Source organism: Bradyrhizobium sp. 18BD, from assembly GCF_054185225.1.
In genome coordinates this window covers 1-661,426 of record NZ_JAVAYL010000001.1, presented here as the reverse complement: position 1 = coordinate 661,426, position 661,426 = coordinate 1, and the positions used below count along the sequence as shown (strand labels likewise).

At 64.2% G+C, this 661,426-nt stretch carries 614 protein-coding genes, 5 tRNA genes and 11 pseudogenes; 279 read left to right on the top strand and 351 right to left on the bottom strand.

What is annotated here, in order from left to right:
* On the top strand, positions 1–181 hold a 181-nt coding region (locus RAD16_RS03150), incomplete at its 5' end, for a hypothetical protein (protein ID WP_458156410.1).
* A 58-nt stretch (positions 182–239) separates the two neighbouring features.
* Entirely contained in the window at positions 240–1,946 is a 1,707-nt protein-coding gene (locus tag RAD16_RS03145) for a tannase/feruloyl esterase family alpha/beta hydrolase (protein WP_458156409.1), read from the top strand.
* Positions 1,947–2,115: 169 nt separating this feature from the next.
* On the opposite strand, the gene lysA is transcribed toward RAD16_RS03145, so the two are convergent.
* The 3 genes from lysA to argH all read right to left on the bottom strand — a co-directional run bounded on the left by lysA (position 2,116) and on the right by argH (position 5,186).
* The gene (gene lysA, locus RAD16_RS03140) at positions 2,116–3,381 is read right to left on the bottom strand and encodes a diaminopimelate decarboxylase (protein WP_458156408.1); all 1,266 of its coding nucleotides are present in this window, start codon (positions 3,379–3,381) and stop codon (positions 2,116–2,118) included.
* Positions 3,382–3,404: 23 nt separating this feature from the next.
* Positions 3,405–3,695: an LPS translocon maturation chaperone LptM gene (gene lptM, locus RAD16_RS03135; RefSeq protein ID WP_458156407.1), complete on the bottom strand. Its 291-nt coding sequence runs from the start codon at positions 3,693–3,695 to the stop codon at positions 3,405–3,407.
* A gap of 99 nt (positions 3,696–3,794) precedes the next feature.
* Positions 3,795–5,186: an argininosuccinate lyase gene (argH, locus tag RAD16_RS03130; RefSeq protein WP_458156406.1), complete on the bottom strand. Its 1,392-nt coding sequence runs from the start codon at positions 5,184–5,186 to the stop codon at positions 3,795–3,797.
* A gap of 101 nt (positions 5,187–5,287) precedes the next feature.
* Here argH and tlpA point away from each other — a divergent pair, with 101 nt between their 5' ends.
* Entirely contained in the window at positions 5,288–5,953 is a 666-nt protein-coding gene (tlpA, locus tag RAD16_RS03125; RefSeq protein ID WP_458156429.1) for a thiol:disulfide interchange protein TlpA, read from the top strand.
* A gap of 60 nt (positions 5,954–6,013) precedes the next feature.
* On the opposite strand, the gene RAD16_RS03120 is transcribed toward tlpA, so the two are convergent.
* The 6 genes from RAD16_RS03120 to RAD16_RS03095 form a co-directional block, all read right to left on the bottom strand.
* The gene (locus RAD16_RS03120) at positions 6,014–6,208 is read right to left on the bottom strand and encodes a hypothetical protein (protein WP_028182113.1); all 195 of its coding nucleotides are present in this window, start codon (positions 6,206–6,208) and stop codon (positions 6,014–6,016) included.
* A gap of 225 nt (positions 6,209–6,433) precedes the next feature.
* Complete coding sequence (locus RAD16_RS03115) at positions 6,434–7,315, bottom strand: 3-hydroxybutyryl-CoA dehydrogenase (RefSeq protein WP_458156405.1); 882 nt, start codon at positions 7,313–7,315, stop codon at positions 6,434–6,436.
* Between the two features lie 207 nt (positions 7,316–7,522).
* Positions 7,523–8,467, bottom strand: a complete 945-nt coding sequence (locus tag RAD16_RS03110) for an electron transfer flavoprotein subunit alpha/FixB family protein (protein WP_458156404.1) — start codon at positions 8,465–8,467, stop codon at positions 7,523–7,525.
* A complete protein-coding gene (locus RAD16_RS03105; protein WP_271589480.1) occupies positions 8,467–9,216 on the bottom strand; it encodes an electron transfer flavoprotein subunit beta/FixA family protein in 750 nt (249 codons plus the stop codon). Before RAD16_RS03105 ends, RAD16_RS03110 begins: the two co-directional genes overlap by 1 nt.
* 159 nt (positions 9,217–9,375) lie before the next feature.
* Complete coding sequence (locus RAD16_RS03100; protein ID WP_458156403.1) at positions 9,376–9,948, bottom strand: cob(I)yrinic acid a,c-diamide adenosyltransferase; 573 nt, start codon at positions 9,946–9,948, stop codon at positions 9,376–9,378.
* 1 nt (position 9,949) lies between these two features.
* Complete coding sequence (locus RAD16_RS03095) at positions 9,950–10,144, bottom strand: twin transmembrane helix small protein (RefSeq protein WP_458156402.1); 195 nt, start codon at positions 10,142–10,144, stop codon at positions 9,950–9,952.
* Positions 10,145–10,465: 321 nt separating this feature from the next.
* Here RAD16_RS03095 and RAD16_RS03090 point away from each other — a divergent pair, with 321 nt between their 5' ends.
* Entirely contained in the window at positions 10,466–11,359 is an 894-nt protein-coding gene (locus RAD16_RS03090; protein WP_458156401.1) for a YihY/virulence factor BrkB family protein, read from the top strand.
* Here RAD16_RS03090 and RAD16_RS03085 read toward each other — a convergent pair.
* Both RAD16_RS03085 and gluQRS read right to left on the bottom strand, forming a co-directional pair.
* Complete coding sequence (locus RAD16_RS03085; protein WP_458156400.1) at positions 11,286–12,536, bottom strand: ATP-binding protein; 1,251 nt, start codon at positions 12,534–12,536, stop codon at positions 11,286–11,288. The two genes, RAD16_RS03090 and RAD16_RS03085, sit on opposite strands and share 74 nt — an antisense overlap.
* 104 nt (positions 12,537–12,640) lie before the next feature.
* Positions 12,641–13,510, bottom strand: a complete 870-nt coding sequence (gene gluQRS, locus RAD16_RS03080) for a tRNA glutamyl-Q(34) synthetase GluQRS (protein WP_458156399.1) — start codon at positions 13,508–13,510, stop codon at positions 12,641–12,643.
* A 116-nt stretch (positions 13,511–13,626) separates the two neighbouring features.
* Between gluQRS and RAD16_RS03075 the strand changes: the two genes are divergently transcribed.
* From RAD16_RS03075 to RAD16_RS03055, 5 genes are all read left to right on the top strand, one after another.
* Positions 13,627–14,274 (top strand): DNA-3-methyladenine glycosylase family protein, encoded by a 648-nt coding sequence (locus tag RAD16_RS03075; protein ID WP_458156398.1) that lies wholly within the window; start codon positions 13,627–13,629, stop codon positions 14,272–14,274.
* Positions 14,275–14,369: 95 nt separating this feature from the next.
* Positions 14,370–15,455, top strand: coding sequence for a DUF2855 family protein (locus RAD16_RS03070; RefSeq protein ID WP_458156397.1), 1,086 nt, complete (start codon positions 14,370–14,372; stop codon positions 15,453–15,455).
* Between the two features lie 134 nt (positions 15,456–15,589).
* On the top strand, positions 15,590–17,377 hold the full coding sequence (locus tag RAD16_RS03065) for a flavin-containing monooxygenase (protein ID WP_458156396.1): 1,788 nt from the start codon (positions 15,590–15,592) through the stop codon (positions 17,375–17,377).
* 137 nt (positions 17,378–17,514) lie between these two features.
* A complete protein-coding gene (locus RAD16_RS03060; RefSeq protein ID WP_458156395.1) occupies positions 17,515–18,486 on the top strand; it encodes a peptidyl-alpha-hydroxyglycine alpha-amidating lyase family protein in 972 nt (323 codons plus the stop codon).
* Between the two features lie 343 nt (positions 18,487–18,829).
* The gene (locus RAD16_RS03055) at positions 18,830–19,387 is read left to right on the top strand and encodes an HNH endonuclease (RefSeq protein WP_008142962.1); all 558 of its coding nucleotides are present in this window, start codon (positions 18,830–18,832) and stop codon (positions 19,385–19,387) included.
* Positions 19,388–19,484: 97 nt separating this feature from the next.
* Here RAD16_RS03055 and RAD16_RS03050 read toward each other — a convergent pair whose 3' ends face one another.
* Positions 19,485–20,828, bottom strand: a complete 1,344-nt coding sequence (locus RAD16_RS03050; RefSeq protein WP_458156394.1) for an NAD(P)/FAD-dependent oxidoreductase — start codon at positions 20,826–20,828, stop codon at positions 19,485–19,487.
* Positions 20,829–21,080: 252 nt separating this feature from the next.
* Here RAD16_RS03050 and RAD16_RS03045 point away from each other — a divergent pair.
* Positions 21,081–22,955, top strand: a pseudogene (locus RAD16_RS03045) (WG repeat-containing protein); the annotation flags it as partial.
* A gap of 132 nt (positions 22,956–23,087) precedes the next feature.
* Here the strand turns inward: RAD16_RS03045 and RAD16_RS03040 are convergent.
* Positions 23,088–24,551 (bottom strand): GH1 family beta-glucosidase, encoded by a 1,464-nt coding sequence (locus tag RAD16_RS03040; RefSeq protein WP_458156393.1) that lies wholly within the window; start codon positions 24,549–24,551, stop codon positions 23,088–23,090.
* A gap of 2 nt (positions 24,552–24,553) precedes the next feature.
* Complete coding sequence (locus RAD16_RS03035; protein ID WP_458156392.1) at positions 24,554–25,555, bottom strand: glycoside hydrolase family 16 protein; 1,002 nt, start codon at positions 25,553–25,555, stop codon at positions 24,554–24,556.
* 271 nt (positions 25,556–25,826) lie between these two features.
* On the opposite strand from RAD16_RS03035, the gene RAD16_RS03030 reads away from it, so the two are divergent.
* Entirely contained in the window at positions 25,827–27,083 is a 1,257-nt protein-coding gene (locus tag RAD16_RS03030) for a glycosyltransferase family 87 protein (RefSeq protein ID WP_458156391.1), read from the top strand.
* A gap of 274 nt (positions 27,084–27,357) precedes the next feature.
* The gene (locus RAD16_RS03025) at positions 27,358–27,579 is read left to right on the top strand and encodes a dodecin (RefSeq protein ID WP_458156390.1); all 222 of its coding nucleotides are present in this window, start codon (positions 27,358–27,360) and stop codon (positions 27,577–27,579) included.
* A 6-nt stretch (positions 27,580–27,585) separates the two neighbouring features.
* Here the strand turns inward: RAD16_RS03025 and RAD16_RS03020 are convergent, their stop codons facing one another.
* Positions 27,586–31,701: an autotransporter domain-containing protein gene (locus tag RAD16_RS03020; RefSeq protein ID WP_458156389.1), complete on the bottom strand. Its 4,116-nt coding sequence runs from the start codon at positions 31,699–31,701 to the stop codon at positions 27,586–27,588.
* 377 nt (positions 31,702–32,078) lie between these two features.
* On the opposite strand from RAD16_RS03020, the gene RAD16_RS03015 reads away from it, so the two are divergent.
* Positions 32,079–33,125 carry a helix-turn-helix domain-containing protein gene (locus RAD16_RS03015; protein ID WP_458156388.1) on the top strand — a complete coding sequence of 349 codons (1,047 nt, stop codon included), beginning with the start codon at positions 32,079–32,081 and terminating at the stop codon, positions 33,123–33,125.
* A gap of 76 nt (positions 33,126–33,201) precedes the next feature.
* Positions 33,202–33,852: an HAD family hydrolase gene (locus RAD16_RS03010; protein WP_458156387.1), complete on the top strand. Its 651-nt coding sequence runs from the start codon at positions 33,202–33,204 to the stop codon at positions 33,850–33,852.
* 24 nt (positions 33,853–33,876) lie between these two features.
* Here the strand turns inward: RAD16_RS03010 and RAD16_RS03005 are convergent, their stop codons facing one another.
* The 6 genes from RAD16_RS03005 to RAD16_RS02980 all read right to left on the bottom strand — a co-directional run bounded on the left by RAD16_RS03005 (position 33,877) and on the right by RAD16_RS02980 (position 41,178).
* Positions 33,877–34,845: an ABC transporter ATP-binding protein gene (locus RAD16_RS03005; protein ID WP_458156386.1), complete on the bottom strand. Its 969-nt coding sequence runs from the start codon at positions 34,843–34,845 to the stop codon at positions 33,877–33,879.
* The gene (locus RAD16_RS03000) at positions 34,842–35,837 is read right to left on the bottom strand and encodes an ABC transporter ATP-binding protein (RefSeq protein WP_326896790.1); all 996 of its coding nucleotides are present in this window, start codon (positions 35,835–35,837) and stop codon (positions 34,842–34,844) included. The genes RAD16_RS03005 and RAD16_RS03000 overlap by 4 nt, the downstream gene beginning before the upstream one ends.
* Entirely contained in the window at positions 35,837–36,754 is a 918-nt protein-coding gene (locus tag RAD16_RS02995; RefSeq protein ID WP_458156385.1) for an ABC transporter permease, read from the bottom strand. Before RAD16_RS02995 ends, RAD16_RS03000 begins: the two co-directional genes overlap by 1 nt.
* Positions 36,720–37,679, bottom strand: a complete 960-nt coding sequence (locus RAD16_RS02990) for an ABC transporter permease (protein ID WP_458156384.1) — start codon at positions 37,677–37,679, stop codon at positions 36,720–36,722. The genes RAD16_RS02995 and RAD16_RS02990 overlap by 35 nt, the downstream gene beginning before the upstream one ends.
* Positions 37,680–37,708: 29 nt before the next feature.
* Positions 37,709–39,499 (bottom strand): peptide ABC transporter substrate-binding protein, encoded by a 1,791-nt coding sequence (locus RAD16_RS02985; protein ID WP_458156383.1) that lies wholly within the window; start codon positions 39,497–39,499, stop codon positions 37,709–37,711.
* Between the two features lie 260 nt (positions 39,500–39,759).
* Positions 39,760–41,178: a M20 family metallopeptidase gene (locus RAD16_RS02980; protein WP_458156382.1), complete on the bottom strand. Its 1,419-nt coding sequence runs from the start codon at positions 41,176–41,178 to the stop codon at positions 39,760–39,762.
* Between the two features lie 285 nt (positions 41,179–41,463).
* Between RAD16_RS02980 and RAD16_RS02975 the strand changes: the two genes are divergently transcribed.
* The 3 genes from RAD16_RS02975 (at position 41,464) to RAD16_RS02965 (ending at position 43,824) form a co-directional block, all read left to right on the top strand.
* A complete protein-coding gene (locus RAD16_RS02975) occupies positions 41,464–42,435 on the top strand; it encodes a S1C family serine protease (RefSeq protein WP_458156381.1) in 972 nt (323 codons plus the stop codon).
* 29 nt (positions 42,436–42,464) lie between these two features.
* A complete protein-coding gene (locus RAD16_RS02970; RefSeq protein WP_458156380.1) occupies positions 42,465–43,535 on the top strand; it encodes a carboxylesterase family protein in 1,071 nt (356 codons plus the stop codon).
* An 82-nt stretch (positions 43,536–43,617) separates the two neighbouring features.
* A complete protein-coding gene (locus RAD16_RS02965; protein ID WP_448040798.1) occupies positions 43,618–43,824 on the top strand; it encodes a hypothetical protein in 207 nt (68 codons plus the stop codon).
* A 95-nt stretch (positions 43,825–43,919) separates the two neighbouring features.
* On the opposite strand, the gene RAD16_RS02960 is transcribed toward RAD16_RS02965, so the two are convergent.
* The 5 genes from RAD16_RS02960 to RAD16_RS02940 all read right to left on the bottom strand — a co-directional run bounded on the left by RAD16_RS02960 (position 43,920) and on the right by RAD16_RS02940 (position 46,712).
* Positions 43,920–44,579: a DsbA family protein gene (locus tag RAD16_RS02960; RefSeq protein ID WP_458156379.1), complete on the bottom strand. Its 660-nt coding sequence runs from the start codon at positions 44,577–44,579 to the stop codon at positions 43,920–43,922.
* Between the two features lie 87 nt (positions 44,580–44,666).
* The gene (locus RAD16_RS02955) at positions 44,667–45,389 is read right to left on the bottom strand and encodes an LrgB family protein (protein WP_458156378.1); all 723 of its coding nucleotides are present in this window, start codon (positions 45,387–45,389) and stop codon (positions 44,667–44,669) included.
* Complete coding sequence (locus tag RAD16_RS02950) at positions 45,386–45,760, bottom strand: CidA/LrgA family protein (RefSeq protein WP_458156377.1); 375 nt, start codon at positions 45,758–45,760, stop codon at positions 45,386–45,388. The genes RAD16_RS02955 and RAD16_RS02950 overlap by 4 nt, the downstream gene beginning before the upstream one ends.
* Before the next feature lie 34 nt (positions 45,761–45,794).
* The gene (locus tag RAD16_RS02945) at positions 45,795–46,280 is read right to left on the bottom strand and encodes a PaaI family thioesterase (protein WP_458156376.1); all 486 of its coding nucleotides are present in this window, start codon (positions 46,278–46,280) and stop codon (positions 45,795–45,797) included.
* Between the two features lie 3 nt (positions 46,281–46,283).
* Complete coding sequence (locus tag RAD16_RS02940) at positions 46,284–46,712, bottom strand: acyl-CoA thioesterase (protein WP_458156375.1); 429 nt, start codon at positions 46,710–46,712, stop codon at positions 46,284–46,286.
* Between the two features lie 107 nt (positions 46,713–46,819).
* Between RAD16_RS02940 and RAD16_RS02935 the strand changes: the two genes are divergently transcribed.
* The gene (locus RAD16_RS02935) at positions 46,820–47,368 is read left to right on the top strand and encodes a TetR/AcrR family transcriptional regulator (protein ID WP_458156374.1); all 549 of its coding nucleotides are present in this window, start codon (positions 46,820–46,822) and stop codon (positions 47,366–47,368) included.
* 43 nt (positions 47,369–47,411) lie between these two features.
* Here RAD16_RS02935 and RAD16_RS02930 read toward each other — a convergent pair whose 3' ends face one another.
* Positions 47,412–47,903, bottom strand: coding sequence for a hypothetical protein (locus RAD16_RS02930; RefSeq protein WP_458156373.1), 492 nt, complete (start codon positions 47,901–47,903; stop codon positions 47,412–47,414).
* Between the two features lie 212 nt (positions 47,904–48,115).
* Here RAD16_RS02930 and RAD16_RS02925 point away from each other — a divergent pair, with 212 nt between their 5' ends.
* Both RAD16_RS02925 and RAD16_RS02920 read left to right on the top strand, forming a co-directional pair.
* Positions 48,116–48,388 carry a PsiF family protein gene (locus RAD16_RS02925; protein WP_458156372.1) on the top strand — a complete coding sequence of 91 codons (273 nt, stop codon included), beginning with the start codon at positions 48,116–48,118 and terminating at the stop codon, positions 48,386–48,388.
* Between the two features lie 101 nt (positions 48,389–48,489).
* Complete coding sequence (locus RAD16_RS02920) at positions 48,490–49,575, top strand: AbrB family transcriptional regulator (RefSeq protein WP_458156371.1); 1,086 nt, start codon at positions 48,490–48,492, stop codon at positions 49,573–49,575.
* Positions 49,576–49,712: 137 nt separating this feature from the next.
* Here the strand turns inward: RAD16_RS02920 and RAD16_RS02915 are convergent, their stop codons facing one another.
* Complete coding sequence (locus RAD16_RS02915; protein ID WP_458156370.1) at positions 49,713–50,255, bottom strand: disulfide bond formation protein B; 543 nt, start codon at positions 50,253–50,255, stop codon at positions 49,713–49,715.
* A 157-nt stretch (positions 50,256–50,412) separates the two neighbouring features.
* Here RAD16_RS02915 and RAD16_RS02910 point away from each other — a divergent pair.
* Together RAD16_RS02910 and RAD16_RS02905 are read left to right on the top strand one after the other, a co-directional pair.
* Positions 50,413–50,497, top strand: a tRNA-Leu gene (locus tag RAD16_RS02910).
* Positions 50,498–50,688: 191 nt separating this feature from the next.
* Entirely contained in the window at positions 50,689–50,991 is a 303-nt protein-coding gene (locus tag RAD16_RS02905; RefSeq protein WP_458156369.1) for a hypothetical protein, read from the top strand.
* Positions 50,992–51,010: 19 nt separating this feature from the next.
* Here the strand turns inward: RAD16_RS02905 and RAD16_RS02900 are convergent, their stop codons facing one another.
* Both RAD16_RS02900 and RAD16_RS02895 read right to left on the bottom strand, forming a co-directional pair.
* Positions 51,011–51,469: an SRPBCC family protein gene (locus RAD16_RS02900; protein WP_458156368.1), complete on the bottom strand. Its 459-nt coding sequence runs from the start codon at positions 51,467–51,469 to the stop codon at positions 51,011–51,013.
* An 84-nt stretch (positions 51,470–51,553) separates the two neighbouring features.
* Positions 51,554–52,033, bottom strand: coding sequence for a DUF6314 family protein (locus RAD16_RS02895; protein WP_458156367.1), 480 nt, complete (start codon positions 52,031–52,033; stop codon positions 51,554–51,556).
* A gap of 107 nt (positions 52,034–52,140) precedes the next feature.
* On the opposite strand from RAD16_RS02895, the gene RAD16_RS02890 reads away from it, so the two are divergent.
* Positions 52,141–52,374 carry a hypothetical protein gene (locus tag RAD16_RS02890; RefSeq protein WP_458156366.1) on the top strand — a complete coding sequence of 78 codons (234 nt, stop codon included), beginning with the start codon at positions 52,141–52,143 and terminating at the stop codon, positions 52,372–52,374.
* A 55-nt stretch (positions 52,375–52,429) separates the two neighbouring features.
* Here RAD16_RS02890 and RAD16_RS02885 read toward each other — a convergent pair.
* Positions 52,430–52,612: pseudogene (locus RAD16_RS02885) on the bottom strand (helix-turn-helix transcriptional regulator); the annotation flags it as partial.
* Positions 52,613–52,705: 93 nt separating this feature from the next.
* Here RAD16_RS02885 and RAD16_RS02880 point away from each other — a divergent pair.
* The 4 genes from RAD16_RS02880 to RAD16_RS02865 all read left to right on the top strand — a co-directional run bounded on the left by RAD16_RS02880 (position 52,706) and on the right by RAD16_RS02865 (position 58,750).
* A complete protein-coding gene (locus RAD16_RS02880; RefSeq protein WP_458156365.1) occupies positions 52,706–52,954 on the top strand; it encodes a GCG_CRPN prefix-to-repeats domain-containing protein in 249 nt (82 codons plus the stop codon).
* Positions 52,955–53,209: 255 nt separating this feature from the next.
* Complete coding sequence (locus RAD16_RS02875) at positions 53,210–56,041, top strand: DUF2235 domain-containing protein (protein WP_458156364.1); 2,832 nt, start codon at positions 53,210–53,212, stop codon at positions 56,039–56,041.
* Between the two features lie 106 nt (positions 56,042–56,147).
* Entirely contained in the window at positions 56,148–56,831 is a 684-nt protein-coding gene (locus RAD16_RS02870; RefSeq protein WP_458156428.1) for a response regulator, read from the top strand.
* On the top strand, positions 56,828–58,750 hold the full coding sequence (locus tag RAD16_RS02865) for a sensor histidine kinase (protein WP_458156363.1): 1,923 nt from the start codon (positions 56,828–56,830) through the stop codon (positions 58,748–58,750). The genes RAD16_RS02870 and RAD16_RS02865 overlap by 4 nt, the downstream gene beginning before the upstream one ends.
* Before the next feature lie 135 nt (positions 58,751–58,885).
* On the opposite strand, the gene RAD16_RS02860 is transcribed toward RAD16_RS02865, so the two are convergent.
* Positions 58,886–59,176, bottom strand: a complete 291-nt coding sequence (locus RAD16_RS02860; protein ID WP_458156362.1) for a hypothetical protein — start codon at positions 59,174–59,176, stop codon at positions 58,886–58,888.
* Between the two features lie 251 nt (positions 59,177–59,427).
* Here RAD16_RS02860 and RAD16_RS02855 point away from each other — a divergent pair, with 251 nt between their 5' ends.
* A complete protein-coding gene (locus RAD16_RS02855; protein ID WP_458156361.1) occupies positions 59,428–59,652 on the top strand; it encodes a cysteine rich repeat-containing protein in 225 nt (74 codons plus the stop codon).
* Positions 59,653–59,705: 53 nt separating this feature from the next.
* Here RAD16_RS02855 and RAD16_RS02850 read toward each other — a convergent pair whose 3' ends face one another.
* The 4 genes and pseudogenes from RAD16_RS02850 to RAD16_RS02835 form a co-directional block, all read right to left on the bottom strand.
* The gene (locus tag RAD16_RS02850; RefSeq protein ID WP_458156360.1) at positions 59,706–60,407 is read right to left on the bottom strand and encodes a hypothetical protein; all 702 of its coding nucleotides are present in this window, start codon (positions 60,405–60,407) and stop codon (positions 59,706–59,708) included.
* 75 nt (positions 60,408–60,482) lie between these two features.
* Positions 60,483–61,193: a hypothetical protein gene (locus RAD16_RS02845; RefSeq protein ID WP_458156359.1), complete on the bottom strand. Its 711-nt coding sequence runs from the start codon at positions 61,191–61,193 to the stop codon at positions 60,483–60,485.
* A 135-nt stretch (positions 61,194–61,328) separates the two neighbouring features.
* Positions 61,329–61,577: a hypothetical protein gene (locus tag RAD16_RS02840; protein ID WP_194479426.1), complete on the bottom strand. Its 249-nt coding sequence runs from the start codon at positions 61,575–61,577 to the stop codon at positions 61,329–61,331.
* A gap of 125 nt (positions 61,578–61,702) precedes the next feature.
* Positions 61,703–62,663: pseudogene (locus tag RAD16_RS02835) on the bottom strand (NAD(P)H-dependent flavin oxidoreductase).
* A 108-nt stretch (positions 62,664–62,771) separates the two neighbouring features.
* Here RAD16_RS02835 and RAD16_RS02830 point away from each other — a divergent pair.
* Positions 62,772–64,334 (top strand): AMP-binding protein, encoded by a 1,563-nt coding sequence (locus tag RAD16_RS02830; protein ID WP_458156358.1) that lies wholly within the window; start codon positions 62,772–62,774, stop codon positions 64,332–64,334.
* 340 nt (positions 64,335–64,674) lie between these two features.
* On the opposite strand, the gene RAD16_RS02825 is transcribed toward RAD16_RS02830, so the two are convergent.
* The 7 genes from RAD16_RS02825 to RAD16_RS02795 form a co-directional block, all read right to left on the bottom strand.
* Positions 64,675–65,448: a thioesterase family protein gene (locus RAD16_RS02825; protein ID WP_458156357.1), complete on the bottom strand. Its 774-nt coding sequence runs from the start codon at positions 65,446–65,448 to the stop codon at positions 64,675–64,677.
* A gap of 5 nt (positions 65,449–65,453) precedes the next feature.
* Positions 65,454–66,422 (bottom strand): NAD(P)H-dependent flavin oxidoreductase, encoded by a 969-nt coding sequence (locus tag RAD16_RS02820; protein ID WP_458156356.1) that lies wholly within the window; start codon positions 66,420–66,422, stop codon positions 65,454–65,456.
* Positions 66,423–66,676: 254 nt separating this feature from the next.
* On the bottom strand, positions 66,677–68,077 hold the full coding sequence (locus RAD16_RS02815; RefSeq protein WP_458156355.1) for an aspartate ammonia-lyase: 1,401 nt from the start codon (positions 68,075–68,077) through the stop codon (positions 66,677–66,679).
* Between the two features lie 28 nt (positions 68,078–68,105).
* Positions 68,106–68,639 carry a hypothetical protein gene (locus RAD16_RS02810; RefSeq protein WP_458156354.1) on the bottom strand — a complete coding sequence of 178 codons (534 nt, stop codon included), beginning with the start codon at positions 68,637–68,639 and terminating at the stop codon, positions 68,106–68,108.
* Positions 68,640–68,739: 100 nt separating this feature from the next.
* Positions 68,740–69,342, bottom strand: coding sequence for a YqaA family protein (locus RAD16_RS02805; protein WP_458156353.1), 603 nt, complete (start codon positions 69,340–69,342; stop codon positions 68,740–68,742).
* Between the two features lie 35 nt (positions 69,343–69,377).
* Complete coding sequence (gene hisE, locus RAD16_RS02800) at positions 69,378–69,782, bottom strand: phosphoribosyl-ATP diphosphatase (RefSeq protein ID WP_326896758.1); 405 nt, start codon at positions 69,780–69,782, stop codon at positions 69,378–69,380.
* 146 nt (positions 69,783–69,928) lie between these two features.
* Positions 69,929–70,303 (bottom strand): hypothetical protein, encoded by a 375-nt coding sequence (locus RAD16_RS02795; protein WP_458156352.1) that lies wholly within the window; start codon positions 70,301–70,303, stop codon positions 69,929–69,931.
* A gap of 229 nt (positions 70,304–70,532) precedes the next feature.
* Here RAD16_RS02795 and RAD16_RS02790 point away from each other — a divergent pair, with 229 nt between their 5' ends.
* The 6 genes from RAD16_RS02790 to RAD16_RS02765 all read left to right on the top strand — a co-directional run bounded on the left by RAD16_RS02790 (position 70,533) and on the right by RAD16_RS02765 (position 78,186).
* Positions 70,533–71,582, top strand: a complete 1,050-nt coding sequence (locus tag RAD16_RS02790; protein ID WP_458156351.1) for an ABC transporter substrate-binding protein — start codon at positions 70,533–70,535, stop codon at positions 71,580–71,582.
* Positions 71,583–71,673: 91 nt separating this feature from the next.
* Complete coding sequence (locus RAD16_RS02785; protein WP_458156350.1) at positions 71,674–73,470, top strand: glucan ABC transporter ATP-binding protein/ permease; 1,797 nt, start codon at positions 71,674–71,676, stop codon at positions 73,468–73,470.
* Between the two features lie 190 nt (positions 73,471–73,660).
* Positions 73,661–75,142, top strand: a complete 1,482-nt coding sequence (locus RAD16_RS02780) for a D-alanyl-D-alanine carboxypeptidase family protein (protein ID WP_458156349.1) — start codon at positions 73,661–73,663, stop codon at positions 75,140–75,142.
* 192 nt (positions 75,143–75,334) lie between these two features.
* Positions 75,335–77,020 carry a long-chain-fatty-acid--CoA ligase gene (locus RAD16_RS02775; protein WP_458156348.1) on the top strand — a complete coding sequence of 562 codons (1,686 nt, stop codon included), beginning with the start codon at positions 75,335–75,337 and terminating at the stop codon, positions 77,018–77,020.
* Positions 77,021–77,037: 17 nt separating this feature from the next.
* Positions 77,038–77,592, top strand: coding sequence for a DUF924 family protein (locus tag RAD16_RS02770; protein WP_458156347.1), 555 nt, complete (start codon positions 77,038–77,040; stop codon positions 77,590–77,592).
* Positions 77,593–77,700: 108 nt separating this feature from the next.
* Positions 77,701–78,186: a peroxiredoxin gene (locus RAD16_RS02765; RefSeq protein WP_326896750.1), complete on the top strand. Its 486-nt coding sequence runs from the start codon at positions 77,701–77,703 to the stop codon at positions 78,184–78,186.
* A 62-nt stretch (positions 78,187–78,248) separates the two neighbouring features.
* Here the strand turns inward: RAD16_RS02765 and RAD16_RS02760 are convergent.
* From RAD16_RS02760 to ispH, 4 genes and pseudogenes are all read right to left on the bottom strand, one after another.
* Positions 78,249–79,250 (bottom strand): annotated as a pseudogene (locus RAD16_RS02760) (IS30 family transposase).
* A gap of 155 nt (positions 79,251–79,405) precedes the next feature.
* Complete coding sequence (gene rnhA / locus RAD16_RS02755; RefSeq protein WP_458156346.1) at positions 79,406–79,870, bottom strand: ribonuclease HI; 465 nt, start codon at positions 79,868–79,870, stop codon at positions 79,406–79,408.
* Entirely contained in the window at positions 79,867–80,850 is a 984-nt protein-coding gene (locus tag RAD16_RS02750) for a homoserine kinase (protein WP_458156345.1), read from the bottom strand. The genes rnhA and RAD16_RS02750 overlap by 4 nt, the downstream gene beginning before the upstream one ends.
* A gap of 6 nt (positions 80,851–80,856) precedes the next feature.
* Complete coding sequence (gene ispH, locus RAD16_RS02745; protein WP_458156344.1) at positions 80,857–81,825, bottom strand: 4-hydroxy-3-methylbut-2-enyl diphosphate reductase; 969 nt, start codon at positions 81,823–81,825, stop codon at positions 80,857–80,859.
* A 255-nt stretch (positions 81,826–82,080) separates the two neighbouring features.
* On the opposite strand from ispH, the gene RAD16_RS02740 reads away from it, so the two are divergent.
* Complete coding sequence (locus RAD16_RS02740; RefSeq protein WP_458156343.1) at positions 82,081–82,773, top strand: DUF1013 domain-containing protein; 693 nt, start codon at positions 82,081–82,083, stop codon at positions 82,771–82,773.
* An 83-nt stretch (positions 82,774–82,856) separates the two neighbouring features.
* Here RAD16_RS02740 and RAD16_RS02735 read toward each other — a convergent pair whose 3' ends face one another.
* The 5 genes from RAD16_RS02735 to RAD16_RS02715 all read right to left on the bottom strand — a co-directional run bounded on the left by RAD16_RS02735 (position 82,857) and on the right by RAD16_RS02715 (position 88,917).
* Positions 82,857–83,603 carry an OmpW/AlkL family protein gene (locus tag RAD16_RS02735; protein ID WP_458156342.1) on the bottom strand — a complete coding sequence of 249 codons (747 nt, stop codon included), beginning with the start codon at positions 83,601–83,603 and terminating at the stop codon, positions 82,857–82,859.
* A 179-nt stretch (positions 83,604–83,782) separates the two neighbouring features.
* Positions 83,783–84,052, bottom strand: a complete 270-nt coding sequence (locus RAD16_RS02730) for a hypothetical protein (protein ID WP_458156341.1) — start codon at positions 84,050–84,052, stop codon at positions 83,783–83,785.
* Between the two features lie 217 nt (positions 84,053–84,269).
* On the bottom strand, positions 84,270–86,183 hold the full coding sequence (locus tag RAD16_RS02725) for a propionyl-CoA synthetase (protein ID WP_458156340.1): 1,914 nt from the start codon (positions 86,181–86,183) through the stop codon (positions 84,270–84,272).
* A 339-nt stretch (positions 86,184–86,522) separates the two neighbouring features.
* Complete coding sequence (locus tag RAD16_RS02720) at positions 86,523–87,908, bottom strand: tetratricopeptide repeat protein (RefSeq protein WP_458156339.1); 1,386 nt, start codon at positions 87,906–87,908, stop codon at positions 86,523–86,525.
* 244 nt (positions 87,909–88,152) lie between these two features.
* Positions 88,153–88,917: a tetratricopeptide repeat protein gene (locus tag RAD16_RS02715; RefSeq protein ID WP_458156338.1), complete on the bottom strand. Its 765-nt coding sequence runs from the start codon at positions 88,915–88,917 to the stop codon at positions 88,153–88,155.
* A gap of 90 nt (positions 88,918–89,007) precedes the next feature.
* On the opposite strand from RAD16_RS02715, the gene RAD16_RS02710 reads away from it, so the two are divergent.
* Together RAD16_RS02710 and RAD16_RS02705 are read left to right on the top strand one after the other, a co-directional pair.
* Entirely contained in the window at positions 89,008–90,585 is a 1,578-nt protein-coding gene (locus tag RAD16_RS02710; protein ID WP_458156337.1) for a cation:proton antiporter, read from the top strand.
* Positions 90,586–90,655: 70 nt separating this feature from the next.
* Positions 90,656–91,426 carry a hypothetical protein gene (locus tag RAD16_RS02705; protein WP_458156336.1) on the top strand — a complete coding sequence of 257 codons (771 nt, stop codon included), beginning with the start codon at positions 90,656–90,658 and terminating at the stop codon, positions 91,424–91,426.
* 217 nt (positions 91,427–91,643) lie between these two features.
* On the opposite strand, the gene RAD16_RS02700 is transcribed toward RAD16_RS02705, so the two are convergent.
* From RAD16_RS02700 to RAD16_RS02680, 5 genes are all read right to left on the bottom strand, one after another.
* Complete coding sequence (locus tag RAD16_RS02700; RefSeq protein WP_458156335.1) at positions 91,644–92,450, bottom strand: SDR family NAD(P)-dependent oxidoreductase; 807 nt, start codon at positions 92,448–92,450, stop codon at positions 91,644–91,646.
* 89 nt (positions 92,451–92,539) lie between these two features.
* Positions 92,540–92,917 (bottom strand): DUF1850 domain-containing protein, encoded by a 378-nt coding sequence (locus RAD16_RS02695; protein ID WP_458156334.1) that lies wholly within the window; start codon positions 92,915–92,917, stop codon positions 92,540–92,542.
* Positions 92,914–95,025, bottom strand: coding sequence for a TRAP transporter permease (locus tag RAD16_RS02690; protein WP_458156333.1), 2,112 nt, complete (start codon positions 95,023–95,025; stop codon positions 92,914–92,916). The genes RAD16_RS02695 and RAD16_RS02690 overlap by 4 nt, the downstream gene beginning before the upstream one ends.
* A 188-nt stretch (positions 95,026–95,213) precedes the next feature.
* Complete coding sequence (locus tag RAD16_RS02685) at positions 95,214–96,161, bottom strand: TAXI family TRAP transporter solute-binding subunit (RefSeq protein WP_458156332.1); 948 nt, start codon at positions 96,159–96,161, stop codon at positions 95,214–95,216.
* 184 nt (positions 96,162–96,345) lie between these two features.
* Positions 96,346–96,825: a hypothetical protein gene (locus RAD16_RS02680; protein ID WP_458156331.1), complete on the bottom strand. Its 480-nt coding sequence runs from the start codon at positions 96,823–96,825 to the stop codon at positions 96,346–96,348.
* Between the two features lie 188 nt (positions 96,826–97,013).
* Between RAD16_RS02680 and RAD16_RS02675 the strand changes: the two genes are divergently transcribed.
* Positions 97,014–97,325: a hypothetical protein gene (locus RAD16_RS02675; RefSeq protein WP_458156330.1), complete on the top strand. Its 312-nt coding sequence runs from the start codon at positions 97,014–97,016 to the stop codon at positions 97,323–97,325.
* A gap of 190 nt (positions 97,326–97,515) precedes the next feature.
* Here the strand turns inward: RAD16_RS02675 and RAD16_RS02670 are convergent, their stop codons facing one another.
* A complete protein-coding gene (locus RAD16_RS02670) occupies positions 97,516–98,730 on the bottom strand; it encodes a hypothetical protein (protein ID WP_458156329.1) in 1,215 nt (404 codons plus the stop codon).
* A gap of 56 nt (positions 98,731–98,786) precedes the next feature.
* The gene (locus RAD16_RS02665; RefSeq protein ID WP_458156427.1) at positions 98,787–99,416 is read right to left on the bottom strand and encodes an NUDIX hydrolase; all 630 of its coding nucleotides are present in this window, start codon (positions 99,414–99,416) and stop codon (positions 98,787–98,789) included.
* Between the two features lie 69 nt (positions 99,417–99,485).
* Between RAD16_RS02665 and RAD16_RS02660 the strand changes: the two genes are divergently transcribed.
* The 8 genes from RAD16_RS02660 (at position 99,486) to RAD16_RS02625 (ending at position 107,990) form a co-directional block, all read left to right on the top strand.
* Positions 99,486–99,911 (top strand): PaaI family thioesterase, encoded by a 426-nt coding sequence (locus tag RAD16_RS02660; RefSeq protein WP_458156328.1) that lies wholly within the window; start codon positions 99,486–99,488, stop codon positions 99,909–99,911.
* A 165-nt stretch (positions 99,912–100,076) separates the two neighbouring features.
* On the top strand, positions 100,077–101,099 hold the full coding sequence (locus tag RAD16_RS02655; protein ID WP_458156327.1) for an aldo/keto reductase: 1,023 nt from the start codon (positions 100,077–100,079) through the stop codon (positions 101,097–101,099).
* A 15-nt stretch (positions 101,100–101,114) separates the two neighbouring features.
* The gene (locus RAD16_RS02650; protein WP_458156326.1) at positions 101,115–102,428 is read left to right on the top strand and encodes a tetratricopeptide repeat protein; all 1,314 of its coding nucleotides are present in this window, start codon (positions 101,115–101,117) and stop codon (positions 102,426–102,428) included.
* 161 nt (positions 102,429–102,589) lie between these two features.
* A complete protein-coding gene (locus RAD16_RS02645) occupies positions 102,590–104,443 on the top strand; it encodes a hypothetical protein (RefSeq protein WP_458156325.1) in 1,854 nt (617 codons plus the stop codon).
* Between the two features lie 130 nt (positions 104,444–104,573).
* Positions 104,574–104,837, top strand: coding sequence for a hypothetical protein (locus RAD16_RS02640; protein WP_458156324.1), 264 nt, complete (start codon positions 104,574–104,576; stop codon positions 104,835–104,837).
* A 119-nt stretch (positions 104,838–104,956) separates the two neighbouring features.
* Positions 104,957–105,193 (top strand): hypothetical protein, encoded by a 237-nt coding sequence (locus RAD16_RS02635; RefSeq protein ID WP_458156323.1) that lies wholly within the window; start codon positions 104,957–104,959, stop codon positions 105,191–105,193.
* A 203-nt stretch (positions 105,194–105,396) separates the two neighbouring features.
* Positions 105,397–105,975 carry a hypothetical protein gene (locus RAD16_RS02630; RefSeq protein WP_458156322.1) on the top strand — a complete coding sequence of 193 codons (579 nt, stop codon included), beginning with the start codon at positions 105,397–105,399 and terminating at the stop codon, positions 105,973–105,975.
* Between the two features lie 143 nt (positions 105,976–106,118).
* Positions 106,119–107,990 carry a sensor histidine kinase gene (locus RAD16_RS02625; protein ID WP_458156321.1) on the top strand — a complete coding sequence of 624 codons (1,872 nt, stop codon included), beginning with the start codon at positions 106,119–106,121 and terminating at the stop codon, positions 107,988–107,990.
* Positions 107,991–108,015: 25 nt separating this feature from the next.
* Here RAD16_RS02625 and RAD16_RS02620 read toward each other — a convergent pair whose 3' ends face one another.
* Positions 108,016–109,614, bottom strand: coding sequence for an oleate hydratase (locus RAD16_RS02620; RefSeq protein ID WP_458156320.1), 1,599 nt, complete (start codon positions 109,612–109,614; stop codon positions 108,016–108,018).
* A 67-nt stretch (positions 109,615–109,681) separates the two neighbouring features.
* Positions 109,682–111,496, bottom strand: a complete 1,815-nt coding sequence (locus RAD16_RS02615; RefSeq protein WP_458156319.1) for an AMP-dependent synthetase/ligase — start codon at positions 111,494–111,496, stop codon at positions 109,682–109,684.
* Positions 111,497–111,607: 111 nt separating this feature from the next.
* Between RAD16_RS02615 and RAD16_RS02610 the strand changes: the two genes are divergently transcribed.
* The 3 genes from RAD16_RS02610 to RAD16_RS02600 all read left to right on the top strand — a co-directional run bounded on the left by RAD16_RS02610 (position 111,608) and on the right by RAD16_RS02600 (position 113,109).
* On the top strand, positions 111,608–111,955 hold the full coding sequence (locus tag RAD16_RS02610; protein ID WP_458156318.1) for a DUF3088 domain-containing protein: 348 nt from the start codon (positions 111,608–111,610) through the stop codon (positions 111,953–111,955).
* Between the two features lie 96 nt (positions 111,956–112,051).
* Positions 112,052–112,621, top strand: a complete 570-nt coding sequence (locus RAD16_RS02605; protein WP_458156317.1) for a cysteine hydrolase family protein — start codon at positions 112,052–112,054, stop codon at positions 112,619–112,621.
* Positions 112,622–112,785: 164 nt separating this feature from the next.
* Positions 112,786–113,109 (top strand): hypothetical protein, encoded by a 324-nt coding sequence (locus RAD16_RS02600; protein ID WP_458156316.1) that lies wholly within the window; start codon positions 112,786–112,788, stop codon positions 113,107–113,109.
* Between the two features lie 49 nt (positions 113,110–113,158).
* Here RAD16_RS02600 and RAD16_RS02595 read toward each other — a convergent pair whose 3' ends face one another.
* The 6 genes from RAD16_RS02595 to RAD16_RS02570 all read right to left on the bottom strand — a co-directional run bounded on the left by RAD16_RS02595 (position 113,159) and on the right by RAD16_RS02570 (position 118,450).
* On the bottom strand, positions 113,159–114,430 hold the full coding sequence (locus RAD16_RS02595; protein WP_458156315.1) for a flavin monoamine oxidase family protein: 1,272 nt from the start codon (positions 114,428–114,430) through the stop codon (positions 113,159–113,161).
* A 9-nt stretch (positions 114,431–114,439) separates the two neighbouring features.
* Positions 114,440–115,150: a RibD family protein gene (locus RAD16_RS02590; RefSeq protein ID WP_458156314.1), complete on the bottom strand. Its 711-nt coding sequence runs from the start codon at positions 115,148–115,150 to the stop codon at positions 114,440–114,442.
* Between the two features lie 19 nt (positions 115,151–115,169).
* Positions 115,170–115,835 carry an FABP family protein gene (locus tag RAD16_RS02585; protein WP_458156313.1) on the bottom strand — a complete coding sequence of 222 codons (666 nt, stop codon included), beginning with the start codon at positions 115,833–115,835 and terminating at the stop codon, positions 115,170–115,172.
* 226 nt (positions 115,836–116,061) lie between these two features.
* Positions 116,062–116,748, bottom strand: coding sequence for a hypothetical protein (locus tag RAD16_RS02580; RefSeq protein WP_458156312.1), 687 nt, complete (start codon positions 116,746–116,748; stop codon positions 116,062–116,064).
* Positions 116,749–116,915: 167 nt separating this feature from the next.
* The gene (locus RAD16_RS02575) at positions 116,916–117,599 is read right to left on the bottom strand and encodes a hypothetical protein (RefSeq protein WP_458156311.1); all 684 of its coding nucleotides are present in this window, start codon (positions 117,597–117,599) and stop codon (positions 116,916–116,918) included.
* A gap of 167 nt (positions 117,600–117,766) precedes the next feature.
* Positions 117,767–118,450, bottom strand: a complete 684-nt coding sequence (locus tag RAD16_RS02570; RefSeq protein WP_458156310.1) for a hypothetical protein — start codon at positions 118,448–118,450, stop codon at positions 117,767–117,769.
* 570 nt (positions 118,451–119,020) lie between these two features.
* Between RAD16_RS02570 and RAD16_RS02565 the strand changes: the two genes are divergently transcribed.
* Positions 119,021–119,722 carry a LuxR C-terminal-related transcriptional regulator gene (locus RAD16_RS02565; protein WP_458156309.1) on the top strand — a complete coding sequence of 234 codons (702 nt, stop codon included), beginning with the start codon at positions 119,021–119,023 and terminating at the stop codon, positions 119,720–119,722.
* On the opposite strand, the gene RAD16_RS02560 is transcribed toward RAD16_RS02565, so the two are convergent.
* Entirely contained in the window at positions 119,709–119,891 is a 183-nt protein-coding gene (locus tag RAD16_RS02560; protein WP_458156426.1) for an alcohol dehydrogenase catalytic domain-containing protein, read from the bottom strand. The two genes, RAD16_RS02565 and RAD16_RS02560, sit on opposite strands and share 14 nt — an antisense overlap.
* Positions 119,892–120,141: 250 nt before the next feature.
* On the opposite strand from RAD16_RS02560, the pseudogene RAD16_RS02555 reads away from it, so the two are divergent.
* A pseudogene (locus tag RAD16_RS02555) lies at positions 120,142–121,079 on the top strand (GlxA family transcriptional regulator).
* 109 nt (positions 121,080–121,188) lie between these two features.
* On the opposite strand, the gene RAD16_RS02550 reads toward RAD16_RS02555, so the two are convergent.
* Positions 121,189–121,908 (bottom strand): hypothetical protein, encoded by a 720-nt coding sequence (locus RAD16_RS02550; RefSeq protein WP_458156308.1) that lies wholly within the window; start codon positions 121,906–121,908, stop codon positions 121,189–121,191.
* A 749-nt stretch (positions 121,909–122,657) separates the two neighbouring features.
* Here RAD16_RS02550 and RAD16_RS02545 point away from each other — a divergent pair.
* Together RAD16_RS02545 and RAD16_RS02540 are read left to right on the top strand one after the other, a co-directional pair.
* On the top strand, positions 122,658–124,400 hold the full coding sequence (locus RAD16_RS02545; RefSeq protein WP_458156307.1) for an ethylbenzene dehydrogenase-related protein: 1,743 nt from the start codon (positions 122,658–122,660) through the stop codon (positions 124,398–124,400).
* Positions 124,401–124,454: 54 nt separating this feature from the next.
* Positions 124,455–125,465, top strand: coding sequence for a 2Fe-2S iron-sulfur cluster-binding protein (locus RAD16_RS02540; RefSeq protein ID WP_458156306.1), 1,011 nt, complete (start codon positions 124,455–124,457; stop codon positions 125,463–125,465).
* Between the two features lie 47 nt (positions 125,466–125,512).
* Here the strand turns inward: RAD16_RS02540 and RAD16_RS02535 are convergent, their stop codons facing one another.
* The gene (locus RAD16_RS02535; RefSeq protein WP_458156305.1) at positions 125,513–126,316 is read right to left on the bottom strand and encodes a PstS family phosphate ABC transporter substrate-binding protein; all 804 of its coding nucleotides are present in this window, start codon (positions 126,314–126,316) and stop codon (positions 125,513–125,515) included.
* Between the two features lie 228 nt (positions 126,317–126,544).
* Between RAD16_RS02535 and RAD16_RS02530 the strand changes: the two genes are divergently transcribed.
* From RAD16_RS02530 to RAD16_RS02495, 8 genes are all read left to right on the top strand, one after another.
* Positions 126,545–129,178, top strand: a complete 2,634-nt coding sequence (locus RAD16_RS02530; protein WP_458156304.1) for a bifunctional diguanylate cyclase/phosphodiesterase — start codon at positions 126,545–126,547, stop codon at positions 129,176–129,178.
* Between the two features lie 413 nt (positions 129,179–129,591).
* The gene (locus RAD16_RS02525; RefSeq protein ID WP_458156303.1) at positions 129,592–130,545 is read left to right on the top strand and encodes a hypothetical protein; all 954 of its coding nucleotides are present in this window, start codon (positions 129,592–129,594) and stop codon (positions 130,543–130,545) included.
* A gap of 116 nt (positions 130,546–130,661) precedes the next feature.
* A complete protein-coding gene (locus tag RAD16_RS02520) occupies positions 130,662–130,892 on the top strand; it encodes a helix-turn-helix domain-containing protein (protein WP_458156302.1) in 231 nt (76 codons plus the stop codon).
* Positions 130,889–131,776, top strand: coding sequence for a DUF7146 domain-containing protein (locus RAD16_RS02515; protein ID WP_458156301.1), 888 nt, complete (start codon positions 130,889–130,891; stop codon positions 131,774–131,776). The genes RAD16_RS02520 and RAD16_RS02515 overlap by 4 nt, the downstream gene beginning before the upstream one ends.
* Positions 131,773–133,149: a DUF3631 domain-containing protein gene (locus RAD16_RS02510; RefSeq protein ID WP_458156300.1), complete on the top strand. Its 1,377-nt coding sequence runs from the start codon at positions 131,773–131,775 to the stop codon at positions 133,147–133,149. Before RAD16_RS02515 ends, RAD16_RS02510 begins: the two co-directional genes overlap by 4 nt.
* A 220-nt stretch (positions 133,150–133,369) precedes the next feature.
* The gene (locus RAD16_RS02505) at positions 133,370–133,633 is read left to right on the top strand and encodes an HGGxSTG domain-containing protein (RefSeq protein WP_458156299.1); all 264 of its coding nucleotides are present in this window, start codon (positions 133,370–133,372) and stop codon (positions 133,631–133,633) included.
* On the top strand, positions 133,630–134,199 hold the full coding sequence (locus RAD16_RS02500) for a hypothetical protein (protein WP_458156298.1): 570 nt from the start codon (positions 133,630–133,632) through the stop codon (positions 134,197–134,199). Before RAD16_RS02505 ends, RAD16_RS02500 begins: the two co-directional genes overlap by 4 nt.
* Before the next feature lie 383 nt (positions 134,200–134,582).
* Complete coding sequence (locus tag RAD16_RS02495) at positions 134,583–134,810, top strand: hypothetical protein (protein WP_458156297.1); 228 nt, start codon at positions 134,583–134,585, stop codon at positions 134,808–134,810.
* 211 nt (positions 134,811–135,021) lie between these two features.
* On the opposite strand, the gene RAD16_RS02490 is transcribed toward RAD16_RS02495, so the two are convergent.
* From RAD16_RS02490 to RAD16_RS02465, 6 genes are all read right to left on the bottom strand, one after another.
* Positions 135,022–136,257 carry a hypothetical protein gene (locus tag RAD16_RS02490; RefSeq protein ID WP_458156296.1) on the bottom strand — a complete coding sequence of 412 codons (1,236 nt, stop codon included), beginning with the start codon at positions 136,255–136,257 and terminating at the stop codon, positions 135,022–135,024.
* Positions 136,258–136,786: 529 nt separating this feature from the next.
* Complete coding sequence (locus tag RAD16_RS02485) at positions 136,787–141,226, bottom strand: hypothetical protein (protein ID WP_458156295.1); 4,440 nt, start codon at positions 141,224–141,226, stop codon at positions 136,787–136,789.
* Positions 141,223–142,614 carry an esterase/lipase family protein gene (locus RAD16_RS02480; protein ID WP_458156294.1) on the bottom strand — a complete coding sequence of 464 codons (1,392 nt, stop codon included), beginning with the start codon at positions 142,612–142,614 and terminating at the stop codon, positions 141,223–141,225. The genes RAD16_RS02485 and RAD16_RS02480 overlap by 4 nt, the downstream gene beginning before the upstream one ends.
* Positions 142,615–142,626: 12 nt before the next feature.
* Positions 142,627–146,868 carry a caspase family protein gene (locus RAD16_RS02475; RefSeq protein ID WP_458156293.1) on the bottom strand — a complete coding sequence of 1,414 codons (4,242 nt, stop codon included), beginning with the start codon at positions 146,866–146,868 and terminating at the stop codon, positions 142,627–142,629.
* A 195-nt stretch (positions 146,869–147,063) separates the two neighbouring features.
* The gene (locus RAD16_RS02470; RefSeq protein WP_458156292.1) at positions 147,064–147,666 is read right to left on the bottom strand and encodes a recombinase family protein; all 603 of its coding nucleotides are present in this window, start codon (positions 147,664–147,666) and stop codon (positions 147,064–147,066) included.
* Positions 147,667–147,717: 51 nt separating this feature from the next.
* A complete protein-coding gene (locus tag RAD16_RS02465) occupies positions 147,718–148,029 on the bottom strand; it encodes a hypothetical protein (RefSeq protein ID WP_458156291.1) in 312 nt (103 codons plus the stop codon).
* A gap of 479 nt (positions 148,030–148,508) precedes the next feature.
* On the opposite strand from RAD16_RS02465, the gene RAD16_RS02460 reads away from it, so the two are divergent.
* Positions 148,509–148,733, top strand: coding sequence for a hypothetical protein (locus RAD16_RS02460; RefSeq protein ID WP_458156290.1), 225 nt, complete (start codon positions 148,509–148,511; stop codon positions 148,731–148,733).
* 416 nt (positions 148,734–149,149) lie between these two features.
* Here the strand turns inward: RAD16_RS02460 and RAD16_RS02455 are convergent, their stop codons facing one another.
* The 20 genes from RAD16_RS02455 to RAD16_RS02360 all read right to left on the bottom strand — a co-directional run bounded on the left by RAD16_RS02455 (position 149,150) and on the right by RAD16_RS02360 (position 175,079).
* Positions 149,150–150,436: a hypothetical protein gene (locus tag RAD16_RS02455; RefSeq protein ID WP_458156289.1), complete on the bottom strand. Its 1,287-nt coding sequence runs from the start codon at positions 150,434–150,436 to the stop codon at positions 149,150–149,152.
* A gap of 188 nt (positions 150,437–150,624) precedes the next feature.
* Complete coding sequence (gene brxL / locus RAD16_RS02450) at positions 150,625–152,721, bottom strand: BREX system Lon protease-like protein BrxL (RefSeq protein WP_458156288.1); 2,097 nt, start codon at positions 152,719–152,721, stop codon at positions 150,625–150,627.
* Positions 152,711–155,239 carry a PglZ domain-containing protein gene (locus tag RAD16_RS02445; RefSeq protein ID WP_458156287.1) on the bottom strand — a complete coding sequence of 843 codons (2,529 nt, stop codon included), beginning with the start codon at positions 155,237–155,239 and terminating at the stop codon, positions 152,711–152,713. The genes brxL and RAD16_RS02445 overlap by 11 nt, the downstream gene beginning before the upstream one ends.
* Positions 155,236–156,696: a hypothetical protein gene (locus tag RAD16_RS02440; RefSeq protein ID WP_458156286.1), complete on the bottom strand. Its 1,461-nt coding sequence runs from the start codon at positions 156,694–156,696 to the stop codon at positions 155,236–155,238. Before RAD16_RS02440 ends, RAD16_RS02445 begins: the two co-directional genes overlap by 4 nt.
* Positions 156,697–157,124: 428 nt before the next feature.
* Positions 157,125–159,026: an Eco57I restriction-modification methylase domain-containing protein gene (locus RAD16_RS02435; RefSeq protein WP_458156285.1), complete on the bottom strand. Its 1,902-nt coding sequence runs from the start codon at positions 159,024–159,026 to the stop codon at positions 157,125–157,127.
* A gap of 3 nt (positions 159,027–159,029) precedes the next feature.
* A complete protein-coding gene (gene brxC / locus RAD16_RS02430) occupies positions 159,030–162,653 on the bottom strand; it encodes a BREX system P-loop protein BrxC (RefSeq protein WP_458156284.1) in 3,624 nt (1,207 codons plus the stop codon).
* Positions 162,654–162,678: 25 nt separating this feature from the next.
* On the bottom strand, positions 162,679–163,254 hold the full coding sequence (locus tag RAD16_RS02425) for a BREX protein BrxB domain-containing protein (RefSeq protein WP_458156283.1): 576 nt from the start codon (positions 163,252–163,254) through the stop codon (positions 162,679–162,681).
* A complete protein-coding gene (locus tag RAD16_RS02420) occupies positions 163,235–164,023 on the bottom strand; it encodes a BrxA family protein (RefSeq protein ID WP_458156282.1) in 789 nt (262 codons plus the stop codon). Before RAD16_RS02420 ends, RAD16_RS02425 begins: the two co-directional genes overlap by 20 nt.
* Positions 164,020–164,532, bottom strand: coding sequence for a BrxE family protein (locus RAD16_RS02415; RefSeq protein WP_458156281.1), 513 nt, complete (start codon positions 164,530–164,532; stop codon positions 164,020–164,022). Before RAD16_RS02415 ends, RAD16_RS02420 begins: the two co-directional genes overlap by 4 nt.
* Positions 164,533–164,772: 240 nt before the next feature.
* A complete protein-coding gene (locus tag RAD16_RS02410; protein ID WP_458156280.1) occupies positions 164,773–167,535 on the bottom strand; it encodes an ATP-binding domain-containing protein in 2,763 nt (920 codons plus the stop codon).
* Positions 167,536–167,654: 119 nt separating this feature from the next.
* A complete protein-coding gene (locus RAD16_RS02405) occupies positions 167,655–168,890 on the bottom strand; it encodes a tyrosine-type recombinase/integrase (protein ID WP_458156279.1) in 1,236 nt (411 codons plus the stop codon).
* Between the two features lie 182 nt (positions 168,891–169,072).
* Positions 169,073–169,148: transfer RNA gene (locus RAD16_RS02400), tRNA-Phe, on the bottom strand.
* Positions 169,149–169,334: 186 nt separating this feature from the next.
* Entirely contained in the window at positions 169,335–169,517 is a 183-nt protein-coding gene (gene yacG, locus RAD16_RS02395) for a DNA gyrase inhibitor YacG (protein WP_458156278.1), read from the bottom strand.
* A gap of 147 nt (positions 169,518–169,664) precedes the next feature.
* Positions 169,665–170,294: a Maf-like protein gene (locus tag RAD16_RS02390; protein WP_128963902.1), complete on the bottom strand. Its 630-nt coding sequence runs from the start codon at positions 170,292–170,294 to the stop codon at positions 169,665–169,667.
* Between the two features lie 155 nt (positions 170,295–170,449).
* The gene (locus tag RAD16_RS02385) at positions 170,450–170,917 is read right to left on the bottom strand and encodes an arsenate-mycothiol transferase ArsC (RefSeq protein WP_458156277.1); all 468 of its coding nucleotides are present in this window, start codon (positions 170,915–170,917) and stop codon (positions 170,450–170,452) included.
* A gap of 71 nt (positions 170,918–170,988) precedes the next feature.
* Complete coding sequence (locus RAD16_RS02380) at positions 170,989–171,486, bottom strand: UPF0262 family protein (RefSeq protein WP_458156276.1); 498 nt, start codon at positions 171,484–171,486, stop codon at positions 170,989–170,991.
* Entirely contained in the window at positions 171,483–172,778 is a 1,296-nt protein-coding gene (gene hisD, locus RAD16_RS02375) for a histidinol dehydrogenase (RefSeq protein ID WP_458156275.1), read from the bottom strand. The genes RAD16_RS02380 and hisD overlap by 4 nt, the downstream gene beginning before the upstream one ends.
* A gap of 145 nt (positions 172,779–172,923) precedes the next feature.
* Positions 172,924–173,373 (bottom strand): DUF2948 family protein, encoded by a 450-nt coding sequence (locus RAD16_RS02370; RefSeq protein ID WP_458156274.1) that lies wholly within the window; start codon positions 173,371–173,373, stop codon positions 172,924–172,926.
* Positions 173,374–173,454: 81 nt separating this feature from the next.
* Positions 173,455–174,114: an NAD-dependent epimerase/dehydratase family protein gene (locus tag RAD16_RS02365; RefSeq protein WP_458156273.1), complete on the bottom strand. Its 660-nt coding sequence runs from the start codon at positions 174,112–174,114 to the stop codon at positions 173,455–173,457.
* A gap of 26 nt (positions 174,115–174,140) precedes the next feature.
* Positions 174,141–175,079, bottom strand: a complete 939-nt coding sequence (locus RAD16_RS02360; protein ID WP_458156272.1) for an SDR family oxidoreductase — start codon at positions 175,077–175,079, stop codon at positions 174,141–174,143.
* Positions 175,080–175,160: 81 nt separating this feature from the next.
* Here RAD16_RS02360 and RAD16_RS02355 point away from each other — a divergent pair, with 81 nt between their 5' ends.
* Complete coding sequence (locus tag RAD16_RS02355) at positions 175,161–175,811, top strand: TetR/AcrR family transcriptional regulator (RefSeq protein ID WP_458156271.1); 651 nt, start codon at positions 175,161–175,163, stop codon at positions 175,809–175,811.
* 183 nt (positions 175,812–175,994) lie between these two features.
* Here the strand turns inward: RAD16_RS02355 and RAD16_RS02350 are convergent, their stop codons facing one another.
* The 5 genes from RAD16_RS02350 to RAD16_RS02330 all read right to left on the bottom strand — a co-directional run bounded on the left by RAD16_RS02350 (position 175,995) and on the right by RAD16_RS02330 (position 180,243).
* Complete coding sequence (locus RAD16_RS02350) at positions 175,995–176,819, bottom strand: alpha/beta fold hydrolase (protein WP_458156270.1); 825 nt, start codon at positions 176,817–176,819, stop codon at positions 175,995–175,997.
* 133 nt (positions 176,820–176,952) lie between these two features.
* Complete coding sequence (locus RAD16_RS02345; RefSeq protein ID WP_458156269.1) at positions 176,953–177,462, bottom strand: hypothetical protein; 510 nt, start codon at positions 177,460–177,462, stop codon at positions 176,953–176,955.
* A 293-nt stretch (positions 177,463–177,755) separates the two neighbouring features.
* Positions 177,756–178,064, bottom strand: a complete 309-nt coding sequence (locus RAD16_RS02340) for an EthD family reductase (RefSeq protein ID WP_458156268.1) — start codon at positions 178,062–178,064, stop codon at positions 177,756–177,758.
* Positions 178,065–178,301: 237 nt separating this feature from the next.
* Entirely contained in the window at positions 178,302–180,008 is a 1,707-nt protein-coding gene (locus tag RAD16_RS02335) for an FAD-dependent oxidoreductase (protein WP_458156267.1), read from the bottom strand.
* 40 nt (positions 180,009–180,048) lie between these two features.
* Positions 180,049–180,243, bottom strand: coding sequence for a hypothetical protein (locus tag RAD16_RS02330; RefSeq protein ID WP_458156266.1), 195 nt, complete (start codon positions 180,241–180,243; stop codon positions 180,049–180,051).
* A 317-nt stretch (positions 180,244–180,560) separates the two neighbouring features.
* Here RAD16_RS02330 and RAD16_RS02325 point away from each other — a divergent pair.
* A tRNA-Thr gene (locus tag RAD16_RS02325) sits at positions 180,561–180,635 on the top strand.
* Between the two features lie 801 nt (positions 180,636–181,436).
* A complete protein-coding gene (locus RAD16_RS02320; RefSeq protein ID WP_458156265.1) occupies positions 181,437–181,829 on the top strand; it encodes a PRC-barrel domain-containing protein in 393 nt (130 codons plus the stop codon).
* Positions 181,830–181,886: 57 nt separating this feature from the next.
* Here RAD16_RS02320 and RAD16_RS02315 read toward each other — a convergent pair whose 3' ends face one another.
* Complete coding sequence (locus tag RAD16_RS02315) at positions 181,887–182,102, bottom strand: hypothetical protein (protein ID WP_458156264.1); 216 nt, start codon at positions 182,100–182,102, stop codon at positions 181,887–181,889.
* Between the two features lie 389 nt (positions 182,103–182,491).
* Here RAD16_RS02315 and RAD16_RS02310 point away from each other — a divergent pair, with 389 nt between their 5' ends.
* Both RAD16_RS02310 and RAD16_RS02305 read left to right on the top strand, forming a co-directional pair.
* Positions 182,492–182,719: a hypothetical protein gene (locus tag RAD16_RS02310; protein WP_458156263.1), complete on the top strand. Its 228-nt coding sequence runs from the start codon at positions 182,492–182,494 to the stop codon at positions 182,717–182,719.
* A gap of 590 nt (positions 182,720–183,309) precedes the next feature.
* Positions 183,310–183,606, top strand: coding sequence for a hypothetical protein (locus tag RAD16_RS02305; protein WP_458156262.1), 297 nt, complete (start codon positions 183,310–183,312; stop codon positions 183,604–183,606).
* Between the two features lie 130 nt (positions 183,607–183,736).
* Here the strand turns inward: RAD16_RS02305 and RAD16_RS02300 are convergent, their stop codons facing one another.
* Both RAD16_RS02300 and RAD16_RS02295 read right to left on the bottom strand, forming a co-directional pair.
* Positions 183,737–184,405 (bottom strand): HAD family hydrolase, encoded by a 669-nt coding sequence (locus RAD16_RS02300; protein ID WP_458156261.1) that lies wholly within the window; start codon positions 184,403–184,405, stop codon positions 183,737–183,739.
* 117 nt (positions 184,406–184,522) lie between these two features.
* Positions 184,523–184,999 (bottom strand): Crp/Fnr family transcriptional regulator, encoded by a 477-nt coding sequence (locus tag RAD16_RS02295; protein ID WP_458156260.1) that lies wholly within the window; start codon positions 184,997–184,999, stop codon positions 184,523–184,525.
* Positions 185,000–185,260: 261 nt separating this feature from the next.
* On the opposite strand from RAD16_RS02295, the gene RAD16_RS02290 reads away from it, so the two are divergent.
* On the top strand, positions 185,261–185,608 hold the full coding sequence (locus RAD16_RS02290; RefSeq protein ID WP_458156259.1) for a DUF3024 domain-containing protein: 348 nt from the start codon (positions 185,261–185,263) through the stop codon (positions 185,606–185,608).
* A 39-nt stretch (positions 185,609–185,647) separates the two neighbouring features.
* Here the strand turns inward: RAD16_RS02290 and RAD16_RS02285 are convergent, their stop codons facing one another.
* Together RAD16_RS02285 and RAD16_RS02280 are read right to left on the bottom strand one after the other, a co-directional pair.
* Complete coding sequence (locus tag RAD16_RS02285) at positions 185,648–186,286, bottom strand: ferric reductase-like transmembrane domain-containing protein (protein ID WP_458156258.1); 639 nt, start codon at positions 186,284–186,286, stop codon at positions 185,648–185,650.
* 12 nt (positions 186,287–186,298) lie between these two features.
* Positions 186,299–186,790 (bottom strand): Twin-arginine translocation pathway signal, encoded by a 492-nt coding sequence (locus RAD16_RS02280; RefSeq protein WP_458156257.1) that lies wholly within the window; start codon positions 186,788–186,790, stop codon positions 186,299–186,301.
* A gap of 288 nt (positions 186,791–187,078) precedes the next feature.
* Between RAD16_RS02280 and RAD16_RS02275 the strand changes: the two genes are divergently transcribed.
* On the top strand, positions 187,079–188,086 hold the full coding sequence (locus RAD16_RS02275; protein WP_458156425.1) for an LLM class flavin-dependent oxidoreductase: 1,008 nt from the start codon (positions 187,079–187,081) through the stop codon (positions 188,084–188,086).
* Positions 188,087–188,263: 177 nt separating this feature from the next.
* On the opposite strand, the gene RAD16_RS02270 is transcribed toward RAD16_RS02275, so the two are convergent.
* The 6 genes from RAD16_RS02270 to RAD16_RS02245 are packed head-to-tail and all read right to left on the bottom strand — an operon-like array spanning position 188,264 to position 192,865.
* Positions 188,264–189,139, bottom strand: a complete 876-nt coding sequence (locus tag RAD16_RS02270; protein WP_458156256.1) for an amidohydrolase family protein — start codon at positions 189,137–189,139, stop codon at positions 188,264–188,266.
* A gap of 12 nt (positions 189,140–189,151) precedes the next feature.
* Positions 189,152–189,544, bottom strand: coding sequence for a RidA family protein (locus tag RAD16_RS02265; RefSeq protein ID WP_458156255.1), 393 nt, complete (start codon positions 189,542–189,544; stop codon positions 189,152–189,154).
* Between the two features lie 24 nt (positions 189,545–189,568).
* On the bottom strand, positions 189,569–190,372 hold the full coding sequence (hpaH, locus tag RAD16_RS02260) for a 2-oxo-hept-4-ene-1,7-dioate hydratase (RefSeq protein ID WP_458156254.1): 804 nt from the start codon (positions 190,370–190,372) through the stop codon (positions 189,569–189,571).
* Between the two features lie 3 nt (positions 190,373–190,375).
* Positions 190,376–191,236 carry a fumarylacetoacetate hydrolase family protein gene (locus RAD16_RS02255; RefSeq protein WP_458156253.1) on the bottom strand — a complete coding sequence of 287 codons (861 nt, stop codon included), beginning with the start codon at positions 191,234–191,236 and terminating at the stop codon, positions 190,376–190,378.
* Between the two features lie 42 nt (positions 191,237–191,278).
* Complete coding sequence (locus RAD16_RS02250) at positions 191,279–191,896, bottom strand: flavin reductase family protein (RefSeq protein WP_458156252.1); 618 nt, start codon at positions 191,894–191,896, stop codon at positions 191,279–191,281.
* A 3-nt stretch (positions 191,897–191,899) separates the two neighbouring features.
* The gene (locus RAD16_RS02245; protein WP_458156251.1) at positions 191,900–192,865 is read right to left on the bottom strand and encodes a Bug family tripartite tricarboxylate transporter substrate binding protein; all 966 of its coding nucleotides are present in this window, start codon (positions 192,863–192,865) and stop codon (positions 191,900–191,902) included.
* 128 nt (positions 192,866–192,993) lie between these two features.
* On the opposite strand from RAD16_RS02245, the gene RAD16_RS02240 reads away from it, so the two are divergent.
* The 4 genes from RAD16_RS02240 (at position 192,994) to RAD16_RS02225 (ending at position 196,717) form a co-directional block, all read left to right on the top strand.
* Entirely contained in the window at positions 192,994–193,794 is an 801-nt protein-coding gene (locus RAD16_RS02240) for an IclR family transcriptional regulator (RefSeq protein ID WP_458156250.1), read from the top strand.
* Positions 193,795–194,062: 268 nt separating this feature from the next.
* Entirely contained in the window at positions 194,063–195,358 is a 1,296-nt protein-coding gene (locus RAD16_RS02235; RefSeq protein WP_458156249.1) for an O-acetylhomoserine aminocarboxypropyltransferase, read from the top strand.
* Positions 195,359–195,362: 4 nt separating this feature from the next.
* Entirely contained in the window at positions 195,363–196,145 is a 783-nt protein-coding gene (locus RAD16_RS02230) for an alpha/beta fold hydrolase (protein WP_458156248.1), read from the top strand.
* 68 nt (positions 196,146–196,213) lie between these two features.
* Entirely contained in the window at positions 196,214–196,717 is a 504-nt protein-coding gene (locus RAD16_RS02225) for a DUF6496 domain-containing protein (RefSeq protein WP_458156247.1), read from the top strand.
* Positions 196,718–196,731: 14 nt separating this feature from the next.
* Here RAD16_RS02225 and RAD16_RS02220 read toward each other — a convergent pair whose 3' ends face one another.
* A complete protein-coding gene (locus RAD16_RS02220) occupies positions 196,732–197,685 on the bottom strand; it encodes a sulfonate ABC transporter substrate-binding protein (RefSeq protein ID WP_458156246.1) in 954 nt (317 codons plus the stop codon).
* A gap of 22 nt (positions 197,686–197,707) precedes the next feature.
* Entirely contained in the window at positions 197,708–197,929 is a 222-nt protein-coding gene (locus RAD16_RS02215; protein WP_458156245.1) for a hypothetical protein, read from the bottom strand.
* Here RAD16_RS02215 and RAD16_RS02210 point away from each other — a divergent pair.
* Together RAD16_RS02210 and RAD16_RS02205 are read left to right on the top strand one after the other, a co-directional pair.
* Entirely contained in the window at positions 197,928–198,083 is a 156-nt protein-coding gene (locus tag RAD16_RS02210) for a hypothetical protein (protein ID WP_458156244.1), read from the top strand. The two genes, RAD16_RS02215 and RAD16_RS02210, sit on opposite strands and share 2 nt — an antisense overlap.
* Positions 198,084–198,322: 239 nt before the next feature.
* Entirely contained in the window at positions 198,323–199,054 is a 732-nt protein-coding gene (locus tag RAD16_RS02205; RefSeq protein WP_458156243.1) for an SDR family NAD(P)-dependent oxidoreductase, read from the top strand.
* A 170-nt stretch (positions 199,055–199,224) separates the two neighbouring features.
* On the opposite strand, the gene RAD16_RS02200 is transcribed toward RAD16_RS02205, so the two are convergent.
* The 9 genes from RAD16_RS02200 to phnG are packed head-to-tail and all read right to left on the bottom strand — an operon-like array spanning position 199,225 to position 206,193.
* Positions 199,225–199,836 carry a pyridoxamine 5'-phosphate oxidase family protein gene (locus tag RAD16_RS02200; RefSeq protein ID WP_458156242.1) on the bottom strand — a complete coding sequence of 204 codons (612 nt, stop codon included), beginning with the start codon at positions 199,834–199,836 and terminating at the stop codon, positions 199,225–199,227.
* Between the two features lie 25 nt (positions 199,837–199,861).
* Positions 199,862–200,458: a phosphonate metabolism protein/1,5-bisphosphokinase (PRPP-forming) PhnN gene (gene phnN / locus RAD16_RS02195; protein WP_458156241.1), complete on the bottom strand. Its 597-nt coding sequence runs from the start codon at positions 200,456–200,458 to the stop codon at positions 199,862–199,864.
* Positions 200,455–201,612: an alpha-D-ribose 1-methylphosphonate 5-triphosphate diphosphatase gene (locus tag RAD16_RS02190; protein WP_458156240.1), complete on the bottom strand. Its 1,158-nt coding sequence runs from the start codon at positions 201,610–201,612 to the stop codon at positions 200,455–200,457. The genes phnN and RAD16_RS02190 overlap by 4 nt, the downstream gene beginning before the upstream one ends.
* Before the next feature lie 12 nt (positions 201,613–201,624).
* On the bottom strand, positions 201,625–202,323 hold the full coding sequence (phnL, locus tag RAD16_RS02185) for a phosphonate C-P lyase system protein PhnL (protein ID WP_458156239.1): 699 nt from the start codon (positions 202,321–202,323) through the stop codon (positions 201,625–201,627).
* Between the two features lie 8 nt (positions 202,324–202,331).
* Complete coding sequence (gene phnK / locus RAD16_RS02180) at positions 202,332–203,129, bottom strand: phosphonate C-P lyase system protein PhnK (RefSeq protein WP_458156238.1); 798 nt, start codon at positions 203,127–203,129, stop codon at positions 202,332–202,334.
* Complete coding sequence (locus RAD16_RS02175) at positions 203,122–204,012, bottom strand: alpha-D-ribose 1-methylphosphonate 5-phosphate C-P-lyase PhnJ (RefSeq protein WP_458156237.1); 891 nt, start codon at positions 204,010–204,012, stop codon at positions 203,122–203,124. The genes phnK and RAD16_RS02175 overlap by 8 nt, the downstream gene beginning before the upstream one ends.
* Positions 204,009–205,112 carry a carbon-phosphorus lyase complex subunit PhnI gene (locus RAD16_RS02170; RefSeq protein ID WP_458156236.1) on the bottom strand — a complete coding sequence of 368 codons (1,104 nt, stop codon included), beginning with the start codon at positions 205,110–205,112 and terminating at the stop codon, positions 204,009–204,011. The genes RAD16_RS02175 and RAD16_RS02170 overlap by 4 nt, the downstream gene beginning before the upstream one ends.
* 3 nt (positions 205,113–205,115) lie before the next feature.
* Positions 205,116–205,724, bottom strand: a complete 609-nt coding sequence (gene phnH / locus RAD16_RS02165) for a phosphonate C-P lyase system protein PhnH (protein WP_458156235.1) — start codon at positions 205,722–205,724, stop codon at positions 205,116–205,118.
* Between the two features lie 4 nt (positions 205,725–205,728).
* On the bottom strand, positions 205,729–206,193 hold the full coding sequence (gene phnG, locus RAD16_RS02160) for a phosphonate C-P lyase system protein PhnG (RefSeq protein ID WP_458156234.1): 465 nt from the start codon (positions 206,191–206,193) through the stop codon (positions 205,729–205,731).
* A gap of 118 nt (positions 206,194–206,311) precedes the next feature.
* On the opposite strand from phnG, the gene phnF reads away from it, so the two are divergent.
* Positions 206,312–207,040: a phosphonate metabolism transcriptional regulator PhnF gene (phnF, locus tag RAD16_RS02155; protein ID WP_458156233.1), complete on the top strand. Its 729-nt coding sequence runs from the start codon at positions 206,312–206,314 to the stop codon at positions 207,038–207,040.
* A gap of 161 nt (positions 207,041–207,201) precedes the next feature.
* On the opposite strand, the gene phnE (RAD16_RS02150) is transcribed toward phnF, so the two are convergent.
* The 4 genes from phnE (RAD16_RS02150) to phnC form a co-directional block, all read right to left on the bottom strand.
* Entirely contained in the window at positions 207,202–208,017 is an 816-nt protein-coding gene (phnE, locus tag RAD16_RS02150; protein ID WP_458156424.1) for a phosphonate ABC transporter, permease protein PhnE, read from the bottom strand.
* Positions 208,018–208,043: 26 nt separating this feature from the next.
* Positions 208,044–208,928: a phosphonate ABC transporter, permease protein PhnE gene (phnE, locus tag RAD16_RS02145; RefSeq protein WP_458156232.1), complete on the bottom strand. Its 885-nt coding sequence runs from the start codon at positions 208,926–208,928 to the stop codon at positions 208,044–208,046.
* Between the two features lie 77 nt (positions 208,929–209,005).
* Positions 209,006–209,941 carry a phosphonate ABC transporter substrate-binding protein gene (gene phnD, locus RAD16_RS02140; protein ID WP_458156231.1) on the bottom strand — a complete coding sequence of 312 codons (936 nt, stop codon included), beginning with the start codon at positions 209,939–209,941 and terminating at the stop codon, positions 209,006–209,008.
* A 63-nt stretch (positions 209,942–210,004) separates the two neighbouring features.
* On the bottom strand, positions 210,005–210,814 hold the full coding sequence (gene phnC / locus RAD16_RS02135; RefSeq protein WP_458156230.1) for a phosphonate ABC transporter ATP-binding protein: 810 nt from the start codon (positions 210,812–210,814) through the stop codon (positions 210,005–210,007).
* A 176-nt stretch (positions 210,815–210,990) separates the two neighbouring features.
* Between phnC and RAD16_RS02130 the strand changes: the two genes are divergently transcribed.
* Genes RAD16_RS02130 through RAD16_RS02120 form a run of 3 tightly spaced genes read left to right on the top strand, consistent with a single transcriptional unit; the run spans position 210,991 to position 213,563 of the window.
* The gene (locus RAD16_RS02130; RefSeq protein ID WP_458156229.1) at positions 210,991–211,656 is read left to right on the top strand and encodes a chloramphenicol acetyltransferase; all 666 of its coding nucleotides are present in this window, start codon (positions 210,991–210,993) and stop codon (positions 211,654–211,656) included.
* Positions 211,653–212,846: an alpha-D-ribose 1-methylphosphonate 5-triphosphate diphosphatase gene (locus RAD16_RS02125; RefSeq protein WP_458156228.1), complete on the top strand. Its 1,194-nt coding sequence runs from the start codon at positions 211,653–211,655 to the stop codon at positions 212,844–212,846. The genes RAD16_RS02130 and RAD16_RS02125 overlap by 4 nt, the downstream gene beginning before the upstream one ends.
* Positions 212,847–212,864: 18 nt before the next feature.
* Positions 212,865–213,563 (top strand): DUF1045 domain-containing protein, encoded by a 699-nt coding sequence (locus tag RAD16_RS02120; RefSeq protein ID WP_458156227.1) that lies wholly within the window; start codon positions 212,865–212,867, stop codon positions 213,561–213,563.
* A 31-nt stretch (positions 213,564–213,594) separates the two neighbouring features.
* Here the strand turns inward: RAD16_RS02120 and RAD16_RS02115 are convergent, their stop codons facing one another.
* Both RAD16_RS02115 and RAD16_RS02110 read right to left on the bottom strand, forming a co-directional pair.
* Positions 213,595–215,826 carry a CHASE2 domain-containing protein gene (locus tag RAD16_RS02115; RefSeq protein WP_458156226.1) on the bottom strand — a complete coding sequence of 744 codons (2,232 nt, stop codon included), beginning with the start codon at positions 215,824–215,826 and terminating at the stop codon, positions 213,595–213,597.
* Between the two features lie 70 nt (positions 215,827–215,896).
* A complete protein-coding gene (locus tag RAD16_RS02110; RefSeq protein ID WP_458156225.1) occupies positions 215,897–223,960 on the bottom strand; it encodes a VCBS domain-containing protein in 8,064 nt (2,687 codons plus the stop codon).
* A 620-nt stretch (positions 223,961–224,580) separates the two neighbouring features.
* On the opposite strand from RAD16_RS02110, the gene RAD16_RS02105 reads away from it, so the two are divergent.
* Together RAD16_RS02105 and RAD16_RS02100 are read left to right on the top strand one after the other, a co-directional pair.
* A complete protein-coding gene (locus RAD16_RS02105) occupies positions 224,581–225,312 on the top strand; it encodes a transglutaminase-like cysteine peptidase (RefSeq protein ID WP_458156224.1) in 732 nt (243 codons plus the stop codon).
* Between the two features lie 217 nt (positions 225,313–225,529).
* Entirely contained in the window at positions 225,530–226,654 is a 1,125-nt protein-coding gene (locus RAD16_RS02100) for a lysozyme inhibitor LprI family protein (RefSeq protein WP_458156223.1), read from the top strand.
* A gap of 104 nt (positions 226,655–226,758) precedes the next feature.
* Here RAD16_RS02100 and RAD16_RS02095 read toward each other — a convergent pair whose 3' ends face one another.
* The 6 genes from RAD16_RS02095 to RAD16_RS02070 form a co-directional block, all read right to left on the bottom strand.
* Entirely contained in the window at positions 226,759–227,958 is a 1,200-nt protein-coding gene (locus tag RAD16_RS02095; RefSeq protein ID WP_458156222.1) for an ABC transporter substrate-binding protein, read from the bottom strand.
* A gap of 72 nt (positions 227,959–228,030) precedes the next feature.
* On the bottom strand, positions 228,031–229,869 hold the full coding sequence (locus tag RAD16_RS02090; RefSeq protein ID WP_458156221.1) for an AMP-dependent synthetase/ligase: 1,839 nt from the start codon (positions 229,867–229,869) through the stop codon (positions 228,031–228,033).
* A gap of 114 nt (positions 229,870–229,983) precedes the next feature.
* Positions 229,984–230,772 (bottom strand): ABC transporter ATP-binding protein, encoded by a 789-nt coding sequence (locus tag RAD16_RS02085; protein ID WP_458156423.1) that lies wholly within the window; start codon positions 230,770–230,772, stop codon positions 229,984–229,986.
* A 4-nt stretch (positions 230,773–230,776) separates the two neighbouring features.
* Positions 230,777–231,535 carry an ABC transporter ATP-binding protein gene (locus tag RAD16_RS02080; RefSeq protein WP_458156220.1) on the bottom strand — a complete coding sequence of 253 codons (759 nt, stop codon included), beginning with the start codon at positions 231,533–231,535 and terminating at the stop codon, positions 230,777–230,779.
* On the bottom strand, positions 231,532–232,683 hold the full coding sequence (locus RAD16_RS02075; protein ID WP_458156219.1) for a branched-chain amino acid ABC transporter permease: 1,152 nt from the start codon (positions 232,681–232,683) through the stop codon (positions 231,532–231,534). The genes RAD16_RS02080 and RAD16_RS02075 overlap by 4 nt, the downstream gene beginning before the upstream one ends.
* A gap of 5 nt (positions 232,684–232,688) precedes the next feature.
* Positions 232,689–233,564, bottom strand: coding sequence for a branched-chain amino acid ABC transporter permease (locus tag RAD16_RS02070; RefSeq protein WP_458156218.1), 876 nt, complete (start codon positions 233,562–233,564; stop codon positions 232,689–232,691).
* 261 nt (positions 233,565–233,825) lie between these two features.
* On the opposite strand from RAD16_RS02070, the gene RAD16_RS02065 reads away from it, so the two are divergent.
* A complete protein-coding gene (locus RAD16_RS02065; RefSeq protein ID WP_458156422.1) occupies positions 233,826–234,575 on the top strand; it encodes an ABC transporter ATP-binding protein in 750 nt (249 codons plus the stop codon).
* On the top strand, positions 234,572–236,098 hold the full coding sequence (locus RAD16_RS02060) for a permease (RefSeq protein ID WP_458156217.1): 1,527 nt from the start codon (positions 234,572–234,574) through the stop codon (positions 236,096–236,098). Before RAD16_RS02065 ends, RAD16_RS02060 begins: the two co-directional genes overlap by 4 nt.
* A gap of 33 nt (positions 236,099–236,131) precedes the next feature.
* Here RAD16_RS02060 and RAD16_RS02055 read toward each other — a convergent pair whose 3' ends face one another.
* Positions 236,132–237,298: an acyltransferase family protein gene (locus RAD16_RS02055; protein ID WP_458156216.1), complete on the bottom strand. Its 1,167-nt coding sequence runs from the start codon at positions 237,296–237,298 to the stop codon at positions 236,132–236,134.
* Between the two features lie 148 nt (positions 237,299–237,446).
* Here RAD16_RS02055 and RAD16_RS02050 point away from each other — a divergent pair, with 148 nt between their 5' ends.
* The 4 genes from RAD16_RS02050 to RAD16_RS02035 all read left to right on the top strand — a co-directional run bounded on the left by RAD16_RS02050 (position 237,447) and on the right by RAD16_RS02035 (position 241,034).
* On the top strand, positions 237,447–238,259 hold the full coding sequence (locus RAD16_RS02050; protein ID WP_458156215.1) for an MBL fold metallo-hydrolase: 813 nt from the start codon (positions 237,447–237,449) through the stop codon (positions 238,257–238,259).
* 69 nt (positions 238,260–238,328) lie between these two features.
* A complete protein-coding gene (locus RAD16_RS02045) occupies positions 238,329–239,273 on the top strand; it encodes an EamA family transporter (protein WP_458156214.1) in 945 nt (314 codons plus the stop codon).
* A 73-nt stretch (positions 239,274–239,346) separates the two neighbouring features.
* Positions 239,347–239,868, top strand: coding sequence for a hypothetical protein (locus tag RAD16_RS02040; RefSeq protein WP_458156213.1), 522 nt, complete (start codon positions 239,347–239,349; stop codon positions 239,866–239,868).
* 113 nt (positions 239,869–239,981) lie between these two features.
* Positions 239,982–241,034 carry an amidohydrolase family protein gene (locus RAD16_RS02035; protein ID WP_458156212.1) on the top strand — a complete coding sequence of 351 codons (1,053 nt, stop codon included), beginning with the start codon at positions 239,982–239,984 and terminating at the stop codon, positions 241,032–241,034.
* Positions 241,035–241,110: 76 nt separating this feature from the next.
* On the opposite strand, the gene RAD16_RS02030 is transcribed toward RAD16_RS02035, so the two are convergent.
* Complete coding sequence (locus tag RAD16_RS02030; protein ID WP_458156211.1) at positions 241,111–241,566, bottom strand: cupin domain-containing protein; 456 nt, start codon at positions 241,564–241,566, stop codon at positions 241,111–241,113.
* 236 nt (positions 241,567–241,802) lie between these two features.
* Between RAD16_RS02030 and RAD16_RS02025 the strand changes: the two genes are divergently transcribed.
* Positions 241,803–242,357, top strand: a complete 555-nt coding sequence (locus tag RAD16_RS02025; RefSeq protein WP_458156210.1) for a hypothetical protein — start codon at positions 241,803–241,805, stop codon at positions 242,355–242,357.
* A 9-nt stretch (positions 242,358–242,366) separates the two neighbouring features.
* Here RAD16_RS02025 and RAD16_RS02020 read toward each other — a convergent pair whose 3' ends face one another.
* Together RAD16_RS02020 and pcaB are read right to left on the bottom strand one after the other, a co-directional pair.
* Positions 242,367–243,623: an aminopeptidase gene (locus RAD16_RS02020; protein WP_458156209.1), complete on the bottom strand. Its 1,257-nt coding sequence runs from the start codon at positions 243,621–243,623 to the stop codon at positions 242,367–242,369.
* Positions 243,624–243,736: 113 nt separating this feature from the next.
* A complete protein-coding gene (gene pcaB / locus RAD16_RS02015) occupies positions 243,737–245,098 on the bottom strand; it encodes a 3-carboxy-cis,cis-muconate cycloisomerase (RefSeq protein ID WP_458156208.1) in 1,362 nt (453 codons plus the stop codon).
* Positions 245,099–245,510: 412 nt separating this feature from the next.
* Between pcaB and RAD16_RS02010 the strand changes: the two genes are divergently transcribed.
* Positions 245,511–245,918: a BA14K family protein gene (locus RAD16_RS02010; RefSeq protein WP_458156207.1), complete on the top strand. Its 408-nt coding sequence runs from the start codon at positions 245,511–245,513 to the stop codon at positions 245,916–245,918.
* A gap of 220 nt (positions 245,919–246,138) precedes the next feature.
* Positions 246,139–247,698, top strand: a complete 1,560-nt coding sequence (locus tag RAD16_RS02005) for a winged helix-turn-helix domain-containing tetratricopeptide repeat protein (RefSeq protein ID WP_458156206.1) — start codon at positions 246,139–246,141, stop codon at positions 247,696–247,698.
* Between the two features lie 162 nt (positions 247,699–247,860).
* Here the strand turns inward: RAD16_RS02005 and RAD16_RS02000 are convergent, their stop codons facing one another.
* Entirely contained in the window at positions 247,861–248,283 is a 423-nt protein-coding gene (locus tag RAD16_RS02000; protein ID WP_458156205.1) for a GFA family protein, read from the bottom strand.
* A 210-nt stretch (positions 248,284–248,493) separates the two neighbouring features.
* The gene (mddA, locus tag RAD16_RS01995) at positions 248,494–249,282 is read right to left on the bottom strand and encodes a methanethiol S-methyltransferase (RefSeq protein ID WP_458156204.1); all 789 of its coding nucleotides are present in this window, start codon (positions 249,280–249,282) and stop codon (positions 248,494–248,496) included.
* 133 nt (positions 249,283–249,415) lie between these two features.
* Here mddA and RAD16_RS01990 point away from each other — a divergent pair, with 133 nt between their 5' ends.
* On the top strand, positions 249,416–250,966 hold the full coding sequence (locus tag RAD16_RS01990; RefSeq protein WP_458156203.1) for a winged helix-turn-helix domain-containing protein: 1,551 nt from the start codon (positions 249,416–249,418) through the stop codon (positions 250,964–250,966).
* A gap of 12 nt (positions 250,967–250,978) precedes the next feature.
* Here RAD16_RS01990 and irr read toward each other — a convergent pair whose 3' ends face one another.
* From irr to RAD16_RS01970, 4 genes are all read right to left on the bottom strand, one after another.
* Positions 250,979–251,452 carry a Fur family transcriptional regulator Irr gene (gene irr, locus RAD16_RS01985; RefSeq protein WP_458156202.1) on the bottom strand — a complete coding sequence of 158 codons (474 nt, stop codon included), beginning with the start codon at positions 251,450–251,452 and terminating at the stop codon, positions 250,979–250,981.
* Between the two features lie 114 nt (positions 251,453–251,566).
* A complete protein-coding gene (locus RAD16_RS01980; protein ID WP_458156201.1) occupies positions 251,567–252,136 on the bottom strand; it encodes a DUF2147 domain-containing protein in 570 nt (189 codons plus the stop codon).
* Positions 252,137–252,167: 31 nt separating this feature from the next.
* On the bottom strand, positions 252,168–252,830 hold the full coding sequence (locus RAD16_RS01975; protein ID WP_458156200.1) for a DUF3313 domain-containing protein: 663 nt from the start codon (positions 252,828–252,830) through the stop codon (positions 252,168–252,170).
* Positions 252,831–253,082: 252 nt separating this feature from the next.
* Positions 253,083–253,745, bottom strand: a complete 663-nt coding sequence (locus tag RAD16_RS01970) for a TetR/AcrR family transcriptional regulator (RefSeq protein WP_458156199.1) — start codon at positions 253,743–253,745, stop codon at positions 253,083–253,085.
* Between the two features lie 216 nt (positions 253,746–253,961).
* On the opposite strand from RAD16_RS01970, the gene RAD16_RS01965 reads away from it, so the two are divergent.
* From RAD16_RS01965 to RAD16_RS01950, 4 genes are all read left to right on the top strand, one after another.
* Positions 253,962–255,512, top strand: a complete 1,551-nt coding sequence (locus RAD16_RS01965; RefSeq protein WP_458156198.1) for an ABC transporter substrate-binding protein — start codon at positions 253,962–253,964, stop codon at positions 255,510–255,512.
* A 225-nt stretch (positions 255,513–255,737) separates the two neighbouring features.
* Positions 255,738–256,709, top strand: a complete 972-nt coding sequence (locus RAD16_RS01960; RefSeq protein ID WP_458156197.1) for an ABC transporter permease — start codon at positions 255,738–255,740, stop codon at positions 256,707–256,709.
* Positions 256,706–257,545 carry an ABC transporter permease gene (locus RAD16_RS01955; protein ID WP_183246086.1) on the top strand — a complete coding sequence of 280 codons (840 nt, stop codon included), beginning with the start codon at positions 256,706–256,708 and terminating at the stop codon, positions 257,543–257,545. Before RAD16_RS01960 ends, RAD16_RS01955 begins: the two co-directional genes overlap by 4 nt.
* 2 nt (positions 257,546–257,547) lie before the next feature.
* Positions 257,548–259,167, top strand: a complete 1,620-nt coding sequence (locus RAD16_RS01950) for an ABC transporter ATP-binding protein (protein ID WP_458156421.1) — start codon at positions 257,548–257,550, stop codon at positions 259,165–259,167.
* A 15-nt stretch (positions 259,168–259,182) separates the two neighbouring features.
* Here RAD16_RS01950 and RAD16_RS01945 read toward each other — a convergent pair whose 3' ends face one another.
* Complete coding sequence (locus tag RAD16_RS01945) at positions 259,183–259,455, bottom strand: hypothetical protein (RefSeq protein WP_458156196.1); 273 nt, start codon at positions 259,453–259,455, stop codon at positions 259,183–259,185.
* A 184-nt stretch (positions 259,456–259,639) separates the two neighbouring features.
* A complete protein-coding gene (locus RAD16_RS01940; protein WP_458156195.1) occupies positions 259,640–260,092 on the bottom strand; it encodes a MerR family transcriptional regulator in 453 nt (150 codons plus the stop codon).
* A 103-nt stretch (positions 260,093–260,195) separates the two neighbouring features.
* Between RAD16_RS01940 and RAD16_RS01935 the strand changes: the two genes are divergently transcribed.
* The 4 genes from RAD16_RS01935 to RAD16_RS01920 all read left to right on the top strand — a co-directional run bounded on the left by RAD16_RS01935 (position 260,196) and on the right by RAD16_RS01920 (position 263,105).
* Positions 260,196–261,479 (top strand): NADH:flavin oxidoreductase/NADH oxidase family protein, encoded by a 1,284-nt coding sequence (locus RAD16_RS01935; protein ID WP_458156194.1) that lies wholly within the window; start codon positions 260,196–260,198, stop codon positions 261,477–261,479.
* Between the two features lie 164 nt (positions 261,480–261,643).
* A complete protein-coding gene (locus RAD16_RS01930) occupies positions 261,644–261,817 on the top strand; it encodes a hypothetical protein (protein ID WP_458156193.1) in 174 nt (57 codons plus the stop codon).
* Entirely contained in the window at positions 261,814–262,023 is a 210-nt protein-coding gene (locus RAD16_RS01925; RefSeq protein ID WP_458156192.1) for a hypothetical protein, read from the top strand. The genes RAD16_RS01930 and RAD16_RS01925 overlap by 4 nt, the downstream gene beginning before the upstream one ends.
* Before the next feature lie 146 nt (positions 262,024–262,169).
* Entirely contained in the window at positions 262,170–263,105 is a 936-nt protein-coding gene (locus RAD16_RS01920) for an AEC family transporter (protein WP_458156191.1), read from the top strand.
* Between the two features lie 37 nt (positions 263,106–263,142).
* Here the strand turns inward: RAD16_RS01920 and RAD16_RS01915 are convergent, their stop codons facing one another.
* A complete protein-coding gene (locus RAD16_RS01915) occupies positions 263,143–263,433 on the bottom strand; it encodes a hypothetical protein (RefSeq protein ID WP_458156190.1) in 291 nt (96 codons plus the stop codon).
* A gap of 194 nt (positions 263,434–263,627) precedes the next feature.
* Here RAD16_RS01915 and RAD16_RS01910 point away from each other — a divergent pair, with 194 nt between their 5' ends.
* The 4 genes from RAD16_RS01910 to RAD16_RS01895 all read left to right on the top strand — a co-directional run bounded on the left by RAD16_RS01910 (position 263,628) and on the right by RAD16_RS01895 (position 268,475).
* Entirely contained in the window at positions 263,628–263,948 is a 321-nt protein-coding gene (locus RAD16_RS01910) for a hypothetical protein (RefSeq protein WP_458156189.1), read from the top strand.
* Between the two features lie 224 nt (positions 263,949–264,172).
* Positions 264,173–264,898, top strand: a complete 726-nt coding sequence (locus RAD16_RS01905; protein ID WP_458156188.1) for an outer membrane protein — start codon at positions 264,173–264,175, stop codon at positions 264,896–264,898.
* A 165-nt stretch (positions 264,899–265,063) separates the two neighbouring features.
* Entirely contained in the window at positions 265,064–267,217 is a 2,154-nt protein-coding gene (locus RAD16_RS01900) for a methyl-accepting chemotaxis protein (RefSeq protein WP_458156187.1), read from the top strand.
* Between the two features lie 196 nt (positions 267,218–267,413).
* The gene (locus tag RAD16_RS01895; RefSeq protein ID WP_458156186.1) at positions 267,414–268,475 is read left to right on the top strand and encodes an MBL fold metallo-hydrolase; all 1,062 of its coding nucleotides are present in this window, start codon (positions 267,414–267,416) and stop codon (positions 268,473–268,475) included.
* A gap of 182 nt (positions 268,476–268,657) precedes the next feature.
* On the opposite strand, the gene aroQ is transcribed toward RAD16_RS01895, so the two are convergent.
* The 4 genes from aroQ to RAD16_RS01875 all read right to left on the bottom strand — a co-directional run bounded on the left by aroQ (position 268,658) and on the right by RAD16_RS01875 (position 272,046).
* Entirely contained in the window at positions 268,658–269,089 is a 432-nt protein-coding gene (aroQ, locus tag RAD16_RS01890; RefSeq protein ID WP_458156185.1) for a type II 3-dehydroquinate dehydratase, read from the bottom strand.
* A gap of 74 nt (positions 269,090–269,163) precedes the next feature.
* The gene (locus tag RAD16_RS01885) at positions 269,164–270,444 is read right to left on the bottom strand and encodes a TRAP transporter large permease subunit (protein WP_458156184.1); all 1,281 of its coding nucleotides are present in this window, start codon (positions 270,442–270,444) and stop codon (positions 269,164–269,166) included.
* Positions 270,441–270,989, bottom strand: a complete 549-nt coding sequence (locus RAD16_RS01880) for a TRAP transporter small permease (protein ID WP_458156183.1) — start codon at positions 270,987–270,989, stop codon at positions 270,441–270,443. The genes RAD16_RS01885 and RAD16_RS01880 overlap by 4 nt, the downstream gene beginning before the upstream one ends.
* A 28-nt stretch (positions 270,990–271,017) precedes the next feature.
* Positions 271,018–272,046: a TRAP transporter substrate-binding protein gene (locus RAD16_RS01875; RefSeq protein ID WP_458156182.1), complete on the bottom strand. Its 1,029-nt coding sequence runs from the start codon at positions 272,044–272,046 to the stop codon at positions 271,018–271,020.
* A 159-nt stretch (positions 272,047–272,205) separates the two neighbouring features.
* On the opposite strand from RAD16_RS01875, the gene RAD16_RS01870 reads away from it, so the two are divergent.
* From RAD16_RS01870 to RAD16_RS01860, 3 genes are all read left to right on the top strand, one after another.
* Positions 272,206–272,931 carry a GntR family transcriptional regulator gene (locus RAD16_RS01870; RefSeq protein WP_458156181.1) on the top strand — a complete coding sequence of 242 codons (726 nt, stop codon included), beginning with the start codon at positions 272,206–272,208 and terminating at the stop codon, positions 272,929–272,931.
* A gap of 207 nt (positions 272,932–273,138) precedes the next feature.
* Entirely contained in the window at positions 273,139–274,368 is a 1,230-nt protein-coding gene (hemA, locus tag RAD16_RS01865) for a 5-aminolevulinate synthase (RefSeq protein ID WP_458156180.1), read from the top strand.
* Positions 274,369–274,666: 298 nt separating this feature from the next.
* Positions 274,667–278,176 (top strand): PAS domain-containing hybrid sensor histidine kinase/response regulator, encoded by a 3,510-nt coding sequence (locus RAD16_RS01860; RefSeq protein ID WP_458156179.1) that lies wholly within the window; start codon positions 274,667–274,669, stop codon positions 278,174–278,176.
* Positions 278,177–278,185: 9 nt separating this feature from the next.
* Here RAD16_RS01860 and RAD16_RS01855 read toward each other — a convergent pair whose 3' ends face one another.
* From RAD16_RS01855 to RAD16_RS01840, 4 genes are all read right to left on the bottom strand, one after another.
* The gene (locus tag RAD16_RS01855; protein ID WP_458156178.1) at positions 278,186–279,007 is read right to left on the bottom strand and encodes an SDR family NAD(P)-dependent oxidoreductase; all 822 of its coding nucleotides are present in this window, start codon (positions 279,005–279,007) and stop codon (positions 278,186–278,188) included.
* Positions 279,008–279,025: 18 nt separating this feature from the next.
* Positions 279,026–279,589: a cytochrome P460 family protein gene (locus RAD16_RS01850; RefSeq protein WP_458156177.1), complete on the bottom strand. Its 564-nt coding sequence runs from the start codon at positions 279,587–279,589 to the stop codon at positions 279,026–279,028.
* Between the two features lie 69 nt (positions 279,590–279,658).
* A complete protein-coding gene (locus RAD16_RS01845; RefSeq protein ID WP_458156176.1) occupies positions 279,659–280,687 on the bottom strand; it encodes an alpha/beta fold hydrolase in 1,029 nt (342 codons plus the stop codon).
* Positions 280,688–280,719: 32 nt separating this feature from the next.
* The gene (locus RAD16_RS01840; RefSeq protein ID WP_458156175.1) at positions 280,720–281,139 is read right to left on the bottom strand and encodes an organic hydroperoxide resistance protein; all 420 of its coding nucleotides are present in this window, start codon (positions 281,137–281,139) and stop codon (positions 280,720–280,722) included.
* Between the two features lie 174 nt (positions 281,140–281,313).
* On the opposite strand from RAD16_RS01840, the gene RAD16_RS01835 reads away from it, so the two are divergent.
* A complete protein-coding gene (locus tag RAD16_RS01835) occupies positions 281,314–284,154 on the top strand; it encodes an ATP-binding protein (RefSeq protein ID WP_458156174.1) in 2,841 nt (946 codons plus the stop codon).
* Between the two features lie 203 nt (positions 284,155–284,357).
* Here RAD16_RS01835 and RAD16_RS01830 read toward each other — a convergent pair whose 3' ends face one another.
* The gene (locus tag RAD16_RS01830; protein ID WP_326903431.1) at positions 284,358–285,029 is read right to left on the bottom strand and encodes a response regulator transcription factor; all 672 of its coding nucleotides are present in this window, start codon (positions 285,027–285,029) and stop codon (positions 284,358–284,360) included.
* Between the two features lie 331 nt (positions 285,030–285,360).
* On the opposite strand from RAD16_RS01830, the gene RAD16_RS01825 reads away from it, so the two are divergent.
* Positions 285,361–286,986 carry an MFS transporter gene (locus RAD16_RS01825; protein ID WP_458156173.1) on the top strand — a complete coding sequence of 542 codons (1,626 nt, stop codon included), beginning with the start codon at positions 285,361–285,363 and terminating at the stop codon, positions 286,984–286,986.
* A gap of 82 nt (positions 286,987–287,068) precedes the next feature.
* Here RAD16_RS01825 and RAD16_RS01820 read toward each other — a convergent pair whose 3' ends face one another.
* The 3 genes from RAD16_RS01820 to RAD16_RS01810 form a co-directional block, all read right to left on the bottom strand.
* Positions 287,069–287,542, bottom strand: a complete 474-nt coding sequence (locus tag RAD16_RS01820; protein ID WP_458156172.1) for a secondary thiamine-phosphate synthase enzyme YjbQ — start codon at positions 287,540–287,542, stop codon at positions 287,069–287,071.
* A gap of 170 nt (positions 287,543–287,712) precedes the next feature.
* Entirely contained in the window at positions 287,713–288,246 is a 534-nt protein-coding gene (locus tag RAD16_RS01815) for a hypothetical protein (RefSeq protein WP_458156171.1), read from the bottom strand.
* An 83-nt stretch (positions 288,247–288,329) separates the two neighbouring features.
* A complete protein-coding gene (locus tag RAD16_RS01810) occupies positions 288,330–288,530 on the bottom strand; it encodes a hypothetical protein (RefSeq protein ID WP_458156170.1) in 201 nt (66 codons plus the stop codon).
* Positions 288,531–288,605: 75 nt separating this feature from the next.
* Between RAD16_RS01810 and RAD16_RS01805 the strand changes: the two genes are divergently transcribed.
* The 5 genes from RAD16_RS01805 to gspM all read left to right on the top strand — a co-directional run bounded on the left by RAD16_RS01805 (position 288,606) and on the right by gspM (position 291,240).
* The gene (locus tag RAD16_RS01805) at positions 288,606–288,980 is read left to right on the top strand and encodes an AtpZ/AtpI family protein (RefSeq protein ID WP_458156169.1); all 375 of its coding nucleotides are present in this window, start codon (positions 288,606–288,608) and stop codon (positions 288,978–288,980) included.
* Positions 288,981–289,091: 111 nt separating this feature from the next.
* Positions 289,092–289,841: a F0F1 ATP synthase subunit A gene (locus tag RAD16_RS01800; protein WP_458156168.1), complete on the top strand. Its 750-nt coding sequence runs from the start codon at positions 289,092–289,094 to the stop codon at positions 289,839–289,841.
* 53 nt (positions 289,842–289,894) lie between these two features.
* Entirely contained in the window at positions 289,895–290,122 is a 228-nt protein-coding gene (locus RAD16_RS01795) for a F0F1 ATP synthase subunit C (protein ID WP_018643436.1), read from the top strand.
* 60 nt (positions 290,123–290,182) lie between these two features.
* Positions 290,183–290,749, top strand: a complete 567-nt coding sequence (locus tag RAD16_RS01790) for a F0F1 ATP synthase subunit B (protein WP_458156167.1) — start codon at positions 290,183–290,185, stop codon at positions 290,747–290,749.
* A 5-nt stretch (positions 290,750–290,754) separates the two neighbouring features.
* Complete coding sequence (gene gspM, locus RAD16_RS01785) at positions 290,755–291,240, top strand: type II secretion system protein GspM (RefSeq protein ID WP_458156166.1); 486 nt, start codon at positions 290,755–290,757, stop codon at positions 291,238–291,240.
* 471 nt (positions 291,241–291,711) lie between these two features.
* On the opposite strand, the gene RAD16_RS01780 is transcribed toward gspM, so the two are convergent.
* The 5 genes from RAD16_RS01780 to RAD16_RS01760 all read right to left on the bottom strand — a co-directional run bounded on the left by RAD16_RS01780 (position 291,712) and on the right by RAD16_RS01760 (position 297,088).
* On the bottom strand, positions 291,712–292,413 hold the full coding sequence (locus tag RAD16_RS01780; RefSeq protein ID WP_458156165.1) for a hypothetical protein: 702 nt from the start codon (positions 292,411–292,413) through the stop codon (positions 291,712–291,714).
* An 81-nt stretch (positions 292,414–292,494) separates the two neighbouring features.
* Entirely contained in the window at positions 292,495–293,082 is a 588-nt protein-coding gene (locus RAD16_RS01775) for a GNAT family N-acetyltransferase (RefSeq protein WP_008139934.1), read from the bottom strand.
* Between the two features lie 39 nt (positions 293,083–293,121).
* Positions 293,122–294,411 (bottom strand): M16 family metallopeptidase, encoded by a 1,290-nt coding sequence (locus RAD16_RS01770; protein WP_458156164.1) that lies wholly within the window; start codon positions 294,409–294,411, stop codon positions 293,122–293,124.
* Positions 294,408–295,826: a threonine synthase gene (gene thrC, locus RAD16_RS01765; RefSeq protein ID WP_458156163.1), complete on the bottom strand. Its 1,419-nt coding sequence runs from the start codon at positions 295,824–295,826 to the stop codon at positions 294,408–294,410. The genes RAD16_RS01770 and thrC overlap by 4 nt, the downstream gene beginning before the upstream one ends.
* A 617-nt stretch (positions 295,827–296,443) precedes the next feature.
* A complete protein-coding gene (locus tag RAD16_RS01760) occupies positions 296,444–297,088 on the bottom strand; it encodes a response regulator transcription factor (protein ID WP_458156162.1) in 645 nt (214 codons plus the stop codon).
* Between the two features lie 86 nt (positions 297,089–297,174).
* Between RAD16_RS01760 and RAD16_RS01755 the strand changes: the two genes are divergently transcribed.
* On the top strand, positions 297,175–298,503 hold the full coding sequence (locus RAD16_RS01755) for a histidine kinase (RefSeq protein WP_458156161.1): 1,329 nt from the start codon (positions 297,175–297,177) through the stop codon (positions 298,501–298,503).
* A 110-nt stretch (positions 298,504–298,613) separates the two neighbouring features.
* Here RAD16_RS01755 and RAD16_RS01750 read toward each other — a convergent pair whose 3' ends face one another.
* The 9 genes from RAD16_RS01750 to coxB all read right to left on the bottom strand — a co-directional run bounded on the left by RAD16_RS01750 (position 298,614) and on the right by coxB (position 305,702).
* Positions 298,614–298,979: a nuclear transport factor 2 family protein gene (locus RAD16_RS01750; protein ID WP_458156160.1), complete on the bottom strand. Its 366-nt coding sequence runs from the start codon at positions 298,977–298,979 to the stop codon at positions 298,614–298,616.
* 111 nt (positions 298,980–299,090) lie between these two features.
* Positions 299,091–299,843 (bottom strand): SURF1 family protein, encoded by a 753-nt coding sequence (locus RAD16_RS01745; RefSeq protein ID WP_458156159.1) that lies wholly within the window; start codon positions 299,841–299,843, stop codon positions 299,091–299,093.
* The gene (locus RAD16_RS01740) at positions 299,840–300,241 is read right to left on the bottom strand and encodes a DUF983 domain-containing protein (protein WP_458156158.1); all 402 of its coding nucleotides are present in this window, start codon (positions 300,239–300,241) and stop codon (positions 299,840–299,842) included. Before RAD16_RS01740 ends, RAD16_RS01745 begins: the two co-directional genes overlap by 4 nt.
* A 96-nt stretch (positions 300,242–300,337) precedes the next feature.
* A complete protein-coding gene (locus RAD16_RS01735) occupies positions 300,338–301,234 on the bottom strand; it encodes a cytochrome c oxidase subunit 3 (RefSeq protein WP_458156157.1) in 897 nt (298 codons plus the stop codon).
* A gap of 77 nt (positions 301,235–301,311) precedes the next feature.
* Positions 301,312–301,962: a cytochrome c oxidase assembly protein gene (locus tag RAD16_RS01730; protein WP_458156156.1), complete on the bottom strand. Its 651-nt coding sequence runs from the start codon at positions 301,960–301,962 to the stop codon at positions 301,312–301,314.
* Positions 301,963–301,967: 5 nt separating this feature from the next.
* Positions 301,968–302,132: a CoxF protein gene (locus RAD16_RS01725; protein WP_183245705.1), complete on the bottom strand. Its 165-nt coding sequence runs from the start codon at positions 302,130–302,132 to the stop codon at positions 301,968–301,970.
* Between the two features lie 7 nt (positions 302,133–302,139).
* Positions 302,140–303,084: a heme o synthase gene (locus tag RAD16_RS01720; protein WP_458156155.1), complete on the bottom strand. Its 945-nt coding sequence runs from the start codon at positions 303,082–303,084 to the stop codon at positions 302,140–302,142.
* 61 nt (positions 303,085–303,145) lie between these two features.
* Entirely contained in the window at positions 303,146–304,774 is a 1,629-nt protein-coding gene (gene ctaD / locus RAD16_RS01715; RefSeq protein ID WP_458156154.1) for a cytochrome c oxidase subunit I, read from the bottom strand.
* Between the two features lie 88 nt (positions 304,775–304,862).
* Positions 304,863–305,702: a cytochrome c oxidase subunit II gene (gene coxB, locus RAD16_RS01710; RefSeq protein ID WP_458156153.1), complete on the bottom strand. Its 840-nt coding sequence runs from the start codon at positions 305,700–305,702 to the stop codon at positions 304,863–304,865.
* 445 nt (positions 305,703–306,147) lie between these two features.
* On the opposite strand from coxB, the gene RAD16_RS01705 reads away from it, so the two are divergent.
* The 5 genes from RAD16_RS01705 to RAD16_RS01685 all read left to right on the top strand — a co-directional run bounded on the left by RAD16_RS01705 (position 306,148) and on the right by RAD16_RS01685 (position 310,167).
* Positions 306,148–306,693, top strand: a complete 546-nt coding sequence (locus RAD16_RS01705) for an invasion associated locus B family protein (RefSeq protein ID WP_458156152.1) — start codon at positions 306,148–306,150, stop codon at positions 306,691–306,693.
* Between the two features lie 341 nt (positions 306,694–307,034).
* On the top strand, positions 307,035–308,462 hold the full coding sequence (gene tldD, locus RAD16_RS01700; RefSeq protein ID WP_458156151.1) for a metalloprotease TldD: 1,428 nt from the start codon (positions 307,035–307,037) through the stop codon (positions 308,460–308,462).
* A complete protein-coding gene (gene lepB / locus RAD16_RS01695; RefSeq protein ID WP_458156150.1) occupies positions 308,459–309,235 on the top strand; it encodes a signal peptidase I in 777 nt (258 codons plus the stop codon). The genes tldD and lepB overlap by 4 nt, the downstream gene beginning before the upstream one ends.
* Positions 309,236–309,246: 11 nt before the next feature.
* Positions 309,247–309,588 (top strand): MmcQ/YjbR family DNA-binding protein, encoded by a 342-nt coding sequence (locus RAD16_RS01690; RefSeq protein WP_458156149.1) that lies wholly within the window; start codon positions 309,247–309,249, stop codon positions 309,586–309,588.
* Between the two features lie 12 nt (positions 309,589–309,600).
* Complete coding sequence (locus RAD16_RS01685) at positions 309,601–310,167, top strand: nucleotidyltransferase family protein (RefSeq protein ID WP_458156148.1); 567 nt, start codon at positions 309,601–309,603, stop codon at positions 310,165–310,167.
* A 124-nt stretch (positions 310,168–310,291) separates the two neighbouring features.
* On the opposite strand, the gene RAD16_RS01680 is transcribed toward RAD16_RS01685, so the two are convergent.
* The 3 genes from RAD16_RS01680 to RAD16_RS01670 all read right to left on the bottom strand — a co-directional run bounded on the left by RAD16_RS01680 (position 310,292) and on the right by RAD16_RS01670 (position 313,061).
* Entirely contained in the window at positions 310,292–310,882 is a 591-nt protein-coding gene (locus tag RAD16_RS01680) for a PAN domain-containing protein (RefSeq protein ID WP_458156147.1), read from the bottom strand.
* A gap of 209 nt (positions 310,883–311,091) precedes the next feature.
* Complete coding sequence (locus RAD16_RS01675; RefSeq protein ID WP_458156146.1) at positions 311,092–312,462, bottom strand: glutamate--cysteine ligase; 1,371 nt, start codon at positions 312,460–312,462, stop codon at positions 311,092–311,094.
* Positions 312,463–312,563: 101 nt separating this feature from the next.
* Complete coding sequence (locus tag RAD16_RS01670; RefSeq protein ID WP_212302761.1) at positions 312,564–313,061, bottom strand: MarR family winged helix-turn-helix transcriptional regulator; 498 nt, start codon at positions 313,059–313,061, stop codon at positions 312,564–312,566.
* A gap of 126 nt (positions 313,062–313,187) precedes the next feature.
* Between RAD16_RS01670 and gstA the strand changes: the two genes are divergently transcribed.
* Together gstA and RAD16_RS01660 are read left to right on the top strand one after the other, a co-directional pair.
* Positions 313,188–313,802, top strand: a complete 615-nt coding sequence (gene gstA, locus RAD16_RS01665; protein WP_458156145.1) for a glutathione transferase GstA — start codon at positions 313,188–313,190, stop codon at positions 313,800–313,802.
* Positions 313,803–314,046: 244 nt separating this feature from the next.
* Positions 314,047–314,355: a hypothetical protein gene (locus RAD16_RS01660; protein WP_458156144.1), complete on the top strand. Its 309-nt coding sequence runs from the start codon at positions 314,047–314,049 to the stop codon at positions 314,353–314,355.
* Positions 314,356–314,805: 450 nt separating this feature from the next.
* On the opposite strand, the gene RAD16_RS01655 is transcribed toward RAD16_RS01660, so the two are convergent.
* From RAD16_RS01655 to RAD16_RS01640, 4 genes are all read right to left on the bottom strand, one after another.
* Positions 314,806–317,019: an FAD-dependent oxidoreductase gene (locus RAD16_RS01655; RefSeq protein WP_458156143.1), complete on the bottom strand. Its 2,214-nt coding sequence runs from the start codon at positions 317,017–317,019 to the stop codon at positions 314,806–314,808.
* 19 nt (positions 317,020–317,038) lie between these two features.
* Positions 317,039–318,247: an acetyl-CoA C-acetyltransferase gene (locus RAD16_RS01650; protein WP_458156142.1), complete on the bottom strand. Its 1,209-nt coding sequence runs from the start codon at positions 318,245–318,247 to the stop codon at positions 317,039–317,041.
* Between the two features lie 71 nt (positions 318,248–318,318).
* On the bottom strand, positions 318,319–320,109 hold the full coding sequence (locus RAD16_RS01645) for an acyl-CoA dehydrogenase C-terminal domain-containing protein (RefSeq protein ID WP_458156141.1): 1,791 nt from the start codon (positions 320,107–320,109) through the stop codon (positions 318,319–318,321).
* A gap of 37 nt (positions 320,110–320,146) precedes the next feature.
* Positions 320,147–320,530, bottom strand: coding sequence for a nuclear transport factor 2 family protein (locus tag RAD16_RS01640; protein WP_458156140.1), 384 nt, complete (start codon positions 320,528–320,530; stop codon positions 320,147–320,149).
* 211 nt (positions 320,531–320,741) lie between these two features.
* Here RAD16_RS01640 and RAD16_RS01635 point away from each other — a divergent pair, with 211 nt between their 5' ends.
* From RAD16_RS01635 to RAD16_RS01620, 4 genes are all read left to right on the top strand, one after another.
* Positions 320,742–321,329, top strand: coding sequence for a PadR family transcriptional regulator (locus RAD16_RS01635; protein ID WP_458156139.1), 588 nt, complete (start codon positions 320,742–320,744; stop codon positions 321,327–321,329).
* Positions 321,330–321,632: 303 nt separating this feature from the next.
* A complete protein-coding gene (locus RAD16_RS01630; protein ID WP_458156138.1) occupies positions 321,633–325,109 on the top strand; it encodes a hypothetical protein in 3,477 nt (1,158 codons plus the stop codon).
* A gap of 318 nt (positions 325,110–325,427) precedes the next feature.
* Positions 325,428–326,345, top strand: coding sequence for a sulfite exporter TauE/SafE family protein (locus RAD16_RS01625; protein ID WP_458156137.1), 918 nt, complete (start codon positions 325,428–325,430; stop codon positions 326,343–326,345).
* Positions 326,342–327,112 (top strand): TIGR02186 family protein, encoded by a 771-nt coding sequence (locus tag RAD16_RS01620; protein ID WP_458156136.1) that lies wholly within the window; start codon positions 326,342–326,344, stop codon positions 327,110–327,112. Before RAD16_RS01625 ends, RAD16_RS01620 begins: the two co-directional genes overlap by 4 nt.
* A gap of 166 nt (positions 327,113–327,278) precedes the next feature.
* On the opposite strand, the gene RAD16_RS01615 is transcribed toward RAD16_RS01620, so the two are convergent.
* On the bottom strand, positions 327,279–328,052 hold the full coding sequence (locus tag RAD16_RS01615) for an MBL fold metallo-hydrolase (protein WP_458156135.1): 774 nt from the start codon (positions 328,050–328,052) through the stop codon (positions 327,279–327,281).
* Between the two features lie 13 nt (positions 328,053–328,065).
* Positions 328,066–328,977, bottom strand: coding sequence for a DMT family transporter (locus RAD16_RS01610; RefSeq protein WP_458156134.1), 912 nt, complete (start codon positions 328,975–328,977; stop codon positions 328,066–328,068).
* 109 nt (positions 328,978–329,086) lie between these two features.
* Between RAD16_RS01610 and RAD16_RS01605 the strand changes: the two genes are divergently transcribed.
* Positions 329,087–329,950 (top strand): LysR family transcriptional regulator, encoded by an 864-nt coding sequence (locus tag RAD16_RS01605; RefSeq protein WP_458156133.1) that lies wholly within the window; start codon positions 329,087–329,089, stop codon positions 329,948–329,950.
* Positions 329,951–329,959: 9 nt separating this feature from the next.
* On the opposite strand, the gene RAD16_RS01600 is transcribed toward RAD16_RS01605, so the two are convergent.
* Positions 329,960–330,211 carry a hypothetical protein gene (locus tag RAD16_RS01600; RefSeq protein WP_458156132.1) on the bottom strand — a complete coding sequence of 84 codons (252 nt, stop codon included), beginning with the start codon at positions 330,209–330,211 and terminating at the stop codon, positions 329,960–329,962.
* Positions 330,212–330,418: 207 nt separating this feature from the next.
* Here RAD16_RS01600 and RAD16_RS01595 point away from each other — a divergent pair, with 207 nt between their 5' ends.
* Positions 330,419–332,935 (top strand): glycogen/starch/alpha-glucan phosphorylase, encoded by a 2,517-nt coding sequence (locus RAD16_RS01595; RefSeq protein ID WP_458156131.1) that lies wholly within the window; start codon positions 330,419–330,421, stop codon positions 332,933–332,935.
* A gap of 197 nt (positions 332,936–333,132) precedes the next feature.
* Complete coding sequence (locus RAD16_RS01590) at positions 333,133–333,948, top strand: acyl-CoA thioesterase (RefSeq protein WP_458156130.1); 816 nt, start codon at positions 333,133–333,135, stop codon at positions 333,946–333,948.
* 239 nt (positions 333,949–334,187) lie between these two features.
* Here RAD16_RS01590 and RAD16_RS01585 read toward each other — a convergent pair whose 3' ends face one another.
* The 3 genes from RAD16_RS01585 to RAD16_RS01575 form a co-directional block, all read right to left on the bottom strand.
* Positions 334,188–335,804 (bottom strand): phosphoenolpyruvate carboxykinase, encoded by a 1,617-nt coding sequence (locus RAD16_RS01585; protein ID WP_458156129.1) that lies wholly within the window; start codon positions 335,802–335,804, stop codon positions 334,188–334,190.
* A 285-nt stretch (positions 335,805–336,089) separates the two neighbouring features.
* Complete coding sequence (locus RAD16_RS01580; RefSeq protein ID WP_458156128.1) at positions 336,090–338,681, bottom strand: CHAT domain-containing tetratricopeptide repeat protein; 2,592 nt, start codon at positions 338,679–338,681, stop codon at positions 336,090–336,092.
* A 64-nt stretch (positions 338,682–338,745) separates the two neighbouring features.
* Positions 338,746–339,495, bottom strand: a complete 750-nt coding sequence (locus tag RAD16_RS01575) for a HugZ family pyridoxamine 5'-phosphate oxidase (RefSeq protein ID WP_458156127.1) — start codon at positions 339,493–339,495, stop codon at positions 338,746–338,748.
* Positions 339,496–339,735: 240 nt separating this feature from the next.
* On the opposite strand from RAD16_RS01575, the gene RAD16_RS01570 reads away from it, so the two are divergent.
* The 5 genes from RAD16_RS01570 (at position 339,736) to RAD16_RS01550 (ending at position 343,717) form a co-directional block, all read left to right on the top strand.
* Positions 339,736–340,437 (top strand): response regulator transcription factor, encoded by a 702-nt coding sequence (locus tag RAD16_RS01570; protein ID WP_008542552.1) that lies wholly within the window; start codon positions 339,736–339,738, stop codon positions 340,435–340,437.
* Positions 340,438–340,556: 119 nt separating this feature from the next.
* Positions 340,557–342,347, top strand: coding sequence for a stimulus-sensing domain-containing protein (locus RAD16_RS01565; RefSeq protein WP_458156126.1), 1,791 nt, complete (start codon positions 340,557–340,559; stop codon positions 342,345–342,347).
* Complete coding sequence (locus tag RAD16_RS01560; RefSeq protein ID WP_458156125.1) at positions 342,344–342,793, top strand: HPr kinase/phosphorylase; 450 nt, start codon at positions 342,344–342,346, stop codon at positions 342,791–342,793. Before RAD16_RS01565 ends, RAD16_RS01560 begins: the two co-directional genes overlap by 4 nt.
* A 208-nt stretch (positions 342,794–343,001) precedes the next feature.
* Positions 343,002–343,403: a PTS sugar transporter subunit IIA gene (locus tag RAD16_RS01555; protein WP_007597752.1), complete on the top strand. Its 402-nt coding sequence runs from the start codon at positions 343,002–343,004 to the stop codon at positions 343,401–343,403.
* A complete protein-coding gene (locus RAD16_RS01550) occupies positions 343,400–343,717 on the top strand; it encodes an HPr family phosphocarrier protein (RefSeq protein WP_458156124.1) in 318 nt (105 codons plus the stop codon). Before RAD16_RS01555 ends, RAD16_RS01550 begins: the two co-directional genes overlap by 4 nt.
* Before the next feature lie 112 nt (positions 343,718–343,829).
* Here the strand turns inward: RAD16_RS01550 and RAD16_RS01545 are convergent, their stop codons facing one another.
* Positions 343,830–345,452 (bottom strand): glycosyltransferase family 39 protein, encoded by a 1,623-nt coding sequence (locus RAD16_RS01545; RefSeq protein WP_458156123.1) that lies wholly within the window; start codon positions 345,450–345,452, stop codon positions 343,830–343,832.
* A gap of 114 nt (positions 345,453–345,566) precedes the next feature.
* On the opposite strand from RAD16_RS01545, the gene lepA reads away from it, so the two are divergent.
* A complete protein-coding gene (gene lepA / locus RAD16_RS01540; protein ID WP_458156122.1) occupies positions 345,567–347,378 on the top strand; it encodes a translation elongation factor 4 in 1,812 nt (603 codons plus the stop codon).
* 478 nt (positions 347,379–347,856) lie between these two features.
* Positions 347,857–348,099: a hypothetical protein gene (locus RAD16_RS01535; RefSeq protein WP_458156121.1), complete on the top strand. Its 243-nt coding sequence runs from the start codon at positions 347,857–347,859 to the stop codon at positions 348,097–348,099.
* 831 nt (positions 348,100–348,930) lie between these two features.
* Here the strand turns inward: RAD16_RS01535 and RAD16_RS01530 are convergent.
* The 8 genes from RAD16_RS01530 to RAD16_RS01495 form a co-directional block, all read right to left on the bottom strand.
* Positions 348,931–349,161 carry a hypothetical protein gene (locus RAD16_RS01530; protein WP_458156120.1) on the bottom strand — a complete coding sequence of 77 codons (231 nt, stop codon included), beginning with the start codon at positions 349,159–349,161 and terminating at the stop codon, positions 348,931–348,933.
* Between the two features lie 35 nt (positions 349,162–349,196).
* A complete protein-coding gene (locus tag RAD16_RS01525) occupies positions 349,197–349,478 on the bottom strand; it encodes a hypothetical protein (protein ID WP_458156119.1) in 282 nt (93 codons plus the stop codon).
* Between the two features lie 450 nt (positions 349,479–349,928).
* Positions 349,929–350,216: a hypothetical protein gene (locus tag RAD16_RS01520; RefSeq protein ID WP_458156118.1), complete on the bottom strand. Its 288-nt coding sequence runs from the start codon at positions 350,214–350,216 to the stop codon at positions 349,929–349,931.
* A 780-nt stretch (positions 350,217–350,996) separates the two neighbouring features.
* The gene (locus tag RAD16_RS01515; RefSeq protein WP_458156117.1) at positions 350,997–351,761 is read right to left on the bottom strand and encodes an alpha/beta fold hydrolase; all 765 of its coding nucleotides are present in this window, start codon (positions 351,759–351,761) and stop codon (positions 350,997–350,999) included.
* Positions 351,762–352,046: 285 nt separating this feature from the next.
* Positions 352,047–352,376, bottom strand: a complete 330-nt coding sequence (locus tag RAD16_RS01510) for a GcrA family cell cycle regulator (RefSeq protein WP_458156116.1) — start codon at positions 352,374–352,376, stop codon at positions 352,047–352,049.
* A 140-nt stretch (positions 352,377–352,516) separates the two neighbouring features.
* Positions 352,517–352,693: a hypothetical protein gene (locus tag RAD16_RS01505; RefSeq protein ID WP_458156115.1), complete on the bottom strand. Its 177-nt coding sequence runs from the start codon at positions 352,691–352,693 to the stop codon at positions 352,517–352,519.
* A 155-nt stretch (positions 352,694–352,848) separates the two neighbouring features.
* Positions 352,849–353,160: a hypothetical protein gene (locus RAD16_RS01500; RefSeq protein WP_458156114.1), complete on the bottom strand. Its 312-nt coding sequence runs from the start codon at positions 353,158–353,160 to the stop codon at positions 352,849–352,851.
* 101 nt (positions 353,161–353,261) lie between these two features.
* Entirely contained in the window at positions 353,262–353,477 is a 216-nt protein-coding gene (locus tag RAD16_RS01495) for a dodecin family protein (RefSeq protein WP_458156113.1), read from the bottom strand.
* 187 nt (positions 353,478–353,664) lie between these two features.
* On the opposite strand from RAD16_RS01495, the gene RAD16_RS01490 reads away from it, so the two are divergent.
* The 4 genes from RAD16_RS01490 to RAD16_RS01475 all read left to right on the top strand — a co-directional run bounded on the left by RAD16_RS01490 (position 353,665) and on the right by RAD16_RS01475 (position 356,542).
* Positions 353,665–353,802 (top strand): hypothetical protein, encoded by a 138-nt coding sequence (locus tag RAD16_RS01490; protein WP_458156112.1) that lies wholly within the window; start codon positions 353,665–353,667, stop codon positions 353,800–353,802.
* A gap of 89 nt (positions 353,803–353,891) precedes the next feature.
* Positions 353,892–354,134, top strand: coding sequence for a hypothetical protein (locus tag RAD16_RS01485; RefSeq protein WP_458156111.1), 243 nt, complete (start codon positions 353,892–353,894; stop codon positions 354,132–354,134).
* A gap of 204 nt (positions 354,135–354,338) precedes the next feature.
* Positions 354,339–356,078, top strand: coding sequence for an adenylate/guanylate cyclase domain-containing protein (locus tag RAD16_RS01480; RefSeq protein WP_458156110.1), 1,740 nt, complete (start codon positions 354,339–354,341; stop codon positions 356,076–356,078).
* 218 nt (positions 356,079–356,296) lie between these two features.
* Complete coding sequence (locus RAD16_RS01475; protein WP_458156109.1) at positions 356,297–356,542, top strand: hypothetical protein; 246 nt, start codon at positions 356,297–356,299, stop codon at positions 356,540–356,542.
* 18 nt (positions 356,543–356,560) lie between these two features.
* Here RAD16_RS01475 and pip read toward each other — a convergent pair whose 3' ends face one another.
* Together pip and RAD16_RS01465 are read right to left on the bottom strand one after the other, a co-directional pair.
* Positions 356,561–357,514 (bottom strand): prolyl aminopeptidase, encoded by a 954-nt coding sequence (gene pip, locus RAD16_RS01470; protein ID WP_458156108.1) that lies wholly within the window; start codon positions 357,512–357,514, stop codon positions 356,561–356,563.
* Between the two features lie 239 nt (positions 357,515–357,753).
* Positions 357,754–358,443, bottom strand: a complete 690-nt coding sequence (locus tag RAD16_RS01465; RefSeq protein WP_458156107.1) for an aspartate/glutamate racemase family protein — start codon at positions 358,441–358,443, stop codon at positions 357,754–357,756.
* Between the two features lie 300 nt (positions 358,444–358,743).
* Here RAD16_RS01465 and RAD16_RS01460 point away from each other — a divergent pair, with 300 nt between their 5' ends.
* Positions 358,744–360,270, top strand: coding sequence for an FAD-dependent monooxygenase (locus tag RAD16_RS01460; RefSeq protein ID WP_458156106.1), 1,527 nt, complete (start codon positions 358,744–358,746; stop codon positions 360,268–360,270).
* Between the two features lie 89 nt (positions 360,271–360,359).
* Entirely contained in the window at positions 360,360–360,629 is a 270-nt protein-coding gene (locus RAD16_RS01455) for a hypothetical protein (protein WP_458156105.1), read from the top strand.
* Positions 360,630–360,657: 28 nt separating this feature from the next.
* Here RAD16_RS01455 and RAD16_RS01450 read toward each other — a convergent pair whose 3' ends face one another.
* On the bottom strand, positions 360,658–361,791 hold the full coding sequence (locus tag RAD16_RS01450; protein WP_458156104.1) for an amidase family protein: 1,134 nt from the start codon (positions 361,789–361,791) through the stop codon (positions 360,658–360,660).
* Positions 361,757–362,272, bottom strand: coding sequence for an amidase family protein (locus RAD16_RS01445; RefSeq protein WP_458156103.1), 516 nt, complete (start codon positions 362,270–362,272; stop codon positions 361,757–361,759). The genes RAD16_RS01450 and RAD16_RS01445 overlap by 35 nt, the downstream gene beginning before the upstream one ends.
* A 125-nt stretch (positions 362,273–362,397) precedes the next feature.
* On the opposite strand from RAD16_RS01445, the gene RAD16_RS01440 reads away from it, so the two are divergent.
* The 3 genes from RAD16_RS01440 to RAD16_RS01430 all read left to right on the top strand — a co-directional run bounded on the left by RAD16_RS01440 (position 362,398) and on the right by RAD16_RS01430 (position 366,292).
* The gene (locus tag RAD16_RS01440; protein ID WP_458156102.1) at positions 362,398–362,859 is read left to right on the top strand and encodes a GNAT family N-acetyltransferase; all 462 of its coding nucleotides are present in this window, start codon (positions 362,398–362,400) and stop codon (positions 362,857–362,859) included.
* A gap of 171 nt (positions 362,860–363,030) precedes the next feature.
* Positions 363,031–364,185, top strand: a complete 1,155-nt coding sequence (locus tag RAD16_RS01435; RefSeq protein ID WP_458156101.1) for an acyl-CoA dehydrogenase family protein — start codon at positions 363,031–363,033, stop codon at positions 364,183–364,185.
* Positions 364,186–364,378: 193 nt separating this feature from the next.
* Complete coding sequence (locus RAD16_RS01430) at positions 364,379–366,292, top strand: methyl-accepting chemotaxis protein (protein WP_458156100.1); 1,914 nt, start codon at positions 364,379–364,381, stop codon at positions 366,290–366,292.
* Positions 366,293–366,332: 40 nt separating this feature from the next.
* Here the strand turns inward: RAD16_RS01430 and RAD16_RS01425 are convergent, their stop codons facing one another.
* On the bottom strand, positions 366,333–366,914 hold the full coding sequence (locus RAD16_RS01425; RefSeq protein ID WP_458156099.1) for a TetR/AcrR family transcriptional regulator: 582 nt from the start codon (positions 366,912–366,914) through the stop codon (positions 366,333–366,335).
* Between the two features lie 25 nt (positions 366,915–366,939).
* Positions 366,940–368,388 carry an amidase family protein gene (locus tag RAD16_RS01420; RefSeq protein WP_458156098.1) on the bottom strand — a complete coding sequence of 483 codons (1,449 nt, stop codon included), beginning with the start codon at positions 368,386–368,388 and terminating at the stop codon, positions 366,940–366,942.
* 353 nt (positions 368,389–368,741) lie between these two features.
* Between RAD16_RS01420 and RAD16_RS01415 the strand changes: the two genes are divergently transcribed.
* On the top strand, positions 368,742–369,227 hold the full coding sequence (locus RAD16_RS01415) for a hypothetical protein (protein WP_458156097.1): 486 nt from the start codon (positions 368,742–368,744) through the stop codon (positions 369,225–369,227).
* A 152-nt stretch (positions 369,228–369,379) separates the two neighbouring features.
* On the opposite strand, the gene RAD16_RS01410 is transcribed toward RAD16_RS01415, so the two are convergent.
* Positions 369,380–371,476 (bottom strand): EAL domain-containing protein, encoded by a 2,097-nt coding sequence (locus tag RAD16_RS01410; RefSeq protein ID WP_458156420.1) that lies wholly within the window; start codon positions 371,474–371,476, stop codon positions 369,380–369,382.
* A gap of 551 nt (positions 371,477–372,027) precedes the next feature.
* On the opposite strand from RAD16_RS01410, the gene mepA reads away from it, so the two are divergent.
* The 5 genes from mepA (at position 372,028) to modC (ending at position 376,228) form a co-directional block, all read left to right on the top strand.
* Positions 372,028–372,972 (top strand): penicillin-insensitive murein endopeptidase, encoded by a 945-nt coding sequence (gene mepA, locus RAD16_RS01405; RefSeq protein WP_458156096.1) that lies wholly within the window; start codon positions 372,028–372,030, stop codon positions 372,970–372,972.
* A 357-nt stretch (positions 372,973–373,329) separates the two neighbouring features.
* Entirely contained in the window at positions 373,330–373,833 is a 504-nt protein-coding gene (locus tag RAD16_RS01400) for a hypothetical protein (RefSeq protein ID WP_458156095.1), read from the top strand.
* Positions 373,834–374,075: 242 nt separating this feature from the next.
* On the top strand, positions 374,076–374,861 hold the full coding sequence (modA, locus tag RAD16_RS01395; protein ID WP_458156094.1) for a molybdate ABC transporter substrate-binding protein: 786 nt from the start codon (positions 374,076–374,078) through the stop codon (positions 374,859–374,861).
* Positions 374,862–374,867: 6 nt separating this feature from the next.
* Complete coding sequence (modB, locus tag RAD16_RS01390; protein WP_458156093.1) at positions 374,868–375,563, top strand: molybdate ABC transporter permease subunit; 696 nt, start codon at positions 374,868–374,870, stop codon at positions 375,561–375,563.
* A gap of 2 nt (positions 375,564–375,565) precedes the next feature.
* Positions 375,566–376,228: a molybdenum ABC transporter ATP-binding protein gene (gene modC / locus RAD16_RS01385; RefSeq protein ID WP_458156092.1), complete on the top strand. Its 663-nt coding sequence runs from the start codon at positions 375,566–375,568 to the stop codon at positions 376,226–376,228.
* Between the two features lie 39 nt (positions 376,229–376,267).
* On the opposite strand, the gene RAD16_RS01380 is transcribed toward modC, so the two are convergent.
* The 4 genes from RAD16_RS01380 to RAD16_RS01365 form a co-directional block, all read right to left on the bottom strand.
* Complete coding sequence (locus tag RAD16_RS01380; protein WP_458156091.1) at positions 376,268–377,305, bottom strand: glycosyltransferase family 4 protein; 1,038 nt, start codon at positions 377,303–377,305, stop codon at positions 376,268–376,270.
* The gene (locus RAD16_RS01375; protein ID WP_458156419.1) at positions 377,305–378,174 is read right to left on the bottom strand and encodes a UDP-2,3-diacylglucosamine diphosphatase; all 870 of its coding nucleotides are present in this window, start codon (positions 378,172–378,174) and stop codon (positions 377,305–377,307) included. Before RAD16_RS01375 ends, RAD16_RS01380 begins: the two co-directional genes overlap by 1 nt.
* Before the next feature lie 239 nt (positions 378,175–378,413).
* On the bottom strand, positions 378,414–379,073 hold the full coding sequence (locus tag RAD16_RS01370) for a DedA family protein (RefSeq protein ID WP_458156090.1): 660 nt from the start codon (positions 379,071–379,073) through the stop codon (positions 378,414–378,416).
* 10 nt (positions 379,074–379,083) lie between these two features.
* Positions 379,084–379,662, bottom strand: a complete 579-nt coding sequence (locus tag RAD16_RS01365) for a class I SAM-dependent methyltransferase (RefSeq protein ID WP_458156089.1) — start codon at positions 379,660–379,662, stop codon at positions 379,084–379,086.
* Between the two features lie 355 nt (positions 379,663–380,017).
* Here RAD16_RS01365 and RAD16_RS01360 point away from each other — a divergent pair.
* Positions 380,018–380,251, top strand: a pseudogene (locus RAD16_RS01360) (molybdenum ABC transporter ATP-binding protein); the annotation flags it as partial.
* Positions 380,252–380,381: 130 nt separating this feature from the next.
* Here the strand turns inward: RAD16_RS01360 and RAD16_RS01355 are convergent.
* Positions 380,382–381,110, bottom strand: a complete 729-nt coding sequence (locus tag RAD16_RS01355) for a GntR family transcriptional regulator (RefSeq protein ID WP_458156088.1) — start codon at positions 381,108–381,110, stop codon at positions 380,382–380,384.
* Between the two features lie 196 nt (positions 381,111–381,306).
* On the opposite strand from RAD16_RS01355, the gene RAD16_RS01350 reads away from it, so the two are divergent.
* Genes RAD16_RS01350 through RAD16_RS01330 form a run of 5 tightly spaced genes read left to right on the top strand, consistent with a single transcriptional unit; the run spans position 381,307 to position 385,990 of the window.
* Positions 381,307–382,341 (top strand): extracellular solute-binding protein, encoded by a 1,035-nt coding sequence (locus tag RAD16_RS01350; protein ID WP_458156087.1) that lies wholly within the window; start codon positions 381,307–381,309, stop codon positions 382,339–382,341.
* Positions 382,338–383,417 carry an ABC transporter ATP-binding protein gene (locus tag RAD16_RS01345; protein ID WP_458156086.1) on the top strand — a complete coding sequence of 360 codons (1,080 nt, stop codon included), beginning with the start codon at positions 382,338–382,340 and terminating at the stop codon, positions 383,415–383,417. The genes RAD16_RS01350 and RAD16_RS01345 overlap by 4 nt, the downstream gene beginning before the upstream one ends.
* Positions 383,414–384,277, top strand: a complete 864-nt coding sequence (locus tag RAD16_RS01340) for an ABC transporter permease (RefSeq protein ID WP_458156085.1) — start codon at positions 383,414–383,416, stop codon at positions 384,275–384,277. The genes RAD16_RS01345 and RAD16_RS01340 overlap by 4 nt, the downstream gene beginning before the upstream one ends.
* Complete coding sequence (locus RAD16_RS01335) at positions 384,277–385,074, top strand: ABC transporter permease (RefSeq protein WP_458156084.1); 798 nt, start codon at positions 384,277–384,279, stop codon at positions 385,072–385,074. Before RAD16_RS01340 ends, RAD16_RS01335 begins: the two co-directional genes overlap by 1 nt.
* A 4-nt stretch (positions 385,075–385,078) precedes the next feature.
* On the top strand, positions 385,079–385,990 hold the full coding sequence (locus RAD16_RS01330; RefSeq protein ID WP_458156083.1) for a polysaccharide deacetylase family protein: 912 nt from the start codon (positions 385,079–385,081) through the stop codon (positions 385,988–385,990).
* A gap of 24 nt (positions 385,991–386,014) precedes the next feature.
* Here the strand turns inward: RAD16_RS01330 and RAD16_RS01325 are convergent, their stop codons facing one another.
* Together RAD16_RS01325 and RAD16_RS01320 are read right to left on the bottom strand one after the other, a co-directional pair.
* Entirely contained in the window at positions 386,015–386,275 is a 261-nt protein-coding gene (locus tag RAD16_RS01325) for a PepSY domain-containing protein (protein WP_458156082.1), read from the bottom strand.
* A gap of 384 nt (positions 386,276–386,659) precedes the next feature.
* Positions 386,660–388,453, bottom strand: coding sequence for a potassium/proton antiporter (locus RAD16_RS01320; RefSeq protein ID WP_458156081.1), 1,794 nt, complete (start codon positions 388,451–388,453; stop codon positions 386,660–386,662).
* A gap of 221 nt (positions 388,454–388,674) precedes the next feature.
* Between RAD16_RS01320 and RAD16_RS01315 the strand changes: the two genes are divergently transcribed.
* Both RAD16_RS01315 and map read left to right on the top strand, forming a co-directional pair.
* On the top strand, positions 388,675–389,991 hold the full coding sequence (locus tag RAD16_RS01315) for a mechanosensitive ion channel family protein (protein WP_458156418.1): 1,317 nt from the start codon (positions 388,675–388,677) through the stop codon (positions 389,989–389,991).
* A gap of 115 nt (positions 389,992–390,106) precedes the next feature.
* Positions 390,107–390,925 (top strand): type I methionyl aminopeptidase, encoded by an 819-nt coding sequence (gene map / locus RAD16_RS01310; protein ID WP_326903349.1) that lies wholly within the window; start codon positions 390,107–390,109, stop codon positions 390,923–390,925.
* 16 nt (positions 390,926–390,941) lie between these two features.
* Here map and RAD16_RS01305 read toward each other — a convergent pair whose 3' ends face one another.
* Entirely contained in the window at positions 390,942–391,538 is a 597-nt protein-coding gene (locus tag RAD16_RS01305) for a bifunctional transcriptional activator/DNA repair enzyme AdaA (protein WP_458156080.1), read from the bottom strand.
* Between the two features lie 132 nt (positions 391,539–391,670).
* On the opposite strand from RAD16_RS01305, the gene RAD16_RS01300 reads away from it, so the two are divergent.
* Positions 391,671–392,615, top strand: a complete 945-nt coding sequence (locus tag RAD16_RS01300; protein WP_458156079.1) for a DMT family transporter — start codon at positions 391,671–391,673, stop codon at positions 392,613–392,615.
* A 95-nt stretch (positions 392,616–392,710) separates the two neighbouring features.
* Entirely contained in the window at positions 392,711–393,424 is a 714-nt protein-coding gene (gene radC / locus RAD16_RS01295; protein WP_458156078.1) for a RadC family protein, read from the top strand.
* 88 nt (positions 393,425–393,512) lie between these two features.
* Here the strand turns inward: radC and RAD16_RS01290 are convergent, their stop codons facing one another.
* From RAD16_RS01290 to RAD16_RS01275, 4 genes are all read right to left on the bottom strand, one after another.
* Positions 393,513–394,376: a hypothetical protein gene (locus tag RAD16_RS01290; RefSeq protein ID WP_458156077.1), complete on the bottom strand. Its 864-nt coding sequence runs from the start codon at positions 394,374–394,376 to the stop codon at positions 393,513–393,515.
* 98 nt (positions 394,377–394,474) lie between these two features.
* Positions 394,475–394,780, bottom strand: coding sequence for a YMGG-like glycine zipper-containing protein (locus RAD16_RS01285; protein WP_458156076.1), 306 nt, complete (start codon positions 394,778–394,780; stop codon positions 394,475–394,477).
* 77 nt (positions 394,781–394,857) lie between these two features.
* Positions 394,858–395,178, bottom strand: a complete 321-nt coding sequence (locus RAD16_RS01280) for a hypothetical protein (protein WP_458156075.1) — start codon at positions 395,176–395,178, stop codon at positions 394,858–394,860.
* Positions 395,179–395,340: 162 nt separating this feature from the next.
* Positions 395,341–395,715 carry a hypothetical protein gene (locus RAD16_RS01275; RefSeq protein ID WP_458156074.1) on the bottom strand — a complete coding sequence of 125 codons (375 nt, stop codon included), beginning with the start codon at positions 395,713–395,715 and terminating at the stop codon, positions 395,341–395,343.
* 241 nt (positions 395,716–395,956) lie between these two features.
* Here RAD16_RS01275 and RAD16_RS01270 point away from each other — a divergent pair, with 241 nt between their 5' ends.
* The gene (locus RAD16_RS01270) at positions 395,957–397,348 is read left to right on the top strand and encodes a peptidoglycan-binding protein (protein ID WP_458156073.1); all 1,392 of its coding nucleotides are present in this window, start codon (positions 395,957–395,959) and stop codon (positions 397,346–397,348) included.
* Positions 397,349–397,491: 143 nt separating this feature from the next.
* Here RAD16_RS01270 and RAD16_RS01265 read toward each other — a convergent pair whose 3' ends face one another.
* From RAD16_RS01265 to RAD16_RS01245, 5 genes are read right to left on the bottom strand one after another with little or no spacing between them, the layout of a single operon-like run.
* Entirely contained in the window at positions 397,492–398,184 is a 693-nt protein-coding gene (locus RAD16_RS01265) for an AprI/Inh family metalloprotease inhibitor (protein WP_458156072.1), read from the bottom strand.
* Positions 398,184–399,173, bottom strand: coding sequence for a 2-hydroxyacid dehydrogenase (locus tag RAD16_RS01260; protein ID WP_458156071.1), 990 nt, complete (start codon positions 399,171–399,173; stop codon positions 398,184–398,186). The genes RAD16_RS01265 and RAD16_RS01260 overlap by 1 nt, the downstream gene beginning before the upstream one ends.
* Complete coding sequence (locus RAD16_RS01255) at positions 399,173–399,991, bottom strand: ABC transporter permease (RefSeq protein ID WP_458156070.1); 819 nt, start codon at positions 399,989–399,991, stop codon at positions 399,173–399,175. The genes RAD16_RS01260 and RAD16_RS01255 overlap by 1 nt, the downstream gene beginning before the upstream one ends.
* A complete protein-coding gene (locus RAD16_RS01250) occupies positions 399,988–400,803 on the bottom strand; it encodes an ABC transporter ATP-binding protein (RefSeq protein ID WP_458156069.1) in 816 nt (271 codons plus the stop codon). Before RAD16_RS01250 ends, RAD16_RS01255 begins: the two co-directional genes overlap by 4 nt.
* 25 nt (positions 400,804–400,828) lie before the next feature.
* On the bottom strand, positions 400,829–401,851 hold the full coding sequence (locus RAD16_RS01245) for an ABC transporter substrate-binding protein (protein WP_458156068.1): 1,023 nt from the start codon (positions 401,849–401,851) through the stop codon (positions 400,829–400,831).
* 102 nt (positions 401,852–401,953) lie between these two features.
* Here RAD16_RS01245 and RAD16_RS01240 point away from each other — a divergent pair, with 102 nt between their 5' ends.
* The 4 genes from RAD16_RS01240 (at position 401,954) to RAD16_RS01225 (ending at position 406,984) form a co-directional block, all read left to right on the top strand.
* Complete coding sequence (locus RAD16_RS01240; RefSeq protein ID WP_458156067.1) at positions 401,954–402,790, top strand: creatininase family protein; 837 nt, start codon at positions 401,954–401,956, stop codon at positions 402,788–402,790.
* A 139-nt stretch (positions 402,791–402,929) separates the two neighbouring features.
* Positions 402,930–403,193: a hypothetical protein gene (locus RAD16_RS01235; RefSeq protein WP_028170409.1), complete on the top strand. Its 264-nt coding sequence runs from the start codon at positions 402,930–402,932 to the stop codon at positions 403,191–403,193.
* A 334-nt stretch (positions 403,194–403,527) separates the two neighbouring features.
* Positions 403,528–405,564 (top strand): carbohydrate porin, encoded by a 2,037-nt coding sequence (locus RAD16_RS01230; RefSeq protein ID WP_458156066.1) that lies wholly within the window; start codon positions 403,528–403,530, stop codon positions 405,562–405,564.
* Between the two features lie 124 nt (positions 405,565–405,688).
* The gene (locus tag RAD16_RS01225; RefSeq protein ID WP_458156065.1) at positions 405,689–406,984 is read left to right on the top strand and encodes a hemolysin family protein; all 1,296 of its coding nucleotides are present in this window, start codon (positions 405,689–405,691) and stop codon (positions 406,982–406,984) included.
* Between the two features lie 15 nt (positions 406,985–406,999).
* On the opposite strand, the gene RAD16_RS01220 is transcribed toward RAD16_RS01225, so the two are convergent.
* The 4 genes from RAD16_RS01220 to RAD16_RS01205 form a co-directional block, all read right to left on the bottom strand.
* Positions 407,000–407,239: a PilZ domain-containing protein gene (locus RAD16_RS01220; protein ID WP_458156064.1), complete on the bottom strand. Its 240-nt coding sequence runs from the start codon at positions 407,237–407,239 to the stop codon at positions 407,000–407,002.
* Positions 407,240–407,335: 96 nt separating this feature from the next.
* Positions 407,336–408,961, bottom strand: a complete 1,626-nt coding sequence (locus RAD16_RS01215; protein WP_458156417.1) for an FMN-binding glutamate synthase family protein — start codon at positions 408,959–408,961, stop codon at positions 407,336–407,338.
* Positions 408,962–409,202: 241 nt separating this feature from the next.
* On the bottom strand, positions 409,203–410,075 hold the full coding sequence (locus tag RAD16_RS01210; protein ID WP_458156416.1) for a patatin-like phospholipase family protein: 873 nt from the start codon (positions 410,073–410,075) through the stop codon (positions 409,203–409,205).
* Between the two features lie 191 nt (positions 410,076–410,266).
* On the bottom strand, positions 410,267–411,040 hold the full coding sequence (locus tag RAD16_RS01205; RefSeq protein WP_326903331.1) for a ferredoxin--NADP reductase: 774 nt from the start codon (positions 411,038–411,040) through the stop codon (positions 410,267–410,269).
* Positions 411,041–411,414: 374 nt separating this feature from the next.
* On the opposite strand from RAD16_RS01205, the gene RAD16_RS01200 reads away from it, so the two are divergent.
* A complete protein-coding gene (locus tag RAD16_RS01200) occupies positions 411,415–412,227 on the top strand; it encodes an ATP-grasp domain-containing protein (RefSeq protein ID WP_458156063.1) in 813 nt (270 codons plus the stop codon).
* A gap of 150 nt (positions 412,228–412,377) precedes the next feature.
* Here RAD16_RS01200 and RAD16_RS01195 read toward each other — a convergent pair whose 3' ends face one another.
* Positions 412,378–413,295 carry an amino acid ABC transporter substrate-binding protein gene (locus RAD16_RS01195; RefSeq protein WP_458156062.1) on the bottom strand — a complete coding sequence of 306 codons (918 nt, stop codon included), beginning with the start codon at positions 413,293–413,295 and terminating at the stop codon, positions 412,378–412,380.
* A gap of 12 nt (positions 413,296–413,307) precedes the next feature.
* Positions 413,308–414,603, bottom strand: coding sequence for a dicarboxylate/amino acid:cation symporter (locus tag RAD16_RS01190; protein ID WP_458156061.1), 1,296 nt, complete (start codon positions 414,601–414,603; stop codon positions 413,308–413,310).
* Positions 414,604–414,814: 211 nt separating this feature from the next.
* On the opposite strand from RAD16_RS01190, the gene RAD16_RS01185 reads away from it, so the two are divergent.
* From RAD16_RS01185 to RAD16_RS01165, 5 genes are all read left to right on the top strand, one after another.
* Positions 414,815–415,816, top strand: coding sequence for an NADP-dependent oxidoreductase (locus RAD16_RS01185; protein ID WP_458156060.1), 1,002 nt, complete (start codon positions 414,815–414,817; stop codon positions 415,814–415,816).
* 238 nt (positions 415,817–416,054) lie between these two features.
* On the top strand, positions 416,055–416,903 hold the full coding sequence (locus RAD16_RS01180) for a cysteine rich repeat-containing protein (protein ID WP_458156059.1): 849 nt from the start codon (positions 416,055–416,057) through the stop codon (positions 416,901–416,903).
* Between the two features lie 133 nt (positions 416,904–417,036).
* Positions 417,037–417,243, top strand: coding sequence for a hypothetical protein (locus RAD16_RS01175; protein ID WP_458156430.1), 207 nt, complete (start codon positions 417,037–417,039; stop codon positions 417,241–417,243).
* 191 nt (positions 417,244–417,434) lie between these two features.
* Complete coding sequence (locus RAD16_RS01170; protein ID WP_458156058.1) at positions 417,435–418,592, top strand: FAD-dependent monooxygenase; 1,158 nt, start codon at positions 417,435–417,437, stop codon at positions 418,590–418,592.
* Positions 418,589–420,202: a benzoate-CoA ligase family protein gene (locus RAD16_RS01165; protein WP_458156057.1), complete on the top strand. Its 1,614-nt coding sequence runs from the start codon at positions 418,589–418,591 to the stop codon at positions 420,200–420,202. The genes RAD16_RS01170 and RAD16_RS01165 overlap by 4 nt, the downstream gene beginning before the upstream one ends.
* Positions 420,203–420,418: 216 nt before the next feature.
* On the opposite strand, the gene RAD16_RS01160 is transcribed toward RAD16_RS01165, so the two are convergent.
* Positions 420,419–420,931: a MarR family winged helix-turn-helix transcriptional regulator gene (locus RAD16_RS01160; RefSeq protein WP_458156056.1), complete on the bottom strand. Its 513-nt coding sequence runs from the start codon at positions 420,929–420,931 to the stop codon at positions 420,419–420,421.
* The gene (maiA, locus tag RAD16_RS01155) at positions 420,921–421,550 is read right to left on the bottom strand and encodes a maleylacetoacetate isomerase (RefSeq protein ID WP_458156055.1); all 630 of its coding nucleotides are present in this window, start codon (positions 421,548–421,550) and stop codon (positions 420,921–420,923) included. Before maiA ends, RAD16_RS01160 begins: the two co-directional genes overlap by 11 nt.
* A 109-nt stretch (positions 421,551–421,659) precedes the next feature.
* Here maiA and gtdA point away from each other — a divergent pair, with 109 nt between their 5' ends.
* Complete coding sequence (gtdA, locus tag RAD16_RS01150) at positions 421,660–422,700, top strand: gentisate 1,2-dioxygenase (RefSeq protein ID WP_458156054.1); 1,041 nt, start codon at positions 421,660–421,662, stop codon at positions 422,698–422,700.
* A 115-nt stretch (positions 422,701–422,815) separates the two neighbouring features.
* Here the strand turns inward: gtdA and RAD16_RS01145 are convergent, their stop codons facing one another.
* The 4 genes from RAD16_RS01145 to RAD16_RS01130 all read right to left on the bottom strand — a co-directional run bounded on the left by RAD16_RS01145 (position 422,816) and on the right by RAD16_RS01130 (position 426,978).
* Positions 422,816–423,628: an ABC transporter permease gene (locus tag RAD16_RS01145; protein ID WP_458156053.1), complete on the bottom strand. Its 813-nt coding sequence runs from the start codon at positions 423,626–423,628 to the stop codon at positions 422,816–422,818.
* On the bottom strand, positions 423,621–424,394 hold the full coding sequence (locus tag RAD16_RS01140) for an ABC transporter ATP-binding protein (RefSeq protein WP_458156052.1): 774 nt from the start codon (positions 424,392–424,394) through the stop codon (positions 423,621–423,623). The genes RAD16_RS01145 and RAD16_RS01140 overlap by 8 nt, the downstream gene beginning before the upstream one ends.
* Before the next feature lie 157 nt (positions 424,395–424,551).
* Positions 424,552–425,556: an ABC transporter substrate-binding protein gene (locus RAD16_RS01135; RefSeq protein ID WP_458156051.1), complete on the bottom strand. Its 1,005-nt coding sequence runs from the start codon at positions 425,554–425,556 to the stop codon at positions 424,552–424,554.
* Between the two features lie 57 nt (positions 425,557–425,613).
* The gene (locus RAD16_RS01130) at positions 425,614–426,978 is read right to left on the bottom strand and encodes an FAD-dependent oxidoreductase (protein ID WP_458156050.1); all 1,365 of its coding nucleotides are present in this window, start codon (positions 426,976–426,978) and stop codon (positions 425,614–425,616) included.
* A gap of 110 nt (positions 426,979–427,088) precedes the next feature.
* Between RAD16_RS01130 and RAD16_RS01125 the strand changes: the two genes are divergently transcribed.
* Together RAD16_RS01125 and RAD16_RS01120 are read left to right on the top strand one after the other, a co-directional pair.
* Positions 427,089–427,973 (top strand): LysR family transcriptional regulator, encoded by an 885-nt coding sequence (locus RAD16_RS01125; RefSeq protein WP_458156049.1) that lies wholly within the window; start codon positions 427,089–427,091, stop codon positions 427,971–427,973.
* Positions 427,974–428,113: 140 nt separating this feature from the next.
* A complete protein-coding gene (locus tag RAD16_RS01120) occupies positions 428,114–428,386 on the top strand; it encodes a hypothetical protein (protein ID WP_458156048.1) in 273 nt (90 codons plus the stop codon).
* Positions 428,387–428,389: 3 nt separating this feature from the next.
* Here the strand turns inward: RAD16_RS01120 and RAD16_RS01115 are convergent, their stop codons facing one another.
* Entirely contained in the window at positions 428,390–429,193 is an 804-nt protein-coding gene (locus RAD16_RS01115; RefSeq protein WP_458156047.1) for an enoyl-CoA hydratase-related protein, read from the bottom strand.
* A 169-nt stretch (positions 429,194–429,362) separates the two neighbouring features.
* On the opposite strand from RAD16_RS01115, the gene RAD16_RS01110 reads away from it, so the two are divergent.
* Entirely contained in the window at positions 429,363–430,337 is a 975-nt protein-coding gene (locus tag RAD16_RS01110) for a ketopantoate reductase family protein (protein ID WP_458156046.1), read from the top strand.
* Positions 430,338–430,340: 3 nt separating this feature from the next.
* On the opposite strand, the gene RAD16_RS01105 is transcribed toward RAD16_RS01110, so the two are convergent.
* Positions 430,341–431,018, bottom strand: a complete 678-nt coding sequence (locus RAD16_RS01105; RefSeq protein WP_458156045.1) for an alpha/beta hydrolase family protein — start codon at positions 431,016–431,018, stop codon at positions 430,341–430,343.
* 127 nt (positions 431,019–431,145) lie between these two features.
* Here RAD16_RS01105 and RAD16_RS01100 point away from each other — a divergent pair, with 127 nt between their 5' ends.
* Complete coding sequence (locus RAD16_RS01100; protein WP_458156044.1) at positions 431,146–432,291, top strand: acyl-CoA dehydrogenase family protein; 1,146 nt, start codon at positions 431,146–431,148, stop codon at positions 432,289–432,291.
* Positions 432,292–432,305: 14 nt separating this feature from the next.
* Here RAD16_RS01100 and RAD16_RS01095 read toward each other — a convergent pair whose 3' ends face one another.
* Positions 432,306–433,190, bottom strand: coding sequence for a LysR family transcriptional regulator (locus RAD16_RS01095; RefSeq protein ID WP_458156043.1), 885 nt, complete (start codon positions 433,188–433,190; stop codon positions 432,306–432,308).
* A gap of 103 nt (positions 433,191–433,293) precedes the next feature.
* Between RAD16_RS01095 and RAD16_RS01090 the strand changes: the two genes are divergently transcribed.
* Genes RAD16_RS01090 through RAD16_RS01080 form a run of 3 tightly spaced genes read left to right on the top strand, consistent with a single transcriptional unit; the run spans position 433,294 to position 434,784 of the window.
* The gene (locus RAD16_RS01090; RefSeq protein WP_458156042.1) at positions 433,294–433,719 is read left to right on the top strand and encodes a DoxX family protein; all 426 of its coding nucleotides are present in this window, start codon (positions 433,294–433,296) and stop codon (positions 433,717–433,719) included.
* 17 nt (positions 433,720–433,736) lie between these two features.
* Positions 433,737–434,198 carry a DsrE family protein gene (locus RAD16_RS01085; protein WP_458156041.1) on the top strand — a complete coding sequence of 154 codons (462 nt, stop codon included), beginning with the start codon at positions 433,737–433,739 and terminating at the stop codon, positions 434,196–434,198.
* Complete coding sequence (locus RAD16_RS01080) at positions 434,191–434,784, top strand: TlpA family protein disulfide reductase (RefSeq protein ID WP_458156040.1); 594 nt, start codon at positions 434,191–434,193, stop codon at positions 434,782–434,784. Before RAD16_RS01085 ends, RAD16_RS01080 begins: the two co-directional genes overlap by 8 nt.
* 7 nt (positions 434,785–434,791) lie before the next feature.
* Here the strand turns inward: RAD16_RS01080 and RAD16_RS01075 are convergent, their stop codons facing one another.
* The 4 genes from RAD16_RS01075 to RAD16_RS01060 all read right to left on the bottom strand — a co-directional run bounded on the left by RAD16_RS01075 (position 434,792) and on the right by RAD16_RS01060 (position 438,113).
* Positions 434,792–435,931 carry an amidohydrolase/deacetylase family metallohydrolase gene (locus tag RAD16_RS01075; RefSeq protein ID WP_458156039.1) on the bottom strand — a complete coding sequence of 380 codons (1,140 nt, stop codon included), beginning with the start codon at positions 435,929–435,931 and terminating at the stop codon, positions 434,792–434,794.
* A 193-nt stretch (positions 435,932–436,124) separates the two neighbouring features.
* A complete protein-coding gene (locus RAD16_RS01070; protein ID WP_458156038.1) occupies positions 436,125–437,183 on the bottom strand; it encodes a DUF2252 family protein in 1,059 nt (352 codons plus the stop codon).
* A 214-nt stretch (positions 437,184–437,397) separates the two neighbouring features.
* Positions 437,398–437,474, bottom strand: a tRNA-Arg gene (locus RAD16_RS01065).
* Positions 437,475–437,687: 213 nt separating this feature from the next.
* Positions 437,688–438,113: a hypothetical protein gene (locus RAD16_RS01060; protein WP_458156037.1), complete on the bottom strand. Its 426-nt coding sequence runs from the start codon at positions 438,111–438,113 to the stop codon at positions 437,688–437,690.
* A gap of 458 nt (positions 438,114–438,571) precedes the next feature.
* Here RAD16_RS01060 and RAD16_RS01055 point away from each other — a divergent pair, with 458 nt between their 5' ends.
* Both RAD16_RS01055 and RAD16_RS01050 read left to right on the top strand, forming a co-directional pair.
* A complete protein-coding gene (locus RAD16_RS01055; protein ID WP_458156036.1) occupies positions 438,572–440,101 on the top strand; it encodes a peroxidase family protein in 1,530 nt (509 codons plus the stop codon).
* Positions 440,102–440,130: 29 nt separating this feature from the next.
* Positions 440,131–440,631, top strand: a complete 501-nt coding sequence (locus tag RAD16_RS01050; protein ID WP_458156035.1) for a hypothetical protein — start codon at positions 440,131–440,133, stop codon at positions 440,629–440,631.
* Between the two features lie 17 nt (positions 440,632–440,648).
* Here the strand turns inward: RAD16_RS01050 and RAD16_RS01045 are convergent, their stop codons facing one another.
* A complete protein-coding gene (locus tag RAD16_RS01045) occupies positions 440,649–442,343 on the bottom strand; it encodes a BTAD domain-containing putative transcriptional regulator (protein WP_458156034.1) in 1,695 nt (564 codons plus the stop codon).
* Between RAD16_RS01045 and RAD16_RS01040 the strand changes: the two genes are divergently transcribed.
* Positions 442,311–442,619, top strand: coding sequence for a hypothetical protein (locus tag RAD16_RS01040; protein ID WP_458156033.1), 309 nt, complete (start codon positions 442,311–442,313; stop codon positions 442,617–442,619). The genes RAD16_RS01045 and RAD16_RS01040 overlap by 33 nt on opposite strands.
* A 158-nt stretch (positions 442,620–442,777) precedes the next feature.
* Here RAD16_RS01040 and RAD16_RS01035 read toward each other — a convergent pair whose 3' ends face one another.
* Positions 442,778–444,016 (bottom strand): YcaO-like family protein, encoded by a 1,239-nt coding sequence (locus tag RAD16_RS01035; protein WP_458156032.1) that lies wholly within the window; start codon positions 444,014–444,016, stop codon positions 442,778–442,780.
* Between the two features lie 276 nt (positions 444,017–444,292).
* Here RAD16_RS01035 and RAD16_RS01030 point away from each other — a divergent pair, with 276 nt between their 5' ends.
* A complete protein-coding gene (locus RAD16_RS01030; RefSeq protein WP_458156031.1) occupies positions 444,293–444,997 on the top strand; it encodes an adenylate/guanylate cyclase domain-containing protein in 705 nt (234 codons plus the stop codon).
* Here the strand turns inward: RAD16_RS01030 and RAD16_RS01025 are convergent.
* The 5 genes from RAD16_RS01025 to RAD16_RS01005 form a co-directional block, all read right to left on the bottom strand.
* On the bottom strand, positions 444,987–445,943 hold the full coding sequence (locus RAD16_RS01025) for a tripartite tricarboxylate transporter substrate-binding protein (RefSeq protein WP_458156030.1): 957 nt from the start codon (positions 445,941–445,943) through the stop codon (positions 444,987–444,989). The two genes, RAD16_RS01030 and RAD16_RS01025, sit on opposite strands and share 11 nt — an antisense overlap.
* Positions 445,944–445,991: 48 nt before the next feature.
* Positions 445,992–446,363 (bottom strand): dimethylsulfonioproprionate lyase family protein, encoded by a 372-nt coding sequence (locus RAD16_RS01020; protein ID WP_458156029.1) that lies wholly within the window; start codon positions 446,361–446,363, stop codon positions 445,992–445,994.
* Between the two features lie 28 nt (positions 446,364–446,391).
* On the bottom strand, positions 446,392–447,030 hold the full coding sequence (locus RAD16_RS01015) for an RraA family protein (protein WP_458156028.1): 639 nt from the start codon (positions 447,028–447,030) through the stop codon (positions 446,392–446,394).
* A 19-nt stretch (positions 447,031–447,049) separates the two neighbouring features.
* A complete protein-coding gene (locus tag RAD16_RS01010) occupies positions 447,050–448,567 on the bottom strand; it encodes an AMP-binding protein (protein WP_458156027.1) in 1,518 nt (505 codons plus the stop codon).
* A 123-nt stretch (positions 448,568–448,690) separates the two neighbouring features.
* Positions 448,691–449,719, bottom strand: coding sequence for an alpha/beta hydrolase (locus RAD16_RS01005; RefSeq protein ID WP_458156415.1), 1,029 nt, complete (start codon positions 449,717–449,719; stop codon positions 448,691–448,693).
* 209 nt (positions 449,720–449,928) lie between these two features.
* Here RAD16_RS01005 and RAD16_RS01000 point away from each other — a divergent pair, with 209 nt between their 5' ends.
* Positions 449,929–450,540, top strand: a complete 612-nt coding sequence (locus tag RAD16_RS01000; RefSeq protein WP_458156026.1) for a hypothetical protein — start codon at positions 449,929–449,931, stop codon at positions 450,538–450,540.
* Between the two features lie 90 nt (positions 450,541–450,630).
* On the opposite strand, the gene RAD16_RS00995 is transcribed toward RAD16_RS01000, so the two are convergent.
* Together RAD16_RS00995 and RAD16_RS00990 are read right to left on the bottom strand one after the other, a co-directional pair.
* Complete coding sequence (locus RAD16_RS00995; protein ID WP_458156025.1) at positions 450,631–450,843, bottom strand: hypothetical protein; 213 nt, start codon at positions 450,841–450,843, stop codon at positions 450,631–450,633.
* An 18-nt stretch (positions 450,844–450,861) separates the two neighbouring features.
* On the bottom strand, positions 450,862–451,869 hold the full coding sequence (locus RAD16_RS00990) for a 2-dehydropantoate 2-reductase (protein WP_458156024.1): 1,008 nt from the start codon (positions 451,867–451,869) through the stop codon (positions 450,862–450,864).
* Between the two features lie 161 nt (positions 451,870–452,030).
* Between RAD16_RS00990 and RAD16_RS00985 the strand changes: the two genes are divergently transcribed.
* Complete coding sequence (locus RAD16_RS00985) at positions 452,031–452,627, top strand: YidB family protein (protein WP_458156023.1); 597 nt, start codon at positions 452,031–452,033, stop codon at positions 452,625–452,627.
* 42 nt (positions 452,628–452,669) lie between these two features.
* Positions 452,670–452,942 carry a GlsB/YeaQ/YmgE family stress response membrane protein gene (locus RAD16_RS00980; RefSeq protein WP_080140605.1) on the top strand — a complete coding sequence of 91 codons (273 nt, stop codon included), beginning with the start codon at positions 452,670–452,672 and terminating at the stop codon, positions 452,940–452,942.
* Between the two features lie 150 nt (positions 452,943–453,092).
* On the opposite strand, the gene RAD16_RS00975 is transcribed toward RAD16_RS00980, so the two are convergent.
* Positions 453,093–453,878, bottom strand: a complete 786-nt coding sequence (locus RAD16_RS00975; RefSeq protein ID WP_458156022.1) for an SDR family NAD(P)-dependent oxidoreductase — start codon at positions 453,876–453,878, stop codon at positions 453,093–453,095.
* Between the two features lie 260 nt (positions 453,879–454,138).
* On the opposite strand from RAD16_RS00975, the gene RAD16_RS00970 reads away from it, so the two are divergent.
* Genes RAD16_RS00970 through RAD16_RS00960 form a run of 3 tightly spaced genes read left to right on the top strand, consistent with a single transcriptional unit; the run spans position 454,139 to position 457,231 of the window.
* A complete protein-coding gene (locus tag RAD16_RS00970; RefSeq protein WP_458156021.1) occupies positions 454,139–455,203 on the top strand; it encodes an acyl-CoA dehydrogenase family protein in 1,065 nt (354 codons plus the stop codon).
* A 15-nt stretch (positions 455,204–455,218) separates the two neighbouring features.
* Positions 455,219–456,379: an acyl-CoA dehydrogenase family protein gene (locus RAD16_RS00965; RefSeq protein ID WP_458156020.1), complete on the top strand. Its 1,161-nt coding sequence runs from the start codon at positions 455,219–455,221 to the stop codon at positions 456,377–456,379.
* Positions 456,380–456,418: 39 nt separating this feature from the next.
* The gene (locus tag RAD16_RS00960) at positions 456,419–457,231 is read left to right on the top strand and encodes an enoyl-CoA hydratase/isomerase family protein (protein ID WP_254115267.1); all 813 of its coding nucleotides are present in this window, start codon (positions 456,419–456,421) and stop codon (positions 457,229–457,231) included.
* 207 nt (positions 457,232–457,438) lie between these two features.
* Here the strand turns inward: RAD16_RS00960 and RAD16_RS00955 are convergent, their stop codons facing one another.
* The 5 genes from RAD16_RS00955 to RAD16_RS00935 form a co-directional block, all read right to left on the bottom strand.
* Complete coding sequence (locus RAD16_RS00955) at positions 457,439–457,861, bottom strand: acetate--CoA ligase family protein (RefSeq protein WP_458156019.1); 423 nt, start codon at positions 457,859–457,861, stop codon at positions 457,439–457,441.
* A complete protein-coding gene (locus tag RAD16_RS00950; protein WP_458156018.1) occupies positions 457,797–459,554 on the bottom strand; it encodes an acetate--CoA ligase family protein in 1,758 nt (585 codons plus the stop codon). Before RAD16_RS00950 ends, RAD16_RS00955 begins: the two co-directional genes overlap by 65 nt.
* 149 nt (positions 459,555–459,703) lie before the next feature.
* Positions 459,704–460,450, bottom strand: coding sequence for a hypothetical protein (locus RAD16_RS00945; RefSeq protein ID WP_458156017.1), 747 nt, complete (start codon positions 460,448–460,450; stop codon positions 459,704–459,706).
* A gap of 2 nt (positions 460,451–460,452) precedes the next feature.
* A complete protein-coding gene (locus tag RAD16_RS00940) occupies positions 460,453–461,241 on the bottom strand; it encodes an enoyl-CoA hydratase (RefSeq protein WP_458156016.1) in 789 nt (262 codons plus the stop codon).
* Positions 461,242–461,374: 133 nt separating this feature from the next.
* Positions 461,375–462,583 (bottom strand): ABC transporter substrate-binding protein, encoded by a 1,209-nt coding sequence (locus tag RAD16_RS00935; RefSeq protein WP_458156015.1) that lies wholly within the window; start codon positions 462,581–462,583, stop codon positions 461,375–461,377.
* Positions 462,584–462,834: 251 nt separating this feature from the next.
* Between RAD16_RS00935 and RAD16_RS00930 the strand changes: the two genes are divergently transcribed.
* Both RAD16_RS00930 and RAD16_RS00925 read left to right on the top strand, forming a co-directional pair.
* Complete coding sequence (locus tag RAD16_RS00930) at positions 462,835–463,686, top strand: thermonuclease family protein (protein WP_458156014.1); 852 nt, start codon at positions 462,835–462,837, stop codon at positions 463,684–463,686.
* A gap of 132 nt (positions 463,687–463,818) precedes the next feature.
* Positions 463,819–465,210 (top strand): M48 family metalloprotease, encoded by a 1,392-nt coding sequence (locus RAD16_RS00925; RefSeq protein ID WP_458156013.1) that lies wholly within the window; start codon positions 463,819–463,821, stop codon positions 465,208–465,210.
* Positions 465,211–465,332: 122 nt separating this feature from the next.
* On the opposite strand, the gene RAD16_RS00920 is transcribed toward RAD16_RS00925, so the two are convergent.
* Together RAD16_RS00920 and RAD16_RS00915 are read right to left on the bottom strand one after the other, a co-directional pair.
* Positions 465,333–465,728 carry a c-type cytochrome gene (locus tag RAD16_RS00920; RefSeq protein ID WP_458156012.1) on the bottom strand — a complete coding sequence of 132 codons (396 nt, stop codon included), beginning with the start codon at positions 465,726–465,728 and terminating at the stop codon, positions 465,333–465,335.
* Positions 465,729–465,799: 71 nt separating this feature from the next.
* Positions 465,800–467,128, bottom strand: a complete 1,329-nt coding sequence (locus tag RAD16_RS00915; RefSeq protein WP_458156011.1) for an MFS transporter — start codon at positions 467,126–467,128, stop codon at positions 465,800–465,802.
* A gap of 182 nt (positions 467,129–467,310) precedes the next feature.
* Here RAD16_RS00915 and cyoA point away from each other — a divergent pair, with 182 nt between their 5' ends.
* From cyoA to RAD16_RS00880, 7 genes are read left to right on the top strand one after another with little or no spacing between them, the layout of a single operon-like run.
* Positions 467,311–468,471 (top strand): ubiquinol oxidase subunit II, encoded by a 1,161-nt coding sequence (gene cyoA, locus RAD16_RS00910; RefSeq protein ID WP_458156010.1) that lies wholly within the window; start codon positions 467,311–467,313, stop codon positions 468,469–468,471.
* Positions 468,472–468,482: 11 nt separating this feature from the next.
* Positions 468,483–470,480 carry a cytochrome o ubiquinol oxidase subunit I gene (gene cyoB / locus RAD16_RS00905; RefSeq protein ID WP_458156009.1) on the top strand — a complete coding sequence of 666 codons (1,998 nt, stop codon included), beginning with the start codon at positions 468,483–468,485 and terminating at the stop codon, positions 470,478–470,480.
* Positions 470,481–471,110: a cytochrome o ubiquinol oxidase subunit III gene (gene cyoC, locus RAD16_RS00900; RefSeq protein WP_458156008.1), complete on the top strand. Its 630-nt coding sequence runs from the start codon at positions 470,481–470,483 to the stop codon at positions 471,108–471,110. It begins immediately after the preceding gene.
* Positions 471,107–471,487 (top strand): cytochrome o ubiquinol oxidase subunit IV, encoded by a 381-nt coding sequence (gene cyoD, locus RAD16_RS00895; RefSeq protein WP_458156007.1) that lies wholly within the window; start codon positions 471,107–471,109, stop codon positions 471,485–471,487. The genes cyoC and cyoD overlap by 4 nt, the downstream gene beginning before the upstream one ends.
* 8 nt (positions 471,488–471,495) lie before the next feature.
* On the top strand, positions 471,496–472,332 hold the full coding sequence (locus tag RAD16_RS00890) for an SURF1 family protein (RefSeq protein WP_458156006.1): 837 nt from the start codon (positions 471,496–471,498) through the stop codon (positions 472,330–472,332).
* Positions 472,304–473,707: an ATP-binding protein gene (locus tag RAD16_RS00885; protein ID WP_458156005.1), complete on the top strand. Its 1,404-nt coding sequence runs from the start codon at positions 472,304–472,306 to the stop codon at positions 473,705–473,707. Before RAD16_RS00890 ends, RAD16_RS00885 begins: the two co-directional genes overlap by 29 nt.
* Positions 473,697–474,230, top strand: coding sequence for a response regulator transcription factor (locus tag RAD16_RS00880; RefSeq protein ID WP_458156004.1), 534 nt, complete (start codon positions 473,697–473,699; stop codon positions 474,228–474,230). The genes RAD16_RS00885 and RAD16_RS00880 overlap by 11 nt, the downstream gene beginning before the upstream one ends.
* Positions 474,231–474,446: 216 nt before the next feature.
* On the opposite strand, the gene RAD16_RS00875 is transcribed toward RAD16_RS00880, so the two are convergent.
* The 6 genes from RAD16_RS00875 to RAD16_RS00850 all read right to left on the bottom strand — a co-directional run bounded on the left by RAD16_RS00875 (position 474,447) and on the right by RAD16_RS00850 (position 481,614).
* On the bottom strand, positions 474,447–474,656 hold the full coding sequence (locus RAD16_RS00875; RefSeq protein WP_458156003.1) for a hypothetical protein: 210 nt from the start codon (positions 474,654–474,656) through the stop codon (positions 474,447–474,449).
* A 135-nt stretch (positions 474,657–474,791) separates the two neighbouring features.
* Positions 474,792–475,592 carry a CarD family transcriptional regulator gene (locus RAD16_RS00870; protein WP_458156002.1) on the bottom strand — a complete coding sequence of 267 codons (801 nt, stop codon included), beginning with the start codon at positions 475,590–475,592 and terminating at the stop codon, positions 474,792–474,794.
* Positions 475,593–475,937: 345 nt separating this feature from the next.
* Positions 475,938–476,276 (bottom strand): ferredoxin FdxA, encoded by a 339-nt coding sequence (gene fdxA / locus RAD16_RS00865; protein ID WP_458156001.1) that lies wholly within the window; start codon positions 476,274–476,276, stop codon positions 475,938–475,940.
* A gap of 132 nt (positions 476,277–476,408) precedes the next feature.
* Complete coding sequence (locus RAD16_RS00860; protein WP_212030331.1) at positions 476,409–476,666, bottom strand: RNA-binding S4 domain-containing protein; 258 nt, start codon at positions 476,664–476,666, stop codon at positions 476,409–476,411.
* A gap of 22 nt (positions 476,667–476,688) precedes the next feature.
* Positions 476,689–480,042: a helicase-related protein gene (locus RAD16_RS00855; RefSeq protein ID WP_458156000.1), complete on the bottom strand. Its 3,354-nt coding sequence runs from the start codon at positions 480,040–480,042 to the stop codon at positions 476,689–476,691.
* Positions 480,043–480,750: 708 nt separating this feature from the next.
* Positions 480,751–481,614, bottom strand: coding sequence for a DUF3108 domain-containing protein (locus RAD16_RS00850; protein ID WP_458155999.1), 864 nt, complete (start codon positions 481,612–481,614; stop codon positions 480,751–480,753).
* 514 nt (positions 481,615–482,128) lie between these two features.
* On the opposite strand from RAD16_RS00850, the gene rpmB reads away from it, so the two are divergent.
* Complete coding sequence (rpmB, locus tag RAD16_RS00845; protein WP_458155998.1) at positions 482,129–482,434, top strand: 50S ribosomal protein L28; 306 nt, start codon at positions 482,129–482,131, stop codon at positions 482,432–482,434.
* A gap of 145 nt (positions 482,435–482,579) precedes the next feature.
* Here rpmB and RAD16_RS00840 read toward each other — a convergent pair whose 3' ends face one another.
* Complete coding sequence (locus tag RAD16_RS00840) at positions 482,580–483,263, bottom strand: DUF2290 domain-containing protein (RefSeq protein WP_458155997.1); 684 nt, start codon at positions 483,261–483,263, stop codon at positions 482,580–482,582.
* Complete coding sequence (locus RAD16_RS00835; protein ID WP_458155996.1) at positions 483,260–485,434, bottom strand: DEAD/DEAH box helicase; 2,175 nt, start codon at positions 485,432–485,434, stop codon at positions 483,260–483,262. Before RAD16_RS00835 ends, RAD16_RS00840 begins: the two co-directional genes overlap by 4 nt.
* Positions 485,435–485,814: 380 nt before the next feature.
* Between RAD16_RS00835 and RAD16_RS00830 the strand changes: the two are divergent.
* The 3 genes and pseudogenes from RAD16_RS00830 to ftsZ all read left to right on the top strand — a co-directional run.
* Positions 485,815–485,980 (top strand): annotated as a pseudogene (locus RAD16_RS00830) (phospholipase effector Tle1 domain-containing protein); the annotation flags it as partial.
* 154 nt (positions 485,981–486,134) lie between these two features.
* A complete protein-coding gene (locus RAD16_RS00825; protein WP_458155995.1) occupies positions 486,135–486,749 on the top strand; it encodes a hypothetical protein in 615 nt (204 codons plus the stop codon).
* A gap of 52 nt (positions 486,750–486,801) precedes the next feature.
* Positions 486,802–488,058, top strand: coding sequence for a cell division protein FtsZ (ftsZ, locus tag RAD16_RS00820; protein ID WP_458155994.1), 1,257 nt, complete (start codon positions 486,802–486,804; stop codon positions 488,056–488,058).
* Positions 488,059–488,341: 283 nt separating this feature from the next.
* Here the strand turns inward: ftsZ and RAD16_RS00815 are convergent, their stop codons facing one another.
* The 4 genes from RAD16_RS00815 to RAD16_RS00800 all read right to left on the bottom strand — a co-directional run bounded on the left by RAD16_RS00815 (position 488,342) and on the right by RAD16_RS00800 (position 490,235).
* On the bottom strand, positions 488,342–489,022 hold the full coding sequence (locus RAD16_RS00815) for a hypothetical protein (protein ID WP_458155993.1): 681 nt from the start codon (positions 489,020–489,022) through the stop codon (positions 488,342–488,344).
* A 126-nt stretch (positions 489,023–489,148) separates the two neighbouring features.
* Positions 489,149–489,427, bottom strand: a complete 279-nt coding sequence (locus RAD16_RS00810) for a DUF1488 domain-containing protein (protein WP_458155992.1) — start codon at positions 489,425–489,427, stop codon at positions 489,149–489,151.
* 252 nt (positions 489,428–489,679) lie between these two features.
* On the bottom strand, positions 489,680–489,976 hold the full coding sequence (locus RAD16_RS00805) for a hypothetical protein (RefSeq protein ID WP_458155991.1): 297 nt from the start codon (positions 489,974–489,976) through the stop codon (positions 489,680–489,682).
* A complete protein-coding gene (locus RAD16_RS00800) occupies positions 489,969–490,235 on the bottom strand; it encodes a hypothetical protein (protein ID WP_458155990.1) in 267 nt (88 codons plus the stop codon). Before RAD16_RS00800 ends, RAD16_RS00805 begins: the two co-directional genes overlap by 8 nt.
* 267 nt (positions 490,236–490,502) lie before the next feature.
* Between RAD16_RS00800 and RAD16_RS00795 the strand changes: the two genes are divergently transcribed.
* The 3 genes from RAD16_RS00795 to RAD16_RS00785 all read left to right on the top strand — a co-directional run bounded on the left by RAD16_RS00795 (position 490,503) and on the right by RAD16_RS00785 (position 492,899).
* Complete coding sequence (locus RAD16_RS00795; RefSeq protein WP_458155989.1) at positions 490,503–490,637, top strand: hypothetical protein; 135 nt, start codon at positions 490,503–490,505, stop codon at positions 490,635–490,637.
* 300 nt (positions 490,638–490,937) lie between these two features.
* A complete protein-coding gene (locus RAD16_RS00790) occupies positions 490,938–492,266 on the top strand; it encodes a DUF2235 domain-containing protein (protein ID WP_458155988.1) in 1,329 nt (442 codons plus the stop codon).
* A 387-nt stretch (positions 492,267–492,653) separates the two neighbouring features.
* Positions 492,654–492,899, top strand: a complete 246-nt coding sequence (locus RAD16_RS00785; protein WP_314958088.1) for a PilZ domain-containing protein — start codon at positions 492,654–492,656, stop codon at positions 492,897–492,899.
* A 56-nt stretch (positions 492,900–492,955) separates the two neighbouring features.
* Here RAD16_RS00785 and RAD16_RS00780 read toward each other — a convergent pair whose 3' ends face one another.
* The 7 genes from RAD16_RS00780 to cobS form a co-directional block, all read right to left on the bottom strand.
* Complete coding sequence (locus RAD16_RS00780; protein WP_458155987.1) at positions 492,956–493,363, bottom strand: hypothetical protein; 408 nt, start codon at positions 493,361–493,363, stop codon at positions 492,956–492,958.
* Positions 493,364–493,678: 315 nt separating this feature from the next.
* Entirely contained in the window at positions 493,679–494,791 is a 1,113-nt protein-coding gene (locus RAD16_RS00775; protein WP_458155986.1) for an NADH:flavin oxidoreductase/NADH oxidase, read from the bottom strand.
* A 141-nt stretch (positions 494,792–494,932) separates the two neighbouring features.
* Entirely contained in the window at positions 494,933–495,628 is a 696-nt protein-coding gene (locus tag RAD16_RS00770) for a hypothetical protein (RefSeq protein ID WP_458155985.1), read from the bottom strand.
* 43 nt (positions 495,629–495,671) lie between these two features.
* The gene (locus RAD16_RS00765) at positions 495,672–496,754 is read right to left on the bottom strand and encodes an esterase-like activity of phytase family protein (protein ID WP_458155984.1); all 1,083 of its coding nucleotides are present in this window, start codon (positions 496,752–496,754) and stop codon (positions 495,672–495,674) included.
* Positions 496,751–498,658, bottom strand: a complete 1,908-nt coding sequence (gene cobT, locus RAD16_RS00760) for a cobaltochelatase subunit CobT (protein WP_458155983.1) — start codon at positions 498,656–498,658, stop codon at positions 496,751–496,753. Before cobT ends, RAD16_RS00765 begins: the two co-directional genes overlap by 4 nt.
* The gene (locus RAD16_RS00755) at positions 498,655–499,065 is read right to left on the bottom strand and encodes a GNAT family N-acetyltransferase (RefSeq protein ID WP_458155982.1); all 411 of its coding nucleotides are present in this window, start codon (positions 499,063–499,065) and stop codon (positions 498,655–498,657) included. The genes cobT and RAD16_RS00755 overlap by 4 nt, the downstream gene beginning before the upstream one ends.
* 16 nt (positions 499,066–499,081) lie before the next feature.
* Positions 499,082–500,080, bottom strand: a complete 999-nt coding sequence (gene cobS / locus RAD16_RS00750) for a cobaltochelatase subunit CobS (protein ID WP_458155981.1) — start codon at positions 500,078–500,080, stop codon at positions 499,082–499,084.
* Positions 500,081–500,376: 296 nt separating this feature from the next.
* On the opposite strand from cobS, the gene RAD16_RS00745 reads away from it, so the two are divergent.
* Positions 500,377–501,036, top strand: coding sequence for a DedA family protein (locus RAD16_RS00745; RefSeq protein ID WP_458155980.1), 660 nt, complete (start codon positions 500,377–500,379; stop codon positions 501,034–501,036).
* A 21-nt stretch (positions 501,037–501,057) separates the two neighbouring features.
* Here the strand turns inward: RAD16_RS00745 and RAD16_RS00740 are convergent, their stop codons facing one another.
* The gene (locus RAD16_RS00740) at positions 501,058–501,429 is read right to left on the bottom strand and encodes a nuclear transport factor 2 family protein (RefSeq protein WP_458155979.1); all 372 of its coding nucleotides are present in this window, start codon (positions 501,427–501,429) and stop codon (positions 501,058–501,060) included.
* A gap of 39 nt (positions 501,430–501,468) precedes the next feature.
* Entirely contained in the window at positions 501,469–502,071 is a 603-nt protein-coding gene (locus tag RAD16_RS00735) for an NADPH-dependent F420 reductase (RefSeq protein WP_458155978.1), read from the bottom strand.
* 128 nt (positions 502,072–502,199) lie between these two features.
* Between RAD16_RS00735 and RAD16_RS00730 the strand changes: the two genes are divergently transcribed.
* A complete protein-coding gene (locus RAD16_RS00730) occupies positions 502,200–503,129 on the top strand; it encodes a LysR substrate-binding domain-containing protein (protein ID WP_458155977.1) in 930 nt (309 codons plus the stop codon).
* Between the two features lie 24 nt (positions 503,130–503,153).
* On the opposite strand, the gene RAD16_RS00725 is transcribed toward RAD16_RS00730, so the two are convergent.
* Positions 503,154–504,383, bottom strand: coding sequence for a citrate/2-methylcitrate synthase (locus RAD16_RS00725; RefSeq protein WP_458155976.1), 1,230 nt, complete (start codon positions 504,381–504,383; stop codon positions 503,154–503,156).
* An 81-nt stretch (positions 504,384–504,464) separates the two neighbouring features.
* Between RAD16_RS00725 and RAD16_RS00720 the strand changes: the two genes are divergently transcribed.
* Positions 504,465–505,559, top strand: coding sequence for a citrate synthase/methylcitrate synthase (locus tag RAD16_RS00720; protein WP_458155975.1), 1,095 nt, complete (start codon positions 504,465–504,467; stop codon positions 505,557–505,559).
* A 127-nt stretch (positions 505,560–505,686) separates the two neighbouring features.
* Here the strand turns inward: RAD16_RS00720 and RAD16_RS00715 are convergent, their stop codons facing one another.
* The gene (locus RAD16_RS00715; RefSeq protein ID WP_458155974.1) at positions 505,687–507,189 is read right to left on the bottom strand and encodes a flavin-containing monooxygenase; all 1,503 of its coding nucleotides are present in this window, start codon (positions 507,187–507,189) and stop codon (positions 505,687–505,689) included.
* Positions 507,190–507,307: 118 nt separating this feature from the next.
* Positions 507,308–508,066: a S1 family peptidase gene (locus tag RAD16_RS00710; RefSeq protein WP_458155973.1), complete on the bottom strand. Its 759-nt coding sequence runs from the start codon at positions 508,064–508,066 to the stop codon at positions 507,308–507,310.
* 92 nt (positions 508,067–508,158) lie between these two features.
* On the opposite strand from RAD16_RS00710, the gene RAD16_RS00705 reads away from it, so the two are divergent.
* The gene (locus tag RAD16_RS00705) at positions 508,159–508,794 is read left to right on the top strand and encodes an HAD-IA family hydrolase (RefSeq protein WP_458155972.1); all 636 of its coding nucleotides are present in this window, start codon (positions 508,159–508,161) and stop codon (positions 508,792–508,794) included.
* Between the two features lie 123 nt (positions 508,795–508,917).
* Here RAD16_RS00705 and mtnA read toward each other — a convergent pair whose 3' ends face one another.
* From mtnA to RAD16_RS00690, 3 genes are all read right to left on the bottom strand, one after another.
* Positions 508,918–510,027: an S-methyl-5-thioribose-1-phosphate isomerase gene (gene mtnA, locus RAD16_RS00700; RefSeq protein WP_458155971.1), complete on the bottom strand. Its 1,110-nt coding sequence runs from the start codon at positions 510,025–510,027 to the stop codon at positions 508,918–508,920.
* A gap of 30 nt (positions 510,028–510,057) precedes the next feature.
* The gene (locus RAD16_RS00695) at positions 510,058–510,933 is read right to left on the bottom strand and encodes an S-methyl-5'-thioadenosine phosphorylase (RefSeq protein ID WP_458155970.1); all 876 of its coding nucleotides are present in this window, start codon (positions 510,931–510,933) and stop codon (positions 510,058–510,060) included.
* 225 nt (positions 510,934–511,158) lie between these two features.
* Entirely contained in the window at positions 511,159–511,431 is a 273-nt protein-coding gene (locus RAD16_RS00690) for a phosphopantetheine-binding protein (RefSeq protein WP_458155969.1), read from the bottom strand.
* A gap of 360 nt (positions 511,432–511,791) precedes the next feature.
* Between RAD16_RS00690 and RAD16_RS00685 the strand changes: the two genes are divergently transcribed.
* The 7 genes from RAD16_RS00685 (at position 511,792) to RAD16_RS00655 (ending at position 521,530) form a co-directional block, all read left to right on the top strand.
* The gene (locus RAD16_RS00685) at positions 511,792–513,009 is read left to right on the top strand and encodes an acyl-CoA dehydrogenase family protein (RefSeq protein WP_458155968.1); all 1,218 of its coding nucleotides are present in this window, start codon (positions 511,792–511,794) and stop codon (positions 513,007–513,009) included.
* Positions 513,010–513,048: 39 nt separating this feature from the next.
* Positions 513,049–514,029, top strand: a complete 981-nt coding sequence (locus RAD16_RS00680; protein ID WP_326903238.1) for an amino acid--[acyl-carrier-protein] ligase — start codon at positions 513,049–513,051, stop codon at positions 514,027–514,029.
* A 115-nt stretch (positions 514,030–514,144) separates the two neighbouring features.
* Positions 514,145–515,020, top strand: a complete 876-nt coding sequence (locus tag RAD16_RS00675; protein WP_458155967.1) for an acyl-CoA acyltransferase — start codon at positions 514,145–514,147, stop codon at positions 515,018–515,020.
* Positions 515,021–515,338: 318 nt separating this feature from the next.
* Positions 515,339–518,206 carry a PAS-domain containing protein gene (locus RAD16_RS00670; RefSeq protein WP_458155966.1) on the top strand — a complete coding sequence of 956 codons (2,868 nt, stop codon included), beginning with the start codon at positions 515,339–515,341 and terminating at the stop codon, positions 518,204–518,206.
* 202 nt (positions 518,207–518,408) lie between these two features.
* On the top strand, positions 518,409–519,383 hold the full coding sequence (locus RAD16_RS00665; RefSeq protein WP_458155965.1) for a Bug family tripartite tricarboxylate transporter substrate binding protein: 975 nt from the start codon (positions 518,409–518,411) through the stop codon (positions 519,381–519,383).
* 148 nt (positions 519,384–519,531) lie between these two features.
* Positions 519,532–520,017 carry a tripartite tricarboxylate transporter TctB family protein gene (locus RAD16_RS00660; protein WP_458155964.1) on the top strand — a complete coding sequence of 162 codons (486 nt, stop codon included), beginning with the start codon at positions 519,532–519,534 and terminating at the stop codon, positions 520,015–520,017.
* A 4-nt stretch (positions 520,018–520,021) separates the two neighbouring features.
* Entirely contained in the window at positions 520,022–521,530 is a 1,509-nt protein-coding gene (locus RAD16_RS00655; protein ID WP_458155963.1) for a tripartite tricarboxylate transporter permease, read from the top strand.
* 12 nt (positions 521,531–521,542) lie between these two features.
* Here the strand turns inward: RAD16_RS00655 and RAD16_RS00650 are convergent, their stop codons facing one another.
* Entirely contained in the window at positions 521,543–522,007 is a 465-nt protein-coding gene (locus tag RAD16_RS00650; protein WP_458155962.1) for a MarR family winged helix-turn-helix transcriptional regulator, read from the bottom strand.
* Positions 522,008–522,118: 111 nt separating this feature from the next.
* On the opposite strand from RAD16_RS00650, the gene RAD16_RS00645 reads away from it, so the two are divergent.
* Entirely contained in the window at positions 522,119–522,487 is a 369-nt protein-coding gene (locus RAD16_RS00645; protein ID WP_458155961.1) for an antibiotic biosynthesis monooxygenase family protein, read from the top strand.
* A 73-nt stretch (positions 522,488–522,560) separates the two neighbouring features.
* Here RAD16_RS00645 and RAD16_RS00640 read toward each other — a convergent pair whose 3' ends face one another.
* The gene (locus RAD16_RS00640; protein ID WP_458155960.1) at positions 522,561–524,249 is read right to left on the bottom strand and encodes an EAL domain-containing protein; all 1,689 of its coding nucleotides are present in this window, start codon (positions 524,247–524,249) and stop codon (positions 522,561–522,563) included.
* A gap of 222 nt (positions 524,250–524,471) precedes the next feature.
* Between RAD16_RS00640 and RAD16_RS00635 the strand changes: the two genes are divergently transcribed.
* Entirely contained in the window at positions 524,472–524,732 is a 261-nt protein-coding gene (locus RAD16_RS00635; RefSeq protein ID WP_458155959.1) for a hypothetical protein, read from the top strand.
* A 6-nt stretch (positions 524,733–524,738) separates the two neighbouring features.
* Here the strand turns inward: RAD16_RS00635 and RAD16_RS00630 are convergent, their stop codons facing one another.
* From RAD16_RS00630 to mtgA, 3 genes are all read right to left on the bottom strand, one after another.
* Positions 524,739–525,380 carry a hypothetical protein gene (locus RAD16_RS00630; RefSeq protein ID WP_458156414.1) on the bottom strand — a complete coding sequence of 214 codons (642 nt, stop codon included), beginning with the start codon at positions 525,378–525,380 and terminating at the stop codon, positions 524,739–524,741.
* A 138-nt stretch (positions 525,381–525,518) separates the two neighbouring features.
* Positions 525,519–525,701: a 50S ribosomal protein L32 gene (gene rpmF, locus RAD16_RS00625; protein WP_007598106.1), complete on the bottom strand. Its 183-nt coding sequence runs from the start codon at positions 525,699–525,701 to the stop codon at positions 525,519–525,521.
* A gap of 169 nt (positions 525,702–525,870) precedes the next feature.
* Entirely contained in the window at positions 525,871–526,545 is a 675-nt protein-coding gene (mtgA, locus tag RAD16_RS00620; RefSeq protein ID WP_458155958.1) for a monofunctional biosynthetic peptidoglycan transglycosylase, read from the bottom strand.
* A 160-nt stretch (positions 526,546–526,705) separates the two neighbouring features.
* On the opposite strand from mtgA, the gene RAD16_RS00615 reads away from it, so the two are divergent.
* Together RAD16_RS00615 and RAD16_RS00610 are read left to right on the top strand one after the other, a co-directional pair.
* Entirely contained in the window at positions 526,706–527,629 is a 924-nt protein-coding gene (locus tag RAD16_RS00615) for a polyprenyl synthetase family protein (protein WP_458155957.1), read from the top strand.
* An 82-nt stretch (positions 527,630–527,711) separates the two neighbouring features.
* Positions 527,712–528,398 carry a DUF1345 domain-containing protein gene (locus tag RAD16_RS00610; RefSeq protein WP_458155956.1) on the top strand — a complete coding sequence of 229 codons (687 nt, stop codon included), beginning with the start codon at positions 527,712–527,714 and terminating at the stop codon, positions 528,396–528,398.
* Positions 528,399–528,551: 153 nt separating this feature from the next.
* On the opposite strand, the gene RAD16_RS00605 is transcribed toward RAD16_RS00610, so the two are convergent.
* The gene (locus RAD16_RS00605) at positions 528,552–530,363 is read right to left on the bottom strand and encodes a caspase family protein (protein ID WP_458155955.1); all 1,812 of its coding nucleotides are present in this window, start codon (positions 530,361–530,363) and stop codon (positions 528,552–528,554) included.
* 168 nt (positions 530,364–530,531) lie between these two features.
* Positions 530,532–530,960, bottom strand: coding sequence for a GFA family protein (locus RAD16_RS00600; RefSeq protein WP_458155954.1), 429 nt, complete (start codon positions 530,958–530,960; stop codon positions 530,532–530,534).
* A gap of 94 nt (positions 530,961–531,054) precedes the next feature.
* Here RAD16_RS00600 and RAD16_RS00595 point away from each other — a divergent pair, with 94 nt between their 5' ends.
* The 3 genes from RAD16_RS00595 to RAD16_RS00585 all read left to right on the top strand — a co-directional run bounded on the left by RAD16_RS00595 (position 531,055) and on the right by RAD16_RS00585 (position 534,112).
* Complete coding sequence (locus tag RAD16_RS00595; RefSeq protein WP_027542171.1) at positions 531,055–531,429, top strand: nuclear transport factor 2 family protein; 375 nt, start codon at positions 531,055–531,057, stop codon at positions 531,427–531,429.
* Between the two features lie 156 nt (positions 531,430–531,585).
* Positions 531,586–532,443: a class A beta-lactamase gene (gene bla, locus RAD16_RS00590; RefSeq protein ID WP_458155953.1), complete on the top strand. Its 858-nt coding sequence runs from the start codon at positions 531,586–531,588 to the stop codon at positions 532,441–532,443.
* Between the two features lie 58 nt (positions 532,444–532,501).
* On the top strand, positions 532,502–534,112 hold the full coding sequence (locus tag RAD16_RS00585; protein WP_458155952.1) for a Na+/H+ antiporter: 1,611 nt from the start codon (positions 532,502–532,504) through the stop codon (positions 534,110–534,112).
* A 30-nt stretch (positions 534,113–534,142) separates the two neighbouring features.
* On the opposite strand, the gene RAD16_RS00580 is transcribed toward RAD16_RS00585, so the two are convergent.
* Positions 534,143–534,964, bottom strand: coding sequence for an N-acetylmuramoyl-L-alanine amidase (locus tag RAD16_RS00580; protein ID WP_458155951.1), 822 nt, complete (start codon positions 534,962–534,964; stop codon positions 534,143–534,145).
* Between the two features lie 329 nt (positions 534,965–535,293).
* On the opposite strand from RAD16_RS00580, the gene RAD16_RS00575 reads away from it, so the two are divergent.
* Complete coding sequence (locus RAD16_RS00575) at positions 535,294–536,133, top strand: outer membrane protein (protein WP_458155950.1); 840 nt, start codon at positions 535,294–535,296, stop codon at positions 536,131–536,133.
* Positions 536,134–536,219: 86 nt separating this feature from the next.
* Here RAD16_RS00575 and RAD16_RS00570 read toward each other — a convergent pair whose 3' ends face one another.
* From RAD16_RS00570 to RAD16_RS00555, 4 genes are all read right to left on the bottom strand, one after another.
* The gene (locus RAD16_RS00570; RefSeq protein WP_458155949.1) at positions 536,220–537,116 is read right to left on the bottom strand and encodes a TauD/TfdA dioxygenase family protein; all 897 of its coding nucleotides are present in this window, start codon (positions 537,114–537,116) and stop codon (positions 536,220–536,222) included.
* Between the two features lie 194 nt (positions 537,117–537,310).
* Positions 537,311–538,594: a flavodoxin-dependent (E)-4-hydroxy-3-methylbut-2-enyl-diphosphate synthase gene (ispG, locus tag RAD16_RS00565; protein WP_458155948.1), complete on the bottom strand. Its 1,284-nt coding sequence runs from the start codon at positions 538,592–538,594 to the stop codon at positions 537,311–537,313.
* Positions 538,595–538,606: 12 nt separating this feature from the next.
* On the bottom strand, positions 538,607–539,560 hold the full coding sequence (locus tag RAD16_RS00560; protein ID WP_458155947.1) for a DMT family transporter: 954 nt from the start codon (positions 539,558–539,560) through the stop codon (positions 538,607–538,609).
* Positions 539,561–539,595: 35 nt separating this feature from the next.
* The gene (locus RAD16_RS00555) at positions 539,596–540,090 is read right to left on the bottom strand and encodes a Fur family transcriptional regulator (protein WP_458155946.1); all 495 of its coding nucleotides are present in this window, start codon (positions 540,088–540,090) and stop codon (positions 539,596–539,598) included.
* A 156-nt stretch (positions 540,091–540,246) separates the two neighbouring features.
* On the opposite strand from RAD16_RS00555, the gene RAD16_RS00550 reads away from it, so the two are divergent.
* The 3 genes from RAD16_RS00550 to RAD16_RS00540 are packed head-to-tail and all read left to right on the top strand — an operon-like array spanning position 540,247 to position 543,456.
* Positions 540,247–540,729, top strand: coding sequence for a MarR family winged helix-turn-helix transcriptional regulator (locus tag RAD16_RS00550; protein WP_458155945.1), 483 nt, complete (start codon positions 540,247–540,249; stop codon positions 540,727–540,729).
* On the top strand, positions 540,722–541,888 hold the full coding sequence (locus tag RAD16_RS00545; protein WP_458155944.1) for an HlyD family secretion protein: 1,167 nt from the start codon (positions 540,722–540,724) through the stop codon (positions 541,886–541,888). Before RAD16_RS00550 ends, RAD16_RS00545 begins: the two co-directional genes overlap by 8 nt.
* Before the next feature lie 11 nt (positions 541,889–541,899).
* The gene (locus tag RAD16_RS00540) at positions 541,900–543,456 is read left to right on the top strand and encodes a DHA2 family efflux MFS transporter permease subunit (RefSeq protein WP_458155943.1); all 1,557 of its coding nucleotides are present in this window, start codon (positions 541,900–541,902) and stop codon (positions 543,454–543,456) included.
* 155 nt (positions 543,457–543,611) lie between these two features.
* Here the strand turns inward: RAD16_RS00540 and RAD16_RS00535 are convergent, their stop codons facing one another.
* The 6 genes from RAD16_RS00535 to pcaF form a co-directional block, all read right to left on the bottom strand.
* Positions 543,612–544,700, bottom strand: a complete 1,089-nt coding sequence (locus tag RAD16_RS00535; RefSeq protein WP_458155942.1) for a phosphotransferase — start codon at positions 544,698–544,700, stop codon at positions 543,612–543,614.
* Positions 544,701–544,749: 49 nt separating this feature from the next.
* Positions 544,750–546,441, bottom strand: a complete 1,692-nt coding sequence (locus tag RAD16_RS00530; protein WP_458155941.1) for a methyl-accepting chemotaxis protein — start codon at positions 546,439–546,441, stop codon at positions 544,750–544,752.
* Positions 546,442–546,696: 255 nt separating this feature from the next.
* Positions 546,697–547,299 (bottom strand): protocatechuate 3,4-dioxygenase subunit alpha, encoded by a 603-nt coding sequence (pcaG, locus tag RAD16_RS00525; protein ID WP_458155940.1) that lies wholly within the window; start codon positions 547,297–547,299, stop codon positions 546,697–546,699.
* A 1-nt stretch (position 547,300) separates the two neighbouring features.
* Positions 547,301–548,002: a protocatechuate 3,4-dioxygenase subunit beta gene (gene pcaH, locus RAD16_RS00520; protein ID WP_458155939.1), complete on the bottom strand. Its 702-nt coding sequence runs from the start codon at positions 548,000–548,002 to the stop codon at positions 547,301–547,303.
* Positions 548,003–548,118: 116 nt separating this feature from the next.
* Positions 548,119–549,012: a dioxygenase family protein gene (locus tag RAD16_RS00515; protein WP_458155938.1), complete on the bottom strand. Its 894-nt coding sequence runs from the start codon at positions 549,010–549,012 to the stop codon at positions 548,119–548,121.
* Positions 549,013–549,217: 205 nt separating this feature from the next.
* Positions 549,218–550,426: a 3-oxoadipyl-CoA thiolase gene (pcaF, locus tag RAD16_RS00510; RefSeq protein WP_458155937.1), complete on the bottom strand. Its 1,209-nt coding sequence runs from the start codon at positions 550,424–550,426 to the stop codon at positions 549,218–549,220.
* Positions 550,427–550,642: 216 nt separating this feature from the next.
* On the opposite strand from pcaF, the gene mutS reads away from it, so the two are divergent.
* Positions 550,643–553,381 carry a DNA mismatch repair protein MutS gene (mutS, locus tag RAD16_RS00505; RefSeq protein WP_458155936.1) on the top strand — a complete coding sequence of 913 codons (2,739 nt, stop codon included), beginning with the start codon at positions 550,643–550,645 and terminating at the stop codon, positions 553,379–553,381.
* Between the two features lie 137 nt (positions 553,382–553,518).
* Here mutS and RAD16_RS00500 read toward each other — a convergent pair whose 3' ends face one another.
* The 6 genes from RAD16_RS00500 to RAD16_RS00475 form a co-directional block, all read right to left on the bottom strand.
* Entirely contained in the window at positions 553,519–555,195 is a 1,677-nt protein-coding gene (locus RAD16_RS00500; RefSeq protein WP_458155935.1) for a methyl-accepting chemotaxis protein, read from the bottom strand.
* A gap of 262 nt (positions 555,196–555,457) precedes the next feature.
* Entirely contained in the window at positions 555,458–556,267 is an 810-nt protein-coding gene (locus RAD16_RS00495; RefSeq protein WP_458155934.1) for a hypothetical protein, read from the bottom strand.
* 163 nt (positions 556,268–556,430) lie between these two features.
* Complete coding sequence (locus RAD16_RS00490) at positions 556,431–556,940, bottom strand: OsmC family protein (RefSeq protein ID WP_458155933.1); 510 nt, start codon at positions 556,938–556,940, stop codon at positions 556,431–556,433.
* Positions 556,941–556,993: 53 nt separating this feature from the next.
* Positions 556,994–557,779, bottom strand: coding sequence for an ABC transporter ATP-binding protein (locus RAD16_RS00485; RefSeq protein WP_458155932.1), 786 nt, complete (start codon positions 557,777–557,779; stop codon positions 556,994–556,996).
* Between the two features lie 4 nt (positions 557,780–557,783).
* Entirely contained in the window at positions 557,784–558,629 is an 846-nt protein-coding gene (locus RAD16_RS00480) for an ABC transporter permease (RefSeq protein WP_458155931.1), read from the bottom strand.
* 219 nt (positions 558,630–558,848) lie between these two features.
* Complete coding sequence (locus tag RAD16_RS00475) at positions 558,849–559,820, bottom strand: aliphatic sulfonate ABC transporter substrate-binding protein (RefSeq protein ID WP_458155930.1); 972 nt, start codon at positions 559,818–559,820, stop codon at positions 558,849–558,851.
* A gap of 188 nt (positions 559,821–560,008) precedes the next feature.
* On the opposite strand from RAD16_RS00475, the gene RAD16_RS00470 reads away from it, so the two are divergent.
* Complete coding sequence (locus RAD16_RS00470) at positions 560,009–562,798, top strand: [protein-PII] uridylyltransferase (RefSeq protein WP_458155929.1); 2,790 nt, start codon at positions 560,009–560,011, stop codon at positions 562,796–562,798.
* A 142-nt stretch (positions 562,799–562,940) separates the two neighbouring features.
* On the opposite strand, the gene RAD16_RS00465 is transcribed toward RAD16_RS00470, so the two are convergent.
* Positions 562,941–563,471: a methylated-DNA--[protein]-cysteine S-methyltransferase gene (locus RAD16_RS00465; protein ID WP_458155928.1), complete on the bottom strand. Its 531-nt coding sequence runs from the start codon at positions 563,469–563,471 to the stop codon at positions 562,941–562,943.
* A gap of 92 nt (positions 563,472–563,563) precedes the next feature.
* On the opposite strand from RAD16_RS00465, the gene RAD16_RS00460 reads away from it, so the two are divergent.
* From RAD16_RS00460 to RAD16_RS00450, 3 genes are all read left to right on the top strand, one after another.
* On the top strand, positions 563,564–563,926 hold the full coding sequence (locus RAD16_RS00460) for a DUF1304 domain-containing protein (protein WP_458155927.1): 363 nt from the start codon (positions 563,564–563,566) through the stop codon (positions 563,924–563,926).
* 148 nt (positions 563,927–564,074) lie between these two features.
* Complete coding sequence (locus tag RAD16_RS00455; RefSeq protein WP_458155926.1) at positions 564,075–565,316, top strand: ABC transporter substrate-binding protein; 1,242 nt, start codon at positions 564,075–564,077, stop codon at positions 565,314–565,316.
* Positions 565,317–565,562: 246 nt separating this feature from the next.
* Positions 565,563–566,789, top strand: a complete 1,227-nt coding sequence (locus tag RAD16_RS00450) for an ABC transporter substrate-binding protein (protein ID WP_458155925.1) — start codon at positions 565,563–565,565, stop codon at positions 566,787–566,789.
* Between the two features lie 236 nt (positions 566,790–567,025).
* Here RAD16_RS00450 and RAD16_RS00445 read toward each other — a convergent pair whose 3' ends face one another.
* The gene (locus RAD16_RS00445; protein WP_458155924.1) at positions 567,026–567,451 is read right to left on the bottom strand and encodes a DUF1330 domain-containing protein; all 426 of its coding nucleotides are present in this window, start codon (positions 567,449–567,451) and stop codon (positions 567,026–567,028) included.
* Between the two features lie 171 nt (positions 567,452–567,622).
* On the opposite strand from RAD16_RS00445, the gene RAD16_RS00440 reads away from it, so the two are divergent.
* Positions 567,623–569,827 carry a transglycosylase domain-containing protein gene (locus RAD16_RS00440; RefSeq protein ID WP_458155923.1) on the top strand — a complete coding sequence of 735 codons (2,205 nt, stop codon included), beginning with the start codon at positions 567,623–567,625 and terminating at the stop codon, positions 569,825–569,827.
* Between the two features lie 514 nt (positions 569,828–570,341).
* The gene (locus RAD16_RS00435; protein ID WP_458155922.1) at positions 570,342–570,989 is read left to right on the top strand and encodes a hypothetical protein; all 648 of its coding nucleotides are present in this window, start codon (positions 570,342–570,344) and stop codon (positions 570,987–570,989) included.
* Between the two features lie 193 nt (positions 570,990–571,182).
* Here the strand turns inward: RAD16_RS00435 and RAD16_RS00430 are convergent, their stop codons facing one another.
* From RAD16_RS00430 to RAD16_RS00415, 4 genes are all read right to left on the bottom strand, one after another.
* Positions 571,183–572,022 (bottom strand): M48 family metallopeptidase, encoded by an 840-nt coding sequence (locus RAD16_RS00430; protein WP_458155921.1) that lies wholly within the window; start codon positions 572,020–572,022, stop codon positions 571,183–571,185.
* A 217-nt stretch (positions 572,023–572,239) separates the two neighbouring features.
* Entirely contained in the window at positions 572,240–573,568 is a 1,329-nt protein-coding gene (locus RAD16_RS00425; protein ID WP_458155920.1) for a polyhydroxyalkanoate depolymerase, read from the bottom strand.
* Positions 573,569–573,689: 121 nt separating this feature from the next.
* Positions 573,690–574,508 (bottom strand): ABC transporter permease, encoded by an 819-nt coding sequence (locus RAD16_RS00420; RefSeq protein WP_458155919.1) that lies wholly within the window; start codon positions 574,506–574,508, stop codon positions 573,690–573,692.
* 136 nt (positions 574,509–574,644) lie between these two features.
* On the bottom strand, positions 574,645–575,442 hold the full coding sequence (locus RAD16_RS00415) for an ABC transporter ATP-binding protein (RefSeq protein ID WP_458155918.1): 798 nt from the start codon (positions 575,440–575,442) through the stop codon (positions 574,645–574,647).
* Positions 575,443–575,548: 106 nt separating this feature from the next.
* Here RAD16_RS00415 and RAD16_RS00410 point away from each other — a divergent pair, with 106 nt between their 5' ends.
* Both RAD16_RS00410 and RAD16_RS00405 read left to right on the top strand, forming a co-directional pair.
* Entirely contained in the window at positions 575,549–576,871 is a 1,323-nt protein-coding gene (locus RAD16_RS00410; protein WP_458155917.1) for an ActS/PrrB/RegB family redox-sensitive histidine kinase, read from the top strand.
* 103 nt (positions 576,872–576,974) lie between these two features.
* Positions 576,975–577,529, top strand: a complete 555-nt coding sequence (locus tag RAD16_RS00405; protein WP_074122131.1) for an ActR/PrrA/RegA family redox response regulator transcription factor — start codon at positions 576,975–576,977, stop codon at positions 577,527–577,529.
* A 97-nt stretch (positions 577,530–577,626) separates the two neighbouring features.
* Here the strand turns inward: RAD16_RS00405 and RAD16_RS00400 are convergent, their stop codons facing one another.
* The gene (locus tag RAD16_RS00400) at positions 577,627–578,118 is read right to left on the bottom strand and encodes an MmcB family DNA repair protein (RefSeq protein WP_458155916.1); all 492 of its coding nucleotides are present in this window, start codon (positions 578,116–578,118) and stop codon (positions 577,627–577,629) included.
* A 288-nt stretch (positions 578,119–578,406) separates the two neighbouring features.
* Between RAD16_RS00400 and RAD16_RS00395 the strand changes: the two genes are divergently transcribed.
* Positions 578,407–580,107, top strand: a complete 1,701-nt coding sequence (locus RAD16_RS00395) for an alpha-amylase family protein (protein WP_458155915.1) — start codon at positions 578,407–578,409, stop codon at positions 580,105–580,107.
* 159 nt (positions 580,108–580,266) lie between these two features.
* Here the strand turns inward: RAD16_RS00395 and RAD16_RS00390 are convergent, their stop codons facing one another.
* On the bottom strand, positions 580,267–581,868 hold the full coding sequence (locus tag RAD16_RS00390; RefSeq protein WP_458155914.1) for an alpha-amylase family glycosyl hydrolase: 1,602 nt from the start codon (positions 581,866–581,868) through the stop codon (positions 580,267–580,269).
* A gap of 271 nt (positions 581,869–582,139) precedes the next feature.
* On the opposite strand from RAD16_RS00390, the gene RAD16_RS00385 reads away from it, so the two are divergent.
* Both RAD16_RS00385 and RAD16_RS00380 read left to right on the top strand, forming a co-directional pair.
* A complete protein-coding gene (locus tag RAD16_RS00385) occupies positions 582,140–583,258 on the top strand; it encodes a vWA domain-containing protein (protein ID WP_458155913.1) in 1,119 nt (372 codons plus the stop codon).
* Positions 583,259–583,353: 95 nt separating this feature from the next.
* Positions 583,354–584,022, top strand: a complete 669-nt coding sequence (locus RAD16_RS00380) for an MBL fold metallo-hydrolase (RefSeq protein WP_458155912.1) — start codon at positions 583,354–583,356, stop codon at positions 584,020–584,022.
* A 3-nt stretch (positions 584,023–584,025) separates the two neighbouring features.
* Here the strand turns inward: RAD16_RS00380 and RAD16_RS00375 are convergent, their stop codons facing one another.
* Positions 584,026–584,391 carry a winged helix-turn-helix transcriptional regulator gene (locus RAD16_RS00375; protein WP_458155911.1) on the bottom strand — a complete coding sequence of 122 codons (366 nt, stop codon included), beginning with the start codon at positions 584,389–584,391 and terminating at the stop codon, positions 584,026–584,028.
* Positions 584,392–584,518: 127 nt separating this feature from the next.
* On the opposite strand from RAD16_RS00375, the gene RAD16_RS00370 reads away from it, so the two are divergent.
* Positions 584,519–584,824, top strand: a complete 306-nt coding sequence (locus RAD16_RS00370; RefSeq protein WP_458155910.1) for a hypothetical protein — start codon at positions 584,519–584,521, stop codon at positions 584,822–584,824.
* 184 nt (positions 584,825–585,008) lie between these two features.
* Here the strand turns inward: RAD16_RS00370 and RAD16_RS00365 are convergent, their stop codons facing one another.
* Both RAD16_RS00365 and RAD16_RS00360 read right to left on the bottom strand, forming a co-directional pair.
* On the bottom strand, positions 585,009–586,172 hold the full coding sequence (locus RAD16_RS00365; RefSeq protein ID WP_458155909.1) for an extracellular catalytic domain type 1 short-chain-length polyhydroxyalkanoate depolymerase: 1,164 nt from the start codon (positions 586,170–586,172) through the stop codon (positions 585,009–585,011).
* Between the two features lie 139 nt (positions 586,173–586,311).
* The gene (locus RAD16_RS00360) at positions 586,312–587,724 is read right to left on the bottom strand and encodes an MFS transporter (protein ID WP_458155908.1); all 1,413 of its coding nucleotides are present in this window, start codon (positions 587,722–587,724) and stop codon (positions 586,312–586,314) included.
* 150 nt (positions 587,725–587,874) lie between these two features.
* On the opposite strand from RAD16_RS00360, the gene sthA reads away from it, so the two are divergent.
* From sthA to RAD16_RS00345, 3 genes are all read left to right on the top strand, one after another.
* Entirely contained in the window at positions 587,875–589,266 is a 1,392-nt protein-coding gene (gene sthA / locus RAD16_RS00355) for a Si-specific NAD(P)(+) transhydrogenase (protein WP_458155907.1), read from the top strand.
* Positions 589,267–589,689: 423 nt separating this feature from the next.
* Positions 589,690–590,925 carry an LLM class flavin-dependent oxidoreductase gene (locus RAD16_RS00350; RefSeq protein WP_458155906.1) on the top strand — a complete coding sequence of 412 codons (1,236 nt, stop codon included), beginning with the start codon at positions 589,690–589,692 and terminating at the stop codon, positions 590,923–590,925.
* Positions 590,926–591,067: 142 nt separating this feature from the next.
* The gene (locus tag RAD16_RS00345) at positions 591,068–592,441 is read left to right on the top strand and encodes a cytochrome P450 (RefSeq protein WP_458155905.1); all 1,374 of its coding nucleotides are present in this window, start codon (positions 591,068–591,070) and stop codon (positions 592,439–592,441) included.
* 152 nt (positions 592,442–592,593) lie between these two features.
* Here RAD16_RS00345 and RAD16_RS00340 read toward each other — a convergent pair whose 3' ends face one another.
* Positions 592,594–593,433 carry an SDR family NAD(P)-dependent oxidoreductase gene (locus tag RAD16_RS00340; protein ID WP_458155904.1) on the bottom strand — a complete coding sequence of 280 codons (840 nt, stop codon included), beginning with the start codon at positions 593,431–593,433 and terminating at the stop codon, positions 592,594–592,596.
* A 179-nt stretch (positions 593,434–593,612) separates the two neighbouring features.
* Between RAD16_RS00340 and RAD16_RS00335 the strand changes: the two genes are divergently transcribed.
* The 15 genes from RAD16_RS00335 (at position 593,613) to RAD16_RS00265 (ending at position 611,258) form a co-directional block, all read left to right on the top strand.
* The gene (locus tag RAD16_RS00335; RefSeq protein WP_458156413.1) at positions 593,613–594,578 is read left to right on the top strand and encodes a sensor histidine kinase; all 966 of its coding nucleotides are present in this window, start codon (positions 593,613–593,615) and stop codon (positions 594,576–594,578) included.
* A 208-nt stretch (positions 594,579–594,786) separates the two neighbouring features.
* The gene (locus RAD16_RS00330) at positions 594,787–596,523 is read left to right on the top strand and encodes a putative bifunctional diguanylate cyclase/phosphodiesterase (protein ID WP_458155903.1); all 1,737 of its coding nucleotides are present in this window, start codon (positions 594,787–594,789) and stop codon (positions 596,521–596,523) included.
* Between the two features lie 299 nt (positions 596,524–596,822).
* Positions 596,823–598,265: a sigma-54 interaction domain-containing protein gene (locus RAD16_RS00325; protein ID WP_458155902.1), complete on the top strand. Its 1,443-nt coding sequence runs from the start codon at positions 596,823–596,825 to the stop codon at positions 598,263–598,265.
* Positions 598,266–598,625: 360 nt separating this feature from the next.
* Positions 598,626–599,810, top strand: a complete 1,185-nt coding sequence (locus tag RAD16_RS00320) for a substrate-binding domain-containing protein (RefSeq protein WP_458155901.1) — start codon at positions 598,626–598,628, stop codon at positions 599,808–599,810.
* A gap of 168 nt (positions 599,811–599,978) precedes the next feature.
* Complete coding sequence (locus RAD16_RS00315) at positions 599,979–600,743, top strand: ABC transporter ATP-binding protein (protein ID WP_458155900.1); 765 nt, start codon at positions 599,979–599,981, stop codon at positions 600,741–600,743.
* Positions 600,740–601,462 carry an ABC transporter ATP-binding protein gene (locus tag RAD16_RS00310; RefSeq protein WP_458155899.1) on the top strand — a complete coding sequence of 241 codons (723 nt, stop codon included), beginning with the start codon at positions 600,740–600,742 and terminating at the stop codon, positions 601,460–601,462. Before RAD16_RS00315 ends, RAD16_RS00310 begins: the two co-directional genes overlap by 4 nt.
* Entirely contained in the window at positions 601,459–602,469 is a 1,011-nt protein-coding gene (locus RAD16_RS00305) for a branched-chain amino acid ABC transporter permease (protein ID WP_458155898.1), read from the top strand. Before RAD16_RS00310 ends, RAD16_RS00305 begins: the two co-directional genes overlap by 4 nt.
* Positions 602,466–603,551, top strand: a complete 1,086-nt coding sequence (locus RAD16_RS00300) for a branched-chain amino acid ABC transporter permease (RefSeq protein ID WP_458155897.1) — start codon at positions 602,466–602,468, stop codon at positions 603,549–603,551. The genes RAD16_RS00305 and RAD16_RS00300 overlap by 4 nt, the downstream gene beginning before the upstream one ends.
* Positions 603,552–603,725: 174 nt before the next feature.
* Positions 603,726–606,836, top strand: coding sequence for an EAL domain-containing protein (locus RAD16_RS00295; protein ID WP_458155896.1), 3,111 nt, complete (start codon positions 603,726–603,728; stop codon positions 606,834–606,836).
* A 1-nt stretch (position 606,837) separates the two neighbouring features.
* The gene (locus RAD16_RS00290; protein WP_458155895.1) at positions 606,838–607,899 is read left to right on the top strand and encodes a sensor domain-containing diguanylate cyclase; all 1,062 of its coding nucleotides are present in this window, start codon (positions 606,838–606,840) and stop codon (positions 607,897–607,899) included.
* A gap of 48 nt (positions 607,900–607,947) precedes the next feature.
* Positions 607,948–608,157, top strand: coding sequence for a hypothetical protein (locus RAD16_RS00285; RefSeq protein ID WP_458155894.1), 210 nt, complete (start codon positions 607,948–607,950; stop codon positions 608,155–608,157).
* Between the two features lie 98 nt (positions 608,158–608,255).
* On the top strand, positions 608,256–609,419 hold the full coding sequence (locus RAD16_RS00280; protein WP_458156412.1) for an MBL fold metallo-hydrolase: 1,164 nt from the start codon (positions 608,256–608,258) through the stop codon (positions 609,417–609,419).
* Position 609,420: 1 nt separating this feature from the next.
* Complete coding sequence (locus RAD16_RS00275) at positions 609,421–610,332, top strand: hypothetical protein (protein ID WP_458155893.1); 912 nt, start codon at positions 609,421–609,423, stop codon at positions 610,330–610,332.
* Positions 610,333–610,357: 25 nt separating this feature from the next.
* Positions 610,358–611,077 carry a metallophosphoesterase family protein gene (locus RAD16_RS00270; protein ID WP_458155892.1) on the top strand — a complete coding sequence of 240 codons (720 nt, stop codon included), beginning with the start codon at positions 610,358–610,360 and terminating at the stop codon, positions 611,075–611,077.
* A gap of 104 nt (positions 611,078–611,181) precedes the next feature.
* Positions 611,182–611,258: transfer RNA gene (locus tag RAD16_RS00265), tRNA-Arg, on the top strand.
* 101 nt (positions 611,259–611,359) lie between these two features.
* Here RAD16_RS00265 and RAD16_RS00260 read toward each other — a convergent pair.
* A complete protein-coding gene (locus RAD16_RS00260; protein WP_458155891.1) occupies positions 611,360–612,310 on the bottom strand; it encodes a LysR family transcriptional regulator in 951 nt (316 codons plus the stop codon).
* 131 nt (positions 612,311–612,441) lie between these two features.
* Here RAD16_RS00260 and RAD16_RS00255 point away from each other — a divergent pair, with 131 nt between their 5' ends.
* Positions 612,442–613,200, top strand: coding sequence for a molybdate ABC transporter substrate-binding protein (locus RAD16_RS00255; protein WP_458155890.1), 759 nt, complete (start codon positions 612,442–612,444; stop codon positions 613,198–613,200).
* Between the two features lie 388 nt (positions 613,201–613,588).
* On the opposite strand, the gene RAD16_RS00250 is transcribed toward RAD16_RS00255, so the two are convergent.
* The gene (locus tag RAD16_RS00250; RefSeq protein WP_458155889.1) at positions 613,589–614,326 is read right to left on the bottom strand and encodes a spermidine synthase; all 738 of its coding nucleotides are present in this window, start codon (positions 614,324–614,326) and stop codon (positions 613,589–613,591) included.
* A 271-nt stretch (positions 614,327–614,597) separates the two neighbouring features.
* On the opposite strand from RAD16_RS00250, the gene RAD16_RS00245 reads away from it, so the two are divergent.
* The gene (locus RAD16_RS00245) at positions 614,598–614,921 is read left to right on the top strand and encodes a helix-turn-helix domain-containing protein (RefSeq protein ID WP_458155888.1); all 324 of its coding nucleotides are present in this window, start codon (positions 614,598–614,600) and stop codon (positions 614,919–614,921) included.
* A gap of 112 nt (positions 614,922–615,033) precedes the next feature.
* Here the strand turns inward: RAD16_RS00245 and RAD16_RS00240 are convergent, their stop codons facing one another.
* The 9 genes from RAD16_RS00240 to RAD16_RS00200 form a co-directional block, all read right to left on the bottom strand.
* Entirely contained in the window at positions 615,034–615,567 is a 534-nt protein-coding gene (locus RAD16_RS00240) for an NADH-quinone oxidoreductase subunit B family protein (RefSeq protein WP_458155887.1), read from the bottom strand.
* Between the two features lie 12 nt (positions 615,568–615,579).
* Entirely contained in the window at positions 615,580–617,091 is a 1,512-nt protein-coding gene (locus RAD16_RS00235) for a hydrogenase large subunit (RefSeq protein WP_458155886.1), read from the bottom strand.
* Positions 617,092–617,109: 18 nt separating this feature from the next.
* Positions 617,110–618,561 (bottom strand): hydrogenase 4 subunit F, encoded by a 1,452-nt coding sequence (locus tag RAD16_RS00230; RefSeq protein WP_458155885.1) that lies wholly within the window; start codon positions 618,559–618,561, stop codon positions 617,110–617,112.
* A complete protein-coding gene (locus RAD16_RS00225; RefSeq protein ID WP_458156411.1) occupies positions 618,558–619,220 on the bottom strand; it encodes a hydrogenase-4 component E in 663 nt (220 codons plus the stop codon). The genes RAD16_RS00230 and RAD16_RS00225 overlap by 4 nt, the downstream gene beginning before the upstream one ends.
* 5 nt (positions 619,221–619,225) lie before the next feature.
* Positions 619,226–620,182 (bottom strand): respiratory chain complex I subunit 1 family protein, encoded by a 957-nt coding sequence (locus RAD16_RS00220; RefSeq protein WP_458155884.1) that lies wholly within the window; start codon positions 620,180–620,182, stop codon positions 619,226–619,228.
* The gene (gene hyfB, locus RAD16_RS00215) at positions 620,173–622,188 is read right to left on the bottom strand and encodes a hydrogenase 4 subunit B (protein ID WP_458155883.1); all 2,016 of its coding nucleotides are present in this window, start codon (positions 622,186–622,188) and stop codon (positions 620,173–620,175) included. Before hyfB ends, RAD16_RS00220 begins: the two co-directional genes overlap by 10 nt.
* Entirely contained in the window at positions 622,188–622,508 is a 321-nt protein-coding gene (locus RAD16_RS00210; RefSeq protein WP_458155882.1) for a helix-turn-helix domain-containing protein, read from the bottom strand. Before RAD16_RS00210 ends, hyfB begins: the two co-directional genes overlap by 1 nt.
* A gap of 513 nt (positions 622,509–623,021) precedes the next feature.
* Complete coding sequence (locus RAD16_RS00205) at positions 623,022–623,240, bottom strand: hypothetical protein (protein WP_458155881.1); 219 nt, start codon at positions 623,238–623,240, stop codon at positions 623,022–623,024.
* A gap of 469 nt (positions 623,241–623,709) precedes the next feature.
* On the bottom strand, positions 623,710–625,080 hold the full coding sequence (locus tag RAD16_RS00200) for an MFS transporter (protein WP_458155880.1): 1,371 nt from the start codon (positions 625,078–625,080) through the stop codon (positions 623,710–623,712).
* Between the two features lie 145 nt (positions 625,081–625,225).
* Between RAD16_RS00200 and RAD16_RS00195 the strand changes: the two are divergent.
* Positions 625,226–625,900: pseudogene (locus RAD16_RS00195) on the top strand (LysR family transcriptional regulator); the annotation flags it as partial.
* Between the two features lie 339 nt (positions 625,901–626,239).
* Here RAD16_RS00195 and RAD16_RS00190 read toward each other — a convergent pair.
* Positions 626,240–626,449, bottom strand: coding sequence for a hypothetical protein (locus RAD16_RS00190; RefSeq protein ID WP_458155879.1), 210 nt, complete (start codon positions 626,447–626,449; stop codon positions 626,240–626,242).
* A 214-nt stretch (positions 626,450–626,663) separates the two neighbouring features.
* On the opposite strand from RAD16_RS00190, the gene dinB reads away from it, so the two are divergent.
* Positions 626,664–627,764 carry a DNA polymerase IV gene (gene dinB, locus RAD16_RS00185; RefSeq protein ID WP_458155878.1) on the top strand — a complete coding sequence of 367 codons (1,101 nt, stop codon included), beginning with the start codon at positions 626,664–626,666 and terminating at the stop codon, positions 627,762–627,764.
* 87 nt (positions 627,765–627,851) lie between these two features.
* Here dinB and RAD16_RS00180 read toward each other — a convergent pair whose 3' ends face one another.
* From RAD16_RS00180 to RAD16_RS00170, 3 genes are all read right to left on the bottom strand, one after another.
* The gene (locus RAD16_RS00180) at positions 627,852–628,145 is read right to left on the bottom strand and encodes a hypothetical protein (protein ID WP_458155877.1); all 294 of its coding nucleotides are present in this window, start codon (positions 628,143–628,145) and stop codon (positions 627,852–627,854) included.
* 198 nt (positions 628,146–628,343) lie between these two features.
* Positions 628,344–628,637, bottom strand: a complete 294-nt coding sequence (locus RAD16_RS00175) for a DUF1330 domain-containing protein (protein ID WP_211395198.1) — start codon at positions 628,635–628,637, stop codon at positions 628,344–628,346.
* An 11-nt stretch (positions 628,638–628,648) separates the two neighbouring features.
* A complete protein-coding gene (locus RAD16_RS00170; protein ID WP_458155876.1) occupies positions 628,649–629,347 on the bottom strand; it encodes a DNA-3-methyladenine glycosylase I in 699 nt (232 codons plus the stop codon).
* Between the two features lie 234 nt (positions 629,348–629,581).
* Between RAD16_RS00170 and RAD16_RS00165 the strand changes: the two genes are divergently transcribed.
* A complete protein-coding gene (locus tag RAD16_RS00165; RefSeq protein WP_458155875.1) occupies positions 629,582–630,409 on the top strand; it encodes a metallophosphoesterase family protein in 828 nt (275 codons plus the stop codon).
* Here RAD16_RS00165 and RAD16_RS00160 read toward each other — a convergent pair.
* The 6 genes from RAD16_RS00160 to RAD16_RS00135 all read right to left on the bottom strand — a co-directional run bounded on the left by RAD16_RS00160 (position 630,348) and on the right by RAD16_RS00135 (position 635,043).
* Positions 630,348–630,833: a Crp/Fnr family transcriptional regulator gene (locus tag RAD16_RS00160; RefSeq protein ID WP_458155874.1), complete on the bottom strand. Its 486-nt coding sequence runs from the start codon at positions 630,831–630,833 to the stop codon at positions 630,348–630,350. The genes RAD16_RS00165 and RAD16_RS00160 overlap by 62 nt on opposite strands.
* An 83-nt stretch (positions 630,834–630,916) precedes the next feature.
* Positions 630,917–631,453, bottom strand: coding sequence for an N-acetyltransferase family protein (locus RAD16_RS00155; RefSeq protein ID WP_458155873.1), 537 nt, complete (start codon positions 631,451–631,453; stop codon positions 630,917–630,919).
* 168 nt (positions 631,454–631,621) lie between these two features.
* Positions 631,622–633,148, bottom strand: a complete 1,527-nt coding sequence (gene bchE, locus RAD16_RS00150; RefSeq protein ID WP_458155872.1) for a magnesium-protoporphyrin IX monomethyl ester anaerobic oxidative cyclase — start codon at positions 633,146–633,148, stop codon at positions 631,622–631,624.
* Positions 633,149–633,279: 131 nt separating this feature from the next.
* Complete coding sequence (locus RAD16_RS00145; protein ID WP_458155871.1) at positions 633,280–634,035, bottom strand: di-trans,poly-cis-decaprenylcistransferase; 756 nt, start codon at positions 634,033–634,035, stop codon at positions 633,280–633,282.
* A 29-nt stretch (positions 634,036–634,064) separates the two neighbouring features.
* Positions 634,065–634,439 (bottom strand): winged helix-turn-helix domain-containing protein, encoded by a 375-nt coding sequence (locus tag RAD16_RS00140; protein WP_027542101.1) that lies wholly within the window; start codon positions 634,437–634,439, stop codon positions 634,065–634,067.
* On the bottom strand, positions 634,426–635,043 hold the full coding sequence (locus tag RAD16_RS00135) for a hypothetical protein (RefSeq protein WP_458155870.1): 618 nt from the start codon (positions 635,041–635,043) through the stop codon (positions 634,426–634,428). Before RAD16_RS00135 ends, RAD16_RS00140 begins: the two co-directional genes overlap by 14 nt.
* Before the next feature lie 190 nt (positions 635,044–635,233).
* Here RAD16_RS00135 and RAD16_RS00130 point away from each other — a divergent pair, with 190 nt between their 5' ends.
* Positions 635,234–636,478: a S1C family serine protease gene (locus tag RAD16_RS00130; RefSeq protein WP_458155869.1), complete on the top strand. Its 1,245-nt coding sequence runs from the start codon at positions 635,234–635,236 to the stop codon at positions 636,476–636,478.
* 218 nt (positions 636,479–636,696) lie between these two features.
* Here the strand turns inward: RAD16_RS00130 and RAD16_RS00125 are convergent, their stop codons facing one another.
* The 6 genes and pseudogenes from RAD16_RS00125 to RAD16_RS00100 form a co-directional block, all read right to left on the bottom strand.
* A complete protein-coding gene (locus RAD16_RS00125; RefSeq protein ID WP_458155868.1) occupies positions 636,697–637,431 on the bottom strand; it encodes a DUF899 domain-containing protein in 735 nt (244 codons plus the stop codon).
* A 16-nt stretch (positions 637,432–637,447) separates the two neighbouring features.
* A pseudogene (locus RAD16_RS00120) lies at positions 637,448–637,780 on the bottom strand (SRPBCC family protein); the annotation flags it as partial.
* Positions 637,781–637,791: 11 nt separating this feature from the next.
* Entirely contained in the window at positions 637,792–638,196 is a 405-nt protein-coding gene (locus RAD16_RS00115; protein WP_458155867.1) for an ArsR/SmtB family transcription factor, read from the bottom strand.
* A 177-nt stretch (positions 638,197–638,373) separates the two neighbouring features.
* On the bottom strand, positions 638,374–638,628 hold the full coding sequence (locus tag RAD16_RS00110; protein WP_458155866.1) for a DUF3551 domain-containing protein: 255 nt from the start codon (positions 638,626–638,628) through the stop codon (positions 638,374–638,376).
* Between the two features lie 124 nt (positions 638,629–638,752).
* Positions 638,753–639,037, bottom strand: coding sequence for a DUF3551 domain-containing protein (locus tag RAD16_RS00105; protein WP_458155865.1), 285 nt, complete (start codon positions 639,035–639,037; stop codon positions 638,753–638,755).
* A gap of 149 nt (positions 639,038–639,186) precedes the next feature.
* Positions 639,187–640,161 (bottom strand): Bug family tripartite tricarboxylate transporter substrate binding protein, encoded by a 975-nt coding sequence (locus RAD16_RS00100; RefSeq protein WP_458155864.1) that lies wholly within the window; start codon positions 640,159–640,161, stop codon positions 639,187–639,189.
* A gap of 142 nt (positions 640,162–640,303) precedes the next feature.
* Here RAD16_RS00100 and RAD16_RS00095 point away from each other — a divergent pair, with 142 nt between their 5' ends.
* Together RAD16_RS00095 and RAD16_RS00090 are read left to right on the top strand one after the other, a co-directional pair.
* Positions 640,304–640,723: a VOC family protein gene (locus RAD16_RS00095; RefSeq protein WP_458155863.1), complete on the top strand. Its 420-nt coding sequence runs from the start codon at positions 640,304–640,306 to the stop codon at positions 640,721–640,723.
* A gap of 224 nt (positions 640,724–640,947) precedes the next feature.
* On the top strand, positions 640,948–642,525 hold the full coding sequence (locus RAD16_RS00090) for an AMP-binding protein (RefSeq protein ID WP_458155862.1): 1,578 nt from the start codon (positions 640,948–640,950) through the stop codon (positions 642,523–642,525).
* A gap of 110 nt (positions 642,526–642,635) precedes the next feature.
* Here the strand turns inward: RAD16_RS00090 and RAD16_RS00085 are convergent, their stop codons facing one another.
* Positions 642,636–643,730 carry an HD-GYP domain-containing protein gene (locus RAD16_RS00085; RefSeq protein ID WP_458155861.1) on the bottom strand — a complete coding sequence of 365 codons (1,095 nt, stop codon included), beginning with the start codon at positions 643,728–643,730 and terminating at the stop codon, positions 642,636–642,638.
* A gap of 453 nt (positions 643,731–644,183) precedes the next feature.
* Here RAD16_RS00085 and RAD16_RS00080 point away from each other — a divergent pair, with 453 nt between their 5' ends.
* The 4 genes from RAD16_RS00080 to RAD16_RS00065 all read left to right on the top strand — a co-directional run bounded on the left by RAD16_RS00080 (position 644,184) and on the right by RAD16_RS00065 (position 646,972).
* Entirely contained in the window at positions 644,184–644,948 is a 765-nt protein-coding gene (locus RAD16_RS00080; protein WP_458155860.1) for an alpha/beta fold hydrolase, read from the top strand.
* 24 nt (positions 644,949–644,972) lie between these two features.
* Positions 644,973–645,308, top strand: coding sequence for a hypothetical protein (locus tag RAD16_RS00075; protein WP_458155859.1), 336 nt, complete (start codon positions 644,973–644,975; stop codon positions 645,306–645,308).
* A 288-nt stretch (positions 645,309–645,596) separates the two neighbouring features.
* A complete protein-coding gene (locus RAD16_RS00070; protein ID WP_458155858.1) occupies positions 645,597–646,268 on the top strand; it encodes a dienelactone hydrolase family protein in 672 nt (223 codons plus the stop codon).
* A gap of 224 nt (positions 646,269–646,492) precedes the next feature.
* Positions 646,493–646,972 carry a hypothetical protein gene (locus RAD16_RS00065; protein ID WP_458155857.1) on the top strand — a complete coding sequence of 160 codons (480 nt, stop codon included), beginning with the start codon at positions 646,493–646,495 and terminating at the stop codon, positions 646,970–646,972.
* Positions 646,973–647,139: 167 nt separating this feature from the next.
* Here the strand turns inward: RAD16_RS00065 and RAD16_RS00060 are convergent, their stop codons facing one another.
* From RAD16_RS00060 to RAD16_RS00050, 3 genes are all read right to left on the bottom strand, one after another.
* On the bottom strand, positions 647,140–647,883 hold the full coding sequence (locus RAD16_RS00060) for a polysaccharide biosynthesis/export family protein (RefSeq protein ID WP_458155856.1): 744 nt from the start codon (positions 647,881–647,883) through the stop codon (positions 647,140–647,142).
* 156 nt (positions 647,884–648,039) lie between these two features.
* The gene (gene msrA / locus RAD16_RS00055) at positions 648,040–648,696 is read right to left on the bottom strand and encodes a peptide-methionine (S)-S-oxide reductase MsrA (protein WP_458155855.1); all 657 of its coding nucleotides are present in this window, start codon (positions 648,694–648,696) and stop codon (positions 648,040–648,042) included.
* Between the two features lie 139 nt (positions 648,697–648,835).
* Positions 648,836–649,153: a hypothetical protein gene (locus tag RAD16_RS00050; protein ID WP_458155854.1), complete on the bottom strand. Its 318-nt coding sequence runs from the start codon at positions 649,151–649,153 to the stop codon at positions 648,836–648,838.
* Between the two features lie 362 nt (positions 649,154–649,515).
* Here RAD16_RS00050 and rpsT point away from each other — a divergent pair, with 362 nt between their 5' ends.
* The 8 genes and pseudogenes from rpsT (at position 649,516) to murA (ending at position 661,129) form a co-directional block, all read left to right on the top strand.
* Complete coding sequence (gene rpsT, locus RAD16_RS00045) at positions 649,516–649,782, top strand: 30S ribosomal protein S20 (RefSeq protein ID WP_326896361.1); 267 nt, start codon at positions 649,516–649,518, stop codon at positions 649,780–649,782.
* 1,272 nt (positions 649,783–651,054) lie between these two features.
* Positions 651,055–652,467, top strand: coding sequence for a chromosomal replication initiator protein DnaA (gene dnaA, locus RAD16_RS00040; RefSeq protein ID WP_458155853.1), 1,413 nt, complete (start codon positions 651,055–651,057; stop codon positions 652,465–652,467).
* A gap of 365 nt (positions 652,468–652,832) precedes the next feature.
* Positions 652,833–653,951, top strand: a complete 1,119-nt coding sequence (dnaN, locus tag RAD16_RS00035) for a DNA polymerase III subunit beta (RefSeq protein WP_458155852.1) — start codon at positions 652,833–652,835, stop codon at positions 653,949–653,951.
* A 248-nt stretch (positions 653,952–654,199) separates the two neighbouring features.
* Positions 654,200–654,564, top strand: a pseudogene (locus tag RAD16_RS00030) (endonuclease domain-containing protein).
* A 90-nt stretch (positions 654,565–654,654) separates the two neighbouring features.
* Entirely contained in the window at positions 654,655–655,791 is a 1,137-nt protein-coding gene (gene recF / locus RAD16_RS00025) for a DNA replication/repair protein RecF (RefSeq protein WP_458155851.1), read from the top strand.
* A gap of 119 nt (positions 655,792–655,910) precedes the next feature.
* Positions 655,911–656,654 (top strand): hypothetical protein, encoded by a 744-nt coding sequence (locus tag RAD16_RS00020; RefSeq protein ID WP_458155850.1) that lies wholly within the window; start codon positions 655,911–655,913, stop codon positions 656,652–656,654.
* Between the two features lie 305 nt (positions 656,655–656,959).
* Positions 656,960–659,395 carry a DNA topoisomerase (ATP-hydrolyzing) subunit B gene (gene gyrB / locus RAD16_RS00015; protein WP_458155849.1) on the top strand — a complete coding sequence of 812 codons (2,436 nt, stop codon included), beginning with the start codon at positions 656,960–656,962 and terminating at the stop codon, positions 659,393–659,395.
* A gap of 438 nt (positions 659,396–659,833) precedes the next feature.
* Positions 659,834–661,129, top strand: coding sequence for a UDP-N-acetylglucosamine 1-carboxyvinyltransferase (gene murA / locus RAD16_RS00010; RefSeq protein WP_458155848.1), 1,296 nt, complete (start codon positions 659,834–659,836; stop codon positions 661,127–661,129).
* A gap of 177 nt (positions 661,130–661,306) precedes the next feature.
* On the opposite strand, the pseudogene RAD16_RS00005 reads toward murA, so the two are convergent.
* A pseudogene (locus RAD16_RS00005) lies at positions 661,307–661,426 on the bottom strand (ISAs1 family transposase); the annotation flags it as partial.

The window sequence follows — 661,426 nt, the reverse complement described above, 5'->3', positions numbered from 1 at the left end:
CGGCGCCTTCATCGAAGAGGTGTACAATCGTCAAAGGCTTCACTCGGCTCTGGCCTACCAGCCACCCGCCGAGTTCGAAGCAAATCTACCAGGTTGCGGGGCTGCTGCGCAGCAGCCCCGCAACCCGGCCCTAACCCATCAACCCGCCCTGCCGCCTCAAGCGGCAGGCACCTGTCCCTGATTATCGTGTCTCACTACAGGGGTGCAGTTCACATCGACACTTACTTGTCGGTGCGACCATGGCCCTGTTTGCCTGTGTCGCAATCGGCAGCTCGCCCGCAATGGCGACGCCGTGCACCAATCTCCGATCCTTGCAACTGCAGCACACAATCATCAATTCGGCCGACGACAACACGACGGGCACGTTCGTCGTCCCCGGTTCGAACCCGCCGACAACGCTGACCAATCTTCCAGCGTTTTGCCGCGTCACCGCAACGCTGGTGCCGACTTCGGATTCCAATATCAGGATCGAAGTCTGGCTGCCGGAAACCACATGGAATGGCAGGTTCCTCGGCACCGGCGGCGGCGGCTTCCAGGGCGTGATCACCTACAACGAGCTCGCTCTCGGCATCCAGGGCGGCTTTGCCGCGACCAACAGCGATCTCGGCACCGGATCTTCGGGATGCAGCCCGCTGTTCTGCGGCTCGGCCGGCAACATGGGCAATCCTCTCGCCATTCAATTCGGCGATCCCGCGAGCCCCTCGACCGGCCTGTTCGGGCATCCCGAGCGGATCAAGGATTTCGGCTATCGCGCGATCCATCTGATGACCGTGCGCGGCAAGGAAATCGCCAACGCCTTCTACGGGCACCAGGCGCAAAGAGCCTATTTCGCCGGCTGCTCAACCGGCGGCCAGAACGCCCTGATGGAGGCGCAGCGCTTCCCCAACGATTATGACGGCATCCTCGCGGGCGCAGCCGCATTCAACCGCACCCACCTGCATATGGCCGGCCTCTATGGCTGGCAGAACACGCATGCGAGCCCCGGCCGCTTCATCCAGGCCGGCCAGATGACGCTGATCAACCAGGCCGTGCTCAAGCAGTGCGTCGGCCAGGACGGCGGCGCCAAGACCGATCAGTTCCTGACCGATCCGCGCGACTGCCGTTTTGATCCGAAGATCCTGCTCTGCACCGGCGGCAAGCAGCCGCCCGCCTGCCTGACCTCCGAGCAGGTCACGACCATGCAGCGCTATTACGGCGGCACGATCGACCCGGTGAACGGGCAGATCATCAATCCGGGCTCCCAGCGCGGCAACGAGACCGACGACATCCTCGCGCTCGGCCTGGCGTTCCAGGAGCGATTGCCCGAGCCGGCCTTCGACGGCCTGTTCTACTGGGTGTTCGGCCCGAGTTTCGGCTACCCATCAAGCGCGACCAACTTTGCCAATTTCGACTTCCACCACGACATCGGCAAGGTCGACGACCAGCTTGCTGCAGTGCTGAACGCGACCAGCACCGATCTCAGCGAATTCAGGGAGCATGGCGGCAAGCTGCTGATGTATCACGGCTGGGCCGACCCGCTGATCCCGTCACAGAGCAGCATCAACTATTTCCTGGCCCTGGTGGGCAACGAAGGCCAGGGGCCCCAACCGGTCGGCTTCTTCGATCATGACAATGGAAATCCGGCGCCGCGACGGACCCAAAGCTACGCACGGCTGTTCATGGTGCCCGGGCTGTACCACTGCTCGGGCGGGCCCGGCCCCAACACGTTCGATGCGCTCACGCCGCTGGTCAAATGGGTCGAGGCCGGGGTCCCGCCGGAAACGATCCTCGCCACGAAATTCGTCGACGACACGCCGCCTGCGGTGCAGATGACCCGGCCGCTCTGCGTCTTCCCCATGGTCGCAAAGTACAATGGCAGCGGCAGCACCAGCATTGCCGCGAACTTCACCTGCGTCACTGACGAGAGCGATTTCAACCAGAAGCCGGCTCCGAAATACGGGCCGTGAAATGCGCGACGCCGGTGAGCCCACGCTCGCCGGCGTTTTACCGGGTCCCGTAGCCCGGATGGAGCCAACGGGTCGGCGCGAAGCGTCGCCCGATGACAGGGTCCGCGCAATCCGGGTTGCCGCGGAAAGACTGTCCCGGATTTCGCTGCGCTCCATCCGGGCTACGAAATCACAGCCAAGGTGCCGGCGTGTCCATCGCAATGAGCTGCTCGACGTCGATGCGCGGACGCACCACGGCGTATTGATCGCCCTTCACCAGCACCTCGGGCACCAGCGGCCGCGTGTTGTACGTGCCGGCCTGCACCGCGCCATAGGCGCCTGCAGTCATGATCGCGATGAGATCGCCCGGCTTCGGCGTCGGCAGGGTGCGGTCGAGCGCGAGATAGTCGCCGGTCTCGCAGACCGGGCCGACGACATCGGCCGTGATCGTGGCGGTATCCCTCGCCGGCTGCGTCACCGGCAGGATGTCGTGATGGGCCTCGTACAGCGTCGGGCGGATCAAATCGTTCATCGCGGCGTCGATGATGACGAAGTTCTTGCCGTCGCCGTGCTTCACGTAAATCACCTTCGCGACGAGAATGCCGGCATTGCCGACGATCATGCGGCCCGGCTCGAACATCAGCGTACAGCCGAGATTGTGGCTGACGCGCTTGACCATGGCGGCATAGGCGTCGGGCGCCGGCGGCGCCTCGCGGTCCATGTAATAGGGAATACCGAGGCCGCCGCCGAAATCGACGTGGCTGATGTCGTGGCCGTCGCTGCGCAGCGTCTGCACGAATTCGGAGAGGATGCGGAACGCGGTCTCCATCTTGGAGAGATCGGTGATTTGGCTGCCGATATGAACGTCGGTGCCGGTCACCTTGATCCCGGGCAGCTTTGCGGCGCGGGCATAGACCTCGCGGGCATAGGCGATCGGAATGCCGAACTTGTTCTCGGACTTGCCGGTCGAAATCTTGGCGTGCGTGCCGGCATCGACATCGGGATTGACGCGCACGGAGATGTGCGCGGTCTTGCCCATCTCGGTCGCAAGGCGCGAGAGCAATTCCAGTTCGGGCTCGGATTCGACGTTGAGGCAAAGGATGTCGGCGGCCAGCGCCGCGCGCAGCTCGGTCTCGGTCTTGCCGACGCCGGAGAACAGGATCTTGCTCGCGGGAATGCCGGCCGCCAATGCGCGCTTCAACTCGCCGCCGGAGACGACGTCGGCACCGGCGCCGAGCTTGGCCAGCGTGCGCAGCACCGACTGGTTGGAGTTCGCCTTCATGGCGTAGCAGACCAGCACCTTCTCGCCGGCAAAGGCGTCAGCGAAGACACGGTAGTGCCGCTCGAGCGTTGCGGTCGAATAACAGTAGAACGGCGTGCCGACAGTCGCGGCCAGTTCGGACAGATTCACCGCCTCGGCGTGCAGCACGCCGTTGCGGTAGTCGAAATGATTCATGGCGTTGGCTCAGCTACCCCAGCCTACCGGCTGGGTCTTTCGTCCAGGAGCGGGTCGAGGATAAACGATTTTTTCCTGCCCGGGGTCGCCGCCGGCGCGGCGTCCGCGCCATAGGTCGGGTTGAACACGCTCGGCGTTCTCTGGGCTTCGGTCTCGGTGTCGGTGGGCGCGGCGATGTTCGCCGTGGACGCGCTGGAGGCGGTCGGCGGCAGATCCAGCGGGCCCTTGCGGCCGCAGCCGGCCAGCGCGAGCGCCGTCAGACTCAAGACAATGATGGCCCACCCCGAGCCGGCCGGGCGAAACTTTGACGTCACGACGAAATCCCCACTACGCGGGGCGCACCATACAGAGATTGGCGCGCTCTGGCGAGAGCCGGATGACCATGAAACATAAGCGAAATTTTGCCCTCAGCCCTATTTCCGCTCTTTTTCCAGCCGCTTCGCCCAGGCCTTGGCCTGCGACGCCACGTTCTTAGGCGCGGTGCCGCCGAAGCTGGTCCGGCTCTTCACCGACGATTCGACCGAGAGCACGCCGAGCACGTCCTTGGTGATCTTGGGCTCGATCGCCTGCATCTCCTTCAGCGGCAGCTCGTGCAGTGCCACGCCGCCCTCGGCGGCCTTGGCGACGATGCGGCCGGTGACGTGATGGGCCTCGCGGAACGGCATCTTCAGCGTCCGCACGAGCCAGTCGGCGAGGTCAGTCGCGGTGGCATAGCCCTCACCTGCGGCGGCCTTCATCTTGGCCTCGTCGGGGACGAGGTCGCGGACCATGCCGGTCATGGCGCGGATCGCCAGCGACAGCGCGGCAAAGCCTTCCATCGCGCCCTGCTTGTCCTCCTGCATGTCCTTTTGATAGGCGAGCGGCAGGCCCTTCATCACGATCAGGAGACCGTTGAGCGCGCCGATGACGCGGCCGGTCTTGGCGCGTACCAGCTCGGCGGCGTCAGGATTGCGCTTCTGCGGCATGATGGAGGAGCCGGTGGTGAACTTGTCGCTGAGGCGGATCAGGCCCACCAGCGGCGAGGTCCAGATCACGATCTCCTCGGCAAAGCGCGACATGTGCACGGCGCAGATCGAGGCCGCCGACAGTGTCTCCAGCACGAAGTCACGGTCGGAGACCGCATCAAGCGAATTCGCCATCGGGCGATCAAAGCCGAGCGCCTTCGCGGTGGCGTGGCGGTCGATCGGGAACGAGGTGCCGGCGAGCGCAGCGGCGCCGAGCGGCGATTCATTGAGCCGCTTGCGCGCATCCTGGAAACGGCCGCGATCGCGCGCGGCCATCTCGACATAGGCGAGCAGATGGTGGCCGAAAGTCACGGGCTGCGCGGTCTGCAGATGCGTGAAGCCGGGCATCACGGTCGCGGCATGTTCCAGCGCACGATTGACCAGCGCGGCCTGGAACGCGGCGAGCGCGGCATCGGTCTCATCGAGAACATCGCGGACATAGAGACGGAAGTCGGTCGCGACCTGGTCGTTGCGCGAGCGCGCGGTGTGCAGGCGGCCGGCGGCGGGGCCGATCAGCTCCGACAGGCGGCTCTCGACATTCATATGGATGTCCTCGAGCGCGCGCTTGAACGTGAAGCCGCCCTTCCCGATCTCTGACAGAATCGTGTCTAGACCCTTGCCGATATTTTTCGCATCAGAGGCCGTGATGATGCCTTGGCTGGCCAGCATCGCGGCGTGGGCCTTGGACGCGGCAATGTCCTGGGCGAACAGGTGACGATCGACGTCGATGGAGACGTTGATCTCTTCCATGATCTCATCGGGACGTTCCGAGAACCGGCCGCCCCACATCTTGTTGCTCATGATCCCCTGCTCACGCCTTGCCTTGCCGCACATTTGCTGGCCGCAGCCAGCCGTATTAAGAGGCCCCTGATAGCCATATCTGCGACCGGATGACAAACGATATGCTCGACAAGAAGCCCTCCGCCACGCGCCGGATCCCCCTCGTCATCGCCACCGTGGCGGTCGGAGGGCTGGCCGGCTTCGCCGCGCTGTACGGGCTGGGCCTGAGCCGGGCCCCTTCAGGCGATCCGACCTGCAAGCCGGCGGTGGCAACGGCTCAGAAAATCGCCCCGCTGGCCCATGGCGAGCTGGCGGCCCTGACCATGGCAAGTGCCCCGCTGAAGCTGCCTGACCTGACCTTCGAGGATGCCGACGGCAAGCCGAAGAAACTGTCCGATTTTCGCGGCAAGACGCTGCTGGTGAACCTCTGGGCCACCTGGTGCGTGCCCTGCCGCAAGGAGATGCCGGCGCTGGACGAGCTCCAGGGCAAGCTGTCGGGCCCGAATTTCGAGGTGGTGGCGATCAATATCGACACCCGCGACCCCGAGAAGCCCAAGACCTTCCTGAAAGAGGCCAATCTGACCCGGCTCGGCTATTTCAACGACCAGAAAGCGAAGGTTTTCCAGGACCTTAAGGCGATAGGCCGGGCACTGGGGATGCCGACCTCGGTGCTGGTCGATCCGCAAGGCTGCGAGATCGCGACGATCGCGGGGCCGGCGGAATGGGCGAGCGAGGACGCGCTCAAGCTGCTCCGGGCCGCGACCGGCAAGGCCGCCGCGTCGCTTTAGGGCCTTTTATTGGCGCATGATCTGGTCGGAAAACCGGTGCCCACTTTTCCGGATCATGCGCTAGGCGGTGACGTTGAGGTTGCCGCCGACGCCGGGGCCGACATTGGCAAGCGAAGGCTGACCGGCGCCCATCAGCGTCAGGACGGTGGATTTCTCCATGTCCATGTTCTGCTTGGTCAGCGTCGCCGCAATATTCGACTGCAGTGCGCCTTGCTGAGCGGCCAGCATGGTGCTGACCATCGCCATCATGTCCATTACGCGAACCCTCGTACCGGGCCGGACACTAGGGCGGCTGGGTTAACGCGACATGAATTGTCACGATCCCGTAGAGTGGGCTTTGTCCGTGTCCCGGACGCGGCGCGGCACGCAGTGACGCACCGCAGAGCCGGGACCCATGCTTCAGCGTGCACGCGGCCCCTGGGCCCCGGCTCTGCAGCGCATCGCTGACGCGCTGCGCAGCGTCCGGGGCACGAGACCGTCTTAGCGCGTCGGAACCGGCTTGGCGCCGCGGTAGTCGTAGAAGCCGCGCTGGGTCTTGCGGCCGAGCCAACCGGCCTCGACGTATTTCACCAGCAGCGGGCACGGGCGGTATTTGGAATCGGCCAGGCCCTCGTGCAGCACCTGCATGATCGATAGGCAGGTATCGAGGCCGATGAAGTCAGCCAGCTCCAGCGGGCCCATCGGATGATGCGCGCCGAGCTTCATCGCTGCGTCGATCGCCTCGACGTTGCCGACGCCTTCATACAGCGTGTAGATCGCCTCGTTGATCATCGGCAGCAGGATGCGGTTGACGATGAAGGCCGGAAAATCCTCGGAGACAGCGACCTGCTTGCCGAGCCTGGCGACGAATTCCTTGGAGGCCTCGAACGTCGAATCGTCGGTGGCGATGCCGCGGATCAGCTCGACCAGCTCCATCAGCGGCACCGGATTCATGAAGTGAATGCCGATGAAACGCTCGGGCCGGTCGGTGGCTGCGGCAAGCCGCGTAATCGAGATCGATGACGTATCCGAGGCGACGATCGCCTCCGGCTTCAACACCGCGCAGAGCTCGTGAAAGATCTTGCGCTTGACCTCTTCCTTCTCGACCGCGGTCTCGATCACGAGGTCGCAGTCGGCGAGGTCGTCGAGCTTCTCGGCCAGCGAGATGCGCGCCATCGCCTTGGTCTTGTCGTCCTCGGTCACCGCCTTCTTGGAGACCTGGCGCGCCAGATTGCCGTTGATGGTGGCCATGCCCGACTTGAGCCGGTCGGCCGAGACATCGTTGAGCACCACGTCGAAGCCGGCGAGCGCGGCAACATGCGCGATGCCATTGCCCATCTGACCCGCGCCGATCACGCCGACCTTCTTGATCACTGCCGCCATAATGTCATCCACCGGAACGGCGCGCATATCGCGCCTGCTATCCCCTGAGCCGGGAGGTCTGATTTGACCAGGAGCCTGATTTAATCAGAACCCGGGCTCGAAACCTAGATTGGATCGCTCCCCCGGCGGGCCCCGTGCCAAAGAAAACGCCTCGAAAAAGAAAAACCGGCCGGAGTTTATACCTCCGGCCGGTGTTTTGAACGGCTTTTACTTGCCGAGCTTGGCGAGTTCGTCCGTCAGCTCAGGAACCGCCTGGTAGAGGTCGGCGACCAGGCCGTAATCGGCCACCTGGAAGATCGGCGCGTCCTCGTCCTTGTTGATCGCGACGATCACCTTGGAGTCCTTCATGCCGGCCAGATGCTGGATCGCACCGGAGATGCCCACGGCGACATAGAGCTCGGGGGCCACGACCTTGCCAGTCTGGCCGACCTGCCAGTCGTTCGGCGCATAGCCGGCGTCCACCGCCGCACGCGAGGCACCGACACCGGCGCCGAGCTTGTCGGCGAGCGGCTCGATGTACTTGGCGAAGTTCTCGCGGCTCTGCATGGCGCGGCCACCGGAGACGATGATCTTCGCCGAGGTCAGCTCGGGACGGTCGCTCTTGGCGACTTCCTCGCCGACGAAGGACGACAGGCCCGGATCGGCCGCAGCGGCGACGGCCTCGACCGGCGCGCTGCCGCCCTCGCCCGCAGCGGCGAAGGTGGAGGTACGGACCGTGATGACCTTCTTGGCGTCCTTCGACTTCACCGTCTGGATGGCGTTGCCGGCATAGATCGGACGCTCATAGGTGTCGGGGGCGACCACCTTGATGATCTCCGAGACCTGCATGACGTCGAGCAGCGCTGCGACACGCGGCATCACGTTCTTGAAGCGCGAGGTCGCGGGCGCGACGATCGCGTCATAGGACGAGGCCAGCGAGACGATCAGCGCGGCCAGCGGCTCGGCGAGGTCGTGCCCGTAGGTCTCGCCGTCGGCGAGCAGCACCTTCTTCACGCCGGCAAGCTTGGCAGCGGCGTCCGCCGCGGCCTTGGCGTTCTGTCCAGCCACCAGCACCTCGACATCCGCGCCGAGCGCGGCGGCGGCGGTCAGGGCCTTGTTGGTCGCATCCTTCAACGACGCATTGTCGTGTTCGGCAATCAGCAGCGTCGTCATCAGAGCACCCCGGCTTCGTTCTTGAGTTTCGACACCAGCTCGGCGACGTCCTTGACCTTGACGCCGGCCTTGCGGCCCGCCGGTTCAGTCGTCTTGAGAACCTCGAGGCGCGCGGCAACGTCGACGCCGTAATCGGCGACGGTCTTCTCCGCGATCGGCTTCTTCTTCGCCTTCATGATGTTGGGCAGCGAGGCATAGCGCGGCTCGTTGAGACGCAGATCGGTGGTGACGATCGCCGGTCCCTTCAGCTTCACGGTCTGCAGGCCGCCGTCGACTTCGCGGGTGACCTTGAAGTCAGAACCTTCGACCTCGAGCTTCGAGGCGAATGTCGCCTGCGACCAGCCGAGCAGCGCGGCCAGCATCTGACCGGTCTGGTTCGAGTCGTCGTCGATCGCCTGCTTGCCGAGGATGATGAGGCCCGGCTGCTCTTCTTCAGCTACCTTCTTCAGGATCTTGGCAACAGCGAGCGGCTCGACGGTCCCCTCGGCCTTCACCAGGATGCCGCGATCGGCGCCCATGGCAAGACCGGTGCGGATCGTCTCCGACGCCTGCGCAGGTCCAATGGAGACTACCACGACCTCGGTCGCCTTGCCGCCTTCCTTCAGGCGCAGCGCTTCCTCGACCGCGATTTCGTCGAACGGGTTCATCGACATCTTGACGTTGGCGAGTTCAACGCCCGATCCATCGCCCTTGACCCGGACCTTGACGTTGTAATCGACCACCCGCTTTACCGGCACTAAGACCTTCATCGATCCTCTTTCACTCAATTTAGAAGGGGGGTTATTCAACTGGCGCGGAACCTAAAGGCCTGATCCGGCCCGGTCAACGCGCGACAGGGCCAAATTTTAGACCTTAGAAATGCGCCACTCAATGGGTCTGCGACCCTTGGGGTCTGCGACCCCTTGGGGTCAGCGATTCTGGCCCGGAACCCAGAGCACGTCGCCGGCACCGTTATGGTTAGCGGCGCGGCTGGCCACGAACAGGAAGTCGGACAGACGGTTCATATATTGGATGCCAGCGGCGCCGACGGGCTCGCCCGGGCGTGCCGCCAGTTCCACCATCACGCGTTCCGCCCTGCGGCATATCGTGCGGGCGACGTGGAGGTAGGCGGCGGCCGGCGTGCCGCCCGGCAGCACGAAGGAGGTCAGCGGCGCCAGCTTGTCGTTGAGTGCGTCGATGTCGTGCTCGAGCCGCTCGACCTGGCTCGCCACCACGCGCAGCCGCTCAGCCTTGCCCTCGCGCTCGGGCACCGCGAGATCGGCGCCGAGGTCGAACAGATCGTTCTGGATGCGGCCGAGCATCGCGTCGAATTCAGGCATGTCATGGGTGTGCAGCCGCACCACGCCGATCGCGGCATTGGTCTCGTCCACGGTGCCATAGGCCTCGATGCGCAGATCGTATTTCGGACGGCGCTCGCCCGAGCCGAGCGCTGTCGTGCCGTCGTCACCGGTCTTCGTATAGATGCGGTTGAGCACGACCATGTTAGCGTCCCATCGCCCAGACCGCGATCATCGCGATGACGATCGCTACGAATTGAAGCAGCACGCGCCAGCGCATCAGCTTCTGCGAGGTGCTGGGCGAGCCGCCGCGCATCATGTTGACGAGACCGAGCAGCAGCACCAACGCCACGGCGCCGGCTGCCACCGGCAGGATGAAAGTACTCAGAATAGATGCCATCTGAGGGTAGATAACACCGTGCGCGCCGGTCCGCCATGGCGTTCCCGATCTGGCTTTCAGGCCGATAATGTCAGAAGCTAGCGGCATGATTTTCGATTTGCGCGTGCGGCCCGTCCTCTTCGCCTCTCCCCGCTTGCGGGGAGAGGCCGGAATGCGCGCGCAGCGCGGATTCCGGGTGAGGGGGGGCTTCCGCGAGTCTCTCTCTCACCGTCCCTGCGGAGAGTCCCCCTCACCCGCCGCGCGTCGGCCTCTCCCCGCAAGCGGGGCGAGGCGAATTCGGGCCGCAAGCGGAGAGAGAGCAGCGTTGCTCTGGAGCAAGCCGTGAAGGCCATCCGCACCATCTACGTCGTCGTGGAGGACGCGTTCTACACGTTCCTGGCCGATGACGGCTGGGCGATCGCGAGCCATATCGCGCTGTCGACGCTGATGGCGCTGTTCCCATTCCTGATCGTGCTGACCTCGCTTGCCGGCTTCTTCGGCTCCAAGGAACTGGCCGACCAGGCCGCCAGCCTGATGCTTCAGGTGTGGCCCACGCAAGTGGCGGACGCGCTCTCCGGCGAGATCCACGACGTGCTGACCACCACGCGAACCGGCGTGCTGACGATCGGCGCCGTGCTGTCGGTCTATTTCGCGTCGAACGGCGTCGAGGCACTCCGCGTCGCACTCAACCGCGCCTACGCCGTGGTGGAGATGCGGCGCTGGTACTGGCTGCGGCTGGAATCGATCGGCTACACGCTGGTGGCAGCCATCACTGCGCTCGCCATGGCGTTCCTGATCGTGCTCGGCCCGCTCTTCATCGAGGCGGCGCGGCGCCACATTCCGCTGTTCGTCGAATCCAACGAAAGCATCCTCACCTGGCTGCGCTACGGCATCACCATTGCCGCACTGGTGGTGGCACTGTTCATCCTGCACGCCTGGCTGCCGGCGGGACGGCGCGGCTTCTTCCAGATCCTGCCCGGCATCGTCTTCACCATGGTGGCCTCATTGATCTCGGGTGTCGTGTTCGGCCAGTACCTGGCGCGCTTCGCCAACAATTACGTGACGATGTATGCGGGGCTCGCCTCGGTGATCATCGCGCTGGTGTTTTTGTATTTCATCGCCGCGATCTTCGTTTACGGCGGCGAGCTCAACGCCGCGATCATCAAGTCGCGGCTTCCTCACGGCGTTTCGCTTCAAGCAGCGCAGTCGCTAAAGCCCGGGGCGACACAGGCTTGACCAGGAAGGCATCGGCGCCGGCCTCGCGCGAGGCGGCCTCGTCCTCGCCGCGGCCGGACACGCCGATGATGGGGATCTGAGCCAGCGGCGGCGCCATGGTGCGGATCCGCCTGATGGCCTCGACGCCGTCGATGCCCGGTAGCACCATGTCCATCAGCACCGCGTCGAAGGCGCCCTGCTCCAGCCGGTTCACGGCGTCCTCACCGCGCCCGATGAACTCGGCATGATGACCGAGCTCGGTCAGGATCGTGTTGAGCACGACACGGCCGAACGGATTGTCCTCGACGCTGAGCACGCGCAGCCCGGCCACGGCATCTGTCTTGGCCTGGTTTGACTTGCGGGACCTGCCCGAGCCCGTCGCATCCACCGACACCGTCAGTGTGAACGTGGCGCCGCCGCCGCGGCGCGGCGCGACCGTGATGTCGCCGCCCATCGCACGCGCCAGTTGCTTCACCGAGGACAGCCCGAGCCCGGCGCCGCCGAAGCGCGAGGCGATGGTGACATTGGCCTGGGTGAACGGGCGGAACAGCCGTTTGATCTCGGCCATGGTGAGGCCGATGCCGCTGTCGGAGACCGAGAAGGCGACGCCGATCCTGCCGCCTTTCTTCTTGCCTTTGGCGGGACGCCAGGGCGCAACCGCGAGCGCGACGCCGCCCTGGTCGGTGAATTTCACGGCATTGTCGATCAGGTTTTCCAGCGCGGCGCGCAGGCGGACGGGATCGCCAACCACCAGCCCCGGCAGCTTGTCGGAGATCTCGACCTGGGCCTGGAGGCCCTTGGCCGCGGCGCGGCCGGCCAGCGAATCGCCGGCGCTGCGAGCGAGCGTCCTGAGGTCGAACAGGTCCTGCCGCAGGCTGTTTCCGCCCGTGCCGGTGCGGGCAGCGTCCACAAACAGCGTGGCAAGGCTCGCCAGATGCTCGGCGCCGGCCTTGATGGTGTCGGCCCAGCGCCGCTCTCGCTCGCCGAGATCGGAGGTCGCGAGCAGGTCGCTGATGGCGAGAATTCCGGTGAGGGGGGTGCGGACCTCATGGGCAAAGGCAGCGAGGGCGGCCTGGACCACGTCCGGCGTGACCGCCTTGGTGCTGCGCTTGCGCACCTTCGCGGCCGGCCCGGACCGCTTCCGAACCACCCGTTTGGACGTCCGCGTAGTGCGCGCCGCACGCGTTTTCGCCGCCATAACTCCCCTTCGAAGTGTCCCCTTCGAACCCCGGGCCGTCGGGCGAGCATGGCACGGGGGAACACCCGGAGTCACGGCGGCGTTTTGCTAACCCCCAGAGAAACTTAACCTAATCCCACCAATCGGCGGATGCCGGCAGGCGAGGTCCCGGCGGAACGCAACTCCCGCAGACCGGTCGAGCCGCTCGATTTCGACAGCTTGCGCCCCGCCTCATCCCGAATCAGGGGGTGGTGGCGGTAGGCCGGTTCCGGCAGGCCGAGCAGGGTTTGCAGGAGGCGATGGACCGAGCTGGCGTGAAACAGGTCCTGGCCCCGGACGACCTCGCTGACGCCCTGGAGCGCATCATCGACAACGACGGACAAATGGTAGCTGGTCGGCGTCTCCTTGCGAGCCAGGATGACGTCGCCCCAGGCCTCGGGCCGCGCGGCGACGATGCCGCGCTCGCCATCGGGTCCCTCGCCTAGCTCCCCCCATGTCAGGCCGGCGACGTGCTGACGGGCTGCCGCCATGTCGAGCCGCAATGCGTAAGGCGCCCCGCTGTCGATCAGGCGCGCCCGCTCGTCTGCGGGCAGTGATTTGGCGTGACCGGGATAAATCGGCGCGCCGTCGGGATCGCGCGGCCACGGCGCGTCAGCCTCGCGCGCGGCCACGAGCTTTGCGATCTCGGCGCGGCTTTCGAAGGCGGGATAGACGAGGCCGAGCGCGGAGAGTTTGTCCAGCGCGGCGCGATATTCGGCGAGATGCTCCGACTGCCGCCGCACCGGCATCTCCCAGGCGATTCCGAGCCAGGCGAGATCCTCATAGATCGCCGCCTCATAGTCCGGCCGGCAGCGCGTTGCATCGATGTCCTCGATCCGCAGCAGCAGCCGCCCGCCAGCCTCGCGCGCGCAGTCGAAGTTCAGCAGCGCCGAATAAGCGTGGCCAAGATGCAGAAAGCCGTTCGGGCTGGGGGCAAATCGGAAAACGGGTGGCATGAGTTCTCGGTGTATTCGTCATTGCCGGGCTTGACCCGGCAATCCATCTTCCAGGACTCTGTTACGATAGGAGATGGATGCGCGGGTCAAGCCCGCGCATCACAGATTGAGCCGCCATGACCATCCACCTCGAAACCCAATCCGATCTCGAAGAGGCCGTTCACGCCCTGATCAAGCGCGATCCGCGCCTCAAGCCCGTGCTGGAGATCGCGGGCATGCCGGCCCTGCGGCGGCGCGAACCGGGCTTTACGGGGCTCGCCCACATCGTCTGCGGGCAGCAGCTCTCGACCGCGAGCGCGGCGGCGATCTGGGGACGGCTGTCGGCCGCGTTCGATCCGTTCGATCATGACGCCGTGCGCCGCGCCCGCACCGACCGGCTGGGACGGCTCGGCCTCTCCGCGGCCAAGATCAAGACGCTGAAACATCTCGCGCGCGAGATCACCGCGCAGCGGCTGAACCTCGACGTGCTCGCGGAGGAGGACGCTGACGCCGCGCATCACACGCTGATCTCGCTGCCCGGCATCGGGCCGTGGACCGCGGACGTCTATCTCTTGTTTTGTCTCGGCCATGGCGATGCCTGGCCCGCCGGCGATCTCGCCGTGCAGGAGGGCATCAAGATCGGCCTCGGGCTGCAAGCGCGGCCGACGGAAAAGCAGATGGCGCCACTCGCCGAACCCTGGCGTCCGCTGCGCGGCGCGGCGGCGCATCTGTGGTGGAGCTATTATCGCGCGGTGAAGAAGCGCGAGGGTGTGCTCACGGCGTAAGTAGGCAAACAGCGTTTAAAACTATGTTGCTGTTGCAAACGGCGTGCGTGTGATCGATCAGATGCCCGCACGGACACAAGCCGGGATCTGACATCATGACAGCCACCGACTTCATCGTTGCGCGAGACGATTTCGAAAATTGCAAGACGATCTCGACCGAGCTGCCGGCAGCGGATGCACTGCCGCAGGACGCACTGCTGGTGAAGGTCGACCGCTTCGCGCTGACCGCCAACAACATCACCTATGCCGTGCTCGGCGACGAGCTGAAATACTGGCAACTGTTTCCGGCACCCGCCGGCTTCGGCAACATTCCGGTGTGGGGCTTTGGCGAGGTGATCGCCTCGAACCATCCGAACGTTCCGGTCGGCGAGCACCTGTTCGGCTATTTTCCCATGGCCACGCATCTCGTCATCGAAGCCACCGACGTCAGCAAGCGCGGCTTGCGTGACGGTGCTGCGCACCGGCAGGGCGTCGCGCCGGTCTACAACGCCTATGCACGCGTCAGCGGCGATCCCACTTATGCCGGCAGGCAGGGCGACTACCAGGCGCTGCTGCGGCCGCTGTTCATGCTGTCGTTCCTGGTCGATGACTTCCTCGCCGAGAACGACGATTTCGGTGCGCGCACGGTGCTGCTGTCGAGCGCATCGAGCAAGACCGCGTTCGGCCTCGCGCATCTGCTGCATACCCGCGGCCGCAAGGTGATCGGGCTGACTTCTGCCGGCAATACCGGCTTCGTCACCTCGCTTGGATGTTACGACGAGGTCGTCACCTATGATCGCGTGACGTCGCTGCCATCAGACGCGCCAGCCGCCTTCGTCGACATGGCCGGCAACAGCGCACTGCGCGCCGGACTGCATCAGCATTTCTGCGATCAGATGAAATGCTCGGTACGCGTCGGAATGACGCATCGCGCCACCGAACCCGACGAAGGCGCGCTGCCCGGCGCAAAGCCACGCTGGTTCTTCGCCCCCGACCAGATCCGCAAGCGCGCCAAGGAATGGGGCCCGGGCGGCATCGAGCAGCGCTTTGGCGCGGCGTGGTCCGGCTTCGCGCCGATGCTGGAGAGATGCCTGAGCGTCGTCGAGAGCCGCGGACCGGACGCGGTGCGGCAGGTCTATCTCGACACGCTGAAGGGGCGTATTCCGCCTGAGCAGGGCCACATGCTCTCGCTGCTCGGGTAAAGCGCTTTTGGCGGCCGTAGAACCGGTATAGCGTTCACCTCAATAATTGGAGCATGATCTCTTCGGAAAACCGCTGCACACTTTTCCGGATCATGCTCGCGAGGAAACGCCGCGAAGACGGCACGAGGTCGCGCATGCTGGATCGTACGAAGGATATTGCTGCCTCCGCGCAAGCCTGGCTCGATAAATTCGAGCGCACGCTGGGCAAGCCCGAGCCCGCCGCGCTCGATCGCCTCTTCCTCGCCGACAGCTTTTGGCGCGACGTGCTGGCGCTGAGCTGGAACCTGCAGACACTTGCCGGCCGTGAAACAGTCGTACGGGATCTGACGACGCTCGCGCCGAAGGTGGCACCGGGCCATTTCAAGATTGCGCCGAACCGCGCAGCGCCGCGCTGGGTGACGCGCGCCGGCACCAGCAACATCGAGGCGATCTTCAATTTCGAGACCGCACTTGGCCGCGGCAGTGGCATCGTCCGCCTCATGCCTGATCCCGCCGACGGCGACCGGCTGAAGGCCTGGACCCTGCTCACCGCGCTCGACGAGCTCAAGGGGTTCGAGGAACAGCTCGGCTCATCGCGACCGCGGGGACAAGCCTATTCGCGCGATTTCCGCGGGCCGAACTGGCTCGATCTGCGCAACGCCTCGCGCGATTATTCCGACCGCGATCCGGCCGTGCTGGTGGTCGGCGGCGGCCAGGCCGGGCTCGCGATCGCGGCACGGCTGAAGCAGTTGCAGATCGACACGTTGATCGTCGATCGCGAGGCGCGGATCGGCGACAATTGGCGCAAGCGCTATCACGCGCTGACCCTGCACAACCAGGTGCAGGTCAATCACATGCCCTACATGCCGTTCCCGCCGAGCTGGCCGACCTATATCCCCAAGGACAAGCTCGCCAACTGGTTCGAAGCCTATGTCGACGCGATGGAGCTGAATTTCTGGACCGGCACCGAGTTCGAGGGCGGCGCCTATGACGAGGCCAAGGGCCGCTGGACGGTGACGCTGCGGCGCGCCGACGGCAGCAAGAGCACCATGCATCCGCGTCATGTGGTGCTGGGGACCGGCGTCAGCGGCATCGCGAACGTCCCGGACATTCCAACTCTTGATAAATTCAAAGGCACGCTGCTGCATTCGAGCCGCTACGAGGACGGCGAGAACTGGATCGGCAAGCGCGCCATCGTCATCGGCAGCGGCAACAGCGGCCACGACATCGCGCAGGATCTCTATTCCAGTGGCGCCGAGGTGACGCTGGTGCAGCGCTCGCCCACGCTCGTCACCAATATAGAGCCCTCGGCGCAGCTGGCCTATGCGACCTACAATGAGGGCACGCTTGAGGACAACGATCTGATCGCGGCCTCGATGCCGACGCCGCTGGCGAAGAGGACGCATGTGATGCTGACCGAGCAATCGAAGGAGCTCGACAAGGAGCTGCTCGACGGCCTCCGCCGCGTCGGCTTCAAGCTCGACTTCGGCGAGGCCGGCACCGGCTGGCAGTTCAAATACCTCACCCGCGGCGGCGGCTATTATTTCAACGTCGGCTGCTCCAACCTGATCGTCGAGGGTGCGATCAAGCTCAGCCAGTTCGAGGACATCGCGAGCTTTACGGCAAACGGCGCGCAGATGAAGGACGGCACGGCCATCACCGCCGATCTCATCGTGCTCTCCACCGGCTACAAGCCGCAGGAATATCTGGTGCGAAAGCTGTTCGGCGATGCCGTCGCCGACCGCGTCGGCCCGGTCTGGGGCTTTGGCGACGGCTTTGAGCTGCGCAACATGTATGCGCGGACGAAGCAGCCCGGCCTGTGGTTCATCGCCGGCAGCCTCGCGCAATGCCGGATCAACTCGAAATATCTCGCGCTGCAGATCAAGGCGATCGAGGAAGGGATTTTGGGACGAGTTGCGGCTGCATCGATGAGCACGGCTTGAGCAACACCGTCATTGCGAGCGCAGCGAAGCAATCCAGACTGTCTCCACGGAAAGATTCTGGATTGCTTCGCTGCGCTCGCAATGACGACGTGGAGACAGTGTCGCACCGCGACAGAGAATAGAGGAGAGACTGCACAATGCCAGCCATTCTCGGCACCGGCGAGCACCGCTACCGCGTCGTCGAAAATTTCGCAAAGCTGCCGGACGGCTGGCAGCTCACCGACGTCGCCTCGGTCGCGGTCGACAGCAAGGACCGGGTCTATGTCTTCAACCGCGGCGAACATCCGATGGTGGTGCTGGACCGCGAGGGAAATTTCCTCCGGAGTTTTGGCGAAGGCCTGTTCACCCGCGCGCACGGCCTGCACATCGACGCCGACGACAATCTCTACTGCACCGATGACGGCGACCACACCGTGCGCAAATGCACCACCGACGGCAAGGTGCTGCTGACGATCGGCATTCCCGCAAAGCCGGCGCCGTTCATGAGCGGCGAGCCGTTCCATCGCTGCACCCACACCGCGCTGTCGCCGAAGGGCGAAATCTACGTCTCCGACGGCTATGGCAATGCGCGCGTGCACCAATACACGCCGGACGGCAAGCTGATGAAGAGCTGGGGCGAGCCGGGCACCGATCCCGGCCAGTTCAACATCGTGCACAATATCGCCACCGATGCCGATGGCTGGGTCTATGTCGCCGACCGCGAGAACCATCGCGTGCAGGTGTTCAACGGCGAGGGCAAATACGAGACGCAGTGGAACAACCTGCATCGCCCCTGCGCGCTGTGCTGTTGTGGCGGAGCCAAGAGCCCGACCTTCGTCATCGGCGAGCTCGGTCCCGGCCTCGATATCAACCGCAACGTGCCCAATATCGGCCCGCGGCTGTCGATCGTCAATGCGCAAGGCAAGCGCATCGCGCGGCTCGGCGGCGAAGCCGGCCCTGGCGTTGCCAGCGGCAAATTCCTGGCACCGCACGGCATCGCGCTGGATTCAAGGGGCGACATCTATGTCGGCGAGGTCGGTGTCACCAACTGGACGACGAGCTTTCCGAACGAGGAAATGCCGGCCGTGGTGCGCGCGACGCGGTGCTTGCAGAAGCTGGAGCGGGTATAATTCTCCCGTCACCGCCGACGCCTTGTCCGGATTGGCCTTCAGCCACGCGATCAATTGTTTGAGATCGTCCGCCGGGAACGATCGTGGTGACGGGGCGCATCGGATAATCCTCAGCCGCAACAGCGCAAATCGGCGCCGCGCCGAGCACGGCCGCGAGCAGCGCGGCCAACCAGCCTCGCATGGACCCTCCCCGAATCGCGGCGTTTTTGAGCGTTTGCCACCCCGCCGCCGTATTGCTTGCGCCTGAATAAGTCGCTCAACGGGCTTCACAATCCCGTCACGCTGCATGTAGTATGTCAATACATGCTGCTTCGCAGCGTATATTGGAGGCCGGGAGCGTTACTTGAACGCACATGTCTCGCAAGGCAGTTGGCCGGTGCTGGTCCTCAACGCGGACTTTCGGCCGCTGAGTTACTACCCACTGTCTCTGTGGTCGTGGCAGGACGCGATCAAGGCGGTGTTTCTCGATCGCGTCAACATCGTCGCTCACTACGATCAGGCGGTCCACAGTCCCACGCTGCAAATGCAGCTGCCGAGCGTCGTCTCGCTCAAATCCTTCGTCAAGCCGACCACCCACCCGGCCTTCACCCGGTTCAACGTCTTCCTGCGCGATCGTTTCGCCTGCCAATATTGCGGCTCGCCCGAAGACCTTACCTTCGATCACATCATCCCGCGCAGCAAAGGCGGCCAGACCACCTGGGAGAACGTGGTCGCGGCATGCTCACCCTGTAACCTGCGCAAGGGCAATCTCACCCCGGCGCAGGCCAAGATGTTTCCGCGCCAGAGCGCGTTCGCGCCGACCGTGCACCAGCTGCACCGCAACGGCCGCCTGTTCCCGCCGAACTATCTGCACGATAGCTGGCTGGACTACCTCTACTGGGATACGGAACTGGATCCGTAGGCCGAGACAGCGCTCACCGTTGCACGTGTGGCGATTCTCCTGACCTCAAAAGCAAAAGACCCGCCGGCTTGCCGACGGGTCTTCGTCTCATCGAGCGTCAGGCACTTTGCACCAGGGAATGAGCCTCGATTCGCTGCCGGATATCAGGCTCATTGAGCAGCTCGAACGGCTCCATGAGCTGCAGGACGTCCGAGAATGCCCTCTGAACCACGGGATCGGCCACGACCGCGCGGAAGAGGGCCGCTTCGAACTGGCGGCTTTCCTCGTATCGCTCCGGCCGCTCGCCCCGTGTGGTCGGATAGGCGAAATCGGCGCTCACGCCCATGTTCCAGGGCGCCTGAAGCAACGCACCCACCGCGGACATGAACGCGGCCTGGAGCGCCTCGATCGGGTCAGGCTCCCCGGCCACGCGATCGACGATATCGCTGAGCAGCTTCGCCTCGCGAGCTGCGACGGTCATGCCCTGCCCGTAGACCGGATTGAACCGGCACAGCGAGTCCGCCACCGGAAGGATCCCGCGCGGCAGTCGCTCGAGCCGCTCGAAATGCCGCCAACGGCTCTCGTCCAGCACGAAGTGCCTGAGGCCGCCGGGCGGCAGCAGCTTGTAGATCGCGTTATAGACCGCCGGTGTCTTCAGCTGGCGCGCGACGGCGAGAAACTCTTCCCAGGTCTTCGGGCGATCCGTCGCGCCGTGATGGGAAATCGTCACGAACCAGCGGCCGCCCTCGAGAGGAACGATCAACCCGGCTATTGCCGACGTCGCCGGATCGGGCAACGTGACCAGAATTTGCCAGTTGAACGAATTGCGCCCGGGCCTGAGAACCGCGGTCGTGTAGCTGATGTCGACGCCGACGGCGGTCTCCTGCGGCTTTTCCCAGCCGAGCACATCGAGCAGGCCGAGCGTCGGCGCGCCGCGGCCGGAGGCATCGACCACGAGATCAGCCTCGATCGCAGCACCCACGCCCGTGTCGCTCTCGAACTTGACCATCGGCCGGATCGCCGCCGGCACGATCTCCGTCACACGGCTCTGCGCTTGCAATTTGACATTGGGAATCGCGACGACCTTTCGGCGCAGGGTATGCTCGATCAGCGGCCGCGAGGCGCAGAGCAGCGTGGTGCCGCAGTCGCGCCGCGGCAGCGCGCCGACGTCCGGCCGCTCGTACTGAACGTCCTTGAAGGCGTTCACAGGCACCGCGCCGGCGTCGGCAAGATCCTGCTGGTATCCCGGAAACAGCGCGTCGAGCGCCTGCAATCCGCCGGCCAGCAGAAGATGCGGATGCCGGTCCTGGGGAACGCCGGCACGGGACATGACGGTGGCGGGTGGAGTCTCTCGCTCAAGAATGACGACCTCCTTGAACGCGGAGGACAGAGCACCCGCAGCGGATAATCCGCCCATCCCCGCGCCGATGACGACTGCACGCTGGCCGAAATGACGACTCATGTTCATTCCCTTGGTGGTTTGCTTCACCGCCCCTCTGTGCGTGGGCCGCACTACGGGAATGTTTCCGATCGCGGGATCTTTGTTTCGATTGCAACAGGGCGGCCGGGATGCCTGAGCGCTGCCTCAAAATGCGACATGCGGGTTTGACATTCGTGATGCCGGTCAATCGCTTTGGTTGTGACGCAGGGCCAGGACACGTTGTCGCCACGGATCATCGGTATCCGACCGAACCGGAATACCGGGAAGGTCGCGATGGGTGCATGCAGCTGGTTCAGAGTCGCATTGGTTGTTTTCTCATTCGCGAATGGCGCGGTTGCACAGGACACGCCGTCGGAGCTCACTCCTGTCGGCAAGGCCATCCTTCAGGCCAAGGTCGCGACCAGAGACCGTTCGGGATCAGGCAAGCCCACAGATTTTCCATTAGCCATGTGCACCTTCCCCGGCGGCCTGTGCGGTGCGGTTTGGCGTGACGGTTCGGTGGCAGTGCCACCGCGATACGATTGGGTCGGCAACTTCGCGGAGAAGCGCGCCGCAGTCCGCATCGGAGGGCTCTACGGCTTCGTCAACGACGAAGGACACGAGGTCGTCACACCGCAATACAGCCTCGTGGACGACTACAAGTTTGGCTTCGCGCAAGTCGAGGTCGAGGGCAGATCGGGCCTGATCGATCGCAACGGCAAGACGATCTTCGCACCGGCATACGGGTTCATCGAAGCGATCGGCCCCGATCGCTTCCAGGTATCGGATGTTCGGCGACGCGGCGGAAAGGTCGGCAGCGAGGATTTTTCCGGAATCACGGTCACCCACACCACAGATGGCGTCAGCGTGTCCTTCCCCTTCGATTTCATGAATGGCGGCGTCATCGATATGTCCGGTCAATGGATCCAGCCGCCGGGGCTGCCGCCGCGGGAATTCGATAAAGGGAATCCGGCAGTCCGATGGGTCGAGAGCGACGGACTTTGGGGGCTTTTGCAGGCCGACGGAAACTGGCTCGTTCAACCGAGATTTCAGAAGGTGGAGGGGTTAAGCGACGGCCTGTCGCGCGTGACTCTCGACGGCAAGGTCGGCTTCGTCGATGGCAGCGGGCAATTGACCATCGAGCCGGTCTTCGACAAGGCCTGGCCGTTCCGGCTCGGCATCGGACGCACATCGGCCGAACGCGACGGCAGTGTCGGTGTGATCGATCGGTCCGGTTCCTGGATATTTCAAACAAGCTATCAGCAAATTCACCTAGCGATTGCCCGGCACCGGGAGCCGCACTCCGAATTGCCATTCGGATGGCACTTCAAGCAAGCGGACCGCTGGGGCCTTCTGGACCTCGATGGCCGCGTATTGCTCGGCGCCGACTTCGATCAACCCGTCGAGCCTTGCCAAGACCGGCGACTGGTCGCGTATAAGAACAAGGAATGGCTGTACTACACGGAAGACGGAAGCCCCCTGCAACCGCCCGGAGGTCGGTTGATCGACGCGACATGCGGCCGCGCGCCGCCATACACATTGAAGACCGGCGACAAGTTCCAGTTGGTCGACGCACGCTCCAGGCCTCTTATGCCGATGCGGTTCGACGCAGTCACGCCGGCCGGACCTGACGCCAAAGATGTCAAGATCGACGGAAAGTGGGGACGCATAAGGTCCGACGGAAGCTGGCTCATCGAGCCGAAGTTCGACTACCTTTCGAACAACGCCGATCCCTTGGTCGCATCCATTGCCGGCAAGCGCGGCGTTATGACATCGGACGGGACGTGGCTGATCGAGCCAAAATTCGACGCTGCGCGAGTTCGACCGGACGGCACCGCCTTTGTCTCAAGCGCCGGTGCAACAGGGATCATCCGGATCAAGGATCAATCCTGGGTCATGCAGCCCCGTCCGGGTGTCATGTGCGATATCGACAGCGCGATCGTTTCTCAGGCTGGCGGAAAACGTGTGATCCTGTCTCCCAGCGGCGAGGTCTGGATCGACGCCGACGCCGAGCGTGTCGGCATCAATCTCGACTTCGGCCTTCTGACGTTCTTGAGAAGCGGCAAATGGGGGCTGGTCGACACCGCCGGGCATGTGATGGCCGAGCCGCAATATGACGAGCCGGTCTATTTCGCACCGCGCGATCGTGGCATTAGCTGGGCCAAACGGGATGGCAAATGGTGCCCGATCGATCGGCGCAACCATGCCGTCCCAGGGATCGCATGCTCCGACGTCAATCCCACGCCCGCTCTGGCGCCGCGTTCGAATGCAAGATCGAGCCGTGAGCACTTCGCCTCCGCCTCACACCCCGATCGCGTTGCGCGCGATCACGTCGCGATAGAACGCCGTGCTCAGTTTCGGCACCCGCGCCTGCGTCTCGAAGTCGACCCGGTAGAGCCCGAAGCGCTTGCCGTAGCCGAAAATCCACTCGAAATTGTCCATCAGGCTCCAGAGGAAATAGCCGCGAATCGGCACGCCCTCGGCGACCGCGCGCTGCATCTGGGTCAAATAGTTGCGCAGGAACATGATGCGGTCGAGGTCGTAGACCTGGCCGTCGGCGGAAATCTTGTCCTCGGACGAGGTGCCGTTCTCGCTGATGTAGATGTTCTCGATGCTCCAGATCTTTGCGGCGAGGCGCGGGGCCCAGTAGATCACCTCGGGGCCGACCCGCAGCCATTCTGAATTCATGTGCGGGAACGAATTCGGGAACGGCAGCACCTGGAAGCCCGGTGCCTTGTCGGAGGGGGTGACGTAGAACTGCGGCGCGTAGATGTTCAACCCGACGAAGTCGTTCGGCGTGCCGATGATCTTCAGTTCCTCGGCCGTGAACTTGGGCGCGTCCGCGCCGGCATAGGCGAGGAAGCCGTCGGTGTATTTGCCCTCCAGCACCACGCCGAGGAAGCCGGCATTGAGCTCGCGCGTCGCGATTTCGGCGGCGCGGATGTTTTCCGGTGTGGCGATCGCCGGCACGCAGGCCGCAATGTTCTCGGCCGCACCGACGCGCGTGCCGGCGCGGCCCGAGGCGCGGATAGCCTGCACAGCGAGACCGTGCGCGAGCGCGACGTGATGGCGGGCCTGGTTGAGCTGCGCGGTCGGCAGCTTGAGGCCGGGCGCGTCGATGCCCCAGCCATAGCCGAAATTCACGAAGCGCCCGACCTCGTTCACGGTGAAAATGTTCTTCACGCGATCAGTTAGACGCGCGGCGACGTAGGCGGCGTAGTCGGCAAAGGCTTTCGAGGTGTCGCTCGACTGCCAGCCGCCGACGCGATCCTGGAGCGTCTGCGGCAGGTCCCAGTGATAGAGCGTGGCGTAAGGCTCGATGTCGTTCGCGAGCAGCTCGTCGACGAGACGGTTGTAGAAATCGAGCCCTTTGGAATTGGGTTGACCGACTCCGTCCGGGAATATGCGCGGCCATGCGATCGAGAAGCGGTAGGCCTTGACGCCGAGCGCCTTGATCAGCGCAACGTCGTCCTTGTAGCGATGATAATGCTCGTTGGCGCGGTCGCCGGTCGAGCCGTCCTCGATCTTGCCGGGCGTGTGGCTGAAAATGTCCCAGATCGACTTGCCGCGGCCGTCCTCGTTGACGGCGCCTTCGATCTGGTAGGACGAGGTCGCCGTGCCCCACAAAAAATTCTTCGGGAAGGGCGCGCCTGACGCGGGCGACGCGGGCGTTTCATTCTCCGCGGCCCGCGCGCCTGCCGCCGCACCAAGGGCGGTCAGGCCCGCGAGCTTGGCAAAATCGCGCCGCGAGACTTTTGCCGACATCGCTATCTCCGCGCCTGCTCCATATCGATCTGATAGACGGAAATCCGGTCGATCTCGAATGCGACACTCGATGGCGTCTCCGCATCGACCTGACTGACGCCTGGAAAGAACTTCGATCCAATCGCGAGATTGACGATCATGTACATGGGATCGTCGAAGCCGATCGGCACCTTGATGTCGGAGACCGGCCTGCGGTCGATGAAATAAACCAGCCGGTCCTCCTCCCACAGCACACCGTAATTGTGGAAAGCCCTCGACGCGTCGTCGATCGCGAAGTCGAAGCCGCAGGACTGGATCTTCTGGGTCGACGGAATCCGCCAATGCGTGGTCATCACGAGATCGCCGGGCCGCTCGCCGCGGCCCTCCAGCACGTCGAGCTCCGGCGGCCAGCCGCCGTCATCCGCCAGCATCCAGAACGCCGGCCACACGGCATGGCCGACCGGCACCTTGGCGCGGATTTCGAAGTAGCCGTGCTTCTGCGCGAAGGTGCCCTGCGTCGTCAGGATTCCCGAGATGAACTCGTTGTTGAAGAGCACCGACTTCAACTCCGCCGGCGTGCGGCTGGCGACGATCGACAGCACGCCGTCCTTGACCCTGAACGGATCAAGCCCGAGCGGCGTCCCCGCGCGCCCCGCATAGCGTGGATCGACATAGATCTGCTGCTCGCCATTGGCGCTGGTCTTGCGCTTGAAGTCGGAACCGTCGCCGCCCCAATAGCGTGCCTCCGGCCACGCTGCGCCGCCGGCGTAGTGCGGCACCCAGCGTCCATGCGACAGCGGATGCTCGTCGAAATCGTCGTTGAACGTCCGGCGCATCGGCAGGAACACGAGCGAGGTGGGATCGATGGTCTCCAGCTTGCGGCACTCGATCGTGGAAGGATCGGTGGTGACTTGCAGCGACAGGCTGCGCGGCGCGTCATGCAGCTCGTCCTGTGCGGCAATAGGCGCCGGCACGGCTGACAAACCGATTGCAACCAGAGCGCCCTTCGTCCAACGATGGATCATCACCGCACATCAACATGCCGGGAAACGCGCAAAGGTTAGCTCGGCGGTCCCTGAACGGGCAAGCGCGCCCGTCCGCCGCCCGCGGGCGATTTCGAAAAGGCATCGCGGCCTGAACCGGCCCGGATCCTCGCGCCGCTAGTCTGCCAGACAGGCGCTCCCCGCCAAAATCCTTCCCTATTCGTTACCGTCCCTTAAGCCTCCGATGGCAGTTTGGCGGGGATCTGCGGACCCGCCCGGCCGCCCATCCGTCAGGTTCGAGGTCGCTGCCACCATGCTCGCCGAAACACTGGAACAGGTTCGCCTCTCGCCGTCGAAGCGGACGACCTATGTGCGTTTCGCGCTGGCCGCGCTGGCGGTGATCGTGGCTTTCAAGACATTCTGGTTCGCCCGCTGGGGTAGTTGGGCAACCCGCGAGCTCGCCGATTTCGATGCCTTCCACATCGTCGCGCAGCGCGTCTGGCGCGGCGACCTCGACCAAGTCTATCATTTCGAAGCGCTGCTGAAGATGCAGATGGAGGCTGCCGGCGGCATGACCAGCTTCATGCCCTGGACCTATCCACCGCAATACGCGCTCCTGCTCGCGCCGTTCGCCTTCATGCCGGTCGGCGTCGGCTATCTGATGTTTACCGCCGCGACGCTCGCGCTCTATCTCGTGACCCTGCGCGCGATCTCGGGCGCGAATTTCGCACACGTGTTGGTCGTGCTGTTTCCGGCGCTGGCGATCACCATCGGCTGCGGGCAGAACGGCTTTCTCACCGGCGCGCTAATCGCGCTGGTTTGCCTCCATGTCGAGCGGCGGCAATGGCTCGCCGGCCTCGCGCTCGGCGCCATGGTCATCAAGCCGCACCTTGCGATTGCCGTTGGCGTCTACCTGCTAGCGACGCGGCGCTGGATCGCGCTCGCGACCGCGGCGCTGGTCGTGCTGACGAGTTCCCTGCTCTGCACGCTGCTGTTCGGCTGGCAGATCTGGATCGCATGGTTGGGGTCGATCAGGGAATCGGCGAGCTATCTCGAGCAGGGCTTCTATCCGCTCTTCCGCATGATCTCGGCCTATGCCGCGCTCTACATGGCCGGCTTTCCCGCGAGCGCCGCCTTCTGGGGCCAGGTTGCCGTTGCCGGCCTTGCCTTGCTCGCCGTCCTCGTCGGCGCCGCCCGCGGCCTGTCGTCCAAATTTGCGCTTGGCGTCACCGTGATGGTGTCGGTGATGATCAGCCCCTATGCCTATGATTACGACCTGCCGATCCTCGGGATCGGCCTTGCGCTGGCACTGCCCGATCTCGTCAGGATGGCGAGCCCGCGCGAGCGCGACGTGACCTATGGCCTGATCCTGCTCGCCGGCGGCTATGGCCTGCTGCAATCGGCGCGACTGGCCGTGCAGTTCGGACAGAAGGTGGATCTCGATCAGCATTTCGCGCCGGCCATCGGCGGCTTTGCGCTGATGGCGCTGCTGGTTCTGCTTCTGCAACTGGTTTGGCGTGGCACGCAGCCTGCGCCGGCGTTGCCGCAGGCGGCGCAACAGCGTCCCTAAGATCGCTGCAACGCCAGCGTCACGCCGCCGAGCGTGAGCGCCATCGCCGTGGCCTCGACCGGCATGCTGATCGTTCCCGTCGTCGGCGTCGGCTCCGCCGCGATCGTCCTGGGCGAGCCGCTGGGCTTGCGCGAATGGACTCGGCTGGCGCATGCGGGCCATCGCCGAGCAGGGAACCCGAAGCGCAGGGTGCCCGTTCAGAGTGGAGGCCCGGCGCTCCCATATGCACTGGGGGAGCCATATCCAGGCCCGCCACAACACAGGGAGGCACAGCATGCCCACCGCCGAGAAGGATCACGTCTACAAGATCCTGGAATTGGTCGGATCGTCCGAGACCTCGATCGATGATGCGATCAAGAACGCGATCAGCCGCGCCGCCAAGACTGTCCGCGACATGAAATGGTTCGAGGTGGTGCAGACGCGCGGCCACATCGAGAACAATGCCGTACGCCACTACCAGGTGACACTGCGGGTCGGCTTCACGCTGGAGGGATGACGGCGCTCACCAGGCGTAGCGAACGCTGCCTTTGCCGGCGTAGCTGCGGGTGACGCTCGAGAACTCGCCTTCGAACGTCGCCCCCGCCGACCAGCCGTTCAGCCAGCTCATCTCCACGGCAGCGGTGGTGAGCGCGGAGTCGCGTGCCTGCGCTGCGCCATTGGCAACGAAGCTGGCGCCCGGCAGCGCCTGGAAGGTCGTGGCGATCGAACGGTCCGGGTTGAAATCATGCGCCCAGGCGACGCGGCCGCGCAGCGTCAACACGCCGTCCCGCAGGGCGAATGCCTTGTCGGTGCGCAGGCCAAGCTCACTACGCGTATCCGTGACACTCTTCGCCGCGTAGCTCAGGGCGAATGCGGCGGAGCCGGCGACGACCTGCTCGGCATAGGCCGGCAAATCGAGTGTCGTGAACTGCGCCGCGCCATAGGGTGTGACGCCAATACCGCCAACCCCGGGCACAACGAAGCGATAGCCGCCCTCGAGGCGACCGGAATACGCATTGGCGTCGAACGCGGCGCGCAGCCGATCGGCGCCGGCGATCGTCACCGTGCGATCGGTCGTGATGTTCTGCCAGCCATAGGCGAGCGCGGCGGAGATGTAGGCCGGACCATTGGTGTGGCGAAGATAGGCGCCGGCCTGGAAAAGGTCGGAGCGGCCGGAGCCGAGACCGTTTGCGACGCTGAAGCTGGTGCCGCCGCCGGCCAGCGCGAAACCGAGGAGCGTGTTCGGTGAAAGCCGATAGTCCGCACCGACCGCCGTACCGGCGATGCGGCTCGTCGCGTCGTTCGAGCCGGTCGCCGCGTTGCCATCGGTGGATTGCGAGCCGCCGAAGCCCGCGGCCCACACGCTCCAGCGCTGCTCGAAGCTGCGTGACGGCGCCTTGGTGACCATGGCGAACGCGTCGGTCCGCTTGCGCTCGGCGTAGGCGCTCGCGCTGTCTTCGTCTGCGAAGCCGCTCGCGCCACGCGCAGAGTCCGAGACACCATTCCTCTGCATGAAGGGATCGCTGAGCAGACCCATGAACTGGCTCATTGCGTCGAACGTGGTCTGCTGCGGAGCCGTGGCAAGTTCGCCCGATGCTTGAGTCAAACCTGCGGGCGTGAGCCCGCCATAAACCAGCGGAATGCTGCCATTCGCATTGAAGAAGTTCGTCAGCGCGTTTCCGACTGCCTGCTGATTGCCGTTGAGTCCGCCGGGGATGGCAAAGTTCAGGACGAGATTGAGATAGGCGTTGTTCGCGTCGTAGCTGAGCGTGGAGTGGAAATTTGCCGGCAGATTCGTATTGACGACGGACGGATCGAACGTGCCGGAGACGCCGCGGCTTGTGCTGAGGATCGTGTAGGTCTTGCTGACATAGCTGCCGTTCGCGAACACCGCGTTGACGGTCGCCCCGCCCAGCGTCGCCGAGCCCGTGACCGTCACGAACGAGGCCGCGGACGGATTGACCTGCACCAGATAGATCGCGCCCGATTGCAAGGCGAGATTACCTTCGATCGCCAGCGAGCTACCGGCCACGCCGTTGCCGGGCGCCAGCGTGCCGCCGGACGCGATGGTCACGACGAGCGGATCGACCAGACCGGTGCCGGTCAAGGTGCCGCCTGCATTCACCGTTACCGACGACGTGCCGGTGATTGATCCTTCGACATCGAGAGTGCCGCCGTTCACGGTCGTTGCGCCGGTATAGGTGTTGTTGCCGGAGAGAACGAGTGTGCCGCTGGCCAGCTTCAAGCCGCCGCTGCCGAATATGTTTCCGGAGAAATCGCCGCCGTTGACGAGTGTCAACAACCCTGTTCCTACCGTGACGTTGCCGCCTCCGTGCAAATTGTTGATCGAGCCGCTCTGGTTGGAGAAATCGAGCGTCGCGCCGGCATCGACGGTCGTCTGCGCGACATAGGTCATGTCGCCCAGTGCATTCCCGAGCGGCGACGAACCGGCCTTCAACGTGCCGCCCGCCACTCTCAGCGTTCCGCCATAGAGCACTTCACCCGGCGCGGACCAGATCACGGTCCCCTGATCGGTGGCTGAACCGAACACCAGATTGCCGTGCTGATAGAGGACGCCGTTGAACGTCAGGGTCTGGCCCGTCGCTACCGAAATCGTGCCCGTCGTGTTCGAATTACTCGTGATCGAGTTTGACAAAGTCGCGGTGAGACTGGTCCGCAGCGTGCCCGCGCTCCCCGTAAACGAAATGCCGCCGGTCCCCGCGGCGTCGATGACGCCGCCGGTCTGATGATTGAGGGTCAGGGTACCGGCATTGATGAAGGTCCCGCCGGTATAGGCGTTTGCTCCGGAGAGGATCAGCGTTCCGGCGTAGCCGCTCGCTTGGTTGACGACAACGTCGCCCGAGCCGGAGAGCACGCCCATCAGGTTCACCGTATTGCCGGTGAGGACGTTGTAGATGGGATCGCCAGTCGCGGCGATGTTGTTGGCAATCGTGTAGTTGCCGTTGAAGGTCACTGTGACGCCGGTCGTGCCGCCGTTGAGGGTCAACGTGCCAGTGCCGAGTGCCTGGGCGTTGCCGACGACCAGCATCGAGCCCTCGTTGATGGTGGTGCCGCCGCCATAGGTGTTGGCAGCCAACAGCGTCAGCGTGCCGCCATTGCTCTTGGTGATCGAGCTCTGCCCGCCCGTGCCGCCAAAACCGTCGGCGGCGCTGCTGCCACCGGAGCCGTTCTGATCGGCGATGACATCGGAGACGGTGAAATTGCCGGCGCCAAAGGCCAGTGCCGAGCCCTGCACGAAAATGCCGGAGCCGATCGCCGAACCTGCATTGCCGCCAGTGCCGCCCGTGGCACTGCCGCCGGAGGTCGAGCCGTCACCGACAATGGTGAGCGTGCCGCCTTTGGCGACGAACACCGAACCGCCCATGGCCGCACCGCCGCCGCCCGCCGCGGCGGTCGCGTCGCCAGCGCCAAAGCCGCCTGCGCCGCTTGCGTTGAAGCCTGCTCCGCCACCGCCGCCAAAGCCGCCTGAGCCCCCGACGCCGGTAGCGCTCCCTAAGAAATACGACATAGTTGCGCTGCCACCGCCACCGCCAAATCCTCCGGTGCCCCCGGTGTTCGTCGCGAGTGCAAGGGAGGCCGTTCCGCCGCCGCCACCGCCAAAGCCGCCTTTACCTCCGTTGGCATCGCCACTACCACCGCCGCCGCCATAACCGCCGTCGCCGCCGCCACCCCCGTTGCCGCCGTTGCCACCGCCGCCACCAAAGCCGCCGAATCCGCCTGCGACCGCGGCGTTGCTGGTGGGATAAGTGCCATTTCCGCCGCCGAATCCGCCGCCGCCGCCCTGAGCCGTGGTGATCTGGGTCCCGCCACCGCCACCATTGGCGCCGCCATTGTTTCCAACACCGCTGGAGACACCGCCGGCACCGCCCCCGCCTGTGAGCCCGGAGACGCTGAGGAGGCCTGCCGCTCCATTGCCCGGACTCGTGACGTAAGTACCGCCGTTGCCGGAATAACCGCCGCCGCCGGCTGCAAACGTGCCGCCATTTCCGAAGACACCCCCGCCGCCGCCCCAATTGCCGCCACCGCTACCGAAAAGACCACCTCCGCCGCCGGCGGCGGAGCTGGAGTACGTCGCGACGCCGCCCGCTCCTCCGAGCCCGCCGCCACCTCCAGCCTGCAGACTCGAATAGGCGGTCCCGGCGCCGCCGATCGCCCGGTTGTTGGTGAAGCTCACCCCGGACAAGCTCACATTGGCAGACTGATTGACGAACAATGCGCCGCCGGCGCCCATCCCCCCGCCCGCACCAGAGCCGCCCGCGCCGCCCTGAGCGAGGCCGTTGGACAAGGTGACATTGTTGATACTGACATTCTGCGTCTGTGCGACGATCGAGCCGGCGACCGCCGCGCTGGTCTGGGTCGCAGTATCGACGCCGACGAAGAAGATCCGCTGGGTGCCGCTGCCATCGATCGTGTGGCCATTGCCGTTGATCGTCAGCGAATTGAAGATCGGCGACAGCGGCCCCGACAGCGTCACGTTGGTCTGGATGTTGATGGTGATGGGCGACGACTGGGCATTGGCATACGCAAGCGCGTAGCTCAGCGTGCCCGCCGCGCCCGTCGTGCCGCTCGAAGCGGTCCCGGGATCGCTCGCAATCGTGACCGTGCAGGTATTGCCCACACATTGGGCAAACGCAACTCTCGCCCATGTCACATTGGCGATTGCAAATCCGATTGCTGCAAGCCGAACGGCCTGAAGAGCCGCCCGACGGCACGACTTCAATCCCATCAGCATTTCAAACTCACTCCGCGCCGGGCACACGCACCGGCTTCGCGGTGGCGCCGAAACGGACCATAGCGGCGCGCCTGTCCGGAAGATGTGCCCAGAGTCTCAGCTGCAGACTCATGGGGCGACTGATGCAATTGCATCACAACTTGTGGCGCGCTCTTTCCACTTCCACGCGGTTGCCGCGCATCGTGCGAATGAGTAGATACGCGCGTCGATGTCGGTGCTCGGTGTGGCCTTCGTCCATGCAACCGGTGTGATCGGGGGATAGCGTGGACGGAGCAGTCGCGAACGAAAGCGTGCCTACGGATGACGGCGAGCGCGGACCAGCCGCGCTGGCGCAATTACGCGCGATGACGACCGACGTCTGCGACGTCATCCCGCTCACCGCCGAAGACGATTTCCACATGACGGCCGTGTCGACGATGGCTGGCAACGCGTTGCTGGTGGATTCACGCGTGACCGACATCGAATACGACCGGACGCCGGCGCACATCGCCCGCGGGGGTATGGATCACTATCACGTGACACTGTGCCTCGAAGGCGGGATGTTGTTCAGCTCCGGCCGGCGCGAGGTGACGCTGCGGCCGGGCGATATCTGCCTGCTCGACATGGGGCCCCCGAACCGGACCGTGCTGAGGGGCGGCGGCGGCCGCACCCACCTCAGGGCGATCATTCTGCAGCGCGCGATGCTGGCGCCGCGCCTCGCCCATCCCGATGCGGCCACGGCAGTGTTGTTGCCGGCCGAGCATCCCCATACCCGGCTGCTCGCCAACCATTTTGCCGCGCTCATGCTGCCTCCCGATCCCGAGGCCGGCAGCGTCGAGGCCACAATCGAAGCGATCGCCGATATCGTGGCATCAGCCGCCGGCGGCGCCGCTGATCTCGCGGCAGGCGTCGAACGGGCCGAGCGGCATCTTTACCTTGCGATGATCAAGCGGCACATCGCGCACAATCTGGAGTCGGACGCGCTCACAGTGGCAGAGCTTTGTCGTCGTTTCCAGATTTCGCGCGCGACGCTCTATCGGCTGTTCGAGGCCGATGGCGGGCTCGCGCATTACGTCAGGGAGCAGCGGCTCAATCTCGCGTTCCGTCAGATGATTTCCCCATCCGCGGAGGACAAGCGTCTGATCGACCTTGCGGTCGACCTACGCTTCAGCAGCGATTCCACCTTCATCCGCGCGTTCCGCCGCAAATTCGGTGTCACGCCGGGCGAGCTCAGGGAATTGGCCGACGACTGGCTTCGCGAGACCGGAGCGGTCCCGGCCATCGACACGGTGCTGCACCAGCTGGCCCGACGCCGTATGCCGCAGTCCTAGCGACGAAGCTCAACAATTCGATACCCCGGATTTGTCGCCCGCGTTCGGGCGCGATATGACTTCGGATCGCAGCCGGATGTTCGGCCAATCCGAGAGTGTTGCCGTGACTGACGAAATCAAGCTTGTTCTCTTCGACATGGACAATGTCCTCTGCGATTACGACAGGGGCACGCGTGTCGCAGCTCTGGCCGAGCTTGCAAGGACCAGCAGCGAAGCCGTCCATGCGGCTATCTGGGACAGCGGCTTCGAGCTGCTCGGCGATTCCGGCGCGCTCGACGCTGCGGCCTATCTGCGGGGCTTTGGCGAACGCATCGGCTATCCGTTGTCGCTCGACGAGTGGGTGGAGGCGCGACGCCGGTCGATGCAGGCCGATCACGCGATGCTGGAGATGGCCCGCCGCCTGCGTGCCACCGTCGATATTGCCGTTCTCACCAACAACACCACGCTGGTCGCCGACCATATCGACACCCTGCTGCCGGATCTGCGTCCGCTGTTCGGTTCGCGAATCTACACCTCGGCGCAGTTCAAGACGGCGAAGCCGGACCCGCGCTGTTACCGCCTCTGCCTGTCGGAGCTACAGGCGGCACCGGAAACCGTGCTGTTCGTCGACGATCTCGCGGCCAATGTCGCCGGCGCGCGCGAGGCGGGTCTGTTCGCGCATCACTACAATTCGGTGGAGACTTTCGGGCAGGCCCTTTCGGAGTATGGCCTGCTTCAGGGCGAATGAAGGCGCGCTCCGCCTGGCTCGGCGTCAGGCGAGATGGCACGCCACGAAGTGCCCACCCGCCCCCTCCCGCAACTCGGGCGCACTCTCCGCGCAACGCGGCTGCGCGATCGGGCAGCGGGTGTGGAAGTGGCAACCCGAGGGCGGCTTCATCGGGCTCGGCACGTCGCCCTTGAGGCGGATGCGCTCGCGCTTGAGTTTCGGATCGGGCACCGGCACCGCCGACAACAGCGCCCTGGTATAGGGATGCTGCGGGTTGCGGTAGAGATCGCTCGCCTTGGCGAGCTCGACGATGCGGCCGAGATACATCACCGCGACACGGTCGGAGATGTGCTCGACCACCGAGAGGTCGTGCGCGACGAAGAGATAGGTGAGGTTCAGCTCGGCCTGGAGGTCTTCCAGGAGGTTGATGACCTGGGCCTGGATCGACACGTCGAGCGCGGAGACCGGCTCGTCGCAAACGATCAGCTTCGGCTCGACCGCGAGTGCGCGCGCGATCACGATGCGCTGGCGCTGGCCGCCGGAGAATTCGTGCGGATAGCGGCGCATGTGCTCCGCCTTGAGCCCGACCTTCACCAGCAGGCCCGCGACGCGCTCTTCGCGCTCCTTCGCGGACGACGCGAGATTGTGGATGGTGAAGGCCTCGCCGAGGATGGCGCCGACCGTCATGCGCGGATTGAGCGAGGCGAATGGGTCCTGGAACACCAGCTGCATGTTCCGCCGCATCGCGCGCAAATCGCTACCGCTGAGCTGACGGACGTCCTGGCCGTCAAAGGTGACCTCGCCGTCGGTCGGCTCGATCAGGCGCAGCACGCAGCGCCCCGTCGTGGACTTGCCGCAGCCGGATTCGCCGACGAGGCCGAGCGTCTCGCCGCGATTGACCGAGAACGACACGCCGTCGACCGCGTAGACGCTGCCGACCTGGCGCGACAGCAGGCCGCCGAGCACCGGGAAATGTTTTTTCAGGCCGCTGACGCGGAGCAAGGGTTCGCTCATGACGCGGCTCCCAGATTGGTATCGCCGAGGTGACAGGCCATGCGATGACCGGGCGAGACCTCACGGAGCAGCGGCTCCTTCTCGGTGCAGATGCTCATGGCATGGCGGCAGCGCGGCGCAAACCGGCAGCCGACCGGCGGATTGATCAGGATCGGCACCGAGCCGCCGATCGCCTCCAGCCGCGTCTTGTGCTCGCTGTCGAGATCGATGCGCGGGATCGAGCGGATCAGGCCTTGCGTGTAGGGATGGCGGGGATCGCCGAACAGATCGTCGACGAGGGCTTCCTCGACCACCTTGCCGGCATACATCACGACGACGCGCTGCGCGGTCTCGGCGACGACGCCCATGGCATGGGTGATCAGCATCACCGCCATGCCGAAGCGCTCCTTCATGTCCTGCAGGAGGTCGAGGATCTGCGCCTGGATGGTGACGTCGAGCGCGGTCGTGGGCTCGTCTGCGATGATCAGCTTCGGCTTGCAGGCGAGCGCCATCGCGATCATCACGCGCTGACGCATGCCGCCGGAGAACTGGTGCGGATAATTGTGCACGCGGCCTTCGGCATTGGGAATCTGCACCAGCTTCAGCATCTCGATGGTGCGCTCGATCGCCTGCTTCCTGGTCACCGCCTCATGGCGGCGCAGGCTCTCGGCGATCTGCTCGCCGACGGTGAGGACCGGATTGAGCGAGGTCATCGGCTCTTGGAAGATGAAGCCGATCTCTTTGGCCCGGATTTCGTCGAGCTGGCTGCTCGTCAGCGGCACCAGATCGCGGCCCTCGAAGATGATCTGGCCGGCCGCGATGCGGCCGGGCGGCATCGCGATCAGCTTCAGGATCGACATCGCCGTCACGGTCTTGCCGCAGCCGGATTCGCCGACGACGCAGAGCGTCTCGCCCTTGTTGATGGTGATGTCGACGCCGTCGACGGCCTGCAGGATGCCGTCGTCGGTGGAGAAGTGGGTTTTCAGCCCTTTGATTTCGAGCAGCGGCGCCATTAGATCACCCGTCGCGCGTCGAGCGCGTCACGCAGACCGTCGCCGATGAAATTGATGGCGACCACCGCGATGAAGATCGCACCGCCCGGAAACAGCGCCCAGTGCGGACCGATGTCGAGGAAGTCCTTGGCGTCGAACAAGAGCCGCCCCCAAGTCGGCGTATCCGGCGGGAAGCCGAGGCCGAGGAAGGACAGCGTCGATTCCGCGATGATGGCGGCCGCCACGTCGATGGTGCCGGCGATGATCACGGGACCGACGGCATTGGGCAGGATGTGCCGCACCACCTGCCGCACCGGGCTCGCGCCGAGCGCGCGCGCCGCCTCGACGAACTCCTTCTCGCGGATCGACAGGAACTGGGCGCGTACGAGACGGGCGACCGGCATCCAGCGCAGGCCGCCGATGACCAGCACGATCAGGATGAAGATGCCGCCCTCCGGGCCGAACATGGTCTTCAGACCGTCGCGGAAGAGATAGATCAGCAGCAGCAGCAGCGGCAGTTGCGGCAGCGACAGGAACAGGTCGGTCAGCCACATCAGGCCGTGCCCGAGCGCGCCGCGCGACATCCCGGCGAGCGCGCCGACCAGCGTGCCGATGAAGACCGAAACCAGCATCGCGGCCAGCCCGACCGCAAGCGAGATCCGCCCGCCATAGATCATGCGGGCGAGGATGTCCTGGCCGAGATCGTCAGTGCCGAAGGGATGCGCGAGCGAAGGTCCCTGCATGCCGGCGACGATGTCGATGTCGTTGATCTTGATGCGCCAGACGAACGGGCCGACGACGACCGCCAGGATCAGGATGAGCAGCAGGAACGCACTGACCACGGCGAGCTTGTGGCGGCTGTAACGCCGCCACGTCTCGCGCCACGGCGAGTAGACACGCCGCTCAGCGGAGGGAGATGCGAGGGTCAAGCCAGCCATAAAGGACGTCCGCGATGAGATTGAACAGCACCACGAGGCACGCGAAGACGAAGGTGACGGCCATCACCACCGGCGTGTCGTTGGAAAGGATGGAGGAGATCAAGAGCGAGCCGATGCCGGGAATGCGGAAGATCTGCTCGGTGACGATGGCGCCGCCGAACACCGCCGGCATCTGCAAGGCAATGAGCGTGACGACCGGGATCATGGCGTTGCGCATCACGTGCTTGACGATGACCGTGGCCTGGCCGAGGCCCTTCGCCCGCGCCGTGGTGACATAGTCGAGCCGGATGACGTCCAGCATCGCCGAGCGCACGAAGCGCGTCATCGACGCCGCCTGGAACAGGCCGAGCACCGCCACCGGCATGATCGCCTGCCGGATCATCTCGAGCACCCAGCGGATGCCGGTCCCCTTGACGTCGGTGGAGTAGACGAATGGCAGCCAGTCCAGCGTGACCGAGAAGATCAGGATGAACAGGATGCCGGTAAAGAAGGTCGGCAGCGAGAAGCCGACGAAGGCGAGCGTGTTCGCGATCTGGTCGAATAGCGAATAGGGCTTCGTCGCCGCGTAGACCCCGACGGGTATCGCGATCAGCAAAGCCAGGACCTGCGCCGAGCCGATCACGTAGAGCGTGGCCGGCAGGCGCTGGAGGATGAGCTTGTCGACGTCCATCCTGCTGACGAAGGAGAAGCCCCAATCGCCATGCGCCATGGCCGCCAGCCAGTGCAGGTAACGAAGATAGATCGGATCGTCGAGGCCGAACTTGGCCCGAAGTGCGGCCTGCACTTCGGGTGGCACGTTCGGATTGGTCGCCAGTTCCGAGAAGGGATCGCCTGGCGCGAGCGCCAGGACGAAGAACAGCACGGCGGAAATGCCGAGCAAGCTCGGAATGGCGATCAACAGGCGACGCAGGACATATTGGCTCATAGGGAAGAATCCCGTCTATGCCCGTACGATCATGCCTCCCGGTACCAGTCCTGAATGTTGTCGGTCTCGTTCGCCCAGCCGCTGAGCGCCGGACGCAGGTTGTTGGCCGCAGCTTCCACCTTCAGGCGATGCATCACCGGGATGAACACCGTGTCCTGCCACAGCAGGTCGTTGCACTTGATGTAGAGCGCGGCGCGCTTGACCGGATCGATCTCGGTTTCGGCCGCGGCGATCGCCGCATCATAGTCCTTGTTGACGTAGCGCGGGAAGTTCTGGCCCTGCCACTTGTTTTCCTTGGTTGCCACGTTGGCGGAGATATAGCGCTTCATGTGAAGGGCGGGATCCGGCTGCGTCATCGGGATCTGGAACATCTCGATGTCGGCATAGAATTTGGGGAAGGTGTCGGGGTTGGCGACGTCCGACGAGAAGAACACCGACGCGACCACCGATTTCAGCTCGACGTCGATGCCGGCCTTCTGGCAGGCCTGCTTGACGATGGCCTGGGTCTTCTGGCGCGGACCGTTGATCGAGGTCTGGTACAGCAGCTTCAGCTTCTTGCCGTCCTTCTCGCGGATGCCGTCGGCGCCGGCCTTCCAGCCGGCCTCGTCCAGCAGTTTCGATGCCTTCTCGACGTCGAACTCCCACGAGGTGTTCTTGGAGACGAATTTCTCGGGGCCGTTGAGGTAGTTGGCGGTGGTGCGGCCGGCACGGCCGTAGATCGCCTTCTTGACGGACTCACGGTCCACCAGCAGGGCCAGCGCCTTGCGCACCTTCGGATCCGAGAGGATCGGGTGCTTGGTCTTCATCGAGGACCGCTCGCCGTCAACCTCGGTGTTCGGATCGGTGAAGTTGATCGCAATGAACTCGATGTCGCCGCCGGTGGCATAGACGGTCTTGCCCTTGCCGCCCTTCTCCAGACGCAGCAGCACGTCGTCTTCGACCTGCATGTTCCAGGCGAAATCGAATTCACCGGTCTGGATCACGGCGCGCGCCGCGGAGACGGCGTCGCCGCCGCCCTTCATCTCGATGGTGTCGAAATGCGGACGGTTGGCCATGTGGTAGTCGGGGTTGAGCTGGCCGCGGACCAGATCGCCCGGCTTGAACTCGACGAACTTGTAGGCACCGGTGCCGACCGGGGCGAGATTGTTCGGCGCCTCACGGGATTTCGATCCCTTGTAGTCGCCGAACAGATGTTTCGGGATGACGCATCCGTAAGCGCCGACGAACGCATTGGCCCAGAACGGTGTCGGATTCTTGAACTGGATACGGATGGTGAGGTCGTCGACCTTTTCGACCGTCATGTCGGCATAGGTGCTGACGGAGACCGCGGCGGTGGCGGGATCGCTGGCATAGGCCCAGGTGAACACGAAGTCGTCGGCGGTCAGCGGCTTGCCGTCATGCCATTTGACGCCCGGCTTGATCTTCCAGGTGACCGACTTGCCGTCGGCGGTGAGACCGCCATTTTCGATCGACGGAATTTCGGCGGCGAGGATCGGATTGAGATTGCCGTTGGCGTCCCAGCTTGCGAGCGGCTCGTAGAACAGACGCGAGCCGTCCTGGTCCTTGGTGCCGGTGGCGAAATGCGGATTGAGCAGGGTCGGCCCTTGCCACCACAACAGCTTGAGCGGGCCACCGCCGCCGCGCTTGGTCGGAGGATAGGGGTTCGGGCTCTGCGCCATGGCAACGCCGCCGAGCGCGAGGATCTGGTTCGCCAGGGGGGCGGTGAGGCCGACAGCGGCCAGACGCTGGATGAAGGCGCGGCGATCCATCCGTCCGTCCTTCACGTCACCGATCATCGAACGCAGTTCTTTATCCAGCATGGTTGTCCCCCGTCTGGTTCCCGTATGGATGCAGGCGGCCGCAAGACGGCCGCCGGGTTTTGTCTGGCGGTAGATGGCACACCGAATAGGCCGCGCGTCAACTGCGACCGTGTGTATGCAAACGGTGTTCTGGCTGTCTGTTGGGCAAAACCACGTTCCGCAGCCCAACCGTTCGGCAATCCGGCGTCAAAACACGCCGGATTTCACGTTGCACTGCGGAAAATTTGTTCGCCGGATCAGACGAAGTATCGAGACGAATTCTACGCCACGGACATGGTCAGCGGCGGAGCGACGTGATCCGGCAGCGGACAAATGTAAGGTGTCTTTGCCGTCCGCTTCTTCAGGTCCGCCTTCGCGGCATCGATCAGTTCCGGTTCGACCAGCGCCTTGATTCCGAGCCCGGCCATCGCCTTGGCCGCCTGCACCATCGCCTTGTGGGCGTGTGCGCTCTTGCCCTGCGCCACAACCTGCCAGGTGTGGAACGGCGTGCCGATTGCAACCGTCGGTGCGTGAACCTGCACGGTCGGCACCACCCAGCTCACATCGCCGACGTCGGTCGAGCCGACCAGCGGGTTGCGCTTGGCATCGAGCGGCACCAGGAAGTCGGCCAGCGGCCGATCGGTCGGCTCCATGCCGATCGCGTAATAGACCGACGAGATGTCCTTGTCGGTCAGCGTCGCGCGGATCTGGCTGGCAAAGCCCTCGTCAGCTTCGTCGAAATGCGGCGGTCCAAGCTCTTCCATCACGCGGTGCAGCGCCTGCTCCAGCGGCGTGTTCGGCAGGATGTTGGAGACCGCGGAGATGATCTTCATCTCGACCTTGGTCTCGGTCATCAGCGCCGCGCCCTCGGCGATCTTGCTCACGCGTCCGACCAGCTCGTTCATGCCGGGGAGATCACGGGCACGAATGGAATAACGCACGCGCGCATGCGCCTGGACCACGTTGGGCGCGATGCCGCCGGTGTCGAGCAGCGCGTAGTGCACGCGCGCGTCGCTCGGCATGTGCTCACGCATGTAGTTCACACCGACATTCATCAGCTCCACCGCGTCGAGCGCGGAGCGGCCGAGATGCGGCGAAGCCGCCGCATGCGAGGTGCGGCCGGTAAAGATGAAGTCGGCGCGCGTGTTGGCGAGCGACGGCGTCACCGCCACTTCCCAAAAACTGTGCGGATGCCACGTGATGGCGATATCGGTGTCCTCGAATGCGCCGGAGCGCACCATGAAGGCTTTTGCCGCGCCGCCTTCTTCCGCCGGACAGCCATAATAGCGCACACGGCCGGGCACCTTGTTCTCGGCGAGCCAGTCCTTCACCGCGGTTGCGGCGAGCAGCGCGGCCGAGCCGAGCAGATTGTGACCGCAGCCATGGCCATGGCCGCCGGTCTCGACGGGGCGGTGTTCCGCGACGCCCGCCTCCTGGCTGAGTCCAGGCAATGCATCATATTCGCCCATGAAGGCGATGACTGGTCCGCCCTCACCCCATTCGCCCATCAGCGCGGTCGGGATGCCGGCAACATTCTCGGTGATGCGGAAGCCCTGGTGACGCAGCTCGGCGAGATGCTCGGCGGCGGACCGCGCCTCTGTGTAACACACTTCCGGCGTGCCCCAGACCTTGTCGCTGAGGTCGATGAAACGTGCCTTGATCGTGTCGACGCCACGCCAGATGTCGCTGCGGTTATCCATTTGCTTCGGTCCGTGATCTCTTGGTCAAACGAAGCGGCAATGGTTAGCAGCTTCATTGCAACCCGCCTAGCACCACGCCGGACATCAGCCATGCGGCTGAGGCCGGAATGAGCAGTCGCCCGCCATCTGTGCACGTACCGTTCCTCCGCCTTTCGAAGATTTCACACGGCGTCCTCTGGAATAGTTGGCGAACGAGGCTTTCAAGACGGCCTGCTCCAGCCTAAATTATCCATGCTTCGCACCTCGTTCCGCTGGCGGGGCGACGCACTCAGCCAGGAGAACTCCATGCCCGCCCTGACCGAATGGAGAGTGCCGCCGGCCAATCAGCCGCGTGCGAACGACTATGGTTTCGATCTCGACCGCGCGCTCGCCTCCGTCGTCGGCCTGCACGCCATTATCCCGCCGGATGCGTTCAGCGCCGAGACGCTGGGCACCGAACGCGCCGGCAACGGCGTCGTGATCGACCGTGGGCTGGTGCTGACCATCGGCTATCTCATCACCGAGGCTGAATCGGTGTGGCTGCATCTCGCCGACGGCCGCGTCGTCGAGGGGCATGCGCTCGGCTTCGATTCCGTCACCGGCTTCGGCCTCGTGCAGGCGCTCGGTCAGCTCGACGTCGAGCCCCTGCCGCTCGGCAATTCGGCGGACACCGGGATCGGCGACCGCGTCGTGGTCGGCGGCGCCGGTGGCCGCACGCGCTCGGTCGCGAGCCAGATCGTGGCCAAGCAGGAATTCGCCGGCTATTGGGAATATCTGCTGGACGAGGCAATCTTCACCTATCCCGCGCATCCGAACTGGGGCGGCACGGCACTGCTGAACGAGCATGGCGAGCTGATCGGCATCGGTTCGCTGCAGCTCGAGCGTGAGCGCGACGGCAAGGCCGAGCACGTCAACATGATCGTGCCGATCGACCTCTTGAAGCCGATCCTCGACGATCTGCGCCAGTTCGGTCGCGTCAACAAGCCGTCGCGTCCCTGGCTCGGGCTCTTTTCGACCGAAATCGACAACCGCGTGGTCGTGATCGGGATCTCCGCCAACGGTCCGGCCGAGCGCGCGGAGCTGAAAACCGGTGACGTGATCCTTGCGGTGGACGGCGAGAAGGTGACGAGCCAGACCTCCTTCTACAAGAAGATGTGGGCGCTCGGTGCTGCCGGCGTCGACGTGCCGCTGACCGTACATCATGAAGGCGTCACCTTCGACGTCACGGTGACCTCGACCGACCGCTTCAAGCTGCTCAAGTCGCCGAAGCTGCACTGACATCACCGAACTCAAGTAAGGAAGCGGCGATGACCGAGGCCGTCGTTGACGACATCGTGACCGTGCTGCCGCCGCTGCTGAACGCGCTGGAGGCGCTCGGCTACTTCCAGCGGCATTTGCACCCGCCGGCCTTTGCCTCCGTGATGAACGCCATCGGCGCGCCGGACGAGGCGCTGCAGGCCGCACGCGCGGCGATTGGTGAATGGCCCGAACAATTCGCCGGCTTGCGCAGCCGGCTCGACGCGACCTGCAACGAGACGCTGGCCGCCTTCGCCGGCATTCGCGAGGTCGAGCGCGGCAACGGCGATCTCGTCGCCGTCTTCCGCGCACTGCGTCATCTGCCGCGTGCGCAGGAGGCCCTTTATCCGCTGGCGGCGCAGTTTCCGCCGGTGAGCAGCTTCTTCCTCAACATCGCCAATCGCGAGAACGAGGAACTGCTGGCCCGGCTGGAGACAGGCGCGAGCGAAGACACCGGCATCTTCCACGATCACAACGAGCCCGGCAGCCGCGGCGGCTTCTCGGTCTATGTCCCCGAATATTACACACCTGATCACGCCATGCCGCTGGTGATGGCGCTGCATGGCGGCAGCGGCAATGGCCGCGGCTTTCTGTGGAGCTGGCTGCGCGATGCGCGCAGTCTCGGCGCGATCCTGGTGACGCCGACCGCGACCGGATCGACCTGGGCGCTCATGGGAGACGATGCCGACACGCCGAACCTCATGCGCATCCTCGAGACCGTCCGTAGCCGCTGGAGCATCGATGCCTCCCGCATGCTGCTGACCGGCATGAGCGACGGCGGCACCTTCAGCTATGTCACTGGCCTCGACGGCGCTTCGCCCTTCACGCATCTCGCACCGGTGTCGGCGACCTTCCATCCGCTGATGGCCGAGATGGCTGATGCCGCGCGCCTGCAAGGCCTGCCCGTCTTCATTACCCACGGCAAGCTCGACTGGATGTTTCCGGTGCAGACTGCGCGCCAGACGCAGGCAACGCTCTCGGCCGCCGGCGCCAACGTCACCTATCGCGAGATCGACGATCTCAGCCACACCTATCCGCGCGAGATCAACGCGGAGCTGCTGGCGTGGCTGAACGGAGAATGAACGACCTCTCCTTAGATGCGCCGCATGGCCGCGGAACCATCATGCCGTGCCGACGTTATCGGCGCGACACCGGAGGTTCGACATGCAGACTTTTTTCGGAATGATTTTGGGCGCGCTGCTGCTCGCGGGTGGCGTCTACATCTATGACTCCATGCAGACCTCATCCGTCGCCAATGGCGAGGTCGCGACCACCAATCGCACTATCGTGAACTGGGATGTCGCCAAGGCCGATTGGGATGCATTGCGTGATCGCGCCCACAAGGACTGGGTCCGGATCTCGTCGAAGTAATTTCGACCCGCCAGACATGAACGAGGCGCCGTCGCAGGTTCGCGGCGGCGCCTTTGTGTTGGCTGCGATCGATCCGGCCGGCTCAGTTCATCTTCTCAGTTCATCTTGGCCTTGCGGGCATCGGCGATGACCTGCTCGAACTCGGCCATGCTGAGCACACCCGGCACGCGATACTTGCCGACGATGAAGGACGGAGTGCCGCGGAAGCCGAAGGCTTCGGCCTGCTCGTTGTTGCGCTTCAGGAGCGCATCGATGTCGCTGCCATAGCCGGTGAGATCGCGCTTCAACCGGTCCATGTCGACGCCGGCCGCCGCGAGCAGCTCGTTGATGCGCGGCTCGGTCAGGCGCGAGCTGACGCCCATCATGGCGTCATGGGCCTGATGGTACTTGTCCTGGTATTTCGCTGCGAGCGCGGTCCGCGCTGCCGTGACCGACACCGGGCCCAGAATCGGCCAGTCCTTCATCACCAGCCTGACCTTGCCGTCGTCCTGGACGACCTGGCGCAGCTCGGGCTCGAGCTTGCGGCAATAGGGACAATTGTAGTCGGACCACTCGATGATGCTGATATTGCCATCGGGATTGCCGGCAACGGGAACGTCGGGATCGCGCAGCACCTTGGCTTCGGTGAGCACTTCGTCATCGCCGCCAGCTGCGCGCGCCAGATTGATGCCGCCAGCCGCGAAGGCGCCCGCCCCGATCAACCTCAGCGCCGCGCGGCGCGTCGGCCCAAGGCCCTTAGTCCTGAATCCAGCCATATCTCGTCCCGTTTCGGTCCCATCACCGCAGATACGCATCGGAACCGGGAATTGTTACCGACCATATAGAGCCTTGCCGCCGCAATGTCATCGCACCAGCAGCGTGACGGCCAAGGGGACCAGGAACGAGGTCACCAGGGCGTTCAGGCTCATGGCGATGCCGGAAAAGACGCCGGCGATCTCGTCGACCTGGAACGCCCGGGCAGTGCCGATGCCGTGCGCGGCGAGGCCGGCGGCAAAACCGCGCGCGCGGTAATCGGTGACGCCAGTGCGGTTCATCAGCGGCGTCACGATGATCGCACCCATGATGCCGGTGAGGATCACCGCGACCGCTGCAAGCGAAGGATCCGCGTGCAGCGATTCGGCAATGCCCATGGCAACGCCGGCCGTGACCGATTTCGGCGCCAGCGACAGCACCACGTCGCGCGGCAGGCCGGCGAGTTCGGCCAGCAGCACCACCGACACCACGGCCGTGATGGAGCCTGCAACCAGCGCCACCAGCATCGGCACGATGGAGGTGACCACACGCTTGCGGTTCTCATAGAGCGGCACCGCGAGCGCGACGGTCGCTGGTCCCAGCAGGAAGTGCACGAACTGCGCGCCGGCGAAGTAGGTGGTGTAGGACGTGCCGGTCAGGAGCAGGAACGCTCCGATGATCCACATCGCATGCAGCACGGGATTGGCGAGCGGATGGCGCCGCGTCGCCAGCGAGACCGCTTCCGTGCTCGCATAGACCAGCAGCGTCACGGTCAGCCACAGCAGCGGCGACTGCGAGAGGTAGACCCAGAGCGAGAATGGATTGTCGGTCATTGCTGCTTCAACAGGCGGCTGACGAGGCGGAAGGTCAGCACGGTCGCGAGCAGGGTCACGACCACGGACGCCGCAAGCACGAGGATGATGGCAATGCCGTGCGACGCGAGCAGATCCAGCTTCTGCACGACGCCGACGCCGGCCGGCACGAACAGCAACGACAGGTGCGCGAGCAGGCCCTTGCTCGTCGTCTCGACACCGCCGTTGCGCAATGGCCCGTACGCCAGCAGCGCAAGACGGTCGCGCGCGAGCAAGAGGATCAGGAGCAGCAACAGGCCGAGCACGGGACCCGGCAATGGCAGGCCGAGACCGCGCACGACCACTTCGCCGATCAACTGGCAGAGCAGGATGAGACCAAGACTTCCGAGCATGACCGCCGCATCAAGGAATGCGACGGCGGGCTTGTCAATCGCTGCGCAGCGCGGAGGACGTGCGCGCTGCCTGCGGTGCCTCACGCGGCAGCATCGCCATCAGCGTGCCGGTCATGGTCGCAATCAGTGTGGTCTTTCCGTCGTGCTCGGCAAAGGCCCTGGCCTCGCAGAAGGTCAGCGTCCGGCCTGGCTTGACCACCTCCGCCCTAAAGACGAAGCGTTCGCCGCGGGCGGGCGCGAGCAGCGTGGTTTTGAATTCGACCGTGAGGATATCGGCCTCGGACGGCATCAGGGTGAACGCAGCGACACCACAGGCATTGTCGAGTCCGGCCGTGATGATGCCGGCATGGACGAAGCCGTTCTGCTGCGTGAGCGCAGGCGAGTGCAGCATAGCGAGCTCCACCTCGCCCGGCGCCAGGCGGACGATCACGATGCCGAGCGTGTGCATCGCGGGCTGGCCGTCGAACATGGCGATGGCGGCCGCGCGATAGCCCGGGTTCTTCGGCTCGAACGCGGTCATGGCTCAGGCCTCGACCGGCTCGGCAAGATGCCCCAAAGCGATCTGGCGGATCGCATCCTCGAACGGCGTAGACTTTCGCAGCTTGCGGTCCATGTGCACGCCGGTGATCTCGCAGAACGCGGCGAGCTCGCCGGTCTCTACATTGATCATATCGTGCCGGAAGCGGATCGATTTCTCGCGGATCTCGAGCAGATGGCTGCGGACCTCGACGATGTCGCCGGCGAGCAGCTCGCGCTTGTAGGTGATGTTCTGCTGCACCGCGGCCATGCCCCGGCCGGAGACGCGCAAATAGCCCGGCGTCAGCCCAAGGCGGGCGAACAGATTCCAGTTGGCCTCGTCGAATTTGCCAACATACCACATGATGTTCATGTGGCCGACGTGATCGCACTGCCACGGATAGACCGTGCCGCGATAGGTCGCCTGCTGCTCCATCGCCGTTCCCTGCCCTCGCCTGTCTTTTGATCTTGATACGGTAGCGTATCAGATGCGGGACGCGTTAGCAATACGGCACCGTATCAAGAACCGGTGAGGCTTCCTTCATGAGCGACGGCAAGGGCGATGTCTGGGTCGAGGCGGGGTTTACCGAGCTCGCCCGCGCAGGCGTCGAGGGCGTGCGGGTCGAGGTCCTCGCCAAGAATCTTGGCGTCACCAAGGGCGGCTTCTACCGTCGTTTCGCTGACCGCGCCGCATTGCTCGGGGCCATGCTGGAACGCTGGCGCGAAGGGCGCGCGGCCTCGATCGCGCAGCAGACGAGCCTCGACGGGCAGGAACCGCGCGAGCGGCTCAAGGCGGTCATCCAGCTCTATTCCGAGCGCCTGAACCCGGAAGGCATGGCGATCGAGCTGGCGATCAGACAATGGGCCCGCTCGGACGAGCGCGCGGCGGCCGCCGTGGCGAGCGTGGACGCGGCACGGCTCAAGCATGTCGCCGAACTCTATCGCGCGACCGGCCTCGAGGCCGAGGAGGCCGAGGCGCAGGCCTTCCTGTTCTACTGCTTCATCTTCGGCCAGAGCTTGCTGTTCGTCGAGCGCGGCCCGCGCAAGCGATCGCAGCTCGTGGCGAAATCGGCCGAGAAGCTGTTGGATTAAACGAAATGGCCGGAGCGTTGCTCCGGCCATCGCATCTCGAAGCTCAGGCGGCGCCCTTCAGCTTCTTGTTGCATTCGCTGTAGTAGCCGCCGCCCTTCTCGATCCACTTCATGCCGCCATTACCGTTCGTGGTCTTGTTGGCATTGTACTGGTCGACGCAGGTGTGGAGGCGCGCCTTGCCGGCGGTCTCCTTGGCGTATTTCGGATCGACCGCGTTCGGATAGATCGCGGGGCCGGCCGGCAGGGTCGGCGCGGCAGCGGGAGCTGCCTCTTTCTTGGCCTGTTTCGGCTCGGCAGCAGGCGGAGGCGCGGCCGGAGCAGCGGCAGCCGGTGCCGCGGCAGGCGTTGCATCCGCACCGCACTGGGCCTTGCGGAAGTCATTCCACTTCATGGTGCCGAGCGAGCCGTCCTTCTTGGCGGCCTGATATTTCGCGCTGCACTCCTGCGAGGTCAGCGCCTGCGCCGGCGCGCTCGCCACCAGCGCGGCCAATCCCGACACCGCAACCGCACACAACAATTTTGCCTGAATGGTCATCCCTGTCTCCTCCTTGGTCTTCCCCATGGTCTTGCCTTGGGGGAAGTGAACCGAGGATTGCTATCCTAGCGTGCTGCCGGCTTGCGACAAGGAAGCGATGGCTCCGGCCGCCAAAATATAGTGATCGCGCCGTTCAGATTATTCATGTCGCGTTCAGCAACGCGAGCCGACGTTCCCAGCCTTCGCAATTCTCCCAAGAAGAGTGCAACCCCATGATCCACGCCTCTCGCCTCGCCGCCGTCGCTCTCGCCTCCCTGCTCGTCACCGGCACCGCTTTCGCGCAGACCGCGGCGCCCGCCGCCAAGACTGACGCGGCAGCCACTGCCGACAAGAAGGCTCCGAAGGAGCACTCGGCCGAGTCGCTCGAATGCTCCAAGCAGGCGGACGCCAAGGGCCTGCACGGCAAGGAGCGCAAGAAATTCCGCTCCGAATGCATCAAGACCGCGAAGGCCGGCACCGCCGCTCCCGCTGCCGACAAGAAGTAAATCCGTCACAATACGGCTCACGCGCATCCGTGAGAGGCGCGCGCATTGCGGCATGACATGGCTGCAATTGTGCGCCTCTTGCTGATTTGCGATAAGGTGGTGTGAAGCAAATCACCGCCTCCCTGCCGTTCGAATGGCCAAGCCGTGCCAAGATCTTGAGCACGGTGGAGACACTCGTCATCGGCACCGCCGGCGGCCTCGTGTTTCTCGTCGCGGGCCTTCCCGGCGGACTGATCTCCGGCTCGATGATCGCAGTCGGCATCGCCGCGATCGCCGGCCGCCAGCTGACGCTGCCACCGATCCTGACCCAGACCGTGCTGGTGCTGCTCGGCATCTCCTTGGGCTCGGTCGTCTCGCGCCATCTGCTGCAGCAGGTCGGCGCCTATCCGCTCACCATCGGGCTGCTCGCGCTCGCCACTTTCTGCTCGACCTTCGGCTCCAGCTATTACCTCCAGCGCATCCATGGCTGGGACCGCACCTCGGCCTTCCTCGCCGGCAGTCCCGGCGCGCTGTCCCAGATCACGATCCTGGCGGTCGAGCGCGGCGCCGATTTGCCGGGTATCGCGGTGGTGCAGACCATGCGCGTCATCATCCTGACCGCCGCCCTGCCGATGGTTCTCGCCATCGCGGGCGTCGCGCCGTCCGCCGCGCCGACGCTGACGACGGCGATCGCCTCGCCGCTCGACCTCGTCGAGCTGGTCGCGGCCTCGCTGGCTGCGGCGCTGCTGTTGCGGCTGATCAAATTTCCGGCGAGCTGGATGTTCGGCGCGATGATCGCCTCCAGCGTGCTGCATGGCGCAGGCTGGGTCGAGGGCGGCCTGCCGAACTGGGTGCGTGGTGTAGCGCTGATCGGCATCGGCGCGCTGATCGGCAGCCGCTTCGCGCGCATGCGGATCAAGACGCTCGCCGGCCATATCAACGCGGCGCTCGGCTCGTTCGCGGTCGCCATCGCCGTCTCCGCGATCTTCGTCGGCATCGTCGCGCTCACGACGCAGGTGAAGTTCTCCGACGTCGTGGTCGCCTTCGCACCGGGCGCGATGGACGCAATGCTGGCGCTGGCTCTGACGCTGCACATCGACCCGATCTTCGTCGGTGCCCATCATCTGTCGCGCTTCGTGTTCGTGACGATCGCGACGCCGGGCATCGTGCACCTGTTCGGGCGCACGCAGGACGATGTGGACGATTGACGGGGGCGCCGCTGTTGCAGCGCGCTCCGCTCTCGTAGGGTGGGCAAAGCGAAGCGTGCCCACCAGCGACTTGTACGAATATCGATGAATGGTGGGCACGGCGCGCGAAGAGCGCGCCTTTGCCCACCCTACGGCAGTTACGTCCGCTTCGCCGTCCGCACGAATCCCCACGCGGCGATCGCGGCCATCAGCAGCGAGATCAGCACGTTGTAGCCGGCGAGCGAAAGGCCGAGGAAACGCCACTGCACCTCGTCGCAGCGGACCACCTTCACGGTATCGAGCTTCGACAGCAGATCGGCGGCGCTGCCGAGATTGACGACGGGACCGGAGCAGTCGGTCGGCCCCTTCCAGAATGCCCATTCGACGCCGGAGTGGTAGGTGCCGAGGCCGGCATTGGCGAACGTCACCAGGGTGAGGATCGCAAGGCCGGCGAGCAGCAGCGGCCGCGGCGCGCCGCTCCGCGCCGCAAGCACCGTCAGCGCACCGACCGGGATCGCGAGGTAATAAGCATAGCGCTGCTCCAGGCAGAGCGGACAGGGCAGGATCTCCAGCACGAGCTGGAAGAACCAGGCGCCCGCGATCGTGGCCGCCGCAATCAGTGTCACCGCGAGCGAGGCGATCAGAGCCGGGCCGGTGACCGCCGGTTTGAATGCAGGTATTGCGGCACTCTGGGTCGTCACGGCAGCCTCTTTTCGATGGGTCGCTTTGCAAGGCTCTAACCCCGGCCCATGCGGCTGTCGAGAACGGCCGGGATCACTTTGGCGCGGGTTGACCCCGCCTTGCCCATGGCTATAGTCCGCCGGCTTCGCGACGCCCGCTTTGGGGGGCCGACCGAGGGCCCCTGTGGCGGAACTGGTAGACGCGCTCGACTCAAAATCGAGTTCCGCAAGGAGTGCTGGTTCGATTCCGGCCAGGGGCACCAGCCTTCGCTGCTTCGCAGCTACGGCTGGGCGAGCCAAGGTTCGCACCATCGAGGCGAAGCAGCCAAGGCTGTCCCGCCGAAGCTTTGGCGAAGGCGGACCGTCTCAGCAAGGCCGGACCATCCTTCCCTTCCAATCGTCACATCCCGCCTGTATAAACCGGTAGCTTCTTCTGTAACTCGAAGGAGCTCACATGAACGACCTGCATACGTGGCTTTCCGAACAGCACCACGGACTGCGCACCTTCCGGACATTCCAGCAAAAGCTCGACACGCTCGGCCGGGACGATCCCGATCAGCGCGGCCTCTGCCGCCTGTTGAGCGGCCTCGTCGGCCGCTATGTCGAGGCGTTTGACGAGGCCCCGCTGCCGGTCGAGATCGCCGATGGCGCCTATCACCGCCTGCTGACGCTGGTCGCAAGCATCGATCCGAACGCCGACGCCGACCGCCGGCTCGCCGACATCAACCGCGTGGCGGAGAGCGAGCTCTGGCGGTAACGAGACCCCAGCGCCCGCGCTAGCCTTCCACGGCCCGCTTCAGCATCGCGAGCGCGCTGCGCCAATAGAAGGCTGCGTGCTTCCAGCCCGACTCCTCGCCGATCTCCCAGCCCCGCCCGGAGCGCGGAGGTGACGGCGGCACTTGCTGCTCGACCGTCAGGATCGTCTCCGCAGCCTCGGCCTCGAGCGTCATCGTGATCGTCGACCAGGATTGAGGGACGTCCGGCAGGCCGGAGACGCGCGACCAATAGGCATAGCGCAGCAGCGATGGCGGTTCGATCGCAATGACGCGGCCTTTGTCGCGGTAACGCGCCGTGCCGATGACAGCCTCGATCTCGAAGGGTTCACCGACGCGCCAATCCGTCTTGAAGTGAGCGTTGCGCCATCTGTCGCCTGCCTGGGGATCGGTGATAGCGGCCCACACACGTCCTGGCTCCGCCGCGATACGGATCGATTCCGTCACTGTCTTGAAGGTCATATCCTGGCCGCCCCTGCCGCAAGGCGTTCGTCTTCACCGAACCAATACCTATATCCTGCAGCAACGGCCATCGCACCGGCTCGATCAGGGGAGACGCGTGTAGGTCGTGTTCATCGCGTAGTCCTTGCCCGGGCCTGACGCCACATGACGGACGACGAACGTTCCAACCGGCAGGAACGTGTAGGTCGACCGATACTCGTCGCTCTTGCAGAGATGGCGCGCATGCCCGCTCAGCTCCCCTCCGGAAGATGCGGACAGTCGAATCTCGTGAAACAGCCGCGGCGGATCTTCCCTGAGAAACACCTTGAATCCGTCGTCACTGCTGCTGAAGAGGTATTCGCGTTCGGCCTGCATCGTGGTGCCGTTCGCAAGCGTCAAATATCCCTGCTCGCGATAGGCCAACCGCCGGCTGTCCAGCGGCGCGAAGATCGCAGTACCCTGCATCGTCGCCTGACCTTCGATGACCCGGTTGAGGGACCACGATCCGATCAGCTTTTTCGTAATGTCCGAGGCGTCACCCCAGCTATCGATCGTGGCTGCGTTCATATCTTCAGGCCCGCGCATTAACCAGCCGGTCCAGCCCTTACAGGACCGGCGACGGCGAAGTTCGACTTCGGTGAACCGATACCTATATCCTACCGCAGCGGATAGTGATGCAGCGAGCAGCTTTGATGGCCAGGAGACGCACGACGGAAGCGGAAGCCGACGACCTGCCCCGCTATTTCGTCTGGGTCCGGGGCCTCGAGGGCCCCGAGCCGCAGAAATGGACGGCGATGGATTTCGGCGTCGGTGACTGGAAGCGGCCGCAGGTGCTGGCCTTCCTGGAGCTGCCGGAGGGCGAGCGGCATCTGCCGCTGTCGACGCTGGCGCGGCGCTATCCGCCGCCGCGGATTGAAACATTTTAGGTTCGTAAGGTGGGTTAGCGACGGCCTAACCCGCCTCGTCTGCCTCGACGAAGAGCTACTTCCCTCTCGCCGCCGTCGGCGTCAGCCCGAACCGCCTGCGGAAGCAGCGGTTGAAATACGAGAGATCGTTGAAGCCGCAGGCGAAGGCGATGTCGCTGATGCGGCCCTCGCGGTGGGCGAGCAGGTCGGCGGCCTTGCGCCGGCGGAGCTCGTTAAGGCGCGTGGTGAAGCTGGCGCCGATCGGGCTGATCGACCAGGCGATCGCCGAAGTGCGCGCCGGCATCGCGTTCGCCGCCGGCCATTGAAGCAACGACACTCGGGAGAACAACACATGATGCGCACCCTGCTTGCCGCAGCTCTCGCGCTCGGCGCGATCACCGGCGCCGCCCAGGCCATGCCACTTGCCCCGGTCGCAACAAGCCCGAATGACGTCATCGCCGTTGCCGGCGGCTGCGGAGCCGGCTGGCACCGCGGGCCCTATGGCGGCTGCCTCAGGAACTACGCCAACCCAGCCGCCCATGCCTGCCCGCGCGGCTACCATATCGGCCCTGGCGGCGCCTGCCGTGGTAACGGCAGGTAACAGCCGGGGACGGCCGCTTCGCAATAGCGGCCTTCAAGCAAATAGGACTCAAAGCCCGGCTTGCCCGGCCTTTTCTTTTGCCGACTGTGGCCGAGTTCATAGACGGCCGGGGCAAGACGGCACAATCCTTCTTGCTACCTCAGCGCGATCGCGGATGAAATACATCCACTAATTCACGATGAGATCACGGATGAATTTGAAGGATGTCGCCCGAGCGGGCCTGAGAGCATCCGCCTGAATTTTTCGGAGGAGTCCATGACGGACCAGGACGAGGCGCTACATGGCGGTCCTGCAAGGCCGGACCACACGCATGATGATCCAGAGGTCGCGGCGAATGCACCGGCCGCACCCGACGCACCGGCGCCGAAGCGCAAGCTGGTGCTGTTCGCCGACGGCACGGGCAACGCGTTCACCACCCAGGAATCCAGCGTCTGGCGTCTCTACGAGGCCCTCGACCATACCGAGCCCGATCAGATCGCGCATTACATCAAGGGCGTCGGCACCGCCGGCTGGGCGCTGCTCGCCGCGCTCGACGGCGCCACCGGCATCGGCGTTCCCTCCAACGTCCGCAAGCTCTACCGCTTCCTGTGCTGGAACTGGCGCGAGGGCGACGAGATCTACATCTTCGGCTTCAGCCGCGGCGCCTTCACCGCGCGCACGCTGGCGGCGATGATCTCCAGCCAGGGCCTCGTGCCTGCCGTGATCGGCGACACGCCCGTGTCGCATGCGGAGATGGAGCGCAACGTCAAGGCGGCCTGGCGCGAATATCGCCGGGCCACCGTACCCTGGACCAAGAGCCTCCCGACGATCTGGGTCACGCGCTGGATCCGCGACCTCCTGCTCTTCATCTATCACGGGATCTGTGGACATCGCTCCTATGCCGACGTTCGCAGCAGGATGGGCTTGCGCAAGGACGTCGAGATCGAATTCCTCGGACTGTTCGACACCGTGGAGGCGTTCGGCGTCCCGATCGAGGAGCTCCGCCTCGCCATCGACTGGGCGATCTGGCCGATCTCGTTCCGCAATCACCGGCTGTCGCACAAGGTCAGGCAGGCCTGTCACGCGCTCGCGCTGGATGACGAGCGCACGACCTTCCATCCGCTCCGGATCGACCAGAGCCACCTGGCCGACGGCCAGGTCGTCAAGGAGGTATGGTTCGCGGGCGTCCATTCCGACATTGGCGGCGGCTATCCGGAATCCACGTTGTCCTTCGTTCCGCTGGTCTGGATGGTCGAGCAGCTCGGCGGCAGGCTCCGCTTCCAGAACGGCGAGATCCCGCATTTCAAGGAATATCAATCCGCGATCGGACCGCGGCACGATTCCCGCAGCGGCGCGGCGGTGCTGTACCGCTACGGGCCGCGCCCGATTTTGGCCGGCAGTGAGAATGGCGGCCGGCCCGTCGTGCACTTCGCCGTCATCGAGCGCATGCTGTTCGGATGTGACGACTACGCACCGATCATGCTTCCGGCTGATAGCCTCGTGCTGCTGCCGCGCGAAACGACGCTTCCGGACGGAACGGTGCTGCCGGAAGGAACGCTGCTGCCGCTGCAATCGGAAAAAGAGGACGAAGAAGAGAAGAAGCGCGAGGAAGCCGCCATCCGTGAAGTGATGAAGGCCGCCTATCTGGCAAAGGCGACGGGTCCACGACGCTTGTTGGAGGCCGAAGCCTTCACCACGATGAGCACGCCCGACCCGGCCATGTCGAGCCTGACGCGCGACACGGTGTGGTGGCGCCGCGTGGCGTATTTCTCGCTGCTGTTCATGGTCGCCTTCATCGCGGTCTTTCCGTGGATCGCCCGCGGCCTGGTCGGGTCGTCCGAGGACAATGGCCTCCGGGACACCTGGTTCTTGAAGCTCGTCACCGACGCCGACTGGCTGCTCGGCGCCGTCGTTGCGCCGCTCACCAATATCCTGAGAAACCTGTTGCCGTCCTATGCAGCGCCATGGCTCGACATTGCGACCTATTACCCGGTGCTGACATCGGCGGTGCTGCTGGTCACGCTCTGGGTCTGGAACAAGAACTCCGCGCTGCGCGACAATATCCAGGAGCGCGCGCGGCTCGCCTGGAACACGCCGCGCCGCAAGGCAAGCCGAAAACACATCGCAACGTCCAGCGGCGCGCTCTCCTTCGCCAACTGGATGCGGCACAACGCCGTAGGAGCGCGCAATCTGTTCGCCCGACGGCTCATGCCGATCGGCTTCCTGTTCATCATTTTCAGCTCGGCCTTGCTGATCCTATCCACCAGCACCTTCACCGGCCGCGTCGCGCTCGGCAGGGTCTGCGCGCCGCCGGAGACCACGGATGTCAGCGGCACGCACGCGGAACGCGGCAAGCCGGTCCTCGACGAGCCTTTGACTGCCAGCACCGTGTTCGAAACCCACGACTTCTGCTGGTGGAGCGGTCTCGCCGTCGAGAAGGGCCGCAAATATCGCGTCTGGCTCGACGTCAACGAGCCCTGGTTCGACCGCACCATCATGACCGGCGCGAACGGCTTCCAGACAGATTTGGCGCGTTACATCTTCCTGCCGATGCGCCGGCTCTATGGCGCCGACTGGTTCGAGCCGGTGGTGCGGGTCGGTTCCAAGGGCATGAACGACATCCCGCTCACGGCCGTCAATGTCGAGCCGGCAGACGTGCTGCCGCGCCGGAAGAACCCGACACTTCCAGCCGAGGACGATCTGGATAAGAGCTCCAAGCACCGATATTGGGTCCGCGTCGAGGAAGAGCTTGGCGACAAGGATCCACGCAGCGCGAAACTGGAAGCGCTCGGCGATTTTCAGCCGATTCCGGCCGAAGACCTGCCGGCTGCCGGTGAGGTGTGGAAGGGACAGCATCTGACCGGCCACGTGGTGGCCGAGTTCGTCGCCCCCGATTCCGGCGAGCTGTTCTTCTACGTCAACGACGCCGTCCAGATCTTTCCGACCGTGCTGCCCAACGGCCTAACTCCGCGGTGGCTTGCTCCCTTCCAGGGGCGGACCGAAAAATTCTACGACAACAACAGCGGCACGGCGCGGATCAAGGTGCAGCGGCTTCCGGTGCCGGCGCAACCGGCTGAAAAGCCGGCCCAGAGCGTGTCTGCCCGATAGGAGCCGCCGGGCTGTCGATGCCCCATGATTATGGGTGTCACGGCATCTGCGCTGCGGCTAAACTTGACCTCGCGCCGCGGGGGACACGCGGTGCGGGGCCATGAACATGAGCGAACAGGGCGAGACGGGTGAGGCCATCACCATCCTCCTCGTCGAGGACGACGCGCCGACCTGCTGGCGGCTCCAGGACGCGCTGGTCAAGGCCGGCTACGAGGTCCGCAGCGCCGGCACGCTGGCAGAGGCCCGCTCGGCACTGGGCGCGGCGGCCCCGCACGTGTTGCTCACCGATCTCAGGCTTCCCGACGGCCACGGCATCGAGCTGATCCGCGAGATGAGGCAGCGCTTTCCCGACACCGAGATCATGGTGATCTCGGCGCTCGGCGACGAGGAGAGCGTGATCTCGGCGATCACGGTCGGCGCCACCGGCTATCTGCTCAAGGACGCCTTCCCGACCGACATCGCCACCACGGTGCGCGACCTGGTCGCCGGCCATTCGCCGATCTCGGCCTCGATCGCCCGCTTCATCGTGCGCAGAACACAAGGAGTCGCGCAGAGCACGGCGGAGCCGCCGCCGGGCCCCGCGCTCAACACCGCAAGATTGACCCCGCGCGAGATCGATATCCTCTGGGGCATCGCCAAAGGCTTCAGCTACGCCGAGATCGCGAGCCATCTCGGTCTCTCCAAGCAGACCGTGCCCGGCCACATCAAGAACATCTATCGCAAGCTCGAGGTGCACACACGCAGCGAGGCGGTGTTCGAGGCGGTGCAGCAGGGCCTGATCAAGCTGTGAGCGAGATCGCGGCGAAGGCCCCCACACGCCCGCGGCGCCGGCTGATCGTGTCGCGCCTCGTGCCCTATCTGCTGCTCCAGGCGCTGATCGTGATCGCCACCATCCTCGGGCTGCGGCTGCTCCAGCCCAGCGATCCCGAAGACTTTGCGCTGAGCGGATTCTCGCTGCGCGAGGATGGCGTGACGCGCGCGGTGACGCTGCCGCATTTCACCTCGTCACGCTATTCGCTGGCGGATCCGCCGCTCTATACCGGCGCCTTCACCTTCCGAAGCGGCGATGCGGCATCGGGCTGGTCGGTCTATCTGCCGCGGTTCAGCAACGCAGTGGAGGTGGCCGTCAACGGCGTCGTCGTGCTCGACTCCCGCCGCGATGCCAACGCTAACCGGCCCGACCGCAACACGCCGCAGATCGCCGCCATTCCCTCCTCGCTGCTGCATGACGGCAGCAACGAGATCACAGTGCGGCTGTTCGTGTGGGGGCCGCTGAAGGGCTTTCTCGACACCGTCTATGTTGGACCTGATGCGGCCTTGCGTCCGTCCTACGAAACCCGCACGCTGCTGTTCGTCACGCTGCAGGTGGCGTTCTCCGCCTGGCAGTCGATCCTCGCCGTCATCCTCGCGATCATGTGGCTGATGCGGCGGCGCGAGCCGGTCTACGGCGTGCTGGCGGTCGCGATGGTGCTTGGAGTGGTCCAGGCCTTCATGCCGCCGCCGGTGCCGCCGACCACCGTATCGCGGCTCGCCGCGGTGCTGCTCGCCTCCGCGCCGACCGAGAGCGCGCTGATCGTCGCCTTCGGCGTGCTGTTCTTCGGCTGGCGCTGGCCGCGTTATGGCACGCTGCTGTTCGCGCCGGGCCTCATCGTGTTCGTGGTCGGTCTGATCGCCGGCCCGCCGCTGCCGCGCATCCTGTTTCTCGTGCTCGGCATCCCCACGGTCGGGATCTGCCTGTTCCTGATGGCCTGCGTGACCGCGACCGCGGTGGTGCGGCGGCAGGACGCGGCCAGCTTCACGATCGGCTGCGCAGTGACGATCGTGCTGACGTGCTGGGTCCACGACATGCTGTCGGTGTTCGAGATCGTGACCAACGAACGCATCTTCGTCTCGCGTCTGTCCTATTCGGCGATGCTGGTCGCGATCGGCGCCGGGTTGACCTGGCGCTTTGCCCGCGCGCTGAACCAGGTCGACAGTTTTGCCGGGCAATTGGTGACGCGCGTGCGCGAGGCCGAGGAGCGGCTGAAGGCGAGCTTCGCCCGCGAAGAGGAGCGTGCCCGCGCCGCAGCCCTCGCCGACGAGCGCACGCGGCTGATGCGCGACCTCCATGACGGCCTCGGCGGCCAGCTCGTCAGCATCGTCGCGCTCTCCGAGCGCGGCCATGAGGGCGCGACCATCACGGACGCGGCTCGCGCGGCGCTGAAGGATCTCCGCCTCGTCATCGACTCCATGGACGACATCGGCGGGGATCTCATGCTTGCGCTCGGCTCCTGGCGCGAGCGCGCGACGGCGCAATTGCGGCCGCACGACATCGCGCTCGACTGGCGCGTGGCGACGCCGCAGGGCCTGCCGCTGCATCCGGAGCTGCGGCCATGGCACGTGATCCAGATCGTGCGCATCCTCGACGAGGCCGTGACCAATGCCGTCAAGCACGCCCAAGCTCGCAACATCGCCGTCACGATTGAGACGCTCGACGGCGGCCAGGGACCGTACGGCGTGATCAGCGTGATCGATGACGGTTGCGGTTTTGCGCTGCCCGGCAACGGCGAAGCCACCGGCGCGAGCCACACCGCACGAGGCTTGCGCAACATGAGAAGCCGTGCGGCGCGTTGCGGCGCGACGCTCGAGCTGAGCTCGGATGCCTCGGGCACGCGGGTGCGGCTGCAATTGCCGCGGATCTTTCCCGACAGCGACGCGGCTGCGGGCTGAAAAGGCCCCTCCCCGAACGTGTGGGACGCGCGGAGAGAGGGAACGGGCTGGATTGTCTGCCTGCGGAGGATTGGGGGTTTGTCCGCAGGGCTCCTTTGCCCGAAGTGATGCAATCAACTCAATCGAACGAGATCGTCAGCGCACACCGACGCGGTTGACCGGGCCGCCGCGATTCATCGGCGTTCCCGCGCGGACGCCGACGCCGGGCGCACCGACACCGGGCGTGGCAACTGCGGCCGCAGCCACCGGCGCACCGGGTGCAACCACCACCGCCGCGGTCGGCCGCACCACGCAGCCCTTGGGCACGCCGACCGTCTTGCAATAAACCACAGCCTGCGCCGGGCTCGTGCCCAGCGACACCATCGCCGCACCCGCCAGCACCATGATCGTCAGCCCGGTGCTCAGCGCTCCCACTTTTTTCGACATCTTGCTCTCCTGCTTCCCGTTCGGCGTCCCGGTGCAATCACCGGGTTTCGCAGCCGAGGTGCAGCCTGAATGGCAAAAGACGGCGCGCCGATACATGCCATGAAGATGGGGGTGCAGCCGCCAGGAGCGCGAGCCGATGCCATGAACATGGCATGGACCGGCAACAGGCCTCTGCGAGATGGTCCGGCTCGCCCGATCCCAAGCGGGACCCATCACGATTCCAAACCATCACGATTCCAAAGAGGTGCTTTATGAAGACTTCAGTTCTTGCCGCGCTGCTGCTCGCCGCTGCCGTCCTCCCTGCCGCCGCACAATCCGGCCCGACTCCGCAGGAGCAGATGGCCTGCCGCAGCGACGCCGGCAAATTCTGCGCCGAACACGTCGGCAAGCCGCCGCAGATGAACGCCTGCCTGCGCGAGAACAAGTCGAAGCTCTCGGATTCCTGCCGCAAGGTCGTCGAGTCGCACGGCGGTTGATAGGTCGGGAAGGAACATCGCGCGCTCAGCAAGCAGCTGGGCGCGCCGGCACGCTAATCGTCGTCGGGACCGAACAGCATCATCCGCGGGAGGCCGCCGCGCGGCCGGTTCGCAACATCGCGTGAATCTGAATCTTCGCGGATGTTGCGGGCGACGTCGTCCCAGTCGGTGCGGTCGCGCATGCCGCGTTGATCGCGGGAGTCGTAACGATGGCGATCGGCCCAGCGCTCGCGACGCTCCGCCCGGCGCCGCTCGGACGCAGCACGCTTCACGTCGGAATCCCTGGCTTTGGCGTAGGCGTTATCGGGTGACGCGGACGGCTCGGTCGATGCCGGCTGCTCGCCAGGCTTTGCAGCTTGTGGCGGCGATGCCGGTGCCGGCTTGGGCGGCTCGACCGCGGCGGCTTGCGAAGGCGGCGGCGCCGGCGGTTCAGCAGTCGCTTGAGGGGTCTGCGTCTCAGGCTTCATGTCAGCCTTGATATTGGCTTTGGCTTCGTCCTGCGCCTGCGCGGGCGCGGCGATGACCGCGCCGAAAGCTTGCGTGCCGGTGAGATATTGGACGCGCTCGGACGGCGCATTCGTCGTCGCCGGTGTCGCAGCGGTTTCAGCGCGCTGCGCCATCTTGCTGGTGTCCGGCCCCTGCTTGGGCGCGGTCGGATTCATGATATTGCCGGCGACAATGCCGCCGCCGAGACCAATGGCGATGGCGGCGACGATCGTTCCGGCACCGACGAAATAAGCTGTCGAGGCGCGCATTTGGCCCACTCCCTGTTTGGAGCGGGCAACGCGTGAGGATTACCGGATGTTCCTGATGTCGGCAGGAACCGAGGCTCAGATCTGCTGCGCGACCTTCTCGAGCCCGATCAGGCGGGCGAGCTTGCGCACTTCTTCCTTCTGGTCGTCACGCAGCTGGAACAACAGCGGCATCGCGGCCGACTTCAGCTCCTGCACCTCGTCGCAATTCGGATCGATCTGCGAGCCGGGCGGCGCGTTCGGGTTGGACAGCTTGTTCGCCTGGATCTTGCGGGCGACGTTGCGCAGCGCGGTCTCGACCGAGGGCCAGTAATATTCCTGCGACGACGACAGCTTCAGGCGATCCTTGATGCCCGAGATCTGAACGTCGGACAGCAGGGAATAGGATTTCTGCGGCTGCGGCTTGGCGACGACCTTCGGCTTGGCCGGGACCTCGACTGCGGGAACTGCCGCGGCGGCGGGCGCCTCGTGCGCGCTTGCCTTGGGCATCGGGAAATCGGACGGGGTGGCGGCGGCAAAGGCCTGGCGCAGCGGCTCGGTCAGGACCGGCGCCTGCGCGAGCTTGTTGGCGGAGACCTGCACCGGCTCGATTGCGGCGGAGGCCAGCGCGAGGGTCGGAACCAGACGGTCGGCCTTGGCGGCGCGGTTGGTCGAAAGCTGCTTCGGCGGATCCTGCGTGATCATCTCGGCGCTGACGCTGGGCACGCTGTCGCGGCCGAGAATGGCGGTGGTGGCCGCACCGAGGACGAGGAAGCAGGTCAGGACGACGATGGTGATGGCTCTGGACAAACGTCTCTCCGGAAGTGCCGGCTTCACGAGTTTGTTAGCGTTGCCCGGAAAAAGGGCGCGAAATAAGGCTTGAGTGTGCTTTCGTTGCGACAATCACTGGGCTTGCAGCGACATGCCCCGAAAAAGCCAAGGAAATCAGGCGGCTGCGGCCAGATCGTAGGCGTCCTGGATGTCGGCGACGATCTCGGACGCCTCCCAGACCGCCCGCGGCTCGACCGATTGCAGCGTCACTGTCCAGTTGCCGCCCCGGCGGGTGCGGGGGACGCTGACGATGTCGAAGCGCACATTGCGGCACAGCGGGTGACGGGCCAGCGCATGGGCGACACGGACGCGGATTTCGTCCAGCGTTGCGGCTGTCTTGCTGTTGAGAAAATCGAAGTCCATCGCCTGTCCCTCTCGGTCCTGATTGGCGGCCGTGAGGGGGATTCTTGGCGGGGCTTGGTTAATCTGCCGTTAAGTGCGGGCTGGTGGAGCCATGCAGGATTAACCGTGCTGGGCGGCGCGGAACGTTAGCGCCCGCCGGCGTTACGGTACTCCGCGGCCGTGCGGATAACGAGATCCTCGACCGCCATCACGTCGGTGACCCCCGATGTCGAATGCCCGCCGCTCCAGATATCGCGCCAGCGCTTGGGCCTGTTCTCGCGCGCGGCGACGTCGATGTCCTTGGCGATGTCGATCGCCCCGCGCGCCGGCAAGTCATCAGGATCGAGACCGGCCGCGAGGATCGACGGCTTCAGCATGCTGGTCTGAAGTCCGGTGAACGCGGTGGTCAGCAGGATGTCGTCGGCGCTGCTCTCGACCAGCATCCGCTTATAGCGGTCATCCGCCATGCTCTCGCGCGTCGCGATGAACTTCGTGCCCATGTAAATCGCAGCCGAGCACCTCGGCGGCGCGCAGCGCGCGGCCATCGCTGATGCCGCCCGCAAGCACGATGATGCCGTCGTAGAACGCGCGCACCGCACGGACGAAGGCGAACGGATTGAGCCAGCCGGTCTGCCCGCCGGCGCCCGCGGTGAGCAGCACGAGCCCGTCGGCCCCTGCTTCCGCCGCGCGTTCGGCGTGGCGGATCGAGGCGACGTCCGCCAGCACCAGCGCGCCTGCATCATGCAGCGGCTTCAACACCGGCGCGGGCGAGCCGACCGAGGTGATGACGATCTCCGGCCTGTGCCGCAGCAGCAAAGCGAGATCCTGTTCGAGCCGCGCATTGGAGCGGTGCACGATCAGGTTCGGGCAGAGCGGCGCCGCGCTGCGGCCGGTTTGGTCCTCGTGCTGCCGCAGCCGCGCGTCGATGTCGGTGAGCCATTGGTCGAGTTGTTCCGTGCTGCGGCAATTCGCAGTGGGGAAGCTACCGATCACACCGCTCCGGCACGCCGCGACCATGAGCTCGACGCCCGACACCAGAAACATCGGCGCAGCGATCAGCGGCAAAGCGAGACGATCACCGAAACGTTGCAGTCGATCTGAGCTCACGCATGCCTCCCTCGCACGGGCTTTGTCGTTCCATCCCGCATTCCCTGTGCTAGCGTTACGGCAAACATTGGCACGCAAGAAGCCGACAAAAAAGCAACGAGGAAACATATGTCCGATCCGCTCCACGCATCGTCCCCGACTTGCGCGCAGACGCTACGGGCACTGGCGCGCTATCCTGACCGCACCGCTTTCGCCTGGCCCGGCGGATCGCTGAGCTATCAGGGCACCATCGATCTGATCGGACGGATCCAGGGCGTGTTCATGCGGCTTGGCTTGCAGGCCGGCGCGCGCATCGCCTTCCTCACCGCGAACCGCGCCGACACCTGGTGCGCCGGTGTCGCCGCGCAATTGTCGCGATGCTGCATCACCTGGCTGCACCCGCTGGGATCGCAGAGCGACCAGCTCTTCCAGCTCGAGGACTCCGAAGCCGAAGTGCTGGTGGTCGATGCCATCGCGTTCCGTGATCGCGGGGGCGAACTCGCGGCCAAAGCGAGCCTGCTCAAGGCGATCTTCACCATGGGACCGGCGGATTATGGCGTCGATCTCCTGCAGGCCATCGAGATCGAAGGCCACGCCAGTCCGCTGTGCCTCGCCGGCCCGGACGATCTCTCCACGCTGAACTACACCGGCGGCACCACCGGCAAATCCAAGGGCGCGCTGCGCTATCACCGCGAGAACGCCGGGGCTGCCGCCGCGATTCTCGCCGATTTCGAGATTCCGGAGGCCGCGCGCTATCTCACGGTCGCCCCGATCAGCCATGTCGCGGGCACGAAGGTGCTGCCGACGCTGATGCGCGGCGGCACCGTGCACATGCTGAAAGGTTTTGATCCCGAGGCCGTGCTGGCCACGATCGCGCGCGAGCGCATCAACTTCACGCTGTTCGTACCGACCATGATCTACGTGCTGCTCGATCACCCCGCTCTGAGCAAGACGGACCTCTCCTCGCTCGAGCTCGTGCTCTACGGGGCGTCGGCGATGTCGCCGAGCCGGCTGATCGAGGGCATCGAGCGCATCGGCCCTGTGTTCTCGCAGCTGTACGGCCAGACCGAATGCTATCCGGTCTCGGTGCTGCGCAAGGCCGATCACGATCCCAAGACGCCGGAGCTGTTCCTGTCCTGCGGCTTCCCGATCGCGGCCTGCGAGGTCAAGATCCTCGACGACAACGACCAGGAGGTGAAGACGGGCGACGCCGGCGAGATCTGCGTGCGCGCGCCGCACGTGATGGCGGAATACTGGAAACGGCCCGACATCACCTCCGAGACGCTGAAGAACGGCTGGGTCCACACCGGCGACATCGCGCGAAAGGACGAGCGCGGCTACATGTTCATCCTCGACCGCAAGAAGGACATGATTGTCACCGGCGGCTTCAACATTTTTCCGCGCGAGGTCGAAGACGTGCTGTCACAACACGCCGATGTCGCGATGGTCGCGGTCGTCGGCGTTCCCGACGAAAAATGGGGCGAGGCCGTCACCGCCGTCGTCGTGCCGCGCGAGGGCGCAAAGCCCGATCCGGACGAACTGATCAATATGGTGCGGTCGCGAAAGGGCTCGGCCCATGCGCCCAAGCAGATCCAGTTCGTCAAGCAATTGCCGATGACCGGCGTCGGCAAGGTCGACAAGAAGGTATTGCGCGCTGGCTTCTGGAGCGGTCGGGACCGGATGGTGGGGTAAAACCCCGGGATTGTACGGTGTCATTGTGGCCCCGGCACCACAACGCCCAACGGAGTGCGCGTCCACGGCGCCCGACCGATTGCGGGCGAATCAGGGAATCAACTAGACCGCTGACGGGGCTGGGAAGCGGAGTAAGAAATGAGAGTCGCTTCCCTGGAAAGTGCAGTCGCCGCGATCACGTTGATCACGGCTATCGTCGTGGTGCTGTGGGAGATCAAGATCTTCTACGGAATTTGAACTGGCAGGATGCCACGTCGAACACGGCCAAGCATCCCTTCCGCGGCGGCGGAAGCCTGCCGTTCAATCGCCCAAGGCGCGATCACGGCGTTTGCCGTCACGCTCACCGCTTCTCGATCACCAGGCTCTGCACCGCGCGGCCGAAATAGCCCTGCCTGTCCGCCAGCCGCGACATCGCGAGGCCGGCACCATCCGGGCCGATCCAGGATTCGCCATCGAGCAAAATCCAATCACCGACCGGCGGGCGTGCAAGGCTCACCGTGAGGTCGGCGTTGATGTAGGTCCAGATGCGGAAGTCGAGCGTCGAGGCGGTGCCGTTGGAGAAATCGGCGGCGACCACGGCGCGCATCGCCTGCGAGACCGCCTCGCCTTCGACCAGCGGATGGTCGAGGCGAAACCAGATCGCGCCGGCACCGGCCCGGCCGAAGCGGCCGCGTGCCGCGCGCATCGAGACCATACCCGCGAACGGACTGGTCGCGCCGTGGCCGTCCTCGACTAGCGAGTCCTCGGGCGACGGCAACGTGACCGGCAGCTCCCTGACGTCATCGGGCAAGGGCTGTGCCTGCTGCTTGATCTTGAGCACGGTGGCACCGACGACCTGTACGCCGTCGGCGAGCAGCTTGACCTCGCAGAGCTGGATCTTGCGGCCCTCGCGCAAAACCCGGCTTTCAATCGCGAGTGGCGCCACCGGCACGGGGCGCATCAGGTCGATGGTGACGCGCGCGATGTTCATCGGCACGGACGTCGGAATGCGCTCCGCCGCCCACGTCACCAACGCCGACGGCGCCGAGCCGTGCTGCATGCGCCGGTCCCAAGGACCGGCGGCATCGGGACTGGTGATGACGCTGTTGCCGTCGACGCGGTAGATGGCGGTCATTGCGATCACAACGGCGGATCGATCGCCTCGTCATATTCCTTCTTGAAGCGCGCGATCAGCTCGGCGGCGGGGACGACGCCTTCGATGCTGCCGATGCCCTGACCGGAGCCCCAGATCTCTTTCCAGGCCTTCGGCTTGGCGCGCTCGCCGGAAGCGTCGGTGCCGAAATTCATCTTGGAGGGATCGGAGGTCGGCAGGTTTTCCGGATCCATGCCGGCAGCGAGGATCGAAGGCTTCAGGTAGTTGCCGTGCACGCCGGTGAAGAGGTTGGAATAGACGATGTCGTCGGCCGTCGAGCCCGCGATCATCTCCTTGTACTTCTCGACCGCGTTGGCTTCCTTGGTGGCGATGAAGGCCGAGCCGATATAGGCGAAGTCGGCGCCGAGGATACGCGCGGCGCGGATCGCCTTGCCGTTGCCGATGGCGCCCGACAGCGCGATCGGGCCGTCAAACCATTTGCGCGTTTCGGCAACGAAGGCGAGCGGCGAGATCGTGCCGGCATGGCCGCCGGCGCCGGCTGCGACCAGGATCAGGCCATCGGCTCCCTTCTCGATCGCCTTGCGGGCGAATTTCTGGTTGATGACGTCGTGGAAGACGATGCCGCCCCAGCCGTGCACCGCCTGGTTCAGCTCCTCGCGCGCGCCGAGCGAGGAGATGATCATCGGCACCTTGTACTTGGCGCAGAGCTGCATGTCGTGATCGAGCCGGTTGTTCGACTTGTGCACGATCTGGTTGACCGCGAACGGCGCCGACGGCTTGTCGGGATGGGCGCGGTCATAGGCCGCGAGCTCTTCAGTGATCCGCGCCAGCCATTCGTCGAGCAGTTCCGGCGGCCGTGCGTTCAGCGACGGGAACGAGCCGACCACACCGGCCTTGCACTGCGCGATCACGAGATCGGGCACCGAGATGATGAAGAGCGGCGAACCGATCACGGGGATCGACAGGCGCCCTTTGAACAAGGCAGGCATGGACATTGCGGAACGATCCTCTCTGGGCGGTCAAACTGAAGTTGGGAGCCATACCAACAAGGCAATCTTTCCACTGTCAAGTATTGCGTTTTGACGCCGTGGCGGATGCCGTTACCGCAATTCCAACGCGCGGAATTCCGGACGCACCTCCGTCATTGCGAGCGAAGCGAAACAATCCAGACTGTCTCCGTGGAGGGATGCTGGATTGCCTCGTCGCAAGGGCTCCTCGCAATGACCGGGCGAGAGCTGCGAACGACCGCCTACCCGATCAAATCCGGATTGATCAGCCGCTCGAACGAGAACATCTCGTCCCATTTCTCCTGCGTCAGCAGCTTGCGCTCGACCACCACGATCTGGTGCAGCGACTTGCCGCTCTTGTAGCCCTCGCGCGCGATCTCGGCGCATTGCTTGTAGCCGAGCAGCGGCTTCAGCACGGTGACGATGCCGAGCGAGTTCAGCACCATGTTGCGGGTGTGGTCCTCGTTGGCGGTGATGCCGACAACGCAATTCTCACGCAGGCTGTTGACCGCGCGCTCCATGGTGCGGATCGAGAAGAACAGCGCGAACGAGATCACCGGCTCCATCACATTGAGCTGGAGCTGGCCGGCGGATGCCGCGAGTGTCACCGTGGTGTCGAGGCCGATGACGAGGAAGCTGGTCTGGTTGACGACCTCGGGGATCACAGGATTGACCTTGCCCGGCATGATCGAGGAGCCCGGCTGCAATTGCGGCAAGTTGATCTCGTTGAAGCCGGCGCGCGGGCCCGAGGCGAGCAGGCGGATGTCGTTGCAGATCTTCGTCAGCTTGCTCGCGGTGCGCTTCAAGACGCCGGAGAGCTGCACATAGGCGCCGGTGTCCGAGGTCGCCTCGACGAGGTCGCCGGCGAGAATGAAATCGACGCCAGTCAGCGCGCTCAGGTGCCTGACAGCCAACTTGGGATAGCCGACCGCCGCCGTGACCGACGTGCCGATCGCAGTGGCGCCGAGATTGATCTCGCGCAGCAGCGCACGCGCCTCCGAGATGCGGTCGACCTCCTCACCGATCGTGGTGCCCCATCCGCGGAATTCGGCGCCGAGCGACATCGGCACCGCGTCCTGCAGATGCGTCCGGCCCATCTTCAGCACGCGGTCGAACTCGCGGCCCTTGGCGAAGAAGGCCTCCTGGAGCTGGCGCAGCGCCGTCATGTAGCTCTCGAGGCGCAGGATCAGTGCCAGCCGAAACGCGGTCGGATAGGTGTCGTTGGTGGACTGGCCGTAATTGACGTGATCGTTGGGACTGACGTGCTGGTAGTCGCCCTTGCTGAAGCCGAGCGATTCCAGCGCGAGATTGGCGATCACCTCATTGGCGTTCATGTTGGTCGAGGTGCCGGCGCCGCCCTGGATGAAGTCGGTGACGAACTGATCCATCATGTCGCCGGCGATGACGCGGTCGCAGCCGAGGATGATCGCGTCGGCTACCTTGGCGTCGATCACGCCGAGGTCGCGGTTGGCCATGGCCGCGGCCTTCTTCACGTAGCCAAGTGCCTTCACAAAGTAAGGCTCCTGGTTCATCGGAATGCCGGTGATGTGGAAGTTCTCCTTCCCGCGGATGGTCTGGACGCCGTAATAGATGTCGTCGGCGATCTCACGCTGTCCGAGGAAGTCCTGCTCCGTGCGGCTCATGGGCGCTCCTATGCTCGCGCGACGTCCTTTAGTTCTGGCACAGCGCGCTGGTGACGAAGGTATCGGTGCGGCAGTCATCCGGTTTGCGTTGCCTGCCCGGAATGAGAACCTTGGCCGAGCATTTCTCGGCGGAGTCGGCATTGAGGCCCTTGCCTTCCCTGTAGCCCTTGCTCTGGCAGAGCTGGTCGGCGGCGAGCTTGCAGTCCGGCGCGCCATTCGACGAGACCGGGCACACGACGCGCCCCGAGACCATGGTCGACGGCTTCGCCAGCCGCGACAGATCGTTCATGGTCTCGCTGGGGCTTTTGATCGGCGGCAGGATCGAGGGCAGCTTGTCGAACAGCTTGCCCATTTCGTTGATCAGCCCGGGATTTTCCTCGCGGGCCGACCCTGAAGGCGCTGGCGTCGAGGGCGGCGGCGCAGCCTGCGGCCCCTGCTCCTGCAAGCCGAGCGTGGGAGCGGATTGCGGCCAGCCGATCCCGCCGGCAGCGAGCAGGAGCGAAAGCGCCACAACTATCAGCGTCCCCAGTCGCAGGACCGGATTGCCGGATCGAACCATCATGACCACAACCGTAGCCGAACCCGGCGCGGCGTAAAAGCGCGTGTTATGAAGTGAGCATGATCTTTTCGGAAAACCGCTTCACACTTTTCCGGATCATGCTCTAGATCAGCTTGATCGCCACCACGAAGCCGAGCACCAGCACGATGGCGCCGAGCGCGACCCACAGGCCGAGATGCTCCTCGAGCTTGTGCCGGATCCAGTCGCCATAGCGGTTGAGCAGGATCGCTACGATAAAGAAGCGTCCGCCGCGGGCAACGATCGAGCAGAGCACGAACAGGAGAAGATTATAGCCGGCAAAGCCCGAGGTGATGGTGACGAGCTTGTAGGGGATCGGCGTCAGTCCCTTGAGCAGGATGATCACCGCGCCCCATTCGGCATAGGAGGCGCGGAAGGCATCGACCTTGTCGCCGAGGCCATAGACCTGGATCAGCCAGTGACCGACCGAGTCGAACAGCAGCGCACCGATGGCGTAGCCAAGCAGACCGCCGACCACCGAGGTAACGGTGCAGACCGCCGCGTAGACCCAGGCGCGCTGCGGGCGCGCGAGCGACATCGGGATCAGCATCACGTCCGGCGGGACCGGAAAGAAGGAACTTTCGGCAAAAGACACGGCGCCCATGATCCAGAGCGCGTAGGGCTTGTGGGCGGCGTCGATGCACCAGTCGTAGATACGTTTCAGCATGGCGCCGCGATGAAGCACCATGGGACGGATTTGTCCATCGTGAGTTTTGTGACGATCTAGTGGCGCTTTCGCGTCCCGCGGCCTTCCAGCGCGACAATTGGCCGCCGCGTAGATATGCGCGGTGATGCGACTTTGGGCAGCTTCATCGGCGACTTCGGCAGCTTCTCGGCGATGCCGAGCATGTCTTCCCGCCGCGACATCTCGCGCCAGACGTCCTCGGGCCGCACGCCGGCCGAGGCCCAGAGCACGGTGAGATTGTAGAGCAGATCGGCGCTTTCCCGAACCACGGCTTCGCTGTCGCCGTTGACCGCATCGATCACGACTTCGATAGCCTCTTCGGCCAGCTTCTTCGCCATTTTGGAGGGGCCGCGCTGAAACAGGCGCGCGGTGCGCGATGTTGCCGGATCAAGGTCTCTGGCCGCGAGCACAGCCAGATATAGCCGCTCAAGCGAATCACTCATGTCCTGAAAACTACTCTAAACCAATGGCGAGCGTGTTAACGTTCGACGGCAAAAGCAAAAAACCGGCCGCCGCGGCAAGCGCGACGGTCGGTTATGGTCAAGACTTGCTAGCCCAGACTTGCTAGCCCAGGACTTGCTACTCAAGGCTAGTAGCAGTTCTGGAAGTAGCCCTGGCCGCAGAGCTCTGACGGGGCCGTGCCGCCATAGCGCTGATACTGGTAGTTCGGGCCCGGGCCGTAATACGGACCGTAGGCAGGGCCGCTGTAATAGGCCGGGCCGCCATAATAGCCGTAACCCGGCCCAGGACCGTAGTCATAAGCGTAGGCGTCGCGGGTCGCTGCGATCGCAAGGCCGGTGCCGATGATACCGGCAAAGGCCGCGGCAGCCGCTGCGCCGCCACCACCATGCCAGTGGCGGCCGCCCGCGTAAGAGGCAGTCGGGGCGACTGCGGTCAGCGCCACCACGGCGGCTGTGGCAAGGACGGCCTTACGGCCCGCAAATTTGGAAAATCTGTCGAACATGTCCTGGACCCTCCTTGGGACCTCGAATGTGGTGCCTGACGACAGGCTCATGTCTCTCAAACACCCGCATCCCATGTTGGGTTCCCCAACCCCAACACAAGCTGAACGGGGTTGCGTGATCATGACGCAACCGCCGCTCATCCGCCGTTCATGTTGGCGCGCGCACGCTCCTGATCGGCCGGCGCTGCGAGCGTCACGAAACCACAACAATGCGGGACCGGCGCCACTGATGTCAGGATTCAAGACAACCGTCCTTCGCGGCCTGCTGGCCGCTGCAATGTCGCTTGCCGCGTTGACGGCACGCGACGCCATCGCGGCCGAGACAGCCGCGCCTTCCACCGCAATCCACTTCACGTTCGATCGTCCGGTCGACGCGAGCATGGCGCCGTTCTTTCTGGCCGCAAAGGATGGCAGCTTCGGCACCGAGCGCCTCAACGTCACCTTCAACAATGCGGCCGGATCGCCGGAGGCGCTGGCGCGCGTCGCCAAGGGCGACAGCGAGCTCGCACTCGTCGACATCAACGAGCTGATCCGCTATCGCGACAAGGACGACGCGGCGCCCATCAAGGCCGTGTTCGTCCTGTTCAACCGCGCGCCCTATGCGATCATCGCGCGCAGGAGCCGCGGCATCCATCTGCTGCCCGATCTCGACGGCAAGACCGTCGGCGTCGCCGACGGCGATCTTTCGATGCGGCTGTGGCCGGCGCTGGCGCAGCAGAACGGCATCAATGTCTCGCGGGTGAAATTCCACCAGATCAGCGCGGCGGTGCGCGAACCGATCCTTTCCGCAGGACAGGTCGATGCGGTCGCCGGCTTCAGCTATCTCTCCGCGGTGAATTTGCGCGACCGCGGTGTGCCCGGCGCCGATCTCGTCGTGCTCCGCTACGCCGACTATGGCTGCGAGGCCTATGGCTTTGCGGTGGTGGTCAACCCCGCCTTCGCCGCAGTGAAGCCCGACGCGGTGAAAGGCTTTATCCGAGCATTGGTCACCGGCATCAACGCGACGGTCAAGGAGCCGGCGCGCGCGGCGGCCGAGACCGCGAGCCGTATCGACGACGGCGACCGCGATCTCGAATTCGAGCGCCTGCGCACTGTGCTCGTCGACAACATCCTGACCGACGAGGTCAAACGCAACGGCCTCGGCAGCATCGACCCGGCACGCCTCGACCGCTCGATCGAGCAGATCGCGCAGGATTTCAAGTTCCGAAAGCGGCCGGTGGCCGCCGACATTTTCGACAGCCAGTTCCTGCCGCCGGTCGAAAGCCGGCTGATCAACTGAGCAAAACCGATAGCTTCCGCTGTATCTGGCGGCCAAACCCTGCTTAGAATATGGCTCATCCCTCCTCTCCGAGCCCGAGTTCTTCGCCCGCATGTCCATCTTCCGCCTCTACACCCGCGTTCTCGAGCTGCTCGGCAAGGAGGCACGGCTTGGCTGGCTGCTCGCGGTCGCCAATCTGCTGCTGGCGGCCTCGCAATTCGCGGAACCCGTGCTGTTCGGCCGGATCGTCGACGTGCTCTCCGGCAAGGCGGTCGCCGGCTCGACTTCGGCATGGCCGTTCCTGGGCGCCTGGGTGGCGTTCGGCCTGTTCACTATCGGCTGCAGCGCGCTCGTGGCCCTGCAGGCCGACCGGCTCTCTCACCGCCAGCGCCAGGCGGTGCTGACGGATTATTTCGAGCACATCCTGCAATTGCCGCTGACCTTCCACTCCGGCACCCATTCGGGCCGGCTGATGAAGGTGATGCTCAACGGCACCGATGCGCTGTGGCGGCTCTGGCTCGGTTTCTTCCGCGAGCATTTTGCCGCGATCCTCTCGGTCGTGGTGCTGCTGCCGCTGTCGCTCTATCTGAACTGGCGCCTGGCGATCCTGCTGTTCGTGCTCTGCGTCGTCTTCACCGCGCTGACGACCTTCGTGGTGCGTAAGACCTTCGGCATGCAGATGGCGGTCGAGGAGCACTACAGCGAACTCTCCGCACGCGCCTCGGACGCACTCGGCAACGTCGCGCTGGTGCAGAGCTTTGTCCGCGTCGAATCCGAGGTGAAGGGACTGCGCTCCGTCGCCGACGACCTGCTGGCGGCGCAGATGCCGGTGCTGTCCTGGTGGGCGCTCGTCACGGTCATCACGCGCGCATCCACCACCATCACGGTGCTCGCGATCTTCACGCTCGGCATCGCCCTGCACGACCAGGGGCTGACTTCGGTCGGCGAGATCGTGATGTTCGTAAGTTTTGCGACGATGCTGATTCAGAAGCTCGAGCAGGTCGTGAGCTTCATCAACAACGTGTTCATGGAAGCGCCGCGCCTGCGCGAGTTCTTCAACGTGCTCGACGCCGTGCCCGCGGTGCACGACCGGCCCGACGCGATCGATGCCGGCAGGCTGTCCGGCCTCGTCGAGTTCAACGACGTCACCTTCTCCTACGACGGCAAGCGGCCGGCGATCGAGGACCTCACCTTCACCGCGCTGCCCGGCCAGACCATCGCGCTGGTCGGCCCGACCGGCGCCGGCAAGTCGACTGCGATCGCGCTATTGCATCGCGCCTTCGATCCGCAATCCGGCATCATCAAGATCGACGGCATGGACGTGCGCGGCGTGACGCTGACCTCGCTGCGGCGAAACATCGGCGTCGTGTTCCAGGAAGCGCTGCTGTTCAACCGCTCGATCGAGGACAATCTGCGCGTCGGCAAGCCTGACGCGACCGAGGCCGAGATGCGCAAGGCCGCCGAGCGCGCGCAGGCGCTCGACTTCATCGAGCGCAGCGGCGGCTTTACGACCAATGCCGGCGAGCGCGGCCGCATGCTCTCCGGCGGCGAGCGCCAGCGCCTGTCGATCGCCCGCGCGCTGCTGAAGGACCCGCCGCTCCTGATCCTGGACGAGGCCACCAGCGCGCTCGACGCGGTCACCGAGGCCAAGGTGAACGCCGCTCTCGACGAAGTGATGAAGGGCCGGACCACCTTCGTGATCGCCCACCGCCTCTCCACCATCCGCAATGCGACGCGGATCCTGGTGTTCGAGAATGGCCGCGTGATCGAAAGCGGAACTTTCGATGAACTCGTGGCCAAAGGCGGCCATTTTGCCGAGCTCGCCAGGGCCCAGTTCATGGTTCAGGAGAGCACACGGGCCAGTGTGACGGCCGCCGAGGCTACCGCGACAGCGGCCAAATCGCCCTAGCAAGTCCCCGTAGGACCGTCGAAATTCGGCCTATTTCATTGCGGAATACCCCGCCGAAGCCCCTATTCTCGACGCACGAGCCGGTATAGGTTTGCGACGCCGCAAGCGGCGGCGCTGGATTTCAAGAACCGAACTTCAGATCACGAGAGCCGACCGGAATCGGCGGGTCTCCAAGGACCGGAATCGGATAGTGCACGCCATTCGCCCGCTGCTTCGCAAATCGCTGTTCAACCTGTTCGCTGCGACCATCGCATGCGCCGCTCTGTTCGCGCCGCGCGCAGCGAGTGCCGAAGCGCTGCTGCTGATCGAAGCCGACAGCGGCAAGGTGTTGCAGGCGGAGAACGCGACGATCCCGTGGTACCCCGCCTCCGTCACCAAGATCATGACTGCCTATGTGACGCTGAAGGCGGTGAAGGACGGCAGGCTCACACTCGACACGCTGCTCACGGTGTCGCCGACCGCCGCCTCGCAATCGCCGTCGAAAATGGGGTTCCGTCCGGGAACGCAGCTCACCGTCGACAACGCGCTGAAGATGATGATGGTCAAGTCGGCGAACGACATGGCCGTGGTGCTCGCCGAAGGCGTCGGCGGCTCGATCGACGGCTTCTCCGCGATGATGAACGACACCGCGCAGCGGCTCGGCATGACGCAGACGAGCTACGTCAATCCGAACGGCCTGCCCGCCGACGGCCAGATCACGTCGGCGCGCGACCTCGGCATTCTCGCGCGCTCGTTCCTGCGCGACCTGCCCGAATACGAATACTTCGTGCACATCCCGGCGATCCGCTTCGGCAAGCGCGTCACCGGCAATTTCAACAAGCTGATCGGCCGCTATCCCGGCGCCGACGGTTTCAAGACCGGCTTCATCTGCGCCTCCGGCTACAATCTCGTGGCCTCCGCCACGCGCAACGGCCGCCGGCTGATCGCGGTCGTGCTCGGCGCCAATTCCGGCACCGCGCGCGCGGTGAAGGCGGCGCAGCTGCTCGAGCGCGGCTTCAGCCAGGACAATCTCACCTGGCTCCGCCCCTCGCTCGGCACCGTCGACAAGCTGGTGCCGGTCGACGCCTCGCCGCCGAATCTGCGTGAGGACATGTGCGGTGGCCATCGCAAGCGGCCGGCCAGCGACGACGACGATGCGCTGATCGCCACCAATGGCGGCACGTCAGGATCGGCCTCCGCCACCGGCGGCGAAGCCCAGGTCACCTTCTTCACCGCCGGGCTGCAGCCGCCTTTGATGAGGGCCGCCGATCTGATGGCCTCGGCGCCCGCGGCGGCCGAGCCCGTGCTGGTCTATACCGGCCCGACCCGCACCGGCACTGCCCTGATCGCGGCGGTCGCGGCCGATGCCGACCAGCAAGCCACGCCGAAAGCGCGTGGCAAGAAGTCGCGTGTCGCCAAGAAACCTGACGCCGCCGACAAGCCGAAAGACGCGGCCAAGGACAGCAAGACCGCCGCGGCGAAGCCGGAGGCCAAGCCTCAGGCAAAGACGGACGCCAAGACGGACACCAAGACCGCAGCCAAGCCGGCCGGGGCCAAGCATGCCGCGGCCAAGCCCGATGCTGCGGCGAAACCTGCTGAGAAACCTGCGGCAAGCACGGATCAGGCGGCGAAGCCCGCCAAGCCCAAGGCCGCGACCAAGCCTGCTCCCGCCAAGCCGGCCAACAACAGTTAATGCCGCCTCGGAATTAAACATCCGCCCGCGCTTCGCAGTTGCGGCAGCGCGGTTTGCGCCGATTCCAGTAGCCACTCCCGGACCTTTGTCCTAAGCCTCCACGGCTTGCCACCCGTTCCGGCAGGCTCGATACTGCCGGCAATGAGGCAAGCCCGAGACACAACGGGCTCAGGCAAAATGAGGGGAGTTTCCATGGAGCGCATCTGGCTCAAGCAATATCCGCCCGGCGTGCCCGCTGATATCGAGCCGACGCAATACGCATCGCTGGTCGACCTGCTGGAGGAGAGCTTCACCAAGTTCGCTGACCGCAAGGCGTTCATCTGCATGGACAAGTCGATCAGCTATCGCGACCTCGACCAGATGTCCGTCGCGCTCGGCGCCTACCTGCAGGGCCGCGGCCTCCAGCGCGGCGCGCGCGTCGCGATCATGATGCCGAACGTGCTGCAATACCCGATCGCCACCGCCGCGGTGCTGCGCGCCGGCTTTGCGGTCGTCAACGTCAACCCGCTCTACACTCCGCGCGAGCTCGAGCATCAGCTCAAGGATTCCGGCGCCGAAGCCATCATCGTGCTGGAGAATTTCGCGCACACCGTCCAGCAGGTGATCGCGAAGACGCCGGTGAAGCACGTCATCGTCGCCAGCATGGGCGACCTGCTCGGCTTCAAGGGCGTGATCGTCAATCTCGTCGTTCGCCGCGTCAAGAAGATGGTGCCGGCCTGGTCGCTGCCGGGCTCGGTGTCGTTCAACGACGCGCTGTCGGCCGGTCGCGGCATGACGTTCAACAAGCCGAAGCTCTCGCCGGGCGACGTCGCCTTCCTGCAATATACCGGCGGCACCACCGGCGTCTCCAAGGGAGCGACCCTGCTCCACCGCAACATCGTTGCCAACGTGTTGCAGAACGATGCCTGGCTGCAGCCGGCGCTCAATGCGCCGCCGCATGTCGAGCAGCTCATGATCGTCTGCGCGCTGCCGCTCTATCACATCTTCGCGCTGACGGCCTGCTATCTGCTCGCAGTGCGCGCCGGCGGCTGCAACCTGCTGATCCCCAACCCGCGCGACATCCCCGGCTTCATCAAGGAGCTGGCCAAGTACCAGGTCAACAGCTTCCCGGCCGTCAACACGCTCTACAACGGGTTGATGCACCATCCCGACTTCAAGAAGCTCGACTTCTCCAAGCTGAAGATCTCGAACGGCGGCGGCATGGCCGTGCAGCGCCCGGTGGCCGAGCAATGGAAGGCCGTGACCGGCTGCTTCATCGCCGAAGGCTACGGTCTGTCCGAGACCTCGCCGACGCTGACCTGCAATCCGGCGACCACGACCGAATTCTCCGGATCGATCGGCATTCCCGTGCCCTCGACCTGGATCTCGATCCGCGACGACGATGGCAATGAGCTGCCGCTCGGCCAGGCCGGCGAGATCTGCGCCAAGGGTCCGCAGGTGATGTCGGGTTACTGGAACAGGCCGGAAGAGACCGCCAAGGTGATGACCGCCGACGGCTATTTCCGCACCGGCGACATCGGCGTAATGGACGAGAAGGGCTACACCAAGATCGTCGATCGCAAGAAGGACATGATCCTGGTCTCCGGCTTCAACGTTTATCCGAACGAGATCGAGGAAGTGATCGCGAGCCATCCGGGCGTGCTCGAATGCGCCGTGATCGGCGTTCCCGACAGCGGGTCGGGCGAAGCGGTGAAGGCCTTCGTGGTGAAGAAGGACCCGAACCTCACGGCGGAGGACGTCATCAAGTTCTGCCGCGAGCAGCTCACCGGCTACAAGGTGCCCAAGCAGATAGAATTCCGCTCCGACCTGCCCAAGACCAATGTCGGCAAGATCCTGCGCCGCGAGTTGCGCGACGAGAAGAAGGCTCAGGCGGCGTAAGGCCGCCTCTTCGGCTCATGACTGACATCGACGACGTGACGCCGGCCGCCGTTCTCGCCTTCTGGCGCGAGGCCGGCCACGAGCGCTGGTACAAGCGCAGCGACGCGTTCGACGCGGAGGTCCGCCGCCGCTTTCTCCCGCTATGGCAGAAGGCGGCCGGCGGCGAGCTGGCGTCCTGGGAGGCGAGCGACGACGGTGCACTGGCGCTGGTCATCGTGCTCGACCAGTTTCCACGCAACATGTTTCGCGGCACATCACAGGCCTTTGCCAGCGACCCGCAGGCGCGCGACGTCGCCCGCCGTGCCATCGAAACAGGCACGGATCGCAGGATCGATCCCGCCCTGCTCGAATTCCTCTACATGCCCTTCATGCATTCCGAGCACCTGCCCGACCAGCTGCATTGCGTCACGCTGTTTGAAAACACCGATAACACCGAAAACCAGAAATACGCCCGGGTGCACGCCGACATCATCCAGCGGTTCGGCCGCTTTCCCCACCGCAACCGCCTGCTCGGCCGCGACACCACCGAGGAGGAGCAAGCCTTCCTCGACGGCGGTGGTTTTGCGGGCTGATGACAACACGGTGAAGGGGTGTCGCCACCGCCGCTTCCTTCGCCGGCAATATTGTGCAGTCCCGTCACACGGTCTAAAAAGCGGGACCGATTTTCAGGGAGACTGACGATGGCGATCCAGACTGGCGAGAAGCTGCCCGAGGCGAAATTCCGCGTGATGACGGCGGAAGGCCCGCAGGTGAAGACCACCGACGATATCTTCAAGGGCAAGAAGGTGGCGCTGTTCGCCGTGCCCGGCGCCTACACCGGCACCTGCCACAAGATGCATCTGCCGAGCATCTTCCTCAACGCCTACGCCATCAAGGACAAGGGCGTCGATACCATCGCCATCATCTCCGTCAACGACGCCTTCGTCATGAACGCCTGGAAGCGCGACACCGACCAGCGCGACGAAGCGGTCTTCCTCGCCGACGGCAATGCCGACTTCACCAAGGCGATCGGCATGGAGCTCGACGCCTCCGCCAACGGCCTCGGCATCCGCTCCAAGCGCTATTCGATGCTGGTCGAGGATGGCGTGGTCAAGAAGCTGAACCTCGAAGCGATGCCCGGCAAGGTCGAGGTGTCCGGCGGCGATACGCTGCTGGGGCAGCTCTGAGCTTAGGCATCGCTCTTAGCCACAAATGACACTGTCATGCCCCGCGAGAGCGGGGGATGGATTCACGGTTGAAGTGCAACGGTTGATCTGAGTTCGGAGAATGCCTCGGCGGGTGTCTTGAAGTCCAGGCATTTGCGCGGGGTGTCGTTGAGGCGCTGAACATGCCGTCTAAGATCGGCCGCTGTAAGGAGATTGAGATCCGTCTTGCGGGGCAGCCAGCGTCGCAAGCGGCCGATCGAGTTTTCCACGCCGCCTTTTTGCCAGGGGCTGTGCGGATCGCAGAAGAAGGTCTGGACACCGAGGGTCGTGTGAAGCCGATGGTGCTCAGCGAACTCGTTCTCATTGTCGAAGCTGATGGTTTGGCGCATCGCCGGAGGCAGTTTGCCGATCTGGCGGGCGATGGCTCGGGCAGTGGGAAGAGCCTTTCGATCGAGGGGGCGGTGAACCAGGCTGAAGCGGCTTTGTCGTTCGTGGAGAACCATTAGCCCTGGCCGGATCGGGAGAACATCATAAAGTCCGCCTCCCAATGGCCCGCCGTCTGGCGGCTGTCGACCTCGATGGGCCGTTCGGTAATCGAGCGCCGCTGTTTGATGAGGCTTGCGGAGCTGCCGCCCCGCCGCCGGCGCCCTCGCATTTTCTTGTGACGTGGCAGCAGACGATACCAGTAGTCCTTCTGGGCCGTGCGATGATAGATGAAACGATAGATTGACTCATGGCTGATGATGACGCGACCATGCTTCAGCGCCAGCCGGCCGGCGATCTGCTCCGGCGAATGTCCCATCGCAAGGCTTTTGCGGACGCGTCTTCGCAGGACTGGCTGGCGCGCTAGCTTGAAGCGACAATCCCATCGCCTCCGTCGCTCGGCTAATTGCTGGGCTCGGACCGGCTCGTAGCCGCCGGCCCAAGCCTTCGTCGGCCTAGAATTGCGCTCAAGTTCCCGACTGATCGTGGAAGGCGGACCTGCCCAGGGCTGCCGCAATCTAGTTTTGAGATATACCGCCTGCATGCAGGCGGTATATCTCAACGCGCTCCTCAAGGCTGAGCTGGCCATAACGTCGTCCCATCGCAACAACACCTTAACAGGTGTTGCACTTGCATCGTGAACCGAAGGGGAATCCAGTACGCCGAGACGTCTCGGCTCAAGCACAACTGCCTCTGGAATACTGGATCGCCCGCCTTCGCGGGCGATGACAGTTGGGGGTGGAGCGCGAACGGCGCCCTACTCCGCCACCCGCTGCTGCATCCTTGCCTTCACGATCCCCTCGCGCGCAAGCTGATCCGCCCGCTCGTTCTCGGGATGCCCGGCGTGGCCCTTGACCCAGTGCCAACGGACCTCATGCGCCTTCAGCGCCGCGTCGAGGCGCTGCCAAAGCTCGACATTCTTCACCGGCTTCTTGTCGGCGGTGCGCCAGCCGTTGCGCTTCCAGCCGTGGATCCAGCCGGTGATGCCCTGCCGGACATATTGGCTGTCGGTGTAGAGATCGACGGTGCACGGCTTCTTCAGCGCTTCGAGCGCGGAGATCGCCGCCATCAATTCCATCTGGTTGTTGGTGGTGTGGCGCTCGCCGCCGTTCAGCTCTTTTTCCTTGTCGCCGAACTTCAGGATCGCACCCCAGCCGCCAGGCCCGGGATTCCCCGAGCAGGCGCCGTCGGTATAGATCGTGACATTGGGAAGCTCGCTCACGCAACCAGTCCTGACGGCATCAGCCCGTAATCGCGCACGCTGGAGACGCTCTGGTGGAAGCGCAACTTGCGGACATATTCCAAGGGATCTTTCGGCTTCACCAGCGCGCCGGGCGGCACGTTGAGCCAGTCCACCAGCCGCGTCAGCAGGAAGCGGATCGCAGCACCGCGCGCGAGCAGCGGCAGCGCGGCCTCCTCGGCTTCGGTCAGCTTGCGCACCCGGCCATAGGCGTTGAGGAAAGCGCGCGCCTTGGTGACGTTGAAGGAGTGATCGGGCTCAAAACACCAGGCGTTGAGGCAGATCGCGACGTCATAGGCCAGCATGTCGTTGCAGGCGAAGGTGAAGTCGATGATCCCCGAGAGCTTGTCGCCGAGGAAGAAGACGTTGTCGTTGAAGAGATCGGCGTGGATCACGCCTTCCGGCAGATGGCTCGGCCAGACACCACCCGAGAGATAATCGAGCTCGGTGGCGAGAAACGCGCGCAGGCCCGGCTGCACCTCGTCGGCGCGGTCCGCCGCCGCATTGAACAGCGGCCGCCAGCCCGCGACTGAAAGCGCATTGGCGCGCTTGATCGCGAAGTTCTCGCCGGCCAGATGCATCCTGGCCAGCCCCTCGCCGACGCCGGCGCAATGCGTCGCATTCGGCTTGCGCGGCCAGATGCCCTCGAGAAAGGTGATGATCGCGGCAGGGCGGTCCGACAGCTCGTGCAGCGCCTCACCATCTTTCGCTCTCACCGGCAGCGGGCAGCTCACGCCGTGCTCCGCCAGATGCGTCATCAACGCGAGGAAGAACGGCAGATCGTTCTTCGCCACGCGCTTCTCATAGAGCGTGAGGATGAACGAACCTTTGCTCGTATGCAGCAGGAAGTTGGTGTTTTCTACGCCCTCGGCGATGCCCTTGTAGGAGAGCAATTCGCCGAGATCGTATTGATTGAGGAAATCCGCAAGCTCGTCGGCGGCAACGTCGGTGTAAACCGCCATAAAGGTCTACTCGGCGGCGGCTTCGGGGCGCACCTGACGGGGCAGCGGGAAGAACTCGTTCTCTTCCGCGGCCGAGACCGTCTCCACATGCAGCGTGTAGCGCTCGGCGAAGGCGTCCATGATCTCCTCGACGATCACTTCAGGCGCGGACGCACCCGCGGTGATACCGAGGCTCTTGATGTTGCCGAACTTGTCCCAGTCGATGTCGGTGGCGCGCTGCGCCAGCACCGCGATCCCACAACCCTCGCGCTCGGCGACCTCGCGCAGGCGCTGCGAGTTCGACGAATTGGGAGCACCGACAACAATGAGCGCGTCGACCACCGGCGCCACCTTCTTCACCGCGAGCTGGCGATTGGTGGTGGCGTAGCAGATGTCTTCCTTGTGCGGACCGTTGATGTTCGGGAAGCGCTCCTTGAGCAGCGCCACGATCTCCGCGGTGTCGTCGATCGACAATGTGGTCTGGGTCACAAAGGCCAGATTGTTCGGGTCCTTCGGATTGATGGTCTTGGCGTCCTCGGCGGTCTCGATCAGGGTCACCGCGCCGACCGGAAGTTGGCCGAGCGTGCCGACCACTTCGGGATGGTGGGAGTGGCCGATCAGGAAGATCTCGCGGCCGCGCTTGAAGTGGATCGCGGCCTCGCGGTGGACCTTGGTCACCAGCGGGCAGGTCGCATCCAGCGAGAACAAATTGCGGGACTGGGCGTCGGCGGGAACCGACTTGGGGACGCCGTGGGCCGAGAAAACCACCGGTGCGGTGGTGTTTTCGGGGATTTCGGCCAGCTCCTCGACGAAGATGGCGCCCTTCTTCTTCAACCCGTCGACGACATATTTATTGTGCACAATCTCATGGCGAACATAGACGGGGGCGCCGTACTTATCGAGCGCCCGTTCCACGGTGTCGATCGCCCGGACCACCCCGGCGCAGAAGCCGCGGGGAGAACAAAGCACGATCTTGAGGTCTGGTTTGGCTGACATTGAGCAATCTCGGGACCGAATCACCTCGCCAAATGGGCGGGACCGCGGTCGGTGGATGGAATAGGGCTTAGGTACGGGCCTACAGGGACATGAGAGGGAATTGGGCCCCCTTTCGGGCGCTGTCAAGGCACTATCTATAGCAGAACCATTGCGTGGCTACCCCCTCCGGGCTTATATAGGGCGAATTCCCTGTCATCGCTGATGACCACCGGTTTCGCCTCCAGAGGGGTGGGCGAAGCACAAAGGAGATTTGCCATGAGCAACGCACCTCTGATGCCCAAGGCGACCGCCGTTTGGCTGCTCGACAACACCGCGCTGACCTTCGATCAGGTCGCCGATTTCACCAAGATGCATCCCCTCGAGGTGCGCGCGATCGCCGACGGCGACGCGGCCCAGGGCATCAAGGGCATGGATCCCCTCTCCAACGGCCAGCTGACCCGCGAGGAGATCGAGAAGGGCGAGAAGAACCCGGACTACCGGCTCCGCCTCCAGGAGAGCAAGGTGGTGCTGCCGCCGCAGCCCAAGCGCAAGGGTCCGCGCTACACCCCGGTCTCGCGCCGCCACGAGCGCCCGAGCGCCATCCTCTGGCTGCTGCGCAGCCATCCGGAGCTCAAGGACGCCCAGATCATGCGTCTGGTCGGCACCACCAAGAGCACCATCGCCAGCGTGCGTGACCGCACCCACTGGAACACGTCCCAACTGACCCCGATCGATCCAGTCACCCTCGGCCTCTGCTCGCAGATCGAGCTCGATTTCGAAGTGGCGCGCGCCGCGAAGGAAAAGCCGATCGACGCAGCCTATGGCGGCGCCACCCTGCTGCCGGCATCCGAAACCACCCGCAAGGAGGAGTACGAGCCGGCGGAGAAGTCCAGCGACGACCTCAACGTCGACGCCGTGTTCGCCAAGCTCAAGACCCTCGGCGGCAAGAAGCAGGACGAGGAGGAATAATCCTTCGTCTTCCAATCGCGACCAAATGCAAACGCGGCGGGAAAACCCGCCGCGTTTTGTTTTATATGGTTACCGCCTCGTCCTCAGAACTTGTACGTCACGCCGCCGCCGACGAGCCACGGATCGATATGCGCGGTGCCGGTAACGGGCAGACCCGAGACGGTCGCGCTGTAGTCCGGCCGCAGCCAGAGCTTCTTGACGTCGACGTTGAGACCCCAGTGCCGGTCGAGCATGTAGTCGAAGCCGAACTGCACGGCGCCGCCCCAGGCATTGCTGACATGGAGGCCTGTGGTGGTGGCGACGATCGCGGGCGGGCCGGCGATGGCGGCCGGCGCATTGGCGGCGGAGTTATTGAAGAACACCGTGTAGTTCACGCCGGCGCCGACATACGGCTTGAACGCGCCGAAATTGTCGAAGTGATATTGCAGCGTCAGCGTCGGCGGCAGCAGCGTGGTCTTGCCGATCGGCAAATTCGCGAGCGAGCCGGTGCCGCTGATCGAATGCCGGGTTACGCCGAGGATCAACTCGGCCGCGATGTTCTTGGTGAAGAAATAGCTGATGTCGAGCTCGGGCACGACCTGGTCGCTGATCGAGAGCCCGGAATTCGGCGATGACAGCGAGGGCACGCCCGCGACATTGACGGTCGAGCCGCCGGCGTCAGGCAATACGCCGAGCACGCGCAGACGCACCATCCAGGGATTGAAGCTCTCGGCCGGCGGCGGCGCCTTCTTGTAGACAGGCAGATCGGCCGCCTGCGCTGAGGCAAAAGTCCCCGCGAGCATCGCGCCAAACATCGCAAGCCGCGCCAAGTTTCTTATCGTTCCGTTCATTGCATTCCCCTTCAGCCATAGCGCGCTTCGTTGCGCGACATGTGCGTCAGAGCAGAAAGGGGATGGCGAAGGATTTGACGCCGATCAAATCAGGACGAACGCGACACGATTTGGCCGCGGCGTTGCAGATGTGTCACGAGAAACGCGCGAAGCTGCGCAGGATAATTCCGCAGCCGATGTCAGGGCCGCTCGGGATGGTTCAGCATGTATTCGCCGAGATCGCGCTGGCGGCGGTCGGCGCGGGCGGTGGCTGCATTGCGCTGGACGTCGCGGTCCTTGCGGCAGGCCACGTATTCGGGCGTGCCCTGCGCGTAGCCACGGCTCTGGCACACCGCATCGTCATCGTCGCCGCCCATGGCCACCGGCGTCTGGTAGCGCGCCGAGCAGGCGGAGAGAGCGATGGCGAGCAGCACGGCTGCAAGCAGGCGCGGCGCGGTGGCGAGTGGCATGGGAGGTCCCCTGTTGGCCGGCCCTGTTTAGCGCGGAATGAGGAGATTGTAAGTCCCTGGACGCCGTTCCACACTCGCCGTCATTCCCCGCGAAAGCGGGGAGTCCAGTACGCCGCGGCGGTCATGGGTCGCACAATTACGGCCACGGAGTACTGGATCGCCCGCTCCAGTGCGCAACAGCGCACAAGGCGAGCGATGACGGCGGAGAGAGCACCCCTCACATCCGCCCCTTCAGCGCCTCCCCGATCTCGTCCAGCACCTTGGGATCCTCGATCGTCGCCGGCATGGTCCAGGCCTCGCCATCGGCGATCTTCTTGATGGTCCCGCGCAGGATCTTTCCGGAGCGCGTCTTGGGGAGGCGGCCTACGGTGATGGCGAGCTTGAAGGCGGCGACGGGGCCGAGCTTGTCGCGCACCAGCGCGATGATCTCCTTCTCGATCTCGCTCGGAGCCCGCTTCACGCCGGCCTTGAGCACCAGGAAGCCGCAGGGCACCTCGCCCTTGATCGCATCCTTGACGCCGAGCACGGCGCATTCGGCGACATCTGGGTGCGAGGCCAGAATCTCCTCCATGCCTCCTGTAGAGAGGCGATGGCCGGCGACGTTGATGATGTCGTCGGTGCGGCCCATGACGAAGACATAGCCGTCCTCGTCCTTGTAGCCGGCGTCCGAGGTTTTGTAATAGCCGGGGAATTCGCTCAGATAGGCTTCCCTAAAGCGCGCATCCTGATTCCACAGCGTCGGCAGGCAGCCCGGCGGCATCGGGAGCTTGATGACGATCGAGCCCATGGTGTTGGGGCCGACGGGCTTGGCAGCTTCGTCCACGACGTCGACCTGGTAGCCCGGCATCGGCACGGTCGGCGAGCCGTGCTTCACCGGCAGCATGCCGAGGCCGACCGGATTGCCGGCGATGCACCAGCCGGTCTCGGTCTGCCACCAATGGTCTATCACTGGCACCTTCAACTGCTGTTCTGCCCATTCCACCGTCGGCGGATCGGCGCGCTCGCCGGCGAGGAACAGGGTGCGGAACTTGGACAGATCATATTGCCGGATGAACTTGCCTTCCGGATCCTCTTTCCGGATGGCGCGGAACGCCGTCGGCGCTGTGAAGAAGGCCACCGCCTCGTGCTCGGAGATGACGCGCCAGAACGCGCCGGCATCGGGCGTGCCGACCGGCTTGCCCTCGTACATGATCGAGGTCGCGCCATGCAGCAGCGGGCCGTAGATGATGTAGCTGTGGCCGACCACCCAGCCGATGTCGGAGCCGCACCACCAGACCTCGCCCGGCTTGACGCCGTAGAGGTTGAACATCGACCATTTCACCGCAACCAGATGCCCGCCATTGTCGCGTACGACGCCCTTCGGGATGCCTGTGGTGCCCGAGGTGTAGAGGATGTAGAGCGGGTCGGTGGCAGCGACCGGCACACACGGCGCCTTCTTGCCGTCGTTCATCGCCTTGCGGCGCAGGCTCGCCCAATCGTAATCGCGGCCTGGCGTGAGGTCGCAGGTGAGCTGCGGACGCTGCAGCACGATGCAGGCCTTCGGCTTGCTGCCTGCAAGCCTGATGGCTTCGTCGAGCAGCGGCTTGTACTGCACGATGCGGCCCGGCTCGATGCCGCAGCTCGCGGAGAGAATGAGCTTCGGCTGCGCATCGTCGATGCGGGTGGCGAGCTCCTTTGCGGCAAAGCCGCCGAATACCACGGAGTGCACCGCGCCGATGCGCGCGCAGGCGAGCACCGCGACCACGGCCTCCGGCACCATCGGCATATAAAGGATGACGCGGTCGCCCTTGGCGACGCCAAAATCCTGCATGATGGCGGCGAGCGCCTGTACTTCAGTGAGCAGCTCGGCATAGGTGAATTTGGTGATCGAGCCGGCCAGCGGCGAATCGTGGATCAGCGCAACCTGGTCGGCACGGCCGCGTTCGACGTGGCGGTCGAGCGCGTTGTAGCAGGTGTTGACGACGCCGCCCGTGAACCAGCGGCCATAGACGCCCTGCGAGGCATCGAAGATCGTCTTCGGCGGCTCGATCCAGTCGATCTCCGTGGCCGCTTCGGCCCAAAAGCCCTGCGGATCGGCCAGCGAGCGCGCATGGATCTCGTGATAGAGACTCTTCTTCCCCTGGACGTTCATTCCCGCGCTCCCGTTCCCTTTATTCGCCTGGCCCCGACCTGACCGACAGGACGAGCGTCCCGGCATGAGAGGGATCAAGGACCGGCGTTGTTTGAGGGGTATTTTCCCGGGATCGGGGCGCGGTTCAAGCTGAAAAGAATGGACCTTTTGGGGGAGAGCACCACGACCGCCGCGCGGGCAGTACGCTCCCTCGCCCCGCTTGCGGGGAGAGGGTTGGGGTGAGGGGGAGTCTCCGCGGGGACAGTGAGAGCTGGACGCGCGGAGAGCCCCCTCACCCGGAATCCGCGCTTCGCGCGAATTCCGGCCTCCCCGTAAGCGGGGAGAGGCGAAGACCCGCCCTCAGCTCTCCATTGCATTTAACCGCTGCAAGCGATCCTGCATGACCTTCCGGAGATCATAGCCGGGCCTTCCAAAACTCGCGTTCCGCGTCGCGAGGAAATCGCGCTGGGTCTTGCGCAGGTCGCTGGCCGAGCGCTTGTTCACCACCTTCAGCACGCGCTCATAGGTCTCCGCGATCTGGCGGTCGAGCACGCCGAGCTGCGGATCGGCGCAGATCACCTTCTCGACCTCGCGCCTTGCCGTGGCGCAATCGAAGGAGGGGCCGTTGCCGGAATTTGCCGCGAGCGGACGCTGCGGTGCGTCGCCGAATTTCGAGATCTCCGCGATCATGGCCCGCCGTCCGTTGGCGGCGTTGTCATTGCCGGGATCGAGCTTCAGCGCCGTCTCGTAATCGGCCAGCGCCTTCCTGCGCTCGCCCATCTTCTTGTAGAGCACGGCGCGGTTGTTGTAGGTCTGCGCGAAATTCGGATCGAGCTTCAGCGCGGCTTCATAGTCGCTCAGTGCCGCGCCGAGCTCGCCTTTGAGCTGATAGGAATCGCCGCGATTGGTGAAGAAGTTCGGCCTCGGCGCCAGCCGCAGCGCCTGGTCGTAATCGGCAATCGCCTCGTCATACTTGCCCATCGCGGCCAGCGACAAGCCGCGATTGTCGTAATATTCCGGCACCTTCGGATCGAGCCTGATCGCCTCGCCATCGTCGGCGACGGACTTCTCGAGCTGCCCGAGCTTCTTGTAGGCCGCGCCGCGATTGGTGTAGCTGCGCGCCCGGTTCGGATCGAGCCGCAAGGCTTCGCTGAGATCGCGGATCGCCTTCGCGTTGTCGCCGCCGAGATAATAGGTCACGCCACGGTCGGACCAGGCCTGCGCATAGTCGCCCCTGAGCTTGATCGCCTGGTCGTAATCGGCAAGCGCGCGGTCGAGCCGGCGCTGGCTGGTGTAGACGACGCCGCGCAGCTCGTAAGCTTCCGCATCCTGCGGATCGAGCTCGATCGCCTTGCTGAGGTCGGAAGCGGCGCGGTTGAGGTCGCCGCCGGCCTCGCGCAGCAGGTCGCCGCGCAGGCGCCAGGCCTTTGCATTCTTGCCGTCCAGCGCGATGGCGCGGTCGATGTCCCGCAGCGCCTGTGTGAGGCCGCCCGAGGTCCGCGCATTGGTATCAGCTCGGACCAGCAGCGCCGCGGCGCGGTCGGAGGATGGATTTGAAGCCTGGTCGACGATGACGCTGCAGGCCGGGATCAGCTCGGCAGGCGCGGCCTTGCTGCCGGGAGCGCAATCGACCGCAGCCGAGGCCGGAGCGGCGAGGACGAGGCTCATGGCGGCGCTGAGCAGGAAGGCGCGAAGCGGGGTTTTGGCAAACGGGAACATTTGCGCGGAAGCACGCGTGCCGCACATCAGGAAGACTCCGTGACATCAGGTTTTCACCATTGTCGCGGCGGGAAAGCGATGGGTTCAATTTGGAGCCTGTTAGGGACGCGCCGGCGCATCGCTCCCTCGCCCCGCTTGCGGGGAGAGGGTGGGGTGAGGGGGAGCCTCCCCAAGCGAGGTAGCAGTTGGATTCGTGGAGAGTCCCCCTCACCCGGAATTTGCTCACGCAAATTCCGGCCTCTCCCCGCACGCGGGGAGAGGCGAAGAAAACTCAATACCCGTCCACGCCGTTGATCCGCTGCAGCCGCTCCTGCATCGCCTTCTTCAAATCGTATCCCGGCCGCCCGTAACCGGCATTGCGGCGTGCAATGAACTCGTCCTGCTCGCGCTGGAGCACCTTGGCTTCCGCAGGGTTGCGCGCCTCCCGGATCGCACGCGCGTTCGAGCCAAAAATCTCGCGGTCGAGATCGGCGAGCTCGCGGTTGCCGCAGATCGCCTTCTCCACGGCGCGCGTCGCGCCCCTGCAATTGAAGCTGGGCTTGCCGGCGACCGCCATCTGCGCCCCGATCCGCTCGAGCTCGCGCGCCATCGCCTTGTGATTGGCCTTGGCCTTCTCGTGGTTCGGATCGATCTTCAGCGCCGCCCCGAAATCCTGCACCGCCTTGGGCTTGTCGCCCTTCTTCAACCAGAGCTCACCGCGCGCGTTGAAGACATCCGCAAGTGTGGGATCGAGCAAAAGAGCCCGGCTGTCGTCGGCAATCGCACGATCGATCTGGTCGTGCCGCGCCAGAAGCGCAGCGCGCGCGACCAGCGCCTTGACCAAATCCGCCTTCGCCGTCTTCTCATTGTCGATCGCGGCCGCGCAGGCGGAATTGGCCTTGTCCATCTCGTCGGCCGCGCTTGCGGCGAGGCATGGGGCGATATCGACCTGCGCCACAGTGGCCGGCTCGCCGCCGGTCGCAGCAAAGCCCGCATTGAGCGAAAGCGCTGAGAGCACCACGGCCCCTGACAATCGAATCAGTTTCTGAAAACGCATGCTTGTTGCAGTCGGAAAGTCTTCTTCGCTCTTGTTCACTCTTGCCTTGGGGCCGCACTATCCATCATACGGCCGGATTGGTGCTAGCTTGTGGCACCGCCAAAATCGGTTTCGGGGACGATCGTGTCGACATTCGAATGGATCATCGCGCTGCTGCTCGGCGCCGTTGCATTATCGGCGCTGGCGCGGCGGATCAAGGTCCCTTACCCGACCTTTCTGGCGATCGGCGGCGCGCTGATCGCCTTCGTGCCGAACAGCCCGACCTGGACGCTTGAGCCGGACCTGGCGTTGGCGCTTTTTGTCGCACCGGTCCTGCTCGATGCCGCCTTCGACACCTCGCTGCGGGACCTGCGCAACAACTGGGTTCCGGTCTCGACCCTGGTCGTCGCCGCGGTCGGCCTGACCACGGCCGGCGTGGCCTATGTCGCACACCGGCTGATGCCCGACATGCCCTGGGCCGCAGCGATCGCGCTCGGCGCCATCGTGGCGCCACCGGACGCCGCGGCCGCGGTCGCGATCCTGAGCCAGGTCAAGCTGCCCTACCGCATGGTGAAGGTGCTGGAGGGCGAGAGCCTGCTCAACGATGCCAGCGCACTCCTGATCTATCGCATCGCCGTCGGCGCGGTCGTCACCGAGCATCTGAGCTGGAGCCAGGTCGCGCCGACGATGGCGCTGGCGCTGGTCGGGAGCGTCATCGCCGGTCTCGTCTTAGCCCGCCTCATCCCGCCCATCATGGAGCGCGTGAAGGAGGCACCGAGCGCGATCATCGTTCAGTTCGCCACCACCTTCATGGTCTGGATCGCCGCCGAGCATCTCGGCCTCTCGGGCATCCTCACCATCGTGGTCTACGCCATCGCGATGGCGCGCACCGCAGGCGAGCGGATGCCGGCGCGGCTGCGGGTGCCGTCCTATGCGGTGTGGGAAACGATGGTGTTCGTGCTCAATGTGCTCGCCTTCATGCTGATCGGCATGCAGATGCGCCCGATCTGGACGCGGCTCGATGCGGATGTGCGCTGGGAATATTGCGTGGCGGCGGCCTGGATCCTGCTCACGGTGGTGCTGGTACGGCTTGCATGGATCACGTTCTACCGCACCACGCTGCGCGTGCTGATCGCACACGACATCTACCATCCGAAGGATCCCAAGCAGGTGGCCTCGCCGAAGGGCGGCCTCATCATCTCCTGGTGCGGCATGCGCGGCCTCGTCACGCTCGCGACCGCCTTCGCGCTGCCGGAGAACTTTCCCTATCGCGACTTCATCGTCTTCATTGCCTTCGCCGTCGTGCTCGGATCGCTCATCATCCAGGGCCTGACGCTGCGGCCGCTGATCCTGGCCTTCGGCCTCAAGGACGACGACCCTGTCGGACAAGAGGTCGCGCGCGCTCGCGCCGCTTGCTATCGCGCTGCGCTCGACGCGATCGAGGACGATCCGTCGGAGGAGGCGGAAATCCTGCGGCTCGAATACCGCGCCATCCTGATGCAGGCCGACGACGATCCGCACGGCGGCATCACCAGCGGCGAACTCCCCGCCGATCCGCTGCGCCGCCGCGCCATCGCGGCCGCGCGCAAATCGATCTTCCATCTCCGCGCCACCGAGGTGATCGGCGACGATGCATTCCATCGCCTCGAGGAAGAGCTGGATCGCGCAGAATTGAGCGCGGGCGGCTGATCAGCGTGCGCCAGATCACACAGGGCGATCTGGCGTTGAACCGGGTGGTCTCCTCACAGACTCATCCCTTATGACAGTCCTGATCGACGACCGTCGTGTACGCGCGCGAGATGCGTCGCCTGCACGATATTTTTATCTCCACATGGCCCTGGCCTGCGCAGCGACCGCCTTTCTCGGCTTCGCACCGACCTATTGGGTGCCGCTCGCCAACCGGACATTGTCCGCAAGCCCGGTGATTCATTTTCACGGCCTGTTGTTCTTCACCTGGACGCTCTATTTCGTACTGCAGACCTGGCTCGCCGCTTCGGGCCGCGTGGTCAACCACCGCGCCCTCGGCATCGCCGGCGTCTCGCTCGCGACCGCGATGACGATCTTCGGCTTCCTCGCCTCGGTGACGTCGATGAAGCACGCCGCCGCGCTCGGACAGACCGATGCGGGCATCTCCTTCTCGATCGTGCCGATGAGCGGCATCGCGTTCTTCGCGTCGGTATTCGTGCTCGCGATCATGAACACGCGCAGGCCTGAAGTTCACAAGCGCCTGATGCTGCTGGCCGCGGTCTCGATCCTCGACGCCGCCATCGCACGCTGGTTCCTGACCTTCCTCGCCCCTCCCGGACCGCCCGGCCCGCCGCCGGTGCCCGTGACGATCGCGCCTGCCGTGGTCGCCTCGCTCCTGCTCGTCGTCGCCATGGTGCGCGACTGGCGCACCGAGGGCCGCGTGCACCCGGTTTACATCTTCGGCACGCTCGCGATGCTGGCGGTGAAGTTTCTGAATTGGCCGGTCAGCGAGACGGCGGCGTGGCACGCGTTCGCCGGCGGGATTCTGGGGCTGGCGCAGTAGACAGCTCAGCACTCCGCTGTCGCTCCACAAACACCAATGCAAATCCGTCACCCTGAGGTGGCCGCTTCTTCAGCGGCCCTCGAAGGGCGACGGCCCGGCTGCATCTTGGCCGTTCATCCTTCGAGGCTCCCGGCGCGATGCGTTGCATCGCGCCACTCGCACCTCCTGCGACAACCGCTTCGCGGTTGCGCGGGGATGACGGGACTGTTGAAGTGCTTCAGGTCCCCGCCTTGCACGTGATCCCGCCGTCCACCACGAGCTCGATCCCCGTCACATATTTCGACTCGTCCGACGCCAGGAACAGTGCGGCATTGGCGACGTCCCAGGCCTCGCCCATGTGGCCCATCGGCACCTGCGCATCGCGGGCGCGCCACATCGCGTCGACATCACCCTTGGCATAGCTGTTCGCAAGACCCGCGGAGTGTTCCACCATCGGCGTCTTCATCAAGCCGGGCAGGATCGCGTTCACGCGCACATGGCTCTTCGCGAACTCGATCGCGGTGGAACGCGTCAACTGGTTCATCGCCGCCTTGCTGGCGTTGTAGCTGACATAGGAAATCCCGACATGGCGGATCGAGGCGATCGAGGAGATGTTGATGATGGAGCCGCCACCCTGCTTCACCATCACGGGGATGACGTGCTTCATGGTGAGATAGGCACTCTTGAGATTGACGGTAAAGACCCGGTCCCAGCTCTCCTCGGCGACCTCGACCACGCTGCCCATCTCGGCGATGCCGACATTGTTGTCGAGCACGTCGATCCGGCCATAGGCCTTCAGGCACGCCGCGACCATCGCCTCGATCTCGTTATGCCGCGCCACGTCGGCCGTGAAGGCCGCCGCCTTGCCGCCTTCGCCGTTGATGATCTTCGCGGTCTCCTCGGCGGCTGCACCGTTGCGATCGACGCAAAACACCTGCGCACCCTCGCGCGCGAAGGTGACCGCGGTCGCCTTGCCGTTGCCCCAGCCGGGTCCGATCGAGCCGGCTCCCACCACCATCGCAACCTTGCCCTTGAGCCGATCCATCGCATGTCTCCCGTGTTGTTTCTCGTAGCCCGGATGAGCGAAGCGATATCCGGGGCCGCCGTTCCCGGATGTCGCTTCGCTCATCCGGGCTACGGATCTTTGCAGACGCTCATCTTTGTGACGTTAGCACCGACGGGATGGCCGACAATCTCCGAAAGCGTCTGGCAGCTTCCCTCATGGCACAGCCGCCACTCCCCGGCCTCTCCGGAATTTCCAAGCACCACCTCCGGCATCGGCGCACGCGCGGGCTTCCATTGAAACCAGCCATCGACCAGCCGTGCCTCGGGCGGCGGCTCCATGCCGGGGCCGGTGCCCTTGACGCGGGCCTGCACCAGCTCCAGGCCGGCAGGCGTGACGCGCCAGTCTTCCTGCCAGTCGACCTTGGCGATCGAATGCGTCCATGCCAGCGTGAAGGCGGACAGCGCGAGCGCCTTCACGCCTCCCGCCGTTGCGAGGCAGAGACTCACGCCGCTTCGGCGACGGCAGGCGGACGCTGCCGCCACTGCCACAGCACGAGCGCGGCCGAGAGCACGAAGCCGGCCGTGTCGCTGAAGGCGAAGTCGCCGAGCAGGCACAGCGCGGCACCGAGCGCCACCACGCGTTCGAGCAATGTCAATCGCGTGAACAGGAAGCCGATCGCGACCATGCCGAACAGCGCGATGGCCACCAGCGCCTTGAAGCTCGCCAGCGCCACCGCGCCGTAGAAGCCGAGCTTGGCCGCCATGGGATCGCCCGCCTGCAGCATCAGCGCCGGCGAATAGACGAAGATAAAGGGGATGACGTAGCCGGCAAGTGCGATGCGCATCGCCTCCCAGCCGATCTTGTCTGGATTCTCCTTCGCGATCGGCGCCGCCGCGAGCGCTGCGAGTGCGACCGGCGGCGAGAGGTCGGCCATGATGCCGTAATAGAACGCGAACATGTGGCTCGCGATCAAGGGCACGCCGAGCTTCGCCAGCGCCGGCGCGGCGAGCGCGGCGGTGATGATGTAGGTCGGGATGGTCGGAATGCCGGTGCCGAGCAGGATCGACAGCAGCATGGTCATGATCAGCGCCAGGAACAGGCTCTTCTCACCGAGCCCGATCACCCAGCTCCCGAAGATTGTGCCGACACCGGTCTGCGACATCATGCCGATGATGACGCCAACGATGGCGCAGGCCATGCCGACGGTGATCGCCGACTTGGCGCTTTCGGCCAGAGCATCGCGACACTCACGCAGGGCCTTGAGACCGCCACGGATGAAAGCGGTGATGACGATCAATCCGACCACGACGCTCGCGACCGGCACGATCTGCAGGCCATCGCGCGACAGCGCGGCGACGACGAGCGCCAGCCCGACCCAGAAGATATAGCGGATCACCATCGAGGAGGCGCCCGTCGTGATGGCGGTGCCAAGAATCAGCGTCACCGTCAGCGCGAGACCCATGCTGCCGGCATAGAGCGGCGTAAAGCCTTCGAACAGCATGTAGACGAGGGCTGCGAGCGGCAGCACCAGGTACCAGCGCGTCACCAGCGCCTTCCAGGCGCTCGGGATCTCCGAGCGCTTCATGCCGACGAGGCCGTGCTTGCCGGCTTCCAGATGCACCATCCAGAACGCGGAGGCGAAATAGAGGATCGCGGGGATCGCAGCCGCCTTCACGATTTCCGAATACTGGACGCCAAGCGTTTCGGCCATGATGAAGGCGACCGCGCCCATCACCGGCGGCATGATCTGGCCACCCATCGACGCGGTGGCCTCGACGCCGGCCGCAAACGCGCGGCGGTAGCCGAACTTGATCATCAGCGGAATCGTGAACTGGCCGACGGTGACGACGTTGGCGACGCCCGAGCCGGAGATCGTGCCCATCATGCCCGAGGCGAACACCGCGACCTTGGCCGGCCCGCCGCGGGTGCGGCCGAACAGGCCAAGAGAAACATCGGTGAAGAGTTGGATCATGCCGGCGCGCTCCAGGAACGAGCCGAACAGGATGAACAGGAAGATGTAGGTCGCCGAGACGTAGATCGGCACGCCGTAAAAGCCTTCGGTGCCGAACGACAGATGCGTGACGATCTGGTCGAAATCGTAACCGCGATGGTTGAGCGGCGACGGCAAATACTGCCCGAAGAACCAATAGAGCAAGCAGGCGCCGCACATCAGCGGCAGCGCCGCGCCCATCAGGCGCCGGGTGCCCTCGAAGATCAGCACCGCGAGCAGCGTGCCGACCGCGAGATCGAGCCTGGTCGGATCGCCATCGCGCGCAATCAGATCGGCGTAGAAGATCCATTGATAAAGGCCGCAGAAGAAACCGGCGCCGCCGATCACCCAGCCGAGCGTGCGGCCGGCATTGCTCTTCGCCGTGAAGTTGGCGATCAGGCCGAAGGTGAGCAGAACCAGGAAGCCGACATGGACGCCGCGCACCACTTGGCTCGGCAGATAGTTGAAGGCGGCGACATAGAGCTGGAAGGTCGCGAACGCGATGCCGATCCAGTAGGCGAGCGTGCCCCACCAGCCCGGGCCAAAGCCTTCCGGAAATCCGTGCTCGAAATTGTCGAATTCAACCTTGATGGGCGCCGCGGTGCCCTCTGCCTTTTCCAGCATTTTTAAATCGTCCTCAGCCCTGTGCGGGCAATCATAACATCAGCACCGCCGCCGCACACGTCATGGCCGGGCTTGTCCCGGCCATCCCCGGCCCAAAGTGCGTCCAAGAACGTGGATGCCCGGGACATCTGTGCGAAGACGCGCTTCGCGCTAATGCCCGGCCATGACGCCCGATGGAGGGAGCCGACCTACTTGATCAGCCCTTTTTCCTTGTAATAGCGGATCGCGCCGGGGTGCAGCGGAACCGGGCTGCCATCGGCGGCGGTCTCGAGCTTGATCTCCTTGCCGGCCGCGTGTGCGTTGGCGAGCTCGGGCAGCGACTCGAACACCAGCTTCGTCATCTGATAGGCGAGGTCGTCCGACACCGCCGAGCTGGTCACGAGGTAATTGACCACGGCCGCCGTCGGCACGTCCTTGTCCTGGCCTGTATAGGTGTTGGCCGGGATGATCGCCGAGATGAACGGCGGGCCGATCTTGTCGACGGTCTCCTTCGGCACCGACACCACAGTGATCGAGGCCGAGGTCGAGAGGTCCTTCAGCGAGGCGACACCGAGGCCGGCCGACTGCAGCGTTGCGCCGAGCTGGCGGTTCTTCATGAGATCGACGGATTCGGCGAACGGCAGATATTCGACCTTGCCGAGGTCCTTGTAGCTCATGCCGGCGGCGGCCAGGATCGCGCGGGAATTCAGCTCGGTGCCCGATTTCGGCGCGCCGACCGACAGGCTCTTGCCCTTGAGGTCCGCGAGCGTCTTGATGCCGGACTCGGCGGTCGCGACGATCTGGATGTAGTTCGGATAGATCGCGCCGATGGTGCGCAGCTTGTCGAGCTTGTTCTTGAAGCCGGCTTCTTCCTCGCCTTCCCAGGCGGCCTTCAGCGAATCGCCGAGTGTGAACGCCAGTTCACCGCGGCCCTGCTGCAGCAGGATCAGATTCTCGACCGACGCCTTGGTGGCCTGCACCTGCGTCTTCACGTTCGGAATCTTGTCGCCGTAGATCTTCCCGATCGCGACCCCGAGCGGATAGTAGACGCCGGAGGTGCCGCCGGTCAGCACGTTGATGAAGGATTGCGCGTGCGCGCAAGGTGCCGACGCCGCCAGAGCAAGAGCCGCGGCCGCGCCGAAAATCGTCCGTTTCATGGTTGTTGTACTCCCCAAACCGGCGGCGAAATTGGCCGGATGAGGGGTGCGGGTCAACCCATCCAAAAGGCAAAACAGGACTGCGGTAAATGGCCGTTCCGGCTGGGATTTTTCGGGAACCCGCGGGTGCGGCGAGGTGGCGCAGCCTCCCCCGCAGGCGGGGAGGCTGCGCACCGTCAAACGGTCACTGGAACGTCATGTCCAGGCACTTGGAGATGTCGGAGCCGAGGCCGGAGGAGATGGTAATGCAGCCGCGGATCTTCTGCGCGGACATGTCGGCGGCCCAGATCGAGTAGCCGCCGGGGCCGAAGAACGAATTGGTGTTCGGCGGCTCGGTCTCGGTGGCATCGAAATCATACCTGCCGTCGGTCTCGAAGATGCGCGGCTTCTTGGTGCAGCCGCCGTCGGTCTGGACGTTGATGACCTCCTTGTTGTCCCGCGTCAGCGCCAGAGAAACCTGGCAGCGGAAATATTCCGACGTCTTGGTGTTGAAAAGATAGGTGTAGGACTTGCAGGTCGCCGTGTTCAGCTTGCCCGGCGCGAGGCCGCGGCTGCACGAAATCCGCTGATTATGGCTGAGCTGGTAATCATCGGCCCGGGCAGCCGGCGCCAGCGCCGTGATCAGCAGCGCGGCAGCCGAGCAGGCTTTCATGACATGGTTCATACGAATCATCCCCTACCAATCTTTTTGTCGAATTGCGTTTTAGACGGAAAGCGGAACATAGTCGCGAGGGGACGAAGGGAAAATCACAAACTGCTTGGCAAGACGTGATGCGCTGCGGCGTTTTGCGAATTGACCCGAAAACGCCGTTCGTGATTTGTTCAAAACGGGCAACCCGGGGAGGATGGATGATGGCATTTCCAACAAAGACATTTCTTTCGGCTGCACTCATGGCGGCGCTCGGCATTTTCGCCGCGCCCGCAAGCGCGCAAACCGCGGCGACGCCGTGGGAGCTCAAGCCCGACACCGGCTATGCCTATGACAAGGAAGGCAAGACCTTCTCCTACAAGATGGGCACCAGCAATGCCGGCGAGCTCCTGAAGGGCGCCAAGAAGGTGCCGAAGGGCACGCTGTTCTTCATCGGCCATAACGGCCAGCTCTACATGCGCAGCGGCCCGTATCTGGAAGGCGACGGCAATTTCAAGTTCGGGCCGGAGCGGTAGAAGACGCGATCACGGTGCGCTCCCTCGCCCCGTTCTTACGGGGAGAGGGTTGGGGTGAGAGGCTCCTCTCCACGCGTGAGATTGTCGAGGGACCTGTACCCCCTCACCCGCATCGCACCGGACGATGCTTCGCATCGCCGAGGCGATCCGACCTCTCCCCGCGAGCGGGGAGAGGTAAAGAGACAGCGCCCTAAAACGCCCCCGCGAGCTCCCGCGCGCCGGCATTGTTGCTGTTGCTGTCCATCCGCGTATCCGTCACCGCGAGCAGCTTCGCCACCGTGTTGTGGCGGATCGCGACCGGGTTGCGCTCATAGCCGCCGCGCTGGAAGAAGTTCGAGGTCGGCACCTGCTCGCGCATCGCCTGCGGCATGGTCACCATGTCGAGCCCGGTGCCGTCGCCGGTGAGGTTCATCATTTCGAGCTCGGCGGCGGTGAGCGGGCGCGTGTAACCCTTGGCGCGCGCGAACAGCACCGATGTCAGCAGCTTGTGGGTCTGCAGCATCGGGCCGATGTCGATGTCGAGCACCATCGCATGCATGGCCCAGCCCTGTGCGGTGTTGCCGATCTTCTCGTGCTCCGACCAGGTGTCGGGCACCGCCTTCGCATGCGCCACCATTTTCTTGAGAACGCCGAGCTTGTGCTCGAGCGCCTGGCGCGCCGGCCCCGAGGTCCGTCCCACCTTGTCGGCGAGCACGCGAATGAGTTCATGGCCCTGCTCGGCCAGCAGCTCGACGCTGTTGGTGGTCAAGAGCTGGTTGTAGCCAATCGCTGTCGAGATCGCGCGCTTGCCGCCATGCTCGATGCCTGCCTGGACATCGTAATTGCCGGTGCCGCCGGTCTCGAACGAATAGACCCGCACCGCCTGCTCGCGCGTCAGGCCCGAGGCGAGCGCGTAGCGCGCATAGGCGCGCTTGAACTCGACCTCGCTGGAGGGACGCTGCGGCGTGAACTGGTAGAGCTCCTGCGCCGCGCGCAGCAGGTCGGCGACGACAGGAATCGGCTTTTTGGTCGGGCGCTCCGGCGTCTCCTCCGGCTCCGGGTTCACTGGCCGCTTCGGCCCGTTATAGAGCGGCGGATGCTCCAGCACGTAATCGTCCAGCGTAATCTGCTGTCCGCTGCGCCGCTTGGCATTGCGGCCCTTTCGCTTCTCGGAGATCTGGCTCCAATAGGCGCCGGCCTCCTCGTCGAAGGCCGCGCGCGCGGCCTGATATTCCTGCAGCTTGCGGCGATATTCGAGCACGGCGGGCGACGCCCCACCTTGCGCAAAAAACTGCGACAGCAGCTGGGCGTTGGCGTCGCGGACGGCGGCCGGCAGCGTATCGGCCTCGCCACCGCGTCCGGCGGGTGCGAGCAGGACGAGCGCAAATGGAACCAGCGTCAGGGATTTTCGAATCGAGTGATGCATGCTGCCCTCTTAGCAGGCATCCGGTAACCGTCACGTTAACGTGCCGTTTACCATCGTCACTTCCAGGCGAACACCGGCTGTTCCAGGTCGGTAACGCGGGTGTGCCGCCCCGCCAGCACCTCGCGGAACTGATAGATCAGCGCCGCCGTCGGCGCATGGATCAGGCTCATCTGGTGATGGAAGCGGATCACGCGGCGGGTGCTTTCGGGGATCGCGGTGAAATCGAAGGCCTCGTCGCGCTCGATCGTCGCAAGCGCAATGCGATGGACCGAGGCAACCTCGTCCGGGTTCGGCCGGATCGCAGCGCTGTCGGCCGCCCAGATCACGACCGGTGTGATCAGATAGCCCGAGCGCGTCGGATAATCGTCGAGCAGGCCGAGCACCGCATCGGCCGGAAGCCTGAGCGCAAGCTCCTCGTCGAGCTCGCGCAGCGCCGCCTCGACCGGCGTCTCGCCGGCGTCGTAGCGTCCGCCCGGCAGCGCCCACTGGCCGCGATGCGCGCGCAGGCTCGACGCACGCTTGGTCAGCAGAAACGCCGTATCATGGCCGTCGTTGGATTCGGTGAGCGCCAGCACCACCGCGGCGCGCTTCAGTGCCGATGGCTCGACCTCGTCGGGCAGCCGCACGAATGCAGCGCAGGCCTCTGCGATATTCCGTCTGGTGGTATCGTCGAAAGCTCTCATGATGCTTGACTACACCAGGACCGCGCTTGATGAAACGAGCAGAGATCAAGCGTTGCAAGGATGGACGGAGAGATGACCACCAAGGTCGCCGCAAGGCTGAAATCAGAGGGCTGGAGCATCCTCGAGACCACGGGCTTCATGCATCTGATCGGCCCGTTGTGGGAGCGCAAGGTCGATGGCCAGTACGAATTCGCACTCGCGACCGAAGACAAGCACCACAACCGCCGCGGCATGGTCCAGGGCGGCGTGATGATGACATTCGCCGACCGCACCTGCGGCATGACCGCCCGCTACGTCTCCGGCAAGGAGTTCATGGCGACGGTGCAGCTCGACACCCATTTCGTCGAAGCGGGCCAGATCGGCGACATCCTGATTTCCCGCCCGCGCGTGGTGCGCTCGACCCGCAGCCTGATCTTCATGAGCACCGAGGTCACCGTGGACGATCGCTGCATCGTGATGGCCAATGGCGTGTTCAAGATCCTGAAGGGGCCGGGGTAGGTTCACGCCGTCAGGCGGGCGCTGCGCACCACACCCGTCATTGCGAGCGCAGCGAAGCAATCCGGAATCTCTCCGCGGACGCATCTCTGGAATGCTTCGCTGCGCTCGCAATGACGGCGGTAGCTGGCTATGCTGCCCTCCATCAAGATATCGAGGACCCGCCCCATGCAATACCGCCAGCTCGGCCGCACTGGCCTGAAAGTTTCGCCGATCTGTCTGGGCACCATGATGTTCGGCGGGCCGACCGATGAAGCCGCATCGAAACGGATCATCGACAAGGCGCGCGGCGCCGGCATCAACTTCATCGACACCGCGGACGCCTATTCGAAGGGCGCATCCGAGCAGGTCGTCGGCCGCGCCATTGCCGATCACCGCCACGCCTGGGTGCTCGCGACAAAGCTCGCCAATCCCATGAACACCGGGATGGGGGATGATCCCAATCGCGTCGGCCTGTCGCGGCGCTGGGTGTTGCAGGCTGCCGACGAAAGCCTGAAGCGGCTCGGCACCGACCACATCGACATCTACTATCTGCACAAGGAAGATCATGCGACGCCGCTGGAAGAGACGGTGCGCGCGATGGGCGATTTGATCCGCGCCGGCAAGGTGCGCTATTTCGGCGTCTCGAATTACCGCGCCTGGCGCGTCGCCGAGATCTGCAACATCTGCGACCGGCTCGGCATCGACCGGCCCGCGGTGAGCCAGCCTTATTACAACGCGATGAACCGCATGCCTGAGGTCGAGCATTTTCCGGCCTGCTCCTATTACGGTCTCGGCATCGTGCCTTACAGCCCGCTGGCGCGCGGCGTGCTCACCGGCAAGTACAAGCCGGATGCCGCCCCCGACAAAGATACGCGCGCCGGCCGCAACGACACCCGCATGATGCAGACCGAATGGCGGCCGGAATCGCTCCAGCTCGCGCAGGAGATCAAGAGCCACGCCGAGAGGAAAGGCATCACCGCCGGCCAGTTCGCCGTCGCCTGGGTGCTCAACTCCGCCTTCGTCTCCTCGATCGTCGCAGGTCCCCGTACCGAGGAGCAGTGGGACGGCTACATCAGCGCGCTCGACTACCGCTTCACCGCCGACGACGAGGCGCTGATCGACCGGCTGGTTGTGCCGGGCCATCCGTCGACGCCCGGCTACAACGACCCGGCCTATCCGATCGAAGGCCGCCGCGCGCGGACGGCATAACAGCGGGAGACGACGATGCCGCATGAAGACCGCTACGGCCTGCCGCTCTCCACCGCGTCCGACGCGGCAGCATCCGCCTATCGCGACGGCGTCGATCTCATGCTGGCGGGGTGGACCGGCACGGCGGAGACGCTGGAGCGCGCGATTGCGGCCGATCCGGATTTCGCGCTGGCCCATATCGCCCGCGCGCGGGTGCATGCGTTCTACCAGCAAGGCGATCTCGCGCGGCAGAAGGCGGCGGCGGCGCGTGAGCTTGTCGCGAAGCGCGGCACCGAGCGCGAGCGTTCCCATGTCGAGACGCTGGCGCTGGCGATCGAGGGACGCGGGCCCGATGCGATCGCAGCGATGCGGAAGCACGTCGACGCATGGCCGCGCGATGCCGTGGTGCTGTCGCTGCCGCTCGGCGCGTTCGGCCTGTTCGCGTTCTCCGGCATGGCCGATCACGACCGCGCCCGGCACGAGCTGTGCGAGCGCGTCGCGCATCATTACGGCGAGGACTGGTGGTTTCTCACCATGTCCGGCTGGGCGATGACCGAGAATGGCGACGTCGCGCGCGGCCGCGCCGTCACCGAGCGCGGCTTCGATCTGCGCCGGGCGAATGCCCACGCCGCGCACGCGGTGCTGCATGCGATGTTCGAAGATGGCTCGATCGAGGCAGCCGATTGTCTCGTCGACGAATGGATTCCGACCTATGACCGTGCCGGCATTTTGCACGGCCATATCCTCTGGCATCAGGCGCTCGGCGCGCTCGAACATGGCGATGCGGCGCGGGCGCTCGCGATCTATGCCGACGTGCTTCAGCCGACCGCCACCCAGGCGCCGCCGCTCAATGTCATCACCGACAGCGCCTCGCTGCTGTGGCGCCTGTCGGCCTACGGTCACGCCGTGCCGAAACCGCTCTGGGCCGAGGCCGACGCTGCCGCGCAAAAACTGTTTCCGAAATCGGGGCTGCCGTTTGCGGACGTCCACATGGCGCTGTTCGCGGCGGCGACGCAAAATCGGGACGCGCTCACGACCCGGCTCGCCGTGATCGAGCAGCGGCTTGCCGAGGGCAAGCTGCCGGCCGGCCCCGTGGTGCCGGCGATCTGCCGCGCGCTGGCCGCCTTTGCCGACGAGAACTATGCGGCTTGCGCGCAAATGCTCGCGCCCGTGCTCGACGACGTCGTGCGCATCGGCGGCAGCCACGCCCAGCGCGAGCTGATCGAGGACACTTTCATCGTCGCCCTCATGCGCGGCGGCGATCTCCCCCGCGCCCGCAGCCTGCTCGACGCCCGTCTGCACCGCCGCCCCTCCCTGCGCGACAGGCGCTGGCAGGCGGCGATGGCTTGAGGCCGCCGCCCCTCACGCCCGGACGTCATCTTCCACAAACGATCGGCAGGTCTTCGCTGCGTCTGCGAAGACCGCGACGCAACTGCATCAATCCACGCGCATGTTGACTTTCTCGCGCACAAACGAAAGGATCAATTTTAGGTAGTATTTGGATTTTTTTCATGAATGATTTTGCGCGATCGGCGATTGCCGCCATTATCGTTGTTATTGCCGCCGTCTGGGCGGTCTCCCTCCTCACCCAAAACCCGCCGGCCTACGCCGCTGCCGTCGCGCTGCTGGTCGGCGCCGGGCTCACGACCTACGTGCTCCGCAACAGCCCCGCGGCGCTAGGCGCACCAGGGTTTGCGGTTCGCAACTACAGCCGGTTCGCCGCGCTGGCGATTGCGCTCGGTGCCGGCGTCGTCGTCGCCATCGCGTTGATCTGGATTCTCTACAAGGTCACAAGCGGGTGGACGACGGATACGATCCGCACCATCGTCGGCTTGCCGCTCATCGTCATCCTGGGCGTCACGGTGCTGCTGATCGTGATCGGGCTGGTCGCCTTCTCCTTCCAGGCGATCAATCTCGGCAACCGTAAGGAAGCCCTCGGCCTTCCGAGCGGCTCGGTGCGCGCCATCATCGCGCTGATGCTGCTGGTCGTGTTCTCGATCATGTCGATCTTCCTCTTCAACAGCCTGTCGGCGCCGCCGCTGCGGACGCTCGAGCACGTGACCCAGAGCGGGCTCAACGACATGGGCGCGCGGGTTACGGTGATCCGGAAGCAGGCCGAGCCTCCGCCGGCCGCTGCGGCGGGAGCCGCCGCAGCCGAGCCCCTCTACACGGTGACCTTCCAGGAAGCCAACGGCCCTGCCGGCGACCTCGCCAAGCAACTGATCGTCATGCTGGGCACGCTCGTCACCGCCGTCGCCAGCTTCTATTTCGGTGCCTCGAATGTCGTCAGCGCCCAGAAGGCTTTGGCCGTAGCGCGAAACGAGCCTGAGAATGCGAAGCCGGATGAACACAAGCGCGCAACTGAAAGCGACGAAGAGGCGCCTGCCGACACCCAGGCAAGCGCGGCGCCGCCAAACCTGCTCAATCTCACGGCCTTCCATGCCGATGCGCTGGCCATTCCCGAAACCATCAACCGGGCGTTCCTCGGGCATGGCATGTTTCTCGAATACGGGCCGCTCAGGACCCTCAATCGCTATGCGAATTATGGCGGCGGGACCGCGACCACGCTCGACGAGAAAGCCGCGCGCTTCGTCAAGGCGATGCAGGACATGCACATCGGATCGGTGTGGATCCAGCTGTTCACGGCCAGCGGCACGCTCGACAATGGCAGTGGCGGCACCAGGGAGCTGGTCGCAGCACTCAAGCAGGCCAACATCGCCTGTGCGGGCTGGGGCTATTGCTACAGCCAGAATGCGGCGACCGACGGCGATCTCGCCAAGCAGCTCTGCAACAAGTACGGGATTGACGCCTTCATTGCCGACGTCGAGCCTGGCAATCCAGTGCATGGTCAGCCCGATCACTGGCAAACGCAGCCGTTCAAGAACCTCATGGCGAGCCTGAAGGCGACGTTCGGCAAGGACAATCTGGGAATGTCGACCTTCGGAAATTTGAACGGACATCCCGATGCCGCCGCGATCTACCGGCTTGCCGTCAATGACGTCGCGTTCTACGCGCCGCAGATCTACTGGTACAAGAAGACCCCCGTGGCCTACGCCAAGCTCTGCGTCGATTCGTTCCGCCAGAGCGGGATCGGAAACCCGATCATTGCGACCGTGCAGTCCTACTGGGACGCCGACAGCAATTTCCCGCAAGGCAGCGCCGAAGCGCAGGTCAAGCAATTCATCGGCGGCTTCCCCGATTGGGGTAGCATCATCGGCCTGAACTGGTACCACGCCGGCAATCAGAACACGGCAAGCACCGGCGCGATGTCGGACAACATGATCACCGAGATCGCGAACGCCCGCCTCGACCAGAAGCCGTATGCAGCACCGGTCCCGGCGGATTCGACGGCCTTGGCCGTCTGACGTTCCAGCAAGCCAGCGCGGCGCCTCGAATCGCGAGGCGCCGCGGCTCTGCCGTCCTCCCCGGCAGCATCACGCTGGCGAGCAGGCTTTGCTTGCGGCATAGTGGGCGTCAAAAGACCGGAGGACGCCCATGACCGAGATCGTTGCGCTGGACGCGCTGGCTGCGCGCGTCAGTTCGGGGCAATCGCTGGCCATTCCCGTCGACGGCTCCGGCGTCGCGATGGCGGCGACCGCCGCGTTGCTCGAAACCGGCATCCGCGATCTCAACCTGATCTGCGTTCCGATCTCCGGCATGCAGGCCGACCTCCTGATCGGGGCCGGCGCCGTCGCCGCGCTCGAGACCGGCGCGGTCTCGTTCGGCTCGGGCTATCTCTATCACTCATTCCGCGCCTGATCCTGTTCCGCGAAGAGCACACGCCACGCGCGTTGGTGCCCAAGGTCGATTTCGTCAGCGCCCGCGCAGTCACGCCGGAGGTCCCTCGACGCGGCGGGCCATACGCGCTCCTGACCAACATGGCGCTGTTCGACTTCGACCGCGAAGCGGGCGGATTCGCCCTGCGCTCGGTGCACCCGCCCTTCACGCCGGCCGATATCAGGGAGAATACCGGCTTCAGCTATGAAGAGCCGGAGGTCGTGCGGAAAACCCCGAGGCCGGATCCCGCGCCCCTGGCGCAGCTGCGCGGAAAAATTCTCGACGAGCTCGCCGAGACTTATCCGGCCTTTGCACGGACCATGAAGCAGGCGGCCTGATCGTCCGTCTCTGCCACGAAAAAAACATCGGCTTGGCGGCAAGTGCCTGCCGGGGCGGATGGGGCGATCTGAGCGAATCGCCGATGGGTGGCGCGGTGGTATTCCAGTCTGGAATTGCAGCACAAACGGGATCGCAACCAATTTCGGGTTCGATGGTTGCCGGACGGAACTTGACCGCAGCCCCCTGGCACGCGAGCCTGACCATGCGCCTTTGCAAACCGGTTCTCGCCGCAACGCTCGCCGCCTTCGCAAGTCCTTGTTTTGCCGAGTCTTCCGCGCCGATCCGCGTCAACAATCCGCCGGCACAGCAGAGCGCTTTCATCGACCTGCTGGCGCTGATGTCCGGCCATTGCAAGACGCTGAAGGTCGCCGGCCGCACCTTCGCCTGCAAGACGGTGGCCTACGCCCATGGCGACACCGGCCGGGTCAATTTCGCGGTTGCCGTTGACGATCCCACCGACGCCAACCACGTCGTGTCGTTCTCCGGCGCGAACGGCAAGCGGGCCGACGACAATTCCTACGAGCTGCCGATCGACCGCATGCTGCTGAACTCCAAGGACCGGCCCAAGGTCGACGGTCTGCCGGTACCGGCCGAGCAGCTCTCGACCGGTGTCTGCCGCCAGACCGGCAATTTCGCCGCCAAGAAGGTGAACGACGTCACCTGTTCAGCCACCGATAGCCAAGGCCGCAGCTATGAACTGCTGTTCGTCTCCGACGGCAAGCCGGTGAGCGTGCGCCGCATCCGGCAATCGTCGCCGTCGATCCAGGATCCGTTCAAGTAGCGGCCCTTCGCCGCGCCGTGGCTGTCGTCAGGACCGGGCGCGCATCCTTCCGTTGAAACTCCGGGTCCGGCTTGTATGCTCTGGCCCCGCGTCCTCGGCGAGGAGGCCCGATTGCAACCGGAAGCGGGGCCCGGAGTCCAGCAATGTGTACGATCACCGGGCTCGCGCGCGTCCTGATCCTCTGCCTGTTCGCCAGCCTGTCGTGTGCAAGCCTTTCATGTGAATGCATTGCGGCTGACGGTCCGCGGCAGCGTTCGATCCTGGTGCTGGAAGAAGCCGATTTTCGCTCGCCGTTCTACTCGGAGATCTTTGCCGGCATCCGCGCCGCCGCGAAGCCGAACGGCAAGGATAACACCGTGATCTACGGCGAGAGCCTCGATCTCGCCCGCTTCCCAGGACCGGACTACGAGGAGAGCCTGGTCGGCCACCTCAAGACCAAATATGCGCATCGGCCGATCGACGTCATCGTTTCGATCGGCATTGCATCGGCGAAATTCCTTCAGAAGCGCAGGCAGGACATCTGGCCCGCCGCACCCGTCGTGTACGGCTTCGTGCCCGATCTGCCCGAGACGCGCGCCCTCTTCCTGCCCGACACGACGGCCGTCTTCGCAAGGGTGAGGCCGATGCATCTCCTGACCGCGGCGCGCGCCATCGTTCCTGACCTCGCCACAGTCGTCCTCGTCGGCGACGCCTGGAGGAATCCGCTGGTCTACGGATACTGGAAGCAGGATTTTGCGGCTGCCATGCCCGGCCTCGAAGTCATCGATCTCTCCGACGCAGTGCTGCGCGAGGTACGCCAGCGCGTCGCCTCCCTGCCCGCCCGCTCCGCGATCCTGACCTCGGCGATGTATTCCGACGGCGAAGGCACCTATTATTCACCCACCGCGGCCCTCGCGCGCGTCGCCGAGAGCGCCGACAGCCCGATCGTCATCACCTCCGATACGTTCCTCGGGAAGTCGGGCGTCGGTGGCTTCCTGTTGCTGCCCGAGATTATCGGACGGCAAACCGGCGAAGTCGCGATGCGGATTCTCGACGGCGAAACACCCTCGAGCATCGCGCCCTTCGACGGAGCCAATGTGAAGCCGATCTTCGACTGGCGGCAATTGAGACGCTGGAACGTCGACGAAGCCAATCTACCCCCGGGCAGCGAGATACGTTTCCGCGAGCCGAGCTTCTGGGAGCAATATTACTGGCACTCCACGGTCGTCGCGAGCGTGGTGCTGGTGCAGGCACTGATGATCAGCATCCTGCTGCGCGAACGCCGCTTGCGCTTCGTCGCCGAGGTCGAGGCGCGCCAGCGCATGTCGGAGCTCGCCCACATGAACCGCCGCGCCACCGCCGGCGAGATGACTGCCTCGATCGCACATGAGCTGAACCAGCCGCTCGCCGCGATCCTGATCAATGCCGAGACGGCCCAGCAGATGCTGAAGAATCCGGCCCCCGACCTCGGCGAGATCAGGAACATCCTGGACCACATCCGCCGCGACGATCAGCGCGCAGCCGAAGTCATCGGCCGGCTGCGCGCGTTTCTGAAGCGAGACCCGACCGAGCGCCACGAGCTCGACCTCAATGCGACTGTCGGCGAAGTGTTTCGCTTCCTCTCCGTGCAGGCCCTCACCCATGACGTCGAGCTCGCGACGGAGCCGTCGTCCGCGGACATCCGCGTGAAAGGTGACAAGGTGCAGCTGCAGCAGGCCATCCTGAATCTCGTCGTGAACGGCATGGATGCCGTGGCACACCTGCCGGACGAGCGGCGCCGCGTCGTCGGTCGAACCAGTCTCGCCGAGGGCAATCTTGCCCTTGTCTCCATCGCCGATGCGGGCGACGGCATCCTTGCGGACAAGGTGACCGAGATCTTCAAGCCCTTCTTCACGACCAAGGCGCAAGGCATGGGCATAGGTCTCTCGATCGCGCACACCATCGTCGAGGCGCATGGCGGGCGCATCTGGGCCGAGAACGCGCCGTCGGGTGGCGCCGTGTTCCACGTCAGCCTGCCGCTGGCCGCGCCGCGCTAGCCGCTCCCTCGGCGAATGCCGCACCTCACGCGAACGCCTTCTCCAGCGTCGCCAGGATCACCGCGAGCGACTTGTCGTGGCGGGTCACCGGCGGCAGCGGGCGATCGATCTTCATGAGCTGATAGACCGCCGTCTGCGCCGCGCGCACCGAATATTCGACCGTGAACACGACATCGTCGGGGATTTCGACGAACTGGCTGACGAAGGCGAGGTTCACCGAATTTTTTGGCACCGGCAGCGGCCGGTCGGTCAGATTGCGTGGCATGAACATGCTGGTGATGTAAGGCATGCGGCAGGGAATGCAGACCGCATTGTCGAACATCTCGACATCGAAATTCAGATGCCCGCACAGCTCGTTCAGGATGTCGGCGCCGCCGCACTCGGACATCGGCTTGGCGACGAAATTGCCGATCCGGTCGGGATGCAGCGTGTAGCCCCAGAACACCTGCAAATCCTTCGGCTGTCCCGCGAAATGCGGCTGGTGATAAAGCACCACCGACATCAGCCAGTTGGAATCGCGGAACGTGACCAGCCCGCCGGTGCCGGCCCTGTTGCCGGAGAACGCCTCCATCTTGTCGAAGAAGCGCGGATCGCGGCAGGTGACGGTGAAGGACAGCCAGTAGGATTCCGGGATCGAAGAGTTAAACGCCGCGGGATTGCCGAATTCGGGGCGTCCCTTCGCGATGCTCTCCCACAGCGCCCAGCCCCGGCTGTCTGTCTTGGTCAGGCGCGGCGCCGGCTCGGTCATGGTGCCCAGGCTTGAAGCATCGGTCATCGAGCCGTTCTGGAAGAACACGAGATCGCCGTCCTCGAGGCGGACGTTGGCGATGCGCCCGTCGCGGTCGAGCATGAGCTGGCGCACGCGCACACGTTCGCCCTCGTTCTCCAGCGCCATGTCGGTGACGCGGGTGCCGCGCACGAACTGCACGCCCTGCCGCTTCAGCCAGTCGGCGAGCGGCCGCACGATCGCGTCATACTGATTGTAGACGGTGCGCTTGACACCGGCGAGAGTCTCGATTCGCGGAAACTCGTTCATGAAGCGGTGCAGATAGCGCTTCAGCTCGACAGCACTGTGCCAGGGCTGGAAGGCAAAAGTGGTCTGCCACATAAACCAGAAATTGGATTCGAAGAATTGCGGCGACAGCCAGTCGGTGATGCGGCTGTTGCCGAGCCTCTCCTCCGAGGCCTCGGTCAATCGCAACAGCTCGAGCCGGTCGCGCGCGGAGAAGCCCATATGCGACACGTCGATCTTGTGCCGGTTGCGGTCGACCAGCCGCGCCTGCGAATGCGCCGGATTCTCCAGGTTGAACGCGATGGTCTCCTCGCGCACGCTGAGATCGGGACGTCCGAGCGAAGGGATGCCAGAGAGCAGGTCCCAGGTGCATTCGTAATGATCGGTGGTGAGCATGCGGCCGCCGCGCAGCGAATAGGCGCCGCTCGCGAGCAGTGCGCCGTCGAGGCTGCCGCCGACCAGTGGCTGCGCCTCATAGATCACGATGTCGCGCCCCGGCAGCTGCGCATCGCGAACCAGGAACGCCGCGCCCGCGAGCGATCCGATGCCGCCACCGATGAAATACGCCTTCATGACTTGCCTCGATTGCCATTCCAATTGTCGCGGCGACATTGCATGGCGAGGCGCGGCCAAAGTTGCGCTGGATCAAGTCGGGCGCGCGGCGGGAATCACGTCGATGTTATTGCCGCGGCTTCTTCGCATAGATCTGCTCGATCTCGTCTGCGAAGCGGTGTTCGAGCGCGGGGCGCTTGTTCTTCAAGGTCGGCGTCAGCAGACCAGCGGCAATGGTCCAGGGATCCAGCGTCCACCATACCGCGCGCGGGGTCGCGTAGGACGGATAGGCCTTCACCGCCGCCGCGAGGCGCGCGAGCAGCGCGGCCCGTTCCGCCGCGCCGCCCTGCTTGCCGCTCGCCGCGAGCTTCTCTTTCTCCTGCACCCAGGCCTTGGCGTTGAGCACGACCAGCGCGGTGAGGAAGGGGCGCTGCTCGCCGACCACCAGCGCCTGCTCGAACAGGGGATCGGCGAGGATCGCGGTCTCCAAATCCACCGGCGCGATCTTCTCGCCGGTGGACGTCACCAGGATGTCCTTGATGCGGCCGGTGATGGTGATGCGGCCGTTCTCGATCCGCGCCTGGTCGCCGGTGTGCAGCCAGCCGTCGGCCTCCTTCACACGGCGCGTCTCATCGGGTTTGCGCCAATAGCCGAGCATCACACTGGGGCCGCGCACCAGCAGCTCGTCATTCTCGCCGAGCCTGACCTCGACGCCGTCGAGCACGTGACCGACCGAGTGCGGATCGTTGTCCTCAGGGGTGTTGACCGAGACCACCGGCGAGGTCTCGGTCATGCCGTAGCCCTGGAGGACGTCGAGCCCGAGCGCGAGAAACAGGCGAATCACGGACTCGGCGATCGGCGCACCGCCGGAGACCGCGACACGCAACCGGCCGCCGAGCTGCGCCAGCACCTTGTCGGCGACCAGCCGCTTCAGCAGCGGCCAGGCCAGCCGGTCGAGCACCGAGAATGTGCCGCGTCCCTGCCGCGCATCGAAGCGCCGGCCGCCGACGGCGATCGTGAGGTCGAGCAGCGTCCGCTCCAGGGTTCCGGCTGCGGCGCGATGCTGCATGATCAGCGCGTAGACACGCTCATAGATCCGCGGCACCGAGATCAGCACTGTCGGCCGCACATGCTTCAGATCCTCCGAGAGCAGCGGCACCGAGCGCGCATAGGCGACGCAGGCCCCGGCCGCGATGGGATAATAATAGCCGCCGGTGCGCTCGAACGTGTGCGACAGCGGCAGGAAGGACAGGAACACATCATCCGGCGCCGCCGCGATCCGCTGCGCGATCGCCTTCACATTGGCGACGACATTGTGGTGCGACAGCATCACGCCCTTGGGACGGCCGGTCGTGCCCGAGGTGTAGACGATGGCGGCGAGATCGTCGGGATCTACCGCGACGTCGGACAGCGGCGCGCTCGCGCTTGGCGCGGCGGCAAGCCACGCGTCGAGCGCGACGATGCGCGCATCGGCAGGTGACGGCCCGGCGATGTCGGCGCAGACGATGCGCTTGAGCGTATCGAGCGACTGGCCGGTGGCCACGATCGCCTGCCAGCGCTCCAGCGTGTCGACGAACAGCAGCAGCGCGCCGGAATCGACGATGATGTAGGCGATGCTGTCGGGGTTGTCGATCGCATGCATCGGCACCGGCACGAGGCCGCGCGACAGCGCCGCCTGGTCCATCGCGATATGCGGAATGCCGTTCGGCATCAGGATGGCGACGCGCTCGCCGGGCGCAAACCCCTCCGCGGCCAGCGCGCGCCGCCACGGCTCGAACTCAGAATCGATCTCCTGCCAGGACTGGCTGACCCAGCGGCGGGCACCTGGATCGAAATGACGGTAGGCTTCAGCCGCCGGCGTCGCCTCGACGCGCCAGCGCAGCAGCCCCGGCAATGTCGCCACCTCGGCGAGCGTCTGCGGTTGACTGATCGGCCCCGGCATGGCGATCCTTTCCTGATCGTCGATTCCCATGAATTTGGGGGTTCGACACTAGGCCGGCCAGTCCCCGCCACCTTGATCCTCAGCAAGGCCCCCATGCTTCGGAGCACCCCCATGACGCGCGACCGCCTTTTTCTGGTGCGGCCCGGGTTCGAGGACCCGGCCTATCCGGGTCAACGCTTCTATTGCTGGCATTGCGCGCTGATCGAGGGCGTGCTGGCCTCGTTTCCACAGCTTGCCGAAAACCTCGATGTCGAGCGCATCGCATGGCCACGCCCGCGGCAACCGGTCATCGAGCTGGTCGGCGAGGAGAATCAGTGGCTGCCCTTGCTGATGCTCGCCGACGGTGCGACCTCGCCGCACCAGACCGGCACCCATCGCGGCCGCGCCTTCATCGCCGACAAGGACGCAATCCTCGCCGCGCTGTCCGAACGCCACGGCTTTCCCGATCCGCATCCGTAGAAAAATCACGTCGCGAAACGAGGGAAGATTGGCATTGTGCGCCGTCCCAGCCACCACGCATAATCGGCATCGCAAGCAAGTTTGAAAGGCGCAATCATGCCCACGCCCCTCCCCGCCCTCATCGTCGTCGACGTCCAGCGCGCGTTCGACGAATGGGAGGCGGCGGGCAAGCGTCGCAACAACCCCGATGCGGTGGCGCGCATCGTCGATCTGCTCGCCGCGTTCAGGACACATCGCGCGCCGATCTTCCACATCCGCCACGAAGGCACCAAGCCGAATTCCTCGTTCCTGCCGTCGCTTTCCGGCTACGCAGTCAAGGACGAGGCGCGCGAGGAGGCCGGTGAGCCCGTCATCGTCAAGCGGGTCAACAGCGCCTTCATCGGCACCGACCTCGATACGCGGCTGCGCGCCGGCAATATCACCACGCTCGTTATCTGTGGCGCCACCACCAATCATTGCGTCGAGACCACGACGCGGATGGCCGGCAATCTCGGCTTCGATGCACACCTCGTGCGCGATGCGACCTGGACGTTCGATCGGGTCGGCCCCGACGGCGATGCGCATTCCGCCGAGGCGATCCATGCGATGACGCTGTCGAATCTCAACGGCGAATTCGCGCGCATCGTTACCGCAGGCGACGTGATCGCATCATTCGCGGCGAAGTGATGGCAGCAGCGCGGCGCGCGCTGCTGATGCGACAATACATCTCACGATCTGCAATCATTCGCGCTCATTCGAACATCGCGCGCTGCGTCGTTTCGACGCCCGCACTGGCCGGAACGCTGGCAATGCCCATGTGTTGTCACACGACATTCAACTGGAGTGATGACATGAAGTATCTCATTGTCGCGATGGCCGTCGGTGCTGCGGCGCTGGCCGGCGGATCGGCGGCGAATGCGGCCAACACCATGAGCGCGAAGCAGAACGCGCGAGGCGGCCAGCCGATCGACATCAGCGCGCAGCACCGGCATCATCATCATGGCCATCGCCAGCATCATTGGCGGCCTCACCATTACGGCCATCATCGCCCGCATTATTATCGCAGCTACGGCTATTACCCGCGGCACCACGGCTATTATGGCGGCAGACCGCACGGCTATTACGGCGGCGGCGGTCCGGGCGTGACCTTCGGCTTCGGCGGCAGCCGCTGGTAAGCGAGCCGGCACGGATGAACGAAAGGCCCGCCCATGCGCGGGCCTTTTTTCAGCGCCGCAGTATCATCCCCGCCGTCTCCAACCCGCTCGCCAGCGCGGCCTCCACCGTGCCCATGTCGCGGCCGCGATAGAGCGCCTCGCCGGAGAACAGCACGGGGCCGTCAGCGCGCGCCATGATCGTCTGCGCCTCGCGCGTGCGCGGCGTTGCCCAGGAATAGGCGCCGCGGGCGAACGGATCGTTGCTCCAGTTGGCCGCCTCAGTCGCAACGAGGTCGCGCGCGATCTGCTCGCGCGGCAGGCCGAAAATGACGGCAAGCGAATCGAGCCCGGCGTCGATCAGCCCTTGCGGGTCGAGGCCTTGCAGCTCCGCCGTCCGCGGGCCACCAAACCAGCCGGTGAGCACGGGATGCTGCTCCGGATGGCGCGTCCACCACACCGGGATAGTCTGGTCCGACAGCAGGAAGATCATATCCGCAAGATCGTGGCTGCCCTCGCGCCACCATGGCCGCGCAAACCGCAGCAGGATCTTGATCGCGTTGCCGAAGCCGATGTCGTCGGCCGCAGCGACCTTTTCGCGCGCCACCGCAGGCCAAGTGATGTCTCGCAGCAGCGGCAGCGGGACGGTAACGATCACGCGATCGCAGCCGTGCACGTCGTTATTGGTGCAGCGGACGGTGATCGCGCTTCCATCTTCCGCGATGGCCGACACCACGCTGCCGAAGCGGATCGTCGCGTCATGGCCGCGGCACTCGCGTTCCAGAAAATCGATCAGCGCGCCGTAGCCGCCGACGATGCGCGCCTGGGTGTGACGGCCGCCGTCCATCCATTCCTCGCGCAGCGCCAGGATGGAGGCGCGTTCGGGATCGGCCGCGTCGTAGCCCTCGACCATGCGTTCGATCGAATAGCGCAGGCGGGCGTATTCGGGCCCGGCAAAATGCCGGCGCAGGAAATCGGCGACGGTGAGGTCGTCCTTCAATGCACCGAGCACGGCATGCAGCCCCGCCTCATGCGGATCATGGCGGGTTTCGCGCGACAGTGTTTGGCCGTCAAAGCTCCATTGGGCACCTTCGATCAGTTGAAGGGACAACCCCGCCTCGCGCAGCAGGGCGTGCGTGACCGGCGCATCGCCATGAATGAATTCGGCGCCACCATCGGCGGGGTAGCCGAATTGCTCCGCCGGCAGCGGATGGATGCGGCCGCCGCAGCGGTCACGTGCTTCCAGGATCGTCACTCTCTTGCCGGCACGCGCGAGCTCGCGCGCCGCCATCAGGCCGGCCGCGCCGGCGCCGACGATCACGATGTGCTCAGGCTTGTCCGACATGCCGGCGCTTCACGTAGCGGCGGCTTGCGGATCGTTCTTGATCAGGTAGCGCAGCAGCAGGACGCCTGCACCGAGCTCCCGCACATTCTCCAGCGTCATCGCCGTGAGCGGCGCGCGCTTGTCGCTGTCTGCGTCCGTCGAGTCGAACACGAACGGCGCGCCCTTGGCACCGTCGATCGCGGGGCTGAGGATCAGATTGAACTCGTCGATGAGACCGGCGCGCAGGAACGCGCCATTGGCGACGCCGCCGCCCTCCACCAGCAGCCGCTTCACCCCCAACTCGCGATTGAGGATGTCGACCGCAAGCGCGAGGTCGATCTCGGATTTGCCGGCAAAGATGTAGGACACGCCCTCGCCGCGGAGCCCCGCGAGATGCGAATCCGGCACGCTCTCGGTCAGCACGACGACGATCGGGTCGCCGCCGATGTCGGAGCGGCCCCAGCCGATCTTCCCCTGCGCGTCCAGCACCACGCCGTAGGTTTTCGCATCGCGCCGCGCGAACCAGCTTTCACGGGGAAATCTCTCGCCCGATGTCTCGGGGTAGGGCTTGCCCTTGGCGAATTCCGAGCCGGTGACACGACCGATCACCCAGGCATCGCCGCCGAGTTCGTCGTGGATCTTCTCGAACCAGTCCGTGCCCGCGCCCTTCGGACGCCAGCGGCTGGGATGGGTGCGGCCATCGAGGCTCGAATGCATCAGGCAGATGACATACGGTTTCATGCAAATCTCCGGACGACGCTCACGCCGCCGTTCCGCCGCCGCCCTTGGCACGGTCGTTCACGATCGCCGCGAGCGGATTGAGTTTTGGCGGCGCGACGAGCTTGAGCGTGTTGCTGTCGTGATGATTGAACGGCGCGCCGCGAACGAACAACTCGGTCTGGATCAGATAGGTCCAGCTTCCGTCGTCGTTGAAGGTGATGTCGCAGCGGTAGGAATCGGTACGAAAGGCCTGTTCCAGGAAGTCGGTCGAGCAGATCCCGTAAGCGGTGTCGCCGCGCTTCGCGGTGACGGATATCTTCTTGTCATCCGGCTTGGCCTTGCCCGAGGCGAGCAGCACCTGTCCGCGCGGAATGGCCAGCGTCTGCATGATCAGCCCGGTCGCGGGCTCCCACAGCCAGTAGCCGACCTGGTCATGGAAGGTGATGTCTTCCTCCGGCGTGTTGATATGAATGTGATAGCGCAGGCCGTAGAACAGCTGCGGCCCGTTGGCCTGCGGATCGATCGGATCCATCCGGATATGCTCGATGAAGGTCCGCCGCTCCGGCCCCTCCGCCTTCGGATTGACGTCGATGCCCTTGTCGGCCTGCCAGACGCCGGCAAGCCGGCGCAGCGGCCCGAGATTGGCAAGCCCGTCGGGCGAGACGTCCTCGGGCTCGGTGAAGATGTCGGCGGGAATGGGGAGCATGGCTGGCCTCGCGTCGTTGCGGGGAGCAGCCATAGCACGGCGGCGGGACCCTGGCGCGTGCCCGAGCCTCACAATCGCGAATGGACTTAGGCGCCACGCGCAGGCGATTGGCGCGTTTCAAGGGCGTTCGCCGGAGAGATCGGCATGTCCGGCGGCCTGCGGATCTGCTTCAGCGCTGGTGCCCGCTTCTTCCGGTACGGGCCGACGCCGCAGGGCTGATCAGCCCTTACGAAGGTTTCGCCAAGCTCGCGTCCGGCCAGGTCACATAAAACTCCTGACCGCGGATCGATCCGAGGGCCTGTCGAATGCCTTGCGCCTGGATCTCGTAGTAGAGCTTTTTGTCGCGGATGCCGCTCCAGCCTACGCCGCCGAAATAGTTTCCGCCGCTATAGAGATCGTACTGAAACGACTCCCAGAGTTCGGGCACGTCGCTTGCCCGCTGGATCTTCAACGTTCCGTTGGCGAGCGCTTCGTTGAAGCCCGGCAGATCCTTCCAGCTCTCCATGCCAAACTGAAGGACCGTTCGCTCAAAATCTGCATCGCTCAATTCGACGCCCTCAATTCGCACCGCTGCATCCGCGCCGAACCTCTTCAGATATTCGGCCTGATCCTTCGGAAGCTCGGAGAGATTCATCATGGGCGAAGCGACAAAACCTTCGCGAGCGATAACCCCGCCAGCAGACTTCCCTGCATTCGCCGCGGCCGTCTTTGCGTTAACGAGCACGTCCTTTCCGTTGATGAGCGCGTCGATCTTCAGCAGCGCGTCAGACACGCCCGGCGCCAGGCGAGACGACAGAGCGTTGACATGAGGGACTACGCTGGCGGGACTTGCTTCGGGCTCTGTCGCCGTCTGAGCGCTGGCGGCTTTCAGGACGGTGAGCGCGGTCGCGCCGACGGAATTAATGGCAACCATTTAGGCCTCCTGGTCTGTGTTACCTGGACGTCCGCCAATCATTGCCGGGTCACAAGCAGGGGGCTGGCCTCATGCCAGTCGTCACGACAGCAGCCGCACATCAATCAGTTTCGACGGGGTCGAAACGGATGAACCGACAAGGGCGCGATGGCGTTGGTCCGGAGCCTTTACGAAGATTTCGCCAAGCTCGCGTCCGGCCAAGTTACGTAATAATCTTGCCCATTGATCGACCCGGTCGCCTGACGAATGCCTTGCGCCTGGATCTCGTAGTAGAGCTTCGAGTTGAAGGTACTGCTACCGAAGCTTACGCTGCCTAGGAGGTTTCCGCCGCTATAGAGATCGTACAGATTCGACTTGTAGCCGAGTTCGGGCACGTCGCTTGCCCGCTGTATCTTCAACGTTCCGTTGGCAAGCGCCTCGTTGAAGCCCGGCTCATCGGTCCAGGCCTCCATACCGTACTGGAGAACCATTTGCTTGAAGTCCGCATCGCTCAATTCGACGCCGTCAACGCGCACGACCGCATCCGCTCCGAACCCCTTCAGATATTGGGCCTGATCCGCGGGAAGCTCGGAGAGCTTCATCATGGGCGATTCGACAAGGCCTTCGCGCGCACGAGCGAGAGTGAGTGCATCGCCAGCAGAGCTCCCTCCCTTCGCCGCGGCAGCCTTTCCGTTGATGAGCGCGTTGATCTTCAGCAGCGCGTCAGACACGCCCGGCGCCAGGCGAGACGACAGAGCGTTGACATGAGGGACTACGCTGGCGGGACTTGCTTCGGGCTCTGTCGCCGTCTGAGCGCTGGCGGCTTTCAGGACGGTGAGCGCGGTCGCGCCGACGGAATTAATGGCAACCATTTAGGCCTCCTGGTCTGTGTTACCTGGACGTCCGCCAATCATTGCCGGGTCACAAGCAGGGGGCTGGCCTCATGCCAGTCGTCACGACAGCAGCCGCACATCAATCAGTTTCGACGGGGTCGAAACGGATGAACCGACAAGGGCGCGATGGCGTTGGTCCGGAGCCTTTACGAAGATTTCGCCAAGCTCGCGTCCGGCCAAGTTACGTAATAATCTTGCCCATTGATCGACCCGGTCGCCTGACGAATGCCTTGCGCCTGGATCTCGTAGTAGAGCTTCGAGTTGAAGGTACTGCTACCGAAGCTTACGCTGCCTAGGAGGTTTCCGCCGCTATAGAGATCGTACAGATTCGACTTGTAGCCGAGTTCGGGCACGTCGCTTGCCCGCTGTATCTTCAACGTTCCGTTGGCAAGCGCCTCGTTGAAGCCCGGCTCATCGGTCCAGGCCTCCATACCGTACTGGAGAACCATTTGCTTGAAGTCCGCATCGCTCAATTCGACGCCGTCAACGCGCACGACCGCATCCGCTCCGAACCCCTTCAGATATTGGGCCTGATCCGCGGGAAGCTCGGAGAGCTTCATCATGGGAGATTCGACAAGGCCTTCGCGCGCACGAGCGAGAGTGAGTGCATCGCCAGCAGAACTCCCTCCCTTCGCGGCGGCAGCCTTTCCGTTGATGAGCGCGTTGATCTTCAGCAGCGCGTCAGCCACGCCGGGCGCCAGGCGAGACGACAGAGCGTTGACATGAGGGACGACGCTGACGGGACTTATTTCGGGCTCGGCGGTCGTCTGAGCGTTGGCGGCTTTCAGTATGGTGAGCGCGGTCGCGCCGACGGAATTGATGGCAACCATTTAGGCCTCCTGGTCTGTGTTACCTGGACGTCCGCCAATCATTGCCGGGTCACAAGCAGGGGGCTGGCTTCATGCCAGTCGTCACGATAGCAGCCGCACGTCAATCAGTTTCGACCGGCCGAAGCGGATGCATCGACAAGGATGCCATGTCGCCATAGACAGGGCGCCCGGTCGCGTTCATCGCACTCACGGCTGATCAACCTCTAGGCGCGAAGTCGAATCAGTGCTCGCAGGCTAACGGTTCCGGTCAAGCCCGCGCAATCTGCGAAATTGCAAGTCAGCCCCCAATAGTGAATCGACTATTAAATGGCGGGGCCGAACCCCGAGATAGCTCTGTCTAGCGCGTCCAAATGACGCGCCCCGAAGATCCGACACAAGCTGCGAACCATCGCGCGGGGAAAATTCGTGAATGAAATGGATTGAAATCAATCGGAGCTCGTCCTCAGCGCAGCGATCCGCAGATCGGACGCTGCAGCAACGGCCTCGCACCAGCTCCCGACACTACCACAACCCAACCGGGAACACTCGCCGCCCGGCCAGCTCACGACTAGCCAAGACTGGGGAACGCAAATGTTTCCGCCGATCGAAGGAACCCTCGCAAACATCACGAGCACGACGACTCTCGATGAACTGAATCTCGGGCTGACTCGGATTTCGAAAGACTATGGCCTCACGCTTGTAGCATACCAAGCTGCGCGCCGACCCGAGACCAACACGCTCATGCTGCTCTCATCCGACGATGACCTGGCGAAGCAATATCTCAAGCATGACGGCCTTCAGGCAGGCTCCGTCTTTCAAAACGGCCGAAGCGGCTTCCTGCCGGTCGACTGGCGCGAGGCCGCCCCGGAGACACAGGATGCACACACGTTCTTTCGCAAGACCGGCTCTCGCGGCATGACGATCCCGATCCGGGGACCGGGCAGCGAGCATGCACGCCTGTCGATCGCCTCGAACGTCACCACCGACACCTGGGCCAGCCGGCGGATGACTTATATGCGGGATTTTCTGATCATCGCCCATTTCATTCACGATCAGGCAGTGCGGCTCGCAGGCTTGCGACCACAAGGGCTCGAACGATCGCTTTCCGCGCGTGAGCGGGAGACTCTTCAGCTCGCCGCGCGCGGCTTCAGCCCGAAGCAGATCGCCGCCGACCTGCATCTGTCACCGACCGCCGTCCGCCTCTATCTTCAGGGCGCGCGCTCGAAGCTCGAATGTGCGACTGTTATGCAGTCGGTCGCCAGGGCCGTCAGCCTCGACATCATCGAGGCCTGACGCGCGACGCACGCTCGCTCTCTCTTCGAGAGCCACGCGTGCCCGCGCGCGACATAGAAACGCCTACAGCCTGGTGGCCCGGCACGCGCGGCCATTGGATCGGGAAAGGCCCTTTGACCGTCGCGGCGTCGGAATGGCAGACGCCGCAGGCCTCGACGCGAAGGCGCACCTGCCCCGGGGGCGGGATCGACAAGCGGCTTTTGCGTCAGTTCGAGATGTCCCGGGGCGACGGTCTGAACAGCGCGGTATGTCGTCGTCAGATCGCTCGACATGGAAGCTCCAGGGTCTGAAAAACCTGTCAGAGCGCTACCAGCGGTCTGCTCAAGCCGACAGGACGTAGATGCCATCATTCCGGCCATGCATGGCGAAACGTCGCTGGAACGACCATCTAAGCGGGTAGCAGCCGTCACGGAGAAAGCATGAAGATCGGCCTCGTCCTTTGCCCGAGTTTCCAATCCGTCTGCTTCGGAGCCGTCGCAGCGTTCGACGTGGCCAACAAGCAAACCGGCGAGAAGGTCTATGACGTGCGCGTCCTCTCGGAGGAAGGAGGACTGGTCGCCTCGTCGTCCGGCATGCAGGTCATGACGGACCCAATCGACGATGCTCGCTATGACACGCTGATCGTCGCCGCGGGCCTGGAAATACCGACCTCGTCGCCGGGATTGGTCCGGCTGCTTCGCGCCGCTGCTCACGACGCGCGCCGCGTCGCATCTGCCTGGGCTCGTTCGTCCTGGGAGATGCGGGTCTGCTGAACGGCCGGCGCGCCACCACGCATTGGCGTTACGCGCAGGCGCTGCAGGACCGTTTCCCCAGCTGCGAAGTCGACATGGACAAGATCTTCATCGCGGATGGGCCGATCTGGACGTCAGCCGGCATGACCGCGGGAACGGACCTGGTCGTGGGTATGATCGAGCGCGACCACGGCTCCGATATTGCCCGTTCGGTCGCGAAGGGCATGGTCATGTACCATCGCCGCGCAGGCGGACAGTCCCAGCATTCCACTTTGCTGGACCTCGGCGCGAATGAAGATCGGGTCCAGCGCGTGCTGAACTACGCTCGTCAGAACCTTGCCGAAAGCCTGACCGTTGACGAGCTTGCTGAGGCCGCGTGCCTCAGCCCCCGACAGTTCACGCGGCTGTTCCGAGCGGAAACCGGCACCACGCCCGCAAAGGCGGTCGAAGCGTTGCGTGTCGAAGCCGCGAAATTGATGCTGGAACAAAGCCGGTTGCCAATCGAGGTCATCGCGCGCGAGGTGGGGTTCGCGAACCGGGAGCGGATGCGTCTGGCGTTTGCGCGGGTGCTTGGGGAGGTCCCCAGAGCCATCCGCAATGATGCCGGACCGCTGGCCGCACTATGATCGACGCGCGACCATGGCAGTGCGTGTGAGAAGGCGGCCCACGTCGGATCAATCGTCATAGGGGCACCGGCTTCTCACGCCGTCGAGTTTGGATTCCAAAGACTCACCGCTAGCTGAGCCGGATGTTGGAGAGATCGATCGAAACGACGAGGGGCTCGGTGCTGAAGCTGCCGTCTGGCTGGCGGGCATAGATCCGGCGTTTCGTCGGGAATTTGATGCCCGAGACTTCCGTGTAGTCTTCGATGATATGGGCGCCGGGCGTGTTGCCGGAGATCTCGACGTTGTAGTCGTGACGCTTCAGCAGCCCCTCACCGTCGAAATAGAGCGTCTGCAAGGCGCTGTGCGTCGCGATCCCTGCCGGAAATCGCACCGCAAGGCGGCGCCAGTCGCCGCTGTCGGTCAGCCAGGGCTCCAGTTCCTCGGTCTCAACTCTCGGCCAGGCAAGCAGGAATGGCATGTTCAGATAGGTCCACATCGCGCAGCCGGCGAAGTAGGCGAGTTGCAGTTCAGTCCACGGCGTTTGCAACTCATGGCCGGCAAAGCTCGCCCGCGGTTCAAGCAGCTCTTCGAGAACCGTTCCGTTGTCAGCTTCCAGGGCCACCCGGCTCGGCTCAAAGCGCGAGCGCCGATTGTCAGTGCCGAACGGAGCGTGTGACGCCCACTCCCTCTTCAGACCCACGGTGACGTTGGTCCGCTCGAGGGTGACAGCCTGTCCCTTCAAGGACCACAGGACGCCGCCCTGCACAAGATCGGCCGACACCTGCTCGAACTGCCGCCACCGATCGAGGCCTCCATGAGCTTCGATGGCAATACCCTTGAGCTGCTTCATTGTGGGGCTCCTGCGGACGCCGCGCGGGATCGCGCGGCCTTCGTGGTGGGAGCCTAGGCGGTCGGCCAAGCCTGCCGAACGACTTAGATGCCTTGATTCCAGACACCGCCGCGAGCCGGGTTTTCCAAATGCCTCTTCCACGCGTGCGCTGCTCTGAAGGCGCTGGCACGATGCCGCTCCGAGCTGGTCGACGGTCAACAGATAGCGTCGATCGCGGAAGGCGGGGGTGGAAAGGCGTGCGGAAGCGTGGTTGTGAACTCGGGATTTGACGTAGACCTAGCGAGCCGTTGGAAGAGAAATACGCGAGCGCGCTTCGCGCCGATCATCTGGCGAGGCGCCATTGTACAAGATCGTGCTCCAGCGTGGAAAAGCGTAGATTTGGCGCACCATTCTGAACAAAACCACGAACTCATATATAATTGAAATTGCTATATAAATTCAATTTTCGCGGGAAGCTACCTACGTCCTCCCAACGGTGTCCGCCGAGCTTATGATGGACGCGGCTTGGCGACCCGCCCAACGGCCCCGATCTGAGCTGCCAAACACCAGAGCGAAGCAGGGTTAGAGACCAGACTCTCGAGACCGGCGTATGCCCCGAGGGCGGCTCGCTGGCCGACCGCATTGAATGGGATAATGATCGTTGCCGGTCGCCTTGGCTTCTTCGGCGACCACGTCCATCTCGCCAAATTCCCAATGCTTCGCAGCCTTTCTAGCACAACTGCTGGTTTACCGCGGGCAAGCTTTGTGCAATGAACGATGTCACCGCTCGAACGAACGCCGCTGCCTTGACCGAGAAACGCCTCGCTAAGACAAAGACTCAAGAAAGCCCGCCACGCACCGATGTCGGGACGATAGTCCTCCATTGGGCGACCGCGCTCGCGTTCGTCGTCAGCCTCGTTACCGGCATACGCATCGCAGCGGACGCGCTGCACGCCCCCTTCTCGAAATGGCTCGCTCCGGTCTTGCCGCAGGGCGAGATCTTTTCCTGGCATTTCCTCGCGGGGCTCGCCGTTTTCTTCTGCGGGGCGGCCTACGTCGCCTACCTTGCGCGCAGCGGCCTCGTCGAGCGCAACAGTCCCAAGAAGACGCGGATCCTCGCGATGCGCGCCCCGGCTCGCCTCAAATGGGGAGCCGTCAACGTCGCCCTGCACTGGTTCGTCTATGCGCTCGTGGTCTTCCTCACGGGGACGGGCGTCATGATGTATCTCGGCTATGGGGGCTGGTGGGCGTATCTCCACTCGACCGCCGCCTTCGTCGGGCTCGTCTATATCTTCGCGCATGTCGCCGCGCATTATCTCTATGGCGGCTGGCAGCAGATTTTCCGTGTGTTTCGGCCGACGCCGCTCGCGATCACGAAGGCCGTGCGGCCGAGGCCTCTTCTCGTCGCCGCTGCAATCGGGGTGGCAGTCGCGTGCGGCGTCGCCGGGCTCGACTGGGCGACTCGCGATACGCTCGTCATCGCGCGGGTGAGCACCGCGCCCAAGCTCGACGGCGCCATGGGCGATCCCGCCTGGTCGCGCGCGCGCCCCGTCGTCATCCGCACGCAGCAGGGTGCCAATCTCGACGGATCGGGCGAATCGCTCGTGGAAGTGCGCGCCCTGCACGACGGGCAGAAGATCTATTTCGCCTTCCGCTGGGACGATCCCACGCGCTCCCTGCGCCGCATTCCGATCATCAAGAAAGTGGATGGCTGGTACGTCCTCGACGAGCGTGCGGGCCTGCAAGACGCCGTCGACTTCTACGAGGATAAACTGGCGGTCATTTTCTCGGATAATCCATCGCTCGGCGGCGCAGGCGCGACGGGTCTCGGCGTCAACCCGCTGCCCGGCAAACCGACGCCGATCAACGGCCGGGGCTTCCACTACACGACGGATGGCAGCTACATAGACATGTGGCAGTGGAAGGCATCGCGCGGGGGCATGCTCGGGCGTGTCGACAGCCAATATATCGGCCCGCCCTACGCCCCGACCCTGGACGAGCAGAATTACGATGCCCGCTATCAGGGCGGCTATTGGAATAAGCCTGGCCGCACTCTCTATTCGTATAACTTCAAGTTCATCCACCGGGACGACAAAGGGCCCGTCACGGTTCAGCGGCTTCCCAAGGACTGGAGGGCGCAGGTCGCAGCCCTCGGCAAATTCGATCTCGATCCCAACAGCAGCGACGACGAGAACGGCCGCTGGTACATGTTCGACCGGGAGAGCGAACCCTACACTCCGGAGGCCGACGCGAGGATTCCCGTCGGCACGATCCTGCCCGGCGTGATTATTGCTGGCGACAACGACGGAGAGCGGGCCAATGTCACCGGTGTTTCAAAATGGAGCAACGGACATTGGACGCTCGAGCTGACGCGCAACATGAAAAGCGATGGAAGGTATGATAAGGCCTTCGTGCCAGGCCGCGATCTCTACATGTGGGTTGCTGTCTTCGACCATGCACAGACGCGGCATGCGAGTCATAACCGCCCGGTGCGTGTCGTGTCGGAGAAATAGGGCTCTCATGATCGGCGAGGTGCTCGACCGGAGGGCACTCCTAGAGGCCTCGCGATGAAACGGGATTGTCGGATCGTCCTCAACGGCAAGCTCGTCGAAGCCCGCGCCGGCGAAAGCCTGATCGACGCGGCGCTCGGCGGCTCGATCCTCATTCCACACGACTGCAGATCGGGACAATGTCAGAGCTGCCGGGTGACGGTCGTTTCGGGCTCGGTCGATGACGGCGGCTCGGGCCATGGCCGCACTGTGCTCGCCTGCCAGGCAGCGGTCGCAGGCGATGCCGAGATCGAATTCGAAGAATTGCCGCTACCTGAGAAGCGGGCGGGCGCCATCACCGAGATCAACGAGCTCTCGCCGGAGATCGCCGAAGTCGTGCTGACGACCTCGGCGCCGCTCGAGTTTCGGCCCGGCCAATATGTGCGCGTCAAGTTTTCCGGCTATCCTGCGCGCGAGTACAGCCCGACCTTCAGGCTCGATGGTTCCTTCAAGCAAGTCGAACTCGTCTTCCACATCCGGCGCCTGCCCGACAGCACCGTTTCGGGGCAACTCGGCAAAGCCATCAAGCCCGGCCATAAAGCGCATGTGCAAGGTCCGTTCGGACAAGCCTATCTACGACAGGGCCAGGGGCCGCTGGTGCTGGTCGCCGGCGGAGCAGGCTGGGCCCCGATCTGGGCGCTTGCCCGCTCGGCGCGCTCGACCCAGCGCAACCGCGAGATAACGGTCGTCGCCGGCAGCCGGGATGCCGATAATCTCTATATGCTTCCCTCGTTGCAGTGGCTGATCGACGACGGTGTCCGCGAGGTCATTGCAACGACGGAGGTCGGATCCACCCTGCCGATCAGGCCCGGACGCCCATCGCACTACCTGCCCCTGCTCGGGCTGGAGGATACGGTCTACGTCGCCGGCCCCGTTGGTCTCGTCGAGATCGTGAAGAACAAGGCGCGCTCGGCCAATGCGCAATGCTACGCCGATCCTTTCCTGCCGAGCTCTCAAACCCCATCGCTAATGGACAAAATCACCCATCTATGGCGAGGCCGGGAGCAGCCTCATCGCCCCGGTCTGTGAGCCGATGCCGAGCTCGGCAGCGCCGGCGGTCGGCGAGCCCCGGCGATTCACGGCCTGACGGGTAGGCTACCGAGGCTGGTGATGACGTCGGCCGCCTTCTGCGTATCGGCAAAGCGTAGAAAGGCCAGGGCGTCCGGATCCTGCAACGTGTTCAAATAGATCAGCGCCAGCACCACGCTCGAGGGATAATCCGCGTCGGTCGGGTAGTGGCCGTCCACGCGAAGCACTGTGAGCCCCTGTTCCAACGGCCGCGAGAAGGGACCGAAGCCGATCGCTCCTTGAACATCGCGAACCGTCTCGATCGCTTCCTGTGTGGTCGTTGCCGTCTTCGATTTCTCGGTGATCTCGAGATCCTGCCAGCCGGGCATGCTGGCCCGTAGCACGGTGAGAGTGCTGTCCTGGTCCTCGCGCCGCACGACGCGGATGCGTATATCGGCGCCGCCCAGCTCCTTCCAATTTGCGAGGCGGCCCGAATAGATCGCAACGAGCTGAGCGCTTGTGACGGCACTCACTCCACAGCCGGGATGGACGATGAAAGCCGAGGGCAGGCGGGCGATCGCCTTGTAGACGATGCCGGAAGCCGCTTCGGCGTCGGTCAGGCGGCGCGCGACGCGCCCTAAGGGCGCCTTGCCGGACCCCACGGCCGCGATGCCTCCGCCAGAACCGATGCTCGGCGGGACCTCGACCCGTGCCGATCCCTCCTGCTGCATGAAGCCCGCGGCGATGGCGCGCAGGACATCGATGCCGTCTCCGGTCCCGACGATGTCGAGTTTGCGTGTTTCGGCGCTAGCGGCATTCACCCCCACAAGGCAGAGGCCCAAAATTGCCGCCGTGATCCTCGCAAATGCCATTGCAAACCCCTTCGAACCACGAGGTGCGCAATCTGGCAAAGAAACCTAAACCATCTGTTGTCGCAATGCCGTGCCTTTTGGAATTATCTGTGGCGGACAGAATGCACAAAATTTGATGGTTTCGAAAAACCAGTTGCTAATTAACCAGCCACAAATAGACGAGAAATAGACGATTTTGAATGGTTCGCGCGCTTAAGGTCGGCCTGGAAACGCTAAGTTGGGGCCTCAGTGAGCGACATCGGCCCCCGCAAGTTCAGGGTGCTGGCGGTGGTGGCGACTGACGCGGATATTGCAAAGGTATCGAGGGCGCCACCCCGCTGGCGCCGTTGGGCCGTTCCGTCCGGGGTTCCGAGTTTGCCCTCGTCTATCGCTATGCGCCTTGTTGCCGTCGTGCTCGCGACCGGCGTCCTCGGGCTCGGCCTCATCGGTGGCTTGACGGCGCTACGCCTGCAGCAGCAACTGAGGCATCAGGCTGCAGCACTGGGTGATCTCTCGGAAGACCAACTCGCTCATCGCCTCGACGGCGAGGCGCAGTTGGCGCGAGCGCGAATCGAGGTCCTGGGCGCGGAAACCGCATCTCGCCTGCGTCAGATCTCTCAGCGCGCCGACGTGGCCAAGGCGGTCGCCTCGAACAACGATGTGACTATCCGCGAACTGCTCAGCATCGTTGCTTCGACCTCCGGCTTCGAAAGGCTGATCGCCTTCGACGAAACCGGTCGTGTGATCGGCGCCAACACGCCCCTCGACCTCCTCGCGCTGAACCGGGCGCTCGAGGGTACCCCCCTCCCTGTCAATCTCAGCGCGATCCTCAAGGACAATAGCCGCTCGCACCCGCAGGGTGAGGAAGGCACCTATGAGCTCAAATTGGGTGAATTGTCAGCGCTCGGCCTGCCGCAGCGCCGCACCATAGCGCACACCGCGATCGAGCCCGTGTTCGACGACTTCGGCGACCTCATCGGCGCGCTTGCCGCCATCCGACCGCTCGGGCGCACGGAGCGGACTCTCGAGAACTTCACTTCGCTCGCCAATGCCGGCGTGGTCATCATGACGGGTGACAACGAGATCGTGTCTTCCGCGGGGCCTGAAGGGGCGAGATTCAGCGGCGCCAGGACGCGTTTGGCCGGGCTGCAGCACTCGGACGACGGCAACTACGTCGCACGCTGTGTCGATTACGAGGCGACGCTCAAGGTGTGTACGTTCGCGAACGCATCGCTGGTGACGACGACACGCGATCAGATGTTCCAGATTGGCGCAGCCCATACACGTTCGCTGATGTGGCAGTTCCTGGCAACTGCGGCGCTGGCGCTCGGTGCCTTGGTCGTCGCGCTATTGGCTGCCGTCAGGCACCTCACCAAGGGACTTTCGGCGCTCGCCAAGACCGCCCAGGAAATCGCAGGTGGCAATCTCGACGTACCGTTCCGCGCAACAGGCATCGGCGAGGTCCTCGGCCTCGGCCTCGCGTTCGAGCGAATGCTGACGCATTTGCGGGCCAGCACGCGAAGAATTCGTCAGCTCGCCTTCTACGACACGGTGAGCTGCCTTCCCAATCGGGAGAAGATGCGCGTCGATGCGCCGGCGCTCATCGACGCTGAGGAAGGCGGAGCGCTATTCTTCCTCGACCTGGATGGCTTCAAATCCATCAACGACACTTTCGGGCACAAGGCTGGCGACGAGCTGCTCAAGATGGTGGCCGAGCGCTTGAGCAATTTGCTGACGTCCAAGGTCGCTGCCGGCAAAAGTCTGCTCGCCCGGGTCGGAGGCGACGAGTTCGTCGCCATCATCGCTGGGGTGAAGACTGTCGAGGCCGCGAGCCTCTTTGCCCGCGAGATGATCGAGACGCTGCAGGTTTCCTTCAAGCTCCAGAACAACCATGCGACCATCGGCGTCAGCATCGGCATTGCGATCTGTCCCACCCACGGCACAAACTATGACGATCTCCTGATCCGCGCCGACCTTGCGATGTACGTCGCGAAGAGTTCGGGACGCAATACCTACGCGTTCTTCACTCCGGATCTCGCAGAGGTCGCGCGTTCCCGCCATGCCCTCGAAACCGATCTCGCCTTGGCGATCCGCAATGGAGAGCTCGTCGTCCACTACCAGCCCAAGGTATCCTGCGCGGATGGCCGCATCCTGGGGGTGGAGGCGCTGGCGCGCTGGCATCACCCGAAGGAGGGCAACATTCCTCCTCAGCGCTTCATCAAGATCGCGGAAGAGATCGGCCTCATCATGGAGATCGACCGCTTCGTGCTCAGGCGCGCGCTCGCCGAAATCGGGGGCTTGATCCGGGCCGGCTCGAACCTCGTGCTCGCCGTAAATGTCGCGGCGACGGACATCGAGGACCCGCTGTTCATCAAGGATATCGTCACGACCGTTCGCGAGGCCGACTTCCCCCCGTCACACCTCGAGATCGAGGTCACAGAGTCGGTCGCGATGCGCAATCCTGATGTCGTGCGCGAGAGAATAACCCTGCTCAGGCAATTGGGCATACGCTTCGCAATGGACGATTTCGGAGCCGGCTATTCGAATCTTTCGACGATGGCGAGGCTGCCCTTCGACGCCGTGAAGCTCGATCGCACGCTGGTCGCGGGCGTCGCGGACGACCGCGAGAAGCAGACGATCCTTCGCCTGGCGCTGGGACTTGCGGACGAATTGGGGTTCGAAACGGTCGTAGAAGGCATCGAAACGGCCGAAGACCTTCGGTTCGCGGCCGAACACGGCGCGACCATGGCGCAAGGTTATATTTTCTCGCCGCCGCTATCGCTCGAGGAGTTCACCGTCCTGCTCCAGCCGGGCCTTTTGGCTTCGGCGGTCGACGTGGCGCCCAGGCGGCACGGAGCGGAGCGGCAGGCTGCTATCCGCTGAGGCCCCGGCGACGACCCCGTCGCAGATGCCGATCGGGGAGCTCTGCAATGGCTCGCGGTTTTATACTGAGTGGTGGGAAAATGGTGCCCAGGGGCGGAATCGCGCTTATGGTCTAACCATCTGATATTACGAAGCAACTTCTGCGCGATTTTTTACCCGTTCCAGCATCCATGCCATCGGCCTGCCCTTTACCTTTCGGACTGGACAGCCGACCGAACATCCGCCGGTTAGATCCTGCGATGCGGAACGCCCGTCCGCCGACATTCCAGATTGCTTACCTCCGTCTCTGACTGTCTACTGCGACAATTGGAAGCTGCGTTAGCCTGAGCCGGGCTCAGCACAACTCATCTTCAGCGCACAGCGCCATTCCCAATCTCCAGTCCAAAACCAGTATGCGGAAGTCGCAAGTAAAAATGAGCAAGTCTCCGACAGAAGACGAGCAGTCACAGGGCGTCGCTAAAGAGATCCAGCAACAATGGAATGAGCACGCCAATAAGGAGCGATACGCCTGGCTCTCAATGCCAAGGGTTCATCTTGCTGTTTTTGACGAACTCGCAAGAGCAGAGAGGATCGCGGAAGATCCTCGGATGAGATCTGCCTCTCCAGAGGTAAAACGTGCGATCGACAGCCAGAAGACCAAACGAGAACTCAAGGCAAGGGAAGCCGTGAAAATGTTCGGCTGGACGGCGCAACGGTTCAGCGAGTTCAAGAAACTGGCCCTAACATACCGCAATGAGCCTTCGATCGAACATTACTTGACAATCAGAACCGAGTTCCCAGAACTGGATATCCAAATTGGAATGTCCGGTGGAATAGACCCGCTCTTTGCTATTCAGGACAAATGCAAGCAGTGCGGCATCAACCCTGACTTGATCGCGAGCGCGATGGATGGGTTTGAACCGGGAATCGATCGACTCTGCCTGACTATTATGGAGTGCATCGTTGCCAGGGAAAAGATCAGTGGTCCCGGCAGCTATGAGCGGCGTCGAGCCGCAATTTCCGATGCAATGGTTAACTATCTGATTGCCTTCATGCTCGAGGGACTCGATTGGTGTGGCGACGAGGTCCGAATACCTGCATCGCTGATCCTGTTAATTCGACACCAGCTGGGCCCGCTCAAGGGAGATTTTCACAAGGAATACCAATCTCGCCAAACTATGAAACGAGCAGCCTGGATTGCTGGGCAACAGCTACAGCCCAACGAAAAACTATCCATCAATCGGCTGATAAAGCTTGCCAGCACGGGTGATAATCCAGTTCCGCGAAGCACCGCAGCGCGATGGCTGAAGGATCCGGAATTTCAAAAAGAACTTAAGTTTTCTACCGAGTTTGACGAAATCAGCCGTTCCTTCCACCTAAAGAAGTGAGTGTCCCACCAAAGAGTTTGTGCGAGACACCTGCCACCTTTGATAGGGCCATTCGCCATCACCCGCCGCTCTCCGGGTGAGATCGCCGGCATCTCGGCGGATCAGGCGAGGTCGCAATGGACAATTCGAAGGAGATTTCTGAGCGCGAACAAGAGCAGTACGCTCATCAAAGAGCGATGAGCATTGCTCAATTCTGTGAGCGCTACGGCCTTTGTCGCACGAAGGCCTATGATGAACTCAAGGCGGGGCACCTTCGCGCTCGCAAGATCGGCACACGCACCATTATTGCAGTTGATGACGCAGAAGACTGGCTGCGTCGCCTGCCGGTGCTTGGCGGTTCGAAATGAACCTCACTCTGGACGAGCTGGCCCACCGGCTGGGCGGCGATGTTCATGGTCTGAATGTGCTTGCGCCCGGCCCTGGTCACAGCGCGGCGGACCGCTCCCTCTCGATCCTGATCGATCCGACCGCGCCCGACGGCTTCATCGTCCACTCCTTTGCCGGCGATCCTCCCATGGAGTGCCGGGATTATGTACGGTCTGCAATAGGTGTCCGCGGCGGTCAACTGACCCGCCGGCCTCACCTCTCAAAATCGCTCTACTCCCGTAAGCTGAACCGTGACGCGGATCGCCGCTCCGCGGTTGCGCTGAAGCTGTGGAACGAAGCATGTGATCCCCGCGGGACGGTGGTGACCACTTATCTGGCCGCGCGCGGACTCACGATCTCCGACGACATCGCCAATGAGGTCATCCGATTTCACCCCACGCTGAAGACCAAGGTCGGATCGGCCGGTGGCATGCTGGCTCTCTTGCGCGACAACCATTCCAACGAGCCCTGCGGGATCCACCGCACGTTCCTTGACGAGACAGGGCGCAAGCTCGGCCGCAAGATGCTCGGCCGTGCGCGCGGTGCAGCCATCAAGCTCGATGCCGACGAACACGTGACGCTTGGATTGCACATCGGCGAAGGCATCGAAAGCGCTCTTGCCGCCCGGCTTGCCGGCTTCCGGCCGGTATGGGCCTTCGGCTCGTCGAATGCCATTTCGGCCTTCCCCGTTCTGACTGGCATCGAGACCATCACTATCCTCGGCGAAGTCGACGACGCTGGCGCGAATTATCGCGCCGCGACCGCATGCGCCAAGCGTTGGACCGACGCGGGACGCGAGACCCTTGTTGTTTGGCCGCAGGTCGGCGGCGACCTCAACGATGTCTGGCAGGAGGCGATCCGATGAAGGCCGAGATTCCGCCGCCTGATCAGCGCCTCCACGGCAAGGTGACAATCTTGCCGTTCCCGCCGCAGCGGGATGTGTTAGCCGTGGCGTCGACCGTTCCGCACAAGGATGCTGAGCCGAAGCCGGATATTGATGAGGAAATTCGCAGACTCACTAACCTGAGCAAGCGGGACTACGAGGTCGAACGCAAAGACGCGTCAAAGCGCCTGAACATTCGTGCCTCCGCTCTGGACGATATGGTCAAAGCCGAGCGCGATGGCGACGCCGGCGGACGAAAGCAGGGCCGTGCCTTTGGCTTCTCCGAGCCCGACCCGTGGCCCGAAGCAGTCGATGGATCCAAGCTCCTCGACGACATTCGGGCCGGTGTCCGGCAGCACGTCGTCATGTCAGACTATGCCGCGGATAGCGCTGCACTTTGGGTGTTGCACAGCTATCTGGTGGGCCATTTCGGCGTCTCGCCCCGGCTCGCGATCGTCTCTCCCGAGAAGGGATGCGGCAAGACAACCCTGCTCGACGTTCTCTCGCGCCTGGTTCTGCGTCCGCTGCTGTCAGCCAACATCAGTGTCGCGGCCACCTTTCGCATCCTTGAAATGCACCAGCCGACATTGCTCATCGATGAGGCCGATACCTTCTTGAAGGACAACGACGAGCTGCGGGGCATTCTCAATTCGGGGCACCGCCAGAACGGCTCGGTGGTCCGGATCGTCGGGGATGACCTGGAGCCGCGGGCTTTCGGCACCTACTCGGCTTGCGCCATCGCCATGATCGGACAACTGCCGGCGACCCTCGCCGACCGTTCGGTGACGATCGAATTGCGGCGCCGTCGCTCAGACGAAAAGATCGAAGGATTTCGGTTCGACCGTACCGCTCACCTTGACGAGCTTGCCCGCCGGGCCGTCCGCTGGGCAATGGACGACTTTAAGCTCGTCGAGGGGGCAGACCCCGAAATGCCGCCCGGGATCCACAACCGCGCCGCGGATAATTGGCGTCCCCTGCTGGCCATCGCCGATGCTGTTGGCGGCGGATGGCCCGAACGCGCGCGAGGCGCGGCGCTCGCGGTAGCCGCTGACCACGTCAGCGACGATTCTCTCCAGCTGATGCTGCTGACAGACGTCCGGTCCATCTTCAACAAGCGGGATGTGGACCGGCTCCCCTCGGCGGATATCGTCGCGGCGCTCGCCGTCATGGAAGGTCGCCCTTGGGCAGAGTACAAAAACGGTGCGCCGATTTCGCAGAACGGGCTGGCCAAGCTGCTGTCCGCCTACAAGATCTCTCCGGGCACAATTCGTATCGGCGAAACAACGCCGAAGGGCTACCACCTGTCCCAGTTCGCGGACGCTTTTGAACGCTATCTGCCCGCACCGGAGGAGTAAGCCGCCACAGCGCCACAAGAGCCTTTTTCATTGGATTTTATGGTCCGGTCAAACCGCCACACGGCGACTCTTGTGGCGGCTCTGGTTGGGCAAAAATCCCCGCAAAATCGGGCGTGTTGCGGTGTGGCACCTGTCTAGCCTCAGATCCTGCGTGCTCGCATGGAGGGGGCAGGAGGCAGCCGAAGGACAACCCCATGAACCAAGACGCAGTGAGACGCCCATGAATGAAGAGACACTGAGACGACTCTCGAATTTGCGTGCCGCGCCCCGCTGCGGAGCACAAAGTCGTGCAGGCACACCCTGCCAGTGTCCGGCGGTACGAGGGCGGACGCGGTGCCGTATCCATGGCGGACTGAGCCCTGGCGCACCACGCGGCGAAAAGAACGGCAACTTCAGGCACGGCTTCTGGACCTGCGAAGCCGTTCAGGAACGTCAGTGGGCGAAAGAGATGGTCGAGCTTTATACCAAGGCGGTCGACGAATGAGCGACGACGTACCTGCGGTGGCGGCGGTCCCCATCTCAAAACGCTCGGACCGGAGGACGCGCGTGAAGCTGCGGCGGATTAACTCCGATATTGCGAAGCCTTACCCGCCGGATGGCGACGCAAAACGCTGGTGGGAACGGCTCAAGGCCGCCTTGGGGACCACCTCGAGCGATTTCGTGAACGCGACGTTGATGCAGATCCAAAACGCCTCGCGTCTGCCCTCGGGCGGCATCTCGGAGATGAGCGTCAACGCCGCGCTCGCCTTCATCGAGGCGACGGAGCCGACGAACGAGATCGAAGCGGCGCTCGCGATTCAGATGGCCTGCACCCATGCAGTTGCGATGGCGGTCTTGAGCAGGGCGGGGGGCGCCTTCGGCGGCGACCGTCATGTGGCTCTGATGGCAGCAGCCAGCGCTCGGCTGTTGCGGGCGTTTGCGACTCAGGTCGAGGCGATGCGCCGCCTCCGCAACGGTGGTACGCAGCTCATTCGCGTCGAGAAAATCGAGGTTTCCGATACTGCACAAGCTGTTATCGGAAACATCAGCTTGCAACGTCCGCGGTCGTGAAGTCGAGGTGCAACATCGGATTGGCCCACGTTGCTTCCCGGGTGCCGGGCTCGTTCCGCGAGACACCCATGCGGCGGGCATTCTCTTTTTATGCTGCGGTGTGTTCTACCGGCCCGCATGAAGTCCCAGCCCCCGGCACTGATTTCTCGATCGATTTCAGTAGTTGGCTCGATTTCATGTGGTCATCTGGACTGCGACGCGCGGAGACACCCCGCGGTTGTTCAATCGTGTCATCCGTTTCACGGGCCCGATTGAGGATGGGTCCTAAGTCGCGGCGCGAGCGTTGCCTGCTCGCTCAATTTCTTTGGGGGTTACATTGGACGGGGTATTGAATGCCGCCCCGCATGCGATACTTCTCTTCAGTGTCAACGCGGAGAGGCAATATGTCCGACGTCGAGCGCACTCCGGCCGGACTCCAGATGGTTATCCCCGGATGCGAAAAACGGACCTTGCCGCGGTCAATATCCCGCGTTGATACGAGCGGTCAAGGCTTGCTCGGCTTTTACCAGCCGCCGAGTTTGCGCGAGCTGCTCGCAAACCACGCCGGTGCACCCTTGCGGCCGAGCAAAGGACAAAAGGCGTTGCCGAACGACGGGCTGTTCGGCGGATAGGAAGTCGCTCAATAACATAGAGGTTAATTACACCCTTCGGCGGTAGCCACTAATGGAAGGGCTGTGTCCCCTGGGGAGTGTCACGCACGAAGAGAGTAATGTATCCGTTTATCGCAGCCTACGTATCCAGGGCTGTCCGCCGCGACGCTGCATAATAGTCCACTATATTATTTCGATTGCGGCTCGCGGATCCCCACATCTTACCCCACGATTATACGTCGCTGTCGCCCTCGCTCAGGCGAAATCCGTCTTCCGAACCGTCGAGGTAAAAGCTACGGTCGGGCGCCTCGAGAAACCGGCCGTTCCTGACGGGATCAATGCGATCTGCCTCGGCAAGCGCCCATTGCGCCCAGCGCTCGACCTCCTCCGCCGGCGTATTCACCCCCTCTCCGCCGGCTGCCTGTCTGACCTCATGGACATAGACGCGGATGTCGGTGGCCCGCCGTAGGGTCGCGGCTTCGTCCAAGAGGCGGTCAATTCGCGCTTGCTCCAGTCGTTGCTGGCGCTCCCGCTCCTGCCGTTCAAGTTCGATCTTGTGCTGTCTTATCTCCTCTTCGCGCTCGGCCTTACGCTTTACCCGCCATTCGAATTGCCGCACGCAGCCTTCCCGATACTTGAGCTCGGCTGCAGCGACGATCTCGACCGCGATTTCTGCCATCATGCGCTCAAGCGGGGAATCTTCGGTATCCAGCCAGGCCGCGCGCTCCACCTCGCGCTGATAACCTTCGACGATGGCAAACCGTAGCGGATCGGATTTGCCCCCGGTCGGATGAGGACTCTGTCCGGTCCCCCGCCGCGTCACCTTCGGCCTGTCGAGCGTGAGGAAGACTGCGGTCTGATGGACGGTGATAGTGATTTCCCGGGCTTCGTGTCCCCTCACCTCAGGCTTGCCGCCGCACCGTGCCACGGCCAGGAACAGCGCGTTCAGCAGCCGAAGTCGCCGTTGTTCGAACGGGGTATCGAAGATCGGCTTGTCCCAGGAAAAAGTATAGGCGGCTGTCCTTTGCTTCTCGCGGCGCGCCTCGTCTTGGCCGAGAAGTTTGGCGACGATCGGATGCTTCAAGGTCAGCATCTTGCCAACCTTGAGCGTCCCGATGACCTTCCGGATCCGATCGCGGACCAGCACAATGTCTTCCGAAAACTCAGGCCGGTCGGGCAATGGAGCCAATAGCTCGTCGTCTGTCAGCGACCTCTGCCAATAGCACCGTGTGCCGAGATGGATTTCGTCGCTCATCCCCGGCGCGCGTGCCGGCAGCATCACCCTAGCGGTGGGCTTGCCGGCCTGGAGCTTGGCCCAGTGGCCTCTCGGCGGGACCGGGATGTCGAATTTGGTACAAGTGTTTTTCAGTGTCGGCGACGAAACCGAGAGCTGCGTTGCGAGCTCGCCAAGAGGCGTTGACCACAACATCTCATATAACTGAAGTCGTGTCGTCATCCGCTGCGACATTCACCATAGTGCCTTGAGCAGATCACAGATCGGCAATGTTCATGGTAACTCTCTCAACTACACGAAGGTAATCTCCCTAGCCAGTACTGAGTGCCCTGCTTGATAGGGCCGGTCACAAGCTTGAAGACCAACGTCCGCTAGCGGCGCCAAAGGACGAGTTGACGCTTCACCAAGGCCGTCGTCGCAAGAAGACAAAGATCACAATGATCCATCGCCCACTCGAAACTGGGCGAGGCCGGAAAACGTCCATTTGAGGCGAGAACCTGAGCACCCGGACGATTCTCACATGTGTCACCCCCATCGGCGAAGTTGAGCCTTCGGTGATTACGGCCTCAGTGATGGCATGAAGGATGAGCTGGCCCTCGCCGATCTCTCACACCACGTATCCCTGCTGACCTGAGCCGAAGCGACGACATGACCGAGGAGGTGAGCGGACCCAATCCACTGAACTTTTTCCCAAGGACGGAAACGTTGTCGTCGTCAGCTCTGTCATTCGGCTAGCTTTAGGAGCCGATCGACAGGCTAACCTCTAGTAGAGGTACCATGGCCCTGTCCACACATCGAAGCCGAAGAGATAGCGAGCCATGAGCCCAACCAAGGAATCTACAATAAGAAAAAGAAGCATCCCAACGATCAAGGACCCGACGCGAACATGGACTCTTGGATCGGAAGGTGCAGCCCAAACCTTCGACTTCACAAATTCGGTTGAGCCTCCGAATTCCATATTGATCCAGGCGTGGGCGAACTGCGGCTCGATGTCTTCGAACGGATCTGCGGCGCGTATTGAACCGCCATCGGTCACTAACTCTTTGGTTCGCGCCACAAATTCCGTAGGGTCCGGGAAGGGGATAAATCCCAATTCCAGGCTGAGCAGCCCCCGGTGAGTGCCAGCAAAAACGCCGCCGGCAGGGTCATGTGCAATCGAAGTCACCGCGATCCCTAAATCTATTGCAAGCAGCTCAATATGTGTCCGTGCATCCCACAGTCGGATGGTGCCATCATGGCTTCCCGACATTACTAGCCGGCGACCGTCTTTCTCGCTGAGCAACACTGCAGTAACTGGGCCTGCGTGCCCGACTAGCGGCTGGCCGATCAACTCTCCGGTACGCGGATCCCACAACCGAACGGTCCCGTCCCGACTTCCTGACACAACGACCAACCGGTCGTCGATCTCACCAAGGGTGACTGTATTGACCCTGCTCTTGTGCCCCCTAAATCGCCGAGCGAACGACTTCCTCTTTTTGTGCACATCCCATAACCAAATCGTCCCCTCCACACTCCCTGCCACTACGACGGGTCGCCCTTGGATTTCGGCGAGCGCGATGGTGCAGATACCTGTCGCTCTAGCCCTACCCATCTGCGAGTAGGTACGCCCATCGCACATCCGAATGGTCGTGTAATCGGCGAAAACTACAAGCGGACGATCATTGATGACCCCTAGAGCTATCGCGGAGGTACGGGCAACGTGCCCCACAAATGTCGTGAAATTTCTCGTAAGCGCGTCCGAGAGTTGAACTATCCCCCCCTCTTTTCCGCAAGCGACCACCGGGCGGCCATCGAATGCGCCAAGCGCGATCGTCCGAATAGCGGTTAGGTGCTCGCTCACGAACGGATCACCTGTACGCGCATCCCACAAAACAAGTCGATCCAAGCTTCCAGACATTACGATCGCACGGCCGTCAACGCGCTCGTGGGCTATCGCGCAGACTGCGCTATTGTGTCGCCCAAGTCGCTCGCCCCCTGACTCCTCTGCTCGTGTATCCCAAAGCCGAATGGTCCTATCGCCGCTTCCCGACGCTACGATCAATCGGCCCTCAACCACTCGAAGCGCGACGGTATTAACTTGGCGTTCGTGTCCCACCAGCGCCCGACCGATCGGCTCACCTGAGCGCCCGTCCCAAAGCCGGAGCGTTTGATCGTTACTTCCCGAAACCACAACAGTACGTCCATCGACTGTCTCAACTGCGACCGCGGAAACCGCGCCTGTGTGCCCCTCAATTGGTCGGCCAATTGACTTTCCGGTGCGTGCGTCCCAAAGTCGGACCGTTTGATCGTTACTTCCCGAAACCACAACAGTGCGCCCATCGACTGCCTTGACTGCCACCGCGGTGACCGCGGCTGTGTGCCCCCTAATCGGTCGGCCGATTGACTCTCCGGTGCGTGCATCCCAAAGTCGGACCGTTTGATCGCTACTTCCAGAAACTACGACAGTACGTCCATCGACGACTCCAACTGCGACCGCTGTAACCGCGCCTAAGTGTTCCTCAATCGGTTCGGCGATCGGCACTCCCGTGCGTCCGTCCCACAGCCGAATAGTCATATCGCTGCTGCCCGACACTACGATTGCGCGACCGTCGATTTCTCCAAAAGCAACCCCGTTGACGGCGCCGGTGTGTCCCGCGAGCGTTTGGCCAATCGGCTCGCCCGTACGCGCGTCCCATAGCCGAACAGTTCGATCCTCACTTCCTGACGCCACGACCGTCCGCCTGTCGATTTCCCCAAGTGATAGGGCCGTGATCCAGCTCGCGTGCCCCTCAAGCGGGCGGCCAATCGGCTCCCCGGAGCGCGAATCCCATAGGCGGACGTAGTCGTCTTCCCCTCCCGAAACCACAATCGCCCGGCCGTCGACAGTGCCGAACGCGATCGCGGTTATGGCCTTGGAATGCCTCCCGATGATCCGGTAGGGAGTGGATGATTGCACTCGCGCCCAACGGCACCGCCAACGGGACGAGACCGATGGCTCCAGCACCGACGCTAAGTCGGGCGCTTCCATCTTTGCCGTCAAATGAACGAGCGCAAATCGCTCAAGTGGAGGTCGCCCGATCAGCCGATCCACCACACGATTGTAAACGTCTGCAAACCTCCGCAGCTTCTCGTCGCGTATGCTCGAAATCTTCGTTACAAGTCGCAATGGATCGGCCACGGCCAGATAGCCAGGATCGCGGATTAGGACTTCCAGGCAACTGGCCATTTCCGCATGGGCAGCAAGGTGTCTCCAGAGGTAGCGGTCGGCATCAAGCCAAGCGGCGCCTGCGATCTTATCAGTGAGCGCCGCGACGATCCGCCCCTGAGCCTCACCTGCTTCATGGCGCCCGCGATAGTGATCCGCCAGCGCCTGATGTCCCAGGCGATAGACGGCCTGGCCGTCTTCTCCCGTCTCGATGATGTGCCAGCCAGCATGGTCCAGCACCCATTGCACGTCATCGTCATTGTAAGAAAGGTTGGCCAATGCGTTGGCGACCGGTGGCCATACCCGCCGTGTCAACCCCTTACCCTCGCCCCATGCCAACGCCGCAAGCAGATCGTCGACCCGCTGCTGCTCCGAGCCGAAGCGGGCTTGTAAGTCATGCGCAAAAGCCTCTAGCGCCGTCGCAGGAAGGGTCCCATCCAGCCGTTCCAGCTCCTGGAGCGTCCGGGATACAATCCGGGCATAGAGGAAGACACCGTCTGCCCGCTCGGCCACCCGCTCGGCCACAGCCGCGATCCCAACTGGGTCGTTGCGGTGCTTGGGGGAAGCGGCGAGCCGAAGCCTCACATAATCGGCAATGTCCGTTTGGGTCTCCCGCTCGTCTTCGAGATCGTCAATGCGCACATCAGACCCGAACACGGCACGAAGCCGGCCGTGACGCTCTTCGCCCGCCGGCACCACCGCACCGTCAAGGCTACGCCGACTGCCGACCAGAACCCGCACCAGCGTCAGCCGGCCCAGCGGGACGATCAGGCGCGTGGCAATGCCCCGTCCTTGGTCGCCGGTCGCCTCATCCAGTCCGTCGATCATAATCGTCACACGACGATTGAGCCCGCCGACCGCTGCTACCAGGGCTTCGACGTCGATGGTGACCTGATTACCGGCCGAAAGCGCTAGCGCCTGCGCCACAGCGCGTGCACAATCGCCGATCGTCTTACCCTTGGCGTGTATTGCGACGTCAATGATGCCCTCCGGCGGGACCGTACCGTCAGCCAGCTTAGGCAAGACACCCGCCTGTGTGGCCGCCGCGCGGTACTCCGGATCGGACAGCGTCGCCACCCGCCCCATCACCGCCGACTTCCCGCTCCCTGGCGGACCGGTTACTATCCTGACGCCATGCTGCGCGCCCTCAAGCCAAGTGATCAGTTCGCTTAATAACCGGCGCCGACCAGCAAAATACCACCCGCTCGTTCCCACCTCGATTCCGCGCGCGGCTAGATCGAAGTGCTCAGCGCCGCCCGATTGCTTAAGACGCCAAGCTCGCTCCTCAACGACCTCCGCGACCAAACCAGGCCGATATAGAGGGTTGGGGATAAAGTCTTGACCAACACCGTCCGCTCTGTAGTGGGGCCCGCTCAGATCGCCCAGAAGCAATTTGCCTACGGCCCTGGCAAGAAACTCGGAATGAATGAATGCATCTTCGCCAGACCACAAGCGCGGTGCTTCGGCTTCAAACAGAACGGATCTCACCGCCTTGCAGAAGATTCCTTCTTGTGCCCTTTCGAGCGGATGTGAGGATGCAATCACCGCTATTGCGCGCTCTTGTCCCGGCAGCGGCGAACGGATCGCGAGGACTCTTGAGAATGCCGAGGCAATCTCCGCGGCCCCCTGCCCCGAATAGCAGGTATCCAAAATCACAAGAATTTTCTCTGCCTTGCAGTTGGCGATAACGGGACCGAGGCTGCCTGCCTCGATTGCGTTGAAACCGGTTAGCCCTGCACGTGGTGAATTACGACAAATCAGATAATGTGCGCTGTCCGACGTCCCGTGTCCCGTCCAGAACAGGATGAGACGAGCGTCAGTAGGAACGTTTTCAAACCAATCTGCGAGCGCTCGTTCAACAATTTGCTTGTCACCACCATCGAGCAGATCAGGATGGGCCACCGTGTAGCCGCTACTTTTCAAAGAGTCGGCCAGCGCACGTGCCGCTTTAGCGGCCCGCGGCAATTTTTCCCATTGTTCACAAGAGGGTTGCGCGACAATGAGTGCCTCCGATCTCACGGCGCATTCCCCGGGTTCCAAACCAAGATCCAATCTGAGACCGGTTCAACCGGTCGCTTCGGTGTCGCGGATCGAACCGTAATGCGCCAAGCACCCTCGGCCAATCCGTTAATTGTTGCACTATATCGACCATCTACAGTGGGGCGCATTAGAGTCGGACTTACCGTTGTGTGTCCTTCTTCGCCTTCGCAGACTACAAGAAGTGGTAGCGATTGATCGCCATCCTTAGAAGATGCTTCGATTCGCACGGGACTGCCTAGCGGCACCAGCTCAGGGATATCGACGCCGATCCGCGCTCCGCCCATAAACCTTCCTAATTGATAGGTGAGAATTCCAAAGAGCTGGGTCAAAATCGAGTCGGTCGACTGCAGCATCGTGTGCATCTGAGACACGAAAACCGACGCAGAATCGTCCTGCCACTCGGGAGGATGCGATGATGGCCGCGGCACAGTGCCGTCGCCGGCGTAGTCCATCCCTTTATGGCTGCGCATTGGCTCCACTCTTCCACCGCGAACGAGGGCCGATTGAGCTGTCGGCTGATCAACTCCCTTAATCGCGAATGTCTGGTAAGGTGGACTTTCCCCAACAGCTTCGATCATTCGTGCATGAAAAGCCAACCCCTCGCGGATGTTGACACTGGCCACATCGGACAAATCCACGCCATTCAAGTCGCGCAATTGGCCATCACCGAGATCGAGGCATTGATAGGTCGGCAATAGCTGGTAAACAGAGGGGAAACTGCGAACAAGTTCATCAACAGCAATACCTAGCCGGCCAAATCCGAGGAACATTCCGTTCCCGATGGCATCGAGCGCATTGACCGAGCCTCGATAAGGTGTGCCGATAGTGATTAGCTTGCGCGTGACATCGCGACCGCCAAGCATTTCGAGAAACCAGCGCGCGACGAGTCCACCCATTGAATGGCAAACAAGAACTAGCTTCGCATCTTTGTTTTGCGTGAAACGTTGCCAGCGCTCCAAATGCGGAAAAGCAACGTCGGCAAGCCGCTTGCCGTTTAGCTGGTTGGATAACCGCCAATCATAGGGAAACTCGACCAGGTTTCCTGGTTCGTTGTCAGTCGATGGCGTCAACGAGAAGCGGCTCCGAAGATGCTCGCTCAATCGTCCATATCCATCGACCTTCCAAAAGCGCGGGATCATCCCAAGGCGTGGTAGCATGCGGGGCGCGCTGACACCGTCGATGGGATCTTCGTGACCGATTCCGGGGTCGAGCTTTAACTCTTTGAGCGCACTCCCAAAGTTCACAAGATTAGCGATGACAGACTTACCGGGCGCACCCCAGATTTCCCGACCGTCCTTGACAAGCGTAGATCCGAGAATGCCCGGCACGATGACAACGACGTCACGCATTGGCTGCGGTTGTGCCATTTGGCTCTCCGTTCAGGATTCCGCTTCACGCTGGAAATCAAAGCATAGAAGAGCTCTCTCCATGCCCACCGCGAGTCCCGCGTCACACCGATAAATGGCTCTTATAGGCCCCCCCAGACTCGCTACTACTTCGCCGATATGGGTCCGTGTATTCCAGTGTCGAATGGTCCCATCCTCGCTTGCCGACATCAAGATCGTGCGGCCCTGGACCACGCAGAAGCTTATTGAGGTGACGTCGCTAGTGTGTCCCTCGAGCGGCTTTCCGATTGCCGTTCCGGTGCGCGCATCCCACAGCCGAATGGTGTGATCACGACCTCCCGATGCGATAATCGCGCAGTCGTCGACCGCGCCAAGCGCCACAGCAGTGACCGCGCCCTCGTGTCCCTCAAGCGGCCGTCCTATCGCCGCTCCGGTGCGCGCATCCCACAACCGGACGGTTTTATCTCGACTTCCGGAGACGACTAGAACTCGGTCCTCGACCGCGCCAAGCGCCACCGAGGTAACCCCGCCAGTGTGCCTTATAAGCCGCTTTTGGATTGGCGAGCGGGGGGACGTTGAGCTCTCACGCTGCCGCTGATTTGCAAGCTCGGTGTTTACATCCCACAGGCAAACAGACTTGTCCGCGCTTCCAGACACCACGACCGCACGGCCATCGATCGAGCCAAGCGCCACCGCGGTAACCGCGCCAGAATGTCCGCAAAACGGCTCGCCGAGCGCCGACCCAGTGCGCACGTCCCAAAGCCTAACCAGATCTGAGCTTGCCGAAACCACGACCGCGCGGCCATCGACCACACCATGCGCCACGGCGATAACACGCCCCCTATTTTGAAACAGGCCGATCGGCTCGCCGGTGCACGCATCCCAAAGCCGGATGGTCTGATCCCAACTTCCCGAGATGACGATCGCACGGGCATCGACCACGGCAACCACTACTGACGTTATCTGGTCCTCATGTCCGGCAGGCACGTTCTTGAAAGATTCTTCCGACTGCAACTCCCAGAGCCGAATGGTTCTATCGCCCGCGGTCAAGAAGCGCGTGCCGCTAAGGGCCACCGCAGCAACCGAAGCAGTGTGTCCCTCAAGCGGCCGGCCTACGGACTGACCGTCGCGCCCGGACCACAGCCGAGCCGTCTTATCGTCACTTCCCGAAGCCACGTCGCCTCCTGCACCAAGCGCGACGGCGGTGACCGCACCCGTATGACCCTCCAGCGATGGACCAATTGGCATCGCGGTGCGCGCATCCAAGAGTCGAATAGTTCGATCCCCACTTCCACATACGACCACTGCGCGCTTCTCGATGATCCCAAACGCGACTGAAGTAACTCGCCCCATGAGATCTTTGGGTGACTGGCCGATCGTCACCCGGCCATGAGCATCCCAGATTCGGATCGTTTGATCGTCACTTCCCGAAATCAAGACGGCGCGACCGTCGACCTCACCAAACGCGAGTGCGGTGACGGAGTTCGCATGTCCCTCAAGTGGTTGCCCGATCGGCGTCCCGGTTCGCGCATCCCATAGCCGAATAGTCTCGTCGTAGCTTCCCGATGCGATCACCGGGCTACTTCCAACCGTGGCAAATGCTACGGTGAAGACCGAGCCTCTATGCCCCCTCAGCGGCTCGCCAATCGGCGTCCCGCTGCGTGCATCCCACAATCGAAGCGTCTCGTCCGAGCCCCCCGACACCACAATAGGGCGGCCGTCGACCAGCCCGAAAGCGACTGCCTTAATCCGGTCCGTGTGCCCCCTAAGCGGCTGCCCGAGCGGCGTCCCAGTGCGCCCATCCCAAAAGCGCAGCGTTCCGTCATCATTTCCCGACACAACGAGCTCGCGCTCCTCACCCATGTCGATCGCGATCGCGTTCACATTGCTCGAATGCCGGCCAATAACTCGATGCGGCGTGGAGGGCTGTGCCCCCCGCACCCACCGACATAACCAGCGCGTCGGAAGCGGTGGCACGAACGCGGATGCCAGAGCGGGTGCCTCCATCAGTGCAGTCATATGGATCAAGGGAAGACGATCAAGCGGTGATTGTCCAACCAATCGGTCCGCCACTCGATTGTAAATGCCGGCGAACCCTCGCGCTCGTTTCTCCTCGACCCGCGGCAAAATCGCCACCAGCCGCGTTGGATCGGCTACCGCGAGATAGCAAGGGTCCCGGACAAGCGCATCGAGGCGATCGGCCTGCACGGCATGGTCAGCAAGATGCCTCCAAATGTAGCGGTCGCAATCTAGCCAAGCCGCACCAGCGATGCCGTTGGTCAGCGCCGCGGTAATCCAGCTTTGTGCCTTCTGCATGTCAAGTCGGTCGCGGTAGTAATCGGCGAGCGCCTGATGGGCTAATCGGTAAACCGCCTGCCCATCTTCGCCAGCTTCGATAATGTGCCAGCCGGCGTTTCCTAGAATCCACGCTACGTGATCGTCTTCGTAGGATCGGCCGCGTCGTGACCAAAAGTCGGCGAACCGCGGCCATTTGCGTCCCGCCAGCATGTCGACTATTCCGCGATGCCTCGTAAGTGCTTCAGCAACTTGCGGCCACGTTCGCCGCGTCAGCCCCTTGCCTTCGCCCCACGCCAACGCTGCAAGCAAGTCATCGACCAATTGCTCGTTCGTCTCAAATCGCGTCCGTATATCATTCGCAAACGCCGCGAGCGCCGTCGTGGGCAGCTCACCGTCCAAGCGGTCCAGGTCCTGTAGCGTCCGTGACACAATTCGGGCATACAGAAATACGCCGTCCGCACGATCCGCCACCCGCTCAGCTGCCGCCTCGATTCCGGGGGTATCATCGCGATGCTTAGCCGATGCCGCAAGACGCAGCCTAACGTATTCGGCGATATCCTCGTGGGTCTCTTGCTCATCCTCAAGATCGTCAATAGGCACATCCGTTCCGAACACCGCGCGAAGTCGGCTATGACGCTCCTGCCCCTGCGGAACGATTGAGCCGTCAACAGTACGGCGACTACCAACCAGAACCCGTACCCGATCCTGATTAGCTAAGGGGACAATCAGGCGCTCAGCGATGACGTACCCGTGTCCGCTCGCTGCCTCATCCAACCCATCAATCATGATAGTTAGGCGACGAGGGATGGTTCCGACTGCCGCCACTACAGCGTCGATATCGATAGCGGCCTCGCCCGCGGTCGACAGCCCGAAATTCTTTGCTAGATCACGCGCGCAATTGTCGAGCGTCTTCCCCTTGGCATGAATTGCTACGTCAATAATGCGCTCCGGCGGAATGGTCCCATTGTCGATTAAAGGTATCACACCCGCCCGCAGCGCGGCATTGCGGTAGTCCGGATCAGACAGCGTTGCTAGCCGGCCCATCACCGCCGACTTTCCGCTTCCTGGCGCGCCGGTAACAATCCTGACGCCGTGCTGCGCGCTCTCGAGCCATGCTATTAACTCCCGTAACAATCGGCGCCGGCCAGCGAAGTACCATCCGCTCGCGCCTACCTCGATCCCGCGGGCAGCGAGATCGAAGTGAGCAGCACCACTCGACTGCACCAGACGCCATGTCCGCTCCTCGACAACCTCAGCTGCCTGACCGGGGCGATGCAACGGGTTTGGAAGCAACTCGATCGTCGATCCAATGGCCGAAGGAACGAAATCTTGAATGATTCCGCGCCTCTCGATTTCATCAGAAAGGGAGGCAACAAGTCGATCATAGTCGATGAAGCGATCCTCATCGGACCACCTACGGGCGATACGTCTATCCGTCAGCAAATCCTTCAACAAATTGCTGAAGAGTCCTCCCTGGGCAAATTGCAGCGCGTGAGCCGAGGCGAGCACCGCAATCCCTCGCCTGCTCCCGGCGCTGGGAGCTTGGGCGCTTAGTATCCTCGAAATTGTCTTCCCCATATCGGCGATGGCCTCGCCGGAGAAGCAGGCATCGAAAATGATAAGAACTCTTTTCGCGTTTGAGTTTGCCGCGCCTTTGGCAATTGACCTCGGATCGATGGCATTGTCGGTATTAAGATTATGTGTCGGCGACTCTTGGGTAATCAGATAGAAGCCGTCTGCTTCGCGTCCCCCATGGCTCGACCAATAGAGGAACAGCCGGTCTTCGTGACCGGCATCGCGCAACCAGGAGAGAATGTTTTTTTGCAATTCTTGCGATGTGCCGCCAGATCGGACGGTCGGGATTCCATGCTCGGTGAGCGCCTGTGCCAGCGCAGAAGCAGCAACTGCTACTTCCTCCCGCTGCGGATGTTGCTCATAGTCTTGGATGGCAACGATTATGGCGTTTCCGCGAGTCACGTGCGCCTGCCCTCATTCTTTGAGTGCCTCGACCGTCCTCACACGCGAGGCGGATCATACGGCGAGAATACAAGCTTTGCGCATCGTGGCAACGCGTGATCAGTCTTTCGCGTCTGCGGCATGGCGGCATCTTCACGGGTGACCAAATAGAATCGAAAGCGCGCTCATCCGCCGAGCGAGACAAAATCGTTTGCATCACGACCCGTCAGGCTTCTGGGCTGGAGCAATTACACGCTGCACGACAGACGTGCCTATTCCGAGGGTTCGTCCGATCTTGAGGATTCCCATGCCCTCAGTGCGAAGTTCACGGATGCGACTTTCAATTGACGACTTGATCGGAGGTCGACCAAGCTTTGTGCCTTGCTCTTTCGCCCGCGCAAGACCTGCGTTGACCCGTTCCCGGATCATGGCTCGTTCGAACTCAGCGAAAACACCGCACATTTGGAACATGGCGCGTCCGGACGGGGTGCTTGTGTCGAGGGCCTGCTGATGCAGATACAAATGGCAGCCCAGCGCTTGCAGCTCCGTCAAGAAGCCGACCAAGTCTTGGAGGCTGCGTCCAAGCCGGTCGACCGACCAAGCAGCAATCATGTTAATCTTACGCGTCGTGGCGTCTCTCAGCAACCGATCGAAGCTCGGACGGTGATCACGGCCCTTCGCGCCGCTGATGCCAGCGTCCTCATAGATCCCGATTACTTGCCAGCCGGAACGAGCCGCAACCGCCTCTAGCTCCCGGCGTTGGTTTTCTGTGGTCTGGCCATTGGTTGAAACTCTCAGATAGATACCGACGCGCTTCATTGCGGCCCCCGCTTCGTGGAAGGAGCATTATGGCGAGGACACATACCGTAATCAAGTGTTTTCCGTATCGCGCGCTCTTTGGTGATGGTGCTCTGAAAAACAACGATCTTTCGAGAGAAGGTAGCGCCGGGTTTTTGGTATAGCCCACCATGCTGCAGAAGCGCGCTGATCGGCCAAGCCGCAGGGCAAGACAATCGGGCGGCCTTGCAGGAAGGTTCGGCTGCCAAAGACGGGCCAGTCTTTCATGCGCTGTTGAATAGTCGCCTTCGGCTGAGCAGCAACAAGCAAGGAGATAACGGGGATGGAAAACGACCGCATGTGTGCAGTGCTCTCGAAGTTGACGATGGAGCCGATCATATCCATGCGGTGCTGTCGAGACTGGTCGATTACTTAAAAAGCCCGTCGCCGGGGGATATCAGGAACCCTCATCAGCTCCAGAAATTGCCCAAGGAAATTGTCGGGGCGGTTGATCAAGCTGCCTCGGTCTGGACCAAGTGGGAAGGGGCTCGCGAGGATGTCGCCAAGGCAGCGTCATCCTGTTGGATCCCCGAAGACGATCTGCAAAGGCATCTAGACCTTTTGCCAGGCCCGCCCCTCACCCTTCAGCCAGCGGTTGCGGGCTTTATGGGAGGAACCGTGCGCCCCCTATCCCAGCGACGAACTCAAAGAGGGCTGCCTAACCCTTTCCACTCATGAAAAGAACAGGGGACGGAGTTCATCGCGATTATCGGCGCTATTCGAGAGCACATCGAGGACGAGGAAGCCCGTCTGAGACAGGAGCGAGATGAGGCCAATCGCAGGCTTCGTGAAGACGAGCAGCTGAAGGTAGGCGGCGATTTTTGATGGGCGCCGATGTTGGCTGGACTAGCATGGATACCTCCGGCAGGCTCTACTGCCGCCGCAATGGTCGCACGTTTCGTATAGAGATCGGCAAGGACAAGCGGCGGACGCTGTTTCGCATCAACGAGATTCTCGACACAGGTGAGCTGCTCGGCTCTTATCAGAGGGGTGGCGACGCTAACAACGCCCTGAAGAAGATTGCTTACTCTACTGAATTGCCGCGCTGAAGCGGTATGGAGCGCGGCCTAGCCGACTTCGCGGGTCTTCGCTGTGCTGCCGATTTTCCTGCTAAATGAACCATTCGGCTCGCAACAGAAGCATCACGGCCTAGCGCAACCAATCGATGGATTCTCCGTAACTGCCGAAGCTAGATCGCTGATTTTTGGTCCCTCGGTGCCACCGACGACAGAATTGGCCTTGACGGTGTGCAATGGTTGATCGAGTGCCGCCGTGGCGACACGTACCACTGGGTGGGCCGCCGGTGCCCACGGTGAGCAGTTCATGCTCTTGGCAACTCGTTCTCCGCTTGAGCCGGACCGGCTCTCGCGGTCATCCGGTTGTGCTGAAGCCCTGGAAGAGACCAAGCGCTCGGAGAACGCAGTCCTAGGCTAACCGCAACTGCGGACTGCAAGGGCGGGTGGCTTCAGAGCGAGTTTGTGAATTCTTTGTACGGGACGGTATCAATCTTCAGCTCATCGGCCACGCCCTTGACCTTTCGATGATCCGACTTTGAGCGACCACGCCCGTAGGTTTGACTGTTGTCCTCAATCGCCTTGAGAAGTTCGGTCATGGTCGCAACCGTGAAAAGCGGCAAGGCCGTCTCAACAAAACGGGCAAAGCGCAAGTCGGCGGCATCGTAACTACCGCTTTCTCCATAGATTTTTACAGCCATCCGCAACGCGCTTTCGACCGCGCCGTGCGATACCGCGTCCGTCAGTAATTGCGACCAAACGCCATCGTCCATCTTAGCCAATTCGTTTGAGGGCTCGGCGTGCAGCGCATCGAGATGCGCGGTCATATTAGGCGCCTTGAACCAAGCCTTGGCACGATTGTTGATGTCGGCGGCCAACCGCCCCTCAACTAGAATCTGGGCGGCGAGATCTAGCGAACCGTACAGTTTAGCATGATTAATTAGAAAGTCTATCAGTGCGTCGAGCGGCTCGGAATCGGGGCCAACATTGCTGAAGGTCGTTCGCTCGTTGTCGAGCATATCCCGAATTGCAACAGCATTACGATTGCAGAGAATTGCGAGCGTATCTGCGTTGATCTTACGGTTTGCCTGTGCGTCGGGATTGTTCAGCCTAAAGCAAAATTTCCAAAGCACACGAAATAGCTCGAGCTCGATCGCTCTCGGCATATTTGGAAGATATCGCGCCTCAAGATAAGCCTTCAACTTTTCGCGCGAAATGAGAACAGCTTTATTTGCAGCAATATCCTCCACCAGTGTGTCGATGATGCGCTTCGAAAACAGAGCCGGCTTGAGAAGCAGCGCCTCTAACGCTAGGCGAATCTGTGCACGAGCGATCTCCTTCGTCGGACGAAACAAGAGGTCGCCCGTCGCCAGCACCGGGTGTGCCGAAAGGTGCCGCAGCTTCTGAAGATTTTGGAGTTGGATGTGATCCGACGCCTCAATCATCTTGGTGCGCTTGGCGACCTCATCCAGTAAATAAATCTCCCAATCCGGGCTATTCGGGCTAGCGGTGCGTTTGGTTTCTACATCCGTCAGTAGCTTGCCGGCAGATGTATCGCCATAAAGATCTCGAAGCGTTTGTAGCTTGTAGACGAGGTCGCAGACGACCACCGTCCAGAGCATTACGAGGCTGCTCCGGTAGCACTCGTTCGAGAATGAGCGGGCCACTTCTTCGAAATACGCGCGCGTCCGCGAGTCGACAATCCGATCAGCGGCAAGATCAATAGAGAATCCCGACATTATACCCCCATGTTCATGTAAGCTGATTGGACGGTCCGTTGAGTTGCTCCGCATCTCCGGGAACGAACATCCGCCGCTCAGCCGGCTTCAAGCCGCCTCTCAGCGCTTCGAAACATTCATTTTCGTTTTAGTGCTGCTATCAACGATGCCCACGACTTTGGCAACAAACGCGCGCGCGGGTGGATTTATCACGCACTGAAAACATCCACTTTCGTTTCCAGACATCGGCGCAGGCTCAGGTCCGTCGCTCCCACTGTGAACCAGCCATCAGGCTTTTGATAGAAATCCAGGCCCCGGCCGATCTTGATGATCCACCCATTGTCGAGACGCACTTCACGGTCATGCAAGTTGGCGTTTAGCTTCACATCCAAAGCCACGTCGTGTTCGAGCAAGCTCTGTTTCAGTTCGTCGAGCTTATCCCGGACGTCGGCCATGTCCGTTTGCTGGTCGTAGGACGTGATCAAGGTGATGGATTGAATGGACGACGCCTTGAGCACCGTCTCGCAGAATCGGACGAAATTTGTGATCTGATGGGGCGCGCGGATGTAGGGATCCTCAACGATGATCGACTTGGCGTCCCCCAGATAGGGGCCAAAGATCGTATCGTAAGAATGGCCGGTGTCGCCATAACCGATCGTGTAGTGCCGTTCGACCGGCCTGATTGGTTCCGGCGATGAAATCACCGTGGGGATTTCATCAGACGGGGGTGCCTCGATAGGCTTTTCTATGGGGGATGCTTGGTCCGGTGCCGATGGGAGTTCACCGGACTGCGGGCTCATTCTGAGGCGACGACGCGCGGGCTCCAATGTCGCCGGGGCGTTCGCGCTCTCCGGGCAATGCACGACAATCTCCCGTCCGTCCTTGTCGATGTAGGACAGGCCGATCTTCGCGAACTCGTCGTCGGGCTTCCTTTTGTTCATTTGCTCCTTGACGCGGCGCCGGCACTCGACGGCATAGGCCACGTACTCGTCGAATTCAGCATCATCGGGCGAATCCGCCGGATGCAAGATTTTCAAAAACGCGCAAAGGGTCTTCTTGATACCCTTTTCGTCACGCCCCTCTACGGCCGGGCCGAGCTTCAGCCGTTTGCCAACCTCTTCGTACCGATTGCTGTGCTTGAGCTGATAGTGAAACGCCTCCGCAAGGAAATCGGTGATGAGGCCGAACCGATCTGTGAGGAAGGTGCTGCTATTCTTCGGCATTTCCCAGCCGGGAAGGTAACAGGCGAAACGGTCCATAACCGCAAGGTCGAACTGGTCGGGAAGTGGCTGGAACAGGTCGTATTCGGTGGAGTTGACGATCTGCTCGACCGACATGTCGATATTGCCGACAAAGGCCATGCTCGCATCGGCAATGACCTCGACACCGCGCGAAAAGCGGCCGTTGGCCATGAAGTCCTTCATGATCTGGATCGTGTCGGGATCCTTAACCTTGATGCCGCCGACCTCGTCGAATGCGACCGTGTCCCAGAACCCGACTAGGCCGACCTTGCGCCGAGCGTTGTTGTAGAACAGCACCGACTTGGTTGCCTGGCCGCCGCTGATCAGCGTCGAATAGGGTGAAAACTCGCTGAAGAAATAGGACTTGCCGGTGCCACGGGGGCCAAGCTCAATGAAATTGAAATTGGGTTCGACCAGTGGAGCCAACCTGGCGATGAAATGCAGCTTGACCCGCTTGCTCAGCTTGGTCGGCTCCAATCCGACGGAACGAAGCACTACGTCGATCCATTCATCGCGGCTAAACGCCTTCTTGGCCTCGCCATAGGAAGCGAAGTCAAAGCGGCTGAGCTGGATCGGCCTCAAATCCTCGACATAGAAGGCGTAGGCGTCGGCATCGACATCGTTGTGAGCAATGACGACCTCGGCCCAGATGCCGCCTTCGAGCAGACGGTCATTGTCGCGATAGAACTTCTCGCCAATGGCGATGCGCTGCGATGCGAAGTTTTCAAGCGACGCCCAATGCCGCTTTTCCTTCTCCACGTAGCGCACATGCACCTTGTCGATGAACTTGTGCTTGCCCTTGATCGCCACGCGCGATTGCGCGGCGTTGGCCTCGTCGGGACGGACGTAATTTTCCTGCAAGGTCGTGAGCACCGCCTCCAGGCCCGCCTGGATTTCCGCCGGCTCATTACTGGCGCAATAGCGCGCGAGCAGGAATTCCAGCACGAAGGTCGGCACGTTCGTACCCTTCTTGATCCGGTGCAGCAGGTCCTTGCGGACGACCTTTCCGTCAAAGGCCTGGTTCAACTTGGCGTCGAGAGCGTCCTCGACATATTCAGACGGCATAATCAGTCTCCAACTCGATCGCGGCATATTGGGACAGGGTCACGGGATTTAGCGCCTTCAGCGTGAACTTGCCTTCGAATTCCAACGCCATCTTGATGGTGACCTGAACTCTCTCACCGGGTTTAAGGGTCACGGTCCCCGTCGCGCCGTCCACGTAGCCGCCGCGCTTCGCCTCGCCAATGATCTCGCCCTTCTTACCATAGGCTTCGAGTAAAATTTCGAAGGTCTCGCCCAGCGAAAACATGTTTTCACCCTCCACGGAGAGATCGACGACCGGCAGGCGCGTGGTGACCCGCTTCGCGCCGTTCTTATAGGCGAGGGTAACTTTCGCCGCCGCCATTTGCGGCTGCCTCGCTTGCTTGAGCTTGATCGTGATGACGGGAACGACTGCCTCTTGCAACGATGCGCCACCATGGAAATAAAGCAGCCCGCGGCGATAGGGTGCCATGCTGCGCGGCCCCCCCAGTTTTCCGAAATCGCCACGCAGGCCAGCCTTTTCGGCCGATAGCACGAAATTGCCATTGTCGCCTTCGCCCTCGCCGAGCAAGGCGCGGTCGTGGACGACCAGCCAGTTGCCTGCGGGCTTGGCGCAAACGTCCCCCGCTTCGGCATGGGCATTCAAAACGAAGCCATGGTCGGTGGCGATGACCACGTCGGAAAAACCCTCACTCTTCAATTTGTTGACCGCAATGCGTATGGATCTCAAGGATTGATGGATAAGATTGAGCGTGGTCAGCGTTCCTGACGGGGTGTTTTCCAAATGCCCGTCAATATCGACGCTGCGGAGCACCAACAATTCGACCGTCGGTGCCACTTTGCTTTTCGACCTAACGAAAGTGTCGAGTTGGGCTTCGGCGAACCTGTCGCCATAGCGGACGCGCATCACGTCCATCCGGTTAGTCACAGAAGCCAGCTTGGCCCCGCCCAAAGCCACGGCAAAGCCGTCGCCTTCCTTCATCAGCCTCAGGCCGGCGGCGGCGCCCGGCAGCAGCGAGGCCATACCGACAGGCGTGACGGTCGGCAGGAGCGCACAGGCGGCGCGGATTTCAGCTTGTTCGTTGTCAGCAAGCTGCCGGTGCAGGGTCACGCCGAGCTCATAGCGAAGCGCGTCCACCATGATATAGGCGACCTTGCGCCCGCTTTCCTTCAGCCCGGGTTCGACCAGCTTGTCGAACAGATCGCCGTTGGACAATCGGCCCTGAATAGGCCAGCCGGTAGCCTCCAGATGTTTGGCGAACAGCGTCTGAACTTTTTCGGCCAGCTTAGCATAGCGCCTGCGGGCATATTCGACGGCGCCAGTCAGCGTGTTGTCATCAGGGATGTAATCACCTACCGCCTGCTCGAACTCGCGTTGCAGACGATCGACGTCTTGAAGCGCGGTCGTATAATGGCCAACCAAAGCCTCCAGGCTGCGGGCATTTTCGGCAAGTTGACGTTCGGCGTCGTCGCAAGCCTCGGCAAGCCGGAGGCCAGCGTCGATGAGCCCCCAGTGCGTCTGGTTTTCGCCCTTGCCAATCCAGACCGAAGCGCCGTGTCGGCCGACGATCCGCTTGGCGCGGTCTATCTCTTCGGCGCAAAGAGCCTTCGCCGCTTCGGCGAGAAAAGTCCGCTCCTCGAACGGGAATGTGTCACGCTTGCCGAGATCATTGAGGCCAGAACAGACCTTAGGCAGGTCGAGTTCGCTTTCGACGCTTTCGGCGCGCACGATATATTCGCTTCGGCTCGCGATGTTGCCACGCAGGGTGTCGCACAGATCCTCGATTAAAATTCTGGCCTCAGCGGGCGCCTTGGGCACGTTGGATAAGGCTGGCGGCAAGCCGGAAGGCAGGTCGAAGGCGAATTCGCTGAACAGCAGGTAGCGCCACAGCTCGTCGGCGATGGGCGACAGCGTTTTGCCCTTGGTCATCAGTCTAAGGCCCAAAGCCTTGGCCAGCAGCGCCTTGGCCTCGGGCTGCCAGCCTTCGCTGGCTTTCAAGGCATCGGTCTGCTTTTCAGTCGGGGCCAGCAAGGCGAGGAGGATTTCGCGGGCGGATTCCGCCTGGAGGCAGGTACGCAAGGTCGGCCAGGAAAGACCGCCGCCAACGTTGTCGATCAAGGCGAACGGCGGCGACGGGTTTTCGGCGAACAGCCGGCGGATTTCCGTGGCGTTGTCGGGCTTGGCCTTCAGGCAAAGGCTCTCATAGCCATCGCCATCGCCGTCGGGGAAAACTGCGCCACAGGCGGAATAGACGGCGTAGGGGTGCTTTTGCTTCTCTTCATCGGTCACCGGGCGTTTGGCAGGAATATAGATCAGAAGTTTTTTCGGCTGTCCGGGCTTCCCAAGACCGGCGAGAGCCAACATAGCGCTTTCGCGAGCCAAAATGCTGCTATCGCTGGCGTCCACCCATGCCGTATCGCCGTCGGCCAGCGATTGGCAAAGGTCGTGGTAGCGGCGATCGGGATCGTAGACCGCCAAGACCGCGGCCTTCTGTAGCCGTGGTTGAAGAACCTCATTGAGAATAAAAGCGGCAACGCTCATGCGTCCGTTCCTTTTTTGCCGCGCACCTTGGCGGGCTTTGACGCCGGTTCGACATAGAGCGTTTCGAGGTCATGGGCGATGGCCAGCGACTTGTCAGTCTTGCATTTCTCGCGCACACGGTCTGGCCAATAGGCCATGGCCAGATGCGCCCAGTCATAGTCGCCCTTTTCCAGCTTGGCCCAGGTGTCCTTCAAGATCTTCTGCCAGGGCCTGTAGCGAAAGAGCGGCCAAAGCGGGGCGGCGGTAATCTGCACACCATCGTCGTGGTTCGGCCGATAGGTCGGGGCGATATGCAGAAGCGTGTCGCGCAGCTCGATCAGTTCCAGCTCGAGTGTCTGAAGCGCCTCAAACACCTTCTCATCATCGCGCGAGCGGGCTGCGCCCTTGTCGCGCAGCGTGGCGGTTTCGCGGCTGACTTGCTCCAGCTTCGGCTCGACCAAGTCGTTGACGGCGGTGTACAGCGTCTGGCTGATCAGGCTCGGGTAGTGGAGCCAGAGCGTGTAGCTGCCCGAAGCGGTCGAGATCGGCCAATAGATTGGGGCCTTGCGGCGGCTCTTGCTGTATTGCTTCAAGTGCAGGGGGAAGAAATCCCGTTGCAACCAGCGTCGCACGCCATTGGGCACATCCGTATGGACGCAGGCGAGGACTTCTTCGATTAGCCGAGGTAGGTCATGAAGATGGCCCTGATCGTCCACAAGGATACCGTCGTGGTTATGGAATGGCACAACCCCGCGCGGTAGCATGCCCGGGCTCTGGGCCGGAAGCGGATCGAACGGGTCTGGCTTGGCCGGGGCCTCACGCTCGCCCGTCGCGAGACGCCAGTCAAAGCGACCGAACGCGACGCCGACCGCCCAAGCGGTCAGGAGTTCGACCTGATCTAGCGCTTCTGGAATGACGTCAGCGTCATCGTCTTCATTTTGCTCCTGGTCAGTTTCTTGATGATCCGCTCCATTAATCGTTTCGATCTCATGGCCATCTAGCGAATAAGCAGTCAGCGCGATTTGATCGATCTCGTCGAGAAGCGCCTCCAATGTTCTGCGTTCTGCGACGCTTTCAATGCGGCGCAGAAGTATCTCTGGCAATTTGAAGTAACGAGAACACTCGTCTAGCGATTCACGAGACCGAGCCAGATCAAATCCTTCATTGCTCAGCAACCTCAGGCGATCCACCACGTCTGATCGAAGATTGGGAATTGGGACTGAAGATACGTAACCAGTTTCATATTTGAGGGTTTGCCCGCCAGATGTACCCCTCGCCATCAGAAGACCGAGAAGGGAAGAAAAAACCTTGGAATTTAAGATCCCGGCATCAACCTGAAGTTCCTCCAAAGACTTGCCTACAATAATCGGGCTATCGGTGCTGAAAATGCAGCCCTTGGGCAAGAACTGAAACCACCCTCGCAGATGTGGCCGCCTTGAGTAGGTGATCCCCGCTCTGAAGTAGAGCGGATAGTTCATCATTATTCTCGACCAATGTGAGTTATTGTAGAGCGTCCCAGCCCATGTTTTCATCTCTTCGCCGTCATTCCCCCAATTCATTACAAGCGTTAGCTCACAATAGAACGGAACACGGTTTGAGCCCTTTGATAGTGGCTTCCAGCGGTCTGACTGCTGGGAAACCTCCCACCAGCTACGAACAAACCTAAAGTTATCTGCCGTCGCCAATCCTTGATGGGCTGATCTTCCTGAGTCGCTCCATTTGGGCTCTTGATCGAAAATCTGAGCGATCCGGGGCGAAACCGAATAAGCTATTGGACTTCCGGGGACACCACGGAACTCTGAGACATCTCGGTATATCACCCCGACTTGATCAGGATGGTTGATCGCAAGCTTTAGGCCTTGGGACTTGTCCGAATTTGCGCGGAGATCGATAAAAGCTGTTTTCGTCACTTTTTGATCTCCAGGCAGTATGCAACAGTTTCGACCATGGCATCATCCAGGACACCAAATCCAAGATCAGCAACTACTGTCATGAGAGTTTTTTCTAATAGAATGTTCTCACGCCAATTCTTGAAACGCGTCAGGAAGAAGCCGGTGCGCGGCGTGATTGCGCCGAGAGCGCCGTTCGGCCTTAGTAGACCAATAGCCCGCTCAACAAATGCGGCGTAGATATCGTTCTTTGAGTTCATATATGCCTTTTCAAAATCGAGTTTTGAGAGCGGAGCGCTCTCGCCGAATGGTGGATTCATCACGACTACGTCAAACTTGGCTTGACAAACGTCGATCATCCGCAATCCCTGCAGGGCATCCTCGGCAAACAAGCGACCCTGATAGGTTGCTCGCGAAGTGCGTGCGTAGTCCATTAAAGCCTCGCGAAGTCTCGTCTCTGCCTTCCTCCACTGCGACATATCCTCGGCACGGAATAAATCGCCATGTTCGCCGAAGACCTTTCGGATCAGCGCCGGCAGCTTCTTTTCGACCTGCAGTAGCACGCCGAGCTCTGGTAGGCCCTTGAGCATGAATAGCGTCTGCTCGAACAGCTCGGCATCCAATGGTTCGAGCTCTTCCATGAACAGTTTGCGCAGGTGCAGTTCGGCCGGGGGCGCCACCGCCGCCACTACATGGCCCAGGCCCACCTGCGGCCGGTCCTTGGACTTCACGGTCGCCTCGTGCCAGGCCCGCTGTGCCCGCAGCCACAGCGCCAGCGACGCGATCTGTGCTGCCCGCGGGTCGATATCGACACCGTAGATGTTGTGCTCGAAAATCAGCCGCGGCACGTCGCGCAGAAAGACATCCTTGTCGGCATAAGTTTCGGAGAGCGGCCTCAGATAACGGCTGCCGCCGGTTTCGCAGTCTAACGCGCAGGAGCCATGGGCTTGCTCCCACTCCCAGGCCTCGCGGTAGATCTCCTGGAATAGGTCGAAGGCATAGAGCCCGAAATGCATCGAGCCGCAGGCGGGATCAAGTAGCTTGATCGTGCGCGGGTCGCGCAGCCGCTTGGCAGCCGCAGGCTGCTCGTCCGGCTTCAGAAGGAGATACTGGCAACGGCTGCGCAGTGACGTCTGCCCGCCCGTCCAGTTGAACCAGAGTCGTCCCAGCGTGTTATCGACCAGGAACTCCACCACGTAGCGCGGGGTGAAGAATTGGTTGCGCACGGCGAGCTCGCGACTGTTCCGTGGCGCCTGGGACGCATCGCGCATGGCTTTGCGTTCGTCCTTGCTGTTGAAATATTGATAGATCCAACCGATGGTTTCGTCTTCGGTCCACAGCGGCGCGATCTCCGCGACGTTGATTAGATCGAGCAGCGGCAGAAGCGCGGGTTCGCGGGGAAAAAGCCGACCATTCGGAAAGTGGCGATCGAACAAGATCGGCAAGTCCGCGCCATATATATCGCACATGCTGAGCAGGAAGACGCGATAGGCGTCGCCGGTCTCGCCGTGCGCCGTCCCAGCCACGCGCTGATAGAGCTGGAAGGCCTTGGATTGGTAGGCCTTGCCGACGCAGTCCATTACCAGCCCCCGCGCCTCCATCATACGCAAGGCCGCCAGACGGTTCAGCGTTGTGAACGCCTGTTCGCGCACCATTCGGTCGAGCGTCGCTTTGCGCGCCTCTGCTCCGCTACTCATGGCTGCGGGCAGGTAGTGTTCAAATATTTCGCGAAGCACGCGCGCCGTAGCTAGACGCTGATCGTCGAGATGGGCCAGGCTATCCAAAGACGACACCGTCCCGGAATTGGGATCGAGGCCAAAATCCTGCTGGAACTGCTTGGTAAACTCGTCGGTCAGGACGGCACGTGCTTTCGTCACGAAGGTCTGAAGCCGCCCCCGCGTTGCGTCGTCGAAGGCCACGGCTCAATTCTCCTGCACAACAAAATCAAGGTCGATGTCCAACAATTCGCGCCGCAGATCCGACAAGGTGCGTATGAGCGCATCGAGTTCGGCAGGCGTACCGATACGCGCGGGAATCGTGATCGTTTTTTTCCGTTTTTCCTGCACACCTTGTACGGGCGTGCTCGAAGTTTTTGGATAGAGAACCTGCTGGCGGCGAGCCTTGCCCTCTTGGACAACTTTGACTTTGGTTTCGGCGATGGTGCCTTCGATGTCGAATTGCCGCGCGACCAGTTTTTGGACACCGGCAATGTCGGGCATAACCTCGACCGACAAAGCCTGGATCTTGCCGAGAGTCCCCGCCTGTTCTTCGGCCGTGAACTCAGACCACTCCGGGATCAATGCCAGCTCCGATTCGGCAGCCAAAAGACGTTCGGCTTGCGCCGCGTGCATCGCGGTGACGGCCTCGGCGACCCGTGCTTCTATCGTCGTCCTTCGCGTATTGAGGTCCGCCTTGCGCTTGAAGAAGTCGTCGTGAGCCAAGATATCGGCCACCGCGACTAAATCTTCGCCCGCAGCTTCGCGCAATTCCTTTGGCGCACCTGTGTTGGGCAATCCATCGACGCCGCGCTGAAGGCTGCGCAAAGCCTTAATGGTGTCAGCAATGCCATGGTCAAAAGCCAGCTTGGCGGCAATGGCCCATTTCAGCGCGTCATAAAGCGGCGATTGCTCCGCGCCAAAACGCTGCGGCGCGTCAGACGCGTCGGACAGCAGCATATCGGCGATTTGCTGGTTAGCCGAGCGAACGGTTTCGACGCCAGGGAGTCCCAAGGTCTGCAGCCTTTCCGCTAGAGGCGCGAGTTGATGCTGCAACGAGGGTAAAAGCTTTTGCGCGGCTTTGCCGATATCCTCTTCCAGCGGCACGACCTGGTCGCCAGAGAGATCGGTCAAACGTTCCGCCGCGCGGCTCAAGACCTCCATCGAAGGCCGATCATCGCGCATTGCGACGCCAGTCGATTTGAAGCTATTGTTGTTTTTCAGGGCGTCGATGGCCTGTTGGCCTGCGACGGTGACCTCGCGACCGGAGACTTTCAGCTTCACTTCGCCGGCGACGAGCAAGGCGGCGACCATGTAGCGGATCGTGTCTTGCGACCAGCCGAAAGGCGCCCCGGAAAACACGTCCAGCAGCTTCTTGCCCTCGACGGTGCCGTTCCGCTCGATGAAATCTTTGATGCTGACAAGACCTTTATGGTCGGTCTTGATGCTCGGCGATCCTCCACTGACTTGTACGAGCCCAAGCGGGTCGAGTGCGGAGGAGATCGCGCGCAGGTTCGGTGCCCGCAGAAATTTCTCAGCGAGATCAGTTGCTGCGCGCTCGGCCGCCTCGGGATAGCGGTCAAACACCCGCTCGGCTGCTTCTGCGAGATGTTTCTTGCTAGCGGTCGCAAGCGATTGATCGAGGCTGTCCACCGCCGACACCTTGCCCCGGAATACGAAGGAGCCCTGAGTGAGGCTGCGCGCAATTTTCTTGATGAGCTCAGAGTTAAGACGCGAGGCGCGATCCATCTGGCTTTGGCAATATTCCTTCACCTCCTGATCGGGGTCATTCCTGTGCAATTCGACGATCCGCTCGCAGCGGCAGATTTCCGCGACCAAATCATCGGCTTCGGCGGAGCGGCGGGCGAGCAGATAGATGCTATTTTCCGACGATCTGTGGATGGATTCATTGTTGAGTCGGGTTTTTTCCGTCTCGTAATCCGTCGGATCGGCGAACGTCAGAATTGATTGGACGGTTTCTCGCTCACCTGCGAGCGAGACCTGTTGGCCGGCGTTCAGGTGCTTCAGCCCTGTCGTCACAGTCAACGAACCATGCAGCCGAACGCTGGGCAGCGGATCGAAGACGGCCTTCAAGCCTTCGTTAAAAACTCGCCGGATGTCCGGCGTGCGGGGGGCGAGCCCGGCGCGCTCCTGCTCCACATCATTTAGCTTTTCGCTGAAAAAGCGCAGCCAGCCGTCTTTCTCGCCCAGAGGAACGATTGGATCCTTGAGCAATCGCTCGATAGCTTCCTTGACGTTGTCGGCGATGGAAGCCGATGCGATCCCTGGCTGCATGAGAGCCGCGACATTTTCGACGGTGACCGGCAAATTTCCTAGGATCTGAAGGACTGCCACAGTTTTGGCAACGCCTTGGCACAGCTCATCGTCGTTGAACCGGTACAGAACCGCCTTCTCGACGGCATGGAAGATCGATGGAAAGGCGCGGCGGATGTCTTTGTCTAGAGCGTCGTAGAGCGTCACAGTGGTCGCGAGCCACCCGACTTCGCGATCCGCGACTGGCTTCAGAGAACCGGCGCCTTCCACGAGGATATCCTGAATCACCTTAATCGCCGATCGAAGACCGATACCGCCGGTCGATTTGGCAAGGGCGCCAAGCAAATGAAGTAGAATGTCGAAATGGGCTGGGAGGAAGGGGTAGAGGTTGGTGAACGTCTCGCGATCGAAGCCGGCGTCATAAAATTTGGCATCCGAAAGCTTGGTGTTCTGGCGCAAGGCTTGTCCATAACGGTCAAACAGCGCACCGAGCTCCTTGGCTCCGACTGCGGATTTGCCCAAGAGGCGGCGAAAGCAGATTTCCTTGATGTCGCTGGACTCAAGTGCGACAGTGATCGGAAAGCGATCCTTCAGCTTGTAAAGCTCTGGCGAGTTGATCGCCGCCCTTGGATCATCTTCAGTCAATGTCTGCTGTGCGGTGCCGACAATCCAGACCTTGCCATTCCCGAGGTCTTTCAGATTCTGCGCCAAACCCTGGAGGTCAAGAATCTTGGTCTGCTGGCTGCCGACATATTGGCCGATTTCATCGACGATGAAGATGATGTGCTCTTTGCCTGAGGTTTCGCGCACCAGGTCGATCATTTCCTGCACACGGTCGTTCATCAGGTAAACGATGTCGTTGCTGGCAGTCGAAAAGGCCAGATCGGTCAAGAACAGGTTTGGATAGAGTTTGTGGGCAAGCCTTGGAACCACGCTATCAACAACAAGATCGTCATTCCGATAATCGGCCCATTTTTCGCCTGTCTCGTTCTGAAACGCCTGCTCGAACTCAGTGTAGCGGCCTTCCTTGCGAAGCCGCCGCTCCAGCGCCGCGACTTTGACGTTCCGGGAGTAGCCCGCGTACTGCAGGACTTTGTGATAAAGGACCGTCGAAACCTCAGCGAGTGAGGCACCAGCGATCTGCTCGCTGGCCAAGTCGAGCATGACAACGGCAGCCGGAAAGCTGGCAGCCAGTTTCGAGAGCAAGGCCTTGGTGGTTGGTCGGTGGAGCCTGTCCTGCAGATGACGAAGGAATGGCTTGCCGTCAATGGTGACTCGTTGGTCGAAGGCGAGACCCAGGTATTTGGTGAAGGAGCTCTTGCCCGAGCCATAGAAGCCTGAAACCCAAACGCCGACTTCGTGGCTGGAGCCGGCCTCCATTGCGGCCTGCATCTTCTCCAGCAGCTGCTCCAGCTGCTGTTCGATACTTTCTGTCGCGATATATTCAGAAATTTCGGCCTTTAGCCTCTGCTCTTGCGAAGCCTGATAGGTGATGACCTTCTCGATTGTCCGCTGGATATCTTTGCCGGCGTCGAAGAGATTGCGAATTTGGGTCATGATGCCTTCTGACATTTTTAAGTAACTAGCCGCCGACGTGCACGGAGCGGTAATTGCCGTCTTCGGGATAGAAGCCAAGGAACCTTAGCCGCGTTTTTCCTGTTCGGGTGCCTGGATAAAAGAAGACCGTAGGGACGTGAAATTTACCTTGGAGCTGCGCTTCGATTGCGCCGATGCGCATGTACGGATGTAGCGCCTCAAGGTCGGTCACCAGCATGATCGTTGAGGGTCTGCCTTCCAAAGCGGAAAGCCGCTCATCCAGGCGGGATTGAAGCCGTCCTTGGGCGGTCAGCGCATTTGCCAGCGCGGCATTTGTTCGTTCCCACGCGAGCGGCGCTTTCCGGTCGGCCTCCAGCCAAACTTTGCGGAGCGGCGCCTTCTGAAGGATGTCTGCGATTTGGTCAGCAATCGAAAATGTCTCGACCTGCCAGCCGGCGTTCGTCAATTTCGACTTCCACGCGGGCAGGAGACGTTTCGCCTCAAGCAATTCGGCTGGCGGAAAGACCAGGTAGAAAATTGGCTCAAAGCTTGCGTGTGCGAACTCGCGCCCGGTTTCGATCCGACGGATCAGCTCGTCGAAATCAGCCTTTAGCGATGCCATCGGCAAGCTCCTCCATCGACTTTAGCTTCCAGGACACCTGTATGAGACCTCCGGCCGACTGTACGATCAGCTCCCCGCGCAGGGAAAGCTGCTTCAGCTCGCCAAGAACGTCGTCTGCCTCAAGCCCAAAGAGCCCCCAGTCAGGGCTTTGCAAAAGCGCGTTGTCGCCCAGCCCGCGAAAATGCAGATCGTGAGCGAGGATCGACGCCACCTTCGGCGTGATGCGGAAGGTTAAGATCGGCCTGGCGCCGGATTTCATGACCCCAAGGAGGCCAAAATCCACGCATGCGCCAAGCAGGTAGCTTGCGACGCGGGTGACAGTCGTCTCCGACCAGGGGCTGGTCGTCCGTCCATCGGATACAGCCGAGGAGACGAACTGCAAGGAGTCATTCTTCGACACCGAGATTCCGCCGTTTGCATAGCGCGGCCAGTAAACCTGTCGCACAAATTCGGCAAGGATCGGGTTCGCACGGCAGGTGAACAAGAAACAGAGCGACCGGAAGTCGTCCCGGGAAAGGGCTGTTGAGATCGCCTTTAGGAGCTTGGCTGGCGCGCCGCCATCGGTGAGGTATCGGGAGCGAAACGCTTCCGTCACAACGTTCTGCAAACGCCTCGCAGTGACTCCTGGGAAATCACCAGAAGTGAGCGCGGCCTTGAACAGGTCCTGCCCACCCATTCCAGGCTCCCAGGCAGCCAGCAGTTTCAAGGTCTCAGGCACGAGCCCAAGGCCAGCCTGGAGCTGCGTCGTAAACTTTGGCGTGTCCGTCATCGGTCGCTTGGAAAGTACGGAAAGCATTGGACACCGGCGCCGAACGCGGCGGAATACAAGGACGCTGCCTCAGAGATCCATCCGGCAGTTTCGATTGGCTCAGGCAAAGCCATGAGTGCGGGGCCGGACTTCGCGGCAACTGTTTTGGTAACGAAGCTCTGTAGCGTCGCCTTCGCGGATTCTGGTGATGAGATCGTCTTAGCCAGATCGGAGCTCCCCGACTGGACTGATTCGAATAGACGCTGCTCCATGCTCTCGGGAAGGCGGAATAGGTGGAAGACGAGGCCGACGCCGATCCGTTCATCATGGACTCGTCTGGCGGCTTCAAGGACACCGTGGTAACGAGCTTGGAAAGTACTGCCCCCGAAAACGGGAGCAAGAAATGAAGTGCTCATAGTGGATAGGAATGCCGACGTCCACCATGCTGCACCCTCTCGCTCACCGAGCATCCCCACAGCAAGCCTCAGCACGGCGATCCGCATAATGGTTACTTCGTTGCTACCGCTCATGCGCTCGGCTCTACCAGAATTGATGACCACCCCTCTACAACACCCAAAGGTGTATCATCGTACTTGGTAAGATTTGAGTTCATTTTCATGATCGCAAAACTAGCCCCCGCGGTCCCGCCTAGCTGCGCGTCGGTTGTACGCACGAGGCGCGCACAGCTGGGATATAACTTCCATTAGAATAGCCTGAACCAATTCCGAAGCCTCCAATGGCATGCCGACCTACCCAACCTTGGTCTAGGGTCAGGGCCAATGTTCCTGGAAAAGTCCCTCGAGGCCGCTGATCGGTTCTGGCAGCGTCGGGCCATGAACTGTCAAGCCAAGGAATGTAGCCGCCCTCGTGGTGCCAACGTATAGGTATTTGTCGAAAAGATCTGGCAACCGGTCGGCAAGCTCATCCACCCCGACGAAGAACACAGCTTCGAACTCGAGTCCCTTGATGTGCTGAACGTCGAACACCCGGACGTCGTTGTCCTGTCCAACACTCTGGCCTCGCGCGCAAGCAACAGCTCTTAGACTGCGATCTGCAAGCGTCGCGTCCAATTCTTTGGCGAGCGGCTCGACCTCTTCTTCGCTGTTCACCAGAACGGCGATGGACGGCATCGATCCGGTAAATCGCTCTATTTCTCCGATCCGCGCAGCGAGCCATTCAACCAATTGGGGCCGCGCTGATACCCCCTTCAACAACACCGGTTTCACGCCATCGTTGATGACGCCTGCGGGAAGGGCAGTCCTCTCCGCAAGAGTATTGGAAATCAGCGCTATTCTGTGGGCGAGATCGTTCAGTTGCTGCGTGTGGCGGTAACTGATGTTGATGGGCTGAATAGTGAGGCTGGGGAATATCCATTTTAGTTCTTCGGCCGACCTCGTCCCCCAAGCCGTAACGCGTTGGTTAAAATCGCCACAGGCGAAGAACGAATCCGCGGCGGGGTCGCACATTCCGCCCATGCAGGCCAGCTGGATTGGAGAGAAGTCTGTCGCCTCGTCGACCACAATCTGCGTGCGAAAAACATCTTGCACGGTTTTTAGGATGCTATACCTGCTATCATCGATGTTGCTGGAAATGCGGACGTTCCTTAGCAATTGCCGCGATGCGCGCAACATCGCGAGCATGACCATGTCGACTTCGAGTGGCGAGATGTCTAACGCTGGAAATCCTTCCGTCTTGTACCAACGGCCTTCGGCCTGCCGGTCCTTCCGGAAACGGCGATAACGGCGTGGCATGCCCGATACGAAACGTCCAAGCGGGGACATAAGGCGCCTTGCGGAAGTCTGAACCTGGAGGTTCAGCCCGACGGCTTTTAGCTCTTCAGGTGATAAAATTCGCCCGCCGAGGAACTCCACGAGCCTTCCATGCCGCGTGGTCTTGCCGAGCGTCCTATTTGCGATAGCGGCCCGCGCTTGGGCTCGAACCGCCCGAATGCAGGCATCTATCGCGGCTGTTCTGTCGGCAGGTCTACGGTGATCCTCATCCTCGTCTGCATCGATATCGTCGATGTCTTCCCCGCCATCGTCCAGCGTGGCCACGAATTGCATCAGCCGTGTGATCTTGTCCGGCGTCTGCTTAAATACTTGACCGAGGCCGTTACGAATTTTGTCGTCAGTAAGGGAACGCGAGCTATTTACGAGGGCCTGTAGCCCTTCGTTGGCGCTGTCGATCGTCAAGAATTTGTCGGCAGGAGGCGAGTCACTTGCTACAATAGCCGCGACTCTTGTGCCGACGCGCGCGATTTCCCGATCTGCGTTCGTCGCGAGTCTGTCAGCATGAAGTCCCAATTCCTTCCAGAACTCATCTGCCTGCCAGCCCTCGAAGTCCTCGAACCAAGTGATCTGGCGGGCAAGAGTCGTGGGCTGGAGACACTCCAGTGCCGGACGAAGCTTGAACAGACCATTGTTGGTATCTGTCCGCAGCACGCCGAGCCTATTGCGTGCCACATCGCGACTATAGTCTGACCACGTCTTGATCCGCTCATCGGAGGCGGCAATCTCCTCCCGGGCGAAAGCTTCCTTGACGTACTGTTTCAGGAGCTCCGTCGGGGTAAACATCATCCAGCTTTGGCTATGCCTGTCCGCTCCGGCGGCGGTGCGCGCTATGATCCTTATTTCCTCTTCTTCCAGGGACTGGCTGTCCAGCTTGTCCAGCTTCTGGCCAAGGCGTTTGATGAGCGTCGTGGTCTTTCCCGTGCCCGGCGGTCCGAGAACAGCCAATCGAGAGTTCAGCGGCAGTCGGAAAATCCTGTCCTGGATTTCGTCTAGGAGCGGCTGATCTCTCAGCCCCATCTTCGTGCGAACGTCCCGGCGAATACCCTCCAGAACGTTTTCCGCCGCGCGGCCGTCAGCTAACAGGCTTTCGAGATAATCCACCCCGTCCGGGGCGGTTTCGCCAAGCAGTTGCCGCAGCGACACGATTGTGAGAGGCTTGGCCCTGACTGCTTCCAGAACAGTGTTGACTGAGTCCCATTCATCGCTTTTGAACGACGGGCGGAGCGTCGCGCGCCCACGCAGTTGGTAGTTACGGATTCCCCCCGGGGTACGCACGTCGTCATCGTTGCCCACCCGCAAGGCAGCAAGCCGGCCGATGGGCGACCGGTAGCTGGCCATCGCCCCCGCGCCAGACTGCAGAGTGCCGGCGCGCGCAATGAAATAGACCTGATCCTTCCCGTCTTCGTCTCGGAGAACAATACGTGCAATCGCAGGTTCGATTGCGAGCTGGGTTAGCTCCCGAAGGAGGTCGCTGTTGATCCCGGCAAGGTTCTGCAGCGCGCGATCGGCCGTTAAAGTATTGACGGCTGCAAGCACGCCCGCATCACCGACCGGGCGTCCGCTTTCACAGGCCAGCCTCTCCCGCGCTGCATCGGAGACAGCCTCGAAGAACGCCAGCGTGTGATTGGCCAGTTCGACAAGATGCTTATCCTGCCGCACTGCTGCGCCGTTCGCAGACCCACGTTCCTGCTCCACGCTAGACATCAGCCCCCCTTTTTGTTCCGTTTCTGACACCTGTTGCATAAACGGTCACTTAGACTTTCGAAATATGAGCCACGCTGGATCTATTGCCCAGTCGAACCCAACTTGTGTATGGCATGCTGCTAGTGCGCGCCCCCGCGCTGTCAGCTTACGTCGGAAGCCTATTTCAAGCTTTGGGCCCGCGCAAACGGCCGGACGCCTTGATCTACCGACGATCCATGCCGCAGCTGATCAAGGTAGTCAGCCCAGACCTGCATCATCTCGACCCGCTCGCTCCAGAACTCCGCGGCATGCATGTAGGCGCGGCGGACGTCATTCTCTTCCATGTGCGCGAGCTGCCGCTCGATCGCATCCGGATTCCATCGCCCCATCTCATTGAGCAGGGTCGAGGCCGTCGCCCTAAAACCCGACACGCTGACCTCCTCCTTCGAGTAGCCCAGCCGGCGCAGCGCTGCGTTGAGCGTGTTGTTGCTCATGCAGCGGCGAACCGAGTCCACCGCCGGAAACACGTACTCGCCCTGCCCGGTCAGGCCGTGCAGCTCACGCAGAACCACGATCGCCTGGCGCGCCAGCGGCACACGGTGCGGCCGCTTCATCTTCATGGTCGCCGCCGGCACGACCCAGATCGCTTTGTCGAAATCGATCTCCTTCCACCGCGCCAGCCGCAACTCGCCGGGCCGCACGAACAGGACCGACGAAAGCTGCAGCGCCAACCGCGTGGTCGGTTGCCCGCTATAGCCTTCAATCGCCCGCAGCAGCGCGCCGAGTTCTTTCGGTTCAGTGATCGCGGCGCGGTGGTTGACCTTCGGAGTCGTCAGCGCACCGCGCAGGTCGACTGAAATGTCGCGCGTCGCTCGCCCCGTGGCGATCGCGTACCGGAACACCATGCCGGCGACCGCGCGCAGCCGCCGCGCGCTTTCGTATCGCCCACGTTGTTCGAATGTCCGTAAGGCGTGCAGCAGTTCGGGCGCGGTAACCTCGCCTACCTGACGATCGCCGAAAGCCGCATAAGCCGGTTCGAGCAGCCAGCGGTTCTTCTTCAGCGTCGCTTCCGAGCGCTCCTCCCGCCGCTGCTTCTCCAGAAACTCCTCCGCGACCTCGCGAAATGAGTTGCCGCCGGCGGCCTTGGCGATCTTTTCCAGTCGGCGCTCGAGGCTCGGATCCTTGCCCGTGGCCAGCAGCTTGCGGGAGGCTTCGCGACGCTCACGAGCCTCGGCAAGCGTTACGTGCGGATAGGCGCCGAGCGCGATCTGCTTCTGCTTGCCCTCGAAGCGATAGGCGAAGCGCCACAGCTTGCTGCCGTTTTTGCAGACCAGCAGATAGAGCCCGTCGAAATCGGTGAGCTTGCAGTCACGCTCGGTCGGCTTGGCGCTGCGGACTTTGGTGTCGTTCAGCATGGCGGTCCTCGTGCTGGCATGACCGAACAAAAGCGGATTCGGTGCCAGCAAACCTACCAGCCGTGCCAGCGGTTGCCAACGAACGGAACCGGACGCACCCGCGCCGCGGTGGATTTAAGTCTTTGAAATGTTTTCCGGAAAAGTCGTCAACGGACGTCTGTGAACAGACGCGAACACCGGTGTGGTGCCCAGGGGCGGAATCGAACCACCGACACTGCGATTTTCAGTCGCATGCTCTACCAACTGAGCTACCTGGGCGTGCTCCAAGAGAGGGGCCAAAGCCCATCGAGCGGGCGGTTTATAGTGGGCTCGGAGCGGCCTGTCCACCCACGCTTCGCCTAAGGTTTGGCGGGACGCGGTCCGGCTGTGCACAAGCCGGGGCGAGCTTGCCGCGGCTGCGGAGCGGCGCGGCGGGCGCCAGATCAAGGCATTGATATTACTTGATTATCCTACGTCATCCACCTCATCATCGCGACCGGGGATGACGTAGGAGCCTTTCAGCCAGCGGTTCAGATCGACGTCGCGGCAGCGCGAGGAGCAGAATGGACGGGTGGCCTGCGCCTGCGGCTTGCCGCAGATCGGGCAGGTTTTGAGGGGCCCGGCGGGCTTTTTGACCTGGTCGTCCATGATATCGTCAGCTTGCACGGGGTGAGAGGAGTCGAGAGTCTGTCGGCGAAGCGGTTCCTCCGGCAGGCGCGCATGCGGTTCCACCGGATCGGTAAGCCCCATTCTACTGTGCATGGGGTTGTTTTCGAGATTTTTGCGAAGGCAGGCCTAGACGGCCGTGGCGTTGAGCCAGCCGAAGCGGATCGGAAAGCCCTCGCCGCCGAGCAGGGTCGTGGTCTCGTAGAGCGGCAGACCGACCACGTTGGTATAGGACCCCACCATCTTCACCACGAACGACCCGGCGATACCCTGCACGGCATAGCCGCCGGCTTTGCCGCGCCATTCGCCGGAGCCGATATAGGCCTGGATGTCGTCCTCCGAGAGGCGCTTGAAGCGGACGCGGGTCTCGACCAGGCGCTGGCGGAAGGCCTCGCGCGGCGTGACGAGGCAGATCGCGGTGTAGACGCGATGGTTGCGGCCCGACAGCAGCCGCAGGCACTGGGCGGCTTCGTCCACCAGGTTCGCCTTGGGCAGGATGCGGCGGCCGACCGCCACCACCGTGTCGGCGGAGAGGATGAAGGCGCCGCGCAGCTCGTCGTCGAGCTGCACCGATTTGAGCGCCGCATCGGCCTTGGCCCTCGCGAGGCGGTTGGCGCAGGCGCGCGGCAGCTCGCCTCGTCTCGGCGTCTCATCGACGTCGGCCGGCCGGAGCGCGTCCGGCTCGATGCCGGCCTGGTTGAGCAGCGACAAACGTCGCGGCGAACCGGAGGCAAGTACGAATTTGGGGCGGCCGAGCATCAGTGATTTGGGGGATGAGGCAGGGGGTGAATTGCGCGCGGAACCTATCGGAAGGGGGCTGATTTCACAACCCGGGAACCCGGACTTTGCTGATTCGAGGTTTCCGACATGCGTGTGCCCTCAGTCTGTGACGCGGGTGTTACGCCCGCCCAATGCTACCCGCTCGCCGCGCCGACCTTGGCGAAACGCCGGCGGATCCGCATCATGAGCTGGTCGCAGACGTCGCGGTAAGCGGCGAGCTTCTGGTCGCGGCTGCCCTCGATCGTGGTGGGATCCTGCGTCGGCCAGTACTCGACGTCGGCGGCGAGCGTGCGGGTCAGCTCCAGCGCCCTGTGGTGCGCTTCCGGCGAGAGCGTGATGATGAGGTCGAAATTCAGCCCCTCCCAATCCTCCAGCTCCTCGAAGGTCTGCGGCTTGTGGGTGGCGATGTCCTGGCCGAGTTCGGCCATCACGGACACCGCGAACGGATCGAGCTCGCCTTTCCTGGCGCCGGCCGACTTCACATAGAGGCCTTGCGGAAACATGTGCCGGAGCAGGCTCTCGGCCATCGGCGAGCGTACGCTGTTCATGGCGCAAGCAAACAGCACCGATTGCGGATCGCGTGTGCGTGGCGGACCCGCCATCGCACTTAGGCCCTTTTGGTAGAGGGCATGGCCTTGTCGGAAAACCGCTGCACACTTTTCCGGGCCATGCCCTAACCCTTCCAGTGCAGAACGGTGATGAGCGTGAACAGCCGGCGCGAGGTCTCGAAGTCGACCCGCACCTTGCCCTTCAGCCGCTCCTGCAGCGTGCGCGATCCCTCGTCATGGATGCCGCGGCGGCCCATGTCGATGGCCTCGATCTTGTCGGGGGTCGCGGTGCGGATCGCCTGGTAATAGCTGTCGCAGATCATAAAATAGTCTTTCACGATCCGCCGGAACGGCGTCAGCGAGAGCAGATGCGCGACCACGGGCGTACCGTCCTCACGGCGGATGTCGAACATCAGCCGGTTGCCGGTGATGCCGATATGCAGCGTGAACGGGCCCGTGCCTTCCGCGCCATCGGGCGCGAACAGGTTCTGCTCGATCAGGTCGTAGATCGCGATCGCGCGCTCATGCTCGATGTCGGGCCCGGAACGGCCGATCGAGTCCTCGTCAAGCGTGACGCCGACGATGCGGTTCTGCGAGTCGTCCTGTTCGGGCGGCTGGGTCATGACAGATTGAGGCGCAATCCAATCGAGCGCGAATGAGCGTCCAGCCCCTCCGCTTGTCCGAGCGTCATCGCGGCCGGCCCCAGCGCACGCAGCTGGTCCGGGCCGCATTTCAGGATCGAAGTGCGCTTCATGAAGTCGGCGACCCCGAGACCTGAGGAGAACCGCGCCGAGCGCGCCGTCGGCAGCACATGGTTGGAGCCGCCGACATAGTCGCCGATCGCTTCGGGCGTATGCGCGCCGAGGAAGACCGCGCCGGCGTTGCGGATCTTTGCGGCGAGCGCGTCGGGATCAACCGTCATGATCTCGAGATGCTCGGCGGCGATCGCATCCGCCAACGGGATGGCATCGGTGAGGTTCTTCACCATGATGATGGCGCCGAAATCGGCCCAGGAGGCGCTGGCGATCGCAGTGCGCGGCAGCGTCTTCAGCTGCGCTTCGACGGCCTTCTCGACATCGGCGGCGAGCCGCGCCGAGTCCGTGATCAGGATCGACTGCGCGCTGGCATCGTGCTCGGCCTGCGCCAGCAGGTCCGCGGCGATCCAGTCGGCATTGCCGGTGTCGTCGGCGATGACCAGCACCTCGGAGGGGCCGGCGATCATGTCGATGCCGACCTTGCCGAACACCAGCCGCTTTGCTGCGGCGACATAGGCATTGCCGGGGCCGACGATCTTGGCGACCGGCGCGATCGTCGCGGTGCCGTGCGCGAGCGCGGCCACGGCCTGCGCGCCGCCGACGCGATAGATCTCGGTGACGCCGCCGAGCTGCGCGGCCGCCAGCACCAGCGGATTGAGCTTGCCGTCGGGCGAGGGCACCACCATCACCAGGCGCGAGACGCCGGCGACTTTCGCCGGCACCGCATTCATCAGCACCGAGGACGGATAGGCCGCGGTGCCGCCGGGCACGTAGAGGCCGGCGGATTCGATCGCGGTGTAACGCCAGCCGAGCTCGACGCCGAGCGGATCGGTGAAGCGCTCGTCCTTCGGCAGCTGGCGGCGGTGATAGGTCTCGATGCGGTCGCGCGCGAGCTTCAGCGCATCGAGCGTTGCGCTATCGCAAGCCTTCACCGCGGTCTCGATCTCGGCAGCGGTGATACGCAGGCCGGATGCATCCAGCTTGAGCCGGTCGAACTTCGCGGTGGCCTCGAGGAGGGCGGCATCGCCACGTTTGGCCACATCGTCCACAATGGCGCGCGCGGCGGCCTCGACGTCGGCCGAGACCTCGCGCTTGGCGGCGAGGAAGGCCGCGAATCGCTGGTCAAAATCGGCGCTACTGCGGTCGAGACGAACGGGCATTTTTGGCTTGGCTTCCGGCTGGTCTTTGGGGCGGATTGGCTCACCCGACCCCCTGCTCAATGGCGCGGCGGGGAAGCTGCGTCAACCCTCGCGGGGTGCCGCTCCGGCGAAGGCCTGAGCCGGGCCGGCTGGTATACAGGCGGCCTCACCCCTCCCCCTCGATCTCCGGTCCCGTTCCCAATTCGTCCGCCCCAAGGTCGGTCAGCTCGCATTCGAGGCACTCGACGTCGAGGCGGATGGCGCCGCCCTGGGCGAATAGCAGCAGGGCGCTGCCGCCGGGCTCCTCGGCGCGGCCATCCTGGGGGTGAAACTCGATGCCGACGAGGTCCAAGACCTTGTCCGGCGCGCCGAGATCGATGTTGCGCGATTTGCAGGCGAGCACGCGGTCGAAGCGGAGCGCGGCGACCAGCCGGCGCGGCTCGGCCTCGCCGTCCAGCGTCTGCTCCCAGTCGAGCCGGCTCATGCCGACCACCAGGCGCTTTTCGCTTTGCCGCCAGATGATGTCGGCGGCCTGCACCCGGGCGTCCTGGACATGGGTCGAAATCACCGCGAGATCGTCGGCATCGAGCGCGATCATTTTGAGCTGGGGAGACATCACCAATATTTCTCCTCGGAGGCCGATACGGCCCAACGCGCGCGGACGCCGAAATTTCCTCAGAACTAACGGCCCCAGGGATCAGAGGCTATTGATATCCTCCATTTCCAGGATCTTGCTGGGATAGCCGGCCTTGGCGACATGGATCATGGCCCGGCCCATCTGCTCGGTCGAGGTGACGAGCCGCGGCGAAATCCGGCGCAACACCGACCAGAGCGGCCAGGTTGCGGTGTAGACCGCCTGCACCCAGGCAGTCTTCGAGCGGACACCGTGCATGGGCTGGATCGCGCCGGGCCGGAACATATAAGCGCCCTTGAACGGCAGCTTGAGCAGGTCGTTCTCGGTCTTGCCCTTGACCCGTGCCCACATCCGCGCGCCCTGCTCGGTGGAATCGGTGCCGGCCCCGGTGACATAGGTGAAGGTCATCTGCGGATTGAGCCGCGCGAGCGTCGTCGCGGCAGCGAGCGTGATGTCGTAGGTGAGATGACGGTAGCGCTCTTCGTTCATGCCGATCGAGGACACGCCGAGGCAGAAAAAACAGGCGTCGAAACCGGTGAGCTGGGACTCGATCGCGGAATAGTCGGTGAAATCGCCGTGGATGATCTCGGTCAGCTTGGCGTTGCGCACGCCGGTCGGGCTGCGGCCGATCACGAGCACGCGCTCGATCCCGGGATCGATCAGACACTCGCGCAAAACGCCCTGCCCGACCATGCCGGTCGCGCCGAAGATGATGACGCGCATCGGGACGTCCCCAACGATGTCGCGGCTCATGCAGCGACCGCGATCTCGTCGAACGATACACCCGTCAACGTTACAGAGACATCCCACAGCATGGCTGCCGCGGCAAAATCCTTCGCCCGCGCCATGATCCTCGCCGCCGCCGGCGGTCCCTTCATTTCATAAAACCCGTTCGGGCCGTAATAGCCGCCGGGCTCGGCCGCCGGCGAGGTCGCCGCGAACAGCGTGGGCAACGCACCCTCGGCCGCGGACTGGCTCATCATCGGCTGGAGCAACCGGCCGACCCGCCACTGCAGGGTGTTGGTGCCCGGCCCGTTCGAGATGAGATCGGTCCGCGCAAAGCCGGGATGGGCGGCAAGACTGTTCACGCCCCAGCCGGCGGCAAGGCTGCGACGCTGCAACTCCAGCGAAAACATCAGCATCGCCAGCTTGGACTGGCAATAGGCGCGCCACGGACGGTAGGACCGCTTGCTCTGGAGATCATGGAAATTGATCGCGCCGGAGCGGTGCGCGAGGCTGGAGAGATTGACGATGCGAGGCGCTTTGGCGCGGCGAAGCTGCGGCAACAGGCGTGCCGTCAGCGCGTAATGGCCGAGATAATTGGTGCCGAGCTGCATCTCGAAGCCATCTTCGGTCTGCTGCCGCGCCGGCAGCGCCATCACGCCGGCATTGTTGATCAGGAGGTCGAGCTGCTCGTTGCTGGCGGCGAAGCGCCGGGCGAAATCGGCGACGGAGGCAAGGCTGGCGAGGTCGAGATGCTCATAGGCGATCAGCGCATTGGGAAAGCGTTCGCAAATGCCCTCGATCGCCCGCAGGCCCTTTGCGTCGTTGCGCCCGGTGAGTATGACAATGGCACCGGCGCCCGCCAACGCCATCGCCGTCTCATAGCCGAGGCCGCCCGTGGCGCCGGTGACGACGGCCGTCTTGCCGCTGAGGGAGGGGATGTCTGCCGTGGTCCAGTCGGTCATGCATATCTCCGTTAGGGCTGGAAAACGCCCGCGACGGGTCTAAATGTGCACTGAGTGCAAATTTGCAAGAGGTGAAATAATTTGACGGTGTCGAAGTCCGCCGGAAAACCGGTCAGGAAAGGTGCCAAGTCGTTGTCGCCGGGAGGAAAATCCCCGGCGCCGGGCTTGCGCGAGCGCAAGCAGCAGCAGACGCGCGAGCGGCTGAAGCGCGCGGCGATGGCGCTGTTCCTGGACCGCGGCTTCGAGGCCACGACCATCGACGACATCGCGGCCGCGGCGGACGTGTCGCGCCGCAGCTTCTTCCACTATTTCGCCTCGAAGGAAGACGTGGTCGCCGCCTGGCAGGAGGATGCCGCGGCTGCGCTGGTCGCCGAGATCCTCGCACGTCCCGCGGACGAATCCATGCTGACCGCGGCGGAGAATGCGATCGCGGCGGCGGTCAAGCGGATCGACCCGGCCGAGGCCGCCGCTATGTCGCGGCTCAAGCGCGACAATCCCGCGCTTCACGCCCGCGACCAGCTCAAATACGAAAAGCTCGAGCAGGCTCTCGCCGAAGGGCTTACCCAACGCTCCGGCCGCAAGTCGGACCGCTTGAAGGCGCGGCTCGTCGCGATGATCTCGACCGGCGCCATGCGCGTCGGCGGCGAGAGCTGGATCGGCGAAGGTGCGCGCGAAAAGCCCGAGGCCTTCGTGAAGCGCACCTTCGATGCGATCAGGGGAATATTGAAGTGAAGTCCCTCTGCCCCTCTCCCCTTGTGGGAGAGGGTGGCTCGCCGCGTAGCGGCGAGACGGGTGAGGGGTCTGTCTCCGCGAGTGAACCTCTCATTCGGACTCGCGGAGAGAACCCCTCATCCGGCGCTTCGCGCCACCTTCTCCCGCAAGGGGAGAAGGAAGACACGCGCGACCCTTGTCCACTCACTCCTTGAAGAACGCCAGCAGGTCGGCGTTGATCGTCTCGGCGTGCGTGGTCGGCATGCCGTGCGGAAAACCCTTGTAGGTCTTCAGCGTGCCGTTCTTGAGCAGCTTGGCCGAGAGCGGGCCGGAATCCGCGTAAGGCACGATCTGGTCGTCGTCGCCGTGCATGACCAGCACGGGGACGTTGATCTTCTTGAGGTCCTCGGTGAAGTCGGTCTGCGAGAACGCGACGATGCCGTCGTAATGCGCCTTGGCGCCGCCCATCATGCCCTGACGCCACCAGTTCTGGATCACCGCTTCGGACGGCTTGGCGCCGGGACGGTTGTAGCCGTAGAACGGGCCGGCGGGGAGATCGCGATAGAATTGCGTGCGGCTGGCGGCAAGCTGCTTCTGGAGGTCGTCGAACACGCTCTTCGGCAGGCCGCCGGGATTGGCCGCGGTCTGCACCATCAGGGGCGGCACCGCGGAAAGGATCGCGGCCTTCGCCACCCGGCTCTCGCCGTGGCGCGCAATGTAGTGCACGACCTCGCCGCCGCCGGTGGAATGACCGACATGGATGGCGTTCTTGAGGTCGAGATGCGCGGTCACAGCCGCGAGATCGTCGGCATAATGATCCATGTCGTGACCGTCGGCGACCTGCGCCGAGCGGCCGTGGCCGCGGCGGTCATGGGCGACGACGCGGTAGCCGCGGGTGACGAAGAACATCATCTGCGCGTCCCAATCGTCGGACGAGAGTGGCCAACCATGGCTGAACACGATCGGCTGGCCCGAGCCCCAATCCTTGTAGAAGATCTCGACGCCGTCTTTGGTGGTGATGGTGGGCATGGGTTGCATCCTTTCGGTGGAAATCATCGCGTGATGGCACGCGCGCAGGCGCGGGCCGATGGTCCGCAAGATGGGTGTGCGATCTGCCATGTGCGATGGCTCGCATCACCCCGGCGTGACAACGATCGTGTGATCAGACAAACGCCATCGGCTTGTAGCGGCGCCAGGCGCCGATCGTGAGCACCACGAAGAACACCAGCACGATGCCCTGCACCACGGCGAACACCGGGCCGGAGGGCGGCGCCGGCGGCACGGCGGGCGCGAGCGCGGCGAGCGCTGGCACCTTCAGGAACGACTGGATCACCAGCACGAAGACGTTGAAGTAGAGCGAGATCATCGCGGTCACGATGTAGACCGGACGCCAGACGCCGGAGAGCTTCATGCCGTAGAGCGCGAAGCAGGCGATCGCGAGCAGCACCAGCGAGATGATGCCGATGATGTGCGAGGGCAACAATTCCTTGAACGGGAACAGGAAGCCGGTGGCGCTGGTGAGGATCGTGAACAGCAGGAAGATCGCGGTGAGGCCGGGCAACGACTTCGAGCCGAGCAGGCCGAACATCACGACGAGGCCGGCGGCGATCGCGATCAGGCTGATGATGACATGGACCAACGTGAAGGCAGGCAGGCTCAACCCAAGAACCATGACATCTCTCCTCTCTGCTCTGAGATCAGGAGATTGATATTACGGTCCTCATCAGATTGCCACCTGCGCTGTCGTCACACTTGCGCGGGTAGCCATGCGTCATCGTGCGAATCGACAAACGCATGGCTGATTTTTTTTGCAGCGCGGTCACAAACGAGAGCAGTTTGTGGTTCGTAGCCCGGATGGAGCGCAGCGAAATCCGGGGTCGTGCCACAAGCAAGCGAGTCCCGGATTACGCTGCGCTCCATCCGGGCTACGGGCTTGCAGGTTTCGACGAAAGTCGAATCCTGGATTCACACTTCCTTGGTGTCGAAGATCAGGAGGTCGGCGCCGCCGCTGGCGAACTTCGGCACGTCGCCCGCGGCCGCCTTGCCGGCTTCGCTGCCGAAGGCCTTCTGGATGTCGCCGACGCTGTCGAAGCTGAGGATGGCGACGAGGTGGACACCTGATGGTCCGGCGGGGGAGCCGACCGCGCCGGTGCTGACGGCGTATTTCTTCAGGCCGGGAAGCTTCTTGGCGAGCGGAATGTGGGTCTCGGCATAATGCTTGTCGAAGGCGGCAGTGTCCTTGGGCGTCTTGTAGAGCACGACGAGTTCGGCCATTTAGTCCTCCCGATTGAATCTTGTTCTATGTTGACCCTCATGGTCAGGAGGCGCGTGAGCGCCCCTGCGGACGAAGCTTCGCATCGCCGCGCGAACCATGCAGGCCCGGCTCAACGTTCCGGGCCTTCATCCTTCGAGACGCCGCTGTCGCGGCTCCTCAGGATGAGGGGAGTGTCTGTGGGACACGGCAAGATGGCAAGCCAGATTCGACTTGCCATTTACTTGTCTTGTCCTTGACTAAAGCGCCGGTTTTGCGGCGTCGCCGAGATAGCCGTGCAGGGAGGCCACGACCTGCGCGCCTTCGCCGATGGCGCCGCCGACGCGCTTGACCGAGCCGGAGCGGACGTCGCCGACCGCGTAGACGCCGGGCACCGAGGTCTCGAGCGGCGCCACCAGCTTGCCCTGGTTGAGCTCGGACTGCGCGCCTGTCACGACGAAGCCGCCGCGATCGAGCGTGACGCCGCAGCCATCGAGCCAGCTGGTGGCAGGATCGGCGCCGACGAACAAGAAGAGATTGCGGATGTCGGCGGAATCGCCGTCATCGGACAGCCGGCTCTTCCAGTGGATCCGCCGCAGCAGCGAGGCCTCGTCGCCTTCGAGCGCGGTGATCTCGGTGTTGAACATCAGCTCGATGTTCGGCGTCGCCTCGATGCGCTCGATGAGATAGCGCGACATGGAGGCTCCTAAGCCGCCGCCGCGGATGATCATCAGCACACGCTTGGCATGGCCCGACAGGAACACGGCGGCCTGGCCGGCCGAATTGCCGGCGCCGACCAGCGCCACCTCTTCGCCGGCGCAGAGCCGCGCCTCGACGGGCGAAGCCCAATACCAGACGCCGCGCCCCTCGAACTTGTCGAGGTTTTCGATGTCAGGCCGGCGATAACGCGCGCCGCTCGCCACCACGACCGCGCGCGAGCGCAGGGCATCGCAGCCGTCCAGCGCCACCGCAAACGCACCGTCCTTGCGGGTGCAGTCGAGCGACTTCACCGTGACGGGAATCATGATGTCGGCGCCGAATTTCTGCGCCTGGGTGAAGGCGCGCGCAGTCAGCGCCTGGCCGGAAATGCCGGTCGGAAAGCCGAGATAGTTTTCGATGCGCGCGCTGGCACCGGCCTGGCCGCCGAAGGCGCGGGTGTCGAGCACGGCGACCGAAAGCCCTTCGGACGCCGCATAGACCGCCGTCGCAAGTCCCGCCGGTCCACAGCCGACCACCGCGACATCGTAGATCCGCCCGTCCTTCGGGCCGCCGATCATGCCGATGGCGCGCGCCACCTCGGTCTCACTGGGGTTGCGCAGCACTTCGCCTGAGGCAGCGACGACCAACGGCCAGTCCTCGGGCTTGGGCGAATAGCGCGCGATCACTTCGGCGGCGTCGCGATCGTGCTCGGGATCGAGCAGGTGATGCGGCTGGCCGTTGCGGGTGAGAAACCCCTGCAAGCGGACGACGCCGACCGAATGCGAGGGACCGATCAGCACGAGGCCGCCGACGCCGCCCTGGAGCAGATTGACACGGCGCAGGATCAGCGCGCGCATGATGCGCTCGCCGAGCTCGGCCTCGGCGACCAGCAGCGCGCGCAGCCGGTGCGGCGGCAGCAGCAGCGTCTCGACCTCGCCCTCGGCGCGGCCGTCGACCAGCGCCGGCTGGCCTGAGAGCTGGCTGAGCTCGGCCAAGAACTGTCCCGGCCCCTGGTCGATCAGCGGCGTGACATGACCGAGCCCGTCGCGCTGGGTGATGGCGACATGGCCCTTCAGCACGACGAACATGCCCGGCCCGGGCTTGCCGGTCTCGAACAGGAATTCGCCGTCGGCATAGGAGCGGGGTTCCGCGAAAGCCCGGATGCGCTCGATCTCGGCTGGCGTCAGCGTCGGAAAGGTCTGCTCAGGGCGGATGAACCGCGCCATCTGCGCATCAGCCTCGGTTCGTTGTTGTTCGTCCTGCCCCATCGCCACTCTCATGCACTCCAAAAATTCAGTCGATCGGATTTCAACCGCCGGTCTTGCCGGTGGCCTCCTCATTTAGGATTGCATCGTCATCCTGCGAGGGGGCGCCCATTGCGGCGCGTTCGCGCGCCTGCAGCTTCCGCCGCTTCAGGTTTTCGCGCAGCGCCGATTTCAGGCGATCGTCGCGGGATGCCTTCTCCTGCTTCGAGTCCAGTCTCTTGTCGTTTTCGTCAGCCATCACGGATCCAGCGCTGCCATCGGCGCTAACATGCCCAAGGAATGCGGCAGCTCAAGAGGCGGACGCGAACCGATCGTGCGAAACTCGAAATGGACCGAATCCGCATCCGAGGCCAACTGGCCAGTTGGCGGGGGATAAGCGGAGCCAGAATCCGTAGAAAGCCGGTCGTTTCGCGCGAAAACGGGCATTTTGGCCTCGATATCGGCCCGATTTTCTCGTTTTGGCAGGCCAAGCAAGCTTGCACAGGAGGGGGGCTTGTGGCAGATATCGGCCCGCTTGGTAGGCCCCCCTGGCGGCCGATTCTTGTCCCAGCACATGCTGCCGTAGCTCAGTGGTAGAGCACTCCATTGGTAATGGAGAGGTCGACAGTTCAATCCTGTCTGGCAGCACCATTTTCTTAGGTCACGCACAGATCAGCGTTCTCGCGGCCCGAAACGCCCGAGTTTTGCTCTTGTCCTTCACCCTCTTCCTTGAAGAGGGCGCAGGGAAGGCCGGGTGCCGGCTGGCACCCGTGGTCCGCTGCGCCAGGAATTTGCACACGCAAATGCGCAGGCGGAAAACAGGTGGGCCGGAAAACACCCGGCCTTCCCTGCGCGGCGGTCTGACGGCTTATACGCGCTCTCCCCGGAGCCGAGTTCCTTCTGGCCTCCGTCACCTCGCGAATTGGCGATGCCCCGCGGCCCGGTCGAGCCTCAAGACATCTCCGCAAGGCTTGACCGTAGCAACGACGGTCAGGACCACGCGCTTTCGCCGTACGCAGCCATCCGGCTTCGCTCTGGTAGCTTCGCCGGACACGTCCGGCTTTGATCCAGAGTTTCCCCAGACACAGGCGCCGTCCGTTCCGCTGGGAGCAAGGACCTCACGAGGTTCATCTCGCCCTGGTCCCGCCTTCCATGCCCGGCGCTGCCGCGTCCACCGCACCCCAGCCCTCGTTCGACACGACGTACGATCGCCCCTCTCCGCGGGCCGGGGTGGCGGAGAGAATGCCGCAATTCCGAATTTCGGTAAAGTAGAATATTTTTGCGGGGAAGGATTGACGGGGTCTGGGGTGTTTTGCCCGACGGGCAAATTGGCGTGCCTCCCGGCCGCGATAACCGCCCGTAACGGGACTTCTGGGCTTAAACGGGAATGGCCCGGAACCTTTGCCATTTTCTCCCGTTGCCCGTGCAACCAATTGGTTGAGGAGGACCAAAATGAAGAAGCTCGTTATGGCGGGTGCACTCGCGATTGCAGTCGCCACTGCCGCTCATGCCGCAACGACCACAGTGAAGTCGGCGCCATCGGAAAGCTGGACGGTGACCAACTATTACAAGCAGGCCGTCTACGATCCCAAGGAGAGCAAGATCGGCGACATCGACGACGTGCTCATCGATAAGTCCGGCAAGATCACAGGCCTCGTGCTCGGCGTTGGCGGATTCCTCGGTGCTGGCGAGAAGGATGTCATCGTGCCCTTCAGCGCGGTGAAGACCGCCAAGAAGAACGACAAATGGTGGCTCACCATCGACGAGACAAAGGACACGCTCAAGGACGCACCGGGCTTCAAATACGACAGGGCAAGCACCACTTGGGTGCCCGAAAAGAAGTAAGTCGCATCGATCTACGCGAGAACAACGGCTCGCTGCTACGGCAGCGGGCCGTTTTCGTCAGGGCTGCAGCATCCAAAGGAGCCGCTGTCGATCCTGATCGCGCAGGCGCTGGTTTTCACGCAGCGTATCCAACTCCAATTCGGCACTTGTCGTGTCCTGACCTTCGCGCTTCAGGTCAATGATCTGCCGCTCCAGTTCTGCAAGTCGGCGCTCCCCTTGCACCACATCGCGTTCAACGCGACCCAGCTCGTCATAGATTGAACTCCTATCCATCAGAGCGCTCCAAGCAATTCTATCAGGGGGCGCTCGGCATGAAGAGCACCGCCTGCCTCTCCTTCCTCACTTCGCCGGCCGCGTGTCGGCCTGCGGATAGGCGGACTCCCACGGAGCCGGGAGGATCACGCGTATCGGACGAGCTTCGGTCGAGCTCTGACTATTGGATGGAGCTTGATCCTTCGTCGGCTCGGCCAACGCGACCGACATCAAGGCGACGGACATCGCTACGCAAGTCGCAACCAGCCGTACGTCCAGCATCGAAGCCTCCTCCTGTTCGACACGATAACGCAGCGCCGACAGGTAAGTTCGGCTCAATCGGGAACAACTGGCAATCTTTCCGAGTTTTCGAAACGAGCCCGCTGGTTGGGCTAACGGAGGAAGACCGAATGAATATCAAAACGATGATCGCCGTCGCCGTGCTGACGTCAATTGCAGCGCCTGCGTTTGCGCAATCGTTCTACGTCGTGCAGGACGTGAAGACGAAGAAGTGCACGATCACTGAATCCAAGCCGACCACCACGGAAACGACGGTGGTCAGCGGCGACACGGTCTACAAGACCCGCGCCGAAGCTGAAACGGGCATGAAGACCGTCAAGGTCTGCACGTCGAACTAACGAGGGCTTTTCGATGCCTGTACTTTTGCTTTGGGCCGTACCGGCTGTAATCGTTTTAGGTGGCGGCGTTTATCTCATCGGCCACATGCACTAACGGGCTTGGCGCTGTGGTGATTTCCATCCCACAGCGCCAACTCCAGAATGATTTTCGAAAAGCTTTGTCGTTATCGCGTCGCCTGCGCCTCGAGCCGATGACGGATTCGCGGGGGAGTGTTGACTGCCTTTGGCGTGTTCTGCCCGACGGGCAAATTGGCCTGCATGGCGAGCACAAACCCGTCGACCCGTCCAAAGACCCGGTGCCTCCGACCTGTTGGGCCGCGCGGGTAAGGTTAATCCTTCCTTTCGATTGTCGGTAAAATTTTATCTATTATCGTATCTCCAGTGGATGACGAACCAGAGGCTCCCATAGTGTTTGCGTGTTGCCTGATCGTGACTGGAACTGCACTGCTTCTCTCCGGCCTGGTTGCCTTCGGCCTTCATAGAAACTCGCTGCACTCATTGGCGCTGCTGTAGCCCGACCGGCGAGACGGCTTGTCGGATGGGATGATCGAAGCAAAGCCCATCCTACGCATGCTGATTCGGAGGTCGCAGTGGTGCATGATTTGATGCCAACAGCCGAGAAAGTCGTAGATGAGAAGGGATTCATTCAGCTCCTGCAATTGATGGCGGAGGATTGGGAGGATCAGCGGCAAAAGGAGTTGGTGAAGCCATCCTCGCCATGCGCGGCTGGAGCAAACGGCTGGGAAAACGGCTCGATCGGCCAATTCCTGAAGGCTGCAGCAGCCTGGGCCGAAGCCACCTCGCGCGGCACCAGTTCCGGGCCGGACGCATCTGATGCTTGGCGTCGCGCGGCAATGATTCTGGCCGTGGGAGCGTTTTATGAATGAGGAGCGATTGGGCAGCTCGTAGGATCGATAGAGCGAAGCGAAACCCATCGACGGCTTGTTCGGTGCCGAGGCACGATGGGTTTCGCTGCGCTCGATCCATGCTGCGCGCTGTCCCGATCCGGCCGGCCGGCTACGCTGTCTCCACAGGACACGGCAGCAAGGCCGGAAGGTCGCCCATCCGATGAAAGACGCCGTCGCAGATCGCCGCCAACCCCAGTTCGGCGTCCAGATCGCCTCCGGCAAAACCCAGGACTCTCATTCCTGCGGCCTTCGCCGCGCGGGCTCCGGACAAGGAATCCTCAACAACGATGCAATGTGAAGGATGCGCACCCATCGTTTGCGCTGCATGCAGAAACAGACCGGGATCCGGCTTCCACGAACCGACCTCGTACGCACTGAAAATGCGCCCTTCGAAGTGCCCGAGAAGTTTGGTCAATCCGAGCGCATGCGTGAGCTTCGACATGGGTCCATTAGACGCCACACAAACCGGAATGATGATTTCAGCCAACGCTTCATGAATTCCCTCGACGGGCTTCAATTCAGCGTCAAAAGCGATTGCTGTTGCCTGTCGAACGTCGGCTATGAAAGTATCTCGGACGCCACGGCCAAGCCGGCGCTCAATTTCGCGCACGCAATCCGCCATCTTTACCCCGCGGAAGGAACGTACGGCGTCTTCCACACTGATCGCCACGCCCTCCTCGGCTGCGATACGGGCAAAGACGGTGAGCGCGATGATCTCACTATCGACCAGAACACCGTCCGAATCGAAAATAATGAGCTCGGGATTTGCAGACGTCATCCTAGCGATGCTCCAGGCGCAGTTTGTCGGAACTTCCCGCTATATCCGGGACAATCGACGGGCGCCATACCGGGCTGCCGATGGGGTTTCGCTACGCTCTCCCCATCCTGTGCACCGTCAATTGTCGTCCCCCGCCTGATGTCCGACAAACCGATCGTCGGCGCGGCGCAGGCGCCGGCATAGCTCGCGATTGATGTTCTGCAGGACGATCGCATAGGCATGGATGTCGGCCTTGTAGCAGGCGTAGAGATTTTGGGCGGTGAGCTCGTACAGCACAGTCGGGCTCTCCGCGACCACCGTGGCGGAGCGGTTCTGCATTTCGATCAGCGTCATCTCGCCGAAGAAATCACCGGGCTGCAGAGCGGAAATCGGGATGACGTTGCCCGCATGCGCCCGCTTGCTCACCGCCAGCCGGCCGGATCTGACGATGAACATCGAACGCCCCGCCTCGCCTTCCGCGACGACGGTCGCGCCGGCATCGAAGCGGCGCTCGACCAGCATCGAGATCATGAGGTCGAGACTGGGGTCCGGAAGCCCACCGAAGAACGGCGTCGCGAGCAGGAACGCTTTCAGATCGGGGGCACTGACAACCATGGCGCGAGGATACGCCCCGACGCCATCTGCGGCAAGCGAGCGGCGTAGCCGGGATGGAGCGAAGCGTAATCCGGGGCCATCGGCTGCGGATACAGTCGCCCCGGATTGCGCTTCGCTCCATCCGGGCTACGAACTCTACCCATCCCATTGCCGATATGATCAACTTGTCAAATCGGCGAAGTGCCACCATCATCGCAATCGAAATACGATGTACAGCGTCTGTGGGATCAACGGCAATATGGCATTCGGCGCTAATCGACCATGACACTCTCGGAGTTCGAAATAAAGCGCTGCGAAAAGCTGGTCGCTGAATTCATCCAGCAGCGGCGACCACCAGCGCATCTCCGTGCCAAGGTTGACCTTGCATTCCGCATCGCCGGTCAAAGCGTCGAAATATACGAGATTCGAGCCCATTGGCGCGACGAAGGCAAGACGATCGAACAACCAGTTGCAAAAGCGACCTACAACAAGAGCAAGCAGAACTGGAAGGTGTATTGGCAACGCGCCGATCTGAAATGGCACGGTTATCAGCCGCACCCGGAAGCGGCATCGATCGAAGAGTTCCTTGACGTCGTTCGGGAAGACACACACTGCTGCTTTTTCGGGTAGCCAGGCCCGAAAATCTCATCGCGATCAATTCTGCCCGGCTTACTGCCGCGCGACACTCTCGCCGCGGAGCGCCCTTCGCTTTCGCCACACCTGCAGATCGACCATGGCTTTGACGGTTGCCGCGAGGACGAGCGCGCACAGCGCTGCCTTCGAGATCGTCTCCATCGTGCCCTCGATCAGCAGGCAATGGGCGACGCTTCCTGCGACGATGACGATCGCCAGCGGCATATGAACGAAGCGCCAGGTTCGCGGCCGCAGGCCCAATCGCCGGCGCAGTGAGGCCAGCAGCGCCACGACGAAAATGGCCCACATCGCGGTGACGCCGAAGGGGGAGAACGGCGTCGGCGACGCGTAAGTCAGCGCGTCGATCATGTCGGGCGGGCTGGTGATCCAGAGGCCGGCGACATGGATCACCACCGCCAGAGCAAGCGCGCCGCCGATCCAGTGATGGGCGCGCCGTCCGCGATAGGCAGAAAATCCCGGCAGATATCCGCCGATCAGGAGAGGCTGCACCAGCACGAGACCGAGCGCGACGATGCCGGCAAATCCGGCGAGGATGTAGATCGGGCCGCGCCATGCGAGCTGCTCGCTTGTCGCAGCCGCGGCGATCGGCACGCCGATGGCCACGGCGAGAGCGCCCCAGATGAGGACCACCCGGGCCAGTCTCCACCGCGTCATTCGCAAGTTCGCTCAGGCCGGCTGCAGGACGAAGTGCGCCTCGAGGCTCGTCTCCTTCGGACTCCGCATCACCGGCCGCAGGAAGACGGTCTTGAACTCACCGCTGTCATAGGCGAGGTGGCCGTGCGGCTGGCCGAAGATCGGAATGATCTGCGGCATCTCGAGCCGGAATTTGCCGTCCTTGTCGGTGAGCGTAGCGCCATGGCTCTGCGGCTCGTGCTCCTGGCCTTCGACCGTGTGCGCCCAGATCTGGATGCGCTGCCCGGCGAGCGGAGCGCCGTCGCCGGCGCGCCGCACGGTGCCGCTCATCCAGAAGCCGCCCTTGCCGATCCGCTCCACGATCGCCGCGCCCTTGCGGTAATTGTTCGCCCCGCCCGACATCGTCTCGGTCGGTGCGAGACCGTCGGCGCGGGCCGGCAACAGGAGCCCGGAAGCTCCGGCTGCCAGAATGGAGCAGCCGCCGGCGACGAGGAGATTGCGGCGGTTGAGTACGACAATGGTCATGTCAGTTCCTCCGGGCGACCGGGCCGTGGCTGCGTCAAGGATACAACAACAGGCACGAAACGCCCAGTTGCGACGACGGGCGCAACGGGCCGCAATAACAGTGTTGTGAACGGGGCGGGCAACGCGAACGGCCTTGTAGGATGGGTAGAGCGAAGCGAAACCCATCGGAGCGTTGCGAGCCGAAACATGATGGGTTTCGCTTCGCTCTACCCATCCTACGCGCTGACATTACATGTCTTGTTCGCAGCCTCCGTCATTCCCAGATTCCCCTTCTCCGGTAACTTCCCCATGATCCCGTTTTCCGTGCTCGACCTCGCACCTATCAAGCAGGGCTCCAACGCCTCGCAGGCGTTCCGCAATTCGCTCGATCTTGCCCAGCATGCGGAGAGTTGGGGCTACAAGCGGTTCTGGCTCGCCGAGCACCACAACATGACGGGAATCGCCAGCGCGGCGACGTCGGTGGTGATCGGGCATGTCGCGGGCGGGACGAAGACGATCCGCGTCGGCTCCGGCGGGATCATGCTGCCGAACCATTCACCGCTCGTCATCGCCGAGCAGTTCGGCACGCTGGAGTCGCTCTATCCCGGGCGGATCGATCTCGGGCTCGGGCGGGCGCCGGGCACCGACCAGTTCACCGCGCGGGCGCTGCGGCGCGACCTTGCCATCGCGGCCGAGAACTTTCCGCATGACGTGCTGGAATTGCAGGCGCTGCTCGGCGACGTGCAGCCGAACCAGGCGATCCGCGCCGTGCCCGGCATGGGGACGCAGGTGCCGCTGTGGATTTTGGGCTCGAGCACGTTCGGCGCGCAGCTTGCGGCGATGCTCGGCCTGCCCTTCGCCTTCGCCTCGCATTTCGCGCCGCAGATGATGATGCCGGCGCTGCGCGAATATCGCGCGCGTTTCGAGCCCTCGGCCCAGCTCGACAAGCCCTACGCGATGGTCGGCGTCAACGTGTTCGCCGCCGACAGCAACGCCGAGGCGCAGCGCATGTTCTCCTCGCTGCAGCAGCAGTTCATCAACCTGCGCCGCGGCACGCCCGGCCCGCTGCCGCCGCCGGTCGACGACATGGACGCGCTGTGGTCGCCGGCCGAGAAGGCCGGCGTCGGCCAGTCGCTGTCCTGCTCCGCGGTCGGCACGCCCGAGGTCGTCGAGGAGAGGCTGAAGGCGCTGATCGCGGAGACCGGCGCGGACGAGCTGATGACGACGGGGCAGATCTACGACCACGCCGCCCGGCTGCGCTCGTTCGAGATCGCCGCCGGGGTGCGGGACCGGCTGGCGAAGCAGCCGATGGTATGAGTGCGAAGACCACGCTCGTCATTGCGAGCCACCGGGTCCGCGCGAAGCGCGGCCCGATGACAGGCTCCGCGAAGCAATCCAGGTTGCCTCCGTGGAGGCAGTCTGGATTGCTTCGTCGCCAGCGCAAAATTGCTTCGCAATTTTGTCGCGGGCTCCTCGCAATGACGGCGGGGCTGACTAATCCGGAAACCCGAACAGCTTGGCCGGATTGTGCACCAAAATCTTCTCCAGCTCGGCCTGGTCGTGCGCGAAGCGGAACATCAGCTCGAGCAGATCGGCATCGTTCGGCGGCTGCTTCACCGAGACCGGATGCGGCCAGTCGCTGGCCCAGACGCAACGGTCGAGCGCCGCTTCGATATAGGTGCGCGCGATCGGGATGACGTCGTCATAGGGCGGGCCTGCCTGCGAGGTCTTCTCGCCGAGCGAGAGCATGACCCAGAAATTGCCCCTCTTGAGCAGCTCCAGCATCTTGCGCAGGTTGGGATCGTCCTTGCCGTTCGAGGGCACGGGCCGCGCCATGTGGTCGATCAGCACCGGCACGTCGAGATTTTCGTACTTGGCGACGCTGGAGATGATGCCGTCCTTCTCGGGCTGGATTTTCACATACCAGCCGAGCTCGCGGATGCGCGCGATGGCGCGGGCAAAATCGGCATCGGACAGCACGGCGCCGAGCTCCTGGCGGAAGCTGAAGCGCGCGCCACGGACGCCGGCGTCATGCAGCGTGGAGAGATAGGAGTCGCTCGCCTCGGCGAACACCAGCGCGTTGGCACAGCCGCGATAGTTCGGGCCCATCGCCGCGAGGCCATCGAGCACGACGGAATGGTCGGCGCCGTAAGTCGTGGTCTGCACGATGATGCCGCGCTCGATGCCGAGCGTCTTGTGCACGCGCAGCGCCGCCTCCCAGGTCGCGGTCGGCATCCGATAGGCGGCACCGGGGCGCTCCGGATATTTCTCCAGCGGACCCAGCACGTGGAACTGGCTGTCGACGGTCTTCGGCGGCGGCGCCTTGATCGGGCGGCGCGGATTGGGATCGAACGGCATATAGGTCGGCATGCAAACGCTCCTTCAGTCGATCACGGCGGTGAAGTCGCACTGCACCAGCGCGCCGCCGTCCATGTTGTCCATCGGCAGCGCGTGGCGCGCCGGGCGCGAATGCTCGTCCGGAAACATCTTGAGCCATTCGACATTGACGGGTGCGCGTTGCGTGCGGTCCTTCAGCCACACCGTCATCTTGATGATGTCGTCGGTGGTGCCGCCGGCGGCTTCCACCGTCGCCTTCATATGCGCGAACATGTTGGCGCATTGCGCGTCCAGGCTCTCGGGCATTACACCGGCGGCGTCGCGGCCGAGGATGACGCCTGACATCACGAGATTGCCGATGCGGCAGGCGTTCGGAATCGGGTTGGCGTGCTTGAAGCCGCCGATATGGATGCTCTTGCGCCGCGATTGACCGGTCATGGTGCGCTTCCTCTTGTTATTGGTTCAGACGAATTGGCACGACACCGAGCCGAACGCGCCATAGTCGGCATGGAAGGTGTCGCCGCGACGGATGTCGACCGGACGCGTGAACGATCCCGCCAGCACGATTTCGCCGGCGGCGAGATGCTCGTCATGAGGCGCGAGGCGGTTAGCGAGCCAGGCGATGCCGTTCGCGGGATGATTGAGCACGCCGGCGGCAAGCCCGGTCTCCTCGACCTCGCCGTTGCGGAACAAGAGCGCGCCGATCCAGCGCAAATCGGCATCCATGGGGCGGATCGGCCGGCCGCCAAGCACCAGCGCGGCGTTGGCCGCGTTGTCCGAGATCGTGTCCATGACCTTGCGGGTCTTGCCAGTCTCAGGGTCGACGCGATGCATACGCGTTTCCAAAATCTCCAGCGCCGGCGTGACGTAGTCGGTGGCGTTGAGCACGTCGAAGATGGTGCAATCGGGCCCGCGCAGCGGCGCCTTCAGCACGAAGGCGAGCTCGACCTCGATGCGCGGTGCGTGAAAGCGGTCGAACGGGATCGGCGTGGCGTCGGCATAGAACATGTCGGCGAACAGCACGCCGTAATCGGGCTCGTTGATGCCGACCGCGTTCTGCATCGCCTTCGAGGTCAGGCCGATCTTGTGGCCCTTAATGACGCGGCCGCGGCCGAGCTGGAGTTTCGTCCAGGCGCGCTGGACGGCGTAGGCATCCTCGATGCTGAAATCGGGATATTCTTTCGTGAACATCGGGATCAACGCCTTGGTGCGCTCGGCCTCATCGAGGCGCGCGGCAAGGCGTTCGATCGTGGCGGTATCCAGCATAACTTAGCTCTCCGCAGCGACGGTATTGCGCAGCACGCCGATGCGACTCGATTCGACCTCGACGACGTCGCCGACTTTCAGCCAGCGCGGCGGATCGAAGCGAACGCCTGCCCCGGTCGGCGTGCCCGTCACGATCATGTCGCCGGGCTTCAGCGTGGCGAAGGTCGAGAGATAGGAGATCAGATAGTCGAACGGGAACATCAGCCGCTCGGTCGTGTCCTGCTGCCGCACCTCGCCGTTGACGCGGGTGATGATGTCGTGCGGTCCGCGCGGGTCGAGCTCGTCCGCGGTGACGATCCACGGGCCGATGCTGCCGGAGCGGTCGAAATTCTTGCCTTGCGTGACGTTGAACTTGCCGTGGCGCAGCCAGTCGCGGATCGTGCCCTCGTTGCACAGCGTCATGCCGAAGATGTGCGACCACGCCTTCTCGCGCGGGATATGGCGGCCGCCCTGCCCGATCACGATGACGAGCTCGCCTTCATAGTCGAGCTGTTCCGACACTTTTGGCTTCTCGAGCGTCTGGCCGGAGCCCGTCATCGACGACATGCTGCGCACGAACAGGCTCGGATATTTGGGCAGGTCCGAATTGTCCTTATATTCGGCGTTGCGCTCGGCGTAGTTGACGCCGATGCACCACAGCTTTTCCGGCGCCAGCACCGGCGGCAGCAGCGTCAGCTTGTCCAGCGCGTAGTCGGGCTTTTGTCCGGCGACAGCTTCCTGCGCGTCGGCGAGCGCATTGGCCGCAATCAGCGCCTTCACATCGGAAAAGTCGCGGCCGATCCGCCTGGTCAGATCGACCACGCCGCCTTCAACAGCAGCGCCATAGCGCAGCTCTCCGTCCACCAGATAGCTCACGAGTCGCATCGTCGTTCTCCAATGGTCTTAAGCGCCGCCGAGGCTGCGCGCTCAGTCTTTCGATTTGGGAGTCTGGAAGACCGTGTTCAGCGTCACGATCTCGCCGAGCGTGGCGTAGCGCGGACCGCCGATACGCGCGATCGGGTCGAGCGCCTTGGTCTCGACCTTGCCGTCGTTGACGAGGCCGTCGCGCAGATGAAACATCACGACCTCGCCGATGATCAGGCGGCTCTTCGCCTCGCCGAATTCGAGGCACTGCCTGAAGCGGCATTCCATCGCGACCGGAGCCGCCGCAAGGCGCGGCACCTTGATGCGCTCGCTCGCGATCGTCTCAAGGCCGAGATGCTCGACCTCGCTGACCTCAGGCGGATGCTCGATTGAGCTGTCGTGCACCGCGGACATCAGCGGGGTATCGGCGATGTGGATCACATATTCCTCGGTATCGAGGATGTTGTGCGCGGTGTCCTTGTAGTCGGCGCCCTTGCGGCCGACGCTGATGGCCAGCATCGGCGGCTTCTGCGAGACGAAGGTGAAGGCGCTGAACGGCGCGAGGTTGAGCACGCCTTTGCTCGACAGGCTCGTGACCCACGCGATCGGGCGCGGCACCACGATGCCGGTCATCAGCCGGTAGATGCGCTCCGCGCCGAGCTCGGTGGGGTCGATCCGCATCGATCAGTCAGCCTTGATGTTGGCCTTGCGCACGACCGGAATCCACTTGGCGTCCTCGCGCTCAAGATAGGCCTTGAACTCGTCCGGCGTCATCGGCGTCGCTTCGCCGCCGAGCTTCTCGAACTTGTCGACTACGGCCGGGTCCTTCAGGATCGCGACCAGCGTCTCGTGCAGCTTATCCACGATCGGCGCCGGCGTGCCGGCGGGGGCGAACAGGCCGGTAAAGGTCTGGCCGTCGAAATCCTTATAGCCGAGCTCGGCGAAGGTCGGGACATCGGGCAGCGACTTGAGGCGATGCGGGCTGGTGACCGCAAGCGCGCGGAACAGGCCGGCCTTGATGTGCTGGAGGCTGACGGTGAGCTGGTCGAACGCGAACTGCACCTGGCCGCCGAGCAGATCGTTGATCGCCGGCGCGTTGCCGCGGTAATGCGCGGTGACCCATTGCAGGTCGAGGTTCGACTGCATCAGCTCACTGAGCAGATGGTTGGTGGTGCCGGGACCGGGCGAAGCCATCGTCAGCTTGCCGGGCTCGCGCTTGGCGAGGTCGATGAATTCCTTGAAGGTGTTGGCCTGCACCGACGGATGCACCTCGAGCACCAGCGGCGTCATCGACACCGTCGAGATCGGCAAAAAGTCCTTCTTCCAGTTATAGGCTTCGCGCTTGTTGATCTCGGTCGCGAACAGCACCGGGCCGTTGGCGCCGACGAACAGCGTGTAGCCGTCGGGGGCCGATTTCGCGAACGCCTCGCCCGCGATCATGCCGCCGGCACCGGCCTTGTTCTCGATGATGAAGGGCTGGCCGAGCTTTTCCTGGAGCTTGTCGGCGATGATGCGCGCGGCGCTGTCGACATTGCCACCGGCCGGATAGGGCACGATCAGCTTGACACTGCGGGCCGGCCATTGCTGGGCCGAAGCAGGCCCTGCCAGCATCGCAATGACGGCTGCTATGGCAATCGCGATTAATCTCATGTTAACCTCCCGGCGGCGCTTCCAATTCACTTCGAACGCCTTGACGGTGCGCAGGGCGCTCGACCGCCGCGCAATCTCCAGATGAGCGCTTTACCTGTCGAGTGAATTATGGCGTTCTTGTCCACATTATGGACAGAGCAAATTCCAGAAGATCCGCCCGGAGCGCGCTGGAACCGCGACAAGGTGCACAGGCGATCCGGCGCGCGCTCTCGGTGCTGCGCATTCTTGCCGCAGGTCGCGAAGACGGTGTGCCATTGGCCGAGGTCGTACGAGCGACCGGCCTGACCCGTCCGACCGTGCATCGCATCGTCCATGTGCTGATCGAGGAAGGCATCGTCGAACGGCACGGCAAAAGCGGCCGCTACGCGATCGGCAACCAGGTGCCGGAGCTTGCGCTCGCACGCCCGCGGCCTTCGCGACTGCTGGTCGCCGCGAACCCGTCGCTGCAGCGCGCCTCCACCGAGATCGGCGACACGTTGTTCCTGACGGTGCGGACCGGCAACGACACGCTGTGCGTCGATCGCAGGATCGGCGTCTACCCGATCCAGGTGCTGTCGATCGAAATCGGCGCGCGCCGGCCACTCGGCGTCTCCAGCGCGGGCGTCGCCATCCTCGCCGCGATGCCGGCGCCGGACGCGCGAAAAATCGTCGCAGCCAACGAGAAGCGGTTTGAAGCCTACCAGACCGACGCCGCGAGCGTGCTGGGCCAGGTCGCCGCGGCGCGCAAGCGCGGTTATTATATGAGAGAGATCGGCCTGGTGCAGGGCACGAAATCGATCTCGACCTGGATCAAGACGCCGGACGGGCAGCCGGCCGCGGCCATGACCGTCTCCGCCGTTCGGACGAGGCTCGGCCCCCGCCGCGAACAGGAGGTTGCGGAGATCCTGCTGCGGGAAGCGCGCGTCATCGAGCAGGCCATTCGCGGGTAGCTTCGGGTGAAGCCCAGGCGGCGCCGCTTCGCCTCTCCCCGCGTGCGGGGAGAGGCCGACGCGCGAAGCGCGGCGGGTGAGGGGGACTCTCCACGAGTCCAACTCTCACCGTCCCAGCGGAGACTCCCCCTCACCCCAACCCTCTCCCCGCACGCGGGGAGAGGGAGCACACCGCCACAGCGGGGTACAGCGGCTCTGTCAATGGGCTGACTTGTCCTGCCGTTTTGTGGCACAAGAGCCGCCTCGCGACCGACCAACGAGGCCACGCATGCCCGCGCCGAAACCGCCTGCCTTCGAAACCCTGAGCCTGCATGCGGGCCAGCATCCGGATCCCGCGACCGGCGCCCGCGCGGTGCCGATCTACCAGACCACGTCCTACGTGTTCCAGGATTCCGACCACGCCGCCGCGCTGTTCAATCTGGAGCGCGCCGGCCACATCTATACCCGCATCTCCAACCCGACCACCGGCGTCCTGGAGGAACGGCTCGCGGCACTGGAAGGCGGCGTCGGCGCGATCTGCACGGCGAGCGGCCAGGCGGCGATGCATCTGGCCATCGCCACGCTGCTCAATGCCGGCGATCATATCGTGGCGTCGAGCTCGCTCTATGGCGGCACCATCAATCTGCTGGCACATACGCTGCCGCGCTTCGGCATCACCACGACCTTCGTGAAGCCGCGCGATCTCGACGCGTTCCGCGCGGCGATCAAGCCGAACACCAGGCTGGTGATCGGCGAGACCATCGGCAATCCAGGGCTCGAGGTGCTCGACATTCCCAAGGTCGCGGCGATCGCCCATGAGGCAAAAATCCCGCTGCTGATCGACAACACCTTTGCCACGCCCTATCTCAGCCGCCCGATCGAGCTCGGGGCCGACATCGTGATGCATTCGGCGACCAAATGGATCGGCGGCCATGGCATCGCGATCGGCGGCGCGATCGTGGACGGCGGCCGCTTCGACTGGCGCGGCTCCGGAAAATTCGGCGTGCTGACCGAGCCCTATGGCGGCTATCACGGCATCGTCTTCGACGAGCAGTTCGGCACGGCGGCCTTCATCATGCGCGCGCGCACCGAGGGCCTGCGCGATTTCGGCGCCTGCCTGTCGCCGACCAACGCGTTCCAACTCTTGCAGGGCGTGGAGACGCTCGGCGTGCGCATGGACCGTCACATGCAGAACACGCACCTGGTGCTGGAGGCGCTGAAGGCCAACAAGGCGGTCGACTGGGTGCTGCATCCCTCGCTCGAGGACCACACGGACTATCAGCTCGCAAAGCAGTTGCTACCGCGCGGTGCCGGCTCGATCGTCTCCTTCGGCATCAAGGGCGGACGCCCCGCGGGCCGCAAGTTCATCGAGTCGCTGCGCATGATCAGCCATCTCGCCAATGTCGGCGATGCCAAGACGCTGGTGATCCATCCCGCCTCGACCACGCATCAGCAGATGGACGCCGAACAGCTCAAGGCTGCCGGTATCGGCGAGGAGCTGGTGCGGCTGTCGGTCGGCATCGAGACCGCGTCCGACATCATCGACGACCTCAACCAAGCGCTGCGCATCTCGCAGAAGGTCTGACACCATGAAACTTTCCGTCAACGGTGCCGAGGTGTTTGCCGCAACCGGCGGCCGCGCGTTCGACAAGTCCCTGCCGGCGGTCGTCTTCATCCACGGCGCGGGTTTCGATCATTCGACCTGGGCGCTGCATACGCGCTGGTTCGCCCATCATGGCTTCGGCGTGCTGGCGCCCGACATGCCCGGCCACGGCCGCTCGGCCGGCCCCTCGCTGGGAAGCATCGCCGAGATGGCGGACTGGACGGCGGCGCTGCTCGATGCCGCCGGCGCCACGAAGGCGCATCTGATCGGCCATTCGATGGGATCGCTGATCTCGCTCGAGACCGCCGCGCGCCACCCCGACAAGGTGTCCGCGCTGAGCCTGATCGGCACCGCCGCGACCATGACGGTCGGGCCGGATCTGCTCAAGGCTGCCGAAGCCAATTCCCAGGATGCCAACGACATGGTGTCGATCTGGGGCCTCGGCTTCAATGCCGAGCTCGGCGGCAGCCTTGCGCCCGGCCTCTGGATGCATGGCGGCGCGCAGGCCGTGCTGAAGGCGTGCGAGCCGGGCGTGCTGTTCAGGGATCTGTCGGCCTGCAATGCTTACGCGAATGCGCTCCAGGCTGCCGCGACCGTGAAGGTGCCGACGACGCTCATCCTCGGCGAGCGGGACATGATGACGCCGGCGAAGGCCGGCAAGGCACTTGCGGCGGCGATCCCGAATGCAAAGACCGTCGTGGTGCCGGGCGCCGGCCACATGATCATGGCCGAGCGGCCGGATGAGCTGCTCGCCGCATTGAGGGCCTGATAGGATCAATCTTTGCGCCAGCGCGTTACGGTCGGACATCCCTGTCATTCCAAGAGGGAACCCGACGCATGCCAAGACAAGACATCATCCGCAAAGCCAAGCAGGACAAGCGCGCCGGCAAATCGCCGAGCACGCAGGCCGGCGAATTCGTCAAGGACGAGATCGACAAGATCAGGAAAGGCAAGCACGGCGCGCGTTCGACGAAGCAAGCCATTGCCATCGGCCTGTCCGAGGCGCGGCGTGCCGGTGTCGATCTGCCGCCGCCACGCAAAGGAAAAACCAAGAAGTCGACGCGTCGCAGCGCCAAATATGCCTATGAGGTTGGCCAGGGCGAACGTGCTCCGAAGCGCCGGCCGCGCGTGTCGCGCGCCGTCGAAGACGTGCTGAAGAAAGAACCGCGTTCGACCGCATCGCGGAGCGCGCTGTCGAAGCAAGGCAAGCGCGCCGCAAGCCGCCGGACCGCCGCCTCGCGTTCGGCTGCCGCACGGAAGGCGAGCCACACCAAAGGTGCCAAGGTCCGCTCCGCCGCCGCAATGAAGGCGGCGCGCACCCGGGCGCGCCGCAAAGGTTGACCAGGTACGCTGCTTCAGGAGCCCGGCGTCCATTTCCAGACGATGTCGGACACATTGACCGGCTTCGGGATCAGGCCGAGCTTGGCAAAGCGGTCGGCCACGGCCTGCTGGGTCTTGATCACCTCGGCGTCGAGCGGAACCACGCTATAGCTGGAGCGGTTCACGAAGCGCCTGACGGCTTCGACGTCCACGCCGGTCGCCTCGGACTGCGCCTTCGCGACCTCCTCGTGATGTGAATTCGCCCAGGTGCCTTCGGACGCAAAGGTCGTGTTGAGCCTGGCGACCAGTGACGGATATTTTTCGACGAAATCCGTGTTGGCGATGTAATAGGCGTTCGGCTTGTGCACGTCCTTGTCGAACACGAGGACGCGCGCGTTCTCCCTCAGTTCGGCCAGCGCGAGATACGGATCCCAGATCGACCAGGCATCGACCGACCCTTTGACGAAGGCGGCGGTCGCATCCGCGGGCGCGAGCGGCGCCGGCGTGATGTCGGACCAGGACAGGCCGGCCTTTTCGAGCGCGGCCACCAGCAGATTGTGCGCGCTCGATCCCTTGCCGAAGGCGACGCGCTTGCCCTTGAGATCCGCCAGCGACTTGATCGGCGAATCCTTCGGCACAATGATGGCCTGGGTGTTGCCGTCCGATTTCACCGCGGCGGCATAGCGGATCTTCGCACCACCGGCCTGCGCAAAGATCGGCGGGGCATCGCCGACATAGCCGAAGTCGACACTGCCGACATTGATCGCCTCCAGCAGCGGCGGGCCGAACTGGAAATCGATCCATTTGATCTCGATACCAAGTGGCTTGAAGGCGTTTTCGAGCGTCTGGCGTTGACGCACCGCCGGGAAAAAGCCGCCCTTCTGGGTGCCGATGCGGATTTCCGCCGGCTTGTCCTCGGCGCGCGCGGGCGTGCCAAGCGTGGTTGCGAGCAGCAGCGCGGCGGTCAGGATATGTCGTCGTGCAATCATGTTGCGGTCCTTTGCGTCAGGTTCAGTTGGCGAAAAGAGATGCGTTCGTGCGGCGGCTCCGCTCGGCCAGCACGGCGCGCGCGGCGCGTTCGGCCTCGCGCGCCGAACGGAACTGGCGGCCTTCGAGACTGTCGAACAGGCGCTCGGAGGAGAAGAAGCGGAAGCCGCGCTCATCTCTTGTGATGATGCCGGCAGCGCGGTCCTGGATCTCGATGATGTAGGCGTTCGATTGGGATTGGGACATGACTGCTCGTCCGCCGAAGCTCGGCGTTCCTGTCTTGAAAATGACGGTGTGGGTGCTGCTAGGGGGCGATCAGCAACAACAACAGGCGCCCGTTGCCGCCGAGAAACAGCGCCGCGTCATGCACGCATGCATGTCGTCGAGATTGCGCTGGTGATCGGTTCTCATGATGCGGCTTCAGGTCCAAAGGAGCAGTTTCGATGTTGCGAATATCGAGCGATTGCCGCGATTGGTCAATGAAATGGCTATCCATATTTGGCAATGGCACGCCGCCTCGGTTCTCCCGCCGCAAGCACTGACAGCCGGATTCATCTCGCGATGAGTTCAACGCGCCCACGCGGCCGGCATGATAGGCTTCCCGCAGCCACGAAGCCGATGATGTTGGGAGGTCCTGATATGGCGGATGATCTGAAGGGGCGCACGGCGCTCGTCACCGGCGGCTCGCGCGGGATCGGGGCGGCCGTCTGCCGCGCGCTGGCTGAGGCCGGCGCGTCCGTGGCGATCAATTGCCGGGAGCAGATCGGACAGGCCGAGCAACTGGCGGGCGAGATCGTCAAGCCAGGCGGCCGCGCCATCGTCGTTGCCGCCGATGTCTCGCAGCGCGAAGCCGTGACTGACATGGTCGAGCGCGTCACCGCCGGGCTCGGGCCGATCGACATCCTCGTCAACAATGCCGGCATCGCCATCACGCGCGGCATCGACGATCTCACCGAAGACGATTTCGACCGCACGATTCTGGTCAATCTGAAATCCGTCTTCCTGTGCACGCAGGCGGTGCTGCCGTCGATGCGCGCGCGGAAATGGGGCCGCATCGTCAACATCTCCTCGGGTGCGGCGCGCGGTGCCGGCTCGATCGGGCCGCACTACAATGCATCCAAAGCGGGCATGGAGGGACTGACGCGCGGTTATGCGGCGCGGCTGGTCAAGGAAGGCATCACCGTCAACGCGGTCGCGCCGTCGCTGATCGAGACCGACATGATGAGCGGCCAACCGCAACTCGTCAGCCGCATCCCGCTCGGCCGCTTCGGCACCGCGGACGAGGTGGCGAAAGCCGTGATGCTGCTGGTCGACAATGCGTATATGACCGGGCAGACGGTGGCGCTGAGCGGCGGGATGGCGTTTAATTAGAGCGAGATGCCCCTTCACCTCGCCCCGCTTGCGGGGAGAGGTCGGATTGCATCGAAGATGCGATCCGGGTGAGGGGGTACAGGCCTATCGACGATCTCGTACGCAGAGAGAGCCCCTCACCCCGCCCTCTCCCCGCAAGAGCGGGGCGAGGGAGACGAGAGAGCATGGGCTTACCACATCGTCGCCGCCGCCCGCTCCGGCCAGATGCGGTCATACTCCGCGCCGCCGACCTTGTTCTGGCTCATCTCGGCGAGGATCTGGCCGGGTGTCGGCAGCGTCCTGGGATCGATGCGCTTGTCGGGATTCCAGAGGTCGGAGCGGACGATGGCGCGGGCGCACTGGAAGTAAATCTCTTCCACATCCATCACCATGACGCTGCGCGGCGCCTTGCCCTCGACCTTGAACGAGTCGAGCAAGCCCGGATCGACCGAGAGATGCGCGCGGCCGTTGGCACGGACGGCGTTGCCGGAGCCGGGAATCAGGAACATCAGCGACACCCTGGGGTCGCGCACGACGTTGCGGAGGGAATCGACCCGGTTGTTGCCGCGGCGATCCGGCAGCATCAGCGTCTTGGGGTCGTGGATGCGGACAAAGCCGGGGAGATCGCCGCGCGGCGAGCAATCGATGCCTTCGGGCCCGATGGTGGCGAGCGCGGCAAAAGGCGCCTTCTCGATGAAGATCCGGTAGAGCGGCGTGACGTGGTCGGCGACTTTCACGGTCGAGGCGTCGTTGGTGGCGCCGTAGATGGCCTCGAGCTGTTCGACCGTTTCGATCACCGACATTCCGTTCTCCTTATTGTGCCGGCAACTATTCTTGCCAGCATTCATTCCTGATCACGCGCACGAGCTGGCGGCTGTGATAGTCCGCGCTTCCTGCATTTAGGATGGTGACATCGGCATTGGCCGACGCATCGTCGACGCTGCGCGAGAGCCGTTCCGCGAGATTGCCGTCGCTGTGCCGGGCGCGCGCGGCAAGCCGCTGCGCCAGCACGTCAGGCGGGGCCGTGATCGCGACCACGACGACGTTTGCATAAGTTTGTCGCAGCGCGCCGAGCACGGTGCGCGAGACATTCGCGACGACCGCGCGCCCGGCGCGGATATCGTCGTTGATGTCGAGCGGCAGGGCATAGGAATGCCCGTGTGCCTCCCAATGCACGGCGAAATCGCCGTGCTCCTGCGCGCGGTCGAACTCGTCCTGGCTCACCGCGATGTTGTCCTCGTCGGCGGAGGAGGCGCGTGTCACGACACGGCGCGGAAAGACGACATCCTGGTCGTCGGCGCAGGCCGCCTGCGCGAGGCGCAGCAGCGTGTCCTTGCCGGCGCCGCTGGGACCGACCACGAGCACGAGCCGCCCGGGTCCGATCCCGCCCGCCGTGCTCTGTGCCATGGTCTCGGTCTCGCTCATGCGACGCGGTGTCCTTCGCGCCAGACGCTGCGGACCACCGGAACGCTGCCGGCGACGTGCACGCGGATCAGATCGGCGCGCTTGCCGGTCGCGACTTCGCCGCGGTCGGTGAGGCCGACCGCCTCGGCAGGCGCCTTGGTCACGGTCTGAACCGCGGCCGGAAGGCTGATCGCCGGCACGTGCTCGGGCAATTGCAGCGCCGCCATCAACAGGCTCGACGGGATGTAGTCCGACGACAGAATGTCGAGCAGGCCTTCGCGGGCGAGATCGACCGCGGCGATGTTGCCGGAGTGTGAGCCGCCGCGCACCACGTTCGGCGCGCCCATCAGGATGTCGATGCCGGCCTGGTGCAGACCGCGCGCGGCCTCCAGCGTGGTCGGGAATTCCGCCACCGACACGCGATCGCGCACGGCGTCCGTGACGTTCTCCTCGGTGGTGTCGTCGTGGCTCGCGAGCGGGATCTTGTACTGATGCGCCAGCGCCACGATCTCGCGCATGTTGGTCGCGGCATATTTCTTCTGGTACTCGAAGCGCTTTGCGAACAGCTCGTCGAGCTCGGCATCGGTCTTGCCGCCGCCCTTGCCGCGATAATAGTCGCGCAGCTTGACCTCGTCGCGGAACTGGCGCTGGCCGGGCGTGTGGTCCATCAGCGACATCAGCTTGACGTCGGGACGGTCGATCAGCTCCTTGGCCTCCTCGACCACGCTCGGCATCGGGATCTCGCAGCGCAGGTGCAGGAAGTGGTCGGCGCGCAGCAGGCTGGCCTCGCGCGCGGTGGTGATCGCAGCGGCGAGCACACCGGCGCGGCCATCGACTTCCTCGGCGCCGTCCTCGCGCCAGACCCGGAGCGAGTCGAACACGGTGGTGATGCCCGAGGTCGCGAGCTGGCCGTCATAGGAGATGACGGCGGCAACCGGATTCCAGAACACTTTTGGGCGCGGCACGTAATGCGCTTCGAGATGGTCGGTGTGGAGCTCGATCAGGCCGGGCATGACGAGATCGCCGCCGGCATCCTCGGCGCCCGCAGGCGCTTTGCCCTCGCCGATCTCGGCGATGCGTCCGTCGGCAAGAGCGAGCCAGCCCTGCTCGATCACCCGGTCGGCCAGCACGATCCTGGCGTTGGCGATCAATGATTCCTTCGGCTTGGCGTTCATTTCCCTCGTCCTTCAGGCGGCAGCGGCAAAACTGGTGACGTCAACGATACGGTCGGCAATCAAATGGCGGATTTCGTCGTCATGGACAATGGCGACCATCGCGACGCCCCGGCGCTTCTTCTCGGCGACCAGCTCGACCACGACGGCGCGGTTGGCGGCATCGAGCGAGGCGGTCGGCTCGTCCAGCAGCAGGATCGGCAGATCCGAGATGAAGCCGCGCGCGATGTTGACGCGCTGCTGCTCACCGCCGGAGAAGGTCGCGGGCGGAAGCTGCCAGAGCCTTTCAGGGATGTTGAGCCGGTGCAGCAGCTCACCGGCGCGCGCCTGCGTATCGGCCCGGCTCATGCCGTTGACGATCAGCGGCTCGGCGACGACGTCGATGGTCGCAACGCGAGGCACGGCCCGCAGGAACTGGCTGACATAGCCGATGGTGGAGCGGCGGATGTTGAGCAGCTGCCGCGGCTCGGCGGTGGCGAGATCGACCACGGCGCCGCGATGGCGGATGCCGATACGGCCGGAATCGCAGCGGTAGTTGCCGAAGATCATCTTCAGGATCGACGACTTTCCGGCGCCCGACGGCCCCGACAGCACGACGCATTCGCCGGGATCGACGTGAAACGTCACGCCGCTGACGACAGGCAATTCAACGCTGCCCTGCAGATGCATCGTGAAGGTCTTCTTGGCGTCGGCAATTTCGATCATGGCGGTCATCGGAGAGCTCATGGCGGCAAAATCGAGGAGACGAGGAGTTGCGTGTAAGGCTCGCGGGGATCGTCGAGCACCTGGTCGGTGAGACCGGTCTCGATGACGCGGCCGCCCTTCATCACCATCACGCGGTGCGACAACAGGCGCGCGACCGCGAGGTCGTGGGTGACGATGATGACGGCGAGATGCAGCTCGGCGACGAGGCTGCGGACGAGATCGAGCAGGCGCGCCTGCACGGAGACGTCGAGGCCGCCGGTCGGCTCGTCCATGAACACCAGCCGCGGCTCGGTGACGAGGTTGCGCGCGATCTGAAGGCGCTGACGCATGCCACCGGAATAGGTGCGCGGCGCATCGTCGATGCGGGCGATGTCGATCTCGACACGGGTCAGCCAGTCCGAGGCGGTATCGCGAATGCGGCCGTAGTGATTCCAGCCCACCGCCATCAGCCGCTCGCCGACATTGGCGCCGGCCGAGACCGCCATGCGCAGGCCCTGCGCGGGATCCTGATGAACGTAGCCCCAGTCGGTGCGGAACAGGAAGCGCCGCTCGGCTTCACCCAAGGTCGTGAGATCGCGGGTGATCCCGTCGCGCATGCGATACGACACCTGCCCGGCGCTCGGCGTGAGCTGGCCCGACAGCATCTGCAGCAGCGTCGATTTGCCCGAGCCTGATTCGCCGACGATCGCCAGCACCTCGCCCGGATAGAGCGAGAACGAGACGTCGCGACAGGCGGCGATGCGGCCATAGGACTTGCTGAGGGACTCCGCGACCAGCAGCGGCTGGTCGTTCTCAAGATTATCGAGTTCAGCCATGTGAGCCCGCCTTCTCCTTGTACGGCGCGGCGCTGAGTGCGCCGTGATGGCCCGCAGCCTGGCGGCTCTCGCAATAATCGGTATCCGAGCAGACGAACATGCGGCCGCCCTTGTCGTCGGTGACGATCTCGTCGAGATAGGAGTTCTCGGCGCCGCACAGCGCGCAGGGCGCGTTGAAGCGGTACGGCTCGAACGGATGGTCCTCGAAATCGAGCGAGACCACCTGCGTATAAGGCGGGATCGCATAGATGCGCTTCTCGCGGCCGGCGCCGAACAGTTGCAGCGCCGGGCAATTGTCCATCTTGGGATTGTCGAACTTCGGCGTCGGCGACGGGTCCATCACGTAACGCGCGTTCACCTTCACCGGATAGGCGTAGGCGGTCGCGATGTGGCCGAAGCGGGCGATGTCCTCGTAGAGCTTGACATGCATCAGGCCGTATTCGGCGAGCGCATGCATGCGCCGCGTCTCGGTCTCACGCGGCTCGAGGAAACGCAGCGGCTCGGGGATCGGCACCTGGTAGACCAGCACCTGGTTCGCATGCAGCGACGTCTCCGGGATACGGTGACGGGTCTGGATCACGGTCGCCTCGTCCGTCGCCGTCGTCGTGGCGACGCCCGCGGTCTTTGCGAAGAACTTTCGGATCGAGATCGCGTTCGTGGTGTCGTCAGAGCCCTGGTCGATCACCTTGAGCACGTCCTGCGGCCCGAGGATCGCCGCGGTCACCTGCACGCCACCGGTGCCCCAGCCATAGGGCATCGGCATTTCGCGGCTGGCGAACGGCACCTGATAGCCGGGGATCGCGATCGCTTTCAGGATCGCGCGGCGGATCATCCGCTTGGTCTGCTCGTCGAGATAGGCGAAGTTGTAGGCGGGCGCGTTCATTCCGCGGCCTCCTTCATGGCATCGGGCGCATTGGCCTCGGCAAACTCCTTGCGCAGCTTGCGGAGCAGGCCGAGCTCGGACTGGAAGTCGACATAGTGCGGCAGCTTCAGATGCTCGACGAAGCCGGTCGCCTGGACGTTGTCCGAATGCGACATCACGAATTCTTCATCTTGCGCGGGGGCCACGGCCTCTTCGCCGAGCTCGCGGGCACGCAGCGCGCGATCGACCAGCGCCATCGACATGGTCTTGCGCTCGCTCTGGCCGAAGGCAAGGCCATAGCCACGGGTGAAGCACGGCGCCTCGGTGGCCGACCCCTTGAACTGGTTGACCATCTGGCACTCGGTCAGCTCGATCGAGCCGAGCGGCACGGCGAAGCCGACGTCCTCGGCGAAGAATTCGACCTCGACCTCGCCGAAGCGGATCTCACCGACGAAGGGATGGTTGCGGCCGTAGCCGCGCTGGGTGGAGTAGCCCATCGCGAGCAGAAAGCCTTCGTCGCCGCGCGCGAGATTTTGCAGGCGCAGGTCGCGATCGGCCGGGAAGTTCAGCGGCTCGCGGGTGAGATCTCCCACGCTGGCGCCATCTTCCGCCTGCGGCGAGGATTCGATCAGCCCGTCGCGGCCGAGAATGTCGGTGACACGCGGCGTCGCCGCGGTGGACGCCTCAGACGTCGCCGGCGCGTCCGGCACGAAGCCTTCAGCGAGCGACGGATCGAGCAGGCGATGCGTGTAGTCGAAGGTCGGCCCGAGGATCTGGCCGCCGGGAATGTCCTTGAAGGTCGCGGACACCCGCCGCTGCACGCGCATCGCGCCAGTGTTGACCGGCTCGCTCGTGCCGAAGCGCGGCAGCGTGGCACGGAAGGCGCGGACCAGGAAGATCGCCTCGATCAAATCGCCGCGCGCCTGCTTGATCGCCAGCGCCGCGAGCTCGCGGTCATAGAGCGAACCTTCGCTCATGACGCGGTCGACGGCGAGCCCAAGTTGCTCCGAGATCTGATCGAGGGTGACTTCCGCAACGCTCTGGTCGCCGCGCCGCGCATTGGCGAGCAGACGATGGGCGTTCTCGATGGCGCGTTCGCCGCCTTTGACTGCGACATACATGCTTCAGCTTCCCTTGCTCACGACGCGCGTGGTGCGGGGGATCGCGACCACGGCATCATCGGCGACCAGCACCACGTCGATGCCGCGCGGAAACAGCGCCTCGTTCACGCGCAGGCGCTCGAACAGGTCGAACGGCTTGATCGAGGCATGCAGCGTCGCAACGCCATCGATGCCGGGGCCGCGCAGCTCGAAGCTACGCCCTGCGTCCAGGCTCTCGACCTGAATGATCACCGTGGTCGAACGATCCGGATATTCGTTGGTGCCGAGCGCGAAACGCTCCAGCACCGGCAGCAGGGCGCCATCGCTGATCAGCGCGAAGGCCGCGATCGCGGAATCCTGCACGACCGGCGCGCCGGTGTGGAACTTGAGCCATTTCACCACGTCGGTGCTTTCGGCCAATCTCGCGTCGAGCCAGAGCGGCGTGTCGTGGTCGAATAGCGTCAGCGCGATCGCGGCGGTGCCGCGCATCATCGTATCAGCCGTTCCCGCCATCGGCACGATGCGCTGGACCGAGCCCGGTCGCGCCATCGCGTCCATGACGGAGCGAAAGGTCGATTGCGCCGACAGCACCTTGTCGGCGAACCCCGGCGGCAGTTCCGCAATCGTGGTCATGATCTCACCCCTCACCGCGCACCATGGTGTAGAAATCAACCTTCGTCGCCGCAGTCTCGGCCGCCGCCTGCTCGCGCTCGGCCAGAAGCTGCTCGCGCAACGGCGCGATCACGTCCCGCTCGACGGCCGCGCCAAAATCCCGTGACTGAACCAGCGCATCGCACAGCGCGATCAGCCGCGCCTTCTCACCATCGCGCCCGAGCGTGTAGCCGAAGCCGACCTCGCCGCTCGCGAGCCGCACCGCGGCGCGCGACACCGTCGCCTCGCCGAGATTGAAGGGCGCACCGTCGCCGCCGACCCGGCCGCGCAGCATGACGAGGCCGTTCTCCGGCGCGCGCAGATCCTGATGGGGTGGAAGCGCGAAGTTGCGGAGGCGAGCGGCGATCTCGCCCGCCTCCGCATGCGCCAGCACGGCCATTACGGCCTGGCGCTGGGCTTGCTGGTTGTTGTGCTGGGTCACCAAATCCACCGAGCTTTTGACAGAACTTGCCGAATTCAAGTTGTCTATGATACTAGACAACTTGATACGCAAGCGCCATGACTGTTTCGTGACAAAGGTGTGATTTCTGGAGTAGGTTGCCCGCGACATGAGCATGCAGGACACCGCCTCCTCGGGCGTCGCGCTGTGGCGCCTCGTTGCCGACGGTATCGAGCGCGGCATTGCCGACGGCCGCTTTGCGGCCGGCGATAAATTGCCGGGCGAGATGGAGATCGCCGAAACCTACCGGGTGAACCGCCATACGGTGCGGCGCGCGCTGGCGGCGCTTGCCGAGCGCGGCATCGTGCGCGCCGAGCGCGGTAGCGGAACCTATGTCGAGGCACAGAAGCTCGCCTATCCCCTGCGATCGCGCACACGCTTCTCCGAGATCGTCGGCGCCGACGGCCGCGAGCCGCATGGCCGCATGCTCGAGGCATCGGCAGATGTCGCGACCCGCGAGCTGGCACGGGAACTGGGTTTGAAGACAGGCGCACCGCTGGTGCGGATTGAGGCGATCAGGCTTGCTGATCGCACGCCGATCTGCGTCTCCACCACCTGGCTGTCAGCGGAACTGTTTCCGGGCGCCGGCAAGGTGTTCGCCGCAACGCGCTCGATGACGAAGCTGCTCGAACATTACGGCGTGCGCGACTATCGCCGCGGCGCCACAAGGATCACCGCCGGCATCGTCGATGCGACCGATGCCGCGCGACTCGATCTTCCGCTGGGACGGCCGATCCTGGTGGTCGATGCGACGGACCATGATGTCGACGGCAAGCCGCTGGTGACGAAGCATTCGCGGTTTGCGGCAGAGCGAGTGGAGTTTTTGGTGGAGTCGTAGGGTGGGCTGCCTCTTCCCCCTCGCCCCGTTCTTACGGGGAGAGGGTCGGGGTGAGGGGCTGCTTCCGCGATCACGGTGAGAGACGGCCTCGCGGAGAGTTCCCCTCACCCGCCGCGCTTCGCGCGTCGGCCTCTCCCCGCAAGCGGGGCGAGGCGAAGAACTCAGGCCACAGCCCGCCTGCCAATAATCGCAAATCGCAGCTTGCCCGAGATGAAATCGATCGCGGCAACCGCAACCAGGATCATCAGGATCAGGAACGACACTTTCTGCCATTCCAGCACGCGGATCTGCTCGGCGAGCTGGAGGCCGATGCCGCCGGCACCGACGATGCCGATGATGGTGGCCGAGCGAGTGTTGGATTCGATGAAATAGAGTACCTGGCCCGCGATCACGGGCAGCACCTGAGGCAACAGGCCGAAGCGGATCTCGTGCAGCGGGCTGCCGCCGGAGGCGCGAATGCCTTCGACCTGCTTCTGGTCGGCGCCCTCGATCGCCTCCGAGAACAGCTTTCCGAACGCGCCGAAATCCGACACCGCGATGGCGAGCACGCCCGCGAACGGGCCAAGCCCGACCACGTTGATCCAGACCAGCGCCCAGATCAGCGTGTCGACGCCGCGGATCGAGTCCAGGAAGCGTCGCACGGGAAAGCGCAGGATCTGCGAGGGGATGACGTTGCGCGCGGCGAGCAGGCTGACCGGCAGCGCGAACACCGCCGCCAGCGTCGTGCCAAGCAGCGCGATCGACAGCGTCTCGCCCAGCGCCTTCAGATAGACCGGCAGCGAAGAGCCGGGATCCGGCGGGATCATCATCACACTGATCCAGCCGAGCTGGCTGAGGCCTGCGAAGAAACGCGACGGCGAGAAGTCGAGATCGACGAGGCCATAGACCAGGATCGCGAAGGCCGCGACGATCATCGCCGGCATCGCCAGCCGCGACGAGGCCGGCCGGTCGAACACGCCGGGGTAACGCGCACGCATCTGCGCGGTGTCGACCTCCTGCGGCGTCACGTCCGCGCCTCCTTGCCGAACAGGCGACCGCGCAGCCAGCCGGTGGTGATGTCGATGATGAAGACGGTGATGATGATGGTGAGCAGGATCGCGCTGACGTCGGAGTAGTAGAATTTGCGGATGGCGACGACCAGCTCCTGGCCGATGCCGCCGGCGCCGACAAAGCCCATCACCGAGGCTTCGCGGACGTTAATCTCGAAGCGCAGCAGCGCGTAACTGGCATAACCCGCCGTGACTTGCGGCAGAATCGCAAAGCGCATGCAGGAGAGCCAGCTTGCACCGGTCGAACGGATACCCTCGACCGGCTTCATGTCGGCGTTCTCGACGATCTCCGAGAACAGCTTTCCGAGCGCGCCGGTAGAGTGGATGGCAATGGCCAGCACGCCTGCCATCGGGCCGAGCCCGAAGGCGATGACGAAGACCAGCGCAAAGACGATGCCCGGCACGGTGCGCGCGAATTCGAGCAGGCGCCGCACCACGAAGCGCACCCATGGTGACGGCGACGTATTCTCAGCGGCGAAGAAGTTCAGGCCAAACGCGAAGGTCGCGCCGATCAGCGTGCCGACATAGGAGATCAGCAGCGTCTCGCCCAGCATCCTCAGCCATTTTTTCCAGCCCCAGAGCCATTCGCCGACATCGGTCCAGACCCGCTGGCCGCTGTCGAGCGTGAGGATGCGGTCGAAATAGCTGACGAAGTTGCCGAAATAGGTGAACAGCGTGCGGAGATTCACTTCGGCGCCGATGCCGGCGAGGACCAGCGCGGCGGCAAACACCACGAATCCCAGCAGCAGGCGCAGCCGCTTGCGCGCGACCACCTGGCGATAGGCGGCGTTCAACGCGGCCAGTTGCTGCTCGGGGAGGATCGAAACCGCGACGGTCATCTGGTCAGGACAAGTGGCCGGTCAAAGAGAAAGAGCCGGGTCCATCGACCCGGCTCGAGTAGCGTCGTCCCGAAAACTCAGGACGCCTTCTTCTTACGCAGTGCGTCGACGAACTTGATCAGCTCGATCGTGCCATCCCAATCCTTGGTGGTGGCGGGATGAAAACCCTTCTTCTGGCCGTCCGACAGGCGGTCGAACGCGGCCTTGTCCTTGGCCGGCGCGTCGAAGAACGCCTTGGCGATCGCGGCCTTGGCGTCTTCCGGCAGGTCGGCATTGTAGGCATAGGGGCCGTTGATGATCGGCGCCGACTTGTGGATGATGCGGAAGTCGTCCTTCTTCATCGCCGAGCCGTCGGCGTTCTTCAGCATGTTCTTGGTCAGCATCTGCGCCAGCGTGGAATCGTCGTCGCTGGTCCACTGGTTGGCGGCGACGTCGACCGTGCCCTGCGACAGCGCCAGGATCGCGTTCTCGTGGCTGCCGGTGAAGACGACCTTGCTGAAATAGGTGTCGGCATCCGGGATGCCCATCTTGTCGAGTTCGAAGCGCGGCACGTTGTTGCCGGAGGTCGAATTCGGATCGACGAGGCCGAGGTTCTTGCCCTTGAGGTCGTCGACCTTCTTGTAGGGGCTGTTCGCCTTGACGAAGAACACCGAGTAGTAGCCGGTCGAGCCGTCGGCGTTGATGTCGTTGGCGAAGGCGTCGGTCTTGACGCCGGTCAGGCGGGCGCGCGCGAACGAGGCCGAGCCGTAGCTGGCGATGTGGATGTTGCCGGCGCGCTGGCCTTCGATGACGGCAGCATAGTCGTTGGCGATGCGTAGCGTGACCTTCACGCCGAGCTGCTTCGAGAGGTATTCCACGAACGGCGTCCAGCGCTCGGTGACGCCGGAGGCGTTCTCGGCCGGCACGACCGCGAAGGTCAGCTCGGGATATTTAGCCTTCCAGTCGTCCGCGAGAGCCGAGGTCGTGAAAGCGAGCGCGGCAGCGCCGGCAAGGATGAGTCTGCGAGTGATCATGATACCCTCTTGATCGGTTGGGATCGGTTGACGCGAAATTGGCAACAAAGCAGGTGGCGCGGCTTAAGCCGCCGCGGCCGTTCCAAGCGCCGGAACGCCCTCGGGCGCCGGGACAGGTGTGCCGCCCATGACGTCGGCGGCTTCGAGATCGTAGAGCTCGCGGGCGACGTGATCGGTCAGCGCCGACGGTGCGCCGTCGAACACGACGCGGCCCGCCGCCATGCCGATCAGGCGATCGCAATAGGTGCGGGCCAGGTCGAGCGAATGCAGATTGCAGAGCACGGTGATGCCGAAATGCTTGTTGATGCGCAAAAGCGCATCCATCACGATCTTGGTATTGCGCGGATCGAGCGAAGCGATCGGCTCGTCGGCAAGGATGATATCGGGCTGCTGCACCAGAGCGCGGGCAATCGCGACGCGCTGCTGCTGGCCGCCGGAGAGCTGATCGGCGCGCTGGGCGGCGAGCGAAGCGATGTCGAACTGCTCGAGCGCGGACATGGCCAGCGCCTTGTCCTGCTCAGGCCAGATCTGCGAGAGTGAACGCCAGGCCGGAATGGTCGCGAGGCGCCCCATCAGGACGTTGGTGAGAACGTCGAGGCGGCCGACCAGGTTGAACTGCTGGAAGATCATCGCCGAACGGGCCCGCCACCGCCGCAGCTCCTTGCCGCGCAGCGCGGTCACGTCGATGCCGTCGAACAGGATGCGTCCCTTGGTCGGCGTCACCAGACGGTTGATGGTCCGGAGCAAGGTCGACTTGCCGGCACCGGACCGTCCGATCACACCGACGAACCCGCCGGGGGAGATTTGAAACGAAGCGTCGTCCACCGCGGCTTTTGCGCCGAAGCGGCACGTCAGACCTTCAACCACCAGCATGCAGGGCTCCAGAGAGTAGCTGGAGCCCACCGCTAACGCCGGCGCTTGACACTTGTGTGACACACGCGTTGCAGTGCGGCGATCCTACACACCTCGTCCCCTGTCATCGCCGCGTCATGACATTGTCATCAAGCAACTCGAAGAGGAGTGCCCGCCCTCGAACGTTCGGACGCAACATGGCCGGCAAGGTGCTTTCAGTCCAACCGACCATCGATCCCACGGCCAGGCTGCACGAAACCAGGCTCGGCACCTATACCGAGGTCGGTGCCCGCACGATCCTGCATGAAGTGGCGATGGGTGATTACTCCTACGTCGTGAACGACGCGCAAATCACCTACACCACGATCGGAAAGTTCTGCTCGATCGCGGCGATGACGCGGATCAATCCCGGCAATCATCCGATGCACCGCGCGACGCAGGCGCATTTTACTTATCGTTCCAGCGCCTACTTCCCCGGCGAGAGCGACGACCACGAGTTCTTCGACTGGCGGCGCCAGCATCACGTCCATATCGGTCATGACGTCTGGATCGGCCATGGCGCGGTCGTGCTGCCGGGCCGCAACATCGGCACCGGCGCGGTGATCGCGGCCGGCGCCATCGTCACCAAGGACGTGCCGGCCTACACCATCGTTGCCGGCAATCCGGCGCGCATCGTGCGGCGGCGGTTCTCGGAGGAGGTTGCCGGGCGGCTCGCAAAGCTGGCATGGTGGGACTGGGATCACGACAAATTGCGTGAAGCACTCCCCCATTTCCGCAAGCTCGGGATTGAAGATTTCCTCGCAACATATGAAGCACGGGCCAGCAGCGGTTCTCTGGCCAGCAAAAAGAGCGCGGTCGCGTGACAGATATTTTCCTTGAAGGCGGCCGGGCCCTGATCGGCGCCGAATTCGTCGAAACGTCGCTTCTGGTGTCCGGAACGGACATTGCGCAGGTCGATGCCTCGCGCGGCCGGGCGCGGCTCGCGATCGACGCGCGCAATCTGCTGGTCCTGCCCGGCATCGTCGACATCCACGGCGATGCCTTCGAGCGGCAGATGATGCCGCGCGCCGGCGTCGATTTCCCGATCGACGTCGCGCTCGCCGACAGCGACCGCCAGGCGATCAGCAACGGCATCACCACCGTGTTTCACGCCACGACCTGCTCGTGGGAGCCGGGCCTGCGCAGCGCCGGCAATGCGCGCGGCCTGATGGAGGCGATCGAGCGGCAGCGTCCGCAATTCGCCGCCGACACCCGCTTCCACCTGCGGCACGAGACCTACAATCTCGATGCCGAGGCCGAGATCACAGAATGGCTCGGCGAGGGCCGCGTCGACCTGTTCGCCTTCAACGACCACATGGACGGCACGGTCGCCGACATGGCGAAGCCGCGCAAGCGCAACCGCATGGTCGAGCGCACCGGGCTGTCGAGCGAGGATTTTGACAGGCTGGTCGACCGGATCGTCTCGCGCGCCGCCGACGTGCCGGCTTCGGTGTCGCGGCTGGCGGCTGCGGCCCGCGCCGCGGAGGTGCGGATGCTATCGCACGACGACGCGACGCCGGCGATGCGCCGGGAATTTCGCGAGCTCGGCGCTGACATCGCGGAGTTTCCGGTCAACGTGGAGACGGCACAGGCGGCGGCGAGCCACGGCGACGCAATCGTCTTCGGCGCACCCAACGTCGTCCGCGGCGGCAGCCACACGGGCTGGACCAAGGCATCCGACATGATCGCCAAGGGCCTCTGCTCGGTGCTGGCGTCGGACTATTATTATCCCGCGCAGCTACTCGCCGCCTTCCGCCTCGTCGCCGACGGCGTGCTGCCGCTGGCGAAGGCCTGGGATCTGGTCTCCGCCGGGCCTGCGCGCGCAACCGGCCTTCTTGATCGCGGCCTTCTCGCCGAAGGTCGCCGGGCCGACATCCTGCTCGTTGACGACACCGTGCCGCTGCGGCCGCGCCTCGTTGCCGTGATATCAGGGGGCAAGCTCGCGCATCTCACCGATGCGACACGGCTGCTCATTGCCGCGGCAACGCCGCGCGAGGCTGTCGTTGCGGCGTAAACCGGCTATGTTCGGACAATGACAGGTTTCCCCCGCTACGCGATCTACTTTGCCGCCGGCACTGACAGCGCCCTCACCCGCTTCGGCGCCGAGCTGCTCGGCTACGACGCCTATACCGGTGGCGAACTGCCGTTTCCACGGGACGCGCTGCACGTTGCGCCGGACTGGCGCGACATCACCGCCGATCCCCGCAAATACGGTTTTCACGGCACGCTGAAGGCGCCGATGGCGCTTGCACCCGGCAAGAGCGAAGCCGAGCTCCTGGCCGCCTGCGCGACATTCGCGAGCAAGACACGGCCGATCCCGACGATCCGCCCGATTGTCGATGCCATCAGCGGCTTCATTGCCGTCATCCCGGCCGAGCCGGTCGACGCGCTCCAGCAGCTCGCCGCCGATTGCGTCCGCGATTTCGATGCCTTCCGGAGCGAGCTGACGGCGGAGGATCGCGCCCGGCGCAAGCCGGAGAAGCTGAGCGAGCGGCAGCGCGATTATCTCGACCGCTGGGGATACCCTTACGTGATGGAGGAATTCCGCTTCCACATGACGCTGACGGGGCGGCTGGATGCGGACCGGCGCGGGCCGATCCTGGCCATGCTGCGGGAGAAGTTTGCGAGGCTGGGGCGCGATGCACTGGCGATCGATCGCCTCTCGCTGTTCAAGCAGGATGATGCCAAGGCACGATTCCGCATCATCGGCGAGTGGGTGTTGGCGCGCTAGCCGGCAACATTCTCGCTCGCGATTGCCCGCGCTACTTCGTCAGCAGCGCATAGGCCCCGGTCCAGCCCTCCGGCGGCGGATTGAGCTGGAAATTCCTGATCCGGGCTTCGTACAGCTTGAAGAGCTTTTCCAGCGTATCGGCGTCTTCGCTCTTGCGCCCGCGTTCGATGGCCTCGAGCGCGCCCTGCCAGTCGCGGCCGCGGTAGCAGCTGAGCATTTCGATGGTGACGTTGCGCAGGCGCTGGAACGCGGCCGAATGCATCACGTCCTCGCGGCCGGCGATGGCGTAGATCACCTCGGGCTCGGTCTTGCCCTTGACCATGATGAAGTCGAGCTCGAGGATCGCGAACTTGTCCTTGGCGGCGAGCGCCGTCCTGGATCCCACGATGATCGGGAAACCGTATTCCTTCGACTGGCCCTCCAGCCGCGAGGCGAGGTTAACGCTGTCGCCGAGCACTGAATAGTTCTTCTTCAGGTCGGAGCCCATGTTGCCGACCACGCCGATGCCGGTGTTGAGGCCGATGCCGACATTGAGCGGAATGTAGACATGGCCGCCGTCGGCGGCCTCCTGCTGCCGCTCCTTGTTGACCGCGTCGATCTGCTCGAGCATCTGGATCGCGGCCTCGCAAGCGTTGACTTCGTGCTCGGCATCGTCGAGCGGCGCGTTCCAGAACGCCATAATGGCGTCGCCCATGTATTTGTCGATGTAGCCCTTCCGCTCGATGATGACGTCCGTCAGCGGCGTCAGGAAGCGGTTCATCAGCGCGATCAGCCCTTGCGGATCCTGCTTGTAGCTCTCCGAGATCGTGGTGAACCCGCGCACGTCGGAGAACATGATCGTCATCTCGCGCTCCTCGCCGCCGAGCACGAGCTTTTCCGGCGACTGCGCCAGCTGCTCGACCAGCACCGGCGACATGTATTGCGCAAACATGCCGCGGATCTGCACGCGCTGACGCTGCTCGCGCACGAAGCTCGCGAAGATGAACGTCAGATAGATCGCGGTCGTCGACAGCAACGGATAGGTGAAGTCGATGAGGTAGCGGTACTGCGCGTAGAAGAACCAGGACGTGCCGACCAGAACCGCCGCGAACATCGCGCCCGCGATCACCAACCGCACCGGTCCGAGATTCGGCGTGAAGATGATGACGAGGAGGCCGATCACGAGCGCGGCGAGCAGCTCGACGCCGAGCGCGTAGTTCGGCTGCGAGATCACCGCGCCGCTCAGGACGCTCTCCAGCACCTGGGCATGGATCTCCACTCCCGGCATGGTCGAGGACACCGGCGTGGTCTTGATGTCGTTCAGTCCGACCGCGGAGGTGCCGACCAGCACCAGCTTGCCGGCGATCTTGCTCGGCGACACGGTGTTGTCGAGCACGTCGGCTGCCGAGACGTAGATCGAGGGATCCTGGCGCGCATAATGCACCCAGAGCTGACCGTTCTTGTCGGTCGGGATCTCGACGCCCTTGAGGCGTACGGCCCGCACCCCGGTCTTGTCGGTGCGGACAAGCAGCGTCGGCGTGCCCGTGACCACGCGCAGGATCTCGAGGCTGAGCGAAGGCATGATGTTGCCCTGGGCGCGCATCACCATCGGCACGCGGCGGATCAGGCCGTCGCGCTCGGTCCGAATCGTGAACAGGCCGCGGCCGGCCGCGACCTTCTCGATAGCGGGAACGTTGCGCAGCAGGCCCGGGAATTCGAACAAGAAGCGTTCGGGGTTCTCCTCGCCGACCGTCGCGACGCCGGTGAAGGGCAGTGACTTGTCGGCCTCGAACGAGATCGCCCGCTGGCCGGTCTCGCCCAGCACCACGCGCGAGCGCTTGATCGCCTCGGAGAGGATCTGGTCGTTGCTCGGCAACTCGCGCAGCTTGGCGCGGGTGGCGTCGTCCAGATCGCGCATCTGGCTTGCGACCAGATCCGGATTCAGGCGGTCGGCCTCGGAAAACACCACGTCGAAACCGATCGCCACCGCGCCGTTGCCGGTGAGGTTCTGGATCAGATCGGCGATCCGCGTGCGCGGCCACGGCCACTGGCCGAGCTTGGCGAGGCTCTTGTCGTCGATGTCGACGATGGTGACCGGCCGCGCCGCCTTGTGGCGCGGATCGATCAGCTGGAACATGTCGAAGGTGCGCAGCCGCAATTCCTGAACCGGCGGCGGGTCCCAGAGCCGGATGGCCGCAAAGACCACCAGCAGCGCAAGGCACATCGCCCGGGCAAAGCCGAACTTCCGCGCAAACCACCGCCGCAGGATTTTCAGACGTTTCATGCTGCTAAATTATCACGCATTGGCCACCAATGGCAGCACCGATCGGATACGACCGGCCGCGACCGAATGATCATCCGGAATGGACGATGAAGTCGCTCGCGTGAAGATTGGCGGCGTTGACGCCCTTCAGGAGGATGGTGTCAGCCGAATCGATCGTGATCAGCGTGTCCGCGGAATTGGTCGGCGAGGACGCCACGTGCTGGGCGATCCATGCGGCATCAATATCGGTCGCCACGACGGCGGTGAGGTTGATGTGATCCTCATTCGGCGTGAAGTTCAAGATCCTGTCGTGGTTCGAATTGGCGGCGAAGACGAACTGGTCGTGATAGCCGGTGCCGAACAGCACGTCCTTGCTGGTCGTGCTGGCGAGCGTCGCCGCGCGTTCTTCGGTCAGGCTGAAGATCAGATTGACCGTGTCGGTCGCACCGTGACCATCGGCCACGGTGACCACGACCTTGTCCGTCGCGGGACCGTCTTCCGGCTCGGAGTAGGTCAGATATTGGAGCGACGAATTGACGTTGGCGAGGGTATCCGTCGCCGATGCGGGGTCCACACAAGTGCCGGAATCCGCCGTCGCAGTAAGCGTGAAGTCTTCATCGGCGCCGGAATCGACGTCGGTGACCGAGAGCCCCTTGACGAAGACCTGGTCGCCTTCCTGCCCGACACAGACCTGATCAATGTTGATGACCGGCGCGTCGTTCGCGCCGGTTACGTCCACCGTGAGCGTCGCGGTGCCGGTCGCACCATGCGAATCCGTGGTCTGGACCGTGAATGTGTCGGTATGATTTCCGTCCTGCAGCGCATTGATCGCGTCCGCGTTCGGAACGTAGCTGTAGCTGCCATTGGTATTGACCGTCAGCGAACCATAAAGGCCACAAACGGTCGTCGCCGCGTGGTGATGCGCGTTCAGCACGGCATAGGTCAGCGTATCGCCGCTGTCGGCATCGCTTCCGGCCAGCTGGCCGGTGAGATTGGAGAAGGTGTCGGCCGCAGCCGTATCCAGGAGCTTGCCGATGTTGAGAGCGGTTAGCGTCGGGGTGTCGTTGGCGCCGGTCAGGTCCACGGTATATGTCGCCGTGGTGGCGGCGCCATGCGCATCCGTGACCTGGACCGTGAAACTGTCGCAATAAGAGCCTTCCGGCAGCGCGTTGATCGACGCTGCGTCGGGCACGTAGGTGTAGCTGCCGTCGGCGTTGACCGTCAGCGCACCATAATGGCCCGTGACCGTCGCCACCGCGTGGTGATCTGCGTTCAGCAAGGCATAGGTCAGCGTGTCGCCAGTGTCGGCATCGGTCCCGGTGATCTGACCCGTGAGATCGGAGAAACTGTCCGCGCCGGCCGTGTCCGCCAGTTTCCCGATGCTGCCGTCGGACAGGACCGGCGCGTCGTTGGCACCGGTGACGTTCACCTTGAACGTCGCCGTGCCGGTCGCGCCATGCACGTCCTTGGTCTGGACCGTGAAGGTGTCCGTATAATTGCCTTCCGACAGCGCGTTGATCGCGGCAGCGTCGGGGACGTAGCTGTAGGCGCCGTCCTCGTTGACCGTCAGCGAGCCGTAGTGACCCGCGACCGTCGTTACCGCATGGTTCGTCCCATCCAGCACCGCATACTTCAGCGTCGTCGTCTCGCCGTGGTCTGCATCGGTCCCGACCAGCGTCCCCGTGATGTCGGAGAAGGTATCGGCGATCGCCGTATCCACGAGCGGCCCCGTGGTCACAGCAGCCAGGGTCGGCGCGTCGTTCTTGCCGGTGATCGTGACGGTCACGTCGGCCGTATCGTGCCCGCCGTACTCGTCCGTCAGCGTGACGGTGGAGACGACCTTCACCGTCTGGCCCTCGCCGAGAAAATCGAGCGCGTTGTCGGCGATCGAATAGTGCCAGGTGACGGCGCCGTTGTTCTTGCCGTCCAGCTGATACGTGAACGCGGCCTTCAACGCGTCGATCTCGCCGGTCGTCAGCGACGTGGTGAGGTCGGTGCTGCCGTCGGCGGCGAGCGAGGTCACGGCCTGATCGATTTTCGTCACGGTCGGACGATCGGTCAGGTCGATGTCGGTGAAATTGATCGAGCCGCTCGCAGCCGGCGTCGGGTCGATCGTGGCGGAAGCGCCGGTGGTATCCGGCTGTTCGGAGAAGCTCGCGGTCAGTTGGGCCGCGTCCGTGGTGGTGAACATCGGCGCGTCGTCATCCGCGTGGATCGTGATCAGCGTGTGGCCGCTCTCATCACTGCCCGCGAAGTGTGCATTGCGATAGTCTCCGACGAGGGTCAGGCTGATGGTCTTGCCATCGTCGCCCGTGACCGTCAGCACACCTCCGCTCGCGGGATCACTGTCATTGGGGACATAGACCGCGCTGGTGCCGGGCCCCCATTTGATCAGCGTCAGGTCGATCTTGTCGTTCACGGACAGGTCCGCGATCGAGCCGCCGAAATCCTTCGTGTCGATCTCGAGCTCGGCGCCGTCGCCGGTGAGCGTGACTGTCTGCGATACCGTGCCCTTGACCTCGAGTGTCGCGCCGGCATCGACGACGACCGAGCCCGAGGCCGAGCTCGTCAGCGAGCCGAACAGCGTCAGCGTCCCGGTGTGAACCTCGATCGAGCCGGTGTCGGTATTGGTGATGTCGCCGGTAATCGACACCGTGCCCCAGCTGTCGATGCGGCCGTCATTCTCGATGCTCAGCCCGGTGCCGGAGATCGACGCGCCATGCAGATCGATGGCGCCATGGTTGATGATCGACGATGCGTCACCGAACACGCCGCTGCCGGCGACCGTCCAGGTGCCGCCCGCCTCGTTGTTGAATGTGGCGGAAGCGACCGAGATGTTGCCGGTGATGTGGCCGGTGTTGTTGATGGTGATGGCGCCCCCGGTCTCGACGATCGCGTAGGTCGTCGCGGTGACCTTACTCGCATCAGCGAGTCCGATGGTACCGGAATTGTCGATCTGCGCCGGACCGGTGCCGTTCTCCTGGATCGAGATGGCCGCAAAGCCATCGGCGCCAACGACCGTTCCGTGATTGGTGATCTGCGTCGAGCCAGTCGAGCCCGAATCGTCCTGATCGACATCGATACCGAACGAGACCGTCCCGGTGATGTGCCCGTTATTCGTGATGGTGGCGTTGCCGCCGCCATGGGACACGATATCGAGGCCCACCGCGCCGGATACGCCGCCGCCGATGGTCGCCGTGATGTCGCCGGCCCCGGTCGCGCCATCGTGCAGGACGATGCCGTTGCCGTTCTGGCCCGTGACGTCACCGGCCGTCGTCAGCGAGATGCTGCCGATGCCGTTCTGGGTGGCAACGATGCCGTTGTCGTGGCCGGTCAGCGTGCCGGTCGGCGTCAGCACGATGTTGCCGCCGCCTCCGCTCGTTCCGCCCGATGCGGTGAAGTCGAGCGCGTCGCCGACCGAGGTCGAGATATCGGCCGTACCGGTGATCGTGAACGTGCCGTCCTGCGACGAGGTGCCGGCGATCGTGCCGGTGAAGCTCTTGCCAGCCACCTTGTCGAGCTGAAGCGTGTTGGTGCCGCCGGCGAAGGTGATGGTCTGCGCGTCAGCCCCGGCCAGTTCGAGCGTCGCCTTGTCGTCGATGAGGATCTGCTTGCCGACGCCGGTGAGGCCGCCGGACAGGTTCAGCGTGCCGCTCTGGACCTCGATGATGCCGGTGTTGGTGACGCCACCCGTGACCGTGTTGAGGCCAACGCTGTAGAGATTACCGGCATTGGTGAGGCTGCCGCCATTGATCGAGACGTCGGTCAGATAGAGTTTCGAGCTGCCGTCGACCGAGATCATTCCGCCGATATTGGTGATGGTCGCCGTGGTCAGCTTCAGCGTGCTACCGGTCACCGCCTCGATCAGGCCGTGATTGGTGATGGCGTGAATCGTCCCGGGATCGATCGTCAGCGTGCCGCTGGTGACGGAGACCGTTCCGGTGCCGGCAACGGTGAGGTCGGCATTGTCGATGGCGCTCGTGCCGGTCGATTCCAGCAAACCCGAGATCGTCACCGTGCCGCCGTCGATCGTTGCACCGCTGAGGTCGAGCGTCGAGCTGGAGTCGACCGACACCGTGCCATCGGTGTTGGTCACCGTCATCCCGATCAGCTTCAGCGTGCCGTCGCTGAGCGCCGCCAGGGTGTCGGTGTTGGTGACGGCCTGGTGGTCGATGTCGAGCTCGCCGCCCTTCGCCTGAAGCGTGCCGGCATTGGCGATGCTCGCCGCGGTCGTGGCGGTAAGCGTCAGCACACCAGCAATCGCCTCGATCAGGCCGTCGTTGGTGATGGATGCATTGGTGAGCGTCGTCGTATTTTGGGAGTCGAGCGTCCCGGCGACGTTGAGCGTGCCGCCGGTCAGGCCCGCACCGTTCATCGTCAGCTTCTTGCCGGCATCGACCTTGACGGTCCCGAGATTGCCGATCGCGGTACCTGCAACGATCGCATCGCCGAACGTCAGGGTGACGCCGTCCTCGACCGTGACAGCGCCCTTGTTCAGGGTCACATTACCGCTGAGCTTGCTGTCGCCGGTGATGTCGATCGTGCCGGCGCCCGCGCCGCTGTAATTGTTGATGGTGCCGCCCGCGATCTCGGTGCCGGACAGCGTCAACGTCTGGCCATCGTCGATCTTGATGGCATGGCCGGTGTTGGTCAGGATGTCGTTGAGCAGCGTCGCGGCGCCGGCGATCTCGAGCGTCCCGTTATTGGTGATCGCCCCCTTGCTCGCCGCCGACGCGCCCTTGATGGTGACACCGTCCTTGAGCTTGACGGTGTTGGCGAGCGCGATGCTGGAATTGTCGGTGATGGCGGTGCCGGATACGGTGACACCGTCCAGCGTCAGCGCGGCATCAGCAGTGATCGTGCTAATGCTGACCGTGGCGCCGCCGTCGATCTTGCTGGCGCCCGTGACGTCGATCGTGCCCGCGCCCTTGATGGCGCCGCCGCTGATCGTCGCATAGCTCAGCGCCAGCGCAGCATTGCCGTCGACGATGACATTGCCGATCGAATTGTCGACCGTCGAGCCCTGATCGATCGCGAGCACGCCATTGGCCAGCACCTCGATGGTGCCGGCGTTGGTGACGGTCTCGTTGTCAAGCGCATTGCCGGTGCCGCTGACATTGAGGCTGGCGTTGTTCTTCAAAAAGCCGCGGCTCAGAACGGCGCTGCCGGTGAGATCGAGCTCACCGTTATTCGTGACCGTGCCCCTGCCCGTCGAAGCGTTCACGGTGAGCGTACCGCTGGAAGCATCGCTGGCACCGGCGCCGAGCACTGTCGTTCCGGGCACGATGACGAACGATCCACCACTGATCGTCGCGCCGTTGATGGTCAGCTTGCCGCTGGCATCGACGGTGACCGCGCCAGTGTTGGTGACGCTGGAGCCCTGATCGACGGTCAGCCAGCCATTCGCCAGCACCCTGATCGTGCCGGTGGAGTTGTTGGACACGCTCTCGTGGGCGAACTCCGCCGTGCCCTTGACGTTGACCGTGCCGGAATTGTTCAGCGTGCCGTTCTCGATCAGGCTGGTGCCGTCGAGCTCCAGCGTGCCCAGAATGGTGACGGTGCCGCCGTCGAGCGTGGCGGTATCGACGATCAGCGTCGTGCCGGCCTCGTTCCTCAACGTCCCGCCGGCATTGTGGATCGTGGCCAGCGTCTTCAGCGTGCCGCCCGACAGCTCGATCGTGCCGGAATTGGTGATCGCCGTGCCTTTGGCGAAATCGCCGCCCCCCTGGAGCGTCAGATAGCCGCCATTGGTGAACACGCTCGTGTCGAGGATCTCGGCCTTGCCGCCGACGAACATCGAGCCGGCGTTGATGAAGATCGAGTCCGCGCCCATGTTGAGCGCGCCGGCAATCGTCAGAGAACTCTGGTTGATCACCTTCGGCGGCGGACCACCAAAGTCGTTCATCGTGATCGACTTGGCGTAGGCCGCGGTGTCGATCGTCACCGGATAGGACGGCGTCAGGCCGTGCAGCTGATCGGTGATGACGATGACGTCATCGTTGATGGTGGGGACCGTACCGGTTTCCCAGTTGGCCGCATCCTTCCAGAACCCGCCCGAGGGCGCGCCGGCCTTATCGGTCGCGATCCACACCACCGCGGGCGCGTCGGTGCCCGTGATCTCGACGGTGATGGTCTGCGTCGAGGTCGCGCCTTGCGAGTCCGTGAGCGTTACGGTGTAGACCAGCGTCAGCACCTCGCCCTTCGGGATGAAGTCGGCGAGATAGACCGGAAGATCCGCCAGCGACCAGTTGATGGTGCCGGTGCCGTCGCCGGTGCTGTCGGCACCCGCTGCAATCGCGACCGACATCGCCTTCTGGAACGCCGCGAGCGGGCCCGGCGGAACGCTGCCATCCGGCAGGGTGGCGCTGGTCAGCGCCACCGATACCGTGTGTGTGTCGGTGAGATCGACGTCGTCGAAGCTCAGCGTGCCCGAGGTCGGCACATCGCTGGTCAGCGGACCGCCCGGTACGCTGGTTCCGCCCTCGAAGATGATGGTCGGAACGCTGGTGGTGATCACCGGCTTATCGTTGGTGCCGGTAATCGTGATGGTGATGTCGATGAACGAGGATTCGGGGTCGACCAAGAAATTGTTGTTGACGCGGATCTTGTAGGTCAACGTCAAGGTTTCGCCGGCCGCGAGGAAGTCGAAGACGTGGTCGGGGATCGTGTAGGTCCAGATCGCCGAGCCGTTGTTGTTGTTGGCCGCGTTGGCCACGACCTGGATATCGATCTGCGTCGCCGCGATGTCCTGCTTCTGGAGATCGTTGAGCGAGCCGGTGACATCCTGCTGGCCGGCGTTCTTGTAGACGTAGTTCGGCGCACCGGCGAGGCTCACGCTCACCGTCGGCTGGTCGCCGAGATTCTGATCGACGAAGGTGATCCGGCCGGAGATCGTATCGGCAGCCACGGTCTCGCCGGTCCCATCCGCGCGGTCGCCGGTCGCGTTCGCGTGCTCTGTCAGCGTGAACGCCGTCTTCACATTGCCGTTGAGGTCGAGGCTCCGCGAATCCGGCGGTCCGGGAATGCGGGTGCTGGACACCGGATTATGGCTGGGATCGTTCGAGCCCGGCTGGTTGAGGTTCGTGAAGATCGCGGTCGCAGTGGTGCCGTTCTGGGTCTTGAGGAGGATGCCGTCGCTGACCGGCGTGATCGTGTCGGTGAAGTTCGTGGTCAGCTTGGTGTTGGTGTTGTTGTCGGTGAACTTCAGTGTGAACACGTCCGTGATCAGCTTCTGAATGTCCGGCGACATCAGCGCGTTGGAGATCGAGACGTTGCCGCCGCTGATCTGGATCATCTGGCCGGCCTGGTTGACCGTCGCGATCGGCAGCAGCGTGACCTTGTCGAACAGGATGTAGGAGCCCGTCGTGCCGTTCGGCTCGACCAGCACCTGGAAGCTCGCCTGCGGCTGCGGATCGCCGCCGCCGGCGGGAACGACGAAGTTGATCTGGGTCAACACCGCCGTGCCGCGGATGCCCATGGTGGCGACCGGCGTATCGATCTTCATGTCGCCGTGCTTGGCGGTCTCGCCGGCGACGAAGGTGATAGTGCCTGCGACCAGGCTGAGCAGCGAGGAATTGCTCGACCCGTTGGGGTCGTAGACCATCTCGTTCAGCACCATCCGCGCATTGGAGGACAGGCCGAACACGGTGCCGTCGATGAAGGTGATGCCGAGGGTCGAGTCTGCACCGGTCGAGACGACGTCGCCCTTCTCGACGTTGTCGCCATTGTTCAGGACGACCGAGACGCCGTTGCGGACCGCGGTCGCGCTGCCGGACAGTTTGGTGACGTGGCCGATGACCTGGGCGGCGGCGGCAGTGCCGGGCGCAGCCTGCGCATATTGCACATGGCCGGTGAGCGCGTTGACAGTGTCGCCGCTGAGATGGGCGCCATCAGGCGAGGAGAGCGCCGCGCGCTTGTCGCCCCTGAAATAATCGTGAACGACGAACTCGTGGCCGTCATGGGACAGCACGAGGTCGAGACCTGCGCGCTTGAACTCACCGCTGAAGATCAGGTTCGGATCGGGAACAATGAACGCGCCATCGGGCACATGACCATGCGCCTTGGCCGTAAAGGAATCGACATGGGTAGAGGCGGGCGAGCGGGAACCCTGGCCATCCAAGGAGATCGCGGCGTCAAATTTGCCAGCGTAATTCAACCGCGCGCACCGTAAAAAGGGTTAAAATCTAAGTAAGTATCGACCGCCTAAGCTTGCATAGCATTACCAAGTCCTTAGCGAAACCGTCTATTGCTTGTGTGATTTCGCATCACTTGATCGCCGACGACTATGCCTATGGCGACATCCATAGATAAGCCGAAGTATTTTTTCGAATATTTTGCAGTCGAATCTGGCTTATTGCGCGCATGTTAAGTTATCCAAAGTAATCAGCCATACAGATCTGGTGGCAGATACTTGTGTCATCTTTCCTTCGCAGTGGCCCGCAACATCCTGCGGCAAATACGGACTTAGATCTGTGACCCAACTAACAGAACCCGCGAAATAGCGGGGCCGTTAGCCATAGGACGCAGATTCGGCCTCCCCACAACTTCTGCCTGTAATTGATTCCATTGCGCGGCAGCCGCGCCACACCTAGCCTGTGAATCGTAAAATTTTACGCAATTTGGGCAGGTCCGTTTCAGCCTGTCCCACGGTTTTGGGACCCCTGCGGGGCGCGTTAAGCAGAACAAAACGGCCCGTCTCGCACTATCTCCGCGAAAGCAACAAAGCCCGGCACGTCGAGGTCGAGGGGACCTGACGAAGCCGGAAGGGGATGTCAGATGGAGACCGCTGCTCGCTCGCGCGCCTGGCGCGCTGTCCTTGTGCTGTGCGGATTGATCCTGCTCGGATCGGCCGCCGATCTGCGCGCCGGCACGCTGCTGTCGCCGGGCGCCGGCGTCCTCGTGCGCAAATCGGCCGAGCCGTTCGGCGTGTTCGCCTTCGCCATCTCGTCCGGCAGCCTGCAGCAGAAATGGTCCGTGCTGAAGCAGAAGCTCGACGACGACATGGTGCAGCTCGCGCTGTGCGACGGCGACCGGGACAATTGCGCCTCGCCCGCGGCCCTCAAGCTGCTCGCCATCGTCGACCAGGCCCGCAGCCGCGATGGCCGCGCGAAGCTGGGCGAGACCAACCGCGCCATCAACCTCGCCATCCGCGCCACCAATGACGACACTGACGACGTCTGGAGCTCGCCGCTCGCGACCTTCACGCGCGGCGCAGGCGACTGCGAAGATTATGCCATTGCCAAGCTGGCCGCACTGCGGCTCGCCGGCGTCGCCAACGAGGACCTCCGCATCGTCGTGGTGCGCGACGTCAGGGCCGGCGAAGAGCATGCGGTTGTCGCCGCCAAGCTCGACGGACACTGGCTGATGCTCGACAACCGCCGCATGGCGATGGTCGAGGACGATGTCGCGCGGACCTACCAGCCGCTGTTCGTGCTCTACCAGTCCGCCGTGATGAAATATGTCGACGAGCCCGTGCGGTTCTCGATGGCTGCCCCCGAGGCGCATTGATTGATCTTGTAGCCCGGATGGAGCCAACGGGTCGGCGCGAAGCGCCGCCCGATGACAGGCTCCGCGAAATCCGGGGCCGCTGTCGCTTGTTGCGGGAATCCCGGATTACGCTTCGCTCCATCCGGGCTACGGACCTCACACAACCACCCACCACAACCCCATTCCACCGCGCGGTCCGGGACGCTAGCATGGCGCCTTCGACGCGGGGGCGACGGGAATGCGGTTCATCGGTCTGATTGTACTTGCGCTGCTGGCGTTGCCGGCGGCGTCAGGCTTTGCGCAATCCGGCCCGACCGACCGCTCCATCGCCGACAGGCTGCCGCTGTTCGCCAAGAACAACTGTCAGCAGATCCGCGATGCCGGCAATCAATTGTTCTGCGGCGATCCCGAGCTTAAGGCGGCCGCCGAGAAGCTCGGCACGGCCAACGAGGCGCGGCTCGCGCGCCTGCCCGATCGCCTGCCCGCAATCGAGGAGAACGCGATCTGGACCCGGCAGCGCAATCTCGGTTGCGGCATCGTCGGCCAGACCGCGATCCGCGCCGACGAATTCGACCGGGTGAAGGCGTGCCTTCTCAAGGTGACCGAGGAACGCGCCGCGATCCTGCGTGATCCGGATTTCGACTGTCTCGCCGCCAACACCGCGGCGGGCGCGCTGATCTGCGCGGACCCGTCGCTGGCGCTGGCGGAGACGGAGCTCAACGGCCAGGTGCTCAGCCTGATCGGCAAGCTGGACCCGACCGCGGCGCGCTTTGCCTTCGCCGAATATGGCCGGTGGACGCGAGAGCGCGATCGCAAATGCAATCTCGTCGGCAAGGAGAACGTGCCGTTTCAGGAGCTTGGCTCCGCGGAGGATTGTCTCGCCGATTATCTGAAGCACAAGACCGGCGATATCGCCGCCGCCAAGGGCGATCCGAAAAAGGTGTTCGGCCGGCAGATCGCAGCCCGCTCGCCCGACACCGACGCCGTCGACTTCTGCGCCGCGCGGATTCACGCGGCCAATTCATGCGGCAATTTCCTGCGCATCAACCGCGTCTACGCCATCGACAGCCAGGTGACCGACCAGGAGGCCCAAGTCACCGGCGAGATCGAAATGGTCGTGCTGGCGCCTTTCACCACATGCAGCACGGTCGCCAGCATGTGCACCGGCACCTGCTGGGATCCGAGGACGGGGCTTCCGCGGCCGGGCGTCGGCAACAAGGAGCGTTCCGGCGAGGCGTTCAACGTCACACGCCGGCTGAGGATCCAGCGGACCTTTGCGTTCGTGAAAGCCGCCGACGGCTGGCGCTGCCGGGAGGACGAACTGGCGCCGGTGAATTCAGGGACGGCGGGCGGGGGATCGTAGGCTGCCTCCTCTCCCTCTCCCCGTTCTTACGGGGGAGAGGGTTGGGGTGAGGGGCCGCTTCCGCAAAGACGGCTGAAAGACGGACTCGCGGGGAGAGGCGAAGATCAAAACATCAGATTGTCCTTCACCAGCACCCAGCGGCCGCCCTTGACCTGCTGCACCTGGGTGATGGTGTTGGCGAGATGGTCCGTCTTCGAGAACTTGGTCGGCGGCGAGTTGAAGATGTCGAGGAACTTCTCGCCTGACTCCAGCGAGTCCAGCATCTTCTGCCCGGTGAGGTCCTTGCCTGCCTTGTTCGCGTAGAAGGCGAACGTCATCACCGCGTTGTAGCCGATCATCGCTTGCGTATTGGCGTCCGTGCCAAACGCTCTCTTGTAGTTGACGATCCAATCCTTCACCTTGTCCTTGGCCGTATCCTCGTAGGGAATCTCGAAGAGGCTCGCCGCATAGAGCCCCTCGACGGCGTCCTTGCCCAACGCCGGCACCTCCAGCACGTTGGTCGGCGAGGCGCCGAGGAACGTGACGTCCCAGCCCAGCTTCTTGGCTTCCGTCATCGCGCCGATGGTCTCGCGAAGAATGGTGCCGAGCACGACGAGATCGCAGCCGTCCGACTTCATCTTGGCGACCTGCGCGCTGAAGTCCGACGCGCCACGCTTGTAGCTCGTGATCGAGGCGGGCTGCACCTTCATGGCGGTGAGCTGCTGATTGAAGCCGTCGAGCACGTTCTTTCCGTACTCGTCATCCTGATGCATGATGCAGGGCTTCTGGAACTTCTTCCACTCCATCATGTATTTGAGCGCCGCCCGGGTGCTCTCGACATAGGGTAGGAGATTGTTGAACTTCAAGCGCTCCTGCGGCTTGGCCGGATCGAACTTGAAGGTGAACTCGGCCGCGGTCAGCGGGAACAGCTGAAGCACGCCGGCGTCGAACAGGATGTCCTGCGCGGCGAGCACGGTCGGCGACCCCATCGGTCCCACCATCGCGAAGATCTTGTCGCGCTCGATCAGCTTTTGCGAGGCCAGCACGGCCTTCTTCGGATCGTAGCCGCTGTCCTCGACGACCAACTTGATCTTGCGGCCATTGATGCCGCCCGCCGCATTGATCTCTTCGGTCGCCATCTTCATGCCGTTCGCAACCGGTACGCCCCAGCCCTTGATCGGTCCCGACAGATCCTGATGGGTGCCGATGACGATCTCGCCGGCCGAGATACCTTCATTGGTAACCTTGGTTTGCGCCGCGGCCGGCAGACAGGTGAGCGCCACCGCACTCACAGCAAGACCGAACGCTTTCAACGATCTCGACATTGACGTCTCCTCTCCTTGGGCCCATGTGACGCGAAGGGCGGGGCCATCACTCCCTCGCTTTTTCGAACGAATTCACGCCACCGCGCGCTCGCGATACATCGCGTCGATCTCGGCGGCATAGCGCTTGTTCACGAAGTTGCGCTTCAGCTTCATGGTCGGCGTCAGCTCCTCGTCCTCCGGGGTGAGCTGCCGCTCGATCAGATAGAACCGCTTGATGGTCTCGACCCGCGCGAAGTTCGTGTTGACGCCTTCGATCTCGCGCCAGATCAGGTCCTGGATCTCCCTTGCGCGGCACAGGCTGGCATAATTGGTGAAGGGGATGTCGTGGTCCTGCGCGAACTTCTCGACATTTTCCTGGTCGATCATGACGAGGCAGGTCAGGTACGGCCGCTTGTCGCCGATCACCACCGCGTCCGAAATATAGGGCGAGAATTTGAGCTGGTTCTCGATCTCCGACGGCGTGACGTTCTTGCCGCCGGAGGTGATGATGATGTCCTTCATCCGGTCGGTGATACGGACGAAGCCTTCGTTGTCGATGGTGCCGACGTCGCCGGTGTGCAGCCAGCCGCGATGGTCGATCGTCTCGGCGGTCTTCTCCGGCTGATTCAGGTAGCCCATGAACAGGAAGTCGCCCCTGATCAGGATCTCGCCGTCCGGCGACAGCGCGACCTCACCCCAGGACACGGCGGTGCCGACCGAGCCGAGCTTGATCCGCTCCGCCGGCATCATGGTCGCAACCCCGCAATTCTCGGTCTGGCCGTAGACCTCGTGCATATCGATGCCGAGCGCGAGATACCAGCGGATCAGTTCCGGCGCGATCGGCGCGGCGCCGGTGAAGGCGATGCGACAGCGGTCGAGCCCGATCATGCGGCGGATATTGCGGAACGCGAGCCGGTAGGCGATGGCGTTGGCGATCCGCAGCGACAGCGGCGGCGCCCTGCCTTCGATCCGGCAATCGACCATGCGGTAGCCGATGCCGATAGCGCGGCGATAGACCCATTGCTGGAGCGGGGTCGCATCCTTCAGCGCGATGGTGATGGCGGAATAGAACTTTTCCCAGATGCGGGGGACCGCGAGGAAGATGGTCGGCTGCACCTCACGAAGATTGTCCGGCACGGTCTCCGGGCTCTCGGCAAAGTTCATCACCGAGCCGAGCGCGACCGAGATGTAATAGCCGCCGACGCGCTCGGCGACGTGACACAGCGGCAGGAAGATCAGCCTGTCCTCGTCTTCCCGCGCCGGAATGAAGTCGTTGGCGTGCCGCATCTGGTGCGTGACGCTGCGATTGGCATGCATCGCGCCCTTGGGCGGGCCCGTCGTGCCCGAGGTATAGACGAGCACGGCGAGATCGCCGGCGCTGCGGCTGTCGATCATCTCCTGCCACAACGTTTCGCGTCCGGCCATGTGGTTGCGCCCAAGCGCGCGGAACTCGTCGAGCGACATCACCATGTCGTCGGAGAAGCCGCTGAGGCCCTCCATGTCGAACACGATGATCTTCCGCAGCGAAGGACAGCGGCTGCGGCAGGCGAGGATCTTGTCGAGCTGCTCCTCGTCTTCGGCGAAGATCACTGTCGTCCGGGAATCGTTGACGAGATATTCGACCTGGCTCGATGAATCGGTCGGATAGATGCCGGAGGAGACGCCGCCGGCGCACAATATGCCCATGTCGGCATGGACCCATTCGGGCACGGCATTGGCGATGATGGAGGCGACGTCGCCGGGCGTGAAGCCGATTGCTTGAAGTGCGTAGGCGATCTCTTTCGAGATTTCCAGCCACTCGCGCCAGCTCGTCGGCTGCCAGATGCCGAACTTCTTCTCGCGGATCGCCGGCCTGTCGCCCCGCGTCTCCGCGGCGCGCAAAAAGCTCTTCGCGATCGTATCAGCGACCGTCAGCACCGCCGGTCGGGCCATGCGCGTCTCCTCCTTGTCGCCTCTCCCTCCGCTGCCTGCCTTGCCGGCGGTCTGTTGTTGCGGATGGGTCGTCCCAGTTTACCGCCGAATTGTCCCCTAACGCCAAATCTTCCGCTAACGCCAAGTCTTCTTCTTTTTCCAGCGCCGCTCGCCTCGCGCGCCCTGTTCCTTGGCGCCAAGGTAGAATTCCTGGATGTCCTTGGAATGCATCAAGCGGTCGCAGGTGTCGTTCATCACGATGCGGCCGATCTCCAGCACATAGCCGTAGTGCGCCGTCTCCAGCGCCACCTTGGCATTCTGCTCGACCAGCAGGATCGACATGCCCTGCTCCTCGTTGACGCGGCGGATGATCGTGAAAATCTCCTTCACCAGCAGCGGCGACAGGCCGAGCGAGGGTTCGTCGAGCAGCAGCAGCGTCGGCCGGTTCATCAGCGCGCGCCCGATCGCGAGCATCTGCTGTTCGCCGCCCGAGAGCTGCCCGGCCGGCTGGTCGATGCGCTCCTTCAACCGCGGGAAATAGCCGTAGACGCGCTCAAGATCCTCCGCGACGCCGTCGCGATCCCTACGCGGATAGGCGCCCATCATCAGGTTCTCGCGCACCGAAAGGAACGGGAACACCTCGCGGCCCTCCGGCACATGGCTGAGGCCGAGCCGCACGATCCGGTCCGCCTCCATGCGCTGGATCGGCTTGCCCAAAAACTCGATCGCGCCCTTCTGCGGATCGAGAATGCCCGAGATCGTTTTCAGCACCGTGGTCTTGCCCGCGCCGTTGGCGCCCAGCAGCGTGACGATGCGCCCGCGCGGCACCTCCAGCGAGATACCGCGGATCGCCATGATCGGACCGTAATAGCTCTCGATGTTCGAGAGCTTCAGGATGATCTCCGGTGTCACCGCGGCATCCATCGGATCAGGCTCCCAGATACGCGGCGACGACATCGGGGTGCTGCTGCACCTCCGCCGGCGAGCCCATCGCCAGCACCCGGCCGTAGTTGAGCGCGATGACGCGATCGGAGACGCGATTGACTAGCGACATGTCGTGCTCGACCATCAGCACGGTGACGCCAAGCTCGTTCTTCAGGTCGCGGATCCAGAACGACATGTCGTCGGTCTCCTCGACATTCAGTCCAGACGACGGCTCATCGAGCAGGATCAGCTTGGGTTCCGAGCAGAGCGCACGCGCGAGCTCGATCACCTTGCGCACGCCGTAAGGCAGGCCGGAGATCAGCTTGTCGCGATAGGGCTCGAGATCAAGGAACTCGATCACCTGCTCGACCCGGCGGCGGTGCACCTTCTCGTTGGCGCGCACGCTGGGCAGGAACAGCAACTCCTGCCAGAGCTGGGTGGTCGAATGGCGATGGCGACCGACCAGCAAATTCGACAGCACGGTCGCATTCTCGAACAGCTCGATGTTCTGGAACGTGCGGGCGATGCCGAGTCTGGCGATATCGTAAGGCGGCTGCTCGGTGATGTCCTGGTCCTCGAAGAAGATGCGGCCCGAGGTCGGCCGGTAGATCCGCGAGATCAGGTTGAAGATCGAGCTCTTGCCGGCGCCGTTGGGACCGATGATCGAGAGGATCTCGCCCCGCTCGACCGCGAACGACACTGTGTCGACCGCCTTGAGGCCCCCGAAATGCAGCGACAGGTCCTCGGCGCGAAAATAGCTCATCGGTTCCGCTCCGACTTCACGTAGATCTTCTGCCGCTTGAAGGTGGCGCGCTTGTAGAGCGGGAAGAGCTGGAAGAAGAGCTTGATCTTCAGCCAGCGGCCGTAGAGCCCGAGAGGTTCGAACAGCACGAACAGCACGATGATGATGCCGTAGATGGCGCCCTTCAGGCCGTTGAGCGAGGCGAAGGCTGCGGCCTTGGACTGGACGTTCGCCGCCGTCGCCGGGCCGGCGCCGAAGGTCGCGACAATGCCTGCGATGACGCCGGGCATGTCGTCCTTCAAGTAGGTCAGGAACGGATCGATCATCACGATGAAGATCGCACCCAGCACCGCACCATGCAGGCTGAAGCTGCCGCCGATCAGGATCACGATGATGAACTCGATCGAGAGCTGCAGCGTGAACATCTCCGGCGAGATGAAGGAGAGCTTGTGCGCGAACAGCACGCCGGCAAAGCCGGTGATCGCCGCCGAGATCGCGAACGACTTCACCTTGTAGAGCGCGACATTGACGCCCATGCTGCGCGCCGCCGTCTCGGAGTCCCGGATCGCGACGAAGGCGCGCCCGGTCGGAGAGCGCAGCAGATTGAGCGTGCCGACGATGGTCAGCACCAGCACGGCAAGGCAGAGGAAATAGAAGGTCGGGCTGTCGCGCGGGACCGTGACGCCGAGCAATGAGAGCGCCTTGATCCGCATACCCTCGTTGCCGTTGGTCACGCTCTCCCAGCGTGCCAGGATCTCCTCGACGATGAAGGCGAAGGAGATGGTGGCGATGACGAGATAGATGCCCTGGAGCCGCAGCGCAGGAAAGCCGACCAGTGCGCCGATGCAGCCGGTCAGGACGCCCGCGGCGAGGAAGTAGACCGGGAACGGCACATTGTATTTCTGCAAATACGCCGCCGCGTAGGCGCCGATCGCGAGGAACGCGGCATGCCCGAGCGACGCCTGCCCGGTAAAACCCGTCAAAATCATCAGCGCCACGCCGACCGTGGCGTAGATGCAGACGAAGACGAGCTGGCTCATCAGATAGCTGGAGAGCACGTAAGGCGCGATCAGCAACAGCGCGAGCAGGATGCCGTAGGATACGACATAGCCCGAATGCGGGAAGAGGCGGATGTCGTCCTCATAGTCGGTCTTGAACAGAAACCGCATGGCGTTCAGACCTTCTTGCGGACGTGAAGGCCGAACAGGCCCTCGGGCTTGAGCAAGAGCACGGCAAGCAGCACGAGGTAGGGCGCGACGTCCTTCCAGCCCTCGGCGAGGTAGAATCCGGCCATACTCTCGATCACGCCGATCAGGACGCCGCCGACGACGGCACCCGGGATCGAGCCGAAGCCGCCGAGCACGGCGGCCGGGAACGCCTTGAGGCCGAGCACGAGGCCGACATTGGAGTGGATGAAAGTGATCGGCGCCAGCAGCACGCCGGCGCAGGTCGCGACCGCCGCGCTGATCGCCCAGACGATCGACACCACGCGCTTGACGGGAATGCCCATGTAATAGGCCGCCAGCATGTTTTCGGAGCTGGCGCGCATCGCGGTGCCGAGCGTGGTCTTGTTGAAGAACAGCCAGAGCAGCGTGCAGAGGATGATCGTCGCGGCGATCACCGAGAGCTTGTCATAGGCGAGCACCAGCGAACCGGTACGCAGCACGCCCTGGCTGAACGGCGTATCGATCTTGAAATCGTCGGTACCCCAGACCATGCCGGCGACCGAGCGCAGGAAATAGCCGAGGCCGATCGTGGCCATGATGATGGAGAATTGCGGATAGCCGAGGATCGGCCGCACCACCACGCGCTCCGCCAGCATGCCGAACAGCGCCATGGCGGCCACCGCACCGGCAAAGCCGATCCAGTAGTTCAGTCCCATCATGCCGATGAAGGTGAAAGCGAAGAAGCCGCCCAGCATCATCAAATCGCCCTGGGCGAAATTGACGACCTCGGTGGCCTTGTAGACGAGCACGAAGCCGAGCGCGATCAGGCCGTAAACGCAGCCGAGCGCAACACCGCTGACAAGCTGCTGAACGAAATCCAGCATCGCCGCGCTTCCTCCCGATACAACCGGCGGTTCTTCGACCGCCTTGTCGCATCTTGTGTCCAGTCGCTACGCAGTCATTCCGCCGCGTTAGCGCCATTTGTCCCGCTGCCAATTCAGCCTGAACGCCTGCGCGCTGTCAACAAACGGTGACTTGCCTTTAGTCCAAGGTGCATGACGGAATTTGCGGCAGCGCGATTCACGGTGCCGAAACATCTTCGGGTCATGGTCGCGGCCAATGCAAAACCGCACGGTGTGGCCGTCATGAAGCCGGACAGCTCGGCGCTGGAAGTCCGAGGGTTAACGAAGCGTTTTGACCGCCTGGCGGTCGATAGCCTCGATCTCACCATTCACGCCGGCGAATTCTATGCGCTGGTCGGCCCCAACGGCGCCGGCAAGACCACCACTTTGCGCATGGTTGCGGGCCTCTTGCGCCCCGATACCGGCGCGGTCTCCATCTTCGGCATCGATGCGCTGAGGGATCCGGTTGCCGCCAAACAGGTGATGGCGTGGGTATCCGACGAGCCCATGATTTATGACAAGCTGACCCCCCTGGAGTATCTCGAATTCGTCGCCGGCCTCTGGGGCATCGCGCCATCGGTCTCGGAACCGGTCGCGCAGGAACTGCTCGCCTCGCTCGGGCTCGAGCCGCACCGGCACGAACGCTGCGAAGGCTTTTCCAAGGGCATGCGCCAGAAGGTAGCGCTGGCCGGCGCGCTGGTGCACGATCCCCGCCTCATCATTCTCGACGAGCCGCTGACGGGCCTCGATGCCGTCTCCGCCCGTCATGTGAAGGGGCTGCTGAGCGAGCGCGTTCAGGCCGGCTGCACCATCATCATGACCACGCATATTCTCGAGGTCGCCGAACGCATGGCCGACCGCATCGGCGTCATCGCATCCGGCCGGCTCGTGGCCGAAGGCACGCTAACCGAGCTGCGCCAGCAGAACGGCCATGCCGACACCAGCCTTGAAGATCTCTTCATCGCGCTGGTGACGCTGCAGGCAGCGGCATGAGCTCGGCGACCGCGCTGTCCTGGTTTGCGCGGCACGAGCTCCGGCTCGCCTGGCGCGAATGGTTCGCCATGATGACCGGCGGACGACGCAAGCGGGCGCGCGCGGCCGTGATCGGCCTGCTGTTCTTTGCGGCACTGCTGCATGTGCCGGCCTGGGCGGTGATCGGCCGCTTCGCTGACCTGCAACTGCCGCTCGACAAATCCTCGTTGATCGTGATTACGGCGACGATCTTCCTCGCCTGGACGCTGATGCTGTCGCAGGCGATCGAATCGGTGACGCGGGTGTTCTATGCCCGCGCCGATCTCGATCTCATCATGTCCTCGCCGGCGCGGCTCGCCAATCTGTTCTCGGTGCGCATCGCCGCGATCGCGCTCACCGTCACCGTGATGGCGCTGCTGTTCTCGACACCCTTCATCGACGTGCTGGTGTTCGGCGGCGGCGCGCGATGGCTGGCGGCGTTCGGCGTCGTCATCGCCATGGGCCTGTCGGCCGCGGCAATCGCGATTGCGGTCACGATTCTCCTGTTCCGCCTGATCGGCCCGGCGCGTACGCGCTTCGTCGCCCAGATCCTGGCCGCGATCATCGGCGCGGGTTTCGTGATCGCGCTCCAGGTCGCCGCGATCATGTCCTACGGAACGCTGTCGCGCTTCACCATCCTGACCTCGGGGAGCCTGGCCGCCTACGCGCCCAATGCCGACAGCATCTGGTGGTGGCCCGCGCGCGCGACGATGGGTGACAGCGAGGCGTTGCTGCTCCTCCTGGCGCTCGGGCTCCTGCTGCTCGGCGGCGTCATGGCAATCTTCTCGGGCCGCTTTGCCGACACCGCGATCGATGCCGCCGCCTACGGCAGGTCCGGCAGCAAGCGCGCGAAGGAGCGTCCGTTCCGCGGCGGCTCGCGGCAACAGGCGTTGCGGCGTAAGGAATTCATGCTGCTCTGGCGCGATCCCTGGCTGATCTCGCAGACCCTGATGCAGCTGCTCTATCTGGTGCCGCCGGCACTGCTGCTCTGGCGCAGCTTTGCCGACAGCTCCGCGGCGGTAACGCTTATCACGCCCGTCATCGTGATGGCGGCGGGACAACTCGCAGGCGGGCTCGCCTGGCTGACGATCTCGGGCGAGGATGCGCCCGATCTGGTCGCGACCGCCCCGCTGACGCCGTCCGGCGTCATCCGCGCCAAGATCGAGGTGGTGCTGATCGCGATCGCCGCCATCTTCGGCCCGCTGCTCGCCGCCCTCGCTTTCGCCTCGCCGTTCCAGGCCGCGGTCAGCGCTGGAGCGATCATCATCAGCGCGGCCTGCGCCACCGCAATCCAGCTCTGGTTCCGCGTCCAGGCCCGGCGCAGTCAATTCCGCCGCCGTCAGACCTCCTCGCGGCTTGCGACCTTTGCCGAAGCCTTCTCCTCGATCGGCTGGGCCGCCAGCGCCGCGTTGCTGCTCGCCATGCCGATCGCCGGCGTCATCAGCGGCCTGATCACAGCGGCCCTGGTTGCGATCACCTGGAAGTTCAGCCCGCGGCGGGAGTGACGGGCATCGGTTGCCCGCGAGGCCATCGCCGCGTCAAGTGTCGAAGGCCGGTTGTGTGCTGCGTAGTGCGGCGGCCTTGCGCCGGTCCATCAGGCGCCTGACCCAATTGCGCCCGGGCTCTTCGACAAAGCGATATGTTGCGATCGACAGCAGCACGGTCAGCACCAGCATTGCAATTTGCAGGAGATCACCAAGCCAGAGCGAACCATTCAGGGAGACCACTTTCGTTGGTTCATGGTCCGCGCTCAACGCATAAGAGACAAACAGATCCATATGCCCGAGACGCTCGACCACCATGAGGATGGCCCGCACAACCGCCCTGACGAGCGGATGCAGCATGTAGATCGAGTAGGTCAGGGTCCCGATCATGAGCATGAATGGCGCCGTCAGCCGATGGCTGACCCCGCCAGCCTCACGCGCGAACACGAGAACGACGAGCGTGAACACCAGTGGCGAGGCCACCTGCAGGATGACGCTGCTTCCGGCGACCGAAACATAGCCCACGACGAGCATCAGGCTCGCCGCTTCCAGCCATGTCTCGCCTGACGGCGCCAAGCGGGCGCGCAACACCGGGAAGCGCTCGCGCAATTCGAAGCAGACGACGCCGAGCGCAAAGCCATAAAGGCAACGCACGAGGCCGTAATCATAGGTCGCATTCATCCCATCGGGGCTGATGGTCGCGAGCACGACCGGCCCGGCAACGATCGGGAGCAGCCAGGGCCAGATCGTCGGCCCGATCCTGCTCACGACGGCGGCGAAGATCACATAGGCGGCGAACTCGGTGCTGATGCTCCAGCTCGCGAAGTTCAGCCAGTTCTGCGGATTGACGCCGAGCCCCTGCACGAGAAGGATGTTGGTGACGACGGCCTGGAGCAGGTTCGGGCCGACGCCGTCCTTGGCAGCGTCAATGGGAATGAACAGCAGCAGCGTCACGAGGTGCAGCCGATAGATCCGCCCCAGCCGCAGGGCGAGGAAGCGCCCTGTGCCGAAGCCCGCGGCGAGCCGCGAACGATAATTCGACGCGATGACGAAGCCGCTCAGCACGAAGAAGAAATCGACGAACAAGTAGGCATGTCTGGTGAGCGGCAGGAAGGACAGATGGCTGATCACGTCGAAGTGAAACAGCGCGACCATGCAGGCGCAAATGCCGCGCCAACTGTCGAGCGCATGATATCGCGTGATGTTGTCAGCCGAAGCCATCGAAAACGGGTAGGCGTGGCCGCTTGCTGAAACAAGCAAAGGTTGACGCTATCCTTAATGCAGCATGTGGCCATCTCATCGGCATGACGCCGGAACGATTCGAAGCTACACTGACCGGATCGTCGACTGAATGGCGGGCGGACTGGTGATGTCTCGACTCTTGCTGACGGCTTTGGCGTTCCTCGGCTGGCTGCTGACGCCCGCCCTCGCCGAGCAACCACAGCGCAGCGAATGCCTGGCGATGGCCAATGCTGCGCCACGCGCGATGCCGGTCGCCTTCAGGCAGGCCGCGGCGGCCGCCGAGGTCGAGATCACCTATGCCGGCCATTCCACCTATTTCATCGACACGCCGGGCGGCCTGCGCATCGCGACCGATTATAGCGGCGCCTATCAGGTCGGACGGCTGCCCGACGTCGTCACCATGAACCGGGCGCACAGCACGCACTACTCTCTATATCCCGACAAGCGCATTCCCCATGTGCTGCATGGCTGGGGCGAGGACGGCAAACCCGCCATCGTGTCGGAGCGGATCGGCGACACCTTCGTCCGCAATGTCACCACCGACATCCGCCGCTATTTCGGCGACGATTCCGGCACTGACATGATCCGCGACGGCAACTCCATCTTCATCTTCGAGGTCGCGGGCCTCTGCATCGGCCATCTCGGCCACCTCCATCACAAGCTCGATGACAGCCACTTCGCGCAGATCGGACGGCTGGACATCGTAATGGTGCCGATCGACGGCACCTACACGATGTCCCTGAACGGCGTCTCCGAGATCACGAAGCGGCTGCGCGCCTCGGTGGTACTGCCGATGCACCGCTTCGCCACGCCGCTCGACGAATTCATGCATCTGATCGGTCAGCAGTTCGAGATCGACCAGCGCCGCGAGCGCTTCCTGCGCACGTCGCGGGATATGCTGCCGGCGAAACCTACGGTGATCATCCTCGACGGCGTCTGAGGTCGAGCATCCGGAACGTCTGAACTTCCTCCGACTTGGTTGCTCGAGATATCTTCGATCGGAGCAATCATGAGCAGAAGGTTCCTGGTCATCGGCTCATTCGCGGCCATTTATCTGCTCTGGGGTTCCACCTACTTCGCGATCACCTTGGGCCTGAAGTCGATTCCGCCATTTCTGCTGATGGCGCTCCGGTCGTTCTGCGGCGGCCTCGTGCTGCTCGCGATGAGCGGCCGACAGATCGCGGGCGTGTCGTTGCAGACGGGGGGCAGAGCGAGCCTGTGCGGGTTGCTCTTCTTTGTGGGTTGCCATGGCGTGCTCGCCTACGCGCAGCAATCGGTCCCCTCGGGCGTTGCAGCCATCGTGCTCGCGACCATCCCGTTCTGGATCCTGCTGATCGATGTCCTTGTCCCCGGCGAACAGCGCCCGAGGTCCCTTGCCCTGCTCGCACTCGTGCCGGGATTCCTCGGCGTTGGGCTCGTTGCCTGGCAGAACGTCGAGCAGGCTGGCATCAGCATCCTTCCCGTCGTCTGGCTGCTGGCTGCAGCGCTGTCCTGGTCGGCCGGGACCGTCCTGTCCCGGAGCATGTCGAGCCAGGCCTCTGCCATCCTGCTTTCGGGAATGCAGCTCACGATCGGCGGTACCGTGTTGTTCGCGATCAGCTGGCTGACGGGCGAGATCGAGAGCTTCAGGCCGAGCGATGTCTCTACGACCTCGCTTGCGGCGGCGCTTTGGCTGATCATCGCCGGCAGCGTGATTGGATTTGCCGCGTACAATTGGCTACTGGAAAACGTCTCGACGTCGTTGGTGTCGACCTACACTTTCGTCAACCCGGTGATCGCGGTGCTGCTCGGCACCGTCGTGCTTGGCGAGCCCTTTTCACGCATGATGCTACTTGGCGCGGGTCTCGTCATCGTCTCCGTCATTGTCATCTGGCTGGCGGAGCGCTCGGCGAGCCGGCGAACGAATGATGGGCGGGAACCTGGCATAAGGCATCTGGCGCCGCGCAGGACCTGACGACCGGCGACGGCAATTTTCTCCAAGCCCGCCGCCACCCGATCGTGCTGACCTCCCGCAACAGGAGATCGACATGACCGACTTTGTGAGATTACTGCATGCGGATGGACCGAACCCGGAGCACGCTGCGGCGCTGCAGCTTTACGGCCGCTTCGTCGGCGATTGGGATGCCGAGATCACGGCCCACGATCTGGGTGGAACGAAACACACCGCGCCCGGCGAGATCCATTTCGGCTGGGTGCTTGAAGGGCGCGCCGTGCAGGACGTCTGGATCATTCCCCGCCCGGCCGGCAGTCCGGCCTTTCCGATCGCCGGCAATTGGTACGGCACGACGCTGAGGGTCTATGACCCCTCCATTTCCGCGTGGCGGATTTCCTGGTTCGATCCCGCGCGCTGCGTATTCCGGCAACAGATCGGCCGGGCGCGCGGCGAGGACATCGTGCAGGAGGGCACGACGGAGTCCGGCGAACTGACGCGCTGGAGATTCGTTGAAATCACAGACGATTCTTTCCACTGGCTCGGCGAGGTCAAACCTGCCACCGCTGCCGATTGGCGACTTGTGGTCGACGTGAGGGCGAAGCGGCGGAAGGCGTGACGACAACATCGCTGTGATCGCGATGACAGGTACGGTTGCGCAACGCGCGCTGCTGCGTGACGAGACGAGGTGCTAGGCTCCCAATCACAAAAACATAATGGGAGCGAACGCCGATGGCTGCAAGCGGTCTGCCTGCCAATACGAGCGGGCTATTTGTCGAGCCGCGCGAGGACTGGCTCGCGCAATATCAGGAGGAGATCATCGATCCCGCGCGGCCGATCGTCGATCCCCATCACCATCTCTGGAATCGTGGCCATCGCTATTTGATCGAGGAGATGGCTGCCGACATCGCCTCCGGCCATAACATCATCGCCACCGTCTATGTCGATTGCCGCTCGATGTATCGCGCGCACGGGCCCGAGGCATTCCGGCCCGTCGGTGAGGTCGAGTTCGCCAACGGCGTCGCGGCGATGAGCGCGAGCGGCGGTTACGGCAAGGCCGTGATCTGCGCCGGCATCGTCAGTCACGCCAATCTGTTGCTGGGCGATGCCGCAAAGCCGGTGCTCGAGGCGGAAATCGCCGCCGGCAATGGCCGCTTCCGCGGCATCCGGCATTCCTCGGCCTGGGACCAGGACCCCGTCGTCGCCGGCATGTATGCGAACCGGCCGAAGGACTTGTTGCGGGACCCGACCTTCCGGAGGGGTTTTGCCTGCCTTGCGCCTCTCAAGCTCAGCTTCGATGCCTGGCTGTTCCATCCGCAGATCGGCGAACTGACCGAGCTCGCGCGTGCCTTCCCCGACACCAGGATCGTGCTCGACCATTGCGGCGGCCCGGCCGGCGTCGGCCGCTTTGCCGGACGGCGCGAAGAGGTGTTTCCGCAGTGGCGCGCGTCGATCCTGGAGATCGCAAAATGCGAGAACGTCGTCGTGAAGCTCGGCGGGCTCGCGATGTGCCTGCTCGGCTATGACTTCCATCTGCGGCCCAAGCCGCCCTCATCCGAGGAGCTTGCGGCGGCGTGGCGGCCCTATGTCGAGACCTGCATCGAAGCCTTTGGACCCAGGCGCGCGATGTTCGAGAGCAATTTCCCGCCGGACAAGGGCCAGTGCAGCTACCAGGTGATCTTCAACGCCTTCAAGCGTATCGCCGCGCCCTTGAGCGAGGCCGAGAAGACCGCGCTGTTCTCGCAGACCGCGACCGAATTCTACCGGCTCGATTTGCCGTCATGACGAGAAGAGGGGCCGGGATGTTGGTCCCGGCCCCTCTTCCGTCGTGGCCGCTGGGAAGCTCCTTGAAACTTTATAGCTACCCCGCACCCAACAGCGAGGCGGGCCGGCGCTCGCCGGTGGTGACGAACATCCGCTTGAGCTTGTTGACGACGCGGATCAGGAAACCGATCATCACGGGGTTGGTCTTGCGGCAGAAGGCAATCTTCTTGACGTAGCCTTCGACATGCCATTTGGCATGCGCGCCGTCGCGGAAGAAGATGACGTCGCCGGGGCCGTAGCGCTTCGGCGGCATGCCGTCGCTCTCGAGCACGATCGATCCTTCCATGATCATGATCGTCTCGTCGATGTCGTAGTACCAGTTGAAGCGGCCTTCAGTGCAGTGCCAGATGATGGTCGACGCGGTGCCGTCGTCGCTGGTGGACAGGATGTGCGAGCGCGAAATGGGGTTACCCTCGATGATCCAGGACGGCTCGATCGGCCGCAGCTCGAGGTCCACGTTGCAACTACCGATTTCAATCAATGCGCGCGACATCTGCTTCCCCAGGGGATATAATATGGATTGGCCGGGTCTCAGCCCGGATTGTTTCGAAAGATGTTGGAACGCTAGTAGCCGGTTTTTAATTCTTTCTTACGCAGGCCCCGACAATCAGCCGGAAGTTGCAGGTGCGAAGCGGTTAACGTCCAGATTTCCCTGCGAATCCACGCACATGAACCCTTCTTTTCCGGGGTGCGACAAAGTGCGCAAGAATGCCAGAAAGGAACCAGCCGATGCCCCTCACCCCAGAGGTTCTGAGAGCCAACGGCGAGGTCGTCGCCTGGCTCGGCGGCTTCGATATCTCCTTCGTGCCGGACGAAGAGCCCTGGTTCACCATCGACGGCATCGAAAGCCCACAGCAGATCGGCAGCGATGCGTCCGGCGGCGCCTTCGTGCTGCTGCCATCGCAGGATGTGCTCTACGTCTCATCGGAGGGCCGTGCAGGCATTATCGCGGAGAGTTTCGAGGCATTCATCCAGCTCGTCATCGCCCACCCCTACTGGCTGGACGTCCTCAAATTCTCCGCCGGCGGCGATCTCGCGGAGATGCGGCGCGCCGCGGATGCGCTGGAGGCCACGCTCAACGACGAGGACGAGGTCAATGAGGCGAGAGAGGAAATCCGCAGCGCGCTCGACCTGCCCGAACCGGGCGATCCCGTCGCTGCGCTTTACGACGCGGTGGCGGCGTCCGACGCGATCGTGCGGGCCACCGACGGCAGCCCGTTCACGACGCTGTTCAACCGCTTCAGCATCGACAACAAACCGATGCTGCGCAACGCGGCGGCGTGAGGGGAAGGTTTACTTCGCCCACTCACCCTTGCGGAACACCGGCACCTTGCTGCCGTCGGCCAAGATGCCGTCGATGTCGGTCTCGGCCGAGCCGATCATCCAGTCGATATGGATCAGGCTCTGGTTGCCGCCCTGCGCAGCGATCTGCTGCGGGGTGAGCTGCGCGCCGTTGACGAAGCACTTCGAATAGCACTGGCCGAGCGCGATGTGCGAGGCCGCGTTCTCGTCGAACAGCGTGTTGTAGAACAACAGCCCGCTCTGCGAGATCGGCGAGGAATGCGGCACCAGCGCCACCTCGCCGAGCCGGCGTGCGCCTTCGTCGGTGTCAAGCACCTTGTTCAGCACCTCCGCCCCGCGCGAGGCCTTTGCGTCGACGATCTTGCCGTCCTCGAAGCGCACCGCGATGTTGTCGATCAGCGTGCCCTGATAGGACAGCGGCTTCGAGCTCACGACGTGGCCGTAGACCCGCCGGCAGTGCGGTGTGGTGAAGACTTCTTCGGTCGGGATGTTGGCGTTGCAGCTGATGCCGTTCTTGGACAGCGAGGCGCCACCTTCCCATTCATGGCCGTCGGCAAGCCCGATGGTGAGGTCGACACCCGGTCCGTTGTACTGGAGCGCGCGGAAACGCTGGCCATTGAGCCAGTTGGTGCGCTCGCGCAGCACCGCATTGTGGCTCGCCCAATTGGCCATCGCATCCTCGCGATCAACACGCGACGCCGCGAAGATCGCGTCGGCCAGCTTGCCGACCGCAACGTCCTCGGGATCGTTGGGGAACACCTGCTTGGCCCAGGACGGGCTCGGATAGGCGATGATATTCCAGTTGGTGTCGAAATTGACGATTTTTTCCAGCGCCGGCTGATAGGCCATCGAATTGGCCTTGCTGGCGCGCGCGACCTTGGAAGGATCTTCGCCGGACAGCAGCATCGGATTGTCGCCGACGATGGCGAGCCGCGCCGTGTTGTCGGAGAAGGCCTTGGCCATGCCCTCGTAGAGCCAGTTCGCGGCGCGATCGAAACTATTGTCCTGGCCGTGGCGGTAGCGCGCCAGCGTCATCTCCTCGTCCGAGAGGATCGGGGTGACGATCCCGGCGCCGGCCTTGTAGGCATGCACGGCGATCCGCCGCACCAGCGGCAGTGCGATCGCCGGCGCCGTCAAGAGCAGATCCTGTCCCGGCCGCAAGCCCAGGCCCACCTTCACCGCCACCTCGGCCAGCCGGTCGAGTTTCGCGGGATCGATGGGAGTGGAGGTGATGCGTTGATCGGTCATGCCGGGTCCTCTGCCGAAAGTCTATGGTTCAATCTAAGCCTAGCATCACGGGACACAAGTGTGCGAGCGCCCCAGAGCCAACGAAAGATACGCGGTTTCACGCATTTTGGTTTTCAACGCGTTGCCGATTTCAGCACCCGGTCGACCATTGCGGGCGCGAGACCGAGGTAATTTTTCGGTGAGGTGAGCGCCTCGATTGTGGCGCGGTCGATACGGCTCGAGATGCGGGTGTCGGACGAGAGCGCATCCGCCAGCGTCAAACCCTTCTCATTGGCGAGCCGGCAGGCATCGTAGACTACGTCATGCGCCTCCTGCCGCCCGATCTGCGGCGCCAGTCCCATCATGACCGCTTCGGCCACGATCAGGCCTCGGCTCATGGCGAGATTGTCGTTCATCTTCGCATCATCCACGATCAGGCCGGCGAGCGCGAACTTCGCCTGGTGCAACCCGCCCGCGGTCAGCACAAAGCTCTCCGGGATCGCCATCCATTCGGCATGCCAGGGACCGGTGGCGCGCTCGAAATCCTGCACCATGGCGTCCAGCATCAGGCCGGCATGCTGGCGCACCGCCTTGCTTGCTGCGAGCATCAGTTCCGAGGAGATCGGGTTGCGCTTCTGCGGCATGGTCGAGGAGGCCCCGCGCCCCTTGACGAAGGGCTCGTAGACCTCGGCGAACTCGGTCGAGGCCATGATCATGATGTCGAGCGCGATCTTGCCGAGCGAGCCGGTGACGAGCGCGAGGAAATTCACGGCTTCCGCAAAGCCGTCGCGCGCGACGTGCCAGGTCAAGGCGGGAACGCCGAGCTTCAGCTCGGCGCAGAGCGCCTCCTGCACCGCAAAGCCCTTGTCGCCGAGCGAGGCCAGCGTTCCGGCGGCGCCGGCGAACTGGCCGACCAGGACGCGCGGCTTCAGTTGCTCAAGACGCTCGGCGTGGCGGTCGAACATCGCGAGCCAGATCGCGGTCTTGTAGCCGAAGGTCACCGGCAGCGCCTGCTGGAGATGGGTGCGCCCCGCCATCGGCGTGTCGCGATAGCGCCTGGAGAGGTCGGCGAGAATTTTGCGCAGCTCGGCGACGTCGCGCCCAACGATCTCGAGCGCGGCGCGCAGTTGCAGCACCACGGCGGTGTCCATGATGTCCTGCGTGGTCGCGCCCCAATGCACGTAGCGGCCGGCCTCGCCGCACTGCTTCACCATCTGATGCACCAAAGGGAGGATCGGATAGCCGACGATGTCGGTCTCCTGCCGCAGCAGATCGAAATCGAGCGCGGCGACATCGGTCCGCGCCGCGATCTGGTCGGCAGCGTCCTGCGGGATCACGCCGCATTTTGCCTCCGCCTTCGCCAGCGCCACCTCGACCTCGGCATAGCGGCCGACCAGCGCGACGTCGGAAAACACCTCGCGCATCGCAGGCGTGCCGAAGGCATCGCGGAACAGCATGGAGTCGAGCACGGTGGTCGAGGCGTGAAAAGCGGGCATGGGCGTTTCTTCGTATCTGTTGTTCTGTGTGAGCACAGCTTACGCGGGCCGTAGCGTTCGGCAATGAACATTCATCGTTCGTCACATGTTCGATCTTGCGTGATGGCTTCGCCGCCGCGCCTCAGCTCCGTCATCCTGAGGTGCGAGGCGCACGATGCGAAGCAGCGTGCGCAGAGCCTCGAAGGATGCACGGCCGCGATACAGCCGGGCCGTCGATCCTTCGAGGCCTCCGCTGCGCTCCGGCACCTCCGGCGACAATGGCGTAGCCATTGCGCGGGGATGACGGAGAACATTTGCAACTCTGAATGACTGCCGCGCGCACCATACTGTCAGAACTTTAATTCAGCGCGCCTCTGCAGTTGCCCTATCACTGACGCGCGGCGCGAGACCGCCGCATGACGAGGAGACAAGAATGCTGAAATCGTTTCGCTTCGTTGCTGGCGCTTGTATGCTTGCGGGCCTGTCGACGACATCACTGACAGCGGCGTCGGCGGCGCCGATCGGGCAGCCATTGGCGATGACGCAGGCTGACCTGGGTCAGGTCGAACAGGTGCGCTGGTACGGGCACCGCGGCTGGGGCTGGGGCGGCGGCGCGTTCGTCGGCGGGCTCGCGGCCGGCGCGATCATCGGCGGCGCGGTTGCTGCGCCCTATTATTACGGCTCGCCATATTATTACGGACCGGGCTACCCGCCGCCGCCCGTCGCCTATGGACCGCCGCCGGAAGGCGACCTGCAGTACTGCATGCAGCGCTACAAGTCCTACAATCCGAACACCGGCATGTACCTCGGCAACGACGGCAGGCGCCATCCCTGCCCGTAACGGCTCGATCCTCGTTCCAGTCGCAGGCCACACCCATCCGGCCCGCGACAATCTGACCAAGGCCCGCCACAATGTCGTATTCCCCTTCGGAAACGGCATGGCTGCCATCCCGCGATTGCGGTGAACCATGCGGGCCCTTGGGCGGACTCACAGACTTCAAGTCGGAATCCATTTTGAATTCTTCATTGCCTGATATCGCTGTGAGGTCTGAGTTTTCGACGTGCAGTTTCTGTTCCGGGATCACCTTCTCGACACTGACCGGCGCGAGCTAAGCCGCGAGCAGGTTCCCGTTTCCGTGGAACCGCAGGTGTTCGACCTCGTCGTCCATCTCATGGAGAACCGTGACCGGGTGGTCAGCAAGGACGAGCTGATCGACAAGATCTGGCACGGTCGCAGCGTCTCCGAATCCACCCTGACCAGCCGGATCAACGCAGCGCGCAAGGCGATCGGCGACAATGGCGCGAGCCAGACGCTGATCCGCACCATCGCGCGCAAAGGCTTTCGCTTCGTCGGCGATGTCGAGACCAAGCTCGCCGCCATGGCGCAGGAGCCGGGCCGCGGGATACAGGTTCCGCAGGCGGCGCTCGCGCTGCCTGACCGCCCCGCGATTGCCGTGCTGCCCTTCACCAATATGAGCGGCGACCGCGAGCAAGATTATTTCTCCGACGGCATCAGCGAGGACATCATCACCGCGCTGTCGAAGCTGCGCTGGTTCTTCGTCGTCGCGCGCAACTCCTCCTTCATCTACAAGGGGCGCGCCGTGCATATCCACGAGGTCGCGCGCGAGCTCGGCGTCCGCTACGTGCTCGAAGGCAGCGTGCGGCGAAGCGGCGATCGCCTGCGCATCTCGGCCCAGCTCAACGACGTCTCGACCGGCAGTCATCTCTGGGCCGAGCGTTACGACCGCGAGCTTGCCGACATCTTTGCCGTGCAGGACGAGATCACCGAGGCGATCGTCGCCGCAATCGAGCCGCAGCTCTATGCCGCCGAGAGCTTTCGCGCCCAGCAGAAGCCGCCGGGCAGTCTCGACGCCTGGGACCTCGTGATGCGCGCCTTGTCGCATTACTGGCGCATCACCCGCGAGGACAATGCGGTCGCGCAGGAACTGCTCGCCAAGGCCGTCGCGATCGATCCCGCCTACGGCAAAGCCCTGGGCCTGCTCGCGACCAGCCATATCTTCGGCGCGCATATGGGTTGGGCCGACATGGCCGCGACCGTGCCGGTCGCCGAACGCGCGGCGCATGCGGCAGTGGAAGCCGACCGGGAGGACGCCTGGGCCCATCACGGCCTCGCCTATACCTATCTGTTCCGCCGGCGCTTCGACGACGCACTGGCGGAGTTCGAGCTGGCCTTGAGGCTCAATCCGAACTTCGCGATGGCGCACGCCTTCTACGGCGTCACGCTGTGCTACGCGGGGCGATGGCAGGACGGCGATGCCGCCGCGCGCCGTGCGCTGCGGCTGAGCCCGCGCGATCCGCTCGCGGCGATCTATTGCGGCGTCGCGGCCTATGCCCAGTTCATCGGCCGCAATTACGAGGCGTCAATCCAGATGGCGCGGGAATCGATGCGGCAACGCGCTGATTTCGTCGGTGCTCATCGCGTGCTGACCGCCGCCGCGGGAATGTCGGGTGATGCTCAGCTCGCGGCGTCGGCGCTGCGCGGCCTGTACCGCACCCAGCCCGGCATCTCCCTGACCTGGCTCACCCGCGAGCTGCCGATGCTGCGGGCGGAGGATCGCGAACATTATCTCGAGGGGTTTCGGCGCGCGGGGATGAGGTGATGACTTCTCCCTCGCCCCGCTTGCGGGGAGAGGGTCGGGGTGAGGGGGAGTCTCCGCGGAGACGGCGACAGTGAGACTCGCGGAGAGTCCCCCTCACCCGGATTGCATCTTCGATGCAATCCCGCCTCTCCCCGCAAGCGGGGCGAGGCGAAGGGGAGCCTTCTACTCCTGCATCATCTCGCCGCTGCCGCCGAACTCGGCCGGGAAATCCTTCAGCTTGGGCAGGCCGTCGCGCATCGGCAGCACCGTCTCGGAATAATTGACGTGGACGCCGGGCGTGAAGGCGAGCGTGGGGATGGTGGCGGTGAAGACGTCGACCAGGCCGAGCGGCGGGTGGTTGGTCATGAGATGGCCACCGCACTTCTTGCAGAATTTGCGCTGGCTGTGCGGCGTCTTGGCAAAGGTCTCGACGTGCTGGGCGCCTTCGATGATGCGCACGGCCTCGGGTTTCCACAGGCTGAAGGCGTTCACCGGTCCGCCCGACCACGAGCGGCAGGACCGGCAATGGCAATAGCCCATCGCCTCCGGCGCGCCCGAGACCTCCACCGTGACCGTGCCGCAGAAGCAATTTCCGACATGTTTCATTGGTCTTCTCCATAAATGAAAGGGGAAATCCTCTCCCCGCTCCGGTTCACGCGAGACCTCGGTGAAGACGGATATGGGGAGAGGCGTCGGGATGAAGGGGAGTCATCCCGGGGGGCGTTGAGGGGACGGAACGCATGCGATGCTTGCGTTACCCGGCTCAGTACCGCGTCGCGTCCTCCTTTCGGCGGACGCGACGGAAAGACGCGACCGCTATATCGACCGGCGCCAGGGAATAAGCATCGACACTCGTTGTTTGTACTGCCGGTATTCGTCGCCGAAGAGTTCGATGAGGTCGTGCTCCTCCAGCGCGATGCCGACGAAGATGTAGGCGGTGGTCACGGCCGCGAACAACAGATGTCCCGCCGTCATGACCGGCGCTGCCCAGAACGCGATGATGAAGCCGAGATAGATTGGATGACGAACGAACTTGTAGAGCATCGGCGTCTTGAACCGCATCGGCTTTTCTTCCTTGCCGATGAGATGGTTGGTGACCTGGTGCAGGCCGAACAATTCGAAGTGATTGATCATGTAGGTGCTCGTGAACACGAGCACCCAGCCCGCCAGGGACAACGTGACCAGCGTCACGGCAAGATCAGGGTTCTCGACCTCCCATATGACCGCAGGCAGCGGACGCCACTGCCAGAACAGGAGCAGCAATGCCAGGCTCGCGAACAGCACGTAGGTCGAGCGCTCGACCGGCTTCGGGACGAACTGCGTCCACCACGCCTTGAACTGCTTGCGTGCCATCACGCTGTGCTGAACCGCGAACAGCGTCATCAGCAGTAGATTGATGATGATGGCCTCTGCCGTCGGCGTGTCGGCTCCGGCGTCGATGGTCTTCGGCACCACCAGCCCCATGACGAAGCCGATGGCGTAGAGAATGGTGACGAAAAACACGAGATATGCCGCAATTCCGTACAGAAAGGCGATGAACTTGAAAATGCGAGAGCCCGCAACCTCCGGGCCGATCGAATGAACCTGGTGATCAATTTGAGACATGGAAAGCTCCGTTGTGCCGAGGCATCGGCACTGTTTGGTCTTCCCACCATGCCGGATCGGACGTCCCCAGACTTTCGCGGACGGTTGATTTTCGCCTGAGACGACTTTGATTTTTGCTTGAGACGACAGGAACGTGAGATTTCTCTTTGAAAACAACGTGCTCGACGGTGACCTGCGGGAGCTGACCTGCGGCGGCGCAGCCGTGCCGCTGCAGCCACAGGTGTTCGATCTCCTGATCTACCTGGTCGCGCAGCGCGCCCGGGTGGTCAGCAAGGATGACCTGATCAGCCAGATCTGGAGCGACCGCATCGTCTCGGACTCTGCGCTGAACAGCCGAATCAATGCCGCGCGAAAAGCGCTCGGCGACGACGGCGCGACGCAGCGGCTGATCAAGACGATCCCCCGCAAGGGCTTTCGCTTCGTCGGCGAAGTTCGGGAACAAACGGCAGTGACGCTGACGCCGGTGGAACCCGGCCCCACGCCGGCGCGCATCGCGACGGACCGCCCCGCAATCGCGGTGCTCGCCTTCGAGAACATGAGCGGCGATCCTGCGCAGGACTATTTCGGCGACGGCATCAGCGAGGACATCCTCACCGCGCTGTCGAAGCAGCGCTGGTTCATGGTGATCGCCCGCAACTCGTCCTTCACCTACAAGGGACGCGCGGTCCACATCCGGCAGATCGCCGAGGAGCTCGGCGTGCGCTACATCGTCGAAGGCAGCGTACGTAAGGCCGACAACCGCGTGCGGATCACCGCGCAGCTCAACGATGCCACCACCGGCAGCCATCTCTGGGCCGAGCGTTACGACCGCGAGCTGGTCGACGTCTTCGCCGTGCAGGACGACATCACCAACGCGATCGTGGCGGCGATCGAGCCGCAGATCCATGCGGCCGAGAATTTCCGCGCCGACCGCAAGCCGCCCGCGAGCCTGGATGCCTGGGACCTGCTGATGCGCGCGCTGTCGCATTACTGGCGGGTGACGCAGCAGGACCACGAGGCCGCACAGGCCCTGCTCGAACGCGCCATTGCCATCGATGCGAATTACGGCCAGGCGCTGTCGGTGCTCGCGGCAAGTCACATGTTCGGCGTGCATCTCGGCTGGGCGGAGCTTGCCACGACGGCGCCGATCGCGGAGGCCGCAGCGCTGGCCGCGGTGCGCCACGACCACGAGGATGCCTGGGCGCATGCCGCGCTCGGCAGCGTCTTCTTCTCGACGCGCAGGCTTTCGGACGCGCTGTCCGAGTTCGAGCAGGCGCTGGCGCTCAACCCGAACTTTTCGCTGGCGCAGGGCTATTACGCCCTGGCGCTATCCTATGCCGGACGGTCACGGGAATCCTACGACGCAGCGCAGCGGGCCATCAGGCTTTCGCCGCGCGATCCGTCGCTGGCGATCTATTACGGCATCGCCGGCTATGCGCGCTTCACCGAGCGGCGCTATGACGAGGCCATCACGCTCGCGCGCGAGGCGATCCGACATCGCGGCGATCTCACGGGCGCCTACCGCGTGCTCGCGGTCTCCGCCGGCATGACCGGCGACGGCGCGCTTTCGGAGCTGGCGCTGGGCGAGCTCCGCCGCACCCAGCCCAATATCTCGCTGCACTGGATCGCGACCCAACTGCCGTGGGCCAATGACGCGGATCGCGAGCACTATCTGGAAGGATTCCGCCGGGCGGGATTGCGCTAGAGCAGGCCCGGGTTACATCACCCGCTTGCGGCGCAGATGGACGATGACGTCGAGCCGCGCGATGTCGTGGCCGGGCAGCGGGTCCGGCACCTTGCTGAAGGTAAGGCCGCCGGCGACATCGACCAGCACATCCTCGCCTTCCAGATAGAAGTGCGGATGCACTGACGTGTCGGTGTCGAAGAACGACTTGATGCCGTCGGCCGCGATCCGGCGCAGCAGGCCGGCATCGGTGAACTGGTTCAGCGTGTTGTAGACGGTCGCAAGCGACAGCCTGAGATTGGCGGCCATCGCCTCGTCATAGAGACCTTCCGCGGTGACGTGACGATGATCGCCGAGAAGCAGCATTCGAGCGAGCGCCAGGCGATGGCGCGTGGGCCTGAGGCCGGCTTCGGCAAGACGTTGCGCGCAACGTTGTCCGGCCTCGTCCGCGGCCGGCACAGCGAGGTCATCTGAATCCGTTTCAGGAAGGCCCGACAGAACGTCCATCGCGCCATCAGAACGCAGAAGCGACGACCCGGCTTTGATCCGGATCAAATTTTGAGCGGAACTCCCTCCACACCCGTCATTGCGAGCGCAGCGAATTCGTGGCGACGGCGCGTCTTACTTCGCCTTGGCCTGGATCGGCTTCGGCGCCGGAACCGCCGCCCATTCCTTGTCGGCGCGGGGACCGTTAAGATCGCCGGTCAGGCCGACGAGCTGGCCGGGCAGCACGTCGAGGGTCTGCTGCCAGGTCTGGGTCTGGCACAGGAATTTGATGAGGCAGCCCTTGAGCTTGAGGCGATCGGGGGACTCGCGCCAGATCGAGACCGAGTAGAACTTGCCGTCCTCGGCATTGTAGATGTCGCCGGCAAACCGTCCCTCGGGCGTCGCCGCAAGGCCCATGATCAGCTGGTGGCCGAGCAGCGCGCGGGCGCGCTTGTCGGGATCGGGATTTTCCTTGTCGCGATGGGGCTGGCCGCGCTTGTCGGCCGGTTCTTTCATCCAGACGATGAAGCCGCAGATGCGGTCGCGCGACGGACCGCAGCGCTCGAGACGGATGCGCGCGCGGCCGTCCTCGACCAGCCACGTGCCGCTGGGATCGCTGGGCGTGCCGGCGCCCGCGCGGCCACCCAAAACCATCAGCACGATCGTGATCGCGACACGCAGCACGAAGCGAAGCAGAATATTCATCAGCGGCACCTCTCGTTGCAGGGTTGCGGCGTCAGTTCAGTTGCGCCATCAGAGCGTCGGCACCCTTGTCGAGGCCGGCCGTCGCGGCCGCGAGCGCACCGACGCTGGCCTTGATGTCGTAGGCGCCCGGATATTGCTTGGTGACGTAGGCGCTGATCAGCCGCGAGGTCGCGGCGTCGAATATCTCGACGCCGTAGATCACCGAGCCGGTCAACATACCCTCGCCGTCGCGCGCGGCCTGCACGCCGTTGTAAACCGCGCCGGCCATGTCGAAGCGTGAGAGCGTGCCGAGCACCGGCGTGTTGGTGACGGCGCCGGTAAGCGTCAGCCTGATCCGCAGTGTGTTCGGCCCGCGCTCACGCACCAGGGCGAAGCGGCCGCGCAGCCGATCGGCGAAGCTGTTCTGCATGTAGGCAGCGAGCGTCGCCTTGTCCTTGTCCGACATGTCGCCGAACTGATGATCCTTGCCGCGATAGACCACGACGGGATCAAGGATCACTTTGTTGTACGCACGCCAGTCGACCGGCGTGGAATAGCGGTAGGGCACGCGGCCGGAGGCGTCCGACTTGTCCGGGGCCATATAGGCCGAGGACGCCATCTCCGAATAGGGCACGGGCGCGACCGAGGCGCAGCCGGCCATGGCCGCGCATAGCGCCAGCGTTCCCAGACCGCGCAAGGCGATCGAGCGATCCATTCCAGACTCCTCTTGCGGCTTGTTGGGAAGGCAATGGCGACCGCAGCCGCGCTTAGGGACCAGACGCGGCTGCGGCGCTCACCATTGCCGGCCAGGGCATCATCCGGGGCCTGTTCAGATGCCTTGGGCCGTCTCAGTGTTTCCGTTTATAAACCGACTAGTTGGTTTGTAAAGTTCAAAAAGCATGGCTTGACACATTTGGCCGCAGGCGCGGTTTTGTGCAGGCGCCGGTCGGAATTCGTTAACGGTGAATCAGGCGCGCTTGCGCGGGGTTGCGGGCTTTGCCGCCGAAGCCGCCCCGGATTTGGCAGCGGACTCGACAGCGGGCTTGACCGCGCGCGTCGGAGCCGGCTGCTCGAGGCCGGCCCACTGCGCGTCGTCGACAAGACGCGCGAACAGTCGCTGGTGCTCGTCCTTGCTGAGCGGCGACATACCGAACAACGAGCTCAACAGCAGTCCCATCGCGCCAGCCCAGCGCAGCATCGCGAGGTCGGGATCAGCGGCCTCCTCCCTGATCGCCGCCATCCGCTCCATCTCGCGCTCGCGCGGCAGCGCCATCAGGCGGGGATTCTCCACCATGGCTGCAACGAGCGCCAGCGCCGCGGAATTCGGCGAGGTCGCCGCTTCCCGGATCGTGGCGAGCTGGGTCGCCAGATTGGGATTGACCGAGGTCGCGCTCACCTTGGCCATGAACTCTGTCGAGAACTCCTGAAAATGCACCATCTGCCGTTCGAGCAGGGCCTTCAGCACCGCTTCCTTGGTACGGAATTGATGCATCACGCCGCCCTTGCTGAGGCCGCTCTCGCGCGCGATCGCGTCGAGCGTCAGCCGGCCGGGCCCGTCGCGCGCGATGATCGCAATGGCCGCTTCCAGCGCAGCGTTGCGGGATCGTTCGGAACGTGTGGCATTGTCCATGGCGGACTTGTCCCCCGTGACAGGAGAATGAATCAAGTGAAAACAGGACGCGCTGTACATTTTTTGTGCGAACGCTGTCGAGACTTTCATCTTGCGGCGCTGAATGAGACTATGTGAGCCTTGATGCCGGATGGGGACTGGGATGGGCCGGCCGTAGCTTTGCGCGCCATGACGTGCGAAGCGTTTACGGCCGGTCTCGCTTGAGAAAGATACGACATGCCAAAACGAGTGTTGCTTGGTCTCCTCCTGGCTTGCGGGCTCGTGGCCCCGGCTCTGGCACAAGAGCCGAAAACGGGGGGCGTGATCAATGCGGTGATCCAGCCCGAGCCGCCCGGCCTGATGCTTGCCATGATCCAGAATGGTCCGACCCAGATGGTGTCGGGCAACATTTTCGAGGGCCTGCTGCGCTACAGCCCCAAGCTCGAGCCGCAGCCGGAACTCGCCGAGAGCTGGAGCGTCAGCGAGGACGCGAAGACCTACACCTTCAAGCTCCGCAAGGGCGTCACCTGGCATGACGGCAAGCCCTTCACTTCCGCCGACGTGCTGTTCTCGATCGAGATGCTGAAGCAGACGCACGCCCGTGCGCGCAACAACCTCGCGCAGGTCGACAAGGTCGAGGCGCCCGACGACTACACCGTCGTGTTCACGCTGAAGCAGCCGTTCGGCCCGTTCCTCGGCATCTTCGAGGTCGGCTCGATGCCGATGGTGCCGAAGCATCTCTATGAAGGCACCGACTTCAAGACCAATCCCTACAACAACGCGCCTGTCGGAACCGGCCCGTTCATGTTCAAGGAATGGCAGAAGGGCTCCTTCATTCGCCTCGTCAAGAACCCGAACTATTACGAGAAGGGCAAGCCCTACATCGACGAGATCTACTGGCAGATCATCCCCGACGCCGCCGCGCGTTCGGTGGCGTTCGAGACCGGCAAGGTCGACGTGCTGCCCGGCGGCTCGGTCGAGAATTTCGACGTGCCCCGCCTGTCCAAGCTGAAGGACACCTGCGTCACCGGCGCCGGCTGGGAGTTCTTCTCGCCGCTGGCCTGGCTGTGGCTCAACAACCGCCAGGGTCCGCTCGCCGACAAGCGGGTGCGGCAGGCGATCATGTATGCGATCGATCGCGACTTCGCCAAGGACGTGATCTGGAACGGGCTCGGCAAGGTCGCGACCGGCCCATCCGCCTCGACCATCAAGTACTACACCGACAACGTGCCGAAATATCCTTACGATCCGGCCAAGGCCAAGGCGCTGCTGAAGGAAGCCGGCTACAAGGGCGAGAAGATCCGCCTGCTGCCGCTCGCCTATGGCGAGACCTGGCAGCGCTGGGGTGAAGCGGTGAAGCAGAACCTCCAGGACGTCGGCATGAACATCGAGACCATCGCCACCGACGTTGCCGGCGGCAACCAGAAGATCGGTGACTGGGACTACGACATCGCCTTCACCTATCTCTACCAGTACGGCGATCCCGCGCTCGGCGTCGGCCGCAACTACGTCTCCAGCGCCATCGCCAAGGGCCAGGTGTTCAACAATGTCGAGGGTTACTCCAACCCCGAGATCGACAAGCTGTTCGCCGATGGCGCGGTCGCGACCCCGGACTCCAAGCGCAAGGAGATCTACGAGAAGGCGCAGAAGATCCTGGTCGAGGACGTGCCGGTGGCCTGGATGCTCGAGCTGCAATTCCCGACCATCACGCGCTGCAAGGTCAGGAACCTGATCACCACCGGGATCGGGGTCAATGACGGCTTCAAGGACGCATGGCTCGACAAGTGAGAGCGCTCTCGACTTCACCTCTCCCCGCCTGCGGGGAGAGGTCGACACGCCCCGAGCGATGCGAAGCATCGTCTCGCGCGTGGCGGGTGAGGGGGTACAGGTCCATCAGCATTCTCATGCATGGAAAGAAGCCCCTCACCCCAACCCTCTCCCCGCAAGAGCGGGGCGAGGGAGTTCACCGTCACCGTGGCTCCCGGTCACGCTACCAGGTATGACGCACTAACTATGCTCTCCTTCGTCGCTCAGCGTGTCGTGAAGGGCGTGATCGTCCTGCTCGCGATCGTCGTCCTCAATTTCTTCCTGATCCGGCTTGCACCCGGCGATCCCGCCGTCGTGATGGCGGGCGAAGCCGGCGCCAGCGACCAGGTCTTCGTCAAGCAGCTCCGCGAGAAATTCGGCCTCGACAAGCCGCTGCCCGAGCAGCTCCTCATCTACGTCAAGGGCATCGCGACCCTCGACCTCGGCTTCTCCTTCCGCCAGCAGGCGCCGGTAGCAAAGCTGATCGCGGAACGGCTGCCGGCCACACTGCTGCTCACGCTGACCGCATTCGCAATCTCGCTCGCGCTCGGTGTTCTCTTCGGTACTTTCGCCGCGCGCTTTGCCGGAACCTTCCTCGACACCGCCATCACCGTGTTCGCGCTGATCTTCTACGCCATGCCGATCTTCTGGGTGGCGCTGATGGGCATCCTGCTGTTCTCGGTCACCATGGATTGGCTGCCGAGCTTTGGGTACGAGACGGTCGGCGCCAACCTCTCCGGTTTCTCCCACGCAGTGGACGTCGCAAAGCACCTGATCATGCCGGCGATGACGCTCGGCCTGTTCTTCATGGCGACCTACACCCGCATGACGCGCGCCTCGATGCTCGAGGTGAAGCGCCTCGACTTCGTCAAGACGGCGCGCGCGAAAGGGCTCTCCGACGGAGTGATCCAGCGCCGCCATGTGCTGCGCAACGCGCTGCTGCCCGTGGTCACGCTCGCCGGCGTCCATTCCGGCACGCTGATCGGCGGCGCCGTCATCACCGAGACCGTGTTCGCCTGGCCCGGCATCGGCCGCCTGATGTACGACGCGCTGCTGCAGCGCGACTACAATCTTCTGCTCGGCGTCTTCGTGATCTGCTCCGCCATGGTGCTGATCTTCAACCTCATCACCGACCTCGTCTACCGGCTGGTCGATCCGCGCATCGAATTCGCCTCATGAAACAGTTCTGGAAATCGATGCTGAAGAGCCCCAGCGGCGTCATCGGGCTCATCATCCTGCTGCTCGCGATCTCGGTCGCGGTGTTCGGGCCGATGCTGTTCCCGAATTCGCCCTGGCGCATGGTGCAGCGGCCGTTCCTGCCGCCCTTCACGCTCTCGACCGTGCCGCTCGGCACCGACGCGCTCGGCCGCGACGTGTTCGCCGGCATGATCTTTGGCGCCCGCGTCTCGCTGCTGGTCGGCCTCGTCTCGACACTGGTCGCGCTGGTCGTCGGCGTTCCCATCGGCGCCATGGCCGGCTATTTCGGCGGCAAGGTCGACGACGCCCTGATGCGCTTCACCGAATTCTTCCAGACCATCCCGAGCTTTGCGCTCGCGATCGTGCTGGTCGCGATCCTGCAGCCCTCGATCTATTCGATCGTGGCCTCGATCGCGGTGGTGAGCTGGCCGCCGGTCGCCCGCCTCGTCCGCGGCGAGGTGCTGTCGTTGCGCACGCGCGAATATGTCCAGGCCGCCGTCGTGACCGGCCAGAGCAACAGCTGGATCATCCTGCGCGAGATCCTGCCGAACGCGCTGTCGCCGGTGATCGTGCTGGCCTCGCTGATGGTGGCAACCGCGATCCTGCTGGAATCCTCGCTGGCGTTCCTTGGCCTCGGCGATCCCAATCTGATCTCCTGGGGCTACATGGTTGGCGCTGGCCGCACCGTGATCCGACAGGCTTGGTGGATCACCGTGTTTCCCGGCGTCGCCATCCTGATCTCGGTGCTCGGGCTGAACCTGATCGGCGAAGGCCTCAACGACGCGCTCAATCCGCGCCTGTCGCGGGAGGGCCGCTGATGATGACCGCCCCGCCCGCCGTCTCCATCAAGAACTTGCGGATCGCGCTGCCCAAGGGCGCCGAACGTCCCTTCGCCGTCGACGGCGTCTCACTGGACTTGCGGCCCGGCAAGATCGTCTGCGTCGTCGGCGAGTCCGGCTCAGGCAAATCGATGTGCGCGCATGCGCTGATGGGCCTGCTGCCCGATACGGTGTCCGTCACCTCCGGCGAGATCCAGTTCGAAGGCCGCGATCTGCTCAAGCTCGATGACGACGGCTGGCGCGATCTGCGCGGCCGCCGCCTCGCGATGATCTTTCAGGAGCCGATGACCGCGCTCAATCCGTTGATGCGGATCGGCGACCAGATGGCCGAGATGTTCGAGGCGCACGGCCTGCTGACGCCCAGAGAGCGGCGTGCGAGAGCGCTGGCGCTCGCGCGCGAGGTCGGCCTGCCCGACCCTGAACGCATCGTGCGCGCCTATCCGCATCAGCTTTCCGGCGGCCAGCGCCAGCGCGCCATGATCGCGATGGCGCTCGCGCTCGAGCCGGCCGTGCTGGTCGCGGACGAGCCGACCACCGCGCTCGACGTCACCACGCAGGCGCAGATCCTGAAACTGATCCGCAACCTGCAGCGCAACCGCAACATGGCGGTGATGTTCATCACCCATGACTTCGGCGTGGTCGCTGATATCGCCGACCAGGTGGTGGTACTCCGCCATGGCAAGGTGGTCGAGGAAGGTCCGGCCGCAACGGTCTTCAACGAGCCGCAGCACGACTACACCAAGGCGCTGCTCGCCGCCGTGCCGTCGATGGAGCCGCCGAAGCGCGCACCGCTCGACGACCAGGCCAGGGCCGTCGAGGTGATCGGGCTGGACAAGACCTACGTCACATCGGGCGGCTGGTTTCGCGAGGACCGGCGCGTCGATGCCGCGCGCGAGGTCAATTTCAACATCCTCAAGGGCGAGACGCTCGGCCTCGTCGGCGAGTCCGGCTCCGGCAAGTCGTCGGTGGCGCGGCTGGTGATGCGGCTGATCGAGGCCGACCGCGGCACGGTGCGGATCGGCGAGACCGATCTCACGTCTCTTTCGGGTAAGGCGTTGCGCGCCGAGCGTCATCGCATCCAGATGATCTTTCAGGATCCGTTCGCCTCGCTCAATCCGCGGCGCAAGATCGGCCATATCATCGCCGACGGCCCGATCGCGGCCGGCACCGATCCGAAGGTCGCGTTCGACCGCGCCCGCGATCTCCTCAAGATGGTTGGCCTCGATGCCGGCGCGCTCGAACGCTATCCGCACGAATTCTCCGGCGGCCAGCGCCAGCGCATCGGCATCGCCCGCGCGCTCGCGCTCGAACCCGAAATCATCGTCGCGGACGAAGCCGTCTCCGCGCTCGACGTCTCCGTGCAGGCGCAGGTGCTGCGACTGCTCGAAGACCTCAAGGCGCGGCTCGGCCTGTCGATGCTGTTCATCACCCACGATCTGCGCGTCGCCGCCCAGATCTGCGACCGCATCGCGGTGATGCAGCGCGGCGCCATCGTCGAGTTGAAGCCGACCGCGCAGCTCTTCGCCGCGCCGGAGCACGCCTATACGCGCGAGCTGCTCGCGGCGGTGCCGGGACGCAAGGAGCGCGCGCCGGCGGCGTGAGGCGCCCGTGCGCGGCTATCGCTTAGTCGAAGGGTTTGTGTTGTTCCAGGTGGGGACCGAGTTGGTCACGCCGACGGACGGCTGAGTAGACGTTCCGATCGACGGCGCCGTCACAGTCCCGACCGTCTGCCCGGAACTTCCAAACGTGCCTTGTTGGACTGGCGCGCCGGGGGTGCTGTGCGTGCTGGTTTGTGCGCCCGTTGCGGACGTCTGCGCGCTTGCGGCGAATGGCGACGCCGCAAATCCGACGGCGATGAGTGCAGCAATCAACCTTCTCGTTCTTGTCATGGCTGCTCCTTTCGAGCGCGGTGCCTCAGTGGCGTCGGCCCTTCACTCGTTGAACCGCTGTGCACGGAGTGACCTTACAACTCCATCCGGACGACAATGTGCCGCAACAGTCATGCCGCGGGCCTTCAACACTCCATCACGATGCCGCGATAGGCATAACCTCCTTGCGGCGAGAGGCGATGCGCTAGGGCGATCTCGTACGGGACGCCGTTCTCGTCTTTGAAGCCGACGCACCCTGCTTGCGAAATCGGGTCATCACCCGCTTGGCGTTGTCCCCGCAGCTCAAGCCCTCGGGCTTGGTCTCGATGGTCTCGATGATGGCGTGCAGTCGCTCCAGACTTTCACCGAGACGTTCACGCAACGCCTCGATTTCGGCAACCTTCCCCTTGAGCGCGCCGACGAGTTCGTCGTGGCGCCAGGCGTCGAATTTCGGTGGCATCAGACGGTGGATCTCGTCAAGCGAGAAGCCGGCGCCCTGCGCGCTGGTGATGATCTCCAGCAACAGGACCGCGTCCGGCGTGAACTCGCGGTAATTATTCGCGCCACGCTCTACTGAGCGGATCAGGCCGCTCGCTTCGTAAAAGCGGATCCGGGACGCGGTCAGGCCGCTGCGGGCCGCCAGTTCTCCAATCCTCATGCCACGCCTCGGTGGGGGTTGACCTTAAAGTTAACTTTAAGGGTAGGCTCGCGCCACGATCAAGGCAAGTCATCCACGACAGGCCGTCTACGAAATGAGCCCCATGACAGTATTCGAGAAGCTCACGCTCCCCAATGGTTCCGTCATTCCCAACCGCATCGCCAAGGCCGCGATGGAAGAGAACATGGCCGACGCGGACCAGGCGCCGTCGCCGGAATTGATGCGTCTCTACCAATCGTGGGCTGACGGCGAAGTCGGCTTGATCATCACCGGCAACGTCATGGTCGACGGACGCGCGATGACGGGTCCGGGCGGCGTCGTGCTGGAAGAGGACAGGCATCTCGACAGGTTCAAACGCTGGGCCGAGATCGGCCGCTCCAAGGGCGCTCAAATCTGGCTTCAGATCAACCATCCGGGACGCCAAATGCAGGCCAATCTCGGCCAGAAGACGTTTGCGCCCTCCGCGGTAGCGCTCGACCTCGGCAAGATGTCCGATCGCTTCGCCATACCGGAGGCAATGACCGAGGATATCATCGCCGACGTCATCAGGCGTTTCGCGCGGGCGGCTCAATTGGGTGAGCAAGCCGGATTTACCGGCGTCGAAATCCACGCCGCTCACGGTTATCTGCTCAGCCAGTTTCTTTCACCGCTCAGCAACCGAAGAACCGATGCGTGGGGCGGCCCGCTCGAGAACAGGGCTCGCCTGCTGCTGGAGATCGTGAAGGCCGTTCGCGCCAAGGTCTCTCCGGGCTTCGCAGTCGCCGTCAAGCTCAACTCCGCCGACTTCCAGCGCGGCGGTTTCAGCACCGATGATGCCCGGCAGGTGGTGGAGATGCTCAACCACCTCGACGTCGATCTCGTCGAGCTCTCCGGCGGAAGCTACGAGGCGCCGGCGATGCAGGGGCAGTCACGCGATGGGAGGACACTCGCGCGCGAAGCCTACTTCTTGGAGTTCGCGCGTGACATCAGGGCCGTTGCCGATATTCCGTTGATGGTCACAGGAGGCATCCGCCGCCGCGCGGTTGCCGATCAGGTGCTGAGCAGTGGCGTGGACATGGTCGGCATCGGCACCGCGCTCGCGATCGACCCGCAACTGCCACGCGACTGGCGTCTCGGCAAGGACACGGCCCCCCAGCTTAAGCCCATCACATGGACAAACAAGATGCTGGCCTCGCTCGCCAACATGGCCGTCGTCAAATTCCAGCTGCGGCGATTGAGCCGAGGCGGATACCCGGATCCAAAAGTGTCGCCGCTATGGGCGTTGATCCTGCAGCAGGTCGCCACCGCATTGCGGACGCGGCAATATCGGCGATGGATCGCACAGCGTTCGACGCCGGAGATGTCGATCGTCGCCGCGTCAGAAGTGCCGGCGCCCCGCGCCAATTAGGGCCGTTGCGCGACATGTCGCATTGGTACTCCGTTCCGGCAGGGTCACGCGCTTTTTATTCCTTGTGACCGCCGCACCGCTAAGAAATGGAAGCCTCGCACCCCATATCGTCATGGAATGATTTCCATCATCTGATGATGGGCCACCGATCCATTGGAGCGAATATGGGCCAGGTTATTCAGTTTGTCTCGAAAGCCGAGCGCGAGAGATTGCGTCTCATTCAGGAAGCCCGCGCGATCTACGACAGTATCTTCCCGCCGAATGATCCGGCCGGTGAGCGGCAGGACAAGGCGACGATCAGCCGCGCGGCCGCTGGTGACGTAGGAAATCTGGCGTGATCAAGATCATTGCTGTGCTCTGCAGTCTGTCCGCTCCCGGAAACTGTCACGAGCAGATCGTGACGACGTCGGACTTCGCCGACGTCTCGATGCAATCCTGCCTGCTGGGCGCGCCGCAGCTCGCCGAATGGATGAACCAGCATCCGGCCGAACGGCTGGCCGGATGGCGCTGCGTGTTCGGTCAGCAGAACGGCCGGGGAATCTAAGGGGCGAGACTTATCTCCGCCGCACAATTGCCGCCGCCTGACTGACGAGGAGTTTTCGGGCCAGCAGCGGCCCGCGCAAGACAGTGACGACAATCCATTGCCGGAGTAATCTACCCTGCGGCCGTTGGCAGCAGGGGGACAGCCGGATGGAAGTCGCCAGCCTCGTTCTTCCCGTATTCGCAATCATCGTCACCGGCTGGCTCGCCGGCGCATCAGGGTATCTGTCCCGCTCGCTGGCCGACGCGCTGGTGCATTTTGCCTACAATGTCGCGATGCCGGCGCTGCTGATCGTCACCATTGCGCAGGAGCCGGCGCGCAATCTGCTGGAATGGCGCTTCCTGCTCGCCTTCGGCGGCGGCTCCCTGCTCTGCTTCGCACTCGTCTTCGTCGCGGTTCGCGTCGGCGGAAAGCACGACCTCGCCAGCAGCACGATCCGCGGCATGGCGGCGGCGATGACCAACACCGGCTTCGTGGCGCTTCCGATCCTGCACGCGATCTACGGCCAGCCCGCCGTGCTGCCCGCTGCGGTCGCGACCGTGTTCGTCGCCGCCGTGATGTTTCCGATCACGGTCATCCTGCTGGAAAGGGATGCGCACGGAGGGGCGCAGTCGGCTGGCCTCGCCAAGCAGATCCTGCTCAACCCGATGGTGCTGTCGACGCTGATCGGCCTGGTCTGGGCGGTCACGGGCTTGCCGATTCCGGCAGCCGTTGCGGCCTATTTGAACATGATCGCCGCGGCGCTCACGCCCTGCGCACTGTTTGCCATCGGGCTCGGCCTGTCGGTCGATGGCCTGCGATCGAACCTCGGACCATCGTTCGCGCTTGCGACCGTAAAACTGGTGGTGATGCCGCTGATCGTCTACGGGCTTTGCGTCGTCACCGGCCTCAATCCACTCTACACCGTCGCCGCCGTCATCTGCGCGGCAGTGCCGACGGCCAAGACCGTGTACGTGCTGGCACACGAGCACAAGGTCGAGGAGAAGCTGGTCGCGGCCACCGTCTCAGTCACGACGATGCTGTCGGTCGCAACCTTGCTGGTCGCGCTCTACCTGCTCTCCGGGCTCGCGACGAGCGCACGCTGAACACGCTGCAGGCCGCCTTTTGACTCTGCTGGGCTTCTCATCGCGGGTTGGTATTGCTCCAGGTCGGGACCGAATTGGTCACGCCGACCGAAGGCCAATTATACGTTCCGATCGACGGCGCCGTGACCGTCCCGACCGTCTGGCCGGACGAGCCGTAAGACGCCCTCGGCTGCACTGCGGTCGATCCGACGCCGCCATAGGTCGGGGCCATCACGCTCGTGCTGTAATGATGTCTGGTCGACCGGGCCTTTTTCGCTTCGGCCGCGAACGGTGCGGCAAGCAGTCCAGTGGTGATGAGTGCGGCAATGGCGAATTTCATGCTCGTCATGGCTGATCCCTCTGTTGCTAGGGGCCCCTCATGCCATCTGTTCATTGATCTCAAGATTTCCATAGGCACGCGTTCATAACTCCGTGCGCGGGCGGTTGTGCCGCAGCGCGACTGGAGCGCGCAACCCCGCCTTCGGATGGACCCGAATCAGCGCTAGTGCATTGCCTTCAGTGACTTCCCTGGACGCACACAGCATGACCGGCCCCGAACTGAAGCAGCTCCGCAACGACCTCTCCGACGCCCTCGAGCGCAAGCTCTCTGCGGCCGACATGGCCAAACTGTGCGGATTGCCGGAGAAGGGCGGCGCCGACACCATCCGGCGCTGGGAGGTGAGCGGTCCGACGCCGGCAGCGACCAAAGTGCTGCGCGTGCTTGCGATGGCGAGCGAGCGCTATCCGATCATGGAGAAGTTCGACATCTTCGATCGTCACGACGTGCGCGAAGAAGACCGGCCCGCAAAGCGCGCGGCATTCCGCCAGCAGATGCGCGACGAGGCGCGGCGGCGTCTTGGTTAATGCGAGACGCGCGCAAGTTACCGAATGCGCGCCCGGTTAAGTCTTCCTTCAGCATTTCTTAAGCCGGCATTAAGCACGAAAATCATTTGCAGCCCAATACGTTAGGTTGGCTGTCGTTGTGCCACGGATGTGACAGCATTTTCGTCAAAAGCGAGCTATCTGCAAAACCAACGCGGCGCGGAGAGCGCGCCTGCCGGGGACATTGAGTGTTGGAGTTCAAGACGATGAAGAAGATTCTGTTTGCGACCGTTGCGCTGCTCGCACTGGGCGCCGCTGCGCCGGCGATCGGTGCCGATCTCGGCAACCGCAACTATTACAAGGCACCCGCGCCCGCCTACGCCGCGCCGATCTACAACTGGACCGGTTTCTACGTCGGTGCGCATCTCGGCGGTGCGTTCTCCAGCGACAACAATTTCAACGGCCTCTCCACCGGCAACAACGGCAACGGCCGTTTCCTCGGCGGCGTGCAGGCCGGTGCTGACTGGCAGTTCAACCCGAACTTCCTGGTCGGCGTCGAAGGCCAGTACTCCTGGCTCTCCGGCAGCGTCGGTGCGGTGTTCCCGGGCGGCGTCGCCTACACCAACGATCAGCGTGGCCTCGGCTCGATCACCGGCCGCGTCGGCTACACCTGGGGTCCGGGCCTGCTCTACGTGAAGGGCGGCTACGCCTATTCCGACAACAACGAGAAGGTGACCGTCGGCGGCGTGCCGACCGCCTTCGTCATCACCGGCGATCACCGCAACGGCTACACGGTCGGCGCCGGCCTCGAATACATGTTCGCCCCGAACTGGTCGGCCAAGGCCGAGTATCAGTATTACAATTTCGGCGACGCGCACTTCACCGGCGGCCCGCTGACGGGCACCGGCAACTTCACCACCGACGACCACACCATCAAGGCGGGCGTCAACTACCGCTTCAACTGGGCCAACTCGGCCGTCGCGCGTTACTGATCGGGCTCTTAAAACCACATCGCGACCGAGGGCCGGCAACTCTGCCGGCCCTTTCTTTTTTCGCTGTGCGGAACTAGCCAACCAATTGTGCAACTTGCGATTTTTTAACCCGCCCAAAGGATACTCCGCCGCGAAAACATAAAGATCATGGGTGGGGGAATTTCGATGGCGATCCGTCTGGGCGTTGGCCGTGTGTTCGGCCGTTTCAAGCCTCGCTTCAAGATGCCGAGATGGGGTGTGCGCGGCAGCCTGTTCGCGGCCTTCGCGGTGATCACGGCGATGGGCCTCGTGATCGCGGGCGGCGCCGGCTTCGTGTTCAATCATCTCGGCAGCACCATGATGGATCTGAGCGGCCGCGACATTCCGCGTCTCTCCGCCAGCCTTCAGCTCGCCTCGCAGAGCGCAACGCTCGCGGCGCAGGGCCCGGGCCTGCTGGCATCGCCCTCCGAAGAGGCCCTGACCGAACGCACCAAGAGCGTGAAGGACATCCAGCAGCTCGCCATGGCCAAGCTTGGCGAGATCATCGAGCTCGGCGCCGACAAGCAGATCGCGACCGCACTGCGCGACACCGCCAAGAGCATCGACGAAGCCACGCAGAGCCTGGTCTCGGCGGCGCGCGAGCGGCTCGAGACCGGCGCACAGCACGACAAGCAATACGAAGCGCTACGCAAGGCCCAGCTCGCCTTCGTCGGCGCGGCCGGCCCGGCGATGCTGGATGCGCAGACGCGCCTGAACGCGATCCTGGGCGCGGCGGACGTTTCCGCCGACGATGCCACCGAGGCCGCCCGCACCGTCGCGCAGATTTCGACGGTCTCCGCCAACGGCAATCTGATGGCCGCCGACATGATGGCGGCGCTGTCGGCGAGCAACAGCGACATGCTGGAGGTGATCGAGAAGGAATTCAAGGCGACGCGCGACCGCGTCAAGTCGAACCTCGAAGACCTCCCGAAGATTGCCTCGATGCAGGCCGTGCGCGACGCCGTGCAGAAGCTGTTTGCCTTCGGCGAGGGCAAGACCGGCGTGTTCAAGATCCGCCAGAAGGAGCTCGACTCCATCGACTACGGCCAGACCATCCTGGACGAGACCCGCAAGCTCAATGTCGGACTCAGCATCAGCGTGCAGCAGCTCGTCGACGGCGTGCAAAAGGAGACCAACGCGTCGACGTTCCAGGCGCGTCAGGAGATTTCGCTCGCCACCACCGCGATGCTGGCGCTCGGCGCGCTGATGCTGGTCGGCTCGTCGCTGTTCGTCTGGCTCTATGTCGGCCGCAACATCCTGCGCCGCATCCGCGAGCTTCAGCGCGCCATGCAACTGCTTTCCGCCGGCGATCTCGACACCGAGATCGTCCGCTCCCGGCAGAACGACGAGATCGGTGCGATGAAGGAAACGCTGACGGTGTTCCGCGACAGCATGATCGAAGCGCGGGCGCTTGCCGGCGAGCAGGACAAGGACCGCATCGCCAAGGCCGAGCGTGCCGCGCATATGGAGGCGAAGATCGCGGAATTCGAGAGCACCATGCGCACGGCGCTCGACAATCTCGCGCAATCCGCCAATTCGATGCAGACGACCGCGCAGAGCATGTCGAACACCGCCGACCAGTCCAACGCGCTGGTGAACGCGGTTGCCTCCGCCGCGGAGGAGACCTCGGTCAACGTGCAGACGGTGTCGTCGGGCACCGAGCAGCTGTCGTCCTCGATCGAGGAGATCAGCAAGCAGGTCGTCACCTCGGCCGCGATCGCCAAGAAGGCGGTGGACGAAGCCGGCGCCACCGACACCACGGTGCAGAGCCTCGCCGACAGCGCCAGCCGCATCAGCGTCGTCGTCGACCTGATCCAGACCATCGCTTCGCAGACCAATCTGCTCGCGCTCAACGCCACGATCGAGGCGGCGCGCGCAGGCGAGGCCGGCCGCGGATTCGCGGTGGTGGCATCCGAGGTGAAGAGCCTTGCGAGCCAGACCGCCAAGGCAACGGAAGAGATTCGCACCCAGATCGCCAGCATGCAGTCGGTCACGACCTCAGCAGTCGGCGCCATCCAGGGCATCGGCCGGATCATCGGCGAGATCAACGACGTCACCACCACGATCGCTGCCGCGGTCGAGGAACAGGGCGCGGCCACCCGCGAGATCGCCCGCAACATCCAGCATGCCGCCGGCGGAACCAGCGAGGTCTCCAGCAACATCGTCGGCGTCTCGACGGCATCGGCCGAGGCCGGCGCTGCGGCGACCGAAGTGCTGGGTGCCTCGGACGCGCTCCGCCGCGAGGCCGACATGCTGCGCGGTGAGATCGACGCGTTTCTGAACAACATGCGAGCGGCGTAAGCCGCCGCTCTGCCGCGGCCTGTCGCCCGGATGGAGCGCAGCGTAATCCGGGACTTACTTGCATGCGGCACGAACCCCGGATTTCGCTTCGCTCCATCCGGGCTACGGAATACGGCCGGAATGACCGCTATGCGGAAGCGCGTCAGCGCCCCTTTTTCGGCTGGCGCCCCGCCCGCACTGGGTTTAAGCCGGTAGCATGAACCCAAGAACCGACACCGTGCAGTCCTCCGCCGAGGCCCTGCGTTATCCCTGGGAACAGCATCCGGGCCCCGAAGAGGTGGTGGAGGTGCGTCCCGGCGTGATGTGGGCGCGGCTGAAACTGCCGTTCCGCCTCAACCACGTGAACATCTACCTGCTCGCCGACGGCGACGGTTATGCGATGGTCGATGCCGGCTTCGGCAACGAGGAGACGGTCGAGGCCTGGACAAAACTGTTCGAGGGGCCGCTGAAGGGCGTCAACATCACGCGCCTGATCGTCACCCATTCGCATCCCGACCATGTCGGCCTTGCGGGCTGGATCGTCGAGCGCTTCAACTGTCCGCTGGTGATGTCGCAGGTCGAATATCTGCAGTCGGTCTATCATCAGAACCGCGGCACCGAGGAGCGCCGCAACGCGCAGCGGCTGTTCTTCCGCCGCCACGGCATGGACGAGTCGCTCACCGAGAAGCTGCTCGGCCGCGGCCAGGACTACCTCAAGCAGGTGTCGGTGCTGCCGCCGTCCTATCACCGCATCTCGCACGGCGACGAGGTCGTGATCGGCACGCGCCGCTTCAAGGTGATCACCGGCGGCGGCCACGCGCTCGACCAGGTGATGCTGTATTGCGCCGACGACAAGCTGTTCCTCTCCGCCGACCAGGTGCTGAGCAAGATCTCGCCGAACGTCAGCGTGTGGGCGGTCGAGCCCGACCAGAACTCGCTCGGCGAATATCTCGCCTCGCTTGCGAGCCTCACGACGACCCTGCCCTATGACTTGCTGGTGCTGCCCGGCCATGGCGTGCCGTTCTATGGCCTGAAGACTCGCATCAAGCAGCTCGCCGATCATCACGAGGAGCGCTGCCGCCTGATCGCGGAAGCCTGCCGCGAGGTACCGCAGACCTCACGCGCCCTGGTGCCTGTTGTGTTCAACAAGCACGTGCTGGACGAGCACCAGATGGGCTTTGCCGCCGGCGAGCTCGTCGCGCATGTCAACTACATGATCGTCGAGGGCCGGCTGACGGCCGAGACCAAGGACGGCGTGCTGCAGTTCAGGACAACGTGAGTTCTTTTTTCACCTCGCCCCGCCTGCGGGGAGAGGTCGGAATTCGCGCGTAGCGCGGATTCCGGGTGAGGGGGACTCTCCAAGAATCCCACTGTCACCGCCGCTGCTGAAACAGCCCCTCACCCCAACCCTCTCCCCGTAAGAACAGGGCGAGGGAGCGCACCCTCCCAGCTGCGTCACCTTCACTTCATATTCGCAATCGCGTGCAGCGCCGCTGTGTAGCCGAACGGGCCGAGCCCGCAGATCACGCCGGTCGCCACGAACGAGATCTTGGAGTGGCGGTGATACTCGTCGCGGGCGTGAATGTTGGAGATGTGGACCTCCAGCACCGGGCCTTCGAATGTCTTGATCGCGTCCATGATCGAGACCGAGGTGAAGGAAAGCCCAGCCGGATTGATGATGATCGCATCGGCATCCTGCCGTGCCGACTGGATCAGATCGACCAGCACACCTTCATGGTTGGACTGGTGGAAAGCGAGCTTGAGCCCGAGCTTGGCGGCGGCTTCCTCGCAGCTCGCATTGACCTGGTCGAGCGTCGTGGTGCCGTAGATGTGCGGCTCGCGGATACCGAGCATGTTGAGATTGGGACCGTTGAGGATCATCACGCGCTTCATGGACAGGTCCTTTCAAAGTTTTGTTTGAGCATGATCTTATCGGAAAGCCTCTGCACACTTTTCCGGATCATGCTCTAGCCACCGAACCACTTGGCCGGGCCGGTGACGAGAACGGGAAACAGTGTCAGCAAGGCCAGCACGGCCAGCTGAGCGATCATGAAGGGCCAGACGCCGCGGATCAAATCGTCCATCGAGACGCGGGAGACGCCGCAGACGACGTTGAGCACGACGCCGACCGGCGGCGTGATCAGGCCGATCGCATTGTTGATGATGAAGAGCACGCCGAAATAGACGGGGTCAATGCCGGCCTGCTTGACGATCGGCATCAGGATCGGCGTCAGGATCAGGATCGTCGGCGTCATGTCCAGCGCCGTGCCGACGATCACGACGATGATCATCAGGACGATGGTGAGGAGCGTCTGGTTGCCCGCGAACGGCTTGACCAGGGTCACGATCTGGTCGGAGATTTCGGCGACCGTGATCAGCCAGGACGAGACCAGCGCGGCCGCCACGAGAAACATCACCACGGCCGTGGTCTGCGCAGTCGAGACCAGCAGCGCCGGCAATTGCGCGGGCTTGAGCTCGCGATAGACGCCCATCGCCACTACCAGCGAATAGACCGCGACAACGACGGCCGCTTCCGTCGGGGTGAAGATGCCGAAGCGCAGGCCGAAGATGATGATCATCGGCAGCATCAGGGCCCAGAAACCGTCGATCAGCGCGCGCCAGATCTCGGCGACGCTCTTGCGCGGCAGGCGGGCCGGGTTCTCCTTGCGCACCACCCACCACCAGGCAAAGCACAGGCCGGCACCGAGCAGCAGGCCCGGCACTATGCCGGCCAAAAACAGCTTTGAGATCGAGACATTGGCGGCGACGCCGAAGATGACGAAACCGATCGAGGGCGGGATTACCGGCGCGATGATCCCTCCGGCCGCGACGAGGCCGGCCGCGCTGGCGCGATTATGACCGGCGGCCGCCATCATCGGCACCAGCAGCGCACCGAGCGCCGCTGCGTCCGCGACCGCCGAACCCGACAGCGAGGCCAGGATGCAGGAGGTGAGGATCGCGACATAGCCGAGCCCGCCGCGGAAATGGCCGACCAGCGCGATGGCGAAGTTGAGGATGCGGCGCGCCAGCCCGCCGGTGTTCATGACCTCGCCGGCGAGGATGAAGAACGGCACCGCCATCAGCGGAAACGAATCGACGCCGTTGATGACGTTCTGTGCGATGATCTGGGAATCGAACATCGCCAGATACGTCATCAGCGCGATGCCGCAGATGATCAGCGCGAACGCGATCGGCATGCCGATCGCCATGGCGCCCAGCAGGGAGAAGGTGAAGACGGCGACGGTCATGCCTGCTGCTTTCCGCTGGTCAGGTCAGGAGAATGCGAGAGCTCCTCGGATTCGCTGATGGCGATGAGATCGGCATCGGCGATCTGCCCGGTCACGAGCCGGTAGAGCTCGTAGACGATGATCACGCAAGAGGAGGCGCCGAACACGATGCCGGCAGCGTAGAACAGTCCGACCGAGAGGCCCGAGGCCGGCGCCACCGTGTCCCAGTTCAGCACCGTCTGCTTCCACGAGCCTTCCGTCAGCAGGATGGAAGCGTAGAGCATCAGCACGTGGCTGAGGCCGTAGCAGACCTTGCGCCCAAACGGCGACAGCACCTTGACGAGGCTGTCGACGCCGAGATGCGCGTGCTCCTTCATGCCGATGATGGCGCCCAGAAACACCATCCAGACGAACAGCCAGCGTGACAGCTCTTCCGAGACGGCGATGCCGGAGTTGAAGCCGTAGCGCAGCACGACATTGCCGAACACCAGCACCACCATGGCGGCCAGCAGCACGGCGATGACCGCGCGGAGCAGCCAGAAATATGCGTTCACCATCGTTTTCATGATTTCCGGCCCGCCCCTGCGTGCCGGCTCAGGGCTTCGGCGCGTGAACGCGGTCGAGCTCGCTGTTGAACAGCTTGACGATCGCCGGGTCATAGTCGGCGGAGAATTTTTCCGCGATCGGCTTGGTCTTGGCGCGCATGCGATCGAGCTCGGCCGGCGCGATCGCATTGACCTCCATGCCCTTGGTCTTGAGCTCGTCGATCGCGGCCGTGGCCTGCTCGCGGCTGACCTTGCGCTGGTAGTCACGCGCCTCGATCGCGGCGTCCTGCAGGATCTTCTGCTCGTCGGGCGAGAGCCCGTCCCAGAACTTCTTGCTGATCAGGATGATGTTGGTCGAATAGGTGTGGTTGGTGACGCTGAGATATTTCTGCACCTCGTAGAACTTGTTCGACAGGATCACGGAGAACGGGTTCTCCTGACCGTCGACCGTGCCGGTCTCCAGCGCGCTGTAGAGCTCGGAGAAGCTCATCGGCACCGGATTGGCGTTGAAGGCGTTGAACGTCTCCAGATAGACCGGATTCGGGATCACGCGGATCTTGATGCCGCCGAGGTCTTCGCCCTTGGTGATGGCACGCTTGCTGTTGGTGACGTTGCGGAAACCGAGGTCCCAATAAGCGAGGCCGACGAGGCCCTTCTCCGGCAGCTTGGCGAGTAGCGCCGCGCCGAGCGGGCCGTCGAGCAAGGCGTCCGCCTGCTGCGGCGTCGAGACGATGAACGGGAAATCGATCAGTCCAAAGTCCTTGACGATGCCGACCAGCGACGTCGTCGCCGGCGACTGCATCTCCTGGGTGCCGGCGCGCAGCGCCGATTGCTGCTGCATCTCGCTGCCAAGCTGATTGGCCGGATATTCGCGCACCTTGATCTTGCCGCCGCTCTTGGCCGCGACGATCTCGGTGAATTTCTGCACGCCTTTGCTGACGGGATGGTCGGTGTTGTTGAGGTGGCCCCAGCGGATTGTGCGTTCCAGGATCGCCTGCGCGGAGGCCGGCCCCATCGCCGCCAAAGCGACCGCACCGATCGCCATCACCCACGCCAGACCTTTGAACCGAACAGGCATCGTGCCCTCCCCCTGATGATCTCGTTCTTAGGGGCGCGAAGGTCTTATAGGACAAATTATAAATCAACCTATATTTTTAGCTTCATATGATATTACAAGAAACGCTTGATAAAGTTGCGAAATTTGTCAAATCGCACGTCCAAGACGCTAGGATGAGGCATGGACATCTCTCCCGACACGACCGCCGAGACGGTGGGCGACAGCGCCTACCGCCGCATCCGCACCGACCTGATCTTCGGCAAGCTGACGCCGGGTCAGAAGCTGAAGCTCGAGCGCATGAGCAGTGCCTACGGCACCAGCATCTCGACGCTGCGCGAGACGCTGAACCGGCTGTGCTCGGAAGGTTTTGTCGTCGCCGAGGGCCAGCGCGGCTTCGAGGTGGCGCCGATTTCAGCGACCGAATTCCAGGAGATCGCGGAGCTACGCGAGCTGCTCGAAGGCCACATGATCGAGAAATCATTTGCGGCTGGCGATCTCGACTGGGAGGCGCACATCGTCTCCGCGCATCACAAGCTCGCGGCGATGGAGCGGATGCTGCTGTCGGGCGAGCGATCCGACGCCGAGAGCTGGAAACAGTGTGATTTCCAGTTTCATCGCGCACTCGTCGCGGCCTGCGGCTCCAAGGTGCTGCTCGACGCGCATGCCGCGGTCTACGATCGCTATCTGCGCTACCAGATGATCGCCGTGGTGTTCCGCGGCGAGATGGCGGCATCCGAGCATCGCGAATTGAAGGAGCTCGCGCTCAAGCGCGACGCTGGAGGTGCGAACAAGGTGCTGCACACCCACATCCACGATTGCGTCGCGCATGCCCTGCGCAATTCGGATTGGTTGAAGCCCGCCAAGGACGCGCGTGCCGAGCCGCGCAAGAGGGCCAAGTCCGGTTGAGGCTGGTAAAATCGGTGCTTCGAGGGATGGTGCAAAGCAACATCACATCTCGCGCGAACTTGATCGTGATCAAGTTTCAAATCGCACGATAGGGCATTTTGCCCAAATGCCCCTCACGACCAAATGTGGGATAGCACATAGACATTAGAGCTGGAAAAGCTCTAAGAAGATGCGCCCTTTTGGTCAGTTCCTTCTCAGGTTGCACCGATGGATTACGCCCAGTTCTTCAATTCCGCCCTCGATCGTCTTCACTCCGAGCGGCGCTATCGCGTGTTCGCCGACCTCGAGCGCACCGCCGGCCGGTTCCCGCACGCCGTGTGGCACTCGCCGAAGGGCAAGCGCGACGTCGTGATCTGGTGCTCCAACGATTATCTCGGGATGGGCCAGCATCCGAAAGTGGTCGGCGCCATGGTTGAGACCGCGACCCGCGTCGGCACCGGCGCAGGCGGCACCCGCAACATTGCCGGCACGCATCATCCTCTGGTGCAGCTCGAGGCCGAACTGGCCGATCTCCACGGCAAGGAAGCCGCGCTGCTGTTCACCTCGGGCTACGTCTCGAACCAGACCGGCATCGCGACCATCGCAAAACTCATTCCGAACTGCCTGATCCTGTCGGACGAGCTCAACCACAATTCGATGATCGAGGGCATCCGCCAGTCCGGCTGCGAGCGCGTCGTGTTCCGCCACAACGATCTTGCCGATCTCGAAGCGCTGCTGAAGGCGGCCGGCCCGAGCCGGCCGAAGCTGATCGCCTGCGAGAGCCTCTATTCCATGGACGGCGACGTCGCGCCGCTCGCCAAGATCTGCGATCTCGCCGAGAAGTACGGTGCGATGACCTATGTGGACGAAGTTCACGCCGTCGGCATGTATGGTCCGCGCGGCGGCGGCATTGCCGAGCGTGACGGCGTCATGCATCGCATCGACATTCTCGAAGGCACCCTCGCCAAGGCGTTCGGCTGCCTCGGCGGCTACATCGCCGCCAACGGCCAGATCATCGACGCCGTGCGCTCCTATGCGCCGGGCTTCATCTTCACCACCGCGCTGCCGCCGGCGATCTGCTCGGCCGCAACCGCCGCGATCAAGCATCTGAAGACCTCGAGCTGGGAGCGCGAGCGCCACCAGGACCGCGCCGCGCGCGTCAAGGCGATCCTCAACGCCGCAGGTCTTCCGGTGATGTCGAGCGACACCCATATCGTGCCGCTGTTCATCGGCGATGCCGAGAAATGCAAGCAAGCCTCGGATATGCTGCTCGAAGAGCACGGCATCTACATCCAGCCGATCAACTATCCGACGGTGGCCAAGGGCACCGAGCGCCTGCGCATCACGCCCTCGCCGTATCACGACGACGGCCTGATCGATCAGCTCGCCGAAGCCCTGCTTCAGGTGTGGGACCGCCTGGGTCTGCCGCTGCGCGAGAAGTCGCTGGCGGCGGAGTAGGTTCTTCTTTCGCCTCGCCCCGCTTGCGGGGAGAGGCCGGATCGCATCGTCAGATGCGATCCGGGTGAGGGGAGTCTCCGCGAGTCCAGCTGCCACCGTCCCCGTGGAGAGCCCCCTCACCCCACCCTCTCCCCGCAAGCGGGGCGAGGGAGAGCAGGCAGCTCACCCATGGCTTAACGACAACCCCAGTTCCCGGCTCAGCCTGGCATTTCGCTGTCGCCTCGACCCGCCCATCGCGCTAGATTTGCTGGGAAAATGAGACCGGGCGCATGCGCGCCCAGGGAGAAGCACGCTCGCAATGCTGCACGACTGGGGCGTGATCGCCGCGGCCTTCGGCTATATCGGCTTCCTGTTCCTGGTGGCGAGCCATGGCGACCGCCGCTCGCCGGCGGGGCACGGGCGCGCGTCCGGGCTGATCTACCCGCTGTCGATGGCGATCTACTGCACCTCCTGGACCTTCTTCGGCTCGGTCGGCTTCGCCACCCGCACCTCGACCGACTTCCTCGCGATCTATGTCGGCCCGATCCTGATGATCGGGCTCGGCGCCGGCGTGCTCCGCCGCGTGATCCAGCTCGCCAAAGCCCACAACATCACCTCGATCGCCGACTTCATCGGCGCGCGCTACGGCAAGAGCCAGGCGGTGGCGGCGACCGTAGCGCTGATCGCGATCATCGGCTCGGTGCCCTACATCGCACTCCAGCTCAAGGCGGTGGCGTCCTCGCTCGAAACGATCTTGAGCGAGGACCAGGCGTTTTCCCACATCCCGATCCTCGGCGACATGGCACTGATGGTGACGCTGGCGATGGCCGCCTTCGCCGTGCTGTTCGGAACGCGGCAGACCGATGCCACCGAGCACCAGCACGGCCTGATGCTGGCGGTCGCAACCGAATCCATCATCAAGCTGGTCGCCTTCCTCACCGCCGGCATCTTCGTCACCTTCTGGATGTTCTCGCCGCATGAATTGATCGAGCGCGCGATGAAGACGCCGGAAGCGGTGCGTGCGATCGAATACTCGCCGTCGATCGGCAATTTCCTCACCATGACGCTGCTGTCGCTGTGCGCGATCATGCTGCTGCCACGCCAATTCCATGTCAGCGTGGTCGAGAACTCCTCGGATGCGGAAGTCAGCCGCGCGCGCTGGCTGTTCCCGCTCTACCTCGTCGCCATCAATGTGTTCGTGATCCCGATCGCGATCGCCGGCCTCGTCACCTTCCCGTTCGGCACCGCCGATCCGGACATGTATGTGCTGGCGCTGCCGATGGAGGGCGGCGCGGATTTGCTCAGCGTCGCCGTCTTCGTCGGCGGCATGTCGGCGGCGACCGCGATGGTGATCGTCGAATGCGTCGCGCTCTCGATCATGGTCTCGAACGACCTCGTCGTGCCCCTGGTGCTGCAACGGCGGCCGGAGGGACGCACCGGCGGTGCCGATTTCAGCGATTTCCTGCTGCGCTCGCGGCGCCTCGCGATCTTCGCCATCATGGTGATGGCCTATTTCTACTACCGCGCGCTCGGCAACACCCAGCTCGCGGCAATCGGCCTGCTCTCCTTTGCCGCCATCGCACAGCTCGCACCGAGCTTCTTCGGCGGGCTCTTGTGGCGGCGCGCAACCGCGCGCGGAGCCATCGGCGGCATGCTGGTCGGCTTCGTGGTGTGGCTCTACACGCTGTTCGTGCCGAGCTTCATGGATTCCTCGACGGCCGGAATCCTGCTGCTCCAGCACGGCCCGTTCGGCATCGAGGCGCTGCGGCCGCAGGCGCTGTTCGGCGCCGATCTGCCGCCACTGATGCACGGCGTGATCTGGTCGCTCTCGCTCAATATCCTGACCTATGTGCTGCTGTCGCTGGCACGGCGGCCGTCGTCCATCGAGCTGGTGCAGGCCGACCTGTTCGTACCGAACACGCTCGCGCCGATCGCTCCGAGCTTCCGCCGCTGGCGCACCACCGTCACGGTGCAGGATATCCAGACCACGGTGGCGCAATATCTCGGCCCCGATCGCGCCCGGCATTCGTTCGAGGCCTTCTCGGCGCGGCGCAACGTGCGGCTAGAGCCTGCCGCGCCTGCGGATTTCGAGCTGTTGCAGCATGCCGAGCACCTGATCGCCTCGTCGATCGGCGCGGCATCCTCGCGCCTCGTGATGTCGTTGCTGCTGCGCAAGCGCACGGTGTCCGCGAAAGCCGCACTGAAACTGCTCGACGATTCCCATGCGGCACTGCATTTCAACCGCGAAATCCTCCAAACCGCGCTCAACCATGTGCGCCAGGGCATCGCCGTCTTCGACGATGATCTGCAACTGATCTGCTCCAACCGGCAGTTCGGCGACCTTCTCAACGTTCCGCCGCACTTCATCCAGTTCGGCACACCCTTGCGCGAAATCCTCGAATTCATGGATGTCAGCAACCCGGACGACCCCGTCGAGCGCGAGGCCATGCTGGAGCGGCGGCTTGCCGCCTATACCATCGACAGCGAGCCCTATCTCGAACGCCTGCCGGACCGCCATATGGTGATCGAGGTGCTGACCAACCGCATGCCCGGCAGCGGCTTCGTCATCACCTTCACCGACGTCACGCCCACATTCGAGGCGGCGGAAGCGCTGGAGCGCGCCAACGCGACCCTGGAAAAGCGCGTGCGCGACCGCACCGAGGAGCTGACGCGGCTCAATTCCGAGCTGGCGCAGGCCAAGAGCACGGCGGAAGACGCCAGCATCTCCAAGACGCGCTTCCTCGCGGCCGCCAGCCACGACATCCTTCAGCCGCTGAACGCGGCACGGCTCTATGTCACGAGCCTCGTCGAACGCCAGCACAATGGCGAGGAGACGCGCCTGGTCGAGAACATCGACGAGTCGCTGCAGGCGATCGAAGAGATCCTCGGCGCGCTGCTGGATATCTCGAGGCTCGACGCCGGCGCAATGGCAACCTCGATCTCGAGCTTCAAGATGGCCGATCTGATGCGCTCGCTGGAGATCGAGTTCGCGCCGATCGCGCGCGCCAAGGGCCTCGACCTCACCTTCGTGCCCTGCTCGCTGCCGGTCGAGTCCGACCGGCTGCTGTTGCGGCGGCTGCTCCAGAACCTGATCTCCAACGCGATCAAATACACTCCGCGCGGCCGCGTGCTGGTCGGCTGCCGCCGCCAGGGCCCCTCGCTCAAGATCTGCGTCTACGACACCGGCGTCGGCATCCCACAGGTCAAGCGCGGCGAGATCTTCAAGGAATTCCACCGGCTCGAGCAGGGCGCGCGGATCGCGCGCGGCCTCGGTCTCGGCCTGTCGATCGTCGAACGTCTGGCGCGCGTGCTCAAGCACGGCATCGCCATCGACGGCAACAAGAGCGGCGGCTCGGTATTCTCCGTGACGGTGCCGACGGCAAAGGCGATCACCCTCACCGCCGCCGTCACAAGCGCGACGCCGCTGGCGCGCACGCCCATCGCCGGCGCCTTGATCGTCTGCATCGAGAACGATGCGGCCATCCTCGACGGCATGCGCACGCTCTTGAAGGCCTGGGATGCCGAAGTGATCGCGGTCGCCGATCCCGAAGGCGCGATCGCCGCGATCGAGGCGGCCGGCAAGCGCGTCACCGGCCTCCTGGTCGACTATCACCTCGACCGCGGCAACGGCATCGCCGCCATCCGCGATATCCGCCGCCGCTTTGGCGACACCATCCCGGCGATCCTGATCACCGCGGACCGCAGCCCCGCCGTCCAGGTCGCTGCACGCGACGAGAAGATCGCAGTGCTCAACAAGCCGGTGAAGCCGGCCTCGTTGCGCGCGCTGCTCGGGCAGTGGCGCACGCAGCAGATGGTTGCGGCGGAGTAGGACGCACGGTCAGTAGTCGGTCGAGACGCTGAGCGAGCGCCACCGCTCCAACTCTTCGAGACGTTGCCGGTCCGTCGCTGCGATCGCGTTCACGGCGTCGCTGCCGAGCGCAATCCGTAAGGGCGGGCGATCCATCGCGACAAGCTTCAACACGACGGCGGCGGCCTTGGCAGGATCGCCGGGCTGACGGCCGTCATAATCTCGCTGCATCCTGACGGCGGCGCCAACGACGGCGTCGTACTCGGCGCGCCCCTCGTCGGTCGCATGCGCGGCCTGGGCAAACCCCGTCCGGAAGCCGCCGGGCTCGACGATCGTCACATGCACGCCGATCAGCGCCATCTCGCGTGCAAGCGACTCCGAAAAGCCTTCAACTCCCCATTTCGCGGCCGAATAAGCCGCGCGGGCCGGCGCGCCGATCCGGCCGCCGACAGACGAGAGCTGCACGATATGTCCGCGGCGCTGCCGGCGCAGCACGGGGATCGCCGCCTTGGTGACGATGATGGTGCCGATCAAATTGGCCTCGATCTGCCGCCGGAACGAGTCCAGGCTCATGTCCTCGACCGATCCGAGATCGCCATAGCCGGCGTTGTTCACGACCACATCGATGCCGCCAAACGCCGTCACGGCGAGGTCGATGGCGGCTTGCGCGGCGCCCTCATCGGTGACGTCGAGCTTTGCGAGCTGCAGTCTTTCACCGAAGCGTTCACGCAGCGGTGCGAGCGACGCGAGATCCCGGGCCGTGGCAACCACCTGGTCTCCCGCTGCAAGAGCGGCCTCCGTGATGGCACGCCCGAGCCCGCGAGAGCTGCCGCTGATGAACCAGGTCTTCATGTCAGCCTCTGCAAGGTCTCAAGGCGCAAGCCGGGTGAAGACGTAGTCGCGGCTCTTGGCGCGCGCTTCGTGACAGCCCCAGCAGGTGCGGTGCTGGGCCTCGTCGACCGGCTTGCCATTGACGAAGCGGCCAAAGCCCCAGCCGCCGGTCGAGGCGTACTTCTTGGAATCCTTGACCATCACCTGCACCGTCGTCGCGGCACCGGGAATCGTCGCGGACGCGAACTCCGGCGACTGTTTCCGCTTCCAGGCGCGCTTGACCAGAATGGTGCCGTCGGGGAACGGCAGCTTTCCGGCCTGATAGGCATCGATTGCGGTCTGGTTGCCGACCACGGCGCGCAGCTCGTCGAGCGGCGCGGCCTCTTCGGCCGGCGCGACCAGCTCCCACTGCTTATAGCCCTCGGGAATCGTGACGCCGAAGATCGGTGACGCCTCTGCCGTATTGCTCTGCGCCGGCCCCTCGGCAAGGGCGATCGAGACGAGGTAAGGCACGCAGGTCAGGAGAACGACGAGGAGCAGCACGGCCAAGGTGATCGCCGTCGCATAGCTACGCTTGTTCTTTTCGGATTCGATTGTCGTCATGACGCATCTTCAAGCTGGAATCGCAAAATGAGCCCGGCCCAGCCGCGCTGGACCGGGACATTGAATGAATCATGCGCCGTCGGCGTCGAGGACGGCCTTGGCAAAGGCTTGCGGCGCTTCCTGCGGCAGATTGTGGCCGATGCCGCCGGTGATCAGGCGGAAGTCATACCGGCCTCCGAACTTCTTCGCATAGGCACTCGGATCGGGATGCGGCGCGCCGTTGGCGTCGCCTTCCATCGTGATCGTCGGCACTTCGATGACGGGACCTGCCGCGAGTTTCTTCTCGAGCTCTTCGTACTTCGCCTCGCCCTGGGCAAGCCCGAGCCGCCAGCGGTAATTGTGGATCGTGATCGCGACATGATCCTTGTTGTCCAGCGCCGCCGCGCTCCGGTTGAAAGTGGCGTCGTCGAACTTCCATTGCGGCGAAGCCAGCTTCCAGATCAGCTTCGCGAAATCATGCGTGTACTTCTCGTATCCGGCGCGGCCGCGCTCGGTGGCGAAGTAGAACTGGTACCACCATTGCAGCTCGGCCGAGGGCGGCAGCGGCGCGCTTCCCGCAGCCTGGCTGGAGATCAGATAGCCGCTGACCGACACCAGCGCGCGGCAGCGATCCGGCCACAGCGCGGCGATGATGTCGGCGGTGCGCGCGCCCCAGTCGAAGCCGGCGATGACCGCCTTCTTGATGTCGAGCTTGTCCATCAGCGCAATAATGTCGACGGCCATGGCCGCAGGCTCGCCGTTGCGTGGCGTCTCGCCGGAGAGGAACTGCGTCGAACCGTAGCCGCGCAGATATGGGATGATGGCGCGATAGCCGGCCTTCGCCAGGATCGGCGCGACGTCGACGAAGGCGTGAATGTCGTAGGGCCAGCCGTGCAGCAGGATCGCGACGGGACCGTTCGACGGACCGGCCTCGGCATAGCCGACGTTGAGGACACCGGCATCGATCTGCTTGATCGGACCGAAGGATGCGTTCGATGCCTGGGATCGCGGCGCATCCGTTTCGGCGCGGACCAGGTCGATCACGCCGAGACCGGCGACGACGGTCCCTGCGGCGACGCCAAAGAACTTGCGACGATGCTGGTCGAGGAGCTGCTTCATGGTGGTGCTGCCTTGTTGATGATTGGTGATGGTCAGATCAGTTCGACCGTGACGTCGATGTTGCCGCGCACGGCCTTGGAATAAGGACAGGTCTGGTGCGCCTCATCGACGATGCCGCGCGCGACCTCGCGATCGAGGCCCGGCAGGCTGACATTGAGGCGCGCCCGCAAGGCGTAAGCTCCATCATCGAGGAGAAGGTCGATTTCCGCATCGATCGCACTTTTTCTTGGAAGCACGATCTTCCGCTTGCGCGCGGCGATCTCCATCGCGCCTTCGAAACATGTCGACCAGCCGGCCGCGAACAATTGCTCGGGGTTGGTGCCGATGCCTGCGCCGCCCGGCGGCGACAATTTGACATCGAGGCGGCCGTCGGAGCTGCGCGATATGCCGTCGTGTCGTCCGCCGCTGGTGTGGGTCTTCGCCGTGTAGAGCAGTTTTGCCGCTTGCGTCATGAAAGTCTCCTTGCCGTCACGCGACTGACTATCAGCCGCCTCCGCCGGACACCCGTTGGGACTTGTGAGAAGTTGTGAGACCGCCAGGGAACCCGGTCACGAGCCCTGCAAAGCCGGCCTTGCCGGATTGCTGCGCGCTCGCTATCCGGTGTTCCAAATGAGCAAGATTTCGCGATGACTGAACTGGCCGCGCCCGCGGCAGCGACATTGTCGTTCGGGCCATTCACCGTGACGCCACATGAGCGGCTCGTGACGCGCGACGGCGTCGCGCTGCCGATGGGTGCCAAGAGCTTCGATACGCTGATCGCGCTGATGTCGCGACCGAACGAGGTCGTCAGCAAATGGGACCTGATGGCGCAGGTCTGGCCCGGCATGGCCGTCGAGGAAGCCAATCTGCGCTTTCACGTCGCAGCGCTTCGCAAGGCTCTCGGCGACGGCAAGGACGGCGCCCGCTACATCACCACGCTCTCCGGCCGGGGTTATTGCTTTGTCGCGCCGATCTCGCGCGCGAATGTCGCAGCGGAGCCGCACCCTGCACCGCGAGCGAACCTGCCGCCCGTAAAACTACCTAACCGCCTGCAACGCATGGTCGGACGTGACGATGCGATCGCCGCCGTGTCCGACAGGCTCATGTCCTCGCGCTTCGTCACGATCGCCGGCCCCGGCGGCGTCGGCAAGACCGCCGTTGCGGTCGCGATCGCGCACGATCTGCTCGATACCTTCGCCGATGCCTCACATTTCGTGGACCTAGCCGCGCTCAGCGATCCCGATCTCGTGATCACGTCGATCCTGCTGATGCTGGGCCTGCCGGCGCAGACCGACGATCGGCTGCCCGCGCTGCTCGCGCATCTGGGCGACAAGCGCATGCTGCTGATCCTCGACAATTGCGAGCATGTCATCGCCGCGGCGGCGCCACTGGCAGCGGAGATCTTCCACGCCGCGCCGCACGTCCATATCCTCGCCACGAGCCGGGAACCGCTGCGCGTCGAGGGCGAGCAGGTCTATCGGCTGGCGCCGCTTGCCGTTCCACCCGACGATCCCAGACTGACGGCGGTTGCCGCACAGGCCTATCCCGCGCTTCAGCTCTTCGTCGAACGCGCCAAAGCCAGTGGCGCGCAGATCGCGCTCGACGATCGCAATGCGTCAATAGTCGCGGGAATCTGCCGTCAGCTCGACGGCATGGCGCTGGCAATCGAGCTCGCCGCCGGGCGGGTCGAAGCCTACGGCCTAGAGCAGACCGCGGCGCTGCTCGACGAGCGCCTCAATCTGCTCTGGCAAGGCCAGCGCACCGCGCCGCCGCGGCAGAAGACATTGCAGGCGACGCTGGACTGGAGTTACGGGCTCTTGTCCGACACCGAGCGCCTCGTGCTGCGCCGGCTTGCGGTCTTCGCCGGCCATTTCACCATCGACGCCGCGCTCGACATCGTGCCGGACGAGCGGGTCGACCGCGCCCGGCTGTTCGACGCCATCGACAGCCTCGTCGCCAAGTCGATGGTCGCTCCGCGCCCCATCGGCGCCATGATGCGCTACCGTCTGCTCGACACGACACGCGCTTATCTGCTCGAGATCGAGCCCGATGACGCGGCACTCGCCGCCCGCCACGCGACCTATTACCGACGCTGGCTGGAGCAGGCCGGTACGACATGGGCAGCGGTCCCGAGCGCCGACGAGCGCGCGATCCATTTCTCCGCGCTCCACAATGTGCGCGCCGCGCTGGATTGGTGCTTTGGCGCGAACGGCGATGCGGGCATCGGCATCGCGCTCGCCGCGGCAGCCGTGCCGATCTTCCTCGCGATGTCCCTGCTCATCGAATGCCGGCGCTGGTCGGAACGGGCGCTGCTTGCGATCGATCCATCCTCGGGCGGTGGCGCCGAGGAAATGCACATCCAGGCAGCGCTCGGACTGACCTTGATGTTCACACGCGGCGGCAGCGAGGCGGCGCTCGCCGCACTGCGCAGGAGCCTTGCGATCGCCGAGGCGCGCGACGACGCACCGAACCAGCTCCAGCTGCTCGGCCGCATGCATATCTTCCACGAGCGGATGGGGCAGTTCGACGCTGCGCTCGGCTATGCGCGGCAGAGCCTCGCTGTCGCCGAAAAGCTCGGCGATGGCGCCTCCGTCGCCCTCGCCCATTCGCTGCTCGGTGTCTCCCTGCATCTGGCCGGCGAACACCGCGACGCGCTGACCATGCTGGAGGCTGCATGGAAGGGCCCGGGCACTGAGCGCATCAGCACGGTGTACGGCTTCGACCACCGCAACCGCGCCGGCATCTCGCTTGCGCGAGAGCTATGGTTGCAGGGCCGGCCTGCGGATGCGCAACGACTGGCGCTGCAGACGGTCGCCGAGGCCGCGCAGATGGATCATCCGATCACGCTCTGCATCGCGCTGATCTGGCTGGTGTCGATCGATCTCTGGAGCGGTGAGCTCGACGGCGCGGAAGCGAACATCGACCGTTTCATCGCCCATGCCGATTTACACTCGATGGGCCCCTATCTCGCAGCCGGCCGCGGCGTCAAAGGCGAGCTCGCGATCCGGCGCGGCGACGCCGCGGGCGGTGTCGAGACGATACGGGCCTGCCTGCGCGAGCTTCACGACGCCGGCTACGAGCTGCTCACCACGACATTCAACATCGCGCTGGTTCATGGCCTTCTGGCGCTCGGGCAGGTCGAGCAAGGCGCACGCCTGATCGACGAAGCCATCCACCTCGTCGATCAGAGCGGCGACCATCTCTACATGCCCGAACTGCTGCGCATGAAGGCCAGGGTCTTGTTGTCGCTGTCGGCACCGAACGCTGCGGAAGCCGAGACCTGTCTCATGCAGTCGCTGGAACTCAGCCGCGACAACGGCGCGAAAGCCTGGGAGCTGCGGGCGGCGATCGATCTGGCGCAGCTACTTGCCGAACGGGGTGACCGCGAGGACGCGAATCTGTTGCTCCAGGCGGCGCTTGAAGGTTTCGCAGAGGATTCAGAGACGGCGGACATCCGGGTCACCAACGGATTGCTGCAGTCATTATAAAAACGCGACCAATTGCGCCGTATCTAGCTCCGTCATCCCGGCGTAACGGCGAAGCCGTTATCGCTGGAGGTGCGAGCAGGCAGCGCGGAGCGCTGCAGGCGAGCCTCGAAGGATGAACGGCCAAAGGTGCAGCCGGGCCATTCATCCTTCGAGGCTCGCTTCGCGAGCACCTCAGGATGACGGGTCTGCTTGTGGCGAAAGAACTACCCCGTCGGGGTGCCCTGCTTCCACTGGCCGCCGGCGATCCTCGCAGCGGCGATCACCGCCTGGGTGCGGCTCTCGACGCCGAGCTTTTGCAGGATCGCCGAGACATGCGCCTTGATGGTGGCTTCGGAGACGCCGAGCTCGTAGGCGATCTGCTTGTTGAGCAGCCCCTCGGACAGCATCATCAGCACCCGCACCTGCTGGGGCGTCAGCGTCACCAGGCGGTCGCGCAGGCGCGTCATGTCGGGATCGGCGGCGGCCGACAGGTCGGTGTCGGCGGGAACCCAGACGTCGCCCTCCATCACCTTGAGGATGGCATCGCGCAGCGTCTCGACGCCGAAGCGCTTCGGGATGAAGCCGGAGGCGCCGAAATCGAGCGAGCGGCGGATCGTGGCGCTGTCGTCGGAGGCGGAGACGATCACCACCGGGATCGCCGGATATTGCGCGCGCAGATAGATCAGGCCGGAAAAGCCCGAGATCCCGGGCATCGAGAGATCGAGCAGAACTAGGTCGACGTCGGAGGTCTGTTCCAACAGCTTGGTCAGATCCTCGAACGATCCGGCCTCGTCGATCCTGGCCGAGGTCAGGACGCCAGCCACCGCCTGCCGCAACGCATCGCGGAACAGGGGATGATCATCGGCAATGACGAGATGGGTGGAAGGAGCGTTCATCGATCTCTTGCTGTCGTTCGTCACCCGGCCAGTAGTCCGGACCGGCGCAATGGTCAATTCTTCCCCGACCGGCCGTGGCATGCAAGGGCACATTATTCCTTTGCGGGAAAGGGGTTAATCCGCATGCCGTGGCGCGGTGCTGCACCACCGTCAGTTGCGTGTCAGTGCGAAAGGCCGAAAGTCGTATTGGGGCAGGTTTCACGCCGATGTTACCTTGGGGCAAGACTCATGGCGATCCGGCGCGTCCGGTGCCTGGGAGTGAGGAAAACGCATTTCGGGGAGCAAACGCGATATGTCGACGATGGCAGTGTCTCAAGGACGCGCGGGAGGGATGACGAAGGACGAACGTTTCGTCATTCTCGCCTCTTCGCTCGGTACCGTTTTCGAGTGGTACGACTTCTACCTCTATGGTTCGCTGGCGAGCATCATCGGCGCGCAATTCTTCTCTGCCTATCCGCCGGCCACGCGCGACATCTTCGCGCTGCTGGCATTCGCCGCGGGCTTCCTGGTGCGCCCCTTCGGCGCCATCGTGTTCGGCCGTGTCGGCGACATCGTCGGCCGCAAATACACCTTCCTCGTCACCATCCTGATCATGGGTCTTTCGACCTTCATCGTCGGCCTGTTGCCGAGCGCCGCGACCATCGGCTTCGCCGCTCCGGTGATCCTGATCGCGCTGCGCCTGTTGCAGGGCCTCGCGCTCGGCGGTGAATATGGTGGTGCCGCGACCTACGTCGCCGAGCATGCCCCGCACGGCAAGCGCGGTTACTATACCTCCTTCATCCAGACCACGGCCACGCTTGGCCTGTTCCTGTCGCTCCTGGTGATCCTGTTCACCCGCACCGCGACCGGCGAGGCGGACTTCGCGGCCTGGGGCTGGCGCATCCCGTTCCTCGTCTCGGTGCTGCTGCTCGGCGTGTCGGTGTGGATCCGCCTGCGCCTCAATGAATCGCCGATCTTCCAGAAGATGAAGGACGAGGGAAAGAGCTCGAAGGCCCCGCTGACGGAAGCTTTCGCCAACTGGCAGAACGGCAAGCTCGTTCTCCTGGCGCTGCTCGGCGGCACCATGGGGCAGGGCGTGGTCTGGTACACCGGCCAGTTCTACGCGCTGTTCTTCCTGCAATCGATCCTCAAGGTCGACGGCTATACCGCCAACCTCCTGATCGCCTGGTCGCTGCTGCTCGGCACGGGCTTCTTCGTCGTATTCGGCGCGCTGTCCGACAAGATCGGCCGCAAGCCGATCATTCTCGGCGGCTGCCTGATCGCGGCGCTGACCTTCTTCCCGATCTTCCGCATGATCACCACCAACGCCAACCCGGCGCTGGAGAAGGCGATCGAGGCGACCAAGGTCGAGGTGGTGGCGGATCCCGCAGGCTGCGGCGACCTCTTCAACCCGGTCGGCACCCGCGTCTTCACCGCGCCCTGCGACACCGCACGCGCCTTCCTGTCCGCCTCGTCGGTCAGGTATTCGACGACCTCGGGTCCGGCCGGCTCCGGCGTGAAAGTGATGGTCAACGGCAAGGAAGTGCCCTACGCGGACGCGAAGGCGGGCAATCCGGCGATCACTGCGGCGATCGCGGCGGCGGGCTATCCCAAGGCGGGTGACCCCGGCATCGTGAAGATGTCCAACCCGTTCGACATCTTCCGCCCGCAGGTGATGGCGATCATCGGCCTTCTGTTCATCCTGGTGATCTTCGTCACCATGGTCTACGGGCCGATCGCGGCGATGCTGGTCGAACTGTTTCCGACCAAGATCCGCTACACCTCGATGTCGCTGCCCTACCATATCGGCAACGGCTGGTTCGGCGGTCTGTTGCCCGCGACCGCCTTCGCGATCGTGGCTTCCACCGGCGATATCTATGCAGGCCTCTGGTATCCGATCACGTTCGCGGTGATTACCGCGGTGGTCGGCTTCCTGTTCCTGCCGGAAACCAAGGACGTCGATATTACGTCGACCTGAGGATGAAGCGGCCGGCGCGCGTCGCCGGTCCACGCAAAACAACCGGCCGCAGGGCAACCGCGGCCGGTCTTGTTTTTGCGGCCTACTGATTGCCGCCGATGAATTGCAGCACCACCTCGCGCCGGTGCGGACGAGCACGGTGCTCGATCAGATAGATCGCCTGCCACGTGCCGAGCGCCAGCTTGCCGTTCAGGACCGGGACCTGAAGCGAGGTCTGCGTCAGCATCGTCTTGATGTGGCCGGGCATGTCGTCCGGTCCTTCGGTGTCATGGGTCCAGGGCGCATTTTCAGGCGCCAGCCGCGCCAGTGCGGTGGCGAGATCGACCAGCACGGACGGGTCGGCATTCTCCTGGATCGTCAGCGAGGCCGAGGTGTGACGGATGAACAGCGTCAACGCGCCATCGCGCGCACGGACGTCGGCGATGAATTTTGCAGCCTCGCTGGTGAGATCGGTGAAGCTGCGGCCCTGTGTCTGAACGGTCAGCAGCGACGAAGCGATGGTGGTGGCCTGCACGGACGATGGTGCCGAGCGGGTAACGGATTTGGTTGAAGTCATGAAAGGTCTCGACTGATCGAACACTGCGGTTGGGTGGGCAAAGGCGCGTACGCGCCGTGCCCACGTCTTCCTTCATTGTTGTAGAACCATGGTGGGCACGGCGTAAGAACGCCTTTGCCCACCCTACGGCACCGACGGCAGCTCAACGCGCGGAGAGTGCGACGGGGTCCTCAAATCTTCCCCGACACGTCCTTCTGCACGCGATTGGCCATGTCGATCAGCCGGCGCCAGGCCTTTTCCAGGAATGACATCACGCGGTCCATGTCCTGGTCGCTGGGCAGCGGGATCTCGATTTTGCGGTCGCCTTCGGCCGCTTTCGGCTCGGCCTTCTTGAGCGGATCGGATTTCGGCAGCGCCTCGTCGATCTTACCCGACACGGTCGGCCCCGCCGCGATCTGCCCCTTCAGCTTCTCGACCTCGGCCTGGAGCCGGCCGATCTCGGCGTCGAGCGCGGTGCGTTCGTCGGGCACCGCGTAGCAGGCCCAGCCGGCACCATTCTTGGTACAGGTCGACACCGTGCCGGTTCGGGTGTCGAGCCGCAGCACGCCTTCCGGGATCGGCGTCATGCTGTAGCGGCCATTTTCGCTATCGGGGGCGGATTGCGCGGCCACGAGGCCGCCGCCAACGGTCATCGCCATGGCGAACGCGGCCGCCGCAAACCAGGATGCCGTGCAAGATGCTGTGGATGACGTCGCAGGTCTCATCGCGCTCTCCGCCACGACGCGCAGGTGGCACATCCTCAATTCTACACCGGGGCGTCCAAATCCGCCGCCGAAAACACAGCCATTCATTCAACGAGCGCGGCGGCCCGTTTGATCCCGCCAGACGGACAAAACAGCGGCCTCATTCGCCGTTCCCAAGGAGAGCTGCTGCGGTGCGGCGTCACGCTGTGTGCAGCGCTGCTCGACAGGCCAATATCATCAAATAAATCAGGTACATAATAGAAAGCGACGCAATCGTGACTTGGCTTGACTTGATTATAGGCCATCAGTATGGTCCGCGCGGCTTTTGAGGGTGGCGGGCGTAATTTCCATTCAGCCGCGGCGTTTCGGGTCTTCGTTGCATGACACAGGGCACGGGGCACGGCGAGAATGGAGATCGCGATAGATCGTCCGAGGAAGCTGCGCTTTCCGATCGGCTCGGAAATCTCGATCAGCGGTTGTCCGAATTTCGCGACCGCAGGATCAAGACCGAGCAACCCGCAGGTGACGGTGGAGACGGAGCGGCCAGAGCCTCGGCGATGGCGCTTGGTTTTCGGTTATCCTCCGAGTTGGTCGCCGGTGTCGCTGTCGGAGCGGGGATTGGCTGGGGGTTCGACCGCTTGCTGTCGACGTCGCCTTTCGGATTTATCGTGTTCCTGCTGCTGGGCTTCGTGGCCGGCGTGGTGAATGTGGTGAGATCTGCGGGCGCGGGTCAGAACAGGCGCGGTGGTTCTTAGGCGATCCGCACAGGAGAGGAATGATCGCGCCGGTTTCGCCGGTGCGGGCCGGCCCGGCCGGCAGACCGAGACCAGCCGGCATCGCCCGGCAGACCAAGAGATGCCGCGCCGATGAAAATCGATCCGATCCACCAGTTCAACATCGAGCCTCTCTTCACGATCGGCCATATCGGCAATCATACGATCGCCTTCACCAATTCATCGCTCTACATGCTGGTGGCGGTCGCCATCATCTCGATCCTGATGCTTGCCAGCGGCACGCAACTGGTTCCCGGGCGCCTCCAGTCGGTCGCCGAGATCTCCTACGAATTCGTCGCCTCGACCATCCGTTCGACGGCCGGCGCGGAAGGCATGAAGTTCTTCCCGCTGATCTTCTCGCTGTTCATGTTCATCTGCGTCTCGAACCTGGTCGGCATCATCCCCTACACCTTCACGGTCTCGAGCCACCTGATCGTCACCGTAGGACTGGCGCTGCTGGTCTTCTTCACCGTGCTGATCTACGGCGTCGCCAAGAACGGCCTGAAATTCTTCTCGATTTTCGTTCCTCACGGCGTTCCCGGCTACATCCTGCCGCTGGTCATGTTCATCGAGATCCTGTCGTTCTTCCTGCGGCCGGTCTCGCACAGCATTCGTCTGTTCGCCAACATGCTGGCCGGCCACATCGCGTTGAAGGTGTTCGCGGGCTTCGTCGCCATGCTGGGCTTCTCCCTCGGCGCCATCGGCTGGGTCGGCGGCGTGCTGCCGCTGGCGCTCACGATCGCGCTCTACGCGCTCGAGATTCTGGTCGCGTTCCTGCAAGCCTATGTGTTTGCGATCCTGACCTGCATCTACCTCAACGACGCCATTCATCCGGGACACTGAGCGGTCCGGGGAATTTCCACCCACAACCCAATCTTTCTTCCAAGGAGTCTAAAATGGATCCGGCAGCAGCAAAACTTATCGGCGCGGGCATCGCATGCATCGGCATGGGCGGCGCGGGCGTCGGCGTGGGCGTGATCTTCGGCAACTACCTCGCCGCGGCCGTTCGCAACCCGTCGGCCGCTCAGGGCCAGTTCGGCAACCTGATCTTCGGCTTCGCCGTGACCGAAGCGCTCGGCATCTTCTCGCTGCTGATCGCGCTGCTTCTGCTGTTCGTTTTCTAAGAACGACTTCTTTCGCGCCGCTTCATCCGAAGCGGCGCGTGACAGCAACGGGAGTACTCCATGGCTGAGAGTCATGGCGGCGCAAAAGGTCCGGCGGCGGGCGCTCACACCGAGGCTGACGGTGGTCACCACGGTGGCGGGTTTCCGCCGTTCGAGAGCAGCACCTTCGCTTCACAGCTGGTGTCGCTCGCGATCTTCTTCGTCCTGCTTTACGTCATCGTGTCCAAGCTCGCTCTGCCGAAGGTCGGCGGTGCGATCGAAGCGCGTCAGAACAAGATCGAGGGTGACCTCGCCGAAGCGCAGAAGCTGAAGGATCAGTCCGAAGCGGCGCTGAAGGCCTATGAAGGCGAGCTCGCTTCGGCGCGTTCGCGGGCGCAGGCGATCGGCAACGAATCCCGCGACAAGGCGAATGCGCAGGCGGAAGCCGAGCGCAAGGCGCTGGAAGAGCAACTGACGGCCAAGCTCGCCGAGGCGGAAAAGACCATCGCCTCGACCCGCGCGACCGCCATGAGCAACGTCCGCGGCATCGCGGCCGATGCGGCAGGCCAGATCGTGCAGCAGCTCGCCGGCGTCGTTCCGGATGCGGCCTCGGTCAATGCCGCCGTTGATGCGTCCTTGAAGGGTTAGTCGATATGTTCTTCGATCCTGAAACCTGGGTCGCCGTCGCCTTCGTGATCCTGATGGTCGTGTTCGGCTATCTCGGGGTCTTCAAGTCGGCGTTGACGGCGCTCGACCATCGCGCCGAGCGCATCAAGGCCGAGCTCGACGACGCGACGCGCCTCAAGCAGGAAGCCGCCAAGGTGCTCGCCGACTACAAGGCGCGCAGCGCCTCGGCCGAACGCGAGGCCGCCGACATCATCGCCAACGCCAAGGCCGAAGCCGAGCGCATCGCGACCGAAGCCAAGGCGAAGATGGAAGACTTCGTCGCCCGCCGCACCAAGACCGCGGAGAGCAAGATCGCGCTCGCCGAAGCCCAAGCGCTGGCCGATGTCCGCGCCGCAGCCGCGGAAGCCGCCGTCCAGGCCGCCTCCACGATCCTGTCGCAGTCGGTCAAGGGCCAGGTTTCCGACGACCTGCTCGCCAAGGGCATCAACGAAGTTCGGCAGAAGCTGAACTGAGGGCGCAGCCTTCACCAATCAAAAAGCCGGCGCGCGAGCGCCGGCTTTTTTGTTGGCTCCGCACCAGCCCAGGCACCGTCCAAGCATCATGGACGGACCGGCAGTTTCGCTGTCTATTCGCGTGCGGAAACCATGGTCAGATGAAATCGCATGAAGACCGTTCAATGCAGCGTCCACGGCCCTCAGCAAGCTACCTTCGTGTGTCGGCACGTCGTCGATGGCCTCGGCAGACGTGAGCGCGTCGGCTTCTTCTGGGCATCAGACCCAGAGAACCCGAGACCTGATGCCTGGTGCAGTGCCTGCGAAACACGCGTTGCCGCAACCGGTGGCGAGTGGATTGGCGATGCGCTGACGCAGCTCGAACCCAAATTGCTGTGCGGAGCCTGTTACGACCTTGCAAAGACCTTCCATATGGGCGGAAATCCCTGGTCCTGACAGGCCCCGACGAAGCCCGGTGCGATCAGCGATCGCTTACTTCTTCTTAGGCCTTGCTTTCGGCTCGGGCGCGAGCGCCTGCGGGTCGAAGCCGACATAGAAGATGTAGGAATCGGCGACCGCCGGCGCGGGCACCGGGTAGGTCAGATCCTCGGCAACGAAGGTGAAGGGCACGCTGCCGCCCTCGGTCATCTCCACCGTGGTCCGATAGGCCTTCGAGGCGATGACCTTTTCGCCGACGCCGCCCTGCACCACTGCGATACGCAGCGGCACCTCGACCGTGGCGGGTGCGCCCGCCGGACCGGCGATGACGCGGCCCTGGATGCCGATCCGGGCCGTGATCCCGCCGGCACTGCGGGAGCATTCGCGCGCCATCTTGGTGACCGAAGCCTGGAAGCGGATGTCGTTGCCGACGGCCGGCTTGCCGGTAGAGCCGACTGCATAGGTCGAGGCCCCCGCGCGCACCGTGACCTGCGGGCAATCGACGTCGTCCTCGGCCGGCTGGCCGGGCGCGGGCGCCGGCTTGGGCGGCGCCGGCTCGTCAGAACTACCGCCGAACAGGCCCTTGAAGCGGTCGGTCAGCGACTGCGCGGAGGCCGGCGAGACCGCCGCAATCGACACCGACAATGCCAGCGCGATCGCCGGCACCTGCCGCAGCACATTCCGCGATGACCGAAGCTGCTTCACCTTCAAACCCCGTACTCCATGACAAAATCCCGGCCGATCGCCGGTAGGCATGCGCGTTATATCGTCAAAATCGGCGAACCCAAGGCAGCAAACAGGGCAGCCAAAGAGACTTTGGTCATAGGAATGAACGGCTCAGCCGCGGAAATCCTCGTGCAGCAGGCCGAACAGGAGATGGTCCTGCCAGACCCCGTTGATGCAGAGATAGCGGCGCGCCAGGCCCTCCCGGGAGAAGCCGCACTTCTCCAGCACCCGGATCGAAGGCGCATTGGTGGGGATGCAGGCGGCTTCGACCCGGTGCAGATTGAGCTCGCCGAACAGCGTCGGCAGCAGCACCCGCAGGGCCGCCGTCATGTAGCCGCGATGGGCATGGGGCTTGCCGACCCAATAGCCGATGGTGCCGGCCTGCACGATGCCGCGGCGGACATTGGCGAGCGTGATGCCGCCGACCATGGCGCCGTCGAGCTCGCGGAAGATCAGAAACGGATAGGAGCGGTCCGCGGCGATGTCCTCGGAATAGCGGCGCAGGCGGCGGCGGAAGCCGGACCGGGTCAGGTCGTCGGAGGGCCAGATCGGCTCCCAGGGCGTCAGGTAATCGCGGCTGGACTCGCGCAAATGCGCCCACTGCAAGAAGTCCGACATCTGCGGCGCGCGCAGCAGGAGCCCGTTGCCGCGCGGTGCGAGGGCGGCGGGTCCACTGGAAGGCAGGCGAAAGAGGGCCATGGTGATGCTTCCCGGGGCAGATCAGCCCGCGCGCGGCTCCTAATGCAACCGCGCCTTGGCACGTGCCCGGGTCAATCCTTCCGCAAAAGACACCGCCGTGTCCAGACCCCTGCCGCTGCCTAATGCGACAACTGCAGGGCGGCTCCGCGAAAGCAGTGCACGCGCCGCGTCCCGGGTCGATTCGACGCTGACGGCGTCGATCCGGGCCACCAGTTCCTGCACCGTCTGCGGGCGGCCATAGGCCAGCACATGCCGGGCGAGCTGCTCGGCGCGGGACGAGCAGCTCTCCAGGGCCATCAGCAGGCCGGCTTTCATCTGCGCCTTGGCGCGCGCGATCTCCGCCTCGGTCAGGGTCTCGACCGAATCATTCATGATGTCGACCACGACCTCCATCATCTCCGGCGCGTCGGCCGGATCGGTGCCGGTGTAGAGGCCGAAGAAGCCGGTGTCGGTATAGGGCGCGTGGAACGAGTAGATCGAGTAGCAGAGGCCGCGCTTCTCGCGGACCTCCTGGAACAGCCGCGACGACATCCCGCCGCCGAGGATGTTGGTGAAGACCTGCAGCGAGAACAGCGACGGATCGTTCTGCGGCACGCCTTCCAGCGCCAGCGTCAGATGCGCCTGCTCGAGTTCGCGATGCACCACCTTGGCACCGCCCTTGCCGAACTGGGCGGTCTGCGGTTTAGGACCCGGCGTCCCCTCGAAGCTTGCAAAGCGCTGCTCGACCTCGGCGACCACCTGCGCGTGATCGACCGCGCCGGCCGCCGCCACGACCATGTCGGGGCCGCGATAATGCGTCGAGAGGTAGCCGCGGAGCATGTCGCGGTTGAAGCTGCGCAAGGTCTTGGCGGTGCCGAGCAGCGAGCGGCCCATCGGCTGGTCGGGATAGCAGAGCTCGTTGAGATGCTCGAACACGACGTCGTCGGGCGTATCCTGCGCCGCGCCAATCTCCTGCACGATGACGTTCTTCTCGCGCTCGAGCTCATCCGGCTCGAAGGCGGGATTGGCGAGGATGTCGGCGAGCACGTCGAGCGCGAGCGGCACGTCGGCCTTCAGCACCCGCGCATAATAGGACGTGGTCTCGGTCGAGGTGCCGGCATTGAGGTCGCCGCCGACCGCCTCGATCTCCTCGACGATCTCGCGCGAGGTGCGCTTGGTCGTGCCCTTGAACGCCATGTGTTCCAGCAGATGCGAAATGCCGTGCTCGTTCGGCTTCTCGTCGCGGCCGCCGACGCCGGCCCAGACGCCGAGAGCCGCCGTTTCGAGATGGGGCATCTTGTCGGTGACGACGGTCAGGCCGGAGGCAAGCTTGGAGATCTCGACGCTCATCCGGCAACTCCTTGTTTTGCAGCCCGGCTGACCGACAGTACGAACCGCTCGACCTCGCCCTGATCGTTCTTCATCACCTTCATGTGTTCGGATTTGGTCATGAGACCGTCGAGCCAGGCCGGCAGTTGCGGCCGCTGGCCGCACGCCGCGTCGACGGCATCGGGGAATTTGGCCGGATGGGCGGTGGAGAGCACGATGCTCGGAACCGTCGTGTCGGTGGTGTCGCGGTCGGCGACAGCAAGTGCGACCGCAGTGTGGGGATCGACCAGCTCGCCCGCCTCACGCCAGGCGGCGCGGATCGCGGCGGCGGTCTCGGTCTCGTCGGCGCGGCCTGCGTCGAACTCCTCGCGGATCGCGGCCAGCGTCGCATCAGGCAGCACGAAGCGCCCCGACTGCTTCAGCGAATCCATCAGGCGACGCACGGCGGCCGCATCGCGCCGGCCGGCTTCGAACATCAGCCGCTCGAAATTCGAGGAAATCTGGATGTCCATCGAGGGCGACGCGGTGGCGTGCACCTCGCGCACCTCGTAGATGCCGGTCTTGAGCGTGCGCGCCAGGATGTCGTTGACGTTGGCGGCGATGCGCAGCGTGCGCACCGGCAGCCCCATCCGCTTGGCGACGTAGCCGGCGAAGATGTCGCCGAAATTGCCGGTCGGCACGACGAAATCCACCGCGCGCGCGGGCGCCCCGACGGCAACGGCCGAGGTGAAGTAGTAGACCACCTGGGCGACGATGCGCGCCCAGTTGATGGAGTTGACGCCGGAGAGCGAGGTCGCATCGCGGAAGCGATGGTTGTTGAACATGCCCTTCACGAGCGCCTGGCAATCGTCGAAATTGCCTTCGATGGCGAGCGCATGGACGTTGGCCGCGCCCGTCGTCGTCATCATCCGCTGCTGCACCTCGGAGATGCGGCCATGCGGAAACAGCACGATGAGGTCGACGTTCTCGAGGCCCGCGAAGGCCTCGACCGCGGCGCCGCCGGTGTCACCTGACGTTGCGACCACGATGGTGGTGCGCTGACCGCGCTTGGCGAGCACATGGTCCATCAGCCGCGAGATCAGCTGCATCGCCACGTCCTTGAACGCGAGCGTCGGACCGTGGAAGAGCTCCAGCACGAACTGGTGCGGCGACATCTGGCGCAGCGGCACCACCGCCGGATGGCGGAAGGTGGCATAGGCCTCGTTGGCCATACGGCCGAGCTCGGCATCGCTGATCTCGCCGCCGGCGAAGGGACGGATCACGTCGACGGCGACCTCCCAATAGGGACGGCCAAAGAAGCCGGCGATGGTCTCCGCCGAAAGCTGCGGCCAGGTGACCGGCACATACAGGCCGCCGTCGCGGGCAAGCCCGGTCAGCATCACGTCGCAGAAGCCGAGTTCGGGGGCTTCGCCCCGGGTCGAGATATAACGAGTCAAACTGCCCTCCAAAGGCAGGCCGAGCCGAAGCTCGATCCGTAAGCCCTTGATTTTACGAAAATACTTGTCAACAGCCAGAGGCTTTGGGCCACCATAAAGTGTTTTGCGGCCACGGGAAACCGCTTCCCGCCAAAGCCGCGCCGGCGAAACAAGGGCGGCGCCAGCGAAACGAGGCCCGCCAACGAAAAAGGGCTGCGGCGATGCCGCAGCCCTCCTCTTGGAAGGTCTGTCGTTGATAGTGCAGACCCGGTTTGCCTTGTGCGGGTCACCGACCCGCTAAAACTGTCGACCCAAGCTTTCGTCGCCTGTCACGACATCGTCAAGTGTGAAAACGACGAATGCGGGAAGACGTTCCTATTTTTCCCGGTGCGCTTCAGCCTTGGAGACGCGTCCGGGGGGCGAGCGTCTAGAGCAACATTGCCGCTTTTTCCCGAAAACGACACGTGACCGGGAACGAACACCAGCTCCGCCGATTGTGTCCGCGGATGGTGTCGGCTGTGTCCATGCATTGCCCGGCTGCACGCCGGGACCGATCCGCCCCCACCGAACCGGCTGCATCCTGGAGCAGCCGGTTCGGTGTCCTCGGGCCGGCAGTGCCTGGCGGATGCCCCGAAATATCAGCCCATCCCGATTTCCACCGCGATCCTGATCAGGTCGGAATGGTTCTTGGCCCCCAGCTTCTGCTTGAGCAGGGAGGTGGTGTTGGCGACGGTCTTGTAGGAGATGCCGAGCGCCTCAGCGACCTCGACGATCTTGTCGCCGCGTCCGAGCAGACGGAGAATCTCGAGCTCCCGCGGCGTCATCTGCGAGGCCGGATTGGCCTTGATCGCAGCACCGGAGAACGTCACGGCCTCCGCGAGCTGCGGCGAAATGTAGTTGTCGCCCGCGATCACCTTGCGCACCGCCTTCAGCAGGATCCGGGGATCGTCGCCCTTGGAGACATAGCCCTGCGCGCCCAGCTCGACCGCCCGCACCACGAAGGCCGGATCGTCGTTCATGCTGAACATGATGATCTTGGCGGCGGGGTCGTCCTTGCGGATCCGCCGCATCAGCTCGAAGCCCGAGACGTCGGGCAGGCTGATGTCGATCACGGTGACATCGGGCCGTTTGCTGACATAGGCACGGTGCCCGGATTTGGCGTCCGTGGCTTCGTCGATCCGGATCGAATGGTCGGAAGCGAACAGGGTCCGGCAACCGGACAGCACCACAGGATGGTCGTCGACGATCAGAACTTTGGTCGCCGGTTTGGCGGTATCTTGCATCGCGCGCTCTCGTGTTTTTCAACTCATAGACCGGCGGGAACAAATGGAAAGAGAGAATCCCGCCAAGACGCGTTAGAATTGACCTAATGTGGCAACGCTTTTCATTCAGAACCCAACTTTTTCTTCCGCTCGGCCTGAGCTTTCTCGCCGCGCTGGCCATGGGCGGCCTGCTGCTCCAGACGTTTGCCACAGGCCAGCTGGCTGACGAGAATGAGCCGGGCAGACGCTCGACCCGGACTGTCGCCCTGGCACTTAACGACGCCCTCGGCGTCTCGGACAATCCGCGGAAGATGCTCGACGCATTTGTCCGTTCTTTGGGCACCTCCTCGGATATTCAATTCCGTCCACTGGAAGCGGGTCCCGCACCCTCTCCGAAGGACAGCCTGCGCGGTGTGCATGGCGTGCCGCAATGGTTCATCGACCTGATCGGCATCCCGGACATGGACGCGGCAACTCCTGTCATGATCGACGGCAAGCATGTCGGCGACATCGTATTCATGCCCGACCTGTCGGCCGACCTGTTCGAAAAATGGATCGGCTTCCTGGCGCTCACGAGCCTTATCGCCGTGCTGATGGTGCTGACCGGAACGATCGCCTATCTCTTCGCGGGATCGGCGCTGCGCCCCTTGCAAGATCTGGGCGCAGGCCTCACGCGAATCCGCCGTGGCGATTATGCGACGCCGATCCCGGTCGCGGGGCCGCCGGAGATCCGCCAGAGCTGCGAGGAAGCCAACGCGCTGGCGACGACGCTCGCCCAATTGAGCCAGGACAATCGCGACCTGCTGCACCGGCTGATGTCGCTGCAGGACAATGAGCGGCGCGACCTTGCCCGCGAGCTGCATGACGAGCTCGGTCCGCTGCTGTTCAGCATCCGGGCCGGCACGATCGCGCTGAGCGAGGCTTCGCCGCCAGCGGGAAATCTCGGCAAGCCGGTGCAGGAGGTGATGCGATCGGTCGAGGCGCTGCAGCAGACCAACCGCCGCATTCTCGACCGGCTGCGGCCGCTCTACATCGAGGAATTGGGGCTCGCGACCAGCGTGCAGACGCTGCTCCAGAACTTTCGCAGGCAAGCCCCGCATGTCAACCTGACTGCCTCGCTCGATCCCGATCTCAGCGCAATCGACGGTCCGCTGGCCCAGACCGTCTACCGCGTGATCCAGGAGGCGCTGACCAACGTGTTGCGCCACGCCGGGGCGAGCAGCGCTAACGTCGAGGTGGCCCTTGCCGGCGATCTGCTCGCGATCGAAATCTCCGACGATGGCGGCGGCTTTCCCGAGGGGAACGTCTTCGGCCGCGGCCTGACCGGCATGCATGAGCGCGTGCGTGCGCTCAGCGGATCGCTGTCGCTGCTGCGCGCGGATGAGCGGACCTATGTGCGCTGCCGCCTGCCGGTTGGGACGACACGAGACGAGTGAGCGGAGGCTCTAAAGCGCGATGAGATTTGGATGAATCGTCATCGCGCTTTAGGTCGTTGTTTGAGCATGATCTTTTCGGAAAACCGCTACGCACTTTTCCGGATCATGCTTTAGCAGGCGCAACCGTCGCTGGAGTTCTGCGGCGAGGGCGTGCACAGCGTGCTGTAGATCTTGCCTTCCGCGCTGAAGCGAAACGAGGCGTGAACGCGTAGCGAGCCCGCAACCGAATATTCGAGATCAATGCCATCAGGCACGGGATTGATCTCCTCCAGACCGAAGCCGGCCGACGAGAAGGCGTTGAGCCGCGGGCCCCAATAGCGTTCGAGCTCGTGCCGTCCGCGATAATGCTGCGTGCCGTTGCAGCTGCATTCGACCTGCGCGTCATCCGCATAGAGGTCGAGCAGCGTCGCGAGGTCGCCCGTGCGGCAGGCGTCGACCCAGTCGACGACGATTCCCATCTGATCAATATCGCTCACGCCAACATCCTGTCTGCCGCGAAAGATTCGCGTGCGGCTTAGGATCACCCTCGTGAATATGCGCTGAATAATAAACCCCGGGCGATACCGGGTTCCCCTCCTACGGAAAATTCAGGCCGGGCGACGTCCCCGCACCCAGACGCCGAATGCGATCAGCACCGCGCCTGCAAGTGCGAACCAGGTGATGGCGTATTGCAGATGGTCGTCTTTCAGATGCACGTCGAGCGCACCCGGACGCGGGATGCCGTTCTCGGGCGCGGGCTGCTCCAGATCGATATAGAAGGGCGCGACGGTGCCCCAGCCGAGGGCACTTGCGATCGCCAGATGATCGCGCACGAACCACAGCCGCTTGTCGCGGTTGTCCGCCGGCGTCATCCAGCCCGGCGCCTCGGGAAAGCGAAGATAGCCGGTGAGCGTGATGGGCGCGCCGGTGACGAGCTTCTTGACCGCGCGATCCTCGACGCTGCGGTCCTGCATCGTGTTCTCGACGAAGCCCACATCGATCACGACCATCTCGCCGGTCGGCAGCCGCGCCGGCAGGAAAGCCCAGGTGCCGGGACCGGAGGCATCCTTGCGCACCGCCGAGCCGGACGAATAAACCATCGCATCGGGCAGCGGCGCATAGGTCGCGGTGAAGCTGACGCGGCGGAATTCGTCGCGCGCGGGATTGAGCGCGGCCCATTGCGAAGGCGGCGGCAGTGCGACCGGCGCGTCGGCGAGGCGTTCGGTGAGCGCCGCGACCAGCTCGTGCTTGGCGGTCCGGCGCTGCAATTGCCAGAAGCCAAGTGCGAGGAAAACGGCGGTCAGGAACAGCGTGAACAGCGCGAAGCCAGCCACGCGAGGCTTGCGCGCAGTCTCGTTCATTTCGCGCGGTCGATCAGCCGGCCCGGCGCCGCCTTGTGGTGGAATTGCAGCGCGATCAGCAGCGACTTCATCGCACGCAGCGGCAACAGCGTGGTGGCGAGGATCATCGGCAGCCACAGCACCGCATGCAGCCAGTATGGCGGCTGGTACTTGACCTCGACGATCAGCGCGCACGCGACGACGATGCCGCCGGCCAGCATGATGATGAAGATCGCCGGACCGTCGCCGGTATCGATGAAGGCATAGTCGAGACCGCAGCGGTCGCAGGAAGGCGCGAGCGTCAGGAAGCCCGCATAGAGCTTGCCTTGGCCGCAGCGCGGGCATTTGCAGGCAAGCCCGCGCATCGCGCTTTGCAGGACGGTGGTCTCGGGCCCGGATGTGCCAGCGTTGTCGTTCATGTCGCGGACTCTATCACAGTTTCTGCGGATGTTGGCCGTGGCCGAAAAGCAAAAGGGCGGCTCTGCGGCCGCCCTCTCTGATCGATCCAAAGCGGCTTAGTGCGCGCCGTGAGCCATGGTCTCGGCACCGTGTCCCCAGACATAGATGCAGAGGAACAGGAACAGCCACACCACGTCGACGAAGTGCCAGTACCAGGCGGCGAACTCGAAGCCGAGATGCTGCTTCGGCGTGAAGTGGCCGGCATAGGCGCGGACCAGGCAGACCAGCAGGAAGATGGTGCCGACCAGTACGTGGAAGCCGTGGAAGCCGGTCGCCATGAAGAAGGTCGCGCCATAGACGTTGCCGGCGAAGGAGAACGCCGCGTGGCTGTACTCATAGGCCTGCACGCAGGTGAACAGCGCGCCGAGCACAACGGTGAGGATCAGGCCGTATTTCAGGCCCTGGCGATCGTTCTCGAGCAGCGCGTGGTGCGCCCAGGTCACCGTGGTGCCTGACGTCAGCAGGATCAGCGTGTTCAGGAGCGGCAGATGCCAGGGATCGAAGGTCTCGATGCCGTGGGGCGGCCAGGTGCCGGGGACCGCGCAGGCGCCGGCCTGGGTGCCGAGGCCGCAACCGAACACCGCATCGCGGGTGGCGTGGACGGCGTCGGCCGGGAACAGCGCCGCGTTGAAATAAGCCCAGAACCAGGCGACGAAGAACATCACCTCGGAAGCGATGAACAGGATCATGCCGTAGCGGTGATGCAACTGCACGACGCGGGTGTGGTCGCCCTTGTACTGGGCTTCCTTGATCACGTCGCCCCACCAGCTCGCCATGGTGTAGAGCACGCCGACGGTGCCGACGCCGAACACGATCGGCGCAGCCGAGAACATGTGGTGCATCCAGGCGATCGCGCCGACCGCCATGATGAAGGCCGAGAGCGAACCGACCGCCGGCCACGGAGACGGATCGACCAGGTGATAGTCGTGATGCTTGCCTTGCGCCGTAGCCATTTCCGTCTCTCTCCTCAATCCCGTGCCTGTCCGGCACTTATCCCCTTATGTCCAACCCCGTGGCGTGAGCCCGGCGGTCAGAGATTTCCCTTGCGCCTGTCGTTTTCGCCCGATGCCAGCGGCTTCACCACCGGATCCTTCACCGGATAGAACGTGTAGGACAGCGTGATCGTGTTCAGCCCGTCGTTCTCGTGATCGTCGGCGATCGACGGATCGACATAGAACACGACCGGCATCTCGCGCTTCTCGCCGGGCGCCATGGTCTGCTCGGTGAAGCAGAAGCAGTTGATCTTCTGGAAGTACGACCCGACCGTCAGCGGCGCGACATTGTAGGCGGCCTGGCCCACGGTGGTCCGCGCCGCCTGGTTGGTCACGGTGTAGAACACCGTCACGACCTGGCCGATATTGACCTCGACCTCGTTCTGCTCCGGCTCGAACTTCCAGGGCAGGCCGGGTGCGACGTTGGAGTCGAAGCGCACCGCGATCTTGCGCGCGATCGGACCGGTCGCCGGCGCCGAGATCGCAACCTGCGTTGTGCCGTTGAAGCCGGTGGCGCGGCAGAACCAGTTGTAGAACGGCACCGCCGCGTAGGAGGCGCCGACCATCAGCGCGACCACGGCGCCGCAGATCGAGGCAACCACCACATCGCGACCGAGCCCGCGGCCCTTGGCACGGTTCCTGGCCGGCTTGGCGCTGACGTCCTGCAATATGGCGGGCTCGTGATCCATGTTTCCTACATCGGCCGGACTAGCACTGCCGGCCCCTTGACCATGGTGACGGCGAAGAACAGCACCACGAGTACGCCGAGCGCGAGCGCAATGGCGATGGAGCGCTGGCGACGGCTCTTCTGCTGCGCCTCGGTGAGGACGATTCCATCTGGCTCACGTTTGTCAGCCATTCCTGCCTCATGCGCCCCAAACCATCGGAGCAACCGCCCGGAACACGACCTCGGCCAGCAGGGTCGCGAACAGCGCGAACAGATACAGGATCGAGAAAGCGAAAAGCTTGCGGGTCGCGCGCAGCGACTGGCTGCGCTCGCGGCGCATATAGACGTTGATCGCGAGCACCAGCATGCCGGCGCCGAGGATCAGCGAGACCACGCCGTAGATGGCGTCGAAATAGCCGAGCGCCCAGGGCGCGGCGGCGACCGCGATCAGCACGATGGTGTAGAGCAGGATCTGGAGCCGCGTCGCGTCGGGACCGGCGACGTTGGGCAGCATCGGAATGCCGGCGCGGGCGTAATCGTCGGAACGGAACAGCGCCAATGCCCAGAAGTGCGGCGGGGTCCAGAAGAAGATGATGGCGAACAGCAGCAGCGGCTCGACGTCGACCGTGCCGGTCACCGCGGCCCAGGCCACCACCGGCGGCAGCGCGCCGGCAGCGCCGCCGATCACGATGTTCTGTGCGGTCCGGCGCTTCAGACCCATCGTGTAGATCACGACGTAGAAGAAGATGGTGAAGGCGAGCAGCGCGCCCGCGATCCAGTTGACGAGGATGCCGAGCGTCATCACCGAGAAGAAGGACAGCGTCAGGCCGAACGCCATCGCCTCGGGCCGGGTGATGCGACCGCGCGGAATCGGCCGGTTTGCCGTGCGCGACATCTTGGCGTCGATATCGCCTTCGAGCGCCATGTTGAGCGCGCCGGACGCGCCGGCGCCGACGGCGATGCAGAGCAGCGAGGTGATCGCCAGCACCCAGTGGAAATGCCCGGGCGCCATCGCCATCCCGACCAGCGCGGTGAAGATCACCAGCGACATCACCCGCGGCTTCAACAGCGCAATGTAGTCGCCCACCTCCGCTTCGGAGATGCGAGGATTGATGTCGATGGCGTTCTGGTCGAGGACGGACACTTAAGTTTACTCGCTTCGTTATAGAGCCGCGGCGCCCGTCACGGGCGCCGCGGGAGATTGATCACTGCACGCGGGGCAGCACTTCGAACTGGTGGAAGGGCGGCGGCGAGGACAGCGTCCACTCCAGCGTGGTCGCACCTGCACCCCACGGATTGTCGCCGGCCGGCACCTTGCGGGCGAAAGCGTCAATCACGCAGTAGAGGAAGATCAGGACGCCGAAGCCGGAGATGTAGGAGCCGAGCGAGGAGACCAGGTTCCAGCCCGCGAACGCGTCGGGATAGTCGACGTAGCGGCGGGGCATGCCCGACAGGCCGAGGAAGTGCTGCGGGAAGAACACCAGGTTGACGCCGATGAAGGTGACCCAGAAGTGCAGCTTCGCGAGGCTTTCATTGTACATGTAGCCCGTCATCTTCGGGAACCAGTAGTACCAGCCGGCGAAGATCGCGAACACCGCACCGAGCGACAGCACGTAGTGGAAGTGCGCGACGACGTAGTAGGTCTCCTGCAGCACGCGGTCGACGCCAGCATTCGCCAGCACGACGCCGGTGACGCCACCGACCGTAAACAGGAAGATGAAGCCCACCGCCCAGATCATCGGGGCGCGGAATTCGATCGAGCCGCCCCACATCGTGGCAATCCAGGAGAAGATCTTCACGCCGGTCGGCACCGCGATCACCATCGTGGCGGCGACGAAATAGGCCTGCGTCGCCGAGGACATGCCGACCGTGTACATGTGGTGCGCCCACACCACGAAGCCAATGCCGCCGATCGCGACCATGGCGTAGGCCATGCCGAGGTAACCGAACACGGGCTTGCGCGAGAAGGTGGAGACGATCTGGCTGATCATGCCGAAGCCGGGCAGGATCAGGATGTACACCTCAGGGTGGCCGAAGAACCAGAACAGATGCTGGAACAGCACGGGGTCGCCGCCGCCGTCGGGCGCGAAGAACGTCGTGCCAAAATTGCGATCGGTGAGCAGCATGGTGATCGCACCGGCGAGCACCGGCAACGACAGCAGCAGCAGGAACACCGTCACCAGGATCGACCACACGAACAGCGGCATCTTGTGCAGGGTCATGCCCGGCGCGCGCATGTTGAAGATGGTGGTGATGAAGTTGATGGCGCCGAGGATCGACGAGGCGCCCGCCAGATGCAGCGACAGGATTGCGAAGTCGACGGCCGGGCCCGGATGGCCGGAGCTCGACAGCGGCACGTACATGGTCCAGCCGGCGCCGACGCCGTTGGCACCCGGCTCGCCCTCGACGAAGGTCGACATCAGCAGCAGGCCGAAGGAAGCCGGCAGCAGCCAGAACGAGATGTTGTTCATGCGCGGGAACGCCATGTCCGGCGCGCCGATCATCAGCGGCACGAACCAGTTGCCGAACCCGCCGATCATCGCGGGCATGACCATGAAGAAGATCATGATCAGGCCGTGGCTGGTCACGAAGACGTTGTAGGTGTGCGTCTCGTGGAAGATCTGCACGCCCGGATACATCAGCTCGGCACGGATCGCGATCGACATCGCGGCACCGATCACGCCGGCAATGACCGCGAAGATCAGGTACATCGTGCCGATGTCCTTGTGGTTGGTCGAATAGACGTAGCGCCGCCATCCGGTCGGATGGGCGTGCTCGTGGTCATGTCCGTGGTCTTGCGCGTGATCGCCGTGTGCCGCTGCGCTCGTTGCCATTTTCAAATCCTGCCTTGCGTCCCAATCGGACCTTTGGAGGTCCCGCCCTTTATATCGCTCTCATTCCCCTCAGGCCGTCCCCCGGCGCTTACTGCGTCGGGCCGGCCGCGGAGGCGTAGGTGCTGGTGCCGCCGCTCGCAAATTTCTTCTTCGCCGTCTCGACCCAGGAGGCGAACTCCTGATCGTTCACCACGCGAATCGCGATCGGCATGAAGGCGTGGTCCTTGCCGCAGAGCTCCGAACACTGGCCATAGAACATGCCGGTCTTGGTGGCCTTGAACCAGGTCTCGTTCAGCCGCCCCGGAATCGCGTCGATCTTGACGCCGAAAGCCGGCAGCGCAAAGGCGTGGATGACGTCTGCGCCGGTGACCTGGACGCGAATCACCTTGTTGACCGGCACCACCATCTCGTTGTCGACGCCGAGCAGACGGGGCTGCTTGTCCTGGGCCATCAGCGAGTCGAACTCGAACTTGCCGTTATCCGGGTAGGCATAGGACCAATACCACTGCTTGCCGGTCGCCTTGATGGTCAAATCCGCCTTCGGCACATCGAGCTCGAGGAACAGCAGACGGAACGACGGCACCGAGATACCAACCAGGATCAGCACCGGAACCAGCGTCCACGCCACCTCGATCAGCGTGTTGTGGGTGGTCCGCGACGGCACCGGATTGGCCCTCGCGTTGAACTTGACGACCACGATTACCAGCAGCGCCAGGACGAACAGCGTGATCAGCGTGATCAGCACGAACAGGAAATTGTGGAACCAGACGATGTTGTCCATCACCGGCGAACCGGATTCCTGAAGTGTCCATTCCCACGGCCTCGGCTGCCCGAGCTCGGCGAATGCCGCGCCACCCGTCGCCAGCGTCAGACCCGCCACGGCCAATCCCAGCAAGTGCCGGCCCACCTGGCCCATCGACATCCTCATGCCGTCGCGCTCCCCTTACGAAATCACCCCAAGTGCATTCCCCTGTTTCCGGGAAACGCTTATCGATTCGTCCGTCTGACAAACCGCCGCGCAAGAATACCTCTAAGAGGAATTGGGGCCAGATCGCTAGAACGCCGAAATCAAGCCTCTCAAACCATAATTCTTGATCTATCGCAATGCAGTCTTGAGGCCTGTCTGCCAGCGATCACCCGCCAGATATTTCGTAGTAAGATCAGACAAAAATACCGTTTCCCGGGATGCTGCCGCTTGACAGCGGAATTGCCCGCGGTACGCACTGGCGGAGAGCCGCGCAGGAACCTGATTCGTGCGGGCGATGGCGGTGTGGGCGGCGCGGAATTTGCTTGCGAATCGCCTTCAAGACGCCGTCATTCCCGTATCAGTCCGCCAGGTGCGAGCGATCCAGGCGAGCAGAGGGACCGACCCGATGGGGTTTTCGAAAGGCATGGCAAGGCGGGCTAAGAGGCAGGCTCGCGGCCTCACGGTTCTGGCGGCCCTGCTGGCTGCGGTCACCCTCCTGGCGCTGCCCGGCCTTGCCCATGCGCAGGGCGCGGTGCGCTCCGTCCATGGCGACTGGCAGATCCGCTGCGACACCCCACCGGGCGCCCAGGCCGAGCAATGCGCCCTGATCCAGAGCGTGGTGGCCGAAGACCGCTCCAATGCCGGCCTGACCGTGATCGTGCTCAAGACCGCCGACCAGAAGAGCCGCCTGATGCGCGTGGTGGCGCCGCTCGGCGTCCTGCTGCCCTCCGGCCTCGGCCTCAAGCTCGACAATCAGGACGTCGGCCGCGCCGGCTTCGTGCGCTGCCTGCCCAATGGCTGCGTCGCCGAGGTCGTCATGGACGACAAGCTGCTCGGCCAGCTCCGCAGCGCCAAGACAGCGACCTTCATCATCTTCGAGACGCCTGAAGAAGGCATTGGCTTTCCGCTCAGCCTGAACGGGCTCGGCGAAGGCTACGACAAGCTGCCGTAGGCGCCGGCAACAACATCCAGACTGCTGGTCCCGTCATCCTGCTGATCCCGTCATCCTGAGGTGCGAGGCTTGCGATGCAAAGCATCGTGAGCTGAGCCTCGAAGGATGAACGGCCGAGCTGCCAGCCGGGCCGTCGCCCTTCGAGGCTCGCCTTGCTGCGCAAGGCGAGCGCCTCAGGATGACGGGGATGGATGAGAGCGCGCGATGGAAGCTTTCGATATGCGGTTCGGATATGGCAATGATTTCAATCATGTCGTTTCAGTAATGTGACGGTCCGCCCTCTCGCCGAACGGCCGGGAAGCCATTATCTTGCCTGACATCTCTCCGACAATGGGTGATCGATGACCAACCCCGCCACAACCTCCCTGCTCGACCGTGCCAATCTCGACCGCGACCAGGTTCGCAACGAGGTGGCGCGCGGGCTTGCCGGCGCCGACGACGGTGAACTGTTCCTGGAATACAGCCAGACCGAAGCGCTGATGTTCGACAATGGGCGGCTCAAGCAGGCGACCTACGACACCTCGCAGGGTTTTGGACTGCGCGCCGTCAAGGACGACGCGGTCGGCTACGCCCATTCCTCCGACGTGTCGCTGCCGGCGCTGATTCGCGCCGCCGACGCGGTCGCGGCTGTGCGGGGCGGCTACTCCGGCAGCTTTTCCGCCCCGCCGGCGCATACCAACGTGCGGCTTTATAGCGACGACAACCCGCTCGACGCCCCCGGCTTCGAGACCAAGGTCAAGCTGCTCGCCGAGATCGACGCCTATTTGCGCGACAAGGATCAGCGGGTACGGCAGGTCAGCGTCAGCTTGGGCGCGACCTGGCAGGTCGTCGAGATCCTGCGGCCCGATGGCGAAAGCTATCGCGACATCCGCCCGCTGGTGCGCGTCAACATCTCCGTCGTCGCCGGCCAGGGCGACCGCCAGGAGAGCGGCAGCAAGGGCTATGGCGGCCGCGCCGGCTATGCCGAATTCATCGAGAGCAAGAACTGGCGCGACGCCGCCGATGGCGCACTGCGCGAGGCGCTGGTCAATCTGGAATCGATTCCCGCCCCCGCCGGCGAGATGGATGTCGTGCTCGGGGCCGGCTGGCCCGGCGTGATGCTGCATGAAGCGGTCGGTCACGGCCTCGAAGGCGACTTCAACCGCAAGAAGACGTCTGCATTTACCGGCCTGATGGGCAAGCAGGTCGCGGCCAAAGGCGTCACTGTGGTCGACGACGGCACCATCGCCTCGCGCCGCGGCTCGCTGTCGATCGACGACGAGGGCACGCCGACCAACCGCACCGTGCTGATCGAGGACGGCATCCTGGTCGGCTACATGCAGGACCGCCAGAACGCGCGCCTGATGAACATGAAGCCAACCGGCAACGGCCGCCGCCAGGGTTATGCCCATGTGCCGATGCCGCGCATGACCAACACCTACATGCTCGCCGGCGACCGCGATCCCGCAGAGATCCTCGCTTCCGTGAAGAACGGCGTGTTCGCCGCGAATTTCGGCGGCGGCCAGGTCGACATCACCTCGGGCAAATACGTCTTCCAGTGCACCGAGGCCTACAAGATCGAGAACGGCAAGATCGGCGCACCGCTGAAGGGTGCCATGCTGATCGGCAACGGGCCGACCGACTTGCATCGCATCCGCATGATCGGCAACGATCTCGCGCTCGATACCGGCATCGGCACGTGCGGCAAGAACGGCCAGGGCGTGCCTGTCGGCGTCGGCCAGCCGTCGCTTTTGATGGAACGCATTACGGTGGGTGGAACGGGCGCATGAGCATTGAGAAAGTAACTGCCGCTCCGAAGCGGAAGAGCAGCGGCTGGGGCGGCCAGTTGATGCAGCTCGCCGGCATCGTCGCCGCCGTGTTCATCGCCAAGGGCGCGCTCGCCGAGCCGTTCTACGTGCCGTCGGGCTCGATGGAACCGACGCTGCTGATCGGCGATGCGCTGCTCGCCTCGAAATTCCCTTATGGCTACGGCACCTCGTCGCTGCCGATCCAGATCAACCTGCCCGAGACCGGACGCGTCTTCGCCGAAACGCCGAAGCAGGGCGACGTCGTGGTGTTCCGCTGGCCGGGCGATCGCTCGCAGGCCTGGGTCAAGCGCGTCGTGGGTCTGCCCGGCGACCGCATCCAGATGCGCCAGGGCCAGCTCTTCATCAACGACCGTCCCGCCGAGCTGAAGCCCGATGGCGTTGGCGCGGCCGAGGACGACAATGGCGGCAGCGAGCCCGCCCATCGCTATGTCGAGACGCTGCCGAACGGCGTCTCGCATTTGATCTTCAAGATGCGCGACAACGGCCCGCTCGACAATACGCCCGAGGTGACGGTGCCGCCCGGCCATCTCTTCGTGCTCGGCGACAACCGCGACAATTCCGCCGACAGCCGCGTGCCCTTGCGCTCCGGCGGCGTCGGCATGCTGCCGATCGACAATCTGGTCGGACGCGCGGATGCCGTGCTTGGCTCCTGGGATCTCGGCATCCGTGGCCAGCCGGTCTGGACCTGGCTGTCCGGTTTCCGTCTCACCCGGTTCTTTACCGCCGTGCACTGAGCTGATCCCAAATGACCTTCGACGACGTCAGAAAACTTGCGCTGACGTGGCCGGAGGTCGAGGACGGCACCTCCTACGGCACGCCTGCGCTGAAAGTGCGCAAGAAGATGCTGGTGCGCCTGAAAGAGGACGGCGACAGCCTGGTGATTCCTGATGTCCCGATCGACGAGCGCACGATGCTCGTCGAGAGCCAGCCAGAAATCTTCTATTTCACCGATCACTATGCCGACTATCCGATCGTGCTGATCCGCCTGTCCAAGGCGAAACGCGCCATCGTCGAGCCGTTCTTGCGGCGGCGCTGGCGTGTGCTGGCCTCGAAGGCGGCACGCGCCGCGTTCGACGCCAGCCTGTAGGTTATGGCCGCGATGGATCGCGATCGCTTCCTCGCACTGGCGCTGACGAATCCGGTCAATGCCGCGATCGTCGAGGAGCTCCATCGCCTCGCGCTGCCGGATGCGTGGCTGGTCGCGGGATGCCTGGTGCAGACTGTGTGGAACGTGATCACCAAGCGCGCCATCGACCATGGCATCTCCGACTATGACGTCTTCTATTTCGATCCCGATACCTCCTGGGAGGCGGAAGACGCGGTGATCCGGAATATGCATGCGCGGCTCGGGCATCTCGGCGCCAAGGTCGAGATCCGCAACCAGGCGCGCGTGCACCTGTGGTATCCCGACAAGCACGGCCTGCCCTATCCGCCATTGATGCGCTCGACTGATGGCATCGACCGCTTCCTGACGGAGAACACGCAAGTCGGCGTGAGGCGCGCAGGCGATGGCTATCAGGTCTACGCGCCGCACGGGTTCGACGACATGGCGGCGCTGATCGTGCGGCCCAACCGGGCGCTGAATTTTTCCGCCGCGAATTACGCGGCGAAAGCCGCGCGGTGGAAAGCGTTATGGCCGGAGATCACGGTGATCGCAGCGGAGTGAGATCTCGTAGGGCGGGCAAAGCGAAGCGTGCCCACGAGTTCTTGCATTCGCTGAAAGATCGTGGGCACGGCGCTTCGCGCCTTTGCCCACCCTACGACAGCAATGATAATCGAAGGAGCTGCGCCTACCGCACCACGCCGGACGTAAACCCCGCCTTCCGGCGCGGCGGCTTGATTTCCTTTTTCAGGAAACAGCGCGCTTCGCGCCCGGTGTAGCCGGGGCGGGCATAGGTGAAGGCGCGGCACTTGTTGTCGGCGGTGCAGGCGGCCTTGCAGGCTTCCTCGCCTTCCCCTTCCTTGAGCTCGAAGTTGCGCAGGTCACCACCGGGACGGTCGATCGACGTCTCCACGCCTTCGACGCGCGGCTCGATCACGCCGGCACCGCGCACACCGGAGATGCAGCAATTGCCCGGGACTCGCGGCGGCACGGTGTTCTTCAGCCAGCACACCGCCGCGGCGCCGTCGATATCGGGATAGCTGAAGCTCCAGGAGCGGCACTTGCGGTCGCGCTCGCACAGCAGCGCGCAATCCTCGGGATCGCCCGACGTGACCGGCTGACTGAAATAGTCGCCGCCCGGCCGGTCGAACGCCGTCTGGGCGCGCGCAGGCCCGCTCGCAAGCACGAGCGAAAGCAGCGTGACGCAGGCCACGACGCTTACCAGGCCCCTTGCCAGGCCCTTTGCCATGACGGCCCCGGACAGGCGGCCCTTCCCCATCGGAACAGCTTTCGAGTTATTGACGACGCTCAGGTTTTTCAGCCGGTCATTTGATCGCCGCAAACCTGTATGGGCGATGAACGGCTGATGGCCCGTCGTTGGCCTATTTACCTAGAGCTCCGTTGCGATGGAATCGGAACGGAGCTCTAGCTTCTTGTTTGGACGCGTTTTCTTTACGCGAACCGGTGTCCACTTCGCTCGAAAACGCTCTAGAAGGCGTATTCCGCGTAGGCCGGTTCCACCGAGCCCTTCCAGGGCCCATTGAACTTCTCAAGCATCTCCTCGGCCGGGGTCCGGCCGGAATCGATGATGCGATCGAGCGGCTCCAGATGCCGCGTCTCGTCGCGGCCGAGCTGGTCGATATGGCCGCGCCGGCGCAGGCCGGCATGTGCCAGAACGAGGCATTCCTTGGCGATCTCGAACAGATAGCGGTCCTTGATCCGCGACTTGAAACCGAAGCGCGGCACGTCGTCACGCAGCGCCTGGCGCTCATGCGCGCTCCAGTGCTTCACCAGGTCCCATGCGGCATCGAGCGACACATCGTCGTAGAGCAGCCCGGCCCAGAACGCCGACAGCGCCGGCAGACGGCCCCACGGGCCGCCGTCGGAGCCGCGCATCTCGAGATAGCGCTTGAGGCGCACCTCGGGGAAGATCGTCGAGAGATGGTTGGCCCAGTCCGACAGCGTCGGACGCTCGCCAGGCAGATTGTTGTTGCGGCCTTCGAAGAAGGCGCGGAACGAGGAGCCCGACACGTCGATGTAATCGTCGCCGCGCTTGACGAAATACATGGGCACGTCGAGCGCGTAGTCGACATAACGCTCGAACCCCATGCCGTCCTCGAACGCCCACGGCATCATGCCCGCGCGCGCATTGTCGGTGTCGCGCCAGATCTCGGAGCGGAAGGAGAGGAAGCCGTTCGGCTTGCCTTCGGTGAACGGCGAATTGGCAAACATTGCGGTCGCGACCGGCTGCAGCGCGAGCGAGACGCGCAGCTTCTTGACCATGTCGGCTTCGGACGAGAAGTCGAGATTGGTCTGCACCGTGCAGGTCCGGTACATCATGTCGAGGCCGTATTGGCCGACCTTCGGCATGTAATTGGTCATGATCTTGTAGCGGCCCTTGGGCATCACCGGAATGTCGGCGCGCGACCAGGACGGCGTCATGCCGAGACCGAGGAAGCCGATGCCGAGCGGGGTCGCGATCTCGCGCACCTGCGCCAGATGGGCCATCAGCTCGCTCTGGGTCTGGTGCACGTTCTCGACCGGCGCGCCGGAGAGCTCGAACTGTCCGCCGGGCTCCAGCGAGATCGCGCCGCCGCCGGTGACGTCGTAGAGGCCGATGATGTTGCCCTTCTCCATGATCGTCTCCCAGCCGAGCAGGAGCTTCATGCCTTCGAGCAGCGCGCCGATCCCGCGCGCGCCCTCGTAGGGCACCGGGCGGTGGCCTTCGAGCGTGAACGGCGTCTTCTCGTGCTCAGTGCCCATCCGCCATTCGGACGGCGGCTTGCAGCCGGCCTCGAACCACGCGACGAGCTCGTCGCGCGATTGCAGTGGCGTCATATCGATCTGGTCTCGCGCCATATCAAACTCTAATCAAAAGGGCGCTTCGATCGAAGGCGCGCGGGTGACGGGGATGGTCCGCGAACCCATCGGGCGCACGGACGAGCTGGTTTGCCGCGGGATCATCGCGACGGCGTTGTTTCGTTGGCGTGGACGACGGGCGGCAGCTTCATCTCGCCGCACGAGCAGCCCAGGCGGTCGAGCAGACCGCTGAGCTTGACGGCATCCGCATCGGACAGTTTCGAGCCGACATATTTCTCGATTGCGGCCGAATAGGCGCCCCACATCCGCTTCTGCAATTCGCGGCCCGCTTCCGTGATCTCGACGAACTGGCCGCGCTTGTCGATCTTGCATTCGCGCCGTGACGCAAGGCCCTCGTCGACCAGGCGGTCAATCAGGCGCGAGGTGGAGTATTGCGGGATCAGCATCTGCCGCTCGAGTTCCACCGGCCTGAGTTCACCGGACGGCGCACGCGACAGTTCGAGCAGCGCGTCGTACCATGCCAGCGGCGGGAACCCCGCCTTCTTCAGGTCCTGCTCGACGCAATCGAGCACGCGGCTCTGCACCCGCATCAGGCGGATCCAGGCGGAAGTAGCCTCGGTCGATGGTTTGCGTTTCATGGTCCCGCTCAAGCTCGTCGTCCGTCTCTTACCCCACTCGATGCACCTGCATCAATCTTGACTATTCCATGCAGGCGCATGTAGTCGTTCTTTCGCCCTAACCAAGCATCAAGAGGAGGAAATTCCATGAAACTCTATTACTCGCCCGGCGCCTGCTCCCTGTCCCCCCACATCGCGCTCCTGGAAGCCGGCCTGCCCTATGAGCTGGTCAAGGTAGATATCCGGGCCAAGAAGCTCGAAAATGGTGAGGATTATCTGAAGCTGAACCCCAAGGGCCAGGTCCCTGCGCTGGGCCTCGACAGCGGCGAGATCGTGACCGAAGGCCCGGTCATTGTCCAGATGATCGCCGACCAGGCCGCCGGCAAGGCGCTGGCGCCCGCCCACGGCAGCTCCGAACGCTACAAGCTGCTCGAATGGCTGAACTTCCTCACCTCGGAGGTGCACAAGAGCTTCGGTCCGCTGTTCGCGCCGGCGCTGAACGACGAGGCCAAGGCGTTCTTCAAGGACCGCGTCATGGGCAAGCTGAAATATATCGACAGTCAGCTTGCCAGCCGCGACTACCTGATGGGCAAGCAGTTCACCGTCGCCGACGGCTATCTCTTCACGATGCTGACCTGGGCCGACCGGATGAAGTTCGACTTCTCGGCGATGCCCCACCTCGCCGCCTACAAGGCCCGCGTCGCCGCGCGCCCGCAGGTGCAGGAAGCGCTGAAGAAGGAAGGCCTCGCGCAGGCCGCCTGAACGCTTGCACCGCGCAACAAGCCAAAGGCCGGATCAATGATCCGGCCTTTTATCTGCAGCAAGGCAACGCCGGCGCGAACCATTGCGCCGGATCATCGTACCTCTGAGCAGATTTAGTACCTCTCAATAGACCTATGAACTACTGTTCGCCAAATGTAAGTAGTGCTGTCTTGTCACCACCCGCAAAGCGGGCGAGCTTGGCGGGATTGCTTAGAGGATATGTGGGCTCGCACCGGGGTTGAACTTGACGATTGCCATCGTCCTGATCGCTGCAAGCGCATTGGCGGGAACAGCGACAGGCTACATTTTCAGAATCTGGGCGCTGATCATCATCTCGCCGTTCATCGCAATTGTGTCGGCGATCATTCTTCGCGTTTACGAATTCGGAATGCTGGCGGGCGTGGCCGTCATTGCGCTCTGTCTTGTCGCCTCACAGCTCGCCTACCTCGCCACATCCTATCTGCGGCACGCGCGGCACGTCTCAGCGCATGACGAAGTCGACGGCGATCCAGGCAAGGTAAGCGAGCATAAAATCCGCCGCCAGCACGAGTAACGCCAGCGCTGCCCAAAGCATGGGCCCCTTGCGACGCAGGCGCGCCGGTTTCTGTTGGGAGGCAACGCGCCCCGTTGCGGGCGCAAAGGCATATTTCGCGGTGAGATCGCGAGCGAGCGCGGTCTTCCGCAGCACCAAGGAGTTCATCAAGGACACTTTCTTATTTTCGTCTTCGACTTGCCGATGGGGCGGCAAGTGTCCCAACCAGTTCGTGACCCTGACCCGGAGCAAGACTGGTGCCAAGACCGAGCAAAAGAAGGGCGCTGCTTTGACGCGCCCATGACAATTGCGCGACATCGCGGCAGCGGGACTCTGCCACGGTTCCTACGCGGATTCTGTGAGTGGTTCCACAACCTGGAAGAGTTCTGACGCAACCGTGATGATGTCGTCAAAAGCAAAAAGGCCGGATCGAGGATCCGGCCTTTTGTCGTTTTGGGTCCGTAGCCCGAATCAGGCCGCCGTCTTCTTCGGCGCGAAGCGGCCGTAGAAGGTTTCACCCTTCGCCGCCATGTCCTCGAGAAGTTTCGGCGGGGTGAAGCGCGAGCCGTACTTCGCCTCGAGCTTGTGGCAGAGCTCGACGAACTTCTTCGTGCCCATGAAGTCGATGTAGGACAGCGTGCCGCCGGTGAACGGCGCGAAGCCGAAGCCGAGGATCGAGCCGACATCCGCCTCACGCGGATCGGTGATGACGTGATCCTCGACCGTGCGCGCGGCTTCCACCGCCTGCACCACCAGGAAGCGCTGCTTCAGCTCCTCGATATCGAGCGTGTCGGGGTCGAGCTGCTTCGGCTGCAACGCCGAGAGACCCGGCCACAGGCTCTTCTGACCCTTGCCCTTCTCGGGATAGTCGTAGAAGCCCTTGCTGTTCTTGCGGCCGAGGCGCCCTTGCGTCTCAACCATCTCCACCATCAGCTTCTTCTGATCGGGGTTGATGGCGTTGGGGCCGAGATCGGCTTCGGTCGCCTTCATGATCTTGAGGCCGAGGTCGAGCGCGACTTCATCCGAGAGCGAGAGCGGGCCCACCGGCATCCCGGCCATCTTAGCACAGTTCTCGATCATCGCCGGCGGCACGCCTTCGAGGAACATCTCGTTGCCCTCGGCGACGTAACGGCCGACGCAGCGATTGGCGAAGAAACCGCGGCTGTCGTTGACGACGATCGGCGTCTTGCCGATCTGCCGGACGTAGTCGAGCGCGGTCGCAAGCGCGACGTCGCCGGTGTTCTTGCCGAGAATGATCTCGACCAGCATCATCTTCTCGACCGGCGAGAAGAAGTGGATGCCGACGAACTTGCCCTGGTCCTTGAAGCCTTCGGCGAGCGAGGTGATCGGCAGCGTCGAGGTGTTCGACGCGAAGATCACGTCCGGCTTCAGATACTCCTGCGCCTTGGCGAAAGTCTCGGCCTTGACCTTGCGGTCCTCGAACACCGCCTCGATGACGAGGTCGACGTCCTTCAGCGCCGCATAGTCGGCGGTCGGCGTGATGCGCGCGAGCAGCTTCTCGGCATCATCAGGCTTGGCGCGGCCCTTCTTGATCTGGTCCTCGATCACCTTCTGCGCATGCGCCTTGCCCTTGTCGGCGCTCGCCTGGTCACGATCGATCAGGACGACGTCGAGGCCGGCGCGGGCCGAGACGTAGCCGACGCTCGCGCCCATGAAGCCGGCGCCGATCACGGCGATCTTCTTCACCTTGGTTGCGGGCACGTCCTTCGGACGGCGCGCGCCCTTGTTGAGCTCCTGCATCGACAGGAACAGGCTGCGGATCATCGCCGCCGCTTCCTTCGAGCGCAGCACCGAGGTGAAGTAGCGCGACTCCACACGAAGCGCGGCGTCGATCGGCAACTGCAGGCCCTCATAGACGCAGCTCATGATCGCGCGTGCGGCCGGATAATTGTCGTAGGTCTCGCGGCGATAGATCGCGTTGCCGGCCGGGAACATCATCATGCCGGCCTTGGAGAACACCGGACCGCCAGGGAGCTTGAAGCCCTTCTCGTCCCAGGGCGCGACGGCTTTGCCGCCGCCCTTGATCCAGTCCTTTGCCGCCTTGATGAGATCGGCAGCGGGAACGATGGCGTGAATCAGGTTGAGCGCCTTGGCCTTCTCGACGGTGACCGGGTCGCCCTTGAGCAGGATCGTCATCGCGTCCTGCGGCGGCACCAGGCGCGGCACGCGCTGCGTACCGCCGGCGCCGGGGAACAGGCCGACCTTGACCTCAGGCAGGCCGAGGCGCGTCTTGGGATTCTCCGCGGCCACGCGATAGTGGCAGCACAGCGTGATCTCGAAGCCGCCGCCGAGCGCGAGGCCGTTGATCGCAGCCGCCCACGGCTTACCCGACGTTTCGATCGAGCGCAGCACCAGCGAGAAGCGGCGGCTCTGGTCGAACAGCATTTGGTTCGCAGCGGTCTCGCCTTGCTCCCTAAAGACCTTTGCGTAGGCCTGGTTCATGCCTTCGAGCATGGACAGATCGGCGCCGGCGCAGAACGCTTCCTTGGCGGAGGTGATGACGACGCCCTTCACTGCGGCGTCGGCCGTGGTTTCCTTGACGATCGCGTCGAGCTCGCTGGTCGAGGTCTCGTCGAGCACGTTCATCGAACGTCCGGGGATGTCCCAGGTGACGAGCGCGATGCCGTCAGAATCGGTCTCAACCTTGAAGTTCTTGTAAGCCATGTTGGTTGCTCCCCTATCCTTAGACGCGCTCGATGATGGTCGCGGTGCCCATGCCGCCGCCGATGCACAGCGTGACGAGAGCGGTCGACTTGTTGGTGCGCTCGAGCTCGTCGAGCACGGTGCCCAGGATCATCGCGCCGGTGGCGCCGAGCGGATGGCCGAGCGCGATCGCACCGCCATTAACGTTGATCTTGGCGTTGTCGATGTCGAAGGCCTGGATGTAGCGCAGCACGACCGAAGCGAAGGCCTCGTTGAGCTCGAACAGGTCGATGTCCGACTTCTTCATGCCGGAGCGCGCGAACAGCTTTTCGGTGACGTCGACCGGACCGGTCAGCATCATTGCCGGCTCGGAGCCGATATTCGCGAACGCGCGGATCTTTGCACGCGGCTTCAGGCCGTACTTGCTGCCCGCCTCCTTGCTGCCGAGCAGCACGGCGCCGGCGCCGTCGACGATGCCCGAGGAGTTACCGGCGTGGTGCACGTAATTAACGCGCTCGATCTCCGGATGCGACTGCACGGCGACGCCGTCGAAACCGCCCATCTGCGCGATCATCGTGAACGCCGGCTGCAGCTGCGCCAGCGACTGCATCGTCGTCGAGGGACGCATGTGCTCGTCCTTGGCGAGGATGGTGAGGCCGTTGATGTCCTTCACCGGCACGACCGACTTGTTGAACCGGCCTTCGTCCCAGGCCTTGCCGGCGCGCTGCTGGCTCTGCACGGCATAGGCGTCAACGTCGTCGCGCGAGAAGCCGTATTTGGTGGCGATCAGATCGGCCGAGACGCCCTGCGGCATGAAATAGGCCGGCACGGCCATCGACGGATCCATCGGCCAGGCGCCGCCGGAGGCGCCGATGCCGACCCGGCTCATCGACTCCGCGCCGCCGCCGATCACCAGTTCATGCTGGCCGCTCATCACCTGCGCGGCGGCAAAGTTCACGGCGTCGAGGCCCGAGGCGCAGAAGCGGCTGATCTGCACGCCGGGGACGGCTTCGCCGAGGCCCGCCTTCAGTGCGGCAAAGCGCGCGATGTCACTGCCGGCTTCGCCGACCGGATCGACCACGCCGAGCACGACGTCGTCGACGGAATCTTCCGGCAGGTTGTTGCGGTCCTTCAGTGCCTTCAGCGGCACGGTGGCGAGCGCGAGCGCGGTCACCTCGTGCAACGAACCGTCAGCCTTGCCGCGACCGCGCGGGGTTCGGACGTGGTCGTAAATATAGGCGTCTGCCATGGGAGCCTCCTGATTGCAGTTATCTTGTCATGACCGTCGCGCGGTCGGAATCCTGGGTCGAGCGTGAATTCTCAGAACGCTTCCGCCGGCAATTCCATGATGGTGGCGCAGCCGGCCTGGATGCGCGCGAGATTGGCGGCGGTCTCCGGCAGCATGCGCTCCATGAAGAAGCGGCCGGTGACGAGCTTGGTCGAGAGATAGGGCGTCGCCCCACCCTCGGCAATCTTGGCATTCGTCACCTTCGCCATCTTCGCCCACATGTAGCCGAGCGCGACGAAGCCGAAGAGATGCAGGTAGTCGGTTGCGGCAGCGCCGGCATTGTCGGGCTTCGCCATCGCGTTCTGCATCAGCCACGTCGTGGCCTGCTGGAGATGGCCGAGCGAAGCCGACAGCGGCGCGATGAAGGGCTTGAGCGCCTCGTTGCCGCCGTTCTCCTTGGCGAAGGCCATGACCTCGCCGAAGAACGCCATGATGGCGCGGCCGCCGTCACGCGGCAGCTTGCGGCCGACGAGGTCGAGCGCCTGGATGCCGTTGGCGCCTTCATAGATCATCGCAATGCGCGCATCACGCACGAACTGCTCCATGCCCTGCTCGGCAATGTAGCCGTGGCCGCCATACATCTGCTGCGCCTGCACCGCGTTGGCGAAGCCGTAGTCGGTGAGGAAGCCCTTCAGCACGGGAGTCATCAGGCCCATGTGGTCGTCGGCGGCCTGGCGGTCCTTCGGGTCCTCGGAGCGATGAGCGACGTCGCTCTTCAGCGCGGTCCACATCACGAAGGCGCGCGCGGCCTCGTTGAAGGCGCGGATCGAGAGCAGCGTGCGACGCACGTCGGGATGCACGATGATCGGATCAGCCGGCTTGTCCGGCGCCTTGACGCCGGTGAGCGCGCGGCCCTGGATGCGCTCGCGGGCATAGGCGACCGCGTTCTGGTAGGCGACCTCCGACTGCGCAAGGCCCTGAACGGCGACGCCGAGGCGGGCCTCGTTCATCATCACGAACATGCCCTGCATGCCCTTGTTCTCTTCACCGATCAGCCAGCCGGTGGCGCTGTCGTAGTTCATCACGCAGGTGGAATTGCCGTGGATGCCCATCTTGTGCTCGATCGAGCCGCAGACGACGCCATTGCGTGCGCCGACCGAACCGTCGGCATCGACCAGGAATTTCGGCACCACGAACAGCGACACGCCCTTGATGCCGGCGGGTGCGCCCTCGATGCGGGCAAGCACGAGGTGGATGATGTTCGGAGCAAGGTCATGCTCGCCGGCCGAGATGAAGATCTTGGTACCCGTGATCTTGAAGCTGCCGTCGGCCTGGCGCACCGCCTTGGTGCGGAGCATGCCGAGATCGGTGCCGCAATGCGGCTCGGTCAGGTTCATGGTGCCGGTCCACTCGCCGGCGACCATCTTCGGCACGTAGGTCTTCTTCTGCTCTGGCGTGCCGTGCACCAGCAGCGCCGCGGTCGCGCCCATGGTGAGGCCGCCATACATCGAGAAGGCCATGTTGGCGGAGATCTGGAATTCGTTGACCGCCTGCGAGAGCGTCACCGGCAGGCCCTGGCCGCCGAACTCCTGCGGCGCGGAGAGACCGAGCCAGCCGCCCTCGGCGACCTGCTTGAACGCGTCCTTGAAGCCCTTCGGCGTGGTGACGCTGCCGTCATCGGCGCGCTTGCAGCCTTCGAGATCACCCACACGATTCAGCGGCTGCAGCACCTCTTCGGCGAGCTTGGCGGCTTCGCCGAGGATCGCTTCGCGCACGTCGCTCGACGCATCGGAGAAGCCGGCCAGATTGTCGTAGCGGTCGATCTGGAAGACGTCGTTGAGCAGGAAGTTCACGTCTTCAACGGGGGCTTTATAGATCGGCATTGCGGTCTCCCGGCAGGGCTTGAAAGGATGGAAGTCTCTAGGATTGGGCGGCGAGCTGCTCCGCCATCAGGCGGTGCAGCATGTTGATCGCCTTGAGCGGACGCACCATCACCTTGAAGTTTGTGATGCGTCCTTCGCTGTCGAAGGTGATGATGTCGACACCGTTGATCTCGATGCCGTCGATGACATTCTTGAATTCGAGCACGGCGCCGTTGGCGCTTCGCCATTCACCGACATAGGTGAAGCCCGGGCCGCCGAGCACCTTCTCGGCGCTGGCGAGATATTTGAAGGTGATGTCGCGGCCGCGCTGGGGCGAATGCACCACGGGGCTTTCGAACACGGCGTCGGGATGGAGCAGCTCCCACAGCGCCTTCTGGTCGTGGGACTTCATGAAGGCGTACCAGGAATCGAGGCCGGTCATTGTCAGAATGCCTCCCTAGATAAAGGCCTTGGCAAAAAGCTCGAAAACAACCCCATGCACAGTAGCGAGGGGGTTGATTCCGCTGGGTTTTTGGATCGGACTCAAGCCCCGATCTTGGGCCACCTCATATGCACATTGACGCATATGCACCAATGCGCATAAAGTCAAGTCAATTGGTCGGGACCTCTATCTATAAGGGAGAGCTGGTGCCATGGCGCTGGGCGACGCAATCCTCGCATGCCTGACGGAACGTCCGATGACGGGCTACGAGCTCGCCAAGACATTTGACTCCTCGATCGGCTTCTTCTGGAAGGCCGACCACCAGCAGATCTACCGCGAGCTCTCCAAGCTGCGCGACCGCGGCTACATCCAGGGCCGCGAAGTCGTGCAGTCGGGCAAACCCAATAAACTCATCTATACGCTGACTCCCGAAGGCCGAACAGCGCTGCGGCACTGGGCCGCGCGGCCGAGCACGCCGCCCTCGATCAAGGACGACCTCCTGGTCCGGCTGCATGCGCTCGACAGCATCGACATCGAGCCCATGCGCACCGATCTGATGGACCGACTGGAGCACCACCGCGACCGCCACGCCAATTACGAGCGCATCCTCAAGAAGCGTTTCCCGGAAGGGACGGCGTCGGGTGTGCTCGACCTCGGTAATCTGCTGCTGCTTCAGCTCGGCGCCCGCCACGAGCAGATGGTGGCGGACTTCTGCGAAGAGGCGCTCGACGCGCTCTCGGCGATGAGCGGCAAGGGCACGGTGGTGACGCTGGAGGATGGCAAGCGCGAGAAGGGCTAGGAAAAGCGCTGATCCGTAGCCCGGATGGAGCGAAGCGAAATCCGGGATTCATGCAACGGGCGCCGGTCCCGGATTGCGCTGCGCTCCATCCGGGCTACGCACCTTCGCGAGGCCGCCCCAGGTTCCCGCCGCCCAACTTTAAGCCACCGGCGCCGCATTCCTTAACCCGTTATTTACCGTAACAGGAAAAAGTCGGTTTTCGAGGCAGACGACCCGCGTCAAATCCGATTGTCTTTACAACCGGCGCGCGTGGGGAGACTGGAGGCGCCGGGTGGGGCGCCGGAGTCGGAACCGGACAGAGTCATGAATTCGCGCGTATCGTGGAGTGTTGACGGCATCGATCCATCCGTCCGGGAGCGGGCCGAAGCTGCTGCGCGCCGCGCCGGCATGTCACTCAACGATTGGCTGAACTCCACGCTCGGCGAAACTGCCCCGCCGAACTTTCGCGGACCTTACGATCAACGTCAGGATCAGCGTCCGCAACACATGCCGAACCCGATGCCGAGCGGGGAGAGTCGCGAAGTCGCCGACATCCATCAGCGGCTCGATGCGATCACCCAGCAGATCGAACGGATTTCAAAGCCCGCCGCGCCGCGCCCGGATGTGTCGCGCGAGCAGGGCGTCGCGCGCCAGCTCAACGACGCGATCTCGCGGCTCGATGCGCGCCTGTCGCAGATCTCCCGCCCGCAGCAGCCGCAACAGCCTCAGGCCCCGCGGCCGGCCGCCCCTGCCCCGTCCCCCCTTGAAATGCGCCAGCGCCAGGCCGATGCGGTCGAGCGTGCCGCCGCGCAGGTCTATCGCAACTCGCCTCCCCTGAGCCCTGCTTCGTTCGACGTCGCGGTCGCCGAGATCACGGCGCGGCAGAGCGAGCTCGACGGCTTTGTGCCGCGCCATGTGCCGCCGCGCGCCGCGCCGTCGATTACGCCCAGCGCTGCTCCTTACGCGCCGACCATGACACCAATGGCGGCGCCGCACGCGCCTGCCTATGCTCCGCCGCCACCCCAGCCGGGGCCGGATTTCTCGTCGCTCGAGCGCCATCTGCTCAAGATCACGAGCCAGATCGAGTCGCTGCAGCGCCCTGACAATACCGAGCAGGCGATCAACGCCTTCCGCAGCGAGCTCGCGGAAATCCGGACCGCCATCACCGAGGCGATGCCGCGGCGCGCGATCGAATCGATCGAGAACGAAATCCGCTCGCTGCACCGTCGCATCGACGAGACCCGGTCCAACGGCACCGACGGCCAGGTTCTGTCGGGCATCGAGCGCGCACTGTCCGACATCAAGCAGGTGCTACGCACGCTGACGCCGGCCGAGCAGCTCACCGGCTATGACGAGGCGATCCGCAATCTCGGCGGCAAGCTCGACCTGCTCCTGCGCGCCAATGACGATCCGTCGACGGTGCACCAGCTCGAAAGCGCGATCTCGGCGCTGCGCGGCATCGTCTCCAACGTCGCCTCCAACGAAGCGCTGGCACGTCTGTCCGAAGACGTGCAACTGCTATCGTCCAAGGTCGACCAGGTCACCCGCGCCTCCGGCCACAGCGACGGCTTTGCGGTGCTCGAGCAGCGCATCGCCGCGCTCACCGCCGCGCTGGAAACACGGGAGCGGCCGCAGCCGGCCGAGAGCACCGAGCATCTCGAAGCCGCGATCCGCGCGCTGTCGGATCGTTTCGACCGCATGCAGGTCGGCAACGATTCGGCCTCGACTTTCGCGCATCTCGAACAGCGGGTCTCGTACCTGCTGGAGCGGATCGAGGCCGCCGCCGATCCGCGCAACAGCAATCTGAGCCGCGTCGAGGACGGGCTGCACGACATCCTGCGTCATCTCGAGCGGCAGCAAGCGACCTATTCGGCTCTCGCCGAGAGCCGCAGTTCCGCACCGCCTGCCGATACCGGCGTGGTCGATCTGGTCAAGCGCGAACTCTCCGACATCCGCTTCAGCCAGGCCGAGACCAACCGCAGCACCCAGGACTCGCTCGACGCCGTCCACAGCGCGCTCGGCCACGTCGTCGATCGCCTCTCGATGATCGAAGGCGATCTGCGCGCGGTTCGCAGCGCGCCGCCGGCGCCTGCACCTCAACCCATGGCGATGCCGATGGCCGCGCCGATGGAGCACGCGCCGATGGCGCGCGAGCCGCGGCAGCAGGCACCGCAGCAGCCGAAATACGATCCGAAGCCCGAGCTGCCGAACCCGGCCGCCGCTCAACATCCGGCGCAGTCCGCCTTCGTCGCCGCGCCGCGCGAATTCCACGCCGCAGCACCAGTCGCGCCACCGCCGCCGGTGCCGGTGGCCGCGCCCGTTCCGCCGCGCGCGATCAGCGAGATCCTGGAGCCGCATACGGCGCCCGCGCGCGCTGCGATCGCGCCGGAGCTGCCGCCCGATCATCCGCTCGAGCCGGGCACCCGGCCGGGCGGCCGCGTTGCCACGCCTTCGGAGCGCATTGCCGCTTCCGAGAACGCTATCAGCGAAATCCCGGCCGCGCCGAAAGAGCCGGTGTCGTCGTCGAGCTTCATCGCCGCCGCGCGCCGTGCCGCGCAGGCCGCGGCCGCGCAACCGCCCGAGAAGCCCGCCCGCGGCGTCAAGGCCGCGATCGCTGCGCGCGCCAAGGACAAGGGCAAGGACAAGGGCCAAGCCCAGGCAGGCAGCTCGACCATCACCTCGAAGATCCGCTCGCTGCTGGTCGGCGCGAGCGTGGTCGTGATCGTACTCGGCACCTTCAAGATGGCGATGACCCTGCTCGACGGCGGCGGCGCGCCGCCGGCGCCGCAGGCGATGGAGAATTCGGCCAGCGAGCCGGCGCCGCGACCCGCGCCGCCCCCGGTCGAGAGCAAGCCTGCTGTGCCCGAGCAGATCACGCCGTCGATGACCTCGCCGACGCCGATCGGGAAGCAGTCCCAGAACAATTCCGCGCCGTCGCTGCCCGCGAACGCCGGGAACTCGGCTTCGGTCGAAATCCCGCCCGCTCCGGCTCCGGTCGCGCCGCCGCCTGCTGCCTCCAGCGAGGTCACCGGTGCGCTGTCCGGCGCCAGCCGTGCCAGGCTGAGCATGGTCCAGGTGCCGCCGAGCGAGAAGCTGCCCGACGGCATCGGCGGCCCCGGCCTGCGCACCGCCGCGATGAAGGGCGATGCCACCGCGGCCTACGAGGTCGGCGTGCGCTTTGCCGAAGGCAAGGGCGTGGCCGCGAACTATGACGAAGCGGCGAAGTGGTATGACCGCGCGGCGCAGGCCGGTGTCGTGCCCGCGACCTTCCGCCTCGGCACGCTCTATGAGAAGGGCCTCGGCGTGAAGAAGGACGCCGACATCGCCCGCCGCTACTACACGCAGGCCGCCGAGCGCGGCAACGCCAAGGCGATGCACAATCTCGCGGTGCTCGATGCCGACGGCGGCGGACGCGGCGCCAATTACAAGAGCGCGGCGCAGTGGTTCCGCAAAGCCGCCGATCGCGGCGTCGCCGACAGCCAGTTCAATCTCGGCATCCTCTATGCCCGCGGTATCGGCGTCGAGCAGAACCTCGCCGAGTCCTACAAATGGTTCAGCCTGGCGGCTGCCCAGGGCGATGCCGACGCGGCCGGCAAACGCGACGACGTCGCCAAGCGCCTCGACCCGCAATCGCTCGCCGCCGCCAAGCTCGCGATCCAGACCTTCAGCGCCGAGCCGCAGCCCGACGATGCCGTCAACGTTCCCGCCCCGAACGGCGGCTGGGACAGCGCGCCGCAGGCGAACGCGAAGCCCGCGCCGAAGCCGGTCGCGACCAAGCGCTCGGCCTCGGCGGCGCACTGAGCTCTAAATCCGACCAAGCGAGCCACGGGCTCGGTGCACCTCTCCCGCTTGCGGGAGAGGTCGGCGCATAGCGCCGGGTGAGGGCTTTCTCCTCTTGGGGAGTCTCACTGCGGAGACACCCTCTCCCCAACCCTCCCCCGCAAGCGGAGGAGGGAGCGCACCTCCATCGTCGCTACGACTGCTTCATACCCATTCACCACGCCCAAAGTTCCTGAGCGCGCCCCGCCTCAAATTCCGCTATTGAAAGACGCGGCAATCGTTCCGACCTTCCCGCGAGCATTCCGCGCTAGTCGTTCCGTCTCGCCGGTGCGTGGTTCAATGCAGCTCTATCTCCCGATCGCCGATCTTCCGGTCAACGTCTTCCTGGTGCTGGCGATGGGCACGGCGGTCGGCTTCGTCTCCGGCATGTTCGGGATCGGCGGCGGCTTCCTGATGACGCCGCTCTTGATCTTCATCGGCATCACGCCGGCGGTCGCGGTCGCTTCCGTCGCGAGCCACATCGCGGCCTCATCCTTTTCCGGCGCGCTGACCTATTGGCGGCGGCGCGCGATCGATCCGGCGCTGGCGAGCGTCCTGCTCTGCGGCGGCGTGACCGGGACAGCGCTCGGCGTGTGGACGTTCACGCAGCTCCGCGCCCTCGGTCAGCTCGATCTGATGATCGCGCTGTCCTATGTGGTGCTGCTCACCACGGTCGGCAGCCTGATGTTCTCGGAGGGCCTGCGCGCCCTGATGCGAACCCGGCGCGGCGCGGTGCCACCACGGCGCACGCATAGCTGGATCCACGGCCTGCCGCTGAAGATGCGATTCAAGCGCTCGAAGATCTATCTCTCGGTGATCCCGGTCGTGATCGTCGGCATCGTGATCGGCTTCATCGGCGCCATCATGGGGATCGGCGGCGGCTTCATCCTGGTGCCGATCATGATCTATCTGTTGCGGGTGCCGACCTCGACGGTGATCGGGACGTCGATGGTGCTCACCCTCGTCACCATGCTGTTCGCGACCATGCTGCATGCGGTGACCAATCACCTCGTCGACGCCGTGCTGGCGCTGATCCTGATGGTCGGCGGCGTCACCGGCGCGCAGTTCGGCGCCCGCGCCGGCCAGAAGATCCGCGGCGAGCAACTCCGGCTGCTGCTGGGCCTGTTGATCCTCTCGGTCGGCGTCCGCTTCGCGATCGAGTTGGTGATCCGCCCCGAGGATCTCTTCACCATCCGCGAGTTAGGGGTGAGCGGATGAGGCGCGCGCTTCTCGCAAGTCTCCTCATCCTGCTGCTCGGATCAGTCGCGCAGGCCGAGCGGCTGATCGTGTCGGTCTCCAACCATCGTGTCACCGTGACGCCGAACTATTCCGGCGAAGAACTGGTGCTGTTCGGCTCGGTCGAGAAGGACGCCACGACGCCCGCCGACCGCACGGCCTACGATCTCGTCGTCACCGTGATGGGCCCGCGCGCCGACATGGTGACGCGGCGCAAGGAGCGCAAATTCGGCATCTGGATCAACGCGGATTATCGCCAGTTCCTGGAGGTGCCGAGCTATCTGGCGCTGTTCGCCAACCGGCCGTTCGACCTCATCACCTCGCCCGAGATCGCGCGGCGCCAGCAGATCGGGCTGAACAACGTGCTGCTGACCCAGCGCGTCAGCGGCGACTATGCCGATGTGGTGCCGAATGACGCGTTCCGCTCGGCCTTCATTCGCCTGCGCACCCAGCGCGGCCTCTATCGCGAGGACGCCAGCGCAGTGACGTTCCTGACCCCGACGCTGTTCCGCACCGGCATTCCGCTGCCGGCGGAGGTGCCGATCGGCACCTATGAGGTCGAGATCAAATTGTTCGCGAATGGCGCCCTGATCACCAAGACCGAGACCGCCTTCGAGATCGTCAAGGTCGGCTTCGAGCAGTTCGTCGCGACGACCGCGCGACAGAACGGCCTGATCTATGGCCTCGCCGTCGCGGCCATGGCGCTGATGACGGGCTGGATGGCGTCGATCGTTTTCAGGAAGGACTAGCCTTCGTCATTGCGAGGAGCCCGCGACAAAATTGCGAAGCAATTTTGCGCTGGCGACGAAGCAATCCAGACTGCCTCCCGCGGAAAGATTCTGGATTGCTTCGCGGAGCCTGTCATCGGGCCGCGCTTCGCGCGGACCCGTTGGCTCGCAATGACGGCTGCGACAGTCACGGCGCCTCGATCACCGTCGGCACGCCCGGCTCCAGCAGCCGCAGCCGCGTCCCGAAGCCGAGCACGTCGAAGGTCTTGCGCAGATCCTCGCCGTTCTGGCGGAAATGCGCCCAGCCTTCGGTATGAACCGGAACGATCATCGCATCGGGAAAGGCGCGCGCGGTCTCGATGGTGTCGTTGGTATCCATGGTGAGGTGGAACGGCCCGCGCGTCTGCGTCGCCCCCGCGAACGGCATCACAACGCCGCATTTGAAGCGGCGCGCGACCTCGGCGACGCCGTCGAACCAGGTGGTGTCGCCGCTGATATAGACCGCGCTGGTATCCTTCCGGCTCGAGGTCACCACGAAGCCGATCACGTCGCCCGACAGCAGCTCTATGCCGGCCGGGCCGTGACGCGCTGGCGTCGCGGTGATCGTCAGGGTGTTGCCGTCGTCGTCCTTGAGATGCGCGGTCGCCCAGGGCGCGAGGCCCTCGACATGACCGCCGAGCCGTTTTGCACCGGCCTCGGTCGTCAGCGCGCGCGGCGCTTTGAGCAGATAGTCGCGGCCGGAATTGTCGAGATTGTCGGAGTGCTGGTCGTGGCTGAGCAGCACGGCATCGATCGGGCCGATCGAATCGGCCTTGAGAGCCGGGCCGATCGTCTTCTCCAGCTTCACATGCGGGAGCTGGTAGGCGCCGGGCGCGTCGAAGGTGGGATCGGTGAGCAGGCGGAAGCCGTCGATCTCGATCAGCGCGGTGGGGCCGCCGATCAGCGTGATGGAAATGGGCATGAGACAACTCCTCTTACGCGACCGGCTTGGCCGGCCGCGTCACCAGGTAAATGCCGAGCGCCACTGGAATGATCCCGAGCAAGTCGCGGGCCTCGACATGCTCGCCGAGCACGATGAAGGCGAACAGCATGCCGAGCGGCGGCATCAGGAAATGATAGGCGCTGGCAGCGGTCGCGCCACACACTTTCAGGAGATGAAACCAGAGCCAGTAGGCGAGGATCGAGCCGCCCAGCACGAGGAAGGCGAAGGCGCCGATCAGACTCGGCGTAAAGTCGATCGCATGCACATCGGCGAAGGTGAGCGCGACCGGCGTCAGCACGATGCCGGCAGCGAGATTCTGCACGCCGTTGCCGATCCACAAGGACCCCTTCGGCGCCAGCAGCTTGAACAGGATCGTGCCCGCGACGATGGAGGCGAGCGAGGCCAACGTAAAAATGATGCCGTGAAGCGAGTCGGTGCCGACCGCGAGGCGGTGCCAGACGATCAGGGTGACGCCGATGATGCCGAGCAGCAGGCCGCTCGCCTTGCGCCAGGTCATGCCTTCGCCGAGCAACAATGCGGCAAGCGCGGCGGTGAACACCGGATTGGCCGAGACGATCAGGCCGCCGAGGCCGGCGGAGACCGATTGCAGACCGGTATAGCCGAGCCCGAGATACAGCGCGTTGTTGGCGATGCCGAGCACCGCGAAGATCGCGGCATCGCGCCAGGACAGCGACCAGCCGTCGCCGCGCACCAGCGTCGCCCCGAGGATCAAGATGCCGGCGAGCGAGAAGCGCGCGGCGAGCAGGATCAGCGGCGGGCAATGGGTGACGCCGATCTTGCCGGCGACGAAGGCATAGCTCCAGAGCAGGCAAAACAGGCCGATGGCGAGCGGCAGCGTGTTGAAGCGGCTGCGGGGGGCGGGAAGCGAGGTGGCGAGGGACATGAGGGCATTCTCGGATGTTTTCTTCTGACCCTCGATCTAGGGAGCCTGCTTGTCATTTGGAAATTAAATGATTAACTTCCTGTCAGTGGATTTTCGAATGGAGGCAGACATGCTCGATCTTGAGCTGCTGCGCAGCTTCGTCTCGGTGGTCGAGGCCGGCGGCTTCACCCGCGCCGGCGAACGCGTCCACCGCACGCAATCGACCGTGAGCCAGCAGATCAAGCGGCTGGAGGAGGACGTCGGCCAGGTGCTGCTGCACCGGGACGGCAAGGACGTGCGCCCGACTGAAGCCGGCGAGCGGCTGCTGTCCTATGCGCGGCGGCTGCTCACGCTCGCCGAAGAAGCGCGTGACGTGCTGCGCGAGCCCGACAGCGAAGGCGCGATCCGGCTCGGCATCCCCGAGGATTTCGCGGCGTATCGGCTGGCAAAACTTCTCGGCGCGTTCTCGCGCTCGCATCCGGGCCTGCGGCTGGACGTGCGCGCCGACCAGAGCAAGAACCTCGCCCGCGATCTCGAACGCGGCGAGCTCGACCTTGCGCTGTTCAAGCGCGAGGCCGGTGCAAAGGGCGCAATCGCGGTGTGGCCGGAGCGGGTGCACTGGGTCACCAGCAAGAGCCATCCGGTCGACGTCACCGCATCGTCAGTGCCGCTGATCGGCTTTCCACTCGGCTGCCTCTATCGCGCCGGCGCCATCCACGCACTGGAAAGCGCCGGGCGCGCCTGGCACATGGCCTATTCGTCATCGAGCCTTGCCGGCATCCAGGCCGCGGTCGCCGCCGGCATGGGCCTTAGCATTTTGTCCGAGATGTCGATCCAGTCCGATCATCGCGTGCTGACCGCGAAGGACGGCTTTGCACCAATCAACAGAACCGAGGTGGCGCTGATGGCCTCACCGGATGCAAGCCCGGCCACGCTGCGCCTTGCCGATCGGCTCGCCGAGTTCTGCGATGCGGTGCAGGCGAAGGCGGCCTGAGCTCGCACCTCAGTTCGCCACCAGCCTGTCGCCGCAGGCATTTGCGTAGAACTTGCCGCCGCATTGGCGCTTGATCGCAGCGCAGCGGGCGGCGGGGGATGCGTTCTGCGGGACGGTGAAGGCGCAGCTCAAGCCATCGGCACTGCGGCCGGATTTGCCGGCCGCGAACGCGGCGCTGGATGCGGCGATGCAGACGACGAGCAGAGCGGCGGCGGCGATTTCGATCAGCAATCGCGTCAGCAGTCCCGTCAGCAGTCTCATGGACTTCCTCCACACTGATGGCTGAATCTGCCCGCAATCTAGCACCGAATCCCGGTTTCTCCGTGCTCCTCCGGGTTCCCAAAGCGGCCCGTTCCTTGCATAATTTTACGCCAGCGCAGTGCACGGCCGCACCAGCGATGGTTCCGGTGCAGCGGCAAGACGCTTAGGGTGAGTGGTGTTTGTTTTCGCGACCAGGAAGTGACGGCCTTGCAAGATCAATCGTTCCAGCCAAATTTGCCCGCCTCCGACCAGCCCATCGACGAACTGGCGCTGGCCGAGATCAAGGGCGCGATCCTGGCGAAGCTGCGCCTTGCCATCGGCAAGGACGCCGGTATGGCGACCAAGCATGACTGGTACCAGGCCGCCGCGTTGGCGCTGCGCGACCGCATCGTGCATCGCTGGCTCACGGCCGAGAAGCGCAGCTACGATGCGGGCCGCAAGCGCGTCTATTATCTCTCGCTCGAATTCCTGATCGGGCGTCTCTTCAGCGACGCGCTGAACAATATGGGGCTGCTGAGGATCTTCGACGTCGCGCTGGGAGATCTCGGTGTCTCGCTGCCCGAGCTGCGCAAATGCGAGCCGGATGCGGCGCTCGGCAATGGCGGTCTCGGCCGTCTCGCCGCCTGCTTCATGGAGAGCATGGCGACGCTGTCGATCCCCGCGATCGGCTACGGCATCCGCTACGATTTCGGCCTGTTCCGCCAGATCATCAATCAGGGCTGGCAGCAGGAATATCCCGACGAATGGCTCGGCTTCGGCAATCCCTGGGAATTGCAGCGGCCGGAAGTGATCTACGACATCAATTTCGGCGGCGGCGTCGAGCATGTCGATGACAAGGGCCGCGACCGGGCGATCTGGCACGCGAGCGAGACCGTGCTGGCGATCGCCTATGACACGCCGATCGTCGGCTGGCGCGGCCAGCACGTCAATGCGCTGCGGCTGTGGTCGGCGCGCTCGCCCGATCCGCTCAAGCTCGACGCCTTCAACAAGGGCGACTATGTCAGCGCCAGCGCCGAGCAGTCGCGCGCGGAAGCGATCTGCAAATTCCTCTATCCGAACGACGAGAGCCCGGCGGGCCGCGAGCTGCGGCTGCGGCAGGAATATTTCTTCGTCTCGGCTTCGCTGCAGGATCTGGTCAAGCGGCATCTCGCCTCCGACGGCCAGTTGCGCAGCCTGTCCTCCAAGGTCGCGGTGCAGCTCAACGACACCCATCCGAGCCTCGCCGTCACCGAGCTGATGCGCATCCTCGTCGACCTCCACAATTTCCGCTGGGACGAGGCCTGGAAGATCACGGTCGCCACCCTCTCCTACACCAACCACACGCTGCTGCCCGAGGCGCTGGAGACCTGGCCGGTCGAGCTGTTCGAGAAGCTGCTGCCGCGGCATCTCGAGATCATCTACCGTATCAACGTGCAGCATCTGGCGCTCGCCGAAGCGCGCGCGCCCGGCGACATCGACTTCCGCGCCTCGGTCTCGCTGATCGACGAGAAGAGCGGCCGCCGCGTGCGCATGGGCCAACTCGCCTTCGTCGGCTCGCATCGCATCAACGGCGTCTCGGCGATGCATTCGGATTTGATGCGCGAGACCGTGTTCCACGACCTCAACCATCTCTATCCCGGCCGCATCACCAACAAGACCAACGGCATCACTTTCCGCCGCTGGCTGATGCTGGCGAACCCGAAACTGACCGATTTGTTGCGCGAGACCTGCGGCGACGCCGTGCTCGACGACCCGACCCAGCTCTCGCTGATCGAGGCGCGCGCCAGCGACGTCGAATTCCAGAAGAAATTCCGCAGCGTCAAGCACCATAACAAGACCGCGCTGGCGCGCCTGATCGGCGAGCGGCTCGGCATCAAGGTCGACCCGAGCGCGCTGTTCGACGTGCAGATCAAGCGCATCCACGAATACAAGCGCCAGCTCCTCAACGTCATCGAGACGGTCGCGCTGTACCAGGCGATCAAGGACGATCCCAACGGCAATTGGGTGCCGCGGGTGAAGATCTTCGCCGGCAAGGCGGCGGCGAGCTACCGCTACGCCAAGCTGATCATCAAGCTGATCAACGACGTCGCCGAGGTCGTCAACAACGACCCGGCGATCGGCGGCAAGCTGAAGGTCGTCTTCCTGCCCGACTACAATGTCAGCCTCGCGGAGGTGATCATTCCCGCGGCCGATCTGTCCGAGCAGATCTCGACCGCCGGCATGGAAGCCTCCGGCACCGGCAACATGAAGCTGGCGCTCAACGGCGCCATCACCATCGGTACGCTGGACGGCGCCAATATCGAGATCCGCGACCATGTCGGCACGGAGAACATCGCGATCTTCGGCATGGAGGCCGGCGACGTCATGATCCGGCGCAAGCAGGGGCTGGACGCCTCCGACGTGATCCGCAGATCGCCGAAGCTCCAGCGCGCCATCAACGCGATCGGCGCCGGCGAGTTCTCGCCCGGCGATCCCGGCCGCTTCGAATCGATCGCGCATGCGCTGCGTTATCTCGACCATTACATGGTCAGCGCCGATTTCGATTCCTATTACGAGACGCAGCGCGCGGTCGATGCACGCTGGCAGGTGGCGCCGGCGTGGACGCGCGCCTCCATCCTCAACGTCGCGCGCATGGCGTGGTTCTCCTCGGACCGCACCATCCGCGAATATGCCGAGGAGATCTGGAACGTGCCGGTCAATCCGACCACGCCGCTGCTGCCTGACCTGCGCGACGTCGCCGGTTGATATTTCCGCGGCACGGACTTCCATTATCTCGGACGTCATTGAACAAGACGGTGCCGACTGTCATATGATGACCGTCAGCGCACCGCTTGTCATTGCGAGGAGCGCAGCGACGAAGCAATCCAGACTGTCTCCGCGGAAATAGTCTGGATTGCTTCGCTGCGCTCGCAATGACGTTTGGGGAGACACCGAGGACTACAATGCACGCAAAACTTCCGCACCCGTTCGACGACGCCACGCGCATCACCGCGGGTGACAGCAGTTGGCAGGGGCACACCAGCGACGATTACTGGGCCTTTGTCGGCCCGTTCGGCGGCGCCACGGCTGCAACGATCCTGCGCGCGCTGATCGAGCACCCGCAAGCCGCCGGCGATCCGCTAGCGCTGACCGTCAATTACTGCGCGCCGATCGCCAAAGGCCCGTTCGATCTCGACATCCGCCTGGTGAAGGCCAATCGCTCCAGCCAGCACTGGAGCGTCGAACTGTCGCAGGGCGGTGGCGAGGTTGCCACACTCGCCACCGCCGTGTTCGCCGAGCGCCGGCCGTCCTGGGAGCACAGGGTGGCGCAATATCCCGAAACAAAGCCGTTCGAACAGACGCTGCCGTTCCCCAAGATCTCGGCGTCCTGGGCCAACCAGTACGAATTCCGCTTCGTCGAAGGCGAGATGCGGCTCGGCCCGCCGCAGGCGGAGCTTGCCAGCACCTATTCGAAGATCTGGATCAGCGACCGCACGCCGCGCAAGCTCGACATGCCGTCGCTGATGTCGATGTCGGATGCCTTCTTCGGCCGCATCTTCCACGCGCGGCGCGAGCTGGTGCCGTTCGGCACGGTGTCGCTGACGACCTATTTCCACACCGACAGCGAAGAGCTCGCCGCCGAAAACATCACACGCGTGCTGGCGACGGCCGATTCGAAGATCATGCACAAGAGCTACGCCGATCAGAACGCCGAGCTGTGGTCGCCGAACGGACGGCTGCTCGCGACGACGACGCAGATCGCGTATTTCAAGGCGTAGCTGGTTCCGCAACCTCCTCATTGCGAGGAGCCCGCGACAAAATTGCGAAGCAATTTTGCGCTGGCGACGAAGCAATCCAGACTGTTTCCGCGGAGACAGCCTGGATTGCTTCGCGGAGCCTGTCATCGGGCCGCGCTTCGCGCGGACCCGTTGGCTCGCAATGACGGCGTGGAGAGATCGTGCCACAAACAAAAAGGGCGGCCTCACGGCCGCCCTTTCGTATTTCAGGGGATGCGAACTTACTCCGCTGCGATCTTCACGTCCGGAGCAGCCGCGCGCACTTCGGCGTCGACCTGGGCTTCGAACTTGGCGAAGTTCTTCTGGAACATGCCGACCAGCGCGCGTGCGGTCTTGTCGAACTCGTCCTTGTCCTTCCAGGTGTTGACCGGGTTGAGGATCTCGTTCGGCACGCCCGGCAGCGCGGTGGGGACAGCGAAGCCGAAATATTTGTCGGTGCGGAATTCGACGTTGCGAAGCGAGCCGTCGAGCGCGGCGGTGAGCAGCGCGCGCGTTACCTTGATCGGCATACGCGAGCCGACGCCGTACTTGCCGCCGGTCCAGCCGGTGTTGACCAGCCAGCAATCGACATTGTGCTGGGCGATGAGGTCGCGCAGCATGTTGCCGTAGACGGACGGATCAAGCGGCAGGAAGGGCGAGCCGAAGCAGGTCGAGAACTCCGGCTGCGGCTCGTTGCCGAGACCGCGTTCGGTGCCGGCGACCTTGGCGGTGTAACCGGAGAGGAAGTGATACATCGCCTGCGCCGGCGAAAGCTTTGCGATCGGCGGCAGCACGCCGAAGGCGTCGGCCGCGAGCATCACCACGTTCTTCGGCTGTGGCGCGCGGCCGGTGCGCGAAGCGTTCGGGATGAAGTCGAGCGGATAGGCCGAGCGCGTGTTCTCGGTCTTGGAGCCGTCGTCGAAATCCACCACGCGGGTGTCTTCGTCGAGCACGCAGTTCTCGAGCACGGCGCCGAAGCGCGTCGACGCAGCATAGATCTGCGGCTCGGCTTCCTGCGACAGCTTGATGCACTTGGCGTAGCAGCCGCCTTCGAAGTTGAAGACGCCGTTCGGGCCCCAGCCATGCTCGTCGTCACCGATCAGCGTGCGGTTCGGATCGGCCGACAGCGTGGTCTTGCCGGTGCCCGACAGGCCGAAGAAGATCGCGGTATCGCCCTTGGCGCCGACATTGGCCGAGCAGTGCATCGGCATCACGCCGCGCTCGGGCAGGTAGTAGTTCAGCGTGGTGAAGACCGACTTCTTCATCTCGCCGGCATAGTAGGAGCCGCCGATCAGGACGATCTTGCGGGCGAAATCGATCGCGACGACGTTCTCCGAGCGCACGCCGTGACGTTTCGGATCGGCGCGGAAGCTCGGCATGTCGATGATGGTGAGCTCGGGCACGAAGCTCGACAGCTCGACCGCCTCGGGGCGGATCAAGAGCGTGCGGATGAACAGCGAGTGCCAGGCGAGCTCGGTGAAGACGCGCGTCTTGATCCGGTAGGCCGGATCGGCGCCGCCATAGAGGTCCTGCGCGAACAGGCTCTTGCCTTCGGCGTGCTTGAGGAAGTCCTGGTAGAGCGTCTCGAACTGCTCTGCGGTGATCGACTGGTTACCGGCCCACCACATCTTCGTGTCGGTGGTGGCGTCACGCACGGTGAACTTGTCCTTCGGGCTGCGGCCCGTGAACTCGCCGGTGTCGGCGCACAGCGCGCCGTCGGCGGAGAGCACCGCCTCGCCCGCTGTGAGCGAGTATTGATAGAGTTGCGGCGCACCGAGGTTCCAGTGAACCTGCTTGAGATTCTTTAAGCCGAATTTGTCGGCGCCGAAGGCACCGTTGCGCACGCCCGTCTCTTGCACGAAAAAATCCTCCTAGAACCCGCGACACTCAGCGCGATCAAGCTTTGGCGCCATCGCAGTCACCGTGAATTACAGACCATCCGGCCTCGGCTGAACGACCTAATACTGATGAACGCAGGCGTTGCCAAGCTGATCCCGCAGGATTTGGTTTATTCAAGGACCGCGCCAAACGTCGCGCATGTCAGCTCTGAGCAGGCGCATCAAAAAATCGCAAATGATCGCGCAACCAAATGCAGGATTCAGCGTTATTCATAGTTATTGCGACGCACAATCCCGCCGGAAGGTCTATCGTACCTCACCCTCACCAATCAGCGCGAACGGCCCCCACATCGCGGGATAGGCATTGCGCGACGATGAAGTGTCATCAACGTACATTAACATTGCACGGCGCAATGCTTCGGCACGACCGATTTTTGGTTCGTTTTTGAGCAAGGCGAAAGTCGACGTGGTCAAGCGGGTAGCAGCTTCCGAATCCACTGCCCAATGCGAGACCAGCAGCGCGCGGGCACCGGCATAGAAGAACGAGCGCGCCAACCCCGAGAGCGCCTCTGCGCCGGGCTTGTCACCGGCGATGGTGTTGCAGGCCGACAGCACAACCCAATCCGCATTGAGCTTGAGCTGCGCAACCTCGCTCGCGGTCAAGAGGCCGTCGTCGAGCTCGGACGGCTGATCGGGGATCGAGAGTGCAAGCGAGGGCTCACCCAGTCCCTTGACGTCGCCTGCAACGAGGCCGTGGGTGGCAAAGTAAATGATGCTGTATTGAGCAAGCGCTGCACGCTTGAGCGTCGTTTCGCTGGCGTCGCGGCCGAGATGGATATCGCCTTCGGGCGCGCCGAGATCCTTGGCCACCGCGTTCAGTTCGTCGGCGGTGTCGGGCAATTGCGGCAGCGCCTGCGCGAGCCGCGCGCGATCGACGCCGGCACCACGCCAGAAGTCGGTGTAGGCGATCGTCGCGATGCTGCGTGCGGCAACCTTGCCGCCTGCGGCGCGACGATCGGCCGGCCCTTCGGCCGCAGGGTTGAACACGGGATCGCCGAAGCCGGTCATCGGCTTCACGCCCTGATCCCGGCGCGCAAACGCACGCAGCGATTTCAGGCTGATCACCGACGGCAGCACAGAGACGGCCTGACGCCGCAACAGCCAGGCGGCGTTGCGATAGCCTTCGAACGTGTCGGGGATGGCAGCCGGCGGCTTCTCCGTGACGAGCAGATGAAACGGCAATGCGGTCAGCGCAGCCGAAGGCACCACGAGCAGGTTGCGCTTGTCCCTGGTCAGCGGCTCGACCGGGCCGAGCAGCGCGGCATAGAGATCGTTGGCGAGCGCGAGGTCGAACAGTCCCGATTTGCCGGAGGCGTCGCGGGCCTTGCCGACGTCGAGCCCTTTTCGGAATGCAGCCACCTTCTGCGCCAACGCATCCGCCCCGAGCGAAATCTCCTTCCAGTCGGTGCCCTCGCGTGTGATCGCGATGACATAGCTCTGCTTGTCGACGACGGAATAGATCGTCATCGCCTCATCGGCCGACAGCAAAGGCTGGATGTCCTTCACCGCGAGCGGCAGCGGATTGGAAAGCGAGGCATAATCGGGAAACTCGATGGCGAGGGTCTTCTGCAGGCCGGCGCGCTCGTTTGCGATCGCACCGATCCGGGCACGGCTGCGCTGCTCGGCCGCGAGGTCGCGTTGCCCGGCTTGCTTGGACACCGCCGAGACGATTGCCTTGTCGAGCGCCTCGGATTCGGACCCGAGATCCTGATCCTTGCGCACGAGCTCGGCGAGCCGGTCGCTGCCGGCGGCAAGCCGCACCGCGAGCTTGTTCACGGCGGAGGCGGCGGACGATTGCGTGCCGCGCTGGATCGCGGCCAATGCCTCGTCGAGCGCCTTGTCATCCGGCAAAAGATGTTGCTGGCGCGCGGAAAACAGGATCGGCAGCACCACGCGCAGCTGCGCGCGATCGCTGCTGAGCGTCCGTTCCGCGAGCGGCAGCGCGTCGGCGGTGCGCCCGGACACATAGAGGAAATAGGCGAGATTGCTGGTCGAGGTCAGAACATCAGGATGATCCGGTCCGAGCGCACGCTCGCGAATGACAAGCGCGCGGCGGTAGAGCGGCTCGGCATCGGCGTAGCGCTTCTGATGCTCGTAGAGCCCGGCGAGATTGTTCAGCGAGCGCGCAACATCGGGATGATCGGGGCCCAGCACCTTTTCGCGGATGGCGAGCGAGCGCTTGATCGGCGCCTCGGCATCCGCATCGCGATTGAGGTCGCGATCGACCTGACCGATATTGTTCAGGACGGTGGCGACCGCGGGATGCTCGGGTCCGGCGGCCTTTTGATAGATCGCGAGCGCTCGCTGGAACAGCGGCTCCGCCTCGGCCTGCCGTTCCTGCTTGACGTAGAGCGTGGCGAGATTGTTGAGGGCACGGCCGACATCAGGATGCTCGCGCGACAGGCCCTTCTCGCTGACGGCCAGCGCACGCTTGAACAGCGGCTCGGCTTCAGCGAAGCGGCCCTGGCGCTGATAGAGCGCGGCGAGATTGGTCAGCTCGGCCGAAAGCAGCGGCGTGTCGAGACCGAGCGATTTTTCCATCAGCGCGATGGCGCGCTTGTAGAGCGGCTCGGCCAGATCGTCGCGGCCCTGGCCGGCATAGACCTGACCGAGATTGTTGAGCGCGGCGGCAAGCTCGCGGCCGTTGTCGCTCTTCTCCAGGCTCGCCACCATGCCCTGCGCGAGCGGAAGCGCTTCCGAATATTTGCCGGCGCCCATGAGCGCGTTGATCCGCGCGCTTTCCGCGGCGAGGCCTTTCTGGGCAAAGGCTGGCGTCGCAAGCGATCCAGCGATCACGAGCGCCAAACCCGCGATCAGCGTCAAACGACGGCGTGCCATGAACCCTCTCGCTGCGAGCCTTGAGACCATTACGCTCTTGGGTCGCGGCGATAGGGGGCAGCGTTCAAAGAGCTGCGCCCTGGTCCAGCTTTTTGCGCGCCTCGCCAGCAAGGCGAACCAGCATCTTGCGCAGCGCCGTGCCGTCGGTCACGCGCTCCGGGAAATCCAGCCGCAGCGCCGTCTGGCCATCCTGCATGTCGAGACCCTCAGGATCGCAGCCGGTGCAGCGCCAGTCTCCGGAGGCGGCGCCAAGGAGCTGCGTCGCGTAGAGGCCCATGGCGTCGCGGTGGTCGGCGTTCATGTGCTCGACGGCCCCCTCCTCGGCCGCCAGCAGGTCATCGGCTCCGGTAAGGTCCGTCAGGAATTGCTCCGGCTTCAGATCGACGATTCGGCCGAAGCCCGCGACCAGATGGGTTCCCGTGGGGTGGATCCGGAAGAACGAAAAGTCCTTAAATGAAACAAAGGCTTCCGCCGATGGATGGGCATTGAGATACCGCCGCTGGAGGAGTTCCTTGTCCGCACCGGCCTGCTCGGCCCGTCCGGACAGCATGATCCGGGCGCCTTCCAGGGGATCGCCGGCGGCGCGCTCGTCCAGCATCAGCGAGACCCGGCTGTCTGCCACGATATTCTTGGTGTGCACGGCCAGACCGGAGATCAGCAGGATCGGAGAGCCGTCGGGGTGGCTGGCCAGATTGACCAGGGAACAATAGGGATCGCCGCTCCCGGCCATCAATGTTGCGAGAGCCCCCTGCCGCGACCGCCGCAGCAGCGATTTGGCGAGCTTCTCGGGGGCGAAATCGGGGGTCGGTTGCATTGGCTTTCTCGGCTCAGGTGGTTGCAAGGAGGGTCTTTTTTCGGGTAAACGGGGGCCTGGTTATGGGTCGACATGCGGCGAATCTGCCGTGTTTCGTGGAACTTGGTCACACTTCAGCCCAGCTTGCATTGCTCGGTGACAAGGTTCGAACGCCAACTTTGGCACCCATGTATGCGGCGCATCACTGGATTGCTCGCCGTTTAAGCCACGACCCAAACGGAAAGCAGAAAGCAGAGGCTCATGCCCACAATCGCTTTGGTCGACGACGACCGCAACATTCTCACATCCGTCTCGATCGCGCTCGAAGCCGAAGGCTACCGCATTATGACCTACACCGACGGCGCATCCGCGCTGGACGGTTTCCGCACCACTCAACCCGACCTCGCCATCCTCGACATCAAGATGCCGCGCATGGACGGCATGGAGACGCTGCGGCGCCTCAGGCAGAAGTCCGACCTGCCGGTGATCTTCCTGACCTCCAAGGACGAAGAGATCGACGAGCTGTTCGGTCTCAAGATGGGCGCCGACGATTTCATCCGCAAACCGTTCTCGCAGCGCCTGCTGGTCGAGCGCGTCAAGGCCGTGCTGCGCCGCTCGGCGCCGAAAGATCCGACCGTCGCGCCGAAGGAGAACGATGCCAAGGCGCTCGATCGCGGCCTGCTGCGCATGGATCCGGAGCGGCATACCTGCACCTGGAAGAACGAGCCGGTGACGCTGACCGTCACCGAATTCCTGATCCTGCAGGCGCTGGCGACCCGGCCCGGTGTGGTGAAGAGCCGCAACGCGTTGATGGACGCCGCCTATGACGACCAGGTCTATGTCGACGACCGCACCATCGACAGCCACATCAAGCGGCTGCGCAAGAAGTTCAAGGTGGTCGACAACGAGTTCGAGATGATCGAGACGCTGTACGGCGTCGGCTACCGCTTCAAGGAAGCTTGAGGCGCGGGGCGCCTTCACAACAGACGAGGGCTGCGCCGGTTCTGATTCCATCGGAACCGGGCATGCTCTAGGATGCGGGGACCGTCGTCGCACGAGCCGTCCTAACGCGGGCGTAAGCATTGCTTGACCGAACGCAGCCTGATTCGAGTTCGAACGCCGAGGATCATGCCTCCCGCGGCGCATCGGATCATGAGGACAAGCCTATCAAGCAAGGCTGGCGGCCGCTGAGCTGGCTGAAGCGTGCCGGGCAGTTCTTCTTCGCGCTGTCGTTCTCGAGCCTGACCCGCCGCATCGTCTCGCTCAACCTCGCCGGCCTCGTCGCGCTGGTCGCGAGCATCCTGTATCTGTCGCAGTTCCGCGCCGGCCTGATCGACGCGCGCGCGCAGAGCCTGCTGGTGCAGGCCGAGATCATCGCCGGCGCGATTGCGGCCTCGGCCACCGTGCAGACCAACGCCATCACCATCGATCCCGACCGCCTGCTCGACCTCAAGACCGGCGACAGCTATGGCGGCACCGACGATTCGCTCGATTTCCCGATCAATCCGGAGCGTGTCGCGCCGGTGCTGCGCACGCTGATCTCGCCGACCAAGACCCGCGCGCGGATCTTCGATCCCAACGGCACGCTGCTGCTCGACAGCCGCGACCTCGAGAACGTGCTGAGCTTCCCCCTGCCGCCGCCGTCGCTGAAACCGGGCATCGTCGAACGCGGCATGGTCGCGGTCCGCACCTGGCTGAACCGCGGCGACCTGCCGCTCTATCGCGAGCTCGGGCGCGAGAACGGCAATGGCTATGCGGAAGTCGGCGATGCGCTGCAGGGACAGAAGCGCTCGATGGTGCGGGTCAACTCGCGCGGCGAGGTGATCGTCTCCGTCGCCGTCCCCGTGCTGCGCTCGCGCGCCATCCACGGTGCGCTGATGCTGTCGACCCAGGGCGACGAGATCGACCAGATGGTGACCGCAGAACGCCTCGCCATCCTGAAGGTCGGCGGCGTCGCCGCCGCGGTCATGATCATGCTGTCGCTGCTGCTCGCCAGCACGATCGCCGGTCCCGTGCGCCGGCTCGCCGACAGCGCCGAGCGGGTCCGCCGCCGCATCAAGACCCGCGTCGAGATTCCCGACTTCACCCGCCGCCGCGACGAGATCGGGCATCTGTCCGGCGCGCTGCGCGACATGACCAATGCGCTCTACAGCCGCATCGAGGCGATCGAGATGTTCGCCGCCGACGTCGCCCACGAGCTGAAGAACCCGCTGACCTCGCTGCGCTCCGCGGTCGAGACGCTGCCTCTGGCGCGCAACGAGAACAGCCGCGCGCGCCTGCTCGAGGTGATCGAGCACGACGTCAAGCGGCTCGACCGCCTGATCTCCGACATCTCCGACGCCAGCCGGCTCGATGCCGAATTGCAGCGGCAGGACGCGGTGCCGGTCGATCTGCGCCGCCTGCTGGGCACGCTGGTGTCGGTCGCGAACGAGACCAAGCTCGGCCACGACGTCGCGGTCGAGGCGCGCTTCGAGGGACGCGGGGCGACCGATACGTTCGCGGTGACCGGCCACGATTCACGGCTGGGACAAGTGGTCTCGAACCTGCTCTCCAACGCGCAATCCTTCTCCGAACCCGGCAGCAAGGTGCGCCTGGTTTGCCGCCGCGTGCGCAGCGAAATCGAGATCGTGGTCGACGACGACGGGCCCGGCATTCGCGACGACGCGCTGGATCGCATCTTCGAGCGCTTCTACACCGACCGTCCGCATCAGGGCTTCGGCCAGAACTCAGGGCTCGGGCTGTCGATCTCCAAGCAGATTGTCGACGCCCATGGCGGGCGCATCTGGGCCGAGAATCGCGTTGGCACGCCTGACGACGAGGGCGTCCCGACCGTTGCCGGCGCGCGCTTCGTGGTGAGGCTGCCGGCGCTATGAGCGACGGCGGCGCAAGCGTGCACGCCTCCGCGGTCAAGGTCGGCGATGTGGCGGTGCTGATCCGCGGTCCCTCAGGCTCCGGCAAGTCGCGCCTTGCCTTCGATTTGATCATGGCGGGGCGCGCCGGGGTGGTCGAAAGGGCCGTTCTGGTCGGCGACGACCGTGTCCATCTGGCGACACTCGGCAACGAAATCGAAGTGCGTCCCGCTCCGCGGCTGGCCGGCCTGATCGAGATCCGGGGCCTCGGGATTCGCCGCTGCGACTTTGCGGAGCATGCGACCGTCGGTCTCGTGGTCGATCTGGACGCCACGGACGCCGAACGGCTGCCGCCGGCGGAATCCCTGAAAACAAGCATTTTAGGTGTCGAAATACCTCGAATCCCTGTCGGCCGCGACACTTCGCCCCTCCCTTTGGTTGTTGCGGCCTTGACCACTACCAAGAGTTAACCTTCTGCTAAGCCCCCAGGCGATTGTTTGAAGGGAAATGGTAACCATATGAACCCCACTATCGCGACCGAATAGACCGGCGCATTTCCCCTCATCCATCCGTCTAGATTCAGGGAGATACGCAACATCCCCTCTTGCGCAGGGGCTCTGGATGGTCAAAGTGGCGCGTTCGTGCGGTGCACCAAAAGCGCCCGCGAGGAGTTTTCCGATGATTGGTCTAGTACTTGTGACCCACGGGCGCCTTGCCGACGAATTCAAGGCAGCGCTTGAGCATGTCATGGGCCCACAAAAGCAAATCGAAGCGATTACGATCGGCGCCGAAGATGATTCCGATCTCTGCCGAAGCGACATCATCGAGGCGGTTAACCGCGTCGATTCCGGCGACGGCGTTGCGATCCTCACCGACATGTTCGGCGGCACGCCATCCAACCTTGCGATCTCCTGCATGAGCCGGCCCAAGGTCGAAGTGCTCGCGGGCATCAACCTGCCCATGCTGGTGAAGCTCGCCAAGGTGCGCGAGGAGCGTCCGCTGCCCGACGCGATCGCGATGGCCCAGGAAGCGGGCCGCAAATACGTCACCATCGCCAGCCGCGTGCTCGCCGGCAAATGAGCGACGACGCGCCACAAGCGGGGACTGGCGTGCCCGCGGGCGCGATCTCCAAAGAGCTTCTGATCATCAACAAGCGCGGCCTGCACGCCCGCGCCTCGGCGAAGTTCGTCCAGGCCGTCGAGCGCTTCGACGCGCAAGTGTGGGTGACGCGCGGCGGCGAGACCGTCGGCGGCACCTCGATCATGGGCCTGATGATGCTCGCGGCAGGACCCGGCACGACGATCACCGTCGCAGCCTCAGGCGCCGAAGCGGACGCTGCGCTCGCGGCGATCACCGAGCTCGTTGAAAGCAAGTTCAACGAGGAAGGGATTTAGGTCCCTCGCGCGACGCGCCGCGCTGCCCCGGATCGCACCGGACGATGCTTCGCATCGCCGGGGGGGGGCGATCCGACCTCTCCCCGCAAGCTGGGAGAGGTAAGAGAAGAACTCACTTCTCCGGCGGCGCGATGTAGATGTTCCAGCTCATCGACGGGCCGGCCTTGCCGTGGGTGAAGCGGCGCGTCGTCATCACGATGCGCTCGGCGTTCGGCGCGACCTCGGAGACCCATTTCTCGAATGCCGGCAGGCGACCGTCGGTCGGATCGAACACGCCGATGAAGCCGTACTTCTTGGCGTCCTCACGCGAGGTCAGCCCGGAATCCCAGGCTTCGATCGGCATCAGCGCGGCCGGATGATCCGGGCTGTAGAACACCAGCGGCTGGATCTGTTCCATCGTGCCGGCAACGACGGCCCAGCGCGAGCCGAAGCGGGTGTGCCAGGCCTCAGTCAATTCACGTGCGAGATCCGAACGCGCGCCATAGATCGCGGCGTTGCCGGCATTGGCCGCCATCTCGCGCGCGGCGATCCAGGGCGAGGCGATGAGCGTTGCGACACTGAGCACGAGCCAGATCGCGGCGATGTTGTACAGCACCGCGCTCTGCACCCGCAGCACGGGGATCGCGACCAGCGCCAGCGGCACCAGGAAGAACAGCGAGATGCCCCAGTCGGTCTTCATGTAAATGCTGAACGCGAGCGCACCGAGCGGCGGCCCGACCGCGACGATGATCTGGATGATCCAGACGTTCAGCGCCTGCGAGACATTGACACCAGGATTGACGCCGCGCGCCCAGGCCCGCGTGACGATGCGCAAGGGCGCGCGCAGCAGTTTGAACCACGGCGGCACCAGCGCCATGGCGACCGCGGCGAGCGCCACGGGCAATGCCAGCAGCGCGAAATTATGCAGGGCGTAGCCGGCCACGAGCTGATGCACGCGCCCCGCATCCTCGATGGTGTAGGTATCGCCGGCATAGGTCAGCGGCACGAAATGCGCTTCCGCCAGCCAGACGACGTGCGGGATCATCGCCACCACCATCGTCACAATCGCCACCCAGGGCGCCGGCGACAGCAGGAAGCGCATCCGTGCGGGATGGATCAGCGCGGCAAGGCCGATGGCGCCGATCATGGTCAGCACCCAATATTTGGTCATCAGCGCCAGCGCGCCGGCGAGCCCGAACCAGATGCCGGATTGCCAGCTCCGCTTCTCGAAGGCGTTGAGATAGGCGAGCACCAGCAGCGGCAGCGTGACGAGCTGCAGCAGGTCCGCGTTGTACTTGAACCCCTTGAAATTGAAGATCGGATAGAGCGCGATCATCACCACGACGAGGAACGCGCGCCGTGCATCCACCACGCGCAGCGCCAGCAGCCAGCAGATCACCATGCCGACGCCGATTGTCGCCATCGCCAGCGCATAGGTCGCCCAGTCCGCCGCCGGGAACAGCTTGAACCAGACGCCTGCGACCCAGCCCGACAGCGGCGGGTGCTTGCCGTAGCCCCACAGGAATTGCTGGCCCCAGCCCCAGGCTTCTGCGACGTCCATGTGAACGTCCTGCGCCGCCTTGAGATTGATCAGGATGAAGGTCCAGAGCACCGCATGCAGGATGGCGAGCTGGATCACCAGCCAGCGCCGCGCCTCCGGGCGGATCGCGCAGGCAACCAGCCAGGCGCGGAAGCGGTTGTAACTCAAGCGGGTCTTCGCCCGCGCTCTGGAGGATGGCATCGAGGTGGTCGACATGGACCGTTGCCTAGCGCGTTTTAGGCCTCCGTGGAATCAGCTTGGCGTGAACAAAGGCCCTGAAAATACAGTAATATGGTTGCCGCACGGGGACGTGAGTGGTATCCCGCGCCCATGACGACCGTCCCCATTTCCAACATCCGCAATTTCTCCATCGTCGCCCATATCGACCATGGCAAATCGACGCTGGCCGACCGTCTGATCCAGATGACCGGCGGCCTCTCCGACCGCGAAATGGCGGGCAAGGAGCAGGTGCTCGATTCTATGGACATCGAGCGCGAGCGCGGCATCACGATCAAGGCGCAGACGGTGCGCCTCGCCTACCGCGCCAAGGACGGCAAGGACTACGTGTTCAACCTGATGGACACGCCCGGCCATGTCGACTTCGCCTACGAGGTGTCGCGGTCGCTGGCGGCCTGCGAGGGTTCCCTGCTGGTGGTGGACGCCAGCCAGGGCGTCGAGGCGCAAACTCTCGCCAACGTCTACCAGGCGCTCGACAACAATCACGAGATCGTCCCGGTCCTGAACAAGGTCGATCTTCCCGCGGCCGAGCCCGAGAAGGTCAAGCAGCAGATCGAGGACGTGATCGGCATCGACGCCTCCGACGCGGTGATGATCTCGGCCAAGACCGGCCTTGGCATTCCCGACGTGCTGGAGGCCATCGTCACCCGCCTGCCGCCGCCGAAGGGCGACCGCGACGCGACCCTGAAGGCGCTGCTGGTCGACAGCTGGTACGACGTCTATCTCGGCGTCGTCGTGCTGATCCGCGTCGTCGACGGCGTCATGAAGAAAGGCAGCCGCGTCCGCATGATGGGCACGGGTGCGGCCTATGACATCGAGCGCGTCGGCTTCTTCACGCCGAAGATGCAGCAGGTCGACGAGCTCGGCCCCGGCGAGATCGGCTTCATCACCGCCGCGATCAAGGAAGTCGCCGACACCCGCGTCGGCGACACCATCACCGACGACCGCAAGCCGGTCGCCGACATGCTGCCGGGCTTCAAGCCCGCGATCCCCGTGGTGTTCTGCGGCCTGTTCCCTGTCGACGCCGACGACTTCGAAACGCTGCGCGCCGCGATGGGCAAGCTGCGCCTCAACGACGCCAGCTTCTCCTTCGAGATGGAAACCTCGGCCGCGCTCGGCTTCGGCTTCCGCTGCGGCTTCCTCGGCCTCTTGCATCTGGAGATCATCCAGGAGCGGCTGTCGCGCGAGTTCGACCTGAACCTGATCGCGACCGCGCCGAGCGTCATCTACAAGATGAAGCTCACCGACGGCACCGAGCTCGAGATCCACAATCCCGTCGACATGCCCGACGTGGTGAAGATCGAGGAGATCCAGGAGCCCTGGATCGAGGCGACCATCCTCACGCCCGACGAGTATCTCGGCAGCGTGCTGAAGCTGTGCCAGGACCGCCGCGGCTCGCAGAAGGAGCTGACCTATGTCGGCGCCCGCGCGATGGTGAAATACGACCTGCCGCTCAACGAAGTGGTGTTCGACTTCTACGATCGCCTGAAGTCGGTCTCCAAGGGCTACGCCTCGTTCGACTATCACCTCACCGACTACAAGCCGGCCGATCTCGTCAAGATGCAGATCCTGGTCAATGCCGAGCCGGTCGATGCGCTCTCGATGCTGGTCCACCGCACCCGCGCCGAAGGGCGCGGCCGCGCCATGGTCGAGAAGATGAAGGAGCTGATCCCGCCGCACATGTTCCAGATCCCGATCCAGGCGGCGATCGGCGGCAAGGTGATCGCGCGCGAAACGGTCCGCGCCCTGCGCAAGGACGTCACCGCAAAGTGCTACGGCGGCGACATCACGCGCAAGCGCAAGCTTCTGGAGAAGCAGAAGGAAGGCAAGAAGAAGATGCGGCAGTTCGGCAAGGTCGACATCCCGCAGGAAGCCTTCATTGCCGCGCTGAAGGTGGATAGCTGAGGCGACGGCTCAAGACCGTTCTACGCATGCCCGGGCTCGTCCCGGGCATTTGCATTTTGGGCACTGCCGGGACGTCGTACGCTGGGCAAAGCAAAATGTCGAAAACAACCCCATGCACAGTAGCCGGGGCCTTGTTTGAATTGAGTTTTTCGATTTTCAGAATTTCGTTTGCTCCGTCGGGCAAAACAGGGGCATAATGCAATCATCGCGGTGTGTGTGGGACACTGTCATTCCGGGGCGCGCCACTTGGCGCGAGCCCGGAATCCATTTCACCGCGTTGATCGCTGAGCGATGGATTCCGGGCTCGCGCTTTGCGCGCCCCGGAATGACGATGCGGCAAAGACCTGTGATGATCGCAGCAAAATAGATCGCGCTCACGGCAGAGTGGCAAATCGCGCATAGCCCGCAAGCCTTGCCCTTCACCGACTGATAGCCACCATCCTAGCTGCGCAGCATCAACAAAATCAAAAGCGCTGCGGTGCTGGTCCGCGAATTCTTCGGCGCGCGCATCATGGGCACGGTGTTCGGCGCAGTCTCGGCCTTCGCCAGCCTCGGCATGGCGCTCGGGCCCTGGGCCGGTGGGCTCGTGTTCGACAGCTTCCAGCAATACACCTGGCTGCACGTCGGCTCCTTCGCGATCGGGCTTGCCGCCATCGCGGTGGCGCTGAGTTTTCCGACCAAACGCAGGCCATCGCTCGACCTTGGCCGCGCTGCGGCCTGACAAAGGGTGCATGAGCAAGCGCTAGGGCTGATCACTCCGCGCGTGCAGAACGCTCCATGCCGGCTCTTTGGGCGATAGCGGACATTGACGCGCTCACACCTGAGATCCGGTTTTGACCCATAGCGGGCTTGGCGCCTCCTACTACGGTAGGTTACATTTTCCTGAAATTTACAACCGGTTAAAGCTGACAGTGGTAGCAAAGGGAGATGCACTTAACCGTTGCAACCATCGTTAGCGTCATGGGGCTCGTCTCGCCCCTACTCGCGTTCGTCGTAATCGTAACTTTGGCGTGGCGAAAGTCGCAGACTGAAGAAGTGAGACGAGCTTCACTAATCAAGCTTACGCGACCAAGTCTGCCAGACTTAGTTCTGCTTCTCAAACGGCTTATCGCCGGCACGATCATCGCGGCATTCACAGTCGTCACTGCGATCGGCCTGTTCGCGCTCATCGCATTTTTCCAACAATTACCTGCCATGGCGGTGGTTCGGGCGGAAATTGCGGTGAGGGATATCTGGCTTCGCTTCCAATTGCTTTGCTTACCATACCACTCGACCTTGTGGCGGCGTTTTTTGTCTGCAAACTCTTAGCCAGTGGTCATTGGCCAGAGCGATAGCGGACCCCGCTTAAACAACAACATCAGGCCTCCTTCTTCGTCTGCTTGTGGCCCATCGCTGCCGCATCCCACGGCCGAGGATATGTCGGCTGCCACAGGTAGACCGGACCGAACTTGACCGGGCTAAACCGTCGCGATTGACCCTGAGCGAGTTCGGCGAGCTCGCTGCGCAAACGTACGCCGAACGAGCCGGACTCCACCTAGCCATTCGCGTTGATCTACGCGGCGCGTTCCTTGTCTGACTGTTCCTCTACAGCGGTCGCGGTTTCTTCCAACCCCTTTTTGTAATTGCCCGCGAACCTCTCAATACTATCGGCCCACATCCTCAGCATTGAGACCTGAAAGCGCATAATGGGGCTCAAGGCATTCATGCCGATTGCTGTCGCCGCGGCGATGCGCCTTTGTGGTTCGCGCGCGAGATGGTTTGAATTAGTGGAATTGTCTGCCATGCTCGCTCCTCCTTCTAGTGTTCTTTGCCTGAAAGCTAAGTGTCGACTTGTGCGCGGCGTGAATCTAAACGTTCGGCCAAAATGTGGTCTACCGCGAGTCTCGCAGATCGGTCGTCATGCAATTCGTCTAGTTTTTTCAAGTAAGCGACCGCCGCTATTTGCAAGAGATCGAAATCATCTTCGCCGGTATCACCAAGATTGACGACGTAGCGATAGAGGGCGGAACGCCGAGTATCGTTCTCGCTGATGTCGTTGTGAAGCAGCAAGTAGTTCCGCCAAGCAAACGCACAGGCGCCTTCTATGGTCTGAGAAGTCATGTGCACCTCCCAAAGGCTGAAAGACTGACGATCCGTTTCGTTCCGCGAAATCTCCCGGATGTAATATTGTTCCGTAGCTGCGCTGCAGGATGCGATTGGGTTCGAACCGCCTTCGAGCGCACGCATTTCGAGTGGCGGGTGTGCCCCAATGATCATGCGTGTGTTCCCCAGAACAACGAGGCTGCTCCGTGCGAGACTTCCGCTTATGGCCCCTTGGCCGACTAGCACTGACGCCGCATCAATGTCCGCTCTCCCGTGATGAGCCGACCTCGATAGATCAAACCAGCAAAGCCTGCTTGTGGGCCCGTTTGAGACCTTGCGATGAGCACTGAAGATGTCCGCTCATCGGGTCCGACCGGAAGCCAGCGCGGCAGGACTAAACCGACGCGATTGACCCGGAGCCGACCAGTACCTGCACTCTTTAATTCTGCGTAACCGAGGCTTCGCCCGTTACTTGATTTTGGCTAGGCACTCTTTAAGCCTCTCAAGCTCCGAACGAACTTGCGAATCCATGACGCTTTGTAATGCGGCCATGCCCCTGCTGGAAAACTCTGCGGAAGCCTTTTTGTCCAGATTTTGCTGCCAATCCCGGATTGCCACTTTCGTGGCCCTTTGGGCCGCCGACGCTGCCTTAACGTACGTCTGTATGCAGGCGTCAGCCTCGGCGCACGATTTGCACTCTTGAGCGGCGACCGGACTTGAAACAAGCAGCCCCAACGTCGCAATAACGACCTTCATCGATCTTCCTCCCTACGTTTGGAGGGTCCCACTAGCGGGACTGCCCCGGGGGCCTTCTTGCCGGCCCCTTGAAAGAATTGAGCGGTTTCAGCATTCGGCATTCGGACAGGTCAAATCCTCGATGGCGGTGTCGACGCAAGTAGCGCGCGGCTTTGAGCGAGATGTGGACGTTCTGCGCGCCACCGCGCGGGCCATAGAACGAGATATGACCTTGGTGAGCCTTGAGTGCTCGCATCGTCGATCTTTCCGCCGGATCGTCATCACGCGATGCTTCTCGTATACGCGCATGACCGGGCCACTACGTCCACAACGCAGCCGCGTTGAGACTCTCCACACCCGAATCAGGCGAACGGCTCTGGCCTCTTGGCTTTCGGAAGCCTCCGGCCAACGCAGGGTCGGCTCAATTTGAGCTTGGGCGAAACATGACTTGTGGATTCTGCCGCAATCATGGCGCGAGTTCGGACAACTCAAATTTCTCGATGGCTGTGGTTGCGGGGTTACGCGGTGGACAGCGATGCTGACCAATTGCGAAGTCTCGACAGCTTCTCATTTCGACGAGCGCTGTTGAGCCTCACTTCGACTTCTTCCACTCGAATGTCGCCTGTTGGGCCCGTTGCCGACCTGCGCTCGAAGAGCCGAAACGTCTGCTCGCAAGAGATGAGCCGACCAAGGTGAAGCAGCCCGCCAACGGCATCTTTTGAGCCATCCCGGAAGTCGCACCGGCTGAGCCTTGACTGTTCGATCAAGGCCGGTTCCGAAAGCAGAGCTGCCCTCAGCCAGCTAGTGTTTTGGCCAGTGCCGCGCGAGAAACTCCCCGAGGATAATTGCAACGCCTTCGGGATCATCGCGTGCCACCAAATGACTGGTCTGTAGCCGCGCGAGTTCTCCTTGTGGAATGTGCTCTTTATATTTTTGAAGTTGTTCCGGGTCGATCACACCGCTACTTCCGGCGATCAACATCGTCGGAATTTTCAAGTTCCGGGCGGCGCGGCTCCAGCGCCCAACATCCCGGAAGACATCTTCAATGACACCACCCGAGAGGTAGCGCGGATCAATCGTCGCCATACTGGCGTTGCCTGCTTTGGCTGCTGATTGAACGCGCGACCGTTCCCTCAGAACGCGCTCCAGAACCGGCGCCACTGGCACATCTAGAAGGATCAGGCCGTCAATGGGCTCGCCTTCTCCCGCGGCGACCATTCCCAAGGCTCCGCCGATAGAGCCACCACCGATCACGAGTGGTCGAGTAGCAAGCTCTGCGATCCACGTTGCGACATCGTCGCGAGAGCGCTGGAACGAATAGTTAAGGCTTCTGCCACTGCCGCCGTGGCCACGATGATCGGCTGCGATGATCCGCCACGCGCCCCTAACGTCTGCAACCAAGTGATCGACGACAGATCGCCAAACAATACGCGTTTCAGCACCACACGGTAGAAGCAGCAGCGTGTTCGCTTGATCAGAGTTCCACACATCTGCGGTCAATTCGACATCGTCGTTGGCCCTAATGTTCATATGACCAGTTGGAGCGGACATGAACGACTCACTCATTAGGCTCTTCGGCGCGACGAAGAACCGCGTGGCCCAATCGCCTTAGCGTGGTCCGCAGTACGACGAGTGCAGACCGTAACACTGCCTGAAGTTGTCGGATAGTTAGACTTCTCCGCCCTGGACTAGCACTGTCCGCTTCCGAGAGCGGAGCGGAATAGCATCGTGGAGCTGCCCAGGTCAGCCTTTGGACCCGAAGCAGACGAAGGCTTGGGAAGTACACGACAGCCGACCCCGCCGGGCTAGGCCAGGCATGGACGGGAGTGCTGCGACGTTCGTGGTGAGCTCTCAGCCAGTGTTTCTGACCGCCTCAGCCAGAATGGCGTAAAGCTGCTGCTTGCTGAATTCCTTGGGCTTCGGTCCCTTCGCTGGGTTCCGCGACACCTTCTTTGCGACTGGTTGGGCACAGGCTGCCGACGACGCCGGGCTCAGCTTCGGGGACGGTCTTATGCTGGGTCTTGCTGTAGGCGGCTTGCGGCCGCGCTTCAGGCCCATACGGGTCAGCATGCCGCAGACCGCATTACGGCTGCACCCGAGACGACGCGCAATCTGCGCCGCGCTCTGTCCTGCGGACCAGAGTTTCTTGAGGAGCGCTATGTCTTTCGCATCCCAGCCCATGGGAGACATTATAGCGCTGATTGCCGAACGCGCATCAGTCTAAAGCATGATCCGGAAAAGTGCGCAGCGGTTTTCCGAAAAGATCATGCTCAAACAACGACCTAAAGCGCGATGGCGATTCATCCAAATCTCATCGCGCTTTAGTCTTCGTCCGGCTCGCGCACGACCGGCGGTTCGTCAGCGTCGTCTTCGTCCTCTTCATCTTCGTCCTCGTCGTCTTCATCGGGGTCTCTTGGCGGCATCGCGGTGCCCATAGGCACGAGCGATGCCCGACCGGTCCCTGTGGTGAAAAATGCTTCGGAGGTGTGTTGCTTCATCGTGTTGCTGCTCCTCGAAAAGAACGCGCAGTCGCATATTCCTGGCGGACGACATGCGGATTGCCCAAGGCGCGCAATCGCCGCAGACGCGACGGGGATCAGGTTGACTGCATCAGCAGCGGTTGGCCCCGCCACGCGATTGGTGGCGTTTGCGCCTACCTTATGCTCGAGGGCCCATTGGGCTCAATGTTCACCAAAATCTCGCCGGTGGTGATTTCGGGAGATCCAAGATCGAGGTCATGTAGACTCGCTTGAACAAACGCCAGCACCTTGGCGTTCGCTGCATTGGCGCTTTCACGGTCGTCAAATACCATCACGGCGATACCGACACCGTTGCCCGCATCCAGCACATAGTAAGACCTGAATCCCGGCGATTGCCTTAGGATCTCACCGACGCCGCTCTTGGCCCGGCGAGCGGCGTCCGCGACGGAACGAACGTTGGTGTACTTGCGAATGACCATGTACATGAGGCCACCATGCGCCACGCGCCTTCACACGTCAAAGCAGTCGGTCCCGGTCGGACCCTCTGGTCCATCCTCGCCCCGCAGGCGGGGCGAGGTGCTGAGGCTCAGCTGCCCTCGAACTTGAACGATACGTTGAGCTTGGCGCGATAGGCTTCAATTTTTCCCTTGTCGTCCAGTTGCATATCGAGCTTGACGACCTCTGCAACACGAAGATCCCGGAGAGATTTTGCAGCTTGCTCGACCGCATTAGCGGCCGCCCTCTCCCATGAGTCGCTGCTGGTACCGACCAATTCTATGACCTTGTAGACGCTATCAGGCATGTCGTCCTCCTGTCCGGTCTGACCTGGGCTAGCATCAGGATCTCGGCGCTGATACCGTTTCGAGGATGCCCCTCGGAACCGAGACGAAACAAACTGCATTTGGCGGAGAGGCCGCTCTTGGCTCCCAATTGCTGCGGGACCTGCGCCTTCATGCCCGCTCTTAGCGGGAAGACGGAAGAGGGTCTGATTGGCTGTCACTTTTCAGTTTAACTCGAACAAGAACATCGGGCGGCCCTCCGTCATCGGGCTCGCCGCCGTCGCAGTGGCGCTGAGCTTCCCGACCATGCGCAGGCAATCGCTCGAGCTTGGTCGCGCCGCGGCGTGAGGAGGCAACGCTCAAACAGGTCGGCAACCTTGAACGGCTCCGCCTTTCTCGGCTACACCGTTGCATCGTCGTCAGCCTCGACACCTCCGATGGCCAACGCTGCCAATTGCCTGAACCTGGTCGGCGATGGTGACGACGCTGACGTGCTTCGCGCCGTCGAGGAGGCGTTCGGAGTCAAGATTTCCGCTCCGGAAGCGCTCCGCAGTGAAACGGTCGGGCAGCTCTGCGCCATCGTCTCGTCCAAGCTGGATATCACCGCCGGCTGCGGCATAGCGAAGCATGCGACGGCGAGTCATTCCACTATTCGCCATGACCAAATTCCTATTGTTTAATGAAGATCGGACATCAGTGAATTGCAACCGGATATCCGCGCATCGTTTCGCGGCCACGATCTGAAATTGGTCCCTTCAACGAAGCGGCGCCCCCTCACTTAAGTGAGCTGAGCGGGGCGCCGAAGCGGACGGCGCGCATAGCCAGACATTGGCGCAGTTGCTATAATATAGGCATTCAATTTCCCCGAGCCCCGGGGGTGCATCTTGAGCAGCGAGAACGTTGAGCGGCGATTAGCGGCTATTCTGGCGGCGGACGTCGTGGGCTCTTGCCGTTTAATTGGGATCGACGAAGAAGGCACGCTCGCGCAGCTGAAATCTCTGAGAAGGACGCTTTTCGATCCAAAAATCTCGGAGCATCACGGACGTATCGTCAAGAATACCGGAGACGGCGCCCTTGTTGAGTTCGCAAGCCCGGTCGACGCCGTGCGATGTGCTGACGAAATCCAACACGGCATGGCGGAGCAAACTATCAATGTGCCGCAGGATAAGCGGATTGCATTTCGCATCGGTATTCACGTCGGTGATATTATCGTCGGAGATGACGATATCTTTGGCGACGGGGTCAACATCGCGGTGCGCCTCGAAACCCTCGCCGAGCCGGGCGGCATCGTAGTCTCCAGCACCACCCATGACTACGTCAGGAACAAGGTCAAGATTGGATTCGACGATATCGGCACTCATATCCTGAAGAACATCGCCGAGCCTGTGCATGCCTACCGCGTCAGTGGCACGCCATCGGTGGCAATGGCGGCAGATCGGACCGCGAGCGACAAGCCTTCGGTCGCCGTATTGCCCTTTGACAACATGAGCAGTGGTGAAGACCAACAATATTTCGGTGACGGCATCAGCGATGACATCATTATCGAGCTTTCGCGCTTCCGACAATTGCGTGTGCTGGCGCGCAATTCCTCGTTCCAATTTCGCGGGCCAAATGTCGATGTCAGTCGCGTCGGCCGAGAACTGGGTATCCAATATGTATTGGAAGGTAGCGTCCGACGATTTGGAAACCTCATTCGTATCACCGCCCAGCTAATTGACGCGTCGTCGGGTCACCATATATGGGCGGATCGATTTGATAGGCCCTTGGAAGAGTTGTTCGATGTCCAAGATCAGGTCGTTCGGACCATCGTGGGTACTCTCGTAGGGCGGCTGCAGGCCGACCGTGTTGATCGCGCCAAACGCAAGCCGCCCGCTAGCCTGGCCGCATATGAATGTGTGCTGCGCGGCGATGCCTTGTCTGTGTACGATCCTGCTAACGAGGCTGAAGTGCGCTGTTTGCTCAAGCGCGCCATTGAACTGGATCCTGAGTACGCAAAACCTTATGCGCTGCTGGCGTTTGCGTTCTGCCGCGAATGGTACTTGGACATGAGTGGATCATCCGACGTTGCGTTGGACCAGGCGTTAGCGCTGGCCAAGAGAGCCGTCGAACTCGATGATGGCCAGGAAGTGTGTTTGGCAGCTTTGGGTTGGGTGCACATGCATCACCGTTCATACGATCTTGCTGAGCACTATTATGCGAGGGCGCTCGCGCTCAATCCGAACAACCCTACAGTCCGAGCGAATCTAGGCGACCTTTACCTCCGGCTCGGAGATCCCGCAAAGTGCTTGGAGCACTTCAAGGAAGCGAAAATTATCGACCCCTTTTTTGCTCCGAAATGGTATTGGGGACCGGTGGGCAGGGCGTACTTCATGACACATCGATATGAGAACGCCATCGCAGCTTTCACTCGTTACCCAAGCACGAGATTTTGGCGGCCAGCACATTTGGCGGGTTGCTATGCTTTGACCGGCAATATTAGCCGATCACATCATCATGCCGCGGAAGTCCTTCGCCTCATGCCGGAGTTCTCAGTTTCCCGCTTTGTGCCAAAGGAGCTATACAGGCTTTCAAAGGATCGCAAACATCTGACAGACGCCCTTCGCAAGGCTGGATTGCCGGAATGACCTTCGCAGCGTTCGCATTGCTCCCGGACTCGTCGGCTGGCCAATTGGAGCCCAGGCCGCGCGCGTAGAGCAATGGCCTGGTTTCGCGGGGCGAGCTGACTCAAGCGGACTCCCGCACCCGACGTCCGCCTTGCCCCAAAACCGACATCCCGTCCTCCGCAGACATCCTGGCGTCCACTTCCTCGCCGATCCTGATCGAAACCCGGGAGTTATCGGTGATGCCGAGACTGGCAATCGCGTTTGTGTTGGCGCTGGCGGTAAGCGCGGTCAGCGCGCAGGATACCAGGTCTGGACAATCGAACACGCCGGCTGTGGCCGGCGCCAATGGAACAGCACCGTTCCTGTTCGACGGACGCATGCGGGGTGATGGCGCCCGGCAGGGAGCGGCCGCCGACGATCATCACCCGAATGCCGGCGCCATTGTCATGCCGCCGAAGACCGGCCAGCCCATGCCCGGACGATAAGTCCGCGGGCCCGCACCCCTACAGCCTCCCGAACTCGTCCAGGGTTCTGATCACCAAAGGCATGAACTCATCGCCGCCGCCATGGCCGGCGTCGTCGAGAATATGCAGCCTGCTGCTGGTCCATCGCTTGTGCAGTTGCCAGGCCGTGGATAACGGTGAACTGACGTCGAAACGACCGTGGATCAGGGCGCCGGGAATCCCGTTCAGCTTCGATGCGTCGCGGATCAACTGACTCTCCTCGAGAAACGCGGCGTGGCGCCAATAATGCGTGACCAGAAGGGCAAATCGTAGCCGAAACGCCGCGTCGTCATATCGTGGATTGGGCTGATGTCCCGGCGTCAGCGAGACATGCGCGTCTTCCCACGCGCACCATGCCTGCGCGGACGCATCGCGAACCGTCTCGTCGGCGTCGGCGAGCATGGTGGCGTAGGCATCGACGAGCGGCATGCTCCGCAGATGCGACGGAACGGCCTCGACAAAGCGCTCCCATTCCCTCGGAAAGATGCGCCCGACATCATGGGTGATCCACCGAACCTCGTCACGAGACGTCGTGGTCACAAATCCAAGCACCATCGCCTTCACGCGTCGCGGATGCGCCTGGGCGTAGGCAAGGCCAAGCGTCGTTCCCCAGGACAGGCCCAGGATGACCCAGCTGTCGACACCGAGCAGATCGCGCAGCCGCTCGATGTCGGCGATGAGGTGGTGGGTGGTGTTGCGCGCCAGGCTCGCGCCCGGTCTACTTGCGAGCGGAAGGCTGCGGCCGGAGCCGCGCTGATCGAACAGCACAGCCTTGTAGACGTCAGGATCGAAAAATCGTCTTTGGCCGATCGAGCAACCCGAGCCCGGGCCGCCATGCAGGAAGAGCGCAGGCGTGCCCGCGGGATTGCCGCAACATTCCCAGTAGATCCGGTGGCCGTCCCCCACATCCAGCAATCCGTGCTGATATGGCTCGATAGGCTGGAACTGAGCCATCGCTTGCTCTCAGGTTGGGTGGGAGGGAGTTTGCGACGACGTTCTATCCCGTCGAGAGGCGGCAGGCAAAGTCAGCTATTCGCCCATATCGGCTTCAGCCCGTAGGAGGGTAGAGCGAAGCGAAACCCATCGCCTCAACCAGGGTGGCATCCGACAGCCTTGCCGGCTCGACCTGATCGTGAGGAAGAAGTTTGATGGGTTTCGCTTTCGCTCTACCCATCTTACGAGCGGCATCGCCATCACCCGGTCGCGAAATCCGCCGCCGTCTCCGCGTGGATCGCCGTCGTGTCGAACGTCTCGACCGACGTATCGGCAGCACCGACCAGCATCGTGATCTCGGTGCAGCCGAGAATGATGCACTCGGCTCCAGCGGCGACGAGCGCGGCCATCACCTCCTGATAGCGGCGGCGCGAGGGGGCTGAGACGATGCCGAGGCACAGTTCCTCGTAGATGATGCGGTTCACGTCGGCCCGCGCGACTTCGGGCGGAACAAGGACGTCGAGATCATGGGCGCGCAGTCGGTCGATGTAGAAATCTTCCTCCATCGTGAACTTGGTGCCGAGCAGCCCGACGCGCCGGTAGCCTTTGGACCGGATGCGCTCGGCCGTTGCATCGCCGATGTGGATGAAGGGAATGCTCAGGCTCGAGACGATGTCGGGCGCCAGCTTGTGCATCGTGTTGGTGCACAACACGATCGCGCGCGCGCCGGCGCTTTCGAGACGCCGCGCGACCTCCGCCAGGCTGCTTGCGGCTTCCTGCCAGCGGCCGGCGTACTGCATCTCCTTGATGTCCTGAAAGTCGTAGGAATACATCAGCAGCGGCGCCGAATGCAGCTTGCCCATGCGATCGCGAACGCGCTCGTTGATGAGCTTGTAGTAGAGCGCGGTGCTCTCCCAGCTCATGCCGCCGATCAGGCCAATTGTTTGCATTCCTGCGTCTCCGACCAATTACGCGGTCGGATCGTAGACGAAGACGGCGAAACTCGCCATCACCGCCCGTTGACGAAAGCGAGCCCCGACGCTAAACGGCCATGTCGGAAAAGGCAGACTTGGTCTGGTAAGCCCAAGTCCTTTCGGTAACGAAAGCTCTGGTCTTTGGCCTCGCGCCCGAGATCCCCACGACGAACAACGGTCGCCGGTCAGGCGATCCCTCGTTCGTCCGTGAGGTCTCGGGTTCGGGAAACGCTCCGGTCGAACATCGACAGTCGAATTTCGACAACGGAGCCAGTCATGCAGAATCCCGACGCTTCCCTCTATGACGTCATCATTGCCGGCGCCGGTCCGGTCGGCCTGTTCCTGGCCTGCGAGCTCAGGCTTGCGGGCTGTTCGGTGCTGGTGCTGGAGAAGGCGCAAAGCCCGCACTCGCCGCTCAAGGGCCTGCCGTTCGGGCTGCGCGGACTTTCGGTGCCGACCATCGAGAGCCTGGATCGCCGCGACCTGCTGAACGATCTCACGCGCCGTGCCGCCGACCGCGACACACCGGCGGCCGCGCACTGGATGGCGCAGCAGCGCCGCCCGGGCGGTCATTTCGCCGGCATCCAGTTCTTCCATGACCGGATCGACAGCACGCAATGGCCCTGTCGCCTGCCCGGCCCCATCGGCAGCGTCGCGGCCGACATGGCTAGCATCGAGGCGGTGTTTGCCTTGCGCGCCGAAGTGCTGGGCGTCGACATCAGGCGCGGCTGCGGCGTTGAATCTCTCACGCAATCGGACGGCGGCGTCACCGTTGAAACGGCCGGCGGAACGGCGCGGGGCCACTGGCTGGTCGGCTGCGACGGCGGACGCAGTTGTGTGCGGAAGGCTGCTGGTTTCGACTTCGAAGGCACCGATCCGGAATTCACCGGCTATTCCGCACAGGTCGAGCTGGCCGGCCCGGTCGCGCTCGCGCCGGGCCGCCACTACACGGCACAGGGCATGTACACTTTTGCGGCGCCCGGCACGATCGCGATGGTCGATTTTGACGGCGGTGCCGCTCACCGCAGCGAGCCGGACCGTGACGAGATCGAGACGGTGCTGCGCAAGGTCTCGGGTCTCGAGGTGACGGTGACTGCGCTTGCGCTCGCGACCACCTGGACCGACCGTGCCTGTCAGGCGACCCGCTATCGCAATGGCCGCGTGTTGCTGGCGGGCGACGCCGCGCACATCCATTCGCCGCTGGGAGGCCAGGGCCTGAACCTCGGCCTTGGCGATGCGATGAACCTCGGCTGGAAGCTCGCGGCGACCATTCGTGGCGACGCGCCGGCCGGCCTGCTCGACACCTATGCGGCCGAGCGGCAACCGGTGGGCGCACAGATCCTCGACTGGTCGCGCGCCCAGGTCGCGCTCATGCGTCCGAGCAGAAGCTCGCGTGCACTCGAAGCGATCATCCGCGATCTCATCGATACGTGCGACGGCGCGACCTATTTCGCCGAACGCGTCTGGGGCGTCTCGTTGCGCTACGATCTCGGCGATCCGCATTCGCTGGTGGGGCGCAGCGCGCCCGACTTTGCGCTCAAAGACGGAACGCGAACCGCCGAGCTGCTCCGGACGGGACAAGGGCTGTTGCTGGACTTCGAGGACCGGCCGTCGCTCCAAGCGCTTGCGCGCCGCTGGCGCGGACGGATCGTGCATGTCGCAAGCGACGCCAGGGACCGGTTGGGCCTGACCGCCCTGCTGGTCCGCCCCGACGGCGTCGTGGCCTGGGTCAGCGAGGGGATTCCTGATCCTGATGAAGCGGCACGAGCTGCGGTGCGATGGTTTGGTGAACCGAGCGATTGAACCAACCACCAGGCCGGCCACACCAAATCAGGCCGATGCATGATCGTGCGTCCCGCCGATTCATGCACGACCTGTGAAACGGTGCGTGGATGCGGTTCTTCCTGTACGAGGTCGTCGCCCGAATAGTTGCGGTCTATCTGTGCGTCGATTGCGGCCGCATGCTGCGGGATGGCTATACCGACCGGAAAATCAGGGCCTTCAGCCCCGACGTCGTGGTCTGGCTGCTGGACTGGTCGCGGCAGGTCTTCCAGAGGGACACCGAGCCGTTCAGCTACTGGATGGAGATGGGCCACCAGGTCATCTGCCTGGCGTCGTGCCTCACCGTTGCGATCTTCGGGTGGTGGTTTCCGAACAGCTGAGGCATCCGCGGGGAAGGAATCCTGACATCTAAAGCGCGGGCAAACCGGGCGGCGGCTTGCGCATGCAGGACGCCTGCTCGTAGGCGTAGGCGAGGCGGAGCAGCTTGTGCTCGCTCCAGGCGCGACCGGCGAAGGTGACGCCGAGCGGATAGTCCGGCGTGTCCTTGCCGTCGGCTCCCGAGACGAGGCCGCCGGGCACCATGACGCTGGGATAGCCTGCCCTGGCGGCAATCGCCGCGCCGGTCGCGCCGGGGAACAGGACCGCGTCGAGCTTGTGCTGGTTCATATAGGCATCCATGCCGCGCGTCCGGGCGGTGAGGAGGTCCATCGCGCGCGCCGATTTGTACTCGCGCTCGCTCAGATCGCCCCTGGTGTTGTTGGCGGCGAGGAACAGGTCCTGGCCGAAGCGCAGCGCCTTGTCGGCATGCGCCTCGTTGGACGCAACGATGTCCGCGATGGTCTTGATGTCGGTGTGGGTCGCCCAATCTTCCAGGTAGAGGTTGAGATCGTGCTTCAGCTCGTAGAGGAAAACGATCCGCTGCACGACCGCATTGCCCTTGTTGCCGCTCAGCGGATTGCGATTGAGCACAGCCATGATCGTGCCCGGTCCGCTCATCCAGCCCGCCGCCGGCATGCTGGCCCGCACGATGACAGCGCCGAGATCCTCAAGCACCTTGATGATCTCGGCCATCAACTTGGTAGCGTCAGGCGGCAGCTTGCCGTAGTAGGGATCGTTCAGCGGATCGGTGGGGTCGCTCGGCACGCCGATGCGCGCGCCCTTCATCGCATCCCGTGCGAGGTCGGCGGTGTAATCGGCCGGCCTGCGCTGCCGCTCCGTCACGGGATCGAGCGGGTCCTTGGCGGCCAGCACGTTCAACATCATCGCTGCATCACGCACGGTGCGCGTCATCGGCCCGGCGGTGTCCTGGCTATGGGCAATCGGCACGATGCCGGCGCGGCTGATCAGCCCGACGGTTGGCTTCACGGTGACGATGCCATTCCGGCTGGCAGGGTGCAGCAGCGAGCCGGAAGTCTCGGTGCCGACAGAGGCCGTGCAGAGACCTGCGGCCACGGCGACCGCCGAACCCGAACTCGAGCCACCCGGATCGACGACCGGAATGCCCCGATCATCCAGCAGCGTCGGCACGTAGGGATTCTTCACCTGGCAGCGAGGAATAGCCCCCCGGCATCTCGATCGCGAGAATGTTGGCGAACTCCGTCAGGTTCGACTTGCCGAGGATCACCGCGCCGGCCTTTCGCAGCAGCTTGACGACCGTGGCATCCCTCCTGGCGCGCGCGCCCTCCAGCGCCAGCGAGCCCGCCGTGGTCGGCTGCTTGTCACCGGTGGCGATGTTGTCCTTCAGCAGGACCGGCACGCCGGCCAGCGGCCGCTTGGCCGACGGCTTGGTGCCGTCGAGCTTGCGGGCGATCTCCAGCGCGTCGGGATTGAGCGCGCGCACGGAGTTGAGCGCGGGTCCGTTGCGGTCGAAAGCCTCGATGCGCGCGAGATAGGCCTTGGTCAGCGCCGTGGCGGTGACATGCCCGCTCGCCAGCGCATCGACGATGTCGCTCATGGAGGCGTCTTCGAGCTTAAGCCCGGTCATCGCGGCGAGGAGAGCGTCGCGGCGGGGCGGCTTCGTCATGAGGTGCCTCTTGGACGGCTTCCTGAAAATATGCTACAGACGGTAGCATTAAGTGCGATCGCGCGACAAGCTGATTGCCGAGCCTGTGACGCGACGCCGACGTGAAGGCTCCAGCGGAGCGACCCATGGATTGCACGATCCGGCCCGCGCGCGAGGACGACGCGGCTGACATCAGCGGCGTCATCCTGCGTGCGCTGCGCGAAACCAATGCGAAGGACTATACGGACGCGATCATCGAAAGGATCGCGCGCAGCTTCAGCCCGGACGCCGTGCGGGAGCTGATCGGGAAGCGCACCGCGTTTGTTGCCACCGTTGGCGACCGGATCGTTGGCACGGCGAGCCTCGACGGAAGCGTCGTCCGCACGGTCTTTGTGGCGCCCGATGTTCAGGGCCGCGGGATCGGCAAGCTGCTGATGGCCGGGATTGAGCGGTCGGCGCGGGAGCGGAGCATTGCCGCGTTGACCGTGTCGTCGTCGGTCACCGCCGAGACGTTCTATGCGGGGCTCGGCTTCAGGGCCGTGCGCGACAGCTATTATGACGACGAACGCACGATCATCATGGAGCGGCTGCTCGAGGACAGTCCGTAGCCCGGATGGAGCGAAGCGCAATCCGGGATTGTCCCGCGGTCTCCGAAGGCCCCGGATTCGCTGCGCTCCATCCGGGCTACGGAGGGGCGGCGGGATGCCTTGATCCTCCCGGCCAAATAGACCACCATCGCGCATCTCACCGCTCACGGCAGAATGGGCGAGGAAACGCGCATGAACGCAACTCCCGGAGTTGGTCTGGTCGAGCGGGCACAGGCGATCGCGCCGCTGATTGCGGGCGAGGCCGACGAGATCGAGCGGACGCGGCGGCTGACGCCTGATGTCGTCGCCGCGCTGGTCGAGAACGGGCTCTATCGCGCTTTGCTGCCGCAAAGCCTCGGCGGCGCGGAAGCCCCGATCGACAGCTTCATGCAGATGCTGGAGGAGATCGCGAAGGCGGATGCGTCCACCGCCTGGTGCCTCGGCCAGTGCAGCGTCTGCGCCATGATCGCGGCCTGGCTCGATCACGACACCGCGCATGAGATCTTCAACCAGGCACCCGGCATCCTCGCCTGGGGCGCGATTGCGCATGAGGCGCGCAGCGTCGCGGGCGGCTATCGCGTCACGGCGCGCTGGGACTTTGCCTCGGGCTCGCGGCAGGCGAGCTGGCTGGGGGCGCATGTGCGCATCGTCGGCGGCGACGGCATGCCGCGCAAGAATGCCGATGGCTCGCCGGAGGTGCGCACCATCCTGTTTCCGGTCGGCAGCGCGGTGATGCATGATGTGTGGCAGGCGATCGGGCTCGCCGGCACCGGCACGGACTCCTATGAAGTGAGCGATCTCTTCATTCCCGAGCGCTTCACCGCATTTCGCGACGTGCCGGCTGCGCTGGTTGAGAAGGGGCCGCTCTACAGGATCGGTACCGGCTCGACCTACAGCCTCGGGTTTGCCGCGGTCTCGCTCGGCGTCGCGCGTGCCACGCTGGATGCCGCCATCGCGTTATCGCGGGCCAAGCACCAGTCGCTTGCGGCGAGCGCCATGCGCGACAACCAGGCGGTCCAGGGCCTGATCGGCCGCACCGAGGGCGACCTTCGCGCCGCGCGCGCCTACCTCTATGCGACGGCGAATGCGATGTGGCGCGACCTCACTGCGACCGGCGCATTCAGCGCGGCGCATCGCAGCGCCGTGCGGCTCGCTGCGACCTGGTCCATCCACCAGTCGGCAAAAGTGGTCGACACCGCCTATCACATGGCCGGCGCGACCGCGGTATTCCGCAGCAACCCGTTCGAGCGACGGTTCCGTGACATGCACGCCATCGCGCAGCAGATCCAGGCGCGCGACACGCATTTCGAGGACGTCGGCAAGATGATCCTTGCCGAAAATCGATAGTCGCTGGTCAGTGCTGCGGCGCTTTGTCTCTCGTTGCACGGAATGAGAGTCGCACCATGCGTCCACTGCATTGAGTCATGCAAAAGGACCGTGGCGATTCCGTTGATACACGGGGACCATGCCGCGCTTGTTGTTAAGCAATTTCTGGGACCTTTCCGCAAAAGCAAGATTTGGAAATGCCTGGGAATTTTTGATGTTCAAGATCAAGTCGATTGCCGCTCGCCTGATTCTCGCCATCGCACTCACCGTTGCGATCGCCTGCGCCATCCTCTCCGGCTTCTCGATCACGCAGCAGCGGGCGTTGACACGGCTCGCGCTCGATCAGCAGCTCAAGCTGCAATATGACAGCGTGATCGCGGCGCTACCGCCGGTCGGCGACGCCATCGCCAAGGGCGACCGCGACAGTCTCCTCACGCTGCTTGGCGACGCCAACAAGGCGCTGAAGGCGCAGGGCATCCCGCTGATCACCTTCCAGCTGCCGCCGGCGATCTCGTTCTTCCGCGTTCACACGCCAAAAACCTTCGGCGACGACGTCTCCGCGCGCCGCGCCACCGTGGTCGAGGCGCTCAAGACCGGCCGGCAGATCGTCGGCGTCGAGCCCGGCCGCGAAGCGCTCGGCATCTTCGGCATGACCCCGATCGTGCGCGACGGAAAGAACCTCGCCAATGTCGACATCGGCGCCGCTTTCGGCAAGGAGTTCGTCGACCGCGCCAAGAAGCGGTTCGGTATCGACCTCGCGGTCTATTCGGTGGACGGCAGGACCCTGAACAAGCTGTCCTCCAGCTTCGGCGAGAACGCGGTCGCCAGGCCCGACGAGCTGAAGGCCGCGATCGACGGCGCGCCGCTGCTGCGCGAGGCCGAGCTCGACGGCCATCCGGTCGCGGTCTATGCCGGGCCGATCAAGAACTATGCGGGGCAGCCGGTCGGCGTGCTCGAGATCATCAAGGACACGACGGAATACGAGGCCGCCTTCTCCGCCGCCGAACGCAATCTGATCCTCGGCACGGTCGCCATCCTCGCCGCCGCCATTCTGCTGGCGTTCCTGCTCGGGCGCGGCCTGTCGCGGCCGCTCACGGCGATCACCGCGGTGATGAACCGGTTGTCGAGCGGCGACACCAGCGTCACCATTCCCGACAGCGAGCGGCCGGACGAGCTCGGCACCATGGCCAAGGCGGTGGACGTTTTCCGCCAGAACATGCTCGAGGCCGGCTCGCTGCGCGAGGCGCAGGAGGCCGACAAGGCCAGGGCGGAGATCGAGAAGCAGGCGCTGCAGCGCCAGATGGCCGACCGCTTCGAGGCCGACGTCAAGGGCGTGGTGGCCGCGGTTGCCAACGCCACCGAGGGCATGCAGAGCGTCGCCGGCGAGATCACCTCCAGCGTCAACGGCACCTCGCAGCGCGCCTCCGCTGCCGCGACGGCGTCCGAGGAAGCCTCGACCAGCGTCAACGCTGTTGCGGCCGCGACCGAGGAGCTGGCCTCGTCGGTCAGCGAGATCGGCCGTCAGGTCACCCATTCCAGCCAGGTCGCGAGCGGCGCAGTGACCAAGGCCGCTGAAGCGACCGAGATGGTCACCAGCCTTGCCGGCGCCGCCGAGCGTATCGGCGACGTGCTGCGGCTGATCAGCGAGATCGCGAGCCAGACCAATCTGCTGGCGCTCAACGCCACCATCGAGGCGGCGCGCGCGGGCGAAGCCGGCCGCGGCTTTGCCGTCGTCGCATCGGAGGTGAAGGAGCTGGCCAGCCAGACCGCAAAGGCGACCGACGAGATCGCGAGCCAGGTCGCGGCGATCCAGGCCGCGACCGGCAATTGCGTCACCGCGATTTCCGGCATCAGCGACACCATCCGCGAGATCAGCGGCATCGCCACCACCATCGCCGCCGCGGTCGAGCAGCAGGGCTCGGCGACGCGCGAGATCGCCCGTAGCGTGCAGCAGGCCTCGGCCGGCACCACCGACGTCTCCACCAATGTCGCCGGTGCCAGCCAGGCCGCAGATCAGTCGCGTGCGCTGGCCGGCAATGTGATGGTGGCATCAGGCGAACTCGGCCAGCATGCCTCGGCGCTGATGAAGAGCGTGGATACGTTTTTGGCGGGGCTTCGCGCGGCGTAAACGCCGCGCGATTCGGCCTGAGCGTCCTGGTCTTCCTGATTCAGGACGATGGAGCTCGCGCCAGCTGCAGCGCAGCCTCGACGCCGCCTTCAAGGATCTGATCCGCGTCGGCGGCGCCGGGGACCGCTCGCGCGAGCTGGAGGGTACCAACCATGAGGCCAAAGATGGCCATCGCGCGCCGTTCGCCGGTCGCCGGATCGGTATCGGGAAGCAGTGCGGCCAGCGATGAGATATAGCTTCGCAACCCCTCGCCATAGGCCTTGCGGGTCGGCAAGGGCTGGCGCGCGATTTCCGGGAGCAACGCCGCCGAAGGACACCCTCTGGCCGGGTCCTTGAGATGGCCGCGGTTCAGGTAGCTCCGGATCGCGCGTTCGAGATCCGCGTCCTTTCGCCGACCTTCATCGAAGCTGTCTTGCTGGTCGGCGAGCGCGCTCTCCACCGCTTCACGAACGAGCGCCTCCTTTGATTCGAAGTGGGGAGAGAATGCCCCTTTGGTCAGGCCAGCCTCAGCCATGATGCCGGCGATCCCCGCAGCGGCGACGCCGTCCCGACGGATGCATTTCGACGCGACATCAACGATGTGCCGTCGCGTCGCCGCCTTATGCCCTTTTTCGAAACGCACTGTTCTTCCCCACTTTCCACGCGCGCTAGGTACTCAGAACGCCTTCGATGCGACGTGCAAGGTCCAGGAGCGCGCGGTCGCTCGCCAGGGGCGCATCCAATTCGAGGCCGATCGGGAGTCGCTCGCGCGAGAGGCCCATCGGGAGGCTGATGCCCGGCAACCCAACGCTGCTCGCCGACACGGTGTGGTTCGCCAGAGCGAGAGCGCTGACCTCGCGCCCTGCGATGGAGACATTTGCCTGCTGTTCGATCAATGGCGCCGTGCGGGGCGTCGTCGGCTGCAGGATTGCCAACGCTCCATGGCCGAACACCTCGTCGAGCCGTCGCTTGATTTCCGGGCGGCTCACGGCCAGCGCGGCCTGATAGGCCTCTGCGGAGATCGCGCCGGCGCCTCCCGGCAAGGCCATGTGTCCCCATGCGTCCCGAAGCTCGGGCTTGAGGCCCTCGTAGATCGCCTCGAACGTGGTCGGAATATCGTGGCGGCGCAGAAACTCCGAGATTGCGCCCATGGTCTCGTGGAAGAAGATGCCCCATGTCGTCGTCTGAACGAGAGAGCCGAAGTCGTCGCCGAGGTCCACCTCCATGATTTCGGCGCCGGCGTCCCGCAACTGCCGCACCACTTCACGGAAGCGCGTCTCGACCTCCGCGTCCACCAGGTCAAGAAATTGCCGGGGTGCGTAGGCCAGCCGGGCTCCCTTGACGTCATATCCGCGCCGAAGCGGCTCCACCGCCTGTTCGCCGGTTACGACATGATCCACGAGCGCGCAATCCTCGACATGACGTGCGAACACCCCGGTCGTATCGAGTGTATGCGAGATCGGCGCCACGCCTTTGCGTGGCCATCGTCCGGTCGTCGGCTTGAACCCCACGACGCCACAGAACGATGCCGGCACGCGGATTGATCCGACCGTATCGCCCCCCAAGGACGCGGGCACGATGCCGGCGGCGACGGATGCGGCGGAGCCGCTCGACGAGCCGCCCGACACACGATCGCGGGCGTGCGGGTTCTTCACCTGGCCATAGCGCGCGTTGTGACCGGTCAGGCCGTAGGACATCTCCACGAGGTTGTTCTTGCCGAAGACCAGAGCGCCCGCGTCCTTGATAGCGCGGACCGCGTCCGCCTCTTCCTGCGACACGAAGCGGGCGAGGCCGTCGAGACCAAGGCTCGTCGGCAGGCCTTTCGTCAGGTAGCTGTCCTTGACGCCCAGCGGCACGCCCAGCAGCGGCGCCGTCGACCCGGCCGCACGGACCTTGTCCGCGTCCCTCGCGGCCGCGATCACCGCGGCCTCGTCGATGGTGATGAAGGCGTTGAGCTCGACAAGCGCTCGCTCACGCTGCAGAAGCGCCGCCGTGTAGGCCTCCGACGTCATGTCGCCGTTTCGAATTGCGGCCGCAGCGGCTGCAAGTCCAAGCGAGGTCACGTCCGCATATTCCAGCGAAGCGGTGTTGGATGAAGTGACAGCCGTATCGTCCATGAAATCCTCGCGAGTGCCGGATTGCTTCATTGAATTACGATCATCATATTGAATTACGATCGTACTTCAATGGGGAATACGGACAAATAAATGTGAGGCGTCAGCAGCGACGGCCAAGTGGTGAAGCGGGAGCGCGTTCGGGGCGCATTGGCCCGCAATGTGATGGCGAGCTCGGGCAGCACGCCTCGGCGCTGATGAAGAGCGTGGATACGTTTTTGGCGGGGCTTCGCGCGGCGTAAGCGCCGCATGACCAGCCGCTGTTTGACTTAAATCAAGTCTGGCGCAGCAAGCCTGCCTCCGAATAGGCTGTCGATGGCCGCGCCCAAGCGCCGCCGCACAGCACGGAGATAGTGATGAGGTTCTCGAACTCTCTGCGTATTGCCGTTCTCGCCGCGACCGGTGCCCTGCTCGCCACGGGTGCCCAGGCCGGCCCGATGCCGACATCTGTGGCGACGATCAAATCGATGGTCGATCCCGTGACCACCGAGGTGCGCTGGGGCTACGGCTACCGCGGCGGCTACGGTTATCGCGGTGGCGGATGGGGTTACCGTGGCGGCTATGGCTACCGGGGCGGCCTGGCTTATCGGGGCTACGGTTACCGTGGTTATGGCTATCGCGGCTACGGCTATCGCGGCCTCGGCTACGGCGTCGCGGGCGCCGTCCTCGGCGCCGGGGTCGCAAGCGCGTATTACCGAGGCTATGGCGGCTATTCCGGCGGGTACTATGGCGGTGGCTATCCCGCCTACAGCTATCCGCCCGCGTTGGATTACGACTATGACGGCGGCTTCCGCTATGTCGACGACTCCTGCATGCCGTCCGGCCCCTACTCCGGCTACTAGACGCCAATCTGCCGAAGGCTAAGCCACCAGGGTTGGAGTGAGGGCTTCTCTCCACACGTGAGATCGTCGATGGACCTGTACCCCCTCACCCGGATTGCATCTGACGATGCAATCCGACCTCTCCCCGCAAGCGGGGAGAGGTTAGGGGTCACTCAGGCCACCAACGCCGTATCACCATCAATGCCACGTTGCGCGGCCAGCAGGCTGATGATCTCCGCGTTCGGCCGGGCCTTGCTGAACAGAAAGCCCTGGCCTTCGTCGCAGCCTTCGGCGCGGAGGCAGCTCAGTTCGGCTTCGGTCTCGACGCCTTCGGCGGTGATGGTGACGCCGAGGCCTTTGCCGAGGCTGACGATGGAGCGGATGATCGCCTGCGCCTCGCGGTTGGCGCCGAGATCGCGCACGAAGGACTGGTCGATCTTGATCTTGTCGAACGGAAAGCTGCGCAAATAGCTGAGGCTGGAATAGCCGGTGCCGAAATCGTCCATCGAGATGCGCACGCCGAGCGCGCGTAGCGCGTGCAGCGTCGCCAGCACCTGCGCGCTCTTCTCGAGCAGCAGCGTCTCGGTGATCTCGAGCTCGAGCCGGCGCGGCGGCAGGCCGGAATATTTCAGCGCGTCCGTCACCATCGAGAGCAGATTGCCGCTGCGGAACTGGAGCGGCGACAAATTGACGGCGACGCGGACGTCGTCGGGCCAGGTCGCGGCATCCAGGCACGCGCGGCGCAGCATCAGCCCGCCGAGCGGATTGATCAGGCCGGTGTCTTCCGCGACGGGAATGAACTCGGCCGGCGAGACCATGCCGCGCTCGGCATGCGGCCAGCGCACCAGCGCCTCGAAGCCGGTGATGCGGCCGCTCTGGAGGTCGATCAGCGGCTGGTAATAGGGACGCAGCACGTCGTTCTGGATCGCATCGCGCAGCTCGACCTCGATCTTGCGGCGGCTCTGCGCTTTCGCATCGAGCGCGGCCTCGAAGAAGGCGAAGGTGCCGCGTGCATCCTGCTTGGCGCGCGACAGCGCCATGTCGGCGCTCTTGAGCAGTTTCTCGGAATCATCGCCGTCGCCCGGCGCCATCGCGATGCCGATGGAGGCACCGATCACGACGGAATGGCCATCGAGCAGATAGGGATCGGAAATGGCTTCGAGCAGGCGCTTTGCCAGGCCCACCGCATCCTCGGGGCGCGTCAGGCCGCTCTGCGCGATCGCGAACTCGTCGGAGTTGAGCCGCGCCAGCGCGTCCTCTTCGCGAAGCGTCGAGCGCAGCCGCTTGGCGACACCACGCAGCAGCTTGTCGCCGACGGCGTGGCCCAGCGTGTCGTTGATCGCCTTGAAATTGTCGAGCCCCAGCATCAGAAGCGCGACCTTCTCGGCGCTACGGCGGGTGTGCAGCAGCATCTCGTCGACCTGCTGGCGCAGCAGGTTGCGGTTGGGCAGGCCGGTGAGTCCGTCGTGCTGGGCCATGAAGGCCAGCCGCGCCTCGGCGCGCTTGCGCTCGGTGATGTCCATCAGCGCCAGCAGCACCGCGGGCCGCTCGGCGTAAGTCAGCTCGCGCGAATAGATCGCAAGGTCGATCAGCGCGCCATCGGCCTTGACGTGCTTCCAGGTGCGCGCGGCCTGCTCGTCGCTGGAGCGATCCATCGTCCAGGGCGGCTCGCTGTCGAAGGCCTGAAGGCTGCGGATCTTCAGCTTCTCGAACTCGGTGCGGCTGTAGCCGTAATGGGCGACCGCGGCGTCGTTGACGCCGAGGATGCGCTCGTCGTCCAGCGCGCAGACGATCATGGGCACGGGATTGCCGTCGAACAGCAGGCGGAACGAGGCCTCGCGCTGCTTCAATTCGGTGATGTCGACGCGCAGGCCTACGACGCCGCCGTCGTCGGTGCGGCGCTCCTCGATCAGGATGACGCGGCCGTCCGACAGCGTCTGCTCGTGGCGCTTGCCGGGCTCGTAGAGCTTCTTCAGCCGGTCGGCGATCCACTCGTCCTCATGGCCGGCGGCCTCGGGATAGTCGCCGCGGGCAACGCCAACGCGCAGCGTGTCTTCAAGGCGCGCGCCTTCCGCGAACAGATCGGCGGTCTTGCTGTAGATCTCGGAATATTGCTTGTTCCAGAGGACATAGCGGCCTTCAGGGTCGAGGATCACGATGCCTTGCGGCAGCAAATCGACGGCCTGGCGCAGCCGTTCATGCGATTTGCGCGCTTCGATGATGGCGGCTTCGGCGCGGCTCTGCACAAGCTCATCGTGTCGAACGGGCAGATGCGGCGCGCGCGCAAAGCGCGGCTTGCACGGCCCCTGGCCGGCCAACCCTTTACGCTTTCGCTTTGCTTGTTTTCGAGACCCCAAACTCAACTTCACATGTCCTAGCCGCGCCCAGTGACGCAAGTTTTGCGACAAGTATCTGAAAGAAAAGTAATCTTGGCTGATCCCGTTTCCCGAGGGCACGGCTCGCAACGGCCAAGCGCCGGGCCGTTTTGCCCGTTTGGGAGGCGCACATAGTGCGTGAATGCGCGCTAATCCTGTTCCTGTTCCGCAATCGGGGAGCGTAGAGCCGCAAAAACGCGCCCTCGCCATGAATCAATTCCGAGACGCGCGTCCGATTGCATGCAGGAACAAGAGAATCTCGGTCCGCGCACGAATATTGGTCAATGCAGGATAGGGTTATCGCGCCGTTAAAACGGCAGCCTGTCCACGCAAAAATCTACGACTTTCGACGGAGGTTAGTTGGAAAAAAGACGCCGTGAGATGGCGCCCTCCTGACAAGTCTAATTCTTAACCCTGACGCGGCGTTGGGCTATAAGGATGTCAGCATGAGTCCCCGCCGCCTCGCCCCCCTCCTGCTCGCCATGACGCTCCTGGCCGCCGGCGGCGCGCTGGCCCAGGACAAGGGCAGCGTGACCCCGAAGCCGCTGCCGCCGCTCGCCAATCCGAACGATCCGCATCTCGGCGCCAAGGAGCTGTTCGCGCGCAAACTGCTGCCCTCGACGGGGCCGGCGCATGTCATCGGCTCCTACACCAAGGGCTGCATTGGCGGCGCGATGCAGATGCCGCTGAACGGCGACAATTGGCAGGTGATGCGGCTGTCGCGTAACCGCAATTTCGGCCACCCCGACATGATCGCGCTGATCAAGCGCCTTGCCGCCAGGGCGCACAAGGACGCGGGATGGCCGGGCATCCTGGTCGGCGACATCGGCCAGCCGCGCGGCGGCCCCGCTCTCTCCGGCCATGCCAGCCATCAGATCGGCCTCGATGCCGACATCTGGTTGACGCCGATGCCGGACCGCAGGCTCTCGCGCGAGGAGCGCGAGGAGATGTCGGCGGTGATGATGGTGCGGCAGGACCGGCTCGACATTGATCCGAAGGTGTTCACGCCGAGCCATGTGCTGGTGCTGCGCGATGCCGCGCAGGAGCCGGGGGTGCAGCGCATCTTCGTCAATGCCGCGATCAAGAAGGCGCTGTGCCGCGAGGCCAAGGGCGACCGCTCCTGGCTGTCGAAGATCCGCCCCTGGTGGGGTCACGATTATCACTTCCACATCCGCATGCGCTGCCCCGCGGGCGCCGGCGAATGCGAGGGCCAGCCGTCGCAATCCGAGGACGAGGGCTGCAAGCCGTCCGATTTGGACTATTGGTTCAGCGACGGCGTGCTGCACCCCAAACCGCCGCCAGAGCCGCCGAAGCCCAAACCGCCGATGACGCTGGCGCAGATGCCTGCCGCCTGCAAAGTGGTGCTGCACGCCGGCGATGCGAAGCCGTAACGTACGCTGCTAGGCGTGCTGCCGCCTCATCCGCCACTGTCGTCCCGGGGCGCGAAGCGAGCCCGGGACCCCCGCGCGAGCGCTTGCGCTCGTCGCGATAACCACAGGGAGTGGTTGTTAGGCGAGCTGGTCGCTCAGAGTCTTCGCCAAACACAATCCTGTGGTTATGGATCCCGGGCTCGCGCTGCGCGCGCCCCGGGATGACGCAGTCATTACTGGCTCCTATCCACCGGAATGCGCTAGGATTGCCCGTGCCGCTCGGCCGTAAGCCCGCGGCATTCCGGGATGCGCATCCCGTCCTTCAACAAACCTGACCGCAAGCCGCGCGTCCGCGCGTGGCCAACGACGAGATTTGACATGCGCATCCTCGCTCTCCTTGCCGTGCTCTCGCTCAGTGCGACCTCCGCTTTCGCTGCGGAGGAACCCAGCGGCTGCGACAAGTTCAAATGGCCGATCGAGCGCGAGCGCGCCGCGCTGACTGCGCCGGATCGTGCCAAGCTCGCATCGGGTACCGAGCAGGCGGCACTGCCGGCGACGGCCATCACGCTGGGGCTAGTCCCGCCTCAGGAGGCAAAGCTGCCGGCGCCGCCGGAGCGGGCGCCGAAGGACGGCAGCTTTGCCGGCTTCACCAGCATCAAGGCGGCGAAGGCCGGGCTTTATACGATCAGCCTATCTGGTGGGGCCTGGGTGGACGTGGTCCAGGACGGGGATTTCCTCAAGCCCGTGGCCTTCAGCGGCGCCACCGACTGCGACGGCATCCGCAAGACCATGAAATACGAGCTGTCGGGCCAGCCCTTCGTGCTCCAAATCAGCGGCGCCAAGGATAATGCGCTCTCGATCGCGATCCTGCCGGCCCAATAGGTTAGATGTTATTGTTTGCGCATGATCTTTTCGGAAAACCGCTGCACACTTTTCCGGATCATGCGCTCGGTCGCCTTTGACCTGAGGCCCCGGCCTGCTATCTTCGAGAGCTGCGATATCCCTGCCGGCCGTAAGCCGTCGCAAGGCCCCGTGGAACAGCGCTTCCGCCCGTCGCACATGACCCACCCAACGCCAGAATTGCGCGTGCATTTGTGCGCGCAGGCCCGGACGGAGCGCTACTCATGATTCGTATTGCCGGACTTTTCACCTCCTTCGTGATTCTCGCGGGCGCGAGCCTCTCGCCCGCTGCCGCCGAAGACAAAACCATCACCGTGTTCGCCGCGGCCTCGATGAAGAACGCGCTCGACGAGATCGACGCGGCCTACACCGCCAAGACCGGCATCAAGTTCAGCGTCTCCTATGCCGCGAGCTCGGTGCTCGCCAAGCAGATCGAGCAGGGCGCGCCGGCCGACGTGTTCGTCTCCGCCGACACCGACTGGATGGACTACGCCATCTCGAAGAAGACCATCAACGAGCCTTCCAGAGTCAACCTGCTCGGCAACAGCATCGTGCTGATCGCGCCGAAGGACTCCAAGATCGACAACGTCGCCATCGCGCAAGGTTTTGACCTCGCCAAGCTCGCCGGCGACGGCAAGATCGTGACCGGCGACGTCAAGTCGGTGCCAGCAGGCAAATACGCCAAGGCCGCGCTGGAGAAGCTCGGCGCCTGGCAAGCGGCCGAGCCGAAATTCGCAATGGCCGAGAGCGTGCGCGCCGCGCTGACGCTGGTCGCCCGCGGCGAGGCCAATCTCGGCATCGTCTATTCGACCGACGCCAAGGTCGAGCCCGGCGTGAAGATCGTCGGCACCTTCCCGGCGGATTCGCATCCCGCGATCATCTATCCCGTCGCGGCGACCACGACCGCGAAGCCCGAGACCAACGACTATCTTGCCTTCCTGCGTAGCTCGGCCGCCAAGACGATTCTGGAAAAATGCGGCTTCAAGTTCCTGGTCAGCCCCACGACCTGATCTTTCGTGTTCGACATCTCTCCCGCCGAATGGACGGCGATCCTGCTCTCGCTCAGGGTCGCCGTCATCGCCACGCTGGTCGCAACGCCGTTCGGCATTGCGCTCGCATGGCTGCTCGCGCGCAGGGATTTCTGGGGCAAGTCGGTGCTGGATGCCGTCGTGCATCTGCCGCTGGTGCTGCCGCCCGTCGTCACCGGCTATCTGCTGCTGCTCACCTTCGGCCGCCGCGGCCTCGTCGGCGGCTTCCTCGCCGATCATCTCGGCATCGTGTTCGCTTTCCGCTGGACCGGTGCTGCGCTCGCCTGCGGCGTGATGTCGTTTCCGCTGCTGGTGCGGCCGATGCGGCTGTCGATCGAAGCGATCGACCGCAAGCTCGAGCAGGCCGCCGAGACGCTCGGCGCCGCCCCCTGGAAAGTATTCTTCACGGTGACGCTGCCGCTGGCGCTGCCCGGCGTGCTCGCCGGCATGGTGCTGGGCTTCGCCAAGGCAATCGGCGAGTTCGGCGCGACCATCACCTTCGTCTCCAACATTCCCGGCGAGACGCAGACGATCTCGTCCGCGATCTATTCGCTGATCCAGACGCCGGACGGCGATGCGGCCGCGGGACGGCTTGTGATCGTCTCCATCATCCTGGCACTGGGCGCGCTGATCGCCGCCGAATGGTTCGCCCGGCGCGCCACGCAGCGCCTGCACGGGAATTGACCATGCTGCGGGTCGACATCGAAAAGAAGCTCGGCGAGTTCTCGCTCCAGGCGTCGTTCACGAGCGAAGGCCGCGTCATCGGCCTGTTCGGTGCCTCAGGTGCCGGCAAGAGCTCGCTGGTCAACATGATCGCTGGCCTGCTGCGGCCCGACCGCGGCACCATCGTGATCGACGGCGAGACCGTGGACGACACCGCGGCCGGCATCCATGTGCCGACCTATCGCCGCCGCATCGGCTATGTGTTCCAGGATGCGCGGCTGTTTCCGCATCTCAACGTCGCGCAGAATCTCGACTATGGACGGCGGATGAACGGCCTCGCGCCCGATCCGGCCCAGCACAAGCGCATCATCGACCTGCTCGACATCGGCGCGCTGCTCGATCGCCGCCCTGGAAAACTCTCCGGCGGCGAACGCCAGCGCGTCGCGCTCGGCCGCGCGCTGCTGTCGAAGCCGCGCCTGCTGCTGCTCGACGAGCCGCTCGGCGCGCTCGACGAAGGCCGCAAGCTCGAGATCCTGCCCTATCTGGTCCGGCTGCGCGACGAGGCCAATGTGCCCATGGTCTATGTCAGCCACGACGTCGCCGAATTGCGCCAGCTCGCGACGCAGATCGTGATGCTGAAGCAGGGCCGCGTGACGTCGTTCGGCGGGGTGAAGGTGCTGACGTAAGGCGGCTCGTAACGTTGCCGGTCTTTTGCTTGTCGTCCCTCAGCTCGCGAACAGCGGCCGCGCGGCGTCGGCCAGCATGCCATGCGCCCGCTTGACGTTGTCGAGAAACTGCCGCACGCTTTCCTGCCAAGTGAAGGTCAGGGCATGGGCGCGGCATTTTTCGCGCGGCACCTGCAAGGCGGCGAGCGCCGCGCGGCGCAGGTCGGCATCGAGACAGCCGCATCCGGACTTGCCGATCACGTCGAGCGGCCCCATCACCGGGAAGGCCGCAACCGGCAGGCCGCACGCCAACGCTTCGAGGATCACCAACCCGAACGTATCGGTCAGGCTCGGAAAGACGAAGACATCAGCTGACGCGTAGACATCGGCGAGCGCTCGCCCGGTCCGCGTGCCGAGAAAATGGACCTGCGGAAACCGCGCCTGCAGGCTCGCGCGCAACGGCCCGTCGCCGACCACGACCTTCGAGCCCGGCAGGTCCAGGGCAAGGAAAGCCTCGAGGTTCTTCTCGACCGCGATGCGGCCGACATACAGGAACACCGGCCCCGGAAAGGCGAGCGGCTGCACGGCGCGAGGACAAAACAGTTCGGCATCGACGCCGCGCGACCACGGCATCAGGTTGCGGAAGCCATGCGCCCTCAACGCCTGTTCCAGCGTCGGCGAGCCGACCATGATGCCGTCGCCGCTGTTGTGGAAACGGCGCAGTGCCGCATAGCTCCACCTCAGCGGCACCGGCAGCCGCTCCGCCAGATATTCAGGAAAGCGGGTGTGATAGCTCGTCGTGAACGGATAGCCGCGGGTCTGGCAGACATAGCGAGTGATCCACCCGATCGGCCCCTCGGTCGCGATGTGCACGGAATCCGGACCCATGCTTTTGATCGCGCGCTCGATTCGCCCCACCGAGGCCAGCGCAAGGCGGATCTCCCGGTAGCCGGGCAGCGGCACGGTGCGGAAATCGCCCGGCGTGAGGAGGCCGATACTGGCGCCGAACGACGGCGCTTCGCTGGCGAGATATTCGAGCGAGCGCACCACGCCGTTGACCTGTGGGCGCCAGGCGTCGGTTGCCACCAGCACGCGCATCAGGCGACCGACCGTGCGAACGGCACCACGCTCGACGGGCCCGACATCGGCTGTAACCGCGCCTCGACCCAGCGGATGATCTCGAACCGGCCGTCATGGTGCTCGACGACACCGGTGCAGGATTCCACCCAGTCGCCGGTGTTGATGTAGCGAATGCCGAACTCGTCATGCATCGCCGCGTGGTGGATGTGGCCGCAGATCACGCCCTGCGCATCGTGCCGCCTTGCTTCCGACGACAGAACCTCCTCGAAGCGGCCGATGTGATTGACCGCATTCTTGACTCGCAGCTTCGCCCAGGACGAGAACGACCAATAGGCAAGCCCGAACCGGCTCCGAATCCTGTTGAGCCAGACGTTGGAGGCAAGCGCCGTGCGATAGCCGACATCGCCGAGCAGCGCCAGCCAGCGGGCATGGCGTACGACGAGATCGAAGTGATCGCCATGGACGACGAGATAAGCGCGGCCGTCGACGCCCCGGTGGATCGCGTGCTCAACCACCTCGACGCCGCCGAAGGTCGAGCCGACATAGTCGCGCACGAACTCGTCGTGATTGCCGGCTACATAGACGATCCGCTTGCCGCGCCGCGCGATATCGACGAGCGCCTGCACCACTGCATTGTGCGTGCCTGGCCAATACCAGCTCGACCGCAGGTACCAGCCGTCGACGATGTCGCCGACCAGGAACACAGTGTCGGCGTCATGGTGGTGGAGAAAGTCGATCAGCCGCTCGGCCTGGCATCCCCTCGTCCCAAGATGGACATCGGAGATGAACAGGCTCCTGACCTTGACGACGTCGGACGGCAAAGCCGCATCCCGGTCCCGGCGCTGCGCCGGCCGGTCGCCGCTATGGCCATCGCGCAGGAATGCCATCGCGGCAGCTTCCGCCAATCCCGCGACCGCCTTCGTCACATCGCGGTTGGCGCGGCGCCGGAAGATCGAGCGATGCCAATAGACGCCGACGGCAAGAACCAGGAGCGCGAACTGGGCGCCACGATGCCGCCCGTCGGACGCAGCGACACCGAACTGAAGGCCGGCGAGCAGGATCAGCACCGCGGCGGTGAGGTGCTCAAGCGTGTGCGAGCCGGACCGAAACCGGGACAACAGGGGTCTCATGCAATCTCCTCCACGGCCTTGGGGGCGGCGATGGCGCGCGACGACGCGAGGCGCGGCCGCGCGATCGCGTGCGCGTAAAAGCGAAGTCCGAGAATGATCGCGACCTCCACAGCGACGAGGATGGCGACCACCCAGAAGCCGATGCTGACGGGATCCTGGCCGCTGTCGCGCAGCACATAGCCAAGGCTCAGGAACGGCATGTTCCAGATCACGGTGCCGATCGCGGTGGCGGTGACGAAGGCGCGCGGCTCCAGTTGCAGCACGCCGGCCGGCAACGCCAGATAAATCCGCACGGTCGGCAGCGTCTGGCCGATCAGCGTGACCCAGAAATGGTTGCCGCGATAGGCATTGGTGAGCTGCTGATAGAACGAGGGCCGCAGCAGCACGTATTTGCCGTAAGTCCTCACCAGTCGCTCGATCCGCTGCGAGCCGAGCGCGCGGCCAAGCCCGTACCAGCCGATCGCGCCGACGACCGATCCAACACTTGTCGCCACGATGGTCATGGCCAGCGACGCGCCGTCGGACACGGTGAGACCGAGCAGCATCAACAGAACGTAGGACGGGAACAGCGGAATGAATTTCTCGGCGATCGCCAGGCAACCAATGCCCAGCAGGCCGAAGTGCAGAAACATTGCGATCGTGCTCGACGTGTCCATGGTGCCTCGATCACGCGTAGGGGCGACGGCGGCTGATCCGGTACACCGAGGCCGGAGGCAGGTTGCGGTAGGTCTGCCCGACACAGCTTGCCTGCAGATCGAGATGATCGAGGATCGCATCAGGGACGGGACAACGCGGGCCGTACGTGATCTGGTAAAACGCGCCGCCCGGACGGAGATAGGCAAACGCGCCGCCGAGAATCGCCAGCACTTTTCCTGGCGGCATCGTGAGCAATCCGAGGCCGCTGACGACGGCGCCGACCGGCGCCCCCTCAAACAATTTTTCTTTCACCAGCCAGGCCGCATCCATCCACAGCACGCGCGCGCCGGGGAAGCGCTGCTGCAGCAACGGGATGAAATCGGAGCCGTATTCGACCAGCGTCAGGTCCTGCTGCCGGACGCCGCGATCGAGCAATGCGCGGGTGAACACGCCGGTGCCGGGGCCGAGTTCGATGACGGGGCCGGTCTCGGCCGTGATCTCCTGCGCCATCAGCGACGACGCGGCGGGTCCTGACGGCGCAACCGCTGCGACACGCAAAGGATCGCGAATCCAGGCGCGGAAGAACGGCAGGATGTCAGCAGACGACATGCGATATCTCCCTCGCGATGCAGTCGGTTTCGCAGGTGGGGTTCGGTACCAAGGCCATTAAAATGTCTTTCCGCTTGCGCGTGTCCGCCATCGAACGCGGAGCGTCGCGCGGGTGAGCCATGTCGGGCCCGGCAGGATGATCAAGCCCGACCCAATAGTGGCTTCAGTCTCACGCCAACATTGCGAGAGTCTGTCGCGAATGCGCATCTTTCAGAAAAACATCCGCGACGTTCGCGCTGGATGGAGCCGCAAGGTTGCCGCAATGAATTGGACAAAAAGCCGGCAACGACGAGCGCGAAGGAAAGGCTTGTCGATGCGGGTGCTGTTGGCGGAAGACGAGCCGGAGATGGTCACGGGGCTGCGCGCGGTGCTCGCGCGTCAGGACATGCTCGACGAGCCGCTCGGTGCGCTCGACGAAGGCCGCAAGCTCGAGATCCTGCCCTATCTGGTCCGGCTGCGTGACGAGGCCAATGTCCCTATGGTCTATGTCAGCCACGACGTTGTCGAATTGCGCCAGCTCGCGACGCAGATCGTGATGCTGAAGCAGGGGCGGGTGACGTCGTTCGGTGGGGCGAAGGTGCTGACGTAAGCCGGCCCGTGGCCCATCCCCGTCATTGCGAGCACAGCGAAGCAATCCAGAGTCTTTTCGCGGAAGCAGTCTGGATTGCTTTGTCGCAAGGGCTCCTCGCAATGACGCGCGGCAAGAGCGGCGCGAAAAGCTAGCGCTTCCGCCGCTTCGGCTTCACCGCCGTGAACACCGCGGCCAGATCGTCGCCCGCCGGCACCGCATCATCATCCAGATGCAGCCGGCTCTCCACATGGAGAAAATGCTCGCGCGAGACGGCAATGGCGCGCGCGACGTCGCGGGCGCGCAGGGCCTCGACGATGGCGCCGTGCTCGTCCACGGCGCAGATCGAATCCGCCGCGGGCTCGTAGACCGAGACCATCACCGAGGAGCGGCTGAGCAGATCGGCGAGGAAGCGCGTGAGCTCGGCATTGCCGAGCGCCTCGACCAGATGAACATGGAACGCGCCCGACAGGCGCACCGAGGCGGCGCGGTCGCCGCGCGTTGCGGCGGCGCGTTCTGCCGCGAGATGGGCGTTCAGCTTTTCGATCAGGACGTCGTCGACGAGGCGGACGAGCTGCGTCAGCACGCCGGCCTCGAGCACGCGGTGCGCCTCATACACGCTGCGGACGTCGTCGAGCGTCGGGCGCGGCACGCGGGCGCCGCGGTTGGGGATCATCTCCAGCCGCCGCTCTGCGCCGAGCCGATGCAGCACCTTGCGGATACGCTCGCGCGAGACGCCAAAGATGTCGGCGAGCGGGGGCTCGGCGAGCTTGGTGCCGGCTTTCAGCTTGCCCTCCAGCAGCGCGTGCAGGATGGCCTGATAGACCGCCTCGTCCTCTGCCGGATTCGCCTTGCCACTTCGCCTGCGCTGCGTCGCCATGGCGCTAGCTAGGCCCAAAGGATGCGCAGCGTCACCTCCAAAAAATGTGCACATTCGCCGTGGGACTGTGCATACGACCGATCCAAGGTTCGTTCAATCCATTGAAATTACTTATCTTTATAAAAATGTGCACATTTGGCATGGCGCTTGCTGCTGTCTCGAGGCAAGCTTTACGCACAACAAACGGGACATGCCCATGCACACCCCCTCCCGACGCAGCGTTCTGAAATCGGGCGCGGCCGTAGCCGCGGTCCTGGCGGCACCGGCACGGTTGCGCGCCGCGCCCAAGGAGATCGTCATCGGCGGCCCCGCGGGCGCCGCAAAGTATTTCAACGCCGACCTGTTTCCGGTGCTGGAGAAGAAGCTCGACTGCAAGGTGCTCTACGAGGGCACCAATTCGCTGACCAATCTGCAGAAGATGCAGGCCGACAAGGCCGCGCCGAAAATCTCGGTGGTCATCATGGATGATCCCGTGATGCTGCCGGCATCAAGCGAGGGCCTGATCACCAGGATGTCGGCGTCGTCGATCGCCAATCTCGGCAAGCTCGTGGACGGCGCGGTGCACCAGGACGGCATGTGGGCGAACTATCAGCGGCCCTGGGCCGGCATCGCCTATTCGACCAAGCGCATGAAGACCGCGCCCGCGAAGTGGTCCGACCTGTGGGACGCGAAATATGCCTCGCGCGTGATCGTGCCGTCGCTCTCGAACACGGAAGGGTTCTGGACGCTGCTGGCGGCTGCGCATCTCGAGACCGGCAAGCCCTACAAGGAAGCGCAATACGAGATCGACGCCGCCTTCAAGAAGGTGAAGGAGCTGAAGGCGAATTTGCTGAACGTCTATACCAACGCACCGCAGGCCATCAATCTGATGGAGCAAGGCGAGGCCTGGATGATCGGCGGCCAGTTCTCCGCCTACACGCTGATCCGGAAAGCCGAGGGCTCGCCGGTCGATCTCGCCGTGCCGCAGGATGGCGGCTTTGCAATGCCGTCGGGGATCGCGAAGGTGGCGGGCGCGCCGGCCGGCGATCTCGCCGATGCCGCGATCGACTTCTTCCTCAGCCCGGAGGCGCAGACCATTTTGGCCGACAAGGCGTTTGTCGCCCCGACCAACAAGGGCACGCCGACGCCGGCCGGCTTCCCCGATCCCGCCTCGCTGTTCGCGCCGGACTGGGCGTTCGTCGCCAAGAACCGCGCCGGCTGGGTCGATCGCTGGAGCAAGGAGATGACATGAGCGAGGCCGCGCCGCATCTCGTCGTTCGCAGCGTCTCCAAACGGTATGGGCCGACCACGGTCCTCGACCATATCGACCTCACCATCCGCCGCGGCGAGCTGGTGACGTTGCTCGGCCCTTCCGGCTGCGGCAAGACCACGCTGCTCCGCGCCATCGCGGGGCTGGCTCGGCCTGACGCAGGCAAGGTCGAGCTCGCCGGGCGAGACATCACGAATGTGCCGCCGCACAAGCGCAATGTCGGCGTCGTATTCCAGAGCTACGCGCTATTTCCGCATCTGACCGTCGCCGGCAATATCGCGTTCGGGCTGAAGGTGCGCGGCGCGGCCAAGCGCGAGATCGACGCGGCGGTCGAGCGCGCGCTGTCGCTGGTCAAGCTCGGCCATCTCGCGGGACGGCGCATCTCGGCGCTGTCAGGGGGACAGCAGCAGCGCGTCGCGCTGGCGCGCGCGATTGCGGTCGAGCCTGATGTCCTGCTGTTCGACGAGGCGCTGTCCGCGCTCGATCGCAAGCTGCGCGAGGAGATGCAGGTCGAGCTGCGCCGCCTGCTGCAGGAGGTGAATGCGACCGCGATCTTCGTCACCCATGACCAGGACGAGGCGCTGACCATGTCCGACCGCGTCGCGGTCATGAACAAGGGACGCATCGAACAGCTCGCCGAACCGCGCGAATTGTATTTGCGGCCCGCCAGCCTGTTCGCGCTCAACTTCGTCGGGCTCTCCACGCGGATTGCCGGCACGGTTCTGGCGGCAAGCAATGGCAAGGTCGAGGTCGAGACCAAGGTCGGCCGCCTCTCGGCGCTCGGCAATTTCCAGACGGGATCTCCCGTTATCGTCGCCGCGCGGCCCGAGCAGCTTCGGATCGGCGGCGAGTGCGAGACGAACTCGGCGTCAGGGCGCGTTCGCTCCGTCGTGTTCCAGGGCTCGCGCACGCTGGTGGATGTCGATGCCGGCGCGGGCGAAAGCCTGCTGGCAGAACTGTCCGGGCGCGACGGCGCGATCCCCGGCGTACATGACGAGATCCGCCTGAGCTGGCCTGTCACCGAGACCTTTGCATTTCCGATGGAGGCGCAAGCATGAGCGAGGCGGCCCTTCCTGCTGCGATAGTGCCGCCCGCCGTGGATCGCGAGCGGCTGACGGCGCTCGGCTTTGTGGTGCCCTCCTTCGTCATCATCGCCGGCGTGTTCGCGCTGCCGCTGCTGCTCCTGCTCGGCGTCAGCTTTGTCGACACGAGCGGGCTTACTCTCGCCAATTACAAGCGCCTGCTCGGCACGCCCTATTATCTCGGCGTGATCTGGAATTCGCTGCGGCTTGGGCTGTTGACGACGATCATCGCCTTCCTGATCAGCTATCCCGCCGCCTTCGCGCTGGCGCGCGCCCGCGGCGCCTTGCGCTCCGTGCTGCTGGCGACGCTGTTCCTGCCGCTCGCGGCCAGCGTCATCGTCAAGGCGTTCGCCTGGACGATCCTGTTGCGCAGCGACGGCATCGTCAACGAGACGCTGATGGCACTCGGCATCATTGAGGACTCGATCCGGATGATCTTCACCGAGACTGCGCTGATCATCGGCGCCGTCAACATCTTCCTCCCCTTCATGATCCTGCCGATCTACGCGATCGTCGCCCAGCTCGATCCGCGCTATGCGGAGGCGGCTTCCACGCTCGGCGCCTCGCCGGTCGTGACGTTCTTTCGCGTGATCCTGCCGCTGACCCTGCCCGGCATCATCGCCGGCATCGCGCTGGTGTTCTCACTGTCGGTCTCCGCCTATGTGGTGCCGACCCTCTTGATCGGCGAAAAGTACCCGACGCTCGCGACCACGATCGCCAAGGCATACCTGCTGGCACGGGAGCCCGGGTTTGGCGCCGCCGCCGGCGTGGTGCTGCTGGCCATCGCAATAGCCGTCGTCGCGCTGAGCGCACGCCTGTCGCGGGAGCCGAAGTGATGACGCGCACCGCAATCATCGTTTGCTGGGTGATGGCGATCGCTCTCGCCCTGTTCCTGGTGCTGCCGCTGCTGGTGATCGCGGCGGCCAGCTTCTCGCCGACGCCGGTGTTCGATTTGCCGCTGACCGGCGCGTCGACGCGCTGGTATGGCCGGATCGGCCGGCTCGACGGCTTCTGGCCGTCGCTGTTCCTGTCGCTGCAGATCGCGCTGCTGTCGACCGCGATCTCGCTGGTCTGCGGCACGCTCGCCGCGATCGCGATCACGCGCAGAAAACTGCCGGGCGCGGATGTCTTCGCAACCGCCCTGGTCTCGCCGCTGATGATGCCGGGCCTCGTGCTCGGCATCGCGCTGCTGCAGGGCTTTCGCGCCGTCGGGTTCAATACGCCCTGGGGTACGCTGCTGGTCGCCCATCTCGTGATCACGCTGCCCTATGTCGCGCGCACGATGATCGCGGGCCTGGCGCGGTTCGACTTCACGCTGATCGAGGCGGCGCGCACGCTCGGCTGCACCTATCCCGGCAGCGTGCTGCGGGTGATGGTGCCGGCGCTGGCGCCGTCGTTCCTGATCGCGGGGATCTTCTCGTTCCTGGCGTCGTTCGACAATTATCCGGTATCGATCTTCCTCGCCGACGTCCGCACCAAGACGCTGCCGATCCGGATGCTGCAGTATATCGAGGAAGCGCCCGACCCGACACTCGCGGCGCTCTCCACCCTCATCCTCCTGGGCACGGTGATCCTGCTGTTCGTCAGCGACCGCGTCGTCGGCCTGCACCGCATGGCCGGAACTTCGGACTAATTCCATGAGCGAACCGAAACAAACCACCTCTCCTCGCGACTTCGCCGGCTATCGCGGCAAGCCGCCACATGCACGCTGGCCGAACGGCGCGCGCGTCGCGGTGTCGCTGGTGGTGAATTTCGAGGAGGGCTCGGAGTTCTCGATCAACGACGGCGACGCCGGCAACGAGGCGATCTACGAAGTCGTACACAAACTCGACGGCCCCGATAGCTGCATCGACAGCCATTTCGAATACGGCACGCGCGCTGCGTGGTGGCGCATCATGGACCTGTTCGACGCGCACGGCGTCAAGGCGACCGTGAGCTCCTGCGGCCGCGCGGTCGAGCGCTCACCTGAGCTGGCGCGCGATGCGATCGCGCGTGGCCACGAGGTCTCGGCGCATGGCTGGCGCTGGCAGAGCCACGCCGACATGGATGAGGCGACCGAGCGCGAGGTCATCGCGAAGACGGTGGCGGCAATCGCGCGCGTCACGGGACAGCGCCCGGTCGGCTGGCACACCCGCTCGGCGACCTCGCCGAACACGCGCCGCCTGCTGGTCGAGGACGGCGGCTTTCTCTACGACAGCGACGCCTATAACGACGACCTGCCCTATTACAGGGGCGTCTCGGGCAAGCAGCACCTGGTGCTGCCCTACGCCTTCGACACCAACGACATGCAGTATTACAACGCCTCGCGCTTCAGCGGCGCGGACTTTGCCGATTATGTCATTGATGCATTCGAATGGCTGAAGCGCGAAGGCGAGACCGCGCCGAAGATGATGTCGATCGGCCTACATCTACGCATGATCGGACGGCCCGGCCGCATCGGTGCGCTGGACCGGATCCTCGCGCACGTCACAAGGAGCGGCGTCGCGTGGATCGCGCCGCGCGCGGCGATTGCGCGGCACTGGCGAGAAGTGGTGCCGGCGAAGATCTGATCCTCGCCGGCTACCAGAGGCGCTTTACCAACCGCGATCGACGTTGCGCACTTCGCCGGTGCGGGCGTCCACATCGACCTCCATCCAGCGGCCGGTGCGGTCGCGGCCTTCGATCTGCCATTCGTCGCCGGCGAACTCGGTGTGCGAGATGGTCATGACGCCGATATCGGTGGCGACGTCGAGCGCGGCCTGCATCGAGATCTGGTCGCCGCTGTCATAGGCCAGCGCCGGCGCCGCTGTTCCAAGGCCGATTGCGACGATGGCCGGCAAGATGAGTTTCCGCATTTGGTGCTCCTGTCGGATACGTTGACCGTTACGCCGCTAAGAACGGATAACGCCGCGGGACGTTCCGGAACCGGGAGTCACGAAGCCGCGCAAATCTTCGGCGGTTGCGGCGATTTGGTGGCGGTTGTCTGGCAGGTGTTTCGCTTCCGAGGGCTGCGATGGCGCCGTTGAGGTACGGCGCCTCAACAAGCACCGTCATTGCGAGCGCAGCGAAGCAATCCAGGATCTCTCCGCGGAGGGATCCTGGATTGCTTCGTCGCAAGAGCTCCTCGCAATGACGAGTTCTTGGTTAGCGTCGCCTGCCAAGCTGCCCACAGCGCCATGGGTCCCGGCTCTGCGCAGCAACGCTTGCGCGTTGCGGCGCGTCCGGGACACGAGAGCGCTCTAAACCCCCGCCACCGAGGTCCACACGTCCGCGAGCTTGCGCCGCAGCGCCTGCCGGCGGGTCAGCGGTGGCGGCGTCTCGTCTTCTTCGGGCAGGCGCAAGCCGACGACGTTGACGCGGCCGCCCGAGATGCTGCGCGCGACCAGCACGATCTCGTCCAGCGCAAGCTCGGCCCCCTCCTTCGGCGCGCGGTCGAGATGGACGTCGAAATAGTCGGCGAGCGTGAGCTTGGCCTCGTCCTCGCTGACCTTGACGCCGTAGATCTCCGCAAGCTCGGCCAGCGTGTGCTCGCCCGAGACCATGAAGTCGCCGAGCAGATGCGGATCGGGCGCCGAGCTCGGCTGCATGTCGACGAAGAAGCGGTCGAGCGAGTCCGCCTTTTCCGGCGGGGCCAAGAGGTAGATGTAGTCGCCGGGCGCGATCGGTTCGGCTTCCGCCGGCGTCAGGATGTTCTCGTTGCGAATCACCAGCGTCGGCTTCGACCAGGACGGGATCAGGCCGCGCCGGAAATACAGGCTCTTGGACCGCACCGAATAGCCGACGAGCTGCTGCTCGAGCTGGCCGGGCAGGTCGAGCTCGACGCGGCGCGGGCCGCGCTCGGTGCGCGGCAGCGCGACGTGCAGCTTGCGTGCGGCCGGCGCCAGCGTCCAGCCCTGCAGCAGCAGCGAGATGATGACGACGACGAAGGCGACGTCGAAATAGAGATAAGCCTTCGACAATCCGACCAGCATCGGGATCGAGGCCAGGAAGATCGCGACAGCACCGCGCAGGCCGGTCCAGGCGATGAAGATCTTTTCGCGCCAGTTGAAGCGGAACGGTGCGAGGCACACGAACACCGCGAGCGGCCGCGCGATCAGCATCAGCACGAATGCGACGGCGATTGCAGGAAGAGCGCTGGCGCCGAGCCGGCTCGGCGAGACCAGAAGGCCGAGCAGCACGAACATCACGATCTGCGCCAGCCAGGTCGCGGCATCGAGGAAGGCGACCACCGAATTATGCGCGCGCGTCGGGCGATTGCCGATGATGATGCCGGCGAGATAGACGGCGAGGAAGCCGGAGGCGTGCATGATCTGCGAGCCGCCGAAGATCACCAGCGCGCCCGTGGTCACGAACGGCGCGTGCAGGCCCTGCGGCAGCGCCACCTGGTTGAGCGCGATGACGACCAGACGTCCGCCGATCACGCCGACGACGGCGCCGAGCACCGCCTCCTGGACGAACTCCATCACCACATGCCCGGCCGAGCTCGAGCCCAGCGAGATATATTCGACCAGCATCAAGGTGAGGAAGATCGCGAAGGGATCGTTGGTGCCGGATTCGGCCTCCAGCGTCGCGCCGACGCGCGGGCGCAGGCGCAGGCCCTGCGTGTGCACCAGCAGGAACACCGCGGCGGCATCGGTCGAGGCGACCACGGCGCCGACCAGCAGCGACTCCGCCCAGTTGAGGTCGAGCGCGAATTTGGCGAACGGCGCCGTCACCAGCGCGGTCAGGAGCACGCCGGCGGTGGCGAGCACCACCGATGGCGCGAGCACGGTGCGGATGCTGGCGAAGCGCGTCTTGAGGCCGCCGTCGAACAGGATCAGGGCCAGCGCCACCGAGCCGACCAGATAAGTGGTGCGGACGTCGTCGAACTGGAGCTGCCCGGGGCCGGAATCGCCCGCGAGCATGCCGATCAGAAGGAAGACGAGCAGCAGGGGCGCGCCGAAGCGCAGCGCGAGCAGGCTCGACAGGATGCCCGCCATGACGAGGACGGCGCCGAGTAATATGGCGAGGCTGACAGAGTCGAGAGAGGCCATCCACCTTCCGGGTACAAATCGCTGGAATTGCATCCATATCGTCGCCGCACCGGCGCGCCAACCCATTTTCGCCCGCTCGCGGCAATCTGCCCGTATTTTGCGGCCTTAACGCGCCTCACTTCGCGGTGTATCGATGGTCCGGCCGTGCCCTTTGTGGGATTCTGCGGCGCCTTCGAATCAATCCCACGACCCGCCTCCCGACGAGACCTTTCCGACGAGACCTGCCGATGGATATGAAAGACTTCATGGAGTTCGTGCAGACCACCGCACGCAGCGTCGGGGCGGAAATCGCGTCACCCTGGTTCTACCTGCAATTCGGCCTGATGCTGATCGCAGCCGGCATCGCCTATGCCGCGGAAGCGACCATCCGCAACCGCATCGACATGAGTTCGCTGGCGATGCGCTGGCCGCTGCCGCTCCGGCACTTCGCCCGGGTCATGCTGGCGAGCGCCTCGACGGCGGTGTTCACCCTGCTCGTGATCATCTCGCGGGTGGCGATGTACCACGCGACCTGGCCGAGCCGCTCTTATCTGCTGATGGTCGCGGCCAAGCTGGGCTTCGCCTGGCTCGCGATCCGGCTCGTGACCTCGGTGCTGCGCAACGCCTTCATCGTCAAGCTGGTGTCGATCACGGCGTGGTTCGTGGCGGCGCTGTCCATCATCGGCCAGCTCGATGCCACCGTCGAGCTGCTCGATTCCGTCGCGATCGTGCTCGGCGGCCTCAGGCTGACGCCGCTCTTGGTGATCAAGGCCGGCGCGCTCCTGCTGATTGCGCTCTGGCTCACCAACATCGCCAGCAATTTCGCCGAGAGCCGGATCAACTCGACCACCGATTTGACGCCGTCGGTGCAGGTGCTGCTGGTCAAGATCATCCGCATCGGCCTGCTTGCGGTCGCGATCGTGATCGCGCTCGGCGCGGTCGGCATCGATCTGTCGGCGCTCGCGGTGTTCTCCGGCGCGGTCGGCGTCGGTATCGGTATCGGCCTGCAGAAGATCGTCGCCAATTTCATCTCGGGCATCATCCTGCTCGCCGACAAATCGGTGAAGCCGGGCGACCTCGTCACCATCGGCGACAATACCGGGCGCATCAGTGCGATGAAGACGCGCTATATTTCCGTCGCCGCCGGCGACGGCCGCGAGTTCCTGGTGCCGAACGAGGATCTGGTGACGCAGAAGGTCGTCAACTGGACCTATACCGACAAGAACACGCTGGTGAAGATCGCCTTCGGCACCAATTACGACGCCGATCCCCGGCTGGTCACCAAGCTCGCCGCCGAGACCGCCGCCGCCCATCCGCGCGCGACCAAGGGCAAGCCGCCGAACAGCATTTTGACCGAGTTCGCCGAGGCCGGGATGAAGTTCTCGCTGACCTTCTGGATCGCGGACCCCGACGGCATGGACAACGTCAAAAGCGACGTGATGCTGGCGCTGTGGGACGCTTTCAAGCGCGAGGGCATCCGGGTTCCCTACCCGGTCCGTGAAATCCGCCTCCGCGGCGGCGCCCTGCCGGTCGAAACCACCGTAGAAGTCCCGAGTTAGGCCCGCTTTCGGGCGCAAACGGCACGCTCGGCTTGCATGAAGGCCCGCGATCATTAGATTAGGGCCTGAAATCAAGCCCTTCCGCCGACATCGAGCCCGCAAAGACACCACACGCATGAGCTACGTCGAAGCCACCGATACCTCCCTGCGCAAGACCGGACAGATCAAGCTGCATGGGCCGGGCGCCTTCGCCGGCATGCGCAAGGCGGGAGCGCTGGTGGCGAAGTGCCTCGACGAGCTCACCGACATCGTCGGCCCCGGCGTGCCGACCGAGCGCATCGACCAGTTCGTCCGCGACTTCGCCTTCAGCCATGGCGCCTTTCCGGCGACGCTGATGTATCGCGGCTATCGCTATTCGACCTGCACCTCGCTCAACCACGTGGTCTGCCACGGCATGCCGGGCGACCGTCCGCTGAAGGAAGGCGACATCGTCAACATCGACGTCACCTTCATCGTCGATGGCTGGTACGGCGATTCCAGCCGGATGTATGCGGTGGGCCCGATCGCCCGCAAGGCCGAGCGGCTGATCGAGGTTACCTATGAAGCCATGATGCGCGGCATCGCCGCCGTGAAGCCGGGCGCCACCACCGGCGACATCGGCCACGCCATCCAGAGTTTTGTCGAGCCGCAGGGCATGAGCGTGGTGCGCGATTTCTGCGGCCATGGCTTGGGGCGCATGTTCCACGACGAGCCGAACATCATCCATATCGGCCGCCCCGGCGAGGGCGTGCAGCTCAAGCCCGGCATGTTCTTCACCATCGAGCCGATGATCAATCTCGGCAAGCCGCACGTGAAGATCCTCTCCGACGGCTGGACCGCTGTCACCCGCGACCGTTCGCTGTCGGCGCAGTTCGAGCACTCCGTCGGCGTCACCGCCACCGGCGTCGAGATCTTTACGCTGTCGGAGCGACACGGCGAGAAGCAGATCGGGTGATTGCTGATCGCCTCGGCTAGCGCCGGCGGCGGAATGACGACGGTGCGCGCTTGTAGGTCGCGGCAAAGGCATCGTTGAAGCGACGCACACTGCCGAAGCCGGCCGCAGACGCAATCTCCGCCAGCGTCATCTCGCTCTGGTCGATCAGGCGCTTGGCCTCCTGCACGCGCCGCGTCGCCGCGATCTCGCTCGGGCTCGCGCCGGCATGGCGCATGAACAGGCGCAGCAGATGGCGCGGCCCGACGCCAAGCGCCTCCGCAAGCTCCGCCATCGATGCCCGATCCAGAAAGCCGTCATTGATCAGGCGCATCCCGCGCGCGACCGTGGTGGCCGTGCCCATCCAGGCAGGCGAACCCGGCGCCGTTTCCGGCCGGCAGCGCAGGCACGGGCGAAAGCCGGCCCGCTCGGCCGCGGCCGCTGTCGCATAGAAGGTGACATTCTCGGAACGGGCGGGACGGACGGGGCAGACCGGCCGGCAATAGATGCGCGTCGAGCGCACGCCGGAGAAGAACAGGCCGTCGAACGCGCGGGCACGCGCGAGCCGTGCCCGGTCGCATGTGTCCCAATCGAGATGCGGTGGCAGCGTTTGCCGATGCGTCGAGCCTGTTGCCATGAGGCAAGGATAGTGTCCGCGCGACGCGCCGAGTAGCCGAAATCGGACTCGGTCGGGCGATGAGGTCCGAATCCGGCCAGCCTGCGCCGCCACGCCGGATCATGGTTCCGGTCCATCCAGGAGCAGATTCGCATGAGCATGCAGGCGCAACGAACGACGTCAGGACAAACCACTGTCGCATTCGAGATCAGGCTTTTGCTGCTGCTCTCGCTGATCTGGGGCAGCTCGTTCACGCTGATCAAGCTCGCGATCCCGACGATCCCGCCATTCACGATGGTTGCCGCACGCGTGGCGATCGCGGCCATTCTCCTGGTCGTGATCGCACGCGCGCAGGGACACGCCCTTCCCAGGCAAGGCTCGGTGTGGGCAGCTTTCTTCGTGCAGGGACTGCTGCAAAGTGCTTTGCCGTTCACCCTGATCAGCTGGGGCGAGGCTCATATCCCGAGCGGTCTCGCCGGCGTGCTCAATGCGACCCCGCCGATGTTCGTGCTTGCGATCGCGCTGGTCACCGGGCGCGGACGGCAGACCGTCAGCGGCTGGAAGATCATCGGCGTCTGTCTCGGCCTCGCCGGCGTCGCGATCACGATGGGTCCCGATGCGTTGTCCGGGATCGGCACTTCAGCACCGCTGGCGCAGGCGGCCGTGCTGGGCGCGAGCCTGTGCTATGCGCTCGCGCCGATATGGGGGCAGCGGTTTTCAAAACTTCCCGCGATCGTCGCGGCGGCCGGGGCCATGAGTTGCGCCGCGACCCTGATGCTGCCGGCAGCCGCGGTGATCGAGCAGCCATGGGCGCTGCCGTCCCCACCCGCCGACGCAATCGCAGCAGTCATCATCCTCGCCGTGATCTGTACCGCCATTGCGATGGTGATCTATTTCCGGCTGATCCGCACGCTCGGGCCGCTCGGCACGACCAGCGGCAGCTATTTGCGCGCAGGATTCGCGGTGGCGCTCGGCATCGTTTTTCTCGGCGAGCGCTTTACCTGGTCCGGTCTCGCCGGAATGACGGTCATCCTCGCCGGCGTGATTGCCGTCACCATGCCGCTGCCGCCGCGACGCGCCAAAGAGCCGGCCGGCTGATTGTCGCCGCCCTTCAAACTCCGACGCCGGGACCAGCGGGCCGCACCGCAATTGACGGTTGCAAAAGCGCGATCCCGCAGCGATGCTGGCGGCCGATGCCCGCCAAAACCGACCACGACAAGAGCAAGCCGGAGGACACGCCGCACTATCACGGCCATCGCGAGCGGCTGCGCGAGCGCTTCTACAGCGCCGGCGCGGATGCGCTCAGCGACTACGAGCTCCTCGAGATGGCGTTGTTTCCGGCGCTGCCGCGGCGCGACACCAAACCGCTGGCGAAGATCCTGATCAAGACGTTCGGCTCGTTCGCCGAGGTCGTTCATGCGCCGGTGGCGCGGCTGCGCGAGATCGACGGCATTGGCGAGGCCGCGGTCCACCAGCTCAAGCTGATCGCGGCGGCAACGCATCGCGTCGCCAAGGGCGGGGTCAACAGCCGCAACGCGCTGTCGTCCTGGAACGAGGTGATCGACTATTGCCGCTCCAGCATGGCGTTCTCGGACAAGGAGCAATTCCGCCTGCTGTTCCTCGACAAGCGCAACCAGCTCATCGCCGACGAGGTGCAGCAGACCGGCACCGTCGACCACACCCCGGTCTACCCGCGCGAGGTCATCAAGCGCGCGCTGGAGTTGTCGGCGACCGCCCTCATTCTCGTGCACAATCACCCCTCAGGCGATCCCTCGCCCTCGCAGGCCGACATCCAGATGACGAAAGCGATCATCGACATCGCAAAGCCGCTCGGCATCGCCGTGCACGATCACATCATCGTGGGCAAGAGCGGGCATGCGAGCCTGCGGGGAATGCGGTTGATTTAGAATCGCCAATCAGGTGGCAAGAACGGCATGAGCGACTGGCTGCACAATCTACCGGATGAGCGCGGCAAGCCATGGACGATCAGCTGCCTCACCGAACGAGCTGCCAGCCCTTCGGCGTCCAGCGCAGCAAGCTCCCGGACAACGGCTTCGGCGCGCGCGCAATGAGGTTCTTCGCAAGTGTCCGCAGCGCGTCGAGCGCGGCACTGCTGTCTTCGCTTGCATAAACCACGAGATCCGGCGATGGCGCCGCGACGATCAGCACACCGCTCTGGGCTTGCGCCAGCGGGGCCCAGCTGTCGATCAGCGCAAGCCGGCTCGTCTGGTAGTAATCTCCCGTCACCGTGCCGAATTGTCCCGATGGCACCGGCTTTGCGACGGTCGTGAGCGGCTTCACGCTGCTGCGCAGATTGGCAATGGCGATGTCGAAGACCTGGTCCGATGTCAGGCCGAGCGCAGCACGATCCTTGTCATTGAACACCCTGACCGCCCGCGGCGAATCCAGCACCGGGACGATCACCAGCCCCTCGGCCAGGGGCCGCATCAGGGCCGGCCCGCGCGCATCGACCTCCCGAAGCGCCTGCCGCATGCTGTCGGCCGAGCGCACGACCACGCGAAGGGCCGCCTTGGTCGGGGGATCGTTCCGGCTGCTCGTCGTTGCCTTGATGCCGCTGACATAGGTGCCGATCTCCTTGCTGCAGGCGCTCGCGTTGGCCTTGCAGAAGGCGTAGATGCGATCGAGGTTGGCTTGCAGAGGGCCGATCGACAGTGTCAGCGGGCCCTTGATCGCGACGGGGGTGTCACGGATCTCGGCGCGGATGCGCTCGGCCACGAAGGCGGTAAAGGCGGGTTCGTCGGCCGGAATCTGTTGCGCCCGGGCAACTCCGGCCCCGGCGAGATCGCCGGCCATCATCGCGGCGATCAGCCACCGGCATAAGCGAGATCGGAAATGCATGCGATCCACCACCTCGGGATGGCGGCTCGCCGGCCGGCATCACCCCTCCCCCAATTTCGCCGGCCGCCGTCGATCCCGGAACGCCGGCGGCAGATCGATCAATAGCAATAACGCTGATCGACCCGGACATAATAGCCGTCAGGGCGCTGCATGTAGCAGCCGCGCTGATAGGCATAGTAGCCGGCGCGGCGGCGCTCGCCTTCGGAGGCGATCGCGGCGCCCGTGCCGGCACCGACGACGGCGCCGATGGCAGCGCCGCGGCCTCCGCCAAGCGCGCCACCGAGGATCGCCCCGCCGACACCTCCGATGATGGCGCCGCCGACGGCATCCTGGGCCGCCGCTTCATGCACCGGCACCGCCATCGCAACGCTCAGGCACAGCGCCATTCCAACAGCTCGAAGCATTCCGCATCCTCCAGATAGGTGCTGACAGTCATAGCGTTCGGGACGATGTCCAGCCAGACCCATTGTCGTGGGCCGCCTCAGACCGAGGGGCCTTTGTCCAGGGCAAAGGAGAGCACGATCGCGTCCGGCGTCTGCTTGAATTCCCTGGTCACCGCCTCGCGCACAAGGCCGGCGAGATCACCGATCGACTTGGTCTGGTAGAGACGCGGAAACAGGACGGTCACCGATGCGAGGCGTCCGTTACGCCAGTTGAAACCGACCCGCGGCCTAATGCCTGTCGACTGCTCGAGATCGCCCTCGACGGCCTGGGCCTGCTGCATCCCTTCCTTCAGTGCGCCGATAGCATCGCAGCCGGAGAGGGCAAGGGCGAGAACAAGGATGACGACGGCTCTGAACATCGAGGGACCTGTATGAAATTTAGATTCTATGTAAGATTGTACCTAACGTAGCACGCAACATAATGAGCGGACCACGAAAAATACGCGGCGCTGCAGGATGTTGCAAAAGGTTGATGGTGAGAACACCAGGCCGGCTGCGACGCTGGCCTGCCGCAAACGCGGTTACGGTTCGATCCAGCGCTGCACGGCCTCGGCGGTATCAGCGGGCATGGTGTTGAAGCAGATCGCGGCATCCGGCGCGAGACGGTGGACGAGGTTGAGCACCTTCTCGAACAGCAGCAGGCGCTCGTTCGGCTCGCGCAGTCCCGCGCCGATCACGATGCAGTCGAAGCGCTCGTCGCGCAGCGCGGCCGTGACGCCGGCTTCCGCCGTCACGTCGAGATCGATCAGGCAGCTCGTCACCTCGAAGCCGAGACCGCGCAGGCGCAGCAATTGCGCCTCGATATAGTTGCGCACGAGCGCCGGCGTGAGCTGCGGGAATGCGCTGTAATCCGCGTTGCCGGGTTCGATGCCGATCGCGAGGACGCGCTTGGCCATGCGGGGCCTCCTTACCAAACCATCTACATTGCTAACGGATGGCCGGCGTCACCGTTCCCCGACCTGCAATCGCAGGCTGCGTCGATCGGCCCGCTAAATCTGTAAGCCATTTCATACGGCCGGGATCGGCAACCTGCCACATTCCGTCGGATCACGCTGGGGTCACGCCCTGCTCACGGCGCCTGACCCATATCTGGCTTGCATGAGATTTCGATAATCCATCAATTTGCGGGAGCCAAACATGGTGTCGTTCGAGAACATCAAAGCCGAATACGAGCGAAACTGGTCCAACATGAGGATCAGGCCGGCGCGCGTCGAGGTTGCCAACGAAACGGCGCGCAAGGCGCTCAGGGGCAAGGACATCTACAAGCAGATCGAAGAGCGGACCGGGGTGAAGTGGCATGTCGTCGCACTGTTTCACTCGCGCGAATCCGATTTCGATTTCGACACCTATCTCGGCAACGGCCAGTCGCTCCACCGGGTGACAACCATCGTCCCCAGGGGACGCGGCCCGTTCGCGTCGTTCGTCGACGGCGCCGTGGACGCGCTCCAGCTCGAGGGCTTCGTCGGCGCACGCGACTGGGGCATCGCGAAAACCCTGTTCCGGCTGGAGAAGTTCAACGGCTTCGGCTATCGCGGCCGTGGGGTGAGCTCGCCCTATCTCTGGGGCGGCTCGAACATCTACGGGCCGCCCGAGCAACGAGCCGGCAAATTCGTCTCTGACGGCGTGTTCGATCCGAACAAGGTCGACCCGCAACTCGGGGCCGCGGTGATCCTTCAGGCAATGATGGCGCTCGATCCCTCGATCACGCTCGACGATGCCCCGTCGTCGCCGGGTCATATCGAGCCGGAGGAAAGCCTGGCGCCGATGGCGCTGCTGATGCAGCAGTCGCTCAACAAGCTCGGCGCCAATCCCCCGCTGGAGGAAGACGGCATCGTCGGACCGAAGACCAAGGCGGCGGTGTTGCAGTTTCAGGTGCAGCATGGCCTGAGCGACACCGGGATCCTCGACAACGCGACCACCGCCGCCATCACGCGGGCGGCACAGCAATCGACAACGGCTGCGGCGCCGACGGACCTGTCTCCCGTTCTGAGGCGTCTGGAAGATCTGGTGGTGCTGTTTCAACCCGGACAGAGACTACCGACACCGCCGGTTACGCCGGCGCCCGCGCCCAGCGACCCGATCAATCTGCTCGAACGGTTGATGATGCTTGTCAACAGGACCGGCACGGTACCCGGGACCGCGACGACCCAGCCCGGCGCGCCCAGCACCGCGCCCGTCGATCAGTTGAAGCAGGTGATCGACCTGATCAGCGCGCTGCTCAACAAGGACGGCAAGCCCGTGCTCGGCCAGGTCAACGGCGCGCTCGGCGAAACCATCGGCAAGTTGCTCGACGGCAAGAAGACGGCGATCGGTCTCGGCGGCTCGGTGCTCACCGCGCTGCTCTCGTCGGTGACGGCGAGCCCGAATGCTGGCGGCATCGCCGGACTGCTCGGAACGATCGTGTCGGCGGTGCCGGGCCTCGGCCAGTTCGCGATGCCGATCTCGCTGGCGCTCACGGCCTGGGGCGTGCTCGGCAAGCTGGAGAAATGGGCGCAAGGCACCGCGCCGCCGCCCAAGCAGACGACGTGAGTTGCGGCCATCCTTCGAGACGCCCGCCTGCGGCGGGCCCTCAGGATGACGTCGCGTTCGCGGCGAGATGTCAGACCCTCATGGTGAAGAGCCCGCCGCAGGCGGGCGTCTCGAACCATGCAGGCCGAGCATTTCCGCGGCGCCTACTGCCGCAGCATGATCAAGGGATCGGCGGTGTCAGGGACGCGCCGCCATTGCGCGTTGTCATCGGCTTCGAACTGCCAGACGTCGCCAGACTTCGACATCAGGATGATCTGGCCGCGCTCGAGCCGCCATTGCGTCGGGTTGAACTGCGCGATGACCGGATCGCATTTGGGCTTGAGGAAGACCTGGAAATTGTCGGGCCCGGCCTCGGTATTGGTCAGCGTCAATCCGCACACCGGCTGGCCGTTGCCGCGCACCATCGACCAGTCGCCGATCATCTGGTCCATCGACTTCGCCATCGAGCGGGCGGCGGCGAGATCCTGCAGGATGTAGACGCCCTCGCCCTGCCGCAGTCCCTCGAAGATGCCGGCCTCGACCTCGGTGAAGTCGATCACCGCCTCGCCGGTCGTATCCTGCAAGCGGACGATGTCGAGGCCCCTGACGCTCCAGGCGACGATGTCCTTGGTGAAGGGCAGCGCGGTCTTGCAGGCCGGCTCGAGCTCCAGCTTGAATCCATGGCCGGCGGCATCACCCTTGAGGGTGACGACGCAGGTCTTGCTGCGCTCGGTGGTCGAGAGCTCCCACTGCCCGAGCATCTCCTTCTTCAGGGTCGTCACATCCTGCGCACGCGCAGGGCCGATCGCGGCAGCACATGCTGCGATGACGAACGCGACGACCCGAAGAACTCGCATCAGCACCCCTTGAACGGCGTTTCGGCAACCGGCGTCAGCGGCGCCTTGCCTGAGAACCATGACTTGAGATTGTCGACCACGAGCTGGTCCATGGCGTTGCGCGTCACCACCGAGGCCGAGCCGATATGCGGCAGCAGCACGACGTTCTGCATGGTCTTGAGCTCATCCGGCACGTTCGGCTCGGCCGCGAACACGTCGAGACCGGCGGCGAGGATGGTGCCTGATTTCAGCGCCTGGACCAGGGCCTGCTCGTCGACCACCGAGCCGCGCGCCACGTTGACCAGCACGCCGCGCGGGCCGAGCGCCTTGAGCACCTCGGCATTGACCATCTTGTTGGTGCTGGCGCCGCCGGGCACAATCACCATCAGCGTGTCGACCGCCTTCGCCATCTCGATCAGGTCAGGGTAGTGCTTGTAGGAAACGTCCTTGGACGGATTGCGCGAGTGATAGACCACCGGCACCAGCGAGGCATCGAGCCGGCGCGCGATGGCCTGGCCGATGCGGCCCATGCCGACGATGCCGACCTTGCGGTCACGCAGCGAGCCGACGCTGAGCGGATAGTTCTGGGTCTGCCAGAGACCTGAGCGCACATAGCGGTCGGCCTTGATGAATTCGCGCACGGTCGAAATCAGCAGGCCCATCGCGACGTCGGCGACCTCCTCGGTCAGCACGTCGGGCGTGTTGGTGACGATGATGTTGTGCTCGGCCGCGTATTTGGCGTCGACATGGTCGTAGCCGACGCCGAAGCTCGCCACCATCTCGATCTTGGGCAGTTGAGACAGCGAATCCTTGTCGGCGCGCACGGTGTGATAGGTCACCGCGACGCCGCGGATCTTTTCGCGGACCGCCGGCGTCAGCCGCTCGAGGTCACCGCGCGTCTCGGCCCTGTGCACGACGAAATGATCGGAAAACCCGTTCTCGAGGATCGGCCGGACCGGTCCATAAATCAGAAGATCGATCTTGTCGGACGAAATCGAACCGGTAGACATCAGCTTTCCTTTCCAAGCGCGCTCTCATGCCAGCGCCGTAAAACGAGGTGGGAAACTAGCGCCAGCACCCCATAGATGACAATCCCGGCCAGCGACAACAACAGCAGCGCGGCGAACATGCGGGGTATGTTCAACCGGTAGCCGGATTCGGCGATCCTGTAGGCAAGTCCCGAGCCGGCACCGGCCGTGCCGGCCGCAATCTCGGCCACGACAGCGCCGATCAGCGACAGACCGCCGGCGATGCGCAGGCCACCGAGAATATAGGGCAGCGCCGCCGGCAGCTTCAGGAAACGCAGGGTCTGCGGAGGGGACGCGCCATAAAGCTGGAACAGGCCGGCAAGGTTGCGATCGACCGAATTCAGCCCCAGCGTGGTGTTGGACAGCACCGGGAAAAAGGCGACGATGAAGGCGCAGACCACGACCGCGGTCTGCTGCTCCAGATAGATCAGGAGCAGCGGTGCAATCGCGATCACCGGCGTCACCTGGAGCACGACGGCATAGGGGAACAGCGAATATTCGACCCATTTCGACTGGTTGAACAGCAGCGCCAGCGCGATGCCGCCGATGCTGGCGGCGGCGAAGCCTTCAAGTGTCGTCAAAAGCGTGGTCGCGAGCGATTGTGACAGCACCGCCCAGTCCTTGATCAGTGTCAGGACGATGACGGACGGCGCCGGCAGCACATAAGGCGGGATCTCCCTGATGCGGACCACGAGCTCCCAGACCGCAAGTCCCGCCGCGAACACGATGACGGGCAGCACGAAGCGCATCGCGCGCTGCACGCCTGACGGCTTTGCGGTGACGGCAGCCGGCGCATTCATAGCGTCGACTGCCCCGAATAGGACGGCGCAAGCGCGGCCGACACTTTCCGGCAATAATCGGAATAGGCGGCCGAGGTGCGAAATTCCTCACCGCGCGGCTCGACCGTCTCGATGCGGATATCGGCCTGGATGCGGCCGGGCCGCGCCGTCATGACCACCACGCGCTGCGACAGATAGACGGATTCGAACACCGAATGGGTGACGAAGATGACGGTCTTGCCAAGGCTGCGCCACAGCGCGAGCAGATCGTTGTTGAGGCGGAAGCGCGTGATCTCGTCAAGCGCCGCGAACGGCTCATCCATCAGGAGGATGTCGGGGTCGGTGACGAGCGCGCGCGCCAGCGACACCCGCATCTTCATGCCGCCGGACAGCTCGCGCGGATAGGCCTCGGCGAAGTCGGCAAGGCCGACACTGGCGAGCGCCGCGTCGGCCCGCGCGCGCCCCTCGGCCTTCGGCACGCCGCCGAGCTTCAGCGGCAGCCGCACGTTCTCGCGCACGCTCGTCCAGGGCATCAGGGTCGGCTCCTGGAACACGAAGCCGATGCCGTGGCCGGGCTGCGCCTCGCCTTCATGGCGCGCCACCCGCACGATGCCCGATGACGGCGCGCTGAGCTCTGCAATGATGCGCAGCGCGGTCGACTTGCCGCAACCGGACGGACCGAGCAGCGAGATGAACTCGCCCTTGCGCACGGCAAGATCGAGCGGCCCGAGCGCCACGACGCCGTTATCATAGGCCTTCGTCACGCCACGCAGGCTGACGGCGAGAGCCGTCAGGCTGGCCTCGACGGCGGACGAGGTTTTGACAGCAGACATTTTGATCGCAGACTTGGAGTTTGCGTTACGGCTTGCTCGGGCGCAGCTCGACGCCGACGCCCTTGTTGACGAAGCGCAGCGTGTAGGACTTGCGGAAATCCAGATCGGCCTTCACGACCCCCGCCTTCACCATCTTGTTGAAGAAGGAGGTATAGCGCTCGTCGCTCATCGCGCCGATGCCATTCTTCAGGGAGTCGCCGGAATCGACGATGCCGTATTGCTTCATCTTGGCGACGGAATAGGCGAGCAGATCGTCGGTCATCTCCGGGTTGAGCTTCTTGATCATGGCATTGCCGGCGGAATTGTCGCCGTAGATGTAATTGTACCAGCCGATCATGGAGGCATCGACGAAACGCTGCACCAGGTCCGGCTTCTTCTCGGCGACGTCGCGGCGGGTCTCGATCAGGGTCGAATAGGTGTTGAAGCCGTAATCGGCGAGCAGCAGCACGTTGGGCTTGAAGCCGGCGGCCTTCTCGACCGCGAAGGGCTCGGAGGTGACGTAGCCCTGCATCGCGCTCTTGGGATTGGCGATGAAGGGCTGCGGATTGAAATTGTAGGGACGGACGTTCTTCTCGTTGAAGCCGTATTCGGACTTCAGCCACTGGAAATAGCTGGTCATGCCCTCCTTGGAGACGAACAGCGTCAGCGGCTTGAGGTCCTCGATCTTGCCGACCTTCGCATCGGGCTGCGTCAGCATCACCTGCGGATCTTTCTGGAAGACCGCGGCGATGGTGACGACGGGAACGTCGTTGGCGACCGCGTCGAACGACATCAGGGTATTCGCGGCCATGAAGAAATCGATCTTGCCGGCGATCAGGAGCATCCGGTTGTTCTCGTTCGGACCGCCGGGAACGATGGTGACGTCGAGGCCGTATTTCTTGTAGGTGCCGTCGGCGACCGCCTGGAAGAAGCCGCCATGCTCGGCCTCGGCGACCCAGTTGGTGCCGAAGGTGACCTTGTCCAGCGTCTCGGCCCGCGCCGGCGCGCCCGCGACGAGCACGGGACAAAGGGCAACCGTTAACGCTCGCCAGAGATGGATGAGGCGCATGATTGGACTCCGTCGATCATTCCGGCCCATGATATCAAGATATTCGGGGACGCGAGCCGGCCGAGCCCGCATCCCCTGATAACCTCAAACTACGTGACAAAATTGGGCAAAGAAACCTCCAAAGAACTCTCGACGACGCCATCCCGCGACTGGATCGACATCGACTGGGCCAATGCGAGCCCTGCGGATATGTCGCGCTGGATCGCGGTGCTGCCGCTGGCGGCCACCGAGCAGCATGGCCCGCATCTGCCGCTCACGACCGACGTGCTGATCGCGGACGCCTATCTCGCGCGCGTGCGCGCGGTTTTGCCCAAACATGTTCCGGCCAGTTTTCTTCCCGTTGAACCGATCGGCATCTCCACCGAGCATATCGATTATCCCGGCACGCAGACGCTGCCGAACGACGTAGCGCTGAAGCGATGGACGGGGATCGGCGAGGACGTCGCGCGGCGCGGCGTGAAGAAGCTCGTGATCATCACCAGCCATGGCGGCAACACCGCGGCGATGATGCTGGTCGCGCAGGATCTGCGCGCGCATCACAAGCTCTTCGTAGTGACGACGTCGTGGTCGCGGCTGTCGGGCGCGGAGAAATTGTTCCCGGCCGAGGAGGTGCGCCACGGCATTCACGGCGGCGCGGTCGAGACCTCGATCATGCTGGCGCGCTATCCCGAGCAGGTGCGCAAGGATGCGATCGCGGATTTTCCCGCGAGCAGCATCGCGTTGGAAAAACAATATCGCTGGCTGTCGACGCAGCGGCCGGCGCCGTTCGCCTGGCAGGCACAGGATCTCCACGCCAGCGGCGCGATCGGCAATGCGACGCTGGGCGTCGCGGAGAAGGGAGAGCAGCTGCTCGACCAGGGCGCGCGCGCCTTCTGCGAACTGCTCGAAGAGGTCGATAACTTCGACGTGAACAGGCTCGCCAAAGGCCCCCTCGGCTAGCTCTCATCCCACTGGAATCATTCAGAGAAAGATCTTCGCCCGGCACCGCCTTTGCGGCATTCGAACCGGACGCGAGGAGCCTCCGTCCAATTGGGCACGCGGGCCACAACGGGCCGCCTCAACCCGGATGGAGTTTCACATGTCGATCAAGACCAGGATTGCCGCCGTCGCTCTCGCTGCCCTCGCCGTCACCGGCAGCATCGTGTCCACCACCTCCTCGGCCGAAGCCAAGCAGCCCGGCTGGGTCTGGGGTGTGGGTGCCGGCATCGCCACCGCCGCCGTCGTCGGCTCCGCGATCGCCGCCAGCAACGATCCCTATTACTACGGCTATCATCGCTGCGGCTGGGTCGCCCAGTACAACGCTTTCGGCCAGTACGTCGGCCGCGTCCGCAGCTGCTACTGATTTGAGTATCTGAGGCCGATCTCACGTGGATCCCGCGTCCGACACGGGCGCCTCATCCACCCCGTGTCGTGCCCCCGACCCGCCCGGTTGTCCCCCCGGGCGGGTCATCCGTTTTGGGCCGGGGAATTTGTTGCAGTCCCGTCACAGAAGGGTGCGAACCATCACCTGCGGCAATGCACGCCAGTTGCTATTGCGAATTAATCGCAATAAGGTCCGCAACAAGCTCAGGAGCTTGGGAAGAAATCACGTCGAATCGAGATGATCTCGACCGATGCCGTGGACTTCCGGACCCTGATGACAGGGCCGCCGCGAATCGGCAGGGATATCGCGGCGAATGGGACACATTCGTTTGGGGGCGTGCGTTTTGACGTTGAGAGGTCACCGACACCGATATTTGCAGACGGCCGCGGCGATCGCCTCGGGCGTGCTGGTCCTGCCGGGTGCAAGCATTGCAGCGGATCTACCGCTCAAGGCGCGGGCACTGAGGTCCGTCTACGACTGGACCGGCTTCTATGTCGGCGGCCATTTCGGCTATGGCGACGCGGCCTTCGGGCCCGGCACCAACTCGCTGCCGCTGCAAGGCGTGATCCTGCCGCCCAGCGCCACCGGTCTCAGCGGCGGCTATCAGCTCGGCTATAATCGGCAACTCGCAAACCGCGTCGTGCTCGGCATCGAGGCGGACGCCACCTTCACCGGTCCGCGCGATGTCGTTGCGCATGAGCGGTCACCGGCGCCCTTCAACACCGCGATCGACTATGTCGGCACCGTGCGTGGCCGCATCGGTTATGCTTTCGACCGCTTCATGCCTTACGTCACAGGCGGTTTCGCCTGGGGCCACACGCATATCAACGTCAACGATGCCGACGGCGTCGCCGAGCTGTTTCCGGTCGGAAAGTATCAGGCCGGGTGGACTGCGGGGCTCGGTCTCGAATACGCCGTGAGCGGCAACTGGACGGCGAAAGCCGAATACGAATATGTCGACCTGTCGCGCCGGACTTACGACCTCAGCGGCTTTGGCCTCGGCAGCGTCAACGTCGATCCGCGCATCCATCTGTTCAAGCTCGGCCTGAACTACCAGTTCGGTGACACGCCGTGGATGCCCGCGGTTAACGGAAAAACCAAACTGCCTGAGTCCGGCGACTGGAACGTTCATGCGCAGACGACCGTGCTGCCGCAAGGTTACGGCCCGATCCACTCGCCCTATGCGAGCCCGCAGAGCCTTCCTGGCAGCGGCCAGTTTCAGGCGACGTGGACGACCACGGCCTTCCTCGGCGCGCGCTTGTGGGACGGCGGCGAGTTCTATTTCAATCCCGAGCTGGCACAGGGCTTTGGCCTCAACGGCACGCTCGGCCTTGCCGGCTTCTCCAACGGCGAAGCGCAGAAGGCGGGCGCGCCGTTCCCGAAGATCCGTGCGCAGCGTTACTACTTCAAACAAACTTTTGGTCTCGGAGGCGAGCAGGAAGAAGTCCCCGACGCCCCGAACCAGCTCGCCGGCAAGCGCGACATCGACCGCGTCACGCTGATCGTCGGCCGCTTTGCCATCGGCGACTTCTTCGACGGCAACTCATATGCAAAGGACCCGCGCGCCGATTTCATGAACTGGGCGATGTGGGCTTCGGGCGCTTACGATTTCCCTGCCGACCTTCCCGGCTACACGCGCGGCGCCGTGGTCGAGCTCAATCGCAGGGACTGGGCCGTGCGCGGCGGACTGTTCCAGGTCCCCAACGCGCCCAACAGTGATACGCTGGTCTACAAGACGGGCGGCGCGGTCGTCGAGTTCGAGGAACGTCATTCGATCTTCGATCAGCCGGGCAAGTTGCGTGTGGGCACGTTCTACAACAGCGGCAACACCGCCAGCTATCGCGAGGTGCTGGAGCAGGCCGCCGCCAATCCCGCGCTCGACATCAACGACATCGCGACCGCGAACCAGCGGATCCGGTCGAAATACGGCTTCTACGTCAATCTCGAGCAGCAGCTCGTCACCGACGTCGGGCTGTTCGCGCGGGCAAGCTGGAACGACGGCCAGAACCAGATCCTCTCCTTCACCGACATCGACCGCAGTCTTTCCGGCGGCCTGTCGATCAAGGGCAGCCGCTGGGGCCGGCCGGACGACACGGTCGGCATCGGCGGCGCCATCAACGGCCTGTCGGCCGCGCATCGCGATTTCCTCGCCGCCGGTGGCGTCGGCCTCCTGATCGGCGACGGCCAGCTCAACTATCGCACCGAGCGCATCCTCGAGGCCTACTACGCCTATTCGGTGCTCAAGGGTGTCACCCTCACGGCCGATTATCAGCTGATCGTCAATCCGGCCTACAATGCCGACCGCGGGCCGGTCTCGATCTTCTCGGGCCGCCTGCACGCCGAATTCTGAGCGGCGCGGGGCGGTTCCGGTGCGACAATTTGGGCGGGAACCGGGCAAACCGCATAGGGAATTTATATATAAGGGGGCCTGGTCCGGCGTCCGCCGGATCAGATACCCCTTTCCCTAGAGCGCAATGCTATCCGTCGAACTCATCATCGTCGTCGTCCTGATCGTCATTAACGGCCTGCTGTCCATGTCGGAGCTGGCCGTGGTCTCGTCCCGCCCGGCCCGGCTATCGCTGCTCGCCGCCAGGGGCGTCCGCGGCGCCGAGCGGGCGCTGACGCTGGCCGCCGATCCCGGCAAATTCCTCTCGACGGTGCAGATCGGCATCACGCTGGTCGGCGTGCTTTCGGGCGCGTTCTCCGGCGCGACGCTCGGGCAACGGCTGACGCAATGGCTGGTCGAGATCGGCATGTCCGCAGGCATCGCCGACATCGTCGGCGTAGGCATCGTCGTCACCCTCATCACCTATGCGACGCTGATCGTCGGCGAGCTGGTGCCGAAGCAGGTGGCGCTGCGCGACCCCGAGAGCATCGCGGTGAAGGTCGCACCGGCGATGCACCTGCTTGCGAAAATATCGCTGCCGCTGGTGTTCCTGCTCGATCTCTCGGGCAGGGTGATCCTCACGCTGCTCGGCCGCGGCGGCAAGGCCGAGGAGAAAGTCTCGGAGGACGAGATCCATCACCTCGTCAACGAGGCCGAGAGCGCCGGCGTGCTCGAGCCCGGCGAGAAGGAGATGATCGCCGGCGTGATGCGGCTCGGCGACCGTCCGGTCGGCGCCGTCATGACGCCGCGCACGGACGTCGACGAGATCGATCTGAACGATGCGCCGGAGGCCATTCGCGAGATCATCGTGAAGAGCCCGCATTCGCGCTTTCCCGTCTCGGACGGCGATCGCGACAAGCCGATCGGCGTGCTCCAGGCCAAGGACCTGCTGATCGCCTATATGAACGAACGCACGCCGGACCTGCGCGCGCTGGTACGCGAGGCGCCGGGCATTCCGGCCTCGGCAGATGCGAGGGACGTGCTGGCGATCCTGAAGGCGGCGCCGGTCCACGTCGGCCTCGTCTACGACGAATACGGCGCCTTCGAAGGCATGGTGACCGCCGCCGACATCCTCGAGTCGATCGTCGGCGCCTTCCACTCCGAGGAAGGACCGCCGGAGCCGGCTTATGTCAGGCGCGCTGACTCCTCGCTGCTGATTTCCGGCTGGATGCCGGTCGACGAGTTCGGCGAACTGCTCGGCATCGAGCTGCCGCCGCACCGCTACAACACGGTGGCGGGCCTGGTGCTGCAACAGTTCAGCGTGCTGCCCAATGTCGGCGATGCCTTCGACTTCGCCGGCTGGCACATCGAGGTGGTCGATCTCGACGGACGGAGGATCGACAAGATTCTGGCGAGCCGGCTGGGCGAGCAGGCGGCAGCGTAAGCCAAACGCCGCCCCTCACCCGAACCTCACGCCGATCCGCTTTTCCTTGCGCCAGACCACGGTGCAGGACAGATGCTTTCCATCGGCCTGGACGAACAGGGTGAAATGCTCGGGAATGCCGACGGGGCTGGTGACGTCGAGGGCCGCACCGGTGTCCGAGAGATTCCGCACCGTGCAGTCGATCGCGCCGCCGCCGAACTCGATCGTTCCGGCCTTGAGCACGCGATGCCTGGCTCTGTTGCGTCGCTCGTCCATCCGGACAATCTACACCCAAAGCTGACACAGACCTTAAGGCGTGGCCTCACTCCCCAGCAATTCAGACTGGCGCCGGTCATGCCGGAGCCCGACACCTCACATTGCCGGCTGGAACGTCTCCGCCCGCGCCATCCGCCAGGCGTCCCGGAACCGCGGGTCTTCGGTGCCTTCCAGCAACTCGCCCGGGCGCAGCGCCGGATAGAGCTGGGCGAAGGATTTGACGTCGGTCGTCGAGGTGCGCTGGGTGAAGTGGATCGGGCGCAGCTGCTGCGGGTGTTCGAGGCCGGCAGCAGCGATCAGCTCGGTCAGCGAGTGCAGCGTGGCGTGGTGATAATTGTGCACGCGGTCGATCTTGAGCGGCACGTAGAGCGCGCGCGCCCGGGTCGGGTCCTGCGTCGCGACGCCGGTCGGGCAGCGGTCGGTGTGGCAGCTCAGCGACTGGATACAGCCGAGCGAGAACATGAAGCCGCGTGCCGAGTTGCACCAGTCCGCGCCGATCGCCATCGCGCGCGCCATGTCGAAGGCGGTGGCGATCTTGCCGGACGCGCCGATCTTGATGCGGTCGCGCGCATTGATGCCGACCAGCGCGTTGTGGACGAAATTGACGCCCTCCCGCATCGGCATGCCCAGATGGTCCATGAACTCCAGCGGCGCAGCACCAGTGCCGCCCTCATTGCCGTCGACGACGATGAAGTCAGGATAGATGCCGGTCTCCAGCATCGCCTTGCAGATCGCCAGGAACTCCCAGGGATGGCCGATGCACAGCTTGAAGCCGGCCGGCTTGCCACCGGAGAGCTTTCGCATCTCGGCGATGAACTGCATCATGCCTGTTGGCGTCGAGAAGGCACGGTGCGAGGCGGGCGAGATGCAGTCCTCGCCCATCGAGACGCCGCGGATCTTCGAGATCTCTTCCGACACCTTCGCCGCCGGCAGCACGCCGCCGTGACCGGGCTTGGCGCCCTGGCTGATCTTCAGCTCGACCATCTTGATCTGGTCCTGGCTCGCGACGCGCGCGAAGGCCTCAGGGTCGAAGGTGCCGTCGAGGTGACGGCAGCCGAAATAGCCGGAGCCGATCTCCCAGATGATGTCGCCGCCCATCTCGGCGTGATAGGGGCTGAAGCCGCCCTCGCCGGTGTCATGCGCGAAGCTGCCCTTCCTGGCGCCGGCATTGAGCGCGCGCACCGCGTTCGGGCTGAGCGCGCCAAAGCTCATCGCGGAGATGTTGAACACCGAGGCCGAATAGGGCTTTGCGCAATCGGGCCCGCCGACGGTGATGCGGAATTTCTCCTCGGCATGCGTCTTCGGCGAGACCGAGTGATGCATCCACTCATAGCCCTCGCGATAGACGTCCTCCTGGGTGCCGAACGGGCGCTTGTCGAGCTCCATCTTGGCGCGCTGGTAGACCACCGCGCGAGTGTCGCGCGAGAACGGCATGCCGTCCTTCTCGCTCTCGAAGAAATACTGCCGCATCTCCGGGCGGATCTCTTCGAGCAGGAAGCGGATATGCGCCGAGATCGGGTAGTTGCGCAGCACCGCGTGGCTCTTCTGCAGCAGATCGCGCACGCCGAGCAGGGTGAGCGCGCCGAAGATCAGGATCGGGATCAGCATGATGTCGAAGATCTTGCGGTCGGCAATGCCGATGCCGATCAGCAGCGCCGTGACGACCGCACAAATCGTCATCACGATGAAGCGCGGAGAGAACGGCAGCAGCAGGGTTTCCACCAGCCCTTCGGGCGAAGCTTGCGTCTTGTTATCGTTGGCCACCACCACATCCCTCTCGTCAGAATGACGGGGTAAGATACGCCCGCGCCACGTCCATGGATATGACGCGGAGCTGGCTTGAGGCTACCGAATCCCGCCGCCGCAAATCAATCCGCCGGATGACCTGCTTTGAAGGACCTGCTTTTGCAGTGCAATAGACTCAAATGAAATGACAAATCAGTGACCGCGATCAATGGCCAGATCAATGGCCGTGCGGCTGCGCCTCGTGCGGGATCACGCCGTGCTGCTCGAGGCCACCCCGTTCCAGCCAAGCATCGGTGCTCGCGACCGCCCGCTCGATATGGTCGTCGGTGCGCGAGAAATCGTAGGGAGAGCCCACCAGCGGACACAGCGGCGGCACCACGACATATTCGATGTCGGAGGCGACCCCTTCGAGCTCGGCCACCAATTGCCGCGCGATCAGCAGCGTCAGCGCGTGCAGGGCATTGGCGACCGCGCCCACCGGCGGATCCTTCACCGCGCAGGCGTGCCCCGTCGGCAGCACGACCAGGCGCTTTGCGCCCTTCTGGATCGCGACCCGGACCGGCGTGTTGGAGGAGAGCGCGCCATCGGCCAGGAAGCGTTCGCGGTAATAGACCGGCGAGAACGCGCCGGGGATCGCGGTGGATGCCAGGATCGCCTCCGTCGCCGAGCCCTCCGACAGCACCACGCTCTCGCCGGAGACGAAATCCGTGGTGACGATGTGCACCGGCAGCGTTGCATCCTCGAGGTTGCGATAGGGCAGATGGTCCTCGATCAGCTTGCGAATGCCGTCATGGGGAATCAGGAAATCGCGCCGCCACATGAATCCGGCGAGGCTTCGCCAAGTCACCGGAAACACGTCGTGGCGTTTCAACCCGCGCCAGAGCGCTTCGAGCCAGAGCACGCCCTTGAGGGTGGGATCGCCGGCGTAATAGGCGCCGTTGATCGCACCGACGCTGGAGCCGACCACGAGATCGGCGACGACCCCGTGCCGCGCCAGCGAATGCATCATCCCGACCTGGATCGCCCCAAAGCTGCCGCCGCCCGCCAGCACGAAGGCAGTCGGTTTCGGCGCCCGGCCATGGTCGATCACGGACAAGATTGGTGCAGCTCCCCCGCCTCTCGCATTGCAACATCGCGGCGAGATTTAGGCGCGAGCATATAGCCGCGCCCGGCGCGGCGACGCCAATAACAAAGTCGGGGGAGGATGGTGAGGAGTAAAACTCTCACCCGTCGTTCCGGCAAACGCCGGACGGCGGGCGAGTCAGTTGACGCGAACGGAGCTTACCGCTCGACGAACGCCTTCTCGATCACGAAATGGCCAGGCTTGTTGCCGGAGCCCTCGATGAAATCGCGGCCTTCGAACATCACCTTCAGCTCTTCGAGCATCGCCGGGCTGCCGCACATCATGACGCGGTCGGTCTCGATGTTGAGCGGGCCCTGGCCGATGTCGTTGAAGATCTGCTCGGAGTTGATGAGGTCGGTGATGCGGCCGCGGTTGCGGAACGGCTCGCGGGTCACGGTCGGATAATAGATCAGCTTGTCCGCGAGCAGTTCACCGAACAGCTCGTCCTCGCGCAAGGTCGCGACGAGCTTCTCGCCATAGGCGAGCTCCGACACCTGGCGGCAGCCATGCACCAGCACGATCGACTCGAACTGGTCGTAGACGTCGGGGTCCTTGATCAGGCTGGCAAAGGGCGCAAGGCCGGTGCCGGTCGAGAGCAGCATCAGCCGCTTGCCGGGGATGAGGTTGTCGGTGATCAGCGTGCCGGTGGCCTTGCGGCCGACCAGGATGGTGTCGCCTTCCTTGATCTTCTGGAGGCGCGAGGTCAGCGGGCCGTCCTGAACCTTGATCGAGAAGAACTCGAGCTCTTCCTCGTGGTTGGCGCTCGCCATGCTGTAGGCGCGCAGCAGCGGACGGCCGTCGACCTCGAGGCCGATCATGGCGAACTGGCCGTTCTGGAAACGGAAGCCGGTGTCGCGCGTGGCGCGGAAGCTGAACAGCGTGTCGGTCCAGTGCTGGACGGAAAGAACCTTCTCTCGGTAAAACGCGCTCATGATTTTCGATATTCCGAATGATTGCGGTTTTAGGGCAAAAGAATTGCCCGGCCCCTGAATGCGGGGCGGACACCATTGCCATGGCGGAGGATTTCGCGTGTGTGATCTACGCCATTGAGACCAATAATCAACCTCGTTTCGGATGCAATTGATGCCGATCAAACCGGCATTTGCGGCAGAACTGGCCACATCATTAATGGATCTGCTGCCCGACCCGCACTGACGGCAATTTCTTTTCCCTTCAGGGGGCAATCGCAGCACTTAATTTCCATCCCGCTCGCGAGAATTTCATTAAGAATAGCTCTGATTCCACCCCGGTTTGGCGCCGATTCCCGCATTTTTGCGGCTTTTGGCGCCAGGAACGGCTGAGGCACATGGCGAGCAGCGAGCGGATCTTCGTCCAGGCGATCAGGCGCTATTGCGCCGGCCACGGCATTGCGGTCGATGTCCGCGCCGGCGGCTGGCTGATCGCGATGCGCCGGGGCGAGGAACGGCGTTTCGCCTTCGGCTACGACATCGGCCTCAACAGCGCGATTGCGCATCGCCTCGCCAACGACAAATCGGCCACCGCGGAAGCGCTGGCGCTTCAAGACGTGGCCAGCATTCCGCACCACCTCTTCCTCAACCCGAAGCTCGGCAGCAATGTCGTCGGCCCCGCCTGGCGCGATGAAATGCTCGCGCTGCTTCACGACCATCCGCAAGGCGTGGTGGTGAAGCCGAACGAGGGGACATCGGGGCGCTCGGTGTTCAAGGTGACGACAGAGGCGGAACTCGACCACGCGATTGGCGAGGTTTTTGCGATGAGCACCGGGCTCGTGATCTCGCCCTATGTCGCGATCGAGGACGAGGTCCGCGTGGTGCTGCTCGGCGATGCGCCCCTCGTCGTGTACAGCAAGCAGCGCGGCACGGATTGGCGGCACAATCTCGATGCCGGCGCCAAGCCGGTGTTGCTGGAGGACGGCGAGGTTCGAACGGCGTGCGTGCAGCTCGCGACCGACGCGGCCCGCGCGATCGGCATTACCTTTGCCTCGATCGACGTGGTGCGCGTTGACGGTGACTGGCGCGTGCTCGAGATCAATTCCGGCGTGATGATGGAAGCGCTGGCGAAGCTGCATCCGGAGCTGGCGCAGGCGACGTATGACGCGGCGCTGGATCGCGTGTTTAACGATGCGCGCCGCGAGCGCTGACCTATCACCGTCATCCTGAGGTGGCCGCTTCTTCAGCGGCCCTCGAAGGACGACGGCCCGACTGCCAGCTCGGCCGCTCATCCTTCGAGGCTCGCCCAGCGATGCTGGGCGAGCGCCTCAGGATGACGGCGAGAGAGAGCCAATAGCAGCCTAATTATTCGCGCTGGCGGAATCGTCCATCGCTTTGAACGCCTCCTCCAGTTGCAGCGAGATCGGCACGTTCAGCCGTTCGCCGGTCGGAAGCCGCGCGATAAACCATTTGTTGTAGAGCGGGACGAGATCGCGGTTGGAGCCGAGCTTGCGGAAGGTGCGCTCGACCACGGCTGAGAGCTGCGGCTCGCCCTTTTTGAACATGATGCCGTAGGGATCGTAGGACAGATAATCGCCGGTGACGCGGTACTTGTCCTGCGCCTTGTGTCGCGCGATCAGGCCGAAGAGCAGGATGTCGTCGGTCGCGAACGCATCGGCCTTGCCGTCGACGAGCATCTGGTACGATTGCTCGTGATCGGCGCCGACCGCGATGTTCAGCCCCAGCGAGGATTTCTTGTCGGCGGCCTGGATCGCCTGCTCGTTGGTGGTGCCCTTCGTCACCACGACGGTCTTGCCCTTCAGATCGGTCAGCGACTGCACGTTCGACGCCTTCGGCACCATCAGCTTGGTGCCGGCGACGAACATCAGCGGCGAGAAGGCGACGCGCTTGCCGCGCTCCGCATTGGCGGTGGTCGAGCCGCACTCCAGATCGATCTTGCCCTGGAGCACCGCATCGATACGGTCGTCCGAGGTGACCTTGACGTAGTCGATCTTCAGATCGGGATCGTCGACCTCGACGCCGATCTCCTCGACGATGGCCTCGCAGAGTTCGAGGCTGTAGCCGATCGGCCGGCCCGACTGGTCGAGGAAGGAGAACGGCGGCGAGCTCTCGCGATAGCCGAGCCGCACATTGTGCCTGCTCTTGATCGCCGACAGCGTCGGGCTAAGCCCGTCGCTGCCGGTCTGGGCGGAGGCGGGCGTCGCCAGCAGACACGCTGCCAGCAACAGACCGCCCGATATCGCCGTTGAAAGGCGCATGACGCACCTCCATCAATGGCCGGCCATCGCGGGCATTTCGCCGGGAACCATGTCCGGCGTCGACACCTCGCCCGGTCCGAGCTCGTGCTCGGGCCCGAGCTCGCCTTCCCACTTCGCGACCACGGCGGTCGCGAGCGAGTTGCCGATCACGTTGGTGGCGCTGCGGCCCATGTCGAGGAAGGTGTCGATGCCCATGATCATCAACAGGCCCGCCTCGGGGATGCCGAACTGCGACAGCGTCGAGGCGATCACCACGAGAGAGGCGCGCGGCACGCCGGCGACACCCTTGGAGGTGATCATCAGGGTCGCGAGCATCGCGAGCTGCGTCGCGAGCGACATCTCGATGTGGTAGGTCTGCGCGATGAAGATGCTCGCGAAGGTGCAGTACATCATCGTGCCGTCGAGATTGAAGGAGTAGCCGAGCGGCAGCACGAAGCTCGAGATTCGCGACGAGGCGCCGAACTTGGTCAGCCCCTCCAGCGTCTTCGGATAGGCCGCCTCCGAGCTCGCGGTGGAGAACGCGATCATCAGCGGCTCGCGGATCAACTTCAGGAGATGGCTGTAGCGCGGCCCGATCACGACAAAACCGACGATCACCAGGATGCACCACAGGATCGCCAGCGCGAGATAGAAGCCGCCCATGAAGACCACGAGCTTCCAGAGCACGCCGAGACCGTTCTTGGCGACGGTGGCGGTGATGGCGGCCCACACCGCGAGCGGCGCGAACAGCATCACATAGCTCGTCACCTTGAGCATGATGTGGGCGACGTCGTCGATCATCGCCAGGATCGGCTTCGAGCGTTCCGGCATCGAGCCCATCGCCACCGAGAAGAACACGGCGAAGATCACGATCTGGAGGATCTCGTTCTGCGCCATCGCGTCCGCGATCGAGGTCGGGATCAGATGGGTCAGGAATTTCTCGATCGAGAAGGCCGAGACCGGCAGGCCGGTCGATTGCCCCGCCGCGGGCAGCGTGCCGGGGAAGTTCGCGCCGGGCTGCAGCAGGTTGACCATGACGAGGCCGAGCAGCAGCGACACGAAGGAGGCGCTGATGAACCAGCCCATGGTCTTGGCGAAGATGCGTCCGAGCCGAGAGCCGCTGCCCATATGCGCGATGCCGCCGACCAGGGTCGCGAACACCAGCGGCGCGATGATCATCTTGATCAGGCGCAGGAACATCATGGCGATCAGGTTGATGGAGGAAGCCCACTCGGCTCGGGTGTCGGGCAGGAAGTTGAAGATCGCCGCCCCCATGACGATGCCCAGCACCATCGCGGCAAGGATGTATTGCGTAAACCTGTTCGACATTGCTTACCCCCAACTACACCGGCCGCTTCATGATGTCGCAGATATGACAGCGACGCAACACGCTTTGCGTGCGTTCGTGTTGCGGGATGTTCCCGTTGCGAAACCAACGCGCGCGATCTAGCCTTCATGCAGCGCACAACGAATGCGGATTGCACGTTTTGTTTGCGGCAGCTGCATCAATAATCGTCAAGCAAACGGAGAGGGAAACACCATGAGCGGCAACGTCAATCGCCAGATTCTTCTGGTGGAGAAGCCCAGCGGCAAGCTCGGTCCCGAACATTTCGGCATGGTCGATGGTGCGATGCCGGAGCCGAAAGACGGCGAGGCCCTGCTGCGCGTGCGTTACATCTCGCTCGACGCCGCCAACCGGGCCTGGATGCACGGCGCGACCTATCGCTCAGCCGTCGAAGCCAACAGCGTGATGGCCGGTGGCGCCATCGCCGAGGTCGTCAGCTCGAAGGCGCCGGAACTCGCAGCGGGCGACATCGTGTTCGGCGACACCGGCTGGCAGGAATACGCCGCGGTGCCGGCGAAGCACCTGACAAAAATGCCGAAGCTCGAGCCGATGACGCACCTGCTCAGCGTGTTCGGCATCGCCGGCCTCACCGCCTATTTCGGCCTGCTGGAGGTTGGCAAGCCCAGGGAAGGCGAGACCGTCGTCGTCTCCGCGGCCGCGGGCTCGGTCGGCTCGATCGTCGGGCAGATCGCCAAGATCAGGGGATGTCGCGTGGTCGGCATCGCCGGTGGCGCGGACAAGTGCAACTGGCTGACCTCGGAGCTCGGCTTCGATGCGGCCGTCGACTACAAGGACGGCGCCGTGTTCAAGGCCCTGCGCGCAGCAGCGCCCAAAGGCATCGACGTCTATTTCGACAATGTCGGCGGCGACATTCTGGAAGCCTGCCTGCCGCAGATGAACAATTACGGCCGTATCGCCTGCTGCGGTGCGATCTCGCAATATGACGGCACGCCGTCGGCTCATGGCCCGCGCGGCGTGCCCGGACTGATCGTGGTGAAGCGGCTCGTGATGCAGGGTTTCATCGTGATGGACTACATGAAGGACAGCCAGCGTGCGCTCGCCGACCTCCAGAGCTGGGTGAAGTCCGGCAAGCTGAAGGTGCAGGAGGACATCATCGATGGCCTCGAGAACACGCCGAGAGCGCTGATCGGATTGCTCGCGGGCGAGAACCGTGGCAAGCGCATGATCAAGCTCTAGCGGCGTTCTGTTCGAGCACGACCTCCGCGCAAACGCGTTTCGCGTTTGTCGCGAGGGAAAGCGGCTGCGCACTTTTCCGGGCCATGCTCTCAGTTACACCGCAATTGCAAAGGCATTATCTACTTGCGGTAGAAGCCGCGGCCGCCAATGATGCCGCACGCGGCATCACCCGCGACGATTGTTTGCATCACTTTTCATAAATCGTCGGGCGTTACCGACAGGGCAGGAATTCATCCCAATGTTCAACACGTTGAAACATGCATCAACGCGCACCGCGTTGCTGGCGGCAACTCTCTTCGCAACCGCAACAGGCGCATTCGCGCAGGCGCCGACCGAGGCGCAGAAGAGCGCCATCCGCTCCGCGTGCCGCTCCGACTTCATCGCGCACTGCTCGAGCGTGACGCCGGGCGGCGTGGAAGCCTATCAATGTCTCCAGAGCCACATGTCGAGCCTGTCGTCGGGATGCCAGACCGCGGTTCGCGCGGTCGAGCCCGCTTCGGCGCCGAAGACTGAGGCTGCGCCCGCCAAATCCGAACCAGCCAAGTCCGAAGCAGCGAAGCCTGAACCGGCCAAGACGGAAGCGGCGCCCGCCGCGGAGCCCAAGCCGGCCGCAGCCGCTCCGAAGGCCGCCGCCGCAAAACAGCCGAGCAGCGCGCAAATCGCCACGGTCAAGAGCGCATGCCGCGCCGATTATCCCAAGGTGTGCGCCAGCGTGCCGCCGGGCGGCGCTCCCGCGCTCGAATGCCTGGAGAAGAACAAGGCCAGAGTTTCGCCGGCCTGCGAGAAGGCGGTGACCGCCGCTGCCGGCGGCGGCGGCGGCGGCGCAGCCGCTACGGCAGCGCCTGCGGCCGGTGCCGGACCGGCTGCCGCGGCAGCACCGGCGGCTGCACCCGCCGTGATCGTGCTGCGCCCGCTGCGGCCGCGCGAAGAGCTGTTCATCGTGCGCTCCGCCTGCGGTGCCGACATCCGCACGCTCTGCGCCGGCGTTGCGCCAGGCGGCGGCCGCATCGTGCAGTGCGTCGCCAGCAATGCCGCCTCGCTCTCGCCCGCGTGCAAGGAAGTCCTCGCTCCGTTCGCGGCGCGATAGGCGAGGCGCAACTCACGCGGTAAGATGCGAATATCCAGCAGCGCGCGATGAATTCTCGCGCGCCTGCTGCGACAAATCCTTTGCCAACATCCGATTTCAATCACGACAAGACCGGGAGAGAGACACGCGTTCATTGCTGCTGATTGCTTCCGCGCTCCTCGCCTTCGGCGCGACCATGACCTTTGAGGCGACCGATGCCAACGCGGCGGTCTGCGCCCGCGGCGTCTACCGCGCCGGCTGCGCCGGACCGAACGCGGCGGTTGTTGTCCGCAAGCCGGTTCCAGTGGTCCGCTGTACCAGGGTGCTGGTGAACGGGGTCTACGTGAAGCGCTGCGCCTGACGCTCGAATAGCCAAGCCGCCGCGGTTTGGTTATGGTTCGCAGCTGACGGTCTCGGACACACGTCATACGCGTGCCCGAGAGCGGGTTTTTGGCGCGCCTCGCCCAGCCCATCATTCCGCTGGCGCGAAACGCTGGAGCCCATTAGTCTACCCTGAGATAGTAAGTATACTGTCAATTAGGGAGGCAGACGTTGCGGATCGCCGTGATTGGCGGGGGGCCCGGTGGGCTCTACTTCGCCTATCTCTGGAAGAAGCGTCACCCCGAGGATCAAGTCGACCTGTTCGAACAGAACCCGGCCGACGCGACCTGGGGCTTTGGCGTCGTGTTCTCCGACCAGGCGCTGGAATTCCTGCGCGCGGACGACCCGGAGACGGTCGACGCGATCGCGCCGCATATGGAGAGTTGGGAGAACATCACGCTGAACCTCGGCGGCGACCTCGTCGCCATCGACGGTGTCGGCTTCTCCTCGATCGGCCGGCTCGAGCTCCTGAGGTTCCTGCAGCAGCGCGCGCTCGATGTCGGCGTCACCCCGCGCTTCGACACGCCGGTCCAGGCGATCGACCAGCTCAACGGCCACGATCTGATCGTTGCCGCCGACGGGCTGAATTCACTGGTGCGCCGCGCCTATGAGGGCGATTTCGGTACCTCTTTGTCCTATTCCTCCAACAAGTTCGTCTGGTACGGAACCTCGAAACGCTTCGACACGCTGTCGCAGACTTTCGTGAAGACCGACCGCGGCGCTTTCAACGCGCACCACTACCGCTACTCGCCGACCATGAGCACCTTCCTGGTCGAATGCGATCACGCGACGTGGCAGGCCTATGGGTTCGCCTACAAGGACGTTGAGCAGTCCAAGGGCGTCTGCGAGGAGGTGTTTGCCGACACGCTGGGCGGCCACTGCCTCGTCTCCAACAAATCGGTGTGGCGCAATTTCCCCTGGGTCTGGAACGAGCACTGGTCGTTCAAGAACATAGTGCTGATCGGCGATGCCCTGCACTCGGCGCATTTCTCGATCGGCTCGGGCACGCGGCTCGCGATCGAGGACGCCATCGCGCTGGTCAAGGCGCTGGAATCCGATGCGCATCTGGCCACCGCGCTGCAGCGCTACCAGGCCGAGCGCAAGCCGGTGGTGCAGAAGCTGGTCAATGCCGCGCGCACCAGCGCATTCTGGTACGAGCATTTTGCCGAGCACATGCAGCTTGAGCTGATGGATTTCGCCTACAGCTACATCACCCGCTCGGGCCGCATCGACGATGCACGCCTTCGCCACATGTCGCCCGTCTTCATGGCGCGCTACGAGGCCGCGAAGAACGGCGGTGGAGACGCAGACAGCGAGGCGACGGCATGAGCAATGAGATTCGCGACCAGGTGCCCGCGGACAGCCCGGGCGCCCGTGAGATCGGCTTTGCCGTTCCGCAAGCCTACAACGCCAGCCGCGTGCTGTTCGACAATCTCGCCAAGGGGCGCGGCGACAAGCTCGCCCTCATTGGTCCCGCCGGCACACGCACCTATGCCGAGCTCTGTGCGGACGCCTGCCGCTGGGGCAACGGCTTTGTCTCGCTCGGCCTCAAGCGCGGCGACCGCGTGCTGCTGTTCCTCGACGACACGCCGGCCTACCCCGCCGCCTTCTTCGGCGCCGTGCGCGCGGGCTTCGTGCCGCTGCTGATCAACACGCTGACGCCGCCGGACCTCTTGCAATTCTATCTCGTCGACTCCGCCGCGGCCGTTGCCGTGGCGGACGCCGAGTTCTGCGCGCGCTTCAACGCGGAGGCGTGCAAGGACACGAGCCTGCGCACGCTGATCGTCGTCAATGGCGCGATCGGCGAGCACGCCGCGCCTGCCGCGCTCGCGGCGACAGACTGGCTCGCGCAATTCCCGACGGAGCTTGCGGAAGCCGCGACGCATCGCAACGAGATGGCGTTCTGGATGTACTCCTCCGGCTCGACCGGCCGGCCCAAGGGCATCGTGCATCTCCAGCACGACATGGCCTATAGCGAGGTCGCTTTTGCCAAGAACGTCCTGAAGCTGACGCCGGATGATATCTGCTTCTCGGTGCCGAAGATCTTCTTCGCCTATGGGTTCGGCAACTCCGTCACCTTCCCGTTCTCGGCGGGCGCCGCGACGCTGCTGCTGCCGGGGCAGCCGAAGCCTGCCGCGATCTTCGCCGCGATCGAGCAGTACAAGCCGACAGTCTTCTTCGGCCTGCCGACGCTCTATACCTCCCTGACCAAGGCCGAGGGTGCGGACAAGACCGACTTTTCGTCGCTGCGCGTGGCGCTCTCGGCGGCCGAAGTGCTTTCGGCGGAGGTCTTCAACGGCTGGAAGACGCTCACCGGCCTCGAGATCGTCGAAGGCCTCGGCTCGACCGAGGTGCTGCACATCTACCTCTCCAACCGGCCGGACCGGAAAAAGCTCGGCGCCGCCGGCCTGCGCGTGCCCGGCTACGAGGTCGCGCTGCGCGACAAGGACGGACGCGACGTCGGCGACAACGAGGAAGGCATTTTGTGGGTGCGCGGCGATTCCAACACGCCGCTGTACTGGAACCGGCCGGACAAATCCGCGGAGACGATTCGCGACGGTGGCTGGATTTACACCGGCGACCGTTTTGTTCGTGACGCCGACGGCTTTCACTTCTTCCGCGGCCGCGCCGATGATCTCATCAAGATCTCAGGCCAGTGGGTGTACCCGCTGGAGGTCGAGCTGTGCCTCGCCGACCACCCCGACATCCGCGAATGCGCGGTGTTCGCCGCCGAACTGCCGGACCGGCGCATGACGCTGAAGGCCGTGGTGGTGATGAACAACCGCGCCGCCGACCCAAGCGAAGCGACGCGGCGGCTGCAGGAATACGTGAAGGGCAAGCTGCTGCCCTACAAATATCCGCGCGAGGTGATCTTCATCGACGAGTTGCCGAAGACGGGGACGGGGAAGATCGACCGGCAGGCGTTGTTGAGGATGTGAGGTTGGTGCCTCGCCAAATTCTCGGTGTCGTCCCCGCCTAGTGCGCAATTGCGCACGGGGCGGGGACCCATACGCCGCAGCAGTAATTGTTGCGCGAGATGGTCATTGCCTATCTTCGCCAAACTACTGCTGCGGCGTATGGGTCCCGGATCTGCGCTTCGCTTGTCCGGGACGACGGCGGAGAATGAGGGACAGCATCACCGCCTCAAACTCCCCTCACCCACCCTTCCCCAGATGCTCCAGCGCGTCCTCAGCCCGCAGCGGCACGCGGGAGGCCTCGTTGTTGAGATCGACGAGCTGCGTCATCAGCCCCATCAGCACCTTGCGGTCGGCGGGCTTGAGCGGCTCCAGCATGCGCGCCTGGGCGCGCTCGACGGCGGGGATGATCTCGCGCAGGATCGCAGCGCCGGATTTCGTCAGATAGAGCAGCTTGATCCGCTTGTCCTCAGGCGCCGGCTTGCGCTCGACAAATTCCTTGGCCTGGAGACGCTCGATCACGCTGCCGAGCGTGGAGCGGTCGAACGCGATCACCGCGGACAGCCGCGTCGCGTCGATGCCGGGATGGGTGTGGATCGCGATCAGCGCCGCATATTGCACCGGCGTCAGGTCGAACGCCTTGCACTCCTCCATGAAGATCGAGACCGCGATCTGCTGCATGCGCCGGAACAGATAGCCGGGCGCGGCGTAGACCGCGTCGATGGTGATCGGAGGGGCCGGCTTACTCGGCATCGGGCTGCTTCTCCGGGGCGGCATTGGCGAAGGCCGGCAGCGCCTTGGCGGCGGCTTCCGCCGTGAGCAGGCGAGGATAGGCCGAGACGTCGACGCCGAAGCGGCGCGCGTTCGCAAGCTGCGGCACCAGGCAGAGATCGGCGAGCGTCGGCGCATCACCGAAGCAGAACGGCCCCTTCTCGTCCTTGATCAGCGTCTCGCAGGCCGACAGTCCCTCGCGGTTGACCCACGCCGCCCATTCCTGAACCTTCTCTTCGGCAAGGCCGAGCTCGCGCAGCCGCGCCAGCACTTTCAAATTCTGCACCGGATGGGTGTCGCAGGCGATCGCCAGCGCGAATGCGCGCACCTTGGCACGGCGCAGCGGATCCTTCGGCAGCAGCGGCGGATTGGGATGGGTCTCATCCAGCCATTCGATGATAGCGACCGATTGGGTCAGCACAGTTCCCCCGTCCTCCAGCGCCGGCACCAGGCCTTGCGGATTGATGGCGAGATAGGCGGGCGCGCATTGCTCGCCTTTGCGAAGATGATGCGGCAGATGCTCGGCGCCGAGGCCCTTGAGGTTCAACGCGATGCGCACGCGATAGGCGGCGCTGGAGCGGAAATAGCCGTGCAGCTTCATCGGAACCCTCCCGTGAATTTTCTCGTTACTTAGCAAGAGTGGCCGCCATTGACGCTACAAAGATTGTCAGTATGCTGTCAATCTACTGAAAAACGCAGGGAGCCGCGCCATGGAAGCCGTGACCAAGACGCCGGAACGCGAGGCGTTCTACAGGAAGATCGACGGCGAAAATCTCACCGCGCTGTGGACGGTGATGAGCGATCTGATCACGCCGGAGCCGAAGAGCGCCTGCCGCCCGCACCTCTGGAAATTCGACGTCATCCGCGACTACATGCGTGAAGCCGGCAAGCTGATCACCGCCAAGGAAGCCGAGCGCCGCGTGCTGGTGCTTGAGAACCCCGGCCTGCGCGGGCAGTCAAAAATCACGACCTCGCTCTATGCCGGCGTGCAGATGGTGGTGCCCGGCGACGTCGCGCCGGCGCACCGGCACAGCCAGTCGGCGCTGCGGTTCGTGCTCGAAGGCAGGGGCGCCCACACCGCAGTGGACGGCGAGCGCACCGCGATGGAGCCCGGCGATTTCATCATCACACCGTCGATGACCTGGCACGATCATTCCAACGAGACCAGCGAGCCGATATTCTGGCTCGACGGCCTCGACATTCCCCTGGTGCAGTTCTTCGACTGCTCCTTCGCGGAGGGTTCGAAGGAAGACCAGCAGAAGATCACCAAGCCGGCCGGCGACAGCTTTGCGCGCTACGGCCACAATCTGCTGCCGGTCGATGTGAAGCGGTCTTCGAAGACCTCTCCGATCTTCAGCTATCCCTATGCCTACACCCGCGAGGCGCTGGAGAAGGCGAGGACCAGCCAGGAATGGGACGCCTGCCACGGGCTGAAGCTGAAATTCAGCAACCCCGAGACCGGCGATTTCGCGATGCCGACCATCGGCACGTTCATCCAGCTGCTGCCGAAGGGTTTCAAGACCGCGCGCTATCGAGCGACGGATGCAACCGTGTTCTGTCCGATCGAGGGCAAGGGCCGCAGCCGCATCGGCGATGCCGTGTTCGAATGGGGCCCGCGCGATCTGTTCGTGGTGCCGAGCTGGCAGTGGGTGACGCACGAGGCGGATGAGGATGCGGTGCTGTTCAGTTTTTCGGACCGGCCGGTGCAGCAGAAGCTGGATCTGTTCAGGGAAGATCGCAGCAACGCGTGACGCGCCATACTGCCAACCACATCGTCATTGCGAGCGTAGCGAAGCAATCCAGAGTCTTTCTGCGGAGGCAGTCTGGATTGCTTCGTCGCTTCGCTCCTCGCAATGACGGTCGCAGCTACCGCCAGTGCAGCAGCCGCGTCTCCAGCCAGCCGATCACCTTCCCTACCGCCAGCCCGAACACCGACAGGATCACCACGCCCGCGAGCAGCTGATCGGTCTGCATCAGATTGCCGGCCTGGAGCACGAAGGCGCCGATGCCGTATTGCGCGCCGATCATCTCGGCGCTGACGACGAGCAGCAGCGCAACCGATGCGGTGATGCGGAAGCCGGCGAGGATCGCAGGCAGCGCACCGGGCCAGATCACCTTGCGCACGATGGTGGCGAAGGGAACGTTGAAACTCTGCGCCATGCGGATGAGATTGCGCGGCACCGCATCGACGCCGCTATAGACCGAGATCGCGGTGGAGAAGAATACGCCGAGCGCGATGGTCGCGATCTTCGGCTCTTCGCCGATGCCGAGCCAGAGGATCAAGAGCGGCAGCAGAGCGATCTTTGGAATCGGGAACAACGCCGAGATGAAGGTGATGCCGACGCTGCGCGCCAGCCTGGACAGGCCGATGGCGAAGCCGACCACGACACCGGCTGCGGTCCCGAGCAGCCAGCCGACGCCGATGCGCAGCAGTGAGGCGGACACATGTTGCCAGAGCGCGCCCGAGATCGCGAGCTCGTAGATCGCGCGCACGATCGCCGAGGGCGCCGGCAGGAACAGCGGATTGACGAGCCCGGTACTGCCAGCCGCCTGCCAGATCGCGATGACGAGCGCGAGCGCGATCCAGCCGCCAAAACGGCTCGATGCGGGCACGAAGCCGGCGCCGCGGAAGCGGACGCGCCGCGTCGCCTCGTCCTTCGCCGGTGCGCGATCAAGCATGCTGGACCTCGCGCTCGGCATCGATCGCCTCGTTGCGGATCAGCGACCAGATCTGGTCCTGCAGCGCGAGCAGCCTCTCGCGCGCCGAGGCTTCGCCGCGCGCCGCCCGCGTCATCGGCACGGTCACGACCTCGCGAATGCGGCCAGGCCGCCGCGACAGCACCACGATGCGGTCGGCGAGCCGTGCCGCCTCTTCGAGATTGTGCGTGACATAGACCGCGCCCATGCCGCCATCGGCAAGCAGGCGAACGAAATCCTCCATCAGCAGCTCACGCGTCTGCGAGTCCAGCGCCGAGAGCGGTTCGTCCATCAGGAGAATGGCGGGCTTCACTGCCAGCGCGCGCGAAATGCCGACGCGCTGGCGCATGCCGCCGGAGAGCTGCTTTGGATAGGTCGTGCGGAAATCGGTCAGCCCCGTGCGGCGCAGGGCGTCGTCGACCAGCGCACGGCGCTGCGCGGCCGAGAGTTGCGTGTGCAGCAGCGGGAATTCGACGTTCTCCTCCACCGTCGCCCAGGGCAGCAGCGCAAAATCCTGAAACACGAAGGTGAGCGGATTGAGACTGTCCGCCGGCGGCGCGCCGCGCAGCTCGGGCGCGCCTGATGTCGGCTGCAGCAGGCCGCCGAGGATCGACAACAGCGTGCTCTTGCCGCAACCGGAGGGGCCGACGATTGCCACCACCTCGCCGGCGCCGACGGTGAAGGAGATGTCGTCGAGCACGGCGAGATCGCCGAAGTGGTGGGAGATGTGGTTGGCGATCAGGTCCATCTCACGTCCTATTCCGTGATCCGTCACCCTGAGGTGCCGGAGCGCAGCGGAGGCCTCGAAGGGCGACGGCCCCGCTGCATCCGGGCCGTGCATCCTTCGAGGCTCGCGTCGCTCGCACCTCAGGATGACGGGGAGAGAGGGAGGCTCGCAACATCAATCAATCCACCTTCACATAATCCTTGGCGATGATCGCATTCGCGTCAAAGCCCTTGTCGGCAAAACCCTGCTCCTGCAGCCATTTGATCTGGTTGTCGACGTTCTTGACGTCGAGCTTGCCGTCGGGATCGATATAGGCGCAGTTGCCGACCACCTGCTCGACGGGCAGGTTGGTGTACTTGGCGATGATCTCCAAGAGCGGCTTGGTCTTGTCGTTGATCGGGGCGACGCCGTCCTTCATCGAAGCCAGGATGACGTCGTGATATTCGCGATCGGCTTTCGCGAGCACGCCAAGGAATTTCGTCACCAGCGCCTTGTTGGTCAGCGTCTTCGGCGAGGCGAACACCGCGCCCAATTGCCAGGGCGTCTCGTCGCCGACCCAGCCCAGGAATTTTGCACCGCCCTCGTCCATCAGCTTTCGCGCGGTCGAGATCGGCAGCAGCGCGGCATCGACGGTCTCGCCCTTGAGTGCGGCGGCCGCATTCGACAGCGATTGCAACGGCACGATCTTCACGTCCGCGAGCTTGAAGCCGTATTTGTCGGCGAGCAGGCCGAGCGAGTAATGAAAGGATGATCCGACCTGCGTCACCGCGATGCGCTTGCCCGCGAGATCCTTCGGCGTCTTGAGGCCAGCCGCATAGGCGTTGTTGCTGGCGAAATAGCCGATCAGGGGATAGCCGGCCTTTTCCCGGCTCATGCCGCCGATCACCTTCAGCACGCCCTTGCCGGCGAGATTGTAGAGACCGGCGGTGAAGGCGGTGACGCCGAAATCGACGTCGCCCGAGGTCGTGGCGACCGCGATCGGCTGCGCCGCGTCGAAGAATTTCAGCTCGACGTCAAGCCCGGCCTCATGAAAATAGCCCTTGTCCTGGGCAACGAAGACCGGCGCGGAGGAGGACAGGCGGAGCACGCCGACCTTGGCCTTCAGCGCGTCTTCGGCCCGGGCCGTGCCCAGCGCCATGACCGCCATCAGGCCCGCCAGCGCGAGCCGCGCAATCCCGATCATCCCATTTCCTCCGCCGTTATTGTCTTGGTCGTTCTCTTGGTCGTTGTTTGCAGTCCGTTACAGGCCCTCGGGCACCGCCTGGTCCCGCCCGATGAAGGCGCCCTGTTGTTTCAACGTTTCCTGCAATTTTTCAATGGGGATGTCACGCGGGATCCGGTTTCCGGAGAGCGCGAGCGCGGCGGCGGAACCGGCCGCCTCGCCCATCACGAAACAGGCACCGGAGACCCGCGCCGCCGACTGGCCCTCATGGGTCATCGAGGCGCAACGGCCGGCAACGAGGAGATTATCGACGCCCTCGGGGACCAGCATGCGGTACGGCAGCTCGTTGTAACCGCGCGATTCCGGGATCGGCGGGAAAGTGAAGACGACGTCGCCGGGAACATGAGCCTCGATCGGCCAGCCATTGACGCCGATGGAGTCCTCGAACGACGCGCAGCCGAGCACGTCCTCGCCGCTGAGCTGGTAGCCGCCCTTGATGCGGCGGGTCTCGCGGATACCGAGCTGCGGCGGCAAATCGACGATGTACGACTTTTCAAACCCCGGCACGGTGCGCAGGAATTCGAACGCCGCGAGCGCCTGCTTGCGGCCCTCGATCTCGCCGCGGGTGAGATCGTCGGGCTCGACGCCGTTGATGGCGTGACCGTCCTCGCGTGCCACCTGGGTGAAATTCACCCGCCATTCGATGCCGGATTTTTGCGGCCGTACGATCGCGCTCTTGCGGGGAAATGTGTGCGTGCCGGCGGCAAGCGCCTTTTCCATCAATTGCGGAATGGTCCGCCAGGCATCACCGGCCTTGTCGGGATCGATGCCGTTCAGGCGCAGCATCATCGACGGGTACATCGGATGGCCGTGCTCGTCGCCAATCTCGAACGGTGCGCCGGCCCAGACCGCGAGATCGCCGTCGCCGGAGCAGTCGATGAAAATCTCCGAGCGCACGGCCTGCCGGCCGGCTTTGGTCTCGACCATCAGCACGTCGATGCGGCGGTCATCGCCCATCACGACGCCGGCGCCGAGCGCATGGAAGAGGACGTGCACCTTGTGGCTTGCGAGCAGTTGATCGGCCGCGATCTTGTAGGCCGCGGTGTCGTAGGCCTGCGCATAGACCTTGCCGAGGATCAGATGCGGGGTGTTGAGGCCGTTGAGCAGATCGATCCGCGCCAGCAGCTCGGACGCCATGCCCTGCACCAGCCGGTGCGCCTGGCCGAAGACATTGCCATGCAGGCCGCAGAAATTGGTGACGCCCGCGGCGGTGCCCATGCCGCCGAGGAAGCCGTAGCGCTCGATCAGCAGGGTCTTGCGCCCCGCGCGCGCGGCTGACGCCGCCGCCACAATGCCGGCCGGGCCGCCGCCGAGAACGACGACTTCATATTCGCCATAGAGCGGCACCTTTCGTGCCGGTTCTTCGATCATCGTGGCCCGCATGGCGCGTCCTTCCCAAAATCCTTTGCTTGGAGGCGACTATGAATTAACGCGGGGAGGGGTACAATCCACCAAAATATGCGATCAGCTTTCTCGAATCGCGAAAGGTGAACATGGACATCCTGGTGAACCTTCAGGCGTTTCTCGCCACCGCCGATGCAGCCGGCTTTTCAGCCGCCGCGCGAAAACTCAATGTCTCGACCTCGGTTGTCGCAAAGCGTGTCACGCAGCTGGAGGCGCGGATCGGCACGCCCTTGTTTCACCGCTCGACCCGCCAATTGCGGCTGACCGAGGCCGGGCAGCGCTACGTGCATCGCGCCCGCGGTGTCGTCACCGATGCCGCCGACCTGCTCACGCGCATGGGCGAGAAGGGCCACGATCTCGTCGATCACCTCCGCATCAAGGCGCCGACCTCGATGACGGTGGCGCGGCTCGCCGACGCCTTCAGCGCGTTCCAGACCCAGAACCCGCGGCTCAAGCTGGAGATCGTCCTGATCGATCGCCCGGTCGATCCTGTCAGCGAAGGCTTTGACATCGCGATCGGCGCGTTTCCACATTCCTTCGGCGGCGTGGTCGACGAGCCGCTGGTCCCGTTGAAGCGACTGCTTTGCGCATCGCCCGCTTATTTGAAGAAGCACGGCACGCCAAAGCATCCGCGCGATCTCGTCGAGCATCGCTGCCTCAGCTTCATGCCGACCGGCCCGGAATGGATCTTTGACGGACCGCGCGGCCGCATCAGCATCCAGGTCAGTCCGCTGCTGTCGTCCAACGAGGGACACGTGTTGGCGCGCAGTGCGATCGCCGGCAACGGCATCGCGCTGATGTCGCATTATCTGGTCGCGGACGCCTTGCGTGACGGCACGCTGAAGCCGGTGCTGCGCGACTTTCCGATTCCGGAATTGTGGGTGAAGGCCGCGATCCCCGAGCGGCGGCGCAATGCGGCCGCGGTGCAGGCGCTGCTGACTTTGCTGAAGACGTCGCTCGCGCCGTCGCTGTGAATTGTAGCCCGCATGGAGCGCAGCGGACTGCGGGGACGCCGGCCCCGGATTACGCTTCGCTCCATCCGGGCTACACGCCGTTGCGCCCTTGTCACAACATGGCGGTTGCTCTCATCACGCTGACCTGAGAGAAGGGCCCCATGGATTCGATCGTTTTGAAATTCGCTCTCGCCGCCCTGACCGCCTTCGCGATCTCAACCACCCCCGCCTCGGCTGTGGAGCAAAGCTGCCGCTTCATCCAGGCCAAGCCCGAGCGCGAAGCCTGCTACAAGCGACAGGAAGAAGAGCTCGCGGCCAAGCGCAAGCCCGCCGCGCCAGCCGACGAGAGCAACACGCTCCAATCGCTGCGCCAGATGCGGCAGGACGACGATGCCGTCTATCGCAGCATCAACAACATCTGCCGCGGCTGCTGACGGTCAGCCTTTGCCGCCGCCCCACTTCGCCGCCCGCTTCTCGGCGAACGAGGCCAATCCTTCCGCCGCTTCCGCGCTCTGGCGCTTGACCGAATGCAGGTGCACGAGCCGCTTGTAGGCGGCATCGTCCACCGCCATGCCGCCGAACGAGCTCTCCAGCGCAAGGCGCTTGGTCTCCGCCATCGCGGCCGGCCCGTTGGCGAGCAGTTGCTCGACCACCTTGCTGCCTGCGGCTTCGAGGTCGGCGAGCGGCACCACCTCGTGGACGAGGCCGATGCGGCGGGCATCCTCGGCGCCGAAACGTTCGCCGGTCAGCGCGTAGCGGCGGACCTGCCGTACACTAATGGCGTCGCAGAGCTGCGGGATGATGATCGCGGCGGTCAGGCCCCAGCGCACCTCGGTGATGGAGAACAGGGCGTTGTCGGCGGCAATCACGACGTCGCAGGCCGCGATGACGCCGGTGCCGCCGCCAAAGCAGCCACCCTGTACCAGCGCAACGGTCGGGATCGGCAAGGTATTGAGACGCTGCACCGCCTCGAACGTTGCCTTCGAGGCCGCCTCGTTCGCCTCAGGCGATTGTGGCCGCACGCCGTTGATCCATTTGAGGTCGGCGCCGGCCTGAAAGTGCTTGCCGTTGCCCTTGAGCACGACGACGCGCAGGTTCGGTTTCTTACCGAGATCGTCCATGGCTGCGAGCACGCCGGCGATCAAGGCGCCGTCATAGGCGTTGTTCACCTCCGGCCGGTTCAACGTGACGGTCGCAACCCCACGCTCATCGAGGGTCCACAGGACGGGGTTGGCAGTCATCGGCGATCCTCCAGTCATCTTGTTTGCTGCGCACTATGGCCGAGGCAACGCATCCCGATCCATATCTTTCCAGCGTGGGGCGGCCGCGCCCATCGCATGGCGGCTTGTGTCATTCTGCGGCTAGGCGGCATCCAGGGACTAGGCAAAGCGATCAGGGACGGGACATCATATGCGCATCTGCATTTTCGGCGCGGGCGCCGTCGGCAGCCATATTGCGGTGCGGCTGGCGCGCGCCGGTCATGAGGTCAGTTGCGTGATGCGGGGGGCGCATCTGGAGGCGGTCCGCGCCAATGGCCTGAAGCTGCGCGTCGGCGATTCCGAGGTCACTGCCAAGGTGAACGCGTCCGGCGATCCGGCCCAGCTCGGCCCGCAGGACGTCGTAATCTCGGCTCTGAAAGCCACCGCGCTGACCGGGCTGGTTGCCAGCATCAAGCCGCTGCTGCAGGACGACACCGCGATCGTGTTCGCGCAGAACGGCATTCCCTGGTGGTATGGGATCGGCCTGCCGCCGCGGCATCCGACGCCGCCGGACATCTCCTTCCTCGATCCGGGCGGACGCCTGCGCGCCTGCATCCCGAAGGAGCGGATCATCGGCGGCGTCATCTTCTCCTCCAACGAGGTGACCGCGCCCGGCGTGGTGCAGAACCTCACCCCGGACCGCAACCGCCTCCTGATCGGCGAATGCGACGACCGCAATTGCGAGCGCATCACAAAACTCCGCGGCGCCTTCAACGACGCGCGGCTGGAATCGCCGCCGGTGGCCGAGATCCGCGAGGCGATCTGGTCAAAGCTGCTGACCAACATGTCGCTGTCGGTGCTGTGCCTGCTCACCGGCCAGACCGCGCGCGGCGTGCGCGACGACCCCGCCTTTGCCGAGGTCATTCCGCGGATGCTGAACGAGGCCAACGACATCGCCCAGCACTTCATCCCCGAGGTCAAGCGCGTGACGCGCAGCGGCCCCGCCCCCAACCACAAGCCGTCGCTGCTGCAGGACTACGAGCTCGGCCGCGCCATGGAGATCGACGTGCTGGTGAAGGCGCCCGCCGCCTTCGCCCGCACCGCCGGCCTGTCGACGCCGACGCTCGACCTGATCGCCGCGCTCGCGATCCAGAAGGCGCGCGACAAGGGGCTCTATTCGGCCTGAGCTTTAGCCGAGATCATCGATCCAGGCCGCGAGCGTGTCGAGCACCTCTGTGAGCGCCTCGTCATTGGTGCGGCCCGACTTCTTCAGCACCGCGAAGGAATGATCGCCGCCTTCGATCTCATGCAGCGTCGCCTTCGCCCCGAGCGACGCGATGACAGGCTTGAGATGGCCGAGGTCGGCAAGCCCATCGCGCGTGCCTTGCAGGAACAGCATGGGGATTGCGATGCCGGCGAGGTGCGCGGCGCGCTCGGACGACGGCTTCTTGTCGGCATGCAGGGGAAAGCCGAGGAAGGCGAGCCCTTTGACGCTAGGCAGCGGTGCCTTCGACTGCGCCTGCGAGGACATGCGCCCACCGAAGGATTTCCCGCCAGCGATCAGCGGCACACCGGGACACAGCTGTGCGGCCTCCTCCACCGCCGCGCGGATGGCGGCGTGCGCGACGGCCGGCTGGTCGGGGCGCCCCTTCTTCATTTCCATGTAGGGAAAATTGAAACGGAACGTCGCGATGCCACGATCCGCGAGCCCTTCTGCGGTCTTCGCCATGAACGCATGCCGCATGTCGGCGCCGGCGCCATGTGCCAGGACGTAACAGGCGCGCGCGCCGTCCGGCTGCGTCAGGATCGCCGAGACGGTGCCGATGTTCTCGATGTCGAGCTTGAGCTCTTTAGTTTTGGCGGCCACAAATCGATCATCCCGACAGACGCGTTTCCGGCCGCCTTGGTAGCGCCACCGGCGCAGCCTGAAAACACAATTATTGCCGCCGCTAGCTGGCCTACCAAGGCGGGAAGCTGCATCAACCGAGGTAATCATGTCCTACCGCTCCTCCTGGATGACCGAAGAGCTCGACGTCTTCCGCGACCAGTTCCGGAAATATCTCGCCAAGGATCTGGCGCCGCATGCCGAGAAATGGCGCGAGCAGAAGATGGTCGACCGCTTCGCCTGGCGCGGGCTCGGCGAGATGGGCGCGCTCTTGGCGAGCGTGCCGGAGGAATATGGCGGGCTGGGTACGACCTTCGCCTATGACGCCGCCGTGCTGGACGATCTCGAAAGCACGGTGCCGGAACTGACGACCGGCGTCTCCGTGCACAGCGCCATCGTCGCGCATTACATCCTCAACTACGGCTCCGAGGAGCAGAAGAAGCGCTGGCTGCCGAAAATGGCCTCGGGCGAGATGGTCGGCGCCATCGCCATGACCGAGCCCGGCACCGGCTCGGATCTGCAAGCCGTCAAGACCACGGCAAAGAAGCAGGGCAATTCCTACGTCATCAACGGCCAGAAGACCTTCATCACCAACGGCCAGGCTGCCGATCTCGTCATCGTGGTCGCGCGCACGGGCGAAGCTGGCGCCAAGGGCATTTCGCTGATCGTGGTCGAGACCGAAGGCGCCGATGGTTACAAGCGTGGGCGCAACCTCGACAAGATCGGCCTGCACGCTTCCGACACGTCGGAACTGTTCTTTGACAACGTCACCGTGCCGCCCGAAAACCTGCTCGGCAAGGAAGAAGGCCAGGGTTTTGTGCAGCTGATGCAGCAACTGCCGCAGGAGCGCCTCGCGCTCGCGGTCGGAGCCGTCGCGGCGATGGAGCGCGCGATCAAGCTCACCACCGAATACACCAAGGAGCGGAAGGCGTTCGGCAAGCCGCTGATGGATTTCCAGAACACCGCCTTCACGCTCGCCGAGCGCAAGACCGAAGCCATGATCGCGCGCGTCTTCGTCGACTGGTGCATCGAGCGTCTGGTCGCCAAGGACCTCGACACCGTCACGGCGTCGATGGCGAAGTACTGGTGCTCGGACAAGCAGGTGCAAACGGCCGACGAATGCCTCCAGCTGTTCGGCGGCTATGGCTACATGCAGGAGTACCCGATCTCGCGCATCTTCATCGATTCCCGCATCCAGAAGATCTATGGCGGCACCAACGAGATCATGAAGCTGTTGATCGCGCGGTCGTTGTGATCAGGTCGCCGTAGTCACCTCATGCGCTTGTCGGCGGCGACGAAGTCGATGAAGGTCCGGACCTTCGCGGAGAGATATTTGCGGCTCGGGTAGACCGCGAACAGTTTTCCGGCGAAAATGAGGTGCTCGGGCAAGACGTGCTCGAGCCGTCCGGCGGCGATGTCCTCGGCCACCAGCCATTTCGGCAGGAAGGCGAGCCCCATGCCTTCCAGCGCCGCCATATGCAGCAGCGTTTCGTTGGCGCTGCGCAGCACCGGATTGAGCTTGACGGTCTCGGGGCCGTGCTTGCCGGTGAAGGAGAAGCTCTCGCCGGGATAGAGCGCGTACTGCAACAGGGGGATGCCCGAGAGATCGGCGAGGGTCTTCGGACGGCCGGCGCGTTTCAGAAAGACCGGAGCGGCCACCATGTAGAACGGGACGCTGGTGATAGAGCGCGCGATCAGCGCCTCGTCGGGCTCGCCGGTCGCGCGCAAGGCGAGATCGAATCCCTCCTCGACCAGGTTGACCAGGCGTCCGCTGAGATCGACGTCGAGACGAACGTCCGGATAGCGGGCCTGGTAGTCCGCCAGCACGCCCACGAAGATCGTGTTCGCCATCCATACCGGCGCAGTCAGCCGCAGGGTGCCGCGCGGAACGACGGTCGCCTTGCTGACGGCGGCTTCGACCTCGTCGAGCGAATCCAGCATCTGGCGCGTCTGCTCGAAATAGAGCGTGCCGCTTTCGCTGAGGCTGACGCGCCGGCTGGTCCGGTTGAGCAGCCGCGTGCCCAGCCGCTTCTCGAGCTGCATCACATGCTTGCTCGCCATGGCGGGCGAGATGCGCAGGCGCTGCGCCGCGGTGGCAAAGCTCTTCAGCTCCGCGACCAGGCAAAACACCCTCATACTGACCAGCGTATCCATCAGATCATCAACACCCAGGAAACAAACTAATCCCGGAACCGATGATGATCAAAAATGGGGAAACTATCAAATGGTGGCAACCCTCACATTTTGGAGAACCACCATGTCCGCCACCACCTTCGCGACCGCTTCCCCCGGGCGCGCTCTTCGCATCGGCCTCTGGGCTGCGCAGGCTCTCGTTGCCTTCGTCTTCATCTCGGCAGGGCTATACAAGCTGCTGACCCCCATTCCGCAGCTTGCCGCGGCGATGCCCTTTGCCGGCCAGTATTCCGAAACCTTCGTGCGCTCCATCGCGCTGGTCGATCTCGCCGGCGGGATCGGCATCCTGCTGCCGGCCCTGACGCGGATCCTGCCGCGCCTGACGGTGCTGGCCGCGCTGGGCTGCTCGGTGTTGCAGGTGTTTGCACTCGTCTTCCACCTCTCGCGCGGCGAGGCCGAGGTGACGCCGCTCAATGTTGTTCTGCTGGCGCTCAGCCTGTTCGTGCTGTGGGGGCGCAACAGCAAGGCGCCGATCGCGCCTCGGTTCTAACCGGCAGGCCTGCTGCCATGATCTCTGGCAACGGATGGTCCCGCAGGGGCCTGCTCGCAGGCGCGTCGATCCTCACGGCCGGCGGCCCCTCCGCGGCCAAGGAGGATCGCCTCGCCGATGGCGTCGTGATACTGGTCGACAGCAACGAGCCCTATGTCATGGGACACGCGATCAGCTACTCGGCCAACCTCGCAAAACACTTTGCCGACAAGGGTGCGCGGTTGCTGATCGAGGTCGTCGCCAACGGCAAGGGCATCGACGTCTTCCGCGCCGACAAGACGCCGCTGGTCGAGCCGCTCGCGACACTGCGGCAGTCGCTGCCGAACCTCACCTACAGCATGTGCGCCTCGTCCAAGGCGATCGCTGAAGCCAAGGAGCAGATCTCCATCCCGCTGATCGCCGGCGCGAGCCTCGTGCCGTTCGGCATCGGGCGCGTGGTCGACCTGCAACTCAAGGGCTGGGCCTATATCCATGCGTAAGACGGCGCGCGCGAGCGATGCAATGCTGTCGCGGCGGTCGATGCTGATGGCCGCGCCGGCTCTTGCTCTCCTGCGCGCGGCCAATGCGCAGGAGCGCTGGCCGCCGGTGTTCGAGGCCGGCCGCAACCAGTTCACGGTGGTGCGGCCACACGCACCGATGCCGCAGCTCCGGCTTCACGACACGAACGGCCGGGATGCCATCGTGACGGCGAAGCCGGGCCGCCTCACATTGGTGAACTTCTGGGCCACCTGGTGCGCGGCCTGCCGGCTCGATCTGCCGACGCTCGCAAGCCTTGCGGCATCGCGGCCCGATCGGCTCGACATCGTCGCGATCTGCACCGACACCAAGGATTTGCGCAAGATCCGCGCATTTCTCGGCGGCCTCGCCGTGAAAGACCTGGCCTGCTACGTCGACGCCTATGGCGCGGCGGCGCAGACATCGACCGAGATGTTCTCGATCGTCGGCATGCCCATCACCTATCTCGTCGGCACGAGCGGCCGCGTCGAGGGCTATATCGCCGGCGCGCCCGAGTGGCTGTCACCCGCGGGCGCGCGGCTGCTGCAATTCTATCGCGAGCAGAGCTAGCACCGCCTCAGTTCGGATGCCACCAGCGGCCGCCGATGACGACACCCTCGGACGCGATCTTGCGATCGCCGATCAGATGCTCGCCGACGACGTCCTGATAGTCGAACTGGCCCTGCTTGACCGAGATCAGCGTGGCATCGCCGACGCTGCCCGGCTTGAGGCTGCCGAGCTCGGGGCGCCGCAGTGCCATCGCGGCATTCACCGTCGAGGCCGCGATCACGTCGGACAGCTCCATGCCCATGCACAGGAACTTCGACATGGTCGTGACCTGGTCGAAGGCGGGGCCGTCGATGCAGAGCTGGTGGATGTCGGAGGAGATGGTGTCTGGATAGAAGCCGTTGGCGAGCATGGCGCGCGCGGTCTTGAACGCGAACGAGCCCTTGCCGTGGCCGATGTCGAACAGCACGCCGCGCTCGCGCGCGTCCAGCACCGCCTTCTTCACCGTGCCCTGCGCGGTCGCGGGCGTGTTCGGGAACGGCCGGAATGCGTGGGTCAGCACGTCGCCGGGCCGCAGGCGAGCCAACACCTCCTCATAGCTCGGCGGCGGATGGTCGATATGCGCCATCAGGGGCATGCCGACCTCGTTGGCGACCTCGAGCGCGATGTCGAGCGGCACCGCGCCGGACGTACCTGAGGAATGCAGGCCGACGCGCACCTTGATGCCGACGATGAGGTCGCGATTGGCATCGGCCACCTTGGCCGCCTCGATCGGATTCATCAGCCGCAGCTCTTCGCTTTCGCCGACCATGATCCGGTGCGAGAAGCCGAAGATGCCGGCATGCGAGACGTGCAGATAGGCGAGAATGCGGACCTGGCTCGGCTCGATCACATGCTTACGGAAGCCGGCGAAATTGCCGGGACCGGCGCTGCCGGTGTCGACCGCCGTGGTGACGCCGGAGAGGCGGCAGAATTCCTCGGCATCGATGCCGAGCGAGGTGCCGCCCCAATAGACGTGGGTGTGGAGGTCGATCAGCCCCGGCGTCACGATATAGCGTGACACGTCGCGCACGTCGGTGCCCGGATCCGCCTTGAGCCCGCTGCCGATCACAGCGACCTTGCCGCCCGCAAAGGCGACATCCGTCACGGCGTCGAGCTTCTGGGACGGGTCGACCACACGGCCGCCGCGCAGGATCAAGTCAAAAGGCATCATCGTCTCCGGATATGGCAGGGCATTGCCAGTGGCGGGGCACAGGACAGGCCGGAAGATGCTTCTTCGGCCTGTCGTCTCTGCGGGCCATTTTGCTAGCAATTTTCGCGCCGACTTGGCAAATCACTTGGCAACAGACTTGGCAAATCGAGCCGCGCGGCGGGCGCTCACCAGCGGCGCCGGTGTCATCCGGCTACAAGGGCAGCCGAACCTTCTTCCATTCCTCAAAATCCTTCTGAACGTCCTCGGCCGCCGTCTTTGCGGCTTCGTACAGCCAGTCGTCCTTTCGTTTATCAAGATCCTGCTCGATCTTTTTTCTGGCGCCGGACGCGGCATGAACCGCGCCGAGATCGAACCCCATCGCGCGCACCAGATCGAGCCTCAGCCGCACGCCGGTTCGGTCTCCGAGATCGATTTTGCGTTGATCCGGAGCAATGCGCCGGACGATGTAGTGGCCGAACACGTTGAGGTGCGGATCAGGCGCACGAAAATCGCCTTTCGCGAGCGTGCTAAAATGCAACTCGTCTATCGTGTCGTGAGCCCAATCCCAAGCGGAGGGCACCAGCGCCTTGGCTTCCCTGACGACCAGCCCGCCTCTCCATTTCGCGATTGCGACATAGCGCGGCCGTCCGAGACTGCCGCCCCCCTTCCTGAGCGACGCAAAGCGTTTGAGCTTGGCACCGTCCGGCAGTTCTCCCTTGAGCACGGAGGCAACTTCAGCGGGCGGCTCCTTTTCCCGGTAGTGCTTCACCTCGTGCCAGAAATCCCGCCGCTCCTCGTCGGAGCAGGCGACGTAGGGCCGCATCCAGCTCTCCTGCTCATCGAGCAGCGACGGAGCCGGGTCTGCCAGTCCCTCACGATAACCTTCGAGAAGGATGGCCGCCGCCACACGATTGTCGACTTGCGACTTCGCAAGCCGCGCGCTGGTCGCAAGGCGGACGAGATCGAACGGATATGGAATGAACGCGGCTTCGTCGAAGTCGTTGATGCCCCAGACCAGACGTCCCTCTGCGTCGCGCCAGGTGCCGTAGTTTTCGACGTGGAGGTCGCCGACCGACAGAACGGCGGGAGCATCTTTCAGCTTGGGGCAGATCTTCTCGATGCGTTTCGCCCAGCGAAAGAACGTCGCGCGCAGGAATGTGAACGCATCCGTCTGCATTCGCTCGTGCTTGTGGGCGAGATCCTTCTCGACAACGTCGCATTGATCGCGCAGCCACTTCTCGTAGGCCGCGTTGTCGCGCTGAAATGTCATGGGTCACCAAAAATGTTGGCGAGCCTGAGCCGGGGCGTGGCTCGCATGAAATCAATCAATCGCCGGTAGCATCATATGCCGGCTGAAGCGCAAGGGCGAAATGCTAGGAGCAAACAGACCCGGATGCAAACATTGATTGTATCGGGGGACGGCGCCCGGCGTGTGCGAGCAGCCTCGCGAGAACTCAGAGCGGACGAACCGAGAATTGAGAAAATGGCGATCCCGGGAAGACTCGAACTTCCGACCTACGGTTTAGGAAACCGTCGCTCTATCCGGCTGAGCTACGGGACCGCGTAACCCGCCGAGCGGCAGGTTGCCGGCCGTACATAGCAAAGCGCAGGCCGAACCGGAAGCCCTCGGGCCCCGCGCGACCACGTCGGCGCCACACAACCCTAGATTTCGGCTTTCGCGTCGTCCGCGACCTGAGCGAGCCGTGATCCAGCAATGGCCTAAAAGTGGGCGGCACGCGGACCTCCTCCGCGGCGGATGACCGCAGCCGGCGAATCAGCGGCCGGACGTTGCCTCGCTTGGCCGATTTGAACTTGACGCAACCTCGATTGCGTCAAAAATCCATCCGTGACACTGCCCGCTGTTGTTGTCCGTGCCGACCGCCCGCAGTCGGCGTTGCGTGCCGGGACGCGGTTGTAAGATCGCGACGGTGCCGAGGGCGGGGAAAAAGGTGCCGTCCCGAACCTGGGACGGCAGTTCTGGGAGGATCATGAAAATGGACGTCTCCGGCAGATCGATCGTGCGTTGCGCATAGACGCGACTTCCGGGACTGCTATCCGCGCCGAGCGCGGTTATCGTGAGAAGGTCGCCGCGCAACTCGACAAGGACGGTCTCTTCATGCGTCTTGCTTGTCGGAACGTGCGGAGCATCGCAGGTCGAGAATTGAAGCCTGTTCGTCATGCGAATTGAGAAGTCGGCCATTCCATTGCCCCGGCTGATTGACTGAAATTGAGAGATTGCGGGGGCTGGCAGGTCGGCCGGCCGGGACAACACCCTGGCGCCGAAATGTCTTGCTCTGGGTCGCGCACTGTTTCCTCCCGGTGTGCTGCTTTTTGTATCGACGGGAGTACGATGAGCGCGTGAGGCGAGCGTGAAGCGCCTCGCGGCGGCAAGGAAAGATCATTTCACGCTGAATTCACGGGAGATGGCCTTAGACTTGGACAGGTAGATGCGAGGACGCCATGGCATCACATGGGACGATTTCTTCGACGCGTTTCCGCCAGACCTCAAATGATCAGCCGACTTCGCGAGGCTCTGCAGAAGATCCCGGCGGCTTCTGCCACTTCATCTCGCCTCCATCGGACGACCAGCGTTTCACGCTTGAGGGCGCCCGGTTTGACCCATCGGATGCTGATCAATGGGCGCGGGCCGAGAACCTGATGAGGCGGCTCGCGCATCTGATCAGGTTCAATCCGGACGAGAATAAAGCGAGACCAAATCCCAATCTGCCGAGCGGCTACACTTATTTTCTGCAGATGGTTGCGCACGATCTCGTGCACAGCGCGATCTCGACGTCGCTCGGCGACGGGCAGACGGCCGGGCTCAGCAACGTCCGAAATGCCCCGCTCCGGCTCGAGACGGTCTATGGCGGCGGACCGACCGAATGCCCGCACGCCTATGAGGCGAGCCAGATCGCGTTCCGCAGCAAGCTCCGGCTGGGCAATTCGCGGATCGACAGGAACGATCAGAACCATAGCGGTCCCAAAAAGGACATCGCGCGAGGCACAACCAGCACGGCCGCCGAGCTGGCCCGGAAGGCGAGCTATCCCGAAGCCCTGATCGCCGATCCGCGCAACGATTCCCACGCGATCATCTCGCAGATTCTGGTTCTCTTCCACGAGTTGCACAATTGCATCGCGGACGAACTGGTCCGAGGCGGGAATCTGCCCCCGACGGCCAATCCGTTTGCCGACGCGCAGCGACTGTTCACGACTGCACGGACCGCATGCGTCCTGATCTACCGCGACCTGATCCGTCAGGACCTGCTTCCGCGGATTTTGCACAAGGACGTCTGGCAGGCCTACAGCACCGGTCAGGCACCGTCCCCCTGGGCTGTCGGCGGCGAATGGCGGGCTCCGCTCGAATTCACCAACGGGTTCTTCCGTTTCGGCCATTCCATGATCAGGCCGATCTATCGCTTCAACAATGACCCGGCCAATGCCTTCACCATCGAGCAGATCCTGGCGCGCACCTCCGACAAGTCGCCGTCCGACGTTCCGCTGGAAGCCGCCTGGCTGGTGAATTGGGATCTGTTCTTCAGCAGCGACCCCAGCGCCGGAAACGTCAGCATCCGCATCGGACCGTGGTCTCAAGTCGGTATCGGGGAAGAGGTCCTCGGAGAAGGCGATCTGATCGCGCGCGACCTCCTGAGCGCCATTGCGATCCAGCCCTGGTCGATCGGGTCCCTCGTCGACCGCCTCAGGACTAGTCACGGAGCGCTGCTCGAGAAGTCTGAATTCCTGGCGGGACCGATCGGTTCGCGGCCGTGGGCCGCACGCATTGCCGACTGGTTGACCAAGCGATCGGACGCGAGCTTCGGCTCCTTCAACAAGCTGTCGGCGACGGAAATCAAGACACTCGCGAACGATCCTCCCATCCCGCTGTTCGTCCGCTTCGAGGCAGGCATGGACTCCGGCAACCAGGGCGAACGCCTGGGCATCCTGGGTTCGATCGTCGTGGCCGACGTGATCTGCGGCGTATTGCAGTACGATAGGCTGCTGCCAGGCAATCCCGCCGGCGGACTGCAGAGCGAGCTTGCATCCTTGTCGGCAGCAACGCTCGGCAAGAGCGGGAGCCGCCAGACCAACATCTTCGCATTCCTGGCGGACATCGAGGGCCCCGGGCGGAAGATCAGCATGACCACAGTTCGGCAATTTCTCAACGACAGACAACGCGTCACCCCAGCATGACAACCACGTAGCGTGAAAGGAGAGAAGCGATGGCCTACCCGAAAATCAACGTCCGAGGCATTCCTGGCAATCACGAGAATTGGGGCAAGCTGGTCAAGACCTGGTCCACCGGCAGGAACTACGTCCGGCATGTGATCACCGAACAGGATCCGTATCCCACCGTCGTCGAAGCCAAGCCCGAATTTCCCCGGCCAACGAGCTTCCGCGACTTCGTCGCGCAGGCCCAGGCTGCCGGCGTTCAGCTCTACTTCGACGACGGCGTCAATAATCCCGACGTCACGGGCTACGAAGACCTGAAGTTCGAGATGATCGACGTTCCGATAGATACGCACTACGTAAAGCTCCCGAACGCCCTCAGGATCGCGGAGTCCGAAGATCGACTGGAGAAGGGCAACGGGTATTCTCTGCCGCCCTTCTACGAGCGCATCCACGGCACAAAGCCGCTGCCTCAAGAGACGAGCAGCCAGGTCCAGAAGGCGAAGCTCCACGCTGAGCGGGTCGGCGAGTACACGATCAACACCTGCGGCTGAGCCCAGCCAGGCTCTCACTACAGGCCGAACACGATACCCTCGATCGGAGCGCCTGCTGCGGCAAGACCAGCGGCCAGGCGCTCCCAGTCGGCACGGATCGCGATCGGAAAGACGTGCAGCAGCCAGCGCGTGATGTTCTCGTGCGTTGGTGGCTGCTGGCCACGCCAATCGGCGGCGATCCACTCCAGCGCTTTCGCGAAATCCGCCCGGGCCTCGTCGAGCCGGCCGAGATGCGCCTTGGCTGCGCATTCCCATATCACGAAGGCCGGAGACATCCCGAGATCCTCGCGCGAGACATTGGAACACCCCGCATAGTCGGAGCAGAGAAATTTAATCGCGCCGGAATAGGCGATCTGCGGCGCCGTCGGGACCGGCGTGATGCGGAGCGATGCGGCTGAAAGGCTCGCCGCGCGTTCATATTTGCCGCAATAAGCGAAGATCTGGCCCGATGCCATCAAGGTCCAGGGATCGTTCTCGTTCAGATCGACCGCGAGCGCGGCATGCAGCGTCGATTCGTCGACGCGGCCGAGCAGCTGGTAGGTCCATGCGAGCGCGAGCTGCGCACGCGAATCGAGCGGATCGAGTTGAATCGCACGTTGTGCGATCCGCAACGTCTCCGGCAGCTTGGACACATCGCGGAACTGGCCGGGAAGCGCGATATGCGCGATGTTGCGGTACTGAACCAGGCCGCTGAGCGCAGGAGAAAAATCCGGCGCATCGGCCAGCAGGCTCTCGACCAGCGAAGCGGCCGCCGGCCAATCCTTCGAGTCCATATGCAACAGCAGAGCTTGCGCGCGCAGCCATCGATCGTGGATCTCCAGCGTCACCTCGCCTCCGGCCGCAAGACGGCGCAGCCGCTCGGCCGAGACGTGGATGTTCAGCGCCATGGCGATCTGGCGGACGATACGCTCCTGCGTGTCGAACCACTCGGTCAGCGTGATCGAATAACGCCCGCTCCAGATGCACACGGAATTGGCCGCATCGCGCAGCGTGACGACGAGCCGGACTGTGCCGTTCAACTCATACGTACTGCCCTCGACGATATATTCCGGCGGCGAAGACCACGTCCTCGGCTCAGATTCCCAAAGCGGCGGCAATGTCCGCACCGACCATTCACGAAAACGCGCGAGGCAAGCAACGAATTCATGACGAAACCCGTCGACGAGGTGACGCATGTCCTCGGGCACGCCGCTCGCCTGGAATGTGCAGACCGATATGAGCAGCCGCTTTGGCGAGGGGGTCAGCATATGTGGCACTCCGAGCAAGGTCTGGACGGCCACCGGTGCCTGCGGCTGTTCGTTCAGGCCTGGCATTTGCTTGATGCGAACGATCAGTTCCTGGGTCTCCTTGGATGGTTCGATGTCGTAGTCTGCCTCCAATAGATCCCACAGCGACTTGTAGATCTTCAGGGCCCCGCCGACATCGCCGCGCGCCGCACGCACCCGAATGAGGTGCTGGCAAGCGACTTCGTGTGTCGGATCGAGATTGAGCAGAGCCAGAGCGGCATCATTGGCTTCACGCGAGTCCCCATCGGGGGACAACAAGCGCTCGAGCGCGAGCGTCAATCGGTCGTGTAGCAATTGGCGCTTGGTCAGCAACCAGACCTGGAAAGCCGGATCGAGGTTGTCGAGACCGGACAGCAGGGTCTCGGTGATCCGCTGGGTATCGAGCAGCCGCGGATGCACCGTGCCTTGTGCCGCGGCGGCGAGCACCTCGTCGACATCGCAGAGGCGTCGTTCGCGCGCGAGCGCCAGAGTTTGCTTGTCGGCGCGAAATCCCGCGAAGCCCGCATTGTCGAAGGCCAATCTGATGTCATGCACGACCTGCCGCAGCGACGCCCGCGCATGTTCTTCGTCGCTCTCGCTCCACAACAGACCGACCAGACGTTCGCGCGTATCCTGCGTATTGTCCGACAGAGCGAGATAGGCGGTCAGTGCCTTGGCCTTGCGCGTCGCAAGCGAAATCTCGCGCTCGTCGATCCTGGCTGAGAAATCGCCGAGGAGGCGGAGGGCCAGCTGCCCGTTCGCCAGCGCTTCCTGAATGCCCGTTGCCACCTCTGAGGCTCCTACCAATGTCGGAGTCATGGTCAACCACGCTTACTAAAGTCTACGAAACGCAACCGATGGGCGTCTAGCGATATCTTCTCTCAGAATAGCGGGATGTCCTGCCCGGCAACATCCGGGCTCTCGCTATTGTCGTGCGCCTTTGAAAAACGCTTCGTTGCGACAGTTGCCGAAAAAGGTTGCAGATCAGGCGAAACGGCTCTCGCGACGGCGACTCCAATGTCGTGTCGCGTATGATCGACCAGAAAGAGCCGAATGCCACGGCTCCTCAAATGCGCCACAAATCCCTTCAGATCAGCGGCCGGCACGCTCGCAGCGCTCGGCGATACCGCCACCGCTTGAAGCAACGCGCAATCCGCGGCCGCAAACGCCGCGCGACGCAGATGGCGACGATCCGCCGCATTGAGTGCGGCATCGCCACGCTCGGCGCGCTTGGCTTCCGCCACCGGTGCCGACATCTCCATTTGGCACATCTCGAGGACCGCGGCCCTAGCAGCTTCGCTCGCGGTCAGCCTTGATGACAGCCCGCATGCCATTCCCTTACCGTCACAATCGACCGATACGGCCGCAACGGCCGGAATGCCGAGATCGGTCGTAATGTCGAACAACATGGTTCGCCGCGCCGTCTCGCTTTGGCGCAACCGCGCGATCAGTTCAGCCGCCGATTTGGTCACAGGGTGCTCCAGCGCGAAACGCTTCGGGCGGCAGCCGCCGAGCCACCACATCGCGGCCGCGTCGCGCTCGCAAAGCTCCAGAGCCGCGCGAAGCGCCGCGGCGTCGAAGCTCGGGCCCGCGGCTGCCCCCGAAGATAATGCGCTGACCGGCTCGATCGCCATGCGTTCTTGCGGCCGTCTCAGGCAGAGATCGGCCGGCAATCGCATGGCTTCTCCGGTTGCGGCATCGAACGCATTGACGCAGTCGATGGCCCGATCGGCGCTCGATGTGGCCTGACCGATCCATCCGTCCGAAACAAAACTCGCTTGATCGCTCGCTGCGACCGCCGCGGCAATGTCCCCCGGCCGCTCGAACTGGGAAAGATACTCGGTCGCCTCGCCGAGGCATGAGACGAGCGCGGCCTCCAGCGTCTCGCCATTTCCTGTGACGCTCAGTCGCACCACCGCGCCAGTCGCCGCAGCCGGATCGGGAGCGATGGCGATCTCGCCGCCGATGCAATGGAAGCCGGGTGCAAAGGGAGACGCGATCGTGAACAAGCGAGTCAGACGCCCGGCGATCGCGACAAGCTCGGCCGATGCGAGACCGGCGACGCGGTCGAGCAGCTTGCGGCCAAGCGGGGAGTCCAGGTCGAGAACGGCGAGATGCATGATCGATCCCTGCCCATTTCGGCGATACGCAACCGTCATACTAGCCGAAGCCCTGAGCAAGCCCAATCACCCCGGGCGGGCTCGGTCTCAGCCGGTGGCCAGCAATGACACGGGTTCGTCAACCGTGCGTGAAAAGCCGCCCCGGGTGGCGGGCCTGGCGCCCTCCCCACGACCGTTCGCCTTTTACGGTCAAATGACGCTGCAATGACGGTGGCTCCGTAAGGTGCCTGCATCCGACGCGAACGATTGTCGCAACATTCGTCGAGGAGGCACACTATGCGGTTGAGAACATCAGCAAGCTCACGTGCCGTGATACTCGAGACGCCGATCGGTTGCGGTCGATCAAACCTGCCGGCACTCGAGCGCAGATGGGGCGCAGTCCTCACGGTCGACGTCGTCGAATATTCGCGGCTCACATTCCTGGACCCGGAGTTCGCCTATTATCTCTACAAGTCCCATCGCCATGAGCTGGTCGATCCCAAGCTCAGGGAATACGGGGTGCGGTTCTTCAAATCGACAGGCGACGGCATCCTGGCCGAATTTGAGACAGCGATTGACGCGGCCCGTTGTGCGATCGACGTCCAGACGGGAATGATCGAGCGCGGCCGAAGGACCGCCAAGGACAGCCGGATCGTGTTCCGGATGGGCCTGAGTTGCGGCCCGATCCTGGCCGACGTCGAGGACATCTATGGTCACGACGTCAATGTGGCCGCGCGGCTGCAGGCAATCGCACCCGCGGGCGGCATCGCGATGACGGACGACATCGCGACGCGCGTCGAAAGCGTCCTCGACCTGCAACTCGAAGATGTCGGGGAGCAGTATTTTCACAACATGAGACGCCCGGTGCGCGTCTTTCAATGCAGGTGTGGCGCCAGGCGGCGAAAGAGCAGGAAGCAGCCGGAAGAACTCCGGCCACTGCCTCCCTTGGCGCGCGACCTTGCCGCACTCGGCAGGCGCCCTGTGAGCCTCGTCACGCCCTGATATTGTTGTCCTTCACCACCTTGCCCCAAAAGGCAACCTGCTTGTCGAAGAAGGTTTTGAAGGCAGGCCCATCCTCGAGCAGCAGCGTCATCTGCTGCGTCTCCCTGAGCTGGGCCGCGGTCGCGGGCTCGCTCAGGATTTCCTTGGACGCGGTCGCAAGGCCGGCGACGATGTCGGGCGGCGTGCCCGTGGGCGCAAAGATTCCCCACCAGGCCAGCGTCTCGAAATCCGGGAAGCCCGCCTCGATCGCGGTCGGCGTATCCGGCAAGCCCGGCAGCCGCTCACGGCCGAGCTGCAGGATCGGGCGCAGCATATTGGTGCCGAGCTGCGCTGCGACCAGCGCCGCCGATCCCGCAATGAGATCGACATGGCCGCCAAGCACGTCGTTCATCGCCGGACCGCCGCCGCGATAGGGCACGTGCATGATCTCGACGCCGGCCTTGTTGCCGAGCACGGTCATGGCGAGATGGCCGAGCGTGCCGATGCCGACGGAGGCGTATTTCACCGCGCCCGGCGTCGCCTTGCAGGCCGCCACCACGTCCGCAAAGCTCTTGTAGGGACGACCGGCGCCGGCCGCGATCACGTAGGGCGCGGTGCCCACGAGCAGCACCGGCATCAGCTCGCGCTCGACATCGACCGGCGGCTTGTCGAGAATCGACGGGATCACTGCGTGGGAATCGAAGGTGACCAGGAACGACGAGCCGTCCGGCGGGCTCTTGGCGACCTGCGCTGCGCCGAGTGCACCGGCAGCGCCCGACTTGTTCTCGACCACGACGATGCGGTTGAGCTTGGCTTGCAGATTGGCCTGAAGCAGCCGCGCCATCGCGTCGGTCGAGCCGCCCGGCGGGAATGGCACCACCAGCGTGATCTTCGGGGCCTGCGCGCGTGCCGGTGCCATCGCGAGGATGGCGGGCGCAGCCAGCAGCGCCCGTCGTGTGATCGCCATGGTCCCCTCCCTGTTTGGTCTTGCGCTTGGCTTGTTGCTCTCTAGCGCTTAGGTCGTCCCGAAACCCGACCCCGGTTTTCTGTATTCTGGCCGCGGTGGACTGAAAATGTCCAGCACGCGGGCGCCGTCCGGGCCGGCACGCATGGTGTGCGGCACATTGCCGGGCGTGCGCCAGAAATCACCCTTCTTCACCGGGATCTCTTCATCGCCCTGGACACGGATGGCGGAGCCGTCGAGCAGCACGCCCCACTGCTCCTCGGGATGATGATGCAGCGTGCCCTGCGCATGCGGCGCCAGGGTCACCACCGACAGCATCGCCTGCTCGCCGGAGAAGATGCGCGTGGTCACCCCCGCCGCGAGCTCGCGGAAGAGGCCGTCGTCAGGATTATCGATATTGTGGAATTCTTCCTGCTGGCTCACGCCATCCTCCCCTTCGTCATTGCCTCGATCAGGATTTGCCGTAAGAGCCCTGATAGCGGCCCTCGCGGATCGCCTTCATGGTTTCCTCCTCGCGCGCGACCTGGGCGCGGACTGCTTCCAGCAGCGCCGCGGCACCCGCGGCGGGAAACGACACGACTCCGTCCTCGTCGCCGACCACGATGTCGCCGGGCGAGATCACGCTGCCGCCGACCGTCACCGGCACGTTGATCTCGCCGGGACCATTCTTGTAGGGGCCGCGATGGATCACCGCGCGGGCATAGCAGGGGAAGTCGTCGGCAGCGAACGCCGCGACATCACGGATCGCGCCGTCGATGACGTAGCCTTCGGCTTTGCGCCATTGCGCGATGTTCTTCATGATCTCGCCGACCAGCGCGCGCGTCTCGTCGCCGCCGCCGTCGACCACGATGACGTCGCCCGGGCCGACCAGCTCGAGCGCGCGATGAATGGCGAGATTGTCACCCGGACGTGTGCGCACGGTGAAAGCCGTCCCGACCAGCTTGCCGCCGCGATGATACGGCTTGAGCCCGACCGCGCCCGGCAACCGGGCGAGATTGTCGGAGATGACCGATGTCGGCGCGCCGCGAAAGCCCTCGATGATCCCGGCCGGCGGCTTCGGCACGCTGTTCGCTGCGATGGTGATGGTCATGTCCAAAAATCCTTCCTTCTTATTCGGCGTGCGCCCGCGTCTTCGCCGGCATGATCCGGAAAGCACGCCCTTGCTTCATCCACGCCGCGCGCTCGTCGCGCAACATTGTTCTGCGCACCTTGCCTGAATCGTCGCGTGGCGGGGCGCTGACGATCTCGAAACTCTCCGGATGCTTGTAGCGGCTGAGGCGGTCCTTGAGAAAGTCCGCCATGCCGTCGGCGATGGCCTGGCCGTCCGCATCGCCCTCCGGCTCGATGATGGCATGTACCCGCTGTCCCAATTCCGGATCGGGCAGTCCCACCACGACGCAGGACCGCACGCCGGGGGCCTCGGAGACCGCGGCCTCGACCTCCGCCGGATAGATGTTGGCGCCGCCGCGCAGCACCATGTCGGCAAGGCGATCGCCGAGATAGAGATAGCCTTCGGCATCCAGCCGGCCGATATCGCCGAGCGACTCCCAGCCGTCGGCGCGGCGCTTCGGCTCGGCGCCGAGATAGTGATAGGTGGCGTCCTTGCCGTCATTGTTGAGGAAATAGATCTCCCCGGTCTCGCCCGGCGCGACGTCGTTGCCGTCCTCGCCGATGATGCGCAAGCGCGCCATCTCACCGATCTTGCCGACCGAGCCCTTATGCGTCAGCCATTCGGTGCCGGAGATGATGCAGGAGCCCTGGCGCTCGGTACCGCCGTAGAGCTCCCACACCCGCTCCGGCCCAAGCCAGCCGATCCAGTTCTCCTTCAGCCACGGCGGCATCGGAGCTGCCATGTGAAACACGGTCTGCAAGCTGGACACGTCATAGGAGTTGCGCACCCGCTCCGGCAGCGCCCAGATTCGGTGCATCATGGTCGGCACGAAATTGACCCATTGCACGCGCTCGCGCGCGATCTGGCGCAGCGTCTCCTCGGCGTCGAACTTGGTCAGGCCGGTGAGCTTGCCACCGGCGAACAGCGCATAGTGCGACACGATGAACGGCGCATTGTGATAAAGCGGGCCGGGATTGAGCAGCGAGACACCGAAGGGAATGTTGAGCGGCGGCGCGGCCACCGTGTCGGTCACCGCCGGCTGGTGATCGAGGATCACCTTCGGGCGGCCGGTCGAGCCGCCTGAAGTCATGGCTTTCCAGTAACGAGCCACCGGCGGATTGAGCGGCTCATCCGAAAAACCCTCCGGCACGAAATCCGCCGGCAAACGATTCGGCGCATTCCAGTCGGCCTCGCCGCCGACCACCAGCGCGGGCTTGAGGATGTCGAGAACCGCGGCAGCTTCGCCACGCGGCAGCCGCCATGACAGCGAGGTCGGCGTCGCCCCGCACTTCCACACCGCAAAAGATGTCTCGAAGAACGCGTTGCCGTTGGGAAGACCGATTGCGACAAAATCGCCGGGCTTGACGCCCTTCGCGGCGAACGCCCGCGCACGGCGATTGGCGCCGCGCTCCAGTTCGTCCCAGGTCAGCCTGTCCTGCCCATGCTGGACGGCGATCGTGCCTTGCGGTTTGCGTTGAGCGTACCAGCGCGGCACGTCGGACAGGGGCAGCAGCATCAGGCGTTTCCACTTCGTGTTCTTGGCAGCTTCTTGGCGGCGCCGCGGCGTGCGGCGCTCACGATGCGAAGTGTAACAGCCGGGGCAATGCCATCAAGACATTGCCGTCAGAGCAGACCTGCGTCAGCGCTCCGCGCCGCAGCCCGGAATATCGAACAGCGCCGTGAGACCGCATTTCGAGGTCAGCATCTTGTCGCCGTCATGGCCGACGCCGGCGACGTCCCACACACGGTGATTGGGCGTGCCGCGATCGCGCTTGGCCATCACGTCGGCATAAGCGTGTCCGCGGGCGTAACGATACGGCCCCTGCGCTTCCGCCATGCAGCTCTTGTCCAGCGCGGAATGTTTCGGGTTGGTGTCGAGCGTGCCGAGCAAATAGATCACCTCGCGCTCGACATAGCGTTGCTCGAGCGCAGCCGGCGTCGCGTCCGCGAGATAAGGCGGCCGGTCACCCATGCCGTATTTCCAGTTGTCGTAGCCGGGGCAGGACGCGGCAATCTTCGGCAGTGGCCGCTCGGCGCTGAAATAGGCATAGGACGAGGGGTTGGCGACGACATAACGGATGTCGATGTGCTGGCGCGACAGCGCCGCCTCGCCCTTGCCGGCAATGGCGTAGCGCTGCACGACCTGGCCGCCGCCGGAATGGCCGGCGACCACGACCTGCTTCAGGTTCGGGAAGATGCGCCGGTCGGAGAGTTTTGCGAGGATCGCATCGAGCGCCTCGAACGAGGAGACCGGATTGGGCGCGAGCGCGGCGTCGCCGCCCTCCCATCCCTCCAGCGACCAGCGCAGCATGTCCTGCGGCAATTTGTGCGCGTCGATATCGATCTCGGCCAGGAACTGCGGCACGATCATCAGCGACGCTTTGCCATCGTCGCCCGCCGCGGCCTGCGCGTTGTTGGCCGAGATGTAATATTCGTCGGCATTGCGCAGCCGTCCATGCAGCACGATGATCGCGCGCGAGATCGCGGGCTGTGGCAGCGACCAGTCGCGGGAGAGGTAGAGCGGAAGCATTCCCCGGCCGCCGACCGAGAGCCGCGCATCGCCGATGGCCTTCACCGGCTTGCGGTTGGGTGCATCTTCGTCCGCCGCAAAGGCGCGGCCGCAAATCAGCACCAGGGCGAGTGTGGCAAGACAGACCAGCGCTCTCATGACGAACATTCCCCCTCGCATTCGGATGAATAAAACTCTAAGCGCAACAGGTGCCGCGCGGCTGTGACTCCCGCGCCACGTCAAGCAAAAAATGTCAGCATTACAGCCATGAAATTCCCGAGTTCCATGGGTGACAAGCGGGCGATAAAGGGGCAAAAATCCGGCTCGACTCGGTTCGGGTTGAGTTTTGCAAGGAATGCTCTCGTAGAATGTCGGTTGTGGTTGCATCGCGTCGTGCGGCGCTTCTCTTTGCCGCAGCAGGATTTTTTCTGCTGACGCATTCGCATGCCCAGGCGCAATGGTGGAAGCGCGCGCCGGTTGATTTCGAGGAATGCGCCGACGCCGCCGAAAAAGCCGCAACCAAGGCCGAGAAAACTGCCGCGCTCGCCGACTGCAACGCCAAGTTCGCCGGCCGCCGCAAGGCCGGCGGCGGCTATTCCTATTACGACTTCCTCCAGGACCGCACCTTCGACATCGCCGGGCCGAACCCGACACCGGAGGAGCAGAAGAAGATCGACGAATCCTACACCGCCTATCTCGCCAACCAGCGCCGCAGCCATGAAGCGGCCCAGGCCATGGCGCGCCAGCAGCGCGAGCAGGAGGAGCAACAAGCCCAGCAGGTCCAGCGAGTCGCGCTGCGAACCGATGTCCCGCGCGTGCCCGTCCCGGTCGAGCGGCCGAAGACGGCAGGCCCGCGGTCGAAGGGCGCGCCCTGCGTCAAGGGCTCGTTCTCCTGCGAGTGGCCAAAGCTGTCGGAAAGCTTGAACGACCTGAAGAAGCTGTTCAACCCGACGCCGAGCAAGCCGGAGAAGAAGGGGTGAGCCACCGCCGTCATTGCGAGCCAACGGGTCCGCGCGTAGCGCGGCCCGATGGCTCGCAATGACGATCGGATGGAGATACGCGTCCCATCCTCAGTTCGAGGACTTCTTCTTGCTATGTTTCGGCTTGGCCACCGGCGCATTCGCCGGCATTGTCGTCTGTGACTCGCCCAGCGCCTTGCGGCTCTCTTGCAATCGCCGGTCATAGCCGGGAGAGTTCGAGACGGTCGGCGGCCTCGCGTAGGCGAGCGCCGTTGCGGCGCAGAGCGCGGTCAGCGCGAGCCCGATCGTCAAACAACGCCTCATCGCGATTCTCCCTCGCACTCAGGCCGCTCCGCGAATCTGCTGCGGCTTCAGCCCGGGCGGACCGTTGCCGGCAATTTCCGCTTCCTTGATCAGCGCAACAATGCGGCGCATCAGCGGCACGGCGACATTGTTCCGCTCGGCTAGCGCGATGACCGCGCCCTGGAGATAATCGATCTCGGTCTTGCGGCCCTGCTTCAGATCCTGCCACATCGAGGAACGCGCCTCGGGATCGATCTTCATGGTCCGTCCGAGGATCGCGTTGAAGACCATATCGGGCAGCCGCAGCAAGGTCGGAGACCAGTTCATCGGGATCGGCGTTGCCGACACCGGCGCAATGCCGGCGGCCTTCAGCGCGGCCAGACCTTCCGCCATCTGGTCTGCAAACAGCTTTCGCCAGTCGCGGTTCGCGAGCTGCGCGGCGAGCGGCATGTCGGACAGCGCGCTGAGCGCATTGTTCAGATTGATGATCAGCTTGCCCCACTGCACGCCGGTGATGTCAGCGCTTGCGCGCACGTTAAGGCCGGGCACCGAGAGCGCCCCAGCCGTGTTTTCCGCGTCCGCGCCGACATGAATGTCGCCGGAGCTCGAACGGTGGAAACGCCCCTCGCCCATCGCGACCACGTTGAATGGCACCATGCCGGCGAGCACGCGTCGGCCGCCAAGGCGCTCGCGCAGTACGGCAACATTGCCGACGCCGTTCTGCAGGGAGACGATCACCGCATCCTGCGGCGCGTGCTGCGCGATCTGGCCGGCGACTTCGGCGGTGTCAGCGCTCTTCACCGTGACCAGCACGATGCCGGCGCTGTGGAAGATCGCGGGATCCTCCGACAGCGCGAGCTGGCCTGGACCGAGCTTCTGCTCGGAGCCGTCGAAATCGGTCAGCCGCAGGCCGAACCGCTCGATCTCGGTCTTCACCCGCGGCCGCACCAGCAGCGCGACGCGGCGGTGGGATGCCGCCAGCATGCCACCGACGAAACAGCCGATGGCGCCCGCGCCGGCCACCACGATGGGTCGATCCGTAACCACCTCGTTCTCCTTGGTATCCCGCCCTCGATAGCAGAGGCTGCGCCGCCTGCCCATTGGTTGCAGCGCATCCGCCTTGTAACCGTCATGAGAGCCCCATATGTTTTCGCCCGGGGGCTGTCACCGGCGAGAATTCGCCGACGAGAACGGCACAGGAGAGCACCATGGGTCTACTCGACGTCCTCAACGGCATGCAGAACGGCCCGCGCGGCCAGAGCACGCCCAGCTCACAGGAATCCTCCGGCGGCATGTCGCCAATGACGATGGCGATCATTGCTCTGCTTGGGTGGAAGGCCTTCAAGCATTTGACGGCCAGCCAGCCGGGTGCGGCACCGCAGCAGCGATCCCCGCTGCCGCCTCCGACGCCCGTCAATACGGGCAGCAGCGCTCTTCCCGGCGGGCCCGGGGAAGGTGGCGGCCTTAGCGATCTGCTCAAGGGTGGCCTCGGCGGCCTGCTCGCGGGCGGCGCGGCCGGTACCGTGCTCAGCGGCGGGCTCGGCGATCTCCTCAACCAACTTCAGCAAGGCGGCCACGGCGAGGCCGCGAATTCCTGGGTCGGCAAGGGCGAGAACAAGGCGATCGCGCCGGGTGATCTCGCCAACGCGCTCGGCGCCGACCAGATCGAGAGCCTGTCCGCCCAGAGCGGCCTGTCGCGCGAGGACCTGCTGTCCGGCCTCAGCCAGTATCTGCCGCAGGTGATCGACCATCTGACGCCGGACGGACGGCTGCCGACCGAGAGCGAGCTCTCGGACAGAATTTAATTAAGTTTCGATCTGCACATTCTAGGCAAGGGGAGCACTGTCATGAGTTTCGGCGGCCTGTTGTGGATCATCGTCGTCGGCTTCGTCGCCGGCCTCATCGCGCGCTGGCTCGCGCCGGGGCCGAACAACCCGAGCGGCTTCATCCTCACCACCATCCTCGGCATCGCGGGTGCGTTCCTGGCGACCTTCGTCGGCCAGGCGATCGGGCACTACAGCCCCGACCAGGGCGCCGGCTTCATCATGGCCACGATTGGCGCGGTGGTGGTGCTGTTCATCTGGCACCGCCTGGTCGCGAGCGGCGTGATCAAAGGGTAGGTAGCGCTTCTTCGCGCCGAAGGCGGCACACTGCCGCCTCGTACTCCGTCATTGCGAGGAGCCCTTGCGACGAAGCAATCCAGAATGTTGCCTTGGAGGCAGACTGGATTGCTTCGCTCCGCTCGCAATGACGAACTCGTAATAACGAATTCACGTAATCAAATGCATCCCCGCGTCCATGCGCACGACCTCGCCGGTCATGTTGCTGGACGCCGGCATCGCCAGGAAGCAGACGAGCTGAGCGATATCATCCGCGGATGATGCGACCTTCAGCGGCACCTTCGCCACTACGCTGTCGCGCACCTGCTTGGCGCCGGCCTCGCCGCGGCCCTTGGTGAACCAGGGCGTGTCGATATAGCCCGGGCACACCGTGTTGACGCGGATCAGCGGCGCCAGCGCGCGCGACAGCGACAATGTCATGGTGTTGAGCGCGCCCTTGCTCGCGGCGTACGCGATTGACGAGCCGACGCCGCTGATGCCGGCCACGGAAGACACGTTCGCCACCGCCGACGGACGCCCCGACGCCTTCGATCCGGCTTCGAGCAGGCTGCGCGCCGCGCGCACCATCTGGAACGGACCGATGGTGTTGACGCCGTAGAGACGCTGGAAATCTTCCGCCGACAATCCGTCGAGATCGGCATGGGCGACATGCTTGGTGATGCCGGCATTGTTGACGAGGATGTCGAGCCGGCCCCAGCCGCTGGCGGCGGCAACGATTCTGCGGCAATCCTCGTCCTTCGAGACGTCGCCCTGCGCGACCAGCACCTCTGCAGCTCCAGCCTTGCGGCAGAGCTCCGCCGTGGCCTCGGCTTCCTTCTGGCTCGACGAGTAGTTGATGACGAGCCGCGCCCCGCTCCGGGCGAGAATTTCCGCGGTCGCAGCACCAAGTCCGGATGCGGACCCCGTCACGATTGCGCACAGATTGTCTTTTGCCATCCGGATTTCCTTCCCCTGTATCTGATGCAAGCCTTGAGAGTAGTTGGCCCTGTTTAGCGAGTTTGCCGCGCCCTGCAAATCGAGCAAACTCCGCTAAGCGGAATTAGCATTTTTTGATCCCCGCCCCCATGCCGCCGCCGCAGATGGACCTGCGATCAACGCTTGTCAGGGCCATGGCTTTTTCCGATCATCGGGCGCAAGAAGAGACCGCGCGCCGGCCATCGGGCGAGACGCGCCAATGGCAAAACACGGGGAGCGCTGTGGCGGAGAGTGACAACATCGTCGTCGAGACCGCGGAGAAAATCTTCACTGATCTCGCCGATCCGCAAACCATCAACAACGACAAGAAGGATTCGTGGCAGGCGCCGCTCTGGCAGGCGCTGAGCGAGGCTGGCCTGCCGCTGTCGTGGGTGCCGGACGACCTCGGCGGCTCCGGCGCAAGCCTTGCCGACGGTTTTGCCTTGCTGAATGCCGCCGGCCGCTTCGCGGTCGCGGTTCCCCTGGCTGAGACCATGCTCGCCGGCTGGCTGCTGGCGCAGGCCAGGATTTCCTCGCCCGAAGGTGAGATGACGGTGCTGCCGGCCTCCCCGAAAGACCGCGTCACGCTCGATGCCGACGGCGTGCTCTCCGGCCGCGCCCGCGGCGTGCCCTTTGCCAAAGCAGCGAAGCACTTTGCGGTGCTGGCGCATGGCAAGGACGGCGTCTCCATCGCGCTGGTCGACGCAAGCAAGGGCCGCATCGAATCCGGGCTCAATGTCGGCTACGACCACAGCGATACCGTGACGCTCGACAAGGTCCAACCTATCACTATCAAGGCCGCGCCGAAGGGCTGTGACCAGACCACCTTGATGCTGATGGGCGGCGTCGCGCGCAGCCTGCAGATCGCGGGCGCGCTGGAATCCATGCTCGACATCTCTGTGCGCTATTCCAACGAGCGCGTCGCCTTCGAGAAGAAGATCTCGAAGTTCCAGGCGGTACAGCACAACCTCGCGCGCCTCGCCGGCGAATCTGCCGCAGCGCTTGCAGCCGCGACATCGGCGGCCGACGCCATCGCGAATGCCAACTCGTTCAATGATGAGGTCTATCTCGAAGCCGCCTCGGCAAAGATCCGTTGCGCGGAAGCAGCCGAAAAGGGCGGCGGAATTGCGCATCAGGTCCATGGCGCGATCGGCTTCACCATGGAGCACATCCTGCACCGCTATTCGCTGCGCGCGCTCGCCTGGCGCGACGATTTCGGCTCGGAGAGCCATTGGGCCGTCGAGCTCGGCAAGCTTGTCGCCAACCGCGGCGCCGATGAATTGTGGCCGCTCGTGGCTTCGCGCTAACAGGGAACGAAACACATGACCGCTGCCCTCCGTTTCGATCCGATCCGCTTGCCCGAAAAGTGCGAGCAATTGCGCAAGGAAGTGCGCGCCTTCCTCGCCGAAGAGATCGCCGCCGGCACCTTCGATCCGCACAAGCCCAACCGCGAAGACACCGACGCGCCGGAATTCTCCCGCCGGGTCGGCGCCAAGGGCTGGCTCGGCATGACCTGGCCGAAGAAATATGGCGGCCAGGAGCGCTCCTTCCTCGAACGCTACGTGGTGACCGAGGAGATGCGCGTCGCCAACGCGCCGACGCGGCGCTTCTTCGTCGCCGACCGCCAGAGCGGGCCGGTGCTGATCAAGTACGCGCCCGAGCACATCAAGATGGACATCCTGCCGCGCATCTGCCGCGGCGAGATCTGCTTTGCCATCGGCATGAGCGAGCCGAACTCCGGGTCCGACCTGTTCGCCGCGAAGACGCGCGCGACCAAGACCGACGGCGGCTACCTCATCAACGGCACCAAGATCTGGACGTCGTCGGCGCATATCGCCGACTACATGATCGCGATCTTCCGGACGTCACAGCCGACCAAGGAAAACCGCCGTCACGGCCTGACGCAGTTTTTGGTCAAGATGAAGCAGCCCGGCATCAAGGTGAACCCGATCGGCCAGATCACCGGCCAGTACGAGTTCAACGAGGTCGTCTTCACCGACTTCTTCGTGCCCGACGATCATGTGCTCGGCGAAGTCGACGGCGCCTGGAAGCAGGCGACGAGCGAGCTCGCCTATGAGCGCTCCGGTCCCGAGCGTTTCCTCGAGACCTATTACGTGCTGACCGAGCTGGTCCGCGCGGTCGGTCCCAATCCGGATACGCGCAGCGCCGAAGGCATCGGCCGTCTCGTCGCGCAGCTCCACACCATGCGTCGTATGTCGGTCTCGGTGGCCGGCATGTTGCAGGCCGGCAAGGAGCCGGTGGTGGAAGCGTCCATCGTCAAGGACATCGGCACGGTCTGGGAGCAGCAGCTTCCGCACCGCGTGCGCGATCTCGCGGCGTTCGTCGAGGAGACCGCGACCAACCGCGAGACGCTGGAGCGGCAGCTCGACTTCGCCATCAAGACCGCACCGAAACTCACCATCCAGGGCGGCACCACCGAGGTGCTGCGCGGCATCATCGCCCGCGGACTTGGTTTGCGCTAGTCGCGCGGATTGGGCTTGCGCTAACACTTCGAGGACATCATGAGCACTTATAAAGATATCGGCGTCGAGAAGGTCGGACATGTCGGCACCATCGAGATCCGCCGCCCGCCGCTGAACTTCTTCGACATCTCGCTGATCAACCAGATCGCGGACGCGCTCGACGAGTTCGACCGCGACATCGAGATCCGCGCTTCGGTTCTCTCGGCGCAGGGCAAGGCGTTCTGCGCGGGCGCCAATTTCGGCGATCCCGCGCGGCAGGCGCAGGAGGCACGCGAGGCCGAGAAGAAGGGCGACCCGGCCGACAATCTCGGCCCGATCAACCATCTCTACATCCAGGCCGTGCGCATCTTCCGCGCCAAGAAGCCGATCGTCGCGGCCGTGCAGGGCGCCGCCATCGGCGGTGGCCTGGGCCTTGCGGTGTCGGCGGACTTCCGCGTCACCTGTCCCGAAGCGCGCTTCTCCGCGAACTTCACCAAGCTCGGCTTCCATCCCGGCTTCGGCCTGACCGTGACGCTGCCCGAGCTGATCGGCAAGAACAACGCCGAGCTGATGTTCTACACCAGCCGCCGCGTCACCGGCGAAGAGGCGGTGAAATGGGGCCTCGCCAACGAGCTGGTGCCGCAGGACCAGGTCAAGGCGGGCGCGATGAAGCTCGCCGGCGAAATCGCCGAATGCTCCCCGCTCGGCCTGCTCTCCACCCGCGCCACCATGCGCGCCAACCTCGCCGACCGCGTGATGGCCGCGACCAACCACGAGCTCGCCGAACAGACCCGCCTGCGCGCGACGGAGGACTTCAAGGAAGGCGTGAAGGCCACGGAAGAACGGCGCGCGGCGAATTTCAAGGGAAGGTAGCCCAACATATCGCGCCGGCGTCGCCACATTCTCAGATGTCGTCCCCGCCTAGTGCGCAATTGCGCACGGGGGCGGGGACCCATAACCCCAGGGAGAAGTTGTAGCGCTCAGCCGGTCACCACGAGTCTTCGTCAAACCATTCCCTCTGGTTATGGGTCCCGGATCTGCGCTGCGCTTGTCCGGGACGACAGCGGCGTTTGTGGCTCGCTACTTCTTACCCACCACCAGCGCATCGACGATCGTCACGCCCTGCCCTTCTCCGTGCACCAGTACCGGGTTGAGCTCGATCTCAGCGATCTCCTGTGCGTGCCGCGCGGCGAGCACGGAGACATCCGCGATCAACTGCGCCAGCGCTGCGACGTCCGCCTTCACCGTCCCGCGAAAACCGTTCAAGAGCGGCGCAGCCTTCAAGCCCGCCAGCATTGCGCTCGCTTCCTCAACGCCGACCGGCGCCAGCCGATAGACCACATCGCGGAACAGCTCCGTGGTGATGCCACCGAGGCCCACCATCACCATCGGACCGAATGTCTTGTCGGTCATCGTGCCCACGATGATCTCGACGCCCTTATTGGCCATCGGCCCGACCAGCACGCCCTGGATGGCCGCCTTCCGGCCGGTGCTTCCGCGCATTGTTCAGCAGCGCCTCGAACGCCAAAAACACCTCGCCCTTGGTGGTGATGTTCACGCGCACGCCGCCGACTTCGCTCTTGCGCGCGATAGCGGGCGACTGGATTTTCATCACAAGCGGAAAGCCGACGCGGGCGACGGCTGCGTCCAGCTCGCTCTTGTCCTTCACCAGCACCTCATCCGGCAGCGCGAGGCCGGCGGCGCGGAGCAATGCCTTGCTGTCGGCCTCCGAGAGAGCGGGCGAGGTCAGATGCGCGGAGAGATCGCGCGCCGGCAGCCGTGATTCGTCCGCAGGCTTCGGCAGGCTGAATCTCGCGTAGTCGACGATCTGCCGCAGAGCGACTCCGGCATGGGTGAGGCCCGAGAGCACCACGGCACCGGACTTGGCCAGATCGTGCCGGGCGAAATCCGACGGCACCGTGTAGGAATAGAACAGCACCGGCTTCTTCTGCGCTGTCAGCACCGGCTTCAGCTCGGCTTCCTTGAAGGGCCTGCGCACCTCGCTCGACAGCGACAGCAGGACCAGGACTGCATCGGCTTCGTCGGACGCCGTCAGCAGATCGACGCTTCTTTGCAGACCGCCCGAAGTGACGCCTTGCGCGGTGACATCGATCGGATTGCGCGCGGTGCCGTAGGACGGCATCAGCCTTTTGATGTCCGACTGGACGGCGTCCGAAAGCTCGGGCACGCGCAGGCCATGGAGCGCGACCGCGTCTGCGCCCCAGATGCCGGCGCCGCCGGAGACGGTGACCACCGCGACGCGATCACCCTTCGGCAATGGATTGCTCACCAGCACGGCTGCAATCGTCAGCGCCTCGTCGAGATCGTTGGAGACGATGAAGCCATATTTCGCGAATACCGCATCATAGGCTGCCGACCAGCCGGCCATGCTCGCCGTGTGCGACGCGGCCGCGCGCTCGCCCGCGCCGGAGCGGCCGACCTTCGTGACGATGACCGGCTTCTTCAGCTCTGCGGCACGCTGCGCAGCCGCGAGAAACTTGTCGACGTCGCGGATGCCCTCGATGAACAGCAGGATCACGTCGGTCGCGGCGTCCTGCACCACGTAATCCAGGAATTCGCCGGCGCCGAGATCGGACTCGTTGCCGGCGCTGACAACGTAGCTCACCGCGAGGCCGAGCGCCTTGGCGCGATGATAATAGGCAAAGCCGATGCCGCCGCTCTGCGCGACGATACCGATCCGCCGCGTCGTGGCGACCAGCGGCACCACATCAGGCTTGACGTCCACGGTCGGGCTGAATGTTGCCGCCACGCGCTGCACCTGGCTGAAAAAGCCCTCGGCGTTCGGGCCAGAGATCCGCATGCCCGTGCGCCTCGCCAGCGCCGCGATCGCCTCCTGCATCGCCGCACTGTCGCCGCCCTCCTCGGCAAAGCCCGAGGAGATGATGACGGCGTTCTTGACGCCGGCGGCAGCGCACTGCTCAAGCGCTTGCAGCACGGCACGGGCGGGGATGATGATGACGGCGAGATCGATCGGCGCGCCGATCTCAGTGATCGATTTGTAGCAGGGGAGCCCGTCGATGTCGGTGTAGTTCGGGTTCACCGGATAGATTTTTCCGGGATACTCGTTCTTGCGCAGCATCGCGAGCAGCCGCCCCGGGATCTTTTCGTGATCGCGCGAGGCGCCGATCAGAGCGACGCTTGCGGGAGCGAAGAAGCTGTCGAGCGGATGCGGCATGAGGCGGCCTGTTTATTTTTTCCCGTCATCCCTGAGGTGCCGGAGCGCAGCGGAGGCCTCGAAGGATGGGCGGCCCGGCTGGCGGCCGTCGCCCTTCGAGGGCCGCTGAAGAAGCGGCCACCTCAGGGTGACGGATAACGATGAAGGGATCAACTGACGCGGAACGTAACCCCACCCAGCAGGAATTCGTTCCCCGCAACCGCGAGCCCCTTTGCCTTGGCGGCATGCAGCACCTGGGCCGTATCAGCCACTCGAAACTCCAGCGCGCTCATGATCTCATTGGCGCCCTTCACGAAGCGGAAGGTCGCGTTGGGCAGCTTCAGCTCGGGGCCATCGGCCTCAACACCGATGATCTTGCCCCAATGCTCCGCCAGCCCTTGCGGGTCCGGGCTCTGCATCTCCACTGCTGTCAGCGCCTGCGTCACATCCTTGCGGATAAACTTTTGCCAGTCGGGACCTGCCGGCGGGTACGGACCCAGAATGTCGTCGCTGCCTGTGGTGTGGTTGAACTCGATGAAGGCGGCGCGGCAGTCGCGGGGGTGGAGCTGGACGCCGTGATAGGGCCTGTGGTCGATCACATTGGCCGTGCGCACGCCCATCGCGTTGGCGTTGCGACCGCGCTCATCGGGATCATTGCAGCAGAAGATCGCCATGTAGCCGCCGCGGCCGCCGGTCTTCTCGATGAAGCGGCCGGCCGTGGTGCCGTCCTTGAAGGGCGCCACGACCTCCAGGAGAATCGTATCGACCGGGAGCAGCGCGTTCTCCAGGCCGTATTTGGCGACGTTGCCGTCGCGGTAGCAGACGGCGAGGCCCATGACCCCGGCGATGTCGGAGATGACAGGCGCGAGCTGCGGCGCGACGAGACAGATCTGCCGCAGCCGCATATAGGGCGCCATCGTCATGCCCCCTTGAAGGCGGGCTTGCGCTTCTCGACGAAGGCCTTCGCCGCCTCCTTGTGATCCTCGGTGTCGCTGCAGCGGGTGTGATGGATGGCCTCGCCATCGAAGCAGTCTTCCAGCGGCAGATGCTCGGCATTGTTGATGTTGCGCTTGATGTAGCCAAGCGCAATCGACGGCCCCTGCGCCAGCGACAGCGCGAGCTCGTGCGCGGCGGCATCGATCTCGGCGTCGGGAACGACCTTCGTCACCATCCCGATCGCATGCGCTTCCTTCGCCGTGAGCACCGGCGACATCAGATAGAGCTCGCGCGCCCGCGCGCTGCCGAGCAGTTGAGTGAGGAAGTAGGTGCCGCCGTAATCGCCGGAGAAGCCAACTTTTGCGAAGGCGGTGGTGATCTTGCAGGATTCGCTGGCGATGCGGAGGTCGCAGGACAGCGCCATCGACAGGCCCGCGCCGGCCGCCGCGCCATCGAGCTGCGCCACCACAGGCTTCGGCATCTGGTGCAGGATGCGCGAGACCTCCATGCCGCGGCGCAGGTTCGCCATCTTCACCTCGAACGGCAGCGGCGCACGGCCGGCCGCCATCGACTTGACGTCGCCGCCGACGCAGAACGAGCCGCCCGCGCCCTTGAACAGAACCGCCCGCACCTCGGGATCGTCGGCCGCGCGCCGCGCCGCCTCGACGAGACCGGCGACCATCTCCGGATTGAGCGCGTTCTTCCGGTCGGGGCGGTTCATCGTGATGGTGAGCAACCCGCCTTCGAGCTTTTGCAGGACCATGTCGTTCATGGGACGTCTCCCTTGTTGTTGTTTGACCGAGCTATCACCCCACCGTCATTGCGAGGAGCGAAGCGACGAAGCAATCCAGACTTTCTCTACGGAAACATCTCTGGATTGCTTCGCTTCGCTCGCAATGACGATCTTATTTCTTCACCAGCGGGCAGCGCGACTGCTCGAGCGACTGGAACGCTTCGCTCCCGGGCACGGTGGCGAGCAGCTTGTAGTCGTCCCAGCGGCCCTTGGACTCCGACGGCTTCTTGACCTCGAACAGATACATGTCGTGGATCATGCGGCCGTCCTCGCGGATCTTCCCGCCCTTGGCGAAGAAGTCGTTGATCGGCGTCTCCTTCATCACCTTGATGACCGCAGCCGCATCGGTCGTGCCGGCCGCCTTCACCGCCTTCAGGTAATGCGTGACGGATGAATAGACGCCGGCCTGCGCCGAGGTGGGCACGCGCTTGGTGCGCTCCATGAAGCGCTTGGAGAACGCACGCGTGTCGTCGTTGAGGTCCCAGTAGAACGCTTCGGCCAGCAGCAGGCCCTGCGCGGTCTCCAGCCCGATCGAGTCGATGTCGGAGACGAAGGCGAGCAGCGGCGAGACCTTCTGACCGCCCTTGGTGAGGCCGAACTCGGCCGCCTGCTTGATGGCGTTGACGGTGTCGCCGCCGGCATTGGCGAGGCCGATCACCTTGGCCTTCGACGCCTGCGCCTGCAGCAGGAACGACGAAAAATCCGACGTGTTGAGCGGATGGCGCACGCTGCCGAGCACCTTGCCGCCGGTCTTGGTCACGACGGCGCTGGTGTCCTTCTCCAGATCCTGGCCGAAGGCATAGTCGGCGGTGAGGAAGAACCAGGTGTCGAGGCCCGACTTCACGGCCGCAAGGCCGGTCACGTTGGCCTGGCCGTAGGTGTCGAACACGTAGTGGATGGTATAGGGACCGCAGGCTTCGTTGGTGAGACGGATCGAGCCCGGACCGTTGAACATGATGATCTTGTTGCGCGCCTTCGCGATCTCGCCGGCGGCAAGCGCGGTCGCGGACGCCGCGACGTCGTAGATCATCTCGACGCCCTGGTTGTCGAGCATGTCGCGTGCGATGTTGGCCGAGAGGTCGGCCTTGTTGAGATGGTCGGCTGCCAGTACCTGAATCTTGCGGCCCAGTACTTCGCCGCCAAAATCCTCGACGGCCATCTTGGCCGCGGTCTCGCTGCCGGGGCCGGTGATGTCGGCATAAAGGCTCGACATGTCGAGGATGCCACCGATCTTCAGTGGCGGCTTGTCCTGGGCCTGCGCGGCGGCGCTCGCACTGAGGGCAAACGCAACGGCAAAAATGCCCGACAAAATATGCTTCATCGAAAAAGACCTCCCTTGATCGCCTGTCTCTAATGGCGGCTTGGTTATTGGTGTTGCCACAATCATGCCGCATGCGCGAGAGCGCAGCAAGCGCAGGTGCGAAGAGGCCGCATGCCTGCGGCGCGCGATTTCCGCAAAGCGGAATGGCTGACACGCAAGATGTTTCCACATCGTCATTGCGAGCGTAGCGAAGCAATCCAGAATCTTTCCACGGAGGGATTCTGGATTGCTTCGTCGCTTCGCTCCTCGCAATGACGGAGGATGCGGAAGGCACTTCGCGACCCGCTACGCTTGGGTTAATATCGCGGCGTAACGCAACCTCTCCGGGCAACGTGACGCGACTGCTTCACCTCATCGTCGCACTTCTTCTCGTCGCGGGTCACACCGCGTCCGCCACGCCGTGCCAATTCGACACGCAGGGCGAAGGCCGCGTCGCGGCGATTGTCGATACGCGTAGCGTGCGTCTCGACGACGGTCGCGAAATCCGCCTCACCGGGATCGAGGCGACATCGACGACGAAGCAGGCGCTGACCTCATTGCTCACTGGTCGCGACGTCGTACTGCGAAGCACTGACGACACGCCCGACCGCTATGGCCGGCAAGGCGCCATCCTGTTCATGGGCGAGAGCGACACCTCGGTGCAGGCGGCGCTGCTCGCCCAGGGCGACGCCCTCGTCTCCGGCGAAATCACCGACAAGGACTGCGCTGCCGCCCTGATGGCGGCAGAGGCCGAGGCGCGGCGCCAAAAAAAGGGCAACTGGGCTGACCCGTCGGCCATAAAAAACGCGGAAAGTCCGGACGATATTTTGGCGGGGATCGGGCGCTTTGTGGTTGTCGAAGGCAAAGTCCTGTCAGTCCGGCAAGCTGGGGCAGTGACCTACCTCAACTTCGGACGGAACTGGACACGCGGCTTTGCGGTGATTATTTCAAAGCGCACGCTACCGGCGTTCGAAAGCGCTGGGATTCCCCTTAAGTCCCTGGAAAATCGGCGTATTCGTGTCCGGGGCTGGGTTGAGGGAACTGCGGGACCGCGTATCGATGTGCGTCTCTTGGAACAGGTTGAATTGCTGGGCGCAAACGAGCCTATTGGGGTAAGGCCTTAAAGGGCCGGGCACGGGTTAAGCGACGTGAATGGGGTGCTAGAACGGCACAAGACGGGTGAACGCCGCTGCCTGCGGGCTGCGCCGGCTGCGCTTTGCCTCGTGCTGGGCACAGCCCTTGCCGGTTGCGGCGATATGAACCGGTTCCAGACCGCGGCCGCCCCGCCGACGGTCGCGATGCCAAAACCCAAGCCGGCCGTCGCGCAAACCCCCGCCACCGAAAAGGAGCACGAGCGCATCCTGGCGAGCTATGGCGGCACCTATGACGACCCCAGGCTCGAATCGCTCGTCAGCAAGACCGTGGACCGGCTGGTCGCCGCGTCCGACCGCCCCGACCAGGGCTACAAGGTCACCATTCTCAATTCCGGCGCGGTGAACGCCTTCGCGCTACCGAACGGCCAGCTCTATGTCACGCGCGGCCTGCTCGCGCTCGCCAGCGACACGTCGGAATTGTCCTCCGTGCTGAGCCACGAGATGGCGCATGTGTTGTCGAAGCATGCCGCGATGCGCGAGGACCAGGCGCGCCAGGCTGCGATCGTCACCCGTGTCGTCACCGACATGAGCAACGATCCGGACCTCACCGCACTGGCGCTCGCCAAGACCAAGCTCACCATGGCGAGCTTCTCTCGCAACCAGGAGTTCGAGGCCGACGGCATCGGCGTCGGCCTCTCCGCCAAGGCGCATTTCGATCCCTATGGTGCCGCGCGCTTCCTCTCGGCGATGGAGCGCAATGCCGAGCTGAAGGCCGGCAAGAGCTCGCTCGATCCGCGCGCGCAGGATTTCACCTCGTCGCATCCGGCAACCCCGGAGCGCGTGCAGAACGCGCAGACCATCGCGCGGCAATATGCAGCGCCCGAAGGCGCCGAGCGTGACCGTGAGAGCTATCTCGCTGCGATCGACAACCTCGTCTATGGCGAAGACCCCAGCGAAGGTTTTGTCCGCGGCCGCCGCTTCCTGCACCCGAAGCTCGGCTTCACCTTCCAGGCGCCGGACAATTTCACGCTCGACAACACCGCGCAGGCGGTGATCGGCGTGCGCGACGGCGGCTCGCAGGCGATGCGCTTCGACGTGGTGCGCGTGCCGGCCGAGCAGTCGCTCGGCGATTACCTCAATTCAGGCTGGATGGAGGGCGTCGAGAAGGCGTCCACCGAGGATATCACCGTCAACGGTTTCCCGGCCGCGTCCGCCACCGCCAAGGGCGACCAGTGGCAGTTCAAGGTCTATGCGCTGCGGTTCGGCAGCGACGTCTACCGCTTCATCTTCGCGGCACGGCAGAAGTCGACCGAGAGCGAGCGCAATGCGCGCGAGACCGTCAATTCATTCCGCCGCCTGACGCTCGACGAGATCCAGGCCGCGCGCCCGCTGCGCATCAAGGTCATCACCGTGCAGCCGGGCGATACCGTGGAATCGCTCTCGCACCGCATGGCCGGCATCGATCACCCCGCCGAACGCTTCCGCGTGCTGAACGGTCTCGACCGCACAGCGCAGGTGAAGGTGCGCGACCGCGTGAAGATCGTCGCGGATTGAGGCTGGGTCAGCTGCCGTAGGGTGGGCAAAGCGAAGCGTGCCCACGTTCCCGATCGCATCGTTGTGAGATGGTGGGCACGGCGCTCCGCGCCTTTGCCCCCTACGAGACCTGCTCTGACGCCCTAGCGCGCCTTCTCTTTCAAATACGCGATGATATCGGCGCGATCCTGCGCGTCCGGGACATCGAAAAACATCTTGGTTTCCGGCACCATCGCCTGCGGTCCGGCCAGCCATTTGTCGAGATTGTCCTCGGTCCAGACGATCCCAGAATTCTTCAGATCGGGCGAGTAGTCATAGCCGGGCACGCTGCCCGCCTTGCGACCGACCACGCCCTTGTGCATCGGGCCGACCGCGTTCTCGTTGATCGCGTGACAATCCGCGCAGCCCTTGTAGAGCGTCTGGCCGCGCGCAACATTTCCGGTGGCGTGGACAAGTCCGGTCGAGCAGAGGATCGCGATGGCAGCGAAGGCCAGGCGTGCAAAGCTTCGCTGGCGGACGGGATTGGACCGGACGTTCATGGGATCTCCTGCTTGCGACCTGCAAACAGGATTGTCCGGCCAAAATTTTATTCCCGCCCGCGGGACTCTCTTTAAGCGCCCGCGTCCATATCGCCGGCCTCGCGCTGGCCGCTGAGCCAGAGCGCGAGCAGCGTCCAGAACGCGCCGGAGAGCAGATAGGCACCCGAGGCGATGACGCCGAGATTGGTGGCGAGCAGCAGCGCGACCAGCGGCGCGAAGCCGGCGCCGAACAGCCAGGCCATGTCGGAGGTCAGCGCCGAGGCGGTGTAGCGATAGGCTTGGCGGAAGTTCGAGGCGATCGCACCCGAGGACTGTCCGAAGGACAGGCCGAGCAGGATGAAGCCGATCACCATGTAGATGGTCTCACCGAAAGCGCCGGCATCGAGCAGCTGCGGAGCGAAGCCGCTGTAGATCGCGATCGCGATCGCCGATCCCATCAGCAGCGACTTGCGGCCGACACGGTCGGCGATGATGCCGGAGGCGACGATCGCGGCGACGCCGAACACGGCGGCGACGATCTCGATGATCAAAAAGCGCACCGGGCTTTCGCGGGTGAACAGGAACACCCAGGACAGCGGAAACACCGTGACCATGTGGAACAGCGCGAAGCTCGCCAGCGGCGCGAACGCGCCGAGCATGATGTTCTGGCCTTCGCGCGCGACCGTCTCGGAGATGCGCGAGGGCTGCAATTCGCGGGTCTCGAACAGCGAGGCATATTCTTCCGTGGTCACCATGCGCAGGCGGGCGAACAGCGCCACGACGTTGATGGCGAAGGCGACGAAGAACGGATAGCGCCAGCCCCAGTCGAAGAAATCGTCGGCGGAGAGGTTACCGGCGAAATAGGCGAACAGCGCGCTCGCCACGATCAGCCCGAGCGGGGCGCCGAGCTGCGGCACCATCGCGTACCAGCCGCGCTTGGAGGCCGGCGCGTTCAGCGCCAGCAGTGAGGCCATGCCGTCCCAGGCGCCGCCCCAGGCCAGACCCTGCGCGATGCGCGCAAGCGCCAGCAGCCAGATCGCGGCGCTGCCGATGTCGTGATAGCCGGGCAGGAACGCGAGCGCCACGGTGGCGGTGCCGAGCAGGAACAGCGCCGAGACCAGCTTGGCCGTCTTGCCGTACTCCCGGTCGACCGTCATGAAAATGACGGTTCCGATCGGGCGGGCCATGAAGGCCAGCGCGAAAACCATGAAGGAATAGAGGGTGCCGGTCAGCTCGCTGGTGAACGGGAACACTAGCCGCGGGAACACGATCACCGAGGCGATCGCGTACACGAAGAAGTCGAAGAATTCCGAGGTGCGGCCGATGATGACGCCGATGGCGATCTCGCCGGGACTGGCCTGGTCGTGGCCGTGCTCGCCCGAGTGGAGGTCTGCCATTGCGGGGGTCTGTGCCGTCGCCATTCGTGCGCCCTTAACGTCCTGAAAACCAAAGCCGACCGCCCGGCGGGAAGCCGGGCAATCCGGCTCTGTCTGGCCCAACATTCCGCAGTGCAACATTGGACAAATTGTCCAATGTCCCGATTGCTGCGCCGCAGCTACCCGTTGGCCCCGCAAAGGAAACTCATTCTCATAAGGCTCGGCCCGTGTCCCGTCTCAAGATCCTGGCGCTGCTACCTCTGGCAGTTGCGCTCAGTGGCTGCAACTACGTCGTGCTGGCGCCAGCCGGCGACATCGCTGCCCAGCAGCGCGACCTCGTCATCATCTCCACCGTCCTGATGCTCCTGATCGTCGTCCCCGTGATGGCGCTGACGGTGCTGTTCGCCTGGCGCTACCGCCAGTCCAACACCTCGGCCCGCTACGAGCCGGAATGGGATCACTCGACCAAGCTCGAGCTGGTGATCTGGTCGGCACCGCTGCTGATCATCATCTGCCTGGGCGCGCTGACCTGGATGGGCACGCATCTGCTCGACCCCTATCGCAATATCGGCCGCATCCATGCGGAGCGCGCCGTGGACCAGTCCAAGGCTCCGCTCGACGTCGATGTCGTCGCACTCGACTGGAAGTGGCTCTTCATCTACCCCGACTACGGCATCGCCACCGTCAACGAGCTCGCCGCGCCGGTCGATCGTCCGATCAACTTTCACATCACCGCGTCTTCGGTGATGAACTCGTTCTACATCCCCGCGCTCGCCGGACAAATCTATGCGATGCCGGGCATGGAGACGTCGCTCCACGCCGTGATCAACCACGCCGGCACATATAAGGGCTTCTCGGCGAACTACAGCGGCGCCGGTTTCTCCGGCATGCACTTCAACTTCCACGGTCTTGACGACCAGGGTTTTGACGCCTGGGTCGCGAAGGCCAAATCAGCGGGCGGCTCGCTCGGCCGCGCCGAATATCTCCAGCTCGAAAAGCCCAGCGAGAACGAGCCGGTGCGCCGCTGGGGCACGGTCGATTCCGATCTCTACCGCCTGATCCTCAACATGTGCGTCGAGACCGGCAAGATGTGCCAGAGCGAGATGATGGCGATCGACGCCAAGGGCGGCAACGGCCATGAGGGCCTGAACAACACGCTGCCTCTGGCCTACGACAAGTATGCCCGCCGCGGCACCGTGCTTGGTCCCGAGCCGACCTTCGTCGCCGGCACCTGCACGCCGGAGGCGCCGCAGGGCCAGACCACCGCGTCGATCAAGGCCCCCATCGACACCGCGCCGCTCACCGGCGCCGGCCTGAAGCGGCCGATCTTCACGCCGCTGAAGTCCTCGTCCTTCTTCCTCGGACAACGTCCGAAGTCAGACTCCTAAAGAGAGCTCGCATGTCTCCTGATCTCCTCAAGCTCATCTTCGGCCGGCTCGGTCTCGAGTCGCTGCCACTGCACGAGCCGATCGTCGTCGGCACCTTCGTGGTGGTCGCGCTCGGCGGCGCCACGCTGCTCGCCGGCCTCACCTATTTCCGTCTCTGGGGCTACCTCTGGCGCGAATGGTTCACCACGGTGGACCACAAGCGCATCGGCATCATGTACATGATCCTCGGCATCGTGATGCTGCTGCGCGGCTTCGCGGACGCGCTGATGATGCGCGGCCAGCAGATGCTCGCCTTCAACGGCTCCGAAGGCTATCTCAACGCCCATCACTACGACCAGGTCTTCACCGCCCACGGCGTGATCATGATCTTCTTCGTGGCGATGCCGTTGGTCACCGGCCTGATGAACTACGTCGTGCCGCTGCAAATCGGCGCGCGCGACGTATCGTTCCCGTTCCTGAACAATTTCAGCTTCTGGATGACGGTCGGCGGCGCGGTGCTGGTGATGGCCTCGCTGTTCATCGGCGAATTCGCCCGCACCGGCTGGCTGGCTTATCCGCCGCTGTCGAACATCGGCTACAGCCCTGACGTCGGCGTCGACTATTACATCTGGGCGCTACAGGTTGCTGGTGTAGGTACGACGTTATCCGGCATCAATCTGATCTGTACCATCGTCAAGCTGCGTTGCCCCGGCATGAGCATGATGAAGATGCCGGTGTTCACCTGGACCTCGCTCTGCACCAACATCCTGATCGTCGCCTCGTTCCCCGTTCTGACCGTCGTGCTCGCGCTGCTCTCGCTCGATCGCTATGTCGGCACCAACTTCTTCACGAACGATTTCGGCGGCAGCCCGATGATGTACGTGAACCTGATCTGGATCTGGGGCCATCCCGAGGTCTACATCCTGGTTCTCCCGGCGTTCGGCATCTTCTCGGAAGTCACCTCGACCTTCTCCGGCAAGCGCCTGTTCGGCTACACCTCGATGGTCTACGCCACCGTGGTCATCACCATCCTGTCGTACCTGGTGTGGCTGCACCACTTCTTCACGATGGGTTCGGGCGCCAGCGTCAACTCGTTCTTCGGCATCACCACGATGATCATCTCGATCCCGACGGGCGCGAAGATGTTCAACTGGCTGTTCACGATGTATCGCGGCCGTATCCGCTACGAGCTGCCGATGATGTGGACGGTCGCCTTCATGCTGACCTTCGTGCTCGGCGGCATGACCGGCGTGCTGCTCGCGGTGCCGCCGGCCGACTTCGTGCTGCACAACAGCCTGTTCCTGATCGCGCATTTCCACAACGTGATCATCGGCGGCGTGGTGTTCGGCGCGTTCGCCGGCATCAACTACTGGTTCCCGAAGGCGTTCGGCTTCAAGCTCGATGTGTTCTGGGGCAAGCTGTCGTTCTGGTTCTGGGTCGTCGGCTTCTACATGGCCTTCATGCCGCTCTACGTGCTCGGCCTGATGGGCGTGACCCGCCGCCTGCGCGTGTTCGACGATCCGTCCCTGCAGATCTGGTTCGTCATCGCCGCGATCGGCGCCGGCCTCGTCTTCCTCGGCATCCTCAGCATGCTGATGCAGTTCGCGGTCAGCTTCCTCAAGCGCGAGCAGCTCAAGGACGTCACCGGCGATCCCTGGGATGCGCGCACGCTGGAATGGGCAACCTCCTCGCCCCCGCCGGACTACAACTTCGCCTTCACCCCCGTCGTTCACGACAATGACGCGTGGTGGGACATGAAGAAGCGCGGCTACCAGCGTCCGCTCACCGGGTTCAAGCCGATCCACATGCCCAGCAGCACCGGCACCGGAATCATCCTCGCCGGCCTCGCCACCGCGATGGGATTCGGCCTGATCTGGTACATCTGGTGGCTGGCGGCTGCGAGCTTCATCGCGATGCTCGTCGTCGGGATCGGTCACACCTTCAACTATCACCGCGACTTCGACATTCCGGCTGAGGACGTCATTCGGACCGAGGACGCGCGCACCAAACTGCTCGCCGGAGCCAAGTAAATGACCGTCTCTGTCAATCCCTCGCAGACCGGCGAGCCGGTCTTCTATCTCGCCGACGAACATCCGCATCCGGAAGGCTACAGCACCTCGCTCGGCTTCTGGATCTACCTGATGAGCGATTGCCTCATCTTCGCGATGCTGTTCGCCGCCTTCGGCGTGCTCGGCGCCAACTACGCCGCCGGCCCCGCGCCGAAGGACCTGTTCGACCTCGACCTGGTCGCGGTGAACACCTCGATGCTGCTGCTGTCGTCGATCACCTATGGCTTCGCCATGCTGACGATGCAGCAGAACAAGGTGGCTCAGACGCAGATGTGGCTGGCCATCACCGGCCTGTTCGGTCTGGCCTTCATCGGCATCGAGCTCACCGAGTTCGCCCACATGATCCACGAAGGCGCGACGCCCCAGCGCAGCGCCTTCCTGTCCTCCTTCTTCACCCTGGTCGGCACCCACGGTCTGCACGTCTCCTGCGGCCTGATCTGGCTGGTCACGCTGATGGTGCAGGTCAAGAAGTTCGGCCTGATCGAAGCCAACCGCCGCCGCCTGATGTGCCTGTCGATGTTCTGGCACTTCCTCGACGTGGTCTGGATCGGCGTCTTCACCTTCGTCTATCTTCTGGGAGTTCTGCGATGAACACCGATACCCACGCCGCCCACGCGGGCGACCATCACCACGACGACGGCCACGCCCACAGTACGTTCTCGGGCTACATGCTCGGCTTCGTGCTGTCGGTGGTGCTGACCACGATCCCGTTCTGGCTGGTGATGAGCGGCGCGTTGCCGAGCAAGCAGATCACCGCGCTGGTCATCATGGCCTTCGCGGTCGTGCAGATCGTCGTGCACATGATCTACTTCCTGCACATGAACACCAAGTCCGAGAACGGCTGGAGCATGATGGCGCTGATCTTCACCATCGTCATGGTGGTGATCGCGCTGTCCGGTTCGCTGTGGGTGATGAACCACCTCAACAGCAACATGATGCCCATCCACGAGATGACGGGAATGAAGTGAGCGGTCTCGTGAGCCACAAGGATAACAAGACGCGCAGCTCCACGAGGGCTGCGCGTCCGTCCCTGTGGCTCACGGTTCTCTCGCTCATCGCCTTCGTCATTCTGATCGCGCTCGGTGTCTGGCAGATCGAGCGACGCGCCTGGAAGCTGGCGCTGATCGACCGCGTCGAGCAGCGTGTCCATGCTCCGGCCGCGCCGATCCCCTCGCCCGCTTCGTGGCCCGCGGTCACCCGTGCAAACGATGAATACCGGCACGTCAGCGTCACCGGACGCTTCCTGCACGATCGCGAGACGCTGGTTCAGGCCGTCACCGAGGAGGGCCCCGGCTATTGGGTGCTGACGCCGCTTCAGCGCGACGACGGCACGCAGGTGCTGGTCAATCGCGGCTTCGTGCCGTCCGAGCGGCGCGACGCATCGACGCGCCAAAGTGGCAATCCTGAGGGCCAAGTCGCTATCACCGGCCTGTTGCGCATCACCGAGCCGAAAGGCGGCTTCCTCCGCAACAACGTGCCTCAGCACAACCGCTGGTATTCGCGCGATGTCGCCGCGATCTCGACGGCACGCGGCCTGACCGAGGCCGCCCCCTTCTTCATCGATGCCGACGCCGGATCACAATCCGGCCAAGGTCCCATCGGTGGATTGACCGTGGTCCGCTTTCCCAATAACCACCTGATCTACGCGCTGACGTGGTTTGCCCTGGCTTTCATGCTGGCCGGCAGGCTCTTCGTCACATTCGGCGGCGGGCTGTTCCGCCGCAAACGCTACGTCCACGAACCGGATGGCGGCCCAGAGGCCGCCGCCCGCAGGACGGGATCAGATGCTGGAAAGATCGTCGAGCAGACCTGACGACGGGAAGACCATTTCCCAGATGCTTGCCGGTGGCGAACTCGCCGTCACGCTGCAATCGCAGGCCGACGCGCGCAGCGAATTGATCGGCGCGACACCCACCGACGACGAGACCAACCGCAAGAACATGGCGCTGCTGATCCAGCTGCGCTGGACCGCGGTGGTCGGCCAGATCGTCACCATCGGCGGCGTGCATTTCGGGCTCGGCATTCCCCTGCCCCTGGAGCGGATGGGCGCAGTGATCGGCGCGCTGGTGCTGCTCAATGTCTCCAGCCTGGTCTGGGTGCGCCATCGCGCCGCGATCTCCAGCAACGAGCTGCTGGTCGCGCTGATGCTCGACGTTGCCGCGCTGACCGCGCAGCTCTACCTCAGCGGCGGCGCCACCAATCCCTTCACCTCGCTGTTCCTGCTCCAGGTGACGCTGGCTGCGGTGCTGCTCGACGCCCGCTCGACCTGGTCGCTGGTCGCGCTGACCTGCGCGTGCTTCGTCTGGCTGACGCTGGCCTACCGACCGCTCGACCTGCCGCCGAACCCGCTCAGCGAGACCTACACGCTCACCGTGGCCGGCATGCTGCTGGGCTTCGCCCTCAATGCCGTGCTGCTGGTGGTGTTCGTCACCCGCATCAACAGGAATTTGCGCGAGCGCGACGCGCATCTGGCCGCGCTGCGCCAGCATGCGGCCGAGCAGGACCACATCGTGCGCATGGGCCTGCTGGCCTCCGGCGCCGCGCATGAGCTCGGCACCCCGCTCGCCTCGCTCTCGGTGATCCTCAACGACTGGCGCCGCATGCCGGACCTTGCCGCCGATCAGGAGCTCGCCGAGGATCTTTCGCAGATGGAAACCTCGCTGCAACGCTGCAAGTCGATCGTGACAGGCATCCTGGTCTCGGCCGGCGAAGCGCGCGGCGAGGGTTCGTCGCCGACCACGGTGACCGCGTTCGTGACGGCGCTGGTGGAGGAGTGGCGCGACGCGCGTTCGGTGCGCACGCTCTATTTCGTCAATACTTTCGGCGAGGACGTCGCGATCGTCTCCGACATCGCGCTGAAGCAGGTGATCTTCAACGTGCTCGACAACGCCTACGAGGTCTCGCGCGACTGGGTCGAGCTGCTGGCCGAGCGCGAGGGCGACAATCTCGTGCTGTCGATCTCCGACCGCGGCCCGGGCTTTGCGCCGGAGATGCTGTCGCAGCTCGGAAAACCCTATCACTCGAGCAAGGGCCGCGCCGGCGGCGGGCTCGGCCTGTTCCTGGTGGTGAACGTGGTGCGCAAATTGGGGGGCAGCGTGACCGCCGAGAACCACAGGAAGCGCGGCGCCACGGTGCGCCTGACGCTGCCGCTCGCGACGCTCGCGATCGGAGGCAGCTTTGACGCCTGACCGTTCGCTGATCGTCGTCGAGGACGACGAAGGTTTTGCGCGCACGCTGAAACGCTCGTTCGAGCGCCGCGGCTACGACGTCGTGCTCGCTGGCTCCATTGAAGACGTGCGCAAGGTGCTGGAGGAACGCACCTTCGGCCACGCCGTGGTCGATCTCAAGCTCGGCGGCGCCTCCGGCCTTGCCTGCGTCGAGCTGCTGCACACGCACGATCCTGACATGCTGATCGTGGTGCTCACAGGATTCGCCAGCATCTCCACCGCCGTCGAAGCGATCAAGCTGGGCGCCTGCCACTACCTCGCAAAGCCGTCGAACACCGATGACATCGAGGCCGCCTTCCACAAGGCCGAAGGCAACGCCGAAGTGGCGCTCGACGCGCGGCCGACCTCGATCAAGACGCTGGAATGGGAACGCATCCACCAGACGCTGATCGAGACGGATTTTAATATTTCGGAAGCGGCGAGAAGGCTGGGGATGCACCGGCGCACGTTGGCGCGGAAGCTCGAGAAGCGGCCGGTGAAGTGAACTGCCGTCCCCGGGCGCGCAACGCGCGAGCCCGGGACGACGCTGAGTGCATCGCGCTTCACTCCGCTTCTACGAACCAGACGCTCCCGCCAGCTTGCCTACCTCCGGCGGTGCCGTAGCCCGGATGAGCGGAGCGACATCCGGGGCGTCGGCATCGGCGGAAAGCCCGCTCCCGGATATCGCTTCGCTCATCCGGGCTACAAAAGATCTACTTCGTCACCTCGCCCGTGACGTAATCGTGACGTCGATCCCCTCCTGATCGAAGCGGGCATTGACGTCGAAGCGGCAGAGCTTGGTCGCCCAGCATTCCGTCCGCCACGTTGTCAGGTCGCTGTAGCTGTCAGCGATGGCGAAGATGTCGTTGGACTTCGAGAGCAGCGTCGCACCGAGATGGTAAGAGACGCGTGCCGGAAGGGAGGCAGCCATGTCGAGGCTCAGCCGGCTGGCACCATCGGGATCCTGAGACCATCACCGCTTCCAGCTGACGCTGCATGCACCGTCGGGAAAAAAAGCCCGGCCAACCGGCCGGGCTTTTGATCTCTTCCGATCGACGCGAGAGGCTTACGCAGCCTCGTCGGCGACAGTGGTGTCGTCGCCATCGGTATCGTCGGTATCGCCCTCGGCATCCGTCTCGCCCTCGCCGTCGGCGGCTTCCGCCTTGGCATTGGCGCGGCGCGGGCTCTTGGCGAGCTGAGCTTCGATCTCCTTGACCGCTTCGGTCTCGGTCGAGTGCTGCACCACCGCGATCTCGCGGGACAGACGGTCGAGCGCAGCTTCATAGAGCTGACGTTCGCTGTACGACTGTTCCGGCTGCGACTCCGAGCGATAGAGGTCGCGCACGACCTCCGCGATCGCGACGATGTCGCCCGAGTTGATCTTCGCTTCGTATTCCTGGGCGCGGCGCGACCACATGGTGCGCTTGACGCGGGCGCGGCCCTTCAGAGTCTCGAGCGCCTTCTTGACGAGGGCGGGCTCGGACAGCTTGCGCATGCCGACGTTGGCGACCTTGGCGGTCGGAACGCGGAGCGTCATCTTGTCCTTGATGAAGTTGATGACGAACAGCTCGAGCTTCGCACCGGCGATCTCCTGCTCCTCGATGGCCAGGATCTGGCCGACGCCGTGAGCGGGATAAACGACGAATTCGTTGGCCTTGAAGCCCTGACGCTGGGTCACGACCTTCTTTTCCTCGACCTTCGGCGCAGCGGCGGCCGGCTTCACGGCCGGCTTGGCAGCAACAGGAGCCTTGGCAGGAGCAGCAGCAACAGGAGCCTTCGGCGCAGCGGGCTTGGAAGCGGGAGCTTTGGCGGCAGCAGGCTTGGCAGCGGTCGCTTTCGCGGCCGGTTTGGCAGTCTTGTTAGGCATTGCGCTTCTTTTGTTCTTCGAGGACTTTGCAGCCGGCGCCTTCGTCGCGGTCCGACCTTTGGATGCGCTACGGCTGGCCGCGGCGACTTTTTTGGCCTCCTTATGGGAAGCCCTCGCTGAAGTACTCTTTTTACGCGTTTTCTGTGACACAGCCTGCGCGCGGAAACTGCCACGCCCCTGTTCGACATTTTGGTTTCACGGGAACCCAACGGAGCCAACTGGGCTGACGGGTTCGGCTCAATGTGCCCAATATAGCACATTTCCCGCAAAAATCAATGATTTAGGGGTCTTAAGGCCTGGTTTTCGGCGCTGACGAAGGTATTAGGGTTAAGTTTGCGACGGAATTTAGTCCCCGGAGCCAGGGTCCGGAGAAAAATATTTCTCGAACTTGCCTTCCTGACCGTCGAATTCCTTCGCGTCCGGGGGTGATTCTTTCTTCTGGGTGATGTTCGGCCAGCTCTTGGCGTAGTCGGCGTTGACCTGGAGCCACTTTTCGAGGCCCGGTTCCGTGTCCGGCTTGATGGCGTCGGCGGGGCATTCCGGCTCGCACACGCCGCAGTCGATGCACTCGTCAGGATGGATGACGAGCATGTTGTCGCCCTCGTAGAAACAGTCGACCGGGCAGACCTCGACGCAGTCGGTGTACTTGCACTTGATGCAGTTTTCAGTGACGACGTAAGTCATCCAACGCTCCGAAAAGCTCTTTTAAAAGTCGGGGCTTGCGTAGCGCGGATGGCCCGGCGCTGCAAGGTCGGGAAGCCCCGATCATGACGGCTTTATGTGTTTGATCGACCAAGAAATGAACGCGATGCGCAATTAATTGCGATTTGCTTCGCTGAGCTCCTCGTAGAGCACACGGGCCGAGGCAGCATCGCCGCGGCGCTCGTTGAAGCCTGTGACTTTCAGCACGCGCACGGTGCGGTCGAGCGCGACGGTGATGACATCACCGATCTTGATCGCATGGCCCGGTGATTTCTCACGCGTGCCGTTGACGCGGACATGGCCGGACTCGACCAGCTCGGCCGCGGATGTGCGCGCCTTCACCACCCGCGCGTGCCACAGCCATTTGTCGATGCGCTGCCGCTCGCTCGTGGGATTACTCCTTCCGACCTGACAGCTGTTCTTTCAGCGCGGCGAGCTTTGCGAAGGGCGAGTTCGGATCGGCGGGACGATCGCGCTCGCGCGGGTTCGCGCTCGATGCGTAGGGACGCAGGGAGGGACCACCCTGGCGATCACGACCCTTGTCACGGTCGCGGCCACGATTGTCGCGGCCCTTGTCGCGATCTCCGCCGAACTTCTTGCTGTCGCGGTTGCGATCGCGATCCTTGTCGCGGTCCTTGCCCTGGAAGCTGCGATTGCGGTCGTCGCGGCGCTCACCGCCCTCGCCGCCTTCACGCGGCTTGCGGAAGTCTTTAGCCCCGTCGCGGCGATGGCCACCGTGACGATGACGCTCGCCGCGCTTTTCGCCGTCAGCCGACTGCGCGGCTTCGCCTTCGGCGGGCGCGGAACCCGCCTCAGCACCGGCCTGCGGGCGCTGGTTGTTGTGGTGACGCTGGTGGCGATGGCGCTCGTGACGCGGCTTGCGATCCTCGTGACGGCCGCCGGGGCGCCAGACCTCGACGAGCTCCGGCTCGGCGGGCGCAGCAGCAGCCTCGACAGGCGCAGCAGCATCGGGCGATGCAGCAGCTTCCGTCGCCGCGGTCTCGGCGGGAGCAGCGTCAGCAGCCTCGGTGGGCGCAGCAGGCTCTTCCGCCGGCGGCGCGATGCCGGGGGCATCTTCCGGCGTGACGGGCGCTTCGGGCGACGCTTCGAGCGCCGGCTCTTCCTGCGCGGGCTCGTCGTGCTGCTCCATGCCGGGCGCGTCTTCGACGGTCACAGGCTCGCCGGCGGCTTCGATGGCCGTCTCTGCAGAGGCGGTAGCTTCTTCGGTCGCTGGCGTCTCGGCGGAAGCCTCCGCAGCGACAAGCGCAGCCGGCTTCACCGGCAGCGGCGGACGCTTCTCCATGCGATAGCCGAGCGCGCGCAGCACCGACGCAAAATCCTCGCCGGCGGAGCCGGTGAGCGAGGTCATCGCCTGCGTCACCACAAAGCTGCGGCCGTCGAATGCGCCGGCGGGCTTTTCGCCGGGCGAATTTTCGCGCCAGGCCAGCGCCGGGCGGATCAGATCAGCAAGACGCTCCAGGATGTCGACGCGCACGGCGCGCTCGCCGGCCTGCTTGTAGCCGAGCACGCGATAGGCATCGCGCGGCAATTGCTTGTCGACCGGGAACGAGGTGCGGCCCGACGAGGCCAGATGCTGCGCGCCCGACAGCGAGGACAGATCGACATTGTCCTGCTTCAGCGCCCACAGCAGCGCGGCGAGCGCACGCCCGGCGGGCTTGAGCAGGCCGGGGAAGTAGATGTGATAGGCGCCGAAGCGGACGCCGTACTTTCGCAAGGTCGCGCGCGAGGGCTGGTCGAGATCCTTCAGCTCGTTGGCGATCTTCGGACGGTCGAGCACGCCGAGCGCCTCGACGAGCTGATAGGCGATGCCGCGGGCAATGCCGGTAACGTCCTCGGCCTTCGACAGCTCGAACATCGGCCCGAGCAGCTTTTCGATATGCGTCTTGAGCCAGAGGTCGAGCCGGGCCTGCACCTTCTCACGGGGCGCACCCGTCAGCCGCTCGTCCGAGATGATGCGGATGCGCGGATGCAGCGCGTCCTCTGCGGCGGACAGCCGCGCCACGGCATCACCGGTCCAGCGGATGGTGCCCTCCGAGGTCAGCACGAACTGCTCGTCCGGCGCGTTGCCCAGCTTTTCGGCGCGCGCGTTGATCTCGCCGGCGAGCACCGCTTGGGCTGCAGCCTGCAAGGCTTTCGCATCGGAGCCGGCTTCCGCCGCATCCGGTGCAAAGGTGAAGCCATCGAGGCGGCCGATGACATGGCCTTCGACGATGACTTCGCCGGTCTTGCCGATTTCAGTATTCAAGCTCGTGTTCTCCCGCAGGCGGCGCATCAATACACTGGTCCGACGATCAACGAAACGCTCAGTCAAGCGTTCATGGAGCGCATCCGATAATTTATTTTCGACCTCGCGGGCGATCCCCTGCCAGCGTTCGGGGCCTTTCAGCCAGTCCGGACGGTTCGCGACGAAGGTCCAGGTGCGAATTTGCGCGATCCGGGCCGACAGCGTGTCGATGTCGCCGTCGATGCGGTCGGCCTGGTCGACCTGGGCCGCGAACCAGGAATCGGGGATGCAGCCCTTCTGCATCAGGAAGCCGTACAGCGTGGTGACGAGCTCGGCATGGGCCGCGGGCGACAGTTTCCGGTAGTCCGGGACCTGGCAGGCCTCCCAGAGGCGCTCCACGGCGGCCTTGCCATGCGCGATATCGCGCACCTCGACGTCGCGGGCGGCATGGTCGAGCACGCGCATGTCCTCGGCAATCGGCGCGCGCGTCAGCGCCTCATGGCCGGGGGCGAGGTTCAGCGACACCTGCAGCGCGCCGAGCGAGGAGAAATCCAGCTTCGAGTTGCGCCATTGCAGCATCTTCACGTTGTCGAAGGTGTGGTTCTGCAGCGCATTGACGAGCTCCGGCTCGAACGGCGCGCAGCGGCCCGTGGTGCCGAAGGTGCCGTTGCGCGTGGCACGGCCGGCGCGGCCGGCGATCTGCGCGAATTCGGCCGGCGTCAGGCGGCGGAACTGGTAGCCGTCGAACTTGCGGTCGGAGGCAAACGCAACGTGGTCGACGTCGAGATTGAGGCCCATGCCGACGGCGTCGGTGGCGACGAGGTAGTCGACGTCGCCGTTCTGGAACATCTCGACCTGCGCATTGCGCGTGCGGGGCGAGAGCGAGCCCAGCACCACGGCGGCGCCGCCATGCTGGCGCTTGATCAGCTCGGCGATGGCGTAGACCTCGTCGGCGGAGAACGCGACAATGGCGGTGCGGCGCGGCTGGCGCGTGATCTTGCGGTCGCCGGCGAATTCGAGCTGCGACAGGCGCGGCCGCGTGATCATGGACACGCCGGGCAACAGCCGCTCGATGATCGGGCGCATGGTGGCGGCGCCGAGCAGCAGCGTCTCGTCGCGGCCGCGGCGGTTGAGGATGCGGTCGGTGAAGACGTGGCCGCGTTCCAGGTCGGAGGCGATCTGGACCTCGTCCACGGCGAGGAAGGAGACGTCGATGTCGCGCGGCATCGCCTCGACGGTGGAGACCCAATAGCGCGGGTTCTTCGGCTTGATCTTCTCCTCGCCGGTGATCAGCGCGACGGCTTCGCTACCGACCCTTGCTGCGATCTTGTTGTAGACCTCGCGTGCCAAAAGGCGCAGCGGCAGGCCGATCATCCCCGAGGGATGCGCGAGCATCCGCTCGATGGCGAGATGGGTCTTGCCGGTGTTGGTCGGCCCGAGCACCGCAGTGACGCCCGCGCCGGGTGCGCGCTCGGAAGCGAATGGGGAGGGAGAGAAGGCCATGTCTGGGGGATTAGGTAGTGGCGATTTGGGCGAATGTCAGTGCCGGATGGGGCGTGTTGGGGGCTTCGTCTCAATCGGCGGCGGCGCGAAGCGCCCGGAAGCCACCTCGCCCCGCTTGCGGGGAGAGGTCGGATCGCGGAGCGATCCGGGTGAGGGGGAGCCTCCACGAATCTCATTGTCAGCGTCTTTGCTGAAGCAGCCCCTCACCCCGACCCTCTCCCCGTAAGAACGGGGCGAGGGAGAAGAGCGATCTCCCCAGACCTCGCGCAACTGTCTCACTTTGCGACGCTTTTCCCGTTCTCTTTAAGCTTCGGAACGACTCTAGAACGAATCGCGGCCGAATCGCTGACTCCCTGATGAGTCATGTTCCGTTCACGCAACATGTCGCGGGACTCTTATTCCATCGCACTAGATGGAGTTTTGAGCTGCCGTACAAGCGACGATTTGAGGGCGGGTTCCTTAAAATTGGGGACGGCGCGGAGTCGAATCAGAATCGGAGAGGAGTCAAATGGATTCCGGGATCAGAGGCCCCAAACTCATTTTCGCGAAAACAACCCCATGCGCAGTAGGGAAGTCATTGATATCATTGAGATCGATTTTTAGCCCGAGAGGCAGATCGTAGCCCGTATGGAGCGAAGCGGAATACGGGGAGCGAAAGCAAGGAATCCCGGATTGCGCTGCGCTCCATCCGGGCTACGCAGCGGGGCTTTACTGCGTCTTCGCCACCCTTGGCGGCTGGGCGGCCGTGATGAAGCTGGTCGCTTCCAGCATCGCAGGCCCCAGCGGCGTCGGCACTTTCAGCCAGAACGGAACCAGGATGCGTGTTCCCGCCACCGGGGCGAAGGCGATCTCGATGTTGCGCTGGGCGGCGAGGTATTTGATCACGGGGCGGTCGGGGATGTAGCCGGCGACCGGCACGAAATAGAGCGAGCAGACCACGACCGGGCCGTGATAGCCCTTCTCGGCCTTCACCGTCTCCATGCGCTTGAAATCGAGCTTGAGGTCGTAGCGCATGCGGCCGTCGAACACGGGCGCGGAGTTGTGGCAGGCGTCCGGCGTCACGGGGTCGCCGGTGCCGGGCACGCGCAGCAGCGAGGCCGTCATCGGATCCCAGACGCCGCGGCGATGGGCATCGGTGACGACGATGCGATCAGGATCGACCGGCGGCTCCGGCAGGATGCCGAACTCCTTCACATTGCCCTTGTCGAGCGTGATGCGGATTTCTTCGGTCTTCTTCGACGTGGTGGTGGAGGCCTGGTAGCCGGTTGCAACCAACGCGCCGTTGACGACGCGCCCCTGCGAGGCGCCGGTGCCGGACCCGCCCGCGAAGGACTTCAGCAGCCCCGTGGTGCCGCCGGAGGCCGCGGCCGCGAATACATCGTCCTGGATGTCGATATTCCAGGCGCCCTTGCCGACGGGAATGCCCGCCAGCGTCGCCTCATACTGCGCCTCGAGCTTGCCCTGCGCCGCCGCCGGCTCGGCTTCCCACGCCACCACGAGCCCGCAAAGGGCCGCGAAGGCCAGCCGGCCGGCCAGACGCAGCCGGGGCGAATGAGGGGAAGATGTGAGCACGAACCAGTCCAATCAGGGCGCGAACGGTTGTTACTTAAGCCAAAAACCGCGGCAAACAATGTGTCCGGGCGTCTCTGGCCGGGAACTTCACCGAACTATTCGGCGGCGAATACGCCCTTTATGTGATGGTAAGGCGCTTCAATCATTGCCGTTTTGGTGATCGGGGCGCGTCAGGGGAGCGCACCCTGCTGCGCGCATTCCGCGGCCCTTTTCCCGCCCATTCCGCTGTCATACCCCGCGAAAGCGGGGTATCCAGTACGCCGCAACCTCCCGGCTCCAGCCGCGCCGCCCCGGCGCACTGGATCGCCCCGCCCCAGCGCGCAATTGCGCGCAAGGCGGGCGATGACACCTGTCGCGGGGCATGACGCGGGCATGAAACCTAGCCCAAATCCTTGACTACCCGCCCCTTCCCCCCTATACGTCCGCCCGCTCCCTGCAAGGACACAGAATTAGCCCCCGTGGCGCCCAGAATGGCGGCCGCAATCGTTGGGGGTTCGAACCAAGGATTGATACCATGTCTCGCCGCTGCGAACTGACGGCCAAGGGCCCCCTCGTCGGCCACAAGGTCAGCCACTCCAACATCAAGACCAAGCGCCGCTTCCTGCCGAACCTCGTCAACGTGACGTTCATCAGCGAAGCCCTGGAGCGCAACGTGCGCCTGCGCGTCTCGACCAGCGCGGTCAAGAGCGTCGACCACAATGGCGGCCTCGACGCCTTCCTCCTCAAGGCCAACGCCGACGCCCTGTCGCCGCGCGCCCTCGAGCTGAAGCGCGCCATCCAGAAGAAGATCGGCGACCAGCCGGTCAAGAAGGCCAGCTAAGCCAGGTTTTTCAAATTGGGCGGGGGCTAAGTTGCGTCGCGTGGCGTAGGCTTAGCCGGTAAGAGTTTTGCGTGACGGCCGGATCGAAAGATCCGGCCGTTTTTGTTTTTGCACCGAGACCTCCTTGATAGAGTCTAACGCTATCCTAGTAGGGCTCGTCGGCCCACGTCAGATGGTGAAGCATCTGCTCGCTTTCCGTAATCGTATCACCAAGAACACCACCATTGAGATGGGGCGCGAAGTCGTTCCAGAACGTCCGATACTGTCGATAGAAATTATCAAACAAGAAACTCAGCATGTGCGAGATGGTCATCGGCGATCGCACAGGCAATCGGCAACCAGCAGAGGCAAACGTTAAGTGGGAAACGGGGTGAGGCTCAGTCGATCTCGTTGGCGGGCTCTTCGTGAAATCGAAGCGGTAAGTGCCTAGGCTGAGAAAGGAATCAACGCCGGTGGAAGAAACTACCGACCTGACCCAGTCTGCGACCGGAATGTCTTCCGGACGATCCACCATCAAATCAGGCCTAATAGGACAGGGGATATAGCCGTATCTGTGATTTCGAATTTCATTACCTGCAAAATTACACTGCAACATCAACAACGCATGATCATGGAAAACCGCCGAATAGCGGTCGGCATCCAGAAGTTCAACATATTCGGAGACCGAGACGCCTCCCGCCGTGAGCATCCCTATATTGACCGGCGGCTCCAGTGCTTCACTTCCCGCCAACCCACGCAATAAATGCGGTTGGATCGCTAGGAACACCCCCTGCTCAAGCCCCTTCTCCAAAAACTCATTAATTTTGTTGCAGAGGGCTCGTGGTTTCATTCGCCTGGGCCGTACATTTCTTGGAAATCACGCTGCAGATCTTCCGGAAGGTCATCCCAAAGAAGCCGCTCCTTCTTCGCTTTCTTCAGAGCCAGCCTTAGATCGTCGACGACTTCGGTTGCGACACCCAATCCCGGGCGCGGCAAATCTGACGAAGCAGCCAACTTCAGCGCTTGTTCCTGCGTCGGATAGTGGAACGAGAGCCGATAATTGTTCTGCCGAATCTGAAGGATTTCCGACTCGATCTGCTTCATCGCCGCGCCCGTACCGAAGATATAGGTCCAAGCCCGCGATCTCGTTATCGCTGTAAACAGTACATTACGTCGCTTCTTCCTTTCGGAGACAGATTCACAAAAATCAGCATCGACCACAAAAATAACCGGCGCTTCATTCCCCTTTGCCCGGTGAATGTGCGTCACCGCGATAGAACCATCTTTGAATATCTCATCACGTGAAGAGGTAATTCCTGGCACATGGCCCTGAAGTCCATTCTGCCTCAACGCTGAAAGAATACGAGCGCCGGTGCCACGACTGGTCATCGTATCCGGCATCACGATCAGGATGTCCGTGTATTGAAGCTCTTCATCATGCAAAAGGTGACTAATTCTCTTTGCTACAAGATCGTATTGAGCAGCTTTATCCTCGACAGTTTCGACCTGCAGTGAATCTGCAGGATCTAGAAACTTTGCAAAAAAATCAGGGATGCTGCGCGGATCTCGCTCGATCGTGACATCGCGATCAAAGTCAAGCTCGCCATGCAGCTCTCGATAACCAAGCCTCAACCAGAGCGCCGGATCCGGAAACATTTGAATTATGGGATGATGCCTAACACCGAATCCGACGCCATGTGCCGTGACAAGCGTCCACGGCGGATTTCGATAAGACCTAGGCAAGACGATATCCTGCTGCGGCTGGTCCTCTGTGTTGCGAAGCTCGACACGCTGCGAGCCATCCTCATTGTGTCCGAAGAGCTCCACTTCGGACGGCATGTGGAAATCACCAAGATTCTGAAGGTCGTCGTATGCCCACACTATGCGCCTCGGCTGCTTTACAGCCCTATAAGCAATCTTAAAGAATGAGGCAGGCAAATCCTGAGCTTCATCGATGAGCATGACATCGAATAAACCTAAATCTCTGTCTTTTATTCCATCCAAGACTTCTCGACATGCACCATCGAAGGCATGATTATAACCAAACATACGCGACGCAGTGCCGAAATCGCGAAAAGGAGCACCGACGGCGGAGGATACCGTCGAGTAGACTCCAGGGCGATCAAAGGCTCCCCAAGCATGCATCACGATTAGTCGTTCCCAATCAGGACCGTCACCAATCTGAGCAAACACAAATCGCTGAATCAACGACTCAAACTGCTGATAGAGCGACCGGGTGTTGAACGTCACAACGATCTTCCAATCTGGACGCTTTACGTGAAGGTAAGCTGCCTTCAGTGCAAGCACGACCGTTTTGCCCGATCCGGCTAGACCGCGTATTCGTTGCGGACCATCAACGTATTCTATTGAGCCTCTCTTTTGCCACAGATCGAGATTTGCGATCTGTGCTTCGATCGCCTTTATCGCAGCTCCCTTTGAATTTTGCCGGGTAACGTTCTCCCGCTTTTTTGGCGGCCGCAAGTTGGAGATTCTTTGAATGGCTGCATTTAGATGCTGTACCTCGACATCCCCGAGACGGTCGGAGACCGCAAGCTGAGGTATACTGCTCAAGCTCTTTAAGCTCACAACGTGGGTATCGTCTTCTTCATCCCAGACGCTCTGGTCCGCGATGGGATCGATCGCCACAGTAAGGATATCGACTACGAGATTCCTCCCGCGTCGGAGTTCCCGAAATGAGTTGAGCTTGTTATAGAGCGCCGCATAGAGCTGCTCTTGTCTGTTCTCGACGTGAGAGGGAAAGGCGCCACCATCACCGGCACTTGTCGTTCCATCAAACGAATAGATATCGAAAATGATAACGCCACGATCACGTGACACCAAAACGGCATCGAACTCGACACGCCCATCATCAATGGCCAGGACTGGATAGCCAACATAGAGCGTACCAGTCAAACCCGACTCACGCGCGCTCTTGACAAACGACTGAACGACTTCCGGATCTCGAAACTCGCCGAATATGATATCGAGTTCACGGTCGATATCTGAAACCATTCCGTTCATGTCGTTTGTCTCCTTTCGCTTGAAAGGCTCCGCGTTATGCCAGTGTACTAGCCGAGATTCTTACACCGTGTCGATCTTGATATATCTATCCCTCAAGCCTCGCGAATAGGTCTTTCGTTGGCGGGGGCGTGCCTTGTTTTGCCTCCCGGGCTAGACAATCGAATACCGCAACTACCCGTTAGAAGCATAGCAGGCTGTTCCCGGAGGCCAGACTCTAGCCTTAGAAGGCCTTTTCGGCTCGGAGGATTCAACCTCCCCCTCAGAAGCAACTAGGCACGCTCGAGCGAAGAACAATCTCGACACAGATCGAGTAAATCGAGGTCTGTTTTCTTCATTTTCCGCTATACTCGCCCCGGTAGCATCACCCGGAGGCGCACCCCATAGACCACGCGCACAATCCCTCGTCGAAGAACCTCGTCATCTGCTGTGACGGCACCGGCAACGAGGTCTCCGAGAACATCTCCAACGTCCTGAAGCTCTCGCTGCCTGCGCAAGACCGCCAAGACGCAGCCGCGACAGATGGTGCTCTCCGATCCCGGGGTCGGCCCTCCGATCCCTGGGCGGCGGCACGGTGACGGCGCCGGTAAACAGCATCTCGCGCGTGTTAACCATGCATTAACCATCGCAGCCTAGCCTGCTGTAATCGTCCAGCCATCATTAGCCCGAAATGCCTTCCCGGCTCGCTCCAGGAGAAGCGCCGATGTCTGTTGCGTTGTTGACGTATGCCGATCTGGGTGCCCGCCTCAATATCTCGCGCGAGGCCGCGCGGTCGCTGGCGAGACGTCGCCGCCTGCCGCGCTCGCATTCGGATGACGGCAAGGCCCTGGTGAGGGTTGATTTCTCCGAGCTGCGGTACACGCCCCGCCCGCGAACGGGCCGCCGGGCAGACTGCATCGATGCCTCCATGGCAGGGATTGAGGCCGTAGAGCCATTTCCGTTCCGACAGCGTCGGAACGGGGCTCTAAATTCTTATTCTGACGCGTTTTCTTCACGCGAACCGGTATCCACTTCGCTCGAAAACGCTCTCAAGACCGAGGCCTTCAAGGCGGAGATCGCGCGGCTCGAAGAGGTCGCAACCGCCTACAGGGCGGTGTTCGAGCGCGAGCGTGAGCGCGCCGAGCGCCTCGCCGTCGAGCTGCAGCAAGCGAGCGCCGAGGCGACGGCAGCCAATGCGTGGGCGACACGACTGGAAGACGAAATGGCGGCGCTGCGGACCGAACGCCGCCCTGGCGGCTCGTTGACGGGACGCGCCGCGCTTCGCTTGGGACATCTGGCCGCTTCGATCGTGCAGGCAGACCGAATGGCCCGCAAATAACATTCGAAACTTTCTTTAATCCCCGGCTTGCCGGAGCAATCGCGAGGGAAGAATGACTGACACCACCGATATCCATGAAATGAAGGCCCGCATCGTCGTGTTCGGCGTCGGCGGCGCCGGCGGCAATGCCGTGAACAACATGATCACGGCCGGGCTGCAGGGGGTCGAGTTCGTCGTCGCCAATACCGACGCGCAGGCGCTGGCCATGTCGAAGGCAACCCGCCTCATCCAGCTCGGCACGAAGGTGACCGCGGGCCTCGGCGCCGGCTCGCAGCCGGAACTGGGACGGGCCGCGGCCGAAGAGGTGATCGATACGATCCGCGATCAATTGACCGGCGCGCACATGGTGTTCGTGACGGCCGGCATGGGCGGCGGCACCGGCACCGGGGCCGCACCCATCGTCGCGAGGACCGCGCGCGAGCTCGGCATTCTCACCATCGGCGTGGTCACCAAGCCGTTCTACTTCGAGGGTCAGCGCCGCATGCGCTTCGCCGAAGCCGGCATTGAGGAGCTGCTGAAGACGGTCGACACACTCCTGATCATCCCGAACCAGAACCTGTTCCGGGTGGCCAGCGAGAAGACCACATTCGCCGATGCCTTCGCCCTTGCCGACCAGGTGCTCTATTCGGGCGTCGCCTGCATCAGCGACCTCATCGTCAAGGAAGGCCTGATCAATCTCGATTTTGCCGACGTCCTCTCCGTCATGAAGGAGAAGGGCAAGGCCATGATGGGACGGGGCGAGGCTTCGGGCGAGAAGCGCGTGCTTGCCGCCGCCGTGGCCGCGATCTCCAATCCGTTGATCGAGAATCCCTCGATCAAGCGCGCCAGCGGCCTCATCATCTCCATCACCGGCGGCAAGGATCTCATGCTGTACGAGGTCGACGAAGCCGCGACCCGCATTCGCGACGAGGCCGACCCGGATGCCAACATCATCGTCGGCGCGTCCTTTGACGACAGCCTCGACGGCATCGTCCGCGTCTCGGTGGTGGCGACCGGCATAGACAATCTCGACGCGGCGCAGGCGCTGCCGGTGGAAACCGCCCTCGCCCAACTCGCCGGAAGGCTGCGCAACGACGGCCGGCGCATCGCCGATCGCATCGAGCGCAGCGCACCCCTTCCGCAAGGAGAAAGCCCGCCGCTCCGCCCGCAGCCGCATCATCCCGTGGGACCACCAGCAAGGCCGGGCCTCGAGTATGCGCGCCACGCGGCGATTGCGCCGCTCCATCCCTCCGGCCACGCCCCCGCGCGCAATGCGCCCGACGAGGCCGTTCTCGATATCCCGGCCTTCCTGCGCCGCGCCGCCAACTGAGCGGTGGCTGGAGGACTTATCTGTCAAGCGCGGGACAATCGCGTTTTGTCTTCGTGAGCTTGAGTGCGATGCCTCTACATCGTCATGGCCGGGCTCGTCCCGGCCATCCACGACCTTTCCTACGCCATGAAGAACGTGGATGCCCGGGACATAGGCGAGCGGAAGCGACGCCGTCCTTGGGACGGCTATGCCCGGGCATGACGGAAAGTGAGTAGGAAAGCCCTGAAAATGCTGACTGCATTTTCGGTCAGGCTTCTTAAGCTGCGCAAGCCGCGCAGATCGCTCACGCTGCCGTGCTGCGCGGGCCCTCTGCGGTTTCCTTTTTGTCCGCCTCCTTGTCACGGGACAGCCACGCCGGGAAGCGAAGCAGGCGATCGTTGGTGTCTTTCGGCAGCTCGACGGGCGGCGCTTCATTGGCCGAACTCGGCAGGTCCGGTACCGCCTGTCCTGCTCGCACCGCATCCGCGCGCTGATCCAGTTCGCGCAACAGGGGATCGAGCACGCTGTCGATCTCGCTCGCCACCGACACCAGGAAACTATTGAGCTCGCGCGCCTCGGGCACGACCGCCGTAGCCTGCTCGACCGCCCTGGAGAGACCGTCGACGACAGGTGCAAACGCGCCGGCGGCTTGCATGATTCGCGTCTTGATCGCTTCGATCTCGCCCAGGACGCGCTCACGCTCCCGCCTGTTCTTCTCCTCGATGAGGCGGGCTTCGATTTCGGCGATCTGAGCCGTCAGGGTCGTGGCTTCGGATGCGAGTGCATCGCGTCTTCCGCGCGCGCGATCGAGATCGCGGCTGAGATGGTCCACTAAGTCGTCCTTTCCGAACATGGCTTTGCTCCGTAGGACAGGCGTTCTGCCCTGTAGGACGGCCCTGGCGCGTACCGCGAGCCTCGCCACCGACCGGATGGCCGGATCGGCCGAAACAGGCATCAACTTCGGTCGCGCCACATGGGCCGGCATGGTGAATCCCCCCATCGCCAACATTAGGCGACCGCATGGTTAACAGATGGTTAATGTCAACAACCGATGCTGCCACGGGCATAATGCCGGCGTGCCGAGTCACCTTCGACAAGATAGCCGCTCCCCCTACCCCCGAAAATCAATGCTCCGCAGCACGATCCCCGGCGGGGTCCCCTCGAACTCCGTCGCGCGGTACTTGCTCGCGGCGCGCGCCTCGATGCGGTCGCGGAGGCGGGTGAACTGGGCTTCGCGCTCGTTAGGCCGGGTCTGGGGGCCGCGTTCGAGATCGTCCATTGCGGAGGTCGAGATCGCGCAGGGGATTTCCTTCGCGCCGTCCTGCATCGAGAACTGGACGATGCCGCGGTCCTGTTCGTGGCCGATGAAACGGCCGCTGGTGAGGGTCATGGGGTACTCCCGTTACGCGGGTTGCTTCCTGTGAAATGAACGCGGTGCACCGGCAGCGGTTCACTCCCTCTCCCGCGTGCGGAGCGCGACGAGCTTCGCTCGCGCTGAGAGGGTCGGGGTGGGGGGTGTCTCCGCACGCGAGAACCCCGATGAGGAGAGAGCCCTCACCCGCCGCGCGCGGGACGATGCTCCGCATCGCCCGGACGCGTCGACCTCTTCCGCAAGCGGGAGAGGTGTACCCCGCGGCCACCTTCAGCTATCCCCGCCAAGTCTCGTGAAGTCGTCGAACAGGGCGGCGACCAGCGCGCGGTGGCGGGTGTCTTCGACCGGCAGGCTGGCGACGTAGAGGTTGAGGAGGTAGCGCGCCTTCACCGCGGCTTCCGTCCAAGACGCGGCGGGCACCGTCATCAGGCGGTTCTCGATACCGGCTTCGCGCTCGCGCAGCTGCCGGACATTGCTCTCGACCTCGGCCAGCGCGCGGCGCAGGTCGGTCGCCTTCTGGGCGGCCATGCCGCGGTGCTTGTCGAGGTCGACCGGGGTATCAGTCATGGGCCGCGCCCGCGTCGGCGGCTTGCGCATCCGCAAGATCGACAGAGCCGATCGACAAACGCTCGGTGGCGCCGCGCATGCCTTCGGCCGGAACGGTGATCATGGTGGCGACGCGGCGCCAGACCTCGAACGACAGGCCATCGATCGTCTCCTCGTCGGTGACGACCTCATAGGCGCCCGCAGGCAATTCGCGCGCGATGCCGCGGAGGTGGAACGGATGCTTGAATGTCACGGTTTCATGCCGCGAGCGGATGGTCATGCACGCCTGCCTTTCTCGCAAGTGGGCCCCAACCGACTCCGACTGCAACGAGCATGCGCCCGTTGTGCGGCAATAGCCAGCACTATCGTCGCAGCGCTGCGCGCCGCGAGGCCGCAGCGCGCGCGGCGTCTTAGCCCTCGCTATTGCGGTGACGCGGGCGTAGGCTCGCGTGCATCTCCCGCGACGGCATCGACCGTCTGCATGCCGTGCGGGGCCTGTGCTGCCATCGGACGAACTGGACGAGCTCAAACCACTGAGGAGAGCGACATGCCCAAGGGACAGCAACGCAGCAATCGCGAAGTCAAGAAGCCGAAGAAGGACAAAGCCAAGGTGATCGCCGCGGCGCCCAGCCGCAAGGACGCAGCCTGGCAGCCGGAGATCGGTCAGGGGAAGAAGAAATAGGAAGCGAGGAAGAACGCTCGCTGTCCCTTCTCCCCTTGTGGGAGAAGGTGGCGCGAAGCGCCGGATGAGGGGTTCTATCCGCGCATTCAATGGCGAGAGGTTCGCCCTCGGAGACAAACCCCTCACTCGTCTCGCCGCTTCGCCATAGCCGATGCAAAGCGTCGGCGTTCTAAGAACGGCGGCCGAAGGCCGCCTATGCCACCCTCTCCCATAAGGGGAGAGGGAAGAACGCAACCGTCTCTTCCCCGTCGCGCATTTCCGCTATACTCGCCCCGGTAGCATCACCCGGAGGGGCTTACCGTGGACCATTCATCCAAACCCGAGCCGAAACACCTCGTCATCTGCTGTGACGGCACCGGCAACGAGATTTCGGAGAACATCTCCAACGTCCTGAAGCTCTATCGCTGCCTGCGCAAGACCGACAAGACGCAGCCGCGGCAGATGGTGTTTTACGATCCCGGGGTCGGCACGGTGACGGAGCCGTCGACGTGGCATCGCTGGAAGGCCAATATCAATCTGGTGCTGGGGCTCGCCACCGGCTACGGGCTCGATGACAACGTGCTCTCGGCCTATTGCTTCCTGGTCGAGCATTATTCGGCCGGCGACAAGATCTATTTGTTCGGCTTCTCGCGCGGCGCCTATACCGTGCGGGTGCTGGCGGGGCTGATCCACAAGATCGGCCTGATCTCGCCGGAGCAGGCCAACCTCGCAGGCTCCGGCCTCGTCGCCTACAAGCAATATTCCGGCACCGGGCGCGGCAACGACATCGAGGATCTCAAGGACATCACCACCGACGAGAGCGGGCCGCTGCCGAAGGACCAGTTCGACCTCGCAGCCCAATTCGCGCGCATCACCTCGACGCGCTGGCCGACCATCCACTTCATCGGCGTCTGGGACACGGTGGCGAGCGTGATCGTGCCGCGGCGCGACGCCTTCTTCCTCGCATTCAGCCTGGAGGAGCTCGCCTTCACGCTGCGCAATCCGAGCGTTCACATCTTCCGCCAGGCGATCGCGATCGACGAGCGGCGCTGCATGTTCCGCCTCAAGGTGTACGAGGAGCCGCAGGAGTTCTGGAGCAACCGCTACGTGCCAGACGAGAAGAAGGTGCCGCAGGACATTTTGCAGGTGTGGTTCGCCGGCGTGCATTGCGACGTCGGCGGCGGCTATCCGGAGGCCGAGAGCGGCGAGTCGAAATATCCGCTGCTGTGGATGATCGAGGAGGCCGCGAAGGCCGGGCTGAACTTCAACCCGCGCACGGTGAACCAGCTCGTCTGGGGCATCCAGCGCAAGAAATCGCCGTTCCAATATGTCGCACCTGCCTACACCGGCACGACGGGCGAGCTGCACAATTCGATGACGGCAGCCTGGCGCGTGCTGGAGTTCTTGCCGAAGAGCGCGAAATACAAGGAATGGCCGGAGCGGAAGGTCGTGCTCGGCTTCTACATCCCCGATTGCGAGCCGCGCGTCATCCCCGAAGGCGCGCATGTGCATGAGAGCGTGCTGAAGCGGATCGCGGTGGACCCGACCTATCGGCCGGTGAACATGCCGAAGACGTATGAGACGGTGCCGATGCCGGTGGGGCCGACGGCGGGCGCCGAGGCGGAGGCGGAGGAGGGTGTGACGGGGTGAGGTGTGAGGTGTGAGGGGCGTAGCGCTCTCTCCCCTCGTCATTGCGAGGAGCACTTGCGACGAAGCAATCCAGAGTCCCTCCGCGGCGACAGTCTGGATTGCTTCGTCGCCAGCGCAAAATTGCTTCGCAATTTCGTCGCGGGCTCCTCGCAATGACGGTGAGGCTGCTTCGCTTCACGTCACAACACCCGCACCCCACTACCGCCGCTTTCTCCATTCGCCGCTACTTTTCATTAAAATTCTCCCGCGCCCCTTAGCCTGATCGCATCAACTCCTCCGCATCATCGGAGCCTTACCACCGCGACCTTTTGGTCGAGCATGATCTGATCGGAAAACCGCTACGCACTTTTCCGGATCATGCTCCCGCGGAATTGGAGGAGAGTGCCAATGTATCCGCGCAAATATGCCCGCGTGAAACCCGCAGGGCTGGTGTCGCGCCAGGCCAAGATCATCACCGACCCGCGCGCGCCTGTGATTGTCTGCACGCTGATCGACTATTCGCCCGGCGGCGCGTGCGTCGATCTCGGCGGACAGGTGAAGATCCCCGACCGGTTCGAGCTGCTGCACGTCAACACCAAGAAGCGCTGCCGCATCGCGTGGAAGCGCGGCACGCGGGTGGGCGTGGTGTTTTAGGGGATGCCAGCTTGCTCGCTTCCCCTCTCCCCTTGTGGGAGAAGGAAGGAAGCAACCTACTTCCGCATCCTCGCCTTCGCGCCCCCGACGATCTGCATCGCGACGCCCCCGACCCAGCCGATCAGCACGAGCCAGGTCCACGCGAAATGCGGGTCGAGCCTGAGCACAATGACGGCGACGGAGGCGAGTGCGGCGAGCGTGGCGCAAAGGGTGCCGGCGGCGCTGAGGAATTCAGCCGCATCGATCTCGCTGTGGGCGTCGTCGAAGGGGAGCTGCGGTGTGTCGATGCCGAGATAGAAGCCGACGAAGCCGAGCAGCATCATCAGCAACAGAAAGCCTTGCGTGGTGAGGTGCGCGATCGCCGAGCCGACATAGGCGCCGACGAACAGCCCGCACGCCGCGCCTGCCATCGCCAGGCCCACACGCTCGAACACATGGGCAGTCTTGCGAACACGAAACCGCATGGCCGGCCTCCGTGATGCCCCGATGCGCGAAGGTTAGGCCAGTTTTACGGGTCGTGGAAGGTGAGGAGTTTTACGGATACGTGAGGTCGCGCGATGGTGAGGGGCGGCCCCTTAACCACAGGGACGGGTTTGGCGAAGGCTTGCAGTGGTGGTTGTGATGCGCGCCTGCCTCCCCATCGTCATTGCGAGGAGCGAAGCGACGAAGCAATCCAGACTGCCTCTGTAGAAACATCCTGGATTGCTTCGTCGCAAGGGCTCCTCGCAACGACGGAGTGGGAGGCGCGAGCGCCGGCCCACACATGCAGCGTGCGCGCCTTACCTTGCCCCGAACGTGGTCTTGCCGAACAGCGCCTTCTGCGTCGAGGGCTGCGAGCGCCAATATTGCGGCGGGGCCTCGACTTCGCCGCCGAGCTCGGCGGCCGCGTGCCAGCCCCAGCGCGGGTCGTAGAGCAGGCCGCGGGCGAGCGCGATCATATCGGCCTTGCCTGACGTGACGATCTCCTCGGCGTGCTTGCCTTCGGTGATCAGGCCGACCGCGATGGTCGGCAGTCCGGTCTCGCGCCTGATGGCGTCCGCGAACTGCACCTGATAGCCGGGCCCGAGCGGGATCTTCTGCAGCGGCGAGACGCCGCCGGAGGAGGCATCGATCCAGTCGACGCCGCGCGCCTTCAGTGCGCTCGCGAATTCAATGGTCTGCGCCAGGTCCCAGCCGCCCTCGACCCAGTCGGTCGACGACACCCGCATGCCGACCGGCTTGTCGCCGGGGAAGGCCGCGCGCACCGCGTCGAACACCTCGAGCGGAAAGCGCATGCGGTTTTGGAGCGAACCGCCATATTCGTCGGTGCGCCGGTTCGAGATCGGCGACAGGAACTGATGCAGGAGATAGCCGTGCGCGCCGTGCACTTCGATGGCGTCGATGCCGAGCCGCGCGGCGCGTTTCGTCGCATCGACGAAGGCCTCGCGGACGCGCTTGAGCCCCGCGGCATCGAGCGCCACCGGCGCGGCTTCGCCCTCCTTGTGCGGGATCGCTGATGGCGCCACCGTCTGCCAACCGCCCTGCTCTATCGGAATCAGCTGGCCGCCGTCCCAGGGCCGCGCGCTCGACGCCTTGCGGCCCGCATGCGCGATCTGCATCGCGATCGCCGTGGTGGAATGCTTGCGCACCGAGGTGAGGATCTGCTTCAGCGCGGCCTCGCAGGCATCGCTGTAAAGCCCGAGGCAGCCCGGCGTGATGCGGCCGATCGCCTCGACATGGGTCGCCTCGATGCAGAACATCGACGCGCCCGACAGTGCCAGATTGTTGATGTGGGTGAAGTGCCAGTCGGTGGCGACGCCGTCGTCGGCCGAATATTGGCACATCGGCGACACGACGAGGCGGTTCTTCAGGGTCAGACCGCGCAGCTTGATCGGGGAAAACAGGGCGCTCATGCGGGGAGTTCCGGGGGATGGAGGGATGGAAGCAATTGCATGAAGTGTAGTCACCCGACGGCGGATTGCCAGCTGCGCCGGGGACATGCCCGCCCAAAGCGCCATGCATTGCGCGCGTCATATGATCACGGGAACGGCCCGCTAGCGCTGGAAAACCCCGCGCCGCAGCCTGCCGATGCGGCTCCTGTCCCTGCGTCCGATCGTGATGGTGGCGTGGGCGGCGAACTCGATCGAATAGCGGCCGTCCTCCATCCTGGTCACGCTGCCGAGATCGTCGATCCTGTCGGCGAGTGTCTTGTCGTCCTCGACGAACAGACGGTAGTCGTTGAGATCGTAGCTGCGCGGCCCGCGCCATTTCACTGTCGGGAAATAGGTGCGCATGTCGCCGTCGGTCTTGACGACGACGGTCCGGCCCGTTGCCATGCGAAACAGGTCCGGCGTCGCGATCAGCCGCGCGCGGTTGCCTTCGATCGCATAGATGTTCAGCGTCATGATGTGACGCTCGGTGCGGAAGGACACCGCGACATAGTGCGAGTCGGGCGACCACTCCGCGTAATAGGCGTCCGACGCCGTGTCGAGATTGTTGTCGCTGCTGATGCCGTCCAGCGTCGCCAGCCGGCGATGCCTGGGCTCCGACATCAGATAAGCGTGAAACTTGTCATGCGCGCCCTCCCCCTCGCCATGGACGGCGATGGCGAGCCGCTTGTTCGGCGCCCACCCGCCCGTGATGATGCCGTACTCGCCCTTGGCATAGGCGTGCTCGGCCGTGGCGTGCGCCTGCGGCGATGCAGCGAGCATGAGGAAGAGTGCGGCGGCGATGGCGCGGCGGAGGTGCATGAGGCTTGGTCGCGGCGGACCGCAGCCGCGTTCAACGACAGATTCACTCCACCAGCGTGAACTGCAGCAGCAGGGTGCGCTGGAGCATCGAAAAATTGTCGTCGGACACCAGCGTCAGCACGGTCTCGCCCTCTGATGTGACGTGGGCATCGATGCCTTCCATGTTGTCGACCTCGTGGCCGAGATCGGCGTTGAACAGCACGGGGCCATCGACCACCGCCCCCGGCGCGATCGACTTGAGCGGGATCGAGCGGATGCGGATGTTGATGCCGGTGAACCAGGAGAATTTGCGCTCGAGGATGAGAAGCTCGCCCGAGGGCAGCAGCACAGCGTCGCTGATGAACTGCTTGTCGGTCCGCTTGATGCTGAACTGGCCGGGCGTGGGACCGCCGATCAAGAAGCCGACCAGATTGCCGTCGGCATCAATGCCGCCTTCCGACAAAGCAAGCAGCGTGCCCCCGAGCGGCTGGCCCTTGATGTCCCTAGGCACGAATACCAGCGCCTCGAGCCCCTTGTTGTTGGGCAGCTTGCGCACAGCCTGCGGCGTCGGCAGCACCTCGCCGCGGGCACGCGTGCCGCCCTTGGCGAAGTCGAAACGCATGATCTGGTTGACGCGCTCGAGCCCGACATAGACGAGGTTGCCATCGCGCGCGAGCGACTCGGTATCGTACCAGAACCGCTTGTCCGTGATCGGCCGCCCCTCGGTATTGAGCATGGGTGCGGCCTCGACGTCGTCGAGCGCGACCATCTTGCCGCCGGCATAGCGGATGTTGCCGGTGAACCAGGTGCCCTGGTCGGACAGCGCGAGGAAGCGCTCGCCCTTGGTGTCGAGGAAGCGGAAGCCGGACAGGCCGCCGAAGCCGCGATGCGCCGAGGTCAGCACGAGACCGCTGCGATATTGCAGCGAGCCGAAGCGGGTGCGGGAACGATCGCGCGGCTCGAAGAACGGGATCTGCCGCGCGTTGACCTCGATGCTAACAGGCGCGGTAACGGCGTGCTCGACCTGCGCCGGGCGCGGCGGCGGCTCGGTCGTAACTTGCGCCTGCGCGAGGCGGGAGAAGGCGAGAGTGGAAAATCCCGCCGCCGCGTGGCTGATGAAGCTGCGGCGGGATCGATGTGTGCTCACGAATGCAATTTGCGTCGCGGGCGACCGGCCGGCTGGGTTGGCGCTGTGTTGGTCTCGCTGAAGAGTTCGGCGAGCTTCTCGGTGATGGCGCCGCCGAGTTCCTCGGCGTCCACGATCGTCACGGCGCGCCGATAGTAGCGCGTCACGTCGTGGCCGATGCCGATCGCGATCAGCTCGACCGGCGAGCGGGTCTCGATCTCCTCGATGATGTGGCGCAGGTGCCGCTCGAGATAATTGCCGGGATTGACCGACAGCGTGGAATCGTCGACCGGCGCACCGTCCGAGATCATCATCAGGATCTTGCGCTGCTCGGGCCGGCCGAGCAGGCGCTTGTGCGCCCAGTCGAGCGCCTCGCCGTCGATGTTCTCCTTCAGCAGACCCTCGCGCATCATCAGGCCAAGGTTTTTCCGCGCACGGCGCCAGGGGGCGTCGGCGGACTTGTAGATGATGTGGCGGAGATCGTTGAGACGGCCGGGATTGGCCGGCTTGCCGGCGGCAAGCCACGCCTCACGCGATTGTCCGCCCTTCCAGGCGCGCGTGGTGAAACCGAGAATCTCGACCTTGACGCCGCAACGCTCCAGCGTGCGTGCCAGAATGTCGGCGCAGGTCGCGGCGACCGTGATCGGACGACCACGCATCGAGCCGGAATTGTCGAGCAGCAGCGTGACGACCGTGTCACGGAACGTCGCCTCCTTCTCGTGCATGAAGGACAGCGGGTGATAGGGATCGGTGACCACGCGCGACAGGCGTGCGGGATCGAGGATGCCCTCTTCGAGGTCGAACTCCCAGGCGCGGTTCTGCTGCGCCATCAGGCGGCGCTGCAGCCGGTTGGCGAGACGGGCGACGATGCCCTGCAGATGCGCGAGCTGCTTGTCGAGATAGGCGCGCAGGCGCTCCAGCTCGTCATGGTCGCAGAGATCTTCGGCGGCGATGACTTCGTCGAATTTCGGCGCAAAGGCATGATATTCCGGCCCGCGCGGCTCGTTCTTGCCGTGCGCGTTCGGACGCGTGGCCTCGCCCGGCGTTTCGTCGTCGCCGAGTTCGCCGTCGTCGAACGTGTCGGAGGTCGAGGCCTGCGCGCTTTCCATCGCGCTCTCGCTCATCTCCTCGCTGGAGGCCTGCGCCTGGTCGGCGCTCATCTCCTGCGCGGCATCGGAATCGGGCGAGCCCTCGGCGCCGGACTGATCGTTGTCGCCGTCCTGGTTCTCGTCGTTGTCCTCATTGTCTTCGCTGTCGGCGCTGCGCTCGTCGCCGAGCTCGAGCGCGGTCAACAGATCATGCACGGCATCGGCGAACTTGGTCTGGTCCTCGACCACGCCATCGAGCCGGTCGAGCCGCCTGCCGATCTTGTCTTCGAGGATGGGGCGCCAGAGATCGACCATCTTCTTGGCGGCCGTCGGCGGCGCCATGCCGGTCAGGCGCTCGCGCACCAGCATCGCCAGCGCATCCGCCAGCGGCGCATCGGCGCGGTCGGTGATCTCATCAAACTTGCCGCGATGGAAATGGTCGTCGAGCATCGCGGTGAGGTTCTTCGCAACGCCCGCCATGCGGCGCGCGCCGATCGCCTCGACGCGGGCCTGCTCCACCGCCTCGAACACGCCGCGCGCCTGCGGATTGCCGGGCATCAGCTTGCGATGCACTTTCGGATCGTGACAGGCGAGCTTGAGCGCAATGGAATCGGCATGGCCGCGCACGATCGCAGCATCGCGCTTGGTCATCTTTCGCGCAGGCTCGGGCAGCCGTGCCTTGCCCGGTGCAAGGCCCGGGCGCTCGGCGGCAAAACTGACGTCGAGCTCGGGCGACTTGGCGATCGCCTTGAGGCAGGAGGCCACCGAGCGCTTGAACGGCTCGGTCGGGGCTTCCTTGGTGTTACGGAATTTGGAGTTGGATGATGATGTGCTCATAGCGACTTCGTAAACGAATGGCGCGTCACGCCGCCGGGATAGCCCTTGAGGGTGCCGAATTCCTCGTACCCTTGGGAACGATAGAAGCCCGGCGCCTGGAAACTCATCGTGTCGACATGGGCCTGGACCGCGCCCTGCCGTCTTGCCTCGTCCTCGATCGCCGCGATCAGCTTCGTGCCGAAACCCTTGCCGCGCTGCTTCTGGTCGATCCAGAAATACTGGACGAACAGAACCGTGGCCCAGAGGTGCCCGACGATGCCGCCAACGATCTTGCGGCCGTCCTTCAACGAGACCGCGATGCTCTTGACCTTCTGCTTCCCAAACTGCTCGTCGTTATAGGCGCCGAGCCCGGCGAGCACAGCCTTCTTGGTGGTCCCAATGGTGCGCTCGACGGTGATGGTTGGCATTGTCAGGTCATCTGGCCTAGCTGAGCGCCACGTTGACTGCCGATTCCGGCAGCTCCGCATTGAAGCAGCGCTGATAGAACTCGGCGACCAGGGGACGCTCGAGCTCGTCGCACTTGTTGAGGAAGGTGACGCGGAAGGCGAAGCCGATATCGCCGAAGATGTCGGAGTTTTCCGCCCAGGTGATCACCGTACGCGGGCTCATCACCGTGGACAGATCGCCATTGGCGAAGGCGTTACGGGTGAGATCGGCAAGGCGCACCATCTTGTTGACGATGTCGCGGCCTTCCTGGGTGCGATAGTGCTTGGCCTTCGCCAGCACGATCTCAACTTCCTCGTCGTGGCTGAGGTAGTTGAGCGTGGTGACGATCGACCAGCGGTCCATCTGGCCCTGGTTGATCTGCTGGGTGCCGTGATAGAGGCCCGAAGTGTCGCCAAGGCCGACCGTGTTGGCGGTCGCAAACAGGCGGAACGCCGGGTGCGGCTTGATCACCTTGTTCTGGTCGAGCAGCGTCAGGCGACCCGAGACTTCGAGCACGCGCTGGATCACGAACATCACGTCCGGACGGCCGGCGTCGTATTCGTCGAACACCAGCGCGACGTTGTTCTGCAGCGCCCAGGGCAGGATGCCGTCACGGAATTCGGTGACCTGCTTGCCGTCGCGGACCACGATCGAGTCCTTGCCGACGAGGTCGATACGGCTGATGTGGCTGTCGAGGTTGACGCGCACGCACGGCCAGTTCAGGCGCGCGGCGACCTGCTCGATATGGGTGGATTTACCGGTGCCGTGATAGCCGGTCACCATGACGCGGCGGTTGCGGGCGAAGCCGGCGAGAATGGCGAGCGTGGTGGCGCGGTCGAAGCGGTAATCGGCGTCGACTTCGGGCACATGAGGATCGACTTCGGCATAGGCCGGCACTTCGAGATCGCTGTCGATCCCAAACACCTGGCGGACCGACACCTTCATGTCGGGCAGACCGGAAACTTCCTCAACTTTTGACATGGCGGCGGTCGTCATCAATCCTCCGAGGCCCCGGGCGATCCCGAGACCAGTTATTGCACGTTGGCTGCGGCTGGGTGCATCTGCGAACCTATCAGAGAGACGTGGCTGGCAGAAGCCCGCCCCTCAATCAAAGTTCCATTGTCTTTTCATTTAGATAGGTGAGGAACGCAGTTTTTGGAGGGCTGCGTTGCGAATCACGCTCGAATTTCGGGCGGGATGGGCCGCCTGCCCAAGCGAATGGCACTTTTCCCGGCCGACCTTACTTATGTAGGGTTCTGAACCCGAAAGCCCCTGCCCACCACAGAGACGACGTGACGACCTTTCTCGATCCCCTCATCGCCTTCGTCTCAGTCCATGTGTGGCTGGCCTACCTGACCCTGTTCCTGGCGGCGCTGCTCGAAGCCGTGCCGGTGGTGGGGTCGGTGATCCCCGGCTCGACCATCATCCTGGCCCTGAGCGCCCTGGTTCCCGGCGGCGAGCTGAAGCTGCAATGGGTGCTGCTGGCGGCCGCGCTCGGCGCCGTGCTGGGCGACGGTTCCGCCTACTGGATCGGGCACCGGCGGCAGCGCGAGATCCTCAACACCTGGCCGCTGACCAACTACCCCCGCGTGGTCGCCGAGAGCGAAAGCTTCTTCCACCGCTTCGGAACCTGGGCCGTATTCTTCGCCCGCTTCGTGCCGCCGATCCGCGCCTTCGTGCCGGTGACGGCCGGCGCGCTCGGGATGGCACCGGCAAAATTCTACGCCGTGAACATCCCGGCGATCCTGTTCTGGGCACCCGCCCATGTGCTGCCGGGCGTGCTGGCGGTGTCGGCCCTCCACCAATATTTCGGCGTGCCGCACCATGGGCATCCGTTCAAGCACATCTGGATTTTGACCGTGGTCGCGGTGGCGATCGTGTTGGGCGTGGCGGTCTGGATCTATCGCCGGCGGAACGGCGGCGGTGTCGCGGCGGCGAAGCCGCAGAGCTAACGCCGCCGACGCGACCTTCTCTCAGGGCGTATTGAGCAGCACCCACAGCCGCGCGATTTTGCCGTCTTCGATTTCGGCCACGTCGGCTCCGGTCACTGCGATCGGACCATGCTCAGGCCCGGCGTGCCAGGCTAGATGCGCGAGGCCATGATGCCCGACAGCGACGCCCTCCGGCACGAACCTGAAGGCTGGCCCAAACTGCGTCAGCAGATTCCCGGCGACGCGCGATATCTCGGCCCGTCCGCGGACGATATTGGTCGGCTCGTACATGACGGGCTCTTCGACGAACAATTCGGCTATGGCGATTTGTCGCTTGCCATCATCCCGCTCGTTGAACACGCGCTCCAAATTTGAGCGAAGCAAATGGTCGAAATCGATATCATCGGTTTTCATTGTGTTCCCTTTCATCATCTTGCCTAAGCGCCCGGCGCATCAGCCGAACTTGACCAGATTCAGCGCGGGAAGCGGGCCACCGGGGAACTGGACCAACCTGCCGCCGATTGCGAGCGAACCCAGATCGATACCGAAGAATCCCAGCCGATCGATCAGCGCGCCGACTACGGCTTTCGCGCCGACATCGTCTCCGGAGTAGAATAAGACACGCTTGCCACCCTCGCTCTCCGGATCAGCCGTCAGGAATTGCGGCAACAGATGATTGAATGCCTTCACAACCCGCGCACCGGGGACTAGATCAGCGACGATTTCCGACGAGGCGCGACCATTCAGTTCGGCCGGCTTGAACAGCGGCGCCTCGATCGGATTGTTGGCATCAACGACGATACGTCCGCCGAAGGACGGCAGGCCGGCGAGCGCGCCTGACAGCTTCGACCAGTTGACCGCGACGAAGACGATATCCTTGGCGGCTGCTTCCTCGCGGGTGCCGGCGGTCACCAGCGGACCGAGCTCGGTCACGGTTGTCGCCAGACTCTCCGGGCCCCGGCTGTTGGAGAGTGTCACGGCGATACCCCGAGCCGCGAGCGCCTGAGCGATGGCGCGACCGATATTGCCGGCGCCGATGATGCCGATAGTGGACATTGAGAATACTCCTGAGCTGTTTGGAGATCAGCGGTGCTGATCGGTGGCCCAGAGATGACCCAAACATTCCCTCTTGATTAGCGGGATATCACTCGTAATATTTTCAACGTTTACTTGAGAATAGATCGATGGAAACGTTGGCGAACCTTGAATCCTTCCTCCGCAGCGCCGAATGCGGCAGCTTTTCAGAAGCCGGCCGGCGTCTTTCGGTGACTCCCGCCGCCGTTAGCCGGAACGTCGCCATACTAGAGCGCAATCTCGGCGTCCGACTGTTTCATCGTTCGACGCGGAAGCTGACGCTGACCGAGGCGGGCGAGACTTTTCGCTCCGCGATCGCCGACAATCTCGAGGGCCTTCAGGCAGCCATTGCCGGGATATCGACCGGGAGCGAGGAGCCGGCGGGCCTTCTCAAGGTGAGCCTGCCGCCGACATTCGGCACGGCCCATATCCTCCCCCTTCTTCCGGCCTTCCTGGCGCGTTATCCGCGGGTCCGCCCCGAGTGGCACTTCGAGAATCGCCAGGTCGATCTGATCGGCGAAGGCTATGACGCTGCGATCGGAGGTGGGTTCGAATTGTCGCCGGGGCTTGTCAGCCGAACACTTGCGCCGGCGCACATCGTCGCCGTGGCATCTCCGGCCTACATGTCCGGGCGCATATCGCCGACCAGGCCGGATGAATTGGCTGCACTCAATGGCATCGTGATGCGCTCGCTGCAAACCGGGCGCATCCGGCACTGGATGATGCGCGATGTCTTGGGACAGGAAGCTCAGGCGCCAATGGCCGAGACCATCGTGGTCAACGATCCCGCAGCCATGCGAGAGGCGGCGTTGTTGGGCCTGGGAGTTGCCATGCTTGCGACCGCCGACATCCTGCCTGCACTCGAAAATGGTTCGCTGCTGCGTCTGGTGCCGCGCTGGTATTGCGACGCCGGCGCAATCTCGATCTACCATGCCTCGCGCAAGCTGGTGCCCGCGAAGACGAGGGCCTTCGTGGACTGGGTGGCGGACGCATTCAGGAAAAACCGGCTCGCCGAGCGCTTCGCCGGGAGTCTAAGCTGACGTGTATATACGCGCGCGTCTGCCCTAGACCTTCGAGTCCGCTCCCCCTGCCCGCCGCCCCGGCGCCGGCCCTACATACCTCGCCCTCGGCCGGATCAGCTTCCCGAACTGCAATTGCTCGCTGGCGTGGGCGATCCAGCCGACGCTGCGGGCCATGGCGAACAAAGCGAGCTCGCTGCCAGCAGGCAGGCGCAGCGCGTGGACAAGGACGGCCAGCGCGTAGTCGATATTGACCAACTCGCCGGTCGCCTCGATGATCCGCTCCGGCACTTCTTTCGTGAATTTTCGCGGTGCGCCGGCGCGGGAGAGCGCGTTCAGCAGCGATTGCGCGCGGGGATCGCCGCGCTTGTAGACGCCGTGGCCGAAGCCGGCGAAACGCTCGCCGAGCGCGACGCGCTCGCGCACCATTGGCTCGACATCGCGGTCGATCAGCGTCTTGACCAGCTGCGAGGCCAGCACGCCGGCGCCGCCGTGCTTGGGGCCTTTCAGCGCGGCAAGGCCGGCGATGACGGAGTCGTAAAGGTTGAGGCCGGTCGAGGCCGCGCAGCGCGCCGTGAAGGTCGAGGCGTTCAGCTCGTGATCGGCGAGAAGCACCAGCGCGCGGCGGATGAGATCGGGCGCGTGCTTGTTGTCCGCCGCCCAGGCTTTCGCGATCTGCTGGTGCAGCGGCTCAGGTGACGGCTCGGCATTGAGCATGGTCGCGACCAGCAGGCGGACGATGCGCCCGCCGACCATCGCGCGGCCATCGGGCGCGCGGGTGAAGGCGCGGGAATCGGCGCTGGTCGCGAGCGCCAGCACGGCGATGGCGCGGTCGATCGGCGCCGCGCGGCGCGCAGCTTCTGAGATCGCACGCATCTCGTCGGAGATTTCCGGCTGATTGTCCGGCGCGAAGGGATCGACGTCGGAGACGTCCCACAGCAGCGTCGCGGTGTGCTCCAGCGTGTCGTTCTCGGCAAGATCGACGCAGTTCACGCCGCGATAGATCGCGCCCTCCTCGGTGATGGTCGAGATCTCCGTGTCCATCACCGGCAGGTCGGCATCGAAGCTGCGCAAGCCCCGCGGCTCGGGCGACGGCACCCGGCGCTCCTTGAGGGCGCGAACGTCCTCGGCGCGGTAGCGGTTCTTGCGCGAATCCGGCGTCGGCTCGGAGCGGATCAGGCCGCGGCTGACATAGGCGTAGAGCGTGGCCGGCGAGATCGCGAGCTCGGCGGCGGCCTCACGGGCGGAGAGGTAGAGCTCGCCGGAATTTTTCATATTGATTTATGTAATCAAGATTGATCAATCTGTCGAGAGGCCCGATTTTCCCTCGGTGCAGTGCAAAAAGGGAGATTGGCCATGAATATCCACCTCACCAAAAGCCAGATCGGGCTGGACGGCGTTCCCGCGGCCGAGACCGTGCTGAGCCATGTCGATGGCGAGCGCGGCGAGCTGATCATCGCCGGCGAGCATGTCGGGCGCCTCGCCGCCAAATCGAGCTTCGAGGGCGTCACCGCCCGGCTCTGGAACGGCGCCAGCAAGACCAGCCTGAGCGAGGCCAACGTGCGAGCGAGCCTGGGCGCGGCGCGCGAGCGCGCGTTCGCGCGGCTGGACGAATTGCTGCCGGCGACGCGCGGCATGGGCATCGTCGACGGGTTTCGCGCGGCGGTCGCCGGACTTCGCGCCGAGCATGGCCTCGCGCATGAGGCGACCATCGTCGGCGCGTTTCCGGTGATCGCGGGCGCGCTGGTCCGCCGGGCCAAAGGGCTCGAGCCGATCGCGCCAGATGCGAACGTCAGCCACGCCGCCGACACGCTGCGCATGCTGCACGGGCGTGCGCCCGCCGCGCGCGAGGTCACCGCGTTGGACGCTTATCTCGTCACCGCCAGCGACCACGGCATGAACGCCTCGACCTTCACCGCGCGCGTCGTCGCCTCGACGCAAGCCGATCTGTTTGCAGCTGTCACCGCGGGCTATTGCGCACTTACAGGTCCGCTGCATGGCGGCGCGCCGGAGCCGGTGCTGGAAATGCTCGACGCGATCGGCTCACGCGAGCGCATCCAGCCCTGGGTGGATGCGGCGCTCGCCCGCGGCGAGCGGATGATGGGCTTTGGTCACCGCGTCTATCGCGTGCGCGATCCGCGCGCCGACGTGCTCAAGACCGCGGTCGAGGCGCTGGCGTCCAACGGCACCGATCTGCCGTTCGCCGGCGAGGTCGAGGCCTATATCCGCAGCGCGCTGCGCAAGAAGAATCCGGACCGGCCGCTGGAGACGAATGTCGAGTTCTTCACCGCGATCCTGCTCGACGCGCTGGCGATCCCAAGGCAGGCGTTCACGCCGATCTTTGCGGTGGCGCGGGCTGCGGGGTGGACCGCGCATGCGCGCGAGCAGCAGCGGACGGGACGGCTGATCCGGCCGAGCTCGTCCTATGTCGGAGCGATGCCGGAGGCGTAATGAAGTAGCCCGGATGGAGCGAAGCGTAATCCGGGGTCTTTCGCGGACAACGACCACTTTCCCGGATTACGCTAGCGCTCCATCCGGGCTACGGGACGGCGGATGTACCGCCGTCCCAAACGACCCCTCACCCGTACACAAAGGCCTTGTCGTCGAGATCCGTCTTCGGGATCTCGTCCTTCTCGGTCCAGTAATCCTGGCTGTGCTGCCATTCCGGCTTGTCGCCGCGCTTGGGCAGCAGGTTCATGTTGCGCATGATGTAGCCGGGATTGAAGTTTTCCGGATCGATCCAGGGCAGGATCGGCATGTTGTGGTCCTCGGGCCGCAAGGCCACCTCGACCTTCTTGCTGCCCTTCGCCTTCATGTGTCCGAGCAGGCGGCAGACGAAATCGGCGACGAGGTCGACGCGCAGCGTCCAGCTGGCGCGGAAATAGCCGAACACCCAGACCATGTTCGGCACGCCCGTGAACATCATGCCGCGATAGGTGACGGTGTCGCCGAAGGCGAGCGGCTTGCCGTCGATCTCGAAGGCGATGTCGCCGAGCGCAGAGAGGTGGAAGCCGGTCGCGGTGACGACGATGTCGGCCTCCAGCAGCTTGCCGGATTTGAGCTGAATGCCATTCTCGACGAAGCATTCGATCTCGTCGGTGACGACGGACGCCTTGCCGCTGGCGATGCCCTTGAACAAATCGGCATCCGGCACGAACGCAATGCGCTGCCGCCACGGCCGGTAGCTCGGCGTGAAATGCGTCTCGACGTCGTAGTCGGGACCGAGCACCGCGCTGATCTGGCCGATCAGCTCCTTCTTCACTTGCTCCGGCTTGGACAGGCAGAGCTTCGTGAACGCATCCTGCTCGAACAGGATCTTTCGCCGGACGATCTCGTGGATCCAGGCCTCCTCGACCTGAAGCCGGCGCAGCTCCTCGGCGATCTCGATCGCGTTGCGCCCCAGGCGGAAATAGGTCGGCGAGCGCTGCAGCATGGTGACATGCGCGCAACTGTCCGCGATGTTCGGCACCAGTGTCGCCGCCGTCGCGCCCGAGCCGATCACCACGACCTTCTTGCCTGCGAGATCGATGTCCTCGGGCCAGGTCTGCGGATGGACGATGCGGCCCTTGAAGCGATCGGTGCCCTTCCATTCCGGCGTATAGCCTTCCGAATGGCGGTAATAGCCCTGGCACATCCAGAGGAAGTTTGCGGTGAAAATCTTCGCCTCGCCGGTGTCGGTCGTCACCGCTTCGATGGTCCAGAGATTCTGCTCGCTCGACCAGCTCGCCGAATTGATCTTGTGCTTGTAGCGGATGTGGCGGGCGATATCGTTGTCGTCGATCACCTCGTTCATGTAGGCGAGAATTTCTTCGGCGGTCGCGATCGGCGGACCGACCCAGGGCTTGAAGCTGTAGCCGAAGGTGTGGAGATCGCTGTCCGAGCGAATGCCGGGATAGCGATGCGTGGACCAGGTGCCGCCGAACGTCGCCTGCGTCTCCAGGATCACGTAGCTGGTGCCCGGAAGCTGCTTGTTGATGTGATAGGCACTCCCGATGCCGGAGATGCCGGCACCGACGATCAATACGTCGAAATGCTCTGAAACCTGCTTGGTGGTGGCGTGACTGCGAACAGCGACATTCATTGTTGCTTCTTGCCTTGCTTGTTTTTATGGCCGCCCTTGATGGGCGACGCGTTTCCTCCGCGACGGGCATGGTCGCCCATCGCGCTTCCGCATTAAAATGACATAGATCAATTCGCGATCAAAGCGCCGCGCCCCAGCTTCGCGCGGTCTGTAGGATCCAGTCGCGATAGAGCGTGAGCGGCGTGACACCGGTCAGGCCGCCGCAGCCGGCGGCACCATTTGGTCCCGTGGACCAGCTGACGACGCCGACAAGCACGGAGCCGCTCGGCTTGTCCTCGAACACGGGACCGCCGGAATCACCGGTGCAGGCGCCAATTCCGTCGCGAACACCGTTGGTTACGGGATCGACGAGGCGGATCTGAAGCGTGCCGGGCTGCCCGGTGGCGACGAGGCCCGCAACACGAATCGTGCCGCCGCTCTTGCCGTCGCCACGCACGGTGACGCCGATACCGGCGATAACGAAGCGGCTGCCGACCTGAATCGGAATACTCGGCATGCCGACCGGCACTGTCGTTTTTCCTTTCAGTGGAATTTCCAGTTGCAGCAATGCAACGTCTGCAGTGGCGCGATGCGCCTGCATCGCCTGCATGTTGAAGTTCGGATGGATCGCGACGATGCGAACATTCAGCAATTGCGGCGCGCCGTCGGCGCCGCGATCGACGATCTTGTAGTCGGCGCCGGGCTGCACGCAGTGGGCGACCGTCAGCACGAGCTTCGGCGCGATCAGGGTGCCGGTGCAGAAATTGCCGCGCGACCCGACGATGGTGACGATGGCGCGCGCGACGCCCTCGGTCTGCGGCGTGCCGCCGCCCACGATGGCTTGAGCGGGCGTCGCGAGCAGCAGCGCGGCTGTGATGAGAGTTGCAAGCTTCTTCATGGGAACACGCGTCGGCGGAGGAGGGCTTCGGACTGGCTCTTGCCGATAGCGCATGCTAGCCCTCTTGGAAAGGAATTGACGAGGGCAGGATCGTGACGGTCGAGGCGGTGATCTTTGATTTTGGCGGCGTGCTGACGAGCTCGCCGTTCGAGGCGTTCAAGCGGTACGAGACCGAGCGCGGCCTGCCGGCCGACATCATCCGGCGCACCAATGCCGCCAATCATCTGGAAAACGCCTGGGCGAAATTCGAGCGTGCCGAGGTCGACATCGAGACCTTCGACAAATTGTTCGCGGAGGAATCGCGCGCGCTCGGCGCGGAAGTGCGCGGCCGCGACGTGCTGCCGCTGCTGCAGGGCGATTTGCGTCCCGACATGGTCGAGGCATTGAAGCGCATCAAGGCGCAATTCAAGACCGGCTGCATCACCAACAATCTGCCGGCCAACGCGATCGGCAGCATGACGGGGCGCTCGCTCTATATCGCCGAGGTGATGGTGCTGTTCGACCACGTCATCGAATCCGCCAAGATCGGCCTGCGCAAGCCGGACCCGCGCATCTACCGGCTGATGGTGGAAACGCTGAAGGTCGATCCGGGCAAGTGCGTTTATCTCGACGACCTCGGCGTCAATCTGAAGCCGGCGCGCGAGATGGGCATGACCACGATCAAGGTCGCCAGCGGCGCACAGGCGATCGCGGAGCTCGAGAAGGCGACGGGGTTGAAGCTGGGGTAGTGAGATCGTCATTGCAAGGAGCGAAGCGACGAAGCAATCCAGGGTCTTTCCGCGGAGAGGACTCTGGATTGCTTCGCTGCGCTCGCAATGACGACGTGGAGCGATTGCGCCCAGTAAACTGAGCTACTCAGCCGCAGCCGCGACCCGCTCCGGAAACGCCGCCGCCAGCGCAGCGCGATCCGGCTTCAGCACGCCGCGCTCGGTGATCAGCCCAGTCACGAGCCGCGCCGGGGTCACGTCGAAGGCGTAGTTCGCAACCGGCGAGCCCTCGGGCACGATGCGTACCGTCTCCAGCCTGCCATCAGCGGTGCGGCCGGTCATGTCGGTCACCTCCGCCCCGCTGCGCTGCTCGATCGGGATGTCGCGGATGCCGTCATTGACGGCGAAGTCGATCGTCGGCGACGGCAGTGCGACATAGAACGGCACGTTGTTGTCGTGCGCGGCGAGCGCCTTCAGATAGGTGCCGATCTTGTTGCACACGTCGCCATTGGCGGCGACGCGGTCGGTCCCGACGATGGCGAGATCGACCATGCCGTGCTGCATCAGGTGCCCGCCGGTATTGTCGGGAATCACGGTGTGCGGCACGCCGTGATGGCCGAGCTCCCACGCCGTGAGCGAGGCGCCCTGGTTGCGCGGGCGGGTCTCGTCGACCCAGACATGGATCTTGATGCCGCGTTCGTGCGCGAGATAGATCGGCGCGGTCGCGGTGCCCCAGTCGACGGTGGCGAGCCAGCCGGCGTTGCAATGGGTCAGCACGTTGACCGTCTCGCCCGGCTTCTTCCTGGCCACGATCGCCTCGATCAGCGCAAAACCGTTGGCGGCGATGCCGCGATTGATCTCGACGTCTTGCTCGACGATCTCGTCGGCGCGCGCATAGGCCGCCTCTGCCCGTTCAACGGGATCGATCGGCGCAAGCGTCGTGCGCATTTCGTCGAGCGCCCATTTCAGATTGATCGCGGTCGGCCGCGCCACGACCAGCGTGTCGTAGGCGCGTTTCAGGCCGGCGTCGGAGGAATCCTCGCGCATCGCCAGCGCCATGCCGTAAGCTGCGGTGGCGCCGATCAGCGGCGCGCCGCGCACCAGCATGTCGCGGATCGCGACCGCTGCGTCCTCGCACGAGGTCAGCTTTGCAACGATGAACTCATGCGGCAGCCGGCGCTGGTCGATCGCGCCGACCGACCAGCCGTCGCGCTCACGCCAGATGCTGCGGAAATGCTTGCCGTCGACCTTCATGGCGTTCTGCCTTTTCGTCTTTCTTGCGTCTCAGCCGCGCAGGATGCGCCCGGCCACCGCATCGAGCTTCTTCAGCAGTTCGGGATCGCGCGCCTCGGGCGCGGTGATCAGCGCGGTGTCGAGCGCGCGGTCCGAGCCGATCGGGCACGGCTCGTGCTCGCGCGGAAAATTCTTGGCCAGCCGCGCCACCAGCGCCTTGGCCTTGTCGGCATTCGAGGTCAGCACGCGGATGATGTCCTGCACGGTGACGGCATCGTGATCCGGATGCCAGCAATCGAAATCGGTCACCATCGCGACGGTGGCGTAGCAGATCTCGGCCTCGCGGGCGAGTTTCGCCTCGGGCATGTTGGTCATGCCGATCACGGAATAGCCCAGCGTCTTGTAGGTCATGCTCTCCGCATAGGTGGAGAATTGCGGCCCCTCCATGCAGACATAGGTGCCGCTGCGCGCGATCGCGAGGCCTTCGGCTTCGGCGGCCGCGGCGAGATGAATCCGCAGCCGCGGCGAGACCGGGTGTGCCATCGACACATGCGCGACGCAGCCCCGGCCGAAGAACGAGCTCTCGCGCTTGTGGGTGCGGTCGACGAACTGATCGACCAGCACGAAGGTGCCGGGCGGCAGTTCCTCCTTGAAGGAGCCACAGGCCGACAGCGAGATCAGATCGGTGACGCCGGCGCGCTTCAACACGTCGATATTGGCGCGGTAATTGATGTCGGAGGGCGACAGACGGTGGCCCTTGTCGTGCCGCGGCAGGAACACGATCGGCAGGCCGGCGATGGAGCCGCGCCTTAAGGAAGCCGACGGCTCGCCCCAGGGGCTCTTGATCACCTCTTCGTGCGCGCCCTCGAGCCCCGGCAGGTCATAGATGCCCGAGCCGCCGATGATGCCCAATACCGCCTGCGTCATGCCTGCTCCACCCTGTCCGCTACCTGCGACATGGTTAAGCTATGCCAGTTTTACGGCGGTTTTGGAACGGGGTGGTGCGCCCGATCGGCGTCATTGCGAGGAGCGAAGCGACGAAGCAATCCAGGCTGCCGCTGCGGAGACAGGCTGGATTGCTTCGCTGAGCCTGTCATCGGGCCGCGCAACGCGCGGACCCGGTGGCTCGCAATGATGGAGGAGAGAGCCGGCCTACGCTGCGTTCGCCGGCTGCAGCTGGGTCGAGACCATCCGCTCCAGCGTCTCGACGGACTGGAAATTCTCCGGCGTGATCTCGGATTGGGGAATCGTGAAGTCGAACTCGGCCTCGACGCCCAGCATGAGGTTGACCATGTCCATCGAGGTCAGGCCGGCATCGACGAGCTTTGTCTGCGGCGTGACATCGGCGGTGAGCGAGTTCTGTTCGAGGATGCCCTTCACCAGCTTGATGATGCGATCGCGCACGTCGGTGTCGAAGGCCTGCATGGTTAAATTCCCATCTGTCTACAAAAGGTCGGACCTGTCGCCCGGTACGATGGGCGCGACGGACCGATCCCACAATGGGCGCGACCATTACTTCACGCTTCTTAGTAAACGATGACTCAGATTGTAGGAAATCCCACCTTCTTCCAGATCCCTAACGCGATCGCGGAAATCCGGAGTTTGCAAACAACCGGACCTTAACTGTTCATTCGGAATGGGGCTTTGTTTACCCTCTATTTCATCGACGAATTTGAATTAAATCCGTAGCCTGATCTCACAAGCAAAGATGGTCGGAGGATCGCCTTCAGCGGCATCGCGAATGATGGCTGGCGATCCTGAACGATAAACCGGAGGCGGACGAGTATGAACGTGCGTGAAGCGGTCCTCACTGTCGACGAAACGCAAACGAGCTTCCTCGAAGAGGGTCCGTCCCTGATCGAACGCGCCGCGCGAACCGCGGCTGCCGCAGCGGCGGACGCAGATGGCGTCGATCGCGACGCCCGCTTCCCGCACAAGGCTTTCGAAGTTGCACGCGAGCAGAAGCTGCTCGGCGTCATGATCCCCGCCGAGTTCGGCGGCCTTAACGCCTCGATCCACGACGTCACCGACATCTGCTACACGCTCGGACGCGCCTGTGCCTCGACCGCGATGATCTACGCGATGCACACGACGAAGGTCGCCTGCGTCGTCAGGCACGGCCACGGCATTCCCTGGATGGAAACCATGATGCGCCGGGTCGCCCGCGACCAGTGGCTGCTCGCCTCCTCCACCACCGAAGGCCAGAACGGCGGCAACATCCGCGCCAGCGCGGCTGCGGTCGACCACGCCGGCGACACCGTCTCGCTGGTGCGCGATGCTACCGTGATTTCCTACGGCGCCGAAGCCGATGGTCTCGTCACCATCGCCCGCCGCGCCACCGATGCCGCCGCCTCCGACCAGGTGCTGCTGGCGCTCGCCAAGGACGATTATTCGCTGAAGCGGACGCTGGGCTGGGAAACGCTCGGCATGCGCGGCACCTGCTCGACCGGCTTCGAGCTGAAGGTCGACTGCCCCGCCGACCGCGTATTCCCCGAATCCTATGACAAGATCCACGCCCAGACCATGACGCCGTTCGCGCATCTGTGCTGGTCCTCGGCCTGGGCCGGCATCGCCGCCGCTGCGGTGACGCGCGCGCAGGCCTTCATCCGCAAGGCGGCCCGCTCTTCCGGCGGCCAGATGCCGCCGGCGGCCGCGCATTTCACCGCCGCAAAAATGTCTCTGGCAAAACTGCGAGCGCTGATCGCCGCCAATATCGACGCCTTTGCCCGCGCCGAGCATGACGAGCGCGCGCTGGGCTCGCTCGATTTCCAGTCCTCGATCACGCTTCTCAAGGTGCAGGCCTCCGAGCTCGCGGTCGAGACCGTGATGCATGCGATGCGCACCGCCGGCCTGTCCGGCTACCGCAACGACGGCGAGTTCACCATGGGCCGCCATCTGCGCGACGTGTTGTCGTCGCCGATCATGATCAACAACGACCGCATTCTGGCCAACGCCGCGACCTCGACGCTGATGAGCGGCGTGCCGACGAGCCTTCGTGACTAAGCCAACAAGAACAATTTTCAGATAGCAGGACACCATAACATGAACATTGCCGTCCTCCCCAACTCGCCCGAGACCGCGCCCGAGATTGTCGATCCGCTCGATCATCTCGCCGACAAGCTGTTCCACCGCATGGGCTCGGACGGCGTCTACGCCCGCACCGCGCTTTACGAGGGCGTCGTCGAGAAGCTCGCCGCGCTGATCACCCGGCATCGCGAAGCCGGCACCGAGGCGCTGCGCTTCCCGCCGGTGATGAGCCGCGCCCAGCTCGAGAAGTCGGGCTATCTCAAGAGCTTTCCGAACCTGCTCGGCTGCGTCTGCGGCCTGCACGGCACCGAGCGCGAGATCAACGCCGCGGTGAGCCGCTTCGATGCCGGCGGCGACTGGACCACCTCGCTCTCGCCGGCCGACCTCGTGCTGTCGCCCGCCGCCTGCTATCCGGTCTATCCGATCGCGGCGAGCCGCGGCCAGTTGCCGAAGGGCGGCCTGCGCTTCGATGTCGCCGCCGACTGCTTCCGCCGCGAGCCGTCAAAGCATCTCGACCGGCTGCAATCGTTCCGGATGCGCGAATATGTCTGCATCGGCACGCCCGACGACGTCGCCGATTTCCGCGAGCGCTGGATGGTGCGCGCTCAGGCGATCGCGACCGATCTCGGGCTGACCTTCCGCGTCGACTATGCCAGCGATCCCTTCTTCGGCCGCGTCGGCCAGATGAAGGCGGTGAGCCAGAAGCAGCAGCAGCTCAAGTTCGAGCTGCTGATCCCGCTGCGCTCGGAAGAGCAGCCGACCGCCTGCATGAGCTTCAACTATCACCGCGAACATTTCGGCACGACCTGGGGCATCCAGGACGCCAATGGCGAGCCCGCGCACACCGGCTGCGTCGCCTTCGGCATGGATCGCCTCGCCGTCGCCATGTTCCACACCCACGGCACAGACGTCTCCGCCTGGCCCGCCAAGGTGCGGGAGATCATGGGCATGCAGCCGCATGTTGCGGCTGACGCTCACGGCGAAGGCTGGCGCTAGAGCATGATCCGGACCCGAAGGGCCGCGTAGCGCAAAGCGCGGAGCGGTTTTCCGAAAAGACCATGCTGAAACGATAGACCAAACGAGGCCGACCATTTCCACGGGCAAGACGAGCGTGATTCACACCAAGGTCCGATGCCGCGAGATCACCGAAGCCGACGTCGAGAAGGTCGCCGACCTCCTGACGCGCGGCTTCGTCGGCCGCTCGCACAACTACTGGATCCAGGGCCTGCGCCGACAGGCCTTCCGGCCCGTGCCGGAGGGCTATCCGCGCTTCGGCTACATGCTCGACAATGACGGCGAGCCGGTCGGCGTGCTGTTGCTGATCTACACGGCGCGGAAGGACGGCGAAGAGACCTTCATCCAGTGCAATCTGTCGAGCTGGTATGTCGATCCGGCCTACCGCAACTACGCGCCGCTGCTGACCAAGATCGCGCAGCGGCACAAGGACGTCACCTATCTCAACATCAGCCCGGCACCGTGGACCTGGCCGATCATCGAGACGCAGGGTTTTCGCGCCTATTGCCGCGGCATCTTCTTCTCGGTGCCGGCGCTGGCGCGCGCCCCGCGCTGGAGCAAGATCGAGGTGATCTCGCAGCACGCCAAGACGATCGAGGGCCTCACCGAGGCCGAGACCGAGCTCCTGACGCGGCACGCGCGCTACAATTGCCTCAGCCTCGTCTGCCGCACGCCGAAGGGCACGTTCCCCTTCATCCTGCAGCCGGTACGCATCCGCCGCGGCTTCATCGCGCCGCCGGCGATGAAGCTGATCTACTGCCGCAGTGCCGCCGAATATGCCGCCTGCGCCGGCCGCATCGGCCGGCTGCTGCTGCGGCTCGGCAAGATCTCGGTGGCGGTCGATGCCAACGGCCCGATTCCGGGCCTCGCCGGTATTTATACCGAGCGCCGCGGCCGGAAATATTTCAAGGGCCCGCACCGGCCGCAGCTCGGCGATCTCACTGACACCGAGCTCGTGCTGTACGGGCCGTAGGGCCGCACGCGGCCTCCACACTCACCCCGTCATCCTGAGGCGCTCGCCGCGCGAAGCGCGGTGAGCCTCGAAGGATGAGCGGCCGGAATGCAGCCGGGCCGTCGCCCTTCGAGGCCTCCGCTTCGCTTCGGCGCCTCAGGGTGACGGTACAAGACACCCGATTCCGGTTGATGCATGGCCCCAGCACACGCATCTCTGCATCGCCGGTCACCCTCCGTAAACTACTGCGCTTAAGGGAATTTTCCCGCCTCTTCGCTACCCTCGGCGACTGAATTAGTTTGCGTTAAGTCTATTGCCCGCCGAGACCCAGACGATCCCATGACGTCGACCCGCGACAACGAGCTTGGTGCACGCCGCGAGCAGGGCCCGGAAGCCCTGGTCGCACTCGGCCAGCTTGCGCTCGATCACATGGAGCAGGGCGTCTGCGTCTATGACGCCGACAATCGCATCGTGGTGGTCAACCGGCGCTACCTCAGCCTGTTCGACATGTCGGCCGATGTCGTGCGCGTCGGCACGAGCTATCGCGAGGTGCTCGCGCATAGCGCCGCGCGCGGAAACTTTCCGGAAGGCGACCTCGACGCGCTGTATTCGGCGCGGATCGCGCAGATCGGGCGCGGCAAGCCGTTCCGCACCGAGCAGCGGCTTGCGAGCGGCCTCGTGATGTCGCTCGAGCTGAAGCCGCTTCCCGGCGGCGGCTGGATGACGATCTGCGACGACGTCAGCCGCCTCGCCCGGCTGGAGGCGGAATTGCGCGTGCAGACCGAGCGCAGCCAGCACGCGCTCGCCAACATGTCGCACGGCCTCATCATGTATGACGCCGACAGCCGCGTCGTCGTCTGCAACGAGCGCTTCCTGAATCTCTACAACCTCGACCCCGCCATCGTGAAGCCGGGCGTCGCGCACGGCACCGCCATCGACCACTGGCTCTCGCGCGGCAACAAGCCGGGCATGTCGGCCGACGAATTCCACGAGACGCGCCTGGAGGACGTGCGCGGCCGGAAGGCGAAGACCCTGCTGGTGATGCGCTATGACGGACGGATGGTGCAGGCGGTCTCCCGCTTCCTGCCCGACGGCGGCTGGGTCACCGTGCACGAGGACGTCACCGAACGGCTGCAATACGAGGAGACGTTGCGGCAGCAGAACGTCATGCTCGACGCGGCGCTGGAGAACATGGCGCACGGGCTCGCCTTCTACGATAGCGACATGCGGCTGCGCGTCTGCAACACCACCTACCGCAAGATCTATCGGCTGTCGCTGGAGGAGACCCGGCCCGGCACGCATCTCGGCGAGCTGATCGAACGATCGATGACGAACGGCGCGTTCTCTTCGGAATACACCCCGAAGCAGGTCCTGGAAACCGCCCGCGAACGGCTCGCACGCCGCGACTCCTCGCCGATGCGCCGGCGCATGACGAACGACACCATCATCTCGGTGCGCTATTGCGCGCTGGACGAGGGCGGCTTCGTCGCCACCTACGAGGACATCACCGAGCGCGAGAACGCGGTCGAGGAGCTGAGCGAGCAGTATCGGCGCTTCGACGCAGCCCTGAACAACATGAGCCAGGGCCTGTGCATGCTCGATTCGAGCCTGCGCGTGATCGTCTGCAATCGCCGCTATATCGAGATGTACGGGCTGTCGGCCGATATCGTGAAGCCGGGCGTCTCGATGCGCGAGATCATGGAGCATAGCTGCACGATCGGCATCCATCCGAACATGACCGGCGCCAAGCTCTATGCCGACTATGTCGAGCGGCTGCGCGAGGGCGAGCACACGCTGCATCGCCATTTGAGCGACGGCCGCATCATCAAGCTCAATCACAAGCGGATGGAGCATGGCGGCTGGGTCGTCACCTATGAAGACGTCACCGAGCGCCACAAGGCCCAGGCCCGCGTGGCGCATATGGCGCGGCACGATTCCCTGACTGATTTGCCCAACCGCACGCTGTTCCGCGAGAAAATGGGCGAGGGCCTGAACCAGGTCGCGATCGCCGGCGGCGCGATGGCCGTGCTGTGCTTCGACCTCGACAATTTCAAGACCGTCAACGACCGGCTCGGCCACGCCGCCGGCGACCGGCTGCTGCGCTGGGTCGCGGCGCGGCTGAAGGAGAATGTCGGCGAGCACGACACCGTCGCGCGCCTCGGCGGTGACGAGTTCGCCGTGCTCCAGCGCGGACCGCAGCCGCAGTCGGCCGAGAAGCTCGCCCGTCGCCTGGTCGAGATCATCGGTCATCCGCCGCCGCTGGAAAGTCAGTCGATCCATGTCGGCGTCTCCGTCGGCATCGCGATCGCGCCCGATCACGGTCTAGACGCCGACGAGCTTATGAAATGCGCCGACCTCGCGCTGTACCAGGCCAAGGCCAAGGGGCGCGGCGCATATCAGTTGTTCGAGCCCGAGATGGAAGAAGAGGCGCGCAGCCGGCATGCGCTGGAGCATGATCTGCGCGGCGCGCTGGAAGGAAACCAATTCCATCTGGTATTCCAGCCGCAGATGCGGCTCGAGAGCTCCGAGCTCACCGGCTTCGAGGCGCTGCTGCGCTGGAAGCATCCCTCGCGCGGCCTCGTCTCGCCGGCCGAATTCATTCCGATCGCGGAAGAGACCGGGCTGATAGTTCCGATCGGCGAGTGGGTGCTGCGCACCGCCTGCGCCACCGCGGCGTCCTGGCCCGAGGTCACCGTTGCGGTGAACCTGTCGCCGGTGCAATTCCGCTCGCGCGGGCTGGTGGCGCTGGTCACGAGCGCGCTGGCGGAGGCCGGCCTGCCGCCGCAGCGGCTCGAGCTCGAGGTTACCGAGACCGCCCTGCTCGACGACAGCGAAGCCACCATCGAGATCCTGCATCAGCTCCGTGCGCTGGGCGTCCGCGTCAGCCTCGACGATTTCGGTGTCGGCTATTCCTCGCTGAGCTATCTGCGCAAGTTTCCGTTCGACCGCATCAAGATCGACCGCTCCTTCGTCGGCACGCTCGGCGAAAGCCCGGAGAGCGTCGCCATCGTCCGCACCATCGCCAGCCTCGGCTCCGTGCTCGGGGTGGAGACCACCGCGGAAGGCGTCGAGACCGCCGAACAGCTCGACTTCGTCCGCGAGTGCGGCTGCACCGCCGTGCAGGGATATTATTTCGGCAAGCCCTGCCCGGCGGCCGAGGTCGGACGCACCATCGAGACGCTGAACGCGGTTCGGCGCGTGGCGTAAGGCTGCGGCTCCTTCAAATTCCGCCTCTCGGCACACCCCAAAACGACCAATTGTCGCACGTCCCGTTTCCGCGGGGATCACTGCCTCGCGCTCGCGGACGATCCACGCAATGCGCTTTTCTTCTCCGATGATTTCGGGGACAATCCCGTCATAACAAAGAGAAACGGCGGTCCAACGAGGCCGCCGTGCGGGAGGAGTTTCGATGTCGCGATACGGGCTGAAGACGATTGCCTTTGCCGCCATGCATGTTGTGGGCGCGCTGCTCGCAGGCCCCGCCAGTGCGCAGGACTATCCAAGCAAACCCATCACGCTGATCGTGCCGTGGCCGGCCGGCGGCTCCACCGACATCTCGATGCGCGCGATCGCCGACAGCGCCTCGAAGGTGCTGGGGCAGCCGATCGTGATCGACAACAAGGCCGGCGGCGGCGGTACGGTGGGCCCTGCGACCATGGCGGCGGCCGCAAAGCCCGACGGCTACACCATCGCGCAGATTCCGATCACCGTGTTCCGCCTGCCCCTGATGCAGGAGGTGTCGTGGGATCCGGCCAAGGACTTCACCTACATCATTCACCTCACCGGCTATACGTTCGGCGTGACCACCAGCGCGGAGTCGCAGTTCAAGTCCTGGAAGGACGTCGTCGACTTCGCCAAGGCCAATCCGGGCAAGGTGACCTACGCGACGCCGGGCACCGGCACCTCGCTGCATATCGGCATGGAGCAGATCGCGGCAATGTCCGGCATCAAGCTCACGCAGGTGCCGTTCAAGGGCGGCGCGGAGACCAACGCCGCGGTGCTGGGCCAGCACACCATGCTGCAGGCCGATTCCACGGGATGGCGGCCGCTGGTCGATGCCGGCAAGCTGAAGCTGCTGATGGTGTGGACCGGCGCGCGGTCGCCGAACTATCCCGATGTGCCGACGCTGAAGGAGCTCGGCTATCCCATGGTCTATGATTCCCCGTTCGGCATCGCCGGCCCGAAGGGCGTGGATCCCAAGATCGTCGCCAAGCTGCACGACGCCTTCAAGAAGGCGGTCGAGGATCCCGCGGTGATCGCGACGCTCGCCAAATACGACATGGTGCCGAACTACAAGAACACCGAGGACTACAAGAAGTTCGTCGTCGAGGTCACGGAGTCCGAGCGCAAGGTGATCGACGCGCTCGGACTTGCGAAGAAGTAGAGTCGTATCGCCACACATGCTGGCGTCATCCTGAGGTGCGAGCCGCGTTTGCGGCTCGCCTCGAAGGATGGATTGGGGCACCGTCGCCCTTCGAGGGCCGCTGAAGAAGCGGCCACCTCAGGGTGACGGTGGTCGAGAGGTGTCTCACATGACCGACCAAACCAACGTCAAACTCCGCTTCAACAACTCCGAGCTCTGGGGCGGGCTGATCGGGCTCGCGCTCGGCGGCTTCGTGATCTGGCAGGGATTGAAGCTCAAGCTCGGCACCATCAACGATCCCGGCTCCGGCTACGTGCTGTTCTACACGGGCATCCTGATGTGCGTGTTCGCGGGCTCCATCATCATCGCGGCAATCACCGAGGGCGGACCGACGCTGGCCTCGCGCTGGGAGAATGCGCGTTGGAGCAAGCCGTTGCTCGTGATTGCCTGCCTCGTGGTGTTCTCCTTCGCGCTGGAGCCGCTGGGATTTCTGCTGTCGTCGATCCCGTTGATGCTGCTGTTGCTGCGGCTGATCGACCCCGTGCGCTGGACGCTGGCGATCCCGGTCGCCGTGCTGGTGCCCATGGGCATGTGGTGGGTGCTCACGCGGCTGCTGTTGATCCAGTTGCCCTCGGGCCAGTTCGGGATGGGCTGATCGCATGGATACGCTGCTCAACGTCGCGCATGGGTTTGGCGTCGCCTTGCTCCCGATCAATTTGCTCTACTGCTTCATCGGTGTCTTCATCGGCACGCTGGTCGGCGTGCTGCCCGGCATCGGGCCGATCTCGGCGATGTCGCTGCTGCTGCCGGTGACGCTGTCGGGCACGCCGGAATCCGGCATCATCATGATGGCCGGCATCTATTACGGCTCGATGTATGGCGGATCGACCACCTCGATCCTGGTCAACATCCCCGGCGAAGCCGCCTCCGTCGTCACCTGCATCGACGGCCACCAGATGGCGAAGCAGGGCCGCGCCGGCCCCGCGCTCGGCATCTCCGCCTTCGGCTCCTTCATTGCCGGCACGTTCGCGCTGGTCGCTTTGATGCTGGTGGCGCCGCGGCTTGCCAGCATCGCGATTGCATTCGGTCCGGCCGAGTATTTCAGCCTGATGGTGCTCGGCCTCGTGGTGCTGACCTTCCTGACCCAGGGCTCGATGCCGAAGGCGCTGCTGATGGCGTGCATCGGCGTCGTGCTCGGGCTGATCGGGCTCGACAGCATCACGGCGCAGCCGCGCCTGAACTTCGGTCGCATGGAGCTGATCGACGGCATCGGCCTCGTGCCCGTCGTGATGGGCCTGTTCGGCGTCGCCGAGGTGCTGCTCAACACCGAGCAGGCGATCAAGCGCGACATCATCAACGCGAAGATCACGCAGCTTTTGCCCAACAAGGCCGATTGGCAGGCGAGCACCGGCCCGGTGGCGCGCGGCACGCTGCTCGGATTCCTGCTCGGTATTCTCCCGGGCGGCGGCGCGGTGGTGGCCTCGTTTGCGTCCTATGCGCTGGAGAAGCGGCTGTCGAAGACACCGGAGCGGTTCGGCCATGGCGCGATCGAAGGCGTCGCGGGCCCCGAATCCGCCAACAACGCGGCGGCCGGCGGCGCATTCATTCCACTGATGACGCTCGGCATCCCGCCGAACGTGGTGATGGCGCTGCTGCTCGGCGCCTTCGTCATCCACGGCCTGCAGCCGGGACCGCTGCTGATCACGCAAAACCCCGGCCTGTTCTGGGGCATCGTCGCCAGCATGTATATCGGCAACGTCATGCTGCTGATCCTGAACCTGCCGATGATCGGCATGTGGGTGCAGCTTTTGAAGCTGCCCTACAACATCCTGTTCCCGCTGATCATCCTGTTCACGATCCTCGGCGTGTACTGCTCCAGCAACAACGTGTTCGACGTCTATGTGATGATCGCGTTCGGCATCATCGGCTATTTCATGCGCAAGCTCGGCTACGAGCCGGCGCCGCTGGTACTCGCCTTCGTGCTCGGGCCGATGCTGGAGAACAATCTGCGCAAGTCGCTGATCCTGTCGCAGGGCGATCTCTGGACTTTCGTGCAGCGGCCGATCTCGGCGGCGTGCCTCGTGCTGGCGCTGATCCTGCTGATCGCGCCACTGCTGCCGGCGCTGCGCAAGAAGCGCGAGCTCGTGGCGCTGGATGAGGGGGCGTGAGAGGCGGCGCAATCACCCCTCGCCGCCTCCCTCCAGCCGGTCGCGCAGTGCGCCGATCACGCGATGCGCCGTCTCGATCTCCTTCACCGACAGTCCATCCGCCAGGCCGTTGACCCATGGGATCTGCAGGCGGCCGGCGGCATCGTAGACCTGCCTGCCCTTGTCGGTGAGCACCACAAGCTGCGCGCGGCGGTGATGCGGGTTGGTCTCGAACGCCACGAGGCCATCCCGCTCGAGGTCGTTGACGATCCGCTGCACGTTCTGGCGATTGGCGCCGAGGTTACGCGCCAGCCAGGCCACCGGCTCCGGGCGCTCGGCATCGACGATCGCCCCCAAAATCTGCCAGCGCGCGCTGGTGAGGCCGAGCGGCGCCACCAGCCGGTCACCGGCGGTCAGAAGCAAGCCGTTGGCCCGGAACAGATCGAGGATGAAGCCGGTCAGGGCATCACCCGCCGGGGTACGTTTGCTCTTGGTCATATCTTCCCGGTCATTTGTAATTATTGTTCCGTATTGACATCATCATGTCAAATATCTATGTCACATCCTGTCGAATTGACATGATGATACCAATTTACACGGAGTGATGCCATGCCCCAGATGCGTCCGCTCGACCCGAGTTTCCCGATCGACCGCCAGATCGCGCTCGATGCCGGCCCCGTGGTGCTGGTGAACCTGTTCACGCTGGATGCGGCGGATGAAGCGAGCTTCCTGACGAGCTGGCAGGACGATGCCGCCTTCATGAAGCGGCAGCCGGGTTTCATCTCGACCCAGCTCCACCGCGCCGTCGGCGACAATCCGACCTATCTCAATTATGCGGTCTGGGAATCCAGTGCGCATTTCCGCGCGGCGTTCACGCACCCGGAATTCCACGCGAAGATCGCGGACTACCCGACGTCCGCGGTTGCGAGCCCGCATCTGTTCGAGAAGGTGGCGGTGCCCGGGATTTGCGTGGCGTAGCCTGCCGCATCGTCATTGCGAGCGCAGCCAAGCAATCCAGACTGCCGTCGCGAAAAGATTCTGGATTGCTTCGCTACGCTCGCAATGACGGAGGAGAGAGCCGACCCCACGGGCGGTCGGCGGAGGCGAGGCCGATCAGGCGGCCCTGGATGTAGTCGCAGCCCCAGTCGCGCAGCATGTTGGCGGCGTCCTCGTCCTGCACCCATTCGGCCACCGTCTTGATGTCGAGGCGGCGGGCGAGGTCGATCAGGGTCTGCACGAAGGCGCGGTCGTCGGCGGAATGGGTGATGTTCTGCACGAAGGCGCCGTCGATCTTGACGATATCGACGCCGAGCTTGCGCAGATTGCGGAACGAGGTGTAGCCGGCGCCGAAATCGTCGATGGCGATGCGGCTGCCGAAATTCTTCAGCCGCGTGACGAAGCCGCGGACGTCGTCGATATCCTGGATCGCGACCGTCTCGGTGATCTCGACGATCAGCCGCTCGGCGACGCCGGGATGCGCGCGCATCAGCGATTCGATGCTCGCCCACCAGTCCGGATCCATGGTCGTATCCGGCGAGATGTTGAGGCTGAGGCAGATATCGGGCACAGCGGCGAGCTCGGCGACGACGAGTTCGAGCACGCGGTGATCGACCAGGCGAATCAGGCCGAGCCGTTCGGCGACCGGCACGATGTCGGGCGCCAGCAGCACCTGGCCGTCGCCCTGGTCCATCCGCACCAGACACTCATGGAATGCACGCTCGCGCGAGCCGGCCGCGACCACGGGCTCGTAGGCGAGCTTGATGCGGCGCTCGTTCAGCGCGGTGACGATCTCGTCGGTGACGCGGATGTTGACGCGGCGCTGCGCATCGCGCGTGGCGTCCGGACGCCAGGCCGCGAACGAGCCGACGCGGCGCCGCTTGGCGGCGTCCAGCGTTTCATGGGCGCGGTTGACCGCCTCGTCGGTGTTGCGGGCGTAGCGCGGCAGGCTGACCGCGCCGATCGAGGCGGTGACCGAGACCGGACCGGATTTCGTCGGCACCACCTCGTCGCGGATGCCGGCGAGGAAACGCTCGGCGGCGACGTTCATGTCGTCGATGGTGCAGTTCTTCAGGATCAGGCCGAACTTGTTGCCGGAGAAGCGCCCGAGCACGTCGCCGCCGCGCAGGCGCGCGCGGATACGCTTCGCGACGTCGAGGATCACAGCGTCGGCGACGTCGAAGCCGAAGGCGTCGTTGACGCGGGCGAGATGATCGATGCCGACCAGCATGAAGGCCGCGGTCGAGCGGAAGCGGGTGGTCTCCTCGATCGCCTCGGCCAGCGCCGCGATCAGATGCGAGCGGTTGAGCTCGCCGGTGAGTGGGTCGAGCCGGGCGAGCTTGGCCAACTCCTCGTCGCGGGCGTGGCGCTCATTGTTGATGCGGACGGAACCGATCGCGCGCGTGGGGCGTCCGTCGGGGCCGGCGAACCAGCGGCCGGTCTCCTCGACCCAGACCACGGGATCGGAGGCGCTCACACGCACGCCGTACTCGACCCGGTAGGGCGTGCCGTCGGCGCCATGCACGGCGGAGGTCTGCGCCAGCGCCGCGGTCCGCAGCGTCTGCGCGGGCTCGATCAGCTTGGCGAATTCGGCGCCGGTCGAAAGCCGCTCCGAGGGAATACCGGGGAAGACGGCGGGGAGTTGCTCACCCCAGACGATGACATCGCTGGCGATGTCCCAGGCGAATACGGCCTGACCGAGTGAAGCCAGGATGTCGGAGGCTTGCGGCAATGCAGGGGTCAAAATCGCCTCGTTTCGGGACAGCGGGGAGTGCAGCGCCGGTACAGAATATGGCCAGATTCGCCTACGACCCTAGGCAAAGTTCATAAACAATTTGGAAACCACGTTGTGAACGGACGTCGGAACCAAACCGGCCCGTCCGGCATAGGCCTTGCGAGTACTGACACGCACCCGGCGCCAGCGTCCCGAAACGCGACAGGCTCCGCCGGATCAACGGTGATAGCGATGTTGGGTACTGATCGATCGGAAGTGGCGGAAGGCAGCACGGGCACGGCCCTGGTGCCGGTGATCCCGACTGTCCAGTTGATCTACAAGGCCCCGCTGCCGCGCCCCGATTCGAGCTTTGTCACCCAGCTCCTCGCCAATGCCGAGCACCTGCCCCAGACCAGCAGGCTCCGCCGCGCCTCGTCCGAAGATGCGCGGGTGGCCTATGGCAGCAAGCACCCGCTCGGCAGCGTCACCGCGCGCACGCGGCAGGTGGCGTAAGCTCGATCAGCGCGGCGCGTCGGGAGACGGCGGCGTGCCGTTGCCCGGCTGCAGATGCGGCGAGGGAATTTCCGGCGAGGGCGGGATCACCGGCTTCGGCGCCGGATGATCCATCAGCACGGATTCGGCGACCGACTGCGCAGAAGGTGCAGGCGGCGCCATCGGGGCTGGCTGCGGCGCGGACATCGGCTCGAACTTGGGTTCGACCACGGCATCATCCGCCTCGGCCTGGCGCTTGGACTTGCGCGGCGCGGGCACGGTCGTCTCGGCGACATAAGTGACGCGGCGGCGCGTGCGCTGGGCGACACCGCCGAGGAAATCGGCCATCGCGAGCAGCACCAGCAGGAAAAAAGTGGAGTTGCCGAATTTGGGCCACATCACGAATTCGGCAGCCGCGGCGCCGAACACGATCAGCGACAGCAGATGGTCCATCAGGAATTTCGAGCCGGGCCGCGCCCCTTTGACCACCTCGAGCAGCAGCAGCACGATCCCGAGCGCGAGCATCAGATCGGCGAGCGTGACCGGCCAGGTCTCGCCCGTGATCATCGGCACCTTGAACAGCACGTCCGTGAAGGACACGCTCGGCATCAGGAAGGCGATGATGTTGTAGACCGCGAGCGGAATCAGGAGCAGCGGGAAACCGACCATCGGCGAAATGCCTTCTAGATATCCGGACAGGACAATGCGGCGGCGAAGCATTGGCTCCGCCGCCGTCACTGTCATATCTCATGTGTTGGCCGAAATCAGGCAGGTGAAATCATCCTGCCCGAAGAAAGGTCCTAAACTTTAGGACTCTTTCTTCTTCAGGACCTGACGGCCCTTGTACATGCCGGTCTTGAGGTCCAGGTGGTGGGGACGACGGAGCTCGCCGGAGTCCTTGTCTTCCACATAGGTCGGCTTCTTGATGGCGTCTGCCGAGCGGCGCATGCCACGGCGCGACGGCGAAGTTTTTCGTCTCGGAACGGCCATTTCAATATCCTCTAGGGATTGGTGTTCATCCGGGCATCGTCCGCGGGGGACGGCTCAGCACCCGCAATACGGGGCGAGCTGAATGCCGATCAAGGCCGGGCTTATAGAGGAAGGCTGGCCGTAAAGCTAGGCTCTTGGACCGGAAAATACGCCCGGAATGGGCCAAAAATCAGCGATTTTCCCGCCAACAGGTCGAAAGCGACGAGGCCTGCCCCCGCGCCATATAGGTCGCGGCCAGCCGCCGGACGCCCGGCCCGGGAGTCCGGGCGCTGCGTTTGACCGGATTCGGCAGGATCGAGGCCAGCAGCGCCGCCTCCCGGGACGAGAGGTCCTCGGCCGATTTGCCGAAGGCATAGGCGCTGGCCGCCTCCACGCCAAACTGGCCCTGCGGGCCGAGCTCGGCGATGTTGAGGTAAATTTCCAGGATCCGTGCCTTGGGCAGGACGAAGTCGATCCACAGCGCCAGCGGGAATTCCAGCGCCTTGCGGACAAAATCCCGCCCCTGCCAGAGGAACAGGTTCTTCGCGACCTGCTGGGTGATGGTGGAGGCACCGCGGAAGGCGGTACCGTCCTCCCTGGCGTCGTCGATCGCCTCGCGCAGAGCGCCCCAATCGATGCCGTGATGCTTGCAGAAATGCGCATCCTCGGCCGCCACCACCGCACGCGGCAGATAGGGCGACATCGCCGCCAGATCGATCCATTCCCGCTGCATCGGCGCGCCCCGCAGGCTGCGCCAGAGCATCAGTGTCGAGACCGGATGGCCGGCGCGGTAGAACGGCGCGATCACATAGGGCGCGAGAACCACGACCGCGAGCAACGCCAGCAGGATTTTAACGATGCGCAAATCGACCTTTCCGGCGGAGAACGAAACGCGGCCACGAGCCCGGCATTAAGTCTGTGATAATTCGGGCCTTTTCCAGCACTTTTTAGGCCTTCCAAACGATTGACTGGGGCGGGCGCATAAAGGATTGTCCCGCCGAATTTTAGTTCTGGAGCCCTTCTTGATGACCGGCACGTCCCCGTCCGATTTCGCCAAACGTCTGGACAAGACCGCTGATGACACCGAGGCCCTGCTCGGCCGCCTGCTGACGGACGATATCCTGCACGATGAGATCGCCCGGCCCAAGCGACTGATGGACGCAATGCGCTATTCGAGCCTGAATGGCGGCAAGCGCTTGCGGCCGTTCCTGGTGGTCGAGAGCGCCACCGTGTTCGGCGTGCCGCGCGAAGCGGCGTTGCTCGTGGGCGCCGCGCTCGAATGCATTCACTGCTACTCGCTGATCCATGACGATCTGCCGGCGATGGACAATTCCGACCTGCGCCGCGGCCGTCCCACCCTGCACAAGCAGACCGATGACGCGACCGCGATTCTCGCCGGCGACGGCCTGCTGACGCTCGCCTTCGACATCGTCACCCGCGACGAGATCCATCGCGACGCCAATGTGCGTCTGCTGCTGACGCGCGCGCTGGCGCGCTGCGCCGGCATCGGCGGCATGGTCGGCGGCCAGATGCTCGATCTCGCCGGCGAAGGCCGCTTCGGCGGCAACGAGCCGATCGATGTCGCCCGCATTCAGCAGATGAAGACCGGCGCGCTGCTGCGCTACGGCTGCATCGCCGGCGCGATCCTCGGCCAGGCCTCGCAGAAGGAATACCAGGCGCTCGACGATTACGGCCGCGCGCTCGGCGAGGCCTTCCAGATCGCCGACGACCTGCTCGACGTCGAAGGTGACGCGGCCGCCCTCGGCAAGCCGGCCGGCGCTGATGCCGCGCTCGGCAAGACCACCTTCGTCACGCAGCTCGGCATCGACGGCGCTAAGCAGCGCGTCCGCGACCTGCTCGCGCGCGCCGACAGCGCAGTGTCGATCTTCGGCGACCGCGCCGCCGTGCTGCAGGCCGCCGCGCGCTTCGTCGCCGAGCGGAAGAGCTGACGTAACGCACGACTTCACCTCGCCCCGCTTGCGGGGCGAGGGAGCCGGCCGCCGCCGCGGCAATAGCGATAGAGCCATCATCATGGCCACTGACAAAGACGATCCCGCCCTCGTCCGCTTCCGCAAGATGTCGCGGCCGGTGCGGCTGATCTATGCGCGGCCGCGCACCTTCATCGCGCTCGCAGCCGGCGTGCTGGTCTGCCTGCTGCTGCCGGGCTCGCACCGGCTGGTGACGCGGCTGCTATTCGGCTGGGACGCGCTGATCGCGGTCTATCTCGTACTGGTCTACGCGATGATGCTGGGCAACGACCACCAGCACATCCGCCGTGCGGCTGCGATGCAGGACGACGGCCGCTTCGTCATCCTGCTGGCGACGGCGACCGGCGCCTTCGCCAGCATTGCGGCGATCGTCTCCGAGCTCGGCACACCGCATCGCGGGGCATGGGAGCTGACGATCGCGATCACCACCATTGCGCTGTCCTGGGCTGCTGTGCACACGACCTTCGCGCTGCACTACGCTCATGATTATTACCGCCACCCGCCGGGCGGGCTGCAGTTTCCGAGCGGCGACAAGGAAGATCACGCCGACTATTGGGACTTCGTCTATTTCTCGTTCGTGATCGGCATGACCGCGCAGGTCTCCGACGTCGGCATCACCGACAAGACCATCCGCCGCACCGCCACCGCGCACGGCATCGTGTCATTCATCTACAACACGGCATTGCTGGCGCTGACGGTGAACATCGCGGCGAGCGCGATCTCGAATTGATCGTCCCGACTCCCGTGCGCAGTTGCGCACTAAAGCGCGATGAGATTTGGATGAATCGTCGTCGCGCTTTAGGTCGTTGTTTGAGCATGATCTTTTCGGAAAACCGCTGCGCACTTTTCCGGATCATGCTTTAGACCGGGACGACTCAAGAGATCAGTAACAAACCTCGGCATTGGCGTCGTTGCCGGGGCCGCCGCCGCCGCGATATTCGAGATGGCAGCCGCGGCTGACCGGACGGCAACCACTGCCGTTGCAGTAAACCTGCCCGCCACTCGAGGGACGGCTCGCGCCCGCGGCCGCAATGCCGGCAGCGGCACCAAAGCCGCCGGCCGCACCGCCGGCCTGACGGCGCTGCCGTGCGGGACGCTCGTCACCGTCGTCGCGCTTCGCTGTTGCAGGCTTGGACGGCTTGGCCGCGCGCTGCTTCTCGCATTCATTGTCGTCGTTGATCGCATAACCCTCACGGCAGACGATCTTGGAGCACTTGTCGCCATCGGCCTTGAAGCCGTGCTCGCAGACCAGCGGGCAGACGCGTGACGGCTTGGCCTTGACCGCGTCGAGCGCATCGGTGCTGGCGACCTTCACGTCGAGCTTGGTTCCGGCATAGCGGTTGAACTGCGACAGCGAGCGCTGCGAGGACGTCGTCCAGTTGCCGTCGGCCTGGCCCGAGAAGCAGCCCACACGGCCGAGCTCGGTCTGCACCGAGCGGGTGAGATCGGCCGGCATCGTCGCCGGCGTCAGGGACGCGACATTGGTGCCGGCCGGGCTCGCCGTGCTGACCGGCGCGGCAGTCGGCGCCGTGGCGGCGAGATTGACGCGCTGCTGCTCGGCAGCGGCGGCCTGCTGCTGCGCCTGCTCCTTGGCCTTCTGCGCGGCAAGCTGGGCCTGCTCGGCGGCCTTCGCATCGGCCGTAGCCTTGGCCTGCGCCTCCTTCTGCGCACCGAGCGCGGCCAGTCGATCGCGTTCGGCCTCGGCTTGCCTGGCCTTTTCGGTGGCCGCGGCATGCGCCTGCTCGGCGCCGATTTTCTCGACCTGAAGCTTGGCGAGGCTCGCATAGAAACCGTCGGGATGCTGGGCGAGGAAGGCATCCCACGCCGCCTTGTTGCCGACCTGGAGCGCGAGCTCGTAGTCGCGGCGGATATCGGCCTGCGGATTCACCACGGGCGCCGCGGGCGCTGCGGCCACCGCCTTGACCGGCACCAGCGGCACGTCCTCGCCGCCGAGCGAGCCATAGACGAATGGCTCCTGCTTGTTGCCGGTCGACTTCAGCACGTCGTCGCGCACGAAGCCGAAGGCGCGGCGGACGTCGAGGCCCGGGGTGGTCAGATGCTTCGACAGCGCAACCGTGAACGGGCTGTTGGCGCCGTCGCCGTCCTGCGCCGTGAAGCCGGCCTTGGCCGAATAGGCGATCAGCGTGTTGGGGCTGGTCGGCTCGACCTGGGCGAGGCCGCGGCCGATGCCGCGCGTCGCGAGGGTGCGCTTCATGGTCTTGCCGAACGGATTGTCGCGGCAGGCGTCCAGGATCACCAGGCGAAGCTGCTTGGCGGGTTCGACCGCAACCAGGACGCGGTCGAGCGAGAGCGCTTCGTCATAGACGTCGGTATCGCGCTCGAGCTTGGCGTCGACGGGGATCAGATAGTTGGAGCCTTCGACCTCGATGCCGTGACCGGCATAATAGACCACGGCGATGTCAGCATCGCGCGTCGCGTCGGCGAACTCGCGCAGCACACGCCGGGTGTCCAGCGCCGACAGATCGTGCCGGGAATCGACGATGTCGAAGCCAGCCTCCTTCAGCGTCTTCGCCATCACCGAACCGTCATTGACGGGGTTGGCGAGCGACGGCGCGTGCTGATAGGCCGAATTGGCGACCACCAGCGCGACGCGCTTTGCGGCGAAAGCTGGCCCGGCGCCGAGCAGCAGCGCGAGAGCGAGGAGAAGCGGACAAGATCTGAACAGGTTGCGCATGACACGACTTCCAGAAAAATCTTTGAGGCCGCTTTAGCAGGATTGACCGGCGGCGCTTGTGATGGAGGTCACCAAGGCGGCGCCGGCGACGGGCCAAAAGGCCCCTTAGGTTTGTCGCGCCAGCGCGGCTGGGGTTCGCCGACATCGGCGCGCGCAGGCCGGGTTCCCCTAGGCATCCCCGATATGCCCCCGATACTGCGGCAGATCGTCCGTAATCTCGTGCCATGGCGCCTTCGAGCCGACGAAAATATGGGCGCCGGGGCGGATCGAGGGGGCATCGACCAGGGTTCCCATGGCGACATGGACCCATTTTCCCTCGCGCACCCGGGAATAAAGCAGCGAGCCGCATCGGGCGCAGTGGGCGTCATGGGTGGTGTCGTCGCCGTAGATCAGCCGCTGGTCCTCGCCCTGGACGAGGCGGAGCTTGTGCTGCTCGATGCCCGCGAAGGGCTTGAAGGCGGCGCCGGTGGTGCGCCGGCAGTTCGAGCAGTGGCAGTTCATCGCGTAGGAGAACGCATCGGCGACCTCAAAGCGCACCGTGCGGCAATAGCATTCGCCTGTGAGGATACGAGCGTTCGAATTTTCTGATCCGGTCATAGCGAGGCCTTGGCGCAAATGGCTGACACACCCATAGCGCATTTTGATGTGTACGACTAAGTTCCGCCCCAAGCATCATTCAAAGGGATGACCCATGAGCCAGAACCGTTCGAGCGTCGAAGCTGTCGTGCAATCCTATTTCGACGGCCTCTATGAGGGTGATGCCGACAAGCTCGGCGCTATCTTCCATCCCTCTGCCGATTTGCGCTGGGTCGAGAAGGGCGAGTTGCAGGTGCTGACCGTGCCCGACTGGCTCGACCGCGTGCGCAAGCGTCCCTCGGGCAAGGCCGAAGGCAAGCCGCGCGAGGATTTCATCGTCACCATCGACCGCTCCGACGACAAGACCGCCTTCATCAAGGTCCGCTGCCAACTGCCGCCGCGCTTCTTCACGGACTATCTGGTGGCGATGAAGCTCGCCGATGGCTGGCAGATCGTGTCGAAATCGTACCGGTATGACCTGAGGGAGTGAGCACTCTTCGCCCTACTCACCGCGTTTCGTAGTCCGGACGCTCCATCCACATTCCCGTCATTGCGAGCGAAGCGAAGCAATCCAGACTCCCTCGCGGAGACAGCCTGGATTGCTTCGTCGCTTCGCTCCTCGCAATGACGATACCTGAAAGTCCCCATGCCCCTCGACCGCCGTACCCTGCTCGCCTCACTCTGCTGGATGGCCGCCTCTCCCGCGCTCGCCGCCGACGCGCCGCCTGAACTCGAAACCTATGAGCGTGAAAGCGGCGGGCGGATCGGACTCTACGCCGAAAACCTTGCGACCGGCGCCAAGCTCGGCTGGCGCGGCGGCGAGCGGTTCGTGATGTGCTCGACCTTCAAGGCGTCGCTTGCCGCCTGTGTGCTGGCGCGGGTCGATCGCGGCGAGGAGCAGCTTGCGGCCGTGATCCCTTACGGCCAGGGCGACCTGCTCGATTACGCACCGGTCGCCAAGCAAAATCTGGCGGCCGGCAAGATGTCGGTCGGCGAGATGTGCAAGGCCATCGTCGAGCTCAGCGACAACACCTGCGCCAATCTGCTGCTGGCGCGGGTCGGCGGGCCGGCCGCGCTCACCGCATTCTGGCGCACGCTCGGCGACACCACCACCCGGCTCGACCACAACGAGCCCGAGCTCAACCGCTCGCCGCCCGGCGATCCCCATGACACCACGACGCCCGCGGCGATGGCCGGCAATCTGAAGCGGCTCGTGATCGGCGAGGCGCTGTCGCCCGCCTCGCGCACCCAGCTCACCGAATGGATGGTGAACTGCAGGACCGGCGCGAACCGGCTGCGCGGCGGCCTGCCGGCAAGCTGGACAATCGGCGACAAGACCGGCAACAACGGCAAGGATGCATCCGGCGACATCGCGGTGGTCTGGCCAAAACCAGAAGCGCCGATCCTGATCACGGCCTACACGCAGGGCGGCAAGCCGACCGCCGCGCAGATCGAGGCCGTGTTCGCGCGCATCGGACGCATGGTGGCCGAACGGCTGGCGTAGGCCGCGCCGCATCGACCGCCGCATTGACCTCTTGGCCGCTTCCGGGCCAAGACAGGCCATGATCGCCGCGAAGTTTCAGACCTTCCTCATCCTGCTCGCCGTATTGGCGGGCACAGCGCTCGCCGCCCGCCGCTTCAACATCGCACCCGCCATTCTGCTGATGCTGGCCGGCGTCGGCCTTGCCTTCGTGCCGGGCATGCCGCCGGTGGAACTGCCGCCGGAACTCGTGCTGCTGATGGTGCTGCCGCCGCTGATCTACTCGGCGAGCGTCGCGATGAGCTGGCGCGAGTTCAAGAACAATCTGCGCCCGATCGTGCTGCTTGCGGTCGGCGCGGTGATCTTCACCGCGGCCATGGTGGCGACCGCCACGCATTATCTGATCGGCCTGCCCTGGACCATCGGCTTCCTGCTCGGGGCCATCGTCGCGCCGCCCGACGTGGTGGCGCCGCTCGCAATCGCGCGCCGGCTGAACTTGCCGCGCCGGCTCGTGGTCATCCTCGAGGGCGAAGGGCTCGCCAACGACGCCACCGCACTGATCCTCTACCGCTTTGCACTTGCCGCGATCGTGGTCGGCCATTTCTCGCTGCCTCTGGCGGCCGGAGAGTTTGCCCTCATCGTGGCCGGCGAGATCGCCTTCGGCATCGGCGTCGGCTGGCTTTCCCTCCGCTTCCGCAAATGGTCCGGGGATCCGCAGGTCGAGCTGACGCTGTCGCTGATCACGCCTTATGTCTCCTATTGGCTGCCCGAGCATGTCGGCGGCTCCGGCGTGATCGCCACTGTCGCCTGCGGCCTCTATGTGAGCTGGAACGGACCGCTGCTGATTTCCGCGTCGACGCGCCTGCAGGGCATCTTCTTCTGGGATCTCATCATCTACCTGATCGAAGGCCTGCTGTTCCTGCTCACCGGCTTCCAGATGCGCGCGCTCTACGAGAAGTCGAAGACGTTTCCGCTCGACGATATCCTGATCGCGACCGCCGTCGTCCTGGTCATCATCGTGATCGCACGCTTCGTCTGGCTCTATCCCGCGACCTATCTGCCGCGGATTCTCTCGAAGTCGCTGCGCCAGCGCGATCCGTCGCCGCCATGGCAATGGCCGTTCGTGCTCGCTTTCACCGGCGTGCGCGGCGCGGTGTCGCTCGCGGCCGCGCTGGCGCTGCCGTTCACGCTGCCCGACGGCGATGCTTTTCCCTATCGCGACCTGATCCTGTTCGTCGCGTTCGGCGTCATTTTCGTCACGCTGATCGGCGTCGGCCTGACGCTACCGCCGGTGGTGCGCTGGCTCGGCGTCGCCGAGGCCGGCCGCAACGAGCACGTCGCCGAGCACGAGGCCGAGATCGCCGCGCGTCGCCAGGCCCTCGACGCTGCGCTGAAATCGCTGGACGCGCTGACCGAGGAGAAGGAGGTCTCCGACGAGGTGATGCGGCTCCTGCGCGCGCGCCACGAAATCCGCGTCAACCAGCTGCCGGACTCGCTCGATCCCACCCACCACGACGTCTCCGCCGCCGGCACCGCGCTGACCCGCGAGCTGATCGCAGCCGAGCGCAAATTCATCCACGACCTCCTGCGCGACGGCCAGATCACCGACGAGACGAGGCGCCGGATCGAGCGCGATCTGGATCTGGAAGAGGCGAGCCTGGCGAACAGGGAGTATCGGGGAGGGCCGCTGTAGCCCTTCGTCATTGCGAGCCAACGGAGCAATCTACCGCTTCTCGCAAAACTCCCCGAACCCCGCAGCGACAGCTCGCGCAATCATCTCCTGCCGCTCCGACGAGTTCATCTCCATCTCCTCGTCGCGGTTGATGATCGAGCCGGCTTCGAGCAGCACCGCAGCACTCCGTGTCCGCGACAGCACGATAAGCCCGTCATAGCGGTACACACCGACATCCTTGTCGAGCAACTGGCGGCGGTAGCGGCCCATCACCGGCATTGTGTACTGGCTGGCATAATGCAGCCCCTGCTCCTTCAACTGCCGGCCGATCATCCGCGCCAGCGACAGGCTGGTGGTGAAGTGCGGATTCTGCTCCGACACGAACAGCGAGTGACCGGAAAAGCGATCGCTGAAATAGCTCTTCGAACCGTCGAACTCCCAGGTCTCGAGCAGCTTGTCCGGCACCGAATCGTGATGGATCGACAGGAAGAGATCGGCCCGGCCGTCATTGGCGGCACTGACCCGCTTGAACAGGCTCGGCCGCGCCTTGCCGTCGGTGACGAGCAGGCGGGTCGCGGCAAAACCTTCGGACTTGAGCTTTGCCGTGATGAGTTTTGCCAGCCGGACGTTGAAACCGAATTCCGGGTCATTGCGCGCGCTGAGGGCGCCGTAGGAGTCGGGAGTGTGCCCGGCGTCCACGACGATCCGGAATTTCGGCTTCTCACACTTGAGCGGCGATTCCGGCGGCTTCGGCTTGGGCTTCGCCAGCTTTCGCGCGGCGAGGGCGGTATCAATGGGGACAAGCCAGGACAGCAGGACCGACGCGACGAGCGGTGCAACGAGAGCTACGATGATGCTGCGCGATGGCCTCAAGCGCTACTCCGCTGCCGCGATCCGCGGCCGTCGACGAAGCCCGCGACATCGCCGAAACGCTCCAGCCTCACCGCAGGCACGGCTTCCGAAAGAATTCTATTGTCCTCGGCGCGGAGCATGGCTGATCCTCCGACATCTTTTCGGGAAGATTGGCGCAGGCGACGCGGGGCGTCAACGCGGGGCTTGCAGCGCCCTGGTCCCTCCTTTTTCGTCATGGCGACCACTCTTTCGGGAAATTTCGGAGGTGTTGCAGATGGGTGACGGACTTGGGCGGGGTGAGCGCCGTAACTTGTGGGCACATTGAAATCTGATTTGGTTGGGGGCCAAAGATGGTGAAGAGCGCGCTGACGGTCGCGGCTATTTCTGTGTTGATGGTCGGCGCCGCTTCTGCAGCCGACATGGCAGTGAAAGCTCGCCCTGCACCGGCCGCGGCTCCCGTTTTCTCCTGGAGCGGGTGTTATGTCGGCGGTAACGCAGGCTACGCGCGTGCAGAGGTCAGGTCGGATGGCACCCCCAACGCCATCTTTGCGGGCCTGTCGCCGGCTGGCACCGCCGCGATATTGACGTCGGCATCCGCCGCAAAAGTTACGCCGGATGGCTTCACCGCAGGTCTCGGAATTGGCTGCAACTACCAAAGCGGCATCTTCGTCATCGGCGCCGAAGGCGATATCAATTACAGCGACCTTGGCGCACAACACATTCGAGGCCCCTTTGCAAACGCGGCGCCCGTTGTTCCGTACACCTGGGAAGAGCGGTTCCATTCCAATTGGTTCGCAACGGCGCGAGCGCGAGCCGGCGTCGTGGTCGCCGAGCGCAGTTTGCTGTACGTGACCGGCGGCGCGGCCTTTGCCGAATTCAACTGGCTCAAGGCACTCGATTTTCCTGGGTTCGCAGGATTCCGGTATCAAGCGAGCGGGTCTGACAGCAAGCTCGGTTGGGTCGTGGGCGCCGGCTGGGAGTACGCGTTCAACAACAATTGGTCCGCCAAGGTCGAATATTTGCACATGGATTTCGGAAGCTCGTCCGGAACGACTCCGACTCCTGCCGCTGTCGCTGCGGGACCGGCCGCAGGTGCGGCCTGGTCGATCTCGAATAATTTCCGTGAAGACGTGGTGCGCGTGGGTGTCAACTATCGCTTCAGCGGCGGCGCGGTCGTCGCGAAGTACTGATCACCTGCTGACCGAAAGACTTCAAAAGCCCCGGCGTCGCCCGGGGCTTTCTTCGTTCATGCCGGGCCGCCCGCATTGCAGCTCCTTCACACCGGCCGTTCCCCCTTCACCGTCACGCGCGTGCCCGAGCGCGTATGCGGCCAGTAATCCCACATCGCGCGGTGCTGGGTGCAGCGGTTGTCCCAGAACGCGATGGCGTTCTCGGTCCAGCGGAAGCGGCACTGGAACAGCGGGTTCTCGGCGTGCTGGTAGAGATAGGCGAGCATCGCGTCGCTCTCGTCGCGCGGGATGCCGTTGATGTGGCGGGTGAAGCCGCGATTGACGTAGAGCGCCTTCTTGCCCGTGACCGGATGGGTGCGCACCACGGGGTGTTCGGCGTTCGGATAGGACGGACGGTCGGCGACGCCATAGTTCGCATAGAGGCCGCGATAGATCGGCTCGCCGTCATGCAGCGCGGTGAGGCCATCAAGATAGGCCTTCATGCGGTCCGACAACGCCTCATAGGCCGCATACATGTTGGCGAACAGCGTGTCGCCGCCGCGCGGCGGGCATTGCTTGATGTAGAGGATCGAGCCCATCGGCGGCTCGAGATCGCAGGAGACGTCGCTGTGCCAGCCCTCACCATTGGCGCGCGGCGAGTTCTTGTCGGCGTAGATTTTCATCAGCGCCGGATCTTCGTCCTCGTGCGGAGCGGCGGGATGAAAATGCAGCTCGCCGAACTTGCGGCCGAAGGCCAGATGCTGCTTCGGCGTGATCTGCTGGTCACGGAAGAAGATGACGAGATTTTCGGCGAGCGCGCGGTGGATCTCGTCCATCTGCCGGTTGGAACGGGCATCGCCCTCGACGAGCGTGCCGATATCGACGCCGGAGATTTCCGCACCGATGATGGGGGTGAGCTTTTCGACCGCGATGGTCTCGTAAGGCGTGCCGTCATCCGTCGTGTGGCGATAGCGCGGGCCCTGCTTGCCGGCGAGTGAGCTCATGGGGGTGTCTCCCGATCATTCTTGATTGGGAGGCATCGTAGCCCGGATGGAGCGAAGCGCAATCCGGGAACAGTCTAACAGCGTACGCACGGCTCCGGATTTCGCTTCGCTCCATCCGGGCTACGGTCGCGCAAAAAATAAGGCGGGTTACGCTTCGCGAACCCGCCCTACGATTCCGATGTTTTAGGAGAGGCTCACTCCGCCGCTGATACCGGCACCTTGGCGCCCTGGCCGTAGCGCTGGTCGATGTAGTCGATCACCAGCGCCTTGAAGTCGGCGGAGATGGTCGGACCGCGCAGCGTGCGGAACTTCTTGCCGTCGACGAACACGGGCGCGGCCGGCGCTTCGCCGGTGCCGGGCAAGGAGATGCCGATATTGGCGTGCTTGGATTCGCCGGGGCCGTTGACGATGCAGCCCATCACCGCGACGTTGAGCTCCTCGACGCCGGGATATTTGCTCTTCCAGTTCGGCATCTCGTCGCGGATGAAATCCTGGATCGAGCGCGCCAGCTCCTGGAATGTGGTCGAGGTGGTGCGGCCACAGCCGGGGCACGCGGCCACCAGCGGCACGAAGGTGCGGAAGCCCATGGTCTGCAGCAGTTCCTGGCCGACCTGCACCTCGCGGGTGCGGTCGCCGCCGGGCTCCGGCGTCAGCGAGATGCGGATGGTGTCGCCGATGCCCTGCTGCAAGAGGATGCCGAGCGCGGCCGAGGACGCCACGATGCCCTTCGAGCCCATGCCGGCCTCAGTGAGACCGAGATGGATGGCGTAGTCGGAGCGGGACGCGAGGTCCTGATAGACCGCGATGAGATCCTGTACCGCCGAGACCTTTGCGGAGAGGATGATGCGATCCTTGGGCATGCCGAGCTCTTCGGCGCGCGCGGCCGAGAGCAGCGCGGACTGCACCATGGCCTCGCGCGTCACCGCGCGGACGTCGCGCGGATTGGCGGAGGCGGCGTTCTCGTCCATCAGCTTGGTCAGCAGCTCCTGATCGAGCGAGCCCCAATTGGCACCGATACGGACCGGCTTGCTGTTCTTGTTCGCGATCTCGATGATGTCGGCGAACTGGGTGTCGCGCTTGTCCTTGAAACCGACATTGCCGGGATTGATGCGGTACTTGGCGAGCGCTTCGGCGCAGGCCGGATAGGCCGCGAGCAGCTTGTGGCCGATGTAGTGGAAGTCGCCGATCAGCGGCGTGGTGATGCCGCGCTTGGCGAGGCCGTCGCGGATGTGCGGAACGGCGGCTGCGGCCTCTTCACGGTCCACGGTGATGCGAACCATTTCGGAGCCGGCGCGCGCAAGCGCTGCGACCTGGGCGATGGTGCCGTCGATGTCGGCGGTGTCGGTGTTGGTCATCGACTGCACGACGATCGGCGCACCGCCGCCCACACTGACGTCGCCGACCTTGACCTGGGTGGTGCGGTGCCGGGGCGCGGGGCCCGCGATGTCGGAATCGAGAGGGTTTTCGAGCTTGTTCATGGCGTCCAAATATCAGGTTTTGGTGACGTTCAGCAATGCATCGCGCGGCGCCGCAGCCGTTTGGCTGGGACGGTTAACCAGAAAAAGCCCAGCAATTACAAGGACCGCGGCGGCCCCGAATGTCAGGCTTAGGGTGTCGTGCATGATGAAATAGCTACCCACCACGCCAAACAAAGGGGTGATGAAGGTAAAAGCCGACAATTTGCTGGCCGAATAGGCCTTCACCAGCGCGAACCAAAGCGTGAACGTGGTTCCAACCACCCAGATCGCCTGGAAGGCCAGCAGGCCGATCGAGAGCGGCGATGGCGTGTGGGTGATGGTCTCGCCGAACAGCCAGGCCGCCGTGCCGAGGATCGGGATCGAGATCGCAACCTGATAGCCGAGCGCCTTCTCGGGCGCTGCGAAACGCAGCCGCGTGCCCTTGGCGACCAGCGTGGTCGCGGCCCAGAGCGAGGCGCCGAGCACGATCAGGAGATCGCCGAGCAGGACGTGGGAATCGACATTGGGCTGCGGCACGCCGATCGCGAGCGCGACGCCGGCAAAGCTCACCGCGAGGCCCAGCCATTGCGAGCCGCCAAGCCGCTCGCCGAGCACCTGATAGGAGCCGAGCGCGACGAAGAATGGCGCGGTGTAAAGGAACACGACTGCGCGGGAGGCGGACGTCAGGCGCAGGCCCTGGAAAATCAGCACGAACTCGATGCCGAACATCAGCCCGGCGATCAGACCAGCCTTCCAGGTCCCATCATTCTCGAAGAATTTGACGCCGCGCAGCGTGCCGATCAGAAACAGCACCGGCAGCGCGCCCATCGAGCGGATCATCGCCTGCAGCATCGGCGGCACGTCCGGCAGCACCAGCTTCACCGCGATCTGGTTGAAGCCCCAGGTCAGGCACAGCATCAGCATCAGGGCAATGGCGCCGGCGCTGAGAGGGCGCGCGGCGGATGGGTTGGCGTGAGGTGAGGACATTTCTTCCCGGCTACCGGCTTTGCGCCGTTGTTGCTTTAGGCAGTTTTCTGACAATGGGCGCACACGCCCGTGATCTCCACCACGGACAGTTTTGGTGCGAAGCCTGAGCTGCGCGCCGCCGCATTGAGGTCCTTGGCGAAGGACGCCGACGAGACCTCGCCGACGAGGCCGCAGCGCTCGCAGATCAGGAACGCCACCGCCGATGTCGAGTCGTGGTCGTGGGCGGCGCAGGCGAGATAGGCGTTGCGGCTTTCGATGCGGTGCACGAGGCCGTTGGCCATCAAAAAATCGAGAGCGCGATAGACCGTGATCGGCGCCGGCCGCGCCATCGACTTGGCCAGCTCGTCGATCACCTCGTAGGCGCCGAGCGGCCGATGACTGGAGAGCAAGGCGCCCAGCACCTGGCGGCGGATCGGCGTGAATTTCTGCGCGCGCTGCTCGCAAACCTCCTCGGCATGGGCCAGCGCGTCCGCGGTGCAGCGGCCGTGATCGTGGTCGGGCGCGGGAAAGGCCGGCTTTGCGAGGGTCATGTCGCCCGCCTTCTAGCATTTCGGCGCGAGAACCCAAAGCACGACCGGCCAAGCGGCTGCCAGCCATGCTCTTGCCGCGGGACAGCGTCCCGTTAACCCGCCATGAAATAATCATAAGCTTGCTTATTATATTCAAGCTTATTGGAGACCAAGCTTATGACCCGCGGGTCCGTCGACCAGAACTTCCTGTTCACGCTCGGTGAGCTCTACCGCCTGCTGCGCGTCTATGCGGACAAGGAGGCCTCGCGCTTCGGCATCACCCGCGCCCAGTGGGCGGTGCTGGCCAAGGTCGAGCGCAGCGAGGGCATGAAGCAGTCGGAACTCGCCGAGCTCCTGGAGATGCAGCCGATCACGCTGACGCGGCTGATCGACAAGCTGTGCGACAGCGACTGGATCGAGCGCCGCAGCGACGCCTCGGACCGCCGCGTCAAACGCCTCTATTTGAAAAAGGCCGGGCGGCAGCTGCTCGGCAAGATGAGCGGCCTGAAGTCGGAGCTCACCGCGAACGCGCTCGACGGCATCAACCCGGCGGATGCCCACCGGCTTCTCACCCAACTCGAAACAATCAAGGAAAACGTGCGGAACGCGATCCAGGCCTCTGGGGCGGAACAAGCGCGTAAGGAGCAGCGCTATGGCTGATCAGGTCCTCAAATTCCCGCCCGAGCAGAAGAGCGACAGCGGCAAGCCCACCAAGAAGGCCGGCACCGAGCCGCGCCGCCGCCTGATCGCGGGACTGCGCCGCTATCGCCGCGTCCTGCTGATGGTCGTGCTGCCCACCGTCGTCGCCATCGGCGGCGTCACCTTCTATTTGCATGGCGGCCGCTATGTCGGCACCGACGATGCGTATGTCGGCGCGCAGAAGGTGCTGGTGACGCCCGACATCTCCGGCAAGATCGAGAAGGTCGTCGTGAAGGAAGGCCAGCTCGTCAAGCAGGGCGACGTGCTGTTCGAGATCGACCCGGTGCCGTTCCGCCTCGCGGTCGACGAGGCCAAGGCGCAGCTGATGCAGGCGCAGACGACCTATGACAACCTTCGTGCCAACATCAAGATCTACGGCGACATGCTCGATCTCGCCCAGAAGGGCGTCGACCTGAAGCAGCGCGACGTCGAGCGCAAGCAGGCGCTGGTCAAGAACAGCTTCGGCTCGCAGCTCGACCTCGACAACGCGTCGAACGCGTTGGTGACCTCAGGCTCGATCGCGCAATATGTCAGGCAGCAGATCTCGACCGCGAAGACGCAGTTGCTCGGCGACATCGATCTCCCGCTGGAGAAGTTCCCGCCTTACGCGCAGGCCAAGTCCAAGCTCGACAATGCCGAGCGCAATCTCGACCACGCCGTGGTGCGCGCGCCGATGGGCGGCGTCGCGACGCAGGTCGAGCAGATCCAGCTCGGCCGCTACGTCACCGCGGGCATGGCGGTGTTCTCCATCATCGACGTCGCCCATCCCTGGGTCGACGCCAATCCGAAGGAGAGCGACCTCACCCACGTCACCGAGGGCCAGCCCGTCACGCTCGAGGTCGACGCGTTCCCGAACCACGTCTTCAAAGGCAAGATCGGCTCGCTCTCGCCCGGGACCGGCGCGCAATTCGCGATCCTGCCGCCGCAGAACGCCACCGGCAACTTCGTCAAGGTGGTGCAGCGCGTGCCGATCCGCATCTATTTCGACGAGAGCGACAAATACGTGAAGAAGCTGAAGGCCGGCATGAGCGTCTACGCCACCATCGACACCGGCCACCAGCGCTCGCTCGCCGGCCTGCTCGGCCTGTCCGCGACCGCGGGCCAGGACAAAGAAGACTGAGGACTGAGCCGATGTCCGGCCCCAACGCCAGCTTGATGGTCCCCGGCCTGCGCCGGAACATGGTGACGATCTGCGCCATGACGGCGACCATCATGCAGGCGCTGGACACCACCATCGCCAACGTCGCCCTGCCATACATGCAGGGCACGCTGTCGGCTTCGCAGGACCAGATCAACTGGGTGCTGACCTCCTACATCGTCGCCGCCGCGATCATGACGGCGCCAGTGGGCTGGATCTCCAACCGCTACGGCCGCAAGCGCATCTTCGTCATCTGCGCCGCCGGCTTCACCTTCGCCTCCGTGCTGTGCGGTCTCGCGCAGGACATCAACCAGATGGTGCTGTTCCGCCTGCTGCAAGGCGTGTTCGGCGCCGCGCTGGTGCCGCTGTCGCAGTCGGTCATGCTCGACTATTACACTCTTCAGGAACGCGCCAAAGCGATGTCGATCTGGGGCATGGGCGTGATGATGGGCCCGATCATGGGCCCCTCGCTCGGCGCCTGGCTGACCGAGACCTATTCCTGGCACTGGGTGTTCTTCGTCAATCTGCCGTTCGGCGCGATCACCGTGCTCGGGCTGATCGTCTTCATGGACGAGACCGAGAAGAACCTCAGCCTCAAATTCGACTGGTTCGGCTTCGGCGCGCTGGCGATCGCGATCGGCGCGCTCCAGCTCGCACTCGACCGCGGCGAGCAGCTCGACTGGTTCGAATCGGTCGAGATCGTGACCGAGTTCGCCGTCTCCGGCGTCGCCTTCTATTACTTCTTCGCCCACTCCTTCACGACATCAAAACCGTTCATCCAGTTCGCGCTGTTCAAGGACCGCAACTTCCTCACCGGCTGCATCTTCATGACGGTGATGGGGCTCGTGCTGTACTCGACCATGGCGCTGGCCTCGCCTTACCTGCAGAACGTCATCGGCTATCCCATCATCACCGCCGGCGGCCTGCTCGCGAGCCGCGGCTTCGGTACCTTCTTCGCCATGATGATGGTCGGCCGCATCATGCGCTACATCGAGGCGCGCACGCTAATCATCTCGGGCCTGACGCTGACGGCGGCCTCGCTGTTCCAGATGACTGGCTGGACTGACCAGACCCAGGTGCCGGAGATCGTCATCGTCAGCGTGATCCAGGGCTTTGGCTTCGGCCTCGTCTTCGTGCCGCTCTCGACCGTGTCGTTCCTGACGCTGCCGAACCATTTGCGCACCGACGGCACCTCGATGCTGACGCTGCTGCGCAACGTCGCAAGCTCGGTCGGCATCTCCATCGTGATCGCCGAGCTGACCCAGGGCACGCGCAAGACCTACGCGATCCTGTCCGAGCACATCAATCCGTTCAACCACGCCCTGCAGATGCCTGATGTCCGCGGCATGCTCAACCTCTCCACCGACGCCGGCCGCGCGATGGCCGACAGGATCGTCAGCATCCAGGCGCAGATCATCGCCTTCGCGCACGACTACCAGGTCATCATGATCTTCATCCTCTGCACCATTCCGCTGGCGCTGATGATCGGCTCGACCAAGGCGACGCTGCGCAAGCAGGCGGCGGGGCCGGAACATGCGGTGATGGAGTAGGAGGGCGCCCACCGTCATTGCGAGCCACCGGGTCCGCGCGTCGCGCGGCCCGATGACAGGCTCCGCGAAGCAATCCAGACTGTATCCGCGGAGGCAGCCTGGATTGCTTCGTCGCAAGCGCTCCTCGCAATGACGGCCTGCTGCGTGCGAGTCCCCTACAACAACTCCTCGCAGCCGAGATCCTCGACCGCCATCATCACCCGCTCCAGATTGTTCCACCAGATCAGCGGCGGGATGTTGATGGCCCATTGCCAGACCGGCTTGGTGATGTGCCAGAGCACCGACCGACGATAGTCCTGGTCGAGCGCACCGCGCGAGTAGCCGCGAACGCCATTCGCGATCAGCGTCTCATGATAATGATTGAGTAGCACACGCTCGAGCGCCTGCCGGCGCTCGGGATACCATTGCATGGCCATCATGTAGGCGAGATCACCGGTCGGCACGTTGATGCGCCACTGGTCGAAATCGAAGATGCGTACGGTGTCGGCGACGCCGGCGCGCGGCAGCATGAAGTTCCAGATGTGGGCGTCGCCATGAGCGACGGTGAGATGCCGACGGGAATGATAGCGCTCAAGCAGCCGGCCCGACTGCTCGATGAACCGGCGGAAGAGAATGCGCCGCTCTTCGCTGAGGCGGTCCCCGAGGAGATCGGCGAAACGATCATAGTGGCCGGCGAATGTCTCGATGAGTCTTCCGTAATCCTCGGTGCTCATCCAGTTGCCGACGGTGTCGCCGAGACTGGGGTGATCCCACCAAGCGGCATGCCAGCGCGCGAGTGTCGTGACGATCGCGATCGACTGATCGTGCGACGGCGGCAACGGCCATTGCGTCGCGACCTCATGACTGTCGGTGAGATCCTCGAGCAGGAGATGCCAGTCCGTGCCCTCCTCGTCGAAGTGCCCGCCGAAACAGCGTGGCACCAGCCCTGGCGGCATGCTCGGTGCCAGCTTCGTATAGAAGGCCACCTCGTGCCGACCGCCCTGCGCGAGGGTCTTGGCAAAATTGGCATGAGGCGTTTTGAGGATCAGGTTCTGCGGAGAACCAGCGGACTCCCCGACATAGCGCAGACCGAGCCGGGTAATATGCGACACCAGGGTGTCGCGGTCATCCAGCACCTTCACCTCGCGCACCGCGCCGGCGTCCAGCACGCCGCTCTTGCGCAGTGCAGCCGTCAGGCGGGCCGGCTCAACGACGGCCGGCAATTGTGGAGGTGTCATAGCCATGATGCCCCTGCCCCGCGCCATACTGCACGATCACAAGTCCGGGCACCAGCCGACGGCCGGATGCCCAGGCTCAAGCCGCGGCGGTCGAGTCCCGTACGGTCCGGACCACGACCGACCGCAGCTGTTCGAGATTGCCCGCCATGCCGGCGATCGCCCGCCTGACCTCCGCGGCGCGCTCGTTCACGGAGGCGGCGTCGCGGCTGACATTGCCGATCTTGGCGGAAACTTCCTTGGCGGCAGCCGCCGATTCCGAGATCGAGCGGGCGATCTCCCGGGTCGCGGCGTCCTGCTCTTCCATCGCGGCGGCGACCGAGGTCGCGACGCCGTCGATCTCGACGATGTGACCGCCCATGGTTTCGACGGCATCGACCGCAGCCTGGGTCGAGGCCTGGACCTCGGCGATCAGCCGGGTGATCTCCTCGGTGGATTTGGCGGTCTGGTCGGACAGGGATTTCACCTCGGCGGCGACCACCGCAAAGCCGCGGCCGGCGTCGCCGGCGCGCGCCGCCTCGATCGTGGCGTTGAGCGCCAGAAGGTTGGTCTGGCCGGCGATGCCGCCGATGAGGTCGGAAACCTCCGCGATCTTCTTCACCGCGCCCGCCAGCGCCTGGATGGTCGAACGCGCCTGCTCGCGGCCGGCGACCGCCGATTTGGTGACCGTGCTGGTCCGCGCGACCTGCGTTGCGATTTCCCGGATCGAGGCGCTCAGCTCTTCGGCGGCGGCCGACACGGTCTGCGAGCTGCCGAGCGCCTGGGTGGAGGCGGCGGCAACCGCCTGCGATTCCGAGGACAGCGACCGGGCGATCTCGGACAGGCTGGACGCGGCCCGCTCGACGCCCTGTGTCGTCGCACTCGCGGTGTCGACCGAACGGCCAGTCTCGCGCTCGACGGTCTCGGCCATCTGCTGCAGCGCGCCGCGCTTGGCAAGCGCGGCTTCCTGCTCCTTGCGCAGTTGCTCCTCGCGCAGCCGCGCGTTCTCGACCGCGGCCTCCTTGAACACCTGCAGCGCACCGGCCATCGAGCCGACCTCGTCCTGGCGGTACGCGAACGGAATGTCGGCGGCGAGATCGCCGGTCGAAAGCTTCTGCATCGTACCCGTCATGCGCACGATCGGGCGCACCACACCCAGCGCGACGCCGAGCAGGCCGGCGGCGATGAAGGCGAGGACGGCGGCGGAGACGCCGAGCAGGACATAGAGCATCGCGCTGTCGCGATCCGCGGCCAGCTTCTCCATATCAGCGTTCTGCTTGTTGGCGCTCTCGACGATGCTGTCGATCACGGCGCGATGCGCGGCATAGGCGTCCTTGAGCTGCGCATAGGCGCGCTCGGCGGCGGCCGTGTCCTTGGCCTTGAGGGCCGGCAGGAGCTGGTCGGACAGCAGCTTCCAGAACTTCTGCACCTCGGCATCGGACTTCGACACCAGCGCCGTCTTCAGGTCGGCGCCGAGGCTGGACGTGACCCAGAAGGCCTTGCGCTCGTCGTAATCCTTGCGGAGTTGGACCAGGCGGTCGCCATGGGCGGCGAGCTGGTCCGGCTCGCGCATGGCGAGGGTCGCCTCGAGATAGGCCTCGATGATGTATTCCGGCGGCGGCAGGATGTCCGCAATCAGGTCGTTGCCGAGCTTGATGTCGGAGTAGAGCGGGCCACCGACCTTGAGCTCGCGCAGGGCATAGAGGCTGGTGGAAACGACCGCCGTGAAGCCGATCGCGAGCACGATCCCGAATGCGACGATCGCGGAAGACAACGACAGGCGAATTTTCATGGGCAATCCAGGCGCGAATCAATTCCGCATTAAGCCTAGAGCGATGCGGTAAATACGGGATTGCTCGCGCGCGAGCCGGACGAAAAGCTCCGCAAGGCTACGGGAATTGTCCGCCGGTGATTAGTTTTAGGGCAGCGAAGCTGATACACGGAGGCAAGATCGGCCGTATCACACCAGCGCGCGTCGCGGCGCCGGGCCGTCGGTGCGCTGTGTGAGAAGCTGCGCCGGGGATTCGGTATCGCCGGCGCCCATGCTTCAAACGTCGAAAAACACCGTCTCGTCATCGCCCTGCAGGCGCAGGTCGAGCCGATAGACCGCCTTGCCGGCCTCGCGCACCGCGATCAGCGTGGCGCGGCGATCGGCGGGCACCAGAGCCAGCACGGGATCGGCGGCGTTGCCGGCCTCGTCGCTAAAATAGATGCGGGTGTAGAGATGCCGCAGCATGCCGCGACCAAACACCGCAAGCACGATGTGCGGCGCCTGCGGCTTGCCATCGGGATCGGGCACGACGCCGGGCTTGATGGTTTCGAAGGAATAATTGCCGTCCTTGTCGGTGCCGCAGCGGGCAAAGCCGCGGAAGCTCGCGTTCGGCAGCGCGCGCTTGTCCTGGGGGTCGGCAAAGCGGCCCTGGGAATCCGCCTGCCAGATCTCCAGCATGACATCCGGCACGACGACGCCGTCGCCGTCGAACACGCGGCCCTCGATGCGGACGCGATCGCCGGTGGCGTCGGGCGTCAGCGTCGAGTTGGTGAACGCGTCGTTCCACGAATACTCGCCGGTCGGCGTCAGGCCGTATTTGAAGAACGGACCGACCGTTTGCGAAGGGGTGATCCCGTCGGGCTTCACTGAATCCTGCACGTTAGTGGTTCTCCATGGGCGTGGCGTTCTTGCCGCGCAGCACGATGTCAAAGCGGTAGCACAGCGCCCATTCCGGCTGGGTGTTCTCGAGGTCGAACGACGACACCATCCGCGCCCGCGCCTTCTCGTCCGGCACCGAGTTGAAGATCGGGTCGAACGGGAACAGCGGATCGGCGGGGAAATACATCTGCGTCACCAGGCGCGTGACGAAGGAATGGCCGAACACCGACAGATGGATATGCGCCGGGCGCCAGGCGTTGTGGTGATTGCCCCACGGATACGCGCCGGGCTTGATCGTCACAAACCGGTAGTAGCCGGAGGCATCGCTCTGGGTGCGGCCCGCACCGGTAAAATTCGGATCGAGCGGCGCCGGATGCTGGTCGCGGACATGAACGTAGCGGCCGCAGGAATTGGCCTGCCAGATCTCGACCAGCGAGTTCGGCACGCCGCGGCCGTCCTCGTCGCGCACGTGGCCGTGCACGATGATGCGCTCGCCGATCGGCTCGCCGCTGTGCTGGGTGGTGAGATCGCTGTCGCCCTCGCGCACGGTCTCGTGGCCGTAGACCGGGCCGGTCAATTCCGACAGCGTGTGGCGCATCGGGATCAAGGGCTTGTTCGGCGCGCGCTTGATCGAGCTCTTGTATTCGGGCGACAGCGGCAGCGGATGCGCCTTGTTGCTGTCGGTGGGATAGATGAATGTCATGGGCGAACTCCTCCCCGGCCATTTTGGTCCGGCCGGTCAACACTTCCGCCAATCATTATAGAACATAACTAATCTAGGGAAGCGGGTTTGGCGGCCCCGCGCTCCCGGCAGGAACGCTATTTGATCGGCGCACGCGGCAGCACGGCCTCTCCGGCTTCGAGCCGGTAGGTGTGGTCGAGCGAATACCAGGGCATCGCGACGTCGGGCGCGGTCGGATGTGGCGTGTCGTGGCGCTGGAACTTGCCGATCAGCGCCTGGGTCACGCCGAATTGCACGTCGCTGTCGATATGCGGGTCGGCGGGGTCGTAGACCTGCGAGATCAGCACCTTGAAGCCGGGTTTGAAGATCAGCGCGTGCAGATGCGCGGGACGATAGGGGTGCCGGCCCTGCGCCGCGAGCAGGCGGCCGACCACGCCATCGGTCGGAATGGGATAGCCGATCATCATCACCGAACGGAAGGCGAAGCGCCCATCGGAATCGGTCGTGAACTTGCCGCGCAGGTTCATGTCGGCCTGCTCGGGGTCCTGGTTCTCGTAGAGGCCGACCGGCGAGGCGTGCCAGACGTCGACCTCGGCGCCGGCAACGGGCCGCCCCTCCTTGTCGACGACGCGGCCGTTGACGAACAGCGGCGCCCCCGGCGTCTCCGAGCGCACGATCGAGCCGCCATTCTCGACCCGCGGCGAATTCAGCCGCCAGAACGGCCCGAGCAGCGACTGGTCGGTTTCCGTATTGCCCTGATCGCCATTGTTGAGCAGGCAGACCAGCGGCGAGACGCCGAGCGATCCCGCCATCAGCACCACTTCATTATGCGTATCGGTGGTGAGCTTGCCGAGCTCGGCAATGATCGCGGTAGCGTCGCGGAATTCCTTCTCGGTCAGCCTGACGTCACGGACGAAGCCGTGCAGATGCTTGACCAGAGAGATCATGATCTGCCGCATCCGCGGATCGGAGGTCCGCGCCATCACCGCAAGTGCTGCAGCCGTGACGTCCTGCTCGCGCTCGATGATCATGCTGATTTTCGCTCCCTATCATTTCGGGCACGTGAGAAACGAGCGAACTCGGACTCTTCGCCTCTCCCCGCTTGCGGGGAGAGGTCGGATCGCTCTTGCGATCCGGGTGAGGGGGTACAGGTCCCAAGGCCATCTCATCCGCGGAGAGAGGCCCCTCACCCGTGCCCTCTCCCCGTCAGAACGGGGAGAGGGAGAGCGCAGAGTCTCAGTTCACCTTCTCGATCGCGACGGCAACGCCCTGGCCGACGCCGACGCACATGGTGGCGAGCGCGAGCTTGCCGCCGCGCTTCTCCATGCCGTGCACGGCGGTAAGCGCGAGGCGCGCGCCGCTCATGCCGAGCGGATGGCCGAGCGCGATGGCACCGCCATGCGGATTGACGAAATCGGCATCGTCGGCGACGCCGAGCTGGCGCATGCAGGCGATGCCCTGCGAAGCGAAGGCTTCGTTGAGCTCGATCAGGTCAAAATCGGTGATCTTCTTGCCGAGCCGCTCCATCAGCTTGCGGGTCGCGGGCACCGGGCCAATGCCCATGATGCGCGGCGGCACGCCGGCCGAGGCGAGGCCGAGGATGCGCGCGCGCGGCGTCAGGCCATGCTTCTTCACCGCGGCCTCCGAGGCCAGGATCATCGCAGCGGCGCCGTCATTGACGCCCGAGGCGTTGCCGGCGGTGACCGTGCCGGGATTGCGCACGATCGGCTTCAGCTTGGCCAGGCCTTCGAGCGTGGTCTCGGGACGCGGGTGCTCGTCCTTGTCGACCGTGATCGGGCCGGCCTTGCCGCCGGGAATGGTGATCGGGGTAATTTCTTCGGCGAAATAGCCGGCAGCGATCGCCTTGCCGGCGCGCTGCTGCGAGCGGATCGCGAAGGCGTCCTGGTCGGCGCGCGAGACCTGGAATTCCTCGGCGACGTTCTCGCCGGTCTCCGGCATCGCGTCGACGCCGTACTGCGCCTTGAGCAGCGGATTGATGAAGCGCCAGCCGATCGTGGTGTCGAAGATCTCGGCCGAACGGGAGAAGGCTTCCTGCGCCTTGCCCATCACGAAGGGCGCGCGGGTCATGGATTCGACGCCGCCGGCGATCGCAAGCTCGACCTCGCCGGAGCGGATGGCACGCCCCGCAGCGCCGACCGCATCGAGGCCGGAGGCGCAGAGGCGGTTGAGGGTCTGGCCGGGAACCGAATCCGGCAGGCCCGCCAGCAGCAGCGCCATGCGCGCGACGTTGCGGTTGTCCTCGCCGGCCTGGTTGGCGCAGCCGAAGAACACTTCGTCCACCTGCGCCCAGTCGAGATTTGGGTGCTTGGCCATCAGCGCCTTGATCGGGGCTGCGGCGAGGTCGTCGGCACGCACCTTGGCGAGCGCGCCGCCGAAACGGCCGATCGGGGTCCGCACGGCATCGCAGATAAAGACGTCACGCATCGTTGTTCTCCCTGAATGCCGCGATCCGGCGAAAATTCTTCAATGTCGGCGGAGTTTTAGGAGGGCGCCCGCGGCAGGTCAATTGACGGTTTCTTGCGTATTCCCCGGGGTATCCACGCCGCCGGCGCATGCCGCGGTGCGGACAACGTGGAAAACCCGCCCGCCGCGGCCAAAGCGATAGGAGCAGGGGGCGAAATTTTGTAGGTTGCGCCGCCCATGACCATGCAACAGCCGATCCCCGTTCCGCCCCCCGACGAAACGCCCGCGCCTCAGGCGGAAGCCATCGCGCGTGTCACGCCGATGATGGAACAGTACCTGGAGATCAAGGCGGCGCATCAGGGCCTGCTGCTGTTCTACCGGATGGGCGATTTCTACGAGCTGTTCTTCGAGGACGCCGAGATCGCCTCCCGAACGCTCGGCATCGTCCTGACCAAGCGCGGCAAGCATCAGGGCAACGACATCCCGATGTGCGGCGTGCCGGTGGAGCGCTCCGAGGATTATCTGCATCGCCTGATCAGCGCCGGCCATCGTGTCGCCGTCTGCGAGCAGACCGAAGATCCCGCTGCCGCGAAAGCCCGCGGCAACAAGAGCGTCGTCCGCCGCGGCGTGGTGCGGCTGGTCACGCCGGGCACGCTGACCGAAGACACGCTGCTGGATGCACGCGCCAACAATTATCTGCTGGCGATCGCGCGGGCACGTTCGTCGGCCGGCGGCGACCGCTTCGGCCTTGCCTGGATCGACATCTCGACCGCCGAATTCACCGTGATGGAATGTTCGGGCGGCGAGCTCGCCGCGACGCTGGCGCGCATCAATCCGAACGAGGCGATCGTCACCGACGCGCTCTATAACGACAGCGAGCTCGGACAGACCTTGCGCGAGCTGCCGGCGGTGACGCCGCTGACCCGCGATGTCTTCGACGGCGCCACCGCCGAGAAGCGCCTCTGCGACTATTTTGCCGTCGCGACCATGGACGGCCTCGCGCAGCTGACGCGGCTGGAAGCAACCGCTGCGGCCGCCGCCGTCACCTATGTCGACCGCACCCAGGTCGGCAAGCATCCGCCGCTGTCGCCGCCCGCCCGCGAAGCCTCCGGCGCGACCATGGCGATCGATCCCGCCACCCGCGCCAATCTCGAACTGACGCGGACGCTCGCCGGCGAGCGCCGCGGCTCGCTGCTCGATGCGATCGACTGCACCGTCACCTCGGCCGGCTCGCGCCTGCTGGCGCAACGGCTGGCGGCGCCGCTGACGGATGCGCCGGCGATCGCGCGGCGCCTCGATGCCGTCAGCACCTTCGTCGCGGATTCGGCGACGCGCGAAGACATCCGCAGCATTTTGCGCGGCGCGCCCGACATGTCGCGCGCATTGGCGCGTCTCTCGGTCGGCCGCGGCGGACCACGCGACCTCGCGGGGCTCCGTGACGGCATCATCGCCGCCGACCAGGTGCTGGCGCGGCTGTCCGAGCTCGACCAGCCGCCGCAGGAGATCGCCGCGGTGATGGCGGCCTTGCAGCGTCCGTCGCGCGAGCTTGCCGCCGAATTCGCCCGCGCACTCGACGATCAACTGCCACTGATCAAGCGGGACGGCGGCTTCGTTCGTGCGGGCTATGAGCCGGCGCTCGACGAAGCGCGTAACCTGCGCGACGCCTCGCGGCTCGTGGTGGCCTCGATGCAGGCCCGCTACGCCGACGCGACCTCCGTCAAGGGCCTCAAGATCCGGCACAACAACGTGCTCGGCTATTTCGTCGAGGTCACTGCGCAGCACGGCGACAAGCTGATGTCCGCGCCGCTGAATGCGACCTTCATCCACCGCCAGACGCTGGCGGGCCAGGTGCGATTCACGACGTCCGAGCTCGGCGAGATCGAAGCCAAGATCGCCAATGCCGGCGACCGCGCGCTCGGGCTCGAGCTCGAAATCTTCGAACGGCTGTGCGCGAGGGCGATCGAGATCAGCGACGACCTTCGCTCCGCCGCGCACGGCTTTGCGCTGCTCGATGTTGCGACGTCGCTGGCCAAGCTCGCGATCGACGAGAATTACGTGCGGCCCGAGGTCGACGGCTCGCTCGGCTTTGCGATCGAGGCCGGCCGGCATCCCGTGGTCGAGCAGGCGCTCAAGCGCAACGGCGAGCCGTTCATCGCCAATGCCTGCGATCTGTCGCCCACGCCGGCGCAGAAATCCGGCCAGCTCTGGCTGCTCACCGGTCCGAACATGGCCGGTAAGTCGACCTTCCTGCGCCAGAACGCGCTGATTGCCTTGCTGGCGCAGATCGGCAGCTTCGTGCCGGCGACGCGCGCACGGATCGGCATCATCGACCGCCTGTTCTCGCGCGTCGGCGCCGCCGACGATCTCGCCCGCGGCCGCTCCACCTTCATGGTGGAGATGGTCGAGACCGCCGCGATCCTCAACCAGGCCGGCGAGCGTGCGCTTGTCATCCTCGACGAGATCGGCCGCGGCACCGCGACTTTCGACGGTCTCTCCATCGCCTGGGCCGCGATCGAGCATCTGCACGAAAGCAACCGCTGCCGCACGCTGTTCGCGACGCACTATCACGAGCTGACCGCGCTCTCGGCCAAACTGCCGCGCATGTTCAATGCGACGGTCCGCGTGAAGGAATGGCAGGGCAATGTCGTATTCCTGCACGAGGTGCTGCCGGGCTCGGCCGACCGCTCCTACGGCATCCAGGTCGCAAAGCTCGCCGGCCTGCCGCCGGCCGTGATCACGCGCGCAAAGTCCGTGCTGGCAAAACTCGAAGCCCAGGATCGCGGCCAGACCGCCCGCGCGCTGGCCGATGACCTCCCGCTGTTCGCAGTCCCCTCGCGCGCCGCCGCAGAAGCCGCGCCGCCGACCGAGGCCGAGCTGCTGATGGACGCGGTCAAGGCGCTGCACCCCGACGAGATGTCGCCGCGCGAGGCACTCGATGCACTCTATGCGTTGAAGGCCAAGCTGCCAAAGCAGTGAGGGTGCCGTAGGGTGGGTTAGCCGAAGGCGTAACCCACCTCTGTAATCTCCACAGTGACAGAAGTGGTGGGTTACGCCCTGAAGATGCGCTTTGCGCATCTGCAGGGCTAACCCACCCTACGATTCCGAACGTTTCGCTACGCCCTCGCCGCGATCGCCGCGGCTTCTGCGGCGGCGCGCTGCATGCTGGTCGACATCTCGTTGGTGACCGTGCTCTGCTCCTCGACGGCGGCGGCGGTCGAGGTGACGTATTCGCTGACGTTGTTGATCGCCTGCTTGATCGAGCCGAGCGCGCTGACGACGTCGCCGGAGATGCCGTTGAGGTTGCCGATCTCCTGGCCGATCTTGTCGGTCGCCTGTCGCGCCTGGTTGGCAAGACTCTTCACTTCGGACGCGACCACCGCGAAGCCGCGGCCGGCCTCGCCGGCACGCGCAGATTCGATCGTGGCATTGAGCGCGAGCAGGTTGATCTGGCCGGTGATGCTGTTGATCATCTCGATGATGCCGCTCATCGCCTGCGCCGCCTCGGTCAGGCGCTGCGCCTGCGCGTCGGCGGAGGCGACCTGATCGACCGCGCTCATCGCGGTCTCGCGCGATTTCGTCATCGCCTCGGAGATCTCCCGCACCGAAGCGTTGAGCTCCTCCGAGCCGGCAGCGACCGATTCCATCATGCCGCGGACGCGCTCATTGCCCATGCGGACCAGCACCTGCTTGGTGGTGTCGGTGGCGTATTTCACGACCTTGAACGGCTTGCCGTTGAGATCGAGGATCGGGTTGTAGGAGGCCTGGATGTAGACCTTCCTGCCGCCCTTGCCGATACGCTTGTACTCCGCCGCCTGGTACTGACCGCGGTTGAGCGCGGCCCAGAACTCGCGATAGGCCGCGCCGTCGCGTTCACCGGGCTCGACGAACATACTGTGATGATGGCCCTTGATCTCGGCCAGCGAATAGCCGAGCGTGGTGAGGAAATTGGCATTCGCCGTGATGATCGTGCCGTCCATGTTGAACTCGATCACGGCCTGCGCCTTGTCGATCGCCGCGATCTGGCCGGCGAGATCAGCATTCTTCAGCTTCTCCGCCGTGATGTCGGTTGCGAATTTGGCGACGCCGAACGGCTTGCCGTGCTCGTCGAGCAGCGGGTTGTAGGAGGCGAGGATCCAGACCTCGCGGCCGCCCTTGCCGATGCGCTTGTATTCGCCGGCCTGGTATTCGCCACGGTTGAGCTTGGCCCAGAGCTCGCGATAGGCCGCGCTGTCGCGCTCGGCTTGGGGAACGAACAGGCTGTGGTGCTTGCCCTCGATCTCGGCGAGCGAATAGCCGAGCGCCTGGCAGAAATTCTGGTTCGCGGTCACGACGGTCCCGTCGAGCTTGAATTCGATGACGGCCTGGACGCGGCTGATGGCGGAGACCTTGGAGGCTTCCGTCATGGCCTGAATCTTCTTCGCGGTGATGTCGGTCGCGAGCTTCACGACCTTGACCGGCTTGCCGACATCATCGAGCACCGGATTGTAGGACGCCTCGATCCAGACCTCGCGGCCGCCCTTGGCGATCCGCTTGAATTCGGCGGCCTGGGGCTCGCCGCGGCCAAGCTGCGCCCAGAACGCCTTGTAGTCGGCGCCGTCGCGCTGATCGGCCGGCATGAACATGGCGTGCTTCTTCCCCTTGATCTCGTCGAGGGAATAGCCGAGCGCCTTCAGGAAGCTTGGGTTGGCCGTCAGGACCGTGCCATCCATCGCAAACTCGATCATCGCCTGCGAGCGGCCGATGGCGGCGAGCTGTGCGTCCGCATCACCGCGGGACTTGCGACCAAACATCAAGGAATCTCCATCTCGAAAATAGTGCATGGCGGGACACGCCCGTCGGGGATGCAATCGTGCGGCCGAACGGCCGTATTCGAATCGATAATTTCCGCAGGTCCGTGATCGAATACAGATCGGACGAGATTCGCGCCGGCGACGGCGGAAGCGGTACGCAACAGGATTGGTAAAGGAAAAGCTCGAATAAAGTTCTAATGAGAACGTCGGCAACGTCCCGGACATGTCGTTTCGCGACCCCGTGTCGCGCTGATCCGTCGTCTCACGGCGTATGCCGCGCCCTGTGCGTCGCACGCCGACCAATTCCCCACAGTGTCAGGTTCCAGACGATGCAGGTCGCGAGCGCAAGACAGAGACCTATGGCGGAGCCGAACTGCACTACCGCAACGTGTATGACGGCGATCGCCATTCCGAAACCGAGCAGGCCCCAGGCGGAGTTGGCGAGCACGGCGGCCGTCGGCGGCCCGCCGATGCGCGGATGCAGGATCACCATCATGCTGGAGAACACCACCGGATAGAGCGCGATGATGCCGCTGATCTTCGGCCCGACCCAGCTCGACGTCGAGACCACGATGGCGACGAGGGTCGCGACCAGCGAGGCCCGCATCGGGATGTCGTACCAGCGGCGCGTCACCAGCGGCATCTTCACGTGGCGATAGCCCGCGAGCAGCGGAATGCAGATGCCGAACGCGATGAAGTTCACGGCGAGCCCGGCGGTGAGGGTCCAGTCGAACATGCGGATGGCCGAGGCCATCGCGATCCAGACCGCGAACGCGCAGCCGCAGCTCACCGCCATGCTGCGCCGCTGCGCCAGCACGACATAGGTGAGGCCCATGAAGATGGTTGCCGCATTGACCGGCAGGCTCGACAGCGCGCCCTGCGCGATGAAGGCGGCGTCATGGTCGATGGCGAGGAAGACGTAGGAGGGACCGGCCGACACCGGCAGCGTCGCCACCAGCGCACCGATCACGGGTCCCGAGCGCTCGGTGATGATCGACGCCGTCACGACAAACGCCGCCGCGATTGCCATGCGCAGGAGAAGGAAGAGAATGAAGTGGAGATCGAGGGACATTTTTTTGTTTTTCGTCCCGGACAAGCGAAGCGCAGATCCGGGACCCATAACCACAGGCTTCGCTGTGTTAGACGGTCGTAGTCATCCGTGCGGCAAGACAATCGGCATTAGGGGAATCAGCCCCGGCGTTCGCCGGGACGACTGGAGCAGCGAGCTTTCGCCCTCACATCCGCTGCATCGACACCGAAACCTTCGGGCCGTTCTTGATGGTCTGGTAGACCACGCAATAGCGTTCGGTGAGTTTCAGCAGCAGATCGAGCTTGTCCTGCGGCGCGTCGGTATCGACCTCGAAGCGCAGGCGGATCTCGGCGAAGCCGACCGGGGTCTCCTTGTCGACGCCGAGCGTGCCGCGGAAGTCGAGATCGCCCTCGGCGTACACATTGCCGGTCTTGAGCGGCACCTCGATCGCGGTCGCGACCGATTTCAGCGTGACGCCGGCGCAGGCGACCAGCGCCTCCAGCAGCATGTCGCCGGAACAGAGCTCGAGGCCGGAGCCGCCGGTGGCCGGATGCAGGCCCGCCATCGCGATGGCGCGGCCGGTCTCGACCTTGCAGGCGATGCCTTCGCTGTCGGTCGAGCCCTTGGCTTTCAGCGTGATCATCGCGGTCTTGGGATCGGTCTTGTAGCGTTCCTTGATCGGGGCCTGCATCTGGCGCAGTTGGGCGGCGTCCATCTTGTTCTCTCCCGGAAAATTGCTCTCCGATGTACCGGCTCAGGGAGAAATTGTCACCACCACATGGCCTGACCGGGACCCTGGGTTGCGTCACGGTCAGGCACATTGCGGTCGAGCGAACGGTCGAGTGACGTCAGCACACTTCGCTTGAAATTCTCGAACAGCGGCGAATTGCGATCGCGTGGCCGACCGAGATTGATCTCGATCTGGTCGAACAGCCGTCCTGGCCGCGGCCGCATCACCAATACGCGGTCGGCCAGCACCACGGCCTCGTCGACGTCATGTGTGACGAGGATCAAGGTCGGGCGCGTGTCGGCCCAGAGGTCGAGCAGATGATCCTGCAGGTCGCGGCGGGTGAAGGCATCGAGCGCCGAGAACGGCTCGTCGAGCAGCAGCACCTCGGGCTGCGGCACCAGCGCGCGGGCGATCGCGACCCGCTGCGCCTGTCCGCCCGAGAGCTCGCGCGGCCAGGCCTGCGCCTTGTCGGAGAGCCCGACGCGGGCCAGCGCGCGCGCCACCTTCTCGCGGCGTTCGGCCGCCGACAGATCGGCGAGGCCAAAGCCGATATTGTCGGCGACGCTGAGCCAGGGAAGCAGCCGAGGCTCCTGGAAGATGATGCCGATCTTGGCGTGGGGCGAGGCGATCGCTTCGCTGTCGAGCGTCACCGTGCCGGAGCTGGCGCGGTCGAGGCCGGCAATGGCGCGGAGCAGCGTGGACTTGCCGCAGCCGGAGCCGCCGATGATGGCGATGATCTCGCCCTGCTTGATCTCGGCGGAGAAGCGCGCCAGCGCCTGCACGCCGTTGGGATAGGTCTTGCTGACCCGGTCGAGCGCCAGCATCGCCTCAAGCTCCCTTCGCGCGGCCGAAAGCGTCCTGCCAGCGCAGGAACGGCGCGGCGGCGGCCTCGATCAGCCAGTCGGTGAGCTTGCCGAGGATGGCGAAGATCACGATGGCGGCAAGGATCTGCGCGGGCTTGCCGAGCTGCTGGCCGTCGAGCAGCAGATAGCCGAGGCCTTCGGAGGCGCCGATCAACTCGGCGGCGACGACGAACATCCAGCCCAGGCCAAGTCCGACGCGCAAGGACACGATGTAAGCCGGCAGCACCGCGGGCAGCAGGATACGGCGGATCATCGCGAAGCCTGAGAGACGGAAAGTGCGACCGACCTCGACGATCTTGCGATCGACCGACAGGATCGCGCCCATCACGCCGAGATAGACCGGGAAGAACACGCCGACCGCGATCAGCGCGATCTTCGAGGTCTCGAAGATGCCGAGCCAGAGGATGAACAGCGGCACCCAGGCCAGCGAGGGGATCGCGCGCAGCGCCTGCACGGTCGGATCGAGCAGCCGCCGCGCCAGCGACCAATAGCCGGAGATCGCACCCAGCAGCGTTCCTGCGACCACGCCGAAGGCGAAGCCGAGGCCGACACGCCACAGCGTCGCGGCGATGTGGCGGACCAACTCGCCGGAGCGGGCAAGCTCGGTGATGGTGGCGAACACGCGCGAGGGCGGCGGCACCAGGCGGCCATTGGACCAGCCGAACCAGACCACCAGCTCCCAGCCGACCGCGAGTATCAGCGGCAGCAAAATCCCCAGCATCGGCCGCGCATAGCGCGACAGCCGCGAGGGCGCAGCGGCGCTTTCGGCGGGTTCCGAGGTCTGTTGCAGCACTGGCGCGTCGGAGATCATGGCCGGTAGGAAGCGCGTCTGGCCCGGGAATGCAACACTACTCTTGCCACGGTTTCCGCTGCCCTCTTCCTTCTCCCCTTGTGGGAGAAGGTGGCGCAAAGCGCCGGATGAGGGGTTCGCTCCACTCGCACGACAGCTCGTGAGGATAGATACCCCTCACCCGGCTTCGCGTTCCGCGAAGCCACCCTCCCCCACAAGGGGGGAGGGTCAAGTCCGACTTCAATTCGTCGGCAGCGGGACCTGGTCGTCGATCAACGCATCAAGCGTCGCCTTCACGTCAACCTTGGCGTCGACGACGCCGGCCTGCTGCAGCGCGAGGCCGGCGGCGAGGATCGACTCGCGCTGGGGTGCGCCGATGCGGCTGTGGGTCAGCTCGGTGCGCTCCTTGAGCTGCTTGTCGACGACAGCCTCCGGCAGTTTGGTCACCGCGATGAAGGTCTTCTTCAGCTCGTCGTAATTCGCCAGCGAATATTTTCGCGCTTCCTCGTAGACCGCGAGCACGCGGCGGGCGGCGTCCGGATAGTCCTTCAGGAACTGCTCGCGCACATTGAGGATGCCCCAGGTGTTGGCGTCGGCCTTGCGATAGAACAGCTTTGCGCCTTCCTCGACCTCGGCTTGCGCCATCATGGGATCAAGACCGGCCCAGGCATCGACGTCGCCGCGGATCAAAGCGGTCTTGCCGTCGGCGTGCTGGAGCAGCACCGGCGTGATGTCCTTTTCGGTGAGGCCGGCACCCAGCAGCGCGCGCACCAGGAAGATGTGCGGATCGGTGCCGCGCGTCACCGCGACGCGCTTGCCTTTCAGGTCAGCCACGCTCGCGATCTTGGAATCCTTGCCCGTGACCAGCGCGGTCCATTCAGGGCGCGAATAGACATAGATCGACTTGATCGGGTTGCCGTTGATGCGCGCGACCAGCGCCGCCGAGCCCGCGGTCGAACCGAAATCGATCGAGCCGGCGTTGAGGAATTCGAGCGCCTTGTTCGAGCCCGCCGACTGCACCCAGGTGACGGTGATGCCATCCTTGGCGAACTCTTTCTCCAGCAGGCCCTTCTGCTTCAGGACCATCGACACCGGGTTGTAGGTCGCCCAGTCGATGCGGATCTCCTTGAGCGGATCGGCCGCCCGCGCCGCGGGGGTTACGGCGAGCGCAACGGCTCCCGCCAACAGAATGCGTCGTGTCATGCTAGTCATGCCCAGCCTCCTCCAAAACTTCATTGTTTTTCAATGAGTTATATCTAGAGGTCAACAGGAAAATCCCTCCCATGAAAGTGCGCCGGCCGAGAACAAGTTTGCCAAAAACCGACCCCTCCCAGCATGGAACGGCTATTGCCAGAGAATGGCGGGTGACAGCGCGCGTCACCTCTTATATCCGGTGAGACATGGACAGCGTCGCGACTGAGCATAAGCCTGAGGTGGACGATCGCTTCGACACCGCGCGGATCACCGCCGCGGTCGATGCGCTTGCCGAAAAGCATGAGGGCCGCGAGGATACGTTCCGCACCGCGGTCGCGCAGCTGCTGAAGGCCGAGCTGATCGCGGCGCGCGCTGCGGCGCAGAAGATCCTCCTGAAAGACCGCCACGGCCGCCGCTGCGCCGAGCGTCTCTGCCACGTGCAGGATGAGATCATCCGCATTCTCTATTCGGCCGCGACGCGCCATCTCTACCGCTCGCCGATCCCGAGCGGGGCCGAGCGCATGGCGGTGGTCGCGACCGGAGGTTACGGCCGCGGCCTGATGGCCCCCGAGTCGGACATCGATCTGCTCTTCATTCTGCCCTACAAGCAGACCGCCTGGGGCGAGCAGGTGGCGGAAGCCATTCTCTATTGCCTGTGGGACATGGGGCTGAAGGTCGGCCACGCCACGCGCTCGGTCGATGAATCGATCCGCCAGGCGCGCGGCGACATGACCATCCGCACCGCGATCCTGGAGACGCGCTTCCTCACCGGCGACCAGCCGCTCTATGACGAGCTGGTCGAGCGCTTCGACAAGGAAGTGGTGCAGGGCACGGCGTCCGAATTCGTCACCGCAAAGCTCGCAGAGCGCGAAGAGCGACACCGCCGCGGCGGCCAGTCGCGCTATCTGGTCGAGCCCAACGTCAAGGACGGCAAGGGCGCGCTGCGCGACCTACACACGCTGTTCTGGATCGCCAAATACGTCTACCGCGTCCGCGACACCGACGAGCTGGTCGAGCGCGGCGTGTTCGACGCGCAGGAGTACCGCAGCTTCCGCCGCTGCGCCGACTTCCTCTGGTCGGTGCGCTGCAATCTGCACTTCTATTCCGGCCGCGCCGAGGAGCGCCTGTCGTTCGACCTCCAGCGCGAGATCGCGGTCCGGCTCGGCTACACCTCGCATCCCGGCATGCAGGACGTCGAGCGCTTCATGAAGCATTACTTCCTGGTCGCCAAGGAAGTCGGCAACCTCACGGCCATCCTCTGCGCCAAGCTCGAGGATCAGCAGGCCAAGCCCGCGCCGGTATTGAGCCGCATGATGGCGCGGCTGCGCCCGACGCAGGTGAAGCGGCGCGTGCCCGACAGCGACGACTTCATCGTCGACAACAACCGCATCAACGTCGCCGCGCCCGACGTCTTCAAGCACGATCCGGTCAACCTGATCCGCATCTTCCGCCTCGCGCAGAAAAACAACCTCGCCTTCCATCCGGATGCGATGCGCGACGTGACGCGCTCGCTCGGCCTGATCAACGCGCAGATGCGCGAAAATCCGGAAGCGAACCGGCTGTTCATGGAGATCCTGACCTCCGACAACGCCGAGATCGTGCTGCGGCGGATGAACGAGACCGGCGTGCTCGGCCATTTCATCCGCGCCTTCGGCAAGATCGTCTCGATGATGCAGTTCAACATGTATCATCACTACACCGTGGACGAGCACCTGATCCGCTGCATCGGCTTCCTGCAGGACATCGAGCGCGGCGGCATCGAGGAATTCGCGCTCGCCAGCGACCTGATGCGCAAGACGCGCCCCGAGCACCGTCCGGTGATCTACATCGCGACGCTGCTGCACGACGTCGCCAAGGGCCGGCCGGAGGATCACTCGATCGCCGGTGCCAAGGTGGCGCGCCGGCTCTGCCCGCGGCTCGGCTTCAGCCCGGCCGACACCGAGCTCGTGGCCTGGCTGATCGAGGAGCATCTGACGATGTCCACGGTCGCGCAGTCGCGCGACCTGTCCGATCGCAAGACCATCGAGAATTTCGCCGCCGTGGTGCAGTCGACCGAGCAGATGAAGCTGCTGACGATCCTCACCACCGCAGACATCCGCGGCGTCGGCCCCGGCGTGTGGAATGGCTGGAAGGCGCAGCTCCTGCGCTCGCTGTATTACGAGACCGAGCCGGTGCTGACTGGCGGCTTCTCGGAGGTCGACCGCGGCAAGCGCCTCACGGCCGCCTATGCCGAATTCCGCATGGCCTTCGCCGAATGGCCGGCGGAGGAGCTCGATGCCTATATCGGCCGGCACTATCCGGCCTACTGGCTCAAGGTCGAGCTGCCGCGCAAGATCCGTCACGCCCGCTTCGTCCGCTCCAGCGAACAGGCCGGCCACAAGCTCGCGATCAATGTCGGCTTCGACGAGGTGCGCGGCGTCACCGAGCTGACGATCTTCGCCGCCGACCATCCCTGGCTGCTGTCGATCATTGCGGGCGCCTGCGCCTCGGCCGGCGCCAACATCGTCGACGCCCAGATCTACACCACCACCGACGGCCGCGCGCTCGACACCATCTCGATCTCCAGGGAATACGACCGCGACGAGGACGAGGGACGGCGCGCCACCCGCATCGGCGAGATGATCGAGGACGTGCTGGAAGGCAAGCTCCGCCTGCCCGAAGTGGTGGCGCGGCGCACCGTGCGCAGCAAGGCGCGGCCTTTCGTGATCGAGCCGGAAGTGACCATCAACAACCAATGGTCCGACCGCTATACCGTGATCGAGGTCTCCGGCCTCGACCGCCCCGGACTGCTCTACGAGCTGACCACCGCGATCTCGAAGCTCAACCTCAACATCGCCTCGGCCCATGTCGCGACCTTCGGCGAGCGCGCCCGCGACGTGTTCTATGTCACCGACCTCCTCGGCGCGCAGATCAACGCGCCGACCCGCCAGTCCGCGATCAAGAGCGCGCTCACGCATGTGATGGCTGGCGACAAGGCGGTTCAGCCGGCGGCGTGAGGCGTTCGCCGTCATTCCGGGGCGCGCGAAGCGCGAGCTATGGTGCGCAATTGCGCACCAGAGAATCCATTTATCCGCACCGTCGGTGACGCTCGATGGATTCCGGGTTCGCCGCTGCGCGGCGCCCCGGAATGACGAGCAGCTAGACCTCCACCCCCTCATGCCGCAGCAGCCAGCGCTTGCGCTCGAGGCCGCCGCCATATTTCACCAGCGAGCCGTCCGCACCGATCAGGCGGTGACACGGCAGCACCACGCTGATCGGGTTGGAGCCGTTGGCGTGGCCGACGGCCCGAATGGCTTTCGGCATCTCGATCTTCGCGGCCATCGCGCCGTAGCTCATCGTGGTGCCGGCGGGGATCCTTGCGAGCGCGTTCCAGACCTTCTGCTGGAACGGCGTGCCGGCGATGCGCCATGCGATGTTTGCGAGCTGGCCGAGATCGCCTTCGAAGTAACGCGCCAGCGCCGTCCGCATGTGTGTCGGCGCAGGCTGATCGCTGAGATCCACCGCGCCGTAATGCAGGCGCAGCAGCTCGCGCATGCGCGGCTCGTAATCCTCCCAGTCGAGCGCGCGCAGCGCGCCGTCGGCATCGGTGACGAGCAAGGCAATCCCGATCGGCGTGGTCAGGCGATCGAGGCCGAAGCGTTCAGGCGTCCTGGTTGATCGCGCGGGCATGGCGGCACCTCTGCATCGAAACACGGCATCGCGTTTGCCATGGCTGCCGTGCTAACGTCCACCCGAAAGCTGACGCTTTGGGGGAGCTCAACTTGATTCTCATCGGCAATATTCTGGTGGCGCTGGTCGCCGCACTGCACGCTTACTTCCTGGTCCTGGAAATGTTTCTCTGGACCAAGCCGCAGGGCCTGAAAGTGTTTCGCAACACGCCGGAGAAGGCCGAGATCACCAAGGTGCTCGCGGCCAACCAGGGACTCTATAATGGGTTCCTCGTCGCCGGCCTGATCTGGGGCCTGGTCCACGGCAATCCGGCCTTCGCGTTCCAGATCAAGGTGTTCTTCCTGCTCTGCGTGATCGTCGCGGGCGCCTATGGCGCAGCGACCGTCAGCACGCGCATCCTGATCGTGCAGGCGCTGCCGGCGGCGATCGCGCTGGTCGTGCTGTTCCTGGGTTAAGGCTCCTGACCTGAGACGCTTCGGCGCAGTGCCGCGATCCTTGCGCGGCTGCTCGCGTTCCTCCACAATCTTCGGCAGCGATGGCGACCGTTGCAATCAACGGGAAAAGACCGTCGGCCGAAAATTCCGTCAGGAGGAACAACCCAACATGAAGACTCGCAGAGCCTATCTAGCTGCCACGGCGGCGCTCGCCTTCGCGTTCTCCGCCAACCAAGCCCTCTTCAGTCAAGCGCTCGCCCAGAAGAAATACGACACCGGCGCGAGCGACACCGAGATCAAGATCGGCCAGACCGTGCCGTTCTCCGGCCCCTATTCCGTCTACGCCAATATCGGCAAGACGCAGGCCGCCTACTTCAGGATGATCAATGACCAGGGCGGCATCAACGGCCGCAAGATCAACCTGATCCAATATGACGACGCCTATTCGCCGCCGAAGACGGTGGAGCAGGTGCGCAAGCTCGTCGAAGGCGACGAGGTGCTGTTCACGTTCCAACTCATCGGCACCGCGGCCAACGCCGCCGTGCAAAAATATCTCAACGGCAAGAAGGTGCCGCAGCTCCTCGCCTCCACCGGAGCCGCGCGCTTCAACGATCCGCAGAACTATCCCTGGACCATCGCCTACAATCCCAACTACGTGTCCGAGGGACGGATCTACGCAAAGTACATTCTCAAGGAGCATCCGAACGCCAAAATCGGCGTGCTCTACCAGAACGACGACATGGGCCGCGACTATCTCGCGGGCCTCAAGAGCGGCCTCGGCGACAAGGCCGCCAGCATGATCGTCGGCGAGGTCTCCTACGAGGTCACCGATCCGACGGTGGACTCGCAGGTGGTCAAACTGAAGTCACTGGGCGCCGATCTTTTCTACGATGCCTCGACGCCGAAATTCGCGGCGCAAGCCATCAAGAAGGTGGCCGAGCTCGGCTGGAACCCCGTGCATATCGTCGACATCAATGCGAGCCCGATCTCGGCGACGCTCAAGCCTGCAGGCCTCGACATCTCCAGGGGCATCATCTCGACCCAATACGGCAAGGAGCCCGGCGATCCCCAGTGGAAGGACGATCCGGGCGTGAAAGCGTTCTTTGCCTTCATGGACAAGTATTTCCCCGAAGGCGACAAGCTCAACACGGTCAACACCTATGCCTATTCGGTCGCCGAGCTGCTGACGCAGGTGCTGAAGCAATGCGGCGACGACCTGTCGCGTGAGAACGTCATGAAGCAGGTCGCCAACATCAAGGACTTCACCCCGAGCTTCGCGCTGCCCGGCATCAAGATCAACACCGGGCCGAACGACTACCGCGTCAACAAGCAGATGCAGTTGATGAGGTTCAACGGCGAACGCTGGGAGCTGTTCGGACCGATCATCGAGGACACGGGCCCGTCGGGCTAGGGATTGCGTAGGGTGGGTGAGCGTCAGCGTAACCCACCTGTTCGGCCTCCGCGGCAACAGACATGGTGGGTTACGCCTCGCGAACTGCGCTACGCGCAGCCGCAAGGCCAACCCACCCTACGAACTGTGCGTCCCTTCCCACCTTGCGTTGCAACAACCGTTCCTCCACACTCGCCCTCAGCGATGGCATCGGACGCACAATGCGGCCGGCAGATCATCGGCGATAACACACTGAGGAAATTGCGAATGAGGAACGGAATTCTGCATCTGGCCACGGCAACGGCGCTGACCCTGGCGCTGTCGTTGTCCGCGGCCAATGCCCAGAAAAAATATGATCCGGGCGCCAGCGACACCGAGATCAAGGTCGGCCAGACCGTGCCGTTCTCGGGACCGGCGTCGGCCTATGCGTCGATCGGCAAGACCCAGGCCGCCTATTTCAAGATGATCAACGACCAGGGCGGCATCAACGGCCGCAAGATCAATCTGATCCAGTATGACGACGCCTATTCGCCGCCGAAGGCCGTGGAGCAGGTGCGCAAGCTCGTCGAGAGCGACGAGGTGCTGCTGACCTTCCAGATCATCGGCACGCCCTCGAACGCGGCCGTGCAGAAATATCTCAACTCCAAGAAGGTGCCGCAGCTGTTCGCGGCCACCGGCGCCTCGAAGTTCACGGACCCCAAGAACTTTCCGTGGACCATGGGCTACAACCCGAACTACTTCGTCGAAGGCCGCATCTACGGCCAGTACATCACGAAGGAGTATCCGAACGCCAAGATCGGCGTACTCTATCAGAACGACGACCTCGGCAAGGACTATCTGAACGGGCTCAAGGCCGACCTCGGCGACAAGGCCGCCAAGATGATCGTGACCGAAGCCTCCTATGAGGTCTCCGATCCCACGGTCGATTCGCAGATCCTCAAGATCAAGGACGCCGGCGCCGACCTGTTCTTCAGCGCGACCACGCCGAAGCAGGCCGCGCAGGCGATCAAGAAGATCGCCGAAATCGGCTGGAAGCCGGTGCAGATCGTCGACATCAACGCCACCTCGGTCGGCGCTGTGATGAAGCCGGCCGGCCTCGAAGCCGCCAAGGGCGTCATCAGCGTCAACTACGGCAAGGACCCGCTCGATCCGACCTGGAAGGACGACGCCGGCATGAAGCGCTATCTCGACTTCATGGCGAAGTACTATCCCGATGGTGACAAGGATTCGAACTTCAACACCTACGGCTACGGCACCGCCCAACTGCTCGCCCACGTGCTGCAGCAGTGCGGCGACAACCTGACGCGCGAGAACGTCATGAAGCAGGCGGCGTCGCTGAAGGACGTCATCGGCGACATCGCCCTGCCCGGCATCAAGGCCAACACCTCGCCGACCGACTGCCGCGTCAACAAGCAGCTTCAGATGATGAAGTTCAACGGCGAGCGCTGGGAGCTGTTCGGTCCGATCCTGGAGGATGCCGGCCCGGCCGGTTAGGCGCTGAGCTCCAAAATGCGATCGGCGGCCTGCGGGCCGCCGATTTTTTTGGCTTCGCTTGATCTAGCACCGTCATCCTGAGGCGGCCGCCCCTTGGCGGCCCTCGAAGGGCGACGGCCCGGCTGGTGGCCGCGCGGAAGCATCGGGGCCGTGCATCCTTCGAGGCTCCCGGCGCGATGCGTTTGCATCGCGCCGCTCGCGCCTCAGGATGACGGGGTGAGATGCCCGCGCTCTCCCTACGTCGGTATCTCCCCGAAATTCTTCCCCACCGGCAGCACGGCATGCCGGATCAACCGCGAATCCTCCACCGCCGCCTGCCGATGCTTCACCGCCTCACGATAGACGGGATCGCGGATCATCTCGACGAAGGCGGCGACGCTTGGATACTCGGCGATGAAGCAATGGTCCCAGCGCTCCTCCTGCGGGCCGATCAGCATCAGCTCGAACCGACCCTGCCAGACGATGCGGCCGCCGAGGCGTTCGAACACCGGGCCGCTATCTCGGCCATAGGCGGCATAGGCCTCCGCACCGCTCGCCTTGCGGCCATCGGGATAGGCGGCCTCTTGGCGCAGGCGGACCAAATTGAGCATGTGGATCGGGCCGGGGCGGTCATTGTCCCGGAATTGCGCGAAGATCTCCTTGGTCGGATCGATGTGGCCCATGCGTGCTGTTCCCTCTTGTTTTATGCCGGCGATCCTAGCTCTGGCGCCTAAGAAGCGGAACTGCGGCAGGCGAATGCCGCATCTCCTAACCAAGCGTTAAGCACGGGGTAACCGGGCCTTAAACAGCGACCGGTAGCGTGCGGCGGGGCGGGCTGACCGGGCGTTTTGCGTATGGCGTGGGGAAAGAAGAAGGGTGGGCGGAAGGAGCCGTTGTTCGGCTTACCTGCTGCGCTCGCCGATCTGCGCCTGACGGCGGCGGATCGCATCCCCGGCGGCGAGGACAAGCCGAAGAAATCCGCGAAATCACCTGCCAAGCGCAAGAGCGAGGATGCCGGCGAGGAGCCGCCGCGCGAGCGCAAGGCCCCGGCGACCCGCAGCGGCGCCAAGCGGCGCGCCAAATCCGGCGGCGGGTTCAGCCTCGGTCGCCTCGTCTATTGGGGTGCGGTGCTCGGCCTGTGGGGCATGATCGCGGTGATCGGCCTCGTGATCTATGTCGGCGCCCACCTCCCGCCGATCCAGTCGCTGGAAATTCCAAAGCGCCCGCCGACGATCCAGATCGTCGGCATCGACGGCAGCATGCTGGCCCAGCGCGGCGAGATGGCCGGCGCCAACGTGTCGCTGAAGGATTTGCCGCCGTATCTGCCGAAGGCGTTCATCGCCATCGAGGACCGCCGCTTCTACTCGCATTTCGGCATCGACCCCGTCGGCATCCTGCGCGCCCTCGTCACCAACGTGCTCCACCGCGGCGTCTCGCAGGGCGGCTCGACCTTGACGCAGCAGCTCGCGAAAAACCTGTTCCTGACCCAGGAGCGCACCATGCAGCGCAAGCTGCAGGAGGTGGAGCTGGCGATCTGGCTGGAGCGCAAGCACTCCAAGGACGAGATCCTGGAGCTCTATCTCAACCGCGTCTATTTCGGCTCCGGCGCCTATGGCGTCGAAGCCGCCGCGCAAAAATATTTCGGCAAGTCGGCCAAGAACGTCACCGTCGCGGAAGCCGCAATGCTGGCCGGCCTCGTCAAATCGCCCTCGCGCCTTGCGCCCAACCGCAACCCCGAGGGCGCCGAGGCGCGCGCGCAGATCGTGCTCGCGGCGATGGCGGATGCGAAGTTCATCACCGAAGCGCAGGCGCAGGCCTCGATCGGCCATCCCTCCTACAATGTGAAGCCGGCCGGCGCCGGCACGGTCAATTACGTCGCCGACTGGATCGGCGAAGTCCTGGACGACCTCGTCGGCCAGATCGACGAGAGCATCAAGGTCGAGACCACGATCGATCCGAAGCTGCAGAGCGTGGCGGAAGCCGCCATCATCGATGAGCTCGCGGCCAAGAGCGTGAAGTTCAATGTCAGCCAGGGCGCGCTGGTGGCGATGACGCCCGATGGCGCCGTGCGCGCCATGGTCGGCGGCCGGAACTATTCCGAGAGCCAGTACAACCGCGCGGTCACCGCCAAACGCCAGCCGGGCTCCTCGTTCAAGCCGTTCGTCTACCTGACCGCGCTCGAGCAGGGCCTGACGCCCGACACCGTCCGCCAGGACGCGCCGATCGAGGTCAAGGGCTGGAAGCCCGAGAACTACACCCATGAATATTTCGGATCGGTGACGCTGACCCAGGCGCTGGCGATGTCGCTCAACACGGTCGCGATCCGCCTCGGCCTCGAGGTCGGGCCGAAGAACGTGGTCCGCACCGCCCACCGGCTCGGCATCTCCTCGAAACTCGAGCCCAACGCCTCGATCGCGCTCGGCACCTCGGAAGTCTCTGTCGTCGAGCTGGTCGGCGCCTATGCCCCCTTCGCCAACGGCGGTCTTGCGACGACACCGCATGTGGTGACGCGGATCCGGACGCTCAGCGGCAAGCTGCTCTACATGCGCCAGGCGGACGAGCGCAACCAGGTGATCGATCCCCGCTATGTCGGCATGATGAACGCGATGATGCGGGAGACGCTGATATCGGGCACCGCCAAGAAGGCGGAGATCCCCGGCTGGCCCGCGGCCGGCAAGACCGGCACCAGCCAGGATTACCGCGACGCCTGGTTCATCGGCTACACCGCCAACCTCGTCACCGGCGTCTGGCTCGGCAATGACGACAACTCGCCGACCAAGAAGGCGACCGGCGGCGGATTGCCGGTCGAAGTCTGGTCGCGCTTCATGCGCACGGCACACGAGGGCGTGCCGGTGGCGGCCTTGCCGAACTCGCAAGCGAGCTGGGGCCTGTCGAACCTCGCGCAGGCGTCCTCACAGGTGTCGCCGCCGACTGCGGCCGCGCCGGCCAGCAGCGGCGGCTATCGCCCGCCGCCGCCGACGCGCGCCAATGTGCGGCCGGAGGCGGCCGCAGGGCTGGATGGCTGGCTGATGGACCGGCTGTTTGGTGGAAATCGATAGCTGCGGGTTGAGGTCCGAGGGGGCCTCAAAACAAAAACTGCGAAAACAACCCCATGCACAGTAGGCGGCGGCTGCGCGCGTGAAGCTGGGTGGGTGGTGCGAAGCGCTTGATGCGGCGAAGCAAATGGCGCGAGCCGCGCAATCTTCGCGAATTATGGCGAGAATCGAGCAAAACGTGCTGATGGCGCCTCGCGCGCCGCGTCATTCCCGGCGGAGGCAGGGAATCCAGTACGCCGCGGCTTCTCGGCTCAATAACAACTGTCTCTGGAATACTGGATCGCCCGCCCCAGTGCGCAATTGCGCACAGGGCGGGCGATGACGGCGTTTGCTGGGTTAGCAGTCCGCATCTCGCACCGCCGCTTCGGCAAGTCCTGCCGAAGACGGCAAGATTTACCGGGGCCGGAACTTCCCCGAACGCAAAAACATCAGTCTCTTCAAGGCTCCGATATCGGCCCGGGATTTGCTCTCCTAGGTTGAGTCCCGAACATTCGGGTTTAGTGGGAAGGAGCGTTCCATGATTACAGGCCTGTCCAATGCGGCATCGAGCTATCTGCGCCCTGCATCATCGTTCGGCTTGAATGCGGCATCGACTTCGGATGCCGAGGCGGAGGGGGCAACCAGCAGCCCTGGAATCAACGTCTCGCAACTCAAGCCGCTGATGGGTGCCAAGCCGATATCGGTGGCGGATAATCCGATCCTGCGCGACCTCATGGCAACGAACTGGCTGATGACGCACGACACGGGCGCATCGCAATCGGTGACCCCGGACAATGCACCGGAGAACACCTACGCTCAGGTGAAGGTGAACGGCAAGGTGGTCGCCACGCTGTACAACAGCGGGTCCTCGGCGATGAGCAACGAGGCGGCAGCAAAGATCGGCAAGCTCGAATATCCTCCCGGCCTGAACGGTCCAGATCTGGCGCAATGGCGGGCCGACCAATACGCCGAGCGGCTTGGCGGCACCGTCGAGAAGGCCTCCACGGCCATCACGCAATCGCAGTGGACGCCGCGAGAAAGCAGGCCCACGACCTATAGCCCCGAGCAGCTCGACGCAGCCTTCCAGGCGATGCTAGCCGAGGGCCACAAGGCCGCCGCGCAATTGCAATCGTCCTATCTCGCTTCAGGCGCGCGGGCGGGGACGAGCGCGGATTTCAGTGCATGAGAGTTGCGTGATGCCGACCCACTCTCCGCCGTCATTCCCCGCGAAGGTGGGGAATCCAGTCCGGCGCAGCCTCTCGATTCAAGCACTACGGCCTCTGGAATACTGGATCGCCCGCTCCAGTGCGCAGTTGCGCACAAGGCGGGCGATGACAGCTTTTTCCGAGTTAGCAGCGACGCCTAGTCCGCAACGCGGATCACTCCTCGATCCCGTACCGGTGCAGATCGTTGCCGTACGTGTCGAGCCACTTCTTGGCGCGCTCCATCGACGGGCAGATCTTGCCGCAGACGCGCCAGAACCTTGCCGAGTGGTTCATCTCGACGAGATGGGCCACTTCATGCGCGGCGAGGTAGTCGAGCACGTAGGGCGGCGCGAGGATCAGGCGCCAGGAGAACGACAGTGAGCCGGCCGAGGTGCAGGAGCCCCAGCGGCTGGACTGATCGCGGATCGACAGCCGCTTGACCTTGACGCCGAGCCCGGCGGCATGGATCTCCGCTGAACGCTGCAGATCCTTGCGCGCCTCGCGCTTGAGGAAGTCATTGACGCGGCGGTCGACATGCTCGAGCCCGCCGGCGACGCAGAGAATGCGATCGCCGCTGTCGCGCGTCTCGGTCCACACCGTGCCGCGGCTGCCTGCGCGATGAACGATACGATGCGGCGTGCCGCGAAGCGGTATCACTGTGCCAGGCTGGAACGGCGCCGCCTTCGGCAAACGGCCGAGGCGCGCTGCGATCCACGCACCGTGACGCTGTGCGAAGTCCTTTGCCTCAGCCAGCGTGCCGCGCGGCGGGATGGTGAGAATGGCTTCGCGATCGCTCGGATGAATCCTGAGCGTGTAGCGCCGCGCTCGGCGGTGCCGACGCAGGCGAATCGCAAAGAATTGCGATCCGTGGGTGATGACGAGGGTCTTTGGTTCGTGGGGCCGCCGATAAAGGAGAGCGCGTGTGGCCATGTCTGTCAGTCCGGGGAGCAGGAGGTCGCCCGGATTCTGCCATAACCGCCGCCAGGGAAAGCGCTCGGCGCAAAAACAAATCATTTGCCCAATATACAGGGGTTCTTCAGTCCGGGAGACCCTACAGACTGGGGTTGGAACCCCATTTTTTCGCCCCCGCTGGACGCATGCGGCACCCCCAAGGGGTGAGGCCTGACTCACTCCTAGAACGCTACCTAAATACCTCGAATCTGGCGGAAACCAGGCCCTCCCGAGCCTCCGGCAGGGCCTGAATTTTCGACGGGAAAGCCGAAATATCCGATTATTCGGCCGCGAGAGCCTGCAACGAGCTCGGATTCGCAGCGGAGACCATGAAATCGTGAATCCGCGGCACGATCTCAGACTTGAAGCGCGAGCCGTTGAACACGCCGTAATGTCCGACGCCCTTCTGGACGTAATGAACGCGACGATGATCGGGAATCGCGCTGCACAGCGTGTGCGTTGCTTCGGTCTGACCGATACCGGAGATGTCGTCGTTCTCGCCTTCGACCGTCATCAACGCAACGCGCGTGACCTTGGAAGGATCGACGCGGGTTCCACGATGGGTCATCTCGCCCTTGGGCAGCGAGTGCTTCACGAACACGGTGTCGACCGTCTGCAGATAATACTCGGCCGAGAGGTCCATCACCGCGAGATATTCGTCATAGAAGTCGCGATGCTTGTCGACGAGGTCGCCGTCGCCCTTCACCAGGTTGGCGAACAGGCGCTTGTGGGCGTCCATGTGGCGGTCGAGGTTCATGCTGATGAACCCGTTGAGCTGCAAAAAGCCCGGATAGACGTCGCGCATCATGCCCGGATGCGGAAACGGCACCTTGGTGATGACGGTGTTGCGGAACCAGTCGATGCCGCGCTCCTGCGCGAGCTGGTTCACCCCAGTCGGATTGCGGCGGGTATCGATCGGGCCACCCATCAGCGTCATCGAGGTCGGCACGAACGGATCGCGCTGCGCTTCCATGATCGAGACGGCGGCGACGACGGGCACGGAGGGCTGGCACACCGCCAGCACATGGGTGTTGCCGCCGAGGACGTGCAGCATCTCGATGACGTAGTCGATATAGTCGTCGAGATCGAAGCGGCCTTCGCTGAGCGGGACCATGCGGGCATCGGCCCAGTCGGTGATGTAGACCTCATGCGCCGGCAGGAAGGCCTCCACCGTGCCGCGCAGCAGCGTCGCATAGTGGCCGGACATCGGGGCGACGATCAGCACGCGCGGCTGCGGGCTGCGCAGCGGACGGGTGAATTTGCGATCGAAATAGAGCAGACGGCAGAACGGCTTTTCCCAGACCGAACGGATCTCGATCGGGACGCGGATGCCGTTGACCTCGGTGTCGTTGAGACCCCATTCCGGCTTGCCGTAGCGGCGCGTGGTGCGCTCGAACAGTTCGCAAGCCGCGGCGACCGACTTGCCGACCTCGGTGCGCGTCCAGGGATTGAGGGGATTCTGAAACAGGAGCTTGGTCGCGTCGGTGACCGCACGTGCCGGATTGAGAGAGGCGTGGGCCATCTCATACATCCAGTACATCGGCGTCGTCAGGACCGGACTGCCTTCTGCAGCCAAGGGCGGTGCGCCGCCAAACTCACCAATAGGCATCGCTATATTCCTCTTCGCATCGCAGCATACTGCCGAATGCGTAATATTGCGTCAATGCATGGTTCCGTACATCTACGTAGCCGGGACGGTTAAATCAGCATGAATCCACGGGAAAGTGAGCCTATTCGCCGCCCGACAGCAGCGAGCCGTGCTTTCTGGCGCTGCGCAAAAGGGCAAGGAATGCCCAAAAAGATGCAGCGAGAAGGCCAGCATTGATGACCAACGCATCCAGCATCAGATCGATCCTGAAGGTGTTCTCGATCAGCAGCGCGCGCATGCCCTCGAACACGTAAGTCGGCGGCAGCGTCCAGGCGACGTATTGCAGCCAGACCGGCAAGACGCTGACGGGATAGTAGATGCAGGCGAGCGGCATGATCGCGAACATCAAGGTCCAGACGATGCTCTCGGCGCCGAGGCCGTTTCGCAGCACGAGGCCGGAGACGAAGACGCCGACCGACCAGCTCGTGAAGATCAGATTGCAGAAGAAGGCGATCAGCGGCAGGCCGAGCGCATAGACGTTGAAGTGAAACAGGCCGAGCGCAAGCAGCGTCATCGGAACGACGCCGATCGCGAGCCGGATCAGGCTCATGACCATCAGCGACAGCAGGAACTCGATGGGCTTGAGCGGGCTCATCATGAGGTTGCCGAGATTGCGCGCCCACATCTCCTCCAGGAACGAGATGGAGAAGCCGAGCTGTCCCCGGAACAGGATGTCCCAGAGGATGACAGCGCCGATCAGCGTGCCGCCGGCGCGGGCGAAGAAGGTGGCGTTTTGCGCGATGTAGTACTGGATGAAGCCCCAGGTGATGACCTGCAGCGCCGGCCAGTACAGCAACTCGAGCAGCCGCGGCCAGGACGACATCAACAGGTACCAGTAGCGCAGGATCATCGCGCCGATGCGCTGGGCGGAGATGCCGCGGTGGAGGGACAGCTCGCTCATTGGGGTGTCCCGTTGCCCGGATAGGACCCGTAGCCCGGATGGAGCGAAGCGTAATCCGGGGCCCATCCATCCGGATGCAGCGGTCCCGGATTTCGCTTCGCTCCATCCGGGCTACGGTCGAGACATGAGAGCGTGCTCATCTCACCGCCTCCTTCGCGCCGTTCACGCGGCCGCGCGCGACGTCCAGAAACACCTCTTCCAGCGTGGTGCGGTTGTAGCGGGCCATGATCGCCTCCGGCGTGTCGTCGTCCTCGACGCGGCCGCGCTTCATGATGATGACGCGGTCGCACAGACGCTCGACCTCGAGCATGTTGTGCGAGGCCAGCAGGATGGTGGCGCTGTTCTCCTTGCGATAGCGCTCCATATGCGCCCGCACCCAATCGGCGGTATCGGGGTCGAGCGAAGCGGTCGGCTCGTCCAGCAGCAGCAGCTCGGGCTGGTTGATCAGCGCCTTCGCCAGCGCGACGCGGGTCTTCTGGCCGGCGGAGAGCTTGCCGTTGGCGCGGTCGATGAAATCGGTGAGGTCGAGATCCTCGGCCAGCTTGGCAATGCGATCGGACAGGTTCTTCACCGCATAGAGCTTGCCGAACACGGTGAGGTTCTGCCGCACCGTGAGCCGCATCGGCATGTCGACATAGGGGCTCTCGAAATTCATCCGCCCCAGCACCGCCGCGCTTTCCTCGGGCATGCGGTGACCGAGCACCCGCACCCGGCCGGAGGTCGGCAGCACCAGGCCCATGATCATCGCGATGGTCGTGGTCTTGCCGGCGCCGTTGCCGCCCAGCAGGCCGGTGATGGTGCCACGCGGCAGCGAAAACGAGATATCGTCGACGGCGCGGGTCTGCTTGTAGACCTTGACGAGGTGATCGACCTCGATCGCCGCGGAGCGCTCCGCGACAGTCGGCCGACTTGAAGCCTTGTCATTCTCGGTCATGCTGGGCCGTTCTTCTGCTATTGCAGCTGATAGCGCAAGGCTTGTAATCGGGGTGGTTCCGCGAGCCCAGCGTTTGTGACCAGAAGGCACCGCCACATTGGCCGATATGACCGAAATTGCCGCTTCCGACTTCCGCCCTGCGCAGCGGCATATCCGCCTGGATACCATCCTGCGGCTGCGCTGGCTGGCGGTGCTCGGCCAGCTCGCGGCGATCTTCATCGTGGCGCAGGGGCTGGAGTTCAACGTCGAGATCGTCCCCTGCGTCAGCATCATCGCACTGTCGGCCGCGCTCAATCTGGCGCTCCAGACCGTGTCCAATCCGGTGCAGCGGCTGGAGCCGATGCAGGCGGCCGGATTGCTGGCGCTGAACATCGTCGAGCTGGCCGCGCTGTTGTTCTTCACCGGCGGGCTGCAGAACCCGTTCTCGTTCCTGTTTCTCGCACCCGTGCTGATCTCGGCGACCGCGCTGCCGGCCCGCTTCACCTTCGGCCTCGGCCTGCTTGCCGTTGCCTGCGCCTCGGTGCTGTTCTTCTACCATCTGCCGCTGCCCTGGGATTCCGATGATCCCCTGGTGCTGCCGCCGATCTATCTCGTCGGCGTCTGGCTCTCGATCGTGCTCGCGATCGGCGTTACCAGCCTCTACTCCTTCCAGGTCACCGAGGAGGCGCGCAAGCTCGCCGACGCGCTGGCCGCGACCGAGCTGGTGCTGACGCGCGAGCAGCATCTGACCCAGCTCGACGGTCTTGCGGCGGCCGCCGCGCACGAGCTCGGCACGCCGCTTGCGACCATCTTCCTGATCTCGCGCGAGCTGGAGAAGACGGTGAAGGACCCGAGCTTTGCCGCCGACCTCAAGACCCTGCGCGAGCAGACCCAGCGCTGCCGCGACATCCTCAGCAAGATCACCCAGCTCTCCTCCACCGGCGCGCCGTTCGACCGGATGAAGGTGTCGGAGCTGATCGAGGAGGTGGTGGCGCCGCACCGCGATTTCGGCGTCGACATCAAGGTGCGGATCGCGGTCGCCGCCGTGGCCGAGCCGGTCGGCTCGCGCAATCCGGCGGTGCTCTACGGCGTCGGCAACATCGTCGAGAACGCGGTCGATTTCGCCCACACCACCGTCGAGGTGAATGCGTGGTGGAACAAGGACAATATCGAGCTCGTGATCTCCGATGACGGCCCCGGCATTCCGCCCGACATCCTCAACCGGATCGGCGAGCCCTATTTGTCGCGGCGGCGCACCCCGGATGATGCCGGGGGCGAGCGCCGCGGGCTCGGACTTGGCGTGTTCATCGCACGCACCTTGCTGGAACGCACCGGCGCCAAGGTCTCGTTTACCAATCGCACCTTCCCGGAACATGGTGCGGTGGTGCAGGTCACATGGCCGAGAGAGCGTTTTGAGGCTATCGAGACGCTCGAAGAAACAATAGGATAGACCGCGACCTTGCGTCGCACGAGAGGCCCGATCGCCTATGGGCGGCCTTGGCGCCGCCCGATTGCGACGCCATATGTAGATGTGCAGGAGAGAGGACAAAACCTTGAACGCCATCGCCGAACTGAATGAACAGACCGACCGCTCGCTTCTCATCGTGGAGGACGACAAGCCGTTCCTGGAGCGGTTGTCGCGCGCGATGGAGACACGCGGCTTTGCGGTGACGTCATGTGACACCGTCTCGGATGGTCTTGCGCAAATCGGCAAGGCCGCACCGGCATTCGCCGTGGTCGATCTTCGTCTCGGCGACGGCAACGGTCTCGACGTCGTCTCGGCGCTGAAGAAGAAGCGGCCCGAGGCCCGTGCCATCGTGCTGACCGGCTACGGCAACATCGCCACCGCCGTCACCGCGGTGAAGATGGGCGCGATCGATTATCTCTCGAAGCCCGCGGATGCCGACGACGTCGTCGCCGCGCTGCTCTCGACCAGCGCGGAGAAGTCCGAGCTGCCGACCAACCCGATGTCCGCCGACCGCGTCCGCTGGGAGCACATCCAGCGCATCTACGAGATGTGCAACCGCAACGTCTCGGAAACCGCGCGCCGGCTGAACATGCACCGCCGCACGCTGCAGCGGATTCTGGCGAAGCGCGCGCCAAGGTAACGGTCTCGTAGGGTGGGTAGAGCGAAGCGAAACCCACCGTCATCGAGACTTGAATCGAAAGTGATGGGTTTCGCTTCGCTCTACCCATCCTACGGATTCACTCCCAAAACTCCGCATGCCCCTGCGGATCGACCAGACGGTTGAGCCTGAGCGCCGCCGCCATCGCAAACCGCACCGTCATCTGCTTGCGCGTCGGTGCGGGGAGCTTGTGCTCGGGCGCTTCGCATTGCATATGCGCGCCATAGGCGTCCGCGATGATCAGGCCGGTCCCTTCCGGAAAGATCTCGCACGGCAGATCCTGCGTGAAGGCGAAGAACAGCCGGTCGCAATGGGTGCGGTATTCATGCCATTTCTGATCGGCGCGCAGATCCTCCACCGATGACTTGATCTCGACGATCCAGATCTCGCCGCGCTCGTTCAGCGCCACGAGATCGGCGCGTCGGCCCGACGGCAGCGGCAATTCGCTGATGCACGAAAAGCCGAGCGAGCGCAGCAGCCGCGACGTGCCGCGCGCGATGGCGAGCGCCGTCTCGGATTGGCGGCGGTCGGGCGGCGGAACGAGGGCGATGTTGCGGGCGGGGCTGTCCATGGGGGAGAGATTAGCCGATTCCGTTAGGGGCGGACACTCTCTCCGTCCCTCATTCCGGGGCGCGCGCAGCGCGAGCCCGGAATCCATAGCCACAGGCAGGAGTGCGGGGCGAAGCGGGTCACTCCGAGCTTTCGCCAAACCTGATCTTGTGGTTATGGGTCCCGGGCTCGCGCCAAGTGGCGCGCCCCGGGACGACAGCCCGTGTGCCGCGCACACGGAACCTCCCCTCCGCCGCGCACTTAATCCCGCAGCCGCCGCACCTCGGCGGAACCACCGAGGCTGCCGCGCATGATCGACGATCTCTGGTACAAGAACGGCGTGATCTACTGCCTCTCCGTCGGCACCTATATGGACGCCGACGGCGACGGCGTCGGCGATTTCAAGGGCCTGCTGCGCCGGCTCGACTATCTGCACGGGCTCGGCATCACCACGATCTGGCTGATGCCGTTTCAGACCTCGCCCGGCCGCGACGACGGTTACGACATCGCCGACTATTACAGCGTCGATTCCCGCTACGGCACGCTCGGCGATTTCGTCGAGTTCACCCATGGCTGCCAGCAGCGCGGCATCCGCGTCATCATCGATCTCGTCGTCAACCACACCTCCGACCAGCATCACTGGTTCAAGGAGGCGCGGCGCGACAAGAATTCGCCCTATCGCGACTGGTATGTGTGGTCCGACAAGAAGCCATCAGGCGCCAACAAGGGCATGGTGTTTCCCGGCGTGCAGAAATCGACGTGGACGCGCGACAAGGAAGCGGGGGCGTACTACTTTCATCGCTTCTACGATTTCCAGCCCGATCTCAACACCTCGAACCCGCATGTGCAGGCCGAGATCCTGAAGATCATGGGCTTCTGGATCCAGCTCGGCGTCTCCGGCTTCCGCATGGACGCCGTGCCCTTCGTGATCTCGACCAAGGGCGCCAAGGTGAAGAAGCCGGTCGAGCAATACGACATGCTGCGCGCGTTCCGCGAATTCCTGCAATGGCGGCAGGGCGACGCCATCATCCTGGCTGAAGCCAACGTGCTGCCGAAAACCGACCTCGACTATTTCGGCCGCGATGCCGACCGCATGCACATGATGTTCAACTTCCACGTCAACCAGCATCTGTTCTACGCGCTGGCCTCCGCCGACTCGCGCCCGCTCGCGAAGGCGCTGAAGGCGACAAAGCCGCGGCCGGCCACCGCGCAATGGGGCCTGTTCCTGCGCAATCACGACGAACTCGATCTCGGGCGGCTGACCCAGGCGCAGCGCGACACGGTGTTCAGGAGCTTCGGCCCGGACAAGGACATGCAGCTCTACGACCGCGGCATCCGCCGGCGCCTCGCGCCGATGCTCGGCGGCGACCGCAGGCGGATCGAGCTCGCCTACAGCCTGATGTGCACGCTGCCGGGAACGCCTGTGATCCGCTACGGCGACGAGATCGCGATGGGCGACGATCTCTCATTACCCGAGCGCAATTGCGCGCGCACGCCGATGCAATGGTCGACCGAGCCGCATGGCGGCTTCACCAAGAGCGACAGGCCGGCCTGTCCCGTGATCGACAAGGGCCCGTACGGCTATCCGCACGTCAATGCAGCAAAACAGCGGCGCGATCCGAACTCGATGCTGAACTGGACCGAGCGCATCGTCCGCATGCGCAAGGAGGTGCCGGAGATCGGCTGGGGCGACTTCGCCGTGATCCCGACACGCGATCCCGCCGTCTTCATCATGCGCTACGACTGGCGCAACAATTCCGTGCTGTTCGTGCATAATCTCGACGAGAAGCCGCGCGAGATCGCGTTCTCGGCGGGGTTGCCGGGCGAGGCCGGCGCGCATTTGATCAATCTGCTCGCGGAAGACCACAGCCACGCCGACAAGCGCGGGCAGCATCGTGTGGTGCTGGAGCCATACGGGTATCGCTGGTACCGGGTCGGCGGGCTGGATTATCTGTTGAAGCGGAGTGATATCGACGAGAGGACGGTGAAGGGGAAGAAGCATCCGGGGTGAGATTGAGGCTCCGCAGCTTCAGCAGTCGTCATTGCGAGCGCAGCGAAGCAATCCAGAAATGTATCCGCGGAGGGATTCTGGATTGCTTCGTCGCAAGGGCTCCTCGCAATGACGGAGAGAGAGCACTGGCCATCGCCGTCGTCGTGGCCGAAGCAACAGCTAGGCTGCCGGCGCGACGATCACGCCTTCGTTGCCGCGCAAATCGAGCACGCCCTCGAGCCGCTCGCCCTCGCGATCCAGGAATGTCGACAGCACGATCTCGCTGCCGAAACGGATCGCGCTGGTCGTCACCGCGATCGGCTCGGGACCGAGATTGAGCACCACGATCATGCTCCTGCCCTCGGCGCCGCGGCGATAGATCAGCAGATCGCCTTGCGCGGCGATCGGGTGATAATCGCCTTCGACCAGTGCGGGAGATGCCTTCCGCATTGCGATCAGCCGCTTGTACAGGGTGAGAATAGAGCGTGTATCGGCTTCGAGATTGACGACGTTCTCGTGGATATGATCCTCCGGCAATGGCAGCCACGGTCTGGCGTCAGAGAAGCCGGCAAAATTCGAAGAGTCCCATTGCATCGGCGTGCGACAACCGTCGCGCCCTACGCCGATGCCGGGCACGTTCTTCTCGAAGGGGTCCTGCACGTCCTCCGGCGCGATGGCGAGCTGGTGCATGCCGATCTCGTCGCCGTAATAGAGCGTCGGCGTGCCGCGCAGGGTCAGCAGCAGCATGGCGGCGACGCGGGCCTGCTCGGGCCCGACGCGGCTGGCCACGCGCGGCCGGTCATGATTGCCGAGCACCCAGTTCGGCCAGGCGCCGCGCGGCAGCGCCCTCTCGTAATCCTCGATGATGGTCTCGATCGAGCGCGCGCTCCAGAAGGTCGAGAGCAGCGCGAAATTGAACGGCATCTGCGCGCCGGTGAGGTCGTTGCCGTAATAGGCCATCAGGCGATGCAGCGGCAGATAGATCTCGCCGATCAGCACGCGGGCAGAATATGCGTCCGTGACACGCCGCATCTCGGCGATCACGTCATGCACCTCGGGCTGGTCGGTGGAATATTGCGTGAGGATCATTTCGTTCGGCGGCCGGCCCTCGACATAATGCGGGTTCGGCGGATTGTCGCGGAATTCAGCGTCCTTGATCAGGTGCCAGATCACGTCGACGCGAAAGCCGTCGACGCCCTTCTCCAGCCAGAACCGCATCACGTCGTAGATCGCGGCACGGACGTCCGGATTGCGCCAGTTCAGGTCCGGCTGCGCGGCGAGGAAGGCGTGGTAGTAATATTGCCCCGTGGTCTCGTCGAAGGCCCACGCGCTGCCGCCGAATTCGGACAGCCAGTTGTTCGGCACGCCGCCATCGGGCGCGGGATCGCGCCAGACATACCAGTCGCGCTTGGGATTGTCGCGCGAAGAGCGGCTTTCGACGAACCAGGGATGCTGGTCCGAGGTATGGTTCGGCACGAGGTCGAGGATCAGCTTCAGGCCGTTGTCATGCGCCGCCGCGAGCAGCGCGTCGAAGTCTTCCATTGTGCCAAACAGCGGCTCGATGCCGGTATAGTCGGAGATGTCATAGCCGAAATCGGCCATCGGCGAGGGGAAGATCGGCGACAGCCAGATTGCGTCGACGCCGAGCGACTTGATGTAAGGCAGCCGCCGCAAGATGCCGGCGAGGTCGCCGACGCCGTCACCGTCGCTGTCCTGAAAGGAGCGCGGATAGATCTGGTAGAAAATGCCGTACCGCCACCAATTGTCGTCGCTCTGGGCCAAGATCGTCCCCCGAATGCGCGTCGCGCGGAATGCAACGCGGGATCGCGCCAACGGTTCACACAAAAAGTTCCCGCGAGTGGATTGAGACCAACAGGGCTTTGGGACGGCTCTGTGACGTGCGCGGCAGTGAGCATGTCGCCCGCGTCCCGCAAAGCGCGATTCCGCCCAGAAACGCCGTAATTCCGGGCGAGTTGCGCCTTTCTTCCAGCCTCAGGCCACCGCGAAGCCAGTGGAACTTCGGTTCCGAGGGACGAAACCACTGGAGGGACCTATGAGGTCACGCATCACATTGTGCTCGCTCGCCTTCGCTCTCGCCGCCTTGCCACTCTCGGCCGGACTATCCCCTGCCTACGCCAAGCCCACCGTCGAGGTCGCCTTCGTGCTCGACACCACGGGCTCGATGGCGCGCCTGATCGAGGGCGCCAAGCGCAAGATCTGGTCAATCGCGACCTCAATCGTCGATTCCAATCCGGACGCCGACATCCGCATGGGCCTCGTCGCCTATCGCGACATCGGCGACGACTACGTGACCTCGAAGATCGAGCTGACCCGCGACATCCAGGATCTCTACGCCAATCTGCTGGAGCTGAAGGCGCGCGGCGGCGGCGACTGGCCGGAAAGCGTCAACGAGGCGCTCGACATGGCCGTCAACAAGCTGCAATGGACGCCGGGCAGCGACGTCAGGCATATCGTGTTCCTGGTCGGCGATGCGCCGCCGCACATGGACTACGCGCAGGACACCAAATATCCGACCACGCTCGCGGTCGCGAGGCAGAGGGACATCATCGTCAATGCCGTGCTCGCCGGCGATGCCCGCGACACCGAGCGGGTGTGGCGTGACATCGCGCAGATCGGCCAGGGCCGCTTCATCCCGATCCCGCAGGATGGCGGGCAGATCGTGGTGATCGAGACGCCCTACGACCAGGACATCATCATCCTGCAGCAGCAGCTCAACGGCACCGTGATCCCCTATGGCCCACGCGAGCGGCAGAAGCACACCGAGCTGAAAATGAAACAGTCGGCCAGCATCGCGGCGGCCGCACCGGCAACGGCCACCGACATGGCGAGCTATATCAACAAGCGATCCGCGGCGACCTCGGAGGCCGTCACCGGTGGCGGCGATCTCGTCGCCGACGCCGCCAAGGGCACGGCCAGCGTCGCCACCGTCGCGGACGCCGACCTGCCGGAAAACCTGCGCGCCATGAAGCCCGAGCAGCGCGAGGCCGAGGTGACCAAGCAGATCGAGCAGCGCAAGGCGCTGAACGAGAAGCTCGCCGCGCTGGTCTCCAAGCGCGACAAGTACATCGCCGACCACGCGGTCAAGTCGCCGAAGACATCGTCGTTCGACGGAGTCGTTCGGGAGACGTTGAAGGCTCAGATCACGAGGTAACGTCGGCGGATCGGGAACGGTCTTCAGGTGACCGTTCCCCGACCGAGCAGGAATCTTTTGCTTGGCGGCATGGCAAAAATCGGCATTGTGGCGCCATGACCGAGCAAAATGACACCAAGGCCAAGGCCGGCGCGATCATCGTCCCCGTGACGCTGTTCGAGCAGAACTGCACCATCATCTGGGACGAGCCCGGCAAGAAGGCCGTGGTGATCGATCCCGGCGGCGACGTGCCGAAGATTCTGGAAGCGATCAAGCAGACCGGCGTCACCGTGGAGAAGATCTGGCTGACCCACGGCCATATCGACCATGTCGGCGGCGCGGCCGAGCTGCGCGATGCGCTGAAGGTGCCGATCGAGGGTCCGCATGTCGCGGACAAATATTTGCTCGACAACGTCGTCGAGAGCGGCGCGCGCTTCGGCATGACCGGCGGGCGCAATTTCGAGCCGGACCGCTGGCTCGACGAGGGCGACACCGTCTCGATCGGCGGCCTGACCTTCGACATCTTCCACTGCCCCGGCCACTCGCCCGGCAGCGTGGTGTTCTTCAACAAGGAATTGCGTTTCGCTCATGTCGGCGACGTGCTGTTTGCCGGCTCGGTCGGGCGCACCGATCTGCCCGGCGGCAGTCACGCCACGCTGATCAACTCGATTCTGACAAAGCTGCTGCCGCTCGGCGACGATGTCGGCTTCATCTGCGGCCACGGCGCCGGCTCGAGCATCGGCCAGGAGCGGATGACCAATCCGTTCATCACGGGCGAGGTGTAAGTTTTATTCGGCGGCGTCGGCGAGCACCGCCGCCTCGCCGAGATTGCGCTCGCCCCACTCACGGATCGCGGCGACCACGGGCACAAAGCTCTTGCCCTTGCGGGTCAGGCGATACTCGACCTTCGGCGGCACCTCGCCAAAATCCTTGCGGTCGATGAGGCCGCTGGCGGTCAGCGCCTTCAATTCGCGGCTCAGCACGCGCGGGGTGATCTCGGCGCTGCCGCTGGCGCCGCGCAGCAGGCCGCTGCGGATCTCGCCATAGCGGCGCGGGCCGTCTTTCAAATCCCAGACGATGCGCAGTTTGTACTTGCCGCTGATCATTTTCTGAAAGGCTGCGACCGGACAGGCGCGCGCGGGAGCTTTTGCCATGTCGTCTCCTCCATGGAGAGAGGATAGGAGCGATGGCGAAAAAGTCCATACTATCAATTTTGTCCATACTTGCGGGACTGCGACCAGCACGCAGATGATGACGCACACGACGAACAGGGAGCGTCACATGAAGCACTTCATGATCAAGTACGAATTCAGGAACGGCACGACGGACGCATGGCACCAGGAGATCGCCCGCTTCATCAAGGCGATCGACAGCGATCCCGAGCTGAAGGGGCGGATCGGCTACCGCGTCCTGAAGAACCGCGACGACGGCCACTATTTCCATCTCGCCAGCGTCGCCGATGAGGACGCGCAGAAAGCGCTGCAATCCCGGGAGTTCTTCAAGCAGTATCAGGCGATGACGCGACAAGTCTCAGGCGGCGAGGTGACGGCAACGCCGATCGAGATGATCGCCGCGACTTCAAGCTAGGGACCGAACTGGCAACCGCGAACTCCTCTTACCTCTCCCGCTTGCGGGGGAGGTCGGCGCGAAGCGCCGGGTGGGGGCTCTCTCCGCATCGGGAGTGTCCCTTTGCGGAGACACCCCACCCCAGCCCTCCCCCGCAAGCGGGAGAGGGGCGCACCTTCTTCGCGGCGAATCGTCGGGCAACCAACTACTTCATCAATCCCGCCGCGGTCAGCGCGCGGGTGATGATCTGGCCGAGATCGAAGCCGCGGGGCTTCTCCTTCTCCGGCTTGTCGGCGACGGCGGTGCGGATCGAGCGGGCGAGATGCGGGGCGGGCGAGCGCGGCGGCTGCGGCGCGGGCTTTGCGTCCGCCTTCTTCGCGGCATCCGGAATCCAGCCGGTGAGGCCGAAGAACTTTGCGATGTGATAGGACGAGGAAATGCCGGCCTCGATCAGGAACGCGCCTTCGATGCCGTAGCGCTGGTCGTTGTCGGCAACGCCAAGCGGCGTGCCGTGCGCCATGTCAGTGATGGCGTAGGATTCGACCAGCGTCTCGCCGTCCTTGTTCCACCAGGCCTGGCGCGGATAGCCGTCGACCATGGTCTCCGCCATCGGCGCGGGCGGCAGGTCATGCAGGTCGAGCCATTGCTTGACGATCTCGTTGGCATTACCGGGATTGACGGTGCGGTCGGCGCTACCGTGCCACACCGACATTTTTGGCCAGGGGCCGCGATGATTGGAAGCCCGCCGCACGAAATCGCCGAGCTCGCGCTCGGGCCGCGCCGGAGAATGAAACATGCCGTCCAGCGCCTCGCGCAAATTCGAGGCGATGCCGTAAGGAAGGCCGGCGATGACCGCGCCGGCGGCGAACACTTCGGGATAGGTCGCAAGCATCACCGACGTCATGCCACCGCCGGCGGACAAGCCGGTGACGAAGATGCGGCGCGGATCGATGCGATGCGTCTGCACCATATGCGCGACCATCTCGCGGATCGAGCGCGCCTCGCCGCTGTCGCGCGCGGTATCTTCCGGATTGAACCAGTTGAAGCAGGTGTTGGCGTTGTTGACGCGCTGCTGCTCGGGCATCACCAGCGCAAAGCCGTAATGCTGCGCGAGCGTCGACCAGCCGGCACCGAGATCGTAGCTTGCTGCGGTCTGGCCGCAGCCATGCAGCACGACGACGAGCGCGCGCGGCTTCTGCAATTGCGCCGGCACGAACGCGAACATGCGCAACGCTCCGGGATTGTCGCCGAAGCCGGTGACTTCTTCCAACGGGCTGGAGGCATCCGCGCTGCGGCCGAACTCGGCAAGGCGCAGACCATCCACCTTTGGCAGATGTCTCAAGAGATCGAGATTTCTGGCGAGCGACACGGCAACTCCTGGCAGGCGACGTTCAACGTTCACCCAAACCAAATAGTTGCTGCGCTGCAAAATAAAAAGAGTGTGTGCTGTCAATCCCCGGAAATCACGCAAAAACTCGCAGAATTCCGCACGTATTTACCGCACTGCCTCAACTTCGTGCAGAAGCGCGGCGCATCCACGACAGGAATGCGGCGCAGATCATGATCAATGTCACAAACAGCGCGAGCGAAACGAGAAAGGCTGCGCGCGCTGATTGCAATGATTCGAATGCGAAGAACACTGCGCCGATTGCGGCCACTCCGGCCGCATTTCCGATCTGCGCCGTGGTGCCGTAGATGCCGGACGCCGAGCCTGCGGCGACAGGCTTCACCGTCGAGAGCACCGCGCCGGAGAGCGGCGCCATCACGAGACCCTGGCCGTAGCCGAAGATGATCATGGTGAGCGCGAGCGCAGTTGGTGCCGGTGCATCGACCAAGCCTGCAAGCAGCGCAAGTGCCGCGAGACCGGCGATCTGCAATGCGCAGCCCTCGATCAACACCTTGGTGCCGCGATGCTTTGCGCGGGCGCCGCTGTGGCGCGAGGCTACGACGAAAGCCAACGCAAGTGGAATGAAGGCGAGGCCCGCTGCGAGCGGCGCGATCTTCAGGCCGCGCTGCATGAATAGCGTCATCACCAGATAGAAGGAGAGATTGGCGAGGAAGAAAAAGAAGGCGGCGCCGAGACCGCGCAGGAAGGCAGCATCCGAAAGCAGCGTCAGGTCGATCAGCGGCATGCCGCCGCCGCGCGCCACCGCATGCTCGAGCTTCAGGAACGCCGCGAGGATGGCACCACCAATCGCCATCACCGCCCACAGCCATGGCGCCCAGCCGACATCGTGACCGAACAGCATTGGTCCGATCAGGCACAACAGCCCCGCGAACAGCACGACGCTGCCCTTGATATCGAGCCTAGTGCCCGCCCGGCGCGGCACCGACGGCATGATACGCCAGGCGGCCAAGGCGATGACGAGGCCGCAGGGCACGTTGACGAAGAACACCGAGCGCCAGCTGGTGTGCGCCAGGTCAATCGTGACCAAAAGTCCTCCGAACAGGAAGCCCGCGGCGCCCGCAAGCCCCAGCACAATGCCGTAGACGGCAAAGGCGCGGCTGCGCGATTCGTCGGTGAAGAGCAGATGCAGGGTCGCCAGCACCTGCGGCACCATCAGCGCCGCGGTCGCGCCCTGCGCCAGCCGCGCGATGATCAGCTCCGCGCCGGATTGCGCGAGACCGCACCACAGCGAGGTCGCGGTGAAGCCGAGCACGCCGGCGAGGAACACGTTCTTCGTGCCGTAGATGTCGCCGAGCCGACCGCCGGTCACCACCAGCGTCGCATAAGCAATCAGATATATCGCGATGACGGATTCGATCTGTGCCGGCGTCGCGTGCAGATCGACCGCGATGGTGGGAATGGCGACGTTCACGATGAAAGCGTCGACGCCGAACATGAACTGCGCGGCGACGACGATGGCCAGCACCCACCAGCGGCGGGTCGAATCGACTTGTTTTGTGACGGTTTGATGCATCGGCGCGCGAACCTTCAGGCATTTATTTGCGCGCCAAGCTCGCAGATCGGCGTCCTCCGCGCGATTACCTCCGAGGTAGGACTTGTCGCCTTGGCCCGATTGCTGCATGTCGGTTCCCGCTGATTCCGCAGGGGCTTGGAAGCACATCCGATGTACGACTACGACATGGTGGTGATCGGCTCGGGCCCGTCGGGGCGCCGGGCCGCGGTGCAATGTGCCAAGCTCGGTAAGGCCGTGCTGGTGGTGGAGAAGGGCCGGCGGGTCGGCGGTGTTTCCGTTCACACCGGCACCATCCCGTCCAAGACCCTGCGCGAGACCGTGCTGAACCTGTCGGGCTGGCGCGAGCGCGGTTTTTACGGGCGCTCCTACCGGGTGAAGCAGGACATCGCGGCGAGCGATCTGATGACCCGGCTGCAGAAGACGCTCGACCACGAGGTCGAGGTGCTCGAGCATCAGTTCAGCCGCAACCTCGTCCGCACCGCCAATGGCGAAGCCCGCTTCGTCTCGCCGCACGAGGTCGAGATCACCAGTGCGATCGGAGAAACCAAGACGGTGTCGGCCGCCTTCATCCTGATCGCCTGCGGCACGCGTCCGTTCCGCCCCGACTATGTGCCGTTCGACGGCACCACCGTGCTCGACAGCGACGAGATCATCGAGCTGCCGAAGCTGCCGCGCAGCCTCGCCGTGATCGGTGCCGGCGTGATCGGCGTCGAATATGCCACCATCTTCAGCGCGCTCGACGTGCCCGTGACCCTGATCGAACCGCGGCCGACCTTCCTCGATTTCATCGACAAGGAATTGATCGACGAGTTCATGCATGAGCTCCGCGACCGCAACGTCGCGCTTCGGCTCGGCTCCAAGGTGACCTCGATCGAGAAGACGGCACAGGGCGGCATCGTCACCAACCTTTCCGACGGCCGCCACGTCACTACGGAAATGCTGCTGTTCGCGGCGGGACGCGTCGGCGCCACTGACCGGCTCAATCTCGAAGCCGCCGGCATCGCCGTCGATCATCGCGGCCGCATCACCGTCGATCCCGTGTCCTTGCAGACCAGCGTGCCGCACATCTACGCCGCCGGCGACGTGATCGGCTTTCCGAGCCTTGCCTCGACCTCGATGGAGCAGGGCCGCGTCGCCGCCTGCCACGCGCTCGGCATGGAGCCCTTAGCGCCGCCGGAGTTCTTCCCCTACGGCATCTATTCGGTGCCGGAGATCTCGACCGCTGGCCTGACGGAAGAAGAAGTGCGCACGCGCGGCATTCCCTACGAGGTCGGCATCGCCCGCTTCCGCGAGACCTCGCGCGGCCACATCATGGGGCTGAACAGCGGCATGATGAAGATGATCTTCTCGACCAAGACCCGCCGCCTGCTCGGCGTACACATCCTCGGCGAAGGCGCCACCGAGCTGATCCATATCGGCCAGGCCGTGCTGAACCTTAAAGGCACGATCGACTATTTCATCCAGAATACGTTCAACTATCCGACGCTGGCGGAGGCCTACAAGATCGCCGGGCTGGATGCGTGGAACAGGATGACGCGGTGACGTCTTCGCCTCTCCCCGCGTGCGGGGAGAGGCCGGAATTCAAACGCAGTTTGAATTCCGGGTGAGGGGGAGTCTCCGCGAGTCGGATATCCAGGAAGACGACGCTCTCTCGACACATCATTGCGAGGAGCGAAGCGACGAAGCAATCCAGACTGTCTCCGCGGAGACATTCCTGGATTGCTTCGCTGCGCTCGCAATGACGACGTGGTGCCACCTCGAAAACCTAACGACCTCCGTCCCCGTGGAGATTCCCCTCACCCCGCCCTCTCCCCGTAAGAACGGGGAGAGGGAGACGAGACACTTCGCATCGCCTTCACGCATGCCTGCATTCCGCCGCGCGGGACATCACGCGATTGCGTTCGCTTCCGCCACCACGTAGCCTCATCACTTCAACAAACAGAAAATTCACCCGGAGAGAACGCCATGGCGCGCCTGAAGTTCGGAGCCTTTCTTGCCCCGCATCACCCGATCGGGGAGCATCCGATGCTCCAGTTCCGGCGCGATCTCGACCTGGTCGAGCAGCTCGACGCGCTCGGCTATGACGAGTTCTGGTGCGGCGAGCATCACTCCTCCGGCTGGGAGATGATCGCCTCGCCCGAGATGTTCCTGGCCGCGGCCGGCGAGCGCACCAAGCGGATCAAGCTCGGCACCGGCGTGGTGTCGCTGCCCTATCACCATCCCTTCAACGTCGCCCAGCGCATGGTGCAGCTCGACCACATGACCGGCGGCCGCGCGATCTTCGGCTCCGGCCCCGGCGCGCTCGCCTCCGACGCGCACACCCTCGGCATCGACCCGATGACGCAGCGCGACCGCCAGGACGAGGCGATCGGCGTGATCCGCCGCCTCTTCAATGGCGAGCGCGTCACCGCCAAGAGCGACTGGTTCACGATGAACGACGCCGCGCTGCAGATCCTGCCGCTGCAGGAGGAAATGCCGTTCGTCGTGGCGTCGCAGATCTCGCCGTCGGGCATGACGCTCGCCGGCAAATACGGTTGCGGCATCATCTCGCTGGGCTCGATGACGACGCAGGGACTGATGTCGCTGCAGCAGCAATGGCAGTTCGCCGAGGATTCCGCCAAGAAGCACGGCACCAAGGTCAGCCGCGCCGACTGGCGCGTGCTCCTCACCTTCCACGTCGCCGAGACCCGCGAGCAGGCGCGCCGCGAGGCCGGCGCCGGGCTGATGCGCTGGCACAACGAATATAATGTCGGCACGCTGCAGCGGCCCGGCCTCACCGCGTTCTCCTCGCCGGATGAAGCCGTGGACAAGACCGCCTTCGTCGAGGGCGCCGCGTCCACCATCGGCACGCCCGACGATCTCGTCAAAACCATCAAGAACGTGATGCAGGTGTCCGGCGGCGTCGGCGCCATCATCGGCTTCGTGCACGACTGGGCCAATCCGGAAAATACGCGCCGGAGCTGGGACATGGTGGCGCGCTACGTCGTGCCCGAGATCAACGGCTATATCGACGGCCTGCGCAGGTCGCAGAAATTCGTCATCGAGAACCGCGCGATCTTCGAGCGTGCGGGACAGGCGGTGATGGCCAAGATCATGGAGAACGAGAAGGCCGCCGAGGCGCTGAAGGTCACCGGCCCCGGCCGCGTCGCCATTCCCGCCGTCAACGCGCCGGATCTGCAGAAAGAAGCGGCGAAGCGATAGGTCTTTCGTGACTACGCCTGTAATCACTATCATCAGCAAGTGATACCGGCCTGTGCTATGTTGATCCGGTCAGCATGGCACAGGTCGCAATAATGCCGCGGTCGCGCGATGTCTGTTCGGTCAGCCAACCGGAGCAATCGTCATGTCGATGCAGAATGTCGCCCCTGCGCTCGGCTTCACCGCCCCCAAGCGCAATGAGCTGACGCACATCCCCGGCGACGAGGGCTGGCCGATCATCGGCAAGACCTTCCAGGTGCTGGCCGACCCCAAGGGACATATCGAGGCCAACGGCGCCAAATACGGCCCGGTCTACCGCACCCATGTGTTCGGCGAGACCAATGTCGTGCTGCTCGGGCCCGAGGCCAACGAGCTCGTGATGTTCGACCAGCAAAAGCTGTTCTCGTCCACGCACGGCTGGAACAAGGTGCTCGGCCTGCTGTTTCCGCGCGGATTGATGCTGCTCGATTTCGACGAGCACCGGCTGCATCGCAAGGCGCTCTCGGTCGCGTTCAAGTCCGGGCCGATGAAGTCCTATTTGTCCGATCTCGATCGCGGCATCGCCGCGCGGGTCGCGCAGTGGAAGGCCAAGCCCGGCGAGATGCAGCTCTATCCGGCGATGAAGCAGCTCACGCTCGACCTTGCCGCCGCGTCCTTCCTCGGCGCCGACATCGGCCCCGAGGTCGACGAGATCAACCGCGCCTTCGTCGACATGGTCGCCGCCGCGGTCGCCCCGATCCGCCGTCCCCTGCCCGGCACGCAGATGGCTGCGGGCGTCAGAGGGCGAAAGCGCATCGTCGCCTATTTCCGCGAGCAGATCCCGCTGCGGCGCGGCAATCATGGCGGCGACGATCTGTTCTCGCAGCTCTGCCGCGCCACCCATGAGGACGGCGCGCTGCTGTCCGAGCAGGACATCATCGACCACATGAGCTTTTTGATGATGGCGGCGCACGACACGCTGACCTCGTCGCTGACCTCCTTCGTCGGCGAACTCGCCGCCAACCCGGATTGGCAGGACCGGCTGCGCGCGGAGGTTCAGGCGCTCGGGCTTGCGCCGGGTGCGCCGAGCAGTTTCGACGACCTCGAAAAAATGCCGCTGTCGGAGATGGCGTTCAAGGAGGCGCTGCGGATCAAGCCGCCGGTACCCTCGATGCCGCGCCGCGCGATGCGCGATTTCACCTTCAAGGGCTTTACGATTCCGGCCGGCACCGCGGTCGGCGTCAATCCGCTCTACACGCATCACATGAAGGACATCTGGCCGGAGCCGGACCGGTTCGATCCCCTGCGCTTCACCGAGGAAGCCCAGCGCAACCGCCACCGCTTCGCCTGGGTGCCGTTCGGCGGCGGCGCGCATATGTGCCTCGGCCTGCACTTCGCCTACATGCAGGCCAAATGCTTCGCGCGGCACTTCCTGCAGAACATCGAGGTGTCGCTGGAGCCGGGCTACAAGCCGGAGTGGCAGATGTGGCCGATCCCGAAGCCGCGGGATGGGCTGAAGGTCAGGGTGAAGGCGGTTTAGCCACACCCGTCATTGCGAGCGCAGTGACGCAATGACGGAAACCGCTCTCGTGGGGTGAGCAAAGGCGCACAGCGCCGTGCCCACGATTTCGCGCGATGGAAAGAATGGTGGGCACGCTTCGCTTTGCCCACCCTACGGCACCGCCCTAACCGCTACGCCCCTCCGTCAAACGCCTTGCGCAACGCGCTCAAGCCCTGCTGCTGCTGGGTCCAGTTGCGGCCGCCGGTGACGGCGCCGTCGACGACGAGGTCGTGGCCGTTGACGAAGCTGGACTCGTCGCTGGCCAGGAACACTGCGGCATGGGCGATGTCGTCGGGCAGGCCGGCGCGCGGGATCGGCTGGGCGGTCTTGTAGACGTCGCGCAACATCGCGGGCGTCTGCTCGGCGGCATCGGTCGAGAGCCCCAGCGCCTTGCCGAAGATGCCGGTCGCGATCGCGCCGGGCGAGATCGAGTTGACGCGCACGTTGGATTCACCGAGCTCCATCGCGACGCATTTGGTCAGATGAATCACCGCAGCCTTGGCCGCCCCGTAAACCAGCGAGGACGAATAGCCGGCGAGACGGCCTGCGATGCTGCCATTGTTGATGATGCTGCCGGATCCCTGCTTCTTCATATGAGGCGCGGCATGCTTCATGCCGAGCATGACGCTGCGCACCAGGGTCGCCATCGCCGCGTCGAAGCGCTCGACCTCGAGGCCCTCGATGCCGCCGGTCTGCGACGGGCCGCCGGCATTGTTGAACAGGCAGTCGATGCGACCGAATTTTTCCACCGATAGCGCGATCAGCGCCTGCATCTGGTCTTCGACCGTCACATCGGTCTGGCGGAAGATGCAGACGGCCCCGAGCCGCGATGCCAGCGCCTCGCCTTCCGGTACGCGCCGACCCGCGATCACAATTTTGGCACCTTCGGCAACGAAGACTTCTGCAGTCCGCAATCCGATGCCACTCGTCGCGCCCGTGATCACCACGACCTTGCCGTCCAGCCTGCCCATGGAATGTCCCTGTTTTCAAACCACTTGACGCCAAAAGGCGGACACCACGCGATGACGCCGCCGCGACAGAAGGCGCCGCGACGCTCACTATTCCTGCCGGCTCCCGACAACGCAAGCTTTGCTTGCGCTGGCCAGATGCGTAACATTCACGGCGAATGCACATCGCGACCGGGCCGCGCATGGAGAAGCTGATCGAGGAATTCCGCAAGGGCTGGCAGGGCGTAGCACCGCCGTCGCTCGGCTTGAGCATTGCCTTTGCGGTCGCCTGCGTGCTGGTTGCGACGCTGGCGCGCTGGGGGCTCGCGCAGGTGCGGCCCGACGTCTACTTCACCCCTTATTTCCCGGCCGTGTTCTTTGCAGCCGCCTTCGGAGGCTTCCGGATCGGCATCGTGACGGCGATCGCCGGCGGCGTGCTCGGCGTGGTACTGAATTTCAGCGATGCCCTCGCCGATCACGCCCGCTTTGCCCTGCTGGCGCTGTACTGGGCGGTCTGCGCGCTCACCATCTGGGGCGTCGAGCATTATCGGACGCTGCTGGTCGAGCAGCGGCGGATCTCCAAGCGCCTGATCGAGGAAGAAGACTATCGCAAGCTGCTGGTCGACGAGCTCCAGCACCGGCTCAAGAACAAGCTGTCGACGGTGCATGCCGTGATCCACCAGGTGCTGCACGACCAGCCGCAGGTCTGGGCCCGGATCGATCCGCGGCTGCGCTCGCTGGCCACGACCGACGATCTGATCTCGCGGATCGACAAGGCGGGCTGCGACATCCGCGATCTCCTGATCGCGGAGCTCGGGCCTTACGGCCATGTCCGCTTCACCCTCAACGGCAGCCGGCTGTTCCTGCCGCCGAAGCTCGCGGTGACGCTGTCACTGATGTTTCACGAACTCGCCACCAACGCCGGCAAATACGGCGCCTTCTCCGCACCGCGCGGATTGCTGCAGGTGTCATGGACCGTCAGCGGCGATCGCCTGACCATCACCTGGGACGAGACCGAGGGCCCGAGCATCAGCAACGTGTCGCCGCCCGGATTCGGCACCAAGCTGCTGCAGTCGGCGCTGTCAGCCTTCGACGGCAAGAGCGAGGTCACCTATCTGGCGACCGGCCTGCATTGCATCATGCAATGCCGCATCCCCAAAACCGGCTAGACTCGAAACAAGCGAAAGCGATCCGCGCGCTCCATCCGTAGTTTCTCTTGGCGCGTTGACGCTCTGTTAATGACGATTTTCTGCACGCGTCGCATCGCCGCAAAACACCCCCGTATTTCTCCGCACCCCTTAACCAAACCTAAGAGGGAGCTGCGCATGATCGCGTGCATTGCAAAGGCGCGCTGAACCAACAAGATTCATGACTTCTATGAACGACAACAGATATTCCGGCGCGAGTGAAGCCGAACTCGGATTCCTCAAGGAAATCGTTAGAATGCTGCCGGCCGGCCTCACCGTGCAGGACGCGCAGGGACAGCTTCTGCTGGTTAACGATGTCGCGGCGGCCCAACTCGGCATGGACGGCAGCCGTCCCTCGCCGGATTTGACGCCGCGCCAGGAAGCCGGCCTGCGGGCATTAAGGTCCGGTCAGGCCGTCATCGCCGAGGAAGCGCTCCACGAGGGAGCTGCGCGCCAGGTGCTGCTGACGACCCATCGCCCGGTTCGCCTTGCCGGACGCGAGCTGCTGATCTCGGCCTCCTCCGACATCACCGAGCAGAAGAATTTCGAGGACCAGCTGTTCCGCTCGGCCTATTTCGACGAGCTGACCGGCCTGCCCTCGCGGCGCGTGATCGAGCATCGCGCCAACAGCCTGCTTGCGAAGGATCGCAGCTGCGAGCGTTTCGCGCTCGCCTTCCTCGACGTCGACAATTTCAAGCACATCAACGACTATTACGGCCACGCCGTCGGCGACGCGCTCCTGGTCGAGCTGTCGAAGCGGCTCGGGCGTGACTTGCGCGATTCCGACATGCTGTCGCGCATCTCCGGCGACGAATTCCTGCTGCTGCTCTCGCCGATCCAGAGCCAGGAGGAAGTCGCCGAATTCATGCAGTCGGCGCTGGAGCGGCTGACCGCGCCGTTCTTCATCGACAGTTCGGAGCTGTTCGCCTCCACCTCGGTCGGCATCAGCCTCTATCCCGATCACGGCCGCAGCTTCGAGACGCTGCGCCAAAACGCCGACATCGCGATGTACCGCATCAAGAATGACGGCAAGGGAATGGCGGCGTTCTTCGACGCCAGCATGGAGCGCGAGGCGCAGGCACGGACCAAGATCGAACAGTCGCTGCGGCTCGCGATCCTGGAAAAGCGCTTCTGCTGTGCGTTCCAGTCCAAGGTCGACATCCGCACCCAGGCCGTGAAGGGCATCGAGGCATTGGTGCGCCTGCGCGACGACGAAGGCGTGATCCAGGCGCCGGGATCGTTCATCAATCTCGCCAGCGAGCTCGGACTGATCGATGAGTTGACCCATCTCGTGCTCGCCGAGATCGTCAAGTCGATCGACCTGATCAACGACACGTTTGGTGCGGAAGCGACCATCAGCATCAACGTCGCCGCCAAGCAGGCCGGCAATCCCGAATTCATGCGCAATTTCGCGCAGGCGCTCGACGACACCGGCTTTCCGCAACGCTTCATGATCGAGGTGACGGAAGACGCCTTCGTCGCCAAGAATCATTTCCAGGTCGAGATCCTGCCGATGTTCCGCAAGCTCGGCGTCGGCATCTCGATCGACGATTTCGGCACCGGCTATTCCTCGCTCTCGGCGCTCGCCGACATCACCGCCGACGAGATCAAGATCGACCGCTCCTTCATCACCGACATCCATAAGCGCCCGCGCAGCCAGGGCATCTTGCGCGCGATCGAATCCCTGAGTGAGGCGCTCGGCATGACCGTGATCGCCGAGGGCATCGAATCCTACGAGGAGCTGGCCTATTTGCAGGCCGCGACCAAGATCCGCTACGCGCAGGGCTATTACTTCTCCCGGCCGGTCTTCCTGGAGGAACTGAAGCTCGCCACCCCCGCTTCCAGCGAGTCCCGCGCCAGCGTCGCCAACCGCCCCCTGCAGCAGAACCGCCAGGGCTATTCCCGGGCGAGCGGGTATCGGCGGTAAGACTCCTTCCTTGGTCACGCGACGAGCTGACCGTTCCGTCATCCCTGCGCAGCGGCGAAGCCGCTGTCGCTGGAGGTGCGAGTGGCGCGATGCAGAAGCATCGCGCCGGGAGCCTCGAAGGATGAACAGCCGAACTGCCAGCCGGGCCCGTCGCCCTTCGAGGCCTCCGCTACGCTCCGGCACCTCAGGGTGACGGGAGGTAGATCGCGAGTGGCCGGCGTTAACCGCGCCGCGTCGATTCCCCTTTGAAATCGCTACACTTTTGGTAAGAAACAGGCGGACCTCCGCCGGGGTATGTCATGTCCGCCTCTTCCCTAGACGTCAGCGATCCCGCCTATGTCCGCGCGCGGGCGATGGTGACGCTGTTCGAGCGGCTGGAGCAGCTGTGCGAGGGCGCGATCGCGATCGATCGCGGCGGACGGGTCATCTACGTCAACGAGAAATATCTGGCCTCGCTCGGCCTCAAGCACATCAGCGAGGCGTTGGGCCGGCCGATCGAGGAGATCATCCCGAACAGCCTGATGCGGAACGTTGCCGAGAGTGGTGAGCCGATCCTGCTGGACATCATGGAGCTCGGCGGCGAGCAGCTCGTGGTGACGCGGATGCCGATCGAGGACGAGGAGCGCAACGTCATCGGCGCGATCGGCTTCGTGCTCTATGACCACATCGAGAGCCTCAAGCCGCTGCTGGCGCGCGTCACCCGGCTCGAAAGCGATCTGCGGCTGGCGCGGCGGCAATTGTCGAACGCCCGCGCGGCGCGATTCACGTTCGCCGATTTCGTCGGCACGACGCCGGGAATCGCACAGGCGAAGGAGCTTGCCAAGCGCGCGGCACGGCAGAGCGTGACCGTGCTGCTGACCGGCGAGACCGGCACCGGCAAGGAGCTCCTGGCGCAGGCGATCCACAACGCCTCCTCGCGCGCGGAAAAGCCGTTCGTCAGCGTCAACGCCGCGGCGATTCCGGAGACGCTGATCGAGTCCGAGTTCTTCGGCACTGCGCCGGGCGCCTATACCGGCGCCGACCGCCGGGGACGCGAGGGCAAATTCCGGCTCGCCGACGGCGGCACACTGTTCCTCGACGAGATCGGCGAGATGCCGCTGCAACTGCAGGCAAAGCTCTTGCGCGTGCTGCAGGAGCGCGAGATCGAGCCGCTCGGCTCGGACAAGATCACCAGGGTCGATGTGCGCGTCATCGCCGCGACCAATGTTGACTTGCGCAAGCGCGTCAGCGACGGCGCCTTCCGCGCCGATCTCTATTACCGCCTCAACGTGCTCTCGATCGACCTGCCGCCCCTGCGCAAATGCCTCGACGATCTCCCCGACATCTGCGCGCGGCTGATCGAGGACATCAGCGCCTCCGGCGATTTCGTCAATGCGAAGATCACGCCGAGCGGCCTTGCAGCCCTCGCGCGCTACGACTGGCCCGGCAACGTCCGCGAGCTGCGCAACATCCTGGAGCGCGCCCTGATCCTGAGCGATTCCGGACGCCTGACCGGTGACGATTTCATGCACATCCTCCCCGTCGGTGCAGACGCGCACCCCGCCCCCGTACAGCAGATGACCGGCTCGGTTGTCCCTTACGCCGAAGCCGAGGCGGAGTTCGAGAAGCAGACGCTCGAACATGCGCTCGCCGCCAGCAACGGCCAGATCACGGAAGCCGCGCGCATGCTGCGCATCTCGCGGGCGACCTTCTATAAGAAGCTCGCCAAGTTCGGCCTCGCGTCGGGATCGCCGCCTGTCTGAGTTTCGAGACGGGATGTGTCTGAAGTCTCGAATTCCTGACACCAAGGCTCCGCCTCTCGCCTGCGGCATTGTCAGCGTTTCTGCCGCATTTTCAGCCATCCCCGCGCAAAGCTCCGCATCTGGCGCAGGGCTTGCTCTGGGCGGGCCCAGAGGAAATGCATGGGCTGATGCAAGACGTATCATTGCAAGACCTGGCATCACGCGTCGTCGCGCGCGCAGCGCGCCGCAGTCACGGCACGCGCACGTCAACAGACTGTCACATGCAGCCTCATGCAAGCTCCGCCGGAAGGTGGAATTGCAATGTCTGCACACTTGTGCAAATCGCTGTGATCAAGGCAATTCATTTTGGGAGGAACCACCGTGCGTCGATCGCTCATTCTTACAGCGGCCATTATCAGCCTGGCGGCGAGCAGCTCCGCGCGAGCCGACGACCTCAAGGTCGCGCTGATCTACGGCAAGACCGGCCCGCTCGAAGCCTACGCCAAGCAGACCGAGACCGGCCTGCAGATGGGTTTCGAATACGCCACCAAGGGCACGATGACGCTCGACGGCCGCAAGATCGTCGTCATCACCAAGGACGACCAGGGCAAGCCGGACCTCTCCAAGGCCGCGCTCGCGGAGGCCTATCAGGACGACAAGGCGGACATCGCGATCGGCACGACCTCGTCGGCCGCAGCCCTCGCCATTCTCCCGGTCGCCGAGGAGAACAAGAAGATTTTGATCGTCGAGCCCGCCGTCGCGGACCAGATTACCGGCGAGAAGTGGAATCGCTACATCTTCCGCACCGCGCGCAATTCGTCGCAGGACGCGATCTCGAACGCGGTCGCGATCGGCAAGCAGGGCGTCACGGTTGCAACGCTGGCGCAGGACTACGCCTTCGGCCGCGACGGCGTCGCCGCCTTCAAGGAGGCGCTGGCCAAGACCGGTGCGACGCTCGCCGCGGAAGAATATGCTCCGACCTCGACCACCGACTTCACCGCGGTCGGCCAGCGCCTGTTCGACGCGCTGAAGGACAAGCCGGGCCGCAAGGTCATCTGGGTGATCTGGGCCGGCGCCGGCAATCCGCTGGCCAAGCTCCAGGACATGGATCCGAAGCGCTACGGCATCGAGCTCTCGACCGGCGGCAACATCCTGCCGGCGCTCGCGGCCTATAAGGGCCTGCCGGGCATGGAAGGCGCGACCTATTACTACTACGACATCCCGAAGAACCCGGTGAACGACTGGTTCGTCGCCGAGCATCAGAAGCGATTCAAAGCGCCGCCGGACTTCTTCACCGCCGGCGGTTTCGCCGCCGCGATGTCCGTCGTCGCCGCCGTCACCAAGGCGAAGTCGACCGACACCGAGAAGCTGATCACGGCGATGGAAGGCCTGGAGTTCGACACGCCGAAGGGCAAGATGGTGTTCCGCAAGGAGGACCATCAGGCGCTGCAGAGCATGTATCACTTCAAGGTCAAGGTCGATCCGAACGTCGCCTGGGCCGTGCTCGAGCCGGTGCGCGAGCTGAAGATCGAGGACATGGACGTTCCGGTCAAGAACAAGCGCTGAGCTGTCTTGCTTCACCTCCCCCGCTTGCGGGGGAGGCCGGGAGAGGGCTTTATCCTCTTGGGGAGTCTTCGTCGTGGAAGCACCCTCTCCCCTGCCCTCCCCCGCAAGCGGGGGAGGGAGCGCAGCGTGATCGTGGATACGTCTCAACCCTCATTCACCAGACTTTCAATGCCGCTCACCCTCGAGACCCGCGACCTCACCATCCGCTTCGGCGGTCATGTTGCAGTCAACAACGTCACCTGCAGCTTCCGCCCCGGCGAGCTCACCGCCATTGTCGGGCCGAACGGCGCCGGCAAGACCACTTATTTCAATTTGATCTCGGGCCAGCTCCGCGCCTCCAGCGGCAGCATCCTGTTCGACGGCACCGACATCACCCAGCATTCGGCGCCGCTGCGGACCCGTGCGGGCCTCGGACGCGCATTCCAGCTGACGAATCTCTTCCCGAACCTGACGGTCGAAGAGAACGTGCGCCTGGCGGTGCAGGCCGCCGATGGCACGCATTACGACCTGCTGCGGCCCTGGATGGTCCGCCGCGATTTGATCGCGCGCGCAGATGCCATCCTCGACCAGGTCGCGCTCGGCAATCGCCGTGGCGTCGCCGCGACCGCGCTGTCGCATGGCGACCAGCGCAAGCTCGAAGTGGCGCTGATGATCGCGCTGGAGCCTGATGTCTTCATGTTCGACGAGCCGACCGCTGGCATGAGCATCGACGAGGTGCCTGTCGTGCTGAACCTGATCGCACAGCTCAAGCAGGACAAGAGCAAGATCATCCTCCTTGTCGAGCACAAGATGGATGTGGTGCGCTCGCTCGCCGACCGCATCATCGTGCTGCACAACGGCCAGCTCGTCGCCGACGGCCCGCCGGCCGAGGTGATCGCCTCGCCGATCGTGCAGGAGGCCTATCTCGGCGTCGCACCGAAGAGTGCCGCATGACCGACCTTCTCAAACTCTCCGGCGTGCACACCCATATCGGGCGCTATCACATCCTCCAGGGCATCGACCTCGCGGTCCCGCAGGGACAGGTCACGATGCTGCTCGGCCGCAACGGCGCCGGCAAGACCACGACGCTGCGCACCATCATGGGCCTGTGGCAGGCCTCGTCAGGCGAAATCACACTTGGCGGCGAGCGCATCGAGAGCCGCGCCACGCCGGATATCGCCCGGCTCGGCGTCGGCTACGTGCCGGAGAGCATGGCGGTGTTCTCCGACCTCACGGTGAAGGAGAATCTCGTCCTCGCCGCGCGCGACGCGCCGATGGACGACAAGCAACTGGAATGGATCTTTGGCTTCTTCCCGGCGCTGCGCCGGTTCTGGCTGTCGCGCGCCGGAAGCCTCTCCGGCGGCCAGAAGCAGATGCTGTCGATCGCCCGCGCCATCATCGAGCCGCGCAAGCTGCTGCTGATCGACGAGCCCACCAAGGGCCTCGCGCCCGCCATCGTCATGGCGCTGATCGAGTGCCTGAAGGAGATCAAGCGCAAGGGCGCGACGATTCTTCTCGTCGAGCAGAACTTCTTTGCCGCCCGCGAGCTCGGCGACAGCGTGCTGGTGATGGACAACGGCACCATCGTCCATCGCGGCGAGATGGCGGCGCTCGCCGCCGACGTGCCGCTGCAGGAGCGGCTGCTCGGCCTGAGCCTGGAGGCGCATCAGTGACTGAAATCGCCGCAACCGATCCGCTGCCGAAGCCGAAGCGCGACATCGCGCCGATCCTGCTGCCGATCGCGCTCGCGCTTCTCGTGATCCCGCTGGTCGGTTCGCCCAGCACCTGGCTGACCTTGACCGCGGCGAGCCTCGCCATGGGCATGATGATCTTCATCATGGCCTCCGGGCTCACGCTGGTGTTCGGCCTGATGGACGTGCTCAATTTCGGCCACGGCGCCTTCATCGCCGTCGGCGCCTACGTCGCAACCCTGGTGCTGGCGCCGTTCGCGGCGTCCATCCAGGCCGACTCGCTCTGGGTGAACCTCGCGGTGCTGGCGCCGGCCGCGCTGCTGTCGATGGCCGTCTCCGGCGCGCTCGGCCTGATCGTCGAGCGCGTGCTGATCCTCCCCGTTTATGGCCAACACCTGAAGCAGATCCTGATGACCACCGGCGGTCTGATCGTCGCCGAGCAGACGCTCTATGCGCTGTGGGGACCGCAGATCATCCCGATGCCGCTGCCGGCCTCGCTGCGCGGCTCCTTCATCCTCGGTGACGTCGCGATCGCAAAGTACCGCGTGCTCGCGATGCTGATCGGCCTTGCCGTCTTCATCGCGATCCAGCTCGTGCTCAACCGCACCAAACTCGGCCTTCTGATCCGCGCCGGCGTCGAGAACCGCGAGATGGTCGAGGCGCTCGGCTATCGCATCCGCCGCCTGTTCCTCGGCGTGTTCATGACCGGATCGGCGCTGGCCGGCCTCGGCGGCGTGATGTGGGCGCTCTATCGCGAGCAGGTCCATGCCTCCATGAGCGATGAGCTCACCGTGCTGATCTTCGTCGTCGTCATCATCGGCGGGCTCGGGTCGATCGGCGGCTGCTTCATCGGCGCGATTTTGGTGGCGATGGTCGCAAATTACGGCGGCTTCCTGGTGCCGAAACTCGCGCTCGTTTCCAACATCCTGCTGATGGTCGCCATTCTGATGTGGCGGCCGCGCGGCCTCTATGCGGTGACCAGCCGATGATGATCCTCTCGGGCGATCCGCCGCGCAGCCGCGTGCTCACGCTCCTCCTCGTCGTCATCATCCTGGCGCTGGCGGCAACGCCGTTCCTGTTCCCGGGCGCCAAGGCGCTGAACGTCGCCGCCAAGATCTGCGTGTTCGCCGCGCTGGTGGCGTCCTACGACCTCCTGCTCGGCTACACCGGCTCGGTGTCCTTCGCCCACACCATGTTCTACGGCATCGGCAGCTACGCGATCGCGATCGCGCTGTACGGGATGGGGCCGAACTGGGCCGCGGTCGCAACCGGCATCGTGGTCGGCCTGCCGCTCGCGGCGCTGCTCGCGCTCGCGATCGGGCTGTTCTCGTTGCGCGTCGCCGCGATCTTCTTTGCCATGATCACGCTCGCGGTCGCCTCCGCCTTCCAGGTGCTGGCCTCGCAACTCTCCTGGCTGACCGGCGGTGAAGACGGCCGCAGCTTCCAGCTGCCCGAACTGCTGCGCCCCGGCACGGTGCTGATCTCCAAAAGCGTATTCGGCTTCGAGGTCAACGGCCGTATCCTGGCCTTCTACCTGGTGTTCGCGATCTCGGCGCTGATGATCCTCGCACTGCTGCGCGTGGTGAATTCGCCGTTCGGGCGCGTGCTGCAGGCGATCCGCGAGAACCGCTTTCGCGCCGAGGCGCTCGGCTTCCGCACCGTGTTCCATCTCACCTATGCCAACTGCCTCGCCGCCCTCGTTGCCGCCAGTGCCGGCATTTTGAACGCGCTGTGGCTGCGCTATGCCGGCCCCGACACCTCGCTCAGCTTCTCGATCATGCTGGACATCCTGCTGATGGTGGTGATCGGCGGCATGGGCACGATCTACGGTGCGATCATCGGCGCCACCATCTTCATCCTCGCCCAGAACTATCTGCAGTCGCTGATGGGCGTCGCCTCCAAGGCGGCGTCGGAAGCCGGCCTGCCGCTGCTGCCGGGCCTCTTGCATCCCGATCGCTGGCTGCTGTGGCTCGGCCTGCTGTTCATCGCCAGCGTCTATTTCTTCCCGACCGGCGTGGTCGGACGGCTGCGCAGCGGCGGCGGCGACAAGAGCGCGGGCGCCTCGCATTAAGCACTGGTTCATGATGCAGCGCAGCGATTATCGCGCGCATCCGACAACCGCGGCGTGATTCCCGCGTCGCTACGCACCGGCCGGATCGCGCAACCGGATTAATGCTTAGGTAACTGGCTTTCCTAAGGTTTGCGCCATTTGTGCGGTGTATTTCTGTTCCTCCAGGGAGTGGGAATGCACCAGGTCTTTGCAGGGATCGCAGCCGGAATGTCCCTAGCGGCGAAAGGCGGCTGGGAGGCCGCGACGCGGCGCGGACCCGTGCTGTGGCTGACCCTGTGCGGCATCTTGCTGGTTGCCGGGATCTTTGCCGTGACCGCCATGGCCGTCGGCGAATTTCGCGAGCGCACCCTGTCCAATCGCGAGCGTGAGCTCGAAAACACCGTGCAACTGATTGCGCGGCATTTCGACCAGCAGTTCCAGGATTCCGACGTCGTCGCCGCCGATGTGATCGGCCAGATGAACCTGCCGGCGATCAGCTCGGCCGCGATGTTCCGCGAGCGCATGTCGGGACCGGCGGCCAACGAGATGCTGCGGGGCAAGATCAGCGCCGTATCCTATCTCGGCGACATCGTGATCTACGATGCCGATGGCGAGATCATCAACTGGTCGCGGTCCCAGCCGCTGCCCAAGATCAACGTCGCCACGCGCGCCTATTTCCAGACCTTCAAGTCAGACCCGATGGCCGAGCCGGTGCAGCTCGAATCCGTGCGCAGCTATCTGATCGACAAATGGACCACGATCGTGGCGCGGCGGCTGAGCCTGCCGGACGGCACCTTCGTCGGCGCGCTGGTCCGCCGGATCGATCCGGACAGCTACCAGAATTATTTCGCATCCGTGGCGCTCGCCGAGGGCACGGCGATCTCGCTGTTCGACCGCGACGGCAAGATGCTGGCGCGCTATCCGCATATCGAAGCCCTGGTCGGCAGGAGCTACAAGAACGCACCGCTGATGCAGAAGGTGCTCACTCGCGGCGGCCTGCAAACGCTTCGCGTCACGAGCCCCATCGACGGCGAGGAGCGGCTGGGCTCGGCCGCATCGCTAAACCATTTTCCGCTCGTCATCGTCGCAACCAGCACCATGAGCGCTGCGCTTGCAGACTGGCGGCAGCAGACCGGCTTCATGGTCACGACCGCCGCACTTTCGGCGACCGTGATCGCGTTGATCCTTTTTCTGATCATTCGCCAGATCAACCGGCAGAACCGCGAAGCCCAGGCGCGGATCGAGGCGGAGCGGCAGCGGCTCGACACCGCCTTGAACAACATGTCGCAGGGGCTGATCCTGTACGATGCCGCCGGCTACATCGTCACCTGCAATCGCCGCTACGCCGACATGTTCGGCCTGTCCCACGACGTCATCAAGCCGGGCTGCCACATCCTCCAGGCCATGCAGCATCGCAAGGAGCGTGATGCGTTCGGCGGCGACGTCGAGGCGTTCTGCGCCGATGTGATGCGGGTGGTGGCCGAAGGCACGGTCTCCACCAGGATCCATGAGCTGCCCAACGGCCGCGCCTTCCAGGTCATCAACACCCCGCTCGCGCAGGGCGGCTGGGTCGCGACGATCGAGGAGATCACCGAGCGGCGCAATCTGGAGCAGGAGCGCGACCGCAACTACATGTTCCTGCGCGAGATCATCGATCACATCCCCTCCCAGATCACGGTCAAGGACGCCGGCACGCGGCAATATCTGCTGGTCAACCGGACCGCCGAGGAGCAATTCGGCCAGTCCAGTGAAGCGATCGTCGGCAAGACCCCGTTCGACCTCTACCCGGCTGACGCGGCCAGGCTCGTCACCGAGGACGACAGCAAGGCGCTGCACGCCCCCGAGGGATTGTTCAAGGATGAGCATGCCTGGCAAAGCCAGACCAAGGGACCGCGCTATATCACTTCGACCCGGATCGGCATTCGCGACAAGTCCGGCGAGCCGCGCTATCTCATCAGTGTCGTCGAGGACGTCACCGAGCGCCGGAGCGCCCACGAGAAGATCGCGCATATGGCGCATTACGATGCGCTGACCGACCTGCCGAACCGCACGCTGTTCCGCGAGCAGATCGAACGCGAGCTGGAGAAGGCCGCCGGCGGCGAGCAATTCGCGCTGCTCTATATCGACGTCGACGAATTCAAGGGCATCAACGACTCGCTCGGCCATCACGTCGGCGACGAGCTGCTCAAGGCGATTGCGACCCGCCTTCGCGGCTGCCTCAAGAAGGGCGATTTGATCGCCCGGCTCGGCGGCGACGAATTCGCGGTAATCCAGACCGCGATCCAGTCCTCCGCCGACGTGCTGTCTTTCGTGACGCGGATCTACGAGGCGATCCGCCAGCCCTATCACTGTCTCGGTCACCAGCTCTCCACCGATGCGAGCATCGGCATCGCGCTGGCGCCGCAGGACGGCAGCGATCTCGACCAGCTCATCAAGAACGCCGACCTCGCGATGTACGGCGCCAAGGCCTCGGGACGCCGCACCCATCGCTTCTTCGAACCGGAGATGGATGCGAGCGCCAAGGCGCGCCTGAGCCTGGAGCAGGACCTCCGCCAGGCCCTGGTGAATGGCGGCTTCGAGATTCACTACCAGCCGCTGGTCGATCTGCGCACCAATGCAGTCTCGGGCTGCGAGGCGCTGCTGCGCTGGCGTCATCCCGAACGCGGCATGGTGTCGCCGGCGGAGTTCATTCCGATCGCCGAGGATACCGGCCTGATCAATGAACTCGGCGACTGGGTGCTGCGCACCGCCTGCAACGAGGCCGCGACCTGGCCGGCGCATGTGCGCGTCGCGGTCAACGTCTCGCCGGTCCAGCTCAAATGCGACACGCTGGCGCTGCGGATCGCCGGTGCGCTCGCCGCCTCCGGGCTCGACCCGCGCCGGCTCGAGCTCGAGATCACCGAGGCCGTACTGATCCGCGACGACGAGGCGGCGCTCTCGATCCTGCACCAGCTCCGCGCGATCGGCGTGCGCATCGCACTCGACGATTTCGGCACCGGCTATTCCTCGCTGAGCTATCTGAAGCGCTTCCCGTTCGACAAGATCAAGATCGACCGCTGCTTCGTCGCCGATATCGCCGAGACCAGCGGCGCGCCCGTCATCGTGCAGGCCGTGGTGAACATCGCCGCCGCCAGCAGCATGACCACGGTCGCCGAAGGCGTCGAGACCGAGGCCCAGCGCGAGATGCTGCGCGCGCTCGGCTGTACGGAGATGCAGGGCTATCTGTTCAGCAAGCCTAAGCCGGCGGCCGAGGTGCGCAAGTTGTTCGGTCCGGGAGACGCCACGCCCGTGGCGGCGGTGGCCTGAGATGGCGAAGCCAGTGAAGCCGTCAGCCAAGACGGTCGACGTCGCGGACTCCTATGCGGTGCGGCTGATGCAGCATCTGGTGGTGCCGACCTTCGTGATCGACCCCAAGCGTCGCGTCGTGATCTGGAATCGCGCGTGCGAACGCCTGACGGGCGTGGCGGCCTCCGAGGTGATCGGCACGACAAAACACTGGCAGGCCTTCTACGAGACCAGGCGCCCATGCCTTGCCGACCTGGTCGCGCGCGACCGCCCGGAGCAGTTGCCGGAATATTATTCGGAATATGCCGCGCGCGGCCATAACGGGCTCGGCTTTTCCGCGGAGAACTGGTGCGTGATGCCGAAGCTCGGCAACCAGCTCTATCTCGCCATCGACGCCGGCCCGATCCACGACGAGGCCGGCCATCTGATCGCCGTGGTCGAGACGCTGCGCGATCTCACCGACCAGAAGCGCGCCGAGATGGCGCTGAAGGAGCTCGCCACCAAGGACGGGCTGACCGGCCTGTCGAACCGCCGCTCCTTCGACCAGATGCTGCTGGCGGAATGGGCCCGCGCCCAGCGGACGCAGAAGCCGATGGCGCTGCTGTTCGTCGACGTCGATCATTTCAAGCTGTTCAACGACCGGCACGGCCACCAGACCGGCGACGAGTGCCTGCGCGCGGTCGCCGGCGTCGTCAGCCACCATGCCGTGCGCCCGCTCGACCTCGCCAGTCGCTATGGCGGCGAGGAGTTCGCGCTGATCCTGCCGGAGATGAATTGCGATGACGCCTGCGCCGTCGCCGAGGAGATCCGCACCGCCGTTATGGCCTTGCGGATCGCCCATGGCGCCGAGGGCGCCGGCCACCACGTCACGCTCAGCGTCGGCGTCGCCAGCCATATTCCCACTGAGGCCGACGGCAATCCCGACCGGCTGCTGGGTGCCGCCGACGAGGCCCTCTATGCGGCCAAGCGGCTCGGCCGCAACCGCGTCATCTGCGCCGAACGGGTGCTCGCGGAGTTCGCGCGCGCCGACCGCGGCCCGCCCGGGATTCCAGCCATCGCCAATCGCCGATCCAGCCGAGGCTGACATTCATCCCGCCGAAGGTTCTATTGCGTTCGGCCCCACCGACAGGCGATGTTGCGTCGGGACAACACGCACAATTTCTTCTCGAAAAGCCGCAATTTCTCGGGCGCTCATTTGAATATAGATAAGTCGTTGCCTGGAGTCGTATTCGCTTTGAAAATTCCCTGCCCATCCCGCATTGCCCTCCCCTCCGCCAAGAACGCCATCGCCTGGTCGCGGGTGACGGCCGACCCCGGCCCGGCCGCCAAGACCAACCGCTGATGACCGAAGCAGCGGGTTCGTTTCGCGGACGTGTCCACCGCGGAACGCAGCAGATCGGTGGCACCTGCATCGAGCTCGAGGCTGCGGGCGAGCGAATCCTGCTCGACCTCGGACTTCCGCTCGATGCCGACGGCGCATCCGACGATCTTCTCCCCTCGGTAGCCGGGCTTCGCGTCGAAGATCCGGCGCTGCGTGCGATCGTTCTGTCGCACGGGCACGGCGATCATTGGGGTCTGCTCCCCCTGTGCAGACCCGACGTCCCCCTCGCCCTGGGCGCTGCGACCGCGCGGATCATGCGCGCGGCGGCGCCTTTCGTGCCCAACGGCTTCGTGCCAAATGTTTCATTCGAGCTGGAAGATCGCCGGACCTTCCAGATCGGTCCGTTCAGCATCACGCCCTATCTCGTCGATCACTCGGCCTATGATGCCTATGCGCTGCTGATCGAGGCGGCCGGCCGGCGCCTGTTCTACAGCGGCGATATCCGTGCGCACGGTCGCAAGGGCGCTCTGTTCGAACGATTCGTCGGCCATCCGCCCCGCGGTATCGACACGATGCTGATGGAGGGATCGAGCCTCGGCCGTCTCGACGAGCACACGCAATTCCCGACCGAGGACGAGATCGAGGCGAGGCTGGCGGAGCGCTTCACGCAGCCGGGCTTCGTCATTCTCTCGGCGTCCGCGCAGAACATCGATCGCATCGTCAGCATCTATCGCGCCTGCAAACGCAGTGGCCGGACGCTGCTGCTGGACCTCTACGCGATGGAGATATTGCGGGCCACCGGCAACGAGCGTTTGCCGAACGTCGGCTGGCCCAATTTGTCGGTCTATGTGCCGGAATATCAGCGGCGGCAGATCGCGAGGAACAAGCGCTTCGACCTGCTGGAGCCGTACAAATCCGCGCGGATCTACCGCGAGCGCATCACCGAGATCGCCGATCGCACGGTGATGCTGTTTCGTCCGGCAATGGCCGACGATGTGAAGAGCGCAAATCTCTGGACAGGCACCCGAGCGATCTGGTCGCAATGGGACGGATATCTAAAGGATGGTCCCGGCGCCCGGCTGAAGGCGGATCTCGCGGCACGCGGCGTTCCCATCGAGATCATCCATACTTCGGGCCACGCCAGCATCCTGGATCTCAAGCGGCTCGCGAACGCAATACGGCCGGGCAGGCTGGTGCCCGTTCACACATTCGAAGGCGACAGTTTCTCCAAGTTTTTTGACAACGTCACGCGACGCAGCGATGGCGAATGGTGGGAGGTATGAGATGAGCTTCAAACGTGGCATCCGTGGCAACGAATTTCGCAAGGCACTCGAGACACTGGCGCAGCAGGATGGCTGGTGGAAAGACGTTCTCGCCGATCCGACGCTCGTCATCGGCATCAGGGATGAGTACTTGAACGTCTATTGGCAGGGGCAATCCATCTTCAAAGTGTCATTCGCGGGCGGGAAAGTGAAAGCCTCGACGCACGAGAAATATCTGCTGAACCCTGATTTGAAGGATCAGGTTTCACTCGTCGAGGGGAAGTTCGCCTTCGGCAACGCCGAGCCAAGAATGCTGACGCGCGACTACGAGGGCGCAAAGACCCTGGAGAAGCTCAAGAGGGCAGCATCGCTCTATTCCGGCCAGGAGAAGGAAGGCGTCCACGAGATCGCGACGGCCAATAACTCCGTCGTGGACGTCGAGATTGCGATCAACGCCTCCGGCATCCCCGACGTCGAGCGGAACCTTCCGCGCATGGACCTTGCGAACTTCGAAACGACGGCGAGAGGCGTCGATCTGGTGTTCTGGGAGGCCAAGACGTTCAGCAATCCCGAGCTGGAAAACGGCAAGATTGCTGGACAAATCAAAGACTATCGAACGGTGATCGACCTTCACAAAATGGAGATCCATGACAGCTATCGATGCGTTGCGGAGAATCTGGCCGACATGGCGAAATGGAGCGACGGGCGTCGCAGTGTGGCTGCTGCGACCCGGGCTGTTGCGGACGGGGCCAAGCTCAACGTGAGCAGTGCCAATGTCGGGTTGCTCGTCTATGATTTCACCGCGGATCAGCGCGACCGCGAGGACAAGAGCGGCAAGACGCTGAAACAACGAGTCATCGAATCGCTCGAGAAGGTCGGCGTGCCTCCGGAGCGGATCAAGTTCAAAGGCACGCCAAAGGGTCTCACCATCTAAGCTGGCACGCGGGAGAAACCTGGCTTTGCTGTTTCCCGAGCACGAATTGCTCACCTTCGCGATCGGCGACGTCCACGGCTGCTTTGACAAGCTGACGTCGCTGCTCGCCGCGTGCGACGAGATTCGCGGCGAGCGAAGCGCCCAGTTCGTCCTTGTCGGAGACTACATCGACAGGGGCCCCCAAAGCCGCGAGGTGATGGATTTTCTCGTCGGCGGCGAGGGGAAACAGCGCCAATCCTTCGTTTGCCTCCGGGGCAACCATGAGGAGATGCTGCTTCGCGCGGCCGATATGGAGCGCACCGACCGGGACCTCATGAATTGGTGGGGAAACGGCGGCGAGCAGACGCTCGACAGTTACGGGATCGACGATCCCGCCGATCTGCCGAGCGAGCATCTCGACTGGATACGCGCGCTTCCGCTGATGAAAGTCGAGCATGGACGAGTCTTCGTCCATGCCGGACTACGGCCGGACGTGCCGCTGGCGTCGCAGACCGAGCGAGACTTGCTCTGGATCCGGGAACCCTTCCTGTCGTCGGACCACGACCACGGGCTTTTCGTTGTCCATGGCCATACGCCGCTCCGGACCGGGACACCCGACCTGCGAGCCAACCGACTGAACCTGGATACCGGCGCCTGCTTTGGTGGCCCGCTCACCGCGGCCGTGTTCGCAACCTCGCGGGCAGGCCCGTTGATGTTCGTGAATGATTCCGGCGAGATCTCGGGGCCGGCCGCCCTACAGGACTGAAGAGCGAGGCATCAGACCAGGAATTGGGCGATACCGGGCGTCCGGGGCCAGGTAAAGCCGAGGTTGCCGACCCCGCGCCAATCGGTTAAATGAAGCCTCGACTAGCACCCGTAGCTCAGCTGGATAGAGCGTTGCCCTCCGAAGGCAAAGGTCACACGTTCGAATCGTGTCGGGTGCGCCAATTTCGATATGCGCTATCGACGCCAAAATTGGCCGATTCCTCTAATAGACCCGTCAAATTATCGTATTGAGTGCACTGTCACCCGTAATAAAGTGGGCTCGTCATGGTGCTCGTTCGTTGCGGGCAAGCGGCTTGGCAACGTCGCGAACGCAATCGGCGAACACCTGCGCCACCGGGCTCAGCATTCGGCCCTTCAGGGTGAAAATCCCCGTCGGCAGATGCCAGCGCGGCAATGCGACGGGCAACGCCTTGAGCAGATCGGCCCCGGGGCCGAAGCGCAGCGCCGAGCCAGGCACGAGAGTGAGATAGCGACCGCTGGCGAGCAGGCTGATGCGCAAGTGTAGCGAGTTGCTGAAGATCGTTGCTGTGGGGACCGGCAGCTTCGCGGCACGGAATGCTTCGACGAAAGGCGAGCCGGGTTCCGCTTCCAGCGTCGACAGGATCCACGGCGCGTCGACGAGTTCTGACAGCGTCAGCTTGCGGCGGCGTGACCAGGAACTTTGCGGGCCGGCGACCACGACCAGTGGCTCGCAGAACAGCGGTTGCATTTCGATGTCGGAGTCAGGCGTCTCCGTCAACAGTCGCGAGATCACGATTTCGCATCGACGCTCCCGGAGCAGATTGAACTGATGGAGCGCGGTGCCTTGCTCCAGCCTGACGCGCAGACGCGGAAGTCGTTTTGACAGTCGCTCGATCGCTGCCGGCACGAGCCCGGCGGCCCACACCTCAGTGCAGGCTATGCGCAGCTCGCCGGCCTGGGGATCGGTGAGAAACGCGATCTCCTCGACGCTTTGCCGAAGCTCGTCGAAAACCGCGGTGCCGCGCCTGAGCAACGCCGTGCCGAACAGCGTCGGCTCGATACCGCGCGCGGTGCGGTCGAGTAGCGCCACCCCAAGCACGTGTTCGAGATTGGTGATAGTGCACGAGATCACCGGCCGTGAAATCGCCAGGCGCTCGGCGGCTTTCGCCATGCTGCCCTCCTCGACCACGATCATGAAGACGTGGAGGTCGCGAGGCTTGAGAAGTCGCCCGACCCTATCCGCCCAGCGCATGCGTCGACGTACCTAAATGGCTACCAGCCTGTCGAATAATCGACCTTGTAGATACTCCTATTTTGGCGCTGATTCCAGCTCCGGGGGCCTAGACTCTCGGTCTGGACCCGCTCGAAACGCAGGAGGCGGTGATGGCAGGCATTCGCATCGCAGTCGTTGCAGCTCTGGTCGTGGCGATGAGCGCCGCCACCGGCGGTGCCGCCGAAGTCTCCGTTTTCAGCACTCCGACCATGAAGGGCGCACTTGGTGACCTTGCGCCAGCGTTTACACGCGCAACCGGCCATACGCTGGTGCTCACCTTTGAGGGCGTGCCGGTGCTCAAGCGGCAGATCGAAGCGGGCGAGATATTCGACGCCGCCATCCTATTGCCGGCAGCGGTCGATGATCTTACGAGGCTGGGAAAGATGGCCGTGGGCACGCGTGCTGACATCGCCCGCACGGCCGCCGGTGTGGCGATCCGCGCGGGCGCGCCCAAACCTCGGGTCGCCTCTATCCAGGACTTGAAGCGAACGCTGCTCGCGGCGAGAACAATCTCCTATTCGCGCGATAGCGCGAGCGGAAGCTATTTGCTTCATCTGCTCGATCGCCTCGGAATCAAGGGCGAGATCGAGCCGAAGCTTCTGGCCGTCGAAGGGCAGAGCCCGGTAGAGGCCGTCGCGCGTGGGGAAGCGGAGCTGACTGTGATCACCGTCCCGAACATCATCGGGGTCGAGGGCGTCGCCCTCGCAGGGTTGCTTCCGGACGAGCTGCAGAACTACACCACCTTCAGCATTGGCCTCAGCGCCAATGCCAAGCAGCCAACGGCCGCCGAGCAATTGATCGCATTCCTGCGCTCGCCGGCTGCCTCCGCTGCAATCCGGAGCAAAGGATTGGAGCCAATTGCCCCCTGAAGCTCGGCCCTCGGGGACGACGACATTTGTCGCTTGCCCGGGTCGGTGCCTTATTAGAGGGGCGAACCGTGCGTCCGTTGGTGGCCCATCACGTCGATCCAGGGATTGATCGAGAGGGCCGCAATCAAAGGGTAACCGGACGACCCTGCGAAATCGGGAGACGATCGCCTGCGAGGCGTAATGCGATCGTAGACCGTCGCAGATTGGCCGACTAGATCGCTTCACCGGCCGCGCCATCATAGCGCCACGGCGAAGCAATCGTGCCCATCTTCATCGGCCGTGGTGCGCCAGTTGCCTACAAAACCATGAACATTCACGTTGTCGATCTGTTTGCCCGCGCTGGAAGACACGATTCCAGCACCGGCGATCCAAACTTCTCTCTGTTCGTTTATGGGGATCGACGCAACGCGAGGTCGTGCTTGCGCAGGCGAGACCTCCGGACGACCCATTTTTCATCGGTCGATCTCAGGACGCGCATCAAAGCGGGGCGCATAGCCGGCACTTTCCCGGGGAGGCAGGCGATGATGGCGTTACGTTCTGCGACGCCGGGCTCATCGACGATCCACGAATTGAGCTCCGATCCGGAAAGTCCAGCCGCAATCCGGTCGGCGATCGAGTCGATGTCATGCGCGACCAAAGCATTCATCACCATGCACCCCCCGGGTGCCAACCGGGCCCGAATCGCATCACAGGTCCATTGGTCGAATTCGGTCGCGAAGGAAAATCCGGGACCGCCGACATCGATGGCGATTGCATCGAAAGTGCTACGACAATCGCGCACGTAGCTACGAAAGTCCGACGTGATGCAGGGAATGTCGTCAGGCAGCCCGAAAAACCTGCGCGCGATCACGAACGACAGGGGATTGACGTCGACGACGGTCGTGCGCTTGCCGAGCCGCGTCAGACGTGTTGCGAGATTCCCACCGCCGCAGCCGAGTATCAGGACGTCCTCAGCCTGCTCCAGAAACGCCTCCATGATCTTGACGTATGTGAAGACGCTCTCACCGCTCGGTGTGGCCTGACTCTGCCGCACGCCCTCCTCGAAATAGACGCGGGTACCGTCGCGCGAACACTCGACAACCTCAATCAGTCCGTTCTTGCCCTCAAACCTGCCGAGCAGCAGCATTTTGCCGAACCTCTAAAACGATATTTTGGATCAAAAAATACATGCTTCATGTATCTTTTGTTATGCTGATTATCGAAGGTTAGGCGCGCAGACGATCGTTGCCGTCCGGCACGATCGGTGACAACCCGTTGTCGCGCTTGATCCATCAGTCTCGTTCGCCGACGCAGCGAAATTGGCATCCCGTGATATGCTGCGCATAAAGTTTGATGCTTGAGGCACCGATTTAGATCGTATAAGTTGCTCGCAGCTCCAGGAGGATTGATCGCCCCCGATGATCACATCGAATCAACTTCGGGCCGCAAGGGCTCTCCTTAATATCGATCAGCGCGAAACGGCCGAACTCGCGGACCTCTCGGTTCCTACCATCCAGCGGATGGAGGGAAGCGAGGGCGTGATCCGTGGAAACGTGGATTCCCTCATGAAGCTCGTTGCAGCCCTGGAGGGCGCGGGCATCGAGCTTATTGGGCCAGGAGCAACGAGTACGGCGGGCGGTCGAGGGGTCCGGCTCAGAGAGCATGTCGGCAGTCCGAAGGTGATTCGTACCCGACAGCCGAAGGCGAGCGGGTCGCGCGCAGCGATGACAAAGGCACGATAGCCCGCGGAAAGTTCGGTCGATCGACGAAAACGCTGGCTACATTGGTGCTGGCTTCGGGCTTTGCCTGATTGCGGGCGCCGAAATGGCATGCCGGTGCGATCTGGGTGCCCCCTCAAGGGGACGCGGCTGTCGTGGCCGCCCGATCGAGGAGGGATAAAAGTCCCTGCAAGATCGCAGTGGGTGACGGCGGGCAGCCAGGAATATGAAGGTCGACGGGAACGACCTTCGAGACGCCGCCGACGACCGCGTAGCTTCCAGCGAAACACCCACCATCGCGGGCGCAATCGCCAACGACGACGACCCATTTTGGATCGGGCATCGCGAGGAAGGTACGCTCCAATGCGTCGCGCATATTTTTGGTGACAGGTCCCGTGACCATGAGCACGTCGGCGTGGCGCGGTGAAGCAACAAACCGGATGCCGAAGCGCTCGACGTCGTAGTAGGCGTTGTTGAGCGCATGAATCTCGAGCTCGCATCCATTGCAGGATCCCGCGTCGACTTCACGTATCGAGAGACTCCGGCCGAGCTGCCGTCGTGCGGCGCGATCGACGGCCGTGGCGAGTTCGGTCATCGCGGCATCGTCCGGCGAAGGCGCCTGCTCGGTGAACGGCCGGCGAAACAGGCTTTCAAAAAGCAGCTTTCGCATCTCGCATGGTCCCTAGAGATCGTGGCCTGAATAGGAGCAGTTGAACGACTTGTTACAGAGCGGAAAATCCGCGACGATGTTGTTCTCGATCACGGCCTCGAGCAGCGGCCATTGAAACCACGATGGGTCGCGCAGGTGGCATCGCTCGACCTGGCCATCCCGCAGGCGCAGCCAAACCAGAACGTCACCGCGGAATCCCTCGACAACAGCCATGCCTTCCCGCGGCTCCCGCCGATGCGCGGCATGCGTGCCCATCGGCCCTTCGGGAAGCCGGTTCAATATCTGGTCGATCAGCGACAGGGACTGCTCGACCTCACGTATCCGGATCCAGACGCGTGCGTTGACGTCGCCCTCATTGAGGACCGGCACCTCGAAGCGCAAGCTGTCATACGGCGGATAGGCAAGGGCTTTGCGGGCGTCGAAGGCGCGGCCCGACGCGCGGCCGACGTAGCCTCCGGCGGCATATTGCCTCGCCAGCGCGGGTTTGAGCACGCCGGTATCGACGGTGCGATCCTGCAGCGATGCGGTGTTGTCGTACAGTTCGACCAAGGCGGGAAAGCGCAGGCGGATATTGTCCAGCGTCGCCCGGATGGTCTCTGCTCCCTGATCGCTGATGTCGCGGGTCACGCCGCCGGGCACGATGATGTCCCGCATCAGCCGGTGGCCGAAGGCGTTGTGGGATGCGCGCAGCACGCTCTCGCGCAACACGCTGCAATGCGCGTGCATCAGCGCGAAGGAGGCGTCGTTGCAGATGGCGCCGATGTCGCCGAGATGGTTGGCGAGGCGCTCGAGTTCCGCGAGCAGGGCACGCAGAAACGCCGCGCGATCGGGCACGACGAGTTCCAGAGCCGCTTCGGCGGCCCGCGAGAACGCGTAAGCATAGGCGACGGTGCTGTCGCCCGACACGCGCCCTGCGAGCTGGACGGCCCGTTCGAGGCTGGCGCCGATCATCAGCCCCTCGATCCCCTTGTGGACATATCCAAGCCGCTGCTCCAGCCGCACCACAGTCTCGCCGCTGGCGATGAAGCGGAAATGTCCGGGCTCAATGATGCCCGCATGCACCGGACCGACCGCAATCTGGTGCAGGCCATCGCCTTCCGCCGCCAGGAAGGGATAGGGCGCAACTTTCGACAGCGCTTTGATGCGATCTCCCAATGGGAAACGTTCGCTCCAACGGTTGTGATCGAGCCACGCGCGGGTATCGGTCAGGCCTTCGGCTGACAATCCAAACAGATCGTGGATCGTGCGTTCCAGTCGCAGCGCCGGCGGGTGGTGCTTGCTGACCGAGGGATAGAGGCGGCCCGGGCAATCGAGGCTGACGATCGCGATCTCCGCCGTATCTCCGTCCATGATCGCCATGTGTACCGTTGAGGGTTCGCCCCAAAGGCCGAGCAGACTCCACCGTCCGTGCGCCAGCTCGCTCGCGGCAAATTCCCACACGTCGACATCGACCACGGCGCGCGGCCACGGGCCGTGTTGCTGGATCCTGGGTCCCTCCAGCATCAGATCGATCAGCGACGGCATATCCGCTTCTTCCCTAAACTATCCAAGCAGGCGAGCCACATGTTGGAACCAGGTGACGAGCGGCGCGGGAAGATAGATTCCCGCGCCCAGAACCAGCGAGAGATGCGCAAACATCGGTACATAAGAAGCCCCGGCCGACGCCGTACCGCCACGGGGCTCGCCGAATGCGACGCTTGTCAGGCGCAATGTCAATGCACCGAAGGCGAGCAACAGCCCGAAGACGAGCGCGACCGCGAGCAGCGGTTGCCGTGCGAAGGTCGAGCTCACGACGAGGAACTCGCTCATGAAAATTCCGAGAGGCGGAAGTCCGGCGATCGCGACGACACCCACGACGAGACCCCAGCCAAGCGCCGGATGGGTCACCGTCAGGCCTCGGATCCTGGCGATCCTCTGGGTGCCCTTGATCTGCGAGATATGGCCGACGGCGTAGAAGATCGCTGACTTGGTCAGGCTGTGCATCACCATATGCAGAAGCCCGGCAAAATTGGCGAGCGGGCCGCCCATTCCGAACGCAAAAACGATGATGCCCATGTGTTCGATCGAGGAATAGGCGAATAGGCGCTTGATGTCGCGCCGGCGGTACAGCATGAACGCTGCGAAGATGAGCGAGAGCAGGCCCATCGTCACCATCAGAGGGCCGGGAGCGATCGCTGCTGGATTGGCCGCCAGCAACATCTTGAAGCGGAGAAGCGCATAGAGCGCGACGTTCAGGAGCAGGCCCGACAGCACCGCCGATATCGGCGTGGGACCTTCGGCGTGGGCGTCGGGGAGCCAGGCATGCAGCGGCGCGAGGCCGACCTTTGTCCCGTACCCGAGAAACAGGAACACGAAGGCGGCATTGAGCAGAGGAGGATCGAAGCTCGACGCATGCTGAATCAGGAGCGTCCAGACCATGCCATCCTGGCCCTCGCCAACAACCGGCCGCGCCGCCATATAGACCAGGATCGTGCCGAACAAGGCGAAGGCAATTCCAACACTGCCCAAGATGAAGTATTTCCAGGCCGCTTCCAAAGCCGCGTGCGTGCGATAGATGCCGACCATCAGTACCGTCGTCAGGGTCGCGATTTCCAGCGCGACCCACATCAAGCCGATATTGTTCGACACGAAAGCGAGGTTCATGCCGAACATCATGGTCTGATACATGGCGTGGTAGAAACGCAGGTAGACCGGGGTCAACCGGCCGGTTTCGAGTTCGTGCGCAATATAGCTCGCACTGAAGATGCTGGTCGTGAAACCCACGAAGGTACTGAGCACGATGAAGACGATGTTCAGATCGTCGATCAGCACGTACGGCCCGGGCTGCGGACGCTCGATCACGAACAGCGAGAGCGCCGAAAGAAATGTCGTCAGGCTCGCAACGACATTTAGCCGCGCCGTCAGCCGGTAGCCGGGCATGGCGGCCAGCAACGCCGCCGAACAGATCGGAATCAGCAGAACGGCCGTCACCGGATCGAAGGAAGGCACGCTCATCGCCGCTCGCCCCGGAAGTCGTCGAGCGCGGACACGTCCACGGAATCGAAGCGCTCGCGGATTCGAAACAGGAAGATGCCGATGACGATGAAGGCGATCAGGATCGAGAAGGCCACACTGATCTCGACGACGAGCGGCATGCCCTTGGCGCCGGTGGCCGCCAGCACCAGTCCGTTCTCCAGCGACATGAATCCCACGACCTGACTGACGGCGTTGCGACGCGTCACCATAACCAGAAGCCCAAGCAGCACGACCGACAAGGCGAAGGCGAGATCCTCACGCGCCAGCGGATCGGCCTCGGCGGTCACCCGCAGCATCAAGACCATGGAGAGGGCGACCAGCCCCATCCCGGCCAGCATGGTCGGGCCGATACCGACAGCCGACTCGATATCGCGATGAATTCCGAGCTGCTTGACGATGCGGTGGAGCGCGACCGGAATGACGATCGCCTTGAAGACAAGGGCGATTGCCGCGGTGACGTAGAGATGAGGCGCGTGCTGGACGAAGGCCTGCCAGGCGACCGAGAGCGCGAGCACAAGCGCATGGAGTGCAAAGACGTTAAGCAGCGAATAAAGTCGATCCTGGTAAAGCATCATGAAGCTGATCAGGACCAATCCGCCGGCGAGCGTATGTGAGATGTCGAAGGAGAGGCTTTGCATCTGCATTAGAAGCTCCTCGATACGAACAGCAGCAGCGTCCCGAGTAAGCCCAGCATGAGTGCAGCACCTAGAAATTGAGGAACGCGGAACACTCGCATTTTCGCCGTGGCGGTCTCGAACAGCGCGAGGAAAAAGCCGGCAGCCGCAAGCTTGACGACGTAGGCAACGGCGCCGACCGCATATGACAGCGCTCCAGTGCCGAAGACCGCTATCTTCCAGGGCAGGAACACGCAGGCGATCAACGAGATATAGAGCAACAGCTTGAGAAATGCGCCGAACTCGATCATCGCAAGATGGCGTCCCGAATATTCGAGAACCATCGCCTCATGCACCATGGTGAGCTCCAGGTGCGTGGCCGGGTTGTCGACCGGGATTCGCGCGTTCTCGGCGAGAGCCACCATGATCAGCGCAATGACGGCCATTCCCAGCGATACCCGGAGGCCGACATACGACGAGGCCATGAAATTTGCGACCGTCGAGAGCTGGGTCGACCCGGCAACAAGCGCCATGCAAAAGACGATCAGGAGCATCGCCGGCTCGGCCAGCGCCGCGATCATGACTTCGCGGCTGGAGCCGATCCCTCCGAAACTGGTCCCGACGTCCATCCCTGCCAGCGCGAGAAAGAAGCGTGCGCTTCCCAGCAGTGCGACGATGGCAATCAGATCGGCGGTCCAGTTGAACTGCAGGCCCGTCGCGAAGGTCGGCACCAGGGCCGCCGCAACCCAGATCGCAGCGAAGGTCACATAAGGTGTCACGCGGAACAGCCACGAGGCGTTTTCCGCCAACACCACTTCCTTGCGGAGCAATCGCAGGAGATCGCGGTACGGTTGAAAAACCGAAGCTCCCTGACGACGCACCAGCCGGGCCTTGATCTTGCGCACGAAGCCGGTCAGCAGCGGGGCGAGCAGAAGCACCAGGGCCATCTGCACACCCTGCACAATGATGTCTGAGATCACGACCATATCGCGAGCACCAGCAGCAGCGTGACGAGGGTGGCAAAGACGAGACTGAGATAGCGCCGGATGGTCAGGAACTGCAGGCGATTGAGCCGTTCGGAAGAAAAGCCAACCGCATCTGCGATCGGCTCATACATTCTCTCCCAGATCAGATCATGCAATTCGATCCTGAGCCGCGCCGGCCGGATATCTCCAGGGGCAGGCATCTCGACATGATCGCGGGCGTGGAACACGAGCGTGCCAAAAACGCGGCGAATGGGCTGAGCGAAGCTTACGCCGGAATACTGCGCCGCAGGAGCCGGATCGGAAAAGCCGCAGCCCCAGGCCGGCCCGCGCCGCAACGCATGAGAGGCAAAACGATGAATGAAAAAGACGGCGAGCGAGGCGGATATTGTGATGAACACCATCACCAGCAATCCGTTGTAAGAACTGCGGCTCTCCGCAATCGGTACGATCGAAAACCAGGGCTCATTGGCTTGGATCGGCATGCGGCCGCCGAGAATCTGAATCGTGACCGGCGAAAGCGCATCGATCACCGGTCCCGGCAGGATTCCGGCGAGCAAGCAAAGTGCGGCGAGGATGAACATTGCCGAAAGCGAGGACCGGTCGACTTCGTGTGCGGCCTCTGCTTCCATGCCGCGCGGTCGTCCGAGAAAAGTCACGCCGTAGGCTTTGACGAAACAGGCCGCGGCCAGCGCGGCAGCCAGGGCCAATAAAGCTCCGACCGCAGGCACCATGATCTTCAGCGCCCATTGCGGAAGCTCCGGACTTTGCAGCACGGCCTGGAATATGAGCCATTCCGAAACGAAACCGTTGAACGGCGGAAGCGCCGAGATCGCGACGCAGCCGACGAGAACGGCGAAGCTTGTGAACGGCATGCGATGAATGAGGCCGCCTAGTTTGTCCATGTCCCGCTCTCCCGTCGACGTCAGGACGGCGCCGGCCCCGAAGAACAGCAGGCTCTTGAAGAACGAGTGGTTGAGAATGTGAAAGAGCGCTGCCGTGAAGGCGAGTGCTGCCAATAACTTCAGGCCATTGGCCTGGAAGGCCATCGCAAGCCCGAGGCTTGCGAAAATGACGCCGACATTTTCAATCGTGCTGAAGGCCAGCAGGCGCTTGAGATCCTTTTCCATCATGGCGTACAGGATCCCCATGACGGCAGTGATGCCTCCGAGGAAAAGGACGACTACGCTCGCGGGCCAGGCCGGCTGTCCCAAAAGATCGAATATGACACGGATGAAACCGTAGATGGCGACCTTGGTCATGACGCCGCTCATCAGCGCCGAAACGTGACTCGGTGCCGCGGGATGAGCGAGCGGCAGCCAGACGTGCAACGGCACTAGTCCGGCCTTCGACCCAGCTCCGAGCAACATCAGGACCAACACCAGTGTGGCCACATAGGGCGTATGCTGGGCGGCGCGAATGGCCGCAAATCCGTAGTCTCCGGCCGGTCCCGCCAGCAAGCCGAAGGCCAGCAGTAGCGAGAGCGTTCCAAAGCTCGCCATCACCAGATAGACATATCCTGCCCTGGCGTTGCCTGTTTCACGATGGTGGGCCATGACGAGCGCCCAGGATGCAAGCGACATGAATTCCCAGCAAAGCAGGTAGGAAAACGCATCGTCGGACAGCACCACAAGATTCATGCCGGCCAGAAAGGCAGGGAAGAAGGGGAGCACGCGGTGCGGCGCGGGCTCGTGACGGCCATAGCCGAGGCCATACAGGCTTGCTGATGCGCCTCCGAGATTGACGACAACAAGGAAGAACGAAGCCAATGCATCCAGGCGGAAATGGGCGCCAAGCCACGGCAATCCGATCGGCAGGATCAGATCACTGGCGTTCGCCGCGTCACCGAGCAGCCAGCGGACGGACCCAATCGATGCAGTCGCGGACACGGCCAGCGTCGCGACGTAAATGACGGTAGTGGATATCCTCGACTGGCTCAGAACGATCGCCAGAACTGCCAATCCGAGCAATCCGCCAGCACACGCCATCTGCAGAACGACGGCCGACATCACGCACGCGCCCTCGGTCGACCTGGTGCCTTGTTTCCTATCTGATCGTCCAGACAGGTCTTTGCCGATCCGTGATTGATTTTCAGCCGGACGCCGCGTCCCTCGCCGCTGCTGACCGCGCCTTCATCGATCAGCTCGATGCCGGCAGCGTCGAGAGCTGCAATCAGCTTTACCAACGAATCGACGTTGCCCCGAACCATTGCCTCACTTGCCTCCATACGCTGGATGGTTGGCACCGAAAGCCCTGACAGTTCCGCGAGCCGGCGCTGATCAATGCCGAGCAGCACTCTGGCCGCTCGCAATTGAGTTGCAGTGATCATCGGCCGGCCCCGCGGAGGAGGAACACAGGAATCCCAAGTGTCATTCTTGTATAGTAACTAGTGATGCTATTATGTCAATAATTGATATCTGATATATCATTCCTAAGGTAGTATTGGTCGGAAACGGATACGCGTTTTTGGTCAGATTTGCGCATGTGGCCTGCCAAGTGCGCGAAATGCGCGCGATGGAAACAGCCCGTAGCAGCAGTTCGGGAGTGCCAATGAATGTCACCCGAACTGCGCGCTTACGAATTCATCGATCACAGGTTTGACGTGGTGGTTGTCGATGCCCGCCTGCGTCCCACGCAGGGCACAGCCGATGACAAAGATAGATGATGGGTTGAGACCACATGGAGAGTTTGCGTCGCGCCCGTGATCTCCGCGATGGCATCGGCGGCGGATCCGGTGACTTACGACTGCTGCTTCTGGACAGCTACAAAGCTATCAAGCCCCAAGAGAGAGCAACGGATCGCAATCCTGTGCGGCGCCGGAGGCGCCATCATCCAGTGCGTTTCATGCCCCGACGACCGGCCAGATCTGCCCCCCGGCGGCGGCAAACGTCTTTTCGAGCATAAGCAGGCATTCACGAACCTGAACTCGCACGGGTCCGCTACTTCTCTCGGAAATTTCCCGGAGATCGCGAATGGCAACATCAACGGCCGTCAACAAATCGATCTCGTGCTCGTCGGCTAAAATCAACGAGCGAATGGGGAAGCAAATAACATTGCTCACTGCATTGTCCTATCGCGAATCATGAAGACATCATCACCGACGAATGGTTAAGCAAGTTCATGGGCGGGTCCGCGCATGCGAGCCCGCCGGAGAAGCTTTGGTCATCGCCGGCTGTTCGTGCCGCCACCCGATGAGCGCCAACCGTGCGCGTGTCACTACGCTCATTGCGCGCGCGTCACCGAACAGATGATCGGACGTGACTTATTTAGTCATTTCAATAGCATATAGGTTCGCAACTTTGTTCTGAATGGCGCGCCATTCCGCGATGTTGCACGATATCGCTGCCGGCTCACGCATCAACGCCACACTGAACCCTCGAATGCCGCATGGTTCATGCTGTCCACCGACAGGACAGGCTGATCCGCGAGCCCCAGGACAAACGCTGACGCAAATCCACGGCAGCTTGCGGGCGGTACAGCCGCTGCGAACGACCCACGCCGGCTATCGCCTTTCATACGGCGGGCCGTATTCATCTCTCGGAGCGACTCAGCAGAGCAAATGCAAAAGCGGCGAGACCAAGCGTACACGCCGCGACCACGGCGAACGCCGTTGTGTAGGCGTAGTGATCGTTGCGCTGCAGCAGGGCGCCGATCAGCGCGATCCCGAACGCGAAGCCGATCTGTCGCATCGTCACGCAGATTGCCGATGCTGTCGCCGCACGATCAGGCGGCACAGCCGAGACCGCCGCGGCCGTTATCTGCGCATTGAACACCGCGCAACCGCTACCGCCGATCAGAAGCGCGCCGACGACAGCCCAGATGGCCAGTGGCGCGGCGAGGTCGCGGGCCGCAAGCGCGAGCAGTAGATCCGCTCCGCCCACCATTCCAAGCCCACCACCGAAGTACCAGCACGCCGGCAGCTTCGTGGCCAGCTTCGCCCCAACGGATGGCAGCAGGAACATGGGCACCGTCAAGGCGGTCAGCAAAAAGCCCGTAGCAGCGGGGCTCAGCGCCATCGGTCCTCGCGCCATTTGCGGCAAGTGGACGAGAAGGGCCCAGAATCCGATCGAGCCTGCGATGGAGACAAGGCACATCGCGACAAATCGCGACGAGCCAAACAGCGCAAAGTCAAACGCGGGCGCGACGTGCCGCCGCTCGACCCGGATGAAGAGCGCCAAGGTGGTGGCACACCCGCCAAGTACGACTGGCATTGAGATAGCGTCCGCTTCTGCTGGTCCATGACCCGCGAGCATCAGAAACGCGAACGACCCGACGCACAGCGCAAGTGTCGCCGGCCCGGCCCAGTCCAGTGGAGCATACGTCCCAGACGGGGCTTGGTCGCTTGCGGTTCGACCGATCAGAAGCATCAACGCGGCGCAAATTGGTACGTTGATCCAAAACACCCACGACCATCCCAACACCGCCGCAATGAGCGCGCCAAGCGGCGGCCCTGCCACCATCGACGCGCCGATGACCGTCCCCCATATGCCGAACGCCCAGGCCCTGCGAGGACCGGGATAAGCGGCCGCGAGGAGTGCCGATGCGGAGGCCGTCAGCGCGGCGCCGGAAATCCCTTGCAACACGCGCCAAGCCAAAAGACTGAAGAGGGTCGTCGCGGTCGCGCACAGTATCGACGCCAAGGCGAAGAGAGTAGTGCCGGTCATGAACGCGCGCCGTCGTCCGTACCGGTCGGCGACCGGGCCCGCCATCGGAAGCGCGAAGATCAACGCCAGGCTGTAGACGTCGATGACCCAGGCTTGCTCCGCAACCCGCGCGGAAAGACTGGATGCAATATCCGGCAACGCCGCCGATAGCGCGGTCAGATCGAATTGAAACAGGAAACCGCTCACACACGCGGCGATCAGCGCAGACAGCACATCACCAGAGGGCCGCGAAGCCACGGTGGTCTGCTCGACCGTTCTATCCGCTGGGGGCTGAGACGCAGGTGTCCGGTTTGTCGAAAACGCGTTTGGCATGCCATAGTCATGCCTTACCACCTCCGGCAAACGCGAATGATCGTTCCTCAAAACGGCATGAATCTATATCATGCGACCTGGAGAACCGGCCCCGATGACCCGACGCCTGCCACCCTTCCGCCCGCTCATTGCATTCGACGCGGTCGCGCGCCACCGCTCGTTTACACGCGCGGCCGACGAACTGGGTGTGACACAGAGTGCAGTGAGTCATCAGGTCCGTCGTCTTGAAGACTTTTTCGGCGTGCAGCTTTTGAAAAGACTTAATCCCGGGGTCGAACTCAGCGACGACGGCGCAAAATTGCAGGGCGAACTTGCACCCCTGCTAGACGGGATAGCGGGCCTCGAGCCGAGCTTGCGTCGTCGACCGGACCGACAGACGCTCCGATTGGGTGCCAGCTCTTCGTTGGCCGCATGGTGGTTGGTTCGCCGGCTGAGAGACTTTCGCGCGCTCCACTCGGACATCGACATCGATTTCATGCCCGTCGAGTCCGACGCTGTCGGCGATCCGTCACTGGACGTGCGGATATTGTGGACCACTCTGGCAGAGGCCCGCGCCACCTCGTTGCAAGCGCCGCTTTTTCGAGAACGAGTCTTTCCCGTCTGCGCTCCGTCGATACTACCGCGCGGTAGGCCGCTGTCGACACCAGCAGCGCTGCGCGACCTCCCGTTAATCCAGAAAGGTCATGCCCCAGCGGGTGAATGGGATTGGGCCTATTGGTTCCGGAATCTTGGCGTCGAGCGCGCCGAGCCACGCGGTCTTCTCTTGGGAAACATCGGCCTTTGCCTGACGGCCGCCGTAGAGGGCCGGGATCGCCATCGGCCGCTCCCTCCTCGTCGCAGATGCAATCAGCGACGGACGTCTTGTCCCTGCGCTTGCAACAGCGCCCGACGTACTCTCGACCAAGGTCCACATCGCACGTTGGAGCCCGGACCTCATCGGCGACCGCAACACCCAAATCCTGGTCAACTGGCTCGCACAGGCGGCCGAGGAAACAAGCCGTGGCGTGTCAAACGGCTCTCCGACGTGATTTCTTCGGCGAACGAGACTGTGCCGCGCCACGGCGAAGCTATAGTGCCCATCCCCTCACGTCAGCATCGAGATGATCGTCTGGATCTGGTCGGAGGCGGATGCCACCAGTCCGTCGTAGGACGTCTGGCCGTGCGCGGCGGCGTGGAGGATGTATTCGGCGACCGCGGCTTTCAAGCCGAACACCGACTGATGGGCCGGCACGCTTGCCATCACGGTCTCGAGTGCCTGGCGCATGGCCTGAATGAGTTCGGAGCTGTATTGCATAGACTGTTCTCCCCACGTTGATATGGGATCGCATACCTAGGCTTGCCACTCACAAGCCCGAGATCGTTCTTTGATGAACTCCAGACTGAACGCCTCAATTCAAACGCCAGATGGCCGCATTGACGGATCGATGCCGACCACGGCGACGGCGAAGACCGACAATCGAAGCATCCATCACCTCGCGCTTCTCCCGGCGGGATTGTATCATCTTTCCATGAGCGAATCCGGCACGGTGACTGGCGAGGCCTCGCCCGTCCGCAAGATCATCCATATCGACATGGATGCCTTCTATGCGTCGGTGGAACAGCGCGACAATCCGGAACTGCGCGGCAAGCCGGTCGCGGTCGGAGGCTCTGCCGAACGCGGCGTCGTCGCGGCCGCCAGCTATGAGGCCCGCAAGTTCGGCGTTCGCTCCGCGATGCCGTCGGTGACGGCGAAGCGGCAATGTCCCGACCTGATCTTCGTCAAGCCGCGCTTCGAAATCTACAAGGCGATCTCCAGGCAGATCCGCGATATCTTCGCCGAGCACACGCCGATCATCGAGCCGCTGTCGCTGGATGAAGCCTATCTCGACGTGACGGAGAACCTGCAGGGCATTCCGCTGGCACGCGACGTCGCCTTGCGGATCCGCGAGAAGATCAAGGCCGAGACCGGCCTCAATGCCTCGGCGGGCATCTCCTACAACAAGTTTCTGGCAAAGCTCGCCTCCGATCATCGCAAGCCGAATGGCCAGTTCGTGATCTCGCCGGAGATGGGACCTGCTTTCGTCGAGACGTTGCCCGTCGGCAAGTTCCACGGGATCGGCCCGGCGACGGCTGCGAAGATGAACGCGCTCGGCCTGTTCACCGGCCTCGACATCCGCAATCAGTCGCTGGAATTCATGAACGCGAATTTCGGCAAGTCGGGCGCGTACTACTACTGGATCTCGCGCGGCGTCGACGAACGGCCGGTTCGCGCCAACCGGATCCGCAAATCGATCGGCGCGGAGACCACGTTCTCGACCGACCTTGCCGATTTCGACGCGCTGGCCACCGAGTTGAAACCGCTCGTCGACAAGGTCTGGCGCCATTGCGAGACGACCGGCAACCGCGGCCGCACCGTCACCCTCAAGATCAAGTTCGCCGACTTCGAGATCATCACGCGCAGCAGGTCCGTCACAGCGATTGTTGCAGGCCGGGACGAGTTGGAGCGGCTGGCCTGCGGCTTGCTCGAGATCGAGATGCCGCTGCCCAAGCGCGTCAGGCTGCTCGGTGTATCGCTGTCCGCGCTGCAGACCGGGGACGATGCGGAGCCGCAGCTGACGTTCGGCATCTGAACCGGCCTGAGCTTGCGTCGCACGGAAGAGCTATCGGTGACGGGGTTTCAGACCCGCCACCGCTGCAAATCGATCTGGCCCGACCGATCAATGCCTCACATGCTCGAACACCACGATCACGCCGGTCGGCTCGGGCTCGTGCGCCATCAGGCGGGTCAGGTCCGCATCGCTCCAGTCGGCGAGGCTGACGACCTCGCCGCTCTGGCGATCCACCCCGATCGATGGGGTCGGCTCGAGGACCTTGAGGCCCATCTCGTCGACGAAGAAGGTGTGCTCGCCGAACATGCTGTTAAGCTGGGGCATGGCGGGATGCTCGTCGGGCAGCACCTGCGCGCCGAGCTGGTTGACGGTCTGCTTCACCTGTTCGGTTGTGAGCTTCATGAGCTGCTCCGTTCTGACATGTCGGGGTTTCATTGAGCTGAGCCGGAGCGAGCGTTCCCTGCGCTTGTGTCGCCTGGCTCAATTTCCGAACGGGTGCTGCGCACAAATGTTCCTGAGAAATGTAGATCGTGATCGCGTGTTTCATCCGCCGCGCTCACGGCACGGGATTGCCACACGATATCCACGATCCGCCCGGGGCTAATCGGCGGCTTCGACGATCCTGATGTCGCGATCGGCACCGTCGCCGAGCAGATCGTGGGCGGCCTTGTAGGCCGGACTTTCATAGGCCGCCTTGGCGCTCGCAACACTGTCGAACTCGATGAGGACGACGCGTTCCATCTGGCCATGCTCGAAAGCGGCAGCCGGCATGCCGCGCGCGAGCACGCGACCGCCTGCGGCCTCAATGGCCGGACGCGACAGTTTGGCGTAGGCCGCCATGGCGTCGGGATTCTTGATCGCGCGATAGGTAGCAACCCAATAGGCTTTGGCCATCGTTGCTTTCCTCATTCTTTCTCATGCTCGCTGCGGTTCTCGCCGACCGAGAGCGCGCAGATCCGCGACAGATATGTGTAGGGCAGACCGGTCTCCTCGGCCCAGGCGTTGAACTGCGCCTGCACCTTGGCGAGATCGCCCTTCGACTTGACCTCTTCGGCGATGTCGAGGCCGGCATCACGCAGGCAGGCGACCACGTCCTTGGAGGTGACAAAGCCATCCCAGCCGACGAAGCGCAGCAGCATCTGTCCGGTGTTGCCGCCAAGCCGGCTGCCGCGCTTGGTCAGGAGATCGAGCAGCCCGATCTCGTTGGACGGCGGCCACTTCGCCAAAAACTTGCCGAAACTGCCGTGCTCTCTGGCGATCTCCTGGACGAAGGCGGCGTTGTCGCGCACCGACATGATCTTGGCGCCGTTGCGCACGATCCGCGCGTCGCGCAGCAGGCCTTCCCAATAGTCTTCCGGCTGGAAGCTGAGCTTGGCCGGCTGGAAGCGCAGGAACGCCGCTTCAAAACCGTCCCATTTCGAATCGATCACGCTCCAGGCGAAGCCCGCGCAAAACACCCGCTTCGTCATCTCGGCGAGGATGCGATCGTCGCCCAGCTTTGCGAGGCCCTTCAGGTCGGGCTTTTCCGGCATCAGCTTGTCGAGCGCCTTGGGCCCGCCCTTGCGTTTCTCGGCACGGGCACGAATGGTCTTGAAGGAGGTCATGCGGTCACCGCGTTGAGGCACGTCACGACATCAGAATTCGGCTGCCCGGTCCAGCCCTGCCAGATCCGGTTGCCAAGTCCGATTGCCGAGTCCGGCGGCCGGCACGCTGCAACGTGCCGCAGCAAGCTCGTCATCATTGGATTGACGAGACGGGGCAGTCATGCTGGTCTGCTTCTTGCTTTATGCCGTTTTGGAATTCCCAGACATTTTCAATCTTTCGCCGACGGATTTTCCATGCGCTGCCTGGTCGTGGCCGACCTGCATTACTCGCTGCCGCAGCTCGACTGGCTGGTCAGCGCGGCCCCAAACTTCGATCTCGTGATCTTCGCCGGCGATGCGCTCGACATCGGCTCGATGGTGGATTTTCGCGCGCAGATCGTGGTGGTGAAGAAGTACCTCGCGCTGATCGCCGCGAAGACGCGCGTGATCCTCTGCTCCGGCAATCACGACCTCGACGAGCGCAGCGCGGAGGGCGAAAAAATCTCGCGCTGGATCTCGGAGGTGCGCGAGCTGGGCGTTGCCTGCGACGGCGACAACATCACCCTCGGTGACACGCTGTTCACGATATGCCCGTGGTGGGACGGGCCGCTGGTCAAGCAACGCATTGTCGAGCAACTACGCGATGCCGCAGTCAATCGTCCGCCGCGCTGGATCTGGGCGCACCATGCGCCGCCGGCGAATTCGCCGACGAGCTGGGGCGGCAAGCGCTTCTTCGGCGATGTCGAGCTGGTGCAGTGGATCATGCAGTATCAGCCGTCGATGGTGATCTCCGGCCATGTGCACCAGTCGCCGTTCATTACGGATGGTTCGTGGTTCGACCGGCTGGGCCAGACCTGGGTGTTCAACGCCGGCCTGCAGCCGGGCCGGCCGCCGACGCATATCGTGCTCGATCTCGATGCGAGCAAGGCGTTCTGGCTGGCGGCGGGCGAGGCGCAATGGATCGACCTCGCCGCGCCGCTGAAGCGGCCCGCAAACCATATCGCGGAGCCGCCGGACTGGCTCAGATCCTTGGATCAGATTGCCGATCCGAGCCTGGCGAGACCTCAAGCGGCGGCAGGTTGATCATGCTCTGCAAGACCTCGCCGACCATGGCCAGATGCGTGCCGTGGCCGGCATATTGCCGCTTGAGATCGGCAAGATAGGTGTTGGCGACGTTGAGCCGCTGCGCCAGCATCTTTGCGATCAGCAGCGCCACCTCGGGCGTCTGCTTGAGGAGCGCGGCGGCATCCTCGAACTCGTAGACGACGGTGTCGGAGCAGGCCCGGACCGTCGCGGTGTGGGGCACGCCGAGCAGCACGGACATCTCGCCTAACACCGCGCCGGGCTCGGCGACGGTTGCGACCACCGTCTCGCCCTTGAGCACCTCGAGCTTGCCTTGCATCAGCACGTAGAGATGACCGGAGGGGCCGCCTTCGGTGACAAGGTGCGTGCCGGCCGCGATCTGCCGCTCGGTTCCGCCAGTGCAATAATCCAGGACTGCGCGCATCGCCAAAAGCTCCCGCCGATGGGGTGCCCCACCGGCCGGATACTAGAGCACGATCCGTGGCACGCGGCAAATCAACGCGCGCGCTATCGCGCCAGATGTTTTGCGAAGTGGACCGACTGCCAGTCTCCGAGCCCGGTATCGCTGAAGCCGGCCTTCTTCGCCAGACCGCGCATCTCGGCATTGGTCCGCGCGGTCTCGGCGGCGATCGTCGCGTGGCCGAGGCCGGTCGCACGCGTCTCCATCGCCGTCATCATCTGCAGGCCGAGGCCCAGGCGCTGGAACGCATCGGCGATCGAGATGGCAAACTCGCCGTGCCGCGTAGCCGCATCATAGGTGTAATAGGCTTCTCCGATGATGCTGTGCTGCCCTTCCTGCCTGAACTCGGCGAGCAGGGTGAAATGACCAGGACGATCGGTCTTCGCCAAACACTCTGCCGCGACCGAAGCGAGGTCGGCGCGTGCGCCCATGAAGCGCTTGTTGCGCGATGTCGTGGACAGGCCGGTGAAATAGACCGACAGCTTCTCAGCGTCGGATACACTGGCGGTCCTGATACAGACCATGCCCTTCACTTGCGCCAATTCAACCGGCTCGACGACGGCTCCCGGAAATAGCTCTGACATGCGCGACGCTCTCGGCAGGTTGCGGGGACCGCACACCTAGCCGAGACCGTGCACCGGCGGCTTGGACATCGCTGCCAATCATGCGGCTGAAAACGAACAGCGCGTTGCCCTGTGCCGTACGTCACACACCGGAGAGCGACGGCACTCCTGGCGATTTTCAGGCTACACTCATGCGGCCTCGCGCGTGTCGACGCGACGCTCGGGTCGCGTCGCCGTCATCGACTGCTCCTCGCTGTCTTGCGGCGCGCCCCAGAACTCCCGCACCGTCGGCCCCCATTTCAGGCGGCGTACGCGAACAAATTCCAGGATCTCGTGCGGCCAGACCCTGCGGCCCATCTGCGTGTACCAGCGCATGGCGTGACGCAGGCCCGCATCGCGCTGAAACAGCACGCGCCAGATCGCCTTGGGGCGGCATTGCAGCACCATCTCCGTGAACTTGAACCAAACCAGCACGCGCCACGGTGCCATGTAGCGCGTCGCGAGCACCTGATGCTTGTAGTCCCAGCGTCTGCGATCGGGCTGGATCACGCGGCGGTCGGCGGCAAGCCGGAAGTACGGCGTCCAGCGATGCGGCGTCACGTAGAGCAGCTGAACCTGATCGGGATCATAGGCGAGCAGCTGCTTCAATCCGCGCCAATGATCGCGATCGGTTTCTTCCTCGAACCCGACCACCCAGGTGGCCATCGACAGGATGCCGTGCTGCCGCAGCAGGCGAATGGCCTCGCGGTCGGTCGCGGTCGTCGCGCCCTTGCGGATCAGCTCCAGCGTCTTCTCGTCGGTGTTCTCTAACCCGAGCAGGAAGCGCTGCCAGCCGGCCTGCTTGTAGAGATGCAGGATGTCGGCATCGCGCACGATATCGTCGGCCCGGGTCGAACCGACCAGGATGAGGTCCACCTTCTCGGCGATCAGCGCGTCGAGGAAGGCGCGCCATGCTCTCTTGGACACGGTCGGATTTTCATCGGCGAAGTTGATGACCTTGACGCCGTGCTCGCGGTGCAGGCGCGCCAGCTCTTTGGCGAAACGGACGGGATCGCGATGGCGCCAGCGCGTCCAGAAGCCGCGCTGGCCGCAATAATTGCACAGATGCGGACAGCCGCGCGAGAACTGCACGACGACGGCGCGCAGGCCGCCCCAATAGGAATAGCGCGCATGATCGATCAACTCCCAGCCGATGCGATAGGCGTCGAGGTCGGCGATGACAGGCGCTGGCGGCGTCGCGCGCGGACCCGTGGCGTCGCGAAACGCGATGCCGCTGATGCCGCCGAGATCGTGGCCATATTCCAGCGCCCGCATCAGGCGCCGCACGGTCTCCTCGCCCTCGCCGCGCACGATCGCGCTGACATGGGGCTCATCGCGCAGAATCTCGTGCCAGTGATAGGTCGGAAAGACACCGCCATAGACAATCAGCACGCGCGGCATAGCCCTCACCAGGGCCTGCGCGATCTCCGCGATCACGGGATGTCCGGAAGTCGAGCCGGAATGGCCGAACAGGACGGCATCCGGCGCAAAACGGTTCGCTTCGCTGATGATGGCCGCGACCGGCATCGGACCGAACTCGGCATCGATCAGCCGCACAATGTGGCCGTCGTCGATCAGCGGGCCGCCGATCGCGAGCAGGCCGAGCGGTGGCAGATGATCGTCAGGAATTCGGCTGCCGATCGAAGGATGAGGCACGTTGACGAGAAGAACACGCATGGACTTTCGCTCCCGCTTTGGTTGGCGTGATCGTCCGTCCCACTTCGATGATGAAGCCCAATCCCCCGACTGAACCTGAAGACATTGTCCAAAAACCGCAGCGGAGACCCTTGCTCGTCTCCGCGTCAGTGTCACGCCCGCGATAGCGACGGCACCTCCTCGGGCATAATGGCCTGGAGGCCGCCGAAGCGACGCTCGCGGCCATGGAAGGAGGCGAGCGCCGCGGCGAGACCGCTCGCATCGAACTCGGGCCACATCCGCTCGGTGAAGTGCAGTTCGGCATAGGCGCCTTCCCAGAGCAGGAAGTCCGACAGCCGCTTCTCACCGGAGGTGCGGATGATGAGATCGACATCGCGAAGGCCGGCCTCGCCGGTGACGAGCTGCGAGAAGGCTTCGCGCGTCAGGCTGGTCAGCGCCGCAGCCTTCGCCGCTGCGTTGAGGATCGCATCGCGCGCGGAATAGTCGACGGCGATGCGCAAGTGAAGCGCGGTGCCATGTGCAGTAGCCGCCTCCGCGCGCGTGATCGCATTGGCGACGCCGTCCGGCAGCCGGTCGCGGCGGCCGATCACGGTGAGGCGCACGCCGTTCTTGACGAGGCTCTGCACCTCGTTGGCGAGATAGAAGCGCAGCAGCGTCATCAGGGCTGCGACCTCGGCCCTGGGCCTGCGCCAATTGTCGGTGGAGAAGGCATAGAGCGTCAGTGTGCCGATGCCCTGCTTGGGCGCGGCCTCGACGATGCGGCGGATCGTCTCGACGCCGGCCTCGTGGCCGCGCACGCGCGACAGGCCGCGCCGCGTCGCCCATCTGCCGTTGCCATCCATGATGATGCCGACGTGAAGCTTCTCGTTGCGAGTGGTCATGTTGCTGGAGCTCCTGTCACTTTGCATTGCAAAGTCTCCGGTCAAAAAGGGGAGGATCAGGTCGAGACGATACCGAGGCGGCCGAGCGGCGGCGCCTCGCGGCCGGCGGCCTTGGCGGCATCGCGCACCAGGCGTTCGAGCACGGCGAGATAGTCGAGGAAGCGGCGGCGGCCGGCCTTGGTCAGGCGGCAGGTCGTGTGCGGGCGATTGCCCTCATAGCCCTTGGTCACCTCGACCAGCCCGGCCTCCTGGAGCACGGCAAGATGCCGACTCAGATTGCCGTCGGTAAGGCCGCAGAGCTGCTTGAGATCGGCGAAGGCCAGTCCCTTCGGGTGCGCCATCAGCGAGGTCAGAAGCCCGAGCCTCGCCTTCTCGTGGATGACGCGGTCGAGCCCTTCATATGAGAACGGCGCGCTGTCAGTCTTCGACATCATTATCTCCTGACGCGAAATAAAGGATGGCCGCCATCACCGACTGCCCGATCACGAAGGGCAGCCCCATGGTCCATGGCGATAGCGTGTGGGTCCGGCTCGCGAGCAGCACGACCGCAAAGCCGGAAACGAAATACCAGGCGCCCGCAAGCGCGACGCTGCGCGGCAGCGAGCGGACCGAGGCGAAGATGCCGAGCGACACCAGGATCTGCCACAGGCCCGGCAATAGCCACAGCGTCTCGCTCGCGAACTTCCACATGACCACCGCGAGCAGCACACCGGCGACGCCTGCCGGAAGGAATTGCTCGACCGCCTGGTGAATCATGGCATCCGCCAGACCGGAATGATGGCGGCGCGACCGCGCCCGCATCTCGATGCCGATCATCAGGCCGGAGAGTACGGCGGCCAAGAGCCAGCCCAGGAAGAAGAAGAGCGGCTCGCTGGTGACATCACCTAGTAGCCAGAATTGCAGGATTGCGGTGAGCAGCGCGACGGCGCCGGTTGCTGCCATGGTCGCCGGGCCGTAGCCGCGGAACGCCGTGCCGGCCGCGATCTGGCTGCGGATCGCCACGATATCGGCCAGCGCCTTGTCGAGATCGCGCATCGGCAACGCCAAAACCCCGCTCCACCCGGAATGTCCGGGCCGACTTTGTATTGCAAAGTATATAGCAATGCAAAGCAAAGGCAAGCCCGATGTGACCGCAAAGGGGATCGGAGCGACCCGAACAACTGCCGGTTGCGTCTCACCTCTCTCAATGGGTAAGATGAGATCAAAAGCGTTCCTGGGGGAAAGTATGTGGATTAAGTCATTCGTCGTCGCGTCTCTGCTGCAGGTCGGTATCGCCGGAGTAGCGCATGCGAAGGGTCCGTTCGGCAGTGTCAATGTCGGCAACTGGATCGGCGGCGCCTTCAGCAATGACGAGACGGGCGCCTTCTCGCATTGCGCGGCGACCACGCCTTATGCGAACGGCGTCATCCTCGTCGTGAGCCAAAATGCCGCCGGCACATGGTCGCTCGCCTTTGCGAGTCCCAGCTACCGCTTCAACAAGGGCGAGAACGCCGCAATCGACGTGACCTTTGACGGGCAGGAGCAGGCCAGGCTTTACGCCACGGCGTACCAGACCAACATGCTCACGGCCGTCATGCCGGTCAATGTTGTGCGCACGTTCCAGAAGGCGAGCCTGATGGTGGCGACGGCCGGCCGCTCCGTTCTGAATTTCGATCTGACCTCGACCGGACCGCTGATCGCCGCATTGGCCAATTGCGTGACCAAGGTGAAAGCCGACGGGCTCGACAAGGCCGGCGACTTCACCAAGATCGCCGCCAAGTCGCAACCCGCGCCGGACAAGCAGGCGCCGCCGGCCGGCAGCAAGGCCGCCCGGGCCAAAAGCGGCACTGGCTTTGTCGTGAGTGCCAGCGGACACGTCGTCACCAACAGTCACGTGATCAGTGGCTGCGTCGGCGACATCAAGGGCAACCTCACCGGCGAACCCGCGATGTCGCTGCGCGTCGTGTCGAACGACGCCAACAACGATCTCGCTCTGCTGCAGGCGCCCTCGACGACGACATTCAAGGATTTTGCCCGAATTCGCGATCGCTCGATCCGCTCCGGCGATTCCGTCGTCGTGATCGGCTTTCCCTTCCACGGTCTGCTCACCTCGGACTTCACCGTGACGACCGGCATCGTGAGCTCACTCAGCGGCATGTTCAACGACACGCGCTTCCTGCAAATCAGTGCGCCAGTGCAGCCCGGCAATAGCGGTGGACCGCTGTTCGACACTGGCGGTCAGATCGTGGGCGTGGTCACGGCAAAGATTCCCGGATTGCGCATCGCCGCAGCAACCGGCAGCATCCCTGAAAATATCAACTTCGCGATCAAGACTGGCATGCTGCGCGACTTCCTCGACAATTCCGTGGTGCCTTACCAGACCGCCGAACCGAAAGGCGAGCTCAAGACCACCGACGTCGCCGGCAATGCGCGCGCCTACACGATGCTGATCTCGTGCAATGCCACGGAGCAGGTCGAGGCGAAGAGGTGAGTAAATTGACTCAGCTCGACCCGTCATCCCCGCGCAACCGCGAAGCGGTTGTCGCTTGAGGTGCGAGGCATGGGACGCAACGCGTCCCATAGGGAGCCTCGAAGGAGGACCAGCCGAGATGCAGCTAGGCTGTCGCCCTTCGAGGCCTCCGCTTCGCTCCGGCACCTCAGGGTGACGAGAGCAATTGGAGTCTGTGGCGCGCAAGCGTCGTCACCCCCTCACCCGTGGCAACACGCCCCGTTCGCCTGCGGCTCGTACTGGTCGCGCAGGCGGACCCAGTCCATCGGATAGGGCAGACCATCCTCGTGACGGCCGAGCGGGGTGAGATCGAGGTACTGATAGGCCGCGTTCATCATGTCGAGGCCGCGGGCGAAGCACGAATAGGTATGGAAGATCTCGCCGGCCTCATTGCGGTAGAACACGCTGATGCCGGGTAGCTCCGGGCCATAGAACGGCGTGGTGCCGAAATTGTATCGGGGCACGCCCTTGTCGATCTCTTCGCGCGTGAACGAGACTTCGTAATCGTGGTTGAAGTCGTTGTCGCCGGAGGAGACCCAGTCGAACGTCCAGCCCATCCGCCTCTTGAAGGCTTCGAGCTTTGCGCTCGGCGCCAGCGAGATGGCGACCATGCTGGTGTCGCGCGCGGCCAGATGCGGCACCATGCGCTCGAAGCCGTCGGCCCAGAACGAGCAGCTCTTGCAGGCCGCTTCCCAGTCGGGCGCGAACATCACGTGCTGGACCACGAGCTGCGGGCGGCCCTTGAAGAGGTCGCCGAGCGTCACCCTGCCGTTCGGCCCCTCGAACAGATAGGCCTTGTCGACCTTCACCCAGGGCAGGGCGCGGCGCTCCTCGGCGAGGCGCTCGCGGGCCCGGGACAACTCCTTCTCATGCGCCAGATGGGCCTTGCGTGCGGCGATCCATTGCTCGCGCGAGACGATCTGATGTTGCTGCATGGTGTCCTCCATGATGTCAGGCGACGAAGGCGTCGAGCTTGTCGAAGAACGACGACCAGCCGCGCCGATGATTGTCGCGTGCGGTCTCGTCGAAGAACTGGGCGTGATGGAAGATCATCAGCGTGCCGTCGCTGTCGGGCTTGAACGTGATCGTCACCAGCGATTCACGCTCCGGCGTCGAGTGCCAGGCCCAGGTGAAGACCAGCCGCTCGTTCGGCACGACCTCGCGATAGCTGCCGCCGGCCTGGAAATACTCGCCGTCATCACGGGTGAAGCTGATGCGAAAGCGGCCGCCGCTGCGGACGTCGAGCTCGGCGTTCAGCGTCGCCGGCTTCATGTTCGGCGGCCCGAACCATTGCGCTAGCTGCGCGGCTTGCGTCCAGGCGGCGTAGACTTCTTCCGGCCGCGCGCGGAGCCGGCGCGTGAGCGTGAGGCTCGGCCGTTCAAGGCTTGGGCGCTCTGCGTCGGCGGTACGGGACTGGGCGTTGACGGCTGCATTGGCCATGTCTCTTCCTCCACGAAGGCGGCGAGGCGATCAAATTTCTCGGACCAGAACTGCGCGTAGCGATTGAGCCAGTTCATCGCCTGCTCCATCGGCTGCGCCGTGAGCCGGCAGGACACCGTGCGGCCGGTCTTCTCCCGCACGATCAGGCCCGCGTCGGTGAGCACGTCGAGATGCTTCATGATCGCCGGCAGCGAGACCGGAAACGGTGCGGCCAACTCGCTCACCGACAGGCTCTCCTGCTCGCCAAGACGCGCCAGCAATGCGCGCCTCGTCGGGTCGGACAGCGCCGCGAAAGTCCGGTCCAGTGCCTCGTCTTGATACTTAACCATATGGTTTAGTATAGGCGCGAACGCCGGGACGTCAAGCGGGGATTCCGGTGCATGGGCCCGCACGACTGCGTGATCCGGCAGCTGGCCGCCGGCGCGCGAAAGGCGTGACTAGGTCGGCGGGATGCGCCGGCCGCGCGGTGGCGGCGGAGACAACGGTCGCGCGAGCACGGCAGGATTTGGACCGCAGAAACCCTTGCGGCCGGACGCGCTCACCATGCACTGCTCGCGGGTTTGATACGCGCAGTCGCCGGGATAGCCGAATTCCGAATCCTGAATGCACCACGGGTAATCCGCGCGCGCCGGGCTACCGCCGGCGAGCCAAACGAGAACCATGGTGCCCAGCACAAACTGCGCCTTGCGCATGACCAATCTCCCATGTTCGCCGCGCGACATGCGACCTCACTGTGAGAAAGGCTTGCGGAGCCGATTTATTCCGGGGCGATCATGCGAAAATGCGCCCTGCGGTGCTTCGTGGAATGCGGCGCGATCAGTACGGCGCCGCGGGGCGCGCGCGGCGGTGCACGCGCGACTGCGGCGGGCGCAGCGGTGCCTGACCATAGGCAACGAGCGGGTTCGGGCCGCAGTACAGCAACCGGCCGGAGACGCTGGCCTGGCATTGCTCATAGGTGCTGTAGGCGCATTCGCCGGGATAGTCATATTCGCCGCCCTGAGCGCACCAGGGATAGTCGCGCGCCACGGCGGGCGTAACGGTGACGACACCGGCAAGGATCGTCGCGCCCAGCGTCAGCAGCGCCAATTGCGTCTTGCGCATGATCCCAACTCCTCTCTTCATGGCGCGAGATACGGCGCCATCTAACATCAGGTTTCGCCACGCCGATTTATTCCAGATCAATGCGACAACGCACGCAAGAAAAAGCCCTGCCGAACGGCAGGGCTCCATTCCCGATCATCACGAGATCGCTACTCGACCTTCAGGCCGGCGAACTCGACGACCTTCTTCCACTTGGCGGTCTCGGCCTCGATCTCCTTGCCGAACGCTTCCGGCGTCTCGACCAGCGGATCGCCACCGAGCTCGACCAGGCGCTTGGTCATGTCGGGCTCCTTCATCAGCGCGTTGATCTCGGTGTTGAGCTTGGCGATTAAATCCTTGGGCATGTTCTTGGGCGCGCCTATGCCGAACAGCGCGCTCGCCTCGTAGTCCTTCACGGTCTCGCCGACCGCCGGCACGTCCGGCAGCTGCGGCGAGCGCTGCGCGGTGGTGACGCCGAGCGCGCGAAGCGAGCCGGAGCGGATGTGCTGGATGATCGAGGGCATGTTGTCGAAGATCACCTGCACCTGGCCGCCAAGCATGTCGGTGATCGCCGGGGCCGCGCCGCGATAGGGCACGTGCTGCATCTTGCAGCCGGTCATCGCCATGAACATCTCGCCGGACAGATGCACCGAGGTGCCGTTGCCGGAGGAGGCCATGTTCACCTTGCCGGGATTGGCCTTCACATATTCGATGAACTCGGCGACGGTCTTGGCCGGCACGTCCTTATTCACGGTCATCACGTTCGGCACGCGCTGGAACGCGGCGATCGGCGCGATGTCGCGGACGAAGTTGAACTTGAGATTGGCGTAGAGCGTGCTGTTGATGTAGTTCGCCGGATTGATCAGCAGCACGGTGTAGCCGTCGGGCTCGGCGTTGATGACCGATTCGGTGCCGATGTTGTTGCCGGCGCCCGGCTTGTTCTCGATCACGAATTGCTGGCCGAACTTTTCCGACAGCCGCTGGCCGATCAGGCGCGCCAGAATGTCGGTGGCGCCACCCGGCGGATAGCCGACCACGAACTTCACCGGCCGGGACGGATAATCCGCGGCAAAGGCTTTCGACAGCGGGCTGGCTGCAAGAGGCGTGGCGGCAAGCAGGCCCAGCGCGGAACGGCGAGTGATCATCTCAAGGGTTCTCCCAGGTGTTGTTCTTCAAAGAGTGTTGTTCTCGAAGTCCGGATAACTTGAAAGTGGCGTCGTTGCGGTTGTAACAAAGCTTGCGGAGCGCGGAAAGTGCGCGGGGCGCATCACGACGAAAGGATAAGGCATGCCGGTCAAGGTCGAAGCCCTCGATCATCTCGTCATCAATGTCGCCGACGTCGCGGTGACCACCGAGTGGTACCGCAAGATTCTCGGCATGGAAGTCAAGGTGTTCGACCCCGGCGGCGGCAAAGCGCCGCGGACTTCTCTGCAATTCGGTAACCAGAAGATCAACGTCCGGCCGCGCGATGCCGACAAGGTGGAATGGTTTACCGCCGATCACCAGACCGCCGGCAGCGAGGATCTGTGCTTCCTGACCTCCGCCGCTCCCGACGAGGTGGTGGCGCATTTGCAGGCACATGGCGTCGCGATCGAGGAAGGCCCGGTGCCCAAGCAGGGCGCCCGCGGCACGCTGCGCTCGGTCTATTGCCGGGACCCGGATGGCAGCCTGATCGAGATCTCGTCATACGAGGATGGCGGTCGATAGGGCCACGCTGCCCGCCCCAAGCGCCGTCATTGCGAGCGAAGCGAAGCAATCCAGGCTGCTTCCTCGGGGACAGTCTGGATTGCTTGGTCGCAAGAGCTCCTCGCAATGACGGGGAGAGACTGCCGCAGACGTCCTCCGATTTGCGCCGCGCGCCATCCGATGGCAGGAAGACGCAATAATCAAAAGGCGGCCGCCATCAAGATGCAGGCTGCACGGGAGGACTCATGCCCATTCAAAAGACCGCCGGAATCGTGGGCCCGTTCGACGGGCTCGACGTGCCGTGGCTGCTGAAGATGCGCGCCGAGGTGCGAAGCTCACATCCGTTCCTGATCTGGGCGCCGTTCGATGCGCCGGCGCGGCGCTGGAGCTATGGCGAGTTTCACGAGCGGGTCGGCGCGCTCGCGGCGGGGCTGGCCAGGCGCGGCGTCAAGCCCGGTGAATATGTTCTCATTCATCTCGACAATTGCATCGAGGCGCTGCTGGCCTGGTTTGCCTGCGTCGAGCTTGGCGCCATCGCGGTCACCACCAACACCCGCTCGGCGCCGGCCGAGATCGAGTATTTTTCCGATCATTGCGGCGCGGTCGCCGCGATCACGCAGCCGGCCTATGCGCAGATCGTCGCCCAGAACTGCCGGAACATTCGCTGGCTGGCGGTGACCTCGCATGATGCCGGCGCGGCGCCTGCGCAGGCCATCTCGCGCGGTGACAGCTTTGAGTCCCTGTTCGCGGACAGTGCCGACCGGCCACAGCGCGCGACCGATCCGCTCGCGCCGTGCAGCGTGCAATACACCTCGGGCACGACGTCGCGGCCGAAAGCGGTGCTGTGGACTCACGCGAATGCGCTGTGGGGCGCTAAGATCAATGCCGCGCATGAGGACCTTCACGCCGGCGACGTGCACCAGACCTATCTGCCGCTGTTCCACACCAATGCGCTGGCCTATTCGATGCTGGCGACGCTGTGGGTCGGCGCCACCTGCGTGATCCAGCCGCGTTTCTCTGCCAGCCGGTTCTGGGGCGTCGCGCGCGAGCATGGCTCGACCTGGACCTCGACCATTCCGTTCTGCATGAAGGCGCTGCTTGAGCAGGAGATCCCGAAAGACCACAAATTCCGCCTGTGGGGCACCGCGATCAGCGAGCCGCCGGCTTTCGCCGCGTTCGGCGTCAAGATGATCGGCTGGTGGGGCATGACCGAGACCATCACCCACGGCATCATCGGCGAGGTTGACCAGCCCAACATTCCGATGTCGATCGGGCGCGCCGCGCCGGAGTACGAAATCCGCATCACCGACGATGACGGCCAGCCGACCGCAGTCGGCGATACCGGCAATCTCGCGATCAAGGGCATTCCCGGCCTGTCGCTGTTCGCCGAGTACCTGCACAACGAACAAGCCACGCGCGAAAGTTTTGACGCGCACGGCTTCTTCCTCACCGGCGACCGCGTCGAGCGTCTGGAAAACGGCTTCATCAAGTTCGGCGACCGCGCCAAGGACATGCTGAAGGTCGGCGGCGAGAACGTCGCGGCCTCGGAGATCGAGCAGGTGATCGCGCTCGTATCCGGCGTGCGCGAGGCGGCGGTGGTGGCGAAGAAGCATCCGATGCTGGATGAGGTACCTGTCGTCTTCATCATCCCGCATGGCGGCGTCGCGGGCGCAGCGCCCGATCTGCAGGACCGCGTGATGACCGCATGCCGCAAGGGTCTCGCCGACTTCAAGGTGCCGCGCGAGATCCGGCTGGTCGACGACATGCCGCGCTCGACGCTGGAGAAGGTGGCGAAGGCGGAGCTGAGGAAGATGGTGGGGTAAGGGAAGTGCCGTAGGGTGGGCAAAGCGAAGCGTGCCCACCACCTCTATCCAACGCAGACAAATTCGTGGGCACGGCGCGATGCGCCTTTGCCCACCCTACGGCATCTCGCCTAGAACGACCCGAGCGCCACCGGGCGGAACGCCTGCAGCAATTGCTGGTCGAGCTTGCCGCCCATGCCTTCCATCATCGTGAAGGCACGCGCGTGGGTGAAGGGCATGCGGTAGGCGCGCTTTTCCACCAGAGCCGCGTAGATGTCGACAATGGTCGTCACACGCACGATGTCGCTGATCTGGTTCGACGACAGGCCATTGGGATAGCCGGAGCCGTCGAGGAATTCGTGGTGATGCAGCACGACGTCCAGCATCTCCGGCGGGAAGCCGCCCTGGGCTGCGAGCGCATCGTAGCCGCGGCGCGGATGCTGGCGGACTTCGGCCATCTCCTCGTCGGTGAGCTTGCCGGGCTTGTCTAGCAGCACGGAGGGCACGAAGGCCTTGCCGACGTCATGCAGCAGCGCGGCGCGGGTCAGGCGACGCTGGTCGTCCTCGCGCATGCCGAGATGCTGGGCGAAGGCAACCGCAAAGCCGGTGACGAACAGACAGTGGCGATAGCTGCCGACATGGTGGCAGCCGACCGTGGTGAGCCATTCGCGCAGCGAGGAGTGCTTGATCGCTTTCAGAATCTTGCTCTCGGCGGCGATGACGTCGTCGAAGGTCAGTGGCACGCCGAGCGGCAGCTTCTCGAACATTTTTGCCAGCACCGCATGCGCCGCCTCGACGCCGCGGTTGAGCGTCTTGCCGCGATCGGTCGCGTCATAGGCGGCGGTGTCGGGGAAAGCCGCACGGATGCGCTGGAGAATGGCGTCGGGCTGCAGCGGACGCGAGATCGTGTCGGTGGCGCCCAGCGCCCAGGCCTGCATGGTGCCGTGATGAAGCGCGTCGGCCAGCACGAACAGTCGCGGCATCGAACGATAGCCTTCGCCGCGCAGCTTGTTGCGCACCCGCTGCACGCTCTCGGGCGAGCGCAGATTGATGTCGACGACGAGGCCGGACAGATCGCGCGCCGGCTGCTCGGGAATGTCCTGCGTCGTCACCGTCGAGACGTCGCCGACCGCCTTCAGGATGCTGGCAAGCTCGGTGCTCTCGTCGCTCCGGTCGGAGGCGAGCAGGAGCCGGCGTTTGGCGGCGGGTTTCACTGACGCGTTCATGGCTTCCCCAAAAGCATGGAGACACGGGACTGGGTTTGGCGTCAGCCTAAACCGGATCAGGTTCTCTGGCCCTTAAGAGGCGTGCTCAATGGAACCTTGGGGAATTGCGCGCAATTTGAGGGATTGGGTTCCGTCGAGGGAACAACAAAAAGCGAAAACAACCCCATGCACAGTAGAGATGCCATTGACGGATAAGGGGAATTTTTTGGCGCTCTCGCGCTGCCTTCCGCTGTCGTCGCCGGGCTTGACCGGGCGACCCAGTACGCCGAGACGGCGCGGGGGATACGGAGGAGCCGCGGAGTACTGGATGCACCACTCTCCCGGAGCATGACACCGATCGTGTTGACGCCCCCAAGACAAATCCGCCGGAGGTTGCGCTAGAGTGCAAGCATCACCTCTGCCGCAAGGAGAGAGGGTGCACCGTCGTTGCGGTGAAAAAGAAAGGCGGGAGACATGCCGAAGATCGATCGGGACGGCGTCGGGATCTATTACGAAGTTCACGGCGACGGTCCGCCGCTACTGCTGACCCACGGCTACTCCTCGACCTCGGCGATGTGGCATGGCCAGGTCGATGCGCTTGCCAGGGATCACAAGCTGATCCTGTGGGACATGCGCGGCCACGGCCAGTCTGATTATCCTGACGATCCCAACGCCTACAGCGAAGCGCTGACCGTCGGCGACATCGCGGCGATCCTCGATGCGATCGGTGCCGGGCGAGCCATCATCGGCGGGCTCTCGCTCGGCGGCTACATGTCGCTCGCCTTCTATCGCGCGCATCCGGAACGCGCCCGTGCGCTGCTGATCATCGACACCGGCCCGGGCTTCAAGAAGGACGACGCGCGCGAGGCCTGGAACGCGCGGGCGCTCGGCACCGCCGACAAGCTCGACCGCGAAGGTCTCGCCATGCTGAAATCGGCAACGCGCGAACGCGCCACCGCGAGCCATCGCAATGCCAAGGGCCTGGCGCTGGCCGCGCGCGGCATGCTGACCCAGCGCGATGCGCGCGTGATCGAGCTGCTGCCCGACATCAAGGTGCCCAGCCTGATCGTGGTCGGCGCCGACGACACGCCGTTCCTGGCCGCGTCCGACTACATGGCGGCGAAGATCCCCGGCGCACAAAAGGTCGTGATCCCCGCAGCCGGACACGCCGTCAACATCGATCAGCCCAAGGCTTTTGTTGACGCGGTGGTGCCTTTCCTGAAGAACTTGCCGGCATAATTGGATCGGACAGGAACACAGGCCATGAAGCGGGCGATGTTGGCTGCAGGTGTGGTGTTGCTATCGGTGTCTGCGCAGGCCGAGCCGTTCAGCAGCCCGCCGCCGCGCCAGCCTTTCGTCACGACCTTGTCGAACAACACCCCGCTCGCCTTCGGCATGGACGCCGAGCAGACCGCGCGTGCCCTCGGGCAGCCGCTGCAATATGTGCGGGGGCGTCCCGGCTACGAGATCTATCTCGCGCTTCGCAACCTTGGCGGCAGCGGACTGATCCCCTACCGCCACCGCCTGTTCCTGCAATTCCGCCACGGCCGGCTGGCGGGATGGAAGGAGGACTACGGCGAGAACTGGATGTGGGAGTAGCGCCCTGCTCTCTTAAACAACAAAGATCGTAGCCCGGATGGAGCAGAGCGAAATCCGGGACCGGTCTCGTTCCGGCGTACACTGGCCCCGGATTGCGCTACGCTCCATCCGGGCTACGGCACTTCATGGTGAGGAGGTGCAGGTCTATCCACCCGTCATTGCGAGCGCAGCGAAGCAATCCAGACTATCTCCGCGGCAAGATTCTGGATTGCTTCGCTACGCTCGCAATGACACTGGTGATGGACGCGACGGCTGGCAAGCAACAACGAACAACAGAGGACAACCCGCGTGGGACAAGAGATCAAACTGACGGCTTCCGACAATTTCCAGCTCGGCGCCTATCGCGCTGATCCCGCCGGCAGCCCGAAGGGTGCTGTCGTGGTGATCCAGGAGATCTTTGGGGTCAACCACCACATCCGTTCGGTCTGCGACCGCCTCGCTGGGGAAGGCTATGTCGCGATCGCGCCGTCGATCTTCGACCGCACCACGCCGAACTTCCAGTCGGGCTACACGCCCGACGAGATCGCGGAAGCCCGCAAATTCGTCGCCAGTCCCGACTGGGAGGCAATACTGCGCGACACTCAGGCCGCGATCGATGCGGTGAAAAGCGTCGGCCCGGTCGGCATCATCGGCTTTTGCCTCGGCGGCAGCATCGCCTTCGTCGCGGCGACGCGATTGAACGGCCTGAAGGCTGCGGTCGGCTATTACGGTGGCGCCGTCGTGCGCTTTGCCGACGAGAAGCCGAAAGTGCCGACGCAACTGCACTTCGGCGAGAAGGACCAGGGCATTCCCCTGACCGACGTCGAGACCGTCAAGGCGAAGCGGCCTGATGTCGAGGTGTTCATCTATCCCGGCGCCCAGCACGGTTTTCATTGCGACGAGCGGCCGAGCTACGACAAGGCGAGCTCGGACATCGCCTGGCCGCGCAGTCTGGAATTTTTCGCGAAGCATTTGAAGTAGGGCGCGCCTGTCTCCTCCGTCATTCCGGGGCGACGCGTCAGCGTCGAGCCCGGAATCCATCGTGCGGCGGAGTTGGCGGAGGAATGGATTCTCTGATGCGCAATTGCGCATCATAGCTCGCGCTTCGCGCGCCCCGGAATGACGGAAGCAGAAATCGGGTGGCTGCATCGCAGCCCCCGGCGATAGAGCTGGCTGATCACGCCAACTGACGCCGGGAGATCGTCATGCAGCAGGCCAATACGAACATCGTCATCCGCAATCCGTTCGGCACCATGGATGTGCCCGAGCCGAACGACCGCGAGGTCATGGACTATGCCGCGATTGCGACGCTTGCCGGCGATGCGGCAGACGTCAACGCTGCGGCCTGGGCCTCCATTGCCCCCGCCTCCGATCCGCTCGACGGCATCTGGGCGAGCCGCTGGAATGGCGGGGCCGATCCGACCATCGCAGGCGATACGCCCGAGGCCTGGAAAGACGGGCGCGCGGAGGTGCGGGTTGCGGGCGGACGGATCTATCTGCGCTTCGATTGGGACCATGGCCGCCGGCACGGGCTGATCGATGCTGCGCGCGATGGCACGCGGCTGGTCGGGAAATACATCAACCTGACAAACCCTGCGATCATGCGGCCATGGGTCGGGCTCGTGGTTGATACCAGCAGGATCGATGGGAGTTTTCCGAACGGGCGGCTGGATTTTCGGCGATAACTCGCGAGCGGCAACGCGGCGCTAGCAACATCTTCGCTGTCATTCCGGGACGCGCATAGTGCGGGCTATGATGCGCAATTGCGCATCAGCGAATCCATCAGGCCGCGGAGCCGGTAGAGAAATGGATTCCGGGCTCGCGCTGCGCGCGCCCCGGAATGACGAGAAACCTAGAACCAGCGCTCGCCGACGAACACAGTGTCGCCGGGCGCGAGCGGCGTGCCGAGCGGGACGACGGCGCGCATCGAGCCGCCGGCTTCGGTGTGCGTGACGGTGACGACGTCGCGCTTGGCGCGGGGCGAGAAGCCGCCGGCGATGGCGACGGCGCTCTCGACGGTCATGTTCGGCACGTAGGGATATTGGCCGGGCGCGGAGACTTCACCGAGAATGAAGAACGGACGATAGGTGTCGATCTCGACGGCGACCGAAGGCTCGCGGATATAGCCGTTGCGCAGGCGGCCGGCGATTTCGCCGGCAAGGCCGGCGGTGGTGCGGCCGCGTGCCGGCACCGCGCCGATCAGCGGCATGGTAATGGAGCCGCCGGCGTCGATGGCGTAGCTGTTGGTGAGACCCTCCTGGCCGTAGACCACGACGCGCAGCTTGTCGCCGGCATCGAGATGGTAGGAGGCATCGTAGCGCGCGGGTGCGGCCATCGGCGCGGCGTAACCGACCGGCATCGGCGAGGAAGCAAAGGAATTGCTGAGCGCGGCGATGGCGCCGCCGCCGTTGTTGGCAACGACGACCGGCGGCGGAGCGTTATAGGGCTGGCCATAGGCCATGGCGTCGAGATCGGGACGCGGCTGCACATAGGCGACGGGGCCGGCGGTCTGCATGCAGCCGCCAAGGGTCAGCGCGGCGGACGCTGCCAAGGCCACAGCCGAGATCGACGATCGAAACGCGTGTGCAACCGGCACCGGACCTGTCCCTCGAAACGAGATGGCTCCAGTGATGCACCGGTTATGGTTAATAAAGCGTTGAGGGGAGCTAGGCGCATGCGTGCCGACAAGGAGCACAATGTGCTCCCTCTCCCGCTTGCAAGCGGGAGAGGTGCAGCGAGGCCGGAGCTGGCTTTACGCGCTCACACCGGCGCCGATTGGGCAGGACACGCCGGTGCCACCGAGGCCGCAATAGCCGGCGGGATTCTTTGCCAGATATTGCTGATGATAGTCTTCGGCGAAATAGAATACGCCAGCGGGTGCGATCTCGGTGGTGATGGCACCGAGGCCCTTTGCAGCAAGCGCCTTCTGATAGAGCGCCCTGGACTCGTCGGCGGCTTTCTTCTGCGCATCTGAAGAGGTGTAGATCGCGCTTCGGTACTGCGTGCCGACGTCGTTGCCCTGGCGCATGCCCTGCGTCGGGTTGTGGTTCTCCCAGAACGTCTTCAGTAGGCGCTGGTAGGAGATCTTCTTCGGATCGTACACGACCAGCACCACTTCGGTGTGGGCGGTGCGGCCCGAGCAGACTTCTTCATAGGTCGGGTTCGGCGTGTGACCGCCGGCATAGCCGACGGCGGTCGTGACGATGCCATCGCCGAGCTCCCAGAACTTTCGCTCCGCGCCCCAGAAGCAGCCGAGCCCGAACACCGCCTGCTCGAGGCCGGCGGCATAAGGCGGCTGCAGCTTGCTGCCGTTGACGAAATGGATGGTCGCGGTCGGAATGGCTTGCGCACGGCCGGGCAGCGCCTCAGTTGCGCTCGGCAATGCGGTGGTCTTGCGCATGAACAGCATGATGTGTCTCCGCAGGCGAGCTGACGGTCGCCTGGGCCAGATGCTCAGGCGGCGTGCTCGCGATCAGGTGGGAATATAGGGATCTACGTCAGCGAGGGCAGCGTTGTTACGCCGCACGCTTCAAGCGCGATGAGATCAGTCAGTCGCGCGAGTAGCCGATCAGAGGTTTCCGCGGCCGGAACAGGATCATCAGCAGGATGCCCAAAATGCCGAGGACGGCGAACACCGGCTGGTCCAGCACGAGGCGGATCACCGAGCTCCAGAGCCAGGGCGCCTTGGCCTCGACCCAGGTCCGGAACGCGGTCTGGCTGGCCTGGTTGATATCGTTCCAGAACTGGCCAAACCGGGTGAATTTGAGGGTCTGGTCGGCCACCCAGCGGGCGCCGTCATAGACCATGAAGATGAACCCGCCGGCCAGCAGCAACAGCCCAATCAATCGGAAAAAGCCGCGGATCATACCCCACCTACTACGGTCGTCCGATCGGACGACGTCAGAAAACGCCGCCAGCCAATAGCCCCAAGGCGGCAGAAATTCAACCTCTTCAGGGCGTTACGGCGCCCGTCCAGGCCGCCAAAGGCCGGTTTTCCAGCCCGGAAAGCGTTGACGGTGCCGCAGACCCTCTCTATAAGGGCGCCAACTGGCGGCGGGCGCAATCCTGCCGCCGCTGTTCTTTGAGCAGTTGCAGGCCGTTTCAGGCCTCATGTTCCGGGGACAGCCTAGCAACCGAACACCCTAAATCCGAGCGTCGATTCCGCGGTCAAGCAAGCCGGCGCTACCCGACCAAGACGCGACCGGTACCCGCAAAGGATATTGAGACCATGGCCAATACCACCTCCGCCAAGAAAGCGACGCGCAAGATCGCCCGCCGCACTGCCGTCAACAAGTCGCGACGCACCCAGATGCGCGGCGCCGTCCGCACCGTCGAGGAAGCCATCGCGACCGGCGACCGCACCGCCGCCGTCAAGGCGCTGGCGAATGCCGAGCCCGCCCTGATGCGCGCCGCCCAGCGCAACATTATTCACAAGAACAACGCCAGCCGCAAAGTCTCGCGCCTCACCGCGCAGATCGCCAAGCTCGCCAAGTAAGCTTTGCCAAGTAACGTCGCGAAACAATCTCGCGACATCATCTGATCGGTTGATCAGGTCAGCACGTCAATCAGCCCGGCATCGCGCCGGGCTTTTTTGTTGCCTGTCATATTCACGCAAGCAGTCACGCGACGACCATTCTTCGATTGGAAGATTTGCATCGTCCGCACTATGATACGTTCCGTAGTTTTACCGCGAGCGATTTTGCAACAGCGGAAACCTTCACTGCGCTGCAAAAAACCCCTGCGGCACGGGCTCAAGTTGAATTTGTGCGGGCGCGGGTTCTGCACACCGTAGTTTCACCGGAATGCATCTCGCGGTGGAGTTACCCTCTGAAACGAGACTCAAAAAACGATGTCTCGCTAATCACTTATCGACATAGCAACCACAAGCATTTGGAAAATTCGCCCGCGCGTCGTGCGCGTGACGCTTTTGTAAAAAATTTTTGGCGGTGGCTGAGAATTGTCACATGAGGCGTCGCGTTTTCGAATCTGTGCACGAATCCAAAAACTTGCTTCGGAGCCTGTGAACAACCCGCGCGCGGCGTTAACCGAGGTCAAGTTTTTAGATGCCTCAAGATGGAATCAATTTCGTTGCGAGTCTTTCCGCATAGTGTATTCCTTAAGACGTCAGCGGCGCCCACGATCTTGAGACCAGCGCGGTATCGGAAACGGGGCGAGCGTGCAAATCGGCGGCGGTGTGCACGTTGGCGACGCATCAACAAGCGATAGTCGATTCAAAACCCATAGCAATATGGGAACGGTAGTTCTTTGTCTGAATGTCTCCAAGCGGGATCTCATCCATCCCGCTCACGCCAGGTGCAAATGAGAGATGTCGTGAAGCTACACCGACGCGCATGTTCGCGAAGCCAGGCGGACGACTAGTACATTGGGCGGCATCCGCGACACGACTTCGCCGCGGCTGTCTTATGAACACGCAGGACCTTGCCGTGAGCAATCACGGCAGGACGGGGAGGAATCATGTCTTACGGACTCAACGCGGTATTGAAACAGCTCGCCTATTCCAACGATGCCGGTTTAGACCAGTCCGACCTCCAGCCTCCCGCGTGTGACGGAGCGCCGAGTACGCGCTGACCTCGCGACCCCATCATCTCTGACATCGCTGATCTGACCCGCGGCGTTCGCGCCGAACGGTCGAGCTATGCCTGCAGATGAAATCGCTTGAGGTCGCGCCATGCCAGAACCCCTGCTGGCAGGAACCCTGCATGGCGCTCACCACGCAACTAAATCTCTCAAGAGAAGTTTTTTGACGATGAACACATCGGAACAGGATCGCTGGTCACGCGTGAAGAGCCGGCTGCGCTCGAACGTTGGCGAAGACGTCTATACGAGCTGGTTCGCCCGCATGGACCTGGAAGGCGTGCAGGATGAGAGCGTGCGGCTCTCGGTTCCCACCCGCTTCCTGAAGAGCTGGATCCAGGCCCATTATGCCGAGCGCGTGCTGTCGTGCTGGCAGGCCGAGATGCCCGAAGTGCATCGCATCGATCTCACCGTTCGCTCCGCGGTGCGCCCGGTGGTACAGCCGAAGGAAGCGCCCGCGCCGGTCGAAGCCCGCCGCGCGCCTGCTCCCGAGCTGCGCTCGACCGCGACCGCGCCGGTCTCGGCCAATCATGACGCGCTCGGCGGCTCGCCGCTGGATCCGCGCCTGACTTTTGCGAGCTTCGTCGTCGGCCGCTCCAACACGCTGGCCCATGCCGCCGCGCGCCAGGTCGCGGAAGGGCGCCGCGGCGATCCGGTCATGTTCAATCCGCTCTACATCCATGCCGGCGTCGGCCTCGGCAAGACGCATCTGTTGCAGGCCGTGACCTGGGCCGGCAATTCCGGCAACGAGCGCAAGGTGCTGTATCTCACCGCCGAGAAGTTCATGTACGGCTTCGTTGCCGCGCTGAAGACGCAGACGGCGCTGGCCTTCAAGGAAGCGCTGCGCGGCATCGACGTGCTCGTCATCGACGATTTGCAGTTCCTGCAGGGCAAGTCGACGCAGGCCGAGTTCTGTCACACGCTGAATGCGCTGATCGATGCCGGCCGCCAGGTCGTGATCGCGGCCGATCGTCCGCCGTCCGATCTGGAAAGCCTCGATGATCGCGTGCGCTCGCGGCTCGCCGGCGGACTCGTGGTCGAGATGGGCTCGCTCGGCGAGGAGCTGCGGCTCGGCATCCTCAAGTCGCGCGTCGCCGCGGCCCGCACCCATCATGCGACCTTCGACGTGCCGGAGGAGGTGCTGAACTATCTGTCGCGCACCATCACCCATAACGGCCGCGACCTCGAAGGCGCGATCAACCGGCTGCTGGCGCACTCCAAGCTGAACAACCAGCCGGTGACGCTGGAGATGGCCGAGCGCGAGGTGCGCGACCTGGTCCGGCCGCAGGAACCCAAGCGGATCAAGATCGAGGACATCCAGCGCGTGGTGGCGCGGCAGTATAATGTCAGCCGCTCCGACCTCTTGTCCTCGCGCCGCACCGCCAACGTGGTGCGCCCGCGCCAGGTGGCGATGTATCTCGCCAAGACGCTGACCCTGCGCTCGCTGCCCGAGATCGGTCGCCGCTTCGGCGGGCGCGATCACACCACGGTGCTGCACGCCGTGCGCAAGATCGAGGCGCTGGTCTCCAAGGACAATGCGCTGTCGGAGGAAGTGGAGTCGCTGAAGCGCCAGCTTCAGGAATAAACGCCTATTTCTTTCACCTCTCCCCGCTTGCGGGGAGAGGTCGGATCGCTCTTGCGATCCGGGTGAGGGGGTACAGGTCTATTCGGCAAGCTCCCTCGCGGAGAGAGACCCCTCACCCCAACCCTCTCCCCGTAAGAACGGGGCGAGGGAGAGGACCTACGTCTCGGTGGCGGCGCTCGTTTTTGCCTGTAAATCGTGGGGAACTGCCCCTCAATCCCTTGAAACGGATGGCTTTCCGAGCCACCTTGCGCGACCCTGACGGCTTTGGTCATATCGGCTGGATGATCCGGCCTGGCGGGGTCTTCGGTGCCGCGGCGCTTTTCGGCTGCCCGGCTTTTTCATCTTGGGATTGGGCGAGTAGTGCAATGAAGGTTACGGTCGAACGCGCGCAACTCCTGAAGTCACTGGGCCATGTCCACCGCGTGGTCGAGCGCCGCAACACGATACCGATCCTCGGCAACGTGCTGGTCCGGGCCGAGAACACCAAACTCTCGCTGAAGGCGACCGACCTCGACCTCGAGGTGACGGAGACGCTGCCGGCGGAAACCGCGACTGCAGGCTCGACCACCGTGCCGGCCCACATGTTCTATGACATCGTGCGCAAGCTGCCGGATGGTTCGCAGATCGTGCTGGAAGCCGACGGCGACCGCGCCGTGCTGGCGATCCGCGCCGGCCGCTCGCGCTTCACGCTGCAGACCCTGCCGGAGAATGACTTCCCGGATCTCGCCGCCGGCGACATGTCGCACTCGTTCTCGCTCGCCGCCAAGGACGTCAAGCGGCTGATCGACCGCACCCAGTTCGCGATCTCCACGGAGGAGACGCGCTATTATCTCAACGGCATCTATCTGCATGCCGCAGGCTCCGCCAAGGCCGCAACGCTGCGCGGCGTCGCCACCGACGGCCACCGCCTCGCCCAGCTCGATCTGGTCCAGCCCAAGGGCGCCGAGGGCATGCCCGGCATCATCGTGCCGCGCAAGACGGTCGGCGAGGTGCAGCGCCTGATCGAGGACACTGAAGCCGAGATGACGATCGAGCTGTCGCAGGCCAAGATCCGCTTCACGATCGGCAACGTGGTGCTGACCTCGAAGCTGATCGACGGCACCTTCCCCGACTACGGCCGCGTGATCCCGCAGGGCAACGACAAGGAGCTCGTCGTCGACAAGAAGGATTTTGAGAACGCGGTCGATCGCGTCTCGACCATCTCCAGCGAGCGCGGCCGCGCGGTCAAACTGTCGCTGTCGGCGGGCAAGCTGGTGCTGTCGGTGACCAATCCGGATTCCGGCAGCGCGACCGAAGAGCTCGAGGTCGAATACGCCTCCGACGCCCTCGATATCGGCTTCAACTCCCGCTATTTGCTCGACATCGCCGCCCAGATCGAAGGCGACGTCGCGACCCTGCGCCTCGCCGATCCCGGCTCGCCCACCTTGGTCCAGGACCGCGACGACAAGAGCGCACTGTACGTGCTGATGCCGATGCGGGTGTGAGGGGCGTGCCGCCTCACGGGCGTACACTTCCTCTAGAATCAAGCGCGATGCGCATTGCTGCGCCCTCTCCCCTTGCGGGAGAGGGCAGCTCCGCTGGCGGCCAAATCTTCACTTGGGTGAGGGGTCCTCTCGCGGCACTTTCTATGTGGAGGCAACCCCTCACCCGGCTTCGCTCCGCGAAGCCACCCTCTCCCGCAAGGGGAGAGGGTGAAGGCAGTGCGCTCCTACGACGTTCAGAGTGAACGCCGATGCCCCACGATCCGCACCATCGGCCGACTGCCAAGCGTCTTCGCCAATTCGCGAAGATCATGCGTCACGAGCCGACGGATGCTGAAGCAGCGATGTGGCGCTTGCTGAGAGATCGCCGACTATCGGCCTACAAGTTTCGCCGACAGGTTCCGATCGAAGACTACATTCTCGACTTCGTCTGCTTCGAGAAGCGTCTCGTGATCGAGGTCGACGGCAGTCAGCACGCAGAATCGCGGCGTGACGCAGCTCGGGATGCGGCTCTCTCCGCTGAAGGTTCTCAATCGCCCGCTACTGGAACAATGACGTACTTCAACAATCCGCTTCTGTGCTGGAGGACATCCTTGCAAAGCTTGCCGGGCGGTAAGATACCCCTCACCCGTCGCCTCACTACGTGAGGCGCCACCCTCCCCCACAAGGGGGGAGGGAAAGCAAAGCCCGGCAATGACGAGTTAAAATGACCCCCTCCCGCATTCATCGCCTGACGCTGACGCATTTTCGGAATTATCGGGCGGCGGGGCTCGAGACGGCGGCTGACATGGTGGCGCTGGTCGGGCCGAACGGGGCGGGCAAGACCAATTGCATCGAGGCGATCTCGTTCCTGTCGCCAGGACGCGGCTTGCGGCGCGCCACGCTGGAGGACGTCGCCGACAACCAGGGCGACGGTTCCTGGGCGGTGTCGGCGCAGGTCGAGGGCGCATTGGGCCTGGCGACGCTCGGCACCGGCATCGAGCCGCCGCGCGCTGACAACCCGGTGAGCCGGCGCTGCCGCATCGACCGCGAGCCGGTGGGTTCGGCCACGGCCTTCGGCGACCATATCCGCATGGTGTGGCTGACGCCGGCGATGGACGGGCTGTTCATGGGCGCTGCTTCCGAGCGGCGGCGCTTCTTCGACCGGCTGGTGCTGGCCATCGACAACGACCATTCCAGCCGCATCAACGCGCTGGAGCGCTCGCTGCGCTCGCGCAACCGCCTGCTCGAGACGCGCAATTACGACGACCATTGGTGTGACGCGATCGAGCGCGAGACCGCCGAGCTCGCGGTTGCGGTGGCCGCGACGCGCGGCCAGACCGCAGCGCGCCTGACCGGCATGCTGAATGCGCGCGCGCAGGCCTCCGCATTTCCCTCCGCGCAGATCGCGCTCGACGGCTGGATGGAGAACGCGCTGCTTAACGAGACCGCGACATCGGTCGAGGATCGCTATCGCCAGATCCTGCGCGACAACCGCCCGCGCGATGCCATCGCCGGCCGCACCACCGACGGCCCGCATCTCACCGATCTCCAGGTGATCTACGCGCCGAAAAGCATGCCCGCGCGCGACGCCTCGACCGGAGAGCAGAAGGCGCTGCTGATCGGCCTCGTGCTGGCGCATGCGACGCTGGTCGCCGAGATGACCGGCATCGTGCCGCTGCTGCTGCTCGACGAGGTCGTCGCCCATCTCGATCCGAACCGGCGCGCGGCGCTGTTCGACGAGCTGCGCAAGCTCGGCGCGCAGGTGTGGCTGACCGGCGCGGATCCGGCAGCATTCGCCGAGATTGGCGCAGGCGGCGAGGTGTTTGACGTCGAGAGCGGACGGGTTTCGGCCCGCCGATAATTACTGCCCTTGAACCGGCCCCTTTCCCGCCGCGACTAGTTGCCAGAGGCCGCGCCGACGGTGTCGCAGCCGTCACCCATCGCGCGATGACACCATGCGCGACATTCCTGGAGAGTGAGATGCGGACGGTAAGGCCCGGGGCGCAAGCCTCGGCACGATGGCGGGCGTTTGCGTGCGGCCTCGTCTTCCTCGCGAGCTGCATGCTCGCGGCAAGCGCCAGCGCCTGGGCGCCGCATCTGTCGACGCTGTTTTCGTCCGGGCTGACGCCGGACCCCGATTCCAAGCTGCCCGCGCCGACCCGTTTCACCTATCGTGGCACCCACACCACGGTCGTGAAGGGCGTTGAAACGCCGCTCCGCACCAGCCTGGAGGCCACCGTGCCCGCCGAGGTCGGCGACGTGCTCGCCTTCTACCGCAGCCAACTTGGCAAGCTCGGCTGGAAGGAACAACACGATGGCGCAATGGTCTCCGCCGATCGCGTCCAGCTCGCCTTCGTCTCTCCGGTTGGACCCGGCCTGCTGTCGCTCGACCGCAAGGACAGCAGCACCTCGGTCCATCTCGTGCAGAAGAACGCATCTGTCGCGACCAACGCGAACGTCATGCCCGAGCCCGGCCAGGCGATGCTGGTGTTCTCCAATATCAGCGAGACCGACGCCACGCTCGTGATCAACGACCGGACCCTCAAGCGCGCCGCCGGCACCCTCGCGGTGTCGCTGGATCTGAGGCCGGGCAAATATTCCTACGAGGTCAACGTGCCGGGCCATCAGCCCACCACGCAGACCATCGACTTCGCCGCCGGTGATACCTGGGAGCTCACGGTCGGGCGCGACGGCGAGGCATGGTCGCCGCTTCTGCTGTATTGAGCAGGCTCGGGTCAAGCCCGGGCATGACGGGTACTTGCGTGAACGCTCCAAGGCACCCTGGACCCCCCCTCCCAAACCCGCAAAACCACGCCTTTCGGAGCCCCAAAACCGCCCCTCGAATCGCGCTTTTTTCGAGCCTCCGAATCGGCCTTCAGAAACCTTGAAAACTGGTTGAAAAACCCTATCTGCTCAAAGGGTTGCCGGAGGATACTTTGCGCTAGGCGCAGGCCCTCTTTCGTGGCACAAATAGCTTCCAATCAGTGCCTTTTGCGCGGCTGATTCGGGCGACATTTCGAAGGCCTCTCATGACAGAACCTGCTCGGCAGCCCGCTGCCGAAAACGAGCCCTCCACCGCGAGCGAATACGGCGCGGAATCGATCCGCGTGCTCAAGGGTCTCGATGCCGTCCGCAAGCGTCCGGGCATGTATATCGGCGACACCGATGACGGCTCGGGCCTGCACCACATGGTGTACGAGGTCGTCGACAACGCGATCGACGAGGCGCTGGCGGGCCACGCCACGCGCGTCGATGTCGTGCTCAATGCCGACAATTCCGTCACCGTGCGCGACGACGGCCGCGGCATTCCCGTCGACATTCACAAGGGCGAAGGCATCTCCGCGGCCGAGGTCATCATGACCCAGCTGCACGCCGGCGGTAAGTTCGACCAGAATTCCTACAAGGTCTCCGGCGGTCTGCACGGCGTCGGCGTCTCCGTCGTCAACGCGCTGTCGAGCAAGCTCGGCCTGCGCATCTGGCGCGATGACAAGGAACACTACATCGAGTTCGCCCATGGCGATGCTGTGGCACCGCTGAAGGTGGTCGGCGATGCGCCGGGCCGCCGTGGCACGGAAGTGACATTCCTGGCTTCGACTGAGACCTTCAAGAACATCGAATATGATTTCGCCACCCTCGAGCACCGCCTGCGCGAGCTCGCCTTTCTCAATTCCGGTGTCAACATCGCGCTCTCCGACATGCGTCACGCGGTCGAGAAGCGCGAGGAGATGTACTATTCCGGCGGCGTCGAGGAATTCGTCAAATATCTCGATCGCAACAAGAAGGCGATCGTGCCGGCACCGATCATGGTGCGCGCGGAGGCCAACGGCATCGGCGTCGAGGCCGCATTGTGGTGGAACGACAGCTACCACGAGAACGTGCTGTGCTTCACCAACAACATCCCGCAGCGTGACGGCGGCACCCATCTCGCCGGCTTCCGCGGCGCGCTGACGCGCCAGGTCAACGGCTATGCCGAGGCCAATGCGAAGAAGGAAAAGATCGCGCTGACCGGCGACGACTGCCGCGAAGGCCTGACGGCCGTGCTGTCCGTGAAGGTGCCGGACCCGAAATTCTCGTCGCAGACCAAGGACAAGCTGGTGTCCTCGGAAGTGCGCCCCGTGGTCGAGAACGTCCTCAACGAGGCGCTCCAGGCCTGGTTCGAGGAGCACCCGAGCGAAGCCAAGATGATCGTCGGCAAGGTGATCCAGGCCGCGGCGGCGCGCGAAGCTGCGCGAAAAGCGCGCGAACTGACGCGCAAGAGCCCGCTCTCGGTCTCGTCGCTGCCCGGCAAGCTCGCTGACTGCCAGGAAAAGGATCCGGCCAAGTCCGAACTCTTCATCGTCGAGGGTGACTCGGCAGGCGGCAGCGCCAAGCAGGGCCGCAACCGCGAATTCCAGGCCGTGCTGCCGCTGCGCGGCAAGATCCTCAACGTCGAGCGCGTCCGTCCCGACAAGATGCTGGGCAGCGAGCAGATCGGCACGCTGATCACCGCACTCGGAACGAGCATCGGCGACGAGTTCTCGGTCGAGAAGCTGCGCTATCACAAGATCATCGTGATGACGGACGCCGACGTCGACGGCGCCCACATCCGCACGCTGCTGCTGACCTTCTTCTACCGGCAGATGCGCGACATCATCGACGGCGGCTATCTCTACATCGCCCAGCCGCCGCTCTATAAGGTCAGCCGTGGCAAGTCCGAGCAATATCTGAAGGACGAGCGGGCGCTGGAAGACTATCTGATCGACGCCGGGCTTGACGATTGCGTTTACATTCCCGGCACCGGCGGCGACCGCACCGGCCGCGATTTGCGCTCACTGGTCGACGATGCCCGCGTGGTCCGCAGCATTTTGCGCAATCTGCACAGCCGCTATAACCGCAGGGTGGTCGAGCAGGCCGCCATCACCGGCGTGCTGAACAAGTCGGTCTACGGCAACCCCGAGAACGCCACGGCCGCAGCGCAGTACATTGCGACCCGGCTGGACAGCCAGGCCGAGGAGGTCGAGCGCGGCTGGGTCGGCCAGTTCGTCGAGGGTCAGGGCTTCCTGTTCGAGCGCACGGTGCGCGGCGTCAAGGAAGCGGCGGTCATCGACGATGCGCTGCTCGGCTCGGCCGAAGCCCGCAAGCTCGACGAGTATGCGCCCAAGCTCCAGGACGTCTACGCCCGCTCCGGCAAGCTGCGCCGCAAGGACAGCGAGCATGTGGTGCACGGTCCGTCCGACCTGTTCGAAGCCGTGACCGAAGCCGGCCGCAAGGGCATCACGCTGCAGCGCTACAAAGGTCTCGGCGAGATGAACCCGGAGCAGCTGTGGGAAACCACGCTCGACACCGACGTGCGCTCGCTGCTGCAGGTGAAAGTCAAGGAGGTCGACGAGGCCGACGACATCTTCACCAAGCTGATGGGCGACGTGGTCGAACCGCGCCGCGACTTCATCCAGGAACACTCGCTCAGCGCGACGATCGATATTTGAGGCCTGCTGGTTTTGGACGCGCTCTAGCTGCGCACTCGCTGCAACCTCTCCCGCTTGCGGGAGAGGTCGGCGCATAGCGCCGGGTGGGGGCTTTCGCCTCTGGGGGACACGCTCCGCGTATTTCGACAATCCCACTGCGGACACACCCCCGCCCCAGCCCTCCCCCGCAAGCGCAGGGCAATCGCATATGACCTTGGAGAACCGCTCGCGACGGAATCGGAAGGCGAACGAAGCGGAATCGGATCGCGAACATCTGCCTCGTTTTCCGTCGGGTTCTCCGAATTTTCTTCCATATGCGATTGCCCTGCCCGCAAGCGGGAGAGGGAGCGCACCTCCTTCGCGGTTAACCGCCAAGCTCGAATTGCTACCGCGCTCAATTCCCTATAGTTTCCGCCTCCAAAGCAGCCCGCCCCAACCCATCAGGACGGAGAGATCCCCGTGGCGCCCATCCAGTACATCGTCGAGGGCGGTCACCGGCTCTCGGGCTCGATCGAGCCGTCCGGCAACAAGAATTCGGCACTGCCGATCATCGCCGCCGCCCTGCTCACCGAGCATCCGGTGACGCTGCAGAACGTGCCGCGGATCCGCGACACCGAGACGCTGGTCGAGCTGATCCGCTCGGTCGGCGCGTCGGCGGAGTGGACCGAGCGCAATACACTTCACATCCATGCCAAGAGCATCCGCGCCGCCGACCTCGATCCGGAGCTGTGCGTGCGCATCCGCGCCTCGATCCTGCTCGCCGGCCCCCTGCTCGCGCGCTGCGGCGAAGTGATGCTGCCGCCGCCCGGCGGTGACGTCATCGGCCGCCGCCGTCTGGATACGCATGTGCTCGCGCTGGAACAGCTTGGCGCCAAAGTCACGGCGACCGACCGGCTCGAATTCCGCGCCGCCAAGCTCGCAGGGGCCGATGTGTTCCTGGACGAGCCCAGCGTCACCGCGACGGAGAACGCGCTGGTTGCAGCCGTCGCGGCCGACGGCACCACCTATTTGCGCAATGCGGCCTCCGAGCCGCATGTGCAGGACCTCGCCAACTTCCTGGTCGCGCTCGGCGCGAAGATCGAGGGCATCGGCACCAACACCATGATCGTGCATGGGCCGGCGACACTGGGCTCTACGACCTACCGGATCCAGCCCGATCATATCGAGGTCGGCTCGCTGATCGGCCTTGCCGCGGTGACGCGCTCGCAGATTCGCATCGTGCGCGCCGGCGTCGAGCATCTGCGCTCGATCCGCATGGGATTCGAGCGGCTCGGCATCGTCTGCCGCATCGAGGGCGACGACCTGATCGTGCCCTCGAACCAGACGCTGAAGATCCAGGACGATTTCGGCGGCCACGTGCCGAAGCTGGAGGACCAGCCCTGGCCCGCCTTCCCGGCCGATCTGATGTCGATCGCGATCGTCACCGCCACGCAGTGCGAGGGCGTGATCCTGATGTTCGAGAAGATGTTCGAATCGCGGATGTTCTTCGTCGACAAGCTGATCGCGATGGGCGCGCGTATCGTGCTGTGCGATCCGCATCGCGCCATCATCGCCGGCCCCAGCCGCCTGCGCGGCGCATCGATGATCTCGCCCGACATCCGCGCCGGCATGGCGATGCTGCTCGCGGCGGTGTGTGCCGAGGGCACGTCCACGATCAACAACGCCGACCAGATCGAGCGCGGCTACGAGCGCATCGAGGAACGGCTGAACGCGCTTGGCGCGAAGATCAAGCGCGTGCCTGAAAGGAAGAGCTGAGGGTCTTTCTTCGCCTCGCCCCGCTTGCGGGGAGAGGCCGGAATGCGCGCTGAAAGCGCGGATTCCGGGTGAGGGGGACTCTCCGCGAGTCGAACTCTCACCGCCCCTGCGGAGGCTCCCCCTCACCCGGAAATCAAGCTCTGCTTGATTTCCGGCCTCTCCCCGCAAGCGGCAGGGCTATCGCATATGGCCAAACAAGGTGAGGAGGAAGCTGTCGTCCCAGCCGGCGCGCTTGATTTTTCGACGTATGGAGGTTGGGCTGGGACAAGATCGAAGGATGTTGAGTGCAAGCCTGCG

Coding starts and splice junctions, on each gene's coding strand:
- RAD16_RS01830 (WP_326903431.1), bottom strand. CDS start 285,029: ATGAACGCTCCTTCCACCCATCTCGTCATTGCCGATGATCATCCCCTG.
- RAD16_RS00920 (WP_458156012.1), bottom strand. CDS start 465,728: ATGAACGTCCGGTCCAATCCCGTCCGCCAGCGAAGCTTTGCACGCCTG.
- RAD16_RS00260 (WP_458155891.1), bottom strand. CDS start 612,310: ATGCGCTGGGCGGATAGGGTCGGGCGACTTCTCAAGCCTCGCGACCTC.
- RAD16_RS01515 (WP_458156117.1), bottom strand. CDS start 351,761: ATGAGTGAGTCGTTCATGTCCGCTCCAACTGGTCATATGAACATTAGG.
- hisD (WP_458156275.1), bottom strand. CDS start 172,778: ATGCCCGTTCGTCTCGACCGCAGTAGCGCCGATTTTGACCAGCGATTC.
- RAD16_RS00180 (WP_458155877.1), bottom strand. CDS start 628,145: ATGAAGCTCACAACCGAACAGGTGAAGCAGACCGTCAACCAGCTCGGC.
- RAD16_RS01815 (WP_458156171.1), bottom strand. CDS start 288,246: ATGAGACCTGCGACGTCATCCACAGCATCTTGCACGGCATCCTGGTTT.
- RAD16_RS00170 (WP_458155876.1), bottom strand. CDS start 629,347: ATGACCTCCTTCAAGACCATTCGTGCCCGTGCCGAGAAACGCAAGGGC.
- RAD16_RS00975 (WP_458156022.1), bottom strand. CDS start 453,878: ATGGCAAAAGACAATCTGTGCGCAATCGTGACGGGGTCCGCATCCGGA.
- RAD16_RS00685 (WP_458155968.1), top strand. CDS start 511,792: ATGAACGTGCGTGAAGCGGTCCTCACTGTCGACGAAACGCAAACGAGC.
- RAD16_RS00325 (WP_458155902.1), top strand. CDS start 596,823: ATGTCCGCCTCTTCCCTAGACGTCAGCGATCCCGCCTATGTCCGCGCG.
- RAD16_RS02410 (WP_458156280.1), bottom strand. CDS start 167,535: ATGCAACAGGTGTCAGAAACGGAACAAAAAGGGGGGCTGATGTCTAGC.
- RAD16_RS01370 (WP_458156090.1), bottom strand. CDS start 379,073: ATGGACACGTCGAGCACGATCGCAATGTTTCTGCACTTCGGCCTGCTG.
- RAD16_RS01825 (WP_458156173.1), top strand. CDS start 285,361: ATGACGAAGGACGAACGTTTCGTCATTCTCGCCTCTTCGCTCGGTACC.
- RAD16_RS00380 (WP_458155912.1), top strand. CDS start 583,354: ATGACCGAGCAAAATGACACCAAGGCCAAGGCCGGCGCGATCATCGTC.
- radC (WP_458156078.1), top strand. CDS start 392,711: ATGCCCGCCAAAACCGACCACGACAAGAGCAAGCCGGAGGACACGCCG.
- RAD16_RS01095 (WP_458156043.1), bottom strand. CDS start 433,190: ATGGATACGCTGGTCAGTATGAGGGTGTTTTGCCTGGTCGCGGAGCTG.
- rpsT (WP_326896361.1), top strand. CDS start 649,516: ATGGCCAATACCACCTCCGCCAAGAAAGCGACGCGCAAGATCGCCCGC.
- RAD16_RS02815 (WP_458156355.1), bottom strand. CDS start 68,077: ATGAGCCGCACGGAGCAGGACTTCCTCGGACAGCGTGAGATCGCCGAC.
- RAD16_RS02170 (WP_458156236.1), bottom strand. CDS start 205,112: ATGTATGTCGCAGTCAAAGGCGGCGAACGCGCCATCGAGAACGCCCAT.
- RAD16_RS00335 (WP_458156413.1), top strand. CDS start 593,613: ATGGAGAAGCTGATCGAGGAATTCCGCAAGGGCTGGCAGGGCGTAGCA.
- RAD16_RS01950 (WP_458156421.1), top strand. CDS start 257,548: ATGACCGCCCCGCCCGCCGTCTCCATCAAGAACTTGCGGATCGCGCTG.
- RAD16_RS01475 (WP_458156109.1), top strand. CDS start 356,297: ATGCCGAGACTGGCAATCGCGTTTGTGTTGGCGCTGGCGGTAAGCGCG.
- RAD16_RS02735 (WP_458156342.1), bottom strand. CDS start 83,603: ATGAACGGAACGATAAGAAACTTGGCGCGGCTTGCGATGTTTGGCGCG.
- RAD16_RS02080 (WP_458156220.1), bottom strand. CDS start 231,535: ATGAGCTATTTTCGCGCCGAGGACCTGTCGCTGCATTTCGGGGGCCTC.
- dinB (WP_458155878.1), top strand. CDS start 626,664: ATGAGCGAATCCGGCACGGTGACTGGCGAGGCCTCGCCCGTCCGCAAG.
- RAD16_RS00665 (WP_458155965.1), top strand. CDS start 518,409: ATGTCGCGATACGGGCTGAAGACGATTGCCTTTGCCGCCATGCATGTT.
- RAD16_RS00050 (WP_458155854.1), bottom strand. CDS start 649,153: ATGATCCGCGGCTTTTTCCGATTGATTGGGCTGTTGCTGCTGGCCGGC.
- RAD16_RS00800 (WP_458155990.1), bottom strand. CDS start 490,235: ATGACCATCCGCTCGCGGCATGAAACCGTGACATTCAAGCATCCGTTC.
- RAD16_RS01140 (WP_458156052.1), bottom strand. CDS start 424,394: ATGGACCTGATCGCCAACCACATCTCCCACCACTTCGGCGATCTCGCC.
- gstA (WP_458156145.1), top strand. CDS start 313,188: ATGAAACTCTATTACTCGCCCGGCGCCTGCTCCCTGTCCCCCCACATC.
- RAD16_RS02040 (WP_458156213.1), top strand. CDS start 239,347: ATGACCGACTTTGTGAGATTACTGCATGCGGATGGACCGAACCCGGAG.
- RAD16_RS01975 (WP_458156200.1), bottom strand. CDS start 252,830: ATGGATCGCTCGATCGCCTTGCGCGGTCTGGGAACGCTGGCGCTATGC.
- RAD16_RS03040 (WP_458156393.1), bottom strand. CDS start 24,551: ATGTCGGCAAAAGTCTCGCGGCGCGATTTTGCCAAGCTCGCGGGCCTG.
- RAD16_RS01705 (WP_458156152.1), top strand. CDS start 306,148: ATGGGGTTTTCGAAAGGCATGGCAAGGCGGGCTAAGAGGCAGGCTCGC.
- RAD16_RS01080 (WP_458156040.1), top strand. CDS start 434,191: ATGCGTAAGACGGCGCGCGCGAGCGATGCAATGCTGTCGCGGCGGTCG.
- RAD16_RS01885 (WP_458156184.1), bottom strand. CDS start 270,444: ATGACCGTCGCCGTCTTCACCTTCTCCCTGCTGGGCGCCATGGCGATC.
- RAD16_RS00255 (WP_458155890.1), top strand. CDS start 612,442: ATGGCAGGCATTCGCATCGCAGTCGTTGCAGCTCTGGTCGTGGCGATG.
- RAD16_RS02370 (WP_458156274.1), bottom strand. CDS start 173,373: ATGTCTCCCCAGCTCAAAATGATCGCGCTCGATGCCGACGATCTCGCG.
- RAD16_RS00965 (WP_458156020.1), top strand. CDS start 455,219: ATGACCGCTGCCCTCCGTTTCGATCCGATCCGCTTGCCCGAAAAGTGC.
- RAD16_RS01110 (WP_458156046.1), top strand. CDS start 429,363: ATGCGCATCTGCATTTTCGGCGCGGGCGCCGTCGGCAGCCATATTGCG.
- RAD16_RS02025 (WP_458156210.1), top strand. CDS start 241,803: ATGCCCCTCACCCCAGAGGTTCTGAGAGCCAACGGCGAGGTCGTCGCC.
- cyoC (WP_458156008.1), top strand. CDS start 470,481: ATGACCGTCTCTGTCAATCCCTCGCAGACCGGCGAGCCGGTCTTCTAT.
- RAD16_RS02715 (WP_458156338.1), bottom strand. CDS start 88,917: ATGCGTTTTCAGAAACTGATTCGATTGTCAGGGGCCGTGGTGCTCTCA.
- RAD16_RS02990 (WP_458156384.1), bottom strand. CDS start 37,679: ATGAGCCAATATGTCCTGCGTCGCCTGTTGATCGCCATTCCGAGCTTG.
- RAD16_RS01525 (WP_458156119.1), bottom strand. CDS start 349,478: ATGACTTCTCAGACCATAGAAGGCGCCTGTGCGTTTGCTTGGCGGAAC.
- RAD16_RS01015 (WP_458156028.1), bottom strand. CDS start 447,030: ATGACCATCACCATCGCAGCGAACAGCGTGCCGAAGCCGCCGGCCGGG.
- RAD16_RS03010 (WP_458156387.1), top strand. CDS start 33,202: ATGTTCGGCCAATCCGAGAGTGTTGCCGTGACTGACGAAATCAAGCTT.
- RAD16_RS02105 (WP_458156224.1), top strand. CDS start 224,581: ATGGAGACCGCTGCTCGCTCGCGCGCCTGGCGCGCTGTCCTTGTGCTG.
- RAD16_RS02045 (WP_458156214.1), top strand. CDS start 238,329: ATGAGCAGAAGGTTCCTGGTCATCGGCTCATTCGCGGCCATTTATCTG.
- RAD16_RS02705 (WP_458156336.1), top strand. CDS start 90,656: ATGACAGTCCTGATCGACGACCGTCGTGTACGCGCGCGAGATGCGTCG.
- RAD16_RS00375 (WP_458155911.1), bottom strand. CDS start 584,391: ATGGCAAAAGCTCCCGCGCGCGCCTGTCCGGTCGCAGCCTTTCAGAAA.
- RAD16_RS02405 (WP_458156279.1), bottom strand. CDS start 168,890: ATGCTGAACGACACCAAAGTCCGCAGCGCCAAGCCGACCGAGCGTGAC.
- RAD16_RS00485 (WP_458155932.1), bottom strand. CDS start 557,779: ATGCTGGCGCTCGACCGGGTCAGCAAGACCTATCCCAACGGCGTGCAG.
- RAD16_RS02055 (WP_458156216.1), bottom strand. CDS start 237,298: ATGGCTTCGGCTGACAACATCACGCGATATCATGCGCTCGACAGTTGG.
- RAD16_RS00950 (WP_458156018.1), bottom strand. CDS start 459,554: ATGCCGCATCCGCTCGACAGCTTCTTCGCTCCCGCAAGCGTCGCTCTG.
- RAD16_RS00775 (WP_458155986.1), bottom strand. CDS start 494,791: ATGAGCGCCCTGTTTTCCCCGATCAAGCTGCGCGGTCTGACCCTGAAG.
- RAD16_RS00650 (WP_458155962.1), bottom strand. CDS start 522,007: ATGACCAAGAGCAAACGTACCCCGGCGGGTGATGCCCTGACCGGCTTC.
- RAD16_RS00295 (WP_458155896.1), top strand. CDS start 603,726: ATGCACCAGGTCTTTGCAGGGATCGCAGCCGGAATGTCCCTAGCGGCG.
- RAD16_RS02035 (WP_458156212.1), top strand. CDS start 239,982: ATGGCTGCAAGCGGTCTGCCTGCCAATACGAGCGGGCTATTTGTCGAG.
- RAD16_RS00960 (WP_254115267.1), top strand. CDS start 456,419: ATGAGCACTTATAAAGATATCGGCGTCGAGAAGGTCGGACATGTCGGC.
- RAD16_RS03095 (WP_458156402.1), bottom strand. CDS start 10,144: ATGGCATCTATTCTGAGTACTTTCATCCTGCCGGTGGCAGCCGGCGCC.
- phnD (WP_458156231.1), bottom strand. CDS start 209,941: ATGATCACTCGCAGACTCATCCTTGCCGGCGCTGCCGCGCTCGCTTTC.
- RAD16_RS00435 (WP_458155922.1), top strand. CDS start 570,342: ATGATTACAGGCCTGTCCAATGCGGCATCGAGCTATCTGCGCCCTGCA.
- RAD16_RS00350 (WP_458155906.1), top strand. CDS start 589,690: ATGGCGCGCCTGAAGTTCGGAGCCTTTCTTGCCCCGCATCACCCGATC.
- RAD16_RS01545 (WP_458156123.1), bottom strand. CDS start 345,452: ATGTCGACCACCTCGATGCCATCCTCCAGAGCGCGGGCGAAGACCCGC.
- RAD16_RS02360 (WP_458156272.1), bottom strand. CDS start 175,079: ATGACCGACTGGACCACGGCAGACATCCCCTCCCTCAGCGGCAAGACG.
- RAD16_RS01320 (WP_458156081.1), bottom strand. CDS start 388,453: ATGGCCTCTCTCGACTCTGTCAGCCTCGCCATATTACTCGGCGCCGTC.
- RAD16_RS00780 (WP_458155987.1), bottom strand. CDS start 493,363: ATGCGGTTTCGTGTTCGCAAGACTGCCCATGTGTTCGAGCGTGTGGGC.
- RAD16_RS01030 (WP_458156031.1), top strand. CDS start 444,293: ATGCGGTTGAGAACATCAGCAAGCTCACGTGCCGTGATACTCGAGACG.
- RAD16_RS01495 (WP_458156113.1), bottom strand. CDS start 353,477: ATGCCTGATAGCGTCTACAAGGTCATAGAATTGGTCGGTACCAGCAGC.
- RAD16_RS00430 (WP_458155921.1), bottom strand. CDS start 572,022: ATGATTTGTTTTTGCGCCGAGCGCTTTCCCTGGCGGCGGTTATGGCAG.
- hisE (WP_326896758.1), bottom strand. CDS start 69,782: ATGAGTGATTCGCTTGAGCGGCTATATCTGGCTGTGCTCGCGGCCAGA.
- pcaH (WP_458155939.1), bottom strand. CDS start 548,002: ATGACATTCATCTATCCCACCGACAGCAACAAGGCGCATCCGCTGCCG.
- pcaB (WP_458156208.1), bottom strand. CDS start 245,098: ATGCCCGCTTTTCACGCCTCGACCACCGTGCTCGACTCCATGCTGTTC.
- RAD16_RS01075 (WP_458156039.1), bottom strand. CDS start 435,931: ATGCCTTTTGACTTGATCCTGCGCGGCGGCCGTGTGGTCGACCCGTCC.
- RAD16_RS01775 (WP_008139934.1), bottom strand. CDS start 293,082: ATGGCCCTCTTTCGCCTGCCTTCCAGTGGACCCGCCGCCCTCGCACCG.
- coxB (WP_458156153.1), bottom strand. CDS start 305,702: ATGAGGATGTCGATGGGCCAGGTGGGCCGGCACTTGCTGGGATTGGCC.
- RAD16_RS02615 (WP_458156319.1), bottom strand. CDS start 111,496: ATGCCGGGGCCGATCAGTCAACCGCAGACGCTCGCCGAGGTGGCGACA.
- RAD16_RS00080 (WP_458155860.1), top strand. CDS start 644,184: ATGCCGAAGATCGATCGGGACGGCGTCGGGATCTATTACGAAGTTCAC.
- RAD16_RS02890 (WP_458156366.1), top strand. CDS start 52,141: ATGGCCAGGAGACGCACGACGGAAGCGGAAGCCGACGACCTGCCCCGC.
- RAD16_RS00250 (WP_458155889.1), bottom strand. CDS start 614,326: ATGCTGCTGCTCGGCAGGTTTGAGGGCAAGAACGGACTGATTGAGGTT.
- aroQ (WP_458156185.1), bottom strand. CDS start 269,089: ATGAAGCGCGTGATGATCCTCAACGGTCCCAATCTCAACATGCTCGGT.
- RAD16_RS01560 (WP_458156125.1), top strand. CDS start 342,344: ATGAGCGACGGCGGCGCAAGCGTGCACGCCTCCGCGGTCAAGGTCGGC.
- RAD16_RS01180 (WP_458156059.1), top strand. CDS start 416,055: ATGTTCAACACGTTGAAACATGCATCAACGCGCACCGCGTTGCTGGCG.
- RAD16_RS00395 (WP_458155915.1), top strand. CDS start 578,407: ATGATCGACGATCTCTGGTACAAGAACGGCGTGATCTACTGCCTCTCC.
- RAD16_RS01960 (WP_458156197.1), top strand. CDS start 255,738: ATGCTCTCCTTCGTCGCTCAGCGTGTCGTGAAGGGCGTGATCGTCCTG.
- RAD16_RS01275 (WP_458156074.1), bottom strand. CDS start 395,715: ATGGCCAAGCGCGTCCTCGCGATCGGCATCGAACCCGGCAACGCGGAT.
- RAD16_RS01965 (WP_458156198.1), top strand. CDS start 253,962: ATGCCAAAACGAGTGTTGCTTGGTCTCCTCCTGGCTTGCGGGCTCGTG.
- RAD16_RS00635 (WP_458155959.1), top strand. CDS start 524,472: ATGTTGGGTACTGATCGATCGGAAGTGGCGGAAGGCAGCACGGGCACG.
- RAD16_RS01855 (WP_458156178.1), bottom strand. CDS start 279,007: ATGAAGACCTGGTTCATCAGCGGCAGCTCTCGCGGGCTCGGGCGTGCC.
- RAD16_RS01000 (WP_458156026.1), top strand. CDS start 449,929: ATGTCGGTTGTGGTTGCATCGCGTCGTGCGGCGCTTCTCTTTGCCGCA.
- RAD16_RS01730 (WP_458156156.1), bottom strand. CDS start 301,962: ATGGATCACGAGCCCGCCATATTGCAGGACGTCAGCGCCAAGCCGGCC.
- RAD16_RS01460 (WP_458156106.1), top strand. CDS start 358,744: ATGCAGAATCCCGACGCTTCCCTCTATGACGTCATCATTGCCGGCGCC.
- RAD16_RS02270 (WP_458156256.1), bottom strand. CDS start 189,139: ATGCCGACCTATATGCCGTTCGATCCCAATCCGCGCCGCCCGATCAAG.
- RAD16_RS02725 (WP_458156340.1), bottom strand. CDS start 86,183: ATGAACGTCCAGGGGAAGAAGAGTCTCTATCACGAGATCCATGCGCGC.
- RAD16_RS02595 (WP_458156315.1), bottom strand. CDS start 114,430: ATGTCGGACAAGCCTGAGCACATCGTGATCGTCGGCGCCGGCGCGGCC.
- RAD16_RS03100 (WP_458156403.1), bottom strand. CDS start 9,948: ATGGTCGTGCTCAACCGCATCTATACGAAGACCGGTGACGACGGCACG.
- mutS (WP_458155936.1), top strand. CDS start 550,643: ATGACCATGCAACAGCCGATCCCCGTTCCGCCCCCCGACGAAACGCCC.
- RAD16_RS00805 (WP_458155991.1), bottom strand. CDS start 489,976: ATGACTGATACCCCGGTCGACCTCGACAAGCACCGCGGCATGGCCGCC.
- RAD16_RS02445 (WP_458156287.1), bottom strand. CDS start 155,239: ATGAGCGTTGCCGCTTTTATTCTCAATGAGGTTCTTCAACCACGGCTA.
- RAD16_RS01050 (WP_458156035.1), top strand. CDS start 440,131: ATGGCCTACCCGAAAATCAACGTCCGAGGCATTCCTGGCAATCACGAG.
- RAD16_RS00555 (WP_458155946.1), bottom strand. CDS start 540,090: ATGACCCTCGCAAAGCCGGCCTTTCCCGCGCCCGACCACGATCACGGC.
- RAD16_RS02605 (WP_458156317.1), top strand. CDS start 112,052: ATGCCCACGCCCCTCCCCGCCCTCATCGTCGTCGACGTCCAGCGCGCG.
- RAD16_RS02380 (WP_458156276.1), bottom strand. CDS start 171,486: ATGACCCAGCCGCCCGAACAGGACGACTCGCAGAACCGCATCGTCGGC.
- RAD16_RS01820 (WP_458156172.1), bottom strand. CDS start 287,542: ATGACTTCAACCAAATCCGTTACCCGCTCGGCACCATCGTCCGTGCAG.
- RAD16_RS00400 (WP_458155916.1), bottom strand. CDS start 578,118: ATGGACAGCCCCGCCCGCAACATCGCCCTCGTTCCGCCGCCCGACCGC.
- gspM (WP_458156166.1), top strand. CDS start 290,755: ATGTTCTTCGATCCTGAAACCTGGGTCGCCGTCGCCTTCGTGATCCTG.
- RAD16_RS02300 (WP_458156261.1), bottom strand. CDS start 184,405: ATGACGTCTGCAAATCCCGAGCTCATTATTTTCGATTCGGACGGTGTT.
- RAD16_RS02940 (WP_458156375.1), bottom strand. CDS start 46,712: ATGGAGCAGCAGGCGACCTATCGCGGCACGGTCTATCCGTGGCAGTGC.
- RAD16_RS02830 (WP_458156358.1), top strand. CDS start 62,772: ATGTCCGATCCGCTCCACGCATCGTCCCCGACTTGCGCGCAGACGCTA.
- RAD16_RS01035 (WP_458156032.1), bottom strand. CDS start 444,016: ATGCATCTCGCCGTTCTCGACCTGGACTCCCCGCTTGGCCGCAAGCTG.
- RAD16_RS01055 (WP_458156036.1), top strand. CDS start 438,572: ATGAGGCGGCTCGCGCATCTGATCAGGTTCAATCCGGACGAGAATAAA.
- RAD16_RS01915 (WP_458156190.1), bottom strand. CDS start 263,433: ATGACGAGCATGAAATTCGCCATTGCCGCACTCATCACCACTGGACTG.
- RAD16_RS00770 (WP_458155985.1), bottom strand. CDS start 495,628: ATGCACCTCCGCCGCGCCATCGCCGCCGCACTCTTCCTCATGCTCGCT.
- RAD16_RS00730 (WP_458155977.1), top strand. CDS start 502,200: ATGGAAACGTTGGCGAACCTTGAATCCTTCCTCCGCAGCGCCGAATGC.
- rpmF (WP_007598106.1), bottom strand. CDS start 525,701: ATGGCCGTTCCGAGACGAAAAACTTCGCCGTCGCGCCGTGGCATGCGC.
- RAD16_RS01800 (WP_458156168.1), top strand. CDS start 289,092: ATGAAAATCGATCCGATCCACCAGTTCAACATCGAGCCTCTCTTCACG.
- RAD16_RS02770 (WP_458156347.1), top strand. CDS start 77,038: ATGACTGACATCGACGACGTGACGCCGGCCGCCGTTCTCGCCTTCTGG.
- RAD16_RS01590 (WP_458156130.1), top strand. CDS start 333,133: ATGCACGCAAAACTTCCGCACCCGTTCGACGACGCCACGCGCATCACC.
- RAD16_RS00235 (WP_458155886.1), bottom strand. CDS start 617,091: ATGCCGTCGCTGATCGATCTGATGCTGGAGGGACCCAGGATCCAGCAA.
- RAD16_RS00300 (WP_458155897.1), top strand. CDS start 602,466: ATGATGATCCTCTCGGGCGATCCGCCGCGCAGCCGCGTGCTCACGCTC.
- bchE (WP_458155872.1), bottom strand. CDS start 633,148: ATGCGTGTTCTTCTCGTCAACGTGCCTCATCCTTCGATCGGCAGCCGA.
- RAD16_RS02875 (WP_458156364.1), top strand. CDS start 53,210: ATGACGGACCAGGACGAGGCGCTACATGGCGGTCCTGCAAGGCCGGAC.
- RAD16_RS01355 (WP_458156088.1), bottom strand. CDS start 381,110: ATGGCGACGCAGCGCAGGCGAAGTGGCAAGGCGAATCCGGCAGAGGAC.
- RAD16_RS01465 (WP_458156107.1), bottom strand. CDS start 358,443: ATGCAAACAATTGGCCTGATCGGCGGCATGAGCTGGGAGAGCACCGCG.
- RAD16_RS00480 (WP_458155931.1), bottom strand. CDS start 558,629: ATGATCTCCGACGCGCCAGTGCTGCAACAGACCTCGGAACCCGCCGAA.
- RAD16_RS00535 (WP_458155942.1), bottom strand. CDS start 544,700: ATGGCGCGGGGCAGGGGCATCATGGCTATGACACCTCCACAATTGCCG.
- RAD16_RS01555 (WP_007597752.1), top strand. CDS start 343,002: ATGATTGGTCTAGTACTTGTGACCCACGGGCGCCTTGCCGACGAATTC.
- RAD16_RS02675 (WP_458156330.1), top strand. CDS start 97,014: ATGGCATTTCCAACAAAGACATTTCTTTCGGCTGCACTCATGGCGGCG.
- RAD16_RS00925 (WP_458156013.1), top strand. CDS start 463,819: ATGAACCGGTTCCAGACCGCGGCCGCCCCGCCGACGGTCGCGATGCCA.
- RAD16_RS01380 (WP_458156091.1), bottom strand. CDS start 377,305: ATGCGCGTGCTGGTGGCAACCGACGCCTGGCGCCCACAGGTCAACGGC.
- RAD16_RS02390 (WP_128963902.1), bottom strand. CDS start 170,294: ATGCTCGGCCGCCCCAAATTCGTACTTGCCTCCGGTTCGCCGCGACGT.
- RAD16_RS00210 (WP_458155882.1), bottom strand. CDS start 622,508: ATGATCACTGCAACTCAATTGCGAGCGGCCAGAGTGCTGCTCGGCATT.
- RAD16_RS01270 (WP_458156073.1), top strand. CDS start 395,957: ATGGTGTCGTTCGAGAACATCAAAGCCGAATACGAGCGAAACTGGTCC.
- RAD16_RS02670 (WP_458156329.1), bottom strand. CDS start 98,730: ATGCATCACTCGATTCGAAAATCCCTGACGCTGGTTCCATTTGCGCTC.
- RAD16_RS02975 (WP_458156381.1), top strand. CDS start 41,464: ATGCCCGCCCTGACCGAATGGAGAGTGCCGCCGGCCAATCAGCCGCGT.
- RAD16_RS03145 (WP_458156409.1), top strand. CDS start 240: ATGGCCCTGTTTGCCTGTGTCGCAATCGGCAGCTCGCCCGCAATGGCG.
- RAD16_RS00585 (WP_458155952.1), top strand. CDS start 532,502: ATGATCGCCGCGAAGTTTCAGACCTTCCTCATCCTGCTCGCCGTATTG.
- RAD16_RS02255 (WP_458156253.1), bottom strand. CDS start 191,236: ATGCGACTCGTGAGCTATCTGGTGGACGGAGAGCTGCGCTATGGCGCT.
- RAD16_RS00670 (WP_458155966.1), top strand. CDS start 515,339: ATGACGTCGACCCGCGACAACGAGCTTGGTGCACGCCGCGAGCAGGGC.
- RAD16_RS02275 (WP_458156425.1), top strand. CDS start 187,079: ATGATCCCGTTTTCCGTGCTCGACCTCGCACCTATCAAGCAGGGCTCC.
- sthA (WP_458155907.1), top strand. CDS start 587,875: ATGTACGACTACGACATGGTGGTGATCGGCTCGGGCCCGTCGGGGCGC.
- RAD16_RS00985 (WP_458156023.1), top strand. CDS start 452,031: ATGGGTCTACTCGACGTCCTCAACGGCATGCAGAACGGCCCGCGCGGC.
- RAD16_RS01340 (WP_458156085.1), top strand. CDS start 383,414: ATGAGCGAGGCGGCCCTTCCTGCTGCGATAGTGCCGCCCGCCGTGGAT.
- RAD16_RS02650 (WP_458156326.1), top strand. CDS start 101,115: ATGCCGCATGAAGACCGCTACGGCCTGCCGCTCTCCACCGCGTCCGAC.
- RAD16_RS00610 (WP_458155956.1), top strand. CDS start 527,712: ATGGCCACTGACAAAGACGATCCCGCCCTCGTCCGCTTCCGCAAGATG.
- RAD16_RS02635 (WP_458156323.1), top strand. CDS start 104,957: ATGGCGCTGTTCGACTTCGACCGCGAAGCGGGCGGATTCGCCCTGCGC.
- RAD16_RS02500 (WP_458156298.1), top strand. CDS start 133,630: ATGAGCGACGACGTACCTGCGGTGGCGGCGGTCCCCATCTCAAAACGC.
- RAD16_RS01265 (WP_458156072.1), bottom strand. CDS start 398,184: ATGCGAGTTCTTCGGGTCGTCGCGTTCGTCATCGCAGCATGTGCTGCC.
- RAD16_RS02100 (WP_458156223.1), top strand. CDS start 225,530: ATGCGGTTCATCGGTCTGATTGTACTTGCGCTGCTGGCGTTGCCGGCG.
- phnK (WP_458156238.1), bottom strand. CDS start 203,129: ATGGCTGAACTCGATAATCTTGAGAACGACCAGCCGCTGCTGGTCGCG.
- RAD16_RS00885 (WP_458156005.1), top strand. CDS start 472,304: ATGCTGGAAAGATCGTCGAGCAGACCTGACGACGGGAAGACCATTTCC.
- RAD16_RS02860 (WP_458156362.1), bottom strand. CDS start 59,176: ATGTCGAAAAAAGTGGGAGCGCTGAGCACCGGGCTGACGATCATGGTG.
- RAD16_RS03120 (WP_028182113.1), bottom strand. CDS start 6,208: ATGGACATGATGGCGATGGTCAGCACCATGCTGGCCGCTCAGCAAGGC.
- RAD16_RS00500 (WP_458155935.1), bottom strand. CDS start 555,195: ATGTTTGGTCGCAAGTCCCGCGGTGATGCGGACGCACAGCTCGCCGCC.
- tlpA (WP_458156429.1), top strand. CDS start 5,288: ATGCTCGACAAGAAGCCCTCCGCCACGCGCCGGATCCCCCTCGTCATC.
- yacG (WP_458156278.1), bottom strand. CDS start 169,517: ATGGACGACCAGGTCAAAAAGCCCGCCGGGCCCCTCAAAACCTGCCCG.
- RAD16_RS00835 (WP_458155996.1), bottom strand. CDS start 485,434: ATGAACGGAATGGTTTCAGATATCGACCGTGAACTCGATATCATATTC.
- fdxA (WP_458156001.1), bottom strand. CDS start 476,276: ATGACTTACGTCGTCACTGAAAACTGCATCAAGTGCAAGTACACCGAC.
- RAD16_RS00940 (WP_458156016.1), bottom strand. CDS start 461,241: ATGAACGACATGGTCCTGCAAAAGCTCGAAGGCGGGTTGCTCACCATC.
- RAD16_RS00755 (WP_458155982.1), bottom strand. CDS start 499,065: ATGCCAACCATCACCGTCGAGCGCACCATTGGGACCACCAAGAAGGCT.
- modC (WP_458156092.1), top strand. CDS start 375,566: ATGCTGCGGGTCGACATCGAAAAGAAGCTCGGCGAGTTCTCGCTCCAG.
- RAD16_RS02565 (WP_458156309.1), top strand. CDS start 119,021: ATGTTTCCGCCGATCGAAGGAACCCTCGCAAACATCACGAGCACGACG.
- RAD16_RS01655 (WP_458156143.1), bottom strand. CDS start 317,019: ATGGCTTACAAGAACTTCAAGGTTGAGACCGATTCTGACGGCATCGCG.
- RAD16_RS00130 (WP_458155869.1), top strand. CDS start 635,234: ATGTGGATTAAGTCATTCGTCGTCGCGTCTCTGCTGCAGGTCGGTATC.
- RAD16_RS01580 (WP_458156128.1), bottom strand. CDS start 338,681: ATGGCACGCCGTCGTTTGACGCTGATCGCGGGTTTGGCGCTCGTGATC.
- RAD16_RS00440 (WP_458155923.1), top strand. CDS start 567,623: ATGGCGTGGGGAAAGAAGAAGGGTGGGCGGAAGGAGCCGTTGTTCGGC.
- RAD16_RS01280 (WP_458156075.1), bottom strand. CDS start 395,178: ATGTTCAGAGCCGTCGTCATCCTTGTTCTCGCCCTTGCCCTCTCCGGC.
- RAD16_RS01875 (WP_458156182.1), bottom strand. CDS start 272,046: ATGCCTGTTCGGTTCAAAGGTCTGGCGTGGGTGATGGCGATCGGTGCG.
- RAD16_RS01330 (WP_458156083.1), top strand. CDS start 385,079: ATGAGCGAACCGAAACAAACCACCTCTCCTCGCGACTTCGCCGGCTAT.
- RAD16_RS00810 (WP_458155992.1), bottom strand. CDS start 489,427: ATGACCCTCACCAGCGGCCGTTTCATCGGCCACGAACAGGACCGCGGC.
- RAD16_RS02320 (WP_458156265.1), top strand. CDS start 181,437: ATGAAGAAGCTCGTTATGGCGGGTGCACTCGCGATTGCAGTCGCCACT.
- RAD16_RS02640 (WP_458156324.1), top strand. CDS start 104,574: ATGACCGAGATCGTTGCGCTGGACGCGCTGGCTGCGCGCGTCAGTTCG.
- RAD16_RS02930 (WP_458156373.1), bottom strand. CDS start 47,903: ATGACCATTCAGGCAAAATTGTTGTGTGCGGTTGCGGTGTCGGGATTG.
- RAD16_RS03025 (WP_458156390.1), top strand. CDS start 27,358: ATGCCCACCGCCGAGAAGGATCACGTCTACAAGATCCTGGAATTGGTC.
- RAD16_RS02575 (WP_458156311.1), bottom strand. CDS start 117,599: ATGGTTGCCATTAATTCCGTCGGCGCGACCGCGCTCACCGTCCTGAAA.
- RAD16_RS01530 (WP_458156120.1), bottom strand. CDS start 349,161: ATGGCAGACAATTCCACTAATTCAAACCATCTCGCGCGCGAACCACAA.
- RAD16_RS00360 (WP_458155908.1), bottom strand. CDS start 587,724: ATGCATCAAACCGTCACAAAACAAGTCGATTCGACCCGCCGCTGGTGG.
- RAD16_RS00595 (WP_027542171.1), top strand. CDS start 531,055: ATGAGCCAGAACCGTTCGAGCGTCGAAGCTGTCGTGCAATCCTATTTC.
- RAD16_RS01125 (WP_458156049.1), top strand. CDS start 427,089: ATGGACATCCTGGTGAACCTTCAGGCGTTTCTCGCCACCGCCGATGCA.
- RAD16_RS01685 (WP_458156148.1), top strand. CDS start 309,601: ATGGATCGCGATCGCTTCCTCGCACTGGCGCTGACGAATCCGGTCAAT.
- RAD16_RS00915 (WP_458156011.1), bottom strand. CDS start 467,128: ATGGCGACGGCACAGACCCCCGCAATGGCAGACCTCCACTCGGGCGAG.
- RAD16_RS00190 (WP_458155879.1), bottom strand. CDS start 626,449: ATGCAATACAGCTCCGAACTCATTCAGGCCATGCGCCAGGCACTCGAG.
- RAD16_RS01845 (WP_458156176.1), bottom strand. CDS start 280,687: ATGAAGCAGCTCCTCGACCAGCATCGTCGCAAGTTCTTTGGCGTCGCC.
- RAD16_RS02520 (WP_458156302.1), top strand. CDS start 130,662: ATGGACAATTCGAAGGAGATTTCTGAGCGCGAACAAGAGCAGTACGCT.
- RAD16_RS00715 (WP_458155974.1), bottom strand. CDS start 507,189: ATGAATGTCGCTGTTCGCAGTCACGCCACCACCAAGCAGGTTTCAGAG.
- RAD16_RS02550 (WP_458156308.1), bottom strand. CDS start 121,908: ATGAAGCAGCTCAAGGGTATTGCCATCGAAGCTCATGGAGGCCTCGAT.
- RAD16_RS02610 (WP_458156318.1), top strand. CDS start 111,608: ATGACGCGCGACCGCCTTTTTCTGGTGCGGCCCGGGTTCGAGGACCCG.
- RAD16_RS02310 (WP_458156263.1), top strand. CDS start 182,492: ATGAATATCAAAACGATGATCGCCGTCGCCGTGCTGACGTCAATTGCA.
- RAD16_RS03050 (WP_458156394.1), bottom strand. CDS start 20,828: ATGAGTCGTCATTTCGGCCAGCGTGCAGTCGTCATCGGCGCGGGGATG.
- rpmB (WP_458155998.1), top strand. CDS start 482,129: ATGTCTCGCCGCTGCGAACTGACGGCCAAGGGCCCCCTCGTCGGCCAC.
- msrA (WP_458155855.1), bottom strand. CDS start 648,696: ATGCTGTTCATGCGCAAGACCACCGCATTGCCGAGCGCAACTGAGGCG.
- RAD16_RS00955 (WP_458156019.1), bottom strand. CDS start 457,861: ATGCGCGGAAGCACCGGCCGGAAGGCGGCCATCCAGGGCGTGCTGGTC.
- RAD16_RS01305 (WP_458156080.1), bottom strand. CDS start 391,538: ATGGCAACAGGCTCGACGCATCGGCAAACGCTGCCACCGCATCTCGAT.
- RAD16_RS02230 (WP_458156248.1), top strand. CDS start 195,363: ATGAAACTTTCCGTCAACGGTGCCGAGGTGTTTGCCGCAACCGGCGGC.
- RAD16_RS02000 (WP_458156205.1), bottom strand. CDS start 248,283: ATGAAACATGTCGGAAATTGCTTCTGCGGCACGGTCACGGTGGAGGTC.
- RAD16_RS01060 (WP_458156037.1), bottom strand. CDS start 438,113: ATGGCCGACTTCTCAATTCGCATGACGAACAGGCTTCAATTCTCGACC.
- RAD16_RS01225 (WP_458156065.1), top strand. CDS start 405,689: ATGCTATCCGTCGAACTCATCATCGTCGTCGTCCTGATCGTCATTAAC.
- RAD16_RS00530 (WP_458155941.1), bottom strand. CDS start 546,441: ATGAAAATTCGCCTGTCGTTGTCTTCCGCGATCGTCGCATTCGGGATC.
- RAD16_RS00155 (WP_458155873.1), bottom strand. CDS start 631,453: ATGTCAGAGCTATTTCCGGGAGCCGTCGTCGAGCCGGTTGAATTGGCG.
- RAD16_RS01255 (WP_458156070.1), bottom strand. CDS start 399,991: ATGAATGCGCCGGCTGCCGTCACCGCAAAGCCGTCAGGCGTGCAGCGC.
- cobT (WP_458155983.1), bottom strand. CDS start 498,658: ATGAGCACATCATCATCCAACTCCAAATTCCGTAACACCAAGGAAGCC.
- RAD16_RS01400 (WP_458156095.1), top strand. CDS start 373,330: ATGCGCATCCTCGCTCTCCTTGCCGTGCTCTCGCTCAGTGCGACCTCC.
- RAD16_RS01600 (WP_458156132.1), bottom strand. CDS start 330,211: ATGAGACTGCTGACGGGACTGCTGACGCGATTGCTGATCGAAATCGCC.
- RAD16_RS00465 (WP_458155928.1), bottom strand. CDS start 563,471: ATGCCCGCGCGATCAACCAGGACGCCTGAACGCTTCGGCCTCGATCGC.
- RAD16_RS03075 (WP_458156398.1), top strand. CDS start 13,627: ATGACCATCCACCTCGAAACCCAATCCGATCTCGAAGAGGCCGTTCAC.
- RAD16_RS01790 (WP_458156167.1), top strand. CDS start 290,183: ATGGCTGAGAGTCATGGCGGCGCAAAAGGTCCGGCGGCGGGCGCTCAC.
- RAD16_RS01430 (WP_458156100.1), top strand. CDS start 364,379: ATGTTCAAGATCAAGTCGATTGCCGCTCGCCTGATTCTCGCCATCGCA.
- RAD16_RS02590 (WP_458156314.1), bottom strand. CDS start 115,150: ATGAAACCGTATGTCATCTGCCTGATGCATTCGAGCCTCGATGGCCGC.
- RAD16_RS01335 (WP_458156084.1), top strand. CDS start 384,277: ATGACGCGCACCGCAATCATCGTTTGCTGGGTGATGGCGATCGCTCTC.
- RAD16_RS00690 (WP_458155969.1), bottom strand. CDS start 511,431: ATGCAGGCCTTCGACACCGACGTGCGCGATCGCATCATCAAGCTGGTG.
- RAD16_RS02570 (WP_458156310.1), bottom strand. CDS start 118,450: ATGGTTGCCATCAATTCCGTCGGCGCGACCGCGCTCACCATACTGAAA.
- RAD16_RS01930 (WP_458156193.1), top strand. CDS start 261,644: ATGGGCCAGGTTATTCAGTTTGTCTCGAAAGCCGAGCGCGAGAGATTG.
- RAD16_RS00100 (WP_458155864.1), bottom strand. CDS start 640,161: ATGATCACTCGCCGTTCCGCGCTGGGCCTGCTTGCCGCCACGCCTCTT.
- RAD16_RS02060 (WP_458156217.1), top strand. CDS start 234,572: ATGAGCTCGGCGACCGCGCTGTCCTGGTTTGCGCGGCACGAGCTCCGG.
- RAD16_RS00945 (WP_458156017.1), bottom strand. CDS start 460,450: ATGGCGCCCTATATGCGGCTGCGGCAGATCTGTCTCGTCGCGCCGCAG.
- RAD16_RS00740 (WP_458155979.1), bottom strand. CDS start 501,429: ATGAAAACCGATGATATCGATTTCGACCATTTGCTTCGCTCAAATTTG.
- RAD16_RS02960 (WP_458156379.1), bottom strand. CDS start 44,579: ATGGCTGGATTCAGGACTAAGGGCCTTGGGCCGACGCGCCGCGCGGCG.
- RAD16_RS00980 (WP_080140605.1), top strand. CDS start 452,670: ATGAGTTTCGGCGGCCTGTTGTGGATCATCGTCGTCGGCTTCGTCGCC.
- RAD16_RS03030 (WP_458156391.1), top strand. CDS start 25,827: ATGCTCGCCGAAACACTGGAACAGGTTCGCCTCTCGCCGTCGAAGCGG.
- RAD16_RS00515 (WP_458155938.1), bottom strand. CDS start 549,012: ATGATCATCGAGCGCGAGCAGGACGTCACGGCTGCAGCACTTGCGGTG.
- RAD16_RS00285 (WP_458155894.1), top strand. CDS start 607,948: ATGTTGCGTCGGGACAACACGCACAATTTCTTCTCGAAAAGCCGCAAT.
- RAD16_RS02460 (WP_458156290.1), top strand. CDS start 148,509: ATGGGCGCCGATGTTGGCTGGACTAGCATGGATACCTCCGGCAGGCTC.
- cyoD (WP_458156007.1), top strand. CDS start 471,107: ATGAACACCGATACCCACGCCGCCCACGCGGGCGACCATCACCACGAC.
- RAD16_RS00315 (WP_458155900.1), top strand. CDS start 599,979: ATGCCGCTCACCCTCGAGACCCGCGACCTCACCATCCGCTTCGGCGGT.
- RAD16_RS01235 (WP_028170409.1), top strand. CDS start 402,930: ATGTCGATCAAGACCAGGATTGCCGCCGTCGCTCTCGCTGCCCTCGCC.
- RAD16_RS01130 (WP_458156050.1), bottom strand. CDS start 426,978: ATGCGGGCCACGATGATCGAAGAACCGGCACGAAAGGTGCCGCTCTAT.
- RAD16_RS01485 (WP_458156111.1), top strand. CDS start 353,892: ATGGCCAACGCTGCCAATTGCCTGAACCTGGTCGGCGATGGTGACGAC.
- RAD16_RS01040 (WP_458156033.1), top strand. CDS start 442,311: ATGCACCGTGCCTTGTGCCGCGGCGGCGAGCACCTCGTCGACATCGCA.
- RAD16_RS00680 (WP_326903238.1), top strand. CDS start 513,049: ATGAACATTGCCGTCCTCCCCAACTCGCCCGAGACCGCGCCCGAGATT.
- RAD16_RS01200 (WP_458156063.1), top strand. CDS start 411,415: ATGGCGAGCAGCGAGCGGATCTTCGTCCAGGCGATCAGGCGCTATTGC.
- RAD16_RS03065 (WP_458156396.1), top strand. CDS start 15,590: ATGCTGGATCGTACGAAGGATATTGCTGCCTCCGCGCAAGCCTGGCTC.
- RAD16_RS00135 (WP_458155870.1), bottom strand. CDS start 635,043: ATGCGCGATCTCGACAAGGCGCTGGCCGATATCGTGGCGATCCGCAGC.
- RAD16_RS02730 (WP_458156341.1), bottom strand. CDS start 84,052: ATGCCACTCGCCACCGCGCCGCGCCTGCTTGCAGCCGTGCTGCTCGCC.
- RAD16_RS01325 (WP_458156082.1), bottom strand. CDS start 386,275: ATGCGGAAACTCATCTTGCCGGCCATCGTCGCAATCGGCCTTGGAACA.
- RAD16_RS01115 (WP_458156047.1), bottom strand. CDS start 429,193: ATGACTGCCAACCCCGTCCTGTGGACCCTCGATGAGCGTGGGGTTGCG.
- RAD16_RS00340 (WP_458155904.1), bottom strand. CDS start 593,433: ATGGGCAGGCTGGACGGCAAGGTCGTGGTGATCACGGGCGCGACGAGT.
- RAD16_RS00140 (WP_027542101.1), bottom strand. CDS start 634,439: ATGTCGAAGACTGACAGCGCGCCGTTCTCATATGAAGGGCTCGACCGC.
- RAD16_RS02685 (WP_458156332.1), bottom strand. CDS start 96,161: ATGAAACGGACGATTTTCGGCGCGGCCGCGGCTCTTGCTCTGGCGGCG.
- RAD16_RS02620 (WP_458156320.1), bottom strand. CDS start 109,614: ATGTCGCCGCGACAATTGGAATGGCAATCGAGGCAAGTCATGAAGGCG.
- RAD16_RS01575 (WP_458156127.1), bottom strand. CDS start 339,495: ATGCAACCGACCCCCGATTTCGCCCCCGAGAAGCTCGCCAAATCGCTG.
- RAD16_RS02925 (WP_458156372.1), top strand. CDS start 48,116: ATGATCCACGCCTCTCGCCTCGCCGCCGTCGCTCTCGCCTCCCTGCTC.
- RAD16_RS00330 (WP_458155903.1), top strand. CDS start 594,787: ATGAACGACAACAGATATTCCGGCGCGAGTGAAGCCGAACTCGGATTC.
- RAD16_RS00570 (WP_458155949.1), bottom strand. CDS start 537,116: ATGAGCTCACTCGCCGGCAAGCAGGGCCCGCGCTATCGCCACACGACG.
- RAD16_RS00710 (WP_458155973.1), bottom strand. CDS start 508,066: ATGAAGAAGCTTGCAACTCTCATCACAGCCGCGCTGCTGCTCGCGACG.
- RAD16_RS00275 (WP_458155893.1), top strand. CDS start 609,421: ATGAGCTTCAAACGTGGCATCCGTGGCAACGAATTTCGCAAGGCACTC.
- RAD16_RS01070 (WP_458156038.1), bottom strand. CDS start 437,183: ATGACATTTCAGCGCGACAACGCGGCCTACGAGAAGTGGCTGCGCGAT.
- RAD16_RS00655 (WP_458155963.1), top strand. CDS start 520,022: ATGGATACGCTGCTCAACGTCGCGCATGGGTTTGGCGTCGCCTTGCTC.
- RAD16_RS02465 (WP_458156291.1), bottom strand. CDS start 148,029: ATGGATATGATCGGCTCCATCGTCAACTTCGAGAGCACTGCACACATG.
- RAD16_RS02580 (WP_458156312.1), bottom strand. CDS start 116,748: ATGGTTGCCATTAATTCCGTCGGCGCGACCGCGCTCACCGTCCTGAAA.
- RAD16_RS02790 (WP_458156351.1), top strand. CDS start 70,533: ATGTCAGGATTCAAGACAACCGTCCTTCGCGGCCTGCTGGCCGCTGCA.
- RAD16_RS00455 (WP_458155926.1), top strand. CDS start 564,075: ATGAAGACTCGCAGAGCCTATCTAGCTGCCACGGCGGCGCTCGCCTTC.
- RAD16_RS02315 (WP_458156264.1), bottom strand. CDS start 182,102: ATGGATAGGAGTTCAATCTATGACGAGCTGGGTCGCGTTGAACGCGAT.
- RAD16_RS00290 (WP_458155895.1), top strand. CDS start 606,838: ATGGCGAAGCCAGTGAAGCCGTCAGCCAAGACGGTCGACGTCGCGGAC.
- RAD16_RS01905 (WP_458156188.1), top strand. CDS start 264,173: ATGAAGAAGATTCTGTTTGCGACCGTTGCGCTGCTCGCACTGGGCGCC.
- phnE (WP_458156232.1), bottom strand. CDS start 208,928: ATGACCGTCGCGGTTTCGATCCTCCCCGAGCAGCAACTGGCCGCGTTG.
- RAD16_RS01605 (WP_458156133.1), top strand. CDS start 329,087: ATGCTCGATCTTGAGCTGCTGCGCAGCTTCGTCTCGGTGGTCGAGGCC.
- ispH (WP_458156344.1), bottom strand. CDS start 81,825: ATGTCAGCCAAACCAGACCTCAAGATCGTGCTTTGTTCTCCCCGCGGC.
- tldD (WP_458156151.1), top strand. CDS start 307,035: ATGACCAACCCCGCCACAACCTCCCTGCTCGACCGTGCCAATCTCGAC.
- RAD16_RS01920 (WP_458156191.1), top strand. CDS start 262,170: ATGGAAGTCGCCAGCCTCGTTCTTCCCGTATTCGCAATCATCGTCACC.
- RAD16_RS01870 (WP_458156181.1), top strand. CDS start 272,206: ATGGACATCTCTCCCGACACGACCGCCGAGACGGTGGGCGACAGCGCC.
- RAD16_RS01740 (WP_458156158.1), bottom strand. CDS start 300,241: ATGAACGACAACGCTGGCACATCCGGGCCCGAGACCACCGTCCTGCAA.
- RAD16_RS00020 (WP_458155850.1), top strand. CDS start 655,911: ATGCGGACGGTAAGGCCCGGGGCGCAAGCCTCGGCACGATGGCGGGCG.
- RAD16_RS00870 (WP_458156002.1), bottom strand. CDS start 475,592: ATGCCTAACAAGACTGCCAAACCGGCCGCGAAAGCGACCGCTGCCAAG.
- phnC (WP_458156230.1), bottom strand. CDS start 210,814: ATGCTGGTGGTTGAAGGTCTGACGTGCCGCTTCGGCGCAAAAGCCGCG.
- RAD16_RS02585 (WP_458156313.1), bottom strand. CDS start 115,835: ATGCTCCCCATTCCCGCCGACATCTTCACCGAGCCCGAGGACGTCTCG.
- RAD16_RS02065 (WP_458156422.1), top strand. CDS start 233,826: ATGAAGCCGGACAGCTCGGCGCTGGAAGTCCGAGGGTTAACGAAGCGT.
- RAD16_RS02970 (WP_458156380.1), top strand. CDS start 42,465: ATGACCGAGGCCGTCGTTGACGACATCGTGACCGTGCTGCCGCCGCTG.
- RAD16_RS00785 (WP_314958088.1), top strand. CDS start 492,654: ATGTATCCGCGCAAATATGCCCGCGTGAAACCCGCAGGGCTGGTGTCG.
- RAD16_RS01230 (WP_458156066.1), top strand. CDS start 403,528: ATGGGACACATTCGTTTGGGGGCGTGCGTTTTGACGTTGAGAGGTCAC.
- RAD16_RS01190 (WP_458156061.1), bottom strand. CDS start 414,603: ATGTCGAACAGGTTTACGCAATACATCCTTGCCGCGATGGTGCTGGGC.
- RAD16_RS03005 (WP_458156386.1), bottom strand. CDS start 34,845: ATGAGCGAACCCTTGCTCCGCGTCAGCGGCCTGAAAAAACATTTCCCG.
- bla (WP_458155953.1), top strand. CDS start 531,586: ATGCCCCTCGACCGCCGTACCCTGCTCGCCTCACTCTGCTGGATGGCC.
- RAD16_RS00825 (WP_458155995.1), top strand. CDS start 486,135: ATGTCTGTTGCGTTGTTGACGTATGCCGATCTGGGTGCCCGCCTCAAT.
- RAD16_RS02190 (WP_458156240.1), bottom strand. CDS start 201,612: ATGAACGCCAAGCCGAAGGAATCATTGATCGCCAACGCCAGGATCGTG.
- RAD16_RS02945 (WP_458156376.1), bottom strand. CDS start 46,280: ATGACCGCGTTCGAGCCGAAGAACCCGGGCTATCGCGCGGCCGCCATC.
- RAD16_RS01250 (WP_458156069.1), bottom strand. CDS start 400,803: ATGTCTGCTGTCAAAACCTCGTCCGCCGTCGAGGCCAGCCTGACGGCT.
- RAD16_RS02440 (WP_458156286.1), bottom strand. CDS start 156,696: ATGAACTATCCGCTCTACTTCAGAGCGGGGATCACCTACTCAAGGCGG.
- hpaH (WP_458156254.1), bottom strand. CDS start 190,372: ATGCTGGATACCGCCACGATCGAACGCCTTGCCGCGCGCCTCGATGAG.
- RAD16_RS01850 (WP_458156177.1), bottom strand. CDS start 279,589: ATGACGACAATCGAATCCGAAAAGAACAAGCGTAGCTATGCGACGGCG.
- RAD16_RS00630 (WP_458156414.1), bottom strand. CDS start 525,380: ATGGTCGGTTTCCCGCTGCTCCTGATTCCGCTCGCGGTCTACAACATC.
- RAD16_RS02365 (WP_458156273.1), bottom strand. CDS start 174,114: ATGCGCGTCATCATCTTCGGCGCGACCGGCATGGTCGGGCAGGGCGTT.
- RAD16_RS02245 (WP_458156251.1), bottom strand. CDS start 192,865: ATGAGATTAATCGCGATTGCCATAGCAGCCGTCATTGCGATGCTGGCA.
- RAD16_RS01550 (WP_458156124.1), top strand. CDS start 343,400: ATGAGCGACGACGCGCCACAAGCGGGGACTGGCGTGCCCGCGGGCGCG.
- RAD16_RS00085 (WP_458155861.1), bottom strand. CDS start 643,730: ATGAACGCGTCAGTGAAACCCGCCGCCAAACGCCGGCTCCTGCTCGCC.
- RAD16_RS02505 (WP_458156299.1), top strand. CDS start 133,370: ATGAATGAAGAGACACTGAGACGACTCTCGAATTTGCGTGCCGCGCCC.
- RAD16_RS00245 (WP_458155888.1), top strand. CDS start 614,598: ATGATCACATCGAATCAACTTCGGGCCGCAAGGGCTCTCCTTAATATC.
- RAD16_RS01955 (WP_183246086.1), top strand. CDS start 256,706: ATGAAACAGTTCTGGAAATCGATGCTGAAGAGCCCCAGCGGCGTCATC.
- RAD16_RS02295 (WP_458156260.1), bottom strand. CDS start 184,999: ATGGTTGTCAGTGCCCCCGATCTGAAAGCGTTCCTGCTCGCGACGCCG.
- RAD16_RS00725 (WP_458155976.1), bottom strand. CDS start 504,383: ATGAAAAATTCCGGCGAGCTCTACCTCTCCGCCCGTGAGGCCGCCGCC.
- RAD16_RS01145 (WP_458156053.1), bottom strand. CDS start 423,628: ATGCTTGATCGCGCACCGGCGAAGGACGAGGCGACGCGGCGCGTCCGC.
- RAD16_RS01725 (WP_183245705.1), bottom strand. CDS start 302,132: ATGGCTGACAAACGTGAGCCAGATGGAATCGTCCTCACCGAGGCGCAG.
- RAD16_RS03060 (WP_458156395.1), top strand. CDS start 17,515: ATGCCAGCCATTCTCGGCACCGGCGAGCACCGCTACCGCGTCGTCGAA.
- RAD16_RS02345 (WP_458156269.1), bottom strand. CDS start 177,462: ATGGTTCTTGGGTTGAGCCTGCCTGCCTTCACGTTGGTCCATGTCATC.
- RAD16_RS02050 (WP_458156215.1), top strand. CDS start 237,447: ATGTCTCGACTCTTGCTGACGGCTTTGGCGTTCCTCGGCTGGCTGCTG.
- RAD16_RS02455 (WP_458156289.1), bottom strand. CDS start 150,436: ATGTCGGGATTCTCTATTGATCTTGCCGCTGATCGGATTGTCGACTCG.
- RAD16_RS02415 (WP_458156281.1), bottom strand. CDS start 164,532: ATGAGCGGTAGCAACGAAGTAACCATTATGCGGATCGCCGTGCTGAGG.
- RAD16_RS00145 (WP_458155871.1), bottom strand. CDS start 634,035: ATGCAAAGTGACAGGAGCTCCAGCAACATGACCACTCGCAACGAGAAG.
- RAD16_RS02765 (WP_326896750.1), top strand. CDS start 77,701: ATGGCGATCCAGACTGGCGAGAAGCTGCCCGAGGCGAAATTCCGCGTG.
- RAD16_RS02935 (WP_458156374.1), top strand. CDS start 46,820: ATGAGCGACGGCAAGGGCGATGTCTGGGTCGAGGCGGGGTTTACCGAG.
- recF (WP_458155851.1), top strand. CDS start 654,655: ATGACCCCCTCCCGCATTCATCGCCTGACGCTGACGCATTTTCGGAAT.
- RAD16_RS01135 (WP_458156051.1), bottom strand. CDS start 425,556: ATGATCGGGATTGCGCGGCTCGCGCTGGCGGGCCTGATGGCGGTCATG.
- gyrB (WP_458155849.1), top strand. CDS start 656,960: ATGACAGAACCTGCTCGGCAGCCCGCTGCCGAAAACGAGCCCTCCACC.
- RAD16_RS00410 (WP_458155917.1), top strand. CDS start 575,549: ATGACCGAAATTGCCGCTTCCGACTTCCGCCCTGCGCAGCGGCATATC.
- RAD16_RS01735 (WP_458156157.1), bottom strand. CDS start 301,234: ATGGCTACGGCGCAAGGCAAGCATCACGACTATCACCTGGTCGATCCG.
- RAD16_RS00875 (WP_458156003.1), bottom strand. CDS start 474,656: ATGGCTGCCTCCCTTCCGGCACGCGTCTCTTACCATCTCGGTGCGACG.
- RAD16_RS01940 (WP_458156195.1), bottom strand. CDS start 260,092: ATGAGGATTGGAGAACTGGCGGCCCGCAGCGGCCTGACCGCGTCCCGG.
- RAD16_RS02825 (WP_458156357.1), bottom strand. CDS start 65,448: ATGACCGCCATCTACCGCGTCGACGGCAACAGCGTCATCACCAGTCCC.
- RAD16_RS01185 (WP_458156060.1), top strand. CDS start 414,815: ATGAGCGGCAACGTCAATCGCCAGATTCTTCTGGTGGAGAAGCCCAGC.
- RAD16_RS02210 (WP_458156244.1), top strand. CDS start 197,928: ATGACTGCTCGTCCGCCGAAGCTCGGCGTTCCTGTCTTGAAAATGACG.
- RAD16_RS03105 (WP_271589480.1), bottom strand. CDS start 9,216: ATGAAGGTCTTAGTGCCGGTAAAGCGGGTGGTCGATTACAACGTCAAG.
- RAD16_RS01160 (WP_458156056.1), bottom strand. CDS start 420,931: ATGCCGAGTAAGCCGGCCCCTCCGATCACCATCGACGCGGTCTACGCC.
- maiA (WP_458156055.1), bottom strand. CDS start 421,550: ATGAAGCTGCACGGCTATTTCCGCTCCAGCGCCGCCTATCGCGTGCGC.
- RAD16_RS01220 (WP_458156064.1), bottom strand. CDS start 407,239: ATGGACGAGCGACGCAACAGAGCCAGGCATCGCGTGCTCAAGGCCGGA.
- RAD16_RS02075 (WP_458156219.1), bottom strand. CDS start 232,683: ATGCGGTTTCTGTTCAAGACCGACTATGAGGACGACATCCGCCTCTTC.
- RAD16_RS01435 (WP_458156101.1), top strand. CDS start 363,031: ATGAACGCAACTCCCGGAGTTGGTCTGGTCGAGCGGGCACAGGCGATC.
- RAD16_RS00165 (WP_458155875.1), top strand. CDS start 629,582: ATGCGCTGCCTGGTCGTGGCCGACCTGCATTACTCGCTGCCGCAGCTC.
- phnH (WP_458156235.1), bottom strand. CDS start 205,724: ATGACCACGATTGCGGAACTGCCGCCGGGGTTCGCCGACAAGGTGCTG.
- RAD16_RS01625 (WP_458156137.1), top strand. CDS start 325,428: ATGCAGCTCTATCTCCCGATCGCCGATCTTCCGGTCAACGTCTTCCTG.
- RAD16_RS01120 (WP_458156048.1), top strand. CDS start 428,114: ATGGATTCGATCGTTTTGAAATTCGCTCTCGCCGCCCTGACCGCCTTC.
- RAD16_RS01290 (WP_458156077.1), bottom strand. CDS start 394,376: ATGCATTTCCGATCTCGCTTATGCCGGTGGCTGATCGCCGCGATGATG.
- RAD16_RS01770 (WP_458156164.1), bottom strand. CDS start 294,411: ATGAGCGTCGAGATCTCCAAGCTTGCCTCCGGCCTGACCGTCGTCACC.
- pip (WP_458156108.1), bottom strand. CDS start 357,514: ATGGCTCAGTTCCAGCCTATCGAGCCATATCAGCACGGATTGCTGGAT.
- RAD16_RS02805 (WP_458156353.1), bottom strand. CDS start 69,342: ATGGTGCTTCATCGCGGCGCCATGCTGAAACGTATCTACGACTGGTGC.
- RAD16_RS02950 (WP_458156377.1), bottom strand. CDS start 45,760: ATGCTCGGAAGTCTTGGTCTCATCCTGCTCTGCCAGTTGATCGGCGAA.
- RAD16_RS00385 (WP_458155913.1), top strand. CDS start 582,140: ATGAGGTCACGCATCACATTGTGCTCGCTCGCCTTCGCTCTCGCCGCC.
- cyoB (WP_458156009.1), top strand. CDS start 468,483: ATGTCTCCTGATCTCCTCAAGCTCATCTTCGGCCGGCTCGGTCTCGAG.
- RAD16_RS01745 (WP_458156159.1), bottom strand. CDS start 299,843: ATGAACGAGACTGCGCGCAAGCCTCGCGTGGCTGGCTTCGCGCTGTTC.
- RAD16_RS00065 (WP_458155857.1), top strand. CDS start 646,493: ATGCAGCAGGCCAATACGAACATCGTCATCCGCAATCCGTTCGGCACC.
- RAD16_RS00855 (WP_458156000.1), bottom strand. CDS start 480,042: ATGGCCTTCTCTCCCTCCCCATTCGCTTCCGAGCGCGCACCCGGCGCG.
- RAD16_RS00695 (WP_458155970.1), bottom strand. CDS start 510,933: ATGACGCAGGCGGTATTGGGCATCATCGGCGGCTCGGGCATCTATGAC.
- RAD16_RS00660 (WP_458155964.1), top strand. CDS start 519,532: ATGACCGACCAAACCAACGTCAAACTCCGCTTCAACAACTCCGAGCTC.
- RAD16_RS02240 (WP_458156250.1), top strand. CDS start 192,994: ATGGACAGAGCAAATTCCAGAAGATCCGCCCGGAGCGCGCTGGAACCG.
- RAD16_RS00495 (WP_458155934.1), bottom strand. CDS start 556,267: ATGTCCCTCGATCTCCACTTCATTCTCTTCCTTCTCCTGCGCATGGCA.
- ctaD (WP_458156154.1), bottom strand. CDS start 304,774: ATGGCAACGAGCGCAGCGGCACACGGCGATCACGCGCAAGACCACGGA.
- RAD16_RS01415 (WP_458156097.1), top strand. CDS start 368,742: ATGAGGTTCTCGAACTCTCTGCGTATTGCCGTTCTCGCCGCGACCGGT.
- argH (WP_458156406.1), bottom strand. CDS start 5,186: ATGAGCAACAAGATGTGGGGCGGCCGGTTCTCGGAACGTCCCGATGAG.
- RAD16_RS02645 (WP_458156325.1), top strand. CDS start 102,590: ATGAATGATTTTGCGCGATCGGCGATTGCCGCCATTATCGTTGTTATT.
- RAD16_RS00090 (WP_458155862.1), top strand. CDS start 640,948: ATGCCCATTCAAAAGACCGCCGGAATCGTGGGCCCGTTCGACGGGCTC.
- RAD16_RS01285 (WP_458156076.1), bottom strand. CDS start 394,780: ATGCTTCGAGCTGTTGGAATGGCGCTGTGCCTGAGCGTTGCGATGGCG.
- ftsZ (WP_458155994.1), top strand. CDS start 486,802: ATGACTGACACCACCGATATCCATGAAATGAAGGCCCGCATCGTCGTG.
- RAD16_RS01300 (WP_458156079.1), top strand. CDS start 391,671: ATGAGCATGCAGGCGCAACGAACGACGTCAGGACAAACCACTGTCGCA.
- gluQRS (WP_458156399.1), bottom strand. CDS start 13,510: ATGCCACCCGTTTTCCGATTTGCCCCCAGCCCGAACGGCTTTCTGCAT.
- hyfB (WP_458155883.1), bottom strand. CDS start 622,188: ATGTCGGCCGTCGTTCTGCAGATGGCGTGTGCTGGCGGATTGCTCGGA.
- RAD16_RS01500 (WP_458156114.1), bottom strand. CDS start 353,160: ATGTACATGGTCATTCGCAAGTACACCAACGTTCGTTCCGTCGCGGAC.
- RAD16_RS01780 (WP_458156165.1), bottom strand. CDS start 292,413: ATGCCTACCGGCGATCGGCCGGGATTTTGTCATGGAGTACGGGGTTTG.
- RAD16_RS03035 (WP_458156392.1), bottom strand. CDS start 25,555: ATGATCCATCGTTGGACGAAGGGCGCTCTGGTTGCAATCGGTTTGTCA.
- RAD16_RS02290 (WP_458156259.1), top strand. CDS start 185,261: ATGACACTCTCGGAGTTCGAAATAAAGCGCTGCGAAAAGCTGGTCGCT.
- brxL (WP_458156288.1), bottom strand. CDS start 152,721: ATGCCGTCTGAATATGTCGAGGACGCTCTCGACGCCAAGTTGAACCAG.
- RAD16_RS00930 (WP_458156014.1), top strand. CDS start 462,835: ATGACGGAGGATGCGGAAGGCACTTCGCGACCCGCTACGCTTGGGTTA.
- lepA (WP_458156122.1), top strand. CDS start 345,567: ATGACGACCGTCCCCATTTCCAACATCCGCAATTTCTCCATCGTCGCC.
- RAD16_RS02215 (WP_458156245.1), bottom strand. CDS start 197,929: ATGTCCCAATCCCAATCGAACGCCTACATCATCGAGATCCAGGACCGC.
- RAD16_RS02130 (WP_458156229.1), top strand. CDS start 210,991: ATGGCCGGCAAGGTGCTTTCAGTCCAACCGACCATCGATCCCACGGCC.
- RAD16_RS01935 (WP_458156194.1), top strand. CDS start 260,196: ATGACAGTATTCGAGAAGCTCACGCTCCCCAATGGTTCCGTCATTCCC.
- RAD16_RS01840 (WP_458156175.1), bottom strand. CDS start 281,139: ATGACGCAAGCGGCAAAACTGCTCTACACGGCGAAGACCCACACCAGC.
- modA (WP_458156094.1), top strand. CDS start 374,076: ATGATTCGTATTGCCGGACTTTTCACCTCCTTCGTGATTCTCGCGGGC.
- RAD16_RS01420 (WP_458156098.1), bottom strand. CDS start 368,388: ATGGACGATACGGCTGTCACTTCATCCAACACCGCTTCGCTGGAATAT.
- RAD16_RS01025 (WP_458156030.1), bottom strand. CDS start 445,943: ATGGCGATCACACGACGGGCGCTGCTGGCTGCGCCCGCCATCCTCGCG.
- RAD16_RS02775 (WP_458156348.1), top strand. CDS start 75,335: ATGGAGCGCATCTGGCTCAAGCAATATCCGCCCGGCGTGCCCGCTGAT.
- RAD16_RS02175 (WP_458156237.1), bottom strand. CDS start 204,012: ATGAACGCGCCCGCCTACAACTTCGCCTATCTCGACGAGCAGACCAAG.
- RAD16_RS02785 (WP_458156350.1), top strand. CDS start 71,674: ATGTCCATCTTCCGCCTCTACACCCGCGTTCTCGAGCTGCTCGGCAAG.
- RAD16_RS01630 (WP_458156138.1), top strand. CDS start 321,633: ATGAATTCGCGCGTATCGTGGAGTGTTGACGGCATCGATCCATCCGTC.
- RAD16_RS03000 (WP_326896790.1), bottom strand. CDS start 35,837: ATGGCGCCGCTGCTCGAAATCAAAGGGCTGAAAACCCACTTCTCCACC.
- RAD16_RS00095 (WP_458155863.1), top strand. CDS start 640,304: ATGCCGGTCAAGGTCGAAGCCCTCGATCATCTCGTCATCAATGTCGCC.
- RAD16_RS01970 (WP_458156199.1), bottom strand. CDS start 253,745: ATGGACAATGCCACACGTTCCGAACGATCCCGCAACGCTGCGCTGGAA.
- RAD16_RS02700 (WP_458156335.1), bottom strand. CDS start 92,450: ATGGATCGGCTCAAGGGCAAGGTTGCGATGGTGGTGGGAGCCGGCTCG.
- RAD16_RS00615 (WP_458155957.1), top strand. CDS start 526,706: ATGACCGGCACGTCCCCGTCCGATTTCGCCAAACGTCTGGACAAGACC.
- cobS (WP_458155981.1), bottom strand. CDS start 500,080: ATGACGACCGCCGCCATGTCAAAAGTTGAGGAAGTTTCCGGTCTGCCC.
- RAD16_RS00545 (WP_458155944.1), top strand. CDS start 540,722: ATGGCTGATCAGGTCCTCAAATTCCCGCCCGAGCAGAAGAGCGACAGC.
- RAD16_RS02020 (WP_458156209.1), bottom strand. CDS start 243,623: ATGACCGATCAACGCATCACCTCCACTCCCATCGATCCCGCGAAACTC.
- RAD16_RS01880 (WP_458156183.1), bottom strand. CDS start 270,989: ATGAAAACGATGGTGAACGCATATTTCTGGCTGCTCCGCGCGGTCATC.
- RAD16_RS01760 (WP_458156162.1), bottom strand. CDS start 297,088: ATGCAAGATACCGCCAAACCGGCGACCAAAGTTCTGATCGTCGACGAC.
- RAD16_RS01365 (WP_458156089.1), bottom strand. CDS start 379,662: ATGTCGTCTGCTGACATCCTGCCGTTCTTCCGCGCCTGGATTCGCGAT.
- RAD16_RS01520 (WP_458156118.1), bottom strand. CDS start 350,216: ATGAAGGTCGTTATTGCGACGTTGGGGCTGCTTGTTTCAAGTCCGGTC.
- RAD16_RS02750 (WP_458156345.1), bottom strand. CDS start 80,850: ATGGCGGTTTACACCGACGTTGCCGCCGACGAGCTTGCGGATTTCCTC.
- phnN (WP_458156241.1), bottom strand. CDS start 200,458: ATGAGCGAGACCGAGACCATGGCACAGAGCACGGCGGGCGGGATCGGA.
- RAD16_RS00840 (WP_458155997.1), bottom strand. CDS start 483,263: ATGAAACCACGAGCCCTCTGCAACAAAATTAATGAGTTTTTGGAGAAG.
- RAD16_RS01755 (WP_458156161.1), top strand. CDS start 297,175: ATGTGGCAACGCTTTTCATTCAGAACCCAACTTTTTCTTCCGCTCGGC.
- RAD16_RS01195 (WP_458156062.1), bottom strand. CDS start 413,295: ATGCGCCTTTCAACGGCGATATCGGGCGGTCTGTTGCTGGCAGCGTGT.
- RAD16_RS01980 (WP_458156201.1), bottom strand. CDS start 252,136: ATGAATATTCTGCTTCGCTTCGTGCTGCGTGTCGCGATCACGATCGTG.
- RAD16_RS00475 (WP_458155930.1), bottom strand. CDS start 559,820: ATGACTAGCATGACACGACGCATTCTGTTGGCGGGAGCCGTTGCGCTC.
- RAD16_RS02820 (WP_458156356.1), bottom strand. CDS start 66,422: ATGTCCATGCCTGCCTTGTTCAAAGGGCGCCTGTCGATCCCCGTGATC.
- RAD16_RS00445 (WP_458155924.1), bottom strand. CDS start 567,451: ATGGGCCACATCGATCCGACCAAGGAGATCTTCGCGCAATTCCGGGAC.
- RAD16_RS01570 (WP_008542552.1), top strand. CDS start 339,736: ATGCCCACAATCGCTTTGGTCGACGACGACCGCAACATTCTCACATCC.
- RAD16_RS01635 (WP_458156139.1), top strand. CDS start 320,742: ATGGCGCTGGGCGACGCAATCCTCGCATGCCTGACGGAACGTCCGATG.
- RAD16_RS00815 (WP_458155993.1), bottom strand. CDS start 489,022: ATGCCGGCCCATGTGGCGCGACCGAAGTTGATGCCTGTTTCGGCCGAT.
- RAD16_RS00175 (WP_211395198.1), bottom strand. CDS start 628,637: ATGGCCAAAGCCTATTGGGTTGCTACCTATCGCGCGATCAAGAATCCC.
- RAD16_RS02350 (WP_458156270.1), bottom strand. CDS start 176,819: ATGCCCACCATCACCACCAAAGACGGCGTCGAGATCTTCTACAAGGAT.
- RAD16_RS00160 (WP_458155874.1), bottom strand. CDS start 630,833: ATGCGCGCAGTCCTGGATTATTGCACTGGCGGAACCGAGCGGCAGATC.
- RAD16_RS01680 (WP_458156147.1), bottom strand. CDS start 310,882: ATGGGGAAGGGCCGCCTGTCCGGGGCCGTCATGGCAAAGGGCCTGGCA.
- gtdA (WP_458156054.1), top strand. CDS start 421,660: ATGGAAGCCGTGACCAAGACGCCGGAACGCGAGGCGTTCTACAGGAAG.
- RAD16_RS02010 (WP_458156207.1), top strand. CDS start 245,511: ATGCTGAAATCGTTTCGCTTCGTTGCTGGCGCTTGTATGCTTGCGGGC.
- RAD16_RS02200 (WP_458156242.1), bottom strand. CDS start 199,836: ATGTCGGTGATCGAAACGGTCGAACAGCTCGAGGCCATCTACGGCGCC.
- RAD16_RS01670 (WP_212302761.1), bottom strand. CDS start 313,061: ATGAAACGCAAACCATCGACCGAGGCTACTTCCGCCTGGATCCGCCTG.
- RAD16_RS01675 (WP_458156146.1), bottom strand. CDS start 312,462: ATGGCGCGAGACCAGATCGATATGACGCCACTGCAATCGCGCGACGAG.
- lepB (WP_458156150.1), top strand. CDS start 308,459: ATGAGCATTGAGAAAGTAACTGCCGCTCCGAAGCGGAAGAGCAGCGGC.
- RAD16_RS02545 (WP_458156307.1), top strand. CDS start 122,658: ATGAACGATGTCACCGCTCGAACGAACGCCGCTGCCTTGACCGAGAAA.
- RAD16_RS02420 (WP_458156282.1), bottom strand. CDS start 164,023: ATGACGGACACGCCAAAGTTTACGACGCAGCTCCAGGCTGGCCTTGGG.
- RAD16_RS01205 (WP_326903331.1), bottom strand. CDS start 411,040: ATGAGCGCGTTTTACCGAGAGAAGGTTCTTTCCGTCCAGCACTGGACC.
- RAD16_RS01615 (WP_458156135.1), bottom strand. CDS start 328,052: ATGCCCATTTCCATCACGCTGATCGGCGGCCCCACCGCGCTGATCGAG.
- RAD16_RS00220 (WP_458155884.1), bottom strand. CDS start 620,182: ATGGTCGTGATCTCAGACATCATTGTGCAGGGTGTGCAGATGGCCCTG.
- RAD16_RS01345 (WP_458156086.1), top strand. CDS start 382,338: ATGAGCGAGGCCGCGCCGCATCTCGTCGTTCGCAGCGTCTCCAAACGG.
- RAD16_RS00420 (WP_458155919.1), bottom strand. CDS start 574,508: ATGAGCGAGCTGTCCCTCCACCGCGGCATCTCCGCCCAGCGCATCGGC.
- RAD16_RS02115 (WP_458156226.1), bottom strand. CDS start 215,826: ATGAAACGTCTGAAAATCCTGCGGCGGTGGTTTGCGCGGAAGTTCGGC.
- RAD16_RS02535 (WP_458156305.1), bottom strand. CDS start 126,316: ATGGCATTTGCGAGGATCACGGCGGCAATTTTGGGCCTCTGCCTTGTG.
- RAD16_RS03110 (WP_458156404.1), bottom strand. CDS start 8,467: ATGACGACGCTGCTGATTGCCGAACACGACAATGCGTCGTTGAAGGAT.
- brxC (WP_458156284.1), bottom strand. CDS start 162,653: ATGACCCAAATTCGCAATCTCTTCGACGCCGGCAAAGATATCCAGCGG.
- RAD16_RS03070 (WP_458156397.1), top strand. CDS start 14,370: ATGACAGCCACCGACTTCATCGTTGCGCGAGACGATTTCGAAAATTGC.
- RAD16_RS02995 (WP_458156385.1), bottom strand. CDS start 36,754: ATGGCTGGCTTGACCCTCGCATCTCCCTCCGCTGAGCGGCGTGTCTAC.
- RAD16_RS02840 (WP_194479426.1), bottom strand. CDS start 61,577: ATGGACTTCGATTTTCTCAACAGCAAGACAGCCGCAACGCTGGACGAA.
- RAD16_RS00110 (WP_458155866.1), bottom strand. CDS start 638,628: ATGCGCAAGGCGCAGTTTGTGCTGGGCACCATGGTTCTCGTTTGGCTC.
- RAD16_RS02280 (WP_458156257.1), bottom strand. CDS start 186,790: ATGACCATTGTCGTACTCAACCGCCGCAATCTCCTCGTCGCCGGCGGC.
- RAD16_RS02120 (WP_458156227.1), top strand. CDS start 212,865: ATGACAGGTTTCCCCCGCTACGCGATCTACTTTGCCGCCGGCACTGAC.
- RAD16_RS01835 (WP_458156174.1), top strand. CDS start 281,314: ATGACTGAACTGGCCGCGCCCGCGGCAGCGACATTGTCGTTCGGGCCA.
- RAD16_RS02740 (WP_458156343.1), top strand. CDS start 82,081: ATGAGCAACGCACCTCTGATGCCCAAGGCGACCGCCGTTTGGCTGCTC.
- RAD16_RS00345 (WP_458155905.1), top strand. CDS start 591,068: ATGTCGATGCAGAATGTCGCCCCTGCGCTCGGCTTCACCGCCCCCAAG.
- RAD16_RS02955 (WP_458156378.1), bottom strand. CDS start 45,389: ATGACCGACAATCCATTCTCGCTCTGGGTCTACCTCTCGCAGTCGCCG.
- RAD16_RS02850 (WP_458156360.1), bottom strand. CDS start 60,407: ATGCGCGCCTCGACAGCTTATTTCGTCGGTGCCGGAACGATCGTCGCC.
- RAD16_RS00795 (WP_458155989.1), top strand. CDS start 490,503: ATGCCCAAGGGACAGCAACGCAGCAATCGCGAAGTCAAGAAGCCGAAG.
- RAD16_RS02095 (WP_458156222.1), bottom strand. CDS start 227,958: ATGTCGAGATCGTTGAAAGCGTTCGGTCTTGCTGTGAGTGCGGTGGCG.
- irr (WP_458156202.1), bottom strand. CDS start 251,452: ATGGACGTTCTGTCGGGCCTTCCTGAAACGGATTCAGATGACCTCGCT.
- mddA (WP_458156204.1), bottom strand. CDS start 249,282: ATGTCTCAAATTGATCACCAGGTTCATTCGATCGGCCCGGAGGTTGCG.
- RAD16_RS02720 (WP_458156339.1), bottom strand. CDS start 87,908: ATGTGCGGCACGCGTGCTTCCGCGCAAATGTTCCCGTTTGCCAAAACC.
- mtnA (WP_458155971.1), bottom strand. CDS start 510,027: ATGAAGGTCGACGGCAAGCATTTCCGCAGCATCTGGCGTGAGCGCGAC.
- RAD16_RS01690 (WP_458156149.1), top strand. CDS start 309,247: ATGACCTTCGACGACGTCAGAAAACTTGCGCTGACGTGGCCGGAGGTC.
- RAD16_RS01945 (WP_458156196.1), bottom strand. CDS start 259,455: ATGACAAGAACGAGAAGGTTGATTGCTGCACTCATCGCCGTCGGATTT.
- RAD16_RS01810 (WP_458156170.1), bottom strand. CDS start 288,530: ATGGCCTATAATCAAGTCAAGCCAAGTCACGATTGCGTCGCTTTCTAT.
- RAD16_RS00645 (WP_458155961.1), top strand. CDS start 522,119: ATGCCCCAGATGCGTCCGCTCGACCCGAGTTTCCCGATCGACCGCCAG.
- phnE (WP_458156424.1), bottom strand. CDS start 208,017: ATGCGTGCGCGTTACCCCGGCGTGTTCGACCGGCCGGCCTCGTCGCGG.
- RAD16_RS01620 (WP_458156136.1), top strand. CDS start 326,342: ATGAGGCGCGCGCTTCTCGCAAGTCTCCTCATCCTGCTGCTCGGATCA.
- RAD16_RS02250 (WP_458156252.1), bottom strand. CDS start 191,896: ATGCGGATCGACCCCACCGAGCTCGGCGCGGAGCGCATCTACCGGCTG.
- RAD16_RS01445 (WP_458156103.1), bottom strand. CDS start 362,272: ATGACGAAGCCGCCCCGCCGCGACGCTCTCCTCGCCGCGATGACCGGG.
- RAD16_RS02480 (WP_458156294.1), bottom strand. CDS start 142,614: ATGGCACAACCGCAGCCAATGCGTGACGTCGTTGTCATCGTGCCGGGC.
- RAD16_RS01640 (WP_458156140.1), bottom strand. CDS start 320,530: ATGACCGGCCTCGATTCCTGGTACGCCTTCATGAAGTCCCACGACCAG.
- RAD16_RS02895 (WP_458156367.1), bottom strand. CDS start 52,033: ATGCGCGGGCCTGAAGATATGAACGCAGCCACGATCGATAGCTGGGGT.
- RAD16_RS02540 (WP_458156306.1), top strand. CDS start 124,455: ATGAAACGGGATTGTCGGATCGTCCTCAACGGCAAGCTCGTCGAAGCC.
- RAD16_RS01510 (WP_458156116.1), bottom strand. CDS start 352,376: ATGGGCTGGGATGCGAAAGACATAGCGCTCCTCAAGAAACTCTGGTCC.
- RAD16_RS02855 (WP_458156361.1), top strand. CDS start 59,428: ATGAAGACTTCAGTTCTTGCCGCGCTGCTGCTCGCCGCTGCCGTCCTC.
- RAD16_RS02235 (WP_458156249.1), top strand. CDS start 194,063: ATGCCCGCGCCGAAACCGCCTGCCTTCGAAACCCTGAGCCTGCATGCG.
- RAD16_RS03085 (WP_458156400.1), bottom strand. CDS start 12,536: ATGGCGGCGAAAACGCGTGCGGCGCGCACTACGCGGACGTCCAAACGG.
- RAD16_RS02680 (WP_458156331.1), bottom strand. CDS start 96,825: ATGAACCATGTCATGAAAGCCTGCTCGGCTGCCGCGCTGCTGATCACG.
- RAD16_RS00240 (WP_458155887.1), bottom strand. CDS start 615,567: ATGCGAAAGCTGCTTTTTGAAAGCCTGTTTCGCCGGCCGTTCACCGAG.
- RAD16_RS01910 (WP_458156189.1), top strand. CDS start 263,628: ATGACCGGCCCCGAACTGAAGCAGCTCCGCAACGACCTCTCCGACGCC.
- RAD16_RS01165 (WP_458156057.1), top strand. CDS start 418,589: ATGAGCAATGAGATTCGCGACCAGGTGCCCGCGGACAGCCCGGGCGCC.
- RAD16_RS02655 (WP_458156327.1), top strand. CDS start 100,077: ATGCAATACCGCCAGCTCGGCCGCACTGGCCTGAAAGTTTCGCCGATC.
- RAD16_RS02285 (WP_458156258.1), bottom strand. CDS start 186,286: ATGACGCGGTGGAGACTGGCCCGGGTGGTCCTCATCTGGGGCGCTCTC.
- RAD16_RS01005 (WP_458156415.1), bottom strand. CDS start 449,719: ATGAGAGCGCTGGTCTGTCTTGCCACACTCGCCCTGGTGCTGATTTGC.
- RAD16_RS01795 (WP_018643436.1), top strand. CDS start 289,895: ATGGATCCGGCAGCAGCAAAACTTATCGGCGCGGGCATCGCATGCATC.
- RAD16_RS02870 (WP_458156428.1), top strand. CDS start 56,148: ATGAGCGAACAGGGCGAGACGGGTGAGGCCATCACCATCCTCCTCGTC.
- RAD16_RS02265 (WP_458156255.1), bottom strand. CDS start 189,544: ATGACCGGTCAATCGCGGCGCAAGAGCATCCATATCGGCGGCTTCAAG.
- RAD16_RS02335 (WP_458156267.1), bottom strand. CDS start 180,008: ATGGGGCAGGACGAACAACAACGAACCGAGGCTGATGCGCAGATGGCG.
- RAD16_RS00415 (WP_458155918.1), bottom strand. CDS start 575,442: ATGACCGAGAATGACAAGGCTTCAAGTCGGCCGACTGTCGCGGAGCGC.
- RAD16_RS02490 (WP_458156296.1), bottom strand. CDS start 136,257: ATGTCGCAGCGGATGACGACACGACTTCAGTTATATGAGATGTTGTGG.
- dnaN (WP_458155852.1), top strand. CDS start 652,833: ATGAAGGTTACGGTCGAACGCGCGCAACTCCTGAAGTCACTGGGCCAT.
- RAD16_RS01260 (WP_458156071.1), bottom strand. CDS start 399,173: ATGTCTACCGGTTCGATTTCGTCCGACAAGATCGATCTTCTGATTTAT.
- RAD16_RS02630 (WP_458156322.1), top strand. CDS start 105,397: ATGCGCCTTTGCAAACCGGTTCTCGCCGCAACGCTCGCCGCCTTCGCA.
- RAD16_RS02030 (WP_458156211.1), bottom strand. CDS start 241,566: ATGTCGCGCGCATTGATTGAAATCGGTAGTTGCAACGTGGACCTCGAG.
- RAD16_RS00490 (WP_458155933.1), bottom strand. CDS start 556,940: ATGGACGCCGCCCAACTGCGCCAGATGCAGGCCCCGATCAAGGAACGC.
- RAD16_RS02330 (WP_458156266.1), bottom strand. CDS start 180,243: ATGGCTGACGAAAACGACAAGAGACTGGACTCGAAGCAGGAGAAGGCA.
- RAD16_RS00575 (WP_458155950.1), top strand. CDS start 535,294: ATGGTGAAGAGCGCGCTGACGGTCGCGGCTATTTCTGTGTTGATGGTC.
- RAD16_RS00935 (WP_458156015.1), bottom strand. CDS start 462,583: ATGAAGCATATTTTGTCGGGCATTTTTGCCGTTGCGTTTGCCCTCAGT.
- RAD16_RS02980 (WP_458156382.1), bottom strand. CDS start 41,178: ATGGATAACCGCAGCGACATCTGGCGTGGCGTCGACACGATCAAGGCA.
- RAD16_RS02900 (WP_458156368.1), bottom strand. CDS start 51,469: ATGACCTTCAAGACAGTGACGGAATCGATCCGTATCGCGGCGGAGCCA.
- RAD16_RS02495 (WP_458156297.1), top strand. CDS start 134,583: ATGTCCGACGTCGAGCGCACTCCGGCCGGACTCCAGATGGTTATCCCC.
- lysA (WP_458156408.1), bottom strand. CDS start 3,381: ATGAATCATTTCGACTACCGCAACGGCGTGCTGCACGCCGAGGCGGTG.
- RAD16_RS00310 (WP_458155899.1), top strand. CDS start 600,740: ATGACCGACCTTCTCAAACTCTCCGGCGTGCACACCCATATCGGGCGC.
- map (WP_326903349.1), top strand. CDS start 390,107: ATGAGCTACGTCGAAGCCACCGATACCTCCCTGCGCAAGACCGGACAG.
- RAD16_RS00550 (WP_458155945.1), top strand. CDS start 540,247: ATGACCCGCGGGTCCGTCGACCAGAACTTCCTGTTCACGCTCGGTGAG.
- RAD16_RS02510 (WP_458156300.1), top strand. CDS start 131,773: ATGAAGGCCGAGATTCCGCCGCCTGATCAGCGCCTCCACGGCAAGGTG.
- RAD16_RS01090 (WP_458156042.1), top strand. CDS start 433,294: ATGTCCGCCACCACCTTCGCGACCGCTTCCCCCGGGCGCGCTCTTCGC.
- RAD16_RS02205 (WP_458156243.1), top strand. CDS start 198,323: ATGGCGGATGATCTGAAGGGGCGCACGGCGCTCGTCACCGGCGGCTCG.
- RAD16_RS00075 (WP_458155859.1), top strand. CDS start 644,973: ATGAAGCGGGCGATGTTGGCTGCAGGTGTGGTGTTGCTATCGGTGTCT.
- RAD16_RS01100 (WP_458156044.1), top strand. CDS start 431,146: ATGTCCTACCGCTCCTCCTGGATGACCGAAGAGCTCGACGTCTTCCGC.
- RAD16_RS00230 (WP_458155885.1), bottom strand. CDS start 618,561: ATGAGCGTGCCTTCCTTCGATCCGGTGACGGCCGTTCTGCTGATTCCG.
- hemA (WP_458156180.1), top strand. CDS start 273,139: ATGGATTACGCCCAGTTCTTCAATTCCGCCCTCGATCGTCTTCACTCC.
- RAD16_RS02880 (WP_458156365.1), top strand. CDS start 52,706: ATGATGCGCACCCTGCTTGCCGCAGCTCTCGCGCTCGGCGCGATCACC.
- RAD16_RS01860 (WP_458156179.1), top strand. CDS start 274,667: ATGCTGCACGACTGGGGCGTGATCGCCGCGGCCTTCGGCTATATCGGC.
- pcaF (WP_458155937.1), bottom strand. CDS start 550,426: ATGCGTGACGTCTTTATCTGCGATGCCGTGCGGACCCCGATCGGCCGT.
- RAD16_RS02340 (WP_458156268.1), bottom strand. CDS start 178,064: ATGGCCGAACTCGTCGTGCTCTACAAGACGCCCAAGGACACTGCCGCC.
- RAD16_RS00735 (WP_458155978.1), bottom strand. CDS start 502,071: ATGTCCACTATCGGCATCATCGGCGCCGGCAATATCGGTCGCGCCATC.
- RAD16_RS02600 (WP_458156316.1), top strand. CDS start 112,786: ATGAAGTATCTCATTGTCGCGATGGCCGTCGGTGCTGCGGCGCTGGCC.
- RAD16_RS02070 (WP_458156218.1), bottom strand. CDS start 233,564: ATGCTGGATTTCGTTCAGCAGCTTGTCAGCGGTGTTGCGCTCGGCTGC.
- RAD16_RS02085 (WP_458156423.1), bottom strand. CDS start 230,772: ATGGATGCCGCGGTGACACCGGAGATCATCCTGAAGCTCTCGAACATC.
- RAD16_RS01505 (WP_458156115.1), bottom strand. CDS start 352,693: ATGAAGCAACACACCTCCGAAGCATTTTTCACCACAGGGACCGGTCGG.
- RAD16_RS02625 (WP_458156321.1), top strand. CDS start 106,119: ATGTGTACGATCACCGGGCTCGCGCGCGTCCTGATCCTCTGCCTGTTC.
- RAD16_RS01900 (WP_458156187.1), top strand. CDS start 265,064: ATGGCGATCCGTCTGGGCGTTGGCCGTGTGTTCGGCCGTTTCAAGCCT.
- RAD16_RS02220 (WP_458156246.1), bottom strand. CDS start 197,685: ATGATTGCACGACGACATATCCTGACCGCCGCGCTGCTGCTCGCAACC.
- RAD16_RS00225 (WP_458156411.1), bottom strand. CDS start 619,220: ATGCAAAGCCTCTCCTTCGACATCTCACATACGCTCGCCGGCGGATTG.
- phnF (WP_458156233.1), top strand. CDS start 206,312: ATGAGCATGCAGGACACCGCCTCCTCGGGCGTCGCGCTGTGGCGCCTC.
- dnaA (WP_458155853.1), top strand. CDS start 651,055: ATGAACACATCGGAACAGGATCGCTGGTCACGCGTGAAGAGCCGGCTG.
- RAD16_RS01645 (WP_458156141.1), bottom strand. CDS start 320,109: ATGCCGATCTATAAAGCCCCCGTTGAAGACGTGAACTTCCTGCTCAAC.
- RAD16_RS02425 (WP_458156283.1), bottom strand. CDS start 163,254: ATGGCATCGCTAAAGGCTGATTTCGACGAGCTGATCCGTCGGATCGAA.
- RAD16_RS01610 (WP_458156134.1), bottom strand. CDS start 328,977: ATGTCCCTCGCCACCTCGCTTCCCGCCCCCCGCAGCCGCTTCAACACG.
- ispG (WP_458155948.1), bottom strand. CDS start 538,594: ATGAACAAGCTCGAAAACCCTCTCGATTCCGACATCGCGGGCCCCGCG.
- RAD16_RS02470 (WP_458156292.1), bottom strand. CDS start 147,666: ATGAAGCGCGTCGGTATCTATCTGAGAGTTTCAACCAATGGCCAGACC.
- RAD16_RS00450 (WP_458155925.1), top strand. CDS start 565,563: ATGAGGAACGGAATTCTGCATCTGGCCACGGCAACGGCGCTGACCCTG.
- RAD16_RS02905 (WP_458156369.1), top strand. CDS start 50,689: ATGAACGACCTGCATACGTGGCTTTCCGAACAGCACCACGGACTGCGC.
- RAD16_RS02525 (WP_458156303.1), top strand. CDS start 129,592: ATGAGCAAGTCTCCGACAGAAGACGAGCAGTCACAGGGCGTCGCTAAA.
- RAD16_RS00995 (WP_458156025.1), bottom strand. CDS start 450,843: ATGAGGCGTTGTTTGACGATCGGGCTCGCGCTGACCGCGCTCTGCGCC.
- RAD16_RS00600 (WP_458155954.1), bottom strand. CDS start 530,960: ATGACCGGATCAGAAAATTCGAACGCTCGTATCCTCACAGGCGAATGC.
- RAD16_RS02810 (WP_458156354.1), bottom strand. CDS start 68,639: ATGATGGTTCGATCCGGCAATCCGGTCCTGCGACTGGGGACGCTGATA.
- RAD16_RS01455 (WP_458156105.1), top strand. CDS start 360,360: ATGCGGTTCTTCCTGTACGAGGTCGTCGCCCGAATAGTTGCGGTCTAT.
- RAD16_RS00540 (WP_458155943.1), top strand. CDS start 541,900: ATGTCCGGCCCCAACGCCAGCTTGATGGTCCCCGGCCTGCGCCGGAAC.
- RAD16_RS02385 (WP_458156277.1), bottom strand. CDS start 170,917: ATGGCGGGTCCGCCACGCACACGCGATCCGCAATCGGTGCTGTTTGCT.
- RAD16_RS01650 (WP_458156142.1), bottom strand. CDS start 318,247: ATGGCAGACGCCTATATTTACGACCACGTCCGAACCCCGCGCGGTCGC.
- RAD16_RS02690 (WP_458156333.1), bottom strand. CDS start 95,025: ATGCTGGAAAAGGCAGAGGGCACCGCGGCGCCCATCAAGGTTGAATTC.
- RAD16_RS01350 (WP_458156087.1), top strand. CDS start 381,307: ATGCACACCCCCTCCCGACGCAGCGTTCTGAAATCGGGCGCGGCCGTA.
- RAD16_RS01085 (WP_458156041.1), top strand. CDS start 433,737: ATGATCTCTGGCAACGGATGGTCCCGCAGGGGCCTGCTCGCAGGCGCG.
- mepA (WP_458156096.1), top strand. CDS start 372,028: ATGAGTCCCCGCCGCCTCGCCCCCCTCCTGCTCGCCATGACGCTCCTG.
- RAD16_RS02965 (WP_448040798.1), top strand. CDS start 43,618: ATGCAGACTTTTTTCGGAATGATTTTGGGCGCGCTGCTGCTCGCGGGT.
- RAD16_RS01245 (WP_458156068.1), bottom strand. CDS start 401,851: ATGCGCCTCATCCATCTCTGGCGAGCGTTAACGGTTGCCCTTTGTCCC.
- RAD16_RS01440 (WP_458156102.1), top strand. CDS start 362,398: ATGGATTGCACGATCCGGCCCGCGCGCGAGGACGACGCGGCTGACATC.
- RAD16_RS03115 (WP_458156405.1), bottom strand. CDS start 7,315: ATGGCGGCAGTGATCAAGAAGGTCGGCGTGATCGGCGCGGGTCAGATG.
- RAD16_RS02515 (WP_458156301.1), top strand. CDS start 130,889: ATGAACCTCACTCTGGACGAGCTGGCCCACCGGCTGGGCGGCGATGTT.
- RAD16_RS02795 (WP_458156352.1), bottom strand. CDS start 70,303: ATGTTCGACAGATTTTCCAAATTTGCGGGCCGTAAGGCCGTCCTTGCC.
- phnL (WP_458156239.1), bottom strand. CDS start 202,323: ATGACCGCCATGATCGAAATTGCCGACGCCAAGAAGACCTTCACGATG.
- RAD16_RS01010 (WP_458156027.1), bottom strand. CDS start 448,567: ATGCTGCTGCCCCTGTCCGACGTGCCGCGCTGGTACGCTCAACGCAAA.
- RAD16_RS02660 (WP_458156328.1), top strand. CDS start 99,486: ATGACCACCAAGGTCGCCGCAAGGCTGAAATCAGAGGGCTGGAGCATC.
- RAD16_RS00105 (WP_458155865.1), bottom strand. CDS start 639,037: ATGCGCAAGACGCAATTGGCGCTGCTGACGCTGGGCGCGACGATCCTT.
- RAD16_RS02985 (WP_458156383.1), bottom strand. CDS start 39,499: ATGCTGGATAAAGAACTGCGTTCGATGATCGGTGACGTGAAGGACGGA.
- RAD16_RS00425 (WP_458155920.1), bottom strand. CDS start 573,568: ATGCCTATTGGTGAGTTTGGCGGCGCACCGCCCTTGGCTGCAGAAGGC.
- RAD16_RS02090 (WP_458156221.1), bottom strand. CDS start 229,869: ATGGCCCGACCGGCGGTGCTGACGGTCGCTGATACGATCGCGAAGAGC.
- RAD16_RS00370 (WP_458155910.1), top strand. CDS start 584,519: ATGAAGCACTTCATGATCAAGTACGAATTCAGGAACGGCACGACGGAC.
- RAD16_RS01805 (WP_458156169.1), top strand. CDS start 288,606: ATGACACAGGGCACGGGGCACGGCGAGAATGGAGATCGCGATAGATCG.
- RAD16_RS00125 (WP_458155868.1), bottom strand. CDS start 637,431: ATGCAGCAACATCAGATCGTCTCGCGCGAGCAATGGATCGCCGCACGC.
- RAD16_RS02225 (WP_458156247.1), top strand. CDS start 196,214: ATGCCAAGACAAGACATCATCCGCAAAGCCAAGCAGGACAAGCGCGCC.
- RAD16_RS01375 (WP_458156419.1), bottom strand. CDS start 378,174: ATGGCATTCCTGCGCGATGGCCATAGCGGCGACCGGCCGGCGCAGCGC.
- RAD16_RS00720 (WP_458155975.1), top strand. CDS start 504,465: ATGAATATCCACCTCACCAAAAGCCAGATCGGGCTGGACGGCGTTCCC.
- RAD16_RS00470 (WP_458155929.1), top strand. CDS start 560,009: ATGGACAGCGTCGCGACTGAGCATAAGCCTGAGGTGGACGATCGCTTC.
- RAD16_RS00560 (WP_458155947.1), bottom strand. CDS start 539,560: ATGTCCTCACCTCACGCCAACCCATCCGCCGCGCGCCCTCTCAGCGCC.
- RAD16_RS01895 (WP_458156186.1), top strand. CDS start 267,414: ATGAACCCAAGAACCGACACCGTGCAGTCCTCCGCCGAGGCCCTGCGT.
- RAD16_RS00605 (WP_458155955.1), bottom strand. CDS start 530,363: ATGCGCAACCTGTTCAGATCTTGTCCGCTTCTCCTCGCTCTCGCGCTG.